Annotated in this window: 629 protein-coding genes, 7 tRNA genes, 1 rRNA gene, 1 other RNA gene, 4 pseudogenes and 1 riboswitch; of the genes and pseudogenes, 289 read left to right on the forward strand and 353 right to left on the reverse strand. The window is 61.1% G+C overall.

What is annotated here, in order from left to right:
- Positions 1-553, reverse strand: a 553-nt coding sequence (locus tag AC07OT_RS03720; RefSeq protein ID WP_495107525.1) for a helix-turn-helix domain-containing protein, incomplete at its 3' end; no start/stop codon positions are given.
- Between the two features lie 183 nt (positions 554-736).
- On the opposite strand from AC07OT_RS03720, the gene AC07OT_RS03725 reads away from it, so the two are divergent.
- The 9 genes from AC07OT_RS03725 (at position 737) to pdeM (ending at position 10973) form a co-directional block, all read left to right on the forward strand.
- Positions 737-1741 carry a ligase-associated DNA damage response exonuclease gene (locus AC07OT_RS03725; RefSeq protein WP_495107526.1) on the forward strand — a complete coding sequence of 335 codons (1005 nt, stop codon included), beginning with the start codon at positions 737-739 and terminating at the stop codon, positions 1739-1741.
- Positions 1738-3372: an ATP-dependent DNA ligase gene (locus AC07OT_RS03730; protein ID WP_495107527.1), complete on the forward strand. Its 1635-nt coding sequence runs from the start codon at positions 1738-1740 to the stop codon at positions 3370-3372. Before AC07OT_RS03725 ends, AC07OT_RS03730 begins: the two co-directional genes overlap by 4 nt.
- Positions 3373-3606: 234 nt before the next feature.
- Positions 3607-4386: a transporter substrate-binding domain-containing protein gene (locus AC07OT_RS03735; RefSeq protein ID WP_065926440.1), complete on the forward strand. Its 780-nt coding sequence runs from the start codon at positions 3607-3609 to the stop codon at positions 4384-4386.
- A 57-nt stretch (positions 4387-4443) separates the two neighbouring features.
- Entirely contained in the window at positions 4444-5172 is a 729-nt protein-coding gene (locus AC07OT_RS03740) for an ABC transporter permease (RefSeq protein WP_027604452.1), read from the forward strand.
- On the forward strand, positions 5169-5879 hold the full coding sequence (locus AC07OT_RS03745) for an ABC transporter permease (RefSeq protein WP_027604453.1): 711 nt from the start codon (positions 5169-5171) through the stop codon (positions 5877-5879). Before AC07OT_RS03740 ends, AC07OT_RS03745 begins: the two co-directional genes overlap by 4 nt.
- 9 nt (positions 5880-5888) lie before the next feature.
- A complete protein-coding gene (locus AC07OT_RS03750; protein ID WP_495107528.1) occupies positions 5889-7007 on the forward strand; it encodes a succinylglutamate desuccinylase/aspartoacylase family protein in 1119 nt (372 codons plus the stop codon).
- Positions 7008-7020: 13 nt separating this feature from the next.
- Entirely contained in the window at positions 7021-7785 is a 765-nt protein-coding gene (locus tag AC07OT_RS03755) for an ABC transporter ATP-binding protein (RefSeq protein ID WP_495107529.1), read from the forward strand.
- 57 nt (positions 7786-7842) lie between these two features.
- Positions 7843-10323 (forward strand): ligase-associated DNA damage response DEXH box helicase, encoded by a 2481-nt coding sequence (locus AC07OT_RS03760; RefSeq protein WP_495107530.1) that lies wholly within the window; start codon positions 7843-7845, stop codon positions 10321-10323.
- Positions 10323-10973: a ligase-associated DNA damage response endonuclease PdeM gene (gene pdeM / locus AC07OT_RS03765; protein WP_495107531.1), complete on the forward strand. Its 651-nt coding sequence runs from the start codon at positions 10323-10325 to the stop codon at positions 10971-10973. The genes AC07OT_RS03760 and pdeM overlap by 1 nt, the downstream gene beginning before the upstream one ends.
- Positions 10974-10988: 15 nt before the next feature.
- Here pdeM and AC07OT_RS03770 read toward each other — a convergent pair whose 3' ends face one another.
- Positions 10989-11189 carry a hypothetical protein gene (locus tag AC07OT_RS03770; RefSeq protein ID WP_027604457.1) on the reverse strand — a complete coding sequence of 67 codons (201 nt, stop codon included), beginning with the start codon at positions 11187-11189 and terminating at the stop codon, positions 10989-10991.
- Positions 11190-11296: 107 nt separating this feature from the next.
- The gene (gene dcd, locus AC07OT_RS03775; protein WP_003172320.1) at positions 11297-11863 is read right to left on the reverse strand and encodes a dCTP deaminase; all 567 of its coding nucleotides are present in this window, start codon (positions 11861-11863) and stop codon (positions 11297-11299) included.
- A gap of 389 nt (positions 11864-12252) precedes the next feature.
- Between dcd and AC07OT_RS03780 the strand changes: the two genes are divergently transcribed.
- On the forward strand, positions 12253-12462 hold the full coding sequence (locus AC07OT_RS03780; RefSeq protein WP_002554837.1) for a cold-shock protein: 210 nt from the start codon (positions 12253-12255) through the stop codon (positions 12460-12462).
- 208 nt (positions 12463-12670) lie between these two features.
- Here AC07OT_RS03780 and rpoS read toward each other — a convergent pair whose 3' ends face one another.
- From rpoS to AC07OT_RS03820, 8 genes are all read right to left on the reverse strand, one after another.
- A complete protein-coding gene (gene rpoS, locus AC07OT_RS03785; RefSeq protein ID WP_025855149.1) occupies positions 12671-13675 on the reverse strand; it encodes an RNA polymerase sigma factor RpoS in 1005 nt (334 codons plus the stop codon).
- A 105-nt stretch (positions 13676-13780) separates the two neighbouring features.
- Entirely contained in the window at positions 13781-14617 is an 837-nt protein-coding gene (locus AC07OT_RS03790; RefSeq protein ID WP_065938784.1) for a peptidoglycan DD-metalloendopeptidase family protein, read from the reverse strand.
- A gap of 207 nt (positions 14618-14824) precedes the next feature.
- Entirely contained in the window at positions 14825-15460 is a 636-nt protein-coding gene (locus AC07OT_RS03795) for a protein-L-isoaspartate(D-aspartate) O-methyltransferase (protein ID WP_169899534.1), read from the reverse strand.
- Between the two features lie 41 nt (positions 15461-15501).
- Complete coding sequence (gene surE, locus AC07OT_RS03800; protein WP_027604459.1) at positions 15502-16251, reverse strand: 5'/3'-nucleotidase SurE; 750 nt, start codon at positions 16249-16251, stop codon at positions 15502-15504.
- On the reverse strand, positions 16239-17297 hold the full coding sequence (truD, locus tag AC07OT_RS03805; protein ID WP_495107532.1) for a tRNA pseudouridine(13) synthase TruD: 1059 nt from the start codon (positions 17295-17297) through the stop codon (positions 16239-16241). Before truD ends, surE begins: the two co-directional genes overlap by 13 nt.
- Complete coding sequence (gene ispF, locus AC07OT_RS03810; protein ID WP_012722614.1) at positions 17294-17767, reverse strand: 2-C-methyl-D-erythritol 2,4-cyclodiphosphate synthase; 474 nt, start codon at positions 17765-17767, stop codon at positions 17294-17296. Before ispF ends, truD begins: the two co-directional genes overlap by 4 nt.
- A gap of 54 nt (positions 17768-17821) precedes the next feature.
- Positions 17822-18667: an S-formylglutathione hydrolase gene (gene fghA / locus AC07OT_RS03815; protein WP_065938783.1), complete on the reverse strand. Its 846-nt coding sequence runs from the start codon at positions 18665-18667 to the stop codon at positions 17822-17824.
- 8 nt (positions 18668-18675) lie between these two features.
- Entirely contained in the window at positions 18676-19788 is a 1113-nt protein-coding gene (locus AC07OT_RS03820) for an S-(hydroxymethyl)glutathione dehydrogenase/class III alcohol dehydrogenase (protein WP_065926449.1), read from the reverse strand.
- Between the two features lie 109 nt (positions 19789-19897).
- Between AC07OT_RS03820 and AC07OT_RS03825 the strand changes: the two genes are divergently transcribed.
- Positions 19898-20794 (forward strand): LysR substrate-binding domain-containing protein, encoded by an 897-nt coding sequence (locus tag AC07OT_RS03825; protein ID WP_027604462.1) that lies wholly within the window; start codon positions 19898-19900, stop codon positions 20792-20794.
- Here the strand turns inward: AC07OT_RS03825 and ispD are convergent, their stop codons facing one another.
- The 23 genes from ispD to rpsB all read right to left on the reverse strand — a co-directional run bounded on the left by ispD (position 20795) and on the right by rpsB (position 46943).
- Positions 20795-21502, reverse strand: a complete 708-nt coding sequence (ispD, locus tag AC07OT_RS03830) for a 2-C-methyl-D-erythritol 4-phosphate cytidylyltransferase (protein ID WP_495107533.1) — start codon at positions 21500-21502, stop codon at positions 20795-20797. It lies immediately after the preceding gene.
- Positions 21499-21777, reverse strand: a complete 279-nt coding sequence (ftsB, locus tag AC07OT_RS03835; RefSeq protein WP_003172294.1) for a cell division protein FtsB — start codon at positions 21775-21777, stop codon at positions 21499-21501. Before ftsB ends, ispD begins: the two co-directional genes overlap by 4 nt.
- A gap of 170 nt (positions 21778-21947) precedes the next feature.
- On the reverse strand, positions 21948-23237 hold the full coding sequence (gene eno / locus AC07OT_RS03840) for a phosphopyruvate hydratase (protein WP_027604464.1): 1290 nt from the start codon (positions 23235-23237) through the stop codon (positions 21948-21950).
- Between the two features lie 157 nt (positions 23238-23394).
- Positions 23395-24240, reverse strand: a complete 846-nt coding sequence (gene kdsA / locus AC07OT_RS03845; protein ID WP_027604465.1) for a 3-deoxy-8-phosphooctulonate synthase — start codon at positions 24238-24240, stop codon at positions 23395-23397.
- A 5-nt stretch (positions 24241-24245) separates the two neighbouring features.
- Positions 24246-25877, reverse strand: coding sequence for a CTP synthase (pyrG, locus tag AC07OT_RS03850; protein ID WP_053137224.1), 1632 nt, complete (start codon positions 25875-25877; stop codon positions 24246-24248).
- Between the two features lie 274 nt (positions 25878-26151).
- On the reverse strand, positions 26152-27462 hold the full coding sequence (gene tilS, locus AC07OT_RS03855; RefSeq protein WP_495107534.1) for a tRNA lysidine(34) synthetase TilS: 1311 nt from the start codon (positions 27460-27462) through the stop codon (positions 26152-26154).
- A 161-nt stretch (positions 27463-27623) separates the two neighbouring features.
- On the reverse strand, positions 27624-28571 hold the full coding sequence (locus tag AC07OT_RS03860; RefSeq protein WP_065938779.1) for an acetyl-CoA carboxylase carboxyltransferase subunit alpha: 948 nt from the start codon (positions 28569-28571) through the stop codon (positions 27624-27626).
- 128 nt (positions 28572-28699) lie between these two features.
- Complete coding sequence (gene dnaE / locus AC07OT_RS03865; RefSeq protein WP_495107535.1) at positions 28700-32221, reverse strand: DNA polymerase III subunit alpha; 3522 nt, start codon at positions 32219-32221, stop codon at positions 28700-28702.
- Positions 32222-32298: 77 nt separating this feature from the next.
- Positions 32299-32931: a ribonuclease HII gene (gene rnhB / locus AC07OT_RS03870; protein ID WP_027604470.1), complete on the reverse strand. Its 633-nt coding sequence runs from the start codon at positions 32929-32931 to the stop codon at positions 32299-32301.
- Positions 32928-34067, reverse strand: coding sequence for a lipid-A-disaccharide synthase (gene lpxB, locus AC07OT_RS03875; RefSeq protein WP_495107536.1), 1140 nt, complete (start codon positions 34065-34067; stop codon positions 32928-32930). The genes rnhB and lpxB overlap by 4 nt, the downstream gene beginning before the upstream one ends.
- Before the next feature lie 2 nt (positions 34068-34069).
- Positions 34070-34846: an acyl-ACP--UDP-N-acetylglucosamine O-acyltransferase gene (gene lpxA, locus AC07OT_RS03880; protein WP_027604472.1), complete on the reverse strand. Its 777-nt coding sequence runs from the start codon at positions 34844-34846 to the stop codon at positions 34070-34072.
- Positions 34843-35283 (reverse strand): 3-hydroxyacyl-ACP dehydratase FabZ, encoded by a 441-nt coding sequence (gene fabZ, locus AC07OT_RS03885; RefSeq protein WP_003172281.1) that lies wholly within the window; start codon positions 35281-35283, stop codon positions 34843-34845. Before fabZ ends, lpxA begins: the two co-directional genes overlap by 4 nt.
- A gap of 110 nt (positions 35284-35393) precedes the next feature.
- The gene (gene lpxD, locus AC07OT_RS03890) at positions 35394-36449 is read right to left on the reverse strand and encodes a UDP-3-O-(3-hydroxymyristoyl)glucosamine N-acyltransferase (RefSeq protein ID WP_115485763.1); all 1056 of its coding nucleotides are present in this window, start codon (positions 36447-36449) and stop codon (positions 35394-35396) included.
- Positions 36450-36452: 3 nt separating this feature from the next.
- Complete coding sequence (locus AC07OT_RS03895) at positions 36453-36956, reverse strand: OmpH/Skp family outer membrane protein (protein ID WP_003219314.1); 504 nt, start codon at positions 36954-36956, stop codon at positions 36453-36455.
- 45 nt (positions 36957-37001) lie between these two features.
- Complete coding sequence (bamA, locus tag AC07OT_RS03900) at positions 37002-39389, reverse strand: outer membrane protein assembly factor BamA (RefSeq protein WP_053137245.1); 2388 nt, start codon at positions 39387-39389, stop codon at positions 37002-37004.
- 74 nt (positions 39390-39463) lie between these two features.
- Positions 39464-40816 (reverse strand): sigma E protease regulator RseP, encoded by a 1353-nt coding sequence (rseP, locus tag AC07OT_RS03905; protein ID WP_108573951.1) that lies wholly within the window; start codon positions 40814-40816, stop codon positions 39464-39466.
- A gap of 54 nt (positions 40817-40870) precedes the next feature.
- Positions 40871-42061, reverse strand: a complete 1191-nt coding sequence (gene ispC, locus AC07OT_RS03910; RefSeq protein ID WP_065938773.1) for a 1-deoxy-D-xylulose-5-phosphate reductoisomerase — start codon at positions 42059-42061, stop codon at positions 40871-40873.
- A complete protein-coding gene (locus tag AC07OT_RS03915) occupies positions 42058-42867 on the reverse strand; it encodes a phosphatidate cytidylyltransferase (RefSeq protein WP_065938772.1) in 810 nt (269 codons plus the stop codon). The genes ispC and AC07OT_RS03915 overlap by 4 nt, the downstream gene beginning before the upstream one ends.
- Positions 42868-43623, reverse strand: a complete 756-nt coding sequence (gene uppS / locus AC07OT_RS03920) for a polyprenyl diphosphate synthase (RefSeq protein ID WP_027604478.1) — start codon at positions 43621-43623, stop codon at positions 42868-42870.
- Between the two features lie 17 nt (positions 43624-43640).
- Positions 43641-44198, reverse strand: a complete 558-nt coding sequence (gene frr, locus AC07OT_RS03925; RefSeq protein ID WP_027604479.1) for a ribosome recycling factor — start codon at positions 44196-44198, stop codon at positions 43641-43643.
- A complete protein-coding gene (gene pyrH, locus AC07OT_RS03930; RefSeq protein ID WP_003172271.1) occupies positions 44195-44938 on the reverse strand; it encodes a UMP kinase in 744 nt (247 codons plus the stop codon). The genes frr and pyrH overlap by 4 nt, the downstream gene beginning before the upstream one ends.
- A gap of 211 nt (positions 44939-45149) precedes the next feature.
- Positions 45150-46013 (reverse strand): translation elongation factor Ts, encoded by an 864-nt coding sequence (tsf, locus tag AC07OT_RS03935; RefSeq protein WP_027604480.1) that lies wholly within the window; start codon positions 46011-46013, stop codon positions 45150-45152.
- A gap of 192 nt (positions 46014-46205) precedes the next feature.
- Positions 46206-46943 carry a 30S ribosomal protein S2 gene (rpsB, locus tag AC07OT_RS03940; RefSeq protein ID WP_003219330.1) on the reverse strand — a complete coding sequence of 246 codons (738 nt, stop codon included), beginning with the start codon at positions 46941-46943 and terminating at the stop codon, positions 46206-46208.
- A gap of 387 nt (positions 46944-47330) precedes the next feature.
- Between rpsB and map the strand changes: the two genes are divergently transcribed.
- The 4 genes from map (at position 47331) to AC07OT_RS03960 (ending at position 53559) form a co-directional block, all read left to right on the forward strand.
- Positions 47331-48113: a type I methionyl aminopeptidase gene (map, locus tag AC07OT_RS03945; protein ID WP_012722594.1), complete on the forward strand. Its 783-nt coding sequence runs from the start codon at positions 47331-47333 to the stop codon at positions 48111-48113.
- A 65-nt stretch (positions 48114-48178) separates the two neighbouring features.
- Positions 48179-50881 (forward strand): [protein-PII] uridylyltransferase, encoded by a 2703-nt coding sequence (locus AC07OT_RS03950; protein ID WP_495107537.1) that lies wholly within the window; start codon positions 48179-48181, stop codon positions 50879-50881.
- Positions 50882-50939: 58 nt separating this feature from the next.
- On the forward strand, positions 50940-52139 hold the full coding sequence (gene dapC / locus AC07OT_RS03955) for a succinyldiaminopimelate transaminase (RefSeq protein ID WP_495107538.1): 1200 nt from the start codon (positions 50940-50942) through the stop codon (positions 52137-52139).
- A 670-nt stretch (positions 52140-52809) separates the two neighbouring features.
- On the forward strand, positions 52810-53559 hold the full coding sequence (locus AC07OT_RS03960) for a M12 family metallopeptidase (RefSeq protein WP_495107539.1): 750 nt from the start codon (positions 52810-52812) through the stop codon (positions 53557-53559).
- A gap of 81 nt (positions 53560-53640) precedes the next feature.
- Here AC07OT_RS03960 and AC07OT_RS03965 read toward each other — a convergent pair whose 3' ends face one another.
- Complete coding sequence (locus tag AC07OT_RS03965; RefSeq protein ID WP_495107540.1) at positions 53641-55287, reverse strand: Na+/H+ antiporter; 1647 nt, start codon at positions 55285-55287, stop codon at positions 53641-53643.
- A 281-nt stretch (positions 55288-55568) separates the two neighbouring features.
- Here AC07OT_RS03965 and AC07OT_RS03970 point away from each other — a divergent pair, with 281 nt between their 5' ends.
- The 4 genes from AC07OT_RS03970 (at position 55569) to AC07OT_RS03985 (ending at position 58624) form a co-directional block, all read left to right on the forward strand.
- Entirely contained in the window at positions 55569-55877 is a 309-nt protein-coding gene (locus AC07OT_RS03970) for an arsenate reductase (protein WP_231982825.1), read from the forward strand.
- A 32-nt stretch (positions 55878-55909) separates the two neighbouring features.
- Positions 55910-56944, forward strand: a complete 1035-nt coding sequence (gene dapD / locus AC07OT_RS03975) for a 2,3,4,5-tetrahydropyridine-2,6-dicarboxylate N-succinyltransferase (protein WP_027604485.1) — start codon at positions 55910-55912, stop codon at positions 56942-56944.
- 64 nt (positions 56945-57008) lie between these two features.
- Positions 57009-58214, forward strand: a complete 1206-nt coding sequence (locus AC07OT_RS03980) for an aminotransferase class V-fold PLP-dependent enzyme (RefSeq protein WP_495107541.1) — start codon at positions 57009-57011, stop codon at positions 58212-58214.
- Complete coding sequence (locus tag AC07OT_RS03985) at positions 58211-58624, forward strand: SufE family protein (RefSeq protein ID WP_098480273.1); 414 nt, start codon at positions 58211-58213, stop codon at positions 58622-58624. The genes AC07OT_RS03980 and AC07OT_RS03985 overlap by 4 nt, the downstream gene beginning before the upstream one ends.
- A gap of 20 nt (positions 58625-58644) precedes the next feature.
- Here the strand turns inward: AC07OT_RS03985 and tcdA are convergent, their stop codons facing one another.
- Positions 58645-59454, reverse strand: a complete 810-nt coding sequence (tcdA, locus tag AC07OT_RS03990) for a tRNA cyclic N6-threonylcarbamoyladenosine(37) synthase TcdA (protein ID WP_065938764.1) — start codon at positions 59452-59454, stop codon at positions 58645-58647.
- Positions 59455-59672: 218 nt separating this feature from the next.
- On the opposite strand from tcdA, the gene AC07OT_RS03995 reads away from it, so the two are divergent.
- From AC07OT_RS03995 to AC07OT_RS04010, 4 genes are all read left to right on the forward strand, one after another.
- On the forward strand, positions 59673-62264 hold the full coding sequence (locus AC07OT_RS03995) for a glycosyltransferase (protein ID WP_495107542.1): 2592 nt from the start codon (positions 59673-59675) through the stop codon (positions 62262-62264).
- Positions 62265-62375: 111 nt separating this feature from the next.
- On the forward strand, positions 62376-63527 hold the full coding sequence (gene dapE, locus AC07OT_RS04000; protein ID WP_027604490.1) for a succinyl-diaminopimelate desuccinylase: 1152 nt from the start codon (positions 62376-62378) through the stop codon (positions 63525-63527).
- Positions 63527-64336, forward strand: a complete 810-nt coding sequence (locus AC07OT_RS04005) for a putative RNA methyltransferase (RefSeq protein WP_495107543.1) — start codon at positions 63527-63529, stop codon at positions 64334-64336. The genes dapE and AC07OT_RS04005 overlap by 1 nt, the downstream gene beginning before the upstream one ends.
- A 54-nt stretch (positions 64337-64390) precedes the next feature.
- The gene (locus AC07OT_RS04010) at positions 64391-64768 is read left to right on the forward strand and encodes a hypothetical protein (RefSeq protein WP_065948851.1); all 378 of its coding nucleotides are present in this window, start codon (positions 64391-64393) and stop codon (positions 64766-64768) included.
- 141 nt (positions 64769-64909) lie between these two features.
- Here the strand turns inward: AC07OT_RS04010 and AC07OT_RS04015 are convergent, their stop codons facing one another.
- Positions 64910-65119, reverse strand: a complete 210-nt coding sequence (locus tag AC07OT_RS04015; RefSeq protein WP_017529713.1) for a cold shock domain-containing protein — start codon at positions 65117-65119, stop codon at positions 64910-64912.
- Between the two features lie 180 nt (positions 65120-65299).
- Here AC07OT_RS04015 and plsB point away from each other — a divergent pair, with 180 nt between their 5' ends.
- Genes plsB through AC07OT_RS04030 form a run of 3 tightly spaced genes read left to right on the forward strand, consistent with a single transcriptional unit; the run spans position 65300 to position 68969 of the window.
- Positions 65300-67804 carry a glycerol-3-phosphate 1-O-acyltransferase PlsB gene (plsB, locus tag AC07OT_RS04020; protein WP_495107544.1) on the forward strand — a complete coding sequence of 835 codons (2505 nt, stop codon included), beginning with the start codon at positions 65300-65302 and terminating at the stop codon, positions 67802-67804.
- Positions 67805-67855: 51 nt separating this feature from the next.
- Positions 67856-68257, forward strand: coding sequence for a YbaY family lipoprotein (locus tag AC07OT_RS04025; RefSeq protein ID WP_027604494.1), 402 nt, complete (start codon positions 67856-67858; stop codon positions 68255-68257).
- A 22-nt stretch (positions 68258-68279) separates the two neighbouring features.
- Positions 68280-68969 (forward strand): DUF4197 domain-containing protein, encoded by a 690-nt coding sequence (locus tag AC07OT_RS04030; RefSeq protein WP_115485751.1) that lies wholly within the window; start codon positions 68280-68282, stop codon positions 68967-68969.
- Between the two features lie 379 nt (positions 68970-69348).
- On the opposite strand, the gene AC07OT_RS04035 is transcribed toward AC07OT_RS04030, so the two are convergent.
- Genes AC07OT_RS04035 through AC07OT_RS04045 form a run of 3 tightly spaced genes read right to left on the reverse strand, consistent with a single transcriptional unit; the run spans position 69349 to position 74117 of the window.
- Positions 69349-69942, reverse strand: a complete 594-nt coding sequence (locus AC07OT_RS04035) for a LysE family translocator (protein ID WP_115485750.1) — start codon at positions 69940-69942, stop codon at positions 69349-69351.
- Positions 69943-69944: 2 nt separating this feature from the next.
- Positions 69945-73010, reverse strand: a complete 3066-nt coding sequence (locus AC07OT_RS04040) for an efflux RND transporter permease subunit (RefSeq protein ID WP_495107545.1) — start codon at positions 73008-73010, stop codon at positions 69945-69947.
- A 6-nt stretch (positions 73011-73016) separates the two neighbouring features.
- Complete coding sequence (locus AC07OT_RS04045; RefSeq protein WP_141156908.1) at positions 73017-74117, reverse strand: efflux RND transporter periplasmic adaptor subunit; 1101 nt, start codon at positions 74115-74117, stop codon at positions 73017-73019.
- Between the two features lie 93 nt (positions 74118-74210).
- Here AC07OT_RS04045 and AC07OT_RS04050 point away from each other — a divergent pair, with 93 nt between their 5' ends.
- On the forward strand, positions 74211-74864 hold the full coding sequence (locus AC07OT_RS04050; RefSeq protein WP_141156907.1) for a TetR/AcrR family transcriptional regulator: 654 nt from the start codon (positions 74211-74213) through the stop codon (positions 74862-74864).
- Between the two features lie 44 nt (positions 74865-74908).
- Here AC07OT_RS04050 and AC07OT_RS04055 read toward each other — a convergent pair whose 3' ends face one another.
- Positions 74909-75691 carry a class I SAM-dependent methyltransferase gene (locus AC07OT_RS04055; RefSeq protein WP_495107546.1) on the reverse strand — a complete coding sequence of 261 codons (783 nt, stop codon included), beginning with the start codon at positions 75689-75691 and terminating at the stop codon, positions 74909-74911.
- Between the two features lie 96 nt (positions 75692-75787).
- Between AC07OT_RS04055 and AC07OT_RS04060 the strand changes: the two genes are divergently transcribed.
- Positions 75788-76408 carry an energy transducer TonB gene (locus tag AC07OT_RS04060; protein WP_495107547.1) on the forward strand — a complete coding sequence of 207 codons (621 nt, stop codon included), beginning with the start codon at positions 75788-75790 and terminating at the stop codon, positions 76406-76408.
- Here AC07OT_RS04060 and AC07OT_RS04065 read toward each other — a convergent pair.
- The 7 genes from AC07OT_RS04065 to ppc form a co-directional block, all read right to left on the reverse strand.
- Complete coding sequence (locus tag AC07OT_RS04065; protein WP_495107548.1) at positions 76405-77103, reverse strand: extensin-like domain-containing protein; 699 nt, start codon at positions 77101-77103, stop codon at positions 76405-76407. The genes AC07OT_RS04060 and AC07OT_RS04065 overlap by 4 nt on opposite strands.
- Positions 77104-77106: 3 nt before the next feature.
- Positions 77107-77934, reverse strand: coding sequence for an isocitrate lyase/PEP mutase family protein (locus AC07OT_RS04070; protein WP_495107549.1), 828 nt, complete (start codon positions 77932-77934; stop codon positions 77107-77109).
- Between the two features lie 27 nt (positions 77935-77961).
- Positions 77962-78822 (reverse strand): DUF72 domain-containing protein, encoded by an 861-nt coding sequence (locus tag AC07OT_RS04075; protein WP_495107550.1) that lies wholly within the window; start codon positions 78820-78822, stop codon positions 77962-77964.
- Entirely contained in the window at positions 78822-79112 is a 291-nt protein-coding gene (locus AC07OT_RS04080; protein WP_027604506.1) for a hypothetical protein, read from the reverse strand. The genes AC07OT_RS04075 and AC07OT_RS04080 overlap by 1 nt, the downstream gene beginning before the upstream one ends.
- Before the next feature lie 160 nt (positions 79113-79272).
- Positions 79273-79959, reverse strand: coding sequence for a tRNA (adenosine(37)-N6)-threonylcarbamoyltransferase complex dimerization subunit type 1 TsaB (gene tsaB / locus AC07OT_RS04085; protein ID WP_495107551.1), 687 nt, complete (start codon positions 79957-79959; stop codon positions 79273-79275).
- Between the two features lie 89 nt (positions 79960-80048).
- Positions 80049-80696, reverse strand: coding sequence for an adenylate kinase (gene adk / locus AC07OT_RS04090; RefSeq protein ID WP_010212617.1), 648 nt, complete (start codon positions 80694-80696; stop codon positions 80049-80051).
- A 299-nt stretch (positions 80697-80995) separates the two neighbouring features.
- A complete protein-coding gene (ppc, locus tag AC07OT_RS04095; RefSeq protein WP_495107552.1) occupies positions 80996-83641 on the reverse strand; it encodes a phosphoenolpyruvate carboxylase in 2646 nt (881 codons plus the stop codon).
- A gap of 184 nt (positions 83642-83825) precedes the next feature.
- Here ppc and AC07OT_RS04100 point away from each other — a divergent pair, with 184 nt between their 5' ends.
- The 4 genes from AC07OT_RS04100 (at position 83826) to AC07OT_RS04115 (ending at position 86151) form a co-directional block, all read left to right on the forward strand.
- Complete coding sequence (locus AC07OT_RS04100) at positions 83826-84170, forward strand: hypothetical protein (protein ID WP_027604509.1); 345 nt, start codon at positions 83826-83828, stop codon at positions 84168-84170.
- A 296-nt stretch (positions 84171-84466) separates the two neighbouring features.
- Entirely contained in the window at positions 84467-84877 is a 411-nt protein-coding gene (locus tag AC07OT_RS04105) for a DUF4398 domain-containing protein (protein WP_169899499.1), read from the forward strand.
- A gap of 55 nt (positions 84878-84932) precedes the next feature.
- On the forward strand, positions 84933-85718 hold the full coding sequence (lptF, locus tag AC07OT_RS04110) for a lipotoxin F family OmpA-related lipoprotein LptF (RefSeq protein WP_065938744.1): 786 nt from the start codon (positions 84933-84935) through the stop codon (positions 85716-85718).
- A 7-nt stretch (positions 85719-85725) separates the two neighbouring features.
- A complete protein-coding gene (locus tag AC07OT_RS04115; RefSeq protein WP_495107553.1) occupies positions 85726-86151 on the forward strand; it encodes a hypothetical protein in 426 nt (141 codons plus the stop codon).
- Here the strand turns inward: AC07OT_RS04115 and AC07OT_RS04120 are convergent.
- The 16 genes from AC07OT_RS04120 to AC07OT_RS04195 all read right to left on the reverse strand — a co-directional run bounded on the left by AC07OT_RS04120 (position 86131) and on the right by AC07OT_RS04195 (position 102845).
- Positions 86131-86481 carry a hypothetical protein gene (locus tag AC07OT_RS04120; protein WP_495107554.1) on the reverse strand — a complete coding sequence of 117 codons (351 nt, stop codon included), beginning with the start codon at positions 86479-86481 and terminating at the stop codon, positions 86131-86133. The two genes, AC07OT_RS04115 and AC07OT_RS04120, sit on opposite strands and share 21 nt — an antisense overlap.
- Before the next feature lie 169 nt (positions 86482-86650).
- A complete protein-coding gene (locus AC07OT_RS04125; protein ID WP_003172217.1) occupies positions 86651-86977 on the reverse strand; it encodes a PA3694 family proteiin in 327 nt (108 codons plus the stop codon).
- Entirely contained in the window at positions 86974-87879 is a 906-nt protein-coding gene (locus AC07OT_RS04130) for an alpha/beta hydrolase (RefSeq protein WP_495107555.1), read from the reverse strand. The genes AC07OT_RS04125 and AC07OT_RS04130 overlap by 4 nt, the downstream gene beginning before the upstream one ends.
- 27 nt (positions 87880-87906) lie before the next feature.
- A complete protein-coding gene (locus AC07OT_RS04135; RefSeq protein WP_027604513.1) occupies positions 87907-89184 on the reverse strand; it encodes a flavohemoglobin expression-modulating QEGLA motif protein in 1278 nt (425 codons plus the stop codon).
- A gap of 21 nt (positions 89185-89205) precedes the next feature.
- Positions 89206-89754 (reverse strand): hypothetical protein, encoded by a 549-nt coding sequence (locus AC07OT_RS04140; protein ID WP_115485736.1) that lies wholly within the window; start codon positions 89752-89754, stop codon positions 89206-89208.
- A gap of 15 nt (positions 89755-89769) precedes the next feature.
- Positions 89770-90486 (reverse strand): TetR/AcrR family transcriptional regulator, encoded by a 717-nt coding sequence (locus tag AC07OT_RS04145; protein WP_027604515.1) that lies wholly within the window; start codon positions 90484-90486, stop codon positions 89770-89772.
- A gap of 106 nt (positions 90487-90592) precedes the next feature.
- The gene (gene lysS / locus AC07OT_RS04150) at positions 90593-92095 is read right to left on the reverse strand and encodes a lysine--tRNA ligase (RefSeq protein ID WP_046071251.1); all 1503 of its coding nucleotides are present in this window, start codon (positions 92093-92095) and stop codon (positions 90593-90595) included.
- Between the two features lie 91 nt (positions 92096-92186).
- Positions 92187-93282, reverse strand: a protein-coding gene (gene prfB / locus AC07OT_RS04155) for a peptide chain release factor 2 (protein WP_098465888.1) whose coding sequence is annotated in 2 segments (ribosomal slippage) — positions 92187-93209 and positions 93211-93282 — 1095 coding nt in all. Because the reading frame shifts where the segments join, the coding sequence is not laid out codon by codon here.
- A gap of 217 nt (positions 93283-93499) precedes the next feature.
- Complete coding sequence (locus AC07OT_RS04160; RefSeq protein ID WP_065926488.1) at positions 93500-94501, reverse strand: response regulator; 1002 nt, start codon at positions 94499-94501, stop codon at positions 93500-93502.
- Between the two features lie 49 nt (positions 94502-94550).
- Positions 94551-95561, reverse strand: a complete 1011-nt coding sequence (locus AC07OT_RS04165) for a chemotaxis response regulator protein-glutamate methylesterase (protein WP_495107556.1) — start codon at positions 95559-95561, stop codon at positions 94551-94553.
- Positions 95558-97840, reverse strand: a complete 2283-nt coding sequence (locus tag AC07OT_RS04170) for a hybrid sensor histidine kinase/response regulator (protein ID WP_495107557.1) — start codon at positions 97838-97840, stop codon at positions 95558-95560. Before AC07OT_RS04170 ends, AC07OT_RS04165 begins: the two co-directional genes overlap by 4 nt.
- Complete coding sequence (locus tag AC07OT_RS04175) at positions 97837-98538, reverse strand: chemotaxis protein CheW (RefSeq protein ID WP_495107558.1); 702 nt, start codon at positions 98536-98538, stop codon at positions 97837-97839. Before AC07OT_RS04175 ends, AC07OT_RS04170 begins: the two co-directional genes overlap by 4 nt.
- Positions 98535-99788, reverse strand: coding sequence for a CheR family methyltransferase (locus AC07OT_RS04180; RefSeq protein ID WP_368962340.1), 1254 nt, complete (start codon positions 99786-99788; stop codon positions 98535-98537). The genes AC07OT_RS04175 and AC07OT_RS04180 overlap by 4 nt, the downstream gene beginning before the upstream one ends.
- Positions 99785-100297, reverse strand: a complete 513-nt coding sequence (locus tag AC07OT_RS04185) for a chemotaxis protein CheW (RefSeq protein ID WP_027604522.1) — start codon at positions 100295-100297, stop codon at positions 99785-99787. Before AC07OT_RS04185 ends, AC07OT_RS04180 begins: the two co-directional genes overlap by 4 nt.
- Positions 100297-101919, reverse strand: a complete 1623-nt coding sequence (locus AC07OT_RS04190; RefSeq protein ID WP_027604523.1) for a methyl-accepting chemotaxis protein — start codon at positions 101917-101919, stop codon at positions 100297-100299. The genes AC07OT_RS04185 and AC07OT_RS04190 overlap by 1 nt, the downstream gene beginning before the upstream one ends.
- 218 nt (positions 101920-102137) lie before the next feature.
- On the reverse strand, positions 102138-102845 hold the full coding sequence (locus tag AC07OT_RS04195; RefSeq protein WP_495107559.1) for a tellurite resistance TerB family protein: 708 nt from the start codon (positions 102843-102845) through the stop codon (positions 102138-102140).
- A gap of 167 nt (positions 102846-103012) precedes the next feature.
- On the opposite strand from AC07OT_RS04195, the gene AC07OT_RS04200 reads away from it, so the two are divergent.
- The 8 genes from AC07OT_RS04200 (at position 103013) to AC07OT_RS04235 (ending at position 113222) form a co-directional block, all read left to right on the forward strand.
- Positions 103013-103924, forward strand: a complete 912-nt coding sequence (locus tag AC07OT_RS04200) for a LysR family transcriptional regulator (RefSeq protein WP_027604525.1) — start codon at positions 103013-103015, stop codon at positions 103922-103924.
- 132 nt (positions 103925-104056) lie between these two features.
- Positions 104057-105514 (forward strand): gamma-aminobutyraldehyde dehydrogenase, encoded by a 1458-nt coding sequence (locus AC07OT_RS04205; RefSeq protein ID WP_177414172.1) that lies wholly within the window; start codon positions 104057-104059, stop codon positions 105512-105514.
- A gap of 71 nt (positions 105515-105585) precedes the next feature.
- On the forward strand, positions 105586-106737 hold the full coding sequence (gene ydcS / locus AC07OT_RS04210) for a putative ABC transporter substrate-binding protein YdcS (RefSeq protein WP_495107560.1): 1152 nt from the start codon (positions 105586-105588) through the stop codon (positions 106735-106737).
- Between the two features lie 137 nt (positions 106738-106874).
- Positions 106875-107909, forward strand: coding sequence for an ABC transporter ATP-binding protein (locus tag AC07OT_RS04215; protein WP_065926497.1), 1035 nt, complete (start codon positions 106875-106877; stop codon positions 107907-107909).
- 1 nt (position 107910) lies between these two features.
- Entirely contained in the window at positions 107911-108840 is a 930-nt protein-coding gene (locus tag AC07OT_RS04220) for an ABC transporter permease (RefSeq protein WP_098480288.1), read from the forward strand.
- On the forward strand, positions 108830-109639 hold the full coding sequence (locus AC07OT_RS04225; RefSeq protein WP_025856826.1) for an ABC transporter permease: 810 nt from the start codon (positions 108830-108832) through the stop codon (positions 109637-109639). The genes AC07OT_RS04220 and AC07OT_RS04225 overlap by 11 nt, the downstream gene beginning before the upstream one ends.
- Positions 109640-109809: 170 nt before the next feature.
- Positions 109810-111234, forward strand: coding sequence for a gamma-aminobutyraldehyde dehydrogenase (locus tag AC07OT_RS04230; RefSeq protein WP_495107561.1), 1425 nt, complete (start codon positions 109810-109812; stop codon positions 111232-111234).
- A 362-nt stretch (positions 111235-111596) separates the two neighbouring features.
- Positions 111597-113222 (forward strand): glucan biosynthesis protein D, encoded by a 1626-nt coding sequence (locus AC07OT_RS04235; protein WP_495107562.1) that lies wholly within the window; start codon positions 111597-111599, stop codon positions 113220-113222.
- Positions 113223-113267: 45 nt separating this feature from the next.
- Here AC07OT_RS04235 and AC07OT_RS04240 read toward each other — a convergent pair whose 3' ends face one another.
- From AC07OT_RS04240 to AC07OT_RS04250, 3 genes are all read right to left on the reverse strand, one after another.
- Positions 113268-113453, reverse strand: a complete 186-nt coding sequence (locus AC07OT_RS04240) for a hypothetical protein (RefSeq protein WP_495107563.1) — start codon at positions 113451-113453, stop codon at positions 113268-113270.
- 270 nt (positions 113454-113723) lie between these two features.
- A complete protein-coding gene (locus AC07OT_RS04245) occupies positions 113724-114830 on the reverse strand; it encodes an NADH:flavin oxidoreductase/NADH oxidase (protein WP_092487520.1) in 1107 nt (368 codons plus the stop codon).
- A 126-nt stretch (positions 114831-114956) separates the two neighbouring features.
- Entirely contained in the window at positions 114957-116858 is a 1902-nt protein-coding gene (locus AC07OT_RS04250) for a potassium transporter Kup (RefSeq protein WP_027604535.1), read from the reverse strand.
- Between the two features lie 413 nt (positions 116859-117271).
- On the opposite strand from AC07OT_RS04250, the gene AC07OT_RS04255 reads away from it, so the two are divergent.
- The 7 genes from AC07OT_RS04255 to tsaA all read left to right on the forward strand — a co-directional run bounded on the left by AC07OT_RS04255 (position 117272) and on the right by tsaA (position 122034).
- Entirely contained in the window at positions 117272-117595 is a 324-nt protein-coding gene (locus tag AC07OT_RS04255) for a type II toxin-antitoxin system RelE/ParE family toxin (protein WP_065938726.1), read from the forward strand.
- On the forward strand, positions 117592-117927 hold the full coding sequence (locus AC07OT_RS04260) for an addiction module antidote protein (RefSeq protein ID WP_043293399.1): 336 nt from the start codon (positions 117592-117594) through the stop codon (positions 117925-117927). Before AC07OT_RS04255 ends, AC07OT_RS04260 begins: the two co-directional genes overlap by 4 nt.
- A gap of 180 nt (positions 117928-118107) precedes the next feature.
- Positions 118108-119448: a 30S ribosomal protein S12 methylthiotransferase RimO gene (gene rimO / locus AC07OT_RS04265; RefSeq protein ID WP_141156892.1), complete on the forward strand. Its 1341-nt coding sequence runs from the start codon at positions 118108-118110 to the stop codon at positions 119446-119448.
- Positions 119449-119548: 100 nt separating this feature from the next.
- Positions 119549-120022: a GNAT family N-acetyltransferase gene (locus AC07OT_RS04270; RefSeq protein WP_141156891.1), complete on the forward strand. Its 474-nt coding sequence runs from the start codon at positions 119549-119551 to the stop codon at positions 120020-120022.
- 71 nt (positions 120023-120093) lie between these two features.
- Positions 120094-120804: an rRNA pseudouridine synthase gene (locus tag AC07OT_RS04275; RefSeq protein ID WP_027604539.1), complete on the forward strand. Its 711-nt coding sequence runs from the start codon at positions 120094-120096 to the stop codon at positions 120802-120804.
- Positions 120805-120873: 69 nt separating this feature from the next.
- Complete coding sequence (locus tag AC07OT_RS04280) at positions 120874-121335, forward strand: YehS family protein (RefSeq protein ID WP_141156889.1); 462 nt, start codon at positions 120874-120876, stop codon at positions 121333-121335.
- Between the two features lie 3 nt (positions 121336-121338).
- Positions 121339-122034: a tRNA (N6-threonylcarbamoyladenosine(37)-N6)-methyltransferase TrmO gene (gene tsaA / locus AC07OT_RS04285; RefSeq protein ID WP_065938724.1), complete on the forward strand. Its 696-nt coding sequence runs from the start codon at positions 121339-121341 to the stop codon at positions 122032-122034.
- Between the two features lie 116 nt (positions 122035-122150).
- On the opposite strand, the gene fpr is transcribed toward tsaA, so the two are convergent.
- Positions 122151-122930, reverse strand: a complete 780-nt coding sequence (gene fpr, locus AC07OT_RS04290) for a ferredoxin-NADP reductase (RefSeq protein ID WP_003172178.1) — start codon at positions 122928-122930, stop codon at positions 122151-122153.
- Between the two features lie 124 nt (positions 122931-123054).
- Between fpr and AC07OT_RS04295 the strand changes: the two genes are divergently transcribed.
- Positions 123055-123981: a LysR family transcriptional regulator gene (locus AC07OT_RS04295; RefSeq protein ID WP_065938723.1), complete on the forward strand. Its 927-nt coding sequence runs from the start codon at positions 123055-123057 to the stop codon at positions 123979-123981.
- A gap of 3 nt (positions 123982-123984) precedes the next feature.
- Here the strand turns inward: AC07OT_RS04295 and AC07OT_RS04300 are convergent, their stop codons facing one another.
- From AC07OT_RS04300 to AC07OT_RS04310, 3 genes are all read right to left on the reverse strand, one after another.
- Complete coding sequence (locus tag AC07OT_RS04300) at positions 123985-124347, reverse strand: diacylglycerol kinase (protein WP_065938722.1); 363 nt, start codon at positions 124345-124347, stop codon at positions 123985-123987.
- Positions 124348-124422: 75 nt separating this feature from the next.
- A complete protein-coding gene (gene erdR / locus AC07OT_RS04305; protein ID WP_495107564.1) occupies positions 124423-125073 on the reverse strand; it encodes a response regulator transcription factor ErdR in 651 nt (216 codons plus the stop codon).
- A 252-nt stretch (positions 125074-125325) separates the two neighbouring features.
- Complete coding sequence (locus tag AC07OT_RS04310; RefSeq protein ID WP_495107565.1) at positions 125326-126045, reverse strand: tRNA-uridine aminocarboxypropyltransferase; 720 nt, start codon at positions 126043-126045, stop codon at positions 125326-125328.
- A 179-nt stretch (positions 126046-126224) separates the two neighbouring features.
- Here AC07OT_RS04310 and AC07OT_RS04315 point away from each other — a divergent pair, with 179 nt between their 5' ends.
- Positions 126225-126665, forward strand: coding sequence for a PA3611 family quorum-sensing-regulated virulence factor (locus tag AC07OT_RS04315; protein WP_027604548.1), 441 nt, complete (start codon positions 126225-126227; stop codon positions 126663-126665).
- Between the two features lie 378 nt (positions 126666-127043).
- The gene (locus AC07OT_RS04320; protein WP_027604549.1) at positions 127044-128156 is read left to right on the forward strand and encodes an LOG family protein; all 1113 of its coding nucleotides are present in this window, start codon (positions 127044-127046) and stop codon (positions 128154-128156) included.
- Positions 128157-128382: 226 nt separating this feature from the next.
- Here the strand turns inward: AC07OT_RS04320 and recX are convergent, their stop codons facing one another.
- The 15 genes and pseudogenes from recX to AC07OT_RS04395 form a co-directional block, all read right to left on the reverse strand.
- Positions 128383-128850, reverse strand: coding sequence for a recombination regulator RecX (gene recX, locus AC07OT_RS04325; RefSeq protein WP_012722522.1), 468 nt, complete (start codon positions 128848-128850; stop codon positions 128383-128385).
- An 8-nt stretch (positions 128851-128858) separates the two neighbouring features.
- On the reverse strand, positions 128859-129917 hold the full coding sequence (recA, locus tag AC07OT_RS04330) for a recombinase RecA (RefSeq protein ID WP_065926514.1): 1059 nt from the start codon (positions 129915-129917) through the stop codon (positions 128859-128861).
- A gap of 83 nt (positions 129918-130000) precedes the next feature.
- A complete protein-coding gene (locus AC07OT_RS04335) occupies positions 130001-130501 on the reverse strand; it encodes a CinA family protein (protein ID WP_495100945.1) in 501 nt (166 codons plus the stop codon).
- 81 nt (positions 130502-130582) lie between these two features.
- Complete coding sequence (locus tag AC07OT_RS04340; protein ID WP_495107566.1) at positions 130583-131083, reverse strand: lysis system i-spanin subunit Rz; 501 nt, start codon at positions 131081-131083, stop codon at positions 130583-130585.
- Positions 131071-131628, reverse strand: coding sequence for a glycoside hydrolase family 19 protein (locus AC07OT_RS04345; RefSeq protein ID WP_495107567.1), 558 nt, complete (start codon positions 131626-131628; stop codon positions 131071-131073). The genes AC07OT_RS04340 and AC07OT_RS04345 overlap by 13 nt, the downstream gene beginning before the upstream one ends.
- Positions 131629-131650: 22 nt before the next feature.
- The gene (locus tag AC07OT_RS04350; RefSeq protein ID WP_495107568.1) at positions 131651-132586 is read right to left on the reverse strand and encodes a phage late control D family protein; all 936 of its coding nucleotides are present in this window, start codon (positions 132584-132586) and stop codon (positions 131651-131653) included.
- A 225-nt stretch (positions 132587-132811) separates the two neighbouring features.
- A complete protein-coding gene (locus AC07OT_RS04355) occupies positions 132812-133774 on the reverse strand; it encodes a DUF6242 domain-containing protein (RefSeq protein ID WP_115485714.1) in 963 nt (320 codons plus the stop codon).
- An 11-nt stretch (positions 133775-133785) separates the two neighbouring features.
- Positions 133786-133971 (reverse strand): zinc finger domain-containing protein, encoded by a 186-nt coding sequence (locus tag AC07OT_RS04360; protein WP_115485713.1) that lies wholly within the window; start codon positions 133969-133971, stop codon positions 133786-133788.
- Positions 133972-134336: 365 nt separating this feature from the next.
- Positions 134337-134522, reverse strand: a pseudogene (locus tag AC07OT_RS04365) (baseplate J/gp47 family protein); the annotation flags it as partial.
- Positions 134519-134851, reverse strand: coding sequence for a phage baseplate protein (locus AC07OT_RS04370; protein WP_495107569.1), 333 nt, complete (start codon positions 134849-134851; stop codon positions 134519-134521). The gene AC07OT_RS04370 and the pseudogene AC07OT_RS04365, both read right to left, overlap by 4 nt.
- 9 nt (positions 134852-134860) lie before the next feature.
- A complete protein-coding gene (locus tag AC07OT_RS04375) occupies positions 134861-135472 on the reverse strand; it encodes a phage baseplate assembly protein V (protein ID WP_495107570.1) in 612 nt (203 codons plus the stop codon).
- A 3-nt stretch (positions 135473-135475) separates the two neighbouring features.
- A complete protein-coding gene (locus AC07OT_RS04380; protein ID WP_065948866.1) occupies positions 135476-135991 on the reverse strand; it encodes an ATP-binding protein in 516 nt (171 codons plus the stop codon).
- Between the two features lie 20 nt (positions 135992-136011).
- Entirely contained in the window at positions 136012-136356 is a 345-nt protein-coding gene (locus AC07OT_RS04385; RefSeq protein WP_027604569.1) for a phage holin family protein, read from the reverse strand.
- 595 nt (positions 136357-136951) lie between these two features.
- Complete coding sequence (locus AC07OT_RS04390) at positions 136952-137695, reverse strand: LexA family transcriptional regulator (RefSeq protein WP_169899530.1); 744 nt, start codon at positions 137693-137695, stop codon at positions 136952-136954.
- Between the two features lie 80 nt (positions 137696-137775).
- Positions 137776-137928 carry a hypothetical protein gene (locus AC07OT_RS04395; protein WP_495107771.1) on the reverse strand — a complete coding sequence of 51 codons (153 nt, stop codon included), beginning with the start codon at positions 137926-137928 and terminating at the stop codon, positions 137776-137778.
- Between the two features lie 261 nt (positions 137929-138189).
- Between AC07OT_RS04395 and AC07OT_RS04400 the strand changes: the two genes are divergently transcribed.
- From AC07OT_RS04400 to fdxA, 4 genes are all read left to right on the forward strand, one after another.
- On the forward strand, positions 138190-138405 hold the full coding sequence (locus AC07OT_RS04400) for a hypothetical protein (RefSeq protein WP_065938702.1): 216 nt from the start codon (positions 138190-138192) through the stop codon (positions 138403-138405).
- 125 nt (positions 138406-138530) lie between these two features.
- The gene (locus AC07OT_RS04405) at positions 138531-138857 is read left to right on the forward strand and encodes a DUF2388 domain-containing protein (RefSeq protein ID WP_253493463.1); all 327 of its coding nucleotides are present in this window, start codon (positions 138531-138533) and stop codon (positions 138855-138857) included.
- Between the two features lie 214 nt (positions 138858-139071).
- A complete protein-coding gene (gene mutS, locus AC07OT_RS04410; RefSeq protein ID WP_098480304.1) occupies positions 139072-141663 on the forward strand; it encodes a DNA mismatch repair protein MutS in 2592 nt (863 codons plus the stop codon).
- A 142-nt stretch (positions 141664-141805) separates the two neighbouring features.
- Positions 141806-142129 (forward strand): ferredoxin FdxA, encoded by a 324-nt coding sequence (fdxA, locus tag AC07OT_RS04415; RefSeq protein WP_027604581.1) that lies wholly within the window; start codon positions 141806-141808, stop codon positions 142127-142129.
- 497 nt (positions 142130-142626) lie between these two features.
- Here the strand turns inward: fdxA and apbC are convergent, their stop codons facing one another.
- Positions 142627-143721: an iron-sulfur cluster carrier protein ApbC gene (gene apbC, locus AC07OT_RS04420; RefSeq protein WP_495107571.1), complete on the reverse strand. Its 1095-nt coding sequence runs from the start codon at positions 143719-143721 to the stop codon at positions 142627-142629.
- 172 nt (positions 143722-143893) lie between these two features.
- Here apbC and metG point away from each other — a divergent pair, with 172 nt between their 5' ends.
- The 4 genes from metG (at position 143894) to AC07OT_RS04440 (ending at position 148036) form a co-directional block, all read left to right on the forward strand.
- On the forward strand, positions 143894-145945 hold the full coding sequence (gene metG, locus AC07OT_RS04425) for a methionine--tRNA ligase (RefSeq protein WP_027604583.1): 2052 nt from the start codon (positions 143894-143896) through the stop codon (positions 145943-145945).
- A 114-nt stretch (positions 145946-146059) separates the two neighbouring features.
- Positions 146060-147025, forward strand: a complete 966-nt coding sequence (rsxB, locus tag AC07OT_RS04430; protein ID WP_141156880.1) for an electron transport complex subunit RsxB — start codon at positions 146060-146062, stop codon at positions 147023-147025.
- Between the two features lie 82 nt (positions 147026-147107).
- Entirely contained in the window at positions 147108-147746 is a 639-nt protein-coding gene (gene nth, locus AC07OT_RS04435; protein ID WP_027604585.1) for an endonuclease III, read from the forward strand.
- A gap of 107 nt (positions 147747-147853) precedes the next feature.
- Positions 147854-148036, forward strand: a complete 183-nt coding sequence (locus AC07OT_RS04440; protein ID WP_027604586.1) for a PA3496 family putative envelope integrity protein — start codon at positions 147854-147856, stop codon at positions 148034-148036.
- A gap of 84 nt (positions 148037-148120) precedes the next feature.
- Here AC07OT_RS04440 and AC07OT_RS04445 read toward each other — a convergent pair whose 3' ends face one another.
- The 3 genes from AC07OT_RS04445 to AC07OT_RS04455 all read right to left on the reverse strand — a co-directional run bounded on the left by AC07OT_RS04445 (position 148121) and on the right by AC07OT_RS04455 (position 151601).
- Complete coding sequence (locus AC07OT_RS04445) at positions 148121-148753, reverse strand: response regulator transcription factor (RefSeq protein WP_027604587.1); 633 nt, start codon at positions 148751-148753, stop codon at positions 148121-148123.
- 592 nt (positions 148754-149345) lie between these two features.
- Positions 149346-150563, reverse strand: a complete 1218-nt coding sequence (locus AC07OT_RS04450) for an argininosuccinate synthase (RefSeq protein WP_012722490.1) — start codon at positions 150561-150563, stop codon at positions 149346-149348.
- 129 nt (positions 150564-150692) lie between these two features.
- Positions 150693-151601, reverse strand: coding sequence for a flagellar protein MotY (locus AC07OT_RS04455; RefSeq protein WP_065938697.1), 909 nt, complete (start codon positions 151599-151601; stop codon positions 150693-150695).
- A 156-nt stretch (positions 151602-151757) separates the two neighbouring features.
- Here AC07OT_RS04455 and pyrC point away from each other — a divergent pair, with 156 nt between their 5' ends.
- Both pyrC and rnt read left to right on the forward strand, forming a co-directional pair.
- The gene (pyrC, locus tag AC07OT_RS04460; protein ID WP_495107572.1) at positions 151758-152804 is read left to right on the forward strand and encodes a dihydroorotase; all 1047 of its coding nucleotides are present in this window, start codon (positions 151758-151760) and stop codon (positions 152802-152804) included.
- A complete protein-coding gene (rnt, locus tag AC07OT_RS04465; RefSeq protein WP_027604590.1) occupies positions 152801-153475 on the forward strand; it encodes a ribonuclease T in 675 nt (224 codons plus the stop codon). Before pyrC ends, rnt begins: the two co-directional genes overlap by 4 nt.
- Positions 153476-153541: 66 nt before the next feature.
- On the opposite strand, the gene AC07OT_RS04470 is transcribed toward rnt, so the two are convergent.
- On the reverse strand, positions 153542-154144 hold the full coding sequence (locus tag AC07OT_RS04470; protein ID WP_003172097.1) for a peroxiredoxin: 603 nt from the start codon (positions 154142-154144) through the stop codon (positions 153542-153544).
- 244 nt (positions 154145-154388) lie between these two features.
- Between AC07OT_RS04470 and AC07OT_RS04475 the strand changes: the two genes are divergently transcribed.
- Together AC07OT_RS04475 and bfr are read left to right on the forward strand one after the other, a co-directional pair.
- Positions 154389-154607 carry a bacterioferritin-associated ferredoxin gene (locus AC07OT_RS04475; RefSeq protein ID WP_074844072.1) on the forward strand — a complete coding sequence of 73 codons (219 nt, stop codon included), beginning with the start codon at positions 154389-154391 and terminating at the stop codon, positions 154605-154607.
- Between the two features lie 201 nt (positions 154608-154808).
- Positions 154809-155279 carry a bacterioferritin gene (gene bfr / locus AC07OT_RS04480; RefSeq protein ID WP_012722487.1) on the forward strand — a complete coding sequence of 157 codons (471 nt, stop codon included), beginning with the start codon at positions 154809-154811 and terminating at the stop codon, positions 155277-155279.
- 69 nt (positions 155280-155348) lie between these two features.
- Here bfr and grxD read toward each other — a convergent pair whose 3' ends face one another.
- Both grxD and AC07OT_RS04490 read right to left on the reverse strand, forming a co-directional pair.
- Positions 155349-155687 carry a Grx4 family monothiol glutaredoxin gene (gene grxD / locus AC07OT_RS04485; protein WP_027604591.1) on the reverse strand — a complete coding sequence of 113 codons (339 nt, stop codon included), beginning with the start codon at positions 155685-155687 and terminating at the stop codon, positions 155349-155351.
- A gap of 86 nt (positions 155688-155773) precedes the next feature.
- Positions 155774-157882 (reverse strand): molybdopterin oxidoreductase family protein, encoded by a 2109-nt coding sequence (locus AC07OT_RS04490; protein WP_495107573.1) that lies wholly within the window; start codon positions 157880-157882, stop codon positions 155774-155776.
- A gap of 431 nt (positions 157883-158313) precedes the next feature.
- Here AC07OT_RS04490 and argF point away from each other — a divergent pair, with 431 nt between their 5' ends.
- Positions 158314-159234: an ornithine carbamoyltransferase gene (gene argF / locus AC07OT_RS04495; RefSeq protein WP_027604593.1), complete on the forward strand. Its 921-nt coding sequence runs from the start codon at positions 158314-158316 to the stop codon at positions 159232-159234.
- Entirely contained in the window at positions 159231-160340 is a 1110-nt protein-coding gene (locus AC07OT_RS04500) for an ABC transporter ATP-binding protein (protein WP_065926527.1), read from the forward strand. The genes argF and AC07OT_RS04500 overlap by 4 nt, the downstream gene beginning before the upstream one ends.
- Before the next feature lie 63 nt (positions 160341-160403).
- Here the strand turns inward: AC07OT_RS04500 and ybaK are convergent, their stop codons facing one another.
- Positions 160404-160874, reverse strand: coding sequence for a Cys-tRNA(Pro) deacylase (gene ybaK / locus AC07OT_RS04505; RefSeq protein WP_027604595.1), 471 nt, complete (start codon positions 160872-160874; stop codon positions 160404-160406).
- Positions 160875-161199: 325 nt separating this feature from the next.
- Between ybaK and AC07OT_RS04510 the strand changes: the two genes are divergently transcribed.
- The 11 genes from AC07OT_RS04510 to AC07OT_RS04560 all read left to right on the forward strand — a co-directional run bounded on the left by AC07OT_RS04510 (position 161200) and on the right by AC07OT_RS04560 (position 173482).
- A complete protein-coding gene (locus AC07OT_RS04510; protein WP_495107574.1) occupies positions 161200-162054 on the forward strand; it encodes an MIP/aquaporin family protein in 855 nt (284 codons plus the stop codon).
- A 76-nt stretch (positions 162055-162130) separates the two neighbouring features.
- Positions 162131-163636: a glycerol kinase GlpK gene (gene glpK / locus AC07OT_RS04515; protein ID WP_495107575.1), complete on the forward strand. Its 1506-nt coding sequence runs from the start codon at positions 162131-162133 to the stop codon at positions 163634-163636.
- 95 nt (positions 163637-163731) lie between these two features.
- On the forward strand, positions 163732-164487 hold the full coding sequence (locus AC07OT_RS04520; RefSeq protein ID WP_253493455.1) for a DeoR/GlpR family transcriptional regulator: 756 nt from the start codon (positions 163732-163734) through the stop codon (positions 164485-164487).
- A 235-nt stretch (positions 164488-164722) separates the two neighbouring features.
- Positions 164723-166261: a glycerol-3-phosphate dehydrogenase gene (gene glpD, locus AC07OT_RS04525; RefSeq protein ID WP_027604599.1), complete on the forward strand. Its 1539-nt coding sequence runs from the start codon at positions 164723-164725 to the stop codon at positions 166259-166261.
- Between the two features lie 312 nt (positions 166262-166573).
- Positions 166574-167500, forward strand: coding sequence for a glutamate/aspartate ABC transporter substrate-binding protein (locus AC07OT_RS04530; protein WP_027604600.1), 927 nt, complete (start codon positions 166574-166576; stop codon positions 167498-167500).
- Positions 167501-167694: 194 nt separating this feature from the next.
- On the forward strand, positions 167695-168441 hold the full coding sequence (locus tag AC07OT_RS04535) for an amino acid ABC transporter permease (RefSeq protein ID WP_024073702.1): 747 nt from the start codon (positions 167695-167697) through the stop codon (positions 168439-168441).
- Positions 168441-169112 (forward strand): amino acid ABC transporter permease, encoded by a 672-nt coding sequence (locus AC07OT_RS04540; RefSeq protein ID WP_027604601.1) that lies wholly within the window; start codon positions 168441-168443, stop codon positions 169110-169112. Before AC07OT_RS04535 ends, AC07OT_RS04540 begins: the two co-directional genes overlap by 1 nt.
- Entirely contained in the window at positions 169109-169843 is a 735-nt protein-coding gene (locus AC07OT_RS04545; protein WP_027604602.1) for an amino acid ABC transporter ATP-binding protein, read from the forward strand. Before AC07OT_RS04540 ends, AC07OT_RS04545 begins: the two co-directional genes overlap by 4 nt.
- Positions 169844-169908: 65 nt before the next feature.
- Positions 169909-171810, forward strand: coding sequence for a two-component sensor histidine kinase AauS (gene aauS / locus AC07OT_RS04550; RefSeq protein WP_141156878.1), 1902 nt, complete (start codon positions 169909-169911; stop codon positions 171808-171810).
- The gene (gene aauR, locus AC07OT_RS04555; protein ID WP_065926532.1) at positions 171807-173144 is read left to right on the forward strand and encodes a two-component response regulator AauR; all 1338 of its coding nucleotides are present in this window, start codon (positions 171807-171809) and stop codon (positions 173142-173144) included. The genes aauS and aauR overlap by 4 nt, the downstream gene beginning before the upstream one ends.
- Complete coding sequence (locus AC07OT_RS04560) at positions 173144-173482, forward strand: GlpM family protein (protein WP_495107576.1); 339 nt, start codon at positions 173144-173146, stop codon at positions 173480-173482. Before aauR ends, AC07OT_RS04560 begins: the two co-directional genes overlap by 1 nt.
- Positions 173483-173604: 122 nt before the next feature.
- Here the strand turns inward: AC07OT_RS04560 and AC07OT_RS04565 are convergent, their stop codons facing one another.
- The 6 genes from AC07OT_RS04565 to AC07OT_RS04590 all read right to left on the reverse strand — a co-directional run bounded on the left by AC07OT_RS04565 (position 173605) and on the right by AC07OT_RS04590 (position 181067).
- Positions 173605-175002: a sigma-54-dependent transcriptional regulator gene (locus AC07OT_RS04565; RefSeq protein WP_495107577.1), complete on the reverse strand. Its 1398-nt coding sequence runs from the start codon at positions 175000-175002 to the stop codon at positions 173605-173607.
- Positions 174992-176761, reverse strand: coding sequence for an ATP-binding protein (locus AC07OT_RS04570; protein ID WP_495107578.1), 1770 nt, complete (start codon positions 176759-176761; stop codon positions 174992-174994). Before AC07OT_RS04570 ends, AC07OT_RS04565 begins: the two co-directional genes overlap by 11 nt.
- Entirely contained in the window at positions 176761-177885 is a 1125-nt protein-coding gene (locus AC07OT_RS04575; protein ID WP_495100934.1) for a GNAT family N-acetyltransferase, read from the reverse strand. The genes AC07OT_RS04570 and AC07OT_RS04575 overlap by 1 nt, the downstream gene beginning before the upstream one ends.
- A 116-nt stretch (positions 177886-178001) precedes the next feature.
- A complete protein-coding gene (locus tag AC07OT_RS04580) occupies positions 178002-178979 on the reverse strand; it encodes an alpha/beta hydrolase (RefSeq protein WP_141605580.1) in 978 nt (325 codons plus the stop codon).
- On the reverse strand, positions 178976-180370 hold the full coding sequence (locus AC07OT_RS04585; protein WP_065938687.1) for an aspartate aminotransferase family protein: 1395 nt from the start codon (positions 180368-180370) through the stop codon (positions 178976-178978). Before AC07OT_RS04585 ends, AC07OT_RS04580 begins: the two co-directional genes overlap by 4 nt.
- Complete coding sequence (locus AC07OT_RS04590; RefSeq protein ID WP_027604610.1) at positions 180363-181067, reverse strand: MtnX-like HAD-IB family phosphatase; 705 nt, start codon at positions 181065-181067, stop codon at positions 180363-180365. Before AC07OT_RS04590 ends, AC07OT_RS04585 begins: the two co-directional genes overlap by 8 nt.
- 226 nt (positions 181068-181293) lie before the next feature.
- Here AC07OT_RS04590 and AC07OT_RS04595 point away from each other — a divergent pair, with 226 nt between their 5' ends.
- Positions 181294-182064 carry a MipA/OmpV family protein gene (locus AC07OT_RS04595; RefSeq protein WP_065938686.1) on the forward strand — a complete coding sequence of 257 codons (771 nt, stop codon included), beginning with the start codon at positions 181294-181296 and terminating at the stop codon, positions 182062-182064.
- A 51-nt stretch (positions 182065-182115) separates the two neighbouring features.
- On the opposite strand, the gene AC07OT_RS04600 is transcribed toward AC07OT_RS04595, so the two are convergent.
- The 5 genes from AC07OT_RS04600 to AC07OT_RS04620 form a co-directional block, all read right to left on the reverse strand.
- Positions 182116-182520, reverse strand: a complete 405-nt coding sequence (locus AC07OT_RS04600) for a DMT family transporter (protein ID WP_027604612.1) — start codon at positions 182518-182520, stop codon at positions 182116-182118.
- The gene (locus AC07OT_RS04605) at positions 182517-182897 is read right to left on the reverse strand and encodes a DMT family transporter (protein WP_027604613.1); all 381 of its coding nucleotides are present in this window, start codon (positions 182895-182897) and stop codon (positions 182517-182519) included. Before AC07OT_RS04605 ends, AC07OT_RS04600 begins: the two co-directional genes overlap by 4 nt.
- Complete coding sequence (locus AC07OT_RS04610; RefSeq protein ID WP_408012342.1) at positions 182894-183814, reverse strand: arginase family protein; 921 nt, start codon at positions 183812-183814, stop codon at positions 182894-182896. Before AC07OT_RS04610 ends, AC07OT_RS04605 begins: the two co-directional genes overlap by 4 nt.
- 187 nt (positions 183815-184001) lie before the next feature.
- A complete protein-coding gene (locus AC07OT_RS04615) occupies positions 184002-184655 on the reverse strand; it encodes a DsbA family oxidoreductase (RefSeq protein WP_495107579.1) in 654 nt (217 codons plus the stop codon).
- 55 nt (positions 184656-184710) lie between these two features.
- Entirely contained in the window at positions 184711-185730 is a 1020-nt protein-coding gene (locus tag AC07OT_RS04620; RefSeq protein WP_495107580.1) for an alpha/beta fold hydrolase, read from the reverse strand.
- Positions 185731-185912: 182 nt separating this feature from the next.
- Here AC07OT_RS04620 and metR point away from each other — a divergent pair, with 182 nt between their 5' ends.
- A complete protein-coding gene (gene metR / locus AC07OT_RS04625; RefSeq protein WP_027604617.1) occupies positions 185913-186830 on the forward strand; it encodes a transcriptional regulator MetR in 918 nt (305 codons plus the stop codon).
- Positions 186831-186879: 49 nt separating this feature from the next.
- Here metR and AC07OT_RS04630 read toward each other — a convergent pair whose 3' ends face one another.
- The 3 genes from AC07OT_RS04630 to nosR are packed head-to-tail and all read right to left on the reverse strand — an operon-like array spanning position 186880 to position 189154.
- On the reverse strand, positions 186880-187386 hold the full coding sequence (locus AC07OT_RS04630; RefSeq protein ID WP_495107581.1) for a GNAT family N-acetyltransferase: 507 nt from the start codon (positions 187384-187386) through the stop codon (positions 186880-186882).
- A gap of 5 nt (positions 187387-187391) precedes the next feature.
- Positions 187392-187805, reverse strand: a complete 414-nt coding sequence (locus AC07OT_RS04635; protein ID WP_092487404.1) for an NUDIX hydrolase — start codon at positions 187803-187805, stop codon at positions 187392-187394.
- A gap of 32 nt (positions 187806-187837) precedes the next feature.
- A complete protein-coding gene (nosR, locus tag AC07OT_RS04640; protein ID WP_495107582.1) occupies positions 187838-189154 on the reverse strand; it encodes a response regulator c-di-GMP phosphodiesterase, NosR family in 1317 nt (438 codons plus the stop codon).
- Positions 189155-189373: 219 nt separating this feature from the next.
- Here nosR and AC07OT_RS04645 point away from each other — a divergent pair, with 219 nt between their 5' ends.
- The 4 genes from AC07OT_RS04645 to AC07OT_RS04660 are packed head-to-tail and all read left to right on the forward strand — an operon-like array spanning position 189374 to position 195443.
- A complete protein-coding gene (locus tag AC07OT_RS04645) occupies positions 189374-191248 on the forward strand; it encodes a putative bifunctional diguanylate cyclase/phosphodiesterase (RefSeq protein WP_065938678.1) in 1875 nt (624 codons plus the stop codon).
- 25 nt (positions 191249-191273) lie between these two features.
- Positions 191274-192242 carry a cytochrome-c peroxidase gene (locus AC07OT_RS04650; RefSeq protein ID WP_141156870.1) on the forward strand — a complete coding sequence of 323 codons (969 nt, stop codon included), beginning with the start codon at positions 191274-191276 and terminating at the stop codon, positions 192240-192242.
- A 10-nt stretch (positions 192243-192252) separates the two neighbouring features.
- Positions 192253-194067, forward strand: a complete 1815-nt coding sequence (locus tag AC07OT_RS04655) for a DAHL domain-containing sensor histidine kinase (protein WP_495107583.1) — start codon at positions 192253-192255, stop codon at positions 194065-194067.
- Entirely contained in the window at positions 194064-195443 is a 1380-nt protein-coding gene (locus AC07OT_RS04660) for an ATP-binding protein (RefSeq protein ID WP_115487707.1), read from the forward strand. Before AC07OT_RS04655 ends, AC07OT_RS04660 begins: the two co-directional genes overlap by 4 nt.
- 45 nt (positions 195444-195488) lie before the next feature.
- On the opposite strand, the gene AC07OT_RS04665 is transcribed toward AC07OT_RS04660, so the two are convergent.
- A complete protein-coding gene (locus AC07OT_RS04665) occupies positions 195489-196079 on the reverse strand; it encodes a hypothetical protein (protein WP_495107584.1) in 591 nt (196 codons plus the stop codon).
- Between the two features lie 370 nt (positions 196080-196449).
- Between AC07OT_RS04665 and AC07OT_RS04670 the strand changes: the two genes are divergently transcribed.
- The 6 genes from AC07OT_RS04670 to AC07OT_RS04695 all read left to right on the forward strand — a co-directional run bounded on the left by AC07OT_RS04670 (position 196450) and on the right by AC07OT_RS04695 (position 210168).
- Positions 196450-198030: an OpgD/OpgG family glucan biosynthesis protein gene (locus AC07OT_RS04670; protein ID WP_495107756.1), complete on the forward strand. Its 1581-nt coding sequence runs from the start codon at positions 196450-196452 to the stop codon at positions 198028-198030.
- A complete protein-coding gene (gene bglX / locus AC07OT_RS04675) occupies positions 198027-200291 on the forward strand; it encodes a beta-glucosidase BglX (RefSeq protein WP_495107585.1) in 2265 nt (754 codons plus the stop codon). Before AC07OT_RS04670 ends, bglX begins: the two co-directional genes overlap by 4 nt.
- Positions 200292-200372: 81 nt before the next feature.
- Complete coding sequence (locus AC07OT_RS04680) at positions 200373-201992, forward strand: FMN-binding glutamate synthase family protein (RefSeq protein ID WP_065938672.1); 1620 nt, start codon at positions 200373-200375, stop codon at positions 201990-201992.
- 64 nt (positions 201993-202056) lie between these two features.
- The gene (locus AC07OT_RS04685; RefSeq protein ID WP_495107586.1) at positions 202057-202353 is read left to right on the forward strand and encodes a cupin domain-containing protein; all 297 of its coding nucleotides are present in this window, start codon (positions 202057-202059) and stop codon (positions 202351-202353) included.
- Positions 202354-202485: 132 nt separating this feature from the next.
- Complete coding sequence (locus AC07OT_RS04690; RefSeq protein ID WP_495107587.1) at positions 202486-203619, forward strand: OpgC family protein; 1134 nt, start codon at positions 202486-202488, stop codon at positions 203617-203619.
- Between the two features lie 66 nt (positions 203620-203685).
- A complete protein-coding gene (locus tag AC07OT_RS04695) occupies positions 203686-210168 on the forward strand; it encodes an NEL-type E3 ubiquitin ligase domain-containing protein (protein WP_495107588.1) in 6483 nt (2160 codons plus the stop codon).
- A 50-nt stretch (positions 210169-210218) separates the two neighbouring features.
- Here the strand turns inward: AC07OT_RS04695 and AC07OT_RS04700 are convergent, their stop codons facing one another.
- A complete protein-coding gene (locus AC07OT_RS04700; RefSeq protein ID WP_495107589.1) occupies positions 210219-211637 on the reverse strand; it encodes an amino acid permease in 1419 nt (472 codons plus the stop codon).
- Between the two features lie 457 nt (positions 211638-212094).
- On the opposite strand from AC07OT_RS04700, the gene AC07OT_RS04705 reads away from it, so the two are divergent.
- Positions 212095-215205, forward strand: a complete 3111-nt coding sequence (locus AC07OT_RS04705) for a transglycosylase domain-containing protein (protein ID WP_495107590.1) — start codon at positions 212095-212097, stop codon at positions 215203-215205.
- Here the strand turns inward: AC07OT_RS04705 and AC07OT_RS04710 are convergent.
- The 6 genes from AC07OT_RS04710 to AC07OT_RS04735 form a co-directional block, all read right to left on the reverse strand.
- Positions 215202-215942, reverse strand: a complete 741-nt coding sequence (locus tag AC07OT_RS04710) for a molecular chaperone (protein ID WP_495107591.1) — start codon at positions 215940-215942, stop codon at positions 215202-215204. The genes AC07OT_RS04705 and AC07OT_RS04710 overlap by 4 nt on opposite strands.
- Positions 215943-215962: 20 nt before the next feature.
- A complete protein-coding gene (locus tag AC07OT_RS04715; RefSeq protein WP_223841661.1) occupies positions 215963-216493 on the reverse strand; it encodes a CS1 type fimbrial major subunit in 531 nt (176 codons plus the stop codon).
- Positions 216493-217233, reverse strand: coding sequence for a molecular chaperone (locus tag AC07OT_RS04720; protein ID WP_115487697.1), 741 nt, complete (start codon positions 217231-217233; stop codon positions 216493-216495). Before AC07OT_RS04720 ends, AC07OT_RS04715 begins: the two co-directional genes overlap by 1 nt.
- 15 nt (positions 217234-217248) lie before the next feature.
- Positions 217249-218487, reverse strand: a complete 1239-nt coding sequence (locus tag AC07OT_RS04725) for a hypothetical protein (protein WP_495107592.1) — start codon at positions 218485-218487, stop codon at positions 217249-217251.
- Positions 218488-218513: 26 nt separating this feature from the next.
- Positions 218514-221039, reverse strand: coding sequence for a CS1-pili formation C-terminal domain-containing protein (locus AC07OT_RS04730; protein WP_253493426.1), 2526 nt, complete (start codon positions 221037-221039; stop codon positions 218514-218516).
- Positions 221040-221161: 122 nt separating this feature from the next.
- On the reverse strand, positions 221162-221653 hold the full coding sequence (locus AC07OT_RS04735) for a CS1 type fimbrial major subunit (protein WP_065938659.1): 492 nt from the start codon (positions 221651-221653) through the stop codon (positions 221162-221164).
- Positions 221654-222173: 520 nt separating this feature from the next.
- Here AC07OT_RS04735 and AC07OT_RS04740 point away from each other — a divergent pair.
- Positions 222174-222722, forward strand: a complete 549-nt coding sequence (locus AC07OT_RS04740) for a PadR family transcriptional regulator (protein WP_065938658.1) — start codon at positions 222174-222176, stop codon at positions 222720-222722.
- Positions 222719-223486, forward strand: a complete 768-nt coding sequence (locus AC07OT_RS04745) for a siderophore-interacting protein (RefSeq protein WP_065938657.1) — start codon at positions 222719-222721, stop codon at positions 223484-223486. The genes AC07OT_RS04740 and AC07OT_RS04745 overlap by 4 nt, the downstream gene beginning before the upstream one ends.
- A 3-nt stretch (positions 223487-223489) precedes the next feature.
- On the opposite strand, the gene AC07OT_RS04750 is transcribed toward AC07OT_RS04745, so the two are convergent.
- The 11 genes from AC07OT_RS04750 to AC07OT_RS04800 all read right to left on the reverse strand — a co-directional run bounded on the left by AC07OT_RS04750 (position 223490) and on the right by AC07OT_RS04800 (position 232576).
- Positions 223490-224446: a fimbrial protein gene (locus AC07OT_RS04750; RefSeq protein ID WP_495107593.1), complete on the reverse strand. Its 957-nt coding sequence runs from the start codon at positions 224444-224446 to the stop codon at positions 223490-223492.
- Positions 224447-224558: 112 nt separating this feature from the next.
- Complete coding sequence (locus AC07OT_RS04755; RefSeq protein ID WP_495107594.1) at positions 224559-225107, reverse strand: fimbrial protein; 549 nt, start codon at positions 225105-225107, stop codon at positions 224559-224561.
- A 9-nt stretch (positions 225108-225116) separates the two neighbouring features.
- Positions 225117-225596 carry a fimbrial protein gene (locus AC07OT_RS04760; RefSeq protein ID WP_065926568.1) on the reverse strand — a complete coding sequence of 160 codons (480 nt, stop codon included), beginning with the start codon at positions 225594-225596 and terminating at the stop codon, positions 225117-225119.
- A 13-nt stretch (positions 225597-225609) separates the two neighbouring features.
- Positions 225610-226104: a fimbrial protein gene (locus tag AC07OT_RS04765; RefSeq protein ID WP_495107595.1), complete on the reverse strand. Its 495-nt coding sequence runs from the start codon at positions 226102-226104 to the stop codon at positions 225610-225612.
- Between the two features lie 10 nt (positions 226105-226114).
- The gene (locus tag AC07OT_RS04770) at positions 226115-226696 is read right to left on the reverse strand and encodes a fimbrial protein (protein WP_065938653.1); all 582 of its coding nucleotides are present in this window, start codon (positions 226694-226696) and stop codon (positions 226115-226117) included.
- Between the two features lie 22 nt (positions 226697-226718).
- The gene (locus AC07OT_RS04775; protein WP_495107596.1) at positions 226719-227480 is read right to left on the reverse strand and encodes a fimbria/pilus periplasmic chaperone; all 762 of its coding nucleotides are present in this window, start codon (positions 227478-227480) and stop codon (positions 226719-226721) included.
- A complete protein-coding gene (locus tag AC07OT_RS04780) occupies positions 227477-230080 on the reverse strand; it encodes an outer membrane usher protein (protein WP_495107597.1) in 2604 nt (867 codons plus the stop codon). The genes AC07OT_RS04775 and AC07OT_RS04780 overlap by 4 nt, the downstream gene beginning before the upstream one ends.
- Positions 230081-230099: 19 nt before the next feature.
- A complete protein-coding gene (locus AC07OT_RS04785) occupies positions 230100-230660 on the reverse strand; it encodes a fimbrial protein (protein ID WP_092487319.1) in 561 nt (186 codons plus the stop codon).
- Between the two features lie 50 nt (positions 230661-230710).
- Positions 230711-231220: a fimbrial protein gene (locus AC07OT_RS04790; protein ID WP_065926573.1), complete on the reverse strand. Its 510-nt coding sequence runs from the start codon at positions 231218-231220 to the stop codon at positions 230711-230713.
- 491 nt (positions 231221-231711) lie between these two features.
- On the reverse strand, positions 231712-232338 hold the full coding sequence (locus tag AC07OT_RS04795; RefSeq protein ID WP_065948890.1) for a Pr6Pr family membrane protein: 627 nt from the start codon (positions 232336-232338) through the stop codon (positions 231712-231714).
- Positions 232339-232342: 4 nt separating this feature from the next.
- Positions 232343-232576, reverse strand: coding sequence for a VF530 family protein (locus AC07OT_RS04800; RefSeq protein ID WP_027604640.1), 234 nt, complete (start codon positions 232574-232576; stop codon positions 232343-232345).
- A 149-nt stretch (positions 232577-232725) separates the two neighbouring features.
- Here AC07OT_RS04800 and AC07OT_RS04805 point away from each other — a divergent pair, with 149 nt between their 5' ends.
- Both AC07OT_RS04805 and AC07OT_RS04810 read left to right on the forward strand, forming a co-directional pair.
- Positions 232726-234744: a TonB-dependent receptor gene (locus AC07OT_RS04805; protein WP_495107598.1), complete on the forward strand. Its 2019-nt coding sequence runs from the start codon at positions 232726-232728 to the stop codon at positions 234742-234744.
- Positions 234745-235124: 380 nt separating this feature from the next.
- Positions 235125-237542, forward strand: coding sequence for a glucose/quinate/shikimate family membrane-bound PQQ-dependent dehydrogenase (locus AC07OT_RS04810; RefSeq protein ID WP_092356264.1), 2418 nt, complete (start codon positions 235125-235127; stop codon positions 237540-237542).
- Between the two features lie 95 nt (positions 237543-237637).
- Here the strand turns inward: AC07OT_RS04810 and AC07OT_RS04815 are convergent, their stop codons facing one another.
- The 13 genes from AC07OT_RS04815 to AC07OT_RS04875 all read right to left on the reverse strand — a co-directional run bounded on the left by AC07OT_RS04815 (position 237638) and on the right by AC07OT_RS04875 (position 252332).
- The gene (locus AC07OT_RS04815; RefSeq protein WP_495107599.1) at positions 237638-238057 is read right to left on the reverse strand and encodes a group I truncated hemoglobin; all 420 of its coding nucleotides are present in this window, start codon (positions 238055-238057) and stop codon (positions 237638-237640) included.
- A complete protein-coding gene (locus AC07OT_RS04820) occupies positions 238057-238923 on the reverse strand; it encodes a DUF3034 family protein (RefSeq protein ID WP_495107600.1) in 867 nt (288 codons plus the stop codon). Before AC07OT_RS04820 ends, AC07OT_RS04815 begins: the two co-directional genes overlap by 1 nt.
- The gene (locus AC07OT_RS04825; RefSeq protein ID WP_495107601.1) at positions 238924-241272 is read right to left on the reverse strand and encodes a putative bifunctional diguanylate cyclase/phosphodiesterase; all 2349 of its coding nucleotides are present in this window, start codon (positions 241270-241272) and stop codon (positions 238924-238926) included.
- On the reverse strand, positions 241256-241933 hold the full coding sequence (locus tag AC07OT_RS04830; RefSeq protein ID WP_495107602.1) for a methylamine utilization protein: 678 nt from the start codon (positions 241931-241933) through the stop codon (positions 241256-241258). Before AC07OT_RS04830 ends, AC07OT_RS04825 begins: the two co-directional genes overlap by 17 nt.
- 197 nt (positions 241934-242130) lie before the next feature.
- Complete coding sequence (locus AC07OT_RS04835; protein ID WP_495107757.1) at positions 242131-244467, reverse strand: putative bifunctional diguanylate cyclase/phosphodiesterase; 2337 nt, start codon at positions 244465-244467, stop codon at positions 242131-242133.
- A 210-nt stretch (positions 244468-244677) separates the two neighbouring features.
- Positions 244678-245850, reverse strand: coding sequence for an ABC transporter substrate-binding protein (locus AC07OT_RS04840; RefSeq protein WP_141605563.1), 1173 nt, complete (start codon positions 245848-245850; stop codon positions 244678-244680).
- A complete protein-coding gene (locus AC07OT_RS04845; protein WP_495107603.1) occupies positions 245847-246821 on the reverse strand; it encodes a CobW family GTP-binding protein in 975 nt (324 codons plus the stop codon). Before AC07OT_RS04845 ends, AC07OT_RS04840 begins: the two co-directional genes overlap by 4 nt.
- Complete coding sequence (locus AC07OT_RS04850; RefSeq protein ID WP_092356256.1) at positions 246818-247117, reverse strand: hypothetical protein; 300 nt, start codon at positions 247115-247117, stop codon at positions 246818-246820. The genes AC07OT_RS04845 and AC07OT_RS04850 overlap by 4 nt, the downstream gene beginning before the upstream one ends.
- A 13-nt stretch (positions 247118-247130) precedes the next feature.
- The gene (locus AC07OT_RS04855; protein ID WP_495107604.1) at positions 247131-247880 is read right to left on the reverse strand and encodes an SDR family NAD(P)-dependent oxidoreductase; all 750 of its coding nucleotides are present in this window, start codon (positions 247878-247880) and stop codon (positions 247131-247133) included.
- 79 nt (positions 247881-247959) lie between these two features.
- The gene (locus AC07OT_RS04860; RefSeq protein ID WP_495107605.1) at positions 247960-248721 is read right to left on the reverse strand and encodes an SDR family NAD(P)-dependent oxidoreductase; all 762 of its coding nucleotides are present in this window, start codon (positions 248719-248721) and stop codon (positions 247960-247962) included.
- 10 nt (positions 248722-248731) lie between these two features.
- Positions 248732-250072: an MFS transporter gene (locus AC07OT_RS04865; RefSeq protein ID WP_065938643.1), complete on the reverse strand. Its 1341-nt coding sequence runs from the start codon at positions 250070-250072 to the stop codon at positions 248732-248734.
- Positions 250073-250110: 38 nt separating this feature from the next.
- Positions 250111-250989 carry a polysaccharide deacetylase family protein gene (locus tag AC07OT_RS04870; protein ID WP_003234086.1) on the reverse strand — a complete coding sequence of 293 codons (879 nt, stop codon included), beginning with the start codon at positions 250987-250989 and terminating at the stop codon, positions 250111-250113.
- 11 nt (positions 250990-251000) lie between these two features.
- On the reverse strand, positions 251001-252332 hold the full coding sequence (locus AC07OT_RS04875) for an amidase (RefSeq protein ID WP_495107606.1): 1332 nt from the start codon (positions 252330-252332) through the stop codon (positions 251001-251003).
- A 335-nt stretch (positions 252333-252667) separates the two neighbouring features.
- On the opposite strand from AC07OT_RS04875, the gene AC07OT_RS04880 reads away from it, so the two are divergent.
- The 6 genes from AC07OT_RS04880 (at position 252668) to cmoB (ending at position 259166) form a co-directional block, all read left to right on the forward strand.
- Positions 252668-253657 (forward strand): GntR family transcriptional regulator, encoded by a 990-nt coding sequence (locus AC07OT_RS04880; RefSeq protein ID WP_090408980.1) that lies wholly within the window; start codon positions 252668-252670, stop codon positions 253655-253657.
- 119 nt (positions 253658-253776) lie between these two features.
- Complete coding sequence (gene lon / locus AC07OT_RS04885; RefSeq protein ID WP_027604652.1) at positions 253777-256197, forward strand: endopeptidase La; 2421 nt, start codon at positions 253777-253779, stop codon at positions 256195-256197.
- Positions 256198-256386: 189 nt separating this feature from the next.
- Entirely contained in the window at positions 256387-256776 is a 390-nt protein-coding gene (locus AC07OT_RS04890; RefSeq protein ID WP_092356250.1) for a protease inhibitor I42 family protein, read from the forward strand.
- Between the two features lies 1 nt (position 256777).
- A complete protein-coding gene (locus AC07OT_RS04895) occupies positions 256778-257434 on the forward strand; it encodes a lysoplasmalogenase (protein ID WP_495107607.1) in 657 nt (218 codons plus the stop codon).
- Positions 257435-257469: 35 nt separating this feature from the next.
- Complete coding sequence (gene cmoA, locus AC07OT_RS04900) at positions 257470-258213, forward strand: carboxy-S-adenosyl-L-methionine synthase CmoA (RefSeq protein ID WP_495107608.1); 744 nt, start codon at positions 257470-257472, stop codon at positions 258211-258213.
- Positions 258210-259166, forward strand: a complete 957-nt coding sequence (gene cmoB, locus AC07OT_RS04905) for a tRNA 5-methoxyuridine(34)/uridine 5-oxyacetic acid(34) synthase CmoB (RefSeq protein WP_065938637.1) — start codon at positions 258210-258212, stop codon at positions 259164-259166. Before cmoA ends, cmoB begins: the two co-directional genes overlap by 4 nt.
- Before the next feature lie 33 nt (positions 259167-259199).
- Here cmoB and tadA read toward each other — a convergent pair whose 3' ends face one another.
- From tadA to lptF (AC07OT_RS04955), 10 genes are all read right to left on the reverse strand, one after another.
- Complete coding sequence (gene tadA / locus AC07OT_RS04910) at positions 259200-259697, reverse strand: tRNA adenosine(34) deaminase TadA (RefSeq protein ID WP_027604657.1); 498 nt, start codon at positions 259695-259697, stop codon at positions 259200-259202.
- Positions 259697-261079, reverse strand: coding sequence for a multicopper oxidase family protein (locus AC07OT_RS04915; protein ID WP_027604658.1), 1383 nt, complete (start codon positions 261077-261079; stop codon positions 259697-259699). Before AC07OT_RS04915 ends, tadA begins: the two co-directional genes overlap by 1 nt.
- A gap of 103 nt (positions 261080-261182) precedes the next feature.
- Complete coding sequence (pdxJ, locus tag AC07OT_RS04920; protein ID WP_027604659.1) at positions 261183-261926, reverse strand: pyridoxine 5'-phosphate synthase; 744 nt, start codon at positions 261924-261926, stop codon at positions 261183-261185.
- 51 nt (positions 261927-261977) lie between these two features.
- On the reverse strand, positions 261978-262667 hold the full coding sequence (gene recO / locus AC07OT_RS04925; protein WP_065938635.1) for a DNA repair protein RecO: 690 nt from the start codon (positions 262665-262667) through the stop codon (positions 261978-261980).
- Between the two features lie 142 nt (positions 262668-262809).
- Positions 262810-263712, reverse strand: coding sequence for a GTPase Era (gene era / locus AC07OT_RS04930; RefSeq protein ID WP_027604661.1), 903 nt, complete (start codon positions 263710-263712; stop codon positions 262810-262812).
- On the reverse strand, positions 263705-264394 hold the full coding sequence (gene rnc / locus AC07OT_RS04935) for a ribonuclease III (protein WP_027604662.1): 690 nt from the start codon (positions 264392-264394) through the stop codon (positions 263705-263707). Before rnc ends, era begins: the two co-directional genes overlap by 8 nt.
- Positions 264395-264540: 146 nt before the next feature.
- Entirely contained in the window at positions 264541-265395 is an 855-nt protein-coding gene (gene lepB, locus AC07OT_RS04940; protein WP_027604663.1) for a signal peptidase I, read from the reverse strand.
- Between the two features lie 5 nt (positions 265396-265400).
- The gene (gene lepA, locus AC07OT_RS04945) at positions 265401-267200 is read right to left on the reverse strand and encodes a translation elongation factor 4 (protein WP_027604664.1); all 1800 of its coding nucleotides are present in this window, start codon (positions 267198-267200) and stop codon (positions 265401-265403) included.
- 151 nt (positions 267201-267351) lie between these two features.
- The gene (gene lptG, locus AC07OT_RS04950; protein ID WP_495107609.1) at positions 267352-268431 is read right to left on the reverse strand and encodes an LPS export ABC transporter permease LptG; all 1080 of its coding nucleotides are present in this window, start codon (positions 268429-268431) and stop codon (positions 267352-267354) included.
- Entirely contained in the window at positions 268424-269542 is a 1119-nt protein-coding gene (gene lptF / locus AC07OT_RS04955) for an LPS export ABC transporter permease LptF (protein ID WP_027604666.1), read from the reverse strand. Before lptF (AC07OT_RS04955) ends, lptG begins: the two co-directional genes overlap by 8 nt.
- Positions 269543-269827: 285 nt before the next feature.
- Here lptF (AC07OT_RS04955) and AC07OT_RS04960 point away from each other — a divergent pair, with 285 nt between their 5' ends.
- The 5 genes from AC07OT_RS04960 (at position 269828) to rlmF (ending at position 276450) form a co-directional block, all read left to right on the forward strand.
- Complete coding sequence (locus AC07OT_RS04960; RefSeq protein ID WP_065924182.1) at positions 269828-271318, forward strand: leucyl aminopeptidase; 1491 nt, start codon at positions 269828-269830, stop codon at positions 271316-271318.
- Between the two features lie 51 nt (positions 271319-271369).
- Positions 271370-271798 carry a DNA polymerase III subunit chi gene (locus AC07OT_RS04965; protein ID WP_027604668.1) on the forward strand — a complete coding sequence of 143 codons (429 nt, stop codon included), beginning with the start codon at positions 271370-271372 and terminating at the stop codon, positions 271796-271798.
- A gap of 7 nt (positions 271799-271805) precedes the next feature.
- The gene (locus AC07OT_RS04970; protein WP_115487676.1) at positions 271806-272198 is read left to right on the forward strand and encodes a DNA polymerase III subunit chi; all 393 of its coding nucleotides are present in this window, start codon (positions 271806-271808) and stop codon (positions 272196-272198) included.
- Positions 272199-272347: 149 nt separating this feature from the next.
- Positions 272348-275194, forward strand: a complete 2847-nt coding sequence (locus tag AC07OT_RS04975) for a valine--tRNA ligase (protein WP_495107610.1) — start codon at positions 272348-272350, stop codon at positions 275192-275194.
- Positions 275195-275433: 239 nt separating this feature from the next.
- Positions 275434-276450, forward strand: a complete 1017-nt coding sequence (rlmF, locus tag AC07OT_RS04980) for a 23S rRNA (adenine(1618)-N(6))-methyltransferase RlmF (RefSeq protein ID WP_141156837.1) — start codon at positions 275434-275436, stop codon at positions 276448-276450.
- A 67-nt stretch (positions 276451-276517) separates the two neighbouring features.
- Here rlmF and AC07OT_RS04985 read toward each other — a convergent pair whose 3' ends face one another.
- Complete coding sequence (locus AC07OT_RS04985) at positions 276518-276799, reverse strand: HU family DNA-binding protein (protein WP_003188840.1); 282 nt, start codon at positions 276797-276799, stop codon at positions 276518-276520.
- A gap of 396 nt (positions 276800-277195) precedes the next feature.
- Between AC07OT_RS04985 and yejK the strand changes: the two genes are divergently transcribed.
- Complete coding sequence (gene yejK / locus AC07OT_RS04990; protein ID WP_012722392.1) at positions 277196-278200, forward strand: nucleoid-associated protein YejK; 1005 nt, start codon at positions 277196-277198, stop codon at positions 278198-278200.
- Positions 278200-278550 carry a glutaredoxin family protein gene (locus tag AC07OT_RS04995; RefSeq protein WP_368962136.1) on the forward strand — a complete coding sequence of 117 codons (351 nt, stop codon included), beginning with the start codon at positions 278200-278202 and terminating at the stop codon, positions 278548-278550. The genes yejK and AC07OT_RS04995 overlap by 1 nt, the downstream gene beginning before the upstream one ends.
- Here the strand turns inward: AC07OT_RS04995 and AC07OT_RS05000 are convergent, their stop codons facing one another.
- Genes AC07OT_RS05000 through AC07OT_RS05020 form a run of 5 tightly spaced genes read right to left on the reverse strand, consistent with a single transcriptional unit; the run spans position 278551 to position 282313 of the window.
- Positions 278551-279528, reverse strand: coding sequence for a FecR family protein (locus tag AC07OT_RS05000; RefSeq protein ID WP_495107611.1), 978 nt, complete (start codon positions 279526-279528; stop codon positions 278551-278553).
- Positions 279525-280103: an RNA polymerase sigma factor gene (locus AC07OT_RS05005; RefSeq protein ID WP_027604674.1), complete on the reverse strand. Its 579-nt coding sequence runs from the start codon at positions 280101-280103 to the stop codon at positions 279525-279527. The genes AC07OT_RS05000 and AC07OT_RS05005 overlap by 4 nt, the downstream gene beginning before the upstream one ends.
- 9 nt (positions 280104-280112) lie before the next feature.
- Entirely contained in the window at positions 280113-280439 is a 327-nt protein-coding gene (locus AC07OT_RS05010) for a DUF3325 domain-containing protein (RefSeq protein WP_495107612.1), read from the reverse strand.
- The gene (locus AC07OT_RS05015; RefSeq protein ID WP_495107613.1) at positions 280440-282014 is read right to left on the reverse strand and encodes a PepSY-associated TM helix domain-containing protein; all 1575 of its coding nucleotides are present in this window, start codon (positions 282012-282014) and stop codon (positions 280440-280442) included.
- The gene (locus tag AC07OT_RS05020; RefSeq protein WP_115487669.1) at positions 282011-282313 is read right to left on the reverse strand and encodes a DUF3649 domain-containing protein; all 303 of its coding nucleotides are present in this window, start codon (positions 282311-282313) and stop codon (positions 282011-282013) included. The genes AC07OT_RS05015 and AC07OT_RS05020 overlap by 4 nt, the downstream gene beginning before the upstream one ends.
- A gap of 170 nt (positions 282314-282483) precedes the next feature.
- On the opposite strand from AC07OT_RS05020, the gene AC07OT_RS05025 reads away from it, so the two are divergent.
- The 3 genes from AC07OT_RS05025 to fecA all read left to right on the forward strand — a co-directional run bounded on the left by AC07OT_RS05025 (position 282484) and on the right by fecA (position 286340).
- The gene (locus AC07OT_RS05025; RefSeq protein WP_495107614.1) at positions 282484-282972 is read left to right on the forward strand and encodes a sigma-70 family RNA polymerase sigma factor; all 489 of its coding nucleotides are present in this window, start codon (positions 282484-282486) and stop codon (positions 282970-282972) included.
- Positions 282969-283910, forward strand: coding sequence for a FecR domain-containing protein (locus AC07OT_RS05030; protein ID WP_495107615.1), 942 nt, complete (start codon positions 282969-282971; stop codon positions 283908-283910). The genes AC07OT_RS05025 and AC07OT_RS05030 overlap by 4 nt, the downstream gene beginning before the upstream one ends.
- Positions 283911-284000: 90 nt before the next feature.
- Complete coding sequence (gene fecA, locus AC07OT_RS05035; RefSeq protein WP_495107616.1) at positions 284001-286340, forward strand: TonB-dependent Fe(3+) dicitrate receptor FecA; 2340 nt, start codon at positions 284001-284003, stop codon at positions 286338-286340.
- Here fecA and AC07OT_RS05040 read toward each other — a convergent pair.
- A complete protein-coding gene (locus AC07OT_RS05040; protein WP_027604681.1) occupies positions 286337-287209 on the reverse strand; it encodes a LysR family transcriptional regulator in 873 nt (290 codons plus the stop codon). The genes fecA and AC07OT_RS05040 overlap by 4 nt on opposite strands.
- Before the next feature lie 105 nt (positions 287210-287314).
- Between AC07OT_RS05040 and AC07OT_RS05045 the strand changes: the two genes are divergently transcribed.
- Complete coding sequence (locus AC07OT_RS05045; protein WP_495107617.1) at positions 287315-288826, forward strand: MFS transporter; 1512 nt, start codon at positions 287315-287317, stop codon at positions 288824-288826.
- 51 nt (positions 288827-288877) lie between these two features.
- Here AC07OT_RS05045 and AC07OT_RS05050 read toward each other — a convergent pair whose 3' ends face one another.
- Together AC07OT_RS05050 and AC07OT_RS05055 are read right to left on the reverse strand one after the other, a co-directional pair.
- The gene (locus tag AC07OT_RS05050) at positions 288878-289288 is read right to left on the reverse strand and encodes an HPF/RaiA family ribosome-associated protein (RefSeq protein ID WP_027604683.1); all 411 of its coding nucleotides are present in this window, start codon (positions 289286-289288) and stop codon (positions 288878-288880) included.
- A gap of 213 nt (positions 289289-289501) precedes the next feature.
- On the reverse strand, positions 289502-290449 hold the full coding sequence (locus AC07OT_RS05055; protein WP_495107618.1) for a LysR substrate-binding domain-containing protein: 948 nt from the start codon (positions 290447-290449) through the stop codon (positions 289502-289504).
- Positions 290450-290586: 137 nt separating this feature from the next.
- Between AC07OT_RS05055 and AC07OT_RS05060 the strand changes: the two genes are divergently transcribed.
- The 3 genes from AC07OT_RS05060 (at position 290587) to AC07OT_RS05070 (ending at position 293928) form a co-directional block, all read left to right on the forward strand.
- The gene (locus tag AC07OT_RS05060) at positions 290587-291963 is read left to right on the forward strand and encodes an L-serine ammonia-lyase (RefSeq protein WP_495107619.1); all 1377 of its coding nucleotides are present in this window, start codon (positions 290587-290589) and stop codon (positions 291961-291963) included.
- 61 nt (positions 291964-292024) lie between these two features.
- Positions 292025-293311 carry a serine/threonine transporter gene (locus AC07OT_RS05065; RefSeq protein ID WP_027604686.1) on the forward strand — a complete coding sequence of 429 codons (1287 nt, stop codon included), beginning with the start codon at positions 292025-292027 and terminating at the stop codon, positions 293309-293311.
- 299 nt (positions 293312-293610) lie between these two features.
- A complete protein-coding gene (locus AC07OT_RS05070; RefSeq protein WP_065938619.1) occupies positions 293611-293928 on the forward strand; it encodes a DUF3509 domain-containing protein in 318 nt (105 codons plus the stop codon).
- Here AC07OT_RS05070 and AC07OT_RS05075 read toward each other — a convergent pair.
- On the reverse strand, positions 293925-294413 hold the full coding sequence (locus tag AC07OT_RS05075) for a phosphate-starvation-inducible protein PsiE (protein WP_027604688.1): 489 nt from the start codon (positions 294411-294413) through the stop codon (positions 293925-293927). The genes AC07OT_RS05070 and AC07OT_RS05075 overlap by 4 nt on opposite strands.
- A gap of 248 nt (positions 294414-294661) precedes the next feature.
- On the opposite strand from AC07OT_RS05075, the gene AC07OT_RS05080 reads away from it, so the two are divergent.
- Positions 294662-294922, forward strand: coding sequence for a YebG family protein (locus AC07OT_RS05080; protein ID WP_012722374.1), 261 nt, complete (start codon positions 294662-294664; stop codon positions 294920-294922).
- A 55-nt stretch (positions 294923-294977) separates the two neighbouring features.
- On the opposite strand, the gene AC07OT_RS05085 is transcribed toward AC07OT_RS05080, so the two are convergent.
- Positions 294978-295997: a Leu/Phe/Val dehydrogenase gene (locus tag AC07OT_RS05085; protein ID WP_027604689.1), complete on the reverse strand. Its 1020-nt coding sequence runs from the start codon at positions 295995-295997 to the stop codon at positions 294978-294980.
- 185 nt (positions 295998-296182) lie between these two features.
- On the opposite strand from AC07OT_RS05085, the gene AC07OT_RS05090 reads away from it, so the two are divergent.
- Positions 296183-296986, forward strand: a complete 804-nt coding sequence (locus AC07OT_RS05090) for a SirB1 family protein (protein WP_495107620.1) — start codon at positions 296183-296185, stop codon at positions 296984-296986.
- A 189-nt stretch (positions 296987-297175) separates the two neighbouring features.
- Here AC07OT_RS05090 and AC07OT_RS05095 read toward each other — a convergent pair whose 3' ends face one another.
- Genes AC07OT_RS05095 through hmgA form a run of 4 tightly spaced genes read right to left on the reverse strand, consistent with a single transcriptional unit; the run spans position 297176 to position 301820 of the window.
- Positions 297176-298546 (reverse strand): MFS transporter, encoded by a 1371-nt coding sequence (locus AC07OT_RS05095; RefSeq protein WP_495107621.1) that lies wholly within the window; start codon positions 298544-298546, stop codon positions 297176-297178.
- Between the two features lie 49 nt (positions 298547-298595).
- Positions 298596-299234, reverse strand: coding sequence for a maleylacetoacetate isomerase (maiA, locus tag AC07OT_RS05100; RefSeq protein WP_027604692.1), 639 nt, complete (start codon positions 299232-299234; stop codon positions 298596-298598).
- Between the two features lie 12 nt (positions 299235-299246).
- The gene (gene fahA / locus AC07OT_RS05105) at positions 299247-300533 is read right to left on the reverse strand and encodes a fumarylacetoacetase (RefSeq protein ID WP_495107622.1); all 1287 of its coding nucleotides are present in this window, start codon (positions 300531-300533) and stop codon (positions 299247-299249) included.
- A gap of 3 nt (positions 300534-300536) precedes the next feature.
- Entirely contained in the window at positions 300537-301820 is a 1284-nt protein-coding gene (gene hmgA, locus AC07OT_RS05110; protein ID WP_495107623.1) for a homogentisate 1,2-dioxygenase, read from the reverse strand.
- A gap of 120 nt (positions 301821-301940) precedes the next feature.
- Here hmgA and AC07OT_RS05115 point away from each other — a divergent pair, with 120 nt between their 5' ends.
- Complete coding sequence (locus AC07OT_RS05115; protein ID WP_495107624.1) at positions 301941-302720, forward strand: IclR family transcriptional regulator; 780 nt, start codon at positions 301941-301943, stop codon at positions 302718-302720.
- Between the two features lies 1 nt (position 302721).
- Here the strand turns inward: AC07OT_RS05115 and dacB are convergent, their stop codons facing one another.
- The 8 genes from dacB to AC07OT_RS05155 form a co-directional block, all read right to left on the reverse strand.
- A complete protein-coding gene (dacB, locus tag AC07OT_RS05120; protein ID WP_495107625.1) occupies positions 302722-304167 on the reverse strand; it encodes a D-alanyl-D-alanine carboxypeptidase/D-alanyl-D-alanine endopeptidase in 1446 nt (481 codons plus the stop codon).
- A 478-nt stretch (positions 304168-304645) separates the two neighbouring features.
- Positions 304646-305683 carry an IS110 family RNA-guided transposase gene (locus AC07OT_RS05125; protein ID WP_495107626.1) on the reverse strand — a complete coding sequence of 346 codons (1038 nt, stop codon included), beginning with the start codon at positions 305681-305683 and terminating at the stop codon, positions 304646-304648.
- A 159-nt stretch (positions 305684-305842) separates the two neighbouring features.
- The gene (locus AC07OT_RS05130; RefSeq protein ID WP_495107627.1) at positions 305843-308260 is read right to left on the reverse strand and encodes a TonB-dependent siderophore receptor; all 2418 of its coding nucleotides are present in this window, start codon (positions 308258-308260) and stop codon (positions 305843-305845) included.
- A gap of 109 nt (positions 308261-308369) precedes the next feature.
- Positions 308370-309305 (reverse strand): glutathione S-transferase family protein, encoded by a 936-nt coding sequence (locus AC07OT_RS05135; RefSeq protein ID WP_495107628.1) that lies wholly within the window; start codon positions 309303-309305, stop codon positions 308370-308372.
- Positions 309306-309380: 75 nt separating this feature from the next.
- On the reverse strand, positions 309381-309656 hold the full coding sequence (locus AC07OT_RS05140) for a GIY-YIG nuclease family protein (RefSeq protein WP_495107629.1): 276 nt from the start codon (positions 309654-309656) through the stop codon (positions 309381-309383).
- Between the two features lie 36 nt (positions 309657-309692).
- Positions 309693-310163 (reverse strand): nuclear transport factor 2 family protein, encoded by a 471-nt coding sequence (locus tag AC07OT_RS05145; RefSeq protein WP_065938610.1) that lies wholly within the window; start codon positions 310161-310163, stop codon positions 309693-309695.
- Between the two features lie 96 nt (positions 310164-310259).
- On the reverse strand, positions 310260-310895 hold the full coding sequence (locus tag AC07OT_RS05150) for a response regulator (protein WP_065938609.1): 636 nt from the start codon (positions 310893-310895) through the stop codon (positions 310260-310262).
- Between the two features lie 207 nt (positions 310896-311102).
- Entirely contained in the window at positions 311103-311528 is a 426-nt protein-coding gene (locus tag AC07OT_RS05155; RefSeq protein WP_495107630.1) for a hypothetical protein, read from the reverse strand.
- A gap of 395 nt (positions 311529-311923) precedes the next feature.
- Between AC07OT_RS05155 and AC07OT_RS05160 the strand changes: the two genes are divergently transcribed.
- From AC07OT_RS05160 to AC07OT_RS05195, 8 genes are all read left to right on the forward strand, one after another.
- Positions 311924-312544, forward strand: a complete 621-nt coding sequence (locus tag AC07OT_RS05160) for a DUF1120 domain-containing protein (protein ID WP_065938607.1) — start codon at positions 311924-311926, stop codon at positions 312542-312544.
- Between the two features lie 31 nt (positions 312545-312575).
- Entirely contained in the window at positions 312576-313196 is a 621-nt protein-coding gene (locus AC07OT_RS05165) for a DUF1120 domain-containing protein (protein ID WP_495107631.1), read from the forward strand.
- Between the two features lie 36 nt (positions 313197-313232).
- Positions 313233-313847, forward strand: a complete 615-nt coding sequence (locus tag AC07OT_RS05170; RefSeq protein WP_141156815.1) for a DUF1120 domain-containing protein — start codon at positions 313233-313235, stop codon at positions 313845-313847.
- Positions 313848-313936: 89 nt separating this feature from the next.
- Entirely contained in the window at positions 313937-314563 is a 627-nt protein-coding gene (locus AC07OT_RS05175; protein ID WP_495107632.1) for a DUF1120 domain-containing protein, read from the forward strand.
- A gap of 33 nt (positions 314564-314596) precedes the next feature.
- Positions 314597-315298, forward strand: a complete 702-nt coding sequence (locus AC07OT_RS05180) for a fimbria/pilus chaperone family protein (RefSeq protein ID WP_495107633.1) — start codon at positions 314597-314599, stop codon at positions 315296-315298.
- Positions 315299-315389: 91 nt separating this feature from the next.
- On the forward strand, positions 315390-317822 hold the full coding sequence (locus tag AC07OT_RS05185; RefSeq protein ID WP_495107634.1) for a fimbria/pilus outer membrane usher protein: 2433 nt from the start codon (positions 315390-315392) through the stop codon (positions 317820-317822).
- Between the two features lie 50 nt (positions 317823-317872).
- On the forward strand, positions 317873-318973 hold the full coding sequence (locus tag AC07OT_RS05190) for a DUF1120 domain-containing protein (protein ID WP_495107758.1): 1101 nt from the start codon (positions 317873-317875) through the stop codon (positions 318971-318973).
- A 17-nt stretch (positions 318974-318990) separates the two neighbouring features.
- Entirely contained in the window at positions 318991-319641 is a 651-nt protein-coding gene (locus tag AC07OT_RS05195; RefSeq protein ID WP_495107635.1) for a DUF1120 domain-containing protein, read from the forward strand.
- Here AC07OT_RS05195 and AC07OT_RS05200 read toward each other — a convergent pair.
- Positions 319638-320903: a CynX/NimT family MFS transporter gene (locus AC07OT_RS05200; protein ID WP_495107636.1), complete on the reverse strand. Its 1266-nt coding sequence runs from the start codon at positions 320901-320903 to the stop codon at positions 319638-319640. The two genes, AC07OT_RS05195 and AC07OT_RS05200, sit on opposite strands and share 4 nt — an antisense overlap.
- Positions 320893-321552, reverse strand: coding sequence for a FadR/GntR family transcriptional regulator (locus tag AC07OT_RS05205; protein ID WP_495107637.1), 660 nt, complete (start codon positions 321550-321552; stop codon positions 320893-320895). Before AC07OT_RS05205 ends, AC07OT_RS05200 begins: the two co-directional genes overlap by 11 nt.
- Before the next feature lie 159 nt (positions 321553-321711).
- Between AC07OT_RS05205 and AC07OT_RS05210 the strand changes: the two genes are divergently transcribed.
- Together AC07OT_RS05210 and AC07OT_RS05215 are read left to right on the forward strand one after the other, a co-directional pair.
- Positions 321712-322023, forward strand: a complete 312-nt coding sequence (locus tag AC07OT_RS05210) for a type II toxin-antitoxin system MqsR family toxin (protein ID WP_115486693.1) — start codon at positions 321712-321714, stop codon at positions 322021-322023.
- Positions 322020-322514, forward strand: a complete 495-nt coding sequence (locus AC07OT_RS05215) for a type II toxin-antitoxin system MqsA family antitoxin (protein WP_495107638.1) — start codon at positions 322020-322022, stop codon at positions 322512-322514. Before AC07OT_RS05210 ends, AC07OT_RS05215 begins: the two co-directional genes overlap by 4 nt.
- 49 nt (positions 322515-322563) lie before the next feature.
- On the opposite strand, the gene AC07OT_RS05220 is transcribed toward AC07OT_RS05215, so the two are convergent.
- From AC07OT_RS05220 to AC07OT_RS05235, 4 genes are all read right to left on the reverse strand, one after another.
- A complete protein-coding gene (locus AC07OT_RS05220; protein ID WP_003171943.1) occupies positions 322564-323328 on the reverse strand; it encodes an amino acid ABC transporter ATP-binding protein in 765 nt (254 codons plus the stop codon).
- 11 nt (positions 323329-323339) lie between these two features.
- Positions 323340-324437: an amino acid ABC transporter permease gene (locus AC07OT_RS05225; RefSeq protein ID WP_092487163.1), complete on the reverse strand. Its 1098-nt coding sequence runs from the start codon at positions 324435-324437 to the stop codon at positions 323340-323342.
- Positions 324438-324447: 10 nt separating this feature from the next.
- Positions 324448-325629 carry an amino acid ABC transporter permease gene (locus tag AC07OT_RS05230; protein ID WP_092487160.1) on the reverse strand — a complete coding sequence of 394 codons (1182 nt, stop codon included), beginning with the start codon at positions 325627-325629 and terminating at the stop codon, positions 324448-324450.
- Between the two features lie 72 nt (positions 325630-325701).
- Positions 325702-326733: an amino acid ABC transporter substrate-binding protein gene (locus AC07OT_RS05235; protein ID WP_065938597.1), complete on the reverse strand. Its 1032-nt coding sequence runs from the start codon at positions 326731-326733 to the stop codon at positions 325702-325704.
- Between the two features lie 345 nt (positions 326734-327078).
- Between AC07OT_RS05235 and AC07OT_RS05240 the strand changes: the two genes are divergently transcribed.
- Positions 327079-327735, forward strand: coding sequence for an alpha/beta hydrolase (locus AC07OT_RS05240; protein ID WP_027604717.1), 657 nt, complete (start codon positions 327079-327081; stop codon positions 327733-327735).
- 95 nt (positions 327736-327830) lie between these two features.
- Complete coding sequence (rhlB, locus tag AC07OT_RS05245; protein WP_495107759.1) at positions 327831-329294, forward strand: ATP-dependent RNA helicase RhlB; 1464 nt, start codon at positions 327831-327833, stop codon at positions 329292-329294.
- Positions 329295-329361: 67 nt separating this feature from the next.
- On the opposite strand, the gene moaE is transcribed toward rhlB, so the two are convergent.
- The 5 genes from moaE to AC07OT_RS05270 all read right to left on the reverse strand — a co-directional run bounded on the left by moaE (position 329362) and on the right by AC07OT_RS05270 (position 333481).
- A complete protein-coding gene (moaE, locus tag AC07OT_RS05250) occupies positions 329362-329811 on the reverse strand; it encodes a molybdopterin synthase catalytic subunit MoaE (protein ID WP_027604719.1) in 450 nt (149 codons plus the stop codon).
- Between the two features lie 2 nt (positions 329812-329813).
- Positions 329814-330056, reverse strand: a complete 243-nt coding sequence (moaD, locus tag AC07OT_RS05255; protein WP_495107639.1) for a molybdopterin converting factor subunit 1 — start codon at positions 330054-330056, stop codon at positions 329814-329816.
- Positions 330053-330526, reverse strand: coding sequence for a cyclic pyranopterin monophosphate synthase MoaC (gene moaC, locus AC07OT_RS05260; protein ID WP_027604721.1), 474 nt, complete (start codon positions 330524-330526; stop codon positions 330053-330055). The genes moaD and moaC overlap by 4 nt, the downstream gene beginning before the upstream one ends.
- A gap of 88 nt (positions 330527-330614) precedes the next feature.
- The gene (locus tag AC07OT_RS05265) at positions 330615-332009 is read right to left on the reverse strand and encodes a PhoH family protein (RefSeq protein WP_005785025.1); all 1395 of its coding nucleotides are present in this window, start codon (positions 332007-332009) and stop codon (positions 330615-330617) included.
- A 347-nt stretch (positions 332010-332356) separates the two neighbouring features.
- Positions 332357-333481, reverse strand: a complete 1125-nt coding sequence (locus tag AC07OT_RS05270) for a polysaccharide deacetylase family protein (RefSeq protein WP_495107640.1) — start codon at positions 333479-333481, stop codon at positions 332357-332359.
- Positions 333482-333601: 120 nt separating this feature from the next.
- On the opposite strand from AC07OT_RS05270, the gene yaaA reads away from it, so the two are divergent.
- From yaaA to AC07OT_RS05350, 16 genes are all read left to right on the forward strand, one after another.
- A complete protein-coding gene (gene yaaA, locus AC07OT_RS05275; protein WP_495107641.1) occupies positions 333602-334381 on the forward strand; it encodes a peroxide stress protein YaaA in 780 nt (259 codons plus the stop codon).
- Positions 334382-335268: 887 nt separating this feature from the next.
- Positions 335269-336585: a nucleotide sugar dehydrogenase gene (locus AC07OT_RS05280; protein ID WP_339452815.1), complete on the forward strand. Its 1317-nt coding sequence runs from the start codon at positions 335269-335271 to the stop codon at positions 336583-336585.
- A gap of 83 nt (positions 336586-336668) precedes the next feature.
- Positions 336669-338150, forward strand: coding sequence for a mannuronan synthase (alg8, locus tag AC07OT_RS05285; RefSeq protein WP_161985711.1), 1482 nt, complete (start codon positions 336669-336671; stop codon positions 338148-338150).
- 38 nt (positions 338151-338188) lie between these two features.
- Positions 338189-339355 (forward strand): alginate biosynthesis protein Alg44, encoded by a 1167-nt coding sequence (locus AC07OT_RS05290; RefSeq protein WP_065938590.1) that lies wholly within the window; start codon positions 338189-338191, stop codon positions 339353-339355.
- A gap of 2 nt (positions 339356-339357) precedes the next feature.
- Positions 339358-340749, forward strand: coding sequence for an alginate biosynthesis TPR repeat lipoprotein AlgK (gene algK, locus AC07OT_RS05295; RefSeq protein ID WP_115486684.1), 1392 nt, complete (start codon positions 339358-339360; stop codon positions 340747-340749).
- Complete coding sequence (locus tag AC07OT_RS05300) at positions 340746-342233, forward strand: alginate export family protein (RefSeq protein ID WP_495107642.1); 1488 nt, start codon at positions 340746-340748, stop codon at positions 342231-342233. The genes algK and AC07OT_RS05300 overlap by 4 nt, the downstream gene beginning before the upstream one ends.
- Positions 342233-343801, forward strand: coding sequence for a mannuronan 5-epimerase AlgG (algG, locus tag AC07OT_RS05305; protein ID WP_098480350.1), 1569 nt, complete (start codon positions 342233-342235; stop codon positions 343799-343801). Before AC07OT_RS05300 ends, algG begins: the two co-directional genes overlap by 1 nt.
- A gap of 11 nt (positions 343802-343812) precedes the next feature.
- On the forward strand, positions 343813-345261 hold the full coding sequence (locus AC07OT_RS05310; protein WP_495107760.1) for an alginate O-acetyltransferase: 1449 nt from the start codon (positions 343813-343815) through the stop codon (positions 345259-345261).
- 8 nt (positions 345262-345269) lie between these two features.
- Positions 345270-346379: a mannuronate-specific alginate lyase gene (locus AC07OT_RS05315; RefSeq protein WP_083236343.1), complete on the forward strand. Its 1110-nt coding sequence runs from the start codon at positions 345270-345272 to the stop codon at positions 346377-346379.
- 219 nt (positions 346380-346598) lie between these two features.
- Positions 346599-348131 carry an MBOAT family O-acyltransferase gene (locus AC07OT_RS05320; RefSeq protein WP_141156796.1) on the forward strand — a complete coding sequence of 511 codons (1533 nt, stop codon included), beginning with the start codon at positions 346599-346601 and terminating at the stop codon, positions 348129-348131.
- 11 nt (positions 348132-348142) lie between these two features.
- Entirely contained in the window at positions 348143-349327 is a 1185-nt protein-coding gene (locus AC07OT_RS05325; protein WP_027604733.1) for an alginate O-acetyltransferase, read from the forward strand.
- Positions 349328-349343: 16 nt separating this feature from the next.
- Positions 349344-349997: an alginate O-acetyltransferase AlgF gene (locus AC07OT_RS05330; RefSeq protein WP_027604734.1), complete on the forward strand. Its 654-nt coding sequence runs from the start codon at positions 349344-349346 to the stop codon at positions 349995-349997.
- 105 nt (positions 349998-350102) lie between these two features.
- Entirely contained in the window at positions 350103-351554 is a 1452-nt protein-coding gene (locus AC07OT_RS05335; protein ID WP_495107643.1) for a mannose-1-phosphate guanylyltransferase/mannose-6-phosphate isomerase, read from the forward strand.
- A 263-nt stretch (positions 351555-351817) separates the two neighbouring features.
- Entirely contained in the window at positions 351818-352282 is a 465-nt protein-coding gene (locus AC07OT_RS05340; RefSeq protein WP_495107644.1) for a multidrug transporter, read from the forward strand.
- A gap of 14 nt (positions 352283-352296) precedes the next feature.
- Positions 352297-353109, forward strand: coding sequence for an SDR family oxidoreductase (locus AC07OT_RS05345; RefSeq protein WP_495107645.1), 813 nt, complete (start codon positions 352297-352299; stop codon positions 353107-353109).
- Positions 353110-353511, forward strand: a complete 402-nt coding sequence (locus tag AC07OT_RS05350) for a DUF4440 domain-containing protein (RefSeq protein WP_065938576.1) — start codon at positions 353110-353112, stop codon at positions 353509-353511.
- Between the two features lie 40 nt (positions 353512-353551).
- Here the strand turns inward: AC07OT_RS05350 and AC07OT_RS05355 are convergent, their stop codons facing one another.
- From AC07OT_RS05355 to AC07OT_RS05370, 4 genes are read right to left on the reverse strand one after another with little or no spacing between them, the layout of a single operon-like run.
- Positions 353552-354412, reverse strand: coding sequence for an efflux RND transporter periplasmic adaptor subunit (locus tag AC07OT_RS05355; protein WP_495107646.1), 861 nt, complete (start codon positions 354410-354412; stop codon positions 353552-353554).
- Between the two features lie 10 nt (positions 354413-354422).
- Positions 354423-354623 carry a DUF1656 domain-containing protein gene (locus AC07OT_RS05360; RefSeq protein ID WP_053254492.1) on the reverse strand — a complete coding sequence of 67 codons (201 nt, stop codon included), beginning with the start codon at positions 354621-354623 and terminating at the stop codon, positions 354423-354425.
- The gene (locus tag AC07OT_RS05365; RefSeq protein WP_253493336.1) at positions 354613-356790 is read right to left on the reverse strand and encodes an FUSC family protein; all 2178 of its coding nucleotides are present in this window, start codon (positions 356788-356790) and stop codon (positions 354613-354615) included. Before AC07OT_RS05365 ends, AC07OT_RS05360 begins: the two co-directional genes overlap by 11 nt.
- A gap of 26 nt (positions 356791-356816) precedes the next feature.
- Positions 356817-358352, reverse strand: coding sequence for an efflux transporter outer membrane subunit (locus AC07OT_RS05370; protein ID WP_495107647.1), 1536 nt, complete (start codon positions 358350-358352; stop codon positions 356817-356819).
- Positions 358353-358584: 232 nt separating this feature from the next.
- On the opposite strand from AC07OT_RS05370, the gene AC07OT_RS05375 reads away from it, so the two are divergent.
- The 6 genes from AC07OT_RS05375 (at position 358585) to AC07OT_RS05400 (ending at position 365266) form a co-directional block, all read left to right on the forward strand.
- Positions 358585-360774, forward strand: coding sequence for a hypothetical protein (locus AC07OT_RS05375; RefSeq protein ID WP_495107648.1), 2190 nt, complete (start codon positions 358585-358587; stop codon positions 360772-360774).
- 96 nt (positions 360775-360870) lie between these two features.
- The gene (locus AC07OT_RS05380) at positions 360871-361839 is read left to right on the forward strand and encodes a LysR family transcriptional regulator (protein WP_027604744.1); all 969 of its coding nucleotides are present in this window, start codon (positions 360871-360873) and stop codon (positions 361837-361839) included.
- Positions 361840-361951: 112 nt separating this feature from the next.
- A complete protein-coding gene (locus tag AC07OT_RS05385) occupies positions 361952-362926 on the forward strand; it encodes a 2-hydroxyacid dehydrogenase (RefSeq protein WP_115486675.1) in 975 nt (324 codons plus the stop codon).
- Positions 362927-363025: 99 nt separating this feature from the next.
- The gene (locus AC07OT_RS05390; RefSeq protein ID WP_495107649.1) at positions 363026-363928 is read left to right on the forward strand and encodes a chemotaxis protein CheV; all 903 of its coding nucleotides are present in this window, start codon (positions 363026-363028) and stop codon (positions 363926-363928) included.
- A gap of 3 nt (positions 363929-363931) precedes the next feature.
- The gene (locus AC07OT_RS05395; RefSeq protein ID WP_495107650.1) at positions 363932-364414 is read left to right on the forward strand and encodes a GNAT family N-acetyltransferase; all 483 of its coding nucleotides are present in this window, start codon (positions 363932-363934) and stop codon (positions 364412-364414) included.
- Positions 364415-364522: 108 nt separating this feature from the next.
- A complete protein-coding gene (locus tag AC07OT_RS05400) occupies positions 364523-365266 on the forward strand; it encodes a YkgJ family cysteine cluster protein (RefSeq protein ID WP_141156785.1) in 744 nt (247 codons plus the stop codon).
- Positions 365267-365283: 17 nt separating this feature from the next.
- On the opposite strand, the gene AC07OT_RS05405 is transcribed toward AC07OT_RS05400, so the two are convergent.
- Both AC07OT_RS05405 and AC07OT_RS05410 read right to left on the reverse strand, forming a co-directional pair.
- On the reverse strand, positions 365284-366066 hold the full coding sequence (locus AC07OT_RS05405) for a transporter substrate-binding domain-containing protein (protein ID WP_495107651.1): 783 nt from the start codon (positions 366064-366066) through the stop codon (positions 365284-365286).
- 166 nt (positions 366067-366232) lie between these two features.
- Complete coding sequence (locus AC07OT_RS05410) at positions 366233-366466, reverse strand: hypothetical protein (RefSeq protein ID WP_027604750.1); 234 nt, start codon at positions 366464-366466, stop codon at positions 366233-366235.
- A 213-nt stretch (positions 366467-366679) separates the two neighbouring features.
- On the opposite strand from AC07OT_RS05410, the gene AC07OT_RS05415 reads away from it, so the two are divergent.
- From AC07OT_RS05415 to AC07OT_RS05440, 6 genes are all read left to right on the forward strand, one after another.
- Positions 366680-367846, forward strand: a complete 1167-nt coding sequence (locus AC07OT_RS05415) for an efflux RND transporter periplasmic adaptor subunit (RefSeq protein ID WP_495107652.1) — start codon at positions 366680-366682, stop codon at positions 367844-367846.
- Positions 367843-370938: a multidrug efflux RND transporter permease subunit gene (locus AC07OT_RS05420; RefSeq protein WP_495107653.1), complete on the forward strand. Its 3096-nt coding sequence runs from the start codon at positions 367843-367845 to the stop codon at positions 370936-370938. The genes AC07OT_RS05415 and AC07OT_RS05420 overlap by 4 nt, the downstream gene beginning before the upstream one ends.
- A 31-nt stretch (positions 370939-370969) precedes the next feature.
- The gene (locus AC07OT_RS05425) at positions 370970-371647 is read left to right on the forward strand and encodes a heavy metal response regulator transcription factor (RefSeq protein WP_495107654.1); all 678 of its coding nucleotides are present in this window, start codon (positions 370970-370972) and stop codon (positions 371645-371647) included.
- The gene (locus AC07OT_RS05430) at positions 371637-373001 is read left to right on the forward strand and encodes a heavy metal sensor histidine kinase (RefSeq protein WP_495107655.1); all 1365 of its coding nucleotides are present in this window, start codon (positions 371637-371639) and stop codon (positions 372999-373001) included. Before AC07OT_RS05425 ends, AC07OT_RS05430 begins: the two co-directional genes overlap by 11 nt.
- Before the next feature lie 287 nt (positions 373002-373288).
- Positions 373289-374617: an OprD family porin gene (locus AC07OT_RS05435; protein WP_495107656.1), complete on the forward strand. Its 1329-nt coding sequence runs from the start codon at positions 373289-373291 to the stop codon at positions 374615-374617.
- An 86-nt stretch (positions 374618-374703) separates the two neighbouring features.
- Entirely contained in the window at positions 374704-376200 is a 1497-nt protein-coding gene (locus tag AC07OT_RS05440; protein ID WP_495107657.1) for a sensor domain-containing diguanylate cyclase, read from the forward strand.
- A 103-nt stretch (positions 376201-376303) separates the two neighbouring features.
- Here AC07OT_RS05440 and lpxC read toward each other — a convergent pair whose 3' ends face one another.
- From lpxC to rsmI, 18 genes are all read right to left on the reverse strand, one after another.
- Positions 376304-377215, reverse strand: a complete 912-nt coding sequence (gene lpxC / locus AC07OT_RS05445; RefSeq protein ID WP_003171886.1) for a UDP-3-O-acyl-N-acetylglucosamine deacetylase — start codon at positions 377213-377215, stop codon at positions 376304-376306.
- A 112-nt stretch (positions 377216-377327) separates the two neighbouring features.
- Positions 377328-378533, reverse strand: a complete 1206-nt coding sequence (ftsZ, locus tag AC07OT_RS05450) for a cell division protein FtsZ (RefSeq protein ID WP_017526184.1) — start codon at positions 378531-378533, stop codon at positions 377328-377330.
- A 74-nt stretch (positions 378534-378607) separates the two neighbouring features.
- Positions 378608-379870 (reverse strand): cell division protein FtsA, encoded by a 1263-nt coding sequence (gene ftsA / locus AC07OT_RS05455; protein WP_027604757.1) that lies wholly within the window; start codon positions 379868-379870, stop codon positions 378608-378610.
- Positions 379871-379885: 15 nt separating this feature from the next.
- Positions 379886-380755, reverse strand: a complete 870-nt coding sequence (locus tag AC07OT_RS05460) for a cell division protein FtsQ/DivIB (RefSeq protein WP_027604758.1) — start codon at positions 380753-380755, stop codon at positions 379886-379888.
- Positions 380756-380759: 4 nt separating this feature from the next.
- Entirely contained in the window at positions 380760-381716 is a 957-nt protein-coding gene (locus tag AC07OT_RS05465; RefSeq protein ID WP_065938561.1) for a D-alanine--D-alanine ligase, read from the reverse strand.
- Positions 381713-383161 carry a UDP-N-acetylmuramate--L-alanine ligase gene (gene murC, locus AC07OT_RS05470; RefSeq protein ID WP_495107658.1) on the reverse strand — a complete coding sequence of 483 codons (1449 nt, stop codon included), beginning with the start codon at positions 383159-383161 and terminating at the stop codon, positions 381713-381715. Before murC ends, AC07OT_RS05465 begins: the two co-directional genes overlap by 4 nt.
- Complete coding sequence (gene murG / locus AC07OT_RS05475) at positions 383154-384224, reverse strand: undecaprenyldiphospho-muramoylpentapeptide beta-N-acetylglucosaminyltransferase (RefSeq protein ID WP_065949002.1); 1071 nt, start codon at positions 384222-384224, stop codon at positions 383154-383156. Before murG ends, murC begins: the two co-directional genes overlap by 8 nt.
- Complete coding sequence (ftsW, locus tag AC07OT_RS05480) at positions 384214-385437, reverse strand: putative lipid II flippase FtsW (RefSeq protein WP_065924256.1); 1224 nt, start codon at positions 385435-385437, stop codon at positions 384214-384216. Before ftsW ends, murG begins: the two co-directional genes overlap by 11 nt.
- Entirely contained in the window at positions 385434-386780 is a 1347-nt protein-coding gene (gene murD, locus AC07OT_RS05485) for a UDP-N-acetylmuramoyl-L-alanine--D-glutamate ligase (RefSeq protein ID WP_115486664.1), read from the reverse strand. Before murD ends, ftsW begins: the two co-directional genes overlap by 4 nt.
- A 6-nt stretch (positions 386781-386786) precedes the next feature.
- A complete protein-coding gene (gene mraY / locus AC07OT_RS05490; RefSeq protein ID WP_003171875.1) occupies positions 386787-387869 on the reverse strand; it encodes a phospho-N-acetylmuramoyl-pentapeptide-transferase in 1083 nt (360 codons plus the stop codon).
- Positions 387869-389239 carry a UDP-N-acetylmuramoyl-tripeptide--D-alanyl-D-alanine ligase gene (locus tag AC07OT_RS05495; protein ID WP_495107659.1) on the reverse strand — a complete coding sequence of 457 codons (1371 nt, stop codon included), beginning with the start codon at positions 389237-389239 and terminating at the stop codon, positions 387869-387871. The genes mraY and AC07OT_RS05495 overlap by 1 nt, the downstream gene beginning before the upstream one ends.
- The gene (locus tag AC07OT_RS05500) at positions 389232-390695 is read right to left on the reverse strand and encodes a UDP-N-acetylmuramoyl-L-alanyl-D-glutamate--2,6-diaminopimelate ligase (RefSeq protein WP_495107660.1); all 1464 of its coding nucleotides are present in this window, start codon (positions 390693-390695) and stop codon (positions 389232-389234) included. The genes AC07OT_RS05495 and AC07OT_RS05500 overlap by 8 nt, the downstream gene beginning before the upstream one ends.
- Positions 390695-392437 (reverse strand): peptidoglycan D,D-transpeptidase FtsI family protein, encoded by a 1743-nt coding sequence (locus tag AC07OT_RS05505; protein ID WP_162844256.1) that lies wholly within the window; start codon positions 392435-392437, stop codon positions 390695-390697. The genes AC07OT_RS05500 and AC07OT_RS05505 overlap by 1 nt, the downstream gene beginning before the upstream one ends.
- Positions 392437-392730 carry a cell division protein FtsL gene (gene ftsL, locus AC07OT_RS05510; protein ID WP_003216203.1) on the reverse strand — a complete coding sequence of 98 codons (294 nt, stop codon included), beginning with the start codon at positions 392728-392730 and terminating at the stop codon, positions 392437-392439. Before ftsL ends, AC07OT_RS05505 begins: the two co-directional genes overlap by 1 nt.
- Positions 392727-393674, reverse strand: a complete 948-nt coding sequence (gene rsmH, locus AC07OT_RS05515) for a 16S rRNA (cytosine(1402)-N(4))-methyltransferase RsmH (RefSeq protein ID WP_010213048.1) — start codon at positions 393672-393674, stop codon at positions 392727-392729. The genes ftsL and rsmH overlap by 4 nt, the downstream gene beginning before the upstream one ends.
- Positions 393671-394126: a division/cell wall cluster transcriptional repressor MraZ gene (gene mraZ / locus AC07OT_RS05520; RefSeq protein ID WP_003171868.1), complete on the reverse strand. Its 456-nt coding sequence runs from the start codon at positions 394124-394126 to the stop codon at positions 393671-393673. The genes rsmH and mraZ overlap by 4 nt, the downstream gene beginning before the upstream one ends.
- Positions 394127-394480: 354 nt before the next feature.
- Positions 394481-394834, reverse strand: an RNA gene (rnpB, locus tag AC07OT_RS05525) — RNase P RNA component class A.
- Between the two features lie 96 nt (positions 394835-394930).
- On the reverse strand, positions 394931-395803 hold the full coding sequence (rsmI, locus tag AC07OT_RS05530; protein ID WP_027604767.1) for a 16S rRNA (cytidine(1402)-2'-O)-methyltransferase: 873 nt from the start codon (positions 395801-395803) through the stop codon (positions 394931-394933).
- Positions 395804-396012: 209 nt separating this feature from the next.
- On the opposite strand from rsmI, the gene AC07OT_RS05535 reads away from it, so the two are divergent.
- From AC07OT_RS05535 to AC07OT_RS05550, 4 genes are all read left to right on the forward strand, one after another.
- Positions 396013-397824 carry a penicillin-binding protein activator gene (locus tag AC07OT_RS05535; protein WP_065938555.1) on the forward strand — a complete coding sequence of 604 codons (1812 nt, stop codon included), beginning with the start codon at positions 396013-396015 and terminating at the stop codon, positions 397822-397824.
- Positions 397824-398195, forward strand: a complete 372-nt coding sequence (locus AC07OT_RS05540) for a YraN family protein (RefSeq protein ID WP_141157857.1) — start codon at positions 397824-397826, stop codon at positions 398193-398195. Before AC07OT_RS05535 ends, AC07OT_RS05540 begins: the two co-directional genes overlap by 1 nt.
- Positions 398196-398287: 92 nt before the next feature.
- The gene (locus AC07OT_RS05545; RefSeq protein ID WP_007904374.1) at positions 398288-398881 is read left to right on the forward strand and encodes a phosphoheptose isomerase; all 594 of its coding nucleotides are present in this window, start codon (positions 398288-398290) and stop codon (positions 398879-398881) included.
- Positions 398878-399459, forward strand: a complete 582-nt coding sequence (locus tag AC07OT_RS05550; RefSeq protein ID WP_027604770.1) for a BON domain-containing protein — start codon at positions 398878-398880, stop codon at positions 399457-399459. The genes AC07OT_RS05545 and AC07OT_RS05550 overlap by 4 nt, the downstream gene beginning before the upstream one ends.
- A gap of 68 nt (positions 399460-399527) precedes the next feature.
- Here the strand turns inward: AC07OT_RS05550 and AC07OT_RS05555 are convergent, their stop codons facing one another.
- The 4 genes from AC07OT_RS05555 to AC07OT_RS05570 all read right to left on the reverse strand — a co-directional run bounded on the left by AC07OT_RS05555 (position 399528) and on the right by AC07OT_RS05570 (position 403107).
- Complete coding sequence (locus AC07OT_RS05555) at positions 399528-400301, reverse strand: YiaD family glycine zipper/OmpA-like lipoprotein (protein ID WP_027604771.1); 774 nt, start codon at positions 400299-400301, stop codon at positions 399528-399530.
- 214 nt (positions 400302-400515) lie between these two features.
- The gene (locus AC07OT_RS05560; RefSeq protein ID WP_495101147.1) at positions 400516-401160 is read right to left on the reverse strand and encodes an MBL fold metallo-hydrolase; all 645 of its coding nucleotides are present in this window, start codon (positions 401158-401160) and stop codon (positions 400516-400518) included.
- 169 nt (positions 401161-401329) lie between these two features.
- Complete coding sequence (locus AC07OT_RS05565; protein WP_115486659.1) at positions 401330-402097, reverse strand: hypothetical protein; 768 nt, start codon at positions 402095-402097, stop codon at positions 401330-401332.
- On the reverse strand, positions 402076-403107 hold the full coding sequence (locus AC07OT_RS05570; protein ID WP_495107661.1) for a hypothetical protein: 1032 nt from the start codon (positions 403105-403107) through the stop codon (positions 402076-402078). Before AC07OT_RS05570 ends, AC07OT_RS05565 begins: the two co-directional genes overlap by 22 nt.
- A 345-nt stretch (positions 403108-403452) precedes the next feature.
- Here AC07OT_RS05570 and AC07OT_RS05575 point away from each other — a divergent pair, with 345 nt between their 5' ends.
- The 4 genes from AC07OT_RS05575 to AC07OT_RS05590 are packed head-to-tail and all read left to right on the forward strand — an operon-like array spanning position 403453 to position 406898.
- The gene (locus AC07OT_RS05575; RefSeq protein ID WP_115486657.1) at positions 403453-404043 is read left to right on the forward strand and encodes a paraquat-inducible protein A; all 591 of its coding nucleotides are present in this window, start codon (positions 403453-403455) and stop codon (positions 404041-404043) included.
- Entirely contained in the window at positions 404040-404684 is a 645-nt protein-coding gene (locus tag AC07OT_RS05580) for a paraquat-inducible protein A (RefSeq protein WP_495107662.1), read from the forward strand. The genes AC07OT_RS05575 and AC07OT_RS05580 overlap by 4 nt, the downstream gene beginning before the upstream one ends.
- On the forward strand, positions 404665-406320 hold the full coding sequence (locus AC07OT_RS05585; protein WP_092487056.1) for a PqiB family protein: 1656 nt from the start codon (positions 404665-404667) through the stop codon (positions 406318-406320). Before AC07OT_RS05580 ends, AC07OT_RS05585 begins: the two co-directional genes overlap by 20 nt.
- A 17-nt stretch (positions 406321-406337) precedes the next feature.
- Positions 406338-406898 (forward strand): PqiC family protein, encoded by a 561-nt coding sequence (locus AC07OT_RS05590; protein WP_495107663.1) that lies wholly within the window; start codon positions 406338-406340, stop codon positions 406896-406898.
- Positions 406899-406910: 12 nt separating this feature from the next.
- Here the strand turns inward: AC07OT_RS05590 and AC07OT_RS05595 are convergent, their stop codons facing one another.
- The 5 genes from AC07OT_RS05595 to AC07OT_RS05615 all read right to left on the reverse strand — a co-directional run bounded on the left by AC07OT_RS05595 (position 406911) and on the right by AC07OT_RS05615 (position 415927).
- On the reverse strand, positions 406911-409640 hold the full coding sequence (locus AC07OT_RS05595) for a winged helix-turn-helix domain-containing protein (protein ID WP_495107664.1): 2730 nt from the start codon (positions 409638-409640) through the stop codon (positions 406911-406913).
- Between the two features lie 241 nt (positions 409641-409881).
- Positions 409882-411246 (reverse strand): DUF1329 domain-containing protein, encoded by a 1365-nt coding sequence (locus AC07OT_RS05600; protein ID WP_141156770.1) that lies wholly within the window; start codon positions 411244-411246, stop codon positions 409882-409884.
- Between the two features lie 29 nt (positions 411247-411275).
- A complete protein-coding gene (locus tag AC07OT_RS05605) occupies positions 411276-413150 on the reverse strand; it encodes a DUF1302 domain-containing protein (protein WP_065938548.1) in 1875 nt (624 codons plus the stop codon).
- Positions 413151-413480: 330 nt separating this feature from the next.
- Positions 413481-415163, reverse strand: coding sequence for a fatty acid--CoA ligase (locus AC07OT_RS05610; protein WP_092356145.1), 1683 nt, complete (start codon positions 415161-415163; stop codon positions 413481-413483).
- Positions 415164-415294: 131 nt separating this feature from the next.
- Positions 415295-415927, reverse strand: coding sequence for a LysE family translocator (locus AC07OT_RS05615; RefSeq protein WP_115486652.1), 633 nt, complete (start codon positions 415925-415927; stop codon positions 415295-415297).
- Positions 415928-416011: 84 nt separating this feature from the next.
- Here AC07OT_RS05615 and AC07OT_RS05620 point away from each other — a divergent pair, with 84 nt between their 5' ends.
- The 3 genes from AC07OT_RS05620 (at position 416012) to AC07OT_RS05630 (ending at position 418852) form a co-directional block, all read left to right on the forward strand.
- Positions 416012-416977: a 2-hydroxyacid dehydrogenase gene (locus AC07OT_RS05620; protein ID WP_027604782.1), complete on the forward strand. Its 966-nt coding sequence runs from the start codon at positions 416012-416014 to the stop codon at positions 416975-416977.
- 30 nt (positions 416978-417007) lie between these two features.
- Positions 417008-418006: a methyltransferase gene (locus AC07OT_RS05625; protein ID WP_495107665.1), complete on the forward strand. Its 999-nt coding sequence runs from the start codon at positions 417008-417010 to the stop codon at positions 418004-418006.
- A gap of 50 nt (positions 418007-418056) precedes the next feature.
- Positions 418057-418178: riboswitch (yybP-ykoY riboswitch) on the forward strand.
- Between the two features lie 89 nt (positions 418179-418267).
- The gene (locus AC07OT_RS05630; protein WP_005784895.1) at positions 418268-418852 is read left to right on the forward strand and encodes a TMEM165/GDT1 family protein; all 585 of its coding nucleotides are present in this window, start codon (positions 418268-418270) and stop codon (positions 418850-418852) included.
- 81 nt (positions 418853-418933) lie between these two features.
- On the opposite strand, the gene AC07OT_RS05635 is transcribed toward AC07OT_RS05630, so the two are convergent.
- The 4 genes from AC07OT_RS05635 to AC07OT_RS05650 form a co-directional block, all read right to left on the reverse strand.
- Positions 418934-419752 carry a M48 family metallopeptidase gene (locus AC07OT_RS05635; protein WP_115486649.1) on the reverse strand — a complete coding sequence of 273 codons (819 nt, stop codon included), beginning with the start codon at positions 419750-419752 and terminating at the stop codon, positions 418934-418936.
- Positions 419753-419903: 151 nt separating this feature from the next.
- Positions 419904-420524, reverse strand: coding sequence for an SOS response-associated peptidase (locus AC07OT_RS05640; protein WP_141605524.1), 621 nt, complete (start codon positions 420522-420524; stop codon positions 419904-419906).
- Between the two features lie 36 nt (positions 420525-420560).
- On the reverse strand, positions 420561-420821 hold the full coding sequence (locus AC07OT_RS05645; RefSeq protein ID WP_027604786.1) for a putative signal transducing protein: 261 nt from the start codon (positions 420819-420821) through the stop codon (positions 420561-420563).
- An 11-nt stretch (positions 420822-420832) separates the two neighbouring features.
- Positions 420833-421015, reverse strand: a complete 183-nt coding sequence (locus AC07OT_RS05650) for a CPXCG motif-containing cysteine-rich protein (RefSeq protein WP_027604787.1) — start codon at positions 421013-421015, stop codon at positions 420833-420835.
- Positions 421016-421148: 133 nt separating this feature from the next.
- Here AC07OT_RS05650 and AC07OT_RS05655 point away from each other — a divergent pair, with 133 nt between their 5' ends.
- Positions 421149-422312, forward strand: coding sequence for a 1-acyl-sn-glycerol-3-phosphate acyltransferase (locus tag AC07OT_RS05655; RefSeq protein ID WP_027604788.1), 1164 nt, complete (start codon positions 421149-421151; stop codon positions 422310-422312).
- 63 nt (positions 422313-422375) lie between these two features.
- Here the strand turns inward: AC07OT_RS05655 and AC07OT_RS05660 are convergent, their stop codons facing one another.
- A complete protein-coding gene (locus AC07OT_RS05660; protein WP_027604789.1) occupies positions 422376-422633 on the reverse strand; it encodes a hypothetical protein in 258 nt (85 codons plus the stop codon).
- Positions 422634-422816: 183 nt separating this feature from the next.
- Here AC07OT_RS05660 and AC07OT_RS05665 point away from each other — a divergent pair, with 183 nt between their 5' ends.
- Positions 422817-423026 carry a hypothetical protein gene (locus AC07OT_RS05665; protein WP_027604790.1) on the forward strand — a complete coding sequence of 70 codons (210 nt, stop codon included), beginning with the start codon at positions 422817-422819 and terminating at the stop codon, positions 423024-423026.
- A 57-nt stretch (positions 423027-423083) separates the two neighbouring features.
- Here the strand turns inward: AC07OT_RS05665 and AC07OT_RS05670 are convergent, their stop codons facing one another.
- Positions 423084-423671 (reverse strand): YajG family lipoprotein, encoded by a 588-nt coding sequence (locus AC07OT_RS05670; RefSeq protein ID WP_495107666.1) that lies wholly within the window; start codon positions 423669-423671, stop codon positions 423084-423086.
- Between the two features lie 194 nt (positions 423672-423865).
- Here AC07OT_RS05670 and AC07OT_RS05675 point away from each other — a divergent pair, with 194 nt between their 5' ends.
- Positions 423866-424099 carry a hypothetical protein gene (locus AC07OT_RS05675; protein ID WP_092487029.1) on the forward strand — a complete coding sequence of 78 codons (234 nt, stop codon included), beginning with the start codon at positions 423866-423868 and terminating at the stop codon, positions 424097-424099.
- A 728-nt stretch (positions 424100-424827) separates the two neighbouring features.
- Positions 424828-426336 carry a malate dehydrogenase (quinone) gene (mqo, locus tag AC07OT_RS05680; RefSeq protein ID WP_027604793.1) on the forward strand — a complete coding sequence of 503 codons (1509 nt, stop codon included), beginning with the start codon at positions 424828-424830 and terminating at the stop codon, positions 426334-426336.
- Positions 426337-426406: 70 nt separating this feature from the next.
- On the opposite strand, the gene AC07OT_RS05685 is transcribed toward mqo, so the two are convergent.
- The 4 genes from AC07OT_RS05685 to AC07OT_RS05700 form a co-directional block, all read right to left on the reverse strand.
- The gene (locus AC07OT_RS05685; protein ID WP_027604794.1) at positions 426407-426694 is read right to left on the reverse strand and encodes a PA4642 family protein; all 288 of its coding nucleotides are present in this window, start codon (positions 426692-426694) and stop codon (positions 426407-426409) included.
- Positions 426695-426823: 129 nt separating this feature from the next.
- Entirely contained in the window at positions 426824-427309 is a 486-nt protein-coding gene (locus tag AC07OT_RS05690) for a hypothetical protein (RefSeq protein ID WP_495107667.1), read from the reverse strand.
- A 35-nt stretch (positions 427310-427344) separates the two neighbouring features.
- Positions 427345-427812: a WbuC family cupin fold metalloprotein gene (locus AC07OT_RS05695; protein ID WP_495107668.1), complete on the reverse strand. Its 468-nt coding sequence runs from the start codon at positions 427810-427812 to the stop codon at positions 427345-427347.
- Between the two features lie 3 nt (positions 427813-427815).
- Entirely contained in the window at positions 427816-428373 is a 558-nt protein-coding gene (locus tag AC07OT_RS05700) for a hypoxanthine-guanine phosphoribosyltransferase (RefSeq protein ID WP_027604797.1), read from the reverse strand.
- 163 nt (positions 428374-428536) lie between these two features.
- Between AC07OT_RS05700 and upp the strand changes: the two genes are divergently transcribed.
- Both upp and AC07OT_RS05710 read left to right on the forward strand, forming a co-directional pair.
- Positions 428537-429175, forward strand: a complete 639-nt coding sequence (gene upp, locus AC07OT_RS05705; RefSeq protein WP_027604798.1) for a uracil phosphoribosyltransferase — start codon at positions 428537-428539, stop codon at positions 429173-429175.
- 2 nt (positions 429176-429177) lie between these two features.
- The gene (locus AC07OT_RS05710) at positions 429178-430452 is read left to right on the forward strand and encodes a uracil-xanthine permease family protein (protein ID WP_027604799.1); all 1275 of its coding nucleotides are present in this window, start codon (positions 429178-429180) and stop codon (positions 430450-430452) included.
- A gap of 130 nt (positions 430453-430582) precedes the next feature.
- Here the strand turns inward: AC07OT_RS05710 and hisC are convergent, their stop codons facing one another.
- The 10 genes from hisC to AC07OT_RS05760 all read right to left on the reverse strand — a co-directional run bounded on the left by hisC (position 430583) and on the right by AC07OT_RS05760 (position 438561).
- On the reverse strand, positions 430583-431635 hold the full coding sequence (gene hisC / locus AC07OT_RS05715; RefSeq protein WP_495107669.1) for a histidinol-phosphate transaminase: 1053 nt from the start codon (positions 431633-431635) through the stop codon (positions 430583-430585).
- Between the two features lie 3 nt (positions 431636-431638).
- Positions 431639-432958, reverse strand: coding sequence for a histidinol dehydrogenase (gene hisD, locus AC07OT_RS05720; protein ID WP_065924286.1), 1320 nt, complete (start codon positions 432956-432958; stop codon positions 431639-431641).
- Between the two features lie 128 nt (positions 432959-433086).
- Positions 433087-433722, reverse strand: a complete 636-nt coding sequence (gene hisG / locus AC07OT_RS05725) for an ATP phosphoribosyltransferase (protein ID WP_003188599.1) — start codon at positions 433720-433722, stop codon at positions 433087-433089.
- Positions 433723-433883: 161 nt separating this feature from the next.
- The gene (gene murA, locus AC07OT_RS05730) at positions 433884-435149 is read right to left on the reverse strand and encodes a UDP-N-acetylglucosamine 1-carboxyvinyltransferase (RefSeq protein ID WP_034102217.1); all 1266 of its coding nucleotides are present in this window, start codon (positions 435147-435149) and stop codon (positions 433884-433886) included.
- A gap of 23 nt (positions 435150-435172) precedes the next feature.
- A complete protein-coding gene (locus tag AC07OT_RS05735; protein ID WP_027604803.1) occupies positions 435173-435412 on the reverse strand; it encodes a BolA family protein in 240 nt (79 codons plus the stop codon).
- Positions 435413-435526: 114 nt separating this feature from the next.
- Positions 435527-435832 carry an STAS domain-containing protein gene (locus AC07OT_RS05740; RefSeq protein ID WP_065924287.1) on the reverse strand — a complete coding sequence of 102 codons (306 nt, stop codon included), beginning with the start codon at positions 435830-435832 and terminating at the stop codon, positions 435527-435529.
- Entirely contained in the window at positions 435829-436476 is a 648-nt protein-coding gene (locus AC07OT_RS05745) for an MlaC/ttg2D family ABC transporter substrate-binding protein (protein WP_065938535.1), read from the reverse strand. Before AC07OT_RS05745 ends, AC07OT_RS05740 begins: the two co-directional genes overlap by 4 nt.
- 11 nt (positions 436477-436487) lie before the next feature.
- The gene (gene mlaD / locus AC07OT_RS05750; RefSeq protein ID WP_003171814.1) at positions 436488-436955 is read right to left on the reverse strand and encodes an outer membrane lipid asymmetry maintenance protein MlaD; all 468 of its coding nucleotides are present in this window, start codon (positions 436953-436955) and stop codon (positions 436488-436490) included.
- Positions 436955-437752: a lipid asymmetry maintenance ABC transporter permease subunit MlaE gene (gene mlaE / locus AC07OT_RS05755; RefSeq protein ID WP_010213107.1), complete on the reverse strand. Its 798-nt coding sequence runs from the start codon at positions 437750-437752 to the stop codon at positions 436955-436957. Before mlaE ends, mlaD begins: the two co-directional genes overlap by 1 nt.
- On the reverse strand, positions 437752-438561 hold the full coding sequence (locus tag AC07OT_RS05760; RefSeq protein WP_003171811.1) for an ATP-binding cassette domain-containing protein: 810 nt from the start codon (positions 438559-438561) through the stop codon (positions 437752-437754). Before AC07OT_RS05760 ends, mlaE begins: the two co-directional genes overlap by 1 nt.
- Before the next feature lie 311 nt (positions 438562-438872).
- On the opposite strand from AC07OT_RS05760, the gene AC07OT_RS05765 reads away from it, so the two are divergent.
- From AC07OT_RS05765 to AC07OT_RS05810, 10 genes are all read left to right on the forward strand, one after another.
- Positions 438873-439847: a KpsF/GutQ family sugar-phosphate isomerase gene (locus tag AC07OT_RS05765; RefSeq protein ID WP_495107670.1), complete on the forward strand. Its 975-nt coding sequence runs from the start codon at positions 438873-438875 to the stop codon at positions 439845-439847.
- Positions 439848-440372 (forward strand): KdsC family phosphatase, encoded by a 525-nt coding sequence (locus tag AC07OT_RS05770; protein WP_495101138.1) that lies wholly within the window; start codon positions 439848-439850, stop codon positions 440370-440372.
- A gap of 8 nt (positions 440373-440380) precedes the next feature.
- Entirely contained in the window at positions 440381-440953 is a 573-nt protein-coding gene (gene lptC / locus AC07OT_RS05775; RefSeq protein ID WP_065938531.1) for an LPS export ABC transporter periplasmic protein LptC, read from the forward strand.
- A complete protein-coding gene (lptA, locus tag AC07OT_RS05780; RefSeq protein ID WP_027604809.1) occupies positions 440940-441473 on the forward strand; it encodes a lipopolysaccharide transport periplasmic protein LptA in 534 nt (177 codons plus the stop codon). The genes lptC and lptA overlap by 14 nt, the downstream gene beginning before the upstream one ends.
- Positions 441473-442198 carry an LPS export ABC transporter ATP-binding protein gene (gene lptB, locus AC07OT_RS05785; RefSeq protein ID WP_016974288.1) on the forward strand — a complete coding sequence of 242 codons (726 nt, stop codon included), beginning with the start codon at positions 441473-441475 and terminating at the stop codon, positions 442196-442198. The genes lptA and lptB overlap by 1 nt, the downstream gene beginning before the upstream one ends.
- A 197-nt stretch (positions 442199-442395) precedes the next feature.
- Positions 442396-443889 carry an RNA polymerase factor sigma-54 gene (locus tag AC07OT_RS05790; RefSeq protein WP_065924292.1) on the forward strand — a complete coding sequence of 498 codons (1494 nt, stop codon included), beginning with the start codon at positions 442396-442398 and terminating at the stop codon, positions 443887-443889.
- A 75-nt stretch (positions 443890-443964) separates the two neighbouring features.
- Complete coding sequence (gene hpf, locus AC07OT_RS05795; RefSeq protein WP_003171804.1) at positions 443965-444270, forward strand: ribosome hibernation-promoting factor, HPF/YfiA family; 306 nt, start codon at positions 443965-443967, stop codon at positions 444268-444270.
- A gap of 10 nt (positions 444271-444280) precedes the next feature.
- Positions 444281-444745 carry a PTS IIA-like nitrogen regulatory protein PtsN gene (gene ptsN, locus AC07OT_RS05800; protein ID WP_027604813.1) on the forward strand — a complete coding sequence of 155 codons (465 nt, stop codon included), beginning with the start codon at positions 444281-444283 and terminating at the stop codon, positions 444743-444745.
- Positions 444746-444747: 2 nt separating this feature from the next.
- Positions 444748-445605 (forward strand): RNase adapter RapZ, encoded by an 858-nt coding sequence (rapZ, locus tag AC07OT_RS05805; protein WP_495107671.1) that lies wholly within the window; start codon positions 444748-444750, stop codon positions 445603-445605.
- 16 nt (positions 445606-445621) lie between these two features.
- The gene (locus AC07OT_RS05810) at positions 445622-445894 is read left to right on the forward strand and encodes an HPr family phosphocarrier protein (RefSeq protein ID WP_027604815.1); all 273 of its coding nucleotides are present in this window, start codon (positions 445622-445624) and stop codon (positions 445892-445894) included.
- A gap of 20 nt (positions 445895-445914) precedes the next feature.
- On the opposite strand, the gene AC07OT_RS05815 is transcribed toward AC07OT_RS05810, so the two are convergent.
- From AC07OT_RS05815 to pmbA, 6 genes are all read right to left on the reverse strand, one after another.
- Positions 445915-446808, reverse strand: coding sequence for a ZIP family metal transporter (locus AC07OT_RS05815; RefSeq protein WP_495107672.1), 894 nt, complete (start codon positions 446806-446808; stop codon positions 445915-445917).
- A gap of 33 nt (positions 446809-446841) precedes the next feature.
- Positions 446842-447453 carry a superoxide dismutase gene (locus AC07OT_RS05820; RefSeq protein ID WP_027604817.1) on the reverse strand — a complete coding sequence of 204 codons (612 nt, stop codon included), beginning with the start codon at positions 447451-447453 and terminating at the stop codon, positions 446842-446844.
- A 1-nt stretch (position 447454) separates the two neighbouring features.
- Positions 447455-447883 carry a DUF2753 family protein gene (locus AC07OT_RS05825; RefSeq protein WP_027604818.1) on the reverse strand — a complete coding sequence of 143 codons (429 nt, stop codon included), beginning with the start codon at positions 447881-447883 and terminating at the stop codon, positions 447455-447457.
- Between the two features lie 27 nt (positions 447884-447910).
- A complete protein-coding gene (locus AC07OT_RS05830) occupies positions 447911-449287 on the reverse strand; it encodes a class II fumarate hydratase (protein WP_495107673.1) in 1377 nt (458 codons plus the stop codon).
- A complete protein-coding gene (locus AC07OT_RS05835; RefSeq protein ID WP_027604820.1) occupies positions 449280-449675 on the reverse strand; it encodes a hypothetical protein in 396 nt (131 codons plus the stop codon). Before AC07OT_RS05835 ends, AC07OT_RS05830 begins: the two co-directional genes overlap by 8 nt.
- 147 nt (positions 449676-449822) lie before the next feature.
- Entirely contained in the window at positions 449823-451169 is a 1347-nt protein-coding gene (gene pmbA, locus AC07OT_RS05840; protein ID WP_141156754.1) for a metalloprotease PmbA, read from the reverse strand.
- Between the two features lie 108 nt (positions 451170-451277).
- Between pmbA and yjgA the strand changes: the two genes are divergently transcribed.
- Entirely contained in the window at positions 451278-451799 is a 522-nt protein-coding gene (yjgA, locus tag AC07OT_RS05845) for a ribosome biogenesis factor YjgA (RefSeq protein ID WP_017138246.1), read from the forward strand.
- A gap of 45 nt (positions 451800-451844) precedes the next feature.
- Here the strand turns inward: yjgA and tldD are convergent, their stop codons facing one another.
- The 8 genes from tldD to mreB form a co-directional block, all read right to left on the reverse strand.
- A complete protein-coding gene (tldD, locus tag AC07OT_RS05850; protein ID WP_027604822.1) occupies positions 451845-453287 on the reverse strand; it encodes a metalloprotease TldD in 1443 nt (480 codons plus the stop codon).
- 16 nt (positions 453288-453303) lie between these two features.
- Entirely contained in the window at positions 453304-454152 is an 849-nt protein-coding gene (locus AC07OT_RS05855) for a carbon-nitrogen hydrolase family protein (protein ID WP_495107674.1), read from the reverse strand.
- Positions 454153-454200: 48 nt separating this feature from the next.
- Positions 454201-458016 carry a YhdP family protein gene (locus AC07OT_RS05860; RefSeq protein ID WP_495107675.1) on the reverse strand — a complete coding sequence of 1272 codons (3816 nt, stop codon included), beginning with the start codon at positions 458014-458016 and terminating at the stop codon, positions 454201-454203.
- A 76-nt stretch (positions 458017-458092) separates the two neighbouring features.
- Positions 458093-459550, reverse strand: coding sequence for a ribonuclease G (rng, locus tag AC07OT_RS05865; protein WP_010213134.1), 1458 nt, complete (start codon positions 459548-459550; stop codon positions 458093-458095).
- Between the two features lie 70 nt (positions 459551-459620).
- Positions 459621-460217, reverse strand: a complete 597-nt coding sequence (locus tag AC07OT_RS05870; RefSeq protein WP_065938523.1) for a Maf family protein — start codon at positions 460215-460217, stop codon at positions 459621-459623.
- A 51-nt stretch (positions 460218-460268) separates the two neighbouring features.
- A complete protein-coding gene (gene mreD / locus AC07OT_RS05875; protein WP_027604826.1) occupies positions 460269-460757 on the reverse strand; it encodes a rod shape-determining protein MreD in 489 nt (162 codons plus the stop codon).
- Positions 460757-461878, reverse strand: coding sequence for a rod shape-determining protein MreC (gene mreC / locus AC07OT_RS05880; RefSeq protein WP_495107761.1), 1122 nt, complete (start codon positions 461876-461878; stop codon positions 460757-460759). Before mreC ends, mreD begins: the two co-directional genes overlap by 1 nt.
- Positions 461879-462016: 138 nt before the next feature.
- Positions 462017-463054, reverse strand: a complete 1038-nt coding sequence (gene mreB, locus AC07OT_RS05885; RefSeq protein WP_002555108.1) for a rod shape-determining protein MreB — start codon at positions 463052-463054, stop codon at positions 462017-462019.
- Between the two features lie 210 nt (positions 463055-463264).
- On the opposite strand from mreB, the gene gatC reads away from it, so the two are divergent.
- The 6 genes from gatC (at position 463265) to AC07OT_RS05915 (ending at position 468490) form a co-directional block, all read left to right on the forward strand.
- Positions 463265-463552: an Asp-tRNA(Asn)/Glu-tRNA(Gln) amidotransferase subunit GatC gene (gatC, locus tag AC07OT_RS05890; protein WP_003171764.1), complete on the forward strand. Its 288-nt coding sequence runs from the start codon at positions 463265-463267 to the stop codon at positions 463550-463552.
- Positions 463553-463568: 16 nt separating this feature from the next.
- On the forward strand, positions 463569-465020 hold the full coding sequence (gatA, locus tag AC07OT_RS05895; protein WP_495107676.1) for an Asp-tRNA(Asn)/Glu-tRNA(Gln) amidotransferase subunit GatA: 1452 nt from the start codon (positions 463569-463571) through the stop codon (positions 465018-465020).
- Between the two features lie 10 nt (positions 465021-465030).
- Positions 465031-466476 carry an Asp-tRNA(Asn)/Glu-tRNA(Gln) amidotransferase subunit GatB gene (gene gatB / locus AC07OT_RS05900; protein WP_495107677.1) on the forward strand — a complete coding sequence of 482 codons (1446 nt, stop codon included), beginning with the start codon at positions 465031-465033 and terminating at the stop codon, positions 466474-466476.
- Positions 466477-466636: 160 nt separating this feature from the next.
- Positions 466637-467008, forward strand: coding sequence for a septal ring lytic transglycosylase RlpA family protein (locus tag AC07OT_RS05905; protein ID WP_027604830.1), 372 nt, complete (start codon positions 466637-466639; stop codon positions 467006-467008).
- A gap of 58 nt (positions 467009-467066) precedes the next feature.
- Positions 467067-468113, forward strand: a complete 1047-nt coding sequence (locus AC07OT_RS05910; protein WP_495107762.1) for a calcium/sodium antiporter — start codon at positions 467067-467069, stop codon at positions 468111-468113.
- A complete protein-coding gene (locus AC07OT_RS05915) occupies positions 468110-468490 on the forward strand; it encodes a carboxymuconolactone decarboxylase family protein (protein WP_027604832.1) in 381 nt (126 codons plus the stop codon). Before AC07OT_RS05910 ends, AC07OT_RS05915 begins: the two co-directional genes overlap by 4 nt.
- Here the strand turns inward: AC07OT_RS05915 and AC07OT_RS05920 are convergent.
- From AC07OT_RS05920 to kdgD, 5 genes are all read right to left on the reverse strand, one after another.
- The gene (locus AC07OT_RS05920) at positions 468487-469428 is read right to left on the reverse strand and encodes an AEC family transporter (protein ID WP_027604833.1); all 942 of its coding nucleotides are present in this window, start codon (positions 469426-469428) and stop codon (positions 468487-468489) included. The two genes, AC07OT_RS05915 and AC07OT_RS05920, sit on opposite strands and share 4 nt — an antisense overlap.
- A gap of 163 nt (positions 469429-469591) precedes the next feature.
- A complete protein-coding gene (gene garD, locus AC07OT_RS05925) occupies positions 469592-471145 on the reverse strand; it encodes a galactarate dehydratase (protein ID WP_495107763.1) in 1554 nt (517 codons plus the stop codon).
- 11 nt (positions 471146-471156) lie between these two features.
- Complete coding sequence (locus AC07OT_RS05930; RefSeq protein ID WP_027604835.1) at positions 471157-472521, reverse strand: MFS transporter; 1365 nt, start codon at positions 472519-472521, stop codon at positions 471157-471159.
- 97 nt (positions 472522-472618) lie between these two features.
- The gene (locus tag AC07OT_RS05935) at positions 472619-474064 is read right to left on the reverse strand and encodes an aldehyde dehydrogenase family protein (RefSeq protein ID WP_495107678.1); all 1446 of its coding nucleotides are present in this window, start codon (positions 474062-474064) and stop codon (positions 472619-472621) included.
- Positions 474065-474118: 54 nt separating this feature from the next.
- Positions 474119-475030 carry a 5-dehydro-4-deoxyglucarate dehydratase gene (gene kdgD, locus AC07OT_RS05940; protein ID WP_027604837.1) on the reverse strand — a complete coding sequence of 304 codons (912 nt, stop codon included), beginning with the start codon at positions 475028-475030 and terminating at the stop codon, positions 474119-474121.
- 242 nt (positions 475031-475272) lie between these two features.
- Here kdgD and AC07OT_RS05945 point away from each other — a divergent pair, with 242 nt between their 5' ends.
- Positions 475273-476427 (forward strand): phospholipase, encoded by a 1155-nt coding sequence (locus AC07OT_RS05945; RefSeq protein ID WP_495107679.1) that lies wholly within the window; start codon positions 475273-475275, stop codon positions 476425-476427.
- A 134-nt stretch (positions 476428-476561) separates the two neighbouring features.
- Positions 476562-476936, forward strand: coding sequence for a hypothetical protein (locus AC07OT_RS05950; RefSeq protein WP_141156747.1), 375 nt, complete (start codon positions 476562-476564; stop codon positions 476934-476936).
- Position 476937: 1 nt separating this feature from the next.
- Here the strand turns inward: AC07OT_RS05950 and AC07OT_RS05955 are convergent, their stop codons facing one another.
- Positions 476938-477687, reverse strand: a complete 750-nt coding sequence (locus tag AC07OT_RS05955; RefSeq protein WP_053131606.1) for a FadR/GntR family transcriptional regulator — start codon at positions 477685-477687, stop codon at positions 476938-476940.
- 278 nt (positions 477688-477965) lie between these two features.
- Between AC07OT_RS05955 and AC07OT_RS05960 the strand changes: the two genes are divergently transcribed.
- On the forward strand, positions 477966-479555 hold the full coding sequence (locus AC07OT_RS05960; RefSeq protein ID WP_495107680.1) for a glucan 1,4-alpha-maltotetraohydrolase domain-containing protein: 1590 nt from the start codon (positions 477966-477968) through the stop codon (positions 479553-479555).
- 61 nt (positions 479556-479616) lie between these two features.
- On the opposite strand, the gene AC07OT_RS05965 is transcribed toward AC07OT_RS05960, so the two are convergent.
- The 7 genes from AC07OT_RS05965 to rplM form a co-directional block, all read right to left on the reverse strand.
- Positions 479617-480036, reverse strand: coding sequence for a ClpXP protease specificity-enhancing factor (locus AC07OT_RS05965; RefSeq protein WP_090409456.1), 420 nt, complete (start codon positions 480034-480036; stop codon positions 479617-479619).
- A gap of 17 nt (positions 480037-480053) precedes the next feature.
- Positions 480054-480671 carry a glutathione S-transferase N-terminal domain-containing protein gene (locus tag AC07OT_RS05970; RefSeq protein ID WP_049710008.1) on the reverse strand — a complete coding sequence of 206 codons (618 nt, stop codon included), beginning with the start codon at positions 480669-480671 and terminating at the stop codon, positions 480054-480056.
- Positions 480672-480819: 148 nt separating this feature from the next.
- Positions 480820-481599 (reverse strand): cytochrome c1, encoded by a 780-nt coding sequence (locus AC07OT_RS05975; protein ID WP_027604842.1) that lies wholly within the window; start codon positions 481597-481599, stop codon positions 480820-480822.
- Complete coding sequence (locus AC07OT_RS05980) at positions 481599-482810, reverse strand: cytochrome b (RefSeq protein ID WP_003171746.1); 1212 nt, start codon at positions 482808-482810, stop codon at positions 481599-481601. Before AC07OT_RS05980 ends, AC07OT_RS05975 begins: the two co-directional genes overlap by 1 nt.
- The gene (petA, locus tag AC07OT_RS05985) at positions 482810-483403 is read right to left on the reverse strand and encodes a ubiquinol-cytochrome c reductase iron-sulfur subunit (protein ID WP_027604843.1); all 594 of its coding nucleotides are present in this window, start codon (positions 483401-483403) and stop codon (positions 482810-482812) included. Before petA ends, AC07OT_RS05980 begins: the two co-directional genes overlap by 1 nt.
- 266 nt (positions 483404-483669) lie before the next feature.
- A complete protein-coding gene (gene rpsI / locus AC07OT_RS05990; protein ID WP_003171743.1) occupies positions 483670-484062 on the reverse strand; it encodes a 30S ribosomal protein S9 in 393 nt (130 codons plus the stop codon).
- Positions 484063-484076: 14 nt separating this feature from the next.
- Complete coding sequence (gene rplM / locus AC07OT_RS05995; protein ID WP_003171742.1) at positions 484077-484505, reverse strand: 50S ribosomal protein L13; 429 nt, start codon at positions 484503-484505, stop codon at positions 484077-484079.
- A gap of 248 nt (positions 484506-484753) precedes the next feature.
- Here rplM and AC07OT_RS06000 point away from each other — a divergent pair, with 248 nt between their 5' ends.
- Positions 484754-485794, forward strand: coding sequence for an NADP(H)-dependent aldo-keto reductase (locus AC07OT_RS06000; protein WP_495107681.1), 1041 nt, complete (start codon positions 484754-484756; stop codon positions 485792-485794).
- Between the two features lie 60 nt (positions 485795-485854).
- On the opposite strand, the gene AC07OT_RS06005 is transcribed toward AC07OT_RS06000, so the two are convergent.
- Positions 485855-486991, reverse strand: coding sequence for an acyl-CoA dehydrogenase family protein (locus tag AC07OT_RS06005; protein WP_495107682.1), 1137 nt, complete (start codon positions 486989-486991; stop codon positions 485855-485857).
- A 220-nt stretch (positions 486992-487211) separates the two neighbouring features.
- Between AC07OT_RS06005 and AC07OT_RS06010 the strand changes: the two genes are divergently transcribed.
- The gene (locus AC07OT_RS06010) at positions 487212-488132 is read left to right on the forward strand and encodes a GlxA family transcriptional regulator (RefSeq protein WP_177414171.1); all 921 of its coding nucleotides are present in this window, start codon (positions 487212-487214) and stop codon (positions 488130-488132) included.
- Positions 488133-488243: 111 nt separating this feature from the next.
- Here AC07OT_RS06010 and zapE read toward each other — a convergent pair whose 3' ends face one another.
- The 3 genes from zapE to AC07OT_RS06025 all read right to left on the reverse strand — a co-directional run bounded on the left by zapE (position 488244) and on the right by AC07OT_RS06025 (position 491427).
- Positions 488244-489338 (reverse strand): cell division protein ZapE, encoded by a 1095-nt coding sequence (gene zapE, locus AC07OT_RS06015; protein WP_027604847.1) that lies wholly within the window; start codon positions 489336-489338, stop codon positions 488244-488246.
- A gap of 79 nt (positions 489339-489417) precedes the next feature.
- Positions 489418-490773 (reverse strand): tryptophan--tRNA ligase, encoded by a 1356-nt coding sequence (locus AC07OT_RS06020; protein ID WP_495107683.1) that lies wholly within the window; start codon positions 490771-490773, stop codon positions 489418-489420.
- A gap of 24 nt (positions 490774-490797) precedes the next feature.
- Positions 490798-491427: an alpha/beta hydrolase gene (locus AC07OT_RS06025; RefSeq protein ID WP_495107684.1), complete on the reverse strand. Its 630-nt coding sequence runs from the start codon at positions 491425-491427 to the stop codon at positions 490798-490800.
- Positions 491428-491574: 147 nt separating this feature from the next.
- Between AC07OT_RS06025 and AC07OT_RS06030 the strand changes: the two genes are divergently transcribed.
- Positions 491575-492012, forward strand: a complete 438-nt coding sequence (locus tag AC07OT_RS06030; protein WP_003171734.1) for a Z-ring associated ZapG family protein — start codon at positions 491575-491577, stop codon at positions 492010-492012.
- Positions 492013-492096: 84 nt separating this feature from the next.
- Here AC07OT_RS06030 and AC07OT_RS06035 read toward each other — a convergent pair whose 3' ends face one another.
- The 3 genes from AC07OT_RS06035 to AC07OT_RS06045 form a co-directional block, all read right to left on the reverse strand.
- Positions 492097-493821 (reverse strand): ABC transporter ATP-binding protein/permease, encoded by a 1725-nt coding sequence (locus tag AC07OT_RS06035; protein WP_115486623.1) that lies wholly within the window; start codon positions 493819-493821, stop codon positions 492097-492099.
- A gap of 97 nt (positions 493822-493918) precedes the next feature.
- Positions 493919-494479: a response regulator transcription factor gene (locus AC07OT_RS06040; protein WP_010565532.1), complete on the reverse strand. Its 561-nt coding sequence runs from the start codon at positions 494477-494479 to the stop codon at positions 493919-493921.
- On the reverse strand, positions 494472-495734 hold the full coding sequence (locus AC07OT_RS06045; RefSeq protein ID WP_027604851.1) for an ATP-binding protein: 1263 nt from the start codon (positions 495732-495734) through the stop codon (positions 494472-494474). Before AC07OT_RS06045 ends, AC07OT_RS06040 begins: the two co-directional genes overlap by 8 nt.
- A 204-nt stretch (positions 495735-495938) precedes the next feature.
- On the opposite strand from AC07OT_RS06045, the gene AC07OT_RS06050 reads away from it, so the two are divergent.
- From AC07OT_RS06050 to AC07OT_RS06095, 10 genes are all read left to right on the forward strand, one after another.
- Positions 495939-496652 (forward strand): SIMPL domain-containing protein, encoded by a 714-nt coding sequence (locus AC07OT_RS06050; protein WP_027604852.1) that lies wholly within the window; start codon positions 495939-495941, stop codon positions 496650-496652.
- Between the two features lie 92 nt (positions 496653-496744).
- Positions 496745-498346, forward strand: coding sequence for an ABC transporter substrate-binding protein (locus AC07OT_RS06055; protein ID WP_495107685.1), 1602 nt, complete (start codon positions 496745-496747; stop codon positions 498344-498346).
- Positions 498347-498604: 258 nt separating this feature from the next.
- Positions 498605-500233 (forward strand): ABC transporter substrate-binding protein, encoded by a 1629-nt coding sequence (locus AC07OT_RS06060; protein ID WP_447892077.1) that lies wholly within the window; start codon positions 498605-498607, stop codon positions 500231-500233.
- A gap of 364 nt (positions 500234-500597) precedes the next feature.
- Positions 500598-502142, forward strand: a complete 1545-nt coding sequence (locus AC07OT_RS06065; protein WP_370671244.1) for an ABC transporter substrate-binding protein — start codon at positions 500598-500600, stop codon at positions 502140-502142.
- A 170-nt stretch (positions 502143-502312) separates the two neighbouring features.
- Positions 502313-503710 (forward strand): OprD family porin, encoded by a 1398-nt coding sequence (locus AC07OT_RS06070; protein WP_027604856.1) that lies wholly within the window; start codon positions 502313-502315, stop codon positions 503708-503710.
- 80 nt (positions 503711-503790) lie between these two features.
- Entirely contained in the window at positions 503791-505386 is a 1596-nt protein-coding gene (locus AC07OT_RS06075) for an ABC transporter substrate-binding protein (RefSeq protein ID WP_027604857.1), read from the forward strand.
- 76 nt (positions 505387-505462) lie between these two features.
- A complete protein-coding gene (locus AC07OT_RS06080) occupies positions 505463-506473 on the forward strand; it encodes an ABC transporter permease subunit (RefSeq protein ID WP_003215992.1) in 1011 nt (336 codons plus the stop codon).
- Positions 506474-506483: 10 nt separating this feature from the next.
- Complete coding sequence (locus AC07OT_RS06085; RefSeq protein WP_027604858.1) at positions 506484-507395, forward strand: ABC transporter permease subunit; 912 nt, start codon at positions 506484-506486, stop codon at positions 507393-507395.
- 10 nt (positions 507396-507405) lie between these two features.
- Entirely contained in the window at positions 507406-508374 is a 969-nt protein-coding gene (locus AC07OT_RS06090; protein WP_495107686.1) for an ABC transporter ATP-binding protein, read from the forward strand.
- Positions 508374-509345, forward strand: coding sequence for a peptide ABC transporter ATP-binding protein (locus AC07OT_RS06095; protein WP_495107687.1), 972 nt, complete (start codon positions 508374-508376; stop codon positions 509343-509345). The genes AC07OT_RS06090 and AC07OT_RS06095 overlap by 1 nt, the downstream gene beginning before the upstream one ends.
- Positions 509346-509457: 112 nt before the next feature.
- Here the strand turns inward: AC07OT_RS06095 and AC07OT_RS06100 are convergent, their stop codons facing one another.
- The 3 genes from AC07OT_RS06100 to AC07OT_RS06110 all read right to left on the reverse strand — a co-directional run bounded on the left by AC07OT_RS06100 (position 509458) and on the right by AC07OT_RS06110 (position 511839).
- Entirely contained in the window at positions 509458-509718 is a 261-nt protein-coding gene (locus tag AC07OT_RS06100; protein WP_115486621.1) for a hypothetical protein, read from the reverse strand.
- Positions 509719-509815: 97 nt separating this feature from the next.
- A complete protein-coding gene (locus AC07OT_RS06105; RefSeq protein ID WP_495107688.1) occupies positions 509816-510061 on the reverse strand; it encodes a hypothetical protein in 246 nt (81 codons plus the stop codon).
- Positions 510062-510255: 194 nt separating this feature from the next.
- A complete protein-coding gene (locus AC07OT_RS06110; protein WP_027604861.1) occupies positions 510256-511839 on the reverse strand; it encodes a peptide chain release factor 3 in 1584 nt (527 codons plus the stop codon).
- Positions 511840-512134: 295 nt separating this feature from the next.
- On the opposite strand from AC07OT_RS06110, the gene AC07OT_RS06115 reads away from it, so the two are divergent.
- From AC07OT_RS06115 to AC07OT_RS06135, 5 genes are all read left to right on the forward strand, one after another.
- A complete protein-coding gene (locus AC07OT_RS06115) occupies positions 512135-512887 on the forward strand; it encodes an ABC transporter permease (RefSeq protein WP_262382155.1) in 753 nt (250 codons plus the stop codon).
- Between the two features lie 20 nt (positions 512888-512907).
- Positions 512908-513801, forward strand: a complete 894-nt coding sequence (locus tag AC07OT_RS06120; RefSeq protein ID WP_253493285.1) for a glycine betaine ABC transporter substrate-binding protein — start codon at positions 512908-512910, stop codon at positions 513799-513801.
- A 12-nt stretch (positions 513802-513813) separates the two neighbouring features.
- Positions 513814-514467, forward strand: coding sequence for an ABC transporter permease (locus AC07OT_RS06125; RefSeq protein WP_027604864.1), 654 nt, complete (start codon positions 513814-513816; stop codon positions 514465-514467).
- Positions 514464-515621: an osmoprotectant ABC transporter ATP-binding protein OsmV gene (locus AC07OT_RS06130; RefSeq protein WP_495107689.1), complete on the forward strand. Its 1158-nt coding sequence runs from the start codon at positions 514464-514466 to the stop codon at positions 515619-515621. The genes AC07OT_RS06125 and AC07OT_RS06130 overlap by 4 nt, the downstream gene beginning before the upstream one ends.
- 399 nt (positions 515622-516020) lie before the next feature.
- Positions 516021-517184: a type III PLP-dependent enzyme gene (locus AC07OT_RS06135; RefSeq protein ID WP_014716890.1), complete on the forward strand. Its 1164-nt coding sequence runs from the start codon at positions 516021-516023 to the stop codon at positions 517182-517184.
- A gap of 47 nt (positions 517185-517231) precedes the next feature.
- On the opposite strand, the gene AC07OT_RS06140 is transcribed toward AC07OT_RS06135, so the two are convergent.
- The gene (locus AC07OT_RS06140; protein ID WP_495107690.1) at positions 517232-517981 is read right to left on the reverse strand and encodes a tetratricopeptide repeat protein; all 750 of its coding nucleotides are present in this window, start codon (positions 517979-517981) and stop codon (positions 517232-517234) included.
- 1 nt (position 517982) lies between these two features.
- Entirely contained in the window at positions 517983-518663 is a 681-nt protein-coding gene (locus tag AC07OT_RS06145; protein ID WP_065947104.1) for a Fe2+-dependent dioxygenase, read from the reverse strand.
- A 206-nt stretch (positions 518664-518869) separates the two neighbouring features.
- On the opposite strand from AC07OT_RS06145, the gene AC07OT_RS06150 reads away from it, so the two are divergent.
- Both AC07OT_RS06150 and AC07OT_RS06155 read left to right on the forward strand, forming a co-directional pair.
- On the forward strand, positions 518870-521173 hold the full coding sequence (locus tag AC07OT_RS06150) for a TonB-dependent receptor (RefSeq protein ID WP_495107691.1): 2304 nt from the start codon (positions 518870-518872) through the stop codon (positions 521171-521173).
- A 132-nt stretch (positions 521174-521305) separates the two neighbouring features.
- Positions 521306-523831 (forward strand): PepSY domain-containing protein, encoded by a 2526-nt coding sequence (locus AC07OT_RS06155; RefSeq protein WP_495107692.1) that lies wholly within the window; start codon positions 521306-521308, stop codon positions 523829-523831.
- A gap of 56 nt (positions 523832-523887) precedes the next feature.
- On the opposite strand, the gene AC07OT_RS06160 is transcribed toward AC07OT_RS06155, so the two are convergent.
- From AC07OT_RS06160 to ptsP, 4 genes are read right to left on the reverse strand one after another with little or no spacing between them, the layout of a single operon-like run.
- A complete protein-coding gene (locus AC07OT_RS06160; RefSeq protein WP_495107693.1) occupies positions 523888-525429 on the reverse strand; it encodes an alkaline phosphatase D family protein in 1542 nt (513 codons plus the stop codon).
- A gap of 44 nt (positions 525430-525473) precedes the next feature.
- Entirely contained in the window at positions 525474-527183 is a 1710-nt protein-coding gene (locus tag AC07OT_RS06165) for a PTS fructose-like transporter subunit IIB (protein ID WP_495107694.1), read from the reverse strand.
- 11 nt (positions 527184-527194) lie between these two features.
- A complete protein-coding gene (gene pfkB / locus AC07OT_RS06170) occupies positions 527195-528115 on the reverse strand; it encodes a 1-phosphofructokinase (RefSeq protein WP_495107695.1) in 921 nt (306 codons plus the stop codon).
- Positions 528116-530974, reverse strand: a complete 2859-nt coding sequence (gene ptsP / locus AC07OT_RS06175) for a phosphoenolpyruvate--protein phosphotransferase (protein ID WP_495107696.1) — start codon at positions 530972-530974, stop codon at positions 528116-528118.
- Between the two features lie 294 nt (positions 530975-531268).
- Here ptsP and cra point away from each other — a divergent pair, with 294 nt between their 5' ends.
- Positions 531269-532264 (forward strand): catabolite repressor/activator, encoded by a 996-nt coding sequence (cra, locus tag AC07OT_RS06180; RefSeq protein WP_065938491.1) that lies wholly within the window; start codon positions 531269-531271, stop codon positions 532262-532264.
- Positions 532265-532266: 2 nt separating this feature from the next.
- A complete protein-coding gene (locus AC07OT_RS06185) occupies positions 532267-533043 on the forward strand; it encodes a TatD family hydrolase (RefSeq protein ID WP_115486612.1) in 777 nt (258 codons plus the stop codon).
- Here the strand turns inward: AC07OT_RS06185 and AC07OT_RS06190 are convergent.
- The 6 genes and pseudogenes from AC07OT_RS06190 to AC07OT_RS06215 all read right to left on the reverse strand — a co-directional run bounded on the left by AC07OT_RS06190 (position 532990) and on the right by AC07OT_RS06215 (position 539386).
- On the reverse strand, positions 532990-533421 hold the full coding sequence (locus AC07OT_RS06190; protein WP_115486611.1) for a hypothetical protein: 432 nt from the start codon (positions 533419-533421) through the stop codon (positions 532990-532992). The genes AC07OT_RS06185 and AC07OT_RS06190 overlap by 54 nt on opposite strands.
- Positions 533422-533546: 125 nt before the next feature.
- Positions 533547-534476: a methyl-accepting chemotaxis protein gene (locus tag AC07OT_RS06195; protein ID WP_495107764.1), complete on the reverse strand. Its 930-nt coding sequence runs from the start codon at positions 534474-534476 to the stop codon at positions 533547-533549.
- Positions 534453-535544: pseudogene (locus tag AC07OT_RS06200) on the reverse strand (methyl-accepting chemotaxis protein); the annotation flags it as partial. The pseudogene AC07OT_RS06200 and the gene AC07OT_RS06195, both read right to left, overlap by 24 nt.
- A gap of 233 nt (positions 535545-535777) precedes the next feature.
- Entirely contained in the window at positions 535778-536614 is an 837-nt protein-coding gene (ampE, locus tag AC07OT_RS06205) for a regulatory signaling modulator protein AmpE (protein WP_141156730.1), read from the reverse strand.
- On the reverse strand, positions 536611-537174 hold the full coding sequence (ampD, locus tag AC07OT_RS06210; RefSeq protein WP_092358802.1) for a 1,6-anhydro-N-acetylmuramyl-L-alanine amidase AmpD: 564 nt from the start codon (positions 537172-537174) through the stop codon (positions 536611-536613). Before ampD ends, ampE begins: the two co-directional genes overlap by 4 nt.
- A gap of 61 nt (positions 537175-537235) precedes the next feature.
- Positions 537236-539386, reverse strand: coding sequence for a DUF1631 domain-containing protein (locus AC07OT_RS06215; RefSeq protein ID WP_495107697.1), 2151 nt, complete (start codon positions 539384-539386; stop codon positions 537236-537238).
- A gap of 244 nt (positions 539387-539630) precedes the next feature.
- Between AC07OT_RS06215 and nadC the strand changes: the two genes are divergently transcribed.
- Positions 539631-540479, forward strand: a complete 849-nt coding sequence (nadC, locus tag AC07OT_RS06220; protein ID WP_027604881.1) for a carboxylating nicotinate-nucleotide diphosphorylase — start codon at positions 539631-539633, stop codon at positions 540477-540479.
- 7 nt (positions 540480-540486) lie between these two features.
- Here the strand turns inward: nadC and AC07OT_RS06225 are convergent.
- From AC07OT_RS06225 to AC07OT_RS06245, 5 genes and pseudogenes are all read right to left on the reverse strand, one after another.
- Positions 540487-540576: pseudogene (locus tag AC07OT_RS06225) on the reverse strand (outer membrane lipoprotein carrier protein LolA); the annotation flags it as partial.
- Between the two features lie 21 nt (positions 540577-540597).
- Complete coding sequence (locus AC07OT_RS06230; protein ID WP_027604882.1) at positions 540598-540903, reverse strand: DUF6388 family protein; 306 nt, start codon at positions 540901-540903, stop codon at positions 540598-540600.
- 150 nt (positions 540904-541053) lie between these two features.
- Positions 541054-541126 (reverse strand) — tRNA-Thr (locus AC07OT_RS06235).
- 48 nt (positions 541127-541174) lie between these two features.
- Positions 541175-542575 carry an O-antigen ligase family protein gene (locus tag AC07OT_RS06240; protein ID WP_495107698.1) on the reverse strand — a complete coding sequence of 467 codons (1401 nt, stop codon included), beginning with the start codon at positions 542573-542575 and terminating at the stop codon, positions 541175-541177.
- Positions 542576-542610: 35 nt separating this feature from the next.
- The gene (locus AC07OT_RS06245) at positions 542611-543021 is read right to left on the reverse strand and encodes a pilin (protein ID WP_495107765.1); all 411 of its coding nucleotides are present in this window, start codon (positions 543019-543021) and stop codon (positions 542611-542613) included.
- Between the two features lie 202 nt (positions 543022-543223).
- Here AC07OT_RS06245 and AC07OT_RS06250 point away from each other — a divergent pair, with 202 nt between their 5' ends.
- Genes AC07OT_RS06250 through yacG form a run of 4 tightly spaced genes read left to right on the forward strand, consistent with a single transcriptional unit; the run spans position 543224 to position 546112 of the window.
- Positions 543224-544432 (forward strand): type II secretion system F family protein, encoded by a 1209-nt coding sequence (locus AC07OT_RS06250; RefSeq protein ID WP_495107699.1) that lies wholly within the window; start codon positions 543224-543226, stop codon positions 544430-544432.
- Complete coding sequence (locus AC07OT_RS06255; RefSeq protein ID WP_495107700.1) at positions 544429-545295, forward strand: prepilin peptidase; 867 nt, start codon at positions 544429-544431, stop codon at positions 545293-545295. Before AC07OT_RS06250 ends, AC07OT_RS06255 begins: the two co-directional genes overlap by 4 nt.
- Complete coding sequence (gene coaE / locus AC07OT_RS06260) at positions 545292-545915, forward strand: dephospho-CoA kinase (RefSeq protein WP_027604887.1); 624 nt, start codon at positions 545292-545294, stop codon at positions 545913-545915. Before AC07OT_RS06255 ends, coaE begins: the two co-directional genes overlap by 4 nt.
- The gene (yacG, locus tag AC07OT_RS06265) at positions 545912-546112 is read left to right on the forward strand and encodes a DNA gyrase inhibitor YacG (protein ID WP_027604888.1); all 201 of its coding nucleotides are present in this window, start codon (positions 545912-545914) and stop codon (positions 546110-546112) included. Before coaE ends, yacG begins: the two co-directional genes overlap by 4 nt.
- Here yacG and AC07OT_RS06270 read toward each other — a convergent pair.
- The 3 genes from AC07OT_RS06270 to AC07OT_RS06280 form a co-directional block, all read right to left on the reverse strand.
- Positions 546109-546324 (reverse strand): hypothetical protein, encoded by a 216-nt coding sequence (locus tag AC07OT_RS06270; RefSeq protein ID WP_003171680.1) that lies wholly within the window; start codon positions 546322-546324, stop codon positions 546109-546111. The two genes, yacG and AC07OT_RS06270, sit on opposite strands and share 4 nt — an antisense overlap.
- A gap of 75 nt (positions 546325-546399) precedes the next feature.
- On the reverse strand, positions 546400-547089 hold the full coding sequence (locus tag AC07OT_RS06275) for an energy-coupling factor ABC transporter permease (protein ID WP_115486603.1): 690 nt from the start codon (positions 547087-547089) through the stop codon (positions 546400-546402).
- Positions 547086-547553 carry an FAD/FMN-containing dehydrogenase gene (locus tag AC07OT_RS06280; protein ID WP_495107701.1) on the reverse strand — a complete coding sequence of 156 codons (468 nt, stop codon included), beginning with the start codon at positions 547551-547553 and terminating at the stop codon, positions 547086-547088. The genes AC07OT_RS06275 and AC07OT_RS06280 overlap by 4 nt, the downstream gene beginning before the upstream one ends.
- A 105-nt stretch (positions 547554-547658) precedes the next feature.
- On the opposite strand from AC07OT_RS06280, the gene AC07OT_RS06285 reads away from it, so the two are divergent.
- From AC07OT_RS06285 to AC07OT_RS06295, 3 genes are read left to right on the forward strand one after another with little or no spacing between them, the layout of a single operon-like run.
- Entirely contained in the window at positions 547659-548288 is a 630-nt protein-coding gene (locus tag AC07OT_RS06285; protein ID WP_027604891.1) for a DUF1780 domain-containing protein, read from the forward strand.
- 54 nt (positions 548289-548342) lie between these two features.
- Positions 548343-548516 (forward strand): DUF3094 family protein, encoded by a 174-nt coding sequence (locus AC07OT_RS06290; protein WP_016976295.1) that lies wholly within the window; start codon positions 548343-548345, stop codon positions 548514-548516.
- Between the two features lie 60 nt (positions 548517-548576).
- Positions 548577-549875, forward strand: coding sequence for an NAD(P)/FAD-dependent oxidoreductase (locus AC07OT_RS06295; RefSeq protein WP_115486601.1), 1299 nt, complete (start codon positions 548577-548579; stop codon positions 549873-549875).
- A 128-nt stretch (positions 549876-550003) separates the two neighbouring features.
- Here the strand turns inward: AC07OT_RS06295 and AC07OT_RS06300 are convergent.
- From AC07OT_RS06300 to rluD, 7 genes are all read right to left on the reverse strand, one after another.
- Positions 550004-550080, reverse strand: a tRNA-Pro gene (locus AC07OT_RS06300).
- A gap of 94 nt (positions 550081-550174) precedes the next feature.
- Positions 550175-550250 (reverse strand) — tRNA-Lys (locus AC07OT_RS06305).
- A 5-nt stretch (positions 550251-550255) separates the two neighbouring features.
- Positions 550256-550332: transfer RNA gene (locus tag AC07OT_RS06310), tRNA-Pro, on the reverse strand.
- Between the two features lie 9 nt (positions 550333-550341).
- Positions 550342-550417, reverse strand: a tRNA-Asn gene (locus tag AC07OT_RS06315).
- 303 nt (positions 550418-550720) lie between these two features.
- Complete coding sequence (clpB, locus tag AC07OT_RS06320) at positions 550721-553285, reverse strand: ATP-dependent chaperone ClpB (RefSeq protein WP_141156723.1); 2565 nt, start codon at positions 553283-553285, stop codon at positions 550721-550723.
- Positions 553286-553431: 146 nt separating this feature from the next.
- Entirely contained in the window at positions 553432-554157 is a 726-nt protein-coding gene (gene pgeF, locus AC07OT_RS06325; protein ID WP_141156722.1) for a peptidoglycan editing factor PgeF, read from the reverse strand.
- A complete protein-coding gene (gene rluD / locus AC07OT_RS06330; RefSeq protein ID WP_032886184.1) occupies positions 554154-555116 on the reverse strand; it encodes a 23S rRNA pseudouridine(1911/1915/1917) synthase RluD in 963 nt (320 codons plus the stop codon). The genes pgeF (AC07OT_RS06325) and rluD overlap by 4 nt, the downstream gene beginning before the upstream one ends.
- 149 nt (positions 555117-555265) lie before the next feature.
- On the opposite strand from rluD, the gene AC07OT_RS06335 reads away from it, so the two are divergent.
- Both AC07OT_RS06335 and AC07OT_RS06340 read left to right on the forward strand, forming a co-directional pair.
- Complete coding sequence (locus AC07OT_RS06335; protein WP_115486598.1) at positions 555266-556291, forward strand: outer membrane protein assembly factor BamD; 1026 nt, start codon at positions 555266-555268, stop codon at positions 556289-556291.
- A 126-nt stretch (positions 556292-556417) separates the two neighbouring features.
- Positions 556418-556651: a PP0621 family protein gene (locus tag AC07OT_RS06340; protein ID WP_027606845.1), complete on the forward strand. Its 234-nt coding sequence runs from the start codon at positions 556418-556420 to the stop codon at positions 556649-556651.
- On the opposite strand, the gene thiO is transcribed toward AC07OT_RS06340, so the two are convergent.
- The 5 genes from thiO to pilV form a co-directional block, all read right to left on the reverse strand.
- On the reverse strand, positions 556638-557747 hold the full coding sequence (gene thiO, locus AC07OT_RS06345) for a glycine oxidase ThiO (protein ID WP_115486711.1): 1110 nt from the start codon (positions 557745-557747) through the stop codon (positions 556638-556640). The genes AC07OT_RS06340 and thiO overlap by 14 nt on opposite strands.
- 62 nt (positions 557748-557809) lie before the next feature.
- On the reverse strand, positions 557810-558211 hold the full coding sequence (locus tag AC07OT_RS06350) for a type IV pilin protein (protein ID WP_495101100.1): 402 nt from the start codon (positions 558209-558211) through the stop codon (positions 557810-557812).
- Positions 558212-558222: 11 nt separating this feature from the next.
- A complete protein-coding gene (locus AC07OT_RS06355) occupies positions 558223-558714 on the reverse strand; it encodes a pilus assembly PilX family protein (RefSeq protein ID WP_495107702.1) in 492 nt (163 codons plus the stop codon).
- 46 nt (positions 558715-558760) lie between these two features.
- On the reverse strand, positions 558761-559462 hold the full coding sequence (locus AC07OT_RS06360) for a PilW family protein (RefSeq protein ID WP_495107703.1): 702 nt from the start codon (positions 559460-559462) through the stop codon (positions 558761-558763).
- The gene (gene pilV / locus AC07OT_RS06365; RefSeq protein WP_495107704.1) at positions 559459-559944 is read right to left on the reverse strand and encodes a type IV pilus modification protein PilV; all 486 of its coding nucleotides are present in this window, start codon (positions 559942-559944) and stop codon (positions 559459-559461) included. Before pilV ends, AC07OT_RS06360 begins: the two co-directional genes overlap by 4 nt.
- 203 nt (positions 559945-560147) lie before the next feature.
- On the opposite strand from pilV, the gene AC07OT_RS06370 reads away from it, so the two are divergent.
- Positions 560148-560729, forward strand: coding sequence for a GspH/FimT family pseudopilin (locus AC07OT_RS06370; protein ID WP_065938473.1), 582 nt, complete (start codon positions 560148-560150; stop codon positions 560727-560729).
- Here AC07OT_RS06370 and ispH read toward each other — a convergent pair.
- From ispH to murJ, 6 genes are all read right to left on the reverse strand, one after another.
- A complete protein-coding gene (gene ispH / locus AC07OT_RS06375) occupies positions 560683-561630 on the reverse strand; it encodes a 4-hydroxy-3-methylbut-2-enyl diphosphate reductase (protein WP_065938472.1) in 948 nt (315 codons plus the stop codon). The two genes, AC07OT_RS06370 and ispH, sit on opposite strands and share 47 nt — an antisense overlap.
- A 111-nt stretch (positions 561631-561741) precedes the next feature.
- Complete coding sequence (fkpB, locus tag AC07OT_RS06380) at positions 561742-562194, reverse strand: FKBP-type peptidyl-prolyl cis-trans isomerase (RefSeq protein ID WP_065938471.1); 453 nt, start codon at positions 562192-562194, stop codon at positions 561742-561744.
- Positions 562187-562699 carry a signal peptidase II gene (lspA, locus tag AC07OT_RS06385; RefSeq protein WP_027606854.1) on the reverse strand — a complete coding sequence of 171 codons (513 nt, stop codon included), beginning with the start codon at positions 562697-562699 and terminating at the stop codon, positions 562187-562189. Before lspA ends, fkpB begins: the two co-directional genes overlap by 8 nt.
- Positions 562692-565523 carry an isoleucine--tRNA ligase gene (ileS, locus tag AC07OT_RS06390; RefSeq protein WP_495107705.1) on the reverse strand — a complete coding sequence of 944 codons (2832 nt, stop codon included), beginning with the start codon at positions 565521-565523 and terminating at the stop codon, positions 562692-562694. Before ileS ends, lspA begins: the two co-directional genes overlap by 8 nt.
- A 14-nt stretch (positions 565524-565537) precedes the next feature.
- Complete coding sequence (ribF, locus tag AC07OT_RS06395; RefSeq protein ID WP_065924072.1) at positions 565538-566476, reverse strand: bifunctional riboflavin kinase/FAD synthetase; 939 nt, start codon at positions 566474-566476, stop codon at positions 565538-565540.
- Positions 566477-566595: 119 nt separating this feature from the next.
- Positions 566596-568134 (reverse strand): murein biosynthesis integral membrane protein MurJ, encoded by a 1539-nt coding sequence (gene murJ, locus AC07OT_RS06400; RefSeq protein WP_495107706.1) that lies wholly within the window; start codon positions 568132-568134, stop codon positions 566596-566598.
- A 253-nt stretch (positions 568135-568387) separates the two neighbouring features.
- Between murJ and rpsT the strand changes: the two genes are divergently transcribed.
- Positions 568388-568666, forward strand: coding sequence for a 30S ribosomal protein S20 (gene rpsT, locus AC07OT_RS06405; RefSeq protein WP_003188401.1), 279 nt, complete (start codon positions 568388-568390; stop codon positions 568664-568666).
- Between the two features lie 202 nt (positions 568667-568868).
- Here rpsT and AC07OT_RS06410 read toward each other — a convergent pair whose 3' ends face one another.
- Positions 568869-569354: an FKBP-type peptidyl-prolyl cis-trans isomerase gene (locus AC07OT_RS06410; protein WP_003188398.1), complete on the reverse strand. Its 486-nt coding sequence runs from the start codon at positions 569352-569354 to the stop codon at positions 568869-568871.
- Between AC07OT_RS06410 and AC07OT_RS06415 the strand changes: the two genes are divergently transcribed.
- The 3 genes from AC07OT_RS06415 to yihG all read left to right on the forward strand — a co-directional run bounded on the left by AC07OT_RS06415 (position 569353) and on the right by yihG (position 572722).
- Positions 569353-569643, forward strand: a complete 291-nt coding sequence (locus tag AC07OT_RS06415; RefSeq protein ID WP_495107766.1) for a DUF3565 domain-containing protein — start codon at positions 569353-569355, stop codon at positions 569641-569643. The two genes, AC07OT_RS06410 and AC07OT_RS06415, sit on opposite strands and share 2 nt — an antisense overlap.
- Before the next feature lie 79 nt (positions 569644-569722).
- Positions 569723-571822, forward strand: a complete 2100-nt coding sequence (gene pta / locus AC07OT_RS06420; RefSeq protein WP_027606860.1) for a phosphate acetyltransferase — start codon at positions 569723-569725, stop codon at positions 571820-571822.
- Positions 571823-572722: a 1-acylglycerol-3-phosphate O-acyltransferase, YihG family gene (gene yihG, locus AC07OT_RS06425; protein WP_495107707.1), complete on the forward strand. Its 900-nt coding sequence runs from the start codon at positions 571823-571825 to the stop codon at positions 572720-572722.
- A gap of 111 nt (positions 572723-572833) precedes the next feature.
- On the opposite strand, the gene cysN is transcribed toward yihG, so the two are convergent.
- From cysN to AC07OT_RS06440, 3 genes are all read right to left on the reverse strand, one after another.
- Entirely contained in the window at positions 572834-574732 is a 1899-nt protein-coding gene (cysN, locus tag AC07OT_RS06430; RefSeq protein ID WP_027606862.1) for a sulfate adenylyltransferase subunit CysN, read from the reverse strand.
- A 9-nt stretch (positions 574733-574741) separates the two neighbouring features.
- Positions 574742-575659, reverse strand: coding sequence for a sulfate adenylyltransferase subunit CysD (gene cysD, locus AC07OT_RS06435; RefSeq protein WP_017137614.1), 918 nt, complete (start codon positions 575657-575659; stop codon positions 574742-574744).
- Positions 575660-575795: 136 nt separating this feature from the next.
- Positions 575796-576554 carry a Nif3-like dinuclear metal center hexameric protein gene (locus AC07OT_RS06440; protein WP_495107708.1) on the reverse strand — a complete coding sequence of 253 codons (759 nt, stop codon included), beginning with the start codon at positions 576552-576554 and terminating at the stop codon, positions 575796-575798.
- Between the two features lie 102 nt (positions 576555-576656).
- Between AC07OT_RS06440 and algW the strand changes: the two genes are divergently transcribed.
- Both algW and AC07OT_RS06450 read left to right on the forward strand, forming a co-directional pair.
- On the forward strand, positions 576657-577811 hold the full coding sequence (gene algW / locus AC07OT_RS06445; protein ID WP_027606864.1) for a Do family serine endopeptidase AlgW: 1155 nt from the start codon (positions 576657-576659) through the stop codon (positions 577809-577811).
- Positions 577812-577923: 112 nt separating this feature from the next.
- Entirely contained in the window at positions 577924-580020 is a 2097-nt protein-coding gene (locus AC07OT_RS06450) for a TonB-dependent siderophore receptor (protein ID WP_495107709.1), read from the forward strand.
- Between the two features lie 50 nt (positions 580021-580070).
- Here AC07OT_RS06450 and hemH read toward each other — a convergent pair whose 3' ends face one another.
- Together hemH and AC07OT_RS06460 are read right to left on the reverse strand one after the other, a co-directional pair.
- On the reverse strand, positions 580071-581096 hold the full coding sequence (gene hemH, locus AC07OT_RS06455; protein ID WP_495107710.1) for a ferrochelatase: 1026 nt from the start codon (positions 581094-581096) through the stop codon (positions 580071-580073).
- Between the two features lie 15 nt (positions 581097-581111).
- Positions 581112-582011 (reverse strand): TIGR01777 family oxidoreductase, encoded by a 900-nt coding sequence (locus tag AC07OT_RS06460; RefSeq protein WP_495107711.1) that lies wholly within the window; start codon positions 582009-582011, stop codon positions 581112-581114.
- A 212-nt stretch (positions 582012-582223) separates the two neighbouring features.
- Here AC07OT_RS06460 and AC07OT_RS06465 point away from each other — a divergent pair, with 212 nt between their 5' ends.
- The 12 genes from AC07OT_RS06465 to AC07OT_RS06520 all read left to right on the forward strand — a co-directional run bounded on the left by AC07OT_RS06465 (position 582224) and on the right by AC07OT_RS06520 (position 592221).
- The gene (locus AC07OT_RS06465) at positions 582224-583210 is read left to right on the forward strand and encodes an NAD(P)/FAD-dependent oxidoreductase (protein ID WP_115486585.1); all 987 of its coding nucleotides are present in this window, start codon (positions 582224-582226) and stop codon (positions 583208-583210) included.
- On the forward strand, positions 583207-583422 hold the full coding sequence (locus AC07OT_RS06470; protein WP_027606869.1) for a TIGR02450 family Trp-rich protein: 216 nt from the start codon (positions 583207-583209) through the stop codon (positions 583420-583422). The genes AC07OT_RS06465 and AC07OT_RS06470 overlap by 4 nt, the downstream gene beginning before the upstream one ends.
- 111 nt (positions 583423-583533) lie before the next feature.
- Entirely contained in the window at positions 583534-584499 is a 966-nt protein-coding gene (locus AC07OT_RS06475; protein WP_495107712.1) for a YbgA family protein, read from the forward strand.
- A 15-nt stretch (positions 584500-584514) separates the two neighbouring features.
- On the forward strand, positions 584515-585444 hold the full coding sequence (locus AC07OT_RS06480; protein ID WP_065938461.1) for a MerR family transcriptional regulator: 930 nt from the start codon (positions 584515-584517) through the stop codon (positions 585442-585444).
- A complete protein-coding gene (phrB, locus tag AC07OT_RS06485) occupies positions 585445-586887 on the forward strand; it encodes a deoxyribodipyrimidine photo-lyase (protein WP_495107713.1) in 1443 nt (480 codons plus the stop codon).
- Positions 586880-587302 (forward strand): nuclear transport factor 2 family protein, encoded by a 423-nt coding sequence (locus tag AC07OT_RS06490; RefSeq protein WP_495107714.1) that lies wholly within the window; start codon positions 586880-586882, stop codon positions 587300-587302. The genes phrB and AC07OT_RS06490 overlap by 8 nt, the downstream gene beginning before the upstream one ends.
- The gene (locus AC07OT_RS06495) at positions 587299-588081 is read left to right on the forward strand and encodes an SDR family NAD(P)-dependent oxidoreductase (RefSeq protein WP_092358844.1); all 783 of its coding nucleotides are present in this window, start codon (positions 587299-587301) and stop codon (positions 588079-588081) included. Before AC07OT_RS06490 ends, AC07OT_RS06495 begins: the two co-directional genes overlap by 4 nt.
- A complete protein-coding gene (locus tag AC07OT_RS06500) occupies positions 588078-589325 on the forward strand; it encodes an NAD(P)/FAD-dependent oxidoreductase (protein WP_495107715.1) in 1248 nt (415 codons plus the stop codon). The genes AC07OT_RS06495 and AC07OT_RS06500 overlap by 4 nt, the downstream gene beginning before the upstream one ends.
- Positions 589322-590131 carry a DUF1365 domain-containing protein gene (locus tag AC07OT_RS06505; RefSeq protein ID WP_495107716.1) on the forward strand — a complete coding sequence of 270 codons (810 nt, stop codon included), beginning with the start codon at positions 589322-589324 and terminating at the stop codon, positions 590129-590131. Before AC07OT_RS06500 ends, AC07OT_RS06505 begins: the two co-directional genes overlap by 4 nt.
- Positions 590118-591389: a class I SAM-dependent methyltransferase gene (locus AC07OT_RS06510; protein WP_495107717.1), complete on the forward strand. Its 1272-nt coding sequence runs from the start codon at positions 590118-590120 to the stop codon at positions 591387-591389. The genes AC07OT_RS06505 and AC07OT_RS06510 overlap by 14 nt, the downstream gene beginning before the upstream one ends.
- Complete coding sequence (locus AC07OT_RS06515) at positions 591382-591861, forward strand: DUF2878 domain-containing protein (protein WP_495107718.1); 480 nt, start codon at positions 591382-591384, stop codon at positions 591859-591861. Before AC07OT_RS06510 ends, AC07OT_RS06515 begins: the two co-directional genes overlap by 8 nt.
- A gap of 54 nt (positions 591862-591915) precedes the next feature.
- Positions 591916-592221, forward strand: coding sequence for a YkgJ family cysteine cluster protein (locus AC07OT_RS06520; RefSeq protein ID WP_495107719.1), 306 nt, complete (start codon positions 591916-591918; stop codon positions 592219-592221).
- A gap of 136 nt (positions 592222-592357) precedes the next feature.
- Here AC07OT_RS06520 and AC07OT_RS06525 read toward each other — a convergent pair whose 3' ends face one another.
- From AC07OT_RS06525 to hemA, 6 genes are all read right to left on the reverse strand, one after another.
- The gene (locus AC07OT_RS06525; protein WP_027606880.1) at positions 592358-592876 is read right to left on the reverse strand and encodes an acyloxyacyl hydrolase; all 519 of its coding nucleotides are present in this window, start codon (positions 592874-592876) and stop codon (positions 592358-592360) included.
- A 103-nt stretch (positions 592877-592979) separates the two neighbouring features.
- Positions 592980-593774 (reverse strand): glutamate racemase, encoded by a 795-nt coding sequence (gene murI / locus AC07OT_RS06530; RefSeq protein WP_115486577.1) that lies wholly within the window; start codon positions 593772-593774, stop codon positions 592980-592982.
- On the reverse strand, positions 593767-594522 hold the full coding sequence (locus AC07OT_RS06535) for a molybdopterin-synthase adenylyltransferase MoeB (RefSeq protein ID WP_495107720.1): 756 nt from the start codon (positions 594520-594522) through the stop codon (positions 593767-593769). The genes murI and AC07OT_RS06535 overlap by 8 nt, the downstream gene beginning before the upstream one ends.
- Positions 594516-595346, reverse strand: a complete 831-nt coding sequence (gene prmC / locus AC07OT_RS06540; RefSeq protein ID WP_495107721.1) for a peptide chain release factor N(5)-glutamine methyltransferase — start codon at positions 595344-595346, stop codon at positions 594516-594518. The genes AC07OT_RS06535 and prmC overlap by 7 nt, the downstream gene beginning before the upstream one ends.
- Entirely contained in the window at positions 595347-596429 is a 1083-nt protein-coding gene (gene prfA, locus AC07OT_RS06545; RefSeq protein WP_034102013.1) for a peptide chain release factor 1, read from the reverse strand.
- On the reverse strand, positions 596426-597712 hold the full coding sequence (hemA, locus tag AC07OT_RS06550; protein WP_065938450.1) for a glutamyl-tRNA reductase: 1287 nt from the start codon (positions 597710-597712) through the stop codon (positions 596426-596428). Before hemA ends, prfA begins: the two co-directional genes overlap by 4 nt.
- A 274-nt stretch (positions 597713-597986) precedes the next feature.
- On the opposite strand from hemA, the gene AC07OT_RS06555 reads away from it, so the two are divergent.
- From AC07OT_RS06555 to AC07OT_RS06635, 17 genes are all read left to right on the forward strand, one after another.
- The gene (locus AC07OT_RS06555) at positions 597987-599711 is read left to right on the forward strand and encodes a tetratricopeptide repeat protein (RefSeq protein WP_495101081.1); all 1725 of its coding nucleotides are present in this window, start codon (positions 597987-597989) and stop codon (positions 599709-599711) included.
- Between the two features lie 4 nt (positions 599712-599715).
- Complete coding sequence (lolB, locus tag AC07OT_RS06560; RefSeq protein ID WP_065938448.1) at positions 599716-600333, forward strand: lipoprotein insertase outer membrane protein LolB; 618 nt, start codon at positions 599716-599718, stop codon at positions 600331-600333.
- Between the two features lie 49 nt (positions 600334-600382).
- Positions 600383-601186, forward strand: coding sequence for a 4-(cytidine 5'-diphospho)-2-C-methyl-D-erythritol kinase (gene ispE / locus AC07OT_RS06565; protein ID WP_495107767.1), 804 nt, complete (start codon positions 600383-600385; stop codon positions 601184-601186).
- 37 nt (positions 601187-601223) lie between these two features.
- Positions 601224-601298: transfer RNA gene (locus AC07OT_RS06570), tRNA-Gln, on the forward strand.
- Between the two features lie 46 nt (positions 601299-601344).
- Entirely contained in the window at positions 601345-602286 is a 942-nt protein-coding gene (locus AC07OT_RS06575; RefSeq protein ID WP_003171603.1) for a ribose-phosphate pyrophosphokinase, read from the forward strand.
- 138 nt (positions 602287-602424) lie between these two features.
- Positions 602425-603024 (forward strand): 50S ribosomal protein L25/general stress protein Ctc, encoded by a 600-nt coding sequence (locus tag AC07OT_RS06580; RefSeq protein ID WP_027606889.1) that lies wholly within the window; start codon positions 602425-602427, stop codon positions 603022-603024.
- A 167-nt stretch (positions 603025-603191) separates the two neighbouring features.
- The gene (gene pth / locus AC07OT_RS06585) at positions 603192-603776 is read left to right on the forward strand and encodes an aminoacyl-tRNA hydrolase (protein ID WP_003208389.1); all 585 of its coding nucleotides are present in this window, start codon (positions 603192-603194) and stop codon (positions 603774-603776) included.
- 22 nt (positions 603777-603798) lie between these two features.
- Positions 603799-604899, forward strand: a complete 1101-nt coding sequence (gene ychF / locus AC07OT_RS06590; protein WP_027606890.1) for a redox-regulated ATPase YchF — start codon at positions 603799-603801, stop codon at positions 604897-604899.
- 318 nt (positions 604900-605217) lie between these two features.
- Positions 605218-606141: a sigma 54-interacting transcriptional regulator gene (locus AC07OT_RS06595; protein WP_495107722.1), complete on the forward strand. Its 924-nt coding sequence runs from the start codon at positions 605218-605220 to the stop codon at positions 606139-606141.
- Between the two features lie 276 nt (positions 606142-606417).
- Positions 606418-606618, forward strand: a complete 201-nt coding sequence (locus AC07OT_RS06600) for a hypothetical protein (RefSeq protein WP_115486573.1) — start codon at positions 606418-606420, stop codon at positions 606616-606618.
- Between the two features lie 489 nt (positions 606619-607107).
- Entirely contained in the window at positions 607108-607908 is an 801-nt protein-coding gene (gene sctJ / locus AC07OT_RS06605) for a type III secretion system inner membrane ring lipoprotein SctJ (RefSeq protein WP_115486571.1), read from the forward strand.
- Between the two features lie 13 nt (positions 607909-607921).
- Positions 607922-608503, forward strand: a complete 582-nt coding sequence (locus AC07OT_RS06610) for a type III secretion protein (protein ID WP_495107723.1) — start codon at positions 607922-607924, stop codon at positions 608501-608503.
- On the forward strand, positions 608481-609074 hold the full coding sequence (gene sctL, locus AC07OT_RS06615) for a type III secretion system stator protein SctL (protein WP_115486570.1): 594 nt from the start codon (positions 608481-608483) through the stop codon (positions 609072-609074). Before AC07OT_RS06610 ends, sctL begins: the two co-directional genes overlap by 23 nt.
- A gap of 304 nt (positions 609075-609378) precedes the next feature.
- Positions 609379-609771, forward strand: coding sequence for a type III secretion protein (locus tag AC07OT_RS06620; protein ID WP_115486568.1), 393 nt, complete (start codon positions 609379-609381; stop codon positions 609769-609771).
- Positions 609772-609785: 14 nt separating this feature from the next.
- Positions 609786-611921: a type III secretion system outer membrane ring subunit SctC gene (gene sctC / locus AC07OT_RS06625; protein WP_495107724.1), complete on the forward strand. Its 2136-nt coding sequence runs from the start codon at positions 609786-609788 to the stop codon at positions 611919-611921.
- Positions 611918-612121, forward strand: a complete 204-nt coding sequence (hrpT, locus tag AC07OT_RS06630) for an HrpT family type III secretion system protein (protein ID WP_495107725.1) — start codon at positions 611918-611920, stop codon at positions 612119-612121. The genes sctC and hrpT overlap by 4 nt, the downstream gene beginning before the upstream one ends.
- Before the next feature lie 11 nt (positions 612122-612132).
- Positions 612133-612483, forward strand: coding sequence for a transcriptional regulator (locus tag AC07OT_RS06635; protein ID WP_495107768.1), 351 nt, complete (start codon positions 612133-612135; stop codon positions 612481-612483).
- Here the strand turns inward: AC07OT_RS06635 and sctU are convergent, their stop codons facing one another.
- Genes sctU through sctW form a run of 11 tightly spaced genes read right to left on the reverse strand, consistent with a single transcriptional unit; the run spans position 612484 to position 622621 of the window.
- Positions 612484-613581: a type III secretion system export apparatus subunit SctU gene (gene sctU, locus AC07OT_RS06640; protein WP_495107726.1), complete on the reverse strand. Its 1098-nt coding sequence runs from the start codon at positions 613579-613581 to the stop codon at positions 612484-612486.
- Positions 613578-614366 (reverse strand): type III secretion system export apparatus subunit SctT, encoded by a 789-nt coding sequence (gene sctT, locus AC07OT_RS06645; protein ID WP_495107727.1) that lies wholly within the window; start codon positions 614364-614366, stop codon positions 613578-613580. Before sctT ends, sctU begins: the two co-directional genes overlap by 4 nt.
- A 10-nt stretch (positions 614367-614376) precedes the next feature.
- Positions 614377-614640 (reverse strand): type III secretion system export apparatus subunit SctS, encoded by a 264-nt coding sequence (gene sctS / locus AC07OT_RS06650; RefSeq protein ID WP_065938437.1) that lies wholly within the window; start codon positions 614638-614640, stop codon positions 614377-614379.
- 7 nt (positions 614641-614647) lie between these two features.
- Entirely contained in the window at positions 614648-615301 is a 654-nt protein-coding gene (sctR, locus tag AC07OT_RS06655) for a type III secretion system export apparatus subunit SctR (RefSeq protein WP_115486563.1), read from the reverse strand.
- Positions 615298-616311, reverse strand: a complete 1014-nt coding sequence (locus AC07OT_RS06660; protein WP_495107728.1) for a FliM/FliN family flagellar motor switch protein — start codon at positions 616309-616311, stop codon at positions 615298-615300. The genes sctR and AC07OT_RS06660 overlap by 4 nt, the downstream gene beginning before the upstream one ends.
- The gene (locus AC07OT_RS06665) at positions 616308-616766 is read right to left on the reverse strand and encodes a type III secretion system HrpP C-terminal domain-containing protein (protein ID WP_141156690.1); all 459 of its coding nucleotides are present in this window, start codon (positions 616764-616766) and stop codon (positions 616308-616310) included. Before AC07OT_RS06665 ends, AC07OT_RS06660 begins: the two co-directional genes overlap by 4 nt.
- A complete protein-coding gene (gene sctO, locus AC07OT_RS06670; protein ID WP_495107729.1) occupies positions 616763-617191 on the reverse strand; it encodes a type III secretion system stalk subunit SctO in 429 nt (142 codons plus the stop codon). The genes AC07OT_RS06665 and sctO overlap by 4 nt, the downstream gene beginning before the upstream one ends.
- On the reverse strand, positions 617178-618536 hold the full coding sequence (locus tag AC07OT_RS06675) for a FliI/YscN family ATPase (RefSeq protein WP_115486559.1): 1359 nt from the start codon (positions 618534-618536) through the stop codon (positions 617178-617180). Before AC07OT_RS06675 ends, sctO begins: the two co-directional genes overlap by 14 nt.
- Positions 618533-619432 (reverse strand): FHA domain-containing protein, encoded by a 900-nt coding sequence (locus AC07OT_RS06680; RefSeq protein WP_495107769.1) that lies wholly within the window; start codon positions 619430-619432, stop codon positions 618533-618535. Before AC07OT_RS06680 ends, AC07OT_RS06675 begins: the two co-directional genes overlap by 4 nt.
- A 34-nt stretch (positions 619433-619466) precedes the next feature.
- Positions 619467-621560, reverse strand: a complete 2094-nt coding sequence (gene sctV, locus AC07OT_RS06685) for a type III secretion system export apparatus subunit SctV (protein WP_495107730.1) — start codon at positions 621558-621560, stop codon at positions 619467-619469.
- Positions 621557-622621 (reverse strand): type III secretion system gatekeeper subunit SctW, encoded by a 1065-nt coding sequence (sctW, locus tag AC07OT_RS06690; RefSeq protein ID WP_495107731.1) that lies wholly within the window; start codon positions 622619-622621, stop codon positions 621557-621559. Before sctW ends, sctV begins: the two co-directional genes overlap by 4 nt.
- Before the next feature lie 262 nt (positions 622622-622883).
- Here sctW and AC07OT_RS06695 point away from each other — a divergent pair, with 262 nt between their 5' ends.
- The 7 genes from AC07OT_RS06695 to AC07OT_RS06725 all read left to right on the forward strand — a co-directional run bounded on the left by AC07OT_RS06695 (position 622884) and on the right by AC07OT_RS06725 (position 627662).
- Positions 622884-623435, forward strand: a complete 552-nt coding sequence (locus tag AC07OT_RS06695) for an RNA polymerase sigma factor (RefSeq protein WP_495107732.1) — start codon at positions 622884-622886, stop codon at positions 623433-623435.
- A gap of 360 nt (positions 623436-623795) precedes the next feature.
- Positions 623796-623872 (forward strand) — tRNA-Met (locus tag AC07OT_RS06700).
- A gap of 720 nt (positions 623873-624592) precedes the next feature.
- On the forward strand, positions 624593-625081 hold the full coding sequence (locus AC07OT_RS06705; protein ID WP_495107733.1) for a group I truncated hemoglobin: 489 nt from the start codon (positions 624593-624595) through the stop codon (positions 625079-625081).
- A gap of 91 nt (positions 625082-625172) precedes the next feature.
- On the forward strand, positions 625173-625805 hold the full coding sequence (gene nthA / locus AC07OT_RS06710) for a nitrile hydratase subunit alpha (protein ID WP_495107734.1): 633 nt from the start codon (positions 625173-625175) through the stop codon (positions 625803-625805).
- 20 nt (positions 625806-625825) lie between these two features.
- Complete coding sequence (gene nthB / locus AC07OT_RS06715; RefSeq protein ID WP_065924014.1) at positions 625826-626479, forward strand: nitrile hydratase subunit beta; 654 nt, start codon at positions 625826-625828, stop codon at positions 626477-626479.
- Positions 626476-626916 carry a nitrile hydratase accessory protein gene (locus tag AC07OT_RS06720; protein ID WP_098480406.1) on the forward strand — a complete coding sequence of 147 codons (441 nt, stop codon included), beginning with the start codon at positions 626476-626478 and terminating at the stop codon, positions 626914-626916. Before nthB ends, AC07OT_RS06720 begins: the two co-directional genes overlap by 4 nt.
- 68 nt (positions 626917-626984) lie before the next feature.
- A complete protein-coding gene (locus AC07OT_RS06725) occupies positions 626985-627662 on the forward strand; it encodes an energy-coupling factor ABC transporter permease (protein ID WP_115486555.1) in 678 nt (225 codons plus the stop codon).
- A 298-nt stretch (positions 627663-627960) separates the two neighbouring features.
- Here AC07OT_RS06725 and AC07OT_RS06730 read toward each other — a convergent pair whose 3' ends face one another.
- Complete coding sequence (locus tag AC07OT_RS06730; protein ID WP_495107735.1) at positions 627961-628968, reverse strand: helix-turn-helix domain-containing protein; 1008 nt, start codon at positions 628966-628968, stop codon at positions 627961-627963.
- A 507-nt stretch (positions 628969-629475) separates the two neighbouring features.
- Between AC07OT_RS06730 and AC07OT_RS06735 the strand changes: the two genes are divergently transcribed.
- The 9 genes from AC07OT_RS06735 to pgeF (AC07OT_RS06775) all read left to right on the forward strand — a co-directional run bounded on the left by AC07OT_RS06735 (position 629476) and on the right by pgeF (AC07OT_RS06775) (position 640574).
- The gene (locus AC07OT_RS06735) at positions 629476-630723 is read left to right on the forward strand and encodes an acyl-CoA dehydrogenase family protein (protein WP_495107736.1); all 1248 of its coding nucleotides are present in this window, start codon (positions 629476-629478) and stop codon (positions 630721-630723) included.
- 190 nt (positions 630724-630913) lie between these two features.
- Positions 630914-631864, forward strand: coding sequence for a transporter (locus AC07OT_RS06740; RefSeq protein ID WP_083236335.1), 951 nt, complete (start codon positions 630914-630916; stop codon positions 631862-631864).
- 228 nt (positions 631865-632092) lie between these two features.
- Positions 632093-632926: an EamA family transporter gene (locus AC07OT_RS06745; protein WP_495107737.1), complete on the forward strand. Its 834-nt coding sequence runs from the start codon at positions 632093-632095 to the stop codon at positions 632924-632926.
- Between the two features lie 132 nt (positions 632927-633058).
- Positions 633059-633586, forward strand: a complete 528-nt coding sequence (locus tag AC07OT_RS06750; RefSeq protein ID WP_495101064.1) for an RNA polymerase sigma factor — start codon at positions 633059-633061, stop codon at positions 633584-633586.
- Positions 633579-634535, forward strand: coding sequence for a FecR family protein (locus tag AC07OT_RS06755; protein WP_495107738.1), 957 nt, complete (start codon positions 633579-633581; stop codon positions 634533-634535). Before AC07OT_RS06750 ends, AC07OT_RS06755 begins: the two co-directional genes overlap by 8 nt.
- A gap of 104 nt (positions 634536-634639) precedes the next feature.
- The gene (locus AC07OT_RS06760; protein WP_495107739.1) at positions 634640-637081 is read left to right on the forward strand and encodes a TonB-dependent siderophore receptor; all 2442 of its coding nucleotides are present in this window, start codon (positions 634640-634642) and stop codon (positions 637079-637081) included.
- 101 nt (positions 637082-637182) lie between these two features.
- Positions 637183-637962 (forward strand): PhzF family phenazine biosynthesis isomerase, encoded by a 780-nt coding sequence (locus AC07OT_RS06765; protein WP_169899185.1) that lies wholly within the window; start codon positions 637183-637185, stop codon positions 637960-637962.
- A gap of 36 nt (positions 637963-637998) precedes the next feature.
- Complete coding sequence (gene ggt / locus AC07OT_RS06770; RefSeq protein WP_495107740.1) at positions 637999-639828, forward strand: gamma-glutamyltransferase; 1830 nt, start codon at positions 637999-638001, stop codon at positions 639826-639828.
- Between the two features lie 23 nt (positions 639829-639851).
- On the forward strand, positions 639852-640574 hold the full coding sequence (pgeF, locus tag AC07OT_RS06775) for a peptidoglycan editing factor PgeF (protein WP_495107741.1): 723 nt from the start codon (positions 639852-639854) through the stop codon (positions 640572-640574).
- Positions 640575-640629: 55 nt separating this feature from the next.
- On the opposite strand, the gene ddlA is transcribed toward pgeF (AC07OT_RS06775), so the two are convergent.
- Complete coding sequence (gene ddlA / locus AC07OT_RS06780; RefSeq protein WP_027606935.1) at positions 640630-641724, reverse strand: D-alanine--D-alanine ligase; 1095 nt, start codon at positions 641722-641724, stop codon at positions 640630-640632.
- Between the two features lie 44 nt (positions 641725-641768).
- Entirely contained in the window at positions 641769-642407 is a 639-nt protein-coding gene (locus AC07OT_RS06785; RefSeq protein WP_495107742.1) for a LysE family transporter, read from the reverse strand.
- Positions 642408-642544: 137 nt separating this feature from the next.
- On the opposite strand from AC07OT_RS06785, the gene AC07OT_RS06790 reads away from it, so the two are divergent.
- Positions 642545-643354 (forward strand): AraC family transcriptional regulator, encoded by an 810-nt coding sequence (locus AC07OT_RS06790; RefSeq protein WP_065938415.1) that lies wholly within the window; start codon positions 642545-642547, stop codon positions 643352-643354.
- A gap of 6 nt (positions 643355-643360) precedes the next feature.
- On the opposite strand, the gene AC07OT_RS06795 is transcribed toward AC07OT_RS06790, so the two are convergent.
- The 4 genes and pseudogenes from AC07OT_RS06795 to AC07OT_RS06810 form a co-directional block, all read right to left on the reverse strand.
- The gene (locus tag AC07OT_RS06795; protein WP_495107743.1) at positions 643361-643936 is read right to left on the reverse strand and encodes a flavin reductase family protein; all 576 of its coding nucleotides are present in this window, start codon (positions 643934-643936) and stop codon (positions 643361-643363) included.
- 58 nt (positions 643937-643994) lie between these two features.
- Positions 643995-644426: a methyl-accepting chemotaxis protein gene (locus AC07OT_RS06800; RefSeq protein ID WP_371263385.1), complete on the reverse strand. Its 432-nt coding sequence runs from the start codon at positions 644424-644426 to the stop codon at positions 643995-643997.
- Positions 644427-644534: 108 nt separating this feature from the next.
- Positions 644535-645311, reverse strand: a pseudogene (locus AC07OT_RS06805) (PAS domain-containing protein); the annotation flags it as partial.
- Positions 645312-645416: 105 nt separating this feature from the next.
- Positions 645417-645749: a DUF2790 domain-containing protein gene (locus AC07OT_RS06810; RefSeq protein WP_414887071.1), complete on the reverse strand. Its 333-nt coding sequence runs from the start codon at positions 645747-645749 to the stop codon at positions 645417-645419.
- A gap of 225 nt (positions 645750-645974) precedes the next feature.
- Here AC07OT_RS06810 and AC07OT_RS06815 point away from each other — a divergent pair, with 225 nt between their 5' ends.
- From AC07OT_RS06815 to AC07OT_RS06825, 3 genes are all read left to right on the forward strand, one after another.
- Positions 645975-647294 (forward strand): OprD family porin, encoded by a 1320-nt coding sequence (locus tag AC07OT_RS06815; RefSeq protein ID WP_065938412.1) that lies wholly within the window; start codon positions 645975-645977, stop codon positions 647292-647294.
- 339 nt (positions 647295-647633) lie between these two features.
- Positions 647634-648308: a heavy metal response regulator transcription factor gene (locus AC07OT_RS06820; RefSeq protein WP_027606942.1), complete on the forward strand. Its 675-nt coding sequence runs from the start codon at positions 647634-647636 to the stop codon at positions 648306-648308.
- Entirely contained in the window at positions 648305-649741 is a 1437-nt protein-coding gene (locus tag AC07OT_RS06825; RefSeq protein ID WP_495107744.1) for a heavy metal sensor histidine kinase, read from the forward strand. The genes AC07OT_RS06820 and AC07OT_RS06825 overlap by 4 nt, the downstream gene beginning before the upstream one ends.
- On the opposite strand, the gene AC07OT_RS06830 is transcribed toward AC07OT_RS06825, so the two are convergent.
- Genes AC07OT_RS06830 through AC07OT_RS06840 form a run of 3 tightly spaced genes read right to left on the reverse strand, consistent with a single transcriptional unit; the run spans position 649665 to position 655175 of the window.
- Positions 649665-652811, reverse strand: a complete 3147-nt coding sequence (locus AC07OT_RS06830) for a CusA/CzcA family heavy metal efflux RND transporter (protein WP_495107745.1) — start codon at positions 652809-652811, stop codon at positions 649665-649667. The two genes, AC07OT_RS06825 and AC07OT_RS06830, sit on opposite strands and share 77 nt — an antisense overlap.
- A gap of 18 nt (positions 652812-652829) precedes the next feature.
- Positions 652830-653936 carry an efflux RND transporter periplasmic adaptor subunit gene (locus tag AC07OT_RS06835; protein WP_495107746.1) on the reverse strand — a complete coding sequence of 369 codons (1107 nt, stop codon included), beginning with the start codon at positions 653934-653936 and terminating at the stop codon, positions 652830-652832.
- An 18-nt stretch (positions 653937-653954) separates the two neighbouring features.
- Positions 653955-655175 (reverse strand): TolC family protein, encoded by a 1221-nt coding sequence (locus AC07OT_RS06840; protein WP_495107747.1) that lies wholly within the window; start codon positions 655173-655175, stop codon positions 653955-653957.
- 185 nt (positions 655176-655360) lie between these two features.
- Here AC07OT_RS06840 and AC07OT_RS06845 point away from each other — a divergent pair, with 185 nt between their 5' ends.
- Positions 655361-656731 (forward strand): GntT/GntP/DsdX family permease, encoded by a 1371-nt coding sequence (locus AC07OT_RS06845; RefSeq protein WP_495107748.1) that lies wholly within the window; start codon positions 655361-655363, stop codon positions 656729-656731.
- Positions 656732-656734: 3 nt separating this feature from the next.
- On the opposite strand, the gene AC07OT_RS06850 is transcribed toward AC07OT_RS06845, so the two are convergent.
- Entirely contained in the window at positions 656735-658024 is a 1290-nt protein-coding gene (locus AC07OT_RS06850) for an MFS transporter (protein ID WP_495107749.1), read from the reverse strand.
- A 185-nt stretch (positions 658025-658209) separates the two neighbouring features.
- On the opposite strand from AC07OT_RS06850, the gene AC07OT_RS06855 reads away from it, so the two are divergent.
- The 4 genes from AC07OT_RS06855 (at position 658210) to AC07OT_RS06870 (ending at position 663425) form a co-directional block, all read left to right on the forward strand.
- A complete protein-coding gene (locus tag AC07OT_RS06855; protein ID WP_495107750.1) occupies positions 658210-659628 on the forward strand; it encodes a short-chain fatty acid transporter in 1419 nt (472 codons plus the stop codon).
- A 148-nt stretch (positions 659629-659776) separates the two neighbouring features.
- Positions 659777-661477, forward strand: coding sequence for an acid phosphatase (locus tag AC07OT_RS06860; RefSeq protein ID WP_495107751.1), 1701 nt, complete (start codon positions 659777-659779; stop codon positions 661475-661477).
- A 121-nt stretch (positions 661478-661598) separates the two neighbouring features.
- Positions 661599-662768: a hypothetical protein gene (locus AC07OT_RS06865; protein WP_027606951.1), complete on the forward strand. Its 1170-nt coding sequence runs from the start codon at positions 661599-661601 to the stop codon at positions 662766-662768.
- Between the two features lie 144 nt (positions 662769-662912).
- A complete protein-coding gene (locus AC07OT_RS06870) occupies positions 662913-663425 on the forward strand; it encodes an SET domain-containing protein-lysine N-methyltransferase (RefSeq protein WP_027606952.1) in 513 nt (170 codons plus the stop codon).
- On the opposite strand, the gene can is transcribed toward AC07OT_RS06870, so the two are convergent.
- Positions 663422-664066 carry a carbonate dehydratase gene (gene can / locus AC07OT_RS06875; protein WP_003188288.1) on the reverse strand — a complete coding sequence of 215 codons (645 nt, stop codon included), beginning with the start codon at positions 664064-664066 and terminating at the stop codon, positions 663422-663424. The genes AC07OT_RS06870 and can overlap by 4 nt on opposite strands.
- 151 nt (positions 664067-664217) lie before the next feature.
- Between can and AC07OT_RS06880 the strand changes: the two genes are divergently transcribed.
- A complete protein-coding gene (locus AC07OT_RS06880) occupies positions 664218-664622 on the forward strand; it encodes a serine kinase/phosphatase (RefSeq protein WP_495107752.1) in 405 nt (134 codons plus the stop codon).
- Positions 664623-664682: 60 nt separating this feature from the next.
- On the opposite strand, the gene rimI is transcribed toward AC07OT_RS06880, so the two are convergent.
- On the reverse strand, positions 664683-665135 hold the full coding sequence (gene rimI / locus AC07OT_RS06885; protein WP_003188286.1) for a ribosomal protein S18-alanine N-acetyltransferase: 453 nt from the start codon (positions 665133-665135) through the stop codon (positions 664683-664685).
- On the reverse strand, positions 665128-665871 hold the full coding sequence (locus AC07OT_RS06890) for an energy transducer TonB (protein ID WP_495107770.1): 744 nt from the start codon (positions 665869-665871) through the stop codon (positions 665128-665130). The genes rimI and AC07OT_RS06890 overlap by 8 nt, the downstream gene beginning before the upstream one ends.
- Positions 665872-666058: 187 nt before the next feature.
- Here AC07OT_RS06890 and mksB point away from each other — a divergent pair, with 187 nt between their 5' ends.
- The 3 genes from mksB to mksF are packed head-to-tail and all read left to right on the forward strand — an operon-like array spanning position 666059 to position 670870.
- A complete protein-coding gene (gene mksB / locus AC07OT_RS06895) occupies positions 666059-667336 on the forward strand; it encodes an Mks condensin complex protein MksB (protein ID WP_027606955.1) in 1278 nt (425 codons plus the stop codon).
- Positions 667326-668033: an Mks condensin complex protein MksE gene (gene mksE, locus AC07OT_RS06900; protein WP_027606956.1), complete on the forward strand. Its 708-nt coding sequence runs from the start codon at positions 667326-667328 to the stop codon at positions 668031-668033. Before mksB ends, mksE begins: the two co-directional genes overlap by 11 nt.
- Positions 668030-670870 carry an Mks condensin complex protein MksF gene (gene mksF, locus AC07OT_RS06905; protein WP_495107753.1) on the forward strand — a complete coding sequence of 947 codons (2841 nt, stop codon included), beginning with the start codon at positions 668030-668032 and terminating at the stop codon, positions 670868-670870. Before mksE ends, mksF begins: the two co-directional genes overlap by 4 nt.
- Positions 670871-671045: 175 nt before the next feature.
- Here the strand turns inward: mksF and AC07OT_RS06910 are convergent, their stop codons facing one another.
- The 4 genes from AC07OT_RS06910 to rrf all read right to left on the reverse strand — a co-directional run bounded on the left by AC07OT_RS06910 (position 671046) and on the right by rrf (position 674879).
- Positions 671046-673349, reverse strand: coding sequence for a PqiB family protein (locus AC07OT_RS06910; RefSeq protein ID WP_495107754.1), 2304 nt, complete (start codon positions 673347-673349; stop codon positions 671046-671048).
- The gene (locus AC07OT_RS06915; protein WP_027606959.1) at positions 673342-673965 is read right to left on the reverse strand and encodes a paraquat-inducible protein A; all 624 of its coding nucleotides are present in this window, start codon (positions 673963-673965) and stop codon (positions 673342-673344) included. Before AC07OT_RS06915 ends, AC07OT_RS06910 begins: the two co-directional genes overlap by 8 nt.
- A complete protein-coding gene (locus AC07OT_RS06920) occupies positions 673952-674611 on the reverse strand; it encodes a paraquat-inducible protein A (protein ID WP_495107755.1) in 660 nt (219 codons plus the stop codon). Before AC07OT_RS06920 ends, AC07OT_RS06915 begins: the two co-directional genes overlap by 14 nt.
- A gap of 152 nt (positions 674612-674763) precedes the next feature.
- A 5S ribosomal RNA gene (rrf, locus tag AC07OT_RS06925) occupies positions 674764-674879 on the reverse strand.
- Positions 674880-674983 lie beyond the last annotated feature (104 nt).

The raw sequence follows: 674983 nt of genomic DNA on the forward strand, positions 1-674983 counted from the left end.
TGATCTTGGGGTGGGCCCAGCACGCTAAAATCAGCCGCGACGCATGGTCTGTGACGGTCAAAGGGAAGCACATCTGATCATTAAGCATCTTGAACTGCCCTTTGTAGTCAGCACACCACGTCTTGTTAGGTTCGTCGGCCTTTCGCATTTGTGCGTGGGAGATGCTGTGTCGGCGTTTGAAGCGCCGCTTTTTGACGAGCCCAAGTCGGTCAAGCCATTGACCGGCCGTACTTGGAGAGGGCCAGGTGACGGAGGGATCTTCCAGCCGTAATAGCTCGAGAAGCTTTTTTGGCCCCCATTTATCGTGAGCCTCCTTCATCGCGACTACACGGGCCAAAATCTCGTCGTCGGTTTTATTTGGGCTGTTGTGAGGTCGCCGGGACAGTTCTGATAAAGACCTCAAATCGCCGTCGTGCCGGACAATCCACTTATCGACGGTAGGTCGGCTAACGTCAAAGCGGCGTGCCAACTGGCTTTTGGTGAAGTTGCCAGAAAGCCAATCAGCTACCAGCTTGATTCTTTGATTCATGGGGGACTCTTGGTTCCAGGGCATGATCAGTTACCTCCTGATCATGCGTATTAGCCTGTAAACCATGTCCCCGGTTAGAAATGTAAACGATGTCCCCGGTTTGTACCGGGGCAAGCCCCCTCCCACATTTGGCCCACATGCATTCAGATAGAACTTCTGCGCTCGCCCCCGCCTCATACCTGATAAGCCCATCGCCCCGGTCACCCCATGGACCTTGTCATCGCCCGGCCCGAAGGCCTCTACTGCCCCGCCGGAGATTTCTACATCGATCCCTGGCGTCCCGTGGAACGCTCCGTCATCACCCACGCCCACGGCGACCACGCCCGCACGGGCAATCAACACTACTTGGCCGCCGCCCCTGGCGAAGGCATCCTGCGCTCGCGCCTGGGCCAGGACATCAACCTGCAAACCCTGGTCTATGGCGAAAAACTCGTCCACCACGGCGTGACCCTGAGCTTTCACCCCGCCGGACATGTACTTGGCTCGGCCCAGGTGCGCCTGGAATACCAGGGCGAAGTCTGGGTGGCGTCCGGCGACTACAAAGTGGAGCCGGACGGCACCTGCGCGCCTTTCGAACCGGTGCGTTGCCATACCTTCATCACCGAATCCACCTTTGGCCTGCCGATCTACCGTTGGCAGCCCCAGGCGCAGATCTTCGCCGGGATCAACGATTGGTGGAGGAGCAATATTGCCGCCGGCAAAGCCAGTGTGCTGTTCTGTTATTCCTTCGGCAAAGCCCAACGCATCCTGCATGGCATCGACGCCAGCATCGGCCCGATCCTCAGCCATGGCGCGGTCGAGCCGCTGAACCGGGTTTATCGCGAGGCCGGCATTTATATTCCCGAAACCCTCTACGCCGGCGAATTCAAAAAGACCGACCCATTGCTGCGCCAGGCCCTGATCATCGCGCCGCCTTCCGCCGGTGGCAGCAGTTGGATCAAGCGCTTCGGCGACTACAGCGATGCCTTCGCCAGCGGCTGGATGCGCCTGCGCGGTACGCGACGGCGGCGCGGAGTGGACCGAGGCTTTGTGCTGTCGGATCATGCGGACTGGCCCGGGCTGCTGTGGGCGATCGAACAAACCGGCGCCGAACGGGTGATGGTCACCCACGGCTCCGTCGGGGTATTGGTACGCCACCTGCGGGAAAAAGGCCTGGATGCCCAGGGCTTCACCACCGAATACGGTGATGACGAAGAGGAGGCCACGGCATGAAAGCCTTCGCCGAGCTGTACGCCAACCTCGACGCCACCACCTCCAGCAATGCCAAGCTCGCGGCCCTGCAAGCCTACTTCCTGCAAGCGCCGCCTGAAGACGCTGCGTGGGCGGTGTATTTCCTGTCCGGCGGACGACCGCGGCAATTGGTACCGACGCGTCTGCTGCGGGACATGGCCACCGAAGCATCCGGCATCGAGCCGTGGCTGTTCGAAGAGAGCTACCAGTCTGTAGGCGACCTGGCCGAGACGATTTCCCTGCTGCTGCCGGAATCCACCTACACCTCCGAGGACGGCCTCGCCGTATGGCTGGAAGAAAAACTCCTGCCGCTGCGTGGCCTGTCGCCCCTGGACCTGGCCGAACGGTTGCCAGCGTTATGGGCGCAACTGGACCAACCGAGCCTGATGGTGTGCATCAAGTTGATCACCGGCAGCTTTCGCGTCGGCGTGTCCAAATTGCTGGTCACCCGCGCACTCGCGGCCATGGCCGACCTCGACAGCAAGCGCGTCGCGCAGCGATTGGTAGGCTACACCGATTTATCCAACCGACCGACAGCCGAAGGCTACCTCAAGCTGATCGCCGCCGAATCAGCCGACGAGCATGCGCAACGGGGCGGACAGCCTTATCCGTTTTTTCTTGCCCACGGGCTGGCGCAACCGGTGGAGCAATTCGACGCCTTGCTCGGTTCCCCCGACCACTGGCAGGTGGAATGGAAGTGGGACGGCATTCGCGCGCAGCTGGTCAAGCGCGAAGGCCGGCTGTGGATCTGGTCGCGGGGCGAAGAGCTGGTGACCGAACGTTTTCCCGAACTGCACAGCCTGGTCAGTGGTTTGCCCGATGGCACGGTGATCGATGGCGAGATCGTGGTGTGGAAGGACTCGGTACAACCCTTTGCCCTTTTGCAGCAGCGCATTGGTCGCAAGACCCTGAGCAAAAAAGTGCTCGACGATGCCCCGGTTGCGCTCCTCGCCTATGACCTGCTGGAACATCAGGGCGACGACTGGCGCAACCACCCCCAGGCCGAACGTCGCGCCCAACTGGAACAGGTGATTGCCCAGTGCAACCAACCCGTGTTGCAGCCCTCGCCCCTGCTGACGGGCGCCACATGGCAGGACCTGGCACAGCAACGCGAAGCCTCCCGCAGCCTCGGCGTGGAGGGCATGATGCTCAAGGCTCGCGACGGCCTGTACGGCGTGGGCCGCACCAAGGACATGGGCCTGTGGTGGAAGTGGAAAGTCGACCCCTTCAGTGTCGATGCCGTGTTGATCTACGCCCAACGCGGCCATGGCCGGCGCGCCAGCCTCTACAGCGACTACACCTTCGCCGTATGGGATGGTCCGCCCGGCGATGAACGCACGCTGGTGCCCTTCGCCAAGGCCTATTCAGGGCTGACCGACGAAGAAATGCGCAAGGTCGACGCCATCGTGCGCAAGACCACCGTGGAGAAGTTCGGCCCGGTCAGCAGCGTGACGCCCAGCATGGTGTTCGAGCTGGGGTTTGAAGGCATTGCCCTGTCCAAGCGGCACAAGAGCGGGATTGCGGTGCGCTTTCCGCGGATGTTGCGTTGGCGCCAGGACAAGGCGGTGGATGAGGCGGATAGCCTTGCCACCCTGCAGGACTTACTGGCCTGACCCAGAACTCTGCCCCTCCCACAATTGGATCGCCAAATGTTCCGAAATAGTGCGTTCGATTTTCAATGCCCATTTTCGGGCATCTCCTACACTCATGACTCCCTTGTCCCACCTTTTAAAACGCTCATTCGGAACTATGGTGCAGAAATTGCTACTCGTGATCCGTCTGACACCGTTCAGTAACAGTCCTAAAACGCGCCACAAGCGCTTATCTTGGTTTCCAGGGATTAAATAATGAAAAAAGCATTGCTGACCCTTTCTGCACTGGCTCTGTGCATGGCCGCCGGTACCGCGTTGGCCAAGGAATACAAGGAACTGCGTTTTGGTGTCGATCCGTCCTACGCGCCGTTCGAATCCAAGGCGGCCGATGGCAGCCTGGTAGGCTTCGATATCGACCTGGGCAATGCGATCTGCGCCGAACTGAAAGTGAAGTGCAAGTGGGTCGAGAGTGACTTTGACGGCATGATTCCAGGCCTCAAAGCCAACAAGTTCGACGGTGTGATTTCGTCCATGACCGTGACCCCGGTGCGCGAGAAGGCCATCGATTTCTCCAGCGAGCTGTTCTCCGGCCCGACCTCGCTGGTGTTCAAGAAAGGCGCGGGGTACTCGACCCCAGAGTCCCTCAAGGGCAAATCCGTGGGCTACGAGCAAGGCACCATCCAGGAAGCCTACGCCAAGGCGGTACTGGATAAAGCCGGCGTGACCACCAAGGCCTACGCCAACCAGGACCAGGTTTACGCCGACCTGACTTCCGGTCGTCTCGACGCTTCCGTGCAGGACATGCTGCAGGCCGAACTGGGCTTCCTGAAGTCCCCGGCCGGTGCCGACTATGAAGTCAGCGCCGCCATCGATGACCCATTGCTGCCATCGAAAACCGCCATCGGTATCAAAAAAGGTAACACTGAACTGAAGGCCCTTTTGGATAAAGGTATCAAAGCGTTACACGATGATGGCACCTACGCCACCATCCAGAAGAAACACTTTGGCGATCTGAACCTGTACAGCGGCAAATAATGCCTGGGGCGCCCCTCCTGTGGAGGGGCGCTTTTTTATCGCCATAGGTCCTGATTTATGTTCGAAGAACTGTTGCAAACCCTCGGGCTGAGCGCACTCAGCCTGAAGGGTTTCGGCCCGTTGTTGCTCCAAGGCACCTGGATGACCATCAAGTTGTCGGTGCTGTCCCTGATCGTCAGCGTATTGCTGGGCCTGCTCGGCGCCAGCGCCAAACTTTCCAGCCTGCCCTTCCTGCGCATCCCCGCCCAGCTCTACACCACCCTGATTCGCGGTGTACCCGACCTGGTGCTGATGCTGCTGATTTTCTACAGCCTGCAAACCTGGCTCACCGGCCTGACCGACTTCATGGAATGGGAATACATCGAGATCGACCCGTTCAGCGCCGGGGTGATCACCCTGGGCTTTATCTACGGTGCTTATTTCACCGAGACGTTTCGCGGCGCGATCCTCGCCGTGCCCCGTGGCCAGCTGGAAGCCGCCACGGCCTATGGCCTCAAGCGCGGACAACGCTTTCGCTACGTGACCTTCCCGCAGATGATGCGCTTTGCCCTGCCGGGTATCGGCAACAACTGGATGGTGATGCTCAAGGCCACGGCCCTGGTGTCGATCATCGGCCTGGCGGACCTGGTCAAGGCCGCCCAGGATGCGGGCAAAAGCACCTACCAACTGTTCTACTTCCTGGTACTCGCCGCGCTGATCTACCTGTTGATCACCAGCGCGTCCAACTTCGTCCTGCGTCGTCTTGAACGTCGCTACTCCGCAGGCTCACGGGAGGCGGTGCGATGATCGAACTCTTGCAGGAATACTGGCGTCCCTTCCTCTATAGCGACGGCCAGCACATCACCGGCCTGGCCATGACCCTGTGGTTGCTCAGCGCCGCCTTGGTCATCGGCTTTGTGGTGTCGATCCCGCTGTCCATCGCCCGTGTATCGCGCAACCCGCTGGTACGCTGGCCGGTGCAGTTCTACACCTACCTGTTCCGTGGCACGCCGCTCTATATCCAGTTGCTGATCTGCTACACCGGCATCTACAGCATCGCCGCCGTACGTGAACAGCCGCTGCTGGATGCGTTCTTTCGCGATGCGATGAACTGCACGATTCTGGCCTTCGCCCTCAACACCTGTGCCTACACCACGGAGATTTTCGCCGGGGCCATCCGCAGCATGGCCCACGGCGAAGTCGAGGCGGCCAAGGCCTACGGTTTAAGCGGCTGGAAGTTGTACGCCTACGTGATCATGCCCTCGGCGTTGCGCCGTTCGTTGCCCTACTACAGCAACGAAGTGATCTTGATGCTGCACTCGACCACGGTAGCGTTTACCGCGACGATCCCGGACATCCTCAAGGTGGCGCGGGACGCCAACTCGGCCACGTTCATGACGTTCCAATCATTCGGTATCGCCGCGCTGATCTACCTGACCGTGACCTTTGCCCTGGTCGGTCTGTTCCGTCTGGCGGAGCGCCGTTGGCTGGCGTTTCTCGGGCCCAGCCATTAAGGAGCCTTCATGCGTCATCAGGTACACGATCTGGTCGCGCCGGTGCCAGGCACGGCGCGGCAGATTCACAGTTTCCACTTCGGCCCCGAACATGCCGAAGGCAAGGTCTATATCCAGTCATCGCTGCATGCCGATGAACTGCCGGGCATGCTGGTGGCCTGGCACTTGAAGGTGCGCCTGGCCGAGTTGGCGGCAGCCGGGCGGTTAATGAGCGAGATCGTGCTGGTGCCCATCGCCAATCCGGCAGGCCTGGAGCAGGTGTTGATGGACACTCCGCTGGGCCGCTACGAGTTGGAAAGCGGACAGAACTTCAATCGCCTGTTTGTCGACCTCAGTGATACCGTCGGCGATCAGGTCGAGGGCTCGCTCGGCGATAACCCGCAACAAAACGTCGAACTGATCCGCGCCGCCTTGAGCGCTGCCCTGGCCGTGCAAATCGCCGAGACCCAGTTGCACTCCCAACGCCTGGTGTTGCAACGCCTGGCCTGCGATGCCGACATGGTGCTGGACCTGCATTGCGACTTCGAAGCGGTGGCGCATCTCTACACCACGCCCGAAGCCTGGCCGCTGGTGGAACCGCTGGCACGCTATATCGGCTCGGAGGCCAATCTGCTCGCCACCGATTCCGGCGGGCAATCCTTCGATGAGTGTTTCACCCTGGTGTGGTGGCAGTTGCAGCAACGCTTTGGCGCGCGCTTCCCGATCCCCATGGGCAGCTTTTCGGTGACCGTCGAACTGCGTGGCCAGGGCGACGTCAACCATGGGTTGGCCGCCCTCGACTGCCAGGCAATCATCGACTACCTGATTCACTTCGGCGCGATTGCCGGCGACGCCGCACCGCTGCCCGAACTGCCCTACCCCGCCACGCCGCTGGCGGGCGTCGAACCCGTGGCGACGCCGGTGGGCGGCCTCCTGGTGTTCAGCGCCCTGCCCGGTGAATACCTGGAAGCCGGGCAACTGATCGCCGAAATCATCGACCCCATTACCGACCGCGTAACGCCCGTGCATTGCCAGAAGGCCGGCCTGCTTTACGCCCGCTCGCTGCGCCGCATGGCCACTGCCGGGATGGTCATCGGCCATGTCGCAGGCACCGAGGCCTACCGCAGCGGCTACCTACTTTCGCCTTAAGGATGCACGCCCCATGTACAAATTGACCGTTGAAGGCCTGCATAAAAGCTATGGCGACAATGAGGTGCTCAAAGGCGTCTCGCTCAAGGCCAGGACCGGTGATGTGATCAGCCTGATCGGTGCCAGCGGCTCGGGCAAAAGCACCTTTTTGCGTTGCATCAACTTCCTGGAAACCCCCAACGACGGCGCCATGACCCTCGACGGCCAGCCGATCCGCATGGTCAGCGACCGCCACGGCATGCGCGTGGCCGACGATGCCGAACTGCAGCGCCTGCGCACGCGACTGGCGATGGTGTTCCAGCATTTCAACCTGTGGAGCCATATGAGCGTGCTGGAAAACATCACCATGGCCCCGCGCCGGGTGCTGGGTTGCAGCAAAAAGGACGCTGAAGACCGTGCCCGTCGCTATCTGGACAAGGTGGGTTTACCGGCACGCGTGGCGGACCAATACCCGGCGTTCCTGTCCGGTGGCCAGCAGCAACGGGTGGCCATCGCCCGCGCCCTGGCCATGGAGCCGGAAGTGATGCTGTTCGACGAACCCACCTCGGCCCTCGACCCGGAGTTGGTGGGTGAAGTGTTGAAGGTCATCCAGGGCCTGGCCGAGGAAGGCCGCACCATGATCATGGTGACCCACGAAATGAGCTTTGCGCGCAAGGTATCCAGCCAGGTGCTGTTCCTGCACAAGGGCCTGGTGGAAGAGCAAGGCACGCCGGAGGATGTGCTGGGCAATCCGAAGAGCGAGCGCCTGCAACAGTTCCTGAGCGGCAATTTGAAGTAAACCTTTGCGACGCCTGGAGGGTCTGTGGAATAGGCCCTCCAGAGCGTTCGCCGCCCCATGGCAAAACCCCTCGACTTCGCCAAAACGTGGTTTGCCGCCAAAGGCTGGAAGCCGTTCGCCTTCCAGAAAGACGTATGGACGGCGGTCAAGGACGGCCGCTCGGGCTTGCTGCACGCCAGCACGGGCGCCGGCAAAACCTACGCCCTGTGGTTTGCCGCCCTCAATCGTTTCGCGATCACCCGCCCGCCCGCCACCGGTAAACGCAAACCACCGGCTGAGCCACTGACCGTGCTGTGGATCACGCCCATGCGTGCATTGGCCGCCGACACCGCACGCGCCCTCGAAGCGCCGCTCGAGGCCTTGCAGATTCCCTGGAGCGTCGGCCTGCGCACCGGCGATACCAGCAGCAGCGAGCGTGCCCGGCAAACCCGACGCCAGCCCACCGCCCTGGTCACCACCCCGGAAAGCCTGACCCTGATGCTCGCCCGCGCCGACAGCGAAACGAGCCTGGCGCACCTGCGCATGGTGGTGGTGGATGAATGGCATGAGCTGATCGGCAACAAGCGCGGCGTGCAGTTGCAGCTGGCGTTGGCGCGGCTGCGGCGTTGGCATCCTGAACTGATGGTATGGGGCATTTCGGCCACCCTCGGTAACCAGTCCCACGCCCTTGAAGTGCTGGTCCCACAAGGGGACGGAATTAATGTGCAGGGGCAAACGGCCAAGCAGTTGCACGTCGACACCTTGCTGCCGCCCATCGCCGAGCGGTTTCCCTGGGCCGGGCATATCGGCTTGAAGATGCTGCCGCAGGTGGTCGCCGAGGTCGACGCCAGCAGCAGTTGCCTGGTGTTTACCAACACGCGGGCGCAGTCGGAAATCTGGTATCAGGCGCTGCTCGATGCACGCCCGGATTGGGCCGGGGTGATTGCCCTGCACCATGGTTCGCTGGCCCGCGAGACCCGCGACTGGGTGGAGCGGGCGTTGAAAGACGGACAGCTCAAGGCGGTGGTGTGTACCTCCAGCCTGGACCTGGGGGTGGATTTTTTGCCGGTGGAGCGCGTGCTGCAAATCGGCTCGGCCAAAGGCGTGGCGCGCCTGATGCAACGCGCCGGGCGCTCCGGCCATGCACCCGGGCGGCCGTCGCGGGTGACCCTGGTGCCGACCCACAGCCTGGAACTGGTGGAAGCCGCTGCGGCCCAGGACGCCATTGCAGCGCGGCGCATCGAAGCCCGCGAATCGCCCCACAAGCCGTTGGATGTGCTCGTACAACATTTGGTGAGCATGGCCCTCGGCGGTGGCTTTACACCGCAGGCGCTGCTGGCGGAGGTGCGTGGCGCCTGGGCCTATCGTGACCTCAGCGAGGCCGATTGGGCCTGGGCCCTGGGTTTTGTACGGCATGGCGGCTTATCGCTGACCGCTTACCCGGATTACCGCCGCGTGGAGCCGGACGAGCACGGCATCTGGCGCGTCCCGGATGCCCGGCTTGCGCGTCGCCATCGCATGAGCGTGGGCACCATTGTCAGCGACGCCAGCATCCAACTGAAATTCTGGAGCAAGGGCGGCGGTGGCAAGAACCTGGGCAGTGTTGAAGAAGGCTTTATTGCACGCCTCAAGCCTGGCGATGGCTTCCTGTTTGCCGGTCGCCTGCTGGAGCTGGTGCGGGTGGAAAACATGACCGCCTATGTGCGCCGCAGCAGCGCCAAAAAAGCTGCCGTACCCCGCTGGAATGGCGGGCGTATGCCCCTTTCCAACGAGCTGGCCCAAGCCGTGGTGGAGCGCTTCGATGCGGCCGCGCACGGGGTCTACGAGGGGCCGGAAATGCGGGCTGTGCAAACCCTGCTGCAGATACAGTTGCGCTGGTCCGGCTTGCCGACACGCGAACACTTGCTGGCCGAAGCCTTGAAATCGCGGGAGGGCTGGCACCTGTTCCTCTACCCGTTTGCCGGCCGTCAGGTGCACCTGGGGCTGGCGAGTCTGCTGGCCTGGCGGGTCAGCCAGCAGCAGCCTGTAACCTTCTCGATTGCCGTCAACGATTACGGCTTGGAGTTGCTCAGCGCCACCGAGGTGGATTGGCCACGCTTGCTGAATGGGGCGCTGCTGAGCCCGAAGCAGTTGCTGGCAGACGTAGCAGCCAGCCTGAACGCCGGGGAACTCGCCCTGCGCCGCTTTCGCGAGATTGCGCGTATCGCCGGTCTGGTGTTTGCCGGTTACCCCGGCGCGCCGAAAAGCACGCGGCAGGTGCAGGCATCCAGCGGGTTGTTCTTTGAAGTGTTCAAGCAATATGACCCGCAAAACCTGTTGCTGGCCCAGGCGGGGGAAGAAGTCCTGCGCGACGAATTGGATATTCGTCGGTTGGAAGAGACCTTGCTTCGCCTCTCGGCGCTGACACTGGACGTGCATAGGATCGAACGTCCTACGCCCCTGGCCTTCCCACTGCTGGTAGAACGGATGCGCGAAAGCATGAGTTCGGAAAAACTCTCGGAGCGCATTGCGCGGATGGTCAAGGACTTGGAAAAAGTCGCCGATAACGGCAAACGCTGATGGTGTGCTCAGTGACGCTGGAGGGCGAAGAGCTGTGGCTGTTGGCGGATAAGGCGCTCTATTGGCCCGCGCGCCAGTGCCTGCTGATCGCCGATGCACACTTTGGCAAGGCATCGGCCTATCGCAGCCTGGGCCAGCCGGTACCGCAAGGCACCACCACCGAGAACCTGCAGCGCCTGGACCGGCTGTTAGCGGCTGTGCCATGCGCCCAGGTGATCTTTCTCGGTGATTTCCTCCACGGGCCCGGCTCCCACGCCAGCGGCACCCTCGGCGCCTTGAGGGCCTGGCGAGCACGTCATTGCGACCTGTCGATGACCTTGATTCGCGGTAATCACGATAAACGCGCGGGCGACCCACCGGCTGACTTGAGGATCGAAGTGGTCCCGGAGCCACTGTTGATGGGCCCTTTCGCCCTGCAACACGAGCCGCACGCCCATGCCAGCCACCATGTGCTGGCGGGGCACGTGCACCCGGTGTATCGCTTGCGCGGCAAGGGCCGGCAGAGCCTGCGCCTGCCGTGTTTCCAGTTCGGCACGCGCGTCAGCCTGCTGCCGGCGTTTGGGGCGTTTACCGGGGGGCATCCAGTGGAGCAGGACAATGACCGCCGAATCTTTGTCATCGGCGATCACCAGGTGTGGCAGGTGCGCTGACCGGCCTTGCGGGTATCAGGCGACCGGTGCGGGAGGCGGCTCGTCCGGAAGGGTCGGCTCACCGGGCTCGGTGGGCTGCTGTGGCCAATCTTCATCGGGTTGGCCGGGGATGCCGCCTGCATAGGCGGGATCAGCCATCAGGGACCAGGCCAGAACGCCAATCTGGTTGGGTTCAAGCCGGGCAAGTTCTGCGCTGATTCGCGGGTCAATCTTCATAAGGCACTCCTCAAGCGTGGCTCGGTGCGTTTTGCACGCACCGAGGCAGTACACCCAATAGAGTCACTTTCTGCGGACTAATTCCCTTTACGCGTAGGACCTTTCGATCAAGCGCGTGGCAAGGTGACGCCGCGCTGACCCTGGTACTTGCCGGCGCGGTCTTTGTAGGACACTTCACAGGCCTCGTCAGACTGCAGGAACAGCATCTGCGCCACGCCTTCGTTAGCGTAAATTTTCGCCGGCAGAGTGGTGGTGTTGGAGAACTCCAGGGTCACGTGGCCTTCCCACTCAGGCTCAAGTGGCGTCACGTTGACGATAATGCCGCAGCGCGCGTAGGTGCTTTTACCCAGGCAGATGGTCAGCACGTCGCGGGGAATACGGAAGAATTCCACGGTGCGTGCCAAGGCAAAGGAGTTCGGCGGGATAATGCACACGTCGCTTTTCACATCGACGAAGCTCTTTTCGTCGAAGTTCTTCGGATCGACGATCGCCGAGTTGATGTTGGTGAACACCTTGAACTCGTCGGCGCAGCGCACATCGTAGCCGTAGCTGGAAACGCCGTACGAGATCACACGGTCATCGCCTTCGCCACGAATCTGGCGCTCGACGAACGGTTCGATCATGCCGTGCTCTTGCGCCATGCGGCGAATCCACTTGTCCGATTTGATGCTCATGGCGGGTGTCCTGAATAGCGAGGTGGAAAAATTCTGTGGGGCATCTTACCGGGGCCGGCGTTGGGGTTCAAAGGGCGTCGGGCTTTTCTTGATGAACGCACCGGCTGCCATAAGGCGCAGCCAGCGGGGCCGGGACCCGCATTGCCGCAACCGGTGTGTGTAAATACCACCGCCAGTCACGAAAATAGAGAAACCTTCGGAAATACCATTGGCACGTTCCGGAAAAAGGGTTAAGGTGGCGCCACTGTGCTGCTTGTGTCACTGAGAATCTCTACACGATATGTTGAATTTCGATCCAACCATCTCCAAGAATTTTTCCTGCTCTTTGCACTCAGTCTCGGCCAGGGCTTTTCCTGAGTCGCAGTTAACTTTGTCCAAGGAGATACACCATGTCTAATCGCCAAACTGGTACCGTTAAGTGGTTCAACGATGAAAAAGGCTTCGGCTTCATCACTCCACAATCCGGTGACGACCTGTTCGTTCACTTCAAAGCTATCCAATCCGACGGCTTCAAAAGCCTGAAAGAAGGCCAACAGGTTTCTTTCATCGCTACCCGCGGTCAGAAAGGCATGCAAGCTGAAGAAGTTCAAGTTATCTAACTTGTACTGACTCAGTCGAAAAGACCCCGCCCTTAAAAGCGGGGTTTTTTTATGCCTGGGATTTGGGCATACATGAATAAATGTCGTGCGCAAAAAATGTGGGAGGGGGCTTGCCCCCGATGGCGGTGTAGCAGTCGATACTTGCATTGACTGACAGACCACTATCGGGGCAAGCCCCCTCCCACATTCAAGCACTCAAGCGGCGTCGTTATTGAAACAACGACTCACTCGACAAGCCATTCTTCTCCAGGATCTCGCGCAAGCGCTTGAGCCCTTCGACCTGGATCTGCCGCACCCGCTCACGGGTCAGGCCAATCTCCAGGCCTACGTCCTCCAGTGTGCTGCTCTCATGGCCACGCAGGCCGAAGCGGCGTATCACCACCTCACGCTGCTTGTCCGTGAGCTCCGACAGCCACTGGTCAATGCTTTGGGAAAGATCATCGTCCTGCAGCAGCTCGCAAGGATCCGTAGGACGATCATCCGTCAGAGTGTCCAGCAGGGTTTTATCCGAGTCCGGACCCAGCGAGACGTCGACCGAAGACACACGCTCGTTAAGACCCAGCATGCGCTTGACCTCTCCTACCGGCTTTTCCAGCAGGTTGGCGATTTCTTCGGGCGAGGGTTCATGATCGAGTTTTTGAGTGAGCTCACGTGCCGCCCGCAGGTAGACGTTGAGCTCCTTGACCACATGGATCGGTAACCGGATCGTGCGGGTCTGATTCATGATCGCCCGTTCGATGGTCTGGCGAATCCACCAGGTGGCATAGGTCGAGAAGCGGAAGCCCCGCTCAGGATCGAACTTCTCCACCGCCCGGATCAAGCCCAGGTTGCCCTCCTCGATCAGGTCCAACAAGGACAGCCCACGATTGACGTAGCGTCGGGCGATTTTCACCACCAGGCGCAGGTTGCTTTCAATCATGCGCTTGCGCCCAGCCGGATCACCCTTTTGCGACAAGCGCGCAAAATGGACTTCTTCTTCGGGAGTCAGCAGAGGGGAAAAGCCGATTTCATTGAGGTACAGCTGGGTCGCATCGAGCGCCCGCGTGTAATCAATGTATTTGTGTTGCTTTAACGCGGTGGAGTTCTTGGATTTGGTGCGAACTGAAGGTACAGCAGGTCCCTCATTCGACATCGATTCCGTAGCGATGCCGGTCTCCATAAGGAGAACCTCATCGTCGATGTCAAACTCCGGCGCTTCTTTACTGAGAGCCATTGTTATAGTCCTTTGGTGAGTTCGACCTCAAGCTCAAGCGACGCCTTTATCCTTGGCAACGCTGGAGCCTGTTCCTTCTACGTGAGGAACAGGCTGTGCAACATATCAACGACGGGGTAGGAATTGCAGTGGATCTACAGGCTTCCCTTGACGGCGAATCTCAAAGTGCAGTTTCACCCGGTCTGTACCAGTTGATCCCATTTCGGCAATTGTCTGTCCGACTTTGACCTGCTGCCCCTCCCGAACCAACAGCCTACGGTTGTGGCCGTAAGCACTGACGTAGGTATCGCTGTGTTTGATGATGACCAGCTCGCCGTAGCCCCGCAAACCACTCCCGGCGTACACCACCGTCCCATCAGACGCAGCTAAAACAGGCTGTCCCAAATCCCCGGCAATATCAATGCCTTTATTCAAACTGCCGTTTGAAGAGAATTTTCCAATTAACACTCCATTTGAGGGCCATCCCCAACCGGTCGGCGCAGGCCCTGCGGGGGGCAACGGCGCGGGTGCCGGCTTGTTCGCAGCACTCGGCGAAGCGGTACCCGCAGGCCGGGTAATGATGGTGGTTTTGCTCGAAGACGACGGCGAAGATCCGGTGTTTGTCACAACTGCCGTAGGGGTAGAACCGGTGCGACCGTCAAAGCGAATCGTCTGACCCGGATGTATCGTGTAGGGCACAGGAATATTGTTACGGGCTGCGAGGGCCTTGTAGTCCCAGCCATAACGGAAGGCAATCGAGAACAAGGTGTCGCCCTTGCGCACGACATATTGCCCGGTGGTCACCGTCGGCTTTTGTGGTGCAGCGTTATTGCGGTCAACGACCCGTGCACCGCTGCTTGGCGAGCTGGAACACCCTACCAGAAGGGAACCAAAGACAAGGCCAAGCACCAGTCGCTGAAAACTTGTTTTACTCATACGCTGCGCAAGACCTGTGAGACTCACCCGCCGCTCCCTTTGTGGTGGCTGAACATGAATGCCTGTATCAGGCTTGAAATATGACGCAAGTATAACTGGGCATTGAAGTTTTACCGTCACGCGACTGAAACGAATCATTCAGCGCGTTGAATCGCCCCGCCTATCATGTTGACTTGATAGACCCCGCCGTAAGACACATCCTCACCAACAGAATTCACTGCCCGCAGAAAATGATCAGGCCAGCGGGCCATTGAGCAACGGCACGAAACGCACGGCGCCGAGTACATGCCGGGAAAAACCGTCGTCTTCACGGACAATAAGCATCAATTGTTGCACTTCACCGGAACCCACCGGAATGACCAGCCGCCCACCCGGGGCCAGTTGATCGAGCAGCGCCTGCGGCACATCGGTGGCCACGGCAGTGACGATAATCCCGTTGTAGGGCGCCAGCGCCGGCCAACCTTCCCAACCATCGCCCCAGCGGAATACCACGTTGCGCAGGTTCAGCTCCACCAGGCGTTCCTTGGCGCGATCCTGCAGCACCTTGATGCGCTCCACCGAGAACACCCGCTCCACCAGTTGCGACAGCACCGCCGTCTGGTAGCCGGAACCGGTGCCAATCTCCAGCACCTTGTCCAACGGCCCCGCCGCCAGCAGCAGCTCGCTCATGCGCGCAACCATATAAGGCTGGGAGATGGTCTGGTTATGGCCGATGGGCAATGCCGTGTCTTCGTAGGCACGATGGGCCAAGGCTTCATCGACAAAGAGGTGCCGAGGCGTACGCCGGATCACTTCCAACACCTGGGCGTTGGAAAGCCCCTCTTCGTACAGGCGCTGGATCAAACGCTCACGGGTACGCTGGGAGGTCATCCCGATGCCCCGGCGCAGCAGGTCGTCTTGTTCACGAGCCATCAGCGCAGCCCCTCCAGCCAGCCATCGAGACTACTGAAGGCATCACTGAAGGTGCGATCAAGTTGCAACGGGGTAATCGACACATAGCCTTGCATCACCGCGTGAAAGTCCGTGCCTGGGCCACCGTCTTCGGCATCGCCCGCTGCCGCGATCCAGTAGCCTTCCTTGCCACGCGGGTCGACGACCTTCAACGGCGCTGCCGCGCGGGCGCGATGGCCCAGGCGCGTAAGCTGGATACCGCGAATGTGGTCGAGGGGCAAATTGGGAATGTTGACGTTGAGCACCGTGCGCGGCGGCAGGTCCAGGGCGCCATGGGCCTCCACCAGCTTGCGCGCGAAATAGGCCGCGGTGGGCAGGTTGTCCAGTTGCCGCGATGCCAACGAAAACGCAAACGAGGTGCGGCCGAGGAAGCGTCCTTCAAGCGCCGCCGCCACCGTGCCGGAATACAGCACGTCGTCGCCCAGGTTGGCGCCGAGGTTGATGCCCGACACCACCAGGTCCGGCTCCTGGTCCAACAAACTGTTGATCGCCAGGTGCACGCAGTCGGTGGGGGTGCCGTTCACACTGATAAAGCCATTGGCCAGAACCTGCGGGTGCAGCGGACGGTCGAGCGTCAGCGAACTGCTGGCGCCGCTCTTGTCCTGGTCGGGGGCAACCACCACGCACTCGGCGTAATCCTGCAGCGCAGCATAGAGCGCGGCAAGGCCGGGTGCGGTGGCACCATCATCGTTTGATATCAGAATACGCATGGGCTGTCCGTCTGCCCCACCGGCACCAGATCAACAAGCTCGCGCACCAAGACAGTGGCGAAGCATCCGGCCGGCAGGACGAATTCCAATTGCAGAATGTCAGGCCCGGGATAATGCCACGTCAACCCGCCAATGGGCAGCCGCAGAATGCGACGTTCCTGGCTCATGCCGGCACTCACCAGCCAATCACGCAGGTCGGCTTCACCGGCGGCAACCGCCTGCTCCAACTCAAACGTGGCACCTGTCGCCGGAGAATCACCCTCGCCCCACTGCGGGCCGGTGGGGTGCAGGTCCAGGATCGCCAGGCGCGGGTCGCTGCACTCAGCCTCCCCCGCCGGAAAAAAGCTGCGGCTGTCGGTAAACGCCAGCAGATCACCCACTTGCGCGCGCTGCCAGGAACCGTCGGCGACACGTGCCGCCAATACTTTGTTGAAAAGGAAGCTACGCGCGGTGGACAACAACCGCGAACGCACATTGCGTTGCTCCGGCAGGGCCTTGCGCGCGGCCCATTCGCGGGCGTCGACGACATTGCCACCGTTGTGGCCAAAGCGCTGGGTGCCGAAATAGTTGGGGATGCCGTGCTGGGCAATCAATTGCAGTCGCGCGTCGATGGCGGCGGTATCACCGGCCAATTGGGTCAGGCGCAAGGTAAAGCCGTTGGCCGAATGCGCGCCGCGCTGCAGCTTGCGCTTGTGGCGGGCGGTTTTCAGAATCCTGAGGGTGTCGTTTTCCGCACCGCTCATGTCCGGATCGGCCTTGCCCGGCAGTTGAACGCTGAACCACTGGCGGGTCAACGCCTGGCGGTCCTTGAGCCCGGCATAGCTGACAGTGCGCAACGGTACGCCAGCCGCCTTGGCAATACGGCGCGCGGCTTCCTCAGTATTGAGCCCGCGCTTCTCAACCCACAACCACAGGTGCTCGCCTTCGCCGCTGAGCGGAATATCGAGTACTTCGTCGACCTGAAAATCTTCAGCCGTGGCCTTCAGGACCGCGCTGCCCAGGGCCTCGCCATAGGCACGCGGGCCCAGCAGTTGCAGGTCGTTCATGCGCGCAGCAACAAGGCGACGGAATGCACCGCGATGCCCTCTTCACGACCGGTGAACCCGAGCTTTTCGGTGGTGGTGGCTTTCACGTTGACTTGATCCAATTCAATTTGCAGGTCTGCGGCAATCAGTGCGCGCATGGATTCGATATGCGGGGCCATTTTCGGCGCCTGGGCCACGATGGTGTTATCGACATTGCCGACCTTCCAGCCCTTGGCATGGATCAGGCCGACCACATGGCGCAGCAGGACACGGCTGTCCGCGCCCTTGAAGGTGGGATCGGTATCCGGAAAGTGCTTGCCGATATCGCCCAGCGCCGCCGCGCCGAGCAAGGCATCGCTCAAGGCATGCAGGACAACGTCGCCGTCGGAATGAGCCAGCAACCCATGGTGGTGTGCAATGCGCACGCCGCCCAGGGTGATGAAATCGCCTTCAGCGAAACGGTGCACATCGTAGCCGTGGCCAATACGCATAAAAAAACGCCCCGATTTAATTCAGGGCGTGATTCTACCTACTTTTGCCTCACATTAACCGAGCAAAGCACGACCATGATGTCGCAAATGGTCTTCGATGAAGCTGGCGATAAAGAAGTAGCTATGGTCGTAGCCGGGCTGCAGGCGCAGTTCCAGCGGATGGCTGGCCGCCTTGGCCGCTTGCTGCAAGGCTTCGGGCTTGAGCTGCACGGCAAGGAAATCGTCGCGGTCGCCCTGGTCCACCAGCAACGGCAGCTTTTCCGAGGCTTCGCCGATCAGCACACAGGCATCCCATTCACGCCATTTGGCGCGCTCTTCACCCAGGTAACGAGAGAAGGCTTTCTGGCCCCACGGACAATCCATCGGATTATTGATCGGCGAAAACGCCGACACCGACAGGTAGCGCCCGGGGTTACGCAAGGCACACACCAACGCACCGTGGCCACCCATGGAGTGGCCGCTGATACCGCGTTTGTCCGAAGCCGGGAAATGCGCCTCGACCAATGCCGGCAATTCCTGCACCACGTAGTCATGCATCCGATAGTGCTTGGCCCACGGTTCCTGCGTGGCATTCAGGTAAAACCCTGCGCCCAGGCCGAAATCCCAGGCATTGTCCGGGTCGCCCGGTACACCGGGCCCACGCGGGCTGGTGTCCGGCGCCACGATGATCAACCCCAGCTCCGCCGCCATGCGCTGGGCACCGGCTTTCTGCATGAAGTTCTCATCGGTGCAGGTCAGGCCGGACAGCCAGTACAGCACCGGCAACTTGCCGCCCTGCTCCGCTTGCGGAGGCAGGTAGACGGCGAAGGTCATGTCGCAGCCGAGCACATCGGAGTGATGCTTGTAGCGTTTATGCCAGCCGCCGAAGCTCTTCTGGCACGACAGGTTTTCCAGACTCATGGCCGACCTCAGAAGTGGATGACGGTACGAATGCTCTTGCCTTCATGCATCAGGTCAAACGCTTTGTTGATGTCTTCCAGGCCCATGGTGTGGGTGATGAACGTGTCCAGCGGAATCTCGCCGGTCTGGGCCATTTCCACGTAGCTTGGCAACTCGGTACGGCCGCGTACGCCACCGAACGCCGAGCCACGCCAGACGCGACCGGTCACCAGTTGGAATGGGCGGGTGGAGATTTCCTGGCCGGCACCGGCAACGCCGATGATCACCGACTCGCCCCACCCCTTGTGGCAACACTCGAGCGCGGCACGCATCAGTTGCACGTTGCCGATGCACTCGAAGGAAAAGTCCACGCCGCCATCAGTCAAATCGACAATCACGTCCTGGATCGGGCGGTCATAGTCTTTCGGGTTGATGCAGTCGGTGGCGCCCAGTTGCTTGGCGATCTCGAACTTGGCCGGGTTGATGTCAATCGCAATGATACGGCCGGCCTTAGCCTTGACCGCACCGATCACGGCCGACAGGCCGATACCGCCGAGACCGAAGATGGCCACGGTGTCGCCCGGCTTGACCTTGGCGGTGTTGAGCACCGCACCGATGCCGGTGGTGACGCCACAGCCGAGCAGGCAGACCTTCTCCAGCGGCGCTTCTTTGGGAATCTTGGCGACGGAAATTTCCGGCAGCACGGTGTACTCGGAGAACGTCGAGGTGCCCATGTAGTGGAAAATCGGCTGACCCTTGTAGGAAAAACGCGTGGTGCCATCCGGCATCAGGCCTTTGCCCTGGGTGGAACGAATGGCCTGGCACAGGTTGGTCTTACCCGAGAGGCAGAACTTGCACTTGCCGCATTCCGGGGTGTACAGCGGGATCACATGGTCGCCCACCGCCACCGAAGTCACGCCCTCGCCGATGGCTTCGACCACCGCACCGCCTTCATGGCCAAGGATGGAGGGGAAGATGCCTTCCGGGTCAGCGCCGGACAGGGTGTAGGCGTCGGTATGACAAACCCCGGAGGCGACCACACGCAACAGCACTTCGCCCGCCTTGGGCATGGCCACGTCGACTTCCACGATCTCGAGGGGTTTCTTGGCTTCAAAGGCAACGGCAGCGCGGGACTTGATCATCCGGGTTTCTCCATCGGGTTAAAAACTGAGGCGGTGAGTGTAAAACATGGCTCGTTGATTAATAATCCAGGCGAAAGCAAAACTTTATTGCCGTACAGGGATAATCAACGTGCTGGAAAACCGTTGGGAAGGCATCGATGAATTTGTCGCCGTCGCCGAATGCAGCCAATTCACGGCAGCCGCCGAGCGGCTGGGTGTGTCTTCGTCCCACATCAGCCGCCAGGTGGCACGCCTGGAAGAGCGCCTGCAAACGCGGTTGCTGTATCGCAGTACGCGTAAGGTGACCCTGACCGAAGCAGGTCAGACATTTTTGCAACATTGCCAACGCCTGCAGGACGGCCGCGAAGAAGCCCTGCGCGCCGTGGGCGACCTCACCAGCGAACCGAAAGGCATGTTGCGCATGACCTGCGCGGTGGCCTATGGCGAGCGTTTCATCGTGCCGCTGGTGACGCGGTTCATGGGCCTGTACCCGCAATTGCGGGTGGATATCGAATTGAGCAACCGCCAACTGGACCTGGTGCACGAAGGCCTCGACCTGGCGATTCGCCTGGGACGCTTGCAGGATTCGCGCATGGTTGCCAGCCGCCTCGCACCTCGGCGTATGTACCTGTGCGCGTCGCCGTCCTACCTGGCCCGATATGGACGGCCCCATAGCTTGTCGGAATTGAGTCGACATAACTGCCTGATCGGCAGCTCGGATATTTGGCAGCTGGCCCAGGACGGGCGCGAATTTTCCCAACGGGTACAGGGAAACTGGCGCTGTAACAGTGGGCAAGCGGTGTTGGATGCGGCGTTGCAAGGGGTGGGGTTGTGCCAACTGCCGGACTATTATGTGCTGGAGCACCTGCACAGCGGCGCGCTGGTGTCGCTGCTGGAGGCGCATCAGCCGCCGAATACGGCGGTGTGGGCGCTGTATCCGCAGCAGCGACATTTATCCCCAAAGGTCAGGAAGTTGGTGGATTTCTTGAAAGAGGGCTTGGCCGAACGGCCGGAGTACAGCGGTTGATTAACGACGATTCGCCCACCGCAACCGCAGCCACTCCAGGTCTTCCGGCCGGGTCACCTTGATATTGTCCGAGCGCCCTTCGATCAAGCGCGGCGCCTGCCCGGACCATTCCATGGCCGAGGCTTCATCAGTGATCACCGCATCGGCCACCAGGCTGTCAGCCAATGCGCGGTGCAAGGCACCGAGGCGGAACATCTGCGGCGTATAGGCTTGCCAGATCAAGCTGCGGTCGACGGTTTCCACCACCCGCCCCTGCTTGTCGACGCGCTTGAGGGTATCGCGGGCCGGCACCGCCAGCAGGCCGCCCACCGGATCGTCCGCCAATTCGGCCAGCAACTTGTTGAGATCATCACGGCTCAAATTAGGCCGCGCCGCATCATGCACCAACACCCAATCGTCATCGCCGGCGCCCAGGGCATTGAGTTGCAACAGTGCATTGAGCACCGAACCCGAGCGCTCCGAACCACCGTCCGCACGTTGGATACGCGGGTCAGCGGCACACGCCAGGTCGGGCCAATACGGATCATCAGCAGCAAGACTGACCACCAACCCCTTGAGGCTGGGATGGTCGAGAAAACAGCCAAGGCTGTGTTCGAGAATAGTGCGCCCGCCCAATTGCAAGTATTGCTTGGGACGGTCCGCGGCCATACGGGCACCGACGCCCGCGGCAGGTATCACGGCCCAGAAGGCCGGCAAACGGTAACTCATTGGGCCAACTGGTAGAGGGTTTCACCCTCCTTGACCATGCCCAACTCATGACGGGCCCGCTCTTCAACGGTCTCGGTACCCTTTTTCAGCTCAAGCACTTCGGCATCGAGGACGCGGTTGCGCTCCAGCAGGCGTTCGTTCTCGGCGTGCTGGTCGGCAATTTGCTGGGTCAGGTCTTTTACCTGCGCAAAGCTGCCATTACCTACCCATAGGCGGTACTGCAGGCCAGCCAGCAACAAGAGCAAGACGAGGAACAACCAATTGGGACTGCGCATCGAATATCGGGTATCCAGTGGAAAAACACGCCATGCAAAACTTTTACAGCAACTGATAGCACGAAGCCTGGACGAACCAGGCTTGTGCTTGATAGCCATCAGATTAGCGTCGAAACTCGCACCTTCGTGATCTTTCCGACGCAATCCACCGACTTTTTACCACTTACCGATCAGCCGCGAAACTCGCCGCGACCGTTGTACTTGGCTTTGCCGGCCAGTTGCTCTTCGATACGCAGCAATTGGTTGTACTTGGACACACGGTCGGAACGGCACAGGGAGCCGGTCTTGATCTGGCCCGCCGAAGTGCCCACGGCCAGGTCGGCGATGGTCGAATCTTCGGTTTCGCCGGAGCGGTGCGAGATCACGGCGGTGTAGCCCGCAGCCTTGGCCATCTGGATGGCTTCCAGGGTTTCGGTCAGGGTGCCGATCTGGTTGAACTTGATCAGGATCGAGTTGGCGATCTTTTTGTCGATGCCTTCTTTCAGGATCTTGGTGTTGGTCACGAACAGGTCGTCACCCACCAGCTGGACTTTTTCGCCGATCTTGTCGGTGAGGATCTTCCAGCCATCCCAGTCGGACTCGTCCAGGCCATCTTCGATCGAGATGATCGGATAGCGCTGGGTCAGGCCCTTGAGGTAATCGGCAAAGCCTTCGGAGTTGAACACCTGGCCTTCGCCGGACAGGTTGTATTTGCCATCTTCGTAGAACTCGCTGGCGGCGCAGTCCAGGGCCAGGGTCACGTCGGTGCCCAGTGTGTAGCCGGCGTTGGCCACGGCTTCGGAGATCACTTTCAGCGCATCTTCGTTGGACGCCAGGTTCGGTGCGAAACCACCTTCGTCACCCACGGCAGTGCTCAGGCCACGGGCTTTCAGCACGGCTTTGAGGTGATGGAAAATCTCGGTGCCCATGCGCAGGCCTTCGGAGAAGGTCTTGGCGCCGACCGGCTGCACCATGAATTCCTGGATGTCGACGTTGTTATCGGCATGCTCGCCACCGTTGATGATGTTCATCATCGGAACCGGCATCGAGTAGACACCCGGCGTACCGTTCAGGTTGGCGATGTGGGCGTACAGCGGCAGGTCCTGGTCCTGGGCGGCCGCCTTGGCAGCAGCCAGGGACACGGCGAGGATGGCGTTGGCGCCGAGGCTGCCTTTGTTTTCAGTGCCGTCGAGCTTGATCATCGCGTGGTCCAGGGCTTTCTGGTCCAGCGGGTCCTTGCCCAGCAGCAGGTCACGGATCGGGCCGTTGATGTTGGCTACAGCCTTGAGGACACCCTTGCCCAGGTAACGGCTCTTGTCGCCATCACGCAGTTCCAGCGCTTCGCGCGAACCTGTGGAAGCACCGGACGGCGCGCAGGCGCTGCCGATGATGCCGTTATCGAGAAGCACGTCGGCTTCGACGGTGGGGTTGCCACGGGAGTCGAGAACTTCACGACCTTTGATGTCGACGATTTTTGCCATTGTTGTAAACACTCCAAAGTTGACGAAAACGACGCAGCTGAAGGAAATCTTTTGACCGACCGCAAGGGTGGAACAACGGGGCAGGCTTGCAGGCGACAAGGCTCAGGCCCGTAGGCCTGAGCGTAAAGCGTGGGAAAGTCTACCGGAGAATCAACGCTTACGCGGTCTCTACCGTCGGAAAACTCTTGACCAGTTCGTCCAACTGCTTGAGCTGGGCCAGGAATGGCTCCAGCTTGTCCAGGCGCAGGGCGCATGGGCCGTCGCATTTGGCGTTGTCCGGGTCCGGGTGGGCTTCGAGGAACAGGCCCGCCAGGGACTGGCTGATGCCGGCCTTGGCCAGGTCCAGTACCTGGGCACGGCGCCCACCGGCGGAATCGGCGCGACCACCGGGCATTTGCAGCGCGTGGGTCACGTCGAAGAACACCGGGTATTCGAACTGCTTCATGATGCCGAAACCGAGCATGTCCACCACGAGGTTGTTGTAGCCGAAGCTTGAACCGCGCTCGCAAAGGATCAACTGGTCGTTACCCGCTTCCACGCACTTGTTCAGGATATGTTTCATCTCCTGGGGCGCGAGGAACTGGGCTTTCTTGATATTGATCACAGCGCCGGTCCTGGCCATCGCGACCACGAGGTCGGTCTGGCGCGACAGGAAAGCCGGCAGCTGGATGATGTCGCACACCTCGGCGACCACGGCAGCCTGTTCAGGCTCGTGGACGTCGGTGATGATCGGCACGCCGAAGGCTTGCTTGATGTCCTGGAAGATCCGCATGCCTTCTTCAAGGCCCGGGCCGCGGTAGGAGGTCACGGACGAACGGTTGGCCTTGTCGAAGCTGGCCTTGAACACGTAGGGGATACCCAGTTTCTCGGTAACCTTGACGTACTCTTCACAGACCTGCATCGCCATGTCACGGCTTTCCAGCACGTTCATGCCGCCGAACAGCACCATGGGCTTGTCGTTGGCAATCTCGATGTCGCCTACGCGAATGATCTTCTGGGCCATCAGGTTTACGCCTTCTTCTGGTGTTGCGTCAGTGCAGCCTTGACGAAACCGCTGAACAACGGGTGACCGTCGCGTGGAGTCGAGGTGAACTCAGGGTGGAACTGGCAAGCGACGAACCAAGGATGATCCGGGGCCTCGACCACTTCAACCAGCGCGCCATCACCGGAGCGACCGGAGATTTTCAGGCCAGCCTCTTTGATTTGCGGCAGCAGGTTGTTGTTCACTTCGTAGCGGTGACGGTGACGCTCAACGATCACGTCCTTGCCGTAGCAGTCGTGAACCAGAGAACCCGGCTCCAGCAGGCAGTCTTGCGCGCCAAGGCGCATGGTGCCGCCCAGGTCGGAGCTTTCGGTACGGGTTTCGACGGCGCCGGTGGCGTCTTCCCATTCGGTGATCAGGCCCACGACCGGGTGGCCGCTCTTGCTGTCGAACTCGGTGGAGTTGGCGTCTTTCCAGCCCATCACGTTACGGGCGAACTCGATAACGGCCACTTGCATGCCCAGGCAGATGCCCAGGTACGGCACCTTGTTCTCGCGGGCGTACTGCACGGCAGTGATCTTGCCTTCCACGCCACGCAGGCCGAAACCGCCTGGAACGAGGATCGCATCGACACCTTCGAGCAGCGCGGTGCCCTGGTTCTCGATGTCTTCGGAATCGATGTAGCGCAGGTTGACCTTGGTACGGTTGCTGATGCCCGCGTGGCTCATCGCTTCGATCAGCGACTTGTACGCATCCAGCAGTTCCATGTACTTGCCGACCATGGCGATGGTGACTTCGTGCTCAGGGTTGAGCTTGGCGTCAACCACGGCTTCCCACTCGGACAGGTCCGCGCCGTTGCACTGCAGGCCGAAACGCTCGACCACAAAATCATCCAGGCCTTGCGAATGCAGGATGCCCGGGATCTTGTAGATGGTGTCGGCGTCTTCCAGGGCGATCACCGCACGTTCTTCAACGTTGGTGAACTGCGCGATCTTGCGACGCGAGGAAATGTCGATCGGGTGGTCGGAGCGGCATACCAGTACGTCCGGCTGCAGGCCGATGGAACGCAGTTCCTTGACCGAGTGCTGGGTAGGCTTGGTTTTGGTTTCGCCGGCGGTGGCGATGTACGGCACCAACGTGAGGTGCATCAGCATCGCGCGCTTGGCGCCGACTTCGAAACGCAGCTGGCGGATGGCTTCGAGGAACGGCTGGGATTCGATGTCACCCACGGTGCCACCGATCTCGACCATCGCCACGTCGGCATCGCCTGCACCCTTGATGATGCGGCGCTTGATTTCGTCGGTGATGTGCGGGATCACCTGGATGGTTGCACCCAGGTAGTCACCACGGCGCTCTTTGCGCAGCACGTGCTCGTAGACACGGCCGGTGGTGAAGTTGTTGTTCTGGGTCATGGTCGTGCGGATGAACCGCTCGTAGTGGCCCAGGTCCAGGTCGGTCTCGGCGCCGTCGTGTGTGACGAACACTTCACCGTGCTGGAACGGGCTCATGGTGCCCGGGTCGACGTTGATGTACGGGTCCAGCTTGAGCATGGTGACTTTAAGCCCCCGCGCCTCCAGGATGGCCGCCAATGAAGCGGAGGCAATGCCTTTCCCCAATGAAGAAACAACACCGCCCGTGACGAATATGTAGCGCGTCATGAAAAACCCTAGAAGTCTGCGTTAAAGCGGTCCGAGCCGCCGGGGAAAGCGAAGAGAGGCCGAAGCCCCCGATCACCTGCATTAATCACAGTGCACCTTTCAAAAAAACCGCCGCGTTGTGACAGACCAGCAGTGAAACTGCCGGTACGTTGATCGCTACACATTTTTTGGAATCGCCCAGCAAAGACTGCTTGGTAATCGGCAACTGCTGCGATTCAGGCGAATCCACAGAAGTTGTATCAAGAAGGGAGCGTAGTCTACCGGAAAGGCGCTATCAGCTCAAACCTTGATCGCAGGTCTCTGGCATCCAATGTAATTGCCAAGCTTCACTCGGTGCGGCCCAGAGTCCTGTGAGGAGGGGCACGCCGAGCAATTGCTCGCCCCGATACAGCAGCGGCAATCTGCCACGGACGAAGCCCGGCACACCATGCTCATTAAGCAGGCGCTTCAAGTCACGCCGGCCTCGGCCTGGTAGTTCAAGCATTTCGCCGCCCTGGCGATAACGGACCTCCAGCGGGCCTTCAGGCACCTTGCCACTCATTTCCAGCAGGCCATTGCCGGGTAACTCTAGTGGCTTTTGCGGATCAGGCCAGCTCACCGATGCGTGGGAAAACTCCGACCAGGCGCGAGGCAACCACCAGATGCGTGCGCCGCAACGCTGCAAATCTCCATCAGCCAGACGCCATAAGGGCTGCGCGTCGCCCTTGGCGTCGCGCAGGGCATACCAGCCGGCCCAATGGTCGCTGTCAGGTAAACGGGTCAGCGGCGCCAGCCAATGGCGCAGGACATTGCGCTGACGGGCATCGGAAAGTTCGCGCAGTGGACCAAGGTCCAATGATGGCAACACCAACCAAGGAAACCGCGAAGGCTGATCGGCGGCTTGCAGGTCCATGCAGGCCAGTTCACCCAGCAGCGCCTGGGCTTCACCGAGGTGTTCGGCGGTGCGGGCCAGGCTGGAGACCGCTTGGGGCCAACGCGCCGTCAGCGTCGGGATCACGCGGTGACGCAGGTAATTACGGGAGAAACGTGGATCGGTGTTGGAAGGATCTTCAATCCACTTGAGTTGATGCTCATCGGCGTAGGCTTCCAACTCGGCGCGCGAGACCTCCAGCAACGGCCGCACCAGGAAACCACCTGCCAACGGGCGATGCGCAGGCATTGCGGCGAGCCCTCGCACCCCTGCACCGCGCAGCAGGCGGAATAGCAGCGTTTCGGCTTGATCATCGCGATGCTGGCCGGTGAGTAACACTTCCCCTGCCCCGATCACCTCGGTAAACGCCCGGTAACGCGCATCACGCGCTGCACGCTCAAGACTGGCGCCGGGCTGCACGTGCACGCGCATGACCCGCAAGGGGACGCCCAGGTTGTCGCACACCGACTGGCAATGACCTGGCCAGGCGTCGGCGACAGCCTGCAGGCCATGGTGGACATGCACAGCGCTTAGAGGCGGAAGGGCTTCGGCGTTGGCCAGGAGATGCAGCAGGACAGTTGAATCAAGACCACCAGAGAAGGCGATATGCCAAGCCGGGGCGTTGCGCCAGGGGGCCAGGGCGTGCAGGAGTTTGGCGGATAAAGTCGGTTTCATCACAGGTTACCGCCGCAAATCTGGAATACCCAAGCCAAGCATACACAAAGCAAATGTGGGAGGGGGCTTGCCCCCGATAGCGGTGCATCAGCCAGTGAATACAGTGACTGACACTCAGCAATCGGGGGCAGGCCCCCTCCCACATTCGTGCTGCTGCGACCTTAGAGACCGTAGCTCATCAGGCGCTCGTAGCGACGGGCCAGCAGCGCTTCGTTATCCAGCTTCTTGAGCATTGCCAGTTGCGAACCCAGCTCGGCACGGATAGTGGCAGCGGCGGCGACCGGGTCGCGGTGGGCGCCGCCCAATGGCTCGGCGATCACTTTGTCGACGATACCCAGGCCCTTGAGGCGATCGGCCGTGATGCCCATGGCTTCGGCAGCGTCCGGCGCCTTCTCTGCGGTTTTCCACAGGATCGAGGCGCAACCTTCCGGCGAGATCACCGCGTAGGTCGAATATTGCAGCATGTTCAACTGGTCGCAGACGCCAATGGCCAGTGCACCGCCGGAACCACCTTCACCAATCACGGTGGCGATGATCGGGGTTTTCAGGCGGGCCATCACTCGCAGGTTCCAGGCAATCGCTTCGCTTTGGTTGCGCTCTTCGGCGTCGATACCCGGGTAAGCACCCGGGGTGTCGATAAAGGTCAGGATCGGCATCTTGAAGCGCTCGGCCATTTCCATCAGGCGGCACGCCTTGCGGTAGCCTTCCGGACGCGGCATGCCGAAGTTGCGGCGTACTTTCTCGCGCACTTCACGGCCTTTCTGGTGACCGATGACCATGACCGGCTGGTCGTCCAGGCGAGCGATACCGCCCACGATGGCCGCGTCGTCGGAGAAATGGCGGTCGCCGTGCAGTTCGTCGAACTCGGTAAAGATGTGCTGAATGTAGTCCAGGGTATACGGACGGCGCGGGTGGCGGGCCAGGCGCGCGATCTGCCAGCTGGTCAGCTTGCCGAAGATGTCTTCGGTGAGCGTGCTGCTCTTGTCTTGCAGGCGAGCGATCTCATCGCCGATATTCAGCGAATTGTCATTGCCGACCAGGCGCAGCTCTTCGATCTTGGCTTGCAGGTCAGCGATCGGCTGTTCGAAATCAAGAAAATTCGGGTTCATAAGCGTCCGTCTTGGGTCGACGGCCAAGGGTTGCCTGGCCAGCCGGTTGTCTATTCGCGCCCTACCTTAAGGGAGAGGCGCGTTTAGGTCGAGATTAAATGTTCAGCCGAGGTCAGGCGTCCTGACCGTCAACGGTATTGGAGGAAGACGTTGTCACGACCGAACTGGTCACGCAAAGCTTGAATCAAGCCATCAGCGGGATCAATTCGCCACGTCTCGCCAAACTGCAACATCGCCTTGGCGTCGTTGCCGGTGTACTCCATGGTCACCGGGCAGGCGCCACGATGGCGCTTGAGCAGGTCACCCAACCAGCGTAGCTGATCGCCTTTGAGGGCTTCGGTCTTCACCTTCAGGCGCAGGCTTTCGGCCAGGTTGGTGCGCGCATCTTCCATGCTCATCACCCGCTTGATCCGCAGGCGCAAGCCGCCGGAGAAGTCATCGTTGCTGACCTCCCCTTCCACCACCACCATGGCGTCGGTCTGCAGCAGCGACTGCGCGGAATGAAAGGCGTCGGCAAACAGCGACGCCTCGATCCGGCCCGAGCGGTCGTCGAGGGTGATAAAGCCCATCTTGTCGCCCTTTTTGTTTTTCATCACCCGCAGGGCGATGATCATGCCGGCGACGGTCTGGGTATCCCGCGCCGGTTTCAGGTCGATGATGCGTTGACGGGCGAAACGACGGATCTCGCCTTCATATTCGTCAATCGGGTGACCGGTGAGGTACAGGCCCAAGGTGTCTTTCTCACCCTTGAGGCGTTCCTTGAGGGTCAGCTCCTTGGCTTTGCGGTGGTTGGCATACACGTCCGCATCTTCTTCGACGAACAACCCGCCAAACAGGTCGGCGTGGCCGCTGTCGTGGGTGCGGGCGGTCTGTTCGGCGGCCTTGATCGCTTCTTCCATGGCGGTGAGCAGCACCGCGCGATTGCGATCGATATTCGCCTGATACGCCTTCGGCTCATCGTGGAAATACGGGCCGAGACGGTCGAGCGCGCCGCTGCGGATGAGGCCATCGAGGGTACGTTTGTTGATGCGCTTGAGGTCGACCCGTGCGCAGAAGTCGAACAGATCCTTGAACGGCCCGTCCTGGCGCGCTTCGGTGATGGCTTCCACCGGGCCTTCGCCCACGCCCTTGATCGCGCCCAGGCCATAGATGATGCGACCTTCATCGTTCACCGTGAACTTGAACTCCGAGGCGTTCACGTCCGGCGCGTCGAGGCGCAGCTTCATGGTGCGCACTTCTTCGATCAAGGTCACGACCTTGTCGGTGTTGTGCATATCCGCCGAGAGTACCGCAGCCATGAACGGCGCCGGGTAGTGGGCTTTCAGCCAGGCGGTCTGGTACGACACCAGGCCGTAGGCGGCGGAGTGGGATTTGTTGAAGCCATAACCGGCGAATTTTTCCACCAGGTCGAAAATGTTACCGGCCAGGTCGGCATCGATATTGTTGGTGGCGCAACCCTCAATGAAGCCGCCGCGTTGCTTGGCCATTTCCTCGGGCTTTTTCTTACCCATCGCACGCCGCAGCATGTCCGCGCCACCGAGGGTGTAGCCGGCCATCACCTGGGCGATCTGCATCACCTGTTCCTGGTACAGGATGATGCCGTAGGTCGGCGCCAATACCGGCTTGAGGCCTTCGTACTGGTAGTCGGAGTGCGGGTACGCCAGCTCGGCACGACCGTGCTTACGGTTGATGAAGTCATCCACCATGCCCGATTGCAGCGGGCCCGGACGGAACAGGGCCACCAGTGCGATCAAGTCTTCCAGGCAGTCGGGCTTGAGCTTTTTGATCAGCTCTTTCATGCCGCGGGACTCAAGCTGGAACACCGCCGTGGTTTCGGCTTTTTGCAGCAAGGTGTAGGTCGGCTTGTCATCCAGCGGGATGAAGGCGATATCCAGCGGTTCTTCATTGACCTTAGCGCGGTCGCGGTTGATGGTCTTGAGTGCCCAGTCGATGATCGTCAGGGTGCGCAGGCCGAGGAAGTCGAACTTCACCAGGCCGGCCGCCTCCACGTCATCCTTGTCGAACTGGGTAACCAGGCCGTCGCCTTCTTCGTCGCAATAGATCGGCGAAAAGTCGGTGAGCTTGGTCGGCGCAATGACCACACCACCAGCGTGTTTACCGACGTTACGCACCACGCCTTCGAGCTTGCGCGCCATCTCCCAGATTTCGGCGGCTTCTTCATCGACCTTGATGAAGTCACGCAGGATCTCTTCCTGCTCGTAGGCTTTTTCCAGGGTCATGCCGACTTCGAACGGGATCATCTTCGACAGGCGGTCCGCCAGGCCGTAGGACTTGCCCTGCACCCGCGCTACGTCCCGGATAACCGCCTTGGCCGCCATGGAACCGAAGGTGATGATCTGGCTCACGGCGTTGCGGCCGTATTTCTCGGCCACGTATTCGATCACACGGTCGCGACCGTCCATGCAGAAGTCGACGTCGAAGTCGGGCATGGAGACCCGTTCCGGGTTCAGGAACCGTTCGAACAGCAGGTCATATTCCAGGGGGTCGAGGTCGGTGATCTTCTGTACATAGGCGACCAGCGAGCCGGCACCCGACCCCCGGCCCGGGCCTACCGGCACGCCGTTGCTCTTGGCCCACTGGATAAAGTCCATAACGATCAGGAAGTAACCGGGGAATCCCATCTGGATGATGATATCCAGCTCGAAATTCAGCCGATCGACATAGACCTGGCGCTTGGCCTCGTAATCTTCGGTGGTGTCCCTGGGCAGCAGGACGGAAAGCCGCTCCTCCAGACCATCAAACGACACCTTGCGGAAATACTCGTCGATGGTCATGCCATCGGGAATCGGGAAGTTGGGCAAAAAGTGCTTGCCCAGCTTCACTTCGATATTGCAGCGCTTGGCAATCTCGACGGAGTTTTCCAGGGCCTCGGGCAGGTCGCTGAACAGCTCGGCCATTTCGTCCGCGCTCTTGAGGTACTGCTCTTCGCTGTAGTTCTTGGAGCGGCGCGGGTCATCCAGGGCCCGGCCTTCGCCGATGCACACGCGGGTTTCGTGGGCCTCGAAATCTTCCTTCTTGATAAAGCGCACATCGTTGGTCGCCACCAAGGGTGCGCCCAGCTTGTCGGCCAGGGCTACGGCGGCGTGCAGATGCTCTTCATCGTTGGGACGGTTGGTGCGCTGGACTTCCAGGTAGAAACGGTCGGGGAAGACCTGCATCCACTCCCTCGCCAGCACTTCGGCTTCATGGGGGTTGCCGCCCAGCAGTGCGATACCGATCTCGCCTTCTTTGGCGGCCGACAGCATGATCAGGCCTTCGCTGGCCTCGGCGACCCATTCGCGCTCGATGATGATCGAGCCGTTGCGCTGGCCGTCGATAAAGCCACGGGAAATCAATTCGGTGAGGTTGCGATAACCCACGCCATTCATCGCCAGCAGGCTGATGCGGCTCAGGGGGTTATCCGGATCTTTGTTGGACAGCCACAGGTCAGCGCCGCAGATCGGCTTGATGCCGGCGCCCATGGCGTTCTTGTAGAACTTGACCAGGGAGCACATGTTGTTCTGATCGGTAACCGCGACCGCAGGCATGTTCATGCCCACCAGGGTCTTGACCAGCGGTTTGATCCGTACAAGGCCGTCGACCAGGGAGTATTCAGTGTGCAGGCGCAGGTGAACGAATGAAGCCGGCATAGTGATCCTGTCCAGAAACTTAGAAACAACAAGGCCCGGGATTGTACCGGGCCTTGGCAAAAACATCAGCCTTGCGACTAAACCTCGCTGAGGTTCTCGCGCAGCTCATAAGCCTGGCGCACCGGGGCAAACGAGCGCCGATGGATCGGCGTTGGGCCGAGACGGGCCAGGGCTTCCAGATGAACGGGCGTCGGATAGCCTTTATGGCCCCCGATGCCGTAGCCGGGGTAAATCAATTCGAAGGCAGCCATTTCACGGTCTCGGCTGACCTTGGCCAGGATCGACGCGGCGGCAATGGCTGGAACCTTGCTATCACCCTTGACCACCGCCTCAGCCGGCATCGCCAGCTTCGGGCAACGGTTGCCGTCGATCATCGCCAGTTTTGGAGTGATATGCAGGCCTTCAACGGCACGCTGCATGGCCAGCATCGTGGCGTGCAGGATGTTCAATTCGTCGATTTCTTCGACTTCGGCCCGGGCGATATGCCAGCTCAGGGCCTTTTCACAGATTTCGTCGTAGAGTTTTTCACGACGCGCTTCGGTAAGTTTTTTCGAGTCGTTGAGGCCCAGGATCGGACGGTTCGGATCCAGGATCACGGCCGCCGTCACCACCGCGCCACACAGCGGGCCGCGCCCCACTTCATCAACGCCAGCCACCAGTTCGTGGGTTTGGGCAACGAGGCTGAAATCCAGGCCTATTTGCGTGCTCATAAAGCGTCCTGTTTTTGGCCGATCAGGGTCAATACGGCGTCGGCCGCCTGGTTCGATGCATCACGGCGCAGGGTGCGGTGGATGTCGTCAAAACCACGGGTCTGTTCTTCGCCGCCGTCGATCAAGGGCAATAGGGTTTGCGCGAGGGCTTCGGGGGTTGCATCGTCCTGCAATAATTCCGGCACCAACAAGCGCTGGGCCAGCAAGTTGGGCAAGGAGATGTAAGGACTTTTGACCATGCGCTTGAGAATCCAGAAGGTCAGCGGCGCCAGGCGATAGGCCACGACCATCGGGCGCTTGTAGAGCAAGGCCTCCAAGGTCGCGGTACCCGAAGCGATCAGCACCGCATCACAGGCCGCCAGGGCCAGGTGCGACTGGCCGTCGAGCAGGGTCAATGGCAGATTGCGACCGACCAGCAGCGTCTCGATTTGTGCACGCCGTTGCGGGCTGGCGCAGGGCAACACAAAACGTACGCCGGGCTTCAAGGCTTGCAGGCGCTCGGCAGCCTCGAAAAACACGCTGGCAAGACGGCCCACTTCGCCGCCTCGACTGCCCGGCATCAGCGCGACGAGCGGGCCGTCGGGCAGGCCCAGTTCGGCACGCGCGGCTGCACGATCAGCCTGCAAAGGAATGCTGTCAGCCAGGGTATGCCCGACAAACCTTACCGGCACGCCCTTCTCCTCGTAGAACCTGGCCTCGAACGGCAACAGGGTCAGCATCAGGTCGCAGCCTTCGCGGATCTTCAACACACGTTTCTGCCGCCACGCCCACACGGACGGGCTGACGTAGTGCACGGTCTTGATTCCGGCCTGACGCAACTTGAGTTCGATATTGAGGGTGAAGTCCGGCGCATCGATGCCGATAAACACGTCGGGCTTTTCTTCGATCAGCGTCTGGATCAGCAGCTTGCGACGAGCCAGGAGCTCACGCAGGCGACCCAGCACTTCGACCAGACCCATGACCGACAGACGCTCCATGGGGAAGTACGACGTGAGGCCTTCGGCCTGCATCAGCGGCCCGCCGACGCCGATAAACTCCACCGCAGGGTGCCGGGCCTTGAGTGCCCGCATCAGACCTGCGCCCAAAATGTCGCCGGAAGCTTCTCCGGCCACCAGCGCGATACGCAGAGTAGCCATGATCAGCGAGTGATGCCGCGGGTCGACGCCTGGATCGAGTCACGGAACACCGCGACTTCCGGAAACAAGGCTGCCGGCTCGGCCAGTTGGATCAACGCCTGGTCTACCGTCAGCCCCTGACGGTAGACCACCTTGTAGGCACGGCGCAGGGCGTGAATCGCCTCTTCGCTGAAGCCACGACGGCGCATGCCTTCGAAGTTCATGCTGCGGGCTTCGGCCGGGTTGCCGAACACCGTGACGAACGCCGGAACGTCCTTGCCGATGGCGGTGCCCATGCCGGAAAAGCTGTGGGCGCCGATATGGCAATACTGATGCACCAGGGTAAAACCGGACAGGATCGCCCAATCGTCAACGTGTACATGGCCAGCCAACGCGGTGTTGTTGACCAGTATGCAGTGGTTGCCGATCACGCTGTCATGACCGATATGGGCATAGGCCATGACCAGGTTGTGATCACCCAGCGTGGTCTCGGCACGATCCTGCACGGTGCCACGGTGAATGGTCACGCCTTCACGGATGATGTTGTGATCACCGATTACCAGGCGGGTTTCTTCACCCTTGTACTTCATGTCCGGGGTGTCTTCGCCTACCGAGGAAAACTGGTAGATGCGGTTATGTTTGCCAATGCGGGTCGGACCCTTGAGGATCACGTGCGGCCCGATGACAGTCCCCTCGCCGATTTCCACACCTGCGCCGATGATCGACCAGGGGCCGACCTCAACGTCGGCGGCCAGTACGGCCGACGGATCGATGATTGCGCGAGGGTCAATCAAACTCATAGTTTGCGTTCCGCACAGATGATCTCGGCAGAGCACACCGGCTTGCCATCTACCGAGGCCTGGCATTCGAACTTCCAGATCTGGCGCTTGCAGCTGATGAACTTGGCTTCCAGGATCAACTGGTCACCCGGGGTAACCGGGTTGCGAAAGCGCAACTTGTCGGAGCCGACGAAATAGTAAAGCGTGCCGTCGGCAGGCTTGAGGTCGAGCATTTTGAAACCAAGGATACCGGCAGCCTGGGCCATTGCTTCGATGATCAATACGCCCGGCATGATGGGATGCGCGGGAAAGTGACCGTTGAAGAACGGTTCGTTGATGCTGACATTCTTGTAGGCACGAATGCGCTTTTCCTCAACATTGAGGTCCACTACACGGTCCACCAGCAGGAACGGGTAACGGTGGGGCAGGTATTCGCGAATCTCGTTGATGTCCATCATTTCGGGGGGAAGCCTGTAATAAAGATTGGGGGCGGGCGACTAAACGCACGCCCCGCTAGCAAATCAAGGAGGCAGTCTAGCGGCTGTGCACACTTGATATGGAAATGGTATCAGCCTTCTGATGAAGCATTACCGCCAGGGGTCACGTCCCCAACACGCTTTTCCAGCTGTTTGAGACGTCGAGCCATGTCGTCGAGCTGCCTCAAACGTGCTGCGCTCTTGCGCCATTCAGCTGCGGGCTGCATGGCGGTACCAGATGAGTAGGCCCCCGGTTCGGTAATCGAGTGGGTGACCATGGTCATGCCGGTGATGAAAACGTTGTCGCAAATATCGATATGCCCCACCAGCCCGACGCCACCGGCGAGCATGCAATGCTTGCCGATTTTGGTGCTGCCGGAAATGCCTACACAGGCGGCCATGGCGGTGTGATCGCCAATCTGCACGTTGTGGGCGATCTGGATCTGGTTGTCGAGCTTCACGCCGTTACCGATCACGGTATCGGCCAGGGCCCCGCGATCGACCGCCGTGTTGACACCGATTTCCACGTCGTCGCCGATCAATACGCCGCCGACCTGGGCAATCTTGTGCCAGACGCCTTTCGAGTTGGCAAAGCCAAAACCTTCACCGCCAATCACGGCACCCGACTGAATGACCACACGTTCACCGATACGCACGTCGTGGTACAGGGTCACGCGAGGTGCCAGCCAACCGTCGGCGCCGATTACACAGCGAGCACCGATAAAGCAATGCGCACCGACCGTTACACCGGCCGCGATGCGTGCACCGCTCTCGATCACCGCAAACGCACCGATGCTGGCCGCAGGGTCAACCTGGGCATCATCGGCGATAACCGCAGACGGATGAACACCACCCGCAGCCTTGGGCTTCGGGTCGAAAAGATGCGACGCCTTCGCGTACGACAGGTAGGGGTCAGCCACTACCAGGGCATCCCCGGCGTAACCCTCGGCGTCAGCGGCCTTCAGCAACACGGCTGCGGCCTGGCAGTCGACCAGGTATTTACGGTATTGGGGGTTTGCGAGGAAGCTCAACTGAGCTGGGCCAGCCTCCTGCAAGGTGGCTAGCCCAGTGATTTCCTTCTCCGGGGAACCACGCAAGGTGGCTCCCAGGAACTCGGCCAACTCGCCGAGCTTGATAGTCGCGGTCATGGCTTACTTCAGCTGGTTCATGCGCTCGATCACCTGACGGGTGATGTCGTATTGAGGCTTGACGTCAATCACTGCGCCACGCTCGAACACCAGGTCAAAGGCACCTTTCTTGATGACTTCTTCCACGGCGCTGTCGAGTTTCGGCTTCAGCTGTTTCAGCATTTCACGGTCGGCAACAGCTTTGGCTTCGTTGAGTTCCTTGGATTGGAACTGGTAGTCACGGGCCTTTTGCTTGAACTCAAGCTCCAGACGCTCGCGCTCGCCTTGCTGCATCTTGTCGCCACCCGCTACCAGACGGTCCTGGATACCCTTGGCGCTGCTTTCCAACGTCTTGAGCTTGGTCAGTTGCGGACCGAATTTTTTCTCGGCATCCACGGCGTATTTCTTGGCCGCATCGGATTCCAGCAGGGCCATCTGATAGTTCAGGACGGCGATTTTCATTTCGGCGAAGGCCGGGGTGGCTACCAGCACGGTGGCCAGCAGAACCAATTGAGTCAACTTACGCACGATGTACTCCTACAGAATCCGTTGTCGTTATCTTGGGTCAGACGCTTAGAACGTCTGGCCGAGGGAGAATTGGAAAATCTGGGTTTCAGCGTTATCCGGTTTCTTGATCGGCATGGCCAGAGCAAAGCTCAACGGGCCAAGCGCAGTCACCCAGGTCACACCGACACCCACCGAGCTCGCCAGGTTGCTGAGGCTCACGTCGTTGCACTCAGTCCGTGACTTCACGCCGCTTGGGTTGGTGATCTGTTCGCACTTGGAGTCGAATACGTTACCCACATCCCAGAAGACCGAAGTACGCAGGGACCGCTGATCTTTGACGAACGGCAGCGGGAACAGGATTTCCGCACCACCCTGAATCAACACGTTACCACCGAATGGCAGCGGGTCGTTGTCGGAGTCAGCGACGGTGCCCTGGTTACCGGTCACACCAACGCCACGGCTCGGAGTACCACGTGGACCCAGGGTGCTGTCCTTGAAGCCCCGCACGGAGTTGAAGCCACCCGCGTAGTAGTTCTCGTAGAACGGCAGCCCATTGGTGGAACCATAACCGTCGCCATAGCCCAACTCGGTGTGCAGGCGCATGGTGTAGTTATCGCTCAACGGCTGGAACAACTGGCCACGGTAATCGAGCTTGAAGAACGACAGGTCGCTGCCCGGCGTCGTTGCTTCCAGCGTCAGGCTCTGGGAGTGACCACGGGTAGCAAGCACGCCTTTGTTCAGGGTCGACTCGGACCAGCCGGCGGACGCCTTGAAGTTCAGGAACTTGTCGCCCTCCTTGCGAGTGAAGTCGAAGATCTCGTCCACGGTGTACACACCGGTCTTGATCTCATCCTGTTGCGCAGTCAGGCCGAAGGTCAGGCGCGAAGTCTCGCTGATCGGGTAACCGATGTTGGCGCCTACGCCCAGGCTGTCGATTGCATAGCTGGCTACGTCGACGTCAAGGTCTTTGTAGTCGGTGGTGCGATAGAAGGCGTTGTAGCCCAGGCTGACACCGTCCGCGGTCCAGTAGGGGTCGACATAACCGAAGTTATAACGGCTCTGGTATTCGCTTCGGGTCAGGCCGATGGACACCTTGTTACCGGTACCCAGGAAGTTGTTCTGGGTGATGGAACCACCGAGGATCAGGCCGGCACTCTGTGCGAAACCGACACTGGCGGTGATCGAACCCGACGCTTGCTCTTCCACGGCGTAGTTCACGTCAACCTGGTCATCCACACCCGGTACGGCTGGCGTTTCGACGTTCACTTCCTTGAAGAAGCCCAGGCGTTCAAGACGGGTCTTGGACTGGTCGATCAGGTAAGTCGATGCCCAGCCACCTTCCATCTGGCGCATTTCGCGGCGCAGCACTTCGTCCGCAGACTTGGTGTTGCCACGGAAGTTGATGCGGTTCACGTAGGCACGCTTGCCTGGATCGACGACAAAGGTGATGTCCACGGTGTGGTCTTCATCGTGGGGGGTAGGCACGCCGTTGACGTTGGCGAAGGTATAGCCTTCGTTACCCAGGCGACGGGTGATCAGTTCGGACGTGGTGGTCATCAGCTTGCGCGAGAACACCTGGTCTTTCTGCACCAGCAACAGGGCCTTGACCTGGTCTTCAGGCACTTTCAAGTCGCCGCTGAGCTTCACGTCACGAACCTTGTACTTCTCGCCTTCGTTGACGTTGACAGTGATGTAGACGTGTTTCTTGTCCGGGGTGATGGACACCTGGGTCGAAGCGATATCCATGTTGATATAGCCACGGTCCAGGTAGTAGGAGCGCAGGCGTTCCAGGTCACCGGAGAGTTTTTCGCGGGCGTACTTGTCATCGTTCTTGAAGAACGACAACCAGTTGGTGGTCTTGAGCTCGAACAGGTCGATCAGGTCTTCATCAGCGAACTTGGTGTTGCCCACCACGTTGATGTGCTGAATGGCCGCCACGGTACCTTCGTTGATGTTGACCTTGAGGCCGACACGGTTACGAGGCTGCGGCACGACTTCCGTTTCCACGGTCGCGGAGTAGCGACCCTGGGCAACGTACTGGCGCTGCAGTTCGTTACGCACACCTTCAAGGGTGGCGCGCTGGAAGATCTCGCCCTCGGCCAGGCCGGATTGCTTCAGGCCTTTCATCAGGTCTTCAGTGGAGATCGCCTTGTTGCCTTCGATCTCGATACTGGCGACGGAAGGTCGCTCGACGACGGTGATAACCAGGACGTTACCTTCGCGACCCAGTTGGATGTCTTGAAAGAACCCGGTTTTGAACAGCGCACGAGTGGATTCCACCAGGCGACGGTCATCAGCCTGTTCCCCGACGTTCAACGGCAAGGCACCAAAGACGCTACCCGCGGAAACCCGCTGGAGGCCGTTGACGCGAATATCGGAGATGGTGAAGGACTCGGCGTGAACTTCGGCGATCATCAATACGGTGAGAACCGCAGTTAGCAGCAGACGTTTCATGAAGTCCTTTCTTATTCCAACTGGCAATAAACAAACTGCCGCAAAATGCGGCAGATTCGCAATTCAGCGAAGCGTTACAGTCGACCCAGATCGTTGACCAAGGCTAATAACATCACCCCGACCACCAAGCTGATACCGATCTGTATCCCCCAACCCTGCACCCGATCCGACAAGGGGCGACCACGCACCCACTCGACCAGATAAAACAACAGATGCCCCCCATCCAATACCGGAATGGGCAGCAAATTCAGAACACCCAGGCTGATACTCAGATAAGCCAGGAAATTCAGGAAATCCGCGACACCCGACTGGGCAGAAGCGCCCGCCACTTTAGCAATGGTTATCGGTCCACTCAAGTTTTTTACCGAGAGCTCGCCGAACAACATTTTCTTGAGGGATTCGAGGGTCAGCACACTCATGGTCCAGGTGCGTTTTGCACCCTCGCCAATGGCCGCCAGCGGCCCGAAACTGACCTCACGCACCATCGAGGGCGGCCACTCCGGACTCTTAACGCCTGCACCCAGGTAACCCCCGGCCGCCTTGGCTTCCCCACGTACCGCCAGGGTCACGGGGACGTCGATTTGAGCACCGTCACGCTCAATTTTCAGCACAATCCTTGTATCAGGGCGTACACGTACCAGGTCGACCACCTGCTGCCACTCACTCAACGCCTGGCCATCGAGGGCCAGCAAGCGATCGCCGGTTTTCAGACCCGCGGCCTGGGCCGGCCCCTTCGGATCCAGCTCGGCAAGCACTGGCGGCAGCGCAGGACGCCATGGCCGGATGCCCAGGGACTTGATCGGATCAGGCTCGTCAGCGCCCTTGAGCCAATGGTCCAAGGCCAACGTGCGCGGGGTCTCGGCACTGGAATCCTGCTCACGCACCACGACGTTGACAGTGCCGCTCTCACCCAAACGACGGACCAGTTGCAAATTGACCGCGCCCCAACCCGTCGTCGGCTCACCATCAATGGAAACAATTTCCTGCCCTGCGACCAGACCTGCCTTGGCGGCGATACTGTCCGCCTCGACCGCGCCGATGACAGGACGCACCTGCTCGCTGCCGAGCATGGCCAGGACCCAGAAAAACAGCATCGCCAGGAGGAAGTTGGCGATCGGACCGGCCGCAACAATGGCGATACGCTGACGAACGGTCTTGCGATTGAAGGATTGGTCCAACTGATCGGCCGGCACTTCGCCTTCACGCTCATCGAGCATCTTGACGTAGCCACCCAACGGGATGGCCGCGATCACGAACTCGGTGCCGTGCCGGTCATGCCAGCGAACCAGCGGCATACCGAAGCCGACGGAAAAGCGCAGTACCTTGACGCCGCAACGACGTGCCACCCAAAAGTGGCCGAATTCGTGGAAGGTAACCAGCACACCCAGAGCAACCAGGGTGCCGACAATCATGTAAAGCGCACTCATCTAATTTCTCCGCATTCCAATCCAGTGCCCCAGGGCTCAATCGCGCCCACAAGACTAACGCGCGTTGCGGTTCAACCATTGTTCGGCCAAGGCGCGTGCCTTGGTGTCCGCCTCGAATACCGCGCCGAGGTCGTTCACCGCGACCACGGGCTCAAGACCCAGGACGTCCTCGATGATACTCGCGATCTGCGGAAAGCGGATGCGCCGTTCGAGAAACGCCGCCACGGCCACTTCATTCGCCGCATTGAGCATCGCCGGCGCGCTGTTACCCGCCTCCGCGGCCTCACGTGCCAGACGCAGGCACGGAAAACGTTGCTCGTCCGGCGCCTCGAAGTCCAAGCGGGCAATGGCAAACAGATCCAGTGGCGCCACGCCGGAATCGATTCGCTCCGGCCAGGCCAGGGCATTGGCGATCGGGGTGCGCATATCCGGATTGCCCAATTGAGCCAATACCGAGCCATCCACGTAGTCGACCAGCGAATGAATCACACTTTGCGGGTGAATCACCACCTCGACCTGCTCCGGTCGCGCATCGAACAACCAGCACGCCTCGATCAACTCCAGGCCTTTATTCATCATGCTTGCCGAGTCGACGGAGATCTTGCGCCCCATCGACCAGTTAGGATGAGCGCACGCCTGGTCCGGAGACACCTGCTCCAACTCCGCCAAAGGAGTTTGCCGGAAAGGACCACCCGACGCGGTCAGCAGAATCCGACGCACACCCACCTGGCCCAGGCCACGAGCAAAGTCGCCGGGCATGCATTGGAAGATCGCATTGTGTTCACTGTCGAGGGGCAGCAATACGGCGCCGCTCTTGCGCACCGCCTGCATGAAGAGCGCGCCGGACATCACCAGCGCTTCTTTGTTGGCCAGCAGGATTTTCTTGCCCGCATCCACGGCAGCCAAGGTCGGACGCAAGCCGGCCGCACCGACAATAGCGGCCACCACCGTATCCACCTCGGCATCGGCCGAGACCTGGCACAACCCCTCCTCCCCCACCAGCACCTGAGTGGCCAGCCCGGCAGCCCGCAGATCATCCTGCAGGCTCCGTGCCGCCGAACGCCCGGGCACCACGGCAAAGCGCGGCACGTGGCGCACGCACAGTGCCAGCAGTTCGCTGAGGCGGGTGAACCCGGTCAGGGCAAACACTTGATAGCGGTCAGGATGACGAGCGATCACATCCAGGGTGCTCAACCCTACCGAGCCGGTTGCACCCAGCACGGTCACTTGTTGCAGGCGGCTCACGAAGCGGTCATCCACAACAACACGGCAAAGATCGGGATGGCTGCGGTAAGGCTATCGATACGATCCAGCACCCCGCCATGACCCGGCAGCAGGTTGCTGCTGTCCTTGATCCCGGCCTGGCGCTTGAACATGCTTTCTGTGAGATCACCGACCACCGAGATAAATACGACGATGGCCGTGCCCAGCAGGGCCAGGAAGATTTCCTTCGCCGACCAGTCGCGCACCAGCCCCACCGCCAGGGTGATCGCCAGCGTCAACGCCAGGCCGCCATACACGCCTTCCCAACTCTTGCCCGGACTGACTGCCGGCGCCAGCTTGCGCTTGCCGAATGCACGACCAGAGAAGTAGGCACCGATATCTGCGCCCCAGACCAGCACCATCACCGCCATGATCAACCAGTTACCCATGGGCGAATTCTTGATCTCCACCAGCCCTTGCCAGGCGGGCAACAGAATCAGCAAGCCAATCACCAGCTTGCTGGCGACACTGGACCACTGGCCACTGCTGCGCGGAAAAGTCAGCACCAGGTAGGTCGCAAGCGCCCACCACAGCACCGCCGCCCCCAACACCCAAGGCACGATGATGCTCGACAGGGTGTGCATCAGAAACAGCAGCACCGCCACCACAAGGGCATACACCACACGCGGCAACTGTGCGTTGAAACCTGCCAATCGCGCCCATTCCCAGGCACCCAGGGTTACCACCAGGCCGATAAACAGCGCAAAGCCGGAGCCATCCAGCAGGAAAAACCCGCACAAGGCAATCGGCAACAGTATCAGTGCGGTGATGATTCGTTGTTTAAGCATTTAAACCCGGGCCCCAGCTTCGATCTGCTCACTCGTTTTACCGAAGCGACGCTGACGGGAAGCGAAATCGGCCAGCGCAGTGCGCATGGCATCGTGTTTGAAGTCCGGCCAGAACAGGTCGGAGAAGTACAACTCGGTATAGGCCAATTGCCATAAGAGGAAATTGCTGATGCGATGCTCACCACCGGTACGGATACACAAGTCAGGTAACGGCAGGTCGCCGGTCACCAGGCAGGTCTGTAACAGTTCAGGCGTGATGTCGTCCGGCCGCAGGTGACCGGCCTGCACTTCGCGGGCCAGTCGCTGCGCAGCCTGGGCAATGTCCCACTGGCCACCGTAGTTGGCGGCGATTTGCAGCACAAAGCGGTCAGTACCGGCAGTGATCGCCTCGGCTTCACGCATGGCCGCCTGCAGTTCCGGGTGGAAGCGCGAGCGGTCGCCGATGATGCGCAGGCTGATGTTGTTGTCATTCAGGCGCTTGGCCTCACGACGCAGCGCCTTGAAGAACAGATCCATCAAGGCACTGACTTCTTCGGCGGGCCGCTGCCAGTTTTCACTGGAGAACGCGAACAAGGTCAATACCTCGACCTTGGCCTCGGCACACACCTCGATCACAGCCCGCACCGCATCGACACCCGCCTTATGCCCGGCAACACCCGGCATAAAGCGTTTCTTCGCCCAGCGATTATTCCCATCCATGATGATCGCGACATGGCGCGGCACCACGGAGGGCACAGTCTGCTTGGTCTTTTCCATGAAGGCGTCCTGACCCCTTATACGGCCATCAGGTCCTTTTCTTTTTCGTCGGTTGCCTGGGTGATCTTCGCCTCGGCTTCCTTGGTCAGCTTGTCGATATCGGCGACGGCACGACGCTCTTCGTCTTCGCTGATTTCCTTGTCCTTGACCAGCTTCTTCAGCTCGCCCAAGGCATCACGACGAATGTTACGCACCGCAACCCGCGCATCTTCAGCCGCGCTGCGGGCCTGCTTGGTGAAGCCCTTGCGGGTTTCTTCAGTCAGGGCCGGCATGGAGATCAGCAGCAACTCACCCAGGTTGGTGGGGTTGAGGTTCAGGCCGGCGCTCTGGATGGCCTTGTCGACTGCCGCGAGCATGTTGCGCTCGAAGGCCACGACCTGCAGGGTGCGCGAATCCTTTACGGTAACGTTGGCCACGCCGCTCAGCGGGGTATCAGTGCCATAGTAGGGCACCATCACGCTGCCCAGGATGCTCGGGTGCGCCTTGCCGGTACGAATCTGGCCGAATGCGTGGCTCAGAGACTCCAGGGATTTCTGCATACGCGCTTGGGCGTCTTTCTTGATTTCGTTGATCATTGTTGGCCTTCCTCGATCAGAGTCCCTTCCGCGCCGCCGTGTACGATATTCAGCAGGGCACCGGGCTTGTTCATGTTAAATACGCGCAGCGGCATCTTATGGTCGCGGCACAGGCAAATAGCCGTCAGGTCCATCACGCCCAGCTTGCGATCCAGCACTTCATCGTAGGTCAGATGATCGAACTTCTCGGCATGCGGGTCTTTGAATGGGTCTGCGGTGTACACGCCATCTACCTTGGTCGCCTTGAGCACCACGTCGGCATCGATCTCGATGGCGCGCAGGCAAGCAGCCGAGTCCGTGGTGAAGAACGGGTTGCCGGTACCGGCAGCGAAGATCACCACCTCTTTGGCGTTCAGGTGGCGCATGGCTTTGCGACGATCATAGTGATCGGTCACGCCCACCATGGAAATAGCCGACATCACGATGGCCGAGATATTGGCACGCTCCAGGGCGTCACGCATGGCCAGGGCGTTCATCACAGTGGCCAGCATGCCCATGTGGTCGCCGGTGACCCGATCCATACCGGCCGCACTCAGTGCCGCGCCGCGGAACAGGTTACCGCCACCGATCACCAGGCCGACCTGTACGCCGATGCCGACCAACTGGCCGACTTCCAGCGCCATGCGGTCGAGTACCTTGGGGTCGATCCCGAACTCTTCCGAGCCCATCAGGGCCTCGCCGCTAAGCTTGAGTAGAATGCGTTTATAGCGAGCCTGATAACCACTGCCCTGCTGAGCCATTGCGAATCTCTCCTGCGGCGTATTTTTAAAAAATTCTTGGCGAGCCGTTTACGGCTTGCGTTCACTCTAGCTGGACGCTCTCACAGCGCCATCGGAACACGGCTTTGTAAGCCAGTTCCGAGGGTAAGCCAAATTAAATCGGCCTGCCCATTTGAAAAGAGGCTGCGCGCGTGAGCGGGCAGCCTCTTTCGGGCGACAGTTGAAAACTGTCTTATTGCTTGGCGGCAGCCAGCTGGGCAGCAACTTCTTCAGCGAAGTTGTCGACCGGCTTCTCGATGCCTTCGCCTACTTTGAAGTAAGTGAAGGAAACGATTTCAGCACCGGCTTTCTTGGCCAGTTCGCCAACTTTGATTTCAGGGTTCTTGACGAACGCCTGCTCAACCAGGCTTGCCTCAGCCAGGAACTTGCTGATACGGCCCTTGACCATGTTCTCAACAATGTTTTCTGGCTTGCCTTTGATTTTTTCTTCGTTCAGCTGCAGGAACACAGCTTTTTCACGCTCGATCGCTTCGGCAGAAACTTCCGAAGGCAGCAGGAACTCAGGGTTGCTGGCCGCTACGTGCATAGCGATGTCTTTGGCCAGCTCAACGTTGCCGCCCTTCAGGACCACTGCAACGCCGATCTTGTTGCCGTGCAGGTAACCACCGACAACATCACCTTCAACGCGTACCAGACGACGGATGTTGACGTTTTCGCCAACCTTGCCGACCAGTACCAGGCGATCAGCTTCTTGAGCGGCGATCAGCGGAGCGACGTCAGTCAGCTTGTCGGCGAACGCTTTTTCAACGCTGGCAGCAACAAATGCCTTGAAGTCGTCCTGCAGGGCCAGGAAGTCGGTCTGGGAGTTCACTTCCAGCAGAACAGCAGATTTGCCGTCTTCTTTCAGAGCGATAGCGCCTTCAGCAGCCACGTTGCCTGCTTTCTTGGCAGCCTTGATGGCGCCGGAAGCACGCATGTCATCAATGGCTTTTTCGATGTCGCCGTCAGCCTTTTCCAGGGCTTTCTTGCAATCCATCATGCCTTCGCCGGTACGCTCACGCAGTTCTTTAACCAACGCTGCAGTAATTGCTGCCATTTTCAAATTCCTCTTGGATAGGTTTTCAACCATTCCACCCGATCGAACGGGGGATCAATTCTTCCCGAACCACCCTTGTTAGCCGCTGCACGTTACAGGTGATGTAGCTGCGCTGCTGACAAATGGTTTTCGAGGTGGCAAAAAGGGGGCCAAGCCCCCTTTTTGCTTACTGAGTCAACGCCAGGGCGTCAATTACTCAGCTGCAGCTACCGGAGCTTCTTCAACGAACTGCTCGGTGCCACCAGCAACGTGGTTGCGACCACGGATGACAGCGTCAGCCATCGAACCCATGTACAGCTGGATAGCGCGGATGGCGTCATCGTTGCCTGGGATGATGTAGTCAACGCCTTCCGGGCTGCTGTTGGTATCGACTACGCCGATAACAGGGATGCCCAGCTTGTTGGCTTCGGTGATCGCGATGCGCTCGTGATCAACGTCGATAACGAACAGTGCGTCAGGCAGACCGCCCATGTCCTTGATACCACCCAGGGAACGATCGAGCTTTTCCAGGTCACGAGTGCGCATCAGCGCTTCTTTCTTGGTCAGCTTGGCGAAAGTACCGTCTTCGGCCTGCACTTCAAGGTCACGCAGACGCTTGATGGAAGCACGGATGGTTTTGAAGTTGGTCAGCATGCCGCCCAACCAGCGGTGATCGACGTACGGCGAACCGCAACGTGCTGCTTCTTCAGCAACGATCTTGCCAGCGGAACGCTTGGTGCCGACGAACAGGATCTTGTTTTTGCCCTGGGCCAGGCGCTCTACGAAAGTCAGAGCTTCGTTGAACATTGGCAGGGTTTTTTCAAGGTTGATGATGTGGATCTTGTTACGCGCGCCGAAAATGTATTTACCCATTTTCGGGTTCCAGTAACGGGTCTGGTGACCGAAGTGCACACCGGCCTTCAGCATATCGCGCATGTTGACTTGGGACATGATAGTTCCTTAATAAGTCGGGTTTGGCCTCCACGTATCCCAATGACCAACCAGCGGCATCAAGGCCTCCGGCACCCAGGTCATCGTGTCGACACGTGTGTGGATTTAAGCTTTTCGGGGTATCCCCGGAAAGCGGCGCATTTTATACCACACGAAGGGCGAAAACGAAACACGCAATCACATTTGGCCTGGGCGACGTGTACGCAACCCTTTGAATAGAGCCGATATAACCCCATCTGATAGAGAGAAGCGATCGTCGGGGGCTCATGATTTGCCGCCCGCGTCTGTTAGAATCGCGTTTTTTGGCGCTTGTGCGAATTTTGCAACCTTTTGTCGCACGCCCGTAAACCGTATTGATTTCAGCGCATCGCGCTAGAGAGAGCCTGTATGACCGTTAGTTTGAAAACCGCCGAAGACATCGCCGGCATGCGCATTGCCGGCAAACTGGCTGCCGACGTGCTGGAAATGATTGCCGAACACGTCAAGCCCGGCGTTACCACGGAAACCCTGAACCAGATCTGCCATGACTATATAGTCAATGTGCAGGGCGCCATTCCTGCACCGCTGAACTACAAGGGCTTCCCCAAGTCGATCTGTACTTCGGTCAATCACGTGGTCTGCCACGGGATTCCGGGCGACAAGCCGTTGAAGGACGGCGACACCCTGAACATCGACGTCACCGTGATCAAGGACCGCTACTTCGGCGACACCAGCCGCATGTTCCACGTCGGCACCGTGCCGGTGTGGGCCGAGCGCCTGTCCCAGGTCACCCAGGAATGCATGTACAAGGCCATCGAGATCGTCAAGCCTGGCTGCCGCCTGGGCGACATCGGTGAAGTGATCCAGAAGCATGCCGAAAAGAACGGTTTCTCGGTGGTGCGTGAATTCTGCGGCCATGGTATCGGCACGGTCTTCCACGAAGAACCGCAGATCCTGCACTACGGCCGCGCCGGCACCGGCATGGAGCTCAAGGCAGGCATGACCTTTACCATCGAGCCGATGATCAACCAGGGCAAGGCCGACACCAAGGTGCTGGGCGACGGCTGGACCGCCATCACCAAGGACCGCAAGCTCTCGGCCCAGTGGGAACACACCCTGCTGGTCACCGAGACCGGCTACGAGATCTTCACCCTGCGCGCCGACGACACGATCCCACGCGTTTCGGCGTGAAGGGCTGCCAAGGTTTTCCCAAACTGTGTTGTGACTGACTGATAGATAGAAAGGAAAGCCGATCAATGCCCCAGGTGGATCCCGAACTCTTCGACCGTGGCCAGTTCCAGGCCGAGCTGGCACTGAAAGCGAGCCCCATCGCCGCGTTCAAAAAGGCGATCCGCCAGGCCCGCGAGGTGCTCGACGAGCGCTTTCGCAGCGGCCGGGACATCCGCCGACTGATCGAAGACCGCGCCTGGTTCGTCGATAACATCCTGCAAAAAGCCTGGGAACAGTTCAGCTGGAGCGAAGACGCCGATATTGCCCTGGTGGCGGTCGGCGGCTACGGTCGTGGCGAGCTGCACCCGTACTCCGACATCGACCTGCTGATCCTGCTGGACAGCGCCGACCATGAGATCTTTCGCGATTCCATCGAGCGCTTTCTGACACTGCTTTGGGACATCGGCCTGGAAGTCGGCCAGAGCGTGCGCTCGGTGGATGAGTGCGCCGAAGAGGCCCGCGCCGACCTGACCGTCATCACCAACCTGATGGAAAGCCGCACCATCGCCGGCCCCGAGCGCCTGCGCCAGCGCATGCTCGAAGTCACCAGCACCGCACACATGTGGCCGAGCAAGGATTTCTTCCTGGCCAAGCGTGCGGAGCAGAAGGCCCGGCACCACAAGTACAACGACACCGAATACAACCTCGAACCCAACGTCAAAGGCTCGCCTGGCGGGTTGCGCGACATCCAGACGATTCTGTGGGTAGCGCGCCGCCAATACGGCACCCTGAACCTGCGCGCCCTGGCCGGCGAAGGCTTCCTGGTGGAGAGCGAAAACGCCCTGCTGGCGTCGTCCCAGGAGTTCCTGTGGAAAGTGCGCTACGCCCTGCACATGCTCGCCGGGCGCTCCGAAGATCGTCTGCTGTTCGACCACCAGCGCTCCATCGCCACCCTCCTGGGGTTTGAAGGTGAAGACGCGAAGACCAGCATCGAAAGCTTCATGCAGCAGTACTACCGGGTAGTCATGAGCATTGCCCAGCTCAGCGACCTGATCATCCAGCATTTCGAAGAAGTGATCCTCGCTCCGGAAGACGAAGCACCGCCGCAGCCGATCAATTCGCGCTTCCAACTGCACGACGGCTATATCGAGGCACGCAACGACAACGTGTTCCGCCGCACGCCGTTCGCCATGCTGGAAATCTTCGTGCTGATGGCCCAGCAGCCGGAAATCAAGGGCGTACGCGCCGACACCATCCGCCTGCTGCGTGAAAACCGTCACCTGATCGACGACGACTTTCGCAACGACATTCGCAACACCAGCCTGTTTATCGAACTGTTCAAGTGCAAGATCGGCATCCATCGCAACCTGCGGCGCATGAACCGCTATGGCATCCTCGGGCGTTACCTGCCGGAGTTCGGGTTTATCGTCGGGCAGATGCAGCACGACCTGTTCCACATCTACACCGTGGACGCCCACACCCTCAACCTGATCAAGCACCTGCGCAAGTTGCAGTACACCCAGGTGTCAGAGAAATTCCCGCTGGCCAGCAAGCTCATGGCCAAGCTGCCCAAGCCGGAGTTGATCTACCTGGCCGGCCTGTACCACGACATCGGCAAGGGCCGGCATGGCGACCACTCGGAAATCGGCGCGGTCGATGCCGAGGCGTTCTGCCAACGCCACCAGTTGCCATTGTGGGACAGCCGCATGATCGTGTGGCTGGTGCAGAACCACCTGGTGATGTCGACCACCGCCCAGCGCAAGGACTTGTCCGACCCGCAGGTGATCCACGACTTCGCCGGGATCGTCGGCGATGAAACCCGCCTCGACTACCTGTACGTGCTGACCGTTTCCGACATCAACGCCACCAACCCGACCCTGTGGAATTCCTGGCGCGCCAGCCTGTTGCGCCAGCTCTACACCGAGACCAAGCGCGCGCTGCGCCGCGGCCTGGAAAACCCGGTGGACCGCGAAGAGCAGATCCGCCGCACCCAAAGCGCCGCCCTGGACATCCTGGTGCGCGGCGGCAACGACCCGGACGACGTCGAGCAACTGTGGTCGCAATTGGGGGACGATTACTTCCTGCGCCACACCGCCGGCGATGTCGCCTGGCACAGTGACGCGATCCTGCAGCAGCCGGCCGATGGAGGCCCGCTGGTGTTGATCAAGGAAACCACCCAGCGCGAATTCGAAGGCGGCACGCAGATCTTCATCTATGCGCCCGACCAGCACGACTTCTTCGCCGTGACCGTGGCGGCCATGGACCAGCTCAACCTGAACATCCACGACGCACGGGTCATCACCTCCAGCAGCCAGTTCACCCTCGACACCTATATCGTGCTCGACACCGAGGGCGAGTCCATCGGCGATAACCCGGCGCGGGTGAAAAAGATCCGCGAAGGCCTGACCGAAGCCCTGCGTAACCCCGACGACTACCCGACGATCATCCAGCGCCGGGTGCCGCGTCAGCTCAAGCACTTTGCCTTTGCGCCCCAGGTGACCATTTCCAACGATGCGCAGCGCCCGGTGACCGTGCTGGAACTCAGCGCGCCGGACCGGCCAGGCCTGCTGGCACGGATCGGCGGCATTTTCCTGGAATTCGATTTGTCACTGCAGAACGCCAAGATTGCGACCCTCGGCGAGCGCGTGGAGGACGTGTTCTTTATTACCGATGCCGATAACCAGCCGCTGTCCGACCCGGAGCTGTGCCTGCGCTTGCAGGCGGCGATCGTGCAGCAGTTGAGCGTGCCCCAGGAACCCGGTGTCGAGCTGACGCGCCTGACGATTTGATACCAGGAGCGGCCCACCGCTCCCTCCCAGTTTTTAACGCCTTGCACGAGATCCACCGATGAACAACGCCCTGAACCAGCTCCAGCCCTACCCGTTCGAAAAGCTGCGCGCCCTGCTGGGCAGCGTCACGCCGAACCCGGACAAGCGCCCGATCGCGCTGTCCATCGGCGAACCCAAGCACAAATCGCCGCAGTTCGTTGCCGATGCCCTGGCCAACAACCTTGACCAGATGGCGGTCTACCCGACCACCCTGGGCATCCCGGCCCTGCGCGAGGCCATCGGTGCCTGGTGCGAACGCCGCTTCGACGTACCCAAGGGCTGGCTGGATCCGGCGCGCACTATCCTGCCGGTCAACGGCACCCGTGAAGCGCTGTTCGCCTTCACCCAGACCGTGGTCAACCGGGGCGACGACGCGCTGGTGGTCAGCCCGAACCCCTTCTACCAGATCTACGAAGGCGCCGCGTTCCTGGCCGGGGCCAAGCCGCACTACCTGCCGTGCCTGGATGAAAACGGCTTCAACCCGGATTTCGACGCGGTATCGCCGGACATCTGGAAACGCTGCCAGATCCTGTTCCTCTGCTCCCCCGGCAACCCGACCGGTGCACTGATCCCGGTCGACACCCTGAAAAAACTCATCGCCCTGGCCGACGAATATGACTTCGTTATCGCCGCCGACGAGTGCTACAGCGAACTGTACTTCGACGAACAAACCCCGCCACCGGGCCTGCTCAGCGCGTGCGTCGAGCTGGGTCGCCAGGACTTCAAGCGTTGCGTGGTGTTCCACAGCCTGTCCAAGCGCTCCAACCTGCCAGGCCTGCGCTCCGGCTTTGTCGCGGGCGACGCCGAGATCCTCAAGGGTTTCCTGCTGTACCGCACTTACCATGGCTGTGCGATGCCGGTGCAAACCCAGCTGGCAAGCATCGCGGCCTGGCAGGACGAGGCCCATGTGCAGGCCAACCGCGACCTGTACCGCGAGAAGTTTGATGCCGTGCTGGCGATCCTCAAGCCGGTGCTGGACGTACAGGCCCCGGACGGCGGCTTCTACCTGTGGCCGAATGTGCAAGGCGATGATGCCGCGTTCTGCCGCGATTTGTTCGTGGAGGAACACGTGACCGTGGTGCCGGGTTCTTACCTGTCCCGGGAAGTGGATGGCGTGAACCCCGGCGCCGGCCGCGTACGCCTGGCGTTGGTTGCTCCGCTGGCCGAGTGTGTGGAGGCGGCTGAGCGTATTCGCGCTTTTATTACGCGTAACCGCTGACACACACTGCGCTTGCACCCTGCAATGGGGTGCAGGCCTGACATTGCTCCTGAAATGTTCGTCCCGCCGCCCCCTCCAAAAAAATGGCCAAGTAATTTCAGCAGGTCTTATCTGGATAAACCTGGACGCCAAAGCCCTCACGAAATAACGAAACACTTTCTAACGCCCACGAAGGAACCCGCACGTCACCTAAACCACACACTCCGTGAACTCGTACCCACATAAAAATATTGATTCATCCACTGCGCATTTTGAATCAGCGCAAAACATGCGCCGCCACTCAGGAATAAAGCCAAATGAATTCAATCAACACGGGCTACCCGCAACTGAACGCTCAAGCGACTCCCCCGATTAATACAGCAGCCATTGAAGAACCCCGAGCGACGTCCAAACCTCTTATCAGAAACAAGCGGGGCATTGGAGCAACTCATCGGAGATGGCCACAACACTCAACCGTTACCATTGCATTCAAAGGGACAACTAAAGAGCAAGAAGAACTTGTAAAAAAGGGTTTAGCAAGTTCACGCCACATATCAACCTTACCTTCAAATACGTCCCAGGTCCTGACGCAGATATTCGGATAGGTCCTACCGAAAATAAAGGTGAAAATGGTTCGTCATACATCGGCATTAACGCAAAAAAGGCCGCCGCCGACAAACTTACATTTTTTATGGACTTTGATCGAGAGCCTGAGAACGTAATCGCTACTGCGGTACATGAAGGCTTACATGCGATCGGAGTCTTGCACGAGCATCAACATCCCGACCGCTCTATAACATTCAACAAAGAAAAAGTGCTGGAGCGCTTTAAAGAAGCAGATGACCCTCAAAAAACCATGCAAAGTGCAGTCCTGGACACCGTAAAACGGCAAAAAAATGGCCCGATGTTCACGCCGTATGACCCATTGTCCATTATGCATTATGAGTTCGAATCGGAAGATTTAAACGGCGCCCCGGCTATTCCTAAAAACAATGAGCTCTCAGCAGGCGATATCGCATTACTAAGGCTTATGTATCCTCCACGCCCGCTGCCCTCTTTGGAAAACAGCATTGCGCAGTTACACGCAACGGCGGCAACAGCTAAACTCTGGCCAGACCTCTCAACCGTCACGGTATCGTTGCTTGGCATGGGTGACGAACAGAAAAAATTTGTGAAACACAATATCGAAAAACTACAACCCTACATAAACACCCACATTAAATTCACAGACAAAGCAAATAGCAATATCCGAATTACACTAACCGACAATGGCAAATCCTGGTCCGAAACCGGAACAGACGCCAACAGCGCGGCACCTTCGGCCCCGACCATGGGCATCCATTGGGACAGCAACAAAAAGAAAACCGCTCGCGACGTCAAACATATGTTTGCCAAAGCGCTTGGCTTTACCAGTATTACCCTTCCAAAAAACACTGCCTAAGGTTCTGATTAAACGATTTAAACAAAGATTTTTTACCCATGCATAATGATATTCGGCAGAACAAACACAGTAATACATCAGTCACAGATTACTTCTCCCTAAATTTGCCTCACTCATATCCAAGTCGGCCAGTACCTCTCTCAATACGTCATCACCAACCTGGTGATGACGACTTAAACTGTACAATTCCAATCGCTGCGCTCGCAAAGCCTTTAAGCGCAATTTGCGTTCAAGTTGGTTCATCCGCTGCGCTAGAGCCTGAGCCTCGACAGAGTCATTGAACACGTCCAATTGATGGCGGTATTCCGACATCAACCGCGCTTTCAGCTCAGTGGCCAAGGCAGATTGGGCGGCGTCCTGGGTTGCGGCTTCAGCGGGCTCTTCTGCCTCCAAGGCATGGATCGCCGCCACTGCGGTTCTTTTCCAGGCCTCGCGCACTTCGTTATGGCGCTTTTCGTCCGGACTTTTTTCAACGCCCCGCAAGAGCAGCGGCAGGGCGATGCAGGCGGCGATCAGCGACAGCAGGATCACACCCGCTGCGATAAAGATCAGCAGGTCGCGCTCGGGGAAATCCTGGCCTGGCACCAACAGCAAAGGCACCGACATTACACCGGCCAGGGTCACCGCGCCGCGCACACCGCCCACGGTCAACAGCCAGCAGGAACGCGCAGTGGGCACCAGGGTCAACTCACTTTTCCCACGCAGTCGCCGGAGCAAACCCGATAGGCGCCAGATGCTCTGCACCCAGATAAAACGCAGCACCACCAACACCAGGAAAATCGCAATCACATCCAGGCAGCGATACAACAAGGTGGGCCACAGCGTCGGCTCATGACTGGCCACGGCCTTGATGATGTCCGGCAATTGCAGGCCCAGCAGCAGGAAGATCAGGCCATTGAAGGCAAATTCCAGCAATGACCAGACGCTGCGATTGAGCAGGCGCGTGCTGGTCTGGCGAGGCAGCAGGTCGAGCCAGCTTTGCATCATGCCCGCCGCGACCGCCGACAAGATGCCCGAGGCGCCGAGCCGTTCGGCCAACACGTAGGCCGCAAACGGCAACAGCAACATGAACACCACATGCGTTGCCGGGTCGTCCCAGCCCCGGGCAATCATCCAGGCGCGCAGGCGGCCGACCAGCCAACTCAGCGCCACCCCCACCGCCAGGCCGCCCAAGGCCACCAAGACAAAGGTCAGGCTGGCATCGGCCAACGAGAACACACCGGTCAACGCGGCCGCCAAGGCGAACTTGAAGGTCACCAGGCCCGAGGCGTCATTCATCAACGCTTCGCCCTGAAGCATATGCATCAGCGGCGTCGGCAAGCGGTTCTGGGCAATCGCCGACACGGCCACGGCATCTGTCGGCGACAACACGGCCGCGAGGGCGAAGGCCACCGGCAGCGGGATCGTCGGCAATAGCCAATGAATGAAGTAGCCGGCACCGACCACAGTGAACAGCACCAGCCCGACGGCCAGCGTCAGGATCGGCCCACGCAGGCGCCACAATTCGCGCTTGGGCATGCGCCAGCCATCGGAGAACAGCAGCGGTGGCAGGAACAGAAACAGGAACAGCTCCGGGTCCAGCGCCACGTGCAGCCCCAGCGTGGGCCAGGCCAGCAAGGCGCCGGCGGCAATCTGCACCAGGGGTAACGGCAGGGGGATGACACGCCCGACCAGGCGCGAAACGCTGACCAGCATCAGCAGGATAAGAACGGTGTAGGCGGTTTGCATAACGCGGGTTTCCCAGACGATCGGCTTGCAACGACACACATCAGGCAACAACTGGCCGTTGAAGTGCCATATTACCCGGCTATCTTACCGGCCTATGCTGCGCGCTGGCTTTTGCACAAAAGTCGCACGCTGCTGACGAGCGGCACCCAAAATCTCTGGGCGTGGCATAATCCGTGACCTTTCATTTTCATTGGCACTTGCATCAGTAAAGCAGGGGGGGCAATTCCTTGACCGCTTCAAGCAAAACGTTGCACCTTTTCGGCATCAAAGCCTGCGACACCATGAAAAAGGCGCGCACCTGGCTCGACGAGCACGCGGTGAGCTATGAGTTCCACGACTACAAAACGGCCGGTATCGACCGCGAACACTTGACCCAATGGTGCAACGAGCACGGTTGGCAGGTGGTTTTGAACCGTGCGGGCACCACCTTTCGCAAACTCGAAGACGAACGCAAAGCCGATCTCGATCAGTCGAAAGCCATTGAATTGATGCTCGCACAACCTTCGATGATCAAGCGCCCGGTGCTTGATCTCGGTGACAGAACCCTGATTGGCTTCAAGCCAGATAGTTATTCGGCGGCCCTCAAGTAGGCCAGCCCTTCCATTTTTGTAGAGGTAACAGCATGTCCAATTCCCTGTTCAGCCTGGGCTTCGGCGTCGGCACTCAGAACCGCCAAGGTGCTTGGCTGGAAGTGTTTTACGCACAACCCCTGCTCAACCCATCGGCTGAAATCGTTGCCGCCATCGCGCCGATCCTCGGCTACAGCGAAGGCAACCAGGCGATCACCTTCACCGTCGCCCAGGCCCTGCAACTGGCCGACGCGCTCAAAGGCGTCGACGCCACCCAGGCCGCCCTGCTGAGCCGCCTGGCCGAAAGCCACACGCCGCTGGTCGCCACCTTGCTGGCCGAAGACGCCGCACTGACGTCCACCCCGGAGGCCTACCTCAAGCTGCACCTGCTGTCCCATCGCCTGGTCAAGCCGCATGGCCTGAGCCTCGCCGGTGTGTTCCCGCAACTGCCGAACGTGGCGTGGACCAGCCAGGGCGCGATCGACATCAATGAGCTGGCCGAACGCCAACTGGAAGCCCGCCTGCGTGGCGAGTTGCTGGAAGTGTTCTCGGTGGACAAGTTCCCGAAAATGACCGACTACGTGGTGCCGAGCGGCGTGCGTATCGCGGATGCCGCGCGTATTCGCCTCGGCGCCTACGTGGGCGAAGGCACCACCGTGATGCACGAAGGTTTCGTCAACTTCAACGCCGGCACCGAAGGCCCGGGCATGATCGAAGGCCGTGTATCGGCTGGGGTGTTCGTCGGCAAGGGTTCGGACCTGGGCGGCGGTTGCTCGACCATGGGCACCCTGTCGGGCGGCGGCAACATCGTGATCAAGGTCGGCGAAGGCTGCCTGATCGGCGCCAACGCCGGTATCGGTATCCCGTTGGGCGACCGCAACACCGTGGAATCGGGCCTGTACGTCACCGCCGGCACCAAGGTTGCGCTGCTGGACGAGTCGAACCAACTGGTCAAGGTGGTCAAGGCGCGTGAGCTGGCCGGCCAACCCGACCTGCTGTTCCGCCGTAACTCCGAGACCGGTGCCGTGGAGTGCAAAACCCACAAATCGGCCATCGAACTGAACGAAGCGCTGCACGCTCACAACTAAGCAGCCACTCGATGCCACTAGCGGGCCCCGACCCTGGGGCCCGCTTATACGAGTCTTGAACACCATGCTTGTGCCCTCCCCCTGGCGCGCCGACTTTCCGGCCATCGCCACCCTGCAACGGCAAGACCAGACCTACCTGGACAACGCTGCGACGACGCAAAAACCCCAGGCCCTGCTGGATGCCATCAGCCATTACTACGTCAATGGCGCCGCCAATGTGCACCGTGCCCAGCATTTGCCGGGTGCCCATGCGACCCAGGCCTTCGAGGACAGTCGCAGCAAGGTTGCGCAGTGGTTGAATGCAGGTGACAGCGGGCAAATCGTGTTCACCCACGGCGCGACGTCAGCGCTGAACCTCCTGGCTTATGGCCTTGAGCACTTATTCAATGCGGGCGATGAGATTGTCATCAGCGCCCTGGAACACCACGCCAACCTGTTGCCGTGGCAGCAACTGGCCAAGCGTCGCGCGCTCACCCTGGTGGTATTGCCTCTCGGCGATGACGGCGTGATCGACCTGCAAGCCGCCGCCGAGTCGATCGGCCCGCGTACACGCCTGCTGGCGGTGAGCCAACTGTCCAACGTGCTTGGCACCTGGCAGCCGCTGCCGGCCTTGCTGGCGTTGGCCCAGGCCCACGGCGCCCTGACCGTGGTCGATGGCGCCCAAGGCATCGTCCACGGCCGCCACGACGTGCAGGCCCTGGGCTGCGATTTCTATGTGTTTTCCAGCCACAAGCTGTACGGTCCGGACGGCGTCGGCGTGCTCTATGGCCGCAACGAGGCCCTGCATCACCTGCGCCATTGGCAATTTGGTGGCGAGATGGTGCAACAGGCCGACTACCACAGCGCCAGTTTCCGCCCGGCACCGCTGGGGTTCGAAGCCGGAACCCCGCCGATTGCCAGCGTGATCGGCCTGGGCGCGACCCTGGACTACCTGGGTTCGCTGGCCCCACAGGCGGTGCTCAACCATGAAGCGGCCCTGCATGACTACCTGTTGCGCGGGCTGAACGCACGCAATGGCGTCCGTGTGCTGGGCTCGCCGCAAGCAGCGCTGGTCAGTTTTGTGGTCGAAGGCGTGCACAATGCCGACCTCGCGCACCTGCTGACCGAACAAGGCATTGCCGTACGTGCCGGCCATCACTGCGCGATGCCGCTGCTCAAGGCGATGCACTTGTCGGGGGCGATCCGTGTCTCCCTGGCGCTGTATAACGACTCCGATGACCTGGAACGCTTCTTTGAAGCGCTGGACCAGGCGCTGGATATGTTGCGATGAGCCTGCCGGTGGACGCGCAGGCTGCACTGGAAACCTTTCACTCAATCGGCAGTTGGGAGCAACGCGCTCGAATGCTGATGCAGTGGGGTGAGCGCCTGCCCGTATTGGCGGACGAGGAGAAGGTCGATGCCAACCTGGTGCAGGGCTGTGAGAGCCTGGTGTGGTTGGTGGGGCGCTTGCACGATGGCCACTGGCAGTTCGCCGCGAGCAGCGATGCGCGGATGATTCGTGGCTTGGTGGCATTGCTGCTGGCGCGGGTCAATGGGCTGTCGGCGGACGAGTTGCAGGCGGTCGACTTGCCTGACTGGTTCAATCAGCTGGGGCTTTCCCGTCAACTGTCGCCGTCGCGCAGCAATGGGCTGAATGCAGTCCTGCAGCGCATGCGCGAACTCAGTCATACCCACATTTGAACCGTGTAACGTTCTGAGGCTCAGGCGGGCTTGACCCGCTCCGAAGGCCTGCGCACCCCGGCCACAATCTTGTCCACCGCCTTGGTCGCCGCGACCATGCCGAAGGTCGCCGTCACCATCATCACCGCGCCAAACCCGCCGGCGCAGTCCAGCTTCACCCCATCACCGACAAAACTCTTCTGCAAACAGATGCTGCCATCCGGCTTGGGGTAGCGCAGTTGCTCGGTGGAAAACACGCACGGCACGCTGTAGTGGCGGGTCACGGTGCGGGAAAAACCGTAGTCACGGCGCAAGGTGGAGCGCACTTTCGACGCCAAGGGGTCATTAAAGGTGCGGTTCAGGTCGCAGACCTGGATCAGCGTCGGGTCGATCTGCCCACCGGCGCCACCAGTCGTGATGATCTGGATCTTGCGGCGCTTGCACCAGGCAATCAGTGCGGCCTTGGCGTTAACCGCGTCGATGCAGTCGATCACGCAGTCGATAGTGGGCGTGATGTACTCCGCCATGGTGTCGCGGGTGACGAAATCCGCCACCGCATGCACCGTGCAATCCGGGTTGATCGCGCGCAGGCGCTCGGCCATCACCTCGACCTTGGGCTTGCCCACGGTGCTGTCCAAGGCGTGCAACTGGCGGTTGCTGTTGCTGACGCAGACGTCGTCCAGGTCGAACAGCGAAATCTCGCCCACTCCGCAACGGGCCATGGCTTCCGCCGCCCACGAGCCGACGCCGCCGACGCCGACGATCGCCACATGGGCCGCTTTCAAGCGCTCCAGGCCTTCAATGCCATACAAGCGGGCGACGCCTGCAAACCGCGGATCTTCTGTACTCATGACCATTACCCCAAAAACCGGCGCGCATTATAGGACTACGCAGCGACAAGTTTTAAGCTACAAGCTACAAGTTAAGAACTTAGATGTACTTTCGCTGCCCAATGTCCGGTTTTTCTCGGCTTGCTGTACGGTCAGGGAAAGGCCGGTGTAGGATGCGCGCCGTTCGGTGCAGGCCGACACCTCTTTTCGTTCCACACCCTTTGGAACCCGACATAACCATGGCATCGCGTAAATTTGGACTCAACCTGGTGATAGTGCTGGCAATTGCCGCGCTGTTCACCGGCTTCTGGGCGCTGATCAACCGCCCGGTCACTGCTCCCAACTGGCCCGAGCAGATCTCCGGTTTTTCCTACTCGCCGTTCCAGCAAGGCCAGTATCCGCAGAAAGACCAGTACCCCACCGACGAGCAGATGCGTCGCGATCTGGAGATCATGAGCAAGCTGACGGATAACATCCGCACCTACTCGGTCGACGGCACGCTGGGGGACATTCCCAAGCTGGCCGAAGAGTTCGGCCTGCGCGTAACCCTGGGGATCTGGATCAGCCCGGACCTGGAGCGTAACGAGCGCGAAGTCCAGCGCGCCATCGAGATCGCCAACAACTCGCGCAGTGTCGTGCGGGTCGTGGTCGGTAACGAAGCCCTGTTCCGTGAAGAAATCACCCCTGAAGCCCTGATCGTGTTGCTGGACCGGGTACGCAGCGCCGTGAAAGTACCGGTGACGACCTCCGAGCAATGGCATATCTGGGAAAAGAACCCGCAACTGGCCAAGCACGTCGACCTGATCGCCGCGCACATCCTGCCGTTCTGGGAATACATCCCGATGGACAAGGCCGGCCAGTACGTACTCGACCGTGCCAGGGACCTGAAGAAACTGTTCCCGAAAAAGCCGCTGCTGTTGTCGGAAGTGGGCTGGCCAAGTAACGGCCGTATGCGCGGCGGCAATGAAACGTCCCCGGCAGACCAGGCCATTTACCTGCGTACGCTGGTGAACAAGCTGAACCGCCAGGGCTACAACTACTTCGTGATCGAAGCCTTCGACCAGCCGTGGAAGGTCAGCGACGAAGGCTCGGCCGGCGCGTATTGGGGCGTCTACAACGCCGCGCGCCAGCAGAAATTCAACTTCGAAGGGCCGGTGGTGGCAATCCCGCAGTGGCGCGTCCTGGCGATCGGATCGGTGGTGCTCGCACTGCTGTCCCTGACCCTGCTGATGATCGACGGCTCATCCCTGCGCCAGCGTGGCCGCACCTTCCTGACCTTTATCGCGTTCCTCTGCGGTTCCGTACTGGTGTGGATCGGCTACGACTACAGCCAGCAATACAGCACCTGGTTCAGCGTGACCGTCGGCATCTTGTTGGCTCTGGGCGCCCTGGGCGTGTTCATTGTGTTGCTGACCGAAGCCCACGAATTGGCGGAAGCGGTATGGACCCACAAGCGCCGGCGTGAATTCCTGCCGGTGGAAGGGGAATCGGACTACCGCCCGAAAGTGTCGATCCATGTGCCGTGCTACAACGAGCCGCCAGAGATGGTCAAACAGACCCTCGACGCCCTGGCCGCCCTCGATTACCCGGACTACGAAGTCCTGATCATCGACAACAACACCAAGGACCCGGCGGTGTGGGAGCCGGTGCGCGACTACTGCGAAACCCTGGGCCCGCGCTTCAAGTTTTTCCACGTCGCACCCCTGGCCGGTTTCAAGGGCGGTGCACTGAACTACCTGATCCCGCACACCGCCAAGGATGCCGAAGTGATCGCGGTGATCGACTCGGACTACTGCGTGTCGCCGAACTGGCTCAAGCACATGGTGCCGCACTTCGCCGACCCGAAAATCGCCGTGGTGCAGTCGCCGCAGGACTACCGCGACCAGAACGAAAGCACCTTCAAGAAGCTCTGCTACGCCGAATACAAAGGCTTCTTCCATATCGGCATGGTCACCCGTAACGACCGCGACGCGATCATCCAGCACGGCACCATGACCATGACCCGTCGCTCGGTGCTCGAGGAACTGGGCTGGGCCGACTGGTGCATCTGCGAAGACGCCGAACTCGGCCTGCGGGTATTCGAGAAAGGCCTGTCGGCGGCGTACTACCACGACAGCTACGGCAAGGGCCTGATGCCGGATACCTTTATCGACTTCAAGAAACAGCGTTTCCGCTGGGCCTATGGCGCGATCCAGATCATCAAGCGTCACACCGCCAGCCTGCTGCGCGGCAAAGACACCGAGCTGACCCGTGGCCAGCGCTACCACTTCCTCGCGGGCTGGTTGCCGTGGGTGGCGGACGGCATGAACATCTTCTTCACCGTCGGCGCGCTGTTGTGGTCGGCGGCGATGATCATCGTGCCGACGCGGGTCGACCCGCCGCTGTTGATTTTCGCGATCCCGCCGTTGGCGTTGTTCGTGTTCAAGGTGGGCAAGATCATCTTCCTCTACCGCCGCGCGGTAGGTGTGAACCTCAAGGATGCATTCTGCGCCGCCCTGGCTGGCCTGGCGTTGTCCCACACCATCGCCAAGGCGGTGCTGTATGGCTTTTTCACCACCAGCATTCCGTTCTTTCGTACACCGAAAAACGCGGATAACCACGGCTTCTGGGTAGCGATTTCCGAAGCCCGCGAAGAAATGTTCATCATGCTGCTGTTGTGGGGCGCAGCTCTGGGGATTTACCTGGTGCAGGGCCTGCCGAGCAATGACATACGTTTCTGGGTGGTGATGCTGCTGGTGCAATCACTGCCATATGTGGCGGCGTTGATCATGGCGTTCCTGTCGTCGCTGCCGAAACCGGCCGTGGCACCTGAGCCTGCCCCGGCGGTTTAAAAACGTGCGCAATGCACTAAACGGCGGCCTCTGGCCGCCGTTTTGCTATAAGATAACGGCCGTTTTGTCCGCCCGCCCTGCTCTTCCAGACATGTTTCCCGGAGTTTTCCCATGACGGCCCATGCCGACCTTTCGCCGACCCTTCAACTTGCCATCGACCTGATCCGTCGTCCCTCGGTCACGCCGATCGACGCCGATTGCCAGAAGCTGATGATGCAGCGCCTGGGCGACGCCGGTTTTGCGCTGGAGCCGATGCGCATCGAGGACGTGGACAACTTCTGGGCCACCCATGGCAAGCATGACGGCCCGGTGCTGTGCTTCGCCGGCCACACCGACGTGGTCCCTACGGGCCCGGTGCAAGCCTGGCAGAACGACCCGTTCGACGCATTGATCGACGAAAACGGCATGCTCTGCGGGCGTGGCGCGGCCGACATGAAGGGCAGCCTGGCCGCCATGCTGGTGGCGGCCGAGCGCTTCGTCAGCGACTACCCGGACCACAAGGGCTCGGTCGCGTTCCTGATCACCAGCGATGAGGAAGGCCCGGCACACCATGGCACCAAGGCCGTGATCGAACGCCTGGCTGCGCGCAAGGAGCGCCTGGACTGGTGCATCGTCGGCGAACCGTCGAGCACCACCCTGGTAGGTGACGTGGTCAAGAACGGCCGTCGCGGCTCCCTCGGCGCCACCCTGACCGTGCGCGGCGTGCAGGGCCATGTGGCCTACCCGCACCTGGCGAAGAACCCGATCCACCTGGCCGCGCCGGCCCTGGCCGAACTGGCCGCCGAGCACTGGGACAACGGCAACGCCTTCTTCCCGCCGACCAGCTTCCAGATCTCCAACCTCAACTCCGGCACCGGCGCCACCAACGTGATTCCGGGTGACCTGACGGCGGTGTTCAACTTCCGTTTTTCCACCGAATCCACTGTCGAAGGCCTGCAACAGCGCGTTGCGGCAATTCTCGACAAGCATGGCCTGGACTGGCATGTGGAGTGGGCGCTGTCGGGCCTGCCGTTCCTCACCGAGCCGGGCGCATTGCTCGATGCGGTGTCGGCCAGCATCAAGGCAATCACCGGGCGTGAGACCCAGGCCTCCACCAGTGGCGGTACCTCCGATGGGCGCTTCATTGCGACCCTCGGCACCCAGGTGGTCGAGTTGGGCCCGGTGAACGCGACGATCCACCAGGTCAACGAGCGGATCCTGGCCAGCGACCTCGATGTGCTGACTGAAATCTATTACCAGACCCTGATCAAGTTGCTCGCCTGATGCTGGCCTGCCCGATTTGCAGCGCCCCGCTCAACGCGGTGGACAATGGCGTGGCGTGCCCGGCCGGGCACCGTTTCGACCGCGCGCGCCAGGGTTACCTGAACCTGTTGCCGGTGCAGCACAAGAACAGCCGCGACCCGGGCGACAACCTGGCGATGGTCGAGGCGCGCCGTGACTTTCTCAACGCCGGGCACTACGCCCCGGTGGCCAGGCGCCTGGCCGAGCTGGCCGCCGAACGCGCACCGCAGCGCTGGGTAGACATCGGTTGCGGCGAGGGTTACTACACCGCGCAAATCGCCGCGGCCCTGCCCCATGCCGATGGCTACGCGCTGGACATTTCCAAGGAAGCGGTCAAGCGCGCGTGCAAACGCGACCCGGCGCTGACCTGGTTGATCGCCAGCATGGCCCGCGTGCCGTTGGCCGACGCCAGCTGCCAGTTCCTCGCCAGTGTGTTCAGCCCGTTGGATTGGCAAGAGGCCAAGCGCCTGCTCAGTCCCGGCGGCGGCCTGATGAAGGTCGGCCCGACCAGCGGCCACCTGATGGAACTGCGCGAGCGCCTGTACGACGAAGTGCGCGAGTACACCGACGACAAGCACCTGGCCCTGGTGCCGGACGGCATGAGCCTGGCCCACAGTGAAACCCTGGAATTCACCTTGAGCCTGGCCGAGCCCCGTGACCGCGCCAACCTGCTGGCCATGACCCCCCATGGCTGGCGTGCCAGCGCCGAACGCCGTGCCGAGGTGATCGAGGCGGCCGAGCCGCTGCTGGTCACAGTATCGATGCGCTACGATTATTTCGTGCTTCAATAACCGACTTTTAACCATCCGCGAATGGATTTTCGAATCCCGCAACGAGGAATATCCATGCGCCAACCCGATATCGAGATTTACCTGAAGGACGCCGACGTCGACTACAAGGCCATCGCCGCCTGGCTGGGCGCTGCCCTGGGCCCATGCAGCGACTGGGTCCAGCGTGGCCAGACCTACAAGTGCAAGGCCGGCAATGTGCCGGTCACCTGGCTGCCGAAAGCCGTAGGCAAGTGGAACAGCCTGTACCTGGAAAGTGACCAGACGCCGTGGGAAGACGACATTGCCTGCGCCCGCGCTGCGTTTGCTGCGCTGAACGTGGAAGTGCGCTGCGCACCGGGGAGCTGGGTCGAGGAAGAAGGTGAGGAAAGCGCCGACACCTGGATCCGCATCAGCGCGGACGGTGAAGAGCAGATCACCTGGAAAACTGCCTGATCCTGAATTGCGACCCCAATCAAATGTGGAAGGGGGCTTGCCCCCGATAGCGGTGTATCAGCCAATATATTCAGTGACTGGCACTCCGCAATCGGGGGCAAGCCCCCTTCCACATGGGTTCTGCGGTGTAACAAATCCGCATTACAAACCGACCACATCCTCCGCCTGCAACCCCTTCTCGCCGCTTACCACGGCGTATTCCACCTGCTGGCCCTCGGCCAGCGAACGGTGGCCGTCGCCGCGAATGGCGCGGTAGTGCACAAACACATCCTTGCCATCTTCACGCTGGATGAAGCCATAGCCCTTGGCGTCGTTGAACCACTTCACATTGCCTGTCTCGCGCGTTGCCATCTGTTCACTCCCACTTGATTGTTATTGTTGAGCCGATCGCGTTGAACTGCCGAGTATAAGACAGGCTCAAAAACGATCAACTCAAGTTTACATCGCTGCTTTTTTGCCGATTTTCGGCGAATACGGCACACTACCCGCCCGAGCGCCTGCTCGGTTTTTCCCACTTGAAGCAGCTCGCCTATGACCCGCTCCCCGTTCCGCCGTCTGGTGTTTGGCACCTTGCGCCGACTGTTGTACCTCTGGGTTCGCTCGGAAACGATCAACCAGTCGTCCCTTACCCTCAACCTGGACCGCAGCCGGCCGGTGTTTTACGTCCTGCAATCGCCCTCCCTCACCGAATTGGCCGTGGTCGATGCCGAGTGCACCAAGGCCGGCCTGCCGCGCCCGGTGCTGCCGGTATCGGTAGGCCCGTTGATGGAACCCGCCGCGTTCTTCTACCTCACGCCCGAACCGGACTGGCTGGGGCGCCAGGACAAGCGCGGCGCGCCGCCGACCCTGACCCGCCTGGTCAACACCCTCAGCGAACACGCCGAAGAGAATGCACAAATCATTCCGGTCAGCGTGTTCTGGGGGCAAACCCCGGCGAGCGAGTCGAGCCCGTGGAAGCTGCTGTTTGCCGACAGCTGGGCGGTCACCGGGCGTCTGCGCCGGTTGTTGAGCATCCTGATCCTGGGGCGCAAGACCCGTGTGCAATTCTCCGCGCCCATCAACCTGCGTGAATTGATCGAGCACAATAAAGGCCACGAACGCACCGTGCGCATGGCCCAACGCATCCTGCGCGTGCACTTTCGTAACCTGAAGACTGCGGTGATCGGCCCCGATTTGTCCCACCGGCGCAATCTGGTGAAAGGCCTGGTCAACATGCCGCTGGTGCGCCAGGCCATCCTTGACGAAGCCGAGCGGGAAAAAATCAGCCCGGAAAAAGCCAAGGCCCTGGCCCTGCGCTACGGCAACGAGATCGCCTCGGACTACACCTACACCGCGATCCGCTTCCTGGAAGTGGTGCTGAGCTGGTTCTGGAACAAGATCTACGACGGCATCAAGGTCAATAACATCGAGGGCGTGCAACAGGTTGCCCAGGGCTACGAGGTGATTTATGTGCCTTGCCACCGCAGCCATATCGACTACCTGCTGCTGTCCTACCTGCTGTTCAAGAATGGCCTGACCCCGCCGCATATCGCCGCCGGCATCAACCTGAACATGCCGGTGATCGGCAGCCTGTTGCGCCGTGGCGGTGCGTTTTTCATGCGCCGCACCTTCAAGGGCAACCCGCTGTACACCTCGGTGTTCAACGAATACCTGCACACCTTGTTCACCAAGGGCTTCCCGGTGGAGTACTTCGTCGAAGGCGGGCGCTCGCGCACCGGGCGCATGCTGCAGCCGAAGACCGGGATGCTGGCGATTACGCTGCGCAGTTTCCTGCGCTCCTCGCGCATGCCGATCGTGTTCGTGCCGGTGTATATCGGCTATGAGCGCGTGCTCGAAGGCCGCACGTATCTCGGAGAGCTGCGTGGGGCGAGCAAGAAGAAAGAGTCGATCTTCGATATTTTCAAAGTGGTCGGCGCGCTCAAGCAGCGCTTTGGCCAGGTCGCGGTCAACTTCGGTGAGCCGATCAAGCTGGCCGAGTTCCTCGACGCCGAGCAACCGGACTGGCGCGCCCAGGCACTGGGCCCGAACTACAAACCGGCCTGGCTCAACGAAACCACCAATCGCCTCGGCGAACAGGTGGCCCGCCACTTGAACGAAGCCGCCGCCGTGAACCCGGTGAACCTGGTAGCCCTGGCGCTGCTGTCGACCACGCGCCTGGCCCTGGATGAACAGGCCATGGCCCGCCAGTTGGACCTGTACCTGGCGCTGCTGCGCCGCGTGCCTTATTCGCCCCACACCACCTTGCCCGAAGGCGACGGCCTGGCGCTGATCAAGCACGTCAAGGACATGGACCTGCTGTCGGAACAGAGCGATGCCCTGGGCAAAATTCTGTACCTGGACGAGCAGAACGCCGTCCTGATGACCTACTACCGCAACAATGTGCTGCATATCTTCGCCCTGCCGGCGCTGCTGGCCAGCTTCTTCCAGAGCAGCTCGCGGATGAGCCGCGAGCAGATCCTGCGCTATACCCACGCGCTGTACCCGTACCTGCAATCGGAGCTGTTTATCCGCTGGTCGCTGGAAGAGCTGGATACGGTGGTCGATCAATGGCTGGGCGCGTTCGTCGAACAGGGCTTGCTGCGCTTCGAAAACAATGTGTTCCTGCGCCCTGCACCAAGCTCGCGGCACTTCGTGCTGCTGACCCTGCTGTCCAAGACCATCGCCCAGACCCTGCAACGCTTCTACATGGCGATCTCGCTGCTGCTCAACAGCGGCCAGAACAGCATCAGCGCCGAAGAACTGGAAGACCTGTGCACGATCATGGCCCAGCGCCTGTCGATCCTGCATGGCCTCAACGCCCCGGAATTCTTCGACAAGAGCCTTTTCCGACATTTCATCCAGACCTTGCTGGAGCAAGATGTGCTGCGCCGCGACGAGGCCGGCAAGTTGAGCTACCACGACCTGCTCGGCGAACTGGCCGAAGGTGCGGCCAAGCGCGTGTTGCCCGCGGAGATTCGCCTGTCGATCCGCCAGGTGGCCTTGCACCGTGTGGATGGCGCAGCCGAAGCGCCGGTGGAAGCGGAAGAAACACGCTAGATTGAACAAGGCGCCAGTTGGATGCTGGCGCCGTTGAAAAGGAGCTGCACCATGAAAAAGATCATTCTCCTGGGACTCACCGCCCTGCTCGGAGCCTGCCAATCCATGCATCCAGCGCCCAAGGCCAGCCTCGACGGCGAAGTGTTCTACCTGCAACGCATTGCCCTGCCGCCCGCTGCCACCTTGAGCGTGAGCCTCCAGGACGTGTCCCTGGCGGATGCGCCCGCAGTGACGCTGGCCGAGCAGAAAGGCCCGGTCAAAGGCCAGGTGCCGCTGCCGTTTCACCTGACCTACGACCCCGCACAGGTCAAGCCAGGCCACAGTTATTCGGTGAGCGCTCGCATCGAACTGGATGGCAAGCTACTGTTTATCACCACCGAACGGCACACGGTGCAGCTCAACGGCCAGGATCCACAGCCGCTGCGCGTGCGCGTGAACGCCGTAGCACCCTGAACTCGAACATAAGGAAGCGCCCATGCTCCGCAACTCCCTTCGCCTCACTGCCCTGTGTGCCGGCCTGCTGCTCGGCGCCAACGCCATGGCCCTGGACCTCAGTAGCCTGTCCCAGGGCGACGCCAGCGGCGGCCTCAAGGACGCCCTGACTCAAGGCGCACAGATCGCCGTGAAACAACTGGGTGTACCCGGTGGTTTCAGCAACAACCCTGAAGTGAAGATCGGCCTGCCGGGCAAGCTGGGCAAAGTCGCCGACAAGCTGAAAATGTTCGGCATGGGTGACCAGGTCACGCAGTTGGAAGACAGCATGAACAAAGCCGCTGAAACCGCCGTGACCCAGGCCCAGCCGATTCTGGTCAATGCAGTGAAGAACATGAGCGTGACCGACGCCAAGGGCATCCTCAGCGGCGGCCAGGACTCCGCCACCCAGTACCTGAACAAGAGCAGTCGCGAACAGATCCGCGCCAAGTTCCTGCCGATCGTCAAGGCCGCCACCGACAAGGTGGGCGTGGCCCAGCAGTACAACGCCCTCGCAGGCAAGGCCGCCGCGTTTGGCGCCGTGGATGCCAAGAGCGCCAACGTGGAAAACTACGTGACCGAACAGGCACTGGATGGTTTGTTCAAGATGATTGCGCAGCAGGAAGAGACGATTCGCAAGAACCCGGCGGCGGCGGCCACCAGTCTGGCGAAGAAGGTGTTTGGCACACTCTGAATAATGGCTGGAGCACCTCACCCCCTACAAAAAACGCCCCGACTGTTTCGGGGCGTTTTAGTGTGAAAGCACTTAGTAGAGTCGGTGCGTTGGGAAGTAACCTGTTACTGGGCCATTAACCGTTGTGGTAGTCGTTGTTGTAACACTGTGGGGTGAAGGTATAGGTCGAGCAGGTTCAGGCTCAGGTGGCCTACAGCACTGAGGACGACCAAACCCACCGAAAAGAAGCGGAAGAACGAGAGGGAAGAAAAGCACATTGAACTCCTTGCGTTTCAATCACTCCTGCTTCTACCCTACGCAGAAACAGGTACCTGCCAATCAGGTAACGTTAAGTGGCAATCGCATAAGATTGGTTCCACAACCCCTGTAGGCGTCATGCCTACTGCAGGAGCGTCTCGACCAAGCGCCCCATCATGAGCGTGGCAAAGCCGCAGATGGCCACAGAGGTGACACGATTGATCTTCAAGGGGGTCAACCAGGTCTTCTGAAACCCTTCGAATTGGCTGCCGAGAATGATCCAGGCACAACCGACGGGTATTACCACCAAGGCAAGGGCGGTCATGAACCCCACGTAACCTTGCAGCGTGATAAAGGCGCCGGCCGGCGCGATGAACGACACGATCAACAGCCCCTTGGGGTTCATGACCGTCAACCAAAAGAAATACAGCCCGGAGAATCGATCCCTGTTCAGGTCGATGGCAGCACCTTTGCGCTGCCACAGGTTGTAGGAGACGTACAGCAAGTAACAGGCCGCGGCCAGTTGCGTCGCCTTCAATGCCCACGGCGAATACATCGCCAGGTAAACCAGCGCTACGCCCCACAGTGAGACCTGCAGCAAGTAAGCCAGGCACTCAATAAAGGCCAGTTTCCACGAAGCCCGGAACCCGAACAGCAACCCGGCACGAAACAGCAGGGTATTGGTCGGGCCGGGGGCGAGCAGCAGCAACATCAGGGCAGAAACAGTGGCCAGCATGATTACGCGACGTCCTTCCTCACTCGGAACCACGCAGCATACAGGGCCGGAAGGAACAATAGGGTCAACGCCGTCGCCACGATCAAGCCGCCCATGATCGCCACCGCCATCGGCCCGAAGAACACGCTGCGTGACAGCGGGATCATCGCCAGCACCGCCGCCAGGGCAGTCAGCACAATCGGGCGGAAACGCCGCACGGTGGCTTCGATAATTGCCTGCCACGGCGCCAGCCCGGCCTTGATGTCCTGCTCGATCTGGTCCACCAGGATCACCGAGTTGCGCATGATCATCCCCGACAACGCGATGGTCCCGAGCATGGCCACGAAGCCGAAGGGCTGGCGGAACACCAGCAGGAACAGCGTCACGCCAATCAGGCCCAACGGCGCGGTCAGAAACACCATCGCCGTGCGTGAAAAGCTGCGCAGTTGCAGCATCAGCAAGGTCAGCACCACCACGATAAACAGCGGCACGCCGGCCTTCACCGAGTTCTGCCCGCGGGCGGAGTCTTCGACGGTACCACCGACTTCCAGCAGGTAGCCATCCGGCAGTTCGGCGCGCACACCCTCAAGGGTTGGCAGGATTTGCTGGACCAACGTTGCCGGTTGTTCCTTGCCGTAGATATCGGCGCGCACGGTCACCGTCGGCAAGCGGTTGCGGTGCCAGATAATGCCCTCTTCGAAACCGTATTCGAGGGTGGCGATCTGCGACAGGGCCACGCTTTTACCGTTGTCGGTCGGCACCGCCAGGCTGGGCAGCAGCGATAACTCGGTGCGCTCGTGGACGGTGCCGCGCAGGAGGATTTCGATCAACTCGTTGTCCTCCCGGTATTGACTGACGCTGGAACCGGTCAGTGAGCTTTGCAGGAATTTCGACAGGTTGGCGGTACTGACGCCGAGGGCGCGGGCGCGGTCCTGGTCGATATTGAGGTAGACGATCTTGCTCGGCTCTTCCCAGTCCAGGTGCACGTTGACGACGTGGGTATTTTCGCGAACCTTGGCCGCGACCTTCCGTGCAAGGGCGCGGACTTCCTCGATGTGTTCTCCGGTTACGCGAAACTGCACCGGATAGCCGACGGGAGGGCCGTTTTCCAGGCGGGTAACCCGCGAGCGCAGGTCGGGGAATTGTTCGTTGAGGGTTTCGATCAGCCAGGTGCGCAGGCTCTCGCGGCCCTCGATGGTCTTAGCCAACACCACGAACTGCGCAAAACTGGCCGCTGGCAGTTGCTGGTCCAGTGGCAGGTAGAAACGCGGCGAACCGGTGCCGACGTAGGCCACATAGTTATCAATGCCGGCGTGTTCCTTGAGCAAGGCTTCCAGGCGCTTGACCTGGTCGGCGGTATTGCTCAGGGAAGCGCCTTCAGCCAATTTCAGGTCGACCATCAGCTCCAGGCGGCCTGAGGCCGGGAAGAACTGTTGCGGCACAAAGCGAAACAACGCCACCGAGCCGATAAACAGTAGCAACGTCAGGACAATCACGGTTTTGCGCCGACGCACGCACCACTCCACCAAACGTCTTACACGTTGGTAGAACGGCGTGCCGTAGGGATCCGGGCCATCGATGCCGTGTTTGGCCGCGTGAATCTTCGCAAGATCCGGCAAGAGTTTTTCCCCCAGGTACGGCACAAACACCACGGCGGCGATCCATGAGGCGAGCAACGCGATCGTCACCACCTGGAAGATCGAGCGTGTGTATTCACCTGTGCTCGACTGCGCGGTGGCAATCGGCAGGAAACCGGCCGCCGTGATCAGCGTACCGGTGAGCATCGGGAAGGCGGTGCTGGTCCAGGCAAAACTGGCCGCTTTGAGCCGGTCGTAGCCCTGCTCCATTTTGATTGCCATCATTTCCACGGCAATGATCGCGTCATCCACCAGCAAGCCGAGGGCCAGCACCAACGCACCGAGGGAAATCTTGTGCAGGCCGATACCGAGGTAATACATGGTGGCAAAGGTCATTGCCAGCACCAGCGGAATCGCCAGGGCTACGACCATGCCAGTGCGTATGCCGAGGGAGAAGAAACTCACCAGCAAGACAATTGCCAATGCCTCGGCCAACACCTGCACGAATTCGCCGACACCGGTTTTCACCGCTGCCGGTTGGTCTGACACCTTGCGCAGCTCCATGCCCGCCGGAAGGTTCTTTTGCAAACGTGCGAATTCGCCTTCGAGGGCCTTGCCCAGCACCAGGATATTGCCGCCATCACGCATGGCCACGGCCAGTCCGATAGCGTCCGCCCCCATGTAACGCATGCGCGGTGCCGGTGGATCGTTGAAGCCACGGTGAATGTCGGCTACATCGCCAATCCGGAAGGTTCGATCAGCGACACGAATCGGAAAGTTGCGGATCTCTTCCACCGTCTTGAAGTTGCCCGACACGCGCAGTTGCACACGCTCGCTCGGGGTTTCAAAGAAGCCGGCAGTGGACACCGCGTTCTGCTCCTGCAACGCCTGCTGTACAGCGGCCAACGGCAGGCCAAGAGTGGCGAGCTTGAGGTTGGACAGCTCGATCCAGATCTTCTCATCCTGTAGGCCAAGTAACTCGACCTTGCCCACATCCGCCACCCGTTGCAGTTGAATCTGGATGCGGTCGGCGTAGTCCTTGAGCACGGCATAGTCGAAGCCGTCGCCGGTCAGGGCGTAGATATTGCCGAAGGTGGTACCGAACTCGTCGTTGAAAAACGGCCCCTGGATATCCGGCGGCAAGGTCTGCCGGATGTCGCTGATCTTCTTGCGCACCTGGTACCACAACTCAGGAATCTGCACAGAGTGCATGGAGTCGCGCGCAATGAAGGTGACGGTGGACTCACCCGGGCGGGAGAACGAGACAATGCGCTCGTATTCGCCGGTCTCCATCAGTTTTTTCTCGATACGCTCAGTGACCTGGCGCGAGACTTCCTGGGCCGTAGCGCCGGGCCAGTTGGTCTTGATCACCATGGCCTTGAAGGTAAACGGTGGATCTTCGCTTTGCCCCAGCTTGGTGTAGGACAAGGTGCCGACCACAGCCAGCAGGATCATCAGGAACAGTACGATCTGGCGGTTACGCAACGCCCATTCGGAAAGATTGAAAGCCATCGGGGACTACTCCTTGGCCGCCAGGTTCACTACACGGTTGGAGCCATCCACCGCGCGCACTTGCTGGCCCTCGTGGAGCACATGCACGCCGGCTGCGACCACCCAGTCGTTGGGGGTCAAGCCTTCCAGCACCGGTACGGTTTTTTCACCGAAAGCGCCAATGCGTACCGGTGTGCGCTTGAGGGTGTTGTCCGGCTGTACACGCCAGACGTAGGACGCACCGTTCTCCGCACTCAGGGCAGACAGCGGTACCGACAGCGGAACAACGCCGTCGGCCTGTATGAATACGCGAGCGCTTTGCCCCAGTTCCGCCGGGACTTTGCCGCCGGTGAAGGCAACGCGAGCGGCGAAGGTGCGTGATTTTGGATCAGCCGCAGGCGACAGTTCACGGATGCGCCCGGTGAAACGCTGGCCCGGCTGGCTCCACAATTCCACCGCGACCGGTTGACCGATCTTGAAGCGACCAAACCCTTGTTCGGGCAGGCTGATGAGCACTTCGCGCTCGCCATCGGTAGCCAGGGTGAACACGGTCTGGCCAGCGGAGACCACTTGGCCGACTTCCACCGCGCGCTTGGCTACGACGCCATCCTGGGGGGCGCGCAATACGGCGTAGCCGGCCTGGTTACTGGCCACGTCGAACTCGGCCTTGATCTGCTTGAGGCGCGCTTCGCCGGAACGGTAAAGGTTTTCGGAATTGTCGTACTGGGAACGGCTGACCATCTGGCGGTCCATCAGGGTCTTGTAGCGATCACGCTCAGCGCGTACCAGGCGCAGGTTGGCCTCGGCAGCGGCGACCTGGGCACGGGCGGCCTCCAGTTGCAGGCGCACATCCTGAGGGTCAAGTTCCGCCAGCGCCTGGTTGGTCTTGACCCGCTCGCCCTCCTCCACCAGACGCTTGCTGACTTTGCCACCGATGCGAAAGGCCAGGTCAGGCTCATAGCGAGCGCGTACTTCACCGGGGTAGCTGTCCGTCGACTGCGCCGAGGGTTGCGGCTGCACCACCATGGCCGGGCGGACGGTGGTCTGGACCGCTTCTTCATGGCCGCAGGCGGCCAACAGGAAGACCAGGCAGACAGGCAACGCAAAGGGCAGGACAGTGCTGCGCATGCTGAAGGACCTTTCGCAAATGGAGCTAGGAATAATTATACTGGCCGGTATGTTATTAATACCAAACTCGCCAGTCCAGTATTAAAGGTGAAAATGTCCGACAATCGTGTAAACACCAATAGCCCCGGGCGTCCCAAGGACATGGCAAAACGCCAGGCAATCCTCTCGGCAGCAAAAACCCTGTTCTTGAGCAATGGCTACGCCAGTACCAGCATGGATGCCGTGGCCCTTGAGGCCGGCGTGTCGAAGCTGACCGTCTACAGCCACTTCACCGACAAAGAAACCTTGTTCACCGCCGCCGTGGTGGCCAAGTGCGAGGAACAGTTGCCGGTGATGTACTTCGAACTGCCCGAAGGCATGCCGGTGGAAACGGTATTGTTGAATATCGCGCGGGGGTTCCATCGGCTGATCAACAGTGAAGAGTCGGTGAACCTGCATCGCCTGATGATGACCACCGGCAATCAGGACGTGAAACTCTCCCAAATCTTCTTTGAAGCCGGGCCCATGCGCATGCTCCAGGGCATGGAGCGCCTGCTCGGCAAGATCGATCAGAGCGGTGCGCTGAGCATCGACAGACCGTTTACGGCGGCCGAGCACTTCTTCTGCCTGCTCAAGGGCACCGCGAACTTCTGCCTGCTGTATGGCTGCGGCGGACAGTTGAGTGAGGAAGCCGCCGAAGCCCATGTGCAGGAGGTGGTGGGGTTGTTTATGCGGGCCTATAGGAGAGATGCAGCTGCAAGTGGTTAGCTGCAAGCAGCAAGTGAAAAGCGCTTTTGCTTGCAGCTTGTGGCTTAAGACTTGAGCGCTTTCTTGGGATAAATGTCATACCGACTGGACTTGCCATCCAGCGCATGGCTCGGCTTGGGCCCTTCAATGCAGGGGGCCTTGCGCGGGCGCTTGACCACCACGCGGTGGCTGGCCAGGGCCAGGGCGGCGGCCAGCAACGCCGGTGCGTCCGGATCATCGCCCACCAGCGGCCGGAACAGGCGCATTTCTTTCTTCACCAGGGCGGTTTTCTCACGGTGAGGGAACATCGGGTCGAGGTAGATCACCTGGGGCGGCTCCCCTTGCCAATTGAGCATCACGTCAATGGAGTTACCCTTGAGCAGCTTCATGCGCGCCACGATGGGCGCCACGTCGAAATCCTCCGCGCCGCGTGCCAGGCCATCTTCGAGCAGGGCGCCAATCAGCGGTTGGCGCTCGATCAGGCTCATCTCACAGCCCAGGCTGGCCAGCACGAACGCATCCTTGCCCAGACCGGCCGTGGCGTCCAGCACACGGGGACGTACGCCCTGGGCAATGCCCACGGCCTTGGCGATCATCTGTCCGCTGCCGCCACCATACAGCCGCCGGTGAGCCGCGCCGCCTTCGACGAAGTCCACCCGCACCGGCCCCGGCGCGTCGGGCCCCAGCTGTTGCAGTTGCAGGCCATGCTCGCCTACCTGCAGGGAAAAATCCGCACTCGCGAGCTGTAAAGGCAAGCCGAGCTGTTCAGCCCACTGCTCGGCCCGGGCCTGGAAACCTTCGCCCAAGGCCTCGACCTGGATGCGGCTGGCCGCTGGTTGTTCGCTCATCAATCGCTACGCTCAAAAATATTAAGGATCGGCAAACAACGGCCGATAAAAACAACAGTCAGGTATTTTGCCAGAGCTGAGCGTCGACCGAGAAAAATGTCAGACATTCTCCCCCTAACCATCGGTGTACTGCCGACCCATAACCACTACGGCCTGCGCAATACCCAAGCGCTGGCCGGGGTGAGTCATGTGTGGCAGGACTTCTTCTCCCGGGCGCTGGCCGAGCAGCTCGGTGAAACGCCGGACGTGCTCGCCGCCAAGGCGCCGGCACCGGCGGACCCGGCGGTAGAGCCCAGCGCCGGTGCCGACCTGTTGTCGCAGATCCTCACGCAGCGCGAGTGCGACGTCAAAGACACCGAGATCGCCCCACCTGAGCCGCTGTTCCTGCCCATCGCCGAATTCGAAACCGAGTTGCTGCCACCGGCCGCCGAGCCGTTCCCACAGGATGAAATCGTCGCCCAGCAGCGCCAGCAGAATTTCGAAATCGCTTGGGTTCGCCCCATCGTCCTGACTGCCGGCCAGCCATTGCCTGAGCCCGGCCCGGCGCCGGAACCACGCCCTCTGCACTTGCCGATTGCCGAGTTCGAACTGGACCTGTTGCCACCACCCGCCACGCCTTACCCAACCGAAGAACTGCTGGCGCAACAGAAGGCGCTGGACTTCGACTACCACTGGGCACGCCCACTGATCACCCACAACCTGCGCCTGGCGGCCTAGCGACACACCCACCAACGCCCCATGTCCAGATGGAAATGGTTGCGGTGCGCGGCGTTGTAGTCCGGGCTCAACACCACATTGAAGTCATCACAGGCGCCATCGCGCACCTGGCGCAGGAACCGCGCGCTGTCGCCCTCCCCGGACCAATCCTTGAGCACGCTGATACTGCGCCCATCCGCCAGGCGAAACCCGGCGATATCCAAGGCATTGGCCGACGCATGCTGGCTGAGCCGCCCTTCGGCACGGTTATACATGTTGCGACAGGCAAAGCTGCCCAGGTGATCGACCCGTGTCACCGCCTGGCCGAACACCGCCTGGGCTGCCGGTTGCAGGCTGTGACGCTCGAACAGCGCGAATGCCACGGCCAACGGGCAACTGGCGAGAAAGCTGCTGCTTAATGCCACGTCCGCACCCTGCACGCGCAAGGTATTGCGCAGCGGACAGGCAGCGTCGGCGGGCGTGTCAGCCTGATGGCTAACCCGCAGACCCGCAGTTTTCAGCACTTGGTCGCACAGCACAGGGTCATCCTGCAGGCGCCCCAGCTTGTAGCGGGTCAACAGGTTAGGACTGGACCTCACGTCCAGCGGCGACCAGGGGTTCCATTCAGCCGGCAGCGGCAACCAGGCACGCCACACACCCACGGCAAATGCACCACTGAGCACCAGCAGTGCACCCAGCAGTTTGAAAAAACGCACGGCTCAGTCCTTGAAGAACTGATTGGCCTGGCTGAAGAGCATCGAGCGCTCGGTAAAGCTGAACGTGCCCAGCTCATAGACTTCCTGGGCCGCTCGGTAGAATTCACCATAGGCCGCCAGTGCCATGGCCGAGCCCACGCTGATGCGCTTTACCCCCATCGCGCTCAATTGCGCCACGCTGAGTTTCAGGCCGCCGGACATCAACACGTTCACCGGCTTTGGCGCCACGGCCTTGACCACCGCCAGCACGTCCTCGGCACTGCGCAGGCCCGGCGCATAGAGCACGTCGGCGCCGGCTTCGGCGTAGGCCTGCAAGCGGCGAATAGTGTCGGGCAGATCCAGGCGACCATGCAGGAGGTTTTCGGCGCGGGCCGTCAGCGTGAAGGGGAATGGCAAGCTGCGGGCAGCGGCGACGGCGGCTTCCACGCGCTCTACGGAAAGGTCGAAGGGATAGATCGGGTCGACGGCAACGCCGGTGGCATCTTCGATAGAGCCCCCCACGATACCGCTGGCCGCCGCCCGCAAGATGGTTTCGGCACACCCTTCGGGGGTATCGCTGAAGCCGTTTTCCAGGTCGGCCGCCACCGGCAGCGCGGTGGCCTTGGCAATCATGCTGGCATTGCGCAAGGTGTCTTCCAGGGACAACGCCCCTTCCGCGTCCGGGCGTCCCAGGCTGAACGCATAACCCGCGCTGGTCGTGGCCAGGGCTTCAAAGCCAAGGCTGGTGAGCATCACCGCAGAGCCGGCGTCCCACGGGTTTGGCATCACGAAGGCGCGGTCGCGCTCATGCAGGGCCTTGAAGGTTTCGGCGCGAAGGGTTTGGGCATCCATGACTGACTCCTGGCGGAAAAAGGAGCCCTAGAGTAACCCCAGTTGCTCGGCTTCGGGTTCCCGATGCAAGGTCGGCAGCGCCGGCAGGCCGGGCAGGCGCGCCATGAGTTGCGTGTGAAAACGCAGGGCCAGTTGCGCGGCAAGACGATTATCCGAGGTGTGCAGGAACATGTAGGGTGTGCGGCCTTCTTCGATCCAACCCGCGATTTTTTCCACCCACGGCACCAGGAACGGGTCATTCGCCTCAAGCTCCGGATGACCGATAAAACGCACTTGGGGAAACCGGGTCAGCGCGGCCGGACGGGGCGGCACCTTGGGCTTTTTCGATTGTGCGTGCAGTACCGCCGCCGAGGTCGACGTGCAACTGAACAAGGCGCGCGGGTCGAGGCAGATGCGCTCGACACCACGATCACGCAACAAACGGTTGAGCATGCGCTCGGCATCGCCCTTGGCGAAGAACTCAGGGTGGCGCACTTCCACCGCCATCGGGCGTTCCAGACCATCGATAAAGCCGGCCAGTTCAGCCAGGCGTTGCGGCGAAAAACTCGCCGACAGCTGCAGCCACAGCGGCGAAACACGTTCACCGAGCGGGCTCATCAAACCGACAAAACTTTCCGCTGCCGGCAATTGCTCACGCAAGTCGCCACCGTGACTGATGTCACCGGGGAACTTGGCCGTGAAACGAAAATCGTCGGGCATGATCTCAGCCCAGCGCTGCACAGTAGCGGCCGAAGGGCGAGCGTAGAACGTGGTATTGCCTTCGACGGCGTTGAAGACCTGGGAATAAAGGGCAAGGTAATCGCCGGAGCGGGCGTCGGCTGGGTACAGGTACTCGCGCCAGGCGTTTTCACTCCAGGACGGGCAGCCGAGGTAGTAAGGCAGGCGCATCAGATGTGGATGTCGAGACCCAGCACTTCCATATCCCATTCGACAAATCCGGCGGTGGTCAGGTAGCTGGCCAGGGCGGTGGCAACGCTTTTGCTCATGGAACGCGGGAAGACCATGTCTTGCTGACGGGCGGGAACGCCGCTGATGCGGGCTTGTGAACTGGCCTGCGCATCGGATTGGACCTCGATGAAGTCCGGCGAATCCTCGACGGAGTCGTCCACCGTGGCGTTTGCCCTACGCGGCTTGCGCTTGATCGGGTACGACTGTGAGGAAAATCCATCTATACGCATAGGCGCGAACTCGCTATCAGTAATGGCATTTTAGTGGCGCAATCCGTAGCGCGCAAATGCTCTGGTGATAACTAGAACACATAATTTGAAAAAGGTTTAAAAACCCGGGGAAATTCTGACGATTGGCGACTTTTGCCTCAAATTGCCATCATTTTTGGCGTCAAATAATCCCTCTTTCCGCCTTGGTCTGCGCGACTTTATCGCGCAGGTAAACCGGTGCGGCCTGATCCGCAGGAATCGCCTCGCCACGTTCGAACGCAAAGCGTGCCAGGGTCAGCAGATCTTCGGCGTGAGGCAACAGGGTTGCGTCCTGCCCAGCCGGTTGAACACCGATACGCTCGCCATACCCCCAGCCGGTGCCAGCGCCGAACCAGTCACCGCTGGCATCGCCCGGCAATACCGCCGATTCCGGTGGCTGCACCGCTTCCACGCCGACAAGGCGCATTTCGCCAGCCGTTTCGCGATAGCACCCCCAATACACTTCGTCCATACGCGCATCGATCGCGGCCGCCACCTGCCGGGCGCCGTGTTCGCGCAAGGCACGTTGGGCCAGTACGGCAAGGTTGGAAACCGGCAGCACCGGGCGCTCCAACGCAAAGGCCAGGCCCTGGACCACGCCAATGGCGATGCGCACCCCGGTGAACGCTCCCGGGCCACGGCCAAAGGCGATGGCATCCACGGCCGACAGGGTGGTGCCCGCGTCTTCAAGCAGTTGCTTGATCATCGGCAACAGCTTCTGCGCGTGCAGGCGCGGGATCACCTCGTAGTGGCTTGTGACCTTGCCATCGTGCAGCAAGGCAACGGAGCAAGCTTCAGTCGCGGTGTCCAGGGCCAGCAGGGTGCTCATCGGTGTGGGTGTCCAAGTCGAAAAAAAGTGCGCCAGTATAAACAACAACGGCCCGCAAGCGGGCCGTTGTGTGTCAAGCCGATAAAGGATCAGCTCAGTGCTTGCAGGACCTTGGCGGTGATCGCTTCCACCGAGCCGACGCCAGGGATATGGCTGTACTTCGGCTTGCCCTGGGCTGCGGACAGCTTCTGGTAGAAATCCACCAGCGGCTTGGTCTGGGAATGGTAGACCGACAGGCGATGACGCACGGTTTCTTCGGTGTCGTCCTTGCGCTGCACCAGGTCTTCACCGGTGACATCGTCCTTGCCTTCAACTTTAGGCGGGTTGTAGACGGTGTGGTACACGCGGCCGGAGGCTTCGTGGACGCGACGACCGGCGATACGCTGGACGATTTCTTCATCTTCAACCGCGATTTCCACCACCGCGTCCAGCTCGACGCCGGCTTTCACCAGGGCTTCGGCCTGGGGAATGGTGCGTGGGAAACCGTCGAACAGGAAGCCGTTCTTGCAGTCTTCCTGGCTGATGCGTTCCTTGACCAGGTTGATGATCAGGTCATCGGAGACCAGGCCGCCGCTGTCCATCACGCTCTTGGCGATCAGGCCCAGCTCGGTGCCGGCCTTGACGGCAGCACGCAGCATGTCGCCGGTGGAGATTTGTGGAATGCCGAATTTTTCAGTGATGAACTTTGCCTGAGTACCTTTACCGGCCCCGGGAGCTCCCAGCAGAATGACGCGCATCGATGTGCTCCTCAATTTTTTATAGAGATGACGCTCGGATTCGCCGCGTGGGGCCAATCTCGTAAAAATAATATAGGGCTCATGAAACTATGGGCCCAGGCCGCCCAAACGGCCAAAGGCTGATCAAGATACACAGCGGGCCCTAACCACACAAGCCGCCAAAAGTCGCAGGAACCCGCGCCACGCGTACGTCATAGGTAGGGTGTGCCTGAGTGCAACCAGCGCTGTAAACGCCGACCGCCCCTTTCAGGGCGGCCGTCGTGGTTTATCCGCAAGCCTTTGAGAACACGCAAAAAACCTCAGCCGGTGTTGCGCAGGCCGGCGGCAATACCGGCCACGGACACCAGCAACGCCTGTTCCAGAGGGCTGTCCTGCGCGGCTTCCTGGCGACGCGAGCGCGCGAGCAACTCGGCCTGCAACAGGTGCAAGGGATCGAGGTAGGTGTTGCGCAGGCGGATGAACTCCAGGGTGTCAGGGCTATGGGCCAGCAGTTGCGACTGGCCGGTCAGGCCAAGCACCACTTCGCATGCCTGCGACAATAGGTCGCGTAAGTGCGCGCCCAATGGCAACAGGTCCGGCTGCACCAGGCGCTCGTCATACAGGCGCGCAATATCGGCATCGGCCTTGGCCAGGACCATTTCCAGCATATCGATGCGGGTGCGGAAGAACGGCCACTGTTCGCGCATCTGCCCCAGCAGTTCCCCTTCGCCGCGCTCCAGGGCCTTGCTCAATGCGGCTTCCCAACCCAGCCAGGCCGGCAGCATCAGGCGAGTCTGGGTCCAACCGAAGATCCACGGAATGGCGCGCAGGCTTTCTATACCACCGGCGCGGCGCTTGGCCGGGCGACTGCCCAGAGGTAGCCGGCCCAGCTCCTGCTCCGGGGTGGACTGGCGAAAATACTCGACGAATTGCGGATTTTCCCGCACCACCGCGCGGTAAGCGCTGACGCCGTCGGCCGCCAATTCATCCATCAAGTGGCGCCACGCCGGCTCCGGTGGCGGCGGTGGCAGCAACGTTGCCTCCAACACGGCGGCCAGGTAGAGATTGAGGTTCTGTTCAGCAATGTCCGGCAAACCGAATTTGAAGCGAATCATCTCGCCTTGCTCGGTGGTACGGAAACGCCCCGCCACCGAACCCGGCGGTTGCGACAGGATCGCCGCGTGTGCCGGGCCGCCGCCACGCCCGACGGTGCCCCCGCGACCATGGAACAGCAGCAATTCCACCTGTTGCTCCCGGCAGATATCCACCAGCCGCTCCTGGGCCCGGTACTGCGCCCAGGCGGCGGCGGTGGTGCCGGCGTCCTTGGCCGAGTCGGAGTAGCCGATCATCACTTCCTGCGGGCCCTGCAGGCGCGCCCGGTAGCCCGGCAGCAGCAACAGTTGCTCGATCACGGGGCCGGCGTTATCCAGGTCGGCCAGGGTTTCGAACAGGGGCACCACGCGCATCGGCCGTTGCACGCCCGACTCTTTAAGCAGCAGTTGCACCGCCAATACGTCCGACGCGGCACCGGCCATGGAGATGACATACGAGCCTAACGAGGCGGCAGGCGCGGCGGCCACTTCCTTGCAGGTATTGAGCACTTCGGCGGTATCGGCCGATGGCTTGAAATAGCCCGGCAACAGCGGTCGATGGTTGGCCAGCTCCTTCATCAGGAAGCTGATGCGCATCTCTTCGTTCCAGTCCTCGTAACGGCCCAGGCCCAGGTAATCGGTGATTTCGGTCATGGCCGCCGAATGACGACTGGAATCCTGGCGCACATCCAGGCGCACCAGGAACAGGCCAAAGGTGACGGCCCGGCGCAGGCAATCGAGCAGCGGGCCATCGGCGATCACGCCCATGCCGCACGCGTGCAGCGACTGGTAGCACAGCTCCAGTGGCTCGAGCAGGTCGCGGTTGTTCTGCAACACCTCGGTAGGCGCCGGCGTGCTGCTGCTCAACGCGGTATGGGCCCATTGGCGCGTGGCGCGCAGGCGTTCGCGCAGTTGCTTGAGCAGGGCACGATAGGGTTCGACGCTGTCACCGACCTTGGCCTGCAACGCCGGGCTAGCCTGTTGCATCGACAGTTCGGAGGCCAGGTGGTCGATATCGCGCAGGTACAGGTCGGCCGCCATCCAGCGCGCCAGCAGCAACACCTCGCGGGTGACCGGCGCGGTGACATTCGGGTTGCCGTCACGGTCGCCGCCCATCCACGACGCAAAGCGGATCGGCGCGGCTTCCAGCGGCAAACGCAGGCCCGTCGCCGCGTGTAACGCCTGGTCGGCCTTGCGCAGGTAATTGGGGATGGCGTGCCACAAAGAATGCTCGATCACCGCGAAGCCCCACTTGGCTTCATCCACCGGGGTGGGTCGGGTGCGGCGGATTTCTTCGGTGTGCCAGGCTTCGGCGATCAAGCGTTGCAGGCGCTGGCGGATCTGCTCGCGCTCGGCAGTGGTGAGGTCGCGGTGATCCTGCAGCGCCAGTTGTGCGGCGATGGCGTCGTACTTCTGGATCAGGGTGCGGCGCGCCACTTCGGTGGGGTGGGCGGTGAGGACCAGTTCGATGTCCAGGCGTCCCAACTGGCGGGCGAGGGACTCATTGCTGTGGCCCTCGCCCTGCAGGCGCGCCAGTAACTCCGGCAATACGCGGGACTCGAACGGCGCCGGTTGCGACTCGTCGCGCCGGTGAATCAACTGGTACTGCTCGGCGATATTGGCCAGGTTGAGGAACTGGTTGAAGGCCCGCGCCACCGGCAGCAGTTCGTCTTCCTGCAACTGATTGAGGCTGGCGCTCAGTTCGTCACCCGCGGCTTTGTCCGGGGCGGCTCCGCGGCGGTCGGCCTTGGCGCCTTTGCGGATCTGTTCGATCTTGGCGAGAAAATCATCGCCGTACTGCTCTCGAATGGTGTTGCCCAACAGCTCACCCAGCAGGTGAACATCCTCACGCAAGCGTGCATCGATATCACTCATCAGCCAATCTCCAGCCAGAAATCCGGGACGCGCAGGTGTGTCAGAGTGCCGCCGGCATCGTTTTATGACAAGACTTTAAACCTTGTGACTTGCAGCTAGTCTCAAGTGTGAGCTGCCGCGTTTATCCACGCGCACGGCTGGTCACTCATCACCGCCCGCCACCGCAGGCTTTATTGAGGTTGCCATGAAAATTCGAGAACTGGCCCAGCACTGGGAAGAGAACGCCAAGGGTCGCCTGACCAAGACCGAGTACGCCATCCATCTGGATGTGGAGGCGGCTGCACGGCTGGCAGCCATCGCCGAGATGTACCCCAAGCGCCACACCGAAGAACTGCTCGGCGAGCTGATCGGCGCCGCCCTTGAGGAGCTGGAAGCGAGCTTTCCCTACATCAAGGGACAACAGGTCATCGCCACCGATGAAGAGGGCGACCCGCTCTATGAGGACGTCGGGCCAACGCCTCGGTTCCTGACCTTGTCCCGTCGCTATCTGCATGATTTGTCTGCCAGTGCCGACGACCAAAAGCACTGACGGACTCGATTGACACCCATCAGAACCCCGTATTCCGGGCCTCTGCCGAGGCTCTGAGTACCCCTGCACGGGGCAAAAGTTCCAATTTTCTACCCTGACCAATCAGTCAGATATTTTTTTAGGCAAATCGCCATCTCTTCTGAACTTTTGAAAAAAGCCTCCGGTCACAGCCAGTAAGCCATCACTTGGAACGGTCGTTTGAAAGGGCCCGTCGTGCTTTACCGCCGCGCCCCGGCCGTTCATCGACCGCGATGGATTTTGATGTTTTTAGGAGCTATCCAATGGAGTTGAAGACGATGAAGACCAGCACTGCCAAATCCACGTTTAACCACCTGCGCGGGCTTAAATTGGCCGCGCTGGCAATCGGCACCAGCTTCGTTTTGGCTGGCTGCGCCGGCAACCCGCCCACCGAGCAATACGCGGTGACTCAGTCCGCGGTCAACAGCGCAGTGAGCGCCGGCGGCACCGAGTACGCAGCAGTTGAAATGAAATCGGCCCAGGACAAGCTCAAACAAGCCGAAATCGCCATGCACGACAAGAACTATGACGAGGCGCGTCGCCTGGCCGAACAGGCTGAATGGGATGCTCGCGTGGCAGAGCGCAAGTCCCAGGCCGCCAAGGCCGAACAGGCTGTGAAGGATTCCCAGAAAGCTGTTCAGGAGCTGCGTCAGGAAGGTATGCGCCCGGCTGCTATCCAGCAGAAATAAAGCGCCGCGCCTGATTGCACTGCACCCGATATCGAATTGAAAGGACGACACGACTATGCGTAAACAATTGATGATCCCTGCCCTGCTGGCGATGAGCGTTGCCCTGGCGGCCTGCTCTACCCCGCCCAACGCGAACCTGGAAAACGCACGGACCAACTTCTCGTCCCTGCAAACCAACCCGCAAGCCACCAAGCTTGCCGCGCTGGAAACCAAGGACGCCAGCGAATGGCTGGACAAGGCTGACAAGGCCTACCGCGACAAGGAAGACCAGAAGAAAGTTGACCAACTGGCCTACCTGACCAACCAGCGCGTTGAAGTGGCCAAAGACACCATCGCGCTGCGCGAATCCGAAGCCAAGCTGAAAAACGCCGGCGACGAACGTGCCCGTGCCCTGCTCGAGGCCCGTGACGCGCAGATCAAACAGCTGCAGGACAGCCTGAATGCCAAGCAAACCGATCGCGGTACGCTGGTGACATTCGGCGACGTGCTGTTCGCTACCAACAAGTCCGACCTGAAATCCAGCGGCCTGGTGAACATCACCAAGCTGGCGCAGTTCCTGCGTGACAATCCGGATCGTAAGGTGATCGTCGAAGGCTACACCGACAGCACCGGTTCCGACTCGTACAACCAGAGCCTTTCGGAGCGCCGCGCGGCCTCGGTACAACGCGCACTGGCTCAGCAAGGCGTGGATATCTCGCGCATCGTGACCCAGGGTTATGGCAAGGAATACCCGGTTGCCGACAACGGCAGCGTCTCGGGCCGAGCCATGAACCGCCGCGTTGAAGTGACCATCTCCAACGACAACCAGCCGGTCAAGCCACGTTCGTCCATGGCGAACTGATTGATTGATGCTGGATAAAAAACCCACCTCACGGTGGGTTTTTTTTCGGGTCGCCGAACTGGATAGTGCGATGTGTATCCTCGGCGGGCAATTCGACCTTCGAGCCGTACGTATTTTGCGAGAGCTTATCCATCAGCTGCTCAAGCTCATGATTGCGAGCGTCTCGCCTTACCAGCGCCTCATGCCCCCTGATCATGTCCAGCATGTTGTCGATTGCAGCAATGCGTATCGCCACCTTTTCAGCCTCGATCTATGTAAGCAACTCCGCCTTCTGTGGTTTTATGACGCGCTATGGTTCCAGATAATCCCGTCGCCAATGACTGCCGCAAGTGCCGATGTCCTCATCGACTATCGCCCCATGCCCGGTGAAAAAAACCCGCCTATGACAGACGGGTTATCCACGGGTAGGCAATCAGGCGGGGACGGGGCCTGAGCTTTGGTAGTTTGGCGGCTGGATTTGCGGACCGCTCTGTGTACCATCTTGACCGCCTTGCTGACTATGACCGTCTTGCGCCCCCTGACCGGCCTGTGGACCTTGGCTGATCTGTCCGCCTTGTGCTTTTAGTTTTTCCAACTCCTCCATCAACTTCTTGATGATATCGTCGTTCCCGCCACTCGCCTTTAAGCTTTTAATTTCATTTTCAAGCTGCTGAATTCTCTGGTCGTTACCTTGCTGAGCTCCACCGGTCCCTTGCTGGGCCCCACCGGTATTCCCGATATTGCTCGCGCCACCACTATTCGATCCCGATACGCTACCAACCATAAATATTGACTCCAGATTAATTAAAAAAATGGACCGACCCGTCACACTGATCGGTCCTTAATCTGTGGCGTAAGCGTCAAGATGGTTCCGCCCTACTCAGGATCAGACATGCACTGAATGACTAATCCGCACGATTGATGACGTTTTCCTACTACATTCATGCAAAAGCCTACTGTTGCAGTTGCGGTGTTTCCTGCCCCATGCAACGCACCGCCTGCTTCTTATTATTGACCAACACCCCACTCAAGCCTTTCTGCTCAGTATCGAACATGACCAGCACGCCATCGACGCACTGCGCCACTTGAGCGGCCGGGGTCAGGGAGATCTTGTAGTCCTCGCCCGGCACGGTCTTGAGCATGGTGAAGTCGCTGAGCAGCAGCGCATCCTCAGGCTTGGCGAAGTGCAAATAGCCGTAGTACCACAGGCAGCCGACGGTGCCGATGATGGTGCCGATACCGGTGAGGATCAGCGGGATCATGTTGCGTTCTTCGCTCATTGCGGGCTCTCTGATGGATCAGCTTTAGGAATGGGGTAATTCGGAATCTCGCCCAGGCGGCGCAGGCCGTTGAAGTGCTGCGGGTCGTCCAGGTAGCGCAGCATCACGGTTTGCCAGGTCTTGTCGGCAAAGGTCTGCACATGGCCGCCGCGGGTCAACTGCAATACCCTTGGCGGCGGCGCGGCCTGATACAGGCGGATACCGTTGGCCACGGGCACGATCGGGTCATCCAGGCTGTGGAACAGCAATTTCGGCACGCCGGTCAGTTGCGGCATGGCGTTGATCGCGCTGTCGGCGTCGGGCACCAGCCAAGACAAGGGCACCTGCAAGGGCCATGTTAACCAGGAGGTGCTTAGGGCGAATTGTCCTACGTCACGATAACTGGCGGGCACGCCGTCCAGTATCAGGGCCTTGAGTTGGGACTGACGCTGCGGGTGTTCCGCCAGGTAATGCACCGCCAGCGCGCCGCCCAGGCTTTGGCCAAGCACAATCAGCGGCTGGCCCTGGGTTTCGGGCGCCCGGTCGAGCCAGTTGAACGCCGCGTCCACATCCTGATAAATCGCCGGCAGTGAGGGCTTGCCTTCCGACAGCCCGTAACCGCGATAGTCCAGCAGCAGTACCTGGTAGCCCTGCTCCGGCAACCACCAGCTGCCGCCCAGGTGCCAGGCCAGGTTACCGCCGTTGCCGTGCAGGTGCAGCACCGTACCTTTGACGGGTACTCCGGCCTTGGCCGGCAGCCAGCACGCGTGCAGCTTGACGCCGTCGGCGGAGGTGAGGGTGACATCACGGTATTGCAAGTGCGCTTTTTCGGGCGTGAACGGCAGGCCGGGTTCGGGGTAGAACAGCAGCGAGCTGCAACCGTTCAATGTGAGTAGCAGGCACAGAATGCCGAGGATTCTCATCCGTTGAAGCCTCGTGAATAACAGCGTTTAAAGGATGTTGGAGTAATCCGCCTCGATCCGGTCCAGGCTCAAGTGGTTGAGGAAGTTGGAGAAACACATCCACGCCGCCAGTGCGTTCATGTCGCGGAACTGCTCCGGCAGGTACTTGGGCGGCACCACCAGGCCTTCGTCCACCAGTTGGCGCAAGGTGCGCATATCTTCCAGGGTGGTCTTGCCGCAGAACAGCAGCGGCACTTGCTCCAGCTTGCCTTTGCGCACGGCCAGCTGGATGTAGTTGTAGACCATGATAAAGCCCTTGAGGTAGGACAGATCCTTGGTAAACGGCAAGCCGTTCGGCACCGAGCCACGGAATACCCGGCTGGCGTTGCCATAGCTTTCGGCCATTTCAAAGCCTTGCTCGCGGAAGAACTCGAACACCTGCAGGAAGTCGGCCCCCTCTTCCACCATGTGAATGGCACGGGTGCGGTTGGTCAGCTTGCGCAAGCGGCTCGGGTAGGAGGCGAACGTAATGATCTCCATGAGGATCGCCAGGCCTTCCTGGGTCACGGTGGACGACGGCGGGCCCTTGGACAGGAAGGTGCAGATCGGCTGGTTCTGGCCGTTGAGCGTGGTACCGACATGCACCAGGCCTTCGTGGACTTCCAGCGCACGCACGTCGCGGTCGTTGAACATCGCGTCGGCGCGGATCTTGATGTAGTCGGCACCCGCTGCGGCATCGGCAACGATACCGTCGGACTCAAACACCCGGATGGTCTCTTCGGCTTCGCCAAATACCTTGTTCAGGCGGGTTTGCAGCAGGGCCACGGCGTCTTTGGCGGTCAGGGTCTTGGCTTCGTCCTTGAGGTCGCCACGGCCGTCGATATTGTTCAGGTAGTCGGAGAGCATCAGGCCCAGGTCAGCCAGGGTCGGGTCGCCGGCGTGGAAGGCATCGGAGGCGGCGCCGTACAGCTCCTGGGAAATCAGGCCGAAGTCCTCGGTGCCGCGGGCTTCGAGCATGCGCACCACCATGCGGTATTCGCGGCACATGCGACGCATGATCTGCCCCACCGGGCTGAACTGGCCGAGGCGGCGAGTGATGTCGCGTTCGATGTTCTGGAATTCCAGCTTTACCGCACTGGAGTCGAACGACAGCGGTCGGTTCAGGTAGTAGTCGCGATCCACGGCGGGCATGGCCTTGCCCTTGGCCTTGAGGAATCCCTGGCGAATGTTGTCGTCCCACTTCACGGCGTCGAGGACGCGAATCGGTGTTTGCGCCAGCACAATGCGATCGGACAAGCTGCGTATCGTCTGCTGGTAATCGTCCACCCGGTGCTTCCTCTCTAAACGTTATTTGCCCGCACGCTGGTAGCGCACGGCTTCAACGAACACATCGGCATTGGCCGGATCATCCAGGTAGGCAAACACCTGGCTCATGGAACTGTCGACCCGTACGCCGGCGCCTTCGACGGTCTCCACGTTGCTGCCCTGCAGCACCTGTTGCCCGATGGCCTGGTGAATCTGTTCGAGGTCGAGGTTATAGACCACCAATTCGTGCTTATCGTCGAACTCGAACCCCGCCAGGAAGTAATGCCCTCCGAACCGGGCCGGCAACGGTGCCGACAGGTACCAGCGGTTGCCATGACGCGAAACGGTAAACAGGTACTCATCGCGCTGGGCCGGCGTGGCTTTAGGGTAGCTCACCGCCTTGTAGCGGTGCTCACCGGCACGGCTGATGCGCAGATTGAGCGGTTCGCCCCAGGCATTCCTGCTGGTCCAATGGCCCAGCAACTCATCCGGCGCCGCCTCATGGGCGGGCAACGGGTCCTTGAACGTGACCAGGCAACCGCTGAGCAACAGGAACGACAAGGCGATTACCGCCACACGCCAGGTTTTCATTGGACTCCCCCGGTGTCAGACCGAGGCCAACACCAAATGCATGTAACGCTTGAGGATCTCAAGCATCTCTTCACCGGTCAGAGGCTCTGCGCCGCCCAGCAGGCCCTGATATTCCATCCGACTGATAATCGCCGTCAACACCTTGGCGTCCTGTTGCGGCTCGCGGGAGCCCAATACCTGGAAAAACTGCCCCGTGCCCTGCAACAGGATCTGCTGGTGGGACCGCACCAGCTCAGCCAGGCGCGGGTTGAGCAAGGCTTCCTGGCGGAAGGCCTGTTCGGCCATCAAATGTTCGCGGCGGTTGGTCAGTTGGCGCAGCACATAGTCGGCGGTCAGCCGCGCAATGTCATCGGCCAGTTGCGAGCGCGATTCCGGGCTGCCATCACCATAGGCGACCATCTCACGCAGCAGGCCTTCGTTACGCACCCATAGCTTGCCCATGAAGGCCGCGCTGCGTTCAACATACTGGGCGAAGGTATCGGTGAGCAGGTCATCGATGTCCTTGAAGTAATAGGTAGTGGCTGACAACGGCACACCGGCCTCGGCCGCCACGGCCCGATGGCGCACGGCGCGCACGCCATCGCGTACCACGATGCGCATGGCTGCATCGAGAATGTCTTGCCTGCGTTGCTCGCTGCCCCGACGGCTGGCCTTACGGCCCTGGTACTGGACGCTTTCAGCCACGGCAGCGGCAATGCCGGCGGCGCCTTCTTGAGCGGTTACGCGGTTCACGACACACATCCTTGAATAGATCAAAACCTGGCGCTGTTTGCTTGACGCTTAAAAACGCCACATAAAAAAGCCGCCTTATAAAAGGCGGCTTCGGATTTCGCTACGCTTACGCTTGTGGCCGCATGTGCGGGAACAAGATCACATCGCGGATCGACGGCGAGTTGGTCAACAACATCACCAGGCGGTCGATGCCGATACCTTCACCGGCCGTTGGCGGCATGCCGTATTCCAGGGCACGTACGAAGTCGGCGTCGTAGTGCATGGCTTCGTCATCGCCGGCGTCCTTGTCGGCCACCTGGGCCATGAAGCGCTCGGCCTGGTCTTCGGCATCGTTAAGCTCGGAGTAGGCGTTGGCGATTTCGCGGCCGCCGATGAACAGCTCGAAACGGTCGGTGACGTTCGGGTTGTCGTCGTTGCGACGGGCCAGCGGCGACACTTCGAACGGGTACTGGGTAATGAAGTGCGGCTGTTCCAGCTTGTGCTCCACCAGCTCTTCGAAAATCATCACCTGCAGTTTGCCCAGGCCTTCGAAGCCCAGCACCTTGGCACCGGCTTTCTTGGCGATGGCGCGGGCCTTGTCGATGTCATTGAGGTCGTCGGCGGTCAGCTCAGGGTTGTACTTGAGGATCGAGTCGAATACCGAGAGACGCACGAACGGCTCGCCGAAGTGGAACACCTTGTCACCATACGGCACGTCGGTGCTGCCCAGGACCAGTTGCGCCAGCTCGCGGAACAGTTCTTCGGTCAGGTCCATGTTGTCTTCGTAGTCGGCGTAGGCCTGGTAGAACTCCAACATGGTGAATTCCGGGTTGTGCCGGGTCGAGACGCCTTCGTTACGGAAGTTGCGGTTGATCTCGAACACCTTCTCGAAGCCACCGACCACAAGACGCTTGAGGTACAACTCAGGCGCGATACGCAGGAACATTTCCATGTCCAGTGCGTTGTGGTGGGTTTCGAACGGCTTGGCTGCGGCGCCCCCCGGGATGGTCTGCAGCATCGGGGTTTCCACTTCCAGGAAGTCACGCTGCATCAGAAAGCTGCGGATATGCGCGATGACCTGCGAACGCACGCGGAAGGTCTGGCGCACGTCTTCGTTGACGATCAGGTCAACGTAGCGCTGACGGTAGCGTTGCTCGGTATCGGTCAGGCCGTGGTGCTTGTCCGGCAACGGGCGCAGGGACTTGGTCAGCAGGCGCACGCTGGTCATTTCCACGTACAGGTCGCCCTTGCCGGAACGGGCCAGGGTGCCTTCGGCGGCGATGATGTCGCCCATGTCCCAGGTTTTCACCGAGGCCAGGGTTTCTTCAGACAGGGTCTTGCGGTTGACGTAGACCTGGATACGCCCGGTCATGTCCTGGATCACCATGAACGAGCCACGGTTGAGCATGATGCGACCTGCCACCTTGACCGGGATCGCCGCTTCTGCCAGCTCTTCCTTGGTCTTGTCCGCGTACTGCTTCTGCAAGGCATCGCAGTAGTTGTCGCGACGGAAGTCGTTGGGGAAGGCATTGCCCTTGGCGCGCTCGGCAGCCAGCTTTTCCTTGCGCAGGGCGATCAGGGAGTTTTCTTCCTGTTGCAGGGCTTGCGGGTCGAGTTGTTGGTCGCTCATGTCTTTAAATTTTCCATCAGGTTCGTGGTCCCCGGCCTGCGGCCGGGGATCGCCGGCAAGGACTGGGCGTCCCCCCGGTTCCTACAAGGGGTTACAGGCCAGATTTCAGGCTGGCTTCCAGGTATTCGTCAATGTCACCGTCGAGCACCTTGTCGCAGTCGCTGCGTTCGATGTTAGTGCGCAGATCCTTGATCCGCGACGCATCGAGCACATAAGAGCGGATCTGGTGACCCCAGCCGATATCCGACTTGGTGTCTTCCAGGGCCTGGGAAGCGGCGTTGCGCTTCTGCATTTCCTGCTCGTACAACTTGGCCCGCAGCATTTTCATGGCGGTGTCCTTGTTCGCGTGCTGGGAACGTTCGTTCTGGCAGCTCACCACGGTGTTGGTCGGTACGTGAGTAATACGTACGGCCGAGTCGGTGGTGTTTACGTGCTGACCACCGGCACCGGAGGAGCGGTAGGTGTCGATACGCAGGTCAGCCGGGTTGATCTCGATTTCCACCTTGTCATCGATCTCGGGCGAGACGAACACCGCAGAGAACGAGGTGTGGCGACGGTTGCCGGAGTCGAACGGGCTCTTGCGCACCAGGCGGTGTACGCCGATCTCGGTACGCAGCCAGCCAAAGGCGTATTCACCCTTGATGTGCACGGTCGCGCCCTTGATCCCGGCGACTTCACCGGCCGACAGCTCCATGATGGTGGCGTCGAAACCGCGCTTGTCGGCCCAACGCAGGTACATGCGCAGCAGGATGTTGGCCCAGTCCTGGGCTTCGGTGCCGCCAGAACCGGCCTGGATGTCCAGGTAGGCGTTGTTCGGGTCCATTTCGTGGCTGAACATGCGACGAAATTCAAGCTTGGCGAGGTTTTCCTCGAGACGGGCCAGCTCGGCGACGACATCGCCCACTGCGCCTTCGTCGTTTTCTTCGACGGCCATGTCCAGCAGGTCGCGGCAATCGGCCAGGCCGGTGTTCAGTTCGTCGAGGGTGTCGACGATCTGCGCCAGCGCAGCGCGCTCGCGTCCCAGTTCCTGGGCGTATTCAGGTTTGTTCCAGACACTCGGATCTTCAAGCTCGCGATTGACTTCGGTCAGACGCTCATGCTTTTGATCGTAGTCAAAGATACCCCCGAATAGTTTCGGAGCGCTCGGACAGGTCCTTGATGGTGTTAAGGATCGGGTTGATTTCCATGGCGGGCAGCACTCGTTGGCGAACTTTTGAAAGCCGGCGAGTATAACGGCAAACGGGGGGGAACGGCAGTCCGCTGGGCGAAAAGGCAGACTACGCAGGGTTAAATGTGGGAGGGGGCTTGCTCCCGATGGCGGTGTATCAGCCCTGAATCAGGTGACTGACCCTCCGCTATCGGGGGCAAGCCCCCTCCCACATTTTGATCTGTTGCGGCCTCGAGTCACTCGATACCGACCAGATTGCGCCCGTTATGCTTGGCCGTGTACAACCCCTTGTCCGCTGCCATGATCAACTGGCGGCAATCGGTACCCTGTACCGGCGTCATGGTCGACAGCCCGATGCTGATGGTCAGGCTGGAACCTTCGGCCGGGGCGATATGCGGGATTTTCAGTGCGGCGACGGCCATGCGCAGCTTTTCCGCCACCAGGCGTGCCCCACCCGGCGAGGTGTTCGGCAATACCAGGGCAAACTCTTCGCCACCGTAGCGCGCCGGCAGGTCCGAGGGGCGGCTGCTGGCTTCGCGGATGGTGTTGGCCACTTTGCGCAGGGCTTCGTCACCCTCGACGTGGCCAAAGCTGTCGTTGTAGGTCTTGAAGAAATCCACGTCGATCATCAGCAATGACAGCTGGGTCTGGTCACGCATGGCGCGGCGCCATTCCAGCTCCAGGTATTCGTCGAAGTGGCGGCGGTTGGACAGTCCGGTCAGGCCATCGGAGTTCATCAGCCGTTGCAGCACCAGGTTGGTGTCCAGCAGCTGTTGCTGGCTGACCCGCAGCGCACGGTAGGCGGCATCGCGCTGCAACAGGGTCATGTAGGAGCGCGAGTGATAGCGGATGCGCGCCACCAGTTCGATGTTGTCCGGCAGCTTGACCAGGTAGTCGTTGGCCCCCGCCGAGAACGCCGCGCTCTTGATCAGCGGGTCTTCCTTGGTGGAAAGCACGATGATCGGGATGTTCTGCGTGGCCGGGTGGTTGCGGTATTCGCGCACCAGGGTCAGGCCGTCGAGGCCGGGCATCACCAGGTCCTGCAGGATCACCGTGGGCTTGATGCGGATGGCCTGGGCAATCGCCTGGTGCGGGTCGGCACAGAAGTGGAAGTCGATGTTTTCTTCGTGGGCCAGGCCACGCCGGACGGCTTCGCCGATCATGGCCTGGTCGTCGACCAGCAACACCATGGCGGCGTTTTCGTCGGTCTTGATGTCGTCGATCTGTAAATCATTCATGTGCAGTCACCTGAATTACTACCTGCAAGCCAGCCGCGGGAGGTGTGGATCATTTTGCAAATACCTCCAGCAATCGGGGCGCAATTCTATCCAGTGGGCGAATTTCAACAGCAGCATCAATCGCCGCCGCCGCTTTGGGCATGCCATACACCGCCGAGCTTTGCTGATCCTGGGCGATGGTCAAATAACCTTGTTCACGCATTAGCTTGAGCCCCTGGGCCCCGTCACGGCCCATACCGGTCAGCAGTACGCCGACGGCATCGCCATTCCAGTGGCTGGCCACGCTTTCGAAAAACACATCGATGGAAGGCCGGTAAATCTCGTTCACCGGCTCTGCGGTATAGGCTAGCGTGCCATTCTTCAATAAACGAATGTGGTGATTGGTGCCGGCCAGCAGCACCACCCCGCTTTGCGGCGGTTCGCCTTCGCGGGCCAGGCGTACCGGCAGGCCGGAGGCGCTGCTCAGCCACTCGGCCATGCCGGCGGCGAAGACCTGGTCCACATGCTGCACCAGCACAATGGCGGCGGCAAAGTCCCGGGGCAACCCCTTGAGCAGGATTTCCAGGGCAGCCGGGCCACCCGCCGAAGAACCGATCGCCACCAGGCTCTGGCGTTTGCCGGTGCTGCGCTCCGGCGTGGTTTCGGCGCGCACACGGCTGCCGCGCTGGCCGATCAGCCAGCCGATGTTGAGGATCTTGCGCAGCAACGGCGCCGCCGCATCCTTGGGGTTGCCCACGCCGAGCGCCGGCGTGTCCACCACATCCAGGGCGCCGTGGCCCATGGCTTCGAACACCCGGCTCACATTGGCCTGGCGGTCGACGGTCACCAGCAGGATCGCGCACGGGGTCTCGGCCATGATCTGCCGCGTGGCCTCCACGCCGTCCATCACCGGCATGATCAGGTCCATCAGGATCAGGTCCGGGGTCAATTCGGCGCAGCGCTGCACCGCCTCCAGGCCATTGCTGGCCACCCACACCACCTGGTGCATGGGCTCGAAGCTCAAGGCACGGCGCAGGGCCTCCACGGCCAGGGGCATGTCATTGACGATCGCAATCCTCATGACCGTGCGCCTCCGATCAGCTCCACCACAGCATCCAGCAGCGCGTCATCGTGGAAACTGGCCTTGGCCAGATAATAATCGGCCCCAGCATCCAGCCCACGACGGCGGTCTTCTTCACGGTCTTTGTACGACACCACCATCACCGGCAATGATTGCAGGCGACTGTCACGGCGCAGGAGTGTGACCAATTCAATACCGTCCATACGAGGCATATCGATATCAGTGATAAGCAGGTCGAAGTCTTCGGAGCGCAAGGCGTTCCAGCCATCCATGCCGTCGACCGCGACGGCCACTTCGTACCCGCGATTGAGCAGTAACTTGCGTTGCAACTCCCGCACAGTGAGCGAGTCGTCCACCACCAGTACCCGCTTGCGCGGTGCCTCGGTGGCCTGCTGGCTGCGCCGGGCGATGCGCTCCAGGCGCCCGGTGTTGAGCAGCTTGTCCACCGAGCGCAGCATATCTTCCACATCGACGATCAATACCACCGAGCCGTCGTCCAGCAAGGCGCCGGCGGAAATATCCTGGACCTTGCCCAGGCGATCATCCAGCGGCAGCACCACCAGGGTGCGCTCGCCGATAAAGCGTTCCACGGCAATCCCGTAAACCGCATCGCGCTCGCGAATCACCACCACCTTCAAGGTTTCGTCATTGCTCTGCCCCGATGGGCGCTGCAACAACTGGCTGGCGGCGACCAGGCCCACATGCCGACCTTCGTGCCAGAAATGCTGGCGGCCTTCCAACTGCACAATGTCGTCGGGGGCCAGGTCGCACATGCGCTCGATATGCGCCAGCGGGAACGCATAGGCTTCCTCGCCGACTTCCACCACCAGGCTGCGCACCACCGACAGGGTCAGCGGCACCTCCAGGTGGAAGCGACTGCCCTGCCCTGCCGTCTGCTCAAGCACCACCGCGCCGCGCAGTTGGCGGACCATATGCTGCACCGCATCCAGCCCGACACCGCGTCCGGACACTTCGGTGACCTTGTCGCGCAGGCTGAACCCCGGCAGGAACAGGAACGTCAGCAGTTCCTCTTCGCTCAGGTTCAAGGCCGTCTCCCAGGTTGAAAGATGCCGATCGACGATGGTGCCGCGCAGGCGCTCCAGGTCAACGCCATTGCCGTCGTCACTCAGCTCCAACACCAGCAGGCCGGCCTGATGGGACGCGCGCAGGCAGATCAGGCCTTCGGCGGGTTTGCCTGCCAGCAGGCGTTGCTCGGGCATTTCGATGCCGTGGTCGACGGCGTTGCGCAATAGATGGGTGAGTGGCGCTTCGAGCTTTTCCAGCACGTCGCGATCGACCTGGGTCTTTTCCCCCTCGATCTCCAGGCGCACTTGCTTGCCCAGGCTGCGGCCGAGGTCGCGCACCATGCGTACCTGCCCGGCGAGTACATCGGCAAACGGGCGCATGCGACAGGCCAGCGCAGTGTCGTAGAGCACCTGGGCACGCTGGCCGGCCTGCCAGCCAAACTCATCCAGTTCGGCAGTCTTTTCCGCCAGCAGCGCCTGGGCTTCGCTCAGCAGGCGGCGGGTATCGGCCAGGGCTTCTTCGGCTTCGAGGCTCAAACCCAAGGTCTTGAGCTGGCCATCCAGGGTATCCAGGGCGCGTACGCTCTGGCTTTGAATCCGTTTGAGACGCTGCATGCTGGTCAGGTAGGGCTTGAGCCGCTGGGTTTCCACCAGGGACTTGCTCGAGAGGTCCAACAGGCTGTTCAAGCGCTCGGCGGTCACGCGCAATACGCGTTCGCCACCTTCGGTCATGCGTCGGCCCTGACGCGGCGGATCGCTGGCGACGGGCGGTGCGGGCTCGGGCTCCGGCGGCAGCTCTTCGATGAGCGGCGCCGGGGCGGGCTCAGGCACAGCGGGCGCTGGCGCGACGTAGGCACTGGGCTGGGATGGATCCAGCAGGCGCTCCATCAACGCCACATAGGCGTCGATGTCCGCCGTGCCGACATCGTTGCCAGGGGTGGCGATACGCATCAGCAGGTCGGTGCCTTGCAGCAACGCGTCGATATGCTCGGGTTGCAGGTGCAGGCGGCGTTCCTGGGCGCTGACCAGGCAATCCTCCATGACATGGGCCACGCTGACCCCGGCGTCCACCCCGACGATGCGCGCCGCGCCCTTGAGCGAATGCGCGGCACGCATGCAGGCTTCAAGCTGGTCGGCCTGGGTAGGGTTGCGCTCCAGGGCCAGCAGGCCCGCGCTCAGCACCTGGGTCTGGGCATCGGCTTCCAGGCTGAACAGCTCCAGCAGCGAGGCGTCGCGCATCTGGTCGGGGGTCATGTGAGGCTCCGGGTTACGGCGGACAACAATTGCGCCTCGTCCAGCCACCGCAGGCTACGGCCTTTCCACTGCAACACACCCTGGGTGTAGCGCGCGCTGGCCTGGATACCCGAGGCCGACGCCGCCTTCAGGGTGCGCTCATCGATGGCATGGATGCCATCCACTTCGTCCACCGGCACCACCACCGGGCCATCCTGCGCGGCGATGATCAGCATGCGCGGCATGATCCGCCCACCGCTGGCGCCCTGATGGGTTGTTTCCAGGCCAAGCAACTCCACCAGCGACAGGCACGCCACCAGCGCACCACGCACATTGGCCACACCGAGCAAGGCACGGGAGCGCTGGTGCGGCAGCGAGTGAATCGGTTGCAACGGGGCCACCTCCACCAGGCAACGGGTGGCGATGCCCAGCCATTCCTCGCCGAGGCGGAACATCAACAGCGAGCGGGTGACGATCTTTTCGTCAACCTCGGCAGCCGCCACCGGACGACGGTCGTCCTGCTGCAAGGCATAGCGGTCCAGCAAGCGCGTGGCGGCAGCCGAGTACACCGAACAGTTGCGGCAGTGGATATGCTCCACCAGCAGCGGGCACGACTTGTCGCCATGGATACCGATACGGTTCCAGCAGTCGTCGATGGCTTGGGTGTCGGCCAGGGTCAAGTCCAGGCCTGCGGTGTTGAGCGCCTCGGTGCTACTCATCGTTTGGACTCACTGTCTGCTCGCTCGCTGCGGGCGGCCCGCGCCTGTAAACGGCGCGCCCCCGCACTGTCGCCCTGGGACTCGAGCAAGGCGGCCAGGTGCATCAAGGCCTGCGGATGCTGGGGTTCCAGGTACAAGGCTTTCCGATAAAACCCCTGGGCTTCCAGGGCGCTGCCGGCCACGTCGCTGAGCAACCCCAGCCAGTAGAACACCTGGGCGGCCGGCGGGTGACTGTTCAGATACTGCTCACAGGCGGCGCGGGCCTCGGCACTTTTACCTTCGTTGGCCAGGCTGGCGATGCGGCTGAGCAAGGTGCCCGCATCGGAGGGCGGCGCCTTGATCGGCCCCGCCTGGTTGCTGGCCGTGCTGAACGGTCGCGGCTTGACCGGGACCGGCGCGGCGCTGCGCGGTGGCGTCGGCATGGGCACGAATACCGGCTCAGGCTTCACCGGTTCGGCATGCCGGCTGAAGGCAAATGACTGCGGCACCCCAATCGAGCGCATGCCGTGGCGCCCCAGCAAGCTGCCCTCGGCGGGACCGATAAACAGCACGCCGTCCACATGGGTCAGGCCCTTGAGCACATCGAAGACTTGCTTCTGGGTCGGCTGGTCAAAGTAGATCAGCAGGTTGCGGCAAAACACGAAATCGTAGCTCGCCTCGTTCGCCAGCAGCGTCGGGTCGAGCAAGTTGCCGACTTGCAGGCGCACCTGTTCGCGCACGCGGTCGGCGATGTGGAACCCGTCGCCGTATTCCGTGAAGTGGCGGTCGCGAAAGGCAATATCGCCGCCACGAAACGAGTTCTTGCCATACACCCCGCGCCGGGCGCGCTCCACGGACAGCGGGCTGACATCCAGGCCCAGGACCTTGAACTGGTGCGGCGCCAACCCGGCATCCAGCAAGGCCATGGCAATGGAATAGGGTTCTTCGCCGGTGGAACACGGCAGGCTGAGAATGCGCAGCGCGCGCATCTGCTTGATCTCGGCCAGGCGTGCAAGCGCCAGTCGGGCCAGGGTCGCAAAGGATTCCGGGTAACGAAAAAACCAGGTCTCAGGGACGATCACGGCTTCGATCAGCGCTTGTTGCTCGTCCTCGGAGCTTTGCAGGTGCTGCCAGTACTGCCCTGGCGTTTGCGCCTGTACGGCCTGGCTGCGCTGGCGCACGGCGCGCTCGATGATGGCCTCGCCGACCGACGCGACGTCCAGGCCGATACGTTCTTTCAAGAAGGCAAAGAAACGCGGGTCGTTGCTCATAGGCTCAGCTCGGCAGAAAACAACAGGGCGCGCACATCATCGGTGAGCACGTCATTCACGCCAATCCACTGCATCAGGCCCAAGGCATCCTCCCGCACCGGCCCCAGGTACCGCGCCTGGCGGTTATCCAGGCCGTAAGGCTGGAATTCGGCCGGGTCGCACCGCAAGGTGTCCGTGGCCTGCTCGAGGATCAGCCCGAGCCAGCGCGACTCGACCCAGGTGTGCGGCTGGTAATTGACCAGCACCAGGCGCGTACTCGTCCGCGCCTGGGCCGCTGTGCCGAAGGTCAGCGCGCTCAGGTCGATCACCGGTACCAACGCCCCGCGATGGGCAAAGATGCCCGCCACCCACAGTGGCGCATGGGCGATGGGCTTGAGCGGCAGGCGTGGCAACACCTCGGCCACCTCCGTGGCCTTGAGCGCAAAGCGTTCGCTGCCGATGTGAAACACCAGGAACAAGGCTTTTTTCGCTGCCGGAACGGCGCCGCGTTTAGCCGCGAGGTCGCTCATCAGACTTTGAAACGCGACACGCCGCTGCGCAGACCCACCGCAACCTGGCTCAGTTCATCGATGGCAAAGCTGGCCTGGCGCAGGGACTCCACCGTCTGGCTGCTGGCATCGCCCAGTTGCACCAGGGCATGGTTGATCTGCTCGGCGCCGGTGGCCTGGGCCTGCATGCCTTCGTTGACCATCAACACCCGGGGCGCCAGGGCCTGTACCTGATGGATGATCTGCGACAGCTGCTCGCCCACTTGCTGCACTTCGAACATGCCTCGACGGACTTCTTCGGAGAACTTGTCCATGCCCATCACGCCCGCCGAAACCGCTGACTGGATTTCACGCACCATCTGCTCGATGTCGTAGGTGGCCACGGCGGTCTGGTCGGCCAGGCGCCGCACTTCGGTGGCCACCACGGCAAAACCGCGCCCGTATTCACCGGCCTTTTCGGCTTCGATGGCGGCATTCAGGGACAGCAGGTTGGTCTGGTCGGCGACCTTGACGATGGTCACCACCACTTGGTTGATGTTGCCGGCCTTCTCATTGAGGATCGCCAGCTTGGCATTCACCAAGTCGGCGGCGCCCATCACCGAATGCATGGTTTCTTCCATGCGCGCCAGGCCTTGCTGGCCGGAACCGGCGGCCACCGAGGCCTGGTCGGCGGCGGTAGACACTTCGGTCATGGTGCGGACCAGATCCTTGGAAGTGGCAGCGATCTCCCGCGAAGTGGCACCGATCTCAGTAGTAGTGGCCGCGGTTTCAGTGGCAGTGGCCTGTTGCTGCTTGGAGGTGGCGGCAATCTCGGTGACCGAGGTGGTGACCTGCACCGAAGAGCGCTGGGCCTGGGACACCAGGGCCGTAAGCTCGGTCATCATGTCGTTGAAGCCGGTTTCCACCGCGCCGAACTCGTCCTTGCGCTCCAGGTTCAAGCGTTTGCTCAGGTCACCGGTACGCATGGTCTCGAGGATCTCGACGATACGCTGCATCGGCGCCATGATCGCGCGCATCAGCAGCAGGCCACACAGGCCGGCGGCGAGGATCGCCACGGCCAGCGACAGGAACATGCTGACCTTGGCCGAGGCAACGGCGTCGTCAATGGCGGCCGTCGCGTTGTCGGACACGGCCTTGTTTTCCGTGATGATGTCATTGAGCTTCATGCGCCCTTCGGTCCAGATCGGCGTCAATTGCTCTTCCAGCAGCTCGCGCGCGGCCGGCAGGTCATTGGCTTCGACGCGATCGAGTACCTGGGCCAGAACCTTGTTGTAATTGATGTGGGCGGCCTTGAAGTTGTCGAACTCCATGCGATCGGCCTGGCTATGCACGGTTTTTTCGTAATTGGCCATCTGCTGTTCGATACGCGATTCGAAGGCCTTGTAGTCCGACTTATCGCTATTGGTGAAGGTTTTATCCTCGCGCAGGCCAATGATATCGATGGTCTGCAAATAACTGTCGACCCATGCGCTGCGGATCATCGAACTGAGGTAAACCCCCGGCACCGCGTCGTCACGCACCGATTCCTGGCTGGCTTCGATCTTCAGCAACCGTGAGTAGGACACCACAACCATCAGCAGCATGATCGCGATAATGACCGCAAAGCTCGCCAAAATCCGCTGGCGCAAGGTCCAATTCTTCACAGTGTTTCCTCGAAGGGCCATTCAAATGGAGGGGAGTATAGCTGAGCAGAAGCCCTCATTTATCAATGGGTTTCGATGTGGCACACACACATTGCAAAAACACCTGTGGGAGGGGGCTTGCTCCCGATTGCCGTGGGTCAGTTGCAGAGATTCGAACTGGACCACCGCTATCGGGAGCAAGCCCCCTCCCACAGGTTGGATTTGCCCGGCCCCGTTGGTTACTGGTTAAGCCGTACCTGCTTTTCCAGTTCCAGCTTCAAGCCCGGTTCGAGCTTGAGTTGGCGGGCCAATTCGTCCAGATACGCCTTTTCCATAAAGTTCTCCTCATCCACCAGCATCACGCTGGCGATGTACATCTCGGCGGCCATTTCCGGGGTGCCGGCGGCGCAGGCGACGTCGGCCGGGTCCAGCGGCTTGTTCAGCTCGGCGTGCAGCCAGCTTTGAAGTTCGCGGTCGTTGTCCAGCTTGGTGAATTCACCTTCGATCAGTGCGCGCTCGCGTTCATCCACATGGCCGTCGGCCTTGGCGGCGGCGACCAATGCCTTGAGGATCCCCTGGCTGTGCTGCTCGACCTGGGCCGGCGGCAGGCGATCGATGGTTTGCGGCTCACCCTGAGGCGCGTTGGCCTGCTTGGCCTGCCAGTTGCCGTAGGCTTTGTAGGCAATCACGCCCAACGCGGCCAGCCCGCCGTAGTTCAGGGCTTTGCCGCCAAACTTGCGCGCCTTCTTGTTGCCCAGCAACAGGCCCATCGCCCCCGCCGCCAGGGCGCCACCGCCCGCACCGCCGAGCAGGCTGCCCAGACCGCCGCCGCCGAGCAGCCCGCCGAGGGCGCCTTTATCGTCCTGTTTGCGCTGGCCGCCGGTTTTGTTCTGCAACATGTCCTGGCCGGACTTGAGCAACTGATCGAGCAATCCACGGGTATTCATTCGTAGCCTCCAGACACTAGGGTTCATGGACCAATAGGCCCTCAGCGTAAAACTAAGTGCCAAAAAGCCGCGATCTAGAGTGCTTCCAGATGTAACGCCACTGCCCTTCGCTAAAACCGATATACACTCGAACAAATCTATAAAAACACCCCACTGGTAATTCCAGCATGATGACCTTGCGTCAAATCCGGCATTTTATCGCCGTGGCCGAGACCGGCTCGATCTCCGCCGCCGCGCAGACCGCGTTCATTTCCCAGTCCACCCTAACCCTGGCGATCCAGCAACTGGAGCAGGAAATCGGCGTCACCCTGTTCAACCGCCACGCCAAGGGCATGACCCTCACGCACCAGGGCCATCAGTTCCTGCGCCAGGCACACTTGATCCTCGCCACCGTCGACAATGCCAAGCGCAGCCTGCAACAGAGCACCGACCAGGTCGCCGGGCAGTTGATCATCGGCGTGACCAGCCTGGTCGCCGGCTACTACCTGGCGGATTTGCTCACCCGCTTCCAGCGCGCCTACCCCAACGTGGAGATCCGCGTGATGGAAGACGAACGCCCGTATATCGAGCATTTGCTGGTCAGCGGCGAGATCGATGTGGGCGTGCTGATCCTCTCCAACCTGGAAGACCGCCACGCCCTGCAGACCGAAGTCCTCACCCACTCGCCCCACCGCCTGTGGCTGCCGGCGCAACACCCGCTGTTGGAGCACGACAGCATCAACCTCGCCGACGTGGCAAACGAGCCGTTGATTCAGCTGAACGTCGACGAAATGGGGCATAACGCCCAGCGCCTGTGGGCCGCTGCCGGCCTGCAACCGCGCGTGACTCTGCGCACCGCCTCCACCGAGGCGGTGCGCAGCCTGGTGGCCGCGGGCCTGGGCGTGTCGATCCAACCGGACATGACCTACCGCCCCTGGTCCCTGGAGGGCGACATTATTGAAGCGCGGCCGATTGCCGACCTCAGCCAGACCCTGGACGTCGGCCTGGCCTGGCGTCGGGGCACCGCGCGGCCGGCCTTGGTGGATCCGTTCCTCACCGTGGCGCGGGAACAACCACACCCACGCAAGCCATCTATTTAATCGAATGCTGCATTCAGTATTTAGTATTTGTTGACCTCGCGCCTGACCTCTAGTCTCTGTCTATCCATAAGAGAAGGTCAGGCGCCTTGTAAGAGAACGCCCATGACCACACAAGAAAAGAGTTCACGAAAAATGTCCGGCGCGCCCACCCCGCTGCTCACTGCGTTGCTGATCGACGGCGAACTGGTCCAGGGCCAGGGCGTTGCCGAGCCGATCCTCAACCCGGCCACCGGCGAAGTGCTCACCCAGATCGCCGAGGCCAGCACCGAGCAGGTCGAAAGTGCGATCCTCGCCGCACACCGCGCTTTTGCCGGCTGGTCGCGGACCACGCCGCAACAACGCTCGAACGTCCTGCTGGGCATCGCCGACGCCATCGAGAAACACGCCGACTACCTCGCCCGCCTGGAATCGCTGAACTGCGGCAAGCCGTTGCACCTGGCGCGCCAGGATGACTTGAGCGCCACCATCGATGTGTTCCGCTTCTTCGCCGGCGCCGTGCGCTGCCAGACCGGCCAGCTCAGCGGCGAATACCTGCCGGGCTACACCAGCATGGTGCGCCGCGATCCGATTGGCGTGGTGGCCTCGATTGCGCCGTGGAACTACCCGCTGATGATGGCCGCGTGGAAGATCGCCCCGGCGCTGGCGGCCGGTAATACCCTGGTGTTCAAGCCGTCGGAACACACGCCGCTGTCGATCCTCGCATTGGCCCCGGTCCTGAAGGACGTGTTACCCCGCGGGGTCATCAACATTCTGTGCGGTGGCGGTGAAGGCGTCGGCAGCCATTTGGTCAGCCACCCCAAGGTGCGCATGGTCTCGCTGACCGGCGACATCGTCACCGGCCAGAAAATCCTGCAGGCCGCCTCCAAGACCCTCAAGCGCACACACCTGGAATTGGGCGGTAAGGCGCCGGTGATCGTGTGCAACGACGCCGACCTGCAAGCCGTGGTCGAAGGTGTGCGTGCTTACGGTTACTACAACGCCGGCCAGGACTGCACGGCGGCATGCCGCATCTACGCCCAGGCGGGCATCCACGACAAATTGGTCGCCGAACTGGGCGCAGCCGTCAGCAGCCTGCGCTTCGCCGGCAAGCGCGATGCCGATAACGAACTCGGCCCGCTGATCAGCACACGCCAGCGCGACCGCGTGGCCAGCTTTGTCGAGCGCGCCCTCGGCCAGCCGCATATCGAGCGGGTCACCGGCGCGGCCGTGCATTCCGGGGCCGGCTTCTATTACCAGCCGACGCTGCTCGCCGGTTGCAAGCAGAACGATGAAATCGTCCAGCGCGAAGTGTTCGGCCCGGTGGTCACCGTGACCCGCTTCGACGAACTGGAACAGGCGGTGGACTGGGCCAACGATTCCGAATACGGCCTGGCCTCCTCCGTCTGGACCCAGAACCTGGACAAGGCCATGCAGGTCGCCGCGCGCCTGCAATACGGCTGCACCTGGATCAACAGCCATTTCATGCTGGTCAGCGAAATGCCCCACGGCGGCTTGAAGCGCTCGGGGTATGGGAAAGATCTGTCCAGCGATTCGCTACAGGACTACAGCGTGGTGCGCCACATCATGGCCCGCCACGGCCAGCATCTTTAAAACAACAACTAAGCTCATGCGTCACGGCTTCACACACTGCCCCGACCATAATTAAAGAAGAGGGAATCCCCATGTCTGCGCATAAGACCGCACTGCTCAGTGCCTTGACCACCGCGCTGCTGGCCAGCGTCAGTATCCAGGCCGCCGAACCGCTCAAGGCGGTGGGCGCTGGTGAAGGCCAGCTGGATATCGTCGCCTGGCCCGGCTATATCGAACGTGGCGAAAGCGACAAGGCCTACGACTGGGTCACAGGCTTCGAGAAGGAGACCGGCTGCAAGGTCAATGTGAAAACCGCCGCCACTTCTGACGAAATGGTCAGTTTGATGGCCAAGGGCGGTTATGACCTGGTCACCGCGTCCGGGGATGCGTCGCTGCGATTGATCGTCGGCAAGCGTGTGCAGCCGATCAACACGGCGTTGATCCCCAACTGGAAGAACATCGACCCGCGCCTCAAGGATGCGCCGTGGTACGTGGTGGGCCAGCAGACCTACGGCACCCCGTACCAGTGGGGGCCGAACGTGCTGATGTACAACACCACCGTGTTCAAGACCGCGCCCACCAGCTGGAATGTGCTGTTCGAGGCGCAAAACCTGCCGGACGGCAAGCCGAACAAAGGTCGTGTGCAGGCCTATGACGGTCCGATCTACATCGCCGATGCGGCGCTGTACCTCAAGAGCACCCAGCCGGAACTGGGGATCCAGAGCCCCTATGAACTGACCGAAACCCAGTACAAGGCCGTGCTCGACCTGTTGCGCGCGCAGCAGCCGTTGATCCACCGCTACTGGCATGACACCACCGTGCAAATGAGCGACTTCAAGAACGAAGGCGTGGTGGCCTCCAGCGCCTGGCCGTATCAGGTCAACGGCCTGCAAAACGAGAAGCAGCCGATTGCTTCGACCATTCCCAAGGAAGGCGCCACCGGCTGGGCCGACACCACCATGCTGCACAGCGAGGCCAAACACCCGAATTGCGCCTACAAGTGGATGGACTGGTCGCTGCAGCCCAAAGTCCAGGGCGATGTCGCCGCCTGGTTCGGCTCGCTGCCGGCGGTGCCCGCAGCCTGCAAGGAAAGCGAACTGCTCGGCGCCGAGGGTTGCAAGACCAACGGCTTCGACCAGTTCGACAAGATCGCCTTCTGGAAAACCCCGCAGGCCGAGGGCGGCAAGTTCGTGCCATACAGTCGCTGGACCCAGGACTACATCGCGATCATGGGCGGCCGCTAAGACCATGCAGACGGCATAGATCCCCTGTGGGAGGAGGCTTGCCCCCTCCCACATCGACCGCATTCACGGATGTTTTGTTTTTTCAGCAGTCCAGGCCGGGCGCTGCGACCACCCGCGCCTTTTTGGAGCACCGCACCATGACGCTTGCAGTCCAATTCACCCACGTTTCCCGTCAGTTCGGCGAAGTGAAAGCCGTTGACCGGGTTTCCATCGATATCCAGGACGGCGAGTTCTTTTCCATGCTCGGCCCATCCGGCTCGGGCAAGACCACCTGCCTGCGCCTGATCGCCGGTTTCGAGCAGCCGAGCGCAGGCTCGATCCGCATTCATGGCGAGGAAGCCGCTGGCTTGCCGCCGTATCAGCGTGACGTAAACACGGTATTCCAGGATTACGCACTGTTCCCCCATATGAACGTGCGCGATAACGTCGCCTATGGCCTCAAGGTCAAAGGCGTGGGCAAGACCGAACGCCTCAACCGCGCCGAAGAAGCCTTGGGAATGGTCGCACTCGGTGGCTACGGCGAGCGCAAGCCGGTGCAACTCTCCGGCGGCCAACGCCAACGGGTAGCCCTGGCCCGTGCCCTGGTCAATCGCCCCCGTGTGTTGCTGCTCGATGAACCCTTGGGCGCCCTCGACCTCAAGCTGCGCGAACAGATGCAAAGCGAGCTGAAGAAGCTGCAACGCCAGCTCGGCATCACCTTTATCTTCGTGACCCACGACCAGACCGAAGCGCTGTCGATGTCCGACCGTGTGGCGGTGTTCAACAAGGGCCGCATCGAACAGGTCGACACCCCGCGCAACCTGTACATGAAACCGGCCACCGCGTTCGTCGCCGAATTCGTCGGCACCTCCAACGTGATTCGCGGCGAGTTGGCCCAGCGCCTCAGCGGCAGTGCGCAGCCGTTTTCGATTCGCCCGGAACACGTACGGTTTGCCGAGGGCCCGCTGGGCGCCGGCGAAGTGGAAATCAGCGGCTTGCTGCACGACATCCAGTACCAGGGCAGCGCCACCCGCTATGAGCTGAAACTGGAAAACGGCCAGGCGCTGAACATCAGCCAGGCCAACAACCAGTGGCTGGACATCAGCAGCGGCCATCAGGTCGGCCAGTCCATCACCGCCCGTTGGGCGCGAGAAGCCATGACGCCGCTGACTGACCGCGCAGGCGAGGTGTGAAATGAGCCTGGCCCTTTCCCAACCGCCGATGCGCAGGTTTTCCAACCTGCTGTACCGCAAGCCCAACCTGTACCTGGCGATGCTGCTGGTTCCGCCGCTGATCTGGTTCGGCGCGATCTACCTGGGTTCGCTGCTGACCCTGCTGTGGCAAGGCTTCTATACCTTTGACGACTTCACCATGGCGGTCACCCCGGACCTGACCCTGGCCAACTTCACCGCGCTGTTCCAGCCATCGAACTTCGACATCATCCTGCGCACCCTGGGCATGGCGATCGTGGTGTCGATCGCCAGCGCCATCGTCGCCTTCCCGATCGCCTACTACATGGCGCGCTACACCACCGGCAAGACCAAGGCGTTCTTCTATATCGCGGTGATGATGCCGATGTGGGCCAGCTACATCGTCAAGGCCTATGCCTGGACCTTGCTGCTGGCCAAGGGCGGCGTGGCGCAGTGGTTCGTGCAGCACCTGGGCCTGGAACCGGTGTTGCAGTTCGTGCTGGGCATTCCCGGCGTGGGCGGCAGCACCTTGAGCACCTCGCACCTGGGGCGCTTCATGGTGTTCGTCTATATCTGGCTGCCCTTCATGATCCTGCCGATCCAGGCGTCCCTGGAGCGCTTGCCGCCGTCGCTGCTGCAAGCCTCCGCCGACCTCGGCGCGAAGCCGCGCCAGACCTTCATGCAGGTAATCCTGCCGCTGTCGGTGCCGGGGATTGCCGCCGGTTCGATCTTCACGTTTTCGCTGACCCTGGGCGATTTCATCGTGCCGCAACTGGTGGGCCCGCCGGGTTACTTCGTCGGCGGCATGGTCTACGCCCAGCAAGGTGCCATCGGCAATATGCCCATGGCCGCGGCGTTCACCCTGGTGCCGATCGTGCTGATCGCGGTTTACCTGTCCATCGTCAAACGCCTGGGGGCCTTCGATGCACTCTGAAAAATCTTCATTAGGCTTGAAGATCGCAGCCTGGGGCGGGTTGGTATTCCTGCACTTCCCGATCCTGATCATCTTCCTCTACGCCTTCAACACCGAAGAAGCCGCGTTCAGCTTTCCGCCCCAGGGCTTTACCCTGAAGTGGTTCAGCGTAGCCTTCGCCCGGCCGGACGTGTTGGAGGCGATCAAGCTGTCGTTGCAGATCGCCGCCATCGCCACCCTGATTGCCATGGTGCTGGGCACCCTGGCCTCGGCGGCGCTGTATCGCCGCGAGTTCTTTGGCAAGCAAGGCGTGTCGCTGATGTTGATCCTGCCGATTGCGCTGCCGGGGATCATCACCGGTATTGCGCTGCTGGCGACGTTCAAGACATTAGGCATCGAGCCGGGAATGTTCACCATCATCGTCGGCCACGCGACGTTCTGCGTGGTGATCGTCTACAACAACGTCATCGCCCGCCTGCGCCGTACGTCCCACAGCCTGATCGAAGCCTCGATGGACCTGGGCGCCGACGGCTGGCAGACCTTCCGCTACATCATCATGCCCAACCTCGGCTCGGCGCTGCTGGCCGGCGGCATGCTGGCGTTTGCGCTGTCGTTCGACGAAATCATCGTCACCACTTTCACCGCCGGCCACGAACGTACGTTGCCGCTGTGGTTGCTCAACCAATTGAGCCGGCCACGGGATGTGCCGGTGACCAATGTGGTCGCGATGCTGGTGATGCTGGTGACGATGTTCCCGATCCTGGGTGCCTATTACCTGACCCGCGGTGGTGAAAGCGTGGCGGGGAGTGGTGGTAAATAACTTGGCCACTGAAGGAACGCGGTTCAAATGTGGGAGGGGGCTTGCCCCCGATAGCGGTGTGAAAGCCAACACAGCTGTCACTGAACCACTGGCATCGGGGGCAAGCCCCCTCCCACATTTAAATCCGGTTTCTTCAGGGAAATAACGCGCGTTTTTTGGAGGACTCAATCATGCAAACCAAACTGCTGATCAACGGCCAACTGGTACAAGGCGAAGGCCCGGCCCAGGCCATCTTCAACCCGGCCCTGGGCCGCGTGCTGGTGGAAATCAAAGAAGCCAGCGAAGCCCAGGTCGACGCCGCCGTGCGCGCCGCCGATGCGGCCTTCGAAGGCTGGTCGCAAACCGCGCCCAAGGATCGCTCGCTGTTGCTGCTGAAACTGGCCGACGTGATCGAAGCCCACGGCGAAGAACTGGCCAAGCTGGAATCGGACAACTGCGGCAAGCCCTACAGCGCCGCGCTGAACGACGAGATCCCGGCAATTGCCGACGTGTTCCGCTTCTTCGCCGGCGCCAGCCGATGCATGAGCGGTTCGGCCGGCGGTGAATACTTGCCCGGCCACACCTCGATGATCCGTCGCGACCCGGTGGGCGTGATTGCGTCCATCGCGCCGTGGAACTACCCGTTGATGATGGTCGCCTGGAAAATCGCACCGGCCCTGGCCGCGGGCAATACCGTGGTGCTCAAGCCGTCGGAGCAAACCCCGCTGACCGCGTTGCGGATGGTCGAGTTGGCGTCGGAGATTTTCCCGGCCGGAGTACTCAACCTGGTGTTCGGCCGTGGGCCTACCGTGGGCAGTCCACTGGTGAACCACCCGAAAGTGCGCATGGTGTCGCTGACCGGCTCTATCGCCACAGGCGCGAATATCATCTCCAGCACCGCCGACAGCGTGAAGCGCATGCATATGGAGCTGGGCGGCAAGGCGCCCGTGATCATCTTCAACGATGCGGATATCGATGCAGCGGTGGAAGGCATTCGTACCTTCGGCTTCTACAACGCCGGGCAGGACTGCACCGCAGCGTGCCGGATTTATGCGCAGGCAGACATCTACGATGCGTTTGTGGAGAAGCTCGGCGCGGCGGTCGCCAGCATCAAATACGGCTTGCAGGATGACCCGGCCACTGAGCTGGGCCCGTTGATCACCGCGCAACACCGCGACCGGGTTGCCGGGTTTGTCGAACGCGCCGTGGCGCAGCCGCATATCCGCCTGGTCACCGGTGGCAAGGCGGTGGAAGGCAATGGTTTCTTCTTTGAGCCGACCGTACTCGCCGATGCGCAACAGGACGATGAAATCGTGCGCCGCGAGGTGTTCGGGCCGGTGGTATCGGTGACCAAGTTCACCGATGAGGTGCAGGTACTGGGCTGGGCCAATGATTCGGACTACGGGTTGGCGTCATCGGTATGGACCGCCGACGTAGGACGCGCCCATCGCCTGGCCGCGCGCCTGCAGTACGGCTGCACCTGGGTAAACACCCATTTCATGCTCGTCAGCGAGATGCCCCACGGTGGTCAGAAACTGTCGGGGTATGGCAAGGATATGTCCATGTATGGCTTGGAGGACTACACCACGGTTCGGCATGTGATGTTCAAGCACTGATCTCCCCATGCGCCGTAACGCTTTATTGTAGGAGCGAGCTTGCTCGCGAAGAACGCAAGAGCACCGCGGTTAATCAGAATGTCCGCGTTATCGTTGACGTTCTTCGCGAGCAAGCTCGCTCCTACTTTTGGATGTTCATAATTCGTGGGTAATGTGCTCACCCACCGTGCCGGAAATGTCTTGTCGCATTTGCAATGCTATCACCCCGCCATCAATCAATTTTCCTTCTCCATCGAACCGCTTAAGCTATCCGGCGTCTGTTTAATGTCCGTTGCGTTTGGCCGAAGGCATGTCCGAACCGTAATTTCTGATCCAGCACGTGCCAGGAACGGCGCGGGATTTGCTCACGACAGGTTGTCTCTATGCACCGCAGGAATTTGCTCAAAGCCTCCATGGCCATTGCGGCTTACACCGGTTTATCGGCCAGCGGCCTGCTTGCCGCGCAGGCCTGGGCCGGGAACCGTGCCGCCGATGGCAAGGCCGTGGCGTTCGATTTTGAAACGCTCAAGGCCCAAGCCAAACAGCTCGCCGGGACCGCGTATAAAGACACCAAGCAGGTGCTGCCGCCCACCCTGGCGACCATGACCCCGCAGAGTTTCAACGCCATCGGCTACGACGGCAACCATTCGCTGTGGAAGGAATTGAACGGCCAGCTCGACGTGCAGTTCTTCCACGTCGGCATGGGCTTCAAGACGCCGGTGCGCATGCACAGCGTCGACCCCAAGACCCGTGAAGCCCGCGAAGTGCATTTCCGCCCTTCACTGTTCAATTATGAAAAAACCACCGTCGACACCAAACAGCTGACCGGCGACCTGGGTTTCTCCGGCTTCAAGTTGTTCAAGGCGCCGGAACTGGATCGCCATGACGTGCTGTCGTTTCTTGGTGCCAGCTACTTCCGCGCGGTGGATTCCACCGGCCAGTACGGCCTCTCCGCCCGTGGCCTGGCGATTGATACCTACGCAAAAAAACGCGAAGAGTTCCCCGATTTCACGCAGTTCTGGTTCGAGACCCCGGACAAGAACGCGACCCGCTTTGTGGTCTACGCTCTGCTCGACTCGCCGAGCGCCACCGGTGCCTACCGCTTCGATATCGACTGCCAGGCCAACCAGGTGGTGATGGCCATCGACGCCCATATCAACGCACGTACCGCCATCGAACAGTTGGGCATCGCCGCCATGACCAGCATGTTCAGTTGCGGCACCCACGAGCGCCGCATGTGCGACACCATTCACCCTCAGATCCATGACTCGGACCGCCTGGCGATGTGGCGGGGTAATGGCGAGTGGATTTGCCGCCCGTTGAATAACCCGGCCAAGCTGCAGTTCAACGCGTTCGCCGACACCGACCCGAAAGGTTTCGGCCTGGTGCAGACCGACCATGAGTTCGCCAGCTACCAGGACACCGTCGACTGGTACAGCAAGCGTCCAAGCCTATGGGTCGAACCGACCACCGCCTGGGGCGAAGGCTCGATCGACCTGTTGGAAATCCCCACCACCGGCGAGACCCTGGACAACATAGTGGCCTTCTGGACCCCGAAAAAGCCGGTGGCGGCCGGCGATTCACTCAACTATGGCTACAAGCTGTACTGGAGCGCCCTGCCCCCGGTCAGCACACCGCTGGCGCAAGTCGACGCGACCCGTTCCGGCATGGGCGGCTTTACCGAAGGTTGGGCGCCGGGGGAGCACTACCCGCCAGTGTGGGCGCGCCGGTTTGCCGTGGACTTCAAGGGCGGCGGCCTGGACCGTTTGCCGGCCGGCACCGGGATCGAGCCGGTGGTGACCTGCTCCCACGGCGAAGTGAAAGACTTCAGCGTGCTGGTGCTCGACAACATCAAGGGCTACCGCATCCTGTTCGACTGGTACCCGACCAGCGACAGCGTGGAGCCGGTGGAACTGCGGCTGTTTATCCGCACCCAGGACCGCACCCTGAGTGAAACCTGGTTGTATCAGTACTTCCCGCCGGCACCGGAGCAGCGCAAGTACACCTGATCCAGATCGTTCCCACTCGCGTGAGAACGATCCTCGCGTACGGCATCAGAACCGCGACACACTCTTCATCGCTCCAATCAGATACCGCATCGCCACCTGATCGCTTTCGGTCAGGGCGCGATACTGCGCCAGTAATTCGGCTTCGTCCGAACTCAACCTGCGGCCACGCAAGGACATCCTGCGGGTAAAAAAAGACACCACCGCACCCGCTACACCATAGGACTTGGCCATGGACTGTTTCTCCTGATATCGATCAAAAACTCCTGTGCCCACAAACCGTTTCCCGGGGAACGCAATGCCTCGGTGTACAAACAGACTGACTCCCTGGGCCAGAAATCAGTCGTACCCTAAGCGTAGAAACAATCTCGTTACGCGTGGGATTTTTTTAGAGTATTCACTTAAAAAATCACTTCGGTAACAAATACCTACAACCCCATCCCACAGCAGCAGGCAAAAAAAACCCACCGGTTCAAGGTGGGTTTCGAGGGCGCCGACGCAGGATCAATCCCTCAAGTCAGACTCATGGATCGGTTGGTCCCGATGGGTCGCTCGTTGGTACTGAGCCGGCCAAATAGCCTTGCGCCCGCCCAGATCATCATCGGCATGCAACGGCCAGTAAGGGTCACGCAGCAGTTCACGCGCCAGGAAGATGATGTCGGCCTGGCAGGTACGCAGGATGTGCTCGGCCTGGGCCGGCTCGGTGATCATGCCGACGGTGCCGGTGGCGATGCCCGACTCCTTGCGTACACGCTCGGCAAAGCGCGTCTGGTAACCGGGGCCGGTGGGGATTTCGGCGTTGGCGGCAGTGCCACCGGAAGACACGTCGATCAGGTCCACGCCCAGGTCTTTGAGGCGACGCGCGAGTTCCACGGTTTCATCAGGGTTCCAGCCGTCTTCCACCCAGTCGGTGGCCGACACCCGCACGAACAGCGGCAGCTCCTGGGGCCAGACTTCACGCACGGCCTCGGTCACTTGCAGCACCAGGCGGATACGGTTCTCGAAGGAGCCGCCGTACCGGTCCTGCCGCTGGTTGCTGATGGGCGAGAGGAATTGATGCAGCAGGTAACCATGGGCGGCGTGGATTTCCACCACTTCAAAACCGGCGGTCAGGGCGCGCCTGGCGGCGGCGACGAAGTCGGCGATCACTTGCTGGATCTGCGCCTCATCCAAAGGCTTGGGTTGGGTGTGCTGCGGGTCGAAGGCAATCGGCGACGGCCCCACCGGCACCCAGCCACCGTCTTGCGGCTTGACGCTGCCGTGCTTGCCGATCCATGGGCGGTGGGTGCTGGCCTTGCGCCCGGCATGGGCCAGCTGGATGCCCGCCACCGCGCCCTGGGCGGCGATAAACCGTGTGATGCGCCGCAGGGGTTCGATCTGTTCGTCGTTCCACAGGCCCAGGTCTTCGGCCGTGATGCGGCCATCGGCGGTTACGGCGGTGGCTTCGGTGAATATCAGCCCGGCGCCACCGACCGCGCGGCTGCCGAGGTGGACCAGGTGCCAGTCGTTAGCCAGGCCATCGACACTTGAGTACTGACACATCGGCGACACGGCGATACGGTTGAGCAGGGTCAATTGGCGCAGGGTATAGGGTTCGAGCAGCTGACTCATGGCGCACCTCTTCTGGGGTCTGTGGGCACTATTCAAACAGTGCTTAGAGCCTAGTCGACAACCGTGGATTGCACAGGGTTCAGACGTAAAGCGGGAGCCGATTGCCGGCTCCCGTACCGCGCAGGCTTACATTTCGACCTGGGTGCCCAATTCGATCACTCGGTTGACCGGGAGCTTGAAGAACCGCAGGTTGCCGTTGGCGTTCTTGAGCATGAATGCAAACAACGCTTCGCGCCAACGGGCCATGCCCTTGATGCGGGAGGCGATGACGGTTTCACGGCTGAGGAAGTACGTGGTGCGCATCGGACTGAAATCCAGGCCGTCCAAATGGCACAGCTTCAACGCTTCGGGGACGTCCGGCTCATCGGTAAAGCCGAAGTGCAGGATCACGCGAAAGAACCCCTCGCCGTAGGAATCCACCTCGAAGCGCCGTGAGGCCGGGACACGCGGGATGTCTTCGTAGACCACCGTCAGCAACACCACCTGTTCATGCAGCACCTGGTTATGCAGCAGGTTGTGCAACAGGGCATGGGGCACGGCGTCCGGGCGCGCGGTAAGGAACACCGCCGTGCCCTGCACGCGATGCGGCGGCTGCACGCGGATGCTGCTGATGAAGATCGGCAACGGTAGGCCACCTTCGTCGAGGCGGTCCACCAGCAATTGCTTACCGCGCTTCCAGGTGGTCATCAGCACGAACAGCACAATCCCCGCCAAGACCGGGAAGGCGCCGCCCTGGATGATCTTCGGCACGTTGGCCGCGAAGTACAGCCCGTCCACCAACAGGCAGCAGACCAGGACCGGCACGGCCAGAATCGGTGGCCATTTCCACAGCAACAGCATGACTGCCGACACCAGGATGGTGGTCATCAACATGGTCCCGGTCACCGCCACGCCGTAGGCCGACGCCAGTGCGTTGGAGGACTCGAAACCCAGCACCAGCAGGATCACGCCGACCATCAGCGACCAGTTCACCGCACCGATATAGATCTGGCCCTGTTCGGCACTTGAGGTGTGTTGAATGTGCATGCGCGGGATATAACCCAGCTGGATCGCCTGGCGCGTCAACGAGAACGCCCCGGAAATCACCGCCTGGGACGCAATCACCGTGGCCAGGGTGGACAGCACCACCAGCGGGATCAGCGCCCAACTTGGCGCCAGCAGGTAGAACGGGTTGCGTGCGGCTTCCGGGTCGCCCAGCAGCATGGCGCCCTGGCCGAAATAGTTGAGCACCAGCGCCGGCAACACCAGGATGAACCAGGCGCGGGCGATGGGTTTGCGGCCGAAGTGGCCCATGTCGGCATACAGCGCCTCGGCACCGGTCAACGCCAGCACTACCGCGCCGAGGATCGCCACGCCAATGCCAGGGTGGGCCTCGAAGAAACGCACGCCCCACATCGGGTTCAGGGCATTGAGCACTTCAGGGTGCAGGGTAATGCCATACACGCCGAGGCCCCCCAGCACCAGGAACCAGGTCACCATCACCGGCCCGAACAACTTGCCGATGCGGTCGGTACCGTGCTTCTGGATCAGGAACAGCGCCACCAGCACCACCAGGGCGATCGGCACCACCCATTTTTCCAGGCCGTCGAACGCCAGTTCCAGGCCCTCAATGGCCGACAGCACCGAAATCGCCGGGGTAATCATGCTGTCGCCATAGAACAACGCCGCACCGCACAGGCCACACACCACGAGGAAACTGCGCAACTTCTTGCGCTCCCCCGCCGCCCGTCGCGCCAACGCGGTCAGGGCCATGATGCCGCCTTCGCCCTGGTTATCGGCGCGCAGCACGAACAGCATGTACTTGATCGACACCACCCAGATCAACGACCAGAAGATCAGCGCCAGGATCCCCAGCACACCGTCATGGTTGACCTGCACCCCATAACCGCCGTTGAACACCTCTTTGAGGGTATAGAGCGGGCTGGTACCGATATCGCCGTAAACCACCCCGACCGCTGCCACCAGCATGCCGATCGGCTTTGCGTTGGAATGCTCGGCACCTGCTGCCTGACTACTTGCCTGACCCATCAACCACTCCTGCCCTTTGACCTGAGGTCTCTTATAAACAGCGCGTCTAAGCTGACCCTAGCATGCGCTGTTTTACTTCTCGTAACAGACGTTTTATTGACCCAAGGGTTTTCCCCGTGCGCAACGGCGCGAAGCATAGCGCAGCGGTCGTCGTATTTCCCTGCTCAAGTGATTCGGGTATCGATTTACACCGTCAGTCGTAGATGAAGCGGCATTTTGGAGCCTTTTTGCCTGCATTGATCACATTTACGGCCAACCGTATATTTTCCGCCCGGCTCAGTAGCGCAGCCTCAGCGGTGTATGCGCAAGCTCCTTGGCCACCTTGCCTGATCAATAAATCGCGCGCCTGCATCACGTGCGTAGTCGATATAAAAACTCAATCATTGCCCTGTCTCTTTTAAGGTACATTCCGCATGTACGAGGTGAAACACGTACTTTCAGTCAACGGGGTGGATATCTACCAGGCTTGGCTGGACACCGTGCAAGACACGCGTTCAAAGGCAAGAATCACCACCAGAGTGGATCGAGCTTCCCTTGGCCACTTTGGTGTTACCGAGTCGGTGGGTGACGGGGTCTTTGAGATGAAACTCGACTTCGGGCCTGGGTTTCGTGTGTATTACGCAATCCAGGATCGAAAAATTGTTTTCCTGTTGGGCGGCGGCTCAAAGGCCAGGCAGCAGAACGACATTGATCAGGCCAAGGCCCTCTGGAAATCTTACAAGGTGCAGCAAAAATGACCATTCGTACTCGTTCTCATGAAGATAGTGTTCTTGAAATGCTCCGAGACGACGAAGCATTTGCCTTGGAATATCTATCTGTCGCGCTTGAGGAAATCGATGAAGCGGGTGGGGAAGACGCGTTCCTTGTCGCTATCCGTCGAGTGGCGGACGCTCGCGGCGGGATGCTCAGTCTGTCGCAGAACACGGGCCTCAATAGAGCAAATCTCTATAGGTCCCTCGGCGTCGGCGGCGACCCAAAGCTTTCCACTCTCCTGAAAGTGCTTCAGGCGTTAGGTGTGGGCATGTCTAAAGTTGTAACGCACCGCACAGAGCAGGACGTCCGGGCTTAAGAACGTGTAAGGGCTGGGCGATTCACCCAACACAGCACTCGTCGCATTTCCCTGCATAAAGCTGGTCAAGTGCGTTGCCCGTCGCTAGAATTGCGCACTTTTTGATCAGAGGCGCAGCAAGCGCCCGTCCGCAGCCCTGTCGTGCCCGACTGGCGGCGTCATTCAATACCGAGGTTAGACATGTCCACCACCACCGCAAAAGCCAACCCCAAGGTTGGCTTTGTTTCCCTGGGTTGCCCGAAGGCGCTCGTCGATTCCGAACGCATCCTCACGCAACTGCGCATGGAAGGCTATGACGTGGTGTCCACTTACCAGGACGCCGATGTGGTGGTGGTCAACACCTGCGGCTTTATCGACTCGGCCAAGGCAGAGTCCCTGGAAGTGATCGGCGAAGCCATCAAGGAAAACGGCAAGGTCATCGTGACCGGCTGCATGGGTGTGGAAGAAGGCAATATCCGCAACGTGCACCCCAGCGTACTGGCTGTGACCGGCCCGCAGCAGTACGAGCAAGTAGTCAATGCCGTGCACGAGGTGGTGCCGCCGCGCCAGGATCACAACCCGCTGATCGACCTGGTGCCGCCCCAAGGCATCAAGCTGACCCCGCGTCACTATGCGTACCTGAAGATTTCCGAAGGCTGCAACCACAGCTGCAGCTTCTGCATCATCCCGTCGATGCGTGGCAAGCTGGTCAGCCGCCCGGTGGGTGACGTACTTGACGAGGCCCAGCGCCTGGTCAAGTCCGGCGTCAAGGAGCTGCTGGTGATCTCCCAGGACACCAGCGCCTACGGCGTCGACGTGAAATACCGCACCGGCTTCTGGAACGGCGCGCCGGTGAAAACCCGCATGACCGAACTCTGCGAAGCCCTCAGCAGCCTGGGCGTGTGGGTGCGCCTGCACTACGTCTACCCGTACCCGCACGTGGACGAGCTGATCCCGTTGATGGCCGCCGGCAAGATCCTGCCGTACCTGGACATCCCGTTCCAGCACGCCAGCCCGAAAGTGCTCAAGGCCATGAAACGCCCGGCCTTCGAAGACAAGACCCTGGCGCGCATCAAGAACTGGCGCGAGATCTGCCCCGAGCTGATCATCCGTTCGACCTTCATCGTCGGCTTCCCCGGCGAAACCGAAGAAGACTTCCAGTACCTGCTGGACTGGCTGACCGAAGCGCAACTGGACCGTGTGGGTTGCTTCCAGTACTCGCCCGTGGAAGGTGCCCCGGCCAACCTGCTGGACCTGGCCGTGGTCCCGGACGACGTCAAGCAGGACCGTTGGGAGCGCTTCATGGCGCACCAACAGGCAATCAGCTCGGCGCGCCTGCAACTGCGTATCGGCAAGGAAATCGAGGTACTGATCGACGAAGTCGACGAGCAAGGCGCAGTCGGCCGTTGCTTCTTCGATGCACCGGAAATCGACGGTAACGTGTTTATCGACGATGCCAGCGGCTTGAAGCCGGGTGACAAGGTCTGGTGCACCGTGACCGACGCTGATGAGTACGATCTGTGGGCTGAAAAGCGCGACTGATCGAAAAAACTTGAAAAGCCCTGCTTCTGGACAAGATGCGGGGCTTTTTTAGGTCTATCGTTTTGCCCATCAGCGCCAATCAACGCAAGGGGCAGCGGGCATGCGTCAGCATTCGGTTATCCACACACCTAAAACCAGCGACTACGCGGAGTTGGCGCGCATCTGGGAGGCCTCGGTGCGGGCCACCCATGATTTTTTGCCGGACAGTTACATCATATTGCTGAAAAACCTGCTGCTGACCCGCTACCTGGATTCGGTGATGCTGATCTGCACCAAAGACGCACGCCAGCGTATTACCGGGTTTGCCGGGGTGGCGTGCGGTAAGGTGGAGATGCTGTTTATCGACCCGCAATACCGCGGGCAAGGCCTCGGCCGGCAGTTGCTGCGTTATGCAATCGAGCGCATGAACGCCGACGAACTCGACGTCAACGAGCAGAACCCCCAAGCCTTGGGGTTTTATTTCAAGCAGGGTTTCGAAGTGGTCGGACGCACCGAACATGACGGCCTGGGCCAGCCCTATCCGTTGCTGCACCTGCGCCTGCGCCAGCAACAACAAAACGCCCGTCAGGGCTAAATGAAATGGGGCCGGGATTAACCGCGCCCACACAGGTACAATAGCCGCCCCCTTTTGTTACGGCCCTTGTCATGACTGACCCCATACGCCTCTCCAAACGCCTTATCGAACTGGTCGGTTGCTCCCGTCGGGAGGCTGAGCTGTTTATCGAAGGCGGCTGGGTCTCGGTGGACGGTGAAGTGATCGACGAGCCGCAATTCAAGATCACCACCCAGAAGGTCGAACTGGACCCAGAGGCCAAGGCCACCGCGCCAGAGCCGGTGACCATCCTGTTCCACGCCCCGGTTGGTGTAGATGCAGAGACGGCAATGGCCTCGATCAGCGCCGAAACCCTGTCCGAAGAACACCGCTTCAGCAAGCGTCCGCTCAAGGGCCACTTCCTGCGCCTGACCGCCAGCGCCGACCTGCAGGCCAAGGCCAGCGGCCTGCTGGTGTTTACCCAGGACTGGAAGATTCTGCGCAAGTTGACCGCCGATGCCGCCAAGATCGAGCAGGAATACGTGGTGGAGGTTGAAGGTGACATGGTTGCCCACGGCCTCAACCGCCTGAACCACGGCCTGACCTACAAAGGCAAAGAGCTGCCAGCCGTAAAAGCCAGCTGGCAGAACGAAAATCGCCTGCGCTTTGCGATGAAAAACCCGCAACCGGGCGTGATCGCCCTGTTCTGCGAAGCCGTTGGCCTGAAAGTCGTCGCTATCCGCCGCATTCGCATCGGCGGCGTGTCCATCGGCAAAGTGCCGGTTGGCCAATGGCGTTATCTGTCCGGCAAAGAAAAGTTCTAAACAGCCTCCCCCTTTCCAGGCACCGCCCCACCCGGCGGCGCCCACCGTTGAAAACCAGGATTGCCCACCATGATTCACAACGACGTACTGCGCAGCGTGCGCTACATGCTCGACATCAGCGACAACAAGATGGTCGAGCTTATCAAGCTCGGCGGCATGGACGTGACCAAGGAAGACCTGCAGACCTACCTCAAGAAAGACGAGGAAGAGGGTTTTGTGTTCTGCCCGGATGACGTCATGGCCCACTTCCTCGATGGCCTGGTGATTTTCAAGCGCGGCAAGGACGAAAGCCGTCCGCCGCAGCCGATCGAAACCCCGGTGACCAACAACATCATCCTCAAAAAACTGCGTGTGGCCTTCGAACTGAAGGAGGACGACATGCACGCCATCCTCAAGGCCGCCGAATTCCCGGTGTCCAAGCCTGAGCTGAGCGCACTGTTCCGCAAGTTCGGCCATACCAACTACCGCACCTGTGGCGACCAGCTGCTGCGCAACTTCCTCAAGGGCCTGACGCTGCGGGTTCGCACGTAAGCCATGGGTTACCAGGTCTCGCCGGTCGGTTTCGTACGCTCCTGCTTCAAGGAGAAGTTCGCCATCCCGCGCCAACCGCAACTGGCGCCTGCCGCGCGGGGCGTGCTGGAGTTGGTGGCGCCGTTCGACCAAGGCGAGGCGGTACAGGGCCTGGAGCAGGTCAGCCACGTGTGGCTGTTGTTTCTGTTCCACCAGGCCCTGGAAGACAAGCCCCGCCTGAAAGTGCGCCCGCCCCGCCTGGGTGGCAACACGTCCATGGGGGTGTTTGCGACCCGCGCCACTCATCGGCCCAACGGGATTGGCCAGTCAGTGGTCAAGCTGGACAAGGTCGAGCCGGGCCGGCTATGGATTTCCGGAATCGATTTGCTCGATGGCACCCCGGTATTGGATATCAAGCCGTATGTGCCCTACGCCGACATCATCGACACGGCCACCAACAGCATCGCCAGTGGTGCGCCGCAGCTGATTCCGGTGCAGTGGCTGAAGAGCGCACTGCAGCAGGCACAAGGCCATGCCCAGCGCCTTGGGGAGCCGTTGGTGGAGTTGATCGATCAGTGTCTGGCACAGGATCCACGCCCGGCCTACCAGACGCCAGGGCCCGAGCGCGAATACGGGGCGCAGTTCTGGGATGTGGATGTGCGCTGGCACTATCCTGAAGCAGGGATGATTTGTGTGTTGGAAGTGGTGCCAGCGGGATAAACCGGTAACCCAATGTAGAAGGGGGCTTGCTCCCGATGGCAGTGGATCAGTCAACGTGTATATCGACTGACCCATCGCCATCGGGAGCAAGCCCCCTCTCACATTTTTTACCGCAGTTATTTCTCGACGAACGCGCGCTCGATCAAGTAATCACCCGGCTCACGCATGCGTGGCGAAACTTTCAAGCCGAAGCTGTTCAGCACTTCGCTGGTCTCGTCCAACATGCTTGGGCTGCCGCACAACATGGCGCGGTCGTCCTCGGGGTTGATCGGTGGCAGACCGATGTCGCTGAACAGCTTGCCGCTGCGCATCAGGTCGGTCAGGCGGCCTTCGTTTTCGAACGGCTCGCGGGTCACGGTCGGGTAGTAGATCAGCTTCTCACGCAGGGCCTCGCCGAAGAATTCGTTCTGCGGCAGGTGCTCGGTGATGAATTCGCGGTAAGCGACTTCGTTGACGTAGCGCACGCCGTGGCACAGGATCACTTTTTCGAAACGCTCGTAGGTTTCCGGGTCCTGGATCACGCTCATGAACGGAGCAAGGCCGGTACCGGTGCTGAGCAGGTAGAGGTGTTTGCCCGGCTTCAAATCGTCAAGCACCAGGGTGCCTGTCGGTTTTTTGCTGATGATGATCTCGTCGCCTTCCTTCAAGTGCTGCAATTGGGAAGTCAGCGGGCCATCCGGCACCTTGATGCTGAAGAACTCCAGATGCTCTTCCCAGTTCGGGCTGGCAATGGAGTAAGCGCGCATGAGCGGGCGGCCGTTGGGCTGTTGCAGGCCGATCATCACGAACTGACCGTTCTCGAAGCGCAGGCCCGGATCGCGGGTGCACTTGAAGCTGAACAGAGTGTCGTTCCAGTGATGAACACTGAGGACACGCTCGTGGTTCATGTTGCTCATGTACGGGGGACTCCTGGAAATGGGTCTGCGCCAAAGATGAAGTGCGCAATTGCACAGCATTCTAATGGCGGCGACAATATCTGTTAACTGGATTATTAAGATAAGGGTTATCGGTTATATCGATATGCGATTTACTCTCCGTCAACTGCAAGTCTTCGTCGCCGTCGCCCAGCAGGAAAGCGTCTCTCGCGCTGCTGGCCTTCTGGCCTTATCTCAATCCGCCGCCAGCACCTCGATTACGGAGCTGGAGCGTCAATCCAGCTGCCAATTATTCGACCGTGCCGGTAAACGCCTGAGTCTCAACGCCTTGGGCCATCAGCTGTTGCCTCAAGCAGTGGCGCTGTTGGACCAGGCCAAGGAGATCGAAGACCTGCTCAACGGTAAGTCCGGGTTCGGCTCCCTGGCGGTCGGCGCTACCCTGACCATTGGCAATTACCTGGCCACCCTGCTGATCGGCAGCTTCATGCAGCAGCACCCCGAAAGCCAGGTGAAGCTGCATGTGCAGAACACGGCCAATATCGTGCATCAGGTTGCGCACTACGAAATTGACCTGGGTCTAATCGAAGGCGACTGCAGCCACCCCGATATCGAGGTGCAAACCTGGGTGGAAGATGAGCTGGTGGTGTTTTGTGCACCTCAGCACCCCTTGGCCAAGCGCGGCGTGGCCACCCTGGAAGAATTGACCCATGAGGCCTGGATCCTGCGGGAGCAAGGCTCCGGCACGCGCCTGACCTTTGACCAGGCCATGCGCCATCACCGCAGCGCGCTGAATATCCGCCTGGAGCTGGAGCACACCGAGGCGATCAAACGGGCGGTGGAATCGGGTTTGGGCATCGGGTGCATTTCCCGGCTGGCGCTGCGCGATGCATTTCGCCGTGGCAGCCTGGTGCCAGTAGAAACCCCGGACCTGGACCTGGCCCGGCAGTTCTACTTCATCTGGCATAAACAGAAATACCAGACCTCGGCCATGCGCGAGTTCCTGGAGCTGTGTCGGACCTTCACCGCCGGGGTTCAGCGCAGCGACGAGATCGTGCTGCCGAGCATTGCCTGATCGTCAGATCAGGATCACGGCCCACACCAGGGTGATCATGGTCAGCGCCACGAATTGCGCGGCGCTGCCCATGTCCTTAGCGTTTTTCGACAAGGGATGGCGATCGAGGGAAATACGGTCGATCGCCGCTTCTACCGCCGAATTGAGCAATTCAACGATCAAGGCCAACAGGCACACTGCAATCAGCAGCGCCCGTTCAACACGGCTGACGTGCAGGAAAAAACTCAGCGGGATCAGGATGACGTTCAACAAGACCAGTTGACGGAACGCCGCCTCACCGGTGAAAGCCGCGCGCAGGCCATCCAGGGAATAGCCCCCTGCATTGAAGATACGTTTGAGACCGGTTTGACCCTTGAAAGGCGACATAGACGTAGGCAACTGAACCAAAGAAGTGGGGAAACTAGATCACGCAAAGTCAAAAAAGCGTGAATCGGTAACAACTTAATGCTGAGCAATTGACTCAAGTTGTTGCAAGAGCAGCGCCGCCTGGGTCCGCGTGCGCACCCCCAATTTGCGAAAGATTGCCGTGACATGCGCCTTGATGGTCGCTTCCGACACACTCAGCTCATAGGCGATCTGCTTGTTCAGCAAACCTTCGCAGACCATGGTCAGCACCCGAAACTGCTGGGGCGTCAGGCTGGCCAAGCCATCACGGGCGGCCTTGGCTTCGTCGGACACGTTGATGTGTTCGAATGCCTGCGGCGGCCAGGACACATCACCGTCCAACACTGCGCGCACGGCCTTCTGAATATCTTCCATCGCGCTGGACTTTGGAATGAAGCCGCTGGCGCCAAACTCCTTGGAACGCACCACCACGTCGGCCTCTTCCTGGGCAGAGACCATCACCACGGGGATCTGCGGGTATTGCCCACGCAGGAGCACCAGCCCCGAGAAACCGTAGGCGCCGGGCATGTTCAGGTCGAGCAGCACCAGGTCCCAATCGGATTTTTCGGTAAGGCGGGTTTCCAGCTCGGCAATGCTGGCCACTTCAACCAAGCGCACGTCGGGGCCAAGGCCCAGGGTCACGGCCTGATGCAGCGCACTGCGAAACAGCGGGTGGTCATCGGCTATCAGGATTTCGTATGTGGCCATTGATTAAATGATCCTGTTTTTTATGGCAGCCCCGATGGGTTCGGGGTTCACCAATACACAAGGCGACAGCCAGGCAGCCATCGCCACAGGGTACGTTCAACGTCAAAAGCACTTGGAACGACGTCGAAAACTCACGGTTGCCCCCCAATCGGCGCTCAGCATGCCCAGCGCAGCCTGGGGGGTCAAGCACTACGCCCATGGGCATTTTAGCGGGGTGCAGGTTTACGGTGCCATCATGCAAACGTCGTCTGGCTATAGCGTGGGTATATAGGGTGCAAGACGAGTATGGACGCTGTCGGTCGGGTCCAGCGGCAGCTGGAACTTGGCGGCCAGGTAATGGGTGCTGAATACGTCGAGGTAGGCGTCCAGCACTTCGCTTGCTGCGGCGTCCTCGGCCAGTTCCAGGCACAGGGCGGCGACTTCGGCGGTGCAGAAATGGTCGTCACGCTTGGAGCGGCGCAGTTTGTAGCGCGAAAGCTGCTCAGGCGCCAGGCTCAATACCGGCAGATGCTCCAGATAGGGACTCTTGCGGAACATCTTGCGCGCTTCGCTCCAGGTGCCATCCAGCAGGATGAACAGCGGGCGCTTGCCTTCTGCCATCGCCACGGTACTGACAACACGCTCGGGCGCCACGAATTCGCCGGGGAACACGATGTAGGGCTGCCACTGCGGGTCAGCGAGCAGGGTGAGCAAATCCGGGTCGACTTCGGTGCGCGACCAGGCGAATGCCGTGGTGTCCTTGACCACATCGGCGATCAGCCAGCCGGTGTTGCTGGGTTTCATCGGTTCGACATCGTGCATCAACAGGCACATGGCGGACCTGGCTGCGACCTGGGGGCGCCAGGCACACAGGCAGTATTCGGGGATGACCCGGCAGCCGGGGCAGCGTTCGGCACGGGAGCCTCGATTGACGAAGGGCTTGATCGCGCGTGCCAGGCGCTGTGTACGCAGGCGGGAGACGGCGTGGCTCATCGGATGCGCCGTACAGAGGGGTAGATCGACACGGAGAAAACTCGTGGAAGGCTGAAGTGACCGCAGTTTACCAGCGATACGCCTGGCTGTAGTGGCAAGGGGTCACCTATAATTGCGCGCCACTGAACGCACAGCGCAGTGGCTGGTCTATGCACCAGTAACCGAATCAGGAGAGTTTCATGCTGCGTTCCATGCTGCGTCTTGCCGCCCCATCCATCGCACTTGCGCTGGTACTGCCCGTGGGCGCCCAGGCGGCCTCGCTGCTGGAGGCCCAAATGAACCGGAAGCTGCAAAGCGTCGCGACTGAAAGCAACAAGGACCTGCCCCGGGAAATCGACGAAAAAACCCTGGAAGTGGCCTACACCGTTGAGGGCATGCAACTGATCGATCACCTCAGCGTATTGCCTGATCGCGCCGAACAGATGCGCGCCAACCCCAAGGCGGTGTACTTCCAGCTGGGGCAAAGCGTGTGCCTGAACAAAGGTTATCGCGAGCTGATGGCCAAGGGCGCAGTGATGCGCTATGAAATCACCGAGAACAAGACCAACCGCCCTGTGGCATCGGTGAAATTCGTGGAAGCGGATTGCCCGGCACCGGCTGCCGCCAAGAAGAAAAAGTAAACCTCGCTTGCCCTTCGCGCGCTGCTGCTCAGTAGCGCGCACGCCCCTGCTCCGTTTCCCTGCAGTTCAGCTGAACTCCCTGTCGATTGACCAATAAGCGGTTGCCAGCCAAGGGTTTTTCGGCCCATGATCAAGTCATCCCGACCGCCCGTTCATCACGGCTTCCACGCCGTTCTGTAACATTTCCAGGGCAAAAGAGGGTTGCCCTCCTGCGTCATGCAGTGCAAAGGTTTTTTAAATCACAAGGAATATACAGAGCCCGTTTGCTGCCTGGCGAACACGTGCAATGCCTTGGGTATGCAGCGACACATGCAGTGTCGTGGCCCCCGGACGAATCTCTCGCCGCTGGCCCAGCCTCTGTGAAGAAGGAGAAGTTGAATGCCTTACGAACCGAATGACCACCTGCTCCGGCATTTTGAAGAAAACGGGGCTGACCTTACGCAGCAGGTTGAAGCTCAGCTCCAGCAGATCGCCCCCAACAGCCCGAATATCCCCCTGTATCGCGATATGATCCTGACCGTGCTGCGCATGGCCCAGGACGACCGCAACCGCTGGAACGCCAAGATCACCTTGCAAGCCATTCGCGAACTGGACCACGCCTTCCGCGTACTCGAACAGTTCAAGGGGCGTCGCAAGGTCACGGTGTTCGGCTCTGCACGCACCCCGGTGGAAAGCCCTCTGTACGCCTTGGCCCGCGAGGTGGGTGCCGCACTGGCCCGTTCGGACCTGATGGTAATCACCGGCGGCGGCGGCGGGATCATGGCGGCGGCCCATGAAGGGGCTGGCTTGGAACACAGCCTGGGATTCAATATCACCCTGCCGTTCGAACAGCATGCCAACCCGACCATCGATGGCACCGAAAACCTGCTGTCCTTCCACTTCTTCTTTACCCGCAAGCTGTTCTTCGTCAAGGAAGCCGATGCGCTGGTGTTGTGCCCCGGTGGTTTCGGCACCCTGGATGAAGCCCTGGAAGTATTGACCCTGATCCAGACCGGCAAAAGCCCGCTGGTGCCGGTAGTGTTGCTGGATGCGCCGGGTGGCGGTTTCTGGCAAGGCGCCCTGGACTTTATCCGTAGCCAGCTGGAAGCCAATCGCTACATCCTGCCCACCGACCTCAAGCTGGTACGCCTGGTGTACAGCGCTGAAGAGGCAGTGGAAGAGATCAATCAGTTCTATGCCAACTTCCATTCCACGCGCTGGTTGAAACGTGAGTTTGTGGTGCGCATGAATCACCCGCTCAGCGATCAAGCCCTGGCTCATTTGCAGAGTGAATTTGCCAGCTTGCGATTGAGCGGAGAATTCCAGCAGCTGGCCTATACCGGTGAGGAGCATGATGAGCCGAAGTTCAGCCATTTAACGCGGTTGGTGTTCAACTTCAATGGCCGCGACCAGGGCCGGTTGCGGGAGCTGGTGGATTACATCAACTTGCCGGAGAACTGGGCGCAGGCTCAGGGGAAGACGCAACAGCGGGTAGCGCCGCAGCCGGCGTGAAATCCAGAAATGCAGAATCCAGAAACGCAAAAAGGCCCGCTATTTTCATAGCGGGCCTTTTTGGGGGCGTCAGGTTTGGTGTTTCAGGTTTAGATCGAAGGGGAGGCCATTGGGGCTGCTTCGCAGCCCAGCGCGGGGCAAGTCCGCTCACCACACAACAAGCCCATTCAACAAACAACAAGCCTATTTACCACACAACAAGGCCGTTCACCGCACAACAAGGTGTTCAGTCATCCATGTCTCGGCCACTTAATAAGCGGCTGATCATTTCCATCGAAAAACCGCGATAACTTAAGAAGCGCCCCTGCTTGGCGCGTTCCCTGGCATCAATGGGGAGATGACCCGAGAATTTGCGGCGCCAGGTGTCTTCCAGTTGTGCCTGCCAACTGATACCGCACTCACGCAAGGCAAGGTCGATATCGGCTCGCTGTAAACCGCGCTGGCTCAGCTCTTCGCGAATACGCGCCGGGCCATAGCCGGAACGGGCTCGGTAGGAGACAAAACTTTCGAGATAACGGGATTCAGAAAGCAGCCCCTCTTCCGTCAACCGGTCAAGGGCGGTTTCGATCATCTCAGGTTCCGCGCCGCGCTGACGCAGTTTACGCGTCAGCTCGACTCGACCATGCTCGCGGCGAGCGAGCAGGTCCATTGCGGTGCGCCGAACGGCGACGAGTGTATCCAGTACAACGGTCATCGTTTACTTCAGATGTCAGTGTCGGCTTCTTCTACTTCTTCAACCGGCTCGCGGTTGGCGGCAGCTTTCACGTCTGGTGTTGGGGTCAGCAGTTTGTCGCGGATCTGCTTCTCAAGCGTGGCAGCGATATCCGGGTTGTCCGCCAGGAACTTGGCCGAGTTGGCCTTGCCCTGACCGATCTTGCTGCCATTGTAGGCATACCAGGCACCGGATTTTTCAACGAAGCCGTGCAGCACGCCCAGGTCGATCATCTCGCCGTTCAGGTAGATACCCTTGCCGTAGAGAATCTGGAATTCAGCCTGGCGGAAAGGCGGAGCCACTTTGTTTTTCACGACCTTGACGCGGGTTTCGCTACCGACCACCTCGTCACCTTCTTTCACCGCGCCAGTACGGCGGATGTCCAGGCGAACCGACGCGTAGAACTTCAACGCGTTACCACCGGTGGTGGTTTCCGGGCTGCCGAACATCACGCCGATCTTCATGCGGATCTGGTTGATGAAGATCACCAGGCAGTTGGCGTTCTTGATGTTACCGGTGATTTTACGCAGCGCCTGGGACATCAGGCGGGCTTGCAGGCCCACATGCATGTCGCCCATTTCACCTTCGATTTCAGCCTTGGGTACCAGGGCCGCCACGGAGTCGACCACGATCACGTCGATGGCATTGGAGCGCACCAGCATGTCGGTGATTTCCAGGGCTTGCTCACCGGTGTCCGGCTGGGACACCAGCAGGTCGTCAACGTTGACGCCCAGCTTGCCGGCGTATTCAGGATCCAGGGCGTGCTCGGCGTCGACGAACGCGCACGTAGCGCCCATTTTTTGCGCCTGGGCAATCACCGACAGGGTCAGGGTGGTTTTACCGGAAGATTCAGGACCGTAGATTTCAACAATACGGCCTTTTGGCAGGCCGCCAATGCCGAGCGCGATGTCCAGACCCAGAGAGCCAGTGGAAATAGCCGGGATCGCCTGACGGTCATGATCGCCCATACGCATTACGGCACCCTTACCGAATTGACGTTCGATCTGACCCAGGGCCGCAGCCAAGGCTTTCTTCTTGTTGTCGTCCATTAAAGTCCTCACGTAATCAATAAGGCCTGACGGCCAACACCTGTATAAGTAGACAGTATTGTTCCACAAAGATCGGAGATCGCCTACCCCTGATTTTCTATTTCTGCTGCAGCTCGTCGCAACAAGCCCTCCAGCGCGGCCTTCACCGTTTGTCGGCGGACCTCATCGCGGTTGCCGGAGAAGTGCGCAAGCTCGGCCGTGACCTCCTCGCCAACGCCAAAGGCCAGCCACACGGTGCCCACCGGCTTGTCCACCGAACCCCCATCGGGCCCCGCCACACCGCTGACCGCCACGGCAAAGCGCGCCAGGCTTTTCTCCTGGGCGCCGCGCACCATGGCCTCCACCACTTCCTGGCTGACCGCCCCAACCTTTGGAAACAACGTTTCCGGCACATTCAGCTGTCGGGTCTTCTGCCGATTGGAATAGGTGACATACCCCGCCTCGAACCAGGCCGAACTCCCCGGGATCCGCGTAATGGCCTCGGCGATACCGCCACCGGTACAGGATTCCGCGGTGGTGACGTGGGCATTGAGCACCTGCAGGCGTCGGCCCAGGTCAGCGGCAAGTTGAGTGATTTCCTTCACGACGGTCTCCAGAAGTGGGCGGGGGTTTGCCTACCCTACAGGAGCAGATCGCTCATGCAAGGGACAGGCTGGAACAAGAGATCAGCGGGCGACAGCGCGCACATACGCCTGGCAAGCGCGCAAGGCGATCAGTCCCTGGTCGCCGGCATCGGTGATGCCGATAATTCGCTGAGCATGCGCCGGGTCAAGTCGGGCTCGTGCGGCTGCATGAACCAGGCCGGTGGTGGCGGTGGCGGTTGGCATTGCACAGCCACGGGCAGGTTCGGTGGCGTCGAGAAGGACTGACAACCGCACATCAGCAGTGGCCAGACGGTCGCGTAGAGCAGCCTGGTTATGTTGGGCATCGCTCAACTCCCGAGCATGGTGTTGGTCGCTGGCACTGAGCTGTTGCTCCAGGGCCAGCCGTTTGTCCAGTTCAGCCTGTTGTTGATGCAAGGCCGCCTGGCTTTGCTGGCTGAGTGCCTGTGCATGGGCAGAAGCCTGGCGTTCAAGCTGTGCCCCCAACCGCCAGGCCTGGACCTGCCAAGTCGCCGCTACCAACAGGCAAACGCCAGCCAGGCGGCAGGCCACTAGGAAACGCATAACACCGCCTTCGCCCGCGCCCACAGCCGCAAGCGATCCTCCAGCCCATTCAACCCGCCATTGATACGCCGCGTAATGGTGGTGAACTGGTCCTTGTCGGCCAGCTCATTCAGGCCATTGACCTGCCAGAACCAGGCGGCCGACTCAGCTGCCCATTGCGGTTGCTCCAACAACATCGGCTCCCGTAACAGACGATCATCACCAAACAGCGCCTGGCTGCATGCCAGGTAATTGCGCCGACCGGTGATCTGGATCAGTCCTCGGCCGCGATACAACTGGCCATCACCATCCGCTTCGGGGCTATTGCCCAGGCGTGCGGCCAGGCTGCCGGTGTCGTATTTGCCCAGGTAGTGATCGCTGCCCAGCTCGCGCACGTAACGCAGCTCACTGGATTCGTGGCCGATCTGGGCGAGGAAGGCGGCAATGCGTTTGGCACGGTTAATCTCGAAGCGAACGAACGCCGCATTCAAGGGCGTTAAAAAAACGCCCGCTCTAAGGCGGGCATCCGGCATAACGCCAAGCAGTTGGGGGAGTGTTATCACCATTGGTTTTACTCTCGAAAAATAGCTATATCGACAACCCACCCGCCGTGATCGAACTGCGGTATCCCGTCACCGGATCCCCCACATGAACCACCTGCTTTATCGACCAGCGCCCCTGCATATAGGACGGCCAGCTCTCATCCAGCACTAACAGGCCTTCCGCGGCCAACAATGGATTGCCCGGGCAATCGATCAGCAACTTCAAATTTTCACGCCCCACACGGCGTAGCTCGCCTTCGGCAACGGCGCGGGCCTCGGCTTCGTTCTGATAGCGTTGGCGCAAGGTTTTGAACGGCGCGTTCCCCACCTGGACGACGCGCTGCTTGCCGGCGGAGACATCCCACCAACTGGCACGGCAGCCTTCGTATTTCGAGCGGGATTTTTCGTCGAGCTTGGCGGTGATAAAGCTTTGTTCACCGGGGCGATTGTCATCCGTCACGGACAGCTTCACTTCCGGCAACAGCTGGCCGGAGAGCGATTTGGCTTGGCCGGCTTCGGCCAATACATAGAGTTCGTTGAACGGTTTGGTGACTGCACTATAAAGTCGGGCAAGGCGCGAAATGAACGCCATGTCACTTTCGTTGGACTGGTCAATGTGCGCGATAGCAATCCCCTCCAGCGCCGGCGCCACTCGCGGTGAATAGCCGTGACGACTGACCAGTTGGCGAAACAGCGCGCCCAGGGTGGTCGGACCGTAGCTGGCGGATCGACGCTGGCGGTAACCCGTTGCATCGACCACGCTGAAGGGCGCTGCGGTGGCCACGATCATCAAGCGCATGGGAAACAGCACCGGTGTGCGTTGGGTGACGACAAACTCGCCCTTTTCCACCAACCCCGATTCCAGGTAACCGGCACGCAGGCCGATCTTGCCGTTCAGCGTGGGCAGGCCGTCCAGGCCCTCGATATTCAGGGTCAGCTCCAGCCGGTCGGTCTCAATGCACGCGGCGTCGATGAGGCGCACGCAGTAAAAATGATTCGGTGCGCCTTGGCGGGGAGCGGTGATCCAAATAGGAAGTCAGGTGTTAACAGCACGCGCGGGCTGCCGGTATTTTTCCGTAGCACTGCACTACCGGCTTATCCGCGTCCAGGCATCCCCCGAAGGGCAACCCTGGCTGTGGCGAGCCTGAATCAGAAATGAAAAAGCCCAGCGCGACGGCTGGGCTCTATTACGCAAGGAGATAGAAGATCATGGAGTCCAGTAAGCAATCTTGCCGCCTGCACCAACAGCTACAAAATTGCCGTTGCCGTAGGCGACGCTCCGGATATCGGTTCCTGCGAAAGTGTTGGCTTGCTGAACCCAGCCGATCCCATCCTCGGAAACGGCTGTCTTGCCGCCGTCGCCGACAGCTACATACTTGCCATTACCGTAAGCAATGTCGCGGATGATGGTTCCACCGAAACTGGTATCTTCAACAGCAGTCCAGGTAAGCCCATCGGATGAATATGCCATCTTGCCATCCGCACCAACGATAAACATTTTCCCGTTGCAAAGCTTCATGGAAAGGATGGTGCTAGTGCCGAAGGTGCTGGTTCTGGTCGCAAATGATTGCGGATTTTCCGTCGCCATCTTCACAGCGCTAAGCAGCTTCCCATTCGATCCCGCAACCAACACAAAAACGCCAATGACGTTGACGCAGTACACAGTCTCGCTAGAGTTGAAGGTCGTAGTGCGCTCCACCTGGCCTGACCAATCGCCATAACGGGAAAAGACTTTACCGTTAGACCCAACCAGTATCCAGGTCGTGTCAATGCCGGAAATTGGCTGATAATACACGATGCCTTGCAAGTCTCCGGACGCGCGAGCAGTTGCCGTAATGTCTGTCCAAGCCCTTTCAGGGCGTGCTGTGCTGCCGTAGACCACATTGCCGGATTGAGAAAGGGCTTGAAGCTGTGTCCCAAGACCGTTCCAGTACAGGTCGTTGAGGACCTTTCCGCTATCAGAGGTGACGACGCCCTTAAGCTTGGTCCACGCTGTACCAGTTGCGTCTCCGCTGACAAGCTGAGTGGTTGTGGGAAGACCGTTGCCACCAGCCGCATAGAACTTGCCTTGCGCAAAAACTACGCGCCTAAGCATGCCGGTGTTATCCACCGGTTGTACTTGAGTCCAAAGATCTTGCAAGGTTTGAGACGCCGAGTTTGCGCTTTCCATTTTAAACTCCGTTACTTAGCTGATTTAAGTTCAGGCCTCTGTATTGGGCGTATGGCGCTCATGGGCGATTGCTCGAGGCTCGCGGCCTTCACATGATTCAGCGTCCCGCATCGGGAACATTTGATCTGGAGCTCTGTAAACCCACCCGTACGGGCGAGAAGTCTTTTGCAGTTACCGCATCTGAATTCTTTCAACATCTGCAAGTCCGTTTATTTATCTGCTAGGCCCCCTCCCGCTCGCGCGAGCAGTGAGGGCCCTGGCTGGCTACATCTGCGATCTGGCGTCTCCTTAGGGTGTTACAGCACCCTCTGGAGTCGCCCTCTCTTTTTTCGACCCCAACAAAAAGCCCTGAACTTGTCGGGGCTTTTTGCTTTCTTCCGGGCACAAAAAATCCGACACAATGGCCGTTTTTTGTGAATCATCATGATCGGCCTCAAGGGCTCGAGTATCTGCAGTTGCGCGCACCGGCGCTGTGGAACGCATAGTCGATTCAACTTGGGTTCACGCGGCCGTCCAAGCAAGGGCAGGAGTCGGCGTAGGTTTGCAGCAGTTGTTGCGCGGCCGCTTGGGTCAGCAGTTCGCTTTCGTTGTCGAGGCTGACCTTGAGTCTGGCCGCGCTTTGCGGCGCACGGGCGGCGACGTAGTCGACGACAAACGCCTTGAACTCCGCCAGCAGCGGTTCGAACTCATCGACCGCGATAATCGCCGGCTCCGCCAATTGGTTCTGGCCTGGGATCAGCATGCTCATGTCACGACCTCGAAGGATTGTTGGCGGTTTTTCCAGGTGCCGGCAAAACGCAGCAATAACCCGGCGCCCTGGCGAGTGGCGACGATGACCTGGGGCTGGAAGTCGACAATGCCGTTCTGGCGGTTGTAGAACGCTTGCGCGGCGTGGCTTTGGGCGAGGATCAACAGGTCATCGCCAAGGTTCTGGCCGAGCAGTTGCGGGATCATCGAGCCGTACAACGGGCGCTTCTGGCGAGTGCCCAAGGGGGTGGTCAGCGCTCGGGTGGCACGCTGTACGAATTGCAGCCAGTCATCCACGGCTGCCCCGGTGTTCCTATCGATTCCGATCATGGCAAATCCTTATGCGCGGCTGATCACGCGGCCCTGGTGATCCACCAGCGGGCCGCTCAAATGCACGCCGACGGCATCCAGCGTGAGGCCGGTGGCGCCGAGTTGCAGGGTGATGCCCTGGGCACTCAGGGTCAGGCTGGCAGCGCCGACCTTGACGTCGACCTGTTCGCGGGATCCGCTGAACGTGGTTGGGCCGTTAATCCAGTTGAAGGTGTGACTGGCATCGTCGTAGTCGCTTTGCGTGCCATCCTGATGGCGCCGCCGGGTCAGCGAGGCCACGCTGGACACCGGTGGAAACAGACTGCTGTTCAGCCCGAACAGCGCCACCGACTGCGTGCCCCCTTCCCCGCCGCCGTAGTTGAGCAACAGGCATTGTTCGCCCACCGATGGAATACGGGTTTCGGTCTGCGCGCCGGCGCTGGGGTTGAAGAATCGAATCGCCGGGGTAAGCAATTCACCATGGCTGACCTTGCAGGTATTGCTGGCGGCGTCGACCTCCTGGCACACGCCAATGCGGCAGAAACTGTCCGCGCGTCGATACAGGTCTTCGAGCTGGGCTTCCATTTCCGCCAGGCGCTCGATAATCGGCCCCAGTTGCATGCGTAACAATGCGTCGAACATGGACTACTCCTGCAGGGGCCGATATTGATCCGGATCGTCGATGTCCGAGACTTCCCAGGTGCGGGCAAACAGCGGTGTGCCGGTGGGGTCTTCGAGCAACGACGGGCCGAGATAGAGGGTTTGGGTGAAGGATACGGTCCAGGTGTCGTAGTCCGTTTCGGCGCTGGCGAGCCCAGAGGGCGCCGCGACGACAGCCGTGGGTAAATCGCACTGGTCCGACGGCAGGCCCCAGCGGTTATCCAGGGCCAGGTCCATCAATTGGCTGGCCAGGTCGCACGCGTCAAAAGGCGCCGCCGCGCTGGCGACCGTAACCCTGAGTGATACCGACAAGGCATGCGCCTTGCGCCCTTCACGGGAACGCACGCCGGGGCCGTTGCGTTCCACGCTGATCAGCACGCCGGTGTGATCCCCGGCGCCGCCAACGTCCTGATGGTTGCCTACCTGAAGTTGCGGGAAGGCACGCTTCAGCGCCCCCTCAATGGCTACAGGCAGTTGGGAGGGTTTTTCGATAAGTGTCATCAGTTGCGTCCTTGCAGCAGTTACTGCTGATCCGAGCGAGATGTGGGCGCTTCGTTGACCCCGATGCGCTTGGCCGCCCAGCGTTCATAAAGGCCGATGGCGACGTCCGCGCCGGCCATGGCCGTCAGGCAACCAATGGCGCCGGCGGTCCAGATCGACATGCCGGCGGCGTAGCACAGCATCAATGCCGAGACCCCGCAGACCATGCACGCCCCGGATCGCAGGGCCAGGCGCCGGACCAGCGACCAACCGCGGGCGCCCTCCTTGTCGGCACGCCACATTTCGCCGGATACGCCGCCAATCAGCGCCAGTGCGATCACCAGCCAGATAGGCATTTCCGCTAACGCTTGCTGCTCGTTTGTCATGTCACGCCTCCTGGCTGAGCAATGCCGGCAACGCACCGGCTTTTGGGTAAATCCATGTATAGGTAGGCATTCCAAAAAGCCCGGTTGCCCAGGCTTTTCAGTAATGCGGTCCAGCGTCGATCTTTCGGCGCTACTGGCGCGGTACGGATCTTTCCTCGATGTTTTTCCGACCACGATCCCTGTCTGCCGGATAACTGCTTCTGGTGCTTTACGCTGCACACCCGGGTCAGTTGCCAACCCTCTGAACCGTCAAGGCCGGTTCATCGCTGCCTGTTGCTGAAGCGGTGTCACTAAAGAGCGTCGGCATCCTTGCCGGTGTTGCCTGGCGTCCCTGCCATCGCTCTGATGGCGTCCTTGCCGATGTTGCGTGCCTTCCTTGTCTTCCTTGGCAGCATCCTTGCCGCCTCCACCAGGCCTTATTGGCTGGCTTGGGATGAAGAATATGCATGTATGCATATACAGTCAATGCACAAATGCATTTATTTTCACCAGACTAATGCGCTGATGCATTTCAGGCCCTGCGGGCAAAGGGTTGGGCGATTTTCCACAGGCGAAAAAAAGCCCGCTCGATGGCGGGCTGTCTTACGCAAGGAGGTTAACGGGCGTACATCCCCCACCAGAACACATGCCCGAGAATGCTGATCTGCTCATCCTGGATATCCTGAAAGCTGTAGTCCTCATCCGGGTGTTCATCGCGATTGAAACTGCGCAGGCGAATCCCGGAAGGCAGGCGATAGAGCTGTTTAACCCGCAGCTGGCCATTGTGATTGATGGCATACAAGTCGCCATCGACGATGTCGCCGATGCCACTTTTGCCAGCATTCACGCCGACCGTCGCGCCGTCGCGCAGTACCGGCAACATACTGTTGCCGCGCACCGTCACACACTTGGCCTGGTCGAACTGCACACCGTTATGCCGCAGGCTGCGTTTTCCAAAACGCAGGCTGGCCTTCTCGCTTTCCTCGATGACGAATCTTCCTGATCCAGCAGCCAATTCAACCTCGCGCAGAAAGGGGATCGACACCTCGTCATCATTAACGGGCGTGTCGTCGTCCCACAGGCTTATATCCTTGAGTTCCGAATGCATCGGGTCGCGCCCGTCATCGCGCAAAGCCCCCACCGCCGCGCGCCCGCGCAGTTGATCGGTGCTGACGCGGAAGTACTCGGCGATGCGCGAGATGTGTTTATCCGAGGGATCAACGATCTTGCCGCTGAGAATCCGGGACAACGTGGATTGAGGCACGCCAGTACGCCGGTGAAGCTCCGTGGGGGAGATCCGGTCGCGGTCCAGCAGTTCTCTTAAGACGATAGAAACGTTGCGTTTTTGCATAGCGGCGATAGTGACGGGAGTTTTTGGGGTTGGCAAATGCTAATTTGCATATTCCATGCACATCAGCGGAACTTCCGGACAAAATAATGTCAATTTGGCATGATCACCGCGGTACTTGATGCGATGCGCTCAAACAGCGCCAGGCTGATTCCTGGCGAGCCAAGGAAGAAAGCAATGAAACTCGTGCTTGCCGTTTTGTTGATGTTCAGTGGGTACACCTTTGCGGCAAGTTGCACCAGCATCAGCGACTCTGACCAACGAGCCTACTGCAACGCCCAGCAAAGTGGCTCCAGCTGCGAAAACATCAGCAATAGCGATTTGCGCACTCAGTGCAACGCAATGAAGCGTTGATCAGGATGGGTTAAGGGACAAAAAGGGTCGCCCGCACTTTTATTTACGTTCTACCTATCCGTTCATGACCTGCGAAGCCCCCAACCTTACGTGCTAACCTTGCCGCCAACGCCCATTCACCTCAATTTAAAGCGGTATGCGGAAGACCACGAATGACCGAATGGAGAAATCAGAGCTTCTGGGGCAAGGCGTGGATATACGCCGTGCTGGCGCTCCTAATGTTGATCTCCGACGGCGCAGACTTCAGCTCGCTGGGCGGCGGGGGCTCTAATCGCAAGCGGGTCTTCAGCCCCGGGTTCATTGTGCTGTGCTGTTTCGTCGCGGTGATTGAATTGATAGTGCTGAATCATTTCTATGGGGCGAACTGATGAGTCGAGAGCACAGCGTTAAAAACCACCCCGCATGGCAACCCGCCCCAGTGCCGACGGCGCCTATATCTGCAAAGTGAGCTCTGCTATCGTGCCCCCCTCTTATAGAATGGAAGCTTCGAAGAATGGACTCATGGAAGACTCTGGCAATGGCTGCCATGGTATTGATCGGCGCCCCAGCAGTGGCCGCAGAAAACGCCAACCCTTTCGATAAAGCGCTGATGTACACGACGTTCGTGCCCACCATCCTGATTGGGGGAGCCAGCGCTCTCACGACCGATGCGCCGAAGCTTTTCACATCGTCCAAAACCGATGCCCTGGCCTTTATCGGTTCGGACGGCGAGATCCGCGGTGCTGAGTTCGAACAGGCATCTCGGTACTATCGCTCGACCTACGCCTCGCCTCTGATGTCCGATATGCAACTGGCCAAGGCGATCGCCTCATCGTACTGAGGGAGGCATTCTCGGCTGCGCGCCAACAGCGACACGTCCCTGCAGAAGCCTTGCGCATTTAAACAAATGCGCCATCCCACTTTGCGTTTTACCTATCCGTTTGCGACCTGCGAAGGGCCGACCTCGCGTGTTAACCTTGCGGCCATTGCAAAATCAGCAGGGCCGAGTGCCCCACCTTTGCCCCACTCCTTTCAACGAATTTGCCTATTATCCAATGAGTAAAAACACGTCCGATCTGTCCTCCCACACCCCGATGATGCAGCAGTACTGGCGCCTGAAAAACCAGCACCCTGATCAGTTGATGTTCTATCGCATGGGCGACTTCTACGAGATCTTCTATGAAGACGCGAAGAAGGCTGCCAAGTTGCTGGACATCACCTTGACCGCGCGCGGGCAGTCGGCGGGGCAGTCGATTCCGATGTGCGGGATTCCTTACCACTCGCTGGAGGGTTACCTGGTCAAGCTGGTGAAGCTGGGCGAATCGGTGGTGATCTGCGAGCAGATCGGCGATCCGGCCACCAGCAAGGGCCCGGTGGAACGACAGGTGGTGCGCATTATTACGCCGGGGACGGTGAGCGATGAGGCGCTGCTGGATGAGCGTCGCGATAACCTGATCGCCGCGGTGCTGGGCGATGAGCGCTTGTTCGGGCTTTCGGTACTGGACATCACCAGCGGCAATTTCAGCGTGCTGGAGATCAAGGGCTGGGAAAACCTGCTGGCGGAGCTGGAGCGCATCAACCCGGTGGAGCTGTTGATCCCGGATGATTGGCCGAAGGATCTGCCTGCGGAAAAACGCCGTGGGACCAAGCGTCGCGCGCCGTGGGATTTTGAGCGTGACTCGGCACTGAAAAGTCTATGCCAGCAGTTCTCGGTGCAGGACCTTAAAGGCTTCGGTTGCGAAACCCTGACCCTGGCCATCGGCGCTGCGGGTTGCCTGCTCAGCTACGCCAAGGAAACCCAGCGCACCGCCCTGCCGCACCTGCGTAGCCTGCGCCACGAGCGCCTGGACGATACCGTGGTGCTCGATGGTGCGAGCCGTCGCAACCTGGAATTGGACACCAACCTGTCCGGCGGGCGTGACAACACCTTGCAATCGGTGGTCGACCGCTGCCAAACCGCCATGGGCAGCCGTCTGCTGACCCGCTGGTTGAACCGTCCGTTGCGGGATTTGACGGTGCTGCAGGCGCGCCAGACATCAATTACCTGCCTGCTGGACGGCTATCGCTTTGAAAAGCTGCAGCCGCAGTTGAAGGAAATCGGCGACATCGAGCGCATCCTGGCGCGGATCGGCCTGCGCAATGCCCGGCCCCGTGACCTGGCGCGTCTGCGCGATGCCCTCAGCGCCCTGCCGCAACTGCAAGTGGCGATGACCGAACTGGACACGCCGCACCTGCAACAACTCGCCGTAACGGCCGGTACCTACCCGGAACTGGCCGCGCTGCTGGAAAAGGCCATTATCGACAACCCGCCGGCGATCATCCGTGACGGCGGTGTGCTCAAGACCGGCTACGACAGCGAACTGGACGAACTGCAGTCCCTGAGCGAAAACGCCGGGCAGTTCCTGATCGACCTGGAAGCCCGCGAAAAAGCTCGCACCGGTCTGGCCAACCTGAAGGTGGGCTACAACCGCGTGCATGGCTACTTTATCGAGTTGCCGAGCAAGCAGGCCGAGTCGGCGCCCATCGACTATCAACGCCGCCAGACACTCAAAGGTGCCGAGCGTTTTATCACCCCGGAGCTGAAGGCGTTTGAAGACAAGGCGCTGTCGGCCAAGAGCCGTGCCCTGGCCCGGGAAAAGATGCTCTACGAGGCGTTGCTGGAAGACTTGATCAGCCAGTTGGCGCCGCTGCAGGACACCGCCGCCGCCCTGGCGGAGCTGGATGTGCTGAGCAACCTCGCCGAACGGGCGCTGAATCTCGACCTGAACTGCCCGCGATTCGTCAGCGAGCCGTGCATGCGCATCGTGCAGGGGCGTCACCCGGTGGTGGAGCAGGTACTGACCACGCCGTTCGTCGCCAACGACCTGTCGCTGGACGACGATACGCGCATGTTGGTGATTACGGGCCCGAACATGGGTGGTAAATCCACCTATATGCGTCAAACCGCGTTGATCGTACTGCTGGCGCATATCGGCAGTTTTGTGCCGGCAGCCAGTTGCGAGCTGTCCCTGGTGGATCGCATCTTCACCCGGATCGGCTCCAGCGATGACCTGGCCGGTGGCCGTTCGACCTTTATGGTGGAAATGAGCGAGACCGCCAATATCCTGCACAACGCCACCGAGCGCAGCCTGGTGCTGATGGACGAAGTGGGTCGCGGCACCAGTACGTTTGACGGCCTGTCCCTGGCGTGGGCGGCGGCCGAGCGGTTGGCGCATCTGCGTGCCTATACGCTATTTGCCACCCACTACTTCGAACTGACGGTGCTGCCGGAAAGCGAGCCGCTGGTGGCCAATGTGCATCTGAATGCCACCGAGCACAACGAGCGCATCGTATTCCTGCACCACGTGCTGCCAGGGCCGGCCAGTCAGAGTTACGGCCTGGCCGTGGCGCAATTGGCCGGCGTGCCGAACGACGTGATCACCCGTGCCCGCGAACACCTCAGCCGCCTGGAAACCACGGCCCTACCCCATGAAACCGTGGTGGCCAGCCCTGCCAAGGCCAGCCGCAAACCTGCTGCGCCGCATCAGAGCGATATGTTCGCCAGCCTGCCCCATCCGGTGCTGGATGAGTTGGCAAAGCTTGACCTGGACGACTTGACGCCGCGAAAAGCGCTGGAAATGTTATATGCACTGAAGACTCGGATATAACGCTCACGCTTGCAAGCTGATAGACTCTCGCGCGGTTTGGGATGCTGCTGGCTCTTAGCCTGGCCTGCAGACTATCGCTCCCGAACCTCGCGAGCCCTACCACAAAGGGTTTCGCTGCCGCCGCCTGAGGAGAGAATTAGAAATGACCTTCGTCGTCACCGACAACTGCATCAAGTGCAAGTACACCGACTGCGTAGAAGTGTGTCCGGTGGACTGCTTCTACGAAGGCCCGAACTTCCTGGTCATCCACCCGGACGAGTGCATTGACTGCGCCCTGTGTGAACCTGAATGCCCGGCCGTCGCCATTTTCTCCGAGGACGAAGTCCCGGCGGGCATGGAACAGTTCATTCAGTTGAACGTTGAATTGGCTGAAATCTGGCCAAACATCACCGAGAAGAAAGATTCGTTGCCGGATGCCGCCGAATGGGATGGCAAACCCAACAAAATTGAGCAACTAGAGCGCTAAAAGCGCCGCTGCCCAACAAAAAAAGGCCCTTCAAGGGCCTTTTTTGCGTTCCGGGGAACGCATTCACTTTTCTATAGACGAAAAAAGGGGCGGTATGACCCGCCCACATTTTTTCCCTAGTCCCTGTGTTCCTTTTCATCATCCTGATGAATCGCATCCTGCGACGTTCCTTCAACCATCGTTCCTTGATGGCTGTGTCAATCCGTGGACACAGGGCTGATGTTAGAGAGTTCCAAGGGAAGTTCAACGGGATCCAAACCGGGCACTGACAGGCTCCAGCCCCCAGATAAAGATAATTAATTGTTATCTTTCAAAGAGATAGAAAACTCCTTCAAAGATTCGAGACGCGCACACCTAACAAAAAAACCAAACACTTACGAGAAAGTAAGTGAATGCTTACGCGCGCCATTGCGTAAAAGCGTAAAAGAACCCCATTGACCGATCTCCAGACAAGAAAAAGCCCCGACAACGTCGAGGCTTCTTGTCCTTCAGCGAGGTCAGTCGTCGCTGACCGTAATGGTCGGCATTGCCGGGGCCGCCGCTTCCTGCAGGACGATCCGGGCCCCCACATGACGAGCCAATTCCTGATAGATCATGGCGATCTGGCCATCGGGCTCTGCCGCTACGGTGGGCTTGCCGCCGTCGGCCTGTTCACGAATGCCCATCGACAATGGCAACGAGGCCAGTAGTTCAACGCCGTACTGGGTCGCCAGCTTCTCGCCACCGCCTTCACCAAACAGATGCTCTGCGTGGCCGCAGTTGGAGCAGATGTGCACCGCCATGTTTTCCACCACACCCAACACCGGAATGTTGACCTTGCGGAACATCTCCACGCCCTTCCTGGCGTCCAGCAAGGCCAGGTCCTGGGGCGTGGTCACGATCACCGAGCCCGCCACCGGGACTTTCTGTGCCAGGGTCAGCTGGATATCGCCGGTGCCTGGCGGCATGTCGATCACCAGGTAGTCCAGGTCGCCCCAGGCGGTCTGGGTGACCAACTGCAGCAACGCGCCGGAGACCATCGGCCCGCGCCACACCATCGGCGTGTTTTCATCGGTCAGGAACGCCATGGACATGACCTCCACGCCCATGGACTCGATCGGCACGAACCACTTCTGGTCCTTGATCTTCGGCCGCGTGCCTTCGGCGATGCCGAACATCACGCCCTGGCTCGGGCCGTAGATATCGGCATCGAGAATACCCACGCGCGCGCCTTCACGGGCCAGGGCCAGGGCCAGGTTGGCTGCGGTGGTGGATTTGCCCACGCCGCCCTTGCCGGAAGCGACTGCCACCACGTTCTTGACGTTGGCCAGGCCCGGGATCTGCGCCTGAGCCTTGTGCGGGGCGATCACGCACCGGATGTCGACCTTGGCCGCACGCACGCCGTCGAGGCCCTCGATGGCCATTTGCAGCATCTGCGCCCAACCGCTCTTGAACAGGCCGGCGGCATAACCCAGCTCCAATTGTACCGAGACCTGGTCACCCTGGACCTCGATGGCGCGTACACAGCCGGCGCTGACCGGATCCTGGTTCAAATAGGGGTCGGTGTACTGGCGAAGAACGGCTTCCACCGCTGCGCGATTGACGGCGCTCATGGGCAACTCCCGAAAAAAGACTGACTGAAACACGCGGCTATCCTAACCGTTCCAGAAGCGTTACGGCATGCTTTCGCAGGTGCGGAAGATTCTGAAACAGCACCACGGGGTGAAATAAATTTCCCGGCGCTTTATAGTGGCCGACCTCCGTTTCATCAAGTAGCCGAGCCCCATGTCCGAGCCACGCAAGATCCTCGTCACCAGCGCCCTGCCCTATGCCAATGGTTCCATCCATCTTGGCCATATGCTTGAGTACATCCAGACCGATATGTGGGTGCGCTTCCAGAAGCATCGCGGCAATCAATGCATCTATGTCTGCGCGGACGACGCCCATGGTTCGGCCATCATGCTGCGCGCCGAAAAGGAAGGCATCACCCCGGAACAGCTGATCGCCAATGTGCAGGCTGAACACAGCGCCGACTTTGCCGAGTTCCTGGTGGATTTCGACAATTTCCACTCGACCCACTCCGCCGAAAACCGCGAGCTGTCGAGCCAGATCTACTTGCGCTTGAAGGACGCCGGGCACATTGCCACGCGCTCGATCACGCAGTATTTCGACCCGGAAAAGAAAATGTTCCTGGCCGACCGCTTCATCAAGGGCACCTGCCCGAAATGCGGCACTGAAGACCAGTACGGCGACAACTGCGAAAAATGCGGTGCCACCTACGCACCGACTGACCTGAAGAACCCACGCTCGGCGATCTCCGGCGCCATCCCGGTACTCAAGGATTCCCAGCATTTCTTCTTCAAGCTTCCGGATTTCCAGCAGATGCTGCAAACCTGGACGCGCAGCGGCACCCTGCAGGACGCCGTGGCCAACAAGATCGCCGAATGGCTGGATGCAGGCCTGCAACAGTGGGACATCTCCCGCGATGCGCCGTACTTCGGCTTCGAGATCCCTGGCGAGCCCGGCAAATACTTCTACGTGTGGCTGGACGCGCCGATCGGCTACATGGCCAGCTTCAAGAACCTCTGCGACCGTACGCCGGAGCTGGACTTCGATGCGTTCTGGGGAAAGGACTCCACCGCCGAGCTGTACCACTTCATCGGCAAGGACATCGTCAACTTCCACGCCCTGTTCTGGCCAGCGATGCTCGAAGGTTCGGGCTACCGCAAGCCAACCGGCATCGCCGTACACGGCTACCTGACGGTCAACGGCCAGAAGATGTCCAAGTCCCGCGGCACCTTTATCAAGGCGCGCACCTACCTGGACCACCTGTCGCCGGAATACCTGCGCTACTACTACGCCTCCAAGCTGGGCCGTGGCGTCGACGACCTGGACCTGAACCTGGAAGACTTTGTCCAGAAGGTCAACTCGGACCTGGTCGGCAAGGTGGTCAACATCGCCAGCCGCTGCGCCGGTTTTATCCACAAGGGCAACGCCGGCCTGCTGGTGGCCGAGAACGCCGCGCCGGAACTGACCGACGCGTTCCTGGCTGCCGCGCCAAGCATCGCCGACGCCTATGAAGCCCGTGACTTCGCCCGTGCCATGCGCGAGATCATGGGCCTGGCCGACCGCGCCAACGCCTGGATCGCCGACAAGGCGCCATGGTCGCTGAACAAGCAGGAAGGCAAGCAGGCTGAGGTCCAGGCGATCTGCGCCACCGGCGTCAACCTGTTCCGCCAGTTGGTGATCTTCCTCAAGCCCGTGCTGCCATTGCTGGCCGCCGACGCCGAGGCGTTCCTCAATGTCGCTCCGCTCACCTGGAACGACCACGCCACGTTGCTCAGCAACCATCAGTTGAATGAATTCAAGCCTCTGATGACCCGGATTGACCCCGTCAAGGTCCAGGCCATGACCGACGCCTCGAAAGAAGACCTGGCCGCCAGCCAGACCGATACCGGCGAATCGAAACCGGCCGGTAACGGCGAGCTGGCCAAGGACCCGCTTTCCCCGGAAATCGACTTTGACGCCTTTGCTGCCGTGGACCTGCGCGTGGCGCTGATCATCAAGGCCGAAGCCGTGGAAGGGGCTGACAAACTGCTGCGCCTGACCCTGGATATTGGTGACGAACAACGCAACGTGTTCTCCGGAATCAAGAGCGCCTATCCGGACCCGTCCAAGCTCAATGGTCGCCTGACCATGATGATTGCTAACCTCAAGCCGCGGAAAATGAAGTTCGGTATCTCCGAAGGCATGGTGATGGCGGCCGGTCCCGGCGGTGAAGAAATCTATCTGCTGAGCCCGGACAGCGGCGCCAAGCCGGGTCAACGTATCAAGTAAGCGCTGCAAAACAGCCCCGTCGTTTCCGCGACGGGGCTTTTCAACTAGTCCCCCTTTCTCGCTTGCCGGATAATCAAACCCTGTTTGTTCAACCGGCACGCCAATGACCACTCCATGAATCTGATTCAACGTATCGACGCGCTGCTACCGCAGACACACTGCGGCAAGTGCGGGCACCCGGGCTGCAAGCCTTACGCCGAGGGTATCGCCCGGGGTGAGGCAATCAACAAATGCCCGCCTGGAGGACAGGAGACAATCACTGGCCTTGCGCGATTACTGCGAGTCCCCATTCTGGAACTGGACACCAGCCGCGGGGAAGCTCCTGCCCAGGTGGCCTACATTCGCGAGGCCGAGTGCATCGGCTGCACCAAATGCATTCAGGCCTGCCCGGTGGACGCAATTGTCGGCGCCGCCAAGTTGATGCACACCGTCATCGTCGATGAGTGCACCGGTTGCGACCTGTGCGTCGCGCCCTGCCCCGTCGACTGCATTGAGTTGCGCCCACTGGTCACAGGGCTGCCGATCGTCGGCGGCCTGGCAGCGAACGAAAACGAACGCCGTGAACGAGATTTCAAGCGCGATCGTGCCCGGCAACGCTTTGAACAACGCAATGCGCGACTGCAACGGGAAGAAGAGCACAGGATTGCCCAGCGTGTGGCGCGGCCTCAGCGTTCAGCACCAACTCCCCCTTTGCAACTTGACGCAGCGCGGGCCGCCCAGGATGCGGAGGTAAAAAAAGCCAAGATCAATGTGGCCATGAGCCGCGCCCAATTGCACAAATCCTTGAAGGCTTTCGGGCACCCGCCGACCTTTGAACAACAATCCCAACTGATCGCCCTGCAACAGCAGTTCGAGGCAGCGGAGCAAGCATTGGCAGCACTGGACCAGAATCACGCCGCGCCAACACCGCTGCCTGCCGCCGTCAACAACGCCGACCTCAAGCGCGCCAAAATCCAATTGGCGATGCGTCGTGCCGAGTTGAAGAAAGCCCTGGACCAACAGGCTGATCCGCAACAATTGGCCGACGCGCAACACAAGCTCGATGATGCGCAGCGACAAGTAGCCACCCTTGGTACATGACCGATAATCCTGCTTGCAGGGCTTCAGGACTGGACCCACTATTCGAAACTACGCTGACTGCCCGAAAGGAACCTTCCGCCCCATGAACGCCGCAAAACGCCTGGAAATTTTCCGCAGGCTTCACGAAGACAATCCGGAACCCAAGACCGAACTGGCCTACTCCTCGCCGTTCGAGTTACTGATTGCCGTGATCCTGTCGGCCCAATCCACGGACGTCGGCGTCAACAAGGCCACGGCCAGGCTGTATCCCGTGGCAAACACGCCAGAGGCGATTTATGCCCTGGGTGTGGACGGGTTGTCGGAGTACATCAAGACCATCGGCCTGTACAACAGCAAAGCCAAGAATGTCATCGAGACCTGCCGCTTGCTGATAGAACGGCACAATAGCGAAGTGCCAGAAACCCGCGAAGCGCTGGAAGCCCTGCCGGGGGTGGGCCGTAAAACCGCCAACGTGGTGCTCAACACCGCATTCAGGCAACTCACCATGGCCGTGGACACCCATATTTTTCGGGTCAGTAATCGAACCGGCATAGCACGCGGCAAGAACGTGGTCGAAGTGGAAAAGCAGCTCATGAAGTTCGTGCCCAAACCCTACCTGCTTGACTCCCACCATTGGCTGATCCTGCACGGACGCTATGTTTGCCAGGCCCGCAAGCCGCGCTGCGGCAGCTGCCGCATTGAAGACCTGTGCGAATACAAGGACAAGACGTCGGACGATTGAGGGTTCATTGGTTTTCTCGATCAGTCGATTGAAAAAATCTTTTTTACCCATTCATGGATTATCGTTATAAGGAGCGCCAACGGCAGTCTTACTCCGGAGTTAACGTTATGAGCACTGACAAAGAACAGTTGGATGTGGAAGACGACCTCGTTGAATCGGAGGACGATGGCGTGGAAGCACCTGTGGCAGAGGTCGCCAAGACCAATCTGAGCAAACGCCGTACTATCGACAACCTTCTGGAAGAACGACGCTTGCAAAAACAACTGGCCGACTACGACTTCGACCTCTGATCAAGCGGTCGACGGCCGGAAGCCTCCCTGACGGAGGCTTTTTTCTGCCGGTTACGCGGCCTGTGTACAGTGCTGTGCCCTCACCTATACCAAGCCGTTACGCTGGGCCAGCTCGATCAGGTCCACGAGAGAGCGGGCATTGAGCTTGAGCAGCAGACGAGTCTTGTAGGTACTGACGGTCTTGTTGCTGAGAAACATCCCGTCGGCGATTTCCTTGTTGGTTCTGCCCCGAGCCAATTGCTGCAACACCATCATCTCCCGGCCGGACAGACGCTCGACCATATCGGCCTCACTGGCATTACCCATGGTGGAGCGTACCGAGTTGAGTGCCTGGTTTGGAAAATAGCTGTAGCCCGACAACACCGCCTTGATCGCACTCAGCAACTCGGTCAGGTCCTGTTGCTTGCACACATAGCCCGCAGCGCCCGCCTGCATACAACGCATGGAAAAGTGACCTGGGGCCTGGGAGGTGAGCACCAGGACCTTGAACGGTACAGCCTGTTTGGTGGACGAAAGCCGGCAAATAACTTCCAGGCCATCGAGCTTGGGAATCCCAATATCCAGTATGACAATGTCCGGCATATGCTCCCGCGCAAGTTGCAATGCATCGACACCGTTATTGGTCTCGGCAACGACCTCATAACCATGACGTTCCATTAGCATACGCACAGCAAGACGAATGACGGGATGATCATCTACGATCAGCACTTTATTCATGAGAAAGTCCAATTTCGCTGTTCGAATTATTTAGAGCAAACACAATAGCCTAGTCGTTTCCTAGTTGGCATAGCGCTCCCCCCCGAGCAACAGCAAGCAGAGACCCAACCCACAGCGATAAAGGAAATTCCCTACAAAAAAACACCGATTCAGATGTTTCCAGTTTTATGGAGCCTTTCAGAACTTTCCGGGGCATCACATATTTTGAGTGAAATTTCCAAGGTCCCCAGGGGATAAGGTAAACGTGCCGCACACCACTATCAGGAAATGCCCCTTGCCCCTCGACTGCAGGTACCGGAGCTGGCAGAGAAAAATCGGTAGTTTCAGTTCCATTCAACATATTTATTTACTTCCATATTTCCTACAGTATTTTTTACTTCTTACGTACTCCTCGCACCTATATGAGTGAATTATCTGTAAGACTGGTTCCTACATAAATGATAAAAAATCATTCGCCCGGCAAAAAAACCAGCAATCCAGTAGTTGGATCACGAATTAAACAAGTTTAAACAGCGTGGACTTAATCAAAATACCAGGCCAAAAAAAATGGCCCCTTGAAAAAGGGGCCATTTTTTTACAACGAGCTAAACACTCAGAACAACGAGCGACCTTTGTTGGCAGCAATGCGCATGCGCAATGCATTCAACTTGATAAAGCCCGCTGCGTCGGCCTGGTTGTAGGCGCCGCCATCTTCTTCGAAGGTGGCGATGTTGGCGTCGAACAGCGAGTCATCGGACTTGCGGCCAGTAACAATCACATTGCCCTTGTACAATTTCAGACGCACAACACCGTTCACGTGGGCCTGGGAGGCGTCGATCATCTGTTGCAGCATCAGACGCTCAGGGCTCCACCAGTAGCCGGTATAGATCAGGCTGGCGTACTTGGGCATCAACTCGTCTTTGAGGTGAGCCACTTCACGGTCCAGGGTGATGGACTCGATGGCGCGGTGAGCACGCAGCATGATAGTGCCGCCCGGGGTTTCGTAGCAGCCACGGGACTTCATGCCCACATAGCGGTTCTCGACGATGTCGAGGCGGCCGATGCCGTGCTCGCCACCGATACGGTTCAAGGTCGCCAATACGGTGGCCGGGGTCATTTCCACGCCGTCCAGCGCGACGATGTCGCCATTACGGTAGGTCAGTTCCAGGTACTGCGGCTTGTCTGGAGCGTTCTCCGGGGAGACGGTCCATTTCCACATGTCTTCTTCGTGCTCGGTCCAGGTGTCTTCCAGCACACCGCCTTCATAGGAGATGTGCAGCAGGTTGGCGTCCATCGAGTACGGGGACTTCTTCTTGCCATGACGCTCGATCGGGATCGCGTGCTTTTCAGCGTAATCCATCAGCTTTTCACGGGACAGCAGGTCCCATTCACGCCACGGGGCAATCACTTTCACACCAGGCTTGAGCGCGTAGGCACCCAGTTCGAAACGCACCTGGTCGTTGCCCTTGCCGGTAGCGCCATGGGAAATGGCATCAGCGCCGGTTTCGTTGGCGATTTCGATCAGGCGCTTGGCGATCAGCGGACGTGCGATGGAAGTACCCAGCAGGTACTCGCCTTCGTAGACAGTGTTGGCGCGAAACATCGGGAAGACGAAATCGCGGACGAACTCTTCGCGCAGGTCGTCAATGTAGATCTCTTTCACGCCCATGGCTTGCGCCTTGGCACGTGCAGGTTCGACCTCTTCGCCCTGACCCAGGTCAGCGGTGAAGGTCACCACTTCACAGTTATAAGTATCCTGCAGCCACTTGAGGATCACCGAAGTGTCCAGGCCGCCGGAATACGCGAGAACGACCTTGTTTACGTCGGCCATGCCATCACTCCACGGGGTTGTACGGAAAGGCGTCGATTCTACCGATCAAAACCGTGAATTTACAGGGGCGCGACAGCAAATGAAGATAAAGCGACAGATTATGTCGAGCGAGCGACCGATGGTCGCACGTCAGGAGGTGTGTGCCGGGTTGCTCGGGCCCGTGGCCTGGGGGGCCGGTTTCTCAGGGGCAGCCACGCGTTCGAGCTGAATATTCACACGACGATTACGGGCCCGGTTGGCAGCAGTGGTGTTGGGCGCCAAGGGGTAGCTTTCACCATGGAACCGCAGGGTAATCTGGGACTCCGGGATACCGTTGGCCTTGAAGTAGTCCATCACCGCCAGCGCACGACGGCGTGAAACATCACGGTTGCTCAGGCGATTGCCGCTGTTGTCCGAGTGGCCGTTCAATTCGATATGGTTGACGGTAGGGTCCGCCTTCATGAATTCGAGAATCACCGCCAGCTTCTGCTTTGCCGCAGCGTCCAGCTCGATGCCGCCACCGGGGAAGCCCACTTCGGTCTGCTTGACCTGATCGTAATTCATCGGCAGCAGCTTGGCGGTGCACAGCTGATAGTCGCTGTAGGCCTTGTTAAATTTCACCGGCAGCAAGCGAATCTCCGAATAGCCACCCTCGCGTCCATAGTGCCGCACAGTGGGCGAGCGTCCATCGAGCAAACCGTTGAAGAGACGCCCGGCCTGGGCCTGAGAGCTGTTGAACAGCACATCACCGCTGCCGGCACGTACGGCGCCGAGATTGATGTCACCCCGGCCGGGCTGCCAGGGGGCTGCGGCGGCCAATAAGGTGGCCGACCCTGCGCCCAGCGACCCGTTATAGGCTTTCAGACGAAACGTCGCCTGCTCGCCGGCCCGGCGCACGAACTCACCCGAACCGAAGTCGGTGATCGGTTGGGTCAGGCGGCACTCGAACTTGTCCCCCTCCACCTTCCACTCAATGTTCTCCAGACGAGTCTGGAACGTGAGGGCCATAGCAGGCAGGCTGGCGAACACACTGAGCAGGGCTAGATAATGCTGGCGCACGGGAGGCTCCACTGGTTTCTACAACACTTCAAAGCGTCATACATCGATAAGGCATACGAAAGGCTATCGGATGCATCCTGCAAAACTTGATAGCGAGTGCCTGCAAGAGTCTTTTCCGGTAGCATTCCCACCAGATTGACCCGCCTGGAATCCCCAATGTCCGACCGCCTGACCCTGCTGCGTCCCGACGACTGGCATATTCATCTTCGCGATGGTGCTGCGTTGCCCCAAACCGTGGCCGATGTAGCGCGTACGTTTGGCCGCGCCATCATCATGCCTAACCTGGTACCACCGGTGCGTAACGCCGCCGAAGCCGACGCCTATCGCCAGCGCATCCTCGCTGCACGGCCGGCCGGCAGCCGCTTCGAACCGTTGATGGTGCTCTACCTCACCGACCGCACCCAGCCCGAAGAAATTCGCCAGGCCAAGGCCAGCGGTTTCGTGCACGCCGCCAAGCTGTACCCGGCCGGCGCGACCACCAACTCCGATTCCGGCGTGACCAGTATCGACAAGATCCTGCCGGCCATCGAAGCCATGGCCGAAGTCGGCATGCCGCTGCTGATCCACGGTGAAGTCACCCGTGGCGACGTGGACGTCTTCGATCGCGAAAAAATCTTCATCGATGAGCACATGCGCCGCGTGGTCGAGCTGTTCCCGACCCTCAAGGTGGTGTTCGAGCACATCACCACGGCCTATGCCGTGCAGTTCGTCACCGAGGCCTCGGCCAACGTCGGCGCAACCATCACCGCCCATCACCTGCTGTACAACCGCAACCACATGCTGGTGGGCGGGATTCGGCCGCACTTCTATTGCCTGCCGATCCTCAAGCGCAACACCCACCAGGTGGCCTTGCTGGATGCCGCGACCAGCGGTAATCCGAAGTTCTTCCTCGGCACCGACTCTGCGCCCCACGCCCAGCACGCCAAGGAAGCCGCCTGCGGTTGTGCCGGTTGCTACACCGCGTTTGCCGCCATCGAGCTGTATGCCGAAGCGTTCGAACAGCGCAACGCCCTGGATAAACTCGAAGGTTTCGCCAGCCTCAATGGCCCGCGATTCTATGGCCTGCCGGCGAATACCGACCGTATCACCCTGGTCCGTGAAGACTGGACCGCCCCTGCCAGCCTGCCATTTGGCGAGCTGACCGTTATCCCGCTGCGCGCCGGTGAAACACTGCGCTGGCGCCTGCTGGAGGAAAGCAAGTGAGTGAAGACCATTACGATGACGACCAGGAACACGGTGGCGGTGGTGGTTCGCGCCACCCGATGGCCGAACGTTTCCGCGGCTACCTGCCCGTCGTTGTCGACGTAGAAACCGGCGGCTTCAATTGCGCCACCGATGCACTGCTGGAAATCGCCGCAACGACTATCGGCATGGACGAACAGGGCTTTGTGTATCCGGAGCACACCCACTTCTTCCGCGTCGAGCCGTTTGAAGGTGCCAATATCGAAGCGGCAGCCCTGGAGTTCACCGGGATCAAGCTGGATCATCCCCTGCGCATGGCCGTCAGCGAAGAGGCGGCACTCACCGATATCTTCCGTGGCGTACGCAAGGCCTTGAAGGCCAATGGCTGCAAGCGCGCGATCCTGGTCGGGCATAACAGCAGCTTCGACCTGGGCTTCCTCAACGCCGCCGTGACGCGGCTGGACATGAAGCGCAATCCGTTCCACCCGTTCTCCAGTTTCGACACTGCCACCCTTGCTGGTCTGGCCTATGGCCAGACGGTATTAGCCAAGGCCTGCCAGGCGGCCGGAATCGACTTCGACGGTCGCGAAGCCCACTCGGCCCGCTACGACACCGAGAAGACCGCCGAGCTGTTCTGCGGCATCGTCAACCGCTGGAAGCAGATGGGCGGCTGGGAAGACTTCGGCGACTGAGGTCAAATCCCGCGCATGAAAAAACCGGCCTTCTCAGGCCGGTTTTTTTTGTCCCGCGAATCCGGCTTACAGCTTGCCAGCGTTCTCGGTCAGGTAAGCCGCAACGCCTTCTGGCGAAGCGTTCATGCCTTTGTCGCCTTTTTTCCAGTTGGCAGGGCAGACTTCGCCATGCTCTTCGTGGAATTGCAGGGCGTCGACCAGACGGATCAGCTCTTCCATGTTACGGCCCAGCGGCAGGTCGTTGATGATCTGGGAGCGCACAACGCCCTTGTCGTCGATCAGGAACGCGCCACGGAACGCCACGCCGCCTTCGGACTCAACGTCGTAGGCCTTGGCGATGTCGTGCTTCATGTCGGCAGCCATGGTGTATTTGACTTTGCCGATGCCGCCATCGTTGATGGCCGTGTTGCGCCAGGCGTTGTGGGTGAAATGGGAGTCGATGGAAACGGCAACCACTTCAACGTTACGTGCCTTGAAATCGTCCATGCGGTGGTCCAGAGCGATCAGCTCCGAAGGGCAGACGAAGGTGAAGTCCAGCGGGTAGAAGAACACCAGGCCGTATTTGCCTTTGATGGCTTCAGACAGTTTGAAGCTGTCAACGATTTCGCCATTGCCGAGCACGGCAGGTACGTCGAAATCCGGGGCTTGTTTGCCGACGAGTACGCTCATTGGATATCTCCTGATGTAAGGGTGACGATTGAAGTAAAAGGACCGGCCTTGAGTCTGCCGCATTCAAGCGACAGCCCTGTGACGCAGTCACGCTTCGTGAAGACCGACCATCATACACTGAAAAAACCGTTCGTCAGCGTGAGGGCGGTGCAGGCGAATACCCTACGAATCTACTTTGACAATCATTCTCGTTAACATTAAGATCCATCGCACTTAAGCCTTAAACCCGCGACGGTTCTCCCTTATGTATGTGTGCCTGTGTACCGGCGTCACCGACGGACAAATCCGCGAAGCAATCTATGAAGGTTGCTGCAGCTACAAGGAAGTGCGTGAAACCACCGGCGTTGCCAGTCAATGTGGTAAATGTGCTTGCCTCGCCAAGCAAGTGGTACGGGAAACCCTGACGCAGCTGCAAACAGCCCAGGCCGCTGTTCCCTACTCAGCAGAATTTACACACGCTTAAATAGGCGTGTTTTGAAGAACCGGACCGAGTGTCCGGTTTTTTTATGCCTGTAATTCAATTAGTTAGCGCTAAGACGCGGAACACAAACATTCTTATTCCGATTAATTTTCATTTATTATTCAATAACTTAGGTTTGACACTAGGGTTTTCGCCGCTCAAACTCCGCCTTATACACAGCTACTACAGGGCAGGACCCCAGTCATGAAAGGCGACATCTCAGTCATCCAGCAACTCAACAAAATCCTTGCCAATGAACTGGTCGCGATCAATCAGTACTTCCTGCATGCGCGCATGTACGACGATTGGGGCCTGGAAAAGCTTGGCAAGCGTGAATACAAAGAATCCATCAAGGCCATGAAGGACGCCGACGCGCTGATCAAGCGCATCCTGTTCCTCGAAGGCCTGCCGAACGTACAGGACCTGGGCAAGCTGAACATCGGCGAGCACACCCAGGAAATGATCAGCAGCGACCTGGGCTTTGAACGCAAGAGCCACAGCGACCTCAAGGCCGCCATCGCACATTGCGAGACCAAGGGCGACTTCGGCAGCCGTGAGCTGCTGGAAGATATCCTCGAAGACCAGGAAGAACATATCGACTGGCTGGAAACCCAACTGGGCCTGATCGATAAAGTCAGCCTGGAAAACTACCTGCAATCGCAGATGGGTGAATAACCCCGTCGCCCACAGGTACAAAAAAGCCCCGCTCTCTCACGAGAAGCGGGGCTTTTTATTGCAGGCGAATCAAGCGTCGGTCTTGGCCGCCGCGTTTGCCGCTGCATCTTTGATCAACGCCTGCAACGAACCATCAGCCGCCATTTCGGTGATGATATCGCTACCGCCGACCAGCTCGCCGGCTACCCACAGTTGCGGGAAGGTAGGCCAGTTGGCGTACTTCGGCAGGTTGGCGCGGATTTCCGGGTTTTGCAGGATATCCACGTAAGCGAACTTCTCGCCACACTGCATCACAGCCTGGGAAGCCTTCGCGGAGAAACCGCACTGAGGAGCGTTAGGTGCGCCCTTCATGTAAAGCAGAATGGTGTTGTTGGCAATCTGCTCTTTGATCGTTTCGATGATATCCATGGAACACCTCGGCTGGAACTTTGCGACTCACAGGTCGGCACGGTGGCGCATTGTAACGCAAAATTCCAACGCGGTGCTCGGGCTCCTTATGCGGCAGCGACTTGGACCGGTACGCCATTCAATGCCGCATTGCCCGATAACTCATCCAATTGCCGCTCGTCGGTCAAGTCATTCGCGCTCGCCCCCGGTTGCTCGCTGGCGATGGTCATCTGGACCCCAGGACGGGCGTGGCCCCAACCATGGGGCAGGCTGACCACGCCGGGCATCATGTCCAGGCTGGCGACCACCTCTACCTCGATCATGCCGATACGTGAACTGACGCGCACCCGCTGTCCATCTGCCAACTGGCGACTGGCCAGGTCGTCGGGATGCATATGCAACTGGTGCCGAGGCTTGCCCTTCACCAGCCGGTGATAGTTATGCATCCAGGAATTATTACTGCGCACATGGCGACGGCCGATCAGCAGCAACTCGTCAGCCACAGGCATCGGCTGCGCCGCAAAGCGCTCCAGATCCGCCAGAATCACTGCCGGTGCCGCCTGAACCTTGCCATCCACGGTTTTCAACCGCGCTGCGAGATTTGGCTGGAGCGGCCCCAGGTCCATGCCATGGGGATGATCCGCCAGCTTCGCCACCGACAACTGATGGCTCGACGCATCACCATAAGCACCGGCGCGCAGGCCGAAGTCGATCATTTGCGCAGGCGGCATGGTGGGCTTGAGCGCCCTACCGGTGTGCGCAGCGAATGCCGTGGCCAGGCCGACAAAAATCTCCCAGTCATGCAACGCCCCCTCAGGCTTGGGCAGGATCGCGCGATTGAAACGGGTGACATTGCGCACGGCGAACATGTTGAACGTGGTGTCGTAGTGGTCGTTTTCCAGCGCCGAAGTGGACGGCAGGATCAGATCGGCATAACGCGTGGTCTCGTTGATATAGAGGTCGATGCTGACCATGAACTCCAAGCCGTCCAGCGCCTGCTCCAACTGACGGCCATTGGGGGTCGACAGCACCGGGTTGCCCGCCACCGTCACCAGCGCGCGGACCTGCCCTTCGCCGCCGGTGAGCATTTCTTCGGCCAATGCAGACACCGGCAACTCGCCGCCGTACTCCGGGCGCCCGGACACGCGACTCTGCCAGCGATTGAAATGCCCGCCACCGGTGGACGCGACCAAATCCACCGCCGGACTGGTGCATAACGCACCGCCCTCGCGGTCGAGGTTGCCCGTGACCAGGTTGATCAACTGCACCAGCCAATGACACAGCGTGCCGAACGCCTGGGTCGACACCCCCATGCGCCCGTAGCAAACAGCTCTATCCGCAGCAGCGAAATCCCGTGCCAACTGGCGAATCTGCTCGGCGGGTACGGCACACCGGCGGCTCATGGCTTCGGCGGTAAAGCCGAGGATCGCACGGCGCACCTCCTCAAGGCCCTCTACCGGCAAATGACTGTCACGCGTCAGGTTTTCGGTGAACAGCGTGTTGAGTACCCCGAACAGCAACGCCGCATCCCAGCCAGGCCGCACAAACAGATGCTGATCAGCGATCGCCGCCGTCTCGCTGCGCCGAGGATCGACCACCACCACCTTGCCACCCCGCGCCTGGATGGCCTTGAGACGCTTCTCCACATCGGGCACGGTCATGATGCTGCCGTTGGAGGCCAGCGGGTTGCCGCCCAGGATCAGCATGAAGTCAGTGTGGTCAATGTCCGGAATCGGCAGCAACAGGCCGTGGCCGTACATCAGGTGGCTGGTGAGGTGATGGGGCAACTGGTCTACGGAGGTGGCAGAAAACCGGTTGCGCGTCTTGAGCTGGCCGAGGAAGTAGTTGCTGTGGGTCATCAGCCCATAGTTGTGCACGCTGGGGTTGCCCTGATACACCGCCACCGCATGCTGCCCATGCCGCGCCTGGATGCCCGCGAGCCGCTCGGCGACCAGGGCAAACGCCTCATCCCACGGGATTGGCTGCCATTCGCTGCCCACCCGCAACATAGGCTGGTGCAGGCGGTCAGGATCATTCTGGATGTCCTGCAACGCCACGGCCTTGGGGCAGATATGGCCGCGACTGAAGCTGTCCAGCGTGTCGCCCTTGATCGAGGTAATCGCCAGGCTGCCGTCTTCGGCTTGGGTGGTTTCCAGGGTCAGGCCACAGATGGCTTCACACAGGTGGCAGGCACGGTGGTGGAGAGTCTTGGTCATGGCCAGTCTCTTTATTGGGCTTTGGCCTGACTATGGGCCGTGACCATGACAGGCGCCAGCATCGTTCGTCCTGTGAATCGATAGCCATCAGGCCAGGCCATGCGCAAACATGAGCAAATGTTACAGAACCTGTCATCAACCTCTGAAACCGACGCAGCCTGATCCAGGCCCGCCCCCGCGCATTGCAAAAGGTGATGGCGTCAGTGTACAAATGGCCCGCTGCTGTCAGGAAATCGTCTTCAAAAGCGCTCTCGCGCCCTTCTTGAACACCCCTAAAAACGTAGCCCTATTGGTAAGACGCGACATTTAATGTCAATATCGCGCCTTCCCCTATTTCGTCGCCCCGTGCGGCTTTCGCCGCAGGTCTCGCCCGTTGTCACAATAAACAAGGCTTTGAGTATCTGCGGTCTGTTGCAAAAAGGTAGTTAATGATGAGCGCAAGGCACTTTCTCTCCCTGATGGATTGCACGCCCGAAGAGCTGGTCAGCGTGATCCGTCGAGGCATTGAGCTTAAAGACCTGCGTAACCGCGGCGTACTGTTCGAGCCTTTGAAAAACCGCGTGCTCGGGATGATTTTCGAGAAGTCGTCGACCCGCACTCGCCTGTCGTTCGAAGCCGGCATGATCCAGCTGGGTGGCCAGGCCATCTTCCTGTCGCCGCGTGACACCCAACTGGGCCGTGGCGAGCCGATCAGCGACTGCGCGATCGTCATGTCGCGCATGCTCGATGCGGTGATGATCCGTACCTTCGCCCACAGCACCCTGACCGAATTCGCCGCCAACTCGCGCGTGCCGGTAATCAACGGCCTGTCCGATGACCTGCACCCGTGCCAATTGCTGGCCGATATGCAGACCTTCCTTGAGCACCGTGGCTCGATCCAGGGCAAGACTGTGGCCTGGATCGGTGACGGCAACAACATGTGCAACAGCTATATAGAAGCGGCGATTCAGTTCGACTTCCACCTGCGCATCGCCTGTCCGGAAGGCTTCGAACCGGCCGCCGAGTTCCTGGCCAAGGCCGATGGCCGTGTGCAGATCCTGCGCGATCCAAAGGATGCAGCGATCGGCGCCCACCTGGTCAGCACCGACGTCTGGACCTCCATGGGCCAGGAAGACGAAACCGCCAAGCGCCTGGCCCTGTTCGCGCCCTTCCAGGTGACCCGCGCCCTGCTCGACATGGCCGCGCCGGACGTGCTGTTCATGCACTGCCTGCCCGCCCACCGGGGTGAGGAAATCAGCCTCGACCTGCTCGATGACCCACGCTCCGTGGCCTGGGACCAGGCAGAGAACCGCCTGCACGCGCAAAAAGCCCTGCTCGAATTCCTCGTCGAACCGGCGTACCACCACGCATGAGCCAGCCATTACTGCTGAACTTGCGCAATCTGGCATGCGGTTACCAGGATCAACGGGTGGTGCAGAACCTCAATCTGCACCTCAACGCGGGCGATATCGGCTGCCTGCTGGGTTCTTCGGGCTGTGGCAAAACCACGACCTTGCGCGCGATTGCCGGTTTTGAGCCGGTGCATGAAGGCGAAATCAGCCTAGCGGGCGAAGTGATCTCCAGCGCCGGTTTTACCCTGGCGCCGGAGAAACGTCGTATCGGCATGGTGTTCCAGGACTACGCGCTGTTTCCCCATCTCAGCGTGGCCGACAACATCGCCTTCGGCATTCGCAAGCACCCACAAAAAGACCGTGTGGTCGCCGAACTGCTGGAGCTGGTCAACCTCAAGAACCTGGGCAAGCGTTTCCCCCACGAACTGTCGGGCGGCCAGCAACAACGCGTCGCCCTCGCCCGCGCCCTGGCACCGGAGCCGCAGCTGTTGCTGCTGGACGAACCGTTCTCCAACCTCGACGGCGAACTGCGGCGCAAGCTCAGCCACGAGGTACGAGACATTCTCAAGGCACGGGGCACCAGTGCGATCCTGGTCACCCATGACCAGGAAGAGGCATTCGCCGTGAGTGATCATGTCGGGGTGTTCAAGGAAGGCCGCCTGGAGCAGTGGGATACCCCCTACAACCTCTATCACGAACCCCTGACGCCGTATGTCGCCAGCTTTATCGGCCAGGGTTATTTCATTCGTGGCCAGTTGAGTTCGCCCGAGTCCGTCCACACCGAACTGGGCGACCTGCGCGGAAACCGCGCCTACACCTGGCCTACGGGGGGTGCCGTGGACGTCTTGCTGCGCCCGGACGACATCGTCTACGCGCCGGACAGTGCCTTGAAAGCTCGGATCGTCGGCAAGACCTTCCTCGGCGCATCGACCCTGTACCGCCTGCAACTGCCGACCGGTGCGCAGTTGGAGTCGATTTTCCCCAGCCATGCCGACCATCAGGTGGGCGCGCAAGTGGGCATTCGCGTGGCCGCTGAGCATCTGGTGCTGTTCCAGGCCTCAGGCAGCGTCGCGGCGCAGGTTCCTCACGCCGAATCCGGCGTACGACGCTACAGCCCGGCTGGCTGAGTCAATGATCAACGTGTGGGAGGGGCAAGCCTCCTCCCACATTGGTTATCCAGGATACCGGGACTACGCCCGGCCAATTTCTGCGAATTTGGCCTGGGTATGTTCCGCCAGCACTGCGGCGGACAACTCCACTTCCAGTCCCCTTCTCCCCGCACTCACAAAAATTGTCGCGAACGGCTGTGCCGTTACATCAATAAATGTGCGCAGCCGCTTTTTCTGCCCCAGTGGGCTGATGCCTCCCAGCAGGTAACCGGTGGAACGCTGCGCCGCTGCCGGATCAGCCATTTCGACTTTTTTCACCCCCGCCGCATGAGCCAGGGCCTTGAGGTCCAGACTTCCGACGACCGGCACCACAGCCACCAGTAATTCGCCTTTTTCACTGCTGGCCAACAAGGTCTTGAACACCTGCGCCGGATCGAGGCCCAATTTCTCTGCGGCCTCCAGGCCATAGGAGGCCGCCTTGGGGTCGTGTTCATAACTGTGGATGCGATGTTCGGCGCGAACTTTTTTCAACAAATCCAATGCGGGGGTCATGACCTCTCCGAGCGTGGCAAACAGACGGCAATTCTAGGCCAACCCCGCATAAAACGCTCTAGTCCGCCCTCCCCATCCATAACACTTAACGTCGCGAGCGTGATCATTCATCAAACCAATAGTTGTAAAGTGACCGATAGTTCACTTTCGACCTTTGACAGCCGTCATTCTTGTCTATATTTTTTCGTTTCCGAATACTGTAGGAATACACCTGCAGCGTTCCAGCAGTAAGCCGTGCCTTGGATGGGGATCCTCGTCACGGTGAAAATCGCGCAACCGTCCGTTGAGGCAGTGCGCCAGACAAGAACAACAATCGAGGTTTTCCATGACAACTGCTCTTCAACAGCCTTCACTTTCGAGCCAATGCATGGCCGAGTTCCTAGGGACTGCGCTTCTGATCTTCTTCGGTACAGGCTGCGTTGCTGCGCTCAAGGTCGCGGGTGCCAGCTTCGGGTTGTGGGAAATCAGCATCATCTGGGGGATCGGCGTCAGCATGGCGATCTACCTGAGCGCCGGTATTTCCGGGGCTCACCTCAACCCGGCAGTCAGTATCGCCCTGTGTATTTTTGCCGACTTCGACAAGCGCAAACTGCCGTTCTACATCCTGGCCCAAATCGCCGGTGCCTTCTGCTCGGCGGCGCTGGTGTACACGCTCTATAGCAATCTCTTTTTCGATTACGAACAAACCCACCACCTGGTGCGCGGCACCCAGGCCAGCCTGGAATTGGCCTCGGTGTTCTCCACCTACCCCCATGCACTGCTAAGCACGGCGCAGGCCTTCCTGGTGGAAATGGTCATTACCGCGATCCTGATGGGCGTGATCATGGCCCTGACCGATGACAACAACGGCCTGCCGCGTGGTCCGCTGGCGCCACTGCTGATTGGCCTGCTGATTGCGGTCATCGGCAGTGCCATGGGCCCACTGACCGGCTTTGCGATGAACCCAGCGCGGGATTTCGGGCCCAAGCTGATGACCTTTTTCGCTGGCTGGGGTGAAATGGCCTTTACTGGCGGCCGCGATATTCCTTACTTCCTGGTTCCGATTTTCGCGCCGATTGTCGGCGCATGCCTCGGTGCTGCGGCCTATCGCGGGCTGATTGCCCGCCACTTGCCGAGCGCCGCACCTGCTGTAGCGGAAACAACTGACACGGCTGTCAACGGCAAGACTCGTATTTCCTGAAAGCGCCAGCCTGGTCCTCTGCCCTTCGCGGCCCCGGCTGATTTCTGACTTCCTTATTTCGTCCAAGGCAATTGACATGACCGATATCGAGAATAAGAACTACATCATTGCCCTTGATCAGGGCACCACCAGTTCCCGGGCGATCATCTTCGATCGCGACGCCAACGTGGTCTGCACCGCCCAACGTGAATTCACCCAGCACTACCCGCAAGCCGGCTGGGTCGAACATGACCCGATGGAAATCTTCGCCACCCAGAGCGCGGTGATGGTCGAGGCCCTGGCACAAGCCGGCCTGCACCATGACCAGGTCGCCGCCATCGGCATCACCAACCAGCGTGAAACCACCGTGGTCTGGGACAAAGTCACCGGCCGCCCGATCTACAACGCCATCGTCTGGCAGTGCCGCCGCAGCACCGAGATCTGCCAGCAGCTCAAGCGCGACGGCCACGAGCAATACATCAACGACACCACCGGCCTGGTCACCGACCCGTACTTCTCCGGTACCAAGCTCAAGTGGATCCTCGACAACGTCGAAGGCAGCCGCGAGCGTGCGCGCAACGGCGAGTTGCTGTTCGGCACCATCGACAGCTGGTTGATCTGGAAATTTACCGGCGGCAAAACCCACGTCACCGACTACACCAACGCCTCGCGCACCATGCTCTTCAACATCCACACCCTGGAGTGGGATGCGAAGATGCTGGAGATCCTCGACGTTCCGCTGGAAATGCTGCCGGAAGTGAAGTCTTCCTCCGAGATCTACGGCCGCACCAAAAGCGGCATCGCCATCGGAGGTATCGCCGGTGACCAGCAAGCGGCGCTGTTCGGCCAGATGTGCGTGGAGGCCGGCCAGGCCAAGAATACCTACGGCACCGGCTGCTTCCTGCTGATGAACACCGGTGATAAAGCAGTGAAATCCAAGCACGGCATGCTCACCACCATCGCCTGTGGCCCCCGTGGCGAAGTGGCCTATGCGCTGGAAGGCGCGGTGTTCAACGGCGGCTCTACCGTGCAATGGCTGCGTGACGAGCTGAAAATCATCGCCGATGCCACCGACACCGAATACTTCGCCGGCAAGGTCAAGGACAGCAACGGCGTGTACCTGGTCCCGGCCTTCACCGGCCTGGGTGCCCCCTACTGGGACCCGTATGCCCGTGGCGCACTGTTTGGCCTGACCCGCGGCGTACGCGTGGATCACATTATTCGTGCCGCCCTGGAATCGATTGCCTACCAGACCCGCGACGTACTCGACGCCATGCAACAGGACTCGGGCGAACGCCTCAAGGCCCTGCGTGTGGACGGCGGTGCGGTGGCCAACAACTTCCTGATGCAATTCCAGGCCGACATCCTCGGCACCCAGGTCGAGCGCCCGCAAATGCGCGAAACCACGGCACTCGGCGCCGCCTACCTGGCAGGCCTGGCCTGCGGCTTCTGGGGCAGCCTCGACGAGCTGCGCGGCAAGGCCGTGATCGAGCGCGAATTCGAACCGCAACTGGAAGAAGCCGCCAAGGAAAAACTCTACGCCGGCTGGCAAAAAGCGGTGAGCCGCACCCGTGACTGGGAACCCCACGAAGGCGCCGAATAAGCCATGCGCCGGCCCCATATCGGGTTGTAACTGGCAGGGAGCAGATTCCTGCGTCATCATGGGCCACTTTTGTATGGCAGCCCAAAGGACGCCCCATGAATCTGCCTCCCCGCCAGCAGCAAATCCTCGAACTGGTCCGCGAACGCGGCTACGTCAGTATCGAGGAAATGGCGCAGCTATTCGTTGTCACCCCGCAAACCATCCGCCGCGATATCAACCAACTGGCGGACGCCAATCTGCTGCGCCGCTACCACGGCGGCGCGGCCTATGACTCCAGTGTCGAGAACACCGCGTATGCCATGCGCGCCGACCAGATGCGCGATGAGAAACAACGCATCGGCGAAGCCATCGCGGCGCAAATTCCCGATCACGCCTCGCTGTTCATCAATATAGGCACCACCACGGAATCCATTGCCCGTGCGCTGCTCAACCACAACCACCTGAAAATCATCACCAACAACCTCAACGTCGCCACCATGCTCAGCGCCAAGGACGACTTCGATGTGTTGCTGACCGGCGGCAATGTGCGCCGTGACGGCGGCGTGGTGGGTCAGGCCAGTGTCGACTTCATCAACCAGTTCAAGGTCGACTTCGCGTTGGTGGGTATCAGCGGCATCGACGAGGACGGCAGCCTGCTGGACTTCGACTACCAGGAAGTCCGGGTTTCCCAGGCGATCATCGCCAATGCACGCCAGGTGATCCTGGCGGCGGACTCCAGCAAATTCGGGCGCAATGCCATGATTCGACTGGGGCCGATCAGCCTGGTGGACTGCCTGGTGACGGATCGGGAGCCGGTGCCGGCCCTGGTGCAGTTGTTGAACCAGCACAAGGTTCGCCTGGAAGTCGTATAGCGCCTGCACTGATGCCATCGGGGCGACGATTCGACTTGCCCCCGATGGCGATCTGTCTGACAGGCCATTTCTAAAGCCTGCCGCGGTTTCATGTTCACAAATTTTCCTTTTCCCGCCCTTCGATGAGTTTTTTCAATCGAAGTCGACTGGCTGTGCCCACGTTTATCAGCTACCATTTTCGCAAATGAACATTAATGTTCGAATTCCAATACGAAAAAGCTCCCGAGGCCAGTCGATGAACCCTTCTACCTTGCCTGCTCCACCGCTTGCCGAAGTCTATGACGTTGCCGTAATCGGTGGCGGGATCAACGGCGTCGGGATTGCAGCAGACGCAGCCGGTCGCGGTTTGTCGGTATTCCTTTGCGAAAAGGACGACCTGGCCAGCCACACCTCCTCAGCCAGCAGCAAGCTGATCCACGGCGGCCTGCGCTACCTCGAACATTACGAATTCCGCTTGGTACGCGAAGCCCTGGCTGAACGTGAAGTGCTGCTGGCCAAGGCCCCGCACATCGTCAAGCAGATGCGCTTCGTCCTGCCACACCGCCCCCACCTGCGCCCGGCGTGGATGATCCGTGCCGGCCTGTTCCTCTATGACCACCTGGGCAAGCGCGAGAAACTCGCCGGCTCCAAGAGCCTCAAGTTCGGCCCTGACAGCCCGCTGAAAAGCGAAATCACCAAAGGCTTCGAATACTCCGACTGCTGGGTCGACGACGCCCGCCTGGTGGTCCTCAACGCCATGGCGGCCCGTGAAAAGGGTGCGCATATCCATACCCAGACCCGCTGCATCAGTGCCCATCGCAGCAATGGCATGTGGGACATGAACATGGAACGCGCCGATGGCAGCCTGTTCTCGATCCGTGCCCGCGCCCTGGTGAACGCCGCCGGCCCGTGGGTCGCCAAGTTCATCAAGGACGACCTGAAGCTGGACTCGCCCTACGGTATCCGCCTGATCCAGGGCAGCCACCTGATCGTGCCGAAGCTGTATGAAGGCGCCCACGCGCACATCCTGCAGAACGAAGACCAGCGCATCGTCTTCACCATTCCGTATCTGAACCACCTGACCATCATCGGCACCACCGACCGCGAATACACCGGCGACCCGGCGAAAGTGGCGATCACCGAAGGCGAAACCGACTACATGCTCAAGGTGGTCAACGCGCACTTCAAGAAACAGCTGAGCCGCGACGACATCGTCCACACCTACTCGGGTGTGCGCCCACTGTGCAACGACGAGTCGGACAACCCGTCGGCCATTACCCGTGACTACACCCTGTCGCTGTCCGGTGGTACGGGCGAGGCGCCGATCCTGTCGGTGTTCGGCGGCAAGCTGACCACCTACCGCAAGCTCGCCGAATCGGCGATGGCGCAACTGGCCCCGTACTTCACGCAGATGCGTCCCAGCTGGACCGCCACCGCCAGCCTGCCCGGCGGCGAGGACATGACCACCCCAGAAGCCCTGGCCGAGGCCATTGGCAGCAAATTCGACTGGTTGCCGAGCGAGATCGCGCGCCGCTGGTCCACCACCTATGGCAGCCGCACCTGGCGCCTGCTCGAAGGCGTGCAATCGCTGGCTGACCTGGGTGAACATTTGGGAGGCGGCCTGTACACCCGCGAGGTCGACTACCTGTGTGCCGAGGAATGGGTAACCCAGCCCCAGGACGTGCTGTGGCGCCGGACCAAACTCGGCCTGTTCACCACCCCACAGGAACAGGATAACGTGCAACGCTACCTGTCCAAGGTTGAGCAGACCCGCAGCAAGATCGAAGCGGCCTGACAGGCCCATCGCACAAAAGCCCCTGCGCCGTAAGGCCCAGGGGCTTTTTTGTATCGCCAGGCATTCGGTTTTCCGAACGCCACAGGCAAGCCTATTCGGTTTACCGGATCAAACGGTTACATATTTGTCGTCATACAAAATTAATCCTCATATAAATCAACTTGTTAAGCTTTTATTTTCGGTCTGGCACGACTCATGCTCTACACTCCCAGACGATTGCCTGGGACGCTTCAGGAGCCGTCACGGGCATTCGCTGTACAAGAGAGCCGTCTAGCCGGCTTCATAAAAAAAACAAATGTCGAGGAAGTATTGATGCGCATCGTTCCCCATATCCTGGGCGCAGCTATCGCTGCTGCTCTGATCAGCACTCCAGTTTTTGCCGCCGAACTCACCGGCACACTGAAGAAAATCAACGACTCCGGCACCATCACCCTCGGGCACCGCGACAGCTCCATTCCGTTTTCCTACATTGCGGATGGTTCGGGCAAACCTGTGGGCTACTCCCACGACATTCAGCTGGCCATCGTCGAAGCCCTGAAAAAAGACCTGAACAAACCCGATCTGCAGGCCAAGTACAACCTGGTCACCTCGCAGACCCGTATTCCGCTGGTTCAGAACGGCACCGTCGACATCGAGTGCGGTTCCACCACCAACAATGCCGAACGCGCCCAGCAAGTCGCCTTCACCACCAACATCTTCGAAATCGGCACTCGTCTGCTGGTCAAGAAAGATAAGGAAGGCAAGCCTAGCTACGCCGACTTCGCCGACCTGAAAGGCAAGAACGTCGTGACCACCGCCGGCACCACGTCCGAGCGCATCATCAAGGCGATGAACGCTGACAAGCAGATGGGCATGAACGTCATCTCCGCCAAAGACCATGGCGAGTCCTTCCAGATGCTGGAAAGCGGCCGTGCCGTAGCCTTCATGATGGACGACGCCTTGCTGGCCGGTGAAGAAGCCAAGGCCAAGAAGCCGGATGACTGGGTCATCACCGGTACTCCACAGTCCTTCGAAGCCTACGCGTGCATGGTTCGCAAAGAAGACCCTGCCTTCAAGAAAGCGGTGGATGACGCCATTGTTGGCCTGTACAAGTCCGGCGAAATCAACAAGATCTACGCCAAGTGGTTCGAAAGCCCGATCCCACCAAAAAACCTGAACCTGAACTTCCCAATGAGCGACAAGGTTAAGGAACTGATCAAGAACCCGACCGACAAGCCGGCGCCTGAAGTAAAAATCTGATTCCTGACTAACCTTATCGCCTGAGGGAGCCTACCCTCCCTCAGGCGTCTGTTACTACCTGCTGGCTATACTTTGGAACACTCGACCTGGCGGTTTTCGAGCCGATCGCGTGTGCCTGGCGTTCATCGCCGGGCGGGAATGGACTTTCCCCAAGCGGGTGCTTGTACATCGATCGATCTCGAGGGGAGACCCTAATGAATTACAACTGGGACTGGGGCGTGTTCTTCAAGTCCACCGGCGTGGGCAGCGAGACTTATCTCGACTGGTACATCGCCGGCCTGGGCTGGACCATCGCCATCGCTGTCGTGGCATGGATTATCGCCTTGCTGCTGGGCTCCATTCTGGGGGTCATGCGCACCGTGCCAAACCGCCTCGTATCAGGCATCGCGACCTGCTACGTGGAGCTGTTTCGTAACGTGCCGCTGCTGGTGCAGCTGTTCATCTGGTACTTCCTGATACCCGACCTGCTGCCGCAGAACCTGCAGGACTGGTACAAGCAGGACCTCAACCCGACCACCTCGGCCTACCTGAGCGTTGTCGTGTGCCTGGGCCTGTTCACCGCTGCCCGTGTGTGCGAGCAAGTGCGTACCGGTATCCAGGCGCTGCCACGTGGCCAAGAGGCCGCTGCACGTGCCATGGGCTTCAAGTTGCCGCAGATCTACTGGAACGTGCTGCTGCCCCAGGCCTACCGGATCATCATTCCGCCGCTTACCTCGGAATTCCTCAACGTCTTCAAGAACTCCTCCGTGGCGTCCTTGATCGGCCTGATGGAACTGCTGGCGCAAACCAAACAGACCGCCGAGTTCTCGGCCAACCTGTTTGAAGCCTTCACCCTGGCCACGCTGATCTACTTCACCCTGAACATGAGCCTGATGCTGCTGATGCGCGTGGTCGAGAAGAAAGTCGCCGTGCCCGGCCTGATCTCCGTGGGGGGTAAATAATGGAACTCGATTTCAGCGGCATCATCCCCGCCATCCCGGGCCTGTGGAACGGCATGGTCATGACCTTGAAGCTGATGGTCATGGGCGTGATCGGCGGTATCGCGCTGGGTACGATCCTCGCACTGATGCGCCTGTCGTCCAGCAAACTGCTGTCCCGGGTGGCCGGCGCCTATGTGAACTACTTCCGCTCGATCCCGCTGCTGCTGGTGATCACCTGGTTCTACCTGGCGGTGCCGTTCGTGTTGCGCTGGATCACCGGCGAAGACACCCCGATCGGCGCGTTCACCTCCTGCGTCGTGGCGTTCATGATGTTCGAAGCCGCGTACTTCTGCGAGATCGTGCGGGCCGGCGTGCAGTCGATCCCCAAGGGCCAGATGGCGGCGGCACAGGCAATGGGCATGACCTATGGCCAGACCATGCGCCTGATCATCCTGCCCCAGGCGTTCCGCAAGATGACTCCGTTGCTGCTGCAGCAGTCGATCATCCTGTTCCAGGACACCTCGCTGGTCTACACCGTGGGCCTGGTGGACTTCCTCAACTCCGCCCGCTCCAACGGCGACATCATCGGGCGCTCCAATGAGTTCCTGATCTTCGCCGGTGTCGTCTACTTCATCATCAGCTTTTCCGCCTCGCTGCTGGTCAAGCGTCTGCAAAAAAGGTTTGCCGTATGATCTCGATCAAGAACATCAACAAGTGGTATGGCGACTTCCAGGTGCTGACCGATTGCAGCACCGAGGTTAAAAAAGGCGAAGTGATCGTGGTGTGCGGGCCATCGGGCTCGGGCAAGTCCACCCTGATCAAGTGCGTCAACGCGCTGGAACCGTTCCAGAAAGGCGACATAATCGTCGACGGCACGTCCATTGCCGACCCGAAGACCAACCTGCCGAAACTGCGTTCGCGCGTGGGCATGGTGTTCCAGCACTTCGAGCTGTTCCCGCACCTGACCATCACCGAAAACCTGACCATCGCACAGATCAAGGTACTCGGCCGCAGCAAGGAAGAAGCCACCAAGAAAGGCCTGCAACTGCTTGAGCGCGTCGGCCTGTCGGCGCACGCCCACAAGCACCCGGGCCAGCTTTCCGGTGGCCAGCAGCAACGTGTGGCGATCGCCCGCGCCCTGGCCATGGACCCGATCGTCATGCTGTTCGACGAACCGACCTCGGCCCTCGACCCGGAAATGGTCAACGAAGTACTGGACGTGATGGTGCAACTGGCCCAGGAAGGCATGACCATGATGTGCGTCACCCACGAAATGGGCTTTGCCCGCAAAGTGGCCGACCGCGTGATCTTCATGGACGCCGGCAAGATCATCGAAGACTGCCCGAAGGAAGAGTTCTTCGGCGACATCAGCGCCCGCTCCGAGCGCGCGCAGCACTTCCTTGAGAAAATCCTGCAGCACTAAGTACCACCCAGCAGTGGTGAAGGGGCACCCCCTTCGCCACAACTGGTTGACCCAAGGCATCTGTGATGAAATGCGACCCCAACCTCTATCGCGCCGCACCGCCATCACTTGCCGTGAAACCTCGTCTGATTCGCCAACTGTTCCTGCCGCCGTTGATCATCGCCCTGATGATCGGCCTGGGTTATATCGGCTTCTGGATCAGTGAGTACTACGGCATCCGCACCCTCAGCGACAACGGCGAACGCCAGCTGGAGCTGCATGCCCGCACCGTCGAAAGTGAAATCAGCAAATACACCTACCTGCCCAGCCTGCTGGAGCTGGAGTCGAGCGTCTCCAAGCTGCTGGCCGAGCCGAACCAGGAAACCCGCAAAACGGTCAACGACTACCTCGAAGGCCTGAACCGACGCAGTCGCAGTCGGGCCATCTACGTGATGGACACCACCGGCCGCGTGCTGGCCACCAGTAACTGGCGCGATGCCGACAGTTACCAGGGTGAAGACCTGTCCTTTCGCGCCTATTTCCAGAATGCCGTGCGCGGCCAGCCCGGGCGTTTCTACGGCATCGGCAGCACTAACGGCGAACCCGGCTACTACCTGGCCCACGGCCTGGAAGAGCACGGCAAGATCATCGGCGTGGCGGTGGTTAAAGTGCGCCTCGAAGCTCTGGAAGAGCGCTGGCAACGCGCGCGCCTCGAAGCCTTTGTGAGCGATGAGAACGGCATCATCATTCTCTCCAGCGACCCGGCTCGACGCCTCAAGGCGGTGCGACCGCTGAGCGACGAGACCAAGGATCGCCTGGCCCACAGCCTGCAATATTACTGGGCCACGCTCAACGAACTGGAACCCCTGGCCCGTGAGCGCTTGAATGAACGCAGCGAGAAGCTGACCTTCCCGGCCAACACTGAAGTGGTCAACGACGAGCACGAAGTCAGCTACCTGGCGCAAACCCGTCCACTCAACGACACACCGTGGAATTTCACCCTGCTCACCCCGCTCAACGACCTGCGCCGCGCGGCGATCAACCAGGGCATCCTGGTGGCTGTCGCGTTTGGCCTCGTCGCGTTTTTGCTGATTGCCTGGAACGAGCGGCGCAAAGTCATCGCCACCCGCCTCGCTGCGCGGGAAGCCTTGCAGGAAGCCAACAGCCAGCTGGAACGGCGGATCGCCGAACGCACCGCCGACCTGCGCGCCAGCAACGAGCGGCTCAAGGGCCAGATCCGCGAACGGCGCCAGGCCGAGGAAACCCTGCGCCGCGCCCAGGATGAACTGGTACAGGCCGGCAAGCTGGCGGCCATCGGCCAGATGTCCACCAGCATCGCCCATGAACTGAACCAGCCGTTGGCCGCGCTGCGCACCTTGTCCGGCAACACTGTGCGCTTCCTCGAACGCGGCGCGCTGGACACCGCCAGCGCCAACCTCAAGACCATCAACGAACTGATCGACCGCATGGGCCGTATCACCGCCAGCCTGCGCTCCTTTGCCCGACGCGGCGATGACCAGGGCGAAGCCAGCCTGGCCAAGGCCGTGGACGCCGCGTTCCAGGTCCTCGGCCCACGCCTGGACAGCCTGCCGCTGAGCCTGCACCGCAACTTTGCCCCGGCTCAATTGCAGATCGACCAGACGCGCCTGGAACAGATCCTGGTCAACCTGATCGGCAACGCCCTCGACGCCATGCAGGCACAACCGGCTCCCGAGTTGTGGCTGGAAGGCAGCGCCGCCGAGGGCAAATACCGCCTGCTGGTGCGCGACAACGGCCACGGCATCGACGCCGAGGCGCGCAAGCATCTGTTCGAACCCTTCTTCACTACCAAACCCGGCGAGCAAGGCCTGGGCCTGGGCCTGACCCTCTCCGCCAGCCTCGCGGCAGCCACCGGCGGCACCCTCGCCGTGGAGCACCCGGCCGGCGGTGGCACTGCCTTTGTCCTGAGCCTGCCGCTGGTGGGCGCTCAACAAGCTGAGTCGACATGAATATTGATCCTCAAGACCTCACCGTGCTGATCGTCGAAGACGACCCCCATGTGCTGCTCGGCTGCCAACAGGCCCTGGCGCTGGAAGATATCCCCAGCGTGGGCGTGGGCAGTGCCGAGGAGGCATTGAAACGTATCGGCGAGAACTTCGCCGGCATCGTGATCAGCGACATCCGCCTGCCGGGCATTGACGGCCTGGAACTGCTCACCCGTCTCAAGGCCCTGGATAAAAGCCTGCCGGTGGTGCTGATCACCGGGCATGGCGACATCTCCATGGCGGTAGGCGCCATGCGCAATGGCGCCTACGACTTCATGGAGAAACCCTTCTCCCCCGAGCGCCTGGTCGACGTCGCCCGCCGCGCCCTGGAACAACGCGGGCTGGCGCGGGAAGTCTGGTCGCTGCGCCGCCAGTTGGCTGAGCGGGATTCGCTGGAAGGCCGCATCATCGGTCGCTCGCCGGCCATGCAGAACCTGCGCGAGCTGATCGCCAACGTCGCGGACACCTCGGCCAACGTGCTGATCGAAGGCGAGACCGGCACCGGCAAGGAACTGGTCGCGCGTTGCCTGCATGATTTCAGCCGCCGGCACGCCCACCAGTTCGTCGCCCTCAACTGCGGCGGCCTGCCGGAGAACCTGTTCGAAAGCGAGATTTTCGGCCACGAAGCCAACGCCTTTACCGGCGCCGGCAAGCGCCGTATCGGCAAGATCGAACACGCCCATGAAGGCACGCTGTTCCTCGATGAAGTGGAAAGCATGCCGATCAACCTGCAGATCAAATTGCTGCGAGTGCTGCAGGAGCGCACCCTGGAACGCCTGGGCTCGAACCAGAGCGTGGCCGTGGATTGCCGGGTGATCGCCGCCACCAAGTCCGACCTCGACGAACTGAGCCGCGCCAGCCAGTTCCGCAGCGACCTGTACTACCGCCTCAACGTGGTCACGCTGGAATTGCCGCCCCTGCGCGAGCGCCGCGAAGACATCCTGCAGCTGTTCGAACACTTCCTGCAGCAGTCGTCGCTGCGTTTTGACCGCACCGCGCCGGAACTGGACAACCAGACCCTCTCCAGCCTGATGAGCCACGACTGGCCCGGTAACGTACGCGAACTGCGCAACGTCGCCGAACGCTTCGCCCTCGGCCTGCCCGCTTTCAAGAAAAGCGGGGCCAGCAGCGGCAGCCAAGGCCTGGCGTTCACCGAAGCGGTGGAAGCCTTTGAGCGCAACCTGCTCAGCGATGCCCTGCAACGCAGCGGCGGCAACCTGACCCAGGCCAGCCAGGAACTGGGCATGGCCAAGACCACCTTGTTCGACAAGGTCAAGAAATACGGATTGAGCCACTGATGGATCTTTTTTTGAAAGCCGCCCTGGGCGCGGCGGTGGTGCTGATCCTGGCGGCGCTGGCCAAGACCAAAAACTACTACATCGCCGGGCTGGTGCCGCTGTTTCCGACCTTTGCGTTGATCGCCCACTACATCGTCGGCAAAGGCCGCTCGCTGGACGATTTGAAGACCACGATCCTGTTCGGGATGTGGTCGATCATTCCGTACTTTGTGTATTTGGCGACGTTGTATGTGATGGTGGGCCGCATGCGGCTGGAGGCCTCTTTAGCCATCGCAGCGGTAGCGTGGCTGATGGCCGCGACGGTGTTGGTGAGCGTGTGGGTACGCGTCCACGCCTGACACCACTCAATCCAAATGTGGGAGGGGGCTTGCCCCCGATAGCGGTGTATCAGTCACCTTATCTTTAACTGACCCACTGCCATCGGGGGCAAGCCCCCTCCCACATTTTTAATCGAGGCATGTCAGCGGACGATCTTGTCGACCTGGATGCCCAGCTTCTTCAACCGATACCAGAAGCTTCTCTCGGAAATCCCGATCTTCGCCGCTGCCGCAGCCTGCACGCCGTTGCTCTCCTGCAAGGCGGCCAGGATGTAGGCTTTCTCCACCTCCGCCAGCGCCGCATCCAGGTCATGGGGAATCCCCGGCCCGTCGCTGAGGATCGCGGTCACGCTACCTTCGCTGGGTTTGGAAGCAAACAGATAGCCCGGCAAATCAATGTCTTCGATCACAGGCGTGGCGGCCACGATGGTCGCGCGCTCCACACAGTTTTGCAGCTCACGGATATTGCCCGGCCAGTGATACGCGGCCATGGCCTGCAACGCTTCAGGGCTGAAGCCGGTAATCCGCTTGCCGGCAGTGGCGCTGAGGGTCCGGGCAAAGTGGCGGGCCAGGGGCGCGATGTCTTCCACGCGTTCACGCAGGGCCGGCAGCGGGATCGGGAACACATTGAGGCGGTAATACAGGTCTTCGCGAAATTCCTTGTTGGCCACCGCCTCCAGCAGGTTCTTGTTGGTGGCAGCGATCACCCGCACATCCACCTTGCGCTCGCGGGGGTCGCCCACCGGCTCGATCACCCGCTCCTGCAACGCCCGAAGGATCTTGGCCTGCAATGCCAGGGGCATATCGCCCACTTCATCGAGAAACAGCGTGCCCTTGTCGGCCTGCTGGAAGCGCCCGACCCGGTCAGACACGGCGCCGGTAAACGCGCCCTTGCGATGGCCGAACATTTCGCTTTCCAGCAGCCCTTCGGGGATCGCCGCGCAGTTGACCGCCACAAACGGCTTGTCGGCACGGCTGCCGTGCTTGTGGATGGCGCGGGCGACCATTTCCTTGCCGGTGCCGCTTTCGCCGGTCAGCAGGATGGTGGTGCTGCTGTCGCGCACCGAATCCACCGCCTGCAGCACCTTGCGAAACGCCGGGCTGTCGCCTACCAGGCTGTCGAACTGCGCCTGTTCATCCAGCTCGGCACGCAGGCGCGCGTTGTCGCGCATGATGTCGCGAAACTGCAGGGCCTTGGCCACGGTAATGTCCAGCTCGTCGATATCGAACGGTTTGGCAATGTAGTCGTAGGCCCCGTTGCGCATCGACTGAACGGCGTTTTTCACCGTGCTGTAGGCGGTCATCACGATCACCGGCACATGGGGGTAACGCACCTTGATCTCGGCCAGCAAGGCCGACCCGTCCATGCCCGGCATGCGCCAGTCACTGATCACCAGGTCGATGTCTTCCTGCTCCAGCACCTTGAGCGCATGCAGGCCGTTGCCCGCAATGAACACCTGCACGTTGTTCTGGCCCAGGGCCGACGCCAGCAGGTCGCAGAGCTTGGGTTCGTCGTCGACTACCAGAATGTTATGCGTCATGACTGTCCTCGTCGTCTTCGCCTGTCGCTGGAATGTACAGGCTGAAGGTGGCGCCGGCATCGTTTTCGCTGGCGCATTCGATGCTGCCGTCGTGACTTTCCATGATCGAATAGACTTTGGCCAGGCCCAGGCCCGTGCCCGAGGCCTTGGTGGTGACGAATGGCGTAAAGATACGCTCGATCATCTCCGGCGCGATGCCCTGGCCGGTGTCGGCGATGGCGATGACGGTGTTGTCGCCCACGCTGCGGATCCCCAGGGTCAGGCGCCCGCCTTCAGGCATGGCATCGATGGCGTTGAGAATCAGATTGAGGCAGGCCTGCTTGAGTTGCTTGGCGTCGGCGTAGATCGTCGCCCCCGGCGCCTGGTCGTCGATCTGCGCGTCGATGTTATGGGTGGCCAGTTCCGGCGCGCAGAAGCCCAGGATCTCCTCCACCAGCGGACGGGCCGGCTGCAGCACGCGCAACGGTGGGTTGGGTTTGGCAAAGTCGAGGAACTCGGTGATCAGGTCATTGATGCGGCTGACTTCGCTGATCACATATTCCAGGTGGCGCTTGTCGGCGTCCGGCAGGTCAACGCGGCGGTGCAACAACTGGGTGGCCGTCTTGATGATGCCCAACGGGTTACGGATCTCATGGGCCAGGCCCATGGCGACTTCACCCAGGGCATGCAGGCGATCGCGCCGGCGCAGTTGGGCTTCGAGGTGGTGCAGCTCGCCCAGGCGCTCGGTCATATGGTTGAAGGTGCTGCTCAATTGCGCCAGTTCATCGCCGCCACTGACCAGCACGCGGTGCGTGTAGTTGCCTGAGATCACCGCGCCCACGCCTTCGGACAAATCCCGCAACGGCTTGGTCAGGCGCCGTGACACCAGCACCCCCGCCGCCAGGGACAGCGCCGAGCTGAGCAGGAAAATCAGCACGAACAGATTGCTCTGGTTCACCAGCCCCACCAGGCTGGTATGGCGCAGCAGGCCGCTGAAAATCACGCCTTGGAGGTCACCGGCGTCGTTGAAAATCGGCCAGTACAACCCGCTGTAGCTGTTGGTGAACTGCTCGCTGGGCTGCTTGGTACTGCGCATCGCGGTCTCGACACTTTTCGGAATGCGCGCAGGATGGTCCACGAAGCGCTGGGTCGAAAATATCTCCGAGAACCCCTCGGGGTTGGCCAGGTACAGGCGCAGGTCGAGGGAATGCACATCGGCGACGCTGGTGAGAAAGCTGCTGTCCAGGTAGGTCGCCACCAACAGGCGGTAGTCGACGCCGTCCTGGCTGGTTTCGAAGGTCGAGACCACAATCCCGGTGCTCACCCCCGCCACTTGTACGGTCTGCAGCACCGCATTACTGGTCAGGCTGATCTGTTTGACGATGTCATCGGAGGCGGTGCTGAACACCACCTTTTGATCGCTGGTGCGGATCAGCGCCACCACGTCGATGTCGGTGGCATCGGCGATGTCTGCGGTCAGCCGGTCATGCTTGGCCGCCTGCCGGCTCGAGGGCGGGCTGGTGTAGCGCAGGAACAGCTTGGCCATGCGCGCGTTGTCGTGAAGGATGTCGCCGATCTCGTCCTTGACGATCTTGGTCGATTCCTGCAGCCAGATACGCACGTTGCTGTCGAAAATCTGCGACAGCGTGGTCGCCGCCAGCTCCGCCGCGATCATGGTGGGAATCACGCTGACCAGCCAGAACGCCAGCACCAGCTTGCGCTGGACGCTCCAGCGCGAAATGGCAAAGGGGCGGGCTTTCTGGCGGGTCTTGGTGATCATCAGGTTTCGCTTATCGCAGCAGCCATGGCAGGGTCGGAACGATCCGGTCGAATAAACAGTTTTACAAGCGCGAGCAGGCCGTTGACCAGCCGGTTGCGGTGGCGGAAAAACACACTGTTGCCCTGGAACTCGCAGCCCAGGCGCAGCTTACTGGCATAGCCGGCCTGGCCGCACTCATACACCGCAATATTGTGTTGAATACAGTAGTCGACGTTGGTCAGCCAACTGCGGAAGTACAGGTTGTAGTCACGGGTGAACGCAACGTCATGGGCGAAAAACTTGTCCACCAGCCGGTGCTCGTCCAGCAGCAGCAGGTTGAACGCCACCAACTGCTCGTCGACCCAGTAAAGAACACAGACGGCGCGATCGCCAAGACGTTCCAGCACGCCGGTGAAATAGCCGGCAGGCAGGCGTTCGAACTGCAACTCGGCGCGCGTCAGCGTGGCTTCATACAGGCGCATGATCTCGGGCAGCACGTCGTCGATATTGCCGCGCCACTCCACCCGCGGTCCAGGTGCACGCAGCTTGCGGCGCAAGTCCTTGCGGGTGGATTTGCCCAGCGAGCCGAGGTAGGCGTCCACCGAGCCGTATGGCAGCGGCAACACCCCGGTGGGCAAGCCCGGCATGCTTTGAAAACCCGCCACCCGGCAACTGTCGAGCCAATGGGGATCCTGGCTGGGTGCATCCTTGACCGCCAGCAGGCCGATACCGAAGTCATCGGCATCCTGGCGCGCGGCTTCCAGCAAGTGTTTGAGCAACAACGGACGACGCGACTCGGGTACGCCACTGGCCACCCCGGCGTCGCAACGCTCGGCCACCGGGGAGCCAATGGCATACAAGCCCAATTGCAAAACACCCGGCCACAGCCGCTCCACACGTTCGGCCAAACGCTTGCCGGCGCCCGACACCGTGGTGTCGAGGCGATAATGGGTGATGAAGGCGGCGGCCACGGCCACCAGCGTTCCATCGTCGTAAACCGCCAGGTAGCGCCATTGGAAATCATCGATAGCGGCGTTTTCCACGGCGACGTAATAATCCCAGTCTTCCAGGGCACCGGGAAAACAGTCGTTCCAGGCGCTACGCTGGAGGGCCCGGATGGACGGGAAGGCTTGGGTGGTGATCACATCGTTTCCCTTGTTATGGCTGGCGAGCGACATCTTGTGGTGAGCGGGCTTGTTGTGGTGAGCGGGCTTGCCCCGCGCTGGGCTGCGAAGCAGCCCCAAACCCAGGCACCTCAGTTCTAACTGGACGCATGCAGTGTCAGTGATGGGGCGGCTTCGCCGCCCGGCGCGGGGCAAGCCCGCTCACCACAACAAGCCCGCTCACCACAACAGCAAGCCAGCTCAACACAACAAGCACGCTCGCCACCCAGTAAGCCGGCGTCCACAAACGCAGTGTGCCGTTCGACAAAGTCGGCACTCAACTCGATGACCCGGCGGTATTGCAGGTCGACGGTGATCATGTGGTAGCAGTTGTCCAGCAGGATCTTGGTCACCGGGCCGCCCAGGTGACGCTCCACGTAATCGGCGTTCCAGCGGCTGGTGATGTCGTCCTCGAGGGAGTGCAGCACCAGGGCCGGCACCTTGACCTTGGGCATGCGTTTCCTGACCACGGCGTTCATGCGGTGCAACTCGCGCACCGTGATGCCTTCCATGGTCAGCAAACCGGCTTCGCTGCTCTGCCCTTCCTTCATCTGCCGCTCGACGATTGCCCGCAGACGTTCGTTCTTGATGCCGTAGGGCGGCTTCTCTTCGAAGCGGCAGATGTGCACGCCGAACGGAATTTTCATCAGCAACGGCGTGAGGAACGCCAACTTGTTGATGCTCCAGCCGTCGTACTTGAGGGTGGTGGAATACATCAACAGCCCGGCAACTTGCCCAGGGTGCTCGGCGGCCACGTACATCGACATCACCGCGCCCATGGACAAGCCACCGACAAACACCTGTTCATGACGTTGCCTGACCTGTACGAAGGTCTTGCGCACGCCTTCGTACCAGTCCAGCCAGCCGGTGGCCTGCAGGTCGCTGTTGTCACCACAGTGCCCGGCCAGGGTGGGCACGTACACCGTGCAGTTACCCGCCTTGGCCAGGCCCTTGGCGACCTGGCGCAATTCCGTCGGGGTGCCGGTCAGGCCGTGGATCAACAGGATCCCGACCGGACCTTCACCGAGAACGAAACCGGCGCTGCCTTCACCGAGGTCGATCCCGGCGGCGCTCACCGTTGGGTCGCCCGTACCAGCAGTTGCTCGAGCAGCTTCAGGCCCAGTTCGATTTCCGGGTAGCTGATTTCCAGGGACGGTGCCAGGGTGATCACGTTTTTGTAGTAGCCGCCCACGTCGAGGATCAGGCCGAGTTTGCGGCCATCGACGACCATGTCGCCTTTCATGCCTTCTTCGACCATGTAGTCCAGGGTCGCCTTGTCCGGCGTGAAGCCGTCCGGGCCGCAGATTTCGCAGCGCAGGGCCAGGCCCAGGCCATCGACGTCGCCGATGATCGGGAAACGTTTCTGCAGGTCCTGCAGGCCTTCGAGGAAGAATTTGCCCTTGGCCATGACCATCGCGCCGTAGTCGACTTCGTTGGTCATCTTGAACATTTCCAGGCCCACCGCCGTGCCCAATGGGTTGGAGGCGAACGTGGAGTGGGTCGAACCTGGCGGGAAGATCTTCGGGTTGATCAACTCTTCACGGGCCCAGATGCCGCCCAGTGGGTTGAGGCCGTTGGTCAGCGCCTTGCCGAAGACGATCACGTCCGGCTGGACGTCGAAGTGCTCGATGGACCAGAGTTTGCCGGTGCGGTAGAAGCCCATCTGGATTTCGTCGGACACCATCAGGATGCCGTGCTGGTCCAGTACCTGCTTGAGTTCGCGATAGAAGTTCATCGGCGGGATCACGTAGCCGCCGGTGCCCTGGATCGGCTCGACGTAGAACGCGGCGTATTCACTCTGGCCGACTTTCGGGTCCCACACGCCGTTGTATTCGGTCTCGAACAGGCGTGCGAATTGCTGCACGCAGTGGCTGCCGTACTCTTCCTTGGTCATGCCCTTGGGACCGCGGAAGTGGTACGGGAACGGGATGAACTGCGCACGCTCGCCGAAGTGGCCGTAGCGGCGACGGTAGCGGTAGCTGGAGGTGATCGACGAGGCGCCGAGGGTCCGGCCGTGATAGCCGCCTTCGAAGGCGAACATCAGGCTTTTGCCGTTGGTGGCGTTACGCACCACTTTCAGGGAATCTTCGATCGACTGCGAGCCGCCGACGTTGAAGTGCACGCGACCGTCGAGGCCGAATTTCTTCTTGGCGTCCACCGCGATCATTTCCGACAGCTCGATCTTGCCTTTGTGCAGGTACTGGCTGGCGATTTGCGGCAGGGTGTCGATCTGCTGTTTCAGCGCGTTGTTCAGGCGCGGGTTGGCGTAGCCGAAGTTGACGGCCGAGTACCACATTTGCAGGTCAAGGTAGGCCTGGTCTTCGGTGTCCCACACGTAGGAGCCTTCGCAACGGCTGAAAATACGCGGTGGCTCGATGTAGTGAACGGTGTCGCCGTAGGAACAATACTTGGCTTCTTTATCCAGAAGGATCTGGTCTTCGGCGGTGGCGATGCGGATATCAGACATGGTGGAAGAGTTCCTGATTGTCAGAAGAGGTGTTGAAGGTGGTGGCGTTGGCGGCGATGCCCTGAGGCAGGCGGGCCAGCAACGCAGGCACTTCGGCGAAGGTGTCGAAGCGCGCGTGAGGGATGTTGTTGGCCGCGCAGTACTGGGCGAGGCTGCCTTTGGCGAACACGAAGTCGGCGGTGGAGGCCACGCACATGTCCGACTTGCCGTCGCCGATCACCAGCACGCGCTTGTTGCGCGGGGTAGATTTGCACTTGCAGTTGCCGGACGCCGCACGGCACGCATCGCTGGCATACGGGAAGTCGATGCGCCAGCTGTTCTGGTCGACCTGGCGCAGGCGGTTGGCGAGGATCGGCAGCAACGTCACGTAGTTGCGCGACAGGATCCGCGCAATACCCTGTTCGATGCCGTCGCTGACCACTTCGAGGGAAGCGCCCAGGCCGAGCACGTGATCGACGAAGTCGGGGAAATCCGGGTCGATCTCGACACTGTCGAAATACGCCAGCAGTTCACTTGGGGTGGCCTTGATCAGCGCCAGTTGACGGCTCAGGCATTCGCGGGAACCGATATGCCCATCCAGCCATTCCTGTTCGATGGTTTCCCACTCGGGGCCGGCGAAGCGTTGGAGGACGTTGTCGATGACATCGGTGGGGGTAATGGTCCCGTCGAAGTCACACACGATATGCCAGTGGATCATCTGCGTTTACCTTGAGGAGCGCGCTGTGTGCGCTTGCCCAAGGGGTAGAGCAGGGAGTGTGCCAACTGGCTGAAGCCCAGCCGGGCTGGGGGTTCTGGCGTTAGCGGTGGAGATATGTGTCGTGCAAGCTACAATTTTTGTAGCTCGCTACAAACAAGATGAGTGCTTGCGCAAGGGATGCCCTTCGCGCGTTCATGCGCGCATGTCCACATAAGGAACCTGCTCCATGCTCAAACTCACTTGCGCTGTATTCGCCGGTTTACTGGGGCTGTGGGGCATTGCCGGCACCGCCCTGGCAGCCCCGGTCACCGGTGAAGTCGGCGCGGGCCTCAGTTATCAACCCCACGACCCCACCGGCAGCCGCTACGAAACCCGCCCCGTGCCCTACCTGGACCTGGACTGGGGCCCTGTCAGCCTGAGCACCGATGACGGCCTGACCTGGAGCGCCCTGAACACCAACGGTTTTACCGCCGGCCCCTATATCAACTACCTGCAGGGGCGTACCTCCAACGGCGAGCTGCAAGGCCTGCGCAATGTGTCGGACATGGCGGAAGTGGGCGGTTTCATCCAATACGCGCCGGCCGACTTCTGGCGCGTGTACGCCCGGATGGGCCAGGCCGTGGGCGGCGGGCATTCGCAGAGCGGCGCGCTGGGCAAGGTCGGCGGCGAGCTGGGCTACCCACTGGGTGGTGGGGTTATCGGCAGCAGCGGCCTGGCGGCGAATTTCGCCGATGCGCGCCAGACTCAGACCTATTTCGGGGTAGACGCCAATGAATCCGCGGCCTCCGGCATTCGCCCCTACAACGCCAGCGGCGGATTCCAGAACCTCACGCTGACCCAAAGCTTCGAGTTCCCCCTGGCCTCCCACTGGTCGCTGCTGACCAGCGCCAGCTGGATCCACCTGGTGGGCTCGGCGGCCAACAGCAGCATCGTCAAGGAGACGGGCGACGTGAACCAGGGCCAGGTGCAGACGGCGATCAGCTACACGTTCGATTGATCACTTCGGACAACATGTGGGAGCAAGCCCCCTCCCACATGAATCCGTGTTTCAGTTTTCCTCGCCTTCGGCCAGCAGTGCTATACCGCCGATGATCACTGCCACCCCCACCCAATGCAGCGGGCTGATGTGCTCCCCCAGCCCCAGCCACGAACCCAGCAACACCACCACAAACACCAGCGAACTCAACGGAAACGCCAGGGACAGGCTGCTGCGCCGCAGGATCAGCATCCACACGAAAAACGCGCCGATGTAGCAGGCGATCGCCGCCAGGATCCCCGGGTTGCGCGCCACCTCGGACAACCACTGCCAGTTGAAATCCATCTGCCCCAGCTGGTCCCCTGCAACCTTGGTAAACAGCTGCCCGGCACTCTCGGTGCAGATCAGCAAGGCCCACAGCACCACCGTGCCGAGGCGCCCATGCAACCAACCGGTATGCATCGTTTGCGTACTCATGCCTGACTCCCAGCAATCGCTACCAGCATCACACCCAAGGTAATCACCAGCGTGCCCAGCCAACGACGGCGGCTGACGGTTTCGCCCAGTACCACCTTGCCGGCCAGCACCACCCCGCAATAAGCCAGGGCCGCCGCCGGGAATAACAGGCTCAACGGCGCACGGGACAGCGCTTCGAGCCACACGAAAAACTCGATCACATAGGCCGCGATCCCCGCCCACAGCAACGGCGCATTGAACACCTGGCCCCAGAACGCATTCAGGCGAAAACCGCCCTCCAACTCCGGCAAACGGTCCAGGCCGAGCTTGAAACACAGTTGACCGATCACATCGAGCACGATGGAAAAGGCCACCAGCAACACCACAGTCAAGGTCACGGGAACAGCTCCTCAAACAGGTCGATCAGGGCTTCATTGGTGGCGGCGTTGCGCTGCAGATCCTCCGGGCTCCAGCGCTCCGCGGGCGGCTGGTCGGACTTGGCTTCCCAACGCTTGAACGCGTTGCTGAACGCCGGCGTGGCGAACTCGCCGCACACGTCGATGCCGATGATGCGCTTGCGCGCCGCCAATGCGCGCAGGGCTTGCAGCAGGTGGGTCAGGCGCATGCCGCCCTGGTCCCAGTTGGTGGCGGCGTCTTCACTGGCAAGCACGTCTTTGTCGATGGTGATCCAGATCGCTTCGGTGGGCAGGCTGCCGATCATCTGCTCGAGAAACGCAGCCCAGTCCAGCTCCGCCAGGTTGCGCCAGTGCAGGTGGTTTTCCTGCTGCTGGTGGCCGGCGCCATCGCCGACCCGACCCCAGACTTTCGACGGTGGGTGCTGCCAGGGGAACAATTGCAGGCGCCCGCGCTTGAGGGCTCCGAGGTTGCCACCACGCAGTTGCGGGTTATGCAGGTCATCGCTGCATGGGCCGAGGGTGACGATGCGTTTGATCGCCGGCATGTTCAGTGCGCGGTTGACCCACGAGCCACAGTGGCGCCTGGGCGCAAAGCGCACCCAGTCGGGGTGGTTGTCGAAGTGGATCAGGCTGATGGGTTCTTTCAGGTCGGCCAGAAATGCCGGCGTCAGGTGGTGATAATCGCCGGAGCCGACGAACAGGATCTCCGGGCGCGCGTCCGTGGGCCGAGGCCGCCGGGCCAGGCGTTCGGCAAAGCGCTTCCAGGTTTTTTCGGTGGACCACAGGCGCAGCTTCGGGCCCAGGTCCAGCAGGTCGATACGCGTGGCACGGCCACTGGCCAGGCGCCGGGCAATCGGTGCCTGACCGGTGAGGCTGTGGTCGAGGTCGAGAATGTTCAAGGTCATGTTTCCCCTATGGCTTTAGGGGGGCAATGCAAGGGGCGGGCCAGCGCTTACCTCAAGGACAGTGAGAAACAAATGTGGGAGGGGGCTTGCTCCCGATAGCAGAGTGTCAGTCAACAAAGATGTTGAATGTGCACCGCTCTGGGGGGCAAGCCCCCTCCCACATTTGGATCAGTGTTCGATTTTAGTTTTTAGCTTCGTTGATGATCTGGCGAATCGCCCCCACAAAGGCTTCCGCCGGCTGGCCACCGCTGACGGCGTACTGGTCGTTGAACACGATGGTCGGCACCGAGCTCACCCCACGGGATATCCACAACTGCTCTTGCTCACGGACTTCGGCGGCGTATTCATCGCTGGCGAGAATCTCGGCGGCGCGCTTTATACCCAGGCCGACGCTTTCGGCGATGATCGCCAGGGTGGCGTGATCGGAAGGGTCCTGGCCGTCGCTGAAATAAGCCTTGAACAACGCTTCCTTGAGGTTGTACTGCAAGCCCTCGAGCCCGGCCCAATGCAGCAGGCGGTGTGCGTCGAAGGTGTTGTAGATACGGCTCTGGCCGTCGGTGCGGAAGGCAAAGCCCAGCTCGGCGCCCATGTCGCGGATACGCGCACGGTTGGCCTGGGACTCTTCGGCGCTGGAGCCGTATTTCTCGGTGATGTGTTCGACGATATTTTGCCCTTCGGCGGGCATGTTCGGGTTCAGTTCGAACGGCTGGAAATGGATCTCGGCCTGCACCTCGGTGCCAAGCTGGTCGAGGGCTTCGGTCAGGCCGCGCAGACCGATGATGCACCAGGGGCAGGACACGTCGCTGACGAAATCGATTTTCAGGGGAGTACTCATGACAGGCAACCTCGCAGGCTTCAATACGCCGTAAAGGGTGCACGATACACCAATGTCACAGCAGCTTCGAAGGCCCGACCGGATCGATCTGCGCCCAATGGGCGGCATCTTCACGATGAGCCTGCAGGTACGGCAGCACCGCCGTCAGCAGCGGCGCCTTGAACGCTTCCTGGAAACGATGGGCCATGCCTGGAATCAACTTCAACTGGCTGCCCTGGATATGCGCCGCCAGGTGCACGCCGTGCATCACCGGCAGCAAGGGGTCGGCGGTGCCGTGGACCACCAGTGTCGGCACGCGCAGCTGGTTGAGCAACGGCACACGGCTGGGTTCGGCGAGGATCGCCATGATCTGGCGCTTCACGCCGTCCGGGTTGAAGGCGCGGTCATAGGACAGCGCCGCCTGGTGCAGCAACACCTGGCGATCGTCCTTCACCGTCGGGCTGCCCAGCGCCGCGAGCAAGTCGGCCTGCTGCTCCAGCGCCACTTCGCGATTCGGCGCACTGCGTCGCGACAATAACTGCACCAGCGCCGCATTCGGGGCTGGCAAGCCTTCGGCGCCGGAGCTGGTCATGACCAGGGTCAGGCTTTCCACGCGCTGGGGCGCCATAGCCGCCAGGTGCTGGGCGATCATGCCACCCATGCTTGCGCCCAGTACGTGGAACTGCTGGATCTGCAAGGCGTCCATCAGGCCCAGGGCGTCATCGGCCATATCCGTCAGCGTGTACGGCGCCGATACCGGCAGGCCGAGCTTGTAGCGCAGCACTTCAAAGGTCAGGTTGGCGCTCGCCGGCGCCTGGCGCCAGGTGGAGAGGCCGACATCGCGGTTGTCGTAGCGGATCACCCGGAAACCCTGCTGGCACAGGGCAACGACGACTTCGTCGGGCCAGTGGATCAGTTGCCCGCCCAGGCCCATCACCAGCAGCAAGGCCGGGTCGGACGCACGGCCGATACTCTGGTAGGCGATGCTCACCTGGGCCAGGTCGACCGTTTGGGTCGGGACATTGACATCACATCGAGACGCCGCAAAAGACGGCAGGCCGAACAGTAGAGCGGCCAGTAAAAGCAACACGCGCATGAAAAACACCGAAACGCAGAACCCCAGTAGAGCGCGAGTCTGATGAAGTTTGTTCAAGGGCGCTGCCACAGTTCCATGACAGTTTGATGAAGAGTGCCCGGCGGTCATGGTCGACACGGCTTGCAACATGAGACAAACTCACGCTATCCCGCTTCGTCACAAATTGTCTTCATGGAGAGCCCGTGCTCGAGATCCGTCACCTCAAGACCCTGCACGCCCTGCGCGAAGCCGACAGCCTGGTGGAGGCCGCCGAGCGCCTGCACCTGACGCAATCGGCGCTGTCCCACCAGTTCAAGGAGCTGGAAGAACGCCTGGGCATGCCGCTGTTCGTGCGCAAGACCAAACCCGTGCGCTTCACCAGCGCCGGCCTGCGCCTGCTGCAACTGGCCGACGCCACCCTGCCCCTGCTGCGCGGTGCCGAGCGCGATATCGCGCGCCTGGCCGGTGGCACTGCCGGGCGCCTGCACATGGCGATCGAGTGCCACAGTTGTTTCCAGTGGCTGATGCCGACCATCGACCAGTTCCGCGATGCCTGGCCGGAAGTCGAGCTGGACCTGGCCTCGGGCTTTGCGTTCGCGCCGCTGCCGGCCCTGGCCCGTGGCGACCTGGACCTGGTGGTGACCTCCGACCCGCTGGAGCTGCCGGGCATCACCTATGTGCCGCTGTTCACCTACGAAGCCATGCTCGCCGTGGCCAACCAGCACGCGCTGGCGAACAAGGCGTACATCGTGCCCGAAGACCTGCTGAGCGAAACCCTGATCACCTACCCGGTGGAGCGTGACCGCCTGGACATCTTTACCCGCTTCTTGGAACCGGCCGACGTGGAACCGGCCCAGGTGCGCACCTCGGAACTGACGGTGATGATGATGCAACTGGTCGCCAGCGGCCGCGGCGTGTGCGGCATGCCCCATTGGGCCCTGCATGAGTACAGCTCGCGCGGCTACGTGAAGGCCAAGCGCCTGGGTGAGAAAGGCTTGTTTGCGACGCTGTATGCGGGGATTCGTGCGGATATGCTGGATGCGCCGTATATGCGCGATTTTTTGCTGACGGCCAAGGACACGTCGTTTTCAACGCTGGATGGCGTGAGCGCGGTGCGCTGAAACAACACCGTTCCAAATGTGGGGTGCTTGCCGCCTCCCACATTGGCTCTCAGTCAGCGTTGAGTTCGCGCCACATGTGGATTTTGTCGAAGTAGTCCACCCCCACCCGCACCGCCAGCGGTTCCAGGCCGTACTGGATAAACCCGCAGCGGCGGTACAGCGCAAACGCCGCGTCGTTGCCGGCGGTGACGGTCAGTTGGATCACTTTCAGGCGCGGATGTTGGCGTGCCTCATCCAGCGCGGCCTCGACCAATCGCCGGCCCAGGCCTTTGTGCTGGTGCGCCTGGGTTACGTACATGCCGAACAGGGTTACTTTGTGCCGCGCCTTCTCCCGAGGCTCGAAGGCCAGGCCGACGATGCCGGCCAGCTCATCCCCGGCGTACGCGCCGAGCAAACGATCCAGCGGACTCTCCAGGCGCTTTTCCCACCAGCTCAACGGCATCGCCCCACGCTCGGCCACACTGGAAGTGAACGCCTGGGGATAGGCGCCGTAAGCTTCCAGCATCAACGCCCGATAAGCCTCGGCATCGTTGGCCCCCAGCGCACGCACGCTCATTCGCGTCAGGCCGGCGTGGTCAGTGAAGCGCGGTAAAACGGCAGGATCAGGTCACGGGTCAAGGGCGCCAGCACCAGGCCGCCATCACCGGCCGGGTCGATCCAGCGCACCTCTTCGATTTCAGCGGCAGGGCTGACCGGAACATCGATCTGCACCTGGAACAATTCAGCGTCCACGGTAAACCCCGGTTCGTTGGCTGCGGGGGCCGAGAAGTGACCCAGGTAGACCGCGTCGCCGGGCTCGATGCGCAGGTTCAGCTCTTCGTACAGCTCGCGGGCCAGGGCCTCGGCGGGCTGCTCACCGGCGTCGATCTTGCCACCGGGTTGCATAAAGGCCTGGGTGCCGCGCTTGCGCACCAGCAAGGTGTGGCCGTCGCTGCCGATCAGCAGGGCAGCGGCGATACGGATAGTGCTAGGCATGAACTGAAAACCTTGAACTCAAACAATGAAAATTAATGGAGCACCCCTTCGCTCTCGTCCGGCTCCTTGATGAACACGCTGTACTTGGCGCCTTCCATCGCCTCGAACGCAATCAGCTTGTCCACCAGCGGCAGGTTCAGCACCTTGCCGGCATTAAGGAGCAACATGCCGTTATCGGCGTTGAGGTTACGCGCCAGGACCATACCGTCTTCCAGCTCACGGGTGGTGAGCACCTTGACCGTGGGATCGCCCAGGGTCACATCACTGAGAAACGCAGCGCACGCCAGGATGAAGTCCTCGACCAGGTCCGGATCGTAGAGGCGCCCGGCATACTTGCGGATATACAACAGCGCTTCATCGCTGTTCAGGTGCCGCTCAAGGATCAGGCCTTTCTGCAACTCGATGAAGTCCACCGCCAGTTTCAGCAGGCGTGAACCGAACGGAATCGCATCGCCCTTGAGGTGGTCGGGAAAACCACTGCCGTCCCAGCGTTCCTGGTGATGACGTATGATCCGCGCCGCATCCTTCATCGGCTCCAGGGTCATCAGCAGCGATTCGCTCTGGGCCGGATAGCCACGGTAGCGCTCGCGATCGGTGCTGTGCAGCTTGTCGGCCGGCTCGATCAACATGCTGTCGCTCCAGCTCAGCTTGCCGATGTTGTACAGCGCGGCGGCCATGGCCATGTCGCGGGCGCTGGCTTCGTCTATGGACTGGGCGGTGCAGTACACCCGCACCAGTTCGATCAGTGCACGGTTGGTCTGTTTGTTCTTGGGCAGGCGCAGGTTGGCCAGCAAGGAAAACACTTCGGTGCCGGTCACGTAGCTGCGCTTGAGCTCGTCGTAGGCCAGGTCGAGCATGTCGGCGGTCTGTTGCAACTCACTGGTGCGTGCTGCCACGCGCTTTTCCAGGGTCGCGTTCAACAGCTTGAGCTGGTCGTTCTGCTGATGGGCCAGGCGTTCCAGCCGCTGAAATTCCAGGGCCTGCTGCAGGATCAGCTTCAGTTCGTCGTCGTTCCAGGGTTTGCCGATATAGCGGTGGATCGCCCCTTCGTTGATCGCCTTGATGATCGTCGGCAGGTCGGCGTAGCCGGTGAGCAGGATGCGACTGGTGGCGGGATAAAGGCGATGAACCTCAGCCAGCAATTGCGCGCCGTCCATGCCGGGCATGCGCGCATCGCTCATCACCAGGTCGATGGGCTGGGCGGCCATGATCGCCAGGGCCTCGGCGCCGCTGCCCGCGAGCACGACATCGAAGGGTTGGCCGCGCAACAGGCGACGCAAGCTGTTGAGAATCGACTCTTCATCGTCGACCAGCAAAATAGTGGATTTCGTCGCAAGTTGTTCATCCATGCCTGCTGCGCCTTCACATTGAACTGAATTGAGCTGATTTGAACCCGTGTGCCAAGCCGTCTTCCCTCGCTTAAGGCGCGGGGTTGATTTGACGCCAACTGGCCGCCGAATTCAAGGGACCTCGACTACACTGTCACGGCAGGCCTGCGCCCCGCTCAGCCACGGAACCAAGGAAGGAATGGTTATGCCGTCGAACCGTTTGCAGATAAGGCGCGCACTATGAACCCGAACCCTGAGCGGGCCAACCGTCGCATCCTGATCGTCGATGATGTCACGTCCATCCACCTGGACTTTCGCAAGATCCTGTGCGCCGACGCCGACGCCGAGCCCTCCCTGGATACCCTTGAGCAGACCCTGTTCGGCACCACCACCGTCGCTCGCCAGGCGTTTATCCTCGATTCCGCCTACCAGGGCCAGGAAGCCTTGGATCTGGTGAACCGGGCCCTGGCAACCAACACCCCCTACGCCATGGCGTTCATCGATATGCGCATGCCGCCCGGCTGGGACGGCCTGCAAACCATCGAGCAGTTATGGAACGTCGATCCCAACCTGCAGATCGCCCTGTGCACCGCCTATTCCGACTATTCCTTTGAAGCGATCGAGGCGCGATTGAAGTACAACGACCAGTTGCTGATCCTGAAGAAGCCCTTCGACCACCTGGAAATCCGCCAGATGGCCAGCGCCCTGACCTGGAAATGGCAGCTCGCCCAGGATGCCGCCCTCAAGGTGATCGGGCTCGAACGCACGATTGAGGAACGCGTGCAAGAGTTGCTGAAAGTCTCCCACCTGCTGCAATACGACGCGCTCACGGAGCTGCCCAACAGCACGCTGCTGGGCGACCGCCTGACCCAGGCCATTGCCCTGGGCCGGCGCCATGACACTCAACTGGCGGTGATGTTTATCGGGCTCGACCGCTTCAAGCGCATCAACAACGCCCTGGGTTATCCGGTGGGGGATGAGGTGCTCCAGCAGGTCAGCCAAAGCCTGGTGGCGGCCGTCCGTGAGTCGGACTCGGTGTTTCGCTATGGTTCGGACGAGTTCGTGATCCTGCTCAATGATGTCCAGCATCCCCAGCAAACCCAGCACATCGCCCAGAAGGTGCTCCAGGCCATCAGCGTTACCCGGCATGTCGCGGGGCACGACCTGAGCGTCACCGCCAGCCTCGGCATCAGCATCTACCCGAACGACAGCAGCACTGCGGTGGAACTGATCAAGCACGCCGAAACCGCCATGCACACCACCAAGGAGCGTGGCCCGGACGATCTGAGTTTCTACACCGAAGACATGAACCTGCGCGCCCGGCACCAGCAGAACCTGGAAAGCGCGATCCGCCAGGCCCTGGAACACGATGAGTTTGCGCTGCACTACCAGCCCAAGCTGGACCTGAAAACCGGGCGGATCCTCGGCGCAGAGGCTCTGATCCGCTGGTTTCAACCGCGCTCGGGCTGGGTCCACCCGGCCGACTTCATTCCGGTGGCCGAAGACAGCGGGCTGATCGTGCCCTTGACCCAATGGGTGCTGCGCCACGCCTGCGAACAGGCACAGGCCTGGCGCGCCATGGGCCTGGCGCCGCTGCGCATCTCGGTGAACATCTCGGCCATCGACTTCCGCCAGCGGGAGTTTGTCGACAACCTGGCCGCGATCCTCAAGCAGACCGGCCTGCCGCCCAACCAGCTGGAGCTGGAAATCACCGAAAGCGTGCTGATGCAGAATGTCGACGATACGGTCGATATCCTCAACCGGATCAAGGCCATGGGCGTGCGCCTGGCCCTGGATGATTTCGGCACCGGCTACTCCAGCCTCAGCTACCTGCGACGCTTTCCCATCGATGTGCTGAAGATCGACCAATCATTCGTGCGCGGGCTGCACGAAAATAGCCAGGACGCGCAGCTGATCAGCGCTATCATCGGGATGGGCAAGAGTCTGGAACTGAACATCATCGCCGAAGGGGTGGAGACCGTCGAACAGCTGGACTTCCTGAGAGCCCAGCACTGTGAAGAAGGCCAGGGCTTTCTGTTCAGCAAGGCCGTGCCTGCGAAGGATTTCGCCCAGTTGCTGCAGGTGGGCAGCCCCACACTGATGCCCGACCAATAGCCCTATGCCTGCAAGGAGTGCTCGCTTGAGCGACGTTTCAACCTACCGTTTCGGTTCCATCCTCGCGTTGGGGCTGTGCCTGGGGACGACCGTGACGGCCGCGCCGCTGGACGAAGCGCTCAAGCCCCTGCCGCCGGCGCCGCACCTGGATGCGGCCAAGGTCGAGCTGGGCCGCCAGCTGTTCAATGAGCCGCGCCTGTCAGTGAACAACACGCTGTCTTGCGCCAGTTGCCATCACCTCGAATCCGGGGGCGCCGACACCCGGCCCTTCTCCCTGGGTTTCGACGGCAAGCCCGTGGAGATCAATACGCCGTCGGTCTTCAACGCCAGCCTGAACTTCAAACAGTTCTGGAATGGCCGCGTGGACACCCTGGAAGCGCAGGTCGAGCAAGTGGTCATCAGCCCGGTGGAAATGGGCAGCGACTGGAACACCGTGGTACAGAACCTGACCGCCCTGCCCGCCTACCAGGCAGCGTTCAAACAGGCCTACCCCGATGGCGTCACCGCCGCCAATGTGCAAAACGCCCTGGCCACCTATGAACGCACGCTGCTGACGCCCAACTCACGGTTTGACCAGTACCTGCTGGGCAACACGGACATCCTCACGATCCAGGAAAAGTACGGCTACCAGCGCTTCAAGGATTACGGTTGCATCGCCTGTCACCAGGGCATCAACATCGGCGGCAACATGTTCCAGAAATTCGGCGTGATGGGCGACTACTTCAAGGTGCGCGGCAACCCCGTCGAGTCGGACCTGGGGCGCTACCTGCTGACCAAGGATGAGGAAGACCGGCACGTGTTCAAGGTCCCCAGCCTGCGTAACGTCGCGGTCACGGCCCCGTATTTTCACGATGCCTCGGCCAAGACCCTGGAAGAAGCCGTCGACGTCATGTTCAAGTTCCAACTGGGGCGCAACCCTTCGCAGGAGGATAAAGACCTGATCATCCAGTTTCTCAAGACCCTGACCGGCGAATGGAAAGGCAAGCCTTTATGAGCAGACCGTCATGACCCTTTCTCGCCGCCGCACCAGCCAGTTGGCCTTGGGGTTGATCACCCTGTTGCTGGCCTCGACCCTGATCTTTCTGTACATCAAGTCCTCCAGCGACCAGGCGTCTTCCTACACCCACTCCCGGGACCTGATCCGACAACTGCAGCAACTCAACGCCCAGTGGGACAGCGAAGTCCTCAAGGCCAGGATCGCCATCACCCACAACTACGACCCTCTGGTGACACCCCTGACGGAAATGACCCGGTTGTGGGCCGAGCTGGAAGCACGCGGCTCGTACCACAGCCCGCAAGACCTGCCCGCCTGGCAAGCCAGCCAGCAGGCTTATCAAGCGGCCATCCAGGAAAAGGCCCGGCGCGTCGACCAGTTCAAGTCCCATAACGCGGTATTGCGCAACTCCCTGGCTTTCCTGCCGACCGCCGAAGACGATATCCAGGCGCAGTTCAACCAGGTAAACGACGATACAAAAGCGCAACTGCAAAGCGTGGCCACCGACACCTACGACCTGCTGCTCAGCAGCCTTGAATTCGCCCAGGTCACCAGCGACGAGCGCGCCGCCGACATTCTCGTCGGCCTGGGCAAGCTGGCCGTCAACCAGGAACTGCTGCCCAGCGAATTCCGCGGCCCGGTGGAGATCCTGAGCAATCACATCGAACTGATCCTGCGTGAACAGCCGGTGGTGAACACGTTGCTCGACCAGATCGCCGCCATTCCGGTAGCCGAACGCCTGGATGACCTGACCACCCACCTCAACCTGGACCAACAGGCCCTGGACCGGGTCGAGCAGCAATACCACCGTTACCTGCTGGTGTTCTCCACACTGCTAGTGGCCCTGTTGCTGTACCTGACGATTCGCCTGCTGCGCAGTTTCGCCGAGATCAACCGTGTCAACCGCGCCTTGCAGGCGGTGAACGAAACCCTCGAACAGCGCGTGGAACGGCGCACCCGACAGCTCAAGGATGCCCAGAGCGAGCTGATGGACAGTGCACGCCAGGCCGGCATGGCGGAGATCGCCACCAACGTGCTGCACAACGTCGGCAACGTGCTTAACAGCGTGAACATCTCCGCCGACCTGGTCACCCGCAAACTGCGCAGCAGCAAGGCAATGGGCCTGGGCAAGGCCATGCAGTTGATCAACGAACGCCAGGGCGACCTGGGCACTTTTATCACCGAGGATGAGAAGGGCAAGTTGCTGCCCGGTTACTTGAACCAGTTGGTGGACGCCATTGCCGTCGAGCAACAAGGCCTGATCGAGGAACTGGGGCAATTGAGCAAAAGCGTGGACCACATCAAGGACATTGTCTCCACCCAACAATCCTATGCGGGCGCGCCCTCGCTCAAGGAGCCGGTGCAGATCAGCACCTTGATGGAAGACGCCCTGCGCATGAACGCGGGGGCCCTGAGCCGGCACAATGTCACAGTGGTCAAGCACTACGGGCAGGTGCCGGAAGTCCTCGCGGACAAACACCGCTTGCTGCTGATCATGGTCAACCTGATCAGCAACGCCAAGTACGCCATGTCCAACCTCACTGACCGGCCACGGCAGATGACCCTCACGGTCCAGTCGCTGGAGGACAACAGGTTGCAGATCAGCGTGAAGGACGAAGGCGAAGGCATACCTGCCGAGAACATGACGCGGATATTTACCCACGGTTTTACCACCCGCAAGGAAGGCCACGGTTTCGGGCTGCACAGCTGCGCGCTGGCCGCCGTCGAAATGGACGGCCACCTCAGCGCCCACAGCGACGGGCCGGGCCTGGGCGCGCTATTCACCCTGACGATCCCCCTCATTCCTGCCGGAAGCCTCGTATGAACCAGCCTCCCAACCGGCGCATCCTGTTGATTGATGACACGCCGTCGATTCATGAGGATTTTCGCAAGATCCTGATGCCGCCCATTGAATCCAATCAGGAGCTGGATGACATGGAGTCGGCATTGTTCGGCGAAACCAGCAAACCCACGGCTCCCCCCTTCGACCTGCACTCGGCCTACGGCGGCGAAGAAGGCCTGCAGCTGCTCATCACCGCCATGGCACACCAGCAGCCCTATGCCCTGGCATTTGTCGACATGCGCATGCCCCAGGGCTGGGACGGCGCGAGGACCATAGAAGAGCTCTGGAAAGTCGCCCCCGACCTGCAAGTGGTGGTGTGCACCGCGTACTCGGACTATTCCTGGGAGGACCTGCTCGACCGTCTGCAAGGCCATGATCGCTTGCTGATCCTGAAAAAACCGTTCGATAACATCGAAGTCCAGCAGATGGCCAACACCCTGGCCAATAAATGGGACATGGCCCGTCGCGCCGCGCTGCAAACCACCCAGCTGGAACGGCTGGTGGAACAACGCACCCACGCGCTGCAGCTGGAAATCGAAGAACGCAAGCACCTGGAAAGCCAGCTGGTGCAGTCGGAAAAACTCGCCTCCCTGGGGCAACTCGCCGCGGGCGTGGCCCATGAGATCAATAACCCGGTAGGCTTTATCTCGTCCAACCTCAGCACCCTCGACGGCTACTTCACCCAGTTGCAACAGATGCTGGAGGCTTACCGGCAGGCCGAAGAAAGCCTCGCCACGGGTGAACAGCACGAGCAGCTCAAGGCCTTGCGCACCCGCCTGGAACTGGAGTTTCTACAGGAAGACATTCCGGTGTTGATCCACGAGTCCAAGGAGGGCATCGGCCGCGTGGTGCAGATCGTCAAGGACTTGAAAAACTTCTCGCGGGTGGACAACGACCAGACCTGGCAATTCGCAAACCTGCAACAGGGCATCGATTCGACGCTGAACATCGTTGCCAGCGAACTCAAGTACAAGGCCGATGTGGTCAAGCACTACGCACCGCTGCCAGAGATCGAATGCCTGGCCTCGCAGCTCAATCAGGTGGTGATGAACCTGGTGATCAATGCCGCTCAGGCCATGGGGCCGGAGCGCGGCATCATCACCATCAGCAACGGTGTGGAAGGCGAGCACGTGTGGCTGGAAGTGGCGGACAACGGCTGCGGGATTGCCCCCGAGGCGGTGCAGAAAATCTTCGACCCGTTTTTCACCACCAAGCCGGTGGGGGAAGGCACTGGGTTAGGACTGTCACTCTCCTACGGCATCGTCAAGAAACACCATGGCGATATCTTTGTCAGCAGCGAACTGGGCAAGGGCACGAAGTTTCGCGTGGTATTGCCGATTCGGCAGACGGCGGCGTAGGGCACGCCGTCCGCGCCGTTAAGGACATCGCTCGGACGCGGGAAGTCAAATCCCGGTCGGCGTTGTTTTCAGCGTTCCTGCAAGCCCAGCAGCGGCAGTGAACGTGCCCCCAATCGCCTGGGTCAGCCCCAACGTCGACTTGACCGACTTGGGTGTGGATTCGTTATGGGCGACCGCTTGTCCGTATCCGTTTAGAACCGACACCCAATCGCCCTTCGCCGCCCCCGCAATCGCTGTGGCCAACCCCGTCTTCAGGGTTTTATCAAGGCCGCTTTTCAGCCCGTCCATCATCCCGTCTACACTGCCATCTGACTTTTCCAGCCCATGAAGCATGTTGCTCAAACCGGGAATAAACCAGGTGTGCCGAGCGATGTCGCCACTTGCCTTTTGGACCCAGCTGCGGTCGGCGTCTACGGGCGCTTGCGCCGATAATGACGGTGCCATTTGCTGATAGAGCCTGGACTTGACCAAAGGGTTGCCATTGGACATGAAAGGGGCAGATTCGCGGGGTGTCGACGTAAAGAACCGCGCGCTGTCTGGCGCAGGATGGGGCGTGGTAGAAGGCATCTGCGACGACGAGGCAAAGCGTGTCAGCAGATCCACTGCGGTCAGGGCAGTATTGATATTGCTAATCATGGTCGGCTCACTTTGGGAAAGGTTGGGGAACTCCCGTTTAAGTGGCCAGGGGCGACCTATGAGTTCCGCACGCCAAGGCCTCTGAAATGGGCACCTGCATGGCCAAACCTTGGCCACGATTTCGCAGCGGACGCAGCATGAACGATCGACCTTTTCAAAACCTGCTCAGATCATTGATCTGCCTGCCCTCGCAACCTGTTATTTCTGACAGTAGACAGACCCTTTTCCCGACTCGACACTCCACACAAGCAACACGATTGCATGCCGGTGGCGTGCTGAACGTGAGGCCTGGGCTCTCATCGTCGAAGGAAATGACACAATGTCTACGCGCCGCGAGTTCCTCACATACGCGTCACTGGGCGCCTTGCTCATGCCACTGGGCAGGGACGCCCCGGCGGCCGATACAGCCGACCCGTCCAGTACTTTTTCCTTCGAAGGCTTGATCGAACAGGCACAAGCCGATGCCTTGAAACCCTACACCTACCCCAGCACTGCATCGGCCGCGCTGCTGGCGCGGCTCGACTACGCCGCCCACGGCCAAATCCGCTTCAAACCCGAGCACGCCCTGTTCGCCAAAGGCCCGGGCAAGTTCCCTGTGACATTCTTTCACTTGGGGTCGTTTTTTCGCACGCCCGTCAGGCTGTATGTGCTGGACAACGGCATCGCCCGCGAGATCGTCTACGACCCGGCGCACTTTGATATGCCGGGCGACAGCCCGGCCCATGCCCTGCCCCGTAACAGTGGATTCGCCGGCTTTCGTATCCAGGAAAGCCGCCTGGGCGACCAGGCCAGGCTGGCGTGGCAACAAAACGACTGGATGGCCTTTCTTGGCGCGTCGTACTTCCGGGCCATCGGCGAGTTGTACCAGTACGGCCTGTCGGCACGGGCGATTGCCCTGGATGTGGCACAAGCCGGCAAGGCCGAAGAATTCCCCGACTTCACCCATATCTGGTTCGAGCCGCCAAAGAACCAGCACACAAACGCCATGACCCTCTACGCGCGGCTCGACGGCCCCAGTATCTGCGGGGCCTACCGTTTCGTGATCCACCGTACACAGGGCGTGGTCATGGACATCGACTGCACGTTTTTCCTGCGCAAGAACGTCGGCCGGCTGGGCATTGCGCCGCTGACCTCGATGTTCTGGTTCAGTGAAACCGCCAAGCGCACCGCCGCCGACTGGCGCCCCGAGGTCCACGACAGTGACGGCCTGGCGCTGTGGACCGGCAACGGAGAACGTATCTGGCGGCCCTTGAACAACCCGCCACGCACCCTGGTTTCGGCGTTCAGCGATCGTCAACCGAAGGGCTTCGGCCTGCTACAGCGCGACCGTAATTTCGACCACTACCTCGATGGGGTGAATTACCAACGGCGCCCCAGCCTGTGGGTCGAACCGTTGGGCGATTGGGGCGAAGGCAGCGTGCAACTGATGGAAAACGGTACCGACGACGAGATCCACGACAACATCGTCGCGATGTGGGTACCCTCGGCCCCGGCGGAAGCGGGCAACCGTTATGCGCTGCGTTATCGCCTGCACTGGCTGGCCCAGGAACCCTACGTTTCGCCACTGGCGGTGTGCGTGGCCACCCGCCTGGGCAAAGGCGGCTCACCGGGCGAGCCGCGCCCGCTGGGGGTACGTAAATTCGTGGTGGAATTCCAGGGCGCCCCCTTGGAAAAACTCGCACCGGGGGTCAAGCCCGAGGCCGTGATCAGTTGCTCCAGGGGCGCCCTCAGCCGGGTCTTTACCGAAGCGGTGCCGGACGGCGTCGCCGGCCATTGGCGAGCACAGTTCGACTTGAGCGTCGACGGCAAGGACCCGGTGGAATTGCGCCTGTTCCTGCGCATGGACGGCCAGCCGCTGTCAGAAACCTGGCTGTATCAGTACCATCCCTTCCACTCCGAATCGACGGCAATCGGTACCCCCTCAACGGCTGCCCCAGGCAATAGTCCATGAGGCTCGGCGGTCAATGGGCGCTGCTCTGCCTGGCGCTCAATGTCAGCGGCAACGCTCTTCACGCCGGCGAGCAGGACCGCGTAGAGGCCTTGTTGCAGCAGATGACGCTGGAAGAAAAAGTCGCTCAACTCAACCAGCTCGGCGTCCAGGACACACCTACCGGCCCGGCCATTGACCCAGGCGAGCTGGCGCAACTGCCCATGAGCACCGTCGGCTCGGTCCTTGGCGCCTACGGCGTCGAACAGACCCGACGGTTGCAGGAACACGCCGTCACCCATTCGCGCCTGCCTATACCTTTGTTGTTTGCTTTTGATGTGGTCCACGGGTTTCGCACCGTATTTCCCGTGCCGTTGGCGGAAGCCGCTGCCTGGGACCCTGACCTGGCACAACGAACCGCTCGCGCGGCGGCCGTTGAAGCGACGGCCAGCGGCATACACTGGACCTTCGCGCCCATGGTCGACATTGCCCGCGACCCGCGTTGGGGCCGTGTGGTGGAAGGCACCGGCGAAGATCCGTTCCTGGGCGCAGCGCTGGCCAGCGCCAAGGTGCGGGGGTTCCACGGCGCCGGGCCTGCCGACCCGTCATCTATGCTGGCGACCGCAAAACACTTCGTGACCTACGGTGCCGCCGAAGGCGGGCGCGACTACAACGTCGCCGACGTGTCGGAACGCACCTTGCGGGAAGTGTACTTGCCGCCTTTCCAGGCCGCCGTGGCGGCTGGCGTCGATGGGATCATGCCGTCGTTCAACGAACTGGCCGGAACGCCCCTGCACAGCAACACCGCACTGTTGACCGGTGTGCTGCGCAATCAGTGGCGGTTCAGTGGCCTCATTGTCAGTGACTTCAACGCCCTCTGGGAACTGAGCCAGCACGGCATCGCCGGCAGCCCGGCCGACCGGGCACGGCTGGCGTTCAACGCCGGGGTGGACATCGACATGGTCAGCCAGACGTACCGCCAATACCTGCCCACCCTTGTGCGCACTGGCCAGGTTCCCCTGACCGCCGTGGATAATGCGGTGCGCCGTGTACTCCAGGCCAAGCAGCGCCTGGGACTGCTTGACGATCCCTACCGCTACAGCGACGAGGCGCGGCAACGGGCCAATGTCCTGACCCCGCAGCACCGGGCACTGGCGCGCGAGGCCGCGCAGAAGTCCATCGTATTGTTGAAAAACACCGACGCCCTGCTGCCGCTGTCCAAGCACCTGCGCAACGTGCTGGTGGTCGGCAGCCTGGCCAAGGATGCCGAGGCCACGCTCGGTCCCTGGGCCTTGGCGGCTCGTCCGGAAGATTCGATCACGGTCTTGCAGGGCATACGCCACGCCGTCGCCCCTGGCACCGAGGTGGTTTACCTGCCCGGCGCTTCGCCTATCAGCAACGAGACCCAGAACCTCAACGAGGTCCGGCAGGCCGCCCGCCGCGCCGAAGTGGTGGTCGCCGTGCTCGGCGAGCGCGCCGATCAGAGCGGCGAAGCCCGCAGTCGCGCGGACCTGGGCCTGCCGGGTGCCCAGGAAGCACTGTTGCGTGCCCTGCTGGACAGCGGCAAACCCGTGGTCATCCTGTTGATGAATGGCCGCCCGCTGGTGCTCTCGCAAAACGTGCGCCAGGCGCCGGCGCTGCTGGAAACCTGGTTCCTGGGCAGTGAGATGGGCCATGCCGTGGCCGACATTCTGTTTGGTGACGTCAACCCCAGCGGCAAACTGCCGATCACGTTCCCCCGCAGCGTAGGGCAGATTCCCCTCTACTACGCGCACAAAAACACCGGTCGTCCGCCCAGCGGCGATGGTCATTATGCCTCCGCCTACATCGATGAACACTGGACGCCGCTGTATCCCTTTGGCTTCGGCCTGAGCTACACCTCGTTCAGCTACTCCGCACCGCGGCTCAGCACAGAGCGGCTGGCGTCCACCCAAGTGCTGAGCGTGGCGGTCACCGTCACCAATACCGGAGCGCGCCCAGGCGAAGAAATCGTGCAGTTATACCTGCGCGATGATGTCGCCAGCGTGACCCGCCCGGTTCGCCAATTGCGCGGTTTCCGCAAAGTGCAGCTGGCGCCCGGCGAGGCGCGGGAGCTGACCTTCACCCTTGACCAGGCGGACTTTGCCCTGCTGGACAGCAACTTTTCGCCGGTGATTGAGGCCGGCACGTTCACCGTCTTCGTCGGGGCAGATTCGACCACCGAAAACCAGGCCCGGTTTGAACTGACCGATAGCCGTGCCTTGTCTATTTCGGGCCAGTCCGTCCCATCACCGGGATCAAACTGAGTACACCTGCAGGTTGTCTGGCGTTTCATTACTGGCGCAGAATGCCGGATCGACCTGAGAGTCCGAACCCAAGGAAACCGTATGAGCCTGTCCTTGCTAAGCCGTTACGCCTTCTTTGCCGTGTGCGTTATTTTCACCCTCGCCAGCCTGCCCTTTATCCAACACGAATGGCTGTGGCCCATCACCCTGGTCACCGGCGTGTTGAGCCTGATCGGTATTTTCGACCTGTTGCAAAGCCCCCATGCGGTGCGCCGCAACTACCCGATCCTGGGCAATATCCGTTACCTGGTGGAAGCCATCCGCCCGGAAATCCGCCAGTACCTGCTGGAGTCCGACAGCGACGCCCTGCCCTTCTCGCGCTCGCAGCGATCCCTGGTGTACTCGCGGGCCAAGAACGAAACCGCCGACAAACCCTTCGGCACCCTGATCGATGTGTACCAGCTGGGTTTCGAATTTATCGGCCACTCCATGCGCCCCGCGCCGCTGAGCGACCCCAGCGCCTTTCGCGTGATGGTCGGCGGCCCGCAATGCACGCAGCCGTATTCGGCGTCGGTGTTCAATATCTCGGCAATGAGCTTTGGCTCGTTGAGCGCCAATGCGATCCGCGCGCTCAACCAGGGCGCCAAGCTCGGCAATTTCGCCCATGACACCGGCGAAGGCAGCATCAGCCCCTATCACCGCGAAAACGGCGGCGACCTGACCTGGGAACTGGGCAGCGGCTACTTCGGCTGCCGTACCAGCGATGGCCGCTTCGACCCGGAGCGCTTCGCCGCGCAGGCGCAGAACCCGCAGGTGCGCATGATCGAAATCAAGATGAGCCAGGGCGCCAAACCCGGCCACGGCGGCATCCTGCCCAAGCACAAGGTGACTCAAGAGATCGCCGAAACCCGCGGCATCCTGATGGGCGAAGACTGCATCTCGCCGTCACGTCACAGCGCGTTCTCCACGCCCATTGAGCTGATGCAATTCATCGCCCAATTGCGTGAACTGTCTGGCGGCAAGCCGGTGGGCTTCAAGTTCTGCCTGGGCCACCCGTGGGAGTTCATGGGCATTGCCAAGGCCATGCTCGAAACCGGCATCCTCCCGGACTTTATCGTCGTCGACGGCAAGGAAGGTGGCACCGGCGCCGCGCCCGTGGAGTTCACCGACCATATCGGCGTGCCGCTGCGCGAGGGCCTGCTGTTCGTGCACAACACCCTGGTGGGCCTGAACCTGCGCGACAAGATCAAGCTCGGTGCCAGCGGCAAGATCGTCAGCGCCTTCGACATCGCCAGCGTGCTGGCCATCGGCGCCGACTGGGCCAACTCGGCGCGCGGCTTCATGTTCGCCATCGGTTGCATCCAGTCCCAAAGCTGCCACACCAATAAGTGCCCGACCGGCGTCGCCACCCAGGACCCGTTGCGCCAACGTGCCCTGGTGGTACCGGACAAGGCCCAGCGCGTGTTCAACTTCCACCGCAACACCCTCAAGGCCCTGGCCGAGATGCTCGCGGCGGCAGGCCTGGATCACCCGTCGCAGCTGTCGGCCAAGCATCTGGTACGACGCATGTCGGCCACCGAGATCAAGCTGTTCTCGCAGTTGCATGTGTTCCTCAAGCCTGGCGAGTTGCTCACCGGCGAAGTGAATGGCGAGTTCTATTCGCGCATGTGGCAGATGGCGCGGGCGGACAGTTTTGAGCCCCATGAGGTGGTGGCTGCATAACCTGCAAACACCCTTTCCTGCTGAACCGGACCACCGACGGCATCGTAGAAACAAGGAGATTCACATGCCGTTACTGGACTTCGCTGCAATCGCCGGGCAACTGCCTGACAGCTGGAAATCGATACGCCTGGGCCAGGTCGGCCCGGCGCGGATCAAGGTGCTGCGCATGGATGAGCAGGCTTACGAAGCAGAAGTGCACGACTACAACGAAGGGCTACTGGTGATCAGCGGCCATTTGCGCCTGAGCATCGCTGATGAAGAGATCCACGTAGAGACCGGCCAGATGTACCTCGTGGAAGCGGGCACCGCTCATGCCGTACTTCCAGGTAGCCAGGGCACCCTGGTGATCATTGACGCCTAGAGACATTCAGTAATACCCAACCTTTGCAATTGCTTACAAATACCGCCAACCTGCGCCCGCCCGACGTGCGGCGTACGACAACCTGCGCGCTCGCCGGTCATTACTAAACCTTTTGTTCAAGAGCCCGCTGCCATGCTGAACGGACGCGACCCACGCATCGATTTTTTTCGGGGCCTGGCGTTGATCTTCATTTTCTGGGATCACGTCCCCCACAATCCTCTCGGCCAGATCACCCTGCGCAATTTCGGTTTCAGCGATGCGGCCGAGGTCTTTGTATTCCTCGCCGGTTACGCCGCCGTGCTGGCCTACGGCAAGATCCTGCAACGCGACGGCTACTGGATTGCCTCGCTGAAAATCCTGCGCCGCGCCTGGGTGTTGTACGTGGTGCATATCTTTTTGCTGGCGATGCTGATGGGCATCGTGTTCTTCGCCAACAGCCATGTGGAAACCCGCGACCTGGTTCAAGAGATGGGCCTGACGCACTTCGTCACTCACCCGCAACAGGCTCTCACCGATGAGCTGCTGCTGCGCTTCAAGCCCAACCTGATGGACCCGCTGCCGCTGTATATCGTGCTGCTGGCGGGGTTGCCGCTGGTATTGCCGCTGCTGCTGCGCCACACCTGGCTGGTGGTGGCCGCGTCGGCGACGGTGTATCTGCTGGCGCCGTGGATGGGCTGGAACCTGCGGGCGATTGCCGACGGCGTGTGGTACTTCAACCCGGTGACCTGGCAGTTTCTGTTTATCCTCGGTGGCGCGGCGGCGCTGCAGGCCAGTCAAGGGCGACCGCCGGAACAGCGCCCGCTCAAGCGCCAGCCGTTGTTCATGGCGGCGGCGGTGTACACCGTGGTGGCGTGTGTGCTGACCCTGTCATGGCGCTGGCCCGAGGTGCATGACGCGTTGATGCCGTCGTGGCTCAGCGACCTGATCTATCCCATCAGCAAGACCGACCTGTCGCCGCTGCGCCTGCTGCACTTCCTGGCCCTGGCCTATGTCACCGCCAAGCTGTTGCCGGGTCGCGGCTGGACGCAAACCTGGTGGGCGCAACAAAGCTGCCGCATGGGCCGTTACTCCCTGGAGGTGTTCTGCCTCGGCGTGCTGCTGGCACCGCTGGCGGACATGCTCAACGCCCAGGTCGAGGATGCCTGGCCGATGCAGGTTTTCAGCGCGTTGCTGGGGCTGGCGCTGATGGCCGGGCTGGCGGCGTGGCTGGAGTTCAACAAGCGCCTGGACCTGGCGCTGCGCGGCGAGGCGCCGGCCCTTAAATAGATAGCCCCAGCGCCGGTATGCGCGGTGCTTCCATCTGCCTTCCACTTATCGTGAAAGGTAGAGCGCATGCCGACTCATCAATTACTCAACGGCCTGTCCGGCAATCTGCAATCAAGTACCACCTGGGCCCAGCAACAGGCGCTGGAGCTGATCCAGCGCAATATCCTGCAAGCCCTGGAAGGCCTGGACGCCGAGGAAAAACCCCGCTTCCTGCGCCTGCAACGCAACGCCCTGGCGGCCATGGCGGCGGTTGAAGCCGAAAAGGAACGGGTGGTCCGCAGCTTCAAGGCAGATGGCCTGGCGCAGTTGCGTGACCGGATCGGTGGGCGCGATCCGGAGCAGTATCGCTTCGAAACCACCTACCTGGAAAAGATCGAGCAACCGCTGCCCTGGGACCGGCAGCCGGGCAGTCACGTGCGGGTACCGCGGCGCTCCGACAAGGATCTGCGCTTTATCGAACACATCAAAAGCCTCTCGTTGTGGGAGGCCGCCTGCCTGAATTTCGGCTTCACCGCCTCGGTCCGCCAGGACTCCGGCTACAGCCTGGTGGACGCCAGCCGTGTGGTCGGGCCGGGTGGCGATCGCAGCCTCACGGCGCAGGCGTTCATCGCCATCGCCCGTGAGCTGGACCTGGGCCACCAGTTACAGGTGAAGATCACGGCCAGCCTCGATGAAAACGGTACGCTGCGCCGCTTGATGGGCGAGGCGGCGCTGGCGCTGCTGCAGTTCGATGTGCTTGACGCCTGGCGCAACCGCGCCCGCAACGGCCTGACCCGCGAGATGTATGACAGCCTCACCGCATCGATCGACGGCAGCGGGTCGCAACTGCCGGTCGACAGCCTGAGCCTGACCTCGGGCGTCACCCCCGTCATCGCCGTGCCCTTCGTCGCCTGGGAGAGTGCCATTCCCGTACCGCTGCTGCTGATCAGGGTCGCCAGCCTCGGGGTGCTGTCCTATTTTCCGTTCCGCCCCGGCGGCGCGCTGCGTTACCACAGCGATGCGCGCGCGGCAGAGGTGGATTTTCGCCAGCAGTTGCTGGACAGCCACCAGCAAGGCGACCTGGGCTGGTTTTCCCGGCAATTGCCCCTGGTGGGGTTGTCGGTGTTCCAGTCGTTGGTGACCCGGCAACCCCGCCCCGAGGGCATGAGCTGGCTGGCCGAGCGGCTTTACGATGGCTTTCACGCGGCCTTCCCGGAGCGCACCCTCAACGACATCCGCTTCTCCACCGACCCGCACGCCGGCCCCGCCGTAACCCTGGTGCAAGCCCTGACTTACCGGCAGATCCAACGCTGCCAGGCCGACCTCGACACCCTGGCCAACAGCCGTTCCGAAGCCGACTGGCAGGCGGTCCAGGACGCCACCGCCGCCGTTGCCGCCGAAGTCTTGCAAGTGCTGCTCACGCCCTTGCCCGGCGGGGTCACGGGGATGAACCGGGTGATGCAGCTGGCCGTGTTGGGCAGCATGACCTACAGCGTCAGCGTGGGCCTGAATGAAGCGGTCAAGGGCGATGCCAGCAGCTTCGCCTCGACCCTCAGCGATGTCGCCGACCTGGCCATCAGCGGCCGCTTGATCAGCGTCGCCGGCAGCGCCCATCGCCAGCGCATGCTCGGGCACCTGCAGCGGCTGGGCAATCCGCGCAAAGTCACGCGTCCCGACGGGGTGGAAGAGCTGTGGAAACCCGACGCACGTCCCTACGCCCATCGCCAGCAGTACCTGCTCGAGGGTAAACGCGCCGACGCCCTGTGCGTATTCACCGTGCAAGGCCAGCAATACGTCAAGCTGCACCATGACAACCAGACCCTGGTGGCCGAGGTCGCCCACGACCAGGCCACCCAGCGCTACGTTCTCAAGAACGGCAGCAGCCCCTACAAGCCACCGATTGTCTTCAACCCGGCGCTGCAAGCCTGGACCTTCGACCTGCACAACACCCAGGCCCTGTCGGATGCCCAGTTGCTGCAACAGATGCTGCCCGATGGCTCATCGCTGATCGCGCGGGCCGACCTGGAACGGATGCTGCGCAGCACGGCCACCTCCCGCGCCACCCTGGAGCACGTGTGGCAAGGCGAACCGGCACCGTTGAACCTGATCGAAGGCGTGCGCCGCCTGCAAGCCGACCAGGTGATCGAGCACATCATCAACCGCTTTCATGAGGCCGGCTATCTGCCCCCCTCTGGCGACAGCGTGGTGTTATGCCTGCTGACCCAACTGCCCGATTGGCCCGCCGCGACCTTGCTGAGCATCAGCGATCCGCAACGCAGCGTGATCGAAACCTTCGGCAAGACCGAGCCGACGGTGCCTGGCCCGACGACGATCACCCTCGTGCGCGGCGCCGACAACCGCTACCAGGCCGAAGGCGACGGCGGCCTGCCGCCTTATCGGGCCGACCCGTTGTTGAGTCTGGTCATCAGCCTGCAACCGAGTACCTCGCTGCTGGGTCTCACGGACCAACTCGACGCCACGCTCGAACAGCGGATCCTGGCAGTACGGCGCGACGTCGCCGCCCTGGCGCGGCGCGAACGCCTGGCCCTGTTCGCGGCCCTGGTGAACTACGCCGGCTATGAAAAACATGAGCTATTGCCGCCCGCCAATGTGCGGCGTTTCCTGCCGGTCAAGGCGTCGATGCCCTTGGTGGCGGTTACGCCGTTGCTGAAAAAACTGCGCGACCTCAACAGCCCGCTGTCACCGGCCTTGCTGGAGCGTCTGTTGGCGCAGCATCCCCTCACCCCACGCCAGCAGCAGGCCTATCTGCGTGAAGGCGGGCTGCCCACGGCCTTTGCCGAACTGTTGGACAACCACCGCACCGCCCTGCGCATCGACGCTGCGATCGATGCGCTGTACCACCCGCGCCAGTTCAACAACGATGCCGATCAATGGGCGCGGGAATTCGCCTCGGCGTTGATACGCCGAAGCCTCAAGCGCGACTTCCTCATCACCGAAGTGGTCGCGGGACGCATCGCCAAACCCTATCGCTCCAGCGGCCCCGAGGACCTCACCGTGGAGCTGCGTCACTACGGCGAGGGTGTCTATGAAGCCTATGACATGCGCAATGCCGGCACGATTGCGGTGACGCCGGCGGTGGACAGTTTCTACCTGGCCATCGGTTCGGTGCTGCAACCCCACGAGCGGCAACAATTGGGCATGCACAGTGCCACCGACGCCAGGGGCCTGCGCATCACCCTGGGCGACTACATGAGCAACCAGCGCGGCCCGGAAGGCTTTGTCAGACTGGCCGACGGTTCACTGGCCCAGTACGAGCACACCCTGGCACTGCCGCCCAGCCTGCGGCCGGATTCCGAGGGTATTTTCCCTCTGGCCGGCGACCACTATCTGCCGCTGTTCGGTTCCTGGTACCGGATCGTCTATGACAAACGGCTGTTCAAGTGGCGGCTCAAACACCCGCAGAAGATCGGTGTCGACACCCCGACCCTGGAGCACAACGGCGAGGGCGCATGGCGCCTGTCCAGCGAGAACCCCATGGGCTGGGACGACCACAGCCTGCTCTATCGCCTCGGGGGCGACCATTACACATTCCCCCAGGACACCGCCCGCAGCATTCTCGCCCTGACCGACACCCCGCCCCACGTACTGCGCCAGATACACCGCAGCGGTCGGGCATCGCCCCCGTTGTTGGCCGATACCTGCAAGCGCCTGCGCATCGACCAGGAAATCGACCGCTTCATCGAATCGATGTATGAGCTGCCCAGCGCCCCCGATCCGCGCCCGGACCTGCAACTGCTGGTGGTCTCCAGCCTGCCCGGCTGGCCCGACAGCCATGTGCTGGAGATTGTCGGCCAGGACGCCCCCATCAGATACCCTGCCCGCCATCGGCCCGACGCCAAAGTGGTGAGCGCCACCGACCAGGACCTCGAGTCGGCCGGGCTGCTGGAGAAATTCATCGCTGACGACGACCTGACCCTGGCACTGCTCGGCACGCTGCCGCAGACCCAGGAACAGCGGCTGTTCCAGCTGATCACCCGGATCGTTGACTACACCGACCGCGAGCGCTCGCAAATCCTCGAGTCCTTGTACATGCGCAGCGAGTCGGCGGGCAGCGAGCCCGAGCGCCGCTTCAAGACCAAGCACCCGGACCTGTCCACCAGCACGGTCAAGGCGATTCTCGGCCAAGCCTCCAAGCGCGAGCTCAAACAGCTGCATGAGCATGACCGCCTGAGCCTGCGCCTGGCCGAACAGGCACGCCTGAGCGGCCACGAGTTACGTTTGAACCGGGCGTTCGAAGGCCTGTATGTGGATGCCTGCGCCAACGCCGACAGTGACCGCATCACCCTGTACCTGCTGCACAACCTGCCCGCGTGGCCGAAGACCCTGCGCATCGATGTGCGTGAACGGGACAATCAGGGGCGCCTGCTGGAAACCGCCGGCCATCGGCAGGGCTCCTCGCGCCGGACCGTGGCCAGGACCAACCGCGGTTACCAGGCCTACACCCCGCAGGGCGAGCCGCTGGGCCAGCCTTCGAACCGATTGCTGCGGGTGATTCTCAGCAGCTTGTCCGCCGACGAGCAGGCCTTGCTCGAGGTGGACAGCGAAAGCGGCATCGCCCAACTGCGCACCCAACTGGCCGAACTGGCCTTCGCGCGCCGTGTGGAAATCAAGGGCCTGCTGGATATCCCCCATCTGCAACCCTGGATGCAACCGGCCATGGGGGTGGATCGTTCGTTCCTGGTGTATCCGTTCTGGCAACGTATCTGGCCGTTTCGCGGCCCACGGCCGCCGGATCTGGTGGCCAAGGTCCAGGAGCTTTACCCGCATTTCAACAATGACGATGCACGGCGGATGCTCCAGTCCCTGAACATGACCGACCCGGAAAAACTCATCGAGCTGGAACGCCGCCAGGCCGAGTACCAGGCCATGGATGTGGAGCTGTCACGCTGGAGCGAAACCCTGCTGCCGGCCGACGACGAACTCAATGACCCTCTGGGCATGAACCGTGGCCGGCGTCGCCATATCGCCTACCAACTGCGGGGCGCATGGCGGCGCGAAAACGCGACGTTCTACATCGCCGGCCTGTTCAACGTGCCGTCACTGGAGTTGCAGCTGGACGACGAAGGCCTGCCGCCCGGCTCGTTCCTGACCGGCACCAGCGGCTTCAGCCACATCGAGTACCTGCGGATTTCCGATAATGCCTTCCCGACCACGGGGGCAGAGTTCCTGGGCAAATTCACCCAGCTCAAGGCCCTGCGCATCGACTGTCGCCTTACCGACTTGCCCAGCGCGATCACCGACATGACCTGGCTCACCCACCTTGACTTGAACGACAACGACCTGCGCTTGACCGAAGAGTCGGTACAGCGCCTGGCCACTATGGTCAACCTGCAGAAACTCGACCTGAACGACAACCCGGACCTGACCCTCACCCCGGATGTCAGCCGGATGCTGCAGCTCAATACCCTGCACCTGGCCAACACCGGCATCACCCAATGGCCCATCGGCGCCAGCGCGCTGCCGGTGCTGACCGAGCTGCACTTGCAGGCCAACGGGATCAGCACCATTCCCGACGAAGTCTTCAGCAACCCCTGGCTGCAAATGGCCAATCGCAACACCCTGCTGCACGAAAACCCGCTGTCCGCCGAGACCCTGGCAAGCATAGACGCCTACCGTATCGCCACGGGTATCCGCCTGGGCGGTCAACTGCGCACACCGGCCCATGCCCCCGTGGCGCCGAATGACTTCGATAGCTGGCTGACCGGCGTCGCGGCGCAGGACGTGGCGGCCCGCCGACAATTGTGGGAGCAACTGCAGGCCAATGAAACGGCGAGTGCCGATGATGTGTTCCGGGTCCTGCGCGACCTCAAGCGGACCCACGCCTACCGCAGCAATACCTCAAGAACGCGGCTGACCGAGCGGGTCTGGAGCCTGCTGATGGCAATGGGCGAGTCGACGCAACTGCGCAACACGATCTGCCTCAATACCTACGGCTCAGGCAATTGCGGCGACAGCGTGCTGCTGGCCTTTACCAACATGGAACTGCATCACCGTATCCACCAGGCCAAGCTGCAACCCAGGAGTTACCTGGCCGACCGGGCCTTGCTGGAACTGGCCAAGAGTTGTTTCTACCTCAATCAGCTCGACCACTTTGCCGACCAGTTCGTGCTGGCGCGCGAACGGGCCGACCTGGACGCCGACCCCGCCGAGGTGACGATCTACCTGCGCAGTAAACTGGCACGGGAATTCAACTTGCCGTTTTATCCGCTGGAGCTGCTGTACAGCGTGGATGACTATGTGACACCGGCGGTGATCGACGAGGCGCGCCGGACCCTGCGCAGGCTTGGCCAGTCACCGGCGTTGCAGGAGGCGATCCTGGCCACCGAGTTCTGGATCGAGTACCTGGCCAGCAGTGAGCCGGAGGCGTTTTTCACCGTCAAGGACACCATCACCTACAAAGTCAGTGTGCTGGATCAGGAATTGCCGGACAGGCGTTCGGATGAATACCTGGAGCGTCGCCAGCAACTGGCCGACGATGAAGCCAACGAACACAACCGCCTGGTGCGGCAGTTGACCGAGGGCACGCAACGCACGTTGCAGCGGGTCTGAGACCGTGCGGGCCGACCTGTCGTAAAACAGGCCGGCCCGCGCTCAAGGGATCACGCCGACGGCTGTGAACCCTGGACGACCGGGGTCGGCTGCAGCTTGAACACGTAGAACAACACGGTCAGCAGCACCAGGAAGGCCGGCCCCACATACAGTGCCACGCGGGTATCCGGGAAGTACGCCATCAGGCCCACCACCAGCACCAGGAACCCCAGGGCCAGGTACGAACTGAGCGGGTACAGCCACATGCGGTACTTGAGGGCTTTCTGTTCGGCCGGGCTCAGGCTCCTGCGGAACTTGAGCTGGGCCAGCAGGATCATGACCCACGTCCAGATCGCGCCGAAGGTGGCGATGGACGTGACCCAGACGAAGACTTTCTCCGGTACCAGGTAGTTGAGCAGCACGCCCAGCAGCAAGGCGAAGATCGACAACAGCAGCGCCTTGCGCGGTACGCCGTTGCTCGAGGTGGTACCGAACGCGGCCGGTGCCTGGCCGTTCTGCGCCAGGCTGTAGAGCATGCGCCCGGTGCTGAAGATGCCGCCGTTGCACGACGACAGTGCCGCAGTGATCACCACGAAGTTGATGATGCCGGCGGCGGTCTTGATGCCCAGGCGCTCGAAGGTCATCACGAACGGGCTGCCCTGGGTGCCGATTTCATTCCACGGGTAGATCGACAGGATCACGAACAACGCGCCCACGTAGAACAGCAAAATGCGCCAGAACACCGAGCCGATGGCGCGGGGAATGGTCTTCTGCGGGTTCTTCGCTTCCCCGGCGGTGAGGCCGATCATCTCCACGCCCAGGTAGGCGAACATCACCATTTGCAGGGACATCAACACGCCCTGGACGCCATTGGGCATAAAGCCGCCGTGGCTCCACAGGTTGGAAATCCCTAGGGCCACGCCGTCGTTCCCAAAGCCGAAGGCAATGATGCCGACGCCGCCGATCACCATGGCAATGATGGTGACGATCTTGATCAGCGCGAACCAGAATTCGAACTCACCGAAGGCCTTCACCGCGATCAGGTTGATGGTGCCCATGCTGATCAGGGCTGCCAGGGCCCAGATCCAGCGCGGCGTATCGGGGAACCACACGCCCATGTACACCGCCACCGCGGTGATCTCCGCCACGCAGGTCACCAGCCACAGGAACCAATAGTTCCAGCCGGTCAGGAAGCCCGCCAACGGACCGAGGTAATCCTGGGCATAGCGGCTGAACGAGCCGGCGACCGGGTTGTGCACGGCCATTTCGCCGAGGGCACGCATGATCACCAGGATGGCCAGGCCACCGATGATGTAGGAGAGCATGATGGCCGGACCGGCCATTTCGATGGCCTTGGCCGAGCCGAGGAACAGCCCGACACCGATACAGGCGCCGAGCGCCATCAGGCGGATATGCCGTTCGCCCAGTTCGCGTTTGAGCGGGCCGCCCGAAGCGGTCTCGCCATGGGGCAGGTGGTTGCCGACTGGCATAGGGATACAACCTCGTCTTGTTATTGGATATGAGCCTCCGAGTCCGGCACGCCACGGCGGGTCAGCCATGGCATGCCGTCTCCAGTGGACCTTTTGGGTCAACCGGTCTGGCCGGGCCAGATCAGGGGGGTGCAGTATAAAAAGCTCAACCCAGTGATTTTCACTCTATAAACGGCAATATTCAGCGGGAACTCCCGGAAAATTCCGATTGTGCGGTGGGAGTATCGCACGGAGATGGTGCGCGGCTTAAGCCCATTGCCCTGCGTACTGACCCTGGCGGCGCACGCATCGGCGCGTCGAAGAACAGCGTGCGGGCCATGGGCAGGCTGATTTCGCCGCGACGAATCTCCAGGGGTTGCACGCGGTCGCCCGCACGCCGACAAATTTCTCGACGGTGCCAATCAGCGTCTACGCTTGAATCAAGTCCGATCAATCTGCCGGGATGGATCAATCGACTATGGGCGCTTTATGGCAAACCGATTCAACCAAGGCTGCGGCTCCCACCGACAGCATGGACGAACAGCCATTGCCACGACGCTCCCGCAAACGGCTGTACCGGTGGCGAATGGCGTGGCTGTTGCTGGTGATCGGCCTGATCGCCGCCGGATTCGCCGCCCAGCGCGAAATGCGCACGTCCCATTGGCAGGCCCGGGAATTGAGCCGCCTGGCCGCCACCTTGAACTACCGGATCGAACCCGGCCCCAGCGATGCCGTGGTCTATCCCGGTGACGGGCCTTTCGACAAGCGCCTGGGTTACAGCGACCTGGATGAATTCCTGCCGCGCCTGCTCAAGCGCAACTACCTGGTCCAGAGCCAGGTGCGCTTCTCCGCCCCCCTGATGACCTATGCCGAGCGCGGCCTGTTCGTGCCCTATGGGGAGAAAATCCAGGCCGGTTTGTCGATCAGCGATTGCCGCGCCGAGCCGTTGTACCGGTTCACCTACCCACAGCAGTCCTACCAGCGTTTCGACGCGATCCCGCCGGTGGTGGTCAACAGCCTGCTGTTCATCGAGAACCGCGATTTACTCGACCCGGCCCAGCCCCAGGCCAACCCGGCGGTGGACTGGCCGCGCTTCGCCAGGGCGGCGTGGTCGCAAGTTGCCAAGCTGTTGCACTTGCCCGGGCAGACCGCCGGCGGCAGTACCCTGGCCACCCAGCTGGAAAAATACCGCCACTCCCCTGATGGGCTGACGCTGTCCGGCGGCGAGAAACTGCGCCAGATGTTTTCCGCCAGCGTGCGCGCCTATCGGGATGGCCCGCAGACCTTGCAGGCGCGCCAGGACATCGTGCGCGACTACCTCAACAGCGTGCCGTTGTCCGCCGTACCCGGTCACGGCGAAGTGCATGGCATGGCCGAAGGGTTGCGCGTGTGGTACGGAGCCGACTTCGACCGCACCAACGCGTTGCTCGCCGACACCAGCCCGCAGGACCTCGCGCAAAAGGGCCTGGCCCTGCGCGAAGTGTTGTCGTTGATGATCGCCCAGCGCCGGCCTTCCCATTACCTGTCCAAAGGCCACGCGGAACTTTCGAACCTGACCGACAGCCACCTCCGCCTGCTGGAGCAGGACGGGATCATCGACCCTGCCCTGGCAAGGGCCGCCCTGACCAGCACAGTGAGTTACCGCGACTGGCAGCAACAGCCGACGCTCCAAGCGATTGACACCAACAAAGGCATCAGCATGGCCCGCAGCCGCCTGGCCGCCCTGCTCAACCGCCCGCTGTATGACCTGGATCGCCTCGACCTGTCCGCCACCAGCACCTTGCACAATGAGCTGCAAACCCAGGCCACGGCCTACCTCAAGCACCTGGCCGATCCGGCCTTTGCCGGGCAACTCGGCCTGCTCGGCCCGCGCCTGCTGACGCCCGCCAGCACCGCGCAAGTGCGCTACAGCTTCACGCTGTACGAGATGACCGGCGACGGCGCGCGGGTCCGGGTGCAGACCGACAACACCGACCAGCCCTTCGATATCAACGAGAGCAGCAAGCTGGAACTGGGCTCCACCGCCAAGCTGCGGGTGCTCACCACCTACCTGCAAATCATCAGCGAACTGCACCAGCGCTACGCCGGCCAGACACCGGCTGCGCTGAGAAAAGTCGATATCGATGAGCAGGATCGCCTGTCGCGCTGGGCCGTGGATTACCTGGCGCAAAACAGCGACAAGAGCCTGTCGAAGATGCTCGAGGCCGCGCTCGACCGGCCGTATTCCGCCAGCCCCGGCGAGAGCTTCTTTACCGGCGGCGGCCTGCATCGCTTCCATAACTTTCGCAATGAAGACAACGGCCGCAACCCGACATTGCGCGACGCTCTGCGTGAGTCGATCAACCTGCCATTTATTCGCCTGATGCGTGACTTGGTGCGCTACAGCACCTATCACGCAGACAACAACAGTGCCGAGTTGCTCAAGGACGACAGCAACCCACGGCGCCAGGAATACCTGGCCCAGTTCGCCGACCGCGAAGGCACGACCTTCCTGCTGCGCTTCTGGAAAAAGTACCGCAACAAGGACACCCAGGCGCGGCTCGCCACCTTTCTCGACAGCCTGCACCCCACCGCCATCCGCCTGGCCGCCGTGCACCGCTACCTGTTGCCCCAGGCCAGCCAGGCGAGTTTCAACAGCTTTGTGCGCTCGCACCTGACCGGCGCCAAAGCCACAGAAAAACTGACCGACGAACGCCTGGCCAAGCTCTACACAGACTACGGCCCCGGTGCCTACGACCTACCGGACCAAGGCTATATCGCCAAGGTCCACCCCCTGGACCTGTGGCTGCTCGGCTACCTGTTGAACCACCCCGACGCCACCTTCACCCAGGCCGTCGCCGCCAGCGAGCATGAGCGCCAGGAAGTCTATGGCTGGCTGTTCAAGAGCCGCCACAAGAGCGCCCGCGACAGTCGTATCCGCACCATGCTGGAGGTCGAGGCGTTCCTGGATATTCACCAGCGCTGGCAGGCGGTGGGCTACCCGTTCGACCACCTGGTGCCGTCCCTGGCCACGGCCATCGGCAGCTCGGGGGACCGCCCGGCGGCGCTGGCGGAACTGGTGGGCACGATCCTCAACGACGGCGTACGCGAGCCGACGCTGCGCATCGACAGCCTGCACTTTGCCGTCGACACGCCCTATGAAACCCGCCTGGTGAACAACCCCGACAAAGGCAAGCGGGTGATGCCCAGCGAAGTCGCCACCGCCTTGCGCGGTGCGTTGTCCCAGGTGGTGGATGCGGGCACGGCCAAACGCGTGTCGGGCAGCTTCAAGTTGCCCGACGGCACACCGCTGGCCATGGGCGGCAAGACCGGCACCGGGGACAATCGCATCGAAGCCATCGGTGCCGGTGGGCGCATCCTCAGCTCCAAGGCGATCAACCGTACCGCGACCTTTGTGTTCTATATCGGCGACCGGCATTTCGGCACGCTGACGGCCTTCGTGCCCGGCAGCGGCGCGCAGAATTTCACCTTTACCTCGGCGCTGCCGGTGCAGGTGCTCAAGGGCATGGCGCCGGTGCTGATGCCGTACCTGCAACCGGGCGGCCATACCCTGTGCAACCCGCCTCGTACCGTGACCTCAACAGACTAACCGTTGATTTCGATGATGCGTTCGGAGGTGTCCTCCACCAGATAGAACCGATACGTCCGCCCGGGCTGTTTTTCAAAGCTGAACACCCGGCCAGGGAAGATATGGTTCTTGGTGGTCGGGGCGCAGGATGTACGGTCCTTTGCCGCGCAATCCTTGAACTCATCCACCACCACCACGGTGTTGCCGGCATTGCGCAAGGTGTAACGCTGCCCGCCGTTTTCGACCCGGGTGTCGAAGCGGCTGTCCTTGGGCCGCACGAAGAACACCGTGCCGTAGCCGGCCATCACCTGCACGCCTCCGACCAAGGTCTCTTCGTAGGCTTTGCGCTCTTCGTCGCTGAGGCCAAAGCCGTCTTCGGTCTCGGGCGCGACCGGCAGGTAGCGTACCCGGAAGTAGCGCTCGCGCTCGCGATCGCCGATAAACACAAAGCGCGTGCTCTGCATGCCGTCCGCCGGCACGATCAGCCGCGCCGGGCTGGCCACCAGGCCGTTGCGCACGCTGCCATCGGCTTCGAGCTTGAGCGGCACCTCGTCGTAGCTGCCGTCGGGCTTGTAGAGCATCTCGGTGACATTGACCTTGACGAAGGCCGTCTTGGTGCCGCCATTGAATACCCGCTTAAGGTAGGTGCTTTTATCGCCGCGCAAGTAATCGTAGAAGTCACCGACGTTGATGTTCGGCCCGGCCTGGGCATTGAGTGAACACAGGATCAAACCCAGCATTGCATATAAAGCCTTCATAACTACTCCTCTGCCCATCATCACGGCCGTACCGCATCGAACAGCAGCTCGACGCTGCCGTAGTACTCACCTGGGGTAAAACCATCCGCCGGCTCGACCGCCGAGATATCCAGCAGCACGCGCTTGCCCTGGCGCGCCTCGTCGTGCGGCACCACCAGGGTGTCATCGAGTCCCAGCACCTGGCCGTTGAAGGTGACGTTCAGGTCGATATAGGTGCGCCCGCCATTGAACAGCGTGGGCAGCGCGCCCAAGCGGGCGTTGATGCCGCCGGCGGAGCTCTTCACGTCGAAGTGCTCGCGCAGCGGGCGCAGGCGCCCGGGTACCAGGTCCCAGACCATTTTTTGCTCGCGCTCCAGGAACCCGGGGTTGATCGGCAGGACGTAAAAGTCTGCGGTCGGGATGGTCACGGACACATCGAACACCTGCTCTTCACGGATCGCCAAGGCCTGGGTACTCAGCAATGCGCCCACCATCAGCAGCAGCGCCGCCAACACGAGTTTGCAATGTCTGCACGACTGGCGCGCGCCCCCTGGGGCTATTTCACTGACCATCAGCCTTTGACCTCATATGGTTTTTTTTCGCTGCCCTCGATCAGGGTGAAGCGGTAGGTACGCCCGGCCTGCCTGGCAAAGCTGAAGGCACGCCCCGGCAGGATGTGATGCTTGGTGACGGGCAGGCAGTCCTGGCTATCGCCACTGGCGCAGTCCTTGAACTCATCGACCACCACCACGCTGTTGCCGTCGTTATGCAGCCCGTATTCAACCGGCTGCTCATCGATGCGGGTGGCGAAGCGGGTGTCCTTGGGCCGCACGAAAAACACCGTGCCGAACCCCGCCAGCACCGTGACCCCAGCTGACAGTTGGTTCTTGTAGGCCTCGCGCTCTTCGCTGGAGACCACGAAATCGTCCTCGGGCTCGGGCATCACGGGCACGAAACGCAGGCGGAAATAACGCTCTTTTTGCCGCTCGCCCAGGTACAACAGGCGTGTGCCCTGCATGCCATCGGGCGGCACGATCAGGCGGGCCGGCGTGGCCATCAGGCCATCGCGCGCGGAGTTGCCGGGGGTGTTCTTGAGCTCGACCTCCTCGGCGCTGCCATCGGCGTTGTAGAGGATCTCCATCACCGAGACCTTGATGAACGCCGTACTGTCGCCACCGTTGAATATCCGTTTCAGGTAGGTACTTTTGTCACCGTCGAGGTAGTCATAGAACACCCCGACGTTGATGTTGGGAGCCGCTGGCGCCGACAACGGCAACCAGCACAGCGCACACAGCGCCAACAGATGTTTCATCGCCATAAATCCTCGTTAGAGTTCCGAATCCCAGACCACCGTGACCTGGCCTGAGTAGGTGCTGCCTCCCCGTTCGAGCATCTGTTCGGCGTAGTCCTTCTTGACCTCGAAGTGCAAGGTGCCGGGCCGTCGGTTGACATAGAACCCCGGTTGAAATGACTCGGTACCGGCACCGCTCAGCAGCAGCGGCTGGCGATTCACCGGCGCACCGTCCATGCCGCTCAAGCCATGGGGCAGGCTGACGCTGACATCCACCGGCACTGCGTGGCCGTCGGTAGCGTTTCTCAAGGCGCAGGTATCCCCCATCGTTCGCTCGCAGCCCAACTGCATCTTGAAGCGCGACGAGGCAGAGATACTGAAGGTCTGGTCACGGAACAGGCGCGCAGGTTTGCGGCCCTGGTTCAGCCAGGCCTGCCAGCCGCCCTGGGGCACCAGTTCAATGCGATTGCCCCCCGGTGGTACTTCGACCTTGAGGTCGTGCTCCACGCTCAAGGTGAAGTTGAACGTGAGGGCGTTCTTGGAGGGCATCATGACGTCGCCGAAATCGTAATCGCCGCCAGGGCCCATGGTGTAGGTGATGCTGCCGGTGTATTGCCCGCTGGACATGCCCAAGGGGTTGGGGGTGCGCAGTTCGTAGGCATACTCCATGGTATTGAAGCGCAGGCTCGCCAGGTCCACGGAGGGCTGCCGACTGCATGGCCCCGCTCCCTCGGGTGTCAGCCAGAAGTACGAGGCGAACGAGACGCCGGCGGCAAGATGGCTGGTGCTCACACACGGTGCGGGCGCCCTCCTCCATTGGAGTGCCCAGTGAACCCCTGGCATGCCCCAGGCTGACACGCCTGGCGGACGAGGCACATACCAAAGCGAGCCGATACCGGCGATCCGCAGTTGGACGGTCTCGGTCTCCTGGGTGGTGACATGCGTCACCGTCAAGTCACGCCAATCGGAGGGCACCTTGACCATGAAGCCCTGGCGCTCGTCCTCATGGTTGGCCTTGATTGGCGCAAGGGACAGCGCCGTGAAGTTGGTGTCCCGCAGGCTGAAAATACCCAACGCCTTGCAACGCGCCGGAATATGCGCGGCGCAGATCGAGCTGATCGGCGTGGTGTTTTCGAATTTGTTCACCATGGGGTTGGAGGGGTCGGGGCGGAACCGCGCGGTGATGTTTTCGTCGGCCGTTGCAGCCGCGCCACACAGCAGGACGGCCAGGCCCAGGGCGAAACGTTGAGGCGCGCGGGCGCTGGGGGTTTTCATAACGTTGCTTAGTCTCGTCATCATGTTCAACCGGCAATCTGTTCGGCGGTGGTGGTGTCGGCCAACGTATCCGGCGTGCAACGCAAGTCACCGATCATCAGCACGCTGTTTTCGCTGCGCGCCTTGGAGGGGTCTAGCCGGAACTGGCAGAGCAACTGGTTGTTGCGACGCACTTCCAGGGTGGGTGAACTGGCGTTCATTTCCAGCGAGAAGAAGCCGTCGACCTCGCTCACCCCACGGGTGGCGTGATTGATCACGTGCAAGCCCTTGAGCGGTTTGCCCTGGGGGTCCACCAGGCGACCGAGCACGGTCACGGTTTGCATCACACTGATCTTGCGATACTCCACGCCCCCCTTGTTCAAGTGGTAGCGCGTGCGCGGCGGCTGGATCGTGGCCGAGGGTGCATGGTTGCCTTCGAAGTCGAAGCTCACCGAGCTGCCCTTGTAGGCGGTGATCGGGATGAAGTTGCGGCCGGGGCGCAGGGCCGTGCTGCCGCCGCTCAGGTCGTCGGCGCGCAGGGCTATGTCATCGACGTCGGTCTCCACGTCCACGATCAGGCCGGAACCGGTGCCGTGGTACTGGCTGGTGAGCACCATCTTCTGCTGGCCCAGGGCGAAGGTGCTGTCCAGGTTGAGGCCGCCGGACAACTCGTTGTTGAACGACGAGCGTTGGGCATAGCCGTCACCACTGACAAACTCGTTTTCGAAACTGGCCATGCCGGACAAACCGACGCCGTAGGTATCGGTGGTTGCCGTGGCGGACACGCTTTGCAGCAGGTGGTCCTGCAGGTCCTTGCGGTAGGTCAGCGAGGCATTGTTGTCACGGGTCCCGTCGCGGGAAGTCCGCGTGCCGATACTGGCGGACCATTGCTCGCCCGGCGCGCCAAGGGCCAGGCTGACGCTCAGGTCGACCCCGCGGTTGCGCCGGTCGCCCGTGCTGGCGCTGGCGGGCCGGTCGAACACCGACAGCCGCCAATTCGCGTCGTTGCCGAACAGGTGGGTGCGCTCGGTCCAGCCCAGGTCCAGGCCGACGCCTTCGTTATTGCCCTCGCTGTAGAACAGCCGGCCGTTGATCGAACGCAAGTTGCTCAGGCGATGGTTGACCGAAATCGACGAACTGCTGGTCTGGCCGACAAAGATGTCGCGCTGGCGAATACGCGTGCCATCGGGCAGGGTTTCGTAGGTGTTGCGGGTGTCGAGCCAGCTGCGGGTGTGGTTGAACACCACGCTGCCCAGGCCGTAGTTGTATAAGCCGTTGAGGTCGAGGCCGGTGCCGTACTTTTCCGTCCAGTACACGTTGGCGTACAGGCTGGCCTGATCGGCCAGGGTCCAGTCGATCGAGGAGCCGTACTGCATGTTGTCCTTGACCTGGCGCCCGGATACACCCAGCACCACACGGGGATGCGCCAGGTAATTGAGGGAGACGCCGGCAGTCGGACTGCCGCTGCTTTGTTCGTCGAAATTACTCAGCAGTTTGCTTTCCTGGCCGGCGAACAGGTTGTAGCGCCAACGCTCGTCGTGGTTGCGCCAGTTGTTGGGCTTGTACACCAGCTCCTGGGTAGTGCTGGTGATCTGGCCGTCTTCCACCAGGCGCACTTCCACTTCATAGATGCCGCCGGGCAGTGGTCGGGTGTCCAGGCTGTGCAGGCCACTGCCGACCGGCTGGGTGTTGATCAGCAGGCCGTTGCGGTAAATCTCCACCGATGCCTGGCGGCTGGCGGTGACATAGATCGGGTAGACCGCCGGTTTGGAATTGTTGATCACCAGGCTGTCGGAACTGCCGTACATCACGCCGACCGCAGTGTCCGGGCTGGCGCCGAAGGTGCGCAGCTGGCGGGTCAGGCCTTCGGCGTTGGGGGTGAAGTAGCCCAGGCGCAGGAAGTTGCCCTGCAACTCGCGCTGGGTATAGAGCGCATACACCGCGTGGTTGAGGTCGTCGTCATCAGGACCGCCGAGGCGCGAGAACTGCATGTTCAGGGTCTGGCTCCACAGGCCCAGGCTGCTGCTGGCGTCAATGCCGAAGCGCCCGCCCAGGTCCTGGCCTTCGCCGCCGCTGAGGTTCAATTGGTTGCGTACGATCAGGCCGGTGCTGCCGCCGGTGGGCAGGAAGTAGTAGCGCTGCGCCTGCTCATCACGCTCGGCGTTCTCGGTCAGCAGCGACACCGTGGAGTTTTCCAGGTTGTAGTGCACGGCCATGAGTCCGTCCGGGCAGTTGCTGGCGCAGGTCCCCAGGGCCACCCCCTGCTTGAGGTAATCGGCCCACTGATCGCGTTCCTCATCCTTGATCACGCTGCCGTCGTGGTCGGTAAAGTCGAGCAGGGTCAGGCGGTCATCGCGGGTCAGGACAATCATCGCCTCGGAAACAAACTCCTGATCCAGCTCAACCCTGACGGCCAGCGGCACGTCGAAAAAATGCTCTTCAAAATCCGCCGGCAATCCCTTGGCCTGGGAAAGCAAACTACGAGGGGTTGTACCGTCGGCGGTACCTGCCGCCAACGCGCCCGCACAAAACAACAGGGCGAGCGCTGCCGCGATGGGAGTCATCGGGAACATGAACGGAATACTCTGGATTCGGACGTCAAAACAGGGAGACCGATCGACCGACAAATGCTGCCTGCCGACCGGTACCGCTACCCAACAATAAGCCGCTGCTTATTGAGTCAACGGGCTTGGCGTTACGGAGTAACGCGTGGCTCGTGGTCAAACACGATGGTGTAGTTAGTGGTGAAGAGGCCGGAGATGCCATCCGCCGGCTTGGCTGCGGCCACGACCAGATCTGCCTGGGTACCCGGGGTGGAACTGGCGTCGTCGACCACTTCCAGCGGCGAACCGGTCAGCACCACACCGTTGAAGGTGTTGGTCAGTGCGATCGATGCAGTGCCGTTGGTCAACGAAGCAGGACCGCCTTCGATGTAGGCCTTGATCGAGCCATCCGTGTTCTTCACATCGTAGGTGGCGCGCAGCGAACTCAGTTCACCGCTGACGGTGTTGTAGGCCATGGTTTCATCACGACCGAAGTTGGGATCACGCGGCTGGACATGAAACTGCTTGGTAGGAATGGTGGCCTTGATGTTGATGACGCTGGTGGCTTCGCCGGCAGCGAATACGCTGGATGAGCCGAAAGCCAATGCGATGAATGGCAGGACGAAAGCGGTCTTCTTAAGCATTTTAAGTACCTGTAGTGGCATCAGTATTTAGTTGAGAAGCGGTGTTCTCTGGCGTCAAGAAAACGCGTAGTGCGTGTCTTGCGACGCCGGTAAATACTCCCTTGAAAAACCACTTGGCGATGCCAGCACTTTCGTTTAAGCGCGTAATTAATCACGACCGGGCAATACAGAAAAAAACAATATTATTCAATAAGTTGAATATTAACTGTCACCCACGTATTACCTTTAAAAGTAATCAACACTACTTAATTTATTCTCTTATCTGTAAGACATTAACTACACGCTCTGCAGACGCCCACTATTCAAGCGTTTCACCTAAATACGTATTTAATAAGTTTATTCCACATTCATAAAATTGCCATTTAACTGTCAAATAAATGATGGTAACGCCGGAACGGATTGTGAGTCGTGGCGCCCCTTCGAAGCAGCGCTCGCCTGCCGGCACCGCTCGTCAGAAGATTTTGCATCCTTCGTAAGATATATCTTAAGTTGTATCGAAATCAGACAGGAGAACATCATCATGAGAGACCCTCATCACCACCGAGACCACGGTGACCGCCACGATGGCTTTGAAAAGCGCGCCGGCCGCGAACGCGGTGGGCGTGGCCCGCGTGTCTTCGCACCGGGTGATCTGAAACTGCTGCTGCCCGCGCTGATTGCCGAGCAGCCGTGCCACGGCTATGACTTGATCCGCCGCATCGAAACCCTGTTCGACGGCGCCTACAGCCCCAGCCCCGGGGTGATCTACCCCACGCTGACTTTCCTGGAAGAAAGCGAATTGATCGCCGGCGACGCCGAAGGTGGAAAAAAACGCTACACAATCACCGAGGCCGGTCGTCTCTTCCTAAGCGAACAGGCAGTGGCCCTCGACGGCATTCGCCTGCGCATGGACGTGAGCAAACGCTCGCTGCGCGGTCATGACCGCCCTGCGGAAATCCACGAGGCCGTGCACAACCTGCGCCATGCCTTGCATTCGCACCACGGGCGCTGGAGCCCGGAAGAAATCGTTCGTGTCGCGGCGCTGCTCAACGGCGCCGCCCAAGCCATTGCCGACGGGACAGCCCAATGAATACGCAAGCCATCCACCGCGTGACCCACGAAATCAAACGCCGCCGCCTTGAAGTATTGCGGGTAGTCGACCTCACCCCGCGCATGCGCCGCATCACCCTGGGCGGCCCGGAACTGGCCGGTTTTATCAGCTTGGGCAGTGACGATCACATCAAGCTGCTGTTCCCACAGAACGCTGCGGAACAAGCGGCGCTGGAAAGCCCGACCTTCAACATCAAGGGCGACGGCCCGCAACCGGCGATGCGCGACTACACGCCACGCCGCTTCGACCTGGACATCGGCGAACTGGACATCGACTTCGTGCTGCACGGCGACGGCCCGGCCTCCACCTGGGCCGAACAGGCCAAGGTCGGCCAGCACCTGTACATCGGCGGGCCACGGGGTTCGATGATCGTGCCGGATATGTTCGACAGCTATTTGCTGATCGGCGATGAGACGGCGATCCCGGCCATTGCTCGGCGCCTGGAAGAATTGCCGGCCGGGCGCAAGGTGCTGGCGGTGATCGAAATCGCCAATGCGGCGGAACGGCAGGCACTGGCAAGTGCTGCCGATGTGGAGGTGAAATGGGTCGTGCGCGGCCAGGACGACCTGCTCGACACCGTGCAGAAACTGACGCTGCCGAGCGGTTCGTTGTACAGCTTTGTCGCCACCGAAACCAGGCTGTCGCGCCAGGTCCGCCGGGTGCTGCTGGACACCCACAAGGTCAATGAGGCGTTCCTCAAGGCGGTGGGTTACTGGCGTGCGGAAGGCAGCGAAGAGGAGTAAGCCTCAGGGCACACCCATTACGAGGACACCGCTGCCGCTGACAACCCCAGCGGCAGGCAGTGAACCGAAACGCCGTACGAGAGAAAACGTCACATCGTCGCCCCCCACACTGTTGGTGATTTGGGTCAGGAATGAACCACCGACTTGAACCGCGCTTGCGCCACGAACCAGGGCGGTGCCCACGTCCGGGTTGGTCATGCGCAGCAGGCGCGTGTCGAACGACGAGGCAGTGCCTTTGTAGGTGATGGTGATCGGCGTGGTAATCCCACCGTCCGGGCATGAATAGGTGAGCCGGCGGTTGCTGCGGATGGTCGTGGTCAGCGGATCGGTACCTATTGCTCTTTGGTGCACATTGCCGAAGTCGATCTCGATCGGGTTGTTATTGTTGATCGTGCAGGTTGACGGGGAGATGGTGAAGTTGTTGGCAGCCGTATAAGTGACAGTGAGTTGCGGCCGTGTCGCGTCGTAATTGTTCGAGCTGGTGAGACGCAACAGGCCGAGGGTATCTCCTGTTCGTATATCGATCGGATTGGAGGGACTGTGACGCACCAGAATGTAGGGGGTGATATTGATCGGATAGCCAATACCGTTGTTGGGCATGGTAGCCACCCGTATACCCGCCGGAACCGGGGTATTGAGGAAAGCGCCATTGATACGCAAACCACTCCGTTCACTGACGAACTTGGGGCCGGATGTCCAAGGTGTCCCAGAGGCATTGCCGGTTTCCCAATAGTCCGCCCCCCAAACGGGGCCTGCGCCAGCCGTAAACCGACACTCGAGCCGAGCACCTTCCATCAGAATCCTCGTGCGATCAGTATCAAGTCGTACCGTTACGGGGACGGTCAGATGAGTGACGCGCGCCCACTCACCACCATTGACCCGACAGTCTACGGCCTGCGCGGTCGTGCTGACGCCAATCAGCAGGAGAAGCACAATGGCGCTGTCATATAGTCGTTTCATGTTGATCTCTCGTTGCTTATCTACACAGGCGCCATCCAGTGAACAATCAGTTCGTGCAGACCTGATTGATCTGAAGACCAATGCGTATGCGCCCGGTTGTTGAGCGTGTGAATTACGGATAGTCCAGCGTAAAAGTAGAGGTCGCGGTATAGCTGCCGTGCCCTATGGTCTGGTCCCTGATGGCCGTCGGCTCCCCTTGCACGTAGGCTTTGAGTTCGATGACATTGCTGCCATTACTCAGTACCTGTTCGTCGCTGGTTTTATTCAGCGGCAAGGGCTTGTTACCCGGCGTCTCTATACCGATCCCGATACCGGAGGCGCCGCTTCCACCATCGAGTGCGAGCAACCCTGGAAGCTCCCGGTTTTCTACGCCGCCGAACGTGATGGTCACCGTGTCGCCGATGGTGGTGTCGCAGTCCTCCAGGTGCAGCTTGAAACCTTTGCCCACCGAACGCGTATTGATGTAGAGGTGCTTGCTGGTCAAGTCCCAGAGTTCCAGGCTGATGGCCTCGTCACCCGGGCGGATGGTGCAGGCTTCTTCAACCAGGTTGCCCTTGAAATTCAGGTTATCCGCCGCATGTGCTTCGCAGATCAGGCCCAGGGCCGGCAGGCACGCCAGCACGGCGTACAGCCTGGCCCTACGAACAGTTTCATGTCCCATATCCAACTCCTACTGGTACTCGGCCAACAACGTCGCCACCGCGGTAAACCTGGCGGGGGCAAGCGTTGCACCGGGCTGTTTGACCGGCACGACTTCCAATACCGGCGGGGAAGACAGGGTGATGTCCAGTGGCGTATTGAGTCGAAACGGCAGGTTGTTTTGGAATATCCGAATACCCAGGTCAGGTGCACTGGTCTGCAATGCCGCGCCGTCGAACGTCGTGGGGGTACCGTTAACACTCAACTTGAGTACCCACGGGAGCGTGTCGACGCCACAATTGATGGTGTAACCCACCCCCCGGCGATATTTCACCCCATCGACCCGCTTGACCCCCACATCCCCAAAGTCGACTTCAATCTTGTTGCCCGCATCGATGGTGCAGGGCGGGGGCTCGTTAAGCGTTCCGCTGAACGTTACGTTGGCCGACGCACTATGGCAGAGGCCGATGGAACACAAAGCGAGCAAGGCTCGCTGCTGCCAGCATGTCATTGCGCGCTCCTCATCACTGGTAATCGATCACGAAGGTGGCGGCAGCATCGAATGCGCCTCCCACCAGCCGGCTGCCCGCGCGCTTGACAGGCACCGCCTGCACCACGGGAAAGTTCGGATAGGTAAAATTCACGCTCGAATTCAGCGCCCAGTCAGCGCCATTGAGCGACAGCTTGACCCCCAGGTCCGGGTTGCGGGTCGAGAGCACACGCCCATCAAACGAAGCCCCGGTCCCCCTGAGCTGGAGAGTCATCGCGTTACTGAACGGGGCGTCACAGGTGACGGTGTAAGGCACGGTGCGACGGTAGTTGACCCCGTCGATCCGTGACGTAAGAAGGTCATTGCCAAAAGGCACATTGAGCGTACCGCCGCCATTGATGACGCAGGGCGGAGGCGCAATGATGACCGCGCGGATGATCAGGCTGGTCTCGGCCTGCGCGCCTTGACTGACCGCCCACAACAGGCCCCCCGCGATAAGAATGGCCCGCGAGCCGACTGACTTAGCCATTGTTCTGCCCTTACTCATAACTGAGCCTGAAATCCACCACCGCCCGAAACGCTCCGCTGGTCAACGGCGCGGCGGTACGCGTGGGTTGAACATTCCACGTCTGGGTCGTGCTGCCCTCGCTCAGATACAACGGTTCGCCCCTGGAACCCAGCTGTACATCGCGCCCCAGGGCATCGGTCAACCGCAGTCCCATCCCGGTGATGCCTTGCACTTTGACCAGTCGTGGGTCGTCGGCATCGGCAGGGGCAACAAACGTCACCGACAACACCGGTTGGTGAGCGCTCCACGCCAGGTTCCCGGTACGTTCGCTGCGGATACTGCCTGCGGTGCGCTGGCAATCCTGAAAACGCAGTTGAAACGGCTTCGATGGGGCCTGATCGCCAGGTCGTTGCAGCTGACTGGCAGACACGGCGCCCAAGTCGACCGTTTGATGCAGCGATGTCATCTCCAGCGTGCAAGGGGACTCATGCATGGATCCGGAAACGTTCAACCGGCCACGCTGGCCATCGATTCCATCGTCATCCTCGGCGCCCGCGCGCGTTGCCAGGACCAGTAACACACAGCCCAGGACTTTCACGTTGTGCAACTTCATGACGCTCTCCCGCTGCAGGCTGCTACTCATTAGGCGTCGAGACTTGCAAGTTCACCTTGCATGTTTCGCCCGTGCAGGTGAACGCCAGTAATGGACGCCCGCCGTAGTCATTCACGTAGGCCAGGTAGGGTGAATTGCCCAGCGCCTTGGCCGTCGGCCCCAGGGTTTGCGTGCCTTTAGGCGGGATCATCACGGGCTCGAAACCCGGCACGGTCTTGCCGTCTCTGCTGCTGCGAGCATCCACCAGAGACACGTAGTAAGGCGTAGGGTTGTTCACCTGGTAAAGGTCGCCCTGGCGGGTCAGGGTCAGCTTTTCCTGCCAGGGGTTGGACAGGTCTTGCTGACTGGGAGCGATGGCCTGCGGTCGGTAGAACAATTTAATCCGGGTCTGCAGCGCGATTTGCAGGGTGTTGGATTTGTCGCTGCGCGGTGGAATCTCCCGCAGGTTGAAGTAGTAGACCGTCTCGCGATCCTGCGGCAACGACTTGGCCGCCGGCAACGCCTGCACTTTCACCTGGCTTTGCTTGCCGGGCTCCAAGCGTTGAACCGGCGGCAGCACGATCAAGGGCGAGGTGATCTTGTTGCCCTCCTCGTCCTCGATCCAGCCTTGGGCCAGGTACGGCAGTTGGGTGTTGTTATTGGTGATATTCACGCTGGTCGCATCCTTGCCACCGTCAAAAATCACCCGGGTTCGGTCCAGGCCAACCGCGGCGCCGGCACTCTGGGTCAGGCCCAGAGCCAGCAGTGCGAAAACCAGGAGTGTGGGGTGCGTATTGAGCATCATGAGGCGTTGTTCTCCGTATCGGTACGCTTCCCGGTCAGCGCTGCTGGCTCGGGTGAGGATTGATCAGTGGCTACGCTCTGGCAGCGCAATTGCAAGGCATCGGTCAAGCTGTCTGCGGGCAGCGCGACGGGCAGCGTGAGCAGGCAGCGCTCGATGCCGCCCCAACTGACGATCATCTGCTCACCGGCCTGAATACCGCTCAGGTAAACAGCGCCACCGTCGTTCACAATCCCGGTGTCCTGCTGTTTGGTGTTCTTCACCGTCGCGCCGAAGGGCGGTGCGCTGCCATCCGGCAGGCGCAGGACAGCCATGGCCTTCTCACCGGCAATCACGTCCAGGGACCGATAACCAATGGCCCCTTCGGTAAGGGTCAGTTGGGTCACCGATTGAGTGGCTTCAACGTTGCTCGGCAGGTTCTCCAGGTCGACACTGGCGGCCGTACGCTGGTAGCTGCTGATATCGGAAATCACCGCCTTGCCGAACGCGTTGGTGCGGGTCGATGTGCCGTAACCACGCACAGGCACATCGGGCACACCCCCGGTGTCGAGCATCAGGCGGGTGCCACCGGTGCCATTGGTTCGGTGCAGCGCCGCACCGTAGGGCGTGAGCGTGCCGCCGCCGCGAATGGATGCACTGAGGGTCCTGCCACTGCCTTCCTGGGTGCTGGCGCTGAGATCGATGTCGGCCTGGTCGCCGATATGACTCAGGTAGCCGCTGGCGGAGCGGTCGCTTGCATTGAGCTGGTAGCTGTTGCGCTCATCGAGGCGATCGCTGTAGCGCGTCGAGAAACTCTCTTTACCCGAGGTCCTGTTGGCGTCCAGCGACAGGGTGCCGCTGCGCCCCAACGGCAGGCTGACCGTCAGCGCCATTCCGTTATCCTTGTAGGCATACTCCTGGGTGCGAAACATGTTCAGGGACAGGCTCATGTTCCTGACGGTTCCCACATTGAAGTAGCGCGACATCGACAGGTTCCAACGCTGAGTGTCCGGGCGCCCCCAATACGTCTGCTTGTTGTAGCTGGCGTAGACGGTCGCCCCAAGGTCACGAAACTGCTTGTTGAGCGTCACCGTATACAGGGCCTTGCTGTCGCCAATCGGCTTCCAGCCCTCGATGTATTCACCGCGCTCGATCCCGCCGCGCTCACCGTTCAACCCGTAATGACGGGCGTCCAGGTATTCGCTCATGCTCAAGTAGTTTTTCTCGGAAAACCGGTAACCGGCAAACGTGACCTGGCTGTCGTACTGCTCGAAGTGCTTGGAGTATTGAAGGCGGTAGGATTTGCCCGAGAGTGTCTGGTTCCACACACTGGCGTGGGACTGGGTGGCATCCAGCGATACGGCGCCGAACGCCAGCAGGTCGCGACCGACCCCGACAGACAATGCGCGGTAGTTGTTATCCGTTATCCCGCCGCCAAACAGCGACCAGCCATTGCTGATCCCCCAGGAGAATTCGCCGGTGCCGAAAAAGCTGCCGTTGGCGCCGTACTGAAGATCGGACGGGCGCCCGGTCGCCAGCTTGTATCGAACGTGCCCAGGACGTGTCAGGTAGGGAACGCCTGCCGTATCGATCTGGAAGGTCTGAACCGAACCATCCTGCTCCTCGACCCGCACATCCAGAGTGCCACTCACGGCATCGCTGAGGTCCTGAATGCGATAAGGGCCTGCGGCGACCAGCGTTTCATACAGCACGCGGCCCTTCTGGCTGATGATGATTTTTGCGTTGGTCTTGGCGACCCCGACGACTTCCGGTGCGTAGCCACGCAGGTTGGGTGGCAGTTGGCTTTGATCCGAGATCAGCGAGGCACCGGTAAAACGGAAGCTGTCGAAGATGTCCGAGTACAGGTAGTCCTCTCCGACCGTCAAGCGTGCCTTCAGTGCAGGCACTGCGCGATAGGCGTAGTAACGACTCCACTCCAACTGTTGTTGATCCCTGGGCGCCCCCTCCACGCCTTTCTCGATCCGCCCCTGCCAGTCGGCCCTCAGGCGCCAGGCCCCGGCATTGGCGCCAAGGGTTCCGTTACCACTGAGGTTGTTGCGGGTGCCGTCATTCTTTTGATAGCTGGACTGCGCCGTCATGTTGTAGTCAACCAACAGCCCCGGCACACCCTCATCCCACCGGGACGGCGGATCCCAATGAATGGCGCTGTACTCGAGGTAGGCCTGGGGCAGGTTGATGTTCAGTGTGGAGGTGGCCAGGTCGCCACTGACCTCCATGCCAGGCAAACTTTCGGTATCCAGGCACTCGCCGTTTTTCCACCATTTGAGTTTGGCCGCGTCCGACGCCTTGAGACCCAATTGATCGACAAGTTCCAGCGATAAACATGCCTGGCTGCCTTTAGGGTCATTATCGGGGGGATAGAAAGCCACCGATTGCTCAGCAATGGGCTGGGCATTGATCTGCACGACCATCGAATAGGTGCCCGGCAGAATAAACCCGCTGCGGGCAAACTGAGACAAGTCAATATTAGTGCGATCACTCAGATCAAGAACATCAGTATTAAACTCAATATCCCCAGCAGCCAGTGCAGTGCCTGCCAATGATATCAACCCGCCAAAAAGGCTTGGGCGCAGCGTATTTTTGACCTTCGCTGTATTTAACATGCAAGCAACCCATCAACGTTCAAAAATATTCCAACTTGAACCGCACGGCAGTACGGTGGGCTCCGGCCACTATGGGCAATCCGTTACCGACAAAATGAAGCGTGTAGTGCAGCGTCATATCGCCTTCCGTTAACGGATGTGGAGTCATCGGCTGACCCGGAACACTTAACTGGCCAGCGGAATCCTCAATATTCAGCGCAACGCCTTGGGAGCCACCAAAGACCGCAAAAGAACGACCACCTCTATCCGTGGGGCCGTCAAACGTCACCCGAAGGTGCTGCCAGTCGGGCAGCGTCACCCCTGGACGGGATGGATCGGTACGACTCAAGGTGCAATTGACCAGGCGCAACTGGAAGGACTGGTCCTGGCCCCTGGCGCGCCGCAGGAAGCGGCCAATGGGCTCGGGGTCCATATCGATGGTTTGATCGACGCTGACCAACTCCAGCCCGCAGGCCGAGTCGACGACCTCTCCTCCCAGCGTGACAAGCCCATCACCTTGAGCAGGCTCCTGGGCAACCACCCCAGGGCTGATGAACATCGCCAAAGAAGAGGAGATAGCGAGACTTATGAATGTTTTCACCTGTGCCTCCACCAGCCTCCCCCGCCACGCTGGGTGGCGGGGGAAAACGCTTACTGATAAGCCAAGGTGAAGTTGGTCACCGCGCTGAAGTCGCCTGGCACGATGTCGCCCGTGGCAGCGCCTTGTACATAGGCACCGAACTCCAGTGTGTTGTCACCGGCGGCAATCACTTGCGGCGTGGTAGCCACGCCCAATTCAACGGGTTTACTGCCATGGGTCATCATGATGCCCACATTGCCCGCGCTCCCGACGGTGCCCAGCGCACCCGGCACAACGCTCGATGGCGCTCCGGTGAAGGTGGTGGTCACGGTGTTATCGGTGAGACCCGCCAGGTCGCAGCCCTCAAGTTCAATCAGCAGACGACGCGGCTCGGACTTCCCGCCCGCTTGCAATTGATGTTTTGCGATCGCGCCAAGGGGAATGGTCTGATCGACCGAATCAGGCTTGATAGAGCAGGCACCCGAATGGACCGACCCCAAGAACGTGACAGTTCCGTCCGCCGCCTGGGCAACGGACATCGACCCCACCAACAGCCCGATAGAGAACAGCGCGGTTTTCATTTTAGCTTTCATTTATAGATGCCCACATGAGTAATAAACGTTGTTTAAGTGATTCCGACGCCATGGCGCACAGAATCCCTCTATTTATTCCAATTACTTGTATTGCAAACCAGCTCATTTGAAGCCAGGCGATTATCCCGGCCAATTTCAAAAAACATAAGTCGGCCAGTTCTTCTAATTGCGTAGCCTTGCAACACTCGGACACATAGGAAAAATATGGCAAATTGCCAAAACTTTAAAATTACCCGTAAGAATTGGACTACATCAGCTTTAGTTGCAGAAACTTGTCTTCAGATATCACTGTAAGAGAGGGATTACATTCAACGAAAAATAACAACGTTTACTGGAGCACATCAACTAACATGTTGATAAGTGCGCGACGTGGTGAAACACCGTTCAATGGAAAACCATGGACGGTGCGCAGCGGGGGGAATGAAGAGGCTTAAAGCCTGGGAGAAGGGAGTTGCTCCCTGCCCAGAGATCTGTACAAGTTAAATTCGGGGTGACTTCAAGGTCTTGTCCAGGCCGACCGCCGCCAGGGCAACCAGCACGAACCCCAGCAGGATCCCCCCGGCATTCACAAACACTTGTGGATAACCCAGGGTGCCGACATCGATGAACGGGTACTGGTACTGCCCGAGCAAATCCCCGCGCAGCAGCACATAGCCGAAGTACACCAGCGGGTAGATGACCCACAGGCCAATGTGCTTGAGGCGCAACTGGCCCTTGGGCACGCAGCGCCACCAGTACAGCACGAACAGCAGCGGCATCACGTCGTGCAGCAGTTCATCGGCGATCCATTGAAAGCCTTCGGGCTGCCACAGATGCCGCAGCAACAGGCTGTAGGCCAAGCCGACCACCACGATGCTGACGGCGATGCCGCTGCTGACGCCGGGGGCGAGGAAAAACCGCCTGGCTGCAGAATCGCGCTTCACCCACGCATAACTCAGCACCACCGCTGCCAGGGTATTGGTCAGCACCGTGAAGAAACTGAAGAAGTTGATCAGCCCGCCGAGCAGGCTGGCGCCGGACTCCCAGCGCGAATAGAAAATCAGGTATTGCTGAATCGCCAGGCCCACCCAACCGGCCAGCGCCGCTGCCGCCACATACCGCTTCATGAGGTCAATCCAGCGGGCGTTTGGTGCGCATCAGCTTGACGTACAAGCCTTCGACCTTCTCCCGCGCCCATGGGGTCTTGCGCAGGAACGTCAGGCTCGACTTGATGCTCGGGTCGCTCTTGAAACAACGGATATCAATGCGTTCGGCCAGACCTGCCCATTCGTAGTGTTCCACCAGGGTGGTGAGGACGTGTTGCAGGGTCACGCCGTGGAGGGGGTCGTTGTTTGTCGCGGTCATGCCGGGCCTATGAAAAAGTGCTCACGAAGGCGCACACCTTATCACTCCGCCCTCGCAGGTAAAAAAAGTTCCCGCTCCCGGCAAAAAAGAGATGTTATATTGTAACTATAGATCTCAAATCTTTTCGTCGTTTTGCCAAGGAATGTCCGATGTCCCTCTCCTCCCTGTGGCGCTTGTCGCCCCTCGCCGCCGCCCTGTTGATCAGCTCGGAAGCCCACGCCCTGGAACTGCAACCCCAAGTCATCACCGGCAACCCGCTGGGCAGCGAGCAACTCGCCTCGCCGACCACCGTGCTGGAGGGCGATGAGCTGACCCTGCAACAAAAAGGCAGCCTCGGCGAAACCCTCAACAAGCAGCCGGGCGTGTCGTCTTCGTACTTTGGCCCGGGCGCCAGCCGGCCGATCATCCGTGGCCAGGACGGCGACCGCATTCGCATCCTGCGCAATGGCGTGGGGGCGTTGGATGCCTCGTCACTGTCCTACGACCATGCGGTGCCGCTGGACCCGGTGAATGTCGAACGCATCGAAATCGTACGCGGCCCGGCAGCGCTGTTGTATGGCGGCAGCGCCATCGGTGGCGTGGTCAACACCTTCGACAACCGCATCCCCACCGAAGCCATCGAGGGCATCCACGGCGCCGGTGAATTGCGCTACGGCGGCGCCGACACCACGCGCAGCAGTGCGGGCAAGCTGGAAGCCGGCAATGGCACCTTCGCCTTGCACCTGGACGCCAACGCGCGGGAATTCAACGACCTGAAAATCCCCGGCCAGGCCCGCAGCCGCCACGCCCCGGACAGCGACGACGCACCCGGCAGGAACGGCCGCCTGGGCAACAGCGACGGGCGCCAGGATGGCGGCGCGGTAGGCGGCTCTTACACCTGGGACGACGGTTACGCCGGGCTGTCCTACAGCAACTACGACAGCAACTACGGCTCCCCGGCCGAGCAGGATGTGCGCATCCGCATGCAGCAGGATCACTACGGGTTCGCGTCCGAAATCCGCAACCTGCAAGGCCCGTTTACCTCGGTCAAAGTCGACGCCGGTTATACCGACTACGAGCACCGCGAAATCGAAGGCGGCGAAACCGGTACGGTCTTCAAGAACAAGGGCTACGAAGCCCGCGTCGAAGCCCGTCACCAGCCGCTCGGCCCATTCGACGGCGTGGTCGGGGCGCAGGTGACGCGCAACGAGTTCTCGGCCTTGGGCGAAGAAGCCTTCGTGCCGCAGACCGACACCAACGCCGGCGCGCTGTTTATCCTCGAAGAAATGCAGGCCACCGACCGCCTGAAACTCAGCCTCGGCGGACGCCTGGAACACACCCGCGTCGACCCCGACGCCAAGGGCAACGAACGCTTCGCCGGCGCCGACAGGAGCAACCACTTCACCGCCGGCAGCCTGTCGTCGGGCGCGGTGTATACCCTCACGCCGATCTGGTCCGTGGCCGCGACCCTGGGCTACACCGAGCGCGCACCGACCTTCTACGAGCTGTACGCCAACGGTGCCCACGTCGCCACCGGCACCTATGAGTTGGGCGACGCCAACCTGAAGAAAGAGAAAGCCGTGTCCAGCGACCTGGCCCTGCGCTTTGACACCGGCACCCACAAGGGCAGCTTCGGCGTGTTCTACAGCCACTTCTCCAATTACATCGGTTTGCTGGGCACCGGTCGTACGCTGAACGACGAAGGCGAAGAAGACGCTGGCGGCATCCCCGAGTACGAATATTCCGGTGTGCGCGCACGTTTCGCCGGCTTCGAGGCCCAGGATCACTGGAAGCTCGGCGAAGGCGCCTACGGCAAGTTCGCGCTGGAGCTGTCAGGCGACTACACCCGCGCCACCAACCTGGACACCGGCGAAGCCTTGCCACGCATCGCGCCGCTGCGCTTGAACAGCGGCCTGCTGTGGGAACTGGACCGCTGGCAGACGCGCATCGACATCGAGCACGCGGCCGGGCAAGGGCGCGTGCCGGATAACGAGAGCGGTACCGATGGCTACACCACCCTGGGCGCGAGCGCGGGCTATCGCTTCAATGTCGGCGGCAGTCAATGGCTGGCGTTTGTGAACGGTGAAAACCTGACCAACCAGACCGTGCGCTACGCCAGCTCGATCCTGCGCGATATCGCGCCGGCACCGGGGCGCAGCGTGCAATTGGGCATCCGCACTACCTTCTAAACACACTGAAATGCCCCTGTGGGAGGAGGCTTACCCCCTCCCACCGTTATTGGGCAGCGACGATCTGTCACTGTTACCAAATCTGAAATGATGCATCTTGCGATTCGTGCTTTCTCTTGGTGCGCCAGCGCTTTATCCTTGTCGGCAATAACCTGAAACGTTTCACTCCCCCGGCCGACCCCACTTTGCTGATTATTCCTACCCGCCAAGACAGCGCTGTCTTACACCGACCTGCGCACGGGAATAAATCGCCCACCTGTGGATAAGTCCGTTATCCACAGAAAAACGTAATTAACGCTGAACCAAGCCCGTGTCGAATCGTCATCTACAGTGAAGAAACACGGGGATACATAATTCCAACGTAACGGAGAAACACAACTATGAGCACTGACGGTGCTTCACGTCCGAGCCGCCTGCTGCCGAGGCTGCTAGGCGTCTTGCTGCTGATCATGGGCCTGGCCTTGCTGGCCGGCGGCGTCAAGCTGAGCCTGCTCGGCGGGTCGCTGTACTACCTGCTGGCCGGTATCGGCATCACCCTGACCGGCCTGCTGCTGCTGGCCACCCGCCGCGCCGCGCTGGGTCTGTACGCACTGGTGCTGTTCGCCAGCACCGTATGGGCCCTGTGGGAAGTCGGCCTGGATTGGTGGCAGCTGGTGCCGCGTCTGGCGCTGCTGTTCGCCCTGGGCATCGTCATGCTGCTCCCGTGGTTTCGCCGTCCGTTGCTGCGCGGCCAACCTGCCCCGCTGGGCACTGGCGCGCTGAGCGTGGCCGTGGTGCTGGCCGGTGCAACCGCCCTGGCCAGCCAATTCACCAACCCCGGTGAAATGGTCAAGACCGGCCAACTGGACCGCGACGCGGTACCGGGCATGGCCAGCGCTGCACCGTCCCAGGCCGATGGCGACTGGAACTCCTACGGCCGCTCGGCCTACGGTGATCGTTACTCGCCATTGGCGCAGATCACTCCGGAAAACGCGCACAAGCTGGTACCGGCATGGACCTATCGCACCGGCGACATCCCCGGCCCGAACGATCCAGGCGAGACCACCGCGGAAAACACCCCGCTGAAAGTCAACGGCATGCTCTACGTGTGCACGCCCCACAGCCAGGTGATTGCGCTGGACCCGGACACCGGCAAGGAAATCTGGCGCTTCGATCCAAAGATCAGCAGCCAGGGTGCCGAGAACTTCAAGGGTTGGGCGCACATGACCTGCCGTGGCGTGTCGTATCACGATGACGCCGCCTACGCTTCCGAGCAGAGCCCGACCGGCAGCGCCAGCCCGGCCGCCGCACCGAATGCCTGCCCGAAACGCATCTTCGTGCCGACCGCCGACACCCGCCTGATCGCCCTGAACGCCGACACCGGCAAGATGTGCGAAGACTTCGGTGACAAAGGCCAGGTCGACCTGCGTGCCAACATCGGCAGCTTCGCCCCAGGCGGTTACTACTCCACTTCGCCACCGGCCGTGACCAAAAACCTGGTGGTGATTGGTGGCCACGTCACCGACAACGTCTCCACCGACGAGCCCAGCGGCGTGATCCGCGCGTTCGACGTGCACACCGGCAAGCTGGTGTGGAACTGGGACAGCGGCAACCCGGACGACACCACCCCGTTGGCCGAAGGCAAGACCTACACCCGCAACTCGCCGAACATGTGGTCCATGTTCGCCGTGGATGAAAAACTCGGCATGCTCTACCTGCCGATGGGCAACCAGATGCCCGACCAGTACGGCGGCGACCGTACCGACGATTCCGAGAAATACGCTGCGGGCCTGACCGCCCTGGACATCGACAGCGGCCACGTGAAGTGGACCTTCCAGTTCACTCACCATGACCTGTGGGACATGGACGTGGGCGGCCAGCCGTCGCTGATCGACATCAAGACCGAAGCCGGCGTGAAGCAGGCGGTGATGGCGTCGACCAAGCAAGGCAGCATCTACGTGCTGGACCGCGCCACCGGCCAGCCGGTGGTGCCGATCCACGAAGTGGCCGTGCCCCAGGGCGCTGTCGCGGGCGACCGTACTTCCCCGACCCAGCCGAAGTCCGAGCTGAACTTCATGCCACCGCCGCTGAAAGAGCGTGACATGTGGGGCGTGACGCCGTTCGACCAGATGCTGTGCCGCATCGATTTCAAATCCATGCGCTACGACGGCCCGTTCACCCCGCCCTCGCTGCAAGGTTCGATCGTTTACCCAGGTAACTTCGGCGTGTTCGACTGGGGCGGCATTTCCGTCGACCCGGTACGCCAGATCGCCTTCGTGAACCCGAGCTACATGGCGTTCAAATCCAAGCTGATCCCGGCGGCCGATATCGCCAAGCAAGGCCCGCGCGTCAGCGAAACCCAGGGCGTGCAGCCGAACAAAGGCGCGCCGTACGGCGTGATCCTCGAAGCACTGCTGTCGCCCCTGGGCCTGCCGTGCCAGGCACCGGCGTGGGGTTACGTGGCCGCGGTCGACCTGACCACCCACCAGACCATCTGGATGCACAAGAACGGTACCGTGCGTGACAGCTCGCCGGTCCCGGTTCCGCTGACCATGGGCGTACCGAGCCTGGGCGGCACCTTCACCACGGCCGGTGGCGTGTCGTTCCTCAGCGGTACCCTCGACCAGTACCTGCGGGCCTACGACGTGAAAAACGGCAAGCAGTTGTGGGAAGGCCGCCTGCCCGCCGGCGCGCAAACCACCCCGATGACCTACACCGGCAAGGACGGCAAGCAGTACGTGCTGGTCATGGCGGGTGGTCATGGTTCCCTGGGGACCAAGCAGGGTGACTACGTGATGGCGTTCAAACTGCCGGATTAAGCGTTATCGGCGGCAAAACCAAGGCGGCTACCCTCACAGGTAGCCGCCTTTTTCATGGGTGGAGCAGGATTCACTGTGGCAGGGGCCGGCCGGGATCAGTGTTCGATCACTTCGCCACGCATTGCCGCCAGGCGCGTGATCAGGCGATTCTGCACCGGTACTGCGATCCCTTCGCTGTCCATCGCCTTGATCAGGTCCTCCACCAATGCGTTGAAGTCACTGCGGCTGAGGTTCTGGCCCTTGTGGCTCTCGGCCATGCTGTCGCCGGTGTAGGTGCACGGCCCACCCGCTTCCACGCAGAACTGTTCGATCAACTTGTTGCGCAGGCGCTGGATATCGATGCGCCGGAAGCGCTCGACAATGCGTTCATCGCGGGCAATGTTGAGCAACATGCCTTCAACGATGCGGGTAATGCCGGGGCTGGCGCCGAGGTCGCGATACAGGCTGTCGTCCCTGGGCGGTTGCTGGGCACAGGCGCTGAGCAACAACGCCAGGCATACGGGTAACAGGCGCATCAGAAACTCCCCTGCACAGACAAGTAGGTGCCGTTCTGGTTATCCAGCGTGGCGATCTCCCCGAGCCGCGCGTAGGCCAGCACGAAGGACACGTGCTTGTTGGGAAAGTAGCCAATAAACAGGTCCGCCCAGTCGCTTTCACCGGCAAACGAAAGATTGTCGGGCTTCTCGCGATACTCCACGCCCACCGCCCAGTGCGGGTTGAGCAGCAGCGCCACGGAACCTTCCTTGAGCAGGCTGCGGCTATCACGACGATCACCGCCAAAACCGAGCAGACCGGTTTCATTGGCGCGGCTGTAGCGCAGGCTGGCGTTGACCAGCACGTTGTAGCCAAACGCTGCGCCCATGAACAGGCGGCTGGCAGCCAGGTAGCCTTCGACATCACTGTCACGCCTGGCGCCGACCAGGCGGGGAATATCGAAATGGGTCTGGTGCTTGTATTCCAGGCCCAGCGCGACCTGGGGCAAGCGGTCGTAGATCACATCGCCGAACAGCCGCACCTTGAGCCCGAGCACGTCCTGGCCGAGCGTGTCCTCGGGCAGGTTGAGCCTGTGCACCAGCGTGCCGAGGTCGAAGCGCTGGCGGGCGAAAGACAGCTCGACCCGGTTGTCATAGGCCAGCGCCAGCCCTGCCACATCAAGGCGATAATCCGGCAGGTCGACCGTTGTCGCGAACGCCGTGGCGCCCCATTCGTGCTGCTCGCCATAGCCGGCCAGCACCGCCCACGGCGTGATGCCGCCGCCCGCCGTGCCCTCGATACTGCTGGCACCGCCCGTAGCGATCAGGCGACCGTTATCGGCCAGGGTCGTTTGCACGGTCAGGGCGGCCAAGCAGCCAATCAAGAGAGAGCGTCGCACGTCAGCCATTCAATGCACCAGGGAAGTCTGCACGCCGAGGGGCAACGCCACCCAGGCTTCGAAAGCGTCGGCACTCAAGGGCCGACTGATCAGGTAACCCTGGGCCGTGTCGCACTGCCAGCGCTCCAGCAGGCGCAGGCTGTGGGCGTACTCGACGCCCTCGGCGACGACCTTGAGACCCAGGTTATGGCTCATCTCGATGGTGGAGCGCACGATCACCGCGTCTTCACTGGTTTCATCGAGGTTACGCACGAAGGATTGGTCGATCTTCAGCTCCTGTACCGGCAGGCGCTTGAGGTGCGCCAGCGACGAGTAACCCGTGCCGAAGTCATCCACCGACAGGCTGATGCCGCAGTCGCGCAGCAGGTGCAGGACCTTGAGGGCTTTTTCCGGCTCGCGCATCACCGCGCTCTCGGTGATCTCGAACACCAGCTGTTCTGCGGGCAAGCCATAACGCCGCAGCAGCGCCGAGACCTGGTGCGCGAGTTCATCGCCAAGCAAGTCGTCCGCCGAGATATTCAGCGACAGTTGCAGATACAGCCCGCGCCGGTTCCACTCGCACAACTGGCGAATGCCCTCCTCGATCACCCATTGGGTCAGCAAGCGGATACTGCCGGAGCGCTCGGCCAGGGGAATGAATTCTGCCGGCGAGACCATCCCGAACTGCGGATGCTGCCAGCGCAACAACGCTTCGGCCTGGCGCACATGGCCTTGGCGAATGTCCAGCTTGGGCTGGTAATGCAGCAGCAGTTGGCCTTGGCCGGGCGCGTGGCGCAGGTCGCGGATCAAGGTAATTTGCCGACGGTGCGCCAAGTCGCGACCGTGTTCATAGACATGCAGACGGCCGGGCATTTGCGTGGCGTCTTTCATGGCGATCGCCGCGCGCTCAAGCAAGGTGTGGGCACTGTCGCCATCGGCCGGGAAGGCGGCGATGCCCAGGCGGCAGTCCAGCGCCAGGTCATGGCCGTTGATACGCTGGGGCCGCAGCAACAGTTGTTGCAGCTTGTCGGCCAGGCCTACCGCCTCCTCACTGCCCGCCCCTTCGAGCAGCAGCAGGAATTCATCGGCGATCAGGTGCGCCAGGGTATCGCCGGCGCGCAAGGTGGCTTGCAGGCGATTGCTCACGTTGAGCAGCAATTGGTCCACGGCCTCCGGCCCGGCGGTTTCGCTGGCGGCGCGCAGGTTATCGATGCCCAGGTAGATCAACGCCATCGGTCGTTGCAGGGCAATCGCACTGCCCAGGCGCTCCATGGCCAGCGCACGGTTCGGCAGGCCGGTGAGGCGATCGTGCAGGGCGTTATGTGCCAGCTGTCGCTCGCGCTCGGCGATGCCGCTTTGCATGGCGTTGACCGCGTGAGCCAGGCGGCCCAGCTCATCGCTGCGCTTGAGCACCACCGGCGTCTGGTAGTCGCCCTGGCCGATGCGTTCGGCCGCCAGCGCCAGCGCCTGGACCGGCCGCGACACGGTGCGGGCCAGCAGCAAGGCACCGAGCAACGAGGCCATCAGCGCCACCAGCGCAATGCCGAGGATCTTTTCATCCAACGGAATAAAGGCCTGCATCGCCGCATCCAGTGGGCTCTGCAGCAGGGCCAGGACCTTGCCGTTCTCATCGCTGGCCAACACCAGTGATTGGCTGAGGAAACGGCGCTCGACGTGGTCGGTGGTGGACACGCCACGGCGCGGCGAGTCGCCCTGCATCAGTTCGATAACGCTGCCATGCAGTGCTTGGGGCTGCGTGCTGACCAATTCGCCGGGGTGGCCATGATCGATCGCCAGGAACGACACTTCCAGGTTACTCAACGAACGCAACTCTTCGGCAAATGCACCGTCCATGCTGAAGCCCATCACCACCCGCGCAATCGGCAAAGGCGCCAGCACCGAGGCTTCCACCAGCAGGTGCGGCTTGCCTTGCAACGGCACCATCAGCGTGGCCTGGCGATTGCGCCGGGCTTCGCGCAGTGCCTGGTCGTAGCGGAACGTCGAGCCTTCGGGCACTTCGTCGAGGGTGCTGGCCAGGACTTTGCCGTCCATGCCCAGCAGGATCATGTCGCTGGCGTTGATGCGCTTGCCATGGTTCAGCAGCACCGAGCGCATCGTCGCCGAATCGCCACTGGCCACTGCGTCGCGAAAACCGAAATCGGCGGCGAGCAGCTGCACACCATCGGCCAGGCGCCGGCCACGTACATCCAGCAAGCGTTCAAACACCCGCGAACCGACGTCCAACTGGGCCATGGCCTGGCCGCGCACCGCCGAACTGGTCGCGGCCTTGACGCTGAAATACACCGCGCCGATGACCACCAGCGACAGCAGGATCAGCACGCAGGCGACCCGCGCCTGGAAGCTATTGCGCAGTTTCACGGGCAGCTCGATTGAAGGCATCGCCAAAAGCGGTAGGCGTCGGCGGAAGGTCTTCCGAAACCGGCTCCAGGCTCAGGACCACACGGTGGCTCAGGCCCGCAGCGGGCACGTGCAGGGTGCCGCCCTCCACGGGCTGCATATCCGCCAGTTGCGGATGCCACAGGGTGGCGTGGTAATCGCCGGGCGGCAGTTGTTCCAGGCGCACCCGGCCCTGGGCATCGCTGACGCCGAAGCGGGGGTCGTCGGTGACGTAGATGTAGCCGAGCATCCAGTCATGGATATTACAGCCCAGCACTACCACGCCAGGCTTGTCGAACAACAGCGGCTCGGTGGGCGTGCCTTCGTAGAGGCGCAGTTCGAAACGCTTGGCGGCGGAAAAGGAATAGACCTGGTGGCGAATATTGTCGCTGTTGGGAAAGCGCACCTGGGTACCGGTGTGCACCGCCAGCACATGGGGGGCAAAACGCTGGCCGCGCTGGTCCATGTCAGCCCTGGGTAGGCCGGTGGGCCCCCCGACCGGACCTTGCAACGTCACCACCGCATCGGCGACCGGGCGGCCATCGGCCAGATGCATCAACACCTCGAGCGTCGCCGCCGAGGCCGGGAAAGCCACCGCCAGCAACACGGCAACGCGCGGTAACAGGTTAACAAGTGAGGCCATGGGGGATCCGGGAAAAAGCGGCCAGCCTTGGCAAAAAATAAAACCAATGAACAGTATGATGCCGCAAATAAGGCAAAACGCCATCACTGAACACCCGTGCAGGCATCACCGTTGGTCGGTAAAAACTATGCAACCGGTCAAGCTCTGTAGAGGTTATCGACGCCAGCCAAAAAAGCTGTAGTCCCCCGGCGCGCTTTCTAGACCAACTGCCGCTCGCGCCGCATCCACAGCTCGAACGCCGTGGCATTGAGCGGCCGGCTGATCAGGTAGCCCTGGGCCGTATCGCAGTTCCACTGCCTGAGCAGCTTGAGGCTGGGCTCGAATTCCACGCCTTCGGCCACCACCTTGAGCCCCAGGTTGTGGCTCATTTCGATGGTCGAACGCACGATCACGCCGTCGCCGCTGGTGCTGTCGAGGTTGCGCACGAAGGATTGGTCGATCTTCAACTCCTGCACCGGCAGGCGCTGCAGTTGCGCCAGGGAGGAATAGCCGGTGCCGAAGTCATCCACCGACAGGCTGATGCCGCAGCCGCGCAGTCGCTCCAGCACGCTCAAGGCTTGCTGCGGGTTGTGCATGATCGCGCTTTCGGTGATTTCGAAAATCAGCTGCCGGGCCGCCACGCCGTACTGCATCAGCAAGGTGCTGACGCGGATCGCCAGGTCGTCATCGGCCAGGTCATCCACCGAGATGTTCACCGACAATTGAATGTGCATGCCGCGCTGCGACCACTCGCCGATCTGGCGGATGGCTTCTTCGATCACCCACAGGGTCAGGCCGCCCATGCTGCCGGTGCGCTCGGCCAGGGGGATGAACTCGGCGGGCGACACCAGCCCCAGGGTGGGATGCTGCCAGCGCAGCAGGGCTTCGGCCTGGCACACCTCGCCATGCTTGAGGTCGAGCTTGGGCTGGTAGCACAGGTACAGCTCGCCTTCGACGACGGCCCGGCGCAGGTCGCGGATCAGGGTGATCTGGCGCTGGTGGGCGAGGTCGCGGTCCTGCTGGTAGATCTGCAGATAGCCCGGCAGCGTCGCCGCATCGTGGCGGGCGATGGCGGCGCGACTGATCAACTCTTCCACCTGCTGGCCATCGGCGGGGTAGGCGGCGATGCCGATGCTGACTTCGTGGCGCACTTCATCATTGCCGATGCGCTGGGGCTCGGTAAGCAGCGCGTAGAGGCGGTCGGCGCGGGCCACGGCGCGGTCGATCTCGGTGTTTTCCAGCAACAGCAAGAACTCGCTGCCGGTGATGCGCGCCGCCGTGTCGCTGGCCAGCAGGCTCATGGACAGGCAGCGGCTGGCTTCGCGCAGCATGTCCTCGACCCCCTCCGGGCCGAAGCCTTCGTTGATCACCCGGTAGTTTTCGATGCCCAGGTACAGCAATACCACCGGCCGCCGGGCACTGATCGCACTGCCCAGGCGTTCCATGGCCAGGGCTCGGTTGGGCAGGCCGGTGAGCGGATCATGCAGGGCGTTATGGGCCAGTTGCCGTTCGCGCACGGCGATGCCGCTTTGCATGGCATTGAAGGCGCGGGCCAGCAAACCGAACTCATCGTGGCTGCGTACCCGCACCGGCGTGCGGTAATCACCGGCGCCGATGCGCCCCGCCGCTTCCACGAGGGCGTTGAGCGGGCGCGAGACCCGCCGCGCCAGGAACAACGCGCCGGCCAACGACACCAGCAGCACCGCAAGGGCAATCCCGAGAAACTGCCGGTCCAGCGGCGCAAAGGATTCCAGCGCATGGTCCAGCGGGCTTTGCAGCAATACGCGCACGTCATCGCCGTCGCCGGTATTGGCCAATGGAAGCACGCGGCTGAGCACGCGCTGACCGTGGAACCCATGGATCTGTGCCTCAGGGTTGAGCGGAGCGTCGTGCAGCAGGCTGAGGGCGGTGGCCCGGTACGCGTCGGGCTGGGTGCTGAACAGCGGGCCGGGCGTGCCGTCCTGCACACTGAGAAACGACACTTCCAGGTTGCTCATGGAGCGCAGTTCATAGGCGAACAGTTGGTCCATGGCAAAGCCCATCACGATGCGCGCGATGGGCAACGGGTCGCGCACTTCATCCTGCACCAGCAGGTAAGGCCGCCCATCCAGGGCCACGATCACCATGTGCAGGCCATTGCGCCGCGCATGGCGCAAGGCGGCGTCATAGGGGAACGGCTGGCCGCGGGTGAGGATAGGGAGTGTGCTGACCATGACCTTGCCATCCAGGCCCAGCACAAACACTTCGCTGGAACGGATGCCGGTGCCGTGGCGCCGCAGTGCCGCCAGGATCGGCGCAGGCTTGCCCTCGGCCACGGCCTGCTTGAACGGACCATCGCCGGCGAGCCAGTCGAGCCCGTATTGCAAGCGCCGCCCGCGCAGGTCCAGCAGGCGCTCGAATACCTGGGTTCCGGTTTTCAGTTGGACTTGTGCCTGGTTCTCCACGGCACGGCGGGTGGCGCTCTTGACGGCGAAATAGGTGGCGGCGACCACCACCAGCAGCAACAGCGCCAACACCCCGGCAATACGGGTTTGAAAGGTATGGCGCCATGTCATGGCAGTGCCCTCCGGCAGCGTTCGCCGCTCGCCGCCGCGTCCCTTAGTCATGTGCATTCCTTGCGCCCTGACCTGCTGTCAAAAAAACATCCATTTAGACTGGACTTTTTGTTTTAGCAGATTAGCTGGGACATCGCAGAAGCGCACCGAATAAAACCGGGGATTTAACTGTCATTTTATTGGCGACAACCGCTTGGCCATATCCGCCTGTCAGCTGCGGGCGCGCATGAAATCCCCCCAACGCCGCACCAGGTAGTTGTGCTCATCCATGACCGAGTTCCACACCGCAATATGCCCCATGCGCTGCTCATAGGAGCCGCCATCGCGCACCTCGCCGATATCGATCAACGGCAACCCATCACTGCCGGGCAGTTCCTCCCGCGCAGGCTTGCCGGCGTACCAGTAATCCCACTCGGCACTGCTCAGGTGATCACGGCTGCGCGCCGGGTTGCCAATGTAGTAACCCTGGCGCGCCATCACCGCGCCCGGCCAGCCGGACAGCCACCAATTGAGGTACGCGTAGGCCGCATCCAGCACCGGGCCCCGGGCATGGCGCGACAATGACAAGCCGCCGAACCAGGCGCGATAGCCTTCGCGGGGCACCGCCAGGCGGTATTTCACTCCGGCGCGGTGCAGACGCATCAAGGTCGGCGACCACAGGCTCTGGATATCGATGCTCGGGCTGAGCATCAGTTGCGCCGCCTCTTCATCGTCGGACCAGAACGCGGCGAAATGCCCTTCCTTCTGCTTGCGCACCAGAATATCGGCGAGCACGTCGATCTCTTCGATGCTCATATTGCCGATGTCGTTGAAGCGCGCCAGCCCCGCGCCCTGCACCGCCAGCGCAGCATCCAGGGCGCCGATGGCGGCATCGCTCTGCAGCGCCGTGCGGGCGCGCCAGGCCGGGTCCAGCAGCCAGCCCCAGCTTTCGTTACCGTGGCAAAAACCCTCGGGCAGACGCTCGGGGCGGTAGGCGAAGCTGTCGGCATTGTGGGTCAGGGGCAGCATGCTGATGCGTTCGGTGACGGTGCTGCCGAGGCTGCCGTCGTGCTGCACGAACAAACGCTCGCTGGGCACGCTGCCGCTGCCCAGGCGGTCGTTGGGCGACAGCCGACCGCGCTTGGGCAGATCGTTGATCTCGTGCCACAGCGCGATGCGCCGCGTGTCGATGGGCTGGATCGCCCGGGCCGGCCACACGAAGTCGACGTTGTGAAACCATTGGTCGTACAGGTCGTAGCTGTCGGGCTGCATCACCGCAATGCGCTGGGCCTGTTCGACGTCGTGCACCTGGTACACCAGGCGAATCCCCAGTTCCTGTTCGGCGCGCACCCGCAGGCATTCGAGCAAAGTAACCGAGGTGCCGAGCACTCGTAAGGTGATCATCCGGCGAACCGCCGTGAGAACACCTCAAAGGAACGCCGCAGCAACGCTGGGTCGAGACCGCGCAGGATAAACACCAGGCGCGATTGCCGCTCGGTGCCTGGCCACGCGGGCAGATGGACCGGGGCATGCAGGCAATGCTGCACGCCATGAATGACGATGGGGGCGTTACTGGCGTTCACGTTGAGCAGTCCTTTGACACGAAGGATTCGTTCGCCGTGGCATCTTAACAGCATCGACAACCACACCCCGAAGCCGACCCAGTCCAGCGGCTGGTCGAAGGTCATACTGCACACTTGGGCCGCCCCATGGCTGGCGCTGGTGGTCTGATGCAATTGCCAGCGGCTGACTTCCAGGGCGGGCTCGGCACTGCGCAGACCTTCGCCGAGCAACAGTTGGTCGCCACTGTGGATGGCGTGGGTATCGAGGATCGGCGTACCGGCGTTGAGCGCCTGCAGATGCGCACGCAGCGGTTCGCAGTCATCCACAAGATCAGTCTTGCTCAGCAGCAAACGGTCTGCCGCCGCAACCTGGGCCAGCCATTCCGGGTGCAGGCGTTCCTGCAACGCGGCGTGGCTGGCGTCGACCAGCGTCACCACCAGGCCAATATGAAAACGCCCACGCAGTTGCACGTCGTTGTTCAAGGTGGCGAGGATCGGGGCTGGGTCGGCCAGGCCGGTGGTCTCGAGGATCACCCGTTTGAACGCAGGAATTTCGCCGCGCTCGCGGCGTTGCAAGAGGCCGAGCAACGCGTCCTTGAGCTCGCCACGGATGGAGCAGCAAATGCAGCCGCTGGGCAGCAGTACGGTGTTCGGTGCGACTTCTTCCACCAGCAGATGGTCGATGCCGATATCGCCGAATTCGTTGATCAGCAGTGCCGTGTCGCCCAGGCTTTCGCCTTGCAGCAGACGCTTGAGCAAGGTGGTCTTGCCGCTGCCAAGGAAGCCGGTGATGACATTCAGGGGCATGCTCATGGGGCTGACTCCAAGTGATCGAGCAGTCGCGGATCAAGGGGATCCAGCGGCCGGCCGAGCATGGTTTCAGCCGCCTGCCAGAGTTGATCCAGCCCGCTCGCCAGTGCCTGTTTACCGGTGGCGCCCACCAGCAGATAGGACGCGCCCTGGAAGTCTTCGACCTTGAGCCGGAACACCGCCAGCACCTGGTTGATCGCGGCGATACGGCGCAGGCGTTCGCGGCGCCTGGGCAGTTCATCGCCCAGGGGATCGCTCCAGTGCAGGTCTTCGCCGAGCAGTCCGCAGAGTCCGCACATGGCTACACCCCGCTCATGGCATGACATCGCCGGAGTTCGGGCCCAGAGTCTGACCGACGAACAGGTTGCCGCCCGGCTCGCTGGCCAGCAGCACGGCGGTGGGCGCCACTTCATCCGCCAGGCCGAAGCGTCCCAAAGGCAATTCAGCGGCCTTGGCACGCTTCCAGTCGGCGCTGATACCGCCCACTAACGGCGTCTCGATCGGACCGGGAGCGATGGCGTTGACCAGCACATTGTCCTTGGCCACTTCCAGGGCCAGGGACTTGGTAAAACCGATGACCCCGGCCTTGGAGGCCGCGTAGTGGGTGAGTTCGGCGCCGCCCTTGATGCCCAGTTGCGACGCCACGTTGATGATCCGCCCCCAACGCTGCGCCAACATATGCGGCAAGGCGCGCTGGCTGGCGACGAACACACTGGTGAGGTCGACGCGCAGCATGTCGTTCCACATCTCGATGGACAGGTCGACGCAACGCGCCTGGGTGAGCATCCCGGCATTGTTGACCAGGATATCGATGCCACCGAAGTGTTCGACGCATCGGTCGACACTGGCTTGGGCGCCTTCGACCGTGCCCACATCGGCCACGCACTCGACCACCTCGGCGCCCAGGTGGCGGCAGGCGGTCGCGGTTTCGGCGAGGCTGGCGGGGTTGCGGTCGGCCAGTAACAGCCGCGCGCCTTCAACGGCATAGGCGCGGGCGATGGCGGCACCGATACCGCTGCCGGCGCCGGTGATCACGGCGCGGCGGTTATTCAGTTGAGGCATATGAAAATCTCCTGAAACAAACACAGTTCCAATGTGGGAGGGGGCTTGCCCCCTCCCACATTTGGATTGAGTACATCAGTCAGTCAGGCCAGCGCACGGTGAGGCCGCCGTCGATGACGATGCTCTGCCCGGTCAAATAACTCGACGCTTCACTGGTCAAGAACTGCACCAGCGACGCCACTTCATCCGCGCGCCCTACCCGCCCCAACGGAATCGCTCGAGCAGCCTTTGCCAGACCTTCCGGCCCCAGCGAGTTCTTCGCATCCAGCGACTGCGGCGTCTCGATCAACCCCGGGATCACCGCATTGCAGCGAATGCCCAGGGGCGCCAATTCCACCGCCAGCGAACGGCACAACCCCGGCACACCGGCCTTGGCCGCCGCGTAATGGCTGTGGTCCTGCCAGCCATACACGCCGCCGGCAATCGAAGAGATCGCCACCAGCGCGCCGCCTTCGTTCATATGCCGCGTCGCCGAGCGGAAGGTGCGCATCACCCCGGTCAGGTCGACATTGAGCATCTCGTTCCACAACTCGTCGGTCATTTCCAGCAGCGGCGCACGGCGCAGCAAACCGGCGTTGGCCACCGCGTAATCCAGTCGGCCGAAATGCTGGACCGCCTGCTCGGCGAGGGCGTCCACCGAGTCGGTATCGCCCACGTCCAGCGGCAACATCAGGCACTCGCCCCCCGCGTCCTCCACCAACGACACGGTGGTGCCCGGGTCGTGAGGATCGGCCGGGTAATACCCGCCCACCACCGCCACGCCGCTGCGGGCATAGGCCACGGCGAGGGCTTGGCCGATGCCACTGGCGGCACCGGTAATCAGGGCAACTTTACGGCTCATCACATTCTCCTTACTGAACGGTTTCCGGACGCACATGGCGGGCGGCAAACATCAGCGCGCCGGACAAGAAGCACGGCAGCGCGCCGAACCACAGCGCGGCGGTCTGCCAGTCACTGCCGGCGGACAACACCTGGGTCGCACCAAAGCCCGCGACCACGGCACCAATCGGGCCCATGGCATGGATGATCGCGCCGCCGGTGGCGCGGATGCTGGTGGGGAAACTTTCACTGATAAAGAACAGCGCCGCCGAGTACGGCCCGATCAGGAAGAACAGGCCCAGGCTGTACAGCCCGACCACCATCGGCATATTGCTTGGGCCAAACAGCATGCCGGCAAACGCCAGGCCGCCGAGCATCCACCCCAGGCCGATCACATTGCGGCGGCCGATCTTGTCGCCCATCCAGCCGTGGCTGAGGTAGCCGCAGTAACCCACCAGGTTGGACAGCACGAGGATGATCAGCGAGTTCTCGAACGAGATGTGGTGCACGCTTACGATCACCGAGGTGCCGAGCACGCTGAACACCTGGATCGCTGCCCAGTTGAGCAGCAGCGCAGCGCCGATCACCAGGGTGGCGCGACGGGCCGGGCCACGGAAGGCCGCCTTGAGACCGGCCTTGCTGTGTTCGTCGTAGTCCACGCCGTAGGTCACGGCAACGTTTTGCGCTTCGGTCACCGCACCGCTTTTACGCAGTTGGCTGATGCGCTGGTGGATCTGGAACTGCGGGCTCTCCTTGAGCTTGCGCGCCATGATCGCGATGACGATGGCCGGGATCGCGGCGAAGATGAAGCAACCCTGCCAGCCGATGATCGGCAGCAACAGCGCGGTCAAGCCGGCGGCGATCAACGCACCGACCGGCCAGCCGCCCTGCACCAGGCTGTAGATGAAGCCGCGGCGCTTGGTCAGGCGCGGGTCTTCCGAGGCGCCATACAGCTCGGTCAAATAAGTGGCGTTGACGGTTTCTTCGGCATACCCCAGGCCGCCCAGCGAACGGATCAGAATCAGCGGCGACTTGCCCCACGCGCCGCCAATGGCGGTCAGCGCCGAGCACAGGGCGGAACCGGCCACGGTGAAAATAATCCCTTTGCGCCGCCCCAGCTTGTCGACGATCGGCCCGATGGCCAAGGCGACAACGGCGGTACCCACCGCCACCCAGGTCGCGATTTCAGCCTGCTCCACTTCACCCCAGCCGAAGTGTCGGCCGATCTCCGGCAGCAAGGTGCCGAACAGGATGAAGTCGTACACCGCAAACACCCAGGCGAAAAACGCAATCCAGGTGGCGAAGCGCACTTCCTGGGACGTCAGTTGCCGGGGTTTCCAGCCAGTCAGGTCAAGCTTGTTGTAGATGGACATAATCGCGCCTCGGGAGGTGGGGGCTGCTTGGGTTGGGATCAGGTACGCGGTTGGCGGCGGATAAAGTCGTCGGCGATTTCGTCGAAGGTGACGAAGCGCACGCCGGCATGGCTCTGGATGTGTTCGATCAAGCGCTCGAGCATCAGCAGCACTTGCGGGCGGCCGGACACGTCGGGGTGGATGGTCATGGTGAACACCGCGTGTTCGTGCTCGCGGTAGACCCAGTCGAACTGGTCGCGCCACATTTCTTCGAGGTGGCGCGGGTTGACGAAGCCGTGGCTGTTGGGGGCTTTCTTGATGAACATCATCGGCGGCAGGTCGTCGAGGTACCAGTTGGCCGGGATCTCCACCAGATCGGTTTCTTCGCCGCGCACCAGGGGTTTCATCCAGGTGTCGGGGTGCTGGCTGTAGTCGATCTTGGTCCAGCTGTCGCCCTTGCGTACGTAGTAGGGGTGGAAGTCGTTGTGCATCAGGCTGTGGTCGTACTTGATGCCTTTTTTCAGCAACAACTCGTTGGTGACCTTGCTGAATTCCCACCACGGCGCGACGTAGCCGGTGGGGCGTTTGCCGGTGACTTGGGTGATCAACTCGATGGATTTATCGAGGACGATTTCTTCCTGCTCGGCGGTCATCGCAATCGGGTTTTCGTGGCTGTAGCCATGCACGCCGATTTCGTGGCCGGCGTCGGCCACGGCCTTCATCTGCTCGGGGAAGGTTTCCATCGAGTGGCCGGGGATAAACCAGGTGGTGCGCAGGCCGTAGCGTTCGAACAGTTTGAGCAGGCGCGGCGCACCGATTTCACCGGCGAACAGGCCGCGGGAGATGTCGTCGGGCGAGTCTTCGCCGCCGTAGGAACCGAGCCAGCCGGCGACGGCGTCGACGTCGACGCCAAATGCACAGAGGATGTCTTTAGCCATGGTGTTTCTCCTTAAAGGTTGAGGACGGATTCGACGGACAAGGCCGCGCGCAACAGCCGCGCGTCTTCTCCGCTCGGGGCGCTGAGCAGCAGCCCGGTGGGCAGGCCCTGGGCATCGCGGCCGCTGGGTAAGCTGATGCCTGGCATGTCGAGAAAGCTGCCGGGCATGGTCAGGCGCAGGGTGGCGAGGTTGGTTTTGACGAACAGTTCGTCGTCGGCTTCAAGCGGTGCCAATGCCGGGGCGACATGGGCGACGGTGGGGGTGATCAGGATCGCGCCGTCAAGCGCGTCGAGCAGTTGCTGTTGCAGGCGGCGGCGTGCGTCGGTCAGGTGGATCAACTGGCTGGCCGGCAATGTGCGCGCGGCTTCAAGGCGGCGGCGCACGCGGGGGTCGAGGTGTTCGGCGTCAGCACTGTCGAGCAGGGCCTGGTGCAGGGCGAAGGCTTCGAACGCGCCAAGCCAGCCTTGGTGCTTGATCAAGTCCAGGGTGGCCTGGAACGGGGTGCTTTCACGCTCTTCAATCAGCGCACCTTCGGCCTTCAGTCGCTCAACGGCACGCAGCAGGTTGTTGCGCACCGCAGGCTCCACGTCGGCCAGCACGCCTTGTTCCAACACAAAACGCTGCCCTTTCAGGCGGCGGGCAGTGTGCTGCCGGGCACGTCCATGGAGCAGGTCGTCGATGGCCAAGGCATCGCGCACGCTGCGGGTCAACGGGCCAAGGCTGTCGAGGGAACGGGCCAGGGGAAACACACCGTCGCGGCTGTAGCGTCGGCTGCTGCTGCGGTAACCCACCAGGCCGTTGAGCGCCGCCGGAATGCGGATGGAGCCTGCGGTGTCGGTGCCCATGGCGATCGGCACGATACCGGCCGCGACCGCCACCGCCGAACCGGACGACGAGCCGCCGGGAATACGCGCCTGGTCGGTGCCATGGGGATTGTGCGGCGTACCGAAATGCGGGTTCAGGCCCAAACCGGAATAGGCGAGTTCGCTGAGGTTGGTCTTGCCGACACTGACCATCCCGGCACGGCACAACAGGCCCACGCTGGGGGCGTCCAGCAACGCGGCGGGCGCAGTACGGCGGTAAGCGGCACCGGCGGTGGTGATGCTGCCGGCCACATCGAACAGGTCTTTCCAGGCCAGGGGCACGCCATCGAACACGCTCAAGGGCTGGCCGGCACGCCACCGGGCGGCGGACGCTTCGGCTTCACGGCGGGCGCGTTCGGCGGTCAGGGCAATAAATACGCTGGTCGAGCGGCTCGCTTGATCGAGTGCCTGCTCAAGGGCTTGCACCGGGTCGCTGCGACCGCTGGCGAAATCCTCGGCCAGTGAAGTGGCGTCTGACATCAGGGAAACCTCATAAAACGTACATATTCATAAAATGTACATTTTACAAAGGCAGCTTTCGTGCCAGTCTCTGCGTAGCGCTCGTGGCGCGATTACGCATTTTTACCCAGAGCTACGGGATAGATGGTGTTAATCGTTGGAAAAAAATGTGCACCACGCTTGCGAAGCGACTTCAATGAAATAATGTATCTTTTATTAATAAGTACATTTTGGTGCAAAAAAGTAACATTCCTACATTCAAGGCCCCAAAAAAGTGCCACCGACGTGGCGCAGGGTGACAGGCGCAACTTATGAGAGAATCCCCGGCCATCGTCCTACATGCCTTTGAGAAATCGATGAAAGCAGTGTCCGCCTCGGCCTCCCGTTACGCGATGATTCACCAGGTGTTGCGCGACGCGATCGTCAATGGCACCGCGCGCCATGGCCTGGTATTGCTCGAAGCGCCCCTGGCCGAGCTGTTCGGCACCAGCCGCGTGCCGGTGCGCAAGGCGCTGGACCTGCTGCACGCTGAGGGCTTGATCTGCCGCTTCAATGGCCGGGGTTACCTGATCAACCCCGACGGCCTGGCCATGGAGCCGCTGCGCCTGCCCCTGAGCCATGCGCACCTGGGCCTCAATGGCGAGGCCGAACTGGTGGACACCCGGCCGCTGGGCGAACGCATCGTCGAGGAAATCGGCGCGGCGCTGTCCACCTGCATCGCCTTTGGCCATTACCGCCTGGATGAGCAAGCCGCCGCCGACCACTACGGCGTCAGCCGCGCGGTGGTGCGTGAAGCGCTGATGCGCCTGCGCGACCGCGGCCTGGTGGAAAAAGAGCCCTATTCCCAATGGCTGGCGGGGCCCCTGACCGCGCGGGAAGTCACCGAAGATTACGAACTGCGCGCCTGCCTCGAACCCGAAGCCCTGCGCCAGAGTGCCCCGAACCTCGACCGCGACATGCTGGAGGCCATGCTGCAGCGCGTGCTGGATGCCCAGGACAGTCCCCAGTGCAGCCTGGAAGCCATCGAGCAGATCGAAGAGGACCTGCACCAGCGCTGCCTGGCCGGCCTGCAGAACCGCAAGATTGCCGCGCTGATTCGCCAGGGCCAGAGCCCGATGATCATCAGCCGGATTTTTTACCGATTGCTGGGGATCGGTGCCGATCCGGCGATGCTTGCCGAACATCGCTTGATTCTGGAGCTGCTGCTGCATGGCGCATTCGATGCCGCGGCGTTGAACCTGCGCGAGCATTTGCAACGGGCGCGGCAGCGGATGTTACAGCGCTTGAAAGTCCTGTCGGTGCTGCCAGAGCAGCCACTCCCCGCCTACCTTCACAAAATCAGCTGATCCCATGCGGGAGGGTCGCCACAGTAATTTCCTGCAATATGTTGCTATCTCACCCCCACCATTGAAACCACTGCTACCCCGCCCCATCTAAGCTGCATACTTCCTGATGCAGGTGCCCCATGAGCGACCAGCAAGAATTCCCTGATTACGACCTCAACGATTACGCCGACCCCGAAAACGCTGAAACCCCTTCGTCCAATACCGGCCTGGCCCTGCCTGGGCAAAACCTGCCGGACAAGGTCTACATCATCCCGATCCACAATCGGCCCTTCTTCCCGGCACAAGTGCTGCCGGTGATCGTCAACGAAGAGCCGTGGGCCGAGACCCTGGAGCTGGTGAGCAAATCCGACCATCACTCCCTGGCCTTGTTCTTCATGGACACGCCACCCGAAGACCCGCGCCATTTCGACACCTCGAGCCTGCCGCTGTACGGCACCCTGGTGAAGGTGCACCACGCCAGCCGCGAGAACGGCAAGCTGCAATTCGTCGCCCAGGGCCTGACGCGCGTGCGCATCAAGACCTGGCTCAAGCACCATCGCCCACCGTACCTGGTGGAAGTGGAATACCCGCACCAGCCCAGCGAGCCGACCGACGAGGTCAAGGCCTACGGCATGGCGCTGATCAATGCGATCAAGGAACTGCTGCCGCTCAACCCGCTGTACAGCGAAGAGCTGAAGAACTACCTCAACCGCTTCAGCCCCAACGACCCGTCGCCCCTCACCGACTTCGCCGCCGCGCTGACCTCGGCCACCGGTAACGAGCTGCAGGAAGTGCTGGACTGCGTGCCGATGCTCAAGCGTATGGAAAAAGTCCTGCCGATGCTGCGCAAGGAGGTGGAAGTCGCACGCCTGCAAAAAGAACTCTCCGCCGAGGTGAACCGCAAGATCGGCGAACACCAGCGCGAGTTCTTCCTCAAGGAACAGCTCAAGGTCATCCAGCAGGAACTGGGGCTGACCAAGGACGATCGCAGCGCCGACGTCGAACAGTTCGAGCAACGCCTGGAAGGCAAGGTGCTGCCGGCCCAGGCGAAAAAACGTATTGATGAAGAACTGAACAAACTGTCGATCCTCGAAACCGGCTCGCCGGAATACGCCGTCACGCGCAATTACCTGGACTGGGCCACCTCGGTGCCCTGGGGCGTGTATGGCGAGGACAAACTCGACCTCAAGCACGCACGCAAGGTGCTGGACAAGCACCATGCCGGCCTGGATGACATCAAGAGCCGCATCCTCGAGTTTCTCGCGGTGGGCGCCTATAAAGGCGAGGTCGCCGGCTCCATCGTGCTGCTGGTGGGCCCGCCGGGCGTGGGCAAGACCAGCGTGGGCAAGTCCATCGCCGAGTCCCTCGGGCGGCCGTTCTATCGCTTCAGCGTCGGCGGCATGCGCGACGAGGCCGAGATCAAGGGCCATCGCCGCACCTACATCGGCGCCCTGCCGGGCAAGCTGGTGCAGGCGCTTAAAGATGTCGAAGTGATGAACCCGGTGATCATGCTCGACGAGATCGACAAGATGGGCCAGAGCTTCCAGGGCGACCCGGCTTCGGCACTCCTGGAAACCCTCGACCCGGAGCAGAACGTCGAATTCCTCGACCACTACCTCGACCTGCGCCTGGACCTGTCCAAGGTGCTGTTCGTGTGCACCGCCAACACCCTGGACTCGATCCCCGGCCCGCTGCTGGACCGTATGGAAGTGATTCGCCTGTCGGGCTATATCACCGAAGAAAAAGTCGCCATCGCCAAACGCCACCTGTGGCCAAAACAGCTGGAAAAAGCCGGTGTGTCGAAAAACAGCCTGAGCATCAGTGACGGCGCCCTGCGTGCACTGATCGACGGGTACGCCCGTGAAGCCGGGGTGCGCCAGCTGGAGAAACAGCTGGGCAAACTGGTACGCAAGGCGGTGGTCAAGCTGCTGGATGAGCCGAACTCGGTGATCAAGATCGGCAACAAGGACCTGGAAAGCTCCCTCGGCATGCCGGTGTTCCGCAACGAGCAGGTACTGTCGGGTACCGGCGTGATCACCGGCCTGGCCTGGACCAGCATGGGTGGCGCGACCCTGCCGATCGAGGCGACCCGTATCCACACCCTCAATCGCGGCTTCAAGCTCACCGGGCAGTTGGGTGAGGTGATGAAAGAGTCCGCCGAAATCGCCTACAGCTACATCAGCTCCAACCTGAAGTCGTTTGGCGGCGACCCGAAGTTCTTCGACGAAGCCTTCGTGCACTTACACGTACCGGAAGGCGCCACGCCGAAGGACGGCCCGAGCGCCGGGGTGACCATGGCCAGCGCGCTGCTGTCCCTGGCGCGCAACCAAGCGCCGAAAAAAGGCGTGGCCATGACCGGTGAACTGACGTTGACCGGGCATGTGCTGCCGATTGGCGGCGTGCGCGAGAAGGTGATTGCGGCGCGGCGCCAGAAGATCCACGAGCTGATTCTGCCGGAGCCGAACCGTGGCAGTTTTGAAGAGTTGCCGGAGTACCTGAAGGAAGGCATGACGGTGCACTTTGCCAAGCGCTTTGCGGATGTGGCGAAGGTGTTGTTCTGATAGAACGCTAGCGCCTGAACTGGCCTCATCGGGGCAAGCCCCCTCCCACACTTGAATGTGTTCACACATCAACATGTGGGAGGGGGCTTGCCCCCGATGGTATGAGTGGCCGCAACCTGTATCCTGCTTGTAACACCCTGTCTTATCTTCGGTTATGCTCGGTCTTCGTCGCCAAACAACGGAGCCCCCATGACCGCTGCCCGCCTGCTTCTCCCCCTGAGCCTTTGCCTGCTCGCCGCCTGTGCCAGTGCGCCGAAGCAAAACGTCACCGTGGACAACCAGAGCGCCTGCCCTCTGCAACTCAAGACCGGGCAAAACCTGATCCTCACCCTGCCGAGCAACCCCACCACCGGCTACCGCTGGGCCATCCAGGATTCCGCCGGCGGCGTATTGCGGGCCCTGGGCCCCGAGGTGTACAGCAGCTCGGAATCCGGTGTGATCGGCGGCGGCGGCCAGTCCACCTGGCGCTTCCAGGCATTCGCGGCCGGCCAGGGGCGGTTGCGCCTGACCTCCCAGCAACCCTGGGAACCGGAAGCCGAACCCGCCGAGACCTTCGACTGCGCCATTACGGTGAACTGATATGCCATGGCTGATTCTTGCGTTGATGGGCGCCGGCACGTTTATCTACGGCCTGAGCACCCATGCCACGTTGCTGTGCCTGCTGGTCAAGCCGCTGCCGGTGCTGGCGCTGCTGGGTTGGCTGCATGATGCGCCGCCGACCGACTATCGACGCTGGATCAGCCTCGGGCTGATTTTCTCCCTGGTCGGCGATGTGTTGCTGGCCTGGCCGGGCGACCTGTTTATCTTCGGCCTCGGCGCCTTCCTGTTTGCCCACCTGGCCTACCTCAAAGCCTATTGCAGCGACTGTCGCCGTCTGGCGCTGCTGCCGTTGGCGTTGGCGCTGGGCGTGGGCGCGGTCCTGCTGAGCATCCTGATCTCCCATGGCCTCGGTGAACTGCTGATACCGGTGGTGGTTTACGCACTGGTGATCAGCGCCATGCTCTGGCGTGCGCTGGCACGCGTGGGCAGCGATGTGCCGAAACGCTCGGCGCTGCTGGCGGCGGCGGGCGCGGTGTCGTTTGTGTTTTCCGACACGCTGATCGGTATCAATCGGTTTGTGCTGTCGTTCGACGCCGCGCCGTATTTGTTGATCGTCACCTACTGGCTCGGACAGTGGGGCATCACCGCCTCGGCTTTCCATCAGACAACCCGCGCACACGAGGGCCAACTTGGCTAAAATGCCGGCCTTTCCCCTTCGTCGCCGGAACAACCGTGAGCAAAGAACCCGATCGCCTATTCGCCCAGCCCCTGCCCCAGGTGCCGGACTTCGCCTTTAACGAGGACGTGGTGCGGGTGTTCCCGGACATGATCAAGCGTTCGGTGCCCGGTTACCCGACGATTGTCGAAAATCTCGGTGTACTTGCGGCGCAGTTTGCCCAACCCCACAGCGTGCTCTACGACCTGGGCTCGTCCCTGGGCGCGGTGACCCAGGCCTTGCGCCGTCATGTGCGCACCGACGGTTGCCGCGTGATCGCGGTGGATAACTCGGCGGCCATGGTCGAGCGCTGCCGCGAATACCTCAATGGCCAGGACTCGATGTTCCAGGAGCTGCTGCCGGTCGAGGTGATCGACGGCGATATCCTCGCGTTGCAGTTCCAACCGGCCTCGGTGGTGGCGTTGAACTTCACCCTGCAATTCATCGCCCCGGATGAGCGCCTGGCGTTGCTCGGGCGTATCCGCCAGTCGTTATTGCCCGGCGGCGCACTGATCCTTTCGGAAAAGCTGCGCTTCAATGACCTGGAAGAGCAAGCGCTGCTCACCGACCTGCATATCGCGTTCAAACGCGCCAACGGCTACAGCGAACTGGAAATCGCCCAGAAGCGCAGCGCCATCGAAAACGTCATGAAGCCCGACAGCCTCGAAGAACACCGCGAACGCCTGCTGGCAGCCGGGTTCTCGAAAGTCGTGCCGTGGTTCCAGTGTCTTAACTTTGCCTCGTTGATTGCCTTGCCATGATTGATCTGTCCCCCCTCGCCCGCCATCTGGTCGGCACCCCGCTGGCCGTATGGGCCCAAGGCCTGCAAGCGCAGCTCGATAGCAAGATGGAAAAGGGTCATGGCGACCTGGAGCGTTGGCAGAGTGCCCTGGACGCGCTGCCAAAGATCCAGCCCAGCGAAGTCGACTTGCTCAATGGCCTGGTGCTGGACACCGATTGCGACGACGCCACCCGCGCGCAGATGCACACCGCGCTGATGGGCTTAAGCCCGTGGCGCAAGGGCCCGTTCCACCTGTTCGGCGTGCATGTGGACACCGAATGGCGCTCGGACTGGAAGTGGTCGCGTGTGGCCCCGCACCTGGACCTGAAGGGCAAACGCATCCTCGATGTCGGTTGCGGCAACGGTTACTACATGTGGCGCATGCTCGGCGCCGGGGCCGACAGCGTGATTGGCGTCGACCCGAACTGGCTGTTCTTCTGCCAGTTCCAGGCCGTACAGCGTTACCTGTCCGAACCCAAGGCCTGGCACCTGCCGTTCCCGTTTGAAGACCTGCCGGCGAACCTGGAAGGCTTCGACACGGTGTTTTCCATGGGGGTGTTCTATCACCGCCGCTCGCCCATCGAACATCTGCTGGCGCTGAAGGACACCCTGGTCAAGGGTGGCGAACTGGTCCTGGAAACCCTGGTGGTGGAAGGCGACCAGCAACAGGTGCTGGTGCCGGAAGACCGTTATGCGCAGATGCGTAACGTGTGGTTCCTGCCGTCGGTGCCGGCACTGATGCTGTGGCTGCGGCGTGCCGGGTTCAGTGATGTGAGGTGCGTGGATGTGAGCGTGACCACGGTGGAGGAACAGCGCGGAACGGAGTGGATGAAGTATCAATCCCTCAGCGACTTCCTCGATCCGCAGGATCACAGCAAGACGATTGAAGGGCTGCCGGCGCCGATGCGGGCAGTCATCATCGCTAAAAAGTAAGCCCCCAAGCTCCCTGAAAAAATGAAGTGTTCTTTAGAGCGGGGGCTTGGCCCGGCGGGCCTTGAAGAATTCGCTCAACACCGTGCCGCACTCCTCGGCCAGCACCCCGCCTTCAAACAACACCCGATGGTTCAGAAAGCCCTGGGTAAAGAACTGCCCCTGGCTTTGCACGATCCCCGCCTTCGGCTCCAACGCGCCATACACCACCCGCGCGATGCGTGAATGCACGATCAGCCCGGCGCACATGCTGCACGGTTCCAGGGTCACGTACAGCGTACTGCCCGGCAGGCGGTAGTTGCTGACAGCCTGCGCGGCGGCGCGGATGGCGACCATTTCGGCATGGGCACTGGGGTCATTGCCACTGATCGGGCAGTTGAAGCCGCGACCGATGATGTCACCGTCCTGCACCAGCACCGCGCCCACCGGCACTTCGCCCAGCGCCGCGCCTTGGGCGGCAAGGGCCAGGGCTTCGCGCATGAAATCCTGGTCGCGGCTGCGGTCGATGATCGCCGTGGGGCGAAACTGGCGCATCACGCCACCTCGATGGCGGCCATCAGGCCGGTTTCCATATGGTCGATCACGTGGCAGTGGAACATCCACACCCCGGGGTTATCCGCCACCAAGGCCACGCGGGCGCGTTCGTTCTTGCCCAGCAGGTAAGTGTCGGTGAAATACGGGATCACCTTGTGGCGGTTCGAGGCGATCACCTTGAAGCTCATGCCGTGCAAGTGGATCGGGTGCTGGTACTGGGTCATGTTCTTCAATTCGAAAATGTAGCTCTTGCCTTTTTCCAGCTTGGCAATCGGGCGGTCGGCGCAGGTCTTGTCGGTGATGTCCCAGGCCTGGCCGTTAATCTGCCAGAGGCTCGGCGGCTTGCCATTATCGACATTCACCGACACTGAACCGACCCACTCGAAATTGAAGTTGAGTTTCTCCGCATTGGCCAGGTCCGGCTCGGCAATCGGGTTGGCGGGCAATGCCGGTGGCCATTCGGTCGGTGCATCGGTGTTGGCGACTGAGCGGAAAGTGCCCAGGCGCACCGGGCCGTTGCGGATCGACAGTTCTTCACCCGCCGGCGGCGCCTTGATCGCCAGGCAGATACGCATGCCCGGACCCAGCCAGTATTCCTTGCCCAGCGGGCGCGGTTCGACGGGGTTGCCGTCCAGGGCGTAGATCTGCGCTTCGACGTCGGGGATGTTGATGCGATAGGTCAGGGTGTTGTCGAGGTTGAGCAGGCGCACGCGGGTGATCTGCCCGGCAGGCAGGTCGATCACCGCCTGGGAGACGCCATTGATGGTCGACAACCGCCCGGCCGTGCCCCCGCGCGCGGCCTCACGGGGAATGCTGAAGGCGACAAAGGCGCCCTCTTCGTCCACATGCCAGCTCTTCAGGCTGAGGGTGCGTTCGTGTTTGAACCCGGTGGGTTCGCGTTCTTCGATGATCAGCGGGCCGACCAGGCCTCGGCCGAGTTCTTCGCTGCTGTTCACATGGGGGTGATACCAGTAGCTGCCGGCGTCGGGCACGCGGAATGTGTAGTCGAAGTATTCGCCGGGCAGCACCGGCAATTGCGAGACGTAGGGCACGCCGTCCATTTCCAGCGGCAGGCGAATGCCGTGCCAGTGGATCGTGGTAGCGACCGGCAGGTGGTTGATAAAGCGCACCCGCAGCCACTCACCCTGGCGCACGCGCAACTCGGTGCCCGGTGCCGAAGGGCCGAAGGCCCAGGCCTGGGTCTTGTGCCCCGGCACCAGTTCTACGTCGAGCGGCGCGGCGATCAGTTCGTAATCATGCCCCGCTTCGGCTTCGGCGACTTTCCCCAGCCAGTAGCGGTAGGCGCCACCGGCACCGACGCCCACTACGGCCAGGCCTGCAAGACCACCCAGGATTTGTCGACGGGAAAAGGATCGGGACACAACAACCTCACGTATCTGCCGCAGGCACAGGGCCTGCAAAGGGCAGATACGATACACCTGCATTGGCTAAACAGTAAGGCTTCGCATTGCCGCGGATCTGCGATCAGCGCTTGGCGGCCGCCAGGATCAGGGCTTTCATCTCGGCCACCGCGCCTTTGAAACCGACGAACAGCGCGTGGGCCACCAGCGCATGGCCGATGTTCAGCTCGTTGATGCCCTTGATCGCAGCCACCGCTTCGACGTTGTGATAGTGCAGGCCGTGGCCGGCATTGACGATCAGGCCTTCATTGAGGCCGCAGTTCACACCGTCAATGATGCGCTGCAGTTCATCCGCCACCTCGGTCGGTGTGGTGGCGTCGGCGTAACGGCCGGTGTGCAGTTCGATGGCCGGCGCGCCGACACGGCGGGACGCTTCGATCTGGCGTTCGTCGGCGTCGATGAACAGCGAGACTTCGCTGCCGATCTTCGACAGCCGCTCCACCGCAGCCTTGATCCGCGCTTCCTGGCCGGCGACGTCGAGGCCGCCTTCGGTGGTCAGTTCCTGGCGGGTTTCCGGGACCAGGCAGATATGCGCCGGGCGAATGCGCTCGGCGAAGGCCATCATTTCTTCGGTGACGCCCATCTCGAAGTTCATACGGGTTTGCAGCACGTCCTTGAGCAGCAGCACATCGCGCTCCTGGATGTGGCGGCGGTCTTCGCGCAGGTGCACGGTGATGCCGTCGGCACCCGCTTCTTCGGCGTCCAGCGCGGCCTTGACCGGGTCAGGGTAACGGGTGCCCCGGGCCTGGCGCAGGGTAGCGACGTGGTCGATGTTGACGCCAAGAAGAATGCGATTGCTGGTGGTCACGGAAGCGCTCCTGAAAAGGGGAAGAAACGCTGCACAGCATACACGGGGATGTCAGGGCTTTCGAAACAACTCGCGACTGACCAGCGGCCGTCCGCCCAAGTGCACGGCCAGGGCCTGGCGCATCAAGCGCTTGGCGGCGGACAAGGCACCGGGAGCGCTCCAGTCGGCCTCGCTCATGGCCAGCAGTTCGGTGCCCTGGAACAGCCCCGGTTGCAGCAGGTACACACGCTCCAGGCCCGCATCCACCTGCAGGCGGTACATGCCGTCGGCGGCGATGGGGTCGCCGTGCAGGTCGTTGTTCAGTTCGAAGCCGTAGCCCAGGTCGTCAAGCAGGCGCCATTCGAAGGCGCGCAACAGCGGCTCCAGGGGGCGACCCTCGGCCAGGGCCAGCAAGGTGGCGGCGTAGTGATCGAAGACCGCCGGGTGCGGGTCTTCGGCGGGCAACAGGCGGATCAGCAGTTCATTAAGGTAGAGGCCGCTGAACAGTGCATCGCCATTGAGCCAGGCGGAAGTGCCGACGCTTTCCAGGCGGCCGACGTTCTTCAATTCGCCCTTGCCGCGAAACTCCACGTCCAACGCCACGAAGGGGCGCGCCAATGTCCCCGCCTTGCCCCGCGCGCTGCGCAACACCGCGCGCAGGCGGCCTTGGGGCGTGAGGAAATCCACCAGGGCGCTGGTCTCGCGGTAGGCGCGGCTGTGCAGCACATAGGCGAGTTGGCTGGTGGGTGGGGATTGGGACATGGGTTCTCTATCTTGAAAACAACACAAACGTAATGTGGGAGGGGGCTTGCCCCCGATGGCGGTGGTTCAGTCACTTATCTATTAACTGACCCACTGCTATCGGGGGCAAGCCCCCTCCCACATTTTTTGCCCTGCGGTGTCCTTACAGGTCGCCGTAGCCGAGGGAGCGCAGTGCGCGCTCATCATCGGACCAGCCGCCTTTAACCTTCACCCACAGATTGAGCATGATCTTGGAATCGAACAGCAATTCCATGTCCTTGCGCGCTTCGGTGCCGATGCGTTTGATGCGCTCGCCCTTGTCGCCGATGATGATTTTCTTCTGGCCGTCACGTTCGACGAGGATCAGCGCATGGATATGCAGGGTCTTGCCCTGCTGCTTGAACTCTTCGATTTCAACGGTGATCTGGTACGGCAGCTCGGCGCCCATCTGGCGCATGATTTTCTCACGCACCAGTTCGGCGGCGAGGAAACGGCTGCTGCGATCGGTGATCTGGTCTTCCGGGAAGAAGTGCTCGTTCTCCGGCAGGTAACCGGCGATCACGCGCTCCAGGGCTTCGAGGTTGTGCCCGTGCTGGGCCGAGATCGGCATGATCTGGGCGTTCGGCAGTTGCTCCTGCAGCCAGCTCAGGTGCGGCATCAGCTCGGCTTTGTCCTCGATGCGGTCGGTCTTGTTCAACGCGACGATCAAAGGGCCGGTGACGTACTGCACACGCTCGAGGACCATCTGGTCTTCGTCGGTCCACTTGGTGCGGTCGACCACGAAGATCACCACGTCGACGTCTTTCAACGCCGCCGAGGCCGTCTTGTTCATGTAGCGGTTAAGGGCTTTTTCGCCGCCTTTGTGCATGCCCGGGGTGTCGACGTAGACCGCTTGCACGCTGCCTTCGGTCTTGATGCCCAGCATGTTGTGGCGGGTGGTCTGCGGCTTGCGCGAGGTGATTGCAAGCTTCTGGCCGAGGATGTGGTTCAGCAGCGTGGACTTGCCCACGTTAGGGCGGCCGACGATGGCAACATAGCCACAGCGTGTTGCGGTTGAATCAGTCATGGCCATTCTCCACGCCCAGGGCAATCAGTGCTGCAGCGGCCGCTACCTGTTCGGCAATACGACGACTCACACCCTGACCTCGGCTTTTTTCATTCAGTAAGGTGATTTCACATTCCACGAAGAACACGCGGCAATGGGGCTCACCCTGGATATCCACCACTTCGTAGCGTGGCAGGTCGCAACCGCGCGACTGCAGGAATTCCTGCAGGCGGGTCTTCGGATCCTTGTTGGTGTCGACCAGCGTGAGGCTTTCGATCTCGGAGGTCAGCCACGCGGTGACGCGCTCCTTGGCCGCTTCCATGCCTGCATCGAGGTAGATCGCGCCGATCAACGCCTCAAGCGCATCGGCCAGGATCGACTCACGGCGGAACCCGCCGCTCTTCAACTCACCGGAGCCGAGGCGCAGGTACTCACCCAGGCCAAAACCACGAGCCAGCACGGCCAGGGTCTCGCCCTTTACCAGGCGTGCGCGCAAACGCGACAGCTGACCTTCACGGGCTTGGGGAAAGCGCTCGAACAGGGCTTCACCGGCGACGAAATTGAGGATGGCATCACCGAGGAATTCCAGGCGTTCGTTATTACGCCCTGCAAAACTGCGGTGTGTGAGGGCAAGGACCATCAATTCCTGATCCTTGAAGGTGTAGCCGAGCTGGCGCTCGAGACGACTTAGAGAAACGGTCACGGTTTACCCATATCTGTGTGGTGGCACCGGCGGCCATCGACGATTGACGCAGTGTTCAAATTCAAATCCTGTTGGTATTGCACGGGGACGGAAAATGTCCAGGCCCCAGAAAAGCATTCGGCGCTGTGTGCACAGCGCCGCTTGTATTACTTGATCAGCCCGACCCGCGAGAAGTTCGGCAGGTGGCTGAGCTTGGGTTCCGGCCAGCTCATCCAGACCGCAAAGGCCTTGCCGACGATATTCTGGTCGGGAACCATGCCCAGCAGGTCCTTGGGAATGCTGGGGTCATCCCAGTAACGGCTGTCATTGGAGTTGTCGCGGTTGTCGCCCATCATGAAATAGTGCCCGGCCGGCACTTTCCACTCGCCATCAGGCATGGCGCGGTAGCGGCTCATTTCCTTGCGGATTTCGTGCTCTACCGCACCGAGTTTTTCCTGGTACAGCTCGGCACTGCCCAGGCTGTTCGGTTCGGAACCGATCAGCTTCTCGGCCACCGACTCGCCGTTGATGAACAGGCGCTTGTCGCTGGTGTAGCGAATCACGTCGCCCGGCAGGCCTACCACACGCTTGATGTAGTTGACGTTCGGGTCGCTCGGGTAGCGGAACACCATCACATCGCCGCGCTGCGGATCACCGACTTCGATGACCTTCTTGTCGATCACCGGCAGGCGAATCCCGTAGGAAAACTTGTTCACCAGGATGAAGTCGCCCACGTCCAGGGTAGGTTTCATCGAGCCCGACGGGATCTGAAACGGTTCCACCAGGAACGAGCGCAGCACCAGCACGATGAACAACACCGGGAAGAACGACTTGCCGTATTCAACCAGCAAAGGCTCTTTGTTCAGCTTCTCGATCACCATGCCATCGGGCTGGCTGACGCTGCCCTGATAGGACGCGATAGCCGCCCGCCGACGCGGGGCGAAGAACACCAGATCGAGCAACGCCAGGAGACCGCAAACGGCAACGGCGATGACCAGCAACAGCGGGAAATTTAGCGACATAGGACCTAACTATCCAACCTGAGCACCGCAAGGAAGGCTTCTTGTGGAATTTCCACGTTGCCCACTTGCTTCATGCGTTTTTTACCGGCCTTTTGCTTCTCAAGCAGCTTGCGCTTACGGCTGACGTCGCCACCGTAGCATTTGGCCAGTACGTTCTTTCTGAGTGCCTTGACGGAGGTTCGCGCAATGATCTGCCCGCCAATGGCGGCCTGGATCGCGACGTCGAACATCTGGCGCGGAATCAGTTCTTTCATCTTTTCGGTCAACTGGCGACCTTTGTAGTGCGCGTTGTCCTTGTGCACGATCAGTGCCAGGGCATCGACCTTGTCGCCGTTGATCAGCACATCCAGTTTCACCAGATTAGCCGATTGGTAACGGTCGAAATGGTAATCCAGCGAAGCATAGCCGCGACTGGTGGATTTGAGACGGTCAAAGAAGTCCAGGACCACTTCGTTCATCGGCAAATCGTAGGTCACTTGCACCTGGGTACCGAGGAACAGCATGTCGTGCTGCACGCCACGCTTTTCGATACACAGGGTAATGACGTTGCCCAGGTGTTCCTGCGGCACAAGGATATTGGCCCGCACGATCGGTTCGCGCATGTCTTCGATGGAAGACAGGTCTGGGAGCTTGGACGGGTTGTCGACGTAAATCGTTTCACCGTTTTTGAGCAGCAGCTCGAAAATAACCGTCGGCGCCGTGGTGATCAGGTCCAGGTCGTATTCGCGCTCAAGGCGCTCCTGGATGATTTCCATGTGCAGCATGCCGAGGAAGCCGCAGCGGAAGCCGAAGCCCAGGGCGTCGGAGCTTTCCGGGGTGTACTGCAACGACGAGTCGTTGAGGGTCAGCTTTTGCAGGGCTTCGCGGAAGTCTTCGAAGTCGTCGGAGCTGACCGGGAACAGGCCGGCGTAGACCTGCGGCTGGATGCGTTTGAAGCCCGGCAGCACGTCGACGTCAGGGGTGGAGCTCAAGGTCAGGGTGTCACCCACCGGCGCACCGTGAATGTCCTTGATACCGGCGATGATGAAGCCTACTTCACCGGCTTTCAGATCAGTGGTCGCGGTGTGCTTGGGGTTGAATACACCGACGCTGTCCACCAGGTGGATCTTGCCGGTGGACTTGACCAGGATCTTGTCGCCCTTCTTCACACGGCCGTGGCGCACGCGTACCAGGGAGACAACCCCCAGGTAGTTGTCGAACCAGGAGTCGATGATCAACGCTTGCAGCGGATCTTCGTAGTTGCCGGTGGGGGCTGGAATGGTCTTGACCAGGCGCTCGAGCACTTCGTCGACGCCCAGGCCGGTCTTGGCGCTGCACTCGACGGCGTCGGTGGCGTCAATGCCGATGATTTTTTCGATTTCTTCTTTTACGCGGTCCGGATCGGCCTGTGGCAGGTCGATCTTGTTCAGCACCGGCATGACTTCCAGGCCTTGCTCGATGGCGGTGTAGCAGTTGGCCACGGACTGGGCTTCAACGCCCTGGCCCGCGTCCACCACCAGCAGCGCACCTTCGCAGGCCGCCAGGGAGCGGCTGACTTCATAGGTGAAGTCCACGTGGCCCGGGGTGTCAATGAAGTTCAGCTGGTACTTGATACCGTCTTTGGCTGTGTAGTACAGGGTAACGCTGTGGGCCTTGATGGTGATCCCGCGCTCGCGTTCGAGGTCCATGGAGTCCAGCACCTGGGCTTCCATTTCACGCTCGGCAAGGCCGCCGCACATCTGGATGAATCGATCGGCCAGCGTCGACTTACCATGGTCAATGTGGGCGATGATGGAGAAATTGCGGATATGACTCAAATCACTCACGGATCAACACTCAAAAAGGCTGCAGGCAGATTGCCCGCTGAAAAATAGCCGGGAATTGTACCTGATGCTCAGGCCGGGCGTCATCTTTGCTGACCAGAACAAAAATGCCCCACTCATCCGAGCGGGGCATTTTTTATCCATCGGTGCGCTATCAGCCCGCTCGGCGCAGCAGCCAGAAGCCGGCCAGGGCGCAGATGGCCGTCGGCACCAGCACTGCAAACAGTGGCGAGAACCCGAACACCAGGCTCGACGGGCCGAGCAGGTCCTGGGCAATGCGGAAGGTGAAACCGACCAGCACGCCCGTGAATACCCGCTGACCGAGGGTCACGGAGCGCAACGGACCGAAGATGAACGAGATCGCCATCAACACCAGTGCGGCGGTCACCACCGGCTGCAACACCTTGACCCAAAATGCCAGCCAGTAACGACCGTTATTCAAGCCTTGATCCTTCAGGTAGTGGATATAGCCCCACAACCCGGAGATCGGCAGGCTTTCGGGGATCATCACCACTGTATTGAGCAGTTCCGGCTTGAGGGCGATATCCCACTCTTCACTCGGCACATTGATCACTTCGGTGCTGGCCTTGATGCCTTGGCCGACATTGCGGAAGTGAGTCGTGGTGACGTCGGTCAGTTGCCACTTTTCGTCGCCGTACTGCGCGCGTTTGGCGAAACTGGACGACAGCATGTGACGTTCCTTGTCGAACGTGTAGCGCGTCACACCGATCAACAGCCCGCCCGGTTGCACGGCGTTGATGTGGATGAACTCATCACCCTGGCGGTGCCACAGGCCATGCTTGGCGCTTTGTGCATCACCCGAGCCCTGGGCCAGGGCGCGATTGGCCTGGGCGGTGGTTTCGGCCGGCGGCGCGACGTATTCACCGATCAGCACGCTGCACAGCATCAGCAGCAACATTGGCTTCATGACCGCCCAGACGATACGCCCGATGGACACACCGGCGGCGCGCATGATGGTCAGTTCGCTGTTGCTGGCCAGGCTGCCCAGGCCGATCAGGCAACCGATCAGCGCGGCCATCGGCATCATGTCGTAGAGACGACGCGGCGCGGTGAGTGCCACGTAGCTGAGCACGTCCCATACGGTATAGGTGTCGCTGACGTTGCCGACTTCATCGATGAAGGCGAACAACGAGGCCAGGCCCAGGATAATGCCCAGTACCGCCAGGATGGCGATCAGGACGCTGCTACCAATGTAGCGATCGAGCTTAGCCACGAGCCAACTCCTTCTGGCCACGACGGCTCATCATTTTCAAACGAATAGGCTCCCAATACAGCAGCCCCAGACCGATCACCAGGAACATGCCGTGCACCCACCACAGGCCCAGGACCGGCGACAGCTTGCCTTTCTCCAGGGAGCCACGGGCGGAAATCAGGATGGTGAGGTAAGCCATGTACAGCAGGATCGCCGGCAACAGCTTGAGGAAACGGCCCTGGCGCGGGTTGACGCGCGACAGCGGCACGGCCATCAGGGTCACGATAAACACCAGCAGCGGCAGGGAAATCCGCCATTGCAGCTCGGCGATGGAACGCAGTTCCTTGCTGCCGAGCAGGTCCGCCGTGGGGATGGCGTCGCGGTCGGTGACTTCGTCGCTGATGTCCGGGCGGGCCAGCATCACGCCATAGGTGTCGTACTTGATCGCGCGATAGTCGGCCATGCCTGGACTGCCATCGTAGCGATAGCCATTTTCCAGGATCAGGTAGCGGCTGCCGTCAGGACGCACTTCCTGGCGGCCCGAATCGGCCACCAGCACGGAAATGCCCCGGTCTTTCTTGTCCTGGCCAAACCGTTTCTCGGAGATGAACACACCGCCCAGGTTGGCGCGGTCGTCGGTCAGGGTTTCCGTGTAAGTCACCCGTGAACCGTCATTGAGTGCCTGGAAACGGCCCGGCTCGAGGGTGTCGAACTCGGTCATCGCGTCCTGCTTGTTCAGCACCAGCTGGAACTGCATGGCGCCCTGGGGAGCCAGGCTCAGGCTCAACCAGGCCACGATCAGCGCAACGCCGGCCGCCGGAATCATGGTCATGCCCAGCAGGCGCTGCTGGCTCATGCCGGTGGCCGAGAGCACGGTCATTTCACTTTCAAGGTACAAGCGGCCGTAGGCCAGCAGGATGCCGAGGAACAGGCCCAGCGGCAGGATCAGCTGCAAGAATCCCGGCAGGCGAAAGCCCATGATCAGGAACAGCGAGCCTGGGTCCAGGGCGCCGGAGGCAGCCTGGGCCAGGTATTTGACGAAACGACCACTCATGATGATGACCAGCAGGACCGCACTCACGGCACTCAGGGTCAACAGGACTTCGCGGGACAGATAACGGAAGACGATCAAACCAGACACTCCAGGGTTGTCAGGCTAAGGCGGCCAAACAAGCAAGCATACCGAGTCAGCCCGTTTGCACCGGGCCGGCTAAAAAGATGGCGCATTATCCTGTGATTGACCGCGCCTGTCACTGCGCAACCTCATGCGCACGCACAAAGCTGGTGGCAAGGGTTGTCAGGCTCCGCCGGCGAGGTTCAAACTGCGGCCTTTGTCGCTGGCGGTTTACACAGCCGCCAAGCTTTAAAGCCTGCGTACAGACGCCAGGCTCTCAGACCTTATATAAGGGACCCGAAAATGGAATTGGTTGTAAAAAGCGTTAGCCCCGAAACGTTGAAAACCGCCACCCTCGTGGTCGCCATCGGCGAAGGCCGCAAGCTCGGCGTAGCCGCCAGGCAGCTCGACGAACTCAGCGGCGGCGCGATCAGCGCGGTCCTCAAGCGCGGCGACCTGGCCGGCAAAGTCGGCCAGAGCCTGCTGCTGCAAAGCCTGCCCAACCTGAAAGCCGACCGCGTATTGCTGGTGGGCGTGGGCAAGGACGCTGAACTGGGCGACCGTCCGTTCCGCAAGATCATCAGCGGCATCCTCAACACCCTCAAGGGCCTGGGCGGCAGCGATGCGGCACTGGCGCTCGATGAAATCGTCGTCAAAGGCCGTGACAGCTACGGCAAGACCCGCCTGCTGGCCGAAACCCTGGTGGACGGCGGCTACATTTTCGATCAGTTCAAGAGCCAGAAAACCGAACCCCGCGCCCTGAAGAAAATCACCCTGCTGACCATCAAGGCCGCCCAGGCTGAAGTCGAGCGCGCCGTGACCCACGCCCAGGCCATCGCCAATGGCATGTCGTTCACCCGCGACCTGGGCAACCTGCCGCCGAACATCTGCCACCCGACCTACCTGGGCGAACAGGCCAAGGCATTGGGTAAAGAGTTCAAGGGCCTGAAAGTCGAAGTTCTGGACGAGAAGAAGATCAAGGAACTGGGCATGGGCTCGTTCTATGCCGTGGGCCAGGGCAGCGACCAGCCACCACGCCTGATCGTCATGCAATACAACGGCGGCAAGAAGTCCGAGAAGCCTTACGCCCTGGTCGGCAAAGGCATCACCTTCGACACCGGCGGCATCAGCCTCAAGCCGGGCCTGGGCATGGACGAGATGAAGTACGACATGGGCGGCGCCGCCAGCGTGTTCGGCACCCTGCGCGCCGTGCTGGAACTGAAGCTGCCGATCAACCTGGTGTGCATCCTGGCCTGCGCCGAGAACATGCCCAGCGGCGGCGCGGCCCGTCCGGGCGACATCGTCACCACCCTCAGCGGCCAGACCGTGGAAATCCTCAACACCGACGCCGAAGGCCGCCTGGTGCTGTGCGATGCCCTGACCTACGCCGAGCGCTTCAAGCCACAGGCCGTGATCGACATCGCCACCCTGACCGGCGCCTGCATCGTGGCCCTGGGTTCCCACACCTCGGGCCTGCTGGGCAATAACGACGAGCTGATCGAGCAACTGCTCAGCGCCGGCAAGGCCGCCGACGACCGCGCCTGGCAACTGCCGCTGTTCGATGAGTACCAGGAACAGCTGGACAGCCCGTTCGCCGACATCGCCAACATCGGCGGCCCGAAAGCCGGCACCATCACGGCTGCGTGCTTCCTGTCGCGCTTCGCCAAGAACTTCAACTGGGCACACCTGGACATCGCCGGCACCGCCTGGACCAGCGGCGGCAAGGACAAGGGCGCCACCGGCCGTCCGGTGCCATTGCTGACCCAATACCTGCTGGACCGCGCCAAAGCCTGACACTGAAGATGCCGGGGCGGTGATCTCGCCGCCCCGGCCTCAGGAACCGCAATGACCCAAGTCGACTTCTATATATTGCCCAGCGCCGATCCGCTCGCGCGCCTGGACTTCGCCTGCAAACTCACCGAGAAAGCCTGGCGCATGGGCCACCGCATCTACCTGCATTGCAGCGATGCCGCCCAACGCGACGAGCTCGACGCCCGCCTGTGGCGTTTCAAGGGCGAAAGCTTCGTGCCCCACGGCCCCGCAGAATCAGAACCCGAAGGCCAGGTTGTCCTGGGCTTGGGGGACAGTTGCGGCAATCACCAGGACCTGCTGGTCAACCTGGACCTGAAAGTACCGCCTTTTGCCAAGGCCTTCGCCCGTGTGGCGGAAGTGGTGGTGGAAGATCCGGCTATTCGTCAGGCCGCGCGGGAGAGTTTCCGTTTCTACCGCGAACAGGGCTATCCTTTGCAAGATCACCGGCTACAACGACTTTGAGTACATGATGGACACTCCCAACCCGACAAAAAAAGATGACCACCTGCTGGACGACCTCGAGTCGATTCGTCAGTTGCTGGGTGATGATGACTTGCAACCGCCGCTATTGACCGAACAGGCCGATGGCGAGGTACAGATTCCGCTGTTGTTCGACATGGTCGGCGGCAAGCAGGTCGCCCCGGAACCGGTTGTCGAAGCCCCCGCTGTCGTGGACGCTGCCCCTGCTGCGGCTGAAAAAGGTCCCGACGCCCTGCTGCTGCACCTGGACAACGAACTGCGTGCCGCTGCGCAATTGATCATGCAAGACGTGATCGACGACTTTGCCCCCCATATCGAAACCGAGATCAAGCGCCGGATGGATGCACGGATGGAGCGGCTGCTCAGCCAGTACCAGTCTTGAACCGTCCATAGATCCCCTGTGGGAGGTGGCAAACTCCTCCCACATTTGATTGCCTGCACCTTAAGCCCGCCTTCGCCTCGCCCTGCGCCCTATCCCCCGTTATACTTGCCGGCTTTCCTGAATATATGCCAACTAGGGTCCCGCCGCGCATGGATAAGACCTACCAGCCGCACGCTATTGAAACTTCCTGGTACAACACCTGGGAGTCCGAGAACTATTTCGCTCCGCAAGGCGCGGGCGAGTCCTACACCATCATGATTCCGCCACCGAACGTCACTGGCAGCCTGCACATGGGCCATGGCTTCAACAATGCGATCATGGATGCGTTGATCCGTTTCCGCCGCATGCAGGGCCGCAACACCCTGTGGCAACCGGGTACCGACCACGCTGGTATCGCCACCCAGATGCTGGTGGAGCGCCAACTCGAAGCCACCGGCCAGAACCGTCACGACCTGGGTCGCGAGAAATTCCTGGAAAAAATCTGGGAGTGGAAAGACCAGTCCGGCGGCAACATCAGCCGTCAGATCCGTCGCCTCGGTTCGTCCGTCGATTGGAGCCGAGAGCGCTTCACCATGGATGACGGCCTGTCGGAATCGGTGAAAGAAGCCTTCGTGCGCCTGCATGAAGACGGCCTGATCTACCGCGGCAAGCGCCTGGTCAACTGGGACACCAAGTTGCACACGGCAATTTCCGACCTTGAAGTGGAGAACCACGACGAGAAAGGTTTCCTGTGGAACCTCAAGTACCCACTGGCGGACGGTGCCAGGACCGCTGAGGGCAACGACTACCTGATCGTCGCCACCACCCGTCCGGAAACCATGCTTGGCGACGCCGCCGTCGCGGTCAACCCGAACGACGAGCGCTACCAGGCACTGATCGGCAAGTTCGTCGAGTTGCCGCTGGTAGGCCGCCGCATCCCGATCATCGCCGACGATTACTGCGACCCTGAATTCGGCACCGGCTGCGTGAAAATCACCCCGGCCCACGATTTCAACGACTACGAAGTCGGCAAGCGCCACAACCTGCCGCTGTTGAATATCTTCGACAAGAATGCCGCGGTGCTGCCGGCCTGCCAGGTGTTCAACCTGGACGGTACGCTGAACGAGAGCATCGACGGCAAGATCCCGACCGAATACGCCGGCCTTGACCGTTTCGAAGCGCGCAAGCAGATCGTTGCTGCCTTCGACGCTGCCGGCCTGCTGGTCAGCGTCGACGACCACGCCCTGAAAGTGCCGAAGGGCGACCGCTCCGGCACCGTGATCGAGCCTTGGCTGACCGACCAATGGTACGTGTCCACCAAGCCCCTGGCCGAGCCGGCGATTGCTGCCGTGGAGGACGGGCGTATCCAGTTCGTGCCCAAGCAGTACGAAAACATGTACTTCTCGTGGATGCGCGACATCCAGGATTGGTGCATCAGCCGCCAGCTGTGGTGGGGCCATCGCATTCCGGCCTGGTACGACGAGTCGGGCAAGGTCTACGTGGGCCGCGACGAAGCCGAAGTACGCGCCAAGCACAACCTCGGCCCGGACGTGGCACTGCAACAGGACAACGACGTACTGGACACCTGGTTCAGCTCGGGCCTGTGGACGTTCTCCACCCTCGGCTGGCCGCAGCAGACCGAATTCCTGAAGAAATTCCACTCCACCGACGTGCTGGTCACCGGCTTCGACATCATTTTCTTCTGGGTTGCCCGGATGATCATGCTCACCATGCACTTGGTGAAGAACGAGGACGGCACCCCGCAGGTACCGTTCAAGACCGTGTACGTGCACGGCCTGGTGCGGGATGGCCAGGGCCAGAAGATGTCCAAGTCCAAGGGCAACGTCCTCGACCCGCTGGACATCATCGACGGCATCGATTTGGAAACCCTGGTGCAGAAACGCACCTCGGGCCTGATGCAGCCGAAACTGGCGAAGAAGATCGAGAAGCAGACCCGCGACGAATTCGCCGACGGCATTGCCAGCTACGGCACCGATGCGCTGCGCTTCACCTTCTGCTCGCTGGCGTCCACCGGTCGCGACATCAAGTTCGACATGGGCCGCGTCGAAGGCTATCGCAACTTCTGCAACAAGATCTGGAACGCCGCGCGCTACGTGCTGGACAAAGGCGAAGACTGCGGCCAGAACGGCGAGGCCATCGAGCTGTCCCTGGCGGATCGCTGGATCATCTCGCAATTGCAGCGCACCGAAGCCGAAGTGACCCGTCAACTCGACCAGTTCCGTTTCGACCTGGCCGCACAGGCCTTGTACGAGTTCATCTGGAACCAGTATTGCGACTGGTACCTGGAACTGTCCAAGCCCGTACTGTGGGACGAGAACGCGCCGATCGAGCGTCAGCGCGGCACCCGTCACACCCTGGTACGCGTGCTCGAAGTCGCCCTGCGCCTGGCGCATCCGTTCATGCCGTTCATCACCGAAGAAATCTGGCAGCGCCTCGCGCCGCTGGCCGGCAAAGACGGCAAGACCATCATGCTGCAACCTTGGCCGGTGGCCAACGAAGCACGCATCGATGAGGCCGCCGAAAGCGACATCGAATGGCTCAAGACCCTGATGCTCGGCACGCGCAACATCCGCGCCGAAATGAACATCGGCCCGGGCAAGCCCCTGGCGGTATTCGTGAAGAACGCCAGCGCCGAAGACCAGCGTCGTCTCACCGAGAACGATGCGCTGCTCAAGAAGCTGGCGAAGCTGGAATCGATCACCGTATTGGCGGATGGCGCCGAAGCGCCACTGTCGGCGACCGCGCTGGTCGGCGACATGGAAGTGCTGGTGCCGATGGCCGGCCTGATCGACAAGGGCGCGGAACTGGCCCGTCTCGACAAGGAAATCCTGCGCCTGCAAGGTGAAGTGGCGCGGGTGGGCGGCAAGCTGTCCAACGCGGCATTCGTCGACAAGGCACCGGCTGAAGTAATCGATAAGGAACGCGCCAAGCTGGCCGAGGCCGAACAAGCTTTGGGCAAGCTGGCGGAGCAACATGCGCGGATTTCCAGCCTCTAAGGGGCAATCCGTGTGAAAAAAAGAGACCTTCGGGTCTCTTTTTTTGCCTGGTGTTTCCCAATCCATTGCTGGCAATACAGTCAATGTGGGAGGGGGCTTGCCCCCGATGGCGATCTGTCAGCCAGGCTAGTCTTGACTGATCCACCGCTATCGGGAGCAAGCCCCCTCCCACATTTGACCGAGTTATCCTCGGGAATGTGTGACAATGGCCGCCACTTTGAGCCAACACCAGAATCATCATGACCGCCCCCACTACGCCCAAACCTCCACGCAAGAAGCCTAAGACCGCAGCCACGGCCAAACCCGTCGCGCCGCGCAAAGAGGCTACCCTGCACCCACGCAACCGCCACACAGGCCGTTACGACTTCCCGGCGCTGATCAAGACCACGCCGGAACTGGCGCAATACGTGATCATCAACCCCTATGGCAAAGAGAGTATCGACTTCGCCAGCCCGGACGCGGTACGGGTGTTCAACCGGGCGTTGCTCAAAGCCTTCTATGGCATCCAGCATTGGGACATCCCGGCGGATTACCTGTGCCCGCCGGTACCGGGACGTGCCGACTACGTGCACTTCCTCGCCGACCTGCTGGCCAGTGTCAACGAGGGCAAGATCCCGCGCGGTTCAATCGTCAAGGTGCTGGACATCGGCATGGGCGCCAACTGCGTCTACCCGCTGATTGGCTATATGGAGTACCGCTGGAACTTCCTCGGCTCGGAGGTCGACCCCATCGCCGTGGCCGCCGCCAAGGCCATCGTGCAGTCCAATGACCTGAGCAAGGTCATCCAGTTGCGCCAGCAGGAAAACCCCAAGCACATCCTGCTGGGCCTGCTGGAACCGGGTGAGCGTTTTGACCTGACCATGTGCAACCCACCGTTCCATGCGTCCATGGACGAAGCCACCAAGGGCAGCGAGCGCAAGTGGCGCGCCCTGGGCCGGGCCGATCCCAAGCGCAAATTGCCGGTGCTCAACTTCGGTGGCCAATCGGCCGAGTTGTGGTGTGAAGGCGGTGAAGCACGCTTCGTGACGCAGTTGATCGCCGAGAGTGCGCACTTTGCCCACAAGGTGTTGTGGTTCAGCACCCTGGTGTCAAAAGCGTCAAACTTGCCCGCGATCGAGACCGCCCTGAAAAAAGCCGGCGTGCTGGAAAGCCAGGTGGTGGAAATGTCCCAGGGCCAGAAGCAGAGCCGTTTCGTGGCTTGGACCTTCCAGACCAAGAACGAACAGCAGATCTGGCGCCAGCGCTGGGTGAGATAGAGACAAATCCCAGGCAACAAAAAACCGTGCCCGGATCGCTCCGGAGCACGGTTTTTTTTGCTGCGTCTTACTTGTTAACAGCGTCGGTCAGGCCTTTGGCCACAACCAGCTTGATAACTTTCTTGGCAGCGATTTCGATGGCAGCGCCAGTCGAAGGGTTACGGCCAGTACGGGCAGGACGCTCGGTCACTTTCAGTTTGCCAACGCCTGGCAGAGTGATTTCGCCGCCGTTTTCCAGCTGGTCAGCAACAACTTGGCTCAGTTGGTCCAGCAGTGCGCGCACGGTGGTTTTCGGTGCGTCTACTGCTTCAGCCAGGTCAGCGATCAGTTGGTCTTTAGTAATAGCCATTGTGGTGTTCCTTCCCTATCAAATTCATATGGATTGCAGAGTGCAGTGTCAGCCGTCGAGCCCGACCGTCATGGCCTGGCACCCCCGGCTATAACCACGGAGATCGGGGTTATAGATGCTTGAAACGGGGATTGGTTCGACCTGACAGATGCTGAATGCACGCTTATCGCCGAGACTTGGCGTAAGACGGGGCAAAACTAGCACAGAGACGGGGAAATATCCGCTTCTACCTACCCATTTGGTCAGCTTTATCGCTCTAAACCGTGAAAAAAAGGCATATGCCTCGTCGGAGAGCATCCAAAATGCCCTTCGACGCGTGTCTTGACCAATGGGTGCGGTACACTGGGCGACTTTTCGGGGAGGCCGACCGCTCCCCTTCAACCAGCCGAGAAGCCCATGCCGATCCGTCATTGCATCGTCCACCTGATCGACAAAAAACCCGACGGCACACCCGCAGTTCTCCACGCCCGCGACTCCGAGCTTGCCGAGTCGGCTGCCATCGAGAACATGCTTGCCGACCTCAACGAGAGCTACAACGCCAAACAAGGCAAGGCCTGGGGTTTCTTCCATGCCGAATCCGGCGCGCACCCGTTCAGCGGCTGGTTGAAGGAATATTTCGAGGGTGGCCAGGATTTCACCACGTTCAGCCGCACCGCCGTCGAACATCTGCAAAAACTGATGGAAGAGTCCAACCTCTCCACCGGTGGCCACGTGCTGTTTGCCCACTACCAGCAAGGCATGACCGACTACCTCGCCATCGCCCTGCTGCACCACAGTGAAGGCGTGGCGGTGACCGACGAGCTGGACGTCACCCCGTCGCGCCACCTGGACCTGGGCCAGTTGCACCTGGCAGCGCGTATCAACGTGTCCGAGTGGCAGAACAACAAGCAGTCCAAGCAGTACATCTCGTTTATCAAAGGCAAGAACGGCAAGAAGGTCTCGGAATACTTCCGCGACTTCATCGGCTGCCAGGAAGGCGTCGACGGCCCAGGCGAGACGCGTACCCTGCTCAAGGCCTTCAGCGACTTCGTCGAAAGCGAAGACCTGCCGGACGAATCCGCCCGCGAAAAAACCAAGACCCTGGTGGATTACGCCAGCAGCCAGGCCAAGCTCGGCGAGCCCATGGGCCTTGAAGAGCTGTCGGGCCTGATCGATGAGGATCGGCCCAAGGCGTTCTACGACCATATCCGCAACAAGGACTACGGCCTGTCGCCGGAAATCCCGGCGGATAAACGCACCCTCAACCAGTTCCGCCGCTTCACCGGGCGCGCCGAGGGCTTGTCCATCAGCTTTGAAGCACACTTGCTGGGCGACAAGATCGAGTACGACGAGGCCGCCGGCACCTTGATCATCAAGGGCCTGCCGACCCAACTGACCGACCAGCTCAAGCGCCGCAACTGATGCTCGGCGGGGTCCTCAAGAAAGTCCTGCTGGTATTACTGGTGGTGGTAGTTATCCAGAACTGGGGCAAGGTCGAGCGGCTGTTCAACCCTTCCCAGGTGGTGCCGGAGCAGACGCGAGCCTCGGCGCGGGTGGTGCTGTATGCCACCGAGTGGTGCGGCTACTGCAAGCAGATCCGCCGCTTCCTCGACCAGAAGGGCATTCCGTACCAGGCCGTCGATATCGAGAAGGACGCCAAGGCGCGCAAGGCATATGAAGCGCTGGGCGGTGGCGGGATTCCGTTTGTGGACGTGAACGGCACGCTGATTCGCGACTACAACCCTGACGCGATCATGGCCGCGCTGAAGTAATCAGCGCACCACGATTACCCGCCCCAACAGACTATGCTGCTCGAACCCCAGCACCGCTTGCAAGGCGTTGAGTACCGCCTGCGGGTCCTTGCTCGGGAAGCTGCCGCTGACACGCCTGGCACCCATCGCTTCGTTGAGCAGCAGGATGCGGCCAGGGTAGTAACGCCCCAAGTCCTTGACCACCTCCGCCAGCGGTGCCTTGTAGTAGTTGAGCCAGCCATCCCGCCAGGCCAGGCGGGATTCGCTGTCGACCGCGTGCAGGGGATCGGCGCTGCCATCGGCGTAGGCCACTTGCTGGCCCGCCGTCAGAATTTGCTGCTGGCCCTGTTTCGACGCGGTCACGCCCACCCGTCCCGACAACACCGTCACCTCGGCCCCCGCCGGTTGCAGGCGTACTTCGAACTGTGTCCCCAGCACCCGCGCTTCACCGCCGCCCGCCTCGACCACAAAGGACTCGCCGGTATGGGTGACGCTGAAAAAACCTGCACCGCGGCGCAATTGGATATGTCGCTCACCGTGACTGAAGTCCACTGCAATGGCGCTGTCCGCATCCAGCGTGACCTTGGATTGATCGACCAGAGTGACGGTTTTCACTTCTCCCGGTGCGCTCACGTAATCGGCGCCGAAGTCATCGATCCACCGCGAAGGCTGCCAACCGGCGCCCATGGACACCATCAACACCAGGCACGCCGCCATGGCTAATGCGCCGGACCAGCGCACCACCCGCGAGCGCCTAGGGGTGTTCATCGCATTGAGGTAGCCCTGCAACGCCAGCGCGTCTTCATCCGCCAGTTGGCGTGCCGGCACTTCGCTCAACTCCCAGAGCACCTGGGCCTGGGCATAGGCTTCGACGTGCGCAGGATCTGCCCTTAGCCAGCGACTGAACGTGGCCTGGTCGCCACTGCTGGGCTGGTCGTGCAACAGGCTCAGCCAGGCCAGTGCGGCTTGTTCCTGGTCAGGCGTGGGGGTCGGATTCACGGTGCTTTCCCTGGCGTGCGCGATGGCGATGGTTCGCGAAGGCTGGCTTTGCAGGCTTCGAGGGCACGCATCATATGTTTTTCCACGGCGCTTTGGGACAGGCCCATGGCCTTGGCGATTTGCGCGTACTTGCGCCCATGAATGCGGTTGAGCAGGAAGATCTGCCGGGTGCGCTCCGGCAGGCTGCGCAGGGCGGCTTCGACATGCCGCAGGTCGTTGCCCGCCTCGAGCGCCGCCTGGGGTTCGGAGCCCTGGTTATCCTGCTGCTCCGGCAGCCAACCTTCACTGCTGCGCACCCGCGCGCCTTCGCTGCGCAGGTGGTCGATGGCGATATTGCCGGCGCAGCGCAACAGGTAGGTGCTGAGTTCTTCGACCTGCACCAATGGCCGACGCCAAAACCGCAGGAACAGGTCCTGCACCAGGTCGGCCGCCGTGGCGCGGCACCCGACACGTCGGCTCACCAACGCTTCCATCTGCGAACGCTGGGACAGGAACACCTGCAGGAAATGCGCACGCCCACCCGCCGCGTCAGCCTGCGGGCTGTCCTGGGAATCGGGTGGGGTGCTGATCATCATGGCCGCGGCTCAGAACGTTGCGAAGGCGGCAACAGGGCTGGCCAGCAGGCCGACGCCTGCCAGGAGCAAGGCCAGCCTTGGCCGATACGGCAACAACAGCACCAGCAACAGGGCGCTGAGCATCAACACCGCGCACCACTCCACCAGGCCCTGGCCCCAACCGGCGACAGCCACGGCGGGCCAGATCGAGACGGTCAGCAGCAGCCAACCGATGACGCGCAAAGCAAGACGCCGCCGAGGCGATGGCTTGCTGTGCAGCAGTTCGCCGTGGTGACGGTCGGTGGACAGGCACAAGGCGGCGAACCCGGCGTAACACATCAGCAGCGCGAGAAGCATTCAGTTCGCCTCCGGCTTGAGCTGCAGCGGCCGCGCCCGTTCGGTCTTGGCCTGCGGGGCCTTGCGGTGCTGCATCTTCCAGGCTGCCCAGGCGAGGAACACGCCGCTGGCCAGGCAGGTCAGGTCGAAGCCGGCCATGGCCCAGTCGCCCGTCGCCAGTGAAGCGCCCAAATGCTGCGATGTGGTCAGGGCATTGAGCAACGGGATTGCGGCAAACAGCAGTGCTGCGAAGCTCAATTGCTCAACCCAACCCTGGCGGCCCCGGCGCAGGATCCCGTGCAACAGGCTCAGGCCCCAGGCGATAAAGAAGGCCTGCACTTCCCAATCGGAGCGCTCGGCAAAGCCCACCGGCAATAAACGGTTGGCCCAGAAGAAGGCTGAAATGGCGATCAACAGCCCGGACATGCTGGCGATGTTCAGCACTTCTACCAACCGCAGTTCAAACGGCATCACGCCGCTTTTTGCATGTTTGAGTTGCCGCTTGCCGAGCCAGATCACCAGCCCCGTGCCGATCATCGCCGTGCCCGCCAGGCCGCAGATAAAGTACAACCAGCGCAGCACCGGACCGGCGAAATGGCCCATGTGCAGGCCATAGAAGCTGCCGCCGATCGCCGCCGGCAGCGATTGTTCAGCGCTGACCCGCAACAACTCGCCGGTGTTGCCGTTGAACGACACGGTACTGCCGAAGTCATGCACCACGCGGTCGGAACTGGCACGGGACAGGTTCACCGAAGCGTTTACATCACTCGGGTTGTTCACCGCCAACCGCCCGACATGCCCACCCGCCCACTGCGCCCTCGCCTGCTCGTACATCGGCAGCAATGACAGCAGTCGGCCAGGCTGACCCAACGCCGGCGCATTATTGGTGGCGGGGAACACGTCATTGAAGAAGGCCCGGGTGTCGTTGCCATAGGAAGCCACGATCGGCGCCGGCATCACCATGCTCATGAAAATCACCAGGCTGCTGTAGGTGATCATCAGGTGAAACGGCAGCACCAGCACACCCACCGCGTTATGCCCGTCGAGCCAGGAACGCTGGCCTTTGCGGGGGCGGAAGGTGAAGAAGTCCTTGAAGATTTTCTTGTGGGTGATGATGCCCGTGATCAACGCCACGAACATCACCATCGCTGCAATGGTCGACAGCCAGCGGCCCCACGGGTAAGGCATTTGCAGCTGGAAGTGGAAACGGTAGAAGAAATCCCCGCCCATGCTTTCCCGGGCCTGTACGGCTTGACCGCTCACGGGGTCGAGGGTTTTCTGAATGAAATTGCCGCGTTTGCCGGGGTCGACTTTGTCTTGCCACATCACAGACAGGCCAGGGTCGCGGCTATCCGGCAAGGTGATGAACCAGCGTGCGGCCGTGGGTGCGACCTTCTGCAGGTAGTCCTGGGCGACACTCAGACTGCGCGCGTCATCCAGGGGATGGGCCTGTACTTCGGGTTGCATCCAGTGAGTGATCTCATCCTTGAAATAGGCCAGGGTGCCCGTCAGGAAAATCGCAAACAGCAGCCAGCCAAAGATCAGCCCGGCCCAGGTGTGCAACCAGGCCATGGCCTGGCGAAAGCCCTCTTTCATGTGCGTACCATCCACAAGCCCACGCCTGCCAGGGTGGCAAACGCCGCACTCGGCAGCATCACGCCGCACCACGCGCGCCATGCCGTACGACAGGCGAAGCACCAGAGCACTGCCAACAGGTAGAACACGAACGAACTCATCATCCCGGTGATCACCGCATCGGCGCGGGACGTTGGCATCCACAGTGCCAGGCAGATGCTCGCCAGGGACGCCATCAGGTAACCGCCGACCACAGCGGCGAGCACCCGCGATGTGACGGCTAGGCGATAGGAGGCGGGCAGTGAGGTTTTGCTTTTCATGCGGGAAGCGCCAGGGTCATCAGCGCGCAATATTAATGATAAATATTCTCATAAGCAAAACAGAACGGATGAAACACCTGCCTTCACGCATTGCCGAACGGTTGGCGGCGCCCTACAATGCGAACAATTCTTGTTCTCTAAAGCATGCCCATGCTTGTGGAGTGTTTGCGTTGCAGCCGTCCAACCCTGTCGAAGTGCTCTACAACGACCATCACCACTGGCTCACCGGCTGGTTGCGACGCAAGCTCGGCTGCCCGGAAAGTGCGGCAGACCTGGCGCAGGACACCTTCATCCGGGTCCTGACCGCACGGGAGGCGCCGACGCTGATCGAGCCCCGTGCGTTCCTCACCACGGTCGCCAAGCGCGTGTTGTTCAACTTCTACCGCCGCCAGGACCTGGAACGCGCCTACCTCGACGCCTTGGCGCAGATGCCTGAGCAGGTAGCGCCATCAGAAGAAGAGCGCGCGATCATCCTGCAAACCCTGCTGGAGCTGGACCAGTTGCTCGATGGCTTGCCCACCCAGGTCAAACGCACGTTCCTGCTGGCCCAACTCGACGGCCTGACGTATGCGCAGATCGGCGCCGAACTGGGCATCTCCATCGCCACCGTCAAACGCCACCTGCATAAAGCCGCCCTGCGCTGCTATTTCGCCCTATGAATGTCTCGACCCAGGTTGCCGAACAGGCCGTGCACTGGCTGATGGAAATGCAGCAAGGCGCGCTCACCCCACGCCAGCAGGCGGCCTGGCAACACTGGCTGAATGCCCATAGCGAACATCAGCGCGCCTGGGACCATATCCAGCGCGTCAACCAGCGCCTGCGCGGCATGCCGTCGCCCCTGGCTCACGCGGCACTGAACGCGCCGACCGCCACCAGCCGGCGCCAGGCGCTGAAGTTGTTGCTGATCCTCGGCGCCGGTTCGGCCGCCGCCTGGAGCCTGCGCCAGCAGCATATCCTGCCGCCGTTGAGCGCCGATTATCGCAGCCCCGTCGGCCAACGGCGCAAGGTGCAATTGGCCGACGGCAGCCAGTTGCAACTCAATACCGGCAGCGCCGTGGATGTGCACTTCGACGGCCGGCAACGGCTGATCCGCCTGCTCGAAGGCGAGATCCTGCTCACCGCCAATGCCGGCAGCATGCCGCTGCAGGTGTTGACCGGCCAGGGCCTGCTCAGCAGCCAGGCGGCGCGCCTGAATGTGCGCCAGTTCAACGACCACACCCAACTGGCGGTCTTCGACGGCCGCGTCGAGGTGATGCCCAACGCCTACAGCGGCCTGCCCCTGACGGTCGACGCGGCGCGCCAGGTCAATTTCACCCGTAAAGGCTGGGACACCCCGCGACCTACCGACGCCAACAGCGGCGCCTGGGCCGACGGCATGCTGGTGGCCGCGCATATGCGCCTGGAGGACTTTCTCGCCGAACTGGGCCGCTACCGCCGTGGCCAGCTCCATTGCGATGCGCAGGTCGCCAACCTGCTGCTGTCCGGCAGCTACCCGCTGGACGACAGCGAACGCATCCTCGACCTGCTGGAGGTCAGCCTGCCGGTCAAGGTGCGGCGTTTTACCCGCTATTGGGTAAGCGTCCAGGCCCGCGCATAAATTATTTTCAGCCACCGTGAGCCGTTTTCCGCACCTCGCGTGACAGAGAAGGAAAGCCACCTTGATCCTTCCTTCTCAGGACCGCCCTTCATGCCCCAGCAACCCACCCTTCTCGCCCGCACCTTGCGCCAACTGCTGCTGGGCGCCAGCCTCAGCCTGACCGTACTGCCTTGCGTGATGGCGGCCGATGCCAAGCCGTATCACATCGCCCCAAGCTCGCTGGAAGCAGCCCTGAACCAGTTTGGCCGTGAAGCCGGCGTGTTGATTTCCTTCGGTTCCGAAGTCACGGCGGGCATGCAGAGCCGTGGTTTGTCCGGCAGCTACAGCGCCGCCGAAGGCCTGCAGAAGCTGCTGGAAGGTACCGGCCTGCAAGCCCGCGCCGAAGGCGACAACGCCTACAGCCTGCAACCGGCAACGGCGCCGGCGGCTGTCGAGTTGGCGACCTCCAGCGTGGTCGGCGACTGGCTCGGCGATGCGGCACAAACCAATGTCTTCGAACACCCCGGCGCCCGTGACGTGATCCGCCGCGAAGCATTCGAACGCCAGGGCGCCACCCAGGCCAAGGACGTGCTCAACCGCATCCCCGGCGTCAACGCCCCGGACAATAACGGCACCGGCAGCCACGATATGGCGCTGAACTTCGGCATTCGCGGTCTCAACCCGCGCCTGGCCTCGCGCTCAACGGTGCTGATGGACGGCATCCCTGTGCCCTTCGCGCCGTACGGCCAGCCGCAGCTGTCCTTCGCGCCGATCAGCATGGGCAACATGGACGCCGTGGACGTGGTGCGTGGCGGCGGCGCGGTGCGCTACGGCCCGCAGAACGTCGGCGGCGTGGTCAACTTCGTGACCCGCGCGATCCCGGATGCACCCACAGTCAAAGGTGGCTTGCAGACCGAAACCAGCCCGTCTTCCAGCCATGACGGCTTCAAGACTACCGGCAACCTGCTGGCCGGCGGCACTGCCGAGAATGGCCTGGGCGGCGCGATTTTGTATTCCGGCACCCGTGGCGGCGACTGGCGCGAAAACAGCAACACGCGCATCGACGACCTGATCCTCAAAGGCAAATACCAGCTCGACGACGCCAACAGCTTCAACGCCATGGCGCAGTACTACGAAGGCCAGGCCGATATGCCTGGGGGCTTGAACGTCGCGGACTACAAGGCCGATCCGTATCAGTCCACCCGCCCCTACGACAAATTCTGGGGCCGCCGTACGATGTTCAACGTCGGCTATCGCTACGAGCAGGACCGCCGCGAATTCACCGTCAACAGCTTCTTCACCAAGACCCTGCGCAGCGGCTACCTGGATCAGGGCACCTTCCTGTCGCTGTCCCCGCGCGAGTATTGGGTGCGTGGCGTGGAAACCCGTTTCGCCCAGGGCTTTGACCTCGGCCCGAGCAGCCATGAAGTGGGCGTCGGCTACCGCTACATCAACGAAGCCGGCCACGAGTTGCGCTACCGCACGCCGATTTCCGCCAACAACCAGCAAATCCCCAGCACCGACAGCCGCAACGACCGCGACACCCGCGGCGGCACCGAAGCCAATGCGTTCTTCGTCGATGACCGGATTGATATCGGCAAATGGACCATCACCCCGGGCATCCGCTACGAGATGATCGAGTCCCAGCAGAGCAACAACCTGACCAACGTCAAATACAAAGGCGACTACAACACCGCGCTGCCGGCGTTGAACGTGCTCTACCACCTGACCGACGACTGGAACCTGTACGCCAACACCGAAGGTTCATTCGGCAGCGTGCAGTACAGCCAGATGCCCAACCGTGTGACCAGCGGTGAAGTGAAACCGGAAAAAGCCCGCACCTGGGAACTGGGTACCCGCTATGACGACGGCACCTTGCGCGCAGAGATCGGCGCGTTCCTGATCAACTTCGACAACCAGTATGAAAGCAACCAGACCAACGACTCGGTGATCGCCCGCGGCGAAACGCGCCACCAGGGTATTGAAACCAGCGTCAACTACGCCCTCGATGGCTTGAGCCCGGCGCTGGCCGGTTTCGATGTGTACGCTACCTACGCCTACGTCGACGCCACCATCCGCGAAGACGGCCCGAACAAAGGCAACCGCGTGCCCTTCTCGTCCAAGCACAAGGGCACCCTCGGCGTGGGTTACACCGAAGGGCGCTGGAAACTCAATGTGGACAGCAGCTATCAGAGCAGCCAGTTCGCCGACAACGCCAACACCCAGGCAGAAAGTGCTGACGGCGCCAACGGTCGAATCCCCGGCTACATGCTGTTCAGCAGCCGCGCAGCCTATGACTTCGGCCCGCAACTGTCGGATCTGAATGTGGCGGTCGGCGTGAAGAACATCTTCAACACGCAGTACTTCACCCGCTCGTTCGACGACAACAACAAGGGCAAATACGTGGGTGAGCCGCGTACGCTGTACGTGCAGACCTCCATCGCGTTCTAACTGCCCGCCAGGCAACTGGGGGTAGCGGCGACCAGTGCGTCGATTGCACAACGGGTCTTGGCCGGCATATGCACGGCTGTCGGCCAGATCACATGGATCGGCGCGGGTTGCTCGCGATAGCCGGGCAACACCGCGACCAGTTGCCCACGCAGCACATAGTGCGCAATCAACCAACTCGGCAACCAGGCCAGGCCGACGCCCGCGATGGCGGCATCGGCCACGGCCTGGAGGTCGTCCATCATCAACGGCGAGGCCACGGGATTGCGCTGCGAGGTCGTGCTGCGATAGGCGATGCCGCGATGGCCGGCAAGGTCTTCGATGCATTCAATCGGCCCGACGCGCTGCAAGTACGCCGGTGACGCCGCCAGCCCAACGGCCTGTTCGCCCAGGCGACGTGCACTGAGGCGGTCGGTGTCGGGCAGCGGGCCGATCCGCACGGCGACGTCGAAGCCTTCCTGTGCCAGGTCCACCAGACGATCGGCGAAGCTGATCTCGATCTCCAGTTCCGGATAGCGCGCCATCAACCCCCACAATGCCGGGGCTGCGTAGTGATGCCCGAAGGCCAGTGGCAAGCTCGCCCGCAAACGACCGCGTGGCTGTTGCCGGCCGCTTTCCAGCACCGATTCGGCCGCCTCGAGTTCCGCCAACGCGCGCAGGCAATGTTCGTAGTAGGCCTGGCCGTCCTCGGTCAGCCGCTGGCGGCGGGTGGAACGCTGCAACAGGCATGTGCCCAGGCGTGCTTCCAATCGTGCCAGGCCCTTGCCGACCGCAGAGCGGGTGAGGTTCAGCCGTTCGGCGGCCTCGGTCAGGTTGCCGCTTTCGACGATGTGCAGAAACAGCTCAACGCCATCAAAACGCGGTGTCGTCATGGCTCGATTGTCGCCCCAAATTCCCTTATTAGCGGAAAACTTATCACGAATAACGAAACAGATTCCCCTGAAAATAACGCGACACTTCATCCACAGGAGAATCCCATGCCACCCGCCGCCACGCTAACCACCGCCAGCCCCCCGCGTACCGCCAGGAATGGGCTGGCCCTCACGGCCGTGTGCCTCGTCGCCCTGATGTTCGGCCTGGAGATTTCCAGCGTGCCGGTGATCCTGCCGACACTCGAGCGAGAGTTGGGCACGGGCTTCCAGGACGCCCAGTGGATCATGAACGCCTACACCCTGGCCTGCACGAGCGTGCTGATGGCGGCGGGCACGTTGGCGGATCGCTTTGGCCGTCGCCGCATGCTGGTGCTGTGCCTCTGGGTGTTTGGCCTGGCTTCACTGGCCTGCGGGCTGGCCGAGGATTCTTCGCTGCTGATCACGGCGCGGTTTATCCAGGGCATCGGTGCCGGGGCGATGATGATTTGCCAATTCGCCATCCTCTCGCACCTGTTCCGCGAACCGGCAGCACGGGCACGGGCGTTTGCGATATGGGGCGTGATTGCCGGCGTGGGCCTGGGCTTCGGGCCGATGATCGGCGCATTGATCCTGGCGGTGGCGGATTGGCGTTGGGTGTTCCTCGTGCATGTGCCGCTCACCCTGTTCACCCTGGCGCTGCTGCGCATCAGCGTGCAGGAATCCCGCGATCCGGCCGCCCATCGCCTGGACATCGCCGGCATGCTCACCTTGACCCTGTCGGTGTTTGCCCTGGTGTACTTCATCACCCAAGGCACCGAGCACGGTTTCGGCACACCGGCCATGCTCGGTTGGGCGGCGTTGTCGGGGCTCGGCCTGCTGCTGTTCATCACGGTCGAGCTCCGCAGTGCGCACCCGATGTTCGACTTCTCGGTGTTCCGCATCCAGCGTTTCAACGGTGCGTTGATGGGTTCGATCGGCATGAACTTCAGCTTCTGGCCGTTCATGATCTACCTGCCGTTGTACTTTCAGGCGGGCCTGGGTTACGACACCTTGACCACCGGCGCCGCGCTGCTCGCCTATACCCTGCCGACCTTGCTGGTACCGCCGCTGGCCGAGCGCCTGGCCCTGCGCTATGGCGCCGAACGCATCATCCCCCTCGGCCTGGGCCTGATGGGCGCGGGCTTTCTGGCCATGGCCACCGTCAACGGCGCCGAGCACCCACGTATCGGGCTGGTGCTGCTCAGTTGCGTGATCGCCGGCGCAGGCCTGGCGCTGACCAACTCGCCCACCACCAATACCACCACCGGCTCGGTATCGGCCGACCGCGCGGGCATGGCCTCCGGCATCGACCTCAGTGCGCGGCTGATCACCCTGGCGCTCAACATTGCCCTTATGGGCCTGGTGCTGTTGCTGGGGATCAGCCATCAGTTGGCCGAGATGCTGCCCGCCACCACGGCAATGGAGTGGCCGGCCATCAGCCAGAACATTGCCGCAGGAAAGTTGGAGTCGATGGGGCTGGCAGCCAACGATGCCCAGGCGGCACTGCGCCACGGCGCCGGTTGGGCGATGCTGTTTGCCGGGTTGGGGGCTGGGGGGCTGGCGCTGTTGAGCCGGTATTTTTTCCGACGCGGCGCCTGAACGAAAACGGGCCTGCAGATGCAGGCCCGTTTGCAGGGGGTGAAAAGAACGTCAGCCGTTGATGACCGCGTTTTCGTTTTCCAGGAATTCCTGTTCCAGCGCGTCTTCGTTCACTTTGTTGATGGGCTGGTTTTTCGCGGCAGCGCGGGGCTTGCCTTGCAGTCGACCAAACAGATGTTCCAATGCGTGATCCAGCTTGGTGGCCGCGCTGTCAATCGCTTGTTCCAGGGTATCGCCCTTGGCGGACACCGACAGCGGTTGATGGCCTTTTGGCCGCGCTTCCAGGCGGCAACTTAAATCGTGGGGACCGGGCTTGTCGCCGTTCTCATCCCGCAGGTAGACCTCCACTCGGGTCAGGTCTTCTTCATAACGTTCGAGCGTGCTCTCAATGGTAGTACGTACCCACTCCTCCAGTCGGATGCTGCTTTCAATATGGTTATCGCTATTGACTTGGATTTGCATAGTTCTTCCCTTATTTCAGCTAGCTCGCGAGAGGTCACAAACTGCAACACCGGGGTGGTGAAACCATGACCTCTTGATTACACAATTGAGCAGCCAGAGAAACATTTCAACCCCTTTGCAAAGATAAATCCTACATTACAAATTAACCCTGACGACGAGCAGAAACGCTGTTAGGGTGGGGAGTTAGTTACATCTTCTTACGCCCCGCGATCCTCACAATTGCCCCTCCCCCAGCGGGTGCAAGGCGCGAAAAACTCCTGCTTCCTCCACCAGCCAGTCATGCACCGCGCGCACGCCCGGATGGTTCAGGGCGCCCGGCGCATACAGCAGCACATAACGTTTGTGGTTGGGCACCGCGAGGCCGAACGGCACGATCAAGGTGCCGCGTTCCAGCTCATCATTGAGCAAGGTCCGTCGCGCAATCGCTACGCCCATGCCGGCGATGGCGGCTTCGATGGTCAAGTGGTTGCGGTTGAAGGTGTGGCCACGGCGTACATCGGCGACGTGATAGCCGATGGCATTCAGGTAGAACTCCCACTCCGCATACTCGTAACTCCCACGCCAGGCGGTAATGTCATGCAGCAGCGGGAAATGCACGAGATCGGCCGGACCGTGCAAGGGCGGTCGACCCCGCAACAGGCTGGGGGCGCAGACCGGGAAAATCTGCTCATCCAGCAGGGCTGTGGATAACAGGCCAGGGTAGCTGCCGTCATTGAGGTCGATGGCCAGGTCAAAGTCGCCTTCGTGCAGGGCGATGCTGCTGTCCTCGGCGACCATGCGCAGTTGGATATCCGGGAAGCGCTGCTGCAAGCGCGGTAGGCGTGGGGTCAGCCACTTGCCGAGAAATGATGGAATCGAGCGCAGGCGAAGCGTGCCGCTGATCATTCCCGCATCCAACCGCTGCAACTCGGCGTCGATGCTGCCGTAGGCCTCCCCCACCGTTGCCGCCAGGCGCTGGCCCTCGGCACTCAGCTCCACCCCCCGTGCCCGTCGATGAAACAGCCGAAACCCGAGGCGCTCCTCCAACTGGCGGATTTGCTGGCTCACCGCCCCCGGCGTGATGTGCAGTTCTTCGGCGCAGCGGGTGAACGACAGATGCCGGGCAGCGCAGGAAAAAACGTGCAACCAGACGTAAGTCTGGCCATGGAGAGGGCGAGCCATAGGGTTTAGTCCTGCTAAAGAGTGTCTTAGGATAATTCGTTGGTCAGTGCCGATCCAGAGGCTCAGTATCACGCCAATTGCGCTCGTCCTACAAACCATGGCAGCGATTCCTACTCCATTGCTTGTAAGGCTTTAGCATGGCTATCAGTGTTTTCGATCTATTCAAGGTGGGCATCGGCCCTTCCAGCTCCCATACCGTCGGCCCCATGCGCGCGGCGGCGACCTTCGCCCAGGCCCTGAGCGACCAGCACTTGCTGAGTGAAACGCGCCGTGTCGAAGTGCGCCTGTATGGTTCGCTGTCCGCCACTGGTGTCGGCCACGCCACCGACCGCGCCTGCGTCATGGGTTTGATGGGCGAATGGCCGGATCAGGTCGATCCCACTTCGATCAACACGCGAATCCAACAGCTGCGCGAGTCCGGACAGTTGTTGCTGGCCGGTCAACAGGAAATTGCCTTCAACTGGCACAGCGACCTCCTGCTGCTGGACGAAAGCCTGCCCTACCACCCCAACGCCATGTCCCTGCACGCCTACGGCGACCACGGCCTGCTCAGCGAGCAGACCTATTATTCGGTGGGTGGCGGTTTCATCATCGAAGCCGCTGAAGCGGATTCGGGCATCGCGCCGGCCAGCGATGTGCAATTACCCTACGACTTCTCCAGCGCCGTCGAGCTGCTGGCCCTGTGCAACCAGCACGGCCTGCGGGTTTCCGAATTGATGATGGCCAACGAACGCGCCTGGCGCAGCGAAGAACAGATCCGCAGCGGCCTGCTGCATATCTGGTCGGTGATGCGCGAATGTGTGGAACAAGGCTTACGCGATGAAGGCATCCTGCCCGGTGGCCTGGACGTGCCACGGCGTGCTGCGAAATTGCACCGCAGCCTGTTGGAAATCGGCAAACCCAATGTAATCACCTCGACCTTGTCGGCCATGGAATGGGTCAACCTGTTCGCCCTCGCCGTCAACGAAGAAAATGCCGCAGGCGGGCGCATGGTCACGGCGCCGACCAATGGCGCAGCGGGGATCATCCCGGCGGTACTGCATTACTACATGAAGTTCAATGCCGACGCGTCTGACGACGACGTGGTCAATTTCTTCCTGGCCGCCGCAGCCGTCGGCATTCTGTGTAAGAAAAACGCCTCGATCTCAGGTGCCGAAGTCGGCTGCCAGGGCGAAGTCGGTTCAGCCTGCGCCATGGCCGCCGCCGGCTTGGCCGACATCCTCGGCGCCACCCCCGAGCAACTGGAAAACGCCGCCGAAATCGGCCTGGAACACAACCTCGGCCTGACCTGCGACCCGGTCGGCGGCCTGGTGCAGGTGCCGTGCATCGAGCGCAATGCCATCGCCGCGGTCAAGGCCATCAACGCCACGCAAATGGCCCTGCGCGGTGACGGCAAGCACTTCATTTCCCTCGACCGGGTGATCCGCACCATGCGCGATACCGGCGCCGACATGCACGACAAATACAAAGAAACTTCACGGGGCGGCCTGGCGGTCAGCTGGGTGGAGTGCTGATCGGAGCACTTCGTCCCGCCCCAACGTGAGCCCGCGCAAAAATAATAACGAGGCAATAACGATGACCGATGTACGTACACCTGCGGCTGAAAATCCTGCTTTAGACACTACCGTTACCACTGGCTGGACCCAACACGACACCACGTGGATGCTCGGCCTCTACGGCACCGCCATCGGCGCCGGCACCTTGTTCCTGCCGATCAATGCCGGCGTCGGCGGCTTCTGGCCGTTGATCGTGCTGGCGCTGCTGGCCTTCCCGATGACCTTCTTTGCCCACCGTGGTCTGACGCGCTTTGTGCTGTCAGGCAAATCCGGCGACATCACCGAAGTCGTCGAAGAACACTTCGGCGTCGGTGCGGGCAAGCTGATCACCCTGCTGTATTTTTTTGCGATCTTCCCGATCCTGCTGGTGTACAGCGTGGCACTGACCAACACCCTGGGCAGCTTTATGGAGCACCAACTGCACCTGGCGCCGCCGCCCCGGGCGATCCTGTCGCTGGTACTGATCCTCGGCCTGATGGCCATTGTGCGCTGCGGCCAGGGTGTGATCGTCAAGGCCATGAGCGTGCTGGTCTATCCGTTCGTCGCCGCCTTGCTGTTGCTGGCACTCAGCCTGATCCCCAACTGGAACGGCGCCTTCTTCGCCTCCGCCAGCGAGGGCATGCCCCTGCCAGTGTTTTTCAACACGCTATGGCTGGCGATCCCGGTGATGGTGTTCTCGTTCAACCACTCGCCGATCATCTCCGCCTTCGCCGTCGACCAGAAGCGCGTGTACGGCCCGCTGGCCGAACGCAAAAGCAGCGGCATCCTCGCCACGGCCCACGGCATGATGGTGCTGACGGTGATGTTCTTCTGCTTCAGCTGCGTGCTGGCCCTGTCGCCGGCTGACCTGGCGGCGGCCAAGGCGCAGAACATTTCGATCCTGTCGTACCTGGCCAACCACTTCCAGACGCCGGTGATCGCTTACGCCGCGCCGTTGATCGCGCTGGTGGCGATTACCAAGTCCTTCCTCGGCCACTACATCGGCGCCAGCGAAGGCTTCCAGGGGCTGATCGTCAAATCCCTGCGCGGGCGTGACCGTTCGATGTCGTCCAAATGGCTGGAACGCTGCACCGCGCTGTTCATGGTGCTGACCTGCTGGGCCGTGGCCACCTTCAACCCGAGCATCCTGGGCATGATCGAAACCCTGGGCGGGCCGATCATCGCCTGCCTGCTGTTCCTGATGCCGATGTACGCCATCCATCGCGTGCCAGCTTTACGCCAGTATTCGGGCCAGGTGTCGAATGTGTTTGTGGTGCTGATCGGGCTGATTGCGCTTTCTGCGATCGTTTTTTCCGTGTTGCCCTGAAACGGATCACCAACCTCAATAACAACATAGAACCCATGTGGGAGAGGGCTTGCTCCCGGTAGCGGGGCATCAGTCAATGAATACTTGGCTGATGCACCGCTACCGGGAGCAAGCCCTCTCCCACACAAGGAGCTCATTGTTTGGCAGATCGCTGTACGGCACGCCCTTTGCTGTACAGCTCATGAGGTAAACGGAATTTATACCACCTCAGCGACGGAGTGGCCGGTGGTCAGGCAACGCGAACTAATCACGACACCGGTCGTCAATGACTGCATGTTCTTATCAGGCGGTAACGCACCATGGACAATCCTTTTCAGATCATCACCGACACCTTCACCCCAAAGTACCGCGTCAACCTGAGCATCCAACGGCTCGACGGCAGCATCATGCTCACCCTCTCGGACGAGACGGGCGTAGTGGCCAAACGCATGATCAGCGCCGAACAACGCAACGACCCGCAACGGCTCAAACGCCTGGTGCAAAGCATTCAATTCGGCATCGCCATCGAGCAGGGCCACAGCGCCATGGAGATCCTGGCGGTGATGACGGACGGCGACAGCCACAAATTGTTGCAGCGGCCGCCGACCCGCGCCCTGCCCTTCAGCGTCGGGCTTTAAAGCTCACCCTTCTCGGTCTCCAGGCTCGCCTCGCCCTTGCGACGCGGGCCTTCGACCTTCACCGACGGGAACGCCGACGACGCGTAGCGCACCACCAGAATCGCAAACGCCAGCAGCAGAATCCCGCCGCACAGGTAGATGATGCCGAGGTCGGGTGGATTGTGGTGGGACACGTTGGAGATCAACAGACGCGTCAGCGCGGTGATCGCCACGTAGATCAGGAAGCGCACCGGCATGTGGTTGGTCTTGAAATAAATCCCGACCATCGCGCCCAATTCCAGGTAGATGAACAGCAGCAGGATGTCATCGATCTTGATGTGCCCGTTCTCCAGCATCCCCAGGAATTCCATCACCGCTGCCCAGGCGGTCACCGCACCGATGGCGAACAACGCCAGGTAGTGGAACGACTCGACAAACAGGTTACCCAGGGACTCGGCCAGCCCATGGACTTGATGGCGCAGCTTTTCGGCCCAATTAAATTTCACGATGGTGCTTCCTTAGGTCGGTTCGACCGGATAATGCGGGTTGGACGTGACGGTTGTTCTGCATGCAGAAAAAAGGCCAGAGGCGGGTATAAGATGATGGCGGGGTGACATGAGGCACGCCTGACCTGTATTTACGGGCTACATTAAAAAACTGCTACCCAAACCCCACGGTTTGGCTTACCCTTTTAGCTGTATATAAATACAGTAGTCGCAAAAGACAACTATCGTGAAGGCATGTGAGGTGGTGAATGGCCGTCGAAGTGGTATACCGCAGCAGCCGAGATCTGGAGCGTTTGTTCATGGATAAAGCCGAAGCTGACCGTCATGACAAGATGCTTGAACTCGCTGAGTTGCTCGCAGAAGTGTTGCAAAAAGCCGTGCCGTCCCTGAGCGAGCAGCAGGTAGAGGAAGCCGGGATCTACATGGCGAAGAATCGCGATGTGTTTGCCAAGGCGTTCAAGAGCCAGCCGGACGCGTTGTCCGAGTTGCTGAACGCACCGGCGGAATAAAGCCCTAATTGAACAGGCCCTGAGTCCATGATTCAGGGCCTTTTTAATGCCTGGCCTATTTGTAGAGCAGGCGCTCGGCCAGCTCGTCCGCGACCCGTGCGGGTGAGCGTTTTTCGGCCTGGGCGTGGGCGAAGATTTCCGTCAGGCGCGTGCCGATGTTGGACAGGTGCGCGGTGATGGTCGGCAGTTCGGCACCGCTGTGCTTGAGGGCGACGTAGATCAGGCCGCCGGAGTTGATCACATAGTCCGGGGCGTAGAGGATGCCGCGGCCTTCGAGTTGGTCGGCCACTTGCAGGTTGGTCAGTTGCGCACTGGCGGAACCGGCGACGGCGGCGCAGCGTAGCTGGCCGACGCTCTGGCGGTTGAACACGGCGCCCAGGCCGCAGGGCGCGAGGATGTCGCACGGGGTGCTGAGCAAGGCGTCGTTGGCGATGGGGTGCGCGCCGAGCTGTTCCATGGCCAGCTGCACCTTGCCGTGGTCGATGTCGCTGACCAGCAGTTCGGCGCCGGCGGCGTGCAGTTGTTCGGCCAGGGCGAAGCCCACGTTGCCCAGGCCCTGGATGGCCACGCGCAAGCCTTCGAGGTTGTCGCTGCCCAGGCGGGCCATGGCGGTGGTGCGGATACCGGCGAACACGCCCATGGCGGCATGGGGCGAAGGGTCGCCGGCGGCGGTGGTGCTGGTAACGAAGCGAGTGTGCTGGGCGATGCAGTCCATGTCGGCGACCGAGGTGCCGCTGTCGGTGGCGGTGATGTAGCGACCGTCGAGTTGCTCGATGCAACGACCGAAGGCTTCAAACAATGCCGCGCGGTTTTCCACATGGGCGGGGCGCAGGATCACCGCCGTCCCGCCACCCACCGGCAACCCGGCCAGGGCGGCCTTGTAGCTCATGCCTTGGGCCAGGCGCGCAGCGTCCGCCACGGCGCTTTCATCGTCGGGGTAGGCAAGGTAACGACAACCACCCAGGGCAGGGCCCAGGCGGCTGTTATGGATGGCTATGACCGCCTTCAACCCCGTCACCGGGTCGATGCTCAGGTGCAGCGATTCAAGGCGGGTGCTGTGCATGAGAGCAAACATCGTCGAGCTCCCGAATCACTTCTTGTGTCGCCAAGTATAGGCTTGCGGCAGAAAACTGCCGAAGTGCGCTGGAATAAGTCGTCCGGTTTTGTAGGTCTTGTGACATAAGCGGATAGGATATTTCTTAAGCCACTGGACGAAAATTCCCAGCAAGGCTAAAACGGGGGCATTCGCCGGAGAATGCAATGAATCCCCGTCACGCTTTTTTCGCCTGCCTGGAACGTTCGCCCCCCGCGCTGTTTGAAGCCGCGCTGTGGATGGCTGCCGAGCATGACCCGGCGGTGCAACCGGTGGTGATCATGCAGGACCTGAAATTGCTCGAGCAACAGGTCAGCCTGGGCATGCCCCTGCTGCCAGCGGACGAACTGGGCCAGCCCTTGCTACGACGCATGAATGACCTCGGCTTCGCCCAGGATGACTTCACCCCGCTGCGCCCCGCCGCCGCCCTGCTGGACAAGGTGTTGCAACGCAAACGCGGGCAGCCCCTGGCCATGGGGTTGATTGCCATGGAGCTGGCGCGACGCCTGGGCATTCCCATGGTCGGCGTCAACTTCCCCGGCCACTTCCTGTTGCGGGTGCCCGGTGCCGATCACTTGCTGGACCCTTGCGGCGGGCGACGCCTGTACCCCAACGACTGCCGCGAGCTGCTGCAACGCCAGTATGGTCCCAACCTCAAGTTGCAAGCCGATCACCTGCACACCGCCGAACCCCGTTCGATCCTGCAACGGTTGTCCCGCAACCTGCGCCAGTTGCACCTGGCCAATGACAACCCCCTGGCCGCGCTGATCGACGCCGAACGCGTGCTGGAACTGGGCAATGCCAGCGCTGCCGATTACCTCGCGCGGGCCAGCCTGTATCAACGCCTGGATTGCCCCAACGCCGAGCGCTTCGACCTGGAACACGCGTTGATGCTCAGCGAAGACCCGATCCAACGCCTGCGCCTGACTGAACGCCTGGGGCACCTGCCGCCCAATTCCGTGGTGCATTGAACCCACTGCTCTCAAGCGCCTATTTCCCTGTGGCAAGCGGGCTTATGTGGTGAGCGGCCTTCTGTGGTGAGCGGGCTTGCCCCGCGTTGGAGTGCGAAGCGCTCCCACGATTTTTGGGGCCGCTACGCAGCCCAGCGCGGGGCATGCCCGCTCACCACAGTGATCCTGCTCGATGTAGATGCAACATCGTCAGTGATTGGCCGGTACCTTGAGGATATCGCCGTGCAAAGGGCCCTTCGGCGCGTCAGTCGCGGGCGAGCGCACTTGAATGATCAACAACGCCGCGACCACCGCCGGAATCGCGCAGAAGAAGAAAATCTGCTGCACCGGAATATGCATCGCCAGCAGCATGCTGCCCAGCAACGGGCCCAGGATCGAGCCGAAGCGCCCCACACCCAATGCCCAACCCGTACCGGTGGCGCGTATATGCGCCGGGTAAAAATTGCTGGCGAAAGCATTAAGGGTCAGTTGCCCGCCGATGATGCAAAACCCGGCGGCAAACACACAGGCCACCAGATAGCGCGGATTGTCGTGGTTCAGCCCCAGCAGCACGGTACACACCGCAGCCGCGGCCAGCACGCCGGACAACAGCCGCACCTTGTGCTTCAATCGATCGGCAAACCAGGCCATGCCGATGGCACCCAGGGTGCCGGCGAACAGGAACATCGAGGTCACCAGGTTGGCTTCACTCAACGCCAGGCCACTTTCCAGCAGCAGCGACGGCAACCAGCTGATCATGAAATACAGCAGGATCAGGCTGACAAAGAAGGTCGCCCAGATCAGCACGGTCGGGCGTGCATAGCCATGACGAAACAGCTCCACCACCGTCAATGGGCTGCCCTGCTCGCGGGGGTTTTCGTCCTCGCTCGCCAGCGGCGCACGCCACCCAGGCAACATGCGCGCGGTGACCTGATGCAAGCGTGCATACGGCGGCGCATCGCGCAGCAGGCGCGGCAGGGATTCCGGCAGCAGCCACGCCAGGAAAGGGAACAGCAGCAACGGCGTCACGCCGCCGGCAAGAAACACCGCCTGCCAGCCAAAGCCGTCGATAAATCCTGCGGCCACAAATCCACCGGCTGCGCCGCCGAACGAGAAGCCGCACGCCGCCAACGTCACCATCAAGGTGCGCAAACGTGGCGGGGAATAGTCCGACATCAACGCCATGGCACTGGGCATCGCGCCGCCCATGCCGATACCACAGATAAAGCGCGCCGCCATCAGCGTGGTCAGCGAGCTGGCGAAAACCATCAACACCGTGAGGCTGGCGTAGATCAGCACGCAGCCCAGCAGGATGCGGCGCACGCCAAAGCGGTCGGCCAGGGGGGTCACCAGCAACGAGCCCAAGGTCAGCCCCAGCAGGTTGGCACTGAACACCGGGCCGAACGCGGCCTTTTCCAGCCCCCAATCCGACGCCAGCGCCGGCACCACATAGCCCAGCACCTGGGCATCGTAGCCATCGGTTACCAGCAACAAGGCCAGCAACAGGAGAATCAACCACTGGTAGCGCGACACCGGACGGGCATCGAGTGCCGCGCGAAAGCTGGCAATCTGATTGTGCATCGCAAGGTACCTGTTTTTATTATTGTGCTCACGCTCTGCGCGGGCACGATCACTCAGGAGTGTCGGGTTGATTGGCAGGATGGGCCTGGATAAATGCCGGATGCTGCGCCGCCAACGCCGCCACCCTGCCGATGCGCGGATACGCCCCCAGCGGCACCTTGAAGCGCTCCGCCGCATACAGCTGGGGAATCAGGAAGGCATCGGCCATCCCCGGCTGCTCGCCGAAGCAATAGCCCTTATCGCCAATCAACTGTTCCACCGCCCCCAGCCCCTGGCTGATCCAATGCCCGATCCACTCCAGCACCTGCGCCTCGTCATGTCCCCACTGACGCAACAGGTTCTGGGTGCTGGAGTTGTGCAGCGGGTGAATATCGCAGCCGATGATCGACGCCACTGCGCGCTCATGGGCACGGGTGGCCATGTCCTTGGAAAGCAACGGCACCTGTGGATAACGTTCGTCCAGGTATTCAATGATCGCCGCGGACTGAATCAGCAGCTCGCCGTCATCGGTGCGCAAGGCCGGCACACGACCTTGGGGGTTGATGGCCAGGTACTCCGGCTGGCGATTGGCGCCACCCGCCGGCACCAGCAGGTTGACAGGCACCGCAGTGAAATCCAGGCCCTTGAGCGCAAGGGCGATGCGCACCCGGTATGACGCCGTAGAGCGGTAGTAGGTATAGAGTTCCATCGCCCTGCCCTCCTAGCGTGCCGCGACCACGGTGCCACGGCATTCGCCGAAGCCGATGGAGGCGAAGCCTTCACGGTTGCAACGGGCGCGCAGGATCACCTCGTCACCGTCCTCGAGGAACCTGCGCACTTCGCCGGAAGGCAGTTCGATGACTTTCTTGCCGCCTTCGGTCATCTCCAGCAGGCTGCCGAACTGCCCGGCCTCAGGGCCGGACAAGGTGCCCGAACCAAACAGGTCGCCGGCCTGCAATTGGCAGCCGTTGACGCTGTGGTGCGCCACCAATTGCGCGACGGTCCAGTACATATGCAGGCTGTTGCTCAGGGCCAGGCGATGGGCCGGCAGGTTCTGTTCGCGCATGGCGGCGGTGGTCAACAGCACCTCAAGCTCGATATCCAAGGCGCCAGCGGCCTGGTCACGCTTATCCAGCAGGTACGGCAGCGGCTGCGGATCGCCTTCGGGCCGCGCCGGCTGGGCTTTGCGGAACGGTTCCAGGGCTTCGGCCGTGACCACCCACGGTGAAATGCTGGTGATGAAGCTCTTCGACAGGAACGGCCCCAGCGGCTGGTATTCCCAAGCCTGGATATCCCGCGCCGACCAGTCATTGAGCAGGCAGAAACCGGCGATATGCTCGGCCGCATCGCCAATGGCAATCGAGTCGCCCATGGCGTTGCCCTGGCCGATCCAGATGCCCAGTTCCAGCTCATAGTCCAGGCGCGCGCAGGGGCCGAAGCTCGGTTCGGCCTGGCCGGCCGGCAAGGTCTGGCCTTTGGGGCGAAGGACGTCGGCACCCGAGGGGCGAATGGTCGAGGCGCGGCCGTGATAACCGATCGGCACATACTTGTAGTTCGGCAGCAGCGGGTTATCCGGGCGGAACAGTTTACCGACGTTCTGCGCGTGCTCGATGCCGACGTAGAAGTCGGTGTAGTCGTTGATCTTCGCCGGCACGTGCATCTGGCAATCGGAGGCGCGGTGCAGCACCTGCGCTTCACGGGTCTGCAGTTTGCTGCCCTCCGCCAATAGTTCCAGCAGGCGCTCGCGCAAGGCCACACGCGGACCACGGCCCAATTCGAAGAAGGCGTTCAACTGACCGCCGGCAGTGGCTTCAACGGCACGGCGGACTTCGCCTTCAAACTCATCCAGCGCGGCATGCAGGTCGAGGATCGCGTCGCCAATCGCCACGCCACTGCGCGGTGCCGAGCCGTTGATGCTGAACACGCCCAGCGGCAGGTTTTGCAGGGGGAAATCGCGGTGACCATTGGCGGAGGCTACCCAACTGCGGGTAAGGGTTGGCTGCATCATGGGTTATCTCCGGTTCGGGTTGAAGGTGACGGGCAACGAGGCCCAGCACGCGTCGTAGGAAGGTTGCAGTTGCGGGCACTCCAGGGCGAACTGGGTGGGACGCAGCACTTGGCTGGTCTCGAACATGAAGGCCATGGTGTTATCGATCTTGTGCGGTGCCAGGTCCACGTTGATGGCCTTGGTGCAGGTCTCGCCGTCCGGCCCGTGGGCGCTCATGCAGCTGTGCAGCGACGCGCCGCCGGGCAGGAAGCCTTCGGCCTTGGCGTCGTAGGCGCCCTGGATCAGGCCCATGTACTCGTTCATCAGGTTGCGGTGGAACCACGGCGGACGGAAGGTGTTCTCGGCCACCATCCAACGCGGCGGGAAGATCACGAAGTCGAGGTTGGCCAGGCCGTGCACGCTGGTGGGCGAGGTCAATACGGTGAAGATCGACGGATCGGGATGATCGAAACTCACGGTGCCAAGGGTGTTGAAGCGGCGCAGGTGGTATTTGTACGGCACGTTATTGCCGTGCCAGGCCACCACGTTCAGTGGTGAATGGTCCAGCTCGCACGCCCACAGTTCACCGAGGAATTTCTGCACCAGCGTGGTCGGTTGCCTGAGGTCTTCGTAGTGGGCCACCGGGGTGAGGAAGTCACGCGGATTGGCCAGGCCGTTGCTGCCGATAGGCCCCAGGTCCGGCAGGCGCAGGGGCGCGCCATGGTTTTCGGCGACGTAACCGCGCGCCTGTGCATCCAGCAGCTCGACGCGAAATTTGAGGCCACGGGGCAACACGACAATGTCCAGCGGCTCGACGTCCAGTACCCCCAGTTCAGTGGCGATGCGCAGGCGGCCCTGCTCGGGCACGATCAACAGTTCGCCGTCGGCATTGAAGAACACACGGTCCATGGAGCGATTAGCGCAGTAGTTATAGATGCTGATGCCCGAGGGTTTTTCCGACCCGGCATTGGCCACCATGCCGACCAGGCCGTCGATAAAGTCTGTCGGCTCACTGGGAATATCCAACGGGTTCCAGCGCAGGCGATTGGGCGTCACCGCGCCCAACGGGCCGCCGGCCAACTGCCGCTCCAGCTTGATAAACGCGGGGTGATTGGCCGATGGCTGAATGCGGTACAGCCAGGTGCGGCGGGCTTCGCTGCGCACCATGGTGAAGGCGGTGCCGGAAAACAGCTCGGTATACAGCCCGTAGGGGGCTTTTTGCGGGGAGTTCTGGCCGACCGGCAAGGCGCCGGGCAGGGCTTCGCTGGCGAATTCATTGCCGAAGCCCGACAGGTATTCGAGGTTCATGGATCATCCTCAAGGCGGAAGTTGTTTTTATCGTAATCCAGTTACGCATAACGTAATTTGATCACTATCGACCGTCAAGCTATAAAGACGCCCATTCATCTCTCGGATTCTCGCCCCTCCATGGAAAAGCCCCGCGACACCGGTAAACAGAAAGTCCGCTCGGCCGAAGTGGGCACCGATATCCTCAAGGCCCTGGCCGAACTGTCGCCCTCCACGTCGTTGTCGCGACTGGCCGACCATGTGCAGATGCCGGCGAGCAAGGTGCACCGTTATTTACAGGCGCTGATCGCCTCGGGTTTTGCCGAACAGAACGTCGTCACCAACCATTACGGCCTGGGACGCGAGGCGTTGCGCGTGGGCCTGGCCGCGCTGGGCAGCATGGACGTGCTGAAAGTCGGCGCGATGCCCCTGGCAGAGCTGCGCGACGAGTTGAATGAAACCTGCTTCCTGGCGGTATGGGGCAACCAGGGCGCGACGGTGGTGCAGATCGAACCGGCCGTGCGCGCCGTGACGGTGGTGACGCAATTGGGCTCGGTGCTGCCCCTGCTCAGTTCATCCACCGGGTTGGTGTTCAGTGCCTTCCTGCCGTCGCGGGAAACCGTCGAATTGCGTGAGCGTGAAATCCAGGCCGGCACCGCCCATGCCCTCGCCGACGACCAGGCTTACGCCACCACCTGCGAACAAATCCGCAACCGTGGCCTGCACTTTGTGCATGGCCTACTGATGCCGGGGGTGGATGCGCTGTCGGCACCGGTATTCAACGCGGTCGGGCAAGTGGCGGCGGTGATGACCGTGGTCGGCCCCACCTCGCTGTTCCACGCCGACGAAGATGGCCCGGCGGCGCAGCGCTTGCTGGCGGCGACCCGGGCCGTGAGCTGGCGAATGGGCTACCAGCCCTGAACTAGTCGTGCCACTGGGCCAGGGCCAGCGCCACGCGGTTCTCGAGGGTGCGGAGAGGGGCTGCGTCGCTGAGGTAGTTGTTGCTGATCATCGAAAATACCAGGCGTCGTCCCTCGGCGTCGGTGATATAGCCGCTCAACGATGACACGCCGGCCATGGAGCCGGTCTTGGCGTGCAGGTTGTTTTCCGCAGCCGTCCCGCGCAGGCGATAGCGCAGGCTGCCGCCGGTCATACGGTCGGCATTGCCGGCAATCGGCAAGGCGTTGTACCAGGCGTCGAACCAGGGTTGCTTGGCGGTGACCAGCAGCAGGTCCGTCAGGTTCTGCGCCGACACCAGGTTGCGTCGCGACAAGCCTGAGCCATCTACCTGGTTGAGTGTCGCCGGGTCCAGGCCCTGGCGCTGCATGAACGCCGCCACCGCCGCCACGCCCGCTGCCGCAGTGCCCGCATTGGCGGTTTTGCGGCCCATGGCCTTGAGCAGGGCTTCGGACATGTTGTTGTTCGAGAGCTTGAGCAGCGGTGTGATCAAGTCCTGCAACGGCGCCGATTGATGCTCTGCCAACACCGTCGCCGTCGCTGGGCTGGCCCCTCCGATCACGCGCCGCCCGAGCACCTGGATACCCTGCTGCGCCAGCGCCTGCTCAAACAGATTGGCCACCAGTTGCGTCGGTTCCCACACACTCACCCACTGCCGACTTTGCTTGCCCGGGGCGAGCGTTCCGCTGAGTTGCAGCAGGTTGGTGCCGTGCTGGCGGGTGATGGCGTAGCTGTTGCCGGGGCCGCTGACGGCACGGTTGCTCAGTTGCACGTAGTCGGTGGACGGGCTCACCACCACGTTCACCGGCTGGCCGAGGGCGACGGGAGCCTTTGCCGTGACGAGTAAGGTGCCTGCATCAAAATCCGTGTTGGGCGACACCGTCAGCGCCGAAATCTGTGCGCCGTAGTAAGTGCTCTCGTCGTCCTGGGCCCAGTCCACGCCCAAGCGCTCGGCGTCGAACCACGTGTCGTCGAACACCAGGTCGCCTTGCACCTGGCGCACGCCCTGGCTCGCCAGCTGGGCGGCCAGTGCCTGGTAGTCGGCGAACTGCGTGGTCGGGTCGCCGAGGCCACGCAGGTACAGGTTGCCGGCCAGGCGCTCGCCTTGCTGGGTGCCGTTGCTCAACAGTTGGGTGGAGAAGCGGTATTGCGGCCCCAGCACATCCATCGCCGCAGCGGTGGTGAGCAACTTGAGGTTGGACGCCGGAATCAGACGGGTGCGCGGGTTGTGTTGATAGAGGGTGCTGCCGCTGCGGGCGTCGCGCACCATGACGGAAACCGTGGCGCCGTTGAGGACTGGATCGGCCAACAGCTGATCCAGGGTTGAAGGCGTGGATGGCTGCGGAACACTCGCGCAGCCGCCCAGTAAAACGCTCAGGCACAGCAGGTGTAGCCATCTTCCAAAGTGCATCAGTACTGTGTTCCGCAAAGCCATTAATGGCCGCAACGCTAACAGCTCCGTACCTTTGTGGCGAGCGGGCTTGCCCCGCGTTGGGTGGCGAAGCCGCCCTTACTGATGCCGTCGCGTTCTTTCAGGAGCACCATGGAGTCTGTTTTGGGGCTGCTTCGCAGCCCAACGCGGGGCAAGCCCGCTCACCACAGGAAGCCCGCTCATACATGGACGCCCCCAGTATGCCAAGCACTCAATTCGTGAAAACACAGACGGGATAAGGTTGCAGCCATACATCCGGACTTTAAGTGAGGCGGTGCCTCTGTCCCTGATGGAATTCGCTGATCGGGCTCTTATCACCACAACGCGCTCGAAGCGCTGTGAGCGGGGCAGAGTTACCCGATCCCGGTCCTACCTGTCTTGCCATCACGTCATGATCGCCTGAGCAACCTTGGAAGTACTCCTTCTAACGCATCACTTTTTCATTCCACCGGGCCGGCTACGCCACCGTTACGTCGGGGGTGTAGTTGGGTCGGAACTTGCCGCCATGGGCCAATAATGCCCAGGCTATCCGGGCCGTTTTATTAGCCTGTGCAACGACAGCAACGTTGGTGTGACGACGAGCCAATAACCCCTTCAGCCAATCCGCCGAAGGATCTGTCTTGCTCTCCACCACTCGCACTATCGAGCGTGAGCCATGAATCAGCAAGGTGCGTAAATAACCATCGCCCCGTTTACTGATCCCCAACAACGTGGGCTTTCCTCCGCTGGAGTGTTGTCGTGGCACTAACCCCAACCATGCCGCCATTTGCCGACCGTTACTGAAGTTTTTCGCGTCACCCACTGACGCCACTAGCGCGGTTGCAGTGAGCGGGCCAACGCCTGGGATTTCTGCCAGGCGGCAGCTGTCTTCATTGCTGCGATGCCATTGTTGAATCTCTCGTTCCAACTCGACGACCTGTCGATCCAGCTCTTTGAAATGCTCCATCAAGCGCTGCATCAGTTGGCGTAACGATTCAGGAAGAGCGTTTTCATGATCTTCCAAAATATCCGGCAAACGCTCGACGATATGTCGAATGCCCTGAGGCAAGACCACGCCAAATTCTCCAAGGAGTCCACGAATCGAATTAGCTTGTGCCGTTCTGGCCTTTACAAACCCTTGCCGTGCGCGATGCACCGCCAAAATAGCTTGCTGCTCTACCGTCTTGATCGGCACAAAGCGCATGCTGGGCCGAGTAACGGCTTCACAGATCGCTTCTGCGTCAGCTACATCGTTTTTGTTCGACTTCACGTAGGGCTTCACAAATTGCGGAGCCATTAACTTGACCGTATGACCAAGTGCCTGCAGTTTTCTTGCCCAATAGTGGGCTCCGCCACATGCCTCCATGCCCACTAGGCAGGGCTCCAGGTTGGCAAAAAAAGGGACAACCTGTTCACGTTTAAGCTGCTTCCTTAGCGCTGTTTTTCCTTGTTGATTGATCGCGTGAAGTTGAAACACGGCTTTTGCCAAGTCAACCGAAACAGTCGTAAGCTTCATGAGGACGCTCCCTTCCGCTAAGTGTGGGTAACACTTTAACTTTGGCACATAGATGCCGTTAGGAAGGGGGCGTCCATTTCATTACCACAGGAGGCCCGCTTACCAGAGGAAGCCTGTCCACCACAAGGAGCACACTTGCCATAAGGAGCCCGCCAGGTTTTAGAACTCCAGGGTGCTGGACACCGATACCTGCCGCGCATCGCCCATGGACACAAACAGGCGACTGGCCGCCGAGGTGTAGTAAACGCGGTCGAACAGGTTCTTCACGTTGACCTGGAACTTGACCTTCTGCCCGTCGATCCTGGTGTCGTAGGTGGCGAAGGCATCCGCCACGGTGTAGCCCGGCAGGTTGAAGTCGTTGGCGGCGTCGCCTGCGCGCTCGCCGACATAGCGCGCACCGGTGCCGACGCGCAACTGATCGCCGCCGAAAATGTTGCCGAAGTCGTAGGCCACCGACAGCGAGCCGGTGTGCTTGGCCACGTTTTGCAGGCGGTTGCCTTCCAGTGTCGGGTCGTTGTCCTTGATGTCTTCGGCGTCGGTGAAAGCGTAGCTGCCAATCAGGCTCCACTTGTCGGTCAACTGGCCGCTGGCGTCCAGTTCCAGGCCACGGGAACGCACCTGCCCTGCGATGCTGTAGATGGTGTTGGCGCCGGAGCCCACCGACACCAGCACATTGCGTTTGTCGATAGTGAACAACGCTGCGCTGGCGGTGATGCGCCCGGGGATGTCGAGCTTGGCGCCCAGCTCCCATGACTTGGATTCCTCCGGCGTGAGGTCACCGGTCAACGTGCTGCCATCGGCCAAGGCGGCGATGGTGGAGTTGGGCTTGAACGACTCGGTGTAGCTGCCGTAGAACGACAACTCATCGGTGTAGCGGTACACCAGGCCGGCACGCGGCACCCAGGCTTGGCCGTTGCCGTCGGTGTTGGCCTTGAACGGCACGCCTTTGCCGGCGTACTGGTCATACATCTGATAGCGCGCACCGGCCACGAAGATCCACTGGTCAGTCAGGTGAATCGCGTCCTGGAAGAACAGCGAATCGCTGCGCAGCAGGTCGGTCTGGGCGCTGTCGGCGGCACTGACGGTAGTGCCCGCGACTTCGTTGCCGTACACCGGGTTGTTGTAGTTGAAGGTGCCGCGCGAGTTCTGGCGAATCAGGTCTGCGCGGTAGATCTTGCGGTACTCGTCGTCCAGGCCGAACACCAGGTCATGCTGCATGCCCAGCACATTGACCTTGCCTTCCAGGCTGGCTGTGGCGAAACGGTCAGTGGTGATCGCGCCCTTGGTCCCGTCCATCTTGCGGGTCAGTGTGCCGTTGGTGTTCACCGCGCTGACACGCACCTGGCTGGCGTCGTAGGTTTCACGGTTCCAGCTGTAGCCGAAATGGGCTTTCCAGTCGTCGTTCAAATCGTGGTCGGCTTCGAAGCGGTACAGGTCGGAACGGCCTTCCATGTTATTGAACGGCTCGTCCAGACGGCGAGTGGCCGGGATGTCCAGCGGGTGGTTGGACTTGTCGATGGCCGTGCCGCGGTCGAACGGCGAGAGGAATTCGCGGTGTTCGTAGGCGAACAACAACTTGGTGGTATCGCCGTACCAGGCCAGGGACGGCGCCACCAGCGACTCGCGGTGGGTGCCGAAATTGCGCCAGTAGTCTTCGTCCTCATGGTCGACGATCAGGCGATAGGCCAGGCCCGAATCACCAATCGGCCCGGTGGTGTCGAGGTTGCCGCCGCTGCCGTTCTTGCCGTCGCCGAAGGTGGAGCCGCGCACGGTCAGGGACGTGGCCTGGGTCAGTTGCGGCTTTTTGCTGACGATGTTGACCACGCCGCCCGGGTCCTGGATGCCATACAGCAGCGACGACGGGCCCTTGAGCACTTCGACCCGTTCTGCGGTTGAATTCAACGCCCGGCCCTGCACCACCGGCATGCCATCGCGCATGATCGAGCCGTTACGGTTATCGCCGAAGCCGCGCAGCATCACTGCGTCCTGGGTGCTGGCCAGGGTGTTGGCCTGGGTGATGCCGCTGATATTGGCCAGGGCGTCATCCAGGTTGCGCGGGGTCTGGTCGCGCAGCACTTGGGCGGGGACCACGTTGACGGTCTGCGGGGTTTCCAGCAGCAACGCGCGGGAACGCATCACCGAGCTCGTGGGCGGGGGCTGGTAGCTGGTGCTGTCCTCGGTTTGGCCGACCCCGCTGATGGTGGTGGCGCCGAGATTGAGCGCACCATCGCTGGGCACCGGTTCCAGGGCCAGGGTGCGGGCGTCGATCTGGCGGAAGGTAAAGCCGCTGTTCGCCAGCAAGCGTTGCAGGGCCTGGGTCGCACTCATTTGCCCGCTGACCGCCGGCGCACTGAGGCCGTAAGGCGCTTCATCGGTGTAGATCACGCTGATCCCGGTGACCCGGCTGAAATCGCTCAAGGCCTGGGGCAGCGGCTTGGCAGCCTGGGCAAAGGTGAACTGGGCGCTTTGCTGCTCCTGCGCCTGCGCCACGCCGAGGGGCAGCAACGCCAACCCCGACACCGCCAATACCGAGGCTCCCAGCCACTGTTTAACCCAACCGCCCGCCGTCGACTTCATGCTGTGAGAACCCGTGTAGAAAACGCTGTTAATGCGAATAGATCGCAGTTTCAAGCACTACACGGATGGGCTGGCGGTTTACCTCACCTTTATTTGCAAATATTTTTATTTATTGCGCCTGAATGCAAAACCCCAAGCGTGGGAAATGCACATGCACGGTGCCGGCGCGTTCATCGGTGCGACGCAGGATCAGCTCTTCGCGCCCGGCAAACAGCAGTTCACCAGCCACGGGGTCGGTGCCGTAGTCAGTGGCCGAGATGGTCACCTGCTGGCCGGGTTTGAAGCCGTTCAAATCCTCGAAAACCTCATCGGGCAGCGCAGCGGGCGTTGCGTTACGCGCCACTTCCAGCGCTTGCTCGGCGCTGATCTCACTGGCAGTGCCATGGCCAACGCTCAGCACCCGGTCCAGCCACGCCGCGACAGCGGGATACGCATCCACCAACGGTGCAGTCACCGACGAGCCCTTGAGGAACCACAGCGGATGGGCCAGGGCAAAGTCGGCAATCGATGGCTCACCGAACAGGAAGTCCCCCGTCGGGTGCTGCAATTGCTGATCGATACGATGGATGATCGCCGGCCATTGGTGCTTGGCCTGGTCCAGTTGCACGCGGGTGGCGGTGCCACCGCTGAACAATTTGCTGCGGTCAGCCACCAGCACCTGGAGCATCTGTGGCGGTACGTTGGCAAATTTGACGGCCAGGGATTCAGGCTGGAACACCAGCGCCACGGCATGGGAAAACACTACCGAGTCGGCCCAGGCGGCGAAGCCTTGGGTGACCAGCTCCAGTCCTTGGGGAAACAGCGCCGGGGCGGATTTTTCCTGCTCCAGGCGTCGGGCGATCAAGGCGGTGTCACAGTAGATGTCGGCACCGACTTGCAGCACCGGCGTCTTGCGATAGCCGCCGGTCAAGGCGGTGAGGTCAGGCTTGGGCATCACCGGCGAGATGCGCACGGAATGCCAGGACAAGCCCTTTAAGCCCAGCATCAGGCGGGCTTTTTCAGCAAAAGGGGACTGCGGGTAATGGTGGAGAATCAACTCAGACATGCCAGGCTCCGCTCGATAGGTGAGCGGCTAGCTTAGCCTGCAAAACCCCAGGCGGGGACGATGGGAACCCATCAGTCAAATCAATGAGCCACTTGCGGCCAGGCACTCCTTGGCGCTTTTCTTCAACTTCTTGATCAAGCGCTCCTGGCGCAACGCCTCGCCTTTGCTCGCGCATTGCTCCGTGTACACCAGGGCGACCGCCGGGCTGGACAGGAAAAACCGTGCGCCCTTGCCGCTCTGATGCACGGCAAAACGGCGCACCGGGTCATTGCTGATACCGCAATACAACGCGCCATTGGCGGCGCGTACCAGGTACACAAACCAGGGTTTGGGTTCAGAAGGATCAGTCACGGGTCGATTCGGCACACCAGAAGAGCGCCAAGCTTATCAACGACCGGCCTGGAATGCCCTGAGGCCTTTGAGCGCCTGGGCACGCACGGCGTTTTTCAGGGCCGGCGACCAGCCCAGCAACAGGCCCTTGAGGCCCAGGGCCTGGCGCGACCAGCGCCACAGGTCGAAGTGGTCGTGGTGTTCGCAGATCTTGCCATCGCGAAACACAAACCGCGCGCCGATATCGTTGACTACCGTGTTACCGGTGGCGCTGAACAGATAGGTCGCAACCCAATGCGCGCTGCCGGTGGTTTCATCGCTGCGCACATGGTCGAACGTCAGGGAGAAATCCTTGGCCCGGGTGGTGAGCATGCGCCACATATCGCCGGCGTCACGCCCGCGCAACTCACCGAAGGCCGGGTCGCTGAACAGCACATCCTCGGTGTAGCAGGCCGCCATGGCCTCGGCATCCAGCCGCTGGAAAGCGCTGTAAAACTCGGTGATCAGGGCGTTGTGTGCGTCGCTCATGGGCAGGTTCCAGACCAGGGGTTATAAGCCGTCCAAGATAGTCCGGGCGCCGGTAAAACTCTATCGCCATTTACACCGGGAATGCCCCACCCGGCGCTACGGCACCATGCCGCAGCTGCGGGCGTAGGCAAACAGGTCCACATCGGTAGAGATGCACAGCCGACTCATGGCCGTGCTTTTCTGCTTGCTGATCGTGGAAATACTGCGATTGACCCGGGCCGCAATCTGGCTGACGGTCATGCCGCTGGCCAGCATCCTGACCACTTCGCGCTCCTTGCTGGATAACTGCGGCTGTTGCAGTTGATCGCCGGTGCCCGCCTCCACCAACTGCGCGCGCAGGCATTCACTGACAAATGTCTCGCCCTTGATCACGGTACCGATGGCGGTAGGCAGCTCCCGGGCCGAGGCACTCTTGGCGACAATCGCCCGTGCCCCGTGGGCAAAGGACGCACGCAGCGTCGCCACATTGGCAAACATGGTGACCAGAATCACCGGCAATGTCGGGTACTGGCGCCGCAACAGCCCCAGCAGTCCGTAGCCGTCGGCCTGCTGGCCGCCGGGCATGGCGAAGTCAGTCACCAGCACGTCACACGCCACGCTGCCCAGCAACTTGAGCAATTCATCGGGACCGTCGGCCTCACCGACCACTGTGCATCTACCGCCCGCCTCAATCACCACCCGTTGCCCGATGCGCACAATGGGATGATCGTCGGCAATAATTACACGCAACATAAATACCCACGAATGATGGCAACTTGGAATTAGCGCAAAATACCTGTGTCCTCTTGTTTCAACAACCACTCTACGCAGCCGGCTCCGGATTGCGCCCAGCGTTTGATAGATGGCAACTTTACGCCTACAAAATAAAAAGAAATTACCTACATCCAAAACTTCCAACCAAAAGTAATAACTTCCTACAAACCTTTGAGTCCCGAAGACTCATAACCGGCTCAGATAAGCAATGTATACCCGCAAGTTGCGCTGGAAGGCTTGCAACCGCGGCGTATTCGCCACCACACCATCGGCCTGGACCTGCGCAATCAACTGTTCGCCGCAATGCTCCAGGTCGACTCCGCCGACGAAGGCCAGACTGCCCACCAAACGGTGCAATCGCTCCACCAGCAAGGGCGCATCGGCGCGGGCCTGCGCCAGGTCCAGCCAGGCATCGTCCTCCCGTGCTTCCTCAATCAGGCTGGCCACCGCCCGGTTCACCATCTCATCACTGCCGAAAATTTCGATCAGGCTGGCCCGCGTCGGCCATGCGATCGCGCCTGGACGACGAGCCGGCGCCTCCACCAACGGTGGCAAGGGTGAGGGTGCCAACTTCAGGACAGGTACTTGCTTGGAAAATACCCTTGTCACCATGGTCACCTCATTGCGCTTACAGTAATGGGTCAGCCCATGAGCTCATCAAAACCCAAGGCACTCACATGACTGTCTACAAGCGACCATGAATATCCTTCCGGATATAAAAGTGGCGATACAACAACTACGAAAAATCCAACTTTCCTACAAAATATGAATATAAATTCTCACGCGCTTACGCCTGAATTCTGGCCCCCTCGATTGTCGTAATAGTTGTATTTCCCCCGCAGCACCGCGCGGCTAAATTGCCGCCACTCCGCAAAGACGGAACGGGCTCGCGGCCTTCTGCGACCCCAGCCAAATACAACCCGCCGCCTTGCTCGCCGCCTTCCCGCAAAGGCCGGACGATGCTGTGCGCGCTTCTATCAGCCAGCCCTGTAGTGGAACGTATTGAAATGAGCAAGTCCCTGACCCTGTCGAGCATCGCCCTGTTACTCGCCAGTGCTGCACCCGCCTTTGCTGCCAGTAACGTTGACCTGACCGTCAAAGGCCTGATCACCCCGAATGCCTGCACCCCGACGGTCTCGGCCGGCGGTGTTGTCGACCACGGGAAGATAGCCTCCAAGGACCTGGTCCAGAACAACCCGACGACATTGCCCCGAGTGACGTTGCAGTTGAGCATTGATTGCGATGCAACCATTCCCTTCGCCATCAAGCCCATCGATAACCGCAGCGGCTCCTCAATCAGCAGCACTAATTTCGGCCTGGGCTTTGTCAATGGCAACAAGAAATTGGGCAGGTTTTACCTGACACCAAAAAACATGGTCGCCGACGGCGTCGCAGTCCAACCCATTGCCTCCAGCGACGGCGGCCGCACCTGGTATGACGAGTGGGCCTGGGAACTGCAGACTCTGTGGGGCGCAGGCGCCATGGACGACGCCACCACGCTGCTGCCGATCAAGAACCTGGTGATGGGCCTGGAGGTCGGTACCCAGATCAACCGCGCAGACCAGTTTGATTTCAGTAACGAGACGCCCATCGACGGCTCCGCAACGCTGGAAGTGGTGTACCTGTAACTCAACCCCGTCCACACGGAAGGTTCTAACCATGCATTTTGCCCACGCGATCCCACTGACGGCGTTGTTACTCGCCGCCTCGCCACTGACACTGGCCGCCAGCACCACCGACCTCGCCGTCAAAGGCACCATCACCCCCAGCGCCTGTGCGCCGCTGATCGGCGGCGGTGGCACGATCGACTTCGGAAAAATGGCAGCCAAGGATCTGGAGGCCGATCAGTACACCTCGCTGCCCCACCAAAGCCTGCAGTTGAGCGTGCGCTGTGAGGCGCCGACGTTCTTCACCCTGACCACCGTCGACAACCGCGCCGGCTCCTCGGCCAACCACGCCAACTGGCACGGCCTGGGCATGACGTCGGACGGGGAAAAACTCGGCGGCGCCGCCTTCCACCTGTATGCCCCGGTGGCGGACGGCGTTGCCGCACGCACCATTACCTCAGTCGATGGCGGCGTTACATGGGTACCCACCAGCATGCTCACCCACACCATGCTAACGGCAATCGCGGTAGGCAACCGACTGGTCCCCATTGCCGTGCAAGACTTCGATGCGCAAATCCGCCTGTACACCCACATCGCCCCCGCCAGCAGCCTGACCCTGACCGACGAAGTCCCCGTAGACGGGCACGCCACGGTCCAAGTCAACTACCTGTGACGCCCCCCAGACTCAATTGAAAGGAACTCGCCCCCCATGAAGCCCCTGTTTAACGCATTCGCCACCGGCCTGATACTGCTCGGTTCTACCACCGCTTACGCCGCGTCCACCGTCGACCTGACCGTCAAGGGCCTGATCGTACCGAGCGCCTGCACCCCCGTGCTGTCCAGCGGTGGCGTGATCGATCACGGCAAGATTTCCGCCAAGGACCTGAACACAAACAGCAGTACGGTTATTGGGAACCACACCTTGACCATGGTCGTCAGCTGCGACAGCGCGATCACCTTTGCGCTGCACTCGGTCGACAACCGGGCCGGGTCGTCCATCGCCTACTACGGCCTGGGCCTGATCAACGGCAACCAGAAGCTCGGCTCGTTTGATTTGATGCTCACCAACCCGATCGCCGACGGTGTTGCAGTGCAGCCGATTGCGTCCTTCAACGGCCAGGACAACTGGTTCAGCGAAAAATTCTGGGACCCGGGCCTGTACATGTCGGTGGCCAGCATGGCGGACGACAGTCAACCGGTGCCGGTCAAGGACTTGTCCCTGGAGTTGGTGGTTCAAACCTCCATCGCCCGCACCGACAGCCTGGACCTGAGCAACGAGGTCACCCTCGACGGCTCGGCCACCCTGGAAGTGAAGTACCTGTAACGCCCTGGGCGCCCATGCCTGGCAATCCATCACGGGCATGGGCGCTGTTTCTGTACCGCCCGTATTCAACTCGACCCGTGGCGCTCCCCATGAACACGCTCACTCAACGCCTGGCTGTATTGCTCTTGCTGACGACGACTCCTGCGGTGTTCGCCGCCGCCTTCGTCGACCTCACGGTGACCGGGCGGCTGACGCCGGACGCCTGTCACGTCACGCTGTCAGACCAAGGCACGATCGATCACGGAAAAATCCCCTCGCACACCTTGAACGCCAAAGAATTCACGGTGTTGCCCAGCCAGTTGCTGCAACTGAATGTGCAATGCAGCAGGCCGATGCTGTTTGCCCTGGTGGGGCTCGACAACCGCGCCGAGTCGTCACTGGCCCCCGGTTTTTTCTATGGCCTGGGCAGGAACATTCATGTGCCGGCCGAGCGCCTGGGATCCGTGGCCTTGTCCTACCGCAACCCCATCGGCGATGCGCAGTCCATGCAGGTGCTGGCCTCCAGTGACAACGGTGAAACCTGGTCGCCGGAACCGAATGCCTATCCCAAATCCTATGTGGGCTTCGCCCCACCCGGTGATCGCCAGCCCGACTTCATCGGCCAGTTGAGCGCCCAACTGCGCATCGACACCTCCATCAACTTCAGCCAGTACCTGACCCTGAACCAGGATGTGCCGCTGGACGGTTCCATCGTGCTGGACCTGCGCTATCTCTGACCTTTTCATGCTGCCCCAATGGAAAACCCCGTCATGACGACGACATTGCTCAAAACCTCAACCTGCCTCATTGCCCTGACGCTGCTGTTTGGCAAGGGAGCGCAGGCCGACGGCATGATCCCGGACACCTCCGTGGTCATCGTCTACGAAGCCGAAGGTGAAGCGGCCGTTTCGGTCACCAACACCGACAGCCAACTGGCCCTGCTCCACGTCACCCTGGAAGACATTCCCGAAGACCGCGAGCCGTTGCTCGTCGTCACCCCGCCCCTGTCGCGGGTGGAGGCGTCCAAATCGCAACTGGTGCGGTTCATCCTGCAACGCCAACAACCGCTGCAGACCCAGCGGCTCAAGCGCGCGATCTTCGAAGGCATGCCCCAGGGTCGCCCGACCACCGAAGCCGGGCATGCCCGGGTAGGCGTGACCGTGCGCCAGAACCTGCCGGTGATCATTCATCCCAAGGGCCTGGCCCTCAATCGCACGCCCTGGACCCGCCTGGCCTGGTCGCAGCACGGCAACACGCTGCAGGTGCGCAACGACAGTCCGTACGTGGTACGTCTGGCCCAGGAGTTGCGCCTGCTGCCTGGCGACGGCAAGGCCATGTTGCCGCGCACCTACGTGTTGCCGGGGGAAACCCTGAGCGTACCGGCCACCGGTGGCACCGCCAGTAAAGTCCGGCTGCAGCCGGCCACGGTGTATGGCTTTGCCGTCGCCGCCTACGAAGCCCCCCTCACCTGACCAACACGACAGGCGCCCGGCGCCTGCATAACGAAGTGACGGCTCGAAGACCGTCACCGGGCGCACAGACGCCATTATTCGAGTGCCTTTCGTGAAAACAGTATTGAACTACCGTGACGGCGATGCCCTGCCCGACATTCCTAACCGCAGCGCCCTCCCCGCGCTGCTGCTGGCGTGCAGCCTGTTGCCCGCCGAAGCCTGGGCCGCAGAACGCACAGGCTTCGATGCGACTACCCTGCACCAACGCGGCATCGACCCGCAGCTGGCCAGCCTGCTGCTGGACGCACCGCGCTTTGCCGCCGGCCGGCACGCGGTGAGCCTGCGGGTCAACGGCCTGCCCCGGGGGAGGCTGGAGGTCGGTTTCGATCAACAGGGCCAACTGTGCTTCGATCAGGCACTGCTGGACGCCGCCAACCTGATCCAGCCCGGCGACAGCGGTCCCTGCCACGACCTGCTCGCGCTGTACCCCCAAAGCCTGGTGGAGCCCGACCCGGCCAGCCTCACCGTGTCGCTGGTGGTGCCCACCGAAGCCCTGCGGCCACTGCAACAGGACATCTCCGGTTATCAGACCGGGGGGGTTGCCGCCCTGCTCAATTACGACCTCACGGGTTTCTACAACCGCTTCGAGGACGACGACAGTCGTTTCGGCTCCGCCAACACCGAGGTGGGCTTCAACGCGGGCGACTGGATCGTGCGCAGCCGCCAGGTGCAGACCTGGCAGGATGGCCTGTCGCGCAGCACTCATCTTGAGGCGTATGCCCAACGCACCTTTGCCAGCCAGCAGGCGGTGCTGCAAGCCGGGCAGATCAATCTCTACAACCCGGTATTGTCCGGTGCACAGATCACCGGGGTGCAGGTACTGACCGAACAGGCCCTTCAAGAACAAGGCCAGGGCGCGACCATCGAGGGTATCGCCAACAGCCCGGCCCAGGTCGAAGTGCGGCAGAACGGAGCGTTGATTCACTCCACCGTGGTGCCGGCCGGGCCGTTTTCCCTGACCGACGTGCGACGCCTGAACTCACGCTCGGACGTCGAAGTCACGGTCAAGGAAAGCAGCGGTGGCGAGCGCCGTTTCACCGTTCCCGCCGCCATGCTCGGCCTGGGACTGGCGGCGCCGGGGTACTCGGTGGCGGCGGGCCGCGTGCGCAATATCGGCGATGCCCAGGGTAATGATCCGTGGGTGGTCAGCGCGGGCTGGACCGGCGCCGTGCACCCGCAACTGTCCCTGGGCAGCGGTGTGCTGGCGGCCAGTGAATACCGTGCGGTGGGGCTGAGCCTGGGTTGGCTGCCATGGCTGGACAGTCAGGTGCAACTGGGCACCCAGGTCGCCGATACCCAGGCACGGGACAAGGTGCGTGGCGTGCAGACCGACCTGTCATGGTCTCAGCGCCTGAATGATCAATGGTCGTTCAGTGTGGCCAACTCCTGGCGTACGCCAGGCTATCGGGAGCTGGAAGAATCCACCTACGAATCCGACTCCACCCAGCAGCGGCGCTCCCGCTATCGCGATCAACAGAGTGCCACCCTGGGCTGGTCGCACCCGTGGCTGGGAGCGTTCAGTGCGGGCGTGTCGCGCTCCAGCAATTTTGATGGCGACAGCAGCAGCCGGGGCCTGGCGTCCTGGGGCACCAGCGTCGGGGGCGTGTCGTTGTCGGCCAGTGCGGAGTGGCAAATGGGCGGACGCCAGCAACAGGACAACGCGGTGTACCTGAATGTCAGCCTGCCCCTGGGCGAGAGTCGTCGCGTGCGCGCCTGGGTGCGCAACTCGGGCGGCGAACATCGCACGGGCCTGGGGCTGAACGAACAGCTCGACGATCAATTGAGCTATCGCGTCAGCGCCGAACACGACACCCGCGACCAGCAGGTCGAAACCACACTCGGGCTATCGGCCCTGCCGCGCTACAGCCAGCTCGATGTCAGCTACAGCCGCTCCGATGCCGAGCGGTCGAGCTATCAAGGCAGCGCCCGGGGTGGCGTGGTAGTGCATGGCGACGGCGTCACCTTTTCGCCCTATCCGGTACGCGACACCTTCGCCGTGGTCTCTGTGGGCGATATGGGCGGCATCAAGCTGAGCACCCCCAGCGGTCCGGTATGGACCGACTGGCAAGGCCAGGCCGTGGTGCCCCAGGTGAACGCCTATGGTCGCAGCCCGGTGGAAGTGCAGACCCGCTCACTGCCGCGCAATGCCGATATCAACAACGGCCTGGCAATGATCTCGGCAGGGCGCGGTGCGGTGGATCGGGTCGAGTTCGGGGTGACGTTGACCCGCCGAGTGTTGCTCACCGCCCGCACCGAACAAGGCGCACTGCTGCCCCGTGGTGCAGCAGTGAGCACCGCCGGCGGCGAGTTCGTGACCCTGGTGCAGGACGGCGGCCAGGTGTTCCTGCCCAATGTGCTGGAGCAATCCGGATTGTGGGTCAGCGCGCCAGGCTTGACCCGCTGCCGGTTGCAGTTCGAGCTGCCGGCCAAGGGTGATCCCCAGGTGTATTTCGAAACCGCGCCTGCGCGCTGCCACCCCCTATGAGGAAGATCGCCATGCCCCTTTTCCGCGCGCCCTGGCTGACGGCTGCATTGATGAGCGTCAGCCTCGTCACAGACGTCTTGGCCAACGACGAGTGCCAGTTGGACATCAGCGAGTCGTTGCTCGATTTCGGCCTGATGAAACGTCTTGCGCAAAACGACAGTGCCCCACAGCGCCTGCTCGGTGAACGCCGCTTGAGCCTGAACCTCAACTGCCCACAACCGGCGGACATGAGTGTGTTCTACCGCGCCCTCGCAGCCAGTGCCCAACGCCTGCAACTGACCGAGCACGGCACCTACGCCCTGCAGGTCAGCGACGGCGTTCTGGATGGCCAGGCAGTAGAGTTGGGATTGCTGCCCGCAGCCGGCCAGGCACCGGCCGTCGTCGGCACGGCATTGAATTGGCGACCCGGCCATGGCGTAGCACCGGTGCAAGGCGCCAGCGTGGTGCAGGGCAAGCATTTCGCTTTGCAGGTGAGCCTGAGCGCCTGGGCCGACATCGCCGCAACCCGGGTGCGCGAGGCGACCACCTGGGAAGTGTCCGGGACGTTCGACGCCCACCAGGGCAGCCGCTCGCGGGAACTCACCCTGCGCGCCCACTTCGCCCCTGCCGCCTGCACGCCGCAGTTGTCCAATGGCGGACTGGTGGACTACGGCACGCTGCTGGCCAAGGACCTGAATGCTACCAATGAAACACCGCTGCCCACCCGCACCTTGCAGCTCTCGGTGAGTTGCGATGCCGCCACGCCCTTCGCCCTGAAGATGCATGACAACCGCAGCGGCTCGGCCACCGGCGGTATCGATGAAACCGCCTACGGCCTGGACCTGGACGCCAGCCAGAACAAGATCGGGCGCTACTACCTGAACATCGACCCGGCCGAATTCAGCGCCGACGCCCTCGGCACCCTGTATCGGACCGATTCCACCAGTGGCGGCGCAGCCTGGAGCAGCTCCAGTGCCCGGCAGATCCCCATCGCCGCCAACAGCCTGATGGGGTTTACCGACAGCCTCGGCAACACCCGTGGGCCGGTGCCGATCCAGCAACTGGCCGGGACAGTGCGCATCAAGGCCTACCTGGCGCCAACCCAGTCATTGGACCTGCGCAACGTGGTGTACATCAACGGCTCGGGCACCCTTGAAATCATCTACCTCTGACCTCTGGAGTTCGCCTTATGAACACGTACCGCATTGCCGTTTTCGCCCTGGTTTTACTGACCGGTGCCCCACATACACTGGCCGCCTCCAGCGTGGACCTGAGTGTCAAAGGCCGGCTGACACCCACCGCCTGCACGCCACTGCTGTCGAGCAACGGGTTGATCGACTACGGCAAGATTTCCCAGCAGGACCTCAACCTCGAAAAAGGCACTCGATTGCCGGTCAAGCACCTGCAAGTCAGTATCGGCTGCAACGCGCCGAACCGCTTTGCCCTGCGCATGCGTGACAACCGCGACGGCACGGCCATGGTCAACAGCGAGATTTACTACGGGCTGGGACTGGACAACAGCGGCAACCGTATTGGCCTCTATTCCCTGACTTTCGACCCTCGCCAGACCCAGGCGGACAGTCTCGCGCCGGCCTACGGTACCGAATCCACCACCGGCGGCCTGGCCTGGCGCACCGCCAACCTCAACCCGATCGACATCGGCGCCAACAGCTATCTGGGGTTCACCGACACCGAAGGGAGTACCACCGGCCCCTCGGCGATCCAGGCGTTAACCAGCACCGTCAAGGTCGAGGCGGTGATCAATGCCAAGCAGAACCTGGACCTGAGCAGCGACACCTTGCTCGACGGCTCGGCGACCCTGGAAGTGCTGTACCTCTAGACTTTCTCGCTGCTGACCTGCACATACAGCGCCCGCCCCGCCCCCAGCCCGGCAACGATGGCGCCCAGGCCGATCACCGCGAAAATCCAGCCGATGGCCGACCAGCCGCCCGTCCAGTCGTGCACCAGGCCCACCGCAAATGGGCCAATGGACGCCAGGGTATAACCGAAGCCCTGGGCCATGCTCGACAGGTTGGCCGCCACATGGGAGTCGCGCGAACGCAGCACGATCAGGGTCAGCGCCAGGCTGAACGTACCGCCCTGGCCCAGACCGAGCAGGATCGCCCAGCCCCACAGGCCGTCCAGCGGTGCATACAGGCAACCGAACAAACCGCCGAGGGTCAGCAGCATCACCACTACGATCGCCAGGCGCTGGTCTTTGCCACGGGTGGCGAGCCAGGGGGCGGCGAGGGAACTGAACAATTGCATGACGATCGAGCCGGACAACGCCAGCCCGGCTTCGGTGGAGCTCAGGCCACGACCGATCAGGATCGACGGCAACCAGCCAAACACGATGTACGACAGGGACGATTGCAGGCCCATATACAACGTGACCTGCCAGGCCAGCGGATCACGCAGCAGGCCCTTCACTCGGTAGGCGACCTGGTGGGTGGCGTGTTTGCGGCCGACCTGCGGTAACCAGAACAACGCCGCCGCCAACGCCGGCAGAATCCAGAAGCCCAGGCCGATGGTCCAGCGGTCACCGAAGTAATGACTCAGCGGCACCGTGGCACCGGCGGCCAACGCCGCGCCCAGGCACAGGGCCATGGTGTAGACGCCGGTCATCGCACCGGCCTGCCTGGCGAAATCACGCTTGATCAGGCCCGGCAGCAAGACGCCGATGATGCCGATGCTCGCACCGGCGATCAGGCTGCCGGCGAACAAGCCCACTTCGCCAAAAGCGCTGCGCAGGATGATGCCGGCGGCCAGGGTCAGCAAAATCCCCAACACCACCCGCTCGGCGCCAAACCGCCGGGCCAGGATCGGCGCCGTGGGTGCGAACAGGCCGAGGCACAACACCGGCAGGGTGGTGAGCAAACCGGCCTTGGCCGCCGATAACCCCAGGCTGCTGGAGACGTCGGCCAGCAATGGCGCCACGCTCGACAGCGCTGGACGCAGGTTCAAGGCCACCAGGATCAGGCCCAGCAGCAACAGCCAGGGTCGACTCACCACCGGGTGGCTGCTTTGCACCACTTCGTCGTCGGCCTCGGCGTCGATCAACAGTTCGTCCAACTCGCTCGTACGCTTGGTTTCAGGGTTCATTGATCAACTGCCGGCAAAGGGATTTGGCGCGTTCCGGGTCCTGGTGTTCCACGGCTTCGAGCAGGGCGATATGCAGGTCGAACACCGCCTGGCGACGCGGCGAAATGTTCAGGGTCTGGCGCAACTGCGCGCCGACGATGGCGGAAAAGTACTGGTACAGCTCGCTCAATGCCGGGTTGTGCGCGGCATCCACCAGGCGTTTGTGAAACAGCAGGTCGGCGCTGATATAGGCCTCGAGGTCACCGTGGTACAGCACCGCGCTGGCCTTGAGTGCCTCATGCAAAGCGGTGAGGTCGGCTTCGGTACGGCGCACCGCCGCGAGCCCGACGGCCTCCACTTCCAGGATCTGCCGCGTCTCCTGCGCCTGCTCCAGGGTGCAGTGGGATAACGCGCGCATGGCCCCCAGCGGGTCGGTCATCGAGCGCAGGTAACTGCCGTCGCCCTGGCGGATCTCGATCAACCCGGAAAACGCCAGCACGCGCATGGCCTCGCGCACGGTATTGCGGCTGACGCCCAGCTCGGAGGCCAGCTCCGGCTCGGTGGGCAGGCGTTCACCGATGGCCCACCGGCCTTCGCTGATGCGCCAGCGCAATTGCTCAAGGGCCTGGTCCACCAGGGAGCGTTTGATCAAGGGGGCGATGTCTGTCATGGAATGCAGGCTTTCGTCCAATCATAGGATGAATTTTCCTACAGCCTATTCAGAGTTGCCTACAAAGGCAACGCACTAGGGTTCTTAGGCAGGAAAAGGAGCAGTATTTTCGATTGGTAAAATTACCCTCAAAGGGTAATTATTCGGCTCAGGTGTCTTATGGAAAAGTACACACCTCATTACGATCTGGCGGTGATCAAGGCGGATGTCAGGCGGCTTGGGAGGAAAGCGTTCACCCAGTCAGCACAACGATGCGGCTGGGATCTGCGCTTTAGCCTTGAGGACATGCAGGACGTCATCTATGAGTTGCAAAACTGGATGTTGTACAAGTCGATGACCACTTATGGAGACCATCGAGTCTGGCAGGACGTGTACCACACTCATTCGAAAGGCATGGAGATTTACATCAAGGTCACTTACCGCACAGACGGTAGGCCTCCGGTGATCTCCTTCAAGGAGAAAAACCCATGAAAAAAACCGAGCTGTGCTACATCTGTGGCGCCCCTGATGCGTTGAGCTATTTCGAGGGCCGCAGCGAAACCATCAGCGTCAAAGGCATGGAACGTCGAGTCGACAATCTGGCAGGCTGGGAATGCAACGTATGCGGCGACGGCTTTTGGGACCCCGATACCGATAGTGCAGATCGCTATGGACAAGCGGGTGACGAGCTAGTCCTCGCCGCCAGAAAAATGATCGGCGCCGAGATGAAGCGCATCCGCCGAAAACTGCACCTTACGCAAAAGGAAGCAGTGGATTTGCTGTCCGGTGGCGGCCACAACGCATTCTCTCGCTACGAACGCGGCGAACTTCTTGCCCCCAAGCCCTTGGTACTGCTGATGCGATTACTGGATCGCCACCCGCACCTGCTTGCGGACGCGAAAGTCCTGGCTGAAGGCGCGGACATACGCGGCGCCTTCACCTACACCGTGAACAACGACATTGAAGCAATCAAAGCGTCCTAACCCTCAAAAATAAACCCGGCCAGGCCGGGTTTATTTTTTCAGGCATCGATCAATGCAGGATCTGGCTCAAGAACAGCTTGGTCCGGTCATTCTGCGGGTTGTCGAAGAAGTCATTCGGCGCCGCCTGTTCTACGATCTCGCCTTTGTCCATGAAGATCACGCGGTTGGCCACGGTGCGCGCGAAGCCCATTTCGTGGGTTACGCACAACATGGTCATGCCGTCTTCGGCCAGGCCGATCATGGTGTCGAGCACTTCCTTGACCATTTCCGGATCGAGGGCCGAGGTCGGCTCGTCGAACAGCATGATTTTCGGCTTCATGCACAGGGCACGGGCAATCGCCACGCGCTGTTGCTGGCCGCCGGACAACTGCCCCGGAAACTTGTGGGCCTGCTCCGGGATGCGCACACGCTCCAGGTAGTGCATGGCGATTTCCTCGGCCTTGCGCTTGGGCATCTTGCGCACCCACATCGGCGCCAGCGTGCAGTTCTGCAGGATGGTCAGGTGCGGGAACAGGTTGAAGTGCTGGAACACCATGCCGACTTCACGGCGGATCGCTTCGATCTGCTTGAGGTCGTTGGTCAGCTCCACGCCATCGACCACGATGCGGCCCTGCTGGTGCTCTTCCAGGCGGTTGAGGCAACGGATGGTGGTGGACTTGCCCGAACCCGACGGGCCGCACAGCACGATACGCTCGCCCTGCTTGACGTTGAGGTTGATGTCTTTCAACACATGGAACTGGCCATACCACTTGTTGACGCCCTGCATCTGGATAATGCCTTCAGGGCTCACAGGCTGTTTGATCGCTTCGCTCATAACATCAACTCCTAACGCTTGTGGCCTGTGTCGAGCTTGTGTTCCAAATGAATGGAATAGCGCGACATACCAAAACAGAAAATCCAGAACACCAGGGCGGCAAACACATAGCCTTCGGTGGCCATGCCCAACCATTTAGGGTCGGCGGCGGCTTGCTTGACGCTGTTGAGCAGGTCGAACAGGCCGATGATGATCACCAGGCTGGTGTCCTTGAACAACGCGATAAACGTGTTGACGATGCCCGGGATCACCATCTTCAGGGCTTGCGGGAGGATCACCAGGCCCATGCTGCGCCAGTAACCCAGGCCCATCGCCGCGGCCGCTTCGTACTGACCTTTGGGAATCGCCTGCAAGCCACCGCGCACCACTTCGGCCACGTAGGCCGACTGGAACAGGATCACGCCGATCAACGCCCGCAGCAGCTTGTCGATGCCCATGCCTTCGGGCAGGAACAACGGCAGCATCACCGAGGACATGAACAGCACGGTGATCAACGGCACGCCGCGCCAGAACTCGATGAAGGTCACGCAGACCACACGAATCGCCGGCATGTTCGAGCGCCGCCCCAAGGCCAGCACAATCCCCAGCGGCAAGGCACCGGCGATGCCGACAGTGGCGATGACCAGGGTCAGCATCAGGCCGCCCCATTGGCTGGTGGCCACGTTGGTGAGCCCGAAAATCCCGCCGTGGAGCAGGAAGTAGGCGATGATCGGGTACAGCACCAGGAAGCTCAGGCCATAGACCGCCTTGCGTGGGAAACGCGAGATGAACAACGGCGCCACGCCGACGATGGCCAGCCACACGGTCAGGTCCACACGCCAGCGCAGGTCGCCGGGGTAGTAGCCGTACATGAACTGCCCGAAGCGCTGTTGGATAAACACCCAGCACGCGCCTTCCTTAGTGCAGTCGGCGCGGGTGGTGCCGACCCAGTTGGCATCGAGGATGGCCCAATGCAGGATTGGCGGCACCACCAGGTAGATCAGGTAAAACGCCAACAGCGTCAGCAAGGTATTGAGCCAGCTGGAAAACAGGTTGGCGCGCATCCAGGCCATCGGTCCGAAGACTTTGCTCGGCGGCGGCATATCAGGTTTGAAAGTATGCGAACTCATGTGCGTTTCCTCACCGCTCGATCAGCGCAATGCGCTTGTTGTACCAGTTCATCAGCAGGGAAATGCTGATGCTGATCGCCAGGTACACGCTCATGGTGATGGCAATAACCTCGATGGCCTGGCCGGTCTGGTTGAGCACCGTGCCGGCAAACAGCGAAACCATTTCCGGGTAACCGATACCGGCGGCCAGCGACGAGTTCTTCGCCAGGTTCAGGTACTGGCTGGTCAGCGGCGGAATGATCACCCGCAGGGCTTGCGGGATGATGACCTTGCGCAGCGTCGGCCCAGGGCGCAGGCCCAGGGAGCGCGCAGCTTCGGTCTGGCCGTGGCTGACGGACTTGATGCCCGAACGCACGATCTCGGCGATAAACGCTGCCGTGTACACGGTAAGCGCCAGGGTCAGGGCCAGCAGTTCAGGGATCAGTACCCAGCCGCCGACAAAGTTGAAACCTTGCAGCTTTGGCATTTCCCAGTGCAGCGGCGCGCCGAAGATCAAGGCACACAACGCCGGGATCACGATAAACAGCGCCAGGCCCGCCCAGAACTTGTGGAAGGGTACGCCGGTCGCCTCAAAGCGCTTGTTGGCCCAACGCGCCATCAGCACGATTGCCACGATGGCAACCACGATGCTGGCCACAAACGGCCAGAACCCGTCAGCGGCCAGCGCTGCCGGCATGTTCAGGCCACGGCTGCTGACAAAGAAGGTGTCGCCGAAGTTATGGCTGTTGCGCGGCCCCGGCATGGTGAGGAACACCGCGAAGTACCAGAACAGGATCTGCAGCAGCGGCGGAATGTTGCGGAATACTTCCACATACACGGTCGCCAGCTTGTTGATCATCCAGTTCGGTGACAGGCGCGCCACGCCGATGATGAAGCCCAGCAGGGTCGCCAGGATCACCCCGATAAAGGTCACCAGCAACGTGTTGAGCAGCCCGATCACAAAGACGCGGGCATAGCTGTCCGATTCGGTGTAGTCGATCAAATGCTGCGCGATGCCGAAGCCGGCACTGCGCTCAAGAAAGTCGAAACCCGAGGTAATGCCCCGGTGCTGAAGGTTGGTCTGGGTATTGTCGAAGAGGTACCAGCCCAGCGAGATCACCGCCACAATCGTGATGATCTGGAAGAGCCACGCACGCACTTTGGGATCGCTGAAGCTGAGCTTCCGATTTGGTGCGCCGATTTGTTTTTGCATGAAGTGCCCCGGAAAGAATGGAACAGAACATCACCCGGCGGTTGGCCCACCGGGTGACAGAACCATCAGCGATCAGCGCACAGGCGGTGCGTATTGAATGCCGCCGTTGTTCCACAGCGCGTTCAGGCCGCGGTCGATTTCCAGCGGGGTGCTCTTGCCCAGGTTGCGCTCGAACACTTCACCGTAGTTACCGACTTGCTTGACGATCTGTACGACCCAGTCTTTCTTCACTTTCAGGTCTTTGCCGTATTCGCCGTCAGCACCGAGCAGACGCGCAACGTCCGGGTTCTTGGTGGACTTGGCTTCAGCTTCAACGTTTTTGGACGTGATGCCGGCTTCTTCAGCGTTGAGCATGGCGTAGCCCACCCAGCGCACGATGGCCAGCCACTCGTCATCGCCGTTACGCACGACCGGGCCCAGCGGTTCCTTGGAAATGGTTTCCGGCAGAACCACGTAGTCCTTTGGCGAGGCCAGCTTGCTGCGCTGGGCGAACAGTTGGGACTTGTCGGAGGTCAGTACGTCGCAACGACCGGATTCCAGCGACTTGGCGCTTTCATCGGAGGTGTCGAAGGTGATCGGGGTGTATTTGAGGTTGTTGCCACGGAAGTAGTCGGAAACGTTCAGCTCAGTGGTGGTACCGGCCTGGATGCAGATGGTTGCACCGTCCAGTTCCTTGGCACTTTTAACGCCCAGCTTGTTGTTAACCAGGAAGCCGATGCCGTCGTAGTAAGTGATGAAGCCCGGGAATTTCAGGCCCATGCCCGCATCGCGGGAGCTGGTCATGGTGGTGTTACGCGACAGGATGTCGACTTCGCCGGATTGAAGCGCGGTGAAACGCTCCTTGGCGTTCAACTGGCTGAATTTGACCTTGGTGGCGTCGCCGAAAACGGCAGCGGCCACGGCGCGGCAAACGTCAGCATCGATCCCGAGGATCTTGCCGCTGGCATCCGGTACCGAGAAGCCCGGCAAGCCGTCACTCACGCCACATTGCACGAAGCCTTTCTTCTGCACGGCGTCCAGAGTGGCGCCAGCGTGGGCGAAACCACTGACACCCAGTACAGCCGCCGCGCTAACGATGGCCAGGGTGGATTTCAATACCTTCATTCAAACCTCCAGTTGCTCTTGTTGTGTCGAAGCTCCAACCTCAGCGCACCCTTATGAGGCGATATCGACCCGTGTTGGCTTTTTTTGGGGTCAAGCGGCATGAGGCTTTCGCGGTAATTCCAGCGGCTATCCCAGAAGCGGCAGTCACTGATAGTGTTACCGTCCAGGGAAAGTTCTGACATCGACATACACATAGCAAGGCGCGTACCAGAGTGGCGGCTGAGTCGTTTCAGCCCTGGGTCAATAGAAAAAGATTCAACCTTGCGACATTCTCTTAACAGATCAACCTGTCGCGCACCGTTCCGACGCACCCAATCGGAGCGCACGCACATTTATGGAGCAGACATGACCGAACCCTTGATTCTTCAGCCCGCCAAGCCCGCAGACGCCTGCGTCATCTGGTTGCATGGCCTGGGTGCCGATCGCTACGACTTCCTGCCGGTGGCCGAGGCGTTGCAGGAAAGCTTGCTGTCCACCCGCTTTGTATTGCCCCAGGCACCGACCCGTCCGGTGACGATCAATGGTGGCTATGAGATGCCCAGCTGGTACGACATAAAGGCCATGAGCCCGGCCCGCTCGATCAGCCTGGAGGAGCTGGAAGTGTCGGCAAAAATGCTGACCGACCTGATCGAAGCACAGAAGAGAACCGGAATAGACGCCTCGCGAATTTTCCTCGCGGGCTTTTCCCAAGGTGGCGCCGTGGTCTTCCACACCGCATTCCTGAATTGGGAGGGGCCATTGGGCGGCGTCATCGCCCTCTCCACCTACGCGCCCACCTTCAGCGATGAGCTTGAATTGTCGGCCAGCCAACAACGCATTCCAACGCTATGCCTGCACGGCCAGTACGACGAGGTGGTACAGAACGCCATGGGCCGCAGCGCCTACGAGCACCTGAAAACCCGTGGTGTCACCGTGACATGGCAGGAATACCCAATGGGCCACGAAGTGTTACCTCAGGAGATACACGATATAGGGACTTGGTTGACCGCTCGCCTGGGCTGAACCCCACGTTTATGTAGCCGTATGACAGACGCACTACGCCGCGCCCGATTCTTGCATTACACTGGCCGGCGTACATTCCTTAACCAATTAATGAGATCACCGTGCTCAAAGCACTCAAGAAGATGTTCGGCAAAAGCGAGGCTGAGCCGCTCGCGCCTGTTCCCAGTGCTCCTGTCCCCTCCTCCGGCAGCCGCAATGACGGTCAACAGCCAGGCCGGACTGCACCTGTCACCCAGCCGAAGACGCCGACGGTGACACCGCCCGAACAGGCAAAACCCGAGACGCAAGCCGCACCCGCCCCCAAGCCTCGCCGGGAACGCGCGCCCAAACCGCCGGTGATCCCGTGGAAACTCGAAGACTTCGTCGTCGAGCCCCAGGAAGGCAAGACCCGCTTCCATGATTTCAAACTGGCTCCGGAACTGATGCACGCCATCCAGGACCTGGGGTTCCCGTACTGCACGCCGATCCAGGCGCAGGTACTGGGCTTTACCCTCGCCGGCAAAGATGCCATCGGTCGTGCCCAGACCGGCACCGGCAAGACCGCCGCGTTCCTGATTTCGATCATCACCCAGCTGCTGCAAACACCGCCGCCGAAAGAACGCTACATGGGTGAACCGCGTGCGCTGATCATCGCGCCGACCCGTGAACTCGTGGTGCAGATCGCCAAGGACGCCGCCGACCTGACCAAGTACACCGGTCTCAACGTCATGACGTTCGTGGGCGGCATGGACTTCGACAAGCAGCTCAAGCACCTCGAAGCCCGCCACTGCGACATCCTCGTGGCCACCCCCGGCCGCCTGCTGGACTTCAACCAGCGCGGCGACGTGCACCTGGACATGGTCGAAGTGATGGTGCTGGACGAAGCCGACCGCATGCTTGACATGGGTTTCATCCCACAAGTGCGCCAGATCATTCGCCAGACCCCGCCGAAAAACGAGCGCCAGACCCTGCTGTTCTCCGCGACCTTCACCGAAGACGTGATGAACCTCGCCAAGCAGTGGACCACCGAGCCGTCGATAGTCGAGATCGAAGCGGAAAACGTCGCCAGCGAAAACGTCGAACAGCACATCTATGCCGTGGCCGGTGCCGACAAGTACAAGCTGCTCTACAACCTGGTCAACGACAACGGCTGGGAGCGCGTGATGGTGTTCGCCAACCGCAAGGACGAAGTGCGTCGCATCGAAGAACGCCTGGTGCGCGATGGCGTGAATGCCGCGCAACTATCGGGCGATGTGCCGCAACACAAGCGCATCAAGACCCTGGAAGGCTTCCGCGAAGGCAAGATCCGCGTGCTGGTGGCCACCGACGTGGCCGGGCGCGGGATTCACATCGACGGCATCAGCCACGTGATCAACTTCACCCTGCCGGAAGTGCCGGACGACTATGTGCACCGCATCGGCCGTACCGGCCGGGCGGGCGCTGCGGGTGTGTCGATCAGCTTTGCCGGGGAGGATGACTCGTATCAGTTGCCTTCCATCGAAACGCTGTTGGGGCGCAAGATCAGTTGCGAAACCCCGCCGACACATCTATTGCGGGCTGTAGAGCGCAAACGCCCGTAAGCTGAAATGCGATAAAAATGTGGGAGGGGGCTTGCCCCCTCCCACATTTGGTTAAGTGTTCGGCTGGTTATTTCCAGCGATCCGCCGCAGCGTGGTCGCTATCCCTCCCTTCCACCCAGCGCGCACCCTCACGGGTATTTTCCTTCTTCCAGAACGGCGCACGGGTTTTCAGGTAATCCATCACAAACGCACAGGCATCGAACGCCGCCTGGCGATGGGCACTGGCGGCCGCCACGAACACAATCGGCTCGCCGGGCTCCAGCGCACCGATACGATGCAGCACTTCGAGCTTGAGCAGCGGCCAGCGTTGCTCGGCTTCGACGGCGATCTTGGCCAAGGCTTTTTCAGTCATGCCCGGATAGTGTTCGAGGAACATGCCAGACACCTCGCGCCCCTCGTTGAAATCGCGCACATAGCCGACAAAACTCACCACCGCGCCCACGCCCACATTCGCCGCGTGCATCGCGTTGACCTCGGCACCGGGGTCAAACGGTTCGACCTGTACACGAATGGCCATGCTCAGCCTCCGGTCACGGGCGGGAAGAACGCGACTTCATCACCGGCCTGCAACGGCTCGTCGAGAGCGCACAGCTCCTGGTTGCGGGCACACATCAGGCTGGTTTCGTTGAGCACTTCAAAGCCCGGATCAGCGGCCAGCGCCTGGCGCACGGCATCGACCGTGGCGAAGTCGCCTTCCATCTCAAGTGAATCCAGGCCTATTTTGTCGCTGTAACGCGCGAAAAACAGTACGTTGATGCTCATTGTCCATCCGCCTTGAAATGCCCGCTCTTACCGCCAAGCTTTTCCAGCAGGCGAATGTTTTCGATGGTCATGCCGCGATCCACGGCCTTGCACATGTCGTAGATCGTCAGCGCCGCGACACTGGCCGCCGTCAACGCTTCCATCTCTACGCCGGTCTGCCCGGACAGCTTGCAGCGCGCGACGATGTGCACCGAGTCTGCGCCATCGGCACTCAGCTCGACCTTGACTCCGGTCAACATCAGCGGGTGACACAGGGGGATCAAATCACTGGTTTTTTTCGCCGCCTGGATCCCGGCGATGCGGGCCACAGCAAACACGTCGCCCTTGGGATGGGCGCCGTCGACAATCATTTGCAGGGTCTCGGGCAGCATGCGCACCCGCGCTTCGGCCACCGCCTCCCGGAACGTCACGGACTTGTCGGTGACGTCGACCATATGGGCGCGACCTTGGGAATCGAGATGAGTCAGCACAGGGATACTCCTGATCAGGAGCGGCGATTGTAAACCCAACACGCAATAAATGTGGGAGCAGCGGTGCGACGCACCGCCGCTCCAACGGTTACAGGTGCGACTCTGCGTATTCAGCCAGAATCGAGCGAGGCACCCCTTGCAGCGCGATATGCACGCCGTTCGGGAAATCCTTGAAGCGTTCCGTCAGGTAGGTCAGCCCGGAGCTGGTCGCGGACAGGTAAGGGGTGTCGATCTGTGCCAGGTTGCCCAGGCACACCACTTTGGAACCGGCGCCGGCACGGGTGATGATGGTTTTCATCTGGTGCGGGGTCAGGTTCTGGCATTCATCGATCAAAATCAGGCTCTGCTGGAAGCTGCGACCTCGGATGTAGTTGAGGGATTTGAACTGCAACGGCACTTTGCTGAGGATGTAGTCGACGCTGCCATGGGTGTTTTCGTCATCCATGTGCAAGGCTTCGAGGTTGTCGGTGATCGCCCCCAGCCACGGCTCCATTTTTTCCGCCTCGGTACCGGGCAAAAAGCCGATTTCCTGGTCCAGGCCCTGCACGGAGCGGGTGGCGATGATGCGGCGATAGCGCTTGGTCACCATGGTCTGCTCGATGGCGGCAGCCAGGGCGAGGATGGTTTTACCGGAACCGGCAGCGCCCGTCAGGTTGACCAGATGGATGTCCGGGTCGAGCAGCGCATACAGCGCCAGGCTCTGGTAGATATCACGCGGTTTCAGGCCCCAGGCTTCCTGGTGCAACAGGGGTTCCTGATGCAGGTCGAGGATCAGCAGCTTGTCGACCTGGATCTCTTTGATCCAGCCCACGAAGCCCTGCTCGTCGACGATGAATTCATTGATATGCACGGCCGGCAGATTGTCGATCAGTTGTACCTGGTGCCAGGTACGACCGTGGTCCTGACGGGTTTCGACCTTGCTGACACGGTCCCAGAACGAGCCGGTCATCATGTGATAACCACGGGACAGCATCGACACGTCGTCGACCAGTTGGTCGGTACTGTAGTCCTCGGCAGCGATCCCACACGCTCGTGCCTTGAGGCGCATATTGATGTCTTTGGTCACCAGCACCACGCGCAGGTCCTTGTCGCGAGCGTGCAGATCGATCAATTGGTTGATGATTTTGTTGTCGTTCAGGTTTTCCGGCAGCAGGCTGTTGGGCTCGCTGCGCTTGCTCATCAGGATCGACAGCAAGCCCTTGGGCCCGCTTTTGCCGCGCTGGATCGGCACGCCGACCTCAACGTCCTCGGGTGACGCTTCGCCCAGGGTCTTGTCGATCAGGCGGATGGCCTGGCGGCACTCGGCAGCCACGCTGTGGTGCCCGCTTTTGAGTTTGTCGAGCTCCTCAAGCACGATCATCGGGATGGCGACGTGGTGTTCTTCGAAGTTAAGCAGTGCGTTTGGATCGTGGATCAGTACATTGGTATCAAGCACATAAAGGATTGGCTGGTCGGAAGAAGGGTTACGTCCATGATCATCCATACTCGGTCACCTTTGTGGGAGCCAGTCGACGCAATACCACAACAGTGCTGCGCCTCGATTCGACCACCGACTGCACCTGAGTGACGTCAAGCGCAGTGCCCACATGAGGAGTCTTGGAAGACGCCACCTGTGTTGCAGGTTTCGGCGATCTGACTTCGTAATACCGCAAAACCCATGACAGGAAAAAGTACTTTGACGCTTTTTTGAAGTTTATTTTTCAGGATGACGAATAGCACTAGCCGAGTGCCCCACGCACCGTTAAAGTCGGAAGTCCGCCTGCATCGAAATGTCGCACAAAATCAGCGTAAAAATGCCTCGCACCCAACAGGGCCGGGCACTTCATCCTTTTAACGAAACGCCTCCCGGCAGTCCTGCCAACCCAGCCCACTCTGCGCCGTTGCCTGCAGCAACATCGGCAATGCCACCCGCGCCTTGTCCTGGGTGTCGTGAAACACAATCACGCCTTTGCGCCACAACAGCATCAACGTCAGCACCCGTTGCGCCGACTCATCGGCCTTGAGCTTGCCCGGCTCGTCCTGGGAATCGATGTCCCATAACGCCACCTGCAAGCCCTGGGACTGGAAGAACCCCTGGCTGTCGGCGCGCCGCTGCCCGTAAGGCGGGCGGAACAGCGGCAGGTAGTTTTCCGGCATCAGGTTCTGCACCAACTGCGCGCTGCGGGTGATGGAACTCTGCCAGTCCACCCAATGGCTGTGGGAACGGTACTGCCAGCCCTGGGTGCCGACGCACTGGCCCTGGTACAACGCCTCCACCTCAGCGGCGGAACTACGCTCCACACGGTTTTGCAGGCTGCTGCCGAGGACAAAGAAGGTGGCGTTCATCTTCTGCTTGCGCAGGTAGTCGGCGAGCCAGTCGGTGTTGCCGCTGACCGGTGCAGGACCGCCGTCGAAGGTCAGCAGGAACAGGCGGTCGTTGAACTCGTCGCCGTTGCGTTCATGGTCGCCAAAGCGCGCGACTTCGCTGCTGATCTGTGGAAACAGCGCGGCCTTGCGCAGCAGTTCGTCCAGATAACGCTCATGGAAGGCATGGCTGGGTGCGGCCCAGCCTATATAGAAGGAGTCTTCACTAATCGCCAGCTTGCCGGCCTGCTCGCGCAGATCGTCCATGTTCTCCACCAGGTAGCAGAACGAGGCGTCGACTTCGCAGCTCTGCTGGGCGAACGTGTAGTTCTCCAACAACCGCTGCCAAAGCTCGCGACGCAGGTCGTCGATGGCGGCCAGGTTGATGATCTTCAAGCCCAGGCGCTGCTTGAGTGCAGCTTCATCCAGGGATTCACTGGCCAGCAGGCTGTGGGCGAACATCAGGATTTCCGCACGCGAGGCCACATCGAACAGCGCCGGGCTGCTGAGTTTTTCCGGCCAGGTGCCACGGTCCAGGCTGGCTACATCCACCGGCGCCGCCTGGGCATTCAGGCACAGCAGGCAAGCCGACAACAAAAGCGCTATTCGCACGCAGGGTCTCCCTCTCCAGAGTCATCGGCCATCATAGCGGATCGCGCCTATCGCCATCATAGGTGGAGTCAAAACGCCCAAGCCCCTAGAATCCCCGCACGATTTACAGGAGACGACTTCATGCTGATGGTGATTTCCCCCGCCAAGACCCTCGATTTCGAGACCCCAGCGGTGACCCAGCGCTTTACCCAGCCACAGTATCTGGACCATTCCCAGGCGCTGATGGAGCAACTGCGCGAACTGAGCCCGGCGCAGATCAGCGAATTGATGCACGTGTCCGATAAGATCGGCGGCCTCAATGCCGCCCGCTTCGGCAGCTGGACCCCGGCCTTCACCCCCGAGAATGCCAAGCAGGCCTTATTGGCATTCAAGGGCGACGTGTACACCGGACTCAACGCCGACACCTTCACCGATGCCGACTTCAGCTACGCCCAGGACCACCTGCGCATGCTCTCGGGCCTGTACGGCCTGCTGCGCCCCCTGGACCTGATGATGCCGTACCGCCTGGAGATGGGCACCAAACTCGCCAACGCCCGTGGCAAGGACCTGTACGCCTTCTGGGGCACGCGCATCAGCGAATGGCTGAACGAAGCCCTGGCCGAACAAGGCGACGACGTGCTGCTCAACCTGGCCTCCAACGAGTACTTCTCGGCGGTCAAGCGCACGGCCCTGAACGCGCGGATCATCAACACCGAGTTCAAGGACCTGAAGAACGGCCAGTACAAGATCATCAGCTTCTACGCGAAAAAGGCCCGGGGCATGATGAGCCGCTTCGTGATCGAAGAGCGCATCAACGATCCGGCCAGGCTCAAGCAGTTCGATGTGCAGGGTTACCGCTTCAATGCGGAGCAGTCCAAGCCGGACAATCTGGTGTTCCTGCGCGATCATGCACCGGAATAAGGCCGTACCAGCCTCTTTCAGACAATGAAATCCAAATGTGGGAGGGGGCTTGCCCCCGATTGCGGTGGTTCAGTCACGAATCTATCGACTGATGCACTGCCATCGGGGACAAGCCCCCTCCCACATTTTGTCCGCGCTTCACACCAAGAATCGTCATTTACTTGACGTCAAAAAATATCACGACACATCCCTAACATTTTTTTCACTCGACATTTCCAAATTTTTTTCATAGTGGCACCACTTTTTTAAAACACTAGTGGCACAAAACTATCCCTTCGCGCCAACTACCTGTAACTACTGGCCCAGATAGCAAGTGCTATCAATATAATACCAGTGCCATCTTCCCCTATATTTCAAGAAATTTCTGGAAACAGGATGAGCGGCCCGGAACTTCGTCCTGAAGCGCCGCTCATACCACCGGTAACGAAATTCTCTGTTTCTGTAGGAGATGACTTACAAGGCGGACCAACGGAAGTAGCGAAGTTGTCATATTCAACTTTGACTCAGTGGTCACATTACCAACCGATTAGTTGAGAGCGGCGATAAGGATCCATTGCCACGAACTATAAGGCCAAGGCTGTGCTTACCCTAATGGGTCAGTGAGACAACCCAAGGCATTGATATGTAAAGGCTTACAGCCTCTATCAAGGCCCTGCGGCACTGGCGCCAGGCCCTTCTCCCAGGAAGGCTGGCTGCATTTCAGGGCAGGCCCCAATAACAAGGCCAAGTTGCGCACAACTTGAGTGCAATAGTTAGTCACTCGTTATTCAACATGCCTGTACGCGGTAAGTCGGCGTCTATTCGCCCAACTTTCGCGGCATTTGTGACGTTTGCAAACATGAACTCCGGCCATCTAATGGCATGATTTAAATACAGAGGTAATTGCGATGCGCATCAGCATATTTGGTTTGGGTTACGTTGGCGCAGTGTGTGCCGGTTGCCTGTCTGCCCGTGGCCACGAAGTGGTCGGCGTAGACATCTCCAAGGAAAAGATCGACCTGATCAACGCCGGCAAATCGCCGATCGTCGAGCCGGGTCTGGGCGAACTGTTGAGCCAGGGCATCGCAAACGGTCGACTGCGCGGCACCACCAACTTCGCCGAAGCCATCCGTGATACCGACCTGTCGATGATTTGCGTCGGTACGCCGAGCAAGAAGAACGGCGACCTGGAACTCAATTACATCGAATCGGTATGCCGCGAGATCGGTTTTGTCCTGCGTGACAAGACCACCCGCCACACCATCGTGGTACGCAGCACCGTGTTGCCGGGCACCGTCGCCAACGTGGTGATCCCAATCCTCGAAGACTGCTCCGGCAAGAAAGCCGGCGTCGACTTCGGTGTTGCGGTCAACCCGGAATTCCTGCGCGAATCCACCGCCATCGCCGACTACGACCTGCCACCGATGACCGTCATCGGCGAATTCGACAAAGCCTCCGGCGATGTCCTGCAGTCGCTGTACGAAGAACTCGACGCCCCGATCATCCGCAAGGACATCGCCGTAGCCGAGATGATCAAGTACACCTGCAACGTGTGGCACGCCACCAAGGTCACCTTCGCCAACGAGATCGGCAACATCGCCAAGGCGGTCGGCGTCGACGGTCGCGAAGTGATGGAAGTGGTCTGCCAGGACAAGACCCTCAACCTGTCCCAGTACTACATGCGCCCAGGCTTCGCGTTCGGCGGCTCCTGCCTGCCTAAAGACGTGCGCGCCCTGACCTATCGCGCCAGCTCCCTGGACGTGGAAGCGCCGCTGCTCAACTCGCTGATGCGCAGCAACGAGTCCCAGGTGCAGAACGCCTTCGACATCGTCGCCGGCCACGACAAACGCAAAGTCGCCCTGCTGGGCCTGAGCTTCAAGGCCGGTACCGACGACCTGCGCGAAAGCCCACTGGTCGAGCTGGCGGAAATGCTGATCGGCAAGGGCTACGACCTGAGCATCTACGACAGCAACGTCGAGTACGCCCGTGTCCACGGTGCCAACAAGGACTACATCGAAGGCAAGATCCCCCACGTGTCGTCCCTGCTCAACTCGGACTTCGATGATGTGATCAACAACTCCGACGTGATCATCCTCGGCAACCGCGACGAGAAGTTCCGTGCCCTGGCGCAGAACGCGCCGCACGGCAAGCAAGTGATCGACCTGGTGGGCTTCATGTCCAAGGCGACCTGTACGACCGGTCGCACCGAAGGCATTTGCTGGTAACAGCAACGGTAAGTTTCGAGCTGCAGGCGTACCAATCCCCAGCGCTTGCAGCTCGAAGCCTTCTTCACCTTCGGATGACGCTTATGTCCAAGTTAAAACACGTACTGCTCCAATCCGCCGGCTGGCTGTTCTTTCTGAGCCTGCTGATGGGTCTCGCCCTGCTGTTGCCGGCGAGTACGTTCGACTCCGAGTCGAAGAATTTTATTTTCCTGATTGGCGCCGTCGGTATCTGGCGCTACTCGATGGGTGCTACGCATTTCTTTCGCGGCATGCTGTTCCTGTACGTGGTCTACCCGCACCTGCGCCGTAAAGTGCGCAAGCTGGGCAAGGCTGCCGACCCGTCCCACGTGTTCCTGATGGTTACCAGCTTCCGTATCGATGCGCTGACCACCGCGCAGGTCTACAGCTCGGTGATTCGCGAGGCCATCGAATGCGGCTTCCCCACCACCGTGGTCTGTTCACTGGTGGAAATGTCCGATGAGCTGCTGGTCAAGAGCCTCTGGGAACGCATGAACCCGCCGGATCACGTCAAGCTCGACTTCGTGCGTATCGCCGGTACCGGCAAGCGCGACGGCCTGGCCTTCGGCTTCCGCGCCATCTCCCGCCACCTGCCGGACGACCGCGCCGTGGTTGCCGTGATCGATGGCGACACCGTGCTCGCCGAAGGCGTGGTGCGCAAGACCGTGCCGTGGTTCCAGCTGTTCGGTAACGTCGGCGGCCTGACCACCAACGAATTCTGCGAAGTGCGCGGCGGCTACATCATGAGCGAGTGGCACAAGCTGCGCTTCGCCCAACGCCACATCAACATGTGCTCCATGGCCCTGTCCAAGCGCGTGCTGACCATGACCGGCCGCATGTCGGTGTTCCGCGCCAACGTCGTGACGGACCCGGGCTTTATCGCCGACGTGGAAAGCGACTCCCTGCAACACTGGCGCCTGGGCCGCTTCAAGTTCCTCACCGGTGACGACAAGTCCAGCTGGTTCAGCCTGATGCGCCTGGGCTACGACACCTTCTACGTGCCCGATGCGGCGATCCACACCGTGGAACACCCGCCGGAAAAGAGCTTTATCAAAGCCAGCCGCAAGCTGATGTTCCGCTGGTACGGCAACAACCTGCGCCAGAACTCCCGTGCCCTGGGCCTGGGTGTGCGTCGGCTGGGCCTGTTCACCAGCATCGTGCTGTTCGACCAGCGCGTGTCGATGTGGACCTCCCTGCTCGGCCTGACCGTGGCAATCATCGCCACCTTCAAGTACGGCGGCGCGTTCATCCTCGCGTACCTGCTGTGGATCGGCATCACCCGCCTGATCCTGACGCTGCTGCTGTCGTGCTCCGGCCACAAGATCGGCCCGGCTTACCCGGCGATTCTCTATTACAACCAGATCATGGGCGCGTTGGTGAAGATCTACGTGTTCTTCCGCCTTGATCAACAGTCCTGGACCCGCCAGGACACCAAACTGACCCGCGATTTGGCCAGCTTTCAACGTTGGTTCAACACCTGGTCGTCTCGGACCATGACCTTCTCCGCCGGCAGCATCTTCGTTGCCGTGTTGCTGATGATGGTCTGACCCTGCCAAGCCTGAATTAACCAAGGAATTACACCGTCATGAACAGCCAAGTAAACGCCAACGTTGTCCACGAGTCCGAAGCCCAGCGCCAACATGCCCGGGTCAAAATCCCGGCCAAGCTGCGCTTCTTCAACACTGACCGCACCCAGACCGAAGCGCGGGTGATCGACCTGTCCGCCGGCGGCCTGGCGTTCACCGCTACCCAGCCGTTGACCGTGGGTGAAGTACACAAGGGTCGCCTGCAGTTCGTCATCGATAACCTCGGCCTGGCCATGGATGTCGAGTTGCAGATCCGCTCCTACGACCGCCAGACCGGCCGCACCGGTTGCCAGTTCCAGAACCTCGACGCCCAGGATATTTCCACCCTGCGCCACCTGATCACCTCGCACCTGTCGGGCGACATCGTGACCATGGGTGACGTGCTGGCGACCCTGCAACGCGACAACTTCACCAAGGCGCGCAAGGTCAAGGATGGCGGCAGCAACATGAGCGCCTTCGGTCGCCTGCGCGCCGTGACGTTCAGCCTGGCGATCTTCCTCGTCGGCCTGGCAGCCTTCGGCTTCGTGTTCAAATCGGTGTACGGCATGTACTTCGTCAGCCACGCCCAGGCGGGCCTGGTCAGCGTGCCCGGCATGAACGTGACCATGCCCCGCGACGGCACCGTGCAAAGCCTGCTCAAAGGTGACGCGGTGGCGGCCAAAGGTGCACCACTGGCGACCTTCAGCACCAGCATGCTGGATGTGCTCAAGGGCCACCTGGACGAAGACCAGCTGCAGCCGGCCAAGGTCGAAGAGCTGTTCGGCAAGCAAATGACCGGCACCCTCACCTCGCCGTGCGATTGCGTGGTCGCCCAGCAACTGGTCGCCGACGGCCAGTACGCCAGCAAAGGCGACGTGATCTTCCAACTGGTGCCACGCGGCAGCCAGGCTAACGTCGAAGCTCGCTTTACCTATCGCCAGTTCGGTGACGTGCGCCCAGGCACCCCGGTGAGCTTCCAGGTGGCCGACGAAGAACAGACCCGCACCGGCACCATCGTCAGCAGCACCAGCCTGAACAGCGCCGACCTGTCCTCCGACATCCGCGTCCAGATCAAGCCTGACGCCCCGCTGGACAGCGCCTACGCCGGCCGCCCGGTGGAAGTGACCAGCGACCGTGGCCCATCCCTGAACTGGCTGATCGATAAAGCCATGGCTGCGGGTCTTTAATCATGAGCGCCCTTCGAACCCTGCCGGTGCCCCTGGCGCTGGCCATCGCCCTCGCCGGTTGCGCCGGCCTGCCCGACCAACGCCTGGCCAATGAAGCGCTCAAGCGTGGCGACACCGTCACCGCGCAGCAGAATTACCAGCAACTGGCAGAACTGGGTTACAGCGAGGCCCAGGTGGGCCTGGCCGATATCCAGGTAGGCACCCGCGATCCGGCGCAAATCAAACAGGCCGAGGCCACTTACCGTGCCGCGGCGGATACCTCGCCGCGCGCCCAGGCCCGCCTCGGTCGCCTGCTGGTGGCCAAGCCGGGCTCCACCGAAGCCGAACACCATGAAGCCGAAGGCCTGCTGAAAAAAGCCTTTGCCAATGGCGAAGGCAACACCCTGATCCCGCTGGCGATGCTGTACCTGCAATACCCCCACAGCTTCCCCAACGTGAATGCCCAGCAGCAGATCAGCAAGTGGCAGGCCGCCGGTTACCCGGAAGCCGGCCTGGCCCAGGTCCTGCTGTATCGCACCCAGGACACCTACGACCAGCATCTGGATGATGTGGAGCGCATCTGCAAGGCCGCGCTGAACACCACCGATATCTGCTATGTCGAGCTGGCCACGGTCTACCAGAAAAAAGCCCAGCCGGAAAAACAGGCCGAACTGCTCAAGCAGATGGAAGCCGGCTACAGCCGCGGCACCGTCACCGCCCAACGCGTCGACAGCGTCGCCCGCGTATTGGGCGACGCCACGCTGGGCAAGACCGACGAGAAAACCGCCCAGGCCCTGCTGGAAAAAATCGCCCCCGGCTACCCGGCTTCCTGGGTCAGCCTGGCGCAACTGCTCTACGACTTCCCCGAACTGGGCGACGTCGACCAGATGATGAAATACCTGGACAACGGCCGCGCCGCCGATCAGCCGCGCGCCGAGCTGTTGCTGGGCAAGCTCTACTACGAAGGCAAGTGGGTGCCGGCGGACGCCAAGGCGGCTGAAGCGCACTTCCAGAAAGCCGTGGGCCGCGAAGTGGCTGCCGACTACTACCTCGGCCAGATCTACCGCCGTGGTTACCTGGGCCAGGTCTATTCGCAAAAAGCCCTGGACCATCTGCTGACCGCTGCGCGCAACGGCCAGAACAGCGCCGACTTCGCCATCGCCCAATTGTTTTCCCAAGGCAAGGGCACCAAGCCCGACCCATTGAATGCCTATGTCTTCAGCCAATTGGCCAAAGCCCAGGACACGCCAGAGGCCAATGACCTGGCCACGCAGCTCGAAGCCCCGCTCACACCGGAACAACGCGCCCAAGGCCAACGCCTGGTGCAACAGGAACTGGCCGCCCGCGGCACCCTGGCCCAGAGCACGCTGCAACTGCACGCCCTGGAAGAAGAAGACGGCGAGGAATCCCTATGAAGCTCAATCCATTCGTGCAGGCCGGCATCGGCCTGACCTTCGCCCTGCTGTGGTCGTGCCCGACCCTGGCCGCGCTGACCGAAGCCAAGAATTTCGGCCTGGAAGTCAAAGCCACCGCGCAGTCCGAAGATGACCGCGACCTCGGCACCCAGAAAGGCGGCGACGTCAACGGCATCGGCCTCGACCTGCGCCCGTGGATCTACGGCGAAAGCGGCAACTGGAGCGCCTACGCCATGGGCCAGGCGGTTGCGTCGAGCGACATCATCGAGACCGACACCCTGCAACAGTCGGCGGATGACGAAAACCAGCAAACCACCAACAACGACCGCAAGACCAAGAAAAACTACCTGGCCATGCGCGAGTTCTGGGTCGGCTACAGCGGCTTCACGCCCTACCCCGGCGAGATCCTCAAACTTGGTCGCCAACGCCTGCGTAACGACGACGGCCAATGGCGCGACACCAACATCGAAGCGCTGAACTGGACCTTCGACACCACCCTGCTCAAGGCCAACGTCGGCGTCGCCGAACGTTTCAGCGAATACCGTACCGACCTCAAGGAACTGTCGCCCAAGGACAAGGACCGTCAGCACCTATACGCCGACGCGTCCTACCAGTGGACGCCGGGCCAGTGGATCGGCCTGCGTGGCCACCACACCCATGACAACGGCAAGCTCGACTACCCGGAACCGGGCGTCGCCACCGACTCCCTGGACAAACGCGAGAACGGCGACCTGACCTGGCTCGGCATCGAAGCCAACAGCGACGCCTACAACTGGCGCAACACCAACACCGTCAACTACTGGGCCAGCATCACCGGCATGAAAGGCGACCGCGACTCGGTCAATGCCTTGAACGCCGACGGCACCCGCCCGACAGAGGCCAAGCGCAGCGATGACGTGAGTGGCTGGGCGACCGACCTGGGTATCCGCCTGCGTCTGGACCCGCAATGGCAAGTGGGTGCGGCCTATGCCCGCGCCAGTGCCGAGTACGAGCAGAACGGCCTGCAAAGCAACCGTTCGAACTGGACCGGTACCCAGTCCCGCGTGCACCGTTTCGGCGAAGCGTTTCGTGGCGAGATGAACAACATGCAGTCCATGAGCCTGTTCGGTTCCTGGCAGCTGCGTGAGGACTACGACGCCAGCCTGGTGTACCACAAGTTCTGGCGCGTCGACGGCAACAAGCCGGTGGGCAGCAATGGCATTGACGCCGTGCAGAACAACACCGATGACGTCACCGGCGCGATCCTGTCCAGCACTTCCCTGCCCCTTGAAGACGGCAAGAAAGACCTGGGCCAAGAGATGGACCTGGTCGTCACCAAGTACTTCAAGACCGGCCTGCTGCCCGCCGCGCTCAGCCAGTCGATCGACGAGCCGTCGGCCCTGGTGCGTTTCCGTGCCGGTGTATTCAAGCCAGGTGATGCCTATGGCAGCCAGGTCGACTCGTACATGCATCGCGCGTTTGTCGACGTGATCTGGAAATTCTGATGGGAGCCTGCGCAATGAATGCTCAAAGCCTACTCGTCGCGGCAATGCTGATGGCCAGCGCCACAGCGTTTGCCGATACGGCGGCCAAGGCGCCGACCATCGCCAAGGAACTGCAACAGGCCAAGACCTACACCATTTCCAGCCCGCCGACCGCGCCGCTGGAAATGGCCAAGCCTGCCCTGCCTGACCTGTCGGGCTACACCGCCGCAGCGATGGAAAAGAAGATCGTACGCACCAGGCCCGGCAAGATCAGCATCCGCCGCATGATGCAGGAAGACGCCCTCAAGGACTTTATCGGCGGCGACAACAAGATGGCCGAATGGGTGGTGCGCCAGCACGGCATTCCCCAGGCGATCTTTGTCGACGACGGTTACATGAACCTCAAGGACCTGCTGGGCAAAGTGCCCAAGCAGTACTTCAGCGAAACCTCGCCGGGCGTGTTCCTGGCCAAGTTGCCGATCGTGGTCGGGCGCAAGGGCATCCTGGACATCGATAAAAACACCCAGGAGCTGCGCCTGTCCCAGGAGGGTGGTTCGTTCCTGATCAACGACGGTCAGCTGTTCGTGCGTGACACCAAAATCACCGGTTGGAGCGAAAAGGCCAATGGCCCGGCGCTGTTCAAGTCGCCCAAGGAATTCCGCCCGTTCCTGCTGGCCTGGGGCGGCACCGAGACTTACGTCTCCAAGACCAAGATGGCCAGTTTCGGCTATGCCAACAGTAAGTCGTACGGGGTGAGTATTTCCCAGTACACGCCGAACATGGCCAAGGTGCTCAAGCGCCCCGAGCCGACCGGCTGGATCATCGATTCCGAGTTCTCGGACATGTGGTACGGCTTCTACTGCTACGAGACCACGGGCTTCGTGATCAAGGGCAATACCTACAAAGACAACATCGTCTACGGCATTGACCCCCATGACCGTTCCCACGGCCTGATCATCGCGGACAACACCGTCTACGGCACCAAGAAGAAGCACGGCATCATCATTTCCCGTGAGGTGAACGACAGCTTCATCTTCAACAACCGCAGCTACGACAACAAGCTGTCGGGCCTGGTGATCGACCGTAACAGCGTGAACAACCTGATCGCCGACAACGAGATCTACCGCAACCACACCGACGGCATCACCCTCTATGAGAGCGGCGACAACCTGCTGTGGGGCAACAAGGTGATCAGCAACCGTCGCCACGGCATCCGCGTGCGTAACAGCGTGAATATCAAGCTGTACGAAAACACCTCGATGGCCAACGGCCTGACCGGCGTGTACGGCCACATCAAGGATTTGACCGATACCGACCGCGACATCGCCCTCGACCCGTTCGACGCCAAGGTCTCGCTGATCGTAGTCGGCGGTGAACTGGCGGGTAACGGCAGCGGGCCGTTGTCCATCGACTCGCCACTGAGTATCGAGCTGTACCGCGTGTCGATGCTGGCGCCGACCAAATCCAGCGGCATCAGCTTTTCCGGCGTGCTGGGCGATCGCCAGGAAGAAATTCTCGACCTGCTGGTGCGCCAGCAGAAAGCCGTGCTGATCGACCCTGTCGAACGCCAGACCGAAATGCAGGACTGAGGATGACCCTTATGCACCCACACATGATCAAACTGCTGAGCCTCTCGGGTCTGACCCTCGGCCTGCTCGCGGCCAGTCAGGGCGTGCGCGCCGACGAAATCAAGGCGCCGACCTTCACCGCCGAACCCTGCTGCAGCCTGTGCCCGGCCGCCCATGACGCGAAGAACTACACCACGCGCTACCAGCAGAACTTCACCACCCTGGTGCAAGCCCAGGGCGACTGGCTGTTCCGTACCCAGGAAGACCTGCGCACCGAATTCGACACCAGCCCGGCCGGCTACAAGCGCATGCAACAACTGCACGACGCGTTCAAGGCCAAAGGCGTGGAACTGGTGGTGGTCTACCAGCCGACCCGTGGCCTGGTGAACCGCAACAAGCTCAACCCCGCAGAAAAAGCCTCGTTCGATTTCGACAAGGCCCTGGGCAACTACAAGACCATGCTCGGCCGTTTCGCCAAGATGGGCTACGTGGTACCGGACCTGTCGCCGTTGACCAACGAGCAACTGCCGGACGAACTGCCGGCCCACGACTTCTACTTCCGCGGCGACCAGCACTGGACTCCATACGGCGCCCAGCGCACGGCGAAAATCGTCGGCGCCAAGGTGCGTGCAATGCCTGAGTTTGCCGATATTCCCAAGCGCGAATTCGAGACCAAGCGCTCCGGGCGCATGGGCAAGACCGGCACCCTGCACAACATGGCCGGGCAATTGTGCGGTACCAGCTACGCGATCCAGTACATGGACCAGTTCACCACCGAGCCGAAAGGCGAAGCCGGCGACGGCGACCTGTTCGGCGATTCGGGCAACCCGCAGATCACCCTGGTGGGCACCAGCCACAGTGGCAAGAACTACAACTTTGCCGGTTTCCTGGAACAGGAAATCGGTGCCGACATCCTCAACGTCGCCTTCCCCGGCGGCGGCCTGGAAGGCTCGATGATCCAGTACCTGGGCAGCGACGAATTCCAGAAGAGCCCGCCGAAAATCCTGATCTGGGAGTTCTCGCCGCTGTATCGCCTGGACCAGGAGACCATCTACCGCCAGATGATGGCGCTGCTCGACAACGGCTGCGAAGGCAAGACCGCCCAGATGAGTGCCAGCACCTCGTTGAAACCCGGCAAGAACGAATTGCTGGTCAACAGTTCGAACAAAGACCTGCGTAATGCCAATCACCAGGTTGATATCCGCTTCGCCGATCCGTCGGTGAAAACCTTGCAAGCCACCCTCTGGTACATGAACGGGCGCCACGAGGACATCAAGATCGAGAAACCCGAAACATCCGAAACAGACGGGCGTTTCGCCTTTGAACTGCGCACCGATGAAGACTGGGCCTCGCAGAACTTGCTGGCCGTGGAAGTGCAGGGCCCCGAAGCGGGCGCTGCCGCGCAGAAGGTCGAAGCGAAAATTTGCACACGCAACGTATTCCCAGCGGGTGGTCAACAGACTGCCTCGACAGGGCAATGAGGTTACTTATGCAGAAGTTATGGATTCCATCGTTGCTGGGCCTGGCGATCTTCGCCGGTTCGGTCAACGCCGCCGCCCCGCTGCGTCCGCCCCAGGGCTATTTCGCACCGATTGAAGCGTTCAAGACCGGCGACTTCAAAGAAAACTGCGACACCATGCCGACGCCCTACACCGGGCCTCTGCAATTTCGCAGCAAGTACGAAGGTTCCGACAAAGCCCGTTCGACCCTGAACGTGCAGTCGGAAAAAGCCTTTCGCGACAGCACCGCCGACATCACCAAGCTGGAAAAAGACACCAGCAAGCGCGTGATGCAATTCATGCGCGACGGTCGCCCGGAGCAGCTCGAATGCACCCTGAACTGGCTGGTGTCGTGGGCCAAGGCCGATGCGTTGATGTCCAAGGACTTCAACCACACCGGCAAGTCCATGCGCAAATGGGCACTGGGCAGCATGGCGTCGGCCTATGTGCGCCTGAAGTTCTCCGACTCGCACCCGTTGGCCAACCACCAGCAGGAGTCGCAACTGATCGAAGCCTGGTTCAACAAACTGGCCGATCAGGTGGTGAGCGACTGGGACAACCTGCCGCTGGAAAAAACCAACAACCACTCCTACTGGGCCGCCTGGTCGGTGATGGCAACCTCCGTCGCCACCAACCGGCGCGACCTGTTTGACTGGGCCGTCAAGGAATACAAGGTTGGCGTCAACCAGGTCGACGACCAAGGCTTCCTGCCCAACGAGTTGAAGCGTCAGCAGCGTGCCTTGTCGTACCACAACTACGCGTTGCCGCCGCTGTCGATGATCGCCAGTTTTGCCCTGGTCAACGGTGTCGACCTGCGCCAGGAAAACAACAGCGCGCTCAAGCGCCTGGGCGACAAAGTGCTGGCCGGGGTCAAGGACCCGGAGATCTTCGAACAGAAGAACGGCAAGGAGCAGGACATGAAGGACCTGAAGCAGGACATGAAATTCGCCTGGCTCGAACCCTTCTGCACCCTCTACACCTGCGCGCCGGATGTGATCGAACGCAAGCACGGGATGCAGCCGTTCAAGACCTTCCGCCTGGGGGGTGACCTGACCAAGGTCTACGACCCGACGCATGAAAAAGGCAACAAAGGTTCCTGAGCGAACTCGGTAAAAAATGTGGGAGGGGGCTTGCCCCCGATAGCAGGGTGTCATTCAACACAGATGGCGACTGTTACACCGCCATCGGGGGCAAGCCCCCTCCCACATTTTTGAGCCGGTTTCGTCAGTAGGAATGTTGTACCGCCCTCCCCGTCTTTTCGTGGGGGGGTTTGGGGGGGCTCTGGCCCTTGACTGTTGGTTAAACATGGAGAGATCGGGATGGTTTTCTCGTCCAATGTGTTCCTGTTTCTGTTCTTGCCGATCTTTCTCGGCTTGTACTACTTGAGCGGGCAACGCTATCGCAATCTGCTGCTGCTGATTGCCAGCTACGTGTTCTACGCCTGGTGGCGAGTGGACTTCCTGGCGCTGTTCGCCGCCGTCACGCTGTGGAACTACTGGATCGGCCTCAAGGTCGGTGCCGCCGGCGTGCGCACCAAGCCGGCCCAACGCTGGCTGCTGCTGGGCGTGGCGGTCGACCTGTGCATCCTCGGCTACTTCAAGTACGCCAACTTCGGCGTCGACAGCATCAACGTCATGATGAAGTCGGCCGGCCTGGAGCCGTTCATCCTCACCCATGTGCTGCTGCCGATCGGGATCTCGTTCTACATCTTCGAGTCCATCAGCTACATCATCGACGTATACCGTGGCGATACCCCGGCGACCCGCAACCTCATCGACTTCGCGGCGTTCGTGGCGATCTTCCCGCACCTGATCGCCGGCCCGGTGTTGCGTTTCCGCGACCTGGCCGACCAGTTCAATAACCGCACCCACACCCTCGACAAGTTCTCCGAGGGCTGCACGCGGTTCATGCAGGGTTTCATCAAGAAGGTATTCATCGCCGACACCCTGGCGGTGGTGGCCGACCATTGCTTCGCCCTGCAAAACCCCACCACCGGCGATGCCTGGCTCGGCGCGCTGGCCTACACCGCGCAGCTGTACTTCGACTTCTCCGGCTACAGCGACATGGCCATCGGCCTGGGCTTGATGATGGGTTTCCGCTTCATGGAAAACTTCAAGCAGCCGTACATCAGCCAGTCGATCACCGAGTTCTGGCGGCGCTGGCACATCAGCCTGTCCACCTGGCTGCGTGACTACCTGTACATCACCCTGGGCGGCAACCGTAAAGGCACGCTGACCACCTACCGCAACCTGTTCCTGACCATGCTGCTCGGTGGCCTGTGGCACGGCGCGAACATCACCTACATCGTGTGGGGTGCCTGGCACGGCATGTGGCTGGCGATTGAAAAAGCCATCGGCCTCAACACCGCACCGCGCAGTTTCAATGTCCTGCGCTGGGCCTTCACCTTCCTGCTGGTGGTGATGGGCTGGGTGATCTTCCGCGCCGAGAACCTCCACGTCGCCGGCCGTATGTACGGTGCGATGTTCAGCTTCGGCGAGTGGTCGCTGTCGGAACTCAACCGCGCCAACCTCACCGGCCTGCAAGTGGCAACCCTGGTGGTGGCGTACGCAACATTGGCGTTCTTCGGCCTGCGCGACTTCTACACCAACCGCCCTGCCGAGAAAACCAAGCCGGCCGACCCGAGCCTGATCAAGGCCGTGCCGGGCGACAACCCGGGCAGCATCCACGAGCCAGGTTTCACCGTTGGCCGTGACGCTGCCGTGCAACCGGCCTACTGGACCGCTGACTGGCCACGCTACGCCATGCGCGCTGCGGTGCTGCTGCTGTTCGTGGCGTCGATTCTCAAACTGTCGGCGCAGAGTTTCTCGCCGTTCCTTTACTTCCAATTCTGAGGGAGCCGACCATGACCCGTTCATTACGCGTCCTCTATATCGGCCTGTTCCTGGTGCTGCTGCTGGCCCTGGGCGCCTGGTCGCTGCGCAGCTTCCTGGGCTTCAGCACCAACGCCGACGCGACCGTGCTCAACGGTCGCTGGACCAAGGCCGTCGAGACCCATTACGACGAGGAGTTCCCGATCAAGCGATTGGGCACCAACCTCTGGGCCGCGCTGGACTACAAGCTGTTCAATGAAGGCCGCCCTGGGGTGGTGCTGGGCCGCGATCACTGGTTGTACAGCGACGAGGAGTTCAACCCCGCCGTCAACGAAGACCAGAACCTTCAAGGCAACTACGCGCTGGTCGAAGGCGTGCGCCAGAAGCTCAAGGCCCAGGGCATCCAACTGGTGATGGCGATCGTGCCGGCCAAGGTGCGCCTGTACCCGGAACACCTGGGTGAAGTGAAACCGGCGAGCATCCACGCCAACCTGTACCAGGACTTCCACGCCCGTGTGGCCGCCGACAAGATCATCGCCCCGGACCTGCTCGGCCCGCTGCAACAGGCCAAGCTGGGCGGCAAGCAAGTGTTCCTGCGCACCGACACTCACTGGACCCCGGACGGCGCCGAAATCGCCGCCAAGCAGTTGGCTAAAACCATCGCCGACAAGACCCCGCTCCACGGCGAGCCGCAGCGTTTTGTCACCGAGGCCGAGAAGACCGAGCCGCATAAAGGCGACCTGCGTCTGTTCCTGCCCCTGGACCCGCTGTTCGAAAACCTGATGCCACCGAAAGAGCCGCTGGAAAAACGCGTCACGCACCTGGCCGAAACCAAAGGCGACGACGCGCTGTTCAGCGACAGCGAAACCCCGGTGGCCCTGGTGGGCACCAGCTACAGCGCCAACCCCAACTGGAACTTCGTCGGCGCCCTCAAGCAAGCCTTGGGCAGCGATGTGGTCAGCTACGCCGAAGACGGCCACGGCCCGATCCTGCCGATGCTCAGCTACCTGAAAAGTGACGACTTCAAGAACAGCCCGCCACAGGTGCTGATCTGGGAGTTTCCCGAACGTTATCTGCCCGTGAACAACGAAATCGGTGATGCCGACCCATCGTGGGTTGCGCAACTTAAACAAGCCGGTTCGCGCCAACAAAACATGGCACTGAACACCCCAGCTAAAAACCCAAAATCCGAGACGCCCGACCGGGCGCAAAACTGAAAGAGAGGTAACTCACATGACTTTCACTACTACTCCGCGTCGTCTCGCTAAGACTCTGGCCCTGGCTGCCGGTATGAGCTTGGTATCCCTGTCCGCCTTCGCCGGTGACGCTGCCTTGTACGGCCCAGTTGCACCGAAAGGCTCAAGCTTCGTGCGGATCTACAACGCCTCCAACCAGGAAGTCAGCGCCACTGTCGGCAGCACCAACCTCAGCGACGTGGCCCCGCTGGCCAGCAGCGACTTCAGCTTCATGCCCGGCGGCGACTACAGCGCCAAGGTCGGCAGCCAGACCGTGCCGGTCAAGCTCGCCCCGGACCACTACTACACCCTGGTCAACAACAACAGCGGCCAGCCGCAGCTGATCGAAGAGCCGCCGTTCAAGAACAAGCAGAAATCCCTGGTGCGCGTGCAGAACCTCAGCGACAAGGCCCTGACCCTGAAAACCGCCGACGGCAAGACCGACGTGGTCAAGTCGGTGGCCGCCAAAGGCCGTGGCGAACGTGAGATCAACCCGGTGAAGGTCAGCCTGGCGCTGTATGACGGCGACAAGAAAGTCGGCGACGTGAAGCCAGTGGCCCTGGAGCGCGGTGAAGCAGCGGTGCTGTACGTCACCGGTTCGGGTTCGAGCATTTCGCCAGTCTGGGTAAAACGCCCGGTGTCGACCCGCTGAATGAATTTTCCGGGTCGGCTGCAGCCGGCCCGGACACGAGACAAAAACAAGAGTGAAACGACAAACCTTCGTAGCTCTGACCCAAATTGATTCAAGGAGAAACACATGATCCCAGTAATCCTTTCCGGTGGTAGCGGCTCACGTCTTTGGCCGCTTTCCCGCAAACAGTTCCCCAAACAATTCCTGGCCCTGACCGGCGAGCACACGCTGTTCCAGCAAACCCTGGAACGCCTGGTGTTCGAAGGCATGGACGCCCCGATCGTGGTCTGTAACAAGGACCATCGTTTCATCGTCAATGAGCAACTGGCCAACCGCAAGCTGGAATGCCAGCGCATCCTGATGGAACCCTTCGGCCGCAACACCGCGCCGGCCGTGGCCCTCACCGCGATGATGCTGGTCAACGAAGGCCGTGACGAACTGATGCTGGTGTTGCCGGCCGACCACGTGATCGACGACCAGAAAGCCCTGCAACGCGCCCTGGCCCTGGCCACCGTGGCCGCCGAGCGTGGCGAGATGGTGCTGTTCGGCGTGCCGGCGACCCGCCCGGAAACCGGCTACGGCTACATCAAGTCCACCAACGATTCGCTGCTGCCCGAAGGCGTGAGCCGCGTACAGCAGTTCGTGGAAAAACCCGATGAAAAACGCGCCGTCGAGTTCGTCAAAAGCGGCGGTTACTTCTGGAACAGCGGCATGTTCCTGTTCCGCGCCAGCCGCTTCCTGGAAGAGCTGAAAAAGCACGATCCGGACATCTACGACACCTGCGTGCTGACCCTGGAGCGCAGCCAGCAAGACGCCGATACCGTGACCTTCGACGAAGCCACCTTCGCCTGCTGCCCGGACAACTCCATCGACTACGCCGTGATGGAAAAAACCCAGCGCGCCTGCGTGGTCCCCCTGAGTGCGGGCTGGAGCGACGTGGGTTGCTGGGCTTCGCTGTGGGCGGTCAACGATAAAGACGCCAACGGCAACGTCACCAAGGGCGACGTGGTAATCCAGGACAGCAAGAACTGCATGATCCATGGCAACGGCAAACTGGTGTCGGTGATCGGCCTGGAAAACATCGTGGTGGTGGAAACCAAGGACGCGATGATGATTGCCCACAAGGACAAGGTCCAGGGCGTCAAGCAGATGGTCAACACCCTCAACGAACAGGGCCGCAGCGAAACCCAGAACCACTGCGAAGTCTATCGTCCGTGGGGCTCCTACGACTCGGTGGACATGGGCGGCCGCTTCCAGGTCAAGCACATCTCGGTCAAGCCGGGCGCGTGCCTGTCGCTGCAGATGCACCACCACCGCGCCGAACACTGGATCGTGGTCAGCGGCACCGCCGAAGTCACCTGTGACGAGAACGTGTTCCTGCTCTGCGAGAACCAGTCCACCTACATCCCGATCGCCTCGGTGCACCGCCTGCGCAACCCGGGCAAGATCCCGTTGGAGATCATCGAAGTGCAATCGGGCAGCTACCTGGGCGAAGACGATATCGAGCGGTTTGAGGATATCTACGGGCGCTCGACCCCGGTTGAACATGGCGTGTCGGTGAAAACTATCGCGCAGTAAAACAGTCGTACAAGAAGCCCTCGCCCAGCCCATTGCGTCCCCTATCCGCAGTGGGTTGGGTGGGGGCTTTTTGTTTGGGATTTGCGCTGGCTGGGCGGGCCTCATCGGGGGCAAGCCCCCTCCCACCTTTGATCTGCGAATACATTCAAATGTGGGAGGGGGCTTGCCCCCGATGAGGCCGGCACACCCACCACAGCACTCAAGGTAGCCAATCCCACCTACGCTTAAGTTAGGATGCTCGTTCCCTACTCGAGGTGGTCTCCATGTTTTTCGGCGTTCTACTGATCATCACCTGGCTGATCCTCCTGCTGCGCTACCCGGCCAAGGCCCTTCCGGTTTCCCTTGCTGCCTTGGCAGGCCTGGGTTGCGTGGCCGTCTGGGTGGTCTGGCTGGACAGCCGCGAAGCCTCGCAATTGGCGCGCCTGGAACTGCGCATCACCTACGCCCCGCAGGAGTGCCCGGCCGACCGCCCGCTCAAGCTGACCCTGAACAACGGCAACGACGTACCCCTCACCGAACTGCGCTGGCGCGTCGCCGCCTATGCGCCGGGCGATACGGTCAACCTGGCCGACAACGTCTACGCCGCCCCGCGCTATCGTGGCCCCGGCGAGTTGCAGGCCGGCGCCACTTGGGACGACTGCCTGCCCACCCCGCCCCTGCGCTCCGGCTACCGCGCGCAAACCCTGGAATTTCGCGCCGAGCACCTGCAAGGCAGCTTCTCGGACTGACAAAGGACTGATCCATGCCCAACGTACTCATCACCGGTTGCTCCAGCGGTATTGGCCGCGCCCTGGCCGAGGACTTCAAATCCGCCGGTTTCAACGTGTGGGCCAGCGCCCGCCGCCCGCAAGACGTCACCGCCCTCGCCGCTGCGGGTTTCAATGCCGTCGAACTCGACGTCAACGACAGTGCCGCTTTACAGCGCCTGGCCGAACAGCTGGGCGAGCTGGATGTACTGATCAACAACGCCGGCTACGGCGCCATGGGCCCGCTGCTCGATGGCGGTGCCGAGGCGATGCAGCGCCAGTTCGAGACCAACGTATTTTCCATCGTCGGCGTGACCCAGGCGCTGTTCCCGGCCCTGCGCAAGCGCAAAGGGCTGGTGGTGAATATCGGCAGCGTTTCCGGCGTGCTGGTCACGCCGTTTGCCGGCGCCTACTGCGCGTCCAAGGCGGCGGTGCATGCGTTGAGTGATGCACTGCGCATGGAGCTGGCGCCGTTTGGCATCCGAGTGATGGAGGTGCAGCCAGGCGCCATCAATACAAGCTTCGCAAAAAACGCCGGCGCCCAGGCCGAACTGTTAATCAACGAAAAATCGCCGTGGTGGCCGTTGCGCGAGGGCATTCGCGCACGCAGCCAGGCCTCTCAGGACAAGCCCACCCCGGCCAGCGTGTTTGCAGCGGATGTGCTCAAGGCGGTGCAACAACCACAGCCACCGCGCCTGTTGCGTTCGGGCAATGGCAGCCGGGCGTTGCCGTTGATGGCCGCGTTGTTGCCCAAGGGATTATTGGAAGCCGTGTTGAAAAAACGCTTTGGTTTGAATGGGAGTTTGTAAATGATCGACTACAGCGATTTTTTTGAAGAAGTGATCCAGACCCACGTCGAGATCGAGCAATGGTTTGCCGGGGTTGCGCCAGAAGGCACCCTGCAAAGCCTGCTTGCGCGCTTCTCCCCCGAGTTCAGCATGATCGCCCCCGCCACCGGCACACGCGTCAATGCAGCCGGGGTCAACGCGCTGTTCACTCGCCTGGGTGGTATGCGTCCAGGGTTGAAAATCACCTTGAGTGAAATGGCTGGGATTGACCGGCATGCGCGGGGAGCGACGGTGACTTATCGCGAGCATCAGATCGATGCCAGCGGCACACAGACGGATCGCCGTGCCACGGTGGTGTTTGAAAAACAGGCCAGTGGTGCACTGCTGTGGCGTCATCTGCATGAAACATTTATCAAGGCCTGACTCGGTCAAATGTGGGAGGGGGCTTGCCCCCTCCCACATTTCAGTTCGGCGTTTGGTTAACGATCACGGTGCAGGTAATCCCCGCCGCCAACAACACCCCCTGCGGCACTTCATCAATATGAATCCGCACCGGCACGCGCTGGGCCAGGCGCACCCAGTTGAAGGTCGGGTTCACATCGGCGATCAGTTCGCGGCTCTCGGGGTTGTCGCGGTCGTAAATACCGCGCGAGATGCTTTCTACGTGCCCCTTCAACGTCTCGCCGCTCATCAACTGCATGTCGGCTTTGTCACCGACTTTCACATGGGGCAGCTTGGTTTCTTCGAAGAAGCCATAGACCCAGAACGAGTTCATATCCACCACGGCCATCTTGGCTTCGCCGATGCGCGCGTAGTCGCCGCGATGCACGTTGAGGTTGGTGACGTAGCCGTCCACCGCCGCCACGACCTGGGTGCGTTTCAAGTTGAGTTCGGCCGCTTCCAGTTGCGCCAGCGCGTGCTGGTAATCCGCCAGGGCCGAGTCGGCGATGTTGCTGGCGTCGTCGCGGTTTTCCCTGGAGATCACCAGGGCGTCGAGGTCGGCGCGGCGGTGGGCGTTGACCTTGCGCATTTCCCAGGTGGCCTTGCGCGAGGCGACCAGGGACTGCGCCTGCTTGACCGCGATGCGGTAGTGCTCGGGGTCGATCTGCATCAGCAGGTCGCCCTTTTTCACCAGTTGGTTATCGCGCACCGGCACGTCGACCACTTCGCCGGTGACGTCGGCGGCCACGTTGATGATGTCGGCGCGCACCCGGCCGTCGCGGGTCCACGGGGTTTCCATGTAGTGCACCCACAACGTGCGGCCAATCCAGATCGCCAAAGCCAGTACCAGCAAGGTCGCGAGTAGGCTGAAAAACTTTTTCATCGGGGCATTCTCAACGGTAGACGGTCAGCGCCAGGGCGCCGAACAGGCAAACGAACAGGCTCAGGCGCAGCAACGCCGGGTGCCAGAAAAAACGGTACAGGTCGAAGCCGGCCAGGAAGCGGTCCAGGGCCCAGGCCAACGCGGCCGCGATCAGGAACATCAGGGTCATGGTCGGCATATAGAGGCCGTGGAAGGCGATTTCACGAGGCATTCGGGGTTCCTTTGAGGGCCGCCAGCGGTGATTGCGGGTCCAGCAACGAGGTGCGTATAAAGTGCAGGTAGCTTTTCACCCGGCGCAGGGCCGAGGTGTCGAAGTGCGGGGCGAAGGGTTCGTCGGTGGCCTGCACGCGGCTGATCGCGTGGTCGACGGCGATCAGGCCACGCTCCAGGTTACTGGCGCTGGGTTGCAGGAACAGGCGCACCAACGAGCGGCCCATGACCCGGATCGCCTGGCGCCACGGCTGGGATTCGGCATAGGCCGGGTGCACCGGCAGGATCGCCTGTTCCTTGCGCAACTCGATGATCGCGTGGCCGACCTCCAGCACCACGAACATCCAGCGCAGCAGGTCGCGTTGCACTTGCGGCTGGCCGACAGCGAGGCCATAGGCCTGGTGCAGCAGGTCACGGGTGCGGCTTTCGAAGCTCGACGCCAACCCCTTGAGCTTGCCGCTGATGGCATACACCACCTGCTCGCGCAGGTCCTGCTCCAGGCGCCGCCACAGCCAGCGGCTGTTGGGCGGCAGGATGATCGCCCCCGCCGCCGCGCACACGAGCATGCCGAGGATCATGGCGATGTAGTCGTTGATAAAGGTGTAGGGGTTGTAGACCGTGAGGTTGTCCGGCACCGAACCGGTGCTGAAGAAAATCAGCAGGCCCACGCCCACACCGGCGTATTGCGGGCGTGAGGCGAGGAACGCGCCGAGGATGATCACCGGGGCGAGCATCACGCACAGCAGCGGGAAGCCGTCGATCCACGGGAACACGAAGAACATTTCCACAAAGCCCACCAACGCGCCGATCAAGGTGCCGCAGGCCATCTGGAACGCCATGCGCTTGGGGTTGGGCGTGGCGGCGGACAGGCCGACGGTGGCAGCGGCGATCAGGGTCATGGTGGCGCCGCTGGGCCAGGCGGTGGCCACCCAGTAACTGCCCAGCACAATCAGGATGAACGACGCGCGAATCCCCGAGGCGGCGCAGGCCAGCCAGTTGGTCTTGGGGCTGAAGGTTTCGTCCCATTGCTCCCGTGCATGGCTGTGATCGGCCAGGGATGCATGGGTTTGCGCGTAGTTGTGCAGGTCATCGACGAAGCGGTAGAGCAGCTCATAAGCGGTGTGAAAATCCAGCTGTTCGGCCTCGCTCGGGTTACCCTCCTGGAAGGTCGCGCGCAGGCTGCGGACCTTGGCGGGCAGGCTGTCCTTGTAGGCGCTGAGCTGGTTGACCAGGCGCGCGGCGTCGGGGCTGGTGAGGGCGCGGTCGGAGAAGCCGTCGAGGACTTCGGCGAGGTCCTGCAGGCCCGGTTTGATCGCCGCTACCACGTGATCCGCGGCGTCCGTGCGCAGGCGTTCGAGCAACTGGTGCAAGGCATTGAAGCGGGTGGTGATGCCCATGAACTCGCTGTTGAGGCGGCTGAGCCGACCATTGCGCCGGCGCATATGCGGGTCTTCGAACACCGTGAGGCTGCGCAGCCCTTCCAGGCCCACGGCCTCGGCGATAAAGCGCACATTGCTGGCCTCGAACCCTTCGCGCTGGCTGCGCCCGCGCAGGCCGTCGGTGACGAACAGCGCAAACACGCCAAAGCGCTGATAGAGCGCATTGCGCATCGCGGCGCTGGAGGTCTGCGGCAGGATCGCCGCGCTGACCAGGGTGGAACACAGAATCCCCAGGGAGATTTCCAGCACTCGCCACACCGCCGCCATAAAGGCGCCGTCCGGATGGGCCAGGGCTGGCAGGCCGACCATCGCCGCCGTATAACCCGCAAGTACAAACCCGTAGGCGCGAAAGTTACGGTTGCGTGTCGCGCCAGCGGTGCAAATGCCGACCCAGATGGCCAGCGCCCCCAGGAACAACTCGGTGTTCTGCGCAAACAACGCGATCAACACCACCATCACCGCCGACCCCGCCAGGGTGCCGAGGAAGCGATAGAAGCTCTTGGCGAACACCTGGCCGCTCTGGGGTTGCATCACAATAAACACGGTGATCATCGCGGTGCGCGGTTGCGGCAGTTCCAGGCGCATGGCCAGCCACAGCGTGAGGAACGCGGCGATCAGCACCTTGAAGATGTACACCCAGGTCACGCCGTCGCTGCGTGCCCAGTCGAAAAAACCACGGCGCCACTCAAGGGAATGCAGCCAGCGCAGCGGTGCAGGCATTGGAGTCATTAAATCCTACTCAGTGACCAAACTATTCAGTGATCAAACATGGCAAGCGCCGCCGGGGTCTTGCTCGGGAGGGTCTGGGCGTCCTGCGGTAGGTCTTTGCCGGCGTCGAGGCCGCCACCCAGTGCGGTCACCAGTTCGGCATGGGCGCCAAGCCGCGCAGCCTGGACCTGCTGCTCAATCTGTTGTTGGCGAAACAGCAGGGTCTGCGCGTTGAGCACATTGAGGTAATCGGTCAGGCCGCGCTGGTAGGCGATCATCGCGATGTCATAGGTCTTCTGCGCCGAGGCCACCGACTGCGCCGCAAATGCTGCTTGTTTGTCCATGGATTCACGGCGAATCAACTGGTCGCTGATGCCCTTGAGCGCATTCACCAGGGTCTGGTTGTAGCGCGCCACGGCGATGTCATAGCCGGCGCTGGCTTCCCCCAGCTCGGCCCGCAGGCGGCCGCCGTCGAAGATCGGCAAGGTGATGGCCGGGCCGACGTTGTAGTTGAATTTCTTGCCGGTGAGAAACGCCAGCATGCCGCCGCCGGTGGCCATGTAGCCGAGGCTGCCGACCAGGTCGACGTTGGGGTAGAAACCGGCGTGGGCCACATCGATGCCACGGGCTTGCGCAGCGACCTGCCAACGGCTGGCAACCACATCCGGGCGCTGGCCGAGCAATTGCGCGGGCAGGCTCGAGGGCAGTTTCAGTGGTGCGGCAAGGGACAGCGTCGGACGCTGCAAGGTGGCCCCCTCCCCCGGGCCTTTACCGGCGAGCGCCGCCAGCTGGTTGCGACTCAGGGCGATTTCCTCGTCCAGGGCATCCAATTGGCGATGGGTTTCCGGCAGCGGCGTTTCGGCCTGGCTCACGTCGAAATGGGTGCCGATCCCGGCGTCCAGGCGTTTGTTGGCCAGGTCGAGGATCTGCTGTTGCTGGGCCAGGGTCGCCGCGACGATATCGCGGTTGGCGTAATGCAACGACAGCTGGATATAGGCGCGCACCACGTTGTTCTGCAGTTCAAGCTGGGCCTGGCGGGCTTCGGCCGCGCTCATGTGGGCCAGGTCGACGGCACGCTCAGTGGCGTTGCTTTCGCGGCCCCACAGGTCGAGGGCGTAGCTCAGACCCAGGGACGCATTGTTGTCCCAGGTGTTGGCACCGCTCAACTCACCCGGGCCGTAGAACTGATCCTTGGGCCAATTGTGGCGTTTAAGGGTGGTATCAGCGTTGATCTGCAGCGACTCGGCCGACTCGGCAACCCCGGCCATGGCCCGCGCCTCCCGCACCCGCGCGGCCGCCATGGCCATGCTCGGGCTGCTTTGGGTGGCGAGGTCGACCCAGCGGTTGAGCTGGGGGTCGCCATAGGCCTGCCACCACTGTGCGGTGGGCCAGTGGGCGTCCTGGGCGGCGCTGCGGATCGCTTCGTCGGTGGCCAGGGTAGTGGCGTTGAGGGCCTGGCCTTGGGGGGCGATTCCTCCGGTTCCGATGCAGCCGCTGATTGCTAACGATAAAGCGCAAACACTGAGAGCCTTCAGCCCTCTGTTAATGAGAGTCTTCAGCTCTCTGCTGATGCGACGCGGCACGGCGAACGAATTCCTGAGGTGGTGTTGCGGGGAGAAGTGGCGCAATTCTAGGCGGCGGCACGGAGCGCGATAAGCAGGTGTTCCTGTGAATCTTTATTACCGTTCCAGCGACAATCCCGGTTCGACGGGCGTGAGGTTCGGATATTTATCCCGGCATCTGCATCCTTGCCCTACATCGATCCGCGTAACCGGGCACCAGAGTAGTCAACCGACTGCCCCCGGAGAGCGCCTAATGCTTTCAGCCCTCAATACGCGGTTGCCGACACCAGAGAGCGTCGATGCTCTGCGCAGGCAGCTGCACCTCGACCCTGTGGCTTTGCGTCCTGGGATGCGGCCCCTACAAAGGGATGTGCTCTGGATCGCCGACAGGGTTCTGGAAAAGCTGAGCCCTCTTGCAGGCGACCCTCGCGACCAGTTGGCAATAGAGGCACTCCACCACAGACTGTCCAACGGCCCACCAAGCCTGGAAGTGTCGGTTGAGGCGTTACCTGACTTGTACGCGTTTTTCAAAAAAGCCGAACACATGCTCAGCCGCCATCGATCACCTCAAAACCCGGACATCGAGGCCGATTACACACTGTGTCGTGCGCTCAAATGGCAGTTTCGCGCAGCCGTCAGCGAGGGAAACCACCAGCGCCTGACGCACAATCTGCTGCAGTCGCTGAGCTATATCCGCGATGGCGGCGAACGGATCAACCATCGTCATATCGGCTACGACATTGCCCTGGAATCGACGCGACAGATCAGTGCCGGGCCGCATCTGGCTGCCGACTCTCGCTTGGCAACCACGGCAGATCAGCGGATCAAGAGCACGCGCATCATTGCCCTGCAGGGCAAATTCAAATCAGCGCTGTCACAACCGAGCGAGTCCCGGTCTCGGGCCCAACTTGGCCTTGGCTATGTATCGTCTCGCGAGTACGCGAGCCTGGAGCACTACGCCGATGCCCGCAGCCATTCTGTACGCACGTCGCTGAGCGAGAGCATCGGGCGCACCGCCAATAACTTGCGCAACCTGGTGAGTGACAGCTGCAATCTGCACAGGCACCGCGCTTACTCAACACAGAGCCAACCTTATGTCAGGGACACCCTTGCCCGCGCAGGCCTGGTCGACGTTGAACTGCCCTGCCTGCATAGTCCCTCCCAACCCATCATGACCGAAAGGGGCATCGCACTGACCATGCGAGGCAAAGTGGCGGTCGACTTCTTCAATTTCCTGAATGTGCACACCACGATCGAACTTACTTTGCAGCGCACCCGGCAACATAAAGCTCTGGATATTCTCGGCTTGCACGAAATGTCCCCGGCGCTGGCGAAGCAGCAAATGATCGCGCTCAAGCATCCCGATGACAGCCCCACGGCACTGTTGAATGACATGAAAAACCATGTCATTTCCAGCAGCCGGCAATTCACCCGGAGCGTCAGCAAGCCCGTGCCGGCGTCCGAGTTGAACGCCGCCCTGCACACCAGCAACCGACAGGCCAGGTCACTGCTGGAGCGGTATGTACTGCTCAAGACCGACTCCCCCCTGGAGACGCACCTGGACAGCGAAATACGCGCGCTGATCCAGCGCAACCCTGCGCTGCTTCGCCCCGAAGCGCTAAGGACCTACACGTTGTCAGCCCAGGCGCAAACACTGTCAGGCTCAGCCGGGGTCACGGCTTCGTCACGGGCCGAGGCAGGCGGTAAAGGGGTGTCCATCGAGTTCAGCCACCGCAAGAGTGATGATCCGCATCTGAGTGGCGATTACCTGACGATCGACATCGCAGCGCTCAAGTCCGTGGCGGTGGTACAAAAAACGCTGCGGCACGCATTGTCATCCATCGGAGACCAGGCGTTCGACTGGGAAAAGCTGGTCCGTTCGATCAGTGAATCGCTGTTCGACCCGGCCAGACCTTCGTCTACCCAGGTGCTGGTAAAGATCAAGCACGGCGAACCCGTGGTATTACTCATGCGCCATACGGTGAACAAAGCGCGCAACCTGGGGCTGCCCAAGCCTGTTGAACAGTTCAGCGGCATTGATGTCCAGTCTTTGCGCACACGGCAAACCTTGCGCACAGAACGGTTGGGCACCGATTCGTTGGACCATCTTTTGCCAATCGCTCGCCGCTACCTGGGAAGCCCTGGTGAGCAGTCGGGTTGGGACGACTACATACAGCACCACGTCGATGACATTCATGCACTACTCGACGCCCTCGGCCGGCAGACACACGGTACGACACTGGCGGCCGATCTCGACGCGATCAAACGCATCAGCCCGGTACTCGAGCGGGCGGCAGAAGACCTGACACAGCACGCCAAGGCCGCCCTTGAAACACCTACTGGCGAAAACCGCGCCAACGCACGGGAGGCCTTCAATCACCTGCTGCGGGAATACCTGCCGCACTACCAGGCCAAAGTCAGCCAGGCTTGGACCTTGTCCTGAGCCTACGCCATCAATGTCCAGGCGGAGCGCGCCCAGCGGATGCACACCTGCGCGCAACTTCATGTCACAATTTGGCATCTCCCCTGAGAACTCTCCATGGACACTTTGCAAAACATGCGCGCCTTCAGTTGCGTGGCCGAAGCCGGCAGCTTCACCGCCGCCGCCGCGCAACTGGACACCACCACTGCCAACGTCTCGCGCGCGGTCTCCAATCTTGAGGCCCATCTGCAAACCCGCTTGCTCAACCGCACCACCCGCCGCATTGCCCTCACCGAGGCAGGTAAACGCTACCTGCTGCGTTGCGAGCAGATCCTGGCCTACGTCGAAGAAGCCGAAGCCGAAGCCAGCGACGCCCACGCGCGCCCCGCCGGACAGCTGAAAGTGCACACCATGACCGGCATCGGCCAGCACTTCGTCATCGACGCAATTGCCCGCTACCGCCGCACCCACCCGGACGTGACCTTCGACCTGACCCTGGCCAACCGCGTGCCGGACCTGCTGGACGAGGGCTACGACGTGTCCATCGTGCTCGCCAGCGAGCTGCCGGATTCAGGCTTCGTGTCCCAACGCCTGGGCATCACCTACAGCATCGCCTGCGCCTCGCCGGACTACGTCAAGGCCAAGGGCTGCGCACAACGGCCCCAGGATTTGCTCAACCACGCCTGCCTGCGCCTGGTCAGCCCGGTGATCCAGCTGGACAAATGGACCTTCAACGGCCCAGAAGGCCAGGAAAGCGTGGCGATCAATACGTCGCCGTTCCTGGTCAACTCCGCCGACGCGATGAAAACCGCGATCACCAGCGGCATGGGCGTCGGCCTGCTGCCGGTGTATGCAGCCATCGAAGGCCTGCGCAACGGCACATTGGTGCGGGTCATGCCCACCTATCGCTCCCAGGAGCTGAACCTGTACGCCATCTACCCGTCTCGCCAGTACCTGGATGCGAAGATCAAGACCTGGGTGGAATACCTGCGCGGTTCGTTGCCGGAGATCCTGGCGGCGCACCAGGCGGAGCTGGTGGCGTATGAGTTGAGCGGCAGCCTCAGCGGTGCACGACTGGCGAACTGATTTCTACCAGGCGATACGAGTCTTTAAATGTGGGAGGGGCGGTGTCCTGACAATTGCCGGCAGGAATGTTAGCGTGCTTGGCATTCTTCCGTAGTCGATGAGCCCGCCTGCAATGAAAAAGACCGTCCTCGCCTTCAGCCGTGTCACCCCGCAAATGATCGAACGCCTGCAACAGGATTTCGAGGTGATTGCGCCCAACCCCAAGCTGGGCGATATCAACGCTCAATTCAATGAAGCCCTGCCCCACGCCCACGGTTTGATCGGCGTGGGTCGCAAGCTGGGCCGCGCGCAGCTCGAAGGCGCGGGCAAGCTGGAGGTGGTGTCCAGCGTGTCGGTGGGCTACGACAACTACGATGTGCCGTACTTCAACGAGCGCGGGATCATGCTCACCAACACCCCCGACGTACTGACCGAAAGCACCGCCGACCTGGCCTTCGCCCTGCTGATGAGCAGCGCGCGCCGGGTGGCCGAGCTGGACGCCTGGACCAAGGCTGGCCAGTGGAAAGCCAGCGTCGGCGCGCCGCTGTTTGGCTGTGACGTGCATGGCAAGACCCTCGGTATCGTTGGCATGGGCAATATCGGCGCGGCCGTGGCCCGGCGTGGGCGCCTGGGCTTCAATATGCCGATCCTGTACAGCGGCAACAGCCGCAAGACCGCGCTGGAACAGGAACTGGGCGCGCAATTCCGCAGCCTCGACCAGTTGCTGGCCGAGGCGGATTTCGTCTGCCTGGTGGTGCCGTTGAGCGACAAGACCCGCCACCTGATCAGCACCCGCGAGTTGGGGCTGATGAAGTCCAGCGCGATTCTGATCAATATCTCCCGCGGCCCGGTGGTGGACGAACCGGCGCTGATCCAGGCCCTGCAAAACCACACCATTCGCGGTGCCGGCCTGGATGTGTATGAGCAGGAGCCATTGGCCGAATCGCCACTGTTCCAGTTGAGCAATGCGGTGACCCTGCCGCACATCGGCTCGGCGACCCATGAAACCCGCGAAGCCATGGCCAACCGCGCGTTGGACAACCTGCGCAGCGCCCTGCTCGGCCAACGCCCGCAGGACCTGGTGAACCCGCAGGTGTGGAAGGGCTGACACGGGCCCAGCCCGACACAAAATCGGGTTAAAGCCTGGCTCTCCCGAGTCGATAACCTTCAATAGAAGTTCGTCATCCCTGATCCACAGAAGGTTTTTATGTCCACCACCAAAGCCCGCGCAGACTCACTCTCGCTTCTGCTCTTTACCTTGCGCAGCGGTAAGCTGATGGCCATCAACCTGCTGAAAGTCAGCGAGATCATCCCTTGCCCGCCGCTGACCAAGCTGCCGGAGTCCCATCCCCACGTCAAAGGCATCGCCACCCTGCGTGGCAATTCATTGGCGGTGATCGACCTGAGTCGCGCCCTGGGGGAAATGCCCCTGGAAGACCCGAACGGCGGCTGCCTGATCGTCACCGACGTGAGCCGTTCCAAGCAGGGCCTGCATGTGCAGGCCGTGAGCAAGATAGTGCACTGCCTGACCACCGATATTCGCCCACCGCCCTACGGCTCCGGCGGCAACCGTGCGTTCATCACCGGGGTGACCCAGGTAGAAGGCGGCCTGGTGCAGGTGCTGGACATCGAAAAAGTCATCCATGGCATCGCCCCGGCGCCGATTGAAGCGACGCCTACCGACCTGACCATGGAAGAGGCGGAAGTGCTCGGCAATGCGCGGATCCTGGTGGTGGATGACAGCCAGGTCGCCTTGCAGCAGTCGGTGCACACCCTGCGCAACCTTGGCCTGACCTGCCACACCGCGCGCAGCGCCAAGGAAGCCATTGATGTGCTGCTGGAGCTGCAAGGCACGGCCGCGCAGATCAATGTGGTGGTGTCGGACATCGAGATGTCCGAAATGGACGGTTATGCCCTGACCCGCACCCTGCGTGAAACCCCGGACTTCCAGGATCTCTACGTACTGCTGCATACCTCCCTGGACAGCGCGATGAACAGCGAAAAGGCGCGCCTGGCCGGTGCCAACGCGGTGCTGACCAAGTTCTCTTCGCCCGAACTGACCAAGTGCCTGGTGGTCGCCGCCCAGACCGTGGCGCAACAGGGGCTGTAACCGGTGGCGGAGTATTTCCAACTGCTGCGCCGCGACCTCACCGGCAGCCTGCCTGCACCGCAATGGCCGGCCCATACACAGTTGGATCACTACCGCGACGAGCTGGCCCCGGCGATCCATGCGGTGCTGCGCATGACCCAGGAGCAAGGTGGCGGCCACGTTCCTCATCTGCACGCCTGGCAGCATCTGTTCGTCAGCGATGCCGAATTCGATCCCACGCTGTGCCTGGTGGCCAGCAACGGCGATGGCATTCTCGGCGTGGCGCAGTGCTGGACCAGCGCGTTTATCAAGAACCTGTCCGTGCATCCTTGCGCTCAAGGCCAAGGCTTGGGTCGCGCGTTGTTGCTGCACTGCTTCCAGGTGTTCAAGCAGCGCGGCGAACCCTATGTCGACCTCAAGGTGCTGGAGAGCAACCGGCGCGCCCGACAACTGTACGAAAGCGCGGGCATGGTCTTTGTGTTGCGGGATGTGGTCGCCGACGACTGACAGGCGCTGGCGCATAACTTGCTTCCAGAGCAGCACAACGGTGGATAGAGGTAAAAACCCGTCACTGTTCCTGCGTGCCCTCTGACCTAGCCTGGTGACAGATCCGCCATGAACACCCATTTTTCCTGCGTCGGTTGCGGCAAATGCTGCAGCGATCATCACGTACCCCTGACCCTCCAGGAAGCCCGCCAATGGGCGGCTGACGGCGGTAACGTCATCGTTCTGGTGGAGGGTTTCCTGAGCAATGGCCTGGGCCTGCCTCAACTGCAGCGCGAACATGCCGAGCGGCGTTCGGTGGTGGTGCCCAGCGGCAGCACCGAGGCGTTTGTGGCAATCACCTTTGCCGCCTACAACGCCGGGCGCTGCCGGAATCTTGACGCCGACAACCTATGCCGCATCTACGAGCGCCGCCCGTTGGTGTGCCGCATCTACCCGATGGAGATCAACCCGCATATCCCGCTCAACCCCGCCGCCAAGGATTGCCCGCCGGAATCCTGGGAACAGGGCCCGGTGTTGATCTTCGGGGGTGAATTGATGGACCCGGAGCTGGTGGAACTGATCCAACGCTCGCGCCAGGCCGACCGAGACGACGTGCAGACCAAGGAGGCGGTGTGCGCCTTGCTGGGCATTCGCACCACGGCGCTCAAGGGTGATGGGTTTACCGCGTACCTGCCGGACATGGGCGCGTTTGCCCAGGCGATTGAGCTGGCGGTGGACCGGCCGGCCGTGGCCAATGAGTGGGTGTTTCATGTGTCGGGGATGGACATCGCCGAACAGTTGCTGGATGCCGGCGCGCAGATTGCCACCGAGGTGCCGGCCAACTATGCGTTTATCTCGCTGCGGGCAGCGTAGACCTTGAAGGCCGCCGATCAGTGCTCGGCAGGAACGGCGTCAAGGCGGTAGGGCTGGATAATCCGCTGGTACTCGCCGCTCTGCTTCAGTTGTTCAAGGGCGCAGTTGAGTTCGTTGCGCAACGCGGTGTCAGGTTTGCGCACCGCGATGGCCACACCGTCGCCCAAAAGCTCGGACGAAATGGCAGGGCCGACGAAGTCGAAATCGTGGCCGTCTTCGGTATCGAGCAAGGCTTCACGAATTTCTACCGTGCCTTGCAGGGTCGCATCAATCTCGCCGGCCTTAAGGCTGCTGACTAATTCATTGTTGAGCCAGAAGCTCTTGACGATGACGCCATTTGGCGCCCACATCGAGCGGGCAAAAGCCTCACGATTACTTCCCAGCAACACGCCGACTCGCTTGCCCTTGAGCGACTTTACCCGCGGCTGCAAGTTGGACATGCGGCGCGCCACCAGGCGCGTGGTGAAGGGGTAGAGGTTATCGGTGAAGCCCACCCAACGTTGCCGCTGCGAGGTCGGCGCCATCCCCATGATCGCGTCGAATTTCCTGGCTTCAAGGGAGATGAAATCTTCGACAAGCACCTGGTCGACCCAGATGCAGCGTGCATTCAACTGCACGCACAGGGCGTTGCCCAACTCGATATTCAAGCCGACCAACTGCCCTTGCGGGTCGCGGCTCTGGAACGGGGGGAATTGTGCAGCAACGGCGAAACGGATTTCACGCTGCGGTGGATCATCGGCCGCAGAGGCATCCGCCGCAAGCAACAGGGCAAACACTACACAGATGTGTATCAGAGCCAAGGGAGACGTCCTTTTCCGGAAAGACCAGCATCGCCCCGCTCCCCCCTGAAATCAAAGGGGCAGAGCAAAGGCTGTGCAAGCTTTCAAGAAACGGTCGCAGGCCTACAATCAGAAATTTCAGCAGAGGCTGTAGGCAATAATCGACACGGTGTGCGACTTGTTAGTCTCAGCGTTTACCCATCGAACGACGAGTCCCCGGCGGAGCCATGCCTGGCGACTTGGTATGGCCGTTCTTGGCGCCGTTTTTGTACCACGGTTGGGCCGCATTCCTGGCCCCAGCCAGCTCACCCGGCTTGAACGGAAACTTGAACGCCGGGATCTCGGCTTTTTCAACGCCTTCGGCGCTGGCCGGATCGACGATGTCGGTCGCTTCAACAGGGGGTTGTGTCGGGGAAGTCATGAAAGCTCCGGGGCGTGCAAAAAATGATGCGGGGCCGGCTTGCGGGCCACACTGGCGCGCAGTATACCTGCGAGCTTCAGATCTTTAACCACCACCGGTACGAATGGTCGGCGTTTGCTGACAGCGCTGTCAGTTAGCCGTCACCGTGCTGACCGGGTTGAGGGGCTATAAAGACCGCTCACTCTCCCCATCCTTTGCCCCGGCGCCTCACCCATGCACATTCAACGAAAAACTGCCCTGATCGTGGGTGTCCTCGTGGTCGTGGCGGTTGCAGCCTGGGCGCTGACCCGCCCAGCCAAGGCCAGACTGGCGGCACCCACCGCGATCCCGGTGCGGGTGGTGAGCGTAGCGCAGCAGGACATTCCACGCTTTGTCAGCGGCATCGGTACGGTGTTGTCCCTGCACAGCGTGGTCATTCGCCCGCAGGTCGACGGCATTCTCACCCAATTGCCGGTCAAGGAAGGCCAGTGGGTCAAGGCCGGCGACCTACTGGCCAGAATCGATGATCGCTCGATCCGCGCCAGTCTCGACCAGGCCAGGGCGCAACTGGGCGAGAACCAGGCGCAGTTGCAGGTGGCGCTGGTCAACCTCAAGCGCTACAAGGAGTTGAGCGTCGACGACGGCGTGTCCAAGCAGACCTACGACCAGCAACAAGCTCTGGTCAACCAGCTCAAGGCCACCGTCCAAGGTAACCAGGCCGCCATCGATGCAGCCCAGGTCCAGCTGTCCTACACCCAGATTCGCTCACCGGTCAGTGGCCGCGTCGGTATTCGCAATGTGGATGAAGGCAACTTCCTGCGTACCAGCGATACCCAGGGCCTGTTCTCCGTGACCCAGATCGACCCGATTGCCGTTGAGTTCTCTTTGCCGCAACAGATGCTGCCGACCCTGCAAGGCCTGATCGCCGCGCCTGCCAAGGCCAGCGTCGACGCCTACCTGGGTGCCGACACCGACGGCCAGACCGGCGACTTGCTCGGCGAAGGCCACTTGAGCCTGATCGACAACCAGATCAGCTCCACCACTGGCACCGTGCGCGCCAAGGCCGAGTTCAACAACGCCTCGCAACGCCTGTGGCCGGGGCAGCTGGTGACCATCAAGATCCAGACCGCCCTCGACAAAAATGCCTTGGTGGTGCCGCCGACCGTGGTGCAACGCGGCCTCGATTCGCACTTCGTGTACCGGGTCAACGGTGACAAGGTCGACGTGGTGCCGGTGCAAGTCACCTATCAAAACAGCGATATCAACATCATCAAGGGCGTGCAGGCCGGTGATCTACTGGTCAGCGATGGCCAGTCGCGGCTCAAGGCCGGTACCCAGGTGGAGGTGCTCAAGGAGCCACCGCAGGTGATCCAGACCGTCGATGCCAAGGTGCAGCCATGAACGGCAGCCGTTCGCCCTCGGCCTGGTGCGTCGACCACCCGGTCGCCACCCTGTTGTTGACCTTCGCCCTGGTGCTGCTCGGGATCATTGCCTTTCCGCGCCTGGCCATCGCGCCACTGCCGGAGGCGGAATTTCCGACGATCCAGGTCACCGCACAATTGCCCGGCGCCAGCCCGGACACCATGGCCTCCTCGGTGGCGACGCCGCTGGAAGTGCAGTTCAGCGCCATCCCCGGCATGACCCAGATGACCTCCAGCAGTGCCTTGGGCTCAAGCCTGTTGACCCTGCAATTCACCCTCGACAAGAGCATCGACACCGCCGCGCAGGAAGTGCAGGCAGCGATCAACACCGCATCCGGCAAGCTGCCCAGCGACATGCCGAGCCTGCCCACCTGGAAGAAGGTCAACCCGGCGGACAGCCCGGTGCTGATCCTCAGTGTCAGCTCCGACAGCATGCCCAGCACCGAGTTGAGCGACTATGTGGAAACCCTGCTGGCGCGGCAGATCAGCCAGATCGACGGCGTCGGCCAGATCAACATCACCGGCCAGCAGCGCCCGGCGATCCGCGTGCAGGCGTCCCCCGACAAACTCGCGGCCATCGGCCTGACCCTGGCCGATATTCGCCTGGCCATCCAGCAATCGAGCCTCAACCTGGCCAAGGGTGCGATCTACGGCGAGAACAGCGTGTCGACCCTGTCGACCAACGACCAGCTGTTTCACCCGGAGGACTACGCCCAACTGATCGTGTCCTACAAGGATGGCGCACCTGTTCAACTGCGTGATATCGCCAACGTCATCAACGGTTCGGAAAACGCCTACGTGCAGGCCTGGTCCGGCGACACTCCGGGGGTCAACCTGGTGATCTCGCGCCAGCCCGGCGCCAACATTGTCGAGACGGTGGACCGCATCCAGGCCGAACTGCCGCGCCTGCAAGGCATGCTGCCGGCTTCGGTGCAGGTCAGCGTGTTGACCGACCGCACCAAGACCATCCGCGCGTCCCTGCATGAAGTGGAAGTCACCCTGCTGATCGCCATCCTGCTGGTGGTGGCGGTGATGGCGCTGTTCCTGCGCCAGTTGTCGGCGACGCTGATTGTGTCCAGCGTGCTCGGCGTGTCGCTGGTCGCCAGTTTTGCGTTGATGTACCTGATGGGCTTCAGCCTGAACAACCTGACCCTGGTGGCGATCGTGATCGCCGTGGGCTTTGTGGTCGACGATGCCATCGTGGTGGTGGAGAACATTCACCGCCACCTCGAAGCGGGGCTTGGCAAGCGCGAAGCGGCGATCAAGGGCGCCGGCGAGATTGGTTTTACCGTGGTGTCCATCAGCTTCTCGCTGGTGGCGGCGTTTATTCCGCTGCTGTTCATGGGTGGCGTGGTCGGACGGCTGTTCAAGGAATTCGCGCTGACGGCCACCTCGACCATCCTGATTTCGGTGGTGGTCTCCTTGACCCTGGCACCGACATTGGCCGCGCTGTTCATGCGCGCCCCAACCCATCCGGCCCACGACAAACCCGGCTTCAGCGAACGCCTGCTGGCCGGCTACGCGCGCAACCTGCGTCGCGCGCTGGCCCATCAGCGCAGTATGGCCGCGCTATTCGTGGTGACCCTGGCCCTGGCCGTGGCCGGCTACGTGTTTATCCCCAAGGGTTTCTTTCCGGTACAGGACACCGGTTTTGTGCTCGGCACCAGTGAGGCGGCGGCGGATGTGTCGTACCCGGACATGGTCGCCAAGCACAAGGCCCTGGCCGAGATCGTCAAGGATGATCCGGCGGTGCAGGCATTTTCCCATTCGGTGGGCGTGACCGGCAGCAACCAGACCATCGCCAACGGGCGCTTCTGGATCGCCTTGAAAGACCGCGGTGATCGCGACGTGTCCGCCAGCCAGTTCATCGACCGCATCCGGCCCAAGCTCGCGAAAGTGCCGGGCATCGTGCTGTACCTGCGCGCCGGCCAGGACATCAACCTCAGCTCCGGCCCCAGCCGTGCCCAGTACCAGTACGTACTCAAGAGCAACGACGGCCCGACACTCAACACCTGGACCCAGCGCCTGACCGAAAAACTGCGCGCCAACCCGGCGTTTCGCGACCTGTCCAACGACCTGCAACTGGGCGGCAGCATCACCCATATCAGCATCGACCGCCAGGCCGCCGCGCGCTTTGGCCTGACCGCCACCGATGTCGACCAGGCGCTCTACGACGCCTTCGGCCAGCGCCAGATCAACGAGTTCCAGACCGAGATCAACCAATACCAGGTGGTGCTGGAGCTGGACAGCCAACAGCGCGGCAAGGCCGAAAGCCTGAACTACTTCTACCTGCGCTCGCCACTGACCAATGAGATGGTGCCGTTGTCGGCAGTGGCCAAGATCGACCCACCGACCGTGGGGCCTCTGTCCATCAGCCATGACGGCATGTTCCCCGCCGCCAACCTATCGTTCAACCTGGCACCAGGCGTGGCGCTGGGTGACGCGGTGATCATGCTCAACCAGGCCAAGAATGAAATCGGCATGCCGACCACCATCATCGGCAACTTCCAGGGCGCGGCCCAGGCATTCCAGAGTTCGCTGGCCAGCCAGCCGTGGCTGATCCTCGCAGCGCTGGTGGCGGTATACATCATTCTGGGTGTGTTGTATGAGAGCTTCGTGCACCCGCTGACGATTATCTCCACCTTGCCCTCGGCGGGGCTGGGCGCGCTGATCATGCTGTCGCTGATGGGCCAGGACTTCTCGATCATGGCGCTGATCGGCCTGGTGCTGTTGATCGGGATCGTGAAGAAGAACGGCATCCTGATGATCGACTTTGCCCTGGAAGCCCAGCGCGTCAGGGGTATGTCACCGGAGGATGCGATCTACGAAGCCTGCGTGACACGGTTCCGCCCGATCATCATGACCACCCTCGCCGCCCTGCTCGGCGCGGTACCGTTGATGCTCGGCGCAGGCCCGGGTGCGGAAATGCGCCAGCCCCTGGGCATCGCGGTAGTCGGCGGCTTGCTGGTGAGCCAGGCGCTGACGCTGTTCACCACACCGGTCATATACTTGTACCTTGAGAAATTTTTCCACCGGCCCAAACCAGCGGTTGAGCTGGCGACCACACACTGAGGCCAAGGCACCGCCCTGGAGCAAAAGGCTCATGCGCGTACTTATTGTTGAAGATGAAGAAAAAACCGCCGACTACCTGCACCGTGGCCTGACGGAGCAAGGCTACGCCGTCGATGTGGCGCGCGAGGGTGTCGAGGGCCTGCACCTGGCGCTGGAAAACGATTACGCGGTGATCGTGCTCGACGTGATGCTGCCCCGCCTCGATGGCTTCGGCGTGCTGCGGGCGTTGCGTGCGCGCAAACAGACGCCGGTGATCATGCTCACCGCCCGCGAGCGCGTGGAAGACCGTATCCGCGGCCTGCGCGAAGGCGCCGACGATTATCTTGGCAAACCGTTTTCCTTCCTCGAACTGGTGGCGCGCCTGCAAGCCCTGACCCGCCGCAGCGGCGGCCACGAGCCGGTGCAAGTGACCGTCGCCGACCTGTGGATCGACCTGATCAGCCGCAAGGCCAGCCGCAATGGCGTGCGCCTGGACCTGACCGCCAAGGAGTTCTCGCTGCTCAGCGTATTGGCGCGGCGCCAGGGCGAAATCCTCTCCAAGACCTCGATTGCGGAAATGGTCTGGGACATCAATTTCGACAGCGACGCCAACGTGGTCGAGGTGGCGATCAAGCGCCTGCGCGCCAAGCTTGACGGGCCATTCGAACACAAGCTGCTGCACACCATTCGCGGCATGGGTTACGTGCTGGAGAATCGCAGTGTCGGCTAACTCCATTGCCCTGCGCCTCAGCAGCATGTTCACCCTCGTGGCGGCGCTGATATTCCTGTTGATCGGCGGCGCGCTGTATCAGCAGGTGGACCGCAGCCTGGGCTTGCTGCCAGGGGCGGAGCTGGACGCGCGCTACAGCGTGTTGGAATCCTCTGTGAACCGCTTCGGCACGCCGGACCATTGGGTGAAGATTCAAGCCAAGCTCAAATTACTCGGCGAGGAAGACAAGCGCATCCGCTTCTGGGTCGTCAGCAGCGATCCGACCTACGAGTACGGCAACCCCGATGCGCAGATCCGCGCCTTCGCCGAAGGCCCGACGGGCAAGCGCGATCTACGCCTGCCGGGGCGCGAATACCCGTTCAAAGTGCTGGTGAGCCAGTTCCCGGCCAAGGAGCAACGCCCGCCGCTGCGCTTCATGATTGCCATCGACACCGAAAACTTCCGTGCCACCCAGCACCATCTGCTGGTGGCGCTGGTCAGCCTGGCGTTGGTCGGCGTGGTGCTGGCGGCGCTGCTGGGGTTCTGGGTGTCGCGCATTGGCCTCAAGCCGCTGGGCAAACTCTCGGATGAAGCACAGAAGCTGGCGCCGCCGAAGCTCTCCGGGCGCCTGCAACTGTCGCCGCTGCCGCCGGAACTGAGTCAGTTCGTCAATTCGTTCAACTCCACCCTGGACCGCGTGGAACAGGCCTACTCGCGCCTGGAGTCGTTCAACGCCGACGTCGCCCACGAACTGCGCTCGCCGCTGACCAACCTGATCGGCCAGACCCAGGTTGCCCTGACACGCGGGCGCTCGGCCGAGCATTATTTCGAGGTGCTGCAATCCAACCTCGAGGAATTGGAACGCCTGCGTTCGATCATCAACGACATGCTGTTCCTCGCCAGCGCCGACCAGGGCAGCAAGGCCACCAAGCTGAGCGAAAGCTCCCTGGCCGATGAAGTGGCGACCACTCTCGACTACCTGGACTTCATCCTTGAAGACGCCCAGGTTCAGGTACGCGTGCATGGCGACGCCCTGGTGCAGATCGAAAAAGCCCACCTGCGCCGCGCCCTGATCAACCTGCTGAGCAATGCGGTGCAGCACACCGCGCCGGGGCAAGTGATCGATGTGAACATCGATGTGCTGGAGCATCAGGTGGCAATCGGCGTGACCAACCCTGGTGAAGTGATTGCCAGCGAACACCTGCCCCGGCTGTTCGAACGCTTCTATCGGGTGGACGCGTCGCGCAGCAACAGCGGGGCGAATCACGGTTTGGGGCTGGCCATCGTCAAGGCGATTGCCTTGATGCACGGCGGTGATGTGTTCGTGCGCAGCGATGTCAGTGGCAATACCTTTGGCATCACTCTGCCGGTCTAGGCATCTCCCCCATGGTCCCAGCACCACTGTTGCTGTTTTGGCAACAGTCATTATCTTGTTACACTCTGTATCGCGGCGCTCGCCTGCGTTAATTTGACGCATCGATGAGCGCGACGGCAAAGGCAGCTGACCCGCTTACCCGAATTTCCCTCGACTTATTTCCAGGGCTCTATACTGGGAATCTGTCTTAAAGCCGCTGACTTCAGCGGCTTTTTTTTGCGGTAAAAAAAGGCCAGGCACACCCCCACGACACTGGCCGTTTTCGATTGACCAAAGGAGCTCCACCGGTGAAGAACTCGCTGACGTTCACCCCGTTATTCCTCGCGATTGCAGCAACGATCGTTCCCCTTGCCCACGCGGCAGACACCACCCCCGCCGACGGATTCGTCGAAGGCTCGCACCTCGACATCAACACCCGCAACTACTACATGAACCGCGACCGGCGCGACCTCCACACCGATGACAGCAAGGAATGGGGCCAAGGTTTTATTGGCACCTTCGAATCCGGCTACACCCAGGGCACCGTCGGCTTCGGCCTGGATGCCCACGCGATGCTTGGCCTCAAGCTCGACGGCGGTGGCGGCACCGACGGTTCCAGCATCCTTCCCTACGGCAGTGCTGACGGCAGCGGCAAAGCGCCCGGTTCGTTTTCCACCGCAGGGGGCACCTTGAAGATGCGCGCCTTCGACACCGAGTTGAAGGCCGGTGACCTGTTCCTCAACAACCCGGTGATCGCCGGCGGCATGACGCGCATGCTGCCGCAGACTTTCCGTGGCGTGAGCCTGAGCAACCACAGTTTCGACGGCTGGATGCTCGAAGGCGGCCAGGCCAGCTTCACCAAGCTCTACAACCAGAGTGGCCACCGACGCATCGGCACCAGCTATGGCGCATTGCCCAGCAACGCTGACAGCCAGCACATGAATTGGGCGGGCGTGTCGTTCAGCGGCATCCCGGGAGTGACCAGCAACCTGTACGCCTCCGAACTCAAGGACGTGTGGCACCAGTACTACTACGACCTGGACTACACCTACGCGCTGAACGACCTGGTCAGCCTCAACCCGGGCCTGCACTACTACCACACCCAGCACACCGGCCAGTCGCTGCTCGGGGATATCGACAACAACACCTACAGCCTGCACTTCACCGTCGGCGTGGGTCACCACAGCGTCACCGCCGCCTACCAGCGGGTCAACGGCAACACGCCGTTCGACTACATCAGCCAAGGCGACAGCGTGTACCTGGACAACTCCCAGCAATACTCGGACTTCAACGGCCCTAATGAGCGCTCATGGAAGCTCAAGTACGCCTACGACTTCGCCGGCCTCGGCATGCCCGGCCTCACCTCGGCGGTGTCCTACATCAGCGGCAAGACCGACCTGACCAAGGTCGACCCGCAAAGCCGTGGCTACAGTGCCTGGTACAGCGCCGATGGCAAGGACGCCAGACACTGGGAGCGGGATATCGATGTGAAGTATGTAGTGCAGGGCGGCAAGGCCAAGGATCTGGCGGTGCGCCTGCAATGGGCAACCAATCGTGGCAGTCATGGCTACTCGGCGGTAGACCGGGATGTGGATGAGTACCGAGTGATCGTCGACTACCCGATCAACGTGTTCTAACGCGCAAATCTTTCTTTTTAACCGAGTATTTAATTTTCATCGGGTAGAACTAAACTGCCAGCATCCACATCGCTGAAGTCTGCCCGATGAGTCAACGCCGTGTCCGTACCCTGGCCGCACGCCCAGAACTGTTAATGGTTCTGGGCAGCGGTATCACTGTTGTCTTGATCGTGGTCATCGTCGCCGCGTTGCTGATCCGCGAACACGCCAGCACCCTGCAGGCCGCTACGCGCTCAACCACCAATATCGCCCAGTTGATCAACGCCGACGTGCTACGGAACGTCGAGCTCTACGACCTGGCACTCAAAGGGTTGATTGCAGCCAAACAACGCGAAGACCTGTCCCAGGTTACGGCGAATATCCAGCACCTGGTGCAGTTTGAGTTGTCTACCGCTGCGCCGTTCAAAGGCGAAGTCCTGTTGCTGGACGCAGACGGCGCAGTGATCGCGGACTCTTCTACCCTGCAGCCCACCCCGCGCAACTTTGCCAGCCGCGATTACTTCCAGGTGCATGCCAAAGACGCCCAGGCCGGTTTGTTCATCAGCCGACCGTTCAAGATCCACTGCGATTGCGACCAGGTCTGGCGCATGGCGTTCAGTCGGCGCGTATCAGGCCCCAATGGTGAATTTGCCGGCGTTGCCGTCGCAACCATGCGCCTGGCGTACTTCGATCAGCTTTTCAGTACGCTCACCATCGGCAATGGCAGCAGCGTCAACCTGCTGAGCAATCGAGGCATTTTGCTCGCCCAGCAACCGCTGCTGGAGCGCGACATGATCGACAAGGACCTGAGCGAACGTCCCAACTTCAAGCGCATGCTGCGCGAAGGCAGTGGCAGCTTCCAGGCCATCTCTGCCATCAGCGGCAAGGAGCGCCTGTACACCTTCACCAATGTCGGAGACCTGCCGCTGATTGTGGTGGTGGCCCTGTCCAGTGAAGATGTATTCGCCCCCTGGAAGCGCGCCGCACTGCTGACCAGCGGCGCCACGGGCATCCTGTGTATCGGCTTGTTATGGCTGACCTGGATGCTGCGCCGGGAACTGCGCCGCCGTTATCGCGCAGAGCGCGTCCTGTCAGAACTGGCAGCCACCGACGCCCTGACCGGCCTGGCCAACCGCCGCATCCTCGATGAACGCCTGCGCCTTGAATGGGACCGGGCGCAACGTTCGCTCGAACCACTGACTGTGCTGATGATCGACGTGGACCACTTCAAGGCATTCAACGACCGCCACGGCCATCATGGTGGCGATGCAGCACTGCGCACGGTGGCCCAGGTGATCAACAGCAATATCCGCCGCCCTGCCGACCTCGCGGCACGTTACGGCGGCGAGGAGTTCGCGGTTGTACTGCCCAATACGGACGCCAAGGGCGCGTGGGTCATCGCCGAGCATATCCGCAGCAGCATCGAACATTTACCACGGGTAGCGGGGGATGAGCAGCCGATCACGGCAAGCATCGGCATGAGCACCCGGGACAAGCGCAGCCGGATGTCCCTGGAGGCCTTGCTGCTCAGTGCGGACCGAGCGTTGTATGAGGCCAAGCACACGGGGCGCAATCGGATTGTGGATGCCAGTGAGGGTTCATGATCGCTGCGACGCTGCGCGTGGGAACGAGGGACGCGCATCACAGGCACATAAAAAAAGGCCACCCGAAGGCAGCCTTTAAAAACTAAAGAAAGAGAGTTGTTACTTACACCGCCGCAACGGGACGCATGTAAGAGATCGGTGCGGTGCTGGCATCTTCGAAGGTCACGACTTCCCAAGCGTCCGTCTGCTCAATCAACTTGCGCAGCAGCTGGTTGTTAAGGGCGTGGCCCGACTTGAAGCCTTTGAACTCGCCTATCAGGCTATTGCCCAGCAGGTAGAGGTCACCGATTGCATCGAGGATCTTGTGCTTCACGAATTCGTCTTCATAGCGAAGGCCGTCTTCGTTCAGTACACCATCCGCGTCGACCACAATGGCGTTTTCAACGCTGCCGCCGAGTGCGAGGTTGTGCTTGCGCAGGTACTCGATGTCACTCATGAAACCAAAGGTACGGGCGCGGCTGACTTCTTTTACGAACGAAGTGCTGGAAAAATCCACGCTTGCACTCTGGGTGCGGTCACGGAATACCGGGTGATCGAAATCGATCTCAAAGCTCACTTTAAAGCCTTCGAACGGGACGAAGGTGGCGCGCTTGTCGCCGTCTTCTACTGTCACTTCCCGCAGAATGCGTATGAACTTCTTGGCTGCGTCCTGTTCTTCCAGGCCGGCAGATTGAATCAAGAATACGAAGGGTCCAGCGCTGCCATCCATGATCGGGACTTCGGACGCGGAGAGCTCGACGTAGGCGTTATCGATGCCCAAACCGGCCATGGCCGAGAGCAAGTGCTCCACCGTGTCCACTTTGACGTCACCGTTGACCAACGTGGTCGACATCGTGGTTTCGCCAACATTTTCCGCGCGAGCAGGAATCTGCACCACAGGGTCCAGGTCGGCACGCACAAACACGATGCCGGTGTCGACAGGTGCAGGCTTGAGGGTCAGGTATACCTTCTCCCCGGAGTGCAGACCTACACCTGTGGCACGAATAATATTCTTCAGGGTGCGTTGTTTAATCATGGCTTGGACCGCTTCAGCGCAAATTGCGAACTGGTATCAACAAAGGCTGGCGATAATAGCAGACCAGACCTTTGCTGAACACCAATCACCTTCATAGCCCTGATACATTCCATTAATCGGCCTGACGACGCAGGAATGCCGGGATGTCCAGGTAGTCCAGATCATCTTGCGGATTCGGGCTACGGGACGCCGCAGCACCGGCCTGAGCCTGGTTGCGCATCACGGTCGGACGATCCAGGTCACGGTAGTTCACCGACGGCAGTTCCTGGCGCGAAGGCGCTGGAGCGGCAGCCGCTTGGCTCGCGTGGCTGGCCTGGCTGTTATGCAGGGTGTTGTCGATGACCTTCACAGGCTTCTCGATTTTCGCGCCCAGGCCGGTGGCAACCACGGTCACGTGCAGCTCGTCGCGCATGTCCGGGTCGATAACGGTACCGACCTTGACCATGGCGTGCTCGGAAGCGAAGGCTTCGATGATGCTACCCACGTCGGAGTACTCACCCAGGGACAGGTCAGGACCGGCGGTGATATTCACCAGGATGCCGCGTGCGCCTTGCAGGTTCACGTCTTCCAGCAACGGGTTGCGGATGGCCGCTTCGGTGGCTTCGCGTGCACGGTTCGGACCGCTGGCGCAGCCAGTGCCCATCATCGCCATGCCCATTTCGCTCATGACGGTACGGACGTCGGCAAAGTCGACGTTGATCATGCCCGGGCGCTTGATGATGTCGGAGATACCGCGAACGGCACCGGCCAGTACATCGTCAGCCTTGGCGAATGCAGACAGCAGGCTCGCGTCCTTGCCCAGGATGGTCAGCAGCTTCTCGTTGGGAATGGTGATCAACGAGTCGACACTTTCAGACAGCAGACGGATACCTTCGTCGGCGATCTGCATGCGCTTGCGGCCTTCGAACGGGAACGGACGGGTCACGACCGCAACCGTCAGAATCCCCATTTCCTTGGCCACTTCGGCAATGATCGGCGCTGCACCGGTACCGGTACCGCCGCCCATGCCCGTGGTGATGAACACCATGTTGGTGCCCTGCAGCACTTCGGCGATACGCTCGCGGTCTTCCAGGGCGGCTTGACGGCCGACTTCCGGATTGGCGCCGGCGCCGAGGCCCTTGGTCACGGCGGTGCCCAATTGCAGGATGGTCCGCGCGCCGATGCTTTTCAGCGCCTGGGCGTCAGTGTTGGCGCAGATGAATTCAACGCCTTCAATGTTGCTCTTGACCATATGGTTGACAGCGTTGCCGCCGCCACCGCCGACACCGATCACTTTGATGACCGGGCTGGCGGGGATGTTGTCTACGAGTTCGAACATGTTCCCTCTCCTTTCGTTTTCTCTAGTTTTTTCGCCTACTACTTGTTTCGGTGCTGCGGTGTTGCGGTAAATCTTTAGAAATTGCCTTTGACCCACGCCTGCAGCCGCTCGAACAACGGCGCCTTGGCCTCGTCGTCGCTGCGGTAGCTGTCACGGTTGCTCGGGCCCGACAGGGAAATGCCGTCGGTCTGCTTTTGCAGCCCGTACAACAGCAAGCCCACACCGGTGGAATAAATCGGGTTGCGCACCACGTCGCCCAGGCCCTTGACGCCATGGGGAACACCCAGGCGGACCGGCATGTGGAAGATTTCCTCGGCCAGTTCGACCGCGCCTTCCATCTTCGAGGTGCCACCGGTCAGCACGATGCCGGCCGGAATCAAATCTTCGTAGCCGCTGCGGCGCAGTTCAGCCTGGATCAGGGTGAACAGCTCGTCGTAGCGCGGCTCGACCACTTCGGCCAGGGCCTGGCGCGACAACTCACGCGGTGGACGGTCGCCCACGCTTGGCACCTTGATGGTTTCACCGGCACCGGCCAGCTTGGCCAGGGCGCAGGCGTAGCGGATCTTGATTTCTTCGGCGTACTGGGTCGGTGTACGCAGCGCCATGGCGATGTCGTTGGTCACCTGGTCGCCGGCAATCGGGATCACGGCGGTGTGACGGATCGCACCCTCGGTGAAGATCGCGATGTCGGTGGTGCCGCCGCCGATGTCTACCAGGCATACGCCAAGCTCTTTTTCGTCGTCGGTCAGTACCGAATACGCGGAGGCAAGCTGCTCGAGAATGATGTCGTCGATTTCCAGGCCACAGCGGCGCACGCATTTTTCAATGTTCTGCGCGGCGTTGACGGCACAGGTCACCACGTGGACCTTGGCTTCCAGACGTACGCCCGACATGCCCAGGGGCTCGCGGACGCCTTCCTGGTTATCGATCACGTAGTCCTGCGGCAGGGTGTGCAGCACGCGCTGGTCAGCCGGGATCGCCACGGCCTGGGCGGCGTCGAGGACGCGCTCAAGGTCGGCGGCGCTGACTTCGCGGTCGCGAATCGCCACGATGCCGTGGGAGTTCAGGCTGCGGATATGGTTGCCCGCCACGCCGACGAACGCCGAGTGAATCCGGCAACCGGCCATCAGCTGCGCTTCTTCGATGGCGCGCTGGATCGATTGCACGGTGGACTCGATGTTGACCACCACGCCCTTCTTCAGGCCCCGGGACGGATGCGTGCCAATACCGACGATTTCGATCGTGCCGTCTTCCCCGACCTCGCCCACCAGCGCCACCACCTTGGAGGTGCCGATATCGAGACCGACGATCATTTTGCCGCTTTGCACGTTTGCCATGGGTCCTGCCTCTTCTTAATTCTTCGCGACAGCGGGTTGCGCTGCCGTGGGCGCAGCCGGTTCACGCCAGCCGACGGCAAGGCCGTTGGCGTAACGCAGGTCGACGCTCGCAATGTTCGTAATCTGTTCTTTCAAGGTCTTGTCATAGATGGCGATGAAACGGCGCATCTTTTCCACCAGGCGGTCGCGTCCCAGCAACAACTGGATGCCCGGGCCGGAACTGCCTGCCCCGGTCGTCAAAAACCAGCTGCCCCGTTCACGCAGTTCCAGGCGTGCAATGGAGAAGCCCATTGGCCGCAGCATCTGGCTCAGGGCCTGGTACTGCTGCATCACTTGCTGCTGCGCCCGCTGCGGCCCGAACAACTGCGGCAGGTGCTCGTAGTTGGCCAGCTCACGCGGGGTGAACGCCTGGCCCTGGTTGTTCAACAGCGCCTCATCGCCCCAACGGGCCACAGGCAGCTGCTCTTCCAGGCGGATCGTCACCTGGTCCGGCCAGACGCGGCGGACTTCGGCGTGGGCGATCCATGGCATCTGCTCCAGCTCCCGGCGCATACCGGCCAGGTCAATGGTGAAGAAGCTCGCGGCCAGGAACGGGCCGATACGCTGCTGCACCGCTTGCTGGCTGATGTAGCTCAGGTCGCCCTGCACGCTGATCTTGGTGATCGGCCGGTCGGCATACGGCAATAGACGCTGCGCGCCCTCGTAAGTGCCGAAGCCCAGCACCACCAGCATCACCGGCCAGAACAGCGCCTTGAGGAAACCAAAGTTGGCTTTCGGCAGGCGCGCCGACATCGGCTCTTTAGCCACCATTCGACTGGCACCCCGTGGCACCGGCTTGCGGCTCGGTGCTTGTGGGGGCTGATGACGAAGCGATGCGCCTTTCATGTCCTTAGCCTCTTGGCTCGATGCTGGCGGCCAGAATCGCCAGCACCAACTGCTGGAAATCCAGGCCGGCTGCGCGAGCGGCCATCGGTACCAGGCTGTGGTCGGTCATGCCCGGTGCGGTGTTGACTTCCAGGAACCAGAAGTTCCCTTGGTCATCCTGCATCACGTCTGCCCGTGCCCAACCGGCAATACCCAACGCCTCACAGGCTTTCGCCGTGAGGTCCATCAATTCCTGTTCTTTGGTTGCGTCAAGGCCGCACGGGATCCGGTACTGGGTATCGGAGGCCAGGTACTTGGCGTCGTAGTCGTAAAAGGTGTGGGGCGTGCCCAATGCGATGGGCGGCAATACCTGGCCACGCAGGGTGGCGATGGTGTACTCGGGACCCTGGATCCACTGTTCCACCAACACTTGCGAATCGTAGGTACTTGCCGCTTTCCATGCGTCGATCAATTCGGCGGCCGAGTTCACTTTAGCCATGCCGATACTGGAGCCTTCATGGGCAGGTTTGACGATCAAAGGCAGGCCCAGTTCCTTGGCTGCAGAAATACAATCGTCTTCGCTGCACAGAACACTGTGACGCGGGGTTGGAATACCCAGGCTGTGCCACACCTGCTTGGTGCGCAACTTGTCCATGGCCAGTGCCGAAGCGAGGATGCCGCTGCCGGTGTAAGGAATACCGGCACACTCCAACAGGCCCTGCATGCTGCCGTCTTCACCGCCACGGCCGTGCAGGATGATGAAGGCACGGTCGATCTTCTCGGCCTGCAGGCGGGCGAGGAAGTCATCGCCCACGTCGATCCCGAACGCATTCACGCCGGCACTTTGCAGCGCTTCGAGCACGGCGTTGCCGGACTTGAGCGACACTTCGCGCTCGGCGCTCTTGCCGCCGAACAGCACGGCCACGCGGCCGAAGTCGGCTGGCGCGATTGTCGAAAACAGGGAGCCGTAGTCAGCAGTCATTTCGACGCCCCCTTCTTGACGGCCGCAAACAGCGGGCTCGCCAGCAACTTAGGCGCAAGGCCGCCGATATCACCGGCACCCTGGCACAGCAGGATGTCGCCGGCGCGCAGCAGCGGCTTGACGATCGGCGCCAGGTCCACACCGCGCTCGATGTAGATCGGGTCCAACTGGCCGCGCTGACGGATGCTGTTGCACAGCTTGCGGCTGTCGGCGCCGGGGATCGGTTCTTCACCGGCCGGGTAGACTTCCATCAGCAGCAGCACGTTGGCATCGGCCAATACATTGACGAAATCGTCGTACAAATCGCGGGTGCGGCTGTAGCGGTGCGGCTGGTAGACCATCACCAGGCGACGCTCCGGCCAGCCACCGCGCACAGCCTTGATCACCGCAGCAACTTCGGTCGGGTGGTGACCATAGTCATCCACCAGCATCACGTCACCGCCTTCCACCGGCAGTTGGCCGTAGACCTGGAAGCGTCGGCCGACACCGGCAAAGCGCGACAGGCCCTCGACGATGGCTTCATCGCTGACGCCCTCGTCGGAGGCGATGCAGATGGTCGCCAGGGAATTCAATACGTTGTGGTTGCCCGGCATGTTCACCGACACATCCAGCGGTTCACGGTCGGGACGCAGCACGGTGAAGTAGGTCTGCATGCCTTCCTGGCGCACATTGATGGCGCGCACGTCGGCGTCTTCGCTGAAGCCATAGGTCACGGTCGGACGCTTGACATGGGGCAGGATTTCACGCACCACCGGGTCGTCCAGGCACAGCACGGCCAGACCGTAGAACGGCAGGTTGTGCAGGAACTCGACGAAGGTTTTCTTCAACTTGTTGAAGTCACCGTCGTAGGTGGCCATGTGATCTTCGTCGATGTTGGTGACCACAGCGACCAGCGGTTGCAGGTGCAGGAAACTGGCGTCGCTTTCATCGGCTTCGGCAATCAGGTAGCGGCTGGTGCCGAGCTGGGCATTGGTACCCGCTGCATTCAGGCGGCCACCGATGACGAAGGTCGGGTCCAGGCCACCGGCGGCGAACACCGAGGCGATCAGGCTGGTGGTGGTGGTCTTGCCATGGGTACCGGCGACGGCGATGCCGTGGCGATAGCGCATCAGCTCGGCGAGCATCTCGGCGCGGGGTACCACGGGAATGCGGCGCTCGAGCGCGGTGGCCACTTCCGGGTTGGAGGTGTTCACGGCGCTGGACACCACCAGCACGTCAGCCTCGGCAGCGTTCTCGGCGCGGTGACCGATAAAGATCTGCGCGCCAAAGGACTTCAGGCGCTCGGTGACCGGCGACTCTTTCAAATCCGAGCCGGACACCTGGTAGCCCAGGTTCAGCAACACTTCGGCGATGCCGCACATGCCCACGCCGCCGATACCGACGAAGTGGATGCGACGGATGCGGCGCATTTCCGGTTGTGGCATGGCTTTCTGATTCTCAACCATGGGCCACCTCCAGGCAGATATCGACCACGGTGCGGGTTGCGTCAGGTTTGGCCAGGCGGCTTGCGGTGCTCGCCATGTTGTTGAGTCGTTCCGGTTGCATCAAAACCTCAGTCAGGCGTGCGGCCAAATCGGCGGCGCCAGTCGTTCTTTGCGGCAGCAGGAAGGCAGCGCCCTCCCCGGCCAAATATTCGGCGTTGCGGGTCTGGTGATCGTCGATGGCGTGGGGCAAGGGCACCAGCAAGGACGGCAGACCGGCAGCAGCCAGTTCACTGACGGTCAGCGCACCCGCGCGACAGACCACCAGGTCGGCCCAGCCATAGGCATGGGCCATGTCTTTGATAAAGGGCTGCACATTGGCCGCCACACCGGCGTCGCGATAACGCGTGGCGGTGACTTCATCGTGGTTCTTGCCGGCCTGGTGGAAGATCTCCGGGCGCAATTCCACAGGGAGTTGCGCCACGGCTTCCGGCAGCAATTTATTCAGTGGCTCGGCGCCCAGGCTTCCGCCCAGGATCAGCAGATGCGCCTTGCGCCCTGCGAGTGCTTCACGGGCGATGTCCATAAACAGCTCGGTGCGCACCGGGTTGCCGGTGGTACGGCGCTTATCCGAGACGCTGAAGGTGTTGGGAAACGCTTCGCACACCCGCGCAGCCAACGGCACCAGCAAACGGTTGGCGGTACCGGCCACGGCGTTCTGCTCGTGCACGATCACCGGCACGCCGGCAAGTCTGGCGGCGACGCCACCGGGGCCGGTCACATATCCGCCAAAACCGAGCACACACACCGGCTGCAATTCACGGATGACCTTGCGCGCCTGCCACACCGCCTTGAGCAACACGAACGGTGCCTTGAGCAGGGACAACTTGCCCTTGCCGCGCAGGCCCGTGACGTTGATCAGGTGCAACGGCAAGCCGGCATTCGGCACCAACTCGTTTTCGATGCCGCGCGGTGTACCCAGCCAGTGCACGGTGTAGCCACGGTTCTGGAATTCCCGCGCGCACGCCAGGGCCGGGAACACATGGCCCCCGGTGCCGCCGGCCATGATCAGCACGTTAGCGCCCATGGGTCGGCTCCTCGGCGAAGTCGCTTTCGCTGAACTCCATCTCTTCGCTGCCCAGGTGGGTTCGACTCTCCCACTCGATGCGCAGCAACAAGCCAAGACAGGCGCAGCAGATCACCAACGAACTGCCGCCATAGCTGAGGAACGGCAAGGTCAGGCCCTTGGTCGGCAGCAGGCCGACGTTCACCCCGATGTTGATCAGGAACTGGCCGATCCACAGGAACGACAAGCCGTAGGCCACATAGGCGGCGAAATACTGCTTGGCCTTCTCGGCCCACAGGCCGATGTACATGCCGCGTACACACACGAACACGAACAGGGCGACGGTGCACAGCGAGCCGACCACGCCGAGTTCTTCGGCGAGTACGGAGAACACGAAGTCGGTGTGCGCTTCCGGCAGGTAGAACTGCTTCTGCACGCTGTTGCCCAGGCCCACGCCCAGCCATTCGCCACGACCGAAGGCGATCAAGGCCTGGGTCAATTGGTAGCCGGAACCGAACTGGTCGGACCAGGGGTCGGTAAAGGTGATCAGACGCGCCATCCGGTACGGTTGTGCCTGTACCAGGATGGTCACCGCCGCCACCGCCAGTACCACCATCAAGCTGAAGCGGAACAAGCCCACGCCGCCGAGGAACAGCATCGCCGCCGCCGCGCCCATCATCACCACAGTGGCGCCGAAGTCAGGCTCCATCAGCAACAGGCCGGCCATGGGCAACAGCACGATGAATGGCTTGAAGAAGCCCATCCAGCTTTCGCGCACTTCCTTCTGGCGACGCACCAGGTAACCGGCCAGGTAGATCACCACGAACACCTTGGCGATTTCCGACGGCTGCACGTTGAACGCACCGAAGCCGATCCAGCGCATCGAGCCGTTCACCTCGCGGCCGATGCCGGGCAGGATCACCATGATCAGCAAGCCGAACGCGCCGATCAGCATCAGCCAGCCCAGGCGCTGCCAGGTAGCGATGGGAATCATCATGGTGACGATGCACGCGCCCAGGCCGATGATCAGGTACACCAGGTGACGGATCATCATGTACAGGGTATTGCCCGATTGCACGGCGGCCACTTCGGAAGAAGCCGAGGTGATCATCACCAGGCCCAGGCCCAGCAGCGCGAGGCAACCGGCGAGCATCGGGAAATCAAGGTCGATGCCACGCCCGGTGATGATCGGCGACGGGTACGGCTTGATGATGTTTCTGAAATCAATGCTCATGCCAAGCCCTCCACGGCGCGGGCGAACAACTGGCCGCGCTCTTCGTAGTTCTTGAACATGTCGAAACTGGCGCACGCCGGCGACAGCAGTACCGCATCGCCTGGTTGGGCCAGGGCTTGGCACTGGGCAATGGCGTCGTCCAGGGAGGTGGCACGCACCTGTGGCACGGCATCGCCCAGCGCGGCGGCGATCAAATCGGCGTCGCGGCCCATCAACACCACGGCGCGGCAATGAGCAGCCACCGGTGCCTTGAGGTCCTTGAAATCTGCACCCTTGCCGTCGCCACCGGCGATCAGCACCAGCTTGCCTTCGATATCGGCGCCCAGGCCTTCGATGGCGGCCAATGCGGCCCCCACGTTGGTGGCCTTGGAGTCGTTGTAGTAACTCACACCATTAAGGTCGCGGACCCACTGGCAGCGATGTTCAAGGCCGCCGAAGGTGCGCAGGCTCGACAGCATAGCGTCGAACGGCAAACCCACGGCGTGTCCCAACGCCAACGCGGCCAACGCGTTGGATTGGTTATGGGCGCCGCGGATTTTCAGCTCGCGCACCGGCATCAGGTTCTGGAATTCGAAGGCCAAGTATTTCTCGCCATTCTCTTCACGAATGCCGAAGGCCTTGAAGTCGGGTTTGCCCAGGCCGAAGGTCCAGCACGGCATGCCCTCGCCCATCAGCGGACGGCTCAGCGCATCCTGGCGATTGACCACAAATTGCCTGGCACCGCGGAAAATCCGGTGCTTGGCCAGGTGGTACGCCGGCAGGCCGCTGTAGCGGTCCATGTGGTCTTCGCTGACGTTCAACACGGTGGCCACTTCAGCACCCAGGTCGTGGGTGGTTTCCAGCTGGAAGCTCGACAGTTCCATCACGTACAGCTCGACATCGTCGCTGAGCAGGTCCAGCGCCGGCGTGCCGAGGTTGCCGCCCACGGCCACGCGCTTGCCGGCCGCCATCGCCATCTCGCCGACCAGGGTGGTCACGGTGCTTTTCGCGTTGGAACCGCTGATGGCCACGATCGGCGCCTTCGCATTGCGTGCAAACAGGTCGATGTCGCCGGACAGCTTCACGCCACGGGCCGCTGCGGCTTGCAGGGCCGGTGTCGCCAGGGCCAGGCCGGGGCTCACGTAGAGCTCATCGGCGCGGCACAGAAACTCGACATCCAGCTCGCCACAACGCACTTCCACGTGCGGGTAGTCACGGCGCAGCGTGACCAGCTCCGGTGGATTTTCCCGCGTATCGGCCACGGCAAACGACGTGCCCCGGTTCGCCAGGAAGCGAACCAGGGACATGCCGCTCTTGCCGAGGCCGACAACGATGCGGAAGTGGTCTGAAGCGATCAGGGACACTCGTTTCTACCTCAGTTTCAGGGTGGCAAGGCCGACCAGGACCAGAATCACGGTGATGATCCAGAAACGGACAATCACACGCGGCTCAGGCCAGCCCTTGAGTTCAAAGTGGTGGTGAATCGGCGCCATGCGGAACACGCGGCGCCCGGTCAACTTGAAGGACGCCACCTGGATGACCACCGACAGGGTTTCCATCACGAACACGCCGCCCATGATGAACAACACGATTTCCTGGCGAACGATCACCGCGATGGTGCCCAGTGCCGCGCCCAGCGCCAGTGCGCCGACGTCGCCCATGAAGACTTGGGCGGGGTAGGTGTTGAACCACAGGAACCCCAGGCCGGCACCGATCAAGGCACCGCAGAACACGATCAGCTCACCGGCGCCCGGTACGTAGGGGATCAGCAGGTATTCAGCGAATTTCACGTTACCCGACAGGTAGCAGAAGATACCCAGGGCGCCGCCTACCATCACCGTCGGCATGATCGCCAGGCCGTCGAGGCCGTCGGTCAGGTTCACTGCGTTGCTGGAGCCGACGATCACGAAGTAGGTCAGCACCACGAAGCCGATGCCCAACGGGATGCTGGCGTCCTTGAGCATCGGGATGATCAAGGTGGTTTCCACTGCGCTTGGCGCCGTGGTGTAGAGGAAGATCGCGGCGGCAAGGCCGAACACCGACTGCCAGAAATACTTCCAGCGGCTTGGCAGCCCCTTGGAGTTTTTCTCGATCACTTTGCGGTAGTCATCGACCCAGCCGATGGCGCCGAACAGCAGGGTCACCAGCAGCACCACCCATACGTAGCGGTTGTGCAGGTCGGCCCACAGCAAGGTGCTGATACCGATGGACGACAGGATCAGCGCACCGCCCATGGTCGGGGTGCCGGACTTGGACAGGTGCGACTGCGGGCCGTCATTACGAACCGATTGACCAATTTGCAGGTTCTGCAGGGTGCGGATCATCCACGGCCCTAAAAACAGCGACAAAGACAGCGCGGTCAGCACACCCAGGATCCCGCGCAGGGTCAGGTACTGAAAGACCGCGAAGCCTTTGTGGAACTGTTGCAGATACTCAGCCAGCAGCAGCAGCATTAATGTTTCTCCGTACTTGAGCCACACAAGGCCGCGACGACGTTTTCCATCACCGCGCTGCGCGATCCCTTGATCAAAATGGTTGTGTGTTTGTCTTGTTCTGCCACGCCCAGTGCCTGGATCAACTCGGCCTGGGTGGCGAAATGGCGCGCACCGGGGCCGAAGGCAGCCACGGCATGGGCCATGTTCGGGCCGACGGCGTAGAGGGCGTCGACTTTGCCTGCGGCATAAGCGCCGACTTCGCGATGACCTTGTTCAGCCCAGTCGCCCAACTCGCCGATATCGCCCAACACCAGCACCTTGCGCCCATCGAAACCTTTGAGCAGGTCGACAGCGGCGTTGACGGACGACGGGTTGGCGTTATAGGTGTCATCGATCACACGCATGCCGTTGCTCGCCAGTTGCGCAACAGTACGGCCCTTGACCGGCTGCACCGCGCCCAGGCCCGTGGCGATACCGAACAGCGACACGCCCAAGGCGCCAGCCGCAGCCGCAGCGGCCAAGGCATTGGCGACGTTATGGTTGCCAAGCAAATTCAGTTGCACGTGCTCGCTACCTTGCGGGGTATGCAAGGTGAAGGACGGGCAGCCACGGGCATCGACGCTGATGTCGGAGGCATGGAAATCAGCCGCGGCGTTAAGCACGGCAAACGTCAGGACCTTGCGACCGGCGGCGCGTACACGCCAGGTCTCGAAGGCCTTGTCGTCCAGGTTCAAGACTGCGGTGCCCGATGCAGCGAGGCCCTCAAGGATTTCACCCTTGGCCTCGACGATTTTTTCCGGGCCACCGAACTCGCCGACGTGGGCCGTACCGGCGTTATTGATAATGGCGACGTGGGGCTTGGTCAGCGCCACGGTGTAGGCGATTTCGCCGATGCGCGAGGCACCCAGCTCGATCACCGCCGCCGTGTGTTCCGGGGCGAGTTCGAGCAGGGTCAGCGGAGCGCCGAAATCATTGTTCAGATTGCCACGGGTGGCCAGCACGGGGCCGCGCGTACGCAGGATACCGGCGAGCAGCTCCTTGACCGTGGTCTTGCCGCTGGAGCCGGTAATGGCGGCAACGGGCTTGTCGAACGCGGCGCGGTTCAGCGCACCCAATTGGCCGAGGGCCAGGCGGGTATCGGCGACCAGCAGTTGCGGCAAGGTGGAATCAGCCACTTCGCGCTGCACCAAGGCACCTGCGGCGCCTTTGGCGGCGACGTCGTTCAGGTAGTCGTGACCGTCGAAACGCGGGCCGGCCAGGGCGACAAACAGTTGCCCCGGCTGGATCGCACGGCTGTCGATGCTCACGCAGCTGAAGCTGCAATCGCTCGACAGTATGCGTGCCGACAGGGCCTGGGTCAGTTCGCTGAACGTCATCGCCTTAAGCATGGGCAACCTCCCAGGCGGTCAAGGCATGATCGGCCTCGACCAGATCGGAGAAGGCATGACGCTCGCCGTTGATTTCCTGGTAATCCTCATGCCCCTTACCGGCCAGCACAACCACGTCGTCAGCACTGGCGCTGGCGATCAACTGGGCGATAGCCGCGCCGCGACCGGCGACGAAGGTGGCCTTGGATGCATCTTTGAAGCCGGTGCGAATGTCATCGAAAATCCGGCCTGGGTCTTCGCTGCGCGGGTTGTCGTCGGTGACGAGCACACCATCGGCCAGGCGTTCGACGATCTCGGCCATCAACGGCCGCTTGCCGCGATCACGATCACCGCCACAGCCGAACAGGCAGAGCAACTTGCCCTTGGCGTGAGGGCGCAAGGCTTCGAGGACTTTTTCCAGCGCATCCGGGGTATGGGCGTAGTCAACCACCACCAGCGGCTGCGTACCGCCCCCCAGGCGCTGCATGCGACCGGCCGGGCCTTCCAGCTTCGGCAGCACCTTGAGAATCTCGTCCAGTGCGTAATCCAGGCCGAGCAGTGCGCCGATGGCGGCAAGTACATTACTCAGGTTGAAACGCCCGAGCAGGGTGCTGCGCAAGTGGTGCTCGCCCTGAGGCGTGACCAGTGTGGCGCGCACGCCTTCGTCATTGAATTGGGCTTCGCGGCAATACAGGTAAGCGCCGGCGTCTTCCAGGCTGTAGGTGATCAGGCGCGCTTCGCTGTCTTGGGCCGCCAGTTGGCGACCAAAAGCGTCGTCCAGGTTGATCACCCGGCACTTGAGGTCATTCCAGGCAAACAGCTTGGCCTTGGCGGCGGCGTACGCCTCCATGGTGCCGTGATAATCCAGGTGATCGCGGGACAGGTTGGTCATCACTGCCACATCAAAGGCCAGGGCGGTGACGCGGCCCTGGTCCAGACCGTGGGACGACACTTCCATGGCAATCGCCTTGGCACCGGCCTTTTTCAGGTCGGCCAGGGTCGCTTGCACGGCGATGGGGTTCGGCGTGGTGTGCAGGCCGCTTTGCAGCGCGCCATAAAAACCGGTACCCAGGGTGCCGACGATGCCGCAGTGCTGGCCCAGCAGGTCAAGGGCCTGGGCGACCAATTGGGTCACGCTGGTCTTGCCGTTGGTGCCCGTCACGCCCACCAGATTGAGGTGGCGGCTCGGGTCGCCGTAAAAACGCCCGGCAATATCGGACAGTTGCTTGGCCAGCCCCTTGACCGGGATCAGCGGCACGTCGGTGATCGGCAGCACCGTGGCGCCTTCGACTTCATAGGCCACCGCAGCCGCGCCGCGCTGCAACGCGTCGGCGATGTGCGCACGGCCATCGAACTTGCCGCCCGGCACTGCCAGGAACAGGTCGCCAGCGCGCACGTTACGGCTGTCCAGGGTCAACTCGCGAATCAGCAGATCGCGGCCGGCGTGGGCAAAAATCTTGTTCAGGCTAAGAGACATCAGCCGCGCCCTCCATTGGCTTTTACTGCAGCGGCCGGTGGTCCGGCATTCGCTTGTTGGGTCGGCGGCAGGTTATCCGGGGTGATGTTCATCAGGCGCAGGGTGCCGGACATCACTTTGCTGAACACCGGCGCCGATACCAGGCCACCGAAGTAACCGGCTTTGCTCGGCTCATCGATCACAACGACGATGGCGTAGCGCGGATCGCTCATCGGACCGAAGCCGGCGAACAGCGAGCGGTAGGAGTTTTCGGCATAGCCCTTGGTGCCCACCGACGTCTTACGCGCGGTACCGGACTTGCCGGCCACGTGATACGCCGGCACCTGGGCACGGAATACGCCGCGCGGTGCTTCGATCACTTGTTGCAGCATGCCCTGCATGGTCTTGGCGACGTTTTCCGGGATCACCTGGGTGGCTTTCGGCGCTTCGTCGACGTGGATCAGGCTCAGCGGCACCATGCGTCCGTTATTGGCCAGCACCGAGAAGGCATGGGCCAGCTGGATGGCGGTCACCGACAGGCCGTAGCCGTAGGAAAGCGTGGCGGTCTCGGCTTTTTTCCAGTCGCGGTAGTTGGGCAGGTTGCCGACGCGCTCACCCGGGAAGTCCAGGCCGGTGGGTTGCCCCAGGCCAATCTTCTGCGCCAGGTGGTAGATGGTTTCACCACCGATGTCGAAGGCGACCTTACTCATGCCCACGTTACTGGAGTTGATCAGGATACCTGTCAAATCCAGCACCGGGCCTTCAGTACGGGACACGTCGCGAATGGTGTATTTACCCAGCTGCAAGGTACCCGGATACACCTCGACCTTGTCGCTGGGCTTCCAGCGTCCGGTTTCCAGGGCGGCACTCATGGAGATGGCTTTCATGGTCGAGCCCGGCTCGAACACGTCGATCATTGCGCGGTTACGCATCATCGCCGGTTGCAGGTTGCGACGGTTATTCGGGTTGTAGGTCGGCTGGTTGACCATGGCGAGGATCTCGCCGGTCTTCACGTCCATGATCACCAGGCTGCCGGCCTTGGCGCCGTTCTCGATGATCGCGTTACGTAGCTCGCGATTCGCCAGGTATTGCAGGCGCAGGTCAATCGACAACGCCAAGGGCTTACCGGCCTTGGCGTTTTTAGTGACTTGGACATCCTTGATCAACCTGCCGCGCCGATCCTTGATGACCTGTCGTTTTCCCGGTACCCCGGCCAACCATTCATCGTAGGCAAGTTCCACACCTTCACGACCATGATCGTCAATGTCGGTAAAGCCGACCATATGGGCAGTGGTTTCACCGGCCGGGTAGAAACGACGGAACTCCTCGATGCCGTAGACACCGGGGACTTTAAGGTCGAGCACCTGCTGGCCTTGTTCGGGGGTAAGGCCACGAACGAGGTAGATAAATTCTTTATTTGCCTGGGCCTCGAGGCGCTCAGCCAAGGCTTTCGGATCCTGGCCCAGGGCGGCAGCCAGTTGCGGCCACTTGTCCTTGGCAACCTGCAATTCCTTGGCGTTGGCCCACAGGGTGGTCACCGGCGTACTCACCGCCAACGGCTCGCCGTTACGATCGGTGATCAGGCCACGGTGCGCAGGGATCTGGATATGACGCAGACTACGGGCATCGCCCTGGCCGATCAGGAAGTCACGGTCGACCACTTGCAGGTCGATGATCCGCCAGGCAATCGCACCCACCATCAATGCCAGCAAGCCGAGCATCAGGCGGAAGCGCCATGGGTAGAGTGCGCCTTCCAGCTTCATCATGGCGCCACCATGCGCACTTCGGCCGCGCCCGGGATGTGCATTTTCAGCTGTTCGGTGGCCAGCACTTCGATACGGCTATGGGCCGTCCAGGTGCTTTGCTCGAGGATCAACCGGCCCCACTCCGCCTGCGCCTTGTCACGCACGCTCAATTCCCCATAGAGGGTATTGAGCAGTTGGCGGTTGTAATGGGCGCTGTAGGACACCGCAATTGCGGACACCAGCACGCCGACAAACAGCAGCAACATAAAGAAGCTGCCGCCCGGGAGGGGCTTGGCGAAAAGCTTGCTCACCGCAGCTTCTCCGCGACGCGCATGACGGCGCTACGGGAACGTGGGTTGGCCTTGAGTTCGGCTTCGGAAGCGAACTGCGCTTTGCCATGGATTTTGATTTTCGGCACAAAGGCTTCGAAACGTACCGGCAGGTTGCGCGGCAGGTTGTCGGACTCGCCCTTGACCAGGCGGCGCATGAACAGCTTGACGATGCGATCTTCCAGGGAGTGGAAGCTGATCACCACCAGGCGACCGCCTACTTCCAGCGCCTCGAGGGCAGCCTCGAGGCCAGCCTCCAGGTCGCCCAATTCGTTGTTGACGTGAATACGCAGGCCCTGGAACGCGCGGGTCGCCGGGTTCTTGCCCTTTTCCCACGCGGGGTTGGCGACTTTCAGCACTTCGGCCAGGTCGGCGGTGCGCTCGAACGGCTGGATTTCGCGGCGCTCCACCACGGCACGGGCCATGCGGCCGGCGAAGCGCTCTTCACCGTATTCCTTGAACACACGGGCGATTTCTTCCACCGGCGCAGTGGCAATGAACTGCGCGGCACTGACGCCACGGGTAGGGTCCATGCGCATGTCGAGGGGGCCGTCGTTCATGAAGCTGAAGCCGCGCTCCGGGTCATCAAGCTGCGGCGAAGACACGCCCAGGTCGAGCAAAACCCCGGCCACCTTGCCCGCCATGCCACGCTCGGCGACTTCGGCACCCAGCTCGGCAAAGCTGCGCTGCACAACGACAAAGCGGCCGTCTTCGGCCGCTAGCGCTTGCCCGGTGGCAATCGCTTGGGGGTCTTTGTCGAACCCGAGGAGTTTGCCGTCGGGCCCGAGCTGGCTGAGGATCAACCGGCTATGCCCGCCCCTGCCAAAGGTACCGTCCAGATAGCAGCCATCCGCGCGTACGGCGAGAGCCTCAACGGCTTCGTCAAGCAGTACGGTGATGTGGTTAAAGCCGCTATCAATAGTCACAGGATCAAATCACGCAGTTCATCAGGCATGGCGCCCGGTTGTTGAATAGCAGCCAGGTCAGCTGCAGAAACAGCATCCCAGGCATCTTCGTCCCACAATTGGAACTTGTTCAGTTGGCCGACCAGCATTGCGCGCTTATCCAGCTTGGCGTACTCGCGCAAACGCGGGGGCACCAGGAAACGACCACTGCCATCGAGCTCGAGGTCGACGGCATTACCAATCAGCAAACGCTGCAGACGGCGGTTTTCTTCACGCAATGAAGGCAAGGCACGCAACTTGGTCTCAATCAACTCCCACTCATCGAGGGGGTAAACACATAAACAAGGGTCAACGGCATCGATTGTGATGATCAACTGTCCGGAACTTCGCGAAATCAGCTCGTCACGATACCGGCTCGGCATGGCGAGACGGCCTTTTGCATCGAGACTGATAGCGTTAGCTCCGCGAAACACAGATGCGTTTCTCCAAATTTTAGCGTTTTACGTTCAAAAAACCCACTTTGTGCCACTTTCCGCCACTTGCGCACACTATAGGAATGCGCCCACCACACCGTCAAGGCGCGGATTCAAGGAAAAGCCTTACAGATCGGAGATTTAGGAGCGTAAAAGGAGGAGAAACCAGAGTTCGGCGGTGTTTTTGGCTCGACAAGCACAAATAGCTCAAAGAGCTACAGATCAAAGTTAAAGTGATTTATTAAGAGTAAGATTTTTTTGGTATTACGAAGATGCATCTGCCAATGATTTGGCAGGGAGGGATTCTTGCGTTACTACCGGTTTTCTGCCCGAGATTCGGACAGAAGGAAAAAGGTGGAGAGTCGATCTGTAAGCCGGGTTCTGTCTTGAACAGTCATTCGTCTACGATGGCCATCACTGGACATCTTTAGCAACCTACCCGGTCCCAGCGCGGGCCACGCCTTGGGACCCTATTTGGTCTTGCTCCAAGTGGGGTTTACCTAGCCACGAACTGTTGCCAGTCGTGCGGTGCGCTCTTACCGCACCTTTTCACCCTTACCGGCACCGAAGTGCTTAGGCGGTTATTTTCTGTGGCACTTTCCGTAGGCTCACGCCTCCCAGGCATTACCTGGCACTTCGCCCTATGGAGCCCGGACTTTCCTCCCCCCCCTAATTTTCATAGAGGGCAGCGACTGTCCAATCGACTCTCCGCCGCGCAGGTTAACGGCACGACGGCCTCAGGACAAGTATTAAAAGTGCAGCATTGCCATCACGTTCGGACGGAATACAGGTTTACCCCCGGAACTATTCGGCTTTCTGTTTATCCAGCGCAACTTGATACAACACATTCTTGCGTACCCCGGTGATTTCCGCCGCCAACGCCGCAGCGCGCTTGAGGGGCATCTCCTTGAGCAGCAGGTCGAGGATACGCATGGCCTCGCTGCCGACGGCCTCTTCATTTTCCGGCGCGGTCCAGCCCGCCACCAACACCACGCACTCGCCGCGCTGCTGATTACTGTCGCCCTCGACGAACGCGCGCAGCGCTTCCAGCGGCAGGCCCTTGAGGGTTTCGAAGGTTTTGGTCAGCTCACGGGCCAGCAGGGCCAGGCGCTCGCCGCCGAACACCAGTTCCATATCCTGCAGGCATTCAAGAATACGATGAGGCGCTTCGTAGAAGATCAGCGTGCGCGGTTCCTCTTTCAATGCCTGTAGACGCGCACGACGCCCCACGGCCTTGGCCGGCAGGAAACCTTCGAAAATAAAACGGTCCGACGGCAGGCCTGCCGCCGACAATGCAGCGATCAGCGCGCACGCGCCTGGAACAGGCACTACATTAATACCTGCGGCACGTGCCTGGCGGACCAGATGGTATCCAGGGTCGGAGATCAGCGGCGTACCCGCGTCCGAGATCAGTGCCACATCGTCGCCCGCCAACAACCGCACGATAAAGCGGCTGCCTTCTTCGCGCTCGTTATGCTCGTGACAAGCCGCCAATGGCGTGCTGATACCAAAATGCTGCATCAAACGCTGGGAGTGTCGAGTGTCTTCCGCCGCAATCAATTTAACCTCGCGCAACACTTTCAGCGCCCGGGCACTGATGTCGTCCAGGTTGCCAATGGGCGTCGCCACGACAAAAAGCGAGCCTGCAGTGGAATTCAAAGGACCTGGAGCAGTCAAAACGCACACCTCGATGGTTGGCAAAAGCCATAGTGTAGCGCGTAGGCGCCTCGGAAATATGCCATCACGGCCGATGGCTTTTCAGCCGTCCCTGGCTGATCGCAACATTTGCACGACCTAAATCGACGGTTTCACGCCAGTAACATCGCGCCTGGGCCAGTGCTTGGGTACAATTCCACGCTAATTTGATCGGTATCAGGAACACTTACATGATCGCTTGCCTGCGGCTGCTCTCCGCCCTCTGCCTCGCTGCCTTACTGGCCGCTTGCGCCAGCTCGCCCTCGTCCAGCCTTGGCGACCTTCCACGGACCCCGGACGCCAGTATCGAGCAACTGCTCGAACAGGCCACCACCGCCAAGACTCCAGAAAAGGCGGCGTTGCTGCGCCTGAGTGCGGCAGACATGGCCTACCGCCAGAACAACCCTGGCCGCTCGTCGCAGATTCTTGCGCAAGTGTCCCTGGATGTCCTCAAGCCAGCCGCGCAAGTCTTTGCCAGCACCCTGGCTGCCGAATTGGCCATGACGCGCAACCAGCCCAAGGCCGCGTTGACCGCCTTGAACCATCCGAGCCTGCAAAGCCTGAAGGAGCTGCCGACCGAACAGCAGATTCGCACTGGCACCGTGCACGCCCGCGCTTATGAAGCCGATGGCCAGACCCTGGCCGCTGCTCGCGAGCGCGTCGCCATGGCGCCACTGCTCAGCGGCGATGCCGCCAAAAGCAATCACGAAGCCATCTGGACCTTGATTGCCGCACTGCCTGCAGAACAACTGCAAGCCAGCGGCAACCCGACCCTGGACGGCTGGATCACCCTGGCCCAAGCCGTCAAGGGCGCCGGTACGCTTGAGCAACAGCAGGCCGCTATCGACACCTGGCGCGCACAAAACCCGGGCCACCCGGCCGCCGTGCAACTGCCAACCCCGCTGACCAAGCTTAAGGAGCTGGCCAGCCAGCCCCTGAACAAGATTGCCCTGCTGCTGCCCCAGGATGGCCCGCTGGCCTCCGTCGGCAAGGCCCTGCGCGAAGGCTTCATGGCGGCGCACTACCAGGCTGAACAAGCCGGGCAGAAGCCACCGGTCATCGAGTTCTATGACAGCTCGCGTCTGGCCTCCATCGACGACTTCTATGCCAAGGCCCAGGCTGCAGGCGTGCAACTGGTGGTTGGCCCGCTGGAGAAGCCATTGGTCAAGCAGCTCAGCACGCGTCCTCAGCTCCCCATCACCACGCTGGCGTTGAACTACAGCGAGACCGATCAGGGTCCGGCGCAATTGTTCCAGTTCGGCCTGGCCGCTGAAGACGAAGCCCGCGAAGTGTCGCGCCGCGCCCGTGCCGATGGCCTGCACCGCGCCGCTGCCATGGTGCCCCGTGGCGAGTGGGGCGAGCGTGTCTACAAGGCCTTCCGCCAGGATTGGGAAGCCAACGGTGGCACGGTTGTCGGTGTCGAGTATGTCGACCAGCCGGTCGCCCTCGCCCAGCAAATTGCCGACCTGTTCCAACTGCGTAAAAGCGAAGGTCGCGCCAAGAGCCTGCAAAGCACAGTGGGCACAGACGTAGCGGCACAGCCGTCACGTCGCCAGGACATCGAGTTCATCTTCCTGGCCGTTACCCCGCAACTGGCCCAGCAGATCAAACCGACCCTGAACTTCCAGTACGCCGGTGATGTGCCGGTGTACGCCACGTCCCACGTATTCAGCGCCAGCGGTGACAAGAACCAGTACCTGGACATGACCAACGTGATGTTCTGCGAAACCCCTTGGCTGCTCAACACCACCGACCCGCTGCGTAACCAGGTTGCCGCACAATGGCCGCAAGCCAATGGCAGCCTTGGCCGCCTGTATGCGATGGGCGTCGACGCCTACCGCCTGGCCCCGCGCCTGGGCCAGTTGAAGGCACTGCCGGATACACGGATTGACGGCCTCTCGGGCAACCTGGGCATCAGCACCAACCAGCGCGTCGATCGCCAGATGCCATGGGCGAAGTTCGTCGGTGGCGAGATCCAGCGCCTGCCGGACACCCCGCGCTGATGCCGGAGCGGTCTACTGCACAAAGCGGCAAGGATGCCGAACTTCGAGCATTGAAACACTTGCAACAACAGGGTCTGCGCCTGCTGGCGCAGAACTGGTTGTGTAAACGCGGCGAGCTTGATCTGGTCATGCTTGACGGCGATACAGTAGTATTCGTCGAAGTCCGCTACAGAAAACACGCACAATGGGGTGGCGCGCTCGCCAGTATTGACGGGCGCAAGCGTCAGAAGCTGATACTCGCTGCGCAGTTTTTCCTGCAAGAAGAGCATCGCTGGGCCGACGCCCCCTGCCGTTTCGATGTGGTTGCCATGGAAAGCACCCCGTCTGGTCAGGTTGATCTGAACTGGCTGCAAAATGCCTTCGACAACTGATTCACCGGACATCTTCACCACACACTTTTGCTCTTTGCTTTGCGGGCTGCACATTCCTGTGCCAAACAGCCGCGCTACTTAAGGTCACACAGATGGACATGCAATCCAGAATTCGCCAGCTTTTCCAGGCCAGCATCGACACCAAGCAACAGGCGATGGACGTACTTGCACCGCACATCGAGCAAGCCAGTCAGGTCATGGTCAATGCCTTGCTCAACGAAGGCAAAATGCTTTCGTGCGGCAACGGCGGTTCGGCCGGCGATGCCCAGCATTTTTCGTCCGAACTGCTCAACCGCTTCGAGCGTGAGCGCCCGAGCCTGCCGGCCATCGCCTTGACCACCGATTCGTCCACGATCACCTCGATCGCCAACGACTACAGCTACAACGAAATCTTCTCCAAGCAGATCCGCGCCCTGGGCCAACCAGGCGATGTGCTGCTGGCGATCTCCACCAGCGGCAACTCGGCGAATATTATTCAAGCGATCCAGGCCGCACATGATCGCGAAATGATTGTCGTAGCATTGACCGGACGCGACGGCGGCGGCATGGCCTCGCTGCTGCTGCCCGAAGATGTGGAGATTCGCGTCCCGGCCAATGTCACCGCACGTATTCAGGAAGTCCACCTGCTGGCGATCCATTGCCTGTGCGATCTGATCGACAGCCAACTGTTTGGGAGTGAAGAATGACCGTTAACCGCCTCGGCCTTTTGGCCATTACGTTGTGCCTCGGCATCAGCGGCTGCAGCACGGCAATCACTGCGACACGTGACACCCCTATTCAGGATGACAAGGGCACCCGCACCTTCGGCAGCAAGATTGATGACTCGCTGATCGAAACCAAGGTCGAAGTCAACATTGCCAAAGCCGCCACGGACCTGGGCAACGGTGCTTCACGCATCGTCGTGACCAGCTTCAACGGCGTGGTACTGCTCGCAGGCCAAACGCCACGCGCCGACCTCAAGGCCCAGGCCGAACAGGCAGCCTCAGCCGTACAGCGGGTCAAGAAGGTCCACAACGAATTGCAGGTCATGGACCCGATCACCCTGCTGGCCATCAGCAACGATGCCCTGCTGACGACCAAGATCAAGGCGCAGATGCTGACCGACAACGCGATTCCCGGCTCGCGGATCAAAGTGGTCACCGATAACGGCATCGTCTACCTGATGGGCCTGCTGACCCAGGCGGAAGCCACGCGCGCAGCCAACTTGGTGCAGGGTGTATCCGGCGTGCAGAAGATCGTCAAGGTGTTCGAGTACATCGATTGATGTAAGCGGCAGCCATGAAAAAGGGCGCCATGCATTCACTGCATGGCGCCCTTTTTAGTGACCAGCGTTTATTGGTATTGCTGGTACGGGTTGCCCTGGAACTGGTTGTTCTGCTGCGGCGCTTGCTGCTGCGCGCCAGGTTGGCCGTACTGCTGGCCGGGGATCGGGCCGAGGTTAACTTCAACGCGACGGTTCTGCGCACGACCGTTCACGTCGGCGTTGCTGGCAATCGGGTTATCCGGGCCGGCACCGCGTGCGCTGAGGTTCGCACCGTTGACACCTTGGGACGTCAGGTAGTTGGCCACGCTCTGGGCACGGCGCTGGGACAGGTCCATGTTCAACTGGCGGCTGCCGGTACTGTCGGTGTAGCCGACGATCTGGATAGTGTTCTGGTTGAACTGCTTGAGGGAGTTGGCCAGGTTGTTCAGCGGCTGGTAGAAGCTGCTGGAGATCGCGTCCGAGTTGGTGGCGAAGGTGATGTTGCCTGGCATGATCAGTTTGATCTGGTCGCCCTGGCGCTGAACTTCAACCCCGGTATTGGCCATGCTCTCACGCAGTTTCTTTTCCTGCTGGTCGGCGTAGTAGCCGTAACCCGCGGCGCCGGCACCCGCAACCACTGCGCCGATCAGCGCGCCCTTGCCACGGTTGTTATGGTCGATGGCAGCACCCGCCAGTGCACCGGCCAGGGCACCCAGGCCACCGTACTTGGCGGTCTTGCTCATACCGCTGGATTCATTATTCGCCTGCCCCTGGCTGCCACCGCCATAAGGATTAGGTGAAGCGCAGCCGGACAACAGGGCTACGGCGGTAGCGACAACAAGCAGACGACGCGGAGTGAACATGAAGGGAGCTCCTACTTTTGCATTCTGTGGTGCAAAGGACATTGGCAATGGACCCGTGCCGAGTTTGGAACGCGACAAACGGTAAAAATTCCGTGGGCGCGCCCCGAGCTGTAACAAAACATTCGGGGCTTGCGTTGCTACAGAAACCGTAGCAGACACATGCTGAACGCGGCCTGAGTTTTTGCTACAGCGGATTGCCGTTCGAACCATTGCTTCACGCCCGCACAAACGGGTTCTCACGCATCTCGTCACCCAGGCGCGTGTCCGGGCCATGGCCGGTCACCACCGTCGCGCCCTCGTCCAGCGTGTAGAGCCGTTGCTTGATCGAACGCACGATCGTCGCCTGGTCCCCGCCCCACAAATCCGTACGTCCAACACCGCGCCGAAACAGCGTGTCCCCGGCAATCAGCAGCTTGGCATCGGCAAACCAGAAGCTCATCGAGCCTGGCGTGTGCCCCGGTGTATGCAGCGCCACACCGCACCCACAGGCCAACGCCTCATCATCGGCCAGCCAGCGATCCGGCGACGGCACCGGCGTGTAGGGCACACCAAACATCTGGCACTGCATCTCCAGGTTGTCCCAGAGAAACTGGTCTTCCTTGTGCAGGTGCAGGGTTGCACCGGTCTTTTCCTTCAATTGCCCCGAGGCCAGGAAGTGATCGAGATGGGCATGGGTGTGGATGATGCTCACCACTTTCAGGCCCAGGGCATCGAGGCGCGCCAGGATCAGTTCATGATTGCCACCCGGGTCGACCACGATGGCCTTTTTGGTGATGGGGTCGCCAATGATCGTGCAGTTGCACTGCAACGGGCCGACCGGGAAGGTTTCGCGGATCAGCGTGGGCTTTTCGGCTTCCATGGGTGCTCCTGTAAAGTTAATGGCACATTTTTGGCACTGTGTGAAAAGCGATGACGAGTGATGTCGGCTGCTTTGTAAGCATCGAGCGCATGCCCGAGGAATGCGTTCATGTGCTCGCGGTCATGATCGTTGGCTGACAGTTTTTCAGAATGTGTTCCTATTGGATTGGCTACTGTAAGCCGAAGCTCAATGTAAGACGCTCGATATAGTCCCCCATGGCGCCTTTCAGTCCGATGGCCTTGAGATCGATCTCTTCGTTCGCCAAGAGCGCCAGAAACGCCCTCATGTCGGCCTGAATGCTTTCTGGCAGGTCGACGGGGTCATCCGTCAATTGGCCGCTCAGATTCAGTACATCATTTCGATGTTTTTTGAGGTTCTTGCTATCGACCTGTTCGCCAGCCTCCTTTCGCGCTGACAAATTGAGCCAAGCGTGCGCCTTGAGTGGGATCAGCCGGTCGGCGCCGATGAAGGTCAGAACGTCATTGCGCTGCCGGCCCTCAAGGAGGAAATGATAGTAGGGGTCATCGAGCAAGATGGCGGACAGGCTTGATACCGATTCGTCTGTAGGAATAGGGGTCAGCGTGGCGTCCGCCGGGAGCGCGACACCCTCGGGAGCACGCGAGAACAATTCGATCTGGACGGGATAGGCCTCGTCCTCGGGGTGCTGGAACCGATAGAAAACAGGCCGCTGACCGTCAATCCCACCAACCTGCCGGATGGCGTACCGTCCGGCACGTATGAAGGCCCAGAACGCCCCGGCAAACTCGGCATTGAGCGCTTCGATAACCAGCACGATATCGAGATCCTTGGTTGCGCGGAACGATTGACCCGCCGCATCCATCGTGAGCCAGGAGGCAACACCGCCAATCAGCACATACTGATCACGAAAATCGCTGAAGTGTTGCCCGAATACGTCTAGTCCTCTGATTTCAGCCAAGTCACTGCCTCCTTAAGTTCGTCTAAAGCCAACTGGACACGTTCGTCCGGGACGTTTTCCAAGCTCAGAAGCAATGACGCCTCATCTGCGATGTTTTTTCCTTCCTTTAGGCTTCGATAAGACCATATCTCCACCCATGCCCGGATCTCATCAACCGAGTCGGTTACCTTGAATGCCAGTTCCTGGACCATGTCGTCGAACTGCTTTTTGGTCATTCCAAAAACCGGTTGTATGGGACCCGCCAGCATCGTGCATTTGGCCAGAGCGGTCTCGCCGGCTAGAAATACGCCGCCGCCTGTGTGAAGCACTCGGTCGATCGCAACCTTCCGTTTAACGGGAGAGCGCATAAAGGGGCGAACATTTTTGAAGACACTGGCCGGAGGTGCAGCGAACGAATAGCAATTTTTGAACCCCTGACTTTGTGCAGGATGGACGATACCCAGCCTCAGTAACTGATCGATCACTTTGGCAAGTGTGACGCGGCTGTATTTGAAACCGTTCATGATGCCGTTGGAGTTGAAGATCGTATCGCTGTCCCATCCCTCATACAGGCGAGCCAAGACCATCGCTTGTGCAGCAGGAAGCAGGGCTGAAACGTCTTCCTCGTTTCGGCGCGTCCGAACGCTCTCGCGCAGGTCCATCGCCAACTCCGGAATGAACATCTGATAGCCAGGCTGGATGAAATTGATGTGGTTGGCGATCAGGCTACGCCGCTCCGGCACCGACAGTGACTGGCATACGTACACAACCACCTTGTCCGTGGTTTTTTGTACCTGGGCGATGTGCTTCCCAAGCGTTACGGCTCCCGGGTACTTATTTTCCACTGGAAGCAGTAGGAGCATCGGGAGCGTTTGTTTCGCCTTCGGCCCGACCACAAGGGCCAGATAGACGAGTTTGTAGGCATCGTTGATATGAAAGGGAACCTTCAGGCCTGAGGCTGCTTGAAGGTGCACCTCCAAGCCCACAGTGGATTCGAGGTAACCCTTAATGTCATCCAGTAAAACCGGCATTTCACGCCACCTTGTTAACCACTTTTTTACACCGTAAACCATGACGATTAACAAGTCAAAAAAGTGGTTAACACTGCAGGAGGATTACCCACCCGGTCCTCTGTAGATCAACGTGAAGGCCAGTCACTCGTCATTGCAGTTGCACTGCAACGGGCCGACCGGGAAGGTTTCGCGCATCAGCGCGGCTTTTTCAATATTCATCGATGCTCCTGCGGGCGCTATGGCATATTCCACACAGTATGGTTGACCAGGCGCCAGGCCTGAAGAGCAGCGACTGCTAAGCTTGCCCACGCCATCGAAAAACAACCCAGGCCCCCGCAACCGTGCCGCGCTGGAGCGAGCCCCATGGCGAATCAACTGATCATCTGCGAGCACTGCGACTGTGTGTACGAAAAAGTCACGCTCGCCAGACATCAAAAAGCCCACTGCATACGTTGCGCAGGCGTGCTCCAGCGCTACAACGGCCTGACCGTGCAACAGCGTCTCGCCCTGACGCTGACGGCTGCGGTGCTGTGGACGTTCGCCAATTTCTATCCCGTGATGAGTATCAGCCTGCAAGGCCTGAAAAGCAGCGCCACGCTATGGGATTCGGTGGTAGCGCTGAGCCTGGGGCCGATCACGTTTATCGCGTTGGTGGCGGCCATTTCCATTATCATCGCGCCGGTGTTCCAGTTGCTGCTGCTGATGTGGGTCTTGAGCTTCGCCCTCGCGGGCAAGCGCTCACCGGCGTTCCGATTGTGCATGCGTTGGCTGGAGGCACTCAGGCCCTGGAGCATGCTGGAGGTGTGTCTGCTCGGGGCAATGGTGGCTGTGTTCAAGCTGGCCGGCATGCTTGATGTGATCCCCGGCACCGGCCTGTTTGCCCTGGCCGTGCTCAGCCTGTTACTGATCCGCATTGCCGGGCGTGATGTGCGCGACCTGTGGGACAGCGTATGAGCACACCGCCGACGGCCAGCGAGCTCGGCCTGTGCCTCTGTCACAGTTGCGGATTGTCCTGCGACCTACGCGACGAGCCGACCGAATGCGAGCGCTGCGGCGCGCCCTTGCACCGGCGCAAGGTCAGTTCCCTGACGCGCACCTGGGCCTACATGCTTACCGCGCTGGCGTTCTATGTGCCGGCCAATCTCCTGCCGGTGATGAACACCACCATGCTCGGCTCGGGGGCGGACAGCACCATCATGAGCGGGGTGCTGGAGTTCTGGCAGCACGGCGCGTGGGACATCGCGCTGATTATTTTCATCGCCAGCATCGCAGTGCCCGGCATCAAGTTTGTGTCCCTGGCCCTGCTGCTGGTCACCGTGCAGCGCAATAGCCTTTGGGCACGCAAGGAACGTTCGAAGCTGTTCCGCTTCGTCGAACTGATTGGCTACTGGTCGATGCTGGATGTCATCGTGGTCGCGCTGGTGGCCGCACTGGTGAAGTTCCAGGCCCTGGGCACCATCGAGCCGCGCCTGGGCATCCTGTTTTTCGGCCTGGTGGTGGTGTTTACCATGCTGGCCGCCATGAGCTTCGATCCGAGGCTGATCTGGGAACCCCCACACAACAAGGAGACCGCGGATGACGTCACATCCCACTGACACCCCGCAAGCCCCAGGATCGCCTGCAATCAAGACACGGCGCTTCAGCGTTTCGCTGGTGTGGATCGTGCCGATCGTCGCGGTGCTGGTGGGGATTTCGCTGGTGGTACACAGCGTCCTCCAACAGGGCCCGACCATCACCCTCAATTTCAAGACCGGCAGCGGTCTGACCGCGAACAAAACCGAGGTCAAGTACCGCAACGTGGTGATCGGCCAGGTGACCGACGTCGCCTTGAGCGACGACCAGAAGAGCGTCAACGCCACGGTTCAACTGGCCAAGCAGGCCGAAAGCTTCACCCGCGCCGATTCACAGTTCTGGGTGGTGCGCCCGCGTATCGGCGCCGGCGGCGTATCCGGCATCGACACCCTGCTCTCCGGCGACTACATCGGTGCCGACATCGGCCAATCGGAGACCCGTGCCAAGCAGTTCAAAGGCCTGGAAAACCCGCCGCCCATCACCTACGGCGAGCCTGGCAAGCGTTTCACGCTGCACACGCAGACCCTCGGCTCGCTGGATATCGGCTCACCGGTGTACTACCGCAAAATCGAGGTCGGCCAGGTGGTGGCCTACGAGTTGGATGCCGAAGGCAAGGGTGTCAATGTCGAGGTGTTCGTGCATGCGCCCAATGATGCCTATGTCACCGAAAACACGCGTTTCTGGAACGCCAGCGGGGTTGACCTGAGCGTCGGCGCGAATGGCTTCGCGCTGAAGACCGAATCGCTTTCGTCCATGCTGGTCGGCGGCATCGCCTTTCGGGCGCCGCCGTACAGCCCCAACGACAAACCGGCTGACGAAGCACGTACCTTTGAGCTCTTCGACGACCAGGACAGCGCCCTCGCCCCACCCAATGGCGAGGGGCAATACATGACCCTGCGCTTCGACCAGGCATTGCGCGGGCTCAAGGTCGGGGCGCCGGTGGAGTTCCTCGGCGTCGAGTTTGGCAAGGTGGTGTCGATCAACCTGGACTTCGATGCCAGTAAACGCAGCTTCCCACTCAACGTCGGTATCGTGATCTATCCACAGTTGCTCGGACAGGCCCACACCAAACTGCTCAAGGTCATGAACCATGACCCCAACGATGAGGCCGCCGGCGTACGGCTGATCGGCTCGTTCATCGAAAATGGCCTGCGCGCCCAGGCGCGCAGCGGCAACCTGTTGACCGGCCAGTTATACATCGCGCTGGACTTCTACCCGAAAGCCGAGAAGGTCAAATTTGACCCCAGCCTGCGCCCGGTCAGCATTCCAACCATTCCCGGCAACCTCGAGCAGTTGCAGGAAAAACTCGAGAGCATCGTCAACAAGATCAACCAACTGCCGATCGAACGCATTGCCGGCAACCTCGACAGCAACCTGGTCGAGCTGCGCAAAGGCCTGACCCAATTCAATGCCAAGACCCTGCCCGGCGTGCAGAACACTCTGGCTGACGTGAGCAAGACGCTGCAATCGGCCAGTTCGACCCTGGCCGAGGATTCACCGCAGCGTGAGCAGTTGACCCAGACCCTGGATGAACTGGGGCGCATGTCGCGCTCCCTGCGCGAACTGTCGGACTACCTGGGCCGTCACCCGGAATCGCTGATTCGCGGCCGCCCCGACAACGCCGCGCCCCTGGACCTGCAAGGACCACCGCGCAAATGACCCCTGGAGCAAACGCCATGACGTTTCCGTTGAAAATCACAGTGGTCGGCATGCTGCTGTTGCTGGCGGCGTGCAGCAGTACGCCGATTACCTTTCATACGCTGACACCGGCGCACTGGAATACGGCCACGGGAGCCGACGCAGGCACCATCCGGATCGAAAGCATCACCGTTCCCCCCCAGGTCGACCGACCGCAGATCGTGATTCGCCAGGGCGACAGCGGCGTGGCCATCCTGGAAACCCAGTGGTGGGCCGCGAGCCTCGCGGATGAGCTGAGGAGTGCGCTGGTGGACCAACTGGCCAGCAGCAACCCTCGACAATCGATGTTGTTGCGTCTTGAAGTGCAGCGCTTTGACTCCGTGCCCGGCCAATACGCATTGCTCGACGTCAAATGGCGCCTGCGCCCGGCCGGTGGCACCGAGCGCCCACCGCTAACCTGCCGGACCACGTTGCAGTCGCCCGCCGGGCCGAGCATCGACAACGTGGTACTCGCCCATCAAAACAATCTCAAGCGCTTTGCCGCGCAGGTCAGCCAGGCGGTCGACCGGTCAGCCGGCCAGTGCCCGACAGCACCGTAAACCGCCCGGCACTTACGCCAGCAAGCCCATGGCCTTGGCGCGCGCCACTGCCTGGGTGCGTCGCTCCACCCCAAGTTTGCTGTTGATGTGGCTGGCGTGGGTCTTGACGGTGTGCAGGGAGATAAACAGCTGGTTGCTGATTTCCTGGTTGGAGCAGCCTTGGGCGATCAGTTGCAGGACCGCCAGCTCGCGCGTGCTCAGGGTTTCGTGGCCAGTCGTGACCTCGGGCGTCACGGCCGCCGGGAGAAGCGCGAGCAGGCTCTGGTGCAACACACCTTGCGGGTCTTTGCCCAATTGCTCACGCATCCAGTCCGGATGCCCGTCCAACAAGCGCTGGAACGGCTGTAACGCGCCCCCGGCGCCCGCCTCAAGCGCCTGGGCCAGCACCGGCCGCGCCCTGGCTTCCTGACCGCACTCGAGCAGCAACTGCGCCTGCTGGGTCAGCGCCATCAAGGCAATCATCTGGCGCCCACTGTCGTGGGCCTGTTGCGCAAGTGCGTCGAGCCGCTCCAGCGCCGCCTGGGGCTGATGGCGCACGGCATCGAGGGCGGCTTGTTGCAGCCCGATATGTTGCGGCAAGTGCGGGTGGAATTCCGGTGCAGCGGCGGCCTGTTCGCCGTGGTAAGTCTGCCCCAGCCGCGTCAGCCAGGCATCCGCCAGATCGGTGCGCCCCTGGGCCAGCCACAGTTCGCATTTGATCAGGGTAATCATCGCCAGGTAGTAGATCGGCGGCACATCCCAGATATGCATCAGGCGCTCGGCTTCGGCGAGTTCGGCGAAGGCTTTGGGGAAGTCATGGCGCCGCCCTTCGAAGCTGGCGATCACGCAATGGCCGATCAGCACGCTGATATCGCGACAGGCCCGCGCTTCGGCCAGGCCTGCGCGCAGGTGGGCGATGCCGGTTTCGGGCTGGTTGCGCACCAACAGCAAATAGCCTTCGTAGAGCGACAGCCGCGCACGCACCGCATACAGTCGCTGCGGTGCCAGGCCGTGCAGGCGCTGCAGGCCCTGGCGCACCTCATCGAGTGCGCGCAGGATTTCGCCACGGGCCTGCAGCACCCGTGCACGGTCGTAATGGGCCAGGGCTTCGAACAATGGGTTGCCGACGCGCTGCGCCAGTTCCAGGGATTCGCGGTTCAGGCCACGGGCGCGCCACAGATCGCCATCGGCAATGGCCAGGTTGGACAGAGTCGACAGGCACACCAGGCGCTGGCCGTAACGCCGTTGCGGCAAGCTATCCAGCGCCTCGCTGCAATAGCGCTGCGTCAATTCACGGTCGCCGCGACCGCGGGCGATAATCCCGCTCAGCGCCAGCCACTGGGCCAGCATCGAGCGCTGTGCGGTGGCCGAGGGCGCCGGCAGGAAGCGACTGAGGTAGGCGGACAGCTCCTGCGCCGCATCCAACTGGCAGGCCAGTGCCAATGCCCAGCTGTACAGCACAATCAGGCGCGGCGTGCTGATCAGCAGGCTGTCGGGCAAGTCCATTTTCCAGCGCAGCAACATGCCGACATTCTGCTCGGCCAGCAGTTGTTCTTCGGACAGGTTCTGCACCAGGTTGGCCGCCACGTCGAGGTGCCCGGCGCGCAACGCCTGCTCCACGGCCTCGTCGATCAAGCCCTGGGCGTTGAACCAGCGGCACGCGCGCAGATGCAGGCTGGCGGCCGGCAAGACATTGCTGCTCGCGCGACGGGTGCGCAGCAGGTCGGAGAACAAATGGTGATAACGGTACCAGTGCCCCTGCTCGTCCAGGGGCACCAGGAACACCTGGTGGGCTTGCAGGTAACGCAGGATCTCGGCACTGTCATGGGCTTCGCGCACGGCATCGCACAACTCGCTGCAAAAACGCTCCTGGGGCGCGGTGTCGAACAGGAACGCCTGCACTTCGGGTGGCAGGCAGTCGATCACTTCTTCCAGCAGGTAGTCGCGGATCAGCCCTTCCCCACCGTGCAGGCTTTGCGGCAAGGCGTCCTCGCTGCCGGCTTCGGAAGCCGCCAGCAGCCAAAAGCGCAGGCCGGCCACCCAGCCTTCGCTGCGGCGGATGAGGTTGTCGAGGGCTTCACCACTCAAGGAACTGCTGTGGCGATCCAGCAACGCCTGGGATTCGGCATGGGTCAGGCGCAGGTCTTGCTCGTGCAACTCCAGCAAATGCCGTGACAACCGCAATCGCGCCAGATGCCAGTCCGGGCGCTGGCGGCTGGTGACCAGCACCACCAGGCCATCAGGCAAATGGTTGAGGAAGAATTGCAGGCAACGGTCCAGCACCGGCCCCTGGGCCAGATGGTAGTCATCCAGCACCAGCAACAATGGCGCACGGGTGGACAGGTGAACGGTCAGCTCATCGAGCAGGCCGTCGAGCCACTCTTCAAACGCAAAGGGTTGGTGACGCTGGCGCATTTTCAGCAAGCCCAGGGATTGGGCGCCGAGTGCCGGGAAGTAGTGCTGCAACCCTTCGAGCAGGCGCTCAAGAAAACGTCCCGGGTCGTTGTCCCGTGGGCTCAGGCCCAGCCACAGGCTGTGCCAGTGAGCCGGCAGGCCCTGGCAGAACTCCACCGCCAACGAACTCTTGCCGAACCCGGCCGGTGCGCAGACCAGCAGCAACCGCCCTTCCAGGCCGGCGCCCAGCCGTTCACACAAGCGCGGGCGCAGCACGTAGCCATCCGGCAGCGGAGGCCTGTAGAAGCGACCTTCCAGGGTCGGGATTACCCGGCTGGCAGGCCCTTGGATTCGGGACAGATCAGTCATCGCCGGGCTCTTGTAGAAGGCTGTTGTCGGCATTGCAGATGTCCGCAGACTAGCGGTAAAAGCGGCGGGTTTGTAGATCTTTGCAACATTTGCCTGAAAAAGAACTGAGACAAGAAATATCGCCGCAAACAAAAAGTGGAAGGGGGCTTGATCCCGATAGAGGCGGATCAGTCAATGCTGCGCTGACTGTCACATCGCTATCGGGGGCAAGCCCCCTCCCACCTTGCGTTACTCGTGCAGCTTAGCGAACACCGTCCTGGCGCAGGGCCGCCGGGGTGAAGTCGCTGGTGGTGGCAGTGAAGCCGAAGTCATAGGCCTGCTTCTCTTCGTTCTTCATGCCCAGGGCCAGGTAGCGGCCGGACTGCAGGTCGTAGAGGGTTTCCAGGGCGTACCACGGCACTTGCTTGTCGTAGTAGTTCTCGGCATGGGCTTCGGCGACACGCCACAGTTGGCCACGGCCGTCGTAGTGGTCGATCACTGCGGCTTGCCAGGTGTCTTCGTCGATGTAGAAGTCACGCTTGGCGTAGATGTGGCGCTGGCCTTCCTTCAAGGTCGCGACCACGTGCCAGACACGGCGCAGCTCGTAGCGTGCCAGGTCCTGGTTGATGTGGCCGGCCTTGATGATGTCGGCGTACTTGAGCTTCGGATCGTCGATCTTGTAGCTGTTGGAGGCGATGTAGATTTCCTTCTTGCCTTCCAGTTTCCAGTCGTAGCGGTCCGGCGCACCGTTGTACATGTCGAGGTTGTCGGAGGTACGCAAGCCGTCGGCGGCGGTCCCCGGCCCGTCATAGGAGACTTGCGGCGCCCGGCGCACGCGGCGCTGGCCGGCGTTGTAGACCCACGCCGAACGCGGCTCCTTCACCTGGTCCAGGGTTTCGTGCACCAGCAGCACACCACCGGCCAGACGTGCCGGCGCGGTCACTTGCTGCTTGAAGTAGAACAGCACGTTGCCCGGGTTCTTCGGGTCGAAGTCCTTCATCTTGTCGCGGAACACGAACTGGTCGCGGAAGTACACCAGGCTGTAGGAGCCGTTGGTTTGCGGCGTGGCCTGGGTCACCAGGCGGGTCACGCTGCCACCGCGATAACGGGTGATGTGGTTCCAGATGACTTCCACGCCGCTTTTCGGGATCGGGAACGGTATGGCGGTTTCGAAGTTTTCCAGGCCGTTGCCGCCAGACACGAGGTTGGTGGTGGTGGCGTTCTTCTTGATGGAGGCGAACACATCGGCCGGCACGGTAGCGCCGCGATGGGTCGGATAGACCGGCATCTTGAAGGTTTCCGGGTAACGCTTGAACATCGCGTACTGCCCCGGTGCCAGCTTGTCCTTGTACTGCTCGACGTTCTGCGCGGTGATGGTGAACTGCGGTTGTTCGCTGGCGTACGGGTTGGCTAGGAACCCACGGGCGTCGACGGCACCGGCGTTGGTAGGCATTGGCGACCATTTCGGGATGGTGCCGGCCGCATTACCGGCCATTTCCGCACCCATCGGCGTCAGCGTCGTGCCCAGCTTGGCGGCTTCATCCGCCGACACTGCCGCCATGACATTGCTCGCCAGGATCGACAGCCCAAGCACACCCACGTGCAACAGACTTTTGGTTATTTTCATGTTCTGGTCTTCCTGAAAATACAGTGTGCTTAGAAGTTGGCGCCGAAGCTTAGGGCGACGAAGTCGCGGTCACTTGAGGTGTTGAAGTCGCCACCAAAGAAGTTGGTGTAGGCAAGGCTCGCCGTGTAGGTGTTCTGATACTCAGCGTCCAACCCCAGGCTCACCGCTTTGCGGCCCTCTTCAAAGTTGCCACCAGGGCCTGGCGAATAACCACTCACGTCATGTGACCACGCCACGTTGGGCTTGAGGTTCACACCGGCAAAGACATCCGGGTACTCCCAGATTGCCCGGCCACGGTAGCCCCAGGACGTGGACGTGGTGAAGCCATCATTATTGCAATTGGCAGTGCGGTTGCTGGCATCGGTGCCAGGGCCGGCCCCCGTGATCGTGCCGGAGTTAAGCGTTGCACAGAGAGCACCTTGTCCAGGGCCATACACCGGGTCACGTCCGTAACGCGCTTTGTCACGGCTTTCCAAGCCACCCACGTGCGTCACACCCACCTCGCCGACCAACGTCAGGCGGCTGGCACCCATGACTTGATCGAAAAAGTGCGTAAAGGTTGTCTGGAACTGAGTGATTTCCTTACGGCGATAGCCATTCAGATCGGTGTCGGCGGCGCCCTTGAGCGGAGAGGCTGCGCCCAGGCCGATCAGTGGCGTGACGCCTGCATACAGAATATCCGTGGTGTTGAGCTGCACCGGAGCGTTAGGACGGTAGCTGAGTTCGCCGCTCCATGCCGTACCGGTAGGCAACGTCGTGGAGAAACTCAAACCGTAGAGACGGATGTCCTCGGGGTATTCAACAAAGTAACTGGAGTTGCCTGCGACGATGAGAGGGCGCAGGCCAACTGCCGGAGTAGGCGTCAAGGCATTGGCCGCTGCATAGGTTCCGGCTGAGGCTCCGCGGGCACTGAAAATCGGTGCACGGCTGTGATAGTTCATGAAATAAGCGCCGAACTCGGTGTCCAGCGGTTCGTAGTTGTAGTGGAACGCCACGCCGAATTGGCCGCTGTCACGCGCATCGCGATCAGGCCCACGCTTAACCAGAACGCCCTCTTCGTTGACGTTGACCCCGAAGTTGTTCAGCAACGGCAGCGCGCCGGGTTGAGTCGCGAGAAACGAACGCTTGCTGAGCAGTCGAAGGTTGTCCGTGCAACCATCGGAAATAACATCAGGTTGAGAGAAGAACGTCCCACAGTTATCCGTGACGGTCTGGTCCCATTCCAGTTGATAGAACGCTTCTGCCGACAGGTTATCGGTCAGGGTTTGCGACACATAGAACATGTTGACCGGAATCAGGCCTTCCTTGATTTCGGCCCCCGGACGACGGAACGCGGACACGTCAATCGGGTTGATGGAGTTGATGCCGCCGCCGATGAATGTACTTTCACCCCAGCTCACTACCTGTTTACCGAACCGCACGTTGCCGGGCTGATCGGCAATGGAATAGTTATGGTAGATGAACGCATCGAGAATCTGCCCACCGGAAGACTTGGCGCCCTCCTTGCGGTTGTTGTCGCTGATGTCCTTGAACTCCCGACTTTCATCCTTGAGTTCGAAGTCATACCAGTACTTGCCGCGCACAAACACACCGGTATCGCCGTACTTCAGTTCCAGATCGTGGATACCCTTGAAGATCTTCGAGAACGTTTCGCCACGCTTGAAGTTCAAGTGGCCGTCATCGGAGGTCTGGGACAGCCCCTTGCCGCCGTTATTGACGCCGATAAGATCTCGGTCGGGCTTGGCCGTCGACCAGCTCGCCCCCACAGACAGCGAGGAGTCAAAACTCCCTTCGATTTCACCGATATTGAAACTGACGCCGAATGCGGGCCCGGCGAGCGTAGAGGCGAGACTGACGGCCAGGGGCAGTCTTGCCCGGCGCCAGAACTGGTTTACTGAGGTCATCGACGCTACTCCATGTGCATTATTGTTATGGCAGTGAGTTTGTTCTGTGATGCTTGTAACGGCCGGAATACAACGATTCCAATGCCGCCTGGCAACTGAACCTCCATGGCCCGAAGCGATGCATCCTTGAAAAACTCTGGGTGGGACTATAGCCAGCAGGGGGTACCGCTTGATCCCTCTAAAGTGTGATTTGCATCACCAACCCGTCTGCCACAGCCCTTTCGCCATGTCGGCGAAGGCCGACGCGGCAAGGATGGCTGAAAATTGGCAAATCACAAGTGAAGGCGCGAGATAGAGCATCGCCGTGCCACAAGGGCACGGCAAATCAGCTCAGAGGGTGGACAGGAAGGTGCTGTTGTTGGCCTGCCATTCAATGATGTCAATACGGATACGTTTTTTGTCGAGCTTGCCGACACTGGTCTTGGGAATTTCCGTAACAACGGCGATCTGGCTCGGAATCGCCCACTTGCTCAAATGGCCCAGTTCGACAAAAGGCTTGAGGTGTTCCTTGAGCTCGCGGGCCCCAATCTCATGGCCATCACGCACCACCAGCAACGCAAACGGACGCTCGCCCCACTGCGGGTCGGCGATGCCCACCACCGCTACTTCGCGTACCGCCGGGTGACGGCTGACCAGGTCTTCGAGGGCCAGGGAGGAGATCCACTCGCCGCCGGTCTTGATCACGTCCTTGATGCGGTCGCGGATATCGATCACCCCAAATGCATCGAGGGTGGCCACGTCGCCGGTGTGCATCCAGCCACCCGCCCACAGCTCGGCGCCCTTCTGCGGCTCGTTGTAATACCCCTCGGTCAGCCACGGCGCGCGCAGCACCAACTCACCCTGGGACTCGCCGTCGGCGGGCAGGAAATTCCCCTCAGCGTCCATGATCGCCGCTTCCACCAACGGTCCGGGCACGCCGGCCTTGATGCGATAGCTGATGCGCTCGTCCTCGGTGCCGGCCATCAGCTCTTCGTTGAGGTGGGCGCAGGACACCAGCGGGCCGGTCTCGGACATGCCGTACGCGGCGGTGAGCTGAATCCCGCGGGCCTTTGCCGCCTCATACAGCGTGCGGTTGAGCGCACTGCCGCCGATGACGATTTTCCAGCCGCCAAAATCGACGCCTTGGGCAGCCTTGGCGTTGAGCACCATTTGCAGGATGGTCGGCACGCAGTGGGAAAAGGTGACCTTCTCCTTGCGCCACAGCTCCACCAGGTATTCCGGGTCGTAGCGGCCGGGGTAGACCTGCTTAAGGCCAAGCATGGTCGCCACATACGGCAGGCCCCAGGCATGCACGTGGAACATCGGCGTGATCGGCATGTACACGTCGTTGGTGCCCAGCAGGCGTACGCTGTCGACGCTGCCCATGATGGTCGCCACGCCGATGGTGTGCAGCACCAGTTGGCGATGGGTGAAGTACACGCCCTTGGGGTTGCCGGTGGTACCGGTGGTGTAGAAGGTGGTGGCGACGGAGTGTTCGTCGAAGTCCTGGAAATCGTACTTCGGGCTGGCGGCGGCCAGCAGGGTTTCATACTCACCGACCAGGTTGGGCAACTCGGCGGTCTTGGCTTCGCCGTCGGTGAGCAGCAGCGTCTTGTCGACGGTGGTGAGCTGCCCGGCAATGGCCTGGTAGAGCCCCACGAACTCACTGTTGACCAGCACGAAGCGGTCCTCGGCGTGGTTCATGGTGTAGAGAATCTGTTCCGGCGACAGGCGCACATTGATGGTGTGGATCACCGCGCCGATCATCGGGATGGCGAACATGCATTCCAGGTAACGATGACTGTCCCAATCCATCACCGCCACGGTGTCACCGGCCTTGACCCCGGCTGCGGTGAGCACGTTGGCCAGGCGCGCGACGCGCTCGATCAAGGTCGGGTAGGTGTAGCGCAGCTTGTCGCGGTAGACGATTTCCCGGGTCTTCTCGTAACGGGTACCGGACATCAACAGGCGCTTGATCAACAGCGGGTATTGATACGCACCTTCGGCGGGCGGAATAACACGGGTCTGCAACATACGAATCCCTTTTATGACTGCACGGTCTTGGCTTGAAGACCTGCACTGTAGAGACGTTATGTGTCAGACAAATCAGCCAAAGGAATGATTTGCAGACCGCCGTAAATGCTAGCTTTGCGCCAGCATCCGTCCTATTTCATGCTGGTAAACGCCAACTTCACCCCAATCGCAATCAACACCGCTCCCATGGTCCGATCAAACCAATGCCCCATCCGCGCAAACCCGGCGCGCACGCGCTGCTGGCTGAACAACATCGCCACCAGGCAGAACCACAACGCCGTCGCCACCGCCAGGTACACGCCGTAGCCGGCCTGGATCGCCAGCGGTGTGTGCGGGTTGATCACCACGGTGAACAGCGACAGGAAGAACAACGTCGCCTTGGGGTTCAGGCCGTTGGTGACGAAGCCTGCGGTAAACGCGCCGCGCGGGGTGCGCTCGCCCGCTTCGCGGTGCAACTCGCCCTCGACGGCAGGCTTGGCCGGTTTGGCGCGCAGGGCCTTGAAGCCGATGTACAGCAGGTAGGCGGCGGCCGCCCATTTCAGTGCGTTGAACAACACGATGGACTGGGACACGATCAGGCCGATGCCGAGCAACGAATAGCCCACGTGCAGGAAAATCGCCGAGCCCACGCCCAACGCAGTCCAGGTTCCGGCGCGGCGGCCGTGGGTCACGCTCTCACGCACCACCACCGCGAAATCCGGGCCGGGGCTGGCCACCGCCAACAAGTGAATCAGAGCTACGGTCAAAAACTCGGCGGCGTACATACTCACTCCATTAAGTAACGGATTATTTCATCTGATAGGCTCGGCAGATTACGCCTTCGAACCCTGTCGCAAAAGGTACAGTTGATGACGAACAATCGCCGCGCCGTCTTCCTTGATCACCCGTCCCTGGATCTGGGCGACCTCGACCTCAGCGAGTTGCACGCCCGCTTCAGCGACTTGCAGTTGTTGACGGGCACCACGCCGCAAAATGTGGTCGAGCGCCTGCAAGGCGCGCAGGTGGCGATCAGCAACAAAATCCCGCTCAACCGCGAAACCCTGGCGGCCTGCCCGGAACTCAAGTTGATCCTGGTTTCGGCCACCGGCACCAACAACATTGACCTGGAAGCCGCCCGCGCCCACGGCATCACCGTGAGCAACTGCCAGGGCTACGGCACACCGTCGGTGGCGCAGCACACGATCATGCTGTTGCTCAACCTGGCGACGCGGCTGCAGGACTATCAGCGCGATGTGAGCGCCGGCAAATGGCAGGAGGCCAAGCAGTTCTGCCTGCTGGACCACCCGATTGTCGAGCTGGAAGGCAAGACCCTCGGCCTGCTGGGCCATGGCGAGTTGGGCAGTGCCGTGGCCCGCCTGGCCGAAGCCTTCGGCATGCGCGTGCTTCTCGGCGCGATCCCCGGGCGCCCTGCCCGCGCCGACCGCGTGCCCCTGGATGAACTGCTGGCGCAGGTGGACGCACTCACCTTGCACTGCCCGCTCAATGAACACACCCGCGACTTTATCGGCGCCCGTGAATTGGCGCGGCTCAAGCCCGGCGCGTTTATCGTCAACACCGCGCGCGGTGGCTTGATCAACGAGCAGGCCCTGGCCGATGCCCTGCGCAGCGGCCACCTGGGCGGCGCGGCGACCGATGTGCTGAGTGTTGAGCCCCCGGTCAATGGCAACCCGTTGCTGGCCGGCGATATTCCTCGACTGATTGTCACCCCCCACAACGCCTGGGGCAGCCGTGAAGCGCGTCAGCGTATCGTCGGCCAACTGGCGGAAAACGCCCGGGGCTTTTTCAGTGGCGCCCCGCTGCGCGTCGTCAGTTGATAAACTGCGCCCCTTTTCAAGGAGCAGACCATGGATCCGCGCAGTGAAGTACTGCTTCGTCAGGCCGAACTTTTTCAAGGCAACCTGCTGCTGGTGGGCCTGCCCGCCGACGACCTGCTGGGTCGCCTGCCCAACGCCCACGGCTGGTGCTGGCATGCCGGCGACCAGGCGGCGCTCGACGCGCGCTTCCCGGAGCGCAGCCAGTTTGGGGTGAATGCGCCCGAGCGCGGGTTCGAGGCGGCGGTGATCTTCCTGCCCAAATCCAAGGACCTCACCGATTACCTGCTCAACGCCGTGGCAGCGCGACTGCCCGGCGCCGAGCTGTTCCTGGTGGGGGAGAAAAAAGGCGGTATCGAAAGCGCCGCCAAGCAGATGGCGCCGTATGGCAAGCCGCGCAAGCTCGACAACGCGCGGCATTGCCAACTGTGGCAAATCACCGTGGCCAACGCCCCGCAAGCGGTCGAGCTGGAGAGCCTGGCGCAGGTGTTCGATGTGCCGCTGGCCGAAGGCCCGCTCAAGGTGGTGAGCCTGCCGGGTGTATTCAGCCACGGCCGTCTGGATCGCGGTACCGAGCTGTTGCTGGAGCACTTGGACAAACTGCCGAGCGGCCATTTGCTCGACTTCGGTTGCGGCGCCGGTGTGTTGGGAGCGGCGGTCAAACGTCGCTACCCGCACAACAGCATAACGATGCTGGATGTGGATGCTTTCGCAGCCGCCAGCAGTCGCCTGACCCTGGCCGCCAACGGCCTGGAAGCCGAGGTATTGACCGGTGACGGCATCGACGCCGCGCCGATGGGTTTGAACGCGATTTTGAGCAACCCGCCGTTCCATGTCGGCGTGCACACCGACTATTTCGCCACGGAGAACCTGCTGCGAAAAGCGGCGAAACACCTGGCAAAAGGTGGCGAACTTCGCCTGGTGGCTAACAGCTTCCTCAAGTACCAGCCGTTGATCGAAGAGCATCTGGGCGTGTGTGCGGTCAAGGCCGAAGGCAATGGTTTTCGCATCTACCGTGCCAAGCGCGGCTGATGGCGGTTTGAAAAAGAACACTTGCCGAATGGATTTTGCCTAGGCAGAATCCGCTCCGTCCTAGGGGAGTAGTCTCCCACGAGCGCCACGCTCGTCCGGCATACGTCAACATACTTGGTCAACAGGCCATGGCGTATGCGACCCAGGAGTCCGCACAGACGGACCGGGGTTTGACAAGACCTATGACACGCACACCTTACCCGGGGCGGGAAGGCTGTACGTGTCATAGCCGTGTCGACCCGCCCCCTGGAAACCTACCTGATGCTGGATTCATTGCTCGTTCCTACCGCAATCGTTGCCTTGGCCGAAATCGGCGACAAGACGCAACTGCTCGCGCTCATCCTTGCCGCACGCTTTCGCAAACCCTGGCCGATCATCGCCGGCATCGTCGCTGCGACCCTGGCCAACCATGCGGCCGCCGGTGCCGTGGGGGCCTGGTTCGGGAGTTTCTTCTCGGATGCGGTATTGCACTGGATTCTCGCGGCCAGCTTCTGCGCCACCGCGCTGTGGACCCTGGTGCCAGACAAACTCGACGATGACGAAGCCAGCACGACCCGCAAGTTCGGGCCGTTCCTAACCACGCTGATTGCATTCTTCCTCGCGGAAATCGGGGACAAGACCCAGATCGCCACGGTGATGCTCGCAGCGCAATACCCGGAACTGTGGCTGGTGATTATCGGCACCACCCTGGGCATGTTGATTGCCAACGTACCGGTGGTTCTGGCGGGGAATTTCGCGGCGGAGAAACTGCCACTGACGTTGATTCGTCGACTGGCGGCAACGGCGTTCTTTGTCCTGGCAATTGTGGCGGTGTACAAGGCCATGCAAAGCAGTGGCTGGATCTAGCTGCAAGCTTCAAGCCTCAAGTTGCAGGAATAAGCAGTGCTTTTTCCTGCAGCTTGAAGCTTGCCACTTGTCGTTGAAGTCTTAGGACTTCTTGGCCTGCTGGTAGAGCGGCATCACCTTCGGAATCGCCGCCTGCAACGAGGCGATCCGGCTGTCGGAGGCCGGGTGAGTGCTCATGAACTCCGGCGGTGCGCCTTCCGAAGCCTTGGCCATCTTGTTCCACAGCGTGATTGCCGCGTTCGGGTTGTAGCCGGCGCGGGCCGCCAGTTCCAGGCCGATCAGGTCCGCTTCGTTTTCATTGCTGCGGCTGTTGGGCAAGGTCATGCCGTAGTTGGCCACGGTATCGGCCAGCGCCAGGCTGTCCTGGCCCAGGCCGAACAACGCACCGGCGCCCTGCTTGGCCATCTCGATGCCGTAGGCCTTGGACATGGCTTCGCGGCCGTGCTCCCGCAAGGCGTGAGCGATTTCATGGCCCATCACCGCGGCCAGCTCATCATCGGTGAGCTTGAGGTTGTCGATCAACGCGCTGTACACGAAGATCTTGCCGCCAGGCCCGCAGTTGGCGTTCATCTCATCGCTCTTGATCAGGTTCACTTCCCACTTCCACTGCGCCGCATCCGGGCGGAAGGTCGGCGCCTGGGCGATCAGCCGATTGGCGATCGCCTGCACGCGCTTGGCATTGGCACTGGTCTTGTCCAACTGGCCTTTGCTGCTGGCCTCGCCCAGGGTCTGCTGGTAGGACTGGGCGTACATCTGGTCGACTTCCTGGCTCGACAGCATGCTGAACATATATTGCTTGCGCTCAACCCCGACGGCGCCGCCGCTGGTGGTGTTGACCGACTGACACCCGGCCAGCAACACGCCTGCCGCCAATACACTTACGACCAATGATTTCTTCATCAATACACTCTCCCTGAAAAGACGCCCTGAAAACATGGCGCGTATCGTAGGCGCTCGTTTGTATCGGCGCCAGATACAACAGACGTGTAACCGATGAATTTCGGACACATCTCACACGCCCGGCAACTTCAGTGAGCAACTGGCCCCAGGCTCAGGCCGGGGTCAGGCACTCCGGCCCGTTGAGCTTGGGATCATTGACCATGTTGGCCAGGACTCGCTCGCGCAATGGGACCGGCTCACTGGCCAGCAAGCCTTGCAACACATGCAAGGGCGTCTCGGGATCGAGCCAGGCGGCCTGCCCCGCCACGTCCAGAATCAACGGCCGGCGCTGACTCTGGGCGGCCTGGGTCACCACTGCCGTACTCAGCCACACCTGCTCCTGCACCGGGTACGCCTCCCAGATCGCCGCAAAAAACAGGGTTGAGCCCTCCCCCGGCGTCAGCCAGTACGGACGCTTGCGCTGGGTGCCGCGCCATTCATAGAAGCCGTTGGCCGGCAGCAGGCAACGGCGCTGGCGAAACGCTTCGCGAAACATCGGTTGCTCGGCCAGGGTTTCGGCACGGGCATGGGCCGGGGTGCGGGAAAGGTCAGTCAGCCAGGGCGGCGTCAGGCCCCAGCGCGCCCGTGCCAGGGTGCGCTGGCCGTCATTGAGGCGCTGGATCAGCACCGAATCATTCGGGGAGATGTTCCACTGGGCCTGCTGGTCGGCCGGAAAACCCGGCAGGGCAGCAAAAGTAGGGTTCCAGCGAAACAGGGCATAACGTCCACACATGGGGCAACACGACTCTTGGGTAAACCGACCGACAGCCTAACAGACCAATACGTCGGGAAAGCTGTCGGGCTCGTCGCCGGGCAGGGGTTGCGCGCCGATATAGGCGGTAATCAGCTCGCGGGCTTCAGCCGCCCGGTCGTTATCCACTTCCAGCCCCAGCAGGCCGAAGATCGGCAACTCCCCCGTGCCGCCGAGCAAATGGCGCCCTACCAGGTGCGCCTCGATGCCCTCGCTGGCGAGCATTTGCTGCAGCAACTCGCCTTCCATCAGGTTTTCCGGTTCGTAGATTCGCTGCATGGGCGTACCTGCTATTCGTTTTCACTGCGGGTTTCGAGCATCCACTCTTCACCATGGACCTGCAGGTTGAAAATGATCGGTCGGCAACACACCTGACAGTCCTCGATGTAGGTCTGATCACCGCCGGATAAATCCACCGCAGTCTCTACCGCTTCACCACAATAAGGACAATCGTACAGCGCAGTTTCCAGCATCGCAGTCTCCCAGGTGACTTGTGCGTATAATCGCCGGTCTATTTACAGGGCTATTTTCCGGCCGGGCCAATTACCCCGGACGCCCCCTGGTATTTCCTTTACTTACCCTAGCCGTTTCTAACAAGAGAGCATGATGGGCGAATTCGATACCATCCGACCTTACAACGACAGCGAAGTCCCGGCAGTGCTGGCCCGGCTGTTCAGTGACAAGGCCTTTCTGGACATCCTGACCCACTTCCGCTTCCCGCGCTTTGCCGGCGCCCTGGGCTGGCTGCTCAAGCCGATGATCGCGCGCAAACTGCGCCGTGAGTTCGCCGGTGTCACCACCGTGGCCACGCTGCAGGACAAAGTCGAGTATTACGTCGACCACACCATTGACCGGGCGACCGACGGCGTAACCTACACCGGCGTCGAACAGCTCAAATCCGGCACCGCCTACCTGTTCCTGGCCAACCACCGCGACATCGTGATGGACCCGGCCTTCGTCAACTATGCCGTCTACCACGCCGGCCTGCCGACGCCACGCATCGCCATCGGCGACAACCTGCTGCAAAAGCCGTTTGTCAGTGACCTGATGCGTCTGAACAAGAGCTTCATCGTGCACCGTTCGATCACCGGGCGAAAGGAGAAGATGGCGGCGTTCAACCTGCTGTCGGCCTATATCAACCATTCGATCCGCAACGACTGCCAGTCGATCTGGATCGCCCAGGCCGAAGGCCGCGCCAAGGATGGGGATGACCGCACCGAGTCGGCAATCCTCAAGATGTTCCATGTCAGCCGCAAGGACGAGCCGTTTGCCGAGGTGATCCAGTCACTCAACCTGACGCCGGTGTCCATCAGCTACGAGTACGACCCGTGCGATGCCGCCAAGGCCCGCGAACTGTATATCCGCGCCACCACCGGCACCTACGTCAAGGCGCAAGGCGAGGATGACGTCAGCATTGCCCTGGGCATCACCGGCTACAAAGGCCGCGTACATATCAACTTCGCGCCGCCGATTACCGAGCGTTTCGAAGACACCAAGGTCCTGGCCGTGGAAATGGATCGGCAAATTCTCGGCGGCTATCGGCTGTTCCCGGTGCACTACCTGGCGTACGCCCAGTGGAGCGATGCCGACCCGCAATTGCAGGTGCCAAAGGCAGCTGACGTGTTCCCCGCGGACGAACTGGCCAAGGCACAGGCGGAGTGGGAGCGGCGCCTGAACGAATGCCCGGCCGAGCACCGTCCGTTCCTGGTGGTGCAATACGCGACGCCAGTGCGCAATCAGTATCGGGTCAAGGCTGGAATCCCGCTGTAAACACCGATCAAGAAAATATGGGAGGGGCCAAGCTCCCTCCCATATGATGGGTTCTGCGGTTTTTTAGATTCGGGTGCTGAGCCAGGAAATAGCCAGCGCCAGCCCAAGGCAGGCGAACCCGATGCGGTAAGCCACACGGTGCGCCCGCTCGGTGCGCACATCCAGGAACAGCATGGGCTGGTCGATTGCGCGATCTTCACTTTGCGCAGTCAACTCAGCCATCGCGCGTTGCTCGCGCAGGCGAGTGATGAACAACAGCGCAGCGCCTGGGCAGGCCACTGATAAAGCCACGGCATTGATCAATAGTGCGGGCAGCGCCATCGCAAACCTCGATGAAACAGTGTCTGGGTATCGGTTCAGATACAAACCTGAACGGTAGTGGCATCGAACGCCAAAACCGCTCCGCCCCCCATGGACGGCTAATGTATCCAGTAATTTACGCCGTCACCTGAACGTCACCTTAACAAGCCACTCTGTTGCCCTTCGAACACTCAGGAGCTTGTCATGCTGCACGCGCACAACCAGGATCGGCTGTATCTGATTGCCCAAAGCGACGAGCAAGAGGCGCTGATCGGCGGCCTGGCGTTCAATGTGCAGGACCGCCACTGGCTGGTGTATTGCGCCCTTGGCGGGCACCAGCATGCAGACTTGCCGGAGGCCGATCTGTTGACGGGGGTGAGCATGCTGGACTTTTGTATCGACACGGCAGCGTGAAACTGAAGGCATGAAAAAACCGGGCTCATCGCTGAGCCCGGTTTTTTGTTTGAGCGATTACTGCGAGCTGAGCAATGAACCGATGCTTGGGTCCTTGAACAGGCGGGTCAAGGCGTCGCTCAGGACGTCGCTGACCAGCTTGGTGTTGGTTTCCTGGTTAGGCGACATGCCGAAGCGCTGGTTCAGCGACGCACCGTAACGGCCGCTGTAGCGACGGGTGCCGGCGGTGACGCCGGACTTGAAGGTGGCGCCAATGGACGCCTCGGTCACGTAAAGACCGTCTTTAGGCGACTGATACTTCAACTCGGCCAGGGTGATCGTCAACTGCGGAGCGCCCGGCGCGTTGGGGCTGGGGGTGAAACCCAGCAGGCGCACGGCCGCTTCGGCCTGGGCCTGCAGCTTGGGCAGCACGTCTTGAGCGTTCACCGACACCAGGGCGGTTTCCGGGTACAGGCCACCGCGCGAACCGAGTGTCGGCGACGGACGACCGTCCACCACCCGTACCGACACCGGCTGGCCATGGCCCACCGGGGCCAGCTGCGTGGTGATTTTCGGTTCCGGGGTCAGTTGCTGCGGGCTGTTGGCGCAGCCAACCAGGGTCAAGCTGGTCACAGTGATCAAACCGAACAACAGGCGTTGCAACATGCGCTTCTCTCCAGAAATCAGGTACCGACAGGCCGGCAGTATAGCGGGGCGCCCCTGCTGGGAACTAGCGTCAGTTACAACCTGTGACCCGGGGCTTCGCCTGCGGTTCGATGTCACCGATATGTCATAGCCGTTACATGGGCTCGTCATCCGAAGCAGGCATGCTTGGCCTCAATCTCAGGAGGTTGATCGCCATGCATTTTCTCTGGTCGCTGTTTACGCGCAAGCCCGCCCTTCGCCAGTTCGCCCTGCTCGATGCGCAAGGCCGCTGCCAGGCCTTCAAAGCGTGCTGCCAGCCTCCCGTCGGCGAAGGCTGGGTAGAAATCGAAGAAATTCGCCTGAGCTGGATGCATCATCCGTTGCCGGCTCGCGCCCGTGTAAGCCCACGCCCAGCGCGGTCGCCACGTCACCAGGCGTTGGCCGCCTGACCGAACGCCTAATAAAAGTCATAAAACCCGCCCATTTCCCCGGCGTTCTTCGCTACAATCTCCCCCCGATTATAAGGACGTCTCCTGATCGGGCCTCGCAGCATCGTTAATGCCTCGGTATTAACCCCAAGAATCGCCCACAGAGAGCCGCCCACACAGATCGAGTGAAGCTGGCGCGCTTGCTGTTTCTTTTGCAAACCACCCGCCTTTACCGAATCTGCCAGAGCTGCCATTGCGCTCGGCCACTTGAGTTGTTTGCCCGTTTTGCCGCGTGTCGGCAGAGGTTTGCGGGCCAGGTGCCAGGCTGGGGCAGCCCTTTTTTGAGGTTCACGTCTTCAAAAGAGCGTGAAAAAAACGGGTTTTCACAACTTCACAAGAGTGTGGCGAGCAAATGAATAGTTTGGCGTTTGTACAAGCACCATCAGCGTCTGGAACAGCCCAACCACACAGGACCGAGTACTCCGCAAACACCGGAGCTTGAGCCTGTCCGCTACGGATTGATTGCACGAATCGCACGCTTTGACCATAAGTCGAATTGCCACAGGCGCCCATGAATGCGTTCATAGGCAGATCAGGCCGGGCAGGAAGCGTGTGCTGAATGTGCAAGGAATTGCGAAACGGACATGGCGATCCTGGCCATGGGTAACCTGGGGCAACACGTGAAACGCCCCGTCACTCCTGGCAGCCATGCCGTCAATTTGGTGCTGCAGATTTTGGAGACGCGTTAAATGGCGCATAACGAAGCAGTCGACGTAGTACTGGTAGGGGCCGGCATCATGAGTGCCACCCTGGCCGTACTGCTCAAAGAGCTCGACCCCGGCCTCAAGCTGGAAGTCGTTGAGCTGATGGACTCGGGTGCCGCGGAAAGTTCCAACCCGTGGAACAACGCCGGTACCGGCCACGCCGGGCTGTGTGAGCTGAACTACACGCCCCAGGCCGCCGATGGCTCCATCGACATCAAGAAAGCCGTGCACATCAACACCCAGTTCGAGGTGTCGAAGCAGTTCTGGGCCTACCTGACCAGGAAGGGCACCTTTGGCTCGTCCAAGTCCTTTATCAGCCCGGTGCCGCACCTGAGCTTCGTGCAGGGCGAAAAAGGCGTGGAGTTCCTCAGGAAGCGCTTTGAAACCCTCAGCCAGCACCATGCGTTCTCGGACATGCACTACACCGAAGACCGCAGCGAAATGGCCGAGTGGATGCCGCTGATGATGCCGGGGCGCCCGCTCGACGAAAAAATCGCGGCCACCCGCGTGATGAACGGCACAGACGTCAACTTCGGCGCCCTGACCAACCAGCTGCTCACTCACCTGACCAGCTCACCGGACGCCCAGGTCAAGTACAGCAAGCGCGTGACCGGCCTCAAGCGTAACGGCGCGGGCTGGACCGTGAGCATCAAGGACGTCAACAGCGGCAACAGCCGCGAAGTGGACGCCAAGTTCGTGTTCCTCGGCGCCGGTGGCGCGGCCCTGCCGCTGCTGCAGGCCTCGGGCATCGAAGAAAGCAAAGGGTTTGGCGGTTTCCCGGTCAGCGGCCAGTGGCTGCGTTGCGACAACCCGGAAGTGGTCAAGCACCACCAGGCCAAGGTCTACAGCCAGGCCGCCGTAGGCTCGCCGCCGATGTCCGTGCCGCACCTGGACACCCGCGTAGTCGACGGCAAGAAATCCCTGCTGTTCGGGCCATACGCCGGCTTCACCACCAAGTTCCTCAAGCACGGTTCGTTTCTCGACCTGCCGCTGTCGGTTCGCGCCGGCAATATTGGCCCGATGCTGGCCGTGGCCCGCGACAACATGGACCTGACCAAGTACCTGGTCAGCGAAGTGATGCAGTCCATGGAGCAGCGCCTGGAATCCCTGCGTCGCTTCTACCCTGAAGCGAAAGCCGAAGACTGGCGCCTGGAAGTGGCCGGCCAACGGGTGCAGATCATCAAGAAAGACCCGAAGAAAGGCGGCGTGCTGCAATTTGGCACCGAGCTGGTCGCGGCCAAGGACGGCTCGCTGGCTGCGCTGCTGGGTGCCTCCCCGGGCGCCTCGGTGACGGTGTCGATCATGCTGGAATTGATCGAGCGTTGCTTCCCGCAGAAAGCTGCCGGTGAATGGGCGACCAAGCTGCACGAGATCTTCCCGGCACGGGAGAAGGTCCTGGAGACTGATGCTGAGCTGTATCGCAAGATCAACGCACAGAACAACATCAGCCTCGAACTGGTTGAGCAGAGCAACGAGGCCGAGAGCTACGCCTAAGGCATTGCGGCCATGAAAAACGCCCCGTTCTCGCGATGAGAACGGGGCGTTTTTTTATGCCCAGGAATAATCAGCCGCGGGCGTTGTCGATCAGCTCGATATAGTCGGCGGCGTTGCGCTGGTCCTTGATCAGGTCGACAAAGGTCTGGCCGTGCTCATCCTTGCCATCCAGGTCCAAACCGGCCGCCTTGAAGAAAACCAGGAAGCGTTCGAAGTCGTCGATACGCAGGCCACGGTAGGCCTTGATCAGTTTGTGCAGGGACGGGGACGTCGCGTCAACCGGCTCGAAGTCCAGGAACAACTTGATCTGGTCGTCGCCGATCTCGTCACCAATCACCTGTTTCTTATCTTTACGCATTACCGACTCCAGCCAGCAGACATTTACACGGGGTTTGAAGTCTACCTGCGAGGCGCAGGCTTCGAAAGCGGTGAAGAACCAATGTGGGCGGGGGCAAGCCCTTCCCACACTGGTTCTTCAGTGTTTTTGCTATTTGCTACGAACAGCACCGGTATGCACATCCGCCCAGACATGCCCGTTGGCGTAACTGAGGAACTGCACATACACCGTGTCATTGCGCAGCAGGTCGACAATCACTCGGTACTGGGCCACCGGGTAGGACAGGGTCAAGGTTTTGCTCTTGTCATCGTACACCGGCTTTTTCAGGCTTTTGCTCTCGGCATCGAAGTTGAGCACCACCTGGCTGATGGTCGCGCCTTTGTTCAGGGACTTGCCCTTGAGGCGGATCATCAGCGGCGAGGTCACCGGGATCGGTTGTTGCGTGGATTGACGCTGGTTGCCCACCACCACCGCATATTCGGTGACTTGCAGCAGTTGCTGCTGGTCAGGGGTTTCGGCGCGCAGGGTCAGATCGTCCGGCGGCAGGAACTGCGCATGCATCGGCGCAGGCGCCGCAGCCAGCGGCAGACTGAGGGTCAACGCCAGGGCGGCGCAGGTGCGTTTCAACAGGCTCATGGGCCGCTCCGCAAGAGGTGACCCAGCACTGTAGCTCAATCGAACTGGGCAAGCATCCAGCGTTGATACTCGGCCACATTGGCGTCGCCTTCACGGGGCGCCCAATCGGCCAGTTCGCCTTCGCCCACCGGCCGATAAGGCCCGGCCTTGCACTCGAACATCACCGTGTCGGGCGCCAGCACCACCAGGCCATGGAACACGCCGGGCGGCAGGTCGACGCCCGAGCATTCGCCGCCGGCCTGCATCACGCGCTTGGCGAGCACCTCGCCGGTGTCGCTGAACACCAGCAAGCCCAAGCGGCCCTGGAGGACCAGCAAGGTTTCCGCCTTGTCCGCGCTCAAGTGCCGATGGGGCGGCACGTAGGTGCTGGGCTGCAGGCCCACGGCCAGGCGATGGCACGGCTCTTCCATCTGATGAAAGTTGTAATGATGCCGGCCACGGAGGCTGGCGCCCGCTTTCTCGGCCAACTCGGCAAACAGCGTCTGATCAAGAAAGCGAGTCATGGGTTACATACCTTTGACGGCGTAGATTCCATTGGCGTTGCGCCAGTAGCCCTTGTAATCCATACCGTAACCGAAGATGTAGCGATCGATGCACGGCAGGCCGACGAAATCGGCTTTCAACTCGGGACGGGCCTTGCGGTCGTGGTCTTTGTCGATCAGCACGGCGGTGTGCACCTTACGTGCGCCCGCGTGTTTACAGAAGTCGATGATCGCGCCCAGGGTGTGGCCCTCATCGAGGATGTCGTCGATGATCAGCACATCGCGGTCGATGAACGAAACTTCCGGCTTGGCTTTCCAGAACAGGTCGCCGCCGCTGGTTTCGTTGCGATAGCGAGTGGCGTGCAGGTAGGACGCTTCCAACGGGAACTGCAGGTGAGTCAGCAATTTGCCGGCGAAGATCAGGCCACCGTTCATCACGCAGAAGACCACCGGGTTGGTGTCGGCCATTTCGCGGGTGATGTGTGCGCCGACCTTGGCGATCGCTGCTTCGACTTGCGCTTCGGTGTACAGGCAGTCAGCCTCGCGCATGATTTGACGGATATGCTCGAGATCAGCGGACATGGCGCTCTCCAAGGGGTGCTGTGGCAAGAAAAGCGGGCGAAGGTACGCTTCTCATGCGCTCCGAGCAAGCCTTAATGGACTAACGTACTAGATGTCTATAGGACAACACCCTCGGATAGATTAATCTAGGCCGGTTTTTTTGCCCGCCGCCGGAGCCTTTCCCATGCCCACTCGCGAGATCCGCCACCCGCTGATCCGACACAAACTCGGCCTTATGCGCCGCGCCGACATCAGCACGAAGAATTTCCGTGAGCTTGCTCAGGAAGTCGGAGCGCTGCTCACTTACGAAGCCACCAAAGATTTGCCCCTGGAAACCTACGACATCGAAGGTTGGGCTGGCACTGTCCAGGTCGAGAAGATCGCCGGTAAGAAAATTACCGTGGTGCCGATCCTGCGTGCCGGTATCGGCATGCTCGAAGGCGTGCTCAGCCTGATCCCGGGCGCCAAGGTCAGCGCCGTCGGCGTCGCCCGCAACGAAGAAACCCTGCAGGCCCACACCTACCTGGAAAAACTCGTACCGGAAATCAACGAGCGCCTGGCCATGATCATCGACCCGATGCTCGCCACCGGCAGTTCCATGGTTGCCACCATCGACCTGCTGAAAAAAGCCGGTTGCCGGGACATCCGCGCCATGGTGCTGGTGGCCGCGCCCGAAGGCATCGCCGCCGTCGAGAAAGCCCACCCGGATGTGCAGATCTACACCGCCTCCATCGACGAGCGCCTGAACGAACACGGTTACATCATCCCAGGCCTGGGCGATGCCGGTGACAAGATCTTCGGCACCAAGCAGAAGGACGCGTGAGCATGCAGGATGAGTTCAACGACCCGCTTTGGCGCCAGATCCTGTCTGGCGCACAGATGCTCTTCGTAGCATTTGGCGCGCTGGTGTTGATGCCACTGATCACAGGTCTTGATCCAAACGTCGCCCTGTTCACCGCCGGTCTGGGCACGCTGTTGTTCCAGCTGGTGACAGGGCGCCAGGTGCCGGTCTTCCTGGCGTCGAGCTTTGCCTTCATTACCCCGATCATTCTTGCCAAGGGCCAGTTCGGCCTCGCAGCGACCATGGGCGGGGTGATGGCGGCCGGTTTTGTCTATACCTTCCTCGGCCTGGCCGTGAAGATCAAAGGCACCGGTTTCATCGACCGCCTGTTGCCACCTGTGGTGATCGGCCCGGTGATCATTTCCATCGGCCTGGCCATGGCACCGATTGCCGCGAACATGGCGATGGGTAAATCCGGCGATGGCGCCGAGTTGATTCATTACCAGACGGCGATGATGATCTCGATGCCGGCGCTGCTGACCACGTTGATCGTCGCGGTGTTCGGCAAAGGTATCTTCCGCCTGGTGCCGATCATCTCCGGCGTGCTGGTGGGCTTTGCCATGGCGTTCTACTTTGGCGTGGTCGACACGGCGAAGATCGCCGCAGCACCGTGGTTCGCCCTGCCCCACTTCACCGCGCCGGAGTTCAACTGGCAGGCGATCCTGTTTATCGTCCCGGTAGCCCTGGCCCCGGCGATCGAACATATCGGCGGTGTGATTGCAGTGGGCAGCGTGACCGGTCGCGACTACCTGAAGAAGCCTGGCCTGCACCGCACCCTGCTCGGTGACGGGATCGCCACCACGGCCGCCGGCCTGTTTGGCGGCCCGCCGAACACCACCTACGCCGAAGTGACGGGCGCGGTGATGCTGACCAAGAACTACAACCCGAAGATCATGACCTGGGCGGCAGTGTTTGCCATCAGCCTGGCGTTCATCGGCAAATTCGGTGCGCTGCTGCAAAGCATCCCGGTGCCGGTGATGGGCGGGATCCTGTGCCTGCTGTTCGGCTCGATTGCCGCGGTGGGGATGAACACCTTGATCCGCCACAGGATTGACCTGGGTGAGGCGCGCAATCTGGTGATTGTGTCGGTGACCCTGGTGTTCGGGATTGGTGGGGTGCTGGTGGGAACCGGGACCGGTCCAGATGACTTCGGCCTGAAGGGCATTGCCCTGTGTGCGGTGGTAGCGATTGGCCTGAACCTGTTGCTGCCGGGCAATGATGGCTGGAAGAACAAGAAGCCGGATGAGCCGCTGATCTAACACATATGGCAGAACCTAATGTGGGAGGGGGCTTGCTCCCGATGGCAGTGTGTCAGTCAATTCATTAGCTGACTGATACACCGCTATCGGGGGCAAGCCCCCTCCCACATTTTTTGATCTTCAGTGTGGCTTAGAGCTCACCCAACCCATCGATCAGCGCCTGGTTCTGCTCCGGCGTACCGATGCTGATCCGCAGGAACTGGGCAATCCGCTCCTGCTTGAAGTGCCGCACGATCACCCCTTGCTCACGCAGCTTGGCCGCCAGGCCGGCTGCGTCGTGTCGTGGGTGGCGGGCAAAGATGAAGTTGGCCGCTGACGGCAACACTTCAAAGCCTTTACCTTCCAATTGCGCAACCACCTTGTTGCGGTTGTCGATGACCAACTGGCACGTCTTCTCGAAGTACGCCCGGTCCTCGAACGCCGCCGCCGCGCCGACAATCGCCAGGCGATCCAGCGGGTAGGAGTTGAAGCTGTTCTTGACCCGCTCCAGCGCTTCGATGAGGTCCGGGTGGCCCACGGCCAGGCCCACGCGCAAACCGGCCAGTGAGCGCGATTTGGACAGGGTTTGGGTCACCAGCAGGTTCGGGTAACGGTCCACCAGGCTGACGGCTGTTTCGCCGCCAAAGTCGATATAGGCTTCATCGACCACCACTACCGAATCCGGGCTGGCCTTGAGGATCTGCTCCACGGCATCCAGTGCCAGCACACAGCCGGTGGGCGCGTTCGGGTTGGGGAAGATGATCCCGCCGTTGGGCCTGGCATAGTCCGCTACGCGGATCTGGAACTGCTCATCCAACGGCACCGGGTCGGACTTGATGCCGTAGAGGCCGCAGTACACCGGATAGAAGCTGTAGCTGATATCCGGGAACAGCAACGGCAGCTCGTGCTGGAACAGGCCGTGGAAAATGTGCGCCAGGACTTCATCGGAGCCGTTACCGAGGAACACCTTGCCGGCGTCGATCCCGTAGTACTTGGCCACGGCCTGCTTGAGCAGGTCGCTGTTGGGGTCCGGGTACAGGCGCAGGTTGTCGTTCAACTCGGCCTGCATCGCAGCCAGCGCCTTGGGCGACGGGCCGTAGGGGTTTTCATTGGTGTTGAGCTTGACCAGCCTGGTCAGCTTCGGTTGCTCGCCGGGCACGTAAGGCACGAGGTCCTTGACGAAGGGGCTCCAGAATTTGCTCATGTGTTATTTCCCCTCTTCCAGGATTCGGTACTCAGCACTACGGGCGTGGGCGCTCAAGGATTCACCACGGGCCAGCACCGAAGCGGTCTTGCCCAATTCGGAAGCGCCTTGTGGCGAGCAAAAGATGATCGACGAACGCTTCTGGAAGTCATACACCCCCAGCGGCGACGAGAAGCGCGCGGTGCCGGACGTCGGCAGTACGTGGTTGGGACCGGCGCAGTAGTCGCCCAGGGCTTCGCTGGTGTGGCGGCCCATGAAGATCGCACCCGCATGGCGAATCGACGGCAGCCAGGCTTGTGGATCGGCCACGGACAGCTCCAGGTGCTCCGGCGCGATACGGTTGGCCACTTCGATGGCCTGTTCCATGTCACGCACCAGGATCAGCGCGCCACGGCCATTGATCGACTTCTCGATGATCTCGGCGCGGTCCATGGTCGGCAGCAGCTTATTGATGCTGGCGGCGACCTTGTCGAGGAACTCGGCGTCCGGGCTGACCAGGATCGCCTGGGCGTCCTCGTCGTGCTCGGCCTGGGAGAACAGGTCCATGGCGATCCAGTCCGGATCGGTCTGGCCGTCACACACCACGAGAATTTCCGACGGGCCGGCGATCATGTCGATACCGACCTGGCCGAACACGTGGCGCTTGGCAGTGGCCACGTAGATGTTGCCGGGGCCGACCACCTTGTCGACCTTCGGCACGCTTTCGGTGCCATAAGCCAGGGCGGCAACCGCTTGGGCACCGCCGATGGTAAACACGCGGTCGACACCGGCAATGCAGGCGGCAGCCAGTACCAGTTCGTTGATTTCACCGCGCGGGGTTGGTACCACCATGACCACTTCGGTGACGCCGGCCACCTTGGCGGGAATCGCGTTCATCAGTACCGACGAGGGGTACGAGGCTTTGCCACCCGGCACGTACAAACCGGCACGGTCCAGGGGCGTGACCTTCTGGCCCAGTACAGTACCGTCAGCCTCGGTATAGCTCCAGGAATCCTGCTTCTGTTTTTCGTGGTAGCTGCGCACTCGGGTCGCGGCGACTTCGAGGGCCTGGCGCTGGGGCGCGGTGATGCGCGTCAGGGCCAGTTCCAGGCGTTCGCGGGGCAGGATCAGGTCGGACATGGACTTGACGTCCAGACCGTCGAACTGCCGGGTGAAATCCACCAGGGCCGCATCACCGCGCTCGCGCACGGCCTTGATAATATCGAGGACCCGCTGGTTGACCGAGTCGTCGGACACGCTTTCCCAGCTCAGCAGATGATCCAGATGATGGGCGAAATCCGGGTCGGCAGCGTTGAGTCGGGCAATTGCAGTGGACGTGGTCATAGCGAGGGCCTCAATAGAATTGGCAAAAACTCAGGCGCCCTAAACTAGCAGTCGTTTCCGCTTGGGCACCTGAGAATTCTGGCTATGAGGCGGATAGACGGGCGCAGCTTTTCAGCTACGCGGGTGAGTCAACCGCGGTGTCGAGACTCCACTGCCTTGCGCAGGGTGTCGATCAACGCCTGGATACGGGCGTGCTGCATCTTCATCGACGCTTTGTTGACGATCAGCCGAGAGCTGATGTCGGCGATAAAGTCCTGCGGTTCGAGACCGTTGGCACGCAGGGTGTTGCCGGTGTCGACCACGTCGATGATCTTGTCGGCCAGGCCGATCAGCGGCGCCAGTTCCATCGAGCCGTAGAGCTTGATGATGTCGACCTGACGGCCTTGCTCGGCGTAGTAGCGCTTGGCGACGTTGACGAACTTGGTGGCCACGCGCAGGCGGCCCTTAGGCTCGACATCACCGACACGGCCGGCGGTCATCAGCTTGCACAGGGCAATGCGCAGGTCCAGCGGCTCGTACAGGCCTTGGCCGCCGTATTCCATCAACACGTCTTTACCGGCGACACCGAGGTCGGCCGCGCCATGTTCAACATAGGTCGGCACGTCGGTAGCCCGTACGATCAGCAGGCGAACGTCGTCCTGGGTCGTAGGGATGATCAGCTTGCGGCTCTTGTCCGGATTCTCGGTCGGCACGATGCCCGCTTCAGCCAGAAGCGGCAAAGTGTCGTCAAGGATGCGGCCCTTGGACAGTGCGATGGTCAACATGGGAAACGTCAGTCCTTCATCAGGCTATTGCTGTCCGGTCGCAAACGGCGCCAGACACAGATCGAGGCCATGACAGCCTCGATTTGAAACAAATTCAGCTAACAGCAAGTACAGCCCTGTGGCGAGGGAGCTTGCTCCCTCGCCACAGATCACTCCGGGGACTAGCCCGGAACGCGGCGGATTTTCGCGCCGAGCATCTGCAGTTTCTCTTCGATGCACTCGTAGCCACGGTCTATGTGGTAGATGCGGTCGATCAAGGTATCGCCTTCGGCGATCAGCGCCGAGATCACCAGGCTGGCCGAAGCGCGCAGGTCGGTGGCCATGACCGGCGCGCCCTTGAGCTTCTCGGTGCCGGTCACGATGGCAGTGTTGCCTTCGACCTGGATCTTCGCGCCCATGCGGTGCAGTTCGTACACGTGCATGAAACGGTTTTCGAAGATGGTCTCGATCACGGCCCCGGTGCCTTCGGCAATGGCGTTCAAGGAGATGAACTGCGCCTGCATGTCGGTCGGGAACGCCGGGTATGGAGCGGTACGCACGTTAACGGCTTTTGGCCGCTTGCCGTGCATGTTCAGCTCGATCCAGTCTTCACCGGTGGTGATTTCGGCACCGGCTTCGCGCAGTTTTTCCAGGACCGCTTCCAGGATGGTCGGATCGGTGTCCTTGACCTTGACGCGACCACCGGTGACGGCGGCAGCAACCAGGTAGGTACCGGTCTCGATACGGTCCGGCATCACTTTGTAGGTGGCCGGGTGCAGGCGTTTCACACCGTCGATGGTGATGGTGTCGGTGCCGGCGCCGGTGATGTTGGCGCCCATGGCGATCAGGAAGTTGGCCAGGTCGACCACTTCAGGCTCGCGCGCAGCGTTTTGCAGCACACTGCGGCCGTTGGCCAGGGCAGCAGCCATCATGATGTTCTCGGTACCGGTCACACTGACGGTATCAAAGAAGAAGTTCGCGCCACGCAGGCCGCCTTCCGGCGCCTTGGCCTTGATGTAGCCGCCTTCGACGTCGATGGTCGCGCCCATGGCCTCAAGTCCACGGATGTGCAGGTCCACCGGACGCGAGCCAATGGCGCAACCGCCAGGCAATGCGACTTCGGCTTCGCCGAAACGAGCGACCATCGGGCCCAATACCAGGATCGACGCACGCATGGTTTTTACCAGTTCGTACGGGGCGATCAGGGTCTTGATGGTGCGCGGATCGATTTCGACGGCCAACTTTTCGTCGATTACCGGCTCGATACCCATGCGACCAAACAGTTCGATCATGGTGGTGATGTCGTGCAGGTGCGGCAGGTTGGCCACGGTCACAGGGCCATCGCACAGCAGGGTCGCAGCCAGGATCGGCAAGGCAGAGTTTTTCGCACCGGAAATGCGAATCTCGCCATCAAGGCGGGCACCGCCGGTAATAATCAATTTATCCATAAGAATCTCGACGCCTTGGGGGCTCAGGTGCGCTCGGCCCAGGCCGCGCGGCTGAAAAATTTCATAGTGACCGCGTGGATGCTGCCATCGGTGATCCACGGGTTCAAATGGGCATAGATCTGCTGCTGACGCTTGACCGGGCTGAGTGCCGCCAGTTCATCGCTAATCACGTTCAGCTGGAAGTTGCAGCCTTCGCCTTCAACTTCTACGTTCGTATCCGGCAGCTTTCCTTCGAGAAAGCTCTTAACTTCTAGGGCCTGCATGATCAACCTCTATCGGCGCCCAGTGCGCACGGGTCGCACATCATACAAAAAAGCCCCGCGCCTGCGAACCCCGCATAGCAGGACTCTGACGGGGGGCTTTATCGATAATGTGTATTAAGGATGCGCCAACAGCTCGGTCAAACCGGAAACTTCGGCGATTTCACGCATGTCTTCGGGCAATGCACGAAGGGTGACCGACTTTTTGGCCGCTTCGGCATCACGCATGAAACACAGCAGCAACGACAAGCCGACACTGCTGGACTTGGTTACCGCCGAGCAATCCAGCACCAGCGCAGGGGCCGTGCTGGTCTTGATCAGCGCCTGGCCCTGCTTGCGCAGGTCAGGCCCGGTGCGGTAATCGAGCACGCCGCTGAGGAACAGCTCGCCCGCGTCGCCGAGACGAACAGCCGACTCGGTCATTGCGCAGGTTTCCCGGCGGCTTTATCGGTCTCTTCCTTGGCCTTGGCGACTTCACCGGCCCAACCATTGATGGTTTTGTCCAGGTCGTTGCCATTGCGCTGCATCGCGTCGGCGAACTGGTCACGGAACAGCTTGCCGATGTTGATGCCGTTGATGATCACATTGCGCAGTTTCCACTCGCCATTGATCTTCTCCAGCGTGTACTGCACAGGGTAGACGGCACCATTGTTGCCCTTGACGCTCATGTTGACACTGGTGCGGTCACCCGACTCATCCCCGGCGGGAGCGACGGTAATGCCCTGATTGTTGTACTCGAGCAAAGCGTTGCCATAGAACTGGAACAGGCCGCGCTTGAAGTTCTCCTGGAACGTCTGCATTTGCGCAGGGGTGGCCTTGCGCGAATATTTGACCGTCATGATGCTGCGAGAAATGCCTTCAGCATCGACGACCGGGCCCACGATGCTGTTCAGCGCCTCGTAGAATTTGCTCGGGTCTTGCTTGTACTGCTCTTTATTGGCAGTCAGGTCAGCCAACATCTTGTTGGTAGTGTCCTGCACCAGTTCGTGCGCAGAACCCGCTGCGTTGGCCATCAACGGCAGCGCTGCCAGCAGTACCAGGAGGCCACGTCGCAAGGTAGAGATCATGTACAGATTCCTCATTTGGCGTCTTTATTGACCGTATTGAGCAGGAATTTACCGATCAGGTCTTCAAGCACCAGCGACGACTGCGTGTCGTGGATGGTCGAGCCATCCTTGAGCAGGGCTGTTTCCCCGCCCACACTGACACCGATGTACTTCTCGCCCAGCAGGCCCGCAGTGAGGATAGATGCAGTGGAGTCGGTCGGCAGATTATCTACCTTCTTGTCCAGTTGCATCGTCACTCGACCGGTGAAGCTGTCGCGATCCAGATCGATTGCCGTGACCTTGCCGATGGTCACACCGGCCATGGTCACTTTAGCTCTGACAGTCAAACCGGCGATATTGTCGAAGTACGCGTAAAGTTTATAAGTATCGGCGGTGGGGCTGGCCGAAAGGCCGCTGACTCGCAGGGCCAGCAACAGTAAAGCCAGGATGCCAGCCAGCAAGAAAAGGCCGACACCGATTTCCACAGTGCGGTTTTGCATCAGAAATCTCCAAACATCAAGGCGGTCAAAATGAAGTCAAGGCCCAGTACTGCCAACGAGGCGTACACAACGGTCTTGGTGGTGGCGCGACTGATCCCTTCTGAAGTGGGCTCACAGTCATAGCCTTGGAATACGGCGATCCAGGTCACTACAAAGGCGAAGACGATGCTCTTTATGATGCCGTTGAGCACGTCACCGCTGAAGGTCACGCTGTTTTGCATGTTGGCCCAGTAGGAGCCGTCATAGACGCCCAGCCAGTCCACCGCCACCCACGAGCCGCCCCAGATACCGACCACGCTGAAGATCATCGCCAGCAACGGCAGGGAAATAAAGCCGGCCCACAGGCGCGGGGCAACAATGTACTTGAGCGGGTCCACGCCGATCATTTCCAGGCTGGACAACTGCTCGGTGGACTTCATGTTGCCGATTTCGGCGGTCAACGCAGAACCCGCACGCCCGGCGAACAGCAACGCGGTCACGACCGGCCCCAGCTCACGCAGCAGCGTCAGGGCAACCATCTGCCCTACCGCCTGCTCCGAACCGTAGCTGGACAGGATATTGAAGCCCTGCAACGCCAGCACCATCCCGATGAACACCCCGGAGACCACAATGATCACCAGGGACATCACGCCCACCGAATGCAGCTGCTTGATCAACAGGCCGAAGCCGCCACCAATGCCGCCGCGGCCGAGCAACGCGTGAAACAGGAAAATCGTCGAGCGGCCCAGCACTTCGACGATGTCGATACCGGATCGACCGAAAAGGCGAACCTTCTCGATGAGAGATGTCTTGCGCATCAGCGCTTCCCCAGAAGGTCTGAGCGGTAATCCGCTGCCGGAAAGTGAAAAGGCACGGGGCCATCGGGATCGCCGGTCATGAATTGGCGAATACGCGGGTTGTCGGCGTTCATCAGTTCTTCAGGCGTACCCTGCCCCAGCACCTGGCCATCGCCGACTACATAAAGGTAATCGGCAATGCTCGCGGTTTCTGCAAGGTCGTGGGAGACCACGATGCTGGTGATACCCAGCGCATCGTTGAGCAGACGGATCAGGCGTACCAGCACGCCCATGGCAATCGGATCCTGGCCGACGAAGGGCTCGTCGTACATGAGGATCTGCGGGTCAAGGGCAATGGCACGCGCCAGGGCCACGCGGCGCTTCATGCCACCGGACAGTTCGTCGGGCATCAGGTCGATGGCACCACGAAGGCCCACGGCCTGCAGTTTCAGCAACACAATGTCACGAATCATTTCGTCGGACAGCTGGGTATGCACCCGCAACGGAAACGCCACGTTCTCGAACACATCGAGGTCGGTAAACAGCGCACCGCTCTGGAACAGTACCCCCATATGCTTGCGCGCATCGAACAGATCACTGCGCGACAGCGTCGGCAGGTTCTGGCCGTTGACCCATACTTCACCGGCGCTGGGGCGCAATTGCATGCCCATCAGACGCAACAGCGTGGTCTTGCCGCAACCGGACGGCCCCATGATGCCCGTGACCTTGCCACGGGGAATGCGAATATCGACGTTATTGAAGATGCTGCGCGTCCCGCGCTTGAAGGTCAGTCCCTTCAGCTCGACCGCGTAGGCGTTATCGGCACTCATCTAAACTCCTTGGGATGCAGCCTCTCACTCAGACACCATGCATGCGACAAACGTTTGCAACGGTGACGCATATAGATAGCCACATGGGCTGGGCGGACCGAACTGGCGGCGAACTATATCACTGCTGGTACAGGGCGCCCAAGGCCGGAACTGCGCTAGTTCAGTTTAGGGACAGGGAAAAAACGTTGCTGGCTATGTTACTGAGGATGGTTCTCAGGCATTCGTTGAATAAAGCCTGACGAACTTGCGTGAGGGAATTGTTCATTACCGCTATAATCGCCGACTTTTCGTCAGGCTATACGACTTCAGACATGAGCCAAACCAGCGACCTTATTCAATCCGCGCAACGCACCATCCGCCTCGAAGTTGAAGCTGTAGAGGGCTTGCTGGCCCATATCGACGCAGATTTCGTACGCGCCTGCGAGATGATCCTGGCCAGCAAGGGCCGTGTTGTCGTGGTCGGCATGGGCAAGTCGGGCCACGTCGGCAACAAGATCGCCGCCACCCTGGCCAGCACCGGGACCACCGCATTTTTCGTGCATCCGGCCGAAGCCAGCCACGGCGACATGGGCATGATCACCAAGGATGACATCATCCTGGCGCTGTCCAACTCCGGCACCACCAACGAAATCGTGACCCTGCTGCCGCTGATCAAGCGCCTGGGCATCAAGATGATCAGCGTCACCGGCAACCCGGAATCAACCCTGGCCAAGGCCGGCGACGTGAACCTGAATGTTCACGTGGACCACGAGGCCTGCCCGCTGAACCTGGCGCCGACCTCCTCCACCACCGCCGCCCTGGTCATGGGCGACGCCCTGGCCGTGGCGCTGCTGGAAGCCCGTGGATTCACCGCTGAAGACTTCGCATTTTCCCACCCGGGTGGCGCCCTGGGCCGCCGCCTGCTGCTGAAAGTGGAAAACGTCATGCATTCAGGCGAGGAATTGCCCCACGTCCAACGCGGCACCCTGCTGAAGGACGCGCTGATGGAAATGACCCGCAAGGGCCTGGGCATGACCGTGATCCTGGAAGCCGACGGGCGCCTGGCCGGGGTATTCACTGACGGTGACCTGCGTCGCACCCTGGACCGCACCATCGATATCCGCACCGCGACCATCGACGCCGTGATGACCCCCCATGGCAAGACTGCACGCCCTGAAATGCTGGCAGCCGAAGCATTGAAGATCATGGAAGACCACAAGATCGGCGCGCTGGTGGTGGTCGATAGCGACGACCACCCGGTGGGCGCCCTGAACATGCACGACTTGCTGCGTGCGGGAGTGATGTAAATGACCAGCGACCTGTTGCAACGCGGTAAACAGATCAAACTGGCGATTTTCGACGTTGACGGCGTGCTGACCGATGGCCGCCTGTACTTTCTCGAAGATGGCAGCGAATTCAAGACGTTCAATACCCTCGACGGCCAGGGCATCAAGATGCTGATGGCTTCGGGCGTGCAAACGGCGATTATCAGCGGCAGAAAAACCCCCGTTGTGGAACGCCGCGCACAAAACCTCGGTATTCCTCACCTGTATCAGGGCCGCGAGGATAAACTGGTGGTTCTGGACGAGCTTCTTGGCCAACTCAACCTAAGCTATGAGCAGGTTGCCTATCTGGGCGATGATCTGCCCGACTTGCCGGTCATTCGCCGAGTGGGCCTGGGCATGGCCGTCGCCAATGCGGCGACGTTTGTTCGCGAGCACGCCCATGGCGTCACCACCGCCCGTGGCGGCGAAGGTGCCGCCCGCGAGTTCTGTGAACTGATCCTGCGAGCCCAGGGCAGTCTTGAAGCGGCCCACGCCGCCTACCTATAGAGCGTTTTATGCTGAGTAAAAAGATTCGCAACTTCCTGCTATTCGGGGTCATTGCCGCGCTGTTTCTGGCGGTGGGCTACTGGAATATCAGCCCGGGGCGCTTCCTCGACCAGCCTGTTGCGCAGGTTGACGAAGGGGCTATCGACTATTACGCAACCAATGCCTACAGCGTGCAGTTCCTGCCCGACGGCAAGGTGCAGTACGAGATGACCTCGGACAAAGTCGAGCATTTGAAGGCCACCGAAGTCACCCTGCTGACCAACCCGGACCTGAACCTGTATCGCGGCACCGAGTTCCCATGGCATGTCACGAGCAAGCGTGGCGAGGTCAACCCGGACGGCACCGAGGTAGAACTGATTGACTCGGTACGCGTTGCGCGCACTGACGCCAAAAACCGTGACACCGTGATTACCAGCAGTCGCATGACCGTATTCCCACAGAAGCAATATGCGCAGACCGAGCAAGACGTTAGAATCGACGGCGCTGGCGGTGTATCGACTGGCAAGGGAATGAAAGCGTATTTGAAAGAAAGCAGGATACACCTGCTATCGAACGTAAGAGGACAGTATGAGGCTCGTTAAAACTCTCCCTATTTTGCTCGGTCTGGGCGCAGCACTGGGAAGCGTGAGCGCCTGGGCTCTGCCGAACGATAGCCAGCAACCGATCCACATCTCGGCTGACGATGCGCAACTGGATGACAAGCAAGGCGTCGCCACCTATACCGGCGGCGTGATCATCACCCAGGGCTCGATGAAGATCACCGGCAACACGGTGACACTGACGCGCACCCAGGCGGGCGATATCGACGTGGTGACTTCGGTGGGCAACCTGGCCTACTTCGAACAGAAGCAGTCGGCTACCGACACCGGCCCGATGAAGGGCTACGGCAAGACCATCCAGTATCACGCCCAGCAGAATCGCATCGTGCTGATCGACCAGGCCAAGGTACTCAGCCCCGATGGCAACTCCACGGAAGGCGAGAAGATCACCTATGACACCGTGAAGCAGATCGCCAACGCCGGTCGTGCCAATGGCAGCAAGGTCACCGCGCCACGCCCACGCATCGACATGGTTATCCAGCCGAAGAAGAAGGCCGAGTAATGGCAACCCTGAAAGCCCAGCATCTGGCCAAGGCCTATAAAAGCCGTCAGGTCGTGCGCGACGTCAGCCTGTCGATCGACAGCGGCCAGATCGTCGGCTTGCTTGGCCCTAACGGCGCCGGCAAGACCACCTGCTTCTACATGATCGTCGGCCTGGTTCAGGCGGACCAAGGTCGCGTATTGATCGACGACCTGGATGTGAGCCACCAGCCAATGCACGGTCGCGCCCGTGCAGGTATCGGCTATCTTCCGCAGGAAGCGTCGATCTTCCGCAAGCTGTCGGTATCCGACAACATCATGGCCATCCTTGAAACCCGCAAGGAACTCGACCGTGACGGCCGCCGCAAAGAACTGGAAAGCCTGCTGCAGGAATTCCACATCAACCACATTCGCGACAACCTTGGCATGAGCCTGTCCGGTGGTGAGCGTCGTCGCGTGGAAATCGCCCGCGCCCTGGCCACTGCCCCCAAGTTCATCCTGCTGGACGAGCCGTTTGCCGGCGTCGACCCCATCTCAGTCGGCGACATCAAGCAGATCATCCACCACCTCAAGGCCAAGGGCATCGGCGTACTGATCACTGACCACAACGTGCGTGAGACCCTCGATATCTGCGAAACCGCGTATATCGTCAACGATGGCCAGCTGATCGCCGAAGGCGACTCTGCCACCATCCTGGCCAACGAATTGGTCAAGGAAGTGTACCTGGGTCACGAGTTCCGCCTGTAAGGCCGCCTGCAACAACAAGGCGGTGGCAGGTCGTTTGCCCGATGCGCGGGAGTCAATGAAAACCTCCGGATTTTTATTGTTACCGCGCTCTAGGCAAAGCCCCCGATATCAGGCATATAATTTGCTTATGTTTGGCGCTCACGCGCCCTGTCGTGGATGGCGCATTGCGCCGGCGAATAAGGTGTTAAGCCCCTGCCATGAAACCATCGCTAGTCCTGAGAATGGGCCAGCAGCTGACGATGACACCGCAGCTGCAACAGGCCATCCGCCTGCTCCAATTGTCGACCCTGGACCTGCAACAGGAAATCCAGGAGGCCCTGGAGTCCAATCCGATGCTCGAACGCCAGGAAGAAGGCGACGACTTCGATAATGCAGACCCACTGGCCGACAACATCGAGCAAAAACCCAATTCCGACGTACAGGAACCCTCCTACCAGGAAACCGCCCCCACGGTGGATAACCTTGAGGAAGGCGATTGGAACGAACGCATTCCCAACGAACTCCCGGTGGACACCGCCTGGGAGGACGTCTACCAGACCAGCGCCAGCAGCCTGCCCAGCAATGACGATGACGAGTGGGACTTCACCACCCGTACTTCCGCCGGCGAGAGCCTGCAGAGCCATCTGCTGTGGCAATTGAACCTCGCGCCGATGTCGGACACCGATCGCCTGATCGCCGTGACCCTGATCGACTGCATCAATAACCAGGGTTACCTGGACGAGACGCTCGAAGAGATTCTCGAGGCCTTCGACCCGGAACTGGACATCGAGCTGGACGAAATTGAAGCGGTCCTGCACCGCATCCAACAATTCGAGCCCGCCGGCATTGGTGCCCGCACCCTGAGCGAATGCCTGCTGCTTCAACTGCGCCAGCTGCCCGCCAAGACCCCTTGGCTCGCAGAGGCCCAGCGTTTGGTCACCGACTACATCGACCTGCTGGGCAGCCGCGACTACAGCCAGTTGATGCGGCGCATGAAGCTCAAGGAAGACGACCTGCGCCAGGTCATCGAGCTGGTGCAAAGCCTCAACCCGCGTCCAGGCTCGCAGATCGAGTCCAGCGAAGCCGAATACGTCGTTCCCGACGTGATCGTGCGCAAGGACAACGAGCGCTGGTTGGTGGAACTGAACCAGGAGTCGGTGCCGCGCCTGCGGGTCAACCCGCAATATGCCGGTTTTGTGCGCCGTGCCGACACCAGCGCCGACAACACCTTCATGCGCAACCAGTTGCAGGAAGCGCGTTGGTTCATCAAGAGCCTGCAAAGCCGCAACGAAACCCTGATGAAAGTGGCCACCCAGATCGTCGAGCATCAGCGCGGCTTCCTGGAATATGGTGACGAGGCGATGAAACCGCTGGTCCTGCACGACATCGCAGAAGCGGTGGGCATGCACGAATCGACGATTTCCCGGGTGACCACACAAAAATTCATGCATACCCCACGGGGCATATATGAGCTGAAATACTTTTTCTCCAGCCATGTCAGCACATCCGAAGGCGGCGAATGCTCGTCCACGGCGATCCGCGCAATCATCAAAAAACTGGTTGCTGCGGAAAATCAGAAAAAGCCGTTGAGTGACAGCAAGATCGCTGGTTTACTGGAGGCACAAGGCATTCAGGTCGCCCGTCGAACCGTCGCCAAGTACCGCGAGTCCCTAGGGATCGCGCCTTCCAGCGAGCGTAAGCGTTTGATGTGACGGGCGGGCCACAGCGTTCCAGTGGCGGGTATTCCTACCCGCCGCTTTATGCACTGGCAACGAAGGAGAAGCTGTATGCAAGTCAACATCAGTGGACACCAACTGGAAGTTACCAAGCCCCTGCGCGAGTACACCGAGAGCAAGCTGAACAAGCTTGCGGGGCATTTTGACAAGATCACCAACGTGCAGGTCATCATGGAGGTCGACAAGCTCAAGCAGAAAATCGAGGCCACCCTGCACGTGCCGAATGCCAAGCTCGTTGCCAATGCGGAACATGAAGACATGTACGCGGCGATCGACTCGCTCTACGACAAGCTGGACCGCCAACTCATAAAGCATAAGGAAAAGAATCTGCACCTGATGCAAGGTACAGGTCGTTAACTCTCCCCCCATGATCCGACTTGAAACCATCCTGACCCCCGGCCGTTCCCTCGTGAACGTGCCGGGCGGCAGCAAGAAGAAAGCCCTCGAACAAATTGCCAACCTGATCAGCAGCCAAGTGCCTGAGCTGGAGATGCAAGATGTCTTTGAGGCTCTGATTGCCCGTGAAAAACTCGGCTCCACCGGTTTTGGCAACGGCATCGCCATTCCCCACTGCCGCCTCAAAGGCTGCGAAACACCTGTCAGCGCCCTGCTGCACCTGGACGCACCTATCGATTTCGACGCGATCGACGGCGCCCCGGTAGACCTGCTGTTTGTTCTGCTGGTCCCACAGGCTGCCACCGACGCACACCTGGAACTGCTTAGGCAGATCGCAAGCATGCTCGACCGCAAGGAAGTACGCGACAAACTGCGCAGTGCCAGTAGCAACGAGGCGCTGTACCAAGTTGTCCTGGATGAACAAAACGGGCAGTAATCATGCGTTTGATCATCGTCAGCGGCCGCTCCGGCTCGGGTAAAAGTACCGCCCTCAACGTCCTTGAGGACAACGGCTTCTATTGCATCGACAACCTGCCCGCCGGTCTGCTCCCGGAATTGGCGGAGCGAGCACTGATCCATACCGAATTGGCACAACCCCTAGTCGCGGTTTCGATTGACGCCCGCAACCTGCCGAGCCACCTCACACGCTTTCCGGAATTGCTCGAAGAGGTGCGCGCCAAGCACATTCATTGCGATGTGCTGTATCTGGACGCCGACGAAGAAACCCTGCTCAAGCGCTTCTCAGAGACCCGCCGACGTCACCCCCTCAGCAGCCCGCACCGTTCCCTGGCCGAAGCCATCGAGGACGAAACCAAGCTGCTGGGGCCGATCATTGACCTCGCCGACCTCAAGATCAACACCACCAGCCTCAACCTGTACCAGTTGCGCGATGCCATCAAGCTCCGCCTGCTGAACCAGCCGGAGCCTGGCACGGCATTTCTGGTCGAGTCCTTTGGTTTCAAGCGTGGCATGCCGGTGGATGCCGACCTGGTGTTCGACGTGCGCTGCCTGCCCAATCCTTATTGGAAGCCGGAACTGCGCGACCAGTCGGGGCTGGATCAGCCTGTGGCCGATTACCTGGCCGCGCAACCGGATATGGAGGAGATGTTCCAGGACATTTCCAGCTACCTGCTCAAATGGTTGCCGCGCTTTGCCGCGAGCAACCGAGCCTATGTCACCATTGCCATCGGCTGCACCGGCGGTCACCACCGCTCTGTCTACCTGACCGAGCGCCTGGGCCAGGTGCTGCAACAAACCCTCAAGAACGTCCAGGTTCGCCACCGCGACCTTAGCTGAAAGGAACACCCCCGCGATGCCCGCTCTGGAAATTGAAATCATCAACAAGCTGGGTCTGCATGCCCGCGCCTCGGCCAAATTCGTCGGTATTGCCGGGCAGTTCCCTTGCCAGATCCGCGCCGGGCGTACACCTGAGAGCATGGTCGATGGCAAAAGCATCATGGCGATGATGATGTTGGCAGCCGGCAAAGGCACCAAAATTCATTTGAGCACCGAGGGCGAGCAAGAGCAGGAAGCCATGGACGCCCTGGTGGCGCTGATCAACAACTTCTTTGATGAGGGTGAGTAACCCCTATCCCCGCTGAGGCCTCACCCCAAGGCGGTATCCATCACCATCATCAAGCAGAACCCCATGCACAACCCGAGGCTGGCGAGCTTTTCGTGACCGTTGCGACGCGACTCCGGGATCACTTCGTGGGTGACCACCAACAACATCGCACCAGCGGCCAGCGCCAGGCCCAAGGGCAACAGCACCTCAGCCAGGGTCACCAGCCAGGCGCAAAGCACGGCGAACACTGGCTCCACCAAGCCTGAGGCAGCGCCAATCAGGAATGCCCTGACCCGGGACATCCCTGCCCCGGCCAATACCAGCGCAATGACCAGGCCTTCGGGCACATCCTGCAAAGCAATACCCATGGCCAAGCTGTCGGCATCCGGCATGCCGCCGCCGGCTGAGACGCCAACGGCCATGCCTTCGGGGATGTTGTGGGCGATGATGGCAAACACGAACAGCCAGATACGCGGTGGAATCACCGGTTTATCCGGTGTACCCACCAACATCTCCGGACTGGCGCCGGATACCTTGCGGTCCACCAGATACAAACCAAACGCCCCCAGCATGATGCCGAAGCTGATCAGCCCGCCTGCGCCCCAGGGCGAAAGGCCAAGGGCTTCGGCAGCGGCAATACCCGGTACGACCAGCGAAAACGCGGTCGCCGCCAGCATTACACCGGCACCGAAGCCCAACAAGGTGTCGCTCAACGCCACGGGCATCCGCCGAATCACCAAGACCGGAACCGCCCCGAGCGCCGTGCCAAGCGCGCAAATCGCCCCGCCCTGCAGGGCGCGCATGATGCGCGGCGCCAGATCCAGCCAGGCCAGCCCGTGGGCCACCAGCAATGCAGTACCTGCCAACAGCAGCAGCGAACCAAACGCATAACGAAACATTCGCACGCTGCTGATCGCCAGTGTTTCAGTGCCCATAGTCGGCCTTAGATCTTGTTATGGAAGTGAATGTCAGGCCAACGCGGCCTGATAGCGTGCGGCGACTTCCGGCCAGTTGATAACACTGTAGAAGGCGTTGATGTATTCAGGTCGACGGTTCTGGTAGCGCAGGTAATAAGCATGCTCCCAGACGTCCAGGCCGAGGATCGGCGTGTTGCCATTCATCAACGGGCTGTCCTGGTTGCCGCTGCTTTCCACTATCAGCGTCTTTTGCGGGGTGACACTCAACCACGCCCAGCCGCTGCCGAAACGGGTCAAGGCGGCCTTGGTGAAGGCTTCCTTGAAACTGTCGAAACCGCCGAGTTGCTCTTCTACGGCTTTTCCCAATGCGCCGTCGGGCTTGCCGCCACCTTTAGGCGACATCACCGCCCAGAACAGCGAGTGGTTGGCATGGCCGCCGCCTTGGTTGATGACGGCCGCACGCAGTTTTTCCGGCAACTGCTGCACGCTGGACACCAGTTTTTCCACCGGCCAGCCCGCAAACTCGGTGCCCTCGACCGCAGCATTGAGGTTATTGATGTAGGTCTGGTGGTGCTTGGTGTAGTGAATCTCCATGGTTTGCGCATCGATATGCGGTTCCAGGGCATCGTAGGCATAGGGCAAGGCAGGCAAGGTGTAGGTCATATCAATGTGCTCCGTATTGAGACGGGGTCGGCTGCACCGCAGTACCGCCCAGCAAGCGATGGGTGCGCGGGTACTCACCGTGATCGCTGATGAAATTCAACAGTTCGACGTAAGTCTTGCTGCTCTGGCGCAGCGCCGCTTCTCGCAGCTGCGGGCTCAGGCGCACGTCCTGCATGGCCTGGAGCAAGCGCTGGTGAATAGCGCAGAGGTATTCGGCGCTTTCCTCGGGCTGATTCAGGCGCAGGTGCAAATCCGCCAGGTTGTGATGGGAAATGACGCAAGCCGCCACTGCTTCGTCGGCATTCGCCCAGCGCTCGAACAACACTTGAGCCAGGGCCAGGGCTTGCAGATAGGCCTCGCGAGCGTCAACCAATTCGCCCTGCATAAAGCAGCGATTGGCGCGTTCGATCGTGCGTTTCCAGTGCTCCATGGTGAGCCTCCAAAGCAGGGTCGGTGATTACACGCCGCCGGCCGTGAGCTTTTCCGGATCCAACAGGACTTCCAGTTGGCTACGGGGCAGGTCGGTGTGCTCAAGGGCCACCTCAATCACCGGACGGCCCTGCTGATAGGCCTTCTTGGCAATCTCAGCGGCCTTTTGGTAACCAATGATCGGGTTGAGTGCGGTGACCAGGATCGGGTTGCGCGACAGCGCTTCCTTGAGCTTGGCTTCGTTGACCTTGAAGCTGGCGATGGCCTTGTCTGCCAGCAGGCGGCTGGCATTGGCCAGCAATTCGAGGCTGCTGAGCAGGTTCTGGGCAATGATCGGCAGCATCACATTCAGCTCGAAGTTGCCGGATTGGCCAGCGACGGTGATCACCGTGTCATTGCCGATGACTTGCGCAGCCACCATCGCCGTAGCCTCAGGAATCACCGGGTTGACCTTGCCTGGCATGATCGAGGAGCCCGGCTGCAGGCCCTCCAGTTCGATTTCCCCCAGGCCGGCCAGCGGGCCGGAGTTCATCCAGCGCAGGTCATTGGCGATTTTCATCAGTGACACGGCGGTGGCTTTCAACTGGCCGGAGACGGCGACGGCAGTGTCCTGGGAGCCGATCAGCGCGAACAGGTTCTTGCCGGGGGTGAATTTCACGCCGGCCAGGCTGCTCAGTTGCTGGCTGAAACGCGCCGAAAACTCCGGATGTGCGTTGATCCCGGTGCCCACCGCCGTACCGCCCTGGGCCAGAGCCTGCAGGGCCGGCAATAAATCCTGCAGGTGACCGATATTGGCCTTGAGTTGCTGCGCCCAGCCATTGAGCACCTGGCTCATGCGCACGGGCATGGCGTCCATCAGGTGCGTGCGGCCGGTCTTGATGAATGGGTGAACCTTTTCGGCTTTCTGCTCGATCACCTGCACCAGGTGCAGCAGGGCCGGCAGCGTCTGCTCGTGCAGCACCAGCGCGGCACTGACGTGGATGGTGGTCGGGATGATGTCGTTGCTGCTTTGGCCGCAATTCACATGATCGTTAGGATTGACCGCTTCGCCGAGCAAGCGGCTGGCGAGCGTCGCAATCACTTCGTTGGCATTCATATTCGAACTGGTGCCGGAACCGGTCTGGAAGATATCCACCGGGAAGTGCCGCATGTAATCGCCTTCGAGCAAGCCTTGGGCGGCATCGACGATGGCTTTGCCCTGCCCTTCGCTGATCTGCTTGAGGTCGACGTTGACCTTGGCAGCCGCCGCCTTGGCCAGGATCAGTGCGCGAATGAATTGCGCCGGCATACGTTGGTGGCTGATCGGAAAGTTGTTCACCGCGCGCTGGGTTTGCGCACCGTACAAGGCCTCGGCGGGGACTTGCAGTTCGCCCATGCTGTCGCGTTCGATACGGGTGTTACTCATCGGAAGATCCTTGCACCAGGTCAGAAACGGAAATGGAGGGAAGCAATTCGCAGGTCGCCAATTGCCAGGCAAAGGTCTGCCAGCGCTTGAGGCGGCAGGCACAGTGAGAGAGTTTTTCCAGGTCGCGCAGTGGGCGCCAGGCTTGATCCAGACACAGGGATCGCCAATGCCACGGCAGTGCAATATCGCTGGCGGTGTCGATCAGCAGGCGGAATGAGGTTTCAGCGATGGTCCACGGATGGGTCGCGGTACAACACGCCAGGTATCGGCCCTCGTTGAGGTAATGTTCGATCAGGCGAGGCTCATTGGGATCCAGACCACAGCGAATCTGGCGACTCATCCAGCGCCAGCTTTCCAGGTAAGGATCCTCATGCAGGACAGAACTCATGATCCACACTCATCCGGTAATGATATTTATTATTAAATGATATTGAGAATCAAAACAAGAGTAACACCTCAATCCCCCTGAAACACGCCCACAAAAAAGGCGCGCCATCCGTAAGATGGCGCGCCTTTTTGTGAAGCTGTAGCGGGATTAACTGCCTGCGACGGTCATCCGCTCGATCAGCACCGAGCCTGTGCGAATATTGCTGCGCAGTTCCAGGTCATTTCCCACAGCAACGATCTGCTTGAACATATCGCGCATATTGCCGGCGATGGTCACTTCCTGGACGGCGAACTGAATCTCACCGTTTTCCACCCAGAAACCCGCCGCACCACGGGAATAATCCCCAGTGACCATGTTCAGGCCATGGCCCATCAATTCGGTTACCAGCAGGCCACGCCCCATGCGACGCAACAGCGCCGCCTGGTCTTCGTCGCCATGGGTCACGAACAGGTTATGCACGCCACCGGCGTTGGCGGTGCTTGGCAGGCCGAGTTTGCGGCCTGAGTAAGTGCCGAGCACGTAAGACACCAGTTCACCGTTTTCGACGAACGGCTTGGCATACGTGGCCAAACCGTCCCCATCGAACGCCGCACTGCCCATAGCCCGCATCAAGTGCGGACGCTCATCGATGGTCAGCCACTCGGGAAACAACGTCTGGCCGATCGCCCCTTCAAGGAACGAAGACTTGCGATACAGGTTGCCGCCGGAAATGGCACTCAGGAAACTGCCGAACAAACCGCCTGCCAGCTCCGCCGAAAACAGTACAGGCACTTCACAGGTCGGCACCGGGCGCGCGCCCAGGCGGCTCGCGGCACGTTGTGCGGCACGCTGACCAATGCTGACCGGGTCTGCCAGCAACTCACCCTGACGACTTACGTCGTACCAGTAATCACGCTGCATCTGGCCATTGGCCTCGGCGATCATCACGCAACTCAGACTATGGCGCGTGGACGCATACCCGCCGATAAACCCGTGGCTGTTGCCATATACGCGGCAGCCCTGATGCGTGTTCAACGTGGTGCCATCGGCGTTCTTGATGCGGGTATCGGCATCGAACGCCGCCGCTTCGCAGGTCAGCGCCAGCTCGATGGCCCGCTCGGGCGTGATGTCCCAGGCATGGAACAGATCGAAATCCTTCAAGTCCTTGGCCATCAGCGCCTTATCGGCCAAGCCCGAGCTTTCATCCTCGGAGGTGTGCTGGGCAATCGCCAACGCGGCGGCAACCGTTTCGCGTATGGCCTCCGGGCCGCTGGCCGACGTACTGGCCGAACCTTTGCGCTGCCCCACATACAAGGTGATGCCAAAGCCCTGGTCACGGTTGAATTCGACGGTTTCCACTTCCCGTTGACGTACCGACGTCGACAACCCCTGCTCCAGCGACACCGCCACTTCACAGGCGCTGGCCCCCTGGCGCTTGGCCTCGGCAAGGATCTGCTCGACTTGTTCCTGCAGGGCCGGTAACGCTTGCGGACCGACGCTTTGGGCTGCACTCATGGTTTTCTCCACTCAAATTCTGCTTTCGGCTAAGGCCATCGAGCGACCGGGCCGGACAAGCGGCCCCCGACTGGTTATCATGGCGGCGTTTCTTTGCGGACTGCCACCATGGTTGATTCTTACGACGACTCCCTCGATGGGGAGAAAAGCAAAACCCAGGTCAAACGTGAGCTGCATGCTCTGGTTGACCTGGGCGAGCGCCTTACAACGCTCAAGAAAGACTTGATTGCAAAACTGCCACTGACCGACGAAATGCGCCGGGCGCTTGCGGACGCACCCAAGCACACCGCGAATATCGCGCGTAAACGGCACATCATGTTTATCGGCAAGCTGATGCGCGATCAGGACACTGACGCCATTCTCGCCTTGCTTGATCAAACCGATGCCTCCACTCGCCAGTACAACGAACGTTTCCACAACCTGGAACGTTGGCGTGACCGCCTGATCTCGGGCGATGACGCGGTGCTGGAGAAATTCGTGCTGGACTACCCGGACGCGGACCGCCAGCAACTGCGCTCCCTGATCCGTCAGGCCCAGCACGAGCAGGCGCATAACAAGGCGCCGGCCACCAGCCGTAAAATCTTCAAATACATCCGTGAGCTGGACGAGACTCAACGCGGCCTGCGTTGAGGCCCTTCCCCGGGTGGCGATCTTCGCCACCCGAAGCTCCACCCCTTACGACCCCGTGCCACCCACGGTGATCGCGTCAATTTTCAGCGTTGGCTGGCCGACACCTACCGGCACCGACTGCCCATCCTTCCCGCACATGCCCACACCACTGTCCAGGGCCAGGTCGTTGCCGACCATCGACACCTTACTCATGGCTTCAGGGCCATTGCCAATCAACGTTGCCCCTTTGACCGGCGCGGTAATCCTGCCGTCTTCGATCAGGTATGCCTCGCTGGTGGAGAACACGAACTTGCCGCTGGTGATATCCACCTGGCCGCCGCCGAGGTTGGCGCAGTAGATACCGCGTTTCACCGAGGCGATGATCTCCGCCGGGTCGCTTTCGCCACCGAGCATGTAGGTGTTGGTCATGCGGGGCATCGGCAGGTGCGCATAAGATTCGCGACGGCCGTTACCGGTGCGCGCAACGCCCATCAGGCGAGCATTGAGCTTGTCCTGCATGTAGCCCTTGAGCACACCGTTTTCAATCAAGGTGGTGCATTCGGTTGGCGTGCCTTCATCATCGACGCTCAGCGAGCCGCGGCGACCGGCCAGGGTGCCATCATCGACAATGGTGCACAGCTTGGACGCAACCATCTCGCCCATGCGCCCGCTGTAGGCGGAACTGCCTTTGCGGTTGAAATCGCCTTCCAGGCCATGGCCCACGGCCTCGTGCAGCAATACGCCGGACCAGCCCGGGCCCAACACCACCGGCAACGTGCCGGCCGGCGCAGGAATGGCTTCCAGGTTCACCAACGCCTGGCGCAGAGCCTCACGGGCATAGCCCATGGCACGGTCGTCGGTGAGGAAGTAACGGTAGTCGGTACGCCCGCCGCCGCCGTGGCCGCCACGCTCGCGGCGGCCGTTCTGCTCGACGATCACGCTGACATTGAAACGCACCAGCGGCCGTACGTCCGCCGCCAGCCCCCCGTCGGTGGACGCCACCAGGATGCGTTCCCACACACCGGCCATGCTCACGGAGACCTGCTGGATACGCGGGTCCAGGGCGCGGGTGGCCGCATCGATACGCTTGAGCAACTCGACCTTTTCCGCGCGGCTGATCACTTCCAGGGGGTTGTCCGGCGCATACAACTGCGCCACGTCCTGGGTACTGAACGCCTGTACCGTGCCATGTTGACCGGCACGGGAGATCGAACGCGCGGCACGTGCGGCCAGGCCCAACGCCTCCAGGGTGATCGCGTTACTGTAGGCAAAACCGGTCTTTTCCCCGGATTGCGCACGAACGCCTACACCTTGGTCAAGATTGAAACTGCCTTCCTTGACGATGCCATCTTCCAGGGCCCAGGACTCGGAGATCTGCCCCTGGAAATACAGGTCGGCGGCATCGATGCCTGGCCCGGCCAGATCGCCGAGCACGGTTTGCAAACTTTCGATGGTCACGCCACCGGGTGCCAGGAGGTGTTCACTGACTGAGGACAACAACTCGCTCATAGGTTTGGCCTTAAATTCATCGTTCTGAAGCAGGCCGCTGGGCGCCCTGCGAGAAAAAGCGCCGATGGTTGACCACCGGCATGCGCGCCCGTATCGACGCCTGTTCACTGCTATCGCGTTCGGCCAGCAACACTGCTTCACCTTGATCCTGTTGGGTCAGCACGCGACCCCATGGGTCGACGATCGCCGCGCGACCATAGGTTTCCCGTGGCCCTGGATGCACACCGCCCTGGGCGGCGGCCAGCAGGTAACACTGGGTTTCGATGGCCCGTGCACGAATCAGCACATCCCAGTGGGCGGCACCGGTCACGGCGGTAAAGGCCGAGGGCGCGGTAATCAATTCAGCCCCCGCCGCGCGCAGCTCGCTGTACAGCTCGGGGAAGCGCAAGTCGTAGCACACCGTCAGGCCCAAACGGCCGACCGGCGTATCCGCCACCACCACGTTGCTCCCGAAAGCATAGTCATCGGACTCCCGATAGCGACCCCGGGCGTCCGCCACGTCCACATCAAACAAATGCAGCTTGTCGTAACGGGCGACGACTTCGCCGCGATCATCGATCAGCAGCGAGCAGGCATTGGATTTGGCGTGCGGTTGATCCTTGGGCGGCAACGGCAGTGTGCCAGCCACTATCCATAAGGTGAGGTCGCGGGCGGTCTGTTTCAACCATGGCAGGATCGGACCTTCACCCAGCGCCTCGGCGCGGCCGATATCCGCCACGTCGCGGCGGCCCATGGCGGCAAAGTTTTCCGGCAGCACCGCCAGCTTCGCACCGCCGGCCACCGCTTGTTCCAACAAGCGCCGGGCCTGGACCAGGTTGGCCAGCACATCGCTCTGACTGACCATTTGGATTACTGCAAAGGACATGGGCCGATACTCCGTAAAAGGCATGGGGCCATGCTACTCCACAGGCTCTCAGTTTGGTTTTTCAAAGGGCTTGTCGAAGGTGATTTTTGGATCCTTCCATGGGCCTTCCACCTTGTATTGCACGCTCGCGAAACGCGAAACACGGTCACCGATCAGCTTGTCGATCAGGAACAGTGCGCCACCAATCGCCGGCGCGCCCACGATCAGCGCGGCAATCGGCAGGTTGTTGGTCACCGGCAACGTCACCAGCAACTTCGCATCGACACGGTCAGCCACCAGGTCCAGGGTGCCGTTGAGCTCCAGGTTGCTCGACGGGCCGGTCATGGTGATCGGCTCGCGCGTCACGAACACGCCATTGCTGGCGACCAATTGACCCTTGACCCGGTCATAACTCAAGCCTTTGCCCAGCAGGTCGGAGAAGTCCAGGCGCAGGCGGCGCCCGATGGAGTTGAAGTTGAGCAGGCCGAACACCCGCAGCGCCTGGGCACCACCTTCCACCTCGACAAACTGACCTTTACGGAACGTCGCATCCAGGCTGCCGGAGAAACGTTTAGGCCCGACCCAGGCCGGCGAACCCGGCCAACGCCCATCCACATCCAGGTGGAAATCCTCGCTGGTGACCGTGGGCGCATAGCCCCAGCCTTTGAGTACATCGGCGATATTCTTGCCGTCCAGGCGCCCCTTGTACCAACTGCTGCTGCCACCCGGAACACCTTCCCATCCGCCGGCGCCCTTGAGTTGCATGCCCTTGAGGCCCAGGTCCAGCGTATTGAAGGCCAGGCCTTTGACCGTTGGCCGGATCTTGAGTGACCAGGCGCCAATCAGGTCCGGCCCCTGGAACAGCTGGTCAATGGCGATATCCAACGCCGGAATATCCTTGGGATCGATACTGGCCAACGGGTCCGGTGCGTTTTCATCAGCCTGTACCGTCGGGTCCACCGCCGGCAGCTTCACGTATTGCAGGTTGACCGCAATCGGCGCGCCCTTGGCATCCGGCAGGTTCACGGCCCCCTTGGCTTGCTGGCTGTCAAAGCGTAAACCCCAGGCAGCGGGCTTGCGATCCAGCTGCAGGTTGACCTGATCGAACTGCGTGCCCAGGCCAGTGAGCTTGCCAATCTTGAATTCGGCACCGCTCAGCAGCTGCTTGGCACTGCCACCCGGGTCATTGCCAGCATACTGGTTCACCAGTTTTTTCCACGGGTCAATATCCAGCTCCGAGAGTACGCCACGGATGCGCAAACCCTTGGCGCCTGGCAGCACGGCATCACCATCGCCGAGGAACAACTCGCCACGGCCGTCATTGAGTTTGTCCGGCGGCGCGGCAAAGGTGAAGTTGGCCAACTCACCGTAATCAAACCAATAGCGGCGCTCAGCCCCCTGCAAGGTCATGCGGAATACGCTGTCACGCCCCTGGCTGGCCGGCATGCCGAACGGCGCCGGCAAATCCACCACAACGCCCTTGAGGTTGGAGCTGACCATCAGTTGACTGTCGGCACCGTCCAGATTGAGCTGCAACTGATACGAAATATCGCCGGACACCGGCAACGGCTGACTGACTTTCAACCAATCCGTCAGACGCTTGACCGTCACCTGCCCCTTGGCGGCGACACGGGTGCTGATATTGCCCGGCTTGCCATCGGCAAAGATCTGCGCGGTGATCGGCCGGTCAAATGCCTGGGCGGTAATTTTTTCGCCGCTCAAGCCCTTGGCGCTGTCGAAGCGGAAATTGCCCTTGAGCTGCGTCAGGTCCAGGGGCGGTTCCGCCAACTGCAGGCGTGCCTTGTCAGTCTGGAAATCCACCACGATCCTGGGCTCGATGCCCTTGACCAGCGGAACGTCCAGATCCAGCGAGCCCTGCAGGTCTCCTTCGCCTTTCCAGCCGGCGAAGGTGGAGGCCGTACCAATTGGCGCTTCCTGGAGAATCTTCAGCCCATCACCCAGGCCACCGGCAAAACCACCGGTAAGCAGCAGATGACTTTCCTTGCCGGACGGCGCGTGGGGAATATTGACGTAGACGTCCTTGACCTTGGTGTCGAGCAACTGCCCCTTGCTGGCCAGGATGCGTACGCCCGTCTCTTCGACAAACACTTCGCCATTGACCTTGTTCACATGGGGCCAACCCGGCTGGAACGCCAGTTCGGCGTCATGCACCTTGAAGAACAGGCTGATATTGCGGGCGGCGGGCAACGCATCGTGGTTCAGCGAGCCCTGGTACTGGAAGAACCCCTGGTCCACCGCGCCCTTGAGAATTGCCGTGCGCAGCCACTCATCCAACGCGGGGCTCAGTACGGCCGGCAGGTATTTAGGGGTAAAGCGTCCATCGCCATCGACCATACCGACCCGCAGGTCCATATAGTCTTCCTGGCTGTGGTCGAAATGCAGGCGAATCAGGAAATCGGCAGCGATCTTGCCCTCTTCCCCCAGCACCTTGATATACGGGGCGATCAGGGTGAAGCCTTGTTTATCCAGCTTCCACGTCAGGCGTGCATTGGCCTGGAGGTATTGCCAGGGCTTGGCGAAGATCGGATCGAGGTGCAGGGAAAAATCCTTGCTGTCCATGCGCAACTCGCCCTGGCCCAGGTCGCCGCTGATGCTGCCGGAAACATTGCGTGCGGCCGGCGCACCGAAGTAGGCGTCAAACCCGACCCGCTCCAGGTTGGCGGCAAAGCTGACTTTTTGATCGGTGGTGTCTTGAGGACGGAAATCCACCAGTACATTGCGCAACAGGCCAGTGGCCTTCAGGTGCTCGACGGTCTTGGCGACGCCTTCCGGCAGCGGCGCCAGGGCGTTGAGCAACGGTGTGATGGGGGTCAGGTCAAGGCGGTCAGCCTGCAGCTTCCAGGCTTCCAGGGCCGTGTCAGTCGCCAGGGTCTGCTGCAATTGCAGGCGCGATTCCCATCGGGTCTCGCCCAGGTTCATCGCCAGGGAATCGAACAACACCTTCAAGCCGGTATCACTGCGTTGCAGATAGGCCGTGAGTGCAAGGTTTTCAATATGGACCGGCTTGCGTTCGGCGTAGCTGCCCTTCACCTGCGGCGAATTGAGGCGCACGACCGCACTTTGCACCGTGCCTTTACCCCAGTTCAGCCAGAACTCACCGCCGGCCTTGAACTGCGTGAGTTTCCACTGCTGGGTCAGCCTGGCGGGGATCCACTTGGCCCAGTCGCTCTGCGGCAGGCTCAGGTAGGCCTCGACTTCAGCGTCCTTCCACTGGCTCGCGCGAATGCGGCTGCGCAGGCTCAGGGCCAGGGGCTGGCCGTCGGGCAAGGTAAGGCGGGCGTCCAGGCGCTGGCGGGTGACGCCCGTGTGCAGGCTCAAGCCCACATACGTGAGGGTCAGCGGCGCCTGGTCGAACGGTTGCAGGGTGACCTGGCTGTCGAGCAGCGATACGCGCTTGACCATCTGCATGCGCTTGAGCAATTGCTCCGGGTCCAGCGGCTGGTCGTCCTGTATCGGCAAGCCTTGCAGCGCCCAATGGCCGTCCTTGTCTTCCTTGGCGCTCAGTTGCAGGCCACTGACTTCCAGGTGCGCAATACGCACTTCGCGCGCCATCAGGCTGGCCCACATGTCCGGCACCACTTCGACCTGATCCAGGCGCAAGGCACTGCTGCCCTCGCCGACCATTACGTCGTGGGCCAGCAACACGGGCGCAAAACCGCTCCAGCGGCCTTCAAGGCTGCCGATGTGCACAGGCATGTCCACCGCAGCCTGGGCCTTGGCTTCGATTTCCGCGCGGTATTCGGCCACCAACGGGGTCAATTCACGCCCCAGGCTCACGTACACCGCCGCCAACACCAGCAGCAAGGCGCACAGCCCAAGGCCCCAACGGGTCAAAGCGGCAAAAAAGCGTGTCAGACGCTCCATGTCAGGCGACCCTCAAGGCAGTAGTCGGACTGCAGATCAAAGTCTGCGAGTCGCGTAAAAAGAAAGCGAATGGGGATCAGAGCAGCACCACGTCATATTGTTCCTGGGAATACATGGTTTCGACCTGGAAGCGAATCGTACGCCCGATAAACCCCTCCAATTCAGCCACGTTACCGGATTCTTCATCCAGCAGGCGGTCGACCACTTTCTGGTTGGCGAGCACTCTATAACCTTCGGCCTGGTAGGCCCGTGCCTCTCGGAGGATTTCCCGGAAAATCTCGTAGCAAACCGTTTCCGGAGTCTTCAACTTACCGCGGCCCTGGCAACTGCTGCAGGGCTCGCACAGCACCTGCTCCAGGCTCTCGCGGGTGCGCTTGCGGGTCATCTGCACCAGGCCCAGCTCGGTGATGCCGATGATATTGGTCTTGGCGTGATCGCGCTCCAGCTGTTTTTCGAGCGTGCGCAGCACCTGGCGCTGGTGCTCTTCATCTTCCATGTCGATGAAGTCGATGATGATGATGCCGCCCAGGTTACGCAGGCGCAGTTGACGAGCAATCGCCGTGGCCGCTTCGAGATTGGTCTTGAAGATGGTCTCTTCAAGGTTGCGATGGCCTACGAACGCGCCGGTGTTGACGTCGATGGTGGTCATCGCTTCCGCCGGGTCCACCACCAGGTAGCCACCGGACTTGAGCGGCACCTTGCGCTCCAGGGCTTTCTGGATTTCGTCCTCGACGCCATACAGGTCGAAGATCGGCCGTTCGCCAGGGTAATGCTCCAGGCGATCGGCAATTTCCGGCATCAGCTCGGCAACAAATTGCGTGGTGCGCTGGAAGGTTTCCCGCGAGTCGATGCGAATTTTCTCGATCTTGGGGCTGACCAGGTCGCGCAATGTGCGCAGGGCCAGGCCCAGGTCTTCGTAGATCACACTCGGCGCGCCGATGGTCTTGATCTGTGCGCCGATCTGGTCCCACAGACGCCGCAGGTAGCGAATGTCCATGAGGATTTCGTCAGCACCGGCGCCCTCGGCGGCGGTGCGCAGGATAAAACCGCCCGCCTCCTTGATACCTTCGGCGGCCACGCAGTCGCTGACCACCTTTTTCAGGCGCTCGCGCTCGGCTTCGTCTTCAATTTTCAGGGAAATGCCGACATGGGCAGTGCGCGGCATGTAAACCAGGTAGCGCGACGGAATCGACAGCTGAGTCGTCAGCCGCGCGCCCTTGGAGCCGATGGGGTCCTTGGTGACTTGCACCACCAGGCTCTGCCCTTCGTGCACCAAGGCGCTGATGCTTTCCACCGCAGGCCCTTCGCGCAGGGAGATCTCCGAGGCGTGGATAAATGCCGCACGGTCCAGGCCGATATCGACAAATGCCGCCTGCATCCCCGGCAACACCCGCACCACCTTGCCCTTGTAGATATTGCCGACGATCCCGCGTTTCTGGGTGCGCTCGACATGCACTTCTTGCAGAACACCGTTCTCTACCACCGCCACGCGCGATTCCATCGGCGTGATATTGATCAGAATCTCTTCACTCATGGCTGGGTCTCGTTCAGGCGTTTTCACAATAGTGACCGGTCGCTTAAGGCTGGGCGCTGGAGTCACGTGCTCAGCGCGCGGTAAGGTTTTGCCAACAGGGTATGCCGAATTGGGCAAGCAGTTGCGCGGTTTCGCACACCGGCAGGCCTACCACGGCGGAATAACTGCCATTGAGCCCGGCCACAAACACCGAGCCAAGCCCTTGGATAGCATAGCCGCCCGCCTTGTCCTGGGGTTCGCCGCTGTGCCAGTAGCTTGTAGCCTCCTCGACAGAAATCCCACGAAAAAGTACACGACTGCTTACACATTGGGTTTCACAGCGCTGGCCGTCAGTCAGGGCAATCGCAGTCAGAACTTCATGTTCACGCCCCGCCAGTGCCATCAACATCGCCAACGCATCGGCTTGGTCTACGGGCTTGCCGAGGATCTTGCCGTCCACGATCACTGCGGTATCGGCGCCCAGGACGCAGGCGGCCGAGGTTTGCCCGAGCGCAGCAAAACCCGCTGCGGCCTTACCGCGAGCGAGACGCTCGACGTAGGAAACAGGGGTTTCGTTTGTAAGAGGGGTTTCATCAATGGCGGCGCTGACCACGGTGAAAGGCACACCGATCTGGGTCAGCAGTTCACGCCGCCTCGGGGAGCCCGAGGCCAGATATAGCGAATTCATTGCAGACTCTCCCTGTGGGGTTCGATAACCAGGCAGAGCCTCGCAATCCATTCAATTGATTTTATAGCGACGACGTAACCCACGCAGGCCGAAGCTGATCCACGGCCACAGCAGCGCACTGACCAGGGCCGGCAACACCAGCGCCAGGGTTGGCTGGCGGTTGCCGGTCAGGGCACTGAGCCACAACTGTACCAACTGCGCCAGGCCGAAGATCACCAGGATCACCAGGCATTGCTGCCACATCGGGAACATGCGCAGGCGCTGCTGCAACGACAGCACCAAGAAGGTGATCAGGGTCAGGATCAACGCGTTCTGGCCTAGCAAGGTGCCATACAGCACATCTTCCGCCAAGCCCAGGAACATGGCCGTGACCATGCCCACTTTATGCGGCAGGTTCAGCGACCAGAATGCCAGCAGCAATGCCAGCCACAGCGGACGCAGGATCTCCATGAACTGCGGCAGCGGCGAAACGCTGAGCAGCAAGCCGATGGCGAATGTCAGCCAGACGATCCAGCCATTGCTCGAATGAGTACCGGCCATTATTCCTCCCTCTGCCGTGTGGTGGCCGGGGCTGCGACTGGAGGCTTCGCAGCGGGCGTCGTGGGGGCAGGCGTGGTGGCCGGCGGTTTCGCTGCAGTCGGTTTCACCGCGCGCGCGCTATGGGCCGCTGGCTTGACCGGCGTGGCCACAGGCGCAGCAACTGCGGGCGTTGCCGCCGGTACAACGGGGGCAGCCGACGCGGGCTTGGGCACGGTCGCGGGAATGATCGGCGCAGTGCCGTTCTTCTTGTCTTCCGCTTCCTGGGCCTGGGCGGCGTCGTTGGCGCGTTCTTCCGGGGTACGGTTGTCGCTGAACACCAGCAACAGGTAGCGGCTGCGGTTCAGGGCGGCAGTGGGCACGGCACGCACAATGGCGAAGGGCTGGCCGGAATCGTGGATCACTTCCTTGACCGTTGCCACCGGATAGCCTGCCGGGAACCGCTGGCCCAGGCCGGAGCTGACCAGCAGATCGCCTTCCTTGATGTCGGCCGTATCCGCGACGTGACGCAACTCCAGGCGCTCGGGGTTACCGGTACCGCTGGCAATCGCGCGCAAGCCGTTACGGTTGACCTGCACCGGAATGCTGTGGGTGGTGTCCGTCAGCAGCAGGACCCGCGAGGTGTAGGGCATCAACTCGACTACCTGGCCCATCAGGCCACGGGCATCGAGTACCGGCTGACCAAGCACCACGCCGTCGCGCTCACCCTTGTTGATGATGATGCGATGGGTAAAGGGGTTGGGGTCCATGCCGATCAACTCGGCCACTTCGACCTTTTCGTTGACCAACGCGGAAGAGTTGAGCAACTCGCGCAGCCGAACGTTCTGCTCGGTGAGGGCCGCCAGTTTTTGCATGCGCCCCTGCAACAGCAGGTTTTCGGTCTTGAGCTTTTCGTTCTCGGCAACCAGCTCGGTGCGGCTGCCAAATTGGCTGGCCACGCCCTGGTAGAGACGTTGCGGCAGGTCGGTGATCCAGTAGGTCTGCATCAACACCAGCGACATTTGGCTACGCACCGGCTTGAGCAGCGCAAAGCGGGCATCGACCACCATCAATGCGACCGAAAGCACGACCAGCACCAATAAGCGCACGCCCAATGAGGGGCCTTTGGCGAAAAGCGGTTTAATAGGCCGCTCCTCCCAGGCAAATGTTCTCTTTATTCATACGGCATCTAACCGGCCTGGATGCAGATTGAAGAAGATAAACGCCAACAGGCAGCACTGCAAAGTGCTGCCTGCGGGCGAAACATGGTGCAACCAACGGTCTTATTCGCTGGAGAGCAGGTCCATGGTGTGTTTATCCATCATTTCCAGTGCACGACCACCGCCACGGGCAACGCAGGTCAGCGGGTCTTCGGCGACGATCACCGGCAGGCCGGTTTCCTGGGCCAGCAGCTTGTCGAGGTCGCGCAACAGGGCGCCACCACCGGTCAGCACCAGCCCTCGCTCGGCGATGTCGGAAGCCAGCTCCGGCGGCGATTGCTCCAGGGCGCTCTTCACAGCCTGAACGATGGTGGCCAGGGACTCTTGCAGAGCTTCCAGCACTTCATTGGAGTTCAGGGTGAAGGCACGTGGAACGCCTTCGGCCAGGTTGCGACCGCGAACATCGACTTCGCGAACTTCGCCGCCCGGGTAAGCGGTACCGATTTCCTGCTTGATGCGCTCGGCGGTGGACTCGCCGATCAGGCTGCCGTAGTTGCGACGTACGTAAGTGATGATCGCTTCGTCGAAACGGTCGCCGCCTACGCGTACGGATTCGGCATACACCACACCGTTCAGGGAGATCAGGGCGATTTCAGTGGTACCACCACCGATATCCACCACCATCGAACCGCGCGCTTCTTCAACCGGCAGGCCGGCACCGATCGCAGCAGCCATCGGCTCTTCGATCAGGAACACTTCGCGGGCACCGGCGCCAAGGGCCGATTCACGGATGGCACGACGCTCCACCTGGGTGGATTTGCACGGAACACAGATCAGCACACGAGGGCTGGGCTGCAGGAAGCTGTTTTCGTGAACCTTGTTGATGAAGTACTGCAGCATCTTTTCGCAGACGCTGAAGTCGGCGATCACGCCGTCTTTCATCGGACGAATGGCAGCAATATTGCCTGGTGTTCGGCCGAGCATGCGCTTGGCCTCGGTGCCGACGGCAACGACACTTTTCTGATTACCATGGGTCCGAATGGCCACAACCGATGGCTCATTCAGGACGATACCGCGCTCGCGCACGTAAATAAGGGTGTTGGCAGTGCCCAGGTCAATGGAAAGATCGCTGGAAAACATGCCACGCAGTTTCTTGAACATGGGGAAAGGACCCTAGGCAACGCGTGGGTAAAAAAGTGCGGCAAACTCTAACAACGACAGGGATTTTGGGCAAGGCGCCAATGTGCTAAATTGGCCGACTTTCTGTGCACCAACCCCCACAATCGCGGCCGTAAGACCGTAGAAATGCGGTAGTGTTCCGACAATCTAACACACGGACAGCCTCCGTTCTGTTTTCCACTGGAGATTCCCATGGCGCTTGAACGCTCCGACGTGGAAAAAATCGCTCATCTGGCCTCGCTTGGCCTGAATGAAGCCGATCTTCCACAGACCACCGCAGCCCTGAACAGCATTCTCGGGCTGGTTGACCAAATGCAGGCCGTGAATACCGACGGCATCGAGCCCCTGGCTCACCCGCTGGAAGCCAGCCAGCGCCTGCGCGCAGACGTCGTGACCGAGCGCAATAATCGCGAGGCCTACCAGTCCATCGCGCCAGCGGTCGAAAACGGCCTGTACCTGGTTCCGAAAGTCATCGACTAAAGGGAAAGAGCCTTTCATGCATCACATGACTCTGGCCGAGATCGCCCGCGGTCTCGCCGACAAAACGTTTTCTTCCGAAGAGCTGACCAAGACCCTGCTGGCGCGCATCGCCGAGCTGGACCCCAAGGTCAACAGCTTCATCAGCCTCACCGAAGAGCTGGCCCTGAGCCAGGCCAAGGCCACGGATGCACGCCGCGCCAACGGTGAAACCGGCGCCCTGCTGGGCGCACCGATCGCGCACAAGGACCTGTTCTGCACCCAGGGCATTCGCACCAGCTGCGGCTCGAAGATGCTCGACAACTTCAAGGCGCCCTACGACGCCACCGTGGTCGCCAAGCTGGCCGCTGCCGGGGCCGTGACCCTGGGCAAGACCAACATGGACGAATTCGCCATGGGGTCGGCCAACGAGTCGAGCTACTACGGCGCGGTGAAAAACCCGTGGAACCTGGAACACGTGCCCGGCGGTTCGTCCGGCGGTTCGGCTGCGGCCGTTGCCGCGCGCTTCCTGCCGGCGGCCACGGCCACCGACACCGGCGGATCGATCCGCCAGCCGGCGGCCTTCACCAACCTCACCGGCCTGAAGCCGACCTACGGTCGCGTTTCCCGCTGGGGCATGATCGCCTACGCCTCCAGCCTCGATCAGGGCGGCCCACTGGCCCGCACGGCCGAAGACTGCGCGATTTTGTTACAAGGCATGGCAGGCTTCGACGCCCAGGACTCCACCAGCATCGATGAACCGGTGCCGGACTACAGCGCCAGCCTCAATACTTCGCTCAAGGGCCTGCGCATCGGCGTGCCGAAGGAATACTTCAGCGCCGGTCTCGACCCGCGTATCGCCGAATTGGTGCACAACAGCGTCAAGGAGCTGGAAAAGCTCGGCGCGGTGATCAAGGAAATCAGCCTGCCGAACAACCCGCATGCGATTCCTGCCTACTACGTGATCGCGCCGGCGGAAGCCTCTTCCAACCTGTCGCGTTTCGACGGCGTGCGCTTCGGCTACCGCTGCGAGAACCCGAAGGACCTGACCGACCTGTACAAACGCTCCCGTGGCGAAGGCTTCGGTGCCGAAGTGCAACGCCGGATCATGGTCGGTGCCTACGCCCTGTCCGCCGGCTATTACGACGCGTACTACCTCAAGGCGCAAAAGATCCGTCGCCTGATCAAGAACGACTTCATGGCTGCCTTTGAAGAAGTCGACGTGATCCTCGGCCCAACCACGCCGAACCCGGCCTGGAAGATCGGCGCCAAGACCGGTGACCCGATTGCCGAGTACCTGGAAGACCTCTACACCATCACCGCCAACCTCGCGGGCCTGCCGGGCTTGTCCATGCCCGCCGGTTTCGTCGATGGCCTGCCGGTGGGCGTGCAATTGCTCGCCCCGTATTTCCAGGAAGGCCGCCTGCTCAATGTGGCGCACCAGTACCAGTTGAACACCGACTGGCACACTCGCACCCCTACCGGCTTCTGAGGAGAACACTATGCAATGGGAAGTTGTGATCGGGCTGGAGATTCATACCCAGCTCGCCACCCAATCGAAGATTTTCTCCGGTAGCGCCACCACGTTCGGCTCCGAGCCCAACACCCAGGCCAGCCTGGTAGACCTGGGCATGCCCGGCGTACTGCCGGTGCTGAACCAGGAAGCCGTGCGCATGGCGGTGATGTTCGGCCTGGCGATTGACGCCGAGATCGGCCAGCAAAACGTGTTCGCGCGCAAGAACTACTTCTACCCGGACCTGCCCAAGGGTTACCAGATCAGCCAGATGGAATTGCCGATCGTCGGCAAGGGCTATCTGGACATCCCGCTGGAAGACGGCACCATCAAGCGTGTCGGCGTCACCCGTGCGCACCTGGAAGAAGACGCCGGCAAGAGCCTGCACGAAGAGTTCAACGGTGCCACCGGTATCGACCTGAACCGTGCCGGCACGCCGCTGCTGGAGATCGTGTCCGAGCCGGACATGCGCAGTGCCAAGGAAGCCGTGGCCTATGTCAAGACCATCCACGCGCTGGTGCGTTACCTGGGCATCTGTGACGGCAACATGGCCGAGGGCTCGCTGCGTTGCGACTGCAACGTGTCGGTGCGGCAAAAAGGCCAGGCCGAGTACGGCACTCGCTGCGAGATCAAGAACGTCAACTCGTTCCGCTTCATCGAAAAGGCGATCAACACCGAAGTGCGGCGCCAGATCGAATTGATCGAGGACGGCGGCAAGGTGATCCAGCAAACGCGCCTGTACGACCCGAACAAAGATGAAACCCGCGCCATGCGCAGCAAAGAGGAAGCCAACGACTACCGTTACTTCCCCGATCCGGACCTGTTGCCGGTGGTGCTTGAGGACTCGTTCCTCAATGAGATCCGCGCCACCCTGCCGGAATTGCCGCCGCAAAAACGCGAGCGTTTCCAGGCGCAGTTCGGCCTGTCGGTCTACGATGCCAGCGTACTGGCTTCGAGCCGTGAGCAAGCCGACTACTTCGAAAAGGTCGTGAGCATTGCCGGTGACGCCAAGCTAGCGGCCAACTGGGTGATGGTCGAGCTGGGCAGCCTGTTGAACAAACAGGGCCTGGAGATCGACGAAGCGCCGGTGTCGGCCGAGCAATTGGGCGGCATGCTGCTGCGCATCAAGGACAACACCATCTCCGGCAAAATCGCCAAGACCGTGTTCGAAGCCATGGCCAGCGGTGAAGGCAGCGCCGACGAGATCATCGAGAAACGCGGTCTCAAGCAAGTCACCGACAGCGGCGCCATCTCGGCCGTGCTGGATGAAATGCTGGCGGCCAACGCCGAGCAGGTCGAACAGTACCGTGCGGCAGACGAAGCCAAGCGCGGCAAGATGTTCGGTTTCTTTGTCGGCCAGGCGATGAAAGCCTCCAAAGGCAAGGCCAACCCGCAACAGGTGAACGAACTGCTGAAAAGCAAGCTCGAAGGCTGATTGCGATGAATGGTCCGGGCGAGACTTCATGCCTGACTCGGACCTCCTGTGGGAGGGGGCTTGCCCCCGATAGCAGAGTGTCAGTCACTGCTGTTTTGACTGAATCACCGCTATCGGGGGCAAGCCCCCTCCCACATTAGTGATGGGGGGCACCTTGATAATGAAGCGTCTATTAGGTCTATGGGCTCTATTTTCACTGCTGGCCGGCTGCGCCAGCGGCCTCATCGACCCCAACGGCTACGACGAAACCGGCACCGCCTCTTATTACGGCGCCAGGCACCATGGCAAAAAAACCGCCAGCGGTGAACCCTTCAACCAGAACGCCCTGACCGCGGCCCACCGGCGACTGCCCTTCGGCACCCAGGTCAAGGTCACCAATCTCGACAACGACAAATCCGTCGTGGTCCGCATCAACGATCGCGGCCCGCATACCCGTGGGCGCTTGATCGATCTGTCACGCAAGGCGGCCGAGCAACTGGGCATGCTGAGCAGCGGCACTGCGCGGGTTCGCGTGCAAGCCCTGAGCAATTGAAGACGGAGCCCTGGCCATTTTCGGATTAACCGCCCTCTCGCCCTGGAGCCTGCTCGAACTGATCAGCGGCCTGGTGCTGCTGATCCTCGGCGCCGAAATCCTGGTGCGTGCCGCCGTGCGCCTGGCCGCCAGCCTCAAGGTGCGGCCGCTGATCATCGGCCTTACGATCGTCGCCTTCGGCAGCAGCGCGCCGCAGATGACCGTCAGCCTGCAGGCCACCCTGGCCGGCAATACCGACATTGCCGTGGGCAGCGTGATCGGCAGCAGCATCTTCAACATCCTCGTGACCCTGGGCCTGTCGGCGCTGATCATCCCCCTGCGCGTCTCGCGGCAGCTGGTGCGCGTGGATATTCCGGTGATGATCCTCGCCGGGCTGCTGGTGTTCACCCTGGCGGCCAATGAAGAACTGACGCCGGTCGATGGCCTGCTGCTGCTGATTGCCCTGCTGGCCTACCTCGGCGTGCTGCATTACCAGACCCGCCATTCGCGCCGCCCGCGCACCCTGGATACCGTCGCCCGGGCGCCCTGGCTGAGCAGTGTGCTGCAGATGCTGGGCGGGCTGTTGATCCTGGTGCTGGCCGGGCATTTGCTGCTCGGCGCGGCGGTGGATGTGGCGGCGGACCTGGGCCTCTCGGAGCGCATCATCGGCCTTACGCTGATCGGCGTCGGCACGTCGCTGCCCTGCCTGGCTACCTCACTGATTGCCGCCCTGCGCGGCCAGCGGGAAATTGCCGTGGGCAACGTGATCGGCAGCAACCTGTTCAACCTGCTGGGCGTATTGGGGCTGACCGCGCTGCTCGCGCCTTCGCCTCTGTCGGTGTCGCCCAACGCCCTGGACTTCGACCTGCCGGTGATGCTCGGCGTGGTGGTGCTGTGCCTGCCGGTGTTTTATACCGGCTACCGCGTCACCCGCGCCGAAGGCCTGGTGCTGCTGGGCCTGTACCTGGCGTATGGGCTGCACGTAATGTCGTTCACCACCGGCATGCCCCTGGCCAACAAGCTTGAACAACTGATGCTCTATTACGTCCTGCCAGCGCTGGTGGCTTTCCTGTTGTTCAGCACGCTGCGAGCCTGGCGCCGCCAACACAAGAGGGAATCGCAATGACCGATCAGAAAAAGCCCGGGGTTGAAATGCGTCGCCAGGTGATGGGCGATGTGTTCGTCGACCGCGCCCTGGGCAACGCCACCGAGTTCACCCAGCCGCTGCAGGACTTCGTCAACGAACATGCGTGGGGCAGCGTTTGGAGCCGCGAGGGCTTGCCGCTCAAGACGCGCAGCCTGATCACCCTGGCCGCCCTCACCGCGCTCAAGTGCCCCCAGGAGCTCAAGGGCCACGTGCGTGGCGCGTTGAACAACGGCTGTACTGTGGAGGAAATTCGCGAAGCGCTGCTGCATTGCGCGGTGTATGCCGGCGTACCGGCGGCGATTGATGCGTTTCGGGCGGCGCAGGAAGTCATCGACACCTATCAGAAAGAAGGCTAGATCCAGCCACCCGCCTGCAACACGAAAATCCCGATATTCGTGGTCACCGCCGCCATCAGCGTGGTGATCACGATAATCGCCGCCGCCAGTTCATGATTGCCCTCGGCCGCCCTGGCCATCACGAAGCTCGCCGCAGCGGTCGGCGCACCGAAGTACAGGAACAGGATTCCCAACTCCGGCCCGCGAAAGCCCAACAGCCACGCGCCCAGAGTCGCGACCACCGGCAGCCAGACCATCTTCATCAAGCTCGCGCTCAGCGCCATATTGCCGCTCTTGCGCAACGCCGCCAGGGACAAGGTGCCGCCAATGCAGATCAATGCCAGCGGCAAGGTGGTGTCCGCCAGGTACTGCATGGATTTTTCCAGCCAGCCCGGCAGGCCAATCTGAAAATACGCGAACGGCGCCGCCACGATGACGCTGATGATCAGCGGGTTGGCCACCACACTTTTGCAAATGCTCCACGGGTCGGACTTGATCACCGGGCTGTACACCGCCAGCACAATGGTCGACAGCGTGTTGTAGAACAGGATCACCAGCGCCGCGAGGATCGCGCCGAGGGAAATGCCGTAGTCGCCGTACATGCTGGCCGCCAGGGCCAGGCCGATCACTCCGTTATTGCCGCGAAACGCGCCCTGGGTGTAGATGCCTCGGTCTTCACGCTTGCAGCGAAAAATCGCCCAGCCCCAGGCCAGGGCAAAGCTCAGCAGCGTGGCGACGGCAAAATAGATCAGCAACCCCGGCTTGAGCGCCGAGTGCAGGTCGGCGTGGAGGATGCCGAGGAACAGCAGCGCCGGCATGGTGACGTTGAACACCAGGGACGAAGCCGTGTGGATAAAGTTGTCGTTGATCCAGTTGATGCGCTTGAGCAGCACACCCAGGAACAGCATGGCGAATACCGGCGCAGTGATGGTGAGGGTGGTGAGGAAGATAGCCAGCATGCCGGGAGAACCTTGGTGAACGTCGTCAGGTGGCTAATGATAAGCCATACAGCCCAACGGCGTCTGAGAGACCGCTATCGGGGGCAAGCTCCCTCCCACACTTGAAAGTACTCACAATTCAAACTGTGGGAGGGGCTTGCCCTCGATGGCAGGCGACGCGGTCTCAGGTAATCGGCGCCGGGTTGAACAAGGTGATGTCGTTATGCAGCTTGTGATGCTCCGCCCAGGTCTGCTTCTTACCGCTGGCCACGTCCAGGTAGAAGTGGAACAACTCCCAGCCCAACTCCTCGATGGTCGCGCGCCCGGTGGCAATGCGCCCGGCGTCGATATCGATGAGGTCCGGCCAGCGCTGCGCCAGCTCCGTACGCGTCGAGACCTTCACCACCGGCGCCATCGCCAGCCCGTAAGGGGTCCCACGCCCGGTGGTGAACACATGCAGGTTCATCCCCGCCGCCAGTTGCAAGGTGCCGCAGACAAAGTCACTGGCCGGCGTGGCGCAAAAGATCAACCCCTTGCCCTTGAAGCGCTCGCCAGGGCCCAGCACGCCGTTGATCGCGCTGCTGCCGGACTTGACGATGGAGCCCAGGGACTTCTCGACAATGTTCGACAGCCCGCCCTTCTTGTTGCCTGGCGTGGTGTTGGCACTGCGATCCGCTTCACCCTTGGCCAGGTAGCGGTCGTACCAGTCCATTTCCCTGACCAACTCTTCGGCAACTTCCTTCGTCTCTGCGCGCGAAGTCAGCAGGTAAATGGCATCACGCACTTCGGTGACTTCGGAAAACATCACCGTCGCTCCCGCCCGCAGCAACAAATCCGAGGCATAGCCCAGCGCCGGGTTGGCGGTGATACCGGAAAACGCATCACTGCCGCCGCATTGCATGCCCAGGATCAGTTCGGACGCCGGCACGGTTTCCCGGCGACGCTGGTCGAGCTTTTTCAGGCGCACTTCGGCCAGTTCCATGATCTGTTCGATCATTTCGGTAAAGCCATGGCTGGAATCCTGCAACCGATACAGCCACGGCTCGCTGAGGTCGACGGAGCTGTCGTTGTCGTGCATCACCTGCCCGGCCTGCAATTTCTCGCAGCCCAGGCTGATCACCAGGGCTTCGCCGCCCAGGTTCGGGTTGCGCGCCAGGTTACGCACGGTACGGATCGGGATGTAGGCATCCGTCGCGGTGATCGCCACCCCGCAGCCGTAGCTGTGGGTCAGCGCCACCACGTCATCGACGTGGGGGTACTTGGGCAGTAATTCGTCCTTGATGCGCTTGACCGCATGGTCCAACACGCCCGTCACGCACTGCACCGTGGTGGTGATGCCGAGGATATTGCGCGTGCCCACGGTGCCGTCGGCGTTGCGATAGCCCTCGAAGGTAAACCCCTCCAACGGTGCCTGGGTTGCAGGCACCTCGGTGGACAGCGGCAAGCTGTCCAGCGGTGGCGCGGTGGGCATGCGCAGTTGATCTTCCTGGACCCAACTGCCGCGCGGAATCGGCGCCAGGGCGTAACCGATGGTCTGTCCGTAGCGAATAATCTGACCGCCTTCGGGGATGTCTTTCAGAGTCACTTTGTGGCTCTGGGGGATGAAATCCACGGTCACCAGGCCGTCCGGGAACTCGGTCCCGGCCGGTACGCCCTGGTCGTTGACCACGATCACTACGTTGTCGCGCTCGTGCAGGCGGATGGAGCGCGGCGAGTCGGCATGTTCAATCAACTGCATCACGGGGCCTCTCAGGAATGCGCTTCGGTTAGGTTGGTCAACTCAGGCCCCTTGCTTGGCGGCTCTTTGAGTACTACACGCTTGATCGGGCCGACGATGACCAGATAGCTGAACACCGCCACCAGCGCGTTGGCGCCGACAAACACCAGGGCCCACTTGAACGAGCCGGTGGTGCTGATGATGTAGCCGATGACAATCGGCGTGGTGATCGACGCGAGGTTACCGAAGGTGTTGAACAAGCCGCCACTGAGACCGGCGATTTGTTTCGGCGAGGTGTCGGACACGACCGCCCAGCCCAGTGCGCCAACGCCCTTGCCGAAGAAGGCCAAGGCCATGAAGCCCACCACCATCCATTCAACGTCAACATAGTTGCACGCGATGATGCTGCTGGAGACCAGCAGGCCGGCAATGATCGGCGCCTTGCGGGCGAACGTCAGCGAATGGCCTTTGCGCAGCAGGTAGTCGGAAATCACCCCGCCCAGCACGCCACCGATAAACCCGCAGATCGCCGGCAACGAGGCGATGAAACCGGCCTTGAGGATGGTCATGCCGCGGTCCTGCACCAGGTACACCGGGAACCAGGTCAGGAAGAAGTAGGTGATACCGTTGATGCAGTACTGGCCCAGGTACACGCCAAGCATCATGCGGTTGGTCAGCAACTGACGGATGTAATCCCACTTCGGACCGTCGGTTTTCTTACCCTTGCCCTTGTCCTGATCCATATCGACCATCGCGCCATTGGCGGCGATGTGATTGAGCTCGGCTTCGTTGATCATCGGGTGCTGGCGCGGGCTGTGGATAACTTTCAGCCAGATCAGCGAGAACACGATGCCGATCACGCCCATCACGATAAACACGTGCTGCCAGCCGAAGCGGTAGACGATCCAGCCCATCAGCGGCGCGAACAACACCGTGGCGAAGTACTGCGCCGAGTTGAAGATCGCCGAGGCCGTACCGCGCTCGGCGGTCGGGAACCAGGCGGCAACAATGCGCGCGTTGCCCGGGAAGGACGGCGCCTCGGCCAGGCCCACCATGAAGCGCAGCATGAACAGCGCAACCACTGCGGTGGAGACACCGAACTCACCGACATAGCCTTGCAGCACGGTGAACAGTGACCAGGTGAAGATGCTCAGGGCATAGACTTTTTTCGAGCCGAATCGGTCCAGCAGCCAGCCACCGGGGATTTGCCCGGCCACGTAGGCCCAACCGAATGCGGAGAAGATATAACCGAGGGTGACCGCGTCGATGCCGAGGTCTTTTTGCAGGCTGGAGCCCGCGATGGCGATGGTGGCCCGGTCGGCGTAGTTGATCGTGGTCACCAGGAACAGCATGAGCAGGATCAAATAGCGGACATGGGTCGGCTTGGTCGCTTGCATGTAGAAGTACTCCCACTAATTATTTTTTTTGCGGGTAATGGTTTTCTGTTTTTGTCGTGGGGACCGGCAGGCATCCGGCCCCACGGGGTGTTGCGTATTACGAACCGATGTAGCTGGTTTTCACCACGGTGTAGAACTCTTGCGCATAGCGACCTTGCTCCCGCGAGCCATAGGACGAGCCTTTACGGCCACCGAATGGAACGTGGTAATCCACACCTGCGGTCGGCAGGTTGACCATCACCATCCCCGCCTGGGAGTGGCGCTTGAAGTGGTTGGCGTACTTCAACGACGTGGTGGAAATGCCCGCCGACAAACCGAACTCGGTGTCGTTGGCCATGGCCAGTGCCGCCTCGTAGTCCGCCACGCGCACGACGTTGGCGACCGGGCCGAAGATCTCTTCACGGCTGATACGCATGGCGGCTTCGCTGTCGGCAAACAGCGTCGGCGCCAGGTAGTAGCCTTCGGTGTCGCAGGTGACCAGGCCGCCACCGCTCACCAGCCGCGCACCTTCGCTTTGGCCAATGTCGATGTACTTCATGTCCTGGTCCAGTTGGGCCTGGGAAACCACCGGGCCGATGTCGGTGCCGCTTTTGAGCGCGTGGCCGACCTTGATCGACTTCATGCGCTCAGCCATGGCCGCGACGAACTGGTCGTGGATACCGGCGGTGACGATCAGGCGGCTGGACGCCGTGCAACGCTGGCCGGTGGAGTAGAACGCGCTCTGTACCGACAACTCGACGGCCTGCTTGAGGTCGGCGTCGTCGAGAATGATCTGCGGGTTCTTACCGCCCATTTCCAACTGCACTTTGGCTTGGCGCGATACGCAGCTGACAGCGATCTGGCGACCCACACCGACGGAACCGGTGAAGCTGATGCCGTCGACTTTCGGGCTGTTGACCAGCACGTCGCCCACCACTCGGCCGCTGCCCATTACCAGGTTGAACACACCGGCAGGGAAACCGGCGCGGGAGATGATCTCCGCCAGGGCCCAGGCGCAGCCCGGTACCAGTTCAGCCGGCTTGATCACCACGCAGTTGCCGTAGGCCAGGGCCGGGGCGATTTTCCAGGCGGGAATGGCGATCGGGAAGTTCCACGGGGTGATCAGGCCGACCACACCCAGGGCTTCGCGGGTGACTTCCACGTTGACGCCCGGGCGTACCGACGGCACGTAGTCGCCGGACAACCGCAGGCATTCACCGGCGAAGAACTTGAAGATGTTACCGGCGCGGGTCACTTCGCCGATGGCTTCCGGCAGGGTCTTGCCTTCTTCACGGGCCAACAGGGTGCCAAGTTCTTCGCGACGGGCGAGGATTTCACTGCCGACTTTATCCAGGGCATCGTGGCGAGCCTGGATCCCGGAAGTGGACCAGGCCGGGAATGCGGCGCGGGCGGCGTCGATGGCGGCGTTGACCTGGGTGACGTCAGCCTTGGCGTATTCACCAATGACATCGGACAACTCCGACGGGTTGAGGTTGACGCAGTAGTCGGCGCCGGCAACCCATTCACCGTTGATGTAGTTCTCAAAACGCTTTACTTGGGACACGAATCTTCTCCTGACGCAAAAGGCCGCTGATTGCTCAGCGGCCTTGTGGATAATTTATTGCGGACCTTGCTTGTCGATCAGCGCGGCCAGGGCTTCGTATTCTTCCGGCAGCAGATCGGTCAGCGGCGTGCGCACAGGGCCTGCGTCATAGCCGACGATTTTTGCACCCGCCTTGACGATGCTCACGGCATAACCGGCCTTGCGGTTACGGATGTCCAGGTACGGCAGGAAGAAGTCGTCGATGATCTTGGCGACGGTGGCGTGATCGTCCTTGGCAATGGCGTGGTAGAAATCCATCGCGGTCTTCGGGATGAAGTTGAACACCGCCGAGGAGTACACCGGTACGCCCAGGGCCTTGTAGGCAGCGGCGTAGACCTCTGCGGTCGGCAGGCCGCCGAGGTAGCTGAAACGATCGCCCAGACGGCGGCGGATCGACACCATCAACTCGATGTCACCCAGGCCATCCTTGTAGCCGATCAGGTTCGGGCAGCGCTCGGCCAGGCGTTCCAGCAGCGGAGCGGTCAGGCGGCACACGTTGCGGTTGTAGACCACTACGCCGATCTTGACCGATTTGCACACCGCTTCAACGTGGGCGGCAACCCCGTCCTGGCTGGCTTCGGTGAGGTAGTGCGGCAGCAGCAACAGGCCTTTGGCGCCCAGGCGCTCGGCTTCTTGCGCGTACTCGATGGCCTGGCGGGTCGAACCACCGACACCGGCGAGGATCGGCACGCTGGTAGCGCAGGTATCCACGGCGGTCTTGATCACTTGGGAATATTCGCTGGCGGCGAGGGAGAAAAACTCACCGGTGCCGCCCGCTGCGAACAAAGCAGTGGCGCCGTAAGGGGCCAGCCATTCCAGGCGCTTGATGTAGCCCGCCTGGTGAAAGTCACCCTGGGCATTGAAATCGGTCACCGGGAAAGACAGCAGACCGTGGGAGAGGATGGACTTCAGTTCTTGTGGATTCATTATTCGAACACCCTGGGCGAAGACTTTCTATTGAAAGGTTGTTGGTTTTGTTGATGTCGTACGTCATCGTACAACCATAAATAATTTCGTCAACTGCAATTCATCGGCGTTGTGCACTTGAGGGCGTTGAAAGGCTTGGGCAGCGGTGCTCTTGACGTAGGAAATTATTCCTCTATTCTCTGCATAACTGTATATATATACAGCACTCAAGGAAGATTCCTACGACATAGCAAGGAGCTAACATGTCAGGTCCTGAACTCGCAGCACCCGCAAAAAAACCGCCTACCCTGCGCTTCGAAGGCGGTGAACACACCGCCATCGGTGACGATACGCTGTTGCGCTTCAGCAAGGACGCCCCGGCAATCCCCGCGCGGCAAGTCGAACTGCACCTGCCCAACGGGCTGGCACTCACCTACGGCCAAGTGATCGCCCTGGGCGGTGATTTTTATGGCATCCCCGGCCAGCCCATCAACGAAGGCACCTCACCTGCCGATCGTATGCAACGTTTCAGCGCCGCGTTCAACTCACTGGCCGTGCTGCCGGCCTCGCGGGACGAAGCGCCGAAGATCCTGGCGGTGATGCAAAAAGAGATCAACGCGGTCAACCAGGCGATCAAGGACGGCAAGCAAGCCCATGAAGCCTATGATGCCCTGGGTGATACGTTGTCCGAGGAATGGAACCGCATCACCGGTGGCGGCAGCGCGGTGTCGGCACTGATCCCACTGGGGCGTTACCTGAAACTGGCGGCGGACAACGCCGACCACTTCGGCGAATGGGCGCTGGCGGCCTACCTGGCGGGGCATGCAGCCGCCTTGCAACAGGCCGTGGTGGCCCACCAGACCGGTACCGACCAGGCATTGGAGTTGGCCTACGCCATGAACGGCTTTGCCGATCACTTCTTGACCGATCTGTTTTCTGCCGGCCACCTGCGCGTGCCGCGCAAACAGCTGGCAGCGGTCGTCACTCCGGGCGAACTGGGCTCGCTGATCAGCCGCTTCATGCACGATGAAGACAGCAAGTTCGGGCTCAAGGTGCGCAATGCACTGGGGGATGAGTGGCATGCCTATGGCGACAAACGCTATTTCGACAGTATCGACGCAGCCAATCGGGCACAGGTCAAACGCGCCGTTCAGGCATCCGCTGATGAGATCTTCGAAACCTTCATCGGTGGCGTTGCGCCCTCCCCGGCCAACTTCAAGGCACCGCTGTATGTGCCGGATCTGAATGCCGCGCAGAACCCGGCGAATAACTTTTCGCCGCTGTTCAAGATGGAGGGAGACAAAGTGCTGCGTCGCAAGGAGGTCAATGACCTCAACGACAAGCACTGGACCAATGATTGGTGGGGGTGGAGTACGTATTTGTTGCTTAAGGACTACAAGCCGAATACGCCAGCTTGATCAACGCCGTTTGTCGCGACTGTGATTTCTAACAGTTTCGGACAATGCCGTAGCGGTGGATAAGTTTGCTCAGGAGCCAGAAACACGGCTCCTGAATTGATACGCTACTGTGTGGCAGCCACGGAGGTTTCATCATGGAAAATCCAGTCCCCGGCCTAAACATTCCTGTTACAGAGCCTTTTTACCAAGCGGAGGTTAGCCTTTCCAAATTCACAGGGCCTCTCGTAGCCAGTATTCCAAACGATGCCAAGCTCTTTCCGGAGGGCACTGTATACGCGATTCTGGGTGCAGATCCGGAAGAGCCTGCCTGGAGGGGAGCCAAAGTCAATGCAGGCAGATGGCAGGCGAGCACGGGGCAATATCAACAATCTGCGAATCTGAAAGTCGAGATTCCAAAAGAAGCCTTAGAGCGATTCACGAACCAAACCACATTGCTACGCTATCAAACCATCGGTGAATCCAGCATGTCGGTCAGCTCTGAGCCAATTTCGCTGACCATCAGCAAATAGCTCAACCGCGCTGCGCCTCCGCCTCTTCATGGGCATGGCGCAGCCGCTCGCGGCTATTGGTCAGGTGCAAGCGCATCGCCGCCCTCGCCGCATCCGAATCCTGGCGGGCAATCGCCTCATAAATCTCTTCGTGTTCGCGGCTCAGGCGCCCCATGTAGTGCTGGTGGTCATCATGGGCCAGGCGTGCCGAGTTCAGGCGCGTACGCGGGATGATGCTGGTGCCCAGGTGGGTCATGATGTCGGTGAAGTAGCGGTTGCCGGTGGACAACGCAATTTCCAGGTGGAATGCGAAGTCCGAGGCCACCGCATCACCGGCGTGCGCCGCGCTTTCATTCAGGGCATCGAGGGCCGCGCGCATGGCGGCCAGCTGTTCATCGCTACGGCGCAGTGCGGCCAGCCCGGCAGATTCCACTTCCAGGCTGATACGCAGTTCGAGAATCGCCAGCACGTCACGCAAAGTGACTACCGTAGCCGGATCGATGCGAAAGCCGCTCGGGCTCGGCGTGTCGAGCACAAAGGTGCCGATACCATGACGGGTTTCCACCTGCCCCGCCGCCTGCAAGCGGGAGATGGCCTCGCGGACCACGGTGCGGCTGACGCCATGGGCGTCCATGATCGCCGATTCGGTGGGCAGCTTGTCGCCACGTTTGAGTTGACCATCACGGATCTGCTCGGACAGCACCGTGACCAATTCCTGGGCAAGGCTGCGGCGCTTGCGGGGAAGACGAGGGGCGGTGCTGGCGTTTTCCATGTGGAATCATCTATCTCGGTGGACTAAAACAGCATCATAGCCCATGGCGGTTGTACGATCACCGTTTGTACCGCACTTTCATGTACAAGCGGGCAGCTTTCAGCTCCCGCCGTATAGGGCTCCCGTGAAAAGGGGGGTCAAATTCGAACATAACGCGTGGCTACTTCACGCCTGGGTCTTAGTGCCAAACGTTCTCGCCCACCTGGCAATTATGACAGCAGACGGTTTTCCATCCCTGTAGCAGAGTAAAGCCTGTTCCAGCAAACAGGTGACGGGTGATGAAACGCACAGGCTGGTATTGCACAACGATTGTCTGGCTGCTGGCATGCGCCGTCCACGCTGCACCGCCGAGTGTGCGCAATGGCGGTGGCGAAGACATCCTGCTGCAGGGTTTCCATTGGAACTCCAGCCGCAATGCCCCGCAGAAATGGTATGAGGTGCTGGCACAAATGGCCCCCACTATCGGCCAGGACGGCTTCACCAAAATCTGGCTGCCGCCCGCCTGGACCGATCAATCCAGTTGGAGCGACGCGGCGTCGGGAACGTCCGGCGGCGGTGAAGGTTACTTCTGGAGCGACTTCGACAAGAACAGCCAATACGGCAGTGACAGCCAGCTCAAACAGGCGGTCGCCGCCCTGGCAGGTGCCGGCGTGCAAGCGATATACGACGTGGTGCCTAACCATATGAACGACAAGCTGCCAAGTAAACAGATACGCTTTCCCAGGGGGCTCAAGCTGTGGCGCGATGACTGCACAGCACCCGTGGTCTGTGATGAGGGCGACGCGTTCATGAGCGGCTCGGCCGACCTCAACACAAGCAACTCGGAAGTCTCGCAGCGCTTCATGCAGGAATTCAGGAACCTGCGGGACAACTACAGCGCCAAAGGCTTGCGCTTCGATTTTGTGCGCGGCTACGCGCCGGGGCGGGTCGATGTGTGGATGAAAAACTTTGGTGACCAAGCGTTCTGCGTCGGCGAGCTGTGGAAAGCCCCCGGCGAATATCCGGCGAACGACTGGCGTAGCCAGGCCAGTTGGCAGGATGCGTTGAAAGACTGGTCGGATCGGTCCCACTGCAGCGTGTTCGATTTCGCCCTCAAGGAGCGCATGCAAAATGGCAGCTTGGCCGAGTGGCGTCATGGCTTGAATGGCAATCCCGAACCGACATGGCGGCAGGTCGCGGTGACCTTTGTCGACAACCACGACACCGGTTATTCGCCAGGGCAATACGGCGGCCAGCACCATTGGCCCCTTGCCGACCCGCAACGCAATATCGCCTATGCCTATATCCTCCTGAGCCCGGGTACGCCGACTGTGTATTGGCCCGACATGTACGACTGGGGCCGGGGCGACCTGATCCGCGAGCTGATCAGCCTGCGCAAGGACGCCGGCATCAGGGCCGATTCACCCATCAGTTTCCAGACCCACTATTCCGGATTGGTGGCCACCCTCCAAGGCAGCCGCAAGCGCCTGCTGATCGCCTTGGATTCCGACCTTTCCAAGGTGCCTGACGGCTTCAGCCCGGCCCTGTTTGCGGACGGGCAGCGCATCCGCTCGTGGCAGGCCGCCCCGGCACCTTCCGACACCACGACCACCTTGCACTGCGACAACGCCAGGCCGGAGCTCGGCCAGGCAGTCTACGCAGTGGGGTCGCCTATCGAACTCGGCGCCTGGGACCCGGCCCACGCTATCGCACTGCAATCCGGCGCATCCAATCGCTGGAGCGGCACTGTCGTGTGGCCGACGCAGCAACAGATCAAATGGAAATGCCTGATCCGCAGCCTGAGCAATGTCAACGAGGTCTACTGGCAAGGCGGCGTCGACAATCAGTTCACCACGGGGGCCGCCAGCGAAACAGCGGGGAGTTTTTGACAAAAAAATGCCCCGGCAGAGCCGAGGCATTTTTTAACGCAGGCCCGAAGACTTACGCACTTTACTTCACCACTTTCAGGCTCGGCCGACCGCTTGGACGCGGTGGCTCGGTATCCGGTGGCGGCACATCATCGCCGTCTTCGCTTTCAATCGCTTCGTCGTCCTCGAAAGGCGACTCCAGATCGAACACCATGCCTTGGCCGTTCTCCCGGGCATAGATGCCGAGGATAGCGCCAATCGGCACGAACAGCGTATGCGGCACACCGCCGAAACGTCCTTCGAAGCTGACCGCTTCATTGTCCATGTGCAGGTGGCGCACGGCGCTGGGTGATACGTTCAACACAATCTGCCCGTCACTGGCAAACCCCTGCGGTACCTGAACCGCAGGAAATTCGGAATTGACCAGCATGTGCGGGGTGCAATCGTTATCCACAATCCACTCATAGAGCGCGCGGACCAGGTAAGGTCGACTGGAGTTCATCAACGGCTCCTTAAGCCTTAGCGCATATCGCGTTCGACACCAGACAGACTTGCCTGGAAAGCCTCACGCGCAAACTGGCGCTCCATGTAATCAAGCAACGGCTTGGCCGGCCGTGGCAGTTCAATGCCCAGAATCGGCAAGCGCCAGAGTATGGGTAATAGGCAGCAATCCACCAAGCTTTGTTCCTCACTGAGGAAAAAAGGTTTATCGGCGAACAACGGCGAAACACCGGTCAGGCTCTCGCGCAATTCCTTGCGCGCCTGCACCCGAGCGGCTTCTTTGCTGCGGGTATCCAGGATCAAATCCACCAGCCCGCACCAATCTCGCTGGATCCGATGGATCAGCAGGCGGCTGTTGGCACGGGCCACCGGATATACCGGCAACAAAGGCGGATGCGGGTAACGCTCATCCAGATATTCCATCACCACGGTTGACTCCCACAACGCCAGGTCACGATCGACCAGGGTGGGCAAGCTGCCGTAAGGGTTCACTTCGATCAGTTTCGGCGGATGACGACCCGCCTCCACACTGATGATCTCGGCGCTGACACCCTTCTCTGCGAGTACGATGCGTACTCGGTGGGAATAGTGGTCGGCGGGGTCGGAGTAACAGGCCAACCGATTGGTCACGCCCATGGCGGTCCTCCTCGCTTGTTGAAATTATGGAAAGCTCAAAAACGAGCGCGCCCAGAAAGCATCTCTGCAGCCTCTGGAAAGTCCAGATCGCTGCGGGTTAGAGATGCCGCTGGGCGCGCAAGATTAACAGCAATTGCTTACGGTTGGATCAATGCACATCCTTCCAGTATTCGCGCTTAAGCAGATAAGCGAATACGAAGAAGAAAGCCAGGTACAGCAAGACATACGTCCCGATGCGCTGGTGTTGCAGTTTGACCGGGTTGGCCGAATAGGCCAGGAAGGTCACCAGATTCTTGACCTTCTCGTCAAACTGCTCGTCAGTCAACGAACCAGGGGTTTCTATCTTCAGTTGATCGCACGCTTCATGAGTCAAAGGCGTACCGGTCAACGGATCATATTGCTTCTTGCCGTCTTCGACGACCTGAACCTGCTTGCATCCTACCACTTGCTTGCCTTGCAGGCCGACCAGAACGTTAGGCATGCCGACGTTCGGGAACACACGGTTGTTCACGCCATAAGGGCGCGCCGGGTCCTCGTAGAAGGATTTCAGGTAGCCGTAGAGCCAGTCGGTGCCGCGTACACGTGCCACCAGCGTCAAGTCAGGCGGTGCTGCGCCGAACCAGGTCTTGGCGTCGGCAGGCTTCATGCCGATATTCATGTGGTCGCCGATCTTGGCACCGGTGAACACCAGCTTCTCCAGCATCATTTCATGGGGGATACCGAGGTCATCGGCCACCCGCTCATAACGCTGGAACTTGGCACTGTGGCAGCCCATGCAGTAGTTGGCGAACGTACGCGCGCCGTCTTGCATAGCCGCCTTGTCAGACACGTCGATATCGACTTTTTCCAGTTCCGGGCCGCCGTGCTCGGCAGCGAAGGACAGTAGCGGCAGCGCCGCAAGCATCAATGCAACGAATAATTTTTTCATCAGCCAGTCACCCTTTCCGGAACCGGTTTGGTCTTCTCGAGCCGGGTGTAGAACGGCATCAGAATGAAGTAGGCGAAGTACAGGAAGGTGCAGACCTGCGACAGCAGCGTACGCTCCGGGGTCGGCGCCAATACGCCCAACACGCCCAGAATCACGAATGCAATGCAGAACACCCACAGCCAGATTTTGCTCAGCCAGCCTTTGTAGCGCATGGACTTGACCGGGCTTCGGTCGAGCCACGGCAACACGAACAGCACCGCAATGGCCGCGCCCATGGCGATGACGCCCATGAGTTTGTCGGGGATCGCCCGCAAGATCGCGTAGAACGGCGTGAAGTACCAGACCGGGGCAATGTGCTCAGGTGTCTTGAAGGCGTTCGCCTGTTCGAAGTTAGGCTTCTCGAGGAAATAACCACCCATCTCCGGGAAAAAGAACACGATCGAGCAGAACACGAAGAGGAACACGACCACGCCGACAATGTCTTTCACGGTGTAGTACGGGTGGAACGGGATGCCATCCAGCGGGATGCCGTTCTCGTCCTTATGCTTCTTGATGTCCACGCCGTCCGGGTTGTTGGAACCCACTTCGTGCAGCGCCAGGATGTGCAGCACCACCAGGCCCAGGATCACAATGGGCAGCGCCACGACGTGCAGGGCGAAGAAGCGGTTCAGGGTGATGCCGGAGATCAGGTAGTCACCGCGGATCCACTGGGTCAGGTCGTTGCCGATGACCGGGATCGCACCGAACAGCGAGATGATCACCTGGGCGCCCCAGTACGACATCTGGCCCCATGGCAGCAGGTAGCCCATGAAGGCTTCCGCCATCAGCGCCAGGTAGATCAGCATGCCGAACACCCACACCAGCTCCCGTGGCTTCTGGTACGAACCGTAGAGCAAACCACGGAACATGTGCAGGTAGACCACGATAAAGAACGCTGAAGCGCCGGTGGAGTGCAGCAGGCGCAGGATCGAGCCGTACTCGACGTCACGCATGATGTATTCGACGGAGGCAAACGCCTCTTCCGCCGACGGGGTGTAGCTCATCGTCAGCCAGACACCGGTGACGATCTGGTTGACCAGCACCAGCAGTGCCAGGGAGCCAAAGAAGTAGAAGAAGTTGAAGTTCTTCGGGGCGTAATACTTGCTGAGATGGTCTTCCCACATTTTAGTGGCGGGGAAGCGTGCATCGACCCAATCCATGAACTTGCTCATCACGCGTTCTCCTTATCGAGGCCAATGACAATGAGGTCGTCAGTTTCGTAGGTATGCGGAGGCACGGGCAGGTTCAAGGGAGCAGGCTGGGACTTATAGACGCGTCCCGCCAGATCGTAGTGGGAGCCGTGGCAGGGGCAGAAATAACCACCGACCCAGTCTTTACCCAGATCGACTGGAGCAACTTCCGGGCGGAAGGTGGGCGAGCATCCCAAGTGGGTACACAGGCCGACCAGCAGCAGAATCTCTGGCTTGATCGAACGTGCTTCGTTTTTGGCGTAGGCGGGTTGGTCGGATTTCTCAGATTTGGGGTCAGACAGCTGGCCTTCGATCTTTTTCAGATTTCCCAGGATTTCCTCCGTACGACGAACAATGAATACCGGCTGGCCGCGCCACTCAGCAATCATCTGCTGGCCTGGTTCGATCTTGCTGATATTCACCTTCACCGGTGCACCTGCGGCTTTCGCCTTGGCACTGGGAAACCATGACCCCACGAACGGGACCGCAGCCCCCACCGCTCCTGCAGCACCCACCACGGATGTGGCTGCTACCAAGAAGCGACGCCGGCCTGCATTCACGCCGTCATTGCTCATTCAGTCCTCTCCCATCAGCTTTTTGGCCTGTTAAATCAGGCGTCTACTAAGTATTAAATCTGAACTTATAAAAATTTTGCCGAATGGTAATGAAAAGCCCCACGTCTGACAAGGGAATTGCCCGGGGCTCCGCCTCCAGGCCTTGTAGTATAGGGGGTCTACGGATGTGGCAAGTTGTCACGGTGAAAAATGTGCATAAATCGCAGGCAATAAAAAACGCCCAGCTCCGTAAGGAGGCTGGGCGTTTTTGTGGAACGTAAAGCGAATTAACGCTTCGAGTACTGCGGACGCTTACGCGCTTTACGCAGACCGACTTTCTTACGTTCAACTTCACGGGCATCGCGAGTCACGAAGCCAGCTTTGCGCAGAGCGCCACGCAGGGTTTCGTCGTACTGCATCAGAGCGCGAGTGATACCGTGGCGGATTGCGCCAGCTTGACCACTTACACCGCCACCGATAACGGTGACGTAGATGTCGAACTTTTCAACAGTCTCGGTCAATTCCAGCGGCTGACGAACTACCATGCGGGCAGTTTCGCGACCGAAGAAGTTATCCAGAGTGCGGTTGTTGATCGAGATGTTACCAGTGCCCGGACGCAGGAAAACGCGTGCGGTTGCGGTTTTGCGACGGCCAGTGCCGTAATTTTGAGTCGCCGACATAATGAACTATTCCGTTAAAACTTCAGTTCTTGGGGCTGCTGAGCAGCATGAGGGTGTACAGCGCCCGCATAGACTTTCAGCTTGCGAAACATATCGCGACCCAGTGGGCCCTTCGGCAGCATGCCTTTGACCGCGATTTCGATCGGGGCTTCAGGCTTCTTGGAGATCAGGCCTTCAAAGTTGGAAGACTTGATACCGCCTGGGAAACCGGAGTGACGGTAGTACATTTTGTCTTGCGCTTTGTTGCCGGTAACACGTACCTGCTCAGCGTTGATGATCACGATGTAGTCACCGGTGTCAACGTGAGGGGTGTACTCAGGCTTGTGCTTGCCACGCAGACGGCTGGCGACTTCAGTGGCCAGACGACCCAGGGTCTGACCAGCGGCGTCGACGACAAACCAGTCGCGCTGAACTGTTTCCGGTTTTGCAGTAAAAGTTGTCATTCTTTAATAGCCTCAGGGGCCGCCCTGTAAATTAGACGGCGGATCTTACTGAATAGTGCTTACTTTGACAAGTCAAAGGCAGCCGGATACAGACGCTATCGGGGGCTCGGGTCGGCGCGTCCGTTCAACGGCAAGATTCTTCGGCAGGCGGCGCATCACTTCCACTGCAGAAAGAGGTGGGCAATTATGCAGATTGCGAAAAAAAATTCAACCTGCTTTTATGATTGTTTTCCCTGAAGGAGTACCCGATGGATTATCGACAGCTGGGCCGTACGGATCTGAACGTGAGCGCGATAGCCCTGGGCACCATGACCTGGGGCGAGCAAAACAGCGAGGCAGAGGCCTTCGCGCAGATCGAAAGGGCCAAGGCGGCGGGGATCAACTTCCTCGACACCGCAGAAATGTACCCGGTGCCGCCCAAGGCCGACACCTATGCCACCACCGAGCGTTACATCGGTAATTACTTCAAAAGCCGCGGTGACCGCGGCGACTGGATCCTTGCCAGCAAGATCGCCGGCCCCGGCAACACCATCGACTACATCCGCGACGGCCACCTGCGCCACAACCGCAAGCACATCGTCGAGGCACTGGACGCCAGCCTCAAGCGCCTGCAAACCGACTGGATCGACCTCTACCAGTTGCACTGGCCGGAGCGCAGCACCAACTTCTTCGGCCAACTGAGCTACAAGCACAAGGACGAAGACGACCTCACCCCACTGGAGGAAACCCTCGAAGCCCTGGACGAGCAGGTCAAGGCCGGCAAGATCCGCCATATCGGCCTGTCCAATGAAACCCCGTGGGGCACCATGAAATTCCTGGCCCTGGCCGAAGCCCGTGGCTGGCCCCGCGCGGTATCGATCCAGAACCCCTACAACCTGCTCAACCGCAGCTTTGAAGTGGGCCTGGCCGAGGTGGCCATCCGTGAGCAATGCGGCCTGCTGGCTTACTCGCCCCTGGCGTTCGGCATGCTCAGTGGCAAGTACGAAGGTGGCGCACGCCCGGCCAAGGCGCGCCTGACGGAGTACAGCCGCTTCAGCCGCTACTTCAACCCGCAGTCGGAGGCGGCCTGCAGCCGTTACGTGGCACTGGCGCGGGAGCATGGCCTGGATCCGGCGCAGATGGCGTTGGCGTTTGTGACCCAACAGCCGTTCGTGACCAGCAACATTATTGGCGCAACGTCGCTGGAGCAACTGGACAGCAACATCGCCAGTGCTGATCTGAAACTGTCGAAAGAGGTGTTGGAAGGGATTGAGGCGATTCAGAAGGATCATCCGAATCCTGCGCCTTGATTGATCTGTAGACCGCTATCGGGGGCTTGCCCCCGATGACGCATTCAAGACCCGCAAAAATCAAAGCGCCCGCGCAATGATCTCCTTCATGATCTCGTTGGTCCCCGCATAAATCCGCTGCACCCGCGCATCCGCCCACGCCCGCGCAATCGGGTATTCCCACATGAAGCCGTAGCCGCCGTGCAACTGCACGCACTCATCCAGCACCTTGCATTGCAGGTCCGTGGCCCAGTACTTGGCCATCGCGGCAGTGGGCACATCCAGCTTGCCTTCCAGGTGCAGCGCCATGCATTTGTCGACGAATACGCGGCCGATCTGAATCTCCGTGGCCATCTCCGCCAGCTTGAAACGGGTGTTCTGGAAGTCGGCAATCGCCTTGCCGAACGCCTTGCGCTCACGGGTGTATTCCAAGGTCCACTGCAACGCCGCCTCGGCAGATGACAGCGCGCCAATTGCCACCGTCAGCCGCTCCTGGGGCAACTCCTGCATCAAGTAGGCGAAGCCCATACCCGCCTGGCCCAGCAGGTTTTCCTTGGGCACCCGCACGTCCTGGAAGAACAGCTCCGAGGTGTCCTGGGCCTTCATGCCGACCTTCTCCAGGCGCTTGCCCTTGGCGAAGCCGGGCGTATCGGCCTCCACCAGAAACAGGCTGGTGCCCTTGGCACCGGCCTTGGGATCGGTCTTGGCGACCACGATCACCAGCTCAGCCAGGTACCCGTTGGTGATAAAGGTCTTGGAACCATTGATCACGTACTCATCACCGTCCAGCACGGCGGTGGTCTTGACCCCTTGCAAGTCGGACCCGGCACCCGGCTCGGTCATGGCGATGGCCGTGACCATCTCACCGGAGATCAACTTGGGCAGGTACTTGTGCTTCAGCGCTTCACTGCCGTAATGCAGGATGTAGGGCGCGACAATGTCCGAATGCAGGGAAAAGCCAATGCCGGTCAGGCCCAGGCGGCTGATCTCTTCGATCACTACCGCGCTGTAGAGAAAGTCCGCGCCCAGCCCGCCGTACTCCTCCGGCAGATGGGAACACAACATCCCCGCCTCCCCCGCCTTGCTCCACAGGTTACGGTCGATATAGCCCTGCTTCTCCCATTGCCCGTGAAACGATGCAGCGTCTTTTTCAAGAAAGGTGCGCACGCTCTGGCGGAAGAGTTCGTGCTCCGGGCTGAACAAGGTTCTCGGAATCATGGGTCACCTGCGTGGATTGTCGGACAAGGACGAGCCCACAGAGCCTATGCCCCGATGGCGTCACAGGACACTGGACACATGCGACAAAAAATAAGACGATCCAGCCGTCTGGTGACCACTTTCCCCTATAAGAATAAATGAAATTATGTCTAACCAAATCTCCACGCCGTTGCGGCGCGTCAGCATTTTGGCCATTGATCGGGTATTCGCTTCAACCCTGATGCAAGCCAAGGATTTCTTCCATCTCGCCAGCCTGCGTTATGGCAAACAGCAAGGCCTGGGCCTGACCCCAGCGTTCGAAACGCGCCTGGTGAGCCCCGACGGAAAATCGGTGCGCAGCTTCAGTGATGTGATCATGCCGGTGGACGGCGGCCTGGAAGACGCCGACATCATTGTGCTTCCTGCCTTCTGGGATGACTTCGATGCCCTGTGCGCGCGCTACCCGCAAGTGCTGCCATGGCTGCGCGAACAGCATGCACGGGGCGCGGTACTCTGCGGCGAAGCCACCGGGGTGTTCTGGCTGGCCGAAGCCGGCCTGCTCGACGGCAAGGAGGCGACCACCTACTGGCGTTTCTTCAACGCCTTCAGCGAACGCTTCCCCAAGGTCCAGCTCAACCAGGACAAGCACCTCACCGACGCCGACAACCTGTATTGCGCCGGCGGCACCACCTCGGCGTGCGACCTGTATATCTACCTGATCGAACGTTTCTGCGGCGCCAACATCGCCCAGGCCGTGGCCCGCGACATCCTCTACGAAGTGCAGCGCAGCTATTCACCCGGGCGTATCGGTTTTGGCGGCCAGAAGCTGCACCAGGACGTGATCATCCTGCAGATCCAGCATTGGCTCGAGGAGCACTTCGCCGACAAATTCCGCTTCGAAGACGTCGCCCGGGAACACGGCATGAGCATCCGCAACTTCATGCGCCGCTTCCAGACCGCCACCGGCGACAAGCCGCTGCACTACCTGCAACGGCTGCGTATCGAGACGGCCAAGGGCCTGCTCTCGGGCAGCCGCAAGAGCATCAAGACCATCAGTTATGAGGTGGGTTACGACGATGCGAGTTTCTTTGCGCGGTTGTTCAGGCAGCACACGGAGCTGTCACCGAACCAGTACCGCCAGCAGTTCCAACAGGCTGCGTAAGCAAATGTGGGAGGGGGCTTGCTCCCGATAGCGGTGGATCAGTCAGTGCATCTGTTACTGAAAGACCGCTGTCGGGGGCAAGCCCCCTCCCACACTTGACCTACATCGGTCTTAGGGTTTGTGTCCGCGCGACAGGAACTCGTGGGACTGCATTTCGAGTAGGCGGCTCAGGGTGCGCTGGAATTCGAAGTTCAGGCGCCCGCCGGTATACAGATCCTTGAGTTCGACTTCGGCCGAGATGATCAACTTGACGTTACGGTCGTAGAACTCGTCGACCATGTTGATAAACCGCCGGGCGATGTCGTCGGTGGTGACGCTCATCTGCTCCACGCCGCTGAGGATCACCGCGTGGAAGATCTTGCCCAGTTCGATGTAGTCGTTCTGGCTGCGCGGGCCGTCGCACAGTTGGCGGAATTCGAACCAGGCCACGTCATCGCAGGTACGCAGGGCGATGATTTCGCGGTTCTCGATCATCAGCTTGTCGTTTTCCACCGCCTGGGTGCATTCCGGCGTAAGGGCGCGGAAGCTTTTGCGCAGGCTTTCGTGCGCCGCTTCGTTCAGCGGGAAGTGGAACAACTCCGCTTGCTCGAGGTGACGCAGGCGGTAGTCGACGCCGCTGTCGACGTTGACGATCTCGGTGTTCTGCTTGATCAGCGCGATGGCCGGCAGGAAGCGCGCGCGCTGCAGGCCGTCCTTGTACAAGCCGTCGGGCACGATGTTCGAGGTGGCGACCAGGGTCACGCCGTTCTTGAACAACTCTTCCATCAGGGTGCCGAGGATCATGGCATCGGTGATATCGGAGACGAAGAATTCATCGAAGCAGATGACCCGCGCTTCATCGGAAAAACGCTTGGCGATGATGGTCAGCGGGTTTTTCTCACCCGGCAGGGTCTTCATCTCTTCGTGCACGCGCTTCATGAAGCGGTGGAAGTGTGTCCGTACCTTTTCCTTGAACGGCAGTGCCTCAAAGAACGTATCGACCAGGTAGGTCTTGCCCCGGCCCACGCCGCCCCAGAAATACAGGCCCTTGACCGGCACGTGGTCTTTCTTGCCGAACAGCTTGCTGAGCATCCCCGGCTTGCTTTGCGAGGCCGCAACCAGGTCGTCGTACAGGCGCTGCAAATGACGCACCGCCGTTTCCTGGGCCGCGTCATGGAAGAATTCAGGGCGTTTCAGATCAGCTTGGTATCGTTCTAGGGGCGTCATAATTTCGTTAGCAAGGCAACAAAAACGGGCCGTCACTGTAACGACGGCCCTGGATAATGGCAATCAACCCTTGGTCGGGTTAATCCTCGATTGGGGTCAACGCGATGCGCAAGGCTTCGATGGCGGCATCACGGGATGCGGCATCGGCGAACTCGGCGCTGTCGGCCACTGCGGCGCCGTCCAGCCATACGCTGAAGCTAAGGGCTTCGCTGCGTACGTCCAGCGCAGCGCCACTTTGCAGTTGCTTGGTCACCGCGCCGGCCGCCTTGCCATCGGCAAAATTGCGCGACAGCAGCAGCTGCTCGCCATCGGCGGCCAACAGGCGGAAGCGGAAGCTGCCGTCGTCTTCACGGAAGCTCACGAAACGCGCGGCTTTCGCGGCTTTCTTCTTGGTCGCGACCGGCGCCGCAGCCTGGTTGACGAACGAACGCAGGCCCACCGCTTCACGCAACTCGGCCAGGAATGGCGCGGCCACGGCACGGGCTTTCCTGGCGCCGACCTGCAACAGGTCCTCCATGTCCGACGGGCGTGACATCAACTGGTGGTAACGCTCGCGCGCTTCGCCGAGCTGACCATCAAGCAGCTGGAACAGACGGTTCTTCGCCTCGCCCCAGCCCAGGCCTTGCAGCAGGTCGACGCGGAACGCTTCTTCCTGGGCCTTGCTGGCAAACGCCTGGTAGAGGGTGAACAGGTGCGAGTTGTCCGGATCCTTGGGTTCGCCGGGCGCGCGGGAGTCGGTGACGATCCGCGAGATGGCGTCTTTCATGTCCTTGGCGCTGGTGAACAACGGGATGGTGTTGTCGTAGCTCTTGGACATCTTGCGGCCATCCAGGCCCGGCAAGGTGGCAACGCTTTCTTCGATTAACGCCTCGGGCATGGTGAAGAATTCTTTACCGTTGCCGAACAGGTGGTTGAAGCGCTGGCCGATGTCGCGGGCCATTTCCACGTGCTGGATCTGGTCGCGGCCCACCGGCACCTTGTGCGCGTTGAACATCAGGATGTCCGCCGCCATCAGCACCGGGTAGCTGTACAGGCCCATGGTGATGCCCGCATCCGGGTCTTCGCCGGTCTCCACGTTCTTGTCCACCGAGGCCTTGTAGGCATGGGCGCGGTTGAGCAGGCCCTTGGCGGCGACGCAGGTCAGCAGCCAGGTCAGCTCGGGGATTTCCGGGATGTCGGACTGACGATAGAAGGTCACCCGGTTCACATCCAGGCCACCGGCCAGCCAGGTCGCCGCGATTTCCATACGCGAACGCTGGATGCGCTGCGGGTCATCGCATTTGATCAGGGCGTGGTAGTCGGCCAGGAAGTAGAAGGAGTCGGCATTGGCATCCTGGCTGGCCAGGATCGCCGGGCGGATCGCACCGGCGTAGTTGCCCAGGTGCGGCGTGCCGGTGGTGGTGATGCCGGTGAGGATACGGGTACGAGTCGTCATGGGTAATCGCTTATCAGACTGCTATCAATTCGAGAGGCGCGGCAGCACCAGATCCTTGAGATCGGTGAGCTTGCCATGAAAAAAGTGCCCGCATTCTGCCACTTTCAGCAGCTCATGGGGGCGTTTCAAGGCGGCGGACCAGTCGTAGACGGTTTGCGGGTCGACCACTTCGTCGGTTTCCGGCTGGATCAGGGTCAACGGGCAGCTGTGGGGCAGCACATCGGTATCGCGCAGGCGCATCACCGCCGCGGCGACCATAAACAGGTGCGCGAGCTTTTCGCCTTTGGCTTCCAGGCGGCCGCCGAGGCTGGCCGCCACGTAGCCGCCAAAGGAAAAACCGAGCAGGGTGATCGGCAGGTCGGGGTGTTTTTCACGCAGCCAGGTGGCAGCTGCTTCGGCATCGTCCACTTCACCGGTGCGCATGTCGTGGGTGCCGGCACTCGCGCCGACGCCACGGTAATTGAAACGCAAAGTAATCAACCCGGCATCACGAGCTGTGCGTTGCAGGGTCGAAACGACTTTATTGAGCATGGTCCCGCCCTGCACCGGATTAGGGTGGCAGATCAGCGCCAGGCCACGTGGCTCGGGGTGATCCAGGTACAGGGCTTCCAATTGGCCTACCGGGCCATCGATCAAAACGGGGGTTTCACGCATGAGCAAGGAATGAACTCCGTGACCTCTCAAAGGGTCGACTCGTCTAGCTAAAAGTCTGTGCATGGCATCATTGCGAGCTTAATCGCGGTATACAGCGCAGGTTTGAGCCGTTAACGTAAAGCAAAGCCGTTTATAGAGGAAGGACTCGTGGAACACTCGCTCTTAGTTTGGTTGTTGCCGACTCTCGCCTTGGTTGCCGGTGTCGCCATTGGATTCCTGGTTGCCCGCCTGCTGCCGAATGCCGCGCCTAACCGCACGCAGCGTCAGTTGGATGACATTCAGGAACGTTTTGACAGTTATCAGAACGAGGTTGTTACCCACTTCAACAGCACCGCGACCCTGGTCAAGAAACTCACCCAGAGCTACCAGGAAGTACAGGATCACCTCGCCGATGGCGCAAACCGCCTGGCCCTCGACGACATCACCCGCCAGCGCCTGCTGGCCGCGCTGCATTCCGATGCACCGCAAACTCCACGGGAACGCCTGACTCCCCCCCGGGAAAACCAGGAGCCGCCACGGGACTACGCGCCAAAAACGCCAAACGCCCCAGGCATGCTGGATGAGCATTACGGCTTGAAGAAGTAAGTTATTTTCAAGCAATAGAAAAGCCCGGTTGATCGCTGATCAACCGGGCTTTTTGTTGGGCACCATTCTCCAGAACAAGGGGCCTCAGGCCACAGGTTGCTCTTGAAGCCACCCACCCTCGATCCGCACATGCCGCCCATGGAAGCGCTTGAGGCTGCTGCGATGGCCGACGCTGACAATGCTCAACCCCGGCAATTCATCAATCAACGCCTGATACAACGTCGCCTCATCTTCTTCATCCATCGCCGACGTCGCCTCGTCCATGTACAGCCATTGCGGCGCGAACAACAAGGCACGGGCAAAGGCCAGGCGCTGTTGCTCGCCGGGCGAGAGCATGCGTTGCCAATGGTTGGCTTCGTCCAGGCGCTCCACCAGGTGCGGCAGGCGACAGGTTTCCAGGACCTGTGCATAACGTTCTGCCGAATAGACGCTGTCGTCCTGTGGGTAACTCAACACCGCCTTGAGTGTGCCGATCGGCAGGTAAGGCTTCTGCGGCAGGAACAGGTAACGCCTGGCCGGCAGGCGGATGCTGCCGTGACCAGCCGGCCACAGATGCCCCATGGCGCGCAGCAAGGTACTTTTGCCGCTGCCGGAACGGCCGCTGAGCATGACGCGCTGGCCCGGTTCAACGATCATGTTGGCGTCGGTCAGCAGGTGGCGACCATCCACCAGGTTCAAACCCAGGCCTTGCACCACAAGACGCTCGCCTTCAGCGCTGACGTCGATGGCAGCTGGGCGCTGCTCGTTTTCACGCATGGCCTGCTGAAAACTCAGTAGACGATCGCTGGTCGCGCGCCAGCCGGCCAGGTCGGCGTACGCGCTGATAAACCAGCTGAAGTTGCCCTGCACGTTGCCGAACGCCGAGTTGATTTGCATCAGCTCGCCCAGTTCGATCTTGCCGGAAAAGTAGCGCGGGGCAGCCACGATAAACGCAAAGACGATCGCAATCTGTTCATAGCCGGCAGTGAAGAACGTCAGGCGCTTGGACACCTTCATGATGTCCCAGTAGTTATGCCAGACCTTCCCGAACCGCGCGCTCAAACGCTGATTCTCATTGGGTTCGCCGTTGTACAGGGCGATGCTCTCGGCATTCTCCCGCACTCGTACCATGGAGAAACGCAAGTCCGCTTCGAAGCGTTGCTGCTGGTTGCTCAAGCCGATCAAACGACGACCGATCAGATGGGTCAGCCAACTGCCGACACCGGCATAGACCAATGCACACCAGAACATGTAGCCGGGGATGGTGATACCGAACACTTCAATACTGCCGGACACGCCCCACAGGATGATGGAGAACGACACCAGGCTGACCACATTGCGCAACAGCCCAAGGCCAAGACTCAGGGTGTTCAGGGTAAAGCTGTTGAGGTCTTCGGAAATCCGCTGGTCCGGGTTATCGGTGTAGCCGCCCTGCTCGAGCTGGTAGTAGTTCTTGTTGCCAAGCCAGCGGGCAAAATACTTTTCGGTGAGCCATGCACGCCAGCGAATGGTCAGCATCTGGGTGAGGTAGAGACGGTAGACCGCGCCGAGAATCGCCACCGTGGCGATACCGCAGAAGTAAACGATCTGTTGCCAGAAGGCCGCGGTGTCCTTGTTTTCCAGGGCGTTGTAGAAGTCCTTGTACCAGTGGTTGAGCCACACGGAAATGGCCACGCTGAACAGCGACAGGCCAATCACCACGGCGAGCAACAACCAGGCCTTGCCCTTCTCTTCACTTCGCCAATAAGGCGTGATCATCCCCCAGGTTCGGCGAAAAAATTGCCCACGCACAGCGTCATTGACCGCAGAGTACTCAGCGTTCTGATTCATCGTTCAGGCTCGTAGGGAGGAAGGCAGGCGTTTGAACCGATCATAGGTGATCGGTTCAGGGTTCCGTGCGGCCTGAAGCAGGCTGTTCAGCTTAGGTTCAGCGTCGTACCGGACGCTTCTGCAGCTTGCGTTGCAGGGTGCGCCGGTGCATGCCCAGGGCGCGGGCAGTGGCGGAGATATTACCTTCGTGTTCGGTGAGGACGCGCTGGATGTGTTCCCACTGCAGGCGGTCCACCGACATCGGGTTTTCCGGCACCAGGGTGTCGAGGTCGGCGTGCTCGGACAGCAACGCAGCCAACACATCGTCGGCATCCGCCGGTTTGCACAGGTAGTTGCAGGCACCGCGCTTGATGGCTTCGACAGCCGTGGCAATGCTGGAGTAACCGGTGAGGATCACCACGCGCATTTCCGGGTCGAGTTCCAGCAGCTTGGGCAACAGCACCAGGCCGGAGTCGCCATCCATTTTCAGGTCGAGCGCGGCGTAGTCCGGCAAGTCGGCCTGGGCGATGGCCAGGCCTTCTTCGGCGGAGCCCGCGGTGCTCACGCGAAAGCCGCGACGGCTCATGGCGCGCGCCATCACGCGGGTAAACGTGGCGTCATCATCTACCAGCAACAGGTGCGGCAGTTCTTCGCCTTCGACTTGGATCTCGTCACTCATCGATATCTCCTCGTGCGACACGGGGCAGGCGCAGCTCGGTGAGCGTACCGCCTTCCTCATGACTATAGAGCTTCACTGAGCCGCCCGCGCGGGTCACGCTGGCCTTGCTCAAAAACAGGCCGAGGCCGAAGCCTTTGCCCTTGGTGGTAAAGAAAGGTTTGCCGATCTGCTCGGCGATGGCCAGCGGCACGCCTGCGCCGTGGTCGCGAATGCTGATCGTCAAGTCATCCACATCCCAATCCAGCCGGACTTCCAGGCCTTCGGGGCAGGCGTCGGCGGCGTTGTTCAGTAGATTGAGCAAGGCTTGGGTCAGGTCCGGCGGTGGCGCCAGGCGCGGCACGGTCCCCTGCCCCAGCAGATGGAAACGGTAGCTGGCTTCGGGGCGCATCAGGTGCCAGCGGTTCAGGGCTTCGTCGAGCCACTGGGTCACGTCCTGCATCTCGACCGCCAGGCGGCGATTGGCTTCAGCCGCGCGTACCAGTTGCTGCAAGGTTTGCTTGCATTGCTTGACCTGTTCGCGCAGCACGCCGAGATCCTCTTGCAGCGCCGGGTCGTGATGGTCCTGGGTCATTTCGTTGAGCAGCACGCTCATGGTCGCCAGCGGCGTGCCCAATTCATGGGCCGCGCCGGCGGCCTGGGTGGCGACGGCGAGCAGTTGCTGGTCACGCAGGCCTTCTTCGCGGCGAATGGCGCGCAGTTCTTCCTGGCGGCGCAGCTCTTCGGCCATGCGCGCAGCAAAAAAAGTGATCACGGCGGCAGACAGGGCAAAGCTCAGCCACATCCCGTAGATCTGCAGGTTTTCGCGGGCGATGGGGAATGTCTGCAACGGATAGAACCGTGCCAGCAGCAGGGTGTACAGGGTCAGGGCGATACCCGACAGCACCACCGAGTAGCGCCACGGCAAGGTCACCGCAGCGATGGTCAATGGCACCAGGTAATAAGACACGAACGGGTTGGTGGAACCGCCGGAGAAATACAGCAACACACTGTGGATAAACAGGTCGCAGGCCAATTGCAGGGCGTATTCCAGCTCGGTCACCGGCCAGGTGGTGCGCAACCGAATGGCGGTAAACACACACAGCACGATGGAGAAACCCAAGGTCACGCCCAATTGCAGCCACGGCAGCGGCAGCAGGTCGAACCAATAGGCGAGCCCGACCGAACCAGCCTGCGCGGCCAGTACCAGGGTACGAATGAACGTCAGGCGCCAGAGGTTCTGGCGGGTGGCGGAAGTCAGTTTTACGGCGGCGAGCATGAGCTCTCCCGATGAGCGCTGCAGGCGGATCGGCAGGAGTATAAACGAAGCGGGCACGCTGGCATGGCGCGTGTGGCTCTTTGCCGCAGGCCGGGCGAACGACCGTTCGTCGGCGGCCGCACAATGTGTAGCGAATATGTAAACCCGAAGAACCCGACACCACCGTCTACAGTCATACCGATACGAACACCCTAAGGAGCTTCCATGTCTCGTTTCACTCGCAGTGCAGTTGTTCTCACCCTCAGCGCCAGCGCCCTGGCCAGCCTTCCGGCACTGGCCGCCGATGCACTGAATTACAACCAGATTTCCCTGCGCGCCGAGGTCAGCCAGGAAGTGGCCCGCGACAAAATGATCGTCACCCTCTACACCGAGTCCCAGAACGCCGACCCGGCCAAGCTCGCCGCCGAAATCACCACCACCATGAACAAGGCCCTGGGCCAGGCGCGCGAAGTCCAAGGCGTGACTTTGCGCCAGGGCAGCCGTAACAGCTACCCGATCTACGACAACAAGAACCAGAAGATCACCGGCTGGCGCGAGCGCGCCGAACTGCGCCTGGAAAGCGCGGACTTCCCGGCGCTGTCCAAACTCACCGGCGAACTGCTCAACACCCTGAAAATGGAAAACATGGACTTCGCCATCGCCGACACCACGCGCAAGACCAGCGAAGACGCCCTGCTCAAGGACGCGGTCGCCGCGTTTAAAGCACGCGCGCAACTGGCCACCGATGCGCTGGGCGGCAAGGGCTACAAGATCGTCAACTTGAACTTCAACACCAATGGCTACCCACAACCTTATGCCCGTGGCGGAATGATGATGAAGGCGGCCATGATGGATTCAGCACCGACGCCGGAAGTGGAGGCAGGTACCAGCCAGGTCAGCATGAGCGCCGATGGGGTGATCGAAGTGCAGATGCCGTAACCCCTACCCGGCAAACCTGGACGGCGGTAACCTCGGTGACCGCCGTTTTCGTTTGGGCAGCGTTTATATGCCTGCCACTTCTAGGGGTCTCCATGGAAAGAACCACCTTCAAACCGCTCCTCCTTGCCGCAAGCCTGCTGGCCTTTATGCCGATGGCCCATGCAGCCAGCACCCTGGTCTACTGCTCCGAAGCCAGCCCCGCCGGTTTCGACCCCAGCCAGTACACCAGCGGCACCGATTTCGATGCGTCCGCCGAAACCGTGTTCAACCGCTTGACCCAATTCAAGCGTGGCGGCACCGAAGTCGAACCGGGCCTGGCCACACGCTGGGAGGTGTCCGAGGATGGCCTGGCCTACACTTTCCACCTGCGCGAAGGCGTCAAGTTCCACACCACTGACTTCTTCAAACCCAGCCGCGATTTCAACGCGGATGACGTGCTGTTTACCTTCAATCGCCTGCTGGATGCCGAGAGCCCGCTCCGCAAGGCCTACCCTTCCGAATCGCCGTACTTCACCGACATGGGCCTGAACACCACGATCAAGAGCGTCGACAAACTCGACGAGCACACCGTGCGTTTCAACCTGAACAACGTCGATGCCTCGTTCGTGCAGAACCTGGCCATGAGTTTTGCCTCCGTGCAATCGGCCGAGTACGCCGCCCAGCTAATGAAGGAAGGCAAGGCCGAAGACATCAACCAGAAGCCGGTAGGCACCGGGCCATTTGTGTTCAAGCGCTACCAGAAAGACTCGCAGATTCGCTACGTGGCGAATAAGCAGTACTGGAAGCCCGAGGATGTGAAACTCGACAACCTGGTGTTCGCCATCACCCCGGACGCCGCGTCGCGCCTGCAAAAGCTCAAGGCCGGCGAATGCCAGGTCAGCGGCTACCCGCGCCCGTCGGACATCGAGGTGATGAAGCAGGACCCCAACCTGCGCGTGCTGCAGCAAGCCGGTTTCAACCTGGGCTTCCTGGCCTACAACGTGACCCACCCACCGCTGGACCAGCTCAAGGTCCGCCAGGCACTGGACATGGCCATCGACAAGCCGGCAATCATCAAGGCGGTTTACCAGGGCGCCGGACAATTGGCGCAGAATGCACTGCCACCGGCGCAGTGGTCTTATGACCCGACCATCAAGGATGCCCCGCACGATCCGACCAAGGCCCGCGCGCTACTAAAAGAAGCAGGGGTTGCACCGGGCACCACCATCAACCTGTGGGCAATGACCGTCCAGCGCGCTTCCAACCCGAACGCGCGCATGTCGGCCCAGATGATCCAGCAGGATTGGGAGAAAGTCGGCATCAAGGCCAATATCGTCAGCTATGAGTGGGGCGAATACATCAAGCGCGCCAAAAATGGCGAGCACGATGCGATGATTTATGGCTGGACCGGCGACAACGGCGACCCGGATAACTGGCTCGGCGTGCTCTACAGTTGTGCTGCGGTCAAGGGCAGCAACTACGCCAAATGGTGTAACCCGGCCTACGACAAACTGGTGCAGCAGGCCAAGGTCAGCAGTGACCGCGAGCAGCGCGTCAAGTGGTATCAACAGGCACAAAAAATTCTTAAAGAACAAGTACCTATAACGCCCATTGCAAACTCGACGGTTTTCCAACCCCTGCGCAAGGAAGTGAAGGACTTCAAGATCAGCCCCTTTGGGCTGACACCGTTCTATGGCGTGAGTCTAGATAAGTAACAGCAATGCCCCAACCGAGTGCGCTAGACGCCTCGGTTGACCCTCTCTGGTGCATCTTGTGCACCGAAAAAAACCCATAAATACGTTCAAATATGTCAAAACTTTCATAATTGCGACATTCCTGTACGTTCGTACCACTCTTTCCGCCTTGCGACGGTTCAGCATCTTGCAATGGGTATGGCGCCTGCATAAGTATCCGCAGGCCGACTCACGAGGTCGCCCTCACCACCAAAAATGACAACAAATCATGAGGCCAACATGCTTAAACACGCAGTCCTTCCGTTATTAGTGAGCGCTGGCCTTATGGCCGCGGCCCCATTCGCCCAAGCGGCGACTAACCTGGTGTTCTGCTCCGAAGGGAGCCCGGCCGGTTTCGATCCAGGCCAGTACACCACCGGAACAGACTTCGATGCTTCGGCCGAAACCATGTTCAACCGTCTGAGCCAGTTCGAACGAGGCGGCACCGCCGTTGTTCCTGGCCTGGCCACCAGCTGGGACGTGTCCCCGGATGGCCTGACCTACACCTTCCACCTGCGCGAAGGCGTCAAGTTCCATACCACCCCATACTTCAAGCCAACTCGTGAATTCTCGGCTGACGACGTCCTGTTCACCTTCAACCGGATGATCAACAAAGACGATCCATTCCGTAAGGCCTACCCCACCGAGTTCCCGTACTTCACGGACATGGGGATGGACACCAACATCAAGAACATCGAGAAGGTCGATGCCCACACCGTCAAGTTCACCCTTGGCACCGTGGACGCCGCGTTCATCCAGAACCTGGCCATGAGCTTCGCTTCCATCCAGTCGGCTGAATACGCAGCCCAACTGTTGAAGGAAGGCAAACCTGCGGACATCAACCAGAAGCCGGTCGGTACTGGCCCGTTCGTATTCAAGAGCTACCAGAAAGACTCGAACATTCGCTACACCGGCAACAAGGACTACTGGAAACCTGAGGACGTGAAGATCGATAACCTGATCTTCGCCATCACCACCGATCCGTCGGTGCGTATCCAGAAGCTGAAGAAAAACGAGTGCCAGATCACCCTGTTCCCACGTCCGGCTGACCTCAAGGCGCTAGGTGAAGACAAGGACCTGAAACTGCCGCACCAGGCCGGTTTCAACCTGGGCTATGTCGCCTACAACGTCATGGACAAGGTCAAGGGCAGCGACCAGCCCAACCCACTGGCTGACCTGCGCGTGCGCCAGGCGCTGGACATGTCGGTGAACAAGCAGCAGATCATCGACTCCGTCTACCAGGGCGCAGGCCAACTGGCGGTCAACGCCATGCCGCCAACCCAATGGTCCTACGACACCACCATCAAGGACGCCAAGTACGATCCCGAGAAAGCCAAGGCGCTGCTCAAGGAAGCGGGTGTCAAGGAAGGTACCGAGATCGTTCTGTGGGCGATGCCGGTTCAGCGCCCGTACAACCCGAACGCCAAGCTGATGGCCGAAATGCTGCAAAACGACTGGTCCAAGATCGGCCTGAAGGTCAAGATCACCAGCTACGAGTGGGGCGAGTACATCAAGCGCTCCAAAGGCGGCGAGAACCAGGCCATGATCATTGGCTGGAGCGGCGACAATGGTGACCCGGACAACTGGCTGAACGTGCTGTTCGGCTGCGACTCCCTGGCCGGTAACAACTTCTCCAAGTGGTGCGACAAGAAATTCGACGGCGTCGTGAAAGAAGCCAAGGCTACGTCGGACGTCGCCAAACGCACCGAGCTGTATAAGCAGGCGCAACATATCCTCAAAGATGCAGTCCCGATGACACCTATCGCGCACTCGACGGTGTATCAACCCATGCGCAACACCGTACAGGACTTCAAGATCAGCCCGTTTGGCCTGAACTCCTTCTATGGCGTGAGCGTAAGCGGCAAGTAAGGACCAATGACGGCGACGTTTAATAACGTCGCCGTTATTGCATCCGCCTGGACCGTAGGAAATAGACCACGCTCGTAATCGCCGCTTCCTACAGCTGCGAACTGCGACAAGTAGCTCTTTTGCCTACAAGGTCAGTCCAATTTGGCGCATTTACTGCGCAGTCCGCGGCCCATACCGTCGTAGGACAGCAGAGGCTCCAACCTGGGAAAGGCACTTGCTGTGTGTGGGATCAGTAATGTCCCCCTGGCCGTACGCCTGGGTGATTGCTTGCTGATGACAACTACAAACAAGGATCGGGATCGTCATGCGCCATACCACCGTTCTATCCGCAATTTTTGGCACCAGCCTGCTGGCCGTAGCCACGATGGGCCAGGCGGCCGACAAGAAGAGCCTGGTGTTCTGCTCCGAAGGCAGCCCGGCAGGGTTCGACACCGCGCAGTACACCACCGCTACCGATAACGATGTGGCCGAGCCGCTGTACAACCGCCTGGTTGAGTTTGAAAAGGGAGCGACCAACGTCGTACCTGGACTGGCGACCAAGTGGGACATTTCCGAAGACGGCCTGACCTACACCTTTCACCTGCGTGAAGGCGTGAAGTTCCACAGCAACAAGGAATTCAAGCCGACGCGGGATTTCAACGCCGACGACGTGCTGTTCACCTTCAACCGCATGCTTGACCCCGACCACCCGTTTCGCAAGGCCTACCCGACTGAGTTTCCGTACTTCAACGGGATGAGCCTGAACAAGAACATCGCCAAGGTCGAGAAAACCGACCCGCATACCGTGGTGATGACGCTGAACTCGGTCGACGCTGCGTTCGTGCAGAACATCGCCATGAGCTTTGCCGCCATCCTGTCGGCCGAATACGCCGAGCAGTTGCTCAAGGAAGGCAAGCCCAGCGACATCAACCAGAAGCCGATCGGCACTGGCCCCTTTGTCTTCCAGCGCTATCAGAAAGACTCGCAGATCCGTTATGTGGGCAACAAACAGTACTGGGACCCGAGCAAGGTCAAGCTGGACCAGCTGATTTTTGCCATCAACACCGACGCCTCGGTGCGCGTGCAAAAACTCAAGGCCGGCGAATGCCAGGTCACCCTGCACCCGCGCCCGGCCGACGTCGACGCGCTCAAGGCCGACCCGAACCTGCAATTGCTGACCAAGCCGGGCTTCAACTTGGGCTACATCGCCTACAACGTGCGCCACAAGCCGTTCGACCAGCTCGAAGTGCGCCAGGCGCTGGACATGGCGGTGAACAAGCAGAGCATCCTCAACGCCGTGTACCAGGGCGCGGGGCAGTTGGCAGTCAATGCCATGCCGCCGACCCAATGGTCCTACGACGACAGCATCAAGGACGCCGCCTACAACCCGGAAAAAGCCAAGGAACTGCTCAAGGCCGCCGGCGTGAAGGAAGGTACCGAGATCACCCTGTGGGCGATGCCGGTGCAACGGCCGTACAACCCCAACGCCAAGCTGATGGCCGAGATGCTGCAAAGCGACTGGGCCAGGATCGGACTGAAGGTCAAGATCGTCAGCTACGAGTGGGGCGAATACATCAAGCGCACCAAGAACGGTGAGCACGATGTCAGCCTGATCGGCTGGACTGGCGACAACGGTGATCCGGACAACTGGCTGGGCACCCTCTACAGCTGCGACGCCATCGGCGGGAACAACTACTCCATGTGGTGTGACCCGGCGTACGACAAGCTGATCAAGCAAGCCAAGGTCGTGACCGACCGCGAACAAAGGACTGTTCTGTACAAACAGGCACAGCAACTGCTCAAGCAGCAGGTGCCGATCACACCCGTCGCCCACTCGACGGTCAACCAGCCGTTAAGCGCCAAAGTCGAAGGCTTCAAAGTAAGCCCCTTCGGCCGCAACGTGTTCTCGGGCGTCAGCATTACCCCATAAGAAAATAACCGGATTGCAGGGAGCGAAGTTAGCTCTCCCGCAAACGTGCAGCCTTTTATTGGGAAATTTCCTACGGCAAACGTTTGCAACAGCTTGATCGAGTTACACACCCAATAGCCGGTTCACCTAAAAAGACCGGCATAAAAAAGAGAACCAAAGGAGCTTCATCCATGAAACTGAGCAGCAAAGCGCTTCTGGCCCTGGCCATCAGCAGCATCACGGCCACCGCCTATGCTGAACCCGCCAGCCAGGACTTCGTTCCGACCACATTGGCCGGCGCCAGCGCCCAAAGCGAGGCCAAAGGCTTTATTGACGGTCAAAGCCTGGGCGGTACAACCCGTAACTGGTACTCCAGCGAGAAGAAATTCCGTGGCCAGCGTTTCTCCTATGAGAAACACAATCAGACGCGCACCGACGCAAACCGCACAAACTGGGTACAAGGCACCATCCTCAATTACTCCTCGGGCTTCACCCAAGGCACCGTGGGGGTGGCGACCGAAGTCGCGGCTTACAACGCCGTGGTCCTGGACCGCAGCAAGCGTGATATCAAGGGCGGCTCCAACCGTACCCTGGCTGACTCCGACGGCGATGCAGTAGGCCAGTGGAGCAAACTGGGCCTGGCGAACGTCAAGTTCCGCGTGTCCAACACCACCTTGACCGCCGGTCGCCAGAACTTCAGCAGCGGAATCGTCGATACCATCGGCAACCGTGCCCTGCCTTCGAGCTTCGAGGGTGTGAGCTTCAACAGCGAAGAGTTCAGCAACTTGTCGTTCCAGGGCGGCATCTTTGATCGCGTTTCGCCGCGTACCGAACAAAGCCTGTCGAAATTCCGTTCCGAGTACGGCAATGGCCAGGAAACCGACAAGGTCAAGACCCTGGGCTTCAACTACCAGCCGTTCAAGAGCCTGAAAACCAGCGTGTTCGCCGCTAACGTCGAAGACTTCTGGAACCAGTACTACTTCGGTGCCACCCACGAATTGGGTGATGCGCAGACCCTGGCACTGACCACCGGTTTGAACTACTACAAAACCACCGACACCGGCAGCAAGAAGATGGGCAACATCGACAACGACACTTACTCGTTGTCCCTGGGGCTGACCCACCAGGCCCACAGCCTGACCTTCTCGTACCAGGAAGTTAACGGTGACGAGTACTTCGACTACCTGCACGAAACCAACGGCATCTACCTGGCCAACTCCCTGACCTCCGACTTCAACAGCCCGAACGAGAAGTCCTTCCAGATCGCCTACGGCATCAACATGGCTGAATACGGCGTGCCGGGCCTGAAGTTCAACGTCTACTCGGCGCGCGGCTGGGGCATCGACGGTACTCACTACAACGGTACCGCCTACGGTGAAGCCGGCGCTTCGCGTAGCGACCTGCGCCTGATGGACGGCGAGAAACACCAGGAATACGGGGTTGGCACGTCCTACGCGATTCAGAGCGGCCCACTCAAGGCCACCACCATCCGTGGCACCTACGTGACTCACCGCGCCAGCGCACAACAGGCTGACGGCAACATCAAAGAGTTCCGCCTGGTCACCACCATCCCGTTCAACATTCTTTAACTAGCATCAGGTAGACGGCAGGCTCAGGACGAGCCTGCCGTCTACGCTTGTCTGGTCCCATCGATTGCAGAGGGCTCTGAATGAAAATGCTCCCGCTACAAGCTGCCGTTGCCGCTGCGCTGTTAAGCGTGGCTATCGGCGTATCGGCCAAACCCCTGGTGGTCTGCACCGAAGCCAGCCCGGAGGGTTTTGACCCGGTCCTGTACACCACGGCCGTCACAGCCGATGCCGCCGCCGAAACCATGTTCAACCGCCTGGTGGACTTCAAGCCCGGCACCACCGAGATCGTGCCAGCGCTCGCCACTTCCTGGGAAATCAGTGACGACGGCCTGACCTATACCTTTCATCTGCGCGACGACGTCAAGTTCCACACCACCGACTACTTCAAACCCACGCGCAACATGAATGCCGACGACGTGCTCTGGAGCTTCCAGCGTCAACTGGACCCGAAACACCCGTGGCACAACAAATCCAGCGTGGGCTACCCGTACTTTGAAAGCATGGGCTTCAAGGAACTGCTCAAGAGCGTGGAGAAGACCGATGACCATACCGTGGTCTTCACCCTGACCCGCCCTGAGGCACCGTTCCTGGCCGATGTCGCGATGCCGTTCACCGCCATCCACTCCGCCGAGTACGCCGACAAGCTACTTGCCGCCGGCAAGACCGAAGAGCTCAACAGCAAGCCGATCGGCACCGGCCCGTTCATTTTCACGCGCTACCAGAAGGACGCTCAGGTGCGCTTCAAGGCCAACCCGGAGTACTTCCGTGGCAAGCCTCCGGCCGATCCGTTGATCCTGGCCATTGCGGTCGACAACAACGTGCGCCTGCAGAAGCTCAAGGCCAACGAATGCCAGATCGCGCTGTATCCCAAGCCCGACGACCTTCCCAGCATCAAGAAAGACCCGAACCTGAAGGTCGCCGAACTGGCGGCGATGACCACCGCATACACCGCCCTGAACACCACCCACAAATACATGAGCGACGCGCGGGTGCGTCACGCGATCAACATCGCGTTCGACAAGAAAGGCTACAACGAATCCCTGTATGGCAAAGGCAACGCCGTGGATGCCACCGGCCCGTATCCGCCGACCCTGCTGGGCTTCAACGACAAGCTGAAAAACCCTGAGCGCGACCTGGACAAGGCCCGTGCCCTGCTCAAGGAAGCCGGTGTACCGGAAGGCACCGAGTTCACCCTGTTCACCCGTAACGGCGGCGGCCCGACCAACCCCAACCCGATGCTCGGCGCCCAGCGCATGCAGGCGGATCTGGCGCAGATCGGCCTGAAGGTCAATATCAAGGTCATGGAGTGGGGCGAAATGCTCAAGCGCGCCAAAGCCGGCGAGCACGACATGGTTTCCGCCGGCTGGGCCGGTGACAACGGCGATCCGGATAACTTCCTTACGCCGAACCTGAGTTGCGATGCAGCGAAAAACGGCGAAAACTACGCCCGCTGGTGTAACAAAGAGTTTCAGGACTTGATCGATAAGGCCCGCGCCGACGCTGAACCCCAGCAGCGGGCCGCACTCTATCAACAAGCCCTGGAGGTTTTCGACAAGGACCAACCGTGGATTCCCATGGCGTACCCGAAAATGTTCACCGCCATGCGCAAGAACGTCGAGGGTTATACCCAAAGCCCTCTGACGAACAATAACTTCGCCACCACCCAGGTGAAGTAAATAAGAGAAACGCTCGGCACCGCCCACCAGGACGGTGCCGAACCTGCCTAACCGGCTGATTGAGGTACACCACAAGATGTTTAGTTTTATTGCCCGCCGACTGGGGTTATTGATCCCCACGTTTTTCGGCATCACGTTGCTCACGTTTGCGTTGATACGCATGATCCCTGGCGACCCTGTCGAAGTCATGATGGGCGAGCGGCGCGTCGACCCCGAGATGCACGCACAGGCAATGGAACGCCTCGGCCTTAACAAGCCGCTGTACGCGCAATACCTGGACTACGTCGGCAAGCTCGCCCACGGCGACCTTGGCGAATCCCTGCGTACCCGTACCAGCGTGTGGACCGAGTTCACCGCCCTCTTCCCGGCGACCCTGGAACTGTCCATGGCCGCCCTGTTGTTCGCCGGCATCCTGGGCCTGTTGGCCGGGGTGATCGCGGCACTCAAGCGAGGATCCCTGTTCGACCACGGGGTGATGGGCATCTCCCTGGCGGGCTATTCGATGCCGATCTTCTGGTGGGGCCTGATCCTGATCATGTTCTTCTCCGTGAGCCTGGGCTGGACCCCGGTGTCCGGACGTATCGACCTGCTCTACGACATCGAGCCGCGCACCGGCTTCATGCTGATCGACACCCTGCTGGCCGACGAGCCGGACGCGTTCTGGGATGCGCTGCACCACCTGATCCTGCCGGCCATCGTGCTCGGCACCATTCCGTTGGCAGTGATCGCGCGGATGACCCGTTCATCCATGCTCGAAGTGCTGCGTGAAGACTACATCCGCACCGCCAAGGCCAAGGGCCTGTCGCCGGCGCGCGTGGTGTTCGTGCACGGCCTGCGTAACGCACTGATCCCGGTACTCACCGTGGTCGGCCTGCAAGTCGGCACCCTGCTGGCCGGTGCGGTGCTGACCGAAACCATCTTCTCGTGGCCCGGCATCGGCAAATGGCTGATCGAAGCCATTGGCGCACGGGACTACCCGGTGGTGCAAAACGGCATCCTGCTGATCGCCTGTCTGGTGATCCTGGTGAACTTCGTGGTGGACATCCTCTACGGCTTCGCCAACCCACGCATCCGTCACCAGCGCTGAGATCATGACCATGACCACACCTACTCAAGTGTCAGCAGTCGATCAAAGCCTGCTGTACCCGTCGCCGTACAAAGAATTCTGGCAAGCCTTCTCCAAGAACAAGGGCGCGGTTGCCGGCCTGCTGTTCATGTTGCTGATCGTGTTCTGCGCGATCTTCGCCCCCTGGGTAGCGCCGCATAACCCCAGCGAGCAATACCGCGATTTCCTGCTCACCCCACCGTCGTGGCTGGAAGGCGGGCAGATCCAGTTCCTGCTCGGCACCGACGAACTGGGCCGCGACCTGCTCTCGCGCCTGATCCAGGGCTCACGCCTGTCCTTGCTGATCGGCTTGTCGTCGGTGGTGATGTCGCTGATCCCGGGCATCCTGCTGGGTCTGTTCGCCGGTTTCTTCCCGCGCCTGCTCGGCCCGACCATCATGCGCCTGATGGACATCATGCTGGCCCTGCCCTCGCTGCTGCTGGCGGTTGCGATTGTCGCGATCCTCGGCCCTGGCCTGATCAACACCGTGATCGCCATCGCCATCGTGTCGCTGCCGTCCTACGTACGTCTGACCCGCGCTGCGGTGATGGGCGAGCTGAACCGTGACTACGTGACTGCCGCCCGCCTCGCCGGCGCCGGCCTGCCCCGCCTGATGTTCATCACCGTGCTGCCTAACTGCATGGCACCGCTGATCGTGCAGGCGACCCTGAGTTTCTCTTCGGCGATCCTCGATGCCGCGGCCCTGGGCTTCCTTGGCCTTGGCGTACAACCGCCAACCCCGGAGTGGGGCACCATGTTGGCTTCGGCCCGTGACTACATCGAACGCGCCTGGTGGGTGGTGAGCCTGCCTGGCCTGACCATTTTGCTCAGCGTGCTGGCAATCAACTTGATGGGTGACGGCCTGCGCGATGCGCTGGACCCGAAACTCAAGAACGCCGCCTGAGGAGATTCCCATGTCACTGTTAGAAATCAAGAATCTCAACGTGCGCTTCGGCGACAAGACCGCCGTGCCGGTGGTCGATGGCCTCGACATTGCCGTCGACAAGGGCGAAGTCCTGGCCATTGTTGGCGAGTCGGGCTCGGGTAAATCCGTGACCATGATGGCGCTGATGGGGCTGATCGAGCACCCTGGCATCGTCACCGCCGACGCCCTGAGCTTCGACGGCAAGGACATGCTCAAGCTGAGCAACCGCCAGCGCCGCCAGATCGTCGGCAAAGACCTGGCGATGGTGTTCCAGGACCCGATGACCGCGCTGAACCCCAGCTACACCGTGGGTTTCCAGATCGAAGAAGTGCTGCGCCTGCACCTGAAAATGTCCGGCAAGCAAGCCCGCAAGCGCGCCATCGAGTTGTTGGAAAAAGTCGAGATCCCCGGCGCCGCCAGCCGTATGGACGCCTACCCGCACCAGTTGTCCGGCGGTATGAGCCAGCGTGTGGCCATCGCCATGGCGATTGCCGGCGAGCCGAAACTGCTGATCGCCGACGAACCGACCACGGCATTGGACGTCACCATTCAAGCGCAGATCATGGACCTGCTCCTGGCCCTGCAAAAAGAGCAGAACATGGGCCTGGTGCTGATCACCCACGACCTGGCAGTGGTGGCTGAAACCGCCCAGCGCGTGTGCGTGATGTACGCCGGCCAAGCCGTGGAAGTCGGCCAGGTGCCGCAGTTGTTCGACATCCCGGCGCACCCGTACAGCGAAGCGCTGCTCAAGGCGATCCCCGAGCACAGCCTCGGCGCCACGCGCCTGGCCACGCTGCCAGGTATCGTGCCCGGCCGCTATGACCGCCCGCAGGGTTGCCTGCTGTCGCCACGCTGCCCGTATGTGCAGGAAAGCTGCCGTGCCCAGCGGCCCGGCCTTGATCCGAAAAGCAACAGCCTTGCGCGCTGCTTCTACCCCTTGAACCAGGAGGTGGCGTAATGGCCGTCGTTCTTACTGCCCGCGACCTGACCCGTCATTACGAAGTGTCCCGTGGCCTGTTCAAGGGCCACGCCACCGTGCGCGCCCTCAACGGTGTGTCCTTCGAACTGGAAGCCGGCAAGACCCTCGCGGTTGTAGGCGAGTCAGGTTGCGGCAAATCCACCCTGGCCCGTGCGCTGACGCTGATTGAAGAACCATCGTCCGGCTCGCTGAAAATCGCCGGCCAGGAAGTCGCCGGTGCCGACAAGGCCCAGCGCAAGCAATTGCGCAAAGACGTGCAGATGGTGTTCCAGAGCCCGTATGCCTCGTTGAACCCACGCCAGAAGGTCGGTGATCAACTGGGCGAGCCGCTGCTGATCAACACCAACCTGTCCGCCGCCGAACGCCGCGAGAAAGTGCAGGCGATGATGAAGCAAGTGGGCCTGCGCCCTGAGCATTACCAGCGCTACCCGCACATGTTCTCCGGTGGCCAGCGCCAGCGGATCGCCCTGGCCCGCGCGATGATGCTGCAACCGAAAGTGCTGGTGGCGGATGAACCCACCTCGGCGCTGGACGTGTCGATCCAGGCCCAGGTGCTCAACCTGTTCATGGACCTGCAGCAGGAATTCAACACGGCCTACGTGTTCATCTCCCACAACCTGGCGGTGGTGCAGCACGTCGCCGATGACGTGATGGTGATGTACCTCGGCCGCCCGGTGGAAGTGGGCCCCAAGGCAGACATCTACGCGCGCCCGCTGCACCCGTACACCCAGGCACTTCTCTCGGCCACCCCGACCATTCATCCGGATCCGAACAAACCGAAGATCAAAATCGTTGGCGAGTTGCCCAACCCACTGAACCCGCCGCCGGGCTGTGCTTTCCACAAGCGCTGCCCGTATGCGACGGCACGTTGCAGCAGCGAGGAGCCGCAACTGCGCGCCTTGGATAACCGCCAGGTGGCGTGCCACTACGCGGAGCAGTTTGTGGCCTGACCCAGCAATAAAAATGCCCTGGAGGTTCAGTCCAGGGCATGACATGAGTTCTACCGCCCCACCCGTCGGATTGCGCATCAGTCCGGTAGGTGGGGCTTTTTTTCAGCTCGACTCAGGTATCGCTGTCACCCTCAGTGTCATCATCGTCCGGAGGGGCCTGTTGGTCATCGTCATCCTTGGAGCCGCCCTGGTCCTCATCACCGGGCTCCGACTCGCTCTTGGCCAGTTGTAAACCACCCGCCTGCGCCGTTTTCGCCGCCACAAACCCTGGGACCTGGCTCTGCACTGCGGTATTGGCCCATGCAGAGGAGATCCCCAGCGATAACATCACCAGCACTTTTAGCAACATCACTAAACGTTGAAAAATACTCATGGTCAATTTCCGTCCAGTCAGTGAATCACTCGCGCCGGCGTTCGACCGGCGCTGTGAATTAAGCTAGTTCCGATCCTGGTTTTATGCCACTCGCGCGTCAGGTGTCACCATCGTCATAGGTTTCGCTGTCTTCCCCTTCGTTATAAGGGTTTTCTGCATCCTCCTTGGGCGCAGGCTGGGCCTGGGGTTGCCAACTGCCGGAGTTGATCTCGTTCTGCTTTTTCTTGGTGACCGGCCCCGTGTCCTTCCACTGCGGCGCTCCTGCGCCCGCCAGTGCCGGAAGGGTCGCCAGCCCCAGGACGGCCAGCAACACCAGAGGGATGGCGCGTTGAGCATTTCGCACGGTGATCTCCTTTGCAGTCGGTGGTTAAACGCTAGACCCGATGCCGGATTCTCGCCAATCCCATGCCTGGAGGAGAAAAAAATGTGGGAGGGGGCTTGCTCCCGATAGCGTACTGTCTGCCCCGAATATATTGGCTGACACACTGCTATCGGGGGCAAGCCCCCTCCCACATTTTGTTTTGCGGCGCTCAGACCTTAGTGGTGCTCGCGGGTCGCGCGGAACTTCACATCAGGCCAGCGCTCTTCCATCAGCGCCAGGTTGACCCGGGTCGGGGCCAGGTAGGTCAGGTGACCACCGCCGTCGAGCGCGAGGTTTTCCACGGCCTTGTTGGAGAACTCTTCCAGCTTCTTCTTATCGGCGCATTCGATCCAGCGCGCGGAGTACACGGTGATCGGCTCGTAGGAGCATTCGACCTTGTATTCCTCTTTCAAGCGGCTGGCGACCACATCGAACTGCAGCACACCCACGGCGCCGAGGATGATGTCGTTGCTGCGCTCAGGGAAGAACACCTGGGTAGCGCCCTCTTCCGCCAGTTGCTGCAGGCCTTGGCGCAATTGCTTGGATTTCAGCGGGTCACGCAGGCGCACGCGGCGGAACAGTTCCGGGGCGAAGTGCGGGATACCGGTGAAGCCCAGCGTTTCACCTTCGGTGAAGGTGTCGCCGATCTGGATGGTGCCGTGGTTGTGCAGGCCGATGATGTCGCCGGCGTAGGCCTCTTCGAGCTGTTCACGCTCGGAGGAGAAGAACGTCAGGGCGTCGCCGATGCGCACGTCCTTGCCGGTGCGCACGTGGCGCATCTTCATGCCTTTTTCGTACTTGCCCGAGCAGATGCGCATGAAGGCAATACGGTCGCGGTGCTTGGGGTCCATGTTCGCCTGGATCTTGAACACGAAGCCGGTGAATTTCTCTTCCACCGGTTCCACGGTGCGCTCGTTGGCGACACGGGCCAGCGGCTTCGGTGCCCAGTTCACGACGGCGTCGAGCACGTGGTCGACGCCGAAGTTGCCCAGGGCGGTGCCGAAGAATACCGGGGTGAGTTGGCCGTCGAGGAACTCCTGCTGGTTGAACTCATGGCAGGCGCCCTGCACCAGTTCCAACTGGTCGACAAAGCGGTCGTACTCGTCACCCAGGTGGGCGCGGGCTTCGTCGGAGTCGAGCTTCTCGATGATTTTCACATCGGTGCGCTCATGACCATGGCCGGCGGTATAGACAATGATGTAGTCGTCGGCCAGGTGGTACACGCCCTTGAAGTCGCGGTAGCAACCGATCGGCCAGGTGATCGGCGCAGCCTTGATCTTCAGGACGGCTTCGATTTCATCCAGCAATTCGATCGGGTCGCGGATATCACGGTCGAGTTTGTTGATGAAGCTGACAATCGGCGTATCACGCAGCCGGCATACGTCCATCAGCGCGATGGTACGCGGCTCGACGCCCTTACCGCCGTCGAGGACCATCAGTGCCGAGTCCACCGCGGTCAGGGTGCGGTAGGTGTCTTCGGAGAAGTCTTCGTGGCCCGGGGTGTCGAGCAGGTTGACCATGTGGTCGCGATACGGGAACTGCATGACCGACGTGGTAATGGAAATACCCCGTTGTTTTTCCATTTCCATCCAGTCAGAGGTGGCATGGCGGTCGGATTTGCGCGATTTCACCGTGCCGGCCACTGCGATCGCCTTGCCCATCAGCAGGAGCTTCTCGGTGATGGTGGTTTTACCGGCATCGGGGTGGGAAATAATGGCGAAAGTGCGGCGTTTCGCGACTTCGGCGGCCTGGTGGGTCATGGGAAATCGCCTGGCAGGTGAGTCAAAAAAGGGCGGCGAGTATAGCGCAAACCGCAGGTGCCGGACCACCGTTCACCCCATTGGGGGTGGCTAAATGCTGCCAAGTATGGAACCTTTTAAAAGGTAGAGACGTCCACTCCCCTGCTACCGCACTCGTAACAGGGGCTGAAAAATCAGCAAGTTAGCCTGACGAGGCTGCGCTCATGGCTCGATTTGATACCGCGTTGCCGGTATTGGCGAGCTGCTTTTCGCGACCCTATTCGCCGACAGCCAGGAATGGCATTGCCGCTCGGGAATGTGGTCGCCGACAAAAGAAAAAAGGAGTCCGCCTGTGGCTATTCGCTATGGCAAAGGGCTGATAGGAGGAGTGGTTGTCGTCGCTCTCCTGGCCCTGCTGGTCCACTGGATCGGCATCAACACGATCGAACTGTACCGCGACGATTTGTTGTTTTACCTGCAAGCTCATTTGATCCTGGTTCTAGTCTCCATGCTGGCCGCCCTCGTTGTGGGCATCCCCGCCGGTATCCTGCTCAGCCGACCGAACATGGTCGGGCGCGCAGAACGCTTCATGCAGATCTTCAACATCGGCAACACCGTCCCGCCCCTGGCCGTACTGGCCATCGCCCTCGGCGTCCTCGGCATCGGCAGTGGCCCGGCCATCTTCGCGTTGTTCCTCGCCTCCTTGTTGCCCATCGTGCGCAACACCTACGAAGGCCTCAAAAACGTTCAAGGCTCGCTGAAAGAAGCCGCCACCGGCATCGGCATGACCCCGCGCCAGGTGCTGTTTCGCGTCGAATTGCCGAACGCCGTGCCGATCATCATCGGCGGTGTGCGCGTGGCCCTGGCGATCAACGTCGGTACCGCGCCGCTGGCGTTCCTGATTGGTGCCAATAGCCTGGGCAGCCTGATTTTCCCCGGCATCGCCCTGAACAACCAGCCGCAACTGCTGCTCGGCGCCGCGTGCACCGCGTTGCTGGCGTTGCTGCTCGACGGCCTGGTAACCATGGCCAGCCGCCTCTGGCTGGAACGCGGGTTGCGTCCGTCTTAAGGCTTGGCAAAGGAATACACATGAAAAAAATCACCTTGATACTGAGCTGCGTCCTGCTGTTTGCAGGTTTTGCGCAAGCTGCCGAAAAACCCGTGATCCGCATTGGCGCGCGGGTGTTCACCGAACAGACCCTGCTGGCCGAAATCACCTCTCAGTACCTGCGCACCAAGGGCTACGACACCCGCGTGACCGGCGGCCTGGGCAGCAACCTGGCGCGCAGTGCCCAGGAAAGCGGGCAACTGGACCTGATCTGGGAATACACCGGCGTGTCGCTCGTGGCCTACAACCATGTGGATGAGAAGCTCGACAGCGAACAGTCCTACGCCCGAGTGAAAGAGCTCGACGCGAAAAAAGGCCTGGTCTGGCTGTCGCCGTCACGCTTCAGCAACACCTACGCCCTGGCACTGCCCGAGAAAGTGGCCGAGGAGCATCCAGAGATCAACAGCATCAGCGACCTCACCAACGCCATGGCAGAAGACACCAAGGAACACCGCCTGGTGGCCCTGGACACCGAGTTCGCCAACCGCTCCGACGGCCTGGCCGGCATGGTCAAGCTGTATGACATGAACCTGACGCGCAAAAACACCCGGCAGATGGACGCGGGCCTGGTCTACACCGCTCTGCGTAACGGCCAGGTGTTTGCCGGCCTGGTCTACACCACCGACGGTCGCCTCAACGCGTTCAAATTGAAGCTGCTGGCCGACGACAAGCACTATTTCCCGGACTACACCGCCGCCCCCGTGGTGCGCCAGGTTTACCTCGACGCGCACCCGCAGCTGGCCGCAGACCTTGCGCCTCTGGCCGCGCTGTTCGACGACAAGACCATGCGCGAGTTGAACGCGCGGGTCGACGTCGACCATGAAAGCCCATCCGCTGTTGCCGCCGATTTCCTGCGCCAACATCCGATCAACTAAGAAGGAGAAGACATGGAATTCCTGAACGCCTTTTCCCATCTTGATTGGGCCCAGGTCCTGCACCTGACCTGGCAGCACATCACCCTGGTCGGTATCGCGGTGATCCTGGCGATTGTCGTCGGCGTGCCCCTCGGCGTGCTGATGACCCGCTTCCCGACCCTCGCCGGCCCGTTGCAAGCCAGCGCCACGGTGCTGCTGACCGTGCCGTCCATCGCCCTGTTCGGCCTGCTGCTGCCGTTCTACTCCAAATTCGGCCAGGGCCTGGGGCCGATGCCGGCGATCACCGCCGTGTTCCTCTACTCCCTGCTGCCGATCATGCGTAACACCTACCTGGCCCTCACCGGCGTCGAACCGGGCATCCGCGAAGCCGCCAAAGGCATCGGCATGACCTTCGGCCAGCGCCTGCGCATGGTCGAACTGCCCATCGCCGTGCCGGTGATCCTCGCCGGCGTGCGTACCGCCGTGGTGATGAACATTGGCGTCATGACCATCGCCGCCACCATCGGCGCCGGTGGCCTGGGTGTACTTATTCTGGCTTCCATCAGCCGCAGCGACATGTCGATGCTGATCGTCGGCGCCGTGCTGGTCAGTCTCCTGGCCATCTTCGCCGACCTGCTTCTGCAATGGCTGCAACGCTCGCTGACTCCAAAAGGACTGCTCAAATGATCGAACTTCAACACCTGACCAAGACTTTTCAAAGCAACGGCAAAACTGTTTCGGCCGTGAACGACGTAAGCCTGACCGTCAACGAAGGCGAGATTTGCGTGTTCCTCGGCCCTTCGGGCTGCGGCAAGAGCACCACGCTGAAAATGATCAACCGCCTGATCAAGCCGACCTCGGGCAAGATCCTGATCAACGGCGAAGACACCACCGATCTCGATGAAGTGACCCTGCGTCGCAACATCGGCTACGTGATCCAGCAGATCGGCCTGTTCCCGAACATGACCATCGAGGAAAACATCGTGGTCGTGCCCAAGCTGCTGGGCTGGGACAAGCAGAAATGCCACGACCGCGCCCGCGAGTTGATGAGCATGATCAAGCTGGAACCCAAGCAGTACCTGCATCGCTACCCGCGTGAACTGTCGGGCGGCCAGCAACAGCGCATCGGTGTGATTCGTGCACTGGCGGCGGACGCGCCGCTGCTGCTGATGGATGAGCCGTTCGGCGCGGTCGACCCGATCAACCGCGAGATGATCCAGAACGAGTTCTTCGAGATGCAACGGGCGCTGAACAAGACCGTGATCATGGTCAGCCACGACATCGACGAAGCCATCAAGCTGGGTGACAAGATCGCCATCTTCCGCGCCGGCAAGCTGCTGCAGATCGATCATCCGGACACCCTGCTGGCCCATCCGGCCGACGAGTTCGTCAGCAACTTCGTGGGCCAGGACAGCACCCTCAAGCGCCTGTTGCTGGTGAAGGCTGAAGATGCGGCGGACAACGCCCCGTCGGTGAGCCCGGAAACCCCGGTGGCCGATGCCCTGGAGCTGATGGACGAAACTGACCGCCGCTATGTGGTAGTCACGTGCGCCGAGAACAAGGCGCTCGGCTATGTACGCCGTCGCGACCTGCACCGTCAGACCGGTACCTGCGGCCAGTACCTGCGCGAGTTCAACGCCACGGCGGCGTATGACGAGCATTTGCGCATCCTGTTGTCGCGCATGTACGAGTTCAACCGCTCGTGGTTGCCGGTGATGGATGCGGAGCGGGTGTTCCTGGGTGAAGTGACCCAGGAGTCGATTGCCGAGTACCTGAGTTCCGGTAAGTCCCGTGGGGGCAAGACCAGCATTGTCTCCCCCGCCGAGACCGCTCTGGCCTGATCTTATGTGGGAAGGGGCTTGCTCCCTCCCACATTTCCCCTTCGGTGAGTCAGGGAAATCGCCTCGATTACCACTCAGCGGGGAACATCATTCCGTCACACGTGTCGGTTACATAAGTAGCTGCGCGCGGTCCCGCGACGAACGCGTGCAAAAACGCGACATTTTTAGTTGATCTATGGCCCCTCACGTCCTAAAGTTCGCGCCGAACGTCCATGCTGGAAACGATCCATCCGGCTCAAGTACTGACGACGAGACAGCAAGGCCAAGGGAAGCGACTATTCCCATGGCCTTTTTGCTTTCGGCGACATGCCTTGGGAAGTAGGCGAACCAAAGTGGGGATACGGAGGACGTTCATTTGCACCCATTGATCAATTTAGTTTGCCCTTAGGAGTTCCCAGCATGTCGATCAACGTCGAAGATTATTTCGCGCGCGCCACTTTTGACAAAATGAAGGCGTTCGCCGACAAACAGGAAACCCCGTTCGTGGTGATCGACACCGCGATGATCAGCCAGGCCTACGATGACCTGCGCGCCGGTTTCGAATTCGCCAAGGTGTATTACGCGGTCAAGGCCAACCCGGCCGTCGAGATCATCGACCTGCTGAAAGACAAGGGCTCGAGCTTCGACATCGCCTCGATCTACGAGCTGGACAAGGTCATGGACCGCGGCGTCAGCGCCGACCGTATCAGCTACGGCAACACCATCAAGAAATCCAAGGACATCCGCTACTTCTACGAGAAGGGCGTGCGCCTGTTCTCCACCGACTCCGAAGCCGACCTGCGCAACATCGCCAAGGCCGCGCCGGGTTCGAAAGTGTATGTACGTATCCTCACCGAAGGCTCGACTACGGCCGACTGGCCTCTGTCGCGCAAATTCGGCTGCCAGACCGACATGGCCATGGACCTGCTGATCCTCGCTCGTGACCTGGGCCTGGTGCCCTACGGCATTTCGTTCCACGTTGGCTCGCAGCAACGCGACATCAGCGTGTGGGACGCGGCAATCGCCAAGGTCAAGGTGATCTTCGAACGCCTGAAGGAAGAAGACGGCATCCACCTCAAGCTGATCAACATGGGCGGCGGCTTCCCGGCCAACTACATCACCCGCACCAATAGCCTGGAAACCTACGCCGAAGAAATCATCCGCTTCCTCAAGGAAGACTTCGGCGATGACCTGCCGGAAATCATCCTCGAGCCAGGCCGTTCGCTGATCGCCAACGCCGGCATCCTGGTCAGTGAAGTGGTATTGGTTGCCCGTAAATCCCGTACCGCCGTCGAGCGTTGGGTGTACACGGATGTGGGCAAGTTCTCCGGCCTGATCGAAACCATGGACGAAGCCATCAAGTTCCCGATCTGGACCGAGAAGAAAGGCGAGATGGAAGAAGTGGTCATCGCCGGCCCGACCTGCGACAGCGCCGACATCATGTACGAAAACTACAAGTACGGCCTGCCGCTGAACCTGGCGATCGGTGATCGCTTGTACTGGCTGTCGACCGGTGCCTACACCACCAGCTACAGCGCGGTTGAGTTCAATGGCTTTCCGCCGTTGAAGTCGTTCTACGTGTAAGACGGCCGCGCACAAAAAACCCATGACATGTCATGGGTTTTTTTGCCTCAGGCAAGGCTCACGGCCCGTTGGCGGAAGGCCTCGGCCAGCGCTCGAACCTGCGGATCACTCGCCGCCGCCAAGGCCGTGTGGGCTGTTCGCAGGAACTTCAGATTTCCGCCCGCCAGCGCCTTGCGCAACCACTCCAGCGCCGCCTCGACCTGGCCCCTGTCGGCCAAAACCGCCGCGTAACTGAACTGCCCGCGAAAATCCCCAGCCTCGGCTGAACGTCGATACCACTCCACAGCCGCCTCCAGGTCCCTCGGGCAAACCTGAGCGTCTTCCAGGTAGCGCCCCAGCAGGTTCATCGACTTGGCATGCCCCTGCTCTGCGGCTTGCCGATACAAGGCCAGCGCGTGCTGCGGGTTCTCGGCAACACCCCGGCCCGTCGCCAGCAGATTGGCATAGTTGTACTGGCCCCAATCCAATCCCGCGTCTGCCGCCAAGCGGTATTCCCGCGCAGCCGCCGCTTCGTCGATGGCACACCCCCAACCATGCTCCAGGCAACGCCCGGCCATATTGCGCGCCATTAAATGCCCGCCCTGCGCCGCAATCTGGAACCACCGCAGCGCCAGCGCTTCGTCGCGCGCAATACCGCGGCCTTCCAGCAGGATTTGCCCGAGCAAGGCCTGGGCATCCACCACGCCCTCCTTGGCCGCGATCAGAATCGCCTGGGCCGCACGCACCGGCGAGTCGTCGAGCATGCCCTGCAATTGCTCAACGTTGAGCACCTCTTCGCGGCGCAATAAAAAGCCCATGTCAGACCTCGACCCAGCGACGCAACAGGTTGTGATAGGTGCCGGTGAGCTGGATCAACCCAGGGTGGTCGGGCACATCACGGCTCAATTGCTGGATGGCGCCGTCCATCTCGAACAGCAGGGTGCGCTGGCTGTCTTCACGCACCAGGCTTTGGGTCCAGAAAAACGCGGCATAGCGCGCACCTCGGGTCACGGCGTTGACTTTGTGCAGGCTGGAGCCTGGGTACAGCACCATATCGCCGGCCGGCAACTTCACGCGCTGCAGGCCGAAAGTGTCCTGGATCTCCAGTTCGCCACCGTCATAGTCATCCGGATCGCTGAAGAACAGCGTGGACGACAGGTCCGTGCGCACCCGTTCATGGCTGCCCCTGGCCTGGCGCACGGCATTGTCGATATGGAAGTCGAAACTGCCACCGGCCGTGTAGCAATTGAGCAACGGCGGGAAGACCTTGTGCGGTAACGCCGCTGACATAAACAGAGGATTTTTCCACAACCGTTCGAGCATTGCCGCGCCGATCTCCTTGGCCAGCGGGTGGCCTTCGGGCAATTGCAGGTTGTGCTTGGCTTTGGCGGACTGGTGCCCGGCAGTGATTTTGCCATCGGCCCAATCGGCGGTTTCCAGGGCGTGGCGGATGCGCTGCACTTCCTCGCGAGAGAACAGGCCGGGAATGTGCAGCAACATGGGGCAATACCTGTAGGCAAAGAGGCGCCAATGGTATTGATTCTTATCCGCCCTGTAAAACGCCGGAGACGAACGAGAACGTAAAAACCGTAAGGCAAAAGTGTAAAGAATGTAAATTCAGTGCGAATAGTAATGTATCGCAATTGATAGAAAGTCTTGTTCGCCCTATATTCCGCGGCCTCACCTCCTTGGGGAAAGGACACGTCATGTCGCGCACCACCACAAAAACACCTGTTGGCTCACCCCGTATGCTGGCTTCGGCCATCGGCGTTGCGCTCAGCGCCAGCTCTGTCGCCCATCTGGCGCAGGCGGCCGAAGACACTGAACAAAAAGGCCAGCGCAACAGCATCGCCCTCGGCGCCACCAGCATCACCGGCGAAGAACAGGACAACACCGCGTACCAGGTCGAAAAAGCCTCGTCGCAAAAGTACACCGCGCCGCTGGTGGACACGCCGCGCTCGGTGACCGTGGTGCCACAACAAGTCCTCAAGGACACCGCCGCCACCTCGTTGCAGGATGCCTTGCGCACCGTACCGGGGATTACCTTCGGCGCCGGCGAGGGCGGCAACCCGCAGGGCGACCGTCCATTCATCCGTGGTTTCGACGCCCAGGGCGACACCTACCTGGACGGTGTGCGCGACACCGGCGGCCAGAGCCGTGAGATTTTCGACATCGAGTCCATCGAAGTCAGCAAAGGCCCGAACTCCTCCTTCGGCGGTCGTGGCTCGGCCGGTGGCAGCCTCAACCTGGTGAGCAAGACCCCGCAAGCCCGGGACTTCACCAACGGCGGCTTCACTTACGGTTCCGACCAGACCCGCCGCTATGTACTCGACGTGAACCGTCAGTTCCTCGACGACAGCGCCGCGTTCCGCCTGAACCTGATGAGCCACGAACAGAACGTGGCTGGCCGTGACGCAGTCAATTACGACCGCTGGGGCGTGGCCCCATCGCTGACCTTCGGCCTGGGCACGCCGACCCGCGTCAACCTCAGCTACTACCATATGGAAAGCAATGACCTGCCGGATTCGGGCATTCCGTATGGCTACAGCTCTTCGACCGCCACCACCCACGTGCACGACAAACCCACCGACGGCGGCGACAGCAATAACTTCTACGGTCTCAAGGACCGCGACTTCCGCAAGACCCGCGCGGACATCAGCACGTTCTCCATCGAGCACGACCTGAACGACGACATGACGCTGAAAAACACCCTGCGCCATGGCAGCACCGGCCAGGACTACGTGCTCACGCAGCCGGACGATAGCCAACGCAACGTCAACCGTTTCGGCACGGTGTGGCGTCGCGCGAACACTCGCGTCTCCACCACCACGACCACCACCAACCAGACAGATCTGTTCGGCAATTTCCAGGCGCTTGGCTTCAAGCACAGCTACTCCACCGGCCTGGAATTCACCGGCGAAGAAACCCGCGTCAGCGGTTACACCGTCACACCGAACAGCAACCCGACGTGCACCGTGGCCGGCGGCGGCCGGGGTGGACAGTGCACCTCGCTGAGCAACCCGAATCCGGACGACGCCTGGACCGGCAGCATCGCGCGCAATTACAACGGCACCAACACCAAGGCCACCAGCCGTGCCGCCTATGTGTTCGACACCATCGAACTCGATCCGAAATGGCTGCTGAACGTCGGCCTGCGCTACGACACCTTCGACACCGAAGCCAACACCAACGCCGTACCGACCTCGACGGTCAGGGCACGCAGCAAGGTCAAGGACGACAGCCAGTTCTTCAACTGGCAGGCCGGCCTGGTCTGGAAGCCTTTGGAGAACGGCAGCATCTACACCTCCTACGCGACCTCGGCCTCACCGGCAGGTGGACTGGTGGGCGAAGGGGTCGACAACAATGCGATTCCTACCGGCATCAACACCAGCGACCTCAAGCCCGAAGAAACCGTCAACTACGAGCTGGGCACCAAGTGGGACCTGTTCCACAACCGCCTGTCCCTGTCTGCCGCAGTGTTCCGTACCGAGAAGAAAAACACCCGCATTCTGGTGGACTCCAACACCTACGAAACGGCAGGCGAGTCGCGGGTCGATGGCCTGGAACTGTCCGCCAGCGGCAAGATCACCGAACAATGGCAAGTATTCGCCGGCTACAGCTACCTGAAAGCCGAACTGGTTGACCCAGGCAAAAACGGCAACCGCCAGGGCGTCGTCCAGGCCGGTTCCAACAAAGGCAACCAAATGCCCAACACGCCGGAGAACTCGTTCAGCCTGTGGACCACCTATAACCTGACCCCGAAGCTGACCATCGGCGGTGGCGCGTTCTACGTCGATCAGGTTTACGGCGATGCGGCCAACACCGTGTATGTGCCTTCCTACACCCGCTACGACGCCATGGCCAGCTATAAGCTGAGCAAAAACGTCGACCTGCAATTGAACGTGCAGAACCTGACAGACAAGACCTATTACGACAAAGCCTACGCCTCGCACTTCGCCAACCAGGCGGCGGGCCGCACGGCGCTGCTGTCCACGAGTTTCCACTTCTAAACGGTCAGCAGCCCACAAAGCCCCACGCATCGGATGCGTGGGGCTTTTGCGTGTAAAACAGAATGTTTCTCGACAACCCACGGCATAATGCGCGCCGTGCCCTACATATTCAGATAGACGAGGCGGTCCGACGTGTTGAAGAAAACCCTGTTTCAGTTGCACTGGTTCTTCGGCATCACTGCCGGGCTGGTGCTGGCCTTGATGGGGATCACCGGGGCTGCGGTCTCGTTTCAGGATGAGATCCTGCGGGCGCTCAACCCAAGCGTGTTGAGCGTGGAGAAACGCGAAGCCGGCGTGCTGCCGCCCGCCGAGCTGGTGCGCAAGCTGGAAGCCACCGAAGGCAAGGCCGTGTCCATGCTGTGGGTGGAAAGCGAAAGCGGCAACGCCGCCCGCGTGTTCTTCACCCCGCCGCCGGGTGAGCGCCGTGGCCAGATGCGCTATTTCGACCCCTACACCGGCGACTACATGGGCGACGCGGTCGGCCAGGATGTACTCGGTTTTATCCTGCAACTGCACCGCTTCCTGGCCATGGGCGAAACCGGCCGGCAGATCACCGGCGCCTGCACGCTGAGCCTGGTGTTCTTCTGCCTGTCCGGCCTGTACCTGCGCTGGCCGCGCCAGGTCGCCAACTGGCGTGCCTGGCTGACGCTGGACTGGCGCAAAAAGGGCCGCAGCTTCAACTGGGATTTGCATTCGGTGTTCGGCACCTGGTGCCTGCTGGCCTACCTGCTGGCGGCACTGACCGGCCTGTCCTGGTCCTACGACTGGTACAGCCAGGGCCTGACCAAACTGCTGTCCGACGCGCCGCAAAATGAACGGATGCGCAAGCGCGGCCCACCGCCCGAAGGCCCGACACCGGTGGCCAACTACGACGCGATCTGGAGCAGCATCTACAGCAACGCCGGCCCAGGCTTGAGTGCCTATAACATCCGCATGCCAGCCGTCGCCGGGCAACCCGCCATCGTCTATTACCTGCTCAAAGACTCCCCCCACGACCGCGCACTGAACCAGATCAACCTGGACCCGGCCACCGGCGAGGTCAAATCCCATGACACGTACGCCGGCAAAACCTTCAAGTCGCAGTTACTCACCAGCATCTACGCGCTGCACACCGGCAGTTATTTCGGCCTGGCGGGGCGCATTATCCTCACCGTCAGCTCGCTGCTCATGCCGTTGTTCTTCATCACCGGTTGGCTGCTGTACCTGGACCGTCGGCGCAAAAAGCGCCAGGTGCGCGACGCACGCAAAGGCCTCAGTGCCAGCCACAGTGATGCCCCGGCCTGGCTGATCGGCTTTGCCAGCCAGAGCGGGTTTGCCGAGCAACTGGCCTGGCAGACCGCCGGACAACTGCAGGCGGCCGGCCTGCCGGTGAAGGTGCAGCCTCTGGGCAGTGTCAGCCAGGACGACTTGCGCCAATCGGAAAATGCGCTGTTCGTAGTCAGCACCTTCGGCGACGGCGAGGCGCCCGACAGCGCCCGCGGTTTCGAGCGCAGCGTGCTCGGCCAGGATCTGTCACTCAAAGGCCTGAACTACTCGGTACTGGCCCTGGGTGATCGCCAGTACCAACACTTCTGCGGCTTTGCCCGGCGCCTGCATTTCTGGCTGACCCACCAGGGCGGTAACCCACTGTTCGCCCCGGTGGAAGTGGACAGCGGCGACAGTGCCGCCCTGCTGCACTGGCAACAACAGCTGGGACAACTGACGGGCCAGGCACCCGCCGCCGCCTGGCCGACCGCCCAGTATGAAAACTGGACGCTGAGCCAGCGCACCCTGCTCAACCCCGGCAGCGCCAGCTCGGACGTCTTCCTGCTGGGCCTCACATCGCCATCGAAACAAAACTGGCTGGCCGGCGACCTGGTGGAAATCCTGCCGCGCAATTGCCCGTGGGCCATCGAGCACTTCCTCGAAGGCCTGGGGCTGATCGGTACTGACGGCGTGCTGATCGACGGCCTGCCACACACCCTCAACCAGGCCCTTGCGACCCGCCAACTGCCGGACAACCGGGCGCACCTGGTGGGCCTGCACGCTCAAGCGCTGGTGAACGCGCTCGCGCCCCTGGGCATGCGCGAATACTCCATCGCCTCGATCGCCAGCGACAGCGTGCTGGAATTGATCGTGCGCCAGGAACGCCACCCCGATGGCAGCCTGGGTGTGGGCTCGGGCTGGCTCACCGAACATGCGGCCATTGGCTCGGCGATCAGCCTGCGCCTGCGCCGCAACAGTGGCTTCCACCTGCCGGAGGCGCCGGTGCCATTGATCCTGCTGGGTAACGGCACCGGCCTGGCCGGTTTGCGCAGCTTGCTCAAGGCGCGCATTGCCGATGGCCAGCAGCGCAACTGGCTGCTGTTCGGCGAACGTACCCTCGCCCACGACTACCTGTGCCGGGACGAGCTGCAAGGCTGGCTGGCCAGTGGTGACCTGGCCCTGCTGGACCTGGCGTTTTCCCGGGATCAGGAGGAGAAAATCTACGTGCAGGACCGCCTGCGTGAATCCGCCGATGTCCTGCGTAAATGGCTCGCGGACGGCGCGGCGATTTATGTGTGCGGCAGCTTGCAGGGGATGGCGACGGGCGTGGACCAGGCGCTGGTCGACATCCTCGGGAGTGAGGTGGTGGAGCGCTTGATCGAACAGGGGCGCTACCGCCGGGATGTCTACTGATGTGATCCAATGTGGGAGGGGGCTTGCCCCCTCCCACATTTAGATTGCATTTCAGGTCAGGCCGGTTGCAGCTTCTGTTCGAATACCGAGACCCCATCCAGGTCGCGCAAAATCACGGTCAACTCCGCTGTCTGCCCGTCAATCTGCACTTCGCCAAAAAACTGAAACCCGGCAAACGGCGAGGTGTTCTGCGCGGGCGGGGCCTTCTCGAACACCACCTCAGGGCCAAAGGTTTTATCCAAGGGATTCGGACCGAAGCTGCCCGCATTCAGAGGCCCGGCGACAAACTCCCAGAACGGCTCGAAATCCTGGAACGCCGCCCGATCCGGGTGGTAGTGATGGGCCGCGCAGTAATGCACATCCGCCGTCAGCCACACATGGTTGCGCACTTTCTGCGCGCGCAGAAAGCCGAGTAATTCGGCGATTTCCAGCTCGCGGCCCTGCGCCGGGCCTGGGTCATTGTTGGCAATGGCTTCCCAGCGCGGTACGCCGGGGCTGACTTCGCCGTCGGGCACGCCGAGGCCGATGGGCATGTCGGCGGCGATCACCTTCCACTGGGCCTGGGAGGCCTTGAGTTCGCGCTTGAGCCAGTCCAACTGCTCGCGGCCGAGGAAGGGTTTTTCACCGCCCAGGTTGTCATCGTTGGGGCCTCGATAGCTGCGCATGTCGAGCACGAATACATCCAGCAACGGGCCATAACTGAGCTTGCGATAAATCCGCCCGCCGCCGTCTGCGCTTTGCCGGCGCATGGGCGAATACTCCAGCCAGGCCTGGCGTGCGCGGCTCACCAAGGTGTTGATGTCCTTGGTCTGGTAGCGCTCGTCGAGTTGCTTGCCGGGCGACCAGTTATTCACCACTTCATGGTCATCCCACTGCCAGATCTGCGGCACTTCGGCATTGAAGCGACGCACGTTTTCATCCAGCAGGTTGTAGCGGTAGTTGCCGCGATATTCGTCGAGGGTTTCGGCGACTTTGCTCTTGGCTTCGGTGGTGATATTGCGCCAGATGCGCCCGCCCTCGGTAGGCAATTGCGCGGGCACCGGGCCGTCGGCGTAGATGGTGTCGCCGCTGTGGATAAAGAAGTCCGGCAGGCGCAAGCGCATGGCTTCGTAGATGCGCATACCGCCGATGTCAGGGTTGATGCCAAAGCCTTGGCCGACAGTGTCGCCGCTCCACACAAAACGGATGTCGCGGCGTTGTTGCGGCACGCTGCGCAGGTGGCCGAACCACGGCTCGCTGGCGACGCCGGTCTGGGCGTCTTCAAAGTGCACGCGGTAGAAAATCGCCTGGTCGGCGGGCAGTCCGGTGAGTTCGACACGGGCGGTAAAGTCGGTGCGGTTGTCGGCCAGAGGCGAGACGAATTTGCGCGGGTTGCTGAATACGCTGCGGGTGTCCCACTCCACCACCATGCGCGCCGGGCGGTCGCTGCGGCTCCAGATCATCGCGCGATCACCGAGCAGGTCGCCGGACTGCACGCCGTCGGTGAGTTGCGGCCGGTCCTTGACCGACGCGATCACCGCCGGGGCCAGGCCCGGCAGCAACAGGCCGGCGCCGACGGCTTGCATCACACGGCGACGGCCGAGATCGAAGTGGCTCATGCAGGTGCCCTCTTGAGTATCAAAAGGGCCACTAAAGCATGCGCTTATGACACCGGTGCGACAGCCAGCTCCACCGCTTCCGGACGCTTGATCAGCGCATACACCAAACCGGTCAGCAGGCTGCCGGCAACGATTGCCAGCAGGTACAGCAGCGCGTGGTTCATCGCATTCGGAATGATCAACACAAACAGGCCGCCATGGGGGGCGGCCAGTTTGCAGCCGAAGTACATCGACAGAGCACCGGTCAACGCGCCACCGGCGATGCTGGCCGGGATCACGCGCAACGGGTCCTTGGCCGCAAACGGGATCGCGCCTTCGGAGATAAAGCACATGCCCAGGATCATCGCGGCCTTGCCGGCCTCGCGTTCGGTCTGGGCGAACTTGCGTCGCGCCAGGAACGTGGCGATGCCCATGCCGATTGGCGGCACCATGCCGGCGGCCATGGTCGCGGCCATCGGTGCGCCGCTCTGTGCCGCCAGCAAGCCGACGGAAAACGCATACGCCGCCTTGTTGATCGGCCCGCCCAGATCGACACACATCATGCCGCCCAACAGGATGCCCAGCAGCACCGCATTGGTGGTGCCCATGGTCGCGAGAAAATCGGTCAGGCCCGTGAGCATGCGCGCCACCGGTGGCCCCACCAGGTAGATCATCGCCAGGCCCGTGAACAGGCTCGCCAGCAACGGGATGATCAGGATCGGCTTGAGTGCTTCCAGGCTCTGCGGCAACTTCACCGCACGGGTGATCAGCTTGACGCAATAACCGGCGAGAAACCCGGCGAAAATCCCGCCGATAAAACCGGCTCCCAAAGTGCCCGCCAACAGGCCACCAATCATGCCGGGGGCAATGCCTGGGCGGTCGGCAATCGAGTAAGCGATATAACCCGCCAGCAGCGGCACCATCAGCATAAAGGCGCGGTCGCCGACGGTTTTCAGCGCGGCCGCCAACGTGCCTTCCTGCTCAAACGCATGGATGCCGAACACGAATGACAAGGCGATCAGCAAACCGCCTGCCACCACCATCGGCAACATGAACGACACACCGGTAAGCAGGTGTTTGTAGACGCCGGTTTTTTCTTTCTTGGCCACAGTACCGCTGGCGGCACTTTCCACCGCGCCTTCGGCCAGGGCTTTGTTGAGGGTCGCCTCGGATTGCTTGAGCGCAATACCGGTGCCGCAACGGTAGATCTTCTTGCCGGCGAAACGCTCGGTGGCCACTTCGATGTCGGCCGCCAGCAGCACCACGTCGGCGTTGGCGATGGCCTCGGGGCTCAACGGCGTACGCGCACCGACCGAGCCCTGGGTCTCGACCTGCAGGTCATAGCCCAGGCGCTTGGCGGTCTGCTGCAAGGCTTCGGCGGCCATGAAGGTATGGGCCACGCCGGTGGGACAGGCCGTGACGGCCACGATACGCGGCGCATTTTGAGCCGCCTGTGCGGTCGCAATGTAGACCTCGGCCTCCTGCGCGCCCCGGCGCAACACCGCCTCGACATCCGCCAGCGCCTGGGCCGGTGTGCTCTGGAACACCCGCTTGCCGACAAACCGCTGCATATCCACCGCCGTGCTGCTGACCAGCAACACCCATTCGGCGTCGTCGATGGTGGCCTGGGACAACTGGCGCTCCGGGCGCTGTACATCCACCACCTCGACGCTGGTGCTCCAGCCCTGGCGTTGCGCGGCAGCGTCCAACAAGCGGGCGCACAGCACACTGGTGACCATGCCGTTGGGGCAGGCGGTAACAATGGCTAACTTCATGACAATCCCTCTTATTGTTCTGTCAGCGGGCGTACAGCGACGCCGCTTTCAAGACGCGCCAGCTGCGCGGCGTCGCAGATGCCGAAACCGATCTGTGTCACCGCCATGGCGGCAATTGCCGTGGCGCGACGCAGGGTTTGTTCAGGCGCTTCAGACTCAAGCAAACCATGGAGCATCCCGGCCAGCAGCGAATCGCCGGCACCTACCGTACTGGCCACCGTCACCTTGGGCGGCGTGGCATGAAGAGTGGTGGCCCGGCTGTACCAGCTCACGCCCGCGGCACCGTCGGAGACGACCACATGCTCAACACCCTGCTGATGCAGTTGGCTGATGACGTTGGTGGCATTGCCCAGGGCCTCGGCGAGCTCTTCGGTATTGGGTTTGATCAACCACGGGGCCGCCTTGAGACCGGCACGCAGCGCCTCGCCGCTGGTGTCCAGAGCGACTTTCAAGCCCAGACGCTTCAGGTGTTCCAACAGCCCCTGCAACCACTGCGGGCTGACGCCACACGGCAAGCTGCCGGCGACGACCACCGCATCATGGCCCGGCGCAATGCGCGTCAATTGGTCGAGCAACGCTTGCTGCGCCTGCTCACTGACCAACGGCCCTGGCGCATTGATATCGGTGACCCGGCCGTCCTGCTCGGCAATCTTGATATTGCTGCGGGTTTCGCCGGGCACGCGGATAAACGCGTCGGCAAAACCACGTTGTGCAATCAGCGCCTCGAAGGCTTGGGGGTTGTCCTCGCCGAGAAAACCGCCCACGGTCACTTGATGGCCCAGATCGGCCAGGACTTGCGCCACATTCACGCCCTTGCCGGCGGCATGGGTGAGCAGGGTTTCGCTGCGGTTGACTTCACCCGGTTCCAGGTGCGCCAGGCGTACCGTCAGGTCCAACGCCGGGTTCAGCGTCAGGGTCAGAATCCTTGCCATCTACACGGCCTCCACAAGGGCACGCACCTCGGCGGGCGAACCCACCGCCAGTGCTTTTTGCGCCAGGCCCTGGGCCTCGCTCAGACTGAATTCACGCACCCGCGCCTTCACTTCGGGAATGCTGCGGGCCGACACGCTCAACTCATCCACACCCAGGCCGACCAGCACCGGCACCGCCAGCGGGTCCGCCGCCAGTTCGCCGCACACACCGACCCATTTGCCATGGGCATGGGCCGCGCGCACGGTGATGTCGATCAACTGCAATACCGCCGGATGCAGGCCATCGGCCTGGGCCGACAAGGTCGGGTGGCCGCGGTCGATGGCCAGGGTGTACTGGGTCAGGTCGTTGGTGCCGACACTGAAGAAGTCCACTTCCTTGGCCAGCACCGGCGCCAACAGCGCGGCGGACGGCACTTCGATCATGATCCCCAGTTGCAGGTCGGCCACCGGGATTTCCAGGCGCAGGCGTTCGGTCATGTCGCGGGCGGCACGCCACTCATCCACGCTGCCGACCATCGGGAACATGATGCGCAACGGGCGGTTATCCGCCGAGCGCAGCAGTGCGCGCAATTGCGCTTCCATGATCTGCGGGCGTTGCAGGGTCAGGCGAATACCGCGTACGCCGAGGAAGGGGTTTTCTTCCTCGGCAATCGGCCAATACGGCAGCGGTTTGTCGCCGCCCACATCGAGGGTGCGCACCACCAGCGGGCGACCACCGAGGCCGTCGAGCACACGGCGGTACTCGGCTTCCTGGGTGGCTTCGTCCGGGGCTTGGGGGTGGGCCATGAAAATCAGTTCGGTGCGCAGCAAACCAATGCCTTCGGCGCCCTGCTCCACGGCGCTCGCCACACCGGCGCTTTCGCCGATATTGGCGAACACTTCCACGGCGTGACCATCACGGGTCAGCGCCGGTTCGTGGCGCTGGGCCGAGGCGGCCTGCAAGCGTTGCTCACGGGTATCGCGCTCGACGGTGGCACGTTGCAGGGTGGCTGCATCGGGGTCTACATGCAGGCGACCGCGCTGGCCATCCAGCAACAACGGCGTGCCGGCGGCCAGCAGCAACACCGCCGGGCCGGCACCGACCAACGCGGGAATACCGAGGGCCCGCGCGACAATGGCGCTGTGGGCCGTCGCGCCGCCGCGGGCGGTGAGGATGCCGGCGACGCGGGCCGGGTCCAGGCGCGCGACGTCGGAAGGGCCGACTTCGTCCATCACCAGGATGTAGGCTTCGCTCGGCTCCTGGGCGGTTTCAACGCCGCACAATTGCGCCAGCACCCGGCGACCGATGTCGCGCAGGTCGGCGGCGCGCTCGGCAAGCAAGGCATCCTGCAACGATTCCTGCTGCCTGGCGGCGGCTTCGATCACGCTCATCCACGCCGCTTGTGCGCTTTCACCTTGCTTGAGACGGGTGTCGACTTCATCGGTGAGTTCCGGGTCGTCGAGCATTTCCTGGTGGGTGATGAAAATCTCGCGGATGGCTTTGGCCTGGCTGCGTTCGATCAGGCCCTGGATATCCCGGCGCACATCGGCCAGGGCATCTTGCAGGCGCTGGCGCTCAATGGCCGAGGACTCGCCGCGCAAGGGGTAATCGAACACCTGTTGAATCTGGATATGTGCAGGGCCAATGGCAATGCCCGGCGCTGCGGCGATGGCCTGGAGCTGGCTGCCGGCCTGTGGCGCGCTGATCACTGGCGCAATATCAAGGGCTTCGGGCTGTGCGCTCATGGTCGGCAGTGGCTCGACCTCTTCGCCCAGGCCCTCTTCAACGGCGGCCAGCAGCGCGGGCAACGCATCGCAGGCAATCGTCGGTTCAGCAACAAATTCCAACACCTGGCCACGCCGGGCGCCAAGGCTCAGCAGCTTGCTCAGGCTCTTCACCGACACGGCGCCCACCGGGCCGTCAACGATGCGCACGCGGATGTCGCCTTCAAAACTTTTGGCCAATTGCGCGAGGATCTTCGCCGGCCGTGCGTGCAGGCCGTGGGCGTTAGCCAGGGTGATGCGGGCGCTGGGCCAGTCAGCTGGCAGCTCGCCGCCGAGCACTTCGAGCACCGCGCGACTGCTGGTGGCACGGCCCAATTCCTGACCGCGACCTTCAATCAACAAGGCGCACAAGCGTTCAAGCAAGGCCTGATGGGCTTCACCCAGGCTGGCCAGGCAGAACAGGCCGTTAAGGGGCTGGCCGAGGTAGCGCATGGGTTTATCGGGCGTAACAAACGCCAGGCCCGGGCGCTTGACCGTCTGCTCGCTGTGCAGCCACCACAGGCCGTCACCCAGGGGCAGCGCATCGACCTGCTGCAACACAGCGGCAAACCCATTGCTGACGCAATCGGCCTGGCGCAGCAGGCGTGCACCTCTCCACACAAGCTCTTCGAAGTCATCGGCAGACACGCCCAGGCTGATCATCTGCGCGTCCAGCGCCAGCTCCTGGGGTGCGCCCTGCAGCAGTTTCAGCAAGGCTTCAGCCGTGCCCGCGCGGCGCAGCGCCTGGCCCAGGTCGGTTTCACCGAGGGCACGGGTGAGCAGTTGCAGCAGGCGCAGGTGTTCGTCGGATTTGGCGGCAATACCAATGGCCAGGTACACAATCTGCCCATCGCCCCAGTCCACGCCTTCGGGGAACTGCAACAGGCGCACGCCGGTGGAAAACACCTGGTCGCGGGTTTCGGGGGTGCCATGGGGGATGGCAATACCTTGGCCAAGAAAGGTCGAGCCTTGGGCTTCACGGGCTTGCAAGCCGCTGAGATACCCCTCGGCGACCAGGCCATCAGCCACCAGTTTGTCAGCGAGCAGGTGCAGGGCAGCAGATTTATCCACAGCCACCTGGCCCATGGAAATCTGCTCTACAGTGAGCTCAAGCATGCCGTTCTCCTAGTTAGTGCGCTGGACGCACTAGGTATTGTTTTGAATAAAACAGTGTAATGGTGTTCCGGACTAGCTGACTGAGCAGTCAATTGGCAGTAGGCACTCAGTGGCTAACGTCGTAAAAATACGCTGGCTGAAACGTTTAATCTAGAATTTATGGCAGGTTACGCGTTAATTGCGCATCCTTGAAGGACCACTCGGCACTTGAGCTGGGACATTAGTCGCGTGCAGGAATCGGTTACGATTGGACAAAATGTCGGGGCGAGCTCCAAAAAACAAGGAAATCCCGGTTTGAAACTCAGTGATATCGCACGTCTGGCCGGTGTGTCCGTGACCACCGCCAGCTATGTCATCAATGGCAAAGCCGCACAGCAACGCATCAGCAGCGCGACCGTCGAGCGCGTGCGTGCCGTGGTTGAAGCCCATGGCTTTACGCCCAACCCCCAGGCCGCAGGGCTGCGCAGCCGGCACACCCGTACCCTGGGGTTCATCCTGCCGGATCTGGAAAACCCCAGTTACGCACGCATCGCAAAGCTGCTGGAGCAAGGTGCACGGGCCCGCGGCTATCAGTTGCTGATCGCCAGCTCAGACGATGAAGCCGACAGCGAGCGCCAACTGCTGCAACTGTTCCGCGCCCGCCGTTGCGACGCGCTGTTCGTCGCCAGTTGCCTGCCGGCCAGCGATGACAGTTACCGCGAGCTGCAAGCCAAGGGTTTGCCGGTGATTGCCATCGACCGGGTAATGGGGGCGGACCAGTTCTGCTCGGTGGTCAGCGACGACCGCCAGGCCTGCCAGCAATTGACCAGCAGCTTGCTGCAACCGTTGCCCAAGCAGATCGTGCTGATTGGCGCGCGGCCCGAGCTGAGCATCAGCCAGGAGCGTGCGGCTGGCTTCCGTGAAGCGCTTGACGGTTTCACCGGCGAGGTCATCGTCGAACACGGTGAAGCCTTCAGCCGCGACTGTGGCCGACAGCTGATGGAGCAACTTCTGCATCAACTGGGGCACTTGCCTGACGCCTTGGTGACCACGTCCTACGTGCTGCTGCAAGGTGTGTTCGACGCATTGCATGACTTCCCGCTCAAGTCACGCCCGCTGCGCCTGGGCACGTTTGGTGACACCCAGTTGCTGGACTTCCTGCCGCTGCCGGTCAACGCCATGGCCCAGCAACATCAGCTGATTGCCGACACCGCCCTGCGCCTGGCCCTGGCCGCCATTGAAGAAGAACAGTACCAACCGGGCGTGCACGCCATCGGCCGGACCTTCAAGCAGCGTATCCACGAGGCCTGAGCGTGGAGCTGATCGACACCCACACCCACCTGGACTTCCCGGACTTCGACAGCGATCGCCGGGAAGTCCTCGCCCACAGCCGTGAGTTGGGCGTGCGGCGCATGGTGGTGCTGGGGGTGTATCAACAGAATTGGCAGCGGCTGTGGGATCTGGTGCAGGCGGATGCCGGTTTGTTCGCGGCCTTTGGCCTTCACCCGGTGTACCTCGATGAGCACAAGCCCGTCGACCTGACGGAGTTGGGCGACTGGTTGACCCGCCTCCACGGCCATCGACAGCTCTGCGCGGTAGGTGAGATCGGCCTGGATTACTTTCTCGAACAGCTGGATCGCGAAGGCCAGCAAAGCCTGTTCGAAGCCCAACTCAAACTGGCGGTGGACTTCCAACTGCCGGCGCTGCTCCACGTACGCCGCAGCCACGCGGCCGTGATCGCCACACTCAAGCGCATCCGCCTGCCACGGGGCGGCATCATCCACGCGTTTGCCGGCAGCCGGGAAGAAGCCCACGAATACATCAAGCTCGGGTTCAAGCTCGGCCTGGGCGGCGCAGCCACATGGCCCCAGGCCCTGCGCATGCATAAAGTGCTGGCACAGTTGCCGCTGAACGCGGTCGTACTGGAAACCGACGCCCCCGACATGGCGCCGGCCATGTACCCGGGCCAGCGCAACAGCCCACAGCACCTGCCGGCGATCTGCACCGCCCTGGCCGAGCGCATGGGCACCAGCCCCCTAGCGCTGGCCGAGGCGAGCACACGCAATGCGTGCGAGCTGTTCAAGTGGTAGTACCGGGGTCACCGCTTGCAGGTTCAAAGTCATGCGCTGCCGATGGCGGACGTAGCGCAGCACCAGGAAGTGCACCAGCAGCACCACCAATGACACGTTGAGCTGCCCGACCACACTGATCAGGCCAATCCACTCCGTCACCAGCGCCACGATCAGCACCACGCAGGTCAGCACAGCCATGCTCGGGCGTACCAGCGCCCAGTGGTCCAGCGCCTTGAAATGCCGCAACTGCCGGGGGCAGTTCAACTCCAGGACGCGCTGGCAATACGGGCAATCAAAGGGTTCTTCAATGGCGATGGCATTCAACTGCCAAGGCTTGAGTTCAAACGTGATGTCGCAATGGGCGCAGTGCCCCTTGATGCCGACTGCAATGCTCATCGTCGTGCCTCTCTTGGACCTGATTGAGTGACACAAATTTTCACTCATTCACCCGCGCATAAAAGGCACTTCAGGAAATCAGGACAGGCACTACACCAACCCAAGACCAATCCTACGCCATCGACTTACACACGAAAGGCCCCGATCAGTTGCTTCAACTCGATCACCTGTATCGACAGCTGCCGGCTCGCCGCTTCAGTCTGATGCGCGCCTTGGGCAGCATGCTCGCCGGCACGATTGATTTCGACGATATTCTGGTCGATGTCATGGGCAACGGCGGTCTGCTGCTCCACCGCTGCGGCGATCTGCTGATTCTGATCGACGATCATGCCCACGGCACCGAGGATATTTTCCAAGGCTTGCTGGACCTTGTCCGACTGTTCCACGGTGCCGCTGGCCATTTCATGGCTGGTGCCCATGGCCTTCACGGCTGCGGCCACGCCGCTGTGCAGGCGGCTGATCATTTGCTCGATTTCTTCGGTGGAATGCTGGGTCCGCCGGGCCAGGGTTCGCACCTCGTCGGCCACCACGGCAAAGCCGCGTCCCTGCTCACCCGCCCGTGCGGCCTCGATGGCCGCATTGAGTGCCAGCAGGTTGGTCTGCTCGGCGATGCTCTTGATCACCTCCAGGACGCTGCTGATGGACTGGCTGTCGGTGGCCAATTGGTTGATCACCCTTACCGACTGGTCGATCTCCGAGGCCAGCCGCGCAATGCTGCCCTGCTGGGATTGCACCAGGCAGCGGCCATTGACGGTTTCATCGTTGACGCTGTGGGCACTGCTGACCGCCGCTGCGGCACTGCGCGCCACTTCCTGGGCGGTGGAGGACATTTGATTCATGGCCGTCGCCACCTGCTCAATCTGCATGCGCTGGCCCGAGACCGCCTGATTGCTCCGGGCCGAGACCGTTTCCACTTGGCCGGCCTGCAACTCGACCTGGCTGACGGTATGCCCGACGCGCTCGATCAAGTCATGAATTTTCGCCACGGTGCCGTTGAACACTTGGCCCAGGTCGCCCAACTCATCGCGGCTTCGGGCTACAAAGGTAACGGTCATGTCGCCGGCGGCCACCTTGTCCATCATCGCCCCCAGGCGCCGCAACGTAGTGCGCGTAGACGCGTAGAACCCTGCATACAGGTAAAAGATCAGCAAAAACACCGCCGTCAGCGCCGAGACCAGCACCACCATGTGCGTACGGTTCTGCGCCAGGCGCTGCTCCAGTTGCTGCCCGAGGAACGTCAGGGTGGCGTCATCGAGCTGATAGGTCTGCTCCATCAATTGGCTGACGCTGTCATAGAAACCCTGCCAGGGCGCATCAAGGGTTTCGGCCATCACCACCTGTTCTTCGAACAACTCGCTGCCGTGCTTGAGGCTGGCGTTGCTGGTCTTGGCCAGGCTGTCGAGTGCTGCATGCGCGGCGTTGCTGGAGCCCAGGACGTCCTGCAATTTCAAGGCGTATTCGGCCTGGAGCTTTTCCAACTGTTGCAGCAGTTCGTCGAAGCGGGTACTGGAAGATGAGTTGAGAAAACCCTGGCCCAGGGAGTAGGCCCCCATCGCCCGGCCTTCTCCCAAGGTCTGGGTGACCTGCGGGGTGACGCTGGTGATCAGCTCGCTGAGCTGGCGCAAGTCACTCTGGGGATCGCGGCTCAAGCCGGACTGACTGGCAACGATCTGGCTGAGCATCTGGGCCTTGTTGAGCAACTTGCCGATCAACGCACTTTTGCTCTGCAGCGAGCTTTCCTGTTGCTGGGCCTGGAAGGCGGTGATCAGTTCGTCACGCTTACCTTCAAAGGCGGCGATTTGCTCAGGTTCGGCAGCCATCGGGGTGAGGCCTTGCAGACGGGCGAGCACGCTCTGCTCCAAGGCGCTGATCTTGCCCTCAAGGTCAGCGGCCTTGCCGGACTGGCCAAGTATTGCGTTGATCTGCACCTGGTTATTGAGGGTTTCCAGGTCACGGCGCAGGACCAGGCTGCTGCCGAGCAAATCCAGACTTTGCAGCTCGACACGGGTGCCCTGGAATTCGCGCCAGGAATCACGCACCAGGTAATAGTTGGTAGCCAGCATCGGTAGCAGGAACAGCACGCTGATCAGGCTGAACTTCATGCCGAAGCTAAGACGGTTCATCAGCGCGACGGCGGGATAGAGCAAGCTCTTCACAGGTGACCTCCCTTTTCTTTGTTTTATTTTTATTCGGGCGCAGGGCGGCGGCAGAAAGCCACTATTTGGCGCTCTGTCTGTATAGCTCAATTTGAAAGGGAGTTTTGTAACGTAAAGTTAACGGACGAGGATTGCAGCGGGCTGCTAAGCAGCCCGGCGCGGGCGGTGCGACGATTCGACAAGCCCGCTCAGCACAGGAGTCAGGGCAACACGGTCCAAATGGCAAAACCGGCATACCACAGCACCGCTGCACGCAGCAGCAGTTCCCACAGGTGATCCAGGCTATTGATGCCTTCGGCACCCAGGGCCGGAGGGGGGATTTCAGCGGCGACCAGGCCGACTTTTTCCACCAATTGCGCCGCGCTGATGTCCCAGCTCAACAACTCGTGAAGCATGACACGGCTGACCGCGACGAAGTTGCCCACCAGGGCAAAACTGGCCGCCAGCAGGCGCACCGGCAGCCAGTCGAACGCGTGACGCAATTGCCCGGCGCGCTCGGCCACCAGAGGGTTGTGGCTATGCTCACTGGCGAGCGCCAGCAGCCGATAGGCCAACGCAGCGACCGGTCCTAACAGGAAGTACCAGAAAATCACGGCGAAAAAACTCTGGTAGGCCTGCCACAACAGATGGCCCTGGACGCGCTCCAACAGTTGCTCGCCGCTGTCGGCGCCCAGCTTCAGGTCGCGCTCGGCCACATGTTCGGCCGCCTGCAGGTCACCACGGCGCCAGGCATCGCGAAATGGCCCCAGCCCAGCCAATAGATCGCCACGGCCCAGGCTGTAGATCACCACCAGCAAGTGCACCGGCAGCGCCAACAAACCATAGGCCACCGGTTCCAGCACCAGCAACAACAACGCCAGCAACGCCACCGGCAGCAACACCAGCAGGACCAGAATCAGCCACGGCTGCTTGCCCATGCGCGGGCTCGACTCCAACTTGGCCAATTCGCGCAACCAGCCGCCATCACGCTGCAACCGCTGGCGCAGGGCCGAGAACTTCTCGATCCACACGGCCAGCACCAACACCAGAAAACTCATCGTGCGTGTCCTCCATCCTGCAGGGCGCTGCGAAAGCGCACCCAATCAAAAGCGGGGCCGGGATCGGTCTTGCGCCCCGGAGCGATATCGCTATGGCCGCAGATACGCTGCGGCGTAATACCTGGATAGGCTGCCAGCAACTGCCGTGTCAGGTCGATCAGCGACACATACTGGGGGTTGGTGAACGGCAAATCATCCGTACCTTCAAGCTCTATGCCCAGGGAAAAGTCATTGCACGTCTCACGCCCTTCGAAACACGAGACCCCGGCATGCCAGGCCCGGTCTATGCAGGACACAAACTGCGTCACCGTGCCATCGCGCTCAATCAGAAAATGCGCAGACACCCGTAGGTCGGCAATCCCTTCAAAGTAGGGATGTTCCGTGACGTCCAAGCGATTCTGGAAAAACTCCTGCACTTTGCCGGTAGCGAACTGCGCGGGTGGCAGGCTGATGTTATGCACCACCAACAGTGAGATTTCGCCTGCCGGGCGCTCGTTGAAGTTGGGTGAAGGGCAATGGCGAATGCCCTGGCACCAGCCGCTGGCGGGGTCCAACTGCATACAGGATCCTTGAACATGACTAAGTGTGACCAGTATGCCGCGTTCGACCCCGTGGTTGCGATCACTTGCCGCGATTGAGTTGACGCAGCTTGCCCACCACCGCCGCCAGCGCCCGCTCGAACAGCGGCTCATCGTCGAGGTTATGCAGCGCGCCACGCTTGAATGCCATCGCCAGTTGGCCGGCACTCTTCTCCAGGACCTTGAGCCCGGTACGGCCGACAAAAATATAGGTGTTGGCCGGCGCCATGATCGCCGTCAGCTTGCACCGCAGGGTGCCTGCCGGGCCCTGCTGGAACACGACCCAGTCACCGACGCGCAATTGGTGTACCTTGGCCAGGTCCGGATCATCCTCCGGCAGGCCCTCGAGGGAATCGAGTGGCAGTACGCTGAACACAAAGGGTTCACGCACTTCGAGCCATTCATCGCCCCCCTCGGGCGGCCGGACATGCAGGGTCTGCAAGCGCACAAAAAAATCACGGGTGCTGAAGGGGTCGAATGCAGCGCTGGTCAACCCGTCGCGCAGTGCCTTGAGCAACCCGGGCAACTGCTCCAGCAAGTGCACCCCGGCTTCAGTGTCTGCCGGCAGGCTGACACTCCAGATCAGCTCATCCATGGTGCGCAGCCCTGCTTGCCATTGCACCGACTGCTCGCCGTGCTTGAGGCTGGCCAGCAACAGCACCTGGCTCCAGGCCTGTTGCAGGAACTGCACTACCGCCTGCGGTAAAACCTTGCCGAGCATCCGTCGATTCAGTACCTCGGCCACCCGTGCACGCGCCGCTTCAGTGCGCACGCGCCCTTCTTCAGCATGGCGGGTGTGCTGTTCAAGCAATTCGCTGCGACGACGCTCATCGGCGGTGAACGCAGTGAATTCAGTCAGCAATTGGGAAAAAATCGCCGGATCTTCAACAAACTCATTGAGTAAACGCTGAACCACCTGCTCTATGCGCAGGTACAGGCTGTCGCGCTGGAAGTCATCGACCGGGCTCCAGCCCATGGCAGTGGTCGCGATTTCATTCAACAGGCGCCGAGCCGGGTGGCCGGGGCGACTGAAAAAGCTCTTGTCCAGCACCGCCACTTTCAGCATCGGGATCTGCAGGCGGCCGATCAAGGCCTTGAAGGCGTCCGGCACTGCGCGGTCATTGAGGATGAATTCGAACAGCAGGGCGATCAGGTTGATCACATCTTCATCCGCATCCTCCACCACCCGCGACTTGCCACTCTTGACGCTGACACGGGTGAGCAACTGCTCGAGCTGGTTACACAGGTCGAAATCATCCTCGGCTTCCGGCTCCGGGACGTACTGCTGCAAGTGGGATAACAGCCGCAGCAGATCGCGGGTGGCGATGGGCTGGGGTTCGGCACTGGCTTCAAGGGTAGGCGACACGCTACCACGCACGACGGTCAACAACGCCTGCAAGGCGCTGAAGGCTTGCTGGCCATTTTCGTCGATGGGCTGGTCGGTGCTCGGCAATACCTCTTCACGCTGATGATCACGGGTGGCACGGCCACAGGGACGACGGGATGGCGCAGCCTTGAGTTCCGGCAACACGCCGGTCGCGACCAGCAGTTGATTGGCTTCACCGTACAGCTGGTCAGCATCACTGAGGACGTATTTTTCAAACAGCTTGAGCATGATCAGCTTGACGCGGATCTCCACGCCCAGGCTACGCCCGGCACGCAGGAAAAACTCGCACAACAGCGCCGGGCCCAGGGGGTTTTCACGGTCGTCCAGGCGATTGCCGAGCAAGGCACTCAAGCGTGCCGTGAGTTGCGACAGCGCCAGGCCGTCGCGGTGGCGCACCCGGCCCAGCATGGCCTCAAGCGCGACGGCTTTTTCCAGGTCATCCTTGGACGTGCCTGAGGCCGCGTCATAGGACACCACCGGCACCAACTGAAGTTCACCACGGCCCGCCAGCCCCAGGTTGCCAAAGGCTTCGAACAGCCGCTCCATGAACACGCGCTCGAAATTCTTGCGCTTGAGGCGCAGGTCGCGCATGGCCTCAAAGAAGATATGGTGGTCCACGTTGCTGCGGGCCTTGTCGGCCATTTCGAACAAGGTGTCGTCGGCGTTATCGAACAGTTCCTGTAAACCCTGCTGCAACTGCTGCGCCGCCTTGTCGCGAACCTGCAGCAGCACCACCGGCAGGCGCGCGAGCGGCGATGGCGTGGCTTGTGCCTTGTTGATTGGCACCACCTTTCCGTCATTGTGCATCCTGGCCTCCTGAAACGGCGGTAAAGCGTTGGGGAAAGATCGGGTACAGGCCCAATAAGGCTGTGGATAACCGGTTATCACCAGGACGTCAAAGCTATGACGCCAATTGCAAGGCGCGAGATTATCTTGCAAATGAGTGCCGTTGCGCCAGCAAACTCTGACATTGCGCTGTAAATGAGTGGTGAGCCTGGGTTCAAACGCACACTGCCCCTATAATCGGGACACTTTGTTTGTGGAGCCTGTTATGCCGAACCTCCGTCTTGCCGACCTCACCGCTGAAATCGAAGCCAACGTGCGCCGCGCGCTCCTGGAAGACATCGGCAGCGGCGACATCACCGCACAGTTGATCCCGGCCGAACGGCTGGCCACGGCCACCATCATTACCCGCGACGCCGCAGTCATCGCCGGCACTGCTTGGGTGGATGCCGTATTCCGCCAACTGGACCCACGGGTCGCCGTGCACTGGCAGGTGGCCGACGGCGAACGCGTCAGCCCCAACCAGGCACTGTTCCACCTGGAGGGGCCGGCGCGTTCGCTGCTCAGTGGCGAGCGCTCTGCCCTGAACTTCCTGCAGTTACTCTCCGGGGTCGCCACACGCGCCCGGTTCCTGGCGGATTTTGTCGCCAGCACCCAGGTCAAGCTGCTGGACACTCGAAAAACCCTGCCCGGCCTGCGCCTCGCGCAGAAATACGCGGTGACCTGCGGTGGCTGCCACAACCACCGTATCGGTTTGTATGATGCGTTCCTGATCAAGGAAAACCACATCGCTGCCAGCGGCGGGATTGCCCAAGCCATCAGCGCCGCCCACAAGATCGCACCCGGCAAGCCGGTGGAAATCGAAGTGGAGAGCCTGGACGAACTGCGCGAAGCGCTGGCGGCGGGCGCCGACATCGTCATGCTTGATGAGTTGAGCCTGGAAGATATGCGTGAAGCCGTGCGCCTGAATGGCGGCAAGGCCAAGCTGGAAGCCAGCGGCGGGATCAATGAAAGTACCCTGCTGCCTATCGCGGAGACGGGGGTGGACTACATTTCCATTGGTGCGATGACCAAGGATGTGAAGGCGGTGGATTTGTCGATGCGCCTCAGTATCTGAGCACCTTAACTGTAGGAGCGAGCTTGCTCGCGAAAAACCTGAGAACGCCGCAGGGAACCAGGCAGCCCGCGTCATCGTTAGCGATTTTCGCGAGCAAGCTCGCTCCTACAAGCTGCTTTTAAACGACCAGGTCGTTCATCTCGCAGTATTCTTCCCATTCGACACCCAGCACCTCGGCCGCCTCTTTGTGCAAGGCCAGCCGTGCCGCTTCGAACTCTTCCGGCGTCGAGGTGTACTTGAGGGTCAGTTCCCAAGGCTGGAAGCCCTGGCTCTCGGCCTCGTCCTCAAACGCCCACTGGATCTGGTCGCGCTGATCATCGGCGCTCAGGTCCTTGATCTCTTCTTTGAGCTGCGGCGATTCCTCAAGGTATTTTTCGAGGGCTGCTTGATGCCGAACTTCTTGGGTCATTTCAGTCGTGGTCATGTCGTTCTCTTAGATCGAGGAATGGGGATGCATCTGGGTCATCAAGGTTGCGCAGATACAAAAGAGCCGGCACACGTGCCAACTCGTCTGGCCTTCAGAACCATTCTGGGATCATCTGAAAACATTGCCTTTGAAGCAGTATTGCCTTTTTGCCCGAGACAGGAATCGAACCTGCGACCTTCGCGTTACGAGTGCGCTGCTCTACCAACTGAGCTACACGGGCGGTGGGCTAAAGCTAGCACCGCATCAGGCGTCCGGCAACTTGCGCCCTTCAACGGGCAATGACCCCCTGGGCCCAGAAGCGTGGTTGCAGGTGACGACCTTCATCGCCCAGATACTGTTTTTGGGCTTGCTGGAGGTGAGGCACATCGCGCACCGCGATAAACACCAACAGACCAACGGCCAACACAGCCAAGGCTTTCCATAGCCTGCGGGCCAACGGCAGCGCAGCGCTTGCTGGCGTGCGCAGCTCATGCAGCGCCATCAGCCAGCCCACCACCAGCGCCAACCAGACCTGGGAGTTGGGCATCACTATCACACCATCGACCATGGACTGCACCAGCGCCCCCACCAACGCCGCGAACAGGCACAAGCGCAGCAGGTCAACCCGCGCGGCGGACAGCGCTCGCTCGCGCAGCACAGCCAACGCGGCCCAGCCGCCTCGCCATGCCAACACCGCCACGCACAGCGCCGAGGGCACACCCCATTCGCTGGCCCATTGCAGAATCGCCTGATGGGGATGAGCGGCAATCCTGTTGGCAATATCGGCAAAATGCATCGGCCCAAAACCAAGCCACGGGCGCTCGATGAGCATGTACCACGCCTGCCACCAGATCGGGCCCCGTCCCGACAGCGAGGTGGTGAGGCGATCTCCAGCATCACTGGTGAGCGCAATCCCCAGGTAATCCGACAGTCCCGTGAATACCAGCCAATACAGCCACAGCCCAATCAACGCTGCGGCCGACTGCCATCCCAGCCAGCGACGCCCCCAAGGCCCAAGCAGCGCCAACATCACGCCCGCCACGCCCATGCCAAGCCAGGTACCCCGCGTACCGCCGCTGATTGCGATCATCCACCAGACACACAGCAACGCAAACACCATCCCCCGCAAGGCGCGGGAGACATTGGGTATCAGTAAAGGCAGCGCCAGCAATGGCAAGGTAAATGTCTGAAACTGTCCGTAGAAACGCTTGTTGGAAAAGCCCGACAGCAACCCGCCAGGGTCCAGTACGCGCTCGCCACTGACGAGCAGCAACGTACCGGCATACAGATACTGAACCGACTTGATCAGGCACAGCAACACCACAACCAGGATCAGCACGCGATCCAAAGGCTCGCCGCCGTGACGACGAACCAGGGCAAAGGCGACGGCAATCGCCGCGCAGCTGACAAACAGCGCCACTTCGGTCAGTGCCCACAGCGGCTGATGGGCCAGCGTCGACGACAGCACGCCCAGCCCCACAACCAGCGCCACGCCCCAGGCAGTGGGCCTGTCTACCCAAGGTTCAGTGGAAGTAACCGACAACCCATACAGCACCGCGCAAAACCCGATGGCAATTTGCGTAACACGCTGTAGATCATGCCCGCCGAATGGCGCACAAATCCCGACACTCAACAGGCACACCGCTGCTACCAGGAAAACACCGCCTCGCTGCTGCACGGATAACACCATCGGCCACCTCTACTTCCCTGTGGATGGTTTAGCAGTTACGCGCCGTCGGTGCCGCAGCCCTTGCTGGCATATTTCGCTTCAGCGGTCGTCGCGCACTTCCAGCCGGTGGCGCTGCGGACCAGGGTGATGGTCTTGCCCAGCACCGGTGCCGGTGCGTCGAGTATTTCGCAGCTGATGGAGCCCGCACCCGTGGCCACATCGCCTGCCACCTCGATCCTGCAGTTGGCCGTAGGACTGGTGCCGCCGATCAAGGCCACGGTGGGTACGGAGCCCTGGTTGATGGTGTCTTCGTAACCGGCCTTCAACGCGGCAATTTCTGCCAGGCCGGCAGTGAACTTGGCCTTGGCCTGGTGGGTGGTGTACATGGGCAAGCCGATGGTGGCCAAAATGCCGATGATTGCCACGACGATCAACAACTCGATCAAGGTAAAGCCTTTCTGACGTATCACATTCACTCTCCCGAATAGAACTCATGACAAGGCGCGTCCTGCACCCCGTTTTTGCAACGGCGCCAGTGTACTCACCCGCAAGCGGCCAATCGCGCTCAAGACGCACATTCTGACATTTTTATCCCGCGCCATCGGCATGCCTGAATCCGTCACCTGACTAAGCTATAAATCTTCGACAGCCTGTATGCGGAACCGCAACATGAACAACGCTTCAACGATTTACGCCTGGGAAGGCATCAACCGTAAAGGGCGCAGGGTATCCGGGCAAACCAAGGGGCACAACGCGGCCCTGGTCAAGGCACAACTGCGCCAGCAAGGGATCAGCCCCGGTCGTGTGCGCAAGCAATCCCTGCTGCTGCCAAACCTCACCCCATCAGTCAAAGCGGCTGATATCACGCTGTTCACGCGCCAACTGGCTACGCTGCTGAAGGCTGGAGTTCCACTCCTGCAAGCCTTCAACATCATCAGCGAAGGCGTCGACAATCGCGCTGTGCGTGAACAGGTGATGGGGCTTAAACAAGCGATCGCCGCCGGCAGCAGCCTGGCTGAGGCATTACGCAAACAACCGCGTCATTTCGATGAGCTGTACTGCAACCTGGTGGCCGCCGGCGAACAGGCCGGGGCGCTTGAGACACTGCTGGAGAGGGTGGCGATCCACCGGGAAAAGAGTGAGCGGCTCAAGGCCAGGATCAAAAAGGCCATGACCTACCCCGTTGCTGTCCTGGTGGTTGCCAGCCTGGTCACCGGCATACTGCTGGTCCACGTGGTGCCGCAGTTCCAGGCCCTGTTCGCCGGAGTCGACGGCAAACTGCCGGCATTTACCTTGCACGTGATCGCCCTGTCGGCGTTCATGCAGCACGCATGGTGGATGCTGGTATTGGGCATCGTCGCGGGAGCCGCTGGACTGCGCCAGGCCTATCGGACCTCGTCGGGGTTTCGCTGCTGGCTGGACACCGGTTTGTTGAAAGCGCCCCTGGCAGGCAAACTGCTGACAAAATCCTCCGTGGCCCGCTACGCCCGCACGCTCTCCACGACCTTTGCCGCCGGTGTTCCACTGGTACAGGCATTGGACTCAGTCGCGGGCGCCGCGGGAAACGGCCCGTTCAAACAGGCAATCGAACATATGCGTCACGATGTATCTAACGGAATGCAACTGAATCAATCCATGCTCAACAGCGGCCTGTTTCCCGGCATGGCGATCCAACTGACGGCGATCGGCGAAGAGTCGGGCACCCTGGAACACATGCTGGAAAAGGTCGCCAGCCACTATGAGGCTGACGTGGACCACCTGGTCGACAACCTCACCAGCCTGATGGAACCGTTGATCATGGTGGTGCTGGGGGGCATTGTCGGCGCGCTGGTCATCGCCATGTACCTGCCGGTCTTCCAACTGGGGAGTGCATTTTGAGCCTGCTGCTGAACGAGCACCCATTAGCCTTTGCCACCATCGCGCTGGTGCTGGGGCTCATCGTCGGCAGTTTCCTCAACGTGCTGGTCTGGCGCCTGCCAAAAATGCTCGAACGGGAATGGCGTGCCCAGGCCCATGAAGTGCTCGGCTTGCCTGCCGAACCTGGCGGGCCGACCTACAACCTGATGCACCCCAACTCATGCTGCCCACACTGTGACCATCCCATCCGGCCGTGGGAAAATATCCCACTGCTCAGCTACCTGATGCTCAGGGGGCGCTGCGCCCATTGCCAGGGAGCCATCAGCCCACGCTACCCTTTCACGGAACTCGCCTGCGGGTTGATCTCGGCCTGGGTCGCCTGGCATTTCGGCTTTGGATGGCAGGCCGCAACGGTGCTGGTGTTGAGTTGGGGATTGCTGGCAATGAGCCTGATCGACGCAGACCACCAGTTGCTCCCGGATGTGCTGGTGCTGCCATTGCTGTGGCTGGGCCTGATCGTCAACAGTTTTGGATTACTGACGACATTACCCGACGCACTATGGGGCACCGTGATCGGCTACATGAGCCTGTGGAGCGTGTTCTGGCTGTTCAAGCTGGTCACCGGCAAAGACGGCATGGGCCACGGTGATTTCAAGTTACTGGCCTTGCTCGGCGCCTGGGGCGGCTGGCAGATATTGCCGATGACACTGTTGATGTCGTCGCTGGTGGGGGTGTTTGTCGGGTTGATCCTGATGCGCCTGCGCAAGACCCTGGCGTCCACGCCGATGCCGTTTGGTCCGTATCTGGCAATTGCCGGCTGGATTGCATTGCTCTGGGGTGGTCAAATAACCGACTTCTATTTGCAGTCTGTCGGTTTCAGATGACCACTCCTGTTGCAACACCTTGGATTCTTGGCCTCACCGGTGGCATCGGCAGCGGTAAAAGTGCGGCAGCCCAGCACTTTATCGACCTGGGCATTGACCTGGTGGACGCTGATCACGCCGCGCGCTGGGTGGTCGAACCCGGCCGGCCGGCGCTGGCCCGCATCGCCGAGCATTTTGGTGCCGGCGTATTGCAGCCTGACGGCCAGTTGGACCGCGCCGCGTTGCGCAAGCTGATCTTTGAGGTGCCCGAAGAGCGCCGCTGGCTGGAAGCCTTGCTGCACCCGTTGATTGGCGAGGAGATTCGCAGTCACCTGGCTCGCGCCCGCTCGCCTTACGCGATCCTGGTGTCCCCGCTGCTGATCGAATCCGGCCAGTACAGCATGACCCAGCGCATCCTGGTGATCGACGTGCCGCAATCGCTGCAGATTCAGCGTACCCTGCAGCGCGACGGCATCAGCGAACAACAGGTTCAGGCAATTCTCAAGGCACAGTCCAGCCGTGAAGACCGCCTGAACCATGCCGATGACGTGCTGGTCAATGACCAGGACCTCGCCTGGCTGCACAGCGAGGTCGAGCGACTGCACCACTTTTACCTTACTTTGCGTGGAGGCCGATCATGAGCCAACCCTTGACCGTCGACTGCCCAACCTGCGGTGCACCCGTGGAATGGAATGCAGCCAACCCCAACCGGCCGTTCTGCTCGGACCGTTGCAAGCTCATCGACCTGGGCGCATGGGCCGCCGAGGAACACAAGATCCCCGTGGCGCCGGATGCCGAAGACGAGCTGTTTTCCGAAGACCTGCCGCCGCGCCACTAAGGCCGCATAAAGGCGTATTCCTGCTGGTCGTCGAGGTTTTCTGCGAGGTATTGCAGCTCGTCGGCCAGGTCTTCGAAACTGCGTACGCCCTTGCTCTGCTGCACCACCGCGCTGAGCATCGCGCGCAGGGTCAAGCCCGGGTCGAAACCGATTTCCTGTGCCGCATCCTGGCTCCTGCGCAACTCCTGCCGTGCCCACTCGTACACACTCATGATTCGTGCTCCCGCCTTGCCTAGGAAAACTTCGCAGAGCATGGGCCTGCTCGGCTGCGCGGGATTTGATCTGGGTCAACGCTGCGATTCGTCATCCTTCCAGGGCGCCGAGAGGTAGCGTGTGCGGTTGAATGTCTCCAGCCATTCCGGACAAAACACCACCAGGGCGCTGATCACCATGCCGTTGATAAAGGCTTCGGGGAAGATGATCAGCCACAGGTAGCCAACGAAATCCTCCAGCCATTCCGGCATGGCAAAACGACCGTCGAACCACAACAATCCCAACCCCAGCAGCAGGCAAACCAAGGCCGACAGTGCGGCAGCAAAAAAGCCGGAGCAGAAGATATACACGAAGGGATTGCGTGGCTGCGCTCGCTCGACCACAAGCGCACAACCCTCGGTGACCAGCACCGGCAGCACGATCAGCAGCAGGCCGTTGATGCCAAGGGCTGCCAAATCCTGGCGCCCAAGCAGCATCAACCCGATCTGGGCGGCAAAACCACCGACGATGGCCAAGGGCCAATCCAGCAGCAGGGTTACGGCGGTCATACCGATAAAGTGGTAGGACACACCAGTATCGAAATCCCGTCTTACCAGCCACAACATGAACAGTGCGAACACCGTACCGAACAGCAAATGCTGGCGCCGCCGGTCGGCAAACAACTCGACCCAGGGCGAACGCAGGATCGCCCACAGCAGTACCGGTGCATACAACAGCCAGCCGATGCCGAGGGTTGTGGGCGCCAGCACTGCGGCACTGATCACGGCTTCACCTGCTCCAGGGCCTGGCGCAATTCGACAGCGGTGCCGTATTCATGTTGGGAAACCAACTTACCGTTATCCAACTGCAGCCACAGCACTTTATCCGCCGCCGCGGGATAACGCGGGGCGATACGTGCGTCACGGTCCAGCATGACCCGGTAGTTGTAGGATTGCATGGCCGGCACCGCGAACAATTTGGCGATCAGTCGAGGCATGCGCTGGATGTCAGCGACGAACACGGCATGCCGCGCTTCGAGGTAGCCTGCAGGTTGGCCTTGCAGCGCAGCATCCACCTGCTTGGCCGCATCCATGCTGCGCGCCACCAACAGAATCCGTGCCTGGTTATCGAGGGTATAGGCTTGGTCGAATTGATCGAGCAAGGTCCAGGGAGCGAGGCGCTCGCCCACTTCAATAGCCTGCGCCCATACCGGTAAAACACTCAGCAACAGCACCACCAGACACTTCACCGCATGCTCCTCATACAGGGGGAATTACGCTTGAAAGGCCAGTCTACACCCTGGCTTTTGCAGCAGGACTTCCTGCGGTCATCATTTGGACGCTAAGCTGCAGGCATGGATGACTCAGATTATTTGCGCCTGCTCACCGTAGCAGCCGAACAAGCTAATGCGTTCCTGTCCAATGCCCGCAAATGGGAGCGTGAGCGTTGGGTCTGCCAGCGCCTGTTGCAAGGCTTGAATGTGCCCTATCGCGCCGAAGAGTTTCACCCCGCCGGGCAAGAACCGCCCGACGTGCTGTTTCGCGATGCCAGTTTCGAGGTGTTTTTCGTACTCGATGAAGGGCGCCGCCTGAACGACGAATGGCGTGACGAACTGTTGCGTCGACGCAGTGCATTCTCCCTGAGCCAGCTGGTGCGGCGCGAAGCCAAGCCGCGGCGCATCCCCGCCCATGAATTCCTGCTGCGCCTGGCGCCCACGTTGCGCAAGAAGGCCCACAACTACAAAGAGCGCGGGATGGACCTGGGCGAATTGGATATTGTCGCCTTCACCAGCCTCAAACGCGAAGTGCTCGACCTCAACAGCCACTTCCCCCCACCCACCGAATACTTGCGCCAGGGCTGGCGCTCGCTGTCGCTGGTGGGGCCGACGTTTGCCCGGGTGCTGTTCGCCCACCCGGACGCGCCGGATTTCTTGCGCAACAACCTGGGGCGCAGCATAGTGTTCGACGTGGGCATCAGCCTCTGATCCCCTCGCTGTAACGTGGCGCCCCTTTGCAACGTCTACCTGACGAGGCCTTATATGACCAGCCGCCTGAACCCCGACGACCAACAGCATGTCGAAGAGTACCTGCAACTCTCCCAGAACCGAGTCGAGCGCAAGCCTTTCCGGCCGTGGCTGCTCCTTGGTGTGGTGCTGGTGGTGGTGATCGGGCTCGGCCTGCTCAGCCGCCTTTTGAGTTACCTGACGCTATGAGCTGCCTGGCGCTCGCGGGGGTAACTGCTCCGATTTCCTTTAGCCTTGCGAGATACCCCCATGACCCACCGTATTATTATCGTCGGCGGCGGCGCCGGCGGCCTGGAGTTGGCTACCCGCCTGGGTAAGACTCTGGGCAAGCGCGGCACCGCCAGCATCACGCTGGTGGACGCCAACCTCACCCATATCTGGAAGCCTTTGCTGCACGAAGTCGCTGCCGGCTCACTGAACTCTTCGGAAGACGAACTCAATTACGTCGCCCAGGCCAAATGGAACCACTTCGAGTTCCAACTGGGGCGCATGAGCGGGCTCGACCGCGAACAGAAGAAAATCCAGCTGGCCGCCACCCTCGACGAAGAAGGCCGCGAACTGGTGCCTGCGCGCGTGCTGGGCTATGACAGCCTGGTGATTGCGGTGGGCAGCACCACCAATGATTTCGGCACCGAGGGCGCGGCGCAGCACTGCCTGTTCCTCGATACCCGCAAGCAGGCCGAGCGTTTCCACCAACAGCTGCTCAACCACTATCTGCGCGCCCACGCCGGGCAAACCGATGTGGTGGAAAAGATCAGCGTCGCCATCGTCGGTGCGGGCGCAACGGGCGTCGAGCTGGCCGCAGAGCTGCATAACGCGGCCCACGAGCTGGCGGCGTACGGCCTGGACCGCATCAAGCCGGAAAACATGCACATCACCCTGATCGAAGCCGGCCCTCGTGTACTGCCTGCCTTGCCGGAGCGGATTGGCGGGCCTGTACATAAAACTCTGGAGAAGCTCGGGGTGACGGTGCTGACTAACTCAGCGGTCAGCGAAGTGACTGCCGACGCATTGATCACCAGCAGTGGCCAGGTGATTCCTGCCAGCCTCAAGGTGTGGGCCGCCGGGATTCGGGCCCCGGCTTTCCTCAAGGACATCGATGGCCTGGAAACCAATCGCATCAATCAACTGCAAGTGCTGCCGACGCTGCAAACCACCCGCGATGAAAGCATCTTCGCCTTTGGCGACTGCGCCGCGTGCCCGCAACCGGGCACCGACCGCAATGTGCCGCCACGGGCCCAGGCCGCGCACCAACAGGCCTCGTTGCTGGCCAAGTCATTGAAACTGCGTATCGAGGGCAAGGACCTGCCGGCGTACAAGTACACCGACTATGGGTCGCTGATCTCGCTGTCGCGGTTCTCGGCGGTGGGTAACCTGATGGGCAACCTGACCGGCAGCGTGATGCTGGAAGGCTGGCTGGCGCGGATGTTCTATGTGTCGCTGTACCGCATGCACCAGATGGCGCTGTATGGCTTCTTCCGCACGGCGATGCTGATGCTGGGCAGCAAGATCGGACGCGGGACTGAACCGCGCCTGAAGCTTCACTAACAACAGAGTCCCTTGCGGGACTGGCCAATGTGGGGGGCTTGCGCCCTCCCACATTGGTTGTGTGTTGGACTTGAGATAATTCCAGGCAAAAAAAATCCCCGTATCTTTCGATACGAGGATTTTTAATATGGTCGGGGTAAGGGGATTCGAACTCCTGACATCCTGCTCCCAAAGCAGGCGCGCTACCGGACTGCGCTATACCCCGGTAAAAAAAAGGCGACCTTTCAGTCGCCTTCTTCGATCAGCGCTTTTGGCCTCTGATCTTAAGATTCGATTCCAGCGTTAACTGGTCTCAAAAATGGTGGGTCGTGTGGGATTCGAACCTACGACCAATTGGTTAAAAGCCAACTGCTCTACCAACTGAGCTAACGACCCAAATATGGTCGGGGTAGGGGGATTCGAACTCCCGACATCCTGCTCCCAAAGCAGGCGCGCTACCGGACTGCGCTATACCCCGGTTTGAAATTGGCTCCGTGACCAGGACTCGAACCTGGGACCCAATGATTAACAGTCATTTGCTCTACCGACTGAGCTATCACGGAACTACATATTTCAAAGTACAACTTTTACTGCTGTGTAACCTTCTCTTCGACCCCGTCCGTATCGCTACGTTAGCGTCTCTGAGGCGCGCTATTCTACAATCTTAAAAACCCCTGTCAACCCTTTAAATTGCTTTTAAGACAATGATTTGCGCTTCTTTCTGATTTCTTCTTGGGGAGAAGAAACCCGTGGGCTGACGTTGCTGCGGGGCGCACTTTACAAGCCTTTGCCTTACAGTTCAACGCCCTATCGAAAAAAAAGGCCCTGGGATACAGGGCCTTCTCTTATTGCAGTGCAATCCGGGCTCAGTGGAAGACGATTTCGTCGTTCTCCACAGTCGCCTCGACGCTGGTGCCCGGCATAAAGCTGCCCGACAGGATCAACTGCGCCAGCGGGTTCTCGATCCAGCGCTGGATCGCACGTTTCAAAGGCCGTGCGCCATACACCGGGTCGTAACCGACCGCGATCAGCTTGTCCAACGCCTCGCGGCTCAGTTCCAGCGACAACTCGCGCTCCGCCAGGCGACCGCGCAGACGCCCCAGCTGGATCTCGGTGATGCCCGCGATCTGATCCCGCGCCAATGGCTCGAAGATCACCACTTCGTCGACCCGGTTGATGAATTCCGGACGGAAGTGCGTGGTCAACGCATCCATTACAGCAGCGCGCTGGGCCTCACGATCACCTACCAGTTCCTGGATCTGCGCCGAGCCCAGGTTGGAGGTCATGACGATCACCGTGTTGCGGAAGTCCACAGTGCGCCCGTGGCTGTCCGTGAGCCGTCCATCTTCCAGCACTTGCAGCAAGATGTTGAACACGTCCGGGTGAGCCTTCTCGACCTCATCCAGCAGGATCACCGAGTAAGGCTTACGCCGCACGGCCTCGGTCAGGTAACCGCCCTCCTCGTAGCCCACATAGCCTGGTGGAGCCCCGATCAGGCGAGCCACCGAATGCTTCTCCATGAATTCGGACATGTCGATCCGTACCATGGCCTCTTCAGTATCAAAGAGGAACTCGGCCAGGGCCTTACACAGCTCGGTCTTACCCACCCCGGTCGGGCCGAGGAACATGAACGAGCCGCTCGGACGGTTCGGGTCGGACAAGCCGGCGCGGGAACGCCGTACCGCGTTGGACACCGCCACGACCGCCTCTTCCTGGCCGATCACGCGCTGATGCAACAGGTGCTCCATCTTCAGCAGCTTGTCACGCTCGCCTTCAAGCATTTTCGACACCGGGATGCCGGTCCACTTGGACACGACTTCGGCGATTTCTTCCTCGGTCACCTTGCTGCGCAACAGCTGATTTTCAGCCTTACCGTGCTGGTCGACCATTTGCAGGCTGCGCTCCAGGTCCGGGATCACCCCGTACTGCAACTCGGCCATGCGGTTCAGGTCGCCTTTACGACGTGCGGCTTCCAACTCCTGGCGCGACTGCTCGATCTTTTGCTGGATCTGCGCAGAGCCCTGTACTTCGGCTTTTTCCGAGGTCCAGATTTCTTCGAGGTCCGAATACTCGCGCTCCAGGCGGAGAATTTCTTCCTGAAGTTTCTCCAGGCGTTTCTTGGCCGCGTCGTCCTCTTCTTTCTTAAGTGCCTGGGACTCGACTTTCAGTTGAATCAGGCGACGATCCAGGCGGTCGAGCACTTCCGGCTTGGAGTCGATCTCCATGCGAATGCGGCTGGCCGCTTCGTCGATCAAGTCGATGGCCTTGTCCGGCAATTGACGGTCGGTAATGTAGCGATGGCTCAATTTGGCCGCCGCAATGATCGCGCCGTCGGTGATCGCCACTTTATGGTGGACCTCGTAGCGCTCTTTCAGGCCCCGCAGGATCGCGATGGTGTCCTCTTCGCTCGGTTCTTCCACCAGGACTTTCTGGAAACGCCGCTCAAGGGCCGCATCTTTCTCAATGTACTGGCGATATTCGTTAAGCGTGGTAGCACCGACACAATGCAACTCACCCCGCGCCAAGGCGGGCTTGAGCATGTTGCCAGCATCCATGGAGCCCTCGCCTTTACCGGCGCCGACCATGGTGTGCAGCTCGTCGATAAACAGAATGATCTGCCCTTCCTGCTTCGACAGTTCATTAAGCAGGGATTTCAGGCGCTCTTCGAATTCACCGCGGAACTTGGCACCGGCGATCAATGACCCCATATCCAGGGACAGCAGGCGCTTGCCTTTAAGGCCGTCCGGCACTTCACCATTGATGATGCGCTGGGCCAGGCCTTCGGCAATCGCGGTTTTACCCACGCCAGGTTCACCGATCAACACCGGGTTGTTCTTGGTGCGACGCTGCAGAACCTGGATGGTGCGACGAATTTCATCGTCACGGCCGATCACGGGGTCAAGCTTGCCCTCTTCGGCACGCTTGGTCAGGTCGACGGTGTACTTGTCCAGGGCCTGGCGCGACTCCTCATGGTTAGGGTCGTTAACCGCATCACCGCCACGCAGGTTGTTGATGGCGTTTTCCAGGGCTTTCTTGCTGACACCCTGGCCAAGCAACAACTTACCAAGCTTGCTGTTCTCGTCCATGGCGGCGAGCAACACCAGTTCACTGGAGATGAACTGGTCACCCTTCTGCTGGGCCAGGCGGTCGGCCTGGTTAAGCAGGCGCGCCAGATCCTGCGACATATTCACGTCGCCGGTAGGGTTTTGGATTTTCGGCAGTTGGTCGAGCTCTTTGCTCAACTCCTTGCGCAGGCTGTTGACATCAAAGCCCACCTGCATCAGCAAGGGCTTGATAGAACCACCTTGCTGTTCCAGGAGTGCCTGCATCAAGTGCGCAGGCTCAATGGCCGGGTGGTCAAGCCCCACCGCCAAGGATTGGGAGTCCGATAAGGCCAACTGCAATTTGCTGGTTAAACGATCAATACGCATTAGTCACCTTCCTTTTGAGCAGGCCGGAGCTATAAAACATCCTGAATGAAGAAACCTGCCAGATACCCTTATAGATGGGGTGGATTCTGGAAGATTCAAGCGAACGGCGGTTGATATGGATCAGCGTTGATCCAGATCAGCAGAGTCTAGCGTTCAAGCCAGACAAGGGAGGCAAAACGTCCGGTGCGGGGGCTGCGCCGGTACGAAAAGAAGCGTGGGTCGGTCACGGTGCAGAAGCCACCACCATAAACAGCGGTGACACCCCGCGCAGCAAGGCGCAGGCGGGCCAACTGATAGATGTCGGCCATGAATTTGCCGGGATTGCGGCTTGGCGCGAAGGCTTCGGCAGTTGTCGGCAGTTGCTGCATGAACGCTTCACGCACTTCAGGGCCAACCTCAAAGGCTTGCGGGCCAATCGCCGGGCCCAACCATACCAGGACGTCCGAGGGCTCTGCATCGAGGCTTTCGAAGGCTGCCTCCAGCACGCCCGCCGCCAGCCCACGCCAACCGGCATGGGCCGCAGCCACACGAGTGCCGGCACGGTTGCAGAACAACGCAGGCAGGCAATCGGCGGTCATCGCGGTGCAGGCGATGCCGGGGGTGCTGCTCCAGCTACCGTCGGCTTCGGCGGTGCGGCCAGGGTCGGCCTCGACCACATCCACGCCATGGACCTGGCGCAGCCAGGCCGGCTGAATATCGAAGGCTTCGGTAAGGCGACGACGATTCTCAAGGACGGCCTCAAGGCTGTCCTCAACGTGATCGCCCAGATTAAGGCTGTCGAACGGCGCCTGGCTGACGCCGCCCGCACGGGTAGTCACACAGGCTTTCACCCCGACAGGCGCGGGCCAGTCAGGAATCAGCCAGTCATTCATCCGACAAACGCCTCGCGATCCTGCTTGAGTAGCGACAGCAACCAGACAAAATCGTCTGGAAGTGGCGATTCCCAGCTCATGCGCTTACCGCTCGTCGGATGGTCCAGCTCCAGGAAACGTGCATGCAAGGCCTGGCGCGGGAACGTCTTGAGCGATTCGACCATGGTCTGGCTCGCCGCAGGCGGAATGCGGAAGCGGCCACCGTAGGCCGGATCGCCTACCAACGGGAAGTTGATGTGGGCCATATGCACGCGAATCTGGTGGGTACGACCGGTTTCCAGCTTGACCCGCACATGGGTGTGGGAACGGAAACGCTCGAGCACGCGGTAGTGGCTCACCGCCTGCTTGCCGCCTTCCATCACCGCCATACGCTGGCGCTGCTGGCCGTGGCGACCGATCGGGGCGTTGATCTTGCCACCCGCCACGACCACGCCGATCACGATGCACTCGTAGATACGGCTGACACTGCGGCTCTGCAATTGCGTGACCAGTTGCGTCTGCGCCTGAATGGTCTTGGCCACCACCATCAAGCCGGTGGTGTCCTTGTCCAGACGGTGCACGATGCCGCAACGCGGCACGTTGATGATGTCGGGGATGTGGTGCAGCAAGGCATTGAGCAAGGTGCCATCAGCATGCCCGGCCGCCGGGTGAACCACCAGGCCTGCGGGTTTGTTGATGACCAGGATGTCGTCGTCTTCATAGACGATATCCAGCTCGATGTCCTGGGCAACCCATTCTCCCTGGGCTTCCTGCTCGGCAGTCAGCTCAAGAATCGCACCGCCATGGACTATGTCTCGCGGGCGGATAACCGCTCCATCCACAGTCAGGCGGCCGTCTTTGATCCAGGCGGAAAGGCGCGAGCGCGAGTGCTCAGCGAATAATTGTGCGGCGACTTGATCGAGGCGTTGGCCGCCCAATTCGGACGGCACCTCTGCGCGAAGTTCAATTTTATCGGACATGCTCAGACTAGGCGTGGCACAGCCTTTGGTTTCGGCTGCGCGCTTGTGGTTAAATACGGCGTCTTTTGCCCCGAGGCTTTCAACGGGGCGCTCATCATAACAGGACGGCCCCGCCCAAGACAGCGGCCGTCATAGGGACGCAAGCCGCCATGCAAGTGAAACACCTGCTGCTGATCGCCATCCTCGCCATGACTGCTGCTTGCTCGTCAACAAAGGAAGTCGTCGACGAAAACCTGAGCGAGGTCGAGCTGTACCAACTGGCACAGAAAGACTTGGACAATAATAGCTACACCAGCGCCACAGCGAAGCTGAAGGCCCTGGAGTCGCGCTATCCGTTCGGGCGCTACGCCGACCAGGCTCAGCTTGAGCTGATCTACGCCAACTATAAGAACGCCGAGCCGGAAGCTGCCAAGTCCGCCGCCGAGCGCTTCATCCGCCTGCACCCGCAACACCCGAACGTGGACTACGCCTATTATTTGAAGGGCCTGACCTCGTTCGACCAGGATGTTGGCCTGCTGGCGCGCTTCCTGCCGCTGGACATGACCAAGCGTGACCCGGGCGCCGCCCGTGACTCCTACAACGAGTTCGCCCAGCTGACCAGCCGCTACCCAAACAGCCGCTACGCACCAGACGCCAAGCAGCGCATGATCTACCTGCGCAACCTGCTGGCTTCCTACGAAATCCACGTGGCCCACTACTACCTGACCCGTCAGGCGTATGTAGCTGCCGCCAACCGTGGTCGCTATGTCGTGGAAAACTTCCAGGAAACCCCATCCGTGGGTGACGGCCTGGCGGTGATGACCGAAGCTTACCAGCGCCTGCACCTGGACGAGCTGGCCAGCACCAGCCTGGAGACCCTGAAGCTTAACTACCCTGATCACCCGAGCCTGAAAGACGGCCAGTTCGTGCCTCAGGTGGCCGAAGCGGACAACCGCTCGTGGCTGAGCAAGTACACCCTGGGCCTGATCGAGTCGCGTCCGCCGTTGCCGCCGGGCGAAACCCGCGCCAACCAGGACGTGATCAAACAGTTCCAGGATGCCAAGGACGCCATTCCTTCAGACCTCAAGCCGCACGACGAGAACGGCGACGTGATCGAAGAAGAAGAGCCGCAGGCCCTGGGCAACAACCAGGACCGCTCGTGGTTCAGCTACATGACCTTCGGTGTGTTCGACTGAGTCTGTCGAAGCAACGCAAAAAAGGAGCCTTTCGGGGCTCCTTTTTTATGGACAAGGATTATTGCGCTGTGCGCCTGCCACGTCCTTGGCTAAACTGGCGCATTCCTTATCGAGAAACCGCCCATCATGCTTCGTCTTCTGTTCTGGATTGCCGTTATTGCTGCCGCGGTATGGTTCTGGCGCAAATTCAAAAGCCCGACCGCCAGGCAGCAACGCACCAGCGAGCCCGGCGCAGCGTTGATGGTGCGTTGTGCACACTGCGGCGTGCACTTGCCGCAGGATCGCGCCCTGAGTTCGCGCCAGGAGTGGTATTGCACCCAGGCGCATCTGGAGCAAGGACCGAAGTCTATCCAGCGTTGATCCGACCTTCGGGGGCATAGGGCGCCGGATCGATGATCGGCCCACGCTCCAGTAGCAAATCGACAAATAACTGGCACGATGCCGGCGCCAGGACCAACCCGTTGCGGTAATGCCCGCAGTTGAGCCACAGCCCGTTGAAGCCGGGTACCCGGCCGATATAGGGGATCCCCTCCGGCGAGCCGGGCCGCAAGCCGGCCCAATGCCCCACCACTTCGGCGTCGGCCAGGGCGGGAATCAGTTCCACAGCCGAGGCCTTGAGGCTTTCCAGCGCGGTGTCGGTTGGCGTCTTGTCGAACCCCTCATGCTCCAGCGTGCTGCCGATGAGGATGTGCCCGTCGCGCCGAGGGATCGCATAACGCCCTTTGGCCAGGACCATGCTCGACAGGAAGTCCGAGGCGCACTTGTACAAAATCATCTGCCCCTTGACCGGCTCTACCGGCAGCGCCAAGCCCAAGGTGCCGAGCAGTTCGCCGCTCCAAGCCCCCGCTGCGAGCACCACCTGATCCCCCAGAATCGGCCCCTGTGCCGTATCCACGCCCACTACGTTGCCGCCATCCAGAACAAAACCGGTCACTTCGCACTGTTCGTGAACAGTCACGGCAGGCAAGGCCAATAGCGCGGCCTTCAAAGATTTGACCAGGCGCGGGTTGCGCACGTTGGCCACGTTGGCCATATAGATCGCCTGGGAATACCCGCCACCCAAGACAGGAACCGCATCATGGGCGGCAGATACATCGACCTTGCTCAAAGGCCGCCCTTCACGAGCAGCCCAGTCCAGCGCCTCGGTTTCATCGTCCAGGTCCAGCCAATACAAACCCGTAGTATGGACCTCCGGATCGACACCGGTAGCGGCAAACAGCCGCTCAGCCAGTTGCGGATAAAAATCCTGGGACCAATGGGCCAACGCTGTGACTGCCGGGCTATAGCGCCACGGATACAGTGGCGAAACAATGCCTCCGCCCGCCCATGACGACTCCTGCCCCACACCGGCACGCTCCAGCAGGGTCACAGCCTGCCCCTGGGTCGCCAGATTGAACGCCGTCAACAAGCCGATGACTCCGCCACCGACAATCACCACGTGCTGTTGCTTAACCATCATTTGATCCAGTCGATAAATAGGAATAAACGCGCCCGGCGCCCAATCATCCAGCACCCTCATCACTGCCCCCAGCATATCTGGCGCGACATTTCAGGTGCCGCCCCCGGATTGCCACGCGCACCGCTGCTGTCCAGGCTGAAGTCGCCGCAAGGGTCGCCGGCCATCAACGAATCGGCGCCCGGTGTGGCAACCAGGTAGAAATCCTGAGGGTTCAACGCTGCGGTGATTCTATAGCGATCATTGCCCGTACTGACGCCGCTTGCGTCAATAAAAGTGCCGTTCCTCATATGAAACCGCTCCAGGTGCTGAGCCTGCTCGGTCAACAGCGCGACGATTTCCGCGCGATAGACCTTTTTCACATGGCCGGTGTACCCGGGGTAAGCGATTCCGGCCAGAAACGCGATGATCGCTACAGCGATCAATAGCTCGATCAGGGTAAACCCCTGGCTATCCATGCCCATTTCATTGCTCCTTATTGAAGTTGCCGCCACGAAACCCGCCGAAACCGCGCGCCACTCTCCTCCTCCACCCGCGCATACACGCTCTCCAATACCGTGCGCGATTGGCCGCTGAGCCCGACCGCTGTTATCCGGTACAACGTCGCCAGGGTTTGCGGCGGCACATGCGGCAGCCCTACACCCGGCCCCAGGGATTGAATACCGTAGAGCCCACCCTTGATGGCAACCCAGTTAACCGATGACACTGGATGGGGCCCGGCACCCACCACCGAAAACGCTTCATCCGGTGGCCCACAGGCAGCGATCGACTGACACTGCGGCAAGGCCGCGCCCTTTCGCCTCACACCTTGCTCTCCCAGCCTCAAACCACTTTCTGCGGTTTGCAGCGACTGGTTGCGGTGCCACAGGCTACCGGCGATCTTTTGCTGGGTGACCGCCCCCTGTATCGAAGACAGGCCGATCAACGACAACAGCAACAAAAACACCAGGCTTATCAGCAGGACCATTCCCCCCTGCCGCAAAGAAACACCCTCAGCAAGCACCATGGTCGCCCTACCCCACACGGTTTCGCAGCGCCGCCACGACGCTGTAGGTTTGATCTTTTACCCGCCCCGTCGGGTCTTGCAACGTCATGCGGATGCGCACACTGCGGATCAAGGACTCATCGGTCGGGATAGCGTCATAACGCACAACCCGAACTGACGCCGGGCTGGCAGCCACGCCGAAACTGATATCGAAAGCCTTTACGTTATCCACCAACACAGCCTTGGCCGGCGCGGCAAGCGTGCTGACTTTCAACTGGCCCGCCTCGAAGGTGTAGGTCAGTTGCCGAATCGCAAAACGAATCTGCCCGGGAGCAGGCGCAGGTGAGCTGCCTGAATAGGCTTGAGCGGTAGCCGTGCAGTCGGAGAGCACCGTCCAATCAGGCCTGCCGTCGCCGACATCGGCGGTGACCAGCGTCAGCGACTTTGAACTGCCCCCGGCATTCCAGCTGACAGGCCTTTCAAAGGCTGGCGGGGCGTTCTCGATAAAGGCCGTGGCCAAACAGCCAAACATGCCCGCATGGCGAATGTCCTGGATCATCTTGCCCAGCACAAACCGCGCATCATCCTGCAGCAACATGGCCGCCTGCTGGCTGGCGTCGGTCGCTCGTGAATTGATCAGCACCTGACTCCCGCCAAGCACCAGCACCAAACCGACGGCCATGGCCAGCAACAATTCCACCAGGCTGAAACCTCTACCCCGATGCCTCATTGCATCACCCCCGGCTCATTGTCGAGGCGACTGGTCAGGGTGAAGGTTTCCCTCGCGCCGGGGGTGTTTGCACCCCGGCTGTCATCCCAACTGATACTGACAGTCACTTCATCTGCACTGACCACCACAGAGCCTTTGCCGCTCTCCCCGGCAAAACCGCGAATATTGGCTTCAAAGTCATGCAGATCCACATCACGTACGTTGGTGGTTGCGGTACTGGCCGACGCTCGAGTGCCAAGGCGCAACGAGTAGTCGGCACCGGAATTGGCACGGATTCGGTCGAGCATATCGTAGGCGATGAAACTGGCCTGGCTGGTCATTCTCGAACTGTCTGTGTATTTGAGGGCGTTGAGCTGGAGCATCACGGCCCCTAACAGCCCGACGGCGAGAATCAGCACCGCAACCAGCACTTCGATCAATGTCATGCCGATTTGGTACCGAGGAAAAATCAGGGGAAAACAGGTTTTCAGGCAAGCGGGCATTACCGTCGTCATCCGTGTCGAAGGCCGAAAAAAGCAGGAAAACCCTGCTGTGCGAACCAAGACTAGCGTCAGTTTTTCGACGGTGCAGGTCACGGAACAAAGGGAAATACTTTGGACATGAAGGCCATCATTCGACACGTCGAACCGGACGCTATACCTATGTTTCAACCCGATATGTACACCCGTCCACGGAGGGACGACCTATGAAACAACGAGGTTTCACCCTGATAGAACTGCTTCTCGGATTGATCGTGAGCGGCATCCTGGCGCATCTGGCTACGCCCAATTTCATCGGCCTGCTGGAATCACAGCAGCGACAAAGCGCGGCGCAATCACTGACGAACGGATTTCGCTTCGCGCGCACTGAAGCCATCACGCGTAACCGGGCGGTGGTCATCCACGCACTGGACGATGACTGGAGCCAGGGTTGGCGGGTCGTGCTGGACGTTAGCGGGCGTGGCCATCTGGACGACGACAACCCGGTGTTACTGGAGCGCCAGGGCAGCGGTCGGGTACCGATCGTCGGGAATGGACCGGTCAAAAGCCAGGTACGCTTCAGCGGGTTGGGCGAACCGGTATTTGTTGGGGGAGGTTTTCGTGCGGGCACTGTACATATATGCGCTACGGACTCGGTGCAGAGCCTGTACCAGGTGGTGCTGGCGCCCAGTGGGCGCATCAGCCTGCGCAGCGATAGAGCCGAACAGGCGTTGTGCCGAAGTTACTCCGGCACCCTGGCATTCAGAGCAGCGAGCGAACCCGCAGCTCCTTGGGCATGGAGAAAGTGATGTTCTCTTCACGACCTGCCAACTCATCGGCGCCCGTAGCACCCCACGCATGCAACTGCTGGATGACGCCACGCACCAGGACTTCCGGGGCCGAAGCGCCCGCCGTGATACCAATACGCTCGACACCATCGAACCAGCTGCGCTGCATATCTTCAGCGCCGTCGATCAGATACGCCGGTGTCGCCATGCGTTCGGCCAATTCGCGCAGGCGGTTGGAGTTGGAGCTGTTAGGGCTGCCGACCACCAGCACTACATCGCATTCATCGGCTAACTGTTTGACTGCATCCTGGCGGTTTTGGGTGGCGTAGCAGATGTCGTCCTTGCGTGGCCCACCAATGGCGGGGAAACGGCTGCGCAGCGCGTCGATCACGCGGCTGGTGTCGTCCATGGACAAGGTGGTCTGGGTCACGAATGCCAAACGCTCTGGGTTGTGAACCTGCAAGCTGGCGACGTCTTTTTCGTCTTCCACAAGGTAGATGGCGCCACCATTGCTGCCGTCGTATTGGCCCATGGTGCCTTCGACTTCCGGGTGGCCGGCATGGCCAATCAGGATGCATTCGCGACCATCACGGCTGTAGCGCGCGACCTCGATATGTACCTTGGTGACCAGCGGACAGGTGGCGTCGAATACTTTCAGGCCACGACCGGCCGCTTCGGAACGCACGGCCTGGGAAACACCGTGGGCGCTGAAGATAACGATGACGTCGTCCGGCACCTGCTCCAGCTCTTCGACAAAGATGGCGCCACGTGCGCGCAGGTCTTCGACCACGAACTTGTTATGGACGACCTCATGGCGCACATAGATCGGCGGCCCGAAGACTTCCAGGGCGCGGTTGACGATTTCGATCGCCCGGTCCACGCCGGCGCAGAAGCCACGGGGGTTGGCGAGTTTGATTTGCATGCTGTGCCTCGTGTCTGGCGCTTGGGCCAGAGTTGATGCTACTGAACTGACAATGACGACCAAACGCGGGAGCGGGCTTGCCCCCTCCCACATTTTAGATCGGGGCGTTGATCAAAGAGCTTTAACGTCGATGATTTCAACGTCGAACGTCAAGGTTTTACCGGCCAACGGGTGGTTGAAGTCGATAGTTACCTGCGCGTCATCGAAGGTTTTGACCACACCAGGCAGCTCGGTATTCGCTGCATCATTGAAAATCACCAGCAAGCCTTCCGACAGGTCCATGTCCTGGAACTGCGAACGCGGGATGATCTGCACATTTTGCGGGTTGGGCTGACCAAAGGCGTTTTCCGGCAGGATCTGCAGGGTGCGCTTGTCGCCAGCCTTGAAACCGAACAGTGCCGCTTCAAAACCTGGCAACAGGTTACCGTCGCCGACCTTGAAGGTCGCCGGGGCTTTGTCGAACGTGCTATCGACCGTGTCGCCATTCTCCAGGCGCAGTGCGAAATGCAAGGTGACTTCCGTGTTCTGGCCGATGCGTTGCCCAGCCAATACCTGATCAGTCATTGACGGTCTCTCCGGTTTTCTTACTTTTGAACATGTCCAGCGCCAGCATGATTGCACCGACGGTGATGGCGCTGTCGGCAAAATTGAACGCCGGGAAGTAATGGCGGTTCTGCCAATGCACCAGGATGAAGTCGATCACATGGCCCAGGGCAATGCGGTCGTACAGGTTGCCCAACGCGCCGCCCAGCACCAAGGCCAAGGCGATGGCCAGCCAGGTGTCATCGCGGCCCAGGCGCTTGAGCCAGACCACAAGCACCGCACTGACCACTACGGCGATCAGGGCGAACAGCCAGCGCTGCCAGCCACCACCGTCAGCCAGGAAGCTGAAAGCCGCGCCGGTGTTGTAGGCCAGGGTCCAGCTGAAGTAATCCGGGATCACCACGATTTGCTGGAACATTTCCAGGGAGCCCTCGAAGTGAGCCTTGCTGACCTGGTCGATGACCAGGACCAGCACGCTCAGTACGAGCCAGCCCAGACGTCCGAAACGACTGGCTGCATTAGGCATAGTGGCGAACCTCGCCTTCACCGGAAATGTTGTCGACGCAACGACCGCAGATTTCCGGATGTTCAGGGTTCACCCCGACGTCTTCACGGCAGTGCCAGCAACGGGCGCACTTAGGGAAGGCCGACTTGACCACTTTGAGCTTGAGGCCCGGCACTTCGGTGGCCACGGCATCCGCCGGTGCCTGGGCAAACGGTGCCAGGCTCGCAGTGGAAGTGATCAATACGAAGCGCAGTTCGTTGCTCAGCTTGGTCAGGTCAGCGGTCAGGCCTTCCTCGGCAAACAGGGTGACTTCGGCCTGGAGGTTGCCACCGACGGCCTTGGCCGCACGCTGAACCTCCAGCTCCTTGTTCACCGCAACCTTGACGGCCATTACGCCCTCCCAGTACTCGCGGCCCAGTTCGAAGTCGGCCGGCAGTTCGGTCAAGCCTTCATACCAGGTGTTGAGCATGACGGACTCATTACGCTCGCCCGGCAGGTATTCCCACAGTTCGTCGGCGGTGAAGGCCAGGATCGGTGCGATCCAGCGCACCAGCGCTTCGGAGATGTGATACAGCGCGGTCTGCGCCGAACGGCGGGCCTTGCTGTTGGCACCGGTGGTGTACTGCCGGTCCTTGATGATGTCGAGGTAGAAACCACCCAGCTCCTGCACGCAGAAGTTGTGGATCTTCGAGTACACGTTCCAGAAGCGGTATTCGCCGTAGTGCTCTTGCAACTCGCGCTGCAACAACAGGGTACGGTCCACGGCCCAACGGTCCAGGGCGAGCATGTCCTCGGCCGGCAGGATGTCGGTGGCCGGGTTGAAACCGGTCAGGTTCGACAGCAGGAAGCGCGCGGTATTACGGATACGGCGGTAGGCATCGGCGCTGCGGGCCAGGATCTGGTCCGACACGGCGATCTCGCCGGAGTAATCGGTCGACGCCACCCACAGGCGCATGATGTCGGCGCCCAAGGTGTCGTTGATCTTTTTCGGCTCGATCACGTTCTTCAGCGACTTGGACATCTTGCGGCCCGTCTCGTCGACGGTGAACCCGTGGGTCAGCAGCTCGCGGTATGGCGCGTGGTTGTCGATGGCGCAACCGGTCAGCAGCGACGAGTGGAACCAGCCCCGGTGTTGGTCGGAGCCCTCCAGGTACAGGTCGGCACGCGGGCCGGTTTCGTGACCCATCGGGTGCGAGCCGCGCAGCACGTGCCAGTGGGTGGTACCCGAATCGAACCAGACGTCGAGGGTGTCGCTGATCTTGTCGTACAGCGGCGCTTCGTCACCCAGCAACTCGGCGGCGTCCAGCTTGAACCAGGCTTCGATGCCTTCCTGTTCGACACGCTGGGCCACCACTTCCATCAGTTCGACGGTGCGTGGGTGCAGCTCACCGCTTTCCTTGTTGAGGAAGAACGGGATCGGCACACCCCAGTTACGCTGGCGGGAGATGCACCAGTCCGGACGGTTGGCGATCATCGAGTGCAGGCGCGCCTGGCCCCAGGCCGGGACGAACTGGGTGTCTTCGATGGCTTTGAGCGAGCGTACACGCAGGGTGTCGCCGCTGGCTGGCTCCTTGTCCATGCCAATGAACCATTGCGCCGTGGCGCGGTAGATCAGCGGGGTCTTGTGGCGCCAGCAGTGCATGTAGCTGTGCTTGATGGTGTCGGTTTGCATCAGCGCACCGACTTCACGCAACTTGTCGATGATCGGCTGGTCGGCCTTGAAGATGAACTGGCCGCCGAAGAACTCCAGCGACGGCACATAAACGCCGTTGCTTTGCACGGGGTTGATGATCTCGTCGTTGACCATGCCGTACTTCTTGCAGATCACGAAGTCGTCCACGCCATAGGCAGGCGAGCAGTGAACAATGCCCGTACCCGAACCCAACTCGACGTAGTCAGCCAGGTACACCGGCGACAGACGGTCATAGAACGGGTGACGGAAGTTGATCAGCTCCAGCGCGGAACCGGTGGTGGTGGCAATTACCGAACCCTGCAGTTCGTAGCGAGCCAGGCACGCTTCGACCATTTCCTCGGCGAGCACCAGCAGGCGATCACCGACGTCCACCAGGGCGTAGGTGAATTCCGGGTGCACGTTCAGCGCCTGGTTGGCGGGAATGGTCCACGGGGTGGTGGTCCAGATCACGATGGCAGCCGGTTTGCTCAGGCTTGCCAGGCCAAAGGCCTCGGCCAGCTTGGCGTCGTCGGCGATCGGGAACGCCACGTCGATGGTCGAGGACTTTTTGTCTTCGTATTCGACTTCCGCTTCAGCCAGGGCCGAGCCGCAATCGAAGCACCAGTTCACGGGCTTGAGGCCCTTGAACACGAAACCGCCCTTGACGATTTCGGCCAAGGCACGGATTTCACCGGCCTCGTTCTTGAAGTTCATGGTTTTGTAGGGGTTGTCCCACTCGCCCAGCACACCCAGGCGGATGAACTCGGACTTCTGCCCTTCGATCTGCTCGGCAGCGTAGGCACGGCAAAGTTCGCGGGTTTTATCCGCGCCCAGGTTCTTGCCGTGGGTCACTTCGACCTTGTGTTCGATCGGCAGGCCGTGGCAGTCCCAACCCGGGACATAAGGCGCGTCGAAACCCGCTAGGGTTTTCGAGCGCAGGATCATGTCCTTGAGAATCTTGTTCAGCGCATGACCGATGTGAATCGTGCCGTTGGCATAAGGAGGGCCGTCGTGCAGGACGAATTTCGGACGATCCTTGCCAATTTCGCGCAACTTTCCGTACAGGCCAATACTGTCCCAGCGCTGCAGGATCTGCGGTTCGCGCTGTGGCAGGCCGGCCTTCATTGGGAAGGCGGTGTCCGGAAGGTTTAACGTGGCTTTATAGTCGGTCATTTAAGGCTCTTCGGTTAGCGATGGGCGCTAGGTGCGGCTAGTGCACGGGCGGCGGCGACATCCGCATTGATCGCCGTTTTCAACGCCTCAAGCGAGGCGAAACGCTGCTCTTCACGCAGCTTCTGGTGGAAAACCACCGTCAAACGCCGGTCATACAGATCACCGGCAAAATCCAACAGATGAACTTCCAGGTGGGCCTTGCCATCACCTGCAACCGTGGGCCTGACGCCTATGTTGGCGACTCCCGGCCACGATTGGCCGTCGATGTCGACGCTGACCAGGTAAACCCCGGTCAACGGCACACGGCGGCGCTTGAGTTGCACGTTGGCGGTTGGCGTGCCCAGTTGGCGCGCCAGCTTCTGGCCGTGCAGTACCCGCCCGGCTATGCGGAACGGGCGACCGAGCAAACGCTCGGCCAAGGCGAAGTCGGCAGCGGCCAGGGCGTTACGCACCTGGGTGCTGCTCACGCGCAGGCCGTCCAGTTCGACGGTTTGCGCGGCTTCGACGGTAAAGCCCTGGGTGATACCGGCGTGTTGCAGGAACTCGAAATCCCCGACCCGGTCGCAGCCAAAACGGAAGTCGTCGCCGACCTCCAAATGCTGTACGCCCAGGCCGTCTACCAGTATGCGGTCGACGAACTCGGCAGCGCTGAGACTTTGCAAACGCTGGTTGAAAGCCAGGCAGAGGACGCGGTCCACGCCTTCTTCGGCCAGCAGTTGCAGCTTGTCCCGCAGACGGGCCAGACGTGCCGGTGCCGTTTCCGGGGTGAAATATTCCCGCGGCTGCGGCTCGAAAATCACCACGCAGCTGGGTACGCCCAACTCGACCGCACGCTCGCGCAGCCGGGCCAGGATAGCCTGGTGGCCACGGTGAACACCGTCAAAGTTGCCAATAGTGGCGACGCAGCCCCGATGCTCAGGGCGCAGGTTGTGGAGACCTCGAACCAGCTGCATAACGCGCTTCTTGCTCATAAAGTGGTCGATTATAACCACACCCGGCCCCGGACGACAGGCAACAGCGCAGGGCAAATGGATCGAATCGATAAAACAACCGTTTTATCGCGGCAAACTCTCTAGCTCAACGACTTGCGATTGAAATCCCGCAGGCGGAAGCCTTGCAGCAGCAACATCCCGAAGTACACCACCACGCCGGCCACGACCAGCACGCCCAGGCGCATGAAGCGCTCCAGCATATGACCTTCATCCCAGGCTGGCATGAAGTGCATCAGGCCGAGTAATACCGCGGACATCATCGCAACGGCCACCAGCAACTTGAGGGCGAACATGCCCCAGCCAGGCTGAGGCAGGAACATCTGTTGTTTGCGCAGCTGATAAAACAGCAGGCCGGCATTGATGCAGGCTCCAGCACTGATGGCCAGGGCCAGGCCGGCGTGGGCCAGCGGACCAATAAACACCAGGTTGAGCAGTTGCGTGACGATCAGGGTGAAGATCGCGATCTTTACCGGCGTGCGGATGTTCTGCTGGGCATAGAAGCCAGGCGCCAGCACCTTGATCACGATGATGCCGAGCAGGCCGACGGAATAAGCCACCAGCGCATGCTGGGTCATCAACGCGTCATGTGCATCGAATTGCCCGTATTGGAACAACGACACTGTCAGCGGCTCGGCCAGGATCCCCAGCGCCAGGGCGCACGGCAGCACCAGCACGAAGCACAGGCGCAAGCCCCAATCGAGGATGCGCGAGTATTCCTGGCGATCCTTGCTGGCATAGGTGCGTGCCAGCGTCGGCAGCAAAATGGTGCCGAGGGCTACGCCCAGCACGCCGGACGGCAGTTCCATGAGGCGGTCGGCGTAATACATCCACGACACCGAGCCGGATACCAGCAGCGAGGCGAACGCGGTGTTGATGATCAGGGAAATCTGGCTCACCGACACCCCAAGGATCGCCGGCAACATATTGCGCATCACGCGCCAGACGCCGGTGTCCTTGAGGTTCAGGCGCGGTAATACGAGCATGCCGATCTTTTTCAGGTGCGGCAGCTGGTAGAGCAACTGCGCCAGGCCACCGGCCAGCACGGCCCAGCCAAGGGCCATGACCGGCGGATCGAAGTAAGGTGTCAGGAACAGGGCAAAGATAATCATGCTGACGTTAAGCAGCGTCGGCACGAACGCCGGCACCGAGAAACGGTTCCAGGTATTGAGGATCGCACCGGCCAGGGATGACAGCGAGATCAGCAATATATAAGGAAAGGTCACCCGCAACAGGTCAGTGGTCAGCGCGAATTTTTCCGGCGTATTGGCAAAACCCGGCGCCGTGGCCCAGATCACCCAGGGCGCGGCGAGCATGCCGACGAGGGTCACCAGCATCAACACCAGGGTCAGCAGGCCCGAAACGTAGGCGATAAAGGTCCGGGTCGCCTCATCACCCTGTTGAGTCTTGTATTCGGCCAGAATCGGCACGAACGCCTGGGAAAACGCGCCCTCGGCAAAGATCCGCCGCAGCAGGTTGGGCAGTTTGAACGCAATAAAGAACGCATCCGTGGCCATGCTGGCGCCGAAGATACGCGCCAGCAGGGTGTCACGCACAAACCCCAGAACCCGGGAGATCATCGTGATAGAGCTGACGGCGGCCAACGATTTGAGCAGATTCATTGAAAGAGTTTGCGCCTATAGATAAAGAGCAGGCGAACTAAGCGCCTACTTATGCGATACTGCGCGCCTGCAACAGCACAGCGCCAAAGCTCGCGAGTTTACAGGTCAAGCGCCGGAAATAAATCACCCGCCTCTTCAGATCGACCACTCAGCAGTTCGCATCAGCCGGCCTTGACAACACATCAAGTCATCGGCATGATTCGCGGCCTATTTTGTTTGCTATTTCCTAAAAAGTCTTTCGAGGAGCTCGACGGTGGCCAACACACCTTCCGCCAAAAAACGTGCAAAACAGGCTGAGAAGCGTCGCAGCCACAACGCCAGCCTGCGTTCCATGGTTCGTACCTACATCAAGAATGTAGTTAAAGCCATCGACACCAAAGACGCTGAAAAAGCTCAAGCAGCTTACGTTCTGGCTGTGCCAGTTATCGACCGTATGGCCGATAAAGGCATCATCCACAAGAACAAGGCCGCTCGTCATAAGAGCCGCCTGAATGGCCACATCAAGGCTCTGAGCGTTCCTGCTGCAGCCTAAGTGGTAGCAACTGCAACGCAACCCCGGTTGCGAAACAGTTAAGAAATGCCCCATACCGAAAGGTCTGGGGCATTTTTGTTTGTGCCTGAAAATACACCACGATCAAAATGTGGCCGGGGTATCCGGTAGAGATTTTCAAGCGCACAAAAAAACGCCCCGAACCAGTCGGGGCGTTTTTGCTACCACTTGATCAAAACATCAATCAATGGTGATGGCCGCCTTCACCGTGGACGTGACCGTGGGCCACTTCTTCCTGGGAAGCGTCGCGGATGGCAACGATCTTCACTTGGAAGTTCAGGCGCTGGCCAGCCAGAGGGTGGTTGCCGTCGACGGTGACGTCGTCGCCGTCCAGGTCACGGATGGTGACGATCTGCATTTGACCGTCCGGCGCGGAAGCGTGGAACTGCATGCCCACTTCCAACTCATCAACACCTTCGAACATGCTGCGGCTCAGGGTGCTGACCAGTTCGGCGGAGTATTCGCCGTAGGCATCTTCAGGTTCTACGGCAACGGTCAGCTCATCACCGACGTTCTTGCCTTCCAGGGCCTTTTCCAGGCCTGGGATGATGTTACCTGCGCCTTGCAGGTAGACCAGCGGCGCGCCGCCGGCTGAGCTGTCGATGACCTCACCAGCGTCGTTGGTCAGGGTATAGTCGATGGAGACAGCCTTGTTAGCGGCGATCGTCATGGGGCGAGACCTTTTGCATAAGAATGAAGAACGGACAAGTCTAAACAAGGATTTGCCCGAAAGCGAACAGAACCCGGACGGACGGGACCGATCAACGGCATCCCTGGTCATCGGTTTCCATCAGGACGAGGAGGGTCACTGGGTTGCCGGGCTGTCCTGCGGCCACACCCAGCACCTGCGCCACCAGCCGCCATGGCAGTCTCGCGCCTGGGTACTCGACGCCACAGAGCGCCTGGAAAAAATACGCCAGCCCTTTGCCTGCGGCTGGTGTGCGCAAGTGTCCGAATAACGATAACCTTGGCGCCTGATTCCCGGTAGGCACTCAACCATAGGGCGCCACCGAAGCCATGCACCTCCAGAGAATTCGCATGCAGACTTTTTTTATCGCGCCCACCGATTTTGGTGTGGGTCTGACCTCCATCAGCCTTGGGCTGGTGCGCACCCTTGAGCGAGCCGGCCTGAAAGTCGGTTTTTTCAAGCCAATTGCCCAGCCACATCCCGGCGATACCGGCCCCGAACGCTCCACCGAGCTGGTGGCTCGCACCCACGGCCTCAAGCCGCCACAGCCGCTAGGCCTGGCTCACGTGGAACGAATGCTCGGCGACGGCCAGCTCGACGAGCTGCTCGAAGAAATCATCACCCTTTATCAGCAGGCCGCCGTGGGCAAGGACGTGCTGATCGTCGAAGGCATGGTGCCGACCCGCAGCGCCAGCTATGCGGCCCGGGTCAACCTGCACCTGGCCAAGAGCCTGGATGCGGAAGTGATCCTGGTCTCGGCCCCGGAAAACGAGGTGCTCACCGAACTCTCCGGCCGCGTGGAACTGCAGGCCCAGCTGTTCGGCGGCCCGAAAGACCCGAAAGTGCTCGGCGTGATCCTGAACAAGGTGCGCACCGACGAAAGCATGGAAGCCTTCTCGGCGCGCCTCAAGGAGCATTCGCCCTTGCTGCGCAGCGGTGATTTCCGCCTGCTCGGCTGCATTCCTTACCAGCCGGAACTCAACGCGCCGCGCACTCGCGACGTGGCCGACCTGATGGGCGCGCAGATTCTCAACGCCGGCGACTACGAAACCCGGCGCATGACCAAGATCATCATCTGCGCCCGCACCATGCGTAACACCGTGGAGCTGCTCAAGCCCGGCGTGCTGGTGGTGACCCCCGGCGACCGCGACGACATCATCCTCGCCGTCAGCCTGGCCGCGATCAACGGCGTGCCCCTGGCCGGCCTGCTGCTGACCAGCGACACCCTGCCCGACCCGCGCATCATGGAGCTGTGCCGCGGCGCGTTCCAGGCCGGGTTGCCGGTGCTGTCGGTGAGTACCGGTTCCTACGAGACCGCCAACCTGCTCAACAACCTCAACAAGGAAATCCCCATCGATGACCGCGAACGCGCGGAGATCATCACCGATTTCGTCGCCAGCCACCTCGATGCGCGCTGGCTGCACCAGCGTTGCGGCACACCACGGGAGATGCGCCTGTCGCCGGCGGTGTTCCGCTACCAGTTGATCCAGCGCGCCCAGGCGGCCAACAAACGCATCGTGCTGCCCGAGGGCAGCGAACCGCTGACCGTGCAAGCCGCCGCCATCTGCCAGGCCCGGGGCATCGCGCGCTGCGTGCTGCTGGCCAAGCCGGCTGACGTGGAAGCCGTCGCGCGCGCCCAAGGCATCGAATTGCCCGAAGGCCTGGAGATTCTCGACCCGGACCTGATTCGCCAGCGCTACGTCGAGCCCATGGTTGCCCTGCGCAAGAGCAAGAGCCTGAATGCGCCGATGGCCGAGCAGCAACTGGAAGACACCGTGGTGATCGCCACCATGATGCTCGCACTGGATGAAGTGGACGGCCTGGTTTCCGGGGTTATCCACTCCACCGCCAACACCATTCGCCCGGCCCTGCAGTTGATCAAGACCGCACCGGGCTGCACCCTGGTGTCGTCGGTGTTCTTCATGCTGTTCCCCGAGCAGGTACTGGTCTACGGCGACTGCGTGATGAACCCGCACCCCAGTGCCGCCGAGCTGGCGGAAATCGCCTTGCAAAGCGCCGACTCGGCCGCTGCCTTCGGTATCACCCCGCGTGTGGCGATGATCAGCTACTCCAGCGGCGACTCGGCCAGCGGTGAGGAAGTGGAGAAAGTCCGCGAAGCCACCCTGCTCGCCCATGAACAGCAAAGCTCACTGCTGATCGACGGCCCGCTGCAATACGACGCCGCCGCCAACGAAACCGTCGCCCGCCAACTGGCCCCCGACAGCCTGGTCGCCGGCAAAGCCACCGTGTTCGTGTTCCCGGACCTGAACACCGGCAACACCACGCACAAGGCCGTGCAACGCAGTGCCGATTGCGTCAGCCTGGGGCCGATGCTCCAAGGCCTGCGCAAACCGGTCAACGACCTGCCACGCGGTGCCCAGGTCGACGACATCGTGTACACCATCGCGCTGACTGCGATCCAAGCCGCCAACCGACCTATGGATATCTAAATGCTGGATTTTCTACCTGCCGCCGTACGCGGGGTGATCGCTTCGCTGCTGTTGGCGCTGAATACGATCCTGCTGTGTTCGTTCCTGTTTATCGTGGCGCTGTTCAAGGCTCTGCCCTTCGCCAAGCTCTTCAGCGAATGGCTGATGAACCACACCCACGAAGCCTGGGTCACCAACAACAAGGGCTGGATGAATCTGGTGCGCCATACCCGTTGGCACCTTAAAGGTCTTGAAGGCCTGGACTACCAGCACTCGTATCTGGTGACCAGCAACCACCAGAGCTGGGTCGACATCATGGTCCTGCAATACGTGCTCAATCGTCGGATTCGCCCGCTGAAGTTCTTCCTCAAGCAGGAGTTGATCTGGGTGCCGGTGATTGGCCTGGCGTGGTGGGCACTGGGTTTTCCCTTCATGAAGCGCTACACCAAGGCCTACCTGGAGAAACACCCGGAGAAGAAAGGCAAGGACCTGGAAACCACTCGCAAGACCTGTGCGAAGTTTCGCGACAACCCGGTGGGTATTTTCAACTTTGCTGAAGGCACACGCTTTACGCCGGGCAAGCATGCGCAGCAGAAGTCGCCGTTTCGTTACCTGCTCAAGCCCAAGGCGGGTGGTATCGCGTTTGTGCTGGATGCCATGGGGGAACAGCTCAAATCACTGGTCAACGTGACCATTCACTACCCTGGCGGACGTCCTGGGTATTGGGACCTGCTGTGCGGGAACGTGCAGGACGTGGTGGTGCAGTTTGAAGAGGTGCAGATTCCGGCCGAGTTTATCGGCAGGAATTATGAGCAGGATGGGGAGTATCGGTTGGCGTTCCAGGGGTGGATCAACCAGCTGTGGGAAGAGAAGGATGCGTTACTGGACACGCTGCATAAAGACTTCCCAGACAAACGATGATCAAAATGTGGGAGGGGGCTTGCCCTCGATAGCAGTGTGTCAGTCAGTACATCTGTCACTGATCCACCGCTATCGGGGGCAAGCCCCCTCCCACATTTGACTGCGCGAGGCTTAGATCGCGCCGCGCTGACGCAACAGTTCTAGCACTTGCTTGACGCTGTCTTCCAGCGACAGGGCCTGGGTGTCGATTACCAGGTCGGCATTCAACGGCACGTCGTACGGGAAGGATTCGCCAGGGATGTTATCCCCACCCGCCGCGTACAAGCCCTGCGGATCACGCTCGGCGCACACCTGCGGGGAGGCCTGCACGTACACGGTCAGCAGGCGGTCGCTGCCAATCAGCGCCTTGGCCTGTTCACGGCCTTCGGCATCCGGGGCAACGAATGCCGCCAGGGTCAGCAGGCCGGCTTCGTTGAACTGACGCGCCACGTGAGCGGCACGGCGCCAGTTTTCGGTACGCCCGGCACGGTCCTGGGGCAAGCCCTTGTTCAGGTCGTGACGCAGGTTCTGGCCATCCAGCACGAACACCGCACGGCCCATGTCGAACAGCTTGCGCTCGACCGCATAGGCCAGGGTGCTCTTGCCCGCGCCTGACAGGCCGCTGAACAACACGGTAGCCGGTTGCTGGCCGAAACGCTGGGCGCGCTCCTCGGTGGCGACATGGGCCAACTTGCCGTGATGCGCCGCACTGCCGTGGGTGACCGGCGGCGCGATGATCATGCCGGCGCCCACGGTGCCGTTGGTCAAGCGGTCGATGACGATAAACGCACCGGTGGTGCGGTTGCTGTCATAGCCATCCAACGCGATGGCGGCGTCGAGGCTGACCTTGACCCGGCCGATCTCGTTCAGTTGCAGCGAACTCGCCGGGCCTTCGGCCAGGGTGTTCACGTCCACACGGTGCACAATGCTGGTGATGGAACCCGGCACGTAGCTGGTGGCGCGCTTGATGTCGTATTTCTTGCCCGGCAGCATCGGTTCTTCGGCCATCCACACCAGCATGGCGTCGAAGGCGTCAGTCACTTGCGGCACGTTGTCGGCATGCACCAGCAGGTCGCCACGGGAGATGTCGATCTCGTCTTCCATGGTCAGGGTCACGGCCTGGCCTGGGCCGGCGTGCTCCAGCTCACCTTCGAAGGTGACGATGGATTTGACGCGGCTGCTCTTACCCGACGGCAGCACCACGACTTCGTCGCCCTTGTGCACGATGCCGCTGGCCAGGGTGCCGGCGAACCCACGGAAGTTCAGGTTCGGACGGTTGACGTACTGCACCGGGAAACGCAGGTCGGTGTAGTTGCGATCGTTGGCGATCTCGACGGTCTCGAGGATCTCCATCAGCGACTGGCCGGTGTACCAGGGCGAGTGCTCGCTCTTGTTCACCACGTTGTCGCCCTTGAGCGCCGACATCGGCACGAATGCCATGGTGCTCGGCTTGAAGGCGATGCCTTCGGCGAACTTCAGGTAATCGGCCTTGATCGACTCGAACACGCCTTGGTCAAAGCCATTGATGTCCATCTTGTTGACGGCGATCACGATGTGCTTGATGCCCAGCAGCGAAGCGATATAGCTGTGGCGACGGGTCTGGGTCTGCACGCCGTAGCGCGCGTCGATCAGGATGATCGCCAGGTCACAGGTGGAGGCACCGGTGGCCATGTTGCGGGTGTACTGCTCATGGCCGGGGGTGTCGGCGATGATGAATTTGCGCTTGGCGGTAGAGAAGTAGCGGTAGGCGACATCGATGGTGATGCCCTGCTCACGCTCGGCCTGCAGGCCGTCGACCAGCAACGCCAGGTCGATGTCGTCACCGGTGGTGCCGGACTTTTTCGAGTCACGGGTGATGGCTTCCAGGTGATCTTCGTAGATCATCTTGGAGTCGTGCAGCAGGCGCCCGATCAGGGTGCTCTTGCCGTCGTCGACGTTGCCACAGGTCAGGAAGCGCAACATTTCCTTGCGCTCGTGCTGGCCCAGGTAGGCGAGGATGTCCTCGCTGATCAAATCAGATTGATGCGACATGACAGCCCCTTAGAAATAGCCTTGACGTTTTTTATCTTCCATCGAGCCTGCACCATCGTGGTCGATGACACGGCCCTGGCGCTCGGAAGTTCGCGTCAGGAGCATTTCCTGAATGATGTCCGTCAGCGTCTCGGCTTCGGACTCCACCGCGCCCGTCAACGGGTAGCAGCCAAGGGTACGGAAACGTACTTTCTTTTTGACGATTCGGGCTTTGTCTTCGTCGGACAAGTGCTCGAGGATGCGGTCGTCGTCGATCATGATCAACGTGCCGTTCTTCTCGATGACATCGCGTTCGGCGGCGAAGTACAGCGGCACGATCGGGATGCCTTCCAGGTAGATGTACTGCCAGATATCCAGCTCGGTCCAGTTGGACAGCGGGAACACACGGATCGACTCACCCTTGTTGACGTTGCCGTTGTAGACGTTCCACAGCTCCGGGCGCTGGTTCTTCGGGTCCCAGCGGTGCTTGCTGTCGCGGAACGAGTACACGCGCTCTTTGGCACGGGATTTCTCTTCATCGCGACGGGCACCGCCGAAGGCCGCGTCGAAACCATGCTTGTCCAAGGCCTGCTTGAGGCCTTCGGTCTTCATGATGTCGGTGTGCTTGGCGCTGCCGTGGGTGAACGGGTTGATGCCCTGCGCCACGCCATCCGGGTTGACATGGGTGATCAGGTCCAGGCCCAGTTCCTCGACCATTTTGTCGCGGAACTTGTACATCTCCTGGAATTTCCAGCGGGTGTCGACGTGCATCACCGGGAACGGCAGCTTGCCCGGGAAGAAGGCCTTGCGCGCCAGGTGCAGCATCACGGCGGAGTCTTTACCGATCGAGTAGAGCATCACCGGGTTATCGAACTCGGCGGCGACCTCGCGGATGATGTGGATGCTTTCCGCCTCCAGCTGTTTCAGATGCGTCAGTTTGTCGACCATGGTTACTCACGGAAAAACGATCTTATGGACGGCCAGCGGGCCGTGTTCGAGCGGGGCATGCTAGCACAGCACCTTCTTCTATTCAGGGCGCCAGCTAGATCGAAACGGTATATCAATATGCCCCCAGGTTTGGCCGTCAAATCGGGTTGGGGCAATCGATGAACAGATGCTCCAGGGCGAAGCGCCGCGCCAGGTAATCGCCCAGCGCCTGTACGCCGTAACGCTCTGTGGCGTGGTGCCCGGCGGCGATAAAGCTGATGTCGTTTTCCCGGGCACTGTGGAAGGTTTGCTCGGAGGCTTCACCGCTCAGGAACAAGTCGACGCCCGCGGCGATGGCGTTGTCGATGTAACCCTGGCCACCGCCGGTGCACCAGCCGACGCGGCGGATCATCTGGCTGCCTTCGATCAGCAGCGGCTCGCGGCCCATCACGTCCTGCACACGCCGGGCGAAGTCGCGGGGCGACAGCGGTTCGGCGAGCGAGCCGACCAGGCCGACGATCCTGGGGTTGCTCGGGTCCAGTGGGCCTTCGACGGTGATGTCCAGCTGGCGGGCGAGTTGCACGTTATTGCCAACGTCGGGGTGCAGGTCCAGCGGCAGGTGGTAGGCCAGCAGGCTGATGTCGTGCTTGAGCAGGGTTTTCAGGCGGCGTTGCTTCATGCCGGTGATACAGGGGCTTTCGCCTTTCCAGAAATAACCGTGGTGCACCAGGATCAAATCGGCCTGGGCTTCGACGGCCGCGTCCAGCAGGGCCTGGCTGGCGGTCACGCCGCTGACGATGCGCATCACTTGCGGCCGCCCCTCGACCTGCAGGCCATTGGGGCAGTAATCGGCAATTTTTGCGCTGCCGAGGTAGCGGTCCGCTTCCTCGACGAGGGTGGTAAGGGGGACGGCCATAAAAGACTCCTAAATATCCCGTTCCGAGGCGCTCGCAGCCTCGTATAATGCGCGACATTATGGGCGCTCTCCCGCCCCCTGCAACCTGTCAGGACTTACTTGATGCTCAAGGCACTGCGTTTTTTTGGATGGCCATTGCTGGCTGGCGTGCTGATCGCGATGCTGATTATTCAGCGTTATCCCCAGTGGGTGGGCTTGCCCAGCCTTGATGTCAACCTGCAACAGGCGCCCCAGACCAGCTCGGTGGTGCAAGGCCCGGTGACTTACGCGGACGCGGTGGTCATCGCCGCTCCTGCGGTGGTCAACCTATACACCACCAAGGTCATCAACAAGCCGGCCCATCCGTTGTTTGAAGACCCGCAGTTCCGCCGTTATTTCGGTGACAACGGGCCCAAGCAACGCCGCATGGAGTCCAGCTTGGGTTCGGGGGTGATCATGAGCCCCGAAGGCTACATCCTCACCAATAACCACGTGACCACCGGCGCCGACCAGATTGTGGTGGCCCTGCGTGACGGCCGCGAAACCCTGGCCCGCGTGGTGGGCAGCGACCCGGAAACCGACCTCGCGGTCCTGAAGATCGATCTGAAAAGCCTGCCGTCCATCACCCTCGGCCGTTCCGATGGGCTGCGGGTAGGCGATGTCGCACTGGCCATCGGCAACCCGTTCGGAGTGGGCCAGACGGTGACCATGGGCATCATCAGCGCCACCGGGCGAAACCAGCTGGGGCTGAACAGCTACGAGGACTTTATCCAGACCGACGCGGCGATCAACCCGGGCAACTCCGGCGGCGCACTGGTGGATGCCAATGGCAACCTGACCGGCATCAACACGGCGATTTTCTCCAAGTCCGGCGGCTCCCAGGGCATCGGCTTTGCGATCCCGGTAAAGCTGGCGATGGAAGTGATGAAGTCGATCATCGAGCACGGCCAGGTGATTCGCGGCTGGCTGGGGATTGAAGTACAGCCGTTGACCAAGGAGCTGGCCGAGTCGTTCGGCCTGACCGGGCGCCCAGGCATCGTGGTTGCCGGGATTTTCCGCGATGGCCCGGCGCAGAAAGCCGGCCTGCAGCTGGGGGATGTGATCCTCAGCATCAACGGCGAACCGGCCGGTGATGGGCGCAAGTCGATGAACCAGGTCGCGCGGATCAAGCCGACCGACAAGGTGGCGATCCAGGTGATGCGCAACGGTAAAGAGATCAAGCTGCTGGCGGAAATCGGCCTGCGTCCACCGCCTGCACCGGTCAAGGAAGAGGAGTAAATCACCTCGCCAGGTACCCGTTCGCGGGTACCTGTAAGCTCATATTTCAAAGCAAATCCATTCTCATTAGACATGTTATATTGTTTCAATATCGCTATTGGAACGCTCTATCATGCCGTCTCGAACGTTTGCCCCCTTGGCTGGCCTGGCCTTGGGTTTGCTGCTGGATCCCGCCTTTGCCGAAGACAACACCGTTGAGCTGGAGACCATCAGCGTCAGCACCGACGCCTATGAATCCGCTACCGGCCCGGTCAAAGGCTACCGTGCCACCCGCTCTGCCAGCGCGACTAAAACCGACACCGCTCTGCGCGACATCCCACAGTCCATCAGCGTGATTCCCGCCTCGGTACTCACAGACCTGGGCAGCACCAACGTGGAACGCGCCCTGGAGTTTGCCGGCGGGGTGTCCAAGCAGAACAACTTTGGCGGCCTCACCCTCTACGAATACAGCGTGCGCGGCTTCACCACGTCGGAGTTCTACCAGGATGGTTTCAGCGCCAACCGCGGCTACCCGAGCACGCCGGACGCGGCCAATATCGAGCGCATCGAAGTGCTCAAGGGCCCGGCCGCCAGCCTGTATGGCCGCGGAGATCCCGGCGGCACCGTGAATATCGTCACCAAAAAGCCCCAGCCCGAAGCCTTCACCACCGTGCAAACCAGCGCGGGCAGCTGGGACCGTTATCGCACTGCCGTCGATATCAATACGCCGCTGGACAGCGAGGGCGACCTGCTGTCGCGGGTCAACCTGGCGGTGGAGGACAACAACAGCTTCCGCGATCACGTCGAGAGCAAGCGCGTCTTCGTCGCGCCCTCATTCAGCTGGCAGCTGGACCCGGACACCCACCTGCTGGTGGAAAGCGAATTCGTACGCCACAGCTCCACCTTCGACCGGGGCATCGTCGATGCCCCAGGCGTATCGCGCTCCACCTTCCTCGGTGAGCCCAACGACGGCGATATCGACAACCACAACAACCGCATCCAGGCGACCCTCGAGCATCATCTCAACGACGCCTGGAAACTGCGCCTGGCCAGCCATTACAAACAAGGCAGCCTGTGGGGCGACGCCTCGGAAAACCGCGCACTGAACACCGACGGCCATACCCTCAACCGCCGTTACCGCGAACGCTCCACGGGGTGGCACGACAGCATCACCCAGCTGGAACTGCGCGGCCTGTTCGACCTTGGCAGTTGGCAGCATGAATTGCTGGTCGGCACCGAATACGAGGACTACCGCAAGAAGGAGCGCGTCACCGCCATAGCCGGCAGCCCCTACGCCATCGACCTCTACAACCCGGTCTACGGCCAGCCCAAACCCAATGGCGCACGCTCCGGCACCGACTTCTTCGAACAGACCAAAAGCCAGGCGCTGAACCTGCAAGACCAGATCATCTTCACCGACCGCTTGCGCGGCATGGCCGGCGCTCGCTTCGAGCATTTCGAACAAAGCACCGACGACTTCACCCGCAACCACGCCAAGAGTCGGCAAACCCACGACGCACTTACCCAGCGCGCCGGTCTGCTGTATCAACTGACGCCAGAGGTCGGCGTATTCGCCAACGCTTCCACCTCGTTCAAGCCCAACAGCGGCCTGGACGCCAGCGGTAACAGCTTCAAGCCGGAAGAAGGCGTGGGCTATGAGGTGGGGATCAAGAGCGAGCTGTTCGACGACCGCCTCAGCGCCACCCTCGCCGCCTTCCATATCGAAAAGGAAAACGTGCTGGCCCTGGACCCGGTCACCAATACCAACCGCGCCATGGGCAAGGCACGCAGCCAGGGCTTCGACCTGCAACTGACAGGACAACTGACCGATGCGGTACGCGTGATCGGCGCCTTTGCCTACATCGACGCCGAAGTGACCAAGGGTGATAAAGCCATTCCTGCGGGCAGCCGCATCCTCGGCGTAGCCAAGCACAGTGGCAGCCTGTTGGGGGTGTATGAATTCCAGGACGGCGCGCTGCGCGGTTCAGACTTGGGCGCGGCGTTCACCTATGTAGGGGATCGCTCGGGTGAAGCGGGCAGCCGCTTTGAATTGCCCGCCTACCACACCGTCGATTTGCTGGCCCATTACAAGGCCACGCAGAACGTCACCGTAGGCCTGAATCTCAACAACTTGTTCGATGAAAAGTACTACGAGCGGTCCTATAGCAATTACTGGGTCAATCCCGGCGAGCCGCGCAATCTCACCGTCAGCCTGACCCTCAACCTGTAACACAATCAAAAACGTGAGAGGGGTAAGCCCCTCACATTTGGATGGCGTGATTACAGCGAAAGCGGGGCTCTTTCACACAAGGTATTGAGCGCTGCTGCCCACTGCGGATCGTCATTCAAACACGGCACCAGCACCAACTCCTCACCGCCCGCCTCGCGGAATTGCTCCCGACCACGATCACCGATCTCTTCCAGGGTCTCGATGCAGTCGGCAACAAACGCGGGGCACATCACCAGCAGCTTTTTCACCCCTTGACGGGCCAGCGCCTCCAGGCGTGCCTCGGTGTAGGGTTCGATCCACTTCGCACGGCCCAGGCGCGATTGGAACGCCACTGACCATTTGTCGTCGGGCAAGCCCAGGCGCGCGGCGAAGTCGCGGGCAACGCTGAAGCATTGCGCGCGGTAGCAGGTCGCGAGCACCTCAGGCGAGGCGTTCCTGCAGCAGTCCGCATCCTTGAAGCAATGCTGGCCGGTCGGGTCGAGCTTTTTCAGATGGCGCTCGGGCAAGCCGTGGAAGCTCAGCAGCAAGTGGTCGTAATGCGCATCTGTATAAGGTCGGGCGCTGGCTGCCAACGCGTCGAGGTATTCCGCCTGATCGTAGAATGGCTGCAGGATCGAGAACTGTACGTTGAGCTTTTTGTCACGCACTACCCGCTTGGCTTCTTCAATCACCGTGGTCACGGTGCTGTCGGCAAATTGCGGGTACAAGGGCGCCAAGGTGACCTTTTGAATACCTTGGGCGGCCAACCGCTTGAGGGTCGTTTCCAGGGAAGGCTCGCCATAACGCATCGCCAACTCCACTGGCCCCTGGGCCCACTGCGCGGTCATCTGTTGCTGCAGGCGACGACTGAGCACCACCAGCGGCGAGCCCTCGTCCCACCAGATCGAGGCGTAGGCGTGGGCCGATTGCTCGGGGCGCTTGATCAGGATCAGCGACACCAGCAAGCGCCGCACCGGCCACGGCAGATCGATGACATAAGGGTCCATCAGGAACTGATTGAGGTAGCTGCGCACATCGGCCACCGAAGTGGACGCCGGTGAACCCAGGTTGACCAGTAACAACGCGTGATCCGTCATGCAACATCCTATCTCTTAGCGGCGGCTGGAAACGTCGTCCAAGGCCGCACGCAACTCAGTGAACTGAAAAGTGAAACCGGCCGCCAGCAGGCGTTCGGGCAATGCTTTCTGGCCGCCCAGCAACAAGCCGGACAACTCGCCCAAACCCACCTTCAACGCAAAGGCCGGCATCGGCATGAACGCCGGGCGGTGCAGCGCCTGGCCTAATGTCTTGGCGAACTCGCGATTACGCACCGGGTGCGGCGCGCAGGCATTATAAGGACCGCTGGCATCATCCTTGTGCAGAAGAAAATCAATCAGGGCGATTTGATCCTTGATATGCACCCACGGCATCCACTGCCGCCCGTTGCCGATAGGCCCGCCCAGCCCGAGTTTGAACGGCAGCAACAGGCGCGACAAAAAGCCGCCCTCGGCCGCCAGTACCAGGCCGGTACGCACCAGCACCACGCGGATGCCCATCGCTTCGGCACGTTGGGCGGTTTCTTCCCAGGCGATGCACAGTTGGCTGGGGAAATCGTCCTGTACCGGCCCACTCGCCTCGGTCAGTTCGCGCTCGCCACCGTCGCCGTACCAGCCCACCGCCGAACCGGAAACCAGCACCGCCGGTTTCTGCGCCTGGCTTTCGAGCCAGGCCAGCAGGGTTTCGGTCAAGCCGATGCGGCTGCTCCAGAGCAGCGCCTTGCGTTTGTGGGTCCAGGGACGGTCAGCTATCGGCGCGCCTGCCAGGTTGACCACCGCGTCCACCGCGCCAATCACCTCCTCCAAGCGAGCCACCCCGAGCACCGTTGCACCGCATAACCGGGCGACGTCTTCAGGATGGCGGCTCCACACCGTCAGGCGATGACCTTGGGCAATCCAGTGTTGGCAGAGTTGGCGACCGATCAGGCCGGTACCGCCGGTCAGCAAAATATGCATGGGACGCTCCTCATGTAACGTTCGCCGCCGATCACTAGTCTATTTTATAAGCAGGGATCAATTTGTAATCGAGCGTGACTTTTGTTTAAGCCTCATGCTTAACCATAGGTCACGCCAAGCGATCAGGTACGCCAAAACTTATACCAAAAAATAATATTGTACAGCTATTGGTGTCGGCGTAGCCTGTACCCAACGGTAAAACGAGGCCTCCCATGACTGTCCCCATCGCGATCATCGGCACCGGCATCGCCGGTCTCTCCGCCGCCCGAGCGTTACAAGACGCCGGGCACGTTGTACAACTCTTCGATAAAAGCCGCGGCAGCGGCGGCCGCATGTCCAGCAAGCGCAGCGACGCCGGCGCACTGGACATGGGCGCCCAATACTTCACCGCCCGCGACCGACGCTTCGTCAACGAAGTGCAGCGCTGGCAAAGCAACGGCTGGGCCGAGCAATGGAAGCCCCAGCTGTACAACTTCAAGTCCGGCCAACTCACGCCCTCCCCCGATGAACAGATCCGCTGGGTCGGCACGCCACGCATGAGCGCCATCACCCGCGCCCTGCTTGACGACCTGCCGGTGGAATTCGGTTGCCGGATCACCGAGGTGTTCCAAGGCAAGCAACACTGGAACCTGTTGGATGCCGACGGCGAAAACCACGGCCCGTTCAGCCATGTGATCATCGCCACGCCTGCGCCCCAGGCCACTGCCCTGCTGGCGGCAGCGCCCAAATTGGCGAGTGCCGCCGCCGGCGTGAAGATGGACCCGACCTGGGCCATTGCCCTGGCCTTCGACAAGCCCCTGGATACCCCCATGGAAGGCTGCTTCGTGCAAGACAGCCCGCTGGACTGGCTGGCGCGCAACCGCAGCAAGCCCGGGCGCGACACGACCCTTGACACCTGGGTGCTGCACGCCACCAGCACCTGGAGCAAGGCCCACCTGGACCTGTCCAAGGACGCGGTGATCGAACACCTGCACGGCGCCTTCGCCGAATTGCTGCACAGCGCCATGCCCGCACCGTCCTTCAGCCTGGCCCACCGCTGGCTCTACGCACGGCCGTCCGGCGCCCATGAGTTCGGGGTACTGGCCGACGCCGACCTGGGCCTGTACGTGTGTGGCGACTGGTGCCTCTCGGGCCGCGTGGAAGGGGCGTGGCTCAGTGGCCAGGAAGCCGCGCGACGGTTGATCGAGCACCTGCAATGAACCGCATCAACCCGGCCAAATTGCTGCTGTCGAAGTGGACGGCAGCCCGGCCCCGCAACAAGGAAAAACACTTTCTGGTGACCGAACTGTTTCGTGACGAAGACGGCACAGTGCTGGAAATCGAGTTGCAAGCCGTGATGACCCTGCGCGCCCAGCGCCTGGCCTGGCAAACCCTGCAAAATGCCGAGGCTTGGCAAATCGGCTGGAAATAGCCCCGCGCAAATACTTGTACAAAATATTTGACTTGTAGAGCATCAAACCTATGATGAGATTTAGTTGTACAGATTTCAGATCTTGTACAGGAATCTTGCAGAGGTTTGGCCATGCCCAGCACACCGTCCATCAAGCCGAAGATTGGCATCAGCGCCTGCCTGCTGGGCGAGAACGTGCGTTTCAATGGCGGTCACAAGCAGTCCCAGCTATGCAGCGAGGTCCTCGCCGAGTACTTCGACTTTGTGCCGCTGTGCCCGGAAGTGGCGATCGGCCTCGGTATCCCCCGTGAAACCATTCGCCTGGTGGGCGATGCCGAACAGCCCCAGGCCGTCGGCACCGTACACCACGAGCTGAATGTCACCGCGCCGCTGGACGCATACGGCCGCAAAATGGCCGCCGAACACACCGACCTGTGCGGCTACATCTTCATGCAGAAGTCGCCGTCCTGCGGCCTGGAACGCGTCAAGGTCTACCGTGAAAACGGAGCGCCGGTGGAGGGCGGCGGGCGTGGCATCTACGCCCAGGCGTTCTGCGCGCGTCACCCGAACCTGCCTGTGGAAGAAGATGGCCGCCTGAATGACCCGGTACTGCGGGAAAACTTCCTGACCCGCGTCTTCGTCTACGCCAGTTGGCAGCAACTGCTGGCCGAGGGCCTGACCCGCCACCGCCTGCTGGCGTTTCACGCGCGCTACAAGTATTTGCTGATGGCCCACAGCCTGACGCATTACAAGAGCCTGGGCCACCGCCTCGGCAGCATGGCCAGGGACGTCAACCTCGACGAGGTGGCCGCCTGCTATTTCAGCGACCTGATGACCGGCCTGAAAAAGTGCGCCACCCGCGGCACCCACACGAACGTGCTGCAACACATCAGCGGCTACCTCAAGCAGGCCATCAGCGCGGATGACAAACAGGAAATGCAGACGGTCATCAGCCAGTATCACCAGGGCATCGTGCCGCTGGTGGTGCCGTTGACCCTGCTCAAGCATCACTTTCGCCAACACCCGGACCGCTACATCGCGCAGCAGGCCTACTTGCAGCCGCACCCGGAAAATCTCAGCCTGCGGAATGCGATCTAAACCATGAAAAGCGTCATGACCGCTATCTTGCAAGACGAACCCGGCGCAGACATCGCCCAAGCCCTCGAAGACGGCTGGCTGCCGATTCGTGAAGTGGCGCGCCAGACCGGCGTCAACGCCGTGACCCTGCGCGCCTGGGAGCGCCGTTATGGCCTGATCGTGCCCCAGCGCACCCCCAAGGGCCATCGGCTGTTCAATGCCGACCATGTACAACGCATCCACACCATCCTCACCTGGCTCAATCGCGGCGTGCCGGTCAGCCAGGTCAAAGGCCTGATCGATTCCGCCCAGGCCCTTCCCGATGCCGTCGAGAACGAATGGCACGCCTTGCGCCAGAACCTGGTGCAGGCCGTCAGCGAACTGGCCGAACGCCGGGTGGACGATGTGTTTAACCAGGCCATGGCGCTGTACCCGCCGCGCACCCTGTGCGAGCAATTGCTGCTGCCGTTGCTGCAGGAGCTGGAACAGCGCTGGCAAGGCCAGTTTGGCGCGCAGATGGAGCGGGTGTTTTTCCTGTCCTGGCTGCGCAGCAAGTTCGGTGCACGCATCTACCACAACAACCGGCAGTTGCACGGCGCGCCGCTGCTGCTGGTCAACCACTCCGACCTGCCGCTGGAGCCGCACCTGTGGCTCAGCGCCTGGCTGGCCAGCAGCGCCGATTGCCCGGTGGAAGTCTTCGACTGGCCGTTGCCCACCGGCGAGCTGGCCCTGGCGGCGGAACACCTGCAACCGCGTGCCGTGCTCCTGTATTCGAGCAAGGCCCTGCAATTGCCGGCACTGAGCAAGCTGCTGGCTGGCGTCAATTGCGCAAAACTGCTCGTCGGCCCCACGGTCTGCATCCACCAGGCCGAGCTGGCCGTATTAACCCAAGACATTGCGCAATTGTTCGTGGCCGAAGACCCGTTGTCGGCCCATCAGCTCCTGATCCAGCGTGGACTTATCTAAATGCACTTGATCTGGCTGCGCACCGACTTGCGCCTTCACGACAATACCGCCCTGGCCGCGGCCTGCCAGCGAGGCCCGGTGGCGGCCGTGTACCTGGTCACGCCCGAGCAATGGCTGGCCCATGACGATGCACCCTGCAAAGTGGATTTCTGGCTGCGCAACCTGCAGCACTTGAGCCAGGCCCTGGGCGCCCTGAACATTCCCTTGCTGATCCGCCATGCAGCTACCTGGGACCAGGCCCCCGCCGTACTTGGCCAACTGTGCCGGGAACTGTCCGTGGAGTCGGTGCACGTCAACGAGGAATACGGCATCCATGAAAGCCGTCGCGATGCAGCTGTCGCTGAGACGCTGGAAGCCGGCGGCGTGACGTTCCATAGTTACCTGGACCAACTGCTTTTCCAACCGGGCAGCGTGCTGACCAAGACCGGCACCTACTTCCAGGTGTTCAGCCAGTTCCGCAAGGTCTGCTACGCGCGCCTGCACAGCGCCCTGCCGCGACGGGTAGCAACGCCCAACGCCCAAGCCCCACTCACGCTCAAGAGCGATCCGATTCCCGAACAGGTCGACGGCTTCGAACCGCCCAGCGACACCTTGCGCGCGCTCTGGCCCGCCGGCGAAGACGAAGCCCGCCGCCGCCTCGACGCCTTTGCCGACCAGCAGATCAGCTACTACAAAGACGAACGGGATTTTCCGGCCAAGCCCGGCACCAGCCAGCTTTCTGCCTACCTGGCCGCCGGTGTGGTTTCGCCACGCCAATGCCTGCACGCCGCCCTGCAGACCAACCAGGGCGAGTTCGAAAGCGGCGACATCGGCGCCATCACCTGGATCAACGAGCTGCTATGGCGTGAGTTCTACAAGCACATTCTGGTCGGCTACCCACGAGTCTCCCGTCACCGCGCTTTCCGCCCCGAGACCGAAGCCCTGGCCTGGCGCGATGCGCCCGATGACCTCGCCGCCTGGCAACAGGCGCGCACCGGCCTGCCGATCATCGATGCCGCCATGCGCCAGTTGCTGGAAACCGGCTGGATGCATAACCGCCTGCGCATGGTAGTGGCGATGTTCCTGACCAAGAACCTGTTGATCGACTGGCGCGAAGGCGAGCGCTTCTTCATGCGCCACCTGATCGACGGCGACCTCGCAGCGAACAACGGCGGCTGGCAATGGAGTTCATCCACCGGCACCGATTCGGCGCCGTATTTCCGGATTTTCAGCCCGCTGAGCCAGTCGGAAAAATTCGACGGCGATGGCGTGTTTATCAAGCGCTGGCTGCCGGAGCTGGCCACGCTGAACAAGAAGGAAGTGCACAACCCGCAAGCGCTCGGCGGCCTGTTTGGCGTGGCGGATTACCCGCGCTCGATTGTCGACCTGAAAAAATCCCGCGAACGCGCCCTGGCGGCCTTTCGCAACCTGCCTTCACGCCAGGAGGTCGCTGAACATGAGTGACTTCCTGCCCCGCTTCGCCCAGGCCTTTGCCTCGCTGGACAAGCACAATCTGCAGCTGCTCGACAGCCTCTACAGCCAGGACATCGCGTTCACCGACCCGCTGCATGAAGTCCATGGCCTGACCGCGCTGCACACGTATTTCGCCGAGTTGTACAGCAACGTCAGCCAGCTGCGCTTCGACTTCCATGGTTTCGACCAGGTGGCCGAAGGCGAAGGTTACCTGCGCTGGAACATGAGTTTCTGCCACCCGCGCCTGGGCAAGGGCAAGGTCATCTACGTGGAAGGCTGCTCGCACCTGATGTGGCGTGACAAGGTGTACCGCCACCGCGATTACTTCGACGCCGGCGCCCTGTTGTACGAACACCTTCCCGTGTTGGGTGGGGTCGTCAGTTGGTTGAAAAGGAGAGTGGGATGAACGCACTGCCGCCCCGTCGTTATTGGCTGACCGGTGCCAGCAGTGGCATCGGTGCCGCGCTGGCCGTGGAGCTGCTCAACAGCGGCGCCCACGTGGCCCTCAGTTCACGCACCAAAGGCCCGCTGGAAGCGCTCGCCCAACGTTACCCCGGCCAGGTGCTGGTGGTGGCCGGCGACCTGACCAACAGCCAGACCGTGCGCGAGATCGGTGAGCACATCGGCGCGGCCTGGGGTTCGGTCGACACCGTCATCCTCAACGCCGGCACCTGTGAATATGTCGACGCCAGGCAATTCGATGCCTCGATTATCGAACACGTGGTGCGCACCAACCTGCTGGCGAGCAGTTACTGCATTGAAGCGGCGCTGCCGTTGTTGCGCGCCGGGCGCACGCCACACCTGGTGGGCGTCGCCAGCGCCGTGACCTACCTGCCGATGCCACGGGCCGAAGCGTATGGCGCGTCCAAGGCCGGGCTGCGCTACCTGTTCGAATCCCTGCGCATCAGCCTGTCGACCGAAAACATTGATGTCACGGTGATCAGCCCGGGCTTCGTCGACACCCCACTCACCGAGCGCAATGACTTCCCGATGCCCCTGAGCTGGCCCGCCGACAAGGCCGCGCGGCATATCTTCGCCAAGCTGGAAAAACGCCCGCTGGAGATCGCCTTCCCGGCGCTGTTTATCGCCACGCTGTGGCCGCTATCGAAACTGCCGAACCGCGCGCAATTGATCATCGGCAAACGCATGTTGCGCAGCCCGCCACCGAAAAAGGACGACCTGTGAAGATCGCCATTATCGGCAGCGGCATCGCCGGGCTGACCAGCGCCTACCTGCTCAGCCGCCGTCACGACATCACCCTGTTCGAGGCCGGCGACCGTATCGGCGGGCATACCCACACGGTCAACGTCACCGTCGAGGGCAAACCCTATGCGGTGGACACCGGCTTCATCGTGTTCAACGACTGGACCTACCCCAACTTCATCCGCTTGCTGGGGCAGATCGGCGTGACCTTCAAACCCACCGAGATGAGCTTTTCGGTGTGCGACCAGGGCAGCGGCTTCGAGTACAACGGCAACAACCTCAACAGCCTGTTTGCCCAGCGCCGCAATATCCTCTCGCCAGGCTTCTGGGGCATGCTGCGTGACATCCTGCGCTTCAATCGCCAGGCCCCGCTGGACCTGCAAGAGCAGCGCATCAGCGCCGGGATGACCTTGGGTGACTACCTCGAAGCCGGGGGCTACGGGCCACGGTTTATCCGGCATTACATCGTACCGATGGGCGCGGCGATCTGGTCGATGTCCCTGGCGGACATGCTGGATTTCCCGTTGCAGTTCTTTGTGCGTTTCTTCAAGAACCACGGTTTGCTCTCGGTGAACAACCGGCCGCAGTGGTGCGTGATCGAGGGTGGCTCCAGCCGTTATATCGAACCGCTGACCCGCAGCTTTCGCGAGCAGATCCGCCTCGATTGCCCGGTGCATCTGGTCGAGCGTGACGCAGAGGGCGTAATCATTTACAGCGCCGCCGGCACCGAAGCCTTCGACAAGGTGGTGTTCGCCTGCCACAGCGACCAGGCACTGGCCCTGCTCGGCGACCCGAGCCAGGCCGAGCGGGAGATCCTCGGTGCCCTGCCCTACGCCGACAATGACGTGGTGCTGCACACCGACACGCGGCTGCTGCCCGAGCGCGAACTGGCCTGGGCCAGCTGGAACTACCGGCTGAGCGGCGACACGCAGACCCAGGCCGCTGTCACCTATGACATGAACATCCTGCAAGGCATCGACAGCGCCACCACCTTTTGCGTCAGCCTCAACCAGACCTCGATGATCAACCCGCTGAAGATCCTCGCGCGCTATACCTACGCCCACCCGCAATACAGCCTGGCCGCCGTGGCCGCACAAGCACGCTGGGAAGAACTGAACGGCACCCGCCATACCTGGTACTGCGGCGCCTATTGGGCCAACGGCTTCCATGAGGACGGCGTCGTCAGCGCCTTGCGCGTGGCCGAAGCCTTTGGGGAAAGCCTGTGAACAGCGCCCTGTACAGCGGCTGGATCGCCCATCGGCGGTTTGCCCCCAAGGCCCACGCCTTTCGCTACCGCATCGGCCTGCTGTACCTGGACCTCAGCGAACAAGACGAGGTGCTCGGGCTCTCGCCCCTGGCCGGCGCAAGCCGCCTGGCGCCCTTCGGTTTTCGCCAGCAGGACTACCTGCGTGAATTCACGCGCCACGGCATGAGTTTGACCGATGCCGTGCGCCAGGAAGTCGGCAAGGCCCTGGGGCATACCCCCCTGGGCGTTATCTGCCTGCTGACCCAGGCCCGCAGTTGGGGCCTGGCTTTTAACCCGGTGAGTTTCTTCTACTGCTTCGAGGCCGATGGGCAACTGGCCGCGATCCTGTGCGAAGTGACCAACACCCCATGGCGCGAGCGCTATCACTACGTGCTGCCGGCCCAGGCCCTCGGTGCGGACGAACACCAGCACTTTGCCGTGGCCAAGGCGTTTCACGTGTCGCCGTTTTTGCCGCGCGACCTGGAATACCGCATGAGCTTCAGCCCGCCCGCCACCAAGCTCGGCGTGCACATGGCCGATTGGCAGGGCGAGGTGAAAGTCTTCGACGCCACCTTGAGCCTGCACAAAGAAACGCTGAACCGCGCCAGCCTGCACCGTTACCTGTGGCGCTATCCGTGGATGACCGCCAAGACCTGCCTGGCCATTTATTGGCAGGCCCTGCGCCTGTTGCTCAAGCGCACACCGATTTTTTCCCATCAGGCCGCCGACGGCGCCTCTCGCACAGCAGTCGGGTACACCAAGGATCGCCGCCATGAAATCCCCTAGCTTATCGGTCAAGACCCACCGCCTGAACATCAACGGCATGACCAGTGCGCTGCTGCGCAAGGGCGTGCTGCGCCAACTCAGCCAACTGCGCCATGGCCAGTTGGTGGTGATCGAGGACGGCGAGCGCCAGGTATTCGGCGCACGGGAAGCGCACCTGCTGGGGGAAATCCAGATTGTCGACTCGGCGGTCTGGGGGCTGGTGGCGGCCAACGGTTCCATCGGTGCGGGCGAGGCCTTTATCCACGGCTATTGGACCAGCCCGGACCTGACGGCGGTGGTGCGGGTGATGGTGAGTAACCTGGATGTGCTCGACGCGATGGAGGGTGGCCTGGCCAGATTGGCACGGCCGTTCACCCAAGGCCTGCACTGGCTCAACCGCAACACGCGCAATGGCTCGCAGAAAAACATCGCCGCCCACTACGACCTCGGTAATGAGTTGTTCGCAGAATTCCTCGACCCGACCATGATGTATTCGGCCGCGCAGTTCCTGACGCCCGACGACAGCCTGGAACAGGCGCAACTGAACAAACTGCAACGCATCTGCCAGAAGCTCGCGCTCAAACCCACCGATCATCTGCTGGAAATCGGCACCGGCTGGGGCAGCATGGCGCTGTATGCGGCACAGCAGTACGGCTGCAAGGTCACCACCACGACCTTGTCCAAAGAGCAGTTCGCCTACACCGAAAAACGCATCGCGGCCCTGGGCTTGCAAGACCAGGTCACGTTGTTGCTGCAGGACTACCGCGACCTGACCGGCGAGTACGACAAGCTGGTGTCCATCGAGATGATCGAAGCGGTGGGCCATCGCTTCCTGCCGACCTACTTCAAGCAGTGCGCGCACCTGCTCAAGCGTGATGGCCTGATGTTGCTGCAAGCCATCACCATCCGCGAGCAACGCTTCGAGCAGGCGAAAAACAGCGTCGACTTTATCCAGCGCTATATCTTCCCCGGCGGTGCCCTGCCCAGTGTGCAGAACATGCTGCACATCGTCAGCCGCGACACCGATATGAACCTGCTGCACATGGAGGACTTCGGCCTGCACTACGCGCGAACCCTGCGCCTGTGGCACGAGAACTTTCGCCACGCCCACGGCCGTCTGACGGAGTTGGGCTACGACGAATATTTCCTGCGGTTGTGGGAGTTCTACCTGTGCTACTGCGAGGGCGGCTTTATGGAGCGCACCATTGGCACCGCGCAATTGCTATTGGCCAAACCGTCGGCCATCAACCCTCCGTTGCTCGGGCGCTTCAGTGCTTAAACCACTGGCCAATGCCGTGCTGTTCCAGTGCGGGTGGTTTGCCTGCGTACTCGGTGGCGATAGCCCTTGGTTGCTGGTGGGGCTGGCGGTGCTGGCAATCCACCTGCTGTGGATAAGTTCGTGGGCCACCGACGGCGCGCTGATTATCCGCGTGACGCTGCTGGGCACGGTACTGGATACGTTGCTGCGCAGCCTGGGGGTGTTTCACTTCAGCGAGCCCGGACCGCTGATTCCGTTCTGGCTGATCCTGCTGTGGGCGGTACTGGCCACCACCCTGCGCCATTGCCTGGCCTGGAGTGCACGGCCCTGGTGGCGTGCGGCAGCATTGGGTGCGCTCGGGGGCCCGCTGTCGTATTACGCCGGCAGCCAGTTGGCGGGCGTGCATTTTGGCTACCCACTGCTACCCACCATGGCGGGGCTGGCGCTGCTTTGGGCGGTGGTGTTCGTCGGACTGCATCGGCTGGCGCGCTGACGTCTGTCAGAGCATTCACACGCACAGCATCCGCTTGCCTTACACTGCGCGCCTATGAACAACATCCCCCACACCCAGATCACCGAACCCGCCGTCACCTGCTCGACCTGCGCGGCCTGCTGCTGCCAGCTGGAAGTGATGCTGATCACCGACACCGGCGTGCCGGAGCGCTATATCGACACTGACGATTGGGGCGGTGAAGTGATGCTGCGCTTGGACGACGGCTGGTGCGCGGCGCTGGATCGGGACACGATGATGTGCACGATTTACGAACGTCGGCCGCTGATCTGCCGGGAGTTCGAGATGGGCGCACCGGAGTGCCTGACCGAACGCGAAGGCATCGCCACGGCCTACCGCTGATCTCAGGCCAGTGAGGACCTTAATGTGGGAGGGGGCTTGCCCCCGATAGCGGAGTGTCAGTCGCGGAATTTGCCAACTGATCCATCGCCATCGGGGGCAACCCCCCTCCCACACTGTTTTGCAGCGTTCCTGGGTATTACAGCGGCATGGTGTAGTGCAGCGAGTAGCTTTCTACACCATCGTTATTGCTGCTGATCCCGGCATTGGAGTAGTGCGTGGCGCGAATGCCGACTTCATGCCCACCGGTGAAGCGCAGGCCAAAGCCCAGGCGGTCTTCGAACTGGAAAGCCTGGCCGATGTTGTTGTCTTCCAGCTTGGTACGCGAGAACACCGCCACGCCAATCCCGGCTTCGATGTAGGGCTTGACCGACTGGCCGGCAAACTCATACACAAATACCGGCGAGAACGACAGGCTGCTGGCGCCTGCACGATCATCACCTTCCCAATAGGTATAGGCGCCGCTCCAATAGCCGGTCAGGCGACCGACGTCACTCTGCATCCAGCTTTTATCCCAATCCGAGGTCAGGCCCAGTCGATAGGTCAACGTCGAATCGCTGGTGCTGCCCACCCCAAACTCCAGGCCTGCAGCCTGGGCCGAAACAGAGTGTCCCACCACTACGGCCGCAATCGCGGCCAAACAGAACAAGCGCTTCATAAGAAACAGTCCTTTGAAAACAAAGTTTGTATGAATTTTTACAGGCCATCTCGCTATAGAAGCTGACGCACACTCAGAAGTTCAGCGACATTTCACGAAATTTTCACGACCCGAAGCTTCGCACAACTGCAGAATGTTTCCATAGTGTCGGTAGGATATTTCTTAGGTGATACACATCGCCACTGGTCCAGAACTGTGCAGGCTCAGGATCGCCGAGGGCCAGCAGGTCGCGTTCGCCCAGCAAACGCTTGAGCTGACGTGCGACGGCAGCGCCGGTGTCGATGAGGATGATGCTGGCAGGCAGCATCTGCGCCAGCAGCGGCTTGAGGAAGGGATAGTGGGTACAGCCGAGGATGATGGTGTCGCAGCCAGCGCTGAGCAGCGGGTCGATATAGCCCTGCAACAACTGACGCAGGGCCGGGCTGTCCAGATCACCGGTTTCAATCAGCTCCACCAGGCCCGGGCACGGCTGGGTGATCACCCGCACATCGGTGGCAAACCGATCGAGCAACGCGGCGAACTTGGCGCTTTGCAGGGTGCCGGTGGTGGCGAGCACCCCGACCACGCCACTGCGCGTGGCCGCCGCGGCGGGTTTGACCGCAGGCTCCATGCCCACCAGGGGCCAATCGGGGTAGTCCTGGCGCAAATCCGCGACGGCCGCCACGGTTGCGGTGTTGCAAGCGATCACAAAAGCCTTGGCGCCCTGCTCACGGAAAAACCCGGCAACTGACCGGGAACGCTCAAGAATGAACGCCGGGGTTTTCTCGCCGTAGGGGATATGCCCGCAATCGGCCACGTACAACAAGGACTCGTGGGGCAGCAATTGCTGAATCTCAGCCAGCACCGACAAGCCGCCGACACCGGAATCGAACACACCGATTGGCGCGTCCTTACCCATGTTGCGTCCCGCAGACGCTGCAAGCGGGATCACGCTTGACCCGCAATTCGCGAAAACGTGTGGTCAACGCATCGATCAGCAACAAGCGGCCTACCAGCGGCTCGCCGAAACCCGCCAGCAACTTCAAGGCCTCCAGGGCTTGCAGGCTACCGACCAGGCCCACCAGTGGGCCGACCACGCCCGCTTCGCTGCAGGTCAGTTCAGTGTCGCTGCCGTGCCCGTATAAACAGTGATAGCACGGGCTTTCGGCGCGACGTGGATCGAACACCGACAGTTGCCCTTCAAGCCGAATCGCCGCGCCGCTGATCAATGGCCTGGCCGCCGCCACGCAGGCGGCATTGACCGCCTCGCGGGTGGAGAAGTTGTCGCTGCAATCGAGCACCACGTCCACACCCGCCACCGCCGCCGCCAAGGTATCGGCATCCAGCGCGACGGGATGGGCGACCAAGGTGATTTCGGGGTTGAGGGCGCTCAGGCGGCGCATGGCCGAATCGACCTTGGCCTGCCCGACGCTGTCGGTGTCATGGATGATCTGGCGTTGCAGGTTGGTGAGGTCGACGGTGTCGAAATCCGCCAGGTGCAATTCACCGACACCGGCGGCAGCCAGATACATCGCCACCGGGGCACCGAGGCCACCGAGGCCGACGATCAGCGCACGGCTGTTTTTCAGGCGCAATTGGCCGTCGATGTCGACATGCTGCAACAGAATCTGTCGGCTGTAGCGCAACAGCTCCTGATCGGTCAGCACGGCCGGCGTCCCAGGGAGATGCGTTGGTGACCGCCAAGGTCGATGCGGCTGTGCACCTGCTCGAAGCCTTGGCTCAGCAACAGGTCGCGCACCGCGCCAGCCTGGTCGTAACCGTGCTCCAGCAGCAGCCAACCCGCCGCGTTCAGGTGGGCCGGGGCCTGGGCAATGATCAACCGCAGGTCATCCAGGCCATCATGGCCCGCCACCAGGGCGCTGGCCGGCTCGAAACGCACATCGCCCGCCACCAGGTGCGGATCGTTGGCGGCGATGTAGGGCGGGTTGCTGATGATCAGGTCGTAGGTGTGGCCTGCCAGGGCGCTGAACCAATGGCTGTTGAGCACCGTGGCGTTATGGAGGTGCAGGCGCTGGCGATTGCGCTCGGCCAGCGCCACGGCTTCCAGCACGCGGTCGACGGCCGTGACGTGCCAGGCCGGACGCTCGCTGGCCAGGGCCAGGGCAATGGCGCCGCTGCCAGTACCGAGGTCGAGGACCTTGACCGGTGTGGCCGGTAACAATTCCAGGGCCGCTTCCACCAGCAACTCGGTGTCCGGACGCGGGATCAGCGTGTGGGGCGCGACCTCCAGGTCCAGCTTCCAGAAACCTTGCTGACCGAGGATATAGGCCACCGGCTCGCCGGCGCGGCGGCGTTGCAGGTAGCCGGCAAACACCAGGGCGTGTTCGCTGCTGACGATTTTTTCCGGCCAGGTGTGCAGGTAGCTGCGGGACTTGCCCAAGGCCGCTGCCAGCAATAACTCGGCATCCAGGCGCGCCGTGGGCGAGTCGGGCAGGTCGGCGGCGCGCAGCAGGCTGGCGATAATGGTCATTTATTCACCTATCGCCGCCAGCTGATCGGCCTGGTATTCGGCGAGCAATGGCTCGATCACCGCATCCACGCCACCGGCGAGAATTTCGTCCAGGGAATAAAGGGTGAGGTTGACCCGGTGGTCGGTGACCCGGCCCTGGGCAAAGTTGTAGGTACGGATACGCTCGGAGCGGTCGCCCGAGCCCACCAGCAATTTGCGCTCGCTGGCAATCGCGTTGGCGGCGGCGCTGGTCTGCTGGTCATTCAGCTTGGCCGACAGCCAGGACATGGCCCGTGCGCGGTTCTTGTGCTGGGAACGTTCTTCCTGGCACTCCACCACGATGCCCGACGGCAAGTGGGTGATACGAATCGCCGAGTCCGTCTTGTTGACGTGCTGGCCACCGGCGCCCGACGAGCGGTAGGTATCGACCCGCAGGTCGGCCGGGTTGATCTCGATGGCTTCCTGCTCGTCCGGCTCGGGCAACACGGCCACGGTGCAGGCCGAGGTGTGGATGCGGCCTTGGGATTCCGTCGCGGGAACCCGCTGCACACGGTGGGCACCGGACTCGAACTTCAGCTTGCCATAGACATTGTCGCCTTCGACCCGCGCGATGACTTCTTTATAGCCGCCGTGCTCACCTTCGTTCTCGGACAGGATCTCGACCCGCCAACCGCGACGCTCGGCATAACGCGAATACATGCGGAACAGGTCACCGGAGAAAATCGCCGCTTCATCACCGCCGGTGCCGGCACGGATTTCAAGGAACACATTGCGCCCGTCGTTGGGGTCCTTGGGCAGCAGCATGCGCTGCAGGTCACCTTCCAGCTCGGCCAACTTTTCCTTGGCCTCGCGGACTTCTTCCACGGCCATTTCACGCATGTCCGGGTCGCTGTCCTTGAGCAGCGCTTGGGCGCCTTCGAGGTCGGCCTGCACTTTGGTGAGATTCTTGTACGTGGCCACAATGGGCTCAACTTCGGCGTATTCCTTGGAATAGGCACGGAACTTGGCTTGATCGGAAATGACTTCGCCGTCGCCGAGCAAGGCGGTCAGTTCTTCGAAACGGTCCTGGAGCACGTCCAGTTTATTGAGCAGTGACGCTTTCATTGCGATTTTTTATCCGAAGAGCTGGGCGCGCCCTCACCGAGGGCAAAGAGTTCCTGGGCCATGGCCAGCGCATCGAGGCGGCCTTCGGCAGTCAGTTTTTTTAATTGTACGCTGGGCGCATGCAGCAATTTGTTGGTCAGGCCGCGAGCCAGTTGCATCAGCACCTCCTCGGCGCTGCTGCCGTTGGCGAGCAGGCGCTGGGCCTTGATCAACTCCTCATCACGCAGGCGTTCGCCCTGCTGACGATACGCCTTGAGCACGTCTACCGCCGCCAGCTCACGCAGGCGCACCATGAACTCTTCAGCGCCGATGCCGACCATCTCTTCAGCCGCCTGGGCAGCGCCCTGGCGACTCTTGAGGTTTTCGGCGACCACTTCATGGAGATCGTCGACGCTGTAGAGGTAAACGTCGTCCAACTCGCCGACTTCGGGCTCGATATCCCGGGGAACGGCGATGTCGACCATGAAGATCGGCTTGTGCTTGCGCAGTTTCAGCGCGCTTTCCACCGCGCCCTTGCCGAGAATCGGTAGCTGGCTGGCGGTGGAGCTGATGACGATATCGCTGCGCACCAGTTCGGCCGGGATGTCCGACAGCAGCACCGCATGGGCGCCGAACTGTTCGGCGAGGATGCTGGCGCGCTCCAGGGTACGGTTGGCGACCACGATGCGCTTGACGCCCAGGTCATGCAGGTGGCGGGCAACCAGGGTGATGGTCTCACCGGCGCCGATCAACAGCGCCTGGCTGCGCTGCAGGTCGCTGAAAATCTGCTTGGCCAGGCTGACGGCGGCAAACGCCACGGACACCGGGTTTTCACCGATGGCGGTGTCGGTGCGCACCTGCTTGGCGGAATTGAAGGTGGCCTGAAACAGACGACCCAGCAGCGGACCGACGGTGCCGGCCTCGCGCGCCACGGCGTAGGCGGACTTCATCTGGCCCAGGATCTGCGGCTCGCCCAACACCAGCGAATCGAGGCCGGATGCCACGCGCATCATGTGACGAACTGCCGCATCGTCTTCGTGCACATAGGCGCTCGCGCGCAGGTCGTCGAGGCTCAAATGGTGATAATCGGCCAGCCAGCGCAGTACCACATCCGCTGAAAGATGTTCCTGCTCTATATAAAGCTCACTGCGATTGCAGGTCGAAAGGATCGCAGCTTCGCGGCTGTCGGTGAGACGGCAGAGCTGCTGCAAGGCCTCAACCAACTGCTCTGGCGTAAACGCCACGCGCTCGCGCACGTCTACGGAAGCAGTCTTGTGGTTAATACCGAGTGCGAGGAAGGCCATTCAATATCGCTGATGATGTCGGGAAGCCGACAATTGTCCTACTTCGAAAGATTCAGAACAACCACCGTCGTCTATTGTCCTAGTAGCTTATGCCTATAAAAAGGCCATCTGTAGGCGCAAGCCTGCTCGCGATGGTCGTGAACCATGACGCGGCCTCCTGAGAAAACGCGTTGTCCTCAGGCTTTTCGCGAGCAAGCTCGCTCCTACACGGTTATGTTTGGCCGAAGGCTTGTGTCATGATGATCCGACCGCAGGTTAGTCGTCCTCTTCCTATATGAATAGATCTTCCGCGTTGCTCCTTGCTTTTGTCTTCCTCAGCGGCTGCCAGGCCATGGCACCCGTGTCGCCGGACGGTACACCGCCGGTGGAAGACAGCACACCCGCCCCTGAAAAGCCCAAGGTTTATTCCTCGTTCAGTGAAGAAACGGTGTTCAGCCTGCTCAGTGCGGAACTGGCCGGCCAGCGCAATCGCTTCGATATTGCGCTGGATAACTACGTGACCCAGGCCATCAACACCCAGGATCCGGGAATTTCCGAGCGGGCGTTCCGCATTGCCGAGTACCTCGGGGCCGATCAGGCCGCGCTGGATACCTCGCTGATCTGGGCAAAGAACGCGCCGGACGATCTGGAAGCCCAGCGGGCAGCCGCCATTCAGTTGGCGCGGGCCGGGCGCTATGACGACTCCATGGTCTACATGGAGAAAGTCCTGCAAGGCAAGGGCGACACCCATTTCGACTTCCTCGCGCTGTCGGCTGCCGACACCGACCAGGACACCCGCAATGGCCTGATGAAGAGTTTCGACCGCCTGCTGCAAAAACACCCGAAGAACAGTCAATTGGTGTTCGGCAAGGCCCTGCTGCTGCAACAGGATGATGAAGCCGAAGCCGCACTGAAGCTGCTGGAACAGAACCCACCGGAAGACGGCGAGATCGCGCCGATTCTGCTGCGCGCGCGCCTGCTGCAGAACCTCAACCGCGGCAAGGAAGCGATTCCACTGCTGGAAAAAAGCATCAAGAAATACCCGGACGACAAGCGTCTGCGCCTGACTTACGCGCGCACGCTGGTGGAGCAGGACCGTATGGAGGACGCCAAAGTGCAGTTCGCCAACCTGCTCCAGCAATACCCGGATGACGATGAACTGCGTTACTCCCTGGCGCTGGTGTGCCTGGAAGCCAAGGCCTGGGACGAGGCCAAGGGTTACCTGGAAGAGCTGATCGAGCGCGAAAGTCATGTCGACTCGGCGCACCTGAACCTGGGCCGCATCGCTGAAGAGCGCAACGACCCACAGGCCGCCCTGCTCGAATACGCACAAGTCGGCCCAGGCAACGACTACCTGCCGGCCCAACTGCGCCAGGCCGACATCCTTATGAACAACGGGCGTACCGATGAGGCAGAAAAACGCCTGGCCGCTGCACGGGATGCCGAACCGGACTACGCGATCCAGCTTTACCTGATCCAGGCCGAGACCTTGTCAGCCAATAATCAGGGCGAGCGCGCCTGGAAGGTGCTGCAACAGGCCTTGCTGCAATTCCCCGACGATTTGAACCTGCTGTATACCCGCGCCATGCAGGCGGAAAAACGCAACGACCTGGCGCAGATGGAAAAAGACCTGCGCCTGATCATCAAGCGCGACCCGGACAACGCCATGGCCCTGAATGCCCTGGGCTACACCTTGTCCGACCGCACCACGCGCTACGACGAAGCCAAGGCGTTGATCGAGCAGGCGCACAAGCTCAACCCGGAAGACCCGGCCGTACTCGACAGCCTGGGTTGGGTGAACTATCGCCTGGGCAACCTCGACGAAGCCGAACGCTTGCTGCGCCAGGCCCTGGAGCGCTTCCCCGACCAGGAAGTCGCTGCACACCTGGGCGAGGTGCTGTGGGCCAATGGCAAGCAGCGTGAAGCCCGCCAGATCTGGGAAAAATTCCTCAAGGAACAACCCGAAAGCCCTATCCTGCGCGGCACCATCAAGCGCCTGACCGGATCCGAGACCCTTTAAGCTTATGTTCTTGCGCCACGTTATCGTTTTCAGCTTCATCGCCCTGCTCGCCGGTTGCGCGGGCTTCGGTGCCCGCGAATCCGTTGAGGGCCAGGGCAACCCGGCGCAATGGAAGCAGCACAAGGATCAGCTCGGCAGCATCGACGGCTGGCAGATCGAAGGCAAAGTCGGGGTGCGCGCACCGAAAGATTCCGGCAGCGGCACCTTGTTCTGGCTGCAACGCCAGGATTACTACGACATTCGCTTGTCCGGCCCCCTGGGGCGCGGCGCCGCGCGCCTGACCGGCCGCCCGGGACAAGTCAGCCTAGAAGTCGCCAACCAGGGTCGCTACGAGGCCTCCTCGCCCGAAGCGCTGCTGGAAGAGCAGATTGGCTGGAAACTGCCTGTCTCGCACCTGGTGTGGTGGGTCCGCGGCTTGCCCGCGCCGGACAGCAAGAGCCGCCTGAGCCTCAACGGTGACAGTCGCCTGGCCACCCTGGAACAGGATGGCTGGCAGGTCGAGTACCTCAGCTACGTGGAACAGGGCGGTTATTGGCTGCCAGAGCGCATCAAGCTGCATGGCACCGACCTTGACGTCACGCTGGTGATCAAGGACTGGCAACCGCGCAAGCTGGGGCAATAACGTGGCCGTACAAAAACTGACCCTGCCCTCTCCTGCCAAACTCAATCTGATGCTGCACATCCTCGGTCGCCGTGAAGACGGCTATCACGAGTTGCAGACGCTGTTTCAATTTCTCGACTACGGCGATGAGCTCACCTTCGCCCTGCGCGACGATGGTGTGATCCAGTTGCACACTGAATTCGAAGGCGTGCCCCACGACAGCAACTTGATCGTGAGGGCCGCGAAAAAACTCCAGGAGCAGTCCGGCTGTTCCCAGGGCATCGATATATGGATCGATAAGATTTTGCCCATGGGTGGCGGAATCGGTGGTGGCAGCTCGAATGCCGCGACCACACTGCTGGGTCTGAACCATCTGTGGCAACTGGGCTGGGACCATGATCGCCTGGCGGTGCTGGGCCTCACGCTGGGCGCCGACGTCCCGGTTTTCGTGCGCGGGCACGCCGCTTTTGCTGAGGGTGTGGGGGAAAAACTCACCCCGGAATACCCAGAAGAGCCGTGGTATGTCGTGCTTGTCCCGCAAGTATCTGTAAGTACAGCAGAAATTTTTTCAGATCCGCTGTTGACACGTAACTCTCCTCCCATTAAAGTGCGCCCCGTTCCCAAGGGAAACAGTCGAAATGACTGCTTACCGGTTGTAGCAATGCGTTATCCAGAGGTACGTAACGCTTTGAATTTGTTAGGTAAATTTACCGAAGCAAAATTAACCGGAACTGGAAGTTGTGTGTTTGGGGGCTTCCCAAACAAAGCTGAAGCTGATAAAGTCTCGGCCCTTCTTACAGAGACCCTTACAGGGTTTGTAGCAAAGGGAAGCAACGTTTCGATGTTGCATCGCAAGCTGCAAAGTCTGCTCTAAAAGGAATCGAGTACTGGGTACTCGTTGCAACAGATACAGGGGCGTCGCCAAGCGGTAAGGCAGCAGGTTTTGATCCTGCCATGCGTTGGTTCGAATCCAGCCGCCCCTGCCATTTTCTAATACTCATCCAGGTTACCCTCAGCCTCTAGGTACTGCGCGTGTCCAAGATGATGGTCTTTACGGGGAACGCCAACCCCGATCTGGCTCGACGTGTCGTACGTCAGCTGCATATCCCTCTCGGTGACATCTCTGTCGGTAAATTCTCCGACGGCGAAATTACAGCCGAGATCAATGAAAACGTCCGCGGTAAAGACGTCTTCATTATCCAGCCGACCTGCGCTCCGACCAACGATAACCTGATGGAACTCGTCGTGATGGCTGATGCCTTCCGCCGCTCCTCAGCGACTCGAATCACAGCTGTAATCCCTTACTTTGGTTATGCCCGCCAGGATCGCCGTCCGCGTTCCGCACGTGTGGCTATCAGCGCGAAAGTCGTTGCTGACATGCTGACCGTGGTAGGTATCGACCGTGTGCTCACGGTTGACCTGCACGCTGACCAAATCCAGGGGTTCTTCGATATTCCGGTAGATAACATCTACGGCTCCCCCGTATTGGTGGATGACATCGAAGACCAGCGCTTTGAAAACCTGATGATCGTGTCCCCGGACATTGGTGGCGTCGTGCGTGCACGGGCTGTTGCCAAATCCCTGGGCGTGGACCTCGGGATCATCGACAAACGCCGTGAGAAAGCCAATCACTCTGAAGTGATGCATATCATCGGTGATGTCGAAGGGCGTACCTGTATTCTGGTTGATGACATGGTCGACACCGCCGGCACCCTGTGCCACGCGGCCAAAGCCTTGAAAGAGCACGGTGCAGCTAAAGTCTTCGCCTACTGCACACACCCTGTGCTGTCGGGCCGAGCGATCGAGAACATCGAGAACTCCGTGCTGGACGAACTGGTGGTGACTAACACCATCCCGTTGTCCGCCGCCGCTCAAGCCTGTGCGCGTATCCGTCAACTGGATATCGCACCGGTAGTTGCCGAAGCGGTTCGCCGCATCAGCAACGAAGAATCGATCAGCGCGATGTTCCGCTAAGGGTCAAACCTTCGGAACACCTCACTGACGAAAAGCGCCCCGCCCCAGCATACTGTTGGGGCGGGGCTTTTTTGCCCATATCGCCTTTAGCGCTGGTCGCAAACGCTGGGGCGAATGTGGTTATTTTGGAGATACAACATGAACGATTTTACTCTGAATGCTGAAGTGCGTTCCGACCTGGGGAAAGGTGCGAGCCGCCGCCTGCGTCGTCTCGCAAGCCTGGTTCCAGCTGTAGTTTACGGTGGCGACAAAGCCCCTGAATCCATCAGCATGCTGGCTAAAGAAGTTGCCAAACTGCTCGAAAACGATGCGGCCTACAGCCACGTTATCGAACTGAACGTTGGCGGCAAAAAGCAAAACGTCATCATCAAAGCCCTGCAACGTCACCCATCCAAGGGTCACGTTCTGCACGCTGACTTCGTACGCGTCGTAGCCGGCCAGAAACTGACCGCTATCGTGCCTGTGCACTTTGTTGGTGAAGAAGCTCCGGTCAAGAAAGGCGGCGAGATCTCTCACGTCCTGAACGAAATCGAAGTGACTTGCCTGCCGAAAGACCTGCCTGAGTTCATCGAAGTCGACCTGTCGGCTCTGGAAATCGGCGCAATCATCCACCTGTCCGACCTCAAGGCTCCTAAAGGCGTTGAGTTTGTCGCACTGGCTCACGGCGATGACAAAGCTGTTGCAAACGTACACGCTCCACGCGTTGCTCCAGAAGCTGAAGAAGGCGCTGCAGAGTAATTCACTCTGTATTGCCGGAGCTTGAGGAAACATCGCGGACCGAAACGTAGCGAGAAAGCGGGCGATAACGCGGCGTTTACTCTTGAGTAAATGATCTCTTGTCGTCCACTTTCGCCGCACGCAGGTGTAGCGATGTTATCCACAACTCCAAAGGAAGGGCCCCTGTCGTGACTGCCATTAAACTGATCGTTGGCCTGGGAAATCCAGGCGCCGAATACGAACAGACCCGGCATAACGCGGGGGCCCTTTTTGTTGAGCGTATCGCCCACGCCCAAGGTGTAAACCTGGTGGCCGATCGCAAATATTTTGGCCTGACCGGACGCTTCTCGCATCAGGGTCAGGATGTTCGTCTGTTGATTCCCACCACCTACATGAACCGCAGCGGCCAGGCTGTCGCGGCGCTTGCGGGTTTCTTCCGGATCAAACCCGAAGAAATCCTGGTGGCCCATGACGAACTGGACCTGCCACCCGGCGTTGCCAAGCTCAAGCAAGGCGGCGGGCATGGCGGGCACAATGGCCTGCGCGACATCATCGCGCAGCTGGGCAATCAGAATACTTTTTACCGCCTGCGGCTCGGCATTGGCCACCCAGGCGTCGCCAGTATGGTTTCAAATTTCGTCCTGGGTCGTGCGCCACGCGCCGAACAGGAAAAACTCGATGCCAGCATCGACTTTGCCCTCGGCGTGCTGCCGGATATCTTCGCCGGTGAATGGAACCGCGCGATGAAAAACCTGCACAGCCAGAAGGCCTGACTTTTTTCCGAGGGGAAACACCATGGGATTCAATTGCGGCATCGTCGGCCTGCCCAACGTCGGCAAATCCACCTTGTTCAACGCTTTGACCAAGTCCGGTATTGCGGCGGAGAACTTCCCCTTCTGCACCATCGAACCCAACAGCGGCATCGTGCCGATGCCCGATCCGCGCCTGGACGCACTGGCGGCCATCGTCAATCCCAAGCGCATCCTGCCGACCACCATGGAGTTCGTCGACATTGCAGGCCTGGTAGCCGGCGCGTCGAAAGGTGAAGGCCTGGGCAACAAGTTCCTGGCCAACATCCGTGAAACCGATGCCATCGCCCACGTGGTCCGCTGCTTTGAAGACGAGAACGTGATTCACGTCTCCAACAGCGTCGACCCGAAACGCGACATCGAGATCATCGACCTGGAACTGATCTTCGCCGACCTCGACAGCTGCGAGAAGCAACTGCAGAAAGTCGCGCGCAACGCCAAAGGCGGCGACAAGGACGCAGTGGTCCAGAAAGGCCTGCTGGAACAGTTGATCGCGCACTTCACCCTGGGCAAGCCGGCACGCAGCCTGATGAAGACCATGGGCGCTGACGAGAAGGCCGTGGTCAAGGGCTTCCACCTGCTGACCACCAAACCAGTGATGTACATCGCCAACGTCGCTGAAGACGGCTTCGAGAACAACCCTTTGCTCGACGTGGTCAAGGCCATCGCCGACGAAGAAGGCGCCATCGTGGTGCCGGTGTGCAACAAGATCGAAGCGGAAATCGCCGAGCTGGATGACGGCGAAGAGAAAGACATGTTCCTTGAGGCCCTGGGCCTGGAAGAGCCTGGCCTGAACCGTGTGATCCGCGCCGGCTACGAAATGCTCAACCTGCAGACCTACTTCACCGCCGGTGTCGAAGAAGTCCGCGCCTGGACCGTAAAAGTCGGCGCCACTGCGCCACAGGCTGCCGGTGTGATCCACACCGACTTTGAAAAAGGCTTTATCCGTGCGGAAGTGATCGCCTACAACGACTTTATCCAGTTCAAGGGTGAGGCCGGTGCCAAGGAAGCGGGTAAATGGCGCTTGGAAGGTAAGGAATACATTGTTAAAGATGGCGATGTGATGCACTTCCGCTTTAACGTGTAAACGTCACTTTTAATACCTGCCGCCAATAAAAAAGCCGATGCATTGCATCGGCTTTTTTGTGGACAAGCATTTAATTTTATATAGCGCTCACATCAGAATATTAAATACTTTCAGACTTATCCTATTTGACTTGCTCACTCCTCGCGCCTACTAGGAACACTTCGATTTCATCACTACAACAGAAAGATACTTTCCTACACCAATTGCCCGCCAACCCTCTTTAAGAATGAATAACAACCCCTATAATCTACGCAACTGGTCACCGCGCGCATAACGTCCTTTTAACAATGAGTAATAGCAAGAAGGGAACATCTTTCAATGTCGGCCACCTTCAACATGGAAAATGAAACGGCATTTTCACTCATCGAAGGACCGGATATTGAAAACACACTAAACAACACGGCTACCCTCAACATTGACATTTTGTTACTGGGGGAAACCGGCACAGGCAAAGATACGCTAGCACGACGGATTCATCGTCTATCGGGACGGCGAGGTAATTTTGTTCCGGTGAACTGTGCAGCCATCCCGGAAAGCCTCGCGGAAAGCCAATTGTTCGGCGTCAACAGCGGCGCCTATACCGGGGCGATGCAATCCAGGGCAGGTTTCGTCGAGGCAGCCCACCTGGGTACGCTCTACCTTGATGAGATCGACAGCATGCCATTGAACCTGCAGACCAAACTGCTACGCGTGCTGGAATCACGCGGTGTGGAGCGCCTGGGTTCGACCCGTTTCATCCCTGTGGACATGCGCGTCATTGCGTCTGCCCAGCACTCGCTGCACCAGATGGTCGAACACGGCACCTTCAGGTGTGACCTGTATTTTCGCCTGAACGTCGTGAATATTCAGCTCCCGGCACTGCGGGAGCGACGCGAGCGCATCATTCCGTTGTTCCTGGAAATGATCCGGCAAGAAGCAGACCACTTCAAATGCACCGCCCCGCCGCCTTCGGACGAGCTGCTGCAACAACTGCTACGCCACACCTGGCGCGGCAATGTGCGTGAACTACGGTCAACGGCCAAACGGTTCGTATTGGGCTTGCCACCGCTCTCCCTCACCGTGAGCAGCCAACAAGAAGCCCAGGCAAGCCTTAAGGAGCGCTTGCAACAAATTGAAAAGGCATTGATAGAAGAATCGCTGCACCGCCATCAGCACTGTGTAAATACAGTTGCGGTGGAGCTGGGAGTCGCCAAGCGCACGTTGTACTACCGGATGAAACAACTGGAGATATCGCAGGGGTAAAGCTGTCTGCTTTCAAAAAGCAATATTTTCCTGCAACCAGTAATGGTTATACATGCGCATCACGCATACGTTACGTCAATGGTTCAAGAAAAAATAACCGTCCCCTGAATGCCAAAACATCTAGAAACATTTAGCCCAACAATTAAATGGAACAACTTCCTCCCGGCATGCCACTTATCCAGTGCCGAGGTTAATTCGAAAGGAAACCTGAAACCCCCTCTCATCTCGACCATCGGCCAATCAATGACCCTTGAATATTAATATCTGGAGCATTTCATGAGCGCAATCGGAAATTATTTTGGAGCAACCCAAAATTACGGAGCTAACAACCCAATATCTCAGAATACAAACTCCAGCCTTAGTGCTGCTGAGGACAACTTTCAGAAGGGTGAAGCAATCAACGACTACACCACCAAGAAGCAACTCGAAGCCAAGCTGACATCTGGTATCAACCAGGCAGCCAAAAGCTTCCAATAAAGGCGACTTACCTCTCGGGCATATCAGCCCGAGAGGTACCCTCAATTCAAATTTTAGTTTTCACTAATACTCCTCATAAAAATCTCCTGCAGACGCTTATCCAACAGGTATTCTATGAAATTAGAAACATACGTAGATTCCACCGACGATACCGCTGTCAATACCGCCCATGCAACACGAGATGAGCCGACATGCAGCAGAGATTCCTGTTTTTTTACATCCCTTCTCGAACACGCGCCAGGGGTAAGCGCACCGACCGCTGCCCGCTATATGTCCCCTGTGTTGACAGATGCCTTAGCGCACTTAAGAAACTCAAAAAAACACATGGCGAATCTCCTGAAGTCAACCAGCAACGAATTAGACATAGAGAAATTCAGAAAATACCCAAGTCTTCTTTCCAATGTCCAACTGACGTCCCAACTGTTAGTAAAGTGCCTTGCCAAGACGACTCAAGGCATCGACAAAATATCAAACTTACAATGATGCTCAATGAATAACTTTTTGTCTGTCGCACTACTTTTGGCTATTGTACTTGTGTTGAACGGTTGCAGCGACCGTGTCGAACTTCATCGCCAACTCTCTGAGCAAGAAGCCAATGAGGTCATAGCAGAATTGGCAGATAAACACATTCGCGCACAAAAAAAACCGGCCAAAGATGGTGTTGTCGTGACGGTAAACACAAACGACATCGGACGCGCAGTACGAACATTGGAAGCCGTTGGCCTGCCTCGAGTGGCCAGAACGACGATGGGCGATACATTTCGCAAAGAGGGAGTTATCTCAACGCCATTGGAAGAGCGGGCACGCTACATCTATGCCCTGTCACAAGAGCTTGAAGCTACGCTTTCTAACATTGACGGTGTCATTGTTGCCCGAGTACACGTGGTGCTGCCGGAACGCATCGCGCCAGGTGAGCCGGTCCAGCCCGCATCCGCTTCAGTGTTTATAAAACATGACTCACGCATGGACCCAGATAACATCAACGCACGCGTTCGCAGGATGGTAGCAAGCAGTATTCCAGGCATGACCATAGCGATGGATAACCCGCGAAAACTTACCGTTATATTTGTGCCCGCCACCACTTATAAGGAGCAGCAACGCTTGGTGTATTTCGGCCCTTTCCTGATACCCGGCGAGGATCTCGTTTTTTGGCAAAACAGCCTAGTTGTTTTTATGCTCGGGGCCATGGCGACAGCGGTCGCAGCAGTATTCATTTACCGTCGACGTCATCGTTTTGTACAAGAGTCGCCTGTAGTCAGCCAATCAAGCGGACAGGCTCATGACGCTTAGGGTTGACCACTCAATGAATGAGCAGTTGGCCTGGGCTCAATGGTGGGCATTCCCTTGGAAGTACGCCCATGAAGACTGGCGGAGCGGCCCACACACTGCAATTGACGAACTTTGCCAGGGCAGACTGATGATGCCGGGTGACTTCTTGGGTGTGGCGGCCTGTTTACCTCCTCCACCCCACTCAACCGCACTGCGACTGGCCCTTGCTTCAAATGAAGAACTCAACCTGGCGCTGACACTGGTTCACGACACCTTCAATCCTGAAACCACGTCCGCTTTGAGCGACAGCCATCACCTGTGGTGCGTACGTCTTTCCAAGGCTCTGCCCCCGGCCATGCTGGCGCCCGATGCGGATCCTTTACACCTGCTCCATAGCTGGCTTGCCCCCCCGATCTGGCAGCGCCTCAGGTTGCGCTTCTCCCGTGAACGGACGCATGGGATTGAAAAAAGACATCTGCGTCTTGAGAACGCAAACAACCGACTAGATACGCTCTGGCAGGCCGTGGTCTGGCGTGCCACGTCATTATCAGGTGAGCCGATCCGCCCGACTCAAACGGACCAGGAGATCAGTAATGTTATGCCGACGCACCATTGAGCTGTTCAAGGATGCGCCCAGGTTGTCATGCAGCCTGATTCCACGGGAAGAACTTGCAAACTGGAAGCAGGCTGACCATCTATTGAAAAACGCCAGTGCGCAAGCCGAACAACTGCTGAGCCTGACAAAAAAAAAATGCGAAGCGTTGCATGAGGAGACTTCGCTGGAAATATGGCAACGCGCTAATGCTCAACTCAAACGGTGGGAGCGCGACCGTCAAGCCATGTGCGACAAACTCGAACAATATGCCAACTCGGTTACCAATGAGGCTATTCGCCACCTGCTTGATGAGACGGTAGCCTCCAGTAGGCTGACGGCTCTTTTAAAGCAACTTCTAGCGATTCAAGTCCCGGAGGTCAGCGCAACCCTGCTCTGCAACTCGCATGACTTCGAACAGATAAAAAAATACCTTGCCTCTTATACAACCACCGCCTGGAAACTTCATGCTGATGAGACGATTGCATCTCAAACACTGATATTAAAAACTGACGAGGGAGACTTTCGTATCAGTTGGAGCTCAATGCTTGGTACTTTTTTCAAACAAGGCGAAGCGTTTCGAATCGATGTCTAATATCTGCAGACGTAAAATTGTAACCGCGTAGCGGCAAAACTCATCGTCCAACGAATACATTAACAATGAAATTAAAGGAAACCCATGCACTCCTCAAAATCGATTTCAGAGCAAGCCCTCAAATATGCAAAGTCCTCCTATAAAGACTTTGACTCATTCCCTATCGATGGGACGAAGAGTGTAGAGGATGCAGAACGATTCTATAAGCTAGCCGAGCTAATGACAGTTTCCAACTCGCTTTACATTGATAACCTTCGCGTTGAGCATCAGTGTTTAAAACACTGCTTTGAAAGCTTTCAGTAAAATGAAAGACTTGGTCTTTACTTGGTTGGACAGTCATGCAGAATCCCTCGAATTATTTGAGGGCGAGGACGAAATTACTTTAAGACGTCAAGGAGACTTCATTCTATTGGGGGCTCAACTGACCGCTAGCCGTTCAGACAACACGACCTTGCAAAATTGGCTGCGCCTAGGCGCAGCCAGCTTGGCTTTTTTTCAGGGCGTATTGAGTCAAAAAGCAGACAGTGGTGCGCTCTGGTTGATCCAAACCTTGCGAAGCGGGCAGGGAAAACAACACGTGCTCGATTGTCTCGAAAGCCTGCTCAACCAACGAGACACATGGCGTGCCACGTTTGCCCGCGCTGCTCGCCCCGCGCAAAACCTTAAATCCACCTCGCTACGTTCACTCTCGTACTAACCAGAGAACTCTCCATGAATAACAAGACCCACAAGCGCCGCAGCTTGGGCCAAGATTCGTCAGTTGTGTCGTCCCGACGAACATCTCGGTACAGCCTCGTCTTGCTTTCCTGCCTGCTGAGCCCAGTGGAAAATAGCTTCGCCGCCATCCCTCCCGAATGGAAAAATACCGCCTACGCCTATGAAGCCGAGCACAAACCGTTGCGTGATGTACTCGAAGACTTCGCCCAGACCTTCGGCACACAACTTCAAGTCGAGGGCCTGTTGGAAGGCAACGTCAATGGCAAGATCCGCGCCAATACCCCGCAATCGATGCTCGACCGTCTCGGTGTAGAGCACCGTTTCCAGTGGTACCTGTACAACAACACCCTCTATGTCAGTACTTTGGACCAGCAGGAATCAGCGCGCCTGGAAGTCTCTTCCGAAACCATTGCAGACCTTAAGCAAGCGCTGACCGATATCGGCCTGCTCGACAGCCGTTTCGGCTGGGGTGAGTTGCCCGAAGATGGCGTAGTGCTCGTCTCCGGTCCTCGACGCTACATCGAGCAGATCAAGCAGTTCAGCAGTCAACGCCGCTCACCGGATGAGAAACAGAGTGTGCTGAGTTACCCGCTGAAGTTCGCAAATGCAGCGGACCGCCTAGTGGATTATCGCGGCGAGAAGCTCGCCATCCCCGGGGTGGCCAGTATTTTGCGCGGCTTGTTGGAACCGCGCTCCCCCTCAACGCTTGCGGGGCTGAGTCAGCGTCCCACCTCACAACCCGCTCCGCTCACTCCCAACATTCCCCGGCTAGGCAACCCGTTGCTGGGCCAGATGCTCGGTGCTAACGCCAACCCGGCATCACTGGACATCGGCCCCGCGCTCACCCCACGCGCTCCGGTCTCCAATAGTCGGATTCGCGTCGAAGCCGATGTGCGCAACAACGCGGTGCTGATTTATGACTTGCCGGAACGCCAGGCCATGTATCGCGAGCTGATCACTCAACTCGATGTGGCGCGCAAGCTGGTGGAAATCGACGCGATCATTCTCGACATCGAACGCACGCAGTTGCGTGAGTTCGGGGTGAACTGGGGTTTCCAGAACAGCCGCTTCCGCGGTGGTGCCAACGTGTCACCGGGCACCTCGTCGCAACTATCGATTGAAAATCGCGATCGCTTCTACGCCGATATACGCGCATTGGAAGCCAAGGGGTTGGCAACCATGGTCTCCAACCCTTCGGTGCTCACCCTGGAAAACCAACCGGCGGTTATCGACTTCAACCGCACGCAATACCTGACACCCGGTAGGGAGAACGCAACCATTTTGCCGGTCACCGTGGGCACCAGTTTCCAGGTAGTGCCACGCGTTATCACCAGCCGTGGCGGCCATCAGATCCACTTGGTGGTGGATATTGAAGACGGCAATTTCGACGAGACCAACCCCAATCCGAACAACCTTGATGTGCGCCGAGGCAAGGTCAGCACCCAGGCCGTGATGGCGGAAAAACGTTCGCTGGTGGTCGGCGGCTTCCATGTAACCGAACGCACCGACAAGCAAAGCAAAGTGCCATTGCTGGGTGATATTCCCCTGGTGGGCAAGGCGCTGTTTTCCTCCACCGAACGACAGAACAATCGGCGTGAACGCCTGTTCATTCTCACCCCACGCGTCATCGGTGACCAAGCCGATCCGTCGCGCTACCTGCCCCAGGACGACCAAGTCGAATTGCAGGCAGCCCTCGCCCCGTTGGCGCGACGCTATAGCCCTCACCAACCGGTGATCAAGCGCAGCGATATCATCAGCACCCTGGCGCATTTGGTCAGCGGTGAAGTGCCCAAGGCGTTCAAGGCGGCACCGATGCCACTGGGGCTGAATACCCTGTGCAACACCCGCGACTTGCTGGCGCTGAACACCGAGCGCAGCCAGTGGTATGCAGGCCCTGAGTACAACGTAGCGGTGGTGGTGTTGCGCAACCAGTTCAAACGCAATGTGCGTATCGACGAAAAGGAGTGCAGTAACTCCCAGACCCTGGCCGTCAGCGTATGGCCGCGCGCCTGGCTCAAGCCGGGTGAAGAAGCCGAGGTATTTATCGCCATGCGCCCAGTGGTGAAGGATGAACACCTCAGCGTACCCCGCCCCTCCTTGATCACTCCAGCTCAAAAGGCTACGCCATGAAACACCGCTTATTTTGCGTCACCCTGATCGGCACCGCGCTGCTCGTCGCCGGCTGCACCCCCACCTGCAAGGGCGACTCGTGCTCGCGCCCGCAATCGACCAAGGACAAAATGGTGATCTGGTGGCCACCGCAGATGCGTGCCGAGCCTGGCCCCGCCGGGGAGCGAAAAGATTACCAAACGGTATCGCTGGAACGATGAGCGTGAAGGAAATGCCCGACGCACAACGCCAGGTATTTCTGGACAGTCTGGTGAGCGGCGCTGCCGCTCACCTGCCGCTCGCTCCCGGCATCAAGGTATGTGCGCTGCAAGGCGGCAATCAGCCGGGGGTGGCCTTGCATATCGCCCGTGAAGCGCAGCAAACCGGGCAACTGCAATGGGTGCTGGAGCGACGCTTTGAATACGCGTCGTTATACGATGGCTTTTTCATCTACCTCGATGCCCAGTACGCCCTGGTGATCTGGCACGCGCTGCCGGCAGCGCGTAACACGCTGGACAAGATTCTCAGCCGGATGTTATCGCTGGCCAACCTCGGTGCCCTGGACGCATCTTCCAGTCGCTGATCAACGCCGCTCAAGCTCCGGCAACTCCAGGGTTTCGCGCTTGGCTTCGTCATCCAGCTCGCGCAAGGTGCGGTAGATCAGCGCAACGGCCTGCAAGGTTTCGCGAGGAATGCTTGCGCCGAGCTGTTTCGTATAAAGCGTGCGGGCCAGCCACACACACTGGATCACCGGCACCTCGGCGGCCTTGGCTCGTACGATCAACGTGCGGGCCTCGGCGTCGGTGCCTTTGCTGATCAGTAACGGCAGCGGCGTCTTACCGGGCCGGTAGTACAAGGCGACCGCAAAGTGCGTCGGGTTGACCACCAACATATCGGCCTCCTCCAGTTTGGGCAGCTTGACCTTCGGCTCCTCCTGGGCCAGTTGGTACGCCAACGAGCGGCGCTGGCCTTTCACATGGGGGTCGCCTTCCATGTCCTTGTACTCCTTGATGACCTCGACCTGGGTCATGCGCATGCGTTTGGCGAAGAAGTACTTCTGCAAGGCCAGGTCAATCAGGGCCAGCACCAGCAGCAACCCAAGGCAGGCGTGCAGCAGATGGCGGAACAGGGCGATCAGCGCCAGCAGGTAACTTTGCAGATCGCTGTTTGCCAAATTGATCAATACCCCCAGCGAAGGCCAGACCACCAGGTACACAATCAGGCCGATAAGGAACGCCTTGGCGATGCTCATCAACAGATTCATCACCGACTGGGCAGAGAACATCTGCTTGAGCTGACTGACCGGGTTGAGGCGATTGAAATCGAGCTTCAGCGCTTCCGGGGCGAACAGCAACCCGAATTGCATCCAACTGCTGATCAGCTTCGTCGTGATCGCCACTCCGACCATCAACAGGGCAAACGAAGCAAACATGACCAGCCCTTCAACCAGCACCTCTTCCAACGCGCGTACAAACGGCTGGCTCAAGCGCGACATCGGCAACACCATCAATTGCTGGAAGCGCTGAAGGCTGGTCTCGGCGGTTAACAGGGCGATCTCACTGATAGCCGTGAGTACCAGTAACTTGGGGACGTCCTGACTCTGGGCGACCTGGCCTTTCTTGCGCTGGTCGCGCAGCTTCTTGGCAGACGCCGGGTGTTTTTTTTCCCCCGAATCACTCATGGCAATGAGGCCTTGAAGAGAAGCCCCAGCGAGTGTTTCAGGTCACCCAACTGGAGCATGCGCCCGACGATCAGGTCCTGCAGCAGGGCAAAGTACAACAGCACAATACCAATACCTGCCAGGCTCTTGACCGGCGGCGCCAGCGTACTCACCTGCAATTGCTGGCTGTAGACCCCCAGCAGCGCAATACCGAACTCCAGCAACAACAGCACCGCAATGAAAGGCGCGGCATACAGCATCATGTGCGTGAAGGTATCGCCCAGCAGGCCGACGAATGCACTCATGCCATTAGGCGCAGGCAGCGGAAACCACACGGTGGGGGGCCAGATCAGGTAGCTGTCCCAGATCACCTGGGTCAACGCGCCCAACCCCAGGCTGACCATCAGCAGAAAAATCGCCAGCTGCTTGAACAAGTGCCCGATGGGCGTGGCATCCGGCCCCAGTGAAGGATTGAGCTGACCACCGGCCAACGCACCGCGCTGGTTATCAAGCAGCGCCCCCACCGCCTCGAACATCCAGAACGGCATCGCCAGCAACACTCCCAGCAACAACCCCAGCGCCACCTCCTTGAGTACCAACGCACCGAGCATGAGCGCGGAGTAGTCCTGGCCCTCCAGCGCCGCATGGATACCCGGCGCGGGCAGCAATGCCATGACCATCACAATGGTGTGCCGAAGCATGCCGCGTATGTGTTGAAAACAAAACGCCGCCACCAGGATGGCACAGGGGTAGATACGCGCCATGCCGATCAAGAGGCTGGGCAGGAATTCGAGATAGAGCAGCACAGGCGAGACCTCAGTTCAGGGCCGAGCGGCCGATCATCTCGAAGGTGAGGTTGATCAGTTGGATCAACTCCACGCCAATCCAGCGCCCTGTCATGATCAGCGTGATACCCACCGCCACCAGCTTGATGCCAAAGGGCAGCGTCTGGTCCTGTATCTGCATCAGTGCCTGCACCAGGGATGTCAGCACACCCACCACCACCGCCACGATCAACGGTGGCGCCGACAACACCACCACCAGCAACATGCCCTGTTTGAACAGCACGATCGGTTCCATAAGCCACTCAGAGATAGGAGAGGAACAGGCTGTCGAGCAGCCGCGACCAGCCGGACACCAGCACGAACAACAGCAGTTTGAGCGGCAGGGAAATGGTCATCGGCGAGACCATCTGCATGCCCAGCGCCAGCAGCAGGTTGGAGACAATCAGGTCGATCACGATGAAGGGAATGTAGATCAGGAAGCCGATCTCGAACCCTGCCTGCAACTGCGACAGCACGAAGGCCGGAATCAGCAGGATCAGATCCTCGCGCTGCACCTCCTGCGCCATCTGTGCGGGCCACAGCCGCGCGGTATTTTCCAGCAGATGTGTCAGCACATCCGGGTCCACGTTTCGCAGCATGAAGGCACGCAACGGCTTGATGGCCTCTCCACCCGTCTGCAGTACCGTTTGCACATTGCTCATGTCCAGGGGCGAAGCCTTGACGCTCTCGGCGATCTCGTAACCCACCGGCGCCATGATGAACAACGTCGCTGCCAACGCTATGCCATTGATTGCCATGCTGGGCGGCACCTGCTGCACGCCGATGGCATTTCGGGTAATCATCAGCACAATCACGATTTTCAAAAACGATGTGCAGATGACCAACAGCAGGGGCATCAACGTCAGTGCCCCAAGAAAAAGCGCGAGAACGAGGGGGTCGAGCCCTTGGAGTATCATCGGCCGAACAGCACACGAGATAACTGCAACCCCAGGCGCCCGTCGACTTCGACCAACTGTCCCTGGCCTATGGGGCGGTCACCATAATAAAGGCCCGCCATACCGGGGGCGTAACCGGCGATACCCAGCACCGAGCCGGGTACGAGATTACGCAGTTCACCCAGCGTAAGGTTCAGCGTTCCGCAGCGCACATTCAGCGCCATGCTCAACTCATCGAACGGCTCATGGCCAAATACATCCTCCACGGGCTCCCCTTCCTCGTATTCCGAATAATGGGGCGCTGCAAAATCTTCGTCCATGGACGTGTCCTCGATAGAAGTAAGGGTCAGGCACAAAGCGCCAGTGGCATCGTCAATGCAGCCATGCAGCCGCTGTTTGCCAACCTGTATGTAGCCGCTGCCCTCGGCTTGAAAAAAGGTCTGTTCAAGCACCAGCACATCACCGGTACGCAGGCTACGAGCCTGTGCAATCGGTAACTGCAAACGCCCAAGGGTCACGGCAATAGCCAATTGGAACCGCGTCGGCATCGGCCCGGCAGTGGTGCGCCACGGCCCGGCGTCGCACAACGCCAGGAAAGTTTCAGGGGCCAGCCACAGATAGCCCACAACCCGCGACGCCCCCAGGGTTACGCTGAGCCGGCAACCAAACCCCTTGGGCCGGTCGGTCTCCAGCAATCGGATATCCCCCAATAACGCACTCACCTGCGGGCTCAGGTGATGCTGGAACAAAGCCCAGAACCAGGACTCCGGATCGTTGCCGGACGGGGCCAATGTCACCGGGCATTCGCCCAGCAGGCTGAGCAACGGCCCCGCTTCCGCGAGCGCCAGGACACCACACACGGTTTCGAAGCAGAACGCCTCGGCACCTGCTGGTGCCCGTCCAGGTTCCAGCCGCAGCTCGCCGTCCTCGCCGGCGACCTGAAACGCCAGGCGCAAGCCGCGCCCCAGTCGACGGCGTGCGGCAACCGTGTCGCTCTTGATCAAGGGAAAGGTCAAGTGCGGCACTTTCATGCGCAACCGGTACTAGGCACAAGCAGGTTGACCGGCAACCCCAGCACTGCCGAGAACCGGTCCTCACACTGTTGCCGCACACCGTTGAGCCAACGCGCCGTGGCGTCATGTTCCGCTTCCAGTTCAATGCTCCAGGCACTCTGTTCACGGCGAACGCTGGCATTGATCCGCCCCAGCCGAGGCAAGTACAACACCGCCTGCAGCGGCCACTGGGAACCAGCCTGTATGCGAGGAGCTAATTGCTCGGTAAGGGCCTCGACCATGGAGGCACCGGTCGACGCCTTGATTCCCGATAAGGAAGCTCCCGATCCAGTGCCTTCATCGTTATCGGCAAACAGTTGAGCGAACAGTCGCCCTTGTTCCCAAGACACTACGCCCGTAGCGCCCGGCTCCCGCTCCTCGCGCACCTCACGCGGACGTGGGCGCTCAACGGGTTTGTTTGAAACCTGGGTCATGTCGGCTCCTGGGCCAGAAGAAGGGATAACTCCTGAAGCTTCTCCACCTGCCGCAGACACTCGGTGACGTGTTTCTGAGCACTCCCGACGCGGCTTTCCTTTTCGTCTTGCTGGCCTTGTAATTGCGCCAGCTGGCCTTGGTCCCGCCGGGTACTGGCAGATAACGTTCGTTCCTGTGCGCCCCAGGATTTCAAGGCCTTCAGGCTCAGCACCTGCCCCTGATGCTGACTGAGCAATTCAGCACTTTGCCGAGCCTCCTCCTGCCGAGTCTGCTCAAGCGCATCCTTAGCCTGCTGGATATCCACGAGCAGGGCCTGCTGGGCGCGCTTGGCCTCACGCAGGGCACGCTCGGCGCGGTCAGCCCTGTGCCTGCGCAGGCGCCGCAACGTCTCGACCTCGCCGAGAAGCACATCAGAATGGGACATGGGCGGTCAGCTCCTTAAGTTGCTCCAGCGTCGTCAACATCGGCGTAGGCTCACGCAGGTCCTGACGCAGGAACCCGTCGACCGCCTGACGGCTGTCCACCGCCAGATCGGTCAGGGCATCGCTGCCGGGTTGATACTCCCCCAGCTTGAGCATCAGCTCGATCTGTTGGTACGCCGACAACAACCGTCGCAATGCCGTACCCGCCTGGATGTCCTCCGGCTCCGCGACGTTGCTCAAGATCCGTGAAAGACTTGCCAACACATCCACCGCCGGGTAGTGCCCACGCTCGGCAAGCTTGCGGGACAGCACGATATGCCCATCGAGCAGCGAGCGAACCTCATCGGCCACCGGATCGTTCATGGAGTCCTGCTCAATCAGCACCGTATAGATGGCGGTGATCACTCCGTCACGCGTCAACCCGGCACGCTCCACCAGCCGTGGCAGTAGGCTATATACCGAAGGAGGCAAACCTCCGCGCCCCAGGGGTTCGCCGGCAGCCAGGCCGATCTCACGCTGGGCCCGGGCGAAACGGGTCAAGGAGTCAATCAGCAGCAATACCCGCTGCCCCTTGCGCCGAAACCCTTCGGCCAATGCCGTGGCCGTGAACGCAGCTCGGGCGCGCTCCATGCTGGAGCGATCGGAGGTGGCGCACACCAGGACCGCCTTGGCGCGCAACTGGTCATCGAGCTCATGGTCGAGAAACTCACGCAGCTCCCGCCCCCGCTCGCCGATCAGCCCGAATACGATGACATCGCACTCGACGTTACGCGCGATCTCGGCCAGCAAGGTGGTCTTGCCACAACCGGCCCCGGCGAACAGGCCTACTCGCTGCCCCTCGCCAATCGTCATCAGGCCATCGATCGAACGCACGCCGGTGGCCAGTGCACGGTTAATCCTCGGCCGCTCGGTGGGCAGCGGCGCTTCACACAACACCGCACTGGTATCCGGTAAGTCAGCCTCGACAAACGCGCTCACGCCCTGCCCCGTAATCGGCCGGCCGAAACCATCCAGCACCTGTCCCAACAGGGCCTCGCTGACCTGGACCCGATGCGATACCCCGAGGCGCTCCACTCCGGCACCTACCCGCACGCCTTCCAAATTACCCAAGGCACTGAGCACCGCATCCTGCTGATCGAAGCCGATGATCTCGGCGAGCATGTAGTCGCCCGGACTTTTTTCCACCTGGCACAAGTCGCCGATACGCGCCTGGGGTAGCCGGCACTGCAGCAGCATGCCGTTGACGCGCTGGATTCGGCCACGCATCGTCACCGGCGCAAAGTTGCTCAATGACTGGGACTGGCGCTGCTGCCAGGCTTCAAGACGCGCTTGCAGATCCGCACTCACCAGCGCACCTCGTAACGCTGCGCGCCGTCGAAGACCACCTTGCTGTTGTCGATCAGCACCAATCGCAGCCCTTCCACTTCGTCGCCCACAAACAGTCGGCCGCCCTCCTCCAGGACCACGTGACCGTTCGGCCCGCCGACGATCTGCACAATCCTAAATGGCAGGGTGCCGTCGCGCGCACGCACACGGCTGATAACCGGTACCGAGCTGTCGAATTGCTCACCAAAACGGCTGAGCATGCGCGCTACCAGCTCCACATCGTCCTGGGAGACATCTCCGCTGAGCGCCACCTGGCCATTGATCACTTGCAAGGTGACCCGCTGACTCAACTCACGCTCGCTGAGCATCTTCAACAGCTGCTGGCGGACTTCAAAAGGCGAAGCCAGCTCCTGTTTCTGAACCACGGGCGGCATCAGCGAAGCCTGCGCCTCACGCTCCCCTGTGGAGACCGTGCCCACGGCCACGAGGATTGCCGTCACCACCAACACCAGGCTGATCAGGCGCTTTTGCTGCGACTGCGAGATTGACGATAACTTCATCGCTTGCGCAGGCTCATGGGCCGGCGGCGGCGCTACCGTCACAGGGGCTGCGGGTTGGGGCCAAGGCTCCTCGGCCAAGGTGACGCACAGACGCACCCCTCCTACTGAAAACGGCACATTCAGTTCCAGCTTGGCGATCTGCGCCAGTACCTGGCCTTCGGGGTCTCGCAACAGCCCCGCTTCGGCCTGCACCAACCAGTTGGAGTCAATAAGCCGCAGGCGCGCATGCTGCTCGACGACGCCCAGGTCGTTCAACATCAGGTCGGCGTCCGCGTGAGCGCCAATGCTCCACTGCTCCCCAAACAACGGCAACGCAGCGCCCTGGCGCAGCCCGTCAAGCACCCTTAACTCAAACATCAGCGAGACCTCCACGCTGGTCATGGCCGAATACTCATGCCACTGCACCACGCATCAGCTCGTCCTGGCCAAGGTCAATACGCCCCAGCACTTTGACCTTGGAGGTGCTCCCCAACTCGGCAAACGACAGCACCGGAACATGGTTGAACTCTTCCACCAGCAAGGTACGCAAGGGACTACGCAGGTCCTGCGCCACCAACAGCACACTCTTGCTCTTGGCCCTTAAGGTAAAGGCCTGGTTAAGCAGGGTGATCAACGCGGCGCTGTGGTCGTCGTCAAGCGCGAAAAACACCCCGGTCTGGGTCTGACGCAATGCCTCACGCAGGATGTTTTCAGAGTGCGGTGACAGCAGCCAGGCATGGAGGCCGTCGGCCTCGCTGTATTGATGGAAAATCTGCGCCTTGAGCGCAATACGCGCGTAGTCGGCCAATGCTTCCGGCTCACGCTCATGCTGGCCATACTCGATCAGCGATTCGACAATCAACCGCACGGCGCGCAGCGGCACGCCTTCACCGGCCAGGCGTTGCAATACTGACGAAAACCGCGACAGCGGCATGATTCGTTGCAGTTCCTGCACCAGTTCCGGCTGGTTGTGCTCCAGCCAGCTGAGGATCGATTTGCTCTCCTGGATCCCCAGGAACTGCGGTCCGCTGAGCATCATGGCCTGCTTCATGCGTTCGATGATCAGACTGGTCGCGGTAAAGCGTTCCAATTGCGGGTCATCGAGCAATGGATCATCCGGTGCCAGCCAGACCCAGTCCTGTTCATCACGCTCAGCCAGCCCGGGTATTCCGTGCTCAGGCTCGACCGTCAAGGCGTTACGCTCAACGGCCAGATAGTTGACAACCGAGGCCTTGACCATCGGCACTTCATGCACACAAAAACGCATTTCGTCAGCGGCCAGCGAGTCATCGAGTTCGACTTCGAAGGGCGGCAGGGTCAGACCGATATTGGCAACCAGTGCATTTCGGGCCTGACGAATTCCATGAATAAGCTCCGTCACCTCAGGCGTCCCACGCAAAACCGGGGGGAACAGCAACAGGTAAGGGCGCGACGGATCAAACCCGCGCAAGTCCTCTTTTCCGTTTTCTTCGGGACGCACGGCTTCGGCGACTGCGGCCGCGGGCTCTGCCTGTCGCTGACGCTGGCGCATCAGGTAATACCCCAGGCTGCCGGTTATCAGCGAAATAAGGATAAATACCCCGGTCGGCATACCGGGCACTATGGCAAACGCGAGCATGCCCACCGAAGCGATGACCCAGCTCTTGGGCTCGCTGGTCATTTGCCGGGCAATTTCGGCACCCATGTTACTGATGCCCTTACGCCCCTCCGGCGCCACGCGGGTGATGATCATGCCGGCGGTCAGAGAGATCAGCAGCGCCGGAATCTGTGCAATCAGACCGTCGCCGATAGTCAGCACCGAATACAACGTCATTGATTCAGCAGCGCTCAAGCCGTGCTGGAACATGCCCGTAGAGAAGCCGCCCAACAGGTTGACCACGACGATGATCAACCCCGCGATAGCGTCGCCCTTGACGAACTTCATGGCCCCATCCATCGCGCCGAACAACTGGCTCTCACGGGACAACTGCTCGCGCTTGTCCCGCGCTTGTGTGCCGTCAATCAGGCCGGCACGCAAGTCACTGTCGATGGACATCTGCTTGCCCGGCATCGCGTCCAGGCTGAACCGCGCCGCGACCTCGGCGACCCGTTCCGAACCCTTGGTGATCACCAGGAAGTTAACCAGGGTCAGGATCAGGAAAATCACCATCCCCACTGCCAGGTTGCCTCCCACCACAAAATTACCGAAGGCCTCGACGATGTCACCCGCATCCTGCTCCAGCAGGATCAGACGCGTGGTTGCAATCGACAGGGCCAGTCGAAACATGGTGGTCAACAACAGGATCGATGGAAACGACGAAAACGCCAGGGGGCCCGGCAGGTAGAGCGCAAGCACGATCAACAGGCACGAAATGCAGATATTGAGGGCGATCAAAATGTCCACCAGCCAGGTGGGCAGCGGCACAATAAAGATGAATACGATGGCCATGACCACCACGGCGCCCAACACTTCGGCGCGTTGTGCCACTTTGAGCAATACACGGTTGATGGCCGACAGAGCGGTCACGTCATGGTCCTCGGCTCACCGGCATGTCGTGTAGGCCCGCGCATATGCCGGTCCAGTTCGTCCACCACCATCACAAGCCGAGCCAAGGTATCCCGTCGTACTTGATTGTCAGACCACAAGGCCAAGGGCAATTGCTTGAACAATGGGTAAATCGCCTGGAGGGCTAGCAGTTGCTGGAGGGATGAGACCCCTCCCAGATCATTCGCCAGTCGCAGGGCCTCAGCAGCCTCAATGCCACCGCCGGCGTAAGCCAGCAGACGCTGCAACAAGCCTACCGCGTCATGTTCGATGCCCAAGCGCCCGATCAACTCATTGCACCCAGCCAACACGGAGCTCAACCGCCCGCAGTCTCGCAGGCCCTGCAGCAAAGTGTGCAACAGAGGCTTGGGCGTTGACGACACCTTGGTCGCAAGGTCATCCGCCAACGCCTTACTCATCACCTGCAGCCCGACGTGGAACTGCTCACCACCGTATACACCCAGCAAAGCCTGCATCATCGTCGACAGGGACTGGCGCGTGACCACATTGGCGTAGTAGAGCAAACGCAGTGCCTGGCGCTCCTGCGGGTCGACCCCGGCCGACTGCAACGCCAAGGCAATGTTCAGGCCTGCCTGGATCTCCCCTTTGAAACGGGCTTCAAGCTGGGCAATGGCATCGCGCGCCAACGTAGCGTCGGACTGACGGACCTCGCTGCCAGCCTTGGCAGCCACATGCTTGAGCACCACAAACGCACGCGCCGGGTCCCCGTCCGCAAGCTTCAGCAATTTTTCGACAGTAGGTCTGCCCTGCAATTGCTGCCTGAAGAGTAGCGAAAGGAACGCCAGCGTCTTCTTGGCCGGATGGCCCAACTGATCATAAAGTTGCGCAAGCTGCTCGACGGGGGGCACGCGCAACGTCATCTTCCGGCCGCTCAGCGCTCGGCTGTTGAGCTCCACCTCCTGGCCGAACAGATGTGCAAGCTCATCGATTCCCTTCGCGGGTGCGGGAACTGAGGCATGACTGATAGCCGCCTGATCCAGGGGGCGGATTGTTTGCACATCGTTGTTGGATTCGACTTTCATGGACACGCCAGTACAGGAAGAGTGTTTCCCTGTGTGGCAACGGCTCCCCATGCAGTTCCATCGAAATCCTTTCTCAATACGAATTTGAAAAAACTTGCAAAAGCCTTCAGTGCTCCGTGCAAATCACTGCACAAAAACGCATCAATTCAAAATATTTATACATATAAATCATAAGGTTACGAATTTTTTCCGCTTGGCACAGGGAGTGCTAAAGGGACCTGTCGACACCCGCTCGACTGCGTCTACCCTAAGGAAAAAAAACATGAATCTCCCCATTGAAGCTTTAGCTCACCTCGTTGGCAGCTCGCCTCAATTCATGCATCACCTGACAGACGACCAGCAGAAAAAACTCAGGCGCTTCATTCACAAGCGCGTACTCAACCCGGAAGATGCGGATGATCTTCTGCAACTGACCTACCTGGAAGCCTGGCGCAACCGCGAGCGTTTCTGCGGTAACGCCTCGCTCAGTACCTGGATGTGCGGCATCGCACAGAACCTGATTCGCAATCACTTCAGGCGCATGTATGCCAAACCCGTGCATTGCGAATTTGATGAATCGTTGTGGCATGGGCAGGAAGAAAGCAACAACCTGGATTGGGAGTTTGAGATCAACCGCCGCCTGGAGAACACCCTGAGCGCCATTGACCACCTGCCGACGGAAATGCGCAGGACGATGTACGCCTCGCTGGAAACCGACGGCAGCTACCAGGACACCGCCGATGTATTGGACATCCCCATCGGTACCGTTCGCTCACGCCTGTCGCGAGCACGCGAACAGCTCAAGCGCAGCACCCAGAACCCGTTTCAATCGTAAATCCGGCTGACTGGCCAAGCGTTGGGCGACAGGGATATCTGCCCAACCGAACAGACCTTTTTCGTACGTGCCAGGAAGATCACCAATCACCCTGACAGCGTCGCACCGATCCCGCCAAAACCGAACATCAGCCCCAAGCCCCTTGAGCGATCAGTCCCGTTGCAAGCAGGATCAACGAGCTGCTTTGCCCAGCAGCCGAGGGATTGCCTGGCGCCAGGGGGGCCCCTTCATAGAAGCAGCGAATCATCAACCACTCGTCGCCCAACTCGCGCGTTTCCGATAAACAATTGAAAGCGTAGATAAAAATTCAAAATAAATGCTTGACGCATTCCCGTTCTACGCGAATAATGCGCGCCACTTGGCTACATAGCTCAGTTGGTTAGAGCATAGCATTCATAATGCTGGGGTCCGGGGTTCAAGTCCCTGTGTAGCCACCAAGTACCGATCCATAGATGTCTACAGCAGTCTATGAATCACCTCAAGAAGCCCGCCTAGTGCGGGCTTTCTTGTGTCTGGCCGTTTATCTCTGCCTATCCCTATCCCCTCCCCCCGCACCATCGCTGCCCACGGGTATGCCGGACATCTATACCTGTCCTTTTTAACCAAACGGTTGTCCATTCGAACCAAGCACACTTCATCTCCCCTAGATAATGTTCACTCCATGCCGTGTCCCTAAAAACACAAATGACGAGGTGTCTCATGCATCTACGAGAACAGCAGCGACTATCCGATTCATCCTGGTTTTTACACAGATGGGACATGGCACCCGAAGAGTTTGCCACTTACCTGCTGCAACTCGGGACCTTGGTGCTGCAACGCCGATGGAATGGGAGCATTCGTAAAACACCAACGTCCACGGCGATCTAGAACAGCGAACCGTCCGGTCAAGACAGAACTAAAGGAACCCCAGGCACGGACCATATCTACCCCCATGGCCGCAGGACCAGTTCCGATGTCAGCATTCTGCGTCTGCTGCAAGCACGGTTTTCCTAAGCCGTTGTCCGTCCAGACCAAACGATTGTCCTTGCCAGCAAAGCGTGCGCTCGACAGCAGCTCTAATTTGGATTCGTCGCAAGCTCTCGCGCCCCTTATCAACCGGGCGGAACACCACATTGAGCGAATGAGATCGTCCCCAGCCGAAACGGAGAAACCGCATCATGACCGACCAGCAACCATCCGTGGAACAACAGCCCTCTCTCTATGCGCGTCTTGGGGGCTACGACGTCATTTATCAGTTCGCAGGTGCAGTTTTGAGGAAGACCATGGGACATCCCGCTATCGGTCATATCTGGGCCCACATGTCCGAATCAACATTCCAGAAGGAACACATCAACTTTGTCGATTTCCTTTCTGAACATTGGGGTGGCAGCGCCAAATACCGAGGTAGGGACATGGTCACCGCGCATCGCGGAATGGGTCTTACCGAGGTGCACTGGCAAGCCGTGCTCGATTGTCTTGAGGAATGCTACAACGACTACGATCTGGCACCGGACCTGCGCAAAGAGGTCAATGACTTTCTGATCAAGTTTAAACCCGCCGTGATTGGTAGCCCCTCCTACCGCGACGTAGTACTCGCACACCCCGAAATGGACTCCGCCAAAGGAATGAAAAGCGTTGGGGTAATTTGGCCGAAACGAGGGAAGTAACCTGTGAAAAAGCTGGCGCCGGATACTGGTATTGCTGCACTCGTCGAGTAATGCAGGGAGCGATTTCACCAACTTCAGAGGGGGCAAAGACATGAGTCATACGCACGAACATCATCACGATCACGACCACACTGAGCCACCGGAGACCATAGCGCTACGCGTCAAAGCGCTCGAGTCCCTGCTGACGGAAAAGGGCCTGGTCGATCCCGTAGCCATGGATGCTTTGGTGGACACCTACCAATACAAGGTCGGCCCGAGAAACGGCGCCCAAGTCATAGCAAAAGCCTGGTTCGACCCTCTGTACAAACACAGGCTGCTGGAAGATGGCACTGCAGCCATCGCCGAGCTGGGCTTTTCTGGTGTTCAGGGTGAAGACATGGTGGTCGTGGAGAACAGCCAGACCGTGCACAACGTGACGGTATGCACACTGTGCTCCTGCTACCCGTGGCCGACCCTGGGCCTGCCACCGGTCTGGTACAAGTCCGCACCTTATCGCTCGAGGATAGTCATTGACCCGCGCGGCGTGCTGGCGGAGTTCGGTCTGACGATTCCTGATGACAAGGAAGTTCGCGTCTGGGACAGCAGCGCTGAGCTGCGCTATCTGGTATTGCCGGAACGTCCGGCGGGTACTGATGGCTGGAACGAGGAACAACTGGTCGAACTCGTGACTCGCGACGCCATGATCGGCACCGGACTGCCTAAGAATCCGGATCAAGTAGCCTGAACCTGAGAAGGAGAAAACCCATGAATGGTATACACGACCTGGGCGGCATGCATGGTTTCGGCCCAGTGCTCACGGAAGAGCACGAACCCATCTTCCATCATGATTGGGAGCGCAGGGTTTTTCCGCTCTTCGCCTCGCTCTTCGTCGGCGGGTACTTCAACGTCGACGAATTCCGCCACGCCATCGAACGCATGAAGCCGGCCGAATACCTGCAGTCGAGCTACTACGAGCACTGGCTGCACGCCTTCGAGACCCTGCTGACAGAAAAGGGCGTCATCAGCGCTGCCGAACTGCAGGGTACGGCCAAACCAACCCCACCGACACAGCCCGTCACGGTGTTAACTCCGGACATCGTCGACGCCGTAGTGCTCGGCGGCGCCTCGTCGCGGGCAAAAGAAGATGTCCCCGGCCAATTCCGAGTCGGTGACCGGGTGCGGACGAAGTGCCTCAACCCAACCAATCACACCCGGCTGCCACGCTACGCGCGCGGTAAGGTCGGCACAATCGTGATCGCGCATGGCGCGTTCGCTACCCCGGACACGATGGCCCATGGTTTGGGCGAACAGCCGCAGCAGGTCTATGCCGTACGCTTCAGTGCCGAGGAATTGTGGGGAGTACGGCGACCGGACAGTGTCTGCATCGACCTATGGGACAACTACCTGGAGGCCGTATGAACACGAGCATGCGCCACGACTACAAGGCCGTCGGCCTCCCTCTCGACGATGAAGGCCCGGTGTTCGACAAGCCTTGGCAGGCTCAGGCTTTTTCCCTGCTGGTGCACTTGCACCAAGCCGGCGTGTTCCCCTGGAAGGACTGGGTGCAGGTATTCAGCGAAGAGATCAAGGCTGCCCCGGCGCAACCCGGAGAAAGCGTCAATGACGCCTATTACCGGCAATGGATCACGGCCATGGAAAGAATGGTCACCACCCTAGGCCTGACCGGGATGGAGGACATCGTCCAACGGGGCGAGGAATGGAGGCAGGCCTATCTGAATACTCCCCATGGACAACCAGTGGTTTTGCTCAATGCAAGTTGTCCACCGGCCCACGGGCACACCGGTGAGCATCTGCCGCATCGCGAGCCCGTGGCGATCAGCCGAGCCTCTCACTGAGGGCGGAGCAGTTTCTTGTTGTCCTTTTTTACCTAGCAAGCCGCAGAGGCGGCCAAGGAGTCATCGTCATGCATATCGAACCTGGCCTCGTGGAAGCCGGAAAACTCTGGCTGAGCTATGTTACCGCCGCAACCGTCGGCACCTACACCGTCAAACTCGTTGCGGACGCCATTGGCGAACGCGGTGCCGTCTCGCTGGTAGTTCGCGCCGCCGCCGCCACGGCGCTGGTGTTTGGCTTCTTTGAACTGCTACCGCATCATCCGGTTGGCGTCTCGGAGGTGCATCTCATACTCGGCTCGACGCTGTTCCTGTTGTTCGGTGCAGCACCTGCAGCAGTAGGTCTCGCTTTGGGGCTGTTAATCCAGGGGCTGTTCTTCGCACCATTCGACCTGCCGCAATACGGCATGAACGTCACCACCCTTTTGGTACCGCTGTTGGCAGTTGCTGCCCTGGCGCGGCGTATCATCGCGCCAAACACGCCCTATGTTGATCTGGGCTATCGCCAGGCACTGGGCCTGTCGACGGCCTTCCAGTCAGGCATCGTCGCCTGGGTTGCCTTCTGGGCTTTCTACGGGAAGGGCTTCACGGCAGAGAACGCACTGTCGGTCCTGACCTTCGGCAGTGCCTACATGACCGTCGTCATCCTCGAACCGCTGTTGGACCTGGCCGTGCTGGCCGGTGCCAAGGCAACGCATCGCCTGCGTAACAGCCGGCTGGTCGAGCGCCGTCTGTATCAGGCCGCCTGAGTCGACAGACGCCAGTCCAAGCCAGACTGTCCCCGGGCATTCGAAGACCGCGATGCTCGGGGCATCAAGAGCGAGAACGACCTCAACACCTCGTGAGCAAAACTGGAGGTAGTTGATGCTTTTCAGAAATAGCCCCCGCAAGGCAGTCCGGGGAGTACCGCTGGCTCCATATTCATGGCGAAACGCGCCGTGATGAACGGGGACTACCGACAGATGACCCCAGGTCACCCTGCGCCGCATCCCATCCCATCCCGGCACCTCGCACCTTGATCGCCTTTGTAGTTCCTGAACCTTGTCTTCACCTGATCAGAAGATCCTGGACCGATCCACAACTGTTCGTTCCTGGTTTGGCTTCACCTTCGACGCTGGCTGCGAGTCCGCGTGGGGAGATCCCGAACCGCTGCTTGAACAACCGGGAGAAATGCGAGGCATCGTTAAACCCCCAGCGCAGCGCTACGGCGAGCACGCCAGGATGGCCGGAACTGCAGAGATCGCGCGCGCTGTGCCGCAAGCGCAGCTCCCGGATCAGGCCACTGACGGAAAATGGCTCTTCCTCGAACAGGCCATAGAGTGTCCGGCGCGAGACCTTGAATCGCGCCGCAAGCAGGTCCGGCCCGAGCCCGGGTTCAGATAAATGATCGGCTATATAGGTCTCGACCGCCTGGCGGAAGGCTGTCCGCACCGGCACCCGGTCCTGCTCCTGCGCCTCCAGCGTGGCGCCCAACGCAATGGCGATGACGCCGTTAAGCGCGGCGCTGAGCCCGTGCTGCGCCTGTAGCCCGACGCTGGCGTCCATCTGTTCAAGTGAGCGGGCGAAGCGAGCCGCGACCAGTCCAAGTCCCGCTTGTCCGCTGACGCAGCGCGCTGTCGCCTGGCGCGGTGCCGCGAGCCTGGACACCAGTTGCTCCCTGGGTATACGGAATGACAGCACGCGCCAATCTTCCCTGAAATCGAGAAAGTAGGGACGCGTGGAGTCCACGACGGAGAAGTCACCGGGCAACACCAGTGTCTCCTGCCCATCCTGACGTACCACGCATGACCCTTCCAACTGGAAGTTCGCGAAGCAGAACTCGACCGGGTTGCGGCGGATTTCATCCCAGCGTCGTTGGACGAACTGCGCCCGGGAAAACACGCGGGTCTGCGCGCTCATGGAGAGGGGCCGGGAGCTCACCTCGCCCGTGAAGTCCAATCCTGCAGGCTCTTGCTTGAGGATGGGATTGAGCGAAACGAAGGCTTCGCAGAGGACCTCACGCCAGTAGCTGAATCTTTCACGCTGCACGCACGCCTCGGTAGTCCAGATTTGCATCCTGCGGTCACCCCTCAGTGGCGCAAAAGACAATCATCGCGAGCGCAAGCCAGCGACTGATTTCTGAGCCAATGTCACGGTATGGCGGGCCGCTCAGACGTGTCATGTGTTCCTCCTGTTGCACAGATCGTCAACTGGTCTTGCACGCAAAGGCAAGTCGTCGGTTGATGGGCTTGCAGGCACCCTGGCACGGCATTTTCGTTTGTGCCTGCGCTGTGCACGGCGGGAATGCGAATGCGTCATGCCGGTGCAGTTTTCGCCGGATAAACAGGCGCAGGACTGACCCCATGTGACCTGCGGTAGAAAGACGCAAAGTCCGCGCCAGAACCAAGGGGGCATTCACCCGCTACAGGCTCTTTCTGCAGAGGGCACAACCTCAGTCGGGAAAGCCCTGCGCCCTTGCGCAAATCGTCAATTGGGCTTGCACGCTCCAGCGAGACCGAGGCAGTCCGGCTGCCTACGATGGGTTGTCCGTTACCTAACCCACCGCAAGAAAGGTCGCTTCCCATGGCTATCGATTTCCAGCTCACCGAATCACAGAAGGCTTTACAGGCAAGCGCGCGCACCTTCGCCGCCGAAGTCCTCAGCAAGGTCGCCCCCACCATCGCCCCAATCGCGCGACCGGAAGACCGGTTCTACGCCACGCGGCCGTTCTACGATGCAATGGTCGACGCCGGCTTCATCAAGGCGTTGCTGCCCGCCTCGTTCGGCGGCAGCGCCCTGACCACGCTGGATTTTGCCTTGGCTGCCGAAGAACTCGCCGCCGCCGACGTCAACTTGCCTTCGGCTTTGCTGGGCACCGGCCTGGGTTTGCACGCGGTGCTGCACCACGGCACCGAGGAGCAGAAGCGCCGCTTCCTGCCGGACTTCGTCGAAGATGGCTCGCGCCTGGCCGCCCTGGCCTTCACTGAGGTCACCGGAGGCGCTAACTACGACAACCCCGACCCCTCCGCCGGCGTGCAGACATTCGCCCGCCTCGAAGGCGACGAATGGGTCATCAACGGCGCCAAGCACTACACCACCAACGGTACCGGTTGGGACGGCAAGGGCGCGCACCTGTACAGCGTCATATGCCGCACCGATGCGGCCCTGCCGCCGCAGCAATCGCTGGCGGTCATCATGGTGCCCGGCAGCGCCCAGGGCATCGAGATCGCGGGCTTTCTCGATACCGTCGGCCATCGCGCGACGATCTCGCCGCGCATCCATTTCAACAATGTGCGCGTGCCGGCGGCCAATATTGTGGGCAAGCCGGGCGATGGCATTGCCATGGTGGAAGATGCCTTCTCCTGGACTGCGGCGCTCATCGGCGCGGCCTGCGTAGGTGTGATGCGCGCAGCCTTCGACGTCGCCTTGAAGTTTGCCCGCACCGACAAGCGCTCCGGCACGGTGCCTGTGATTGAGCACCAGAACGTTGGCTTCATGCTGGCCGATATCAAGATGCGCATCGAGGCCGCGCGCTACCTGACCTGGAAAGCCTGTCACCAGCTCGATATCACCCAGGGACGCGGCCGCGAACTGGCCATCATCACCAAGGTTCACTGTTCGGAACTGTGCGTTCAGGCTGTCTACGATGCCATGCGCGTTGTCGGTGTCGATGCCTATACCGACCTCTACCCGTTGGCTGGCCTGATGCAGGACGCGCTGTGTTTTCCCCTGTACGACGGCGGCAACATGGGGGTCCGCCGCCGGCAACTCCATGCGCTGCTGCGCTCGCCGGCCTACGACGCCATGGCCGGCGCAGAGGCACGCAGTTGAAGCGGCCCCCGTGCCACGAGGCGTAAGCGCCGAGCAGCTGTCCTTCCCAGCACAACGAATGACCGCCCCAACAAAGCGACTTGGGGCGCGTCCCCCCTATCTTTGTCATGCGCACTGCCGCGTTGTCCTGTGTCGCCGCACTTCGCCGGCCGATCAATGACAGATGACTACTCGAGAGAGGACTTCCGTAATGACCCAAGCATTCTCCAGCGTCGCCCGCAGGACCGGCCACGTGTCAAAGGCCGGTACCCACTCGCCCCTGAGCAGCATGAACAAGGTATTGGCCTTGGCCTGTCTACCGATGGTCACGATGGTGCCGATGACCGCGCGCGCCATCGATGTGGACATCGGTGATTTCGTCCCGGCGCCGGAGGGTACGACGGCGGGGTTGCTGTACCTGCAGCATGCCGAGCGCAACAAACTCTATGCCCAGGGACGGCAGACGGCGCGGGATCCTCGGCTGGTCTCGGATGTCGGTATCGGGAGGCTGGTGCACTACACCACGATTGGCGGGCTGACGGTAGGCCCCCAGATCCTGGTACCGTTCGGCCGGCTGGATGCCGGGCGCGACACGAGTGCACTGGGCAAGACCAGCGGGGTAGGTGACGTTATCCTGGCCGCACCAGTCTGGTTGATCAACGACTCAGCGTCTCGCACCTATCTAGCCATAGCGCCCTATCTGTACCTTCCAACGGGTAGCTATAGCCACGACCGCCCGCTCAATCTGGGGGAAAACCGCTGGAAGTTTGATTTACAGGTAGGTTTCGTCAAAGGGCTGACCGACAATTGGTATGTCGACTTGACCGGCGACGTCATGTTCCATGGCAAGAACGACAACTACGGCGCTGCCGGCGACACGCTCAAGCAGAAACAGCTCTACCAGGGGCAGGGATATTTGCGTTACCAGTTCACGCCCGGAGCCAACGCTTTCGTCGGCCTGTCACAGACCTGGGGCGGTGAGACCCGGGTCAATGGCGTTGACAGCGACGACGAAGCTCGGCAACGAAAAATCAGCGTGGGTGGCAGTTACTTTATCCGCCCGAAGACGCAACTGCTGGTGGCGCTCGGGCGCGACCTTGAGGTGGAAAATGGCTTCAAGGAAAGCGCCCGCATCAACGTTCGACTGTTGCAGGTGTTCTGAGCAAAAATCTCATTCAGGGCTACTCGATAACGCCTGGCGTTAAAACATATCCGGGCATGGGGCGACCAGGCGTAATCGAACAGCATTTGCCCTCAATTAACGCGTAACCCGGTACTGATAACGGCTTACCGAAAGGTAGACCGTTTTTTTATGCCTTGAAGAAAGTGCCTGGGGCATACTCGCAGCCCCCCTCCTGGATACAGAACTTAGCCAATAGGACGTCCCTTCATGAGCCTTGATGTGTTCGCAATCATCATGCTGGGCGCTGCGTTGCACGCCACTTGGAATGCCGTGGTCAAGGGCGGTGACAACAAGCTCCTGACCACCTGCATGATCGCGTCCATTGCATCGCTGATCGCAGCGACGGTCATTCCGTTTCTGGAACTTCCGGCCAAGGAAAGTTGGCCCTTCATCGGTGCGTCGGTGATTTTGCAGGTGGTGTATTTCGTGCTGGTCGCCTCGACTTACCGCATTGCCGACATGAGCCAGACCTACCCAATCATGCGCGGCACTGCGCCGTTGCTGGTGGCGACAGCGAGCGTAGGGCTGTTGTCCGAGTCCTTGTCCTCATTCGCCTGGCTCGGCATTGCCATCATCTGCATCGGCATTCTGAGCATGGCTGCCGCCCCCAGCATCGGTCAGCGAAAAGGGATGCTCCTGGCGCTGGTCAACGCGGCGGTCATCGCCGGCTACACCCTTATCGACGGTGTGGGTGTGCGCAAATCCGGCGCCCCGGCGGCCTATACGCTGTGGATATTCCTGCTCACCGGCCTTGCGCTTGCCGTCTGGGCATTTGCCGTCAGGCGGCGCGAATTCTGCCGCTATCTAGCGCGCCACTGGCGCCCAGGTGTTATCGGTGGCTTCGGCACCGTCGTGTCCTACGGCCTGGCACTTTGGGCAATGACAGCGGCACCGATCGCCACGGTTTCGGCGCTCAGGGAGACGTCGATCCTGTTTGGCGTGGTGATCTCGGCACTGGTGCTCAAAGAGCAACTGACCCGCCGCCGCATCATGGCTGCGTGCATCATTGCTGGCGGGGCGATGGTGTTGCGACTGGGCTGACGCGCCGGTCGAACCTATGACATGCCCGGCAGGACTGCTCTCCAAACAAATCACCCGCCACCCTATCAAATGAGACCGCTTCTCATTAGTATGCCTGCTATTCGCGCAACGCCGCATCAGGGTATCGGGGCCATGGAGACAGGGACGCCAGGGGATCAGGAAAAACTCAGCGCCGTTTTTATCGGGCAGCGCAGTGCGTTAATCCGTATGCTGTCGCGCGTCGTCGGCTGTTCGAGCCAGGCGGAGGACCTGGCCCAGGAAACCTACCTGAAGGTGGCGAAAGCGCTGTACGCTCGCCCTATCGAACACTTGAAGCCGTTTCTTTATCAAACTGCGCAATACCTGGCTTTTGATCATCTGCGCAGTGTGCGCAGTAAAAGGCGCTATGAGTGCCAGCTGGCCGAAAGCCTGGTTGTCGAGGTGCCCACCACGGCACCCGGTCCGGAGAGCCAGGCCCAGGGCCAACAACAACTGCTGCAGTTTCAACAGGTGCTCGCTACCTTGCCCAAACGCCAGCAACAAATCCTGGTATTGCATCGATTGCATGACCTGTCCCAAAGCGAGATCGCCCAACGCCTGCAGGTGTCGTTGAGCACGGTGGAAAAAGATCTGCGCCAAGCCCTCATTGCCTGCGTCAAGCAAACGACCGACCATGATTGATCGCACCGACACCCCCGATGCCATACGTAAGCAGGCGACCGACTGGTTCGCCCAGCGCGATGAGACGGTGCGCAACCCCATCACCCGCCAGCGCTTTGAGCAGTGGCGCGATGCGGATCCCCGGCACGCCACGGCGTATGCGGAACTGGCCGCGATGTGGGAAAGCCGCGCCTTCGAGCAAGCCTTGAAAAACCTCGCCGGCGACCTGGAATTGCCCCCTGCCCCGCAAGCCGCCACGCACCGCAAGACACGCTTTATGGCTGCCGCCGCTGCCGTATTGATCACGCTGGGCATCGGTTGGATGACCGATGTGCCGATGCGCCTGCAGGCTGACCACATGACCGACGTTGCGCAATTGGAACGCTTTGACCTGGAGGACGGCTCGCACATCGTGCTGGGCAGCCACAGCGCAATCAGCATCGCCTTCGACGGCGCCCATCGCCGCATCAAGCTGCTGCGCGGCGAGCTCTACGTCGAAGCCGCACACGACTCAGAGCGCCCTCTTAGCATCGAAACCGCCGAGGCCAGCGTGACCGTAGTCGGCACGCAATTCAGCGTCAGCCAGCGCGACGCGGGCGTCACCGTCGCCGTGCGACAAGGCCGCGTGCGCTTCGCCAACCGCAAGGGCGAACAGAGCGTGTTGCAGGCGGGCAACTGGCAACAGTTGCTGGGTGGGCACCTGCAACCGCTGTCCCTGGAAGGTGGCGAACAGCAGATGGCCTGGATCAACGGACGGCTGTCGTTCCAGAACGCGCCGCTGGCACAGGTGTTGTCAGAGATCCGTCGCTATTATCCCTCACCGATCCTGCTATTGAACGATACCGCTGCCGGTGAGCGGGTCAGCGGCAATTACCAATTGGATGACCCCCAGGCGATCGTGCAGGCGTTGAGTAGAATCACTTCCACCCACATCCAGCGCCTGCCGGGTGGCATCCTGATTATTCGCTGATACAGAGCCCCTGACCCCGTCGCAAAAAGTTTTACGGCTTTCGAAGCTTCAACCCGTCAAGAATTTTGCCTTTGCAAATCATTCCTATTTCTAACGGGGCTCACATGCACTTTCCAGCACTCAATCCGACCCACGCCCGTAGCATTCTTGCGCTTGCCGTCTGCCTGGCGTGCAGCACTGCGGTTGCCGTGGAACCGGCGGGCAAGCCGGCCATTCGTGAAGCAGCAGATACCCGCAGCTTTGCCATAGCGCGTCAGTCGCTGGTCAATGCCCTGGATCAATTGAGTGTGCAGAGCGGCCTGCAAATTGCCTATGCGGCGGACTTGGCCCAAGGCGTCGAGTCGCCTGGCGTCAGCGGCCGCATGACCGCCCTGGAGGCGCTGGCCCAGTTACTCAAAGGCACGCCCCTGAGCTTCGAGCTCAATGGTCCCAACGCGGTCATACTGACCCGCACCGCACAACCCGGCGCGGCTCTGCAACTGGGCACCACCACCGTGATCAGCAACCAACTGGGCACCGTCACCGAAGGCACCGGCTCCTACACCCCGGGCACCATCGCCACGGCCACGCGCCTGGTGCTGACCCCGCGTGAAACGCCGCAGTCCATCAGTGTCGTCACCCGCCAGCACATGGATGACTTTGCCCTCGACAGTGTCGACGACGTGATGCGTCATACCCCTGGCATTACCGTGTCGGCCTACGACACCGACCGCAGCAATTACTACTCGCGCGGTTTTTCGATCAACAATTTCCAGTACGACGGTATTCCCTCGGCCGTGCGCAACGTGGCCTATTCGGCGGGCAACACCCTGAGCGACATGGCGATCTATGACCGGGTCGAAGTGCTCAAGGGCGCCTCCGGCCTGCTCAGCGGCGCCGGCTCCCTGGGCGGCACCATCAACCTGGTGCGCAAGAAGCCTACGGCGGAATTTCTCGGCCACATCACCACGGCGGCGGGCACCTGGGATCACTACCGCACGGAAGTGGACGTCAGCGGCCCGCTGACCGAAACCGGCAATGTGCGTGGGCGTGCCGTGGCGGCCTATCAGGACAACAAGTCGTGGATCGACCGCTACTCGAACAAAAGCTCGGTGTTCTACGGCATTCTCGAATTCGACCTGTCACCCGACACCTTGCTCACCGTGGGCGCCGATTATCAGGACAGCAAACCCAAAGGTTCCACCTGGTCCGGCAGTTTCCCGCTGTTCAACCATGCCGGCGAGTTGAACAATGCCAAGCGCTCCTTCAGCAATGCCACTGACTGGAGCAGTTGGCAGCAATACACCCGCACGGTGTTCGCTAACCTGGAGCACGACCTCGGCGACGGCTGGGTGACCAAACTGCAACTGGACCACAAGCTCAACGGCTACGACGCCCAGATGGGTGCGATCCAGTTCTACCAGCCGGCGGCGGACGGCACTGCCAATATCAACGCCCAGCGCTACAAGGGCGAAACCACCAGCGACTCGGCCGACCTGTATATCAGCGGCCCGTTCAATTTCCTCGGACGTGAACATGACCTGGTGATCGGAGGATCCATCAGTACCGCCCACTGGAAGGGCAAGGGCTATTGGGACGAAACCTTCCCCACCGCCAACCTGGTCGACTACGTCAACTGGCATGGCAACCTGGCCAAGCCCGACTGGGGCGTGGCCTCCCAAGTCACCGACGACACCATTCGCCAGACCGGCATGTACCTCACCACCCGCTGGAACCTCACCAACGACCTGAAACTGTTGCTCGGCGGGCGCGTGGTCGACTACACCTTGACCGGCAGCACCGATACCTACCGTGAAACCGGACGCTTCATTCCCTATGCCGGAGCCATCTATGACCTCACGGACAACCTGTCGGCCTATGTCAGCTACACCGATGTCTTCATGCCCCAGGAAAGCTACAACCTCGACCGTAACCGCAAGCTGATTGACCCGGACGAAGGCGAGAACTATGAAGTGGGCCTCAAGGGTGAGTTCCTCGACGGACGCCTGAACGCCAGCCTGGCGTACTTCGAGGTGAAGGAAAGCAACCGCTCCCTGCCCGACGATGCGTACAACAACCAGACCCCGACACCGCCCAACTTTGCCTTCAAGGGCACCGACGCGACGACCAAGGGCTACGAACTGGAACTGTCCGGCGAAATCGCTCCAGGCTGGCAGTTGCAGGGTGGCTACACCCACAAGGTGGTACGCGACGACGCCGGCAAAAAAATCTCGACCTTCGAGCCCGAGGATCAAGTGAGCATGTTCACGATCTACAAGCTCAAGGGCGAGCTGGACAAAGTCAGCGTCGGCGGCGGCCTGCGCTGGCAGAACACGGTGTGGCAGGACATCTACAACAGCCCCAAAGACACCACCGAGAAATTTTCCCAGGAGTCCTACTGGGTGGTGGACCTGATGACGCGCTACCAATTCACGAAAAACCTGTCGACCACGCTGAACCTCAATAACGTGTTCGATAAGCCGTATTACACCAACGTGGGCTTCTACAACTCCGCCATCTACGGCGCACCGCGTCACTTCATGCTGACCACGCGCTGGGACTTCTGATTGCCTGAGCCACACGGCCTATCCCGAGGGTAGGCCGCTTTTGACGCACTCCCTTGCCACTGTTAGTGTCCAGCCTCCCCCCACGCACGGAGTGCTTTACGGTGAAACTGGACATCTACCAAGTCGACGCCTTCAGCCAACATGCCTTCGGCGGCAACCCTGCCGCGGTGTGCCCGCTCACCGAGTGGCTGCCCGATGAGCAACTGCAGCATATCGCCGCCGAAAACAACCTCTCCGAAACCGCCTACTTCGTGCCCCGCGATGGCTTCTATGAGTTGCGCTGGTTTACCCCGCAAGTCGAAGTCGACCTGTGCGGCCATGCCACGCTGGCGACAGCGTGGGTGTTGATTCACGCGCTGGCGGATGCACCCCAGGTGCTGCGCTTTGCCACCCGCAGCGGCGAGCTACGGGTGACGCGCAAGGGTGATGAGCTGGCGATGGATTTCCCCGCCCGGCAACCACAGCGCTGCGAACCGCCCGCTGGAATGTTGAGTGCCCTGGGGATCGAGAGCGCCGACGTGTTCGGCACCGATGACTACATCGTGCTGGTGGACGACGAAGCCCAGGTCGCCGCGCTGACGCCTGACTTTTCGCGGCTCAAGGGCCTGCCCAAGCGCGGGATTGCAGTCACCGCCAAGAGCACACGGTTTGATTTCATTTCGCGCTGGTTCGGGCCGAATGTGGGGATCGATGAAGACCCGGTCACCGGCTCGGCACACACCTCGCTGGCACCGTTCTGGGCCGAGCGCCTGGGCAAGTCGCACTTGACGGCCGAGCAAGGGGGCCAGCGCAAGGGCCAGTTGCACTGCGAGCTGCAGGGCGACCGCGTGATTATTTCCGGCAAGGCAGTGTTGTACATGCAAGGCACGATTTACCTGTAAACCGCAGCGCCCCAAGGACAACAGATCATTCGCACAATGAACGGAGTTCAGCACGTGTTTTCGATTTCCCGCCGCCAACTGTCACTCATGGCCGCAGCCCTGACCCTGGCTGCCTGCCACACCCCGGTCAACGACCAGCCACCGGCACCGGAGTTGGGCTCGGGCTATCGCACCGACCTCAGCACCCGCCATGCCGAGCGCCATATGGCCGCCGCCGCCAACCCGCTGGCGGCCGAGGCCGGCCGCGAGATGTTGCGCCAGGGCGGCTCGGCCATTGACGCCGCCATTGCGATGCAGGCGGTGTTGACCCTGGTGGAACCACAATCCTCCGGCATTGGCGGCGGTGCGTTCATCATGCTGTGGGACGGGAAAAACGTGCACGCCTATGACGGCCGGGAAACGGCTCCGGCCGGGGCGACCGAGCGGTTGTTCCTGAACGCCGACGGCACGCCGATGGCCTTCACCGACGCGCAGATCGGCGGGCGTTCGGTGGGCACGCCCGGGGTGCTGCGGGCCCTGGAAATGGCCCATAGGAAGACCGGCCGCCTGCAATGGGCCAAGCTGTTCGAGCCGGCGATTCGCTTGTCGGAGCAGGGCTTCGCGATTTCACCGCGCTTGCACAGCCTGATCGCCGCAGACCGCTTTATCCAGCAATCGCCGGAGATGGCGGCCTACTTTCTGAATGCCGACGGCACGCCAAAAGCCGCCGGTACACGGCTGAAAAACCCGGCGCTGGCCGCTGTGTTCAAGCGCATCGCCAAGGAAGGACCGGACGCCTTGTACCACGGGCCGATTGCCGATGAGATTGCGCGCAAGGTGCAGGGCAACCGTAATGCCGGCAGCCTGAATCAAGCCGACCTCAAGGGCTACGTCGCCAAGGAACGCGTGCCGCTGTGCACCGATTACAAGCGCTGGAAAGTCTGCGGCATGCCGCCGCCGTCCTCAGGCGGGATTGCGGTTGCGCAGATGCTCGGCACATTGCAGGCCCTGGAAGCCCGCGACCCGCGCCTGGCCATCGCGCCGATGACACCGATAAAAAGCGCTTCGCCTGCCGGGCTTGAGCCCACGCCCGAGGCCGTGCACCTGATCGCCGAAGCCGGTCGCCTGGCCTTTGCCGACCGTGCGCTGTACGTGGCCGATGCGGACTTCACACCGGTGCCGGTGGCCGGCCTCGTGGCCCCGAACTACCTGGCACAGCGTGCCACGCTGATCGGCGAGCGCAGCATGGGCATCGCCAAGCCAGGCCGACCGGCCGGTATTCAAGTCGCGTATGCACCGGACCGTTCGCCGCTGCGCATCTCCACGTCACAAGTCGTCGCCGTAGATGACCTGGGTGGCGCCGTGTCGATGACCACCACGGTGGAAGCCGCGTTCGGTTCCCATGTGATGGTGCAGGGCTTCTTGCTCAATAACCAGATGACCGACTTCTCATTCATCCCCGAAGAAAACGGCCAGCCGGTCGCCAACCGCGTGCAACCCGGCAAACGCCCGCGCTCGGCGATGGCGCCGACCCTGGTGTTCGACCGCGAGAGCGGTGAATTGCTGGCTACGCTCGGTTCGCCGGGCGGCTCGCAAATCATCGAGTACGTGAGCAAATCCCTGGTGGCGCTGCTCGACTGGAACCTCGACCCGCAAGCCGCCATCGGCCTGCCCAATTTCGGCAGCCGCAATGGGGCTACCGAGTTGGAGGCCGGGTTGTTCAGCCCAGGCCTGAAGCAGGTATTGAAGGACAAGGGCCATGAGCTGAGCGAGATCGACATGACCAGCGGCATCCAGGCCATCGTGCTCAAGCGGGACGCCCTGGGCAAGGTGTCGCTCAGCGGCGGCGCCGACCCTCGGCGCGAAGGCGAGGCGCTCGGCGACTGATTTTATTGAACGGAGGTAAGCCCTTGCATCAGGCTGAAAATCTCGCTGCCATCCCTGGCATCGACCACGGTTTCTGTTCGATCGACGACCCACTGCGCCCGGATGAAGTGTTCATCTGCAAGCAAGTGCACAGCGCCTCGGTGATTGAATGGCAGGCGGGCCAGGTGGCCAATACGATCGAGGCCGATGGTGTGTTGACGCACCACACTCACCCGATCGCGGTGATCACCGCCGATTGCCTGCCCATTCTGTTCGCGTCGAAAACCGGCGAATGGGTGGCCGCAGTCCATGGCGGCTGGAAGGGGCTGCAACGCGGGATCATCGCCAACGTCATGCAGCGCTTTGCCGCCGAAGGGATTGCAGCCGACCAGCTGCAAGTAGCTATCGGCCCCTCGATCAAGCCGTGCTGTTATGAAGTGAGCGAAGGCTTTATCGCCGAGTTCCAGAGTGACCAAGGGCACCTGTGGCAACACGCCCAGGCGCCGTGGAGCTACGTGCAACCGGCACCGCTGCGGTCCCCGCAAATCAATCCGCCCCATGCAAGGCAAGCAGGCAGTGCGTGGTTTGACTTGAGCGGGTATGGGTTGTTGCTGCTGCAAGCGGCGGGTGTCAAGCGTGAGCAGATCGAAGTGAGCGAGGTGTGCACCTACTGTACGTCGCCGACGTTTGCCAGCTACCGCAGAAGGACGCATCAGCCGGCGGAAGCGAAGACGTTGATTTATTCGTGGATTGCTCGTAGACCCTGACGAATCTACGCCCCCTTGTGGCGAGCGGGCTCGCCACAGGTATTTATCCCATCCGTTAACGGCTGATCTTCAAACCCTTCCGCCCCGCATGCCGCTCCAACGCCAGCTCAATCAACCGGCTCACCAGCTCGCTGTAGCTCATGCCCGCTGCCTGCCACAGCTTGGGGTACATGCTGATGCGGGTGAAGCCGGGCAGTGAGTTGATTTCGTTGATCAGCACTTCACCATCGTCGGTCAGGAACACATCGACCCGCGCCAACCCTGCGCACCCCAACACCTCAAACGCCTCAAGGGCCAAGCGGCGAATACGCTCACTGGCTGCATGGCTGATATCAGCCGGCACCACCACCTGGGCCGCCTGGCCGTCGATGTATTTGCTGTCGTAGGAGTAAAAGCCGCTGTTCACCACGATCTCGCCGCAGCCGCTGGCCACAGGGTTTTCGTTGCCCAGCACGGCGCATTCAATTTCGCGGCCCTGAACCGCCGACTCCACCAGCACCTTTTGATCAAAACCCAGGGCCAGTTCAACCGCGGCGTGGTACTCAGCCTCGTTGCCAACCTTGCTCACGCCCACCGAAGAACCCTGGTTGGCCGGTTTGACGAACATTGGCAGGCCGAGTTTATTCACCGCTGTTTCAAAGGAAGTACGCGCGGCGTTGCTGCGGGTCAGGGTGATGAACGGCGTCACAGCAATGCCGGCATCGCGCAGCAGGCGTTTGCTGATGTCCTTGTCCATGCACACCGCCGAGCCGAGCACGTCGGAGCCGACGAAAGGCAGGTCAGCCATGCGCAACAGGCCTTGCAGGCAGCCGTCTTCGCCGAGGGTGCCGTGGACGATGGGGAAGATCACGTCGATGTGTGCCAGCAGGCCGTTGCCGGAGGTTTCCACCACCTGCTGGCTGGCCTTGCCGGGTACCACCGCCAGTTCGCGGTTGGATTGGTTGAGGGCGATGAGTGCCGGGTTTTCCTGGTTGATCAGGAAGTTCGAGGTGTCGTTGAGGTGCCAGTGGCCGGCCTTGTCGATGCCGATCAAAACCGGCTCGAAGCGGGTGCGGTCGAGTGCGTCGACAATATTGCGCGCCGACTGCAACGAGACTTCGTGCTCGGCCGAACGGCCACCAAAAATAATCCCTACCCGCACCTTGCTCATGACCCGGCCTCACTGTTGAAAGTAAGGCTTCTTACCACGGACGGTCAGCGATTCGCTACCAGGTGTGCGCCGAACAACACGTAGCAACCGCCGGCAAAACGGTCGAGCCATTTGCGCGAGCGGCTGTAGAGGTTGGCCATGTGTGCACTGGAAAACACCAGGGCCACGCAGGAATACCAGTTGAACGACAGGGTGGCCATGGTAATCACCGCCAGGGTCAGCAGCATCGGCGACGGCGACGGTGGCATGGTGGAGGCGAAGATGGTGGCGACGAACAACGCGGCCTTGGGGTTGGACAGATTGCCCAGCAACCCCAGGCGCCAGGCGGAAAACAACGAGCGGCGCGCTTCGTCCGGCAACAGGCTTTGGCCCATCGCCGGTGCCGAGCGCTTGAACAGTTTCAGCCCCAGGTAAATCAGGTAGCAGCCGCCGATGATCTTGAACGCCAGGTACAACATGGGCGCCGCGGTAAACAGCGATTTGATGCCCAGACCACCCGCCAGCCCCCACATGATCGTGCCGGTGGCCACGCCCGCCGACGCCACCACGCCATGACGGCGCGAACAACTGGCGGCCAACTGCGCGGCGTTGAAGAAGTTGGGACCCGGCGTCACCACCGCCACCGTCCACAGCAGGGCCAGCGAGACCAGAGGCGCCACATAGGTGGGGTTGATAAATTCCATGGGGCGGCTCCATCAGCGCAGGGCACGAGCAGGGAGCATAGACCTCGCCCGCCACCTGCACAATCGTACAAGACCCCGGCAGACAAGGGATGCAGACTGGGTTAACGTGTTTCCACCTCTTTTTGTGACAAGCCACCATGGGCAAACCGACCCGCAACTTCGACTGGCTGCACCGTGCCCCCCATGCCAGCGGCCTGGACCGTATCGAGGCGTACTTCGCCGGTTTCGCCTTCGACCCCCATCGCCATGACACCTATGCCATCGGGCGTACCTTGTCTGGCGTGCAGAGTTTTCACTACCGCGGCGACATGATCCACAGCCTGCCCGGCACGACCATGGTGCTTCACCCCGATGAGACCCACGACGGCCACGCCGGCAGTGACGAGGGTTTCAAGTACCGGATGATTTACGTGGAGCCGTCGCTGATCCAGCAGATCCTTGGCGGCAAGCCGTTGCCGTTTATCCCCGGCGGCTTGTCCACTGACCCCAGGCTGTTCCGCGCCAGCGATGTGCTGCTGCAAAACCTGGATAACCCCATCGACCCATTGCAGGAACAGGACGCGATGTTCGACCTGGCCCACGCGCTGAGCAACGCCGCGGGCGCCATCGTCAGCCGCAAGGCGTTCGATTACGTCGCCGCCGAGCGCGCCCGGGAGTTTATCCACAGCGCCCTGGGCCGCAGCATCACCCTGGACGAAATGGCCGACCACGCCGGCCGCGACCGCTGGGCATTGTCACGGGACTTTCGCGTGCTGTTCGGCACCAGCCCCTATCGCTACCTGACGATGCGCCGGCTGGACCTGGTGCGCAGTCTGCTGGCGCAGGGGCAGTCGCTGGTGGACGCGGCGCTGACCGCCGGCTTCACCGACCAGAGCCACATGACCCGGCAATTTCGCAGCACCTACGGTATGCCGCCGTCGCGATGGGTGAAAATGCTAGGGCGCTGAGTACGCTTATAGCGAATGCCCATCGATGGGCTCGCCGATGCTCAGGAAATGCCCACCCGCTACATGGTGCAAGGTGCGTAACTGATCATGCCCTTCGAAGTGCCAGCGGCCTTCGCTGAACACACGCTCGTCGGCATAGGCCGCAACCACTTCGCCGAGGAACAGGTCATAGGCCTGCTGGTTGTGGGGCTCGGGGAGCAAGCGGCATTCCAGCCAGGCTACACAGCCTTCCAGCAACGGCGCCTCAGTGTGTTCACCGCTGAAGGTTTGCAGGCCATAAGCGGCAAACTTGTCACGCTCGGTGCCGGTGGTATTGCCGACCGTCTGCACGAGGTCGACCTGGGCCACACAGGGCACCTGCAGCACGAAGCTGCCGGCACCTTCCAGCAATTGGCGAGTCCAGGTGGCCTTGTCCAACACCACGGCGACTTTCGGCGGTTCGAAATCCAGCGGCATGGCCCAGGCGGCCGCCATGATATTGCGCTGGCCGTTGTGGGCCGCACTCACCAGCACGGTTGGCCCGTGGTTGAGCAAACGATAAGCCTTGGGCAACGGAACGGGGCGGCAGTGGGTAGGGCTCATGGAGGATCGGCTCTTCAAACGAAAAAACCTACGATACCTCAAGCATCAGCCCCATGGATCAGCTCGACAGTTGGTTAGCGAATTGTCCTACGGCGCTGACCACCTTCTGTGCGCCGTCCTGGATCTCCACGATCACCGTGCCCGCTTCCGCCGCCAGGGCCAGGCCTTGCTCGGCTTGCAGGCGGCCGTCGGTCATCAGGGCCACCGCGTCGCGGGCCATATCCTGGTTCTGACGCACCACACCAACAATTTCCTCGGTGGCTTTGCTGGTCCGTGATGCCAACTGGCGCACCTCATCGGCCACCACCGCAAAGCCCCGGCCTTGCTCGCCGGCACGTGCCGCTTCGATGGCCGCGTTGAGCGCCAGCAAATTGGTCTGTTCGGCAATGCCGCTGATGGTCTTGACGATGGTGCCGATCACTTGGGATTGCGCGTTCAGTGCCTCGATGCCTTCACCCGCCGCCTGCATGTGCGTGGCCAGGTCGCGCATCACCTCCACCGCCTGCGTCACCACGGTGGTACCGCGCTGGGCGCTGTCGTCGGTATGCAACGAGGTGCTGTAGGCAATGTTCGCGGCCTCGGCCACGGCTTGCTCCCGATTGACCTGATCGGTAATCACCGTGGCGAACTTGACCACTTTGTACAAACGGTCATTGGCGTCCAGCACCGGATTGTAGGTGGCTTCCAGCCACACCACGCGGCCATGGCTGTCCACACGCTTGAAGCGCGCTGCGACGAATTCACCGGCGTTCAGGCGTTTCCAGAAATGCTGATACTCGGCGCTGTTGTACTCCTGCGGTTCACAGAAGATACGGTGATGCTTGCCCTGGATCTGCGCCAGGCTGTAGCCCATGCCGTTGAGGAAACGGTCGTTCGCGGTCAGCACATGCCCATCCAGGTCGAACTCGATCACGGCGGTGGAACGCACCAGCGCGGTGATCAGGTTTTCATGCTCGCGCGACGCTTCGATGGTGCGGGTGAGGTCGCTGGAGTAAATCGAAAAGTGCTTGATGCGCCCATCGGAACTGCGCACCGGCTGCACAATCGAGCGCAACCAGGCTTCCTGCCCGTTGCCGCGCATCAGGCGTACGGCGCCGGCGAAATGCTCACCACGCAGCAGGGCGTTCTTGAAGCGCTGCTGGAATTCATCCTGGCGCACATGGGCGGGCACCAGGTCTTCGATGGGGCGCCCCAGCAGCGTGGAACTCTGGTAGACCAGTTCCTGCAGAAAGTTGGCATTGGCCCATTCAACCCGACCTTCTGCGTCCAGCGTCAGGCAGAGCATTTCGCTTTCCAGGCTCTCCCTGACCTGTTGCAAGCTGGACAGTTCTTCGCGAAGAGCGGACAGCTCCTGCTTCAAGCGGGTGTTAAACATAGGGCACCGAGGTCGATGGGAGAGAAGTATCAGATCTGCATCGGCCCTATGGGCTGTTTCTGAAGCGAACTCAGGCGCTACACCCCACTCTTTTTTTTGACGCCATTAACTGCCGTTATTCCGGCACACGCCCATGACTTGGTACTCCAACGTGGTGAGCTTGCCGCTGGAGTCTTCATAGGTCATGCGCGAAGGCACGGTATTGCACGCGCGGATCGGCGGCGTCACGTTGACCACCTTGGCAATGTCCAGGTCCATGCCATAGCGATACACCTGGACCTGGGGCGCCGGCTTACCATTTTTCTCGGCGTAGGCGGCCATGGCTTTTTCATTGCGTTCCATCATCAGGGCAAAGGTCCGGTCACCCCCGCCTTCGGCCAATGCACCGAATGACAGGACGGCCGTTAGTACACCCACGCCTGCGGTAGAAAAGTTCATCACCTGTTCCTCGACTGAAAGTTCAGTACCGAGACTAACGAACCAACCCTGACGCGATGTTCACCAGAACATTACTTATTTGTTAGGTGGCGACGAGCTTCCAGAATTGTAATGTTCACGCCACCCAATCGTTATCCACGGTTTGCAACTATCAGCCCGGGCCAGATCAATAAGAACGCCCGCCTCCATAAGAAGCTGATAACTGCCAACACCGAGGAGCGAAACATGCGGATCCGTTACTACACCCTTCCCCTTTCACTGATCGCCACATTGCCCCTGGCAGCCGTGGCCGCGGAAGACAAACCTGAAGGGTTTATCGAAGGCAGCAGCGTGAACGTGCTGGCGCGCAATTTTTACTTCAACCGCGATGACCGCAAGGGCCAATCCAGCCCCACCGGTAACGGCTATTCCGAAGCCTGGGCCCAGGGACTGATCGGTAAATTCGAATCCGGCTTTACCCAGGGCACCGTAGGGTTCGGCCTGGACGCCTTCGCCATGGTCGGCGTGAAGCTCGACTCGGGCACCGGCCGCAGCGGCGGCAAGGGCTCGTTCGGCGTGCTGCCGGTGGACAGCAACAACCATCCCGAAGACAACTACAGCAAGGTCGGCGGCGCGGCGAAACTGCGGGTATTGGACACGGTGATCAAGGCCGGCGACGTGTTCCCGCTGACCCCCGTGGTGGCCTACGGCGATTCGCGGGTGTTGCCGGAAAGCTTCCGTGGCGTGACGTTGCAGAACACCAGCCTGGAAGGCCTGACCTTGCAGGGCGGGCGTCTGAGCGGCATGAGCCAGCCCAACGAAAGCGGCATGAACAAGGGCTTTGCGACGTTTTATGCAGGCCCCGTGGACTCGCCCTGGATCGGCTATGCCGGTGGTGATTACCAACTCAACAAACACCTGAGCCTGAGCCTGTACAGCAGCCGCCTGAAGGACGCCTGGGACCAGTACTACGTGGGCAGCGCCGCCAGTTACCCGCTGAACGAAGACGTTTCGCTGTTCGGCGACATCAACTACTACAAGGCCGTGGACGAAGGCAAAAAGCTGCTGGGTGAATTCGATAACAGCATCTGGAGCGCCCGGCTCGGCGTGAAGGTGGGCGCCCACAGCCTGGCCGTGTCGCACCAGCGCAACAACGGCGACGACGACTTCGATTACCTGCGCCAGTCGGACTCGATCTTCCTCAACAACTCGATCCAGTACAGCGACTTCAACTCGCCCAAGGAGCGCTCGTGGATGCTGCGCTACGACCTGGACATGCAGCCATTCGGCATTCCCGGCCTGTCGTTCATGACCCGCTACGGCAAGGGCACCGGCGCCGACTACAGCAATGCCAACGCGGTGTATATGCGCCGCGATGCCGCCGGCGACCCGCTCACCGACCAACGCCGCTGGGAGCGGGATATCGAAGCCAAGTACGTGGTGCAAAGCGGCAATTTGAAGGACTTATCGCTGCGACTGCGCCAGGCCACCGTGCGCTCGAGTTCATTCGAGTCCGACCTTGAAGAAGTCCGCGTCATTATCGAATACCCACTGGCGGTGCTTTAAGACGCGCTTACATTCACTTGCCGATGCCCTACATCTGTTCACAGGTTGAAGTCTGTCAGAACTGTAATATCGGCCTCACCTTCTCGTTAAGTTGCACTTTTTATACTGCGCATCGAACACCTCTCATCTCTGCGGCTTTTGTGTAGCTCCTTTGGAACAGAGATGAATTTTATACGCCCCAGCCGGGGCGTTTTTTTTGCGTGCCCGTTCAGTGACGAATCGTCGCACCGGCCTGACGCAGCTTGACCCTAAAGCTACTCCAGGCTTCAGAGTTTTCCTACAGCCCATTCAAGCCTCTATGAGGCCATCTCCTTTCGTTTTCCTTGAAGGTAAATCCCCATGCGTATCCTTGTGGTTGAGGACGAGCAGAAAACCGCCGATTACTTGCAGCAAGGCCTGACCGAAAGTGGCTACGTCGTCGATTGCGCCGCCAGCGGCATCGACGGCCTGCACCTGGCCCGGCAGCACACCTACGAACTGGTGATCCTCGACGTGAACCTGCCCAACACCGACGGCTGGGAGGTACTGGAACAACTGCGCCGGGACGGCAACCAGCGCGTGATGATGCTGACCGCGCGCGGCCGCCTGGCCGACAAGATCAAGGGCCTGGACATGGGCGCCGACGATTACCTGGTCAAACCCTTCGAGTTCCCCGAACTGCTGGCCCGTGTGCGCACCTTGCTGCGCCGCAGCGAACATATCCCGCTGCCGGATGTGCTGCGCGTCGCGGACCTGGAGCTGGACCCGCGTCGCCATCGCGCCTATCGCGGCAGCCGGCGCATCGACCTGACCACCAAGGAGTTCGCCCTGCTGCACGTGTTGATGCGCCAGGCCGGCGAGGTAATGACCCGCACGCAGATCATCTCGCTGGTGTGGGACATGAACTTCGACTGCGACACCAACGTGGTCGAGGTCTCCATCAGCCGCCTGCGGGGCAAGGTCGATGACCAGAGCGAGGTCAAGCTGATCCACACCATTCGCGGCGTGGGTTATGTGCTGGAGGCGCGCCAATGAGGACCAGCAGTCTGTCGATGCGCCTGGGGCTGACGGTCAGCCTCATGGGCGCCGGGCTGGTGGTGCTGCTGGCGACCCTGGCCTACCTGGCCTTGACCCATGAGCTGGAAAAGCTCGCGTGCAAGGGCCTGGAAAGCAAGATGGAACAGCTCCAGCACAGCCTCGCGCTGGGCCTGGACACCCACGCAATCAAAGCCCGCCCCCACTCGTTGCTGGACCTGGTGATGGGCCACGACAATTTCTACCTGACCATCGTCGGCACCGCACCCGATAACGCGGTGCTGCTCAGTGTCGGTGCCAAACCCCAGGAACCGTTGCTGACCGACTTTTCCCCCCGGGAAACCCTCGGTTACCTCAACTGGCAAGACCAAGACGGCAACCAGGTACTCAGTGCCTCCAGCCTGATGCGCCTGGCCAGCGGCGAGCGCGTACGGGTGTTGCTGTCGCTGGACCGCAGGGATGACCAGGCGCTGCTCAGTGCCTACCTGCGCGCTACCCTCATCGCCCTGCCGATGCTGTTGATCCTGATTGGCATGGGCGCCTGGTGGCTGGTGCAGCGTGGGTTGGCACCGTTGAAGCAGTTCAGCCATGTCGCGGCAAAGGTAACGACCCAGGACCTGACCCACCGCTTATCCATCGACAACCTGCCCCAGGAGCTGGGCGAGTTGGCGCAAAGCATCAACGTAATGCTGCGTCGCCTGGACGCCGGTGTGCAGCAGCTGTCGCAGTTCTCCGACGACCTCGCCCACGAGCTGCGCGCGCCGCTGACCAACCTGATGGGCAAGGCCCAGGTGACCCTGTCCCGCGAACGGCCCTCGGAGGAATACAAGGCGGGGCTGGAATCCTGCACCGAGGAAATGGAACGCCTGTCGCGCATCGTCTCCGACATGCTGTTCCTGGCCCAGGTCAGCCATCCGGCGGCGCGGGCCGGGTTTGGCCCGGTGTCATTGGGTGAAGAAGCACAACGGGTGATGGCGCTGTTCGCCCTCAGCGCCGAAGACAAACACGTGACCCTCAACCTGCGCGGCGACGCCTGGGTGACGGGCGATCGCCTGATGATCCAGCGGGCGATTTCCAACCTGCTGTCCAATGCCATCCGCCATACGCCCGAAGGCTCCAGCGTGCTGCTGCTGGTGGAGACCTACGACCAGAGCGTGGCGTTGTCGGTGGGCAACCCCGGGCGTGGTATCGAAGCGCACCACCTGCCGCATCTGTTCGAACGTTTCTACCGCGCCGACAGCAGCCGCACCCGCGCCGAAGGTGGCACGGGGCTGGGGCTGGCCATTGTGCAGTCGATCATGCAGCTGCATCAGGGGCACGCCGACGTCAGCAGCCAGCCAGGCCGGTTTACACGGTTCAGCCTGGTGTTTCCTCTTCCTTGCGATGGGCCCACTGGTACAACGCCGGCAGCACCAGCAAGGTCAGCAAGGTAGAAGAAATGATCCCGCCGATCACCACCGTCGCCAACGGACGTTGCACTTCGGCGCCGGTGCCGGTGGCCAGGGCCATGGGGATAAAGCCCAGGGAGGCCACCAGTGCGGTCATCAATACCGGGCGCAGGCGGGTCAGCGCGCCCTCGTGGATAGCCACCGACAGCGAGCGTCCTTCCTCGCGCAGGTTGCGGATGAAGGCAATCATCACCAGGCCGTTGAGCACCGCCACGCCGGACAAGGCGATAAAGCCCACGCCTGCCGAGATCGACAGCGGAATATCGCGCAGCCACAGCGCCATGATGCCGCCGGTCAACGCGAACGGAATCCCGGTAAACACCAGCAGCCCGTCCTTGAGGTTGTTGAACATCATGAACAGCAACCCGAACACCAGCAGCAACGCCACCGGCACCACGATTTGCAAACGCTCGGCGGCTTCCTTCAACTGTTCGAACTGGCCGCCCCAGGCGGTCCAGTAACCCGCTGGCACTTTCACCTGCGACGTGATCGCCGCCTCAGCCTCTTCCACGAACGACCCCATATCCCGCCCGCGCACGTTGGCACTGACGATCACCAGGCGCTTGCCGTTCTCGCGGCTGATCTGGTTCGGGCCGAGCACCAGGTCCAGGCTGGCGACCTGGGACAACGCAATGAACCCCAACTGCCCCGCCGCACTCCCGGCCAGCGCCGGCACTGGAATCAACAGCCGCGACAAGCCGTCGATATCAGTACGCAGCGCGTCGGACAAGCGCACGACCATGTCGAAACGCCGGTCACCTTCATACAGGGTACCGGCCTGGCGCCCACCGACGGCGACGGCAATGGTGTCCTGCACATCGCCGACATTCAGGCCAAAGCGCGCGGCTTTGTCACGGTCGATATTGATGGTCAGCACCGGTAGGCCGGACGTCTGTTCGACCTTCACTTCCGACGCGCCATCGAGGCCTTGCAGGGTCTCGGCAATGTCCGCGGCGGTGGTGTTGAGCACCGCCATGTCGTCGCCGAACACCTTCACCGCCACATCACTGCGCACCCCGGAAATCAGCTCGTTGAAACGCAGCTGGATCGGTTGCGACAGCTCGTACGCACTGCCCGGCACAATCGCACTGGCGCGCTGGATATCGGCGATCAGGGTTTCGCGGGATTTGTTCGGGTCCGGCCATTGCGCCTTCGGTTTAAGCATCACGTAGCTGTCGGAAATATTCGGCGGCATCGGGTCGGAGGCGATTTCCGCCGTACCGGTACGGGCGAATACCCGTTCGATTTCCGGCACCTGGGCCATCAGGTTTTTTTCCAGTTGCTGCTGCATCTGCACCGATTGCGTCAGGCTGGTGCCGGGCACGCGCAGGGCCTGTTGGGCGAAGTCGCCCTCGCTGAGGCTGGGGATAAACTCACTGCCCATGCGGCTGGCCACCACGCCCGACGCAACAATGGTCAGCACGGCCAAGCCGAACACCAGTGGCCGGCGCGCCATCACCCAATCCAGCACCGGCCCATAGGCCCGGCGCGCGGTACGCATCACCAGGTTTTCTTCTTCCTTGACCTTGCCGGTCACGAACAGCGCAATCGCCGCAGGCACGAAGGTCACCGACAAAATCATCGCCCCCAACAACGCGATCACCACGGTGAACGCCATGGGGTGGAACATCTTCCCGGCCACCCCGGTAAGGGCGAAGATCGGCAGGTACACGACCATGATGATCAGCTGCCCGAAGATCAGCGCACGCCGCGCTTCCTTGGCCGCCGCGAACACCTCGTGCAGGCGCTCGCTGCGGGTCAGCAGGCGGCCATGGCGCTGCTGCGCATGGGCCAGGCGGCGGATGGCGTTCTCGACGATCACCACCGCGCCGTCGACGATGATGCCGAAGTCCAGCGCGCCGAGGCTCATCAGGTTGGCGCTGACTTTGTGGGTGAACATGCCGGTAAAGGTGAACAACATCGCCAGGGGAATCACCATCGCGGTGATCAGCGCCGCGCGGATATTGCCGAGGAACAGGAACAGCACCGCGACCACCAGCAGCGCACCCTCGAAGAGGTTTTTCTTCACCGTGGCAATGGCTTTTTCGACAAGGTTGGTGCGGTCGTAGACGGTCACCGCCACCACGCCTTCGGGCAGCGAACGGTTGATTTGTTCAAGCCTGGACGCCACCGCCTGGGACACCGTGCGGCTGTTTTCTCCGATCAACATAAACACCGTGCCCAGCACCACTTCGCGGCCGTTTTCCGTGGCGGCGCCGGTCCGCAGTTCACGGCCGATCTCGACCTGGGCGACATTGCGCACGCGGATTGGCGTGCCATCGGACGTGGTGATGACAATATTGGCGATGTCGTCGATGGACGCCACCTGCCCCGGCGCGCGGATCAACAATTGCTCGCCGCTGCGCTCGATGTAGCCGGCGCCGACGTTGGCGTTGTTGCGCTCCAGCGCCGTGACCAGATCGTTCAAGGTCAGGTTGTAGGCCGCCAGGCGCTTGGGGTCGGGGGCGATCTGGTATTCCTTGGCGAAGCCGCCGATGGTGTTGATCTCGGCTACACCGGGCACGTTGCGCAGTTGCGGCTTGATGATCCAGTCCTGGATCACCCGCAGGTCGGTCGGCGTGTAGGGCGTGCCGTCGTCCTTGCGTGCGCCCTCCTCGGCCTCCACGGTCCACAGGAAAATTTCCCCGAGGCCGGTGGAAATCGGCCCCATCGCGGTTTCAATCCCCACAGGCAATTGCTCGCGGGCCACTTGCAGGCGCTCGTTGACCAACTGGCGGGCGAAGAACAGGTCGGTGCCGTCCTTGAAGATCACCGTCACCTGGGACAAGCCGGAGCGTGACAGCGAACGGGTCTGCTGCAGCCCCGGCAAGCCGGCCATCGCGGTTTCGATGGGAAAGGTAATGCGCTGCTCGGTCTCCAGCGGCGAAAAACCGGCCGCCGCCGAGTTGATCTGCACCTGCACATTGGTGATGTCGGGCACCGCGTCGATGGGCAGTTTCTGATAGCTGGCAATGCCGACACCGGCCATCAACAGCACCGCCAGCAGCACGATGATGCGCTGCTCGATGGCGAATTGGATAAGGCGCTCAAACATGGGAAATCACTCGCAGGATCAATGGGCGTGCTCGGCCGAGCCCTTGCCCAATTCGGACTTGAGGATGAAGCTGCCGGTGGTGGCCACCTGGGCTCCGGCCTCCAGGCCCTGGCGCACTTCGACGTAGCCGTTTTCACTGGCGCCAAGCTCGAGATGGCGGGTGATAAAACCGTCTGGGGTGCGTACGAAGACCGAGGGTTTTTCCTCGACGGTCTGGATCGCCGTTTGCGGCACGGTGACCTTGGCCTGGTAAGTGTCGGTGGCCAGTTGCACGGTGACGAACAGTCCTGGGCGCCAGGCGTCGTCGGGGTTGGCCACCGTCACACGCACGGTGGCGGTGCGCGTTTGCTCGCCGAGTAAATTGCCGACATAGGCCACGGTGCCCTGCACGTCGGTGCCCATTTCCGTGGAGCTGACCTTCACCGGTTTGCCGAGCCGGACCTTGTTCAAATCCTTGGGAAATACGCCGAAGGTGACCCACACCTGGGACAAGTCAGACAGCGTGAAGGCGTTACTGGTCTCGCTCACCACCTCGCCGACACCGAGGTGCTTTTCCACCACCACGCCTGTGAACGGCGCACGCAGTTCGTAACGATTGCCGCCGGCCAGCACGGTGTTGCCGCTGAGCGCGGTCATCTTTTGGCGGGCATTGTTCAGCGCGATTTCGGCTTCTTGCAGGGTTTGGCGCGCCAGCAGGTAATCCTGCTCGGCGGAAATCTTGTCCTGCCACAGCTGGCGTTCACGCTGGAAGGTAATACGCGCCAGTTCAACCCGACGCTCGCTGGCCGCCAGCTCACTGCGCTGGTCGGAAATCTGCTGGCTGGCGATCACCGCGAGCAACTCGCCCTTCTTCACCGCCTGGCCAAGATTGACGTTCACGGATTCCACCACACCGGCCGCGCGCGGGACGATATGCGAGGTACGGTCTTCGTCGAAACGCACCTCCCCCGGCAGCGTCAGCAATGTGCTGATCGACCGGGGTTGGGCCTCGGCGAGCTCGATGCCGGCGGCCTGGATTTGTTGTTCAGTCAGCTCGAGGGTGCCTTCTTCTTCCTCGGCGTTGGCCACGCCGGACAGCATCAGGCCCAAGGCGACGGCAAGCGCCACGCCGTGTCGTTTATTCATAAGGCACTCCAGAAAAAATCAAAACCGGGCGAGGTCGCCGTAAATCCGTTCGATGCGCAGCCAGGCATCGGTGGCCTGGGCGGTGGCCGCGAGGTATTGGGTGCGCGCCGCGATCAGGGTGCGCTGGGCGTCGAGCACGTCGAGGAAGCTGAACTTGCCCATCTCGAAGCCGCGGGTGGCGCTGTCCACCGCGCCTTGGGCGGCGGGCAGGATCTGCTGGTTGAATGCGCGGACTTCGCTGTTCGCGGCTTGCCACAGGTCCAGGGCCTGGCGGGTTTCGGTACGCAGGCGCAATTCGGCAGCGTTGCGCAGGTCGCGGGCCTGATCGGCACGGCGCGTGGCGGCGAGCACGTTGCCCTGGTTGCGGTTGAACAACGGAATCGGCATCGACACGCCGACCAGGTTTACCCGCTCGCGCACACTGGCGTCGTACTGGCTGCCGATGGACACATCCAGGTCGGGAACGCGCTGGGCTTTTTCCAGGCCCACGCTGGCTTCGTTCTGCACGATCTGCAGTTCGGCCAGGCGCAGTTCGGCGGTCTGTTCAAGGCGCGCCAACAGGTGCGTGGCGGACGGCAACGGCGGTGTGGAGTGGCTTGGCGTGGCGACGGCCTGGAAGTCGGTCGCCGCGCTGCCGGTACTGGCGGCCAGGCGACGATAGGCGTCGGTGAGGCCCATTTGCGCGCGGTTGAGTTCGAGGCGGATCTCCGACAACTGCACCTGGGCGCGCGTGGCTTCCACCGGTGAGGATTTGCCGGCAGTCACGCGGCCGTTGGCGACCACCAGGCCGCGCTCGGCCAACGCCAGGGAGCGTTGCGCCAGATCGAGACGTTCCTGGGCGCGCAGGGCGCTGTAATAGCCCTCGATCACCTCGGCGCGCAACGTATTGCGGCGCTGTTCCAAGGCCAGTGCGGCGGCGTCCTGGGCACGCGTCGCCACGTCAATGCGAGCACCGCGCTTGCCACCCAGTTCCAGGGTTTGGCTGAGCTTGAGGGTGGTGGTGCGCGTATCGCGACGTGTGTCTTCGGCATCCCAGGACGCCACCGGATTGGGGATCAACCCGGCCTGCTGGCGACCGCCCTCGGCGATCTCGATGTCCCATTGCGCAGCCGCCAGGTCAGGGTTGTTGGCGAAGGCAGTCTGCAGGGCGGCGTCGAGGGTGAGGGTTTGTGCCTGGGCAATGCAGGCGGCGCCCCACAACAGCGTCGCCCCCAGCAGCTTTCTAACGGAAATTGCCATAACGAGAGTTCCACGCCCATAAAGTAAAAGCCGGGAGAATGTAGCGGGCGCGACTTATCAGGGCGGTGGAGCAAAGATTACAAATCCGACAGCAATGGCTCTGGGGCGGGCGTTATCAGGTATGCTTTTGAGGCAGGAAACAAAAAGAAACAATTTCCCCAACCTGTTCGATAAGGAGTCCCGCCTTGGCGTTATCGAATGCCGCGTGGATGGTTCACGACACCCGTCTCATGCTCTGCGTACTGCTGGCCATCGCCAGCATCATCGTGCTGATCAGCGCGACCAAGTTGCCGCCGTTCCTGTCGATCCTGATCGGCACCTTTATCGCCGGGGTCGGCGCCGGGCTGCCAGCAGAAGAAGTGGCCAAGGCCTTCAGCAAGGGCGCCGGGGCGATCCTCGGTGAGGCCGGGATCATCATTGCGCTAGGCTCGATGCTGGGTGCGCTGATGGCGGAATCCGGCGCGGCCGACCGCATCGCCACCACCCTGCTCGGGCTGGGCAAGGGCAAGTCGTTGCCATGGGTGATGGCGCTGGTGGCGATGGTGATCGGCCTGCCGCTGTTCTTCGAAGTGGGCCTGGTGATGATGGTGCCGATCATCTTTGTGATGGCCAAACGTTCGAACCAGCCGCTGTTGAAAATCGCCATCCCGGCGCTGGCGGGCATGACCACCTTGCACGCCTTGATGCCACCGCACCCGGGGCCGCTGATTGCGGTGGGCGCGTTGCACGCCGACCTGGGCCTGACCATGTTGCTGGGCTTTTGCCTGGCGGTGCCGGCGGTGATCCTCGCCGGGCCACTCTATGGCAACTGGCTGTCCAGGCGCCTGCAGGTGGATGAGCCGGCCGACATCGGCGCACTGTTCAGCGCCCCGCCCAAGGCCCCGCGCCAGCCGAGCTTTGGCGTGTCATTGCTGATCATTCTGTTGCCGGTGATTCTGATGCTCGGCAGCACCCTGGCCAAAGTCGCGCTGCCAGCGGAAAGCAGCGTGGGCCTGACCCTGAAATTCCTCGGCGAACCGCTGATCGCCCTGGGCCTGGCAGTGATCGCCGCCGTGATCTGCCTGGGCTGGGCCGCCGGGATGCCGCGCGCTGAGGTCGGCAACACCCTGCGCAAGGCCCTCGCGCCCATCGCCGTGTTGCTGCTGACCATCGGCGCCGGCGGCGGCCTCAAGCAAACCCTGCTCGACGCCGGCGTCAGCCAGACCATCAGCAAAGTCGCCGAAGGCGCGCACATGCCGTACCTGCTGCTGGCCTGGTTGATCGCCGTGGCGCTGCGCCAGGCCACCGGCTCGGCCACGGTCGCCACCACCACGACCGCCGGCATCCTCGCACCGATGATGGCCGGGTTGGCGGCGACACAAAGCTCACTGGTGGCACTGGCGATCGGCGCCGGCTCGGTGTTCTTCTGCCACGTCAACGATGCGGGGTTCTGGATGGTGCGCGAGTACTTTGGCTTGCAGCTGAAACAGACGATTTGGGTGTGGTCGGTGTTGCAGACGATTGTTTCGGTGGTCGGGTTGGTCGGTACGCTGGTGCTGTGGCACTTCTTGACCTGACCTTCAGGCCGCCAAGGTGTGGCGCTTGCCAAACAGCGCCACACACACCACCCCCACCGCGCCCATTACCACGCAATACCCCACGCAAATCCACGGGCTGGTCGGCATCAGCGCGATCAGCATCAGCGGCGTGGTACTCGCCCACAGTGCGTAAGCGATGTTGTAGGTGAAGGAAATACCCGACACCCGCACCTGCGCCGGAAACAGGCCGACCATCACCGATGGCACCGCACCCACCACCCCGCAACTCAAGCCCGCCACCGCATACGCCGCGCCAAGCCAGATGCCGCCGCTGATCAGGCTGGCGTACAGCAGGAAAATACCCACCGGCAGCAACAGGCTGTAGACCAGCACCGCGCGCCAGGCACCGATGCGGTCCACCAGCAGGCCGGCGAGGACGCAGCCGATATTCAGGAAGACGATGCCCAGGGCGCTCAAGGCAAAGGTGTGGCTGGGGCTCATGCCGAAGGTTTTCTGCATCATGGTCGGGGTGATGACCACCAGCACCACCACGGCGGAGGTGAGCACGCAGGTGAGGATCATCGCCGGCAACAGTACGGCGCGATGGTCACGCAGTACGGTGCGCAGCGGCAGCTCGGCAGCGGCCTGGCGGCGGGCCTGCATTTCGAGGAAGACCGGGGTTTCGCTGAGCCAGCGCCGCAGCCACACGCCGATCACGCCGAACACACCGCCAAGCAGGAAGGGGAAGCGCCAGGCATAGTCGAGGATTTCGGTCGGGGTGAAGACCTGTGCCAGCAGCGTGGCAGTCAGCGCACCGAGCAGGTAGCCGAAGGTCAGGCCGGCTTGCAGGAAGCCCAGGGCATAACCACGATGGTTGCGCGGTGCGTGTTCGGCGACGAAGGTCCAGGCGCTGGGCACTTCACCGCCCACCGCCGCACCTTGCAGCACGCGCAGCAGCAGCAGGATCAGCGGTGCGAAATAACCGATCTGTGCGTAGGTGGGCATGATCCCGATCAGCAGGCACGGCAACGCCATCATCAGGATGCTCAGGCTGAACACACGCTTGCGCCCCAGGTGATCGGCGAAGTGCGCCATCAGGATGCCGCCCAGCGGACGCGCCAGGTAACCGGTGACGAAGATGCCGAAGCTTTGCAGCAGGCGCAGCCACTCGGGCATTTCCGGCGGGAAGAACAGTTGGCTGAGGGTCAGCGCAAAGAACACGAAGATAATGAAGTCGTAGATTTCCAAGGCGCCGCCCAGGGCGGCCAGGCCCAGGGTTTTGTAGTCGGAGCGGGAAAAACGCTGCGCCTGTGACACAGAGGTGGCAGTCATGTTGAGGCTCGGCAGACAAACAAAATGGCGTGCAGGTTATGAGCTGAGCCGGTTGATGGCAATCGCGGCAGATATATTTGTTTTCCTCATGGATCGATGAAGATAACTGCATTCCCATATCAATGGCCGTGGAGGAACATGCCGAAAAATTGCCGACACCATAATAAATACAAGAGGAAAGACTCGTGGCCGATGCTATCGAAGAAAGCCGCTATGCCCGCTTTGCCCTGCGCTGCTCGACCTTTGCCGAGCGCTGGTTCCCCGACTCCTGGGTGTTCGCCGCCCTCGCCGTGATTATCGTCGCCGTGGCGACCCTGGGCATGGGCGCTGCGCCGACCGAAGCCGCCAAGGCCTTTGGCGACGGGTTCTGGAGCCTGATCCCGTTCACCATGCAGATGGCCTTCGTGGTGATCGGTGGCTACGTGGTCGCCAGCTCGCCACCGGCGGTCAAGCTGATCGACCGCCTGGCGCGTATCCCGAAGAACGGCCGCTCCGCCGTGGCGTGGGTCGCGTTGATCTCTATGGTGGCCTCATTACTCAACTGGGGCCTGTCTCTGGTGTTCGGTGGCTTGCTGGTGCGTGCGCTGGCCCGCCGTACGGATTTGCGCATGGACTACCGTGCTGCGGGTGCGGCGGCCTATCTTGGGTTGGGCGCGGTGTGGGCGCTGGGGCTGTCGTCGTCAGCCGCACAATTGCAGGCCAACCCGGCCAGCTTGCCGCCGTCGATCCTGTCGATCACCGGGGTGATCCCGTTTACCGACACCATCTTCCTGTGGCAATCCGGTGTGCTGTTGCTGGCACTGATCGTGGTGTCGCTGATCATCGCCTACGCCACCGCGCCCGGCCCCAACAGCGCCCGTGACGCCAAGGCCTGTGGCGTCGACCCGGCCTTCAACCTGCCCAAGCTGCAACCACCGGGCCGCCCCGGCGAATGGTTGGAACACAGCCCGTTGCTGACCATTCTGCTGGCATTGCTGGCGGCGGGCTGGTTGTTCCATGAGTTCTCGACCAAGCCGGCGATCAGCGCGATTTCGGGGCTGAACACCTACAACTTCCTGTTCATCATGGTCGGCGCCCTGCTGCACTGGCGCCCGCGCAGCTTCCTCGATGCGGTGGCCCGTGCAGTGCCGACCACCACCGGCGTGTTGATCCAGTTCCCGCTGTACGGCTCGATTGCGGCGCTGATGACCGTGGTCAAGGGCGGCGACGGCCAGACCCTGGCGCACCATATCTCGACCTTCTTCACGTCCATCGCCTCCCACGACACGTATGCACTGCTGATGGGCGTGTACTCGGCGGTGCTGGGCTTCTTTATTCCGTCAGGCGGCGGCAAGTGGATCATCGAAGCGCCTTATGTGATGCAAGTGGCCAATGACCTGCAATACCACCTGGGCTGGGCGGTGCAGATCTACAACGCGGCCGAGGCGCTGCCGAACCTGATCAACCCGTTCTACATGCTGCCGTTGCTGGGAGTGCTGGGGTTGAAGGCGCGGGATTTGATCGGGTTTTCGTTTGTGCAGTTGCTGGTGCACACACCGTTGGTGCTGTTCCTGCTGTGGGCGCTGGGGACGACATTGAAGTATCTGCCGCCCGTCATGCCGTAGGATCAGTTGCAAGCCTCAAGCCTCAAGCCTCAAGCTTGAAGCTTGAAGCTTGAGGCTCATAGCTTGCAGCTGTCTTCGTTCCGTCACATTGCATTGCTACCGTCCTGCGAAATATCTTGCAACATCTCGCCAGCAAGGACTCCCCGCAATGAGTGATGATCACGAAGACCGCCCTTCCCCCGATGCCATGGCCCAACCGCCGGTAGACACCGGCCGTCGGCGCTTCCTGGGGGGTGCGGCGGTGTTGGGGGTTGGCGCGACCTTGAGTGCCTGCGGCAATAGCGGTGAGGCGCCGGGCAAGCCGGTGGTGCGGCCGCTCACGCCCCAGGAGCTGGACAAGGCATTGCACGACCAGGTGAAGACCGTGGTGGTGATCTATGCCGAGAACCGCAGCTTCAACAATCTGTTTGCGGACTTCCCAGGCGTTGAGAAACCCCTGTCGGGGCTTTCCGCCGCCGACACGCAACAGCGCGACCGCGACGGCAGCCTGTTGACCACCCTGCCCCCGGCCTGGGGCGGTGTGCTGCAAGTGGGCCCGCAAAGCGTGGACGGGGTGACTTACCCCAGCGAAGTGCAATTCCAGGAAAACCTGCCCAACGCCCCGTTCGCCCTCAAGGGCCCGAACGCCGAAGACCTGCCGTTGAGCCTGGTCACCCGCGACTTGTGGCACGTGTTCTACCAGAACCAGATGCAGATCAACGGCGGCAAGAACGACGGGTTCGTCGCCTGGGCCGACGCTGGCGGCCTGGTCATGGGCCATTACGCCCAGAGCCGTTATTCCCTGCGCCTGTGGGATGTCGCCAAGGAGTTTGTGCTCTGCGATAACTTCTTCCAGGGCGCGTTTGGTGGCTCGTTCCTCAACCATCAATACCTGATCAGCGCCACCGCGCCGTTCTACCCGAATGCCGCGCAGTCGGTGGCCAAGGCGCAGATCGCCACGCTGCAAAGCGATGACCCCACCGACCCGCGTCTCAAACCGCTGGATAAATCTCCGGCGAGCGCCATGACCGGCCCGCCGCAATTCGGCCCCAGCGCGCTGACCCCGGACGGTTACGGCGTGAACACCCTGGCACCGCCGTATTGGCCGACCTGGATTCGTGACCCGGAAAACCCGGACTACGCAAAAGCCGACCTGCCCAACGTGCTGGTGCCGCAGACCCATGAGCACATCGGCGACAAGCTGTCGAAAAAGAACGTCGACTGGGCCTGGTACGCCGGGGCGTGGCAAGCGACGCTGGATCAATTCAAGGATTCGGGCGGCATTCCGAAGATCCCCAACTTCCAGTACCACCACCAGCCGTTCAACTATTTCAAGCAGCAGGGCCCCGAGAATCGTGCCGAGCGTGACAAGCGCCTGCGCGACGGCGGTTTGGGCGATGAGGCGAGCACCAATAAGTTCTTCGCCGATGCCCAGGCCGGCAAGCTACCGGCGGTGAGTTTTTACAAGCCTCAGGGCAACCTGAATATGCACGCCGGTTACGCCGACGTGGCGTCGGGCGACCGCCACATCGTCCGCGCCTTGAAGGTGCTGCAGGAAAGCCCGCAGTGGAAAAACATGGTGGTGGTGGTGACCGTCGATGAAAACGGCGGCTGGTGGGACCACGTCGCCCCGCCCAAAGGCGACCGCTGGGGCCCAGGCACACGGGTTCCGGCGCTGGTGGTCTCGCCCTTCGCGCGCAAAGGCACCGTGGACCATACGGTGTACGACACCGCGTCGATCCTGCGCTTGATTACGCGGGTCTTCCAGCTGGAGACCCTGGACGGGCTCAAGCAACGCGATGACGCCATGATTGCCCGGGGCCAGAAACCCATGGGGGATTTGAGCAACGCGTTGCAGTTCAGCGTGTAGGACGCTTATCCAATAGCGACATGCCTGGCGATTTAGCACGCGGTTTTCCTAGCCAACCGCTACTGTGAGGAGGTGGGCTTTCACCCCGCGCAGACGGGCTTTCGCTGACAAGGAATCAAGTATGTTCAAACCGACCAGGTTGTCCTTCACCCTGGCCGCACTGATGGCCAGTGCGGTCGTACACGCCGACATCGAAGTACCGCTGGGCAGCACTCAACGGGTGACCCAGTTGTTCGCCTACCCCAATAACTGCAATGTGATCTGCTTTCGGCCATGGACGCTGGAGCAGACCGCCGAGCACTACCTGAACCAAAGCCTGCAGCGCGATGGCTACAGCCGAGCCAAGGTCAGCGTCAAAAACCATGAAGGGCAGCTCGCCGCGACCTTCAGCGGTGTACCCGACAGTTACGGCCAGCCCCTGACCGCGCTGCTCAATACCGCTGACCTGGCCTACCAGGGCGCGAGCAGACTCAACAGCGACGGCAAGTGGGCGTACAACTGGTACCTGTTCCTGCCACTGGGCATGGCCCTGGAAAACCGCAAGAGCATCGAGTTGCTGCATTTCCCGCCGGATTATTCGCTGACCCAGGCCCAGGATTACCTGGAGTCGGCCACCACCGACCGCTGGGCCAGCCTGCTCACCGATAACGGTGTGCCGGCCACCGAAACCCCGGCCTACCAGACCATCATCGATATCGCCCCCATTGCCGCACCTTCCAATGCGGGCAAGGATCTGGAGAACGTCTACGGCTACTTCACCGACTACCAGACCCGCATGGTCAGCGAACTGAGCCTGCACCCCAACGGCTCGCTGCCAATGGTCGCGTTCGGCGCGCCGGTGCGCAGTTGGATCAAGCAGCAATACGGGCAAACCGTGGGTGTGCTGGGCCTGGCGCAGATCAGCCCTGCCGCGGGCAGGACCGTCTCGGTGCTGGGCGCCAACCACCCCAGCTACATCTGGTACGCGGCCAGCCCGGACACCTATGACGGTAACGAGCAGAAAGCCGACGAAGCCGGCTTGAAAGTGATGGGCCAGGACTTGAGCGCCGCCTGCTGGCAGGCCGGAATGGGCCAGAAACCGGCGAGCGATCCGAATGTGCTGCTCAAGGCCTGCATGAACACCTGGCAGGTCACGCGCAAAGAACAGACCTGCGAATTGTTCTACACCTCGGTGCGCAACCTGACCCCGGAACAGGCGAACGCCAAATGCGCCACGCCTTCGATCAAGACGCAGCTCAAGCAGCTGAAGAACGCAGCACCCGCCCCCAGCATCACGGCGCCTGCGCTGTAGACAGCAAAAAAATCCGATTTCTACTGTCAAAGTTGACAGTAGAAATCGGCTCCACGTTCAGCGAGTCTTGAGCCGGGCCCATCCGCTGCAAGACTGGTAGTCAGCCACCACCCGCAGGTCGATGCAGCCTAACCAAGGAGAGTTATGAAAACTCAAGCCATGGACCAGGCTAAAACCGTTGTGGGTGATGGTTTGTACCCGTTCAAGACACTGCTCGTTGAACAGGGCTACCCTTCGGCCAAGCACTTTAAGGTTGAGCGCGACGGCGGCGGCGTCAGGGCTCGCGTGGATTTTGACGGCCGCGTGCGCATTGCCCGGGTGTCCGGTTACGCCGTGAACGAGCGACGCCCACGTACGCTGCAGTTGTCCGCCCGCATCCACCTGTATGACAGCTGGTTCTGCGGCCTGCTGCGACACTCCTGCAACCCGAATGTGTTTTTCGACACCACTTACCTGGAACTCTGGACCGTACAGCCCATCCCCGCCGGCGCCCCGCTGACCCTGGACTACGCCAGTACCGAGGACACCTTGTTCCGACAGTTCGCCTGCCAATGCGGCGAGCTGAACTGCCGGGGCTGGATCACCGGCAGCACAGAGTGTTTGAACGCCGAGGGCCAGGCGTTCATGACCCATTGGCGCGAACGCAAACGGCCTTAGGCTTCGCCCAGCGGACGCAGGCGATACTGCGGCGGCAGTTGCTCGAAGCCACTGATGGTGGTGTTCAAGCTCTTCCAACGGCCGTCCTTGATGCCGTAGATACAGCCGTGGATCGACAGGCTCTGCCCACGGTGCCAGGCATTTTGCACAATGCTGGTGTGGCCGACGTTGGCCACCTGCTGGATCACGTTCAGCTCGCACATGCGGTCCACACGCTCCTCTTCGGTCGGCAGTTGGGCCAGCACGTCACGGTTTTCGTAGTAGAGGTCGCGGATGGTGCGCAGCCAGCCGTCGATCAGGCCGAACTGGCGGTCCTGCATCGAGGCGCGCACGCCGCCGCAGCCATAGTGGCCGGTGACGAGGATATGTTTGACCTTGAGCACATCGACCGCGTACTGGATCACTGACAGGCAATTGAGGTCGGTGTGCAGCACCACGTTGGCCACGTTGCGGTGTACGAACAGATCACCGGGCAGCATGCCGACGATCTCGTTGGCCGGTACCCGCGCATCGGAACAACCGATCCACAGGTATTCGGGGGTCTGCTGGCGGGCGAGCTTGGCGAAGAATTCGGGATCTTCCTGTTTGATCGCATCCGCCCAGCGTTCGTTGTTATCAAGCAGGTCTTGTAGTTCGTTCATCAGGGAAAGCCTCAGGAATGATGCGCAGCTTTGACAGACGACCGCCCGTCCGGGTCACGCCGATGATAAAGATAGCCGGCGGCCAATTACTTGAATCTTGGGGGGCCATGCCTGTCCACACACTATAAGCCCCACAGTATGAGGATTGGCCATGACTGAATCACGACGTCCCTACGGCGCTACACAGCCCGAACCGATTGACGACAACGAAGATCGCATGGGCTCGATGCGCGAGCTGGATTTTGACGAAGACGAGCCGACGGCGGAGATCGGTGATGAAATACCTCGTCGCGAGCGCGGGCACCTGATCCCCGAAGAACGGGTGCGCGAGGCCGGAATGACCGGGGCTTCAACGCCTGATCATGAGTCGACCGATGATGATATGAGCCCGGAAACCCTGATCCATGAAGACGGTGCGCGGGATGCTCGGGAGGCGGGCGAAGACAACCCGGCGGATTTTGACCTGAGCATTGTCGATGAAGATGACATTGGCGGCGGCAATGGCCTGGATGAAGCGGAACTGGCTGATCTGGACCCGGTGGACGGAAACCGCTGACACTGCGCAAATCCAAATGTGGGAGGGGCGACCTGCCCCCTGCCACATTGGCTTGTGTGTTTAATCGACCAGGGTACAGGCCATCACGACTGCATCCTCACGCCCCCCCACGGCTGGGTAATAGTCCCGGCGACGCCCGATCTCGTTGAAGCCATAGCGCTCATACAGGCGGAACGCGCCGGTATTGCTGTCGCGCACTTCCAGGAAGCATTCCCGCGCGTTGGCGGCATAGGCGCGGGACATCAGGTGTTCCAGCAGTGCCAGGCCCAGGCCACGGCCCTGGTTTTCCGGCTTGACGGTGATGTTCAGCAAATGCGCTTCATCGAGGATGATCTGCACCACGCCGTGGCCCACCTGCTGCTCGCCTTCGAACATCAGCCAGATCTGGTACTTGCCCAGCCCGTCGAGAAAGATCCCGCGGGTCCAGGGATGGCTGAATGCCGCGTATTCGATTTTCAGCACGGCGTCGAGGTCGGCCTCGGTCATCGGGCGGAAGGATAAAGCCTCACTCATCGGTTGTTTTCCAGCGCGCCATCAGCCGGCGCATGGCTTGCCAGACATCAGCCTTACGCTGTGGCTCTTCCATTAATAATTCCAGGCCCGGCAGGGCCCATACAGAACCCAGGCCCTCGACCTGCAGTTCGCGGTACCAGGCTTCGGCGTTCGCTTCACCGGCAAACCGTACGGCGGGCAGGCCGATCAGCCACAGGCACACGCAGGGTTCGTCCTCCAGGCGTGCCGAGACGAAGCCTTGCACGAAATCCCGCGCCGCTTCCGGGCCCTGGTCCATGGTGCCGCGCACCAGCAGCGGCCAACGGACCGGGTCGCCGACGATTTGCGGGCTGTCGGGCAGGCCGGCGGCGCGCAGCATGTCCTTGAGCAGCATGTAGGCGGGGTCGCGGGTCTGGAAGCGCTCGCCGGTGGGTAACTCCACCAATAGCAGGCAACGCCCGGCCCGCAATAACTGCAGGGCAAAACGTGGCGGCGCCACCACGGGGGCCTTGGCAACCGGCGCAGCCGCTTCGGCCACCACGGGCTTGACCATTGGCCCCGGGCGCGGCACCTCGACCTTGGCGCGTTCAACCGCAGGGCGAGCTTCCAGTACGGGTTTGACCACGGCCACCGGTGCAGCCGCCTCCTCCCCCGAAACCTCGAACGCCTCATAGGGCTCAAGCGCCTCTAACAGCTCGGGCCGCGACGGGGCGGCGAACGGCAGTTCGGTGCGGGGCAGCCAGTTGACCACCTGCATGGCGGTCAAGTAAGCGCGACGTCGGGACTCGATAAGCACAGCTCGGCCACTTGTGGATAAGTAAAGAGCGGGGATTCTACCGCTGTTCGGTAACAATCGCCCACTGTGCACTGACCGGCTGTGGATAAATCCCGCGCCTGATGCAGTACAATCGCGACTTTTAATCGCCAACCAGCCGGCCATTCCCATGATCGAACCCAAGCGCGTCCTGCGCGCCCTCGCCGAACACTGGGCCTTACTTGAGCCACTGTGCGAACACTTCGACCAAGGCACCCTGAGCCTCGGCGAGCTGCGCGCACAACTGGCCGCCCAACAACTGGACAGCACGCCCCAGGACATCACCAGCCTGCTGGACGTGTGGATTCGCCTGGACATCCTGGTGCCTGTCGCCAAGAGCCCGAACCGTTTCGAGCTCAACGCGCAGATCCACGACTTCCTGGCTTATCTTCGCAAGGAGCACCGGCTTGGCCTGTGCCTGGAAATCGAAGCCTACCTGCGCCATCTGGAGCGCCTGGCCGGTTATATCCAGGATGCCTTCGACATTCGTGATGGCCACGACCTGGCCCGCCAACTGCGCCTGCTGGACATGCGCGTACGCGACGTACTGAAAAAACTCGCCAACGACGAACAGGCCCTCGCGGCCGTGGCCGACCGTGCCAAGACCAGCGACCGGCAGATCCCGCTGCGCCAGCGTTACGCCGAAGTCCTGGCGACCTGGGACGAGTACGTCGAACCAATGATCCAGCTGGTGAACGCCGACGGTGCCTTCGAACAAGGCGTGCGCAAGGTGGAAAACGTGCTGCTGCGCATGCTCACCGAGCAACAGCGCCTCGGCCACCTGGTGGACGACGACATGCTGCTGCGCACCCACGCGCGCATCCTCGAAATGCAGACCAGCGCCCAGTTGACCTTGCGCCATGCCCGCGAACTGCTGTTGCCGCTGCGCGAAGAAGCGCGTCGGCACAACGCCGTGACCCGCGGTGCGGCGCTGGCGCTGTCGGCCATCCGCCGTAAGGGCCTGGACGCGGTGCCGCAGGCGGCGATGCCGATGTTTACCCGACCGCAAAGCACCTTCCTCGGCAGTGCCAGCCAGGTCGAGGCCTATGTGTATGCCCTGGCGAACTTCGAGCCGAAACCGGCCCGGTTCCCCAAGGCGCACAAGTCCCACAAGGGCGAAGCCCAGCGCGCGCCGCGGACGGTCAAGGAAATGCTCGAGCGCTGTGAAGACGCACTGCCGATGCCGGACCTGATGACCTGGCTGCTGGAACAGGAACCGGACGGTGCCACCGACGAATTGCTGTACTGGTTCTCGCGGCTCTCGCGGGAGAAACGCTTCAAGCGCGAGCGCCTGGAACGCCGCGATTACCACACACACGAGCACCAGGTCAGCCTGCGCTCATTCGCCCTGCTCCCGGCCGGCACCGACGCCGCCGAGCATTCTGCGAGTACACCTCATGCATCTTGATCTATCCGAACTGTCCCAGCTGGCGCCGATCTTTCGCGAGCTGTTCAAGGGTTACCACGTCAGCCGCCGCGACCCCGAGCTGTACGCGCAACTGTCGAACTTCCAGGACCAGTACCGCACGCTGTTCAAGGCCCTGGGCTTTGAGCTGGTGTGCGATACCCGTGGCTTCTACTACTTCGTGCCGGACTCCGCGATTGCCAGTGCGCAGGTCAACAAGACCGCCCAGCGCCTGGCGCTGTTCACCTTCATCATTGTTGAGCACCTGGCCGACCAGGGCCGCGACCCGATCGCCGTGCTCGACGGTGGCAGCCTCGGCCGCGATGAACTGCCGTCCCTGCTGGAAAAATACCGCGACCTGTTTATCCAGGCCGAAGTGCAGACCCAGGAAGAACTCGAAGAAAAAATCATGCGCCGCATGACCCAGCTGGGTTTTGCCAGCGAAGACAACGGCATCTACCGCTTCCTGCCACCGATGCACCGCTTCCTCGACGTGTGCCTGTCGGTGCAGCAAGACCGTGACCTCGCGGCCAGCGTGCACAGCGTGTTGCCGCTGCCGGCACCGGTGATCATCGACGAAGACAGCGATGAGAAGCTGCTGAAGACCGATGACCCGCTGGACTTGAGTGACTTCGCGGAAGAAAGCGAAGAAGACGCCCTGGCCCGCGCCATTGCCGAAGAACAGGAGACCGACGCATGAGTAAGGAACGCTACGGCATCCGCCGCTTCGCCCTATTGAACACCGCCGGCTACAGCTTGGGCTTGTTCCCGCTGGAAGAGCCGCTGTCAGTGTATGGCGCCAACAACCTGGGTAAATCCGCGTCGATCAACGCCTTGCAGTTCCCGATCCTGGCGCGCATGTCGGACATGAGTTTCGGCAAGTACACCCTGGAGCAATCGCGGCGCTTCTACTTCGCCACCGACACCAGCTACATCCTGGTGGAGGTGTCCCTGCCCCATGGCCCCCACGTAATCGGCGTGGTCGGGCGTGGCCCGGGCGGCGGTTTCGGGCACCAGTTCTTTGCCTACGCCGGCAAGCTGGACCTGGCCCACTATCAGAAAAACGACACCTGCCTGCGTCAGAAAGAGCTGTTCACCAACCTTGAGCGCGAAGGCCTGAAAGCCTACGAACTCAAGCCTGACGAACTGCGCCGTTTGCTGGTGGGTGGTCATACGTCGATCCCGCTGGACCTGACCCTGATCCCACTGCGCTCCACCAGTGAGCAAAGCCTGAAAACCTTCCGCGCGTTGTTTATCAACCTGCTGCACATGCGCGAAATCACCGCAGCCAAGCTCAAGCAGCTGTTCCTGGATGCGTTCGAGCATAGCCTGCGTTCGGGTAGTGTGGATTACATCGCAGCGTGCGAAGAAGCCTTCCGCGACGTACGACGTATGGAGCAGGACTACAATTCCCTGGTCGCAGCCGGCCCGCTGGTGGAAGCCCTGGCCAATGGCGTTCGCCAGCGCGACGTCCTGCGCGGCAAGCTGCATCGCCTGTCTCCGCTGCTGGACTCGCTGCTCGGCACTTGGTCAGACTATGCCAGTGCGCGCAAGGAAGAGCTGACCATCCAGGCCGAGCACTACCGCAACGAGCAGGACGCACTGCAGAACGACCAGCGCGGCGGCACCCAGGAGCTGATGCGCCTGGAGCGGGAAATCAGCGGCATCCAGCGCTGGCTGGGCGAGTTGTCGGTGCTCAAGCATCGCTTTGCTCTGGTGGATGACGTCAAGGTGCTGGAGCAGCAACTGCTGGCGGCCAAGGACGCCCACGATGAACTGGCAGGCGCCCTGGCGCAGTCGCGGCAGTTCAGCGCCGAGGATCTGGACGAGCGTCTGCGCGACCTGGAAAAACGCTTGAAGTCGGTCAAGCAGCAGCTTGATCACGCCGACAACAACAGCTATGCCAAGCTGCGCGAAGAGTTTTCGCAGCAGGACGTCGAGCGCCTGATGCGCTTGTTCAACAGCTCGTTGTTCAGCCTGCCATTGGGTGAACACGGCATCACCCTGGACGAGGACGGCCAGTGGGTCAAATCCCTGGAGCAGATCCTCGATGGCTTCAAGGGCGAGCGTTTTGAAGTGCCGGGGCTGTCCATCGACATCTCCCACATCGAACCACCGGCGCTGCAGGCCCTGGCGGATCGCGCGGCGTTGCGCGACCAAAAGGAACGCCTGGAGAAAGAACTCAAGCAGCTGAAAACCCAGCAAGCCGTGGCCTCCGACCGCGCGGCGAGCAAGACCCAGACCGAAGCGCTGTACCAGCAGGTGCTGGACGCGCAAAAGGCGCTGGAAGACTTCCGTCGCGCACAAACCCTGAGTGCCGAAGAAGGCGAAAAACTGGAGAACCTGGCACAGATGGAAGCAGCCCAGGATGAGTTGAAACGCTCCAGCGATGCGTTTACCGAACGCGTGCAGCAACTGTCCGCCAAGCTGCAACTGGTGGGCCGCCAGATCGGCGATATGGAAGCCAAGCAACGTACGCTGGATGACGCCTTGCGCCGCCGGCAGCTGTTGCCGGCCGACTTGCCGTTCGGCACACCGTTCATAGACCCGGTCGATGACTCCATGGATAACCTGCTGCCGCTGCTCAATGACTATCAGGACAGCTGGCAAGGCCTACTGCGTGCCGATGGCCAGATAGAGGCGTTGTACGCTCAGGTGCGCCTCAAGGGCGTGGCCAAGTTCGACAGCGAGGATGATGTAGAGCGTCGTCTGCAATTGTTGATCAACGCTTATGCGCACCGCACCGATGAGGCGCTGACACTGGGCAAGGCGCGCCGCGCGGCGGTCACCGATATCGCCCGGACCCTGCGCAATATCCGCAGCGACTACGACAGCCTGGAACACCAGCTGGCGCTGTTCAACCGCGAGATCAACAAGCGTCAGGTGTCCAACCTGCAGAGCTTTCGCATCGTACTCGCGCCGAACAAGGAAGCCCTCAAGCATATCGATCAGATCATCCACAGTGCTGGCCAGTACGAAGAAGGCGAAACCCTGTCGGTGTTCGACCTCAGCCAAAGTGCCGAGCAGGACAACAAGAACGAAGAGGCCAAGGAATACCTGGCCCGCCTGGTGGCCGCCAACCATAACCAGTTGGGGCTCAAGGACCTGTTCGAGCTGGCCTTCGAAATCACCAAGGTGCACGGCCAGCCGGTGATCCACACCGACATCGATGGCGCGGCGTCCAACGGCACCACCATGACCATCAAGGCGCTGACCAACATGTACCTGTTGCTGCACTTGATGGACCGTGACCAGGCCGGGCGTGTGCGCTTGCCGTACTACCTCGACGAAGCAGCGGATATCGATGAGAAGAACCAGGCGGCGTTGCTGGAAACCAGTTTGCAGCTGGGCTTTGTGCCGATCCTCGCCAGTGTGAAGCCGCAGGTGTCTGCCCAGGTGGCAATCGACCTGGAAGGCGGCAGCGGGCCGAACGGGATCTACATCGACGAGGCGGACTGGAAGTACATCCGGCGCCATGATGTGGTGAAGGCGACAGTGAATGTGCAGGCGGATGAGCCGGAGCTGGATGAGGTCTGACGTTTTGCGCTGAAATGCAAAAAGGCCGTGATCCATTGGATCGCGGCCTTTTTTTGGGCTGTGGATTTTGCAGTGTTTTTGACGGCCCTATCGGGGGCAAGCCCCCTCCCACATTTGATTTGTGAACACATTCAAGATGTGGGAGGGGGCTTGCTCCCGATAGCAGCGCCTCGGTCTATTTGCCGAGTGGGATTTTCGGTGCCCAGGTCAGCCATTCTTCTTCAAATTTGTCGAACAGCGGGAAGGTTTGCTGAGGCCGCGCGGCGTTGCCCATGCGGTCGCCGTCTGGCGTGGCAAAGGCGATACCGCCGGCCACCAGCGTCTCCAGGGATTCGGTGCGCACCGTCGCCCCCTTGAACAGGCCAAAGTCGAGGCCAAAGCCGCTGGTGTTCCAGAAGCGGCTGCCACTGCGTACCAGCGGCGCGTACTTGGGCTCGATGAGGATGTGGATCAGCACCCGATCGGCGGTCTGGCCCAACTCGTAGCCGGTCACTTTGCCCACGGTGACTTCACGGTAGGTCACCGGCACACCTTCCTTCAACGAGCCACGGCGTGCGGCGCTGAGTGTCAGGCTCAGGCCGGCCTCCTGGCGGACAGCTTCAGGGGGTTGGGCCAGTGCGACGAAGCTCTTCTGCGGACCGGCGTTTTTCGCAGCCGGCTGCACCTCGATGTATTGCCCGGTGACCAGGGTTTCCAGGTTGGAGGTTTTCATCAGGCCCAGCTCTGGCTTGACCACCCAGAACTGGCTGCCGACGCGCGCGATGCGATCCGCTACTTGGGTAATGCGTGCGCTGAGCAGCACCGATTGCATATCGGCACTGAGGTCTACGCTCTCGATTTTGCCCACATCCAGGCCTTTGAAACGTACCGGTGTGCCTGGACGCATACCGTCAGCACGGTCGACCTTGATGGTCACTAGGGTGCCATGCTGATTGGCCGCCTCACGGTCGGCAAACAAACGGAAACGTGGAATGCGCTTTTTCAGCGGTACGTTCGGCTGCGGCGTTTCGAAGGCAATTCCGCCGGCCATCAGGCTGGCCAGGGACTCACTCTTCACCTGGATACCACCGGTAAGGCCGCCGGTCAGGGTCACGCCGCTGGCATTCCAGAAACGTGTCGAACCGTTAACCAGGTTTTCGTATTCCTTCTCGATATGAACGCCGATCACCAACTGCTTGTTCTTGCGCGAGAACTGGTAGCTCTGCACCGAGCCGACCTTGACCTGTTTGTAGAGGATCGGGCTGCCGACATCCAGGGAGCCGAGGTTGTCGGTGAACAGCACCATGTGCAGGCCCGGGGAACGCAGGTCCAGCGGCGGCGCCTTGGCGCGGGCGACGAATTCGCGTTGCGGGGCGCTGCCTTTGTCGCCAGGACGAATGGCGATGTAATTACCCTTGACCAGAGCTTCCAGGCCGGTAATGCCGGCCAACGAGATGGAAGGTTTGACCACCCAGAACTGGGTGTCCTGAACCAGGTAGTCTTCGGCCAATGGGTCGAGGGTCAGCTCGGCGTTGGCGCTGGACAGGTCCGGGTCGATCTTCAAGGTTTTCAGGCTGCCCACCTGAATGCCTTTGTACATCACCGGTGTACGCCCGGCCTGCAGGCCTTCGAAGTCCGTGAGCTTGACCTTGGCCTTGATACCGGCAGCGGCTGCGTCGAAGTCTTCGTACAGGCGGAACGGCAGGCTCGGATCGGTCGGCGGGCTGTCCTTACGATTCTCCGGCGTGGCGAAGGCAATGCCGCCGGCGACGATGCTGGAGAGGGATTCACTTCGCACCTTCACGCCGGAGAGATTGGCATCGATGCTGATGCCGCTGGCGTTCCAGAAGCGGGTGTGTTTGCGCACAAGGTTGGCGTAGGTCGGCTCGATGTAGACCTTGATCTCGACGGTGCTCTGGTCCTCGGAGAGCAAGTAGCTTTTGACCTGGCCGACCTGTATCTGCTTATAGAACACCGGGCTGCCACGGTTGAGCGAGCCGAGGCGGTCGGCCTTGATGGTCAGGTGCAGGCCAGGTTTGGCGTCGGACAAAGGCGGCTCTTCGGAGAGCGCCTTGAATTTGCGTGTGGGCTCACCGTCACCTGGGCTGGCGGCGATGTAGTTACCCGAGACCAGGGTTTCCAGGCCGGTGATACCGGCAAGGCTGACACTGGGCTTGACCAGCCAGAAACGCGTGTTGGTCTTGAGGTATTGCTCGACATCCTTGTTCATCTCGATGGTGGCAATCACCCCGCGATTATTGCCCTCGTCGTCAAGGGCAAGGGTCTTGACCTTACCCACGGACATGCCTTTGTAGACCACTTCGGTTTTGTTGGCCTGGATGCCTTCGCCGCTTTCAAAGCGCACCTGGATCTCAATACCCTGCTGGGAATAGGCACGCCACCCCAGCCAACCGCCGATGATCAAGGCAATCAGGGGAAGAACCCAAATGGCTGACCAGTTGGAGGCCGGGCGGGTTTTAGCTTTAGGCAAATCACTCATGGTCGTCGTCCGACTCCGTGTTATCCCAAATCAGTCGGGGATCAAAAGTTACTGCGGCAAGCATCGTAAGGATCACCACACTGGCGAACGCTGCGGCGCCAAGGTTGGCCTCGACGCTGGCAAGCCGTCCGAAGTTTACGACCGCCACCAGGATGGCGATCACGAAGATATCCAGCATGGACCAGCGGCCAATGAATTCGATAAAGCGGTACATGATAATGCGCTGCTGCGCTGAAAGCGGTTGGTGACGTTGAACCGAGAACAGTAACAGGCCAATGCCCACCAGCTTGAACGTCGGCACCAGGATGCTGGCGATGAACACCACAGCCGCAATCGGGAACATGCCGTGCTGCACCAACTGGATCACACCGGCCATGATGGTGCTGGGCTCGCCCTGGCCGAGGGAATTGACGGTCATGATCGGCAACAGATTGGCGGGGATATACAGAATGGCCGCCGTGATCAGCAAGGCCCAGGTACGGGTGAGGCTGTTGGGGCGACGGGCATGGATCAGCGCACCGCATCGCGTGCAGGTTTGCTCATCGGTGTCAGGCTCTTGTTTGTTCAGCTCGTGGCATTCAGTACAAATCAGAATGCCCGCATCAATCGCCCGCATGATCATCCTCTCCTGACAGTGCTTGCCAGATCTGGTGCGGCGACATCACCACCTCAAGCAGAACTTGAACCATTAATAGGCTGACAAAGCAGACCAGACCCAGGCCGATGGTGATTGAGGCCATGTCAGCGAGTTTCACGATCGCCACCAGTACGCCCATCAAGTAGACCTCCAACATTCCCCAATCTTTCATATGGTGGTAAATGCGGTACAGCAGCAGGCCGTAACTACGGCCGATCTTCCAACGAATACTGAGCAGCACCACCAGCTGGCAAAGCAGCTTGAGCAGCGGAATACCCATGCTACATAGGAACACCACGGCGGCGACGCCTTGCATCCCGGTATCGAATAGACCGACTACGCCACTCCACACGGTGTCTTCTGAGGACTGTCCAAGTAGATTGAGCTGCATGATGGGCAGAAAGTTCGCCGGGACGTACAGCAACAGCGCGGCGAGAACCAGGGCGAGGCTGCGCTCAACGACATTATGGCGGTGAGCGTAGAGTTCATAACCGCAACGCGGGCATTGGGCTTTTTCACTGAGGGCAAGCACGGGTTTGCGCATCAGCAAGTCGCACTCATGGCATGCCACCAAGTTGTCCAGTGGTAAATCCGACACCTCAAGGGCATCAACCGGATCCGGCATAGATAGGGCTCTGACTCTAAAAAAGGTTAGGTGCCTATTCTAGTGGTCTGGTTCAGAAATAACTGTGCAAATTTGTCGTGCATCTTTCCGCACTTTTCGACCGCCCAAAACAAAACCCCATCTGCTTTCGCAAATGGGGTTTCGGAATTTAATCTTGACGATGACCTACTCTCACATGGGGAAACCCCACACTACCATCGGCGATGCATCGTTTCACTGCTGAGTTCGGGATGGGATCAGGTGGTTCCAATGCTCTATGGTCGTCAAGAAATTCGGGTACTGAGTCGTGGCCGGTTGGCCTCGCTTCAGCAAATTGGGTATGTGACAGCTGTCGGTGTTTTGTGAAATCTCGAACTTTCGGTTCATTGCGTC

This window comes from Pseudomonas sp. GW821-FHT09C10 (genome assembly GCF_059418085.1).

What these genes read in the sequence shown, in the direction of transcription:
- AC07OT_RS03725 (WP_495107526.1), top strand. Translation starts at nt 737, where the DNA reads ATGGACCTTGTCATCGCCCGGCCCGAAGGCCTCTACTGCCCCGCCGGA.
- AC07OT_RS03730 (WP_495107527.1), top strand. Translation starts at nt 1,738, where the DNA reads ATGAAAGCCTTCGCCGAGCTGTACGCCAACCTCGACGCCACCACCTCC.
- AC07OT_RS03735 (WP_065926440.1), top strand. Translation starts at nt 3,607, where the DNA reads ATGAAAAAAGCATTGCTGACCCTTTCTGCACTGGCTCTGTGCATGGCC.
- AC07OT_RS03740 (WP_027604452.1), top strand. Translation starts at nt 4,444, where the DNA reads ATGTTCGAAGAACTGTTGCAAACCCTCGGGCTGAGCGCACTCAGCCTG.
- AC07OT_RS03745 (WP_027604453.1), top strand. Translation starts at nt 5,169, where the DNA reads ATGATCGAACTCTTGCAGGAATACTGGCGTCCCTTCCTCTATAGCGAC.
- AC07OT_RS03750 (WP_495107528.1), top strand. Translation starts at nt 5,889, where the DNA reads ATGCGTCATCAGGTACACGATCTGGTCGCGCCGGTGCCAGGCACGGCG.
- AC07OT_RS03755 (WP_495107529.1), top strand. Translation starts at nt 7,021, where the DNA reads ATGTACAAATTGACCGTTGAAGGCCTGCATAAAAGCTATGGCGACAAT.
- AC07OT_RS03760 (WP_495107530.1), top strand. Translation starts at nt 7,843, where the DNA reads ATGGCAAAACCCCTCGACTTCGCCAAAACGTGGTTTGCCGCCAAAGGC.
- pdeM (WP_495107531.1), top strand. Translation starts at nt 10,323, where the DNA reads ATGGTGTGCTCAGTGACGCTGGAGGGCGAAGAGCTGTGGCTGTTGGCG.
- AC07OT_RS03770 (WP_027604457.1), bottom strand. Translation starts at nt 11,189, where the DNA reads ATGAAGATTGACCCGCGAATCAGCGCAGAACTTGCCCGGCTTGAACCC.
- dcd (WP_003172320.1), bottom strand. Translation starts at nt 11,863, where the DNA reads ATGAGCATCAAATCGGACAAGTGGATTCGCCGCATGGCGCAAGAGCAC.
- AC07OT_RS03780 (WP_002554837.1), top strand. Translation starts at nt 12,253, where the DNA reads ATGTCTAATCGCCAAACTGGTACCGTTAAGTGGTTCAACGATGAAAAA.
- rpoS (WP_025855149.1), bottom strand. Translation starts at nt 13,675, where the DNA reads ATGGCTCTCAGTAAAGAAGCGCCGGAGTTTGACATCGACGATGAGGTT.
- AC07OT_RS03795 (WP_169899534.1), bottom strand. Translation starts at nt 15,460, where the DNA reads ATGACCTCCCAGCGTACCCGTGAGCGTTTGATCCAGCGCCTGTACGAA.
- surE (WP_027604459.1), bottom strand. Translation starts at nt 16,251, where the DNA reads ATGCGTATTCTGATATCAAACGATGATGGTGCCACCGCACCCGGCCTT.
- truD (WP_495107532.1), bottom strand. Translation starts at nt 17,297, where the DNA reads ATGAACGACCTGCAACTGCTGGGCCCGCGTGCCTATGGCGAGGCCCTG.
- ispF (WP_012722614.1), bottom strand. Translation starts at nt 17,767, where the DNA reads ATGCGTATTGGCCACGGCTACGATGTGCACCGTTTCGCTGAAGGCGAT.
- fghA (WP_065938783.1), bottom strand. Translation starts at nt 18,667, where the DNA reads ATGAGTCTGGAAAACCTGTCGTGCCAGAAGAGCTTCGGCGGCTGGCAT.
- AC07OT_RS03820 (WP_065926449.1), bottom strand. Translation starts at nt 19,788, where the DNA reads ATGATCAAGTCCCGCGCTGCCGTTGCCTTTGAAGCCAAGAAACCCCTC.
- ispD (WP_495107533.1), bottom strand. Translation starts at nt 21,502, where the DNA reads ATGAGTTACCGTTTGCCGGCCTTCTGGGCCGTGATACCTGCCGCGGGC.
- ftsB (WP_003172294.1), bottom strand. Translation starts at nt 21,777, where the DNA reads ATGCGCAGTCCCAATTGGTTGTTCCTCGTCTTGCTCTTGTTGCTGGCT.
- eno (WP_027604464.1), bottom strand. Translation starts at nt 23,237, where the DNA reads ATGGCAAAAATCGTCGACATCAAAGGTCGTGAAGTTCTCGACTCCCGT.
- kdsA (WP_027604465.1), bottom strand. Translation starts at nt 24,240, where the DNA reads ATGGCCCAGAAGATCATTCGCGTAGGCGACATCGAGATTGCCAACGAC.
- pyrG (WP_053137224.1), bottom strand. Translation starts at nt 25,877, where the DNA reads ATGACGCGCTACATATTCGTCACGGGCGGTGTTGTTTCTTCATTGGGG.
- tilS (WP_495107534.1), bottom strand. Translation starts at nt 27,462, where the DNA reads ATGAAACCGACTTTATCCGCCAAACTCCTGCACGCCCTGGCCCCCTGG.
- AC07OT_RS03860 (WP_065938779.1), bottom strand. Translation starts at nt 28,571, where the DNA reads ATGAACCCGAATTTTCTTGATTTCGAACAGCCGATCGCTGACCTGCAA.
- dnaE (WP_495107535.1), bottom strand. Translation starts at nt 32,221, where the DNA reads ATGCCGGCTTCATTCGTTCACCTGCGCCTGCACACTGAATACTCCCTG.
- rnhB (WP_027604470.1), bottom strand. Translation starts at nt 32,931, where the DNA reads ATGAGCACGCAAATAGGCCTGGATTTCAGCCTCGTTGCCCAAACCCAC.
- lpxB (WP_495107536.1), bottom strand. Translation starts at nt 34,067, where the DNA reads ATGGCTACTCTGCGTATCGCGCTGGTGGCCGGAGAAGCTTCCGGCGAC.
- lpxA (WP_027604472.1), bottom strand. Translation starts at nt 34,846, where the DNA reads ATGAGTTTGATTGACCCTCGCGCAATCATCGATCCGTCGGCCGTACTG.
- fabZ (WP_003172281.1), bottom strand. Translation starts at nt 35,283, where the DNA reads ATGATGGACATCAACGAGATTCGCGAATACCTGCCCCACCGTTACCCG.
- lpxD (WP_115485763.1), bottom strand. Translation starts at nt 36,449, where the DNA reads ATGACCGCGACTATCAAGCTCGGCGAGTTGGCCGAGTTCCTGGGAGCC.
- bamA (WP_053137245.1), bottom strand. Translation starts at nt 39,389, where the DNA reads ATGAAACGTCTGCTGCTAACTGCGGTTCTCACCGTATTGATGATCGCC.
- rseP (WP_108573951.1), bottom strand. Translation starts at nt 40,816, where the DNA reads ATGAGTGCGCTTTACATGATTGTCGGCACCCTGGTTGCTCTGGGTGTG.
- AC07OT_RS03915 (WP_065938772.1), bottom strand. Translation starts at nt 42,867, where the DNA reads ATGCTTAAACAACGAATCATCACCGCACTGATACTGTTGCCGATTGCC.
- uppS (WP_027604478.1), bottom strand. Translation starts at nt 43,623, where the DNA reads ATGGAAAAGACCAAGCAGACTGTGCCCTCCGTGGTGCCGCGCCATGTC.
- frr (WP_027604479.1), bottom strand. Translation starts at nt 44,198, where the DNA reads ATGATCAACGAAATCAAGAAAGACGCCCAAGCGCGTATGCAGAAATCC.
- pyrH (WP_003172271.1), bottom strand. Translation starts at nt 44,938, where the DNA reads ATGGCTCAGCAGGGCAGTGGTTATCAGGCTCGCTATAAACGCATTCTA.
- tsf (WP_027604480.1), bottom strand. Translation starts at nt 46,013, where the DNA reads ATGGCAGCAATTACTGCAGCGTTGGTTAAAGAACTGCGTGAGCGTACC.
- rpsB (WP_003219330.1), bottom strand. Translation starts at nt 46,943, where the DNA reads ATGTCCCAAGTCAACATGCGCGATATGCTGAAGGCCGGTGTGCACTTC.
- map (WP_012722594.1), top strand. Translation starts at nt 47,331, where the DNA reads ATGACCGTTAGTTTGAAAACCGCCGAAGACATCGCCGGCATGCGCATT.
- AC07OT_RS03950 (WP_495107537.1), top strand. Translation starts at nt 48,179, where the DNA reads ATGCCCCAGGTGGATCCCGAACTCTTCGACCGTGGCCAGTTCCAGGCC.
- dapC (WP_495107538.1), top strand. Translation starts at nt 50,940, where the DNA reads ATGAACAACGCCCTGAACCAGCTCCAGCCCTACCCGTTCGAAAAGCTG.
- AC07OT_RS03960 (WP_495107539.1), top strand. Translation starts at nt 52,810, where the DNA reads ATGGACTTTGATCGAGAGCCTGAGAACGTAATCGCTACTGCGGTACAT.
- AC07OT_RS03965 (WP_495107540.1), bottom strand. Translation starts at nt 55,287, where the DNA reads ATGCAAACCGCCTACACCGTTCTTATCCTGCTGATGCTGGTCAGCGTT.
- AC07OT_RS03970 (WP_231982825.1), top strand. Translation starts at nt 55,569, where the DNA reads ATGAAAAAGGCGCGCACCTGGCTCGACGAGCACGCGGTGAGCTATGAG.
- dapD (WP_027604485.1), top strand. Translation starts at nt 55,910, where the DNA reads ATGTCCAATTCCCTGTTCAGCCTGGGCTTCGGCGTCGGCACTCAGAAC.
- AC07OT_RS03980 (WP_495107541.1), top strand. Translation starts at nt 57,009, where the DNA reads ATGCTTGTGCCCTCCCCCTGGCGCGCCGACTTTCCGGCCATCGCCACC.
- AC07OT_RS03985 (WP_098480273.1), top strand. Translation starts at nt 58,211, where the DNA reads ATGAGCCTGCCGGTGGACGCGCAGGCTGCACTGGAAACCTTTCACTCA.
- tcdA (WP_065938764.1), bottom strand. Translation starts at nt 59,454, where the DNA reads ATGAGTACAGAAGATCCGCGGTTTGCAGGCGTCGCCCGCTTGTATGGC.
- AC07OT_RS03995 (WP_495107542.1), top strand. Translation starts at nt 59,673, where the DNA reads ATGGCATCGCGTAAATTTGGACTCAACCTGGTGATAGTGCTGGCAATT.
- dapE (WP_027604490.1), top strand. Translation starts at nt 62,376, where the DNA reads ATGACGGCCCATGCCGACCTTTCGCCGACCCTTCAACTTGCCATCGAC.
- AC07OT_RS04005 (WP_495107543.1), top strand. Translation starts at nt 63,527, where the DNA reads ATGCTGGCCTGCCCGATTTGCAGCGCCCCGCTCAACGCGGTGGACAAT.
- AC07OT_RS04010 (WP_065948851.1), top strand. Translation starts at nt 64,391, where the DNA reads ATGCGCCAACCCGATATCGAGATTTACCTGAAGGACGCCGACGTCGAC.
- AC07OT_RS04015 (WP_017529713.1), bottom strand. Translation starts at nt 65,119, where the DNA reads ATGGCAACGCGCGAGACAGGCAATGTGAAGTGGTTCAACGACGCCAAG.
- plsB (WP_495107544.1), top strand. Translation starts at nt 65,300, where the DNA reads ATGACCCGCTCCCCGTTCCGCCGTCTGGTGTTTGGCACCTTGCGCCGA.
- AC07OT_RS04025 (WP_027604494.1), top strand. Translation starts at nt 67,856, where the DNA reads ATGAAAAAGATCATTCTCCTGGGACTCACCGCCCTGCTCGGAGCCTGC.
- AC07OT_RS04030 (WP_115485751.1), top strand. Translation starts at nt 68,280, where the DNA reads ATGCTCCGCAACTCCCTTCGCCTCACTGCCCTGTGTGCCGGCCTGCTG.
- AC07OT_RS04035 (WP_115485750.1), bottom strand. Translation starts at nt 69,942, where the DNA reads ATGCTGGCCACTGTTTCTGCCCTGATGTTGCTGCTGCTCGCCCCCGGC.
- AC07OT_RS04040 (WP_495107545.1), bottom strand. Translation starts at nt 73,010, where the DNA reads ATGGCTTTCAATCTTTCCGAATGGGCGTTGCGTAACCGCCAGATCGTA.
- AC07OT_RS04045 (WP_141156908.1), bottom strand. Translation starts at nt 74,117, where the DNA reads ATGCGCAGCACTGTCCTGCCCTTTGCGTTGCCTGTCTGCCTGGTCTTC.
- AC07OT_RS04050 (WP_141156907.1), top strand. Translation starts at nt 74,211, where the DNA reads ATGTCCGACAATCGTGTAAACACCAATAGCCCCGGGCGTCCCAAGGAC.
- AC07OT_RS04055 (WP_495107546.1), bottom strand. Translation starts at nt 75,691, where the DNA reads ATGAGCGAACAACCAGCGGCCAGCCGCATCCAGGTCGAGGCCTTGGGC.
- AC07OT_RS04060 (WP_495107547.1), top strand. Translation starts at nt 75,788, where the DNA reads ATGTCAGACATTCTCCCCCTAACCATCGGTGTACTGCCGACCCATAAC.
- AC07OT_RS04070 (WP_495107549.1), bottom strand. Translation starts at nt 77,934, where the DNA reads ATGGATGCCCAAACCCTTCGCGCCGAAACCTTCAAGGCCCTGCATGAG.
- AC07OT_RS04075 (WP_495107550.1), bottom strand. Translation starts at nt 78,822, where the DNA reads ATGCGCCTGCCTTACTACCTCGGCTGCCCGTCCTGGAGTGAAAACGCC.
- AC07OT_RS04080 (WP_027604506.1), bottom strand. Translation starts at nt 79,112, where the DNA reads ATGCGTATAGATGGATTTTCCTCACAGTCGTACCCGATCAAGCGCAAG.
- tsaB (WP_495107551.1), bottom strand. Translation starts at nt 79,959, where the DNA reads ATGAGCACCCTGCTGGCCCTGGACACCGCGACTGAAGCTTGCTCCGTT.
- adk (WP_010212617.1), bottom strand. Translation starts at nt 80,696, where the DNA reads ATGCGCGTCATTCTGCTGGGAGCTCCCGGGGCCGGTAAAGGTACTCAG.
- ppc (WP_495107552.1), bottom strand. Translation starts at nt 83,641, where the DNA reads ATGAGTGATATCGATGCACGCTTGCGTGAGGATGTTCACCTGCTGGGT.
- AC07OT_RS04100 (WP_027604509.1), top strand. Translation starts at nt 83,826, where the DNA reads ATGAAAATTCGAGAACTGGCCCAGCACTGGGAAGAGAACGCCAAGGGT.
- AC07OT_RS04105 (WP_169899499.1), top strand. Translation starts at nt 84,467, where the DNA reads ATGAAGACCAGCACTGCCAAATCCACGTTTAACCACCTGCGCGGGCTT.
- lptF (WP_065938744.1), top strand. Translation starts at nt 84,933, where the DNA reads ATGCGTAAACAATTGATGATCCCTGCCCTGCTGGCGATGAGCGTTGCC.
- AC07OT_RS04115 (WP_495107553.1), top strand. Translation starts at nt 85,726, where the DNA reads ATGCTGGATAAAAAACCCACCTCACGGTGGGTTTTTTTTCGGGTCGCC.
- AC07OT_RS04120 (WP_495107554.1), bottom strand. Translation starts at nt 86,481, where the DNA reads ATGGTTGGTAGCGTATCGGGATCGAATAGTGGTGGCGCGAGCAATATC.
- AC07OT_RS04125 (WP_003172217.1), bottom strand. Translation starts at nt 86,977, where the DNA reads ATGAGCGAAGAACGCAACATGATCCCGCTGATCCTCACCGGTATCGGC.
- AC07OT_RS04130 (WP_495107555.1), bottom strand. Translation starts at nt 87,879, where the DNA reads ATGAGAATCCTCGGCATTCTGTGCCTGCTACTCACATTGAACGGTTGC.
- AC07OT_RS04140 (WP_115485736.1), bottom strand. Translation starts at nt 89,754, where the DNA reads ATGAAAACCTGGCGTGTGGCGGTAATCGCCTTGTCGTTCCTGTTGCTC.
- lysS (WP_046071251.1), bottom strand. Translation starts at nt 92,095, where the DNA reads ATGAGCGACCAACAACTCGACCCGCAAGCCCTGCAACAGGAAGAAAAC.
- AC07OT_RS04160 (WP_065926488.1), bottom strand. Translation starts at nt 94,501, where the DNA reads ATGAATGATTTACAGATCGACGACATCAAGACCGACGAAAACGCCGCC.
- AC07OT_RS04165 (WP_495107556.1), bottom strand. Translation starts at nt 95,561, where the DNA reads ATGAGGATTGCGATCGTCAATGACATGCCCCTGGCCGTGGAGGCCCTG.
- AC07OT_RS04170 (WP_495107557.1), bottom strand. Translation starts at nt 97,840, where the DNA reads ATGACCCCCGACCAGATGCGCGACGCCTCGCTGCTGGAGCTGTTCAGC.
- AC07OT_RS04175 (WP_495107558.1), bottom strand. Translation starts at nt 98,538, where the DNA reads ATGAGTAGCACCGAGGCGCTCAACACCGCAGGCCTGGACTTGACCCTG.
- AC07OT_RS04180 (WP_368962340.1), bottom strand. Translation starts at nt 99,788, where the DNA reads ATGAGCAACGACCCGCGTTTCTTTGCCTTCTTGAAAGAACGTATCGGC.
- AC07OT_RS04185 (WP_027604522.1), bottom strand. Translation starts at nt 100,297, where the DNA reads ATGAGCGACCTCGCGGCTAAACGCGGCGCCGTTCCGGCAGCGAAAAAA.
- AC07OT_RS04195 (WP_495107559.1), bottom strand. Translation starts at nt 102,845, where the DNA reads ATGAATACCCGTGGATTGCTCGATCAGTTGCTCAAGTCCGGCCAGGAC.
- AC07OT_RS04200 (WP_027604525.1), top strand. Translation starts at nt 103,013, where the DNA reads ATGATGACCTTGCGTCAAATCCGGCATTTTATCGCCGTGGCCGAGACC.
- AC07OT_RS04205 (WP_177414172.1), top strand. Translation starts at nt 104,057, where the DNA reads ATGTCCGGCGCGCCCACCCCGCTGCTCACTGCGTTGCTGATCGACGGC.
- ydcS (WP_495107560.1), top strand. Translation starts at nt 105,586, where the DNA reads ATGTCTGCGCATAAGACCGCACTGCTCAGTGCCTTGACCACCGCGCTG.
- AC07OT_RS04215 (WP_065926497.1), top strand. Translation starts at nt 106,875, where the DNA reads ATGACGCTTGCAGTCCAATTCACCCACGTTTCCCGTCAGTTCGGCGAA.
- AC07OT_RS04220 (WP_098480288.1), top strand. Translation starts at nt 107,911, where the DNA reads ATGAGCCTGGCCCTTTCCCAACCGCCGATGCGCAGGTTTTCCAACCTG.
- AC07OT_RS04225 (WP_025856826.1), top strand. Translation starts at nt 108,830, where the DNA reads ATGCACTCTGAAAAATCTTCATTAGGCTTGAAGATCGCAGCCTGGGGC.
- AC07OT_RS04230 (WP_495107561.1), top strand. Translation starts at nt 109,810, where the DNA reads ATGCAAACCAAACTGCTGATCAACGGCCAACTGGTACAAGGCGAAGGC.
- AC07OT_RS04235 (WP_495107562.1), top strand. Translation starts at nt 111,597, where the DNA reads ATGCACCGCAGGAATTTGCTCAAAGCCTCCATGGCCATTGCGGCTTAC.
- AC07OT_RS04240 (WP_495107563.1), bottom strand. Translation starts at nt 113,453, where the DNA reads ATGGCCAAGTCCTATGGTGTAGCGGGTGCGGTGGTGTCTTTTTTTACC.
- AC07OT_RS04245 (WP_092487520.1), bottom strand. Translation starts at nt 114,830, where the DNA reads ATGAGTCAGCTGCTCGAACCCTATACCCTGCGCCAATTGACCCTGCTC.
- AC07OT_RS04250 (WP_027604535.1), bottom strand. Translation starts at nt 116,858, where the DNA reads ATGGGTCAGGCAAGTAGTCAGGCAGCAGGTGCCGAGCATTCCAACGCA.
- AC07OT_RS04255 (WP_065938726.1), top strand. Translation starts at nt 117,272, where the DNA reads ATGTACGAGGTGAAACACGTACTTTCAGTCAACGGGGTGGATATCTAC.
- AC07OT_RS04260 (WP_043293399.1), top strand. Translation starts at nt 117,592, where the DNA reads ATGACCATTCGTACTCGTTCTCATGAAGATAGTGTTCTTGAAATGCTC.
- rimO (WP_141156892.1), top strand. Translation starts at nt 118,108, where the DNA reads ATGTCCACCACCACCGCAAAAGCCAACCCCAAGGTTGGCTTTGTTTCC.
- AC07OT_RS04270 (WP_141156891.1), top strand. Translation starts at nt 119,549, where the DNA reads ATGCGTCAGCATTCGGTTATCCACACACCTAAAACCAGCGACTACGCG.
- AC07OT_RS04275 (WP_027604539.1), top strand. Translation starts at nt 120,094, where the DNA reads ATGACTGACCCCATACGCCTCTCCAAACGCCTTATCGAACTGGTCGGT.
- AC07OT_RS04280 (WP_141156889.1), top strand. Translation starts at nt 120,874, where the DNA reads ATGATTCACAACGACGTACTGCGCAGCGTGCGCTACATGCTCGACATC.
- tsaA (WP_065938724.1), top strand. Translation starts at nt 121,339, where the DNA reads ATGGGTTACCAGGTCTCGCCGGTCGGTTTCGTACGCTCCTGCTTCAAG.
- fpr (WP_003172178.1), bottom strand. Translation starts at nt 122,930, where the DNA reads ATGAGCAACATGAACCACGAGCGTGTCCTCAGTGTTCATCACTGGAAC.
- AC07OT_RS04295 (WP_065938723.1), top strand. Translation starts at nt 123,055, where the DNA reads ATGCGATTTACTCTCCGTCAACTGCAAGTCTTCGTCGCCGTCGCCCAG.
- AC07OT_RS04300 (WP_065938722.1), bottom strand. Translation starts at nt 124,347, where the DNA reads ATGTCGCCTTTCAAGGGTCAAACCGGTCTCAAACGTATCTTCAATGCA.
- erdR (WP_495107564.1), bottom strand. Translation starts at nt 125,073, where the DNA reads ATGGCCACATACGAAATCCTGATAGCCGATGACCACCCGCTGTTTCGC.
- AC07OT_RS04310 (WP_495107565.1), bottom strand. Translation starts at nt 126,045, where the DNA reads ATGAGCCACGCCGTCTCCCGCCTGCGTACACAGCGCCTGGCACGCGCG.
- AC07OT_RS04315 (WP_027604548.1), top strand. Translation starts at nt 126,225, where the DNA reads ATGCTGCGTTCCATGCTGCGTCTTGCCGCCCCATCCATCGCACTTGCG.
- AC07OT_RS04320 (WP_027604549.1), top strand. Translation starts at nt 127,044, where the DNA reads ATGCCTTACGAACCGAATGACCACCTGCTCCGGCATTTTGAAGAAAAC.
- recX (WP_012722522.1), bottom strand. Translation starts at nt 128,850, where the DNA reads ATGACCGTTGTACTGGATACACTCGTCGCCGTTCGGCGCACCGCAATG.
- recA (WP_065926514.1), bottom strand. Translation starts at nt 129,917, where the DNA reads ATGGACGACAACAAGAAGAAAGCCTTGGCTGCGGCCCTGGGTCAGATC.
- AC07OT_RS04340 (WP_495107566.1), bottom strand. Translation starts at nt 131,083, where the DNA reads ATGCGTTTCCTAGTGGCCTGCCGCCTGGCTGGCGTTTGCCTGTTGGTA.
- AC07OT_RS04345 (WP_495107567.1), bottom strand. Translation starts at nt 131,628, where the DNA reads ATGGTGATAACACTCCCCCAACTGCTTGGCGTTATGCCGGATGCCCGC.
- AC07OT_RS04355 (WP_115485714.1), bottom strand. Translation starts at nt 133,774, where the DNA reads ATGGAAAGCGCAAACTCGGCGTCTCAAACCTTGCAAGATCTTTGGACT.
- AC07OT_RS04360 (WP_115485713.1), bottom strand. Translation starts at nt 133,971, where the DNA reads ATGTTGAAAGAATTCAGATGCGGTAACTGCAAAAGACTTCTCGCCCGT.
- AC07OT_RS04370 (WP_495107569.1), bottom strand. Translation starts at nt 134,851, where the DNA reads ATGATCGGAATCGATAGGAACACCGGGGCAGCCGTGGATGACTGGCTG.
- AC07OT_RS04375 (WP_495107570.1), bottom strand. Translation starts at nt 135,472, where the DNA reads ATGTTCGACGCATTGTTACGCATGCAACTGGGGCCGATTATCGAGCGC.
- AC07OT_RS04380 (WP_065948866.1), bottom strand. Translation starts at nt 135,991, where the DNA reads ATGACACTTATCGAAAAACCCTCCCAACTGCCTGTAGCCATTGAGGGG.
- AC07OT_RS04385 (WP_027604569.1), bottom strand. Translation starts at nt 136,356, where the DNA reads ATGACAAACGAGCAGCAAGCGTTAGCGGAAATGCCTATCTGGCTGGTG.
- AC07OT_RS04395 (WP_495107771.1), bottom strand. Translation starts at nt 137,928, where the DNA reads ATGCTGGTGCAACTTGCCGCAAAGGTGTACCCACTGAACATCAACAAA.
- AC07OT_RS04400 (WP_065938702.1), top strand. Translation starts at nt 138,190, where the DNA reads ATGACCGAATGGAGAAATCAGAGCTTCTGGGGCAAGGCGTGGATATAC.
- AC07OT_RS04405 (WP_253493463.1), top strand. Translation starts at nt 138,531, where the DNA reads ATGGACTCATGGAAGACTCTGGCAATGGCTGCCATGGTATTGATCGGC.
- mutS (WP_098480304.1), top strand. Translation starts at nt 139,072, where the DNA reads ATGAGTAAAAACACGTCCGATCTGTCCTCCCACACCCCGATGATGCAG.
- fdxA (WP_027604581.1), top strand. Translation starts at nt 141,806, where the DNA reads ATGACCTTCGTCGTCACCGACAACTGCATCAAGTGCAAGTACACCGAC.
- apbC (WP_495107571.1), bottom strand. Translation starts at nt 143,721, where the DNA reads ATGAGCGCCGTCAATCGCGCAGCGGTGGAAGCCGTTCTTCGCCAGTAC.
- metG (WP_027604583.1), top strand. Translation starts at nt 143,894, where the DNA reads ATGTCCGAGCCACGCAAGATCCTCGTCACCAGCGCCCTGCCCTATGCC.
- rsxB (WP_141156880.1), top strand. Translation starts at nt 146,060, where the DNA reads ATGAATCTGATTCAACGTATCGACGCGCTGCTACCGCAGACACACTGC.
- nth (WP_027604585.1), top strand. Translation starts at nt 147,108, where the DNA reads ATGAACGCCGCAAAACGCCTGGAAATTTTCCGCAGGCTTCACGAAGAC.
- AC07OT_RS04440 (WP_027604586.1), top strand. Translation starts at nt 147,854, where the DNA reads ATGAGCACTGACAAAGAACAGTTGGATGTGGAAGACGACCTCGTTGAA.
- AC07OT_RS04445 (WP_027604587.1), bottom strand. Translation starts at nt 148,753, where the DNA reads ATGAATAAAGTGCTGATCGTAGATGATCATCCCGTCATTCGTCTTGCT.
- AC07OT_RS04450 (WP_012722490.1), bottom strand. Translation starts at nt 150,563, where the DNA reads ATGGCCGACGTAAACAAGGTCGTTCTCGCGTATTCCGGCGGCCTGGAC.
- pyrC (WP_495107572.1), top strand. Translation starts at nt 151,758, where the DNA reads ATGTCCGACCGCCTGACCCTGCTGCGTCCCGACGACTGGCATATTCAT.
- AC07OT_RS04470 (WP_003172097.1), bottom strand. Translation starts at nt 154,144, where the DNA reads ATGAGCGTACTCGTCGGCAAACAAGCCCCGGATTTCGACGTACCTGCC.
- AC07OT_RS04475 (WP_074844072.1), top strand. Translation starts at nt 154,389, where the DNA reads ATGTATGTGTGCCTGTGTACCGGCGTCACCGACGGACAAATCCGCGAA.
- bfr (WP_012722487.1), top strand. Translation starts at nt 154,809, where the DNA reads ATGAAAGGCGACATCTCAGTCATCCAGCAACTCAACAAAATCCTTGCC.
- grxD (WP_027604591.1), bottom strand. Translation starts at nt 155,687, where the DNA reads ATGGATATCATCGAAACGATCAAAGAGCAGATTGCCAACAACACCATT.
- AC07OT_RS04490 (WP_495107573.1), bottom strand. Translation starts at nt 157,882, where the DNA reads ATGACCAAGACTCTCCACCACCGTGCCTGCCACCTGTGTGAAGCCATC.
- argF (WP_027604593.1), top strand. Translation starts at nt 158,314, where the DNA reads ATGAGCGCAAGGCACTTTCTCTCCCTGATGGATTGCACGCCCGAAGAG.
- AC07OT_RS04500 (WP_065926527.1), top strand. Translation starts at nt 159,231, where the DNA reads ATGAGCCAGCCATTACTGCTGAACTTGCGCAATCTGGCATGCGGTTAC.
- ybaK (WP_027604595.1), bottom strand. Translation starts at nt 160,874, where the DNA reads ATGACCCCCGCATTGGATTTGTTGAAAAAAGTTCGCGCCGAACATCGC.
- AC07OT_RS04510 (WP_495107574.1), top strand. Translation starts at nt 161,200, where the DNA reads ATGACAACTGCTCTTCAACAGCCTTCACTTTCGAGCCAATGCATGGCC.
- glpK (WP_495107575.1), top strand. Translation starts at nt 162,131, where the DNA reads ATGACCGATATCGAGAATAAGAACTACATCATTGCCCTTGATCAGGGC.
- AC07OT_RS04520 (WP_253493455.1), top strand. Translation starts at nt 163,732, where the DNA reads ATGAATCTGCCTCCCCGCCAGCAGCAAATCCTCGAACTGGTCCGCGAA.
- glpD (WP_027604599.1), top strand. Translation starts at nt 164,723, where the DNA reads ATGAACCCTTCTACCTTGCCTGCTCCACCGCTTGCCGAAGTCTATGAC.
- AC07OT_RS04530 (WP_027604600.1), top strand. Translation starts at nt 166,574, where the DNA reads ATGCGCATCGTTCCCCATATCCTGGGCGCAGCTATCGCTGCTGCTCTG.
- AC07OT_RS04535 (WP_024073702.1), top strand. Translation starts at nt 167,695, where the DNA reads ATGAATTACAACTGGGACTGGGGCGTGTTCTTCAAGTCCACCGGCGTG.
- AC07OT_RS04540 (WP_027604601.1), top strand. Translation starts at nt 168,441, where the DNA reads ATGGAACTCGATTTCAGCGGCATCATCCCCGCCATCCCGGGCCTGTGG.
- AC07OT_RS04545 (WP_027604602.1), top strand. Translation starts at nt 169,109, where the DNA reads ATGATCTCGATCAAGAACATCAACAAGTGGTATGGCGACTTCCAGGTG.
- aauS (WP_141156878.1), top strand. Translation starts at nt 169,909, where the DNA reads ATGAAATGCGACCCCAACCTCTATCGCGCCGCACCGCCATCACTTGCC.
- aauR (WP_065926532.1), top strand. Translation starts at nt 171,807, where the DNA reads ATGAATATTGATCCTCAAGACCTCACCGTGCTGATCGTCGAAGACGAC.
- AC07OT_RS04560 (WP_495107576.1), top strand. Translation starts at nt 173,144, where the DNA reads ATGGATCTTTTTTTGAAAGCCGCCCTGGGCGCGGCGGTGGTGCTGATC.
- AC07OT_RS04565 (WP_495107577.1), bottom strand. Translation starts at nt 175,002, where the DNA reads ATGACGCATAACATTCTGGTAGTCGACGACGAACCCAAGCTCTGCGAC.
- AC07OT_RS04570 (WP_495107578.1), bottom strand. Translation starts at nt 176,761, where the DNA reads ATGATCACCAAGACCCGCCAGAAAGCCCGCCCCTTTGCCATTTCGCGC.
- AC07OT_RS04585 (WP_065938687.1), bottom strand. Translation starts at nt 180,370, where the DNA reads ATGTCTGATATCCGCATCGCCACCGCCGAAGACCAGATCCTTCTGGAT.
- AC07OT_RS04590 (WP_027604610.1), bottom strand. Translation starts at nt 181,067, where the DNA reads ATGATCCACTGGCATATCGTGTGTGACTTCGACGGGACCATTACCCCC.
- AC07OT_RS04595 (WP_065938686.1), top strand. Translation starts at nt 181,294, where the DNA reads ATGCTCAAACTCACTTGCGCTGTATTCGCCGGTTTACTGGGGCTGTGG.
- AC07OT_RS04600 (WP_027604612.1), bottom strand. Translation starts at nt 182,520, where the DNA reads ATGAGTACGCAAACGATGCATACCGGTTGGTTGCATGGGCGCCTCGGC.
- AC07OT_RS04615 (WP_495107579.1), bottom strand. Translation starts at nt 184,655, where the DNA reads ATGAGTACTCCCCTGAAAATCGATTTCGTCAGCGACGTGTCCTGCCCC.
- AC07OT_RS04620 (WP_495107580.1), bottom strand. Translation starts at nt 185,730, where the DNA reads ATGCGCGTGTTGCTTTTACTGGCCGCTCTACTGTTCGGCCTGCCGTCT.
- AC07OT_RS04630 (WP_495107581.1), bottom strand. Translation starts at nt 187,386, where the DNA reads ATGAGCGTGCGTGCGCTGGGGGCCAACGATGCCGAGGCTTATCGGGCG.
- AC07OT_RS04635 (WP_092487404.1), bottom strand. Translation starts at nt 187,805, where the DNA reads ATGCCTAGCACTATCCGTATCGCCGCTGCCCTGCTGATCGGCAGCGAC.
- nosR (WP_495107582.1), bottom strand. Translation starts at nt 189,154, where the DNA reads ATGGATGAACAACTTGCGACGAAATCCACTATTTTGCTGGTCGACGAT.
- AC07OT_RS04645 (WP_065938678.1), top strand. Translation starts at nt 189,374, where the DNA reads ATGAACCCGAACCCTGAGCGGGCCAACCGTCGCATCCTGATCGTCGAT.
- AC07OT_RS04655 (WP_495107583.1), top strand. Translation starts at nt 192,253, where the DNA reads ATGACCCTTTCTCGCCGCCGCACCAGCCAGTTGGCCTTGGGGTTGATC.
- AC07OT_RS04660 (WP_115487707.1), top strand. Translation starts at nt 194,064, where the DNA reads ATGAACCAGCCTCCCAACCGGCGCATCCTGTTGATTGATGACACGCCG.
- AC07OT_RS04665 (WP_495107584.1), bottom strand. Translation starts at nt 196,079, where the DNA reads ATGATTAGCAATATCAATACTGCCCTGACCGCAGTGGATCTGCTGACA.
- AC07OT_RS04670 (WP_495107756.1), top strand. Translation starts at nt 196,450, where the DNA reads ATGCCACTGGGCAGGGACGCCCCGGCGGCCGATACAGCCGACCCGTCC.
- bglX (WP_495107585.1), top strand. Translation starts at nt 198,027, where the DNA reads ATGAGGCTCGGCGGTCAATGGGCGCTGCTCTGCCTGGCGCTCAATGTC.
- AC07OT_RS04680 (WP_065938672.1), top strand. Translation starts at nt 200,373, where the DNA reads ATGAGCCTGTCCTTGCTAAGCCGTTACGCCTTCTTTGCCGTGTGCGTT.
- AC07OT_RS04685 (WP_495107586.1), top strand. Translation starts at nt 202,057, where the DNA reads ATGCCGTTACTGGACTTCGCTGCAATCGCCGGGCAACTGCCTGACAGC.
- AC07OT_RS04690 (WP_495107587.1), top strand. Translation starts at nt 202,486, where the DNA reads ATGCTGAACGGACGCGACCCACGCATCGATTTTTTTCGGGGCCTGGCG.
- AC07OT_RS04695 (WP_495107588.1), top strand. Translation starts at nt 203,686, where the DNA reads ATGCCGACTCATCAATTACTCAACGGCCTGTCCGGCAATCTGCAATCA.
- AC07OT_RS04700 (WP_495107589.1), bottom strand. Translation starts at nt 211,637, where the DNA reads ATGCCAGTCGGCAACCACCTGCCCCATGGCGAGACCGCTTCGGGCGGC.
- AC07OT_RS04705 (WP_495107590.1), top strand. Translation starts at nt 212,095, where the DNA reads ATGGGCGCTTTATGGCAAACCGATTCAACCAAGGCTGCGGCTCCCACC.
- AC07OT_RS04710 (WP_495107591.1), bottom strand. Translation starts at nt 215,942, where the DNA reads ATGAAGGCTTTATATGCAATGCTGGGTTTGATCCTGTGTTCACTCAAT.
- AC07OT_RS04715 (WP_223841661.1), bottom strand. Translation starts at nt 216,493, where the DNA reads ATGGTCAGTGAAATAGCCCCAGGGGGCGCGCGCCAGTCGTGCAGACAT.
- AC07OT_RS04720 (WP_115487697.1), bottom strand. Translation starts at nt 217,233, where the DNA reads ATGAAACATCTGTTGGCGCTGTGTGCGCTGTGCTGGTTGCCGTTGTCG.
- AC07OT_RS04725 (WP_495107592.1), bottom strand. Translation starts at nt 218,487, where the DNA reads ATGAAAACCCCCAGCGCCCGCGCGCCTCAACGTTTCGCCCTGGGCCTG.
- AC07OT_RS04730 (WP_253493426.1), bottom strand. Translation starts at nt 221,039, where the DNA reads ATGTTCCCGATGACTCCCATCGCGGCAGCGCTCGCCCTGTTGTTTTGT.
- AC07OT_RS04735 (WP_065938659.1), bottom strand. Translation starts at nt 221,653, where the DNA reads ATGCTTAAGAAGACCGCTTTCGTCCTGCCATTCATCGCATTGGCTTTC.
- AC07OT_RS04740 (WP_065938658.1), top strand. Translation starts at nt 222,174, where the DNA reads ATGAGAGACCCTCATCACCACCGAGACCACGGTGACCGCCACGATGGC.
- AC07OT_RS04745 (WP_065938657.1), top strand. Translation starts at nt 222,719, where the DNA reads ATGAATACGCAAGCCATCCACCGCGTGACCCACGAAATCAAACGCCGC.
- AC07OT_RS04750 (WP_495107593.1), bottom strand. Translation starts at nt 224,446, where the DNA reads ATGAAACGACTATATGACAGCGCCATTGTGCTTCTCCTGCTGATTGGC.
- AC07OT_RS04755 (WP_495107594.1), bottom strand. Translation starts at nt 225,107, where the DNA reads ATGGGACATGAAACTGTTCGTAGGGCCAGGCTGTACGCCGTGCTGGCG.
- AC07OT_RS04760 (WP_065926568.1), bottom strand. Translation starts at nt 225,596, where the DNA reads ATGACATGCTGGCAGCAGCGAGCCTTGCTCGCTTTGTGTTCCATCGGC.
- AC07OT_RS04765 (WP_495107595.1), bottom strand. Translation starts at nt 226,104, where the DNA reads ATGGCTAAGTCAGTCGGCTCGCGGGCCATTCTTATCGCGGGGGGCCTG.
- AC07OT_RS04770 (WP_065938653.1), bottom strand. Translation starts at nt 226,696, where the DNA reads ATGAAGTTGCACAACGTGAAAGTCCTGGGCTGTGTGTTACTGGTCCTG.
- AC07OT_RS04775 (WP_495107596.1), bottom strand. Translation starts at nt 227,480, where the DNA reads ATGATGCTCAATACGCACCCCACACTCCTGGTTTTCGCACTGCTGGCT.
- AC07OT_RS04780 (WP_495107597.1), bottom strand. Translation starts at nt 230,080, where the DNA reads ATGTTAAATACAGCGAAGGTCAAAAATACGCTGCGCCCAAGCCTTTTT.
- AC07OT_RS04790 (WP_065926573.1), bottom strand. Translation starts at nt 231,220, where the DNA reads ATGAAAACCGCGCTGTTCTCTATCGGGCTGTTGGTGGGGTCGATGTCC.
- AC07OT_RS04795 (WP_065948890.1), bottom strand. Translation starts at nt 232,338, where the DNA reads ATGAAGCGGTATGTGGCGGCAGCGGCGCTGGCCGGTTGGGTGGGCCTG.
- AC07OT_RS04800 (WP_027604640.1), bottom strand. Translation starts at nt 232,576, where the DNA reads ATGACCGCGACAAACAACGACCCCCTCCACGGCGTGACCCTGCAACAC.
- AC07OT_RS04805 (WP_495107598.1), top strand. Translation starts at nt 232,726, where the DNA reads ATGTCCCTCTCCTCCCTGTGGCGCTTGTCGCCCCTCGCCGCCGCCCTG.
- AC07OT_RS04810 (WP_092356264.1), top strand. Translation starts at nt 235,125, where the DNA reads ATGAGCACTGACGGTGCTTCACGTCCGAGCCGCCTGCTGCCGAGGCTG.
- AC07OT_RS04815 (WP_495107599.1), bottom strand. Translation starts at nt 238,057, where the DNA reads ATGCGCCTGTTACCCGTATGCCTGGCGTTGTTGCTCAGCGCCTGTGCC.
- AC07OT_RS04820 (WP_495107600.1), bottom strand. Translation starts at nt 238,923, where the DNA reads ATGGCTGACGTGCGACGCTCTCTCTTGATTGGCTGCTTGGCCGCCCTG.
- AC07OT_RS04830 (WP_495107602.1), bottom strand. Translation starts at nt 241,933, where the DNA reads ATGGCCTCACTTGTTAACCTGTTACCGCGCGTTGCCGTGTTGCTGGCG.
- AC07OT_RS04835 (WP_495107757.1), bottom strand. Translation starts at nt 244,467, where the DNA reads ATGACATGGCGCCATACCTTTCAAACCCGTATTGCCGGGGTGTTGGCG.
- AC07OT_RS04840 (WP_141605563.1), bottom strand. Translation starts at nt 245,850, where the DNA reads ATGATCACCTTACGAGTGCTCGGCACCTCGGTTACTTTGCTCGAATGC.
- AC07OT_RS04845 (WP_495107603.1), bottom strand. Translation starts at nt 246,821, where the DNA reads ATGAGCATGCCCCTGAATGTCATCACCGGCTTCCTTGGCAGCGGCAAG.
- AC07OT_RS04850 (WP_092356256.1), bottom strand. Translation starts at nt 247,117, where the DNA reads ATGTGCGGACTCTGCGGACTGCTCGGCGAAGACCTGCACTGGAGCGAT.
- AC07OT_RS04855 (WP_495107604.1), bottom strand. Translation starts at nt 247,880, where the DNA reads ATGCCTCAACTGAATAACCGCCGCGCCGTGATCACCGGCGCCGGCAGC.
- AC07OT_RS04860 (WP_495107605.1), bottom strand. Translation starts at nt 248,721, where the DNA reads ATGAGCCGTAAAGTTGCCCTGATTACCGGTGCCGCCAGTGGCATCGGC.
- AC07OT_RS04865 (WP_065938643.1), bottom strand. Translation starts at nt 250,072, where the DNA reads ATGTCCATCTACAACAAGCTTGACCTGACTGGCTGGAAACCCCGGCAA.
- AC07OT_RS04870 (WP_003234086.1), bottom strand. Translation starts at nt 250,989, where the DNA reads ATGGCTAAAGACATCCTCTGTGCATTTGGCGTCGACGTCGACGCCGTC.
- AC07OT_RS04875 (WP_495107606.1), bottom strand. Translation starts at nt 252,332, where the DNA reads ATGTCAGACGCCACTTCACTGGCCGAGGATTTCGCCAGCGGTCGCAGC.
- AC07OT_RS04880 (WP_090408980.1), top strand. Translation starts at nt 252,668, where the DNA reads ATGAAAGCAGTGTCCGCCTCGGCCTCCCGTTACGCGATGATTCACCAG.
- lon (WP_027604652.1), top strand. Translation starts at nt 253,777, where the DNA reads ATGAGCGACCAGCAAGAATTCCCTGATTACGACCTCAACGATTACGCC.
- AC07OT_RS04890 (WP_092356250.1), top strand. Translation starts at nt 256,387, where the DNA reads ATGACCGCTGCCCGCCTGCTTCTCCCCCTGAGCCTTTGCCTGCTCGCC.
- AC07OT_RS04895 (WP_495107607.1), top strand. Translation starts at nt 256,778, where the DNA reads ATGCCATGGCTGATTCTTGCGTTGATGGGCGCCGGCACGTTTATCTAC.
- cmoB (WP_065938637.1), top strand. Translation starts at nt 258,210, where the DNA reads ATGATTGATCTGTCCCCCCTCGCCCGCCATCTGGTCGGCACCCCGCTG.
- tadA (WP_027604657.1), bottom strand. Translation starts at nt 259,697, where the DNA reads ATGCGCCAGTTTCGCCCCACGGCGATCATCGACCGCAGCCGCGACCAG.
- recO (WP_065938635.1), bottom strand. Translation starts at nt 262,667, where the DNA reads ATGTCCCAATCCCCACCCACCAGCCAACTCGCCTATGTGCTGCACAGC.
- era (WP_027604661.1), bottom strand. Translation starts at nt 263,712, where the DNA reads ATGACTGATTCAACCGCAACACGCTGTGGCTATGTTGCCATCGTCGGC.
- lepB (WP_027604663.1), bottom strand. Translation starts at nt 265,395, where the DNA reads ATGTCGCTAAATTTCCCGCTGTTGCTGGTCATCGCCGTTGCCGTTTGC.
- AC07OT_RS04960 (WP_065924182.1), top strand. Translation starts at nt 269,828, where the DNA reads ATGGAATTGGTTGTAAAAAGCGTTAGCCCCGAAACGTTGAAAACCGCC.
- AC07OT_RS04965 (WP_027604668.1), top strand. Translation starts at nt 271,370, where the DNA reads ATGACCCAAGTCGACTTCTATATATTGCCCAGCGCCGATCCGCTCGCG.
- AC07OT_RS04970 (WP_115487676.1), top strand. Translation starts at nt 271,806, where the DNA reads ATGGACACTCCCAACCCGACAAAAAAAGATGACCACCTGCTGGACGAC.
- AC07OT_RS04975 (WP_495107610.1), top strand. Translation starts at nt 272,348, where the DNA reads ATGGATAAGACCTACCAGCCGCACGCTATTGAAACTTCCTGGTACAAC.
- rlmF (WP_141156837.1), top strand. Translation starts at nt 275,434, where the DNA reads ATGACCGCCCCCACTACGCCCAAACCTCCACGCAAGAAGCCTAAGACC.
- AC07OT_RS04985 (WP_003188840.1), bottom strand. Translation starts at nt 276,799, where the DNA reads ATGGCTATTACTAAAGACCAACTGATCGCTGACCTGGCTGAAGCAGTA.
- yejK (WP_012722392.1), top strand. Translation starts at nt 277,196, where the DNA reads ATGCCGATCCGTCATTGCATCGTCCACCTGATCGACAAAAAACCCGAC.
- AC07OT_RS04995 (WP_368962136.1), top strand. Translation starts at nt 278,200, where the DNA reads ATGCTCGGCGGGGTCCTCAAGAAAGTCCTGCTGGTATTACTGGTGGTG.
- AC07OT_RS05005 (WP_027604674.1), bottom strand. Translation starts at nt 280,103, where the DNA reads ATGATGATCAGCACCCCACCCGATTCCCAGGACAGCCCGCAGGCTGAC.
- AC07OT_RS05010 (WP_495107612.1), bottom strand. Translation starts at nt 280,439, where the DNA reads ATGCTTCTCGCGCTGCTGATGTGTTACGCCGGGTTCGCCGCCTTGTGC.
- AC07OT_RS05015 (WP_495107613.1), bottom strand. Translation starts at nt 282,014, where the DNA reads ATGAAAGAGGGCTTTCGCCAGGCCATGGCCTGGTTGCACACCTGGGCC.
- AC07OT_RS05020 (WP_115487669.1), bottom strand. Translation starts at nt 282,313, where the DNA reads ATGAAAAGCAAAACCTCACTGCCCGCCTCCTATCGCCTAGCCGTCACA.
- AC07OT_RS05030 (WP_495107615.1), top strand. Translation starts at nt 282,969, where the DNA reads ATGAATGTCTCGACCCAGGTTGCCGAACAGGCCGTGCACTGGCTGATG.
- fecA (WP_495107616.1), top strand. Translation starts at nt 284,001, where the DNA reads ATGCCCCAGCAACCCACCCTTCTCGCCCGCACCTTGCGCCAACTGCTG.
- AC07OT_RS05040 (WP_027604681.1), bottom strand. Translation starts at nt 287,209, where the DNA reads ATGACGACACCGCGTTTTGATGGCGTTGAGCTGTTTCTGCACATCGTC.
- AC07OT_RS05045 (WP_495107617.1), top strand. Translation starts at nt 287,315, where the DNA reads ATGCCACCCGCCGCCACGCTAACCACCGCCAGCCCCCCGCGTACCGCC.
- AC07OT_RS05050 (WP_027604683.1), bottom strand. Translation starts at nt 289,288, where the DNA reads ATGCAAATCCAAGTCAATAGCGATAACCATATTGAAAGCAGCATCCGA.
- AC07OT_RS05055 (WP_495107618.1), bottom strand. Translation starts at nt 290,449, where the DNA reads ATGGCTCGCCCTCTCCATGGCCAGACTTACGTCTGGTTGCACGTTTTT.
- AC07OT_RS05060 (WP_495107619.1), top strand. Translation starts at nt 290,587, where the DNA reads ATGGCTATCAGTGTTTTCGATCTATTCAAGGTGGGCATCGGCCCTTCC.
- AC07OT_RS05065 (WP_027604686.1), top strand. Translation starts at nt 292,025, where the DNA reads ATGACCGATGTACGTACACCTGCGGCTGAAAATCCTGCTTTAGACACT.
- AC07OT_RS05070 (WP_065938619.1), top strand. Translation starts at nt 293,611, where the DNA reads ATGGACAATCCTTTTCAGATCATCACCGACACCTTCACCCCAAAGTAC.
- AC07OT_RS05080 (WP_012722374.1), top strand. Translation starts at nt 294,662, where the DNA reads ATGGCCGTCGAAGTGGTATACCGCAGCAGCCGAGATCTGGAGCGTTTG.
- AC07OT_RS05085 (WP_027604689.1), bottom strand. Translation starts at nt 295,997, where the DNA reads ATGTTTGCTCTCATGCACAGCACCCGCCTTGAATCGCTGCACCTGAGC.
- AC07OT_RS05090 (WP_495107620.1), top strand. Translation starts at nt 296,183, where the DNA reads ATGAATCCCCGTCACGCTTTTTTCGCCTGCCTGGAACGTTCGCCCCCC.
- AC07OT_RS05095 (WP_495107621.1), bottom strand. Translation starts at nt 298,546, where the DNA reads ATGCACAATCAGATTGCCAGCTTTCGCGCGGCACTCGATGCCCGTCCG.
- maiA (WP_027604692.1), bottom strand. Translation starts at nt 299,234, where the DNA reads ATGGAACTCTATACCTACTACCGCTCTACGGCGTCATACCGGGTGCGC.
- fahA (WP_495107622.1), bottom strand. Translation starts at nt 300,533, where the DNA reads ATGATGCAGCCAACCCTTACCCGCAGTTGGGTAGCCTCCGCCAATGGT.
- hmgA (WP_495107623.1), bottom strand. Translation starts at nt 301,820, where the DNA reads ATGAACCTCGAATACCTGTCGGGCTTCGGCAATGAATTCGCCAGCGAA.
- AC07OT_RS05115 (WP_495107624.1), top strand. Translation starts at nt 301,941, where the DNA reads ATGGAAAAGCCCCGCGACACCGGTAAACAGAAAGTCCGCTCGGCCGAA.
- dacB (WP_495107625.1), bottom strand. Translation starts at nt 304,167, where the DNA reads ATGCACTTTGGAAGATGGCTACACCTGCTGTGCCTGAGCGTTTTACTG.
- AC07OT_RS05125 (WP_495107626.1), bottom strand. Translation starts at nt 305,683, where the DNA reads ATGAAGCTTACGACTGTTTCGGTTGACTTGGCAAAAGCCGTGTTTCAA.
- AC07OT_RS05130 (WP_495107627.1), bottom strand. Translation starts at nt 308,260, where the DNA reads ATGAAGTCGACGGCGGGCGGTTGGGTTAAACAGTGGCTGGGAGCCTCG.
- AC07OT_RS05135 (WP_495107628.1), bottom strand. Translation starts at nt 309,305, where the DNA reads ATGTCTGAGTTGATTCTCCACCATTACCCGCAGTCCCCTTTTGCTGAA.
- AC07OT_RS05145 (WP_065938610.1), bottom strand. Translation starts at nt 310,163, where the DNA reads ATGAGCGACGCACACAACGCCCTGATCACCGAGTTTTACAGCGCTTTC.
- AC07OT_RS05150 (WP_065938609.1), bottom strand. Translation starts at nt 310,895, where the DNA reads ATGTTGCGTGTAATTATTGCCGACGATCATCCCATTGTGCGCATCGGG.
- AC07OT_RS05155 (WP_495107630.1), bottom strand. Translation starts at nt 311,528, where the DNA reads ATGGTGACAAGGGTATTTTCCAAGCAAGTACCTGTCCTGAAGTTGGCA.
- AC07OT_RS05160 (WP_065938607.1), top strand. Translation starts at nt 311,924, where the DNA reads ATGAGCAAGTCCCTGACCCTGTCGAGCATCGCCCTGTTACTCGCCAGT.
- AC07OT_RS05165 (WP_495107631.1), top strand. Translation starts at nt 312,576, where the DNA reads ATGCATTTTGCCCACGCGATCCCACTGACGGCGTTGTTACTCGCCGCC.
- AC07OT_RS05170 (WP_141156815.1), top strand. Translation starts at nt 313,233, where the DNA reads ATGAAGCCCCTGTTTAACGCATTCGCCACCGGCCTGATACTGCTCGGT.
- AC07OT_RS05175 (WP_495107632.1), top strand. Translation starts at nt 313,937, where the DNA reads ATGAACACGCTCACTCAACGCCTGGCTGTATTGCTCTTGCTGACGACG.
- AC07OT_RS05180 (WP_495107633.1), top strand. Translation starts at nt 314,597, where the DNA reads ATGACGACGACATTGCTCAAAACCTCAACCTGCCTCATTGCCCTGACG.
- AC07OT_RS05190 (WP_495107758.1), top strand. Translation starts at nt 317,873, where the DNA reads ATGAGCGTCAGCCTCGTCACAGACGTCTTGGCCAACGACGAGTGCCAG.
- AC07OT_RS05195 (WP_495107635.1), top strand. Translation starts at nt 318,991, where the DNA reads ATGAACACGTACCGCATTGCCGTTTTCGCCCTGGTTTTACTGACCGGT.
- AC07OT_RS05200 (WP_495107636.1), bottom strand. Translation starts at nt 320,903, where the DNA reads ATGAACCCTGAAACCAAGCGTACGAGCGAGTTGGACGAACTGTTGATC.
- AC07OT_RS05205 (WP_495107637.1), bottom strand. Translation starts at nt 321,552, where the DNA reads ATGACAGACATCGCCCCCTTGATCAAACGCTCCCTGGTGGACCAGGCC.
- AC07OT_RS05210 (WP_115486693.1), top strand. Translation starts at nt 321,712, where the DNA reads ATGGAAAAGTACACACCTCATTACGATCTGGCGGTGATCAAGGCGGAT.
- AC07OT_RS05215 (WP_495107638.1), top strand. Translation starts at nt 322,020, where the DNA reads ATGAAAAAAACCGAGCTGTGCTACATCTGTGGCGCCCCTGATGCGTTG.
- AC07OT_RS05220 (WP_003171943.1), bottom strand. Translation starts at nt 323,328, where the DNA reads ATGAGCGAAGCGATCAAACAGCCTGTGAGCCCTGAAGGCATTATCCAG.
- AC07OT_RS05225 (WP_092487163.1), bottom strand. Translation starts at nt 324,437, where the DNA reads ATGAGTTCGCATACTTTCAAACCTGATATGCCGCCGCCGAGCAAAGTC.
- AC07OT_RS05230 (WP_092487160.1), bottom strand. Translation starts at nt 325,629, where the DNA reads ATGCAAAAACAAATCGGCGCACCAAATCGGAAGCTCAGCTTCAGCGAT.
- AC07OT_RS05235 (WP_065938597.1), bottom strand. Translation starts at nt 326,733, where the DNA reads ATGAAGGTATTGAAATCCACCCTGGCCATCGTTAGCGCGGCGGCTGTA.
- AC07OT_RS05240 (WP_027604717.1), top strand. Translation starts at nt 327,079, where the DNA reads ATGACCGAACCCTTGATTCTTCAGCCCGCCAAGCCCGCAGACGCCTGC.
- moaE (WP_027604719.1), bottom strand. Translation starts at nt 329,811, where the DNA reads ATGGCCATTCGTGTACAGGTCGAACCGTTTGACCCCGGTGCCGAGGTC.
- moaD (WP_495107639.1), bottom strand. Translation starts at nt 330,056, where the DNA reads ATGAGCATCAACGTACTGTTTTTCGCGCGTTACAGCGACAAAATAGGC.
- AC07OT_RS05265 (WP_005785025.1), bottom strand. Translation starts at nt 332,009, where the DNA reads ATGGATGATCATGGACGTAACCCTTCTTCCGACCAGCCAATCCTTTAT.
- yaaA (WP_495107641.1), top strand. Translation starts at nt 333,602, where the DNA reads ATGCTGATGGTGATTTCCCCCGCCAAGACCCTCGATTTCGAGACCCCA.
- AC07OT_RS05280 (WP_339452815.1), top strand. Translation starts at nt 335,269, where the DNA reads ATGCGCATCAGCATATTTGGTTTGGGTTACGTTGGCGCAGTGTGTGCC.
- alg8 (WP_161985711.1), top strand. Translation starts at nt 336,669, where the DNA reads ATGTCCAAGTTAAAACACGTACTGCTCCAATCCGCCGGCTGGCTGTTC.
- AC07OT_RS05290 (WP_065938590.1), top strand. Translation starts at nt 338,189, where the DNA reads ATGAACAGCCAAGTAAACGCCAACGTTGTCCACGAGTCCGAAGCCCAG.
- algK (WP_115486684.1), top strand. Translation starts at nt 339,358, where the DNA reads ATGAGCGCCCTTCGAACCCTGCCGGTGCCCCTGGCGCTGGCCATCGCC.
- AC07OT_RS05300 (WP_495107642.1), top strand. Translation starts at nt 340,746, where the DNA reads ATGAAGCTCAATCCATTCGTGCAGGCCGGCATCGGCCTGACCTTCGCC.
- algG (WP_098480350.1), top strand. Translation starts at nt 342,233, where the DNA reads ATGGGAGCCTGCGCAATGAATGCTCAAAGCCTACTCGTCGCGGCAATG.
- AC07OT_RS05310 (WP_495107760.1), top strand. Translation starts at nt 343,813, where the DNA reads ATGCACCCACACATGATCAAACTGCTGAGCCTCTCGGGTCTGACCCTC.
- AC07OT_RS05315 (WP_083236343.1), top strand. Translation starts at nt 345,270, where the DNA reads ATGCAGAAGTTATGGATTCCATCGTTGCTGGGCCTGGCGATCTTCGCC.
- AC07OT_RS05320 (WP_141156796.1), top strand. Translation starts at nt 346,599, where the DNA reads ATGGTTTTCTCGTCCAATGTGTTCCTGTTTCTGTTCTTGCCGATCTTT.
- AC07OT_RS05325 (WP_027604733.1), top strand. Translation starts at nt 348,143, where the DNA reads ATGACCCGTTCATTACGCGTCCTCTATATCGGCCTGTTCCTGGTGCTG.
- AC07OT_RS05330 (WP_027604734.1), top strand. Translation starts at nt 349,344, where the DNA reads ATGACTTTCACTACTACTCCGCGTCGTCTCGCTAAGACTCTGGCCCTG.
- AC07OT_RS05335 (WP_495107643.1), top strand. Translation starts at nt 350,103, where the DNA reads ATGATCCCAGTAATCCTTTCCGGTGGTAGCGGCTCACGTCTTTGGCCG.
- AC07OT_RS05340 (WP_495107644.1), top strand. Translation starts at nt 351,818, where the DNA reads ATGTTTTTCGGCGTTCTACTGATCATCACCTGGCTGATCCTCCTGCTG.
- AC07OT_RS05345 (WP_495107645.1), top strand. Translation starts at nt 352,297, where the DNA reads ATGCCCAACGTACTCATCACCGGTTGCTCCAGCGGTATTGGCCGCGCC.
- AC07OT_RS05350 (WP_065938576.1), top strand. Translation starts at nt 353,110, where the DNA reads ATGATCGACTACAGCGATTTTTTTGAAGAAGTGATCCAGACCCACGTC.
- AC07OT_RS05355 (WP_495107646.1), bottom strand. Translation starts at nt 354,412, where the DNA reads ATGAAAAAGTTTTTCAGCCTACTCGCGACCTTGCTGGTACTGGCTTTG.
- AC07OT_RS05360 (WP_053254492.1), bottom strand. Translation starts at nt 354,623, where the DNA reads ATGCCTCGTGAAATCGCCTTCCACGGCCTCTATATGCCGACCATGACC.
- AC07OT_RS05365 (WP_253493336.1), bottom strand. Translation starts at nt 356,790, where the DNA reads ATGACTCCAATGCCTGCACCGCTGCGCTGGCTGCATTCCCTTGAGTGG.
- AC07OT_RS05375 (WP_495107648.1), top strand. Translation starts at nt 358,585, where the DNA reads ATGCTTTCAGCCCTCAATACGCGGTTGCCGACACCAGAGAGCGTCGAT.
- AC07OT_RS05380 (WP_027604744.1), top strand. Translation starts at nt 360,871, where the DNA reads ATGGACACTTTGCAAAACATGCGCGCCTTCAGTTGCGTGGCCGAAGCC.
- AC07OT_RS05385 (WP_115486675.1), top strand. Translation starts at nt 361,952, where the DNA reads ATGAAAAAGACCGTCCTCGCCTTCAGCCGTGTCACCCCGCAAATGATC.
- AC07OT_RS05390 (WP_495107649.1), top strand. Translation starts at nt 363,026, where the DNA reads ATGTCCACCACCAAAGCCCGCGCAGACTCACTCTCGCTTCTGCTCTTT.
- AC07OT_RS05400 (WP_141156785.1), top strand. Translation starts at nt 364,523, where the DNA reads ATGAACACCCATTTTTCCTGCGTCGGTTGCGGCAAATGCTGCAGCGAT.
- AC07OT_RS05410 (WP_027604750.1), bottom strand. Translation starts at nt 366,466, where the DNA reads ATGACTTCCCCGACACAACCCCCTGTTGAAGCGACCGACATCGTCGAT.
- AC07OT_RS05415 (WP_495107652.1), top strand. Translation starts at nt 366,680, where the DNA reads ATGCACATTCAACGAAAAACTGCCCTGATCGTGGGTGTCCTCGTGGTC.
- AC07OT_RS05420 (WP_495107653.1), top strand. Translation starts at nt 367,843, where the DNA reads ATGAACGGCAGCCGTTCGCCCTCGGCCTGGTGCGTCGACCACCCGGTC.
- AC07OT_RS05425 (WP_495107654.1), top strand. Translation starts at nt 370,970, where the DNA reads ATGCGCGTACTTATTGTTGAAGATGAAGAAAAAACCGCCGACTACCTG.
- AC07OT_RS05440 (WP_495107657.1), top strand. Translation starts at nt 374,704, where the DNA reads ATGAGTCAACGCCGTGTCCGTACCCTGGCCGCACGCCCAGAACTGTTA.
- lpxC (WP_003171886.1), bottom strand. Translation starts at nt 377,215, where the DNA reads ATGATTAAACAACGCACCCTGAAGAATATTATTCGTGCCACAGGTGTA.
- ftsZ (WP_017526184.1), bottom strand. Translation starts at nt 378,533, where the DNA reads ATGTTCGAACTCGTAGACAACATCCCCGCCAGCCCGGTCATCAAAGTG.
- ftsA (WP_027604757.1), bottom strand. Translation starts at nt 379,870, where the DNA reads ATGGCAAACGTGCAAAGCGGCAAAATGATCGTCGGTCTCGATATCGGC.
- AC07OT_RS05460 (WP_027604758.1), bottom strand. Translation starts at nt 380,755, where the DNA reads ATGAAAGGCGCATCGCTTCGTCATCAGCCCCCACAAGCACCGAGCCGC.
- AC07OT_RS05465 (WP_065938561.1), bottom strand. Translation starts at nt 381,716, where the DNA reads ATGACTGCTGACTACGGCTCCCTGTTTTCGACAATCGCGCCAGCCGAC.
- murC (WP_495107658.1), bottom strand. Translation starts at nt 383,161, where the DNA reads ATGGTTGAGAATCAGAAAGCCATGCCACAACCGGAAATGCGCCGCATC.
- murG (WP_065949002.1), bottom strand. Translation starts at nt 384,224, where the DNA reads ATGGGCGCTAACGTGCTGATCATGGCCGGCGGCACCGGGGGCCATGTG.
- ftsW (WP_065924256.1), bottom strand. Translation starts at nt 385,437, where the DNA reads ATGAGCATTGATTTCAGAAACATCATCAAGCCGTACCCGTCGCCGATC.
- mraY (WP_003171875.1), bottom strand. Translation starts at nt 387,869, where the DNA reads ATGCTGCTGCTGCTGGCTGAGTATCTGCAACAGTTCCACAAAGGCTTC.
- AC07OT_RS05495 (WP_495107659.1), bottom strand. Translation starts at nt 389,239, where the DNA reads ATGCTTAAGGCGATGACGTTCAGCGAACTGACCCAGGCCCTGTCGGCA.
- AC07OT_RS05500 (WP_495107660.1), bottom strand. Translation starts at nt 390,695, where the DNA reads ATGTCTCTTAGCCTGAACAAGATTTTTGCCCACGCCGGCCGCGATCTG.
- AC07OT_RS05505 (WP_162844256.1), bottom strand. Translation starts at nt 392,437, where the DNA reads ATGAAGCTGGAAGGCGCACTCTACCCATGGCGCTTCCGCCTGATGCTC.
- AC07OT_RS05535 (WP_065938555.1), top strand. Translation starts at nt 396,013, where the DNA reads ATGATCGCTTGCCTGCGGCTGCTCTCCGCCCTCTGCCTCGCTGCCTTA.
- AC07OT_RS05540 (WP_141157857.1), top strand. Translation starts at nt 397,824, where the DNA reads ATGCCGGAGCGGTCTACTGCACAAAGCGGCAAGGATGCCGAACTTCGA.
- AC07OT_RS05545 (WP_007904374.1), top strand. Translation starts at nt 398,288, where the DNA reads ATGGACATGCAATCCAGAATTCGCCAGCTTTTCCAGGCCAGCATCGAC.
- AC07OT_RS05550 (WP_027604770.1), top strand. Translation starts at nt 398,878, where the DNA reads ATGACCGTTAACCGCCTCGGCCTTTTGGCCATTACGTTGTGCCTCGGC.
- AC07OT_RS05555 (WP_027604771.1), bottom strand. Translation starts at nt 400,301, where the DNA reads ATGTTCACTCCGCGTCGTCTGCTTGTTGTCGCTACCGCCGTAGCCCTG.
- AC07OT_RS05560 (WP_495101147.1), bottom strand. Translation starts at nt 401,160, where the DNA reads ATGGAAGCCGAAAAGCCCACGCTGATCCGCGAAACCTTCCCGGTCGGC.
- AC07OT_RS05570 (WP_495107661.1), bottom strand. Translation starts at nt 403,107, where the DNA reads ATGCCGGTTTTACTGGATGACATTAAGGGTTACCTCGAATCCACTGTG.
- AC07OT_RS05575 (WP_115486657.1), top strand. Translation starts at nt 403,453, where the DNA reads ATGGCGAATCAACTGATCATCTGCGAGCACTGCGACTGTGTGTACGAA.
- AC07OT_RS05580 (WP_495107662.1), top strand. Translation starts at nt 404,040, where the DNA reads ATGAGCACACCGCCGACGGCCAGCGAGCTCGGCCTGTGCCTCTGTCAC.
- AC07OT_RS05585 (WP_092487056.1), top strand. Translation starts at nt 404,665, where the DNA reads ATGACGTCACATCCCACTGACACCCCGCAAGCCCCAGGATCGCCTGCA.
- AC07OT_RS05590 (WP_495107663.1), top strand. Translation starts at nt 406,338, where the DNA reads ATGACGTTTCCGTTGAAAATCACAGTGGTCGGCATGCTGCTGTTGCTG.
- AC07OT_RS05595 (WP_495107664.1), bottom strand. Translation starts at nt 409,640, where the DNA reads ATGACTGATCTGTCCCGAATCCAAGGGCCTGCCAGCCGGGTAATCCCG.
- AC07OT_RS05600 (WP_141156770.1), bottom strand. Translation starts at nt 411,246, where the DNA reads ATGAAAATAACCAAAAGTCTGTTGCACGTGGGTGTGCTTGGGCTGTCG.
- AC07OT_RS05605 (WP_065938548.1), bottom strand. Translation starts at nt 413,150, where the DNA reads ATGACCTCAGTAAACCAGTTCTGGCGCCGGGCAAGACTGCCCCTGGCC.
- AC07OT_RS05610 (WP_092356145.1), bottom strand. Translation starts at nt 415,163, where the DNA reads ATGTTGCAGACCCGTGTTATTCCGCCCGCCGAAGGTGCGTATCAATAC.
- AC07OT_RS05615 (WP_115486652.1), bottom strand. Translation starts at nt 415,927, where the DNA reads ATGTACGCCGCCGAGTTTTTGACCGTAGCTCTGATTCACTTGTTGGCG.
- AC07OT_RS05620 (WP_027604782.1), top strand. Translation starts at nt 416,012, where the DNA reads ATGACGAACAATCGCCGCGCCGTCTTCCTTGATCACCCGTCCCTGGAT.
- AC07OT_RS05625 (WP_495107665.1), top strand. Translation starts at nt 417,008, where the DNA reads ATGGATCCGCGCAGTGAAGTACTGCTTCGTCAGGCCGAACTTTTTCAA.
- AC07OT_RS05630 (WP_005784895.1), top strand. Translation starts at nt 418,268, where the DNA reads ATGCTGGATTCATTGCTCGTTCCTACCGCAATCGTTGCCTTGGCCGAA.
- AC07OT_RS05635 (WP_115486649.1), bottom strand. Translation starts at nt 419,752, where the DNA reads ATGAAGAAATCATTGGTCGTAAGTGTATTGGCGGCAGGCGTGTTGCTG.
- AC07OT_RS05640 (WP_141605524.1), bottom strand. Translation starts at nt 420,524, where the DNA reads ATGTGTGGACGTTATGCCCTGTTTCGCTGGAACCCTACTTTTGCTGCC.
- AC07OT_RS05645 (WP_027604786.1), bottom strand. Translation starts at nt 420,821, where the DNA reads ATGCAGCGAATCTACGAACCGGAAAACCTGATGGAAGGCGAGTTGCTG.
- AC07OT_RS05650 (WP_027604787.1), bottom strand. Translation starts at nt 421,015, where the DNA reads ATGCTGGAAACTGCGCTGTACGATTGTCCTTATTGTGGTGAAGCGGTA.
- AC07OT_RS05655 (WP_027604788.1), top strand. Translation starts at nt 421,149, where the DNA reads ATGGGCGAATTCGATACCATCCGACCTTACAACGACAGCGAAGTCCCG.
- AC07OT_RS05660 (WP_027604789.1), bottom strand. Translation starts at nt 422,633, where the DNA reads ATGGCGCTGCCCGCACTATTGATCAATGCCGTGGCTTTATCAGTGGCC.
- AC07OT_RS05665 (WP_027604790.1), top strand. Translation starts at nt 422,817, where the DNA reads ATGCTGCACGCGCACAACCAGGATCGGCTGTATCTGATTGCCCAAAGC.
- AC07OT_RS05670 (WP_495107666.1), bottom strand. Translation starts at nt 423,671, where the DNA reads ATGTTGCAACGCCTGTTGTTCGGTTTGATCACTGTGACCAGCTTGACC.
- AC07OT_RS05675 (WP_092487029.1), top strand. Translation starts at nt 423,866, where the DNA reads ATGCATTTTCTCTGGTCGCTGTTTACGCGCAAGCCCGCCCTTCGCCAG.
- mqo (WP_027604793.1), top strand. Translation starts at nt 424,828, where the DNA reads ATGGCGCATAACGAAGCAGTCGACGTAGTACTGGTAGGGGCCGGCATC.
- AC07OT_RS05685 (WP_027604794.1), bottom strand. Translation starts at nt 426,694, where the DNA reads ATGCGTAAAGATAAGAAACAGGTGATTGGTGACGAGATCGGCGACGAC.
- AC07OT_RS05690 (WP_495107667.1), bottom strand. Translation starts at nt 427,309, where the DNA reads ATGAGCCTGTTGAAACGCACCTGCGCCGCCCTGGCGTTGACCCTCAGT.
- AC07OT_RS05695 (WP_495107668.1), bottom strand. Translation starts at nt 427,812, where the DNA reads ATGACTCGCTTTCTTGATCAGACGCTGTTTGCCGAGTTGGCCGAGAAA.
- AC07OT_RS05700 (WP_027604797.1), bottom strand. Translation starts at nt 428,373, where the DNA reads ATGTCCGCTGATCTCGAGCATATCCGTCAAATCATGCGCGAGGCTGAC.
- upp (WP_027604798.1), top strand. Translation starts at nt 428,537, where the DNA reads ATGCCCACTCGCGAGATCCGCCACCCGCTGATCCGACACAAACTCGGC.
- AC07OT_RS05710 (WP_027604799.1), top strand. Translation starts at nt 429,178, where the DNA reads ATGCAGGATGAGTTCAACGACCCGCTTTGGCGCCAGATCCTGTCTGGC.
- hisC (WP_495107669.1), bottom strand. Translation starts at nt 431,635, where the DNA reads ATGAGCAAATTCTGGAGCCCCTTCGTCAAGGACCTCGTGCCTTACGTG.
- hisD (WP_065924286.1), bottom strand. Translation starts at nt 432,958, where the DNA reads ATGACCACGTCCACTGCAATTGCCCGACTCAACGCTGCCGACCCGGAT.
- hisG (WP_003188599.1), bottom strand. Translation starts at nt 433,722, where the DNA reads ATGTTGACCATCGCACTGTCCAAGGGCCGCATCCTTGACGACACTTTG.
- murA (WP_034102217.1), bottom strand. Translation starts at nt 435,149, where the DNA reads ATGGATAAATTGATTATTACCGGCGGTGCCCGCCTTGATGGCGAGATT.
- AC07OT_RS05735 (WP_027604803.1), bottom strand. Translation starts at nt 435,412, where the DNA reads ATGCAGGCCCTAGAAGTTAAGAGCTTTCTCGAAGGAAAGCTGCCGGAT.
- AC07OT_RS05740 (WP_065924287.1), bottom strand. Translation starts at nt 435,832, where the DNA reads ATGACCGAGTCGGCTGTTCGTCTCGGCGACGCGGGCGAGCTGTTCCTC.
- AC07OT_RS05745 (WP_065938535.1), bottom strand. Translation starts at nt 436,476, where the DNA reads ATGATCTCTACCTTGCGACGTGGCCTCCTGGTACTGCTGGCAGCGCTG.
- mlaD (WP_003171814.1), bottom strand. Translation starts at nt 436,955, where the DNA reads ATGCAAAACCGCACTGTGGAAATCGGTGTCGGCCTTTTCTTGCTGGCT.
- mlaE (WP_010213107.1), bottom strand. Translation starts at nt 437,752, where the DNA reads ATGCGCAAGACATCTCTCATCGAGAAGGTTCGCCTTTTCGGTCGATCC.
- AC07OT_RS05760 (WP_003171811.1), bottom strand. Translation starts at nt 438,561, where the DNA reads ATGAGTGCCGATAACGCCTACGCGGTCGAGCTGAAGGGACTGACCTTC.
- AC07OT_RS05765 (WP_495107670.1), top strand. Translation starts at nt 438,873, where the DNA reads ATGAGCCAAACCAGCGACCTTATTCAATCCGCGCAACGCACCATCCGC.
- AC07OT_RS05770 (WP_495101138.1), top strand. Translation starts at nt 439,848, where the DNA reads ATGACCAGCGACCTGTTGCAACGCGGTAAACAGATCAAACTGGCGATT.
- lptC (WP_065938531.1), top strand. Translation starts at nt 440,381, where the DNA reads ATGCTGAGTAAAAAGATTCGCAACTTCCTGCTATTCGGGGTCATTGCC.
- lptA (WP_027604809.1), top strand. Translation starts at nt 440,940, where the DNA reads ATGAGGCTCGTTAAAACTCTCCCTATTTTGCTCGGTCTGGGCGCAGCA.
- lptB (WP_016974288.1), top strand. Translation starts at nt 441,473, where the DNA reads ATGGCAACCCTGAAAGCCCAGCATCTGGCCAAGGCCTATAAAAGCCGT.
- AC07OT_RS05790 (WP_065924292.1), top strand. Translation starts at nt 442,396, where the DNA reads ATGAAACCATCGCTAGTCCTGAGAATGGGCCAGCAGCTGACGATGACA.
- hpf (WP_003171804.1), top strand. Translation starts at nt 443,965, where the DNA reads ATGCAAGTCAACATCAGTGGACACCAACTGGAAGTTACCAAGCCCCTG.
- ptsN (WP_027604813.1), top strand. Translation starts at nt 444,281, where the DNA reads ATGATCCGACTTGAAACCATCCTGACCCCCGGCCGTTCCCTCGTGAAC.
- rapZ (WP_495107671.1), top strand. Translation starts at nt 444,748, where the DNA reads ATGCGTTTGATCATCGTCAGCGGCCGCTCCGGCTCGGGTAAAAGTACC.
- AC07OT_RS05810 (WP_027604815.1), top strand. Translation starts at nt 445,622, where the DNA reads ATGCCCGCTCTGGAAATTGAAATCATCAACAAGCTGGGTCTGCATGCC.
- AC07OT_RS05815 (WP_495107672.1), bottom strand. Translation starts at nt 446,808, where the DNA reads ATGGGCACTGAAACACTGGCGATCAGCAGCGTGCGAATGTTTCGTTAT.
- AC07OT_RS05820 (WP_027604817.1), bottom strand. Translation starts at nt 447,453, where the DNA reads ATGACCTACACCTTGCCTGCCTTGCCCTATGCCTACGATGCCCTGGAA.
- AC07OT_RS05825 (WP_027604818.1), bottom strand. Translation starts at nt 447,883, where the DNA reads ATGGAGCACTGGAAACGCACGATCGAACGCGCCAATCGCTGCTTTATG.
- AC07OT_RS05830 (WP_495107673.1), bottom strand. Translation starts at nt 449,287, where the DNA reads ATGAGTAACACCCGTATCGAACGCGACAGCATGGGCGAACTGCAAGTC.
- AC07OT_RS05835 (WP_027604820.1), bottom strand. Translation starts at nt 449,675, where the DNA reads ATGAGTTCTGTCCTGCATGAGGATCCTTACCTGGAAAGCTGGCGCTGG.
- pmbA (WP_141156754.1), bottom strand. Translation starts at nt 451,169, where the DNA reads ATGAGTGCAGCCCAAAGCGTCGGTCCGCAAGCGTTACCGGCCCTGCAG.
- yjgA (WP_017138246.1), top strand. Translation starts at nt 451,278, where the DNA reads ATGGTTGATTCTTACGACGACTCCCTCGATGGGGAGAAAAGCAAAACC.
- tldD (WP_027604822.1), bottom strand. Translation starts at nt 453,287, where the DNA reads ATGAGCGAGTTGTTGTCCTCAGTCAGTGAACACCTCCTGGCACCCGGT.
- AC07OT_RS05855 (WP_495107674.1), bottom strand. Translation starts at nt 454,152, where the DNA reads ATGTCCTTTGCAGTAATCCAAATGGTCAGTCAGAGCGATGTGCTGGCC.
- AC07OT_RS05860 (WP_495107675.1), bottom strand. Translation starts at nt 458,016, where the DNA reads ATGGAGCGTCTGACACGCTTTTTTGCCGCTTTGACCCGTTGGGGCCTT.
- rng (WP_010213134.1), bottom strand. Translation starts at nt 459,550, where the DNA reads ATGAGTGAAGAGATTCTGATCAATATCACGCCGATGGAATCGCGCGTG.
- AC07OT_RS05870 (WP_065938523.1), bottom strand. Translation starts at nt 460,217, where the DNA reads ATGAATTCGCTATATCTGGCCTCGGGCTCCCCGAGGCGGCGTGAACTG.
- mreD (WP_027604826.1), bottom strand. Translation starts at nt 460,757, where the DNA reads ATGGCCGGTACTCATTCGAGCAATGGCTGGATCGTCTGGCTGACATTC.
- mreB (WP_002555108.1), bottom strand. Translation starts at nt 463,054, where the DNA reads ATGTTCAAGAAACTGCGTGGCATGTTTTCCAGCGATCTTTCCATTGAC.
- gatC (WP_003171764.1), top strand. Translation starts at nt 463,265, where the DNA reads ATGGCGCTTGAACGCTCCGACGTGGAAAAAATCGCTCATCTGGCCTCG.
- gatA (WP_495107676.1), top strand. Translation starts at nt 463,569, where the DNA reads ATGCATCACATGACTCTGGCCGAGATCGCCCGCGGTCTCGCCGACAAA.
- gatB (WP_495107677.1), top strand. Translation starts at nt 465,031, where the DNA reads ATGCAATGGGAAGTTGTGATCGGGCTGGAGATTCATACCCAGCTCGCC.
- AC07OT_RS05905 (WP_027604830.1), top strand. Translation starts at nt 466,637, where the DNA reads ATGAAGCGTCTATTAGGTCTATGGGCTCTATTTTCACTGCTGGCCGGC.
- AC07OT_RS05915 (WP_027604832.1), top strand. Translation starts at nt 468,110, where the DNA reads ATGACCGATCAGAAAAAGCCCGGGGTTGAAATGCGTCGCCAGGTGATG.
- AC07OT_RS05920 (WP_027604833.1), bottom strand. Translation starts at nt 469,428, where the DNA reads ATGCTGGCTATCTTCCTCACCACCCTCACCATCACTGCGCCGGTATTC.
- garD (WP_495107763.1), bottom strand. Translation starts at nt 471,145, where the DNA reads ATGCAGTTGATTGAACATGCCGACTCGCCGCGCTCCATCCGCCTGCAC.
- AC07OT_RS05930 (WP_027604835.1), bottom strand. Translation starts at nt 472,521, where the DNA reads ATGCAAGCGACCAAGCCGACCCATGTCCGCTATTTGATCCTGCTCATG.
- kdgD (WP_027604837.1), bottom strand. Translation starts at nt 475,030, where the DNA reads ATGAATCCACAAGAACTGAAGTCCATCCTCTCCCACGGTCTGCTGTCT.
- AC07OT_RS05945 (WP_495107679.1), top strand. Translation starts at nt 475,273, where the DNA reads ATGTCAGGTCCTGAACTCGCAGCACCCGCAAAAAAACCGCCTACCCTG.
- AC07OT_RS05950 (WP_141156747.1), top strand. Translation starts at nt 476,562, where the DNA reads ATGGAAAATCCAGTCCCCGGCCTAAACATTCCTGTTACAGAGCCTTTT.
- AC07OT_RS05955 (WP_053131606.1), bottom strand. Translation starts at nt 477,687, where the DNA reads ATGGAAAACGCCAGCACCGCCCCTCGTCTTCCCCGCAAGCGCCGCAGC.
- AC07OT_RS05960 (WP_495107680.1), top strand. Translation starts at nt 477,966, where the DNA reads ATGAAACGCACAGGCTGGTATTGCACAACGATTGTCTGGCTGCTGGCA.
- AC07OT_RS05965 (WP_090409456.1), bottom strand. Translation starts at nt 480,036, where the DNA reads ATGAACTCCAGTCGACCTTACCTGGTCCGCGCGCTCTATGAGTGGATT.
- AC07OT_RS05970 (WP_049710008.1), bottom strand. Translation starts at nt 480,671, where the DNA reads ATGGGCGTGACCAATCGGTTGGCCTGTTACTCCGACCCCGCCGACCAC.
- AC07OT_RS05975 (WP_027604842.1), bottom strand. Translation starts at nt 481,599, where the DNA reads ATGAAAAAATTATTCGTTGCATTGATGCTTGCGGCGCTGCCGCTACTG.
- AC07OT_RS05980 (WP_003171746.1), bottom strand. Translation starts at nt 482,810, where the DNA reads ATGAGCAAGTTCATGGATTGGGTCGATGCACGCTTCCCCGCCACTAAA.
- petA (WP_027604843.1), bottom strand. Translation starts at nt 483,403, where the DNA reads ATGAGCAATGACGGCGTGAATGCAGGCCGGCGTCGCTTCTTGGTAGCA.
- rpsI (WP_003171743.1), bottom strand. Translation starts at nt 484,062, where the DNA reads ATGTCGGCGACTCAAAATTACGGCACTGGCCGTCGCAAAACCGCAACC.
- rplM (WP_003171742.1), bottom strand. Translation starts at nt 484,505, where the DNA reads ATGACAACTTTTACTGCAAAACCGGAAACAGTTCAGCGCGACTGGTTT.
- AC07OT_RS06000 (WP_495107681.1), top strand. Translation starts at nt 484,754, where the DNA reads ATGGATTATCGACAGCTGGGCCGTACGGATCTGAACGTGAGCGCGATA.
- AC07OT_RS06005 (WP_495107682.1), bottom strand. Translation starts at nt 486,991, where the DNA reads ATGATTCCGAGAACCTTGTTCAGCCCGGAGCACGAACTCTTCCGCCAG.
- AC07OT_RS06010 (WP_177414171.1), top strand. Translation starts at nt 487,212, where the DNA reads ATGCAAGCCAAGGATTTCTTCCATCTCGCCAGCCTGCGTTATGGCAAA.
- zapE (WP_027604847.1), bottom strand. Translation starts at nt 489,338, where the DNA reads ATGACGCCCCTAGAACGATACCAAGCTGATCTGAAACGCCCTGAATTC.
- AC07OT_RS06020 (WP_495107683.1), bottom strand. Translation starts at nt 490,773, where the DNA reads ATGACGACTCGTACCCGTATCCTCACCGGCATCACCACCACCGGCACG.
- AC07OT_RS06025 (WP_495107684.1), bottom strand. Translation starts at nt 491,427, where the DNA reads ATGCGTGAAACCCCCGTTTTGATCGATGGCCCGGTAGGCCAATTGGAA.
- AC07OT_RS06035 (WP_115486623.1), bottom strand. Translation starts at nt 493,821, where the DNA reads ATGAATCAGAACGCTGAGTACTCTGCGGTCAATGACGCTGTGCGTGGG.
- AC07OT_RS06040 (WP_010565532.1), bottom strand. Translation starts at nt 494,479, where the DNA reads ATGAGTGACGAGATCCAAGTCGAAGGCGAAGAACTGCCGCACCTGTTG.
- AC07OT_RS06045 (WP_027604851.1), bottom strand. Translation starts at nt 495,734, where the DNA reads ATGCTCGCCGCCGTAAAACTGACTTCCGCCACCCGCCAGAACCTCTGG.
- AC07OT_RS06050 (WP_027604852.1), top strand. Translation starts at nt 495,939, where the DNA reads ATGTCTCGTTTCACTCGCAGTGCAGTTGTTCTCACCCTCAGCGCCAGC.
- AC07OT_RS06055 (WP_495107685.1), top strand. Translation starts at nt 496,745, where the DNA reads ATGGAAAGAACCACCTTCAAACCGCTCCTCCTTGCCGCAAGCCTGCTG.
- AC07OT_RS06060 (WP_447892077.1), top strand. Translation starts at nt 498,605, where the DNA reads ATGCTTAAACACGCAGTCCTTCCGTTATTAGTGAGCGCTGGCCTTATG.
- AC07OT_RS06065 (WP_370671244.1), top strand. Translation starts at nt 500,598, where the DNA reads ATGGGCCAGGCGGCCGACAAGAAGAGCCTGGTGTTCTGCTCCGAAGGC.
- AC07OT_RS06070 (WP_027604856.1), top strand. Translation starts at nt 502,313, where the DNA reads ATGAAACTGAGCAGCAAAGCGCTTCTGGCCCTGGCCATCAGCAGCATC.
- AC07OT_RS06075 (WP_027604857.1), top strand. Translation starts at nt 503,791, where the DNA reads ATGAAAATGCTCCCGCTACAAGCTGCCGTTGCCGCTGCGCTGTTAAGC.
- AC07OT_RS06080 (WP_003215992.1), top strand. Translation starts at nt 505,463, where the DNA reads ATGTTTAGTTTTATTGCCCGCCGACTGGGGTTATTGATCCCCACGTTT.
- AC07OT_RS06085 (WP_027604858.1), top strand. Translation starts at nt 506,484, where the DNA reads ATGACCACACCTACTCAAGTGTCAGCAGTCGATCAAAGCCTGCTGTAC.
- AC07OT_RS06090 (WP_495107686.1), top strand. Translation starts at nt 507,406, where the DNA reads ATGTCACTGTTAGAAATCAAGAATCTCAACGTGCGCTTCGGCGACAAG.
- AC07OT_RS06095 (WP_495107687.1), top strand. Translation starts at nt 508,374, where the DNA reads ATGGCCGTCGTTCTTACTGCCCGCGACCTGACCCGTCATTACGAAGTG.
- AC07OT_RS06100 (WP_115486621.1), bottom strand. Translation starts at nt 509,718, where the DNA reads ATGAGTATTTTTCAACGTTTAGTGATGTTGCTAAAAGTGCTGGTGATG.
- AC07OT_RS06110 (WP_027604861.1), bottom strand. Translation starts at nt 511,839, where the DNA reads ATGACCCACCAGGCCGCCGAAGTCGCGAAACGCCGCACTTTCGCCATT.
- AC07OT_RS06115 (WP_262382155.1), top strand. Translation starts at nt 512,135, where the DNA reads ATGTGGTCGCCGACAAAAGAAAAAAGGAGTCCGCCTGTGGCTATTCGC.
- AC07OT_RS06120 (WP_253493285.1), top strand. Translation starts at nt 512,908, where the DNA reads ATGAAAAAAATCACCTTGATACTGAGCTGCGTCCTGCTGTTTGCAGGT.
- AC07OT_RS06125 (WP_027604864.1), top strand. Translation starts at nt 513,814, where the DNA reads ATGGAATTCCTGAACGCCTTTTCCCATCTTGATTGGGCCCAGGTCCTG.
- AC07OT_RS06130 (WP_495107689.1), top strand. Translation starts at nt 514,464, where the DNA reads ATGATCGAACTTCAACACCTGACCAAGACTTTTCAAAGCAACGGCAAA.
- AC07OT_RS06135 (WP_014716890.1), top strand. Translation starts at nt 516,021, where the DNA reads ATGTCGATCAACGTCGAAGATTATTTCGCGCGCGCCACTTTTGACAAA.
- AC07OT_RS06140 (WP_495107690.1), bottom strand. Translation starts at nt 517,981, where the DNA reads ATGGGCTTTTTATTGCGCCGCGAAGAGGTGCTCAACGTTGAGCAATTG.
- AC07OT_RS06145 (WP_065947104.1), bottom strand. Translation starts at nt 518,663, where the DNA reads ATGTTGCTGCACATTCCCGGCCTGTTCTCTCGCGAGGAAGTGCAGCGC.
- AC07OT_RS06150 (WP_495107691.1), top strand. Translation starts at nt 518,870, where the DNA reads ATGTCGCGCACCACCACAAAAACACCTGTTGGCTCACCCCGTATGCTG.
- AC07OT_RS06160 (WP_495107693.1), bottom strand. Translation starts at nt 525,429, where the DNA reads ATGAGCCACTTCGATCTCGGCCGTCGCCGTGTGATGCAAGCCGTCGGC.
- AC07OT_RS06165 (WP_495107694.1), bottom strand. Translation starts at nt 527,183, where the DNA reads ATGAAGTTAGCCATTGTTACCGCCTGCCCCAACGGCATGGTCACCAGT.
- pfkB (WP_495107695.1), bottom strand. Translation starts at nt 528,115, where the DNA reads ATGGCAAGGATTCTGACCCTGACGCTGAACCCGGCGTTGGACCTGACG.
- ptsP (WP_495107696.1), bottom strand. Translation starts at nt 530,974, where the DNA reads ATGCTTGAGCTCACTGTAGAGCAGATTTCCATGGGCCAGGTGGCTGTG.
- AC07OT_RS06190 (WP_115486611.1), bottom strand. Translation starts at nt 533,421, where the DNA reads ATGAGCATTGCAGTCGGCATCAAGGGGCACTGCGCCCATTGCGACATC.
- AC07OT_RS06195 (WP_495107764.1), bottom strand. Translation starts at nt 534,476, where the DNA reads ATGACCGTTACCTTTGTAGCCCGAAGCCGCGATGAGTTGGGCGACCTG.
- ampE (WP_141156730.1), bottom strand. Translation starts at nt 536,614, where the DNA reads ATGAGTTTTCTGGTGTTGGTGCTGGCCGTGTGGATCGAGAAGTTCTCG.
- ampD (WP_092358802.1), bottom strand. Translation starts at nt 537,174, where the DNA reads ATGCAGTTGGACCCCGCCAGCGGCTGGTGCCAGGGCATTCGCCATTGC.
- AC07OT_RS06215 (WP_495107697.1), bottom strand. Translation starts at nt 539,386, where the DNA reads ATGCACAATGACGGAAAGGTGGTGCCAATCAACAAGGCACAAGCCACG.
- nadC (WP_027604881.1), top strand. Translation starts at nt 539,631, where the DNA reads ATGCCGAACCTCCGTCTTGCCGACCTCACCGCTGAAATCGAAGCCAAC.
- AC07OT_RS06230 (WP_027604882.1), bottom strand. Translation starts at nt 540,903, where the DNA reads ATGACCACGACTGAAATGACCCAAGAAGTTCGGCATCAAGCAGCCCTC.
- AC07OT_RS06240 (WP_495107698.1), bottom strand. Translation starts at nt 542,575, where the DNA reads ATGGTGTTATCCGTGCAGCAGCGAGGCGGTGTTTTCCTGGTAGCAGCG.
- AC07OT_RS06250 (WP_495107699.1), top strand. Translation starts at nt 543,224, where the DNA reads ATGAACAACGCTTCAACGATTTACGCCTGGGAAGGCATCAACCGTAAA.
- coaE (WP_027604887.1), top strand. Translation starts at nt 545,292, where the DNA reads ATGACCACTCCTGTTGCAACACCTTGGATTCTTGGCCTCACCGGTGGC.
- yacG (WP_027604888.1), top strand. Translation starts at nt 545,912, where the DNA reads ATGAGCCAACCCTTGACCGTCGACTGCCCAACCTGCGGTGCACCCGTG.
- AC07OT_RS06270 (WP_003171680.1), bottom strand. Translation starts at nt 546,324, where the DNA reads ATGAGTGTGTACGAGTGGGCACGGCAGGAGTTGCGCAGGAGCCAGGAT.
- AC07OT_RS06285 (WP_027604891.1), top strand. Translation starts at nt 547,659, where the DNA reads ATGGATGACTCAGATTATTTGCGCCTGCTCACCGTAGCAGCCGAACAA.
- AC07OT_RS06290 (WP_016976295.1), top strand. Translation starts at nt 548,343, where the DNA reads ATGACCAGCCGCCTGAACCCCGACGACCAACAGCATGTCGAAGAGTAC.
- AC07OT_RS06295 (WP_115486601.1), top strand. Translation starts at nt 548,577, where the DNA reads ATGACCCACCGTATTATTATCGTCGGCGGCGGCGCCGGCGGCCTGGAG.
- clpB (WP_141156723.1), bottom strand. Translation starts at nt 553,285, where the DNA reads ATGCGTATTGATCGTTTAACCAGCAAATTGCAGTTGGCCTTATCGGAC.
- pgeF (WP_141156722.1), bottom strand. Translation starts at nt 554,157, where the DNA reads ATGAATGACTGGCTGATTCCTGACTGGCCCGCGCCTGTCGGGGTGAAA.
- rluD (WP_032886184.1), bottom strand. Translation starts at nt 555,116, where the DNA reads ATGTCCGATAAAATTGAACTTCGCGCAGAGGTGCCGTCCGAATTGGGC.
- AC07OT_RS06335 (WP_115486598.1), top strand. Translation starts at nt 555,266, where the DNA reads ATGCAAGTGAAACACCTGCTGCTGATCGCCATCCTCGCCATGACTGCT.
- AC07OT_RS06340 (WP_027606845.1), top strand. Translation starts at nt 556,418, where the DNA reads ATGCTTCGTCTTCTGTTCTGGATTGCCGTTATTGCTGCCGCGGTATGG.
- thiO (WP_115486711.1), bottom strand. Translation starts at nt 557,747, where the DNA reads ATGGTTAAGCAACAGCACGTGGTGATTGTCGGTGGCGGAGTCATCGGC.
- AC07OT_RS06350 (WP_495101100.1), bottom strand. Translation starts at nt 558,211, where the DNA reads ATGGGCATGGATAGCCAGGGGTTTACCCTGATCGAGCTATTGATCGCT.
- AC07OT_RS06355 (WP_495107702.1), bottom strand. Translation starts at nt 558,714, where the DNA reads ATGGTCCTGCTGATAAGCCTGGTGTTTTTGTTGCTGTTGTCGTTGATC.
- AC07OT_RS06360 (WP_495107703.1), bottom strand. Translation starts at nt 559,462, where the DNA reads ATGAGGCATCGGGGTAGAGGTTTCAGCCTGGTGGAATTGTTGCTGGCC.
- pilV (WP_495107704.1), bottom strand. Translation starts at nt 559,944, where the DNA reads ATGCCCGCTTGCCTGAAAACCTGTTTTCCCCTGATTTTTCCTCGGTAC.
- AC07OT_RS06370 (WP_065938473.1), top strand. Translation starts at nt 560,148, where the DNA reads ATGAAACAACGAGGTTTCACCCTGATAGAACTGCTTCTCGGATTGATC.
- ispH (WP_065938472.1), bottom strand. Translation starts at nt 561,630, where the DNA reads ATGCAAATCAAACTCGCCAACCCCCGTGGCTTCTGCGCCGGCGTGGAC.
- fkpB (WP_065938471.1), bottom strand. Translation starts at nt 562,194, where the DNA reads ATGACTGATCAGGTATTGGCTGGGCAACGCATCGGCCAGAACACGGAA.
- lspA (WP_027606854.1), bottom strand. Translation starts at nt 562,699, where the DNA reads ATGCCTAATGCAGCCAGTCGTTTCGGACGTCTGGGCTGGCTCGTACTG.
- ileS (WP_495107705.1), bottom strand. Translation starts at nt 565,523, where the DNA reads ATGACCGACTATAAAGCCACGTTAAACCTTCCGGACACCGCCTTCCCA.
- ribF (WP_065924072.1), bottom strand. Translation starts at nt 566,476, where the DNA reads ATGCAGCTGGTTCGAGGTCTCCACAACCTGCGCCCTGAGCATCGGGGC.
- murJ (WP_495107706.1), bottom strand. Translation starts at nt 568,134, where the DNA reads ATGAATCTGCTCAAATCGTTGGCCGCCGTCAGCTCTATCACGATGATC.
- AC07OT_RS06415 (WP_495107766.1), top strand. Translation starts at nt 569,353, where the DNA reads ATGGGGCGAGACCTTTTGCATAAGAATGAAGAACGGACAAGTCTAAAC.
- AC07OT_RS06410 (WP_003188398.1), bottom strand. Translation starts at nt 569,354, where the DNA reads ATGACGATCGCCGCTAACAAGGCTGTCTCCATCGACTATACCCTGACC.
- pta (WP_027606860.1), top strand. Translation starts at nt 569,723, where the DNA reads ATGCAGACTTTTTTTATCGCGCCCACCGATTTTGGTGTGGGTCTGACC.
- yihG (WP_495107707.1), top strand. Translation starts at nt 571,823, where the DNA reads ATGCTGGATTTTCTACCTGCCGCCGTACGCGGGGTGATCGCTTCGCTG.
- cysN (WP_027606862.1), bottom strand. Translation starts at nt 574,732, where the DNA reads ATGTCGCATCAATCTGATTTGATCAGCGAGGACATCCTCGCCTACCTG.
- cysD (WP_017137614.1), bottom strand. Translation starts at nt 575,659, where the DNA reads ATGGTCGACAAACTGACGCATCTGAAACAGCTGGAGGCGGAAAGCATC.
- AC07OT_RS06440 (WP_495107708.1), bottom strand. Translation starts at nt 576,554, where the DNA reads ATGGCCGTCCCCCTTACCACCCTCGTCGAGGAAGCGGACCGCTACCTC.
- algW (WP_027606864.1), top strand. Translation starts at nt 576,657, where the DNA reads ATGCTCAAGGCACTGCGTTTTTTTGGATGGCCATTGCTGGCTGGCGTG.
- AC07OT_RS06450 (WP_495107709.1), top strand. Translation starts at nt 577,924, where the DNA reads ATGCCGTCTCGAACGTTTGCCCCCTTGGCTGGCCTGGCCTTGGGTTTG.
- hemH (WP_495107710.1), bottom strand. Translation starts at nt 581,096, where the DNA reads ATGACGGATCACGCGTTGTTACTGGTCAACCTGGGTTCACCGGCGTCC.
- AC07OT_RS06460 (WP_495107711.1), bottom strand. Translation starts at nt 582,011, where the DNA reads ATGCATATTTTGCTGACCGGCGGTACCGGCCTGATCGGTCGCCAACTC.
- AC07OT_RS06465 (WP_115486585.1), top strand. Translation starts at nt 582,224, where the DNA reads ATGACTGTCCCCATCGCGATCATCGGCACCGGCATCGCCGGTCTCTCC.
- AC07OT_RS06470 (WP_027606869.1), top strand. Translation starts at nt 583,207, where the DNA reads ATGAACCGCATCAACCCGGCCAAATTGCTGCTGTCGAAGTGGACGGCA.
- AC07OT_RS06475 (WP_495107712.1), top strand. Translation starts at nt 583,534, where the DNA reads ATGCCCAGCACACCGTCCATCAAGCCGAAGATTGGCATCAGCGCCTGC.
- AC07OT_RS06480 (WP_065938461.1), top strand. Translation starts at nt 584,515, where the DNA reads ATGACCGCTATCTTGCAAGACGAACCCGGCGCAGACATCGCCCAAGCC.
- phrB (WP_495107713.1), top strand. Translation starts at nt 585,445, where the DNA reads ATGCACTTGATCTGGCTGCGCACCGACTTGCGCCTTCACGACAATACC.
- AC07OT_RS06490 (WP_495107714.1), top strand. Translation starts at nt 586,880, where the DNA reads ATGAGTGACTTCCTGCCCCGCTTCGCCCAGGCCTTTGCCTCGCTGGAC.
- AC07OT_RS06495 (WP_092358844.1), top strand. Translation starts at nt 587,299, where the DNA reads ATGAACGCACTGCCGCCCCGTCGTTATTGGCTGACCGGTGCCAGCAGT.
- AC07OT_RS06510 (WP_495107717.1), top strand. Translation starts at nt 590,118, where the DNA reads ATGAAATCCCCTAGCTTATCGGTCAAGACCCACCGCCTGAACATCAAC.
- AC07OT_RS06520 (WP_495107719.1), top strand. Translation starts at nt 591,916, where the DNA reads ATGAACAACATCCCCCACACCCAGATCACCGAACCCGCCGTCACCTGC.
- AC07OT_RS06525 (WP_027606880.1), bottom strand. Translation starts at nt 592,876, where the DNA reads ATGAAGCGCTTGTTCTGTTTGGCCGCGATTGCGGCCGTAGTGGTGGGA.
- murI (WP_115486577.1), bottom strand. Translation starts at nt 593,774, where the DNA reads ATGGGTAAGGACGCGCCAATCGGTGTGTTCGATTCCGGTGTCGGCGGC.
- prmC (WP_495107721.1), bottom strand. Translation starts at nt 595,346, where the DNA reads ATGACCATTATCGCCAGCCTGCTGCGCGCCGCCGACCTGCCCGACTCG.
- prfA (WP_034102013.1), bottom strand. Translation starts at nt 596,429, where the DNA reads ATGAAAGCGTCACTGCTCAATAAACTGGACGTGCTCCAGGACCGTTTC.
- hemA (WP_065938450.1), bottom strand. Translation starts at nt 597,712, where the DNA reads ATGGCCTTCCTCGCACTCGGTATTAACCACAAGACTGCTTCCGTAGAC.
- AC07OT_RS06555 (WP_495101081.1), top strand. Translation starts at nt 597,987, where the DNA reads ATGAATAGATCTTCCGCGTTGCTCCTTGCTTTTGTCTTCCTCAGCGGC.
- lolB (WP_065938448.1), top strand. Translation starts at nt 599,716, where the DNA reads ATGTTCTTGCGCCACGTTATCGTTTTCAGCTTCATCGCCCTGCTCGCC.
- ispE (WP_495107767.1), top strand. Translation starts at nt 600,383, where the DNA reads ATGCTGCACATCCTCGGTCGCCGTGAAGACGGCTATCACGAGTTGCAG.
- AC07OT_RS06580 (WP_027606889.1), top strand. Translation starts at nt 602,425, where the DNA reads ATGAACGATTTTACTCTGAATGCTGAAGTGCGTTCCGACCTGGGGAAA.
- ychF (WP_027606890.1), top strand. Translation starts at nt 603,799, where the DNA reads ATGGGATTCAATTGCGGCATCGTCGGCCTGCCCAACGTCGGCAAATCC.
- AC07OT_RS06595 (WP_495107722.1), top strand. Translation starts at nt 605,218, where the DNA reads ATGTCGGCCACCTTCAACATGGAAAATGAAACGGCATTTTCACTCATC.
- AC07OT_RS06600 (WP_115486573.1), top strand. Translation starts at nt 606,418, where the DNA reads ATGAGCGCAATCGGAAATTATTTTGGAGCAACCCAAAATTACGGAGCT.
- sctJ (WP_115486571.1), top strand. Translation starts at nt 607,108, where the DNA reads ATGAATAACTTTTTGTCTGTCGCACTACTTTTGGCTATTGTACTTGTG.
- AC07OT_RS06610 (WP_495107723.1), top strand. Translation starts at nt 607,922, where the DNA reads ATGAATGAGCAGTTGGCCTGGGCTCAATGGTGGGCATTCCCTTGGAAG.
- sctL (WP_115486570.1), top strand. Translation starts at nt 608,481, where the DNA reads ATGTTATGCCGACGCACCATTGAGCTGTTCAAGGATGCGCCCAGGTTG.
- AC07OT_RS06620 (WP_115486568.1), top strand. Translation starts at nt 609,379, where the DNA reads ATGAAAGACTTGGTCTTTACTTGGTTGGACAGTCATGCAGAATCCCTC.
- sctC (WP_495107724.1), top strand. Translation starts at nt 609,786, where the DNA reads ATGAATAACAAGACCCACAAGCGCCGCAGCTTGGGCCAAGATTCGTCA.
- hrpT (WP_495107725.1), top strand. Translation starts at nt 611,918, where the DNA reads ATGAAACACCGCTTATTTTGCGTCACCCTGATCGGCACCGCGCTGCTC.
- AC07OT_RS06635 (WP_495107768.1), top strand. Translation starts at nt 612,133, where the DNA reads ATGCCCGACGCACAACGCCAGGTATTTCTGGACAGTCTGGTGAGCGGC.
- sctU (WP_495107726.1), bottom strand. Translation starts at nt 613,581, where the DNA reads ATGAGTGATTCGGGGGAAAAAAAACACCCGGCGTCTGCCAAGAAGCTG.
- sctS (WP_065938437.1), bottom strand. Translation starts at nt 614,640, where the DNA reads ATGGAACCGATCGTGCTGTTCAAACAGGGCATGTTGCTGGTGGTGGTG.
- sctR (WP_115486563.1), bottom strand. Translation starts at nt 615,301, where the DNA reads ATGATACTCCAAGGGCTCGACCCCCTCGTTCTCGCGCTTTTTCTTGGG.
- AC07OT_RS06660 (WP_495107728.1), bottom strand. Translation starts at nt 616,311, where the DNA reads ATGAAAGTGCCGCACTTGACCTTTCCCTTGATCAAGAGCGACACGGTT.
- AC07OT_RS06665 (WP_141156690.1), bottom strand. Translation starts at nt 616,766, where the DNA reads ATGACCCAGGTTTCAAACAAACCCGTTGAGCGCCCACGTCCGCGTGAG.
- sctO (WP_495107729.1), bottom strand. Translation starts at nt 617,191, where the DNA reads ATGTCCCATTCTGATGTGCTTCTCGGCGAGGTCGAGACGTTGCGGCGC.
- AC07OT_RS06680 (WP_495107769.1), bottom strand. Translation starts at nt 619,432, where the DNA reads ATGTTTGAGTTAAGGGTGCTTGACGGGCTGCGCCAGGGCGCTGCGTTG.
- sctW (WP_495107731.1), bottom strand. Translation starts at nt 622,621, where the DNA reads ATGAAAGTCGAATCCAACAACGATGTGCAAACAATCCGCCCCCTGGAT.
- AC07OT_RS06695 (WP_495107732.1), top strand. Translation starts at nt 622,884, where the DNA reads ATGAATCTCCCCATTGAAGCTTTAGCTCACCTCGTTGGCAGCTCGCCT.
- AC07OT_RS06705 (WP_495107733.1), top strand. Translation starts at nt 624,593, where the DNA reads ATGACCGACCAGCAACCATCCGTGGAACAACAGCCCTCTCTCTATGCG.
- nthA (WP_495107734.1), top strand. Translation starts at nt 625,173, where the DNA reads ATGAGTCATACGCACGAACATCATCACGATCACGACCACACTGAGCCA.
- nthB (WP_065924014.1), top strand. Translation starts at nt 625,826, where the DNA reads ATGAATGGTATACACGACCTGGGCGGCATGCATGGTTTCGGCCCAGTG.
- AC07OT_RS06720 (WP_098480406.1), top strand. Translation starts at nt 626,476, where the DNA reads ATGAACACGAGCATGCGCCACGACTACAAGGCCGTCGGCCTCCCTCTC.
- AC07OT_RS06725 (WP_115486555.1), top strand. Translation starts at nt 626,985, where the DNA reads ATGCATATCGAACCTGGCCTCGTGGAAGCCGGAAAACTCTGGCTGAGC.
- AC07OT_RS06730 (WP_495107735.1), bottom strand. Translation starts at nt 628,968, where the DNA reads ATGCAAATCTGGACTACCGAGGCGTGCGTGCAGCGTGAAAGATTCAGC.
- AC07OT_RS06735 (WP_495107736.1), top strand. Translation starts at nt 629,476, where the DNA reads ATGGCTATCGATTTCCAGCTCACCGAATCACAGAAGGCTTTACAGGCA.
- AC07OT_RS06740 (WP_083236335.1), top strand. Translation starts at nt 630,914, where the DNA reads ATGACCCAAGCATTCTCCAGCGTCGCCCGCAGGACCGGCCACGTGTCA.
- AC07OT_RS06745 (WP_495107737.1), top strand. Translation starts at nt 632,093, where the DNA reads ATGAGCCTTGATGTGTTCGCAATCATCATGCTGGGCGCTGCGTTGCAC.
- AC07OT_RS06750 (WP_495101064.1), top strand. Translation starts at nt 633,059, where the DNA reads ATGGAGACAGGGACGCCAGGGGATCAGGAAAAACTCAGCGCCGTTTTT.
- AC07OT_RS06755 (WP_495107738.1), top strand. Translation starts at nt 633,579, where the DNA reads ATGATTGATCGCACCGACACCCCCGATGCCATACGTAAGCAGGCGACC.
- AC07OT_RS06760 (WP_495107739.1), top strand. Translation starts at nt 634,640, where the DNA reads ATGCACTTTCCAGCACTCAATCCGACCCACGCCCGTAGCATTCTTGCG.
- ggt (WP_495107740.1), top strand. Translation starts at nt 637,999, where the DNA reads ATGAACGGAGTTCAGCACGTGTTTTCGATTTCCCGCCGCCAACTGTCA.
- ddlA (WP_027606935.1), bottom strand. Translation starts at nt 641,724, where the DNA reads ATGAGCAAGGTGCGGGTAGGGATTATTTTTGGTGGCCGTTCGGCCGAG.
- AC07OT_RS06785 (WP_495107742.1), bottom strand. Translation starts at nt 642,407, where the DNA reads ATGGAATTTATCAACCCCACCTATGTGGCGCCTCTGGTCTCGCTGGCC.
- AC07OT_RS06790 (WP_065938415.1), top strand. Translation starts at nt 642,545, where the DNA reads ATGGGCAAACCGACCCGCAACTTCGACTGGCTGCACCGTGCCCCCCAT.
- AC07OT_RS06795 (WP_495107743.1), bottom strand. Translation starts at nt 643,936, where the DNA reads ATGAGCCCTACCCACTGCCGCCCCGTTCCGTTGCCCAAGGCTTATCGT.
- AC07OT_RS06800 (WP_371263385.1), bottom strand. Translation starts at nt 644,426, where the DNA reads ATGCGCGACCTGGCCACGCACATGCAGGCGGCGGGTGAAGGCATCGAG.
- AC07OT_RS06810 (WP_414887071.1), bottom strand. Translation starts at nt 645,749, where the DNA reads ATGAACTTTTCTACCGCAGGCGTGGGTGTACTAACGGCCGTCCTGTCA.
- AC07OT_RS06815 (WP_065938412.1), top strand. Translation starts at nt 645,975, where the DNA reads ATGCGGATCCGTTACTACACCCTTCCCCTTTCACTGATCGCCACATTG.
- AC07OT_RS06820 (WP_027606942.1), top strand. Translation starts at nt 647,634, where the DNA reads ATGCGTATCCTTGTGGTTGAGGACGAGCAGAAAACCGCCGATTACTTG.
- AC07OT_RS06825 (WP_495107744.1), top strand. Translation starts at nt 648,305, where the DNA reads ATGAGGACCAGCAGTCTGTCGATGCGCCTGGGGCTGACGGTCAGCCTC.
- AC07OT_RS06830 (WP_495107745.1), bottom strand. Translation starts at nt 652,811, where the DNA reads ATGTTTGAGCGCCTTATCCAATTCGCCATCGAGCAGCGCATCATCGTG.
- AC07OT_RS06835 (WP_495107746.1), bottom strand. Translation starts at nt 653,936, where the DNA reads ATGAATAAACGACACGGCGTGGCGCTTGCCGTCGCCTTGGGCCTGATG.
- AC07OT_RS06840 (WP_495107747.1), bottom strand. Translation starts at nt 655,175, where the DNA reads ATGGCAATTTCCGTTAGAAAGCTGCTGGGGGCGACGCTGTTGTGGGGC.
- AC07OT_RS06850 (WP_495107749.1), bottom strand. Translation starts at nt 658,024, where the DNA reads ATGACTGCCACCTCTGTGTCACAGGCGCAGCGTTTTTCCCGCTCCGAC.
- AC07OT_RS06860 (WP_495107751.1), top strand. Translation starts at nt 659,777, where the DNA reads ATGAGTGATGATCACGAAGACCGCCCTTCCCCCGATGCCATGGCCCAA.
- AC07OT_RS06865 (WP_027606951.1), top strand. Translation starts at nt 661,599, where the DNA reads ATGTTCAAACCGACCAGGTTGTCCTTCACCCTGGCCGCACTGATGGCC.
- AC07OT_RS06870 (WP_027606952.1), top strand. Translation starts at nt 662,913, where the DNA reads ATGAAAACTCAAGCCATGGACCAGGCTAAAACCGTTGTGGGTGATGGT.
- can (WP_003188288.1), bottom strand. Translation starts at nt 664,066, where the DNA reads ATGAACGAACTACAAGACCTGCTTGATAACAACGAACGCTGGGCGGAT.
- AC07OT_RS06880 (WP_495107752.1), top strand. Translation starts at nt 664,218, where the DNA reads ATGACTGAATCACGACGTCCCTACGGCGCTACACAGCCCGAACCGATT.
- rimI (WP_003188286.1), bottom strand. Translation starts at nt 665,135, where the DNA reads ATGAGTGAGGCTTTATCCTTCCGCCCGATGACCGAGGCCGACCTCGAC.
- AC07OT_RS06890 (WP_495107770.1), bottom strand. Translation starts at nt 665,871, where the DNA reads ATGCAGGTGGTCAACTGGCTGCCCCGCACCGAACTGCCGTTCGCCGCC.
- mksB (WP_027606955.1), top strand. Translation starts at nt 666,059, where the DNA reads ATGATCGAACCCAAGCGCGTCCTGCGCGCCCTCGCCGAACACTGGGCC.
- mksE (WP_027606956.1), top strand. Translation starts at nt 667,326, where the DNA reads ATGCATCTTGATCTATCCGAACTGTCCCAGCTGGCGCCGATCTTTCGC.
- mksF (WP_495107753.1), top strand. Translation starts at nt 668,030, where the DNA reads ATGAGTAAGGAACGCTACGGCATCCGCCGCTTCGCCCTATTGAACACC.
- AC07OT_RS06910 (WP_495107754.1), bottom strand. Translation starts at nt 673,349, where the DNA reads ATGAGTGATTTGCCTAAAGCTAAAACCCGCCCGGCCTCCAACTGGTCA.
- AC07OT_RS06915 (WP_027606959.1), bottom strand. Translation starts at nt 673,965, where the DNA reads ATGCGGGCGATTGATGCGGGCATTCTGATTTGTACTGAATGCCACGAG.
- AC07OT_RS06920 (WP_495107755.1), bottom strand. Translation starts at nt 674,611, where the DNA reads ATGCCGGATCCGGTTGATGCCCTTGAGGTGTCGGATTTACCACTGGAC.